Source organism: Clostridium mobile (genome assembly GCF_018918285.1).
GTDB classification, from domain to species: Bacteria; Bacillota; Clostridia; order Clostridiales; family Clostridiaceae; genus Clostridium_AW; species Clostridium_AW mobile.
On the sequence record NZ_JAHLQF010000002.1, the window covers coordinates 173,015 to 1,095,760 of the forward strand.

At 30.5% G+C, this 922,746-nt stretch carries 925 protein-coding genes, 1 tRNA gene, 1 other RNA gene, 9 pseudogenes, 1 CRISPR repeat array, 10 riboswitches and 5 other annotated features (1 of these 952 running past the window's edge); of the genes and pseudogenes, 786 read left to right on the forward strand and 150 right to left on the reverse strand.

The window, feature by feature from the left end; translation table 11 throughout:
* Positions 1–974: 974 nt before the first annotated feature.
* Entirely contained in the window at positions 975–1,448 is a 474-nt protein-coding gene (locus tag KQI86_RS06765) for a hypothetical protein (RefSeq protein ID WP_216438523.1), read from the reverse strand.
* 245 nt (positions 1,449–1,693) lie between these two features.
* Here KQI86_RS06765 and hcp point away from each other — a divergent pair, with 245 nt between their 5' ends.
* The 5 genes from hcp (at position 1,694) to KQI86_RS06790 (ending at position 7,124) form a co-directional block, all read left to right on the forward strand.
* On the forward strand, positions 1,694–3,409 hold the full coding sequence (gene hcp, locus KQI86_RS06770; RefSeq protein ID WP_216438524.1) for a hydroxylamine reductase: 1,716 nt from the start codon (positions 1,694–1,696) through the stop codon (positions 3,407–3,409).
* 255 nt (positions 3,410–3,664) lie between these two features.
* A complete protein-coding gene (locus KQI86_RS06775) occupies positions 3,665–4,366 on the forward strand; it encodes a TVP38/TMEM64 family protein (protein WP_216438525.1) in 702 nt (233 codons plus the stop codon).
* A 235-nt stretch (positions 4,367–4,601) separates the two neighbouring features.
* A complete protein-coding gene (locus KQI86_RS06780) occupies positions 4,602–4,979 on the forward strand; it encodes a PH domain-containing protein (protein WP_216438526.1) in 378 nt (125 codons plus the stop codon).
* Between the two features lie 454 nt (positions 4,980–5,433).
* Complete coding sequence (locus tag KQI86_RS06785) at positions 5,434–5,940, forward strand: hypothetical protein (protein ID WP_216438527.1); 507 nt, start codon at positions 5,434–5,436, stop codon at positions 5,938–5,940.
* Positions 5,941–6,917: 977 nt separating this feature from the next.
* On the forward strand, positions 6,918–7,124 hold the full coding sequence (locus tag KQI86_RS06790) for a LexA family protein (protein WP_216438528.1): 207 nt from the start codon (positions 6,918–6,920) through the stop codon (positions 7,122–7,124).
* 106 nt (positions 7,125–7,230) lie between these two features.
* Here KQI86_RS06790 and KQI86_RS06795 read toward each other — a convergent pair whose 3' ends face one another.
* A complete protein-coding gene (locus tag KQI86_RS06795; protein WP_216438529.1) occupies positions 7,231–7,398 on the reverse strand; it encodes a hypothetical protein in 168 nt (55 codons plus the stop codon).
* A 313-nt stretch (positions 7,399–7,711) separates the two neighbouring features.
* Here KQI86_RS06795 and KQI86_RS06800 point away from each other — a divergent pair, with 313 nt between their 5' ends.
* Positions 7,712–7,912 (forward strand): hypothetical protein, encoded by a 201-nt coding sequence (locus KQI86_RS06800; protein WP_216438530.1) that lies wholly within the window; start codon positions 7,712–7,714, stop codon positions 7,910–7,912.
* Between the two features lie 226 nt (positions 7,913–8,138).
* Here KQI86_RS06800 and KQI86_RS06805 read toward each other — a convergent pair whose 3' ends face one another.
* Positions 8,139–8,939: a CAP domain-containing protein gene (locus tag KQI86_RS06805; RefSeq protein ID WP_216438531.1), complete on the reverse strand. Its 801-nt coding sequence runs from the start codon at positions 8,937–8,939 to the stop codon at positions 8,139–8,141.
* A gap of 627 nt (positions 8,940–9,566) precedes the next feature.
* Between KQI86_RS06805 and KQI86_RS06810 the strand changes: the two genes are divergently transcribed.
* The 4 genes from KQI86_RS06810 to KQI86_RS06825 all read left to right on the forward strand — a co-directional run bounded on the left by KQI86_RS06810 (position 9,567) and on the right by KQI86_RS06825 (position 15,288).
* A complete protein-coding gene (locus KQI86_RS06810) occupies positions 9,567–10,253 on the forward strand; it encodes an ABC transporter ATP-binding protein (protein ID WP_216438532.1) in 687 nt (228 codons plus the stop codon).
* A 12-nt stretch (positions 10,254–10,265) separates the two neighbouring features.
* The gene (locus KQI86_RS06815; RefSeq protein WP_216438533.1) at positions 10,266–12,773 is read left to right on the forward strand and encodes an ABC transporter permease; all 2,508 of its coding nucleotides are present in this window, start codon (positions 10,266–10,268) and stop codon (positions 12,771–12,773) included.
* A gap of 571 nt (positions 12,774–13,344) precedes the next feature.
* A complete protein-coding gene (locus KQI86_RS06820) occupies positions 13,345–14,040 on the forward strand; it encodes a response regulator transcription factor (protein WP_216438534.1) in 696 nt (231 codons plus the stop codon).
* Between the two features lie 6 nt (positions 14,041–14,046).
* Positions 14,047–15,288 carry a HAMP domain-containing sensor histidine kinase gene (locus KQI86_RS06825; protein ID WP_216438535.1) on the forward strand — a complete coding sequence of 414 codons (1,242 nt, stop codon included), beginning with the start codon at positions 14,047–14,049 and terminating at the stop codon, positions 15,286–15,288.
* Positions 15,289–15,472: 184 nt separating this feature from the next.
* Here the strand turns inward: KQI86_RS06825 and KQI86_RS06830 are convergent, their stop codons facing one another.
* Complete coding sequence (locus KQI86_RS06830) at positions 15,473–17,488, reverse strand: methyl-accepting chemotaxis protein (RefSeq protein ID WP_216438536.1); 2,016 nt, start codon at positions 17,486–17,488, stop codon at positions 15,473–15,475.
* Positions 17,489–17,634: 146 nt separating this feature from the next.
* On the opposite strand from KQI86_RS06830, the gene KQI86_RS06835 reads away from it, so the two are divergent.
* Complete coding sequence (locus tag KQI86_RS06835; RefSeq protein ID WP_216438537.1) at positions 17,635–19,590, forward strand: WG repeat-containing protein; 1,956 nt, start codon at positions 17,635–17,637, stop codon at positions 19,588–19,590.
* 136 nt (positions 19,591–19,726) lie between these two features.
* Here the strand turns inward: KQI86_RS06835 and KQI86_RS06840 are convergent, their stop codons facing one another.
* Positions 19,727–20,581, reverse strand: coding sequence for a hypothetical protein (locus KQI86_RS06840; RefSeq protein WP_216438538.1), 855 nt, complete (start codon positions 20,579–20,581; stop codon positions 19,727–19,729).
* A 173-nt stretch (positions 20,582–20,754) separates the two neighbouring features.
* Here KQI86_RS06840 and KQI86_RS06845 point away from each other — a divergent pair, with 173 nt between their 5' ends.
* From KQI86_RS06845 to KQI86_RS06855, 3 genes are all read left to right on the forward strand, one after another.
* Positions 20,755–21,090 carry a PadR family transcriptional regulator gene (locus KQI86_RS06845; RefSeq protein ID WP_246582710.1) on the forward strand — a complete coding sequence of 112 codons (336 nt, stop codon included), beginning with the start codon at positions 20,755–20,757 and terminating at the stop codon, positions 21,088–21,090.
* A 62-nt stretch (positions 21,091–21,152) separates the two neighbouring features.
* A complete protein-coding gene (locus tag KQI86_RS06850; RefSeq protein WP_216438539.1) occupies positions 21,153–21,887 on the forward strand; it encodes a hypothetical protein in 735 nt (244 codons plus the stop codon).
* A 97-nt stretch (positions 21,888–21,984) separates the two neighbouring features.
* A complete protein-coding gene (locus KQI86_RS06855; RefSeq protein ID WP_216438540.1) occupies positions 21,985–23,574 on the forward strand; it encodes a ClC family H(+)/Cl(-) exchange transporter in 1,590 nt (529 codons plus the stop codon).
* Between the two features lie 13 nt (positions 23,575–23,587).
* Here the strand turns inward: KQI86_RS06855 and KQI86_RS20490 are convergent, their stop codons facing one another.
* Positions 23,588–25,786, reverse strand: a complete 2,199-nt coding sequence (locus tag KQI86_RS20490; RefSeq protein ID WP_343216166.1) for an ATP-dependent helicase — start codon at positions 25,784–25,786, stop codon at positions 23,588–23,590.
* Positions 25,787–25,968: 182 nt separating this feature from the next.
* Here KQI86_RS20490 and KQI86_RS06865 point away from each other — a divergent pair, with 182 nt between their 5' ends.
* The 9 genes from KQI86_RS06865 to KQI86_RS06905 all read left to right on the forward strand — a co-directional run bounded on the left by KQI86_RS06865 (position 25,969) and on the right by KQI86_RS06905 (position 35,419).
* Complete coding sequence (locus tag KQI86_RS06865) at positions 25,969–26,484, forward strand: sigma-70 family RNA polymerase sigma factor (RefSeq protein ID WP_343216151.1); 516 nt, start codon at positions 25,969–25,971, stop codon at positions 26,482–26,484.
* Positions 26,477–27,391: a DUF4179 domain-containing protein gene (locus KQI86_RS06870; protein WP_216438542.1), complete on the forward strand. Its 915-nt coding sequence runs from the start codon at positions 26,477–26,479 to the stop codon at positions 27,389–27,391. Before KQI86_RS06865 ends, KQI86_RS06870 begins: the two co-directional genes overlap by 8 nt.
* Before the next feature lie 172 nt (positions 27,392–27,563).
* Positions 27,564–28,208 carry a DUF4397 domain-containing protein gene (locus tag KQI86_RS06875; RefSeq protein ID WP_216438543.1) on the forward strand — a complete coding sequence of 215 codons (645 nt, stop codon included), beginning with the start codon at positions 27,564–27,566 and terminating at the stop codon, positions 28,206–28,208.
* Positions 28,209–28,394: 186 nt separating this feature from the next.
* Positions 28,395–29,084, forward strand: a complete 690-nt coding sequence (locus tag KQI86_RS06880) for a polysaccharide deacetylase family protein (RefSeq protein WP_425514369.1) — start codon at positions 28,395–28,397, stop codon at positions 29,082–29,084.
* A gap of 416 nt (positions 29,085–29,500) precedes the next feature.
* Complete coding sequence (locus tag KQI86_RS06885) at positions 29,501–30,625, forward strand: ROK family transcriptional regulator (protein ID WP_216438545.1); 1,125 nt, start codon at positions 29,501–29,503, stop codon at positions 30,623–30,625.
* Positions 30,626–30,675: 50 nt separating this feature from the next.
* Positions 30,676–31,869 carry a hypothetical protein gene (locus KQI86_RS06890; protein ID WP_216438546.1) on the forward strand — a complete coding sequence of 398 codons (1,194 nt, stop codon included), beginning with the start codon at positions 30,676–30,678 and terminating at the stop codon, positions 31,867–31,869.
* Positions 31,870–33,363, forward strand: a complete 1,494-nt coding sequence (locus tag KQI86_RS06895) for a sugar ABC transporter ATP-binding protein (protein WP_216438547.1) — start codon at positions 31,870–31,872, stop codon at positions 33,361–33,363.
* 47 nt (positions 33,364–33,410) lie between these two features.
* Entirely contained in the window at positions 33,411–34,385 is a 975-nt protein-coding gene (locus tag KQI86_RS06900) for an ABC transporter permease (RefSeq protein WP_216438548.1), read from the forward strand.
* A gap of 56 nt (positions 34,386–34,441) precedes the next feature.
* Positions 34,442–35,419: a sugar ABC transporter substrate-binding protein gene (locus tag KQI86_RS06905; protein ID WP_216438549.1), complete on the forward strand. Its 978-nt coding sequence runs from the start codon at positions 34,442–34,444 to the stop codon at positions 35,417–35,419.
* Positions 35,420–35,562: 143 nt separating this feature from the next.
* On the opposite strand, the gene KQI86_RS06910 is transcribed toward KQI86_RS06905, so the two are convergent.
* Both KQI86_RS06910 and KQI86_RS06915 read right to left on the reverse strand, forming a co-directional pair.
* Complete coding sequence (locus KQI86_RS06910) at positions 35,563–36,021, reverse strand: spore coat protein (RefSeq protein WP_216438550.1); 459 nt, start codon at positions 36,019–36,021, stop codon at positions 35,563–35,565.
* 114 nt (positions 36,022–36,135) lie between these two features.
* On the reverse strand, positions 36,136–36,729 hold the full coding sequence (locus KQI86_RS06915) for a TetR/AcrR family transcriptional regulator (protein ID WP_216438551.1): 594 nt from the start codon (positions 36,727–36,729) through the stop codon (positions 36,136–36,138).
* A gap of 256 nt (positions 36,730–36,985) precedes the next feature.
* Between KQI86_RS06915 and KQI86_RS06920 the strand changes: the two genes are divergently transcribed.
* The 4 genes from KQI86_RS06920 (at position 36,986) to KQI86_RS06935 (ending at position 40,498) form a co-directional block, all read left to right on the forward strand.
* Positions 36,986–37,846, forward strand: a complete 861-nt coding sequence (locus tag KQI86_RS06920; RefSeq protein ID WP_216438552.1) for an ABC transporter ATP-binding protein — start codon at positions 36,986–36,988, stop codon at positions 37,844–37,846.
* Positions 37,843–38,538 (forward strand): fluoroquinolone export ABC transporter permease subunit, encoded by a 696-nt coding sequence (locus KQI86_RS06925; protein WP_216438553.1) that lies wholly within the window; start codon positions 37,843–37,845, stop codon positions 38,536–38,538. Before KQI86_RS06920 ends, KQI86_RS06925 begins: the two co-directional genes overlap by 4 nt.
* Positions 38,539–38,553: 15 nt before the next feature.
* The gene (locus KQI86_RS06930; RefSeq protein WP_216438554.1) at positions 38,554–39,261 is read left to right on the forward strand and encodes a hypothetical protein; all 708 of its coding nucleotides are present in this window, start codon (positions 38,554–38,556) and stop codon (positions 39,259–39,261) included.
* Positions 39,262–39,613: 352 nt separating this feature from the next.
* A complete protein-coding gene (locus KQI86_RS06935) occupies positions 39,614–40,498 on the forward strand; it encodes a DegV family protein (RefSeq protein ID WP_216438555.1) in 885 nt (294 codons plus the stop codon).
* Positions 40,499–40,585: 87 nt separating this feature from the next.
* Here KQI86_RS06935 and KQI86_RS06940 read toward each other — a convergent pair whose 3' ends face one another.
* Positions 40,586–42,163 (reverse strand): DEAD/DEAH box helicase, encoded by a 1,578-nt coding sequence (locus tag KQI86_RS06940; protein ID WP_216438556.1) that lies wholly within the window; start codon positions 42,161–42,163, stop codon positions 40,586–40,588.
* Between the two features lie 1,213 nt (positions 42,164–43,376).
* Here KQI86_RS06940 and KQI86_RS06945 point away from each other — a divergent pair.
* Positions 43,377–43,910 carry a hypothetical protein gene (locus KQI86_RS06945; protein WP_216438557.1) on the forward strand — a complete coding sequence of 178 codons (534 nt, stop codon included), beginning with the start codon at positions 43,377–43,379 and terminating at the stop codon, positions 43,908–43,910.
* A gap of 178 nt (positions 43,911–44,088) precedes the next feature.
* On the opposite strand, the gene KQI86_RS06950 is transcribed toward KQI86_RS06945, so the two are convergent.
* Both KQI86_RS06950 and KQI86_RS06955 read right to left on the reverse strand, forming a co-directional pair.
* Entirely contained in the window at positions 44,089–44,817 is a 729-nt protein-coding gene (locus tag KQI86_RS06950; RefSeq protein ID WP_216438558.1) for a YkgJ family cysteine cluster protein, read from the reverse strand.
* 123 nt (positions 44,818–44,940) lie between these two features.
* Positions 44,941–45,672 (reverse strand): IS3 family transposase, encoded by a 732-nt coding sequence (locus tag KQI86_RS06955; protein WP_216438559.1) that lies wholly within the window; start codon positions 45,670–45,672, stop codon positions 44,941–44,943.
* A 251-nt stretch (positions 45,673–45,923) separates the two neighbouring features.
* Here KQI86_RS06955 and KQI86_RS06960 point away from each other — a divergent pair, with 251 nt between their 5' ends.
* The 8 genes from KQI86_RS06960 (at position 45,924) to KQI86_RS06995 (ending at position 52,674) form a co-directional block, all read left to right on the forward strand.
* Entirely contained in the window at positions 45,924–47,126 is a 1,203-nt protein-coding gene (locus tag KQI86_RS06960) for a quaternary amine ABC transporter ATP-binding protein (RefSeq protein WP_343216152.1), read from the forward strand.
* Positions 47,095–47,937, forward strand: a complete 843-nt coding sequence (locus tag KQI86_RS06965; RefSeq protein WP_216438561.1) for an ABC transporter permease — start codon at positions 47,095–47,097, stop codon at positions 47,935–47,937. Before KQI86_RS06960 ends, KQI86_RS06965 begins: the two co-directional genes overlap by 32 nt.
* A 99-nt stretch (positions 47,938–48,036) precedes the next feature.
* Positions 48,037–48,945, forward strand: coding sequence for a glycine betaine ABC transporter substrate-binding protein (locus KQI86_RS06970; protein WP_216438562.1), 909 nt, complete (start codon positions 48,037–48,039; stop codon positions 48,943–48,945).
* A 333-nt stretch (positions 48,946–49,278) separates the two neighbouring features.
* Positions 49,279–50,157: a metallophosphoesterase gene (locus KQI86_RS06975; protein ID WP_216438563.1), complete on the forward strand. Its 879-nt coding sequence runs from the start codon at positions 49,279–49,281 to the stop codon at positions 50,155–50,157.
* A gap of 267 nt (positions 50,158–50,424) precedes the next feature.
* Positions 50,425–50,838, forward strand: a complete 414-nt coding sequence (locus KQI86_RS06980) for a GntR family transcriptional regulator (RefSeq protein ID WP_216438564.1) — start codon at positions 50,425–50,427, stop codon at positions 50,836–50,838.
* Between the two features lie 9 nt (positions 50,839–50,847).
* On the forward strand, positions 50,848–51,204 hold the full coding sequence (locus KQI86_RS06985; protein WP_216438565.1) for a hypothetical protein: 357 nt from the start codon (positions 50,848–50,850) through the stop codon (positions 51,202–51,204).
* Positions 51,201–52,241 (forward strand): DUF5808 domain-containing protein, encoded by a 1,041-nt coding sequence (locus KQI86_RS06990; RefSeq protein ID WP_216438566.1) that lies wholly within the window; start codon positions 51,201–51,203, stop codon positions 52,239–52,241. Before KQI86_RS06985 ends, KQI86_RS06990 begins: the two co-directional genes overlap by 4 nt.
* A gap of 172 nt (positions 52,242–52,413) precedes the next feature.
* Positions 52,414–52,674, forward strand: coding sequence for a hypothetical protein (locus KQI86_RS06995; RefSeq protein ID WP_216438567.1), 261 nt, complete (start codon positions 52,414–52,416; stop codon positions 52,672–52,674).
* A gap of 130 nt (positions 52,675–52,804) precedes the next feature.
* Here KQI86_RS06995 and KQI86_RS07000 read toward each other — a convergent pair whose 3' ends face one another.
* Entirely contained in the window at positions 52,805–54,565 is a 1,761-nt protein-coding gene (locus KQI86_RS07000) for a DUF4153 domain-containing protein (RefSeq protein ID WP_216438568.1), read from the reverse strand.
* A 313-nt stretch (positions 54,566–54,878) separates the two neighbouring features.
* Here KQI86_RS07000 and KQI86_RS07005 point away from each other — a divergent pair, with 313 nt between their 5' ends.
* From KQI86_RS07005 to KQI86_RS07070, 14 genes and pseudogenes are all read left to right on the forward strand, one after another.
* A complete protein-coding gene (locus tag KQI86_RS07005; RefSeq protein WP_216438569.1) occupies positions 54,879–55,208 on the forward strand; it encodes a PadR family transcriptional regulator in 330 nt (109 codons plus the stop codon).
* The gene (locus KQI86_RS07010) at positions 55,198–56,391 is read left to right on the forward strand and encodes a DUF2812 domain-containing protein (protein WP_216438570.1); all 1,194 of its coding nucleotides are present in this window, start codon (positions 55,198–55,200) and stop codon (positions 56,389–56,391) included. The genes KQI86_RS07005 and KQI86_RS07010 overlap by 11 nt, the downstream gene beginning before the upstream one ends.
* 412 nt (positions 56,392–56,803) lie before the next feature.
* Complete coding sequence (locus KQI86_RS07015) at positions 56,804–58,141, forward strand: MATE family efflux transporter (RefSeq protein WP_216438571.1); 1,338 nt, start codon at positions 56,804–56,806, stop codon at positions 58,139–58,141.
* A 308-nt stretch (positions 58,142–58,449) separates the two neighbouring features.
* Positions 58,450–59,388, forward strand: a complete 939-nt coding sequence (locus tag KQI86_RS07020; protein ID WP_216438572.1) for an AAA family ATPase — start codon at positions 58,450–58,452, stop codon at positions 59,386–59,388.
* A gap of 35 nt (positions 59,389–59,423) precedes the next feature.
* A complete protein-coding gene (locus tag KQI86_RS07025; RefSeq protein ID WP_216438573.1) occupies positions 59,424–59,924 on the forward strand; it encodes a GNAT family N-acetyltransferase in 501 nt (166 codons plus the stop codon).
* A gap of 22 nt (positions 59,925–59,946) precedes the next feature.
* Positions 59,947–60,099: pseudogene (locus KQI86_RS07030) on the forward strand (hypothetical protein); the annotation flags it as partial.
* Between the two features lie 230 nt (positions 60,100–60,329).
* Positions 60,330–61,271, forward strand: a complete 942-nt coding sequence (locus KQI86_RS07035) for an AAA family ATPase (protein WP_216438575.1) — start codon at positions 60,330–60,332, stop codon at positions 61,269–61,271.
* Between the two features lie 79 nt (positions 61,272–61,350).
* Positions 61,351–61,656: a Dph6-related ATP pyrophosphatase gene (locus KQI86_RS07040; protein ID WP_216438576.1), complete on the forward strand. Its 306-nt coding sequence runs from the start codon at positions 61,351–61,353 to the stop codon at positions 61,654–61,656.
* 416 nt (positions 61,657–62,072) lie between these two features.
* Complete coding sequence (locus KQI86_RS07045) at positions 62,073–62,987, forward strand: hypothetical protein (RefSeq protein WP_216438577.1); 915 nt, start codon at positions 62,073–62,075, stop codon at positions 62,985–62,987.
* Complete coding sequence (locus KQI86_RS07050) at positions 62,988–63,641, forward strand: Dph6-related ATP pyrophosphatase (RefSeq protein WP_216438578.1); 654 nt, start codon at positions 62,988–62,990, stop codon at positions 63,639–63,641.
* A 452-nt stretch (positions 63,642–64,093) separates the two neighbouring features.
* A tRNA-Gln gene (locus KQI86_RS07055) sits at positions 64,094–64,168 on the forward strand.
* Between the two features lie 139 nt (positions 64,169–64,307).
* Entirely contained in the window at positions 64,308–64,775 is a 468-nt protein-coding gene (locus KQI86_RS07060; RefSeq protein ID WP_216438579.1) for a VOC family protein, read from the forward strand.
* A gap of 1,010 nt (positions 64,776–65,785) precedes the next feature.
* Entirely contained in the window at positions 65,786–66,913 is a 1,128-nt protein-coding gene (locus KQI86_RS07065) for an amidase domain-containing protein (RefSeq protein WP_216438580.1), read from the forward strand.
* A 74-nt stretch (positions 66,914–66,987) separates the two neighbouring features.
* Positions 66,988–68,341, forward strand: a pseudogene (locus tag KQI86_RS07070) (IS3 family transposase).
* 55 nt (positions 68,342–68,396) lie between these two features.
* On the opposite strand, the gene KQI86_RS07075 reads toward KQI86_RS07070, so the two are convergent.
* The gene (locus tag KQI86_RS07075; RefSeq protein ID WP_216438581.1) at positions 68,397–68,684 is read right to left on the reverse strand and encodes a hypothetical protein; all 288 of its coding nucleotides are present in this window, start codon (positions 68,682–68,684) and stop codon (positions 68,397–68,399) included.
* Positions 68,685–70,034: 1,350 nt separating this feature from the next.
* Here KQI86_RS07075 and KQI86_RS20140 point away from each other — a divergent pair.
* From KQI86_RS20140 to KQI86_RS07090, 4 genes are all read left to right on the forward strand, one after another.
* Complete coding sequence (locus tag KQI86_RS20140) at positions 70,035–70,127, forward strand: PF20097 family protein (RefSeq protein WP_246582712.1); 93 nt, start codon at positions 70,035–70,037, stop codon at positions 70,125–70,127.
* 236 nt (positions 70,128–70,363) lie between these two features.
* Positions 70,364–70,585 carry a hypothetical protein gene (locus tag KQI86_RS07080; RefSeq protein ID WP_216438582.1) on the forward strand — a complete coding sequence of 74 codons (222 nt, stop codon included), beginning with the start codon at positions 70,364–70,366 and terminating at the stop codon, positions 70,583–70,585.
* 373 nt (positions 70,586–70,958) lie between these two features.
* Positions 70,959–71,258: a nucleotidyltransferase domain-containing protein gene (locus KQI86_RS07085; RefSeq protein ID WP_216438583.1), complete on the forward strand. Its 300-nt coding sequence runs from the start codon at positions 70,959–70,961 to the stop codon at positions 71,256–71,258.
* Positions 71,245–71,655 (forward strand): nucleotidyltransferase substrate binding protein, encoded by a 411-nt coding sequence (locus KQI86_RS07090; RefSeq protein ID WP_216438584.1) that lies wholly within the window; start codon positions 71,245–71,247, stop codon positions 71,653–71,655. Before KQI86_RS07085 ends, KQI86_RS07090 begins: the two co-directional genes overlap by 14 nt.
* A gap of 821 nt (positions 71,656–72,476) precedes the next feature.
* Positions 72,477–72,768: direct repeats of the CRISPR family, unit length 30 nt; unit sequence GTTGAACCTTAACATAAGATGTATTTAAAT.
* A gap of 226 nt (positions 72,769–72,994) precedes the next feature.
* Here KQI86_RS07090 and KQI86_RS07095 read toward each other — a convergent pair.
* The 4 genes from KQI86_RS07095 to KQI86_RS07110 form a co-directional block, all read right to left on the reverse strand.
* The gene (locus KQI86_RS07095; RefSeq protein ID WP_216438585.1) at positions 72,995–73,369 is read right to left on the reverse strand and encodes a hypothetical protein; all 375 of its coding nucleotides are present in this window, start codon (positions 73,367–73,369) and stop codon (positions 72,995–72,997) included.
* Positions 73,370–73,467: 98 nt separating this feature from the next.
* Positions 73,468–74,127, reverse strand: coding sequence for a hypothetical protein (locus KQI86_RS07100; RefSeq protein WP_216438586.1), 660 nt, complete (start codon positions 74,125–74,127; stop codon positions 73,468–73,470).
* Positions 74,128–74,696: 569 nt separating this feature from the next.
* Positions 74,697–74,924, reverse strand: coding sequence for a small acid-soluble spore protein Tlp (gene tlp / locus KQI86_RS07105; RefSeq protein WP_216438587.1), 228 nt, complete (start codon positions 74,922–74,924; stop codon positions 74,697–74,699).
* A gap of 181 nt (positions 74,925–75,105) precedes the next feature.
* Positions 75,106–76,167: a 4Fe-4S dicluster domain-containing protein gene (locus KQI86_RS07110; RefSeq protein ID WP_216438588.1), complete on the reverse strand. Its 1,062-nt coding sequence runs from the start codon at positions 76,165–76,167 to the stop codon at positions 75,106–75,108.
* 254 nt (positions 76,168–76,421) lie between these two features.
* Between KQI86_RS07110 and KQI86_RS07115 the strand changes: the two genes are divergently transcribed.
* The 3 genes from KQI86_RS07115 (at position 76,422) to KQI86_RS07125 (ending at position 81,063) form a co-directional block, all read left to right on the forward strand.
* Positions 76,422–77,201, forward strand: a complete 780-nt coding sequence (locus tag KQI86_RS07115) for a nitroreductase family protein (protein WP_216438589.1) — start codon at positions 76,422–76,424, stop codon at positions 77,199–77,201.
* A gap of 127 nt (positions 77,202–77,328) precedes the next feature.
* A complete protein-coding gene (locus tag KQI86_RS07120) occupies positions 77,329–79,281 on the forward strand; it encodes an HIRAN domain-containing protein (protein ID WP_216438590.1) in 1,953 nt (650 codons plus the stop codon).
* A gap of 74 nt (positions 79,282–79,355) precedes the next feature.
* Positions 79,356–79,468: riboswitch (SAM riboswitch) on the forward strand.
* Positions 79,469–79,776: 308 nt separating this feature from the next.
* Complete coding sequence (locus KQI86_RS07125; protein WP_216438591.1) at positions 79,777–81,063, forward strand: O-acetylhomoserine aminocarboxypropyltransferase/cysteine synthase family protein; 1,287 nt, start codon at positions 79,777–79,779, stop codon at positions 81,061–81,063.
* Positions 81,064–81,159: 96 nt separating this feature from the next.
* On the opposite strand, the gene KQI86_RS07130 is transcribed toward KQI86_RS07125, so the two are convergent.
* Complete coding sequence (locus KQI86_RS07130; RefSeq protein WP_216438592.1) at positions 81,160–82,209, reverse strand: alpha/beta fold hydrolase; 1,050 nt, start codon at positions 82,207–82,209, stop codon at positions 81,160–81,162.
* Between the two features lie 309 nt (positions 82,210–82,518).
* Here KQI86_RS07130 and KQI86_RS07135 point away from each other — a divergent pair, with 309 nt between their 5' ends.
* From KQI86_RS07135 to KQI86_RS20350, 3 genes are all read left to right on the forward strand, one after another.
* A complete protein-coding gene (locus tag KQI86_RS07135) occupies positions 82,519–83,232 on the forward strand; it encodes a response regulator transcription factor (protein ID WP_216438593.1) in 714 nt (237 codons plus the stop codon).
* A 1-nt stretch (position 83,233) separates the two neighbouring features.
* Positions 83,234–84,607 carry a sensor histidine kinase gene (locus KQI86_RS07140; protein ID WP_216438594.1) on the forward strand — a complete coding sequence of 458 codons (1,374 nt, stop codon included), beginning with the start codon at positions 83,234–83,236 and terminating at the stop codon, positions 84,605–84,607.
* A 125-nt stretch (positions 84,608–84,732) separates the two neighbouring features.
* Complete coding sequence (locus KQI86_RS20350; protein ID WP_281417220.1) at positions 84,733–84,858, forward strand: hypothetical protein; 126 nt, start codon at positions 84,733–84,735, stop codon at positions 84,856–84,858.
* Between the two features lie 97 nt (positions 84,859–84,955).
* Here the strand turns inward: KQI86_RS20350 and erm are convergent, their stop codons facing one another.
* On the reverse strand, positions 84,956–85,828 hold the full coding sequence (erm, locus tag KQI86_RS07145; protein ID WP_216438595.1) for a 23S ribosomal RNA methyltransferase Erm: 873 nt from the start codon (positions 85,826–85,828) through the stop codon (positions 84,956–84,958).
* Positions 85,829–86,464: 636 nt separating this feature from the next.
* Between erm and KQI86_RS07155 the strand changes: the two genes are divergently transcribed.
* Both KQI86_RS07155 and KQI86_RS07160 read left to right on the forward strand, forming a co-directional pair.
* Positions 86,465–87,001, forward strand: a complete 537-nt coding sequence (locus tag KQI86_RS07155; protein WP_216438596.1) for a sigma-70 family RNA polymerase sigma factor — start codon at positions 86,465–86,467, stop codon at positions 86,999–87,001.
* The gene (locus tag KQI86_RS07160) at positions 86,994–87,725 is read left to right on the forward strand and encodes a hypothetical protein (RefSeq protein WP_216438597.1); all 732 of its coding nucleotides are present in this window, start codon (positions 86,994–86,996) and stop codon (positions 87,723–87,725) included. The genes KQI86_RS07155 and KQI86_RS07160 overlap by 8 nt, the downstream gene beginning before the upstream one ends.
* Before the next feature lie 352 nt (positions 87,726–88,077).
* Here the strand turns inward: KQI86_RS07160 and KQI86_RS20495 are convergent, their stop codons facing one another.
* The gene (locus tag KQI86_RS20495; protein WP_216438598.1) at positions 88,078–88,971 is read right to left on the reverse strand and encodes an AraC family transcriptional regulator; all 894 of its coding nucleotides are present in this window, start codon (positions 88,969–88,971) and stop codon (positions 88,078–88,080) included.
* A 185-nt stretch (positions 88,972–89,156) separates the two neighbouring features.
* Here KQI86_RS20495 and corA point away from each other — a divergent pair, with 185 nt between their 5' ends.
* A complete protein-coding gene (corA, locus tag KQI86_RS07170) occupies positions 89,157–90,221 on the forward strand; it encodes a magnesium/cobalt transporter CorA (protein ID WP_216438599.1) in 1,065 nt (354 codons plus the stop codon).
* Between the two features lie 250 nt (positions 90,222–90,471).
* Here corA and KQI86_RS07175 read toward each other — a convergent pair whose 3' ends face one another.
* A complete protein-coding gene (locus KQI86_RS07175) occupies positions 90,472–91,824 on the reverse strand; it encodes a M14 family metallopeptidase (protein ID WP_216438600.1) in 1,353 nt (450 codons plus the stop codon).
* Between the two features lie 372 nt (positions 91,825–92,196).
* On the opposite strand from KQI86_RS07175, the gene sstT reads away from it, so the two are divergent.
* The 11 genes from sstT (at position 92,197) to KQI86_RS07230 (ending at position 103,082) form a co-directional block, all read left to right on the forward strand.
* Positions 92,197–93,429 carry a serine/threonine transporter SstT gene (gene sstT, locus KQI86_RS07180; RefSeq protein WP_216438601.1) on the forward strand — a complete coding sequence of 411 codons (1,233 nt, stop codon included), beginning with the start codon at positions 92,197–92,199 and terminating at the stop codon, positions 93,427–93,429.
* 312 nt (positions 93,430–93,741) lie between these two features.
* Positions 93,742–95,649 (forward strand): acyl-CoA dehydrogenase family protein, encoded by a 1,908-nt coding sequence (locus tag KQI86_RS07185; protein WP_216438602.1) that lies wholly within the window; start codon positions 93,742–93,744, stop codon positions 95,647–95,649.
* A gap of 118 nt (positions 95,650–95,767) precedes the next feature.
* Complete coding sequence (locus KQI86_RS07190; protein WP_216438603.1) at positions 95,768–96,967, forward strand: FprA family A-type flavoprotein; 1,200 nt, start codon at positions 95,768–95,770, stop codon at positions 96,965–96,967.
* 230 nt (positions 96,968–97,197) lie between these two features.
* Positions 97,198–97,629, forward strand: a complete 432-nt coding sequence (locus tag KQI86_RS07195; protein WP_216438604.1) for a MarR family winged helix-turn-helix transcriptional regulator — start codon at positions 97,198–97,200, stop codon at positions 97,627–97,629.
* 18 nt (positions 97,630–97,647) lie between these two features.
* On the forward strand, positions 97,648–97,875 hold the full coding sequence (locus KQI86_RS20360) for a DUF2798 domain-containing protein (protein WP_216438605.1): 228 nt from the start codon (positions 97,648–97,650) through the stop codon (positions 97,873–97,875).
* Between the two features lie 251 nt (positions 97,876–98,126).
* On the forward strand, positions 98,127–98,390 hold the full coding sequence (locus KQI86_RS07205) for a hypothetical protein (RefSeq protein WP_216438606.1): 264 nt from the start codon (positions 98,127–98,129) through the stop codon (positions 98,388–98,390).
* A 274-nt stretch (positions 98,391–98,664) separates the two neighbouring features.
* The gene (locus tag KQI86_RS07210) at positions 98,665–100,092 is read left to right on the forward strand and encodes an APC family permease (RefSeq protein WP_216438607.1); all 1,428 of its coding nucleotides are present in this window, start codon (positions 98,665–98,667) and stop codon (positions 100,090–100,092) included.
* 59 nt (positions 100,093–100,151) lie between these two features.
* Entirely contained in the window at positions 100,152–101,390 is a 1,239-nt protein-coding gene (locus KQI86_RS07215; protein WP_216438608.1) for a metal-dependent hydrolase family protein, read from the forward strand.
* A 222-nt stretch (positions 101,391–101,612) separates the two neighbouring features.
* Positions 101,613–102,302, forward strand: coding sequence for a YeeE/YedE thiosulfate transporter family protein (locus KQI86_RS07220; protein ID WP_216438609.1), 690 nt, complete (start codon positions 101,613–101,615; stop codon positions 102,300–102,302).
* Between the two features lie 13 nt (positions 102,303–102,315).
* Positions 102,316–102,540, forward strand: coding sequence for a sulfurtransferase TusA family protein (locus tag KQI86_RS07225; RefSeq protein WP_216438610.1), 225 nt, complete (start codon positions 102,316–102,318; stop codon positions 102,538–102,540).
* Between the two features lie 14 nt (positions 102,541–102,554).
* The gene (locus KQI86_RS07230) at positions 102,555–103,082 is read left to right on the forward strand and encodes a YeeE/YedE thiosulfate transporter family protein (RefSeq protein WP_216439520.1); all 528 of its coding nucleotides are present in this window, start codon (positions 102,555–102,557) and stop codon (positions 103,080–103,082) included.
* 25 nt (positions 103,083–103,107) lie between these two features.
* Here the strand turns inward: KQI86_RS07230 and KQI86_RS07235 are convergent, their stop codons facing one another.
* Positions 103,108–103,998 carry a LysR substrate-binding domain-containing protein gene (locus tag KQI86_RS07235; RefSeq protein ID WP_216438611.1) on the reverse strand — a complete coding sequence of 297 codons (891 nt, stop codon included), beginning with the start codon at positions 103,996–103,998 and terminating at the stop codon, positions 103,108–103,110.
* Positions 103,999–104,327: 329 nt separating this feature from the next.
* Here KQI86_RS07235 and KQI86_RS07240 point away from each other — a divergent pair, with 329 nt between their 5' ends.
* The 5 genes from KQI86_RS07240 to KQI86_RS07260 all read left to right on the forward strand — a co-directional run bounded on the left by KQI86_RS07240 (position 104,328) and on the right by KQI86_RS07260 (position 110,525).
* Positions 104,328–105,107, forward strand: coding sequence for an ABC transporter permease (locus KQI86_RS07240; RefSeq protein ID WP_216438612.1), 780 nt, complete (start codon positions 104,328–104,330; stop codon positions 105,105–105,107).
* A gap of 24 nt (positions 105,108–105,131) precedes the next feature.
* Positions 105,132–106,181, forward strand: a complete 1,050-nt coding sequence (locus tag KQI86_RS07245; protein WP_216438613.1) for a taurine ABC transporter substrate-binding protein — start codon at positions 105,132–105,134, stop codon at positions 106,179–106,181.
* A gap of 56 nt (positions 106,182–106,237) precedes the next feature.
* Positions 106,238–107,035 carry an ABC transporter ATP-binding protein gene (locus KQI86_RS07250; RefSeq protein ID WP_216438614.1) on the forward strand — a complete coding sequence of 266 codons (798 nt, stop codon included), beginning with the start codon at positions 106,238–106,240 and terminating at the stop codon, positions 107,033–107,035.
* Between the two features lie 373 nt (positions 107,036–107,408).
* Positions 107,409–109,109 (forward strand): FAD-dependent oxidoreductase, encoded by a 1,701-nt coding sequence (locus tag KQI86_RS07255; protein WP_216438615.1) that lies wholly within the window; start codon positions 107,409–107,411, stop codon positions 109,107–109,109.
* A gap of 159 nt (positions 109,110–109,268) precedes the next feature.
* Positions 109,269–110,525: a YeeE/YedE family protein gene (locus KQI86_RS07260; protein WP_216439521.1), complete on the forward strand. Its 1,257-nt coding sequence runs from the start codon at positions 109,269–109,271 to the stop codon at positions 110,523–110,525.
* Between the two features lie 225 nt (positions 110,526–110,750).
* Here KQI86_RS07260 and KQI86_RS07265 read toward each other — a convergent pair whose 3' ends face one another.
* The 5 genes from KQI86_RS07265 to tnpB all read right to left on the reverse strand — a co-directional run bounded on the left by KQI86_RS07265 (position 110,751) and on the right by tnpB (position 116,228).
* Positions 110,751–112,103 (reverse strand): Na+/H+ antiporter NhaC family protein, encoded by a 1,353-nt coding sequence (locus tag KQI86_RS07265; RefSeq protein WP_216438616.1) that lies wholly within the window; start codon positions 112,101–112,103, stop codon positions 110,751–110,753.
* A 39-nt stretch (positions 112,104–112,142) separates the two neighbouring features.
* Positions 112,143–112,712 (reverse strand): TetR/AcrR family transcriptional regulator, encoded by a 570-nt coding sequence (locus KQI86_RS07270; RefSeq protein ID WP_216438617.1) that lies wholly within the window; start codon positions 112,710–112,712, stop codon positions 112,143–112,145.
* 442 nt (positions 112,713–113,154) lie between these two features.
* Positions 113,155–113,664 carry a hypothetical protein gene (locus KQI86_RS07275; protein ID WP_216438618.1) on the reverse strand — a complete coding sequence of 170 codons (510 nt, stop codon included), beginning with the start codon at positions 113,662–113,664 and terminating at the stop codon, positions 113,155–113,157.
* The gene (locus tag KQI86_RS07280; RefSeq protein ID WP_216438619.1) at positions 113,661–114,560 is read right to left on the reverse strand and encodes a helix-turn-helix domain-containing protein; all 900 of its coding nucleotides are present in this window, start codon (positions 114,558–114,560) and stop codon (positions 113,661–113,663) included. Before KQI86_RS07280 ends, KQI86_RS07275 begins: the two co-directional genes overlap by 4 nt.
* 579 nt (positions 114,561–115,139) lie before the next feature.
* Positions 115,140–116,228, reverse strand: a complete 1,089-nt coding sequence (gene tnpB, locus KQI86_RS07285) for an IS200/IS605 family element RNA-guided endonuclease TnpB (RefSeq protein ID WP_216438620.1) — start codon at positions 116,226–116,228, stop codon at positions 115,140–115,142.
* Between the two features lie 253 nt (positions 116,229–116,481).
* Here tnpB and KQI86_RS07290 point away from each other — a divergent pair, with 253 nt between their 5' ends.
* The 14 genes from KQI86_RS07290 to KQI86_RS07355 all read left to right on the forward strand — a co-directional run bounded on the left by KQI86_RS07290 (position 116,482) and on the right by KQI86_RS07355 (position 136,149).
* The gene (locus KQI86_RS07290) at positions 116,482–117,642 is read left to right on the forward strand and encodes a MerR family transcriptional regulator (RefSeq protein WP_216438621.1); all 1,161 of its coding nucleotides are present in this window, start codon (positions 116,482–116,484) and stop codon (positions 117,640–117,642) included.
* A 110-nt stretch (positions 117,643–117,752) separates the two neighbouring features.
* Positions 117,753–118,772 carry an Ig-like domain-containing protein gene (locus KQI86_RS07295; protein WP_216438622.1) on the forward strand — a complete coding sequence of 340 codons (1,020 nt, stop codon included), beginning with the start codon at positions 117,753–117,755 and terminating at the stop codon, positions 118,770–118,772.
* Between the two features lie 96 nt (positions 118,773–118,868).
* Positions 118,869–119,552 carry a response regulator transcription factor gene (locus KQI86_RS07300; protein ID WP_216438623.1) on the forward strand — a complete coding sequence of 228 codons (684 nt, stop codon included), beginning with the start codon at positions 118,869–118,871 and terminating at the stop codon, positions 119,550–119,552.
* 3 nt (positions 119,553–119,555) lie between these two features.
* The gene (locus tag KQI86_RS07305; RefSeq protein ID WP_216438624.1) at positions 119,556–120,992 is read left to right on the forward strand and encodes a sensor histidine kinase; all 1,437 of its coding nucleotides are present in this window, start codon (positions 119,556–119,558) and stop codon (positions 120,990–120,992) included.
* A gap of 522 nt (positions 120,993–121,514) precedes the next feature.
* Positions 121,515–122,828 (forward strand): SPFH domain-containing protein, encoded by a 1,314-nt coding sequence (locus KQI86_RS07310; protein ID WP_216438625.1) that lies wholly within the window; start codon positions 121,515–121,517, stop codon positions 122,826–122,828.
* Positions 122,829–122,842: 14 nt separating this feature from the next.
* On the forward strand, positions 122,843–123,541 hold the full coding sequence (locus KQI86_RS07315) for a hypothetical protein (RefSeq protein ID WP_216438626.1): 699 nt from the start codon (positions 122,843–122,845) through the stop codon (positions 123,539–123,541).
* Between the two features lie 2 nt (positions 123,542–123,543).
* A complete protein-coding gene (locus KQI86_RS07320; protein WP_216438627.1) occupies positions 123,544–124,116 on the forward strand; it encodes a hypothetical protein in 573 nt (190 codons plus the stop codon).
* Positions 124,117–124,308: 192 nt separating this feature from the next.
* Entirely contained in the window at positions 124,309–124,446 is a 138-nt protein-coding gene (locus KQI86_RS07325; protein WP_216438628.1) for a hypothetical protein, read from the forward strand.
* Between the two features lie 3 nt (positions 124,447–124,449).
* Positions 124,450–125,616, forward strand: a complete 1,167-nt coding sequence (locus KQI86_RS07330) for an HNH endonuclease domain-containing protein (RefSeq protein WP_216438629.1) — start codon at positions 124,450–124,452, stop codon at positions 125,614–125,616.
* Positions 125,617–126,100: 484 nt separating this feature from the next.
* Positions 126,101–127,198, forward strand: coding sequence for a hypothetical protein (locus KQI86_RS07335; RefSeq protein ID WP_216438630.1), 1,098 nt, complete (start codon positions 126,101–126,103; stop codon positions 127,196–127,198).
* A 12-nt stretch (positions 127,199–127,210) separates the two neighbouring features.
* On the forward strand, positions 127,211–128,878 hold the full coding sequence (locus KQI86_RS07340; RefSeq protein WP_216438631.1) for an ATP-binding protein: 1,668 nt from the start codon (positions 127,211–127,213) through the stop codon (positions 128,876–128,878).
* Positions 128,878–130,473: an ATP-binding protein gene (locus KQI86_RS07345; protein ID WP_216438632.1), complete on the forward strand. Its 1,596-nt coding sequence runs from the start codon at positions 128,878–128,880 to the stop codon at positions 130,471–130,473. Before KQI86_RS07340 ends, KQI86_RS07345 begins: the two co-directional genes overlap by 1 nt.
* A gap of 82 nt (positions 130,474–130,555) precedes the next feature.
* Complete coding sequence (locus tag KQI86_RS07350) at positions 130,556–132,655, forward strand: radical SAM protein (RefSeq protein WP_216438633.1); 2,100 nt, start codon at positions 130,556–130,558, stop codon at positions 132,653–132,655.
* Between the two features lie 593 nt (positions 132,656–133,248).
* Positions 133,249–136,149: a DEAD/DEAH box helicase gene (locus tag KQI86_RS07355; RefSeq protein ID WP_246582715.1), complete on the forward strand. Its 2,901-nt coding sequence runs from the start codon at positions 133,249–133,251 to the stop codon at positions 136,147–136,149.
* Between the two features lie 21 nt (positions 136,150–136,170).
* Here the strand turns inward: KQI86_RS07355 and KQI86_RS07360 are convergent, their stop codons facing one another.
* Entirely contained in the window at positions 136,171–136,566 is a 396-nt protein-coding gene (locus tag KQI86_RS07360) for a (deoxy)nucleoside triphosphate pyrophosphohydrolase (RefSeq protein WP_216438634.1), read from the reverse strand.
* 383 nt (positions 136,567–136,949) lie between these two features.
* Here KQI86_RS07360 and KQI86_RS07365 point away from each other — a divergent pair, with 383 nt between their 5' ends.
* The 26 genes and pseudogenes from KQI86_RS07365 (at position 136,950) to KQI86_RS07490 (ending at position 154,149) form a co-directional block, all read left to right on the forward strand.
* Positions 136,950–137,186: a helix-turn-helix domain-containing protein gene (locus tag KQI86_RS07365; protein WP_216438635.1), complete on the forward strand. Its 237-nt coding sequence runs from the start codon at positions 136,950–136,952 to the stop codon at positions 137,184–137,186.
* 15 nt (positions 137,187–137,201) lie between these two features.
* Positions 137,202–137,945, forward strand: a complete 744-nt coding sequence (locus KQI86_RS07370; RefSeq protein WP_216438636.1) for a conserved phage C-terminal domain-containing protein — start codon at positions 137,202–137,204, stop codon at positions 137,943–137,945.
* Positions 137,920–138,717 carry an ATP-binding protein gene (locus KQI86_RS07375; RefSeq protein WP_343216167.1) on the forward strand — a complete coding sequence of 266 codons (798 nt, stop codon included), beginning with the start codon at positions 137,920–137,922 and terminating at the stop codon, positions 138,715–138,717. The genes KQI86_RS07370 and KQI86_RS07375 overlap by 26 nt, the downstream gene beginning before the upstream one ends.
* A gap of 2 nt (positions 138,718–138,719) precedes the next feature.
* Positions 138,720–139,274: a sigma-70 family RNA polymerase sigma factor gene (locus KQI86_RS07380; protein ID WP_216438638.1), complete on the forward strand. Its 555-nt coding sequence runs from the start codon at positions 138,720–138,722 to the stop codon at positions 139,272–139,274.
* Between the two features lie 93 nt (positions 139,275–139,367).
* On the forward strand, positions 139,368–139,535 hold the full coding sequence (locus tag KQI86_RS07385; protein ID WP_216438639.1) for a YvrJ family protein: 168 nt from the start codon (positions 139,368–139,370) through the stop codon (positions 139,533–139,535).
* Between the two features lie 118 nt (positions 139,536–139,653).
* Complete coding sequence (locus KQI86_RS07390) at positions 139,654–139,875, forward strand: DUF1659 domain-containing protein (RefSeq protein ID WP_216438640.1); 222 nt, start codon at positions 139,654–139,656, stop codon at positions 139,873–139,875.
* Between the two features lie 38 nt (positions 139,876–139,913).
* A complete protein-coding gene (locus tag KQI86_RS07395; protein WP_216438641.1) occupies positions 139,914–140,132 on the forward strand; it encodes a DUF2922 domain-containing protein in 219 nt (72 codons plus the stop codon).
* 89 nt (positions 140,133–140,221) lie between these two features.
* Positions 140,222–140,905 (forward strand): peptidoglycan recognition protein family protein, encoded by a 684-nt coding sequence (locus tag KQI86_RS07400; RefSeq protein ID WP_216438642.1) that lies wholly within the window; start codon positions 140,222–140,224, stop codon positions 140,903–140,905.
* A gap of 276 nt (positions 140,906–141,181) precedes the next feature.
* A complete protein-coding gene (locus tag KQI86_RS07405; RefSeq protein WP_216438643.1) occupies positions 141,182–141,652 on the forward strand; it encodes a GNAT family N-acetyltransferase in 471 nt (156 codons plus the stop codon).
* Between the two features lie 245 nt (positions 141,653–141,897).
* The gene (locus tag KQI86_RS07410) at positions 141,898–142,149 is read left to right on the forward strand and encodes a kinase to dihydroxyacetone kinase (protein ID WP_216438644.1); all 252 of its coding nucleotides are present in this window, start codon (positions 141,898–141,900) and stop codon (positions 142,147–142,149) included.
* A 66-nt stretch (positions 142,150–142,215) separates the two neighbouring features.
* Entirely contained in the window at positions 142,216–143,079 is an 864-nt protein-coding gene (locus KQI86_RS07415; protein ID WP_216438645.1) for a damage-control phosphatase ARMT1 family protein, read from the forward strand.
* Positions 143,080–143,158: 79 nt separating this feature from the next.
* Positions 143,159–143,398 (forward strand): annotated as a pseudogene (locus tag KQI86_RS07420) (sugar O-acetyltransferase); the annotation flags it as partial.
* Between the two features lie 176 nt (positions 143,399–143,574).
* Positions 143,575–143,751 carry a hypothetical protein gene (locus tag KQI86_RS07425; RefSeq protein ID WP_216438646.1) on the forward strand — a complete coding sequence of 59 codons (177 nt, stop codon included), beginning with the start codon at positions 143,575–143,577 and terminating at the stop codon, positions 143,749–143,751.
* Positions 143,738–144,718 carry an alpha/beta fold hydrolase gene (locus KQI86_RS07430; RefSeq protein ID WP_246582716.1) on the forward strand — a complete coding sequence of 327 codons (981 nt, stop codon included), beginning with the start codon at positions 143,738–143,740 and terminating at the stop codon, positions 144,716–144,718. The genes KQI86_RS07425 and KQI86_RS07430 overlap by 14 nt, the downstream gene beginning before the upstream one ends.
* 490 nt (positions 144,719–145,208) lie before the next feature.
* A complete protein-coding gene (locus KQI86_RS07435) occupies positions 145,209–145,772 on the forward strand; it encodes an HD domain-containing protein (protein WP_216438648.1) in 564 nt (187 codons plus the stop codon).
* 348 nt (positions 145,773–146,120) lie between these two features.
* Complete coding sequence (locus KQI86_RS07440; RefSeq protein WP_216438649.1) at positions 146,121–146,567, forward strand: immunity 26/phosphotriesterase HocA family protein; 447 nt, start codon at positions 146,121–146,123, stop codon at positions 146,565–146,567.
* A gap of 414 nt (positions 146,568–146,981) precedes the next feature.
* Entirely contained in the window at positions 146,982–147,659 is a 678-nt protein-coding gene (locus KQI86_RS07445; protein ID WP_216438650.1) for a serine/threonine protein kinase, read from the forward strand.
* 214 nt (positions 147,660–147,873) lie between these two features.
* A complete protein-coding gene (locus tag KQI86_RS07450; RefSeq protein WP_216438651.1) occupies positions 147,874–148,206 on the forward strand; it encodes a hypothetical protein in 333 nt (110 codons plus the stop codon).
* A gap of 271 nt (positions 148,207–148,477) precedes the next feature.
* Positions 148,478–148,819: a zinc ribbon domain-containing protein YjdM gene (locus tag KQI86_RS07455; protein WP_216438652.1), complete on the forward strand. Its 342-nt coding sequence runs from the start codon at positions 148,478–148,480 to the stop codon at positions 148,817–148,819.
* A gap of 65 nt (positions 148,820–148,884) precedes the next feature.
* Complete coding sequence (locus KQI86_RS07460; RefSeq protein ID WP_343216153.1) at positions 148,885–149,142, forward strand: TIGR04540 family protein; 258 nt, start codon at positions 148,885–148,887, stop codon at positions 149,140–149,142.
* A gap of 165 nt (positions 149,143–149,307) precedes the next feature.
* The gene (locus KQI86_RS07465) at positions 149,308–150,039 is read left to right on the forward strand and encodes a tripartite tricarboxylate transporter TctB family protein (protein WP_216438653.1); all 732 of its coding nucleotides are present in this window, start codon (positions 149,308–149,310) and stop codon (positions 150,037–150,039) included.
* 59 nt (positions 150,040–150,098) lie between these two features.
* Positions 150,099–150,323, forward strand: coding sequence for a YdbC family protein (locus KQI86_RS07470; RefSeq protein ID WP_216438654.1), 225 nt, complete (start codon positions 150,099–150,101; stop codon positions 150,321–150,323).
* A gap of 65 nt (positions 150,324–150,388) precedes the next feature.
* Positions 150,389–151,990: a HEAT repeat domain-containing protein gene (locus tag KQI86_RS07475; RefSeq protein WP_216438655.1), complete on the forward strand. Its 1,602-nt coding sequence runs from the start codon at positions 150,389–150,391 to the stop codon at positions 151,988–151,990.
* Between the two features lie 129 nt (positions 151,991–152,119).
* Positions 152,120–153,286, forward strand: coding sequence for an iron-containing alcohol dehydrogenase (locus tag KQI86_RS07480; RefSeq protein ID WP_216438656.1), 1,167 nt, complete (start codon positions 152,120–152,122; stop codon positions 153,284–153,286).
* 246 nt (positions 153,287–153,532) lie between these two features.
* Complete coding sequence (locus tag KQI86_RS07485; protein WP_216438657.1) at positions 153,533–153,727, forward strand: hypothetical protein; 195 nt, start codon at positions 153,533–153,535, stop codon at positions 153,725–153,727.
* Between the two features lie 71 nt (positions 153,728–153,798).
* A complete protein-coding gene (locus KQI86_RS07490) occupies positions 153,799–154,149 on the forward strand; it encodes a DUF2200 domain-containing protein (protein ID WP_216438658.1) in 351 nt (116 codons plus the stop codon).
* A gap of 112 nt (positions 154,150–154,261) precedes the next feature.
* Here KQI86_RS07490 and KQI86_RS07495 read toward each other — a convergent pair whose 3' ends face one another.
* Entirely contained in the window at positions 154,262–155,065 is an 804-nt protein-coding gene (locus tag KQI86_RS07495; protein WP_216438659.1) for a MerR family transcriptional regulator, read from the reverse strand.
* A gap of 221 nt (positions 155,066–155,286) precedes the next feature.
* On the opposite strand from KQI86_RS07495, the gene KQI86_RS07500 reads away from it, so the two are divergent.
* Positions 155,287–155,865, forward strand: a complete 579-nt coding sequence (locus tag KQI86_RS07500; RefSeq protein ID WP_216438660.1) for a pentapeptide repeat-containing protein — start codon at positions 155,287–155,289, stop codon at positions 155,863–155,865.
* Between the two features lie 97 nt (positions 155,866–155,962).
* Here the strand turns inward: KQI86_RS07500 and KQI86_RS07505 are convergent, their stop codons facing one another.
* Positions 155,963–156,304, reverse strand: coding sequence for a winged helix-turn-helix transcriptional regulator (locus tag KQI86_RS07505; protein WP_216438661.1), 342 nt, complete (start codon positions 156,302–156,304; stop codon positions 155,963–155,965).
* 291 nt (positions 156,305–156,595) lie between these two features.
* Here KQI86_RS07505 and KQI86_RS07510 point away from each other — a divergent pair, with 291 nt between their 5' ends.
* From KQI86_RS07510 to KQI86_RS07525, 4 genes are all read left to right on the forward strand, one after another.
* A complete protein-coding gene (locus tag KQI86_RS07510; protein ID WP_216438662.1) occupies positions 156,596–157,231 on the forward strand; it encodes a flavodoxin family protein in 636 nt (211 codons plus the stop codon).
* 107 nt (positions 157,232–157,338) lie between these two features.
* Positions 157,339–158,181 carry an aldo/keto reductase gene (locus tag KQI86_RS07515; RefSeq protein ID WP_216438663.1) on the forward strand — a complete coding sequence of 281 codons (843 nt, stop codon included), beginning with the start codon at positions 157,339–157,341 and terminating at the stop codon, positions 158,179–158,181.
* 196 nt (positions 158,182–158,377) lie between these two features.
* A complete protein-coding gene (locus KQI86_RS07520; protein ID WP_216438664.1) occupies positions 158,378–158,872 on the forward strand; it encodes a GNAT family N-acetyltransferase in 495 nt (164 codons plus the stop codon).
* A 20-nt stretch (positions 158,873–158,892) separates the two neighbouring features.
* Positions 158,893–159,087 carry a DUF4177 domain-containing protein gene (locus KQI86_RS07525; RefSeq protein ID WP_216438665.1) on the forward strand — a complete coding sequence of 65 codons (195 nt, stop codon included), beginning with the start codon at positions 158,893–158,895 and terminating at the stop codon, positions 159,085–159,087.
* A 169-nt stretch (positions 159,088–159,256) separates the two neighbouring features.
* Here KQI86_RS07525 and KQI86_RS07530 read toward each other — a convergent pair whose 3' ends face one another.
* Together KQI86_RS07530 and KQI86_RS07535 are read right to left on the reverse strand one after the other, a co-directional pair.
* Positions 159,257–159,910: a 3-oxoacid CoA-transferase subunit B gene (locus tag KQI86_RS07530; RefSeq protein WP_281417223.1), complete on the reverse strand. Its 654-nt coding sequence runs from the start codon at positions 159,908–159,910 to the stop codon at positions 159,257–159,259.
* Positions 159,911–159,921: 11 nt separating this feature from the next.
* Positions 159,922–160,638, reverse strand: a complete 717-nt coding sequence (locus KQI86_RS07535) for a CoA transferase subunit A (protein ID WP_216438667.1) — start codon at positions 160,636–160,638, stop codon at positions 159,922–159,924.
* A 649-nt stretch (positions 160,639–161,287) separates the two neighbouring features.
* Between KQI86_RS07535 and KQI86_RS07540 the strand changes: the two genes are divergently transcribed.
* The 4 genes from KQI86_RS07540 (at position 161,288) to helD (ending at position 167,550) form a co-directional block, all read left to right on the forward strand.
* Positions 161,288–162,022: an MBL fold metallo-hydrolase gene (locus KQI86_RS07540; RefSeq protein ID WP_216438668.1), complete on the forward strand. Its 735-nt coding sequence runs from the start codon at positions 161,288–161,290 to the stop codon at positions 162,020–162,022.
* A 95-nt stretch (positions 162,023–162,117) separates the two neighbouring features.
* Positions 162,118–162,819 carry a MerR family transcriptional regulator gene (locus KQI86_RS07545; RefSeq protein WP_216438669.1) on the forward strand — a complete coding sequence of 234 codons (702 nt, stop codon included), beginning with the start codon at positions 162,118–162,120 and terminating at the stop codon, positions 162,817–162,819.
* Positions 162,820–162,886: 67 nt separating this feature from the next.
* Positions 162,887–165,124 (forward strand): ATP-binding cassette domain-containing protein, encoded by a 2,238-nt coding sequence (locus KQI86_RS07550; RefSeq protein WP_216438670.1) that lies wholly within the window; start codon positions 162,887–162,889, stop codon positions 165,122–165,124.
* Positions 165,125–165,318: 194 nt separating this feature from the next.
* Positions 165,319–167,550, forward strand: a complete 2,232-nt coding sequence (gene helD / locus KQI86_RS07555; protein WP_216438671.1) for an RNA polymerase recycling motor HelD — start codon at positions 165,319–165,321, stop codon at positions 167,548–167,550.
* 49 nt (positions 167,551–167,599) lie between these two features.
* Here helD and KQI86_RS07560 read toward each other — a convergent pair whose 3' ends face one another.
* The gene (locus KQI86_RS07560) at positions 167,600–168,598 is read right to left on the reverse strand and encodes a 3-oxoacyl-[acyl-carrier-protein] synthase III C-terminal domain-containing protein (protein ID WP_216438672.1); all 999 of its coding nucleotides are present in this window, start codon (positions 168,596–168,598) and stop codon (positions 167,600–167,602) included.
* A 466-nt stretch (positions 168,599–169,064) separates the two neighbouring features.
* On the opposite strand from KQI86_RS07560, the gene KQI86_RS07565 reads away from it, so the two are divergent.
* Together KQI86_RS07565 and KQI86_RS07570 are read left to right on the forward strand one after the other, a co-directional pair.
* Positions 169,065–170,531, forward strand: coding sequence for a methyl-accepting chemotaxis protein (locus KQI86_RS07565; RefSeq protein ID WP_216438673.1), 1,467 nt, complete (start codon positions 169,065–169,067; stop codon positions 170,529–170,531).
* A gap of 485 nt (positions 170,532–171,016) precedes the next feature.
* A complete protein-coding gene (locus KQI86_RS07570) occupies positions 171,017–171,886 on the forward strand; it encodes an alpha/beta fold hydrolase (protein WP_246582717.1) in 870 nt (289 codons plus the stop codon).
* A 41-nt stretch (positions 171,887–171,927) separates the two neighbouring features.
* Here KQI86_RS07570 and KQI86_RS07575 read toward each other — a convergent pair whose 3' ends face one another.
* Positions 171,928–172,932, reverse strand: a complete 1,005-nt coding sequence (locus tag KQI86_RS07575) for a helix-turn-helix domain-containing protein (RefSeq protein WP_216438674.1) — start codon at positions 172,930–172,932, stop codon at positions 171,928–171,930.
* A 199-nt stretch (positions 172,933–173,131) separates the two neighbouring features.
* Here KQI86_RS07575 and KQI86_RS07580 point away from each other — a divergent pair, with 199 nt between their 5' ends.
* From KQI86_RS07580 to KQI86_RS07600, 5 genes are read left to right on the forward strand one after another with little or no spacing between them, the layout of a single operon-like run.
* Positions 173,132–174,082 carry an ABC transporter substrate-binding protein gene (locus tag KQI86_RS07580; protein WP_216438675.1) on the forward strand — a complete coding sequence of 317 codons (951 nt, stop codon included), beginning with the start codon at positions 173,132–173,134 and terminating at the stop codon, positions 174,080–174,082.
* Positions 174,069–175,061: a FecCD family ABC transporter permease gene (locus KQI86_RS07585; protein ID WP_216438676.1), complete on the forward strand. Its 993-nt coding sequence runs from the start codon at positions 174,069–174,071 to the stop codon at positions 175,059–175,061. Before KQI86_RS07580 ends, KQI86_RS07585 begins: the two co-directional genes overlap by 14 nt.
* Positions 175,061–176,068 (forward strand): FecCD family ABC transporter permease, encoded by a 1,008-nt coding sequence (locus KQI86_RS07590; RefSeq protein WP_216438677.1) that lies wholly within the window; start codon positions 175,061–175,063, stop codon positions 176,066–176,068. Before KQI86_RS07585 ends, KQI86_RS07590 begins: the two co-directional genes overlap by 1 nt.
* Before the next feature lie 2 nt (positions 176,069–176,070).
* Positions 176,071–176,865: an ABC transporter ATP-binding protein gene (locus tag KQI86_RS07595; protein ID WP_216438678.1), complete on the forward strand. Its 795-nt coding sequence runs from the start codon at positions 176,071–176,073 to the stop codon at positions 176,863–176,865.
* A complete protein-coding gene (locus KQI86_RS07600; protein ID WP_216438679.1) occupies positions 176,862–178,124 on the forward strand; it encodes an MFS transporter in 1,263 nt (420 codons plus the stop codon). Before KQI86_RS07595 ends, KQI86_RS07600 begins: the two co-directional genes overlap by 4 nt.
* Positions 178,125–178,242: 118 nt before the next feature.
* On the opposite strand, the gene KQI86_RS07605 is transcribed toward KQI86_RS07600, so the two are convergent.
* Positions 178,243–178,761, reverse strand: coding sequence for a VanZ family protein (locus tag KQI86_RS07605; protein ID WP_216438680.1), 519 nt, complete (start codon positions 178,759–178,761; stop codon positions 178,243–178,245).
* Between the two features lie 242 nt (positions 178,762–179,003).
* On the opposite strand from KQI86_RS07605, the gene KQI86_RS07610 reads away from it, so the two are divergent.
* The 65 genes from KQI86_RS07610 (at position 179,004) to KQI86_RS07930 (ending at position 224,005) form a co-directional block, all read left to right on the forward strand.
* Positions 179,004–179,615 carry a TetR/AcrR family transcriptional regulator gene (locus KQI86_RS07610; RefSeq protein WP_216438681.1) on the forward strand — a complete coding sequence of 204 codons (612 nt, stop codon included), beginning with the start codon at positions 179,004–179,006 and terminating at the stop codon, positions 179,613–179,615.
* Between the two features lie 35 nt (positions 179,616–179,650).
* Entirely contained in the window at positions 179,651–180,232 is a 582-nt protein-coding gene (locus tag KQI86_RS07615; RefSeq protein WP_216438682.1) for a hypothetical protein, read from the forward strand.
* Between the two features lie 419 nt (positions 180,233–180,651).
* On the forward strand, positions 180,652–180,864 hold the full coding sequence (locus KQI86_RS07620) for a hypothetical protein (RefSeq protein WP_216438683.1): 213 nt from the start codon (positions 180,652–180,654) through the stop codon (positions 180,862–180,864).
* Between the two features lie 49 nt (positions 180,865–180,913).
* The gene (locus tag KQI86_RS07625) at positions 180,914–181,402 is read left to right on the forward strand and encodes a hypothetical protein (RefSeq protein WP_216438684.1); all 489 of its coding nucleotides are present in this window, start codon (positions 180,914–180,916) and stop codon (positions 181,400–181,402) included.
* 90 nt (positions 181,403–181,492) lie between these two features.
* Positions 181,493–181,945 (forward strand): tetratricopeptide repeat protein, encoded by a 453-nt coding sequence (locus KQI86_RS07630; protein ID WP_216438685.1) that lies wholly within the window; start codon positions 181,493–181,495, stop codon positions 181,943–181,945.
* A gap of 48 nt (positions 181,946–181,993) precedes the next feature.
* The gene (locus KQI86_RS07635; RefSeq protein ID WP_216438686.1) at positions 181,994–182,377 is read left to right on the forward strand and encodes a YxeA family protein; all 384 of its coding nucleotides are present in this window, start codon (positions 181,994–181,996) and stop codon (positions 182,375–182,377) included.
* A gap of 96 nt (positions 182,378–182,473) precedes the next feature.
* The gene (locus tag KQI86_RS07640) at positions 182,474–182,938 is read left to right on the forward strand and encodes a VOC family protein (RefSeq protein WP_216438687.1); all 465 of its coding nucleotides are present in this window, start codon (positions 182,474–182,476) and stop codon (positions 182,936–182,938) included.
* 32 nt (positions 182,939–182,970) lie between these two features.
* Positions 182,971–183,411: a GNAT family N-acetyltransferase gene (locus KQI86_RS07645; protein WP_216438688.1), complete on the forward strand. Its 441-nt coding sequence runs from the start codon at positions 182,971–182,973 to the stop codon at positions 183,409–183,411.
* Between the two features lie 46 nt (positions 183,412–183,457).
* On the forward strand, positions 183,458–183,766 hold the full coding sequence (locus KQI86_RS07650; RefSeq protein WP_216438689.1) for a hypothetical protein: 309 nt from the start codon (positions 183,458–183,460) through the stop codon (positions 183,764–183,766).
* Positions 183,767–183,846: 80 nt separating this feature from the next.
* Complete coding sequence (locus KQI86_RS07655; RefSeq protein WP_216438690.1) at positions 183,847–184,500, forward strand: hypothetical protein; 654 nt, start codon at positions 183,847–183,849, stop codon at positions 184,498–184,500.
* A 91-nt stretch (positions 184,501–184,591) separates the two neighbouring features.
* On the forward strand, positions 184,592–185,038 hold the full coding sequence (locus KQI86_RS07660; RefSeq protein WP_216438691.1) for a hypothetical protein: 447 nt from the start codon (positions 184,592–184,594) through the stop codon (positions 185,036–185,038).
* A 56-nt stretch (positions 185,039–185,094) separates the two neighbouring features.
* The gene (locus tag KQI86_RS07665) at positions 185,095–185,721 is read left to right on the forward strand and encodes a T6SS immunity protein Tdi1 domain-containing protein (RefSeq protein WP_216438692.1); all 627 of its coding nucleotides are present in this window, start codon (positions 185,095–185,097) and stop codon (positions 185,719–185,721) included.
* Positions 185,722–185,793: 72 nt separating this feature from the next.
* Entirely contained in the window at positions 185,794–186,465 is a 672-nt protein-coding gene (locus KQI86_RS07670; RefSeq protein WP_216438693.1) for a hypothetical protein, read from the forward strand.
* Positions 186,466–186,569: 104 nt separating this feature from the next.
* Positions 186,570–186,746, forward strand: a complete 177-nt coding sequence (locus KQI86_RS07675) for a hypothetical protein (RefSeq protein ID WP_216438694.1) — start codon at positions 186,570–186,572, stop codon at positions 186,744–186,746.
* 87 nt (positions 186,747–186,833) lie between these two features.
* Positions 186,834–188,093 carry a hypothetical protein gene (locus KQI86_RS07680; protein WP_216438695.1) on the forward strand — a complete coding sequence of 420 codons (1,260 nt, stop codon included), beginning with the start codon at positions 186,834–186,836 and terminating at the stop codon, positions 188,091–188,093.
* An 84-nt stretch (positions 188,094–188,177) separates the two neighbouring features.
* Positions 188,178–188,573, forward strand: a complete 396-nt coding sequence (locus tag KQI86_RS07685; RefSeq protein WP_216438696.1) for a hypothetical protein — start codon at positions 188,178–188,180, stop codon at positions 188,571–188,573.
* 68 nt (positions 188,574–188,641) lie between these two features.
* A complete protein-coding gene (locus tag KQI86_RS07690) occupies positions 188,642–189,166 on the forward strand; it encodes an SMI1/KNR4 family protein (protein WP_216438697.1) in 525 nt (174 codons plus the stop codon).
* A gap of 92 nt (positions 189,167–189,258) precedes the next feature.
* The gene (locus KQI86_RS07695; RefSeq protein ID WP_216438698.1) at positions 189,259–189,714 is read left to right on the forward strand and encodes a hypothetical protein; all 456 of its coding nucleotides are present in this window, start codon (positions 189,259–189,261) and stop codon (positions 189,712–189,714) included.
* A gap of 270 nt (positions 189,715–189,984) precedes the next feature.
* A complete protein-coding gene (locus KQI86_RS07700; protein WP_216438699.1) occupies positions 189,985–190,503 on the forward strand; it encodes a hypothetical protein in 519 nt (172 codons plus the stop codon).
* Positions 190,504–190,539: 36 nt separating this feature from the next.
* On the forward strand, positions 190,540–191,025 hold the full coding sequence (locus tag KQI86_RS07705; protein WP_216438700.1) for a hypothetical protein: 486 nt from the start codon (positions 190,540–190,542) through the stop codon (positions 191,023–191,025).
* 120 nt (positions 191,026–191,145) lie between these two features.
* Positions 191,146–191,670, forward strand: coding sequence for a hypothetical protein (locus KQI86_RS07710; protein WP_216438701.1), 525 nt, complete (start codon positions 191,146–191,148; stop codon positions 191,668–191,670).
* A gap of 75 nt (positions 191,671–191,745) precedes the next feature.
* Positions 191,746–192,255, forward strand: a complete 510-nt coding sequence (locus KQI86_RS07715; RefSeq protein WP_216438702.1) for a hypothetical protein — start codon at positions 191,746–191,748, stop codon at positions 192,253–192,255.
* 108 nt (positions 192,256–192,363) lie between these two features.
* Positions 192,364–192,810, forward strand: a complete 447-nt coding sequence (locus KQI86_RS07720; protein WP_216438703.1) for a hypothetical protein — start codon at positions 192,364–192,366, stop codon at positions 192,808–192,810.
* A gap of 88 nt (positions 192,811–192,898) precedes the next feature.
* Complete coding sequence (locus KQI86_RS07725; protein WP_216438704.1) at positions 192,899–193,450, forward strand: hypothetical protein; 552 nt, start codon at positions 192,899–192,901, stop codon at positions 193,448–193,450.
* A 105-nt stretch (positions 193,451–193,555) separates the two neighbouring features.
* The gene (locus tag KQI86_RS07730) at positions 193,556–193,861 is read left to right on the forward strand and encodes a hypothetical protein (RefSeq protein ID WP_216438705.1); all 306 of its coding nucleotides are present in this window, start codon (positions 193,556–193,558) and stop codon (positions 193,859–193,861) included.
* Positions 193,862–193,872: 11 nt separating this feature from the next.
* On the forward strand, positions 193,873–194,082 hold the full coding sequence (locus KQI86_RS07735) for a hypothetical protein (RefSeq protein ID WP_216438706.1): 210 nt from the start codon (positions 193,873–193,875) through the stop codon (positions 194,080–194,082).
* 26 nt (positions 194,083–194,108) lie between these two features.
* The gene (locus tag KQI86_RS07740) at positions 194,109–194,465 is read left to right on the forward strand and encodes a hypothetical protein (protein WP_216438707.1); all 357 of its coding nucleotides are present in this window, start codon (positions 194,109–194,111) and stop codon (positions 194,463–194,465) included.
* Positions 194,466–194,571: 106 nt separating this feature from the next.
* On the forward strand, positions 194,572–195,045 hold the full coding sequence (locus KQI86_RS07745) for a hypothetical protein (RefSeq protein ID WP_216438708.1): 474 nt from the start codon (positions 194,572–194,574) through the stop codon (positions 195,043–195,045).
* Between the two features lie 6 nt (positions 195,046–195,051).
* Positions 195,052–195,408, forward strand: coding sequence for a hypothetical protein (locus tag KQI86_RS07750; RefSeq protein ID WP_216438709.1), 357 nt, complete (start codon positions 195,052–195,054; stop codon positions 195,406–195,408).
* A 13-nt stretch (positions 195,409–195,421) separates the two neighbouring features.
* The gene (locus KQI86_RS07755; RefSeq protein ID WP_216438710.1) at positions 195,422–195,835 is read left to right on the forward strand and encodes a hypothetical protein; all 414 of its coding nucleotides are present in this window, start codon (positions 195,422–195,424) and stop codon (positions 195,833–195,835) included.
* A gap of 82 nt (positions 195,836–195,917) precedes the next feature.
* The gene (locus KQI86_RS07760) at positions 195,918–196,271 is read left to right on the forward strand and encodes an Imm1 family immunity protein (protein WP_216438711.1); all 354 of its coding nucleotides are present in this window, start codon (positions 195,918–195,920) and stop codon (positions 196,269–196,271) included.
* An 88-nt stretch (positions 196,272–196,359) separates the two neighbouring features.
* Positions 196,360–196,797: a hypothetical protein gene (locus KQI86_RS07765; protein ID WP_216438712.1), complete on the forward strand. Its 438-nt coding sequence runs from the start codon at positions 196,360–196,362 to the stop codon at positions 196,795–196,797.
* Between the two features lie 28 nt (positions 196,798–196,825).
* The gene (locus KQI86_RS07770) at positions 196,826–197,179 is read left to right on the forward strand and encodes a DUF6547 family protein (RefSeq protein WP_216438713.1); all 354 of its coding nucleotides are present in this window, start codon (positions 196,826–196,828) and stop codon (positions 197,177–197,179) included.
* A 62-nt stretch (positions 197,180–197,241) separates the two neighbouring features.
* Positions 197,242–197,790, forward strand: a complete 549-nt coding sequence (locus KQI86_RS07775; protein ID WP_216438714.1) for a hypothetical protein — start codon at positions 197,242–197,244, stop codon at positions 197,788–197,790.
* 87 nt (positions 197,791–197,877) lie between these two features.
* Positions 197,878–198,354, forward strand: coding sequence for a hypothetical protein (locus KQI86_RS07780; protein WP_216438715.1), 477 nt, complete (start codon positions 197,878–197,880; stop codon positions 198,352–198,354).
* Between the two features lie 65 nt (positions 198,355–198,419).
* Positions 198,420–198,809, forward strand: a complete 390-nt coding sequence (locus KQI86_RS07785) for a hypothetical protein (protein ID WP_216438716.1) — start codon at positions 198,420–198,422, stop codon at positions 198,807–198,809.
* 119 nt (positions 198,810–198,928) lie between these two features.
* Positions 198,929–199,249 carry a DUF7668 domain-containing protein gene (locus KQI86_RS07790; protein WP_216438717.1) on the forward strand — a complete coding sequence of 107 codons (321 nt, stop codon included), beginning with the start codon at positions 198,929–198,931 and terminating at the stop codon, positions 199,247–199,249.
* Between the two features lie 132 nt (positions 199,250–199,381).
* The gene (locus KQI86_RS07795) at positions 199,382–199,825 is read left to right on the forward strand and encodes a DUF4240 domain-containing protein (protein ID WP_216438718.1); all 444 of its coding nucleotides are present in this window, start codon (positions 199,382–199,384) and stop codon (positions 199,823–199,825) included.
* 90 nt (positions 199,826–199,915) lie between these two features.
* Positions 199,916–200,203, forward strand: a complete 288-nt coding sequence (locus KQI86_RS07800; RefSeq protein WP_216438719.1) for a hypothetical protein — start codon at positions 199,916–199,918, stop codon at positions 200,201–200,203.
* A gap of 142 nt (positions 200,204–200,345) precedes the next feature.
* Positions 200,346–200,642: a hypothetical protein gene (locus KQI86_RS07805; RefSeq protein WP_216438720.1), complete on the forward strand. Its 297-nt coding sequence runs from the start codon at positions 200,346–200,348 to the stop codon at positions 200,640–200,642.
* 49 nt (positions 200,643–200,691) lie between these two features.
* Complete coding sequence (locus KQI86_RS07810) at positions 200,692–201,162, forward strand: hypothetical protein (RefSeq protein ID WP_216438721.1); 471 nt, start codon at positions 200,692–200,694, stop codon at positions 201,160–201,162.
* Between the two features lie 99 nt (positions 201,163–201,261).
* Positions 201,262–201,627, forward strand: coding sequence for a hypothetical protein (locus tag KQI86_RS07815; RefSeq protein WP_216438722.1), 366 nt, complete (start codon positions 201,262–201,264; stop codon positions 201,625–201,627).
* Between the two features lie 153 nt (positions 201,628–201,780).
* The gene (locus KQI86_RS07820; RefSeq protein WP_216438723.1) at positions 201,781–202,524 is read left to right on the forward strand and encodes a YwqG family protein; all 744 of its coding nucleotides are present in this window, start codon (positions 201,781–201,783) and stop codon (positions 202,522–202,524) included.
* Between the two features lie 156 nt (positions 202,525–202,680).
* Complete coding sequence (locus tag KQI86_RS07825) at positions 202,681–203,211, forward strand: hypothetical protein (RefSeq protein WP_216438724.1); 531 nt, start codon at positions 202,681–202,683, stop codon at positions 203,209–203,211.
* 108 nt (positions 203,212–203,319) lie between these two features.
* The gene (locus tag KQI86_RS07830) at positions 203,320–203,805 is read left to right on the forward strand and encodes an SMI1/KNR4 family protein (RefSeq protein WP_216438725.1); all 486 of its coding nucleotides are present in this window, start codon (positions 203,320–203,322) and stop codon (positions 203,803–203,805) included.
* Positions 203,768–204,019, forward strand: a complete 252-nt coding sequence (locus tag KQI86_RS07835) for a hypothetical protein (protein WP_216438726.1) — start codon at positions 203,768–203,770, stop codon at positions 204,017–204,019. Before KQI86_RS07830 ends, KQI86_RS07835 begins: the two co-directional genes overlap by 38 nt.
* A gap of 126 nt (positions 204,020–204,145) precedes the next feature.
* Complete coding sequence (locus KQI86_RS07840; protein ID WP_216438727.1) at positions 204,146–204,523, forward strand: SMI1/KNR4 family protein; 378 nt, start codon at positions 204,146–204,148, stop codon at positions 204,521–204,523.
* A gap of 78 nt (positions 204,524–204,601) precedes the next feature.
* A complete protein-coding gene (locus tag KQI86_RS07845; RefSeq protein WP_216438728.1) occupies positions 204,602–205,144 on the forward strand; it encodes an SMI1/KNR4 family protein in 543 nt (180 codons plus the stop codon).
* Positions 205,145–205,294: 150 nt separating this feature from the next.
* Entirely contained in the window at positions 205,295–205,783 is a 489-nt protein-coding gene (locus KQI86_RS07850; RefSeq protein WP_246582718.1) for a GNAT family N-acetyltransferase, read from the forward strand.
* A 220-nt stretch (positions 205,784–206,003) separates the two neighbouring features.
* Positions 206,004–206,393 carry a DUF3795 domain-containing protein gene (locus tag KQI86_RS07855; RefSeq protein WP_343216154.1) on the forward strand — a complete coding sequence of 130 codons (390 nt, stop codon included), beginning with the start codon at positions 206,004–206,006 and terminating at the stop codon, positions 206,391–206,393.
* A 57-nt stretch (positions 206,394–206,450) separates the two neighbouring features.
* Positions 206,451–206,657, forward strand: coding sequence for a hypothetical protein (locus KQI86_RS07860; protein WP_216438729.1), 207 nt, complete (start codon positions 206,451–206,453; stop codon positions 206,655–206,657).
* Positions 206,658–206,861: 204 nt separating this feature from the next.
* Positions 206,862–207,332 (forward strand): hypothetical protein, encoded by a 471-nt coding sequence (locus KQI86_RS07865; RefSeq protein ID WP_216438730.1) that lies wholly within the window; start codon positions 206,862–206,864, stop codon positions 207,330–207,332.
* Positions 207,333–207,396: 64 nt separating this feature from the next.
* Positions 207,397–208,344, forward strand: coding sequence for an aminoglycoside phosphotransferase family protein (locus KQI86_RS07870; protein WP_216438731.1), 948 nt, complete (start codon positions 207,397–207,399; stop codon positions 208,342–208,344).
* A gap of 577 nt (positions 208,345–208,921) precedes the next feature.
* Positions 208,922–209,539, forward strand: coding sequence for a DUF1062 domain-containing protein (locus KQI86_RS07875; RefSeq protein ID WP_216438732.1), 618 nt, complete (start codon positions 208,922–208,924; stop codon positions 209,537–209,539).
* A 418-nt stretch (positions 209,540–209,957) separates the two neighbouring features.
* Positions 209,958–210,533 (forward strand): class I SAM-dependent methyltransferase, encoded by a 576-nt coding sequence (locus KQI86_RS07880; protein WP_216438733.1) that lies wholly within the window; start codon positions 209,958–209,960, stop codon positions 210,531–210,533.
* On the forward strand, positions 210,530–211,393 hold the full coding sequence (locus KQI86_RS07885; RefSeq protein ID WP_216438734.1) for a class I SAM-dependent methyltransferase: 864 nt from the start codon (positions 210,530–210,532) through the stop codon (positions 211,391–211,393). The genes KQI86_RS07880 and KQI86_RS07885 overlap by 4 nt, the downstream gene beginning before the upstream one ends.
* A 6-nt stretch (positions 211,394–211,399) precedes the next feature.
* Positions 211,400–212,677, forward strand: coding sequence for a radical SAM/SPASM domain-containing protein (locus KQI86_RS07890; protein ID WP_216438735.1), 1,278 nt, complete (start codon positions 211,400–211,402; stop codon positions 212,675–212,677).
* A gap of 187 nt (positions 212,678–212,864) precedes the next feature.
* A complete protein-coding gene (locus tag KQI86_RS07895) occupies positions 212,865–214,619 on the forward strand; it encodes a sigma 54-interacting transcriptional regulator (RefSeq protein ID WP_216438736.1) in 1,755 nt (584 codons plus the stop codon).
* A 293-nt stretch (positions 214,620–214,912) separates the two neighbouring features.
* On the forward strand, positions 214,913–216,133 hold the full coding sequence (dpaL, locus tag KQI86_RS07900) for a diaminopropionate ammonia-lyase (protein WP_216438737.1): 1,221 nt from the start codon (positions 214,913–214,915) through the stop codon (positions 216,131–216,133).
* A 19-nt stretch (positions 216,134–216,152) separates the two neighbouring features.
* Positions 216,153–217,337: a YgeY family selenium metabolism-linked hydrolase gene (locus KQI86_RS07905; protein WP_216439526.1), complete on the forward strand. Its 1,185-nt coding sequence runs from the start codon at positions 216,153–216,155 to the stop codon at positions 217,335–217,337.
* Between the two features lie 33 nt (positions 217,338–217,370).
* Positions 217,371–218,846, forward strand: coding sequence for a sodium:solute symporter family protein (locus KQI86_RS07910; RefSeq protein ID WP_216438738.1), 1,476 nt, complete (start codon positions 217,371–217,373; stop codon positions 218,844–218,846).
* 101 nt (positions 218,847–218,947) lie between these two features.
* Positions 218,948–220,540, forward strand: a complete 1,593-nt coding sequence (locus KQI86_RS07915; RefSeq protein ID WP_216438739.1) for an N-acyl-D-amino-acid deacylase family protein — start codon at positions 218,948–218,950, stop codon at positions 220,538–220,540.
* 204 nt (positions 220,541–220,744) lie between these two features.
* On the forward strand, positions 220,745–222,775 hold the full coding sequence (locus KQI86_RS07920; RefSeq protein ID WP_216438740.1) for a methyl-accepting chemotaxis protein: 2,031 nt from the start codon (positions 220,745–220,747) through the stop codon (positions 222,773–222,775).
* Positions 222,776–222,931: 156 nt separating this feature from the next.
* Positions 222,932–223,252 carry a PadR family transcriptional regulator gene (locus KQI86_RS07925; RefSeq protein ID WP_216438741.1) on the forward strand — a complete coding sequence of 107 codons (321 nt, stop codon included), beginning with the start codon at positions 222,932–222,934 and terminating at the stop codon, positions 223,250–223,252.
* A 15-nt stretch (positions 223,253–223,267) separates the two neighbouring features.
* The gene (locus KQI86_RS07930; RefSeq protein WP_216438742.1) at positions 223,268–224,005 is read left to right on the forward strand and encodes a DUF2812 domain-containing protein; all 738 of its coding nucleotides are present in this window, start codon (positions 223,268–223,270) and stop codon (positions 224,003–224,005) included.
* A 309-nt stretch (positions 224,006–224,314) separates the two neighbouring features.
* On the opposite strand, the gene thiT is transcribed toward KQI86_RS07930, so the two are convergent.
* A complete protein-coding gene (thiT, locus tag KQI86_RS07935; protein WP_216438743.1) occupies positions 224,315–224,956 on the reverse strand; it encodes an energy-coupled thiamine transporter ThiT in 642 nt (213 codons plus the stop codon).
* A 39-nt stretch (positions 224,957–224,995) separates the two neighbouring features.
* A riboswitch (TPP riboswitch) is annotated at positions 224,996–225,091 on the reverse strand.
* Positions 225,092–225,394: 303 nt separating this feature from the next.
* Here thiT and KQI86_RS07940 point away from each other — a divergent pair.
* From KQI86_RS07940 to KQI86_RS07965, 6 genes are all read left to right on the forward strand, one after another.
* Positions 225,395–226,021, forward strand: coding sequence for a hypothetical protein (locus KQI86_RS07940; RefSeq protein ID WP_216438744.1), 627 nt, complete (start codon positions 225,395–225,397; stop codon positions 226,019–226,021).
* Positions 226,022–226,234: 213 nt separating this feature from the next.
* Positions 226,235–227,122: an AraC family transcriptional regulator gene (locus KQI86_RS07945; protein ID WP_216438745.1), complete on the forward strand. Its 888-nt coding sequence runs from the start codon at positions 226,235–226,237 to the stop codon at positions 227,120–227,122.
* Positions 227,123–227,284: 162 nt separating this feature from the next.
* On the forward strand, positions 227,285–229,519 hold the full coding sequence (locus KQI86_RS07950) for a glycoside hydrolase family 3 protein (protein ID WP_216438746.1): 2,235 nt from the start codon (positions 227,285–227,287) through the stop codon (positions 229,517–229,519).
* A gap of 17 nt (positions 229,520–229,536) precedes the next feature.
* The gene (locus tag KQI86_RS07955; protein WP_216438747.1) at positions 229,537–230,643 is read left to right on the forward strand and encodes an alpha/beta hydrolase; all 1,107 of its coding nucleotides are present in this window, start codon (positions 229,537–229,539) and stop codon (positions 230,641–230,643) included.
* Between the two features lie 262 nt (positions 230,644–230,905).
* Entirely contained in the window at positions 230,906–232,357 is a 1,452-nt protein-coding gene (locus tag KQI86_RS07960; protein ID WP_216438748.1) for a leucyl aminopeptidase, read from the forward strand.
* Positions 232,358–232,511: 154 nt separating this feature from the next.
* Positions 232,512–233,024: a cob(I)yrinic acid a,c-diamide adenosyltransferase gene (locus KQI86_RS07965; protein WP_216438749.1), complete on the forward strand. Its 513-nt coding sequence runs from the start codon at positions 232,512–232,514 to the stop codon at positions 233,022–233,024.
* A 152-nt stretch (positions 233,025–233,176) separates the two neighbouring features.
* On the opposite strand, the pseudogene KQI86_RS07970 reads toward KQI86_RS07965, so the two are convergent.
* Positions 233,177–233,467 (reverse strand): annotated as a pseudogene (locus KQI86_RS07970) (excinuclease ABC subunit UvrA); the annotation flags it as partial.
* A 133-nt stretch (positions 233,468–233,600) separates the two neighbouring features.
* Here KQI86_RS07970 and KQI86_RS07975 point away from each other — a divergent pair.
* From KQI86_RS07975 to KQI86_RS07995, 5 genes are all read left to right on the forward strand, one after another.
* The gene (locus tag KQI86_RS07975) at positions 233,601–234,260 is read left to right on the forward strand and encodes a hypothetical protein (protein WP_216438750.1); all 660 of its coding nucleotides are present in this window, start codon (positions 233,601–233,603) and stop codon (positions 234,258–234,260) included.
* 752 nt (positions 234,261–235,012) lie between these two features.
* On the forward strand, positions 235,013–237,442 hold the full coding sequence (locus tag KQI86_RS07980) for an HD domain-containing protein (RefSeq protein ID WP_216438751.1): 2,430 nt from the start codon (positions 235,013–235,015) through the stop codon (positions 237,440–237,442).
* 440 nt (positions 237,443–237,882) lie between these two features.
* On the forward strand, positions 237,883–239,340 hold the full coding sequence (locus tag KQI86_RS07985; RefSeq protein ID WP_216438752.1) for an aminoacyl-histidine dipeptidase: 1,458 nt from the start codon (positions 237,883–237,885) through the stop codon (positions 239,338–239,340).
* Between the two features lie 225 nt (positions 239,341–239,565).
* Positions 239,566–241,485, forward strand: coding sequence for an OPT family oligopeptide transporter (locus KQI86_RS07990; protein WP_216438753.1), 1,920 nt, complete (start codon positions 239,566–239,568; stop codon positions 241,483–241,485).
* Positions 241,475–241,825 (forward strand): PqqD family protein, encoded by a 351-nt coding sequence (locus tag KQI86_RS07995; protein ID WP_216438754.1) that lies wholly within the window; start codon positions 241,475–241,477, stop codon positions 241,823–241,825. The genes KQI86_RS07990 and KQI86_RS07995 overlap by 11 nt, the downstream gene beginning before the upstream one ends.
* Positions 241,826–241,938: 113 nt before the next feature.
* Here KQI86_RS07995 and KQI86_RS08000 read toward each other — a convergent pair whose 3' ends face one another.
* Both KQI86_RS08000 and KQI86_RS08005 read right to left on the reverse strand, forming a co-directional pair.
* Complete coding sequence (locus KQI86_RS08000; RefSeq protein ID WP_216438755.1) at positions 241,939–242,358, reverse strand: MarR family winged helix-turn-helix transcriptional regulator; 420 nt, start codon at positions 242,356–242,358, stop codon at positions 241,939–241,941.
* 10 nt (positions 242,359–242,368) lie between these two features.
* Positions 242,369–244,636 carry an ATP-binding cassette domain-containing protein gene (locus KQI86_RS08005; RefSeq protein ID WP_216438756.1) on the reverse strand — a complete coding sequence of 756 codons (2,268 nt, stop codon included), beginning with the start codon at positions 244,634–244,636 and terminating at the stop codon, positions 242,369–242,371.
* 767 nt (positions 244,637–245,403) lie between these two features.
* On the opposite strand from KQI86_RS08005, the gene KQI86_RS08010 reads away from it, so the two are divergent.
* From KQI86_RS08010 to KQI86_RS08050, 9 genes are all read left to right on the forward strand, one after another.
* Positions 245,404–247,413 carry an ATP-dependent nuclease gene (locus KQI86_RS08010; RefSeq protein ID WP_216438757.1) on the forward strand — a complete coding sequence of 670 codons (2,010 nt, stop codon included), beginning with the start codon at positions 245,404–245,406 and terminating at the stop codon, positions 247,411–247,413.
* Positions 247,414–247,753: 340 nt separating this feature from the next.
* On the forward strand, positions 247,754–248,593 hold the full coding sequence (locus tag KQI86_RS08015) for a pentapeptide repeat-containing protein (RefSeq protein ID WP_216438758.1): 840 nt from the start codon (positions 247,754–247,756) through the stop codon (positions 248,591–248,593).
* Positions 248,594–249,022: 429 nt separating this feature from the next.
* A complete protein-coding gene (locus KQI86_RS08020; protein ID WP_216438759.1) occupies positions 249,023–250,534 on the forward strand; it encodes a DUF6883 domain-containing protein in 1,512 nt (503 codons plus the stop codon).
* A 718-nt stretch (positions 250,535–251,252) separates the two neighbouring features.
* On the forward strand, positions 251,253–251,789 hold the full coding sequence (locus KQI86_RS08025; RefSeq protein WP_216438760.1) for a UBA domain-containing protein: 537 nt from the start codon (positions 251,253–251,255) through the stop codon (positions 251,787–251,789).
* Positions 251,790–251,951: 162 nt separating this feature from the next.
* Positions 251,952–252,491, forward strand: coding sequence for a DUF4342 domain-containing protein (locus KQI86_RS08030; RefSeq protein WP_216438761.1), 540 nt, complete (start codon positions 251,952–251,954; stop codon positions 252,489–252,491).
* Positions 252,484–253,164, forward strand: a complete 681-nt coding sequence (locus KQI86_RS08035; protein ID WP_216438762.1) for a response regulator transcription factor — start codon at positions 252,484–252,486, stop codon at positions 253,162–253,164. The genes KQI86_RS08030 and KQI86_RS08035 overlap by 8 nt, the downstream gene beginning before the upstream one ends.
* Entirely contained in the window at positions 253,157–254,410 is a 1,254-nt protein-coding gene (locus KQI86_RS08040; protein ID WP_216438763.1) for a sensor histidine kinase, read from the forward strand. Before KQI86_RS08035 ends, KQI86_RS08040 begins: the two co-directional genes overlap by 8 nt.
* Positions 254,411–254,538: 128 nt before the next feature.
* Positions 254,539–255,051, forward strand: coding sequence for a nitroreductase family protein (locus KQI86_RS08045; RefSeq protein ID WP_216438764.1), 513 nt, complete (start codon positions 254,539–254,541; stop codon positions 255,049–255,051).
* A gap of 267 nt (positions 255,052–255,318) precedes the next feature.
* Positions 255,319–256,422, forward strand: coding sequence for a C40 family peptidase (locus tag KQI86_RS08050; protein ID WP_216438765.1), 1,104 nt, complete (start codon positions 255,319–255,321; stop codon positions 256,420–256,422).
* Between the two features lie 76 nt (positions 256,423–256,498).
* Here KQI86_RS08050 and KQI86_RS08055 read toward each other — a convergent pair whose 3' ends face one another.
* Positions 256,499–258,325: an urease accessory protein UreH domain-containing protein gene (locus KQI86_RS08055; RefSeq protein WP_216438766.1), complete on the reverse strand. Its 1,827-nt coding sequence runs from the start codon at positions 258,323–258,325 to the stop codon at positions 256,499–256,501.
* A gap of 279 nt (positions 258,326–258,604) precedes the next feature.
* On the opposite strand from KQI86_RS08055, the gene KQI86_RS08060 reads away from it, so the two are divergent.
* The 9 genes and pseudogenes from KQI86_RS08060 (at position 258,605) to KQI86_RS08100 (ending at position 265,023) form a co-directional block, all read left to right on the forward strand.
* On the forward strand, positions 258,605–259,426 hold the full coding sequence (locus KQI86_RS08060) for a CPBP family intramembrane glutamic endopeptidase (RefSeq protein WP_216438767.1): 822 nt from the start codon (positions 258,605–258,607) through the stop codon (positions 259,424–259,426).
* A 75-nt stretch (positions 259,427–259,501) separates the two neighbouring features.
* Positions 259,502–260,152 (forward strand): DUF998 domain-containing protein, encoded by a 651-nt coding sequence (locus KQI86_RS08065; RefSeq protein WP_216438768.1) that lies wholly within the window; start codon positions 259,502–259,504, stop codon positions 260,150–260,152.
* Positions 260,153–260,257: 105 nt separating this feature from the next.
* The gene (locus KQI86_RS08070; RefSeq protein WP_216438769.1) at positions 260,258–261,022 is read left to right on the forward strand and encodes a MerR family transcriptional regulator; all 765 of its coding nucleotides are present in this window, start codon (positions 260,258–260,260) and stop codon (positions 261,020–261,022) included.
* Positions 261,023–261,073: 51 nt separating this feature from the next.
* Positions 261,074–261,805, forward strand: coding sequence for an ABC transporter ATP-binding protein (locus KQI86_RS08075; protein ID WP_216438770.1), 732 nt, complete (start codon positions 261,074–261,076; stop codon positions 261,803–261,805).
* A complete protein-coding gene (locus KQI86_RS08080) occupies positions 261,792–262,535 on the forward strand; it encodes an ABC transporter permease (RefSeq protein WP_216439527.1) in 744 nt (247 codons plus the stop codon). The genes KQI86_RS08075 and KQI86_RS08080 overlap by 14 nt, the downstream gene beginning before the upstream one ends.
* A 196-nt stretch (positions 262,536–262,731) precedes the next feature.
* Positions 262,732–263,646, forward strand: coding sequence for a helix-turn-helix transcriptional regulator (locus KQI86_RS08085; RefSeq protein ID WP_216438771.1), 915 nt, complete (start codon positions 262,732–262,734; stop codon positions 263,644–263,646).
* 49 nt (positions 263,647–263,695) lie between these two features.
* Positions 263,696–263,956: a DUF3795 domain-containing protein gene (locus tag KQI86_RS08090; RefSeq protein ID WP_216438772.1), complete on the forward strand. Its 261-nt coding sequence runs from the start codon at positions 263,696–263,698 to the stop codon at positions 263,954–263,956.
* A gap of 9 nt (positions 263,957–263,965) precedes the next feature.
* A pseudogene (locus tag KQI86_RS08095) lies at positions 263,966–264,085 on the forward strand (TfoX/Sxy family protein); the annotation flags it as partial.
* 80 nt (positions 264,086–264,165) lie between these two features.
* Positions 264,166–265,023 carry an AraC family transcriptional regulator gene (locus tag KQI86_RS08100; protein WP_216438773.1) on the forward strand — a complete coding sequence of 286 codons (858 nt, stop codon included), beginning with the start codon at positions 264,166–264,168 and terminating at the stop codon, positions 265,021–265,023.
* A 282-nt stretch (positions 265,024–265,305) separates the two neighbouring features.
* On the opposite strand, the gene KQI86_RS08105 is transcribed toward KQI86_RS08100, so the two are convergent.
* Complete coding sequence (locus KQI86_RS08105; RefSeq protein ID WP_246582720.1) at positions 265,306–265,938, reverse strand: GNAT family N-acetyltransferase; 633 nt, start codon at positions 265,936–265,938, stop codon at positions 265,306–265,308.
* A gap of 135 nt (positions 265,939–266,073) precedes the next feature.
* Between KQI86_RS08105 and KQI86_RS08110 the strand changes: the two genes are divergently transcribed.
* Positions 266,074–266,880 (forward strand): MerR family transcriptional regulator, encoded by an 807-nt coding sequence (locus KQI86_RS08110; protein WP_216438774.1) that lies wholly within the window; start codon positions 266,074–266,076, stop codon positions 266,878–266,880.
* A gap of 77 nt (positions 266,881–266,957) precedes the next feature.
* Here the strand turns inward: KQI86_RS08110 and KQI86_RS08115 are convergent, their stop codons facing one another.
* Positions 266,958–267,524, reverse strand: coding sequence for a TetR/AcrR family transcriptional regulator (locus tag KQI86_RS08115; protein ID WP_216438775.1), 567 nt, complete (start codon positions 267,522–267,524; stop codon positions 266,958–266,960).
* 211 nt (positions 267,525–267,735) lie between these two features.
* On the opposite strand from KQI86_RS08115, the gene KQI86_RS08120 reads away from it, so the two are divergent.
* The 3 genes and pseudogenes from KQI86_RS08120 to KQI86_RS08130 all read left to right on the forward strand — a co-directional run.
* Positions 267,736–268,437 (forward strand): ABC transporter ATP-binding protein, encoded by a 702-nt coding sequence (locus KQI86_RS08120; RefSeq protein WP_216438776.1) that lies wholly within the window; start codon positions 267,736–267,738, stop codon positions 268,435–268,437.
* Between the two features lie 19 nt (positions 268,438–268,456).
* Positions 268,457–271,855: an FtsX-like permease family protein gene (locus KQI86_RS08125; protein WP_216439529.1), complete on the forward strand. Its 3,399-nt coding sequence runs from the start codon at positions 268,457–268,459 to the stop codon at positions 271,853–271,855.
* Positions 271,856–271,964: 109 nt separating this feature from the next.
* Positions 271,965–272,042 (forward strand): annotated as a pseudogene (locus tag KQI86_RS08130) (MerR family DNA-binding transcriptional regulator); the annotation flags it as partial.
* Between the two features lie 102 nt (positions 272,043–272,144).
* On the opposite strand, the gene KQI86_RS08135 reads toward KQI86_RS08130, so the two are convergent.
* From KQI86_RS08135 to KQI86_RS08160, 6 genes are read right to left on the reverse strand one after another with little or no spacing between them, the layout of a single operon-like run.
* A complete protein-coding gene (locus tag KQI86_RS08135) occupies positions 272,145–272,351 on the reverse strand; it encodes a DUF1657 domain-containing protein (protein ID WP_216438777.1) in 207 nt (68 codons plus the stop codon).
* A gap of 31 nt (positions 272,352–272,382) precedes the next feature.
* Positions 272,383–272,736 (reverse strand): stage V sporulation protein AE, encoded by a 354-nt coding sequence (gene spoVAE / locus KQI86_RS08140; RefSeq protein ID WP_216438778.1) that lies wholly within the window; start codon positions 272,734–272,736, stop codon positions 272,383–272,385.
* 15 nt (positions 272,737–272,751) lie between these two features.
* Positions 272,752–273,753, reverse strand: a complete 1,002-nt coding sequence (gene spoVAD, locus KQI86_RS08145; protein WP_216438779.1) for a stage V sporulation protein AD — start codon at positions 273,751–273,753, stop codon at positions 272,752–272,754.
* A complete protein-coding gene (spoVAC, locus tag KQI86_RS08150) occupies positions 273,754–274,233 on the reverse strand; it encodes a stage V sporulation protein AC (RefSeq protein ID WP_216438780.1) in 480 nt (159 codons plus the stop codon).
* A gap of 14 nt (positions 274,234–274,247) precedes the next feature.
* The gene (locus tag KQI86_RS08155; protein ID WP_216438781.1) at positions 274,248–275,108 is read right to left on the reverse strand and encodes a DUF421 domain-containing protein; all 861 of its coding nucleotides are present in this window, start codon (positions 275,106–275,108) and stop codon (positions 274,248–274,250) included.
* A gap of 12 nt (positions 275,109–275,120) precedes the next feature.
* Positions 275,121–275,327 carry a DUF1657 domain-containing protein gene (locus KQI86_RS08160; protein WP_216438782.1) on the reverse strand — a complete coding sequence of 69 codons (207 nt, stop codon included), beginning with the start codon at positions 275,325–275,327 and terminating at the stop codon, positions 275,121–275,123.
* Between the two features lie 253 nt (positions 275,328–275,580).
* Here KQI86_RS08160 and KQI86_RS08165 point away from each other — a divergent pair, with 253 nt between their 5' ends.
* From KQI86_RS08165 to KQI86_RS08230, 14 genes are all read left to right on the forward strand, one after another.
* Positions 275,581–276,279 (forward strand): DapH/DapD/GlmU-related protein, encoded by a 699-nt coding sequence (locus KQI86_RS08165; RefSeq protein ID WP_216438783.1) that lies wholly within the window; start codon positions 275,581–275,583, stop codon positions 276,277–276,279.
* 249 nt (positions 276,280–276,528) lie between these two features.
* Complete coding sequence (locus tag KQI86_RS08170; RefSeq protein ID WP_216438784.1) at positions 276,529–277,233, forward strand: alpha/beta hydrolase; 705 nt, start codon at positions 276,529–276,531, stop codon at positions 277,231–277,233.
* Between the two features lie 306 nt (positions 277,234–277,539).
* On the forward strand, positions 277,540–278,355 hold the full coding sequence (locus KQI86_RS08175) for an SPL family radical SAM protein (protein ID WP_343216155.1): 816 nt from the start codon (positions 277,540–277,542) through the stop codon (positions 278,353–278,355).
* Positions 278,356–278,549: 194 nt separating this feature from the next.
* A complete protein-coding gene (locus KQI86_RS08180; RefSeq protein ID WP_216438786.1) occupies positions 278,550–279,164 on the forward strand; it encodes an LptM family lipoprotein in 615 nt (204 codons plus the stop codon).
* A gap of 129 nt (positions 279,165–279,293) precedes the next feature.
* On the forward strand, positions 279,294–280,139 hold the full coding sequence (locus tag KQI86_RS08185) for a MerR family transcriptional regulator (RefSeq protein ID WP_246582721.1): 846 nt from the start codon (positions 279,294–279,296) through the stop codon (positions 280,137–280,139).
* Positions 280,140–280,163: 24 nt separating this feature from the next.
* Positions 280,164–281,210: a serine hydrolase domain-containing protein gene (locus tag KQI86_RS08190; protein WP_343216156.1), complete on the forward strand. Its 1,047-nt coding sequence runs from the start codon at positions 280,164–280,166 to the stop codon at positions 281,208–281,210.
* A 262-nt stretch (positions 281,211–281,472) separates the two neighbouring features.
* Entirely contained in the window at positions 281,473–282,330 is an 858-nt protein-coding gene (locus tag KQI86_RS08195) for a DUF6544 family protein (protein ID WP_216438787.1), read from the forward strand.
* A 176-nt stretch (positions 282,331–282,506) separates the two neighbouring features.
* Entirely contained in the window at positions 282,507–283,205 is a 699-nt protein-coding gene (locus tag KQI86_RS08200) for a response regulator transcription factor (RefSeq protein WP_216438788.1), read from the forward strand.
* A gap of 2 nt (positions 283,206–283,207) precedes the next feature.
* Entirely contained in the window at positions 283,208–284,128 is a 921-nt protein-coding gene (locus KQI86_RS08205) for a sensor histidine kinase (RefSeq protein WP_216438789.1), read from the forward strand.
* Between the two features lie 216 nt (positions 284,129–284,344).
* Positions 284,345–285,259: an ABC transporter ATP-binding protein gene (locus KQI86_RS08210; RefSeq protein ID WP_216438790.1), complete on the forward strand. Its 915-nt coding sequence runs from the start codon at positions 284,345–284,347 to the stop codon at positions 285,257–285,259.
* Positions 285,260–285,261: 2 nt separating this feature from the next.
* Positions 285,262–285,945 carry an ABC transporter permease gene (locus KQI86_RS08215; protein WP_216438791.1) on the forward strand — a complete coding sequence of 228 codons (684 nt, stop codon included), beginning with the start codon at positions 285,262–285,264 and terminating at the stop codon, positions 285,943–285,945.
* 173 nt (positions 285,946–286,118) lie between these two features.
* The gene (locus KQI86_RS08220; RefSeq protein ID WP_216438792.1) at positions 286,119–286,454 is read left to right on the forward strand and encodes a hypothetical protein; all 336 of its coding nucleotides are present in this window, start codon (positions 286,119–286,121) and stop codon (positions 286,452–286,454) included.
* Positions 286,455–286,534: 80 nt separating this feature from the next.
* Complete coding sequence (locus KQI86_RS08225; protein ID WP_216438793.1) at positions 286,535–287,080, forward strand: hypothetical protein; 546 nt, start codon at positions 286,535–286,537, stop codon at positions 287,078–287,080.
* 47 nt (positions 287,081–287,127) lie between these two features.
* Positions 287,128–287,436, forward strand: a complete 309-nt coding sequence (locus KQI86_RS08230; protein ID WP_216438794.1) for a hypothetical protein — start codon at positions 287,128–287,130, stop codon at positions 287,434–287,436.
* Positions 287,437–287,834: 398 nt separating this feature from the next.
* On the opposite strand, the gene KQI86_RS08235 is transcribed toward KQI86_RS08230, so the two are convergent.
* The 3 genes from KQI86_RS08235 to KQI86_RS08245 all read right to left on the reverse strand — a co-directional run bounded on the left by KQI86_RS08235 (position 287,835) and on the right by KQI86_RS08245 (position 292,345).
* Entirely contained in the window at positions 287,835–290,111 is a 2,277-nt protein-coding gene (locus KQI86_RS08235; protein ID WP_216438795.1) for a J domain-containing protein, read from the reverse strand.
* Positions 290,112–290,113: 2 nt separating this feature from the next.
* Positions 290,114–291,808, reverse strand: coding sequence for a molecular chaperone HscC (locus KQI86_RS08240; RefSeq protein ID WP_216438796.1), 1,695 nt, complete (start codon positions 291,806–291,808; stop codon positions 290,114–290,116).
* Between the two features lie 135 nt (positions 291,809–291,943).
* Positions 291,944–292,345, reverse strand: coding sequence for a hypothetical protein (locus KQI86_RS08245; protein ID WP_216438797.1), 402 nt, complete (start codon positions 292,343–292,345; stop codon positions 291,944–291,946).
* A 286-nt stretch (positions 292,346–292,631) separates the two neighbouring features.
* On the opposite strand from KQI86_RS08245, the gene KQI86_RS08250 reads away from it, so the two are divergent.
* The 16 genes from KQI86_RS08250 (at position 292,632) to KQI86_RS08325 (ending at position 309,850) form a co-directional block, all read left to right on the forward strand.
* Positions 292,632–293,546, forward strand: coding sequence for a DUF2268 domain-containing putative Zn-dependent protease (locus tag KQI86_RS08250; RefSeq protein WP_216438798.1), 915 nt, complete (start codon positions 292,632–292,634; stop codon positions 293,544–293,546).
* Positions 293,547–293,665: 119 nt separating this feature from the next.
* Positions 293,666–294,976 carry a hypothetical protein gene (locus KQI86_RS08255; protein ID WP_216438799.1) on the forward strand — a complete coding sequence of 437 codons (1,311 nt, stop codon included), beginning with the start codon at positions 293,666–293,668 and terminating at the stop codon, positions 294,974–294,976.
* Between the two features lie 331 nt (positions 294,977–295,307).
* On the forward strand, positions 295,308–295,958 hold the full coding sequence (locus tag KQI86_RS08260; protein WP_216438800.1) for a CatB-related O-acetyltransferase: 651 nt from the start codon (positions 295,308–295,310) through the stop codon (positions 295,956–295,958).
* Between the two features lie 317 nt (positions 295,959–296,275).
* Positions 296,276–296,968, forward strand: a complete 693-nt coding sequence (locus KQI86_RS08265) for a response regulator transcription factor (RefSeq protein ID WP_216438801.1) — start codon at positions 296,276–296,278, stop codon at positions 296,966–296,968.
* A gap of 12 nt (positions 296,969–296,980) precedes the next feature.
* Positions 296,981–297,970, forward strand: a complete 990-nt coding sequence (locus KQI86_RS08270; protein WP_216438802.1) for a sensor histidine kinase — start codon at positions 296,981–296,983, stop codon at positions 297,968–297,970.
* Positions 297,971–298,101: 131 nt separating this feature from the next.
* On the forward strand, positions 298,102–298,950 hold the full coding sequence (locus KQI86_RS08275) for an undecaprenyl-diphosphate phosphatase (protein ID WP_216438803.1): 849 nt from the start codon (positions 298,102–298,104) through the stop codon (positions 298,948–298,950).
* 14 nt (positions 298,951–298,964) lie between these two features.
* Positions 298,965–299,711 (forward strand): ABC transporter ATP-binding protein, encoded by a 747-nt coding sequence (locus tag KQI86_RS08280; protein ID WP_216438804.1) that lies wholly within the window; start codon positions 298,965–298,967, stop codon positions 299,709–299,711.
* Positions 299,711–301,606: an FtsX-like permease family protein gene (locus KQI86_RS08285; protein ID WP_216438805.1), complete on the forward strand. Its 1,896-nt coding sequence runs from the start codon at positions 299,711–299,713 to the stop codon at positions 301,604–301,606. Before KQI86_RS08280 ends, KQI86_RS08285 begins: the two co-directional genes overlap by 1 nt.
* Before the next feature lie 266 nt (positions 301,607–301,872).
* A complete protein-coding gene (locus KQI86_RS08290) occupies positions 301,873–303,033 on the forward strand; it encodes a hypothetical protein (protein ID WP_216438806.1) in 1,161 nt (386 codons plus the stop codon).
* A gap of 155 nt (positions 303,034–303,188) precedes the next feature.
* Positions 303,189–304,463: a hypothetical protein gene (locus KQI86_RS08295; RefSeq protein ID WP_216438807.1), complete on the forward strand. Its 1,275-nt coding sequence runs from the start codon at positions 303,189–303,191 to the stop codon at positions 304,461–304,463.
* A 281-nt stretch (positions 304,464–304,744) separates the two neighbouring features.
* Positions 304,745–304,996 (forward strand) — a binding site (T-box leader).
* A gap of 54 nt (positions 304,997–305,050) precedes the next feature.
* A complete protein-coding gene (locus KQI86_RS08300; RefSeq protein WP_216438808.1) occupies positions 305,051–305,872 on the forward strand; it encodes an amino acid ABC transporter substrate-binding protein in 822 nt (273 codons plus the stop codon).
* A gap of 12 nt (positions 305,873–305,884) precedes the next feature.
* A complete protein-coding gene (locus tag KQI86_RS08305; protein WP_216438809.1) occupies positions 305,885–306,568 on the forward strand; it encodes an amino acid ABC transporter permease in 684 nt (227 codons plus the stop codon).
* A gap of 15 nt (positions 306,569–306,583) precedes the next feature.
* Complete coding sequence (locus KQI86_RS08310; RefSeq protein WP_216438810.1) at positions 306,584–307,327, forward strand: amino acid ABC transporter ATP-binding protein; 744 nt, start codon at positions 306,584–306,586, stop codon at positions 307,325–307,327.
* 34 nt (positions 307,328–307,361) lie between these two features.
* Entirely contained in the window at positions 307,362–308,504 is a 1,143-nt protein-coding gene (locus KQI86_RS08315) for a trans-sulfuration enzyme family protein (RefSeq protein WP_216438811.1), read from the forward strand.
* A 1-nt stretch (position 308,505) separates the two neighbouring features.
* Entirely contained in the window at positions 308,506–308,958 is a 453-nt protein-coding gene (locus tag KQI86_RS08320; protein WP_216438812.1) for an S-ribosylhomocysteine lyase, read from the forward strand.
* The gene (locus tag KQI86_RS08325) at positions 308,942–309,850 is read left to right on the forward strand and encodes a PLP-dependent cysteine synthase family protein (RefSeq protein WP_216438813.1); all 909 of its coding nucleotides are present in this window, start codon (positions 308,942–308,944) and stop codon (positions 309,848–309,850) included. Before KQI86_RS08320 ends, KQI86_RS08325 begins: the two co-directional genes overlap by 17 nt.
* Before the next feature lie 150 nt (positions 309,851–310,000).
* Here KQI86_RS08325 and KQI86_RS08330 read toward each other — a convergent pair whose 3' ends face one another.
* The gene (locus tag KQI86_RS08330; RefSeq protein WP_216438814.1) at positions 310,001–310,543 is read right to left on the reverse strand and encodes an SUKH-3 domain-containing protein; all 543 of its coding nucleotides are present in this window, start codon (positions 310,541–310,543) and stop codon (positions 310,001–310,003) included.
* Positions 310,544–310,751: 208 nt separating this feature from the next.
* On the opposite strand from KQI86_RS08330, the gene KQI86_RS08335 reads away from it, so the two are divergent.
* The 12 genes from KQI86_RS08335 (at position 310,752) to KQI86_RS08385 (ending at position 317,473) form a co-directional block, all read left to right on the forward strand.
* Positions 310,752–310,970: a DUF2922 domain-containing protein gene (locus KQI86_RS08335; protein ID WP_216438815.1), complete on the forward strand. Its 219-nt coding sequence runs from the start codon at positions 310,752–310,754 to the stop codon at positions 310,968–310,970.
* Between the two features lie 97 nt (positions 310,971–311,067).
* On the forward strand, positions 311,068–311,520 hold the full coding sequence (locus KQI86_RS08340) for a MarR family winged helix-turn-helix transcriptional regulator (protein ID WP_216438816.1): 453 nt from the start codon (positions 311,068–311,070) through the stop codon (positions 311,518–311,520).
* 4 nt (positions 311,521–311,524) lie between these two features.
* Complete coding sequence (locus KQI86_RS08345; protein WP_216438817.1) at positions 311,525–312,088, forward strand: flavodoxin family protein; 564 nt, start codon at positions 311,525–311,527, stop codon at positions 312,086–312,088.
* A 491-nt stretch (positions 312,089–312,579) separates the two neighbouring features.
* Positions 312,580–312,909 carry a PadR family transcriptional regulator gene (locus KQI86_RS08350; protein ID WP_216438818.1) on the forward strand — a complete coding sequence of 110 codons (330 nt, stop codon included), beginning with the start codon at positions 312,580–312,582 and terminating at the stop codon, positions 312,907–312,909.
* The gene (locus tag KQI86_RS08355) at positions 312,906–313,460 is read left to right on the forward strand and encodes a DUF2812 domain-containing protein (RefSeq protein WP_216438819.1); all 555 of its coding nucleotides are present in this window, start codon (positions 312,906–312,908) and stop codon (positions 313,458–313,460) included. Before KQI86_RS08350 ends, KQI86_RS08355 begins: the two co-directional genes overlap by 4 nt.
* An 81-nt stretch (positions 313,461–313,541) precedes the next feature.
* Entirely contained in the window at positions 313,542–313,952 is a 411-nt protein-coding gene (locus KQI86_RS08360; RefSeq protein ID WP_216438820.1) for a hypothetical protein, read from the forward strand.
* 50 nt (positions 313,953–314,002) lie between these two features.
* On the forward strand, positions 314,003–314,551 hold the full coding sequence (locus KQI86_RS08365) for a GNAT family N-acetyltransferase (RefSeq protein ID WP_216438821.1): 549 nt from the start codon (positions 314,003–314,005) through the stop codon (positions 314,549–314,551).
* Positions 314,552–314,600: 49 nt separating this feature from the next.
* Positions 314,601–314,735: a cytidine/deoxycytidylate deaminase family protein gene (locus KQI86_RS20365; RefSeq protein ID WP_281417227.1), complete on the forward strand. Its 135-nt coding sequence runs from the start codon at positions 314,601–314,603 to the stop codon at positions 314,733–314,735.
* A 91-nt stretch (positions 314,736–314,826) separates the two neighbouring features.
* On the forward strand, positions 314,827–315,354 hold the full coding sequence (locus KQI86_RS08370; protein WP_216438822.1) for a GNAT family N-acetyltransferase: 528 nt from the start codon (positions 314,827–314,829) through the stop codon (positions 315,352–315,354).
* Positions 315,355–315,595: 241 nt separating this feature from the next.
* Positions 315,596–315,769, forward strand: coding sequence for a DUF6440 family protein (locus tag KQI86_RS08375; RefSeq protein ID WP_216439532.1), 174 nt, complete (start codon positions 315,596–315,598; stop codon positions 315,767–315,769).
* 178 nt (positions 315,770–315,947) lie between these two features.
* A complete protein-coding gene (locus KQI86_RS08380) occupies positions 315,948–316,712 on the forward strand; it encodes a DUF1835 domain-containing protein (RefSeq protein ID WP_216438823.1) in 765 nt (254 codons plus the stop codon).
* Between the two features lie 311 nt (positions 316,713–317,023).
* Complete coding sequence (locus tag KQI86_RS08385; protein WP_216438824.1) at positions 317,024–317,473, forward strand: DUF1259 domain-containing protein; 450 nt, start codon at positions 317,024–317,026, stop codon at positions 317,471–317,473.
* A gap of 127 nt (positions 317,474–317,600) precedes the next feature.
* On the opposite strand, the gene KQI86_RS08390 is transcribed toward KQI86_RS08385, so the two are convergent.
* From KQI86_RS08390 to KQI86_RS08400, 3 genes are all read right to left on the reverse strand, one after another.
* Positions 317,601–317,990, reverse strand: a complete 390-nt coding sequence (locus KQI86_RS08390; RefSeq protein ID WP_216438825.1) for a YmaF family protein — start codon at positions 317,988–317,990, stop codon at positions 317,601–317,603.
* A gap of 188 nt (positions 317,991–318,178) precedes the next feature.
* Positions 318,179–318,379: a hypothetical protein gene (locus KQI86_RS08395; protein WP_246582722.1), complete on the reverse strand. Its 201-nt coding sequence runs from the start codon at positions 318,377–318,379 to the stop codon at positions 318,179–318,181.
* A 301-nt stretch (positions 318,380–318,680) separates the two neighbouring features.
* Positions 318,681–319,106: a hypothetical protein gene (locus KQI86_RS08400; protein ID WP_216438827.1), complete on the reverse strand. Its 426-nt coding sequence runs from the start codon at positions 319,104–319,106 to the stop codon at positions 318,681–318,683.
* Between the two features lie 190 nt (positions 319,107–319,296).
* Here KQI86_RS08400 and KQI86_RS08405 point away from each other — a divergent pair, with 190 nt between their 5' ends.
* The 25 genes and pseudogenes from KQI86_RS08405 (at position 319,297) to KQI86_RS08525 (ending at position 337,931) form a co-directional block, all read left to right on the forward strand.
* Positions 319,297–320,145, forward strand: a complete 849-nt coding sequence (locus KQI86_RS08405) for a MerR family transcriptional regulator (RefSeq protein ID WP_216438828.1) — start codon at positions 319,297–319,299, stop codon at positions 320,143–320,145.
* 97 nt (positions 320,146–320,242) lie between these two features.
* Complete coding sequence (gene uvrA, locus KQI86_RS08410) at positions 320,243–323,932, forward strand: excinuclease ABC subunit UvrA (RefSeq protein WP_216438829.1); 3,690 nt, start codon at positions 320,243–320,245, stop codon at positions 323,930–323,932.
* A 99-nt stretch (positions 323,933–324,031) separates the two neighbouring features.
* Entirely contained in the window at positions 324,032–324,349 is a 318-nt protein-coding gene (locus KQI86_RS08415; protein WP_216438830.1) for a hypothetical protein, read from the forward strand.
* Between the two features lie 211 nt (positions 324,350–324,560).
* A complete protein-coding gene (locus KQI86_RS08420) occupies positions 324,561–324,899 on the forward strand; it encodes a hypothetical protein (RefSeq protein WP_216438831.1) in 339 nt (112 codons plus the stop codon).
* 145 nt (positions 324,900–325,044) lie between these two features.
* A complete protein-coding gene (locus tag KQI86_RS08425) occupies positions 325,045–325,356 on the forward strand; it encodes a hypothetical protein (protein WP_216438832.1) in 312 nt (103 codons plus the stop codon).
* 228 nt (positions 325,357–325,584) lie between these two features.
* Positions 325,585–326,112: a GNAT family N-acetyltransferase gene (locus tag KQI86_RS08430; RefSeq protein ID WP_216438833.1), complete on the forward strand. Its 528-nt coding sequence runs from the start codon at positions 325,585–325,587 to the stop codon at positions 326,110–326,112.
* Positions 326,113–326,322: 210 nt separating this feature from the next.
* A complete protein-coding gene (locus KQI86_RS08435) occupies positions 326,323–326,799 on the forward strand; it encodes a macro domain-containing protein (protein WP_216438834.1) in 477 nt (158 codons plus the stop codon).
* Positions 326,800–326,849: 50 nt separating this feature from the next.
* The gene (locus tag KQI86_RS08440) at positions 326,850–327,530 is read left to right on the forward strand and encodes a hypothetical protein (RefSeq protein ID WP_246582723.1); all 681 of its coding nucleotides are present in this window, start codon (positions 326,850–326,852) and stop codon (positions 327,528–327,530) included.
* Between the two features lie 155 nt (positions 327,531–327,685).
* Positions 327,686–327,991 (forward strand): DUF6506 family protein, encoded by a 306-nt coding sequence (locus KQI86_RS08445; protein WP_216438835.1) that lies wholly within the window; start codon positions 327,686–327,688, stop codon positions 327,989–327,991.
* Positions 327,992–328,063: 72 nt separating this feature from the next.
* Positions 328,064–328,291 (forward strand): PF20097 family protein, encoded by a 228-nt coding sequence (locus KQI86_RS08450; RefSeq protein WP_216438836.1) that lies wholly within the window; start codon positions 328,064–328,066, stop codon positions 328,289–328,291.
* A 268-nt stretch (positions 328,292–328,559) separates the two neighbouring features.
* Positions 328,560–330,617 carry a penicillin-binding transpeptidase domain-containing protein gene (locus KQI86_RS08455; protein ID WP_216438837.1) on the forward strand — a complete coding sequence of 686 codons (2,058 nt, stop codon included), beginning with the start codon at positions 328,560–328,562 and terminating at the stop codon, positions 330,615–330,617.
* A 60-nt stretch (positions 330,618–330,677) separates the two neighbouring features.
* Positions 330,678–331,109, forward strand: a complete 432-nt coding sequence (locus tag KQI86_RS08460; RefSeq protein ID WP_216438838.1) for a hypothetical protein — start codon at positions 330,678–330,680, stop codon at positions 331,107–331,109.
* Positions 331,110–331,336: 227 nt separating this feature from the next.
* A complete protein-coding gene (locus KQI86_RS08465) occupies positions 331,337–331,888 on the forward strand; it encodes a hypothetical protein (RefSeq protein WP_216438839.1) in 552 nt (183 codons plus the stop codon).
* A gap of 254 nt (positions 331,889–332,142) precedes the next feature.
* Positions 332,143–332,346, forward strand: coding sequence for a hypothetical protein (locus tag KQI86_RS08470; protein WP_216438840.1), 204 nt, complete (start codon positions 332,143–332,145; stop codon positions 332,344–332,346).
* A 259-nt stretch (positions 332,347–332,605) separates the two neighbouring features.
* On the forward strand, positions 332,606–333,346 hold the full coding sequence (locus KQI86_RS08475) for a CPBP family intramembrane glutamic endopeptidase (protein WP_216438841.1): 741 nt from the start codon (positions 332,606–332,608) through the stop codon (positions 333,344–333,346).
* A gap of 148 nt (positions 333,347–333,494) precedes the next feature.
* Positions 333,495–333,734: a PF20097 family protein gene (locus tag KQI86_RS08480; protein WP_216438842.1), complete on the forward strand. Its 240-nt coding sequence runs from the start codon at positions 333,495–333,497 to the stop codon at positions 333,732–333,734.
* A gap of 58 nt (positions 333,735–333,792) precedes the next feature.
* On the forward strand, positions 333,793–334,152 hold the full coding sequence (locus KQI86_RS08485) for a lipoprotein (RefSeq protein ID WP_216438843.1): 360 nt from the start codon (positions 333,793–333,795) through the stop codon (positions 334,150–334,152).
* A gap of 208 nt (positions 334,153–334,360) precedes the next feature.
* Positions 334,361–334,537 (forward strand): annotated as a pseudogene (locus tag KQI86_RS20580) (transposase); the annotation flags it as partial.
* A 17-nt stretch (positions 334,538–334,554) separates the two neighbouring features.
* Positions 334,555–334,746 carry a hypothetical protein gene (locus tag KQI86_RS08495; protein ID WP_216438844.1) on the forward strand — a complete coding sequence of 64 codons (192 nt, stop codon included), beginning with the start codon at positions 334,555–334,557 and terminating at the stop codon, positions 334,744–334,746.
* Between the two features lie 53 nt (positions 334,747–334,799).
* Positions 334,800–334,918: pseudogene (locus KQI86_RS08500) on the forward strand (IS1595 family transposase); the annotation flags it as partial.
* 222 nt (positions 334,919–335,140) lie between these two features.
* The gene (locus KQI86_RS08505; RefSeq protein WP_216438845.1) at positions 335,141–335,767 is read left to right on the forward strand and encodes an HD domain-containing protein; all 627 of its coding nucleotides are present in this window, start codon (positions 335,141–335,143) and stop codon (positions 335,765–335,767) included.
* A 45-nt stretch (positions 335,768–335,812) separates the two neighbouring features.
* Positions 335,813–336,097, forward strand: coding sequence for a hypothetical protein (locus KQI86_RS08510; protein ID WP_216438846.1), 285 nt, complete (start codon positions 335,813–335,815; stop codon positions 336,095–336,097).
* Between the two features lie 126 nt (positions 336,098–336,223).
* A complete protein-coding gene (locus KQI86_RS08515; protein ID WP_216438847.1) occupies positions 336,224–336,526 on the forward strand; it encodes an LPS biosynthesis protein in 303 nt (100 codons plus the stop codon).
* Positions 336,527–336,774: 248 nt separating this feature from the next.
* Complete coding sequence (locus KQI86_RS08520) at positions 336,775–337,161, forward strand: aminotransferase class I/II-fold pyridoxal phosphate-dependent enzyme (protein ID WP_216438848.1); 387 nt, start codon at positions 336,775–336,777, stop codon at positions 337,159–337,161.
* Positions 337,155–337,931, forward strand: a complete 777-nt coding sequence (locus KQI86_RS08525; RefSeq protein WP_216438849.1) for a MalY/PatB family protein — start codon at positions 337,155–337,157, stop codon at positions 337,929–337,931. Before KQI86_RS08520 ends, KQI86_RS08525 begins: the two co-directional genes overlap by 7 nt.
* Positions 337,932–338,027: 96 nt before the next feature.
* On the opposite strand, the gene KQI86_RS08530 is transcribed toward KQI86_RS08525, so the two are convergent.
* Positions 338,028–339,221, reverse strand: coding sequence for an anti sigma factor C-terminal domain-containing protein (locus KQI86_RS08530; RefSeq protein WP_216438850.1), 1,194 nt, complete (start codon positions 339,219–339,221; stop codon positions 338,028–338,030).
* A 422-nt stretch (positions 339,222–339,643) separates the two neighbouring features.
* Between KQI86_RS08530 and KQI86_RS08535 the strand changes: the two genes are divergently transcribed.
* Both KQI86_RS08535 and KQI86_RS08540 read left to right on the forward strand, forming a co-directional pair.
* Positions 339,644–340,261, forward strand: a complete 618-nt coding sequence (locus KQI86_RS08535; protein ID WP_216438851.1) for a lactate utilization protein — start codon at positions 339,644–339,646, stop codon at positions 340,259–340,261.
* A 144-nt stretch (positions 340,262–340,405) separates the two neighbouring features.
* Positions 340,406–341,251, forward strand: a complete 846-nt coding sequence (locus KQI86_RS08540; protein ID WP_216438852.1) for an AraC family transcriptional regulator — start codon at positions 340,406–340,408, stop codon at positions 341,249–341,251.
* A gap of 119 nt (positions 341,252–341,370) precedes the next feature.
* Here the strand turns inward: KQI86_RS08540 and KQI86_RS08545 are convergent, their stop codons facing one another.
* Together KQI86_RS08545 and KQI86_RS08550 are read right to left on the reverse strand one after the other, a co-directional pair.
* On the reverse strand, positions 341,371–342,498 hold the full coding sequence (locus tag KQI86_RS08545; RefSeq protein WP_216438853.1) for a hypothetical protein: 1,128 nt from the start codon (positions 342,496–342,498) through the stop codon (positions 341,371–341,373).
* Between the two features lie 437 nt (positions 342,499–342,935).
* Complete coding sequence (locus KQI86_RS08550) at positions 342,936–343,526, reverse strand: DUF1349 domain-containing protein (RefSeq protein WP_216438854.1); 591 nt, start codon at positions 343,524–343,526, stop codon at positions 342,936–342,938.
* A gap of 408 nt (positions 343,527–343,934) precedes the next feature.
* Here KQI86_RS08550 and KQI86_RS08555 point away from each other — a divergent pair, with 408 nt between their 5' ends.
* The 3 genes from KQI86_RS08555 to KQI86_RS08565 all read left to right on the forward strand — a co-directional run bounded on the left by KQI86_RS08555 (position 343,935) and on the right by KQI86_RS08565 (position 346,302).
* Positions 343,935–344,405, forward strand: coding sequence for a YsnF/AvaK domain-containing protein (locus KQI86_RS08555; RefSeq protein WP_216438855.1), 471 nt, complete (start codon positions 343,935–343,937; stop codon positions 344,403–344,405).
* A 64-nt stretch (positions 344,406–344,469) separates the two neighbouring features.
* Positions 344,470–345,150 (forward strand): YsnF/AvaK domain-containing protein, encoded by a 681-nt coding sequence (locus tag KQI86_RS08560; RefSeq protein ID WP_216438856.1) that lies wholly within the window; start codon positions 344,470–344,472, stop codon positions 345,148–345,150.
* Between the two features lie 366 nt (positions 345,151–345,516).
* Complete coding sequence (locus KQI86_RS08565) at positions 345,517–346,302, forward strand: flagellin (protein ID WP_216438857.1); 786 nt, start codon at positions 345,517–345,519, stop codon at positions 346,300–346,302.
* A 190-nt stretch (positions 346,303–346,492) separates the two neighbouring features.
* Here the strand turns inward: KQI86_RS08565 and KQI86_RS08570 are convergent, their stop codons facing one another.
* Positions 346,493–346,873 (reverse strand): spore coat protein, encoded by a 381-nt coding sequence (locus KQI86_RS08570; RefSeq protein WP_246582724.1) that lies wholly within the window; start codon positions 346,871–346,873, stop codon positions 346,493–346,495.
* 316 nt (positions 346,874–347,189) lie between these two features.
* Between KQI86_RS08570 and KQI86_RS08575 the strand changes: the two genes are divergently transcribed.
* From KQI86_RS08575 to KQI86_RS08600, 6 genes are all read left to right on the forward strand, one after another.
* Positions 347,190–348,305 carry a Coenzyme F420 hydrogenase/dehydrogenase, beta subunit C-terminal domain gene (locus KQI86_RS08575; protein WP_216438859.1) on the forward strand — a complete coding sequence of 372 codons (1,116 nt, stop codon included), beginning with the start codon at positions 347,190–347,192 and terminating at the stop codon, positions 348,303–348,305.
* A gap of 322 nt (positions 348,306–348,627) precedes the next feature.
* Complete coding sequence (locus KQI86_RS08580; RefSeq protein WP_216438860.1) at positions 348,628–349,107, forward strand: DUF7832 domain-containing protein; 480 nt, start codon at positions 348,628–348,630, stop codon at positions 349,105–349,107.
* Between the two features lie 279 nt (positions 349,108–349,386).
* The gene (locus tag KQI86_RS08585; protein ID WP_216438861.1) at positions 349,387–350,526 is read left to right on the forward strand and encodes a suppressor of fused domain protein; all 1,140 of its coding nucleotides are present in this window, start codon (positions 349,387–349,389) and stop codon (positions 350,524–350,526) included.
* Between the two features lie 137 nt (positions 350,527–350,663).
* Positions 350,664–351,341, forward strand: a complete 678-nt coding sequence (locus tag KQI86_RS08590; RefSeq protein WP_343216157.1) for an ankyrin repeat domain-containing protein — start codon at positions 350,664–350,666, stop codon at positions 351,339–351,341.
* Positions 351,342–351,402: 61 nt separating this feature from the next.
* Entirely contained in the window at positions 351,403–352,206 is an 804-nt protein-coding gene (locus tag KQI86_RS08595) for a hypothetical protein (RefSeq protein WP_216438862.1), read from the forward strand.
* 48 nt (positions 352,207–352,254) lie between these two features.
* Positions 352,255–352,743, forward strand: coding sequence for a DUF7000 family protein (locus tag KQI86_RS08600; protein ID WP_216438863.1), 489 nt, complete (start codon positions 352,255–352,257; stop codon positions 352,741–352,743).
* Between the two features lie 272 nt (positions 352,744–353,015).
* Here the strand turns inward: KQI86_RS08600 and KQI86_RS08605 are convergent, their stop codons facing one another.
* Positions 353,016–353,234, reverse strand: a complete 219-nt coding sequence (locus KQI86_RS08605) for a hypothetical protein (protein ID WP_216438864.1) — start codon at positions 353,232–353,234, stop codon at positions 353,016–353,018.
* Positions 353,235–353,554: 320 nt separating this feature from the next.
* Here KQI86_RS08605 and KQI86_RS08610 point away from each other — a divergent pair, with 320 nt between their 5' ends.
* The 5 genes from KQI86_RS08610 (at position 353,555) to KQI86_RS08630 (ending at position 358,282) form a co-directional block, all read left to right on the forward strand.
* Positions 353,555–354,022 (forward strand): DUF6323 family protein, encoded by a 468-nt coding sequence (locus KQI86_RS08610; RefSeq protein ID WP_216438865.1) that lies wholly within the window; start codon positions 353,555–353,557, stop codon positions 354,020–354,022.
* Complete coding sequence (locus KQI86_RS08615) at positions 354,022–355,380, forward strand: DUF6179 domain-containing protein (protein ID WP_216438866.1); 1,359 nt, start codon at positions 354,022–354,024, stop codon at positions 355,378–355,380. Before KQI86_RS08610 ends, KQI86_RS08615 begins: the two co-directional genes overlap by 1 nt.
* Positions 355,381–355,584: 204 nt before the next feature.
* Positions 355,585–355,793 (forward strand) — a binding site (T-box leader).
* A 90-nt stretch (positions 355,794–355,883) separates the two neighbouring features.
* Positions 355,884–357,161, forward strand: a complete 1,278-nt coding sequence (serS, locus tag KQI86_RS08620; protein WP_216438867.1) for a serine--tRNA ligase — start codon at positions 355,884–355,886, stop codon at positions 357,159–357,161.
* A 215-nt stretch (positions 357,162–357,376) separates the two neighbouring features.
* Entirely contained in the window at positions 357,377–357,838 is a 462-nt protein-coding gene (locus KQI86_RS08625) for a hypothetical protein (RefSeq protein WP_216438868.1), read from the forward strand.
* A gap of 36 nt (positions 357,839–357,874) precedes the next feature.
* Positions 357,875–358,282 carry a hypothetical protein gene (locus KQI86_RS08630; RefSeq protein WP_216438869.1) on the forward strand — a complete coding sequence of 136 codons (408 nt, stop codon included), beginning with the start codon at positions 357,875–357,877 and terminating at the stop codon, positions 358,280–358,282.
* 55 nt (positions 358,283–358,337) lie between these two features.
* On the opposite strand, the gene KQI86_RS08635 is transcribed toward KQI86_RS08630, so the two are convergent.
* The gene (locus KQI86_RS08635) at positions 358,338–359,177 is read right to left on the reverse strand and encodes an EFR1 family ferrodoxin (protein WP_216438870.1); all 840 of its coding nucleotides are present in this window, start codon (positions 359,175–359,177) and stop codon (positions 358,338–358,340) included.
* A gap of 236 nt (positions 359,178–359,413) precedes the next feature.
* Positions 359,414–359,595, forward strand: a riboswitch (Lysine riboswitch).
* 116 nt (positions 359,596–359,711) lie between these two features.
* Between KQI86_RS08635 and KQI86_RS08640 the strand changes: the two genes are divergently transcribed.
* The 10 genes from KQI86_RS08640 (at position 359,712) to KQI86_RS08685 (ending at position 365,937) form a co-directional block, all read left to right on the forward strand.
* Positions 359,712–360,548, forward strand: a complete 837-nt coding sequence (locus KQI86_RS08640) for a transporter substrate-binding domain-containing protein (protein WP_216438871.1) — start codon at positions 359,712–359,714, stop codon at positions 360,546–360,548.
* A gap of 65 nt (positions 360,549–360,613) precedes the next feature.
* A complete protein-coding gene (locus KQI86_RS08645) occupies positions 360,614–361,369 on the forward strand; it encodes an amino acid ABC transporter permease (protein ID WP_216438872.1) in 756 nt (251 codons plus the stop codon).
* Positions 361,370–361,386: 17 nt separating this feature from the next.
* Entirely contained in the window at positions 361,387–362,121 is a 735-nt protein-coding gene (locus tag KQI86_RS08650; protein ID WP_216438873.1) for an amino acid ABC transporter ATP-binding protein, read from the forward strand.
* Between the two features lie 165 nt (positions 362,122–362,286).
* Positions 362,287–362,649, forward strand: a complete 363-nt coding sequence (locus KQI86_RS08655) for a VOC family protein (protein WP_216438874.1) — start codon at positions 362,287–362,289, stop codon at positions 362,647–362,649.
* Positions 362,650–362,829: 180 nt separating this feature from the next.
* On the forward strand, positions 362,830–363,159 hold the full coding sequence (locus KQI86_RS08660; RefSeq protein WP_216438875.1) for a tRNA-binding protein: 330 nt from the start codon (positions 362,830–362,832) through the stop codon (positions 363,157–363,159).
* 21 nt (positions 363,160–363,180) lie between these two features.
* Positions 363,181–363,660, forward strand: a complete 480-nt coding sequence (locus tag KQI86_RS08665; protein ID WP_216438876.1) for a GNAT family N-acetyltransferase — start codon at positions 363,181–363,183, stop codon at positions 363,658–363,660.
* A gap of 410 nt (positions 363,661–364,070) precedes the next feature.
* The gene (locus KQI86_RS08670) at positions 364,071–364,289 is read left to right on the forward strand and encodes a hypothetical protein (protein WP_216438877.1); all 219 of its coding nucleotides are present in this window, start codon (positions 364,071–364,073) and stop codon (positions 364,287–364,289) included.
* Positions 364,279–364,473 carry a helix-turn-helix transcriptional regulator gene (locus tag KQI86_RS08675; protein WP_216438878.1) on the forward strand — a complete coding sequence of 65 codons (195 nt, stop codon included), beginning with the start codon at positions 364,279–364,281 and terminating at the stop codon, positions 364,471–364,473. Before KQI86_RS08670 ends, KQI86_RS08675 begins: the two co-directional genes overlap by 11 nt.
* A 247-nt stretch (positions 364,474–364,720) precedes the next feature.
* The gene (locus KQI86_RS08680; protein ID WP_216438879.1) at positions 364,721–365,113 is read left to right on the forward strand and encodes an iron chaperone; all 393 of its coding nucleotides are present in this window, start codon (positions 364,721–364,723) and stop codon (positions 365,111–365,113) included.
* 248 nt (positions 365,114–365,361) lie between these two features.
* Positions 365,362–365,937: a DUF6033 family protein gene (locus tag KQI86_RS08685; RefSeq protein ID WP_216438880.1), complete on the forward strand. Its 576-nt coding sequence runs from the start codon at positions 365,362–365,364 to the stop codon at positions 365,935–365,937.
* Between the two features lie 279 nt (positions 365,938–366,216).
* Here KQI86_RS08685 and KQI86_RS08690 read toward each other — a convergent pair whose 3' ends face one another.
* Complete coding sequence (locus KQI86_RS08690; protein WP_216438881.1) at positions 366,217–366,546, reverse strand: LysM peptidoglycan-binding domain-containing protein; 330 nt, start codon at positions 366,544–366,546, stop codon at positions 366,217–366,219.
* Between the two features lie 409 nt (positions 366,547–366,955).
* On the opposite strand from KQI86_RS08690, the gene KQI86_RS08695 reads away from it, so the two are divergent.
* From KQI86_RS08695 to KQI86_RS08775, 17 genes are all read left to right on the forward strand, one after another.
* On the forward strand, positions 366,956–367,633 hold the full coding sequence (locus tag KQI86_RS08695; RefSeq protein WP_216438882.1) for an SMI1/KNR4 family protein: 678 nt from the start codon (positions 366,956–366,958) through the stop codon (positions 367,631–367,633).
* Between the two features lie 172 nt (positions 367,634–367,805).
* On the forward strand, positions 367,806–368,309 hold the full coding sequence (locus KQI86_RS08700) for a hypothetical protein (protein ID WP_216438883.1): 504 nt from the start codon (positions 367,806–367,808) through the stop codon (positions 368,307–368,309).
* 297 nt (positions 368,310–368,606) lie between these two features.
* Entirely contained in the window at positions 368,607–369,035 is a 429-nt protein-coding gene (locus tag KQI86_RS08705; protein WP_246582725.1) for a GNAT family N-acetyltransferase, read from the forward strand.
* Between the two features lie 53 nt (positions 369,036–369,088).
* Entirely contained in the window at positions 369,089–369,238 is a 150-nt protein-coding gene (locus KQI86_RS08710; RefSeq protein ID WP_216438884.1) for a hypothetical protein, read from the forward strand.
* Positions 369,239–369,264: 26 nt separating this feature from the next.
* Positions 369,265–369,531 carry a hypothetical protein gene (locus KQI86_RS08715; RefSeq protein WP_216438885.1) on the forward strand — a complete coding sequence of 89 codons (267 nt, stop codon included), beginning with the start codon at positions 369,265–369,267 and terminating at the stop codon, positions 369,529–369,531.
* 65 nt (positions 369,532–369,596) lie between these two features.
* Positions 369,597–370,403 (forward strand): MBL fold metallo-hydrolase, encoded by an 807-nt coding sequence (locus KQI86_RS08720; RefSeq protein ID WP_216438886.1) that lies wholly within the window; start codon positions 369,597–369,599, stop codon positions 370,401–370,403.
* Positions 370,404–370,513: 110 nt separating this feature from the next.
* Positions 370,514–371,227, forward strand: coding sequence for an epoxyqueuosine reductase (locus KQI86_RS08725; protein WP_216438887.1), 714 nt, complete (start codon positions 370,514–370,516; stop codon positions 371,225–371,227).
* Positions 371,228–371,485: 258 nt separating this feature from the next.
* The gene (locus tag KQI86_RS08730; protein ID WP_216438888.1) at positions 371,486–371,659 is read left to right on the forward strand and encodes a hypothetical protein; all 174 of its coding nucleotides are present in this window, start codon (positions 371,486–371,488) and stop codon (positions 371,657–371,659) included.
* A gap of 343 nt (positions 371,660–372,002) precedes the next feature.
* A complete protein-coding gene (locus tag KQI86_RS08735) occupies positions 372,003–372,176 on the forward strand; it encodes a hypothetical protein (protein WP_216438889.1) in 174 nt (57 codons plus the stop codon).
* A 97-nt stretch (positions 372,177–372,273) separates the two neighbouring features.
* Positions 372,274–372,855 carry a flavodoxin family protein gene (locus tag KQI86_RS08740; protein ID WP_216438890.1) on the forward strand — a complete coding sequence of 194 codons (582 nt, stop codon included), beginning with the start codon at positions 372,274–372,276 and terminating at the stop codon, positions 372,853–372,855.
* A gap of 284 nt (positions 372,856–373,139) precedes the next feature.
* A complete protein-coding gene (locus tag KQI86_RS08745; protein ID WP_216438891.1) occupies positions 373,140–373,775 on the forward strand; it encodes a CatA-like O-acetyltransferase in 636 nt (211 codons plus the stop codon).
* A gap of 463 nt (positions 373,776–374,238) precedes the next feature.
* Positions 374,239–374,661 carry a VOC family protein gene (locus KQI86_RS08750; protein WP_216438892.1) on the forward strand — a complete coding sequence of 141 codons (423 nt, stop codon included), beginning with the start codon at positions 374,239–374,241 and terminating at the stop codon, positions 374,659–374,661.
* Positions 374,662–375,031: 370 nt separating this feature from the next.
* Positions 375,032–375,514, forward strand: a complete 483-nt coding sequence (locus KQI86_RS08755) for an RNA polymerase sigma factor (protein ID WP_216439536.1) — start codon at positions 375,032–375,034, stop codon at positions 375,512–375,514.
* The gene (locus tag KQI86_RS08760; protein ID WP_216438893.1) at positions 375,507–376,262 is read left to right on the forward strand and encodes a hypothetical protein; all 756 of its coding nucleotides are present in this window, start codon (positions 375,507–375,509) and stop codon (positions 376,260–376,262) included. Before KQI86_RS08755 ends, KQI86_RS08760 begins: the two co-directional genes overlap by 8 nt.
* A 232-nt stretch (positions 376,263–376,494) precedes the next feature.
* On the forward strand, positions 376,495–376,968 hold the full coding sequence (locus KQI86_RS08765) for a hypothetical protein (RefSeq protein ID WP_216438894.1): 474 nt from the start codon (positions 376,495–376,497) through the stop codon (positions 376,966–376,968).
* Positions 376,969–377,168: 200 nt separating this feature from the next.
* On the forward strand, positions 377,169–377,684 hold the full coding sequence (locus KQI86_RS08770) for a VanZ family protein (protein ID WP_216438895.1): 516 nt from the start codon (positions 377,169–377,171) through the stop codon (positions 377,682–377,684).
* A 139-nt stretch (positions 377,685–377,823) separates the two neighbouring features.
* Positions 377,824–378,576: a hypothetical protein gene (locus KQI86_RS08775; protein ID WP_216438896.1), complete on the forward strand. Its 753-nt coding sequence runs from the start codon at positions 377,824–377,826 to the stop codon at positions 378,574–378,576.
* 140 nt (positions 378,577–378,716) lie between these two features.
* On the opposite strand, the gene KQI86_RS20160 is transcribed toward KQI86_RS08775, so the two are convergent.
* Positions 378,717–378,947: a hypothetical protein gene (locus KQI86_RS20160; protein WP_246582726.1), complete on the reverse strand. Its 231-nt coding sequence runs from the start codon at positions 378,945–378,947 to the stop codon at positions 378,717–378,719.
* 476 nt (positions 378,948–379,423) lie between these two features.
* On the opposite strand from KQI86_RS20160, the gene KQI86_RS08785 reads away from it, so the two are divergent.
* Together KQI86_RS08785 and KQI86_RS08790 are read left to right on the forward strand one after the other, a co-directional pair.
* Complete coding sequence (locus tag KQI86_RS08785) at positions 379,424–379,846, forward strand: DUF6892 domain-containing protein (protein WP_216438897.1); 423 nt, start codon at positions 379,424–379,426, stop codon at positions 379,844–379,846.
* A gap of 158 nt (positions 379,847–380,004) precedes the next feature.
* The gene (locus tag KQI86_RS08790) at positions 380,005–381,075 is read left to right on the forward strand and encodes a helix-turn-helix domain-containing protein (protein WP_216438898.1); all 1,071 of its coding nucleotides are present in this window, start codon (positions 380,005–380,007) and stop codon (positions 381,073–381,075) included.
* Between the two features lie 87 nt (positions 381,076–381,162).
* Here KQI86_RS08790 and KQI86_RS08795 read toward each other — a convergent pair whose 3' ends face one another.
* Positions 381,163–381,558, reverse strand: coding sequence for a VOC family protein (locus tag KQI86_RS08795; protein ID WP_216438899.1), 396 nt, complete (start codon positions 381,556–381,558; stop codon positions 381,163–381,165).
* Positions 381,559–381,807: 249 nt separating this feature from the next.
* A complete protein-coding gene (locus tag KQI86_RS08800; protein ID WP_216438900.1) occupies positions 381,808–382,311 on the reverse strand; it encodes a hypothetical protein in 504 nt (167 codons plus the stop codon).
* 242 nt (positions 382,312–382,553) lie between these two features.
* Between KQI86_RS08800 and KQI86_RS08805 the strand changes: the two genes are divergently transcribed.
* From KQI86_RS08805 to KQI86_RS08825, 5 genes are all read left to right on the forward strand, one after another.
* Complete coding sequence (locus KQI86_RS08805) at positions 382,554–383,807, forward strand: 4Fe-4S dicluster domain-containing protein (protein ID WP_216438901.1); 1,254 nt, start codon at positions 382,554–382,556, stop codon at positions 383,805–383,807.
* Positions 383,808–383,977: 170 nt separating this feature from the next.
* Entirely contained in the window at positions 383,978–384,544 is a 567-nt protein-coding gene (locus KQI86_RS08810) for an RNA polymerase sigma factor (RefSeq protein ID WP_216438902.1), read from the forward strand.
* The gene (locus tag KQI86_RS08815) at positions 384,541–385,587 is read left to right on the forward strand and encodes a DUF4179 domain-containing protein (protein WP_216438903.1); all 1,047 of its coding nucleotides are present in this window, start codon (positions 384,541–384,543) and stop codon (positions 385,585–385,587) included. The genes KQI86_RS08810 and KQI86_RS08815 overlap by 4 nt, the downstream gene beginning before the upstream one ends.
* A gap of 335 nt (positions 385,588–385,922) precedes the next feature.
* Positions 385,923–386,432, forward strand: coding sequence for an HTH domain-containing protein (locus KQI86_RS08820; RefSeq protein ID WP_216438904.1), 510 nt, complete (start codon positions 385,923–385,925; stop codon positions 386,430–386,432).
* A 123-nt stretch (positions 386,433–386,555) separates the two neighbouring features.
* The gene (locus KQI86_RS08825; RefSeq protein WP_216438905.1) at positions 386,556–387,485 is read left to right on the forward strand and encodes a ketopantoate reductase family protein; all 930 of its coding nucleotides are present in this window, start codon (positions 386,556–386,558) and stop codon (positions 387,483–387,485) included.
* An 86-nt stretch (positions 387,486–387,571) separates the two neighbouring features.
* On the opposite strand, the gene KQI86_RS08830 is transcribed toward KQI86_RS08825, so the two are convergent.
* Entirely contained in the window at positions 387,572–388,123 is a 552-nt protein-coding gene (locus KQI86_RS08830) for a helix-turn-helix domain-containing protein (RefSeq protein ID WP_216438906.1), read from the reverse strand.
* 176 nt (positions 388,124–388,299) lie between these two features.
* Between KQI86_RS08830 and KQI86_RS08835 the strand changes: the two genes are divergently transcribed.
* The 16 genes from KQI86_RS08835 to KQI86_RS08910 all read left to right on the forward strand — a co-directional run bounded on the left by KQI86_RS08835 (position 388,300) and on the right by KQI86_RS08910 (position 402,681).
* Entirely contained in the window at positions 388,300–388,887 is a 588-nt protein-coding gene (locus KQI86_RS08835) for a hydrolase (protein WP_216438907.1), read from the forward strand.
* A 179-nt stretch (positions 388,888–389,066) separates the two neighbouring features.
* Positions 389,067–389,918, forward strand: coding sequence for an AraC family transcriptional regulator (locus KQI86_RS08840; RefSeq protein ID WP_216438908.1), 852 nt, complete (start codon positions 389,067–389,069; stop codon positions 389,916–389,918).
* A 227-nt stretch (positions 389,919–390,145) separates the two neighbouring features.
* Positions 390,146–390,868 (forward strand): ABC transporter ATP-binding protein, encoded by a 723-nt coding sequence (locus KQI86_RS08845; RefSeq protein WP_216438909.1) that lies wholly within the window; start codon positions 390,146–390,148, stop codon positions 390,866–390,868.
* Positions 390,865–391,605 (forward strand): ABC transporter permease, encoded by a 741-nt coding sequence (locus KQI86_RS08850; protein WP_216438910.1) that lies wholly within the window; start codon positions 390,865–390,867, stop codon positions 391,603–391,605. Before KQI86_RS08845 ends, KQI86_RS08850 begins: the two co-directional genes overlap by 4 nt.
* 14 nt (positions 391,606–391,619) lie before the next feature.
* Positions 391,620–392,474 (forward strand): MerR family transcriptional regulator, encoded by an 855-nt coding sequence (locus KQI86_RS08855; RefSeq protein WP_216438911.1) that lies wholly within the window; start codon positions 391,620–391,622, stop codon positions 392,472–392,474.
* Positions 392,475–392,604: 130 nt separating this feature from the next.
* On the forward strand, positions 392,605–394,080 hold the full coding sequence (locus KQI86_RS08860) for a protein adenylyltransferase SelO (protein ID WP_216438912.1): 1,476 nt from the start codon (positions 392,605–392,607) through the stop codon (positions 394,078–394,080).
* Between the two features lie 451 nt (positions 394,081–394,531).
* Entirely contained in the window at positions 394,532–395,218 is a 687-nt protein-coding gene (locus KQI86_RS08865) for an early set domain-containing protein (protein ID WP_216438913.1), read from the forward strand.
* An 87-nt stretch (positions 395,219–395,305) separates the two neighbouring features.
* Positions 395,306–396,361 (forward strand): hypothetical protein, encoded by a 1,056-nt coding sequence (locus tag KQI86_RS08870; protein WP_216438914.1) that lies wholly within the window; start codon positions 395,306–395,308, stop codon positions 396,359–396,361.
* 213 nt (positions 396,362–396,574) lie between these two features.
* Positions 396,575–397,471 carry an NUDIX hydrolase gene (locus tag KQI86_RS08875; RefSeq protein WP_216438915.1) on the forward strand — a complete coding sequence of 299 codons (897 nt, stop codon included), beginning with the start codon at positions 396,575–396,577 and terminating at the stop codon, positions 397,469–397,471.
* Positions 397,472–397,489: 18 nt separating this feature from the next.
* Positions 397,490–398,287, forward strand: a complete 798-nt coding sequence (locus KQI86_RS08880) for a ribose-phosphate diphosphokinase (protein ID WP_216438916.1) — start codon at positions 397,490–397,492, stop codon at positions 398,285–398,287.
* 13 nt (positions 398,288–398,300) lie between these two features.
* Positions 398,301–398,849 carry a cysteine hydrolase family protein gene (locus KQI86_RS08885; protein ID WP_216438917.1) on the forward strand — a complete coding sequence of 183 codons (549 nt, stop codon included), beginning with the start codon at positions 398,301–398,303 and terminating at the stop codon, positions 398,847–398,849.
* Between the two features lie 2 nt (positions 398,850–398,851).
* Positions 398,852–400,321: a nicotinate phosphoribosyltransferase gene (locus KQI86_RS08890; RefSeq protein WP_216438918.1), complete on the forward strand. Its 1,470-nt coding sequence runs from the start codon at positions 398,852–398,854 to the stop codon at positions 400,319–400,321.
* Positions 400,322–400,399: 78 nt separating this feature from the next.
* Positions 400,400–401,134: an NAD(+) synthase gene (gene nadE / locus KQI86_RS08895; protein ID WP_216438919.1), complete on the forward strand. Its 735-nt coding sequence runs from the start codon at positions 400,400–400,402 to the stop codon at positions 401,132–401,134.
* A 177-nt stretch (positions 401,135–401,311) separates the two neighbouring features.
* Entirely contained in the window at positions 401,312–401,887 is a 576-nt protein-coding gene (locus tag KQI86_RS08900; RefSeq protein ID WP_216438920.1) for a TetR/AcrR family transcriptional regulator, read from the forward strand.
* Between the two features lie 12 nt (positions 401,888–401,899).
* Positions 401,900–402,487 carry a GNAT family N-acetyltransferase gene (locus KQI86_RS08905; RefSeq protein ID WP_216438921.1) on the forward strand — a complete coding sequence of 196 codons (588 nt, stop codon included), beginning with the start codon at positions 401,900–401,902 and terminating at the stop codon, positions 402,485–402,487.
* 38 nt (positions 402,488–402,525) lie between these two features.
* On the forward strand, positions 402,526–402,681 hold the full coding sequence (locus KQI86_RS08910) for a hypothetical protein (protein ID WP_216438922.1): 156 nt from the start codon (positions 402,526–402,528) through the stop codon (positions 402,679–402,681).
* A 43-nt stretch (positions 402,682–402,724) separates the two neighbouring features.
* Here KQI86_RS08910 and KQI86_RS08915 read toward each other — a convergent pair whose 3' ends face one another.
* On the reverse strand, positions 402,725–403,552 hold the full coding sequence (locus KQI86_RS08915; protein WP_216438923.1) for a MerR family transcriptional regulator: 828 nt from the start codon (positions 403,550–403,552) through the stop codon (positions 402,725–402,727).
* A 491-nt stretch (positions 403,553–404,043) separates the two neighbouring features.
* On the opposite strand from KQI86_RS08915, the gene KQI86_RS08920 reads away from it, so the two are divergent.
* The 4 genes from KQI86_RS08920 to KQI86_RS08935 all read left to right on the forward strand — a co-directional run bounded on the left by KQI86_RS08920 (position 404,044) and on the right by KQI86_RS08935 (position 409,870).
* Complete coding sequence (locus tag KQI86_RS08920; RefSeq protein ID WP_216438924.1) at positions 404,044–404,319, forward strand: CD3324 family protein; 276 nt, start codon at positions 404,044–404,046, stop codon at positions 404,317–404,319.
* Positions 404,320–404,602: 283 nt separating this feature from the next.
* Positions 404,603–406,333, forward strand: coding sequence for an ABC transporter ATP-binding protein (locus tag KQI86_RS08925; protein ID WP_216438925.1), 1,731 nt, complete (start codon positions 404,603–404,605; stop codon positions 406,331–406,333).
* Entirely contained in the window at positions 406,330–408,111 is a 1,782-nt protein-coding gene (locus tag KQI86_RS08930) for an ABC transporter ATP-binding protein (protein ID WP_216438926.1), read from the forward strand. The genes KQI86_RS08925 and KQI86_RS08930 overlap by 4 nt, the downstream gene beginning before the upstream one ends.
* 265 nt (positions 408,112–408,376) lie before the next feature.
* Positions 408,377–409,870, forward strand: coding sequence for a phytoene desaturase family protein (locus KQI86_RS08935; RefSeq protein WP_216438927.1), 1,494 nt, complete (start codon positions 408,377–408,379; stop codon positions 409,868–409,870).
* A gap of 151 nt (positions 409,871–410,021) precedes the next feature.
* Here KQI86_RS08935 and KQI86_RS08940 read toward each other — a convergent pair whose 3' ends face one another.
* Complete coding sequence (locus KQI86_RS08940; RefSeq protein WP_216438928.1) at positions 410,022–410,276, reverse strand: AbrB/MazE/SpoVT family DNA-binding domain-containing protein; 255 nt, start codon at positions 410,274–410,276, stop codon at positions 410,022–410,024.
* 227 nt (positions 410,277–410,503) lie between these two features.
* Here KQI86_RS08940 and KQI86_RS08945 point away from each other — a divergent pair, with 227 nt between their 5' ends.
* From KQI86_RS08945 to KQI86_RS08980, 8 genes are all read left to right on the forward strand, one after another.
* Complete coding sequence (locus KQI86_RS08945; RefSeq protein ID WP_216439538.1) at positions 410,504–411,415, forward strand: PhzF family isomerase; 912 nt, start codon at positions 410,504–410,506, stop codon at positions 411,413–411,415.
* Positions 411,416–411,648: 233 nt separating this feature from the next.
* On the forward strand, positions 411,649–412,416 hold the full coding sequence (locus KQI86_RS08950) for an ABC transporter ATP-binding protein (RefSeq protein ID WP_216438929.1): 768 nt from the start codon (positions 411,649–411,651) through the stop codon (positions 412,414–412,416).
* A complete protein-coding gene (locus KQI86_RS08955) occupies positions 412,406–414,397 on the forward strand; it encodes an FtsX-like permease family protein (RefSeq protein ID WP_216438930.1) in 1,992 nt (663 codons plus the stop codon). Before KQI86_RS08950 ends, KQI86_RS08955 begins: the two co-directional genes overlap by 11 nt.
* A gap of 63 nt (positions 414,398–414,460) precedes the next feature.
* Positions 414,461–415,324, forward strand: a complete 864-nt coding sequence (locus tag KQI86_RS08960) for an ABC transporter ATP-binding protein (protein ID WP_216438931.1) — start codon at positions 414,461–414,463, stop codon at positions 415,322–415,324.
* Positions 415,325–415,395: 71 nt separating this feature from the next.
* The gene (locus KQI86_RS08965; protein WP_246582768.1) at positions 415,396–417,558 is read left to right on the forward strand and encodes a M1 family aminopeptidase; all 2,163 of its coding nucleotides are present in this window, start codon (positions 415,396–415,398) and stop codon (positions 417,556–417,558) included.
* Complete coding sequence (locus KQI86_RS08970; RefSeq protein ID WP_216438933.1) at positions 417,551–418,267, forward strand: hypothetical protein; 717 nt, start codon at positions 417,551–417,553, stop codon at positions 418,265–418,267. The genes KQI86_RS08965 and KQI86_RS08970 overlap by 8 nt, the downstream gene beginning before the upstream one ends.
* Before the next feature lie 124 nt (positions 418,268–418,391).
* On the forward strand, positions 418,392–419,063 hold the full coding sequence (locus KQI86_RS08975; protein ID WP_216438934.1) for a response regulator transcription factor: 672 nt from the start codon (positions 418,392–418,394) through the stop codon (positions 419,061–419,063).
* Positions 419,060–420,079 carry an ATP-binding protein gene (locus KQI86_RS08980; RefSeq protein ID WP_216438935.1) on the forward strand — a complete coding sequence of 340 codons (1,020 nt, stop codon included), beginning with the start codon at positions 419,060–419,062 and terminating at the stop codon, positions 420,077–420,079. Before KQI86_RS08975 ends, KQI86_RS08980 begins: the two co-directional genes overlap by 4 nt.
* Positions 420,080–420,144: 65 nt before the next feature.
* Here KQI86_RS08980 and KQI86_RS08985 read toward each other — a convergent pair whose 3' ends face one another.
* Positions 420,145–420,771 carry a chloramphenicol acetyltransferase gene (locus KQI86_RS08985; RefSeq protein WP_216438936.1) on the reverse strand — a complete coding sequence of 209 codons (627 nt, stop codon included), beginning with the start codon at positions 420,769–420,771 and terminating at the stop codon, positions 420,145–420,147.
* 245 nt (positions 420,772–421,016) lie between these two features.
* Here KQI86_RS08985 and KQI86_RS08990 point away from each other — a divergent pair, with 245 nt between their 5' ends.
* The 10 genes from KQI86_RS08990 to KQI86_RS09035 all read left to right on the forward strand — a co-directional run bounded on the left by KQI86_RS08990 (position 421,017) and on the right by KQI86_RS09035 (position 430,201).
* Positions 421,017–421,604 (forward strand): hypothetical protein, encoded by a 588-nt coding sequence (locus tag KQI86_RS08990; RefSeq protein WP_216438937.1) that lies wholly within the window; start codon positions 421,017–421,019, stop codon positions 421,602–421,604.
* A 170-nt stretch (positions 421,605–421,774) separates the two neighbouring features.
* A riboswitch (cyclic di-GMP riboswitch) is annotated at positions 421,775–421,857 on the forward strand.
* Between the two features lie 239 nt (positions 421,858–422,096).
* Positions 422,097–423,812, forward strand: coding sequence for an immunoglobulin-like domain-containing protein (locus KQI86_RS08995; RefSeq protein WP_216438938.1), 1,716 nt, complete (start codon positions 422,097–422,099; stop codon positions 423,810–423,812).
* A gap of 455 nt (positions 423,813–424,267) precedes the next feature.
* Positions 424,268–424,906, forward strand: coding sequence for a Vat family streptogramin A O-acetyltransferase (locus KQI86_RS09000; protein ID WP_216438939.1), 639 nt, complete (start codon positions 424,268–424,270; stop codon positions 424,904–424,906).
* A gap of 116 nt (positions 424,907–425,022) precedes the next feature.
* On the forward strand, positions 425,023–425,400 hold the full coding sequence (locus tag KQI86_RS09005) for a cytidine deaminase family protein (protein ID WP_216438940.1): 378 nt from the start codon (positions 425,023–425,025) through the stop codon (positions 425,398–425,400).
* Positions 425,401–425,572: 172 nt separating this feature from the next.
* Positions 425,573–425,845: a CD3324 family protein gene (locus tag KQI86_RS09010; protein ID WP_216438941.1), complete on the forward strand. Its 273-nt coding sequence runs from the start codon at positions 425,573–425,575 to the stop codon at positions 425,843–425,845.
* A gap of 262 nt (positions 425,846–426,107) precedes the next feature.
* On the forward strand, positions 426,108–426,377 hold the full coding sequence (locus tag KQI86_RS09015) for a CD3324 family protein (protein ID WP_216438942.1): 270 nt from the start codon (positions 426,108–426,110) through the stop codon (positions 426,375–426,377).
* 385 nt (positions 426,378–426,762) lie between these two features.
* Positions 426,763–427,170 (forward strand): RidA family protein, encoded by a 408-nt coding sequence (locus KQI86_RS09020; protein ID WP_216438943.1) that lies wholly within the window; start codon positions 426,763–426,765, stop codon positions 427,168–427,170.
* A gap of 149 nt (positions 427,171–427,319) precedes the next feature.
* Complete coding sequence (locus KQI86_RS09025) at positions 427,320–428,222, forward strand: GNAT family N-acetyltransferase (protein ID WP_216438944.1); 903 nt, start codon at positions 427,320–427,322, stop codon at positions 428,220–428,222.
* Between the two features lie 199 nt (positions 428,223–428,421).
* Positions 428,422–428,523, forward strand: a riboswitch (purine riboswitch).
* 36 nt (positions 428,524–428,559) lie between these two features.
* Positions 428,560–429,612, forward strand: a complete 1,053-nt coding sequence (locus tag KQI86_RS09030) for an NCS2 family permease (protein ID WP_216438945.1) — start codon at positions 428,560–428,562, stop codon at positions 429,610–429,612.
* 13 nt (positions 429,613–429,625) lie between these two features.
* Entirely contained in the window at positions 429,626–430,201 is a 576-nt protein-coding gene (locus KQI86_RS09035) for a phosphoribosyltransferase family protein (RefSeq protein WP_216438946.1), read from the forward strand.
* Positions 430,202–430,260: 59 nt separating this feature from the next.
* Here KQI86_RS09035 and KQI86_RS09040 read toward each other — a convergent pair whose 3' ends face one another.
* Positions 430,261–430,683, reverse strand: a complete 423-nt coding sequence (locus KQI86_RS09040) for a pyridoxamine 5'-phosphate oxidase family protein (protein ID WP_216438947.1) — start codon at positions 430,681–430,683, stop codon at positions 430,261–430,263.
* 370 nt (positions 430,684–431,053) lie between these two features.
* Here KQI86_RS09040 and KQI86_RS09045 point away from each other — a divergent pair, with 370 nt between their 5' ends.
* The 11 genes from KQI86_RS09045 to KQI86_RS09095 all read left to right on the forward strand — a co-directional run bounded on the left by KQI86_RS09045 (position 431,054) and on the right by KQI86_RS09095 (position 440,061).
* Positions 431,054–431,986, forward strand: coding sequence for a helix-turn-helix transcriptional regulator (locus KQI86_RS09045; RefSeq protein ID WP_216438948.1), 933 nt, complete (start codon positions 431,054–431,056; stop codon positions 431,984–431,986).
* Between the two features lie 257 nt (positions 431,987–432,243).
* A complete protein-coding gene (locus KQI86_RS09050; RefSeq protein WP_216438949.1) occupies positions 432,244–432,867 on the forward strand; it encodes an SMI1/KNR4 family protein in 624 nt (207 codons plus the stop codon).
* 203 nt (positions 432,868–433,070) lie between these two features.
* Positions 433,071–433,541 carry a MarR family transcriptional regulator gene (locus KQI86_RS09055; RefSeq protein ID WP_216438950.1) on the forward strand — a complete coding sequence of 157 codons (471 nt, stop codon included), beginning with the start codon at positions 433,071–433,073 and terminating at the stop codon, positions 433,539–433,541.
* 1 nt (position 433,542) lies between these two features.
* The gene (locus tag KQI86_RS09060; protein WP_216438951.1) at positions 433,543–434,088 is read left to right on the forward strand and encodes a cyclase family protein; all 546 of its coding nucleotides are present in this window, start codon (positions 433,543–433,545) and stop codon (positions 434,086–434,088) included.
* Between the two features lie 153 nt (positions 434,089–434,241).
* Positions 434,242–434,718: a flavodoxin family protein gene (locus KQI86_RS09065; protein WP_216438952.1), complete on the forward strand. Its 477-nt coding sequence runs from the start codon at positions 434,242–434,244 to the stop codon at positions 434,716–434,718.
* 16 nt (positions 434,719–434,734) lie between these two features.
* Positions 434,735–435,388 carry an NAD(P)H-dependent oxidoreductase gene (locus tag KQI86_RS09070; protein ID WP_216438953.1) on the forward strand — a complete coding sequence of 218 codons (654 nt, stop codon included), beginning with the start codon at positions 434,735–434,737 and terminating at the stop codon, positions 435,386–435,388.
* Between the two features lie 217 nt (positions 435,389–435,605).
* Positions 435,606–436,277 (forward strand): PspA/IM30 family protein, encoded by a 672-nt coding sequence (locus KQI86_RS09075; RefSeq protein WP_216438954.1) that lies wholly within the window; start codon positions 435,606–435,608, stop codon positions 436,275–436,277.
* 91 nt (positions 436,278–436,368) lie between these two features.
* Positions 436,369–437,391, forward strand: coding sequence for a TFIIB-type zinc ribbon-containing protein (locus tag KQI86_RS09080; protein ID WP_216438955.1), 1,023 nt, complete (start codon positions 436,369–436,371; stop codon positions 437,389–437,391).
* Positions 437,388–438,197, forward strand: a complete 810-nt coding sequence (locus KQI86_RS09085) for a TPM domain-containing protein (protein WP_216438956.1) — start codon at positions 437,388–437,390, stop codon at positions 438,195–438,197. Before KQI86_RS09080 ends, KQI86_RS09085 begins: the two co-directional genes overlap by 4 nt.
* A 59-nt stretch (positions 438,198–438,256) precedes the next feature.
* On the forward strand, positions 438,257–439,243 hold the full coding sequence (locus KQI86_RS09090) for an SPFH domain-containing protein (RefSeq protein ID WP_216438957.1): 987 nt from the start codon (positions 438,257–438,259) through the stop codon (positions 439,241–439,243).
* 218 nt (positions 439,244–439,461) lie between these two features.
* The gene (locus KQI86_RS09095) at positions 439,462–440,061 is read left to right on the forward strand and encodes a GNAT family N-acetyltransferase (RefSeq protein WP_216438958.1); all 600 of its coding nucleotides are present in this window, start codon (positions 439,462–439,464) and stop codon (positions 440,059–440,061) included.
* Between the two features lie 49 nt (positions 440,062–440,110).
* Here KQI86_RS09095 and KQI86_RS09100 read toward each other — a convergent pair whose 3' ends face one another.
* The 3 genes from KQI86_RS09100 to KQI86_RS09110 form a co-directional block, all read right to left on the reverse strand.
* On the reverse strand, positions 440,111–441,274 hold the full coding sequence (locus tag KQI86_RS09100; RefSeq protein WP_216438959.1) for an AI-2E family transporter: 1,164 nt from the start codon (positions 441,272–441,274) through the stop codon (positions 440,111–440,113).
* 316 nt (positions 441,275–441,590) lie between these two features.
* Positions 441,591–443,495, reverse strand: a complete 1,905-nt coding sequence (locus tag KQI86_RS09105; protein WP_216438960.1) for an ABC transporter permease — start codon at positions 443,493–443,495, stop codon at positions 441,591–441,593.
* A gap of 3 nt (positions 443,496–443,498) precedes the next feature.
* Complete coding sequence (locus KQI86_RS09110) at positions 443,499–444,248, reverse strand: ABC transporter ATP-binding protein (RefSeq protein ID WP_216438961.1); 750 nt, start codon at positions 444,246–444,248, stop codon at positions 443,499–443,501.
* 253 nt (positions 444,249–444,501) lie between these two features.
* On the opposite strand from KQI86_RS09110, the gene KQI86_RS09115 reads away from it, so the two are divergent.
* The 23 genes from KQI86_RS09115 to KQI86_RS09225 all read left to right on the forward strand — a co-directional run bounded on the left by KQI86_RS09115 (position 444,502) and on the right by KQI86_RS09225 (position 466,956).
* Complete coding sequence (locus KQI86_RS09115) at positions 444,502–445,179, forward strand: response regulator transcription factor (RefSeq protein WP_216438962.1); 678 nt, start codon at positions 444,502–444,504, stop codon at positions 445,177–445,179.
* A gap of 2 nt (positions 445,180–445,181) precedes the next feature.
* A complete protein-coding gene (locus KQI86_RS09120; protein WP_216438963.1) occupies positions 445,182–446,192 on the forward strand; it encodes a sensor histidine kinase in 1,011 nt (336 codons plus the stop codon).
* Positions 446,193–446,337: 145 nt separating this feature from the next.
* Positions 446,338–447,246, forward strand: a complete 909-nt coding sequence (locus KQI86_RS09125; protein ID WP_216438964.1) for a formate/nitrite transporter family protein — start codon at positions 446,338–446,340, stop codon at positions 447,244–447,246.
* 285 nt (positions 447,247–447,531) lie between these two features.
* Positions 447,532–448,218: a response regulator transcription factor gene (locus KQI86_RS09130; RefSeq protein WP_216438965.1), complete on the forward strand. Its 687-nt coding sequence runs from the start codon at positions 447,532–447,534 to the stop codon at positions 448,216–448,218.
* Between the two features lie 2 nt (positions 448,219–448,220).
* Positions 448,221–449,195 carry a sensor histidine kinase gene (locus tag KQI86_RS09135; RefSeq protein ID WP_246582729.1) on the forward strand — a complete coding sequence of 325 codons (975 nt, stop codon included), beginning with the start codon at positions 448,221–448,223 and terminating at the stop codon, positions 449,193–449,195.
* Between the two features lie 308 nt (positions 449,196–449,503).
* A complete protein-coding gene (locus tag KQI86_RS09140) occupies positions 449,504–449,908 on the forward strand; it encodes a hypothetical protein (RefSeq protein WP_216438966.1) in 405 nt (134 codons plus the stop codon).
* 55 nt (positions 449,909–449,963) lie between these two features.
* On the forward strand, positions 449,964–450,722 hold the full coding sequence (locus KQI86_RS09145; protein WP_216438967.1) for an ABC transporter ATP-binding protein: 759 nt from the start codon (positions 449,964–449,966) through the stop codon (positions 450,720–450,722).
* Complete coding sequence (locus KQI86_RS09150) at positions 450,709–452,619, forward strand: ABC transporter permease (protein ID WP_216438968.1); 1,911 nt, start codon at positions 450,709–450,711, stop codon at positions 452,617–452,619. Before KQI86_RS09145 ends, KQI86_RS09150 begins: the two co-directional genes overlap by 14 nt.
* A 206-nt stretch (positions 452,620–452,825) precedes the next feature.
* A complete protein-coding gene (locus KQI86_RS09155) occupies positions 452,826–453,533 on the forward strand; it encodes a response regulator transcription factor (RefSeq protein WP_216438969.1) in 708 nt (235 codons plus the stop codon).
* Positions 453,530–454,441, forward strand: coding sequence for a sensor histidine kinase (locus KQI86_RS09160; RefSeq protein WP_216438970.1), 912 nt, complete (start codon positions 453,530–453,532; stop codon positions 454,439–454,441). Before KQI86_RS09155 ends, KQI86_RS09160 begins: the two co-directional genes overlap by 4 nt.
* 97 nt (positions 454,442–454,538) lie before the next feature.
* Positions 454,539–455,453, forward strand: a complete 915-nt coding sequence (locus KQI86_RS09165; RefSeq protein WP_216438971.1) for an ABC transporter ATP-binding protein — start codon at positions 454,539–454,541, stop codon at positions 455,451–455,453.
* Positions 455,446–456,189: an ABC transporter permease gene (locus tag KQI86_RS09170; RefSeq protein WP_216438972.1), complete on the forward strand. Its 744-nt coding sequence runs from the start codon at positions 455,446–455,448 to the stop codon at positions 456,187–456,189. Before KQI86_RS09165 ends, KQI86_RS09170 begins: the two co-directional genes overlap by 8 nt.
* A gap of 69 nt (positions 456,190–456,258) precedes the next feature.
* The gene (locus KQI86_RS09175; protein WP_216438973.1) at positions 456,259–456,939 is read left to right on the forward strand and encodes an ABC transporter ATP-binding protein; all 681 of its coding nucleotides are present in this window, start codon (positions 456,259–456,261) and stop codon (positions 456,937–456,939) included.
* 8 nt (positions 456,940–456,947) lie between these two features.
* The gene (locus tag KQI86_RS09180) at positions 456,948–459,590 is read left to right on the forward strand and encodes an ABC transporter permease (RefSeq protein WP_246582730.1); all 2,643 of its coding nucleotides are present in this window, start codon (positions 456,948–456,950) and stop codon (positions 459,588–459,590) included.
* A 181-nt stretch (positions 459,591–459,771) separates the two neighbouring features.
* Positions 459,772–460,158, forward strand: a complete 387-nt coding sequence (locus KQI86_RS09185; protein WP_246582731.1) for a GtrA family protein — start codon at positions 459,772–459,774, stop codon at positions 460,156–460,158.
* Between the two features lie 53 nt (positions 460,159–460,211).
* A complete protein-coding gene (locus tag KQI86_RS09190) occupies positions 460,212–461,036 on the forward strand; it encodes a glycosyltransferase family 8 protein (protein WP_216438975.1) in 825 nt (274 codons plus the stop codon).
* A 32-nt stretch (positions 461,037–461,068) separates the two neighbouring features.
* A complete protein-coding gene (locus KQI86_RS09195) occupies positions 461,069–461,734 on the forward strand; it encodes an HD domain-containing protein (RefSeq protein ID WP_216438976.1) in 666 nt (221 codons plus the stop codon).
* Positions 461,735–461,948: 214 nt separating this feature from the next.
* On the forward strand, positions 461,949–462,566 hold the full coding sequence (locus tag KQI86_RS09200) for a TetR/AcrR family transcriptional regulator (RefSeq protein ID WP_216438977.1): 618 nt from the start codon (positions 461,949–461,951) through the stop codon (positions 462,564–462,566).
* 36 nt (positions 462,567–462,602) lie between these two features.
* Positions 462,603–463,418, forward strand: coding sequence for an alpha/beta fold hydrolase (locus tag KQI86_RS09205; RefSeq protein ID WP_216438978.1), 816 nt, complete (start codon positions 462,603–462,605; stop codon positions 463,416–463,418).
* Between the two features lie 201 nt (positions 463,419–463,619).
* The gene (locus tag KQI86_RS09210) at positions 463,620–464,390 is read left to right on the forward strand and encodes a sigma-70 family RNA polymerase sigma factor (protein ID WP_216438979.1); all 771 of its coding nucleotides are present in this window, start codon (positions 463,620–463,622) and stop codon (positions 464,388–464,390) included.
* Positions 464,353–465,327, forward strand: a complete 975-nt coding sequence (locus KQI86_RS09215) for an anti-sigma factor domain-containing protein (RefSeq protein WP_216438980.1) — start codon at positions 464,353–464,355, stop codon at positions 465,325–465,327. Before KQI86_RS09210 ends, KQI86_RS09215 begins: the two co-directional genes overlap by 38 nt.
* 117 nt (positions 465,328–465,444) lie before the next feature.
* Positions 465,445–466,050, forward strand: coding sequence for a hypothetical protein (locus KQI86_RS09220; RefSeq protein WP_216438981.1), 606 nt, complete (start codon positions 465,445–465,447; stop codon positions 466,048–466,050).
* Positions 466,051–466,371: 321 nt separating this feature from the next.
* Positions 466,372–466,956 carry a class I SAM-dependent methyltransferase gene (locus KQI86_RS09225; protein ID WP_216438982.1) on the forward strand — a complete coding sequence of 195 codons (585 nt, stop codon included), beginning with the start codon at positions 466,372–466,374 and terminating at the stop codon, positions 466,954–466,956.
* A 189-nt stretch (positions 466,957–467,145) separates the two neighbouring features.
* On the opposite strand, the gene KQI86_RS09230 is transcribed toward KQI86_RS09225, so the two are convergent.
* From KQI86_RS09230 to KQI86_RS09250, 5 genes are all read right to left on the reverse strand, one after another.
* On the reverse strand, positions 467,146–467,583 hold the full coding sequence (locus KQI86_RS09230) for an Lrp/AsnC family transcriptional regulator (RefSeq protein ID WP_216438983.1): 438 nt from the start codon (positions 467,581–467,583) through the stop codon (positions 467,146–467,148).
* A gap of 18 nt (positions 467,584–467,601) precedes the next feature.
* On the reverse strand, positions 467,602–468,585 hold the full coding sequence (locus KQI86_RS09235) for an asparaginase (RefSeq protein WP_216438984.1): 984 nt from the start codon (positions 468,583–468,585) through the stop codon (positions 467,602–467,604).
* 294 nt (positions 468,586–468,879) lie between these two features.
* A complete protein-coding gene (locus tag KQI86_RS09240) occupies positions 468,880–469,590 on the reverse strand; it encodes a hypothetical protein (protein ID WP_216438985.1) in 711 nt (236 codons plus the stop codon).
* 20 nt (positions 469,591–469,610) lie between these two features.
* Positions 469,611–470,330 carry a DUF5058 family protein gene (locus KQI86_RS09245; protein WP_216438986.1) on the reverse strand — a complete coding sequence of 240 codons (720 nt, stop codon included), beginning with the start codon at positions 470,328–470,330 and terminating at the stop codon, positions 469,611–469,613.
* Between the two features lie 39 nt (positions 470,331–470,369).
* Complete coding sequence (locus KQI86_RS09250; RefSeq protein ID WP_216438987.1) at positions 470,370–471,779, reverse strand: M20 family metallopeptidase; 1,410 nt, start codon at positions 471,777–471,779, stop codon at positions 470,370–470,372.
* Positions 471,780–471,930: 151 nt separating this feature from the next.
* On the opposite strand from KQI86_RS09250, the gene KQI86_RS09255 reads away from it, so the two are divergent.
* The 27 genes from KQI86_RS09255 to KQI86_RS09385 all read left to right on the forward strand — a co-directional run bounded on the left by KQI86_RS09255 (position 471,931) and on the right by KQI86_RS09385 (position 499,817).
* On the forward strand, positions 471,931–472,890 hold the full coding sequence (locus tag KQI86_RS09255; protein WP_216438988.1) for a LysR family transcriptional regulator: 960 nt from the start codon (positions 471,931–471,933) through the stop codon (positions 472,888–472,890).
* Positions 472,891–473,667: 777 nt separating this feature from the next.
* Positions 473,668–474,909: a hypothetical protein gene (locus tag KQI86_RS09260; RefSeq protein WP_216438989.1), complete on the forward strand. Its 1,242-nt coding sequence runs from the start codon at positions 473,668–473,670 to the stop codon at positions 474,907–474,909.
* 226 nt (positions 474,910–475,135) lie between these two features.
* Positions 475,136–475,861: an ABC transporter ATP-binding protein gene (locus KQI86_RS09265; RefSeq protein WP_216438990.1), complete on the forward strand. Its 726-nt coding sequence runs from the start codon at positions 475,136–475,138 to the stop codon at positions 475,859–475,861.
* A complete protein-coding gene (locus tag KQI86_RS09270; protein ID WP_216438991.1) occupies positions 475,848–476,600 on the forward strand; it encodes an ABC transporter permease in 753 nt (250 codons plus the stop codon). Before KQI86_RS09265 ends, KQI86_RS09270 begins: the two co-directional genes overlap by 14 nt.
* Before the next feature lie 9 nt (positions 476,601–476,609).
* Entirely contained in the window at positions 476,610–478,061 is a 1,452-nt protein-coding gene (locus KQI86_RS09275; protein WP_216438992.1) for a sensor histidine kinase, read from the forward strand.
* A gap of 21 nt (positions 478,062–478,082) precedes the next feature.
* Complete coding sequence (locus KQI86_RS09280) at positions 478,083–478,778, forward strand: response regulator transcription factor (RefSeq protein ID WP_216438993.1); 696 nt, start codon at positions 478,083–478,085, stop codon at positions 478,776–478,778.
* A gap of 195 nt (positions 478,779–478,973) precedes the next feature.
* Positions 478,974–480,116, forward strand: a complete 1,143-nt coding sequence (locus KQI86_RS09285) for a 1-propanol dehydrogenase PduQ (RefSeq protein WP_216438994.1) — start codon at positions 478,974–478,976, stop codon at positions 480,114–480,116.
* 137 nt (positions 480,117–480,253) lie between these two features.
* The gene (locus tag KQI86_RS09290) at positions 480,254–481,084 is read left to right on the forward strand and encodes a MerR family transcriptional regulator (protein WP_216438995.1); all 831 of its coding nucleotides are present in this window, start codon (positions 480,254–480,256) and stop codon (positions 481,082–481,084) included.
* Between the two features lie 473 nt (positions 481,085–481,557).
* Entirely contained in the window at positions 481,558–482,655 is a 1,098-nt protein-coding gene (locus KQI86_RS09295; RefSeq protein WP_216438996.1) for a hypothetical protein, read from the forward strand.
* Complete coding sequence (locus tag KQI86_RS09300) at positions 482,656–482,922, forward strand: hypothetical protein (RefSeq protein WP_216438997.1); 267 nt, start codon at positions 482,656–482,658, stop codon at positions 482,920–482,922. It begins immediately after the preceding gene.
* Positions 482,923–482,979: 57 nt separating this feature from the next.
* The gene (locus tag KQI86_RS09305; protein WP_216438998.1) at positions 482,980–483,276 is read left to right on the forward strand and encodes a BMC domain-containing protein; all 297 of its coding nucleotides are present in this window, start codon (positions 482,980–482,982) and stop codon (positions 483,274–483,276) included.
* A 23-nt stretch (positions 483,277–483,299) separates the two neighbouring features.
* Positions 483,300–483,608, forward strand: coding sequence for a BMC domain-containing protein (locus KQI86_RS09310; protein ID WP_216438999.1), 309 nt, complete (start codon positions 483,300–483,302; stop codon positions 483,606–483,608).
* Between the two features lie 46 nt (positions 483,609–483,654).
* The gene (locus tag KQI86_RS09315; protein ID WP_216439000.1) at positions 483,655–485,148 is read left to right on the forward strand and encodes an aldehyde dehydrogenase family protein; all 1,494 of its coding nucleotides are present in this window, start codon (positions 483,655–483,657) and stop codon (positions 485,146–485,148) included.
* Positions 485,149–485,198: 50 nt separating this feature from the next.
* On the forward strand, positions 485,199–487,739 hold the full coding sequence (cutC, locus tag KQI86_RS09320; protein ID WP_216439001.1) for a choline trimethylamine-lyase: 2,541 nt from the start codon (positions 485,199–485,201) through the stop codon (positions 487,737–487,739).
* Positions 487,740–487,895: 156 nt separating this feature from the next.
* The gene (cutD, locus tag KQI86_RS09325; protein ID WP_216439002.1) at positions 487,896–488,849 is read left to right on the forward strand and encodes a choline TMA-lyase-activating enzyme; all 954 of its coding nucleotides are present in this window, start codon (positions 487,896–487,898) and stop codon (positions 488,847–488,849) included.
* 95 nt (positions 488,850–488,944) lie between these two features.
* On the forward strand, positions 488,945–489,298 hold the full coding sequence (locus tag KQI86_RS09330) for a BMC domain-containing protein (RefSeq protein WP_216439003.1): 354 nt from the start codon (positions 488,945–488,947) through the stop codon (positions 489,296–489,298).
* Positions 489,295–489,741 carry a EutP/PduV family microcompartment system protein gene (locus KQI86_RS09335; protein WP_216439004.1) on the forward strand — a complete coding sequence of 149 codons (447 nt, stop codon included), beginning with the start codon at positions 489,295–489,297 and terminating at the stop codon, positions 489,739–489,741. Before KQI86_RS09330 ends, KQI86_RS09335 begins: the two co-directional genes overlap by 4 nt.
* A 6-nt stretch (positions 489,742–489,747) precedes the next feature.
* Positions 489,748–490,446: a cobalamin adenosyltransferase gene (locus KQI86_RS09340; RefSeq protein WP_216439005.1), complete on the forward strand. Its 699-nt coding sequence runs from the start codon at positions 489,748–489,750 to the stop codon at positions 490,444–490,446.
* Positions 490,428–491,273, forward strand: a complete 846-nt coding sequence (gene eutJ / locus KQI86_RS09345; RefSeq protein WP_216439006.1) for an ethanolamine utilization protein EutJ — start codon at positions 490,428–490,430, stop codon at positions 491,271–491,273. Before KQI86_RS09340 ends, eutJ (KQI86_RS09345) begins: the two co-directional genes overlap by 19 nt.
* Before the next feature lie 63 nt (positions 491,274–491,336).
* Positions 491,337–491,639 carry a BMC domain-containing protein gene (locus KQI86_RS09350; protein WP_216439007.1) on the forward strand — a complete coding sequence of 101 codons (303 nt, stop codon included), beginning with the start codon at positions 491,337–491,339 and terminating at the stop codon, positions 491,637–491,639.
* Positions 491,636–491,899, forward strand: a complete 264-nt coding sequence (locus KQI86_RS09355; RefSeq protein WP_216439008.1) for a EutN/CcmL family microcompartment protein — start codon at positions 491,636–491,638, stop codon at positions 491,897–491,899. The genes KQI86_RS09350 and KQI86_RS09355 overlap by 4 nt, the downstream gene beginning before the upstream one ends.
* Before the next feature lie 74 nt (positions 491,900–491,973).
* A complete protein-coding gene (locus tag KQI86_RS09360) occupies positions 491,974–492,645 on the forward strand; it encodes a cupin domain-containing protein (protein WP_216439009.1) in 672 nt (223 codons plus the stop codon).
* Positions 492,646–492,799: 154 nt separating this feature from the next.
* On the forward strand, positions 492,800–493,477 hold the full coding sequence (locus KQI86_RS09365; RefSeq protein ID WP_216439010.1) for a BMC domain-containing protein: 678 nt from the start codon (positions 492,800–492,802) through the stop codon (positions 493,475–493,477).
* Between the two features lie 34 nt (positions 493,478–493,511).
* Positions 493,512–495,110, forward strand: coding sequence for an acetaldehyde dehydrogenase (acetylating) (locus KQI86_RS09370; RefSeq protein WP_216439011.1), 1,599 nt, complete (start codon positions 493,512–493,514; stop codon positions 495,108–495,110).
* Positions 495,110–495,760 (forward strand): phosphate propanoyltransferase, encoded by a 651-nt coding sequence (locus tag KQI86_RS09375; protein ID WP_216439012.1) that lies wholly within the window; start codon positions 495,110–495,112, stop codon positions 495,758–495,760. The genes KQI86_RS09370 and KQI86_RS09375 overlap by 1 nt, the downstream gene beginning before the upstream one ends.
* Before the next feature lie 61 nt (positions 495,761–495,821).
* Positions 495,822–496,112, forward strand: coding sequence for an ethanolamine utilization microcompartment protein EutM (gene eutM / locus KQI86_RS09380; protein ID WP_039633170.1), 291 nt, complete (start codon positions 495,822–495,824; stop codon positions 496,110–496,112).
* Positions 496,113–496,325: 213 nt separating this feature from the next.
* Entirely contained in the window at positions 496,326–499,817 is a 3,492-nt protein-coding gene (locus tag KQI86_RS09385) for a 5'-nucleotidase C-terminal domain-containing protein (RefSeq protein ID WP_216439013.1), read from the forward strand.
* A 176-nt stretch (positions 499,818–499,993) separates the two neighbouring features.
* On the opposite strand, the gene KQI86_RS09390 is transcribed toward KQI86_RS09385, so the two are convergent.
* The 3 genes from KQI86_RS09390 to KQI86_RS09400 all read right to left on the reverse strand — a co-directional run bounded on the left by KQI86_RS09390 (position 499,994) and on the right by KQI86_RS09400 (position 503,156).
* Entirely contained in the window at positions 499,994–501,613 is a 1,620-nt protein-coding gene (locus KQI86_RS09390; protein ID WP_216439014.1) for a hypothetical protein, read from the reverse strand.
* Positions 501,597–502,319, reverse strand: coding sequence for an ABC transporter ATP-binding protein (locus KQI86_RS09395; protein WP_216439015.1), 723 nt, complete (start codon positions 502,317–502,319; stop codon positions 501,597–501,599). The genes KQI86_RS09390 and KQI86_RS09395 overlap by 17 nt, the downstream gene beginning before the upstream one ends.
* A gap of 219 nt (positions 502,320–502,538) precedes the next feature.
* Complete coding sequence (locus KQI86_RS09400) at positions 502,539–503,156, reverse strand: TetR/AcrR family transcriptional regulator (RefSeq protein WP_216439016.1); 618 nt, start codon at positions 503,154–503,156, stop codon at positions 502,539–502,541.
* 352 nt (positions 503,157–503,508) lie between these two features.
* Between KQI86_RS09400 and KQI86_RS09405 the strand changes: the two genes are divergently transcribed.
* The 17 genes from KQI86_RS09405 (at position 503,509) to KQI86_RS09485 (ending at position 523,006) form a co-directional block, all read left to right on the forward strand.
* On the forward strand, positions 503,509–504,732 hold the full coding sequence (locus KQI86_RS09405) for a hypothetical protein (RefSeq protein WP_216439017.1): 1,224 nt from the start codon (positions 503,509–503,511) through the stop codon (positions 504,730–504,732).
* 15 nt (positions 504,733–504,747) lie between these two features.
* Entirely contained in the window at positions 504,748–505,926 is a 1,179-nt protein-coding gene (locus tag KQI86_RS09410) for a M20 metallopeptidase family protein (RefSeq protein ID WP_216439018.1), read from the forward strand.
* Positions 505,927–506,071: 145 nt separating this feature from the next.
* Positions 506,072–506,425 carry a PadR family transcriptional regulator gene (locus tag KQI86_RS09415; RefSeq protein ID WP_343216159.1) on the forward strand — a complete coding sequence of 118 codons (354 nt, stop codon included), beginning with the start codon at positions 506,072–506,074 and terminating at the stop codon, positions 506,423–506,425.
* Positions 506,412–506,993 carry a DUF2812 domain-containing protein gene (locus KQI86_RS09420; protein WP_216439019.1) on the forward strand — a complete coding sequence of 194 codons (582 nt, stop codon included), beginning with the start codon at positions 506,412–506,414 and terminating at the stop codon, positions 506,991–506,993. Before KQI86_RS09415 ends, KQI86_RS09420 begins: the two co-directional genes overlap by 14 nt.
* A 114-nt stretch (positions 506,994–507,107) precedes the next feature.
* A complete protein-coding gene (locus KQI86_RS09425; protein WP_216439020.1) occupies positions 507,108–508,064 on the forward strand; it encodes a hypothetical protein in 957 nt (318 codons plus the stop codon).
* 146 nt (positions 508,065–508,210) lie between these two features.
* Positions 508,211–509,743, forward strand: coding sequence for a response regulator (locus KQI86_RS09430; protein WP_216439021.1), 1,533 nt, complete (start codon positions 508,211–508,213; stop codon positions 509,741–509,743).
* 325 nt (positions 509,744–510,068) lie between these two features.
* Positions 510,069–510,650 carry an HD-GYP domain-containing protein gene (locus KQI86_RS09435; protein ID WP_216439022.1) on the forward strand — a complete coding sequence of 194 codons (582 nt, stop codon included), beginning with the start codon at positions 510,069–510,071 and terminating at the stop codon, positions 510,648–510,650.
* Positions 510,651–510,686: 36 nt separating this feature from the next.
* Entirely contained in the window at positions 510,687–512,717 is a 2,031-nt protein-coding gene (locus tag KQI86_RS09440) for a methyl-accepting chemotaxis protein (RefSeq protein ID WP_216439023.1), read from the forward strand.
* 337 nt (positions 512,718–513,054) lie between these two features.
* The gene (locus KQI86_RS09445) at positions 513,055–513,807 is read left to right on the forward strand and encodes a Na-translocating system protein MpsC family protein (RefSeq protein WP_246582732.1); all 753 of its coding nucleotides are present in this window, start codon (positions 513,055–513,057) and stop codon (positions 513,805–513,807) included.
* Between the two features lie 111 nt (positions 513,808–513,918).
* A riboswitch (cobalamin riboswitch) is annotated at positions 513,919–514,109 on the forward strand.
* Positions 514,110–514,227: 118 nt separating this feature from the next.
* Positions 514,228–515,394 (forward strand): ABC transporter substrate-binding protein, encoded by a 1,167-nt coding sequence (locus tag KQI86_RS09450; RefSeq protein WP_216439025.1) that lies wholly within the window; start codon positions 514,228–514,230, stop codon positions 515,392–515,394.
* Positions 515,395–515,448: 54 nt separating this feature from the next.
* Positions 515,449–516,477, forward strand: coding sequence for a FecCD family ABC transporter permease (locus tag KQI86_RS09455; protein ID WP_216439026.1), 1,029 nt, complete (start codon positions 515,449–515,451; stop codon positions 516,475–516,477).
* Positions 516,474–517,667, forward strand: a complete 1,194-nt coding sequence (locus KQI86_RS09460; RefSeq protein ID WP_216439027.1) for an ABC transporter ATP-binding protein — start codon at positions 516,474–516,476, stop codon at positions 517,665–517,667. Before KQI86_RS09455 ends, KQI86_RS09460 begins: the two co-directional genes overlap by 4 nt.
* A 191-nt stretch (positions 517,668–517,858) precedes the next feature.
* Positions 517,859–518,050: riboswitch (cobalamin riboswitch) on the forward strand.
* Positions 518,051–518,197: 147 nt separating this feature from the next.
* A complete protein-coding gene (locus tag KQI86_RS09465; RefSeq protein WP_216439028.1) occupies positions 518,198–519,295 on the forward strand; it encodes an ABC transporter substrate-binding protein in 1,098 nt (365 codons plus the stop codon).
* A 105-nt stretch (positions 519,296–519,400) separates the two neighbouring features.
* Positions 519,401–520,495, forward strand: a complete 1,095-nt coding sequence (locus KQI86_RS09470) for a FecCD family ABC transporter permease (RefSeq protein ID WP_216439029.1) — start codon at positions 519,401–519,403, stop codon at positions 520,493–520,495.
* Positions 520,495–521,265 (forward strand): ABC transporter ATP-binding protein, encoded by a 771-nt coding sequence (locus tag KQI86_RS09475; RefSeq protein ID WP_216439030.1) that lies wholly within the window; start codon positions 520,495–520,497, stop codon positions 521,263–521,265. Before KQI86_RS09470 ends, KQI86_RS09475 begins: the two co-directional genes overlap by 1 nt.
* A 220-nt stretch (positions 521,266–521,485) precedes the next feature.
* Entirely contained in the window at positions 521,486–522,184 is a 699-nt protein-coding gene (locus KQI86_RS09480; RefSeq protein ID WP_216439031.1) for a L,D-transpeptidase family protein, read from the forward strand.
* Positions 522,185–522,469: 285 nt separating this feature from the next.
* Entirely contained in the window at positions 522,470–523,006 is a 537-nt protein-coding gene (locus tag KQI86_RS09485) for an HD domain-containing protein (RefSeq protein ID WP_216439032.1), read from the forward strand.
* A gap of 48 nt (positions 523,007–523,054) precedes the next feature.
* Here KQI86_RS09485 and KQI86_RS09490 read toward each other — a convergent pair whose 3' ends face one another.
* Positions 523,055–524,458, reverse strand: a complete 1,404-nt coding sequence (locus KQI86_RS09490) for a M28 family peptidase (protein WP_216439033.1) — start codon at positions 524,456–524,458, stop codon at positions 523,055–523,057.
* A 266-nt stretch (positions 524,459–524,724) separates the two neighbouring features.
* Here KQI86_RS09490 and KQI86_RS09495 point away from each other — a divergent pair, with 266 nt between their 5' ends.
* Together KQI86_RS09495 and KQI86_RS09500 are read left to right on the forward strand one after the other, a co-directional pair.
* Positions 524,725–525,552, forward strand: a complete 828-nt coding sequence (locus KQI86_RS09495) for an alpha/beta hydrolase (protein ID WP_216439034.1) — start codon at positions 524,725–524,727, stop codon at positions 525,550–525,552.
* Positions 525,553–525,630: 78 nt separating this feature from the next.
* Positions 525,631–525,987, forward strand: coding sequence for an arsenate reductase family protein (locus KQI86_RS09500; protein WP_216439035.1), 357 nt, complete (start codon positions 525,631–525,633; stop codon positions 525,985–525,987).
* 84 nt (positions 525,988–526,071) lie between these two features.
* Here KQI86_RS09500 and KQI86_RS09505 read toward each other — a convergent pair whose 3' ends face one another.
* Complete coding sequence (locus KQI86_RS09505; RefSeq protein WP_216439036.1) at positions 526,072–526,290, reverse strand: hypothetical protein; 219 nt, start codon at positions 526,288–526,290, stop codon at positions 526,072–526,074.
* Between the two features lie 253 nt (positions 526,291–526,543).
* Here KQI86_RS09505 and KQI86_RS09510 point away from each other — a divergent pair, with 253 nt between their 5' ends.
* The 11 genes from KQI86_RS09510 (at position 526,544) to KQI86_RS09560 (ending at position 538,010) form a co-directional block, all read left to right on the forward strand.
* Positions 526,544–527,776, forward strand: coding sequence for a phosphoenolpyruvate hydrolase family protein (locus KQI86_RS09510; RefSeq protein WP_216439037.1), 1,233 nt, complete (start codon positions 526,544–526,546; stop codon positions 527,774–527,776).
* Positions 527,777–527,848: 72 nt separating this feature from the next.
* Positions 527,849–529,060 (forward strand): Tm-1-like ATP-binding domain-containing protein, encoded by a 1,212-nt coding sequence (locus KQI86_RS09515; protein WP_216439038.1) that lies wholly within the window; start codon positions 527,849–527,851, stop codon positions 529,058–529,060.
* A 16-nt stretch (positions 529,061–529,076) separates the two neighbouring features.
* A complete protein-coding gene (locus tag KQI86_RS09520; RefSeq protein WP_216439039.1) occupies positions 529,077–529,904 on the forward strand; it encodes a phosphoenolpyruvate hydrolase family protein in 828 nt (275 codons plus the stop codon).
* Positions 529,905–530,081: 177 nt separating this feature from the next.
* Positions 530,082–530,705 (forward strand): hypothetical protein, encoded by a 624-nt coding sequence (locus KQI86_RS09525; RefSeq protein ID WP_216439040.1) that lies wholly within the window; start codon positions 530,082–530,084, stop codon positions 530,703–530,705.
* Positions 530,706–530,892: 187 nt separating this feature from the next.
* Positions 530,893–531,387 carry an RNA polymerase sigma factor gene (locus KQI86_RS09530; protein WP_216439041.1) on the forward strand — a complete coding sequence of 165 codons (495 nt, stop codon included), beginning with the start codon at positions 530,893–530,895 and terminating at the stop codon, positions 531,385–531,387.
* Complete coding sequence (locus KQI86_RS09535; RefSeq protein ID WP_216439042.1) at positions 531,377–532,573, forward strand: anti sigma factor C-terminal domain-containing protein; 1,197 nt, start codon at positions 531,377–531,379, stop codon at positions 532,571–532,573. The genes KQI86_RS09530 and KQI86_RS09535 overlap by 11 nt, the downstream gene beginning before the upstream one ends.
* 88 nt (positions 532,574–532,661) lie before the next feature.
* Positions 532,662–533,027: a Na-translocating system protein MpsC family protein gene (locus tag KQI86_RS09540; protein WP_216439043.1), complete on the forward strand. Its 366-nt coding sequence runs from the start codon at positions 532,662–532,664 to the stop codon at positions 533,025–533,027.
* Between the two features lie 177 nt (positions 533,028–533,204).
* Positions 533,205–534,584, forward strand: a complete 1,380-nt coding sequence (locus tag KQI86_RS09545; RefSeq protein WP_216439044.1) for a DUF3360 family protein — start codon at positions 533,205–533,207, stop codon at positions 534,582–534,584.
* A gap of 139 nt (positions 534,585–534,723) precedes the next feature.
* The gene (locus KQI86_RS09550) at positions 534,724–535,428 is read left to right on the forward strand and encodes a response regulator transcription factor (protein WP_216439045.1); all 705 of its coding nucleotides are present in this window, start codon (positions 534,724–534,726) and stop codon (positions 535,426–535,428) included.
* The gene (locus tag KQI86_RS09555) at positions 535,425–536,852 is read left to right on the forward strand and encodes a HAMP domain-containing sensor histidine kinase (protein ID WP_216439046.1); all 1,428 of its coding nucleotides are present in this window, start codon (positions 535,425–535,427) and stop codon (positions 536,850–536,852) included. Before KQI86_RS09550 ends, KQI86_RS09555 begins: the two co-directional genes overlap by 4 nt.
* 51 nt (positions 536,853–536,903) lie before the next feature.
* Complete coding sequence (locus KQI86_RS09560) at positions 536,904–538,010, forward strand: LolA family protein (protein ID WP_216439047.1); 1,107 nt, start codon at positions 536,904–536,906, stop codon at positions 538,008–538,010.
* A gap of 41 nt (positions 538,011–538,051) precedes the next feature.
* Here the strand turns inward: KQI86_RS09560 and KQI86_RS09565 are convergent, their stop codons facing one another.
* A complete protein-coding gene (locus KQI86_RS09565; protein ID WP_216439048.1) occupies positions 538,052–538,222 on the reverse strand; it encodes a hypothetical protein in 171 nt (56 codons plus the stop codon).
* Between the two features lie 172 nt (positions 538,223–538,394).
* Between KQI86_RS09565 and KQI86_RS09570 the strand changes: the two genes are divergently transcribed.
* The gene (locus tag KQI86_RS09570) at positions 538,395–538,931 is read left to right on the forward strand and encodes a nitroreductase family protein (RefSeq protein ID WP_216439049.1); all 537 of its coding nucleotides are present in this window, start codon (positions 538,395–538,397) and stop codon (positions 538,929–538,931) included.
* A 361-nt stretch (positions 538,932–539,292) separates the two neighbouring features.
* Positions 539,293–540,411: a LolA family protein gene (locus KQI86_RS09575; RefSeq protein ID WP_216439050.1), complete on the forward strand. Its 1,119-nt coding sequence runs from the start codon at positions 539,293–539,295 to the stop codon at positions 540,409–540,411.
* Between the two features lie 43 nt (positions 540,412–540,454).
* On the opposite strand, the gene KQI86_RS09580 is transcribed toward KQI86_RS09575, so the two are convergent.
* Positions 540,455–540,928 (reverse strand): DUF3997 domain-containing protein, encoded by a 474-nt coding sequence (locus tag KQI86_RS09580; protein ID WP_216439051.1) that lies wholly within the window; start codon positions 540,926–540,928, stop codon positions 540,455–540,457.
* A 223-nt stretch (positions 540,929–541,151) separates the two neighbouring features.
* On the opposite strand from KQI86_RS09580, the gene KQI86_RS09585 reads away from it, so the two are divergent.
* The 8 genes from KQI86_RS09585 (at position 541,152) to KQI86_RS09625 (ending at position 547,809) form a co-directional block, all read left to right on the forward strand.
* The gene (locus KQI86_RS09585; RefSeq protein WP_216439052.1) at positions 541,152–541,571 is read left to right on the forward strand and encodes an arsenate reductase/protein-tyrosine-phosphatase family protein; all 420 of its coding nucleotides are present in this window, start codon (positions 541,152–541,154) and stop codon (positions 541,569–541,571) included.
* 150 nt (positions 541,572–541,721) lie between these two features.
* Complete coding sequence (locus tag KQI86_RS09590) at positions 541,722–542,111, forward strand: ArsR/SmtB family transcription factor (RefSeq protein ID WP_216439053.1); 390 nt, start codon at positions 541,722–541,724, stop codon at positions 542,109–542,111.
* A gap of 136 nt (positions 542,112–542,247) precedes the next feature.
* The gene (gene arsD, locus KQI86_RS09595; protein ID WP_216439054.1) at positions 542,248–542,556 is read left to right on the forward strand and encodes an arsenite efflux transporter metallochaperone ArsD; all 309 of its coding nucleotides are present in this window, start codon (positions 542,248–542,250) and stop codon (positions 542,554–542,556) included.
* Positions 542,557–542,558: 2 nt separating this feature from the next.
* Positions 542,559–544,382, forward strand: a complete 1,824-nt coding sequence (locus KQI86_RS20500) for a TRC40/GET3/ArsA family transport-energizing ATPase (RefSeq protein WP_343216160.1) — start codon at positions 542,559–542,561, stop codon at positions 544,380–544,382.
* 179 nt (positions 544,383–544,561) lie between these two features.
* Positions 544,562–545,485 carry an aminoglycoside phosphotransferase family protein gene (locus KQI86_RS09610; RefSeq protein WP_216439055.1) on the forward strand — a complete coding sequence of 308 codons (924 nt, stop codon included), beginning with the start codon at positions 544,562–544,564 and terminating at the stop codon, positions 545,483–545,485.
* A gap of 112 nt (positions 545,486–545,597) precedes the next feature.
* The gene (locus KQI86_RS09615; RefSeq protein WP_216439056.1) at positions 545,598–545,756 is read left to right on the forward strand and encodes a hypothetical protein; all 159 of its coding nucleotides are present in this window, start codon (positions 545,598–545,600) and stop codon (positions 545,754–545,756) included.
* Positions 545,757–546,171: 415 nt separating this feature from the next.
* Positions 546,172–546,858: a phosphoribosylaminoimidazolesuccinocarboxamide synthase gene (locus KQI86_RS09620; RefSeq protein WP_216439057.1), complete on the forward strand. Its 687-nt coding sequence runs from the start codon at positions 546,172–546,174 to the stop codon at positions 546,856–546,858.
* A 294-nt stretch (positions 546,859–547,152) separates the two neighbouring features.
* The gene (locus KQI86_RS09625) at positions 547,153–547,809 is read left to right on the forward strand and encodes a CPBP family intramembrane glutamic endopeptidase (RefSeq protein WP_216439058.1); all 657 of its coding nucleotides are present in this window, start codon (positions 547,153–547,155) and stop codon (positions 547,807–547,809) included.
* A gap of 355 nt (positions 547,810–548,164) precedes the next feature.
* Here the strand turns inward: KQI86_RS09625 and KQI86_RS09630 are convergent, their stop codons facing one another.
* Positions 548,165–548,587, reverse strand: a complete 423-nt coding sequence (locus KQI86_RS09630) for a hypothetical protein (RefSeq protein WP_216439059.1) — start codon at positions 548,585–548,587, stop codon at positions 548,165–548,167.
* 177 nt (positions 548,588–548,764) lie between these two features.
* On the opposite strand from KQI86_RS09630, the gene KQI86_RS09635 reads away from it, so the two are divergent.
* From KQI86_RS09635 to KQI86_RS09675, 9 genes are all read left to right on the forward strand, one after another.
* Positions 548,765–549,475 (forward strand): polyphosphate polymerase domain-containing protein, encoded by a 711-nt coding sequence (locus tag KQI86_RS09635; RefSeq protein WP_216439060.1) that lies wholly within the window; start codon positions 548,765–548,767, stop codon positions 549,473–549,475.
* 2 nt (positions 549,476–549,477) lie between these two features.
* Complete coding sequence (locus KQI86_RS09640) at positions 549,478–550,167, forward strand: DUF4956 domain-containing protein (RefSeq protein ID WP_216439061.1); 690 nt, start codon at positions 549,478–549,480, stop codon at positions 550,165–550,167.
* 20 nt (positions 550,168–550,187) lie between these two features.
* On the forward strand, positions 550,188–551,984 hold the full coding sequence (locus tag KQI86_RS09645; protein WP_216439062.1) for a CotH kinase family protein: 1,797 nt from the start codon (positions 550,188–550,190) through the stop codon (positions 551,982–551,984).
* A gap of 81 nt (positions 551,985–552,065) precedes the next feature.
* On the forward strand, positions 552,066–552,731 hold the full coding sequence (locus KQI86_RS09650) for a response regulator transcription factor (RefSeq protein ID WP_216439063.1): 666 nt from the start codon (positions 552,066–552,068) through the stop codon (positions 552,729–552,731).
* Positions 552,728–554,224, forward strand: coding sequence for a sensor histidine kinase (locus tag KQI86_RS09655; RefSeq protein WP_216439064.1), 1,497 nt, complete (start codon positions 552,728–552,730; stop codon positions 554,222–554,224). The genes KQI86_RS09650 and KQI86_RS09655 overlap by 4 nt, the downstream gene beginning before the upstream one ends.
* Positions 554,225–554,372: 148 nt before the next feature.
* The gene (locus KQI86_RS09660) at positions 554,373–554,639 is read left to right on the forward strand and encodes a hypothetical protein (RefSeq protein WP_216439065.1); all 267 of its coding nucleotides are present in this window, start codon (positions 554,373–554,375) and stop codon (positions 554,637–554,639) included.
* Positions 554,640–554,866: 227 nt separating this feature from the next.
* On the forward strand, positions 554,867–555,694 hold the full coding sequence (locus KQI86_RS09665; protein ID WP_216439066.1) for a flavodoxin family protein: 828 nt from the start codon (positions 554,867–554,869) through the stop codon (positions 555,692–555,694).
* Between the two features lie 17 nt (positions 555,695–555,711).
* A complete protein-coding gene (locus tag KQI86_RS09670) occupies positions 555,712–556,029 on the forward strand; it encodes a hypothetical protein (protein WP_216439067.1) in 318 nt (105 codons plus the stop codon).
* 349 nt (positions 556,030–556,378) lie between these two features.
* Entirely contained in the window at positions 556,379–558,340 is a 1,962-nt protein-coding gene (locus KQI86_RS09675; protein WP_216439068.1) for an ABC transporter permease, read from the forward strand.
* 169 nt (positions 558,341–558,509) lie between these two features.
* Here the strand turns inward: KQI86_RS09675 and KQI86_RS09680 are convergent, their stop codons facing one another.
* A complete protein-coding gene (locus KQI86_RS09680; protein ID WP_216439069.1) occupies positions 558,510–558,908 on the reverse strand; it encodes a hypothetical protein in 399 nt (132 codons plus the stop codon).
* A 422-nt stretch (positions 558,909–559,330) separates the two neighbouring features.
* On the opposite strand from KQI86_RS09680, the gene KQI86_RS09685 reads away from it, so the two are divergent.
* From KQI86_RS09685 to KQI86_RS09700, 4 genes are read left to right on the forward strand one after another with little or no spacing between them, the layout of a single operon-like run.
* Positions 559,331–559,705: a GntR family transcriptional regulator gene (locus KQI86_RS09685; RefSeq protein ID WP_216439070.1), complete on the forward strand. Its 375-nt coding sequence runs from the start codon at positions 559,331–559,333 to the stop codon at positions 559,703–559,705.
* A gap of 3 nt (positions 559,706–559,708) precedes the next feature.
* Entirely contained in the window at positions 559,709–560,563 is an 855-nt protein-coding gene (locus tag KQI86_RS09690; RefSeq protein WP_216439071.1) for an ABC transporter ATP-binding protein, read from the forward strand.
* 1 nt (position 560,564) lies between these two features.
* Positions 560,565–561,221, forward strand: coding sequence for an ABC-2 transporter permease (locus tag KQI86_RS09695; protein ID WP_216439072.1), 657 nt, complete (start codon positions 560,565–560,567; stop codon positions 561,219–561,221).
* Positions 561,222–561,234: 13 nt separating this feature from the next.
* Positions 561,235–561,606, forward strand: a complete 372-nt coding sequence (locus KQI86_RS09700) for a hypothetical protein (protein WP_216439073.1) — start codon at positions 561,235–561,237, stop codon at positions 561,604–561,606.
* A gap of 251 nt (positions 561,607–561,857) precedes the next feature.
* On the opposite strand, the gene KQI86_RS09705 is transcribed toward KQI86_RS09700, so the two are convergent.
* Positions 561,858–562,340 carry a hypothetical protein gene (locus KQI86_RS09705; protein ID WP_216439074.1) on the reverse strand — a complete coding sequence of 161 codons (483 nt, stop codon included), beginning with the start codon at positions 562,338–562,340 and terminating at the stop codon, positions 561,858–561,860.
* A gap of 293 nt (positions 562,341–562,633) precedes the next feature.
* On the opposite strand from KQI86_RS09705, the gene KQI86_RS09710 reads away from it, so the two are divergent.
* The 10 genes from KQI86_RS09710 to KQI86_RS20505 all read left to right on the forward strand — a co-directional run bounded on the left by KQI86_RS09710 (position 562,634) and on the right by KQI86_RS20505 (position 575,617).
* Complete coding sequence (locus KQI86_RS09710; RefSeq protein ID WP_216439075.1) at positions 562,634–563,395, forward strand: staygreen family protein; 762 nt, start codon at positions 562,634–562,636, stop codon at positions 563,393–563,395.
* Between the two features lie 165 nt (positions 563,396–563,560).
* Positions 563,561–565,006 (forward strand): NAD(P)/FAD-dependent oxidoreductase, encoded by a 1,446-nt coding sequence (locus KQI86_RS09715; protein WP_216439076.1) that lies wholly within the window; start codon positions 563,561–563,563, stop codon positions 565,004–565,006.
* A gap of 93 nt (positions 565,007–565,099) precedes the next feature.
* Positions 565,100–565,675, forward strand: a complete 576-nt coding sequence (locus KQI86_RS09720) for a glycerol-3-phosphate responsive antiterminator (protein WP_343216162.1) — start codon at positions 565,100–565,102, stop codon at positions 565,673–565,675.
* A 276-nt stretch (positions 565,676–565,951) separates the two neighbouring features.
* Positions 565,952–566,671: an MIP/aquaporin family protein gene (locus KQI86_RS09725; RefSeq protein ID WP_216439543.1), complete on the forward strand. Its 720-nt coding sequence runs from the start codon at positions 565,952–565,954 to the stop codon at positions 566,669–566,671.
* A 30-nt stretch (positions 566,672–566,701) separates the two neighbouring features.
* Positions 566,702–568,201: a glycerol kinase GlpK gene (gene glpK, locus KQI86_RS09730; RefSeq protein WP_216439078.1), complete on the forward strand. Its 1,500-nt coding sequence runs from the start codon at positions 566,702–566,704 to the stop codon at positions 568,199–568,201.
* Between the two features lie 137 nt (positions 568,202–568,338).
* A complete protein-coding gene (locus tag KQI86_RS09735) occupies positions 568,339–569,772 on the forward strand; it encodes an NAD(P)/FAD-dependent oxidoreductase (RefSeq protein WP_216439079.1) in 1,434 nt (477 codons plus the stop codon).
* Between the two features lie 15 nt (positions 569,773–569,787).
* Positions 569,788–571,047: an NAD(P)/FAD-dependent oxidoreductase gene (locus KQI86_RS09740; protein ID WP_216439080.1), complete on the forward strand. Its 1,260-nt coding sequence runs from the start codon at positions 569,788–569,790 to the stop codon at positions 571,045–571,047.
* 2 nt (positions 571,048–571,049) lie between these two features.
* Positions 571,050–571,412, forward strand: coding sequence for a DUF1667 domain-containing protein (locus KQI86_RS09745; protein WP_216439081.1), 363 nt, complete (start codon positions 571,050–571,052; stop codon positions 571,410–571,412).
* A 249-nt stretch (positions 571,413–571,661) separates the two neighbouring features.
* Positions 571,662–572,366: an ABC transporter ATP-binding protein gene (locus tag KQI86_RS09750; RefSeq protein ID WP_281417228.1), complete on the forward strand. Its 705-nt coding sequence runs from the start codon at positions 571,662–571,664 to the stop codon at positions 572,364–572,366.
* Positions 572,360–575,617 (forward strand): FtsX-like permease family protein, encoded by a 3,258-nt coding sequence (locus tag KQI86_RS20505; protein ID WP_343216163.1) that lies wholly within the window; start codon positions 572,360–572,362, stop codon positions 575,615–575,617. Before KQI86_RS09750 ends, KQI86_RS20505 begins: the two co-directional genes overlap by 7 nt.
* A gap of 124 nt (positions 575,618–575,741) precedes the next feature.
* Here KQI86_RS20505 and KQI86_RS09760 read toward each other — a convergent pair whose 3' ends face one another.
* Positions 575,742–576,551 carry a vanadium-dependent haloperoxidase gene (locus KQI86_RS09760; protein ID WP_216439082.1) on the reverse strand — a complete coding sequence of 270 codons (810 nt, stop codon included), beginning with the start codon at positions 576,549–576,551 and terminating at the stop codon, positions 575,742–575,744.
* Between the two features lie 210 nt (positions 576,552–576,761).
* On the opposite strand from KQI86_RS09760, the gene KQI86_RS09765 reads away from it, so the two are divergent.
* From KQI86_RS09765 to KQI86_RS09785, 5 genes are all read left to right on the forward strand, one after another.
* A complete protein-coding gene (locus tag KQI86_RS09765) occupies positions 576,762–578,771 on the forward strand; it encodes a hypothetical protein (RefSeq protein WP_216439083.1) in 2,010 nt (669 codons plus the stop codon).
* 192 nt (positions 578,772–578,963) lie between these two features.
* Complete coding sequence (locus tag KQI86_RS09770) at positions 578,964–579,461, forward strand: hypothetical protein (protein ID WP_216439084.1); 498 nt, start codon at positions 578,964–578,966, stop codon at positions 579,459–579,461.
* A 210-nt stretch (positions 579,462–579,671) separates the two neighbouring features.
* The gene (locus tag KQI86_RS09775) at positions 579,672–580,037 is read left to right on the forward strand and encodes an ArsR/SmtB family transcription factor (RefSeq protein WP_216439085.1); all 366 of its coding nucleotides are present in this window, start codon (positions 579,672–579,674) and stop codon (positions 580,035–580,037) included.
* 54 nt (positions 580,038–580,091) lie between these two features.
* Positions 580,092–580,460 carry a NifB/NifX family molybdenum-iron cluster-binding protein gene (locus KQI86_RS09780; RefSeq protein WP_216439086.1) on the forward strand — a complete coding sequence of 123 codons (369 nt, stop codon included), beginning with the start codon at positions 580,092–580,094 and terminating at the stop codon, positions 580,458–580,460.
* A gap of 150 nt (positions 580,461–580,610) precedes the next feature.
* Positions 580,611–582,416, forward strand: coding sequence for a DUF2207 domain-containing protein (locus tag KQI86_RS09785; protein WP_216439087.1), 1,806 nt, complete (start codon positions 580,611–580,613; stop codon positions 582,414–582,416).
* A 149-nt stretch (positions 582,417–582,565) separates the two neighbouring features.
* Here KQI86_RS09785 and cls read toward each other — a convergent pair whose 3' ends face one another.
* Positions 582,566–584,002 carry a cardiolipin synthase gene (gene cls / locus KQI86_RS09790; protein WP_216439088.1) on the reverse strand — a complete coding sequence of 479 codons (1,437 nt, stop codon included), beginning with the start codon at positions 584,000–584,002 and terminating at the stop codon, positions 582,566–582,568.
* 202 nt (positions 584,003–584,204) lie between these two features.
* Here cls and KQI86_RS09795 point away from each other — a divergent pair, with 202 nt between their 5' ends.
* Positions 584,205–584,678 (forward strand): flavodoxin family protein, encoded by a 474-nt coding sequence (locus tag KQI86_RS09795; RefSeq protein WP_216439089.1) that lies wholly within the window; start codon positions 584,205–584,207, stop codon positions 584,676–584,678.
* Between the two features lie 99 nt (positions 584,679–584,777).
* A complete protein-coding gene (locus tag KQI86_RS09800; protein WP_216439090.1) occupies positions 584,778–585,158 on the forward strand; it encodes a hypothetical protein in 381 nt (126 codons plus the stop codon).
* 45 nt (positions 585,159–585,203) lie between these two features.
* Here the strand turns inward: KQI86_RS09800 and KQI86_RS09805 are convergent, their stop codons facing one another.
* Positions 585,204–585,668 (reverse strand): DUF2892 domain-containing protein, encoded by a 465-nt coding sequence (locus KQI86_RS09805; RefSeq protein WP_216439091.1) that lies wholly within the window; start codon positions 585,666–585,668, stop codon positions 585,204–585,206.
* 172 nt (positions 585,669–585,840) lie between these two features.
* The gene (locus KQI86_RS09810) at positions 585,841–586,761 is read right to left on the reverse strand and encodes a DUF2935 domain-containing protein (protein WP_216439546.1); all 921 of its coding nucleotides are present in this window, start codon (positions 586,759–586,761) and stop codon (positions 585,841–585,843) included.
* Positions 586,762–587,060: 299 nt separating this feature from the next.
* Here KQI86_RS09810 and KQI86_RS09815 point away from each other — a divergent pair, with 299 nt between their 5' ends.
* Positions 587,061–587,735: a hypothetical protein gene (locus KQI86_RS09815; protein ID WP_216439092.1), complete on the forward strand. Its 675-nt coding sequence runs from the start codon at positions 587,061–587,063 to the stop codon at positions 587,733–587,735.
* Positions 587,736–588,213: 478 nt separating this feature from the next.
* Here the strand turns inward: KQI86_RS09815 and KQI86_RS20510 are convergent, their stop codons facing one another.
* Positions 588,214–588,870 carry a DUF5412 family protein gene (locus KQI86_RS20510; protein ID WP_216439093.1) on the reverse strand — a complete coding sequence of 219 codons (657 nt, stop codon included), beginning with the start codon at positions 588,868–588,870 and terminating at the stop codon, positions 588,214–588,216.
* Between the two features lie 759 nt (positions 588,871–589,629).
* Here KQI86_RS20510 and KQI86_RS09825 point away from each other — a divergent pair.
* The 19 genes from KQI86_RS09825 to KQI86_RS09915 all read left to right on the forward strand — a co-directional run bounded on the left by KQI86_RS09825 (position 589,630) and on the right by KQI86_RS09915 (position 607,316).
* Positions 589,630–590,820, forward strand: a complete 1,191-nt coding sequence (locus tag KQI86_RS09825) for a bis-aminopropyl spermidine synthase family protein (protein WP_216439094.1) — start codon at positions 589,630–589,632, stop codon at positions 590,818–590,820.
* Between the two features lie 64 nt (positions 590,821–590,884).
* Complete coding sequence (gene speD, locus KQI86_RS09830; RefSeq protein WP_216439547.1) at positions 590,885–591,298, forward strand: adenosylmethionine decarboxylase; 414 nt, start codon at positions 590,885–590,887, stop codon at positions 591,296–591,298.
* A gap of 141 nt (positions 591,299–591,439) precedes the next feature.
* Positions 591,440–591,859, forward strand: coding sequence for a MarR family winged helix-turn-helix transcriptional regulator (locus KQI86_RS09835; protein ID WP_216439095.1), 420 nt, complete (start codon positions 591,440–591,442; stop codon positions 591,857–591,859).
* A gap of 159 nt (positions 591,860–592,018) precedes the next feature.
* On the forward strand, positions 592,019–592,645 hold the full coding sequence (locus tag KQI86_RS09840; protein WP_216439096.1) for a hypothetical protein: 627 nt from the start codon (positions 592,019–592,021) through the stop codon (positions 592,643–592,645).
* A 14-nt stretch (positions 592,646–592,659) separates the two neighbouring features.
* Positions 592,660–592,956: a hypothetical protein gene (locus KQI86_RS09845; RefSeq protein WP_216439097.1), complete on the forward strand. Its 297-nt coding sequence runs from the start codon at positions 592,660–592,662 to the stop codon at positions 592,954–592,956.
* Between the two features lie 115 nt (positions 592,957–593,071).
* A riboswitch (cobalamin riboswitch) is annotated at positions 593,072–593,251 on the forward strand.
* Positions 593,252–593,399: 148 nt separating this feature from the next.
* Positions 593,400–594,407 carry an ABC transporter substrate-binding protein gene (locus KQI86_RS09850; RefSeq protein ID WP_216439098.1) on the forward strand — a complete coding sequence of 336 codons (1,008 nt, stop codon included), beginning with the start codon at positions 593,400–593,402 and terminating at the stop codon, positions 594,405–594,407.
* A 14-nt stretch (positions 594,408–594,421) separates the two neighbouring features.
* Positions 594,422–595,531 carry a FecCD family ABC transporter permease gene (locus KQI86_RS09855; protein ID WP_216439099.1) on the forward strand — a complete coding sequence of 370 codons (1,110 nt, stop codon included), beginning with the start codon at positions 594,422–594,424 and terminating at the stop codon, positions 595,529–595,531.
* 1 nt (position 595,532) lies between these two features.
* Complete coding sequence (locus KQI86_RS09860; RefSeq protein WP_216439100.1) at positions 595,533–596,291, forward strand: ABC transporter ATP-binding protein; 759 nt, start codon at positions 595,533–595,535, stop codon at positions 596,289–596,291.
* A gap of 171 nt (positions 596,292–596,462) precedes the next feature.
* Positions 596,463–597,254, forward strand: a complete 792-nt coding sequence (locus KQI86_RS09865; RefSeq protein ID WP_216439101.1) for a TraX family protein — start codon at positions 596,463–596,465, stop codon at positions 597,252–597,254.
* Positions 597,255–597,340: 86 nt separating this feature from the next.
* Positions 597,341–598,426, forward strand: a complete 1,086-nt coding sequence (locus tag KQI86_RS09870) for a VanZ family protein (protein WP_216439102.1) — start codon at positions 597,341–597,343, stop codon at positions 598,424–598,426.
* 152 nt (positions 598,427–598,578) lie between these two features.
* On the forward strand, positions 598,579–599,157 hold the full coding sequence (rpsD, locus tag KQI86_RS09875) for a 30S ribosomal protein S4 (RefSeq protein WP_216439103.1): 579 nt from the start codon (positions 598,579–598,581) through the stop codon (positions 599,155–599,157).
* A 162-nt stretch (positions 599,158–599,319) separates the two neighbouring features.
* Positions 599,320–600,990: a 2-oxoacid:acceptor oxidoreductase subunit alpha gene (locus tag KQI86_RS09880; protein ID WP_216439104.1), complete on the forward strand. Its 1,671-nt coding sequence runs from the start codon at positions 599,320–599,322 to the stop codon at positions 600,988–600,990.
* The gene (locus KQI86_RS09885; protein ID WP_216439105.1) at positions 600,990–601,838 is read left to right on the forward strand and encodes a 2-oxoacid:ferredoxin oxidoreductase subunit beta; all 849 of its coding nucleotides are present in this window, start codon (positions 600,990–600,992) and stop codon (positions 601,836–601,838) included. The genes KQI86_RS09880 and KQI86_RS09885 overlap by 1 nt, the downstream gene beginning before the upstream one ends.
* A 274-nt stretch (positions 601,839–602,112) precedes the next feature.
* The gene (locus KQI86_RS09890) at positions 602,113–603,132 is read left to right on the forward strand and encodes a hypothetical protein (protein ID WP_246582734.1); all 1,020 of its coding nucleotides are present in this window, start codon (positions 602,113–602,115) and stop codon (positions 603,130–603,132) included.
* Positions 603,133–603,149: 17 nt separating this feature from the next.
* Positions 603,150–604,037: an ABC transporter ATP-binding protein gene (locus KQI86_RS09895; protein WP_216439106.1), complete on the forward strand. Its 888-nt coding sequence runs from the start codon at positions 603,150–603,152 to the stop codon at positions 604,035–604,037.
* Positions 604,038–604,040: 3 nt separating this feature from the next.
* On the forward strand, positions 604,041–604,805 hold the full coding sequence (locus KQI86_RS09900) for a hypothetical protein (protein ID WP_216439107.1): 765 nt from the start codon (positions 604,041–604,043) through the stop codon (positions 604,803–604,805).
* A 4-nt stretch (positions 604,806–604,809) separates the two neighbouring features.
* Positions 604,810–605,013 (forward strand): hypothetical protein, encoded by a 204-nt coding sequence (locus KQI86_RS09905; protein ID WP_216439108.1) that lies wholly within the window; start codon positions 604,810–604,812, stop codon positions 605,011–605,013.
* Positions 605,014–605,184: 171 nt separating this feature from the next.
* Entirely contained in the window at positions 605,185–605,901 is a 717-nt protein-coding gene (locus KQI86_RS09910) for a response regulator transcription factor (protein WP_216439109.1), read from the forward strand.
* A gap of 2 nt (positions 605,902–605,903) precedes the next feature.
* Positions 605,904–607,316, forward strand: coding sequence for a sensor histidine kinase (locus tag KQI86_RS09915; RefSeq protein ID WP_216439110.1), 1,413 nt, complete (start codon positions 605,904–605,906; stop codon positions 607,314–607,316).
* Positions 607,317–607,359: 43 nt separating this feature from the next.
* Here KQI86_RS09915 and KQI86_RS09920 read toward each other — a convergent pair whose 3' ends face one another.
* Positions 607,360–608,316 carry a DMT family transporter gene (locus KQI86_RS09920; protein WP_216439111.1) on the reverse strand — a complete coding sequence of 319 codons (957 nt, stop codon included), beginning with the start codon at positions 608,314–608,316 and terminating at the stop codon, positions 607,360–607,362.
* A 224-nt stretch (positions 608,317–608,540) separates the two neighbouring features.
* On the opposite strand from KQI86_RS09920, the gene KQI86_RS09925 reads away from it, so the two are divergent.
* The 9 genes from KQI86_RS09925 to KQI86_RS09965 all read left to right on the forward strand — a co-directional run bounded on the left by KQI86_RS09925 (position 608,541) and on the right by KQI86_RS09965 (position 619,627).
* Positions 608,541–609,230, forward strand: a complete 690-nt coding sequence (locus KQI86_RS09925) for a response regulator transcription factor (protein ID WP_216439112.1) — start codon at positions 608,541–608,543, stop codon at positions 609,228–609,230.
* Positions 609,227–610,285, forward strand: a complete 1,059-nt coding sequence (locus KQI86_RS09930; RefSeq protein WP_216439113.1) for a sensor histidine kinase — start codon at positions 609,227–609,229, stop codon at positions 610,283–610,285. The genes KQI86_RS09925 and KQI86_RS09930 overlap by 4 nt, the downstream gene beginning before the upstream one ends.
* A 141-nt stretch (positions 610,286–610,426) precedes the next feature.
* Positions 610,427–611,101, forward strand: coding sequence for an ABC transporter ATP-binding protein (locus KQI86_RS09935; RefSeq protein WP_216439114.1), 675 nt, complete (start codon positions 610,427–610,429; stop codon positions 611,099–611,101).
* 6 nt (positions 611,102–611,107) lie between these two features.
* Positions 611,108–613,627 (forward strand): ABC transporter permease, encoded by a 2,520-nt coding sequence (locus KQI86_RS09940; protein ID WP_216439115.1) that lies wholly within the window; start codon positions 611,108–611,110, stop codon positions 613,625–613,627.
* 98 nt (positions 613,628–613,725) lie between these two features.
* Positions 613,726–614,394, forward strand: coding sequence for a response regulator transcription factor (locus tag KQI86_RS09945; protein WP_216439116.1), 669 nt, complete (start codon positions 613,726–613,728; stop codon positions 614,392–614,394).
* On the forward strand, positions 614,391–615,383 hold the full coding sequence (locus tag KQI86_RS09950; RefSeq protein WP_216439117.1) for a sensor histidine kinase: 993 nt from the start codon (positions 614,391–614,393) through the stop codon (positions 615,381–615,383). The genes KQI86_RS09945 and KQI86_RS09950 overlap by 4 nt, the downstream gene beginning before the upstream one ends.
* 98 nt (positions 615,384–615,481) lie before the next feature.
* Positions 615,482–616,249, forward strand: coding sequence for an ABC transporter ATP-binding protein (locus tag KQI86_RS09955; RefSeq protein ID WP_216439118.1), 768 nt, complete (start codon positions 615,482–615,484; stop codon positions 616,247–616,249).
* Positions 616,239–618,296: an FtsX-like permease family protein gene (locus KQI86_RS09960; RefSeq protein ID WP_216439119.1), complete on the forward strand. Its 2,058-nt coding sequence runs from the start codon at positions 616,239–616,241 to the stop codon at positions 618,294–618,296. Before KQI86_RS09955 ends, KQI86_RS09960 begins: the two co-directional genes overlap by 11 nt.
* A gap of 155 nt (positions 618,297–618,451) precedes the next feature.
* Positions 618,452–619,627, forward strand: coding sequence for a DUF116 domain-containing protein (locus KQI86_RS09965; RefSeq protein WP_216439120.1), 1,176 nt, complete (start codon positions 618,452–618,454; stop codon positions 619,625–619,627).
* 149 nt (positions 619,628–619,776) lie between these two features.
* Here the strand turns inward: KQI86_RS09965 and KQI86_RS09970 are convergent, their stop codons facing one another.
* Positions 619,777–620,394 carry a GyrI-like domain-containing protein gene (locus tag KQI86_RS09970; protein ID WP_216439121.1) on the reverse strand — a complete coding sequence of 206 codons (618 nt, stop codon included), beginning with the start codon at positions 620,392–620,394 and terminating at the stop codon, positions 619,777–619,779.
* Positions 620,395–620,796: 402 nt separating this feature from the next.
* Here KQI86_RS09970 and KQI86_RS09975 point away from each other — a divergent pair, with 402 nt between their 5' ends.
* The 6 genes from KQI86_RS09975 to KQI86_RS10000 all read left to right on the forward strand — a co-directional run bounded on the left by KQI86_RS09975 (position 620,797) and on the right by KQI86_RS10000 (position 625,567).
* Entirely contained in the window at positions 620,797–621,066 is a 270-nt protein-coding gene (locus KQI86_RS09975) for a hypothetical protein (RefSeq protein WP_216439122.1), read from the forward strand.
* A gap of 42 nt (positions 621,067–621,108) precedes the next feature.
* Complete coding sequence (locus KQI86_RS09980) at positions 621,109–621,336, forward strand: FeoA family protein (protein WP_216439123.1); 228 nt, start codon at positions 621,109–621,111, stop codon at positions 621,334–621,336.
* The gene (locus KQI86_RS09985) at positions 621,333–621,560 is read left to right on the forward strand and encodes a FeoA family protein (RefSeq protein WP_246582735.1); all 228 of its coding nucleotides are present in this window, start codon (positions 621,333–621,335) and stop codon (positions 621,558–621,560) included. The genes KQI86_RS09980 and KQI86_RS09985 overlap by 4 nt, the downstream gene beginning before the upstream one ends.
* 60 nt (positions 621,561–621,620) lie before the next feature.
* Positions 621,621–623,639 (forward strand): ferrous iron transport protein B, encoded by a 2,019-nt coding sequence (gene feoB, locus KQI86_RS09990; protein WP_216439124.1) that lies wholly within the window; start codon positions 621,621–621,623, stop codon positions 623,637–623,639.
* A gap of 151 nt (positions 623,640–623,790) precedes the next feature.
* A riboswitch (purine riboswitch) is annotated at positions 623,791–623,890 on the forward strand.
* A 99-nt stretch (positions 623,891–623,989) separates the two neighbouring features.
* Positions 623,990–624,994 (forward strand): adenosine deaminase, encoded by a 1,005-nt coding sequence (gene add, locus KQI86_RS09995; RefSeq protein WP_216439125.1) that lies wholly within the window; start codon positions 623,990–623,992, stop codon positions 624,992–624,994.
* A 279-nt stretch (positions 624,995–625,273) separates the two neighbouring features.
* Positions 625,274–625,567, forward strand: coding sequence for a DUF2325 domain-containing protein (locus tag KQI86_RS10000; RefSeq protein WP_216439126.1), 294 nt, complete (start codon positions 625,274–625,276; stop codon positions 625,565–625,567).
* A 164-nt stretch (positions 625,568–625,731) separates the two neighbouring features.
* Here the strand turns inward: KQI86_RS10000 and KQI86_RS10005 are convergent, their stop codons facing one another.
* Entirely contained in the window at positions 625,732–626,508 is a 777-nt protein-coding gene (locus KQI86_RS10005) for a helix-turn-helix domain-containing protein (RefSeq protein ID WP_216439127.1), read from the reverse strand.
* Between the two features lie 188 nt (positions 626,509–626,696).
* Here KQI86_RS10005 and KQI86_RS10010 point away from each other — a divergent pair, with 188 nt between their 5' ends.
* From KQI86_RS10010 to KQI86_RS10070, 13 genes are all read left to right on the forward strand, one after another.
* Positions 626,697–627,650, forward strand: a complete 954-nt coding sequence (locus KQI86_RS10010; protein WP_216439128.1) for an ABC transporter permease — start codon at positions 626,697–626,699, stop codon at positions 627,648–627,650.
* The gene (locus KQI86_RS10015) at positions 627,640–628,590 is read left to right on the forward strand and encodes an iron chelate uptake ABC transporter family permease subunit (RefSeq protein ID WP_216439129.1); all 951 of its coding nucleotides are present in this window, start codon (positions 627,640–627,642) and stop codon (positions 628,588–628,590) included. Before KQI86_RS10010 ends, KQI86_RS10015 begins: the two co-directional genes overlap by 11 nt.
* The gene (locus KQI86_RS10020) at positions 628,587–629,345 is read left to right on the forward strand and encodes an iron ABC transporter ATP-binding protein (protein ID WP_216439130.1); all 759 of its coding nucleotides are present in this window, start codon (positions 628,587–628,589) and stop codon (positions 629,343–629,345) included. Before KQI86_RS10015 ends, KQI86_RS10020 begins: the two co-directional genes overlap by 4 nt.
* A gap of 84 nt (positions 629,346–629,429) precedes the next feature.
* The gene (locus KQI86_RS10025; RefSeq protein ID WP_216439131.1) at positions 629,430–630,380 is read left to right on the forward strand and encodes a siderophore ABC transporter substrate-binding protein; all 951 of its coding nucleotides are present in this window, start codon (positions 629,430–629,432) and stop codon (positions 630,378–630,380) included.
* 144 nt (positions 630,381–630,524) lie between these two features.
* Positions 630,525–630,625: riboswitch (TPP riboswitch) on the forward strand.
* Between the two features lie 86 nt (positions 630,626–630,711).
* Positions 630,712–631,449: a TatD family hydrolase gene (locus tag KQI86_RS10030; protein ID WP_216439132.1), complete on the forward strand. Its 738-nt coding sequence runs from the start codon at positions 630,712–630,714 to the stop codon at positions 631,447–631,449.
* Positions 631,450–631,473: 24 nt separating this feature from the next.
* Complete coding sequence (locus KQI86_RS10035) at positions 631,474–631,761, forward strand: thiamine-binding protein (protein ID WP_216439133.1); 288 nt, start codon at positions 631,474–631,476, stop codon at positions 631,759–631,761.
* A complete protein-coding gene (locus KQI86_RS10040) occupies positions 631,736–632,488 on the forward strand; it encodes an ABC transporter permease (RefSeq protein ID WP_216439134.1) in 753 nt (250 codons plus the stop codon). Before KQI86_RS10035 ends, KQI86_RS10040 begins: the two co-directional genes overlap by 26 nt.
* Positions 632,489–632,513: 25 nt before the next feature.
* Positions 632,514–633,518 (forward strand): ABC transporter substrate-binding protein, encoded by a 1,005-nt coding sequence (locus tag KQI86_RS10045; RefSeq protein WP_216439135.1) that lies wholly within the window; start codon positions 632,514–632,516, stop codon positions 633,516–633,518.
* Positions 633,490–634,233 (forward strand): ABC transporter ATP-binding protein, encoded by a 744-nt coding sequence (locus KQI86_RS10050; protein ID WP_246582777.1) that lies wholly within the window; start codon positions 633,490–633,492, stop codon positions 634,231–634,233. The genes KQI86_RS10045 and KQI86_RS10050 overlap by 29 nt, the downstream gene beginning before the upstream one ends.
* Positions 634,234–634,372: 139 nt before the next feature.
* The gene (locus KQI86_RS10055) at positions 634,373–634,744 is read left to right on the forward strand and encodes a response regulator transcription factor (RefSeq protein WP_216439136.1); all 372 of its coding nucleotides are present in this window, start codon (positions 634,373–634,375) and stop codon (positions 634,742–634,744) included.
* Positions 634,737–635,372: a chemotaxis protein CheC gene (locus tag KQI86_RS10060; RefSeq protein WP_216439137.1), complete on the forward strand. Its 636-nt coding sequence runs from the start codon at positions 634,737–634,739 to the stop codon at positions 635,370–635,372. The genes KQI86_RS10055 and KQI86_RS10060 overlap by 8 nt, the downstream gene beginning before the upstream one ends.
* Complete coding sequence (locus KQI86_RS10065; RefSeq protein WP_216439138.1) at positions 635,365–636,282, forward strand: diguanylate cyclase domain-containing protein; 918 nt, start codon at positions 635,365–635,367, stop codon at positions 636,280–636,282. Before KQI86_RS10060 ends, KQI86_RS10065 begins: the two co-directional genes overlap by 8 nt.
* 116 nt (positions 636,283–636,398) lie before the next feature.
* Positions 636,399–636,719 carry a hypothetical protein gene (locus KQI86_RS10070; RefSeq protein ID WP_216439139.1) on the forward strand — a complete coding sequence of 107 codons (321 nt, stop codon included), beginning with the start codon at positions 636,399–636,401 and terminating at the stop codon, positions 636,717–636,719.
* A 156-nt stretch (positions 636,720–636,875) separates the two neighbouring features.
* Here the strand turns inward: KQI86_RS10070 and KQI86_RS10075 are convergent, their stop codons facing one another.
* From KQI86_RS10075 to ytaF, 3 genes are all read right to left on the reverse strand, one after another.
* The gene (locus KQI86_RS10075) at positions 636,876–637,286 is read right to left on the reverse strand and encodes an NUDIX domain-containing protein (protein WP_216439140.1); all 411 of its coding nucleotides are present in this window, start codon (positions 637,284–637,286) and stop codon (positions 636,876–636,878) included.
* A gap of 122 nt (positions 637,287–637,408) precedes the next feature.
* Positions 637,409–637,720, reverse strand: a complete 312-nt coding sequence (locus tag KQI86_RS10080; protein ID WP_216439141.1) for a hypothetical protein — start codon at positions 637,718–637,720, stop codon at positions 637,409–637,411.
* 333 nt (positions 637,721–638,053) lie between these two features.
* Complete coding sequence (ytaF, locus tag KQI86_RS10085; RefSeq protein ID WP_216439142.1) at positions 638,054–638,677, reverse strand: sporulation membrane protein YtaF; 624 nt, start codon at positions 638,675–638,677, stop codon at positions 638,054–638,056.
* 191 nt (positions 638,678–638,868) lie between these two features.
* Between ytaF and KQI86_RS10090 the strand changes: the two genes are divergently transcribed.
* The 17 genes from KQI86_RS10090 to KQI86_RS10170 all read left to right on the forward strand — a co-directional run bounded on the left by KQI86_RS10090 (position 638,869) and on the right by KQI86_RS10170 (position 663,773).
* Entirely contained in the window at positions 638,869–640,596 is a 1,728-nt protein-coding gene (locus KQI86_RS10090; RefSeq protein WP_216439143.1) for an ABC transporter ATP-binding protein, read from the forward strand.
* Positions 640,597–642,420 (forward strand): ABC transporter ATP-binding protein, encoded by a 1,824-nt coding sequence (locus KQI86_RS10095; RefSeq protein WP_216439144.1) that lies wholly within the window; start codon positions 640,597–640,599, stop codon positions 642,418–642,420.
* Positions 642,421–642,499: 79 nt separating this feature from the next.
* Positions 642,500–643,255 (forward strand): VCBS repeat-containing protein, encoded by a 756-nt coding sequence (locus tag KQI86_RS10100; protein ID WP_216439145.1) that lies wholly within the window; start codon positions 642,500–642,502, stop codon positions 643,253–643,255.
* 204 nt (positions 643,256–643,459) lie between these two features.
* Positions 643,460–645,583 (forward strand): methyl-accepting chemotaxis protein, encoded by a 2,124-nt coding sequence (locus KQI86_RS10105; protein ID WP_216439146.1) that lies wholly within the window; start codon positions 643,460–643,462, stop codon positions 645,581–645,583.
* A gap of 170 nt (positions 645,584–645,753) precedes the next feature.
* Positions 645,754–646,734 (forward strand): aromatic acid exporter family protein, encoded by a 981-nt coding sequence (locus KQI86_RS10110; RefSeq protein ID WP_216439147.1) that lies wholly within the window; start codon positions 645,754–645,756, stop codon positions 646,732–646,734.
* A gap of 132 nt (positions 646,735–646,866) precedes the next feature.
* Positions 646,867–647,769 carry a ribonuclease Z gene (locus KQI86_RS10115; RefSeq protein ID WP_216439148.1) on the forward strand — a complete coding sequence of 301 codons (903 nt, stop codon included), beginning with the start codon at positions 646,867–646,869 and terminating at the stop codon, positions 647,767–647,769.
* A gap of 294 nt (positions 647,770–648,063) precedes the next feature.
* The gene (locus KQI86_RS10120) at positions 648,064–648,516 is read left to right on the forward strand and encodes a MarR family winged helix-turn-helix transcriptional regulator (protein WP_246582736.1); all 453 of its coding nucleotides are present in this window, start codon (positions 648,064–648,066) and stop codon (positions 648,514–648,516) included.
* 31 nt (positions 648,517–648,547) lie between these two features.
* Entirely contained in the window at positions 648,548–650,275 is a 1,728-nt protein-coding gene (locus KQI86_RS10125; RefSeq protein ID WP_216439149.1) for an ABC transporter ATP-binding protein, read from the forward strand.
* On the forward strand, positions 650,272–652,149 hold the full coding sequence (locus KQI86_RS10130) for an ABC transporter ATP-binding protein (RefSeq protein ID WP_216439150.1): 1,878 nt from the start codon (positions 650,272–650,274) through the stop codon (positions 652,147–652,149). The genes KQI86_RS10125 and KQI86_RS10130 overlap by 4 nt, the downstream gene beginning before the upstream one ends.
* Before the next feature lie 155 nt (positions 652,150–652,304).
* Positions 652,305–653,036: a GntR family transcriptional regulator gene (locus KQI86_RS10135; protein WP_216439151.1), complete on the forward strand. Its 732-nt coding sequence runs from the start codon at positions 652,305–652,307 to the stop codon at positions 653,034–653,036.
* 80 nt (positions 653,037–653,116) lie between these two features.
* The gene (locus tag KQI86_RS10140; protein ID WP_216439152.1) at positions 653,117–654,853 is read left to right on the forward strand and encodes an NAD(P)/FAD-dependent oxidoreductase; all 1,737 of its coding nucleotides are present in this window, start codon (positions 653,117–653,119) and stop codon (positions 654,851–654,853) included.
* On the forward strand, positions 654,840–656,108 hold the full coding sequence (locus tag KQI86_RS10145; protein ID WP_216439153.1) for an NAD(P)/FAD-dependent oxidoreductase: 1,269 nt from the start codon (positions 654,840–654,842) through the stop codon (positions 656,106–656,108). The genes KQI86_RS10140 and KQI86_RS10145 overlap by 14 nt, the downstream gene beginning before the upstream one ends.
* Positions 656,105–656,473, forward strand: a complete 369-nt coding sequence (locus tag KQI86_RS10150; protein ID WP_216439154.1) for a DUF1667 domain-containing protein — start codon at positions 656,105–656,107, stop codon at positions 656,471–656,473. The genes KQI86_RS10145 and KQI86_RS10150 overlap by 4 nt, the downstream gene beginning before the upstream one ends.
* Positions 656,474–656,476: 3 nt before the next feature.
* Positions 656,477–658,054, forward strand: a complete 1,578-nt coding sequence (locus tag KQI86_RS10155; RefSeq protein WP_216439155.1) for an FGGY-family carbohydrate kinase — start codon at positions 656,477–656,479, stop codon at positions 658,052–658,054.
* Positions 658,047–659,780: an FAD-binding oxidoreductase gene (locus KQI86_RS10160; protein WP_216439156.1), complete on the forward strand. Its 1,734-nt coding sequence runs from the start codon at positions 658,047–658,049 to the stop codon at positions 659,778–659,780. Before KQI86_RS10155 ends, KQI86_RS10160 begins: the two co-directional genes overlap by 8 nt.
* A 295-nt stretch (positions 659,781–660,075) precedes the next feature.
* Positions 660,076–661,599, forward strand: a complete 1,524-nt coding sequence (locus KQI86_RS10165) for an N-acetylmuramoyl-L-alanine amidase (protein ID WP_216439157.1) — start codon at positions 660,076–660,078, stop codon at positions 661,597–661,599.
* A 257-nt stretch (positions 661,600–661,856) separates the two neighbouring features.
* The gene (locus tag KQI86_RS10170) at positions 661,857–663,773 is read left to right on the forward strand and encodes an LTA synthase family protein (protein ID WP_216439158.1); all 1,917 of its coding nucleotides are present in this window, start codon (positions 661,857–661,859) and stop codon (positions 663,771–663,773) included.
* Positions 663,774–663,865: 92 nt separating this feature from the next.
* Here KQI86_RS10170 and KQI86_RS10175 read toward each other — a convergent pair whose 3' ends face one another.
* On the reverse strand, positions 663,866–664,954 hold the full coding sequence (locus KQI86_RS10175) for a metallophosphoesterase family protein (protein ID WP_216439159.1): 1,089 nt from the start codon (positions 664,952–664,954) through the stop codon (positions 663,866–663,868).
* 232 nt (positions 664,955–665,186) lie between these two features.
* Between KQI86_RS10175 and KQI86_RS10180 the strand changes: the two genes are divergently transcribed.
* The 10 genes from KQI86_RS10180 (at position 665,187) to KQI86_RS10225 (ending at position 679,238) form a co-directional block, all read left to right on the forward strand.
* Entirely contained in the window at positions 665,187–665,864 is a 678-nt protein-coding gene (locus KQI86_RS10180; protein WP_216439160.1) for a YczE/YyaS/YitT family protein, read from the forward strand.
* Between the two features lie 94 nt (positions 665,865–665,958).
* Positions 665,959–666,600 carry a polyprenyl diphosphate synthase gene (gene uppS / locus KQI86_RS10185; RefSeq protein ID WP_216439161.1) on the forward strand — a complete coding sequence of 214 codons (642 nt, stop codon included), beginning with the start codon at positions 665,959–665,961 and terminating at the stop codon, positions 666,598–666,600.
* 573 nt (positions 666,601–667,173) lie between these two features.
* Positions 667,174–668,298, forward strand: a complete 1,125-nt coding sequence (locus tag KQI86_RS10190; protein ID WP_216439162.1) for a tyrosine-type recombinase/integrase — start codon at positions 667,174–667,176, stop codon at positions 668,296–668,298.
* A gap of 2 nt (positions 668,299–668,300) precedes the next feature.
* A complete protein-coding gene (locus KQI86_RS10195; RefSeq protein ID WP_216439163.1) occupies positions 668,301–670,289 on the forward strand; it encodes a tyrosine-type recombinase/integrase in 1,989 nt (662 codons plus the stop codon).
* Positions 670,289–670,663, forward strand: coding sequence for a DUF6262 family protein (locus tag KQI86_RS10200; protein WP_216439164.1), 375 nt, complete (start codon positions 670,289–670,291; stop codon positions 670,661–670,663). The genes KQI86_RS10195 and KQI86_RS10200 overlap by 1 nt, the downstream gene beginning before the upstream one ends.
* A gap of 122 nt (positions 670,664–670,785) precedes the next feature.
* Positions 670,786–672,195, forward strand: coding sequence for a cysteine--tRNA ligase (cysS, locus tag KQI86_RS10205; RefSeq protein WP_216439165.1), 1,410 nt, complete (start codon positions 670,786–670,788; stop codon positions 672,193–672,195).
* 383 nt (positions 672,196–672,578) lie between these two features.
* On the forward strand, positions 672,579–674,489 hold the full coding sequence (locus KQI86_RS10210) for an endonuclease MutS2 (RefSeq protein ID WP_216439166.1): 1,911 nt from the start codon (positions 672,579–672,581) through the stop codon (positions 674,487–674,489).
* 196 nt (positions 674,490–674,685) lie between these two features.
* A complete protein-coding gene (locus KQI86_RS10215; protein WP_216439167.1) occupies positions 674,686–674,853 on the forward strand; it encodes a zinc-ribbon domain-containing protein in 168 nt (55 codons plus the stop codon).
* A gap of 144 nt (positions 674,854–674,997) precedes the next feature.
* Complete coding sequence (locus KQI86_RS10220; protein ID WP_216439168.1) at positions 674,998–675,873, forward strand: DMT family transporter; 876 nt, start codon at positions 674,998–675,000, stop codon at positions 675,871–675,873.
* A gap of 110 nt (positions 675,874–675,983) precedes the next feature.
* Positions 675,984–679,238 carry a DEAD/DEAH box helicase gene (locus tag KQI86_RS10225; protein WP_216439169.1) on the forward strand — a complete coding sequence of 1,085 codons (3,255 nt, stop codon included), beginning with the start codon at positions 675,984–675,986 and terminating at the stop codon, positions 679,236–679,238.
* Between the two features lie 118 nt (positions 679,239–679,356).
* Here the strand turns inward: KQI86_RS10225 and KQI86_RS10230 are convergent, their stop codons facing one another.
* Positions 679,357–680,589 carry an aminopeptidase gene (locus KQI86_RS10230; protein WP_216439170.1) on the reverse strand — a complete coding sequence of 411 codons (1,233 nt, stop codon included), beginning with the start codon at positions 680,587–680,589 and terminating at the stop codon, positions 679,357–679,359.
* Positions 680,590–680,769: 180 nt separating this feature from the next.
* Between KQI86_RS10230 and KQI86_RS10235 the strand changes: the two genes are divergently transcribed.
* Positions 680,770–681,105: a hypothetical protein gene (locus tag KQI86_RS10235; RefSeq protein ID WP_216439171.1), complete on the forward strand. Its 336-nt coding sequence runs from the start codon at positions 680,770–680,772 to the stop codon at positions 681,103–681,105.
* A 59-nt stretch (positions 681,106–681,164) separates the two neighbouring features.
* Here the strand turns inward: KQI86_RS10235 and KQI86_RS10240 are convergent, their stop codons facing one another.
* Positions 681,165–681,686 (reverse strand): nucleoside-triphosphatase, encoded by a 522-nt coding sequence (locus tag KQI86_RS10240; protein WP_216439172.1) that lies wholly within the window; start codon positions 681,684–681,686, stop codon positions 681,165–681,167.
* A gap of 110 nt (positions 681,687–681,796) precedes the next feature.
* On the opposite strand from KQI86_RS10240, the gene KQI86_RS10245 reads away from it, so the two are divergent.
* The 18 genes from KQI86_RS10245 (at position 681,797) to KQI86_RS10330 (ending at position 705,424) form a co-directional block, all read left to right on the forward strand.
* On the forward strand, positions 681,797–684,706 hold the full coding sequence (locus KQI86_RS10245) for an AAA family ATPase (RefSeq protein WP_216439173.1): 2,910 nt from the start codon (positions 681,797–681,799) through the stop codon (positions 684,704–684,706).
* 159 nt (positions 684,707–684,865) lie between these two features.
* A complete protein-coding gene (locus KQI86_RS10250) occupies positions 684,866–686,491 on the forward strand; it encodes a BCCT family transporter (protein ID WP_216439174.1) in 1,626 nt (541 codons plus the stop codon).
* A 33-nt stretch (positions 686,492–686,524) separates the two neighbouring features.
* Positions 686,525–688,042: an HAL/PAL/TAL family ammonia-lyase gene (locus KQI86_RS10255; RefSeq protein WP_216439175.1), complete on the forward strand. Its 1,518-nt coding sequence runs from the start codon at positions 686,525–686,527 to the stop codon at positions 688,040–688,042.
* A 127-nt stretch (positions 688,043–688,169) separates the two neighbouring features.
* Positions 688,170–688,649 carry a (2Fe-2S)-binding protein gene (locus KQI86_RS10260; protein WP_216439176.1) on the forward strand — a complete coding sequence of 160 codons (480 nt, stop codon included), beginning with the start codon at positions 688,170–688,172 and terminating at the stop codon, positions 688,647–688,649.
* Between the two features lie 12 nt (positions 688,650–688,661).
* A complete protein-coding gene (locus KQI86_RS10265) occupies positions 688,662–689,537 on the forward strand; it encodes an FAD binding domain-containing protein (protein ID WP_216439177.1) in 876 nt (291 codons plus the stop codon).
* A 12-nt stretch (positions 689,538–689,549) separates the two neighbouring features.
* Complete coding sequence (locus KQI86_RS10270; protein WP_216439178.1) at positions 689,550–691,817, forward strand: xanthine dehydrogenase family protein molybdopterin-binding subunit; 2,268 nt, start codon at positions 689,550–689,552, stop codon at positions 691,815–691,817.
* Complete coding sequence (locus KQI86_RS10275) at positions 691,814–692,395, forward strand: nucleotidyltransferase family protein (RefSeq protein ID WP_216439179.1); 582 nt, start codon at positions 691,814–691,816, stop codon at positions 692,393–692,395. The genes KQI86_RS10270 and KQI86_RS10275 overlap by 4 nt, the downstream gene beginning before the upstream one ends.
* Positions 692,392–693,393, forward strand: coding sequence for a FecCD family ABC transporter permease (locus KQI86_RS10280; protein ID WP_216439180.1), 1,002 nt, complete (start codon positions 692,392–692,394; stop codon positions 693,391–693,393). The genes KQI86_RS10275 and KQI86_RS10280 overlap by 4 nt, the downstream gene beginning before the upstream one ends.
* Positions 693,390–694,154 (forward strand): ABC transporter ATP-binding protein, encoded by a 765-nt coding sequence (locus tag KQI86_RS10285; protein ID WP_246582737.1) that lies wholly within the window; start codon positions 693,390–693,392, stop codon positions 694,152–694,154. The genes KQI86_RS10280 and KQI86_RS10285 overlap by 4 nt, the downstream gene beginning before the upstream one ends.
* Positions 694,138–695,232 carry an ABC transporter substrate-binding protein gene (locus KQI86_RS10290; protein ID WP_216439182.1) on the forward strand — a complete coding sequence of 365 codons (1,095 nt, stop codon included), beginning with the start codon at positions 694,138–694,140 and terminating at the stop codon, positions 695,230–695,232. The genes KQI86_RS10285 and KQI86_RS10290 overlap by 17 nt, the downstream gene beginning before the upstream one ends.
* Positions 695,233–695,303: 71 nt before the next feature.
* Positions 695,304–696,452 carry a sensor histidine kinase gene (locus KQI86_RS10295; RefSeq protein WP_216439183.1) on the forward strand — a complete coding sequence of 383 codons (1,149 nt, stop codon included), beginning with the start codon at positions 695,304–695,306 and terminating at the stop codon, positions 696,450–696,452.
* 24 nt (positions 696,453–696,476) lie between these two features.
* Positions 696,477–697,127, forward strand: a complete 651-nt coding sequence (locus KQI86_RS10300) for a response regulator transcription factor (protein WP_216439184.1) — start codon at positions 696,477–696,479, stop codon at positions 697,125–697,127.
* 94 nt (positions 697,128–697,221) lie between these two features.
* Positions 697,222–698,160, forward strand: a complete 939-nt coding sequence (locus KQI86_RS10305; RefSeq protein ID WP_216439185.1) for an ABC transporter ATP-binding protein — start codon at positions 697,222–697,224, stop codon at positions 698,158–698,160.
* A gap of 13 nt (positions 698,161–698,173) precedes the next feature.
* Positions 698,174–699,316, forward strand: a complete 1,143-nt coding sequence (locus tag KQI86_RS10310) for an ABC transporter permease (RefSeq protein ID WP_216439186.1) — start codon at positions 698,174–698,176, stop codon at positions 699,314–699,316.
* Positions 699,316–700,407, forward strand: a complete 1,092-nt coding sequence (locus tag KQI86_RS10315) for an ABC transporter permease (RefSeq protein WP_216439187.1) — start codon at positions 699,316–699,318, stop codon at positions 700,405–700,407. Before KQI86_RS10310 ends, KQI86_RS10315 begins: the two co-directional genes overlap by 1 nt.
* A gap of 625 nt (positions 700,408–701,032) precedes the next feature.
* Positions 701,033–701,236: a binding site (T-box leader), on the forward strand.
* 118 nt (positions 701,237–701,354) lie between these two features.
* Complete coding sequence (locus KQI86_RS10320; protein ID WP_216439188.1) at positions 701,355–702,668, forward strand: sodium-dependent transporter; 1,314 nt, start codon at positions 701,355–701,357, stop codon at positions 702,666–702,668.
* A gap of 175 nt (positions 702,669–702,843) precedes the next feature.
* Positions 702,844–703,668, forward strand: coding sequence for a MerR family transcriptional regulator (locus KQI86_RS10325; protein ID WP_216439189.1), 825 nt, complete (start codon positions 702,844–702,846; stop codon positions 703,666–703,668).
* Positions 703,669–703,834: 166 nt separating this feature from the next.
* Positions 703,835–705,424: an ABC-F family ATP-binding cassette domain-containing protein gene (locus KQI86_RS10330; RefSeq protein ID WP_216439190.1), complete on the forward strand. Its 1,590-nt coding sequence runs from the start codon at positions 703,835–703,837 to the stop codon at positions 705,422–705,424.
* A gap of 178 nt (positions 705,425–705,602) precedes the next feature.
* Here the strand turns inward: KQI86_RS10330 and KQI86_RS10335 are convergent, their stop codons facing one another.
* The 3 genes from KQI86_RS10335 to KQI86_RS10345 are packed head-to-tail and all read right to left on the reverse strand — an operon-like array spanning position 705,603 to position 707,769.
* Positions 705,603–706,727, reverse strand: a complete 1,125-nt coding sequence (locus KQI86_RS10335) for a threonine synthase (RefSeq protein WP_216439191.1) — start codon at positions 706,725–706,727, stop codon at positions 705,603–705,605.
* A 20-nt stretch (positions 706,728–706,747) separates the two neighbouring features.
* Entirely contained in the window at positions 706,748–707,125 is a 378-nt protein-coding gene (locus tag KQI86_RS10340) for a RidA family protein (protein ID WP_216439192.1), read from the reverse strand.
* Positions 707,125–707,769, reverse strand: coding sequence for a helix-turn-helix transcriptional regulator (locus KQI86_RS10345; protein WP_216439193.1), 645 nt, complete (start codon positions 707,767–707,769; stop codon positions 707,125–707,127). Before KQI86_RS10345 ends, KQI86_RS10340 begins: the two co-directional genes overlap by 1 nt.
* A 208-nt stretch (positions 707,770–707,977) precedes the next feature.
* On the opposite strand from KQI86_RS10345, the gene KQI86_RS10350 reads away from it, so the two are divergent.
* A complete protein-coding gene (locus KQI86_RS10350; RefSeq protein WP_216439194.1) occupies positions 707,978–708,556 on the forward strand; it encodes a M48 family metallopeptidase in 579 nt (192 codons plus the stop codon).
* A gap of 106 nt (positions 708,557–708,662) precedes the next feature.
* Here the strand turns inward: KQI86_RS10350 and KQI86_RS10355 are convergent, their stop codons facing one another.
* Positions 708,663–709,244: a DUF4878 domain-containing protein gene (locus KQI86_RS10355; RefSeq protein WP_216439195.1), complete on the reverse strand. Its 582-nt coding sequence runs from the start codon at positions 709,242–709,244 to the stop codon at positions 708,663–708,665.
* 251 nt (positions 709,245–709,495) lie between these two features.
* Between KQI86_RS10355 and KQI86_RS10360 the strand changes: the two genes are divergently transcribed.
* Positions 709,496–710,725 carry a diguanylate cyclase gene (locus KQI86_RS10360; RefSeq protein ID WP_216439196.1) on the forward strand — a complete coding sequence of 410 codons (1,230 nt, stop codon included), beginning with the start codon at positions 709,496–709,498 and terminating at the stop codon, positions 710,723–710,725.
* A 69-nt stretch (positions 710,726–710,794) separates the two neighbouring features.
* Here the strand turns inward: KQI86_RS10360 and KQI86_RS10365 are convergent, their stop codons facing one another.
* Together KQI86_RS10365 and KQI86_RS10370 are read right to left on the reverse strand one after the other, a co-directional pair.
* On the reverse strand, positions 710,795–711,133 hold the full coding sequence (locus tag KQI86_RS10365) for an arsenate reductase family protein (protein WP_216439197.1): 339 nt from the start codon (positions 711,131–711,133) through the stop codon (positions 710,795–710,797).
* A 36-nt stretch (positions 711,134–711,169) separates the two neighbouring features.
* Positions 711,170–711,808 (reverse strand): LysE family translocator, encoded by a 639-nt coding sequence (locus KQI86_RS10370; RefSeq protein WP_216439198.1) that lies wholly within the window; start codon positions 711,806–711,808, stop codon positions 711,170–711,172.
* A 308-nt stretch (positions 711,809–712,116) separates the two neighbouring features.
* On the opposite strand from KQI86_RS10370, the gene infC reads away from it, so the two are divergent.
* Complete coding sequence (gene infC / locus KQI86_RS10375; RefSeq protein WP_216439552.1) at positions 712,117–712,623, forward strand: translation initiation factor IF-3; 507 nt, start codon at positions 712,117–712,119, stop codon at positions 712,621–712,623.
* Positions 712,624–712,665: 42 nt separating this feature from the next.
* Here the strand turns inward: infC and KQI86_RS10380 are convergent, their stop codons facing one another.
* The 3 genes from KQI86_RS10380 to KQI86_RS10390 all read right to left on the reverse strand — a co-directional run bounded on the left by KQI86_RS10380 (position 712,666) and on the right by KQI86_RS10390 (position 715,799).
* Complete coding sequence (locus tag KQI86_RS10380; protein WP_216439199.1) at positions 712,666–714,018, reverse strand: YjiH family protein; 1,353 nt, start codon at positions 714,016–714,018, stop codon at positions 712,666–712,668.
* Between the two features lie 139 nt (positions 714,019–714,157).
* Positions 714,158–715,516, reverse strand: coding sequence for a PFL family protein (locus KQI86_RS10385; protein WP_216439200.1), 1,359 nt, complete (start codon positions 715,514–715,516; stop codon positions 714,158–714,160).
* Positions 715,517–715,529: 13 nt separating this feature from the next.
* On the reverse strand, positions 715,530–715,799 hold the full coding sequence (locus tag KQI86_RS10390) for an ACT domain-containing protein (RefSeq protein ID WP_216439201.1): 270 nt from the start codon (positions 715,797–715,799) through the stop codon (positions 715,530–715,532).
* A gap of 132 nt (positions 715,800–715,931) precedes the next feature.
* On the opposite strand from KQI86_RS10390, the gene KQI86_RS10395 reads away from it, so the two are divergent.
* Entirely contained in the window at positions 715,932–716,183 is a 252-nt protein-coding gene (locus KQI86_RS10395; RefSeq protein ID WP_216439202.1) for a CPF_0552 family protein, read from the forward strand.
* 41 nt (positions 716,184–716,224) lie between these two features.
* Here KQI86_RS10395 and KQI86_RS10400 read toward each other — a convergent pair whose 3' ends face one another.
* From KQI86_RS10400 to KQI86_RS10410, 3 genes are read right to left on the reverse strand one after another with little or no spacing between them, the layout of a single operon-like run.
* Positions 716,225–716,494 carry a DUF1294 domain-containing protein gene (locus KQI86_RS10400; RefSeq protein WP_216439203.1) on the reverse strand — a complete coding sequence of 90 codons (270 nt, stop codon included), beginning with the start codon at positions 716,492–716,494 and terminating at the stop codon, positions 716,225–716,227.
* 40 nt (positions 716,495–716,534) lie between these two features.
* Positions 716,535–717,269, reverse strand: coding sequence for a response regulator transcription factor (locus tag KQI86_RS10405; RefSeq protein WP_216439204.1), 735 nt, complete (start codon positions 717,267–717,269; stop codon positions 716,535–716,537).
* Positions 717,254–718,489, reverse strand: coding sequence for a sensor histidine kinase (locus KQI86_RS10410; RefSeq protein ID WP_216439205.1), 1,236 nt, complete (start codon positions 718,487–718,489; stop codon positions 717,254–717,256). Before KQI86_RS10410 ends, KQI86_RS10405 begins: the two co-directional genes overlap by 16 nt.
* Positions 718,490–718,708: 219 nt before the next feature.
* Between KQI86_RS10410 and eutM (KQI86_RS10415) the strand changes: the two genes are divergently transcribed.
* The 13 genes from eutM (KQI86_RS10415) to KQI86_RS10475 all read left to right on the forward strand — a co-directional run bounded on the left by eutM (KQI86_RS10415) (position 718,709) and on the right by KQI86_RS10475 (position 729,679).
* A complete protein-coding gene (gene eutM / locus KQI86_RS10415; RefSeq protein WP_216439206.1) occupies positions 718,709–718,993 on the forward strand; it encodes an ethanolamine utilization microcompartment protein EutM in 285 nt (94 codons plus the stop codon).
* Between the two features lie 14 nt (positions 718,994–719,007).
* Complete coding sequence (gene pduB / locus KQI86_RS10420) at positions 719,008–719,820, forward strand: propanediol utilization microcompartment protein PduB (RefSeq protein ID WP_216439207.1); 813 nt, start codon at positions 719,008–719,010, stop codon at positions 719,818–719,820.
* Between the two features lie 20 nt (positions 719,821–719,840).
* On the forward strand, positions 719,841–721,505 hold the full coding sequence (locus tag KQI86_RS10425) for a propanediol/glycerol family dehydratase large subunit (protein ID WP_216439208.1): 1,665 nt from the start codon (positions 719,841–719,843) through the stop codon (positions 721,503–721,505).
* A gap of 14 nt (positions 721,506–721,519) precedes the next feature.
* A complete protein-coding gene (locus tag KQI86_RS10430; RefSeq protein WP_216439209.1) occupies positions 721,520–722,188 on the forward strand; it encodes a propanediol/glycerol family dehydratase medium subunit in 669 nt (222 codons plus the stop codon).
* Positions 722,189–722,198: 10 nt separating this feature from the next.
* Complete coding sequence (locus KQI86_RS10435) at positions 722,199–722,723, forward strand: diol dehydratase small subunit (RefSeq protein ID WP_216439210.1); 525 nt, start codon at positions 722,199–722,201, stop codon at positions 722,721–722,723.
* A 21-nt stretch (positions 722,724–722,744) separates the two neighbouring features.
* Positions 722,745–724,574 (forward strand): diol dehydratase reactivase subunit alpha, encoded by a 1,830-nt coding sequence (locus KQI86_RS10440; protein ID WP_216439211.1) that lies wholly within the window; start codon positions 722,745–722,747, stop codon positions 724,572–724,574.
* Positions 724,564–725,013, forward strand: coding sequence for a glycerol dehydratase reactivase beta/small subunit family protein (locus KQI86_RS10445; protein WP_216439212.1), 450 nt, complete (start codon positions 724,564–724,566; stop codon positions 725,011–725,013). Before KQI86_RS10440 ends, KQI86_RS10445 begins: the two co-directional genes overlap by 11 nt.
* 38 nt (positions 725,014–725,051) lie before the next feature.
* The gene (locus KQI86_RS10450; RefSeq protein WP_216439213.1) at positions 725,052–725,321 is read left to right on the forward strand and encodes a EutN/CcmL family microcompartment protein; all 270 of its coding nucleotides are present in this window, start codon (positions 725,052–725,054) and stop codon (positions 725,319–725,321) included.
* The gene (locus KQI86_RS10455) at positions 725,318–726,319 is read left to right on the forward strand and encodes a cob(I)yrinic acid a,c-diamide adenosyltransferase (protein ID WP_246582738.1); all 1,002 of its coding nucleotides are present in this window, start codon (positions 725,318–725,320) and stop codon (positions 726,317–726,319) included. The genes KQI86_RS10450 and KQI86_RS10455 overlap by 4 nt, the downstream gene beginning before the upstream one ends.
* Positions 726,306–727,712, forward strand: a complete 1,407-nt coding sequence (locus tag KQI86_RS10460) for an aldehyde dehydrogenase family protein (RefSeq protein WP_216439214.1) — start codon at positions 726,306–726,308, stop codon at positions 727,710–727,712. Before KQI86_RS10455 ends, KQI86_RS10460 begins: the two co-directional genes overlap by 14 nt.
* Before the next feature lie 61 nt (positions 727,713–727,773).
* Entirely contained in the window at positions 727,774–727,911 is a 138-nt protein-coding gene (locus tag KQI86_RS10465) for a hypothetical protein (protein WP_216439568.1), read from the forward strand.
* Positions 727,912–728,088: 177 nt separating this feature from the next.
* On the forward strand, positions 728,089–728,856 hold the full coding sequence (locus KQI86_RS10470; protein WP_216439215.1) for a SatD family protein: 768 nt from the start codon (positions 728,089–728,091) through the stop codon (positions 728,854–728,856).
* Position 728,857: 1 nt separating this feature from the next.
* Positions 728,858–729,679, forward strand: a complete 822-nt coding sequence (locus KQI86_RS10475; RefSeq protein ID WP_216439216.1) for a DUF3307 domain-containing protein — start codon at positions 728,858–728,860, stop codon at positions 729,677–729,679.
* Here the strand turns inward: KQI86_RS10475 and KQI86_RS10480 are convergent.
* Both KQI86_RS10480 and KQI86_RS10485 read right to left on the reverse strand, forming a co-directional pair.
* A complete protein-coding gene (locus KQI86_RS10480; protein WP_216439217.1) occupies positions 729,653–730,051 on the reverse strand; it encodes a SatD family protein in 399 nt (132 codons plus the stop codon). The genes KQI86_RS10475 and KQI86_RS10480 overlap by 27 nt on opposite strands.
* A gap of 127 nt (positions 730,052–730,178) precedes the next feature.
* The gene (locus KQI86_RS10485; protein WP_216439218.1) at positions 730,179–730,940 is read right to left on the reverse strand and encodes a 3'-5' exonuclease; all 762 of its coding nucleotides are present in this window, start codon (positions 730,938–730,940) and stop codon (positions 730,179–730,181) included.
* A 173-nt stretch (positions 730,941–731,113) separates the two neighbouring features.
* Here KQI86_RS10485 and eutJ (KQI86_RS10490) point away from each other — a divergent pair, with 173 nt between their 5' ends.
* The 11 genes from eutJ (KQI86_RS10490) to KQI86_RS10540 all read left to right on the forward strand — a co-directional run bounded on the left by eutJ (KQI86_RS10490) (position 731,114) and on the right by KQI86_RS10540 (position 744,582).
* Positions 731,114–731,932, forward strand: coding sequence for an ethanolamine utilization protein EutJ (eutJ, locus tag KQI86_RS10490; RefSeq protein WP_216439219.1), 819 nt, complete (start codon positions 731,114–731,116; stop codon positions 731,930–731,932).
* 150 nt (positions 731,933–732,082) lie between these two features.
* On the forward strand, positions 732,083–734,008 hold the full coding sequence (locus tag KQI86_RS10495) for a sigma 54-interacting transcriptional regulator (RefSeq protein WP_216439220.1): 1,926 nt from the start codon (positions 732,083–732,085) through the stop codon (positions 734,006–734,008).
* A 209-nt stretch (positions 734,009–734,217) separates the two neighbouring features.
* Complete coding sequence (locus KQI86_RS10500; protein WP_216439221.1) at positions 734,218–734,517, forward strand: UxaA family hydrolase; 300 nt, start codon at positions 734,218–734,220, stop codon at positions 734,515–734,517.
* Entirely contained in the window at positions 734,517–735,674 is a 1,158-nt protein-coding gene (locus KQI86_RS10505; RefSeq protein WP_216439222.1) for a UxaA family hydrolase, read from the forward strand. Before KQI86_RS10500 ends, KQI86_RS10505 begins: the two co-directional genes overlap by 1 nt.
* Before the next feature lie 66 nt (positions 735,675–735,740).
* Positions 735,741–736,694 carry a 2-keto-3-deoxygluconate permease gene (locus KQI86_RS10510; protein ID WP_216439223.1) on the forward strand — a complete coding sequence of 318 codons (954 nt, stop codon included), beginning with the start codon at positions 735,741–735,743 and terminating at the stop codon, positions 736,692–736,694.
* Complete coding sequence (locus tag KQI86_RS10515; RefSeq protein ID WP_216439224.1) at positions 736,687–737,901, forward strand: four-carbon acid sugar kinase family protein; 1,215 nt, start codon at positions 736,687–736,689, stop codon at positions 737,899–737,901. The genes KQI86_RS10510 and KQI86_RS10515 overlap by 8 nt, the downstream gene beginning before the upstream one ends.
* The gene (gene pdxA, locus KQI86_RS10520) at positions 737,901–738,869 is read left to right on the forward strand and encodes a 4-hydroxythreonine-4-phosphate dehydrogenase PdxA (protein WP_246582739.1); all 969 of its coding nucleotides are present in this window, start codon (positions 737,901–737,903) and stop codon (positions 738,867–738,869) included. The genes KQI86_RS10515 and pdxA overlap by 1 nt, the downstream gene beginning before the upstream one ends.
* Before the next feature lie 186 nt (positions 738,870–739,055).
* The gene (gene eutH, locus KQI86_RS10525) at positions 739,056–740,114 is read left to right on the forward strand and encodes an ethanolamine utilization protein EutH (protein ID WP_216439225.1); all 1,059 of its coding nucleotides are present in this window, start codon (positions 739,056–739,058) and stop codon (positions 740,112–740,114) included.
* A gap of 548 nt (positions 740,115–740,662) precedes the next feature.
* Complete coding sequence (locus KQI86_RS10530) at positions 740,663–742,384, forward strand: methyl-accepting chemotaxis protein (protein WP_216439226.1); 1,722 nt, start codon at positions 740,663–740,665, stop codon at positions 742,382–742,384.
* Positions 742,385–742,475: 91 nt separating this feature from the next.
* Positions 742,476–743,168 carry a response regulator transcription factor gene (locus KQI86_RS10535; RefSeq protein ID WP_216439227.1) on the forward strand — a complete coding sequence of 231 codons (693 nt, stop codon included), beginning with the start codon at positions 742,476–742,478 and terminating at the stop codon, positions 743,166–743,168.
* Complete coding sequence (locus tag KQI86_RS10540) at positions 743,158–744,582, forward strand: HAMP domain-containing sensor histidine kinase (protein ID WP_216439228.1); 1,425 nt, start codon at positions 743,158–743,160, stop codon at positions 744,580–744,582. Before KQI86_RS10535 ends, KQI86_RS10540 begins: the two co-directional genes overlap by 11 nt.
* A gap of 58 nt (positions 744,583–744,640) precedes the next feature.
* On the opposite strand, the gene KQI86_RS10545 is transcribed toward KQI86_RS10540, so the two are convergent.
* Positions 744,641–744,970, reverse strand: a complete 330-nt coding sequence (locus KQI86_RS10545) for a LapA family protein (protein WP_216439229.1) — start codon at positions 744,968–744,970, stop codon at positions 744,641–744,643.
* A 276-nt stretch (positions 744,971–745,246) separates the two neighbouring features.
* A complete protein-coding gene (locus KQI86_RS10550) occupies positions 745,247–745,417 on the reverse strand; it encodes a hypothetical protein (RefSeq protein WP_216439230.1) in 171 nt (56 codons plus the stop codon).
* 131 nt (positions 745,418–745,548) lie between these two features.
* Here KQI86_RS10550 and KQI86_RS10555 point away from each other — a divergent pair, with 131 nt between their 5' ends.
* The 3 genes from KQI86_RS10555 to KQI86_RS10565 all read left to right on the forward strand — a co-directional run bounded on the left by KQI86_RS10555 (position 745,549) and on the right by KQI86_RS10565 (position 747,373).
* The gene (locus tag KQI86_RS10555; RefSeq protein WP_216439231.1) at positions 745,549–746,190 is read left to right on the forward strand and encodes a 4Fe-4S binding protein; all 642 of its coding nucleotides are present in this window, start codon (positions 745,549–745,551) and stop codon (positions 746,188–746,190) included.
* Between the two features lie 78 nt (positions 746,191–746,268).
* Positions 746,269–746,724 carry an RNA polymerase sigma factor gene (locus KQI86_RS10560; RefSeq protein ID WP_216439232.1) on the forward strand — a complete coding sequence of 152 codons (456 nt, stop codon included), beginning with the start codon at positions 746,269–746,271 and terminating at the stop codon, positions 746,722–746,724.
* 97 nt (positions 746,725–746,821) lie between these two features.
* Complete coding sequence (locus KQI86_RS10565) at positions 746,822–747,373, forward strand: biotin transporter BioY (protein WP_216439233.1); 552 nt, start codon at positions 746,822–746,824, stop codon at positions 747,371–747,373.
* 4 nt (positions 747,374–747,377) lie between these two features.
* On the opposite strand, the gene KQI86_RS10570 is transcribed toward KQI86_RS10565, so the two are convergent.
* The gene (locus KQI86_RS10570; RefSeq protein ID WP_216439234.1) at positions 747,378–748,364 is read right to left on the reverse strand and encodes a biotin--[acetyl-CoA-carboxylase] ligase; all 987 of its coding nucleotides are present in this window, start codon (positions 748,362–748,364) and stop codon (positions 747,378–747,380) included.
* Between the two features lie 217 nt (positions 748,365–748,581).
* Between KQI86_RS10570 and KQI86_RS10575 the strand changes: the two genes are divergently transcribed.
* From KQI86_RS10575 to KQI86_RS10640, 14 genes are all read left to right on the forward strand, one after another.
* Positions 748,582–748,953, forward strand: coding sequence for a GntR family transcriptional regulator (locus KQI86_RS10575; RefSeq protein ID WP_216439235.1), 372 nt, complete (start codon positions 748,582–748,584; stop codon positions 748,951–748,953).
* Positions 748,953–749,648 (forward strand): ABC transporter ATP-binding protein, encoded by a 696-nt coding sequence (locus tag KQI86_RS10580; RefSeq protein WP_216439236.1) that lies wholly within the window; start codon positions 748,953–748,955, stop codon positions 749,646–749,648. The genes KQI86_RS10575 and KQI86_RS10580 overlap by 1 nt, the downstream gene beginning before the upstream one ends.
* Positions 749,648–750,406: a hypothetical protein gene (locus KQI86_RS10585; RefSeq protein WP_216439237.1), complete on the forward strand. Its 759-nt coding sequence runs from the start codon at positions 749,648–749,650 to the stop codon at positions 750,404–750,406. The genes KQI86_RS10580 and KQI86_RS10585 overlap by 1 nt, the downstream gene beginning before the upstream one ends.
* Before the next feature lie 174 nt (positions 750,407–750,580).
* A complete protein-coding gene (locus tag KQI86_RS10590; RefSeq protein ID WP_216439238.1) occupies positions 750,581–751,480 on the forward strand; it encodes an acetamidase/formamidase family protein in 900 nt (299 codons plus the stop codon).
* Between the two features lie 180 nt (positions 751,481–751,660).
* Positions 751,661–751,912, forward strand: a complete 252-nt coding sequence (locus tag KQI86_RS10595; RefSeq protein WP_216439239.1) for a hypothetical protein — start codon at positions 751,661–751,663, stop codon at positions 751,910–751,912.
* Between the two features lie 17 nt (positions 751,913–751,929).
* Positions 751,930–752,799, forward strand: a complete 870-nt coding sequence (locus tag KQI86_RS10600; protein WP_216439240.1) for a radical SAM protein — start codon at positions 751,930–751,932, stop codon at positions 752,797–752,799.
* Positions 752,800–753,113: 314 nt separating this feature from the next.
* A complete protein-coding gene (locus KQI86_RS10605; protein WP_216439241.1) occupies positions 753,114–754,166 on the forward strand; it encodes a galactose ABC transporter substrate-binding protein in 1,053 nt (350 codons plus the stop codon).
* 72 nt (positions 754,167–754,238) lie between these two features.
* The gene (locus tag KQI86_RS10610) at positions 754,239–755,753 is read left to right on the forward strand and encodes a sugar ABC transporter ATP-binding protein (RefSeq protein ID WP_216439242.1); all 1,515 of its coding nucleotides are present in this window, start codon (positions 754,239–754,241) and stop codon (positions 755,751–755,753) included.
* A gap of 17 nt (positions 755,754–755,770) precedes the next feature.
* Positions 755,771–756,772, forward strand: coding sequence for a galactose/methyl galactoside ABC transporter permease MglC (gene mglC / locus KQI86_RS10615; RefSeq protein ID WP_216439243.1), 1,002 nt, complete (start codon positions 755,771–755,773; stop codon positions 756,770–756,772).
* A gap of 118 nt (positions 756,773–756,890) precedes the next feature.
* Positions 756,891–757,904, forward strand: coding sequence for a LacI family DNA-binding transcriptional regulator (locus tag KQI86_RS10620; protein WP_216439244.1), 1,014 nt, complete (start codon positions 756,891–756,893; stop codon positions 757,902–757,904).
* Positions 757,905–757,977: 73 nt separating this feature from the next.
* Complete coding sequence (locus tag KQI86_RS10625) at positions 757,978–759,567, forward strand: UDP-glucose--hexose-1-phosphate uridylyltransferase (protein ID WP_216439245.1); 1,590 nt, start codon at positions 757,978–757,980, stop codon at positions 759,565–759,567.
* Positions 759,568–759,571: 4 nt separating this feature from the next.
* Positions 759,572–760,729 (forward strand): galactokinase, encoded by a 1,158-nt coding sequence (locus tag KQI86_RS10630; protein ID WP_216439246.1) that lies wholly within the window; start codon positions 759,572–759,574, stop codon positions 760,727–760,729.
* A 38-nt stretch (positions 760,730–760,767) separates the two neighbouring features.
* Entirely contained in the window at positions 760,768–761,754 is a 987-nt protein-coding gene (gene galE / locus KQI86_RS10635; protein WP_216439247.1) for a UDP-glucose 4-epimerase GalE, read from the forward strand.
* A 204-nt stretch (positions 761,755–761,958) separates the two neighbouring features.
* Complete coding sequence (locus KQI86_RS10640; RefSeq protein WP_216439248.1) at positions 761,959–762,813, forward strand: sigma-70 family RNA polymerase sigma factor; 855 nt, start codon at positions 761,959–761,961, stop codon at positions 762,811–762,813.
* 66 nt (positions 762,814–762,879) lie between these two features.
* On the opposite strand, the gene KQI86_RS10645 is transcribed toward KQI86_RS10640, so the two are convergent.
* Positions 762,880–763,632 carry a tRNA threonylcarbamoyladenosine dehydratase gene (locus KQI86_RS10645; RefSeq protein ID WP_216439249.1) on the reverse strand — a complete coding sequence of 251 codons (753 nt, stop codon included), beginning with the start codon at positions 763,630–763,632 and terminating at the stop codon, positions 762,880–762,882.
* A 129-nt stretch (positions 763,633–763,761) separates the two neighbouring features.
* Between KQI86_RS10645 and KQI86_RS20380 the strand changes: the two genes are divergently transcribed.
* From KQI86_RS20380 to KQI86_RS10675, 8 genes are all read left to right on the forward strand, one after another.
* Complete coding sequence (locus tag KQI86_RS20380; RefSeq protein WP_281417246.1) at positions 763,762–763,893, forward strand: hypothetical protein; 132 nt, start codon at positions 763,762–763,764, stop codon at positions 763,891–763,893.
* Positions 763,894–763,980: 87 nt separating this feature from the next.
* Positions 763,981–765,117, forward strand: coding sequence for a cysteine desulfurase family protein (locus KQI86_RS10650; RefSeq protein WP_216439250.1), 1,137 nt, complete (start codon positions 763,981–763,983; stop codon positions 765,115–765,117).
* On the forward strand, positions 765,117–766,262 hold the full coding sequence (gene thiI, locus KQI86_RS10655; protein ID WP_216439251.1) for a tRNA uracil 4-sulfurtransferase ThiI: 1,146 nt from the start codon (positions 765,117–765,119) through the stop codon (positions 766,260–766,262). Before KQI86_RS10650 ends, thiI begins: the two co-directional genes overlap by 1 nt.
* Positions 766,263–766,412: 150 nt before the next feature.
* A complete protein-coding gene (locus tag KQI86_RS10660; RefSeq protein WP_216439252.1) occupies positions 766,413–767,096 on the forward strand; it encodes a response regulator transcription factor in 684 nt (227 codons plus the stop codon).
* Positions 767,096–768,460 carry a sensor histidine kinase gene (locus KQI86_RS10665; RefSeq protein WP_216439253.1) on the forward strand — a complete coding sequence of 455 codons (1,365 nt, stop codon included), beginning with the start codon at positions 767,096–767,098 and terminating at the stop codon, positions 768,458–768,460. The genes KQI86_RS10660 and KQI86_RS10665 overlap by 1 nt, the downstream gene beginning before the upstream one ends.
* Before the next feature lie 155 nt (positions 768,461–768,615).
* The gene (locus KQI86_RS10670) at positions 768,616–768,882 is read left to right on the forward strand and encodes a metal-sensing transcriptional repressor (RefSeq protein WP_216439255.1); all 267 of its coding nucleotides are present in this window, start codon (positions 768,616–768,618) and stop codon (positions 768,880–768,882) included.
* A 12-nt stretch (positions 768,883–768,894) separates the two neighbouring features.
* A complete protein-coding gene (locus KQI86_RS20385) occupies positions 768,895–769,026 on the forward strand; it encodes an LDCC motif putative metal-binding protein (RefSeq protein WP_281417247.1) in 132 nt (43 codons plus the stop codon).
* A 72-nt stretch (positions 769,027–769,098) separates the two neighbouring features.
* Positions 769,099–769,311, forward strand: a complete 213-nt coding sequence (locus KQI86_RS10675) for a heavy-metal-associated domain-containing protein (RefSeq protein WP_216439256.1) — start codon at positions 769,099–769,101, stop codon at positions 769,309–769,311.
* 86 nt (positions 769,312–769,397) lie between these two features.
* Here KQI86_RS10675 and KQI86_RS20515 read toward each other — a convergent pair whose 3' ends face one another.
* Positions 769,398–770,060: a cation transporter gene (locus tag KQI86_RS20515; protein WP_216439257.1), complete on the reverse strand. Its 663-nt coding sequence runs from the start codon at positions 770,058–770,060 to the stop codon at positions 769,398–769,400.
* Positions 770,061–770,193: 133 nt separating this feature from the next.
* Between KQI86_RS20515 and KQI86_RS10685 the strand changes: the two genes are divergently transcribed.
* A complete protein-coding gene (locus KQI86_RS10685) occupies positions 770,194–771,525 on the forward strand; it encodes an FMN-binding glutamate synthase family protein (protein ID WP_216439259.1) in 1,332 nt (443 codons plus the stop codon).
* Between the two features lie 142 nt (positions 771,526–771,667).
* Here the strand turns inward: KQI86_RS10685 and KQI86_RS10690 are convergent, their stop codons facing one another.
* Positions 771,668–772,015, reverse strand: coding sequence for a hypothetical protein (locus KQI86_RS10690; RefSeq protein ID WP_216439260.1), 348 nt, complete (start codon positions 772,013–772,015; stop codon positions 771,668–771,670).
* Positions 772,016–772,231: 216 nt separating this feature from the next.
* Between KQI86_RS10690 and KQI86_RS10695 the strand changes: the two genes are divergently transcribed.
* On the forward strand, positions 772,232–772,936 hold the full coding sequence (locus tag KQI86_RS10695) for a LiaF transmembrane domain-containing protein (RefSeq protein ID WP_216439264.1): 705 nt from the start codon (positions 772,232–772,234) through the stop codon (positions 772,934–772,936).
* Positions 772,937–773,106: 170 nt separating this feature from the next.
* A complete protein-coding gene (locus KQI86_RS10700; protein ID WP_216439267.1) occupies positions 773,107–774,747 on the forward strand; it encodes a Na/Pi cotransporter family protein in 1,641 nt (546 codons plus the stop codon).
* Positions 774,748–774,785: 38 nt separating this feature from the next.
* On the opposite strand, the gene KQI86_RS10705 is transcribed toward KQI86_RS10700, so the two are convergent.
* On the reverse strand, positions 774,786–775,064 hold the full coding sequence (locus tag KQI86_RS10705) for a hypothetical protein (protein ID WP_216439268.1): 279 nt from the start codon (positions 775,062–775,064) through the stop codon (positions 774,786–774,788).
* A 161-nt stretch (positions 775,065–775,225) separates the two neighbouring features.
* Positions 775,226–776,602 (reverse strand): aldehyde dehydrogenase, encoded by a 1,377-nt coding sequence (locus KQI86_RS10710; RefSeq protein WP_216439269.1) that lies wholly within the window; start codon positions 776,600–776,602, stop codon positions 775,226–775,228.
* 63 nt (positions 776,603–776,665) lie between these two features.
* Here KQI86_RS10710 and KQI86_RS10715 point away from each other — a divergent pair, with 63 nt between their 5' ends.
* Together KQI86_RS10715 and KQI86_RS10720 are read left to right on the forward strand one after the other, a co-directional pair.
* Complete coding sequence (locus KQI86_RS10715; protein ID WP_216439270.1) at positions 776,666–777,091, forward strand: GNAT family N-acetyltransferase; 426 nt, start codon at positions 776,666–776,668, stop codon at positions 777,089–777,091.
* A gap of 114 nt (positions 777,092–777,205) precedes the next feature.
* Positions 777,206–777,739 carry a 50S ribosomal protein L25 gene (locus KQI86_RS10720; RefSeq protein WP_216439277.1) on the forward strand — a complete coding sequence of 178 codons (534 nt, stop codon included), beginning with the start codon at positions 777,206–777,208 and terminating at the stop codon, positions 777,737–777,739.
* 112 nt (positions 777,740–777,851) lie between these two features.
* On the opposite strand, the gene KQI86_RS10725 is transcribed toward KQI86_RS10720, so the two are convergent.
* Positions 777,852–778,811 carry a P1 family peptidase gene (locus KQI86_RS10725; protein ID WP_216439278.1) on the reverse strand — a complete coding sequence of 320 codons (960 nt, stop codon included), beginning with the start codon at positions 778,809–778,811 and terminating at the stop codon, positions 777,852–777,854.
* A gap of 73 nt (positions 778,812–778,884) precedes the next feature.
* Positions 778,885–779,472: an ECF transporter S component gene (locus tag KQI86_RS10730; protein WP_216439284.1), complete on the reverse strand. Its 588-nt coding sequence runs from the start codon at positions 779,470–779,472 to the stop codon at positions 778,885–778,887.
* Positions 779,473–779,760: 288 nt separating this feature from the next.
* Here KQI86_RS10730 and KQI86_RS10735 point away from each other — a divergent pair, with 288 nt between their 5' ends.
* On the forward strand, positions 779,761–781,143 hold the full coding sequence (locus tag KQI86_RS10735; RefSeq protein ID WP_216439287.1) for a methyl-accepting chemotaxis protein: 1,383 nt from the start codon (positions 779,761–779,763) through the stop codon (positions 781,141–781,143).
* Here KQI86_RS10735 and KQI86_RS10740 read toward each other — a convergent pair.
* The gene (locus KQI86_RS10740) at positions 781,140–781,709 is read right to left on the reverse strand and encodes a GDSL-type esterase/lipase family protein (RefSeq protein WP_216439288.1); all 570 of its coding nucleotides are present in this window, start codon (positions 781,707–781,709) and stop codon (positions 781,140–781,142) included. The genes KQI86_RS10735 and KQI86_RS10740 overlap by 4 nt on opposite strands.
* A gap of 186 nt (positions 781,710–781,895) precedes the next feature.
* On the opposite strand from KQI86_RS10740, the gene KQI86_RS10745 reads away from it, so the two are divergent.
* The 7 genes from KQI86_RS10745 (at position 781,896) to KQI86_RS10775 (ending at position 789,731) form a co-directional block, all read left to right on the forward strand.
* Positions 781,896–783,524: a S41 family peptidase gene (locus tag KQI86_RS10745; protein ID WP_216439290.1), complete on the forward strand. Its 1,629-nt coding sequence runs from the start codon at positions 781,896–781,898 to the stop codon at positions 783,522–783,524.
* A gap of 251 nt (positions 783,525–783,775) precedes the next feature.
* Positions 783,776–784,138 (forward strand): zinc ribbon domain-containing protein, encoded by a 363-nt coding sequence (locus KQI86_RS10750; RefSeq protein WP_216439292.1) that lies wholly within the window; start codon positions 783,776–783,778, stop codon positions 784,136–784,138.
* Between the two features lie 209 nt (positions 784,139–784,347).
* Entirely contained in the window at positions 784,348–785,199 is an 852-nt protein-coding gene (locus KQI86_RS10755) for a DegV family protein (protein ID WP_216439294.1), read from the forward strand.
* A 2-nt stretch (positions 785,200–785,201) separates the two neighbouring features.
* Positions 785,202–785,633 (forward strand): PadR family transcriptional regulator, encoded by a 432-nt coding sequence (locus KQI86_RS10760; RefSeq protein ID WP_216439296.1) that lies wholly within the window; start codon positions 785,202–785,204, stop codon positions 785,631–785,633.
* A 132-nt stretch (positions 785,634–785,765) separates the two neighbouring features.
* On the forward strand, positions 785,766–786,785 hold the full coding sequence (locus KQI86_RS10765; protein ID WP_216439297.1) for a homoserine dehydrogenase: 1,020 nt from the start codon (positions 785,766–785,768) through the stop codon (positions 786,783–786,785).
* A gap of 93 nt (positions 786,786–786,878) precedes the next feature.
* Positions 786,879–787,337 (forward strand): DUF2179 domain-containing protein, encoded by a 459-nt coding sequence (locus KQI86_RS10770; RefSeq protein WP_216439555.1) that lies wholly within the window; start codon positions 786,879–786,881, stop codon positions 787,335–787,337.
* Positions 787,338–787,688: 351 nt separating this feature from the next.
* Complete coding sequence (locus KQI86_RS10775) at positions 787,689–789,731, forward strand: methyl-accepting chemotaxis protein (protein WP_216439299.1); 2,043 nt, start codon at positions 787,689–787,691, stop codon at positions 789,729–789,731.
* Positions 789,732–789,755: 24 nt separating this feature from the next.
* Here KQI86_RS10775 and kamA read toward each other — a convergent pair whose 3' ends face one another.
* Both kamA and KQI86_RS10785 read right to left on the reverse strand, forming a co-directional pair.
* A complete protein-coding gene (gene kamA, locus KQI86_RS10780; RefSeq protein WP_216439304.1) occupies positions 789,756–791,024 on the reverse strand; it encodes a lysine 2,3-aminomutase in 1,269 nt (422 codons plus the stop codon).
* A gap of 11 nt (positions 791,025–791,035) precedes the next feature.
* Positions 791,036–791,800, reverse strand: coding sequence for a polysaccharide deacetylase family protein (locus KQI86_RS10785; protein ID WP_216439306.1), 765 nt, complete (start codon positions 791,798–791,800; stop codon positions 791,036–791,038).
* 163 nt (positions 791,801–791,963) lie between these two features.
* Here KQI86_RS10785 and KQI86_RS10790 point away from each other — a divergent pair, with 163 nt between their 5' ends.
* The 22 genes from KQI86_RS10790 to KQI86_RS10895 all read left to right on the forward strand — a co-directional run bounded on the left by KQI86_RS10790 (position 791,964) and on the right by KQI86_RS10895 (position 815,093).
* Complete coding sequence (locus KQI86_RS10790; protein WP_216439308.1) at positions 791,964–793,082, forward strand: alanine dehydrogenase; 1,119 nt, start codon at positions 791,964–791,966, stop codon at positions 793,080–793,082.
* A gap of 79 nt (positions 793,083–793,161) precedes the next feature.
* A complete protein-coding gene (locus KQI86_RS10795; RefSeq protein WP_216439309.1) occupies positions 793,162–793,803 on the forward strand; it encodes a GntR family transcriptional regulator in 642 nt (213 codons plus the stop codon).
* Between the two features lie 102 nt (positions 793,804–793,905).
* Positions 793,906–794,607: a phosphatase PAP2 family protein gene (locus KQI86_RS10800; protein ID WP_216439311.1), complete on the forward strand. Its 702-nt coding sequence runs from the start codon at positions 793,906–793,908 to the stop codon at positions 794,605–794,607.
* A 283-nt stretch (positions 794,608–794,890) separates the two neighbouring features.
* Positions 794,891–795,499: a phosphatase PAP2 family protein gene (locus KQI86_RS10805; protein ID WP_216439313.1), complete on the forward strand. Its 609-nt coding sequence runs from the start codon at positions 794,891–794,893 to the stop codon at positions 795,497–795,499.
* A gap of 272 nt (positions 795,500–795,771) precedes the next feature.
* The gene (locus KQI86_RS10810) at positions 795,772–796,887 is read left to right on the forward strand and encodes an amidase domain-containing protein (RefSeq protein WP_216439315.1); all 1,116 of its coding nucleotides are present in this window, start codon (positions 795,772–795,774) and stop codon (positions 796,885–796,887) included.
* A 37-nt stretch (positions 796,888–796,924) separates the two neighbouring features.
* Positions 796,925–797,845, forward strand: a complete 921-nt coding sequence (locus KQI86_RS10815; RefSeq protein ID WP_216439317.1) for a M15 family metallopeptidase — start codon at positions 796,925–796,927, stop codon at positions 797,843–797,845.
* A 272-nt stretch (positions 797,846–798,117) separates the two neighbouring features.
* Positions 798,118–799,017, forward strand: a complete 900-nt coding sequence (gene gnd, locus KQI86_RS10820) for a phosphogluconate dehydrogenase (NAD(+)-dependent, decarboxylating) (RefSeq protein ID WP_216439320.1) — start codon at positions 798,118–798,120, stop codon at positions 799,015–799,017.
* Between the two features lie 26 nt (positions 799,018–799,043).
* Entirely contained in the window at positions 799,044–800,531 is a 1,488-nt protein-coding gene (gene zwf, locus KQI86_RS10825; RefSeq protein ID WP_216439322.1) for a glucose-6-phosphate dehydrogenase, read from the forward strand.
* A gap of 14 nt (positions 800,532–800,545) precedes the next feature.
* The gene (locus tag KQI86_RS10830; protein ID WP_216439324.1) at positions 800,546–801,169 is read left to right on the forward strand and encodes a cyclase family protein; all 624 of its coding nucleotides are present in this window, start codon (positions 800,546–800,548) and stop codon (positions 801,167–801,169) included.
* Between the two features lie 151 nt (positions 801,170–801,320).
* On the forward strand, positions 801,321–802,520 hold the full coding sequence (locus KQI86_RS10835; RefSeq protein WP_216439330.1) for a M20 family metallopeptidase: 1,200 nt from the start codon (positions 801,321–801,323) through the stop codon (positions 802,518–802,520).
* Between the two features lie 17 nt (positions 802,521–802,537).
* Positions 802,538–803,938: a YfcC family protein gene (locus tag KQI86_RS10840; protein ID WP_216439332.1), complete on the forward strand. Its 1,401-nt coding sequence runs from the start codon at positions 802,538–802,540 to the stop codon at positions 803,936–803,938.
* A 382-nt stretch (positions 803,939–804,320) separates the two neighbouring features.
* Entirely contained in the window at positions 804,321–805,244 is a 924-nt protein-coding gene (locus tag KQI86_RS10845; RefSeq protein ID WP_216439333.1) for a DUF368 domain-containing protein, read from the forward strand.
* A gap of 332 nt (positions 805,245–805,576) precedes the next feature.
* On the forward strand, positions 805,577–806,278 hold the full coding sequence (locus KQI86_RS10850; RefSeq protein ID WP_216439334.1) for a glycosyltransferase family 2 protein: 702 nt from the start codon (positions 805,577–805,579) through the stop codon (positions 806,276–806,278).
* A complete protein-coding gene (locus tag KQI86_RS10855; RefSeq protein WP_216439335.1) occupies positions 806,275–806,604 on the forward strand; it encodes a DUF2304 domain-containing protein in 330 nt (109 codons plus the stop codon). The genes KQI86_RS10850 and KQI86_RS10855 overlap by 4 nt, the downstream gene beginning before the upstream one ends.
* Positions 806,605–806,677: 73 nt before the next feature.
* A complete protein-coding gene (locus KQI86_RS10860) occupies positions 806,678–806,956 on the forward strand; it encodes an EamA family transporter (protein WP_343216164.1) in 279 nt (92 codons plus the stop codon).
* Positions 806,957–807,047: 91 nt separating this feature from the next.
* Positions 807,048–808,292, forward strand: coding sequence for a glycosyltransferase family 39 protein (locus KQI86_RS10865; protein WP_216439337.1), 1,245 nt, complete (start codon positions 807,048–807,050; stop codon positions 808,290–808,292).
* Between the two features lie 23 nt (positions 808,293–808,315).
* Positions 808,316–809,011, forward strand: coding sequence for a response regulator transcription factor (locus tag KQI86_RS10870; RefSeq protein WP_216439339.1), 696 nt, complete (start codon positions 808,316–808,318; stop codon positions 809,009–809,011).
* Positions 809,001–810,209, forward strand: a complete 1,209-nt coding sequence (locus tag KQI86_RS10875; protein WP_216439341.1) for a sensor histidine kinase — start codon at positions 809,001–809,003, stop codon at positions 810,207–810,209. Before KQI86_RS10870 ends, KQI86_RS10875 begins: the two co-directional genes overlap by 11 nt.
* A gap of 42 nt (positions 810,210–810,251) precedes the next feature.
* Positions 810,252–810,914 carry a response regulator transcription factor gene (locus KQI86_RS10880; protein ID WP_425514373.1) on the forward strand — a complete coding sequence of 221 codons (663 nt, stop codon included), beginning with the start codon at positions 810,252–810,254 and terminating at the stop codon, positions 810,912–810,914.
* A complete protein-coding gene (locus tag KQI86_RS10885; RefSeq protein WP_216439343.1) occupies positions 810,911–811,939 on the forward strand; it encodes a sensor histidine kinase in 1,029 nt (342 codons plus the stop codon). Before KQI86_RS10880 ends, KQI86_RS10885 begins: the two co-directional genes overlap by 4 nt.
* An 89-nt stretch (positions 811,940–812,028) precedes the next feature.
* A complete protein-coding gene (locus KQI86_RS10890) occupies positions 812,029–812,697 on the forward strand; it encodes an ABC transporter ATP-binding protein (protein ID WP_216439345.1) in 669 nt (222 codons plus the stop codon).
* Positions 812,698–812,711: 14 nt separating this feature from the next.
* Positions 812,712–815,093 (forward strand): ABC transporter permease, encoded by a 2,382-nt coding sequence (locus KQI86_RS10895; protein WP_216439347.1) that lies wholly within the window; start codon positions 812,712–812,714, stop codon positions 815,091–815,093.
* A gap of 125 nt (positions 815,094–815,218) precedes the next feature.
* On the opposite strand, the gene KQI86_RS10900 is transcribed toward KQI86_RS10895, so the two are convergent.
* On the reverse strand, positions 815,219–815,782 hold the full coding sequence (locus KQI86_RS10900) for a chromate transporter (protein ID WP_216439349.1): 564 nt from the start codon (positions 815,780–815,782) through the stop codon (positions 815,219–815,221).
* Positions 815,779–816,345 (reverse strand): chromate transporter, encoded by a 567-nt coding sequence (locus tag KQI86_RS10905; RefSeq protein WP_216439351.1) that lies wholly within the window; start codon positions 816,343–816,345, stop codon positions 815,779–815,781. The genes KQI86_RS10900 and KQI86_RS10905 overlap by 4 nt, the downstream gene beginning before the upstream one ends.
* A gap of 124 nt (positions 816,346–816,469) precedes the next feature.
* On the opposite strand from KQI86_RS10905, the gene KQI86_RS10910 reads away from it, so the two are divergent.
* Together KQI86_RS10910 and KQI86_RS10915 are read left to right on the forward strand one after the other, a co-directional pair.
* Positions 816,470–817,354, forward strand: a complete 885-nt coding sequence (locus tag KQI86_RS10910; protein ID WP_216439353.1) for a LysR substrate-binding domain-containing protein — start codon at positions 816,470–816,472, stop codon at positions 817,352–817,354.
* Between the two features lie 101 nt (positions 817,355–817,455).
* On the forward strand, positions 817,456–819,465 hold the full coding sequence (locus KQI86_RS10915; RefSeq protein WP_246582742.1) for a thioredoxin domain-containing protein: 2,010 nt from the start codon (positions 817,456–817,458) through the stop codon (positions 819,463–819,465).
* A 184-nt stretch (positions 819,466–819,649) separates the two neighbouring features.
* On the opposite strand, the gene KQI86_RS10920 is transcribed toward KQI86_RS10915, so the two are convergent.
* A complete protein-coding gene (locus KQI86_RS10920; RefSeq protein WP_216439355.1) occupies positions 819,650–820,342 on the reverse strand; it encodes an LrgB family protein in 693 nt (230 codons plus the stop codon).
* Complete coding sequence (locus KQI86_RS10925; protein WP_216439357.1) at positions 820,343–820,693, reverse strand: CidA/LrgA family protein; 351 nt, start codon at positions 820,691–820,693, stop codon at positions 820,343–820,345.
* A gap of 117 nt (positions 820,694–820,810) precedes the next feature.
* Here KQI86_RS10925 and KQI86_RS10930 point away from each other — a divergent pair, with 117 nt between their 5' ends.
* The 6 genes and pseudogenes from KQI86_RS10930 to pflA all read left to right on the forward strand — a co-directional run bounded on the left by KQI86_RS10930 (position 820,811) and on the right by pflA (position 828,601).
* On the forward strand, positions 820,811–822,016 hold the full coding sequence (locus KQI86_RS10930) for an MDR family MFS transporter (protein ID WP_216439360.1): 1,206 nt from the start codon (positions 820,811–820,813) through the stop codon (positions 822,014–822,016).
* 131 nt (positions 822,017–822,147) lie between these two features.
* Positions 822,148–822,358: a binding site (T-box leader), on the forward strand.
* Positions 822,359–822,449: 91 nt separating this feature from the next.
* Positions 822,450–824,141 carry an arginine--tRNA ligase gene (gene argS / locus KQI86_RS10935; protein WP_216439362.1) on the forward strand — a complete coding sequence of 564 codons (1,692 nt, stop codon included), beginning with the start codon at positions 822,450–822,452 and terminating at the stop codon, positions 824,139–824,141.
* Between the two features lie 108 nt (positions 824,142–824,249).
* The gene (locus tag KQI86_RS10940; protein WP_216439364.1) at positions 824,250–825,047 is read left to right on the forward strand and encodes a ribonuclease H-like domain-containing protein; all 798 of its coding nucleotides are present in this window, start codon (positions 824,250–824,252) and stop codon (positions 825,045–825,047) included.
* Between the two features lie 47 nt (positions 825,048–825,094).
* Positions 825,095–825,457, forward strand: a pseudogene (locus tag KQI86_RS10945) (CBS domain-containing protein).
* Positions 825,458–825,672: 215 nt separating this feature from the next.
* Positions 825,673–827,895 (forward strand): formate C-acetyltransferase, encoded by a 2,223-nt coding sequence (pflB, locus tag KQI86_RS10950; protein ID WP_216439365.1) that lies wholly within the window; start codon positions 825,673–825,675, stop codon positions 827,893–827,895.
* Position 827,896: 1 nt separating this feature from the next.
* Positions 827,897–828,601 (forward strand): pyruvate formate-lyase-activating protein, encoded by a 705-nt coding sequence (gene pflA, locus KQI86_RS10955; protein ID WP_216439558.1) that lies wholly within the window; start codon positions 827,897–827,899, stop codon positions 828,599–828,601.
* A gap of 9 nt (positions 828,602–828,610) precedes the next feature.
* On the opposite strand, the gene KQI86_RS10960 is transcribed toward pflA, so the two are convergent.
* Complete coding sequence (locus tag KQI86_RS10960) at positions 828,611–828,766, reverse strand: FeoB-associated Cys-rich membrane protein (RefSeq protein ID WP_216439366.1); 156 nt, start codon at positions 828,764–828,766, stop codon at positions 828,611–828,613.
* A 238-nt stretch (positions 828,767–829,004) separates the two neighbouring features.
* On the opposite strand from KQI86_RS10960, the gene KQI86_RS10965 reads away from it, so the two are divergent.
* The 9 genes from KQI86_RS10965 to KQI86_RS11005 all read left to right on the forward strand — a co-directional run bounded on the left by KQI86_RS10965 (position 829,005) and on the right by KQI86_RS11005 (position 838,257).
* Positions 829,005–829,433: a PilZ domain-containing protein gene (locus tag KQI86_RS10965; protein WP_216439367.1), complete on the forward strand. Its 429-nt coding sequence runs from the start codon at positions 829,005–829,007 to the stop codon at positions 829,431–829,433.
* A 112-nt stretch (positions 829,434–829,545) separates the two neighbouring features.
* On the forward strand, positions 829,546–830,280 hold the full coding sequence (locus KQI86_RS10970; protein WP_216439369.1) for an HAD-IB family hydrolase: 735 nt from the start codon (positions 829,546–829,548) through the stop codon (positions 830,278–830,280).
* Between the two features lie 44 nt (positions 830,281–830,324).
* Complete coding sequence (locus tag KQI86_RS10975) at positions 830,325–830,939, forward strand: ribonuclease H-like domain-containing protein (RefSeq protein ID WP_216439559.1); 615 nt, start codon at positions 830,325–830,327, stop codon at positions 830,937–830,939.
* Positions 830,940–830,975: 36 nt separating this feature from the next.
* Complete coding sequence (locus tag KQI86_RS10980) at positions 830,976–831,668, forward strand: FadR/GntR family transcriptional regulator (RefSeq protein ID WP_216439371.1); 693 nt, start codon at positions 830,976–830,978, stop codon at positions 831,666–831,668.
* 250 nt (positions 831,669–831,918) lie between these two features.
* Positions 831,919–833,445 (forward strand): L-lactate permease, encoded by a 1,527-nt coding sequence (locus KQI86_RS10985; RefSeq protein ID WP_216439376.1) that lies wholly within the window; start codon positions 831,919–831,921, stop codon positions 833,443–833,445.
* Positions 833,446–833,472: 27 nt separating this feature from the next.
* Positions 833,473–834,744 (forward strand): nickel-dependent lactate racemase, encoded by a 1,272-nt coding sequence (gene larA, locus KQI86_RS10990; RefSeq protein ID WP_216439377.1) that lies wholly within the window; start codon positions 833,473–833,475, stop codon positions 834,742–834,744.
* Between the two features lie 75 nt (positions 834,745–834,819).
* Positions 834,820–835,608: an electron transfer flavoprotein subunit beta/FixA family protein gene (locus tag KQI86_RS10995; protein WP_216439560.1), complete on the forward strand. Its 789-nt coding sequence runs from the start codon at positions 834,820–834,822 to the stop codon at positions 835,606–835,608.
* Between the two features lie 19 nt (positions 835,609–835,627).
* Positions 835,628–836,827 carry an electron transfer flavoprotein subunit alpha/FixB family protein gene (locus tag KQI86_RS11000; RefSeq protein ID WP_216439378.1) on the forward strand — a complete coding sequence of 400 codons (1,200 nt, stop codon included), beginning with the start codon at positions 835,628–835,630 and terminating at the stop codon, positions 836,825–836,827.
* Positions 836,828–836,847: 20 nt separating this feature from the next.
* Positions 836,848–838,257, forward strand: coding sequence for an FAD-binding oxidoreductase (locus tag KQI86_RS11005; protein ID WP_216439380.1), 1,410 nt, complete (start codon positions 836,848–836,850; stop codon positions 838,255–838,257).
* A 39-nt stretch (positions 838,258–838,296) separates the two neighbouring features.
* Here KQI86_RS11005 and gltX read toward each other — a convergent pair whose 3' ends face one another.
* Both gltX and KQI86_RS11015 read right to left on the reverse strand, forming a co-directional pair.
* Entirely contained in the window at positions 838,297–839,760 is a 1,464-nt protein-coding gene (gene gltX / locus KQI86_RS11010; protein WP_216439382.1) for a glutamate--tRNA ligase, read from the reverse strand.
* Between the two features lie 240 nt (positions 839,761–840,000).
* Positions 840,001–841,512, reverse strand: a complete 1,512-nt coding sequence (locus KQI86_RS11015) for an MBL fold metallo-hydrolase RNA specificity domain-containing protein (protein WP_216439384.1) — start codon at positions 841,510–841,512, stop codon at positions 840,001–840,003.
* 116 nt (positions 841,513–841,628) lie between these two features.
* Between KQI86_RS11015 and KQI86_RS11020 the strand changes: the two genes are divergently transcribed.
* The 4 genes from KQI86_RS11020 to KQI86_RS11035 all read left to right on the forward strand — a co-directional run bounded on the left by KQI86_RS11020 (position 841,629) and on the right by KQI86_RS11035 (position 847,717).
* Positions 841,629–842,939 carry a metallophosphoesterase family protein gene (locus KQI86_RS11020; protein WP_216439385.1) on the forward strand — a complete coding sequence of 437 codons (1,311 nt, stop codon included), beginning with the start codon at positions 841,629–841,631 and terminating at the stop codon, positions 842,937–842,939.
* Positions 842,932–845,562, forward strand: a complete 2,631-nt coding sequence (locus KQI86_RS11025) for an ATP-binding protein (protein ID WP_216439386.1) — start codon at positions 842,932–842,934, stop codon at positions 845,560–845,562. The genes KQI86_RS11020 and KQI86_RS11025 overlap by 8 nt, the downstream gene beginning before the upstream one ends.
* 96 nt (positions 845,563–845,658) lie before the next feature.
* The gene (locus KQI86_RS11030; protein WP_216439388.1) at positions 845,659–846,558 is read left to right on the forward strand and encodes a DMT family transporter; all 900 of its coding nucleotides are present in this window, start codon (positions 845,659–845,661) and stop codon (positions 846,556–846,558) included.
* Positions 846,559–846,589: 31 nt separating this feature from the next.
* The gene (locus KQI86_RS11035; RefSeq protein ID WP_216439389.1) at positions 846,590–847,717 is read left to right on the forward strand and encodes an aminopeptidase; all 1,128 of its coding nucleotides are present in this window, start codon (positions 846,590–846,592) and stop codon (positions 847,715–847,717) included.
* 30 nt (positions 847,718–847,747) lie between these two features.
* Here the strand turns inward: KQI86_RS11035 and KQI86_RS11040 are convergent, their stop codons facing one another.
* A complete protein-coding gene (locus KQI86_RS11040) occupies positions 847,748–849,001 on the reverse strand; it encodes a D-alanyl-D-alanine carboxypeptidase family protein (protein ID WP_216439393.1) in 1,254 nt (417 codons plus the stop codon).
* Positions 849,002–849,169: 168 nt separating this feature from the next.
* Between KQI86_RS11040 and KQI86_RS11045 the strand changes: the two genes are divergently transcribed.
* Positions 849,170–849,799: an NUDIX hydrolase gene (locus KQI86_RS11045; RefSeq protein ID WP_216439394.1), complete on the forward strand. Its 630-nt coding sequence runs from the start codon at positions 849,170–849,172 to the stop codon at positions 849,797–849,799.
* Positions 849,800–849,889: 90 nt separating this feature from the next.
* Here the strand turns inward: KQI86_RS11045 and KQI86_RS11050 are convergent, their stop codons facing one another.
* Positions 849,890–850,234, reverse strand: coding sequence for a hypothetical protein (locus KQI86_RS11050; RefSeq protein WP_216439395.1), 345 nt, complete (start codon positions 850,232–850,234; stop codon positions 849,890–849,892).
* A 192-nt stretch (positions 850,235–850,426) separates the two neighbouring features.
* Between KQI86_RS11050 and KQI86_RS11055 the strand changes: the two genes are divergently transcribed.
* The gene (locus KQI86_RS11055; RefSeq protein WP_216439396.1) at positions 850,427–850,645 is read left to right on the forward strand and encodes a hypothetical protein; all 219 of its coding nucleotides are present in this window, start codon (positions 850,427–850,429) and stop codon (positions 850,643–850,645) included.
* Positions 850,646–850,673: 28 nt separating this feature from the next.
* Here the strand turns inward: KQI86_RS11055 and KQI86_RS11060 are convergent, their stop codons facing one another.
* Positions 850,674–852,158: a nicotinate phosphoribosyltransferase gene (locus KQI86_RS11060; protein WP_216439397.1), complete on the reverse strand. Its 1,485-nt coding sequence runs from the start codon at positions 852,156–852,158 to the stop codon at positions 850,674–850,676.
* 282 nt (positions 852,159–852,440) lie between these two features.
* Here KQI86_RS11060 and KQI86_RS11065 point away from each other — a divergent pair, with 282 nt between their 5' ends.
* From KQI86_RS11065 to KQI86_RS11085, 5 genes are all read left to right on the forward strand, one after another.
* Complete coding sequence (locus KQI86_RS11065; RefSeq protein ID WP_216439398.1) at positions 852,441–852,740, forward strand: hypothetical protein; 300 nt, start codon at positions 852,441–852,443, stop codon at positions 852,738–852,740.
* A gap of 99 nt (positions 852,741–852,839) precedes the next feature.
* A complete protein-coding gene (locus KQI86_RS11070; protein ID WP_216439399.1) occupies positions 852,840–854,888 on the forward strand; it encodes a cell division protein FtsA in 2,049 nt (682 codons plus the stop codon).
* 1 nt (position 854,889) lies between these two features.
* A complete protein-coding gene (locus KQI86_RS11075) occupies positions 854,890–856,062 on the forward strand; it encodes a M20 metallopeptidase family protein (protein ID WP_216439400.1) in 1,173 nt (390 codons plus the stop codon).
* A 16-nt stretch (positions 856,063–856,078) separates the two neighbouring features.
* Positions 856,079–857,041 carry an RluA family pseudouridine synthase gene (locus KQI86_RS11080; protein WP_216439401.1) on the forward strand — a complete coding sequence of 321 codons (963 nt, stop codon included), beginning with the start codon at positions 856,079–856,081 and terminating at the stop codon, positions 857,039–857,041.
* 15 nt (positions 857,042–857,056) lie between these two features.
* A complete protein-coding gene (locus KQI86_RS11085) occupies positions 857,057–858,664 on the forward strand; it encodes a putative polysaccharide biosynthesis protein (RefSeq protein WP_216439402.1) in 1,608 nt (535 codons plus the stop codon).
* Between the two features lie 29 nt (positions 858,665–858,693).
* Here the strand turns inward: KQI86_RS11085 and spoVB are convergent, their stop codons facing one another.
* Positions 858,694–860,193 (reverse strand): stage V sporulation protein B, encoded by a 1,500-nt coding sequence (gene spoVB / locus KQI86_RS11090; protein ID WP_216439403.1) that lies wholly within the window; start codon positions 860,191–860,193, stop codon positions 858,694–858,696.
* A 288-nt stretch (positions 860,194–860,481) separates the two neighbouring features.
* Between spoVB and KQI86_RS11095 the strand changes: the two genes are divergently transcribed.
* The 23 genes from KQI86_RS11095 to KQI86_RS11205 all read left to right on the forward strand — a co-directional run bounded on the left by KQI86_RS11095 (position 860,482) and on the right by KQI86_RS11205 (position 881,429).
* Positions 860,482–861,051, forward strand: coding sequence for a metal-iron-binding protein (locus KQI86_RS11095; protein WP_216439404.1), 570 nt, complete (start codon positions 860,482–860,484; stop codon positions 861,049–861,051).
* A gap of 94 nt (positions 861,052–861,145) precedes the next feature.
* The gene (locus tag KQI86_RS11100; protein WP_216439405.1) at positions 861,146–861,862 is read left to right on the forward strand and encodes a phospholipase C; all 717 of its coding nucleotides are present in this window, start codon (positions 861,146–861,148) and stop codon (positions 861,860–861,862) included.
* A gap of 36 nt (positions 861,863–861,898) precedes the next feature.
* Positions 861,899–862,447: a class I SAM-dependent methyltransferase gene (locus tag KQI86_RS11105; RefSeq protein WP_216439406.1), complete on the forward strand. Its 549-nt coding sequence runs from the start codon at positions 861,899–861,901 to the stop codon at positions 862,445–862,447.
* A gap of 9 nt (positions 862,448–862,456) precedes the next feature.
* Complete coding sequence (locus tag KQI86_RS11110; protein ID WP_216439407.1) at positions 862,457–864,181, forward strand: B12-binding domain-containing radical SAM protein; 1,725 nt, start codon at positions 862,457–862,459, stop codon at positions 864,179–864,181.
* A 207-nt stretch (positions 864,182–864,388) separates the two neighbouring features.
* Positions 864,389–864,700 (forward strand): ATPase, encoded by a 312-nt coding sequence (locus KQI86_RS11115; RefSeq protein ID WP_216439408.1) that lies wholly within the window; start codon positions 864,389–864,391, stop codon positions 864,698–864,700.
* 1 nt (position 864,701) lies between these two features.
* Entirely contained in the window at positions 864,702–866,663 is a 1,962-nt protein-coding gene (locus tag KQI86_RS11120) for a V-type ATP synthase subunit I (RefSeq protein ID WP_216439409.1), read from the forward strand.
* 14 nt (positions 866,664–866,677) lie between these two features.
* Positions 866,678–867,148, forward strand: a complete 471-nt coding sequence (locus KQI86_RS11125; RefSeq protein ID WP_216439410.1) for a V-type ATP synthase subunit K — start codon at positions 866,678–866,680, stop codon at positions 867,146–867,148.
* A gap of 34 nt (positions 867,149–867,182) precedes the next feature.
* A complete protein-coding gene (locus KQI86_RS11130) occupies positions 867,183–867,779 on the forward strand; it encodes a V-type ATP synthase subunit E (RefSeq protein ID WP_216439411.1) in 597 nt (198 codons plus the stop codon).
* A 12-nt stretch (positions 867,780–867,791) separates the two neighbouring features.
* Positions 867,792–868,793 carry a V-type ATP synthase subunit C gene (locus KQI86_RS11135; protein ID WP_216439412.1) on the forward strand — a complete coding sequence of 334 codons (1,002 nt, stop codon included), beginning with the start codon at positions 867,792–867,794 and terminating at the stop codon, positions 868,791–868,793.
* Positions 868,786–869,094 (forward strand): V-type ATP synthase subunit F, encoded by a 309-nt coding sequence (locus KQI86_RS11140; protein ID WP_216439413.1) that lies wholly within the window; start codon positions 868,786–868,788, stop codon positions 869,092–869,094. The genes KQI86_RS11135 and KQI86_RS11140 overlap by 8 nt, the downstream gene beginning before the upstream one ends.
* An 18-nt stretch (positions 869,095–869,112) precedes the next feature.
* Positions 869,113–870,885 carry a V-type ATP synthase subunit A gene (locus KQI86_RS11145; RefSeq protein WP_216439561.1) on the forward strand — a complete coding sequence of 591 codons (1,773 nt, stop codon included), beginning with the start codon at positions 869,113–869,115 and terminating at the stop codon, positions 870,883–870,885.
* A complete protein-coding gene (locus KQI86_RS11150; RefSeq protein WP_216439414.1) occupies positions 870,878–872,263 on the forward strand; it encodes a V-type ATP synthase subunit B in 1,386 nt (461 codons plus the stop codon). Before KQI86_RS11145 ends, KQI86_RS11150 begins: the two co-directional genes overlap by 8 nt.
* Before the next feature lie 14 nt (positions 872,264–872,277).
* Positions 872,278–872,922, forward strand: coding sequence for a V-type ATP synthase subunit D (locus KQI86_RS11155; RefSeq protein WP_216439415.1), 645 nt, complete (start codon positions 872,278–872,280; stop codon positions 872,920–872,922).
* 114 nt (positions 872,923–873,036) lie between these two features.
* Positions 873,037–873,534, forward strand: coding sequence for an ECF transporter S component (locus KQI86_RS11160; RefSeq protein ID WP_216439416.1), 498 nt, complete (start codon positions 873,037–873,039; stop codon positions 873,532–873,534).
* Positions 873,535–873,699: 165 nt separating this feature from the next.
* Complete coding sequence (locus tag KQI86_RS11165; protein ID WP_216439417.1) at positions 873,700–874,881, forward strand: FprA family A-type flavoprotein; 1,182 nt, start codon at positions 873,700–873,702, stop codon at positions 874,879–874,881.
* A gap of 20 nt (positions 874,882–874,901) precedes the next feature.
* The gene (locus KQI86_RS11170) at positions 874,902–875,291 is read left to right on the forward strand and encodes a hypothetical protein (protein WP_216439418.1); all 390 of its coding nucleotides are present in this window, start codon (positions 874,902–874,904) and stop codon (positions 875,289–875,291) included.
* Positions 875,284–875,862 carry a flavodoxin family protein gene (locus KQI86_RS11175; RefSeq protein ID WP_246582744.1) on the forward strand — a complete coding sequence of 193 codons (579 nt, stop codon included), beginning with the start codon at positions 875,284–875,286 and terminating at the stop codon, positions 875,860–875,862. The genes KQI86_RS11170 and KQI86_RS11175 overlap by 8 nt, the downstream gene beginning before the upstream one ends.
* 49 nt (positions 875,863–875,911) lie before the next feature.
* Positions 875,912–876,106: non-coding RNA, 6S RNA (ssrS, locus tag KQI86_RS11180), on the forward strand.
* Between the two features lie 188 nt (positions 876,107–876,294).
* Entirely contained in the window at positions 876,295–877,263 is a 969-nt protein-coding gene (gene glpX / locus KQI86_RS11185) for a class II fructose-bisphosphatase (protein ID WP_216439419.1), read from the forward strand.
* Between the two features lie 248 nt (positions 877,264–877,511).
* Positions 877,512–878,441: an HPr(Ser) kinase/phosphatase gene (gene hprK / locus KQI86_RS11190; protein ID WP_216439420.1), complete on the forward strand. Its 930-nt coding sequence runs from the start codon at positions 877,512–877,514 to the stop codon at positions 878,439–878,441.
* Complete coding sequence (locus KQI86_RS11195) at positions 878,431–878,979, forward strand: 5-formyltetrahydrofolate cyclo-ligase (protein WP_216439421.1); 549 nt, start codon at positions 878,431–878,433, stop codon at positions 878,977–878,979. Before hprK ends, KQI86_RS11195 begins: the two co-directional genes overlap by 11 nt.
* 8 nt (positions 878,980–878,987) lie before the next feature.
* Entirely contained in the window at positions 878,988–879,923 is a 936-nt protein-coding gene (locus tag KQI86_RS11200; protein WP_216439422.1) for a magnesium transporter CorA family protein, read from the forward strand.
* 105 nt (positions 879,924–880,028) lie between these two features.
* Positions 880,029–881,429, forward strand: a complete 1,401-nt coding sequence (locus tag KQI86_RS11205) for an aminopeptidase (protein WP_216439563.1) — start codon at positions 880,029–880,031, stop codon at positions 881,427–881,429.
* Positions 881,430–881,465: 36 nt separating this feature from the next.
* Here the strand turns inward: KQI86_RS11205 and KQI86_RS11210 are convergent, their stop codons facing one another.
* Positions 881,466–881,924 (reverse strand): DUF4883 family protein, encoded by a 459-nt coding sequence (locus KQI86_RS11210; RefSeq protein ID WP_216439423.1) that lies wholly within the window; start codon positions 881,922–881,924, stop codon positions 881,466–881,468.
* Between the two features lie 154 nt (positions 881,925–882,078).
* Between KQI86_RS11210 and KQI86_RS11215 the strand changes: the two genes are divergently transcribed.
* Positions 882,079–882,345 carry a metal-sensitive transcriptional regulator gene (locus KQI86_RS11215; protein WP_216439424.1) on the forward strand — a complete coding sequence of 89 codons (267 nt, stop codon included), beginning with the start codon at positions 882,079–882,081 and terminating at the stop codon, positions 882,343–882,345.
* A gap of 114 nt (positions 882,346–882,459) precedes the next feature.
* On the opposite strand, the gene KQI86_RS11220 is transcribed toward KQI86_RS11215, so the two are convergent.
* Positions 882,460–882,909: a threonine/serine exporter family protein gene (locus KQI86_RS11220; protein ID WP_216439425.1), complete on the reverse strand. Its 450-nt coding sequence runs from the start codon at positions 882,907–882,909 to the stop codon at positions 882,460–882,462.
* Positions 882,906–883,679, reverse strand: a complete 774-nt coding sequence (locus tag KQI86_RS11225) for a threonine/serine exporter family protein (protein ID WP_216439426.1) — start codon at positions 883,677–883,679, stop codon at positions 882,906–882,908. Before KQI86_RS11225 ends, KQI86_RS11220 begins: the two co-directional genes overlap by 4 nt.
* Before the next feature lie 317 nt (positions 883,680–883,996).
* Between KQI86_RS11225 and rsxC the strand changes: the two genes are divergently transcribed.
* From rsxC to rnfB, 6 genes are read left to right on the forward strand one after another with little or no spacing between them, the layout of a single operon-like run.
* On the forward strand, positions 883,997–885,301 hold the full coding sequence (gene rsxC / locus KQI86_RS11230; protein WP_216439427.1) for an electron transport complex subunit RsxC: 1,305 nt from the start codon (positions 883,997–883,999) through the stop codon (positions 885,299–885,301).
* A gap of 32 nt (positions 885,302–885,333) precedes the next feature.
* A complete protein-coding gene (locus KQI86_RS11235; RefSeq protein WP_216439428.1) occupies positions 885,334–886,254 on the forward strand; it encodes an RnfABCDGE type electron transport complex subunit D in 921 nt (306 codons plus the stop codon).
* Positions 886,255–886,836 carry an RnfABCDGE type electron transport complex subunit G gene (locus KQI86_RS11240; protein WP_216439429.1) on the forward strand — a complete coding sequence of 194 codons (582 nt, stop codon included), beginning with the start codon at positions 886,255–886,257 and terminating at the stop codon, positions 886,834–886,836.
* Positions 886,837–886,839: 3 nt separating this feature from the next.
* The gene (locus KQI86_RS11245; protein WP_216439430.1) at positions 886,840–887,445 is read left to right on the forward strand and encodes an RnfABCDGE type electron transport complex subunit E; all 606 of its coding nucleotides are present in this window, start codon (positions 886,840–886,842) and stop codon (positions 887,443–887,445) included.
* Between the two features lie 49 nt (positions 887,446–887,494).
* A complete protein-coding gene (gene rsxA, locus KQI86_RS11250; protein ID WP_216439431.1) occupies positions 887,495–888,070 on the forward strand; it encodes an electron transport complex subunit RsxA in 576 nt (191 codons plus the stop codon).
* A gap of 15 nt (positions 888,071–888,085) precedes the next feature.
* Positions 888,086–888,928: an RnfABCDGE type electron transport complex subunit B gene (rnfB, locus tag KQI86_RS11255; protein WP_216439432.1), complete on the forward strand. Its 843-nt coding sequence runs from the start codon at positions 888,086–888,088 to the stop codon at positions 888,926–888,928.
* Between the two features lie 48 nt (positions 888,929–888,976).
* Here rnfB and KQI86_RS11260 read toward each other — a convergent pair whose 3' ends face one another.
* From KQI86_RS11260 to KQI86_RS11270, 3 genes are read right to left on the reverse strand one after another with little or no spacing between them, the layout of a single operon-like run.
* Positions 888,977–889,507, reverse strand: a complete 531-nt coding sequence (locus KQI86_RS11260; protein ID WP_216439433.1) for a Gx transporter family protein — start codon at positions 889,505–889,507, stop codon at positions 888,977–888,979.
* 23 nt (positions 889,508–889,530) lie between these two features.
* The gene (locus tag KQI86_RS11265) at positions 889,531–889,923 is read right to left on the reverse strand and encodes a NusG domain II-containing protein (RefSeq protein WP_216439434.1); all 393 of its coding nucleotides are present in this window, start codon (positions 889,921–889,923) and stop codon (positions 889,531–889,533) included.
* Positions 889,910–890,947, reverse strand: a complete 1,038-nt coding sequence (locus KQI86_RS11270) for an FAD:protein FMN transferase (RefSeq protein WP_216439435.1) — start codon at positions 890,945–890,947, stop codon at positions 889,910–889,912. The genes KQI86_RS11265 and KQI86_RS11270 overlap by 14 nt, the downstream gene beginning before the upstream one ends.
* 173 nt (positions 890,948–891,120) lie before the next feature.
* Between KQI86_RS11270 and KQI86_RS11275 the strand changes: the two genes are divergently transcribed.
* From KQI86_RS11275 to ppaX, 4 genes are read left to right on the forward strand one after another with little or no spacing between them, the layout of a single operon-like run.
* Positions 891,121–891,777, forward strand: a complete 657-nt coding sequence (locus tag KQI86_RS11275) for a tetratricopeptide repeat protein (RefSeq protein WP_216439436.1) — start codon at positions 891,121–891,123, stop codon at positions 891,775–891,777.
* A 1-nt stretch (position 891,778) separates the two neighbouring features.
* Positions 891,779–892,465 carry a hypothetical protein gene (locus tag KQI86_RS11280; protein ID WP_216439437.1) on the forward strand — a complete coding sequence of 229 codons (687 nt, stop codon included), beginning with the start codon at positions 891,779–891,781 and terminating at the stop codon, positions 892,463–892,465.
* Positions 892,466–892,484: 19 nt separating this feature from the next.
* Positions 892,485–892,994: an NUDIX hydrolase gene (locus KQI86_RS11285; protein WP_216439438.1), complete on the forward strand. Its 510-nt coding sequence runs from the start codon at positions 892,485–892,487 to the stop codon at positions 892,992–892,994.
* Positions 892,995–893,004: 10 nt separating this feature from the next.
* Positions 893,005–893,652: a pyrophosphatase PpaX gene (gene ppaX / locus KQI86_RS11290; protein ID WP_216439439.1), complete on the forward strand. Its 648-nt coding sequence runs from the start codon at positions 893,005–893,007 to the stop codon at positions 893,650–893,652.
* A gap of 24 nt (positions 893,653–893,676) precedes the next feature.
* Here ppaX and KQI86_RS11295 read toward each other — a convergent pair whose 3' ends face one another.
* Both KQI86_RS11295 and ltaE read right to left on the reverse strand, forming a co-directional pair.
* Positions 893,677–894,744 carry a GerMN domain-containing protein gene (locus tag KQI86_RS11295; RefSeq protein WP_246582745.1) on the reverse strand — a complete coding sequence of 356 codons (1,068 nt, stop codon included), beginning with the start codon at positions 894,742–894,744 and terminating at the stop codon, positions 893,677–893,679.
* Positions 894,745–894,847: 103 nt separating this feature from the next.
* Complete coding sequence (gene ltaE / locus KQI86_RS11300; protein ID WP_216439440.1) at positions 894,848–895,870, reverse strand: low-specificity L-threonine aldolase; 1,023 nt, start codon at positions 895,868–895,870, stop codon at positions 894,848–894,850.
* Positions 895,871–896,024: 154 nt separating this feature from the next.
* On the opposite strand from ltaE, the gene KQI86_RS11305 reads away from it, so the two are divergent.
* Genes KQI86_RS11305 through KQI86_RS11315 form a run of 3 tightly spaced genes read left to right on the forward strand, consistent with a single transcriptional unit; the run spans position 896,025 to position 900,356 of the window.
* Positions 896,025–897,947 carry a PrkA family serine protein kinase gene (locus KQI86_RS11305; RefSeq protein ID WP_216439441.1) on the forward strand — a complete coding sequence of 641 codons (1,923 nt, stop codon included), beginning with the start codon at positions 896,025–896,027 and terminating at the stop codon, positions 897,945–897,947.
* A gap of 4 nt (positions 897,948–897,951) precedes the next feature.
* Positions 897,952–899,151 (forward strand): sporulation protein YhbH, encoded by a 1,200-nt coding sequence (gene yhbH, locus KQI86_RS11310; protein ID WP_216439442.1) that lies wholly within the window; start codon positions 897,952–897,954, stop codon positions 899,149–899,151.
* 5 nt (positions 899,152–899,156) lie between these two features.
* Complete coding sequence (locus KQI86_RS11315) at positions 899,157–900,356, forward strand: SpoVR family protein (RefSeq protein WP_216439443.1); 1,200 nt, start codon at positions 899,157–899,159, stop codon at positions 900,354–900,356.
* 576 nt (positions 900,357–900,932) lie between these two features.
* Here KQI86_RS11315 and KQI86_RS11320 read toward each other — a convergent pair.
* Both KQI86_RS11320 and proB read right to left on the reverse strand, forming a co-directional pair.
* Positions 900,933–902,222 (reverse strand): glutamate-5-semialdehyde dehydrogenase, encoded by a 1,290-nt coding sequence (locus tag KQI86_RS11320; RefSeq protein ID WP_281417248.1) that lies wholly within the window; start codon positions 902,220–902,222, stop codon positions 900,933–900,935.
* 14 nt (positions 902,223–902,236) lie between these two features.
* Positions 902,237–903,049, reverse strand: a complete 813-nt coding sequence (gene proB, locus KQI86_RS11325) for a glutamate 5-kinase (RefSeq protein WP_216439444.1) — start codon at positions 903,047–903,049, stop codon at positions 902,237–902,239.
* Between the two features lie 148 nt (positions 903,050–903,197).
* On the opposite strand from proB, the gene KQI86_RS11330 reads away from it, so the two are divergent.
* From KQI86_RS11330 to mltG, 20 genes are all read left to right on the forward strand, one after another.
* The gene (locus tag KQI86_RS11330) at positions 903,198–904,235 is read left to right on the forward strand and encodes a C45 family autoproteolytic acyltransferase/hydrolase (RefSeq protein ID WP_216439445.1); all 1,038 of its coding nucleotides are present in this window, start codon (positions 903,198–903,200) and stop codon (positions 904,233–904,235) included.
* A gap of 83 nt (positions 904,236–904,318) precedes the next feature.
* The gene (locus KQI86_RS11335; protein WP_216439446.1) at positions 904,319–905,101 is read left to right on the forward strand and encodes a histidinol phosphate phosphatase; all 783 of its coding nucleotides are present in this window, start codon (positions 904,319–904,321) and stop codon (positions 905,099–905,101) included.
* Positions 905,102–905,117: 16 nt separating this feature from the next.
* Positions 905,118–905,615, forward strand: a complete 498-nt coding sequence (locus tag KQI86_RS11340; RefSeq protein ID WP_216439447.1) for a flavin reductase family protein — start codon at positions 905,118–905,120, stop codon at positions 905,613–905,615.
* Positions 905,616–905,630: 15 nt separating this feature from the next.
* The gene (locus KQI86_RS11345) at positions 905,631–906,551 is read left to right on the forward strand and encodes a hypothetical protein (protein WP_216439448.1); all 921 of its coding nucleotides are present in this window, start codon (positions 905,631–905,633) and stop codon (positions 906,549–906,551) included.
* Positions 906,552–907,826 (forward strand): replication-associated recombination protein A, encoded by a 1,275-nt coding sequence (locus KQI86_RS11350; RefSeq protein WP_216439449.1) that lies wholly within the window; start codon positions 906,552–906,554, stop codon positions 907,824–907,826.
* Positions 907,827–908,027: 201 nt separating this feature from the next.
* The gene (locus tag KQI86_RS11355; RefSeq protein WP_216439450.1) at positions 908,028–908,462 is read left to right on the forward strand and encodes an RrF2 family transcriptional regulator; all 435 of its coding nucleotides are present in this window, start codon (positions 908,028–908,030) and stop codon (positions 908,460–908,462) included.
* A gap of 4 nt (positions 908,463–908,466) precedes the next feature.
* Positions 908,467–909,660, forward strand: a complete 1,194-nt coding sequence (gene nifS, locus KQI86_RS11360) for a cysteine desulfurase NifS (RefSeq protein WP_216439451.1) — start codon at positions 908,467–908,469, stop codon at positions 909,658–909,660.
* Between the two features lie 2 nt (positions 909,661–909,662).
* Entirely contained in the window at positions 909,663–910,094 is a 432-nt protein-coding gene (gene nifU / locus KQI86_RS11365; protein ID WP_216439452.1) for a Fe-S cluster assembly scaffold protein NifU, read from the forward strand.
* A 282-nt stretch (positions 910,095–910,376) separates the two neighbouring features.
* Positions 910,377–911,444: a tRNA 2-thiouridine(34) synthase MnmA gene (gene mnmA / locus KQI86_RS11370; protein ID WP_216439453.1), complete on the forward strand. Its 1,068-nt coding sequence runs from the start codon at positions 910,377–910,379 to the stop codon at positions 911,442–911,444.
* A gap of 177 nt (positions 911,445–911,621) precedes the next feature.
* On the forward strand, positions 911,622–912,119 hold the full coding sequence (locus KQI86_RS11375) for a PRC-barrel domain-containing protein (protein WP_216439454.1): 498 nt from the start codon (positions 911,622–911,624) through the stop codon (positions 912,117–912,119).
* Positions 912,116–913,135: an AI-2E family transporter gene (locus KQI86_RS11380; protein ID WP_216439455.1), complete on the forward strand. Its 1,020-nt coding sequence runs from the start codon at positions 912,116–912,118 to the stop codon at positions 913,133–913,135. Before KQI86_RS11375 ends, KQI86_RS11380 begins: the two co-directional genes overlap by 4 nt.
* Before the next feature lie 75 nt (positions 913,136–913,210).
* Positions 913,211–913,385 (forward strand) — a binding site (T-box leader).
* Positions 913,386–913,455: 70 nt separating this feature from the next.
* Positions 913,456–916,095, forward strand: coding sequence for an alanine--tRNA ligase (gene alaS, locus KQI86_RS11385; RefSeq protein ID WP_216439456.1), 2,640 nt, complete (start codon positions 913,456–913,458; stop codon positions 916,093–916,095).
* Positions 916,096–916,172: 77 nt separating this feature from the next.
* The gene (locus KQI86_RS11390) at positions 916,173–916,424 is read left to right on the forward strand and encodes an IreB family regulatory phosphoprotein (protein WP_216439457.1); all 252 of its coding nucleotides are present in this window, start codon (positions 916,173–916,175) and stop codon (positions 916,422–916,424) included.
* A gap of 56 nt (positions 916,425–916,480) precedes the next feature.
* Complete coding sequence (gene ruvX / locus KQI86_RS11395; RefSeq protein WP_216439458.1) at positions 916,481–916,894, forward strand: Holliday junction resolvase RuvX; 414 nt, start codon at positions 916,481–916,483, stop codon at positions 916,892–916,894.
* A 19-nt stretch (positions 916,895–916,913) separates the two neighbouring features.
* Positions 916,914–917,183 carry a DUF1292 domain-containing protein gene (locus tag KQI86_RS11400; RefSeq protein ID WP_216439459.1) on the forward strand — a complete coding sequence of 90 codons (270 nt, stop codon included), beginning with the start codon at positions 916,914–916,916 and terminating at the stop codon, positions 917,181–917,183.
* Positions 917,184–917,310: 127 nt separating this feature from the next.
* Positions 917,311–917,760 carry a Fur family transcriptional regulator gene (locus KQI86_RS11405; protein ID WP_216439460.1) on the forward strand — a complete coding sequence of 150 codons (450 nt, stop codon included), beginning with the start codon at positions 917,311–917,313 and terminating at the stop codon, positions 917,758–917,760.
* Between the two features lie 19 nt (positions 917,761–917,779).
* Positions 917,780–919,447: a ribonuclease J gene (locus tag KQI86_RS11410; protein WP_216439461.1), complete on the forward strand. Its 1,668-nt coding sequence runs from the start codon at positions 917,780–917,782 to the stop codon at positions 919,445–919,447.
* A gap of 18 nt (positions 919,448–919,465) precedes the next feature.
* Positions 919,466–919,816, forward strand: coding sequence for a YlbF/YmcA family competence regulator (locus KQI86_RS11415; RefSeq protein WP_216439462.1), 351 nt, complete (start codon positions 919,466–919,468; stop codon positions 919,814–919,816).
* A 123-nt stretch (positions 919,817–919,939) separates the two neighbouring features.
* Positions 919,940–921,763: a translational GTPase TypA gene (typA, locus tag KQI86_RS11420; protein ID WP_216439463.1), complete on the forward strand. Its 1,824-nt coding sequence runs from the start codon at positions 919,940–919,942 to the stop codon at positions 921,761–921,763.
* 14 nt (positions 921,764–921,777) lie between these two features.
* A protein-coding gene (gene mltG / locus KQI86_RS11425) for an endolytic transglycosylase MltG (RefSeq protein WP_216439464.1) crosses the window boundary here: on the forward strand, positions 921,778–922,746 show its 5' portion. It continues 39 nt past the right edge of the window; the window shows 969 of its 1,008 coding nt (coding positions 1–969); its start codon is at positions 921,778–921,780; the stop codon falls past the right edge of the window.

The window sequence follows — 922,746 nt, forward strand, 5'->3', positions numbered from 1 at the left end:
TTTTATCTAAGAATGAAAGCCGCATCGAGGTAATACTTGATGTGGTTTTTATTTTAAAGAAATTATAGAAAAAAATGTAACTTAAAGTCATTGGCATATCTGACTTTGAGAATAGATTTGTAAAACTCAAAAGAGCTAAGTATGTAGGGAAATAGCGACTTTTTATTGGAGCGACTTCACTATGTGCTTAGCTCTCCTTTTGGATAAACTTATCATTGGGAAATAAATTTAGGGTTTCAACAAAAAAAATGCTATGCAATGCTTTTTATGCTGATTCGCTGCAATAAGAACTTCTAAAATTTATTTTAGAAAACTCCTTAATGCTGACAAACTCCCTTCGGTCAAACATGTACAGCATCTTAACGGTGCTTTCTAAAATAAATTAAGAATCTCTAGATTTTGCTCAAATGCATAGGGTGCATCACATAGCATTTTAAGGTTTTGAACAATAAATCATAAAGATAAATATTTGAGAAGCTAAATTATCATTGTAGAAATTTATAATTTAGAAATATATTTTTAAAACATAAGAGAACTAAGTATATAATAGAAGGAACGCCTTTTTTGAAGTGACGTTATTATGTACTTAGTTCTAATTTTGGATACTTAATTATTATTGTAAAAATTTATAGTTGAGAAACTAATTTGCAAAACCTAAAAGAGCTAAGTATATAGTGAAAAAGCGACTTTTTCCGGAGCGGCTTTACTATATGCTTAGCTCTCTGTTTGAGAAACCCAATTACTTTTGTAGAAACTTATAAATGTGAAAATAATTTACTACAATACATATTTGAAAATACATTTCTAAAACATAAAAGAACTGAGGTATATAGTAGGAGGAGCGCTTTTTTGAAGCGACGTCACTATGTACCTCAGTTTCTATTTGGATAATCGAATATCTTTACTTGAAATTACAATTGTAAAACTAAATTTTAATAACTTAATTTCAAGAATACATTTTTGAAATATTATAGTTATTTACAAGTTTCTTTATCAGCTCTAGGAGAAGTTAAACTTCCATCCCATTTTTCAATATTTGATCTCATTTTTAATAAAATGTTATCTGCTTTTTCCTTAGGAATTTTACCTTCTTCAACTTTTTTATTAATTCTCTCAGTTCTATTCTTTATAATGATTTCCTTAACTTCTTTTTCGCTTAAACCTTTTTTCTCTTTAGCGATATCAAATAGTGTTTTACCTGATTCTCTTGCAGAACGAATATCATCATTAGTTATTCCTAATTCTTTCATAGTTGCTGGGTCAATAAAGTTCTTGTGTTTATTTTTTCTTTCTTTACATCCCGTTCTATCCTTGGAGTCCTCGATTTTTTTATCAGGATTTTTTATTTCATTTGAATCAGGGTTTGATAAAGCAAAGGTTGTAGAACTTATTCCAAGTGATATAAAAAGGCCTAATGCTGCAAATTTTTTTAAATTTTTTATAAGCATTTTGCTAACCTCCCTAATATTTTTTTTAAAACCTTTAACATTTATTATTATGTGCATAAAATCAAATAAATAAATATGTAAAATATGATAATTTTTTTGATTTTGTAACATAGGTTACCGATTTAAAGTAGATTAGTTTAGTATAATTTAAATTGTGAAAGGGACAAGTTAACGAAAGAAAAATAAATAAAGTTATAAATAAATAAGACAAAAATAATAAAATTATAAATATGGAGGAATGAATAATGAGTATGTTTTGTTATCAATGTCAAGAAGCAGCAGGATGTAAGGGCTGCACAATAAAAGGTGTTTGTGGTAAAGACGAAAATTTAGCAAAAGCTCAAGATTTATTAATATATGTAGTAAAAGGAATTGCAGTATATGCTTCAAAAGGAAGAGAAGTTGGAATAGTTAATGAAGAAGTAGATACTTTCATAATGGAAAGTTTATTTGCTACAATAACTAATGCAAACTTTGACAGAAATGTATTTATCGAAAGAATCAAAAAAGGTTTAAAACTAAGAGAAGAATTAAAACAGGAACTTATAAAAGCTGGTGTAACTCTAGAAAATTCAAATGCTAATGAAAATTGGTTAAATAAGATGCTTTCATTTGTAGGATTCAAAAAAGAAGAAGAATCAAAGTTACCAGATGCGGCTACTTGGTTTGCTGATAATATAGAAGAATTTAATGCTAAAGCAGAAACAGTTGGAGTATTAGCAACTAAAAATGAAGATGTAAGATCTTTAAGAGAACTTATAACATACGGATTAAAAGGATTAGCTGCATATATCGAACATGCTCACAACTTGAAATATAGAAATAATGAGATATTTGAATTTATGCATAGAGCATTAGCAGCAACTTTAGATGATACTTTAACAGTAGATGATTTAGTAGCTTTAACTTTAGAGACAGGTAAATATGGGGTAGAAGGTATGGCTATACTTGATAAAGCTAATACTGAAAGCTATGGACATCCAGAACTTACAAAGGTTAATATCGGAGTTAGAAATAACCCAGGAATATTAATAAGTGGACATGATTTAAGAGATTTAGAACAATTATTAGAGCAAACAGAAGGAACTGGAGTAGACGTTTATACACACAGCGAAATGCTTCCAGCTCACTACTACCCAGCATTCAAGAAATATTCACACTTTGCAGGAAACTACGGAAATGCTTGGTGGAAACAAACTGAAGAATTTGAAAAATTTAATGGACCAATACTTATGACAACAAACTGCCTAGTTCCACCTAAGGATTCATATAAAGATAGAGTTTATACAACAGGTGTAGTTGGATTCGACGGATTAAAACATATAGATGCTAATGAAAAAGGTGAAAAAGACTTCTCAGTTATAATAGAACATGCAAAGAAATGTGCTACTCCAATTGAAATAGAAAAAGGAGAAATCATTGGTGGATTTGCTCATAACCAGGTATTTGCATTAGCTGACAAGGTTGTTGATGCAGTTAAGAACGGTGCTATAAAGAAGTTCTTTGTTATGGCTGGATGTGATGGAAGAGCTAAGAGCAGAAATTACTACACAGAATTTGCTGAAAAACTTCCAAAGGATACAGTAATCCTAACAGCAGGATGTGCTAAGTACAAATACAATAAATTAAACTTAGGAGACATTGGAGGAATTCCAAGAGTATTAGATGCAGGTCAATGTAATGACTCATACTCCTTAGCTTTAATAGCATTGAAATTAAAAGAAGTATTTGGATTAGATGATGTAAATGAGCTACCAATAGCTTACAATATAGCTTGGTATGAGCAAAAGGCTGTTATAGTATTGCTTGCATTACTACACTTAGGAGTAAAAAATATTCATCTAGGACCAACTCTACCAGCATTCCTATCCCCAAATGTGGCTAATGTTTTAGTAGAAAACTTTGGAATAGGTGGAATAACTAACGTAGAAGATGACATGAAGATGTTCTTAGGAGAATAATATTTAAAAGGGCAGGTTTAAACCTGTCCTTTTCTGTTAGTAAATTTATTAAAATTTGTATAGTTAAATATACTTCTAAAAAAATTAAAGGGATATATAACGTTAATTTTGTAGAAAACCCACGCAAAAAGTAGATATTTTTTATAATTAATAATTCTTTAATAAAATTTTAAGAAATGTAGAAGCTGAAATTAAGAAATATATATTAATATTGTCTTATTAAATAAAAATTTCAGATAATAGGTGGGTAATCTAATGAAAAAAGCTAAAGAATTATTAAATAGGTATAAATCAATTATTATATTAATTATGACACTTCTATTCTTTATTGCATTGGGATATATATTTAGGAAAGAATTAGAGCATATATTTAATATGTTAAGAGATCAGAAACAGATTAAAGAGTTTATTACTTCCTTTGGTCCTCTATCTAAAATTGTATTTATTATATTACAAATAATTCAAGTTGTAATATTTATAATACCTGGGGAAATTACGCAAGCTGCTGGGGGATATATTTTTGGAACTGTAAGGGGAACCATACTTTCCATAATAGGCATTAATATAGGAGCCGTGATTTTGTTTTTGCTTACTAAGAAATATAAAGAAAAACTAGTAGATAAACTTATACCTAATGGCATTAAAACAAAATTTCAAAAAATACTTAATTGCAAAAAGATAAATTTAATAGTATTTTTAATATATTTATTGCCTGGTATACCTAAGGATGTATTAACTTTTTTATGTGGATTGAGTAAAATAAGTTTAAAAGATTTTATTTTATATTCAACTTTAGGTAGAATGCCCGCCTTGATAATGTCTTGTTATTATGGTCAAAGTTTAGCTTTGGGAAATAAATCCATGATAATTATAGGAACAATTATAATATTAGTAGTTTTTCTAATCGGAGTAATATTTAAAGAAACTATAGTTAAAAGTTTAGAAAAAGTGAATTAAAAATTACAGTTTATTTCTTCATCAAATCCTGTGGATTTATTAGAGGATAATAATAGAAAAATTATTGATAATCAAGATAAGTTACTGAAATAAAAGAAATTTGCTACCGTAGTAAATTTCTTTTATTATATATATTTGTATACTTTTACTAGTAATTTTTTTAGATTTAATATAGTATTAATAATAGAATGTAATATATAATGTAAATATGTTTATATTGAAGGAGGATTTTTAAATGGGAATATTTGATGGATTAATGGGTAATGCTTCAGAAGTAACTATAGAGAATGTAGAAAAGGAATATTCAAAAATATTATCTTCTAGTGAAAGAGTTGAAAAAGCATATAGACTAATTAGAGATATGTTTATATTTACAAATAAAAGATTGATTATGGTGGACAAACAAGGTGTTACAGGAAAGAAAACTGAGTATCATTCAATTCCATATAGAGCTATAACTCATTTTAGCATAGAAACTTCAGGACATTTTGACTTGGATGCAGAGCTAAAAATATGGATATCAGGTACACAAATGCCGATACAAAAGCAATTCAATAAGAGCTTAGATATTTATGAACTTCAAAGTGTACTAGCGGAATATGCACTAAGATAAATTAATAGAACTTTAAATTTATAAAGCAAACAGCTTATGTAAGAGTAATGATTATACATACATAGGCTGTTTTTTATATTTACTTATCAAGTGATTCTTAGCTTCAGATGGAGTTTGCTTAAAAGGAATACTTACTCCAACTGAAGGTTATTAAGAGAGTTCTTAGAAGCTTTGCTTCTTAGAAATCCTTATCCTTTAGGGGAAGAACTTATCCAGGGACGTAGCATCCGTTATGCACAGCATAAGAACTCTAAATCGCTGAAGCTCAAGAGTTCTAATATCTCCCACTTGTAGAAAAGCAGAGAACTAAAATCTTTGATTTTATGTGAATCGCTTTCACAGAGTGCGATGGGAGTATTACGGATGGTAGTCATCGGATAAATGGACTTGATAGAAAACCTGTAAATAATGTTAATTTAAGGAAGGTGTGTTACAATTAAAATGGGGTGATGGAATGAGTATAACTAAAGAGATGCAAATTTTAATTTTCGGGAATATATTATTATTTTTTTGTATATCTACTGGTACATATGAAATAATTACTAGAGGTAAACTACTGTTAGCAACAGATCGTAAGGAGCATCCTACTATTATGACTGGATTCGTAATATTAATAAGTATAGTTTTATTTAGGAATTTTATAGATTATTTGAAGTATAAAGAAATATATTGGGATGAATTAATGAAATTTATACTTTACTTGCAAATAGGTATTTACAATATTATTATAAAAAAGCATTCCCTAGGAATAAGAGAAGGGGGAATATCAATAGGTAATGATAGAGTTTCTACTTTTTATAAATGGAATAAAATTAAAAATCATCAATGGATAGATGAAAATAAAATAAAACTTAAAATCTTGGGATTTAGAAATTCACTTGTTGATATAGAATTTCAAGTGGAAGATGAACAGATGGAAGAGGCAGAAGAACTGCTTGAGAGATATATTATCAAGAATTAATAATTATAAAAGCTAGATAATACGAAAATTACTAAATTGTAAGATTGTAAAATTTATTGTAAGAGCTGTGATATAGAGTAATAAGTAAAATATAGGTATAATTTCACTATAATTATGAGAAGATAGTTATAAAAGAGATATAAACAGATATCTTAATTATAGGGAGGATATATTTATGAATTATAGAAAACTATTCCTTTTGTTTATGGGACTATCAGTAATAATGGTTGGATTTTATGCTTTTTATATTTCATAAAAATAAGGACTTGATAAAATTTTAAGGTTACAATAAATCAAAAATGTTACGCAATGTTTCTGTAGCTTTCGCAAAAATGCATAGGACACATTACATAGCATTTTTAAGTTTTACATAATAAAATTATAAAGATAAATGATTTAGAAAAAAATCAGTTGCATGCTATTTAGTTAGATGTTTAGATAATGAAGAAATCATCTTAAAGGGATTTACGCTAAATCTATCATCTATTAATCTAAGCATCTTTAAAGATTTGTGAAATACAAAAGAGCTAAACATGTAGTGAAATAGCGACTTTTTCCGGAGCGGCTTCACTATATGCTTAGCTCTCTATTTGGTACAACAGATTATCTCTGTAGAAATTCATATCTATGAAAATATATTTATAAAACATAAGGGATCTGAGTATATAATATGAGGAACGCCTTTTTCTGAAGTGACGTCATTATGTACTTAGGTCCCCTTTTTTGCATACCTAATTATTCTTGTAAAAACTTATAGTTGACAAACTCCCTTCGGTCAAAGATGTACAGCATCTTAACGGTATCTTTCTAAAATAAATTAAGAATTTCTAGATTTTGCTCAAGTGCATAGGGCACATTACATAGCATTTTTAAGTTTTAAATAATGAAATTATAAAGCTAAATAGGAGCATACACTTTACAAAAGAACATATGTTCGATATAATAAATACATAATATGCTAAAAGAGGGGATACGTAATGTTAACTAAAAAAGAAGAGAGAGTACTCAATACTATAAAGAGATACATAGATGATAATAAAATACCTCCGACTATTAGAGAATTGGCTAGTATGTTGGAATTAAGATCAACGGCTACTGTTAGCGATTATTTAAACCGGTTAGAGAGAAAAGGGTGCATTGAGAGAATAGAGAGATCACCTAGGTCCATTAAAATAATAGAATAAAACTATTTAAAATAAAAAATTACATAAAAAATTAGTATTATATAAAGAATTAATATTATTAAGAAATGCAAAAGGCAACCTCTATAAATAGAAGTTGCCTTTCAGTCTACTTAAGCAAAGAGGATATTATCGCTCCTAGCGTTAGACTGGCTATCCATATAACAATATTCCATGCATTTTTATGAAGAGGTTTTAGGTCTATTTTGACTATTTTATAATGTACGGAAAGTGCAAATATGGATAGTGCACAAAGACCTACTGTTAGATGCTTCATTATAAATCCCCCTTTTAAATAATTTCTTAATTATTTATCAGGCGTGCATAATTAGCATCTTTGGCAAATAACTTTTTAATCTTTAGTAGGATATTTTAAGTATTGACAAAGTTACAAAGATTATTCACTAAGAACACAGGATGTGAATATTTTAAGTTACAATTAAAAAAGATGAAGAAATAATAGAAAGTAGTCTATAATGTTAAATATCTCTATCAAGGGTAATAAAAATGCTTTTGTCTTAATAATTTATTAGTATAAAAAAGAATAAATTATTTGTAGAATGAATATAAATTTTATGGGAGGGGATATTATGTATGGTGAATTACCGAATGTGACAATAGCATATACTTCAGGCGAAGAAGATAACTATAGAATGAATAAAGAGGAGATTGAAGAGCTTACTAAATGGTTAAGAGATACTGGAGATGAAAGATTATTTGAATATGAAACAGATTTGTATAGATTTTTTATTAATAAAAAATCTATAGCAAATGTTACTATAAGACGATAAAAGATAATAAAATATGAGAATTAGCTCCTAAATTGGGTATTCCGATATATATGATGTGGAAATAACATAGAATATAATATGTATGATGTTTGTTTTAAATATAAGACAAACGCAAATGAGCTAGAAAACATATTAAAGAAAAGTTAGAACTTATCAATATTAAAATAATAAATAATGTTAAAATAATAGGAACTGCCTTAGCAGTTCCTATTATTTATTTATATATCTATTTAGCTGGATTTATAAACATTTGAGTCCAATAGTATGTTCCATTAGACTTCTTAGCTACTCCAACTCCTATTTCAGTGAAAGATTTACTTAATATGTTAGCTCTATGTCCAGGTGAATTCATCCATCCATCCACAACCGCTTTAGGTGTAGGTTGTCCATAAGCTATGTTTTCACCTGCTGCAGAGTATTTTATCCCAAACTTTTTCATCATATCAAATGGTGAGCCATAAGTTGGTGATGTATGTGAAAAATAGTTTTTGTCAATCATATCTTGAGATTTAACTCTTGCTACCTTTGAAAGCTCTTGATTAGCTTTAAGTGCTGGCAAGTTAGCTTTTGCTCTTTCTGCATTAACAAGTGTAATTACTTCTTGTTCGAATGCACTTATACTTGAATTAGTGTTAGTTGTCTCAGTTTGAGAATTTGTGTTTCCATTAGTATTTGTATTAGTGTTAGTGTTCTTGTCTGTATTCTTGTTTGTGTTAGTGTTAGTATTCTTGTTAGTGTTAGTGTTAGTGTTAGTGTTAGTATTTTTATTTGAGTTTGTCTTTTCGCAGTCAGTATTACCATTAGAAGTCTTTTTTACTTCTGTGCCATAGTTAGGCTTATTTTTGTCAAAGTTAGCATTAATTTTGCTCCAGTTTATTTTATACTTAGATGTAACTGAAGTAGTAGGTTTAACCTCACAAGTTGAGCGATTAATACCTTGTGCAGATACAAATTGCATATTAGACATTGTTATTACTGCAGTAAGCACTGAAGTAGCCATAAGTTTTCTTATGGAAGATTTATTCATTGTAACACCTACCTTAAAATTTTTTTTTGGAATTAACTCATATTATACGTTAGGTAGGGAGGCATGTCCAAGGTAATGTTGTGGAAGAACATCAAATTTCTCCCACCTTTTTAAATATCTATAGAAAAAAATAGACATCTGAAGTTTATCTAAAACTTAAAAAGTGCAATGCATAATACTACTAGCTACGCTGCCCAGTAATAAAATACATTGCACTATTGCCCCACTAATATTAATTATGACGTTTTTTAAGGAAAATATTCAAAAATCCTGGAATAATTCTAGGGTTTTTATTTTATGGGAAAGATAGGATTATATTTTAAGCATACCTTTCAATCTTACATATTGGTAAGATTAGTTTTTTCTTTGTAAGTAAAGTGACATGGAGTGGATAATAAGAGTAAAGTATAATGTTAACATGGCATGCTAGAGCTAAACTTCATAAATAAGTAAAACTTTTTATACATAGAGCTTTATTTATAAGTTGATTTTAAGTTTATCTTACATGAAAAGATAGGTATGAGGACTACTTAAACTTATAGAAGGTTTATGAAAATGAAATAAGGCTCGATAGGAACTGTGTGTGTAAATAAGTGTGTATATAAAATATTAAAGGGAGAGATAGGGATGGAAATATTAAAGGTGGAAAACTTAAGTAAAATATATGGTAAAGGAAGTAATAAGGTAGAGGCCCTTAAGAATGTAAATTTATCTGTTACAAAAGGAGAGTTTGTAGCCATTGTTGGGGCATCTGGTTCAGGAAAAAGTACTTTACTTCACCTTTTAGGTGGACTAGATAGACCTACTAATGGAAAAGTGATTATAGATGGGGAAAGCATTTATAATTATAAAGAAGAAAAGCTTGCAATATTTAGAAGAAGAAAAATAGGTTTTGTATTTCAATTTTTTAATTTAATACCAGTTTTAGATGTAGAAGAGAATATAGCTCTTCCAGCTCTATTAGATAAGGATAAAATAGATAAAAAATATTTAGAGGAACTTATAGAAATACTTGGGCTTAAAGATAGAAAAAGTCACTTGCCTTCAGAGTTATCAGGGGGACAACAACAAAGAGTTTCAATAGGTAGAGCGCTACTTAATAAGCCATCTATAATACTTGCTGATGAACCTACTGGAAACCTAGATAGTAAAAATTCAAAAGAAGTTATTGAACTATTAAAGTTCACTGCAAAAAAGTATAATCAAACATTAATACTTATAACTCATGACATTAATTTAGCTTCTATGGCAGATAGAATAATTACTATTGCAGATGGAGAAATAACTTCGGATAAAAAATTGAAAAGTAACTAGGGGGGTGAGGGCATGATAACTAATTATAAACAGCTTACAGGAAAATATTTAAAAGGGAATAAGAAAAGAACTATACTTGCCATTATCGGAATAATTTTATCTATTGCATTGATATCTTCCATTGGACTTTTCTTGAAAGGATTACAGGATTTACAGATAGAAGATATGAAAAGAACATATGGCTCCTATCATGTAGCATATGAAGATGTAAATGAAAGCTTAGCTCTAAAGCTGAGGAATAACCCTAAGGTTTCTAGGAGCGGAATGTATAGAATTGGTGAGGAAATGGCATTTAAAGATTTACCTATAGAGGAGGTAGTAGCAACAGATGCAGCCCTTGAATTAACACCATATAGAATTAAAGAAGGTAAGTTTCCAAATGGGCCTGAAGAAGTGGCAGCGGAAAAATGGGTATTAGATTTTATAGACAATAAAATTAAAATTGGAGATAAAATTAAAATTGAAGATAAAGAGTATAAGCTAGTAGGTATACTAGATGATGTTATGAAAAATCAAGTGGATTTTAAAGGGATGCTGCTAAGGAAAGAAGATAAGGTGGAAACAGAGGGAGCTACTATGCTTGTGGAAATAAATCCAAAAGCAAACTTAAAAAAAGCAGTAAAAGAATTAAAAGAATTAGTACCAGAAGGAAAGGCTATAGAAAATGCATATCTCCTAGAAATGCAGGGTGCTGGAGGATTTAACTCAAGCTTAGGAGGACTTTATATAACTGTTGCAATAATAATTGGAATAGTTGTAATAGCAACTATAGCTGTAATATATAATGCATTTTATATAAGTGTAGTAGAAAGAATAAAACAATTTGGACTTTTAAGAGCAGTAGGTACTACACCAAAACAAATTAGAAATATAATATTTAGAGAAGCAACTGTATTAGCATTAATTGGTATACCTATTGGATTACTATGTGGTGTTATAGCCATATATGGTATTGGTATAGCCTTTGATTTACTTGCTAAAGATATGTTTGGAGCAGTACCTATAAAATTTTCAGTCTCTCCTAAAGTCTTAGGAATAAGTGCATTATTAGGAATATTGACTATATATATATCCGCATTTATACCAGCACATTTTGCGGGAAAACTTTCACCGCTTTTAGCCATAAGCAGTAGAAACTCAATAACTAAAGAAAATATTAAAAGAAGAAAAAGCTTAATCATAGGAACGTTATTTGGTTTTGAAGGAGCACTAGCTTCTAAAAATATAAAAAGAAATAAAAAAAGATATAGAGTAACGATTTTTTCTATAGCAATCAGTGTGGTTCTATTTATTACCTTTAAATCCTTTATGGATATGTCATTAAATGTAGGCAATGATCTTAATGAATCTTCAAAAACTAGTTTTTCAATAGTAAGGAATAACGATGGTATTATAAATGATTTTACTATTGATGAGGCAATAATAAAGGATTTAAAAGAACTAAGTTCTGTAGATAAAGTTTACAAAGTGTATTTTAATCATGATTTTCTTACTGTCATTGATAAAAATAAAGAGAATAAGGATGTTCAAAATATTGAGGGAATTTATGAGCATATAAAGTTAGATGATGTAGATAAAACCCTTATGAGATCTTCTATGGCAATTTATGATGATGAGGCCTTAGAAGCATCTAAAAAATATTTAAAAAGTGGAAGTATTGATAAAGAAAAGTTAAATAAAGAAAATGGCGTAATATTAATTGGAAAGAATAGAGTATATAATACTGAGACACAAAATAGCTTTTATGGCCCCGTTGCAAATATGAAGGTTGGAGATGAAATTGAACTTCAATATAGTGATTCATCACAAGGCGATTTAGAGTTTGGAAAAGGTAAAGTAAAAAAGGTTAAGATAGTGGCAATTTTAGAAAGGGATCCTTTTTATTTTAGAGGAAGTCAACAGGGGTTAAAGATGGTAACTACAGAGGAAGTTGCTAAAAACCTATCGGGAGTAAAAGAGATAAATCCTTCAGAATTAAATATAATAATAAAAGATGATAAAAATGATAAAAATGGAGAAAAGGCCAAAGGGGAAATAGAAGGAGTTGTAAAATCCAATACTTCATTGAGAATAATAAATTATATAGACGCTAATGCAAAAGGTAATTCAGCAATATTAATGGTAAAGATCCTGTTATATGGATTTGTTATAGTTGTGTCTCTAATTAGCAGTGTAAATATTGTAAACACTTTAACTACAAATATCATATTGAGAAAAAGGGAGTTTGGTACTTTAAAAGCTATAGGATTAACCCAAAAAGGATTAAAGAAAATGATAGTATTAGAAGGATTTTTATATGGTATAGTGGGTACAATTTATGGCTCAATTATAGGCTCTGCTTTATCCTACGCAATGTTTGGGGGTATGTCTAATGTAAGAGAGTTTGGTTGGCAGATACCTTGGAGCGCAATAGGTATTGCAGGAATAGCAGCTTTAATAATTGGATATATATCAGTGCTTGCTCCACTAAGAAGAATAGAAAAAGAAAATGTAATTGATGGCATTAGGGAAGAATTTTAGATTTAAAGAATTTCTCATATGAAAATTTATTTTAAAAATTCATGTTTAATAATATAGTTGTAAAATATAAAGGAATTGAGGTATATGGTGGAGGGTCGCCTTTGTTTCAGGGGGACATCATTATGTATCTCAGTTCCTCATTTTTAGATATCTAATTACTTTTGTGGAAATTTATAATTGAGAAATCATTTAATTTTTCAACAAACTCCTTTCAGTCAAACATGTGCAGCATTTTAACGGTATTGTTCTAAAAAAATTAAGAATTTCTAGATTTTGCTCAAATGCATAGGCCGCATTACATAGCATTTTTAAATTTTTCACAACGAAATTATGAAAATAAATATTTGGAAAACACAAAAGAGCTAAGCATGTAGTGAAATAGCGACTTTTTCTGGAACGGCTTCACTACATATTTAGCTCTCTATTTAAGAAACTAAACTATTTTTGTAAAAAACTATAACTGAGAAACCAATTGGATATAATTAATTTTCCATTGTAGATTCTCTGTTTAATATAAGGTTATCTTTTATCTAAGTAAGGGTTAATATATAATTAATGAGAGGTGAAATATATGAATAGATTATTATTAGTGGAAGATGATGAGTCCTTGGCTCTTGGTATAGAATTTACTTTAAAGGATGAAGGGTATGAAGTTATAAGAGTTGCCACTGTTGAAGATGCGAAAAAGGGATTAAATAGTGAGGAGTTTAGTTTAATTATATTGGATATAAATTTACCAGATGGAAATGGGTACGACCTATGCAAATTCATAAGAAAAAGTAGTGAAGTGCCCATAATATTCTTAACTGCTTGTGATGATGAAGTTAACGTAGTTTTAGGACTTGAAATAGGGGGAGATGACTACATAACAAAGCCCTTTAGAGTAAGGGAATTACTCTCCAGAATAAAGGCTTTGATAAGAAGAAATTCTAAAAATATGGTGACGGGAACAAAGTTTAGAAGCGGTAATATATTAGTGGATACATCAACAGCAATAGTAAAGAAAAACGAAGAAAATATAACACTTACTTCTCAGGAATATAAATTACTATTAGTTTTTATGAATAAACCACATATTTTAATGAAAAGAGAGAATATATTAACAGAATTATTAGAGGGAGAAGAGCCTTTCTTTGACGAAAATACTTTATCTGTTTATATAAAAAGAATAAGAGAAAAAATAGAAGATAATCCCAAAGAACCTGATTTTATAGTTACTCAAAGAGGAATGGGTTATAAATGGAACATGGATGTAATTAAGGAGTAGATTATTATGAACGAGCATTTTGTCAATCCTGAGCTTAAGAGAAGCTCTATTATCTTAGCATCTTTGATGAGTGTATTTTTTATTATTACATGCGTTGTACTAAAATATCATCATTATCAGTTAAAAGAAGATTATACAAAAAGCTTAGGGGCAATTGCTGCAAGGGTAATAGAAAAAGAACCTGATTTAGAAAAAGAAATTATGCCTCTTATTTCAAAGGAAGCATCAAAAGAAGAGATGGATAAAGGAAAGGCTATTTTAATTCAATATGGAGTGAGTAAGAATTTAGAAAATCAGTTTTTTCCTTATATAAATAAAACTATACAGAAAAATAATTACTATACTATATTTATATTTATTCTTATGATAGCTACAATACTCATTGTTAACTATTTTCAACATATATCTATTTATAAAAAAATTAGAAGATTAACACTGGGGGCGAAAAAAGTAGTAGATGGAGATTATGATATAGCTATTGAAGAAGATACTGAAGGGGAGTTTGCTAAACTTGCCACTTCCTTTAATTCTATGAGAGAAATAATTAGAAACAACTTAGAACAATTACAGCAGGAAAAGGAGTTTTTAGTGAATTTATTATCGGATATATCCCATCAACTAAAAACCCCTCTTTCTTCTATGATAGTATACAATGATATAATGCTAAAAAAAGATTTGAGTAAAGAGCAAAGAGAGATCTTCTTAGTAAATAATCAAAACCAACTTAGTAGAATGGAATGGCTAATTAAAAGTATATTAAAGTTAGCTAAATTGGACGCAAATGCAATAGAGTTCAATAAAGAAGAATTAAGTTTAAATGATACCTTAAATGATTCTTTAGAAGCTCTAGAAAGTAAGGCTTTAGAGATGGGGTTGACAATTAATGTCATTGAAAAAGAAGAGATGGTTTTTTCTCACGATAAACTGTGGGTTGAAGAAGCTTTGATTAACATTATTAAAAACAGCATAGAGCATAGTCCAAAGGGAGGAGAAATAACCATAGAACTATCGGAGAACCTTGTTTATAGGAGAGCTACCATATCAGATATGGGAGAAGGTATAAGAGAAGAGGATTTACCTAATATTTTCAAAAGGTTTTATAAAGGTAAGACTTCAAAGAAAACTGATTCTATAGGTATTGGACTTGCTTTAGCAAAATCTATTATAGAATCACATAATGGAACTATAGAAGTAAAAAGTACCATAGATGTAGGAACTACTTTTATTGTTACTTTTTTTAAATATTAAAGATAGTTTTTATAAGTATAATTTAGTAACTAATCCTTTTAAGGTATAAAGAAAAGATTATTTATATTGCTTATATATGTAGAGATATGAAAAAATATAAAAATTAAGGGAAGTCTAAAAATTGACTTCCCTTAAAATATTATATTATCAACACTGTTATAAAATATATCTAAAAATAAATATATTAAATCTTAAATTTATTTATCTCTGTCTCTAAATCTGCTACTAATTCTTTAAGGTTATTAGCTTGAGATACAAATTGGTCCATAGTTGCTGCCACTTCTTCTGTTGAAGCGGTAACTTCCTCTGTTCCTGCAGCATTTTCTTCAGATATTGCAGAGATATTTTCCATTTGATTGATTATGTTTATTTTGTTTTCTTCTAAGTTTAGTGCTAGATTTTTAATTCCAGAAACCTTTTCTGTAATAACTTGCATTGATTTAAGTATGTCATTAAATATTTTTTCTGTTTCTTTAACAGAAGATTCTTGTGCTTGTACAAATTTCTCTGATTTATCCATAGCAATAACAGCTTCCTTTGATTTTTGCTGCATTTCACTTATTATTTCCTTTATTTCTTTGGCGGAATCTCTTGATTGTTCTGCTAGTTTTCTTATTTCTTCTGCTACTACGGAAAATCCTTTTCCTGCTTCTCCTGCTCTTGCGGCTTCAATAGCTGCATTTAAAGCAAGTAAGTTGGTCTGTTCTGTTATATTTGTAATAGTTTCTGTAATAGCGTTAATATGTTCTGAGCTAGAATTTACTTCACCTACTATTTTGCTAACTTCTAGAGAGGAATTAAGGGTTTCTCTTGATTTTTCAGTAAGATCTTCAACAATAATTAATCCACCATTAGTAATATCATTAGTTTTACCTACTATTGAATCAACTTCTATAGTGTATTGATTTATGTTTCCTATTTTATCAGAAAGATCATTAATAGCTAGGGAACCTTCTTCTGTACTTTTAGCTTGTTCAGAGGTACCTGTTGAAATTTCCTGCATAGTAGAAGCCATTCCGTTAATAGCTTCAGAAGTTTCCTTTGCTATCTTAACAAAACTATCTGAGGTCTCTAAAACCACCATTGAAGATTTATCAGTATTTTTTATTAAAGCTGAAATACTAACCATCATTTTATTAAAGCTATTTGCTAATTCCAAAAATTCATCTTTAGTATTTACAGATACATTTGTGGTTAAATCCCCTTTAGAGGCTTTTTCCATTGAATCTTTAATTTTATTAATATTTTTTACTAATTCTCTAGCTATAAGTATAGAAACTAAAGCACAAATTAAAGTGGAAATTATAATTAAAAATAGAGAAGTATTTCTTAAGGTGTTAACATCAGATAAAAATTCATTTTCATCTAATGAGGCCATTAATCTCCAACCGGTTTTTGAATTAGTATCATAAATTCCTATTTTATTTGATCCATTATAGTCATATTCTGCAATACCGTTAAGCTTATATGATACATCTTCCCAAAAACTTTGCTTAGTTACGTCATTTTTACCTATAATTTCAGTATCTGGATGAGCCAACATAGTTCCTGCAGGATTAAAAATGAATACATATCCTTCTTTACCTATTTTCGTTTGAGAAAGTTTGTTGGAAATTTTATTCATATCTAAGTCTATAGAAATTACCCCAATAATCTCACCGTTTTTCTCCACGGTTTTTGAAACGGATATTACCAAATTACCTGTTATTATGTCATTATAGGGCTCACAATAAGTTACCCTTCCTTTATTTTTTACTGCATCCGAATACCATTTCCTTGACTGTACATCATAATTTCCTTGAAGACTATCATCAGGATATTGAAAGAATTTTTTAGATTCAGTTCCAAAATAAGCTCCAATAATGTCATCATTTGCTTTAGTTACACCTTCTAATAAAGATTTTATAAAAGGAGCATGCTCTGGATTTTCTTCTATACTAGTAAAATGAGTATCTTTAGATAACATATTTAATTGGGTTTCAAATCTATCAAAATAATTATCTAATCCTCTATTTACCTCTAATAACGTTTGTTGAGAGGTGACTTTAAAATTATTTTCTATAACAGAATAGGATTTTTTATAAGATAAAAACCCTGATACGTATAAAGGAATTATACATAAAATAATTATGATTGATGTTAATTTAAATCCAATAGTGTTTAAATTGAATTTCCGTTTATTGCTGTGTTTTTTATTCATATATTACCTCCTATGTTAAAAATGTACACTAGGAGATTATACCACCATATGATAATTATGTTAATACGCTAACATTAAATTAGCACATATAAAAATCTATTCTCATATAATAAATTTAAATAGTAATTAATGGGAATGTTTGAATTATGAATTATGAATATCATTTATTAAATAAGGTAGAAAAACATATGCCTCCTAATGCCAAAGTTTTGTCCATATCCATATACATGGAAGAGACTAGAGGAAATGCGGGAAAAATAATAGTTAAGTACCAATGGCGTGGAGAGGATTATATTGCTATTTTAGAAAATACCCTAGAGGATTACTACAATTCATTAGAGAATAATAGCAATAAGGAATATCAAAGAAATATAGAGAATATATATCCTGCATCAGTTAAAACAGTAAGAGGTACAAAGTGGGGATATATAAATGAGAGAGGAGAATTAGCTATTAAACCTATTTATGATGATGCTAATGCTTTTCAAGAAAATGGCCTTGCAGTTGTAGGTTTAAATGGCCTTTATGGAATTATCAATAGAGCAGGTGACTATATTGTAGAGCCTAAATATGGTTCTATAGGACAATTTTATGAGGGACGCTCAGTGGTGATTGATAAAGATGGTTTTAAAGTAATTGATGAAAAAGGAAGAGTAATAACAAATAAAGCATATAATTACATGTCAAGCTATAGAGAGGGAAGAGCTGTGTTCGCCAACACAGACAGCAGTGGCAATTACATTTATGGATACTTAGATTTAGAAGGAAAGGAAATAATTCCTGCTAAATATGAAGAGGCTAGGGATTTTAATAATGGAAAAGCTGTAGTAAAATTAAGAGAAGGTGAATATGCCCTAATAGATAGAAATGGAAACATAATAAACACTTATAAATATGCCTTTGTTGGGAATTTAGGGGATGGACTTCTACCTTTTCAACCTAATATAGGTGGTAATTATGGATATATAGATATAAATGGAAAAGTTGTAATAGAGCCTAAATATTCTATAGCACTCCCTTTTCACGAGGACAGGGCTATAGTAAATATTTCACAGGATTATATTAATAAGTATGGGTTAATAGATAAAAGAGAAAATTATATAATCAAAGCTGAATATAACGATATTATTGATTTGGGAGAAGACAGGTATGCTGTAGGAATGGCAATCAATCCAGAAGAACCTTTCCAAGGCTCAAAATATGCTATTGCTTGTGCTTATGGAAAATTCTTTACTAATTTTATTTATAATACTGTTACAGAATATAGAAGGGGATTAGCCTCCGCAACTAATGATCAATATACTTTCTTTATAGATAAAAGCGGAAATGTAGTAAGGACTTTACCAGGAGTAAGAGGATCAGGGACTTTAGAGCTACTAAATGGATTAATAAAAGCTGATGTAGACTATAGATTAATGTATTTAAATAGGGAAGGGAAGATTATTTGGCAGCAAAATGAAATTATACCATTGAATGATCGATATAAAGTAAGAGAAGAAAAATATAAACCTAATAAAGACTACCTAGTTTATTATCCACAGGTTATGGGAATGAAGAATAAAGAAGCGGAGATGAAGGTAAACGACAAATTAAAAGAATTGTCTGCAGTTAAACCTATAGATCCAAATCTTCAGTTGGATTACACCTACTATGGTGATTTTGAAATTGAGTTTTTTAAAAAGAATTTATTAGTTCTTGAACTTACAGGATATATCTATTATTTTGGTGCTGCCCACGGAATGCCAAGCAAAAACTATCCACATATTGATTTAGTATCGGGAAGATTTTATGAGTTAAAGGATTTATTCAAAGGAGATAGTGATTATGTAAAAGTACTGAGCGATATAATAGGAGAACAAATAAAAAACAATCCAGAGTATTCATATGTATTTCCGGATGCTTACAAAGGAATAAAGGCTGATCAACCTTTTTATGTAGATGAAAATTCATTGTATATTTATTTTGAGCCCTATGAAATAGCGCCGTATGCAGCAGGATTTCCAACCTTTAAAATACCTTATAATGAAATAATGAATATTATTAATACTAATGGTGACTTTTGGAGGTCATATCATTATAGTTCAAATACACATGAAATTTAATATAATATTTAAAACATTATATTTTCAGTAGTATATTAAAATATTAAAAAGGACCAATTTCTTACAAAATAAGCAATTGGTCCTTTTTAATTTATCTTAAATAGGAAGTGCAGTCTATTATAGATTAATAATAATTTTAATCATCATCCATATCACAAAGTGATTTCATATTTGGCATTGAATGCATAGGGTTCGTAGGCATCATTGATTGCATGGGATCTAAAGATTTTACGTCACATGGCATTAAATGCATAGGATGCATTCCCCACATAGGCATATTAGGCATAGGCATCATAGCTTGCATAGGACTTATGGATTCCATGCCGTACATAGGCATATTGTTCATAGGCATCATTCCGTGCATAGGATTCATAGATTCCATACCCCACATAGGCATATTGCTCATAGGCATCATACCCTGCATAGGATTCATAGATTCCATACCCCACATAGGCATATTGCTCATAGGCATCATACCCTGCATAGGATTCATAGATTCCATATCCCACATAGGCATATTGCTCATAGGCATCATACCCTGCATAGGATTCATAGATTCCATATCCCACATAGGCATATTGTGCATAGGCATCATTCCGTGCATAGGATTCATAGATTCCATATCCCACATAGGCATATTGTGCATAGGCATCATTCCGTGCATAGGATTCATGGATTCCATATCGCACATAGGCATATGGTGCATAGGCATCATTCCATACATAGGATGCATATAATGTATATGCATATGTTCCATATCATCCATATCATCCATATCATACATAGATTCCATATCGCACATAGGCATATAGTGTTCAGCCATCATTTCATGCATAGGATGCATTCCACCACAGATTGGACACATAGGTCTCTTTTCCTTTTTAGCTTTCACTTCTTTTTTAGGCTTCATTTCTTTTATGGGTTTTGTTTCCTTTATTGGTTTATTTTCGCATATACCACATTTCATAGAAGGGTTATTATAACTATTCATTAACACACCTCGTGAATTCATTTATTTACTTCATTGTTATTTTATGCTTGTATTCCAAATTTTGTTACTTTTTATTGTATGTAATTAAAATATTTTAAGATTAAGTCTTGTTTTATACATATACTTAGTGATACAATATAATTAGTATTACTAAGTATGGTGGAGGTGATAAATTGGCAGATGTAGATAACCAGCTAAAAAAGGGTGTATTGACTATTTTAGCATTAAAATTAATTAATTCTAAGGATATGTATGGATATGAACTTATTCAACTTCTAGATGATTATAGCAGTGGATATTATAAACTAAAAGAAGGTTCTCTCTATCCAGTACTATATAGATTAGAAGATAATGGCTGGATAGAAAGTTATACTGTTACATCTTTAGAAGGAAGAAAGGTTCCGAGAAAGTATTATAAAATAACCGACAGAGGGCGTAGGGAGCTAGAGGATCAATTAGATAGTTGGCAAAGATTTTACTCTGTAACTAATAAAATATTAGATATTTAGAGTCTTAGACCATTGCATTATAAAATTAAAAAAGATGTGTAAATTTAGAGGAGAGGGATTTTATGAGAGAAAAATTCAGGCTTTATACAGATAAAGTCATAAATAAAATTGGATGTGATAGAAAAACTGCTAAAAAAATAAGGGAAGATTTAATAGACACTCTTATGATGAAATGGGATGAAACAGGAGAGGAAGACCCTTATATATTAATGGGAGAAGTTGATGATATAGCAGAGGAATTTAGAGAAAACCTTCAGCTAGAATATAAAAATTCTTACAGCAAAAATAATTATAATGGAAGAAGAGGATATTATGAATATAAATCAGAATTAAAGATAGCAGGACTGCCATTAGTACATGTAGTGAATGGACTTGGAGTAGCCAGAGGAATAGTAGCTATTGGGCCTGTAGCTGTAGGTATAATCGCACTTGGAGGACTTTCTTTAGGGGTTATTTCTCTAGGTGCATTAGCATTAGGGCTTTTATTTAGCCTAGGTGCTATAAGTGCATCAACATTAATATCCGTTGGTGGAATTTCTATGGCTTATTATTTAAGCCTTGGAGGAATATCTATAGCCAAACATTTTGCTATAGGAGGAGTAGCTGTAGGTAATGTTGCTATAGGGGGAGCAGCTAAGGGAATAGTGGCGGTATATAAAGAAAGAGGTAGTGGACAGTTTGTTTATCCACATTACCACAAAAATATTGGAGAAATAATGGATAAAATTAAAAGCTTATATCCTAATATTAATAGTATAGTTAGTAAAATAATTGAGTCTTTAATAAAAATATTGTAAAAATTAGTGATTTTATGTATTTTATTGACAAAATCTTCGATTGAAATTATAATTTTAATAGGAAAAAATTATAATTTTAGAGTTAGAAGGAGATAAAATGGAAAAAAGCAGTAGTGGTAATTCTATAAAACATTATAATAATTGTAAATTTAAAGTGGCTATGGAAGGCATGCTTGTTGGACTTTTAGCTGGAATTATTATAGTAGCTTATAGGTTATTGCTAAATCAGGTTAGCGAGTTTAGGGAAACTGTATTGTTATTTTTGAAATCCAATTCACGTGTATACACACTAGGATGGTTTATTATATTAGCAGGGGTAGGTTTAACTCTAGGATTGTTGATAGAGAAGATTCCAATGATAAAAGGGAGCGGTATACCCCAGGTTAAAGGTGTATTTTTAAGACAATTAAAGATGGATTGGTTAAAAGAACTTTTAGCTAAGTTTTTTGGAGGCATAATCGCACCTGGATTAGGTTTATCCTTAGGTAGGGAAGGTCCATCAATACAATTAGGATCACAAGTAGGTTTAGGAGTCAGTAGAATATTAAAAAGACACCAAACAGAGGAAAAATATTTAATTACAAGTGGTGCCACTGCAGGGCTTGCTGCGGCATTCAGCGCTCCTTTGGCTGGAGTAGTTTTCTCATTGGAGGAATTACACAAGAACTTTACTCCTTTGATATTAGTCTCTACAATGGGAGCAAGTCTTGTTGCAAACTTTGTTTCCACTAAATTTTTCGGGTTAAAGCCGGCATTTAAATTTGCAGAGGTTACCCCTTTGCCAATAAATCAATATTTATATTTAATTCCATTAGGGATAATTATTGCTATAGCAGGTGGGTTTTTTAATTATTCTTTATTGAAGATTCAGGATATATACGGTAATCTTACCGGAGTTAAGGATAGATACAAACCTATAATTCCATTTTTATTAGCGGGAATATTAGGTCTATTTATGCCAGATATGTTAGGTGGAGGTCATGAATTAGTAGAAAAATTAGGGCAGCAGCAGTTTTTAATTACAACACTTTTATTGTTTATAGTGATAAAATTTTTATTTACCATTGTATGTTATGGATCAGGAGTGCCAGGAGGGATATTTTTACCCCTTCTTGTAATTGGAGCTCTTATGGGAAAAGTTTACGGATTAATACTAGTTGATTATTTTGGTTTATCAACAAACTATGTTATTAATTTTGTGATATTAGCTATGGCGGCTTATTTTACTGCTATAACTAAGGCGCCTATTACTGGAAGTATCTTGATTTTAGAAATGACTAATTCCTTTAATAATTTTTTAGAATTAATGGTTGTTGTTGCATTAGCCTATTTAGTTGTTGATTTACTTGAAGTAAAACCTATTTATGATTCTTTACTAGAAAAAATTCTTCATAAAAAAGGTAAGAAGGATATAACAGGGGATGGAAATAAAAAAATAATAATGGAGATACCCATATCACCAGGGTCAGAACTTGAATGCAAACAAATTAAAGAAGTTTTATGGCCAGAAGGGTGTTTGATAGTTGGAATTAATAGATTAGATAATGAGATAATACCAAAGGGAGAAACTAAAATACTAGAAGGGGATAGACTAATTATACTCTCTAGTGAAGAGGTGGCATGTAAGGTGAAATGTAAGCTCCTTTCTATGGGGGAAGAAAATGCAGAAAATACTCAGTTGATATAACTGAGTATTTTTTTTATATTACTTTCATTAAATTATTAACTACACAAACCTTTGCAGAGAAGGTTTTTTCTAAACCATTATCAAATAATATAGTAATAAAATCTCCGGACTTTAATATTATTTTTCCTTCACCAAAGGATTTGTGCTTTACAGTAACTCCTTCTTTCATAGACTTAATTGTACTATCTCTTAGAGCTTTATCTTCAATTCCTTCTAATATCTTTTCAGGAAGGATTTTTTTAAGCAAGCTTGGTTTTTCAAAGGTTGATACTATTTTAGATAGTCTATAGATAAAGAGAGAGGGATTACAATTTTTATTATTTCTATTTTGAGGACTTAGTAAATATAATTTTTTCCTTGCTCTAGTAATTCCCACATAAGCTAATCTAACTTCTTCATTATAAGAGGAGAAATCTCCTTCATTCTTTTTTATTATGCTTTCACTAGTAGGTATTATGTCAGCAGACATATCGATGCAATAGCAGGTATCAAACTCTAATCCCTTAGCAGAGTGAAAGGTGGTTAGGGTTAGGGCATTTTTATATTTATTTTTATTAGAAGATGCCATATTTTCTCTTATAAAGTCTAACTTGCCTTCTATTTCATCAATGCTAGTTAATTCTGAACATAGAGATTTTAAGGTGTTTAATAGGGTGTTTATAGTATCCATACTATAGTTAAACTTTTTAGCATAATCCTTTAAATATTCCATATAATTAAGGTCATATAATATAAGGTCTATAGCTTTTAGAGGAGCTAAGGTCTTAAGTAGATTGAAATTTTCCTCTAAAGTCTTTAATCTTTGCTTATTATATTCAGTTGAGACATTTTCCATAAGGGATTGAAATATATTTTTGCCTATTAAGATATCTCTGTAGAGATTTTCAATCTGATCCTTTTTTATATAGCTTTTCATTTTGAAATATATTTTTTCAAAGCAGTCTATGTTCTGTAAATCTTGAGCTAAACTGCAAAAGGTTAAAATATCTTTTATAATCCAACTGTTAAAAAATGTGGAGGAATTATCTTTTATGTAATAAGGAATACCTTCACTGATTAACCTATCTATTATTAAAATTGAAGATAAATTATTTCTATATAATAATGCTATTTCAGTAAGAGCATTATCTTTTTTAATTCTACTTATTATGTAATCCACTTGGTCAAATTCATCTTTTGGATAAATAATTTTTATACTTATTCCTTCTTCATTTTCAGTATATAAATTTTTGTTAAATCTTTTATGATTTTCTTTTATAAATTCATTGGCAACTTTAACAATTTTCTTTGTACTTCTAAAATTTCTGCTCATAAAGAGTATTTTAGATTCTTCACCAAAATGGGTTTTAAAGTTTAATAACTGGTCAACCTCAGCTCCACGCCAACTATATATGCTTTGGTCATCATCGCCTACAATACATATATTTTTATCCTTATTTAACATAAGTTTTAATATTTGAAACTGCAGTACGGATGTATCTTGAGCCTCATCTAAGAGAATATAGTCATATTTACTTTTATAGAAATTTAATATTTTTTCATTATTTTTTAGTATTTCATAGCATTTTAAAAGCATTAAATCAAAATCTATAAAATTATTAGCTTGAAGGGTTTTCATATAATCTTTATAGATTTCTAAAGCCTTTGGTACAGGAAGTTCATCCTCATTAATTGAATTCGTGTTTATCATCTTATTTATTAAAAAGCTAATATAGCCAGACAATTCTTCTAGCTTATCTTCATTTATATAGTCTTTATTATGTTTGAAATATAAATTTCTAATTAGTTTATTTTTACTTATTGGAGAATCGTTGATTTCAATAAGAGTATATTTAGTATTTATATAACGAGAATAATCCATTATAACCCTATAAGCAAAGCTGTGAATAGTTGAAAAGTTAACTTTTTCAGAGATGACATTGCCAAAAAATTTATTAAACCTTTCGTTCATATCCCTGGCAGAGGCCCTACTAAAGCTTAATGCTAGTATTCTATTTGGGGGAACTTTGTGATTCATTATTAAATTGCCTATTCTACTTATTAATGTAGCGGTTTTTCCTGCCCCTGGAACAGCTATTACAGCTATAGGGCCATCTATATTAAAAACTACTTGTTTTTGTTCCTCAGTTAATTTTAAATTACAATTCTTTTCTAGAAAATTTACATAGCCTTCATTAATTATTTTTAAAACCTCCTTAGAGTATGCTAGGATATATTATATCACAAAATAATGGGGGGACAAAATGAGGGACAGTTAATTAAATCTCTTTATAAATAAAATAAAAAAAATTTTTTGAAACAATTTATAGAGATGGTTTGTCTAATTAGTGAAATAAAAAATACAGGTTAATTTTATAGATCTATAAATTAAGTTGCAAGGAAGTGATGAGACTAGTGAAGATTTTTAATAAAACCATCGATGGAGATAAAGAAAATTTTAATATATTAATTCAGAATAGAAAAGAGAACATATATAAAATAGCTTATAGTTATGTAAATAATGTAGATGATGCCTTAGATATAGTTCAAGATGTTATCTATAAGGCATTAACATCTATAGATACATTAAAGAATCCTCAGTATTTTAATACTTGGCTTACTAGAATTACAATAAACTGCTCTATAAATCATTTAAGAAAGTCTAAAAAAGTTGTTTATATGGATGAGAGCAATATTGAAGGCGTAGATACAAATTTAAATAATAGAGAAGAAATAATGGATCTGCGAAGGGAACTTGAAAAATTAGATGTAAAATATAAAACAGTAATAATATTAAAATATTTTGAGGATATGACTTTAAATGAAATCTCACAAGTTTTAAATTTGCCTATAAGCACAGTTAAGACACATTTATACCGTGCATTGGAAAAATTAAAAATAAATCTTAAGGAGGCAGATTTGGATGAGTAATAAAATAGATGATTTTAAAAAAATTTATGAAGAAATAGAAATCCCTAATAATTTAGATGAAGTGGTTAATAAAGCTTTAGAAAATGGAGGAAATAAAATGAATAAAGAAAAATCAAATAGAAAATGGATAAAAGGGGCGGGGGTTGCAGCCGCTGTAGCAGTTGTTTTCACAATAAGCGTCAACACTATGCCGGTATTTGCAAACTCTTTAATAAATATACCTGGAGTAGGACAATTAGTTAAGGTGCTTCAGTTTAATGACGGAAAAGGAACAGGGGGAGAAATAACAGATGGATCAGATGTAAATGCTATAAGAATTAAAGCCAATAAAGATAGTGAAAGTATAATAATTAATTTTGCTCAAAATGGTGAAGGTTCTAATATAGCACCAAGCTATGAAATAGATTATAAAAATAATCCATATACTATGACTTTTACAATAAGCGGAGCAAGAGAATTAAATGCTGAAAAATACTTTGATGATTTAAGAGAAAGCAAATATGTATCTGATGTTTATAAACTTATGACACTAGATGATTCAATGGTTAGATTTACAGTGGTATTTAATAAACCTATTAAGTATGAAGTAAAAGAATATAAAGAACCTGCTTATTTAGAGGTTGATTTAAGAGAAGATACTCCTAAAGAAGAGACTATGTACTCTGTAAGAACTGCATCTCAGCCTTTTGGTGAAGGAATTGGCATAGTAGAAGAAATTTTATTTGAAGAAGACGGAAAAAGAATGCTAAAGGATTCAAAAGGAACATTTTGTGTAGAACTAGGACTTTATAACTCTAAAGAAGAAGCAGAAAAGAAACTTCAAGAAGTTACAGCTAAATATGGCTCACAATTAAAGTTCTTTATAGAAGAAAGAATGGGAGAAGACATTCCAAAATCTCTTAATTAACTTATAGTTGAATTTTAATCTTAACTATAAAAAGATTTTAGTATGAAAGAAAGGCTACCAGAGTGAGAAACTGGTAGTCTTTGTTCTGTTTCTTTTTAATTTACAATAAACACAAATTATGGTGAAAATCATATTATATTACTAGTTATAAATATAAAGGAGACAAATATTTATGTTTTATTGTCCTTATGCACATAGGTATAATAACTGGAATTATAGAGTCAACGGTACAAACTCTTATTTTAGAATATTCAATGCATCTCCCAATGTAGGACCTATAGATGTTTATGTGAATGATAGCCCCACTGTAATGAATTTAGCTTATAAAGAGATGTCTGAGTATATTATTGTTCTTTCAGGAAACTATAATATAAAAATATATCCTGCAGGACAGACTACGAGTCCAATAATAAATACAAGTTTACCCATTCCAAAAGACAGTATTTTTACCGTAGCACTTATTGGAATGCCTCCTAGTATAAGTCTTTATCCTATTCCGGAGCCACTTAGGTCAGAAAATTTTGGAGTGCCTTGTATAAGATTTGTTAATCTATCTCCAAATTCACCTGCAATGGATGTAACATTACCAGCTGGTAGGGAATTATTTAGCGATGTTAATTATAAAGATTTTACACTATATGCTTGCGTTCCAGCAGGAACATATAACATACAATTGAGGCCTAGCGGTACAAATGATATAGTTTCAACTGTTCGTGGTGTCACATTAGATGCAAATAAATTTTATACTATTTATGCAGTCGGTCTGTTTGGAGAAACTCCACCTTTAGAAGCTATGGTAATTGTGGAGCCAAGGTAATGTATTTTAGTGAAGGTATTATTCAAAATGCCTTCCTTTTTAATTTTAAAAACATTACACCTATTTCCACTTATTAATTAATTTATATAGGTAAATATAAATAGAAAGGTATATTTACAATAAATGAAATTGAGGGTGGATAAATTGAATAAAAAAAGATTAGCTATTATATTATTTTTTGTTATTATGCTTAGCTACATATATCCTCTAGAGGATGGAAAGGTTAGGGCTATTGACGGAGATATAAGTGCAAAGAAAAAAGTTATATATTTAACTTTTGATGATGGCCCTAGCGTTGTAACAGATAAAGTTTTAGACATATTAAAAGAAAATGATGTGAAGGCTACTTTTTTTCTAATAGGCAATCAAATTGAAGGTTATGAAGATATGGTGAGGAGAATAAATAAGGAAGGGCATAGTATAGGGCTTCATTCATATACTCATAATTTTAAAAAAATATATTCTAATAAAGATAACTTTATGAAAGAAATGTATGAGAGTAGAGATGAAATAAAAAAGGTTGCAGGTGTTTCTACTAATATATTAAGGTTTCCTGGAGGTAGTAGTAAGCGTCTAAATGATGAGATTTTTAACTTATTGCATAGCTGTAACTTCAAAATATATGATTGGAATATGTGTGTTTCAGATGGGTTAAGACCTAAGACTGCACCAAATAAATTATTTGAAGAAGCTACAAAGGGAGAGACGAAACCTAATCCAATTATATTGCTTATGCATTGTGATTATATGCATAAAAATACCTGTGAGGCATTACCTAGTATAATAAATTATTATAAAAAGGCAGGATATGAATTTAGAGTAATAGATGAAGGAACTCCTGAATGTTATTTTCCTTATAAAAAGGCTGTTTCTTGATTAGCTTGCGAAATAAAAAAATATCATAGCTCGCCATATATCTAAAGTAAATTTAAATATGAATTTTATAATTTTTCAATTTAAAAAGGGTATGATTATTAAAATGATTAGCTATATGATAAATTTGAGAGAGAATATGATATTGTGTTTATTACAACATCATATTCTCTCTTTGTGTGTAGTAGTCAATAGAATATGTCATTTCTACATTATTATTAATACTTCTATAAATATATGGGAAAATCTTCTAAATGGACCTTGATATTTCCTGGTAAAGTCCATAAATTTTACTAAACTGTCTTAAATTTTCAAATATTTTACTTAATTTGAAGGAATATTTTTATTTTGGGAGAATATAACATTATGAACTTAATTAATAAAGTTTATAAAGTATGTTCTGTGAAAGGATGATTATAATGAAGAGTTATATAGGACAGCCACAGATGATAAAAAAATTAAATAAGGATTTAATAAAAGATATTATAAAAAATAATGGCCCCATATCTAAACCTGAAATTGCAAAAGTTACGAAATTGAGTCTAGCAACAGTTAATAAAATAGTTGAATTGCTAGTAGAAGATAATATTGTAAGGAGCATAGGAGAGGGAGATTCAACAGGAGGAAGAAGGGCTCAGCTTTATGAGATAGATGGAGATTCAGGGCATGTAATAGGATTATATTTCAAAAATAATTATTATATTTGTGTGGTTTCGAACCTAGCAGGTGAAATAACTTATAGGCGTAAAGTCACAATAAATATAGATTCAGGTAAAGTTGCACTACAAGATACTTTCCAGGCAATAGATCATCTCATTAGTGTATGTGGAGAAGAGGACAAGATTAAAGCAATTGGAATTGGAGTGCCAGGAGTTGTTAATAGTGATGGAATATTATCAAATATCCCTACTATATCAGAGTGGGAAGGAATTAATTTTAAAAAAACACTTGAGGACAGATATGATATTGAATTTTTTATTGAAAATGATGTGAATTTTACAACTATAGGAATATATCATAATCAATTCAAAGAAATGTATAAGAACATAGTATATATTTATATTGGAAAAGGTGTAGGTTCAGGAATAATAATAGATGGAAGGCTGTATAGGGGAGCCACAAATTTTGCTGGTGAATTAAGCCATTTAAATATAGAAAATTGTATAAAGTATGAGGATGAAAAATTAATATCCAAAGGGAGTTTTGAGTCTATTGTCACCTATATAATCGAACTTATGACAAAAGAAGAGGTTCATGAAGAAAAGTTAAGGTTAAAAAGTTGCTTGATCCAGATTATAGCTAGATCAATTATAAATATAATATGTCTCATAAATCCAGAAGCTATTGTTATTGATAGTGAATCAGTGGATGAAGAATTTAAAGATGAAATTGAAAAAGAAATAAATAAGTATATTTACTTATGGAATATACCTAAAATAATGTATTTAAGTAATTGTGAGGATTTAAGTATTAATGGAGTAATAAACAGATGCCTTTCAGGAATAATGTCTAATTTCACACTGCTAAATATAAAAGGAGTTTAAGTTAGTTATGGGGATAACTTTGCTCCATATAAATAAAAGGAGATGGAGATATGAGAAATAAAGAATTAATATTACAGATTTTCACAGGGGGCTTTAAAAATAATATTACGGATTATGAAAAAATAATAGAAAAGATTAATATGTTAATTGATAAAATTAACATAAACAAAATTATTATAGGGTGGAGCATGGACTTAGATATGTATGTGAAGTTAAAGGAATTTCTTCATGAAAAAAATATAGAAATTTTTTTGTGGCTGCCTGTATTCTCAGAGATAGGTGAGTTGAAAAGTGCAAAGACTGTAGTAAGTTGGGATAACAATCAGGTTAAAAGCTATTCTCTACAAGAAGGAGAAAACTTTGAATTTTATTGTCCTTCATCCTATGAAAATATAGAAAGCTTAAAAAAAGTATATGAGGAGAATTTTGAAGAGGTTGGTTTTGATGGGGTTTTTCTAGATAAAATAAGGTACCCATCTTTTTCAAATGGAATAGAAGGTATATTTAGCTGTTTTTGTGAGAAATGTATTGAAGAATATGAAGCAATGGGTATAGATGTAGAAGAAATGAAAAAAGAGATAAATAATTTTATTAATATAAACAATAAAGAGATCAGTAATTTCAATATAGAGAGTTATGAAATGGGAAAATATAAATTTACCAATTCTTTATGGGAAGAGTTTTTTAATGCTAAAAATGAAATAATTTTTAATAGCTTAGAGGATATATATATATATTTTAAAAATAAAAACCTAAAGGTTGGAATAGATGTGTTCGCACCTTTTTTATCTTATTTTGTTGGACAAGATATGAATAAACTTCAAAATACAGCGGACTTTATAAAGCCTATGATGTATAGAATAACAAAAGCGCCAGCAGGATTGCCCTTTGAATTTGAAAAGCTGGTGAAGGCAATAAATTTTGGAAATAGCACTTACACCAATGAAGAGAGGATGTTAGAAATACTAGGAGTTCACCAATATAATCAGGAGAAATTTGATTTAGAGTTTATAAAAAGGGAAATTCAATATATGAGCAATAATTTACATGATTGTATTTATCCTGGAATTGAGATTAATAGAAAAGATAAAATTGCTGAAACCTATCCAGATTATATAAAAGAAAATGTTACTGGTATTGAGGGGGAAAATGTAAAAGGCTTTGTCCTATCCTGGGATTTACTTTCTGCACCTGAGGATAATATTGAAGAAGTAATAAATCTCTTTGGCAGGAGAGAGGAATAAATGGAAGATATATTAGTCTTAAAAGATATATGCAAGGATTTTGCGGGAGTAAGTGTTTTAAAGGATGTTAATTTTTCTTTAAAAAAAGGAGAGGTTAGAGCACTTTTAGGGGCAAATGGAGCAGGAAAATCCACTTTGATGAAAATAATTGGTGGAGTTTATCAAGCTACAAAAGGGGAGGTCTACTTAAATAATAATAGGGTAAAATTTAAATCGCCTAATGATGCAAAGGAAAAAGGAATAAGCATTATACATCAAGAGTTAAGTCTTATACCCACCTTAAGTGTTGTAGAGAATATGTTTCTAGGAAGGGAAAAAACAAATAAATTTAAGTTTCTAGATAAGGATACTATGTTAAAGGAATATAGAAATATTACTGAAAGTTTTAATTTTACTATGGATCCTTTCATTAAAGTGTCTAAACTAAGTATTGCAAATAGACAGATGATAGAAATAATGAAGGCCATATCCTACAACGCAGATATAATCATTATGGACGAGCCTACAACCTCCCTTACAGATAGTGAAAAGGTGAATTTATTTAATATAATAAATAAACTAAAAAAATCTGGGAAAACCATTATATACATATCACATATATTAGAGGAAATATTTAAAGTGACTGAAACTACTAGCATAATGAGAAATGGGGAAATGATAGGAACTTATGAAACCTCAGAGCTGACAAAGGAAAAAATTGCAGAGCTTATGACAGGAAGAGAGCAACAAAGATTCTCAATAAAAGAAGAAAGCTATGCAGTGTATAGTGAAGATGCAATATTGGAGGTTAAAAATTTAAACAAGAAAAACATATTAAAAAATATATCCTTCAATCTTTATAAAGGGGAAGTGTTAGGATTAGCAGGACTTGTGGGCTCAAGAAGAACAGAATTAGTAAATGCCATATATGGAGCAGAGGTTATAGATTCAGGGGAGATATATTTAAAAGGTAGGAAAATAAAAATCAACAATCCATCACAGGCAATAAAAAATAAAATTGGTCTCATACCAGAGGATAGAAAAAGTTTAGGGTTAATATTAAATCACTCTATTTACCAAAACTCCACCTTAGTTCAGTTAGATAAAATGAAGAAAAGTGGATTATTAAATAAGGGAAAGGAAATAGAGTTTACCAAAAATGCAGTAAATACCCTTAGTATAAAGGCAGATAACATTGTAAATAAAGTAAATAAGCTAAGTGGGGGTAATCAGCAGAAGGTAGTTATATCTAGATGGCTTAATAAAAATTTAGATATATTGATATATGATGAGCCCACTAAAGGTATAGATATAGGAGCAAAAGAAGACATATTTAAAGTTGTAAAAAAGTTTTCTAAAGCAGGGATATCTATTATATTCATATCATCGGATTTAGAAGAAGTATTGAGAGTATCAGATAGAATTTTAGTTATGAGAAATGGAGAAATAGTTGAAGAGTTAAAGAATGAAAATATAGGGGTTAGAGACATTATGAATTCAATATTTAATGTATGATTGAATTTGTAATTAAATTTATGACTAAAGGAAAGAGGTAAAATTTTATGTACACATTAAGGAAGGAGAAAGAAAGTACAAAATTAAGTAGATTTAGTTTCAAAGAATATGGAGTAATTATTGGGTTTATCGTTCTATGCATAGCAATAAGTATAATCACTCCTACTTTTTTGACTCAAAAGAATATTTTGAATCTATTAAGACAATCTTCAATAATAGGCATAATATCAGCAGGTATGACCTTCGTTATAATATCAGGAAATTTTGATATTTCCGTTGGGGCAGTTGCAGCTTTTTCCGGTGCCATAAGTATGAAACTTTTATCCATGGGCTATTCAATAACTATATCAATAATAGCATCACTGTTGGTAGGGGGAGTTATTGGACTTATAAATGGTTTCTTTGTGGCAAAAATAAATATTCCTTCTTTAATAGCAACTATGGGGATGGTAACTATAGTTAGGGGATTAATACTATTATTTACTGGAGGGTATCCTATTTCTCAAGACATACCCGAATTTAGCAAAATAGGAAATGGGTATTTTTTAAGAATCCCCATACCAGTAATAATATTTTTTATAATAGTGGCTATAGCACATGTGGTATTAACTAAAACACGATTTGGCAGGTATGTTTATTCCGTAGGTGGAAATTCTGAAGCTAGCAGACTTAATGGTATAAATGTGGATTATTATAAAATCCAAGTGTTTATAATAAATGGAGTACTAGCGGCACTAGCGGGCATAGTTCTTGCAGCAAGACTTGGAACAGCTACACCTGTAGCGGGAGAGGGCTATGATATGGACGCCATAGCTTCAGTAGTAATAGGAGGGACAAGCGTTGCAGGGGGAGAAGGGTCTGTATTAAAAACTGTCATAGGAGTACTACTTATGAGTGTTATCAATAATAGTTTTAATCTTTTAGGTGTAAATATTTATTTTCAATATATATTTAAGGGTTTAATAATATTATCTGCCGTTGGCTTTGATGCCTATAGTAAAAAAAGGCTTTCATCTAATTAATTGATAAGAGGTCATTAATGACTTTAAATAAAAAATACAAAAGGGGTTGATATGTTATGAAAAAGAATATTAAAATTATTCCCATAATCCTAGCTATTGTTATGATTATGGGAATGGTAGGCTGTAGTAGCCAACAAACAGATTCAAAAGAAGCAGGAAAGGATAAAAAGTATAAGATAGCAGTATTATTGCCAGGACCAACGGGATATTTTGTAGCAACAAAGGAAGGAATCGATAAGGCGGCAAAAGAGCACAATGTAGAAATTGAATATGCAGATGCACAATGGGATGCAAGTAAACAAATGTCTCAGGTAGAAGATTATATTGCTAAAAAGGTTGATTTAATCGCTTTGTGTAGTGTTGATGCTATAGCAGCTGAAAAGGCTGTTAAAGCAGCTAATGACGCAAAAATTCCAATGCTAGCTTTTACTAATGCTATAGGTACAGATCCAACTGGTAAATATGATGGATTAGTTTCCTATGTTGGCCAAAATGAAGTTAGAACAGGTGAATTATGTGCAAAAATAGCTAAGAAAATGTTAGGGGAAAAAGGCGGCAATGTAGTATTAATAGAAGGTAGACCAGGAACAAATCCACAGAGAAATAGAAGAGAAGGTTTCTTACAAGAAATTAAAGATACACCAAATATAAAGGTTGTATATACCCAAACATCAAACTGGGAAAAAGAACAAGCCTTAAAAATAACAGAAGACTTAATTCAGAAAAAAACACAGTTTGATTTGATCTTCTGTCAAGATGATAACTCAGCAACAGGTGCGGGACAAGCATTGAAGGAAGCTGAAATGAAGGATAAAGTTAAAGTTATAGGACTAGGCGGAAGCAAAGATGGATTACAAGCTATAAAAGACAAGACCATAGATGCAACCACATATATGTCCGCTGTGGAAGAAGGGGCTTTAGCTATAGAAACAGCAGTGAAATATTTAAAAGGGGAAAAGGTTGAGCCAGTGACAGAAATAATGCAAGTAGAAGTTAATGAGTCAAATGTAGACACCTTTAAAGGTGAGTGGTAATTATTAAAAAAGGGGATTTAAAATAAAAGAGGGCTATAGTATAGAGTTTTATAAAAGGGGATATGAAATAAAGTTAAAAGTCTGAGCAAATAATAAATGATTTTGCTCAGACTTTTAATATTCAGAGATGCAACATATTTATATTAATTTACTTTATACCATCCTCTAGAATTCATTGCATTGAATAGAGTTTCTGCATGCTCTTGTTCTTCTTTTTGGATATGTTGAAGTTGTTTTCTTATGTTAGAGTCTACAGATTCTAACACTGCAGTGTTATAGGAACTTGACACATGTTTTTCTGTAGATAGTGCGTCTTCAAGTAGTTGAGCATCAGTAATTCCAAGGTTGCCTTGAATAGCAGACTGATCTCCATTAGGAGGAGTATAGCTCTCAAATATGTTCTGAGGAGTTACGTTGCTTCCTTGAAGCATTCCTTTAAGAGTGTTTGCATGTTCACGTTCTTTATTAGCTAAGTCTGTAAACATTTGTTTTAACTGAGAATCTGTAGCCATAGAAGCATATTGTTCATATTTTCTTATGCATAAATATTCTGCATTTAAGTTATCTTCTATTAGCATTTTTTCTTTATTGGTAAGTGCCATAAATAAAAACCCCTTTCTTTATTAGAATTTAATTATAGTATTCCTTTAAAAAGGAAATTATATTTATAAATTTAGGGGTTTTTCATAATAATTAAAATAATTATTTGGCAATTTTTATATGCACATTCCATCCACAATAATATCTATAAGTCTATCTATTACAAAAGGATAGATATTCTCACCAATTTCTTCTTTTGAGTATACTAAAATAAAAAGGGAGCGGAGTATGCCAACTATTACTTCAGGGTTTTCTTTTATTAGTTTCCCTTCATTTTGCCATTTCTCTATGAATAATAAACCAGATTCTTTATCTTTGTAAAAATGCTCTTCCACTCTTTCTTTGGGAAGTTTTCTTAGCAAAAGATCCATTTCCTGCCTTTCATTAAGTTGTTTAAGAAATTCATTGTTTTCAACATATTTTAAACATTCTTTAAGAAAAGCTCTAAAACTTTCTTTAGAAGACTTATTTGATTGGAGCATTTTTTTAATTAGTTCCTCTCTAAATTCTTCTTCTCTTTCTAAAATTTCAAAATACAATTCTTCTTTTGACTTAAAAAATCTATAGAAGGTTCCTTTGCCTATGTCACAACTCTGGACAATATCATCTATGCTGGTCTTTTTTAAACCGTAAACAGTAAAAAGCTGTTTACCTTTGGTTATAATATCTTCTTTTATTTTTTCTCTTTCTTCCAAAGTAAATCTTGCCATATTTCCTCCTTTATAATATCTTGATTAAATTCTTCATGCTAAATCATTATTTAATGATGGAGATCCATGTAAATCTTTGATTTCTTATTTATAGTTTACATTACAGAAATGATATGTCAATAAAAACCACAACCATATGACTAAAAAGATTGTTTTAGTCATATAGTTGTGGTAATCTATTCATATAAAATAATTGCTAGTTCATGGGAAAAGATTTACTTGAACTTTAGTTTAAAGAATTTAAGGGGGGGAATTTATGATAGAGGTTAAGAATTTGAATTTTACCTATGGAAAGGGTTCTAAAAACTCTTTAACATTAAAGGATATAAACTTCACCATAAATAAGGGAGAGATATTTGGTTTTTTAGGACCTTCTGGTGCTGGGAAAAGTACTACTCAAAAAATAATAATAGGTATACTTAAGAATTATTTAGGAAGTGTAAAAGTAATGGGAAAAGAAGTGAGGAATGTTAAGGAGGATTATTATGAAAAAATAGGAGTTTCATTTGAACTTCCAAATCTTTATAGTAAGTTTACCGCCAGTGAAAACCTATCTTTTTTCAGGGGGATGTATAAGGGTGAAACAGAAGATATAAATAAACTTTTAGCTATGGTGAATTTAGAGAATTATTCTAATAAAAAAGTTAGCGATTTTTCCAAAGGAATGAAAATGAGATTAAACTTTTGTAGAGCTTTTTTAAATAATCCAGAGATAATATTTTTAGATGAACCAACCTCAGGTCTAGATCCTCTCAATGCTAAAAATATTAAGGATATAATCCTTCAAAAGAAAGAAGAAGGTAAGACCATATTTTTAACTACTCATAATATGAATGTGGCAGAGGAACTTTGTGATAGAGTTGCATTTATAGTAGATGGGAGAATAAAATTAATTGATTCTCCTAGGAATTTAAAAATTAGAAAAGGAAGTAAAAATATAAAAGTTGAGTATAAAGAAGATGGAGTAATTAAAGAAGAAATTTTCACTATGGAGAGCATAGGGTGTAACAACGATTTTTTAAAAATTATTAAAGAAAAAAAGATAGAAAGAATTTTTACCATGGAAGCTACCCTAGAGGATATTTTCATAGAAGTTACAGGGAGGAGCTTATCATGAGAATTTTAAATTCTGTATTTTATGATATAAAATTTCAAATAAAGCATGGATTTTATTCTGCATACATTGTTGTAAGTATTTTTTATATAGGTATTTTAAAATATATGCCACAGATTATTAATAAAAGAGTGGGGACACTGATTGTTTTTTCTGACCCCAGTGTTCTTGGAGCATTATTTATGGGAGGAATTTTCTTGCTTGAAAGAGATCAAAACACTCTAGAGAGTTTGTTTGTAACTCCTTTTAGAGTAGAGGAATATATAATATCTAAAGTTATTTCTCTTACTATAATATCTGTACTTTCTAGTGGATTTATAGTTTTTGCTACCTATGGATTTACTATAAATTTAATAGCTTTTTTCTTAGGAGTTATTATTACTTCTAGTTTCTATACTTTATTAGGATTAATTATTGTAGTTTATTCTAAAAACTTGAATAATTATCTTTTGAACTCATGTATTATTACAATCTTTATTCTTCCTGTAGTTGAGTATTTAAGCCTATATTCAACTCCTATATTTTATTTGCTTCCAGGGAAAGCATCTCTCCAACTTATAAATGGAGCCTTCTTTGGAATTTCAAATTTAAACTTTTTTTACTCAATAGCTTTACTAGTCTCATGGTCTGCCATAACCTATTTATTAGCTATAAGAGCATTTAATAGAAAAGTTATATTGAAAATAGGGGGGTAGAATAATATGTATAGAATGAAGAAATTAATTATAGGGGACATAAAAAATATAACAAGGGACTCTTTATTGATAGTAACTGTTCTAGCGCCCATATTTTTAGCTCTTTTTATTAAGTTTTTCATACCAGTAGTAAATTCAATGTTATATGAAAGGATGGAATTTAAACTATCTCCTTACTATAATGTCATTATGGGTACGGCTCTTATGTTAATTCCTATGATTATAGGATGTATGGCGGGATTTATTCTTTTAGAAGACAAAGATGAGAATATACTATCCTATTTTGAGATCACTCCACTTAGAAAAAAAGGTTATTTAATATATAGATTGACTAGCCCTATAATATTAAGTGTGTTTTTATCTATTTTTCTATTTTACTTTTCAAATCTTATAAAGATAAATTTTATAAAAGTTATTTTAATTATAGCTATAGCTTCCATGGAGGCTCCAATTATAACTCTTATACTGGGAAGTATTGCAGAGAATAGAGTGGAAGGACTGGCTTTATCAAAGTTAATTGGAATATTTTCTGTCTTGCCAATAATTTTTGGCTTAGTAGATATAAAATATAAATGGTTACTAGGATTTTTTCCTACCTATTGGATACCTAAAATGTTAAATGGAAATTTGTATAGTAGCCTAGATTTTATTTTATATATGACGGCAGCATTCTTAATTCATGTAATATATATTTTTGTATTTGGAGATAAATTTATCCGATGACTACCATCCGTAATACTCCCATGGCACTCTGTGAAAGCGATTTAGAGTTCTTAGGATGTGCATAACGGATGCTACGTCCCTGGATAAATTCATCTAAGCTTCAGTTGGAGTAAGTATTCCTTTTAAGCAAACTCCATCTGAAGCTAAGAATCACTTGATGAAAGAAAGGTAAGTATGAAATAGAGAAAGTGACATATATTTTCTAATTTTGAAAGATAAAAACAGTAAAAGATAGAATGGTTCCGATATATAAATAATTATGTTGAAAAGAATCGAAAACTATGATAGCATAACCATATCAACATCGTTAAAGCGAAGATGTTTATAACTTTCAAAAGAGAGGAAGTATTAAATGAGAGACTTTGATATATTTACCGATACATGTAGTGATTTACCGATAGATTACGTTAAAGAAAAAGGATTACAATTTGCAAGATTGACTTGTAGCTACAATGGACAAACTTATTATGATGATTTTGGACAAAGTTTATCTCATAAACAGTTTTTTGATGATGTGAGAAATGGGGTAGTTCCATTGACTTCACAACCTAGCGTAGATGAGTTCTATCAAAAATTTAAAAGCATAGTAGATTCCGGTAAAGATATACTATATATTTGTGTTTCGACAGGTCTAAGTGGAACCGAAAATAGTGCTACCATAGCTAAAGACATGATTTTAGAGGAAAAACCTGAAGCTAAGATTGCTATTGTAAATGTATTAACTGCTTCTCTTGGACAAGGTATTATGGTAATGAAAGCTTTTGAAATGAAAGAAGAAGGAAAATCTATGGATGAAATCGTAGATTATATGGAATCAAATAAACAAAGACTTAATACTTTTATGACGGTAGATGATTTGAACCACTTAAAAAGAGGGGGAAGATTATCCTCAGCAGCTGCAATTATTGGAATAATTCTTCATATAAAGCCTACGCTTATGATAGATACTGAAGGAAAGGTTGCCGTAATTGGAAAGGCAAGAGGAAGAAAAAGTTCTATCAATAAATTAGCAGAACTAGTAACAGAAAGAATAGAAAATGCAGAAGAGCAAATCATAGGAATATGCCATGGTGATTGCCTTGAGGAAGCGCTGAAGCTAAAAGAAATTATTTCAGAAAAGATAAAGGTGAAGGTAAAGGATGTAATAATAAACTTTACAGGACCAGCAGTAGGAACTCACGGAGGACCGGGGAACTTGGCAGTATTTTTTATGGGCAGAGATAGAAGTATTATATAATATAAGAATATATAAAATAAAAGATATACAGAGGATATATAAATATATATAAAAAATGTGGAACTATTTGTTCCACATTTTTTATTTCTATTTCTTTCTGCTTCTAGTAGAAACTTCTATATTAACTTTTCTTCCGCATAATTTCTTTCCAGAACATGTTCTAATTAATGTATCAACGTCATCTTCAACTACATCAACAAAGGAGAATTTATCTAACAAATCAATGTCTCCTACAGATTCTTTATAAATATTTGCTTCTTTATTAAAGAATTGAAGTAAAAGTTTTGGATTAAGTTTATCTTTGCGTCCTACGTTTATGAATAATCTAACATAGCTAGATTTAGCGCCAATGCTGTGTTCTGTATAGTCAAAGCTTACTTCGTTTTGATATACCATACTCATTAGTGCTGCGGCAACATCTACAAGATTATAATCGTCATCAAGCTCTGTAGCAAGTGGAATAAATCTTTTGTAAGTATCTCCTTCTAAGATGTCTTTAACGTTATCTAATATATGACCATATTTAACATTGAAGATATCATCAATAGTAGGAATTTCTTTTCTTTTAATCTTGCCTTTAGTAGCTTTTTCAATTTGTTTAAGTACAGAGTATTCTCTTGCAGTAACAAGGGTGTAAGCTGTACCAGTTTTATTAGCTCTTCCTGTTCTTCCTATTCTGTGAACATAGGATTCAGTGTCCTGAGGAAGATCGTAGTTTATAACGTGAGTTACATTTTCAACATCTATACCTCTTGCTGCTACATCAGTTGCTACAAGGAAATCAAGGGCTTCATCTTTAAACTTCTTTAAAGTGTTAAGTCTTTGGCTCTGATTCATATCTCCATGCATACCTTCAACGTTGTAACCTCTTCTTTGCATAGATTCAACTAATTCATCTACGCCTCTTTTAGTTTTACAGAAAATTATAGAAGTATCTGGTTCATCTACGTCAAGAATTCTACATAAGGATTCAAATCTATCCTTTTGTTTTATTTCATAGTAGTATTGATCTACAGTAGAAACTGTCATACTGTTTTTTACAATAGATACATGCTTTGCATCAGCTTTCATGTATTTTGAAGCTATTTTTTTTATTGGACCTGGCATAGTTGCAGAAAATAATAGTGTATGTCTGTAGCTATTGCAGTTGTTTATTATTTCTTCAATATCTTCTACAAATCCCATGTTTAGCATTTCATCTGCTTCGTCTAGTACAAGGAATTGAACTTCATCTAGGTCTAATACTCCACGTCTTATAAGGTCAAGCACTCTACCAGGAGTACCAACTACTATATCAATTCCTTTTCTTATTGCCTTAATCTGTCTATCGATGGATTGGCCGCCGTATACAGGAAGCATTCTTATTCTTGTGTGTTTAGCTATACGTACTAATTCCTCGTTAACTTGAATAGCAAGTTCTCTTGTAGGAGTAAGTACAAGTCCTTTAATAACATTATTTTCTTTAATAAGGTTGTTTAACATTGGGGCACCAAAAGCAAGAGTTTTTCCTGTACCTGTTTGTGCCTGGCCGATTACATCATTTCCTTCTAAAACTACAGGTATAACCTGTGCTTGAATTTGTGATGGCTCCTCAAAGCCCATATCTTCTATTCCTCTAAGTATTTTCTCATTAAGTCCTAGTTCATTAAATTTAGTGTTGTTCATATAATTTCTTCCTCCAATAGTAAATCAATTCATTATAATATAGTATTATCCGTCTAACAATATATAAAATAAATATTATAACAATACGATAATCTCTTCTTTATTTTAACCATTTTTCATAAAGTGATTCTTAGTTTCAGATGTAGTTTACTTATTTTCTTATAAGGTATATTTACTCCAACTGAAGCTTAGAAGAATTTATTCAGAAGCTTAGCATTTATTCTCTTCTGCTGCCTTACTTCTCCTTAGTGAAAAATTTAGTTTTAATAGCTATGAGTATTAACTGGTCAGCTATCGAATAAAACAATTAAGCGTTGATGTATTTTACAAGACATGAAAAGAACATAAAAAGAGAGGGATACTATTGTAAAACCCTCCCTTTAATATATCGACTCTATATTTTGCTCTACAGATTTATCTATATTCCAAAGTCTTTTAAACGATAGGGGATACCCTAATATAGGGTTTAGTATATGCAAATGATGACTATCTATTGCATACTGTACACTTTATTATAATACAATATGTTAATATTAACAAGCTTAGATATAATAGTCCTACTTTTCTGAAAAATATTGGGTTCTGTAGCCTTCGCTTTAATAAGAACTTCTAGATTTTGCTCAAATGCATAGGGCACATCACATAGCATTTTAAGTTTTATATACTAAGTTATCTTTGTATAAATTTATAATTGGGAAATACATTTGTAAAACACAAGGAAACTAAATATATAATGGAAGAAACGCCTTTTCTTGAAGTGACGTCATTATTTACTTAGATTTTTATTTTTGATCCCAAATTATCTTTACGAAAATTTATAATTGAGAAAATTACTTAATAATAAATGAATTTTGAAAATAGATTTATAAACTACAAAAGAGCTAAGTATATAGTGAAATAGCGACTTTTTCTGGAGCGGCTTCACTATGTGCTTAGCTCTCTATTTGATAAACTCCATTGTATCTGTAGAAACTTACAATCGAGAAGCTAAATTGATATTAATAGTTTTGCGCACCAATCGTTATTAAAAATGATATAAATAAATTAAACAGAGAAGTATGAGGATAGTTGGGGGAAATACAGAAATGAAGCATAGAAGGATAGAACCTGCAATTAAAGATACTTAAAGAATGGTGTAACAAATAGAAAAATAGTATAATATGGTATAATAGGAGATGTGTAAACAATATTAATAAAATATGGGAGAAGAGCATTGAAGAGATTTTTAAAATTATGTGTAGTTTTATTGATGATATTTTTAGTATGGTTAGTGTTTTATAAAAGGTCCTCTTCAGCAGTAACCTTAAATTTAAAAGAAAATGAAGAAAAAAATATGAATTCAGCTATATCTGAGTATGTTTTAAATAACTATTTTGACTGGTCTAATGTAGAGGATAAGACGAAATTTGAAGCTCATAAAATTTATGGGTTAGAGGAGAAAGGAAAAGAAATATACGCTTATGGATATGTGATGTTTCTTGCCTATGATTTTTCTGAAGAGATGGATAAAAACAAAGAAGTGCCAGAAGAGGCTGGAGGGTGCAATCCTATAGTTTTCATAATGGAAAAGGACGGAGAGGAATATTCCATTAAAGGGCATTTGGAGCCGGAGGATGGCGTAGAGTATTTACCTTCCATAAAAAAGATATTTCCACCTAAATATGTAGACATAATATTAAATGAAGTGGTTATACAAAAAGAGTTGAAAGATAATATACTAGAACAAGTAAGAAAGTATAAAAAATAGAATATAAAAATGCAATAGTAGATTCTATTTTTAAAGTTGCAACTATTATTACATTTATATATATTTTAATAATGAGTGTAAATATACTGTTTATTAAATAGACTAGACCTGTGAAAAATTATCACAGGTCTTTGTATTTACTCTTTATAGGCAAATTTCATATGAAACTAGGATCATTTTATTCTACAGATCTATCAATATCCTCAAAGCCATTTTTAAACCATAGGGGAATTCCTTTGAAAAGGGATTTATAGTCCTGTTCATTTTGTACCACTAATCTTCTAAACCTAGTAACATTCATGGATAGAGAGTTGATGCTTAATATACCTATATTATTTATTGAAGGATTTAACTTTACCACATGTTCTCCTAGAATACATTCTTCAGGAGAAGTGATGGTTAGAAACTTTCTACAATTAAAGGGTCTTACTGGATAAATAGTACAAGTTTTTTCTTCAGATAAAAAAATACAAGGAAGCTTTTTATTTAAATAATGAAGTGCATGCTCATTATTTTCTTCCATGTCCAAAGTGGTAGGCATTATAGGTACTACCTCATTTATTTTATTTTTTAAAAGGTTTATTTCATCTTGTGAAAAATTAGCTTGTACGTATTCTCTTATAAGCTCAGCTTCAATTGGGCTGCAATCTACGTAAAGACAACAGCAGTGGCCACAACCTTTCTTGCAGGAAGCATATTTTTCAAATTGCCTGTTTCCTTCATCATAAATCTCATAAATTTCTTTTAATAGCTTTTTACCATTAGAGAGGCTCAGTTCATTTTCATGTATTTCTTCAATTAATGTGGAAGCTATTTCATCGTATACTTTATCATTCTCAGCCTCAGAGTATAACATATTTTCACCTAAATAATTCTTGCCAAGGCTTTTAAACTTTTGTTTAACCAAAAAAATCACCTGCCTCGCAAGATTATATTATAAATCCAGTTTTTTTACAAGGTATCATTACCAAAATTGTAGGATGTATTGAAAAAATAGAAAATTTTAGGAATTAAATGGTATATAGGACATTTAATTCAAATTATCCTTATCATTAAAAGTAATAGTACCCTTAACATTAGGTTTCATAATCCTTTGATTCTTTAAAACACCAAGTTCTCTACAAAGTCTGTATACCTTCTTATGGTTTATGATAAGATCATATTTCACTCTTAAATGATGCATTATCTTCCTATAGCCATAGTTCATAGCATCGCTATCTATAGCCTCTAAAATATATTCTTTAATTTCATTGTCATAAATCTTATCCTGTTTTTTAGTCAATGAATATCCTTTGGGTTTGCCACCTAAGGCCTTATGCTTTTCTTTTCCTTCTATGCTTAGATTATAATAGTATGTTGATCTTGCTAACCCCACTACTTTTAAAACAAAAACTGCATTATAGCCTTCTTCTATGTATTTTTTAGCTAATTCTATTTTATCTTTAATTGAGGTTTGGCTTTTTTTAAGTAGTTCTTTAAGAATTATTATTTCTAAATCCTTTTCTCCTAATATCTTTTTAAGAGCATTCTTTTCTTGTGTCACTTTTATAATCTCTTCTTTTAAATAATTTTCTTCTTCAATTAAATGTTTTCTACCTGGCTTTACGTTTATTTTATCCTTTTCTTTCGAGTCTTTAATCCATGTAGATATAGTAGATTTTGAAATTCCATGCTTTCTTGCAACTAATGAAAGATTTTCAACCTCTTTAACTTCATTTAGTATAGATTCTTTTAATTCTTTAGTATAAATTCTTCCTCTCATAAACTACCTCCAATTTTATTATATATAATTTAACAATTGTTGTCCAAATATTATTGGGGGCTTGAGGGATATTGATGAAAGTAGAGTATATGGGAGGATTACTAAGAGTAAAAGAATAGAAGTTTGTACATATTTGGTTAGTCTATTCATTCGTACAATATGTTAGAATTTGAAATTTGAAGGTCCCAGGTAAAATTTGGTACAATAGGAAGTACATCAAGAAATGAGGTGAATGCATGCTAAAAATTGAAGTGAAAGGTCTTACCAAAATATTTGGAAAATATCCCAAGCAAGGTTTAAAGCTTTTAGAAGCAGGAAAAACAAAAACAGAAATTTTAAAAGAAACAGGAATGACTGTAGGTGTAAATCAAGTATCATTCAAAGTGCATTCCGGAGAAATTTTTGTGATTATGGGACTATCGGGAAGTGGAAAATCCACCCTTGTTAGATTAATTAACCGTTTAATAGAGCCCACTACTGGCAGCGTTTTAGTAGATGGTGAAGATTTAGCAAAAATGGATAAGTATAAATTAAGGGAGACCAGAAGAAAAAAACTCAGCATGGTTTTTCAAAAGTTCGGGTTGTTTCCCCATCGTACTATTTTAGAGAATGCAGGGTACGGTTTAGAAGTACAAGGAATTGGGAAAAATGAAATACGTGAGAAAGCACTAGAGTCGTTAAAAATGGTAGGATTAGAAGGCTATGAAGAACAATATCCTAGCCAATTATCTGGAGGAATGCAGCAAAGGGTAGGTCTTGCTAGAGCTTTAGCCAATGATCCAGATATTTTGTTGATGGATGAAGCTTTTTCAGCCCTAGATCCACTAATTAGAAAAGAAATGCAGGATGAACTTGTAGAACTGCAGTCAGCTATGCAAAAAACAATTATATTTATTACTCACGATTTGGATGAAGCCCTTCGAATTGGTGATCGAATTGCATTGATGAAAGATGGAGTAATTGTGCAAGTTGGAACCCCTGAAGAGATTATGACAAATCCTGCCGACGAATATGTTAGAAAGTTCGTTGAAGATGTGGATAGATCTAAGGTGTTTTCTGCTAAACATGTTATGAAACGTCCAGAAACTATTGATATAGAGAAACACGGTCCACGTGTTGCCTTACAACGTATGAAACAGGCGGGAATTTCAAGTATTTATGTAGTTAATAAACATAAAGAACTTCTTGGAGTTGTAACAGCAGATGCAGCTTCATTAGCTGTAAAAGAAGGTAATAAAAATATTTATGATGTAATGGAAGAGCAAGTTCCTCAAGTTCTACCAGACCTATCCTTAAACGATCTATTTCAGCTTATCCATAACTCACCTGTACCTGTAGCAGTGGTTGAAGATAAAATATTAAAAGGAATTATTGTTCGAGGCGCGGTATTAGCGGCTCTTGCTAGAAATGAGGTGAATATCAATGAATCAAATACCACAAATACCTCTAGTTAAATGGGTAGATTCACTTGTATTATGGTTAAGAAAAAATGCTCAGTGGTTTTTTAATCCTATAAAAGATTCACTGGATGGCTTTGTAGGTGGATTAAGTGAAATTTTAACAAGTATTCCACCTATATTTTTTATTGTCCTTATTGTAGGTTTAACTATATTTATAACTAAGAAAAAATGGGGATTATCCATATTTGTTTTATTAGGATTATTATTGATACAAAATCTTGGTTATTGGAATGACACCATGCTCACACTTTCCTTAGTGTTAACAGCTAGCTTGATTTCCATATTGATTGGTGTTCCTTTAGGAATTTGGATGTCAAAAAATAAAGTTGTACAGGCTATTGCAACACCTATATTAGATTTCATGCAGACTATGCCTGCTTTCGTTTATTTAATACCGGCTGTTTCTTTCTTCGGAATAGGAATGGTTCCCGGAATTATTGCATCGGTTATTTTTGCGATGCCACCGGTTGTACGATTAACTAATTTAGGTATTCGTCAAGTCTCTACAGAATTAATTGAAGCAGCAGATGCCTTTGGATCAACTGGAGCACAAAAACTGTTTAAAGTTCAACTTCCAATGGCAAAAAGTACGATTATGGCAGGAATTAACCAAACAATTATGTTGGCACTATCCATGGTTGTTATTGCTTCTATGATTGGTGCCGAAGGTTTAGGGGTTGAAGTTTTTAGAGCGATTACAAGAAATGAAGCTGGACAAGGTTTTGCTTCAGGTCTATCTATTGTTATATTGGCCATAATTTTAGACCGTATTACTCAGTCTTTAAATACACAAAAACATTTATAAAAGTTTTTAAATTTTCATATAACTACTTATAGTTTGTTTAAATACTTATTCTAAAACATTAAACAAACAGGAGTTAAAATAAAAGGAGGAAAATAATTAATGATAAAAAACAAGTGGAAGAAATTAGGTGTGGTAGTATGTGCTACCTTAGCATTAACCGCAGTAGGATGTGATAGTGATAATGGAGAAAGTGCTGCAACAAATGGAAATGGAGAAAAGACATTAGCACAAAAGTTAGATTATAAAATTACGGGCATAGATGCAGGTGCAGGAGTAGTGCAAGCTGCAGAAAAAGCTGTTAAAGATTATGGGTTAGATTTTAAAGTTCAAACTAGCTCAGGAGCTGCTATGACTCAAGCTCTTGGAGATGCAATTGAAAACAAGGAGCCTATTATAATTACAGCTTGGACACCTCACTGGAAATTTGCTAAATATGATTTGAAATATTTAAAAGATCCTAAAAACTCCTTTGGTGGGGAAGAAAAGATTCATACAATCGCACGTTTAAAATTGAAAGAAGATATGCCAAATGCTTATAAAATTTTAGATCAATTTCATTGGACTGCCGAAGATATGGAATCCGTTATGCTTAAAGTTAATGAAGGTGCGAATGTAGAGGAAGTTGCAGCACAGTGGATTAAAGATAATCAAGACAAAGTAAAAGAGTGGACAAAAGGGGCAGAAAAAGTAAATGGAGAAAAAATTAAGCTTGCCTATGTTGCTTGGGATTCTGAAATTGCATCTACTAATGTTATTGGAAAAGTATTAAAGGATATGGGATATGATGTTACTCTTACACAAGTGGAGGCAGGACCAATGTGGGCTGCAATAGCTAGTGGGGATGCAGATGCTATTGTTGCAGCATGGTTACCAGGAACCCACGAGAAATATATGGCAGACTATAAAGATCAAGTAGAAGATCTAGGGCCAAACCTAGAAGGAGCAAAGATTGGCTTAGCTGTGCCATCGTATGTAGAAATTGATTCTATTGAAGATCTAGCGAAATAACTTACTTAATATGGTTTATAGTATATAAAAAAACATTGAAGTAATATAGAAAAAATAATAAACATCTCCTATGATATAGCTTTTAACACTATCATAGGAGATGTTTTTTTATTGAAAAGTTATATTTTAATGGCTAAAATTCTTAAGAAATTATTAAAAATCTTTTTATATTAACACATCTACATAAGTAAGTTGTAAAATAAATTAAATTCCCTGTTTAAGTGGATTAAATTTTTCGATTCAGTCAGCTAGAGTTTAGGCAGGTTAAAATTTATATAAGTGAAATTATATATTAAGCTAGTATATAATTTACAGATAAGAGAGGGTGAAAATATGAAGAAAATAATTATAGCACTTGCAGCAATTTCTGTATTCATATACGCTCAATTCAATTGGTTGGAAGTAAGTGAATACAAAATATCATCCGATAAAATAGGTAATGAATTTGATGGTTTTAAAATAGTACAATTATCGGATTTACATAGCAAAGAATTTGGAAAAAACAATAGTACTCTCATAAAAAAGATTAAAAAACTAAATCCAGATATTATAGTCACCACTGGAGATATGTATAATTCAACAAATGATGATGGTGAAGTGTTTTATAACTTGGCTAAGGAACTATCAAAAGACTATAAAATATATTACATTGTAGGCAACCATGAACAAATATCAGAGGTTAGAAGAGAAGAAAGTGAAGTAAGTAAAGAAAATAATTATATAGAGAGCTTAAAAGAGCTTGGGGTAACTGTATTAGATAATGATAAGGTTGAGATAGAAAGAGAGGGTAAAAAGATTAATCTTTATGGATTGGAAATCCCCCTAAGATTTTATAAGGATAAAAACACTGCTACTTATTCTGGGGATAAGCCCTATGATAAATCAAATGTGGAAAAAGCCATAGGAAAAGCTAGCGAGGAGGATTTTAATATATTACTTGCCCATAACCCAATATATTTTCCTGTGTATAGCAGTTGGGGAGCGGATTTAACTTTATCAGGTCACACCCATGGTGGCATTATTAGAATTCCTTTTAAAGGAGGACTTCTATCACCAGAAAGAACATTCTTCCCTAAATATGATGGAGGAGAATTTGAATTAGATGAATCTAAACTCATAGTGAACAGAGGACTTGGAAATGACACAATAAAACTAAGAATATTTAATAGACCAGAAATATCAGTTATAACTTTGAAATCTAGTGAGGATTAAAAAATAAAAAAAGCTAACAAAGCATATGTTTAAAAGCATATGCTTTGTTAGTACTATAATAAATATCATATCTTTATAAAGTTTTGCAACAATTTGTGGAATGTTATTTATTAAGCTTCCCACCTACTTTAATGTCATAAAATATTAATGAGGATAATTGTTTTTACACCTATTTAATTTTTATTTGATGATATGCTTTTAAACATAATTCTAATATTGAACCTATAATATATTTGTTATATAATATATATAACAGATATAACATGGATGATAAACATAGGAAATTTAGAGCTTAAAAGAGGTGATGATTTGATTAAGATATTATTTGACAGTGAGACCCCCATATACCTTCAATTAAAAAATGAAATTATTAAAGCTATTGCGAGAGGTGAGTTAGAAGATGGAGAGGCTCTTCCCTCCATTAGGGATTTAAGTGTGGATATTGGGGTAAATCTCCATACCATCAATAAGGCTTACAATCTTTTAAAAGATGAAGGCTATTTGGTGATAGATAGAAGAAAAGGCGCTATGGTTAGTGTTAATAAGGATAAAAAAGAGGATTTCATAAACTCCGTAGATGAGGAGTTAGAGGTTTTTTTATGTAGGTGTATTTGTAAAGGGCTTAGTAAGGAAGAAGTAATCAAGCTAATCCATGATAAATATGATGATATTAAAAGGTAGGTGATTTTTATGAAATCAGAAATTTGGGTATTTGCAACTATAATGATAGTAGTGTATATTCCTCTTTTGTTTATGCAAAGTTTTTCTCAAAGGGCTGTTTTTTATGGGGTCAGAATTCCATTAGGATTTGAGAAGAAAGAGGAATTGATAAAGGAAGATAAAAATTATAAAAGAAATTTAAATATATGCTTTGTAATAACTACTCTTTTAAGCATATTGATAATGATTAAAATAAGTGAAGAATATTCTCCTATTGTATTTTTATGCGGCATGTTCTTATTTATTATTGAAGGAAGTTGGTGTTTTTATTTAGCTAATAAAAGAGTAAAAGCTATTAAAAAAAGAGAAAATTGGGAGAACTATTGACTAAGGAAAAAGTAGTAGTGGTAGATATAAAAGCTAAAACTAGAGGTTATGAAAAGTTAAGTAACTGGTATTTTGCTCCTCCAATTTTATTATTTCTAACAGTGCTTCTTATGGGCTTAAGAAACGCTAAAGAAATAGATGCTATGGGATTAATAATATTTCCTTTTACAATAATTGTAATGTTCTTCAGTTTTCTATCTATAAATAAATCAAAGCAAAACTTAAACGGAGGAAATGTAGAGGATATAAGATTTCAAAATATGAAATTTAGAAGAGTAAATGGAATATTTATAGTTATAATCACCTATGCCATATCCATACTTTTCACTGTGATGAATTTAAGTAGTATGAACTTAATCTCTTCTAGAAAAGAATCTATTATTATAGGAAGCATAATCATATTCACCATAATTTTATCATTGGCATTGATGATATATAGTTATAAAGTTGGTCAAGGGGGAAAGAATATTCCGCTAAAGAAAGATGGACAGGATAAAGAAGCTCTTATTATTAATAGAGAAGATGATGATAATTATCTTTGGGGCATGATTTATTATAATCCAGAGGATCCAGCCCTTTTTGTAGAAAAGAGAGCAGGAGTAGGTTGGACCATAAATGTTGCACGTCCTATGGGCAAAATAGCTATGGCCCTTACAGCGTTATTAATAGTAGGCTCTCTTGGAATGGTAATATATACATCCACTTCCATGAAGGTTAATTTGCAAGTAAAAGAGCAGGTTGTGACTATTAAAGGTATGTATTCTGAAGATATAAATAGTGAAGATATAGTGGAATTAACCTTTGAGAAATCCCTTCCACCAATAACTATGAAGCAAAATGGAGGGGCAATTGGAGATAAAAAAGTAGGGTATTTTAAAACAAAAGCTGGAGAAAAGGTTAAACTATTTATAGAAGATGACAAAAATCCAGTGGTTAAAATAGTTACAAAGGAAAAAATTATATATATCAACTATGAAGAAATCAGTAAAACGGAAGAACTATTTAATGAATTAAAGGATTTACAAGAGGGAAAGTAAGAATTAAATATTGAACAAAATAGAAGTAGTTATAGAATAAAATTTTATAATTACTTCTATTTTAGTATATAATGAATATATAAATAACTATTTTTCCTTTGTAAAAAGCAAGCTAAAAATAATTAACTGTAGATTTAGTTAGTTCAATAAATTCTAAGGGGGAAGATAAAATATGAAATGGGAAGAAGCTAGAAAAATATATCCTAACAAGTGGATACTGCTTGAAGCTATAGAAGCATATTCTCATGATGGATATAGAATTATAGATGATTTATCTGTTATAAATATTTTTAATAACGGAAGTGAAGCTTTAAAAGAATATGCAGAAAAACATAAAAAGGACAAAAGTAGAGAAATGTATATATATCATACAAAAAATGAAGAACTAGCAATACAGGAAAGGTCATGGATTGGAGTGCGAAAGAATGGTTAAGCTTGAATTAAAATATGGACTACCTTTTTGTAGCATTAAACTATGTAATAAAGGAAGAGAAATTATAATTGATAACGCAAACTATCCTCATTAATGTTTTATTGAATTAATGAGGATAGTTTTTTTATATCTATTTAATTTTAACTAAGAGATAAAAGTCAAAGCCTTTACCATTAATTTCTCCAGTGGAATTATTTTTACTGCCAGAGATATGCTGGAAAACAACCTTAACTTTAATTTTATCATTTTCTTCTGTGAGGACCATTTCCTCCTCAGGTACTATGTTTTCTTTATCGCTAGCACCATATTTAGAAATTAAATTCTTTACAAACTCATCTAAGTCTTTTTTATAAATCTCATTGCCTAAATAGATTATCTTTATAGTAGAGCTTTCATAATCATAAATAGCATCCAGATTTTTAGATTCTGAAGTATTTAGATCTTTAAATTCCGAAGTATTCCTATTGTGTAGACTATCCGTATCAAAGAGATAATCATAGCCTTTAATGTCTAAAGGCCCTTGTAAAGTACTGGTAATATAAAAATATTCATTAGGGGATTCATTAAATGGACTTTCATAGGAGAAGCCAAAAACTTTTTCCATATCTTCTATCTTAAAATTTTTAGGAAGATGTTTAAGATCTTTAAAGCTATGGTTTCTATCAAAATAACTAAGAATGCTACTTATATTAACTTTATCTCCTTTTGAAACAACCTTAGAAGTATTTATTTTCCCTTCAGTTAACATATTGTTCTTTGTAAGAATTTTTTCAAATCTATGTCTTTGACTGTATTTTGATAGTGAATAGCTGCTAACTGGGCCAAAGACTGAAAGAAGAGCAATGAACGCTAAGCTCACAGGTATTAATATATTTCTAAGCTTTTTACTAAAGGAAAAATAAATCATAATAGAGAAAATCCAAAGGCCAAGTATAACTACAAAATATCTAGGCTCAGTAAGTCCATAGGCATTTATTCTGATACCCATGGATATGAACATCATTACTATAAGAGGAAGCAAAATTTTAGGAGCAAGCTTTAAAAATTTATCAGCCCAACTGCTTTCATCTCTTATTGGAGTTATGGAGAATAATGTTATGGTCACGATTACTGAATACCAAAGAACAAGATGGGAAACTAGTCCTATTGGCCAGGTCATGGTGACTATAATTTTTCCAAAATAAATATAAAGTATTATGATGTAGGCTGTGAGCAGCGGCATTACAATGTATAGAATAAGTATCCTTAAAAGCTTTGGATATGATCTTAAAGTAAGCTTATTATCCCTTAATGGCATTACGGAAAGGAAGTAGGATACTGCAAATATAAAAACTACAAAAAGCCAAGTGTAGTAATAAACCTTACCTAAGACTTTTATTCCAAGAAGTTTATCTATGGAAAATAAAATTGCTGAAAGTCCAGCGTAAAGAACCACGGAATATAGTATGGTGGTAAAAAATCCAGCAACTAAAACAATAACATATAGCTCAAAGTCTGGTTTTCTAGGAAAATAAGGTATAAATAAAAATGCCATATATAAAGCTAAATTCACTGCAATATATCTTGTGGTAGTTACCATTCTCATATCATCTGGTAGCAAAAATAAATAATAAAGAACTAGTAGCAATGCACCAATTCCATAGCCAATAAAAAGCTTAAAGGTATTTTCCTCGTTCCTTTTTTCAAAGAATAACTTTATGGAAAGAGAAAGTGGAATACCTAGAGCTAAAGTCATTACTATTCTACTTAAAGTATCTTCAACAGGCCTAATTTCATGAATGGTTATAAGCAAAGTTAAAATAGAAACTGAAAGCAATATAGTAAAAGGAAATCTTTTAAGGCTCAAATACAGATTGGACAGCATGTTTTTAAAGTATTTTATAAGCTTCATAACTAACCCTCCTTAATATAATTTTTCCATGGAAATTGATAATAGAGGTCGATAATACATTAATATAAATCTTTAATATAAATTGATAATACAAGTTTGATATTAATTTCTAATTAAACTTGTCCTAGTATATTAATTATAATCTTTGACGTGGCATTGCTCAAGTTGAGATTTTTTATAGTTTGTCTTGAAGCTCAAACTGGGATGCTAAATAAAGTGTCTCGTTGACACCTTAACAAAGGAATGCTACTATTATGCTATACGATATATCGCGTGACATAATAGTTCTGCGTAATGAATGGAGGGTGATAAAATGTCAGAAATTCAAAGAACACCAATGACTGAGGCTATGTATTATGTACTTCTTGCTTTATGTGAGCCACTTCATGGTTACGTAGTTATGGAGAAAGTTAAAGATATTTCTAATGGAAGAGTTGTTATGGGACCAGGCACACTTTATGGGATTTTAACGCGTATGGAAAAAGAAAAACTAATTACTCTTGAGGAATCCGATGGAAGGCGAAAAATATATGCACTTACTTCAAGTGGGTATGAAGCTTTAAAGCAAGAATATTTAAGGCTTTCTAAAATGGTGGATGATGGCAGAATATTATTTGAAAAGGGAGATAGCCATGAAACGTAGAATAAAGAAAAAATTCTTATGGTTAGATGTATGGAATATTGAAGAGCAGGAGGCATGGTTTTCGGATATGGCCTCTCAAGGGTGGAAGCTAATTTCCACTGATGGATGGTATGCCAAGTTTGAAAAATGTGAACCAGAAAAAGTAAATTATCGTTGTGATGTGTTTAAGCTAAAGGATGGCGGCGGAAATAACCCCATTGAATTATACAAGGAGGCAGGGTGGGAATACGTAGCTTCTCGTAGGCTAGTTCATATATTTAGAACCAATGAAGATGCAAACATAGTTGAAATTCATACTGACCCTAATGAACAAGCAGAAACCCTATCTATACTAAAGAAAAATATAACTAGAATGGGAATGGCTGTTGTATTCTTATCAATGCTTATTATATTAATAACTCTAGCTACCATACGAATCGATCCTGTAGGTAATTATCTTAATAATAAATTTATGGAAGTTATAGTAGTGATGCTTGCTTCCATGTATATAAGTATTAGCATGATTACTGGTATTATTCACATGTCTAAACTTATGAGAAAATTAAAATCTGGAAGCCTCTTTGAACACAGAATAGAATATAAAAGGAAAATAAATAAAAATAGAATTATGGGAATAGTTGTTAACAGTATAACCTTGCTATGGGTGATTTCTAACTTTGGAATGCTTATAGGAATAATAACAAAAGATAGATTTCCTTCTATACCAGAAAAGGATATACCTGTTATTAGAATGTCAGATATAATGGATGAAACTACTTATATTAAGAAAGTAGATCCATATAAAAATAAAGGTGATAGATTAAATTATTATATAGTTAATAGCAGCTTACTTGTACCTAAGCAGCATGAACTAAATGAAAGTGTGGAAGTCACAGGGGTTATGTGGGAAGACAAGAGTGGTATATACAGCCCATCCATATACTCTTATGCTTATGAAACCAGAGGAGAATGGGTTGCTAAAGGGTTGGCAAAAGAATTATTAAAAAAATATGATTACTATGCAGAAGAAGGCTATAGATATGTACAAGATAGCGAATTTGATGATTTGTGGATTGGAAAAGAAGAGGTTAGATGCACTTTTATTGGGAGAAAGAGGGAAAATGTTTATCGTGTGGTATATTATGGTATAGAGCCTGTTGAAAAAATTATAGAATTAGTTTTAGATAAGGTAGAGAACCAGTGAAAAGATTAAGAAGAATATGAATTAGTTAATATTGGTGAGGAGTGTATCAAGATATAGTAAATGGAAGATAATTTAATACTTGTCCTAGGCTGTTGATAAATATTATTTATTAACAGCTTTTAATTTTGATTAGAATTACATACATAAAGTTTAATAAGAAATTTGCATCCAATTCATAATAATCCTTTTTCCGTTATTTTTAATCCTCATATAAGTAGAGAACATGTACAAGATTCTTTTATAATTGATAAAGATAATCATTATTAATAGCCTTGAAGGATTTATATATTTACTTGAAAGGAGGGTAAAATGAACTAAATAAAATTATGGATGAAACTATAAATAAAGCTATAAACAATAAATTAGAATTTAAACTTTCAAGGACTTGATATAAGAGTGAGGAAGGATATTTATGAATAAAAATCGTGAAGAATTAATTAATGGTAATATGTTTACATTACTTTTAAAGCTTTCTATTCCAGGAATTATAGGAATGTTAGTTATAGGTTTATATAGTTTATGTGATGCTATTTTTGTTGGAAAGTTAGTAGGAGAAACAGCCTTAGGTGCTGTAAGTATAGCTTCTCCATATACCTTTATAAACAATTGTATTGCTGTGCTTATAGGAGTAGGTTCGTCTTCAATTTTATCTCGTGCCATTGGGGCAAAGAATGATAAAGTAGTGAATAAAGTTTTAGGTAATTTAATAGTGTGTGTATTAACATTATCTTTGGCTGTTACTGTATTGGGATATATTTTTGCAGGGAATTTGCTTAGGTTTTCAGGAGCGAAGGGGGACATATTAGAATTAGGAATAGAATATTTAAGGATAACATACATTGGATCATTCTTCGTTAATTTTTCCCAAAGTGCCAATATGCTTATAAGAGGCGAAGGAAAAATGAAGGAAGCCATGGGAATTATGATATTAGGTGCAGTACTAAATATTATTTTAGATCCAATATTTATAAAGGTCTTAGGCTTAGGTGTGGCAGGAGCAGCTATAGCTACGGTAATTGCTCAAATAATTCAAGCTATAGTTACATTTATGTACTTTAAGTGCAATAAATCAATAATACCAGTTAATAAGTTTGAGTTTGCCTCTGATTTAATGCCGGAGATATTATCTGTAGGAGGGGCAGCTGCAATGATGCAATTTATGTACCTAATACAGCAAACTGCGTTATATAAAATTACATCAAAGTATGGTGGGGATGAACAACTAGTATTAATGGGAATAGCACTTAGAGTTTTAATGTTCACATTTATACCTATATGGGGAATGGGACAAGGACTTCAGCCTATAGTGGGCATGAATTTTGGTGCGAAAAAATATGATCGTGTGAAAGAAGCAGTTAAAATATTTAGCATAGCTTCAACAATATTAATTGGAGTGTTATGGGCTTTTTATATGATTCAGCCTAAGGTTGTTTTAGGCTGGTTCATTAATGATAAGGCTTTAATAGAAAGCGGATATAGTTTGTTTAGAATTATGTTTTTAACATTTCCAGTGTCAGGAGTTATAGTTATGGCTATGACATTTTTTCAATCGATAGGCAAAGGTGGACAATCGGCTGTAATAATTATTTTAAAGCAAGTACTACTTTTTATGCCCATAGCTATAATTCTTACTAAATTTATTGGAATCAAAGGTACATGGGCAGCTTCAGCAGTGACAGACTCAATAGTGTTTTTAGTATCTTTAATTCTTTTAGCCATTGAATTTAAAAAATTAGATAAGATCAAATAAAAGGAACCTTTAGGTGTAGTATTTTACTCTACCTAAAGGTTCAAATATTTTTTCAGATTCTAAATCTTTAAATATATATTATAATTAGAGTATAAAGTAAAATTTATTGCTTAAAAGTAAATTTTATCCGATGACTACCATCCGTAATATTCCCATCGCACTCTGTGAAAGCCATTTAGAGTTCTTATGATGTGCATAACGGATGCTACGTCCCTGGATAAGTTCTTCTAAGCTTCAGTTGGAATAAGTATTTCTTTTAAGCAAACTCCATCTGAAGCTAAGAATCACTTGATATAAGGGGGATTTTCATGTTTGAAGAATTGAATAAAAATATTGCTAATGCAAAAGAGAAATTAACAAGAAAAGAAGAATTAAAAAATCTTTTACAGAGAACTAATGAAGATTTAAATGCACAAATGGCTAAAAAGAAGGAATTTAATAAAATTTTACACGAGGAACAAAAGGATGTTGAAAAGGTTAAGTCATCGGCCATTGCAGAATTGCGTTATTCTATTTTAGGAGAGAAAGAACAGCAAGAAGAAAAAGGAAGACAGGAATACCTAAGCGCTAAACTTAGATATGATGAGTGCTGTAGTTTAATTGCTAACTTAGAAAAGGAAATAGTCTCTTATAATGAAGAGCTAAATAAGTATGTTAATATAGAGTTAGAATATGAGGAATTAATGAAAAAGAAAGAGAGATTAATTCTACAGAGTTATGACCTAAAGCCTAAAGAATTAATAAAGCTTATAGAAAAAATTCAGGATTTAAAATCTAATATTAAAGAAACAAAGGAAGCCATAAATGCTGGAGAAAAAGTTAGAGAGGCATTAGAAAGGGTTGTATCATCTTTAAAGAGTGCAAAAGATTGGGAACAATGGGACATACTTGGTGGAGGACTTATAGCTACAGCATCGAAACAGTCCAAAATAGGTGAGGCTAAAGGTCATGTTTATGAAGTGCAAAGGCTTCTTGGGATATTCAAAAGAGAGTTATCTGATGTAAAATTATCCTCAGATATGGATATAAATATAGCATTCTTTGAAAAGTTTGCAGACTATTTTTTCGATGGACTTATATTTGATTGGGTTGTACAATCGAAAATAAACGATTCTTTAAATAATGTATATGATACCTCTAATAATGTAAAAAAATTATTAAGCACATTAGAAGGAAACCTTAATGATTGTGAGAGAGAACTTAGGACTGTAGAAGAAGAGGTTAGAGGAATTATTGAAACACAATAAAAGAGCATGATGAAAACACAGAGGGGATGATAAACATGATAAGAAAAGCAGCTAATGAAGATTTAAAAGCTATTATGAAGATTATAAAGGAAACTATTGTTGAGATGCATTCCTATAACAACTATCAATGGGATGAAAACTATCCTCAGGAAAAAGATTTTGCAGGTGATATTAAAAAGGGCGATTTATATGTAATAGAAAAAGAAGGAGAATTAGTTGGATTTGCCTGTATCAATAAGGAAGAACCCATTGAATATAATGGATTAAATTGGTCCTTAAATGAGGATGTATTTGTTGTACATAGGATGGCTGTAAGTAGTAGCCATAGACAAATGGGAATAGGAACAGAATTGATAAACTTTGCCGATGAATTAGCATTAAAAAATAATATAAATTACTTAAAAACGGATACCTATTCATTAAATACAAAAATGAATACATTCTTTAAAAGAAGTGGTTATGATCTTATTGGAGAGATGAGTTTTTTAGGTAAAGAGAAGCCTTTTTATTGCTACGAAAGAATACTAGAGATTTAGAGGAAATGTTAAATTTTTAGGACAAGACCTAAGTTATTCGCTGATGAAAGAAATTCAGGAATGTGGTGCAGACCACTGCGGCGAAAATGGCGAATATCATACAGTGGTATATGGCGGTCCGATATTTAAAAGTCCTGTACACTTACAATATGGTGAGGAGTATGTCAAGATATAGTGAATTGGAGATAGTTGAATATTTGTCTTAGGCTGTTGATAAACATGTTTATTAACAGTCTTTAATTTTTTATAGAATTATATAAATAGAGTTTAATAAGAAATTTACATCTAATACTTATAAAAGTTCGATACTTTTTTGACTTCTAAACCTTTAAATATATATTATAATTAGAATATAGAGTATAAAATATATTGCTTAAAGGAGAATTTAATATAAGGGGGATTTTCATGTTTGAAGAGTTGAATAAAAATATTGCTAATGCAAAAGAGAAATTAAGAAGAAAAGAAAAATTAAAAAATCTTTTAGAGAGGACTAGGGAAGATTTAAATGTACAAACAGCTAAAAAGAAGGAGCTTCATAAAATTTTACACAAGGAAGGAAAGGATGTTGAAAAGCTTGAATCATTGAGCATTACAGGACTGTTTTATTCTATTTTAGGAGATAAGGAGCAGCAACTTGAAAAAGAAAGGCAGGAATACCTAAGTGCAAAGCTCAAATATGATGAGTGCTGTAGTCTAATTACTACCTTAGAAAAGGAAATAATCTCTTATAATGAAGAACTAAGGGAGTATATTAACATAGAGTCAGAGTATGATGAGCTAATGGCAAGCAAAGAAGAATTAATTCTACAGGGAAATGACCTAAATGCTGAAAAATTAATAAGTCTTGCAGAAAAAGCTCAGGATTTAAAATCTAATATTAAAGAAACAAAGGAAGCTATAAATGCTGGAGAAAAAGTTAGAGAGGCATTAGAAAGGGTTTTATCTTCTTTAGAGAGTGCAAAAGGCTGGGGACAATGGGATATGCTTGGAGGAGGAGTTTTATCTACAATGGCAAAACACTCTAAAATGGATGAAGCTAAAAGTCATGTTCATGAAGTTCAAAGGCTTCTTGGAATATTTAAAAGAGAGCTATCTGATATAAGATTATCCTCTAATATAGATATAAACATAGGATCTTTTGAAAAATTTGCAGACTATTTTTTCGATGGACTTATATTCGATTGGGTTGTACAATCTAAAATAAATGATTCTTTAGACAATGTGCGTACAAACTCTAATAATGTAAAAAAATTATTAAGCACATTAGAAAGAAACCTTAATGATTGTGAGAGAGAACTTATGGCTGTAGAGGAAGAGATTAAAGGAATTATTGAGGAGAAGTGTTAAATGAATAAAAATTGTTTTGTTTCATGGAGTGGAGGAAAAGACTCCTGTCTTACTTTGTAAAAAGCTATGGAACAGGGATATGATGTTAAAAAATTATTTACTATGTTCAGTAGGGAAAGTTCTATTTGATGATTATGAACAAATATTTATTTCTAATCTTAGGTCATTTAAAGAGCAGGGTATAGATTATGGAATTTTTGGTGATATCGATATAGATGACCATAAGAAATGGGAAGACAAAGTATGTGAGAAAGCCCCCATTGTTTCAATTTTACCCCTATGGCAAAGAGATAGAATAGATATAGTAAAAGAATTTTTAGATTTAGGGTTTAAAGCAAAGATAGTAGCAGTTGATAAAACCATGATAGATGAATATTTGTCCTAGGCTGTTGGTAAACATTGTTTATTAACAGCCTTTAATTTTTGTAGAATTATATATAAAGTTTAAAGGAGATCTACATCCAATATTTATAAAGGTTTAAATACTTTTTTTCAACTTCTAAGCCTTTAAATATATATATTATAATTAGAGTATAAAGTAAAACTTATTGCTTAAAAGTAAATTTTATCCGATGACTACCATCCGTAATATTCCCATCGCACTCTGTGAAAGCGATTTAGAGTTCTTATGATGTGCATAACGGATGCTACGTCCCTGGATAAGTTCTTCTCCTAAAGGATAAGGATTTCTAAGAAGCAAAGCTTCTAAGAACTCTCTTAATAACCTTCAGTTGGAGTAAGTATTTCTTTTAAGCAAACTCCATCTGAAGCTAAGAATCACTTGATATAAGGGGGATTTTCATGTTTGAAGAATTAAATAAAAATATTGCTAATGCAAAAGAGAAATTAACAAGAAAAGAAGAATTAAAAAATCTTTTACAGAGAACTAAGGAAAATTTAAATACACAAATGACTAAAGAGAAGGAGCTTCATAAAATTTTACAAAATGAAGAAAAAGATGCTGAAAGGCTTGAATCATTTTTAAAAGATATAGAACAGCAACTTGAAAAAAAAAGGCAGGAATACCTAAGGGCTAAACTTAGATATGATGAGTGCTGTAGTTTAATCGATACCTTAGAAAAGGAAACAATCTCTTATAATGAAGAACTAAATGACTATGTTAATATAGAATTAGAGTATAAGGAATTGATGAAAAAGAAAAAAAGATTAATTCTACAAGGTGATGATCTAGATGCTAAAGAATTAATAAAGCTTACAGAAAAAGTTCAGGATTTAAAATCTAATATTAAAGAAACAAAGGAAGCCCTAAATGCAGGAGAAAAAGTTAGAGAGGCATTAGAAAGGGTTTTATCTTCGCTAAAGAGTGCAAAAGGTTGGGAGCAATGGGACATACTTGGTGGAGGATTTGTAGCTACAGCGGCGAAACACTCCAAAATAGATGATGCTAAGAGTCATGTTCATGAAGTTCAAAGGCTTCTTGGAATATTCATAAGAGAGTTATCTGATGTAAAATTATCCTCAGATATGGATATAAACATAGGATCTTTTGAAAAATTTGCAGACTATTTCTTCGATGGACTTATATTCGATTGGGTTGTACAATCCAAAATAAATGATTCTTTAGATAATATATATGATACCTCTAATAATGTAAAAAGATTATTAAGTACATTGGAAAGAAACCTTGATGGTTTTGAGGGAGAGTTAAGGACTGCTGAAGATGAGATTAAAAGAATTGTTGAGGAGAAGTGTTAAATGAATAAAAATTGTTTTGTTTCATGGAGTGGAGGAAAGGATTCCTGTCTTGCTTTGTATAAAGCTATGGAACAGGGATACAGTGTTAAAAAATTGTTTACTATGTTTAGTATGGAAAATAATATAAGTTCAGCTCATAGGCTAAAGGAAAATGTTATTAAAGCACAAGCTTTGGCAATGGGAGTTGAACATTCAATAGGGAAAGCATTATTTGATGATTATGAAGAAATATTTATTTATAACCTTAAATCATTTAAGGAACAGGGCATAGATTATGGAATTTTTGGTGATATCGATATAGATGACCATAAGAAATGGGAAGACAAAGTATGTGAAAAAGCCTCTATTACTTCAGTTTTACCCTTATGGCAAAGAGATAGAGTAGATATAGTAAAAGAATTTTTGGATTTAGGTTTTAAAGCAAAGATAGTGGTAGTTAATAAAACCATGATAGATGTTAAATTTTTAGGACAAGATTTAAGTTATTCGCTGATGAAAGAAATTCAGGAATGTGGTGCAGACCCCTGTGGTGAAAATGGCGAATATCATACAGTGGTATATGATGGTCCAATATTTAAACATCCTGTACACCTAGAGTATGGTGAGGAAATAGTACCTGTTGGAGAACATTGGGCTCAAATTGAGGTAAGATAGTAGCAAACTGAACATTTTAAAGCGTATATAGAAAAAGAAGTGATTATAAGCCGTGTTATAGAAAAACCAAATGATGTAGTAAAGCTTATAAATTACGTAAAAGAAGGTTCAGGCAAACTTTCTCAAATGGTGTGTAAGTTTAACGTATAAAAAACGCATAAAAAGATAATGAGGAAAGAATTTTGTGAAAGTAGAATTTTTTCCTCTTTTAGTGTTACAATAATATTGCAACTATATGTTCTAATCTGCGTTGGTGATATCAGGTAATATTTTTACAATTTAATGCATGAGTATAAATTATTGTAAATATTTAAATGCGGATTCACATAAAATTATTAAATTTAAACATAAATATAAAATTTTATTTAAAAAGCCTTGACAAAATACTCTATACTTAGTAAAATATAAATCGTCGCCACAAGTGTGGCTTCAACAAAATTTTACAATAATATTGGGATGTCGCCAAGCGGTAAGGCACGGGACTTTGACTCCCGCATTCGTAGGTTCGAATCCTGCTATCCCAGCCACAAGGACTATTATTTAAGAGTTGAACTCTCAAATAATAGTTTTTTTAATTTATATAGAAATTAAATCTTGATTTTAAAGGTTTATTATATGTGATATAATGGAAATACAAGTTATTTATGTATTTGGAGGTTTATAGCCATGAAACTTAATTCTACTCTTATTGCAGTTAAAAACATAAAAAAGTCTAGAGAATTTTACGAAAGAGTGCTTAATCAAAAAGTAATATTGGATTTTGGAGAGAACATTACTTTTGATGGAGACTTTTCGTTACAGAGTAAACTATCTTGGCAAGGTTTTATTGATAAAGATGAAAAAGATATTATAGAAAAAAGCAATAACTTTGAGTTGTATTTTGAGGAAGAAAATTTTGAAGATTTTATGGATCACCTGAATTCTTTTAATAATATTGAATTTGTGCACGCAGTTAAAGAATATCCTTGGGGACAAAGAGTAGTTAGATTTTATGATCCTGATAGTCATATTATTGAAGTTGGAGAAAGCATGAGATCTGTAGTAAAGCGTTTTTTAGCAAGTGGAATGACCATAGAAGAAGCTTCAAAGCGATCTCAGTATCCAGTTGACTTTGTTAAGTCATGTATTGAATAAAATTAGCATCCAAAAGGGAAACTGAGGTACATAGATTTATTAGAAAAATAGGTAAAGTATTAATGCGAACTAAAAATTAGTCCGCATTTTTTTATGCTTTTATATTTCCGTTGAAATCTAAAAATCTAAAAAACTAAATATCTAAGAATTTAACTAAATAGGTTTTTCAATTATAAATTTCTATAAAAGTAATTTAGTTTCACAAACAGAGAGCTAAGTACGTAGTGGAGCCGCTTCAATAAAAAGTTGCTATTTCTCTACATACTTAGCTCTTTTATGGTTTGCAAGTATTTAAAGGAAAAGTTTGAAGTGAAAAAATATTGAACTTAACATTATAGAAAATATCCCAATTGATTTCCATTATAAAACTGACATAAGTTAATGAAATCAATGATTATGCCATGATTTTATATGATAAATTTTAAGTATACAAAACGTCTAGAAAAATATTGAAAGAATATAACAAAATTAATGAGTTATGTAATATGATAAAAATAAGGAATGCCGGTTTTAGAGTGACTGAATCTTAACATGGCCAATGTAAGTATATCCCACCATTTCTATTGCTGACCTAAATCCTCCTGTGCCTGAAAAAAGCTTAAAAAATCCATCTAACCATTTCCTATATTTTTAATTAGGTGACAGTTTATAGATTAGATGAAATTATGAAAAGCTTACATATGAATTTTATTTAATTAGTTCTTTTACATACCAAGCAATGTTTTAACCCTATTTTCTACTATCATACAACTGGAAATGTTTAACTTATAATATAAAACAAATTATTTCTCAATTTCTCAAAAAATGTCGTTGTATCTTAATATATCAAAGTTATTTTCATTCAAACTTACAGAATGTGTGATTCTATTTATTGTCATATATTTTAAATTATTGAATATTTTATAAGTGTATAATATGTTTTTTGCTGAACTTATTTGTAAAATTTTATTGAATTGGTAAAATATGATATAATGGTTATATACTACTATTAAATATGAGGAGGTACTTTAATGAAAAAAATTTTTACATTACTATTAAGCTTTGTTATGGTTTTAACAATAAGTGTTTCAACCTCAACAGTAAAAGCAAATATTTTAAATACTAATGACAGCTTTGATGGTTCTACATCTAATTTACTAAGCACTGGCGATAAAGAACAGTTATTATCATTAACCCAAAATTATTTTACTTCTGAAATCGAATCTATTAAACAAAATAGAGCTATAACTATTGATGATAACTTAATGTCTACTGAATTAAAAGAGTATAGTAGTCTTAAAAATTTATATCTTAGTGATTGGTTTAAAGAAGTAGATAAAGAATTGATTAACTATTCAGTTGATTTGAATTTTAAAGATCTTGAAGTGTATGATGAAAGTTTAAGTATTATTTGTACTGTTACAAATAAAATGGTATTTAAAGATTCTCCAGAAATAGAACAATTAGGACAAGATGATTATAAAATATTATTTAAAAAATTGGATGAGAATCTTATATTAGAAGATGTAATTTTATTAGAAGAGAGTGAATTTAATCAAAAAAGTTTATTAAGAAGTCCTGTTGATACTAGATATGAAACATTAAAATCTAAATATTTAAATCTTAAAAAAGATGCTCAAAGAATAAAAGAATTAAGTGTTAGCGAGGATTCAGATTTATTAAACCCTGAAAATACTTTTAATGCACGTAGTTACTCAAGTGGATATTTAGCTGCTATTGATTATGCTCATACTTGGGCTTTAGGAAGAAATCCAGCATATAGAGATTTCGGTGATAATGATTGCACAAATTTTGTATCTCAATGTGTTTTTGCTGGTGGTATGCCAATGGTAGAACCAAAATGGGCTTATAGTTCTTTTACTCAAAGTAGAAGCTGGGTGCTAGTAACAGAATTTTGGACAGCTATGTATCAGCTTGGATATGGAACTCCAAATAGTTCTGCTTATAGAGGTGATATTGTTCAGTTCTATAATTCAACTAAAAAGGAGTGGAGTCATGCTGGTATTATAACTGCAAAAGATTCATATGGTACACTTTTCTACTCTGCTCATTCCTCAAACAGAAGAGATTACGGATTATATAACGTATATCCATCATCTCTTTATACTGATGTTAGATTCTTAGGAATGAATTACTAATAAAAGAGCTCGTATTTTATGAAGTGCACCCTAAATGTTAGACAAAAAAACTAACATTTGGAGGTGTATTTTTTATGTCAAAATACTCATATGAATTAAAGTTAGAAATAGTTCAATACGTGCTTGAAGGAAAGCATTCCCAAGGTAATGCTGTAAGAAAATATAATATTACTAAAAATCATATACAAAATTGGCTTAAGTTATATCAAAATTATGGAGCTGATGGATTATTTATTAAGCACGGTTACTATACTGGAGATTTTTAAATATCTGTAGTAGAATATATGCATAAATGTAATGCTTCTACATTTGATACAGCAGCTAAGTTCGGTATTCCTAGCATGTCAACTGTATTAAAGTGGGAGCGTATATATTATGATAAAGGACCAGAGGCTCTATACCGAGATAATAGTGGTAGGCCGGGAAAAATATGAATGATAAGTCAAAGAAATCCAAACTTTCTAAAGACCAAAAAGAAGATTTAATTGCAGAAGTGCAACGTCTACGTATAGAGAATGAATACTTAAAAAATTGAATGCCTTAGTTCAAAAACGGGAAAAATCAGATATGAAGACAAAGTAATTGTCATCAGTGAATTAAGGTATAAATATAAGCTGATGGCATTATTGCAATATGCTTCCATGCCTCGTAGTACGTACTATTATTATGTGAAAAAGTTAAAACAACCAGATAAATATAAAGATTTAAAAGAAGTAATTAAACAGATTTATCAAGAGAATCATGGCCGTTATGGATATCGCAGAATTACTATGGAGTTACATAATAGAGTGTATAGTTTAAATCATAAAACAGTTCAAAGACTCATGAAACATATGGGTTTAAAATGCATGGTAAGAGTAAAAAAATATCGTTCATACAAAGGAGAAGTTGGACGTATTGCTCCTAATCTTTTACAAAGAGATTTCAAAGCATCAAAGCCAAATGAGAAATGGACTACCGATGTGACTGAGTTTGTATTATTTGGACGGAAGTTATATCTTTCTCCTATTTTAGATATGTATAACGGAGAAATTATTAGCTATAACATTAGTGAACGTCCTGTATTTGCCCAGACTGTTGATATGCTTAAAAAGGCTTTTAAGAAAATACCTGATGAAACAAATCTAATACTTTATTCAGAGCAAGGATGGCAGTAACAGATGAAACAGTACCAGGCAATGCTTATTAATAAAGGTATACGACAAAGTATGTCACGTAAAGGAAATTGTCTTGATAATTCTGTTATGGAAAATTTTTTTGGTTTATTAAAATCGGAGTTGCTATATTTGCAAGAGTTTAACTCATTAGAAGACTTTAAAATAGAACTAGAACAATATATTGATTAACTGCAATAACAAAAGAATTAAGTTCAAACTAAAAGGAATGAGTCCTGTACAATACAGGATTCACTCCTCGTTAGTTGGCTAAATAAATATTTGTCTAATTTTTGGGGGCAGATCATTATAATACGAGCTCTTTTATTTTAAGCTCCTCCAGTTTTATCAATATCAATATACCATAAACCTAATCCATTTTTCTTTACTGCTATAAGATCTGGTCCTATAGATGGATCTATGGTATAGTAGCGCTCTATATCATCATTATAAAAATCAGACTTTATTATTTTGCATTGAAAGCTAGTTCTATAATATCCCTTTTTAAATAAATAATACCTAACAGTTCTGTCTAATGATAATCGAATAAAAACTTCAAATATAATTATAACTATAACTACAATTGATATAATTATATTTCTCTTCTTATTTTTCATAAATAAAATCTCCTTAAAAGTTGATTAAATAGCATAAATTATTATATATATATTTTAGCATTAATTACCATACGAATCAATTCCATTTACCTTTATGATAATATTTCATCTACAAATACTATTGTAAAAATAAATTTCAAAAATTTAAAAATATATATTTATATACTTTACAGTTAGCTTTTTTCTAAAATTATACTTAAAATCCTTATTTATTTTAAATAATAAATTTAAAAATTATTCAATAGTGTTTTTTATAACTTAGCTCTTATCTATTTCCGATATCCCTCATAAAATCAAGCATTGAACTGTATGTTATACTAGATAGATCAAATTTACCATCTTTAAGCCGATATAAGATAACAATTTTACCTAGATACATTGCTGGTTATACTCGCGAGTCAAATTCAATTATTAAATTGTTATTTACAATATTATAATGAGTATAATTCCTAAAAAACATTATCTAATTATGATCTAGCATCACTAATATTTTTCTTTAATTATATCAAGATGATTAACCATTTCTATTTCTTTAAAACTTTTAAAGTTGATAACATATACCTCTTCAACATGGAGTACCGATCCAGTACCAGTGATTAATATTATAAGTAAATCTTCTTCGTTATCATTATCTAAATCTTATAAAAATAGCGCAGGATTATACGTAATATTACTATCATTTTTCTAATTTAAAAAGCTACTTTTATATTGATATCTAGTAGAAGACCTTTGTATACATCAGCATTTTTTTAGTTCTTTCCCTAATAATCGTATGTTTTGCTTTGAAAACTCGGCAATAATTTTATAATCTTGTATATTATATTTAAGTGTGTTATCATGCATTTTACTTATAGATGGTGTTAAGTTTAGGACAATAGTTAAAAAAAGCATTTAATTTTAAAAACATGTTATAACCTCATTAAATTATTCCATAAACAAATTATATATTCATATAGTAGAAGGGTTGAACCTTAATATGATATGTAACTGGTTATTTTCTCAAGTATAAGTTTTTACAAAGATAATTAATATCTCAAAGAGAAACTAAGTAAATAATGACGTCACTTCAAAAAGGTGCTCCTCCCACTATATAGCTTAGTTTCTTTATGTTTTACAAATACATTTTCAAATATATTGTGATAAATAGTTTTCCAAAATAGAGAGCCGAGCACGTAGTGAAGTTGCTCCAATAAAAAGTTGCTATTTACCTACATGCTTAGCTCTTTTTATTATTATTTAGATTAATTATGATATAATGTAATTAAATAGAAAATATATTATTTTAATAATAAAGATATGAATATACACAGTAAAGATCATCTATTTTAGGAATGAAAGGGAGATGGCCATATGAAATGCCCATATTGTGGAGAAGAAATGAAGCAGGGATTTATAAGTGGGGATAGGTTTTCTCTTAAATGGGTTCCAGAAGATTATTATTGATGTAGAAAATAAAATTGACCAAAGAAAATGAGTGTAATCTATAATATCATTAAAGTGAACTGAGATACATATAGAGCTGAGCACATAGTGAAGCGCTCCAGTAAAAATTGCTATTTCACTGTATACTTAGTTTTTTATGGTTTACAAATGTTTATAGATGATAGATTAATAGATCAATACATCTAACTTAAAATGGTTTATCATTTCACAATTAACGTTAATAGGGGGGAATAACATTGAATATAACTTTCATGAAGGTAGTTACATATTTATTATTTGGTATTATGTTTTATTTTAGCACCAAAGATTTTGAAAACTTTTATAAAAAAGAATATGATTCAGATTTAAATAAAAAGGAAATAATTAAATATATTCATAAATGCGAAATTAGAATAGGTATTATATTGTTTTTCATTATGTCAAATATAATCATTATTGCAACAAATATTAATAAATAAAAATTAAGTACACATTAACATAAGATGTATTTAAATTTGACTATAACAGCTATTGAACATGAAAGTTTAGATGTTGAACTATAACATAGAATGTATTTAAATAAAGGAATATAAAATAGAGGGCATGTGCAGACCAGAGTTGAACCATAACATAGGATGTAAACAATTTATTTAACTAAATATTTATTTCTATGAATTTATTGTCCAAAACTTAAAAATGATATGTAATGTACCTTATGCATTTTAACAAAATCGAATTTTGAGACTATAGTTATGAATAAATGATAAGTATGGTATAATATTATAAATCACACTTTCTTAAACTATTAAATAATATTAGGGAATCACAGGACTAATGTGGGAGAGATAGGTTATGAGTTTTAATTTAGACAAGAATATTATAGAATCAATTTCAAAAGTTGCAAATAGATATGAAATTAATAAAGTTACTTTATTTGGTTCAAGGGCAAGAGGAGATAATAAAAAAACTAGTGATATAGATTTAGCGGTATATTGTAATGAGGGATTTGATAATCAAAGTGAATTATATTTTGAGCTAGAGGATATAGATACGTTACTTAAACTTGATATTGTATTTATTAATAGTAACACAGATAAAAAACTTATAGAAAATATCAAAAGAGAGGGTGTTATTATATATGAAAGAAAATAGAAGCAAATTGCATAATTTTATAAAGGCTTTAGATAGATTAAAAGAAGGATTACTTCAATATAATGATGAAAATGAACTTCTAAGAGATGGATTGATTCAAAGATTTGAGTTTACTTTTGAATTAGCTTGGAAAACTTTAAAAGAATTATTTGAGGATGAGGGATTAATGGGATTGAATTCTCCAAAATCAGTATTGAAAGAGGCATTCTCAGCAGGAATAATTGAAAATGAAAAATTATGGCTAGACATGCTTGTAGATAGAAACTCTACATCTCATATGTATAGTGAAAGTAATGCTATAGAGATTTGCAAAAATATAAAAGAGGAGTACACTAAAGCATTAGAGGACCTTAAAGATAAAATAATTAGAAGAATTGGTTACATAGAGGATAAATAGCTCCAGTTATTTAACAGGAGCTATTTATTTAATTAATCAATGTTATTAGAACGTTAAGCCTTAATGTGAGATGTAACTGATTATTTTCTCAATTATAAGTTTTTACAAAGATAATTTAGCTTATTAAATAGAGAGCTAAGTATATAGTGAAATCGCTTCAGAAAAAGTCGCTTTTTCATTGCATGCTTAGCTCTTTTATATTTTACAATAGAGAATATCCCAACCGATTTTAGTACTGAAATTACTTATAATTCAATAGAATCAATGGCTATACCATAATTTTAGAGGATATATTTTAAATATATCAAACGGTTGGGATAGATTTTAATAAATCCTTTGAAATCAATGGCCTTACTGCTATAATAAAAATAAAGAATGTTGATTTTACAGTGGTTGAACCATAACATAGGATGTATTTAAATTTCCAATCTGAATTATTATCTTTACTTCTCCATGGAGTTGAACCATAACATAGGATGTACCAATTATTTTTTCAATATTCAATTTCTACAAAGATAATTTAGTTTCACAACAGAGAGCTAAGCATATAATGAAGTCGCTCCAAGAAAAAGTCTACATACTTAGCTCTTTTATGTTTTACAGATATAGTTAATAGATTTTCAAATAAATAGATTTTTTATAATTTTCCCAGGTGAAGGATAAAATATAACATATATAAATTTAAATATACCAATATTTTAGGGTGGATTTTTTATGAGTATTTTGGAAATGTTAAATTGCCTGGTAAGATTTCGAGGAAATGTAGAAATACCAATGGGTGATGTGGTACTACAAAAATAAAGAATGTTGATTTTACAGTGGTTGAACCTTAACATAAGATGTATTTAAATTAAATTTTGAACCTTTTTCTAGTTACCAAAAGTTCAATGTTGAACCTTAACATAAGATGTATTTAAATAGGTTTTGGGTATGTCCTTTTTGTTTTTCTCTTGATGTTGAACCTTAACATAAGATGTATTTAAATTTATCAAAGGTTGATAAAATGGTTTTTGGTACTAGTTGAACCTTAACATAAGATGTATTTAAATGTATACATATCATTTATTTTAAAATACCAATTATGTTGAACCATAACATAGGATGTATTTAAATAAACACTTTTAATAGCCGTAGTTGGAAGGATATGCGTTGAACCATAACATAGGATGTGTCAATTATTTTTTCAATCCTCAATTTTTACAAAAATATTTTAATTTCTCAAATAGAGAGCTAAGCATGTAGTGAAGCCGCTCTGGTAAGAGACGCTATTTACCTACACACTTAGCTCTTTTATTGTTTACAGATATATTTTTATAATTGATATATAAACAAATGAGTTTTATGATAATGGAACATCGGATACTTTCTTCATTTCAATTACTCTGCTCTTATTATTATCATAAATATAAAAACTTTTATTTAATAGTGAAATTACCTGAGTATCTTTTTCTCCATAACAAATAAATATATTATTTTTATATTTATTATACTTTCCTTTTTCAATTATAATATCATTAAATTTTATAAAAAATTCTTCTTCTGTAAAATTAAATTCGTACAAATCAGGTAAATACTCTGTAGATTGATAAAAACCTTTAATATATTCTAAAGGTTTTGCTTTATTAAAATTATAAATACTAAATATTAATAATACAACTAATATAATATTTAGTATAAGTGAAAAAGATAATATCATTTTGTTATCTTGCTTCATTTTAAATACCTCCTTTAGATCTATTAACAAATTGACTATATATAATTTAGTAGACATATAAAAACTGAAAGATTAATCTTTTAGTTTTTATATGTCTACTATCTATCTAATGCATCTGAATAATAAGTCTCGTCATATACTATATCCCTTAGATATCCATTATTTGTGAAAATTACATAAGTTTGTACTATTCCACCTATGCTTATTTCTACTCTCCTAGGTGAGTTTACCTTTCTGTGTTTATATGCTCTCCCTTGTATTGCTGTATAAATTTCTCTACCTGAAACTAGATGATAGAACATTGTTCCATCAAAATTTACAGGGGAACCATTTTCAGTATAAACATGAGAATCTCCTAGTGATACAACTTTATCAGGAGAACTAGAACCTGAATATAAAAGGCCTACTATAACTTCTGGTTGTATATGGTAGGTTCTATAGTACTTGCCTTTAAATTTAATTCCATCCATTGCAAATATAGAGTACCTTATAGTCGTTCCATTTTCTTGTGATGATTGTAATTTTAAGTTTTCTTCATGATTTTTTTTGAATTCTTTAATATCTTTTATTTCATAGTCACCATTTTCTGCATGCATTAATATTTCTTCGTATGAATAAGTTTTTTCAATTGGTAAAGTATCTAATTCTTTAATTGGTATAGGTTTTATTGAAGTATTTACCTTCTGAGTAAAAGTTGAATTTGGTAATAATAGCAAAGCAATTAAAAACACTGAAGTAAATTTAATTACTCTTTTCATTTTTATTCTCCTTGTTTTTAAATTGATTAGTTATGTTTGTATATAGCATATCATAAAGTTGGATGATAAATTGTCCAATATTGTCAAAATGTTTAAGGAAAATTATTTAAATGAAATTAAGTTAGTTCCACAAACAGAGAGCTAAGTATGTAGTGAAGTCGCTCCGAAAAAGTCGCTATTTCTCTACATGCTTAGCTCTTTTATTGTTTAACAAATCTATTTTTAAATTTATAGTATGACAGATTAGTATCTCAAATACTGAATTACTTCGACCATTCCAAAGAATCCTTTATGTATGGGCGAATGAGACTAGATGCTTAGTTATCCTTCATCAAGTGATTCTTAGCTTTAAATGGAGTTTACTTAAAAGCAATACTTACTCCAGCTGAAGCTTAGAAGAACTTATCCAGGGACGTAGCATCCGTTATCGCCCACTTATAGAAAAGCAGAGAACTAAAATCTTTGATTTTATGTGAATCGCTTTCACAGAGTGCGAGGGGAGTATTACGGATGGTAGTCATCGGACAAAAGGAATCTCCCTTTTTATGTTATATTCTTAAAAGTTATGTTTATTTATATCCTCTCTGCTTATCAAGAGATTCATCTTTAATTTCTGCTCTCATACCGCTAAGTGCATCTAATCTTCTTTCGTTTTTTTCCTCTAAAGAATTTTTTGTTTTTTCATCATCTGTTTTTTCAATCATTTCTTCTGCAAGATTATAGTTTTGAATAGTTTTGTCGATATTGTATTGAATTTTTTCCACATTATCTCTTCTATCATCTGGTTTGCTTTTCATATATTTATCACCTCCTAGATATTTTGCGACGGAGGATAATATAATATACATTGTATTAGGTAAACCATATCCAATAGATATTATGTGTTATTTACGTTGATCAAAGGGGAGTAGATCAATATAACCATCAAATAAATTAAGGGAAATCAATAGCTTCCCTTAAAAATTAGTATATAAACTTTTATTTAAGCCATTCCGGAGAATCCTTTATGTATGGACGGATATTATATTTATTTCTATAGTCCTTTAAACAATCAATAATTGCATTTTTATTTCCGTTAAAGCTTTTTATTTCGCTCATATGTATTCCTTGGCTAAAGGGACAGCTGTTTATACATATACCGCAGTCAGTTCCAAGACTTCTCCATCTATCGTAGCAACTTTCCTGATTTATTTGCCATCTTAAAGCTCCGTCAATGTTTTCTTTTTCACCTTTTGGTATTGATTTGCCAGGGCAAGTTATAGCGCAGTTATTACATAGCCTGCAAAATTCTTCTAGACCAAAATCTATAGGTGAATCTTCCATTAGCTCTAAATCTGTGGTAACTACTCCAAGTCTTATGCGAGAGCCATACTCTTTTGTGGTTAATATGCCATTTCTACCTATTTGACCTAATCCAGCATCTCTACCTACTAAAGGTGCTACAATAAGATAATTTGCATCCATGTGATTTCTAGCATTATAGCCTAATTCTCTTATGTAATAGGATAAAACCATACCTATAATTGAAGTGTTTACGTAACCCTTAGAAGTTTCAACTATTTCTGATATTTGGGGGGCTCTATTTATCATATCTTTATCCATTTCTACGGCAAAAACTATTCCATAAGGCATTAGGTTATCTACTTTTTCTCCATATACTTCTTCATGCCTTCCTCTGTGGCTGTAATAATGGTAATCTTTCATTTTTAGAGTTCCCACTAATTTTGCGCCATAGTAAGTTGCTAAGCCTTTTAATTTTTCAGTGGCCAATTCCTTATCTATTGGAGTTTTAATATTATTTACTTCTCCTTCAGAGAGGTCTTTAATGTCTCCTAGGAATTTAAAACAAGCAGTTGCTATAGGAGAATTGATAGCATTATAGGACATGGTTCCAGGGCCACAAAGATTAGGCTTTTTTCTTATTTCATTATCTATCTCTAGTTTATCTGCATTTCTACTATAATAATCTTCATAAGGAAAGGTACCTTCCATGTAATTCATTCTTGCAAACATGGTATCTCTTTCATCAATTTTTTTCATGAAAATCATCTCCTTTAGTTAATAATTTTATCATATAGTAAAAAGTGTGGAGTGTGAAGTGAAAACAATATTTTGTATAATTAAAAGGAATTGTAGGAAATATGTAGAAGTTTTAAATTATAATCATCTACTGAAAGGACTATTTAGTGAAAGGATCATTAATTGAACCAATCATTAATGAAAATAATTATTGACTAAAGAGGGAAATAATTATTGGTTAAAAATAATTAAAAATAAAAACTGAGGGGGTAAATATGAATTCGGTTATTGATGTAATAAATAAAAGAGTATCTCTTAGAAAATATGCACAAAGGGACATATCAAAGGAGCATTTGAATTTAATAATTGATTCTGCAATAAAGGCTCCTACTGCAGGAAATCAATGTCTATATTCTATTATTATGATTAAAGACAGTGAAACAAAAGAAATTCTAAGTAAATCCTGTGACAACCAACCGTTTATTGCAAAGGCACCATTAATCCTTATCTTTGCAGCAGATCAGCAAAAGTGGTTTGACTATTTTCAACATAGAGGGGTTAAGGAATATGCAAAGAAGGAGAATATTTCATTTGAGGCACCACAGGAATCAGACTTTATAATCGCTTGTGAGGATGCACTTATAGCTGCGCAAAATGCTGTTATTGCAGCTGAGTCACTGGGCATCGGTTCTTGTTACATAGGGGATATAATTGAAAACTATGAATTCCATAAAGAGCTTCTTAATTTAGAGGATTGGGTATTTCCAGTGTGCATGTTATGCTTTGGATACTATGAAGAAGATTTCAAAAGGGTTTATAGAAAGAGATTTGATAAGAAATTTATAGTATTTGAGGAGAAATACAAAAAACTTACTACAGATGAATTAGAGGAAATGTTTGAGGAAAAGGAAAAGCGTTATGTTGAAAATAATAAATACAATGCAGAGAATTTTGCTCAAATGTTATATGCTCAAAAAACAGGAGCTGAATTTAGCAGGGAAATGGCTAGGTCCATGAGAGTAGCTCTTAAGAAATGGGACGGAAGGAAACTATAAAAAGCTCAATAATTAGGCCTTTTTATCTACGGGTAAGAAGACCTTTTATTATAATATAATCAATGAAGGTTCATGTATAGATTATATAAATGAATTCATAATATAAGGCATAGCAAGGGGGACGTTTATGTTTAAATTAGAAAAAAGTTTATATAAAGAAATGCTGGATTATTCTAAAGCTAATCCTAACTCTATATATACTAATCAAGATTTTGAAACATCAGGGAAAGAGGATTCACTTTTGGCATCAGGGAAAGATAAATTACCTAGAAAAGTTAGAAATAAGAAGGCACAATCTTTATTGGATATTATGTGTAAGCATTTAGAAGAGGGGAATAGATATAAAGAATTAATAGAGTTTATTAAGGAAAATAGACTTATAACTTATTATTCTTCCTTTTATAGAATTTTAGATTTATATGTTAGGGAGGGTTTAATAAATAAAGACAAGCTTTTTCATGTGGGAATGGAATTTGCAACCTGCAGCAATAATCCTGAAGAAATTAAACTAGGAATAACCATGCTGGGTTTCTCTTATGATGATAGAGCTATGGAAATTTTAGAGATCCTTGGATTGCATAGCGAGTACACTTTATATGTTATAGAATCTTTAAAAACACATTATAATTACAACTCTTTTGTTTTTAAAATGGCTAAGAAAACTTATGGATATGGAAAAATTCATTGTTTAAAAAACCTAGAGCCAATTAACACTGAAATTAAAGAGTGGATTATAGAAGAGGGAAGTGAAAATTCTGTTTTAAGAGAAGCCTCCGCTATGATTTCTGTAGACAAAGTGGACATGAGCTGGTATTTAAAAAGTCGACAGGTAAAAGAAAAGGAATTTGCCGCTATTTCAAAGCTTTTATGTTACATATTTTCAGCAAAAGAAAATAATATATATGAATTGGAAGATAGCTTAGAAACCTTAAATATATATATGGAATTTGCCCGTGAATATGCTAATTCCTTTGAAGATTTATGCGCTATAGCATATGTGGAAGATTGGACGATGCCTTATTTCTATGACGGTGAAATGGGTTTGGTAAAGGAAAATGGTTGGAAAAGTGATGAGAAAAATGAAATTGGAATAAAGTGCAAAAATATTTTAAAAAACAAGAAATGGATTGAGGTTTTAAATAAGGCTATAGATAAGGGAGAGAAAGAAGCAGAACAGTATTTATTTTTGGCCAATTTCATAGGGGCAAGTTTAGAGTTTGATAGTTTTGAAAAGATGTTAAAGAGGTATCCTTGCAATATAGAAGTTTATTATTATATTACAGAACTTGGTGACTCAAGTGATGTGAAAAATCTTATTGAGTATACAAAAAATACCTTTCCTTTTGAAGAAATAGCATCACTACCTGAAAATATAAATGAAGATGATATCGGTAAAGATCATGAGCCAGATATGTGTCTTTTGTATCTTTTATGTAGTTTAAAACGCTATGATTTTATAGAAATAGATTTAGCCTTAAAAGCATTATTTGCTAGATTTTCTCAATGTAGAATAGAGGCAATAAAGCATTTAAAACAGAATAAAGAACATTGGAGCAGTAAAACAGTTGAAGAAATTAAAAAAGCAATAGATTTAGAGCCTAATGAAGGAATTAAAAGAAGAATGAAAAGATTGATAGGTGAAGATGAAAAACAGGTAAATAAGGCTAGAAAGTACGTAGATATAAGCAAAGAAATAGTTAATCCTCATTTTAAAGATATATATCTTTTTTCAACCAATGTAGCAGGAGTACTTTATAGGGACATGGGTGTTGTAGAAGATGAAATTCAGGTTGGAGATATACTTTTTTTAAAGAGAGAAATAGACAACTCATATGACGAAAATGCTATTATGGTTACCACCGATTATGGATATGTAATAGGGTACATACCTAAAAAAATTAATCACCAGCCTAAGAATTTGATAGATGGGGGAAAATATCTCTATGGTATAATAAAGGAATTTTCAATGGAAAGTAATCATCTGTTAATAGATGTGCATTTAAGCTATGAAGATGTAGTTGAAAGTATTAATGAGGTTATAAATATGTATGGGAAAAGTAATATCAATTCAATACAATAGAATAAAATAAAATATTCTCTTGACAAGCCCTAGAGATATGTGTAAAATTAGTTTTAAAATTAAATAAAAAATTAATCTTATCAAGAGTGGTTGAGGGACTGGCCCAATGAAACCCGGCAACAGCTAGTTTAAAGCGTTAAGCTAGAAATGTGCTAATTCCTGCAGGAAATATCCTGAAAGATAAGAAGTGAAGTGGACTATTTAAATTAATAGTCTGTTTAGTAGACATATGACTGCTTCTTATCGAAAGATTTGAGCAGTTTTTTTTATTTTTAAAAATGCTGAGTAGATTGCACTATTAAACTGATAATGTATTAAATTCATTATCAAGTGATTCTTAGGTTCAGATGGAGTTTGCTTAAAAGGAATACTTACTCCAATTGAAGCTTAGAAGAACTTATCCAGGGACGTAGCATCCGTTATCTCTCACTTGTAGAAGATGGGAGTGTTACGGATGGTAGTCATCGGATAAATAAATTTAAGGGGGAAAAATAAATGGCAAATAATTTGAATTTTAACAAGGGGACAATATGCGTTCAAGGAGGATACAATCCAAAATCAGGAGAAGCAAGGATTTTACCAATATACCAAAGCACGACTTATAAGTATGATGATCCAGATGAAGTAGCTGCATTGTTTGATTTAAAGGCAGAAGGGCATATGTATTCAAGAATAAGCAATCCAACTGTGGCTGCCTTTGAAGAAAAGATTAATGGATTGGAAGGTGGAGTTGGGGCTCTTTCATTAGCATCAGGACAGAGTGCAGTGGCACTATCTATACTAAATGTTTGTAAAAATGGGGATCATATCGTAGCTGCCTCAACCCTTTATGGTGGAACATTTTCACTGTTCTCAACAACATTAAAGAGGTTTGGAATTAGTGTAACCTTTGTGAATCCTGACTCTAGTGAAAAGGAGATATTCAACTGCTGTAATGACAACACTAGAGCAATTTTTGGAGAAACTATAGGAAATCCAGGATTAAATATATTGGACTTTGAAAAGTTCTCTAAAGTTGCAAAGAAAACAGGGGTACCATTTATTGTGGATAACACCCTAGCAACACCGTATTTATGTAATCCACTTAAGCATGGAGCAAATATAGTTATTCATTCCACAACAAAATATATTGATGGTCATGCAACTAGCTTAGGAGGAATTATAGTAGATGGAGGAAACTTCGACTGGAAGAATGGAAAATATCCTGACTTCACAGAGCCAGATTTAAGCTATCATGGAATTAAATATGCGGAAACTTTTCAAAATGCTGCCTATATAGTAAAAGCTCGTGTTCAATTATTAAGAGATTTAGGACCATGCACCAGTCCTTTTAATGCATTCTTACTTAACCTAGGAGCTGAAACCCTTCATTTAAGAATGGAGAGACATAGCTACAATGCTTTAAAATTAGGGGAATTCTTAGAAAAGCATGAGAAGGTTAATTGGGTAAACTATCCTCTTCTTGAAAGTCATGATAGCTACCTTTTAGCTAAAAAATATTTACCAAAAGGGGCTAGTGGTATTTTAACTTTTGGAGTAAAAGGAGGAATTGAGGCTGGAAAACAGTTTATTAGAAACTTAAAATTAGCTACCCTAGTTGTGCATTTAGGAGATGCTAGAACCACAGTAATTCACCCAGCTAGTACAACTCATAGGCAACTTAATGAAGAAGAACAGTTATCTTCAGGAGTTACATCAGATTTAATAAGAATTTCTGTAGGAATTGAAGATATTGAAGACATTATAAAGGACTTTGATGAAGCACTAAAAAAATTAGATTAAAATTAATTTAAATAAAAGGTCTTCTTACACCCAGATAAGAAGACCTTTTGTTATAATAAATGATTTTAGAGGATCAGGGTTATGAAAGTTCAGGTTTTATTCATTACTAATACTTTTTAAAAAGTTTTTACTTTCCTTTGCAATATTTTCAGGAGAATATAAGTATATAGAATGTTTCCCTGGAGCGGAAATTATTTTCCCATTTTCAAATTGTGATACATAGTCATTATAATATTTATTTCGTTGTTCAAAGAAAGTTGAACGCTGTATTCTTTCCTCTTCTGTTAAAGGAACAGCAAGAAAAATACAAAGAGGTGTTTTCGTCGGCAATTCTAGTGCAAGGGATTTATTTGAGTTCGCCTCCAATGCGCTAAATTCCCTAATTGCATCTTTAGAAAGTAAGTTTTTATATGTTAATGCTTTATATAACTCCTTTTCATCTTCAGATAGGAAATTAGATTCTAAAATAGTTTTATCAAAAACAAGTGATGGAAGTAATCTATGAACTCCAGATTTAGTAAGTAAAGCTTGGAGTTTTATTATTAATAAATCAGATTTTTTTACGCCTTGTTCTACATATCCCTCTGGGAAACCTATGTCAAGCCCAATTATCGCTTTAATTTCCTCAGGGTATTTTTGTGCCCAATATATTGCTTCTAATCCGGAAATAGAATGAGGAAATAGCACATATGGAGACTTTTCGCCTGCTAAAGATAAAGCTTTTCTCGTTTCATCAAGTATAGTATCTATATCTCTAGAATCATTTGAACTGTCACTAAAGCCATAGCCTGCCCTATCCACCACTGTAATTCTGTATTCATCGGACATATTTTTGTATAAAGCTTTAAACTCTAACTCAGGTGCGGGAATGCCAAGCCCAGACATAAATACGCAGGTTAAGTCTCCTTTGCCTTCCGAATAAACATGTAAATTCTTATTATTTACCTCTACAGTTTTTCCAGTTGGAACTAAAATATTAGCCTCTTTTTTTAGTTGTATTTGGTTATTGATAAAACATACAAAAAGAAAAATAGAAAGAAGAACAACTATGCTTACTACAATAAATTTAATGGTTTTAAAGACCTTTTTAATTACTTTTTTCACTAAATCCACCATCCCTATTTGACTTGATCCGATGACTACCATCCGTAATACTCTCATCGCACTCTGTGATTCAGAGTTCTTATACTGTGCATAACGGATGCTACGTCCCTGGATAAGTTCTTCTAAGCTTCAGTTGGAGTAAGTATTGCTTTTAAGCAAACTCCATCTAAAGCTAAGAATCACTTGATAAAATATATACAATATGAAATTGCCCAGTGGTTTTTATATTATCATCCATACATTAAGTTGTCTTGTATATTGCCTTAAGGTAACCTTAAAATTTATGTAAGAGAAATTACTCATTTTTAATATGCTATAATAAAAAATAAGTAAATAAAGAAGGAGTATATTATGTATTTAATGAAAGATAAAAAGATATTGCTTGTAGATGATGAACCTGAATTATTGAAAATGATAGAGACCATCTTTAGAAAAGACGGTTTTACTAATATATATACTGCTTCATCTTGTAAAGAAGCTATGGATAAATTAATTAATAACAAGCCTGATATTGCGGTGCTTGATGTTATGCTTCCTGATGGCGATGGATTTTTATTGCTTAATGAATTTAGAAAGCATTGTGAAATTCCAGTATTATTTCTAACAGCGAGGGGAGAAGCAGAAGATAAGATTTTAGGACTTGGGCTTGGAGCTGATGATTACATAGTAAAACCATTTTTACCAAAAGAACTTACTCTAAGATTAAATGCTATTTTGAGAAGAACATATTCAAAGCCTTATAAAGGGGAGTTGCCAATTTTTAATCTTCATTCTTCCGTTATAGATTTGGGTAGAGCTGAGGTTTTAAAAAATGGTGAAAGCTTTTCTTTAACGGCAAAGGAACATGCTATTTTGCTTGTTTTGTATGAAAATGCTAATAAAATTGTTACTACTGACACCCTTTGTCACCGTGCTTGGAGTGATGATTCGTACGGTTATGAAAATACTTTGATGGTACATATAAGACATATCCGTGAGAAAATTGAGGACAAGCCATCACACCCCAAATCTCTTATAACAGTTAAAGGACTTGGATATACATTACTCACAAAGAGTGGTGAATAATATGAAAAATAAATCATTTAAAATAATTTTAAACTACAGCATTACAATTGTTTTAACTGTATTAATAGTGATTTTCTTGAATTACACAGTTTTTCTTTATTTTATGCGCCATAGTCCATATATAAAAGAGCCTATTAAAACTGTAGAGGCTATTGCAGAAGAATTAAGTGAAAATAACAATGAATTGTCCTCAAAAACATCAGAGATGATAAAAAATAATAATATATGGGTACAGCTTGTAAATTCAAAGGGTGAGGTTATTTACAACAATAATAAACCAGATGATATAGGTGATTACTACTTACTTAAAGATATTGCTATACTGTCTAAGAGCTATCTCAATGATTATCCAGTTTTCCTATGGGAAAGCAAAGAAAACTTAGTCATTGTGGGTTACCCTAAAAACTCTATATCAAAATATAATTGGTTTTTGCCAACAAATATAGAAAACTCTACGCCAATGACTTTTCTATATATAGCTTTCTTTAATGTAGTAATTACTATTATATTATCAATATGCCTAGGTAGAATATTAAACAAACCATTAAATAGATTAATAAATGGAGTTTTATTACTAAAGGAAGAAAAGAAGGTATGCTTGAAAGAAAAAGGTATACACAAAGATTTAGCTAAAAGTATAAATGAAACATCACAAATTATCATAGAAAAAAACAATAAAATTAAACTCCGTGATAACGCTATTGAAAGTTGGATTGCAGCAATTTCTCATGATGTTAGAACACCTTTATCTATGATTTTGGGGTATTCTGCAATGATTGAAGAGGATGATACTTTACCTAAAGAAATTCATGCACAAGCAAAGATAATTACGGAGAACTCTCTAAGATTAAGAGAGCTTATTACAAATTTAAATCTTGCAACCTCTCTACAATATAACATGCAACCATTAACATTGACGTATACAAGGTTAAGCAATATAGCAAGAGAAGCAATGGCAAGCTGTATTAATAGTGGTGCTATTCAAAATTGTAGTAACCATATAATTATTGAAGACGAAAAAACAGCTGTTATGGTAGATGCAAAGCTACTATTAAGAGCTGTAATAAATCTCATAATGAACAGTGCTAAGCATAATAAAGAGGGGTGTCATATAACAGTTTCTGTTCCTAAGACCACTTCTGATAGTCCTTATGCTGCCATAATAGTTTCAGATGGTGGCTCTGGTATTTCACAGGATAAAATAAATAAGATTAATGAAGATGACTATTTTCAAACTCCAATAAATCAAAAGCAGGGACTAGGACTAGTTATTGTTAGAAGCATTGTAGAGGCTCATCATGGAAGCTTTATCATTGAAAATGGGGAAAATAAAGGAGTAGTTGCAACTTTAAAAATTCCAAAAAGTAAACTATAAAAGCTTAGAAAAATAAAGCTATACTTTATACCGTATTAGAGAAATTTAGTGCGGTTATTATTTTTTTATTTTACTAAAGCCAAAATCTATTGTTCTACGTCTAATGAGTAGAAAGGGGGATAAAAGTGATTAAAGATTTTAATTTAGACAAACTTGTTAAGAGAGCTCAAAATGGAGATGATGAAGCCTACATAGAGCTATTCACTGAGCATGAAGAAGCTATTTATCGTATGGTGGTAATCGAAAAATAGTATAGAAAGAGGGTTGAAAAGTACCCTCTTCCATAGTCTTAATCAGTGCGTAAAAGTTTGCACCATATATTTTTTTACAAAAGCATTTATAGGCGGTTTATAAAAAAATAGGGAAATGGTTTAATTTCTCTTTTTTTATCTTTGGCCATCTGAATTTTGAAACATGCGTTACCATTGTTTCAAAGATGATTCCCCATTGTTGTTCTGATAAAGACTCAATTGAAAAATCATTTTTTATTCCAAGATTTCTTTTCAAATGCTTAATTTGAGATGGCGTAAATATATCTCTAAGAGCTATATCAATAGATAATCGTGGGTTTTTAAGTATATAATAAGCCATCCCCCAAAAGATTAAATAATCCACAATCGGTACAATCGGTGTTGCTTTTCTATTTATCGTAATCATAGCGGAATCCACTTTTGGCGGTGGAGAGAAATTTTCTCTTGGAACCCATTTAACATACCGTATATCAAACCACATTCTCCAAGCGATAACATATGGATCTTTTACTAATTTTGATGTAAATCTTTTAGCTGCACCTTTTTCCATCACAAGTACTCCTCTTTGAAAAGCATTCGAAGGATTATTAAGAAGCATCTTCATAATTGGTGTTGTAATAGAATATGGAATATTGGAAACAACAATAAATTGTTCCTTTGGCAAATGCATTTTCAAAATATCTTGATGAATGACTTTAGTATTTGGATATTGAATTAATTTTCGTTTCAAAATTTCAACAAACTTACTATCATATTCTACAGCTAATACTTTTCTAGATCCTTCACTCAGAACTGAAGTCAAAGCTCCTTTTCCGGCACCTAAATCTAAAACTGTATCATGTGTGCCTACCTTTGCTTGATTTACAATCTCATTAATTAACTTTCTATTATGAATTAAATGTTGTCCAGAAAAATTGGGAGGTTCTCCATGGCTTGTTTTTTTTGTACTCCTATAGTTTTTTTGTGTCATGTTACATCTTCCTTTCAAAAATAAAAAAATCACAAGCATCTGCCTGTGATTCAGAGTAAAGGGAAGAAGACCATCCTTGCTAGATTATAGACTATTAGAAGCCATCAGCAAATAAACCTACCTTTTGTTTAATAAAAGAAGGAATAAAGACATAAATAAAGAAAGGCAGAACAATCCACCTTTCTATATATTACATATTTTTTATATGCAATGAAGATTATTAAAAAAGGACAGACTAATCCCGTTTACTCTGTTTACACAAAACAGAGCCTTTGAACATATTCAATTACTAGTTCAAAGTTGGGATACGAAGTCTCATGGAATGTGTCATTTTTTAATAATCCTCCTAAAATTTTAAAATATCTTATATATTGTATATTTCATTTTAAAATAAGTCAAGGTAAAATAACACATGGAAAGAAATAAACCTATTTATTTCATAGATAGCGAATAGATTTATCATATTTAAATATAGTGTTTATAGGAATAAACATGTTGATTTGGTGTTTAATAAATGAGAATATTCCATTCGAGTCACCACAGGAATCGGACTTTATAGGCATAAAATTTTATTTTTTATTTTACTAAAGCCAAAATCTATTATTCCACGTCTAATGAGTAGAAAGGGGGATAAAGGTGAATAAAGATTTTAATTTAGACAAACTTGTTAAGAGAGCTCAAAATGGAGATGATGAAGCCTACATAGAGCTATTTACTGAGCATGAAGAAGCTATTTATCGTATGGCATATATTTATGTGAAAAATGAGGAGGATGCCTTAGATGTGGTTCAAGAGACAGCATATCGGTCATTTAAATCTATAAATACTTTAAAGAAAAGTGAGTATTTTAAAACATGGCTTATAAAAATTGCAATATCCTGTTCCATAGATATTTTAAGGAAAAATAAAAAAGTAGTTTACTTAGAAGATATGGAAACAGAAGAAATAAAAGATGAAGATAATTATAATATTCATAATGAATCCTTGATAGACATGATTCAATCCCTTGAAGAAGAGGAAAAAACCATAGTAATTTTAAAATATTATCATGATTATACATTTAAAATGATTTCAGAAGCATTGAGCATGCCTTTAGGAACGGTGAAAACTATCTTGTACAGAGCGTTAAAAAAGATACGCATGGAAAGAGAGGGGGATATGATTTATGGATAATAATATAAAAAATGAAATAGAAAAAATAAATATACCTAGTACTTTAAGGAGTAAAAGTTTAGAAGGGATAAAAATAGCTAAAAGTGAAATTGAAAATAAGAAAGAAAAAAATAATGGGAATATAAAAAATAATAGAAGAATAAAAAATAAGGGTTCTATTGTTGCAGCTACAATAGCAGTTATGCTAATTATAGGAGTAGGTGGAAGCCGTACAGCTTTAGGTAAGAAAATTGGGGGATATTTTAAAGACATAACAAATTGGAAAGGTGCAGTAACGGGGATAGAATATAATGATGCAACAGATGAGGTGGAGATTAAAGGAGAATGGACAAAGGTTGATTCAACTAAAAACATGGTAAATTTAGAGGTGAAATTATTAAAAAGTGATATATTTCCTTATAAACTAACTCAGGCAATGACCTTAGGAGAATATAAAATAGTAACCAGCTCTGGCAGAGTAATAAATGAAAATGAAATTGTAGTAAAGCCAGAGAAAGAAGAAGAGTTTACTTTTGAAATAGAGGATAAGCATAAATTATTATCACCTTCAAAGGGAGAAGATAAGGAAAGCAAAACCTTTAAAGGGGGATTAATAATAGATGAAAATTTAATTAATTCAGAAGAAAGTATTACTATAATTATAGACTCTTTATATAGCCACGCAAAGGCAGAAGCTCCTTTAGAAATAAAAGGTCAATGGGAAATAGAAGTGCCAATTAAATAATTGAAAAGAAATTTAAACAATAAACCTATTCATTTTATGTGAAATGAATAGGTTTATCATATTTAAATATAGTATTTATAGAAATCAAGTGATTCTTAGCTTCAGATAGAGTTTGCTTAAAAGGAATACTTACTCCAACTGAAGCTTAGAAGAACTTATCCAGGGACGTAGCATCCGTTATGCATAGCATAGGAACTCTAAATCATTGAAGCTCAAGAGTTCTAATATCTCCCACTTGTAGAAGATGGGAGTATTACGGATGGTAGTCATCGGATAAACATATTCATTTTGTGCTAAATGAATATGTTTATTTAATTTTGGACATAAATTTTGCATATAAGTTTTGGGATAATTATTTTTTTATTATTGGCACATAAATATACATAGAAAGTTTTTTGCATTCCCAATGGTGGCAGAGTTCATCGTAGAATTCAAAGTCTAGTTTTGAATCATCAATTTCATATCCAGAGCTTGGGAACCACTCCTCAAGTATATACTTCCAAGTACCTTCAATTGAGCTTACAAAATCATCTTCATTTACAGGGGGAGTGGTAAATACTGCATAGGTAGCAGCAGGTACTTCAAGCTTATACATATCCTCTAAAGCATTATCAAAGTTTGAAACTTCTACTCCTAATACGTAGGAGAATTGGTCGTTTTCCATATTTGTATTTATGCAAATGCCATATTCACCATGTTTAGGTGGATTTTGAGTTTCATACAATTTAGCTTCTTTGCCTTCAATATTGCATTGGTTCCAAAATCCAGGAATATCTCTAGTGTGAGCATTGTTTCTTAGGGTAGTTTTAAATTCATATCCAACTATTTTAAAAGGGTCTTTTTTAATTATTTTAGGTTCCATTATAACCCCTCCAATTCTATTCTCTCTTAATTTTTTTAGATTAATTTTCTGTGGAAAACTTATGGATATATGCATTCGATAAAAGTTTGGTGCATATCCAAAGTGTTTTTTAAAGGCTTTTGTAAATCCACCATGAGTTTCAAAGCCATACTTTAATGCTATATCAAGTACTTTTACACCACTGCTAAGCTCGTAAAGAGCATATTGAAGTTTTCGTCTTGTCACATATTCCATTACAGGTAGTCCAACAAAGCTATTGAATACTCTATAATAATGATAAGTTGAGAACCCTGCAATTTGGGCTAACTCATTGACAGTTATTTTTTCAAGAATATTATCATCGATGTAATCTATTGTTTTTTGTATTAAATCTATATAATCCACGAGAGGTACCTCCTATAATCAAGAAATTGCCGTACGGTAATTATATATTATCATAGGTATGAAGAAACTTCTGTTCCTATTTTGCTAAGGATGAATTTTGCTCTATATTGTTCCACGAAATGGAATTGTGATAAAATTGAAGGAAGTTACAGAATATAAGAGAGGAAGAGAAGAAAGGAAGAATTATGCCAAAAAGAATTAAAAGCCGAAAAAGTAAAATTGGTACTGCTCCTGGTACACTTGTACATGTAGGTGAACATGTAAGTGAGGATGTGAAGATTACCCGTATAAGTTACAATAAAGAGAATTTTAATAGAGCTGTGTATGAGGATATAGAAAAATGTCTGTCCTCATGTAGAGATGATAGCATAAATTGGATAAATATTGATGAATTACATTCCATCGAAATAATTAGCGACATAGGGAAAAGGTTCAGTATTCATCCTCTTATATTAGAAGACATTTTAAATACAACACAGCGCCCTAAAATAGATATAGATAATAATTATATATACATTGTTGTTAAAATGCTTTATTACGATAAGTCGATAAAAGAGATTAAATCTGAACAAGTTAGCCTTATAATTTTTGAAAACTATATTTTATCTTTTCAAGAATTTGAAGGGGATGTTTTTGATGACCTTAGAAGAAGACTTGAACTGGATAAATCTAATATAAGAGCTAAAGGAACAGACTATTTGGCTTATTCTTTGATAGATTCTATAGTTGACAGCTATTTTGACATTATAGAAAGCATTGGCAATTCAATAGATACAATTGAAGATATTCTTATGAGTAATCCTAGCAAAAAAACACTTGATGATATTTACAAATTAAAGAGGGAATTGATTTTTTTAAGAAATTCTATTTGGCCACTTAGAGAAGTCCTTGCAAAACTTGTGAAATCTGAATATGAGTTGATAGAAGATAAAACTGTAATGTTCTTAAGGGATGTATATGATCACACTATTGAGATTGTTGATATAATAGAAACTTATAGAGATATTTTATCTGGCATGCTAGATACGTACCTATCTAGTGTAAGCAATAAAACAAATGAAATAATGAAGGTACTTACTATATTTTCAACCATATTTATTCCTCTTTCATTCTTAACAGGTATATATGGAATGAATTTTGAATACATGCCTGAACTTAAATTTAAATATGGATATTTGATTTTCTGGATAATAACTATTGCTTGCACATTATCTATGATCCATTATCTTAGAAGAAAAAGATGGTTTTAGTGTATTTTGCTTATTATACTTATAGGAGATAGGAGAAATTTTGATTAAATATTCTATGATAGAAAATAAACCCTCTGAATTAGTGCATATTAATTCAGAGGGTTTTTCACAAAATAATATATAGACTCTTTAATTAGATGATATAGAATTTAGCTATATAATACAGAATTTAACTATATAATATAAAATTCAATTATATAGCATAGGATTTAATAGCACTTATTAAATAAAATTTATCTAATAAAGTTTTTTACCAGCCATTTCCCCAAAATAAATAGTCAGGAGCTTTAGAGCCCTGTCCATATGGTTCGCTCTGTATCATTACCAAGATGGCGTCCTTTGCGCCTTCTACCATTTTACTCTGTTCTGGTGGAGCTACTCCTACCATTTGAGCTCTTGATGTTTTTCTAAACCATACATCCTTAATTCCATTCCAATCGCCCTTATATATCCATTGATCCGCTGGTAATTCATTTCCCCATGCGCACTGATCTTCGATTGGACCATTTGGATTGGATTTGCCACCTCTATAAACTTCAATAGTGTATGAGTGGATGCCAAGTCTGCCATATGTCCAATCTATCATTTCGGCAGAAGTAGGATAATCGTCATAGGACTGCTTTGTATAAAATTTTCTGCCTGTAGTATTTTGGAGTGCATTTGTCATATCAAGGGCCACTTTTTCCATGAAATTAGCGTCCACTGGTTTTTCAGGAGTATTACACCATGGTGTCAATACACATTGTATGCCTGTGTGAAGGGATGCTAGTGCATGGATTTTCTTTGTTAATAAGAAATTTTGAACAGCTTTTACTTCGGGTTCTGTAGCAGGGTTGGAGCCTGCTCTTGTATATGCATTTCCACCTAATGCTGGTTTTGTATCCACATCTAAGTAGTTCCACAAGTAATCAAAGGTTCTATTTAAATCAATATTACTTTGTTTTGGATCATCTCCGAATACTCCATTTTTATCCCAGTCAGGGCTTTCCATACCAATTTTCTTTCTGTCTTTTATAGCTGAATCTTTTGCACCTACATATATATCAGCTATTACTCCGTCCCCATCTGTATCTGTATATGGGTCGCTAAATACTATATTGTTGCCATTGCGGTCTGTAGGTCTTAAATTTTCTCTGATAGGATATATAAGTGATTGAGCGTATCCATCAGGATTCATAACAGGTATGATATATACTATATAATTGTCTAAGATATTCTTTACTTTTTTATCAGCAGCATAATTTGTAGCTAGCCACCAAGCTGTGTAAGATGCACTTTCAGCGGATTCCTGTTCATTTCCATGGATATTTCCAATGACAGCAATACCAGTTTTGTTTTTTTCATTCTTTACATTGCTAGTTAGTTCTATGGCATTTATCTTTCTTTCCCTCCAAGTGTGACCGATTGGATAAGTCTTTGCTATCTTAGGATATTCTTTAGCTAGGTCTTTTAATAAATTATCATGGAATTCTAAAGTATGTCTTTCATCCCAATTGATATTTTTTAATTGATTATTTGTGTTATTGTCATTTTGAGCAAATACATAGCCAGAAGGTGTAATTAATAATGCAAGAATTAAAATTAATACAGTAAGTTTTTTCATGGTTATCCCCCTTTGAAATAATAAGTCATATATATTATTTTGTGATGTCTTAAATCATTTAGGATTTTAAAAGAAATTATTATTTAATTCATTGTTTTATTAAATTATATTCATCTTAGTTACAATATAGTTCAGTAAACCACTAATTATTAAATGGTGAATTTTTTAAAATTTTTCAATGACTGTTCCTTAATTAGATCAAATTTTTCATTGAATGTACCTTATTTGGAATCAAATGTCTTTCAAATCTGTACATTACTCGTTGACAAGTGTCTATAAAACGTAGTACACTATAAATCTAGATTTATATATATAGGATTTATATTTTATTTAGTTGTGGCATTTATATCTTATTTAGGGGAGGAAAAGTTTATGAAAAAACTAATGAAAAGCTGGAATGAATTAAGCCTAGTAAAAAGAATAATCATAGGTTTGGCTATTGGTATTATACTGGCTGTAACAATTCCTGAAGTAGCAAAACCAATTGTTATCTTAGGTTCTTTATTTGTAGGTGCTTTAAAAGGGGTTGCACCTGTATTAGTATTCTTATTAGTAATGGCAGCAATTGCTCAACACAAGAGTGGACATCAAACTAACATGAAATCAATTATAGTTCTTTATCTTTTAGGAACATTTTTAGCTGGAGTTGCAGCGGTTGTTGTAAGTTTTATGTTTCCAGTAAATTTAACACTTACAGCCAGCGCTGAGAGTGTGACTGCTCCAGGTGGGGTTTCAGAGGTTCTAAAATCATTACTTATGAATATTGTTGATAATCCAGTAAAAGCTATTTATAATGCTAACTATATCGGTATATTATCTTGGTCAATACTTCTTGGACTTGCTTTAAGAGGAGCATCTGATTCTACAAAAACTATGATTTCTAATTTATCAGATGCAGTATCTCAAATAGTTAAATGGATCATAAACTTTGCACCATTAGGAATCATGGGGCTTGTATTTGATACTATTGCTACAAATGGAATTGAGTCCTTACTTGGCTATGGACAACTACTTGCAGTTTTGATTGGTTGCATGGTCTTTGTGGCTCTTGTTATAAATCCAATAATTGTGTTTATATATATTCGTAAAAACCCATTCCCACTTGTGCTTAAATGTTTAAAGGAAAGTGGTATTACAGCATTCTTTACACGTAGCTCAGCGGCGAACATTCCTGTGAATATGAGCTTATGTGAAAAATTAGGTTTAGATAAAAATACTTATTCTGTATCTATTCCATTAGGGGCTACAATTAATATGGCTGGTGCAGCTGTTACTATTGCTGTTTTAACCCTTGCAGCTGTTAATACTCTTGGCATTAAAGTGGACATAGGTACGTCCATAATCCTTAGCGTACTGTCAGCTGTAGCTGCTTGTGGTGCCTCAGGTGTTGCTGGTGGTTCTTTATTACTGATTCCTCTAGCATGCAGCTTATTTGGTATTCCAAACGATGTTGCTATGAAGGTAGTTGGTGTAGGATTTATCGTAGGTGTACTGCAAGACTCTTGCGAAACAGCACTTAACTCATCCACAGATGTGCTTTTCACAGCAACTGCTGAATTTGCAAAGTGGCGTAAACAGGGAAAAGAAATAGTTATTAATAAATAAAAATGAAATAATGGTGTTATTTTTACACATATTTAAGCCCTCTATTGGCAGTTTATCATTGCTAATGGAGGGTTTTTGTTTTAGATAAGAATCCTTTAATTAGAAAACATTACAAAAAAGGTATAAATTAGGGTTGAAATATATACTTAAAAGGTATAGAATAAAGTTATATGGTCTAATTATACTTTAAAAGAATATATTTCAAATATACTTGAGGCAATAAATCATACTAATTAGATAGATTTTAAATGTAAAAAGAATTGAAGGAGTTACTTGCATTAAACCATATTAATTCAAAGCGGAGGTGCATTTATGTTTTTTAAAACTACGGAACAACATGAAAATTTGAGGACAAAAATCAGAGAGTTTGCTGAAGAGGAAATTAAACCTATTGCGTTTATGTTGGATCAGGAAAACAAATTCCCTTCCGAAGCAATTCATAAGCTAGCTGATATGGGTATGATGGGGATTCCATATTCAAAAGAGCAGGGCGGAGCAGGCTTAGATGTAATCAGCTATGCAATCGCCGTTGAGGAATTATCAAGAGTGGATGGAGGTACAGGAGTAATTCTTTCCGCTCATACATCTTTAGGTGCATATCCAATTGCTGCCTATGGAACAGAGGAGCAGAAGGAAAAATACTTAGTTCCATTAGCAAAGGGAGAGAAACTTGGAGCATTTGGTCTTACGGAAGAAAATGCGGGAAGTGATGCCGGTGGTACAGAAACCACTGCTGTATTAGAAGAGGATTATTACATTTTAAATGGTGAAAAGATTTTTATCACCAACGCAGGTGAGGCTGATATTTATATTATTTTTGCGGTTACTACACCGAACATAGGTACTCGCGGCATCAGTGCCTTTATTGTAGAGAAGGGCTGGGAAGGATTTAGCTTTGGCAAACATTACGACAAGTTGGGTATTCGTTCTTCAGCCACTGGAGAGCTGATTTTCAATGACGTGAAAGTGCCTAAGGAAAATTTATTAGGCAAAGAAGGCGATGGTTTTAAAATTGCTATGTCCACTTTAGATGGAGGCCGTATCGGTATTGCAGCTCAGGCCCTTGGAATAGCTCAGGGAGCTTATGAACATGCACTGGAGTATTCAAAAGAAAGAGTTCAGTTTGGAAAACCTATTTGCCATCAACAGATCATCTCTTTTAAGTTGGCAGATATGGCTACAAAGCTTAGAGCAGCTAGATTGCTTATTTACAGTGCCGCAGAGTTAAAAGAAAATCATGAGCGTTATAGTATGGAAGCTGCTATGGCAAAACAATATGCTTCAGATGTTTGTCTTGAGATTGTAAATGATGCTCTTCAAATATTTGGCGGAAGTGGCTATATGAAAGGCATGGAAGTTGAGCGTGCTTATAGAGATGCTAAAATTTGTACAATATATGAAGGAACTAATGAGATTCAGCGTATAGTTATCTCTGCTAACATCATAGGTAAGATGCCGAAAAGCGAGGGTGCAGGTAAAGTTTCTCAAAGTGGGCCTGTCACAGGCTATCGTAAGAAAGTGATTTTTAAGGAAGGAACTGCTGAAGAAAGAGTTAATGCTCTTGTGGAAGCTCTTAAGGCAGATGGCTATGATTTCACAGTGGGAATTCCTTTGGATACTCCTATTAGTAAAGCTGAAAGAGTAGTCAGCGTAGGACTAGGCATAGGGGAAAAGGAAAATATGAGACTTATAGAAGATTTAGCAGTTCAAGCTGGTGCAGCTATAGGCTCTTCTCGTCCAGTAGCTGAAACACTTAAATATGTACCGTTGAATCGTTATGTTGGTATGTCAGGACAAAAATTTAAAGGGAATCTTTACATTGCCTGCGGTATTTCAGGTGCAGGTCAACATTTAAAAGGTATAAAGGATGCTTCTACAATTGTTGCTATAAATATAAATCCTAATGCGAAAATTTTTAAGAACTCAGACTATGGTATCGTTGGAGATTTAATGGAGATATTGCCATTGCTAACTGCTGCTTTAGATAACGGAGAAGCAAAAAATGAGGCTCCACCAATGAAGAAGATGAAGAGAGCTGTTCCAAAGAAAGCCGTTCCAACTTGGAAATATCATGTATGTAACGGATGTGGTTATGAATACGATCCTGGCTTAGGTGATCCAGAAGGAGAAGTAGCTCCAGGTACACTCTTTGAAGATATACCTGAAGAATGGACCTGCCCTGCTTGTGGTGAAGAAAAAGATATGTTTATAGAAGTTTAATTATTATAAGAATAGTTCTTACAAGTATGGTATTTATAAGTATGATTCTTATAAATATGAACTCTTATAAGTAAGCAAACGTAATAATGTGTTTTTAGTGTGAAGGAGGATTAGATTTATGCATTGTGTTAGAAATATAACTGAAGATCTTTATTGGGTTGGTGGCAACGATCGCCGACTTGCTCTCTTTGAAAATATTCATCCCATTCCAAGGGGTGTTTCATATAACTCTTATTTACTTTTAGATGAGAAGACAGTGCTCTTTGATACGGTGGACTGGTCAATATGTCGTCAGTTCCTTGAAAATATTCAAGGAGTTCTAGGGGACAGACCTTTAGATTACATGGTAATCAACCATATGGAGCCTGATCATGCAGCATGTATTGAAGAGATTGTTCTTCGTTATCCGGATGTAAAGATTGTATGTACTGAAAAAGCTTTTATGTTCATGAATCAGTTTGGTTTCCGTATAGATGGCAAAATAATAGAAGTAAAAGAAGGGGACACAATGTCCTTTGGAAAACATAACGTTGTATTTGTGTCTGCTCCAATGGTACATTGGCCAGAAGCTATGGTGACATACGATACTACCGACGGCATATTATTTTCCGCTGATGCCTTTGGCTCTTTCGGTGCATTAGATGGTAAGCTATTTAATGATGAGTTAAACTTTGATAGAGATTGGATTGATGATGCCAGAAGATATTATACAAATATTGTAGGCAAGTATGGCCCTCATGTTCAGGCTCTATTAAAGAAGGCAAGCACTATAGACATCAAGATTATATGTCCTCTACATGGACCAGTATGGCGTAATGATTTCGGGTACTTATTAGATAAATACGACAAGTGGAGTCGATATCAGCCTGAGGAAAAGGGCGTAATGATAGTTTATGGAACAATGTACGGAAATACAGAAGCCGCTGCCAACGATTTGGCAACAAGGCTAGTGAAAAAGGGAATGACTAATGTGGTTATGTATGATGTTTCAAAAACTCATGTGTCCTATTTGATTTCTGAAACATTCAAATATAGTCATGTGGTGCTTGCATCAGTAACTTATAACTTAAATATTTATCCACCAATGTTAAATTATCTAATGGATATGAAGGCGTTAAACCTTCAAAAACGTACTTTTGCTTTAATAGAAAATGGTTCCTGGGCTCCTCAATCCGGTAAACTTATGCGTGAACTTTTAGATGATATGAAAGAAATGAATGTGTTAGACAGCGACATATCAGTAAATTCCAGCATGAAAGAAGAAGATGGAGACTCAATGGACGCTCTAGCTGACAGCATCATAGAATCAATGAAGTAGTTTTGAAGAAGTAAATTTAAAAGACATGTATCTTACTCTGTAAGTAGGAGCATCATATTATAACAATAAACCTTCTGTCCATGCAATATATGGATAGGAGGTTTTTATTTTAAAAAGAAGGAAGCTAAAATAATAGAAGTTGCTTATTTAAGAGAGAAAGAAAGACTTAAAGATTTGACATATAGCTGACTTGTCAACTATAATATTGTAAAATAAAGATGGTGATAAATATGAAAAACATATACGAAGAATTTGGAAGATGGATATCCATATTATATAGACAGTTTCAGATATTTATAAATAATGAATTAAAGGACTTAAATATAACATCAGGTGAATATATATATTTAATAAAACTCTATGAAAACAAAGAATTGACTCAAGAGGATTTAGCTGAAATATATTATATCGATAAGGCAGCGATAACAAGGAGTATAAGTAGCCTTGAGGATAAAGGATATATAAAAAGAGTAAAAAATGAAAGTGACAAAAGATCATATAAAATACAAGTTACAGAAAAGGCTTTAATGGTTAAACACAGGATATACAATGCATTAAAGTCTTGGGATGATTTGATTTCATCAGATGTAAATGATGGAGAATTAAAAATGGTATCTGATATATTAAAGAATATGTCAGTAAAGGCACTGAATAGAGATTAATAAAGGTGGATGATGTTTGTGAAAATAAGTAAGAAGTACAGGGGAATCGTATTTTCATGTCTTGCTGCTGTATTTATATCTGTGCCCATTGCATTTTTTATGGTAATAATAAATTATGGATTTAGAGCAGGTTTCTTCATGGCATTTTTAAAATCTTCATTGGTAGGTACAGCCATTTCTGTGCCATTAGCTAATATACTTATTCCAGTGGCGGACAAGATAGTAAATAAGATAGTGGAGGAGTAGTAACAGCTCCTTGGTTAAAAATTATAGAAAACACAAAAAAATAAGGTTATAAAATAATTGCATCTGTATAGACTAATGCAATTATTTTTACATTTTGGAGGACAACTAATGATTACAGGTGAATTAAAAAGCAAAATAGATAGAATATGGGAAGATAGATACAACACTTCAGTATGCAATGGCTGATGATACAGTGTGAAATTTTGTAAATGACTTTCTAGCGGGAGATATTTCAAGAGGTGAGATTATTAATGAATGATATTCAAAAAAATGATTTGTTTTATGTCTGTTGTCTTATAGAATTTATAGGTAGAAAAAGTAAAAATAGAAGATCAACAATTGTTCAAATATTAGGTAAAAAAGAGCTAGCTAGACAATTAGATATTGCGGAAGTTAATCATTGTCTATCATTTGAGCAAGTTTCAGATGAAATATCAGATTTCGATTCATCTGTTTATTATAGCAATCCAGAGTATTTAAAGTATTCTTATTTAGAAGAAAAATTATTGGAGTAATGGGATTTTATTTATTTACATTTAAAGTCAAATAGAGATTTATATACAAAATGAATAGCTGTGAAAAAGTGGATTCTTGAGAATTCACTTTTTTTCTTTGTTATGTGTAATATACATAGCTAGTGCATGTATTATTAAGTAGATAGAAGTTATCAAGGGTAATTTATGGTAAAATATGGTTGAAGGAAATTGTAGTAAGGAGTACAATACTAATTACAATCATACTAAAATATATTAGCATCTTAGTAGATGCAGGAGAGGGGGAATATTAGAAATGTCAAATACTACACCAACTAAACAAACTGGAATGAAGAAAACTCTTTCTCTATGGAACTTTTTTACCATAGGATTTGGGGCTATTATTGGAACAGGATGGGTTTTGTTGGTTGGAGACTGGATGATTATAGGAGGAGGGCCTTTAGCTGCAATAATTGCATTTGTTATAGGTTCAATATTTTTACTCCCTATAGGGGCAGTTTTTGGTGAATTGACAGCTGCTATTCCTGTTTCTGGTGGTATAGTGGAATATGTTTCACGTACTTTTGGAAACAAGGCATCATATTTTACTGGATGGTTTCTTGCTTTAGGAAATGGTATTCTTTGTCCTTGGGAAGCTATTGCTATTTCATCTTTAGCTGGAGAGTTTATTCCTGCACTTAAGGTCTTCCCGTTGTATGAAATTATGGGAGCTACAGTATATCTTCCTACTTTACTTATAGCAATTATATTTGCATTTTATGTTATTCGATTAAATTTTAAAGGTGCTTCTGCGGCTGCAAAGCTTCAAGGATTTTTAACCAAGCTATTACTTGCAGGTATGGCAAGTGCTATGGCGGTTTCTTTATTTAGAGGAGGTCCTAGCAACATGCAACCTATATATAAGGGAGCAGCTTCAGGTAAAAGTATATGGATGGGTATTCTTCCGGTTTTAGTTATGACACCATTTTTTTATGCAGGATTTGATACTATACCACAACAAGCTGAGGAAGCAGCAGAGGGATTGGATTGGAATAAATTTGGTAAAGTTATTAGTATGGCATTGCTTGCTGCTGGTGTATTTTATGTAATTTGTATATATTCCTTTGGTACAATAGTTCCTTGGGAACAATTTGTTACTTATAATATACCTGCTTTAACTATTTTATCAGTAATTGGTCTTAGGGTATTTTCAAAAGTAATGATGTTTATTGCTATTATGGGACCATTAGGCCCTATGAATTCTTTCTTTGGAGCTACTACTAGGATTTTACTAGCAATGGGACGTAAAGGACAGTTGCCGGAAAAGTTTGGACAATTAGATAAAAAGAATGGAACTCCCAAAGCTGCTAATACTTTAATGGCAATGCTTACTATAATAGGTCCATTTTTAGGTAAGAATATGTTAGTACCATTAACTAATGTTAGTTCATTAGCATTTATATTTGCTTGTTTTATGGTTAGCGCTGCTTGTCTACGTATGAGAAGAACAGAACCTGATATTCCAAGACCTTATAAGGTTCCAGGAGGCAAAATTGGAATATCATTAGCCTGTGTTACATCATTTATAATTATAGCGCTATTGGTTATCCCTGGTAGCCCCGCATCTTTAAATACCGTTGAATGGGTTATTGTAGCTGCTTGGTTTTTAATAGGGCTTACATTTATGTTACTTAGAAATAAGAAAGTAGAAAAGATAGAAAACAAAAGCAGTACCTTAAATTAGTTATTAAAATAGCTTACAATACTTAAATTTAAATAATTTTAATGTTAGGGGGACATATTATGAGTAAAATTGCTTTTATGGGTGGTTTATTAATTGATGGAACTGGTAAGCAACCAGTAGAAAATTCACTATTGCTTGTGAATGATAAGAAAATTGAATATGCTGGTCCAATGATAGATGTAGGTGAAGATTATGAAAAAATTCATATTACAGGAAAAACAATTATGCCTGGCTTAATTGATAGCCATCTTCATTTTAGTGGAAATAGAACTGATGATGATTCTGATTGGATACTTGAACCTGTTATACAAAAGACAATTGTTGCTGTGGCGCAGGCTCGTGAAGCATTAGAACATGGATTAACCTCTGTAGGTGAAATTTCACGTTCGGGTATATATATCCGTGACATGATTGAAGAAGGTGTTATTCCTGGACCTCGTGTAGTTACATCTGGACTTGGCTTCTGTAGAACGGCAGGACATGGTGACTCTCATAGATTACCATTAGATTATAATAATGCTTCCCATCCTTGGGCTGAACGTGTTGATGGTCCTTGGGATTTACGTAAAGCAGTAAGAAGAAGACTTCGTGAAAATCCAGATGCTATCAAAATATGGTCAACAGGAGGAGGAATATGGAGGCATGATGCAAAGGCTGACTCTCATTATTGCTTAGAGGAGATTCAAGCAGTTGTTGATGAATGCAATATGGTAGGACTACCTGTTTGGTCTCATGCTGAAGGTTATGGCGGTGCATTAGATTCCTGTAAAGCAGGAGTATCTGCAATAATTCATGGGCAAGAGCTAAATGAAGAATGTTTGGAAATAATGAAGGAAAAAGATATTACTTTCTGCCCAACTCTTCAGTTCTTTTATGAATGGTTTACAGTATATGAGCCACCATATAGGGCGATTCATGATCAGTATCCAGGTAATACAACTGCAGAAAAAGAGCTTAATCGTATAGTTAGCAACCTACAAAATGCAAATAAAAAGGGAATCAGAATTACCGTTGGATCAGATTCTTTCTGCAGTAGCTTAACCCCATACGGAAAATATGCTATTACTGAGATGTATACACTTAACAAATCAGGATTAACAGAAATGGAAACAATTTTAGCTGCTACTAAAAATGGTGCTGAAATGCTTAGAATAGATGATATTACAGGTACTCTTGAAAAAGGTAAATTTGCTGATCTTCTTGTTATTGGTGGTAATCCATTAAAAGATATTCATAATATTGCTACTGAAAAAATGGAAGTTATTATGAAGGAAGGTAAGTTTGTTAAAAGAAAATAATAATGTAATATCTAAAGAAAAGGTAAGGATTAATTTTAAAGTTAACAAGGATAAGTGAAAAATAAGAGCTTCAGGTGAGGAAATAATCATCTGAAGCTTTTTTATTCGCTTATATTTTACTAACAAAAAATGTTCAAGTTTTTGCAAGAGGCCTGACACCTAGACAGTATTATAAAGATGGAGTACAATCAATATGGCAATATGAAATAGGGATGTGATATATTGATTAATGATATGGACTCATTAATACAGCAGCGACAGATGAAAGCAAAGCAAAAACAAAAAAATCAAATTCCATATGCAATTAGCATTTTTATAGTTGCATTAGCTATCTGTGTATTTCTTTGGAAATATAATCATAACTATGTTTGTTACTGGGTTATAGGTATTGGATTTGGTATTGTATTAAGATATTCTAGATTTTGCTTTTCAGCAGCACTTAGGGATTTTATTGTTTTGCGAAATACAAAGCTTTTAAAAGGTTTACTATTGGCTATGATGGTAAGCACTGTAGGTTTTGGGGTAATTCAATATACCTATCTTAAAAATAATCCCATAGATTATATACGTATTCCAGGCACTATAACTTCAGTAGGTTCTCATATTGCAATAGGAGCATTTATATTTGGAATTGGGATGACTATTGCTGGAGGCTGTAGTTCGGCAGCTCTTGTGAGAATTGGAGAGGGACATGCCTTTCCATGGGTAGTTTCATTAGGATTTATAATAGGGAATCTTTTAGGGGCCAAGAATTATTCATTTTGGTATGACAAAATTATTAGTAATGCAAAAGTAATTTACTTTCCAGAATATGTAGATTTTAAAATTGTAGTTATACTTCAATTAGTTGTTTTAATGATTTTATATAAGATAGCAAGTCGGTATGAAAATAAAAAATTAAAAAAAACATGAGGGAGGAGTATATATGGCAGTAAGAGAACTTGATTGCCTATATGAACCGTGTCCAATTCCGCTAATTAAGGCAGTTAAGGAATTAAAAACAATGCAATGTGGAGATATTTTAGTTTTGCGTTCAGATCAAAGTTGTATTGAAGTTATCGTAGAAGAATGGGGACAGCAAAATAATCACTTAGTAAGAGTAGTGGATTTAGAGGATGGAGAATGGGAAGTTTATATTCAAAAGCCATGATAATATAGGAGATGATTAAAAATATGATTGAATGGTTAAAAAAACCCTGGCCATACTGGGCTGGAGGTACATTATTAGGCATTTTCAATGTAATTTTATTGGGGATAACTGGAACTCCATGGCATATAAACACTGGTTTTCTTACATGGGGTATAGGAATATTAGATCTCATTGGTGTTAAGGCATATAAATGGGAGTTTTTTAAAATATTTGATTATACATATGAAGATATAATTTTAAATCATAATTTATTTATTAATAAGTATACTATTTTAAATATTGGTATAATTATAGGGGCTTTAATTGCAACATTGTTATCATCTCAATTTAAGTTAAAAAGGTTAAAGGGGAAAAAGCAGACTATTCTTGCACTTGTGGGTGGAATTATTATGGGCTATGGAGCTAGACTTACTTCTGGCTGCAATATTGGAAGTTTTTTCAGTGGAATACCATCCTTTTCTTTACATGCGTGGGTTTATTGGATTTTTGTTGTTTTAGGATCTATAGCAGGAACTAAAATTTTATCTAAATATTTAATTTAGGAGGAAGTTATATCCTCCTATTTTTTTAACAAAATGTTCTCTTATTAGAAGTTATAAAATCTGCAAACATCTGCTCATATTCGTCAAATGCATAATTTTTTCTATAGGCAAGGTAGTAATTAAATTCTATTTTAATCTCATCCATGGTAATATGTTTAAGAAGACCTTTTTTTAATTCATTTTTAACTATTATTTTAGGTAAAAATGACACTCCTTTCCCGGCTAGTATAGAAGATTTAATAGCCTCTGGAGAATTTAGAGAATAAATAACATTTAAATCTTCTAATAAAACACCTTTTTCTTGAAAAGCATTTTTTACTAAGTGTCTTGCATTGGAGCTTTCCTCTCTCAATATAAGAGGCAATTTCTTTAATTCTTCTATAGTAATATGCTCTATGTCTTCATTATTATTTCCAACTAAAATCAACTCATCTGAAGTTAGATATTCAATATCTAGGCTATTTTCTTTTGGATCATCTTGAATAATTCCTATGTTAATGGAATGGTCACATAATTTTTTTATAACTTCATATGAATTATTAACTTCCATATTTATATCTAGTTCCTTATGGAGTTTTTTAAAGACAAATATAGTGCAAGGAAGAGCATACTCTCCTATGCTTTTACAGGAACCAATAAGTAACTTTGGCCTATCCTGTTGTAAATTTTTAAGATCCCTTTCTATATTGTCTTTAATAGATAATATAGTATCGGCATAGTTAAATACAATCTTTCCTTCCTCTGTTAGTTTAACACCTTTGTTACTTCTTATTAAAAGACTTGTCCCAAGTTCTTTTTCTAAATTTTTAAGTTGCATACTAAGTCCAGGTTGAGTAAGGTGAAGATGAAAAGCAGCTTTTGATATACTATTATACTTTACGGTTGTATAAAATGACTGAAGATACTCAAGATTCACATTGTCACATCCTTAAATTTAAAATAATACATATCCTTTAATAGTCTATATTGTATCATTAGTTCTAATAAAAATGAATACAAGTAGCTATTTTGATTAGTAATTTTATAACTTAAGGATTTATTATGCAGTGTAACATAATTATTTGTTATGTAGTATAACGAACAATTATAATAAAAACCTATATCCATATATTATAATTAATATGAACATTGGGATAAAATTAACAATGTTATATTTATTTTACTGTGAAAAGATTTAGTGAATTGATATTGTAGTTTTTGTAAGATTAAATTAAAATATGAAAACTTAATAAGAAAGGGGGAGTAATGGTGAAGAAAAAAACAATAGGTGAAAGGATGTTAACTGGTGTAACAGTAATTATTATTTTAGTAATATGGTTCATTACCACAGAATTAGGATTGGTTGATGAAAAACTAGTACCATCTCCTCAATTGGTATGGGATGCATTAGTTGATATTATGGAAAATGGATATAAAAACTATACACTGCTTGAGCATCTAGGGGCAAGTATGAATAGACTTATTAGTGCCTTTTTTTCTGCTATGATAATTGCTATTCCTTTAGGACTTGCAAGTGGGTATAGTTCAAAGCTTAGAGCAATTTTTGAACCTATTATAGAATTTTATAGACCGCTTCCACCATTAGCCTATTATACACTTTTAGTTCTATGGATGGGAATTGAAAATGAATCTAAGATTGCACTTCTATTTTTAGCTTGTTTTGCACCAATTTATATTTCATGTGTATCAGCGGTTATAAAAATAAAAGAGGATTACATAAATAGTGCTTATACAGTAGGTGCAAATAAAATGCAAATATTTATGCATGTAATATTTCCGGCATGTTTACCTGATATTTTTACAGGGTTAAGAACAGCTTTAGGTGTTGCTTACACTACTTTGGTATCTGCTGAAATGGTTGCGGCAAACTCTGGTATAGGTTGGATGGTATTGGATTCAAGCCGTTATCTGAGAAGCGATATTATATTTTTGGGAATTATTATAATGGGGATTACAGGTATTTTATTAGACAAAAGTATACAGTTTATTGAAAATAAAATTGTTCCTTGGAAAGGAAAAGAATAAAAATATAACTCAGGAGTGATAAAAATGAATTTTAAAAAGATCTTAGCTAATGTTGCAATGGTAGCTATAACGGCAACATTATTTGCAGGATGTGCAGCATCAAAAAAGCCTGTAGACAGTGCAAAAAATGATGGAACTTCATCAAACTTACCTAAGGTAGTAAACATAGGTACGCAGCAAATGCCTAATGATGAAAAAATCGCCATAGCAAAAGACTTCTTTGAAGAAGAGCTTGGAGTTAAAGTTAAGGTTATTGAATTCCAAGCAGGGGATATAAGAAACGCTCTTGTTTCAAAAGATATTGACTTTGCCTTACTTGGTTCAGCTTCCGCAACACAGGGTATTGCAAGTGGCATTGACATAGAAACAATTTGGATACATGAAGTTCTTGGAGATGCAGAACAATTAGTTGTTAAAAATAATTCAAATATTAATTCTATAAAGGATCTTAAAGGAAAAAAAATTGGAACACCATATACTACAACAACACATTATAGCTTATTAAAGGCTTTAGAGTTAAATGGTATGTCTGAAAAAGATATAACACTACTTGATATGCAAATGCCTGATATATATGCAGCATGGCAAAGAGGGGATATTGATGCAGCTTACGCATGGGAACCAACACTTTCTAGTCTTTTAAAAGATGGGAAAAGTTTAATTTCAAGTAAAGACATGGCGGAAAAAGGCGTTATTACATCTAATGTAGAAGTTGTTAGAAGAGAGTTTGCTGAAAAATATCCAGATCTTGTAACAAAGTATATCAAGGCTGTAAACAAAGCTGTCAATCTATATAATGAAAATCAAGCAGATGCTATTAAAATACTTTCAGATTCTTTAGAAATTACACCAGAAGAAGCATTAAAGCAAACAAAAGGTTCTATTTGGCTTACTGCTGAACAGCAATTAGATCCTGCTTATTTTGGGACAAGCGATAAAAAGGGTAACTTAGTAAAATCATTAAAAGATACAGCTGATTTCCTATACAAGCAAAAGAATCTTAAAACAGAACCTCAGCTGGATACTTTTGAAAAAGCGGTAAACCCATCATTTATAGAAAAGGCTTTAAAATAATTTATAGATGAGTTTAACAAAGCTTAAAGCAATGTGATAGAAATGGAGAGTTTTGCATGGGTGAAATAGCAAAAGATAAAACAGACTATGTGGTAACAATAAGAGATATAGACTTAAGATATAGTGGTGAAAAAGGTGATGTTACTGCTCTTCAAGATATAAATTTAAATATTAAAGAAGGGGAATTTATATGTGTACTTGGCCCATCTGGCTGCGGTAAAAGTACCTTATTAAAGATTATTGCAGGTTTTCTTCAGCCATCAGAGGGAGAGGCTAGAATGGATAACAGCCCTATTAGTGGGCCGGATTGGCATAGAGGAGTTGTTTTTCAAAGCCCTACCTTATATCCATGGCTGAATGTTTATGATAATGTTGCTTTTGGCTTAAAGATGAGGAAATTTTCAAAAGGGGAAATTAAAGAATTAACCAATAAATATCTAGAACTTGTTGGTTTAAAGGGATTTGAAAAACATAAGCCCTATGAACTTTCTGGAGGTATGAAACAAAGAGCTTCTCTTGCAAGGGTTTTAGTAAATAAACCTAGAATGATTTTAATGGATGAACCCTTTGGAGCATTAGACGCTTTAACAAGGCAAAATATGCAAAAATTAACAAGAACTGTTTGGACTAAGACAAAGAATACTGTTTTCCTCATTACCCATGATGTTGATGAAGCTTTAGCGCTTGCAACAAGGGTTATTGTAATGTCAAACAGACCAGGTAGAATAATTAAGGAATTTAATACAGACTTTACACATGATATTTCAGAGGAAAATTATGAAGAGACGAGATATACACCTAAATATATGAATGTTAGAGAAGAAATCTTAAAAATTATCAATAGCCAAAGTTGATAAATAAGATTTCCCTAAAAATATATAAAGTATTTATAAAGTAACATATTAGGATTGATAAAAATTCTACTATATGTTGCTTTATTTTTTGGATTAAAAATACTTTTATTACCAATTGCCTGGTGGTATGCATAGGTTGAAAATATGCATTGAAAGAATTTTTTACATGAAAAGAATGGCTTTTACTGCTTTATTGCTTGATTTAAAAAATATTCTTGAACATGAACCTATAAACATGTGTTATGTTGTATAACACTTATTTATTATGAAAATGTATAAATCCGTATTATAATTAACATAGAGATTGAGATAAATTTAACGAGCTACATAAAAGCTGAGTTATAAATAAAAATTAAACTATGGAGGGGTAAAAATGAGTAAAAAGTATTTAATAGTAGGTGGAGTTGCAGGTGGTGCATCTACAGCAGCAAGATTAAGAAGATTAGGGGAAGAAGATCAAATAATAATGTTCGAAAGAGATCCCCACGTATCCTTTTCAAACTGCTGTCTACCATATCATTTAAGTGGAACAGTAGAGAAGGCAGAAAGTCTAGTACTTATGCACCCAGATAAGTTTTTAGCACAATACAATATAGATGCTAGAGTTCATAATGAGGTTATAGCTATAGATAGAGCAAAAAAAGAAGTGACAGTTAAAAATACATTAACTGGAGAAGAGTACACTGAAAGCTATGACAAATTAATATTATCTCCAGGTGCAAATGCTATAGTTCCTCCTATAAAAGGAATTGAAGATGTAAAAGTATTTACAGTAAGAAATGTTGTAGATATAGACAAGCTAAACAAATCTGTAAAAGCAATGGGAATAAGCAATATTTCAGTAATTGGAGGAGGATTTATAGGAGTTGAAGTTGCTGAGAATTTAAGAGAAGCAGGACATAATGTAACTCTAATTGAAGCGCTTCCTCATATTATGAAACCTTTTGACTATGATATGGCTCAGATTCTTCACAAAGAAATGCATGATAAGGGTGTAAATCTAATTGTTGGAGATAAAGTAAGTGCCTTTGAAAAAGATATTGTTGTTTTAGAATCTGGTAAGAAAATAGAAGCAGGGGCAGTAGTTATGGCTATTGGTGTAACTCCAGAAACTTCACTAGCAGCTAAAGCTGGTCTTGAACTTGGAGAAACCGGAGCTATAAAGGTAGATCAGAATTATATAACTAGCGACAAAGATATATATGCAGTTGGAGATGCTATTGAAGTATACCATGCTTTAACTGGAAAGATAACTAGATTACCATTAGCTGGACCTGCTCAAAAACAAGCAAGACAAGTTGCTGACCATATTCATGGAAGAATTATAAGAAATACAGGCTTTATAGGATCATCAGTAGTAAAATGTTTTGATTATAATGCAGCTTCAGTAGGTTTAAATGAAGAAATGATAGAATCACTTAAATTAGATATTAATTATGAAGTAGCTAAAGTAATTCCAGGAGATAAGGTTGGCCTAATGCCAGGATGTGAACCACTTCACTTTAAGTTGATTTTCGAAGTAACAACAGGAAAAGTATTAGGTGCTCAAGCAATTGGTAGAGGAAGTGTAGATAAGAGAGTAGATATAATTGCTACAGCTATTAAATTTGGAGCAACAGTGGACGACTTAAGAGACCTAGAATTATGCTATGCTCCACCATTTGGAACTGCTAAGGACGTAGTTAATTTTGCAGGGTATGTTGCTACTAACCTATTGCATGGTGAATTCAAACAAGTAAGAGAAAAGGATATAAGAGGCTTAGTTGAAAAAGGAGCTTGCATAATAGATGTAAGAGAAAAAGATGAGTATGAATTAAGTCATATAATTGGAGCTAAAAACATACCACTTAGTGAAATAAGACAAAGAATAAATGAAATACCTAAAGATGAACCAGTATATCTACACTGCAGAAGTGCTCAAAGAAGCTATAACGCATTAATGGCACTTAAACACTTAGGATACGAAAATGTTTATAATGTTTCCGGTGGATTTATGGGAATATCCTTCTATGAGTATTTCAATGATGAGACAAAAGGAAGAGAAAAAATAGTTACAGATTATAATTTCCTATAGGATGAACTTAAGTGCAAGTCTAATTACAGTTTAACTAACAGGGTTAGGCTTGCACAAAAAATTAAAAATTAGAAATAAGGAAGTGGAAGGAATATGAGTAACTCAACAGAAATAGTAACTAAATCAAGTCCTGCCAAGGGAAGGGCTACAAAGGCAACTATAAATAAGACACAGGCATTTGTTGGATTTGCAATTTTAATAGCTATGCTTGCTTTTGCCGCATTGCAATCTGAAAAGAATCCAAAATTAGGATTGTTTTTAATAACTGGACTAGCAATTGGATATTTAATGCAAAGATCAAGATTTGGATTTGCAGGGGGGGTAAGAAGGCTATATGTAACTGGAGAATCAAGCTTAACAAAAGCATTACTGTTTTTGCTTACCATCTCATTAATAATGACAGCAGCATACCACTATGGTTCATATCTTAATGGTGCTCAGGTTGCCTATAAAGCTGCAGAGGGAGCTAAGATAATAGCAGGAACTCAAAATGTTGAACCCATTAGTCTTTTAGCTATATTAGGTGGAATAGTATTTGGTATAGGTATGATGCTAGGTGGAGGATGTGCTTCTGGAACGCTTACAGACGTAGGTGAAGGTGAAGGAAGAGCATTAATAGTTTTATTCTTTTTTGTAACAGGATCAGTATGGGGAGCACATGATCTGGCTTGGTGGAAAAGTACTTTCCTTAATTCTTGGAGTGAAAGGGTTTATTTGCCAGAGGTTTTTGGTTATATGGGAGCTATAATAATTTCATTATTAGGATTTTTAGGAATTTATGTTTTTGCAAAATGGTATGAAAATAAGAGAAAAAGAGAAAATACGCTTATTCCATTAGAATACGCAGAGTGGGAAAAAGAATTAGAAGAACCAGCTACATACAAGTTCTTTAGCAAAGAAACTTATCACAAGTTCTTTGTAAAAAGATGGTCTTTTTATACTGGAGCAGTACTTTTATCAGTTATGTTTATGGTAGTATTACTTTCATCAGGTAAGAGCTGGGGAGTAACTTCTACTTTTGTACACTGGGGAGCTTGGATATATGAATCAGTAGGATTAATTGATGTTTCAAACTGGTCTTATTTTGCCAAGGATATGAAGACTATAAACGCAGGGTTTATGAACGATCCAGGTTCAATGAGAAACTTAGGAATAATTGTAGGTGCTTTAATATCTCCATTATTAGCAGGACACTTCTCATTTAAGAGAGGCTTTAAATTTAAAGATATTATTTTCTATGCAATAGGTGGAATACTTATGGGATACGGTGCAAGGCTTTCAACTGGATGTAATATAGGAGCGTTGTATTCAGCAATATGTAATTTATCCTTATCAGGATGGACATTTATGATAGCTTTAACTATTGGAGGAATAATTGGAGTGGACTTAGTTAAGAAGTTTAATATTTCAATGTAATTTTATATTGAAATTATATAATAGATTTTTATGATAGGAATAACAAAGAATGGTCTATATCTTACTTTTAAATGGTATTGTAAGGTATAGGTTATTCTTTTTTTCTTACATAGATAAAAAAGCTAAGTAAAAAGAAAGCTTCAGGTGAAAAAATAATTCATCTGAAGCTTTTATTTTGATATATTTTCTAGGAAATAATATCATTAGATAAGGAAAGGATTAAATTCATAAGTCTTTATGCAGATAAGGGAAAATAAATGTGATTATGGGTAACAGGTAGCATAATACTGCATAAGGCGCATATGCTGCAGTTGGAATCCCAGTTGTTATAAAAATAAATAATGAATTTACATTCCATGGAATAAGAGGAGCAATAACCATTCCAGTATCTGTTATAGTTCTAGCTAAAGTGGTATTTTCAATTCCTAATTCGCTATACTTGTCCTTTAAAAGTTTTCCAGGAAGTATTATACCAACACTTTGGTCACTTATAGCTGTTAATACACTACTTATAAATCCGGTCTTTAAAATAAGTTCTTCCTTTGACTTAATTCTTAGTGTTATTCTTTTAATTATAGGTATTATAAGTCCTGTTTCTTGAAACAGGCTACTTAGGCTGATTGCACCTGCTATTATAAGCAATACGGATATCATAGATATCATACCACCACTAACTAGCACTGTGTTTAAGTCGACAGAATTGGTGTTTACTCTGTAACCAGTAAATATGACAATAATAATATCATTAAAGTTCGCTTTCTGTAAACCAATTGAAATAATTATTCCAGAAGTTAAGGCTAAAGATACTGATTTTACCATATTCATTCCTAAAAATGACATAATTATAATGCTTAAAGGTAAAAGTAATAATAATGGTGAAACAACAAAGTTTTCATTAATAGCTGAGGCAAGGTTATCTATATTAGAATTTACAAGAACTATACTATATTTTTTTCCTATAAAATAATATAGTAATCCTGATACCAAATAAGCTGGAAGTAAAGTCTTTAGTATGGGTATAAAAGCTTCTTTGTAACTTATTTTTACGGTTTCAAGTGTGAGATTAAAAAGACTTGATATTGGCGAAATTTTATCTGCGATAAAAGCTCCTGAAACTATAGCGCCTAAAAGAATATGGTTAGGAATTTCAAATATTTTTGACAATCCCAGTAATGCAATTCCTATACTACTAATAGTTCCAAATGCTGTGCCCATAAATACTGAAACTATGGATGTAAGAACAAAAGCGGCAAATAGAAAATTCGTTCCCTGCATATATTTAAGTCCATAGTATAACATAGTTGGTACAACTCCTGAAGCCATCCATATAGAAATCATAGCACCAATTAACGCCATTAAAATGAACAGTGATTTATATTCACAAAAACCTTTTTTTATCATATTAAAAAGTTCAGTTATGGAAAATCCACTTTTTATAAATAAGAATGAAGCAACAACTATACTTGAAAGGAAACTATAAAATAGAAATATTCCCGATATAACACAGATGGTAATTGAAATAAGTGTAAATATTAAAATAATATAAGTATATTTTTCAGAAATTTTATTTTCTCCCATATACCCTCCTATATTTTATTAAATTAAATTTTTAACACTTTAGTCATTTAATAAACCATTCCAATATATTTCCCAAGAAATTTGAAATTTTTGATTAAACCTTTCAACGCCACCATATATTAATGCTACTAATAGACCATCTAATAAGGTCATAAAAGAAAGAGTAGCTCTGCTCACCTTATCTGAAAAAACTTTTGTATTTAAAAATAATTCATTTAATAAGTTTTCAAGTTCTAAAAAATATAGCTTAAAATTCTTAAGAACTTTTTCTTTCAAATGGAATGGGGGCATATAACACATACGTAACACAAATTTCATATTGTATTCCTCATTGTTTACATATCGTTCTTTGAATTCTAAAATAAAATCTTCTAAATAACTCTTTAAGTCAGGTTTGTAATGAGTAAAAAAATGGTGTAAAAAATTCATTTCTTCATTAATAACTTCATCCATGACTGTAAGAAACAATTCATCTTTATTTTTGAAATGAGAATAAATTGATTGTTTTTTAATTCCAACTTCTTCAGCAATATCAAAAAGTGAAGTGCCATCATACCCTTTCTCGGTGAAATTTAATAATGCAGCTTTTTTTATTTGTGTAATAGTCATTCAATCATCTCCTTACGACCGTTCGTAAGTTTATTGTATAATGACTATTTTAGAAAGTCAAGCTTTGGTTAATTTGTAAAAATAATGCATAACCTCACCTTATAAAGAGTGTAGAGAATTTTTATGTCCTAAGACTTTACTAAGGAATATAGAGTTTGAAGAGAATAAATACTATTGATTTTGTGTCTTTCTTACTTAACACATCAAAAAGACGTTTTTTGTCCTGTGGTGAAACACAAAAGGCCATCACTTTTGACTGCAAAATGGTGGCCTTTAATCTTTCCTCACACTTCGGAGCAACTTACCATGAAATAAATTATTTTGTTTACCGTGGTGAGCACAGCTTGTGGGGGATTGGGCCGAAGTTATCTATTTGAGTAAAAGTTTATCACGTAACTTATATCAGTGAATGAAGGTATTCAAGTATATCATCACGGTGGTGTTATTCACCGGCTAAGGAAATCAGAAAATCCATCACATCATCAGAAACTTCATAATAGTAGGTCAAATATTCGGAGGGAACTGGAAAGTTCTTTACAGTATCAGGCGATACCTGCATCATAATCATATGCGTATCTTTGTAAACCGTAATATCAAATAGTTTTTCCAGTGACCCGTTGTTATATCTTGCGGCAGGCGTTTTATAGGATGTGATAATGTATTGTGGTTCATATTCTTTCAATTTTTCTTGTATTTCTTCCTGCTGGTCTGTGTATTCCATAGGATCAATGCATAATTTATTGAACTGGAACAATGTTTCTTTGTTCTCAATGGTGTTAATCAATGCTTTATCTGCCGCATATACCTCTAGCCTCGAAAGCCGTTGTAAATCTTCGGCGGTATATTCTTTATTGTTTGTGGAGGCTCCAGTGGTATATTCTTTATTGGAACACCCACTCAAAATCATAATCAATAATGATAAAACCACAAGCATAATTATCTTTTTATTCATTTTGAATTCCTACCTTCCATCAATAATTTGCAAACAGTTACCAGCAAGGCACAGAACAATGCTATAATTGGCATAACCGGGCTCCAAGCGTTTACGACAATACCTATTACCACAGCAATGGCGGTTACAGGCAATGCAACATAAACCCATGCAAACCTACCCCTGCTGCTTTTCGTTTCTATATACTCTGCGTTCCGAGCAATCATGTTTTCCGCCTGCATAAACAAACCAGCCAAAATGAAAAGTGCTATCCATAACGCATTGATAACCCATGACAAAGCGATGCCAATATTGCTGCCAAGAAAGTTCATTGTTACCAACGTAATTCCTGGACCGAGAACCAAGAGGATAACACCTGCGATAATCATTACAACATATCGCTTACGGTTTTTTTCATATTCCATGCGAAAATCTTTGATAATTGCATCATCAAAGAGTAGTTGTTTTTTTGCAATCTCTTTGTAACGTTTGGGCTGAAATATATGCCATACCAATACAGCAATACCTAAAACCATAGTAATCCAATATGGCAATAGTGCGATTTCTTTATCAGGAATAACACTGATGAATAGATTACATAGAATAATCAGACTAACGCCTATTGTAATCCGCTTTGCTCCTTGACGCTTATAGGACAGAAAGCCATTTATCATTTCACGGCTAACATAATATCCTATGTCCTGTTGTTTTTCATCAGTGGAACCCTCTTTTAACAGGTAGTCTAAGGTAACACCGAATATAGTGCTAATCTGCAATAGCTTATCTGTTTCCGGCATCCCTTTATCACTTTCCCATTTGCTGACAGCTTGTCGTGAAACATCTAAGTGTTGAGCAAATTCTTCTTGAGAATAGCCATGCTCTTTTCTAAGAGCTTTTAATTTTTGACCAAATGTCAATAACCTCACCCCTTTCTGTATTTCATTATAGATAATATATCGGAGGTACACAACCAACTTGGCGTTTCCTCGTGTCAACTTGAAGTTGCATTATAAAAATATAAAGGAAATGACTATCTTAAACAATGAAATAGATGAAAAGCACATGTATTTTTTATTAATTCATAGGATTAAATACATGTGCTTTATTTTAATATTTACTATCTATAATTTTTTTATATTCTATTTATAATTGTATTTTTAAAATATAATTTATCCGATGACTACCATCCGTAATACTCCCATCGTACTTTGTGAAAGCGATTCACATAAAATCAAAGATTTTAGTTCTCTGATTTTCTACAAGTGAGAAATATTAGAACTGTTGACCCTAACATCACGTCATAGTGTAATATAAAAATGAGCTTGAATATATTAACAAAAACTCATGGTCGGCGGAGTGTTAGATAGTATTAATAGCTTTAAAAGTGAACTACTACCACTTACTTTGTTGAAGTGATAGCTTCGTGGTCAATATTCCTATTGGAACAAGTTTACTCACGCTCAAAAGGTCGAACCAACCTCGTTATAATACCAAAATTACATTACTAATTTCAGTAGATTTTTACTAGCATTTATATCTCTATCATGGTACGTACCACAATTAGGACATATCCATTCTCTAAGTGCAAAGTTCTTTACTTCTATATTTTTATAGCCACATTCAGAACATAATTGAGAACTAGCATAATTGCTGGGAGCTATTATAAGCTCTCTCCCATACCAATCCGATTTATACTCTAACATTGCTCTAAATTCTGACCAACTTACTTCGCCTATTACTTTAGCCAACTTTTTGTTTTTCATCATATTCTTTACTTTCAAGTCCTCAATAACTATAGATTGATTCTCTCTAATAAGTTTAGTTGAGAACTTGTGCAAGAAGTCTTTTCTCTGATTAGATATTTTCTCATGTAACTTAGCCACCTTTAGTCTAGCTTTTTCCCTATTATTACTACCTTTTTGTTTCCTTGATAAGTCCCTTTGTAACTTTGCTAACCTCAATTCAGATTTCCTAAACCATTTAGGATTAGGTTCTTTATGACCGTTAGAACATATTGCAAAATCCTTTAATCCAACATCAATACCTATCTTTGTATCAATTTTCTGTAACTTTATATTTTCTGTATCAGCTAAAATTGATATATAGTATTTTCCACTTGGAGTTTTTGAGATAGTGCAACTTTTGATAAGACCGTTTAGTTTTCTATGTTCTTTTATCTTAATCATAGATTTTAATTTAGGAATTTTAATATATCCATTTTCAATGTATACAGTACCTTTTTGATTATTAGTTGTATAACTATGATAATTACTTTTCTTACTTTTGAATTTTGGAAACCCTACAGACTTATCTCTAAAAAAGTTTTTATATGCCTTGTCTAAGTTTAATTGTTCATTAGCTAATGCAAGACTATCAACTTCTTTAAGCCACTCGAATTCTTTTTTATACTGTGCAGGTGTAGGATACTTAATTTTCTTAACATCCAAATCCTTATTTTCTTCATAGGATTTTATCCTGTCTGCTAACATCTGATTATATATAAACCTACTACAACCAAAAGTTTTTGCTAGATATATTTGTTGTTCTTCATTTGGATAAATTCTATATTTATAAGCTTTTAACATATCCTCACCTCATTTCACACCTTAATTTTCTATATATTTTTTAAGTATATCTATAGTCATGTCACCAATTATTATAATACAATAACTTCTCTTCTATACCTTATAGCTAATACTAATCGATAACACTACCTTTCAGCTAATATAATTGATTATAATTTGTCATACTTGTTGCCTTTCGGCAAGTGCTATTCATCTACCACTTATAGAAGAAGGGAGAATTTCGCACAATTACATTAAATTTAGAGGTGTAGCAATGAGAACAGTAAAACAAGTTTCGGATTTGACAGGGATAAGTGTGCGCGCACTACATTATTACGATGAAATAGGATTGTTAAAACCAAGTGAAATCACAGAAGCAGGTTACAGGCTTTATGACGATGAAGCCCTTAAAACCTTGCAGCAGATTTTATTTTTCAAGGAACTTGATATACCTTTAAAAGAAGTTAAAGAAATCATGGGTAGTCCCAAGTTTGATAAAATGCAAGCACTAAAAAACCAGAAAAAGTTGCTTATGTTAAAACCCAAAAGATTGGATGGTTTAATAGAGCTTATAAATAAAACATTAAAAGGAGAAAGCACGATGAATTTTAAAGAATTTGATATGAGCGAATATTATAATGTATTGGAAGAATTTAAAACAGAGCACGAGGATAAGGTAATTAAATATTATGGTAGTGTAGATAAATATAATGAACTTATTGAAAAATTTAAATCTAAGGAAGATGAAATTGCTAAAATGGCTATAAAGCAATATGGAAGTATTGAAAAATATGCTGAAGCCGTAAAGAAAAATCTTAATAGTGATATGTTAACTTTAGGAGAACAATATGATAAGTTTAAAAAAGATTTTTTAGAAGATAAGCATCCTAAATTAAAAGAATTATATAAAAAGCTTACATCTGACTTAAATAAAGATCCTTCTTCAAAGGAAATTCAACAAATTGCTGAAGAAATAATCAATATAGCTAAAAAAGATTATGAGGCTTTCAAAATGGATAATGGAGATGATCATTGGTACTATATGGTACAAATTTATTTGGTATATCCTGAATGGATAGAAGCAGTTGATAAGAAATATGGCCATGGTGCATCTAAATTTATCGGAGAAGCTCTAAAAAATTGTTCAGGAACTAAACAGCCTAAAGTAGAAGAACTATACGAAAAGCTAGTATCTGACTTAAGTAAAAATCCTTCTTCAAAGGAGATTCAACAAATCGTTGAAGAAATATCAGATGCAAGTAAAAAAAATCAGGAATTTTACAAAGTAGATGAGGGGGAGAATTATTGGGGTTATATGGGAGAACTTTATTTATCAAATTCTACTTTTATAAAAGTAATTGATAAGAAATATGGCAGTGGTGCATCTAAATTCATCGGAGAAGCTTTAAAATTTTATTCTGAAAATAATAAGTAAAGTTTTTTGAGAAAATTTTTCCTTGGCAACAAAATGGCAATAAGTTCATTAACTTTGGCAAAGTCATAGTGTTAGTATTTAGGTATACTAGTTATAAGGAGTGGTAAGACATGAGAAAAAAAGCAATACTTTTATTATTAACATTAACAGTTGCATTAAATGTTTCCGCATGTGGAAACAAGGAAAAAAAGAATGTATTATCAGAGGATGTAAAACAAGAAGTAGCCATGCAAGAAAATGAAACAAAAAAATTCATTGATGATGGAATCGATTTTTTAAACAAAGGAGAATACGATGATGCTAAAAGCAGTTTTGAAAAAGCAATCTCTATGGACAAATCTAATAAGGGAGCATATATAGAAATAAAAAATAGATATATGGAAAAACAAAGGATGGATGATGCTTATTATATTATAAAATTAGCTATAAGTAACGGTGTTGATACTGAAAACATGCAGAAGATATTAAATGATATAAAATCCAAATTTGAAGTTACTAAATTATCTGAATCTGCATATCAAAATGGTGAATACAAATTACCAACTAAAATCAAAGCAAAGATAAACAATGAAGATAAAGAAGTCAATGTGGTTTGGAATGATAATAAGGTAGACACAAGCAAATTAGGAAGCATAAAGTATGAGGGTAAAATAGAGCAATATGACAGAAGTGCGGAGTTGGATTTAGAAATAATAAAGGTTGAAAAAGCAAAGAAAATAGGCGGCATAAGCAAAGTATATGAGGAGAATGGTAAAAGATATTTAAAATTTGATGAGGTAGAATTTTACAAGAACAAAGATGGTAATGATAGCACTGCTGAAAACGAAGCTAGAAAAGACGGGGCAGACGCTGCTCTTTTTGATGAAGGAAACGTAGAAGGACGTTTAAATAATGGTTACTATATTAGAAATAAAGATAAGAGTTTAAAAACCTATGAAATATCTCCAAATGTAGATATATCCGTTTGCGGATATAGCGTTAATTTAAATACTATAGACCAACAAAATATAAGTTATGAAAAGTTTAAAACTTTGGATATGGGTGATAGAATTAGATTTAAAGGGGTTTTGTGTTATATACATCTAGAAAATAATGTAGTAGTTAAAATAGAGGAACAATATATTCCTTAAAAGATGTATAATGATAAGTAAGTTATAGATGAGTTACATTAAATAATTATTATTAGAATATGAATTAAAGTAATGTTGTGTTAAGGAGACTTTTTAATGGAATTCAAGGTTTTAGTAGTGGAAGATGAAATATCTATAAATGATATTTTAGTATCTGCTTTGAGGGCAGATGGCTATGTAGTCAAGGGTGTATTCCTAGGAAAAGATGCAAAAGATGTACTGGATTCTTTTAACCCGGATTTAGTGTTGCTGGATATAAATTTACCAGATGAAAGCGGTTTTGAATTATGCAGACATATAAATAGTAAATATACTATTCCAATAATAATGTTAACTGCACGAAATGATATTGTGGATAAGGTTTTAGGATTAGAATTAGGGGCTGATGATTATATCACTAAACCGTTTAATATAAAAGAGGTACTAACCAGGGTAAAGGTTGCAATTAGAAGAGTCAATAAGTATAAAGAGAAGCCAGAAGAATCATTTATAGAGATAAATAAATTTGTTAAAGTCAATTTAGAAGCTAGAATGGTATTTAAGGATAATGAAGAAGTTAAGCTTAAACCTCAGGAATATGAACTACTTGAGTTTTTTATTACAAACAGAAATAAAGTTTTTTCAAGAGAGCATATTTTAGATGAAGTTTGGGGAATGGACTATGATGGGGATTTTAGAACGGTGGATGTTCATGTTAGAAGACTAAGGAGCAAGCTGGATAAAGAAAATGCAGCCTCTATTATAGATACTGTTTTTGGCATAGGATATGTAATGAGGTAGCTTATGAAGATAAGAGATAAATTTATAATTGGATTGACATTTATATTGATAGTTTCATTGGTAGTTATGAATGTGGCAATAACAAATGTTTTAAAGGCAAGTATGGAAAAGGGTATAAATAATTCTTTAAAACAAGTAATGAATGGCACTCATGAGTATATAAAGTACAAGCTTTTAGCTAATGGTTCTAAAGATAAGAAAGAATCATTAGTGGAAGAAGGAAATTATATAATAAAATATATATCTTTAAACTATCAATGCAAATGTGACATAAGGGATATGAATTATAAATTGGTAGAAGGAAATGTTGAAGAAGAATTTAGAGGTATAATAAAAAGTAGTAATGAAATGGCCATGCAGGGTAAAGCGGTGGTGGATTTAAAATATAAAGGCGATGGAATAACTGCCATGCTAACTTATCCAATATATATTGATGATAATTATATAGGAATTATAAGTATAGTAAGAGGATATGATTCAGAATATAGTACCTATAAAAGAACTATTAACATTATAAATATTATAGAAGTTGGAATATTTATAGCTATATTTATATTTCTATTTTTAAGAACAACCAAAATTACCAATCCAATTAGTAAATTAACTGATGCTATAAAAAAGTTAGGAAATGGTGAGTACAGCATTTCAATTGATGAACATGGAAAAGATGAGGTTGCAATATTAGCAAGAGAATTTATAAACATGAGGGATAAAATAAAAGAGCAAATAGAAACCATTGAGGCGGAGAAAGAGAAGGTTTATAAGCTGGAAAAAGGGAGAAGAGAATTTTTTAACAGTGTAACTCATGAATTAAAAACCCCATTAACAGCCATATCAGGATATGCTGAATTATTGCTTAGTGGAATGGTGGATGATAAGGAATTTGATAAAAGGGCTATCGAAAGAATATATTCAGAAAGTGATAGACTTCATAAGTTAGTATTACAACTTATAGAGGTTTCAAAGGATATGTATGTTGTAAAAGAAGAGTTTAAAGAAGTAGATATGAAAAAGCTTATTACTCAAATTTGCAATGATATGAGCATAAAAGCTAATAAGTATTCCTTAAAAATACTACAAAACGTAAGCGAAGGGACAGTTTGGGCACAAGAGGATAAAATTAGACAAGTAATGATCAACGTAATTGACAATGCAATAAAGTATTCCTGTGGCGGAGAGGAAATACAGGTTAATTCACATGTATTGGATGATAAATATCATATTGAAGTAATAAATAATAGCAACCCAATTCCAGATGAAATATTTAATAATATATTTGAACCTTTCATAAAATCCAATGACAGCATGAGCAAAGACAGCAGAGGGCTAGGCTTATATCTATGCAGTGAAATAATCAAAGAGCACCAAGGGCAAATAACCATGGAAAATGGATTTGTAATAAAAATAAAAATTTCACTGAAAAATTATAAAAAAGCTTAAGGTTTAGAAAATAAATCTTAGGCTTTTTATTATTTTATCGAAATAAAAGTTTTTATACATAATCCTAGGGAATATGTTAAAATATTAAGGATTGGAATATAAAAATATATATTATTTTATCCGATGACTACCATCCGTAATACGCCCATCGCACTCTGTGAAAGCGATTCACATAAAATCAAAGATTTTGGTTCGCTGCTTTTCTACAAGTGGGAGATATTAGAACTCTTGAGCTTCAGTGATTTAGAGTTCTTATGCTGTGCATAACGGATGCTACGTCCCTGGATAAGTTCTTCTAAGCTTCAGCTGGAGTAAGTATTCCTTTTAAGTAAATTCCATCTGAAGCTAAGAATCACTTGATATAAAATCTAACATTTTATAAGTTGTATTAATAAGTATATAGTATTGTAATATAATTGTATTATAATTCCAATTTATTCTATAGGTAAATCTAAATGACAGATAGAAAATTATAAAATAAAATTAATGATATAATAATATAAATATTTAGGAGGGTCAAAAATGGCAATTGTAGAGGTAGTAAAGTATAATGGTAATCCAGATGTTTTTGCATGGAAATATCCCAGTGAAGAATTGGGGACGTGGACTCAACTTATTGTTAATGAGTCACAGGAGGCCATTTTATTCAAAGGTGGAAAAGCGTTAGATATATTTGAAAGTGGAAGACACACACTTGATACGGCTAATATCCCAATTTTAAATAAAATAATCAACTTGCCATTTGGTGGTAGGTCTCCATTTACCGCTGAAGTATGGTATATTAACAAGGCTCACTCCTTGGATGTGAAATGGGGTACAGCCTCACCTATACAATTACAAGATCCAAAATATGGCGTTTTTTTACCAATTAGAGCTTTTGGACAGTTCGGTATAAAAATTGACAATTCAAAGAAGTTTCTTCTTAAATTAGTTGGTACATTACCTATATTTGATAAAACCAGCATTGTAAAATATTTCAGAGGTTTATATCTAACCAAGGTAAAGGATGCTATCTCATCTTATTTTGTGCATAAGAAGATAAGTATTATGGAAATAAATGCTTATATTGATGATATTTCCACATATTTGCAAAGTGAAATGGCACCAATACTTGATGAATATGGCATAAAGCTAATTAATTTTTATGTAAATGATATTAGCGTTCCTGAAGATGATCCTGCAGTTGTACAACTAAAGAGTGCTTTGGCAAAGAAAGCTACAATGAACATTATAGGATATAATTATCAGCAAGAGCGTTCTTTTGACACACTAGAAGGTGCTGCAAAAAACAAAGGTTCATCTTCCAGTTTGATGGGCGCTGGCATGGGCCTTGGTATGGGAACTACAATGGGTGGCGTTATTGGGGATCAATTTGGAGGTATTGTGGGGAATATTAACACAAAAGCTGAAGATACAAAAACATGCTCAGACTGTAGTGCTCTAATGCCAAAATCTAAACGTTTTTGTGCTGACTGTGGTTTTGATACATTAAAGATAGAAAAAGAGGAAGAGGAGAATAAAGGGAAAACAGATTCTATAATTTGCAATAATTGTGGATCATCATATAAAAATACAGTGAAATTTTGTCCTGAGTGCGGGAATAAATATAATCCATGTCCAAAGTGTGGTGCAGATTTAGAAGAGGATTCTGTTACTTGCTATAAATGTAATTACGAATTTCCTACTCCATGCCCACATTGTAAAGCTACATTACCTAGTGGAAACACTAAATTTTGTCCAGAATGTGGGGGATCATTGGTTAAAACTTGTTCTTCATGTAATAATCCAATTAGCGGAAATCCAAAATTTTGTCCTGAGTGCGGGAATAAATTATAAGGGGAAGTGGCGAAATGAATTTATCTAAAAAAGGCTTTCTTACAATTTCTATAGGATTAATTACTTTAGTTACAACAATTATGATTTATTTTTTACTTCCATATACAAAGGAAGGGATAGATACGTTAACTTTTGGCGGTATAATTATTGCTGAAATATTATCCTTGCTTTTTATGTTAGTTTTAAATATGAAAACAAGTAGAAATAAGTTAATTATATCTGCTGGTGTATACACTACAATATTTTTATACTTGATTGCTTCTATTGGGACAGCAATTATTTTCCCTATATTTTTTAGAACAGCGCTAAAAGCATATATTATTATTCAAATTATACTCACAGCGGCTATGTTGGCTATTTTAATAATAACATTTGTTATGGGTTCAAGAGTAATTTTAAATGACAAGAATACAATGGAACAAGTTTCTGCATTTAAAACTATAGAAAATAATATTTTATTGATAAAAGATAATCCAAAAAATATAGAATACAGTGATTCTTTAAGACAAATATATGATGAAATTGTAGATTGCGACCAAAGCACATATGTAAAGACAGATAATATTATCGCAGAAAAGATTAATGATTTAAATCAATTGTTGCAATCTGAAGAAGTAGACAAGCAAAAAACTACTTATTTAATTGATCATATTTTACAGTTGATTAAGCAAAGAAATATTGAAGTGAGAAAGATTAAAATGGGAGGAATTTAACAATGGCAAATAATTCTATACAGGCTGCTATATCAAAAGATAAAATTAAAATCGTATTTCAGTCAATTATTGGCTGGGCACTTGCTATTATGTTTGGATTAATGTCTTTAGTTGGTCTTACACAAATTGAAGAAGGAATTGATGTGGCGGTTTTAATCTTTTGTTTGGCTCTTACTATTTATGGAGTTTCATTAATTAAAAAAGCAAAGAAACGCAAAAATTTAATTAGATTATTCAAAACCTATTCCGCTCGTTTGGCCTCTGATCCAACAAAATCTATTGATTTATTAGCAACATCAACGGGTGTTACTGTTGACGTTGCAAAGAAAAATATTACTGAAATGATAAACAGAGGTTATTTTACAAATGCTTATATTGATCTTAATAGGAATTGCCTTGTATTTGCAGGAGAAACACAACCAGTACAGCAGGCAAATACTATGAAGACTCCTAATAATCAACCACAGCAGGAATATATAACAGTAACATGTGGAGGATGTGGAGCAACAAATAAAGTAATCAAAGGAACGGTAGGAGAATGTGAGTATTGTGGTACTCAAATATCGGGAAAGTAGAGAGCAAGATTAATATTATATAAATATAATTATAAGAAAGTAAAGTTGATGGAATTATAAAAAAGCTTAAGGTTGAAAAAATTAATCTTAGGCTTTTTATTATTTTATCGAAATAAAAGTTTTTTTACATAATCCTGGGTAATATGTTAAAATTAAAGTAAAATATTAAGGATTGGAATATGAAAATAAATTTTGTTAGTAACTGCAGTAGTCATAGCTGTAGAAGTAAATAAAAATTTTCAATATAAAGGTAATTTTATTAGTAGGGCTAATAAGAAATTAACTAAAACAAGAATTTCCCTAAAAGAGATGGGTAGGTGTGAACAATAAAATATGAATAGTATAATTCAAACTTTAAATAGTGATCTATATTCTAAAGAAATACAAACTAGAATACTACCTGATAGCAACAAAGTTGATTCAAAAACTTTCTCCAGACTACTTGATGAAGAGAGAGTTGTAGCAAGTTATAAAATGTATTGGCTTTTAGGAATATTAGAAGAAGCAAGTTTAGGAAACAATGAAATAGAATTTCATAGACTCATAGCTAGAATGATAGTGGGGGCGTGGTATCCTACTATGCAGTATAAATTAAGTTTTGGTATGTTTGACAATTTAAAAACACCTATAAATTATGTTTCTGTAGAATATAAATTTGCTCCAAACTGCAATGAATCAGAGCTAATAAATTTTTTATGTGAAAGCAAAGATAATGAATTAAAAAAGATGATGAGAGATTTAACTTTGCAGGTTCCTTATAGGCTCCTATCACCATTCTTTTCAGAGGAACTTAGAGGGAAAAAGGATAGTTCTAAGAATAAGTTAATTACGGATATATCTTTAAATAGTGATAATTGTCTTTATAAAATTGTTAAAGGCGAGAAGGATAGAATTGTTTTAAATAAAGGATGGGCTGATTACCTTAATGAGAATTATAGAGTTATAAAATCTTGGATATACTACAAGCTTGTGTGTTTCCTTCAAAAGAGAAATCCTAATGTGCCTGCTATAGCTTTTAAGCTTGAAGCACCTAAAACTAGAAATCTAAATACAGCTACAAGGCTTTGGAAGGAGATTATTGTTGCAAAAAATATTAAAGATATTTATACAGGAAAAGCTTTTGTTGAAGGAAACTATACTAATCATGGAGTGCTTAGTATTGACCACTTTATTCCTTGGAGCTTTGTACTTCACGATGAGATGTGGAATCTTGTACCTACCTTTAAGAATATAAACAGCTCTAAGAGCGATAAGCTACTTAATTATAATAGATATATCGATAGCTTTTGTGATATGCAGTATGAAGCAGTTACTTATATTTTAGAAAAAGGTAAGGAAAAAGCATTGGAAAGCTATATTGATGTTTTAAAGATAGAGAGTTTTGCAGAGTATTTAAAGTACAAGCCTAAGGAATCTTTTAATGAGAAATTAAAACAGTGTATTTCACCACTTTACCAGATAGCTGAAAATCAAGGGTTTCAGGTGATTGATAAAATTTAATGATTAAATTATTTAATAATACAAATTTGTAATGAATGAAAAAAACTAAAAGAAGAAGTAGAAGAATTTTTTAATGCAAAAAACATAGAAGAACTAGCGGATATATATGAAGTAATAATAGCGCTAGCTTTCTTTGTGGGGAAGGGGGAAGAGGAATTGATAGATTTCTAAAGTGAAATAGTAAAGTCAAATGATAAAAGAATGCAAAGGCTATTATTTCATTAAAAGATCTATATAATAGATTTTGATTTTACCGTAGATTGAATGTTATGTAAAATAATGTTATAGTGTAGTAGCTATATAAAAAGTCAATTATAATAAAATAAATCTAATGATTTAAGATATATTTTTATTTAAGAAACTTATGATTTATCAAATTTTAAACAGCATTTTGTGAAAATAATAGGCAATATTTGATGTTCAATGGAAATAATTAAATTAAGGATTGGAAATAATAAATATTTAATTTGGATAGGTGAATTTTATGGGGAAAAGTCTAGGAATAATCAATAAGTTGAAAGAGAAAAATATCAAGTGTTTTGAAACCGATAGATTTAATTTAGATAATGAATTAATGGAGCCTTATCAAGATGATACAGGATACTATAATATTATTAAGCCACATGAAAGCTCAAAATTAAAGGAGTTTTTTATAGATGTACCTCAAAGAGGATACTATAGTTTATTTAAATATTTTTTAGATGGTTCTAGATATACTTATAAGATTGCAGATATGCAGACAGCGGATGGGGAGTACATGCCGATAGTAACAGCACAAATTGGTACAGCAATTTGTTCAAGAAATGTTATAACAGGTAAAATGAAAAAAGAGGTATTAAATAGAAAAAACTTGATTGCATTTTATAGCCATATAAATGAAGAAGATTTCATTGAAATAAAAGAAATGATTGAAAAATGTAATATTAATGGCGTAAATTTTTATGCTATTAAATATAACACTCAAACTAATAGAAGCAAAGAACGACCAGAAAATGCTGCAATAGCAAAAGTTCTCAAAGAAATGCATGATATGGAGATTGATTTGTTAAAAGATATGATGAAGAATAGAAAACTTAGCAGTGATAAAATGCTGATTTTAGATGGGTCATTACAATTTTTACAGAAGGATATAGATGATAATTTATTTACTTATGTAATAGGAGTTTCTAAATCATTTAATCCTAATCAAAGAGGAATGTTTAGAAGTAAGGAAATGCATATTGCATCGGCATTAACTCAGTTAAAATTTGGACAAAGAACACCAGTTATGAAGCATACAATGGAAGCAAATAACAGAGTAATTGGAGCGTGGTATCTAAGAATTAGACCAGAGAATATGGTTAAGAACCCGTTAGATGGAATTATAAGGGTTGAAAAGATTGCAATAGAAGATTGTGAAAAGGAGATAGGCTTTGATACCGATATTATAAATACTATTTCATATGCATTAATTTGTGAGAGGAATTCTACATGCCATGGTAAAGATCCAAGATGGTGCAATCATTTATATCCAGTATATTTAACAGAAAAAATGTTGAAAGAAAGTTTTTTAAATGAAAGAATTTTTTTGAATATATTTTAAAGGAGGAATTAGATGTCAAATAAAATTGGAAAGGTATCGGCAACAGAGAAAAACCCTACGAGTAATGATGAATTTATATTTTGGTTAGATGATGAAGCTGAAGTAAAGCCTTTTGATATTATAAAGGCAGAGAATAATATTGGAAACAAAGAGTCAACTACATACGCAATAGTTAAAGATATTTATCATTTGACGGATAGTGCTGGTCATTTAAGTAATTATATATCGTCTGACTTTGGTGATCTAGAATCACAGCCTATGACAAAGAGAATAGGAGTTACTTATGCTAGTGCAACTATAATTAATAATACAAAAGATGTGTATATGCCACTAAAAGATAATATTCCAATATATTTTGCTGCAAAAGATGAAGTTAAGCAAGCTTTGGGATTAAACAATATTAAAAATCCTATTTCAGCAGGATTTATTGATGGTACAAATGGTATTTCAGTTCCAATAGCCTTAAATAAGGAGTTTTTAATAGGTCCAGAAGGAGCACATTTGAATATATCTGGCATTTCGGGGTTAGCAACAAAAACTTCCTATGCAATGTTTTTGTTACAAGCAATACAACAAAAAACTAATGATACTGCTATAATAATACTTAATGTTAAAGGTTCGGATTTATTAAGACTGGATGAAAAAAATCCTAAATTGACAGATGCACAGAAAGAAGCATGGATAAAATCGGGATTAAAGTGTGAACCTTTTCAAAATGTAAAGTATTATTATCCATATAGACCAAATCCAGAATCTTATTATTCGAATACTTCCTTAGAAAAGGAGACCTTGGAATATCAGAAGGATTTGGAAAGATTAAAGAATTATGTATATACATATAAAAAACATAATTCAGATTTAGATTTACTTTTTAGTAATGTAGATGATCCAACTTATACAATGGAATCCATTATGAATTATATTATAGATAATAGTGACTTTTCCAATTTAACATGGAAAGAGTTTAAAGAAAAACTAAGCGAGTATTGTAAAAAGGGAATGGACAGACGAAATGGTAATGACATTACTGTTCAATCATGGAGAAAATTTAAGCGGTTACTTAATAAGTCTATAAATAACTCTATTTTTCAAGAAGCGCTTTCTACTGATAAAAGTAGAAATCATTGTTATTTAAGCGATGAAATTAAACTAATTAAATCAAATGAGGTGTTAGTAGTAGATATTGCAAAACTAGAAGAACAATTGCAATATCTTGTTTTTGGAGACATATTAAAAAGTGTTTATGAATTAAAACTAGGAGAAACAGATAGAGATGAAAGTGAAATTCCAAAACAAATAATTATTTTTGTAGATGAGCTAAATAAATATGCTGGCTCGAGTACGCCAAAGAATTCACCTATTTTAAGATATCTTTTAGAAATAACAGAAAGAGGAAGGTCAGAAGGTATTATATTGTTTTCAGCAGAGCAATTCAAAAGTGATATTCATGATAGAATAAAAGGAAATTGTTCGACTCATGTATATGGAAGAACTAATGCTATAGAGGTATCTAAACCAGATTATAGATATGTACCTAAGGTTTTTTCAAATATGATGACTAGATTAGGAAAAGGAGAACTAATACTACAACATTCAATATTTGGGACTCCGCTTAAGATTTCTTTTCCATATCCATCATATAAGCAAAATGCTAGTATAACTCAAAGAGGGGATGAGTAATGAATAAAATTAGCGCAACTATAGGAAAGTTTGCTTTAGATTCTTTAACTATAGGAATGTATGAAAATGAAATGGTGTTATATAGAGAATATATTCAAAATTCAACAGATGCAATTGATAGAGCAATCCATCTAGGGTTGATAAAATCTAATGAAGAAGCAAAAATAGATATAAGAGTGAAGAAAGAAGATAATTTAATTAAAATTACAGATAATGGCTGTGGTATAGCTAAAGATGAAGTAATATCTAAATTATGTGATATTGGAAATTCAGATAAGGACTACTATACTAATAGAGGGTTTAGGGGAATAGGAAGATTAGCTGGTACTGCATACTGTGAAAAGTTAATTTTCACTACTTCTTTTAAAGGAGAAGATTTAAAGAGCATATTGATATGGGATTGTAAAAAGTTAAAACAACTATTGAAACCAGGCGAAAATAAAGAGTTAGATTTAAAGCAAGTAATAGAAGCATGTGTAGAAATTACATATCAATATGAATCAGAAGAAAAACATTATTTTCAAGTAAGATTAGAAGGAGTGCAGCCAGAGTCTAATCTATTGTATACTGATAAAGTGAAAGACTATTTATCAGAGGTAGCACCAATAGAAATGGACTCTAGGACATTTTATTACTATTCAGATTTAAATGTAGGAATAAAGAAATATATGAGAGAAAATAAAATCCCAATAGAGGAGTATCCAATAGAACTTAATGGCAAAAAACTTACTAAGTTATATTCAACAAAAATAAAAGATAAAGATGGGAATAAAATTGATGATATAATAAATATAAATAAAGAAATCATTAAGGATAACTATGGAAATAATATTGCGTTTTTATGGTATGGAGAAAGAAAGATTTGTAAGGGTCAAATATACGATGATAAAGTCGCAGGATTACGATATAGAAAAAATAATATTATGGTAGGAGACTGTAATACTATATCCAAATTATTTGGTGATTCAGAAGCTCAAAAAAGATTTAATAAATATTATATAGGAGAAGTTTATATAATAGATAAATCTATTATACCTAATGCACGTAGAGATGACTTTGAGGAAAGTGATTCATATAAAATAATAAAAGAAAATCTTACTTGTTATTCTAAAAATTTAATTAAATTGGCAAGAGAAATGTCAAATATGAATAACGCTGAAAAAAAGTTAAATGAAAATGAAAAAGAAGTTGAGAAAATATTAAATAAGTTAAAAAACTCTAATTTAAATAAATCGAAGAAAGAAGAATTAAAAGAAGAAGTAGATAAATTAGAAAAGGAAATTAATAAAAATAAAAAGAAAATAGAAAATTCATCAGTAAAGTTGAGTGAACTAGGAAGAAAAGATGTAGCAAATAAGAGCCAGTCAGCAAATATAGCGGAGATTAGGGGGAAAGTAGGACATACTATAAATCTATTGAATAATGATGAAAATAAACGAAAAAGAAGGCAATCAGACCCATTACTTGGAAAACCAAAAGAAATTAAAAACATAGTAAGAGGAATTCTAGAAATATTAGAACAAGACCTAGATGAAAAAAAATATATGGAATTGGAAGTTAAAATATATAATTTTGTTAATAACAAAAAAAGGTAACATAATAAGTTACCTTTTTTTGATCGACATATTAAACATTATTTGATATAATTATAAAGAATTATTTAGAGAGGAGACTACTATGGCAAATATACTACTAATTGAACCAAACTATAAATGTAAATATCCTCCTTTAGGGTTAATGAAGATAGCTTTTTATCATAAATTTCATAGAAAGGATACCGTATGGTTTACTAAAGGTGAATTACCAAAAAAAATTTCTGATGACGTAAAAAATAAGCTTAAAAATAGCAAATATTATATAGATACTTATGGCGATAAAATAGAAGAATATGTAATTAACATTAATGAGATAATTAAGGATAATAAATGGGATAGAGTTTATGTATGTAGTTTATTTACTTTTGAGTATGAAGAAACCATGAAAGCGATAAATTATGCAAAAGAGTTAGTTGGTAAGGAAAATGTTTATACAGGAGGAATACTAGCAACTTTAATGAATGAGAAATTAAGTAATGATACAGAAGTAACTGTTAATATTGGACAGCTGACAGACTCTAAAATGATAGGATATGATGATAAAACAAATATAGATATATTAACTCCTGATTATAGTATATTAGATAATATAGAATACAAATATGAAAATGATGACGCATACTATGCATATACCACGAGAGGATGTGGAATGAAGTGTGGATTTTGCGCTGTTCAAAAATTAGAGCCAAACTATGAATCATTTATTTCTATTAGAAATCAAATAAATCAGGTGAAAGAATTATTTGGTGAGAAAAAAGATTTGCTATTAATGGATAACAATGTTCTTAAATCGAGCAATTTACATGAAATAATTGAAGAAATAATTAATTTAGGTTTTGAAAAAGGAGCTGTTTATAAAAATCCGAAAACAGGTAAGATGAAAAGAAGATTTGTTGATTTTAATCAAGGATTAGATGCTTTTCTAATAACTGAAGAAAAAGCAAAACTATTAGGAAAAATAGCTATTAAACCTGCAAGGATTGCATTTGATCATATTGAAGATGAAAAAACATATATTAGAGCAATAATGATGACAGCTAAAAATGGAGTAAATTACCTATCTAATTATTTGTTATATAATTCAGATGAGTTTAGTGGGAAAGGAAAAAATTATAAAGCAGATAATCCTATCGATTTATATAAAAGATTAAAACTTAATGTTGAATTACAAGAGAAACTTAACAAAGACATAAGTGATGAAAGTAAAAGGGTAAGTATTTTTTCATTCCCAATGAGATATATTCCTATAGATGACCCAAAGCGTGGATATGTAGGAAGTAAATGGAACAAAAAATATTTAAGAGCTATTCAATCAATATTAATACCTACTCAAGGAAAAGGTGTAACTAAAAAATCATTTTTTGAAGCTGCATTTGGCAAGGATGAAAATACATTTATGAATACAATACTAATGCCAGAGGCTTATATAACATCACGAGGGGAACCAACTAAAATAAAAAAAATAACAGAAGAAGAATTAAATAATAAATTGAAAATATTTAATAAATTTGAAATACTAAGGGGAGAATGGAATAAATTATACAAAAGCTTAAATAATACCGAGAGAAAAAATTTTGTCGATGTTATAGGAGAAAATAAATTTGACTATCAAAATTTTATTAAGATAGATAGCGAGATAGGAAGACTGCTCTTTATTCATTATTTAACAGAATCGTCATTTATGAGCTTGTTAAAAGATTTATATATAAATGAAAAATTTGAGTATATAAGTGAAATATGCACTTATATAAAAGAAAATATGATAAATATGTATGAGCAATTAGTGAGATATATGGCTTTAAGGAATAGAATTGATAAAAAATTAGAAGTATTTAAACATATATTTGGTGAAAATGAATTAAATAAGCTTATCATAGAGTGGATAAAGGATAATTGTAGTAGAAAAAACTTCATACTATACATAAAAAAGGTGCATTTTATAGATGAAAATATTCTTTATATAATAAAATGGACTATAGATCTTAACATACTAACGGATATAGAAAAGAATATTATTAAAAAGATAATAGAAGAAAATAGAATAAATGAAGAGGATGAATTCTTTTTTATGTTATCAGATAGAATATTTAATAAGCTGAAGAAGGAATCTATAGAAGATAAATCAAAAAATATATTAAAGGAAATTGAACATTATAGAACGATTCAAACACGATTGATTTGAGCTGAATGGAAAATAGATATTTAAGAATAATATATCCATTTAACTCAGTAACATTTTCAAACACTTCTGCATACTCTGCTAGTATTTAGCAAGTTTGTAGGAGAGTTAATAGAGAGGTAAAATATAAAAGATTAACAGTAAAGCTAGGGAAGTATGTAATCTAAGAAGCTGAATAAAAATGCAAGAGCTAACTTTAAAGAAAGCTTAGATTATTATATTAACTGGCTAATCTGTAGAGCTGAAGGATATGAAAACTATATTCATAAAAAATGTTGTAAATCAGGATAATTAAAAAATACAAGCTTCAGGTAAAAAATTATTATCTGAAGCTTATTAAAATATTTTAGAATATTAGATGAAGTGTAAGTATGAAAGTAAATAAAATATTGCAATATTCTTTATATAAAAAGAGCCTAAGGCTCAGGTTCTAAAGATGTAAATATTACATTAAGGATAATTAAGTTAATATTTTTGATAAGTAAGTATAACAGAAAGAAAGTATTATATGTGAAATAAAGTTATCAAATACTAAAATTTTATTAGCAACCATGGTAAAATATATATAATTATGAAATATATGAGGTAATTATAATATGAATAATATAGTTGAAAGCATGCTTCCTAATAAAACAATTGATTATGGAGAAGCAAGCATAGATCATAAAAACATAGAGAATGATGTGTATCTAGTAAATAATAAGTTAATAGTTAACTCAGAAAGTGATAACTTATTAAATGAGTTAAAAAAATGTTTGACTGAATGTGAAAAATTTTATTTTAGTGTAGCATTTATTAATTTCAGTGGATTACAACTTTTACTAGATAAGTTCAAGGAATTAGAGTTAAAAGGTGTAAAAGGAAAAATAATAACCTCAACTTATTTAAATTTTACTGAACCTAAGGCCTTAGAAAAAATTAAGACTTTTAGCAATATAGATTTAAAAGTATTTGTTGCAGATAAAGATAATGGTTTTCATACAAAAGCATATATTTTTCAAAATAAAGATGAATATAAAATTATTATAGGTTCTTCAAATATAACTCAAAGGGCCCTAAAAAGTAATGTGGAATGGAACGTAAATGTAATTTCAAAAAAGGAAAATATTTTTATTGAAGATGTATTAAAAGAGTATAATAAACTATGGGATTGTACAGAAATTGTAGATGAAAATTTTATTGATACCTACAAAAGATTTATAAAAGAAATAAAAAAGATAGATTCGTCTAAAAGAATTGAGCTTAAGAATTATGAAATTATAAAACCAAATAAAATGCAAATTAGAGCAGTAGAGAATTTAAATAGATTAAGAAACCATGGAGAAAACAAAGCTTTAGTTATAGCCGCCACGGGAACAGGAAAGACATATATGTCAGCTTTTGATGTTATAAACTTTAAAGCTAAAAAAATGTTATTTATAGTGCATAGAGAAGAAATCCTAAAAGGTGCAGAAAAAACTTTTCAAAAACTAGTTAAAAATAAACTAAAAACCACGGGGCTTTTAACAGGGAATAAAAAAGAAATTAATGCAGAGTATTTATTTTCAACCATACAATCCATGAATAATAATTTACATGAATTTAGAAGAGATGAATTTGAATATATTATAATTGACGAAGCTCATCATGCAACAAGCCCAACTTATAAAAAAGTCATGGATTATTTTCAACCTAAATTTTTATTAGGAATGACGGCAACTCCAGAAAGAAGCGATACAGGAAATGTATTTGATATATTCAATAATAATGTTGCTTTGGAGATTAGACTTAGAGAGGCCCTAGAATTAGATTTAGTTACTCCATTTCATTATTTTGGTATAACCGATATAGACGGAATAGATTTAAGTGATGTCAATTTAAATGATATAGATGAAGTTGTAAAAAGATTAAACGTTAATGAAAGAGTTGACTTTATAATTGAAAAAATGAATTTCTATGGATATGATGGGGACAAGCTCAAATGTGTTGGCTTTTGTGCAAGTATAGATCATGCAGAATATATGGAAACAGAATTTAATAAAAGAGGAATTAAAAGCATATGCTTAACAGGAAATGATTCTCCTAATAAAAGAGAGGAGTATATAAAAAAAATAGAATGTGATGAAGATGATCTTCAAGTGATTTTTACTGTAGATATTTTTAATGAAGGTGTAGATATACCATCTATTAATTTAGTGCTGATGCTCAGACCTACTAATTCACCTATAGTATTTATACAACAGCTGGGTAGAGGATTGAGAAAGTGTGAAGATAAAAGCTTTCTAACGGTATTGGATTTTATAGGAAATTATAATAAAGCCTTTTTAATTACCATAGCTTTAAATGGTGCTAGATATTATGATAAAGATAGCTTAAAAGTAGCTGTGGCAACTGAATTCGCTAATTTACCTGGATGTACAAATATTCAAATGGATAGAATTTCACAAGAAAGAATACTTCAACAACTAGATAAAGAGAACTTTAATTCTATGATATATTTAAAAGAGGAATATAATGAATTTAAAAGGATGAAGAATGGAAAAGTGCCATATTTGCTGATGGACTATGTAAAATATGATGGTGCTCCAGATCCAATTAAGTTTATAAGCAAAGAAAAAACATATTTAAGCTTTGTAGCTAAAGTGGAAGCTGATGAAGAACTTAAAAGTTTACTATCAAATGAGGACTTCTTCAAAATTAGCAAAGAACTATCAAGTAAGCTACCTTTGAAAAGAGTTTATGAATTTGCCATTATTAAATATTTATTAAAACATAATGAAATAACTTTAGCACAAGCTAAAAATGAAATACTAAAATATATAGAATATGTGGATGATGAAAGTGTTGAACATTCTTTTAAATATTTAAACCAGAATTATTATGATTCAGGGCAAGTTAAAAACAATATAAAATGTTTTGAATATATTGATGAATCTCTAAAAGTTACAAGTGTATTTTTAAATATAATTAAAGATAAAAAAATTGGTATATATTTAGAAGATATTATAAACTATGGGTTAATTAGATATGAAAGAGAGTTTAAAAATAAATATTATGGAGTGCCTTTTTTAAAGCTTTATGAACAGTATCAAATGGTAGATGCTGCACTATTATCTAATTATACTAAAATACATAGCTCTTTTAGGGGAAGTGGGCTTATGGCCAATGGAAAAGAGTATTTTTTATTTATAGATCTGCATAAAGAAGAAAATATAAAAGAGAGTATAAATTATAAAGACAAATTTATAAGTAGGAATATTTTTCAATGGCAAACTCCTAATAGCACATCACAAGCCTCAGAAAGAGGAAAAAATATAATATTTAATATAGAAAGAAATATTAACTTACATATCTTTGTAAGAAAGTATAAGCAAATAGATGGAAATGTTGAACCGTATATTTATATAGGCAAAGGAAATAGTAGTAAATATTATGGAGAAAGGCCTATAACAGTTCATTTAAAATTAGAGAATGAAGTGCCCAATAGTTTATATTTAGAGTTTAATAAAAAGGTATAGTTTTTAGAAGAACTATACCTTTTATGATTCTTTTATTAATAGCTTAACAGCAGGTACATCTGCTGGAGCCCATTTCAAAGATAGCAAGTTTTTTTTATGCATCCATATAAGCTTGTCATGTTCATTAGCTATAGGATTACCACCTATGATTCTACATTTAAGGGTAATCAAATTAACTATAAAGTTCTCGTACTCATGAGTATTATCATTAAATTCATCAATAAACTCAATATCGCATTTAAGTTCTTCTTTAATTTCTCTTATTATAGCATCACTAATTGACTCACCATTCTCTATTTTTCCACCAGGAAATTCCCAAAGATTTGGCAGTGTCATTTTTGTAGAACGAAGGGCACAAAGAACTTCTTCATGTTCATTTTCAATAATAGCACCAACTACTTTTATTAATTTCTTCATCTTAAGCACCTCTTTATATAGTGTAACATAGATGATAAATTTATCAAGACGGAAAATTCCAGAGGATATTAGAAGCGAATAATTTGTTTTGATATAATTAAAGATAAACTAAAACCGACAGGTTTCAACACCTTGTCGGTTTTTTATCTTTATTATCATATTTTCCTCCCAAACTACTTTAAATACGTAAATTAACGTACCTTACGTTAATGTGTCGATGAAAGCTTGGAAATTTGCAATAGAGACAGAAAATACTGAATAATCAATACAATTAAAGGGATTTGACTTGCAATATGGTTGAATATGGAAATAACTGATGTTATAGTAATATTAATACTAATACAAACGAATGTTCTTATAATTTAAAGGAGGTTGGCCATTTAATGAAAAAATTAATTAATGACTTGCCTTGGAATACAAAGCTTAAAATTTTAAGAATTGCTAAGGGGTGGACTCAATCGGAAGCGGCAAAGCGGTGTTGTACTAATCAAAAGATGTATTGGAGTTGGGAGAATGGAAAAAATTATCCCCGGGTGAATAGTCAGGTTTTAATTAGTCAAGTTTATGAGGTTAAAAGGATGGAAATCTTTACTCAAAGTGAAATGAAATTTGATTATTAAAAGGGAGGGGTTTTTGTGAAGTATACGATACTTGGATTTAAGCAAAGTGAGCTAGTAAAGCTTGGCTTGGATACTGTAGACGCATTGATATTGAGGTATTTTGTTGACTTTAAGGATAGCGGACGTATGGTAAGAGAAAAGGTAGATAATAAAGTTTATTATTGGGTTAAATATGAAGGAATAATAGAAAGTCTGCCCATATTAAATCTAAAAAAAGATGCTATATATAGAAGGCTGAAAAAGATGTCGAATGTTAATATACTTGAGCATAAAACTATAATTGGGAATGGAATGTTTTCTTATTACGGTATTGGTTCTAAATTTATAGAGCTGATATCGAATTTTAAAACGAATAATTCGAAAATAAATACTGAGTACTACGTAAATGAAGCCATAACCACTACGGCTTTAGAACCTGAGCAAAAGATTAATCTATTAAAAGACTCATCTATTAAAGATAATAATAATATATATAGTCTTGTTGTGGATTACCTTAACGAAAAGGCTAGTAAAAAATACAGGATGAGTAGTAAAAAAACACAGCAGCTCATAAGGGGAAGAGTGGGTGAAGGTTTCACTGAGGAGGATTTTTATAAAGTAATAGACAATAAGGTGGAGGAGTGGTTGGGTACGGATATGGAAAAATACTTAAGGCCAGAAACCTTATTTGGAACTAAATTTGAGGGATACTTAAATCAAAAGAGTGAAGAGAGGGATTTTGAAGAAGTGGAGGGTGAAGGTCTTGGATTTAGTATATAGGGATAAAATTGAAACTTGCGAAGTTTGCAAAGAACCTATAGGCATAGTGGTGGATTTATATTTTGGCTCTAGATTATATCCAAGGGCCTGCAAATGTAGAAGGGAAGCCTATAGGAGAGAAAGGTTTGAAGAAGAAAATAGAGAAAAGCAAATAAGGCTTAAAAGGGTTATAGCCAACAGCATGATAGATGAGAATTTTAGGACATGCACTCTTAAAAATTGGGACCATAGGGTAGGCAATAAAAGCTTATATAAAATAGCCCTTGAATACATAGAAAAATTTCACCATATGAAAAATAAAAATCAAGGTATGTTGATTTACGGAGAACCTGGAAACGGAAAGACCTACTTTTCTTCCTGTATAGCTAATGCACTTATGGACAGATCCATTCCTGTTATAGCAGTAGGAACTATAGGATTGACGGAGAGGATAAGTCAAAGCAAGAGAACCTGGGGGGATGAAGGAGTATTTACGGTTTTAAACAGTCTAGAAAATGCAGATTTGCTTATAATTGATGATTTAGGTGCAGAGGAGGACAATAAGTGGACAAGGGCTATGATATATCAAGTTATAGAAAAGAGAAATAGCTCAAGATTGCCAGTGATTATAACCACAAATATAAGCATCAATGAATTAAAGGAACGGTATAATGACAGAACCTATAGCAGGCTTGTGGAGATGTGCAGCTTTATTAGGAACACTGGAGGGGATATAAGAAAAATTAGAGGTAAAGGAAAGACAGAAAAATTTTTAGGGGAGGTATTAAATTAAATATGAGAAACCATGTTACTTTAAATGAATTTCTTATAAAAGCCAAGCAGCATGACAAGGAAGCCTTAGGAAAAATAATAGAGTATTTCATACCTCTCATATTAAAAGAATCTTCAAGATACATAATAAAGTGTTACGACTATGAGGACTTAGTACAGCATGGATATCTCTCCGTAATAAAGGCTGTAAACATGTATAAAGGAGAGCTAGACTACTTCATTCCATATTGCATAAGAGCTATTCAACTAAACTATAAGGCTCTATTAAAAAAGGAAATTAAACATCATAGAGAAATACCAGATGAGTTCGTTCACTTAAATGAGGATTACCATTTTACCATAGAAGATGAAATCTTAGCCTTTGAAAAAACAAAAGAATTATATGAAGCTATAGATAAACTTTCTGAGGAAGAAAAAAGGGTGATAAGTAGTTTTTATATAAACAATAATACCTTAGAGGAAATAGCAGTAGGCGGAGAAAAAAGCTATAACAATGTAAGGTACATAAAAGATAAAGCGATTAAAAAACTGCAAAAGATGCTTAAGGAACATATATAGTAGTTAAGAGTGAAGAGTATTTGCAAAGCAGAATTCTAGCCATAACTTTTAAATATTCATTTTTAACTTTTCACTCAAAAAGGTGGTGGGAATATGTATGACGAATTAGTTAAGCTTATTAGTAACTTAGGATTCCCAGTAGCAGTTAGTATATATCTATTAGTAAAACTTGATAAAAGGTTGGAGGAATTGACTAAAGCCTTTTTAAAGTTTTCTAATATATTGCTTTCTGTTATGGAACACCGTGAAGAGGAGAGGTAGCTTTCATAAAAGAGAGTAGCCTCTTTTTTTTTAATGATTAGAAAACTAAAAATACTTTTGCAGTTATCTTTTTAAAGTCATATATATAGGTGAAAACAAAAATAAAGGAGGGATAGAGATGGCTGTAGTTGCTGATAGGTATGATTCCGACTTAGTGTTACAGGTGGTAACAGGGGTAGGAGATGACGGTAAGGACAAAACTAAAAACAAGACCATATCTAAGATTAGTTTAACTGCAACAGATGAGGATCTTTACGCTGTGGCGGTTGCTATGGCAGATGTATTGAAGTATGAAACAGTTTCAATACGTAGAATCAACAAAAACATATTATTAGGATAAATTCCTAAGGTAAATTATTAAGGTAAGGAGGTATGAACATGGATAAAACTTTAAGCATGAAGTTCACTGACAGCGAGGGGAAAAAGGTTTCTATTTCCCTAAGTGAAATAAAAGAGGATTTAACTGCACAAGAAGTAGAAGCTCTTATGGATGTAATACTGGCAAAACATATGGTATTCGATTTTAAAAATCCTTTAGTTTCAAAGGACTCAGCTCAAATAGTTGCAAGAACTACAACAGAAGTATATAAAGCTTAGAAAAAAGGCTCTTTGAGCCTTTTTTTAGTTAGAAGTTAAGGGAGAAAAATCAAGAGTAAAAATATTAGATTTTTATAGGGAGGGGTATTATGAATATAATAAATTCTAACTTGATATTTAAAGGACTTGATTATAGCAATGTTCCTAGGATGATTATTTTACATCATGCAGCGGCATTAAAGTGTAGCATAGAGGATATTCATAGATGGCATTTAAACAATGGGTGGTCAGGCTGTGGCTATCATTATTTTATTAGGAAAGACGGAAGGATTTATGTAGGCAGAAATGAAAAAGCTATAGGTGCTCACTGCATAAATTATAATTCTGTATCTATAGGAATTTGTTTAGAGGGGAACTTTGATACAGAGAAGATGGGAGAAGTTCAATATAAAGCTTTGGTGAAATTATCCCGCTATATTTGCAGTAAATATAATATTAATAAAATATATGGCCATGGTGAACTTAATGCTACTAATTGTCCAGGGAGGAATTTTTCGTTGGAGAGATTAGGGAGTGATTTAAAAGTAGGGGCAGAGGTGGAAAGCTATCCAGGATACTTACTTAAATTTAATCCTAGTGTGAAAGATAAAAATGTGGAACTATTACAGAGCAAGCTTATTGAAAAAGCTTATAGTGTTGGGGCTTGCGGAGCGGATGGCTATTTTGGGAAAGATACTTTATTAGCAATTAAGAGATTCCAGAGAGATAATGGTTTATTGGTAGATGGGGTTGTGGGGAGGGAGAGTTGGGGGAAAATTTTAAAATATGTATAGAATATTAAAACGCAGTAGGTTTTAGGGCTTACTGCGTTTATGGCGTAATATGAAATAATTATGACGCAAAATGTTCTTTGAAAACTGAATAATACGGTGTTAGGAAGTAAAATTACTTTATATTCATTACCAGAATAACCATACATTAGTGCATGAATGTGATATAATTGCTATTAGTTAAATCACAATAGTAAGATATTATAACTTTTTCTTAAATTTCAAAGATATAGTTAAGATAATAATATAACTTAATTTTATAAGTAGGAGGGGTGAACAGTGAATTATAAATTTGTCCCTATGAATAAAGAGTATGCAAATGAGATTGCATACAATTGGAAGTATAATGGAATTTACTCATTCTATGACATGACGGCTGATGAAGATGATTTAATGGAGTTTCTTAATGAGAATAGTTGGGCAGACCATTATTTCACAGTATTAGATGATAAAAGTAAATTAGTTGGTTTTTATTCATTCTTCTTTGAAGGTGGAATTATGAGTATAGGTTTGGGACTCAAACCTGAATTAACAGGAAGAAGAATTGGACCTGAATTTGTGATTGCAGGTATTAACTTTGGAGTGGAAAAGTTTAATTATAAACAGAACTATATCATATTGGCGGTTGCTTCATTTAATAAACGGGCAATAAGAGCATATGAGAAGTTAGGGTTTCAATATGTAGAGAAATATATGCAAAAAACAAATGGTGGAGAATTTGAATTTATTAAAATGAAGAAAGTTATATAAATGTAAATTATTCATTTTTAACGTCATAACTGAAAAAACAAATAATTTACCCAAACACCGTATTATTCAAGTCTGAATTTGCGGTGTTTTTACGTCGTAATACAAATAAATTACAACGCAAACATGATATTTAAAATATAAACAATGTTCTTTGAAAACTGAATAATGCGATATAAAAATATGTTATAATTTACTTAAAGTAGACAGATAAATTAGAATTTGTAAAACAGAAAAGGAGAATAATTATGCTTGAATACAGATTTGATACGCAGTTATTGATTGAAGGAGAAAATCTTTCAGAAGATAAAATAAACGAGTATATTACAAAAAACATTGAAGGCGATTGCTTACTTGCGGTTGGTGATGAGGAATTGATTAAAATTCATTTTCACACAAATACTCCATGGAAAGTGCTTGAGTATTGTGCTTCATTAGGTGATATTCATGATATTGTTGTAGAAAATATGGAACGACAGTCCAATGGCCTTCAAGGTTAGACAATAAATATAAATTTTGTAGAGTTGTTTAAACTGCAAATTATTTAATGCAAAAGAGGGGCAATTATGAGAATACAGGATAAATGCTTGCCATGTGTGGTAAATCAAGTTATCAAAGTGGCAAATATTACAGGTGTTGATGAGAAGGAAGAGTTATTGAAGGAAGTTTTTACTTATCTCAGTAAAATGGATTTTGAGATAACCACACCAGAAATTATTGGCGAAATTTTTAACATGATAAAAAAACATACGAATAATCAAGACCCATATAAAGAAACCAGAAATTACTACAATACATTGTTTTTGAAACTGTTACCCAAATTTGAAAGGGAGATTGAGCAAGCTGGAAATTCGTTTCAATTAGCAGTGCGATATGCCATTGTTGGAAATATTATAGATTTTAATCCTATTCACAATACATTATTAGAGGATATATTTGATTGTTTTGAAAAAATGGAACAGTTAGAATTAGCAATAGATAATTCTAAGGAGCTAATGGAAGATATTTTAAATTCAAAAATATTATTATATTTAGGTGATAATTGTGGAGAAATCTGCATGGACAAGATTCTTTTAAAGAAAATAAAAGAACTAAATCCTAATATTAAAATATTATTCGGAGTACGAGGTAAACCTGTTGTAAATGATTCTATAGCTGAAGACGCATATGCTGTAGGAATTGACGAATATGCAGAGGTTATAGATAATGGGGATGGTTCTCTAGGGACTGTGCTTAATAGAACAAGCACTGAGTTTAGAGAAGCCTATGAAAAGGCTGATATAGTAATTTCAAAAGGGCAAGCGAACTATGAATGTTTAAGTGAAGAAAATAAAAATATCTATTTCCTGTTAATGACCAAATGTGATGTAATCGCAAATAATATTGGCGTTGGTAAAATGAAAATGATTTGTATGAAAAACAAAGTTTAAATAAGCAATTCAGCGATTATATAGGTAAGTTACAAATTTCAAATTTATTAATAAACTTGAAAAGATAAAAATAACATAGTATACAGCAATTCATGCCATACGCCCTGATTCGCGAAATTCTGGATGTGAATATGGTATTGGTATAACAATAGGAAATAATGTTTGACTTGGAGGAAATGTTGTTATTGTTACTAAAGATATTCCAGATAATGTGATAGCAATAGGAAATCCATGTAAGGTTATTCGTGAAATTACAGAAGAAGATTGTAAATATTATTATAAAAACTATGAGTTTGATATTGATGATTACAACCTTTAGGTGTTTTTACGTCGCAATATGAAAATATTGCGAACTAATTAAGAAAATTCGTTCTTTGAAAATTGAATAGTATGGTATTTGCAAAATGTATTACAATTAACTCATAATTGTATTATTATATGAGTTAGTAGTTTTTTTAACTAAACGATAAATTACAATTGGGGGAGGTTATAAAGATGTCTAAAAATAGAAAAATTTTGCGTGGTATTATATTGGCTGTATTGTTAATTTGTACAGCGTTTTTAGTATATTCCATTGTAACAAATCCGCTTGGCGAACATGATATAATGCTTGCACTTGCTGTTACAGTAGGTTTTATTGCACTCGGAGATGATAAAGTTGGAAAAAGATAAAAGAAGGGCCAAACCAATAGGTGTAAAATTATTTAGAAAATATGTATTTAGCACTTTAATTTGCATAGTTATTATTTTATTAATTGGTTTTTTATACGAAAAAATTGCTGAATATAATGATGCTAAAAATCATCTTCCAGTAGGAAAAATGGTTGATGTAAATGGTCATAAAATAAATGTTTACAGCAAAGGTGAAGGAAATACCACTGTAGTTTTTACTGGAGGATTAAATGTGCCAAGCTCTTATGCAGATTTTTATCCTCTTTATAATGAAATTTCAAAGTATACTAAAATAGCTGTTTATGATAGACCAGGACATGGATGGAGCGACGTAACAGATGAGCCAAGAGATATAGATTCTATTGTAAAAGAAATGCACACTGCACTTATTGAAGCAGGGCAGAAATCTCCGTATATATTAGTTGGTCACTCATACGCATCATTGCAAATGATAAGATTTGCACAAATTTATAAAAATGAAGTAGCTGCGTTAGTTTTGATAGATGGTGGAAACCCTGAGTACTATGCTAAAAATGGTTTGAAAGTTACTAATAGTACAGTATTTACTAATAAGTTACTAAAGTCTACTGGGATAGCAAGGCTAGCACTTTATCATACAGATTATTATTCAAAAAAACTTAAGTTACTGCCTGGTGATTTAAAACAACTGTATATGGCAATGACTCTTAAAACTATGTATAACAAAAATATTATAGATGAGGGTAATATGGCAAAAAACAATGCAAAAGTTGTTTTAGAAAATGGTCATTTAGGTAGTTTACCCATTAGAATAGTAACTGCTCCTAGTGATTTGGAGTGGGATAGTAGTCAAAGGGATTTAAAAGAGTGGTCAACAGATAGCCAACAAATAGTTGTTAATGGAGCAGGACATGCAATACATCATTCTAATCCAGATGTTATAAATAATGAAATAAAAAAATTATACAATATAATTAATATATACTAATCAATAACTATTTATATAAATTTATAAAATTCAATAACTAAGTACCCAATAGATTACAAATAGAGCTCAATAAAAAGGTATAGTTTTTCAAAGAAGCTATACCTTATTTACATTTTTAGCTATTTGCTTTTTGAAAGTTCCTTCATAACCAGTTCAATAAAGCGTTGTAATTCCTCACTGCGGGGCTGATTTTTTTAGATATTAAAACTAGGAACATTTCTATATTAGGTATTGGTATAGAGACTATTTTATCAATTCCCTTCATTTCAGGATGAGTCGTTTTATGATTAAATTATGACGCAAAATGTTCTTTGAAAACTGAATAATACGGTGTTAGGAAGTAAAATTACTTTATATTCATTACCAGAATAACCATACATTAGTGCATGAATGTGATATAATTGCTATTAGTTAAATCACAATAGTAAAAAATTACGGACTAACAATTGTTTATCATACCGATAAATAGTAATTTGTGGGGGGAATGAATATGGAAGCAAGAAAATTATTGGATGCATTATTGATCGCCGAAAGGCTGAAAGATACAACTCGCCATTGCTATACTTCAAAAGGCAGACACGAGAGTGTTGCAGAACATAGTTGGATGATGACCTTGATGGCTTTCTTTATGAGGGATGAGTTCCCCGAAGCTGATATGGATAAAGTTATCAGAATGTGCATTATTCACGACTTGGGAGAATGTTTTACTGGAGATATTCCTACTTTTGAAAAGAACCAAGCCCACGAGCAGGCCGAAGAAAATCTGCTGTATAGCTGGGTTCATTCCTTGCCAGAGGAATATGCAGTAGAAATGCGAGAACTTTATGAGGAAATGGCAGAGCGTAAAACAGTTGAAGCTCAAATTTACAAAGCCATTGATGGCCTTGAAGCATTGATTCAGCACAATGTGTCCGACCTGTCTACTTGGATTCCGAAAGAATTTGAACTCAATTTAACCTACGCAGATGATAAGGTTGCGTTCTCCGATTATTTGAAATCTTTAAGACAAGCTGTTCGTGAAGATACCATCAAAAAGATTGATGAAGCAAAGTAAAGCTCCGCGATAAATATGAGTTTTCTGTTTCTTTGTAAATTCCAATTTGTAGTGTAACTATTGCGCATAATTCTTATTTAACGTCATAACTGAAAAAACAAATAATTTACCAAAACACCGTATTATTCAAGTCTGAATTTGCGGTGTTTTTACGTCGTAATTCAAATAAATTACAACATAAATGATGTTCTTTGAAAATTGAATAATGCGGTGGAAAAAATAATATATAAATCCTCTGTAATCTATAAGTTATATGGAATCAATTACCCTTAAATGATACAATTAGAAGTAATTGAGACAGAATAGTTTTAAAATGGGTAGTATGACTAATTATTTGAGGTGAATACAATGGCTAAAAGAATTAAAGTGGGAAATTTGTATGGAATACCTTTGCCAAACGGGAAATTTGCTTTTGGAAGAATAATGCAAGATGCAGGTATTGCTATTTATAGTTATATCGGAACTGATGTTAATGATTTACCTGTAAATGAAGAATATCAATTTATTGTTGGGATTTATAAAACTGACATTAACAAGGATTTAATATATATTAAAAATATTCCTTTTAAAAGTGAGGAGTTAGAATGGCCGCCTCCAAGTTATATATATGATGTAATAAGTGGAAGATATCAAATTTATCATAAAGGAGAAATATACTCTTCCTGTAAAGAAAAATGTATAGGTTTAGAAGCGGCAGCAGTATGGCATACAAATCATATAATTGACAGAATTATGGGTGATGATAAATGGGGAGGCATTCTTAAACCCATAGATGATGAAAATAACTTTAGATAATGTAATAAACATTCTTCTTGTTTAACGTTACAACAATAAAAGCGAATAATTATTTTGAACACCGTATTATTTGAATGAATTTTGCGGTGTTTTTACATTGCAATACAAATGAATTATGTAGCCTTGTACAAGCTTTTATTTGCTATATGGTTTGAAAGATTTGAGGAATGGTTAGCTTCTGAATGGTGGTTTATAAAAATGTGTATTAACGAAAGGTGCGGTTTGAATGAGTAGACTAACCTTTTCCATAAGATTAAATTAATTATTATCATATTAAAAAAGATTTAAAAGAAGATTTCTTGGCAGAGTTATGTACACATGAGCATATAAAGAAATATGATATAATAAAAAACAAATATGCAGATGATATGTAGCAAGATATATATTATATATTTAAATTAAGGTGGTTGGATTTTGAAAGAAAATTTATTTTATAAAGATTATGTGGAGAAATTTATAAGGATTATAGATGATGAGCTTATTTTGAATTTGCACCTTAAAAGTATTGATCCTTCAGACCCAATAAAGGTGGAATTTGTTCCAAATCCTTGGATTTTATTGGGATGTGGTAATTACGCGGCGGTTTTTACACATCCGGACTCTGATGATTTAGTAGTGAAGGTTTATGCTCCAGGGAGAGGTGGCTTAAAAGAAGAAATAGAAGTTTATAAAACTATAGGAGATCATCCCTCTTACTCTAAGTTTTTATATAGCAAAAATAATTATTTAATATTAGAGAATTTAAAGGGGATTACCTTTTATGATTGTTTAATAAAAGGAATAAAAATTCACAAGCATATTATAAAAGATATAGATGATGCTCTTGAATACGCTAGAAAAAAAGGTTTAAATCCTCACGACGTTCATGCAAAAAATCTTATGATAGTTAACAATAGGGGAGTGGTAGCAGATATTTCGGATTTTAAACACAAAGAACATTGCTATCTATGGGATGATTTCAAAAAAGCTTATTATAAACTCTATATCCCTCTTGTGTATAAATTCTCTATACCAATTCCTGATTTTTTATTAAACATCATAAGAAAGATATATAAAAAATATAAAAAACTGGCTAATACATTAAAAAAATAGATTTTTATAAAATTATATAAAAGAAGGATTTAATAGATAAAGAATTCTTCTACAATAAGATGCACTGGATTATATGGTCTAGTGCATTTTATTGTAAAAATAAATATATTATGTTTTTAAGTAGAAAAGGGAAAATATATTCATTTAATTCAGTAACACTTTCAAACATTTCTGCATACTCTGCTAGTAGTTAGCAAGTTTGTAGGAGAGTTATATGGAGAAGGAAAATAATAAAAGATTAACAGTAAACTTAGAGGAATATGTAATTCAAGTAGCTGAAGAAAAGGCAAGAGCCAATTTTAAGGGGAGCCTAGATTACTATATTAACTGGCTAATTTGTAGAGATAATAAATCAAAAATCCATAAGTATGTAAGAAAAAGAGATGAGGATTTAGAAAAGAAAAAACCAAAATTAATTCCAAATTCATTGAAAGCTGCAATGTTTAATAACACCTGTGATTTTTGTAAAGAGCCTATATATCAAGGAGAAGAAATTTGTAAGGCTGAAGGATATGATAACTATATTCATAAAAAATGTTGCAAATAAGAATGATTAAAAAATAAAAGCTTCAGGTAAAAATTTATTATCTGAAGCTTATTATTTTTCAATGGAAATATTTTAGAATACTAGATGAAGTGTAAGTATGAGGATAAACATATATTTACTTATAGGACAATTTGGAGGGAAATTTGTAAACATGAGGAAACTATGATAACATATAAGCCGATAAGGGATGCCCATATATTTTTTGTAAAAAGGAAATTGAAAATAATTTTTATATATTATAATAACAATAATCAATGGAGGAAATGAAATTATGCTTAATTTGCCAAATTGTCCAAAATGTAATTCAGAATACACTTACGAAGATAGAAATCTTTTTGTTTGCCCAGAATGTAGCCATGAATGGACTTTAGAATTAGAATCCGAAAATAATGAAGATGAAAATGTTATAAAAGATGCAAATGGAAATATCTTAAATGATGGTGATTCTGTAACTGTAATTAAAGACCTTAAAGTAAAGGGAAGTTCATTAGTAGTAAAAATAGGTACAAAGGTAAAAAATATTCGTTTGGTGGATGGAGACCATGATATTGATTGCAAAATCGATGGTATTGGAGCTATGAAATTAAAATCTGAATTTGTTAAAAAGTTATAAACAGCGATTTATTTTTTCCTTTGCAATAATCCATCAAAGGATGTATTATGATTATATTAAAATTTATGATTTGTAAAGGAGTTACTATGAAAACAGTATATAAAAATCCTAAAGAACTAGGGCATAAAATTAAGGATTTGGTTGATACATATAATGATGGACTAATTTCTTATGAAAAGTTTGAAGAAATAATTATTAAAATGATAGAAAAGAATGAAGATAGAATTTATAAAAATGGATTTATGCCATCGAAATTAATTAGTATTATAGGTGAGGACAGAAAATTAATAATAGATGAGATAAAAAATAAAATAGAAAACTAGTAGTTTAGATGGAGTAAAAAAATATTCTAAATAAGGGTAATTAAAAAATAAAAGCTTCAGGTAAAATATTATCTGAAGCTTTTACCATGTCCTTTATCATTGTGATTAATGTAAATTCATGGTAAGATTAAATTGGTAAATCATTGTAAGATAAGGAGACGCGATATGTTAGTAAACCGTATAGGATTTATAGTTGTTACTTTTTTGTTGATGCTTATATTGTCAGTGTCAACGAAGAATATTATTATATCGGGAATCATTACATTTGTTACCGTAATAATTGGCTATATAATTATTGCAAATGTGCGAAATAAAAAAAGGGTTAATTTATTAGAAGAAAATTGTGATCCACAAGCATTTTTAGAAGCTACAGAAAAACAAAGGGATATGATAGGTAAAAAAGATAAATATAGTACTTATTTAAATATTGATAAAGCAGCAGGACTTATTAATATGGGAGAATTCCAAAATGCAAAGGAACTTTTAATGTCAATTGACAAAACTCAATTGTCAGTAAGAAATGGAACACTACTCGCATATACGATAAATTTATTATGTTGCTTATATGAACTTGGAGAAATTTCTCATGCGGAGGAAATATTTGAGACTCAAGTTCCTTTATTACCACCTGTGAATGCAAGGATGACTTTATCTATGAAATTGCTGGTAGCAGAAAGGTTTTTGTTTTTAAATAGGTATGAGGAAAGTAAAGAAAAATTTCAAGAATTATTGAACGAGAAAATGACCAAGCGTATGAGGATAAGTGTATTATATGATTTAGCAAAAATAGATGAAAGCACTGGAGATATTGATTCTGCACAGAAAAAGTATAGGGAAGTAGCAGAGTTAGGAAATAAACTATGGATAGCAGAGGAAGCTAAGAAGAATTTAAAATAACAAACGTGGTATAATTTATATCAAGTGATACAGTTTATATTATAGGAGTGTGTAAGACTATGGCAGATATAAAATATGAAATAAAAGAAAGCTTAGGAACTATTTCAGAATCATCGAAGGGTTGGGTAAAGGAATTAAACCTTATAAGCTGGAATGAAAAAGAAGCTAAATATGATATTAGAGATTGGGATTCAGAACATAAAAAGATGGGTAAGGGAGTTACCTTAACAGTTGAAGAATTAAAAAAGCTTAAAGACATATTAAATGAAATGGATTTAGAATAAGGGCAAATTTTAGCCCTTATTTTACTTAAGAAAAGATTTTAGTAGTATTGAGAGAAGGTGAAAATATGATTAAAGGAATTATCCAGAAAATAATAGATTTAAATAGAGATAAATCTATAAAAGCAAATAGCATACAGACTAATAGATTAAATGAATTACTAAGAGATGATATAGAATTATCAGCTATTCCAGATGCATTTCAACTATTACTTAGTAGTGATGAAAAAATAAAGTTTCAATCTGCGGAAGTTCTTAATCACGTTATGAGTACATTAAATTCATCTCAATTAATTAAATTAGATAAAATCTTTAGGGAAAGAACGAGCTATGATTGGAATTATGATTGGAGAAATAAAGAACCTGAAGAGTTATTTCATCCATTGATGTCCCGAGAAGAAAATATTGCAATACTTGGACTAAGTAGTTTCCATCCTAATGGTTATTTTAGAGAAAAGGCAGTAAGGGCCCTTTCTAATATGGAAACAGGTGATAAAATACCATATCTTTTGATTAGAATTAACGATTGGGTAAGCCAAGTAAGAAATATTTCAAGGAAACAATTACTTATATATTTAACACCAGAGTATGCCATGAGTTTTGTAAAAAATCTACCTTTAGTATTAAGATTAGAGGAATGTTTAAGAAATGAGCATATGGATATTATAGATGCTGTTGTTTCAATGTTATCTAGTGATAAATGTTTAAAAGAGCTAATAAGTGGACTACAATCAGCTGATCCAAAGGTCAGATTATGTTGTTATAAAATAATCCTTCAGAGAAGAATTTTAGATAATAAAAGTATCATAAGTTATGTAATCAAAGACAAAAATCCTTATAACAGATTATTTGTACTTAGGAACATACAGGGAAATATAGCATCTGATGAGTTTACTGATATTTCACAGCTATTACTTAAAGACAAGCTTTCTCAAATTAGGATTATTGCCCTTGAGTTACTATATAAATTTAACCCTGAAGAGGCTATAGATACATTAGAAAAAAGTTTGTTTGATAGAAATCAATCCGTTCGTGAATTATCACGATATTTGCTCTCAAAGCATAAAAAATATGATTTTCCTACTATATACCGAGATGCAATAGAGAAAAATGAACAACTATATTCTAGCATCTGTGGGCTTGGAGAGACGGGGAATAGGAAGGATTCAAAAATTATTGCAGAGTTTTTAAAGGTTGATACTATTCAAATAGTTAAAGCTTCAATAAGTGCATTAGCGCGATTAGATATTGATGGATATAAAGAAGAAATAATTATTACTTTAAATGATAGAAGAGTTGGCATATCAAAGGTTGCTAGAAGGGTATTATACAAAGAAATTGATGCTATTGATGCAGATGCTATATATAACATTTTTAAACAAACTACATATGATCATGCAAAAATTAACTCTTCCATTCTTTTGTGTTCATTAAGTAAATGGGATGCTATAAGATACATTATAGAATTTTGTGCAGATGAAAATGATAGTATTTCAATAATTGGAGGATGTGCCTTTGAAAGCTGGAAACAAAGATATAATCAGTCTTTTACAACTCCTACTAAAAATCAAATTGATAAAATAAGAAAATCTTTAATGGATTTTGGTAAGTTTATTAAAGATAGTGATAGAGATTTTATTGAATTTACCATAAGGGATTTTATTAAGTAGAATTAGATTTAAGAGAAGAATCAGTTCAACTAATAGAAAAGTATATAGAGATATATAGTTTGGAATAATATTCAAAAGTGTTCTATAATATAATAAGTGTAGTAATTAAGTGATTATAGGAGGGATTATATGAACAATTTTACCTTTTACAGTCCAACATATTTTGTTTTTGGAAAAGATACTGAAAATGAGGCAGGTAAATATGTTAAGCGTTTTGGTGGAAGTAATGTTTTAATTCATTATGGTGGAGGCTCTGTTGTTAAAAGTGGTTTGCTTGAAAGAGTAGAAAAATCTCTTGTAGAAAGTGGTATAACATATAAAACTCTAGGTGGGGTGAAGCCTAACCCAAGAAGTGGATTAGTTTATGATGGCATTAAGCTTTGCAAAGAAGAAAATATAGACTTCATCCTAGCTGTTGGTGGGGGAAGCGTTATAGATTCTGCAAAAGCCATAGCGGCAGGTGCAAAGTATGATGGAGACTTTTGGGACTTTTATCAAGGAAAAGAAGTAACAGAAGCAATTCCTGTGGGGACTATATTAACTATTGCTGCAGCAGGAAGTGAGGGATCTGGTGATTCTGTTATAACTCATGAAAATGGCATGTTAAAACGTGGGGCCAGTGGAGAGGCACTCAGACCTGTATTCTCCATATTAAATCCACAATTAACTACTACCCTATCCGACTATCAAACAGCTTGTGGTGCTACAGACATTATGGCTCACGTATTTGAGAGATATTTTACAAACACTAAAGATGTTGAAATAACAGATAGGCTTTGCGAAGGTGTACTGCTCACCATGATTAAAGAAGTACCAAAGGCTTTAGAAAACCCTAATGACTACAATGCTAGAGCAAATATAATGTGGGCAGGAATGGTTGCTCATAATGATATTTGTGGAGTAGGACGTGTACAGGATTGGAGCAGTCATCAAATAGAACATGAACTGTCAGCGCTATATGATGTAGCTCATGGAGCAGGTCTTGCGGTTATATTCCCTGCATGGATGAAGCATGTTATGAAAAATGCAGTGGATAAATTTGCTCAAATGGCAGTTAGAGTATGGGGATGCCAAATGGACTTTGAAAACCCTGAAAGAACTGCATTAGAAGGAATTCATAGATTTGAGAACTTTTTAAAATCCATCAGTATGCCACTAACTTTTGAGGAGATTGGCGCAAAGGAAAGTGACATTCCAGAGATGGTAAAAAAATTAATGGACGGAAGAGATAAAGTAGGTAGTTTAGTAGGATTAACTGCAAAGGATGTAGAAAAAATATATCGCTTAGCACTGTAAAATAGAAGATAAAAAGCTATGAGTGAAACGCTCATGGCTTTTTTATTATATCTGCAAGGTAATAAGTCAATTATATTAAAATTATCCTTGGCTTATGTTATAATTTTTAGTAAAGTATAGTTAAAAAGTCTATTTGACTAATAGACGAACATTATAACATTGATATAGAGCTGTAAATTCTAGTTTAACTGACATATAAATTAGGAATTTGTAGTGGACATTATTTACATAATAGGAGGTATTGACTTGAGCAATAATAAATATAATGGCCTTACTAAATATCTTGTCACTGGAATGATAATTGGTTTATTTGTAGGTGTTGTTTTTTCTATAATTATGAGAAATAATACCTTTTTAGCAATAAGTTCCCCAGGTTTTGGTCTATCATTTGGTTTGCTAATTGCAGATATTATATGGTGTGTAAAGAAGTGGGAAAAATAAAGGTAACTTTCCTTTGAACCCGACTATTTTTCGTGATACAATAAAAAAAATCATATAAGCGAGGATGTATCATGACCAAACATCATATCTATACAATGAGTGTCGCAAATGTCTATCCCCATTATGTTACGAAGGCGGAGAAAAAAGGACGTACGAAAACAGAAGTGGATGAAATCATCCGTTGGTTGACAGGATATAGCCAGGAAGAGTTAGAAGCGCAACTGGAAAAACAGACAGACTTTGAGACCTTCTTTGCGGAAGCTCCCCAACTGAATCCTTCGCGGGCTTTGATCAAAGGTGTGGTCTGCGGTGTCCGAGTGGAAAACATCGAAGAACCAACTATGAAGGAAATTCGCTATTTGGATAAGCTGATCGATGAGTTAGCAAAGGGGAAAGCGATGGATAAGATTTTGCGAAAATAATAATTAAAAATGAAGAAACACTGATTCTATATATAAAAGAATCGGTGTTTTTTTGTATAACATATTTTGATGGTAGTAGAGTAAAGAATCCCAATATTAATGTAGGGGAATATCAAATATCTTCTACCATAACTTCTATTTTTACACAGTATTGTTTTTCATCTTTAGTAGTAAGTTCATTTAGAGGATATTCCTCATAGGCATTACTACAAATACGTAGATTATTTTCTTTAATAAATGTAAATAACTTTTTATAAAAATCATCGGATTCTCCATAAGCACATCTACCATAGAATACTGCATATTTACCTTCTGGCTTATATGAATTTTGGTCATATCCAACTTTAAAATAGTATTGCATTACTAATAAAGATTCCTCAGAATCAAAGCTTTCTGTATTAATAACAGCACCGCTGGGATAACCTACTACATCAATTCCATTTTCAACAGCAAAATTATAAAATGAAATAATAGAATCATTTAGAGTATTATTAGAAACTATAGGACTTAGAAAAATAGGCTCTTTCTTTTTATATTCAATATGTATACTGTTTTCCTCATATTTAATAGCATCTTTTGCTATATCAATATATGATTGCATGATCGCTACAATATGGTTAAGTTTTTTTATCTCAGTCAAAATATGTTTTTTTTGTTTGCTAAATAAAGAAAACATCTGTTCAGGAGTACGTATATCTATATATTTCTTGATTTCGTCTATGCTAATGCCAACCTCTCTAAGAGAAATGATTAAATATGAGATAGTAAGCTGATTTTGAGTATAATAACGATAACCATTATCACCACGAAGTTCTGGAGAAAACAACCCAATTTTATCATAATATCTTAGGTTTTCACGCTTAATACCAGTGAGGCGAGAAAATTCTTTTATTGTCATATAAGATTTATCTTTCATAATAACCTCCAAGCTTTAAACAAACTATTGACCTTAAAGTTACTTTAAGGTTTATAATACCACTGAGAATAGATTTTTGCAAAATTACTTACATAACGGAGATAAGTAAAATACAAAAATTATCAATACATATATAAAGAGTATATTGTCAGATAGTATAGTATGATTACGCATATTTATAAATTATATTAAATGAATATATTTTAGTGAGGAGAAATATTATGGATTATTTTGAAAATGAGAAAATTAAAGGTTTAAAGTTTAGAGATGAAATTATAAGTAATAGGGAATATGTTGACTGTGAATTTTATAATTGCAATTTTGTAGATGTAGAAATTAATAATTGTATATTTAAGGAATGTAAATTTGATAATTGCACGATGAATAGTGTTACATTTAAATTTTCCACTATGAGGAATGTAACACTAAATGAATCAGAATTTATAGGTATCAACTGGAATGCTTTAAATGGGGATTCCTTTAGTGCAGGACCAATAAATAAAGTTAGAGAATGTTTCTTTAAATATAATAACTTTATATCAATGAAATTAAATAACTTTAATTTTTCTGGCTCAAAATTTCAAGAAAGTTTTTTTGAAGATTGTGATTTAATAAATGCAAATTTTAAAGATGTACGCTTTGAATCTACACAATTTACCCAATGCAATATGACAAAGGCAGATTTTAGAGGGGCATCTGGATATGTTATTGATATTCAAAGTAACAAATTAAAGAAAGCAAAGTTTTCATTGCCTGAGGTAGCAAATTTGCTAAGTTCAATAGATATAGTAATAGATTAATATATAAAATATCAAATTGCAGCAACAAAAGGCAAGCCCACCTTGTATTCAGGTGGGCTTAAGTTTATTATGTTTATACTACATTGTCAACAATAGATTATTTACATCCACTGTCTAAGTGAGAATAATATTTAATAGACCAAGATTCAATTTCTTTAATGATTTTAGTAAGATCTCTTCCCTTTTCAGTAAGGTAATATTCAACTTTTGGTGGGATTTCAGGATAAATCTGCTTATTTATTAAATCTTCATTTTCTAATTCTTTAAGCTTTTCATTTAATACTTTTTGACTTATTCCTTTAGTCATTCGTTGAAGCTCTAAAAATCTTCTAGGTTCATCATATAAATGACATAATAAAACTGCCTTCCATTTACCTCTGATAAAATCCATTGAAAAATCTAATAAACATACATAATGCCTATCATTGTAATTTATCATTTGGTTACCTACCTTCAATCTTTTATATTTAATAAAACTTGATTAACTATGCATTGGAATTACAGTATATACCAAGTAACTTTATAATAACAAATTTCTAAATTAAAATAAACATAGATTATTATTAAGTAAAATTTTATTTTATATTAATATAGATATTACGATAAATCTTACTTAAAGGTAAGTAATCTAACAAAAAAGTGCGTACTTGTCACTTGTATTATTGAACCATATAATGAACACATGATTGAAAATAAATTATTTGAAAATAAATTATATGGAGGTATATATATGAAAGCAGTTGCTTTTAATGGAAGTCCTAAAAAGAATGGAAACACTTATGAGGCAATAAAGGCTGTAGCAGCAGAGTTAGAGAAAGAGAACATAGAGGTAGAAATTGTTCATGTTGGAAATAAGATAATACGCGGATGTATGGATTGCAGGGGATGCAGTAGAAACATGAACGAAAGATGTGTTATGCAGAATGATGAGGTTAATGATTGGATTCAAAAGATGAAGGAGGCTGATGGAATTATTCTAGGTTCCCCTGTACATTATTCAGCTATTGGAGGAACAATGAAATCATTTTTAGATCGTGCATTTTTAGTTACATCAGTGAATAATGGAATGCTTAGACATAAGGTAGGGGCTAGTGTGGTGGCAGTAAGAAGATCTGGCGGTGTTCCAACATTTGAACAGCTGAATAACTATATCAATTATTCAGAGATGGTAATGCCAACATCAAATTATTGGAATGTAATTCATGGTACAAAACCTGGAGAAGCAGTACAGGATGAAGAAGGAATGCAAATTATGAGTGTTCTGGGAAAGAATATGGCATGGTTATTGAAGGTTATTGATTCTGGTAAAAATAATGTAAAGGAAAATGAAAGAGAAGATAAAATATTTACCAATTTCATCCGATAAGCTTTGAAGGTAAAGGTATTAAAATAAATTATTATGATAAAAATAATGTAAAGGAAAGTGAAAGAGAAGATAAAGATATTAAAATAAATTATAAGGAGAGAGGTAATATGATAAGCAATTTAAAAAATACAGTAACTTTAAACAATGGTGTAAAAATGCCATGGCTAGGGCTTGGCGTTTTTAGAGCAGAGGATAGCCCAAAATTAGTTGATGCAGTAAAGACTGCAATAAAAAATGGTTATAGAAGCATAGATGGAGCAGCTATTTATGCTAATGAAGTAAGTATGGGAAAAGGGATAGCTGAAGGAATAAAGGCAGCAGGTATTTCAAGGGAAGATCTATTTATAACATCTAAGGTTTGGAATGCTGATTTAGGATACGAATCCACAATAAAGGCTTATGAAACAAGTTTAAAGAAACTTGGACTTGATTATTTAGATTTATATCTTATACATTGGCCTGTAGAAGGCAAGTATAAAGATGCTTGGAGAGCATTGGAGTACTTATATAAACAAGGCCGTATAAAAGCAATAGGAGTAAGTAACTTTCAAGTACATCATCTTGAAGATTTAATGAAGGATGCAGAGATTAAGCCAATGATAAACCAAATAGAATTTCATCCACGCTTAACACAAAGCAAGGTTAGAGCGTTCTGTAAGCAGAATGATATTCAAGTAGAAGCATGGTCACCACTCATGGTTGGTAAATTATTTGATAATGAAATATTGAAGGAAATTGCTCATAATCATAATAAATCGATTGCTCAAATTATATTACGCTGGGATATACAAAATGGGATAGTAACTATTCCAAAGTCTACAAACGAAGGCAGAATAATAGAAAATTCACAGATATTTGATTTTGAATTAACTAATGAAGAAGTAGAGAAGATAAATAGTCTAAATCAAGATTTGAGAATAGGACCTGATCCAGATAATTTTGATTTTTAATTAATTTAAGAAGCCTACGTTATAGGTATTACGGAGAACCGTATCTGTGGAGAACCAAAATAAAAGGGAATTTATAAAATATTTGAATTAAGTAAGCCAATGATATTAAAAGTGTCATTGGCTTGTGTTATAATTATTTTAGTAAGTTATTGGAAAGCATAGTAGATAAATAGGGATTTGTAGAGGAGATGATTAAATGGAAATCAGATTGATGAACGAACAAGATGATTGCTTTGCCATAAGTAATGTCTATGAGGAAAGTTGGAAAGGCGCCTATAAGGGCATAATTCCCCAAGCATATCTTGATAGTATCCCAAAAGGCCGTTGGGTGCAATTTCTTAATGATTCAACATGGAATACACTGATTATGCTTGATGGTGACAAAATAATCGGCACTTCTTCTTATGGAGCATCAAGATTTGCAGATATGAATGGCTATGGCGAAATCATCTCCATCTATCTCTTACCTGAGTATTTTGGAAAAGGCTATGGAAAGCAGTTATTACAAACGACAATTGATGGTTTGATACAGATGGGTTATAAGGATATTTTTCTGTGGGTATTAGAAACCAACTCTAAGACCCGGCATTTTTATGAACGTTTTGGCTTTGAAACCAGTAGTGCATATTTGGATGACGATATTGGTGGTAAAAGGCTACGAGAAATACAGTACATTTATCATGCCAGATAGTAGATAGGAGGGATTTTATTTTGGAAAAGTGGGAATATAAAACTATTAAAATTCAACTTAAGGGATTTCAGGGTGGTATATTGGAAATAGAAGATTTTGACGACAAACTCAATAAACTCGGAGAACAAGGGTGGGAATTAGTATCTTGCTTTTCTACAAATGCAGCACAGGGTTATGGCAGAGAGGCAATAGCAGTTTTTAAGAGAAGACATTAGTAAGAGTTTTTATTAGCAGTCCCTGTGTCAAATTAATTCTTATATTACGAAATAAAGGAGTGTACTCAACACTCCTTTATTCGTGGATTTCATGGCTTAAGCGCTAGGTATCAAATTCACATTCGAAAGTAGATTGATTTAAAAATTCTTCATCTTGTATATAAGCATATTATATTTCCATTTCCTTAACATCATCAGCTATTAGTAAATCAGCTTCAGTGGTCTTTACTACTTCATTAACAGTTACACCTGGTGCCACTTCCATTAATACTAATCCTTTATCTGTAACCTTCATAACTGCTTTATCAGTAATTATAAGATCAACACACTTTTTAGCTGATAAAGGTAATGTGCATTTCTTTAGCACTTTTGGATTACCTTTTTTATCACTATGATTTAAAGCAGCTATTACATATTTTGCTCCTGCTAAAAGGTCCATTGCACCGCCCATACCTGGTGCAAAAATTCCCGGTACCTTCCAGTTTGCAATACTTCCTTCTTGATCCACTTCTAAAGCACCTAATACAGTTATATCAACATGTCCACCCCTTATTATTGCAAAAGATAGATCCATTTCAAATGTTGATGCTCCTGGCAATAAAGTAATTGGAGCTCCACCAGAATTAGCTAAGTCAGGATCAGCTTCACCTATGCTTGGAGTTGCACCAAACTTCAATGCACCATTTTCACATTGTAGTATTATTTCCATTCCTTCTGGCAAATAGTTTGCAGCCATATTGGGTATACCGAATCCTAAATTGGCAACCATTCCATCTCTAAACTCTTTGGCGATTCTTCTTGCAATTATCTCTTTACTATTCATCATTTCTCCCCCTATTTCATTTTGTTAGTTCTTGTCCATAGATCTTCAAAATATTTTGTTCTCTCTCCAAAAGAGTCTCCTTGAACTATTATATCTACCAATATTCCTGGTGTTCCAACACTATCAGGTGAAATTTCACCCACTTCTACAATTTCATCTACTTCAGCTATAACTAAATCAGCTGCAAGTGCCATAATTGTATTTGTTCCTTTAGTTGTTCCCCTATATACGATATTCCCAAGTTTATCAGCTTTATATCCCTTGATTAGCGCAACATCTGCTTTTATTGGTGGAAATACTAAATATTCCTTTCCATCTATAGTAAGTTTATCTCTTCCATTTTCAATTTCAGTTCCAATACCAGTTGGAGTTATAACTGCACCAAGTCCAGCCCCTCCAGCTCTTATACATTCTACTACAGTTCCCATAGGTATAAATTCAACTTCTAATGTACCTGCATTGTATTGTTCTTGTATTTCAGCACAAGTTCCAATATGTGAACCTACAAACTTTTTTATTTGTTTATTTGCTACAAGCTTGCCAATATCGTGAGTTTCTCCTGGGTGAGCTGATACGGGTTGAATAAGTGTAAGGTCTTTAACATTTGTCTCTGCCAATGCATCTATCATCTTTATTGGAGCACCTACTCCTAAAAAACCTGCTGTCATAATTTTCATTCCATCTTTAATATTTTTTACCGCTTCTTGTATTGTCTTAATCTTTGTCATTTCTCTATACACCTCCAAAATTTTATAATCTAACATAGACTATTTGTTTTGAAATAATCTTCCTATCTTAGAAATTTAATTCTTACATTATTATTATTCCTATCTCGCAATTATTGTTCCTATCTAATTATTATTGGCATATAATAATTATTATTCCAATTTTATTCAAATGTCAAGAGTATACTATTAACAAGAAGACCATATAACGGTGTAAAACCACTAATTGAAAATTATAATCTAATTGTTTTCAATACAAAAAAATGTTGACTGTAAGAATGGTAAGTTATATACTTTAGAAAGATTATATTTATAGAAAAGGAGAGTTGAAGAGATGATTTCAGTTGTTCTTAACTAAACTATTAAAATTAAATAGTTTAAGATGCTTTAAAGTTCTAGCTTAGAGCTTTATTTGATTTTGCATTTAAGAACAATATCTTCTATTAAACTCTTTTATAAAAAATAAAATAACTTTAAATACACATATAATATTGTATATGCTTATTTTTATTAAGATAAAATATGGATATATATATTTTGTATTAAGTTTAATTTGATAAAATAAAAGATCTTTATATAAATAGAATCCCCATAGATGATATTGTTCGTCTATGGGGATTTTTGTTTTCTATTAAGAAAGGTGGGAGTCTTTATGGCGTTAACAAAAGTTACAGAAAAAATTTATTATCTTATAAACGAGAAGGAAACTGATAGACCATTACTTGGATACATTAAAGGAGATAAGTATTCTTTGATGGTGGATGCAGGGAACTCAAAAAATCATGTTGAGAAATTTAATAATTCTATAGAAAAATTAAATTTAAAATTACCTGATTATGTTGCAATTACTCATTGGCATTGGGATCATAGTTATGGGATGCATGCAGCTATGGGAAAAACAATAGCATGTGAAATAACTAATGAACAATTAAAGGTTATGACTAAATGGCAATGGACAGATGAAGCAATGAAAAAGCGTCTTTTAACGGGAGAAGATATTGAATTTGCGGATACTAATATTCGCAAAGAATATAAAACATTTCAAGAGATAAAAATTACTGCTGCGGATATAGTATTTAAAAACAATTTAGAAATAGATTTAGGAGGATTAACAGTTATCTTAAAGAATGTTATTTCACCTCATTCTGAGGATTCAGTAATAGTTCATGTACCAGAGGAAAAAGTAGTGTTTATAGGAGATGCTTATGGAATGGACTATTATAATAATTGCAAATATGATCCAGTTAAATTAGAGAGTTTTATAAATACGCTAGAGAATTTAGAGTTTAATCTTTGTTTTCCAGGACATTCATCACCTATAAATAAAACTGATATCATTAAGTTTTTAAAATCACAACATAAAAAAATTTGCGTAAGAAATGAGTAAACTTTATTGAAATTACAACCCTATACTATCGCACCAGAGTTTATAACATGTGTTATAATTTGATAAGTAATTTTCAGAAGGGAGGTAATTATTTTATGAAGAACTATAGAACATCAGATGTAGCTAAAATCATAGGGGTGCACCCAAATACTGTACTGTCTTATGAAAAGTGGGGATATATAAGCACTGTACCGAGAAGGGAAAATGGATACAGGATTTATTCGGAAAAGCATATTGAACAAATTAAAATAGCAAGGCTAGCCTTAAAGAGTGAAGCAGTTAAAGCATACATGTTATTTGAAGTAAGAGGTATTTTAAAAACTATTGCTAAAGGAGACTTAGAGAAGGCTTTATCCTTAAGTCAAAATTTCTTGGCACAGCTGCAGAAAGAAAAGGCGAAGGAATATGAAGTTATAAAAGAAATAAAAAATCTATTAAAAGATCATATGGCAGAGAAAAAAAGTGTTTCTTTAAAAAGAAAAGAGGCTGCAGAAGCAATCGGTGTATCTATAGATGTGATTATTAATTGGGAAAGATACGGAATGCTAGAGATACCAAGAAATAATAAAAATAATTACCGAGTCTATTCTGAAAATGAATTGATATTATTAAAGATTATAAAGCTTTTAAGAGCTGAAAACTATATTACACAATGTATAGTGAATATGATTAAAAAGATAAAAGCTAATAATTTTGAATTCTTAAATAAAGATGATGAGTTGTTATCTCCTATTGAAGAAAAAGAGAATGATATAAAGAATTTGATTTCTCATCTAAATACATTGATTAATATATAGTAATATTTGTGTCAGGCGAAAGATAAGATATGAATTAAAAACAAAGGAGTACCAAGGAGGGATATAGATGGAGCAGGAATTTATAGTTTTAAAGGGCTGCAAAGAAAATAATTTAAAAGATATTTCATTAAAGATACCTAAGAGAAAAATAACAATATTTACAGGGGTATCTGGTTCAGGGAAGTCATCAATTGTTTTTGAGACAGTAGCAAAGGAAGCTCAACGTCAATTGAATGAGACTTTCACTGCCTTCATAAGAAATTTTTTACCTAAATATGGTGAGGTTAAAGCTGATCACATAGAAAATTTATCAACACCAATTATCATTGACCAAAGCAGGCTTGGTGGTAATTCAAGGTCAACTTTAGGTACTATTACAGATATAAATTCATTCCTTAGAGCTTTATATTCAAGGTTTGGGAGTACTTATATCGGTAAGGCTAATATGTTTTCCTTTAATGATATTAATGGTATGTGTCCGGAATGTCAGGGCCTTGGTAAAAAGTTGGTTCCAAATATGGAGGAGATTCTTGATAAGAGTAAATCCTTAAATGAAGGAGCTATTTTACTTTCAGGTTTCGGAGTTGATTCCTGGCATTGGAAGATATTTGCCCAGTCAGGATACTTTGATAATGATAAGAAAATATGTGATTATTCAGAAGAAGAATTAGATAAGTTTTTATATGGTGGGCCAGATAAAATTAAGATAGATGAAACAGGTGGAATGAATGTAACCTATGAAGGCTTATTGGTTAAGTTTAATAGGCTATATTTAAGTAAAGAAGGAGAAACCTCTGAAGCTGCAAAGAAAAAGCTAAGTAAACTACTTATAGAAGACCAGTGCCCTGTTTGCAGGGGAAAAAGGCTTCACGAAAGAGTATATGGATCTTTAATTAATGGTTATAATATAGCGGATTTAACAAGCATGCAAATTGATGAATTAGTTCAGGTAGTTAAAAAAATAAATGAGCCAGAAGCAGAACCTTTAGTTAAAGGGATAATAGAAAAGCTAAATAATATTATAGATATAGGTCTTGGATATTTGACTTTAGATAGAGAAACTTCATCATTATCTGGTGGAGAATCTCAACGTATAAAGATGGTAAAGCATTTAAATAGTAATCTTGTAGATTTAATGTATATCTTTGATGAACCTAGTATAGGTCTTCATCCAAGAGATGTCCATAAATTAAACAATCTATTAAAAAAACTACGTGATAAAGGCAATACTGTAATAGTTGTTGAGCATGACCCTGATGTTATTAAAATTGCAGACCATGTTATAGATGTGGGCCCAAGGGCAGGTAAGCATGGTGGTGAAATTGTATATGAGGGAACCTATGAAAGTTTACTTAAATCAGGAACCTTAACTGGAAATGCCTTAAATAAAACTCTTTCTATTAAAGAAAAGGTAAGAGAGCATAAGGGATATTTAAAAGCTGTAAATTGTAATAAGAATAACTTGAAAAATATATCTGTTACAATACCTAAGGGTATATTAACAGTAGTAACAGGGGTTGCAGGATCAGGTAAAAGTACATTAATTAAACATGAATTTTTAAAACAAAATAAAGATGCAATACTAGTAGATCAAAGTCCTGTGTCAGCTAATTCTAGATCTAGTTTAACAACATATAGTGGAATTATGGATGATATAAGAAAGGCTTTTGCTAAAGCAAATGGCGTTAATGCATCATTATTTAGCTCAAATTCACAAGGAGCCTGCGAAAATTGTAATGGAAGCGGAATAATAGAAACAAATCTTGCATTTATGGAAAACATAAAAAGTACTTGCGATGTTTGTGAAGGCAAGAAGTATAAAAAAGAAGTTTTAGATTATAAATTACATGACAAAAGCATAATAGAAGTTCTTGAAATGTCAGTTTCAGATGCAATTGAATTTTTTAACTTAAAGTCTGTTAAGGCAAAACTGCAGTCTATAGAAAATATGGGCATTGGATATTTAAATTTAGGGCAAACTCTCGATACCTTATCTGGAGGAGAATGTCAAAGATTAAAGCTTGCCAGTGAATTGCATAATGAAAGTTCTGTATATATATTGGATGAGCCTACAACAGGTCTTCATATGGCTGATATTGAAAAATTTATCAACATAGTTGAAAGCATTGTGGACAGTGGCAATACAGTTATAATAATTGAACACAATGTAGATGTAATTAAAAGAGCGGATTGGATTATAGATATGGGGCCTGAAGGAGGAACAAAAGGTGGAGAGATAATATTTGAAGGGGCTCCAAAACAATTATGTAACTCTGAAGCATCATTAACAGCTAAGTATATTTAGTTAATAATAAAGGAGAATTCTATTTATAGAACTCTCCCCTCACTTTAATTATAACATATATAAAGCATAAAATATAGACTACTAAATTTTGAACCTAACTGCTAAAATATAATAATCAAAGATGGGACTATATTTCATATAAAAAAGACATTTGTCATTGGGCAAATGTCTTTACTATGTAAGGAGGGGATATAATGAAGGATTTTGAATGGAAGGTTGAAAAGGAATGGCTGCAGGAGGTTCTTCAAGAGGTTCAAAAACAGTATAATGAAAAACATGATCTTAAAGAAAAGTTTAAAAAGGATGCCATTGAAACACAACGAGAACTATGGAATGATATAGGCTCTGTTTCCATAGCCAATGGATTAGATCAGGTTGCAGACTTTATGGGATTTATCAATACCATGAAAATACAGAAGAGAAGCCACGAGTTCACAAAAAAACTTGAGGAAAAATACGAGAGAATGCTCCTATCACCCTACTTTGGAAGGATGGACTTTATTGAAAATGGAGAGGAGAAAGCTGAAAAGTATTACATTGGAATCTCAAATCTTATTAATGATAACTATGATTTTCTCGTATACGACTGGAGAGCACCGGTTTCTGGCATGTTTTATGATTACGAAATTGGAGAAGCCAATTATAAATGTCCTGAAGGAACGGTAAATGGGAAGCTTACGCTGAAAAGACAGTACAAAATTAATAATGGTGAAATTAAGTATATGTTTGACAGCAATCTTAAGATAGATGATGAAGTGCTACAGGATATCTTGAGTAAAAGCGCCGATAGTAAGATGAAGGCAATAGTAACAACTATTCAAAGAGAGCAAAATAAAGTAATTCGTAATGAGGAGTATAAAAATTTGATTGTGCAAGGCCCTGCTGGAAGTGGGAAAACCTCCGTTGCTCTTCATAGAATTGCCTATCTATTATATAAGCATAGGGATAAAATAACACCTCAAAATATAGTAATATTCTCTCCAAATGATGTTTTTAACGATTATATTTCTAATGTATTGCCCCAGCTTGGAGAAGATAATATGTGTCAGACCACATTTAAGGAATATATGCACAAGGCATTAGGCAATGAGCTTATAAAGGAAAACTATTCTGAGATGATGGAGTATATTCTTGTCTCTAAGAAGGATGGTTCCTATGAAAAGAGAATAAGCAATATAAAATTTAAGTCTTCCATGGAGTTTATAGATGTATTAAGAGCATATGTATGCTATTTAGAAAAAATGGATAGAAATTTTACAGATATTATTTTCAGAGGGAATTTGATAATCTCATCTAAGGATATAGAAGAATTATTTTTTAAAGATTATGTAAAGCTTCCACTTAAAAGAAGGCTTCAAAAGATAAGAGAAAGAATTTTGTTTTTAATGAAGCCTTATGAAAAACATTGGGTAAAAGAAGAGGCTGAAGAGCTTAGGGATTCAGGTAACTATATAGATAATGTAGAAATTATGGAGCGCAGTATAGTTACTGTAAAAAATGAAATAGAGGATATATACAATGAAATCAATAGAATGACAGACCTTGATTTAGTGGATGCTTATAAAAAGCTTTTTGAGAACCTGGAATTTTTCTTAAAAAAATCAAACACTGGATATCGTGAGAAAAATATTGATGAAATCAAAAACTATACTTTAGAAATCTTAAGAACAGGAAAACTTAACTATGAGGATCAGCCACCCCTTTTGTATCTAAAAGGTGCCTTAGGAGACCTGCCAAAAACCTCAGAAATCAAATATGTTATTATTGATGAAGCTCAGGACTATACACCGCTGCAGTATGAAATCTTTTATCAACTTTTCAGCCATGCCAATATGACTATACTAGGGGATTTACATCAATCCATCAATCCATTCATGAACGTGGGGGATTATAGCAATATCTCCAATGTATTTCCAAAGGATAACACATGCATAATAAATTTAACCAAGAGTTACAGATCAACAATGGAAATTACTGAGTTTTCAAGAAGGATTCTTAACAAGAAGATTACTGATGAGTGGGTAGAAAGAAGTGGAGATAAGCCTTTAGTCCTCGGCTTTCCAGATGAAGAGGAGATAAAAGAAAGACTTCTAAAGGATATAAAAATATATAAGGATAAAGGCTACAAATCTATTGGCATCATAACAAGGACTATAAAGGAAGCACAAGAGGTACACAGTTTCTTAGAAAACAAGATTCATGTTAAAGCCATAATGAAGGATGATGATGAATATGTCAGTGATACCTTGGTAATACCCGCTTATCTTGCTAAAGGATTAGAATTTGATGTGGTGTTGATATATAATGCAGGGGATGAAAATTACAGCTGCGAAGAGGAAAGGCTACTACTTTATACTGCATGTACTAGGGCACTTCATGTTTTAGGCATATATTATTCAGGAAAGGTTACGCCTTTGTTAGGATAATGTTAAAAAGCTGTAGATAAAACTACAGCTTTTTTAGTATATAGAAATATTAATATCTAAGTAGTATACATGAAGCAACCACACCAGCTCCAACTGTCCATAAAATAATATAATCTCCACGATTAAGTTTACCATTTGAAACAGAATCAGCTAAGGCCATAAATGGGCTTGTAACACCTGTATATCCAAATCTGTCACCTACGAATGGAAATTTGTGTTCTGGTTCTTCTAAAGTCTCCATTATCATATCAACATTTTTCTTTGCAAATTGAGATAGGCAATATAATTTAACATCATCTTTAGTTAGATTATTTCGAAGTAGTATTTCATTTATTGAATCAACAGAACTTGCGAATGCATCATCTGTATTAAAATCTATCCATTCTACTATTCTATTATCTTTTGGTGTATCTTCATCTATTGGTAATACCTTAGAAAAGCCTTCAGGAGGAAAATTTATATAGCAGCTAAGTGAGCTATCCACGTAAGATGAACTGTCTATGAAATCTGATATATTATCATCAGTGTTTTCTAGTAAAACAGCACATGCAGATTCTCCAAAATTGGCATAAGTAATGGCTTCTGATCTTCTTGAATATCTATTTAATAAATCTGAACCTACAAGTAAACTATATTTAATTCTGTTATTGCTTTTCATTGTTCTACAGACTTGATCCATTGCAATTATCATTCCTGCACAATTACCATTCATATCATATGCACCTGCATCTTTAGCTAAACCTAAAGCATCGTGAATTTTAACAGCATTTGTAGGAGATAGATATTCTGGGCTAGTAGATACAAATACAACTAAATTTATATCTTGTACATCTATATTTGCAGTTCTTATTACTTTTTTACAAGCTTCTATAGCCATAGTTAAAGAATTTTCATGAAAATCTTCAGAAATATATCTCTGATTTCTTCCAGTAATATTTAATAACCCGGAAATATCTACGTCTTGGTTAAAAAAATGCTTCACAAAATATTCATTAGAATACTTTGTTTTAGGATGATAATACTCGATGTTTTTAATTTTTATACTCATATATTCTCTCCGCCTTATCCTTATTGTTAAATATACCCATTTATAATTATCGGAGAAGACTTCAATAAATTAAGATAATCATATAAAATAATACATTTATCCGATGACTACCATCCGTAATACTCCCATCGCTTTTCTACAAGTGGGAGATATTAGAACTCTTGAGCTTCAGCGATTTAGAGTTCTTATGCTGTGCATAACGGATGCTACGTCCCTGGATAAGTTCTTCTAAGCTTCAGCTGGAGTAAGTATTCCTTTTAAGCAAACTCCATATGAAGCTAAGAATCACTTGATCACAATAATTGACCTAGCAAATGGTTATTTGTATATCTTATATATCTTATATATAATAAAATGTATATTTATGAAATATAAGGATTAATAACAAAAAAATATAGGATATGGTAAAGCTATATAAAAATATTACGAATAATAATAGTATGGCATTAATTAAGGGGGAGTAGTAATGGATTACAAAAAAAATGCTGAATTGAAGAATAAAGTAATGTTGGCAGGATTTATATTATCGGTAACATTAAGGGCAATTTTTGATATAATTTTAAAGGTAGATAGGAATGCCATATTAATATTAGTTGGACTTTCCATACCTTTAGCTGTAATTGATTTTATATTAATAAAAAAGAAATATATTATTCAAACAATGTATTATACGGTAATGATGTACACTGCTGTTATATTCATAATGTTTATATCAAATCCAAATTGGGCTAATTTTATTTTGATATATTATGGTGTTATGGTAATGAGTGTATATCAAGATTTAAGGATATTAATTATTGAAGCAATTTCGGCTATAGTACTTGTGGTGTATTGCTTCTTAGGCTATAAAACAACCCTCTTTGCTTCCGTAGAATACTATGAATTAGCAATTTATATATTATACGTAATAGCAGCATCAGTTATATTATCAATTAATGCTATTACTACCAAAAATATTTATAAAGATTTAGAAGAAAATCATAAAGCTACTGAAGAAGCTAAATCTAGAGCAGAGTTGTTGCTAGAAAAAATATATAGTACTATAAAAATTTTAACATCAACTAATGAGAAAATAAAAAATGGAATTTCTGCAGCAGGACAAATAACAGAAGAAATAACTAGCTCCACAAGCGACGTTGCGAGTAGTGCAACCAAAGAAGTGGATTTAATGAATGGAATGAAAGATTCAATAGAGGATGGAGTAGAAAAAGTAGAAGAAGTTACCAATGCCATTAAAACTATGGAGGAATTATCTAAGTCAACTGAAAATGTTGTGTTAGAAGGTAATGATAAAGTAGATATATTATCTTCGGAAATGGATAAGGTAAATACAAATATTTTAAATGCGGTGTCTATGATAAATGAATTGAGTGATGAAAATACAAAAATAGTTCATATTATTAACAGTATTACAAAAATATCAGAGCAAACCAATCTATTAGCACTTAATGCATCAATAGAAGCAGCTAGAGCTGGAGAGCATGGAAGAGGTTTTGCTGTGGTTGCAGAAGAAGTAAGAAAACTTGCTGAGGATTCAAAAACATCTACAGATCAAGTAGAATCAATATTGAATAATATATCTAATAAAACAAAGGCAGTTGCAGAAGAAATACTAAAAGAAGAAAAGTCAATCGAGTTATGTACTGAACATACAAATGATGTTAAAGAGTTATTTAAAGATGTTAATAAGAACACTTCTAATGTATTAAGTTATTCAAGAAGTGTTGGATCACAATCTATATTGCTTGAAAGTACGATGAAAAATACATTAAGTTCAGTAAGTAATATTAGCGAAAATGTAGAATCCACTGCAACTGCTATGGAAGAAATTTTTGCGGCTATTGATGAGCTTAATAGTAGCATAATGGATATAACAAGTAGTTATGACGAAATAGATGATATATGTAATGAATTAAACTCTATAAGTGAATAAAATAGATAATATAAAAACCTCGACATATTATATGTCGGGGTTTTTTATAAGTTTTAGAATTGTTGATAGATTTTAGATTAATTTACTATACGTCTTATTTATTAAATAAATTTTTACTGTACATCTAAGAGCACGTGCTATCTAGTATAATAAATAGTTTAGACTAGTATAGTATAATTACTTATGAAATCAATAATATCAATAAACTAGAAGTATATTATTACTGTTAGGTAAAAAATATACGCCTTTAAAATTAAGTATGTATTGATGTAAAAGTCCATACATATTTTTTTTATTATTTACCAAATAAAATAATCATTTAACTACTACTTGATTGAATAATAAAATATGATTAATAGAAAAAGAGGGAATAAAGTTAAATGAATATCAATAAAGTATAATAAAATACAATAAAATATATTTACAATTCGCATAAAGTGCAATATAATGGGTGTATAAATATTAAATAATAAGGATGTGTAATGATGAGAAAAAGTAGCAGTAAAATAGATAATAGTAAGATGCAAGTTGCATTTAAATCTGAAGAAGGAAAAAATGAAATTTTAAAGTATTATGAATCATTACTTAAAAATTGGTCTTTTCCCCATGAAGAAATTAACGTTAATACGGGTTATGGAAAAACATTTATTATAGCTACTGGAAAAGAAAAGTTACCACCTCTTATATTACTTCATGGTAGTGGTATGAATTCAGTTATGTGGATAAATGAGATGGAGAAGTATTCATATAATTATAGAGTATATGCAGTGGACATGCCTGGAGAACCAGGGAAAAGTAATGAAACTCAATTGCCATTAGAGGGCGATGATTTTTCAAGCTGGCTTAATGATGTTTTTGAGGCCTTATCAATAGAAAAAGCAAGTATTGTTGGAATTTCATTAGGGGCATGGCTAGGAGCAAAGTTTTCTATAAAATATCCACAAAAGGTAAATAAACTTGTTCTACTTTGTCCAGCAGGCATAGGTCCTCAAAAAAAGTCTTTTATTTTTAAATCTATATTTTATATGCTATTAGGAGAAAAAGGAATAGATAAACTATACTATAAAATTAATGGTAATAAACTAATACCACAGGTAATGTTAAATTATCAAAAGTTAATTGCAAAACATTTTAACTTTAGAAAAGAGACTATTCCTCTATTCTCAGATGATGAATTAATAAAATTAACAATGCCAATTGCATTATTTGTAGGAGGAAAAGATGTTATGTTACATTCTGAAAAGACGGCAAAACGTTTAGAAGCATTACTAGGACATGCTAATATAAATCTCATCCCTGATGAAGGGCACTCCCTTGTTAATCAAGGAGATGAAATAAGGGAATTCTTAAATTAAAAGTACACAAACTATAATGAGTGGTTAATTCATTTTTCGTTTTAACCTTTCATTTTCCTAAAAGCCAGTGGTGTTTTTCCATGAACCTTTTTAAACATTTTTACGAAGTTTCCACTATAATTATATCCAACCATTTTAGATATTTCATCAATGCTTAATTCTGTTGTAGTCAATAGATTTTCTGCCATTGTCATTTTAATGGAATTAGTATATTGGCTAATAGACATATGATATTTTGCTAAAAAGCCTGCTTTTAATTTTTGTTCATTTAGAAATACCATTTTACTTAAGCTTTTAATGGTAGGAGGATTGCAAGCTTCCTTTGTTAAAATATCGTGGGCTTTTTGTATTGCATTGGCATCTGAGGCAGTTAAAGTAATATGTCTATTTTTCCCTATTTTAATATGACCATAATTTAATTGGTTAGTAAAAGCATTTTTGGGTGAGGAATATACTTCATTAGAAAGCAAGGCTATAGATTCTAAAATCTTACTTTCTAAATATAAAGGAGTTAGATAATCAGCTTCAGCTAGATTCTTTAAGTTTTGAATAACAGAAGCTATTTCAAGAGGTAGATAGTGATAAGTATGGTTACTAATAAAATTATTAAAATCTATAGTCTTTGGGAAATTTGGTTTTACTACTTCATCAAAGTATTTTTTATAAATTGTTATTTCTACTCCGTGAAAGTGCTGACCCTTTTTCCAAACCTGTTTTCCTTTTAGTCTTTTTTCAACTACAAAAAATGAGGAAGGACTAAAAGAAGAAACAGGATTATTTTCAATTTTAAATTTAGTCTCTCCAGTATAGACAGTTCCAAAACGCATTAATTCTTCATTATGATCAAAGGAAAGAGAAAAATTTAATGGTATTGTATAATCACCAATTCCCAAATCATAATATCCTTCTCTACCATATTTAATAAAATATCCAAGTTCAGGCTTAGCTTCATTCTTATATAGAGTGTAGTTTTCCGTAGGATAGGGTGTAAAAGTAATTTTATTTAAAACTCTATTTTGAAAATCTTTTGTTGTTTTAGAAACCATGTATCATCCCTCATTATTTATTTAGCTCTGGATATAATATTTTTAAGAACTCTGTTTATTATAGCATAAATTATCCTAATAGATGATAAAATTATTAAATTAGATGCAAGAATTGAAATGAGAATGAAAATCATATACAATTAGAACAAATAAAACAACAATATAGAAATTAGTGATGAAGGATGCGTGGAGGTATATTATGAAGAGAAATTTATTAAAGACATTAGTAGTTTCTTGTATGGCTGTTATGATGCTTGTAGGATGTGGAACTAAAGGTAGTCCAAGTGATGATAAGCCAATAGAAAAGACTATAACAGTTACAGATGTAAGAGGAGAGGTTAAAATACCAGCAGAGCCTCAAAGGATAGTAGATTTAAGTGGTAATAGTGATATTTTATCAATTTTAGGATATAAGGTTATAGGAACTGCAAATAGTGATGCCTATGACTATACTAAATTCCCTTCATATTTAGAAGATACATTAAAAGGAGCACAAATTTTAGGATATAGCATGCAAGAGACTATGGATATAGAAGCTGTTATGAATTTAGAACCAGACTTAATAGTCATATCAACAGTTCAAGAAAAAATGTATGATCAATTGAGTGAAATTGCTCCCACAGTTATGGTTAAATTAGAGGCATTAAACTGGAAAGATGATATAAGAACTTTAGGAAAATTATTCAATAAAGAAGATGTAGCAAATAAATGGATTGAACAATATGAAGCAAAAGCTAAAACAGCAGGAGATAAGGTTAAAGAAGAATATGGAAAAGATACAACATACCTTTCATTCTTAGCAAGTGGTGGACAATTCTTTGTATTTGATGGCGCAGGTTTTGGTTCTGTATTATATGAAGATATGGGACTTGCTAAACCACAAGGAATGCCGGAACAAAGTAATATCAGTCTTCCTGTAGTGACTTATGAAGGTTTAGCAGCAATTAAATCTGACTACATATTTCTAATGGCAACGGATGAAGATTATGCTCAACTTCAAAACAATGCAATTTGGAATAACTTACCTGAAGTTAAAGAAGGAAAAGTAGTTAAATTAGGAGCTTCACCATATTTTAACCAAGGTTACAGTCCAATAGGTAGAGAGTTATTAGTAGATGAAATAGGTGGCATGTTAAATGAAACAAAATAAAAAACATACCATAGTTTTTATAATTTTCAATATGTTACTTCTGATAATGGGATTGCTTCTAGCTGTAAGGTTAGGGGCTGTCCATATCGGCTTTTCAGAGATTTGGAATAGTATATTTAATTATAGTGAAACTCTTGAGCTTATGCTAGTTAGAGATGTTCGTATTCCAAGAGCTCTTTCTGTACTATTTACAGGAGGAATTTTAGGAGTGACAGGATCAATGATGCAAGGTGTTACTAGAAATCCCATAGCTGAACCATCAATTTTAGGTATAAGCCAAGGAGCAACTTTAGTAATAGCGATTTTTTATGCATTAGGAATAACAATAAATACGCAGAATGTTATGATAGCATCTTTTATAGGAGCATTGATAACTGGAATTATAGTTTTAGGCTTTATATCGAAAAAAGCAAATAATAATTCCATAGCAAAGATACTTTTAGCAGGAACAGCAATGAGCACATTTTTTATTTCATTAACCACAATAATTGGATTATTATCAAATCAATCTCAAATGATAGGTTTTTGGGTATCTGGAGGCTTTAGAAATGCAAGTTGGGCAGATTTTAGATTGGTATTTATGGTAGGAGTCATAGGGCTTATTATAGCAATTTTATTATCGCCAAAGATAAATATATTAAATCTTGGAGATGATGTTGCCATAGGACTGGGAGAAAGTCCTGAAAAAATAAGATTTACAACACTTATGGTTATGATACCTATGTGTGCAGCAGCAGTAGCAGTAGGAAAAAACATAGCTTTTGTTGGACTTATTGTGCCTCAAATAGTTAGAAGAATATTAGGAGAAGATTATAGAACAAACATACCATGTTCTTTTTTACTTGGAGCACTTCTTTTAACTTATGCAGATATTGCAGCAAGAATGTTATTTGATCCTTATGAAACCCCAATTGGAATATTTACAGCATTAATAGGAATGCCATTTTTCATATCGGTAGCTAGAAAGGAGAGGGGATAATGAAGAAAAAAAGATTTAAAATAACATTAATAATTTTATTAGCTTTATTATTTATCTCCTTTGGAGTTACATTATGTTGGGGGACATATAAAGTTTCTCCTTTAGAAGTTATAAATACCCTTCTTGGAAATGGAACAAAGCTTCAAAACACAGCAATATTAAGTATTAGATTACCAAGGCTTTTAGTAGGAACTTTTGTAGCAATTGCTTTATCAACAGCAGGAGCAATTCTTCAAACTATAACTAAAAATGATTTAGCAGATACAGGAATAATAGGTATAAATGCTGGAGCAGCGGTGGCAGCAGTGATATTTATTACTTATCAAACTTCTAACTATTATAGTGAACTTGGAGAACTTTCAATCTTTGTATTACCATTTATGGCTATAGTAGGAGCAGGAATTTCTTCATTTATAATATATATGCTATCTAGCAGAAATGGAATAAGGCCTAAAAGATTTTTATTAATAGGAATTGGATTAAATGCAGGTCTTAATGCCTTTATAACCTTTTTTACCTTTAGAGGCGGTGTTGGAGATTACAATAGAATGTTAGTTTGGACGTCAGGAAGCCTTTGGGGATCAGGATGGAGCTATGCAAAAATAATTATGATAATAGTAACTTTAATGTTTATATTAGTTTTATTAAATCATAAAAAGTTAGATGTTTTAAATCTTTCAGATGAACTTGCCTTATCTTTAGGGTTAAATTTAGAAAAGGAAAGAAAAAAGTTTCTAAGCTTTGTAGTTATATTAGCGGGAACAGCAACAGCCTTTGCAGGAAATATTGGCTTTTTAGGACTTATATCTCCTCATATTGCAAGGAAATTAGTTGGGCCCTATCATAAGAACTTTGTAGTAATATCAGCAATAATAAGTGTTATAATAATTCTTCTTGCAGATGCAGTTTCAAGAAATTTATTTTCTCCAATTGAAATTCCAGTTGGAATAACAGTATCCATATTTGGAGTACCATATTTTATTTATTTAATGATGAAGGAGAAATAATTATGGAAGCTATTAGTGTAAAAAACTTATCAGTATCATATGAAGACAATACTATAATCGAAAATATGGATTTATCCATACCAAAGGGAAAAATAAGCATAATAATTGGAGCAAATGGATGTGGAAAGTCAACTTTGCTTAAAACTATATCAAGAATTAATAAGCCTAAAAATGGAGATATCTTCATAAATAATAAAAATATAAAGAAAATAAAAGAAAAAAATATAGCAAAAGAAATAGCCTTTCTACCTCAAGGACCAGTTTGTCCAAGTGGGCTTACAGTGAGAGAGCTTGTGGCTTATGGAAGATTTCCTCATCAAAAAATCATAGGCGGACTTAATAGCCATGATAAACAAATTATTGATTGGGCAATAGAAGAAACTGGACTTAGTGAATTTGCTAATAGAGAAGTTGAAAATTTATCTGGTGGACAAAGGCAAAGAGCTTGGATTGCCATGATTTTAGCTCAAGAAACAGATATTATAATGCTTGATGAGCCTACAACTTACTTAGATATGTCTTATCAGCTTGAGGTATTAGAAGTTCTTCAAAAGCTTAATAAAGAAAAAAATATTACAGTAGTTATAGTGCTTCATGAGCTTAACAACGCTTGCAGATTTGCAGATAATATAATTGGGCTTAAGAAAGGAAAGATTATTTGTAAAGGAAAACCAATAGATGTAATTAATAAAGAAAGCTTAAAAGAAATATATGGCATAGATGCTAATCTTAAAGAAAGTGAAAATGGTGAATACCCAGTATGTACGGAATATGAACTTCTTAGGGAGGGTGCATGAAAAATAAAAACTTTATAATAATAGTCATAGGGCAGATTATTTCACTTTTTGGAAATGCAATTCAAAGATTTAGTATGTCCTTATATCTACTAGAAATTACAGGGAGTACAGCTGTTTTTGCTAATATATTAGCAATATCAACTATACCGTATATTCTATTTGCACCAATTGCAGGTAGGCTTTCAGATAAAGTAAATAGAAAAAAGATAATGGTGTACTTAGATTTCTTCTGCTCAATATTAATTGGAGGTTATGCTCTTATATTATTTAAAGGAAGAGATAATGAATTCATAGTTGCAGCAGTTATGTTTATACTATCAATATGTGCTACATTATATGGACCGGCAGTAGTATCTTCAATTCCACAAATAGTAGAGGAAGACAAACTCACTTCAGCAAATGGAGTAATAAATCAAGTGAGTTCAGTTGTAAATTTTGTGGGACCAATATTTGCAGGAATTCTTTATGGATTAGTAGGTATAAAACTAATAGTAGTAATAAATACAGTAAGCTTCTTAGCATCAGCAGTAATGGAATTATTCTTAGACATTCCAGATGTAGTTAAGCATGAAGAAGTAAATTGTAATGATAAAAATGAAAGTGAAAACAAATTACTGTCAAAGAATTTTGTGAAAAAATCCTTTATAGATATGAAAAATAGTTTCCTTTATTTAAAGAAGGAAAAGAAAATTGTATTAGGAATTATAGTTTCATATGCTCTTTGTAATGTCTTCGTAGTGCCAATATTATCTATAGTTTCACCATACTTTATAAACATATTACTTGGACTTCCTTCAGAAATCTACGGAATAGTAGAAGGGGTATGTGTATTGGGCATGCTACTTGGAGGTCTTTGGATAAGCTTAAAACCAAAGATGTTCTCAATGAAAAAAGTCCATTATACATATTTTCCTATGATAGCAGGGGTTATACTAATGGCCATGTTAGGAGTTATAAAGTTAAATAATTATGCTCTAGCAGCACTATTTGGAATTGGCGGTATGGCAATTATGCTATCTTTAGCATTATCAAATGTATTAACTCTAACATTTATACAAAAAGAAATATCGGGGGATATGCTAGGGAGTGTATCAGCCTTTTCAACAGCAGTAGCAACTATAAGCGTTATACCAGGACAATTACTATTTGGACAAGCAATAGATATGCAAATACCAATAGGAATAATCTTATTAATAACAGCAATAATTAATTTAGGACTTATACTATTTGTTAAGTGGAATGTAAGAGAATTGGAATAAAGGATTATGAGAAAATTAAAAACACCCTACATTTCTGCAGAGTGCCGTAAACTCAATAACGATTTGTTATTGAGTTTTAATTTTCGTTCTGTCTTTAAAGGTAACAACTGAGTCTCGTTTAACCTAGAAATTTAATACGAATTCCCATAATAAATACTAAAAATAAAACGAATAATATAGCTAAAACAAAAAGCACTATACCTATCACTATCAATACCTTATCTAATTTTTCTGAATTGAACACCTTTCTTAAACTTGTATAAATCAGTATGCCTAAGATTCCACCAAGAGTGTTAGTCAAGAGATCAGTTATATCAGTAGCGCCGATCGCTAAAATGAATTGACTCACTTCAATAAAAAGACTAAACAATAAAATATAGATGGCATTTTTAATCAGTGAACTTTTTTTGTTCACTATTTCTATCAAAATACCTAAGGGAACAAAAATAATAATATTATAGACAACTTCTTTTACGCCACCTGACGCTCCAAATGGTATCAAGTTAATACGTCGTAATTGCTCACCAGAAAATGCTTGATTAAATACATCATTCAGCGAAACTGAAAATTTGAAAAGCAATATCCAGGTCAAAACGATAAAGTAAAGGTATAAAAGAATTTTACCTGCTTTTTTCATGTGAACGCCTCCTTCGTATTTGAATGCTTTTTTTATTATATCACGAGGTGTCAAGTCAATTTAACATTTATACAAAAAGAAGTGCCGGGGGATATGCAAATACCAATAGGAATAATCTTATCAATGACAGCCCCTTTGTAATTTGCTTTGTGACCTATTGACAGTGTGGGATAGAAGTGTTACATTTGTTGTAGACCGCATGGTCTAGACTAGCCGGTATATAATAAAGGAGGTATAAAAAATTGAAAGAAAAGTCTTTTGAAAGAAAGGCAGAACTGCTTGAGGCAGCATTAGATGAATTTATAACAAAAAACTATGAAGATGCTTCACTCAATAATATCATAAGGAATGCAAAGATCAGTAAAGGTACTTTTTATTATCACTTTCAAGATAAACAGGCACTTTATCTATTTTTATTAGAGTGTTCTGTAAGAAGCAAATGGGAATTTGTGAATGATAAGATTAATGAATATACAGAAGAATATGAAGGAAAGGACATTTTTGAAAAGTTTAAAATACAAGCAAGGATTGGTGCAGAATTTGCTATTGTTTTCCCAAAGTTTCATAGGTTGAGCAAGATGTTTACGAAAGAAAAAGGTAACAAAGTATACGATATTGCAAAGGGTATATTAGGAAGTGATACGGAAAAATTGCTTGAAGAAATGATAGATAAAGCTATAGAAAATGGAGACTTCAAAAAGGAATTTTCTAAAGAATTTATTGTAAAAACTGTAAGTTACCTTTTTATCCGTTTTGATGAGATTTTTTATACGCAAGAGGATTTTGAACTTGAAAAAATGATTGAAAACCTTGACAATTATGTGGATTTTATGAAAGGCGGTTTAGGTAAATAGAGGGTTTACCCAAATATAAGATGGGAGTGAATATTATGGAAAATACTAAATTTAAACGCTATGATAAAATGTTAGCTTTGATTTTTGCAGTGCTTACATTATTATTTCTTGTTTTGGCATTTACGAATAAAAGCTTTTTCGATTGGGCTTATGAACGCCACCAAAATCAATTAAGCTGGTATTTAAGACCATTGTTCCTTATACCCTTTTGTTATTTTGCATATAAAAGAAGTTGGGCTGGTATTTTCGGAACAATTTTTCTTCTTTTGACGAGTATGTTTTGGTTTCCAAGACCAGAAGTTGTAAGTGAACAAGTAAAGCAATTCCTGGAAATGGAAAAGGAATATTTAAGTGGTGTTTGGGGAAGTGCAAAAATACTGATGTCACTTCTTATTCCCGTTTCGTTTATTGCACTAGGCGTAGCATTCTGGAAGCGCAGCTTATGGTTTGGATTATCTGTTGTTGTCTTTATGGCTGTGGCTAAAATGATTTGGAGTGTAGCCTTTGGTGGCGAGGCAGGAAAGTCCATCTTTATACCTGCAATCATAGGACTAGTAATTTGTATTGGCTTAATTTATCTGGGGTTTAGGAAGCTTGAAAAAAAGAATAAATGGTGATCATGTGAAGGCGGAGCACTTTTTTGCTTCAAAATATAAAATTTAGATGAAAAATAGCAAGCCTAATATAAGGAGTAGAAAAACTCTTTATCAACAAATTTAGCATATCCAATACTAACTTGCCATAACAAGTTATACCTTAATCATAATATTTTTAATATATATAAATATTGTGATTAAGGTATAATTAAGATAGAAGAGCAAGGAAAAGTAATTGCATAATTGACATACAATGTAAGTATAGGATACAGATACAATATTAATTACTGGGTAGAGGTGTTTATGAAAGAGATCAAGTGATTCTTAGGTTCAGATGGAGTTTGCTTAAAAGGAATACTTACTCCAGCTGAAGCTTAGAAGAACTTATCCAGGGACGAGCATCCGTTATCTCCTACTTATAGAAGATGGGAGTGTTACGGATGTTACGTCATCGGATAAATGATTTTAATAAGGTGTACAAGTATTATGACAAATTTATGTCTATGTTTAATCTATATAAGCATGAAGAAGTAAAGTCTGCTGCAAAAATTGAATACTTCAAAAAATACCATAAGCCACCTAAGTTTGTTGTATGGCACAACGACTCTGATGATGGTGTGTCTTTGAATCATATCTTAAGCAATAGGTTATGAGCATTCGTTCCTGTAGACGAATTAAAATAAAGCTCCAGGAAATTTATATTTGACGAATACGCGTAGGAGGAGAGTAGAATTGCTTATTTTAGAAGATGTTCAATTTGATATAGAAAATAATACAAGAGATACTGCTTTTTTTATCAATAACGATGAGACAGATAATTTGAAAGTATCATTAGATGTTACATGTCAAAAAAATCAATTTCGAGGAGAAGTAGTTACACCGTCTTTGGTGAGTAACTGGCATGAAACTCATGCGAGAAATTCACAAGAGCTTGTTGGAAAAATATTTGAAGTGGAAAATATCGAAGCCGCAGATAAAAGGGAAGATACTTTTTATTTGTATGAGCACGAGCCACTTGTAAAATATCAACTGGAAATACTGGGTATTGAAGAAAATAAAGTTCATGTTATATGTGAGGGTATATCTGTGATAGATGGATACTCTACGCCAAGCACAACTGCTGATTTCAAGATAGACTGTTATTTGCCTATTATTACTGGAAAAGATGATTGGGCAAAACACGGGTTATGAGCATTCGCTCTTGTAGGTGAATTAAAACAAAGCTCCAGGAAATTTATATAATCTGACAATGTGAAAAATCAGAATTGGAGGAAATATGAGATGGATGAATTATCTGAAAAAATCAAAAATAAGATAGAGGAACTTGCTGAAATTGGTAATGGCTTTTATGATAACGAACAATATGATGAAGCTTTAAAAGTTTGGGAAGAAGCATTAAGTCTCATTCCCCACCCGCAACAATTTTATAGTGAAACTGTATGGTTTTTGGCTTCGATAGGCGATATATATTTTATACAGAATAACTTTGATAAGGCATATCAATGTTTTGACGCCGCAAGAGGAAATCTTTCTGGTGAAGGCTATGGTAATCCATTTGTCATGCTTAGACTTGGTGAAAGTTGCTTGGAGATAGGTGATGAAAAAAACGCCTTGGAATATATGTTAAGAGCATATATGTTTGAGGGCGAAGAAATTTTTGATGAAGATAACCCTAAGTATCTTGAGTTTTTAAGTGCTCATATAAATTTAGGACAAGACCGCACGAAAGAATGATTATTTATATAAGCTACACAAAATTGTATTTTACGAGGAGGATTATCTGTGAAAAAGAAAATTCGGATTGTTGGCGTACTTTCATTAATAATAGTAATAGGGTTGCTATTTTTAAGCACTGGGGGAAAAATAACAGGTATTATGCTAACTGATTACTCAATATCCGAAGATGGCAATGTAATGACGCTAGAAGTTGGTGTTGCAAGTAGTATAGGGTATATAAGAACGTTTAAAGCGAGTGAAGACGGAAATAAAAAATACATTACCTTTTATTCAACATACGGATTGAACAGTAATATCGGTGCTAAAGACGAATTTCAAGTTGAATTACACCCATCCTGCGATGAGATATATTTTTATCGTGGGAATGGCGAGTACAAGCTGAAGTTGCAAAAAAATAGCGGAACGAATGAATGGGAAAGAACTAAGTAACGACAAGGGTATGTAGATAATGAGAATAACCGGAAGCTGACAAATTCCAATTTGAGATTGAGTAATATAAATTAGAGATTTGAAGGGAGAATTAAGATGAAATATTTATGTACCGTTATATCCGTAAGAGATATAAAATCATCTAGAAAATTTTATGAGGATTTATTTGGGCTAGAAGTATATCAGAATTATGGGAAAAACATTGCTTTTACATGTGGTTTAGCATTGCAACAAGACTTTGATTGGCTTGTAAATCTTCCTAAAGAAGAAATACTAAAGAAATCTAATAATATTGAACTATGTTTTGAAGAAGAAAACTTTGATGACTTTTTGAATAAACTTGATGAGTATCCTGATATTCAGCGTTTAGGAGATGTTATAGAACATAGCTGGGGTCAACGTGTTGTGAGATTCTATGATTTGGATGAACATATTATAGAAGTTGGGGAATCTATGAAAGATGTTATTAATCGTTTTATATCTTCTGGTTTATCCATGGAAGAAACCTCAAAAAAAATGGATGTATCACTAGGGGACTTGAAGAAACTTTTAAACAGCTAAATAGGAATTTGAAAGAAAAGCGGAGGCGTAAAATGGAACTAAAAGTAATTAAGTTATCAGAAGAATATTTGGAAGAATGTGTAGATTTATTTATAGATACATTTTCAAGATACCCCTGGAATGATGAATATGATTCCAGGCAGCAGGTAAAGGATTTTTTCATAAATCATATGAAAAATAATTATTTTTTAGGTTATATAGGATTAATAGATAAAAAAGTTATAGCATTAAGTATAGGAATGAAAAAGCCTTGGATTTGCGGGATGGAATATTACATAGATGAATTTTGCATAGGGGATGATTATCAAGGAAAAGGTATTGGTAGCTTGTTTTTGAAAAATATAGAAGAGTTATTATATGATGAAAAGGTAGAAGGAATGATACTAAATACAGAAAGAGATTATCCGTCTTGTAAGTTCTATGAAAAAAATGGCTTTCAAGACTTAGGGAATCTGATTGTTTTGGGGAAATAAAAAATTGTGGGAACATACAAATTCTAATTTGAAGAAGAGGATGACAATGAATATACATAATCATAATTTGAATATACATTATACTGCACCAGCGGAAATATGGGATAAATTGAATGAGTTATATTTTGAAATGCCATTTTGGAATGGGTTTGTGAATGGCTGTCCACAATGGTATGGCAATGATGGAAAGCTGATAGAAGTATCTGTTGAGCCTAGCGGACTACAGTTCTATGCTAAATTACCTCAAGAAGAATGGAACTCATGGTTTGAATTGTTTAAAAGTAGAGCTTCTGAATTATTAGGTTTTCAAGTTGGGGAACCAGAAGATGGTTTTGAATTTTATATCTATGATTGAAGTATAAATTCCAATTTAAGGTTGAGTAATATAAATAGTAATTTGTATGTGTGTCTATGTTAGAAAATGGAGGGTGATAAATGGGAATAAAATTGAAAGCAAAATGGTTACAAGAATGTTTATGTGAATTTTTAAATAAGAAAGATAACATATTAAATGAAGAAGATTTAAAGAAAATAAAATACATTAGAATTGGAACAAGCAATGGTTACGAACTTCAATTAAGTCTTCAAGCACCTCCTCAAAAATTTATTCCAAGTGATTGTGGTGATGAATACGAATGTTGTTGTATATATAATACAAAAAGATTTAATTCTATTAATGAATTTATTGAAATCGAAAAATGGGAGGATAGTTATTCTTTAGAATTAAAGGATGAAGCACTTGAAAATCAGGTGGATATCTGGGATGTGGAGTTTGAAAAAATATCAATGAAAAGTAGTAAATTTGAAGAATCTTTAGTAGGTTTTGAGCCTTATGATGGTTGTTATATAAAAGAAAAATATGAAGAAGATGTTGAAAATGAAAGGCTATTAAACACTGATGATTTTAAGTGCTTTACAGAATTAGAAGCCTTGAGATTTATGGATTGTTGTATTGAGATTCATAAAATTGATTTTTTGAAGAATTTAAATAAACTCAGAATTTTGGAATTGGGCAGTGTTTCTTTAGAAAGTCTTGATGGTTTAGAGGAATTGAAGAATCTTGAAGAGCTTTGCATTTGGAGAAATTAATATTAGGATTAAAAATTGAATGATATTAGATTTATACTAAATGTAATAATTTGTTAAAAATTAAATAGTAATTTTAGTAGAGGAAGAATGTATGAGAAAAGAATTAGAATTTCCTGAAATTGATGAAAGTAAAATAGAATATGTTAGTAGGCTAATTGACGTTATTGCTGAAAATGGTACAGAGGATTATCATAAGGAATTGATAGAAATTAATAGTATTACAGGTAAAGAGTTTAATGGAATTGAGTTTGCGGAATATTGGGGCTGGACATCATTAGAGATGATTTCAAGACAAGCATTAACTCCCAATCCTCCATGCATTCGTGATTTAAGTAAAAGTGAAATTATAGAAATGATAGGTATTATAAAAAATCATTTTGAAAATGGGAAAGATGTAGAGGCTGAATACTATACTGAACTTTTACAAAAAAGTTTACCATTATGTGATATTTTACACTATGTAATGCTTGAAGGCGAACCAGAGCAGATTGCTGATAAAATGCTTGAAGATTTAAGAAATAGTATTATTCATTTATAAGAAATAAATTCCGAATTTGTAAGTTTGATAAGTTGTTGCTTAAAGGAGAAATGAAAATGAGATTGTTTGATAAATTTAAGAAAAAAAATATGGATAAAAAAAGTGTCACAAATAACACTTTTTCACAATTTACAAGTGTATTTGAGCCATCTAATGATTTGGTAAAACCTACAGAAGAGGAACTGAAGCAATTTGAGGATATATTACCATCTGAATTATTACACTTTTGGAAGGAATATGGATTTGGCAATTATGGTAATGGAATAATAAAGGTTATTAATCCACTTGACTATATGGAAAGTTTATATGAATGGCTTGGAAAAGAAGACTTCTCAAAATTGCCTATTTTGGTAACTGGCTTTGGAGATATTTTCTATTATCGAAAATTATCAGAAGTGGATGAGGATATCTGCCTTCTTAATATTCATTATAGAAACATTATAATATGTTCATACAGTTTAGATGATTTTTTAAAATCATATATTGTAGATGAAGTTAACTACAGTAAAATATTGAGAAAAGAATTATTTGACCAAGTATATGCTGTTAAAGGGAATTTAAAACCAAATGATATATATTTCTTTGTACCATCGCTTATCTTAGGAGGTAAAGAATCAGTAGAATTAATTGATAAAGGAAATGCAAATGTACATCAAAGTTTATTGTTTCAATTGGGCAAATGATATTTTAGTATATATTTTAAAATTCCAATTTAAGGTTGAACAATATAAATAGTAAATTTGTGGAGGTAAAATATGTTTAAGTTAGGGAAATTAAAGTTTGATGTGGAGAGTGCGACATTTAGTGGGAGTTTTATGGATTCTGCTATGAGTAAAAGAATGCAGAGTACTGGACTGGCAGAATTTCACTGGTTTATAGAAATAGATATGAATGCAGGGGATTTTGTAACAGAATTAGATGATGAAGAATTGAAAGACTTAGAAGATGATGAAGAAATTTATTATGAATCGGTTTCACCTCGTTTGTATCATAACAACGGTTTTAGGCTTGATATAAAATCATGGAAAGATATAGAAGGACTTTCTTTAAAATGGGATTCTCAATATAATGCAAACGGTGAAGAAGCGGGAACATTGTATGTTTTTGAACATGAAGATGTAACTAATGGAATAATTGAATTCTTAGAAAGAAATGGAAATAAGTTTCTGGTTCGATGGACAGGAACTGCAAATGTGTATTGGGATGATGAATATGGGGAAGATGTTCCATTTTCTTTTGAAGGAGAAGTGGAATTTAGTGGAGTTAGTGCTTATTGTGATGATATATCAACTTTAGATGAATTAAAAATAGTCATGACAGATTTTATTAATTTAGATGAATATAAATGTATATTCAATGATGCACATGAGATTGAAACAGGGATTTCTCATGTGTGGAAATTTTTCCCTGAAAATATAGATAAATGATAAATAGTTGAGTAATATAAATTCTAGTTTGTCATTCAGATAGTGAGTATTATGGGAAACAGGTTTTCAGTTTTATATTATTTATACAATAGGAGGTAATTACTATGAGTTTTGAGCTAAGACAGATTTTCTTGCCAAATCCTAACACGGATAATGTGCATGTAACTTATGAAAATAAGCTGCAGCCACTAGATGATTATTTAGGACTTGAAGTTTGCTTTTATTACGATAAAGAGCAAAATAAGTTTATGTTAGACGGTATTAACAGTTCTTGCATTTAACTAAGGCTCTATTATTTATATTTGGAGAAATGATAAAGCTACAGGAAATTTATATAATACTTAATGAGATATTTGATGGAGGGTCATATGCGAGTTTTTATATCAATAACACAGGATTTAAAAAAGGCTGTTCCATTCCAAAGGATGCTACCCTATATATTGGACAAACTTAAAGAGCAAAGTCTTACACCTGCACGTTACTTATTCGCATTTCAAGATGTGCCGAATACTAAGAATCAACTATTTTCTAAAACTTCTATGGGCAAACTGGTGAAAGCGTTCCCGCAGTTTGAAGATTATCTGTGGCCGCACAGTGAACAAAGACCGTGCGAGACTACAGCCTCTAATTTTCCTGCTGTGAGCGGGCTTACCTATGTGCAGCAGGGAATCCAAAATGCGATAACACCGGAGACGCTGACAGCGGTGGCTGAGAAAATTCCCAAGCCGTATTCCTTCTATAGTACCACCATCCTATTGGATGCCATTCCGTGGTTTGGAGACAGCAACCCCGAGCCGGCCTTATCTTGCGGTATACAGGATGTTCCCTGTGCAACGGACGGTATGAATCTATACAATGCAGAGTGCAGTTTCTATCAATCTGACAGTATTGTTTTAGCAAAATGCTTTGATTATGGAACCAACTACAATCCCATGCATCTGCGCTTTGAAGTAACGCCATTTATCGAAACTGATATGCTTGAGCAGATGGATGAGCAAATCGAAAAAATCAGCACGTTGTTTGGTGGTCAACGCAGAATGAAGCAGATGGTCTGCTGTTTTCCACCGGAAGAAATAGCTCGTTTTGATGCTGCTGCAAAACAGATGGAGTTGTTTTTGCAGAAACGAAGCGAGGCATGGGCACAGTTGCCTATGCCCAGCGGAATTCCATTTGGCAGAGGGGCTTACCAATCAGTTGCAAATGCTCCCAAGGACAAGGATTTTCAACATCGAAACACAGCCTCTTATTTCAAGAAGATACTCAAAGAAAGCGGATTCCTCTGGCATCACCCGAAAATCAACGGATATTGTGACTTTGGAAAAATTTTGCCGAAGGGTAATTACGCTCTGAATATCAGCACAGAGCTTCGTCGCGGAGATTCGTTGCATATCTACTTACGGTGCTCAGGCTACAATTTTTTTATCAGTCATGTGTTGGCTAGCGATCGCCCATGTCATTCGATGTATGAACTGGAGCTGTATACCTCCGATTTGAAGAAAGTCATACAGCTTTGGGAGAGTGAAGTTGTTCCGGAAATTCGACGGCTTTTCGGGGATACCCCAGATTGGTATGCGCATTCCATCCATTATGACAACTATATTGGATGTACTATCCGCAATCAGCCGTAGCCACATTATGAGCATTAGCTCTTGTATGCGAATTAAAACAACGCTATAGGAAATTTATATTTGTTGAGTCTTATGGAGGTTTTTATGCTATGTACGAAAATATATATAAGTGACACTAAGAAACCTATGACAATAGAAAGCACATCTGGTATTTTGGAAAGCCAACATAATGTTATATTGGATAAAATAGGTAAAGACTATATCTATTTAGAATACACTGTAGGTGATATCAGTTTATCAGTTGAGTTTAACAAGGAAAAAGCAGCATTTATTGGATGGGTTGATGAATATAATGATGACATTTCTTATTTTGACAATGGAAGTCAAAATATCTATTCCGTAGATTTAATTATCAATGCTTGCCCTCAAGAAAGAATGATGTGCTATTCATTGAAGGATATTAAAGCTATCATTGTGCATTTTTGTAAGACAGGAGAAAAGCATCCATCTTTTAAATGGATTTCAGATGCTGACATTTGATGTGAAGAGTGTGGCATTTTTTAGTATTAAAATAACGCTACAGGAATTTATCAATTAGGAGGATAAGTATGCCTATCTATCAACCAGAGCAGTATAATGTAATAATAAATAGAATAAAAGAAAAATGCATAGCCGAAGATGTTTTCTTGGGAGAGCAATTATTAGAACAAGAAATTTGCTTATTTGAAAAGAAGCATGATACCATACTTCCTGAGGTTTATCGAAAATTTTTGCTTGAGGTAGGCGATGGCTGTGATATGATTGGTGGATTCAAAATGAAATCTCTTGATATGATAGACAGATTGATATCAGAAAAATTATCAGCTACTTTTCCCTTTGAAGATCCTTGGATTTGGGAGGATGAAGAATGTCCATCCGAATCTCAGTTATTGGAAATTAGAAATGGAAACATTGAGCTTATTCATATTGGAGATGCACAATCCTATAATTTAATTGTTACAGGGAAATATCGTGGGGAAATTTGGTTTTTTTGTGATGTAGGAATACAGCCCTGTTGTCAGCGTCAAGATTTCTTGGGTTGGTTTGAAAAATGGCTTGATTATGGTAATGATGTTGATTATTTTACAGAATAACAGAATATCAGTATGAATAAAATGAGGATTCGCTCCTGTAGGTGATTTAATACCCAGCTACAGGAAATTTATATTAAGCACGGGAGAATTATATGGAATTTGATAAGCTATACACAAAACTTGAAACAACAGATATACGTGATTTTTATCACGTTGATACTGATTTCATGCTAGAAATATTTAAGATAATTAAAATGGGAAAATCCGATGTTCCTGATTGTATTCGAATATATAGTACGATATCTCAATGGTTTGGGAACTCCTTAAGAAGTGGGGTGTGGACTTATTACGAGATTGCAGATATGCAAGATTTATTATTAACAGCCCAACACTTATCACGTTGTTCATGGAAAGAGTTGCATCATATGTTTTGCCTGGGTATACATAACTATCAGTCTCCTCAATTCATTGGAAATTTCAACTATCCGCAAGAGTGGATTGATGAATCCGAATCCATCGATAAGTGGATTATGAATAATGAGAAAAAAATATACGAGTGGCAAAGAGAATTTCTGCTTGATTATAAGGATGAAGTATGCTCACTATAAAACTACATTTAATTGGCATTCGCTCTTGTAGGCGAATTAAAACAAAGTTACAGGGAATGAATATTCTCTATTATTAAAGGAGGTAGTACCTTGACATACGTTTTACAAGACTATTTGAATATATATCAATGCTTTCCTGCACATAGTACATGGAAGAAAAGTGATCGAAAAGAAAGGCATCGCATGCTGACAGAATGGCAAAATTGCCATTATTCACAAATGCCTGATGTGGAAGAAATCCGTTCTTTTATCAAATGTAATCCTAATTTGGTGTATGAACGGCCTTTTTTCCTAAAAGTATTAGTACCTTGCATTTATGCGGACATTGAAAATAACAGTATTGATGCTATCCGTTTTATGTTTGAAAATAATAGCGATCATTACATTGGTACAACCAGAGATTTCGTGGAAATGTTTTGTGAAGCATCGAATTGGACATATACTCCCTTTGATATGGCTGCATTTATATTGAACAAAGAACCGAATAATAAAACCGTACTACATTATAAGTATGTATTGATGAGCAGAATCATTGGTTTTACTATACATGAGGTTCCTTGTGGCATTTTGAATGGTATGAATGGTGCCGAAAAATCCGCAATACCAAAAATGTTAGAAGACTTAAACGAGTTTAAGCAGCTATGTAGTGTGTTGGGAGAAAATCAGAAAGCATTTATCGACTTATGCCGCAGGCTCTATGTGGCTTGGGATGAATATCTTGATAATAAAAGCAGTTACAATAATTTTGTGGACTACTTAGATAAACATCATATTTGTTATAAGGAATAGTATCGTAATACCTGGCTGTTGTGGAGGTGAGTATTATTGATTGAAAAAAATCAGTTGTTAAAGAAAAAGATAAAGATACAACAGGTAAAAAACAAACTAAAATTACTTAATGGGATAGAAATCTTAGATACATTTGAAAATGATGAAAATAGAAGACTCAACGAAATGTTTTCAGATTATTATCCAGCAATGTGTTCAAACAATACACTGCCACATAGTAAATTACCTTTTGAATCTTCTGATTTAGAAATATTTTCTTGGATTTCATCTGAAATGCGATTAGAAAATGGACAAGAATATTTCTTTTTGTGTAATGGTATATGGACAAGAATCAGAATCATTGATTTACAGTGGGCAATCAAAAGTTTATGGGAACATAACAGATACAAACAAGGTAAGCACAAAATAGGGTCTTTCGGTTTTTTGCTTATGGAAGTGAACTTGAATTATATTATGGAAGCAGGTTGCGATTCCAGGGATGAGTACAACTATCTAATTGATATTTGGGCTTGTGCTAAATGAGCATTCGCTCCTGTAGGCGAATTAAAATAAAGCTCCAGGAAATTTATATAATCTTGCTTTAGGGGATAGTCAAATATCTTCTGAGTATCAAACGATTCAATCAGTAAGAAGGTGATGGGAATGAAGTATGACTTATCAAGAGAATTTGCAGCAAAACTAAGTGTTATGCTCGAATCATCATTGATTCATTATAAATATTACGAATTGTGGTGTGATGAAATAATTGAAAGTATGGATAATCCCCCATACTGGATTATTGATTTAACAAGCACCAAATATTTGCCTGACGCAAGAAATGTTGTATACAGCTATGCATTTTCAGAGCCCTTCATAGATTTTTACTATTTAGAACTAACGGATTTTTATATTGCCTGTAAATATGTAAAATATATAAAAAAGCACATTTCCTGGGCCACCTTTTTGTCATCTGCTGGAAGCTATTCTGATGGTAATAGTTGCTGTGTGGAGTGTGAGTATTTTTATTCCTTGCTCAGCCAATTTGAAGAAAGTGAATATTCCAAAAATATGGAATATGAACAGTCAGAAGAAGTGGGTAAGAAATTTTCGAGCTATATTAAAGAAAGTGATAGATTATATGAGTATTTTCTAAAATACTTTAGACAATATGTTTCAAAAACAAAATGAGCATTCGCTCCTATACATGATTTAATACCCATCTACAGGAAATTTATATAATCTCGATAATTAAGGAGAAAAATAATGAATAACATGAACATAGATATAAGCATTTACATAGATGGTTTGGGGATTGCATTTTATTCTCCGGGTATGGTAACAGATATTGCTGTCGGAAGTAATTTTTTGATGCAGGAGTTTAATTGCCCTGCTGATATTGGAAGGCACATCCGAAAAGGTGATATAACTGCTTTCTGCACTGGAACACCCGGACAATTTGACCTGCGCTTTAGAAGTGGGTATCCCGACGAAACCATAAACGAGGAGTATCCTGTGGCTATACGGCTTGGACTTCAAGTGAAAGGCGGTAAAATCCATGTCATAGATTTGTATTGGCTTATGGAATTTGACGCTGAATGTCCGCAGGAACAAGTAGTAGAAGTCCAGGATGGTTTCTATCATATCACAGCACTCACCAGAAAGCCGAATTCTGGAAGATGGGGAGATGATCAGACAATCTATATTTATCTCAATGAACTCCCTGAAATGCCAGAATTGACATGGAATGGGGCACCACCATTGTTTGTTGAATAAACAAGATTACGAACATAATATGAATGACAAAACAAGAACTTGCCAGGGTAGCTCAAAATAAAGCAAGGCTATAGGAAATTTACATAACATTGTATGGGAGGAACAATTATGAGTTGGGAACTAAAGCAAATCTTTATGCCAAATCCAAATCCGAACAATGACTATACAAACTATGAAAAGAAGTTACAACCTCAAATGCGGTTTGCCAATCCAAAACTGAAAGATCTTTTTGAAAATCATGAAGATGAGATCATGAAGATCGTGGTCAAAGAAATCACAGAGTATTTAGAAGATGAAAGTGCTTGCAACGATGATTTGCATATGTTTCCTCGCAGATGTGAAATGATAGGCGAATGGTATGTTGGTGGTATTGCGTTACGTGAAGAAAACGGAAGAATTTGGGGAAGCGTTTTTACGCGCTTCTTGGGATATTATCCCGATCCCTCTGTTCGTATGCCAATAGATGATTATCTCGGATTAGAAGTATGGATAGAATATGATCCAGAGCATAAAAAATTTATTTTTGATGGAGGACTTGACAGTTCTTCGATTTGAATTGCCTAAACGAACAATGTCAAATTAAAATATGTCTAAAAGGAATTTTATTATGGATATTATTAAACTGTTGCAACAGGATGAAAATTTGTCTGACCTTCTGTGTTATATTTGTGACGTTGAAATTCTTTCGGAATTCAAATCTCCACAAGATGAATTTGGGCATTTAGCCTATAGTATAACTGGAAAAACCTTCGCAAAAGAAGGCACAGGAAGTGAATACATCTTATTGGAAGATGGTTCAGTTGGATTTTGGGGAAGTGAGGGCGAAAGCGGAAGAATTGCCGATAGCCTTTATGATTTTTTTGTGTTTATGGTAAACTGTCCATTTTGGCGTGATTATTTGAATGCTGCATCATATCAAAATATGGAACGTCTCCAAAGCTTCGCAAAAGAACTCATGGAAGAACATAGACAAATGGTTGAAGAAGATATGGATATGGACTTGGATGAAACCCAAAAAGAATTAGCAGAGGGTTTGAGCATTCCACTTGATAACGATATTTCTAATGTACTGATGAAGTTTTACCATAGTGCTACTAGAGAGCCACGTTTGATAACTACATATACGGAAAATGACGGAAGTACGCATAGCAATACAGGTTCTCTGTTTGAAAGTAAAGGTATAGTTCGATTCTAGCTAATGTGAAGAAAATGAGCATTCGTTTCTGTAGGCAAATTAAAATAAAGCTACAGGAATTTATATAATTTTACTGAACAGTAAAATAGAAATTTGGAGTGAAAAATGAGGATTATAGAATATTATTTAATGCCAGAGGCTAATTATCATGGTGAATATGATAGAAAAGAAGCTCATTATTTAGTGAAAAAAGGTTCTGTTGCAGATATGATACACGATAGTTCCATGCTATGGGGATACGATTTTAATAAAGTTATTCCTGATTTTGAACGATTAAATACTATCTTACTTAGTGGAGTGTTTGGAAGGTTGGCTGAATGGGAGCCATTTGAAATAACAGAAAATGAATATTCAGAAATTATAGAACAACTTCTAAATGCTGTAATGAATAGACCATATAGAAAAGAATGATATCCAATCTATTGTCGAGAGTGAACAATACAGTTATAATGGCCACTCGTGTTTTACAGGATAGAACGATGTTATATGACCTTTCAAAAAAACTAATTAAACTAATTAAATTCGGAGCTAACCCATTAAGCGAAAACAAGTATGGAAAGTTACCATTACAGATAGCGACTGACGGGGTAGATGAAAAATTAATTGCAATATTAGAGAATAGTGCAGATTAATCAGAATTTGGAAAGGAGTATTAGAAATGAGCATGGATTTAGATTTTTGGAAATATAAAAAAGGGACATGCCTTGATAACAAAGAAGTATATCTAAAAGCGTGTTGTGATGGACAAGAAATAGACGCTTTGGAGCAACTGCCTATTGAGGAAATTTTGAATAAAGTAGCTGTAGTTTTTAAAGATTGGACTGCTCTTGATAAGAACAATTATGAGAAAGAAGGACATGGTGCATTTAGTATTTTTACAACACCACAAATAGTACGCTTTGATTGTTATGGTATCAGTGGAGATGATATGAATTTGATCATAGATATAATGTTAGATTTTGGTTGTCCGCTATATGACCCTCAAATATCAGAACGATTTGACGTGGAGAAATAATCATTTCTAAGCTAAAGTTTTTCTATGAGGTTATTAGCATTCGTTTCTGTGGACGAATTAAAATAAAACTACAGGGATTTTATATAATATGCAAGGAGAGTATCTGGTGAAGAATATACATGGATTTATTTCCCGTATCAATGAAATAAAATGGTTTTCAAGATGTGGAACGGCTAAAAAACGGTACATTGTTGTTACTTCCATTTTTGAAGCATACGACAGTTACAACTCAAAAACGTTAGCTGTATGGGGACCTAAAATTTCTTCTTTAGAAACTCAAGCCATAGACATTATTACGGATGAGAAAATAGACTGTATTTTTGAGACCGTTTCCAGTGAGATACAAAACTCTTTATGGAATGGCTACTGCAATTTCATAAAGAGATGTAAACTTGAAAATGAAAATGGGTTAGAGAACGAAATTATGGATTGCGTAAAAAGGAATATGTCATGGGCAGCAATCGAAATACAGCTTGGACAAAAAGACTTTTTCAACGACCTTTTAAGCATTTACGAAGAAGGTCGATGGCCGTGCTCATACGATGGAGTTTATCCACACGGGAAATTCGTTGTTATGTAGACAAATATGAGGCATAGGAAGGGGGCCTTTATAGTGAAAAACAGGATTCAAAAGCTAATACAATTAGGATCTATCCCATCGAATAAAGAAATGAGCGATGAACTCTTTATGACCTATGATGATTTATTGCAGACGGAAGAACCTATTACACTAGAAGAAGCAGGGCAAATTATTGATTTTTTTTCAGTGGATTGTGACGATTTGAATTGGGGATTGCTTCATTTGATTGAAAGCGCACCACTTCTTACAAAAGGTAATATAAAAGAATATAGAAAGTTGATTGACCAGTGTAGACAGAGTGAGTTTCGGGAAATATTGCGTATTAGATTGGAAAACTGGGAAAAGAAAAATAATCTCCATTAGGAGGCAGAGTTAGATGGAAAAATACATGGTGACTGTGGTTGAACTAAAAACGCAGCATGAAATAAAATTAGTCATTGAGGCTGATGAAGCAGAAACTACTGAAAATATCATTTTAAGAGCACAAGTGAAGGATAGCCTAATATCGGTATTTGATTATAACTATTTTTCAGCATACCAAAAGTTAAGAAACAAAATCTTGGGGCTGGGCTATGGTATAAAATGCAATGGTTCACGGCTCAATGCGGTGCAATCCGCTATGATGGGTACAAGCGAAAATATCTATCTTGTCGAGTTAGGTAGACAGGCATTTACAAAAGATATTGTAAGTCTTTATGATTATGCTGAGATAAGTGCTTTCCCAGATACACAAGAGCAAACGGCGTTTTTTCAAAGATGGATAGATTCTTTGAACCAAGGGCAATCATGAAGATTATAAGCATTCGTTTATGTGATCGAGCTAAATCAAAGAATAGGAAGTTTATATTTATTCAAATTAAGGGATGATTTTGATGGTGATAAAAAAGTATAAAGAAATATGGATATACAACGAAACAGATGAACAAGCCTTATGTGCACTAATCAATGGAGAGTATGGCTGGTTAATGTATCTGCGTGAGGAAGGTGATGCAGGGTTCAGTTCCCGAAATTCCGATTATAAAGGTACGGAAGATGCTACAATGGAATTCTTCTTAAATAACGGGCAACGTGATGAATATCCTTTGTCTTGGGTATTACCTATTGATAAAGTGAATTCTGCAATTGAATACTTCAAAAAATACCATAAGCCGCCTAAGTTTGTTGTATGGCACAACGACTCTGATGATGGTGTGTCTTTGAATCATATCTTAAGCAATAGGTTATGAGCATTCTCTCCTGTAGTCGAATTAAAACAAAGCTACAGGAAATTTATATTTGATGTAGGTAATTAAGAATTAGTGAGGTGTGGCGCTCATGTCATTTAAATTGTTAGAATATAAAATGCCTTGTGGGTGGCAAGTTTCATTTCCAAGCAATTGGATACATGAAGGTGAAGCGGATTGTGGTGAAAATATCTTCTATCCGCCCAATAGTGACTTAACAATTCGCATAAGTTCTTTTCACGCAGAAAAACATGGGATTTTAGCCCCAATAGAAGTAATGGAAAATGTTTTTATGCGAACTATCCCTGAATCTGCAAAACCGAAAGAGATAGTCGAATATACTTTAGAGGGCTTTTACTCAAAGGCTTTTGAGAATACGTATACAGAAAATGATACACTTGTGTTTCATATTTGTATTTGCTATTATGCTGCTGGCGAAATTCTGTCCATAAGTGTATTCAGTACAAGCAAGGAAGAGTGTGAAAAGTCGTTATCATTTCTCAAGACTCTGCGAAAAGTCACCTACTAAATTTCATTTTGGAAAGGAGGACCTTATTGTGGAAAAGGGGCTTTTATATTACAAAGAATTCATAGACAAATTAGTTGATATGTCAAAATCCTGTACTGATGCTAATAATATAAAAAATGGCAGTTATCCAAAAGTAGCAGTGTACCAAAACATGAATGCAATTTTAGAAAAACTATCACAAGAAGAACGCGAAGTGCTTTCTGATAGTATACAGTCTTGTTATAGCAGTGCTATTTTTGATGTTTTAAGTTATCTAGAATGGCTAAGCTGTTGTCATAATATGCAAATATTAATAGATGACGAAATTTTACCTTCTGATGCATTTGAAGGATTTTCAGATGATTTTATAGGGCGGTCAAATGATTGGGAATGGCCTAAATAAATTCTTATCTACAGAATTTGGAATGTAGATTATTTATATAATGTGAGGAAGGAGAGCCTATTATGAAAGAAAAAGATATAGAGGCAATCAAACACTATTGGGACGCGGCCTTTGACAAAAAATTATATATTGATGAAAACAATCCCAAAACAGCGCAGGCAAGGAAAGACCTCCTATCTTCTTTGTCAGAACATATTACTCAGATTGAAATATTTAATGCTTGGTTGAAACGTGAGTGTCTTAACAGAAATGCCGACGGACTTGACTATATGCTTACTCTCGGTACAACATTTGATTTATTTGATAGGGAAAGTTTGAAAGTTTTGCAAATGATTGCTTGCGATGATTGGCATCATGATGCTGAAAATCTGGTAGCGGTTTTTGAAGAGCACCCCACAGATTTCACGAATAAAATCTTATACGATATGGCTCTGTCACGATATCCAAATCATTATTATAGCGACGATGAAAACGGAAGTGTCACAAGAAAATGTGTCTGGGCTCTTTGGCGTTTAGGAGATATCGACAGTATAAAATCTTTAGCAAACAGCGAAGATAAAATTGCCGAAGGCTATGCTCAGAATCAACTTGAAAAGCTGAAAAAGAAATAATTTTGAAGCGTACATTATGAGCATTCGCCCCTGTAGGTGAATTAGAATAAAGCTACAGAAAAATTTATATTTGTAAGGGTGTTTATTATGGATGAGAATATGAAAAAACATTTGGAGTTTTTGAAAGAACAACAAAAGCAGAAAGAACGTGAGAAACGCATCGCCTTTGAGAAAGAGCGCTTGTTCTCTGAGAACATTAACTTTATACAACACTATAGGTTTGCCAGTAATATGGAAGCAGAGAAAATCAACGCATTTCTTGACGGACTTCCAGCCATTACACCTACAAGACCGGACTTTTCTAAAATGGCGATTGAACAACGGTTTCAAAATATAGAAGAATTATTGCTATATGAAAATAAGGACATTTGGATATGTTGTCTTTGTGGTTCCAGCGAGCTTATCGATTTGTATTCTTATGGCAGTGTGAGAAGTTTCATAAATGATTTTGAAAATTGGTGTTACATCAGCGCTTATCTGGTACTCTTGTTTGATAACTTGAGTGACTTTATTTTTGTTGATGACAATGGGAATATCATCAAATCAAAGAGCATCGAAAAATGAGCATTCGCTTCTGTAGGCGAATTAAAACAAAGCTATAGGAAATTTATATTTTTAGGTGTTAATTTATGGGTAATTATAATGATTTTTTAATGGATAAAGAGCGCGAATTGACAAGCATAAATCCTATTGACATAAGTGGTAATTATATTGAGAAAATTATTCGTGAATATTTGATTTATAGTTGTTCAAATACAATAGGAGCAACATTTGAAAAATTCTTTTTAGAGCGATTGTTCGATGAAAAACTTTTGGTCACTCTTTTTCAAATATTACTTGATGAGAGTGAAAATTATTCCAATGATGCCAGATATGGTGCCGCATTTTTTATTTCAAAATTCGATGAGAGGATACTGAAAAAATATAAGGACAAATTAATTTATGTGCAAAATTATGATATATATAGTTTAAGACCATTTGCCAAAGAAGACCTTCCTCATTGGTTGAATTTTGAGTGAGAAAATGAGCATTCGCTCCTGTATGCAATACAAAGATACAGGAAATTTATATAATAGGAGTAAGTATGATACAAATTGAAAGAGGAAAAGAAAAAGAAGCATTTATTGTTTTTGCCAATATGGCGGTTGCAAAATTAGCCCACAGAGAATACTCTTCGTTTTTAGCATTATTTGATAGCAGTCGCTTATCTGAAACAGATTTGATTTTAGCCCTCAAATATTTAGATGATTCTCGGCCAATACTTAAAATTGATGACCCAATAAAATGTAAATGTGAGAATCGACGAATCGATATAATACCCTATAAAAGTGGACGGGGATATGCTATGGACTATGACTTAACAACAAATGGAGAGATAAATGATTTGACTATTCAATTTGAGTTTTTGGTAGAAGCAGAGGGATATTCTGTTTCCCTTGAAGATTTACATACTTTATAGATCGCTCTTAAGATTATGAGCATTCGCTTCTGTAGGTGAGTTGAAACAACGCTACAGGAAATTTATATTTAGCGTGGTACGTAATATGGTAATAAGACGAACAGTGAAAATCGAAATTTGGAGATGATATGTATGAAAAAAAATCAATTTTGGAAAATAATTAAAATGTTGGATTGGAGCAACGAGGGAGATGATGATAAGGTTTTAGCACCTGTTATTCAGTATTTATCAGAGCAATCTGATGAAGAAATCTTTGATTTTGAAAATATTATGTCAAAGCTATTATATGATATTGATAGTAAGAAAATAGCCATGCAATTATATGGAACATTAGAGCTTTTTTCCAATGATTTATTCCTTTATCAGCGGTGTGTTGCAATCGTAAATGGGCAAGGTTATTATAGTTCTATTTTATATGGAGGAAGAACATTAGACCCAGATTTAGAGTTTGAATCAATATTATATGTACCAATCAAAGCATGGGCTAAAAAGCATCAACAGGATACATCCAACTACCCACATATTGCAGAGCCAAGTTATGAATCATGTAGTAATGAAGAGCTTTGGAAAAATTAAATTCGTAATCATGCACAACATAAAGAGGAATAATATATTCCAGCATGTCGGGTTTTTCAATATTCCCAAAGACCAAAGGAGGGGAAGCCAATGCTTGACTTATCAAAAAGCAAAATTGTGAAACGAGGAATTTGCTTATATGATAATATCAAAGAATATGAAGTTATTATTATAGAAAGCAATATTCGATATGGTTCAGGAGATTATGATGACCCTCCAGAAATAGCGGAGGATGTAGAATGTCTTTGTTATTACACATGGTTTGATAGCCCGATCCAAAGAGGTGAGTTTTGCACTGGAGGCGGTGCTTTTATGTCAATAGGCGAGGCCATGAATGATGTTGAGAAAGAAAGTTACTTTGCTTACTGGACTGCTTAGATTAACATTATATCAATAAGATTATGAGCATTCGCTTTTGTAGGTGGATCAGAGCAAAGCTGCAGGAAATTTTATATTATATGTGGATTTAGGGGATAAGCCACAGTAGGAGGGAGGGATTACTATTTCAGATTCTCTATTTTTGGATACCGTATTCTTTATTCTTAAGATTGAGGAAGTGTTTACTGTAAAGGGTAAAGAAAGTATTATAGCGGTTGGTAAGGTTCAATGCGGAACAATTCATGATAAATCGACTGTTTTGATTGCAGATGGAACAGGAAAAGTTTTGCAGGAAACCACAATAATTGATTTGGATTGGTTTGACCGTAGGAGATGCGGTGAACATGTTATGGCGGATAAGGGAATGCGCATTGCAATAATTTTTCCTGAGAAAGATAAGGATTATCTCCAAAAAGGACACAATATAATTATCCGTTAATTTTGTTCGCCTTAAGAGCGATCTAGCATTTAGTGAAGGGGAAACCATTATGGATATTAGAAATGAAATAAAGAATATCGACTGGAGTCAATATGAAACTGCTTACGGAAATGCTAATCAGGACATTCCGGAATATTTGGACCAATCAAAATATATTCCTAAAGTTTCGAGCTTGTTGTTAGATTTATTTTCAGAAGATAAAGAATGTGCCATGAGAGCAACACATTACTTATGGTGTGGTTTATGCCATCAGCATGCGTTTGTATCTTCTGCTGCGCTTCCAACCTATGATTTTCTTATTTATGGTCTAAAGAATTTGGATGACAATTTGAAGATTGAAATATTAGACATACTACTAGGTTTTTCTATTTGTACAGCCGGATTGAGTCTATCTGATTCATGGCAAGGAAAATTAAGAAGTAAGTTAAAAGAGGATATGAGATATTTTCAAGAATTGGCATTGAATACAAATGAAGAAATTTTATCTTTTGCTGAAAGTATTATTGAATGTTTAGAGTAGATTAAATTTTTTGTGGAAAATAAGCATTTTCTCCTGTAGGCGAATTAAAAAAGCTACAGGGAATTTATATAATTTTTTCATAGATGTGTGGAGGTAAAGATGATTCTTAATGAGTTATTAGAGAAAATAAATCAAGAAATGTTTGACGAAATAGATTGTGATTCCATATTAGACCTGCGTGATTGCGAAGTGTTTGATTCTAACTGGATAAATCTTTATAGTCAAATAGAGCAATTAAAACTGACGAAAGAGTATTCAGAAGAATCAAAACGCTTTTCAGATGAATATAGAAAAAAAGCTTTTTTGCAAGTGTATAATTTATCTCAAAACAGTGATTTAGCTGCCTGCATATCGGATGATTTCGGACTGATTTTTGATAGTATGCAGCTTGGTGTCACAACATCTTGGTTAGACAAATTGATACAGTCATATCGATCATCTAAAATTCCATATGGTAATTTGTAATTCTCATAAATTATGAGCATAATCGGGAGTTGACAAATTTGAATTTGTAGAAGAGCACCAAAAAAATATTTACAATAAGCAGTGGAACTTCTGAAACTAAATTATGATAAATAGTAAATAGGGATGAAATTGAAACATATTGGAGGAGATAAAATGATTAAGTATGAAATTCCTGAGACTTTAAAAGAGCATGAAAATATAATAAAAAGAACTTTTAGATATAGTAATGAGATAATTTTTAAATGTGAAGAAACAAAACCGTGGGAGAGTAAATTAGGTGGATGTCCATATTTAAAAAATATTGAAGAGTATCCAGTAGATGAAGAGGGAGAACCCATGTTATTTTTAGCACAGATAAATCTATCAGACCTTGAAAAACTGGATGATTTACCCCAAAAAGGGTTATTACAGTTTTTTGTTGTAAATGATGATATGTTTGGATTGGAAAGTCCTATTGTTGTAAAATATATAGAAGATTATGAAGAAAATGAAGCACAATTAATAAAGGAAAATCCTTATGAAGATAATGAAGGATATAAACAAAGTCTACCTTTTTCAAATAACGGAAAAATGTACTTTGAAACAAGGGAAATGCCTATATCTTCTTCATTAGAGTTATTTGAAACGCTTTTTAAGGATGAGCTTTCAGAAGAAGAATATGAGAAGCTGAGTAGGGATTGTTATAGCTGTAACAGCAGAGTTGGAGGTTATCCCTATTTTGTGCAACATGATTGTTTAGGTTTTGATGATGAAGATTTTCTTTTATTGCAGCTGGATATAGATGATGAATGCGGTATTATGTTTGGAGATTCTGGAAACTGTGTTTTTTCTATTCCTAAGGATGCTTTGAAGAATAAGGATTTTTCAAAAGTAATATATGATTGGCAATGTTGCTAGATTATAAAAATTATATATAGATGCTTATTTGTTGAATAGATAATAACTATTATAATATTGTCAAATTTCAATTTACCAGTGGAGGTAATGAACGTTCGTTACTGAAGGCGAATTAAAACAAAGATATAGAAATTTATATAAGTATATAGGAGGCATATGAAAAAAATAAATTTTCAATTTCATGCAAGAAATGATGAAATCGCTGATTTTCTTCAATGTGTAGTTGCAGAAAATGGTTTAAAAGCATATGGAATAATATTATTCCCTTACTGCCGCGAGGATATTTCAGAAGAAATTTGTATCAATTATAACAAGGTGAAGAAGTATAAACTTATTGTATTAAGTAGACGTGGCGCAGAAATTGCTGTGGAAGAGCAATACGATCAGTTCATATTTGAGTGCCGTGGAGATTTATTTATTACCATAGGCAAAGATAATGGTATAGAACTATTTGAATCTGCAATGGGGGCAGTAAGTGATAATGATATTGATAAGTTGTGGATAAAAATAATTAGCCATTTTAAGAGACGTTTATTAAAGGGTGCTTTTGTAACATCACCAAATGGATTAAGTAAATACTACCCTAATCATAGATACAGTGATGGGGCAAAACAGGCATATGACAGCGGTGTAATAATAAGACCAATAGCTGGATGGAATTATTATGAGCTGAAGCAAAGTTTGTAGTGCGCTTTATTGGGTAGTAGTGGCAAACAAAATGAGCATTCGCCCCTGTAGGCGAATTAAAACAAAGCTATAAGAAATTTATATTGACAGTGCAGGAGAAGAGATATTATGTTAAATAAAATTGATGAATTGGCAATTAAAAAAGAATGGACCATTGAAAAGAAAAGCACACCGAAATTTGACTTGCCTGAAAGCATAGTTAATAGATACGGAAGCTTCCCTGCCGATTGGACGGAGTTTATTTCTAATATAGATAGTTTCATAAATCAGGTTGAAACAGTTTGGTTTCTATGTTCTAAAGATTATAAAGAGCAAGACGAAAATTCTTTTCGATGGAATGAGTGGGAATTAACTAGTCTGCAAGCCGCCGCTGATGATAAAGACGAGGAATGTCAAGACAATATCCGCCAATTTTGGGATGCCCATTTGCCTATTGTTTTATCTGTTGGCAATGGATATGAATACTACGCAATCCGTTTGTCTGATGGGTTTATTGTTTATGGTTATGAGCCAGAATTTGAGGAATATGAAGAAGTTGCCAAATCTTTTACGGAATTTGCCGAAAAGATTATCAGCGGTGAAATTGATTTATAATATAGTTTTAGATTTTTCTGAGGCATTGGAGAGTTGGAGTAATCACTATGAATTTCATGATGGACAAGAGGAATTGGTATCTTCTTTGTTTTATCGTAAAATGAAATCTGGATTTTATAACACAATTACTCTTGATAAATGTGAGATTGAAGTTCTGTATGGTGAAGTTGATGAATGCGTAGAATCATTAGGCGAACTAAATATACTTCTATGATGATACGCAAAATGAGCATTCCCATCTGTAGGCGAATTAAAACAACGATACAGGAATTTTATATAATCTAACAGAGGAATAAATAAAAATTTATTGAGTGTTCGTAATTGACAAGCAGGAAAGTGGGTGAATATAGTAGATTTTAATTTTAATGGTGACGCTGGTGAAGTTGAAATCCTATCTATAAATAGAATCAACTTGCCCCAAGATTACATTGAGTTTATGAAAAAATATAATGGTGGGGAAGGTAGGATCGGCAAAGGAGCATGGTTGATATTATTTCCATTAGAAGAATTAGAAGAAATAAATGAGGACTATTGTATAAATGAGTTTCTTCCCAATCATTGCATTATAGGTTCTTCCGGCGGTGGTGAATTATTTGGAGTGGATGCAAATGGAAATTATTTTGCTGTTCCGGCGGTTTCAATGTCTGATGAAGATAAGATTGTTTTAGGGAATACATTTTTTAAGTTTATTCAGCGTTTAGATACATATTTGGATTGATAGTTCAGAAGTAAGAATTTGTAGGAGAATTAAAAAAGGCTACAGGAAATTTATATTTGGTGAAGGAGGAGAATTAAAATGGCGTTACAGAAGATTTATGATTATTTCCGTAACTATGACAAAAATACATATCAGGTGGTTGCCTGTATGGGGAATGAACCGTCTGAATCGGACATATCTGCATTCGAAAAAAGTATTGGAAGTATGCTACCGCAGGAGTTTAGAGAGTTTACTATGTCACCGCTAGGCGGACTCTATATGGATGTGAGAGAAGAAGTTTGGCCGCAAGCAAAGCAGTTTGATATTGGTCCGTTTTGGTCTTTTTGCCGTGGCATCATTGTTTATGGAATAGCAAAAGAAATACCAGATTTTTTAGATATACGTGTCAAGACAAAAGAATTACATGAAGCAGGATTTATAGACTATATTCCTTTTTTATCCATTGTTGGAAATGGTGACGAAATATTCTGTTTTGATAAGAACGGTAATATTGTCATATTAGATTACTATCAGACAGGCGAAACAACTTCAATAGAGGGGAGTTTTTCGGATTGTTTGATGAAGCAAATTGAGGAATTGGAAGAACGCAAGAACAAAAAGGTCCGTGGAGAAGATAAATAGATGTTTTTCTGCTCTTCATAAAACGAGCATAATGTATTATTTTGATTATTCATATTTGTCGAAAACAGGTATGCAATGGAAATTTGCTTTCTATTGGCTATTTCTGTTTTTATACTATAAATAGGAATTTGTAGGGGGGTTATTTATATAATGAGAGGTTATATGGAGAATTTGATAAAGCTTAGAGTGTTTAGAGATGAGGATATGGGATTGTTCAAAAAGTGGTTGTATACCACTCATGTTGCAAAGTGGTATCATGAACCTTTGGATTGGATAGATGAGGTTGAAAAGCGAAATAGTGAGTTTGTTTGGCTACACCATTACATTGTGGAACATGAAGATAAACCGATAGGTTTTTGTCAGTTTTATGAGTATTATAATAGCGGTGAAACTTGGAATGGAGATACAGATGTCAATGGTACATATAGCATAGACTATATGATTGGAGAACCGAATTACTTGGGTAAGGGTTTGGGCAAGCAGATAATTAGGGCTTTAGTTTCAAAAATAAGTCATCATAATAATGCAAAGCGAATTATCGTTCAACCAGAGGAGGAGAATAAAGCTTCTTGTGGTGTACTGCTATCTTGCGGATTTGAATTTGATAATCAAAACGGAATCTATATAAGGGTGTTATGAGCATAATACGAAGCTTGGTAAATTTCAATTTAACAGAGGAGGTACATAAATGAAAAATTTCAAAAGGAACTATCCTTTATTTTCTCTATGTGGCTTAAACTGCGGGTTATGTCCAATGCACTTGGATAATTATTGTCCTGGTTGTGGGGGTGGAGCTGGTAATCAACCATGTGCAATTGCAAGGTGCAGCCAACAGCGTGGCTGAATTGAATACTGCTATTTGTGTGATGAGTATCCTTGTGAAAAATATGATGGTATAGATTCGTTTGATTCCTTTATTACTCATCGCAATCAGTTAAAGGATTTTGAGAAAGTCAAGAAAATAGGAATAGATTCCTATCAATCTGAACTTGCTGAAAAAATAGAAATTTTAAAATATTTATTGGCAAACCACAATGATGGGCGGCGAAAGAGTTTTTTCTGCATAGCTGTTAATCTTTTGGAACTGCAAGATATAAAATCCGTAATGGAACAAATTGCAACTGAAACAGAATCGGACAATCTAACGCTAAAAGAAAAAGCTACACTTGCAGCAAACCTGTTTCAAACTATGGCAGCGAAGCGAAATATTGTGTTAAAACTTAATAAGAAAATCAGCAAGAAGAAGTAGTTAAATTTCAATTTAAGCCTGAATGTTATAAATAGGAATTTATTAAGGAGAATATGTGTGGAAGAACTATTAGCGTTTTACGTTTATCCTTTACCTAAAGGAACAGAATATACAAAAGAACAATTAAAAGATATTAATATAGTGGAAGAACTGTTTGATTATGCATCAATTTTAGAAGCGTGTATAACTAAGAAAGGTTGGGATTATCTGATTACTGTGCATGGTTATGAAACATTATTTAATGTAAATCAAAAAAGTGGTTAGCATGATACCGAAGATATAAATGATTTTATTAGTTATATTAAAATTGAAAAAAGAGATGCTCCTGATTAGGAAAATTCCAATTTGAAGTGCAGACTATTTATATAATCAGAGGTCCCAAAAAGTACAATAAGGTGTAGGAGTATATGGTATCGATTCTTGGAGAATGTGCGTGTGTAGAAAATTACAGTTGTTGAGGTGATGAATATGTCGTATGAAGTGGAATATGTGATTCCATTTGAAATCTTATTTGATGGGAGCTTTCGGGATACATGGGAGGAAAAAGATGCTACTTTCACAAATGAAATAGCAAGCTTGCTTAAATTGTTAGACATTGAAATGAATCCAAATACATTAGCGGAGGAGTATTGTCTCCTTAAGCGAGGACAAGGTGATGTACATGTATTTTTTGATTCTTCGAAGGAAAAATTTATAGTATTTGATTTATATTTGGGGCACACAGATCAACATAATATGATTTCTTTGGGAGCGCATGTTCCGGGGTATATGAAAGAACAAACGAAAGAGGCCATGTTTACTATATATAACGATGACGATGCTATTCCTAAAAGTGACTTTATAGAATATTACAATAATAAGTTAATTGCAGACATTGATAAATCGAATTACCCTAAGAAAAGTGAATTTAATTATCAAGAAATTATTTACCATTATTAAATTCAGCAGACATGCTGGTAAAAAGGAATTTGAAGTGCAGATTACTTATGTTGGGAGAAGATATATGGAAAATATAATAAATATACTAAAAACAGAATACGGTATAAAATGTCTGACCATTACCCCTCAAAAGGGTGGATGGTCAGCTTCGGCATATAAAGTGTCTGATGGTGTGGAAAATTATTTCTTGAAGGCTTATGAAATAAATAGGGCTTCTACTCCTAAGTTAACATCCATGATTGACATATATATTCCAATTACTATTTGGTTGAATCAAAATACAAAGTTGTCCCACAAACTTCCTGTTCCTGTGGTAACAAAGGCAGGTAATTATAAATGCCAAGATAACCATGCAATTTATCTTTTGTATGAATATATTGACGGCGAAACTATTGGTGATGATGAATTGTCAAATGAGCAAGTAGCGCAAATTAGTGATATGATTGCGGAACTTCATTCTTTCAGCAGTACGCAAATACCTTTTGATAGTTTGAAGATAAGAGAGGATTTTTCTCTACCTTTTTTACAGCCATTAAAGGAACATATTGTTCAAAACTTTGAGTATCTTGCTAATGATCTAAAAGAATTGCTGAAAGGACGAATTTGGTCTATTGAAAAACTGATGCAGCGAGCAGAAACGCTTTCACGATTTCTTATTAAGAACAAACCCAAAATGGTTTTTTGTCATACTGACCTTCATAATTGGAATTTGATGCAAAGCAAGAATACATTGATTTTAATCGACTGGGAGGGGCTGAAGGTTGCCCCGCCCGAAGCTGATCTTATGTTTTTGAAAGAAAAGCCTTACTATAAGTATTTTTTAGATGTATATAAGGAAAAACATCTAGACTTTCAAGTGAATTCGGATGCAATGGAGTTTTACTTGGCTCGACGTATGCTAGAGGATACTTGGGAGCTTGCTGAGCAATTATTATTTGATTCTCAGAACGAAGAAAGTCGCTCTCAAACGCTAAAATACCTAAAGGCTTTGTTAGATGATATGGAATTATAATTGAAAGCTCCAAATTCCAAAAGAAGAAGTAGTTAATAAATTATACTGAGGAACTATTGTAATTTATTACGAGATAAGACATAGGTTAAAAAAGGGTTACTTTTATATTTAAAGGTAATCCTTTTTCATTGATGAGGATATATAAGAGATTAGTTCACAATTTTAAATTATCATGAGCGTGTTAAATCCCAATTTATTTAAGAGATTAAGTAATAATATAGTGATATAAAAAAGACGATAGAAGCTTGAAGTTGAAATAAGTTCAATTATATTGTATATGGGGGAATTTATGCTTTTGATTTGCGGTGCGGTGAACCGTATCATAAGTAAATGAGGTTTTATTGTAAAGTATTGAGCCAATATGATTTTTATCATATTGGCTCATCTTTATTTATTAAATAAGAGTGAGGTTTTATGTAGTATGTAGAGTTGATAAAATATATACAGAAAAAAGATTGGAGGAATTATTTATGACAAGAGATATTTTTAATGCATAGCAGAGGCTATTGCATTATTATCAAAATGTGATGAAATAGCCTTTGCAAATCCTAAAAATTAAACGTCTAGGAGGAGCAAAATGAGCTATTTTAAAAAATATCAATGGGAACTAGTTCCTGGAAATTTACCAATAGTAAAAAGAAATTGTCCTAAATGTAATGAAAAAGCACAGTATATAAATAGTGAAAAATTTAGAGTAAATGCAAATAAAAATAACATTGACATTTGGTTAATTTATCAATGTGAAAAATGTAAATCAACTTGGAATATGACAATATATGAAAGAATAAAGCCTTATGAGATTAATAAATATGAGTATGAAAAATTTCTTTCTAATGATAAAGAATTAGCTAGAGAATATGCTTTTAATTTAAGTATATATAATAAAAATAAAGCAGAGGTTATTTTAAAAGATGTAAATTATAAATTAGTTCAAAAGAAATTAGAAGCATATTATATAAATGAAAATGAACTTGTTATTGAAATTGTTTGTAAGTATCCAATAGAGCTTAGAGTAGATAAGCTTTTAAGTGATAAACTTGGACTTTCAAGAAGCAAAATAAAAAATATGCATAAAAAAGGAGTAATCTTCATTAAAGATGATAAAAATTCATTAAATATGAAAGTAAGAGATGGAATGGAGATACATATTTTAAAGGTAGTAGAGAATATAGAAATTTTAGAAGCTATAGTATAAGCTATATTTTTTATATATGTAAACATGTAACTGCGGTATAATTAAGATAGAAAAGTACGGAGAAGTAATTGCATAATTGACATACAATGTAAGTATAGGATACGGATACAATATTAATTACTGGGGAGAAGGTGTTTGTGAAAGAGATCAAGTGATTCTTAGGTTCAGATGGAGTTTGCTTAAAAGGAATACTTACTCTAGCTGAAGGTTATTAAGAGAGTTCTTAGAAGCTTTGCTTCTTAGAAATCCTTATCCTTTAGGGGAAGAACTTATCCAGGGACGAGGATCCGTTATGCACAGCATAAGAACTCTAAATCGCTGAAGCTCAAGAGCTCTAATATCTCCCACTTATAGAAGATAGGAGTATTACGGATGGTAGTCATCGGATACAATATTAATTACCGGGTAGAGGGTGTTTATGAAAGAGATAAATGATTTTGATAAGGTGTACAAGTATTATGATAAATTTATGGCTATGTTTAATTTATATAAGCATGAAGAGATAAAGGCTGCTGCAAATATTGATGAACATGATGTGGTTGTAGATATAGGCGGGGGAACTGGAAGGTTAGCTCAGTATATTTGCAATAGTTGTAAGACTGTATATGTACTTGATGAAAGTGAGAAGATGCTTTCTAAGGTAAAGCAGGGAAAAAACTTGGTATGCATAAGGGGGAATGCTCTGAAAACTCCATTTGAGGACAATTCTATTGATGTAGTAATATTGAGTGATGTTTTCCATCATATTAAAGAACAAGAAGACCTTATAGTTGAAATAAATAGGATATTAAAGTATGACGGAAAGATAGTTATGCTGGATTTTCATAGAAAGCATATAAAAACAAAGTTACTAAGAGCATTTGAATTTATTCTTTTTGGAAGATTATTTTTTAGAACTAAAGATGAAGTTAGGAGTTTATTAGAGAAATATTTTTACATACAAAAGGTCTATGATAAGGGGTATTACTTTATATTTGTAGGAGAGAAAAGATGATAAATAAAATACGGTTTTACTCAAAGCTTGGATATAAGCTTATAAAAAAAGAAGTTATAAGTAGGGATGATTATAAGGAAGAGTATGATAAAGTTTCAGAAACCTATCACTATTGGCTTAAAGAAATGGGTAGATATACGGATAATATTATTCATTCAAAGCACATAGAAGTAGATAAAGAATTGAAAATACTTGATTTTGCTTGTGGAACAGGCTATATAACCAAAGGTTTATTAAATAAATCCACGGAATACAAAATTACTTCTGTAGATCAATCAGATAAAATGCTTGAGAAGCTTTTGGATAGGGATAATCCTAGAGTGACAGCTAGTCAGAGTGATGGCATTGAATTTTTAAAAACTACTAATGAAAGATATGATGTTATATTTTTTGGCTGGGCACTTTCTTATTTTAATCATAATGAGCTATTAAAGCTTTTTAATAGTGTTTTAAAACCAGGAGGTATATTAGGAATAATCACAAATGTTGAAGGAACTTTGGATAAAATAGAAAGTATTTTTTTGAATGTTATGAGTGAGAAACAAGAGGAAGTAATTAAACCTATGGATATAAAATTTAATTTGCCTAAAGGAAAGAAAGGTTTAGTTAGATGGTGCAGCAAATACGGATTTAAAGCTTTGGAGGTAGAGGAAGGTGAGGTATTCTTTAGTTTTAAAGAACCAGAGGAACTTTTACAGTGGCTAAATATAACTGGGGCAGCAGCGGGAACTAGGAAAATTTTTAAGAACTACCATGAAGTTAAGCCTTTAATAATTGAAAAAATAAAGAAAGAAAAATATAAAAATGGAGTTTATGAGATAAATCATAAATTTGCATATGGTATTTTTAGAAAGGAATAGAGATGAATGAATATTAATAATTTAAAAATCATGACAAAAATGGCTATGGATAAAAATGTTCTAAAGAGTTTACTAGAGATTTACAATATTTTAAAAGAAGACAAGCAATTCACCCTATTAAAATATATAAAAATGATGAAGGGTATTTTAAAGGGAGAGAAGCTAGTGAAGTATCAGGGCAAGTACCTATTGAGTACCTTTTTTCCGCCTTTTCCATCTAAATCCTTTATACAAAATATCTTAGCAGTGGATGAACCTATAAATATATTTACAAAGCAAATATATGCTAAAAGGACCGCACCTATATCTATGTACTTATGTATAACGAATAAATGTCCTAATAATTGTGTTTATTGTAGTGCAAAAAATAGGACAGCAGAGAGGGAGTTAACAAAGGAAGAATGGATTAGGGTTATAGGGGAGCTTCAAGACATGAGAGTCCCTATTATTGGAATAACAGGAGGAGAGCCACTGGTACGTGAGGATATATTTGATATTATAAAAGCTATAGATGATAGAAGCACAGCAATTCTATTTACTAGTGGCTTTAATTTAAGTTATGAGAAAGCAAAAAAGTTAAAAGATAGTGGGCTATTTGGTATAGGGATAAGCTTAGATTCTTATGATAAAGAGAAACATAATAAGAATAGAAATAATGAAAATGCTTTTGATTATGCACTAGAGGCAATTAGAAATGCAAATAAAGCAGGGTTATATACTATGGCACAAACAGTTATATTAAAGGAAAATCTTCATGAGGAAAAACTGTTTAGGTTATTTAAGTTGGCTAAAGATAATGGTGCTCATGAAGTAAAGATACTGGAACCTATATTAAGTGGAAATCTTCTAACTGAAAAACAATTAAACAATATATTTTATACTAAAAGTGATAGAGAGAAGCTTATAGAAATACAACATAAGGCAAATAAAAGAAGTGATTTACCTAAGATTACAACTTTTGCTTATACAGAAAGTGAAGCTAAATTTGGTTGTGGTGCAGGAAATCAACATTCCTATATAAGTGCTTCAGGAGAATTGTATCCTTGCGATTTTGTACCTATGAGTTTTGGAAATGTAAAAGAAGAATCTATAAAAAAGCTTTGGATTGAAATGAAGAATTATATTGGTAACCCTAAAATAGGGTGTTTTGCTCAGAAGGTAAATAAAGAAGTATTTAAACAATCAGAAGGTATGCTGCCACTTAATAAGGAAAAAGCAATAAGTATTTGTAATAAAAATAAAAGTGATAAATATCCAAAATACTATAGAGATTTGCATAAATAACATTTAAATGATTGAGGTTTTTAAACATTTTTAATCTTATATATAATTAAATATGTAAAAAAGCTAGAAAATACAAAACATTGAAGGTAATTCGCCATCATATTACAATTGTTGATAAATTCTCTGCATTGATATATTATAAACATAAATATATTATAAACATAAGAATGAGAAAAGGGGTAAGGATATGAATTTTAATTTATGTTCAATTCAGGATATCGTTCAGGAATATGCAGAGGTAATAGCTCAGGTGTCTGGCGTGGATGTAGAGGTAGTGGATGAAAAATTATACCGTGTAGCCGGTACAGGCCTTTATGCTGGGGGCGTAAATCAGGACATGTCCTTTGAGGGGTATGTTTATAAGCATATTTTAGATACCGGGGAAACAAAGGTTATTTATAATCCTGGAGAGGATATTTTATGTTTTAACTGCCCAAACTGCAGCAATTGTAAGGAAACCATAGAGATTTCTATGCCAATCAAAGTTGATGAAGAAATTATAGGAATTATAGGACTTGTGGGAAGTAGCACGGACCAAAGGGATTTGATTTTACAAAATGAGAAGCTTTACCTTGAGTTTATTAATCAGATAGCATATTCTATTGCTGCCAAGGCTTCAGATCAGAAGGAAAAAGAAAGTAACCTAGCCGTAATAGCTATCTTAAACAGTGTAATTGATTATACGGAGCAGGGTGTATTGATAATCGGAAAAGGTAATATCATAACAAGAAATAACGAGAGCGCCGAGAAACAATTGGGCATATCCACATTGAAAGGCAAGACCGTGGAAATCATTTATACCGGTGATGAGTTGAACAACATTTCTGAATACAAGATAACAATAGACAATAAAGAGTTATTTATTATGGGAGAGGTGCATCCCTTGGGGATAAGAGATGACCAGTATGCCAGTCTCCTTATATTTAAAAATAGTAAAACTATACATTCTGATTTGTACGAAATGACGGCTACACTTAAAACCCTAGATGCAAAAAATATTATTGGAAGCAGTGAGGCCACAAAAACATTAAAAAGTAATATAAGGAAGGTGGCGGGCTCAAATTCAACGGTGCTGATTACAGGAGAAAGCGGAACCGGTAAGGAAATGGTGGCTACGGCCATATGGAGAGAAAGCGACAGAAGGACTCAGAAATTTGTGGCTGTTAACTGTGCTGCCATCCCCGAATCATTATTGGAAAGCGAGCTTTTTGGATATGTTAAGGGAGCCTTCAGTGGAGCGGATCCAAGGGGAAGAATAGGAAAGTTCGAGCTTGCCAATCAGGGGATAATATTTTTAGATGAAATAGGAGATATGCCTATATATCTTCAAGCCAAGCTGTTAAGAGTACTGCAAGAAAGGACAATTACTCGTATTGGCTCTAATCAGGTAATACCTATAGATGTTCGGGTTATAGCAGCTACTAATAAGGATCTTAAAGATATGATAGAGACAAAAAAGTTCCGAGAAGACCTATATTATAGACTAAATGTTATACCTCTAAGTATTAAGCCTCTTAGAGAAAGAAGAGAGGATATTGAAGAACTTACGGATTATTTTATAAAAAGATATAGCAGCTTGCTTAATAAGCCCTACAGCTATATTGAAAGAAGTACCATGGAGCTGTTAAAAAACCATATGTGGAGAGGAAACGTAAGGGAGCTGGAAAATACCGTTGAATTTATGATTAACATGATGGAAAGCGACGGAGTTTTAAATGATAAAACCCTTCCGGTAGATTTTTTTGAGGATGTTTCCACGGAGGTTGTAATCAGTAATAACCCTAATATAATAACACCTCTTAAGGAACTAGAGCTTAGAGAAATACAGAAGGCCCTAAACATTTTTGGGGACACAACAGAAGGAAAAAGAAAAGCAGCCGCCAGTCTGGGCATTGGATTGACCACCTTTTATAGAAGGTTAGAGGAATTATCAAATAAATGAAGTAATTTTCAAAATGAAAATTCAATTTCAAAAATGAAAAATAATTAAAGTATTAACTTAGACGTTTATTAGCTGGTTCTGTAAACGTCTTTTTTATTTGTCAGGAGATATCCCTTGAAATATGCACCTTCTGAAAGTAACCATGTAAATGTTATCAATAAAAATAGGGTTTTTTAAAATGTTGGCATCATAATTGCTTATATTAATATTGTCATCATAATTACTGAATATTAAATTAATAGTAAATAAAAAAGCTATTAATACTGACAAAATGATATAAGGAGGATGGAAGGATGAAAGAAACCTTTAAGATAGTACAAGCTGAACGCAAAAAAGGACAGAAGTATCCTTTAGGTTTTCTTAGCATTGATACAGCTAAGGAGGTGAAGAGCTTCCACGAAAGTTTCCCGGTTTATACTGAAACACCTCTAAGAGATATGAAGAATCTAGCTAAAGAATTAGGTTTAGGAGCCATATATGTAAAGGATGAATCCTATAGATTTGGATTAAATGCTTTTAAGGTGCTTGGGGGAAGTCTTGCTATAGGAAATTATTTAGCTAAGAGACTTAACAGCAGTATATCAGAAATGCCGCATGAGAGGTTAATATCTGAAGAGGTTAGAAAAGAACTTGGAGATATGGTTTTTGTTACAGCCACTGACGGGAATCATGGAAGAGGAGTAGCCTGGACAGCGAATCAGTTAAAACAGCACTCAGTGGTATATATGCCAAAGGGCAGTGCTAAGGAAAGATTAGACAACATTAGAGCAGAAGGAGCAGAGGCTTCAATAATCGATGGAAACTATGACGAAGCAGTGCGTTTAGCAAATAGAATGGCTGAAGAAAAGGGCTGGGTAATGGTTCAGGATACAGCATGGGAGGGCTATGAAGATATTCCTACATGGATTATTCAGGGATATAGCACCATGGGCTATGAGGCTTATGAACAGCTAAAGAGCTTTGGAGTGGAGAAGCCAACACATATTTTCCTTCAGGCAGGGGTAGGTTCCATGGCCGCTTCTATTACAGGTTTATTCTCAGCTATTTATGGCGAGGACAGACCAATTATAACCATAGTAGAACCTAATAAAGCCGATTGTGTTTACAGAACAGCAGAGGCGGATGACGGAGAGCTACATTTTGTAACAGGTGATATGGATACTATTATGGCAGGTCTTGCTTGTGGTGAGCCATGTACCATAGCTTGGAATATTCTTAAGGACTATGCAGATAACTTTATATCTTGCCCGGACTATACAGCTGCAGAAGGTATGAGGATTTTAGGAAATCCGCCTAGAGGAGATGAAAGGGTTATTTCCGGTGAAAGCGGAGCAGCTACCTTAGGTTGTGTAGCTGAAATAATGACTAACAATAATCTGGCTTGGATTAAAGAAAAGCTTAAGTTAGATGAAAACTCAAGGGTACTATTCTTTAGTACAGAGGGTGATACAGACAAAGAAAACTACAGGGATGTTGTTTGGAATGGAAAGTATCCAAGCTATGAGGACAGATAAATATTACGAGGTGAGAAAAATGTTGAGTAAAGAAAGAGAAGAAAAGGTCATAAATTTATGTCAGGAGCTTATAAGAGCTCAAAGCTACTCAGGACAGGAGGATAAGGTTGCTGAGGTACTAAAAAGAAATTTTGAAGCCCTAGGCTTTGATGATGTAATAATAGATGGCTATGGAAACATTATAGGACATATAAAAGGAAATAAGCCTGGCAAAAAAATACTTTTTGATGGTCATATAGATACAGTTCCAGTAACAAACCCAGAGAAATGGATTTATCCGCCTTTCGCAGCAGAAATTCACGATGAAAAAATTTACGGAAGAGGTGCCTCAGACATGAAGGGCGCTGTAGCTGCAATGGTTTGTGCCGCAGCAAACTTTGCAGAGGACTCTAACAGAGATTTTGCTGGGGATATTTATATAGCAGGAGTGGTTCATGAGGAATGCTTTGAAGGTGTTGCCGCAAGAGCCATAAGTGAAAGAGTAAAGCCTGACTATGTAGTTATAGGAGAAGCCTCTCAGCTTAATATTAAAATCGGACAGAGAGGAAGAGGAGAAATAATAATCGAAACCTTTGGAAAGTCATGTCATTCAGCAAATCCTGAAAAGGGTATCAATGCAGTATATAAGATGACTGAGGTAATTGAGGCTATAAAAACCTTAAAACCAACGCATCATGAGGTTTTAGGTGATGGTATTTTAGAGCTTACAGATATTAGTTCAAGCCCTTATCCAGGAGCTTCAGTAGTACCTGATTACTGCAGAGCTACCTATGACAGAAGACTTTTAGTAGGAGAAACTAAAGAAAGCGTATTGGCACCTATAACAGAGCTTCTTGAAGAGATGATGAAAAAGGATCCTCAGCTTAAAGTTAAGGCTTCTTATTCCATAGGAAAGGAAATATGCTATACTGGCAATGAAATTCAGGGAGAGAGATTCTTCCCGGGCTGGCTCTATGGTGAGAAGGAAGAATTTGTTCAAGCTGTTTACCAGGAAATAAAAGCTATGGGCTTTAATCCTTCCATTACTCAATATAATTTCTGCACTAATGGCAGTCACTATGCAGGGGAGGCTAATATTAAGACTCTTGGTATGGGACCTTCAAAAGAAAATCTTGCACATACATTAAACGAGTACATTGAAATTGAACAGTTAACTTCAGTAACTCAGTGTTACTTTGGAGTTATGAAGGCTTTACTTAAATAAAAATAATAAAATTAATAAATAGGAGGAGTTAATATGAACAGTACACAGATTACAGCATTCGTGATAATTTTGTTATACATGGCGGCAACGGTTGCCCTTGGTCTTATTATATCAAATAGTAAAAAGAAAAAGACAGAAAAGCAGAGTAACGATGATTTCCTTATGGCAGGTAAATCTTTAGGACCTATAGTTCTTGCAGGTACACTCTTTGCGGCTAACACAGGGGGTGCAAGTACCACAGGTGTTGCAACTAATGTTTATACCTATGGACTATCAGCAAGCTGGTATGTTATTGCAGCGGGTATAGGTTTCGTTTTAGTTTCCTTTATCGCTCCTTATTTCAGAAGAACGCAGGCTAATACTGTTCCTGAAATAATCAATAAAAGATATGGTAAACCATCACATATTTTTACAGCAATTACCTCTATTGCTGCTTTGTTTATGGCTACAGGTGCACAGATAATAGCTACTGCTTCAATAATTAATGTTGTTACCGGAGTTGAATTTAATACAGCAGCTATAATTACTACAGCGGTTGTTATCGTCTACACCATGGTAGGAGGCTTCACCTCTGTTACAGCAACAAACGTAATGCACGTTTTATTTATAACCCTTGGAATGACCATAGCTATGGTTGTAGTTGTTAACAATAGTGCCGTTGGTGGTTTCACAGCATTATTTGAAAAGGCAAAGACGGTTACAGGTAGCTCAGGTGAGAATCTAGATCTTTTAAGCATGACTAAAGTAGGATTTCCAACTATAATCGGGTATATTGCTATGTACTTCATGACCTTCCCAACAGGACAGGAAATAGTGCAAACTTACTGTTCTGCAAAGGACGAAAAGTCTGCTAAGTTAGGCTCTCTTATAGCAGGTATTTTATCAGCTGCTTATGCTATCGTTCCTGGCATCATAGGTCTAGTAGCTTATGTATGTATTGATGGCTTTGCAGCAGGTGGTGCCCAGAAAAATGCTTTAGCAGAATCAACACTTACCTTTGCTCCAGCTTGGGTTGCAGGTATAGTACTTGCAGCTATCGTAGCAGCAACCATGAGTAGTGCTTCAGGTAATATGATCGGTACTGCTACAATGTTTACCAACGATATTTTTACACCTTATATAAATAAAGGTGTTAAGGATGATAGTAAAGAAGTTTGGATTTCCCGTGTAACAATGGTAGTAGTTGGTCTTGTGGGACTGGGAGTTGCTTTAACATCTTCAAACATCATTAGCGTTATGATGGGAGCCTTCGCACTAAGAAGTGCAGGACCTTTCGCAGCCTTTATCTGCGGTATTTTCTATAAAAATGTTACACAGAGGGCAGGCTTCATATCAATTGTAACTGGTACTGTTGTAGCTGCTATATGGATTTATGGCTTTAATACACCTTGGGGACTAAATGCAATGGTTCCAGGCGGTATCGTAGCTTTTATAGTAATATTTTTAGTATCAGCAATAGATAGAAAAATGGGTATTCAGCCTGCAAAAGAACTAGAGCTTGATAACTAGATATGTATAATTCATAATCAACTGAAATGTTATCAGCATTAGAAGAAAAATAATATTAAATATATTTTCATAAGAACAATTTTCAGAAAGGGGTTAATATTATGGCTAAATTATTAATTAAGAATGGTACAATAATTGATGGTACAGGAAAAGAAAGATTTAAAGCGGATATAGCAATTGAGAACGATACAATAGTTAAAATAGGTGAAATATCAGAAGGGGATTTTGATAAAGTTATAGATGCAGCTGGTAAAGTAGTATCACCAGGATTTATAGATACTCACAGTCACTCAAGTATGCTTTTATTTAAAGATGCTTTCTTAACACCTAAGATTCGTCAAGGTATTACTACAGAATTAGTAGCTCAAGATGGTATGGGACCAGCTCCAGTTAATGAGGAAACTCTATCACCTTGGATTAAAGCTATGAAAGGTCTAGAAGGAGAATATCCAGTAGATTGGACTTGGAGAAGTGTAGCAGATTATCTAGAATTAATCGAAACTTTAGATTTAGGTCCAAACATTGCATATCTTGCACCACATGGAAATGTAAGAATGGTATCCATGGGACTAGACAACAGAAAGCCAACGGTGGAAGAAATGAAATTAATGCAAGAAAATCTTGCTAAAGCAATAGATGAAGGTGCATTCGGTATGTCAACAGGTATGATTTATCCACCATGTTGCTATGCCCAGATCGATGAATTTATAGAATTAGGAAAGGTTTTACATGAAAAAGGTGGAGTGTTTGTAACTCACCAAAGAAGTGAAGCTGATTCAATCCTAGATTCAATGGAAGAAATATTAACAATAGGAAAAGAAAGTGGATGTAAGGTGCATTTCTCACACTTTAAAGTTTGTGGTAAAAACAATTGGGATAAATTCCCTAAAGTTTTAGCTAGACTTGACGAAGCTAAAAAGGAGGGAATGACAGTATCCTTTGACCAATATCCATATGTAGCAGGAAGTACAATGATGAGCGTTATACTTCCACCTTGGGTACATGATGGAGGTACAGATAAATTAATTGAAAGATTAAAAGACCAAAAATTAAGAGAAAAAATGATAGAAGATATTGAAAATGGTATTCCAGGATGGGACAACTTTGTTGACTTCGCAGGTTTAGAGGGAATCTTTGTTACATTCGTTGGTTCAGAAAAGAACCAAGCTGTAGTAGGTAAAAACCTTATTGAAGTTGGAGAAATCAAAGGTAAAGATCCATTAAATGCAATATTCGATGTAATCATGGAAGAAGAAAATATAGTAGGATTAGTAGACTTCTATGGCACAGAAGAACACGTAAAATTAATAATGAGCCGTCCAGAACAAAATGTTTGTACAGACGGAATTATGGGAGGAAAGCCTCACCCAAGACTACATGGTGCATTCCCAAGAGTACTAGCTAAGTATGTAAGAGAAGAAAAGGCATTTACATTAGAAACAGCAATTCACAAAATGACAGGAAAATCTGCAGATGTACTTGGCTTAACAGATAGGGGGGTATTAAAAGAAGGACTAGCAGCTGATATAGTAGTATTTGATCCTGAAAAGATACAGGATACAGCTGATTATACAGATCCAATTCAATATCCATTAGGAATTGATTATGTATTAGTAAATGGTAAAATTTTAATCAATGAAGGTGAACCACAACCTCAAAAAGCTGGTAAAGTTCTAAAGTTCAAAAAAAGATAATAAATACAATTTAATATTTGAAATACTAATTTATAATTAGTATTTTGAAAGAAGCAGTTGTATTAAATGAAGGTGTTAGAGCTAAGGACATTCATGGAGAAGTAATAAGAATAAAATAGTATAAAATTAAACAACCTCCTATGGTACAACATCTACCATAGGGGGTTTTTGGGGTATGTAAAAATATTGAAAGGTTGGGATTATATGAAGAAATATATGTCGATTGGAACTAAGTTTATTATTGGAGTTTTACTGGTATCCTTAGTATCATACTCACTATGCGGCTTTTATTTGAACAATGTAATTACAAGTAGAATAAATGAAACTACAATTCAAAATACAAATAAAATCTTAGAAGAAGTAGCTAGATATATTGAACATTCAATTATTAACCCTATGACAGAAAATATAAAAATGATTGCCATGGACGAAAGAGTTCAAGATATGGATAATACAATAAATAATTATACTAAATTTAATTCTAATAATTTTACATATAAAGATAGTATTACAGAAAATTCTATTAGTAAGTATTTTGAAAGTATAAAAAAATCTCATAAAGATATAGGGTTTATATTCTTAGGTACTGAACATGGAGGATATATTGAGTATCCTAAGTTCGCACCATCGGAGCCATATAATCCAAAAGATAGACCTTGGTATAAGGATTCTTTAACAAACAAGGATAGTTTTCTAATTGGAAATCCATACCTCACATCTGTATCTAAAGAAATGATTTTAAGCATTACTCACGCAGTTGAAAAAAATGGACAACTTCAGGGGGTTGTTGGAATAGGTGTAAAACTGGAAAGTCTCCAAAAGACCATTGAAAGCATTAAAGTTGGAGAAACAGGATATCTAATAGTTTTAGATAAAAACAATAAAGTTATTGCAAACCCAAAACATGAGGATTGGATATTAAAGACTACAGAAGAAATAGGAATAGATGAGTTAAAAGCGCTAGAGGACAAGGTAGGGCTTAGTACAGATTACAATGCGGATGGAATCCACCAAGTTATGAATGTGGCAATGTTACCTTCTACTGGATGGAAGGTTGTCTCCATTATGGATTATTCAGAAGTTACAAAACAAGCCCGAGCTCTTACAAATACAATAATATTTGCTTTTAGTATTACCTTAATTTTAGTGCTTTTTGCAATAGCACTTATATCTAAAAAATTAACCTTACCTATACATTCTTTAATTAAAACTATGGGAGAAGTAGAAAATGGAAATTTAGATGCAGTAAGTAGGATTGATTCAAATGATGAATTAAAGCTCCTTAGTGATAGTTACAATGCGATGATTGGCAAGGTTAAGGGGATGATAAGTTCAGCAGAAAATATTATTAATGATGTTCAAACATCTGCTGACGAATTAAAACATCTTTCCGTTGCAAATACAGATACCTTTTCGGATATCACCGATTCCTTGAATCAGATAAATATGAGTATGACTAGCCAAACCTATGATTTACAAGACATCAATAAAGCCTCAGAGATTATTTCGAAAAACTCTAGTAATCTAGTAGAGCTATTCGAAGATATGAAAAGTGCTTCTAGCGATGTAATTGATGTTAGTAAAAAGGGAAAAGAAGTAATTAAAATTCTTAAAGATAAGTCAGTAGAAACTGAAAATTTAACGGATTCTTTGTCTAATAGAGTCATAAAATTGGAGGAAAATATTAAAAAGATAGGTGTTATTATTGATACTATTACAAATATTTCTTCTCAAACAAACTTATTAGCTTTGAATGCAGCTATTGAAGCAGCACGTGCAGGTGAGTCAGGAAAAGGGTTTGCAGTAGTTGCTGAAGAAGTAAGGACGCTTGCAGAAGACTCTTCAAGCTCTGCATCAGAAATAAATGCTATTGTAACAGAAATTCAAAAAGAATCCTTAAATCTCCTAAATGAAATGAATAATATATCTCAATTTGTATATTCTCAAAATAGCTCCGTTAATGATACTGAGAATGCCTTTACTAACATTCAAGTTGCCTTAAATGGAGTCATAGAGAAAATTTCAATTTCCTCAGCAACTTCATTAGAAATGTCCACACAAATTGATGGAACACTTAAGAATATTGACTCCTTATCTAATATATCAGCAGAAACACTTGCATCTGTTGAAGAAATATCCTCTGCCTCTAATCAACAAATAACTAGTATGGAAAAGGTAGTGGATGTTTCAAATGACCTAGAAAAACATATTAATAGTTTAAGAGAGCACATATAAAATATAAGAAAGTTTAAATAAAAAAGGACTTACCATTAAATGGTGAGTCCTTCATTCGTCTAAAAAATAAACTATTTACAAACATATCATTTATTGATATAGTATATTTAATGATATATCAATAAATGATATATAGAAAATAGAAAGGATAGTGTTATGCCAAGAAAAGATTCTATTGATATTGGAGAACTAACGGACTCTACTTTTTACATTTTATCTAGTGTTATTGAGGAAAAGCACGGATATTTAATTATGAAAACCATTGAGAAGTTTACTAATAATGAAGTTGTTATCGGTCCTGCAACACTTTATACAACACTTAAAAAGCTTTTAGCAGCAGATTTAGTAGGGTTAAATTCAGACACAGATGGAAATAGAAAAGTATATAAGATAACAGATAAAGGACGAGAGATGCTGAAAAAAGAAATTGAGCGTAAAAAACAGATGGTTAAATTTGCTGAGAATTTTTTGGAGTAGAAAAGAGGAGTATTCATGGAAAGTAAATATGTAATGATTAGTGGGTTTGCCTTTAGTGAAGAAAGTGATATGGAAAAACTAAAAAAATATGCAAGCCAAGGTTGGATATTAGAAGACATAGCAGGAGGTTTTTTCTATAAATTAAAAAAAGATAAACCTCAAGACATAGTATATACTTTAGATTATCAAATGGAGGCAGATGAAGAATATTTTACTTTATTTAAAGAAGCAGGATGGGAACTTGTTATTTCTATAGGAAACCAAATGCACATTTTTTCAGCACCAGCTGGCACTAAACCTATTTATAGTGATAGTCAATCAGAAATAGATAAATATACAAGTATAAGGAATGGAACAAGAAAGGGAACGGTTTATTCTTTAATAATAGGTATAGTTCTAATATGTTTGTTATCTGTTTCCATAATTTCCATAAGACCTATTTCTCTGATTATCTTAGGATTATTAATGATTGATATGGTTGTGTTTGTTTTTAATTTTATGCCTTATTTAATGTATAATTTTAGAATTAAGCAAATAAAAAAATACGGCAAGTGTAATAGTGAAGCAATAGATAATAAAAGTTCATGGAAATTATATGCAATTGCAGGCGTTCTATGGTTAGCTATAGGAATATGGCATTTAATTGGGAAACTATATTTTTCTGCAGTATTTTTTATAATTTTTGGTGCTTTTTTTATTTTTTCAAGTTCAGCCTACTTTAAGAAATATAAAAAGTCTTTATCCGATGACTAGCATCCGTAATACTCCCATCTTCTACAAGTGGGAGATATAAGAACTCTTGAGCTTCAGCGATTTAGAGTTCTTATGCTGTGCATAACGGATGCTACGTCCCTGAATAAGTTCTTCCCCTAAAGGATAAGGATTTCTAAGAAGCAAAGCTTCTAAGAACTCTCTTAATAACCTTCAGTTGGAGTAAGTATTCCTTTTAAGCAAACTCCATCTGAAACTAAGAATCACTTGATAAATTAAAGCATATGAAAGTAAATTCCTAGTGAATATTCACTAGGAATTTACTATGTTAAGAAATTATTTGTTTTTTAATTAAGCAGTAATTTCTCTAGCAATTCTTCTAGTAGCAGATTTTATTTGAGGAAGCAGAGATACAGCTATACATATAACTGTTTCAGTTCCTATTAGAAGACCATTTACTGATAAAGAATATATAGCAGGATGCATTCCTGCTGGGGCATAGCTACCGAAGAATATAACTCCAGATAGGAAGTGAAAAAACATTCTTCCAAGTCCTCCTGCTAAAGAAGATAAAACTAAATTATTTCTAAATAGACCAGCAAGCCCTATAGCTCCGAAAGCTAATGGAAAGTCTAAAAAAACCTGTGCCCAGTGAACTATATAAGGATCTTGAATAAATTGTAATAATCCATAAGCTGTTCCAACTATGATACTTGGTATAGCTCCAAACATTGATGAAAAAACCATAATTGGCAACATACTAGCAGGAGTTATACTACCACCTTGTGGCCATGAAAATAGCTTCATATAAGATAATACAAAAGATAGAGAAATGCATAAGCTACCATATACTAACATTTTAATGCTAAACTTAGTTTCATTTTTCTTTTTTAAGCCCATTATAGATAACAATATAAGTAAAGTTAATATTACCAAAGTTACAGGCTTAAATTCTAAAAACTCCTTTAAAACTTCACTATTAAATTCTGGCATAAAAAAACCTCCTTAAGATTTAATTATAATCGCTGGAGGATACGAAGACTCACGCTTTCCTACGCAGGTATTATCCTGTTACAGGTTCAAAGGGTCCACCGAAGTGTCTCAGCAAAAGCTCCCCTAGCGATTAAATATATTATTTTCGTTTAAATATTAGCATGTATTATTAAAAAAGTCAAATTACGTGATTTTTGCAGAATAATATTAACAAGCTCAATTCACTATTTTCCTCGCAAGAACCCTCAGGGGTCGTTAACATGATCATGTACATATGTTACTAGAAGAAGGTAGTAAAATTTGAAGGCTTCATTGACCAAATAATTGTAAATTAGTATAATTCAATTTGAATAATAGAATATTTTCCTTAAAAACAAATATAGGTATTAATAGTATGAAAAAGTATAAATATAAATTTTAAGGTATTGGAGAAAATAAATGAATAATTATGATTATAAAAAGGAAACAAAAAAAACATATTCTTGGCCTGTAATTATAATGTTTACTATAGTGTTTTGGCCATTTGGATTTTACTTAATATACAAGAAACTTAACTCTAATAATAAGGAGAAATTTGTAAGATATATATCATATTTCTGCTTTTTTATGACTGTGGCAGGTATACTGGCGACATTAACCTCCCCAGAGGATGCAACAGAAAGTATTCCACCTACTATAGTTTTCTTTGTTATAGGACTAGCATTGTTTAGGCTTTATAAAAAACTTATTTTTAAGGCTGAAAAACATGAAAGATATATTTCTATGATTATAGATGGAAAAGAATTTATTATAGATAATATTGCAGGGGCTATGTCTCTACCTGTACATGCTGTAAAAAAAGATTTAAAAGATATGATTAATAAAGGATATTTCCAAGGTGCCTATATAAATGATATTACTAACGAAATAGTTTTCCCAAAACCAAATAAGAAAAATGTCAATGAGACTACACCTAACTATGAGCCGAAAATTCAGGCGAAAGCTGTAACATGTAAAGGTTGTGGAGCTCCTAATAGGGTGACTACTAGTGTTGCAGAATGCGAATATTGTGGATCACCACTATAGAACAATACTTAAAAATAGACGTTAAATAATTAAAATAATATTTAAAATCTCAGATAGAGTAGAAGAACTATCTGAGATTTTTTCTATACCATAGATATGAAAATATCTCGATAGTATAATATGTGTAATAGATATATTATACTATCCTTATAGGATGAGTATATAATTATGAAAAACTTAGAAAATAGTAAGGTAAGTAAAAGGGAGGTTTTTATGAATAATGTTACATATGAAAAAGTAAATTTAAATCAAAATCTACCTGCATTTATAAGGTACGTTGGTAAAGAGAATTTTGATACGGCAAAATATTCTTATATACCTCCCCATTGGCATAGAAGTATAGAAATCACATTTGTTACCGAAGGGAAAGTAGCAGGGGTTATTAATGGTAAAAGCATTAATGTGAAGAGTGGAGAGTTCATTTTTGTGAATAGTGGAGATGTGCATGAAATTGAGAAATATCCAGATCAACCATCTGGAGCTGTGATTTTGATTTTATCCTATGAATTTATAAAAAAATTATATCCTAATATTGATAATATTAGATTAGATATTATGAAGTCAAATTTTAAAAAAGATAGGTTACGAGAAATATTCTTAGAAATGAAAGAATTTTGTTTGCATCCAAAAGAATTAGATTATATTAAAGTAAATTCATATATTTATGAAATTCTCTATATTTTATTATCTAATTGTATAATTTCTAAAGAGCGGGATTATACAAAAAATTATTTTAAATATAGAGAAAAGCAAAAAGAAATATTGACTTATATTAGTGAAAATTATAAAGAAGAGCTAACATTAGAACGTATATCTAAACATTTTTATATGAGTAATGAATATTTCTCAAGAAAATTTCGTGAATGGTTTGGTATTACTTATAAAGCATATTTAAGTAATTTTAGGCTTCATAAAGCCTATGAAGATATAATAAACAGTGAGGTAAATATTCAAGATATTGCAATTTTTCATGGCTTTTCAAATGTAAAGTCTTTTATAAACTTATTTAAGAAAAAGTATAAAATGACTCCTTTGAAATATCGTCAATATTTAAAAGAATCAAAAAATGACATTAAAATGGGCAAAAAAGAACAACAATAATTCAATAAAAAATGATAACCTTTAAATAAGGAAAAAGAATGGGCATAATTGATTGAAAATAAAGAATGTGCCTAATTCTAAAAGGTTATGAAAACGTTTTAAGTAATTGTATGTAAAGAGATTTCTAAAAGAATAAAATATTAAATATTGGAGAGGTGTAAAATGAAAGAATATACAAGAAAAGAAATAGATAATTATATATATGTGAAAAATCATGGTGGAAAAGATATAGCATATGCAAAGAGCTCAGGGGTTGAAATTCTAGAAGAAGATGGATATTATTTTAAAGATTTAAATAAGAATGGAAAATTAGATCCATATGAAGATTGGAGATTGCCCATAGAAGATAGAATTAATGATTTAGTAAATCAGATGAGCATTGAGCAAATTGCAGGTTTGATGTTATATAGCCAGCATCAAGCAGTGTCTACTGGTGAGGGTTTATTTGCAAGGATGTTTTCAGGTACCTATGATGGGAAATCATTAAAAGAAAGTGGGAAGAAAATTAGTGATTTAACTGATCAACAGAAGAAGTTTTTAACTGAAGACAACTTACGTCATATTCTTTTGACAGTTGTTGATGATGCTAAAACAGCAGCAAAATGGAATAATAATATTCAAGCTTTTGTAGAAGGAATGGACCTAGGCATTCCAAACAATATTAGTTCAGATCCTCGTCATACTCCAAATGCAGATACTGAATTTAATGCAGGATCAGGAGGGAAAATATCAAAATGGCCAGAACCATTAGGTTTAGCCGCTACCTTTGATCCAGAACTAGTTAGACGTTTTGGACAGGTGGCTTCAAAGGAATATCGCTGTTTAGGGATTTCAACAGCATTATCACCTCAGGTAGACATAGCAACAGAACCTAGGTGGATGAGATTTAGTGGAACTTTCGGTGACGACAGTAAGTTATCAGCTGATATGGCAGAAGCCTATTGTGATGGTTTTCAAACTGATGAAGAAACTGGTCAGTGGGGAGCAGAAAGTGTAAATGCAATGGTTAAACATTGGCCAGGAGGTGGAAGCGGAGAAGGCGGAAGAGACGCTCACTTTGGATATGGAAAGTTCGCAGTTTATCCAGGTAATAACTTTGAAGAGCACTTAATACCATTTACTGAAGGTGCATTTAAGCTGAAAAATGGTACAAAACAAGCATCTGCAGTAATGCCATATTATACAATTTCTTATGATGTAGATATAATAAATAACGAAAATGTTGGAAATTCATATAGTAAGTATTTAATTACAGATTTATTACGTAATAAATATAAATATGATGGAGTTGTATGTACCGACTGGATGATTACAAAGGATTGTCCGGATATAGCATCCTTTATGGTGGGAAAATGCTGGGGAGTAGAAACAATGAGTGAAGCACAACGTCATTATAAAATATTAATGGCTGGTGTAGATCAATTTGGTGGAAATAATGAAATGCAACCAATTATAGATGCTTATGAAATTGGAATTAAAGAGCATGGAGAAACCTTTATGAGGGAACGTTTTGAAAGAAGTGCCAAGCGTTTACTTAAGAATATATTTAGCACTGGTTTATTCGAAAATCCTTATGTAGATCCTGATTATTCGGAAACACTTGTTGGTAATAAGGAATTTATGCAAGAGGGTTATGATGCTCAAGTTAAATCTGTAGTAATGTTAAAAAATAAGGATAATGTTTTACCTATTTGCAATAAAAAGAAGGTTTATATTCCTAAGCGTAGGGTAAAAGAAGGTGTGGATTGGTTTGGAAATGTAATACCAGCCCATGAGGTATTCCCAGTTAAGGATACAACTGTTGAAAGATATTATACATTAGTTGAAACTCCAGAAGAAGCGGATTTTGCATTGGTATTTATTGAATCACCAGATAGCGTAGGATACAAAGAAAAAGAGGGATATGTTCCTATAACTCTTCAATACCGTCCATACACTGCTGAGTTTGGAAGAAAAGAAAGTATTGCACAAGATAAAAATGATGTAATTAAAAATCGTAGTTACTTAGGCAAGAGTAATACATGTAGCAATGAACAAGATTTAGATATTATTTTAGAAACGAAGGCAGCTATGAAAGATAAGCCTGTAATAGTTTCTATGAATTGTAAGAATCCTACCGTTGTAGAAGAGTTTGAAAGCAAGGTTCAGGGGATTTTAATAAACTTCAATGTGCAATTAGAAGCAATTTTAGATATTGTTTCAGGAAAAGAAGAGCCAAGTGGATTACTACCTTTCCAAATGCCAAAAGATATGAAAACTGTAGAAGAACAATTTGAAGATGTTTCACATGATATGGAATGTTATGTTGATGAAGAAGGGCATAGTTATGACTTTGCTTATGGAATGAATTATAGCGGTGTAATTCAAGATGATCGTGTGAAAAAATATAAGAAATAGAAAGAAGATGAGTAAAAATGAGCAGAAAATATTCTCAAGAATTATTAGAAAAAATTATAGATAAACAAGAAATAGTTAAAGTTAAAGGGGCAGAAGTTCTAGTAAAAAACATACCTGATAGTGATGAGAGAGGGGTAATGGATCCGCGTTTTTATAATGATATGAAAATGCAAATGACTTTGATGAAATTTATGCCTAAAAAATTATTGAAAATGGATACTTCTCCAAAATCAATTGGCAAATTAAGAAAGATGTTTGGTGGAATTAAGAGTAGCCCAATAGTTGAAAAGAAGATTGATATTATTCATGAAACTGTAGAAGCAGCAGATGGATATAAAGTACCAGTACGTATTTACAAATCTGAAACTGCAAAGGAAAATTCACCAATTCTTTATTATATTCATGGAGGTGGATTCTTTGGCGGTTCACCTGATGTTGTTGAAGAATTAGTAAAATTAATTGTTGAAAAGACAGATATTTTAGCAGTATCAGTTGACTATCGTTTATGTCCAGAAAATCCATATCCAATAGGTCATGAAGATTGCTATTCAGTATTAAAATGGATTTATGATAAAGCGGAAAGTCTTGGTGGTAATAAAAATAATATTTTCGTAGCAGGTGACAGTGCTGGTGGAAACTTAACTCAATACTGTACTACAAAAGATATGGAGCAGGGATTAGGTATGGTAACAGGACAATTGTTGCTTTATCCTACTTTAAACATGGCAAACGTTGAAGATGAATTCTTCAAATGGAGTAGAGATGAATATGAGATTTCTCCAAAGTATAAATCCGGTATAGAAATGATGCTAGGAATGTTTGAAGGATTATCAGGAGGTTTAAGCGATGTTTTAGGTACTACTGATACTAAAAATGAATACCTAAATCCATATATTAGAGACCCTAAAGGACTTCCTCCAACATTTATTACCGTTGGAGAATATGATTTTCTAAAAGTAGAATGTTTAGCATATGCTGCAAAACTTACTAAGGCAGGTGTTGAAACAAAAACCGTATTATATAAAGGCTTAGGGCATGCTTATGGAGACAATGTAGGAGTTTACCCACAAAGTGAGGATTGTGCAATTGAAATGGGTAATTTCATTCTAAAATATAGTAAATAAATAGTAAATAATAGATAGTAGATAGTAGATAAATAATAGATAAAAGAAGAAGGAAATGAAACATGAAAACCTGGACAATACAGAAATGTGTTGTCCAGGTTTTAGTTTTCAATTACTCCTTAACATAACTTTTTTACTTACGGTAAGATGAACCGCATCTATGGAGAATCAAAATTATTATAGTTAATTAACGAGGAAAATATGAGAAATTGTGGTATAATATTTAATAATTATTATTAAGTAATAAAGGAGAAGTTATAAGATGATACAAGTAAAAGATTTAAGTGTTGATAGTTTACAATGTACTGTTACTTTAGCATATGAAGATCAAGAAATAAATAGTAAGATTTTAGAGAAGTTGAAGTTGAAAAAAGTATTTGAAGGAAAAAGGGAACAAATATTTTATAGAACGACTAATGATTTAAATTATGAGATTTTTGTAGGATTAGGTAAATATAAAGAGGTAGAAAGAAATGACTTTGTAAATGCAATTGCTAAAGCTATGAAACAAGCTGAAAAGTTAAATGTAGACAACCTTGGTATTTATTTTATAAAAGCTAAAGAGTTATGCACAGGTGGTATTACGAAAGCTATAGTAGAAGGTGTTAAATTATCAGGCTACAAATTCAGTAAGTATAATAAAGGGAAAGAAAGCTATAATCCACATGTAACTATATTAGGTGCACCAAAGGAAAAGACAGGAAAGATGGCAGAAAAGATAGCAGAAGCTAGCAATGTTATTGATGGTGTGATTTTAGCTCGTGATCTTGTAAATGAACCTGCTAACATATTGTATCCAGAAACTTTAGCAGAACGTGCAGCCTTAGTTGGAAAAGAAAGTGGCTTTGAAGTAGAAATATTTGATAAAAATGAAATAGAAAAATTAGGAATGAAGGCATTTTTAGAGGTTGCAAAAGGATCTATTCATAAACCCAAATTAATAGTTATGAGATATATGGGTAATCCCAAGAGTAATGAAAAAATTGGACTTGTAGGTAAAGGTCTTACTTTTGATACAGGTGGATATTCTCTTAAGCCAACATCATCCATGGACACTATGAAAAATGACATGGGTGGAGCAGCTGCTGTTATCGGTACAATGCAAGCATTAGCAAAGAATAAAGTGCAAAAGAATGTAATAGCGGTAGTAGCAGCTTGTGAAAATGCTATTTCAGGTGGAAGCTATAAACCAGGAGATATTATTGGGTCTATGGCAGGTAAGACCATAGAAGTGTTAAATACAGATGCAGAGGGTAGATTAACATTAATTGATGCTATCACTTATATTATTAAAAAAGAAAATGTAGAAAAATTAGTAGATCTAGCAACCCTTACAGGAGCAGTATTAGTAGCACTTGGTACTGAAATAACAGGAGTAATAAGTAATGATGATGCTTTTTATGATGAGTTATTAGTAGCAGCAAAGAGAAGTGGAGAAAAATTCTGGAGACTTCCAAATGATAAGTGCTTTAAAAAATTATATAAGGGTAACTTTGCAGAACTTAAAAATACTGGTGGACGTAATGCTGGAACAATTACAGCTGGTATGTTTATAGAAGAGTTTGTGCAAGATAAGCCATGGTTACATTTAGATATTGCAGGAACTGCTTGGACAGATGATGGAAATGATTGTACACCTAAGGGAGGAACAGGAGCACCTGTTAAAACATTATATGAACTTATTGTAAAAGATGTATGCGAACATTCTAAATAAATATAGTATATCCAAATCTATAAAATACTGAGCTTTACACAAAAAATGAGTTTTGTAAGGTGCTGCTCAAGAATCAAGATTGTCTGCAGGTATAGGAATCCATTTAAGTGGAAAAATAACGCTAACACTTGAGTAAATTTTAAGGAGTGGTTATATGAGTATTTATACTAGAACTGGAGATAAGGGAACTACAGCTTTATTTGGTGGCAGCAGAATAGAGAAAGATAGTCTAAAAGTTGAAGCCTATGGAACTATAGATGAATTAATCTCTAATATGGGGGTAGCTTCTTCCTTTATAAAAGATGAGGAACTTAAAGCTGAATTAGTAGATATACAAAAGAAGTTATTTGTATTAGGTGCAGAACTTGCCAGTGATGAAAATGGGATTAAACATCTAAAGGAACAAATTGAGCAGAACGATATAGATAATTTAGAAAAAATTATAGATAAGTATATGGGAAAAGCGGGCCCTTTTAATGGGTTTGTAACTCCAGGAAAAAATATTCAGTCAGCTATGTTGCATGTATCTAGAACTGTGGCAAGAAGGGCTGAGAGAGTAATAATAACTTTCAGCAAAGAAGATAAGGTTAGGGAAGATGTTAGAAAGTATGTAAATCGACTTTCAGATGCCTTATATGCTATGGCTAGATTTGAAGAAGAAAAATAGTGGTAAGCAAGTCTTTCCTTTCTTCGTTTCTATTATAAATTAATTATATCATATTATTTAAATAGCATTTGATGCTTCAAACAGCAAATATAGTTGTATTAGAAATTATGAAAATAAAATAAGGGTACTATGTGCAAATAGCACAAGTACCCTTATTTTATATATTTCTTTAAATATTGTCCTGTTAGGGAGGACTTACAATTTATCAAATCTTTTGGTGTTCCTTCAAACATTATATTACCACCATTTTGTCCTGCAAGGGGGCATAAATCAATAATCCAATTCCCTTGACTAATCACATCTAGATTATGCTCTATAACAATTACTGTTCTGCCTTGGTCCACAAGGCGATTTAAAATTTTAAGAAGTTGTGATATATCGGACATATGAAGTCCTGTGGTAGGCTCATCTAACACATAAACATTTCCTCTGCTCTCCAATTCTTCCTCAGTAAAATCTTTAATTTTCTTATCATTATCAAAAGAAACTGACGGTAGCTATAGAAAATTATACCATATAGTATTTTAATTATTTTCCGATATATAAAGTGTATTCAATAAATCGGAGGTAATTATTATGAGTTCAATTAAAATTAATAAAACAATCTCCTATCCAATAAACTTAGCTGTTAATGAATATAAAACTAAAAACAATAATAAGAATATAGAAAAAAATTATGATGGTGAAGCTTATAAGGATACAAATGATTCAGTTATATCAAAGAATGCCGTAATAGGGTATGAGTTTTTGAGTCGTATTGAAGCTTCATTTGGGGATGATAACAAATTCCACTTGATGGAGAAATATACTTTAGAATACGAAAAAATTAAAGGTGAAATTGCTTCTGGTAAGTATGGAAACGATACAAAAAAATATATGACATTACTAGATAATGCATTTAAAGACTCATTGGAAAATGCTGCTAACATTCTAGGAAAAACACTAGAAAAAACAAATGTCAAAGATAATAGAATAAAGTTTTCAGGAACAAATTCAATTAAGTATCAAAAGCAGCATGATACAGCTACACTAATTGCTTGGATACTTAGAGTAGAGAATAAAAGAATTTCACAGGAAATAGAGATGTATAGGAAGAAAAAAAATCGCAGAAAGGTAGCTTCCCTAACTCAATTAAGAAATACTTATAACCATATAATAAACGATGTTTCTGATATAGCCGATAAGATAAGAAGTGATATTGATGATAATTATAGTAAAGACAAAATTAAAGAATGATTTAAAAAGCTTTGTAACAACTTCAGATCTTTTTATAATTACTTCCCGAGATATGAACAAAGTGCGAATAAGCAAGAAAGTTTAGAATTACACAAGGTGAACCGTACCATAAGTAAGTGAGGTTTTTACTAAAATTAGATAATTGAATATATGAGAGTGCTGATTGTGCCTCGCCTCCACCATACATATCCACGACCGCCTGTAGGTGGCTTAAATAGCTACTTACGGGTGGTCGTGGTTTTTTATTGCTACGGGTATCTCCACCAATCATGAATTTTAATTAGATCATAATGCAACAAGCTACATAAAATACAATTACTGTTTTTAAAATTCTTAGGTTCCTGGAGTTCATGGATTTTAATTTTACTGTATTTTATAGAATCTTTGAAGGCTTTATTTTATCGTGTAATATCATAAAAAAATTAACTGAGCTTTGTTACGGTTGTGTTATTTCTATAATGCAATTCAATTATTAATTCATTAGATAAAATAAAATTATAGTTATTTCATTAAAATGAAATATATAAATTATAACATAAGTCTGCTAAGAAGTATTATATAGCTGGCTAGAAATTTTGAAATATTTTCTAGAATTGCTTTGTTTTAAAGTGTATACTAATATTAGTAAAACTTTTTAAATTAAATTTTATATTTAAGATAAGTTTAGCTAACTTATTTATAGTTAAAAATTTTTAGCTTAAATTTAAAGAGTAAAATAATATTAAAGTTATCAGTGAACAAAGGAGCAAAAAATGGATCAAATTTATGAAAGTATTTTAATGAGTAAATTAAAAAATAATGTAATTTATAAAGAGTTAAAAAAGAAATGTTCAGATTTAGAATGTGGTCCTAAAGTACTTTCACTTGTACATGAAGTTGGCCAATATTCGATTTCTAAATATAAAACAGTAATCAAAAATATGCCAGAATTTACGTTGCATGATGAAGATCATATATTCAATATGCTTTTCATTATTGGAAAATTAATTCCTAAACAAACTTTAGAATTTATGTCTATTCCAGATTTGATGTTAACACTTTTATCTGTATTTTTGCATGATATTGGAATGTGCCCAGAAGAAAATCAAATTAAAGCTTGGAAAAACCAATTATCTAATGATGAAAAGCAAAATTATGAAGAAGAGATTGAAACTTATAAGAGATTTAGAATGACATATACTCAACAAATTGAAGAAATTGAAACTTTAAATAATGCTGGCGAGTATTCTAAAGCGCAATTGCTTGAAGATTTTATTGTAACTGAATATATAAGAATAACTCATGCTGATCGTGCTAGGAAAATTATTGCAAGTGATTGGCGAAATAAAATTATTTATAATGAAACAGATTTAACGGCTGAATTGGCAGAAGTTTGTTTTAGTCATAATGAGGATTACACCAACTTGTTAAACATGGAAACAATTAAAATATGCGATACAGATGTGTTTTGTTGCATTCCGTTTATTGCTGTTTTATTACGTTTGTCAGATATAATAGATTTTGATACTAAAAGAACTCCAAGTGTTTTATTTTCACATTTGACAGTAAGGAACCCTATTTCTCTTTCTGAATGGAGAAAACATCAAGCTGTAAAGTGTTGGTCTATAACTAGTAAAAAATTAGTTTTTACAGCAGAGTGTAGTCATCCAGCTATTGAAGCAACAATTCGTCAATTCTGTGATTTGATTGATAATGAATTAAGAAATTGTACTTTAATTTTATCTAATTTGAATAGTGATTATATTGAGGAAAATATATTAAACTATAAAATACCTTTGCCAGCAAGAGTTGATCGAAGAAAGATTGCAGCAATTAAAGATATTGTGACTGGGAAACCAATTTATAGATATAATGATACTAAATTTACACTAAGCAAGAGTCAAGTTATTGATTTGTTAATGGGTACAAAATTATATGGAAAACCTGATGTAGCATTAAGGGAATTAATACAAAATTCTATTGATGCCTGTTTATTAAGACAAAAACTTAGTCAAAGATGGGGAGAGACATATAAACCTGAAATTGAAGTGGAATTTTATAGTCAAAATGGACATGATTATCTTAAGGTAAAAGATAATGGTGTTGGAATGAATCAGCATATTATTGATAAATATTATACTAATATTGGATGTTCATATTATAAATCAAGAGAGTTTTATGAACTTATGGCAGATATTAAATCTCCATTTAAGCCAATATCAAGATTTGGAATTGGTATTCTTGCTTGCTTTATGGTTTGTGATAGTATAGAAGTAAATACACGACGTATTACAGGAAGATATCAATTTGATGAAGCACTGAAAATTGTTGTTGAGGGATATGAAAGTTTATTCTCTATTTCTGATAGTAATAGGATAGAACCTGGTACAGAGACAATTTTAAGATTAAGAAAATTACATCCTTGGGATCAAATGGATAAATATTCCTTCAAAAAATCTGTAAAGAGCTTAGTTCCATTGCCACCATTTAAAATTACTATTAAAGCGGAAGATGAGGAAACAATATGCGTACCTAACGATTTTGAAGAGTTAGATTTATCACTGCTACAAGATTATACATGGAAGAGAGATAGCTTTAGTGAAAAAGATAATATTAAAATTATTAATATTGATTTAAATTCATCAGAGTATAGTTTTAGAGGAAATGCATCAATAGCTTATATTGTAAGTAATGGTATTCCAGTAAATAAAGTGGAATTGGTATCTAAAGATGTTTTGGTTGATGGAGAATGTTATTCATTGGCGTATGATATCTCATATGGAACTAATGGTATAAATAAAAATTCCACCCAAATAGAAATAAATGAAAATGGAGAAATTGAATCTAATCACAGCTTTACTGTAATATCTAAATCTAAATCTGCTGTATCAATTCATGGAATAGATGTTCCATGTAGTCTATTTTCTGATTATACAAATTATGGACAGAAAGCTGTGTTAAAATTTCCATTTCCAATTATATTTAGACTTGACATTGGAGAAGGGAATGATTTGAATTTAAATTCAGCAAGAACTCAAATTATATATGATAATGTTTGGATGAACTTTGAAAAACAATTTTTTAAAGTTGTATGTTCTAAAATTAAAGGAAAAATGGATAGTGATAGTTGGGTAGAATTTAAAGTCATTATATATGAACAATTAAAAGATAAATTTCTAAAGAACATTATTGAGAGCTTATAATAAAAAAATTAAAATAGATGTTTTTTAAAGAATGAGTTTATTTTAAAATTTATAAATAAGTGTTTGAAATAGCCTAGAGTATAGAAAAATATTCTTGGCTGTTTTGCACATTTGAATAAGGAGCGATAAATTAAAGGATAGTAACTGATAGTGGATTTTAAAGGTCATGCTTCGCCTCCACCAATGAAATCCACAAATACATAATGACCGTATTGGAGAAGTCTGATACGGTTTTTTAATTTATCCGATTATTGATAAAGTGATATTATAAAGATGCAAGACTAAAGGTTTTAATGTTTAATTATATAGAAATATAAAAAATACATAAAATTATATATGTTGATTTTTATTTTAGTTTGTGTTAAATATACCTATAGGGATATTTACAATTTTTGGAATATTCCCGTAAAAAATATAAAATAAGAAGGGTGGTAATAACAGTGAAAGAAGTACTTAAAGATGTACAACCAGTTGAAGTATTTAAATACTTTGAAAAGCTATCACAGATTCCAAGAGGATCTGGAAATGAAAAAGGGATTAGCGACTATTTAGTATCCTTTGCTAAGGAGCATAATCTAGAATATGTTCAGGACTCCGCATTAAATGTTGTTATAAAAAAGAAAGCAACATCTGGATATGAAAACAGTCCTGCTATTGTTTTGCAAGGTCATATGGATATGGTGTGTGAAAAAAATATAGGTATAGAACATGATTTTACTAAGGATCCGTTAAAGTTAAGAATAATTAATGACATGATATATGCAACTGGTACAACTTTGGGAGCAGATAATGGAATTGCGGTTGCAATGGGACTAGCAATTTTGGATTCTAATGAATATCAACATCCGCCAATAGAATTACTTGTTACCACTTCAGAAGAGACAGGAATGGATGGAGCAATGGCATTAGAACCTAAAAATATAGAAGGAAGAACACTTATTAACATAGACTCCGAAGAAGAAGGTACGCTATTAGTGAGCTGTGCTGGTGGAGTTACAGTTAAAACAACAATTCCTGTAGCATTGGAAGCAATAGATACAAACCTTGTTCCATATATAATTAGAATAAGAGGCTTAAAAGGTGGACATTCTGGAATGGAAATAGATAAAGAAAGGGGTAACTCAAATAAATTAATGGGTCGTATACTTATGTCTATTTTATCTGAAATAGATTTTAGACTCAGTTCATTAAATGGTGGATCTAAGCACAATGCTATTCCACGTGAGACAGATGCTGTTATCTTAGTAAGAGCCGAGGATAAAGCTTTAGTTGAGCAAAAAATATCTGAGTGTGAAGAATTATTTAAAACTGAATTGAGAACACCAGATCCTGATGTAAGAGTAGAATTTGAAGTTTTACCTACCTTGCCTCAGGAAATGCTTTCAAAAGAATCAACTAATAATGTAGTTAACTACTTATACTTGGTTATAAATGGGGTAGCTTCCATGAACATGGATATTAAGGGTTTAGTAGAAAGCTCCTTGAATCTTGGAATAATTTTTACTCATAAAGATTCCGTAGAATTCATAAGCTCAATCAGAAGTTCCGTTAGAAGCTTAAAGAACGAATTATATAATAGATTGGCTGCAACAGCTAAACTGAATGGTGGAAGTGTTGTTGCCGAATCTGGTTACCCTGAATGGGCATATAATCCTGATTCAAAAATAAGAACAATTTTTGAAGATGTATATGAAAAAATATACAAAAAGAAACCTCATATAACTGCAATTCATGCTGGGCTTGAGTGCGGACTGTTTGCAGAAAAATTTGGTAAAATAGATGCTATTTCTTTTGGACCAAATCTATATGATGTTCACACTCCAAATGAACATATGAGTATTTCTTCAGTTCAGAGGACCTGGGAATACTTATTGGAAGTATTGAAGAATGTAAAATAAGACACATTTAAAAAATATCCGTCGATAATTGACTTGTTATTTATTTTAATGTGCCTAATTAAATGTTTGGACCAAAGATTTTAATCTTTGGTCCTTATAATTTATTATTCTAATTAGTAGCCTCATTGCAATTAAATAAGTAAAAAATTTATATTTAAAAATGGTATATTTTAATGGAAAATATATTATAAATAATATGTATATAATACATTAGGGGGATATATCATGGATAATAAGTTATCTAAATATGCATATGGTGGTGTAGCTGGTAAAGACTACGTACCTTACGTTTCTAGTGGTTCTAAATCTGGTGGAAACGTTGTCGTATTGATAATTGGTATCATTTTGTCTGCTTTGTTCGCAGCATCTACTGCCTATTCAGGTATGAAATCAGGTCTTACAGTTGCGGCTGGTATACCTGGTTCTATATTAGGCTCTGCTCTTATAGCTGTATTTTCTAAACAAAAAGGTATTTTGGGTAAAAACCTAATTCAAGGTATGTCAAGTGGTGCAGAATCTGTTGCTAGTGGTATAATATTTGTTTTACCAGCAATTCTATTAATAGGTTCTAAAGTTACTTTCTTAGAAGGTTTTGTTGTTGGTGTAGGTGGAGTTTTATTCGGTATAGGAATAGCTTCTCTTGTTCACAATTACTTAATGGTTGAAGAACACGGTAAATTAATGTACCCTGAGTCAATGGCTATAGCTGAAACACTTGTTGCTTCAGAAGGTGCTGGAGAATCAATGAAGTACATGGGAATAGGGTTTGGAATAGGCGGTATTATAACTGTTGTAACTAGCTCATTTTTAAATGTAGCTAACAACGTTATAAGTTATGTAAATGAAACCTTCTACAAGTGGAAATTTGAAGTTGAAGTCAGTCCCCTATTACTAGGTATAGGATATATAGTTGGTTTAGAGGTTTCTTTAACTATGTTTGCTGGTTCTATATTATCTAACTTCTGTATTATGCCTTTAATAGGTTACTTCGCTGAGCTTGCACAAGACGGTGCAGCTGTATGGAATGATCCTAATGTTGCTATAAACGCTATGCAGGTTAAACACATAGCTGGTAGTTATGTAAAATATATCGGTGCTGGAATAATGCTTTCTGGTGGTTTAATAGGTGCTATAAAGCTTATACCTACAATAGTATCTTCCATAAAAGAAACTATTAATGCTAAGTCTTCAAATAGTGGTAAGGGTTCATCTGCTGGAAACAGAATATTACTTGGTGGTATAGTAATATGTTTCATAGGTGGTTTCTTGATATCTGGTGGTAATATATTAATGGCAATAGCTGCTTCTATTTTATCATTATTCTTATCATTGCTATTTGTTATAGTTTCTGGTCGTTTAACTGGTACTATAGGAACTTCGAACCTTCCTGTATCTGGTATGACTATAGCTTCTATAGTTGTTGTAACATTATTATTCGTTGCAATGGGATGGAAAAATCCTGAAAGCAACAGATCATTACTTTTATTTGGTACATTTATAGTTACTGCTGTAGCTATGGCTGGTGGTTATTCTCAATCACAAAAAGTTACTTTCATAATAGGTGGCGACAAAAATGAAATGCAAAAATACTTTGCTATAGCTGGTATAGTTGGTGTTACAGTAGTTGTTGGTACTATATTATTACTTTCTGACCAACTTGTAATGACTGGTGATAACGTTCCATTTGCACTACCTCAAGCTAACTTAATGTCAACATTAACTGCTGGTATAATGTCAGGTAAATTACCTTGGGTTATGATAATTACTGGTGCTGTTATGGGAGTTGTTTTATTCTTATTAAACCTTCCTGTAATGACAGTTGCTATAGGATTCTATTTACCAATATCTACAACTTCTATAATACTAATAGGTGCATTAGTTCGTTTATTTGTAGAAAGAACTTGTAAATCTGAAAAAGAAAAAGAAGTTAAAGTTTCTAATGGTATAAGTTTATCATCTGGACTTGTTGCTGGTGGTTCTATAATAGGGCTTATAGGTATAGCACTTCAAGTAACAGGTGTTATAAAAGGAGCTGGACCAAGTGGATTCAGTGCTTCTAATGGAATGGCGTTTATAATATTAGTAGGTCTTATAATAGCTACTATAATACCTATAATGAACAGTAAGGTAAAAAATGTTGAATAATAACGAAGAAATCTTAAGTATAATATTTAAAATCTCTGATAGTTTAGAATATGAAGTAGATAAGGACAATATTGTGACAATACTTGAAAAACAAGATCACAAGATCCAAAACTTCTTTAGAAAATTTAAATTTAGAATTCCAGAATATAAGAGAATTTCTATAGATGAATATGGAAGTTATGTATTTTTGCAAATAAATGGCAAGAAAACTGTAAAAGATATTGGAGAAAATCTAGAAGCAAAGTATGGTGATAAAGCTCACCCACTTTATGAAAGATTATTGTTGTTCTTAAACCATATCGATGTTAATTGTCACTATATAGAAAAAACAAATTTCTAATACAAAAGATGGCACTACATTGTAGTTGCCATCTTTATTTATTTAACAAGCTCCATAGGCTATATTGGGAAATGACAACTTAAAAAGTTTAAGGTAGAAGAAAATAAAATTTATTACTCCTTTATATATGAATCAGTAATTTTTTTACAAAGTTTAAGGAAGCAATCTAATTCTTTTTCTGTCAATGTATTTTCAATTAAATCCATTATTTCATTTCTGAAATTTTCTGATCTTATGAGAAAATCTTTGCCCTCAGGAGTAAGCATGATGTCATAAGCTCTGCGATCTGTTTCACGTCGTTTTTGTATAATATAATTTTTCTCTAAAAGTCTTTTGGTAAGTTTGGACATTCCAGCTTGGGAAATGCCACGAATTTCTGCCAGCTCCTTTGTGGTTTTAGAGCCTTGCTTATCTAAGATATCCAATACGTTGTATTGAGCAGTTGTTACCCCTTCAATATTAAAGCGATTGATATTGCTGATAATCATGCATTGAAAGGGGATATAGTATTGTTCCAACTCTTTTTTACCCATAAAACTCTCCTTATTTTATATATTTCTTTAAATATTGTCCTGTTATAGAACACTCACAATTTATTAAATCTTTTGGTGTTCCTTCAAACATTATATTACCACCATTTTGTCCTGCATGAGGACCTAAATCAATAATCCAGTCCCCTTGACTAATCACATCTAGATTATGCTCTATGACAATTACTGTGCTACCTTGGTCAACAAGGCGATTTAAAGTTTTAAGAAGTTGTGATATATCGGACATATGAAGTCCTGTTGTAGGCTCATCCAACACATAAATATTTCCTCTACTCTCTAATTCAGAAGCAAGCTTCACTCTTTGAAGTTCACCGCCAGATAAAGTATTTAGTGGCTGACCAAGTGTAATATATGAGGCCCCTACATCTACAAGTCTCTTGAGAACAGCGGATATTTCTTTTTCATAGAAAAAAGTCAAGGCTTCATCAACGGTCATATTTAAAACTTCACTTATGTTTTTATCACGTAATTTGCAGTCTAATACTTCATCTGTGAAGCGTTTTCCTTGACATACCTCGCACACAGTTTCAATTGTGTCCATAAAAGCCAAATCTGTATAGGTTACCCCTAGACCTTTGCAGTTTGGGCACGCTCCTTTTGAATTGAAGCTAAATAAAGCAGGCTTTAGGTGATTTGCTTTTGAAAACAACTCTCTTATATTATCAAATATTCCTGTGAAAGTGGCAATATTTGATCTCTTTGAAGCTTGAATAGGTTTTTGGTCTATGAAAATTGTGTCAGGATAAAATTTTGGAAGAACTTGATTTATTAAAGTACTTTTCCCTGAACCTGCAACCCCAGTTACAACTGTCATAACGCCTTTTGGGATATTTACACTAATGTTTTTAAGGTTATGCAAATTTGCGTTTTTTAAAGTCAAATATCCAGTAGGGACTCTACAGTTTTCTTTAATCTTAGCATGGCTATATAAATATTTACCAGTGAGCGTATTGGAATGAGCTAGGCCTTCCAAAGTACCCTGATACATGATTTTACCGCCGTTAATACCAGCTTTTGGCCCTATGTCAATAATGTGATCAGCAATTTCTATAACATCGGGATCATGCTCCACAATTAAAACTGTATTTCCTTTGTTTCGCAACTGTTTTAAAAGCATATTGATTTTATTAACATCGTGAGGATGTAAACCAATACTTGGTTCATCAAATATATAAGTAAGATCCGTTAAACTGCTACCTAACTGACGAACCATCTTTATTCGCTGTGATTCACCGCCAGAAAGGGTGGAGGTTTCTCTACTTAAAGTTAAATAACCTAGACCTATGGATACTAAATGTTTTAAGTGGTCTGAAATTGCTTCAACTATAGTGGCAGCTTTAGGCTCATGAATGGTATGGATAAAATCAAGTAAGTCTGTTATTTGCATCGCAACACAATCAGATATATTTTTATTATTTATTTTACATTCTAAAACATCTTGTGTTAATCTGACTCCATTGCAGACAGGGCATGTTTCGTTAGTGATAATTTTAACTATTTCATTTTTATATTTAAGGGATTCACCGCCTTCTTTTTTAAGAAAGCTTCTCTCAATTCGAGGAATGAGTCCTTCGTAAAGAGAAGTTTTTGGCCATTCTGGGTCAGAAGTGGTTACTTTAATATCGGATTTATACAAAAGCAACTCCAATTCTTCCTCTGTAAAATCTTTAATTTTCTTATCATTATCAAAAAATCCTGAATGAATATATCTTTTCAATCTCCAACCTCCCGGTTCAAAGGTAGGAAATAAAATTGCACTTTCATTAAGGGACTTATTTTTATCCAACAATTTATCGATGCTTATCATATCTATTTTTCCAAGCCCCTCACACTTAGGGCACATCCCTTGAGGATTATTAAAGGAAAAAACATCGGAATAACCCACAAAAGGTTTCCCTATACGAGAAAATAATAATCTTAGCAATGAATATATATCCGTAATAGTTGCAACTGTTGACCTTGAGTTTCCCCCGATACGTTTTTGGTCAATAATAATTGCTACAGATAAGTTTTCAATAGCATCCACATTTGGCTGCCCATAGTGAGGCAAACGATGGCGGATGAAACTGGAATAAGTCTCATTTAATTGCCTTTGTGATTCTGCCGCTATGGTATCAAACACCAAAGATGATTTTCCCGAACCTGAAACACCTGTAAAAACAGTTATTTTCTTTTTAGGAATTTTCACATTTAGATTTTTAAGATTCTTTTCTCTAGCTCCTATAACATGTATATATTCTTCAATATCTTCACTACTCATAAAATCACCTCTAAAAAATTATCTTAAGTAAAATGGATTACCTAGTTAATATATAACTAGGTTAAGTATATTTTACTTCTTTTTTTATACAAGTTCAACTAATAATCAAGTGATTCTTAGCTTCAGATGGAGTTTGCTTAAAAAGAATACTTACTCCAACTGAAGCTTAGAAGAACTTATCCAGGGACGTAGCATCCGTTATGCACAGCAAAGAACTGTGAATCGCTTTCACAGAGTGCGATGGGAGTATTACGGATGATAGTCAACAGATAAATTTATAAACGAATCCAAACGACATATTTTTAAATATTGTCGTCCTTAATTGGTTCTATATTTACATAACTTCCAAAATTTGAAGGAAATTAAGTTTGTTTGTAGAATAATGGAATTGTAAGGGAATTATAAAATGGAAATATAAATAAAATGATAAATCCAATACTAAATAAAAGTTATTAGTTTTGAGAAAGTTATTTAAGTGAGCACAGTATAAATAGGTGTAATTTGCCTATCCAGTATTTTTTCGAAAGTTTGAAAGTGTTCTTATCATTGGATTATTTTATCATAGTGATAGATGTTTAGATATATTAATAAAAGAGTTACTCTGAAAATCGATAATAATTTCTTGAAATATTTAAGTATGAAAGAAAGGGTATATGCAAATTATGCGTTATCTTTGCACATTAAAAAACGTTAGAGCAAATGCACTAAATTAATATTAATATGTGGTGTAGTTGAAAAAGTATAATTATAAATGGAGGTTGAATATTATGCATATAAGCAAAATAAGGATAAGGAATTATAAGTCTTTTTTAGACTCTGGAGAGATTGTTATAGATAAAAGTTTGTTTGCGTTAATAGGGCAAAATAACACTGGAAAGTCGGCTGTTTTAGATGCTATACAGTGTATATTTCCAAGTACTAAGAAAAGTATTTGTATTTCAGATTTTCATAAGGGAAGTACTAACGACGTACAAATAGAGATATGGTTTGATGAAGTAACAGACAAGTATATAGAGGAAACTATTTTTGTAGATAAAATTTTTAAGCAGATAGAAAGAGTAGAAGAATTGAAAAAAGGATTAGATGAAAGATTTTCAGAAGGCACCAAGAAAAACTTAGAAAAACAAATTTTAAAGATAGATGAAATAAGGAGAGAAAATCTAGAATCTAATATGAATAAATATAAGATAAATGAAAATAAAATGTATATAAAATTAGTTGCTAAACATGGAAAAAATATTAGCACAAAATTTTATGTTGATGGAGAAATTGAGGTTAAAGAGACAGACTTAAAGCAAATACTGCCTCAAGTCAAGGTTATACCAGCCATAAGGGATCCTAAGAATGAGAGCACAGCAGGAGCAAATTCATATTTAAAAGAGTTAATTCAAATGTTAGATGATGAGATTCAAACTAATATAGTGATAGAAGGAAATAGCATATCATATAAAGAATTAAATTCAGTCATTGCTGAGGAAACTAAAAATAGATGTAAGTCATTAGGTGAAAAGATAACAGAATTTTATAATAAGGCAATAGGAACTAATGATTATAAAGTTATTATTGATTCAGATGTAAATATTTCAAAAGGAACAACATATAACACAAAAATAAAAGATATAAATACGGGAATAGAAAGCGATATTCTTAATTGCGGGACAGGCTATCAGAGTATGATAATACTATCCATATTGGAAGCCTATGTAAAGGTATCAAGCAAAAAATCTAAATACATATTATTAATAGAAGAGCCTGAAGTGTATTTACATCCATTATTACAACGAAAGATGATAGACACTCTAATTATTATATCACAAAGCAATCAAGTTATATTTACATCACATTCGCCCATAACAGTAAGCAAGTTGGAGAAAAGACAAGTTAAGTTAGTTAAAAAAATATCAGGTAGTGCAACGATAGAAGATGTAGTTCCTAAGTTAGTTATCGATGAATTAGGTATAAAAGCAGACGATATAATTGCAAATAAGGGAATTATATTTGTTGAAGGAAAGGATGACAAGAGGATATTTGATATATTATTAGATAAAATTGAAGAAGGATTAAGTAGTAAAATAAATGTTTTAGATGTGGGAAGTTGTGATAACCTAAAATTTTATGCTAATGCAGAGGTGTTAATTAATAGTAGATTTAATGTTCCTACATTGATAGTTAGAGATTCAGATACAAAAGAACAAGAAGTCAGAAGGGAAACGTTTATAGCTGAAATATTAAATAACAGAAAAGAAATTGGAGATGAGATAAAAGAAAAAATAAGAAAAAGTGTTAGAGTTACAGATCAATACTCAATAGAAGGATATTTTATTGATGAGGAGCTATTAAAGTGTGTTCTAGAATGCAAATTAGATGATTTAAAAGATGCTGTTAAATGTTATGAATGCCAGTATAAACATTATTCACAAGAAGTCTATGCTGGGAGGGAAAAGGGAAACATACTATCTAGCTGGTATCAACCTAAATATTTTTTAGAGAAGTTTCTAGATAAGTTTAATGTTACTCAAAAAGCACTAATAGAAGAACATAATAAACGATATAAAAAACAGTGGTTAAGTTTTGCTAAGTGCGAACAATGTGTTGAAAGAAAAATTGAAAATTTTTTTGAAATTAGAGAATCAATTAATTCTTATAGCAAAGGATTAAAGTTAAAAGGTAAGGATTTAATGGTAGAGTGTATAAATGAAAAAGATTTAAATGAACTTAAGAAAAGCAAATTAGCAGGTATTATTGGCATGTTGGAAGAATTTAATAATAGTTTATAAGTTAATTTTATATAATGATATAATTGTTTGAAAATAGATTGGAATTTCTGGATTATATATTTTGTTTCCTGAATAGTCATTATGATAATTTACAATAAGAAGTTTGCTTATTGATATAAACTTTATATGCTATATGTACTTTAAATGCAAGGGTGGAAGTAACTTGAAAATACATATTAAAATAAACATAGTTTTTCTGAAAAAATAAACATGTGATTTTATCTCGTAAGAATATGCCGTAGATATTAATAAGTAGTTAGGATTAATTGTATACTTTAGAATATCTCGCAATAAGGATTTAAAATTAATTTATTCGAGAATATAAGAGAGGTAATACAAGATGGAAAAAGAATCTAAAGATAAAAAAATAAATGATATAAGAATAATGATATTGGGTTTAATATTTTATTTAATAATAACAGTTATAGTTACTTTAATTTTTGATAAAGTACCAATTCTATTTAACATAAGTTTATATGGTAAAGATTCATTTTGGGAAGATTTAATTGTAAGTATGCATAGCTCACTTATTGATTTTCTATTTTTAGGTATAATAATTTATCATTTTACAAATAAGTTAGAGGAAAAAAGAAAAGTACAAAGTTACCATGATAATATTGATGATGTAAGATTTTGGTTTGAAAAAGAAGCTACTAGTAAATTAATAGCTAATATAAAACGGTTAAATGAAAAAGGATATAATAGAATAAATCTAACAAGATGTTTCTTGAAAGGTGCCTACTTAAAAGACGTAAATTTAATAGACTCTCCGGTAATGGGAGCAAATTTTGAAGAAACAAATTTAAGAAATTCTATACTTGATGGATCTGACTTTAAAGGAGTAAGTTTCAAACGAGCTAAGTGTGAAGGGGCTCGAATAATTAATGGCAGACTTAGGAATATAAAGTGTTATGAATCAGATTTTCAAGGCGTAGATTTTACAGGATGCGATTTTATGAATTCAGAACTAGTTAATTCTAATTTTAAAAATGCTTTTTTTAAAAATGCAAATTTAAAAGGAGTTAAATATGACAACTCAAATTTTGAAAGAGCTAATTTCTTAGGAGCAAAAAATATAGATATAGAAAGTATTTTAAAATGTAAAACCCTAAAATATGCTAAATTGGATCGAACTGTTGAATTAGAAATTGAGTCAATTAAACCTGATTTATTTAAATGAAAAAATCCTACTAGCCTTAAGGAACTAATCTAATTCCCTAAGGCTAGCAGGACTCTAACCTGCAATCTCCTATTAATAAAATAATAAGTATTTAAGTTATATACCATACTATTTTAATAATAGGCGCTCTAAACCCTGAGCCATAGCCGTAATTTAATTATAACTTAGAAATATAATTTAAGTCAATAACACTTATTTATCATTTGCATCAATTTTTCTGAAAATTTATTTAAAAAATATGATTACGATATTAAATTTAATTTTAAAATATAAAATCTAGTTATTATATGAGGATTTTAAAATGTTTAAAATTAGAGAAATGAAAGGAAACAGGTATCTAGTATTACGAATACTTACTAACTCAAGTAGATTAATATAGAAATTTAAATATAATAATGACATTAGAAACAAAACAATGGAGGAAATAATATGAGCGAACATGCAAACGTGTTTGTGGCAATATTTAAATTGCCGATAAAAAGAACACATGAACATTGGAATGAAATATCAAAAGTATTATATAAATATTCAACTAAAAGTCAAATAGAAATAAGGATATTTCACGGAAATTTGTTATTACATCGTTTAGCATCTCCAATTTCTCAAATAAATATGGAAAATAAAATTTTTCAATGCACATATTCACTTAATCATAATTTACTATCTTTGCTATCATGGGAACTATATGATTCCTTATGTAGCCAGTATAATACTTTTAATGAAGAATTTCATCCAATATCCTTTGCTAACGAAAATATGTATATTATATCAATGACCAACTTGAGTGAACAATGTGTAAAATTCATTGATAGATTACTTAAAAAACTAGATACTTATATGGGAATTGCAAAATGTGACTTGGGTCATCCATTGCATCTACAGTTATTTATTGAAGATTTATATGATAATTTTTTCATTAAAAAAAATTTGGTTTATTATCGAAATAACGAAGGAGATCCAGAAGCTTCATATCCGTTTTGGGTTCATAATACAGAGTTTGCAACAAAAGCAATTGATTCATGGGAATATAACAGTGTAGCACCCAAAATTAAAAATGAAGTGATTTCAGAAAGAGGTAAGTCATTTAACTCACTATGCAAACAAATAAATGGAAATCATAGTGATGAAATTGTTAAAAAACTATTTGAACAGTTCTTTATGAAAAAAGAAGTAAATATTGATTTCACTTATAATGTTAATAAAAGTTTTAGCTTTAGAAATGTAATTATACCTAAGAGTAAATTAGTTGATTATAGTTTAAACAAAAAACATCCTACTGGGAGACATAAGGCAAAATTATTTGAAAATTTATTAAGTATTACAGCTGATGATTGGAAATATTTATCTTCGCAAATATTAGAAGGATTATTGAGCGGAGAGGTAAGAAAGGTTAGAACTACAGAATATGGAGTACAATATCATATAGATATACAAGTCAGTGGTTTAAATAACAATATTAAAACAGTACGTACTGCATGGATATCAAGGAAAAACTCAAATGACTCATCAGTATCACTAACATCAGCATATATTGCAGATAGAAAAGATCAATTAGATGATCAATCATTAGAAGTATTATATATTAGGAATAAATATATAAATAAAGATATTTATTATAAAGAATTATATGAATTAGCTAATAAGAAAGGAATTGAAAAGTATAATTCATGTATTCCCGATCCAGTATATATTGATGGAATTAAGGAGCCAATGATTGAAGGCTTATGTGGCAATGCATACGTGGTAGTAGATGGGAAAAGTGGTTTTTCAAGATGGCTTAAGAAGAATAAAATAGGATTTAAAGGATATAAAAAAGGCTACGAAATACCATGTTCTATAAGTTCTATGTCTTATGATAGAGCAATTGCATATGCCGAGGCTTTTTCAAAAGTATTATTTCAGAACGAAATAAATAGTCATATAAGAAAAGAACTTGATTAAAATATATTTAACATGATAATAAAAACAAGTTTAAATGTAAACAAAGAGACAATTATTTAGATATGTAAATTGCATTTCTTTGAATAGTTTTGTGGATAATTTTTTATAAAAATACATAGTAATGTTAGTGATTCTAGAATACTCTAATAATTATTTTACGACCAAATAAATAAATTAGTTTGTCGGTTCACGATATTATAAACATTATTGAAAGGCATTGAGGTTTAAGTTATGTATTTCCAACAGGGTCATTAATAGATGCAGATTTTATCATAATTTAAAAATTAGCTTTATCTATATTGGTTTAGAGAAATAAAAATGTAAACATTGCTAGGTACATAAATAAAAATCCATTAATATTGCCATTATTCAAAGTGAATAAACTCTAACTCCAACAAAATAAATTTATAACCAACCCCAAACGACAGACATAAAAACTCTGTCGTTTTTTATGTTTAAACTACTTTAAATATATAAAATGACGTATCTTACATTAATAGGTAGGGAAGACCTAGATAAATCCTATTAAATACAGAAAAACTGAGTATTTAAATAGTAAGTTGATTTTAACAGATGCTGATGTAAAATAAATAAAAGGAATCTTACTAGAAATATTAAATTTTAATCTAATTTTAATCTTTCTTATATTTTAGATTAATCTTCTAAAAGTATTATATAACCATGATGAATGATTAAAAAATACATGGAGGTAAATCTAATGGAAAGAAATGAAATGATTGAAATTATAATTGCAAAGGCTAATGTAACTCGTGAAGAAGCAATAGATGCATTAGAAAAATGCAATTGGGATGTTGTAGATTCTATTATATATTTAGAGAGAAGCGGAAAAGTAGAAAATAATGAAGTTACTACAATAGTTGAAGTTAAAGAAGAAGAGCAAGATAAAAAGGAAGATAGTAAAAAGCATGAAGAAAGATATGGTGGAATTGGAGAAATTATTGGTAAAATATTTAAATTTATAGGTATGTTTATAAAAAAGGGAAGTGAGAATTTTTTCGAGATTAAAAAAGAAAATGAAAAGCCAATAAGGGTATCATTAACAATATCAATACTTTTATTAATATTCTTATCTGTACCAACTATAGCATTATTAGTAATAGGATTATTCTGTGGATATAAATATTCATTATCTGGTTCTCATAACAATTATAATGGGGTAAATAATGTCTTTGAAAAAGTATCAGAATCAGCAGATACTATTAAAAAAGATTTTAAGGAAGGCTATGAAAAATAATATATAGTATAGTAAAGAGATTTTGAAAATATTCAAGATCTCTTTATTTTTAAAGTTATATAAAGTCATGATAAAAGTCATGATAAAATGATATAATTTAATAATCAAGGTTAGAATTATAATAAGTGATTTTATCTATGCCATAGGTACGGAGGTCTATTTATGGAGAAGCTTAAGTTAGTAGATAAATTGAGGGAAAAAACAAATATAAGTTATGAAGAAGCTAAAGTAGCTTTAGAGAATAGTAACTGGAATATTTTAGATGCTTTATTATATTTAGAAGAGAATGGAAGGGTGGAAAAACCTTCTGTTAGTATCTTTTATACTAATGAAGTAAGGTATAGTGAAAAAATCGAGGAAAGCTGGAAGAATGAAGAAAACAAATACGAAACTAACAATAGTTTTCAAGGAATTTTTGAATCTATATGTAAGTATATAGATACAGGTAATAATATTTTTCTAGAAATAAAAAAGGAAGACAGAATACTTTTTAATATTCCACTTACAGTAGTTGTTATACTTTCATTTTTTATGTTCTGGATTATTATACCTTTAATTGTCGTTGGATTATTCTTTGATATAAAGTTTTATGTATATTCAAAGAGGGTTAATACAGATAAGGCTAATAAGGTATTAAGTGATATTTCAGAGGGTGTAGAAATTGTAAAAGAAAAATTAAAAAAGGTGAATAAGAATGGTTAAGATTTTAATAGTTGAAGATGAAGAAAAATTATCAAGATTTATTGAGCTTGAGTTAAAACATGAAGGTTATGATATAGTAAAAGCAAATAATGGTAGAATAGGTCTTGAAATTGCAGAAAAAGGCCAGGTGGATTTAGTTCTTCTTGATATAATGCTTCCAGAAATTAATGGTCTGGAAGTATTAAGAAGACTTAGAAGAACTTCTGATATTCCAGTTATAATGCTTACTGCAAGAGATGCAGTTATGGATAAAGTATCAGGTCTTGATGCAGGAGCAGATGATTATATAACTAAGCCATTTGCAATAGAAGAATTACTTGCAAGGATAAGAACAGCACTTAAAAAGAGAATAGTTACAGCAAAAAAGGATGAAGACATAATAAGATGTGGCTTATTGTCATTAGATAAAATGAGACATAAAGTAATGTATGATGGCACAGAGATAGAACTTACTAATAGAGAGTTTAATTTGCTACAAATATTAATGGAAAATAAGAATATAGTCTTAACTAGAAATACACTTATGGAAAAGGTATGTGGGTATGATTATATTGGAGAAACAAACGTTATAGATGTTTATATAAGATTTTTAAGAACAAAAATAGATGATGTTTTTAATGTGAAAATAATAACTACAGTTCGTGGTGTGGGGTACGTAATTAAAGATGAGTAGAAAAAATAAAACAAAAAATGTTACGTCTATTGCAATAAAACTAAATTCTATTTTTGTAAGAAATTTATTTCTAAAGTTTCTTATTATTGATATATGCATAATTGCTGCATTTATTGGAGTTTGGTGTATTGAAAGTGAAATAAATTTTTATGGTGAGATTGTAAAAAATGCTCAAAGATCCTTTGAGTTTTATCCTATAGAAACAGCAAAATATAAAGTTGTTTGGGATAATGGAAAAGTTATGATAAGAGAGGCTAGAACTTTTTTAAATCTCCTTATAAGAGTAATTGCTATTATTGGAATTATAGAAGCAATAATGCTATTAGGGCAAATGATATTTGGGACTTCCAAAAATAGAAGGGTTTTAAAACCACTTAATGAAATAGCAGAAGCTGCAAGTAGGCTTAGCGATATAGCTTTTGATGAACAAAAATTTCAAAGCCTTGAGGAGGCTATATCTAAGATTACTCCTACTACATCTGATGAAAGAATTCATATTGGAGATAGCGATCTTCATGGATTAGAGGAAGCCATTAATAACTTATTAGATAGAATGAGAGATTCTTATAGACAACAAGCAAGATTTGTTTCAGATGCATCACATGAGCTTAGAACTCCTATATCTGTAATTCAAGGTTATGCTAATATGTTGGATCGTTGGGGGAAAGATGATGAGGAAGTATTAGAAGAATCTATTGCAGCTATAAAAAGTGAATCAGAAAATATGAAAAACTTAGTAGAGCAGCTATTGTTTTTAGCTAGAGGTATTAATGGTAAAACTCAACTTAAGGTTATGGAGTTTTCACTTAATGATATGATGAAAGAGGTTTTAGAAGAATCTAAGATGATAGATAAAGATCATATATATAGATATATAGATTCAGAAAATATAAATGTTTATGGTGATATATCATTGCTTAAACAAACAGCTAGAATATTAATAGAAAATGCAGCAAAGTATACAGATAAAGGTGAAGATATAATACTAAGAACAGGTAAAAATAATAAAAATGAGCCGTATTTTTCTATTCAAGATAATGGAATAGGCATGGATGAGAATGATGTATTACACATGTTTGAACGTTTTTTCAGAGCTGATACTGCAAGAGTTAGAAAAAACGGTGGTACAGGACTAGGGCTTTCCATTGCTAAGTGGATTATTGATAGTCATAAAGGATATTTTAGCGTTTTAAGTAGGAAAGAAATAGGTACAAGAATAACCGTTTTTCTGCCTGAAAGACAGTAGAATATATTATTGGTATAAAGGTGAAGAATATAATAATGTCAGAAAAAGGTCCCCCTTGGAATTTAGGAACTCCTTTAAGAATATAATTCAAATATAGATGTATTCTTAGTAAGGTTATGGAGGGAAAAATGGAGGTATTAACAGCTTTAAGGGAAAGAAGAAGTATTAGATCCTATTTAAATATACCTATAGAGTATGAAAAACTAAGTAGAGTTTTAGAGGCAGCTAGGATTTCTCCAACTGCAAAAAATAGACAGGAGTGGAAGTTCATTGTTGTTAAGGATGAGGAAATAAAACAAAGACTTTTACCTGCAGTAAATGGACGAAAGTTTGTTGTAGAGGCACCTGTAATAATAGTTGCATGCGCCACTGAATCATCTTTTATAATGCCCTGTGGTCAGCCTGCCTACACTGTTGACTTGTCTATTGCTATGTCCTATATGATTTTAGAGGCTCAAGAACTTGGACTTGGTACCTGCTGGATTGGAGGTTTTTCTGAAGATCAGGTTAAAGATATTCTTGAGATACCTGAGAGTGTTAGGGTAGTAGCAATGACACCCCTTGGTTATCCAGCAGAAAAACCAAATGCAAAACCAAGAAAGATGTTAGAGGAAATTGTTTGCTACGACAAATATAAATAGCAGTAGGAAGAGAAAAAAGCTATAACAATATAAAGAGGAGAGACGACCTTAGAAAAGAGGGAGCCTCTCTTTTCTATCTTCATATGTTCTACATAAAGAGCTGGTATTATATGAAAAGTATTTTTTATATTGGCAGTTTTTCATGTTTTTATTTTTCTAAATAGTTTTAGAAAAAACACGTCAGTGGAATGTGGGGGTGGGAGAGGAAAAAATTCAAAAACTTAATAAATAAGCATATAAAATAGATGGTCTACAAGGAGGAATGGGATGAGAAGAGCGCTAAAATATTTTATGATGATGTTTATAGTAATAGCAGTTTCAAATAAGCCAGTGCTAGCAGCACCAACGTCAGACCAAATACAAACGCAAAGAGAACAGTTGGAAGCGGACAAAAGCAACTTAAAGAAAGCCCAAGAAAAGAGATTCGAGATAGAGCAAAAAATAGAAAACTTAGACGTTCAAATTGAAGATACAATGCATGAGATAGATAAGAATAAAAAACAAATGGACAAGGTACAGGAAAATATTAAAGTTACAGAAGAAGAATTGAAGCAGACAGAAGAAGAGCTTAAGAATGAGAAAGAAATATTCTCTAAAAGAATGAGAGCAATTTACATAAATGGAACAGATGGATATTTGGAGATATTATTTGAATCAAATGGATTCAGTGATTTTATCTCAAGGGTAGAAAACATAAAAAGTATTATAGAATTAGATAAAAAAATTATGGAAAACATTAAATTGAAAGAAGTACAGTTAAATAATAAAAAAGAAGAGTTAAATAAACAAAATGATAAACTATTAGCATTAAATAATGAAAATAGTAAGAAGTTGGACAAGCTAAAAATAAGTAAAAACGAGCAAGATGAGTTAATTAAAGAAGTGGAAAGACAAGAGGGATTATATGCTTCAGTGGTAGATGAATCTCAGAGCAAATTAAATGAAACTTTAAGACAAATTCAACAGATAAGAAACTCCACCCCTAAATATACTCCTTCAAGGGGAGCAGCACCAATGTCAGGTAATAATGTTGTTGCATATGCTTCTAATTTTTTAGGAACACCTTATTCATGGGGAGGTACAACACCAGCTGGATTTGATTGTTCAGGATTCACTCAATATGTATATAAGCATTTTGGTATAAGCTTAGGAAGAACTACTTATGATCAAATTAAGAATGGTTATGGTGTTTCAAGGGAGGAACTTCAACCGGGAGATTTAGTATTCTACGGAAAAGGAGGAAATCCTACTCATATGGGCATATATGTTGGCAACGGAATGTACATACATTCACCGAGAACAGGAGATGTGGTTAAAATATCATCATATGATAGGTCAGACTATATTACAGCAAGAAGAGTTATGAGGTAAAGAGGCAGTTTTCTGTCTCTGCATATATATTAAAAAACTAGGAGTGTAAACCCCTAGTTTTTTTGTGATAAAATAATTATTCTAAATATTTATCTCGCACACTTTGTATATCTGTATTATTTAAATCATCAACTACCTCAATTATACCTAGGAGGGCATCATCTTTTAGAATAGCATAACCACCAGCTTTTTTAGGATTAAATTCTATTTCATTTACACCCTTTTTACCGGTAAAAGAAGTAGCAGTATTTCCTGTAGTTGCATCTATAATACGGTATTCTCCTTCAGCGTTATCAAAAGCAGCTAAATCAAAGGTTAATTTAGTTTTTGTACTATTGCCTGTAACTACTATTAAAGGTTGAAGTTCATAGCCAGTTCCTTTAAACTTTGCACTTTGATAGTTTTCTAAAACTTCAGCCTTGTTTACTAAAGCTTCTGTTGGAATTATAGATAAGTCATCACCGTAAATGCTTGAACTGTTGGAAACTTCAGAGTCTGAATTCTCATCTATAGGACGTGCACAGCAGCTAGGGCCTGTACTTGGAGCTGGTAGGGATGGATCAGGTACTGATGTATCAACATCCTCAAGTTTATCAACAACCTTTATTACACCTGGTATCATTCCCATCCAGCAACTAAAGTTTATATCCTTATCTCCAGGGGTAAATTCTATGATGTTTTCACCACTTTTTATTTTCTTTTCAATATTCAATGATTGTGCAACAATAGCATTATTACAAGAATTAATTTGCTCACCGTTGATTATCCACTTTACAGGAATCCCCTTTTGAACATAAAAGGAATTAGGAGTATAGCCTTTATTGCTAACAGTCATATTTATAATTTGCACTCCATCTTTTATAGTAGCTTTAGCTACATTTTCACCAGAGGAGTCACTTGAGTTTTTATTTAAAAAACCTTTAGAGCGAGAGGTAAGTGCATTTAGAGGATTGATATCTATACCAGCAAGTACAAAGCCTCTATTTCCCATGATTAGACCAAGAACTATAATAAGAACTCCACTAAATTTAAGTATTTTTTTAGTATAACCTTTACTTAAAAGTCCTGATAATGCACCAAAGGTTAACATAAGAGGTACTGTTCCGATAGAAAACATGAACATAGATAAAGCTCCCTTTACAGCGCTGCCTGTACCTAAAGCAAAAAGCTGCATAGTTTGAAGGGGACCACAAGGCATAAGTCCATTTAATATTCCAACTATAAATGGAGAGCCAGAGTTATTTTTAGTTTTACATACAGCCTTTGGTAGCTTAAGCTGAAACTTTCTAAAAAAACTGAATCCAGCCATATTAAAGCCCATAATGATCATGAATGCACCAGCAAATATTTGTATGATTGCTTTTGTAGTGATTGTAAGTGAAAATACTGAACCCAGGGCACCAACTATTCCACCTAATATTGTATAGGATATAACCCTTCCTAAATTATATAAAATTGCTGGTGTTATAGCTTCAAATTTATTCTTACTTTCTTTTGATAAGCTTTGAGATAGCATGATTCCACCACACATACCTACGCAGTGAATTGAAGTGAAAACTCCTACAATAAAGAGGACAGCATAAGAAGCATTGTTAAGCTTTGATTCCATATCAAAGCCGCTAGTATTTAATCCAAGTAATACCACAGCAGCTACCATTATAAGAATTCCCATGAACTTATAGTCGTTAGAGCTTTGTGTGCTGTAGCCTGCCCTATTTATAGCATTTTTGATTTCAAATAGATTACATAAATCGCTGTCATATACCACTTCAGCAGATTGGTTACTGTAACTAACTTTCACATCTAATACACCATCCAATTTTTTGATGGCTCTTTCAACTCTGGTTTCACAAGATGTACAGGTCATGTCAAACACTTTAATTTTCTCTTTTTTAATAATCATAGATACCCCCTAATATGTAGTAATAGTGGAAAAAAATTTACATTAAATGGAATAAAAAATATGGGTAAATTATATGAAATAGATATGTTGATATTATGAAGATAAAAAGTATATTTTTTCAGTTCTTTTTAAAAGTTATATATAGGTGAAAACGAAGGAATAAAATTATATAATAACTTTACACTTATTGTAAAAACAGGGAAATGTTATCATTAATATGATATAATTATTATTAATTAAGTAAAAATAGCTAATAGGTGGGAAGTAAGTGATTGTTTTATGAAAAGTAAATTAAGTAAGAAAAAATTTAAATTGTCGGTGTTTGATGCTTTAGGAATGATAATAGTGTATAAAGTTATAATTGCTTTTATTATAAAAATTCCTTTTCATATGTTATCAGAAACTATGTATGTTAATTCTAATAAAGTTTTAGAATTAATTGTAGCTGTATTAGATGAGTTAGTTTCAAATGTTATAATAGTAATATTTCTATTAAAAAAAATAAGAAAAGATTATGAAGCAAATTTTAAAATAAGATATGTTGAAAAATTTAATTTTAAACTATTATTATGCACAGCTTTTTTTATGTTAGGGCTTTATTTGTGGTTACAAAGTTCAATTGGTGTAATGGTAGGAAAAATTTCCGTATCCCAATTTGTTGAAGAGACATTTAAAGAATTTGTTAAAAATCCTTATTTGATGGTTATTTCAGGTGTAATAATAGGACCTATTTTTGAGGAAATATTTATGAGAGGGATTATTTTAGAAGGATTTTTAAATGAGTATAAATCAACAACTGCTATAGTTGCTTCATCCATTATATTTGGATTAATTCACTTAAATATTCCTCAATTTATTAATGCTACAATTATAGGACTATTTTTGGGAATGATGTATTACAAAACAAGATCTTTAATATTATGCATAGTTGCTCATATGTTAAACAATGCAATAGCTAGTTTAGGTATTCAGCATAATATTATAAGTTTTTTTGTAGGTGCAGTAATCTTTATAATATCAATAATATTTTTTGAAAGATATATTAGAGAATTAAAATATGTTGATGTTAATTTTCAAGAGAATAGTATATCATCAAAATAGTAAATTTGAATATTTATAGTTATGTGGTATATAATTGAAAAAATAAATAATTATGTTTTATTAGAGGGGGATATAATGAACAAATTTATAAATACTCAATTCAGTTGGTGGTTATTGATTATTGCAATTGTTGGGGACTTTGTTGTACCTTATATATTGGCTAATTTCTACAAAGGATATAATCATAAAACAATGGTTATGAGTGTATTAGGAAATCCCAATAGTCCTGTAAGAATATATTATAATATTTGGCTTGTGTTATTAGGTATATTTTTGATAATCGGTTCTGCTAACTTATATCAGCAATATTCTTCTTATTCTAAGCATTTAAGTATAACCCTTTGTGTTTTTATTGCTATCTTTGCTATTGGTGCAGGGATTTTATCAGGCATTTTTAGTGTTAATGAAAGTAAAGAAATAGAAAATATTGCTTCAAAAATTCATGGAATTGGTTCGGCTTTAGGATTTATGGCACTTTTATTCGTACCTTTACTTCTAAGTATTTTATCATTTAAAATGAAGGATTGGACAACTACTGTTATTTGTTTAGTGTCGTTTATTTTAGCTTTAATTTTCTTTGTATTATTTATTATGTCAGATAAATCAAGTTTCCAATATACAGTTATAGCAAATGAAGGTATTTGGCAACGTTTGACCTTATTGTTTATGTATATACCATTTGGTTATATAGCAATATTAAAAATTGTAGATTATATAAAAAAATAATATTATAATATGTAATTAACTTAATAATGTAAATTAACGGGACCCTCCACTATATCACCAGACTTACCACAAGTGTTATGATAATAACATGGAGGTGCAAATAGTATGAATAAGATATATAAAACATCAGAAGTAGCTAAAAGAGTTGGGGTACATTCCAACACTGTACGTTTGTACGAAAAGCTTGAATTAATACCAGAGGTAAATAGATTACCAAATGGTTATAGAGTATTTACTGACTATCATATAGAGCAGTTTAAACTTGCTAGAACTGCCTTTAAAGTAGAGGTTCTACAAAATGGGCTTAGAAAAAAGATAGTCAATGTTGTTAAGTTATCTGCTAAAGGGGAGATTCAAGAAGCAATTAACTGTACAAATGATTATATAAATCAGATAAAGCAAGAGCGAAAAAATGCAGAGGAAGCTATAGAACTGTCAAAGAAGCTTTTATTAGGGATAGATGCTAAAGATAATTATATATTTTTTACAAGAAAGCAAACTGCAGACTATCTTCAAGTCACAATGGACACATTAAGAAATTGGGAGATGAATGGTTTACTTACTGTTAAGAGAAAGCAGAATGGATATCGAGTTTACACTGAAAGTGATATTAATAGATTGAAAATAATACGTACCTTACGTTGTGCCAACTATTCCCTTTCAGCAATTTTAAGAATGCTTAATGCCATATCAGAAAGTAAGGAAATTGATATTAGAGAGGTAATCAATAAACCAAAAGAGGATGAGGACATTGTTACAGCATGTGATAAGCTTCTTACTTCTTTAAGTGATGCAGAAAAAAATGCCAATAGTATATTGAAGCAATTAGAATTTATGAAAAACGAATTTAATACAAACTCTCCATTTTAACACCTGACTTTGTGATGGTGTTATTCTTTTGTTAAAAGGAGGGAATAACACATGGAAGTAATAAAAGTTCATAATCTTTATAAGTCTTATGGGGATGTTCAAGTGGTGAAGGATGTTAGTTTAACGGTAAAGAAAGGAGAGGTATTTGGATTGCTTGGGGCCAATGGCGCAGGGAAGAGTACTACCATAGAGTGCATTTTGGGTACAAAGAATTTTGATGGTGGACAGGTATCTATCTTAGGTATGAATCCTCAAAAAGAAAGAAAACAGCTATTTCAGAAAGTTGGAGTTCAGTTTCAAGAATCTAATTATCAAGATAAGATTACAGTGAAAGAGTTGTGTGAAATAACTGAAGTTCTTTATAAAAATCCATTAGATTTCAATAAGTTATTGGAGCAATTTGACCTTCAACATAAGGTTAAAAATCTAGTAAGTGAACTATCTGGAGGTGAAAAGCAACGATTATTTATTATACTAGCGTTAATTCCTAACCCAGAGGTAGTATTCCTAGACGAGCTTACAACAGGGCTAGATGTAAAGTCTAGAAGAGATATGTGGAAGTACTTATTAAACTTAAAGAAGGAAGGGCTCACAATCTTTTTAACATCTCATTTCATGGATGAGGTTGAAGTTTTGTGCGATAAAATATGTATTTTAAAAAATGGAGTAATAGATTTCTATGGAACAGTTGAAGAAGCAGTGGCACTGAGTCCATATGAAAAATTTGAGGATGCTTATTTATGGTTTGCAGATGAGGAGGAATTGAATGATGAAAGTATTTAGAAGAATGTTAAAAACTGAATTAAAGTTATCGCTAAGAGGCATGGATATGTTCATCTTTGCAATCTGTATGCCAGTGTTGGTGACTGCTATTTTAGGTGTTATTTATGGCAATAAACCCGCATTTACTGGAGCAGATTTTACATTCATGGAACAATCCTTTGCAGCTGTATCAACCATTGCAATATGTGCAGGTGGCGTCATGGGGTTACCATTAGTATTATCTGAGTATCGTCACAGAAAGATATTAAAAAGATTTAGAGTAACACCAGTTAGCCCATCTATGATTTTAGTAGTTCAAGGAGTAATCTATGCCTTATATGCTATTGTTTCATTAATTCTTGTTTATTTAACTGCAAAAATATTTTTCAACTTTCAATTTAGAGGTTCATGGATAAACTTTTTAGGAGCATATACATTAGTAATGATATCAATGTTCAGCATTGGATTTATGGTGGGGGGAATAGCGAAAAATATTAAAATGGCAGGTGTTATTGCCAGTATTCTATACTTTCCTATGCTTATATTCTCAGGAGCAACATTACCATATGAGGTTATGCCAACAGCCCTTCAAAAAGTAGCAGATATCTTACCTTTAACTCAGGGGATAAAGCTTTTAAAAAGTGCATCACTTAACTTAAGCATAGATAATGCAATACTACCAATTTTAGTTATAAGTATACTTGCTGTGATATGTACTGGGGTATCTATTAAGTTTTTTAGGTGGGAGTAATTTAAAAGAATTTTGTAAAACATTAAAATCAAGCTAATGGTATCAAAAGTATTATTAGCTTGTGTTATAATTATTTGGGAAGTTTTTGAAAAATGTAGCTAGATATATAGGAGTTTGTAGAGTAGATTAAAAGGGAAGTGTATCATAAGCAATATGGTGAATTTATTTAAATGTGTTTGATGAAAGGGTGTAAAACATGAAGATTGATAGGTTAATAGGTATAATTACAATATTATTAAAAAATGATAAAGTGACGGCACCATTTCTTGCAGAAAAATTTGAGGTATCAAGAAGAACGATAAATAGAGATATTGAAGATATTTGCAAAGCTGGAATACCTATTATTACAACACAGGGCTATAATGGAGGGATATCTATTGCTGAAGGATATAAAATAGATAAAACAGTCCTTACATCTGAAGAGCTACAATCAATATTGATAGGTTTGAGGAGTCTTGAAAGCATATCTGATTCATCATATATAAATCAAATTGCAGATAAATTTTCAAATAAAAATACTGTAATATCAAATAATGGGAATATATTAATAGATCTTTCATCACATTATAAAATTAGTTTAACACAGAAGATAGAAGTTATAAAAACTGCAATCAATGAAGAGCATTTAATCACGTTTAGATATTTTTATGATAAAGGTGAAGTTGATAAAATAATAGAACCTTACTTATTGGTATTTAGATGGGCTTCATGGTATGTATTTGGATATTGTATTGAAAGAGAAGATTTTAGATTATTTAAATTGAATAGAATAACAAATTTATTATGTATGCAACAGTTTTTTAATAAAAGAGATGTGCCTCAGGAAAAGTTAGAGTTTGATAGATTTTTTTCAAATGAAATTATATTAGTTGCATTATTTGAAGAAAAAGTTAAGTATCGATTAATTGAAGAGTATGGAATAGATAGTTTTACTTATATAGAAGATAATAGACTTATGTTTAAGATGGGCTTCTCTAATAAGGATAACTTAATAAATTGGGTTAAAAGTTTTGGCGATTCAGTTCAGGTTATTGAACCTAAAGAGATTTGCTTAGAATTAAAAAAGAATGCAGAAAATATTCTCAAAATGTATAAGGAACATGACATATAGCTGTCTTGTTATAAGTTATATACTTATAAAAAAGAGAGGTGAATATGACATGTGTGAATCAAGATGTGGTATTTTATGCAGTCAATGTGTATATAAGGTGCAAGTTGGTTGTAAGGGATGTATAAATATTGAGAAACCTTTTTGGGGAGATAGCTGTAGGGTAAAAGAATGTTGTGAAGATAAAAAGAATGAACATTGTGGATTTTGCAAAGATTTTCCTTGTGAATTGTTAACTAAATTTTCTTATGATAAAGAGCAAGGTGATGATGGTAAGCGTATTGAACAATGTAAAAAGTGGTGTTCAAAATAAGGATGATTCATGGCTTCAAGAATAGATTTTGTAGAGTATGTATGTGAACAAATGAGTGGTGCAGGAATTATAACATATAAAAAGATGTTTGGTGAATATGGAGTTTATTGTGATGGGAAAATTATAGGACAAAAGAAAGCTTAAAAAGTCGGGATGTCAACCTTTGATGATGGTAAGATTAGATTAACGAATTGTAAGTGAGGAAAATTATGGAATGGATTGAAAGTATTAGAGAAGCTATTTCTTATATTGAAGAGAATATTACCAAGGATTTATCCATGAAAGAAATTGCAGATAGGGTAAATATTTCTCCTTTTTATTTTCAAAAAGGATTTGGAATGTTATGTGGCTATTCTTTAAGTGAGTACATTAAGAGAAGAAGACTTGCACTTGCCGGCAGTGAAGTTTTATCTACTAATGGAAAAATAATAGATATTGCAATAAAGTATGGATATGATTCTCCAGACAGCTTCACTAAAGCTTTCACAAGATTTCATGGAGTTACACCATCTGCGGTTCGTAAAGAGGGTGCAATGATAAAGTCCTTTGTTGCCCTTAAAATCAAATTTTCGTTGGAAGGTGGATATATTATGGATTATAAAATAGTTGAAAAGGATGCATTTAAGGTTGTAGGAGCGTCTAAGAAATTTAAATATGATTCAGCATTTATGGAGGTACCTTCATTCTGGAATGAGCATATTTCACAAGGAAAGTTAAAGGATATATGCGGAATGTATGGTATTAACGTTGATGAGGAAATGGGTGGTAATGAATTTGAGTACCTTATTGCAGAGGATTATTCTAAAGAGAAAGAAGGTATGGAAGGATATATAGTTAAAACAATTCCTAAGTTTACTTGGGCTGTTTTCCCTTGTTATGGACCAGGCTCAGTATCAATTCAAGAAACTAATAAGAAAATATTTTCAGAGTGGTTACCAAACTGTAGAGATTATGAGATTGCTGCAGGTTATAATATAGAAATGTATAGTGATCCAAGTGAGTATGAAAAGGGGATTTTAGATAAAAATTACTATAGCGAAGTTTGGATTCCAGTAAAGAAAAAATAGGGCTTAATTAAGATAATGAAAATATGAGGGTACTGAAAAAGTTTAAGTTTTCAGTACCCTCGTTTTTAAACAGGGGGTTTTTCAACAAACTGTTATTTTTTATAAAAATATATAATTAAAAGTTAAGATTGAAATATTATTAATTATATTGTATATGGGAAATCTAGAATTATTACTTACGGTAAGGTGAATCGTACCATAAATAAATGTGGTTTTTACTTAAAAAGGTAATGGCTAAATGTGTTAAGTCATTACCTTTAATAATTTAATTTATTTTTCACCTTAATTAAAATTATAACCATATAGAAATACATTAAGTTTTGATTGGAGTGAATCCAAATAGATTTCTTTTTCATTTAGGCGTTTAAAATTTTGACTATCATAAAATCCATAGTTGCATCTAGAATCTGTATATAGATATATAGATTGCACATCCATACTTTTCATATAATTAGACAAATGATTGATTAGAGTTTTTCCCACCCCAAGGCCTCTAGATTCCTTAGAGACAATAAATAACTGTATGCAGCCTTGAAAATCATCTTTTTTTCCTTGTATAATCTCGTTATACGTATCTTTAAGCTTTAAGAATTCTTTAAGTACGTTTTTATTGTCCTTACTAGTCATAATTAACTTAATCCCAGTACAGGCAATGCTTAACGTATTGTGAGCTTTCTTTAAACGATTTTTGTCCTTTTCTGCATCTCCCAAAATAATACCGATTACTTTATTATTTTTTTCTGCTACTTTGCTAAATGAACTTCCTAAAATACAATTTTGCAAATAAATGTTTGATAATAAATCTAAAAATTTTTTATCTTTGATAAATTCATCGAAGCCAAATGCTTTACCAATTAATTCTTTAACAAGATCATAATCCTCTTTAACTAGGTTTCTATATATTACTTCATTCATATTTATACACTATCCTTTCATATGACTAAATTTAAGCTTAATATTTTGTCGTAGATATCTTATAATGATAATAATATGTACTCTAAGGGGAGAGTCAAGGTTAATTTAAGAAAAAATATAAAGGAAGTGATTAGGATGAAAAATTTATTTCCTATTGGTGAAGTTGCTAAAATTAAAGATATTACAATAAAAGCTCTAAGATATTATCACAAAATGGGTATCCTTATTCCAAGATATATAGATAAGGCAACGGGTTATAGATATTATTCTATAGATCAATTTATTCATATAGATATTATAAAATCTTGCAGATCTTTAGGAACTAGTATAATAGAACTTCAAGAAATTTTTAAAGAGCGTGATACCAATAAATTAGTAGAATTTTTACAATTAAAAAGATATGAAGCAGAAAAAAATATAAATAAAATGAAAGAAGTGATCAAGAATATTGATACCTTAAATATGAATGTAGAGTATTCTAAAGGTATATTAAATAATCATGAAATATCTATTAAATTTTTTGGACAACGTTATATAATTGTATCACCATGTAAAGAAGTTGGAAGTTTAAAGGAGTTACTTTACTATTCAAATTTAGAGAAAATCATCCAAGATAAAAATGTAGAAATATCTATGGAGAGAGGAATTATATATAGCATTAGTTTAGATGGGAATATAGAACCAAGATATGTTTTTAATGGATTTCAAGGCAATGACAATATAGTAGCTGACCAAGATATTAAAATATTACCAGAAGGAAAGTACTTAACTTTAGCTTATAGTAAAGAGAATGAGCAGGAAAGTATAAGAAAAATAGTTAACTATATAAAAGAAAATAATTTTAAAATTAAAAGTTTTATTGAAGTGGAGTTACTTAATGATTTTTTTAATACGGAATCCTACAGTTGTCAAATTCAAATGTTTATAGAAAGTGATAAGTAAATTACTAACTACTAACTGCAAAGAGAATAAATTTTATTATAAAAGTTATAGGTTTTAAAGTTAGTCATTGGACAAAATTACTTGTAATATTCAATATTTAATTTATTTACGGTGTTGATTATTTTAACAAGTTCACTGGGGGATTCAGGCAAATCATTTTCCAGCCAAGCTTGAATGATTGAAATACATCCACCAACAACATATCTTATATAGTAATTTAAATGAGCTTTAGTAAATTCATTTGAATTACTATATATCTGTTCAATATCTGTTTTACTAGCAACATAGATTAATCGATCTAAAATTTTATTATCCCTTTGATTGCAAAGTAGGACCTTACATAAATCTTTATTTTCTGAAATCAACTCAATAACTTTAAGTAATAGGGAATCGCTATACTCTTCTACTGGAGTCTCATCAATATAATCAAGGATTTTATTAAATAGTTCATCTTCCATAGACTGAAGCAAATCAAAGGCATCTTTATAATGAGCATAAAAAGTTCCTCTATTAATATCTGCATTTTTACATATATCAGTAACAGTGATCTGATGGATTTCTTTAGTTTCAAGTAGTTTAATTAAACTATCTCTAATGGTTTTCTTAGTATATAAAACTCTACGGTTTCCTTTAATACCTGCCATATATATTCTCCTTAAAATAATCTGTTTATTACATGCTATTTAATAAACAGATTTAATTTTTATGTCTATTTAATAACGTTAAGAAATTATGTGATTATTGTTTATAAGTATCTATTAACTTATACTATTTATTGTACTATAAAGTGAACAATGTGTCTATTTAATAACTCTGAGTATATAAATTTAAAGGGAGAGTAAATGGAGGTATAAGATGTCGTATATAAATATTCTTAATGTATACAAAGAATATAGGATTGGAGAAAATATGGTTGTGGCAAACAACGGAGTTACATTTTCTGTTGAAAAAGGAGAATTTGTTGTTATATTAGGTCCCAGTGGTGCTGGAAAATCCACTATACTTAATATTCTTGGAGGAATGGATAGTTGTGATAAAGGAAAAATAGTAATTGATAACACTGACATATCTCAATTTAATAATAAACAGCTTACTAAATATAGAAGAGACGATGTGGGATTTGTATTTCAATTTTATAATTTAGTACAAAATCTAACAGCTAAAGAAAATGTAGAACTTGCTACGCAGATTTGCAACAATGCATTAGATGTAGATAAAACCCTTGGATTAGTAGGACTTAAACATAGAAAGGATAATTTTCCAGCTCAATTATCAGGAGGAGAACAACAAAGGGTTTCTATTGCAAGGGCAATTGCAAAAAATCCTAAGTTATTGCTTTGTGATGAGCCAACTGGTGCTCTTGACTATAATACAGGAAAGCAAGTCTTGAAAACCCTACAAGATACTTGTAGAGAAATGGGCACCACAGTTATAGTCATAACTCATAACTCAGCAATCGCACCAATGGCTGATAGGATTATTAGAATCAATGACGCAAAGGTTAGAAGCATTGAGATTAATAATAATCCCATTACAGTTGAAGAGATTGAATGGTAGAGGTGGACTTGGGATGCAGATTAAAGCATATAAGAAATCAATAGCAAGGGAAATTTTATCATCAAAAGCACGATTTATTTCAATATTAACAATTATATTTTTAGGAGTGGCTTTTTATTCTGGTATAAAATCAGCAGGACCCGATATGAATAAAACCATAAATAATTTATATAGTACCTATAATCTTATGGATAGTAAGATTGTATCAAGTCTTGGACTAAATGATGAAGATATAGAGGTACTTAAAAACAATGATGAAATATTAGATTTTTATGGCACACGTAGTATAAATGCAAACCTTGCCAATATGAGTAATGTAGTAAGATTCATGGAGTATGACAATAAAAATAACATAAATAATTTTATTGTTGTGGAAGGTAGGTTACCTGAAAAAAGTGGAGAAATAGCCCTAGATGAACAAGCTTTGAAATTAAATAAGAATATGAAGATTGGAGACGAATATGTAATTGATACTGACGAAGACATAATGAAGTCTTTTAAGAAGACCACATTTAAAATCGTTGGTATTGTAAGAAGTCCAATGTATATTGAAAAGGAATCAAGAGGTACAACTTCTGTTGGTAAAGGTACTATTGATTACTTTGCAGTATTAAATAGCTCGGATATATCAATGGATGTATATACCGAAATCTATGTAAGGTTTAAAAATGTACAAGGGCTCGATGCTTATAGTGATGAATATAGAGATATAATGGAGAAAAACACCCAATATGTTGAAAATTTATATTCAAATAGAACAATAGATAGAGTTGAAGAAGTAAAGACAGAAGTAGAAAAAGAATTTGATAAAGCTTATAAAGAAATAGAAGATAATGAAACAAAGCTTCTAAAAGCACAAAGAGAAATAGAAGATGGAAAAGAAGAAATTAAAGAAGGGAAAAAGCAGTACAACCAATCATTAATAGAATTTCAACAAAAAATTAAAGATGGTGAAGCGGATCTTTCATCAGGTCGAAAGAAATTAGAAATAGGTCAAGCGGAACTTAATAAAGAAAAAGAAAAGTTTGAAGAAGGAAAAAAACAACTTTATGAATCAAAAGGTGAGCTTGATAAAGCCAAGAAGCAATTTTTAAATCAAGGAATTGATCCTGAAAAGAATACAAGTGAATTAGAATATAAAATAGAAGACCTTAGAAAATTATTTAATTCAATCAATGTACTTTCTAGCGATATAAAGGCTACAGTTAAAAATATTAAAGAGGGTGGAGAGATACCTCCACAAAAGATACAGTATTGGAAAAGTGTTATATCTAATTTAGGTTTAAGTGATATGGCTGGACTAATTCATGAACTAGAAAGAAATCCTAAAAATTTAGATATTGCTATTAACATATATAAATCACTAGATGTTATGGCCAAAACTGTAAATGATAATATGTCTAATTTACAATTGTTAGTAGCAGGAGTTACTGAATATCAACAAGGTAAATCCCAATATGAGGAACAGTTAGAGATATTTAATAACAGTGGAATTCAGCTTGAAGAGGCTCAAAAGAAATTGGATAATGGGAATATTGAACTTTTAAAAGGGGCAAAAGAACTTGAAGAAGGCAAAATACAAGGAGAAGAAGAACTTGATAAAGCAATAAAACAATTAAATGAATCAGAGCAAAAACTAATAGATGGTGAAAAAGAAATAAATAAAAATAAACAAAAACTATTAGATGCTAGAAAAGAAGTTGAAAAGGAAGAAAAAGAAAATCTTAAGAATTTAGATAAAAATAAGTACTACTTCTTTGATAGAAATGATAATCCAGGATATTCGGGATATAAAGATTCAATTGATGCTTTAGATAATATTGCTTCAGTGTTCCCAGTATTTTTCTTTTTATTAGCAGTATTAATTTGTTTAACAACAATGACAAGAATGGTAGAGGAAAATCGATTAGAAATAGGTACTTTAAAAGCTTTAGGATACGATGATTTACAAATATCCTGGAAGTTTATAATATATGCTGCACTAGCAAGTATTTCTGGGTGTATATTGGGAATATTAATTGGATGTAGTTTTCTACCAGTTATAATCAGTAATGCCTATGGAAGTTTATACAGTTTACCAAAATTAATTATACATTATTATCCATCTTATATCATTCAATCTATGGTAATATCAATATTATGTACAGTTGGAGCAGCTTTATTTGTTATAAGGGTTGAATTGAAAAGTAAACCAGCTAATCTGATGAAAGCAAAAGCTCCAAAACTAGGTAAGAAGATATTATTAGAGGAAATTACGCTAATATGGAAAAGACTTAATTTTAATCATAAGGTCACATTAAGAAATATTTTTAGATATAAGCAACGTATGGTAATGACAGTACTAGGGATTGCTGGTTGTATGGCCATACTTGTTACGGGGTTTGGACTTAAATACTCAAATACAAGTATTATAGAAAAGCAATTTAGTAAGTTATGGAAATACGAAGCTATGGTAGTATTCAATGAAGATTCTACTGAAGAAGGTTATAAAGAGTATGAAGATATTTTAAATCAAATAACTGGATATGAGAATAATTTAAATATACATCAAGAATCAGTAACATTTAGTAAAGAGGATATGAATAAACAAACAGTTACTTTATATGTACCGCAAGATGTAGAGAAGATAGATCAGTTTATACTATTAAATGATAGGGTGTTAGGTGAAAAATATGAAATATCAGATGATGGTGTTATTATTAATGAGAAGCTAGCTAAACTTTTAGGAGCATCTGTTGGAGATACAATAACTATGAAAGATGAAGAGAATAATTCTTATGATGTGAAAGTAGATAAAATAGTTGAAAATTATATTATGCACCATATGTATATGTCACCATCATATTATGAAAAAATATTTGATAAAAAAGTTGGATACAATACTCAACTTTTGAATTTTGATAAAAATAAAGATGATGTTGATGAAATTTCTTCAAAGCTTTTAGAATGTGAAAATGTCATAAATGTTACGCTAACATCAAAAATAGAAAAATCCATTGAAGAGTCAACTGCTAATATGAACATAGTTATGTTAGTAATAATATTAGCGGCAGGATGTCTTGCTTTTGTAGTTTTATACAATTTAAATAATATAAATGTATCAGAGCGTATAAGAGAATTATCCACTATAAAAGTACTTGGATTTTTTGATAATGAAGTTACTATGTATATTTTAAGGGAAAGTATGATATTAACACTCTTAGGAGTACTTACAGGTTCATTTTTAGGAAAAATACTACATGCTTTTATAATTAGCACGGCGGAAACTGATACTATGATGATGTATCCTAATATTTTCATAAATAGTTATATATTCTCCGCCTTGATAACTATACTGTTCTCGGTAATAGTTATGATTATGATGCATGTTAAGTTAAAGAATATTAACATGATAGATGCATTAAAGTCCAACGAATAATATACATGTGAAGATTTTAAATTAAAAATTAGAAAAGATATGTAAATATATATTATAGTATTGAATACTCTTACCTTAGCAATATGGGTAAGAGTATTTTTATAATCCTTACTACGATGAAATAGGATTGTTAAAACCAAGTGAAATCACAGAGGCAGGTTACAGGCTTTATGATGATGAAGCCCTTATTCTAATAAAAAATTAGTTTTTTATTTAAAATAAAAAGAGAAGATTTAAATTTTTTATCTCCTCTTTTCTATGTTATTATAAGCATAAAGCTCAAAAACTTCTATTGCTGTTTGTATTGTGGTTCTTGACTTTCAATGTATTTTTGTCTTCCTTCTAAAACTTTTAAAGCATCTTCAAAAGTTTTGGCTAATTGTTGGAAGTCTTTTTTAGCTGCTTTATCTTCTGTTTCTAGTGCAAAACTTTTCATTGTAGCTGCTGCTGATTGAATTCCAACTACAGCCTGTTGCATTTGTGTTCCTACTGTCATAACCTTCACCTCCTTTCAAGGATATTATGTGCTAACCTTTAGGTTTAAATACTATTGATGCTAAAAATCCAAAAATTATAGCTGCGGATATTCCAGAACTAGTTATCTCAAATATACCGGTAAGCACTCCAATAATACCTGTTTCTTCAGCTTCCATTAAAGCACCTTTCACCAAAGAATTTCCAAAGCTGCTTATTGGTACAGATGCTCCAGCTCCAGCAAATTTTACTAGCGGGTCATACCAGCCTAATCCTCCCAGTATGGCTCCAACTACCACTAATGTACTCATAGTATGAGCAGGTGTAAGCTTAAAAACATCCATCATGATCTGTCCTATTACACATATAGCTCCACCTATTATAAAAGACCAAATAAAAATTGACAATTTTATACACCTCTTTTATATCTCAATAGATACTGCATGAGCAATACAAGGAATGCTTTCCTTTTGCTGATAAGATAAGGGAGATAGCAATGCCCCTGTAGCAACTACCAATATTCTTTTTAATTCTCCTTTTCTCATACGGTTAAGAAAGTGGCCGTAGGTAACGGTAGCAGAGCAGGCACATCCGCTTCCGCCAGCCATTACTGGCTGATCCTTCTTATATATCAATAAACCGCAATCAGTAAATATTTCTCTTGGTATTTCTAATCCATGCTTAGCTAATAAATCCCCTGCAATTTTATGTCCAACACTCGCCAAATCTCCTGTGGCAATTAAATCGTAGTAAGAAGGATTTATTCCTAAATCTCTAAAATGTGCTTCTATGGTATCCACAGCAGCAGGAGCCATAGCTGACCCCATGTTAAATGGGTCTGAAATTCCCATATCCACCACTCTTCCAATGGTAGCTGAGGTTACCCTAGGTCCCTTTCCATTTTGAGCTACTAAAGCTGCTCCTGCTCCTGTTACTGTCCATTGAGCTGTAGGCGGCTTTTGGCCACCATATTCTGTAGGATATCTAAATTGCTTTTCTGCTGCTACATTATGGCTAGAGGCTCCTGTTACTACGTACTCCGCAGCCTTACTATCCACCAATAAGGATGCTAAGGCAAGACCTTCCATAGAACTTGAGCAAGCGCCAAAAATTCCTAAGAAAGGTATGCCTAATGTACGAGCCGCAAAGCTACTGGATGTAATTTGGTTCATCAAATCGCCACTTATAAAAAATTGAACATCTTCTTTTTTCATCTTTGCCTTATTAATGGCTGTTTCGCAAGCTTCTTCTAATAACTTTTTTTCTGCCTTTTCAAAGCTTTCTTGCCCTAACCATATGTCTTCATGAAGACAGTCAAAATCCTCTGCTATGGCTCCCTGAGCTTCAAAGGCGCATCCCACGGCAGCTGAGGCAATTATCACTGGCTTTGATTCGAACACCCATGTTTGATGACCTTTAAGCATTTACATCCCACCTAACCACTTAATAGTTATTTTTACTATAGCCACAACAAAAGCTGAGAAAACTCCAAAAACAATTACTGACCCTGACAATTTAAACATATTACCTCCCACACCAAGCACATAGCCTTCTGTTTTATGTTCTATAGCTGCCGAGGCCATAGTGTTGGCAAAGCCAGTAACAGGGACAGCAGTACCAGCTCCAGCCCATTGAGCAATATGGTCATATACTCCAAAGCCTGTTAGTAAAATAGAAATTATTATTAAAATTGCTGATGTAGGATTTCCTGCATTTTTTTCATCAAATCCTAAGTAATTTATAAAAACCCATTGCAAAATCTGGCCAAATAAGCATATAAGCCCTCCAACCAGAAAAGCTTTTAAACAATTTTTAAAAACTGGCCTTTTAGGTTCTCTATCCTTGGCAAAGTCTTGATATTCTTGCTGTGTAGGCGTTAGTTTTTTCTTTTTCTTATCTGACATAAATTTACCCCTTTCTACCTTAGTAGGTATGGTTCTAGTTTATCTATTACTTTCTTAATTTTATTAGCATTATCTGAGTACATCTTCTTAGCTTTTGAATCTTCGGTTTCTAAGGAAAAGCTAAGGAGGTCTGCGTGTATCTTTGAAATAGTGGCATAAAGCAGCTCTTTAACCTGAGGCTCTTGAACCTCTATTAAATCATCAAATAAATCTATGTATAAATCCCCTGAAGAATCTACCTGACCAATAAACACATTGTCTATAGACACTCCTGAATTAGATAATTGAGTATTTAACCACTCTCTATTAAGTCCTATACTTGTCAAGGATTCATCCAGCACAGTTCCATCTAGTATCACCGTTTGAGGTTCAGACATTGGGGCCACCTCTCTATTTAAATCCTTTGGAGTAATAGGCTTCTTCTCTGACTTTAACAAAACATTTACCTCTCCTGTGTCTTCCATAAGTGCAAATTCCACATCAGACAAGTTAAAAGCATTCTTCGATCTTAGTTCTCTTAATAGCTCTTCCCCTGTATATCTAACTTCCTGTAGGTTTTCCTCCATGACTTTTCCGTCTTTTATTAATACAATTTCCCTTCCATTTATAACATCATGAATCCACTTGCTTTTTATAGCTAGATAATCCAAAGCTATAGTAAATAAAAACCAAACACCTAAAGCCACAAAGCCAAAAGCCATATTTGGTATTAGCCCTAAGGATATTAATGAAACCATGATGGCAATCACCATGTAGCTTACAAATTTAAAAGCTGTGGTCTTCCATAAAGTAGTTCTGCCCATGAACCTAATTATCACTAAAGTTAAAAAATATAAAATTATAACTCTTAACAATACCACGAAGAAGCTTTGCATATTACCTCACCTCTACTTCCCTTTATATTGTGGCTCTTCAAATTCTACAGTTTTTAATCTGTCTTCTATATCCTTTATAACTGATTCCACTGTTTGTAATTCTTTTTTATATACCTTTTTTTCTTCTTCATTTCTGCTTTGAACTGAATAAATCCTTAAGGTGCTTTCAACGCCTTTTAAACTAGCTAATGTTTGTTTTATATTTGATGCTACTGTCATTAATATCAACTCCCTAGATATATAACTAAAACTATTGTCTTCTTAGTTTGATAAAAATATACATTAGCCAAGGTAAAAAAATAGAAACTGCGTTAAACCTTTTAAATGTAAATTAAAAAGTCAGCAAGTTTTATCGTAAAATCCACCATAACTAAAATAAAGTGTTATAGTGAATTTTTACATTTTACAGAATGATTAACAAATTAATATTAAGTTTAATATAATGTAATATTAATTTAAGGAGAAAATTACAATGTATAATAGTATAAAAAAAGGTTATAAGCCAATAGGGCCAACTAATTTATATGCTTACTTTATTGGAGAAAACCCAGCTACTTCATTTAACCCTGTAAGTAGATATCCTCAAATAAGTGAAAGTGCATTTATAGGACCGTTTTCAAGTGTAATAGGTGATGTAACAATAGAAAAGAATGTATTTCTAGGTGCTAATGTAGTGCTAAGAGCAGATGAGGGAACACCATTTTATATAGGTTATAATTCTAATATACAAGATGGAGTAATATTTCATGGACTAAAAGATGCTAAATGCTCTGTAAATGGTGTAGGGTATTCAATATATATTGGGAATAAAGTAAGTATAGCTCATGGAGCATTAATTCATGGACCAGCTATTGTAGGAAACAATACATTTGTTGGATTTAATTCAATTGTATTTAACGCTATAGTAGAGGACAATTGCTATATTGATACTGGAGCAATTGTAACAGGAGGAGTTAGGATAGCTGCAAATAGATATGTTCCAATTGGTGCAATTATAAATACACAAGCTAAGGCAGATAATCTTTCAGAAGTACCAAAAGAACGATCAGATTTTGCAGGAAAGGTCATTAAAGTTAATGTAGAGCTTTCAGAAGTTTACGACTTGAAATTTGGTGATACACGTTGTAGTTGCGGTCTTTGTTGTAATAATAATACCTTAATTCACAATTAGAGAAAAATCATAGTTGATAACTTGAAAACTCTTACCTTAGCAATATGGGTAAGAGTATTTTTGTGGATAATTTTGCTACAGAATTATTTATAAACTAGATAAATTAGGAAATATAGTGTTATGATTTTATTAGAAAAATACTTTAAAGGCTAATAGTAGTTATTTGTTATTAAAAATTAAAACATTGAAATTTTAAATAAGGAATTATAAAATTATAACTTATTTGCATTTCATAAAGGAGAAATTATAATGATAAAGCAAAATTTAAAAGTAGAGAATATTCCTGCAATTTTGTGGGGGAACAAATCAGATAAATTATTTATAGTGGTACATGGTAATATGTCAAATAAAGAAGATAACTCAATTGTGGTATTTGCAGAAGAGGCAACAGCAAGGGGTTATCAAGTACTTAGTTTTGATTTGCCTGAACATGGTGATCGTAAGGGGGAAAACTATCCTTGCAAGGTTCAAAACTGTATTCAAGACCTTAATATAATTATGAGTTATGCGCAATCAATATCAAATAATATAAGTGTATTTGCCTGTAGTATGGGAGCATATTTTAGTCTACTAGCATATAAACATCATTCATTGAAACAGTGTTTGTTTCTTTCTCCTGTGGTAAATATGGAACGTATAATAAATAATATGATGACATGGTGTAATGTAAGTGAGAACAGGCTAAAAGAAGAAAAAGAAATTCCAACACCTATGGGGCAGACACTTTACTGGGATTATTACTGTTATGTGAAAGAACATCCTATCGATCAATGGAATAATCCAACTTCAATTCTATATGGTTCAAATGATAACTTATGTGAATTTGATGTGGTATCTAAGTTTGCAAAAGGCTTTAACTGTGATTTACAAGTAATGGAGAATGGAGAACACTATTTTCACACCGAAGAACAACTACAATTTTTCAGACAGTGGTTGAAGAAATATATAAGTTAAATCTATTGGGGTAATAAGATAACCATAAAAATAAGATTGTACCTCTCAATTTAGTGCATTAGAAGAGAGGTTTTTTTATTTAAAAAGTTATAAAGTAAATATAGGAATTGATGATTATCAGATTCAAGTTATCAATTTTAAGTTATCAATAAAAGGATATAGTGAAATGAATTATACAATGGAAAAGAAAAATAAGAATGTGAATTAATTGTATTGTAAGAAGGTGAAATAATGGCTAATTATAAAGAAATCACTTGTACTGTGGCTTGCAATAAACTGAAAAGGAAAATTCCCTTTGCATGGGATTTGAATATATACCGTGGATGTGAGCATGGCTGTAAATATTGTTATGCCATGTACTCCCATGAATACATAGGTTCTGAAGAATATTTTGAGGATATATATGTTAAAACCAATATTGTTGAACGGTTGGAAGAACAGCTCAGCAGCCCTTCCTGGAAAAGGGAAGTTGTCAATATCGGTGGCGTAACCGACAGCTATCAGCCAATAGAAGAACAGTATAAAATAATGCCAGATATTCTACGATTAATGATAAAATACAAAACACCTTGCATCATTTCCACAAAGTCAGATTTGATTTTGCGAGATTATGATTTAATTGCAGAACTCAGCTCCATTACTTATGTTAATGTAGCAGCAACTATTACTTGTATGGATGAAAATATTCGTAGAAAAATAGAACCAAGTGGTGTGGATTCCCTTAAAAGATTTGCTATGTTAAAGGAATTTTCAAAGACAAATGCATCCACGGGACTTCACTTTATGCCAATCATACCATATATAACAGATGGAAGAGAGAATGTTGATGCTTTGTACTCTAATGCTGCTGATTGTAGGGTTAGTTATGTCCTACCTGGAGTACTCTATCTAAGAGGAAAGACCCGCTTAGTATTCTTTGACTTTATAAAAAAGGAGTTTCCACATTTGTATGAGCCGTTACAAACATTATATAAAACAGGCGGTGCCAATAAGGAATACAAAGATAAGCTATACATGATGGTTAATGAATTAAAAGGCAAATATAATCTTTCTGGTAGTTATTCAAAACCCATGAAGGATAAATTAAATAAATCTGATAATGAACAGCTGTCTTTTATTTAAAACTAGCCTCAGCTAAGAAAAATTAATAGCCAAGGCTAGTTTTATAAGCAGGAAGCATGTCAATATCTTATATTAATATAATACCTTAATTTGAAATGATATACATTATATGCTATAATTAAATAGTTATGCCATAAATTTGGATATATTTAGGCAAATACTATTAATGTACAGAATTGGGGGACAAAAATAAAATGAAAAAGAAGTTAAAAATTTGTATTATTAGTTGCTTGGCTATAGGTTTATTAGTTGGTTGTGGAGCAAAAGGAAAAGAAAAAGAGCCTACAGCAAGCAGAGTAGATGGACAAAGCTATACATTTACTGGTGAAGAATTTAAGAATTATTTTAACGATAGGATTGGAGATAATAGAAAAATTGAAGAATTCAAAGGTAAGAAATTAGAGACTAAAAGTTCAGGAGCGGTAAAGGCAAATTCAGAAAAAAAAGATGATGTGTATTTTTACATAGAATCACTAGATGGATGCATGATTAGTGCTAAATCTAATGGGGAAAATGGTAAGCTTACGGAAGTCTCAATTGAATTCCAAGGTGGAACAGAAGAAGATAAAGAGGGCTATACAGTGACTACCTTTAGCAAAGGTGACATTAAGAATTTTAAAAAGCATGCAAATGCTGTATTTGATGTATGTGAGCCAAATGTAGAAACAAAACAATTTGAAGAATTTTTTGATAAATGCTTTACAGGTAATATAGTTACAACTAAAGAAGAAGAAATTGGAGATTTAAATATAACTTTAGATTCACGCATGGGACTAGAAATGAAATTTAAACCTAAAGAACAAAAATAGAATTGATTAAGCACTATTCTTTCATAGAGTGGTGCTTTTTATTTTGCAGTTGACTTTATCCTGGGGGAAAGGTGTATAGTAAAAGTGAATAAGATATCTATATTTAAAGCATTCAGCTGATATCAGAATATGAAGAATGGAGATGATCTCTTGTTATCTATTGGAGAATTCTCGAAGATATGTAAAGTATCTACAAAAACACTGAGATATTATGAGGAAATTGGATTAGTTAATCCTGATGGGATTAATGCAAAAACCGGTTATAGGTATTATTCCATTGGACAGCTAAAAAAGATGATTTTTATAAACCGTTTGAAGTCTTACAATTTTTCTCTAGATGAAATCAAAGCCATTCTAGAATTAGAAGAGGACCAAGCAGAAGAAAAACTTTGTTCTGCTTTCAATAAAAAGAAAAGGGAAATAGAGGAAAAGCTAAGTGATTTTGAATATACCTTAAAGCAAATTAGTAATGATATTTTAAATTTAGAGAAGGGTATACCAATTATGTCGTACCTTGATGATATAGAGGTACAACTTATTGAAACTAAAGGCCAAAATATACTTTATATGAGAAAAAGTATGAGCAGTTATGACTATGCTGAAGGATATGGAAAGTATTTTAGTAAGTTGTATGAAAAGATTGCTACTGAAAAACTTACTTTAGTCGATAAACCGATGACTATTTATCACAGCCCTGAATATAATCCTGCTGGCAACGATACAGAATTTGCTATTCCAATAAAAGAGGTTGTAAAGGGGACGAGGGATTTGGCAGGAGGACTTTGTGCCAAGTCTGTTTTAAAGGGCTCATATTCAGAATTAACATCGGTATTTGCTAAACTAAGGGAATGGGTAGAAAATGAAGGGTATGAATTGGTGAACTCACCATACGAAATATATTTAACTAATCCTTATGAAATCAAAGTTCCAGAGGAAAATATTACTGAAGTGTATTTCCCTGTAAAGAAAAAATAGTAATGTTTTTAGGAGGTATTTATCGTGAAAAGAAACTATTGGCCAACTAAAGAATGGCAAACTGCAGATCCAAAAACATTGAAAATGGACCCAATAAAGCTTTCAAAACTTGAAAATATAATAAAATCAGAGTTTAGCAATATAAACGGTATCGTAATTGTAAGAAATGGATATGTGGCTTATGAAAGATATTTTAATGGATATGGTCCTGACAATGCACATCATGTGGCATCTGTAACAAAAAGTATAATATCTGCCCTCATTGGCATTGCAATAGATGATGGATATATTAAAAATGAAGACCAAAAAGTTTTAGACTTTTTTCCAGAGTATGTTGTCAATGCTGATGATTTGCAGAAAGGAGAAATAACTATACGACATCTTCTTACTATGACAGCTCCTTATTCATTTGAAGACTGGCAGGAACCTTTGGATAAGATGTGCATGCAATCTGATTGGACAAAGTATATTCTTGATATGTTGGGTCAAAAGGGGAATATTGGAACCTTTAAGTATTCTACTGCAGGGGCACACCTACTTTCAGCCATCATCTCTTGCAGTACAGGGAAAAGCGCTCGTGAGTTTGCTAATGAGAGATTATTTAAACACATAGGCATGAAAGAAATCCCTAATTATGAGATGAAATCATTTGGATTTGATGACTTGTTTGGAAAGAACGTAAAAGGGTGGGTTAGCGATCAAAAGGGTAACTCCACAGGAGGATGGGGACTTACGCTAACTCCCCGTGATATGGCTCGTTTTGGATTTTTATATATGAATGGTGGCATTTGGGAGGATGAGCCTATTATTTCCGAGAGGTGGATTGATGAATCTATAACTTCTCATTCCCAAACGATAATCAATAATTCTGTAGCAAAATATGGTTATTTGTGGTGGCTGCTTGAAGATAAAGGAATTCCTACATACTTGGCATTAGGTGATGGAGGCAATGTTATTTGTTGCATTCCAGAAAAAGATTTAGTCATAGCAATTGCATCAGAATTCATAATGAATCCAAAGGATAGGAGAATACTTATTAATGAATATATTGTTCCTGCTATAATAGAGTAAACTTAAAAAAATCTTCTTCTCCATGAGTTTTGTGTACAATTCAGAATCGTCTTCAGTGGATTCCCAGAAGTTTATAAACTAACTTAGAAGAAATACGGTGAAACGTATCTATGGACAACTAAAATTAAAAGATAAAAGTAAGCCAATGATATTAAAAGTGTCGTTGGCTTATGTTATAATTATTTAGTAAGTATTTGGAAAAATGTAACTAGACAAATAGGAATTTATCGAATACTTGTAATAGGTATATGAGGTGGAATATATGCTTTGGATAGTGATAGTTTTGATTGCGCTGGCAATTATAGTGATGTACTTGGCGATACCCGGCGGCAGACTTTGGAAGCAATATCTGACAGATGTAAAAAGTTCTTTGACCGAAACAAATAGGCAAAGAAGCATACAGAGTATATTTACGGAAGATTATGTTGCTGAACTGCCTGCTCTGCTCCGTCAGCACATCATCAATGGGGGCTATATGGGAAAGCCCTTTATGGATAACATGCTGATATATTTTCACAACACAAAGTTTCGTATGTCGGCAGGCAAAAAACCAATTAAAATTAAATTCATGCAGGTTAATTTTGTGAATAGACCAGACCGACATGCTTTCTTGACAGGACGAATTGCGGGGATTCCATTGCAGGCCAAAGACAGCGTGTTGGACGGATTCGGCTCTATGACAGGTGTGCTTGCCAAGCAGTTCCAGCTTTTCCGCTCTACTGGATCAGAAATGGACCAAGGTCAGTTGATAACGGCGTTGGCAGATGCAGTATATATGCCGTCCTTGTTTTTACAGGAATATGTGTCATGGACAGTCGTTGACGATTGCGCCGTTGAAGGTGAGATTTCATGGAAGGGCGTTACTGCTAAAGGAAGATTTACTTTTGACAATAATGGCAACATTATACGTTTTGATACCAATGATCGATATATGGACGAAAATGGGAAAGGCAGCTCGCTGGTGCCGTGGTATGTAACCTATTCTGATTACAAAGAACAGAATGGTTACTTTCAGCCGGGAAGCGTTAGTGTAAATTGGATGCTCCCGGATGGTGACGACACATATTTTGTGAGCGACCACATTGAGGTTCAATACTCAATAAATGAAGCAATTTTATGACTTAATTATTTGGTCTTTGCAGCAGTAAGCTGAACAGTTTGGTTTACTTTATCCCAAGAATGTGAATCTATCAAATTCCAATTTATATAAAGAATGTTATTTAACATAGAGTTACGGAAAATTTAATCAAAACTTAAAATTGAAATATTATTAATTATATTGTATATGGGGGAAATATGGAAAATCTAATTTTAATAATTGAAGATGATAAACAAATTTGTGAAATGGTTAGGAAAGCTTTAGTTAAAGAAGGTTATAGGGTTAATGTTGCATTTAATGGGGATGATGGGCTAAGAGAATTCAGAAGTAAGAGTTATGATCTAGTGATTTTAGATATTATGATGCCCAAGATTAATGGCATTGAGGTTCTTAAGGAAATTAGAATTAACCATAATACTCCTATAATAATGCTTTCAGCTAAGGACAGTGATGTGGATAAAGCATTAGGACTTGGCTTTGGAGCAGATGACTATTTATCCAAGCCTTTTTCTTTAATAGAGTTAGTAGCAAGAGTAGAGGCTAATATTAGAAGAGCTACAAAGTATTCTAATACTAAAGAAACGAATAGCAATACTATAGAGATAGGCAATATTTTTATGGATTTTAATAGCTATGAAATAAAGAAAAATGGAGAAAGTATTAAGCTTACAGTAAAGGAGTTTGAAATATTAAAGCTGCTTGTAACCAACCCTAATATAGTTTTTACTAAAAATAAAATTTATGAAAGGGTATGGAAGGAAGACGCCTTTGGTGAGGAAAATATAATAAATGTTCACATAAGACATATAAGAGAGAAAATAGAAGATGATGCTAAGAATCCCGCCATTATAAAAACCGTTTGGGGTATTGGATATAAATTTGATAGAAAGGAATAATCATGAAATATATTATAATTATAATTTTATTTTCTCTTTGTATTTATGAGCATATACGTAAAAGTAGGTTAAAAAAAGAAATTTTAAATATTAATAGAAAGCTAGAAGCAATAATAAGAGAAGAAAACTATAAAACCTTGCTTTTAAATTGTAATAATGAGGAAACTCAAGGACTAATACTTACAATAAATAAATTAATTTCAGAAAAAAGATTGGAAAAATCTATTAGGGAAGAAAGAGATGAAAAAATTAAAGAAATGCTAGCTAATGTATCTCATGACTTAAAAACTCCGTTAACAGTAATTTTAGGATATGGTGAAATGATAAATCAAGATAAAGATCTAACAGAAGGGGAAAAGAAAGAGCTTTTAGAGGGATTAATGGGAAAAACTGAGGAAGTTGTGACTCTTATCAATAAATTTTTCACCTTAGCTAAACTTGAAAGTGGAGATAAAAGCTTAGAGATGGAAAAAGTAAATCTAAGTGAGATTATTAGAGAAAGTATTATAGATTTCTACGAAGTTTTGGAAAAGGAAAATTTTCAAGTAGATATAAATCTACCCGATGAAGATATATGGGTTAATGGAAATAAGGATGCTCTTTTAAGAATATTTAATAATTTAATATCTAATGTTATGCGTTATGGAAAATGTGGTAAGTATTTAGGAATTAATATGGAGATAAGCTCTAACTTAGTTAAAGTAGAGGTAATAGATAAAGGACAAGGTGTTGAAGAAAAGGAAAAAGAGAAGATTTTTGAAAGAAGCTACACAGGAGCTGCTTCAAGAAACAGTGAAATTTCAGGTAATGGACTAGGATTAACTATAGTTAAGTCCCTTGTAAACTCTTTAGGTGGAGATATTCAGATACATAGTATACCTTATAAAGAAACAGTCTTTTCCTTTACTTTAGAAAAAGCTTAAATTATTTTTATATGTAAGAATAAGGCTCCGAAAATAGATGAAACCTTAATAAGTTTTTGCTATTTTCGGAGCTTTTTTATGTAATCAAAGATATATAAGGTTTTAATTTTAAAAGTTAAAACGCAACTTAATAAATTCTTAATAAATACTAAACTAACACTAAAATTTTATTGAGTAATATATAACCATAGAAAGCAATTTGAAAGGAGTTAATATATGAAAACAATAATAGATATAAGAAATTTAAGCAAAAGCTTTAAAGATAAGCATGTACTAAAAAATATAAACTTGAATTTTCAAAAAGGAAAAATATATGGATTGATTGGAGAAAATGGAGCAGGGAAAACTACCCTTCTAAAATCAATTGTAGGATTAGTTAAGCCTAGTTCAGGGGATATATTAGTAAATGGTGAAGAGATTAATAAAAACTCTAGTGAATATCTTAGAGATTTTGGAGTTATTATTGAAAATCCTACTTTCTATGATGATCTTACAGTTAGAGAGAATTTAGAGATTTACTGTAGATATATGGGATACTACAACTTTGGGAATATAGATAATATTTTAAAGGATTTTGGAATTTTAGAATACAAGGATTTTAAAGCTAAAAAGCTATCTCAGGGTTTAAAGCAAAGACTAGGTATTGCAAGAGCAATTATTACAAAGCCAGAAGTATTAATATTAGATGAACCTATAAATTCTTTAGATCTTTCCTCAATTAAGTATGTAAGAGACATTCTATTAAATCTTAATAAGGAAAATGGCACTACAATAATTATTTCTAGCCATATTTTAAAAGAAGTTGAAGCCCTAGTAAATCAGGTGATTTTTATGAAGGAAGGAAATGTTATTGAGGAAATATCCTTAAATGAACTTAAAAACAAGTGTGCGGAGTGCTTTTATGTTAAGGTCAATACTCCTCAAAGGGCATTGGCTTTATTGGAACGACAATTTGGAATTAAAAATTATAGGCTGATAGGCGAAGATACTATAAAGATAAAGGGATTAAATATTGATTCAAGTAGAATTATAAAAGACTTAATGGATAAGGGAGTTGAAGTTAAAGAGTTTAAAACGGAAAAGATATCTTTAGAAGGTTATTATTTTGACATAGTAAAGAGAGGTGAATAATAATGTGGGATTTAATTAAATTAGAGTTTAGAAAAAATAAGATGTCAAGAGAGATTTTAGGTTTTGGCATTGTAAATATGGCTATATTTTTAGCTACCAATTTTGTAATAACTAAAGGTAAACTTATTATAAAAATCGCAAATGGAATTAATGTTGAGAAAGTCATATATTGGATTTCCGTAATATTCATTATATATAGTGGAATTTTATTTGCAGAATTATTTAATGAGGAGTTTGAGGATAATACCATAAAAACCACCTATATGTTTCCACAGGGAAGAAAAAATATAATTATTAGTAAGGTACTAGCAGCTTTAGGATTTGCTTTTGCAAGTATGATTGGAAGTTATATTGTTCAAGGTACGTTAACTATTATGACTAAGGCTATATTTAATATTAACAATAAAGATGTTTCAATATATAAGTTTATAGAAAATATACCTTTTTTTGTTGATGTAATAATACTTTCGCTAATAGCGGTTTTTATCATCATAATAATTGCTTTAGTAATAAAATCAGTGACTTTTAATGTGTTTTCATCTATATTTATAGGAGCTACCATAGCTCCAGATGTGATGAAAATAAACAAACTGTATGCAATGCTACCTATTGGATTATTAGCTAGTATCATATTAATGATCGTTTTTCTTAAGATATTAGAAATAGAAGCTAATAGAGATATTTAAAGTTCTAGAAAGATGTCCATTATACGATGAACCGTATCTATGGACAACTAAAATTAAAAGATAAAAGTAAGTCAATGATATTAAAAGTGTCGTTGGCTTATGTTATAATTATTTAGTAAGTATTTGGAAAAATGTAACTAGATAAATAGGAATTTGTAGGTGAGATAAGAAGCATGTATAAGATAATTAAAAAAGCTAATAATGGTTGGGAAGTACATGAAGTTGTAGGAATTGATACGATTTCTCTTGTAAAGTACAGTGCAAATCATCATGACATAAATAAATTAATAGAAGCATTACGACTTTTATATAAAAACAAAGTTGTAGAAGGATCCATTGATATGAATTTGGCTATGCAAGATGAATATTTACAGGATTTATCAATCGGAGCGAATCAGTTTATTATAAATTTAGATTTTTGGCAAACTTTTGTTTTTTATCCAAAGCAAAAAGAGGGTAATTCATATGTAATGAAAGTTTTTAATAAATTAGCGACAGACACTAATTGAAATTTCAATTTGCGGATGAGTGACAATAAAAATAAAAATTTTTATTGAAAAAATGATTAAAGGGAATGAACAAAATATACATGGATAAAGAAAAGATAAAAAATAAAATTGAAGAATTACTTGATAATTATGAATTATCGAAGGATATTGCAATTAGAATGGATACTAAGAATATAAAAATTAATTATGAAGATTGGTTTCATAATTATCCTATTGGAATTATTATAAGTGAGTTGGATTTTGATTCTGAGTATATTAAAAATAATATTCAGGAATGTTTTATTAAAGCAATATTATTAGATTTTGCTTGTTCGGAAGAATGGAGTTTAGATTTTTTTGAAATATCAGAAACAGAACGAAAAAAGTTGATGGATTCGCAATTTTATAAGAGTTTATTTACTTATAAGGAAAAAAGAATGAAACTTTTAAAGTATGATAGGTTTTCGAAAGAATTTATATGGTTTACAACGTTTAATGGTATGAGTAAAGAAAAGCAAGATTATTTTTTAGATATTTTTAAAGATGCAGTCATTATTGAAATTGGTGGCTGCTATGCTGGTGATTATGAATGTTATATTATTGCTGAGAAAAAAGTATTTGTAGTTAATTACGGAATATGGGATTAGTAAATTTTTGATGAGTTATAAATTCTAATTTGAAGAGGAGGATGACAATGAATATACATAATCATAATTTGAATATACATTATACTGCACCAGCTGAAATATGGGATAAATTGAATGAGTTATATTTTGGAATGCCATTTTGGAATGGGTTTGTGAATGGCTGCCCACAATGGTATGGCAATGATGGGAAGCTGGTAGAAGCATCTGTTGAGCCTAGCGGACTACAGTTCTATGCTAAATTACCTCAAGAAGAATGGAACTCATGGTTTGAATTGTTTAAAAGTAGAGCTTCTGAATTATTAGGTTTTCAAGTTGGGGAACCAGAAGATGGTTTTGAATTTTATATCTATGATTGAAGTATAAATTCCAATTTGTATAGGTGAATATATTAAAATAAAAATGATTATATAATTAGAAAGCTGTTAGCTATAAATGAAAAATTTGGAAAACAAAAGTCAAAAAGATAGGTTTAACTTTACTCTTAGTAAATTTGAGTCTATCTTAATTTTTATAAAAAATTAATTGAAAATAAGGCATATGCAATCAATTATTATCTGGAGGGAACATGAAGAAGAGCATATTAATGATAACTCCTGAAAATAAGGAGATTAATAGATTTAGAAAAAGGCAGATAAATAACTTTATACAAATAATGAGCAAAATAAAATAGGATGCTTATAGCACCCTATAGTATACAATTCTAGTTGCTTAGGCAACTAGTATCACTATTTAAATTAATATTTTAAAATAGTAGCTAGCCAATATTTTTAGAGTTTGAATTATATAGAAAGCTAGGATCAATCTCCACTGAATTAACATTTTGTCCTTTTTCTGTTGGTGCCTTTATAGGTTCTTTTGTTTTAAATTTGTACTTGTAGCCCTCAATGTTATACCCTCTATTACTATCTACATTATTCATTGAAAAATCTTTATCTATAAACATCACATTTTTCCCATCAATTTCACCCACAAATGCTTGAATGTATATTTTGTTATTGAAACTTTGTTCATTTAGTTCTTCTTTTGAACGAAAATCAAATTTACCATTTTCATCAACGTTGACATAAAGATTAAGAGGTATAATATTTTTTACATATATAGAATGCAATGCGCCATAATTACTTTCTTTAAATTCTTTTAATGTCTTTGAAATTTTAAGCTTTCTGCCATTACGTATCTCAAAAGATTCATTATATTTTCGTAACCTTTCAACTTCTTTTGGTGAGCAATCTATATACATTTGATTTGTCCAGGTTTTGGCAATTTCATTATGAGTTTCAAATTTTGTTTTAATATCTTCTGAAATTTCTTTATCAATTCTACACATAGCGCCTTCTATTTTATATTTAGCATTTTTATCTACAGTATCTTTTTTGTAATTTTTATCTGTAAATAATGTAGCACCATCGCCAAAAATTCCTACAAATAGTTGGCTTTCAATCTTATCTCGTAGATTATTAGCTTCAATTTCTTTTTGTGATACTATAGTCTTACCTTTAAATTCTTCTGATAGTTTGAAATAATTCGTTGGTATTACTATATCTAAATATATTCGCAAATTAATGTACTCGTCTACGCTGCGTAAATCATCTCTAGTTTTTATGTTTTTAAAAACTGTCTCATCTTCATCATAAATTATTTCATCTCGGGAATCAAATTTATCTTGGTATTCTATAGTTTCTTCAGTAGTATTATCATCAGAAAACTTGTTGATAATAAAAATTAATGTAAAAGATGCAACTGTTAATATCATAAAAATTGCAATTACTCTAGTTATTGCTTTTTTCATAGAGGGTTCTATTTTTTGTCTTTTATTTTTCTTTTTAACAATCCTTTTCTTGTGAGGGTTACGCTTTTTTAATTTTAAAGGTTTAACATTCTTTCCTTCTAATTCTGATTCTATAGTCATTATACATTTTTGTATTCTTTTATTTTTAGGTTGAAGTTCTAATACTCTTTCAAAATAATACTTTGCTTTTATTAAATTGCCAGTAAAGTAATAGCAGTATACTATGCTATTTAATGCTACTAAATCGTTACTATTGACGGATAAGCATATTTCAAAATATGGCAAAGCTTCTGCATAGAAGTTCTTTCTTCCTAAAATACTTCCAATCCATAAAGCAACATCTAAGTCAAATTTATTTATTTCAAAAGATAATTTATAAAATTCTAATGATTTATCTAAATCTCCAGTTTTATAATAGAACTCTCCTATTAATTTTAATAATTCTCCATCATGAGTAAATATCTCATAAGCTGAAAGTAAACACTCTTGAGCTTCGTAATAATCTCTAAGTTTTAATGCTTCATGGCCTTGATGACGTAATGATAAATATTTTTCAATAGAATTTGGGTTCATTTCTTTTATATATTCATATTTAAACTGACTAATATTTTGTAAAACCTTAAAAACTTCTTCAACGATATCTCCATCATATTTTTTATATAAACTTCCTTCTTTTTTAGTCCAATTAAAATTATGCTCTAATATATACCATATATTTAGAGGCAAATCTTTGTGGCTTACTAAAAATTCAAACATACAATCTTCTATAATAGGAGCGGTATAGACATTCCAAACCACATCCATGTTTAATAATTCTTCCCAAGCTTCAGTATTTTCCTTTAAAGAATTATCACTACAAATTTCATTTAGTTTATCTAAAAATTCTTCTATTTTTTCATTAATATTATTATTGAGTTGTTCTTCATAATTGTCATTAATATTTTGGTATTGCTTTTTAACTATGGTTTCATCTATACTCCAATCATCCGTATCCCATTCATCAGCATCCGATTCATTTGTATATAAATCATTACTAATATTTTCAACTAAATTAATATTTAAATTTTGTTGTTTATTATTATTCTTAACATTTTTTATAGCTTTATCATATGCTTCCCTAAGTTTTTGATAGCCTTCAGGGTCTTCTTCTGGATTATATATTTTTAATAATTTTGCATAGGCTTTTTTTATAGTTTTTAAATCACTATCATAGGATATTCCTAAAATTTCCCACCAACTCATAATTAATAATACGTCTCCAATTCATTTAATCTTTCAGCAAATAACTTTGCATTTTTTTCTATAAGCCTAGGATCTTGAGTTAATAAAATTCTTTCAAAGTCACTTAACAATGCTGCTATGTATTCTCGCTTATCTCCAAGGGATTCTTCATATAATCTTTCCCCTCTAGCCAAGAGCAATCTATTTTCAGTTTTATCTCTTGGATGAATTTTTATATCTTTAAGTTCTAGCATACGCTCTCTAATTTCCTCATCAGACATTGAGTTTTCTGAGTTTTGAATTATTAACGATTTCTTTTCTCCTGTACTTACCAAAGTAGTTTCTACTTCTAATAATCCATTTATATCATATGTATATCTAAGGGCTACTGCTTGTTCGGCTGCTTTTCCACGAGGTACTGAAATTTCTAATTGGCCAAGTTTTATGTTATTTTCAACTCGCCTGCTTTCACCTTGGTACACATTGATTGCCATGTGAGTTTGATTGTCTCTAATAGTTACCAATTGTTCAACTTTGCTTATTGGTATTGGAGAATTTCTTTCAATTATAGGTAGGAAATATCCTGGCTCATAATTGCCATCCCCCAAATCATTTACTATTTCAACTCCTAAAGTATATGGACATACATCCGTTAATACTAATTCTTTTAAATCTGAATTTCTTGATTTTAAAGCTGCTTGTATTGCTGCGCCTAATGCTACTGCTTCATCTGGATTTATATTAGAGTAGGGTAATTTATTAAACATTTTGCTAACTACAGATCTCACTAGGGGCATTCTTGTACTTCCGCCAATTAAGATAATGGCTTCAATTTCTGCTGGTGATATGTCAGCATCCCTAAGAGCTCTTTCTACTGGATGACGTAATCTTAAAATTATTTCTGAACACATTTTTACAAACTTATTTCTATCAATTTTAGTTTCAAAACATTTTTCATTTATAGTTAAACTCATAATTCCATTTTCTTGGTTTGACAATGATCTTTTGCAAAGTTCAGCTTGTTTGTGTAAAGATGATAATGCCTTTTTATCTAATACTTTTAAATCTAAATCATTTTCTTGTAAAAAATAATCAACCAGTAGTTTATTAAAGTCTTCACCGCCTAAATAATTGTCCCCAGCTATAGATTTTACTTCCATTACACCCTCAAAAAGTTCCAGTATTGATATGTCAAAAGTTCCTCCACCTAAATCAAATACTAAAAACTGTGTTTCATCATTTTCTTGATGCAATCCATAAGCTACGGCTGCTGCTGTTGGCTCACTAATTAATCTTTCAACTTTAAGCCCTGCAAGCTCACCAGCTCTTTTAGTTGCCTTACGTTGAGCATCATTAAAATAAGCAGGGACGCTTATAACTGCCTCGATAACTTCTTCACCTATATATTTTTCTGCATCTTCTTTTAATGATTTTATAATGAATGAAGATAATTCTTCAGGTGTAAATGTGTAAGATCCTAAATTAAATTTTTTTGATGATCCCATAAATCTTTTAAAGTTGCATGCTGTGGACTGGGGGTGAGTAATAAGTCTTTCTTTTGCCACATCTCCAATTAAAATTTCATTATTCTCATCCACACTTACAATGGAGGGTGTTGAATGTTTTCTTAGAACGTTTGGTATAATTTCTACTTGCCCATCTTTCCAAATAGCACTTAAACTGTTGGTGGTTCCTAAATCTATTCCAATAATAGCCATAATAATCTCCTCTCTAATTTCCTAAGAAAACCTCCTTGTTAATGGCGCTTATTGCTTCCATTTAAACACAAGGAGGTTTCATTTTTGTTATATATAAATATATTATCGTAAGTAAAGTAAATTACCTTAAATCCACTAAAACACATCACATTTATTAGATACAATTGAGAAAACTAAGGATAGTCCATTCACTAAAATTAATAATTTACCGGACATGGTATAAATATAATTTTGTGAACTAATTACCATATAAAAAGCCGCTATAAGCAATAGAATTTGAGGTAAATATGCTATTAATATTTTTTCAAATCTACTGGCTTCATCAATAAATGCATCCTTTAGCTTTATGTATGAACTACAAGGAATTGCTTTTAGGTTAAATTCAGTAATTCCAATGGTTTTACTGAATAGTTTTGGCCCCATAAAAATTGTTACTTCTTCCGGTTCAAAAGATAAAACCTTTATAATAATTAATCGTAAAAGATCAAAGAAGATTCCTGTGAATGAGAAAATAAAAAATATATATAAATATTCCATATCTGATACCACCTATATTTAGATTTAATTACAGCTTTATTTGTAACAACTTGTCCTATAATCAAATCCATGAAATTTATCATGAATTTTTAACTGTGTTTTAATTGTAATTATAACATAATTATAATTAAAAAGAAAAGTATAAAATAAATATAAACATTTAGTAATTAAGGAAATTAACTACTTCTATTCTATTACTATTAAACAGGAAATAAATTTTGATGAAAATTGCATTGACATTCACGCTGCGTAAAGGTGTATATTGACATTAAAAGGAGATGATAATATGAATATTACACTATTACGTTCATATGAAATTTACGAAAAAATGATGAATTCACCAAAAGAAAAACGAGATGATATTTATCGTTATGAAATGGCCAAACCTTTTCAATTTAAGTGGTCATGCTATAATGTACCTCTTAAGTCTCCAAATAAAGGTGGCTATGATGTAGTTATGGCAAGCAGTATGCTTGGTTATTTACCACCATCGGAGGTGGATGAAACCCAAAAGGAAAACATAAATTTAATTTCAAATGAAGATTTATGGCAAACATGTAAAAAAACCATTAAGAATTCCTTAGAGTGTTTTACAAAAGCAGGGTATGAATTGCCAGTAAAAAACTATATGTTTTCTCTTATACTTGGCAATCCTAAAAGCCCATACCTATCATTGAGTGATGGTTATGCTGGAGAGGGAGGCATCCCTGGATATATTATTATATCTCTTATTCCAAATGAACATACTATCAGCAGAATTCCTGTTGCTTTGGCTCATGAATGTAATCATAATGTGCGTTTTCAATTTGAGAAATGGGGTAATGATATTACATTAGGAGAAATGATGATTTCCGAAGGACTTGCCGAGAATTTTGCCACCTCAATATTTGGTGAAGACATGGTTGGACCTTGGGTAAGCAAAACTGATATGGATACCCTCAACAATTATATCAAACCACTCATTAAAGATGCTTTAGATGTAACAGGGCTGGAGAATATTTCAGCATACCTTTGGGGCGATGAGCTTGCACAGCAGCAGGGCTATTTTCCTGTAGGTATGTCTTATTGTGCGGGTTATGCATGTGGTTATTATATGATAAAGCATTATCTAAAAAAGACAGGGAAATCAATAGTAGAAGCTACCTTAACACCCTCGAATGAAATCATGAAGGAAATAGAGGATTTTTGGGATGAAGAATAGTTAAATTGTTAAGACTGTGACTTATATTACGATAATTGGAAAGTTAGATATAATATTAAATTTAATATCTAGAACACAAGGATTCAAAAGAAAGAACTAAAGAAAACTTAGGGGGAAAAATGTGGATTTTTAAATTTATATATTATAAGTGGAATGAAAGAAGAAGACTGCACATACTATCAAAGTTTAATGATTATGAAAAATTCATAGAAGAGCAACAAAAAGCTGTAAGTAAAATAAAGGATGAAACATTTAAAATATCAGCTATCTTAAATTTATATATTGGGCATTATTTAAACAATCAATTGGACAAGGCAGAAGAGATACTGGAAACAATGAAGTCTTTTGATATTGATGATTTAGATGATTCTATAAAATATATATACTTTTATTATTCAATAAATCACTATATTGCTACTGGTAATGAGATTATGGTTGATAGAATTTGGGAGGAATCGCAAAGTTTACGAGAAGAAGTAAAGGAAAAATGTACTGAAATTTATAGGCATACGAGAATGAATTATAATAATTTCAAAGGTTTATACGAAGAAAGTAATAAAGTTCTTTTAGAAGATGGCCATGATAAAAAGGATGATGTGTTTTGTAATATATTGAAAGCTGAGATATATTTTAATGTAGGAAAAGAAGAGGAAGCAAAATTTATAATTAATGATTTATTAAATGGTGATAAAAAACTTACGCCGATAGTTAAGAAAAAAATAAAAGAGCTTCAAGCCCAATATATGAATGTTGAATATGAAGGATTTATCAACACAAATGAAACTGATGAAAAAATAAGTTTTAAAGATAAAGTATGGTTAAAAGTTAGAGATTCAGCTTTTATGAGAAATTTATTGTTTTTATTTATAGATATAAAAAACATATTGAAAAATAAATATATTTTATTAATTTTTGGACCTATTGTTGCAGCATATTTGTGGGGAAAATTAGGGTATATAGCATTAAGGGATAATACATATAGGAATTATTGGAATCATGTTATGGGAAGTATTTTTTTAGGTGTGCTTACTATTAATATCACACTATTATTTATTAACTATATGATTAAATCTAAAAAATACTTCAGTACTATATTAGTAGCTTTAATAATACTATCTCCCATGAGTTTTATCTTTTTTGGTGAACCATATTCATCAACTTTAATGGCAACAATTAAAGACTTACCTTATGTAGTGTCAAAAGGTTATGTTGAAGAAGTTACTACTATTGAATATATTGATATTGTAAGTAAAAGTGATTATGAGTATATAGAGATAGAAATAAGTAATAATAGTTTTGAATTGTTTTATGATGATAAATTTTATAATTATATTCTCCAAAATTGTTATGAGGGAGACATCGTGAAAATCAAATATTTACCTAATACAAAAGATTTAATATATATAAAATTAGAAGATATAACAAAGTAGATAATACAATAGAAAATTAATTGTAGTTATTATATGAATTCATTACAACACTTTGCATTGCTAAAATAGCTGCTTGCAGGTGGTTGCGTTTTGGGATATGGAAGTGTAGCAGTAAAATATGACTGGTTTCAACTATTGAAATCTATAACAAAATATATCATACTATTATAGTAATATCTTTTGTTATATGAATACACATTCGTTCAGAAGATAAGAAATAATAAAATTTAAGGAAGTATCTTAAAATGATGAAGAGAATTAAAAAGTTTAGGAATGTGGCAGTGTGACCTAAGTTAAGTGATATTCAAAAACTTAAACTTAGGAGGATAAGATGAATAATACATTTAATCACTGGACAGAAATAAAATATTTAAAGGATACAGTAAAAAATCCCTTAATTGAGGTTGGGGAATACACATATTATTCAGGATATTATGCAGGTGGAGATTTTGAAGATATATGTGTGAGATATATATGGGGAGATGAAAAATCTAAGGAAATGTATAATCCTATAGAAGACTATGGGTGGACTTTAGATAGAATAAAAATAGGTAAGTATTGTTGTATGGCTAGTGGAGTAATATTTATGATGGGAGGAAATCACAATCATAACCCTGATTGGATAACTGTATATCCATTTAAAGATAAGTTACTAGATTCATATAAGCCAAAAGGAGATACAATTATAGGCAATGACGTATGGATTGGTGCAGAAGCTATGATTATGCCAGGAATTACAATTGGTGATGGTGCAATAATTGCATCTAGATCAGTAGCTACAAAAAATGTAGCTCCTTATACTGTTGTAGGAGGAAACCCTGCAAGACATTTAAAAGAAAGATTTGACAAAGATAAGATAGATATGCTACTTGAAATGAAATGGTGGGATTGGGAAGAAAATCATATTAAAAATAGCATAGATATATTGTCTAGTTCGGACATAAATGAATTGTATAAATACTATAAAATCAATGTAAAGTAATGTATATTTACTTTATTAAAGTGTTATGTAAGAGCATAATTATAAAACAATTACTATAAAATTAATATTATCATTTTGAATAAGAAATAGTTTTACTTAATAAAGTAAACTATTTCTTTATTTTTCTTTGAATAATGGAAACTAAATCATGTAAGTTCTCAATCGAATTATTAAATAAAAGATAAAGGCAATATGTAAACAGAAAAGAATATGATATTCAGGTGATTAAATTTACCCAGTTTAAAAATTCAAAGGTAAATAGTATAATTAAGTCAATAATGTATCCTGATTACAATATAAATTAGGAGGATATTAAAATGAAATACAAAATATATATTGTAGAAGATGATTCATCAATAAGCACTTTATTACAAGAATATATAGATAAGTATGGTTTTGAGGCTAGAACAGCAAATAATTTTGATGATATAATGATTGGCTTTAATGAGTTTGACCCAAACTTAGTATTATTAGATGTTAATTTGCCTAAGTTTGATGGGTTTTATTGGTGCAGAAAAATAAGACAACAATCAAAAATTCCTATAATATTTATATCAGCAAGGGACAGCGGAATGGATCAGGTACTGGCTTTAGAAAGCGGAGCAGATGATTATATAACTAAACCTTTTTATTATGATGTGGTTATTGCTAAGATAAAGAGTCAAATAAGAAGAGCCTTCGGTGACTACGCAGCTAAATCAGAGGAAAGAATCGTTGAAATTGACGGTCTTAAGTTTTATCCAGAAAGATCAGAATTAGAATTTAAAAACGAGAAATTAATTATAACTAAAAGAGAAGGTATACTGTTGGAATGTCTTATGAATAAATATCCTAAAGTTGTTGGAAGAGATTTGCTTTTAGAAAAGATATGGGATGATTTAGAGTTCGTAGAGGAGAACACTTTAAGTGTTAATATTAGTAGAGTACGTAAAAGACTGCAGGCTTTAGGAATAGATAAGGGGATAGAAACAATAAGAGGGTCAGGTTATAGATTAAATAAAACCTGGTAGTAAGGAGTAAGTATGAAATTATTTTTGAAGCATAACAAAGGGTATATAGTTATATATTTTTTAAGTTTAGCTCTCACAATAATATACTCTAATCTTAATGGATTTATAGGACCTAATGAGACTATTTATATACTTATGTTTAATACATTCATTCTACTGTGCTTTTTAGCTTTTAGATATTATCAAAATAGACAATTATATCGTTTGCTAGATGAGGGAGTCACTGATTTAAATGATGTTTTCTTAGACTTTGGCACTTCAGATTTAAGTCAGAATATTTCACAGGTATTAAAGGATTTGCACAGCTTATATGAAGCTGAAATTCAAAAAGGAAATAAACTTCATGAAGAACATTTAAGATTTATAAATCAGTGGGTGCATCAAATGAAGACCCCTCTTTCAGTAATACAGCTGATGCTTCAAGAATTTGAAGGAGAAGAGAAATATGACAGCATGCAAGACGAGGTCAATAAGCTAAAGGAAGGCTTAAGAATGGTGTTGTATTTTGCTAGACTAGATTCTTTCCAAAAGGATTTTTTAGTAGAAAAAATTTCTTTAAAAAAGCTTACTCGGGATATTGTAAATGAAGAAAAAAAGATTTTTATAAGGAATAGAATAATGCCAAGAATTGAGATAGATGAGAGTATTGAAGTTTATAGTGATGCTAAGTGGTTAAAGTTTGTGTTAGGCCAGCTCATTATTAATGGAGTAAAATATTCTAAGGGTAAAGGAAAAGAATTAATTATAAATGCCTCTGAAGATGAAAAAGAGATTAGATTAAATGTCATTGATAAAGGAGTAGGAATCCCCGCAAAAGATATAAAAAGGGTATTCGATCCTTTCTTTACAGGAGAAAATGGACGTAAATATGGGGAGTCTACCGGTATGGGATTATATATAACTAAGGAAGTGTCCAAAAATTTGGGACACCAAGTAGAGATAGAATCTACTGTTGATGAGGGAACAATGGTTACAATGAAATTTAAAAGGGCAAATGAATAGGTAGCTATTTATTTGCTTTTTTTCATCATAAAATCTTACACCCATGTCACATTCCCGTAAGCTTCCTAGATAGCAGTATATGTATTATTATTATAAACTATTGCTATCAGTTTTAAGGAGAGTGATATGTAATGGATATAATTTTTATATTAAAGGCTATTATAATTGCTATAGTAGAGGGTTTAACTGAATTTATACCTGTATCTTCTACAGGTCACATGATATTAGTAGGATGGGCAATTGGCTTTCACGGAGAATTTGCCAAGATGTTTGAGGTTGTAATTCAGCTTGGAGCCATAATGGCAGTAGTTGTTTTGTATTGGAAAAAGATTTGGGAGAGTATAGTTGAATTCTTTAGCTTTATATTCACCAGAGGAAAAAAAGGAGAAACAGGCTTTAGATTTGGAATAAATGTTATTGTGGCATCTATTCCCATGGGCGTTGTGGGATTGCTGTTTTACGATAAAATAAAATCAAAGTTTATACCTGAAGCTGTTATAGTCGGTTTTATAGTTGGAGGAGTATTATTAATAATACTTGAGAAGATATATAGAAATAAGACTCGTAAGGTAGAAGACATAGATAATATGACACCAGGGCAAGCCATTAAGGTGGGTTTGTTACAGCTTTTGGCTTTATGGCCAGGGATGTCAAGAAGTGCTTCTACAATTATGGGTGGATGGATTGCAGGATTATCTACACCAATAGCGGCAGAATTTTCATTTTTCATAGCTATTCCAGCAATGATAGGTTCTTCCGGAAAGGACTTATTTGAATTTGACTACTCCATAATGACACCAACTCTATGGTTTGCATTAATTTTAGGATTTATTGTAGCTTTTTTAGTAGCTTTAATAGTTATGAAAAAGTTTGTGGACTTTCTAAAAAAGAAACCACTAAAGGGATTTGCACTATATAGAATAGCAGTAGGGAGTTTACTAGGAATATTAGTATTAACTAAGGTTATAACTTTAACATAATAGGAGTGAAGGAAATGGAAGTTTTAGAGGTAAGTAACTTAAGCAAAGTATATGGAAATAAGGTATTATTCAATGCTTTAAATAATATAAGCTTCTCTATAGAAGATGGCGAATTCGTAGGGATTATGGGACCATCGGGAAGCGGTAAGACAACACTGTTAAATATGATTTCAACAGTAGATAAACCAACCTCAGGAGAAATAACAATAAAAAATAAAAATCCTTTAAAGTTACAGGGAGATGAGCTTGCCTTATTTAGAAGGAGAGAACTAGGCTTTGTATTTCAAGACTTCAATCTGCTTGATACCTTAACTGTGGGAGAGAATATAGTACTTCCACTTACCCTAGATGGTATACCAGTTAAAAAACAGGATCATGAGCTTAGCAGAATATCCAAGATACTTGGAATAGAGGATTTGCTAAATAAGAGAACCTTTGAAATATCTGGGGGAGAAGCTCAAAGAACAGCAGTGGCACGAGCATTAATTCATAACCCTACTTTATTGTTGGCAGATGAACCTACTGGTAACCTGGATTCTAAGGCAGCTAAAACAGTAATGGAATTGTTTGAAAAAATAAATGAAAAGGAGAGGGTAACTACAATTATGGTAACTCATGACCCTCTATCCGCCAGCTATTGCAGTAGAATTTTGTTTATAAAAGATGGAGCTATATATAATGAGATTTATAGAGGGAACAGCAGACAGCAGTTTTATCAGGAAATTATTGATGTGCTTGCAATGCTAGGAGGGGGTAACTAATGAATCTTAGAGAGTTTGCAACTAAAAATGTGCAGAGAAATGCAAAAGCATATTTTGCATACTTTTTAAGCAGCACCATATCGGCAGCATTATTATTCTCCTTTACTATGCTTGTATTTCACCCTGATTTTGATGTAAGTTTGTTTCCACAGCACATAAAAAATTCATTTTATGTAACAACGGTAATTGCGTACCTATTTTTATGTTTCTTTGTATTTTATTCTATAAGTGTTTTTCTTAAAAGCAGGTATAAAGAATTTGGAATACTTTACATTATAGGTGCTTCAAAAAAGCTAGTACAAAAGATGATACGTATTGAAAACATGCTTATTAGTTCAGTAGCAGCAGTTGCAGGCATATTGGTAGGATTAATTTTTTCTAAGATACTTTTAGCCGCCAGCGGAAAGCTTTTAGGATATGATGCTCTAAAGTTTTATTTCCCTGTTAAAGCTATGATTATTACTTTTAGTGCTTTTGTAATAATTGGAATAGTAATTTCAACTTTTTGCACATTTATTATAAGAGAAGATAAAGTTTTAAATTTAATAAAGGGAACTAAAAGACCAAGACCTGAACCAAAAGCTTCTGTTATTCTTTCTATAATATGTATAGTGCTTTTAGCTGTAGGATATTTTCTATCAGTTACAAGCAGTATAAAAACAATAACCAATAGAATAATACCTGTAACTACAATGGTTGTTGTAGCCACCTATTTATTGTTTTCTCAATTAAGTGTGTTTGTAATCAAATTACTGAAGAGAAATAGAAACTTATATATGAAAAAAACTACAATGCTTTGGGTTTCAAATTTACTATACAGGGTAAAAGATAATACCAGAATGTTTTTCCTAATAACAATAACTTCAACGGTTGCCCTTTCAGCAATAGGATCAGTATATGCTTATTGGAGAGATAAGGAATACCAAATAAACAGAGAATTTCCACAAGCATTTGTCTTTTCTAATACTTACGAGAATAAAGATGAAGTTGATTTAAAAACTGATTTTATTGAAGATTCACTGAAAGATGAGGGGATACCCTACACTAAAGCTAGTAACGAAATAAAATTTGTTATTCCTGATGGAGACGCAGATGAAGTAGTTATAATTAACGAAACTGGCTATAAAAAGCTAGCATCAACACTGGCTTTAAATACTATTCCCTTTAATGAAAATGAAACTATAAAGCATTCATCTTTCTCAGCAGATAAAAGAAAAAATATTAGTCTGAACAATATAAAACTAGAGGTTACTAAAGAGAGTGATAAAGGTATACTTCCTACAATTCATAGAGATGTAAATGTAGCTAATTATAATAAAGGTGTATATGTAGTTAAAGATGAGATATATGAAAGGATAACTGGTGTTAAGTACTATTTTGGAGCATTAAATGTAGAGGATTATAAGGATACATTAAATATATCTGAAAATTTTTATAATAACTTTGAAAATATCGATGAAAATAATAAATTTTATAATAATTCACTGAAAGCATATATATTAGAAAGTACAAAAATAGCTTATGGGGTACTTTTATTCAGTGTAATATTTATCGGGCTTATATTCTTTGTAACAACGGGAAGCTTCTTGTATAACAAGTGCTACATGGATATTATAGAGGACAAAACCAAATACAAACAGTTAAATAAAATAGGCTTAACTTTTAAAGAAATAAAAAGCATACTAAATATTGAAATAGGGGTACTATTTTTGCTTCCTTATATAGTTGCTGTAGTGCACTTTGCCTTTGCTATAAGTGCAATGAAACATAGTTTGGGCATTGAAATAACTGTTCCAGCATTGCAGGTCATAGGAATTATGTTAATCGCTCAAATTATATATTTCTTCATCATTAGAAAAAACTATTTGCTAGAGATGAAAAAAAGCTTGATATAGTAAATAAGATATACTAAGGTTGTAAAAAAGATAGCTAAGTTTTGCTATCTTTTTTCATAAGTATCTATAAGAAAAGTATAACAAAATTAATAAAACAATTAGATCAATATTAGATAATAATATTATTTATAGATATGCTATATTTAAGGTTTTACTAATGTTTTATTAATGTTTAGATTATAAATATATAAGATTAATAGTGTAAAATAAAAGCATAAACTTACAGCACTAAGTGTAGTGTGGAATATTAAATAAGGAGAGATAATGTGAAACGTAAGAAGAAGGTTTTTGTAAGAATTACTTTATTAATTGTATTTTTAGGAATCGTAGGTGTGATAGGATTTAACAAGTTATTTAATACAGAATATAATTCACTAAATGATATGGATAAGAGTATGATAGAACAGCTTTCAGAAGTTTATGAGACATATGATAATAATTCGGGGGATATATGGCAGGAAGGATATAATTTTAATAATATACCACTTGTATTAACTCCAGTAAGTAAGGATAAAGGGATGTTACATACATATTCATATGTGATTGGAGTCGATAAATTAGAAAACTCCATATTTTCTAAAAAAATAGAAGTTCCTAAAGAAATGAATTTACCACCTATTTATAGAGTATCTTTTTTATCTCCATCTTTGCTTAAGACATGGATGCCGGCAAATTTTATTTTTTCAGATATAGGAAATCAACATGTTACTTTTTTTAAGTATAATCCTTTGAGTACTACAGCACTGAATACAGAAAAGTCATTTAAATATTTTTTAATGCATGAAGTGTTTCATGAGTATAGACAAGTACCTTTATGGAAAAATGTAAATGACTTAACTTCAACTATTTTTATAGAAGAAAGAAATAAGGAGCAATATCAACTTTTATTATTAGAGTTTGCCATTTTGGACAAAGCTAATGAAATAAGCAATAAAGATGAATTAGTAAATGTTTTAAGTGATTTTGTTACAGCAAGAGAATATCGTTATAATAAATTTCAATATATGAAACAAGAAAAGCTAGTTGAAACTTTGGAAGGATGTGCTCAATATATAGAATATAACTATTCTAATTTAGTGGGAGATCTTGTAAAGCCACCATTCACTGTAGATGGAAAAGTAGCAGGATTTAAAGATGTATTTAATAAAGAAGCATTAGAGAATTTTGTAAAAGGAGCTAGCTTAAATGGATTTATGGATAAAGATTTATACTATTACGTAGGTTCATTAGAGGGAGTACTTTTAGATAAATTGCATATCAATTGGAAAGATAGAGTAGAAAATAATGAATTAATTTATGATATTATGAAAGATGAAATATATAAACGAGCAGATGGTAAGATAAATAACATAGAGGAAATCAAAAATAAATACGGTTATGATAATTTTGAGGATGAAGCAGAAATCATAATAAATAATTTTAATTAATATTAATCTACCGATACGGAGAACCGTATCATAAATGACTACATTTTTTTATAAAGGGACTGAAAATACTAGAATATAGAATAGTTTAATAATTACTTATATAATAAGCATAATAAAAGAATTATTTATATAAAGAGAGAATTGTGGTGATGGGGATGTTGAGCAAATTGTTTGGGAAAAATCAAACGGAGATAATTCCAATAAGAAAAATAGATAAAAATAAGAATTGCTGGGATGGGGAAGGTATTGTTTTCTACCTTAAAAATGGAAAAGGCAGACTTAGACAAAAATATGGAAGTAATGATACTCAGGGTTTATCATGTTTGGTTTATGATAATATTCCATTAAGTAAATTTCACGGAGATGAGTATTTCTGCCCAACTTGTGAAAAACTCATATCTGCTGGATATGGACTAGATAAAACTAATGATCAGATCATATCAAAATTAAGAGAAAGTTTAAATCAACCATTTGTTTCATTAGAGGAATCACTAAAGAATTTGGAGATGCTTTTGGGACTTTTGCCAACAGGATATTATGCTCTGGCGGATTTAGAGTTATTTCCAACAGATGGAGAGGGTAATTTTTTTTGGACTATAGGAAATAAGCCTACACTTAATAAGGCATCATGTCCTATATATGATGATGGAAACTGGAGTGAAGATGGCCCAAAATATATTTTGCCAACTCAACCGCCAAGGCTTTTTAATAGAGATACAGCAGAATTTTATAGAAATAATGATAACTATAGAGCAATAGCATATTATCTAGATGGATACCTATGTGCATTGCTTGATGGCCATCATAAAGCCGTTGCTGCTGCTCTGGAGAAAAGACCTTTAAAAACTTTAGTTATTCTACCTACAACGGGACTATTTTATCCCAATGATGATCAGGGGATTAAGGGTGGTTTAATTATAGCAGGAGAAACAGTTGGTGAAAATGAACTATTAAGCAGCTTGAAAAAAATTGCAGATTCTTTTACTGAGAATCAAATGTCAAAAAGTGAGATAGAAGATTATCTAAGTTTAAATGATGAAAGCTTTGGAACATACAATTGGTCAGAGGATATTCTAAAGACAGGTGAGTATTTTCCCAGTGCTTTTACTGCAGCTTGCATAGAATGGGCGGGAGACCTATCTGATTCAAGAATTGATAAAATTATCAGCTATGAAGAAATATGTGATAATGGCACTTTATACTATATTGCAAAAGCATTATTTGAACTGAAAAGCCCGAGATTCAAGGAGTTAGCATTTTTTATTGGCAAAAATGAATTCTGTGTTTCCATATGGAAGGATGTATATTCCTTAATTGCCAATATTAAAGATGAAGAGGTTGAAAATTTCTTTGTAGAATTTCTAATAAATGATGAAAAATTAAGACCAGATATAACCAAAATAGTAGATGACTATTTTAAAATACAATAAAGTCATAGTTTTGGGGACGGATCAACCTAATATATTTAATTAACCATATGCCAATTTTTATTCTGAGAGAACGAGGAGTTAAAGATGGTATATGGTTTTATTATGTTTATTACTTATTTAAAAACCTTAGGTATTATTTCCTGGACTCTAAAAAGTACAGGTTACTACCTAAGTTTTTTTGTTTCAATAAAAATAAATATATTTTTAAAATATTAGTTGACAAAATAAAATTAGTAGTATATTATTAAAACATATTAAAACAATATGTTTAGTATGAATTGATTAATGCGATGATAAGAAATAGTAGCATAAAGTAAACTAAAAGAGAGAAATCCCCTAGGCTGAAAGGGATTTTAAGTGTAACTTTTGTGAATGCATCTTTGAGCACTATCTCGAAATATAGTAGATGATAGCGTGTACGCCCGTTAAAGCGTTGAGGTATGTATGTACCAAAAGAATGGAGATGTCATTGTATTTTTACTATACATATGACAATTAGAGTGGGACCGTGGAAGTTAACTTCTGCCTCTAAGTTTTTAGGGGCAGGAGTTTTTTGTTTTAAATAATTAAATTTAGGAGGAATTAAAATGAAAAAAAGAAAAATATTCATTAGTGCAGTATTAGCTTTAACTTTAGTTGTAGGTTTTACAGCTTGTGGAACAAAAGACAAACAAACAAATAATCAAGGTACTCAAACTGAATCGAAAAATCTATTAGAAGAAATAAAGAGTGAAGGAAGAATACGTATTGGTACAGAAGGAACCTATGCTCCTTTTACCTTCCATGATAGTAATGGTAATTTAACAGGATTTGACGTTGAAATAGCAACTGAAATAGCAAAACGTCTTGGTGTAAAAGCAGAATTTGTGGAGACAAAATGGGATGGAATATTTGCTGGATTAGATGCAAAAAGATTTGATGCTGTGGTGAATCAAGTTTCAATTAACCCAGAGCGTGAAGCAAAATATGATTTTTCAACACCATATATAACATCCAGAGCGGTGCTTATTGTAGGAAATGATAATCAGGATATTAAAAGCTTTGAAGATTTAAAGGGTAAAAAATCTGCTCAATCTCTAACAAGTAATATTGGTAAAATTGCAAAAAGCTATGGTGCTAATATTGAACAAGTTGATGGTTTTAATCAGGCAATTGACCTTATAACTTCAAAAAGAGTAGATGCTACAGTTAATGACAGTTTATCCTTCTTAGATCTAAAGAAGCAAAAGCCAGATGCCCCAATAAAAGTAGTAGCTGAATATGATAATGCTCAGCAAAGTGCAGTGTTATTTAACAAAGGAAATGAGGAGCTTGTAGAAGCAGTAAATAAGGTACTTGCAGATATGAAAGCAGACGGAACCTATTTAGAGATTTCTAAGAAGTGGTTTAATACCGATGTGTCTAAGTAATGAGGTGATACAATGAATCTTGATGATGGAACATTAAGAATAATAGAGATATTAATAAACTCATTTTTACCCTTATTAAAGGCGGGACTGCAATTTACAGTTCCCCTTGCACTTATATCATTTACTCTTGGATTAATTATTGCTTTGGGCACAGCTTTAGCCAGAATATCAAATTTCAAGCCATTATCTATATTAGCTAAGTTTTATGTTTCTATAATAAGAGGAACGCCACTTATTGTTCAATTGTTTATAATATTTTATGGGCTTCCAGCAGCAGGTATAACATTAGATGCTTTAACAGCAGCTATAATAGGATTTACCTTAAGCGTAGGAGCATACAATTCTGAGGTTATAAGAGCTGCTATTTTATCCATACCAAAAGGACAGTGGGAGGCAGGGTACTCTTTAGGTATGACATATAATCAAGTACTAAGAAGAGTGATTATACCTCAAGCCACTAGAGTTTCAATACCACCACTGGCAAATTCTTTTATAAGTCTTGTTAAAGATACATCACTTGCTGCTACAATAACTGTTAGCGAAATGTTTCAAATAGCTCAGAGAATCACAGCATCTACTTATGAACCTCTTTGGATGTATATTGAAGTAGCATTTATTTATTTTATGTTCTGTAGTGTATTATCAATGCTTCAGAATAAGATGGAAAAAAGACTTGAAAGATATGTAACTAGGTAATAGGGAGGGGATCCTATGATAAATATAAAAAACTTGCACAAGAGCTTTGGAAGTAATGAAATTTTAAAAGGTATAGATTTGCAGATTAATAAAGGAGAGACTGCTGTTATTATTGGGCCATCAGGTTCAGGAAAAACAACTCTTCTAAGATGTATAAATTTATTAGAAACTCCAAATGAGGGTTCTATAACCATTGGAGATAGCAAATTAGTATTTAACAAAAGTGAAAAGATATCAAATAGTGAAATACTAGAACTTAGAAAGCAAACGGGAATGGTATTTCAAGGCTTTTATCTCTTTCCTCATATGACTGTCATAGAAAATATAATGGAGGGACAAGTAACAGTTTTGAAGCTTTCAAAGGAAGAAGCACGTGAAAAAGGCCTTAAGCTTTTAGCAAAGGTTGGGCTTTTGGAAAAGAAAGATCAATATCCTTATGAACTTTCTGGAGGGCAACAGCAAAGAGTAGCGATTGCTCGCGCCATGGCAATGGAACCTGAAGTTATTTTATTTGATGAACCTACTTCAGCCTTAGATCCAGAGTTAGCAGCTGAGGTTATAAAGGTGATGAAGGATCTTTCCAAGGAAGGAATGACCATGATAGTAGTTACCCATCAGATGAACTTTGCAAGAGAAGCAGCACATAAAGTAGTTTTTATGGAGGATGGTTTAATTGTTGAAAGTGGAACTCCAGAACAGGTGTTTCAAAATACAAGTAATGAACGATTAAGAAAGTTTTTAAGTATAGTAGATGAGTAAAACAGATAATACAATATTTAAGGAGGAATAAAAAATGAAATTTGAATCATTATTAATTCATGGTGGAATAGATGGAGATGAGCATACTGGGGCAGTAAATGTACCAATTTACCAGACTTCAACTTATAAACAGTCTAAATTTGGTGTAAATAAAGGATATGAATATTCAAGAACAGGGAATCCAACAAGAGAAGCTTTAGAAAAGCTTGTTGCAGATCTTGAAGAAGGATATGCAGGATTTGCCTTTGCTTCAGGAATGGCTGCTACCACTGCAGTGCTATCACTATTTAAATCAGGAGATAGAATAATAATTTCAAACAATGTATATGGTGGCACCTTTAGAGTTTTAGATAAAGTATTTAATAACTTTGGCATTAAGTATTCTATAGTTAATACCTCAGATTTAGATGAAGTAAGAAACAGCATTGATGAAACAGTAAAAGCAATATATATAGAAAGCCCAACAAATCCTCTTATGGACATAACCGATATAGAAGCGGTGTCAAAGATAGCTAAGGAAAAGGGGATATATACTATCGTTGATAACACCTTCATGACTCCATATCTACAAAAGCCGATAACTCTTGGAGTAGATATAGTTATTCATAGCGCAACTAAATATCTAGGAGGACACAGTGATGTAGTTTCAGGTATTGCCGTTGTAAACAGCAAGGAATTAGCAGAAAAACTTCATTTTGTTCAGAATTCTACTGGAGGAGTTTTAGCTCCATTCGATTCCTTCCTTTTAATAAGAGGAATTAAGACTTTAGCAGTCAGAATGGACAGACATGAGGATAATGCAAAGGTTGTTGCAGAGTTTTTAAGAAATAGAGAAGAAATAGAAAAGGTATATTATCCAGGTTTTGAGGATCATCCAGGTCATGAAATTCAATCAAGACAGGCTAATGGTTATGGTGGAATGATATCATTTGTTCTTAAGGAAGGCTACGATTATAAAAAATTCCTTGAAAGTCTTAAGTTAATAACTTTTGGAGAAAGTTTAGGAGGAGTTGAGTCCTTAGTTTGCCATCCTGCCTCTATGACCCATGGTTCTATACCTTATGAGCTAAGACAAAAGGTTGGTATTGTGGATAATTTAATAAGATTATCTGTAGGAATAGAAAAGGATGAAGATTTAATACAAGATTTAGAAAATGCATTAAGAGAGGGTAAATAAAATGGTAAAAGTAGAAAGTTTCTTATTAGATCACACAAAGGTTAAGGCACCTTTTGTAAGACAATGCGGAACTCAGCAAGGTGAAAAGGGGGATATAATCTCCAAGTTTGATTTAAGATTCTTACAGCCTAATGAAGAAGAAATGCCAACAGCAGCAGTTCATACACTTGAGCATCTACTTGCAGGATATATGAGAGAAAAGATGGATAATATAATAGATATTTCTCCAATGGGATGCAGAACAGGTTTTTACATGGTAGCTTGGGGAGAGGTTGAAGTTGATATTGTTATTGAAGCATTAAATTATGCATTAAATAAAGTTGTAGAAACAGAAGAAGTGCCTGCAACTAATGCAATCCAATGTGGAAACTATAGAGATCATTCTCTTTTTTCGGCAAAGGAATATGCAAGGCATGTTTTAAGAAAGGGTGTTAGCAGTGAAATATTTAAATAGTATAAAAGAGCTTATAGGCAATACCCCTATTATAAAGCTTAATAATTTAAATATTAAAGCTGGAGTTAGTATTTTTGCAAAGATGGAAAATCTTAATCCAGGTGGAAGTGTTAAAGATAGGATAGGAACTTATATGATTGAACAGGCTGAAAAAGAAGGAAAGCTAAAGCCGGGATATACAATAATTGAAGCTACTGCTGGAAATACTGGCATTGGTGTTGCTCTTGGGGCAATAAATAAGGGATACAATGTAATTTTTGTAGTTCCAGAGAAATTTTCAGTTGAAAAACAAGCATTGATGAGAGCATTAGGAGCTACCATAATAAATACACCAAGAGAAGCTGGTATGATGGGAGCTGTTGAAAAGGCTGAGGAATTATTAAATACTATAGAAAATTCAATAAGCCTAAGACAGTTTGAAAATCAATCAAATCCACTGGAGCACTACGAAACTACTGGTCCAGAGATATATGAAGCTATGGATGGGAAAATAGATTATTTCATATGTGGAGCTGGTAGTGGAGGCACTTTTACAGGAGTTACAAGATTTCTTAAGGAAAAAAACAATAATATCAAAGGAGTCTTAGCTGATCCTGATGGTTCTACTATGGGTGGTGGAAGCGAAGGTTGCTATGATATTGAAGGTATTGGCAATAATTTTGTGCCTAAAACCATGGATATGACCTTAGTGGACGAGGTAGTAAAGGTTAGTGATGAAGAGGCATATGAAATGGTTAAGGTTCTAGCACTAAAGGAAGGACTTATTGTTGGAAGTTCCTCTGGGGCAGCTGTAGCCGCCGCTTTAAAGTTGGCTCAAAACATTGATAAAGGTAATATAATTACGGTTTTACCTGATAGAGGAGATAGGTACTTTAGTAAAAATATTTATTAACAGCAATATAGCAGAGACTTTCTTCAAGCTGTACACTAATAGATTTACAGACACAAACAAGGATAAGCTGATAGCCTAAGTCAGCTTATCCTTGTTTTTTGCTTGTTCATAATCTCAATGATAAACAAAATTAATATCCATAAAATATGTTTATAATTTCATGGCAACTGAAGTCATCTCATGTGATTGTAATTCATGCTCAATCAATTCAAATACGGAATTAAAAACATATACTTGTTCATCATAATCATGAGTTGCATATAGTTTCCCACTTTCACCTATCCATACACATGCCGGATAGTAGTACCCTATTTGACCAACCAAAATAAATCCTTCATTAGCTTTTCTTTCAACACCTTGATAGTCTTCAGAATATACCATAAACTCTGCATCATCAAACATGTAATCTCTCACATCTGTCTTATATGAAATTGGGTAGGGAAATAGTTCAAATGTAAAATCTGGTGCATGGTGAAGATTACGAACTTCAATATACCATTTACTAGCTATTCCTGAAAACTCAAGGAAAAACTTCTTAGCAGAAGAAAAAAGAGTAATTCCCCGCTCATTATAGTATTTCTCGATATTTGAAATTTCTACTTGTCTATTATTGAACCAGCCTGCATTCTCCATAGCCTTAATGATTCTGTTTACCTTATCTCCTCGTAACTCAATTCTCTGATTAAGTACCACTTATTCATCACCCCATGTATATTTATAATCCGTTCTCGAATTCAAATTTATCCTGTTATATAAATTTTACCCTATAATTATATTCTATAGCTATATGAAAAGAAAGAAAAAGCACCCATTTAGAGACGTTTCTTTTTTAAATATATTTTGCAGTTCTCTTTTTAAAGTCATATATATAGGTGAAAACAAAAATAAAGGAGGGATTAGTATGGATAAAACTTTAAGCATGAAGTTCACTGACAGCCAGAGGAAAAAGGTTTCTATTTCCCTAAGTGAGATAAAAGAGGATTTAACTGGACAAGAAGTTGAAACTCTTATGGATGTAATACTTACCAAGCATATGATATTCGATTTTAAAAATCCACTAGTTGCAAAGGATTCAGCTCAAATAGTTGCAAGAACTACAACAGAAGTATATAAGGCTTAAATAGATAATTAGATGTTTTTTATATTTCCTTAAAGATTGACATTTAGTACTATATAGTAATATACTATATAGTACTAAATGTTAAAAGGAGAAAAATATGAACAATTACTATGAAGGTGGTTTATTAATAAGTAAGATTCATCAACTTACTGGAAGAGTTGCAAATATATTATTAAAACAAATAGATTTAGAAGAGATAAACCCTGCTCAAGGAAAAATTTTATTAACATTAAAGAAAAAGAATGGTATTGCAATAAATGAATTATCTAAAGAACTATCATTAGGAAAGTCTACACTTACAAGCATGCTAGATAGATTGGAGAAATTAGGATTCATAAAGAGAGTTTTATGCAAAGAAGATAGACGAAAAGTATTAGTCTACTTAGATGAGGATTATATAAGTTTAGCAGATAGATATGAATCTATGATAAGTGAAATGTCAAATATGTATTATAAGGGATTTGAAGAACATGAAATAGTTGAATTTGAAAATTACTTGAATAAAGTTTATAACAATTTATTAAATTGTAATTTAAGCACAAGGAGATAAGATTATGAAAAAAGTTGTAGCTTTTGTAGGAAGCCCTAGAAAGAATGGAAATATAGATACTTTGGTTAATGAAATTCTCAAAGGAAGCACTGAAAATGGAGTAGAAAGCAAAGTGTATTATCTAAATGATATGAATATAAGAGGGTGTCAAGGTTGCTTGTATTGTAGAAAACATAAGACGTGTTGTTTAAATGATGATATGAAAAATGTATATGATGATATAAAGCAAGCAGATTATGTTATTATAGGTTCACCTGTTTATATTTGTCAGGTATCAGCACAAACTAAGCTATTAATGGATAGATTATATCCTTTAACAGAGATTGATAAGGGTAAGCATATACCTAGGTTTGGAAATAAAAAATTAATTATGGTATATTCACAAGCAGCACCACTTCAGATTTTCTTTAGGAGTTACTTTAAATATACTGCAAAACATTTAAAAGGAATGGGATTAAAACTGCATAAAACTTTAGTGGCAACTAAGGCATTTGAAATTAATTCATCTGCAAAGAATGTAAAACTTATTGAAAAAGCTTATAATATAGGAAAAAAATATATTATTTAAAATATTTATGGCTACTTCATATTTTTAGACATTTATAAATAAACTAAGTGTTTTTATAATAATATGCCTTGCGGTCTTTATAGGCTGCTTTTTTAATGTGAGAAATTAGGAGGATATATGGATGAAATACACCAATTTCCAAGCATTTGAATATGATAATTATGTAAATATTAAAAAGGAGCTTATTGATAAGCTCCTTAAATTTTTTCTGTTAATGTTTCTACAGAATCATTTTTAATAAGTTTACCATCTTTTATTATTAAAATTTTAGAATCATTGAACAATGCCTGAGCGATGCCAAGTCCTTACTTCATTCTATATTAATTAGCTGCTCCTAGAATAAAAGTAGTAAAATTCATTGCTTTTAAAATATTTATCTTCAAGTATACTATGGAAATTCTTAAAAATTATTATTGTTTTTTATATCGGTAGCCGATATAATATAACTATAGACGATATAACGGCATACGTAATAGTTTGGGGGTGAATAAATGTCAGAAAGTACAGAACCAGGGGCATTAACGGAAGCAGTTTATTATATTCTCATATCTCTTTATAACCCCATGCATGGTTATGGTATAATGCAAAACGTAAAAGAACTAAGTCATGGACGTGTGTCACTGGGGGCAGGAACCTTATATGGTGCCATAAACACATTGGTAAATAAAGGATGGATAAAACTCCAATCCAATGATGAAGAATCCCGTAAAAAAGAGTACCTAATTACGGAATTAGGAAAAGAGGTAGTAAATGCTGAGATTTTAAGATTAGAGGAACTTATTAAGAATGGCAAACAAATCGTTGGAGGGGTTATGGAATGAAGCATAGTGTAATAAAAGCATACTTTGATTATGAAAAGGAAGAAAAGTATTTAAATGAAATGTCAGCAAAAGGATTGGCATTAACAGATTATTCTTTTTGCAGATATGTTTTCGAAGATGCTCCAAAGGGTGAGTACATTTATAGGCTTGAATTACTTGAAAATGCGGTGAATCATCCAGAAAGTCAAATTTATATTAAGTTTATGGAGGAAACTGGCGTAGAATTTATTGCTTCTTATAATCGATGGGTTTACTTTAGGAGAAAAAATTATGATGGAGAATTTAATATATACTCAGATATTGATTCTAAAATAAAGCACTATAAACGAATTAGGGAAATATTTTTCTTTGTCATGGGGCTAAATTTCATTATAGGATTGATGAATTACTTTTGGGGTAATATGACTGCTTCTTCTGTTAGTACAATTCCTGTTAACTCATATATGGCAATCCTATCTTTTTCAATAGCCACATTACTGTTGATATTCTTAGTTATACCTTTAAGCAAAAAGATTAATTTTTGGGAAAAAGAAAGAGAAATTAGAGAATAACAGACAGTAGTTTTATAGTATATATAAACTAAGCAATAGTTGTTATATATTATGAATTGAAGGAAAGGGGATGGAATTCATATGAAAAGTTTTTTAACAACTAAAACTTTAGGTATTATTGGTGCAATTTCATGGTTTGTAACGATTATTTTAAGAGAGACAACACTAAATAATATTGAAATATTAAATTTTATATTAGGTATTGCTCCAAATGTTGCGGCGGCATGGTTTTTTGCTTTTGCAGTGGAAGCTATTTATTCTGAAATATTAAAAAGAAAGTTTACAAATAAAGAGGCTATTGCAACATCGGTAACTATTTGGGTATTAGGTTTAGGTTCAGAAATCATCCACGATTTATTTTTAAATAGCCCATTTGATATAAACGATATGATAGCAACAAGCTTTGCTTTAATAATTTTATTGATAATTTTTTGTTCAAATAATAAAAAACTAAGTAGTGAAGTAGAAAATAATAAAGAATATTACTCATAATGTTCTTATATTAAAAAAACTATTATATATAAAGCTACTGGAGGAAACATATGGTTATCACAAGCAAAAAGATAGAAAGTAGAAATTTAATATGGATACTTCGCTGTCCAACAAAATATGATGCATTTGAATTATCTAAATTAAGAGTTAAAATTGATGGAGAAACGGAAAATCTTGATAGGGAACCTGGTGAAGGTTTATTAACCCCAGAAGATTTCGAAAAACTTATTTATGAAGATTCAATAGCGGAAAAAACTTTATTTTTAGTTGCAGAAGTAGAAGGTAAAATCGTTGGATTTACTCGCTGTGAGGGAAGTAAATTAAGTAGATTTAGACATAAAGCAGAGTTTGGAATATGCATATCAAAGGAATACTGGGGTTATGGAATTGGTAAAGTACTATTAGAAAATATTTTGATGTGGGCAGATACTGTGGGAATTGAAAAAATTTCATTAACTGTGGTACAAACAAATACAAAAGCCATTGAATTATATGAAAAATATGGATTTGTAGAAGAAGGATTATTAATAAAGGATCGTATTCATAAAGACGGAAACTATTATAATACAGTTATAATGGGAAGGGTATTAGATAAATAGATATTAATAACAAAAACATAATATTAATAAATATAGCAGGAGGTATTATATGGGACAAGATGTAAAGGTTGGCGTTACTACCCCAGATAATACTTTAAAGTTTGTAACTTTAAACGAATTACAACCATACCATTGGACTAATGCTTATCCAGCAGAAGAATTAGAACATTATCAAAATATATAGAAAGCATAGTATAATTTTGATATTAATCAAGTTGTAATTATAACACGTTACGAAGATTATTTATGTTTACGTTGAGTAGAGGGATACAAATATGGATATCATTATTGATTTAGGGAAAGAAAATGATATTGATGAATTAGAACAGCTTTATAACGATTTGAATGATCATTTGGCACAAGAAGTAAACTATCCTGGATGGAGAAAAGGTGTATACCCTGTTCGGCAAAATGCAATTGATGGAGTTAAAGATAGTAATTTATATGTATCAAAACATAATGGGAAAATCATTGGTTCTGTTATTTTAAGCCATGAACCTGAACCTGCATATTATAAGGCTAAATGGCAAATTGAGTCTGACTATTCAGATGTTTTTGTTGTATATACATTTGTAGTGCATCCAAAATTTTTGAATTGTGGTGTAGGCAAAGCATTAATGGACTTTTCTATTGAACACAGTATTAAGTCGCAAGTTAAATCAATTAGGTTGGATGTTTACGAAGGTAATATACCTGCTATTAGACTGTATGAAAAATGTGGTTTTAAATATATTGATACAGTTGACTTGGGACTTGGAAACTATGGATTGAACTGGTTTAGACTATATGAAAAATTACTATGAGATAATGAGCATAATCTTCTTATTTAACTTTATAACTGAAAAACGAGCAATTTATTAAAACACCGTAAAATTTAAATTTTACGGTGTTTTTGCGTCGTAATTTGAAAATATTGCGAATTAAATAATAAAATATGTTCTTTGAAAATTGAATAATGCGGTATAAAGATATGTTATAATTGAATCATATTATGAACGAACTATAAAAACATTAATAATTTTAAATTTAGGAGGTGAAGTTTTGATGAAAGAGAAAAGATTTGAAGTTTTATCTACACAAGGAGCTATAGAAAGTTATAGAATAATAGTTGACAAAGAAACTGGAGTAAATTATCTATATGTTAGCAATGGTACTTCTGGTGGGTTGACGGTATTATTAGATTCAGAAGGAAAGCCAATTATAACAAAAAATATATAATAAAAATAAATAACATATTAGAATATCGCATTATTCAGAAATGAGTATGCGGTGTTTTTACGTCACAATTCAAATAAATTATGACGTGAACATTAATTATAAATGTAAATAATATAATCCATGTGTTATAATTTTTATGTTGTTAAATGGAATTTATAACATATTGGGGGGAAGATAGATGTTGCATATATGTTTTGATGATAGTGCATATGGCGGTATGAGACATGCTATGAAACTAAAATTGATAAAAGAAGAGAATGTAGTATCATTTAATGATGATTTATCTGTGGGGAACATTTCAAACTGTAGAGAATATGAATACCGTAAAGCAGTAATACACAATATTTATAGTGACTATGGGACAGATATTGATGATGGTGAAATTAAGAAAAGTTTTGATAATTTTTATGAAATACTATCAAAAGAAAATGACTTTATTATTTGGTATGCACATAATCCAAGGGATTACTGCAATTTATATTATATAGTTAGCCTTCTTAAAGATAAAAATATTAAAGTAGTTGAATGTATAGAGAAAACATTTGAAGATAGAACATTATTTTATAAATGGGTTAATGAAGTATGCATAGAAGATTTACCAATATTGTTAAAAAAAGGTAAAATATTAAGTGAAGAAAAAAAGTTTATGTATACTAAGAAATGGAAAGAACTAGTTTCTCAAAATGGATTACTACGTGCTGAAAAATATGAAGGTATTGAAACAGTGGAAGAAGACTATTATGATGACTTGATTTTAAAAAGAATACCTACAAAAAATATACCTATGATAAGAGTAGTTGGTGAATTGATTGGAATGGATAAACCATGCTTACGTGATTGGTTTGTTGTTTGGCGAATTAAGCAGCTTGTAACAATGGGATGTGTAGAAATAGAGAAGAGATGTGATAGGTATATGCTTAATGATATTAGAAAAGTAATATAAACGCCCAATTAGTAGTTTAGATTATTACATAGATTTCATATTAATAGCCGTTAATAATTAAATAATTTTTGAAATACCATATTATTCGAATATGAATCTTATGGTATTTTTACATTATAATGATAAATTAAGAAGATTTATGTTGCATAAAGGTATCTAGTTACATAATTGTATAATAAACCTCCTATTTACTTAAATATGAAACAATTTTCATGCACAACCATGAATAATCTTCATATTATGTTATAGAAGCTTAAGTTTTTTAAGAAGAGTGTTAAAAAGTTTGAGCTAAAAAATAGGAGGAGATAGTTATGAGAGATTTTTGCGAAAGAGGTTGTTCCGAAAGAGATTTTCGTGATAGAGGGTTTTGTGAAACTTGTGAGGAATTTGCTAGAATACTTGGAGCAGAGATTTTAAGTACAGCTAATGGAGTTTGTACAGTAACCTTTATGAGAGATATCAATGCAGAGATATTAGGAAGACGAACTCGTTCTCCATTAGCTTTAGCAGCACTATTTTCATTTGAATCTCCTGATAATCGTGGTAGAACTCTTAATTTAGGTGAGACAGTTATTCTTCAAGAAGAGATAAATGATTTTATATCTATTTTGAGAGAAAACGGAATACTAGTTACTGCACTTCACAATCATTGGTTATTTGAAAATCCAAGACTTATGTATATTCATTTCGAATCAATTGACAATCCTCTAGATTTTGCTAGAAAGGTAGCAGAAGCACTTCGTGTGCTAAGAAGATGTTAAGAATATAGAATAGCATTTTAAATAATATAGGGGCACTTACTTATGTAAGTGCTCTTTCTAAATTTATAGCACTTGGAAATAATCCAAGTGCTATATATATTTAAACAGGGAGTCACCTGATATATTATTAAGTTAACGGATCTTGAATAAGGGTTGTGAAAATGAAAGAATGATTATGGCCATCATCTATTGTAGTAACACCAGTTGCTAAGTGAATGTGTTTTCCACCACCAACATTAATAGCTAGTCCTGTAGTTACACCTAATTCGTGATGATGATCCTCAAAAAAGTCAGTATTAGTAAGGATAGCGTGAACGTGAGAATTACCCATAGGAATAACTTCACTTGTAACACCAGCGAATCTATGGTTGTGTCTTTCAGCACCTTGTTCAGCTAATCGTGTGCTTCCTTCAAATTCATGAACGTGAGTTTGGCTACCGTTGGGATCATTGGATCCATTGCAATTACAATCTTCAGATTTTAAGTTCTCATCTTTTAAGTTCTCATCAAATGACATAACAGCACCTCCTATATAATATTAATATTCAATAAACTAAATTTTGACACTCTAAAATGGATTGAAAAATTCAAGGGGTGCTAGGATATAAAGAATGATAAGGACTAGGCAAGAATAAATAGATATATAAATAAATATAACTGCAGGACAAGCTGCAGTTATATTTTTATATTTTATATAAATGGCATTTATCTAAAGAAAAACCACCACCATGGAAACATAGGACGATGGAAATGATGATGGAAAATATGGTGGCGGCGTCTGCGGCGTCTGCGTCTTGATCTATGAGATGACCTATACATATCATCATCTTCATATCCCATACTACCAGGCATCATATCATAAGGCATCATTTGTGGACCATACATATCAGGATAATAGTCCATCATAGGGTTTTCGTCAAAGTCACTGCGGATTTCGTTAAAATCCTGATCTAAAACTTCGTCATTGTTTCTAAAATACATTTACATTCCTCCAGAAAAATTTTAATACATAATAATATAGTATTCGTATGTAAAAAAATGGTTACTATATTTTTAAAAAATAGTAAAAGGTGTGATTAAAAATATAAATCCCATAATAAAAGGAATGAGAATGAAGAAAACTAAGCAGGTACATAATTAGATATATAAATAAACATAACTGCAGAATAAGCTGCAGTTACGTTTGTTTATTCTATGAGGATGGTATTTATATAAAGAAGAACCACCACCATGGGAATACAGGATGACGTCTGCGACGGCGTCTACGACGGCGACGTCTGCCACGATCATCAAAATCATCAAAGTCGAAATCATCGAAGTCATCGAAATCATCAAAATCGAAACCTGGTCCAAAAAATGATCTGTACATATTATCATCGTCGCACTTCATACTGCTAGGCATCATGTGATAAGGAGATGGTGGACAATGCATCATGTGATAAGGCATCATGCCATAAGGCATCATATGATGAGACATCATATGATAGGGCATCATGTCGTGTCCCCACATATGTGGACAGTAGTCCATCATAGGACGTTTACAGTCATCATGATCTTTATGATGCTTATGACAATCGCCGCGGGATTCGTTAGGATCTTGATTTAAAATTTCGTCATTGTTTCTAAAATACATTTACATTCCTCCAGAAAAATTACAATACACAATATTATAATATTCATATGTAATAAATTGGTTACCATATTTTGAAAAAAATTTAAGTAAAAAATATAAATTTAATGAAATTTTTATCAGCTTGAAGTATATTAAAACAAAATATATACTGGATTATAATAGATGGTTCTTGAAATGAGGGGGAAGAATAATGTTTAAAATAGGAGAGTTTTCAAAGCTCACACAGGTTTCTGTAAGAATGCTAAGGTATTACGATGAGACAGACCTTTTGAAACCTGCTGAAGTTAATAAATATACGGGATATCGTATGTATTCTATAGACCAAATTGAAACTTTAAATAAAATATTATTCTTGCGTGATACTGGGTTTAATGTTGCAGAGATTTATGATGCTCTTAGCAATTGGGATAATGATTTTATTAAAACACAACTTAAAATAAAGGAACAAGAAATCCAAGCTACTATAAATGTAGAACAGCAGCGTCTAGTAAAAATAAGAACTGCTATGAATGATATAAATAAGAAGCAAATAGGAATTCATTGTAATGTAACCTTGAAAGCCATTCCAAGCTATCAAGTACTCTCTTTGCGAAAGATTATCCCAGATTATTTTTATGAAGGGCAGCTATGGAAGGAAATATATGATTATATTAAAACTGAAAAACTAAACATTTCAGAAAGCAACGATACCTTTGCTATTTATCATGATGTAGAATATAAGGACAAGGATGTTGACGTGGAAGTGTGTATTATAATAGAAGAAAAAGGTGATAACGAAGAAAAAAGTGTTAGCAAAGATGATTTTATATTTCGAAAAACAGAACCACTTGAAAGGGTAGCTTGTTCAATGGTATATGGACCTTATGAAAACATATCCTCTGCCTATATGTCTTTTGTACACTGGCTAGAGGAAAATAGTCAATATAAAATGAGCGGCATTAATCGTCAAGTTTGCCATAAAGGCCCGTGGAATGAGGAAGATCCAAATAAATACCTTACTGAGATTCAAATTCCTGTTGAATTAAAGGAAAATATATAAATGGACTGATAGATTTTTCAGTTCATTTTTTGTTGACTCTCACATGGTGTCAGGGTTTATTATCAGGTTAAAACCTATTAAGTAGGAGGCGTATTTAATGGATAATAAAAATTACTACGATTTTTTCCTCATTGGACAAGTGGAGATAGAAGATAATAAAAGCAAAATAGTAATCAATAAAGAATATGCAAAGGGGCTTAAATTTTTATCCTTGTTTAGCCATGCAATAATTATCTATTCTGCAAACACAAAAGATAATGTGCCTTTTTCACATAAGGTTGTTAAAGTAATTAGTGCTGATGAAAAGTCTGGCATAGTTTGTTTTAAGGGAAGCTCAGATTTTTCAGAAGGGGATTTTATTTATGATATTAAACCATACTTTCCTTGTGAAGATAGAGTAAAAAATTGCTCTGTACCAGAAGAAATACATTCACTTCAACAGTGGAAAGCTGAGAATATAAATGAAACAACAGTTAGAAAAGGAAAAGAAGGACTTTTAGCACCCAGTGGAAAAATAAGTTCTATAGGAAACATTAGAAAGATAAGAGGGGAGTTTTTCCTTGAACTATCTAATAATACCGAAGAATATTTTGAAAGACTTATAGGCTATTCCCACATAAAGATTTTTTGGTGGTTCAATGGTTTTGATAAAAGTAAGTATAGAAGAATAACAGAATGTGAGCCACCATATGAAAATGCACCAAGGACTGGAGTCTTTGCTTCACGTTCCCCGGTTCGTCCTAATCCTATAGCTTTGACTACTGCGCGAATTATTGACTTTGATAAAAAGTTAGGAAGAATTAAAGTAAGTGCTTTAGATTGTTTTGATAATACACCCCTTATTGAAATTTCACCTTATATTCCATCAAGTGATCGAGTTTTAGCTTTTAAAGTCCCAAAATGGCTATCCCATTGGCCAGAATGGTTAGATGATAGGGTAATAAACACTTCCGGAGCTCAGGTTTCTTTAAAGCCATCTAGCTTGGATATTATTAAGAAATACTCAAAATCTAATAATAATAAAACTATTAAGACTGAGGATTTTTTTAAGAGCAATGAAAATGAAAAAATTGAGCAGAGGAAAGGCATTGTTGTAAAAGGGGCTAGACAAAACAATTTAAAAAATATAGAGGTTACAATTCCTTATAATAAGATCACTGTAATCACTGGTGTAAGCGGTAGCGGTAAGTCTAGTCTTGCATTTGACACTATATTTGCTGAAAGCCAAAGGAGATTTATGGACAGCATTTCTATATCTGATTCCTCACTTTATGAACAAATGGAAAAGCCTGATTTTGATATGATATGTGGGCTTCCTCCATCAATTTCAATATCCCAAAAGAATATTGGCCGCAATCCACGTTCTACAGTAGGAACAATTACGGATATATATGACTTTCTGCGTACACTCTTTGCAACCATTGGTGTAAGACACTGCCCTGATTGTGGAAATACAATTATTCCTTTAAGTGTAGATGAGATCACCCAAATCTTATTAGAACTTCCCTTTGGCACGGCAATTGAAATAACACCCTTTAAGGTTGAAAGTCCCTCATATAAATATGTATTGCCTAAAAAAGTTGTTGAGGATGACGCTTTGGCACACCATGTAAATAAATCATTAGAAATAGGTAGTGGAGCAATATATGTGAGGATCGAGGATAATGAGAGAGTTTTATTCCAAACAACAGAAATGTGCTATCATTGCAATCATATATTATTTGAATTAACTCCATCTACATTCAGCTTTAATAACCCTGAAAGTATGTGTCCTGTTTGCAGTGGACTTGGAGTTAAAATGGAAGTTGATCCTAATTTAATTGTATCCCGTCCGCATTTATCAATCCTTGATGGAGCTTCAAACTTCTGGAAAGATTTAAGAAAGTTTAGAGATAAGCCCAATGCAAATTGGATGAAAGGTGAAATATTAGCACTGGCAGATGAAATGAAAATTGATTTGGAAAAACCATGGAGTGAGCTTCCAGAGGATTTTCGTAGGCAAGCTATTTGGGGCTCTGATGGAAAAGAAGTTACCTTCACATATAAAAATAGTAACGGGCGAAGTGGCAATATTACAAGGCCAGTAGAAGGTGCTTACAATTCTCTGAAGCGTATTTTTTCTGAAAACAATGGAGAGTCAGGAAAAAGAATTGCAAATGAGTTTATGAAGCAATCTGATTGTGATTGTTGCCATGGGGAACGACTTTCAAGAGAAGGAAGAATGGTAGAGGTAGCAGGCACACGATTCCCACAGGCGGCATCAATGTCAATAAGTGAGTTAAATAAATGGGTTAAAGAACTTCCGAGCATGTTATCAGATAGCCAATTGGCCATAGCAGATTTCATACTAAAAGAGCTTCATAAAAGGCTGTGTGGATATATTAAAGTTGGCGTTTCTTATCTTACCCTTGATCGATCTGTGCCAACATTGTCTGGAGGTGAATTGCAAAGATTAAGGCTTATAAAACAGTTAGGCAGTGGCATCACCAACATGCTTTATGTGCTGGATGAACCTTCTACTGGCCTTCATCCTAAAGATCATGAAAAACTTATAAATATTATAAAAGAGCTTAGAGGTTATGGAAATACGGTAATTGTTGTGGAGCATGATGCAGAAACTATGCTTATGGCAGATTATATTATAGATGTGGGACCAAAAGCTGGTATTCATGGAGGAAGAATAGTAGCGGAAGGTACTCCATTACAAATTATGAAAAATCCTAATTCAGAAACAGGGAAATATCTTTCAGGTGAAAGGCAGGTAACCATAGAAAAATCGGTACTTTCTAATGAATGTAATTGGATTAAACTTAATGGTGTAAGATGCAATAATCTTAAAAATATTGATGTTTCCTTTCCTGTTAGAGGGATTACCTGTGTAACAGGGGTCAGCGGTTCGGGGAAGAGCAGCCTTGTTTCTAAATCACTGTATCCTGCCATTGAAAATAGAATTAATGGGAAAAAAGACATACACCAATATTGTGATGCACTATCAGGTGATGAGTATTTTGATAAAATTATTCATGTAAATCAAAGCCCTATTGGACGTACATCACGTTCAAATCCTGCCACCTATACTGGAATTATGGATGAAATCAGAAACATTTTTGCTTTTACGGAAGAGTCGAAGAAAAGAGGATATAAAACAAATAAATTTAGCTTTAACAGTAAAGAAGGTGGCTGTGAAGTGTGTCATGGAGAAGGAAGGGTTTGTACTCCTGTATCATTTATGGCGGACATCTGGACACAGTGTACTGTTTGTAAAGGGAAAAGATATAAAAAAGACACTCTTCAAGTAAAATATGAAGGTAAAAATATATATGATGTTCTCCAAATGAATGTAGATGAAGCTTTGGATTTTTTTATAGATATACCAAAACTAACACAAATTTTAAATACTTTATCTGAAGTGGGGCTAGGGTATATAAAGTTGGGGCAAAGTGCACTTACCCTATCTGGTGGTGAAGCACAAAGGATAAAATTAGCCAAAGAACTTAGCAAAAATTCAAGTGGAAAAACTCTTTATATACTTGATGAACCCACAACGGGACTACATTTTTCTGATACCCAAAACCTTTTAATACTCCTTGAGAAAATAAGAGCTGCAGGAAACAGCATTATAATAATTGAACACAACCTAGATGTAATTAGAAATTCTGACTGGATAATAGATCTAGGCCCAGAAGGAGGAAGTAGAGGCGGCTATGTCATTGCTCAAGGCATACCCGAAGAAGTAGCAAAGGTAAAGGAAAGCTATACGGGAAAGTTGCTTAAAAATATTTTATAATGTTAGCATGTAAATATGATATAATTACCATTAGTTAAGTCAAAATAGTATTTAATTACCAATTATTAATAGAGGTGGTTATAAATGAAAAATGAGCTCATGGAAAAGATTGAGCAACTTGGAGGAATGAAAAGTGATTTTGATATTAACGAATTTTACCTTATATTTAAGCAGATAAAGGCATTAAATAATGTTCAAGATGTTTGGATAACCATAACAGATATTGATGAAGAATGGCTCTATTCTGACACCGCTCTCATTGCAGTAAGTAAGGATACAAGTGAAGAAGATGTCAATAAATGGTTTGGTAAAGGATTCCCAAGTGAAATACGAGAAGTAAATTTGGAAAAAGAAAAGTCTATTCATATACCCTACTTAAAAGATGATTATAAACTTCTTTCTTTATGGTGGGATTAATTAAAATTTAAAATACAAATGCTGCTCTTTGAAAATTGAATAATACGGGTTAGGAAGTAAAATTACTTTATATTTATCACCAAATTAACCATGTATTAGTGTATAAATATGATATAATTACTATTAGTTAAATCACAATAATAGCAATATGTTGTGATATATTAATTATATATAAAAAATCTAATAAATCGGAAACTGTGGAGTGGGAAAAATGGATAAATTTCAAAGAGGTATTGTTGTAATTACTTTTGCTTCATTGGCAATATATATAGTTCTTTCAATAGTGAATGTTGAAAAATCCTCTAAGTGGATAAAGTGGTATTGGCAAATGGATGTGGAGGAACAGAGAAAATATGATCCTCGAATTGCCATATGCCGTTTGAAAAAGGTGCTTGTTATAATGTTAGCAGTGGGTATATCTGGATTTTTGCTGTCTTGGTTTATTAAACCTGTAATTTCAATTATAACGTTTGGAGTGATTATGGTTATATTTGTTCTTTCTATTGGTTATATTGGACCAAAGAATTGCTTACTAGTAGAAAAAAAATAAGATTATAATCGCAAAATTTAAATTTGTAGAGTTGAATAAAAGTATAGTTTTTAGATTTAGTTAAGACGCATATTTCTTAAATTGTGTCGTAGTAGTTGATTTATGTGAATTAACGATTATTTATTTTTTATTGAGGAGGGATTTTATGAAAAGGCTATTTAAGTCTTTTGCTTTTTGGTTTCTTATAATATCCATATTGAAAATATACATGCACCAAATAGGACAGGATTCAAAAAGCATTGTATTGATTTACTTAAATCCCGTTTTAAAAATTATATCTCGTTCTGATACAGGACGAGCTTTTATGAATTCTGGATTGCAAGTATCTTCCAGAACAATCTTGGGGCATACTTCAATATATTGGTACATTGGTTCAGTTGTAACCTTTATTATTTACGGCTTAATTTTAGATGGGTTTAGATACTTTCTCAGACATATCTGTAATACCACAAAATGAGCATAATCTGTATCAAATTTATTGTAAAATTTTCTTATAAGATGTTAGCTACAAAGCCTAATAAGTATTCTAAACACCGCATTATTCATTAATTGAATTCTGGGGTATTTTTACGTCACAATTCAAATAGATTGTAACAGAACAGTCCTTATTAATACCATTTGATAATTCAGGTGGGGTTACCAAACAGAAAAAACTAAGAATAAAACATGTGTGAGGAAATATATTATGCAAAACATTAACTTAATAGATGGATATAAGATTAAATCTATTTACATAGAGGACAAAAAGGTTGTTGAGAAATTATGTGGGAAATGCTCAGATTATTATATGCTACATGATGGAGTATTACCATCTAAAGATGAAGTAGATGAAATATTTACAGCCCTACCTCCAAATAAAGATTATGAAGATAAATTTGTTTTAGGTATATATAAATTTAACAATGAATTAGTAGGTATAGTTGATATTGTAAGAGATTTTCCAACTGTGGGAGAGTGGATGCTTGGATTAATGCTTATTGAACCAGAGGAAAGAGGCAGTGGTTTGGGAAAAATTACACATCAAGCATTAGCTAAATGGGCAATTAATTTAGGAGCAAAATACTTTAGAATAGGCACAATTGAAGACAATCATAAGGGAATTAATTTTTGGTCTACTTTAGGATACACAAAGATTAAAGAAGTTAATATGGACTTTAAAGCAAAGGCACATATAGTAAATGTTATGATTTTGAAATTGTGTAATCAACTATAGAAATTAAATAATTGTTTAAAACACCGTATTATTCAGAAATGAATTTTATGGTGTTTTTGTTATGTAATTTAAATATATATAAGCTAAAGCATGTAGTTACATATTAATTTATATTTCATTATATTAAAAAACTATGTTACGATAAATGGAAATATTGGTGTATAATTGTAGTAGGTACGTCTTAAATACGTCATAAAGCAGGAGGATATAATGGAGAAAAGAGAAATAAATTATATAAAAGGTGATGCAACAAATCCTAGTGGGGAAGGTAAGAAAATTATTGTTCATGTTTGTAACGACATAGGTGCATGGGGAAAAGGCTTTGTTTTGGCCTTATCAAAAAGATGGATAAAAGCTGAACAGGAATATCGCAATTGGTATAGAGATGGAGGAAATTTTAGGCTTGGTGAAGTACAGTTTGTAGAAGTAAACTCAGATATTATTGTTGCAAATATGATTGGACAAAGGGGTATAAAGTCAAATAAGTCTGTTCCTCCAATTAGATACGAAGCCATTAATAAATGTCTTGAGAAAGTTGGAGATAAAGCAGGTGAAATACAAGCAAGCGTTCATATGCCAAGAATAGGTTGTGGACTAGCTGGAGGAGAATGGAAATTTATTGAACCATTGATTAAGCAAAATCTTATTGAAAGAAACATCGATGTATTTGTCTATGATTTTGAATAGTAAAAAATAATAGGAAATAGTAAGAAATCTCTAAGTGAAGATTATATAGTATGAAAGGAGAGAATATGAATTTAAAAAAGAAAGATATCAATAGCTCTGATTTTTTGTCTTTAGCATTATATGCTTTTGGAGGATTAGGTTTAGAAGTAGTATTAGCTTTTATGATTGAACCATTAGTATATGGAAAAAGTATAAATGATTTTACTACCTTTGAGAGCATTCTTCACTGGATAATTACTTGCATTATGTGGGGAATTGTTGCATCTATATTAATAAAGTGCTCAAGAGAAAAATATAAATTTAATATATTTGAAGAAAGAAATAAGATAGGAAAAATAAATTGGTTTATTGCTTTAGTGATTTTAGGAATTTGTATTATTATTAGTAACTGGAATTGGAATGGATTTAAAGTCTTAAAAGAGCTTGAACATAAAGGTTGGTTAAAATTTATATTTCAGTATATTTATTATTTATTTGAAATTGTACTTGTTGTGTTAATTATAGTATTTGGTCAAAAGGCTGGAGAGATGGAGTTCAAAAACCAGAAAATTCCTTGGGGAGGTATTCTTGTTGGGCTAACATGGGGATTAGTCCACATGCTTACAAAAGGAGATTTGATGATAGGTTTAACAGGATGCTTAGTTGGTATTCTATATGGCGTCACATATCTTATCTTGAAGAAAAATATTTATGCAACTTATCTATTAGTATTACTTATGTTTATATTATAAGCGTTTAGTAGCATTTGTTACTTAGTAATTCAACTGTATTTAAGTATTCTGAATTTGAATATATTAAGAAATTATATTATGGCAAATAAAAATGTTGTCGTATAATTCTATTGTATTGAGTAAGTAAATATTATTTATAATAGGGAGGCAGTTATATGAAGAAAAAATTTGCATTTTTACTTATGGGAAGTCATTATAACCCAGAGGAACATAAAGCTTGTTTCGAAACTGAAAAACAGATTACCTATATTTTCACAGTTAGAAGTTTTCAAGAGGCATATGATAAGCTTTCTTTCTTGGAGAGCGAAGGTGTTGGTGCAATAGAACTATGTGGAGCATTTGGAGAAGAAAGTGCTGAAAAAATGATAGAATTAACTAATAATAAAATAGCTATTGGATATGTTACCCACAAACCAGAACAGGATAATTTATTTGAGGATTTCTTTTCAAATTTCGGATAAGATAGTGATGTATTTAGCATTAAACATTGGAGTTGTTTACCACATGACAGAGTTTAAAAGGGGGATGATTATATGAAATGTCCATATTGTGAAGGAGAGATGAAACGAGGTTTCATACGTGGAGAGAAGTATTCTCTTAAATGGGTTCCTGAAGAAAAAAAGAATGCCATATTTCTATCTCTTGTAAAGGGAATAAAACTATCCAATTTATATGACACAGATGGTGTAGAATCATTTTGTTGCGAAAATTGCAAAAAGATTCTTATTGATATAGAAGATAAAATTGATCAACAAAAGTGAATACAGGCTGTTTATAAGATGTGATAGCTATAAATTTGATAGTGAAATTTATGAAGCATTAGGAAAGGTATATGAAAGTTTGCCATATTTCCTGGGAAATCCAACACGTCCTCTATTATAACACAGTTATAATGGGGAAATTATTAGAATAGATATTAATAACTAAAGCATAATATTGCACGGATTATCAATATATTATATAAAAAGAAAAGAGGTGGATTTTAGTGAGGGTTTCATAGTTGTTATATGACTTTCGCTAAAATGATTTATGTTAAAAGCAAATTTTAAAAGGCCATTTTCTGTATTAATAATGATACTAGTTTTGGCAACCTTTAGTTTAGGTGGCTGTTCTTTAAAAGAAAAAAATTCTGTAGAAACCTTTAATGTATATAAAGATTATTGGCAGAAGAAAGATTATAAAGCTATGTATGGTATGCTATCTAATGAAGCAAAAACTAAGATAACTGAAGAGAATTTTGTAGATAGATATTCAAATATTTATAGTGGCATAGAAGCAAATAACATTTCTATAAATGCAGAAAGTACTGATAAAAATCCAGAAAAAATACCTTTTTCTTTAACTATGACAACTGTAGCTGGAGATGTAACTATTAATGGCTATGAAGTAGCTATGGTTAAAGAGAAGGTAGATAATAAAAAAGTTTGGACTATTAATTGGAGTGAAAAAATGATATTTCCTCATATGGAATCTCAGGACAAGGTTAGAGTAGAAACTATTCCAGCTAAAAGGGGAGAAATTTATGATAGAAATGGACATGGCCTTGCAATAAATGGAACTGTAGTAACTATTGGTGTTAAGCCTGCAAATTTCAATACAGATAAGGAGGCTAATATTACAAAGCTAGCTAAAATTCTGGATATAAAGCCTTCAGTAATAGAAGATAAGTTAAAAGCTAACAGCAATCCGGAGCATTTCGTACCTATTGTTAATATATCCGCTGATAAAAAGGATACAATTGCACAAGCTATGGAGATCATTGGAGTAATACATAGCAAACCGGAGAGTAGAATCTATGAAGGTGGAGAAGCCATAGGTTTATTAATAGGCTATGTGGGAGATATAACAGCAGAAGAGCTTGAAAAATTGGATGGCAAAGGATACAGCTCTGTAAGCAAGATAGGAAAAAGGGGATTAGAACAGGTTTATGAAGATAAATTAAGAGCTAAAGACGGTAAATTCATTTATATATCTAAACAAAAGGATGGGGTAGAATCAGAAAAAATACAAATAGCAAAAACAGAACCTACAGATGGAGAGAACATAACTCTTTCCATAGATTTAGGACTCCAAAAGAAAATATATGAGAGCATGAATGGTGAAAAGGGAGCTTCTACGGCTATAAATCCTAAAACTGGAGAAGTTCTAGCTATGGTAAGTTCTCCATCTTTTGATCCAAATTTATTTACTACCTATGCTCCTGAAAGCGTTAAAGAAAAATGGGAGAAGGATAAATTTATACAATTTGACAATAGATTTAAAGTAGCCTATGCACCAGGTTCCACATTTAAACTATTTACTGCAATAGCAGGGCTAGAAAAAGGCAGTATAAATCCAACGGAAGCCATTAATGTACAAGGAAGACAGTGGCAGCCTGATGGAAGCTGGGGAGCATATAAGGTCACAAGGGTAGCAGATCCAGGAAAAGCAATAGATTTAAAAAATGCCTTCATATACTCAGATAACATATATTTTGCACAACAGGCGCTTAAAATGAGTAAAGAGACTTTTATAGAAAAAGCAAAAAGCTTTGGTATAGGAGAAAAGTTGCCTATAGATTATCCAATTGAAAAATCTCAAATTTCTAATGACGGAAGCATAAAAAGCGATATTCAACTAGCAGATAGCTCTTATGGACAAGGGGAAGTATTAATGAGCCCATTACATGTAGCTTTAATGTATAGCTCTGTGGTGAATAAAGGAAATATAATGACCCCTACTATTCAGCTTCAGGATGATAAGACCCCAGCAAAAGTATGGAAGGAAAATGTTGTTTCTGAGAAAAATGCAAATATATTATTAGAAGATCTTACAGCAGTTATAGAGAATCCATCTGGTTCTGGTCATGGAGTTAAAATATCTGGAGTAGCATTGGCTGGTAAAACAGGTACGGCAGAATTGAAAAAAAGTATTGAGGATACTAGCGGCGAAGAATATGGATGGCTTGTAACTATGAATACTAATAATCCTAAGATGGTGCTAGTTACCATGATTGAAGATGTTAGATCCAAGGGTGGAAGTCATTATGTTATACCTATGCAAAAGAAAGTATTAGAGTATTATTTTATTAACAGCGGAAGAAATTAAATAAAAAATAATAAAGATATAAAGACAATATTATTCATGTGATCTTGCGTGGAGGTAAATATGAATAAAAAAAAGAAAAATGCTATAGTCGTAAATGTATTTCTTATGATTTGGTTTTTTATGGATATGGTAGGGTTAAACATTGGCGATAATATTTTGGTAACAAGTTCATATAAAGATGATGGTATATTTTTTATTATTTTAGTAGCAGCATTTGTTTGGTTTGTTATAAGGGAGAATATTGGAAAATATGTCCTAGTAGGCTGGCTTTTTATTTGGTTTGCAACACAGTTTTATTTTCATTGGTATTTTACTATATTTGGTCCATGGGAAGGAAAAATTAATTATTTTGCTAATACTATAAAGTTAATACCATCTTCTAATATTTACATACCTGATTTATATCATATAGTATTGCATGTATTAATTCTGGCTTCGTTAATAAGTATGATCACATATTGTGTTTGTTTGAAAAAAGAAAAAATAATATAATTAATAGATTGCCAGTATAATCTAAAATTACTTCCTAATATTCTAATAAGTCGTAATAACTATAAAGCAGAATAATTATTTGAAACACCGTATTATTCAAAAATGAATTTTACGGTGCTTTTATATGACTTTTAAATATATTACAGCGTGAATATGATATAATTACCATTAATAATGTGGAAATAGTAGTTTATTACATAAAAGTTAATGTAATGGTGGTGAGATTTTTGGATAATTTTAGAATTCAATTATTAACTCAAAATTGGATTGATAATGTATCAGATGATGGTAAGGATTTATGTTCTCATGGAAAGGTGCAATTAATGATTAATGGAATAGTTTTAAGTAATGAGAATAGTGGAGATTGGACGGTCGCCTCTTCTGGCTTAAAGTTAATGAAGTCCGCAATTTACGGATATGACAGTGGAATAGATTTTGAATTGATATCATGCTGTGGATATTTAAGGATGTTTCCAAGTTGTAATAGATATATAACATGGGATACTGAAATAAATGATAATTTAATTATTATTTCCAATATTCAATGTCCAGAAGTTGATAAAGAGGAGTTGAAACCGTTAAGCGGAAAAATTGAAATTCAGTATATGGAATATACAACCCAAGTGTTGAATTTTGCAAACAAAGTAATTGAATTTTACTCATCTTCCTTGCCGAAACAGTTTTATTCTAAATATGAGGAAGAAGAATATAAATTATTTTGGAAAGAGTTTAATGAATATCATCAGACTTTAACAGAGGATATAAACAAGAAGAATTGATTCTAAATAGTTTAAATAATTTATTGTTTTTATAATTCTTATTCCTCTGTCACTTTTAAGTAGCCATTTTCTTATTGAATACATTAGAAATATGTAATTATATAGATGCTTATATTTATAAATACATATAAGTTTATGGTGAACAATGGCATAGTTTATATATCAGCTGTTTCTCAATAGTAAAATATCATGCATGTTTCATAGAAAGGGGTATGGGGAGATTGAAAATTAATAAGTATGTTTTCTTGATTACAATGTTTATAGTATATATTTTGATTGGGATGACATCATGGTTTAGGATAAAACTTGCTCCGCCAGTAGAAATGTCAGAGCTTAATGGAATGATGTATTATTTTTATCACAACTTTATTCACGCCTGGGGATTTAAAGTAATCGTTGCTTTAATAATTGCAACTATAGTAAGTCTAATTATAAGAAAAAGAGCAATCAATAACTAATTTCAGAGCTTTCTTATATTGCGAACAAGCTAATCACTTATTTAAGATTGATAAAGGGATATTATAAAATAGATTAGAGGACTATGAATGAAAATTTATTTTATTACGGGGGAGATAAAATGATTATTGATAATAATCCAAAAGAAAAAGAGACCATTGCACCTGCGAAAAAGCATGTAAGTATCATGGCAAATGGGTAGAATGTGTTGCCATATAAAGATGATATAATTACCATTAGTTAAGTCGAGGTAAATATTAAATGATAAAAGATAAACCTATTTTAAAGTCTATAATATGGACATTTGTAATCTTGATTTTTCCAGTAGTATCTGGAGTAATAACACAAGTGTTAATGATGAATAATATTCAAACAATGTTTATTCAAGGATGTTTTATGTTAATCTCATTAATAGTTCCAATAGTATATATGTGCAAATTTAAAATTAGTTTTAAAAAAATTGGATTAATAAAAATAGAAAATGGAAGTGCAAAGAAAGTTTTATTTTTTTTGCCGTTAGTAATTGCTGAGGCTCCTTTCTTGTTAGTTGGAATTCGTTTAAATAGTATAAAATATATTATTACACTTTTATTTTTTACAATAGCAGTAGGAATCTCAGAAGAAATCTATTTTAGAGGAATTATTTTTAAATTATTAGAAGAAAAATATCCTAAAAAAAAATCTATTATTATTTCTGCTTTAGTATTTGGAATAGGTCATATTGCTAGTGTATTTGCAGATAGAAGTATTTTAATAATAGTATTCCAAATATTAAATGCTTTAGTATTTGGAATACTTGCTGCTGAAATTGTTACTATTACAAAAAGTTTAATTCCAATAATTATATGGCATTTTGTATTTAATTTTGTAAATTATATTACATTAGCAACTGGAGTAAATGAGATATTTATGATTGGATTTCAAGAAATTATTATGATTATTTATGCTTATAACTTATGGAGTAAAATATCGTTAAAAAATAAGGATATAGTGAAGTTATGAAACTATAAGTTATGCGCATAGTCTGTATTTACAGTTAATACGCAATCTTCTTATATTGTGAACAAGCTTACCATTTATTGAGATTAGTAAAGGGATATTGTAAAATAGATGGAAAGATTATTTATATTTCGAGGAGGAGGTAAGATTTATGAAATGTCCATATTGTGGTGAAGAAATGGAACAAGGCGTCATACAAAGCCCACATGAAATCGCGTGGCAAAATAAAAGATCTTACATCGGGAGAGCAAAATTTCATAGAGGATCAATTGTTTTATCGAAGTTATATATGTTCGAAGGTTCAGCAGTGATAGCCAACTGCTGCCGTAAATGCGAAAAGATTATTATAGATTATAAAGAGGGTAGTTGTGATATGAACCAAACAAAATGAGTAAAATCAATGAGTATATAAAGATATACATTAGATATTAATAGGAAGGTGAATAAATATGAAGAAAGTATTTTATATAATTGTTGCACTTGTCTTGTTAATTTCTATAACTGCCTGTGGAAAAAAAGAAGATATTACTCACATGGGAGTTAATGCTGAAATTTTAGAAATAAAGAGTCAAGAAAAGGGGATAGTGGTTAAAGGTTTGGATGATAACAGCATGTTAGGCGAAAAAACTTATATTAATTGTGAAGACCCAGACACATATTTTATTTATGTAGATAACAATACCGGTGAAGTAAAGGATTTAAGTTTTACTGATTTATCCGTTGGAGACATAATAACAGTGGATATAAAAAAGGTTGAGGATAACTATGCCTCAACTTCAAGAGTTCAACTGTTGGAGAGAGCAAAATAAGCATTATATAATTAAATAATTTATGTTTAATACCGTATTATTCAACGTGAATAAGCGATATTTTTCTTTTGTAATAAAAAAATTATGAAAAAGTACGATATAGCTAAGCGTAGTCACTGAAATAAAATCACATATAGAAATCTAATGCTTACCATGAAAATAACCATATGTTACCATTAATGTGATATAATTATTATTAGTTAAGTTGAAAATGCTTGTATTAGGTTCGCAAGTAGGTCAAGTAATACAAGAAGTTAAGGAATTTAGATTTGCCAAGGGAAAGGTCTGTCCTCATTGTAATTCTGAAACTGTTTAAAGAAACAGAAAATATAAAGGGAAACAACGATATATCTGTAAATCATGTAATAAAAATATAAATGTATTTATAAAGGGGTGATTTTTATGAATGTTCCTCCAGATATAATTTTTTTAACTGATTGGTATACAATTTTATATTTTGCAGTTATAATTTCTCAATTGATTTCAGTATACAGTAATGCTAAGAAAGGGAAAAATCGTTTTGCAATTGCGAGTATTGTTTTCATAGTAATATTTAGTTATATGTATTTATCTAAATATTATATGCTTAAATAATTTGAGTATGTGTAATAGCAAATATATCTGCAACAGGGGAAGTTGTGGTTGGAATTGTAGAGATTAATATTGCAACAAGTTTCTTTTGGAGGCACAAAATACTTGATTGCATAATAGCATTTTTGGTATAGGCGCTGTTGATGGTGTAGTTGAGGCTGATGAGGTATTCTTCGGATGATAGAAATTACGGCACAAAATATAATTGAAGTCATTATGGTATGCTGATGATAAAAGAACCTACTGGAAATACTTGGGGATGTATATTTATCTTTATTTTTTTATGGAATGCATTTTGATATACAATATTATATCGCATTAACCAGTATTATCCAAAAGTGAATTGTACAGTGATATTATGAATATCAAATGTTTTTATATAAGGAGATGAGAACGTATGAAAGATTGCTATAAAAATGGTGTACCTACAATGGAAGAAGCAATGATAATTTTAAAAGAAGCTGAAAAGTTAAATCCAGGTGGCTGGGTCAATCATTCAATGTTTGTAGCTGAGGGGGCGAAACTAATAGCAGATCAGACGGATGATTTAGACTCAGAATTAGCATATATCTTGGGGCTTTTGCATGATATAGGAAGAAGATATGGAATACATGGTATGAGGCATGATATAGATGGGTACAATTATGCAATTAGTAAAGGATATGATTTAGTAGCAAGAACTTGTTTAAGCCATATAGGCTTTAAATGCAATAATGAAGTTGTTATTGTAGGAAAGTGGGATGGTACAGATGAAGAACTTCATTTTGTGAAGGAATACTTATCCAGTAGACAGGAGACAGACTATGATAAATTAATAAAATTATGTGATTACTTATCATTACCAAGCGGATTTGTTTTAATTGAAAAAAGACTTGTAGATATAGCTTTAAGAGGGGGAATTAACGAATATACAATTCCAAGATGGAAGTTAACTTTTGAGATTAAACAATATTTTGAGAATAAAATAGGTAAAAGTATATATGAAATACTGCCTGGGGTTATTGAGAATACATTTAAGTCGTAATAGTAATTTTACACGACATAAATAAAAATATATGGAGGTATAGTTATGTGGGTAATATTAGGGGTTATTGCAATAGTAGTAACTTTTATAAATCTTTATTTGTATAAAGCAGGAAAGGATTATAAGCTTGCCATGGCGATGGGATTATCATTTACAGCATTAACACTTTGTGCAGAATACAGTCTTGTATCGGTGTGGGTAGAAGTGGAAGATTGGGCAGCTTTAATGGATGTAGTACCTGGTATGGAAAGGGCATTATGGTTTTTGACAATTGTTTCTATCTTACTAAATATAGCACCTATACTTTTAGAACGAAAAGGTAAGAAATAATGACTTATTGTCATATCATTCTTATATTGCGAACAAGCTAATCACTTATTTAAGATTGATAAAAGGATATTGTAAAATGGATTGAAGAACTATGAATAAAAATTTATTTTATACGGGGGAGATAAAATGATTATCGATAATAATCCAAAAGAAAAAGAGGCCATGAAGGCATTTCGCAGAGGAGAACGTTCACTTGGCCATAAGCTTCAAGATGAATTTGTAGCAGAATTAAGAGAAAATATAGGAAAAATAGACCATTGCACCTGCAAAAAATCATGTAAGTATCATGGCAAATGCGTAGAATGTGTTGCCATACATAGAGCACACAGAGATCATCTTCCAAATTGTTTTAGAAGTTTGGTTAATGAAAGAATTGAAAAACTTTCTGAGTTAACAGAACATAGTATTGTAGAAGAAATAAAAAAATAGAGGTATAGAGAAAGCACTGTATTATTCAAAACTGAATTTTATGGTGTTTTTATTTTATAATTCAAATCAATATCTTCGTCTATCTAAAATGATAATGAAGTAATTAGAATTATATGTTATGATTACTAATAATCTAGTGGGAATCGTAAGAAAATGCGTTCATATAGTCCTATTTTTTAGTACTAAAAGTTTTTATATTTAATAATAGTGCGCTAAGTTTTAAAATTAATAGAATAATGAGCATATGTATGTTTGATGAAAAAATTGTGAGATTAGGAACAAACTCAATAAAATGGGATAGATACAATGATGAAGAAATTATAGCTATGGGGACAGCAGATATGGATTTTATGTCACCATCCTGTGTTACTGAAGCATTAATCAATCGTGCCAAGACAGGTATGTTTGCATATGAATTAAAATCACGTTCCTATTACAATGCTATAATTGACTGGTATGCTCAAAGGTACAATTGGAAGATAAAAAAAGAATGGTTATCTAACTCTCCAGGTATTTGGGCAGGGATTAGAATATGCATTGATTCATTTACAATGCCTGGAGACAAGATAATAGCGCATTCACCAACATTCCATCCAATCATTGATATAGCAAAAAAAGTGGTCGTGCTTTGGTAACAAACTCATTGGTACTTAAAGACGGTCATTACAGCATAGATTTTGAAGATCTTGAAAGTAAGATTGCTAACAATGTGAAAATGTTTATCTTAGTAAATCCTCACAATCCAAGCGGGAGAGTATTTACAAATGAAGAGCTTATACGAATAGGTGAAATTTGCAACAAACATAATGTTTTAGTACTTTCAGATGAGGTGCATGGGGGAGTAGTATTTCAAAATCATAAACATATACCGTACGCATCTATATCAGAAAAATTCGCAATGAACTCCATTGTTATTACGGCTGCAAGCAAATCTTTTAATTTACAAGGGCTGACACATGCTATATTGATTATACCTAATAAAGATTTGTGGAATATTTATGAATCTACATTAACAGGGTATGATTTTGGTTTCGCAACCAATGTGTTTAGTTTAGCGGCTGTTGAGGCTGCGTATAGACATGGTAAACCTTGGTTAGACGAACTGACTGCATATTTACAAAATAATTTACAGTACCTAATTGATTATTTTGAAGTAAACATACCTAAAATCAAAGTAATCAAGCCTGAAGGTTCTTATATGGTATGGTTAGATTGTAGGGAATTAAAAATGAATGAAGATGAACTTGAAACTTTATTTATAAGTAAGGCAAGGGTTGCACTAACATTTGGCTCTGGATTTGGAAAAGATGGTGAAGGGTTTGCAAGAATTAATATTGCCTGTTCGAGGAAATTATTAAAAGAAGCTTTAAAAAGAATTGAAGGTGCAGTAAATAGTATTATTTAATCTTATTATTTAACATAGCAATAATCAAACCGCAGTAGGTTTTGAAACCTACTGCGGTTTAGTCAGTTTATAATAATCGTGAGTAAAAATAAATTATTAATTTATATATTTTGAAGGCAAAACATCATTAATCTCTATGGTTGTAATTTTTTCATTATTTATAAATTCTAATAAATCTCTAGCTTCGGCATAAACTAAAGCTCCATAAATATTTATTCCATTCTTTTCAACATAGTTTAAAGCATTTTTATAATATTCTATTTTAACACCACCATAGTCTGACTCTAGCACCTTAACGGATTTAGGCCTGTCGCTAGCATATCTCAATAATGAAATAAAATGTTTAGTATATCCTTCTTCCATGAAGCCATCTCCAATGGGACCCCTATGCTCTGAAATGTAATCGAACAATTGTAAATATGGATATTTATCTTTATCTGCACTATCGTTAGTAATTGATCCATCAAAGTAATTAGGGTTAAATCCAGACAAAGAATAAACCCTCTCACCTTTGCTTATAGTGCGCACTCCTGCCCATTTAAACTTAATTGTATCAGAATATTTTTCTTTTAATTTAGTAAAATCCTCTATACTTAGATCTTCTTTAAATATTACATTGGCAGAAATATAAGAAAGAGGATTTAATTCCTTAATATAATTAATCACTTCATTCTTTTTCTCGTTTTGCGTTTCAACAGGGTCACTTTTAAACATATCAGAATACATGATCTCCATAAAACCTAAATGATAGTCATTAGGAAAATCTTGAAGGTTTCCTATTAGAATGTTTCTTTTAATCTTAGCATTAACATCTCTTCTCTCATCATTAAATAAATTTGTTCGGTGAAAAGATATATTGTACACACCAAATCCTAAATTCTTTGAGGGTGCAGTAGTAATTGTATAGCCTGGTGAATTTAATTCAGTAAAAGCTCTTAAATCAAAATATAAATCTTCACTATATTGATCAAATGTTTTTTGAGAAGGATTATAATAGAAACTACTTACAACGGAAGAAGCAACGTAATAAACAGTAAATAATATTAAAAATGTAATAGAAATAGTGGACAATATTGTCTTGCGTAGCTTATTATTTGCAGTTTTTTCAAGAATGGTTGTCTCATTATTAACATTGGCCTGTACATTATCTTTTTCAAAATCTATATCATGACCTTCAGACAAATAATTCTGAATTGATTTATACTTATCAAGTTCTTCTTCTATTAATTTTATCTCTTCTTCAGAAAGGTTCCCATAGTTATACTTATCTAACAAGTCTTTAAAGCTCATTTAAATTCCTCCTTTGGAGCGGCTAGAAAACTAGTAAAAAGCCTGGTTTTAGGCAATTGCTTATTAGTTAGCCTTTATTATGATTGAGTATTAACTACATTTTATCATAAAAATGGTAATAATGGTAATCATGGAGCTTTAAATAATCAGCTATAAATAAAAAACGTAGTATAAATTAAAATACCGCGGTAAAGTGAAATATGATATAATTTTTTTGAAAGATAATTCCAATTTATATTTATTGCAAAGTAGATATTATTTGTAGTAAGAATAAAGCTTTAAATAACTTAGATTTTCTTATTAGCTAAGTCAGATTAAAAGAATGTACATAAATTGTATTGATAAGCTTTCAAGATGGCTAGAGAGGATTTGTGATTTAATAGTAAGAATTTGCTTAGAAAGTATAATATGGGGGAATGGGAATGAATGAAGAGAAGTTTATAAAATTAAAAGAAAACTTTAAATTAAGAAATATAGAAGTACAGTATTTTGAGACTCTAGAAAATGTTAAATCATACATATTAAATATTATACCTATGGAATGTACCATTGGAATTGGACATTCAGCTACACTTCAGAAGGTAGATATTACAAGTTCTTTATTAGAAAGAGGAAATATTGTATATGATAAAGAACTTGCAAAAAATAAAGAGGAATGTAAAATCTTAAAGAAGAAGGCACTTACTACAGATTGGTATATTACTGGTTCAAATGCTATATCCGTTGATGGACGAATCGTTAATGTAGACCATACTGGCAATAGAGTAGCGGCAATTATTTTTGGACCAGATAAAGTAATAATTGTAGTTGGAAAAAACAAAATTGAAGATACAGTAGATGAAGCAATAAAAAGAGTAAAGAATATAGCATGTCCTTTAAATGCAAAACGAGCAGGATTTAATCCACCCTGTGTAACATTAAATAAGTGCGTAGACTGTGTATCAAAGGAAAGGGTTTGCAATAGTCTTTCAATAATTGAAGGGCAATCAGATAGTGATAGAATTAAGTTGTTTATAGTTAATGAAGAATGCGGGTTCTAATATATCATAGTATAATTTTTGCAAATATACTACATGGTGATATCAATGTAATCAATGCACACTCGCAACCTACATCTTTGTGCATTAAATGTCGGACAAAGAACTTTTATTTTATGTAGACTAAATATAGAAAGGATTAAATATATGGATTGGTTAGAGAGAATGAATAAGGCATTAGACTATATTGAAGACAGTCTTGATGATAAGATAGACTATACAAAAATTGCACAAGCAGCTTATTGTTCGGAATACCATTTTTCAAGGATGTTTTCTTCTATTACAGGCATATCACTTTCAGAATATATTAGACGCAGACGCTTAACACTTGCTGCATTTGAAATTCAAAAAAGTGATGTTAGAGTTATTGATGTTGCAATTAAATACGGATATCAATCTGCTGACTCATTTTCACGAGCTTTTCAAAAGACACATGGAATAAAACCTTCCGATGCTCGTAATAAAAGTGTGCAATTAAAGGCCTTTCCACGAATTTCCTTTCAAATTTCAATTAAAGGAGATAAGGAAATGGAGTATAGAATTGAGAATATTGATTTTGAATTAAGGATTGTAGGAAAGAGCAAAGTAGTAAAAACAAGTAGAGCATTTAAAACAATACCTACCCTTTGGAACGGTGCGAAAAAGGATGGATTTATGCAACAATTAATCAATATGTCATGGGAGAATCCAAAATGCAAATTAGAAAGTTTATTGGGCGTTTGTGGAAAAGAAGCGGCCATTACAGATGAAGAATTTACTTATTTTATGGGAGTAAGATATGACGGTGAGGCTCATAGCCATATGGAAACTATAATTATTCCGCCAAGTACATGGGTAGTTTTTCCCAATGTTCCAGATGCATGGAAACGTCTATATTCCGAATGGGTCCCAACCTCGGGTTACGAACTTGCTAACTTACCATGTATTGAATGTTATTACGGACCAAAACATAAACCAAGACATGAATTATGGGTTCCTGTTATTCCTAAATAATTCTTTAAAATATTAAAATAAAGAGGTTGTCTCAAAATGATTTAAGGAATCATTAGAAAAGATAGCCTCTTTTATTATATAATTATAAATTATTTTGTCTCGTCACAAAATCTTGTTTATTAATTTATATTTTTTATATTAATTAATATATCACTATGCTCCATATAATAAATAAATCCATAAAATAATTTAAATTTAGAATCTTTGTTATTATATATGTAACTAGTATAGCTACAGTTATTATGGTTATCTGGTTTAACTTGTGAAATTATGAAATATTCATTATCAATAAATTGGTTCCATATAATACGTCCAGTATCTAATTCAATATTTTTATTATCATTTAAAAATTGAATTTTATTAGATTCTATTATATAAAAATCTTTACCATTAAATTGTATATATGAATCATATTGAGGTTTAATATTAATATATTCTTTTTCTTTACTGACTATATTATATTTTACTATTGTTGTAATATCTGCTTTAAAATCAATTAATTCATAGAATATATTTGTATCGCAATAACCTATAAAATTAATCATTTTATTTATAAATGAATAATCTATATTCTCAATTCTACTATTTTTATTTTTAAATAGAATATTCTCTAAATCTATTAGCATTAATAATGATTCATGTACTTGTAAATCCATATTATTAGCTGATCTATAAAAAAATGCAATTATTCTATCCCATCTATCTAAATCATTTTTTTCTAATAATAAAAACTTTTTATCATTAAATTCTACTAAATAGCTTCTTCTTATTCTAAAATCAATTTTATTTAGAATAATCTTTTCGCTATTTTCTATGTCATATAATACATTCACATATGTATTATAATCATCAGAAATATTGTATCCATATAATATATAGTTATCATTTAAACGATTAAAATACATTTTACCACGGCTACATAGTTCATATAGTTCGTCTATGGTATTAGTATAAATATCAGTTTGAAAAATAACTTTTACTTTTTCTGTATCACACATATATTCTTTTATTAATAAAGTATATTTATCATTTATTTTTGTTATATCAGTGTAAATTATTGTATTTAATTCTACAAAATCATTATCATATAAAACTGAAAAGACATTTTCTGATATAGTATAAAGTTTCTTTTCATAATATGAATAAAGGTTATTTGAAGAGTATAATATAACTTTATCTTTATATATCTTTAATGGATTTAAGTAAATATCTGTAGTCTCAATATTAAATACTTTTTTAGTAATCATGATATATATTTCCTTTGCGATTGTTGTAAAATCATTGAATGTTTTTACATTATTCTAGATTTAAGATACCCTCTTTATTTTTTTAATACATAATTTAAACTCAGAAAAACATAATTAAATGCTATTAACATAATACAAAACGAGATAGTAGTTTTTATATACTTATCCTCTTTAGAATTTTTAACTATGCAAAATAAAAATATTATTTGCATAAAAATATAGAATAGAGTATATTTATCAGTCAATAAAAATTTCACGTTTTATCTATACCCTCCTTTTATCTTTTAGTGTATTATATACGAGCTTGTTGCATTTCTTAATTTTATATATATTACAGTATAGCATAAAAATTAAGTTTATTACAAATTATACCAAAGCATAAAAAGAAAGCAGGAGGACGATGAGAAGAGGAGGTATTATTAGTGGAATAAAATATACTAATTGTGCTCTTTCCATAAACAATCAGTCACCTTCATTTCAGTAAATACAGCCTTAAAAGAATTTTTACTTGGTGAACATGCAAGTAAACCGATATTAATTTCGTTTCCACCTTCAAACAAGTGAAAAATTCGCATCTGTTTAAAATTTATACCATCAAAAGAATTTTCAAGACAATAATCACTTTCTCGTCTGCTTAATCTATACCACATACATTTTACAAAAGTTCCAATATCCGTAGTCGCCCAATCAGAGTATCCATGATTTGTTACTACACTTCCAAGCCATGCAGTATTGTTGTCATGGAATTCTACTCCTGACTTTACCCAGTTTTCACTATTTTGATAAATTACAACTCCACATTGGTCAAACAATGCTGTACTATTAAACTCTGCTTTTACTGTAAAGGAAAAATATTTTTCATCTGTTGTAATATAAAGAACATGAGCATTATCATGTCTAAATCCATAATAAGTTCTTTGCCAAAAATCAGTGTTAGGTTCTGTTATAATTTCAACTCTATCTCCTTCAAGCACATAATTTTCAGGTTCGAAAAACCATTTTGCTTCTTTAGCATTAAATTGAAACATACTAATCCTCCTAAAAATTTCAAATAATTTTTACCACACAATACTCTACAAGTGTTCCTTACTTTATATATTAATTATACATAATAATAACTATTTTTATAATAAATTTCAATATTTTGTAAAGTTATATGAACACTACTTCTCTGTATCCATATACTTTGATTTTTGTATCAACAAAAGGAATTACAATGTGTATTAGCATATCTTTGTGTCGTAATATGAAAAATGTGACGTAACTATTAAAATTTAAAATACAAACTAGGATCTTTGAAAACTGAATAATATGGTGTTTAAAATTTTTTGTTGCAATCCATTTACTTTAATTCCATATTTCACAAAGGATATATTACTTCATCAGGGATAAAATATTGATGAATTGAAAATATGTACTTATAGGAGGTAATACTTATGATGGGCTTATTTGACAATATTTTTGGCAATGTCGATAATAATGACAATGACAATCAGAATAAGAAACGTAAAGATGAAGGAAGACTTACACTTCATAAGGAAGAGCTTGATATAAATAAAATCAAGGCTCAAAAGGGTGAAGTTGAACTAGGCAAGGAAATTATTGAAGAACAAAAGACAGTTGATGTTCCTGTTACTCATGAAGAAGTTGTTATTGAAAGAAGAGCAATAGACAACGAAGCTAGTGGCGAACCTATTAGTGATGAAGAAACCATACGTATTCCAGTTAGTGAAGAACAGGTCAACGTGGATAAACATACAGTAGTAACTGGAGAGGTATCTGCTCATAAACGTGAAGTGGAGGATACAAGACGAGTGGATGAAACCCTAAAAAGAGAAGAAGCTCGCATAAACACAAATGGTGATGCAGATATAGTGGATAAAGATACAGACGAGGGCTTCCATTAAAGAATTTATAAAATAAATAAACAAACACCTCTCAAATTTTACATTGGATTTAGGAGGATAGAGCATGTTAAACAAAGATGTACCTAATATAGAAAGTATTCAATATTTAACAGGTGCTACTATTGGTGGAATAATTGGCTTTATAATTGCCATTTTGTATAAGTTCTCTATTTTAACTATACCCGGATTTGTAACTATATTTACAATTACATCAATTGACCCAATCATAACCGGAACTATATTAGGCATTGTTGTAGGCGTAATTGTAGGTAGGCTAATGGTTCAGAGTAAGACATATAAGGACGATATTGAAACAAATTCAAAAAAGATTCCTTATAATTCAGATAGTGATATGAAGATGCAACTTCGGGAAGAACAGATGAAAATATCTAAGAACAAAATACAAACTGGTGAGGTATCCATTCACAAAGAAGTTTTAACCGAAGAAGAAAATATTACTGTACCTGTAAAACGAGAGGAACTTGTTATTGAAAAAACTGTTTGTGATCCGCAAATTCATGATAAATCAGATGGGCATACTGAAACTATTCGAATTCCTATCAGTAAAGAACGTATCGACATACACAAACAACCAGTAACTTTAGAAGATGTTTCAGTTAGTAACCATCAATATAAAGAGGTAAAGCATATAACTGAAACATTAAAAAAGGAAATACCTCACATTAGTATTAATGGAGATGCAAAAATTGTGGATAAGGAAATCGATAAAAAATATCGAAGTTAGAAATATGGGATAATTAATAGCTCTAAACACTTTCTGATTGTAAAAAGAGAGGGTTAGGAACCGTTTTGTTTAACGTCACAACTGAAAAATGCACAATTTACTAAAACACCGTATTATTCAAGTTTGAATTTTACGGTGCTTTTACGTCGAAATCCAAATATTTTATGAAAAAGTAAGCATGAATAAGGGAGTTTCAATATTTTGTAAAGTTATATAAATACCTCATTATTCAAAACCGAATTTTACGGCGTTAAAAAGTAAAATATAAATTGTTTGAATATTTTACAAGAGATTGATTATATGACCAAATGTGATAAGATATGTTTATTGATACTAGTAATTTTTAGATTTAGGAGTAGATAAAAGATGATTACTAATCATAATATGGCTCAACTAATTGCCAGTAATAGAGCCAATGCAGCTGGGAAAGCAAAATCTAATGCCATGGAAAGGTTAGCTTCAGGTCTGAGAATAAATAAAGCAGCAGATGACGCTGCTGGTTCTGGCATTTCTCAAAAGATGAGAGCTCAAATTAGAGGGCTTGAACAGGCAAATAGAAATATTCAAGATGGTGTTTCTTTAGTGCAAACTGCGGAAGGTGGATTAAATGAAATTACAGATGATTTGCAAAAGATGAGAGAACTTGCAGTACAAGCATCTAATAGAACTCTTGCTGATGATGATAGAAGTAACATCCAACAAGAAATAGAACAATTAACAAGTGGAATTGATGATATTGCAAATAATACTGAATTCAATGGTTTAGCATTACTTGCCGGGGAATATGATAAAGATGGAAATATTTCAGAATCTGATTCTTTAGATCAGTATGTAGATTACGTTACAACTAGTGGAGGCATAACTAATAAATACACTTATACTTATAATGGAAAAACAGAGAATTATGAAAGTGCTATTATTGATTTTAGTAATATTAACTCAGCTGATGACGTTGATAAGTTGGTTGGTAAAGGAGTTAATTACACTTGCTGTACTTGTAATGCAGCTTATAGTATTAAATTTGTAGATGGCAATCCAGATACATCACGTTTAAATACAGGTAATCCTGTTATGGAAGTTGATGTAAGTTCAGTTACACCGGAAAGTGTTATTAATTTAATGAACAAATGGCAAGGAAATACTCAACAGTAATTGTAACCTTTATACATTTACTATTTTTAGCAATCACCGCAACATTATTAATAAATTCAAAATAGAGTCAGTACACTGAAAATTATATTCAGTGCACTGGCCCTTTATTTAATACTATAGAATAGTTGATTTTCTATAAAAATTGTCTACTCAAGATCAGAGTTCATTGGTACAATTCAGTTTATTAGTCTTATCCAACAATTGGACATAAAGGAACTCTAACTAAAACAAGCTCATCTGTTGTGTTGGTTTCAACGTCAAATACTAAAAATACGTTTTGGCCAAATACAAATGCACAAATAAGATCTACATCTCTTCCAGGTGCTGGAGTTGGAATTTCATCTGGACCTACTATTCGACAAAGACCAACTTGTGGTATTAATGCTGCTGCTTGAGCAGGTGTTATTCTTATTATAAGCACTTCTTCAATATCTTGTCCTGGAACTTCTACTTCTATTTCTACAAGTAAAACAAAAACAGCTGGAGCTAATTGAGCAACACATGTTGCTCCAATTGTAACAGGATTGTCACAATTCGTCATATTACTAGTTATATATTCTGGTGTAGCCATTATGGTCATCCCCCATTTTTTATATTAGAGATAGGGAATATGTCCTTATCTCTAATATAGAATATTCTATATTGAGAAAAAAGGTTACTACTTTTCATAAGATAGTTAAGAAGTCAGAATATAAAACAATGGTACAATAAATTATGATATAATTACCATTAGTTAAGTATTTTTTACGAAATGAAAAAGTCTGAAATAACATTGAACTTCTCTAATTAAAGGTACATAATTAAGTTGTAAGAAAATAATAAATGTTTATATGATTTGATTAACTCAAATTAAAATGATTAAATTTCATTTAAGAAAGGAAATGTTTATGGAATCTATTTTTAGTAAAAAAGAAAACTGTTGTGGTTGCAGTGCATGTTACAATGTTTGTCCTAAGCAAGCCATTTCCATGGAGCCAGATGAGGAGGGATTCTTATATCCTGTCATAGAGAAATCCCTATGTGTGGACTGTGGAAAATGTACAAAGGTTTGCCCTTTAATTCAAAGCGGAAACTATAAACACAATTCTATTCCAGAATTTTTTGTGGCCAAGCATAAGTCAGAGGAGGTTTTGATGAAATCAACCTCTGGAGGTGCGTTTACTGCTATTTCTGACGAGATACTTCGTCAAGGTGGCGTTGTTTATGGTGCGGATTATGACAATGAATTTCGTGTTGTGCACAAGAGGGCGGAAAATGAAGAACAGCGAAATAGAATGAGAGTGTCAAAATACGTCCAAAGCAATCTTGAGGATATTTTTCAACAGGTAAAAACAGATTTAACAAATGAAAGAATTGTTCTTTTTACAGGGACACCATGCCAAATTGCTGGACTACGTGGATTTATAGGTGACTCCCCACTAGTTAAAAATCTATATCTATGTGATTTAATTTGCTATGGCATTCCAAGTCCTCTTATTTGGGATGATTATAAATATATACTTGAAAAAGAATATGGTGGTAAACTAGTAGATGTAAAATTTAGATCTAAGCTTACTGGCTGGAGTAGGAAAAAGAGCAATGAGTCATTTTTATTTAAAACTTCAAATAGTGAAAACTTTCATCATGATGGTCGATTCTATCAACTTTTCTTTGGAAAAAAGACAATTATAAGACCTTCATGTGAGAAGTGTCTATATACTGACATTCATCGTTCATCTGATATAACCATTGCTGACTATTGGGGTATAGAAAAATATGCTTTAGAATGGATGGATGTAAAGGGCGTTTCTTTGATAATGACTAATACTCTAAAAGGTGAAGAGCTACTTATGAAATGTAGTGATACCATAAAGTATGAAAAACGAGCAAAAGAAGAATCCCTTGCAGAGCAACAGCGTTTAAGCGGACCTATAGAGTTTCCAGAAGACCGTAAAGAATTTTGGGAGGAATACCAAAAGTTTGGATTGGCTCATTTACTAAACCAATTACCAGAAGAATTTTAACTCATATACTTTTAAAAAATGGAATTAATAAAGCGCCGTATTATTTAGAAATGAATTTTACGGTGTTTTTTCGTTGTAATTCAAATATAGAGCGACATACCTATGTTGCCTTATGAATTAAGTGCGACACATCTATGTTACCTTATGAAAATTATGCGATGTAACTGTTGAAAATACATATGCTTTCTGCAAAGTAATGAAGATATATAGATATTATGGTATAATTTTCATGTAAATTAAATAACAATTGTAATTAACTGTGAAGTAAAGATTATTTATATAATTGGCAGATAAATGGTAATTTGAAAGGATGAATGATGTAATGGCTGTTTTCGATAGTTATGATAATTATTATGATAGAGCAATGAAGGCTTATTGTTCTAATAAGAAAATAGATCCTAAAAATATTAATGATGAACAGAACAAGATAATTATTGAAAGATCCTGTGTTCATATTGGCTTTTACCTTACATGGATTATTAATAATAATCTGGAAGGAGATATGCATAAAGAATATGATTCAGAAAATCTTGAAAAGGTAAGAAGAGAAGAAATGACAGGAGTGAGTTTTTTCCTAACATGTTGTGATGGTAAGCTATGGAGTGATGATTTTAATGACGAAGGATTAGCATTTACTGAATATTATTATGCTAGTGAACAGTTTATGAAAGATTACGTAGATTTTGTTTTCAATGAACTGCATGATATTCCTTGTGAGTTTGATTTTGACTGGAAGGATTATAAAAAGTTTGAAGCTATACTAGATAGAAGATGTGAGGCTTTTGCCAAAAAGGAGAAATAGTTTTTATATACTTGTCATGCCTTTTATAATGCCTAGTAGTCAATGGTTTCCTAAAATTTTCAATATAAAAATATGTTTTAATTATTTGAAAGATAAGTAGCAATTTGAGGTTAAATATTATAAATCGAAATTTGAATTGGGGGAATTAATTATGGACAAAGAGCGTGTAAAAGATATAATCAAAGCATGGATTCAAAGAATGAATGAAGATGAAATCTTATCCAAAAATGTTGTGGCTTTAAATTTTGGAATATATGAACCTTAAAGAAAGGAAATAAGATGGGGATATTTAAGAAATTATTCAATAAGCAGAATGAAAATGAATCAGAAGAAGGTGAAAAAGTAGAGAATAAAATTTTGATAGAGAGCTGGTCACCAGTGTGCAATATTCAAGCCTTTGTTGAAAAGAGCGAAACTACAATTTATTTCTATTTATGGTTTAATCCATGTTCTGAAAATAGCACAATTAAACCATGTTGGGTTTGTAATACAAGTAGGACAGGCAAGGATATTGATTATGAAGCAATGGATAATGAAACTGCTCCTATGATGCCTTTGGAATACTGCAGTCATAGCAGTGAAGGGATAGAAATAGACACGGATAATTTATCAATTATCTGGTTTGAAGAAGGTGATGGGGCAGCACTATTGGAAAACAATAAACTTTTGGCCGTAATACCTGGATGGGCGCAAAATGGATTTTATGGATATTCAATATATGCTGTGGGAACTGGACCATTTGCATGGGAATTAACTGATGCTGAAGACAATCTATATAAGAGGGTAATGAAAAGTAAAAAATACTGGGAATATTTATACGCAGATTACTTCAAAGATGTGCAGAATATGCATTTATCAGCTTTAGAAAGTTTTTTTGGAAATTATGAAAAGTACTATGCTATTGATAATAATCAGTTTCCACCTAAAGCATTAATTACAGGCATGAAGGATAAAGTTAATTATGCATTTACAGCGGGAGTAAGCGCACTATGTCAGCCTAAAATTGAACAGTTTTTTCAAGAAGAAACAGAGCAGTACAGAAGAATAGAACTAGGCTTTGCATGTAGTAATGATTTTAAAAATAAAAACCATTATATGAAGCTATTAAGTTATATAAGCGGTCAGACAGATCTTCCATGGAAGGCAATAACTTGGCTTGGAAATGGACATACTATTCCTTGTAATGTAATAAGTAATTTTGAAGCTGTGCTATTGATAAATGATAATATGTTTCCTCAAATTAATTCACCTAAATATGATACTTTTATGGATGAAAGAATTAATTTGTTATGGGTAATTCCTATAACTAAAGAGGAATACAATTTTGTTCAGGACAATGATGTTGATAAGCTTATAGAAAAGTATAATGGTAATTTACAAGATATAATTATATTTGATGAAAAACCTAAATTTATTTAACAGCGTTGTTCAGATATGTTAAATTGCTTCTAAGTTTATTATATTGAGATTGCAGATAAAGATGATAATAAGATCTACTGTGAATTTAAAAAAATCTGTTGCTAATTATAATTTAATTATTTTTTATCAGTGATTTAGTGGTAGAAAGGAGAGAATGTATGAAAAAATTATTTGTTGCAATAAGACAAGGTGATATAGATACTGTAAAAACATTGATTCAAAAGAAACCTGAGTTGATTTCGTGTACAGCGAAACAGCCACCTAAAAAAGACCATGGACAATCTCCTTTGCAAGTTGCAATAAAATCTGGCAACTTTGAAATTGCAGAATATCTTTTGGATTGTGGCGCTGATGTGAATTTCATGGAAAAAGAAAGCTGTTATGAGTGGAGGATGCCAGTTTTACAGGATGCTATTATGGCAGCCGTTATGAGCTCAAGATGGAATACAAAGGATGCTATTATGGGATTTCGGGAGTTTAATTCAAAGGAAAAGGCTGATAAGGCCTTTCATGTATTGAAAAGGATGATTGATATGGGAGCGGATATTTCTTCTGTTGATTCCTATGGAAATTCTTGTTTAGTAAGAGCAATTTTAGATGCAAGACAAATACTTCCTAGCTACTATTACAAAGAGGATAGGGTTGCCAATAATAGGATTATTACAAATGAGCTTAAGGAAGATTTAATGCGAATTTTCGATTTGCTGATCCAAAAAGGTGCAGACATATATGAAATGGATAAGCGCAACAATAAAACGCTTTGTGAATCTTATTCAAAAGAACCAGTAGCACAATTTTTAATGAAGAGTAAATAGTAAACAAATTCTTAATTTAAGGATAAGTATTATAAGTAGTAAATTTGCAGGGGGATTATCAATGCGATTATTTGAGGTTGGAAAGAAAAAAGAAGGATATAAATGTGTGCAGTATGGGTTATTTAATGATGCTGAGTTTGATGCAGAATCATTTATAAATGGATTTGAAAAAGATTGGGGAGTGAAATTAGAAGCAGAAATAAGAAATGATGATATGATTACACATGTCAATTTTAACATAGATAAGATTCAGTTTGTATGTTCATTTATGAAAGCTGCGTATCCAGATGATTCTCCAATTGAAGCTGCAAAAAGAAATCCATTTTGGAGAGAAGCAGAAGAATGTGTTAACAATCATAAGGCATTTATGATTGTTAGTATTTTAGAAAATAAATGTTTAAATCAGATTAAAACTTGCTCTATATTTACACAGGTCTGTTGTTCACTTATGAGAATGTCTGATGGAATATGTATGTATAATGCAGATTCAGACTTAATCATTGAAAAAAATAGTTATCGTAGCTATATGAATATTATGAAAGCAGCAATTGAAAATAATGATTATTATCTTCCATATCAAAATTGGATAAACATTAACTATGTTAGAGAAGAAAATGGGAAAATAGGAGCTTTCACAATAGGATTAAATATATTTAATAAGTTAGAAATAGAGTTGGTACATGTAGAGTATGAAGTAGAAATAATGCAGAAAATTGTAAACAAGATTTTACTTTGCTTAATAATGGACAATAAGACATTGGAAAGTGGTGAACTAATTAAGTTGTATGAAGATATTGAAATTATTACAAAAAAGGGAAAGGGCTATTATCTAAATGATAGAGAGACAATACGTATTTTTTATTAATATCATTTGATAAACAAATTCCAATTTATTTATAAGGAGGAATAGAGGATGGAGTCATTGAGTAAAAGTTTAAGTGAGTATGTAAAACTATTACAAGAAACTAATTTACAAAAAGCTTATAAAGGTTTGATAGAATATATTTCAGAATTACGAAAACACTTCAAAGAAAATTTTTCAGAATATGAAGTATCAGGAAGTTTATATCAAGGCTATTTGGATTTAACTTTTTTCACATTAACTACTAAAGAAATGAAACTAAAAGAACTGAAATTTGCCATTGTTTTTATCCATGATAAAATGCAATTCGAAGTTTGGTTATCTGGAAAAAATAGAGCTGTAATGTCTTCATACCATAAGAAGTTCAGTAATTATCAACTAGATAACTACACCCTAGCTGAAGATGAAAAAGGAATGGATTCAATTATTGAAGCTGTGTTAGTAGACAAACCTAATTTCGATAATCTAATTGAGCTAACAAATGAAATTGAAATAGGCGTAATCAATTTTATAAAAGATATTGAAAATCTTATTAATTGATGAAGGACTTAAACTTAGAAATTACAAAAGATGCATATACTATAGATAATGATTGGTACTATGCATATGCTAAAAAGGTTAGATTAATTATTGATACCGTATTGTTCAACATGAATATGCGGTGTTTTTATTTTACAATTTAAATATTTTATACAAGAGTAAAACATGGCTAAATGTAGTTAATGAAATGAAAGTGCACATATCTATTTAACACTTATTGTAAAAGTAGCCAAGTGTTATCATTAAATATAATATAATTATTATTAATTTTCCTATTTAAAAGTATCAATGAGTATTTTTATATCTTCCTTATCGTCAATCCACTCTTCGGAATATCCACAGTCACAGCATAAATAGCGTGTTATCTTTATAGCACTAAGAACAGTAAATCCGGTCATTATAATATTTCCACTGCCATATGATCCTGCCTTACCTGGAATTCTCAATATAGAATTTGAATTACACTTTGGACATATCGATGTATTCTTCATATAAACCTCCTATAATATAAAAAGTTAGTATGTATTCACCTTATATATTCAGAATGAGTTGAATGTTTTTATTGAAATATTAGAATGTATGAAAAATGAAATTTTTATGTAGGAGAAAGAAATGTTTCAAAAGTTTCTAGAAAAATTTTAGTTTTAACTGAGTTTAATATTATGCACACAAAAAATATTATTGACTTGAGATTAAGGAAATGATAAAATTGTATATTACGCGAATAAATAAATATAATAACTCAATTATATCATATCATAATCAAAACAAAAAGTCAATAGGAAATTTTGAAAAATAAGGGGGGTAATTTGTGAAAAATTATATTGTGTCTATTCCAAATTCTATAATAAATAGTCAAGCATTTATACAAATCCAGCAAATTAACGAAGAGACTTTGGAATATGGATTAAAACTTTTAGAGAAAGATATAAAAACAATTATAGAAACGAGAGATGAAATTTTAGTAAGTAGTGGTAGAGTAGAATTTGGCGGAGGTATAATCACAAAAATTATTTCTAATTTTTGTGATTCGCCTTATATTTTACAAGATAATTATGTTGAAACTATAAATGATCTTATAGAAACTTTTTATTATTATAAAAATGAAACAATGGAAGAGATAAGTGATGATGAGTTAATTGAGTTGATGAAAGAGTATTTTGATAATAGATGCCAAGGGGATTTAGAACTTCTTAGATATAAATACTTGGATAAAATAGCTCACAATATAAAGTATGGAGTGTCTGATTATTTAAATGTGAATGGAGATGAAGAATAATGGATAATTTTATTACAAATAAAAGATATGATTTTGAAAATTTATTAAGTAAGAAACATTATTTTAGATCTCTGATGGAGGTGCTTCATTCAAATAATCTACTAAATATAAGAGAGGTTGAAAGTATTCAACTTCAATTGCTAGACATCTTAACAGAAATGGTTGGTTATTATACAAGAAATAAAAGTTCTTCAGTTAGGGTGGAAGTTGCAAATCAAATTATGCTATCTATTTGCTACACCATTGGATTGTTTTTAAAGAGTCAATCAACAATAGAGGAAAGTATAACTTTAATTAAAAATAAAGAAGTAAAGTATTTATTTTATCACGGGGGAAAGGTATTAAAGGCCAAGGTGGATGAATGTAAAAGATTATTTCTAGTTGTAAAAGAAACTAGATTACAAACAGAAAATTATGCCTATATAGATACTATTAGTTATGGAATTCCATTATTTTTTAAAGAGTATGATGTTAGATTTGCAAGTCATGAAACTCCAGGTTCTATAGATTATCCACTAGCCATAGATGAAATGAATTTAGTAGGAATTGAATATATAGAGGATTATTTAAATAAAATAATTCTTGAAAATAAGTTCTGTTCACACTTCGATGGTTCGGAAATTAAAGTTTTATTAAAAGAATTTAATAAAGACTCTAATCATATGTTAATTAATATTTTTCAGTTAGCTGTTACCAACTATCTAGGGTGTACTCTAATAGGAAAGGATAGTAGGTCCTTAGAGATAATTAAAGGGGATAGAACATATCTTAAAAGTATCATGAAAGACTTATCTCAAGTAGAATTTAGAAGATTGATTTTGGGGGCAACAGAAAAAATTTGTAAGGAACTTTTTATTAAGGATAAAAATTTTACTGAGTATATAAACAATACTGTTCTCAAGATTACACCTGAAATAAAAAGATGTATTGAAACTAACACCTTAGAAAAGATATTTATTACTTTAGGTAAGTCAGAGGAAAATATACTTAAATATGAGGACGGTAAAAGTTTAGATGATAGTAGATTTAGGAATATAACTGAAGAGATTAGAGATTGCAGTAGAGTAGAAGACAAAATAAAGATTATTAGAGAAGAATTTCACAGCTTAAAGGATCTGATAGATGCATTTAGTTCTGATTGCATATTTGATGATGAATTTATTGATATTTTTAAAGCTCTAGATGATTTTGAAGTAGCTTTATTAATTAAGAGTATTTCTAATAATAAAGCTCTAGATAATTATTATGGTACTGAAAGTGAGAAAGAATGGCATGAAAAGTTTAATAAATATTTGGAAAGCTTAGATGATACGAAAAAAGTAGAGTTAATTACAATATCTCAGGGGATTAGCATGTAAATTGGCATAGCTCCATGGTCAAATGAAAGCTTAATTCCAGAAGAAATTAATAGAATAGTAAAGGCGATTATGACAACTTTCTAAGAAGTATTAAAGTGTGTTAAAACAATCTAATGTATGTTATAATTAGGAGAAAGTCATAAATTAAGTTTTTACTTGCAAATTAGTATAAAAATATATATAATTAACATACAATATAGATTAAAAGCAGCATTGATAAAAGCTACGATTTATAAATTTCTTAAGAGAGCCGATGGTTGGTGAGAATCGGTGAAAGGATAAATCTTTCCACTTTTGGAGCTGTCGATGATAAATCGAAAGGTTAGTACCCTTTATCCTACTTTTGTCGAGAGGTTGGTTCTCTTTGTGAATCAACAATTTGGGTGGCAACGCGGATTACTTCCGTCCCAGTTATGTATTATGGGACGGAGTTTTTTATTTTATTGATCAAAAGCTATAATAAAGCTAAAATATTATTTATATTTAATTTAGGAGGAGACACTATGTTAGATTTAAAATTTGTAAGGGAAAATCCCGAAGTTGTTAAGCAAAATATGAGAAATAAGTTTCAGGATAATAAGCTTCACTTAGTAGATGACGTAATTGCTATGGATCTTGAGCTAAGAAATATAAAGCAGGAAGCGGATTCTTTAAGAGCAAATAGAAATAAGATTTCAAAGCAAATCGGTGGACTTATGGCTCAAGGTAAAAAAGACGAAGCAGAAGAAATGAAGAAACAAGTTACAGCGCATTCTGAACATTTAGCACAGCTAGAAGAAAAAGAAGGGGAACTTGAAGAAAAAGTTAAAAATAATATGATGGCTATTCCAAACATAATCGATCCAAGTGTTCCTATTGGTAAAGATGATAGCGAAAATGTGGAAATTCAACGTTATGGTGAACCAGTTGTACCTGATTTTGAAATTCCATACCATACTGATATTATGGAGAAATTAAGCGGTATTGATTTAGAAAGTGCTAGAAAGGTTGCAGGTAATGGGTTCTATTACTTAATGGGAAACATTGCTAGACTTCATTCAGCAGTAATTTCTTATGCAAGAGATTTTATGATAAATCGTGGTTTCACATATTGTATTCCACCTTTTATGATTCGTAGTGAAGTTGTAACTGGTGTTATGAGTTTTGCAGAAATGGATGCCATGATGTATAAAATAGAAGGTGAAGATTTATATCTAATTGGAACTAGTGAACATTCTATGATTGGTAAATTTATTGATACTATACTACCAGAAGAAACTTTACCACACACATTAACTAGTTATTCTCCTTGCTTCAGAAAAGAAAAAGGAGCACATGGTATTGAGGAAAGAGGAGTATATAGAATTCATCAATTTGAAAAACAAGAAATGATTGTTGTATGTAAGCCAGAAGATAGTATGATGTGGTACGATAAGTTATGGCAAAACACAGTAGATTTATTCCGTTCCTTAGATATACCAGTAAGAACTTTAGAATGTTGTTCTGGTGACTTAGCAGATTTAAAGGTAAAATCAGTGGACGTAGAAGCATGGTCTCCTAGACAAAAGAAATACTTTGAAATAGGAAGCTGCTCTAACTTAGGGGATGCACAAGCACGTAGACTAAAAATTCGTGTAAATGGTGAAGATGGAAAATACTTTGCACATACATTAAACAATACAGTAGTTGCACCTCCAAGAATGTTAATTGCTTTCTTAGAGAACAACTTAAACCCAGATGGTTCCATAAATATTCCAGCTGCATTACAACCATATATGGGCGGTATGACAGTTATTAAATAATATAAAAAAAAGCTTTCACTTCTATTATGGAGTGAAGGCTTTTTATTTGTTTAAGACTAGAAAATATAAGAGAAACAACATTAATTTCAAGAGATAAAAAAACATTACTTACATAGATAACTGATTAAAATATGGTATAATTAAAAGATTAGAGGAAGCGATATAAGAAAGGTTTATTATTATTTTTTAGCTATATTTATAGAAGAGAGGTTTTTATGAATATTTTTGATATTATTATTCCAGTACTATTTATTTTAATTATTTTAAAAGAATTAAGATATAAAAAAATACTAATAATCCCCACAAGAAAAAGATATGGAGAAATCATTGTGGTTTTATTTAGTATAATTATTTTCATTTGGATTATATATTCTTATGCTAAGACTTGGAATCATTATACAATAGGAGTATTAGGAATTCTTGCGCTTATAAGCGGTTGGATTAAGGAAGGAATTAGCTCAAAGGGTTTCATATCAATGTATAAATATAAAAAGATCATATTATGGGAGGAAATTGAAAAAGTTACCATAATTGGTGCGAAAGATATAAAGGTTAAGTTATTCGGTGGTTTTATGGAACAAACATTTCATTTCAAAAAGAGTGATTATGATAAAGTCATTAATATGTTAAAAGAAAATTTGACCATCAAGGCTGAAATAGAAACAATGGTTAAATGAGGAAGTGAAAGATGTGATATTTTAGGAGAAGAAAGCATGGATATATTATTCAAAGAAGAATATCTCAAAAAATTAAAATATAGCGATGGTGAATGGTTTGTAAACATCGATGAACTTGATGATTCAGTAGAAGTATACATTCAAGGAGATTACAAAGAGGCAGATAAATATTATATAGAATTAGCAGATAAGATATTAAGAAACTATGAGAAACACAAAGCAACAGCATTAGATCGCCTTAAAAATTGGCTTCCATATAAAGAATCATATTCTTGTGACACTATTGATTTTTGTAATTACGAATATGGTTCAGGAAGATCATTTGTGGGTTTTAAAATGAATTTTAAAAGGGACTGCAAAGGTTATAACGATATATATACAAATTATACAATAAAATTTAAAGAGGACGGATGGCCTATAGGCTTAGAAATGTGGTTTGATTAGGAATAGCACTATTAAGTTAATAGTGCTATATTTTTTATGTTGCGAATATATGACACTAACGATTATTTTTCATCAACACATTAATGTCAAAATATTTTTCAGGGCCTTTATACCGTGGATACTTAATTTCATTTTTTGTACCTTCTCCAATAAGAATTGCAGACTTAGGGCACTGGCAGTAACAACGTAAACACAACATGCAATTATCTCCAAATTTATAAGTGTCCCCACACTTTTTGATGTTTTGAGTTGGACATATACGCTCACATTTGCCACAGTTTACACAGTGTGTTGAGTCAATCTTAAATTCTTTACTTATCATATCAATCACCTTATCAATATGACTTCGCTGAAAATTACCAAGAAGATAGTCTATAATATTTTTACCAATGATGTGCTCTTGATTATTAGTGATTGCAAGTGCTAATTTTTTCACCTTTGGCAGAGACTTTTGGTGCAGCTTATCAACACGATAATCATTCTTAGGCCGATAAAATCTGAATTTTGGTATATGAAAGTTATTCATCATTCTAAAATGCATTGTTTGTTTGAGACTATAACCTTTTTGAATAAGCATTTTGCCTATATGATAAGCAGTATCGCCAGAGGCTAATGCTTGAGTGGCAAATATGCTAGCAGATTGGTCATTAGTTGCATTTGGAAATTGATTAATAAAATTAATCATGAACTTTGGAGCTGTTGAGCCGTATACTGGGAAACCAAATATAATATGATTGACATCTTTAACTTGTTCTAGTACATTTTCTGGGGTGAGTGTTTCAATAGAATAAGATTGGGCTTGATGGTTTTGTGCTGCCAATTGTTGTTGAAGTGCATTTGCTATCCACCAGGTATTACCTGTACCACTAAAGTAATAAATAATCGTTTTTTTCAATTACAAAACCTCCTATTATTCATTATTCTATAATTAAAGATTATTAGTCTTTATGTTTTTAAACTAAATTATATTGATAATTGTGTAGCATATCTTTTACTATAATTCTAATATAAGTCTATAGATCTATCAATAATATGAAAGTTTAATTTTGAAAAATTTCAAATTCAGGTTGACAAATGTAAAATATTGTTGTAAGCTTTATATAACAAAATTTAATAAGGCCTCACTTTCACAAGTGAGGTAGAGGCGCGATATTTAACAGTCCTTAGAGGAGTTTGAGAAGCATTGATACTAAGGAGAAGGAAATGTCGCCGAAGTTTGTAATATTCTCAGTATTACATGCTGGGTCTGCAGCTAAAAACTGCAGGACTGTCTCAATAAACTTCCCGGTTTATTGAGTTGAGCTATCTCATTCTAGGGAAAGAAGAGGAATTAGGAACAATTGTATGTGTATTGTGACCTGAGTTCATCTCAGGTCTTTTTTGCGTTTAAAAATATTTTAAATAATAAAAAAATGGGGGAGAAAATACTATGAAAAGAAAAATATCAATGCTTTTAGCAGCATCATTATCAGCAATTATGCTTTTTACAGGTTGTGGATCTAAAGGTTCAAAGGATCAAGCTAAAGTAGAATCAGACACATTTAAAGTTGGTCTTGAATGTGGATATGCACCATTTAATTGGACTCAAATGAATGATTCAAATGGAGCAATAAAAATAGATGGAAATGCGGAGTATGCAGGTGGATACGATATAGAAATGGCTAAGAAGATTGCAGATGGATTAGGAAAAGAATTAGTTGTGGTTAAAACAGAATGGGATGGTCTTGTACCAGCATTAACTTCAGGGAAAATAGATGCAATTATTGCTGGTATGTCACCAACAGCAAAACGTAAAGAGTCAATTGACTTCTCAGATAATTACTATAAATCAAATTTAGTTATGGTTGTTAAAAAAGGTGGACAATATGAAGGTGCAACTTCTATACAAGATTTCAAAGGAGCAAAGGTAACTGCTCAATTAAACACATTCCACTATTCAGTAATAGACCAAATAAATGGTGTAGCCAAACAGCCAGCAATGGACAACTTCCCAGCAATGAGAGTTGCTCTTGAATCAGGAATGATTGATGGATACGTATCAGAACGTCCAGAAGGCATTAGTGCAGAATCTATTAACTCAAATTTTAAAATGGTGGAATTTAAAGATGGATTTACTACTTCAGATGATGACACTGCAATTGCTGTAGGTGTTACAAAGGGTAGCGAATTAACTAAAGAAATTAATGAAATATTAAAAGGTATTTCAGAAGAAGAACGTACAAAAATAATGGATGATGCTATTAAAAATCAGCCGGCAGCGAAATAGTTAATATTTGAAACCAGGTGTATTTATAACATTTGGTTTCAAGATGTTTTTAGAGGAGGAGAATTATGAGTTTTCAGGTGATAGTAGATATTGTCAAAGATAACTGGCCAATGTTCATTCGAGGAGCTGGCGTTACGCTATTAATTTCTATGATTGGTACTATTATAGGTTCCATCATAGGTTTGCTTGTAGGGGTTATACGTACTATTCCAGTTCCAGAACAAGGAGCTAAAAGAAGTATTTTAAAAGTTGTAAATGCAATTTTATCTGCTTATATAGAAATATTCCGTGGAACACCTATGATTGTTCAAGCTATGGTAATCTATTATGGATCTGCCCAAGCTTTTGGTATAGATATGAATCGATTAACTGCTGCAATATTTATTGTATCAGTTAACACAGGTGCTTATATGTCAGAAATAATTCGTGGAGGTATCGTTTCTATAGATAAAGGGCAGTTTGAGGCAGCTCATGCTATAGGTATGAACCATATTCAAACTATGGGTAGCGTAGTGTTACCACAAGTAATTAGAAATATTTTACCAGCAACGGGAAATGAATTTGTTATAAATATTAAAGATACTTCTGTTCTTAATGTAATTGGTGTAACAGAGCTATATTTCCAAACAAAATCAGTTTCAGGAAATAACTTTAAGTATTTTGAAACCTTCTTTGTTGCTTGTGTATTGTATTTTGTAATGACATTTACAATAACAAGAATTTTACGTTTTATTGAAAGAAAATTAGATGGCCCTGATAATTACATTATGATGGGCAATCAAATGCAGGTTGCAAGAGCTGAAGATATGATTAGAAATTAGACAAAGGAGGGGATAGTATGGAAAAAGTAATTGATATTAAACATTTAAGTAAATCCTTTGGAACTCATGAAGTTCTAAGAGACGTTGATTTCTCAGTAAATAAAGGGGAAGTAGTTTGTATCATTGGCTCATCTGGATCAGGTAAATCAACCCTTCTTCGTTGTATTAACCTTTTAGAGAAACCAAGTGGTGGAGAAATTATATATAATAGAGAAAATATTTTAGATGAAAAGCATGATATTTATGATTATCGTACAAAGCTTGGCATGGTGTTTCAACAATTTAACTTGTTTAATAATCACAATGTTTTAAGCAATTGTACTGTAGGACAAATGAAGGTGCTAAAGCGTTCTAAAGAAGAAGCGGAAAAGGTTGCAATGAAATACTTAAAAGTAGTTGGTATGGAGAATTATATTAACGCAAAACCAAAACAACTATCCGGAGGACAAAAGCAGCGTGTAGCTATTGCCAGAGCTCTTTCCATGGAACCAGATGTTATGCTTTTCGATGAACCAACCTCAGCCCTTGACCCTGAAATGGTAGGAGAAGTTCTTAAGGTTATGAAGGAACTTGCTGAAACTGGACTTACCATGTTAATAGTAACTCACGAGATGGAATTTGCAAAAGATGTATCTGATCGTGTAATATTCATGGATAAAGGGGTTATTGAAGAGGAAGGTACGCCAGAAGAAATATTTAATAATCCAAAAAGAGAGCGTACAAAGGAATTCTTAAAACGTACTTTAAAATAGTACTAAATAATTAGTTACCTGCCTATAATTAAGGGAGGTAACTTTTTTATGGTTTATTTAGTTGTATATTGGTATAATTTACTTATGGATAATAAGCCTACCTATAATCTATATAAAAAGTTTGGTTTTATAGAAAACAATAATAAATAATGAGGAGGGGACAATATGAAATTTTGTTGGAGTACATTAACTGTTAAGGATATGGAAGAGTCTTTAAAATTTTATACTGGAATTGTAGGACTTCCAATTGTCCAAAGATTTCAAGCTGGTCCAGGAATGGAAATAGCCTTTTTAGGAGATGGAGAAACAAAGGTTGAATTAATACATGATAAAGAAGTTAAAGAGGTTAATATGGGAGCGGATGTTTCCTTAGGCTTTGAAGTGGAGTCCCTAGATAAAATGGCGGTACTCCTTGAGGAAAATGGTATAAAGATTGAAGCTGGTCCATTTCAACCAAATCCAAGTACAAGATTTTTCTTTGTGTTAGATCCAAATGGATTGACAATTCAATTTATAGAAAGCAAATAGAACTGCATTAATGGATTGCACCCCAAATGTTAGACATCTATAATATTTGGAGGTGTACTTTTTTATTATGTTAAAGCAACAGCATTAGATCGCCTTGTATTATTCAAAATGGTTAAAGAATATTTGTAATATAAAAGTAAAAAAATATAAATTTATAATATTGTATAGGAAGGTGTTATTATGGCTACTTTTGATGATTTTATGAAATTAGATATACGAGTTGGTGAGATTATTCAGGTTGAATTTTTTGAAAAGGCCAAAAAACCTGCTTATAAATTATGGGTTGATTTTGGAGATAAAATTGGTATAAAAAAATCCAGTGCTCAGATTACTGAATGTTATAAAAAAGAAGAACTTATAGGTAAGCAAGTTTTAGGAGTAGTAAATTTTCCATCAAGACAAATTGCAGATTTTATGTCAGAGGTATTAGTAATGGGAACTTATTCTGAACAAGGAGTTGTATTGATTCAACCAGAACAACCTGTTAAAAAAGGTGATAAATTAGGTTAATACATATAAGGGGGGATAATTATGGTAGAACTACGAAAAATCACATTTGATAACTTTGATGAATGTATTAAATTAGAACCAAAGGAAGAACAAAAAAGTTATGTTGCGAGTAATATACGTAGCCTTGCAGAGGCCTATGTTGCTTTAACGAATAATGATTGCATTCCCATGCCTTATGCCATCTATGACAATGATATAATGGTAGGTTTTATAATGTTATCATATAATGAAGCAGATGAGAGTAATGATGAAAATACCTATTGGGTATGTAGATTAATGATTGACAAAGGATATCAGGGCAAAGGTTATAGTAAGGAAGCTATGGTAAAAGCTCTTGAATTGATTAAGACATTCCCACATGGAAAGGCCTCGGAAGTTTACCTGTCTTATGAACCAGAGAATGAGGTAGCAAAAGCAATTTACACATCTTTGGGTTTTGTGGAAACAGGTGAGATCCAAGATGGTGAATTGGTAGCAAAGCTTGCTTTGCAGAACCAGTAATTATAAATATATTAAAAATATGAGGATATAGATGATGCAAATGATCAAATGTATGCAACAGGCATTATATATCGTGATGATTTTTTAAATTATTGGAAATACGGTTTATATAATGATATTGAAAACCAAGCTAATATTGAAGATGTTTATTCACGAATTTTTGAGACTATATCTGAAATACAATGATAAAGTTTCAATGAAATTAATAATTAACGATACCGTATTATTCAGAAATGAATTTTATGGTATTTTTTATGGAGCAATTTAAATAGATGTTAATATAACTATTGAAATTGAAAATATAAATAATAGGGTGTAAATAATAAAATGTAAAAACTTATTTACATTTATATAAATATTTGATAAGATATAAATGTAAAAACTATTTTACATTTGGAGGTTCAATTATTATGAGAAAGATGGATGAAATGGAAATGTATATTTCACTAAAGAGTATAAAAATAGCATGGTTCTATACTATAATTTTTCTATTTATATGGTTAGTATATGAGTATATTACTACATCAAAATTTGGGTTGCCATTCTTTTTGTTTATTACCCAAAATGTTATATTAATTATATGCCAGTTTATTTTCAAAAATAGGATGTTAGGTAAAAATGAAGAATAGAATTAAAGAATTCAGAAAAAAACTAGGGTATAGACAAGAAGATTTAGCTATTAGAATGAATGTGACTAGACAAACCATTAATGCTATTGAAAATAATAAATATAATCCAACATTAGAATTAGCAATGAAACTTGCAAAATTTCTTGAAACAAGTGTAGAAGAGTTGTTTTTAATGGATGATTAATTATTAATATACCGTATTATTCAAAATTAATATACGGTGTTTTTTTATGAATCAATTTAAATAAATTAAAATCTAACTTTCTTTAAGTACTAATGGAGCAATTAAATAATTTTTATAGTACGGTGTTAGAAAGTAAAAATATTTTGTATCAGTTATAAAAACAACCATATGAAACCATACAAATATGATATAATTACCATTAGTTAATTTGAAATAGTTATATAATGTGAATTTGAAAGGAGAAATTATGGAAGAAAATAAAAATATCTTCAAATCAATTGATGAATATATTTTGCAGTTTTCTCCTGAGATTCAGGAGAAGCTTCAAGCACTAAGAAAGGTTATAAAAGAGTCAGCGCCAGATGCAGAAGAAAAGATGAGCTGGCAAATGCCAACTTTCGTTTTGCACGGAAACCTAGTACACTTTGCTGTCCATAAAAAGCATATTGGATTTTATCCTGGTGCCAGCGGAATCGATGGATTCAAGCCTAAGTTATCTGAGTATAAAGGATCAAAAGGAGCCGTGCAATTTCCAATAGATAAGCCGTTGCCTTATGAACTGATAAGCGAGATAGTTAGATTCAGGGTTGCTGAAAATATAAAAAAAGCAGAAAGCAAAGCCCAAAAGAGGAAAAAGTAGCTTCTCATTGTTTATATTTAACGTCACAATAATAAAAGCAGAATAGCTTATTAAAACACTGTATTATTCAAAATTGAATTTTACGGTGAAAAAATTGCTTGAAAATCTTCTTTCATATATGGGTTATCTAGAATTAATTGGTTATACATGATAGAATTACTAGTAATAAAGTCGGAATGGTAATTAAATATGAACTAAAACTATTTAAAAGGTAGGATATATTTATGGAAATTATACCAGTGTATAGTATGGGTAATAAAAGGTCTGAAAATAGCATACAAAAATTTGCAAACCACAGCACTCAATTTAGTAATATACTTAATAAAGAAATTAGCGAGCAATCTACATATAGTATCCAAAATGAGCTTAGAAGTAAATATAATGCAAATCTGCATGTATGTTCCTTTGATTCTTATAATTATATGATGAATTCTACAGATAGTAATTCATTAAATAATGTAGTAATCTCAAATGAAACACTTGAAAAAATGGGGAAAGATGCAAAGTTTAAAGATAAAATTTGTAAAATTATTAATGATAATTGTAGTCCAGAAGCTCAGAAGGAATTAAGAAGCCTTTCTCCACCAGTTAAAAGTTCAGGTGTTGTTATATATCCTGATGGAACATATATCTGCTGGGTAGAGAGTGCTTATAGTAAAAATGATACAGATAAAGATAAAGTAGAGAATGGAACAGAAGATCTTTTTACAACTTCTTTTGATAGAATTGGGAAACAAATTAATAATCAATATATTAATTTTTCTAATGTTATTAACGGACAAGCAATGGGACATATCAAACGAAAAAAGAATCAAGAAGATTAGCTATATTCTAATTTTAATTGATAAATATTTTTGGTGTAGGGAATGTTTATTATGAAAAAAACTATAGTAATTGCAATTTCCGCTGTATCAGGCGATGGAAAAACAACTGTAATAAATGAATTAAAAAGAAGATTACCTTAAAGCCAAATTCAAATTTAATTGTCAATAGTAGTTTAAACGTTAATAATATTGTATCCTAAATTATGGAACAAATATTTAAATTTAAAAGAAAACAAATCAGTGTAAAAAGATGGAGCCGAGATTAACTCGGCTAAAATTTTATTCTAGTGATGGTGTTACAACCAACTGTTGATTAGGATAAATAATATATGGTGGGGTCAAGTAGTTAAACATAATTAGATTTCTAACAAAGGTCCCATATTTTCTAGCAATACTGTAAAGTGAATCTCCAGGTCTAACGGTATATATTATTGCCTCTGGAGGAGACCATGGAATGACGATTCTTTGTCCTGTATAAATACGGTTAGGATTAACTATGTTGGGGTTAAACTTTAATATATTTTCTATTGTGGTGATATGATTACGAGCGATATTATAGAGAGTATCACCAGGTTGTACTGTATAAATTGTTGTACCGAAATATGCCATTGGCATAAGCATCACACCTTTACTGTTTAATAATTTATAATATGCTAATTTATGTAAAATGGTTAATATTTCAAGGAGAAATGAATAAAGAGCGGATGTAATGATATGAGATAAATACAAAAATATTATTTCTGTTGAAAAGTGGGCAATTTACTAAAACACCGTATTATTCAAATCTGAATTTTATGGTGTTTTTGCGTTGCAATACAAATGAACTACAACATAAACATGATATTTAAAATATAAACAATGTTCTTTGAAAACTGAATAATACGATATTTACAAAATGTGTTATAATAAGGATAAATTTATATTGATTAAGTACTAATAATAAAAAGAGTAAATATTTAAAATGAAATTTCACATATTATTGTATTTTGAAGTATACATAATTTTTAGGAGGAATTAAGTGAAAGATAATACAAATTGCATTAGAGAAAACTGGAGTAAAATTATAAACGAATACAATAAATTGTTAAGGAGACGTTTCGTAATAAAGAAATATGATAATAATCTTAATAAAGGAGTAACAGATGAGCAAATAAAAGAAGCAGAACAAGTATTAGAATTTTCATTTCCAAGTGAATTAGCAGAACTGTACAAATGTAATAATGGAAATATTACTAATGGGGAGGAAAATGTTTATTTAGGTGCTATATTAGGATTACAATTTATATCACTAGAAGTACTTATATATACATGGAAAGAGTGGTGTAAATTTACCGATGAAAAAGCTCTAGATGAGTATTGTACATCAATTGATGAAGGTAAAATAAAATGTTTGTATGCTAATGATCATTGGATTCCATTTGCCTCTGATGGATGGGGAAATCACATTGGTATAGATTTAGATCCAGATATAAATGGAACTATAGGACAAGTTATAAATTTTGGAAGAGATGAAGATGATAAGATTGTTTTATCAAATAATCTAAATGAGTTTCTTGAGCTTATGATTAATATTATCAAAAGTAAAGATTTTAAATTGGTAAACAAAATAGGAGAAGAAGCAAAATTTTATCGTGGCAGTGGAGATAAAGGAATACATGCTATTGACTATTTAAAAGAGACATTAAAATATAAATAATGTTCTTTGAAAATTGAATAATGCGGTGTTAGGAAGTAAAATTATTTCGTATTTATTCCCAAATAAACCATGTATTAGTGTATAAATATGATATAATTACTATTAGTTAAGTAACAATAGTAGTACATTATGTAACAAAGATTATTTATATTTTGTCAGGAGGTTATGGATAATGGTATTAATTATTCAATGTATTATTATATGTGGACTATTTACTTTAATGGTGCTTCCACCACTATATAAAAATCCATTAAATTGCATAATGTCATATCCTACAGCGATTAGACAAAGAGTGGAAAGTTTGCCCCAATATCGGTCATCAATTAAAAAATACGAAACTAGACATATTACGATTAAACTATTGTTTGCATTATTATGTATTATTCTTATGGCAATAATCGCATGGGCCTCTGGTTCGAGAAGATTTATAGAAGCTTTTATACATATATTTATATTATTTTTTGTAGTTAATCTTTATGACTTATTTATATTAGATATATGGCTATTTTGTCATAACAAACGAGTAATTATTCCGGGCACTGAGGACATGGTAAAAGAGTATAAAAGTCCCGTTCATCATATTAAAGGTGCCATTATTGGTACATTAATTGGATTAATTGTAGCCACTGCATCAAGTGGAATAATTGCATTATTTAATTTTTTTGTTTATAAATAAAATGAGCATAATCTTTAGCAGATTTCTTAGCAATATTCTTATTTAACGCAACAACTTAAAAAACGAACAATTTATAAAAACACCGTATTATTCAAATCTGAATTTTACGGTGTTTTTACGTCGTAATACAAAAATATTACAACGTAAATATAATATAATTGCCATAAAAACTGAATAATACGTTATTAAGAAACTATATATAATTAATGAATATATTAGGGTATAATTGTAATATGGAATTTAATAGTAATATTATGTGCAGTAAAGATTATTTATATTTTGTGAGGTGTGAGGAAAATGGATTTTGGATATGAAATAACAATTCCAATGGAGGAAGAAGCTGAGTATATCGGAAATATGTTGCTGGAGTTCAACCTTCAATCAAAACCGCTTTCACAGGAAAAACCGTTTATCAGTATTAATAGATGCATAAAAGATGAAAACGGAAAGATTATTGGCGGAATCTTGGCATGTTTAGCATTATGGCACATTCTTAGTATTGACACATTATGGGTAAAAAAAGAATTTCGTAACCAGGGAGTTGCGAAACAATTATTGAGACTTGTGGAAACTGAGGCGAGAAATATGGGTTGCCATATTGTATATCTGAGTACATATGATTTCCAGGCGAAAGACTTTTATTTGAAAAATGGATATGAAATTTTCGGCGTATTAGAAGATTGCCCCAAAGAGCACAAGCTTTATCATTTATCCAAGAGATTATGAGCATAATCTATAAAGATTATTTATTTCAGTTTGTTATCTTGGGAGGTGTTGAAGTGGCGAAAAAGAACAAGAAAGATAAAAATATAGCACCTAGCCTAATTTGGTTATGCTTAGGATGTAGTGGTTATGTAATATATAAGAATTGGATTTTTTTAGCTGTGGGTCTGATATTAAGTGGAGTTTTATATGTTAGAAACAATTAGAATTAGTTTTTAGCGAGGGGATTATTTTGAGAAACAACGAAAAGTTTATTAAAAATTGGGAGAAATATAGAAAAAAAGGCAAAGCTAAATATATACTAACTAGTCTTATAGTACTTACTATAGGATATTGGTCAATGATTACAGTCCTTACAATAGCACAAGGGAAGGAACTTAATCAGATAACGAAATATTCACCTGTATTCATTGGTTTAATAACAGGAAATATAATCATGTTACCTATAAACTGGAACAGGAATGAAGAAAGATACCATAAATTATTACAAGATAAATAATACAAATTTTTATATTTAATATTGCACAATATTCTTATTAAGCATAAATAAAGGAGTAAAAAAGGGTGAAACTGAAAGTTTTAGTAGATAATAATACATACATTGACCAATATTATTGTGGCGAACCTGCTGTTTCGTATTATATTGAAGATGAGGATACTAGCTTACTATTGGATACAGGATATTCTGATTTATTTTTAAGAAACTCAACTGCATTAGGTGTAGATTTAGAAAATATAAGCACTATTGTTATTTCCCATGGCCACGATGACCACACAAGAGGATTAAAATACTACTTTGAACAAAATAATAAAAATAATATTTCTATTATTGCTCATCCAGATGCATTTAAAGAAAAATTTATAGACAATTTAAAAATTTGTTCTCCTATTTTAGAGGAAGAATTAAAAGAAAAATGCAATCTAATTCTTTCAAAAGAACCTAAAAAAGTTAGTAAACATATAACTTTTCTAGGAGAAATACCTCAAATAAACCACTTTGAAAATAGAAAACCTATTGGTAAACAAGTTGTTGGACAGACTTCTGTTGATGATTATGTAATAGATGATACAGCTCTTGCATATAAAAATGAAAATGGCATTTATATTATTACAGGATGCTCTCATAGTGGGATATGCAATATAATTGAATATGCAAAAGAGGTATGTAAAGATAATCGAGTATTAGGAGTTATAGGAGGATTTCATTTATTTGAAGTAACTGAACAGGTTAATAAAACTATCGATTATCTAAAACAGAACAATATAAAGGAATTATACCCTTGTCATTGTACTTCATTTGCTGTTAGAGCAGAAATACATAAAGCTTTGCATGTAAAAGAAGTTGGAGTGGGTTTAGAAATAAACTGGTAAATGTATAGGAAATGAACCTATATTATAGATATAGTAATACATAATATTCTTTTTAAGCGTCATAATTATTAAAGTTAAATAATTAATTATAGATGAAATGGGGGATAAAAGTGGATTGCTTAAGTGCAGAAATCAGAAAAAGGCTTATTGAAAAAGGTGCCTCAATGGTAGGATTTGCAGATTTAAAAGATATTCCAGAAAACCAAAGAGAGGGTTATAGATATGGAATCTCAATTGCAGTAGCACTGGATCCATCTATAATTTCTGGAATAGGGAGTGGACCAACAAAAGATTATTATGATGAATACATAAGGAAAAATAACCTTCTAGATGAACTTGATGAATATGCAGCGGAGATTATAAAATCCCATGGATTTAGAGCGTTACCTAAGATAAGGAAAAGCGTCACCACAGATGAAACGATTTTAAAAACTACTTTACCGCATAAAACAGTAGCAACTAGAGCAGGAATTGGATGGATTGGAAAGTGTGCGTTACTTGTTACAAAAGAGTTTGGTTCAGCTGTAAGGTTATCCAGTGTATTGACTGATGCAAAACTAGAGGTGGGTTTACCAACAAATGAATCAAAATGTGGGGCTTGCAATATGTGTAAAAATTTATGCCCAGCTAATGCTGTGTTAGGAGTTAATTGGAAGGTAAATATGGATAGAGATAATTATTTTCATGCTTTTAAGTGCAGAAATGAAGGGCGAAAAAGAAGTGATAAACTTGGAGTAGAGGAAAGAATTTGTGGAAGGTGCATATTAGCATGCCCATGGACACAGAAATATTTAAGGTTAGAAGAAAACAAAACTATTATTTAAAGTAATAACTGAAAAAGAGAACAAGCTGTAAAACACCGTGTTATTCAAACCTGAATTTTACGGTGTTTTAAAAATATTGTTTTTCTATGTAACTATTAAAATATATAGAATATATGGTGTAATTTTCATATTGATTAAATCACACTTGTAAGATGTTATGGACTGTAGCCTTGTGTTTAAATTATTGTGATAACTAATGTTAGTATACAATATAATTTAATAATTAGTATTAATTGAATTTTTGAGGGAGGAACAATAATGAATAAAGATTTAAAAAAACTTATATTTAAATCTATTGGCTTGGCTATGGGGGTCGCTACGCTTGTTCTAAATATAATAAAGACACTTGAAAGCAAAAGTGCTATAACTTTACTATCTATTGGTTTAATTTGTTTAGCAATTAGTGAACTTGAAAATAGGAAGGAAAGTTAGTACATAATATTTATATTTAACGAATCAACTATAAAAAACGAATAATTTACTAAAACACCGTATCATATAAATCTGAATTTTACGGTGTTTTTGCGTTGTAATATGAAAAATTTCCAAGGCAACGTTTGAATTTAAAAGTGCGAACAATGGATCTTTGAAAACTGAATATTGCGGTGCTTAAAAATAGAATTACAATTCATAAGTGTAATAATAGAGTGTTAAGAATATGGAAGATGTGCTACAATTTTTATATGTTAATAAGCAATTGTAAATAAATGTGCATTAAGGATTATTTATATTTGACAGAGGTGACAATATGATTAAAAAAAGCTGTTTTATAATTTTGGGCATAGCATTTGGACTATTAATTAAAACAGGAATTAAGAATGTTTTTCCTCAGGTTACAGGTACACCATACATTGCGTTGATGCTATTATCTTTAGGGTTAATTGTGATAGTATTAACGCTTGTTTTTAGACTATCTGACAAGATAAAAGAAAAAATCAAGTGCAAGTAAGATTATGAGCATTTAACGTAACAATTTACTAGATCACCGTATTATTCAAGTTAAAATAGTAAATTTTTATGAAGTATCTTTAGAATGGAGGTATAAAATGAAATATTGCATTCTTATGGGTAGCCCACGTAAAAATGGAAATACATCTAAGTTATTAAAGCCTTTTATTGAAGAACTTAATCTTCAACAAGTTCAGTATGATTTGATTTGGCTTTATGATAAACATATCAAACCTTGTACTGCTTGTCGGAATTGCCAAAAAGACTGGACAATCTTTGGATGTCGATATGACGATGACATGCAGGAAATTTTTGATAAAATATATGATTGTGATGTCATTATTTTAGCTACACCTATCTATTCATGGTACTGTACACCACCTATGAAATCATTATTGGATCGTTTGGTATACGGAATGAATAAGTATTATGGTAATGAAAAAGGCCCTTCTCTTTGGAATGGTAAAAAGTTAGCTATTATAACTACCTGTGGGTATAAACCACAAGAAGGAGCAGATTTATTTGAAGAAGGTATCAAACGATATTGTAAGCATTCCCAACTAAAATATATTGGAATGCTTGCTGAAAGAGACTTTGGATATAAATCTACCTTTATAACCAATGATAAAATTGAGCATTCCAGATTATTTGCCCTACAACTAATAAATGATAAAGTATAATATAACATGTTTCTTGCCTCATAGTTTTCTTAATTTAATGTCACAACCAAAAATTAATGATTTACTTGAACACCGTATTATTCAAACCTGAATTTTACGGTGTTTTTTGCGTCGTAATATGAATAAAAAGCGACGTAACCATTGAAATTTAAACAACGAATAATGTTCTTTGAAAATTGAATAATACGGTATTAATGATATAATAACTATTGTATAATTGTATTATTATGTGAGCTAGTTGTTTATTAAACTACTCGATAAATTAGAATTTGGAGGGTTATGCTATGAAATCATACAAAATAATAGACATGAAAGAATTTGATAGAGCAGACTATTTTCGATACTTTACGAGTGTAGGTACTACTATTGAATTTACAATAAAAATAGATGTAACAACTGCTGTGCAAAAGTGCAATCAAGAATCAATTAGTTTTCATGCGTACACACTGTTTAAAATTTATAAAGCAATGAATTCAATTCAAAATTTTCGATATGATATTCTTGATGGAAATGTTATTGAATGGGAAAAAATTATTCCAACATTCTCTAGCTTCAACAAAAAGAGTAAACTCTTTTTTACACTGTGTGAAGAACCGATAGAAAGTTATCTTGAATTTGATAAGCAATATAAAAATGTAACTGCAAAATATGCTGATTCAAACACAATTGTTCCTCAAATGGATTTACCACTCAATGTATTTAATATTTCTTGCATACCTTGGATGCATTTTGAACATTTTTCTTCCAATTCAAAAACACAGGAAAATCAAATTACCAAGATGATTACTCTTGGAAAATATGAAGAAATCAATTCAAAACTAGTGATGCCAATTACAATACAAATCTCACATGCAATTGCAGACGGTTATCATGTATCGATGTTTTTTAAAAACTTACAGGATGAAATGAATCAAAAATAGTGTTTCTATTTTATGCTGTATAATATCAGAGTGTAACAGTAAAATTAAGTTTCAGTATAAATATAACAAAATTAAAAATATTATTAAAATACCGTATTATTCAAAAGAATATGCGGTGTTTTTTATTTCGCAATTTAAATAAACTACAACATAAATATGATATTTAAAATATAAATAATGTTCTTTGAAAATTGAATCATACGGTGTGTTAAAACTATTGCTTTTCTATGTAGCTATTAAAATATATAGAAGATATGCTGTAATTTTCATATTAATTCAATCACGCTTGCAATATTTTATGAAAGAGTAAGTATGGCTAAATGTAATTAATGAAATGAAACCATAGATAGTTAAGAAGTTAGTCTATAAAATAATAGGATACTAAATTATGATATAATTACTATTAGTTAAGCCGAAATGGTAAAAAGGCTTTGTAATTTGCAAAGAAAGAAGGGTTAATAAAATGATACAATCTGTTGTACACATTGCTCTGGTTGTTAAAGATTATGATGAAGCCATTGAGTTTTACACAAAAAAACTTCATTTTACCTTAATTGAAGATACATATCAGCCAGAGCAAAATAAACGCTGGGTAGTAGTATCACCGCCAGGTTCCTCTGGAACTACAATATTACTTGCAAGAGCTTCAAAACCAAAACAAATGCCTTTTGTTGGTAATCAAGCAGGAGGAAGAGTTTTCTTATTCCTTGGGACAGATGACTTTTGGAAAGATTATAATGATATGATAGCAGAAGGAATTGAATTCGTTAGAGAACCAAAAGAACAATCATATGGTATTGTTGCAGTATTCAAAGATTTATATGGGAACTTATGGGATTTAATTCAATTTAAAGAGAGTCATCCAATGTTTCAACGAGTAAAATAACATAAACCTAAAGCAAACCTTATTACAGAATCTTCTTAATTTAACGTCACAACCAAAAATCAATGATTTACTTGAACGCCGTATTATTCAGAATTGAATTTTGCGGTGTTTTTACGTCGTATTTTAAATAATTTCTTAAGATACCGTACTATTCAGAAATGGATTTTATGGTATCTTTGCTTTACAATTGATTTACAAGATGCAGTTTACAGCTTTGTATTAAATTATTATAAAAATAAAGTTAGTTTTACATATTATAAAAAATTTAAATTTAAGTGAAAATAAAATGAACCTTTTGGTAAATATATGCATCTAATTAGTGTAAAGCAAAAAGTAGCGCTACAGTTTGCGAAGAAAGGTAGGAAGTCAATTGAATAAAGATGCATTTGTAGATAAAGTTCTTGAGGCTGAATCTACTTTATATCATGTATCAAAATCAATCTTGATTCATGATGAAGATTGTGAAGATGCAGTTCAGGGGGCAATTTTAAAAGCCTATAACAATTTAGGTACACTAAAAAAAGAACAATATTTTAAAACATGGTTGGTCAGAATACTCATAAATGAATGTTATAGTTTAAAACGTAAAGAACATCCAGAGGTATGTTATGAAGAATACTTTGAGTATGCCAAGGCCGATGATAAAGAGGATTATAGCGAATTATATTTGGCTATTCAGAAATTACCAGAGCGTATTCGTATTACAATTGTTCTTTATTATGTGGAAGGATATTCAGTAGAAGAAATTAAAGAAATTCTAAAAATACCCTCAGGAACTGTAAAAAGTAGATTGTCAAAAGGACGAAAATTATTAAAAGTAAAATTAGAAAATATGGAGGCAACTTATGGATAATTTTAATTGGAATAATACCTTTCCAGATACACCTAAAAGTTTCAAAAATAAGGTAAGTGCGACATTAAATAGCTTACCGGATCAAAAGGAGAATTATGAAATGAGAAATATGAAATCATTTAAGAAAAGAATTATTATTGGACTAGTAGCCGCTATGGTAATAGGAACAACTGTATTTGCTGCAGGAAAAGTGTTTGTTATAAATTCACATGGAAGCAATATACCAACTTATACTGCTATACCTACAGTAGAACAAGTAAAGGATGATTTGGGATTTAATCCTAAATTAGTTAAGGAATTTGATAATGGATATGCTTTTAAAGGTGGATATACTATAGATAATGAAGTTGTTTATGAGAATGGAAATTCTGTAGAAAAAACAAAATCCCTTAGCTTTGCCTATACAAAAGGTAAGGATGAAATAATGCTTTACATGGAAAATGGAAAGTTAGGTGATGAATCAGGGGAAGAAACTGTAGTTGATACTCATAACGGTATAGATTTATATTATTATTCATATGCTAACAAGCTTGTACCAGCGAATTATAAAATGACAGAACAAGATAAGCAGGATGAGTTGTCTGGTAAATATGTATTTAGCTATGGATCTGACAAGGAAAAAATCTCTGAAGTTCAAGGTTTAAATTGGATGCAAGATGGAATTAACTATACTTTCTCAGCAGTGGATTCTGATTTATCACAAGACGAATTAGTTAAAATGGCAAAACAAATTATAGATGCTAAATAAAAATAGTAGTAAAAGCCGTAATGACATTAAAAGTCATTATGGCTTTTGTGTAGTCAGCATGGACAACAATTTGGCGATGAAAATCCATTAAACATATGAACATTGTTCTTTGAAAACTGAGTAATAAGGGATTATAAAATAGAAACTTGCTATAGCAATATAGAAAATATGGTATAATTTTCTTATAAGGCAAATTCAATTAGTAAAATTATATGAGAATTTGGAGGATGAAATGAAAAAAGATAAAACCTTAATGATTTCTTTGACTTCTATAATATTATTTAATGTTTTCTTTATAATTATATTAATTTGTTATAACGATATTATAATTTTACCAATTAAGTTTATTAAGAATGTAACCAAAGAATATTATTATTGGTACATGGATAGACCTCCTATACCAAATGAATCAATTGTAATAGGAATAACTACGATTGTAAAAATGATGTTTTCATTAATCCTTTCATTAGAATTCTTCTATACAATATTTAATAAGAAATATGCAAATGTAATTGATAAAAAGAATATAGTAATATCTATAATTATTGGTTTTACTATTTATTGTTTAAGTTTTCTTTTTATAAAATACAAAGCTCAGCATTATAGATTATTTATGACTCTTATTTCAACGGAAATACTTTCTATGATGTTGCTAAATTTAGTTTTAAAAATTAAAAAAGAAAAGCTAACGTACAATATTAATTAAATTGTAAAAGTTGCGTTTATGATAGCCCTGTTTAATGGCTTAACTAAGAAAAACGAATAATTTCTTTAAATACCGTATTATTCAAATCTGAATTTTATGGTATTTTTTATGATGTAAAAACATTGTTAATCTATTCTTAAGAATAATTTACAACTATTTTAAGAAGATATTGATATTATTTTAATTGAGGTGATTTTAGAATGAAGAAAAAAACAATTAACATTCTGTTTACTGTAGGATTTGTATTTTATATTTTATTTCTACTGTGGAATATCCCTTTTAAATATGTATCTCCCCTAGAACTATTTAGTAAGAATAGGTATTATTCCAGAACACTTAATTTAATTCCTTTTTATGATGTTTTTAATGGAAAATTTAACAGGTTAGATATCTATGGTAATATAATTTTATTTATTCCATTAGGAATTTACATAAATATATTTGCAAAGGACTCAAAAATGTATAAAAATATCTGTAAAATCTTTGGAATAAGTTTAATATTTGAAGTTAGTCAATATGTATTTGGAATAGGTGCTAGTGATATAACGGATGTTATTACTAATACTATTGGAGGAATTATTGGCATAGGTATATACATGGCAATTAAAAAGATTTTTAAAGACTATACCAAGACAAAAAACTTTATTACTATTTGTAGTATTCTAGTTATGGTACCCGTTGCAATTATATTAGTACTCCTATTTACATATAATTGATGGACATACTCCTATGCAGTTCTAATGAAATTTATTAAAACGAAACTTTACTATGGAATAGCAGCTGCTTATGAAGCACACATATTGAAAAATACCTACATATATTAATTCTGGAACAAAAATAAAGAGGAGTTATAATATGTGGCATAACAGATATCTAATGGATATAATAAAAATGTTCTTACCACCTGGGGGCGAAATTATCCAGTTAGACAAACCCTTTGAAAAACCAGCGATGGGAATGGCGGATTTAGATGGAGATGGCATATTAGAACTAATAGGTGCTTATAAGTGGCAAGGTGAAAATTATATTATTGTACTAAAATGTTATAGTGGAGCTTGGCATGTAGCAGATACCATCAAAGGAAAGGGATATAACATAACTTATTTTAATGCTCTACCAATCACTAGTAAACACAAAAATAATTTAATAGTGGGTTGGCAGGTTGGAGCAATATGGTCAGATCTTAGTGTTTATGAGTGGACAGACATGGGATTAAAGGATTTAATCAGCGAAAATAAATACTATAGCAAAATAGAGATAAAAGATATTAGGAGTACAGAAGGAAAAGATGGAACATATGAAATAGCTCTATGGATTCATGATACGGGGGATGCTTATAAGGTAGAAGTATATAGATGGTCAGGGGATAAGTTTGTATTAGCATTACATGTATATCCCTATTACTTTAAAAAAGTAGCTAACTATTATAAAAACCTTTTAAAAGAAATGGATTCGCCAGTTTATTGGTATTATTTAGCGGATGCTCAAATAAAAACAGGTAATATTCAGGGAGCGTTGGAATCTATAAACAGGGGTTTAGACTCTAAATATCCTTATCCATCTAGAGAAGAGCTAATGAAGTTAAAAGCACAAATTTCTAAGTATTAAGAAATTTAAAATAGAGTCAGTACACTGAGAATTATGCCCAGTGCACTGACCCTTTATTTAATACTATAGAATATTTGGTTTTCTATAGAAATTTTACTACTCAACATTATAGTTTATCGATACAACTCAGTTTATTAGTTTTATCCAATAACTTTGCATAAAGGAATTCTAACTAAAACAAGCTCATCTCTTCTGTTGGTTTCAACGTTAAATACTAAAAATGCATTTCCGCCAAATACAAATGCACAAATAAGATTTACTTCTCTTTCAGGTGCTGGAGTTGGAATTTCATCTAGACATACTATTCGACAACGGCCGACTAGTGGTATTAATTCTGCTGCTAGAGCAGGTGATATTCTCATTGCAATCACTTCTTCTATTTCTTGGTATATTACATTTATTTCTATCTCAACAAGTAAGACAAAAACGTTGGGAGCTATTTCAGCAACGCATGTTGCTCCAATTGTGAAGGATCTGCCACAAGCCCTTGTATCATTAACATTTAGAGATTCTAATGTAGGCAGTATTCATCCCTAACTTCTATATTAGAGATAGGAAACATGTCCATATCTCTAATATAAAATATTCTATATTGAGAGAAAAGGTTACTACTCTTCATACAAAAATGAGATCCTTTTATGAAGGAATAAGACATTGTAATGCAGTTACTTAGAGAAATCACATTTAGCTAAGGATTTAGGCTATAAAATAATAGGAAACTAAATAATTTTCTTTAAAACTAGACAATACAGTGTTAAGAAATTATATATAATTAATGGATATATTGCTGTATAATTGTAATGTATTAAGGCGTAAAAATTATTTGCAAAATAGAGAGGTGTTAGAAATGGATAAATACATAGATAAAATGGGTCTCTTTGAAGACTTTAATTTTAAATTGGTAGTAATTGAAGCTTTACTAGATGAGGAGCCTACTTTTCAAGATAAGCTGGAAACATTGATTGAAAAGCATTCAGAAAACTACGAATGGTATACAGATGCGGAACCTATAAAGGAGCTGCTACAATTTTTTTCTGAATTATGCATTGAACAAAAAGATTTGGACAAGATTACAGAATTGTGTTTTGATGGCGGTAATGAAATCTACCACTATATAAAGCCCGATTGGGATGGAGAAGATTCTTTCTTTGATATTCAATCAGTTAGGGGATTTGAACATTTAAAAAATTTAAAATCTATAGTTTATATCAGTATGGCAGATGAAGAAATTTTAGAACCTATGAAAGAACAAGGGATTACTATTGAGTAGAGATATTTGGCATATTATAAAAACACCGTATTATTCAAAATTGAATATAATTCAATTTATATTGACTTTCTTGTGAATCAACCTCTATTGTGCAACCTTTAATGTAAGTCTATAATTAAACCATCAAAAGCTTTTGGATTTAATAAAATGGAGGCAGTATGAGTAATTTAATTATTGGAGATACAATATTAAGACTTAGAAAACAAAAAGGTATTACACAAGAACAGTTATCAAATATGGTCGGAGTTTCTGCAGGTGCTGTTTGCAAATGGGAAACTGGAAACTCTGTTCCAGATATTGCTTTACTTGCACCTTTGGCACGTGCTTTAAATGTTTCTTTAGATGAACTATTGTCATTTAGCTCAAAACTATCGGAGATTGAAGTGCTTGACATTAAGAAAAAGCTAAGAGAAGTTTTTATTCAAAAAGGATATGAAGCAGGAGAAAAACAATGTAAAGGTTTTTTGAATGAGTATCCTAATAGTGTTCATCTTAAATTAGTAGTTGGTGAACTTATATCAATGTATTCTATGATGTTAGCACAGGAGTCGGAAGAACTTTACAAGTTAAGAATGAACTATGCACTAAAATTATTGGACCAAGTTGTAGTAAGTAAAGAAATAGATTATGTGTCACAGGCATTATTCTTTATTGCAAGTATACAAATGATGCTAGAAAATTACGACGAAAGTGAAGAAGCATTAAAAGAACTTTCAACCACATTTATAGATCCTATGACAATTTATCCAATTCTTCTACAACGTCAAGGAAAAAATCATGATGCCAAAGTACTTTGCGAAAAAATGCTTTTATCACATTTAAACCAAAGTACCGCAATGCTTGCTACCGTAGCGAATATATATATTGGCTCAGAAAATTATGAAAATGCAGAAATGTATATAGAAGCTATTCGCAAAATTCAAAGGTTATTTAATATTGGATTACATTCAGGTGATTACAGCCTTTGTAGGTTATATATTAAAAAGCAACAATTAGAGCTAGCCGCAAAATATTTTAAGATTCATGTTGAAGGTTTAATTTCAACTGCATATGATTATAGTGATAACGAATTCTTTAAAGATGTTCTGTTGGAAGCAGATATACAAGGTCAAAAATTAGCAAGAAGAAAAATGTACCAATCTTATATGTATGATTCCACTTTGAAAATTTTAGAGGGGTTGCAAGATTATGATGAAGCTATTGAGATACTGAAAACGGCTCTTTTATAATCATGTTATAAAACACCGTATTATTCAAAACTGAATTCTACGGTGTTTTTATGTAATCTTTTAAATTATATATATATTAGAAGTTATTTAATTTGCAGAATAATTTAATCCCCATGTATTACCGTAAAGATCAGTTACTACTGCATGGTAAGCACCCCAAAAAGTTTTTTGTAATTCAAATTGTACTGAACCATTTTTGCTTAGTGCTGAGTATAATCTGTTTATTTCTTCTTCGTTTTCTAATTCAAGTACTAAGCTGCCGTTTTGTCTTTTGTGATTATCGCCTAATATATCTACTAGATACATTATGCAATCATCATTAATATGTAATTCGGAATGTATAATTTTACCTTCAAGGCCTTTGAACATTGGCTTTCCATCAGCTAATTGAACATTTTTTATTTCTCCACCAAACACTTCTTTATAAAATTCTAATGCATCCTTGCAGTTTTCAATGAAAATTTCAGGAATAATTCTTTTCATATAAACGTCTCTCCTCTTATTAATATATTTTGCATCGTTTTAATCATTACGAGAACTTTTAATTTCAGATCAATAGCAGTAATTAAAAGTTCTAGAGTTATGGCATATTATTATAGGATTATGTAGTAGTAAATATATTATACAGCAACAAATTAAAGTATAAAATTAGAAATATATGCCAATAAGAGGGATCAATAATATTACTTGACAAAAAATATTAAAATTTATATATAATACATACATTCAATATTATAGCTTATTCAATTTTAAATTTGTTATTTCAATTCCATCCATAGTTATAATAACTTTTTCTAAAGCGCCATTAATAGAATTATCAAAGTCATAAGCAATAAATGGAGCATTAAGAGTATTACCTTCAGATACTTCTTGGCCAGATATTAACATTAAGTTTACGGAAAAACTGTCACCATTTTTTCTAATACATTTTAATTTATACTCTGCACCTTTTCTGTAAAAATCATAATTAAGGTCAACTTCACCTAATATAAGAGCATCTAGATTATCTTTCATTTCACTATGTTCGTTATAAATAATTATTGATGAGGGCTTAGCCTTTAAAAATTCATCATAGTCAGTAAATCTAGAAATCTTAATATTAGCTATCTCATTAGTTCCTGAATAACTTATTTTACTGTTAATTTTTATAGAACTACAATAAATATAAATTATTCCCACAAGAGCAATAACAACTACTGATAAAATTAAATTTTTTTTATTTTTTATATTCTTCATATCAATTTCAACCTCATTTAGAATAAAAGATCAAATCCTTTTTATATTTTAAATCATATTACATTTATAAAGAATTTTACCATATATTAGAATATTTTTCAATTTCATATATAGTATAGGTATATAAAAGCAGCCTAGTTAAAATCAGACTGCTTTTATGTATAAAATCATAATATTAGGAAAACATTTACAGATGAGAAGTGTATAGTATACTAATAAAATTATAATCAGGCGGTGAGTAAATGTCTCATATAGTTGGAAAAGAAGCTTATAAAAGCTTAGAAGAAAGATTAAATAGATTCCCTCAGGGAGCTCCTCCATCTAAAACCCTTTATAAAATACTTCAGGTATTGTTTAGTGAAAAGGAAGCAGTTCTTGTTGCACAATTACCTATAAGACCTTTTACAGTTAAAACAGCAAGTAAAGTGTGGAATATGGACGAGGTTTCAGCAAGAAAAATACTAGACGAACTTGCAAGTAGAGCAATATTATTAGATGTAGATAATAAAGGCACTAAAGAATATGTACTACCTCCACCAATGGCTGGTTTTTTCGAATTTTCTTTAATGAGAATTAGTGGAGATATTGATCAAAAGGTTTTAGCTGAGTTGTTTCATAAATATCTAAATGATGAAGAAGATTTTATAAAAGAATTATTCTTTAGCACAGAAACAAAATTAGGAAGAGTGTTTGTACAAGAAAAGGTATTATCTAAGGATAACGAGATTCATATTTTAGATTTCGAAAGAGCCAGTCATATAATTAAAACTTCAAGCCATATAGGTGTTAGCACTTGTTATTGTCGTCATAAAATGGAACACATGGGAAAAGCCTGCGATGCTCCTATGGATATATGCATGACTTTCAACAATGTGGCAGATTCTTTAATTAGACACGGTTATGCGCGAAGGGTGGATGTATCAGAGTGTCTTGAACTTTTACATGAGGCCTATGAAAATAACTTGGTTCAATGCGGGGAGAATGTGAAAAAAGGTGTAACTTTCATATGCAACTGCTGTGGATGTTGTTGTGAAGCACTGATGGCAGCACGTAAATTTGGAATGCTAAATCCAGTAAATACTACAAGCTATATTCCAAGAATTGTAGAGGAAAGTTGTGTCAGTTGTGGTAAGTGCATAAAGGCTTGTCCTATCGAAGCTATTGAAATGAATGAAAAGAAAGTTAAAATAAATAAAGACATATGTTTAGGATGCGGAGTTTGTGTAAGATCCTGTGCCTTTAACAGTATTTTATTAGAAAGGCGAAAAGAAAGTATAATTACTCCAGTTAATTCTGTACATAGAATTGTAATGATGGCCATAGAAAAGGGTATGCTTCAAAATTTAATTTTTGATAATCATGCACTAGGTAGCCATAGGGCTATGGCCGCGGTTTTATCTTCAATATTAAAACTGCCACCGATAAAGAGAGCCATGGCGAGCAAACAGATGAAGTCTATTTATTTAGAAAAAGCAATAGAAAAGTTAGATATTTAGAAGTTGTAGTAAAATATCTAATATAAAATATCTTATATTATAATGAATAAGGATACTTAAATATAAGTAACCTTATTCATTATATTTTTTATGCAACTATTTCCACATTTCCAAGGTCTAATAGATATAACCAAAAAATATGCGCATATGAGATTACAGGAGGTAATTTAATGGAATTACTTATAAAAAAAGCACAAAAGGGCGATAAGGAAGCCTTTATTCAAGCAATTGATGAGTATATGATCCAAATGTATAAAGTTGCAAAAAGTAGACTTAATTCCGATGATGATATTGGAGATGCCATGCAGGATACCATATTATCAGCGTACAGAAGTTTGAAAACATTGAAGGAGCCTCGTTATTTTAAAACTTGGATTATTAAGATACTTATTAATAAATGTAATAACATCATGTCTAAAAGTAAACATATAGTTTATGTAGATGATTATAGCAAGGTTTCTAGAGATACAGATATGAGTGTTTATGATAGTGATGTTGAAGAAGAATTAGATTTTACAGAAACCTTAAAAATATTAAATGAGGATTATAGAACAGTTATTGTCCTCTATTATGTGAATGGATTTACTTCTAAAGAAATAAGTGAAATATTGGAGGAGAAAGAAGGTACCATTAAATCAAGGCTTAGTAGAGCAAGGCAACAATTAAAAGAACATTATATGACCAATAATTTGCTTGATAATTCTTTGAAATTAAATTTAGGAGGTCATGTGAGATGAATATAGATTTTGATAAAACAATAGAAAAAGAACTGCAAAAGGATATTGAAATACCTAACATTGTATTAGAAAAAACCAATAGGGCTTTTGAAGATATAAGAAATTCTAAGGATGAGGGAGGTAATAAAGGCCAAACCATTAGAAAACCGTTAATTGCTTCAATTGCAACAATATGTTTATTTAGTTTAATTGCCTTTAGTAAACCAACTCTTGCTGCCATAAGGTGGTTTTTTAGAGATGTGGGAATTCGAAAAGCCGTTGATAATGGGTATGTTCAACCTATTATTGATAATGTTGTAAAAGATAATGGTGTATCAATTAAGATAGATGATGTAATGGTGGATAAGACAAAAGCAGCAATCTCATTTACATTAAATTTTGATGATGCTACTGTATTAAAGAATGCTGATAAATTAAATCTAGATATGGTTGTAACAGACGAAACAGGTAGGACTATAATGGAGGATGGTAACGCAGAGTCATTGGTCGGGGGATTGGATAGTGAGACTTATATGTCCAATAAAGATAATGGAGAAATAAAGTACACACTTACCCTATATTCACCAGAAGGAAAGATGATAGATATTAATTCCTTAAAGTTAAATGTAAAATCCATAAATTTATATAATCAATTAATAGATAGATATTATAAAAAGATTAATGGTAATTGGAGTTATTCAATTAAACTAGATAGTAAATTTAAAAACACAGAAACTATAAAGTATATTGCTGAAAGTAAAAACGAAACCATTGACATAGTTTCTGCTGAGATGCTTCCTACTGGATTGTTTGTAAAGTTTATTGTAAATACACCTGTGGATGAAAGTATAATCAATAAGGTAACTATTGTGGATGAAAAAGGCAATACATTCCAATCTTCGAGCATAGCTAATATGTCTTATACATCTGATAGAAAAGACCTGATTTCCATGACCTTCAGTATAACTTCATTTGACAATGCAGATAGACTTCAAATGGTTGTTAAAGATATTAATGGAGAGGATATAAAGTTAAACTTAGTTAAAGTAGCAGAAAATAAATAAATATAAAAGCATTTTAAGAGACTGTCTAAAATTATTGTAGACAGTCTCTTATGTTAAGTTATAAAAACTTATACAGAGATATACGTCTATAATTAAATGGAATTTATTGAAGATAATAGCTATAATATAACTATCATGGGCAAAGTGTGCCTTCATTTTTATAAACTAAAATGTAATGCAAAAGGATTAAGGTGAAACATTATGGATAAAAAATAGGCACTTATCCTGCGTTGCTAGAAACTTTATTAAAACTTTTAGTGAAGGTACAAAAATGTAGTATTCGAAGGAAAATACGAAATAAGAATAAATTATAAATATTGTGAAAGGAGACTATAATGAAACTTGATATAATTAGGTCTAGCGTTTCTACCAACTTAAATCATACTCAAGATGTTATAAGAAAAGATATAGAATGTTTGATTAAAAACTATAAAATTGAACTGAAATCTTTGAGTAAAATGATAGGAGTAGATTATGTTTGGTTGAAAGATTATATGGATGGAAAAAACAATTTATATGACTATGATACAAATATTTCAAAATCTAAGGAGAATAATGGAAAGGTTTTGGACAACCTCAATATTCCAAACTCTGTCCGTTTAATCAATATGATTTCTATGTTATCTCAAGGAGTTTTGATGGTAAATGAAGATGATCGAGTTAAGGGAGCAATAGATGTGCTAATAGGTGAGTTTGAAATTAGTTATGAAACTTTAGCTATATATGCAGGACTTGAGTTAGGAGATTTGCAAAGTTTTATGAATGATACTAATTCCCTTTCTTGTGAGAAAAAATATAAGTTAGCAGTGGCAAGTTTATTTTTACACTATTTATTTAAAAGGTAGCCCAATTGATTTACAATCTTCTTATAGTACGCAGGTCCATGTAGTTTAGGGATATAGACGGAAATATTGTTAACTTTGTAAGTATCTTAAGAAATTAATTCATATTTATGGGGGTGTTAAAAGGTGAAGCCTTCAGATAAAAAAATGCTTATTATCGGTGCGGGTGTTATTGGAAGCATATATGCCGTAAACCTATCAAATGCTGGATATTCTGTCACTATGCTTGCTCGTTCCCGTAGATTAACTGAACTAGAAGAAAAGGGACTTACTTTTTATAATAATAAGACTGGTAGCATAGATAGGGCGCATGTGAAAATTATTAATAAGCTTCATGATGATGACATCTATGACTATGTTTTTGTTACTGTTAGATATGAACAAATTGAGGATGCACTTTTGGGAATAAAGAATAATTGCAGTCGTAATATAGTTACTATGGTCAATAACCCTTTTGGATACGATAGGTGGGAAGAAATAGTAGGAAAAGAAAAAATCGTACCTGCTTTTCCGGGAGCTGGAGGGAAAATTGAAAACGGCGTTTTGTATTATAAGTTAACATCAAGGGCAATTCAACCTACCACATTTGGAGAACTTTCAGGTGAAAAAAGTACAAGGATAACAGAACTTTATAAGATTTTAAAATCAGCTAGATTTCCTGTAAGCATTTGCAATAATATGGACTCGTGGCAGAAATCTCATCTTGCTATGGTGATACCCATGGCTAATGCAATATACTTTGATGGAGGGGACAACTACTCAACGGCTAAAAATGGACAGGCAATGCACAATATGAGTCTGTCTCTAAAAGAAAATTTTAATTTCCTAAAATCTATTGGAATCACTATTACTCCTATAAAGTTGAATATATTTAGAATATGTCCTGCATGGCTTTTAAGTTTTATACTTAAATCTGTATACAAAACTAAATTCGCTGAAACACTTATTAGCAATCATGCTAATAACGCTAAACGTGAGATGGACTTGCTGAGTAATGATTTCGATGAGTTAGCTAAAAGGAACGGTGTTTCTTTAAAGTATTTATACTCAATGTAGTGTTATTTGCAGCTTATCATTTTTGGCCACCTTGGCTTATTATATCAAGAATTCCAGCATTTAAAAAATATCCTGCCTTAAATACTCTAGGCAGGATAAAAATTTGTTATCGTAGCTTTTAAAGTTCCTTTTCCACTGTTAATATATACATGTTGGTCAGATGCAAGGAAGCTTATTGAATCATTAGGATTTAGTTTATAAGTTTCATTGTTTACTTCTAATGTTAATTTCCCTTCCAATACCATGATATATTCCTGGCACTTTTTAGAATGACCTACGGATTTATATGAGTGACCTTCATCAAGTTCAATTTGGAAAAGTTCAAAATTACGATAGGGTGTACTAGTGTAGTAACAATATACTCGATAGTGGCCTTCTTCGGTAAGCTGGACTTCAATATCAGATTTCTTTATAATGTGAGTATCATGTTCCTTTTGCTCAAGTAATGAAGTATAAGAAACTTTTAACCCTTTAGCTATCTTCCATAAAGTGTTTACAGTTGGATTAGTGTCGCCTTTTTCAATTTGAGATAGCATGACTTTACTCACATCAGATAATTCAGCAAGCTGACCTAAACTTAAATTTCGTTCAGTGCGAAGTGTCTTTAAGTTTTCTGCAATAATAAAATTTATATTCATTAAGGTATAACCTCCTATAATTCTATTGACAATTATAATTAACAAAAGTAAAATATATCTAATGTTAAATATATTTAACGTTCGTAAATTATTATAACGCAATCAATTGAATGAAACAAGAAAAATAAAAAATATTTTTATATTATATTTTATAATTTTTAAAGGAGGATATTACTATGATAACAAGAGAAGAGGCATGGAATTTGCTTAATGAATACAACAAGGAGGAATTTCATATTCAACACGCACTAACAGTGGAAGGTACCATGAATTATTTTGCAAAAAAATTAGGATATGGAGATGAAGCAGAATTTTGGTCTTTAGTTGGACTACTTCATGATTTAGATTTTGGAATGTATCCAGAAGAACATTGCGTCAAAACTCAAGAAATTATGAGAGAACGCGGTATTGATGAAAGATTAATAAGGGCAGTGGCTAGCCACGGATATGGACTTTGTTCAGGAGAAATTCCTAAACCAGAACATGAGATGGAAAAAGTATTATTTGCAGTGGATGAACTTACAGGATTGATTGGTGCAGCTGCAAGAATGCGTCCATCTAAGAGTGTTATGGATATGGAAGTTTCAAGTCTTAAGAAAAAGTTCAAGGATAAGAAATTCGCCGCTGGATGTTCCCGTGATGTAATTAAGCAAGGCGCAGAGATGCTTGGCTTGGAGCTAGATAAATTATTTGAAGAAACAATTTTGGCTATGCGTTCTTGTGAAGAAGATGTTAATAAGCAAATGGAAGCCTATAATAATTAGCAAATACATTTATGTTAAAGAAAATTAAATAGAAAAGAATAATACAGTATTTATGTTGCAATTAGTTGGAAAAAATTATAATATTAAATTAAGAGATAAGCCTCTCATATCTGTGCAGGAAATGAGAGGTTTTTATAATAATTATCTACTATACTATTATTTATAAGGGAGATGGCTTAATGGAATGGTTAGAAATACTAAACGAATCGCTTAAATATATTGAAGCAAATCTAGATGGAGAAATTGAATATGAAAAGGCAGCAAAAATTGCCTGCTGTACTGTATATCACTATCAAAGGATGTTTTCATATATAGCAGGAATACCGCTATCAGAATACATAAGAAATAGAAGATTAACAAGAGCTGCCCTTGATTTGCAAAATGGAGATAAGGTAATTGATGTAGCATTGCGCTATGGCTATGATTCTCCAACTGCTTTCAATAGAGCTTTTCAAAAGATACATAATGTATCACCTTCAGTAGCACAAAAAGAAGGGACAATCCTAAAAGCATATCCTCCTATTAGTTTTAAAATAACAATAAAAGGAGTAGGGGAAATGGAATATAGTATAGTTAATAAGGAAGAAATTAGAATAGTGGGAGTAAAAGCACTATTAGAAAAGAATATTGACAAAAATTTTGAAGCTGTACCTAAGCTATGGCAAGAATCATCACAAAATGGAGTGATTAATGACATAGTGTCTCTTATGGATGAAAATTCTAAGGGCATATTAGGGGTTAGCGCTTGTATGGATGCTTTAGATAATTGGGAATATTATATAGCCACAGAAACAAATAAAGAAGTGCCAAAAGGTATGTACGAGTATATAATACCAGCAGGAACTTGGGCAGTTTTCCCTGGAGAGGGAGCTATGCCAACAGCAATTCAAGAAATTGAAAGAAGAATAATTACAGAATGGTTGCCAACCTCAGGGTATGAATATGCAGATGCACCAGATATTGAATTATATTTAAATCCAGACCCAACTAATGCAAAATTTGAAGTTTGGATACCCGTTAGAAAAAAATAATATAAAAAGTAATATAATATGAAAATTTATAGCCTTGTGTAAAGAGCAGAAAAAAGTTTTAATTAAATAAAATATTATTAAATAGTAAGAAATAAGCCGATGATGTTAAAATGTCATTGGCTTATGTTAGTTTAATTATTGTTTTAAAAGTAGTATTGACTCTCACCTTACAGGAGGAAGTATTGTTTAAATGTAATCAATATCTTATGTAAGAAGGGAGTAAAGTAATGAAAAATGTTATTGAAGTAGAACACTTAAAAAAGAGCTATAATAATAAGCTGGCAGTAGACAATCTTTCTTTTAGTGTAAAAGAAGGAGAATTTTTTGGGCTACTTGGTCACAATGGAGCAGGAAAATCAACAACCATTGATTGTATTTTAGGCTTAAAATCCTTTGAGAATGGAAAGGTAAGAATATTAGACATGGATCCAATAAAAAATAGAAAAAAACTATTTGAAAGGGTTGGAGTACAATTACAACAATCTTCCTACCAAGACAGAATAAAAGTATTGGAATTGTGTGAAGAAACTTCGGTGCTTTACAAAGAGGTAGAGGATTACCAAAAGCTATTAAAGGAATTCTCATTAGATAAGGTTAAGAATCAATATGTATCCACTTTATCGGGAGGAGAAAAGCAAAAGCTAGCCATATTATTAGCATTATTGCCAAGACCAGAGGTTATTTTTCTAGATGAATTGACCACAGGGCTAGATACAGCAGCTAGAAGAGGGGTATGGAAACAACTAAGTGAGTTAAAGGAAAAGAGAGTAACCTTACTATTAACTTCACACTATATGGATGAAGTTGAAGTCTTATGTGATAAAATATGTATTATAAAGAATGGAAAAGAAGTTGTTAGCGGAACTGTGCAAGAAGTTATCTCTACTACTCCCTATAGCAGATTAGAAGAAGCTTATTTATGGTATATGGGAGAGGAGGAGATAGTATGAGAAAATTTTTAACCTTAGCGAAGATAGAGGGAAAACTAGCCTTAAGAGGAATTGATGGAGTATTTTTTGGAATATTTATGCCCGTTGGAATTGCAATATTAATAGGTATGATTTCTGGAAATCAACCAGCTTATGCTGGAGCAACTCATAGTTATATTCAAGAAAATATTCCAGCTATTATTACTGTAGGAATATGCGCAACTGCATTTATGGGAATACCACTGGGAATAGCAGATTATAGAGATAAAAAGATATTAAAACATTATTTCGTTAACCCTGTTAGTCCTGCCATAATATTACTTGTACAAGTGGTTCTTAATATGATTACAGCAATTGTATCAAGCTTATCAGTGTTGATTGTAATGAAAATATTCTTTGCATACGAAATGGATGGCAATGTTATTGAATTTATATTTGCATATTTTTTAGTAATGGCATCTATGTATGGCTTTGGAATGTTAATTGCAAGCTTGTGTAGAAGCATAAAACAGGCAAATTTAGTATGTACATTAGTGTATTTTCCAATGTTATTCTTATCTGGTGCCACAATTCCTTTCTCAATACTACCTAAACCACTACAGTATTTTTCAAATATACTTCCTCTAACACAAGGGATTAAGCTATTAAAAGGATATGCCTTAGGAATAGAAATAAATTTACAAGTACCACTTTTAGTAATGATTATTTCAACAGTTATTACAGTAATACTTTCTATTAAATTATTTAAATGGGAGTAAGGGGGACAAAGTTTATGGATGACATATATAAATCTGAGTGCAAGGAAGAAAGAACCTTATATAAGATAGGACTATTTTCACAAATGAATAGGGTAACAATTAAAACTCTCCATCATTATGATGAAATTGGACTTTTAAAGCCTGCTTATATTGATGAATTTACAGGATATAGATATTACTCTTCAGCAGAACTTCCAATACTTCATGAAATACTATCCCTTCGTCAAATGGGATTATCATTAGAAGAAATAGGAAAGGTTCAAAAGGGAGTATCTGTAGAAAACTTATTAATTAAAAAGAAAGCAGATCTTTTAAAGAAGATTGCAGAAGAAACAATGAAGCTATCTCAGGTGGAATATTATTTGCATCATAAAAATGAAGTTGGAGATTATAATGTTATCTTAAAGGAATTGCCAGAGGTTATTGTAGCATCTATGAGAACTATTATCCCTAGCTACAATAAATTACTTGAAATTATTCCTCCAATGGGAAGAGAAATGGAGAGGCTTGGCTGTGTTTGTGCAGTTCCTGAATATTGCTTTAATATTTATCATGATGGAGAGTATAAAGAAACTAATGTAGATGTAGAAATATGTGAGGCAGTTACAGAGAAGAAAGAAGATTCTCATATGATCAAATTTAAAAAGATAGATAAGGTAGAAACTGCAGCCTGCGTATTGCATAAGGGTTCATATGAAAACTTTCCCAAGGCCTATGGAGCAGTAATGCAGTGGATGGAGGAGAACGGTTTTGAATTAATAGACTTCCCAAGAGAGTCTTATATTGATGGAATATGGAATAAAGATTCTGTAGAGGAATGGTTAACTGAAATACAATTTCCAGTGAGAAAGAAAATATATGAAGAATAATAAATTCTTAGGAGTATAAACTAAAAAGGGTTAAGTTATTATAAAAGTTGATATCTAAAAAATTATAACTTCTATGATTTTCGTTTCATGTAAAAAGCTATGCAAAAATAAAATAAGAAAGGGAGATACAATGAAAGAAGGAAAAGTAATAACAGAAACAGAATTGAACTTGGAAAATAGTTATGCTTCCCTTCCAAAAATGTTTTTTTCTAGACAGAGCCCAAGCCATGTTCCCTCACCAAAATTGGCTGTATTGAATTATCCATTAATAGAATCCTTAGGGCTAAATGCCAAGGCACTAGAAAGTGATGATGGAGTAGATATACTTGCAGGGAATAGGATTCCAGAAGGAGCTATTCCTCTTGCTCAGGCATATGCAGGACATCAATTCGGTCATTTCACCATGTTAGGTGATGGGAGAGCTTTGCTCATAGGAGAACACATTACTCCGATAGGTGAACGATTTGATATTCAGCTTAAGGGTTCAGGTAGAACTCCGTATTCACGAGGAGGAGATGGAAAAGCATCACTAGGGCCAATGTTAAGAGAATACATTATAAGTGAAGCAATGAATGCGCTAGATATTCCTACCACCCGTAGTTTAGCTGTGGTTACAACAGGTGAGTCAATAATAAGGGAAAGGAATCTACCTGGTGCAATATTAACTCGTATAGCTTCTAGTCATATACGTGTTGGTACATTTCAATATGTTTCCCAATGGGGCACAGTTGAAGAACTTAAAGCCTTAGCTGATTATACTTTACAAAGACATTTTAAAGAAGGGGAGGATAAAGAAAATCCCTATCTTTCCTTACTTCAAGAAGTAATCAAAAATCAGGCTGAGCTTATTGCAAAGTGGCAACTGGTTGGCTTTATTCATGGGGTAATGAACACTGATAATATGACAATTAGTGGAGAAACAATTGATTACGGTCCTTGTGCCTTCATGGATGTCTATGACCCTGGAACTGTATTTAGTTCCATTGATACTTATGGTAGATATGCTTATGGGAATCAACCTAATATTGCTGCGTGGAATCTTGCAAGATTTGCTGAAACACTGTTGCCATTGTTGCATAGTGATGAGGATGAGGCTCTCAATCTAGCACAGAATGCCATTTCAAATTTTGCTAATTTGTATAAGAATAACTGGCTTTCTGGAATGAGGGCAAAACTTGGGATATTTAACGAAGAGCCTGAGGATGAATACCTAATTGAAGATCTTTTAAGTACGATGCAGAAACATGGTGCAGACTATACCAATACCTTCCGTGCATTAACTTCTGACAATAGGAAGGATACTGCACTGTTTGGTGCAACGGAATTTGATAAGTGGTATGAGCTATGGCAGGAGAGATTAGCAAGACAAGAGGAATCAAAAGGCGCCTCAAAGCAGCTTATGCAAAGCAGTAATCCATCAATAATTCCACGTAACCACAGGGTAGAAGAAGCACTAGAAGCTGCGGTTACAAAAGGAGACTATAGTGTAATGGAGCGACTTGTAAATGCTCTTTCAAAACCCCATGTTTATTCTAAAGAACAGGATTATTACTCTACATTGCCTGAACCATCAACTTGTCCTTATCGAACCTATTGCGGAACTTAATACAAAAGTAAGCTAGTAAAATATATTAAATTTTACTAGCTATTTTTATGCAAAGGCATAAATAACACCTAAGTATGTTAAAAAAATAACTAGTAAATTAGCCTATCTTCAACTAGTTGTTTTTTTATATGCCTAATTTGACAATAGGCTGTCACATTAATTCTGTTAAAGTTTTTCATAACATTAAAAGCACAAATAATACCCTTGAAATATTAAAAACAACTTCTGAAATCAAGTGTTTAGGATGAAAGAACTATTTAAATGAACAAGCAGCAAGAGATGGTAAATTAATAAGAAAAGTATAAAAACACCTATAATAGCAGTACATATAAAAAAATATAAATATATTAATTATAAGTTAAAGTTTGATATAAATTTAACGATATATATAGTAGATAGAATATTTTTAAAAGAACTACATCAAGTTATAACATATAGGAGGTGTTTTATTATGGAAGTAAATTTTCAATATGAAGAAAATAATTATTTCACAATTGAAACTATATCTGTAATAGGAAAATTTAATGATTATGATCATAACAAAGGGGTTATGGTTAAAGAGAATAATAAATGGACATTTAAATGTGATTTGCCAACAGGTGAGCATCCTTATAGATTTCTTATTAATGGGGAATTAAAGCTTAATGATCCAACTGCAAATATATATTTGCCAGATGATAATGAAGAACTTTGGTCTATAATTAAGATTAATGAAAATGGCCAGAGGATGTACAATAATACTCAATATACGACACATATAGAAAATTACAATATAAGTTCTGTAGTAAGTGAGCAAGAAAATATGGTGAATAAAAAAGTTTTTAATGTAGCTTTAGATAAGAAAATAGTAACAAGATTTCAATTCACCAATGTAACAGGATTACATACTGTAACAACAGCGTGGTATACACCTGTAGAAGAGTTATTCCAAGTAACTGAGAATAATTTATTTATGCCACCAAATGATGAAGAACCAATAATGTTGTGGTTTTGGATGGATTTAACAGACAATACTCGTGATTATCCTCTTGGAACTTGGACAATGAGATTTTTTATAGATGGTGAATTTATATTAGAAGATCAATTTAAATTATCTCGAAATTCAGTATATTCATCACAAGGACAAATGAGATATTAGTTTATGAATATAAATTTACAAGATATAAGCACTTAATAGTGATTATATATAATTTAAGAAATAAAAAAGAAAAGGATGTGAAAGGTTATGAAAATAACTAACAATGTTAACCTAAATGCAAATATTATCAACAACAGAAGTGATAGTAATAGCAAAGATAAAAGGGTAGACAATACTAATCTAAGTTCAGATGTACAAGTTACTAACATGAAAGCAGCTAAAGATGAATATAAATCATCAATTGTCAATGCTGTGAAAGACTCTTCAGAGGTTACATCTAAAGAAAAGAAGACAACTAAGAGTTCAATAGGAGGATTTTTTAAATCAGCAGCTAGTAAATTTTCTTTTGTAACTAGTGAGGTTTCAAAATTTGTTAAGACAGCAGTTTCTGTAGGTGAAAGTGTTATTAAAACAGTAAAGTCGGTGTCAAATACTGTTGTTGATACAGCTAAGGTTGTAGCAAAAACTATAAAAGACATGTCAGATTCAGTAACTAAAAAAATAACAAATACTGCATCACAAGTAGCTAGTACCTTTAAGCAAATAACAACTACTGCCGCCGATTTGAAAAAAGCAGCTGAAGATACTAAAAATTCAGCTACATCTCTAATAAATACAATGGTAAAGACAGCTGTCACAGTAAGGAAAGGAGTTGTGGAAGTAGCAGGAAAAATTGGAGTGTCGGTAAATGGAATTAAGAGTGAGTGGAACAATCCAAATAGCGGCATTATAAGCAAAGTAGTTAAAACTGGTGGAATGGTCAAAGTTGGAATAGACTCCATAAAGGAACCAATAAAAGAAATAGGAAATACAGTTTCAACAGGATATAATGAAATTAAAAAGAATTACAAAGACATAAAGAATAATATTGAAAATTCACTGTCTTGTATTCAAGAAGTTAAAAAGGCAGTTGTATCAGTTAGTAAGGATGTAATTGATACAGCAAAAACAGTTATAACTGAAGTTAAAGATGCAAGCAAAATTGTAGTTGATAGCATAAGTAATTCCTCAACTAACATAAAAAACATAGCTAAAAATGGATATAATGAAATCAATGAAACTATACAAAAATCACGTAATGATTATGAAAAAGATAGGAATAATCTAGAAAACAATAGTGGTATGGTACCTGTATTAGCTTAAAGAGTTTTATCTAAGTATAATTAAATAATAATAATGGCAGCGTGTTGAATTTAAAATTTGATGCGCTGCTTTTTATAAAAATATTTCGACCATCGATTTAAATGTGAGAAAATTTAAAATGTTTATTGACATACAGTAAAATAAGTTATATTATAAATACATAACATCAAATTGATATTATCTAATTGAAATTAAGTTGAGGTGGAAATAATTTTGGATAAACATTTTATAGATATAGATAAGGAAAAAGAATTCTTAAAAAGTTATGATGAGAATGATTATAAAAGACCGAGTGTTACAAATGACATCATAATATTGACAACTGATGAAAAGGAAGAAGATAATCTTAGAAAGGTACCAAAAAGAGGAATGCAGGTTATTTTGATTAAAAGAGATGACCATCCCTATATAGATAAATGGGCCCTTCCGGGTGGGTTTGTTGGTATAGAGGAAAGCCTAGAGGTGAGCGCTAGGAAGAAACTTAAGGAGAAGACAGGAATAGATAATGTTTATACAGAGCAGCTCTATACTTTTGGAGATGTTTATAGAGATAAAAGAACAAGGGTTATTAGTGTAGGAAATATTGCTTTGGTGGAAAAGAGCAGCATAAGGTTAAAAGAAGGGGATTTGCAAGAGAAAAGTAGATGGTTTTGGATAAATAAAACCCTTATTAGTTCTGAAAAATATGAAGAGTATATAGAAAATAAACATCTTTTATCTATTAAATCCATTGATGAAAGGATAATAATGAATTATGAAGTAACAGAGAAAATCGGAAGAGATATATTTAGAAATAAGGAAACAGCTTATAGATTATTAGATAACTCTACAGAGGAATTGGCCTTTGATCACTATAAGATATTAGATTACGGAATAGATAGATTAAGAAATAAAGTAGAGTATACGCCAATTGCCTTTAATCTTCTGCCAAGAGTATTTACTGTAAAGGAACTGCAGAATGTCTATGAAGCAATAATGGGGAGAGAAATTTTAAACTTCAGAAGAAAGATGGGAGAAATGATTATAGAAACTGATGAAAAAATAGAGGGTAAACCCTTTAGGCCAGCTAAGGTATTTAAATTTAATGAAAATTGGGAGCATAATTTTTAAAAATGGGGAGATTATAAAATGATTTATTTTAATAGTGAGAGAGTTGAGATTAAGAAATTTCCTAATGGTGAATCTCTGATTCATAGTGAAAATTTAAAGTTAAGAAGTGATGATAATGAGATTAGAGTTTGTTTTGAGAACGATGAAGATATAACTCATTTAATATTTTTAAAAAGCCATTTAGATGAATTAAGAATAAAATGTAATTTAATAATTCCCTATATGCCGTACAGCAGAATGGATAGAACCGAGGGTATAACTATTTTTACATTAAAGCATTTGTGTAAGCTAATTAATAGTTTAAACTTCGAAAGTGTAACCATTTATGAGCCCCATTCGGAGGTATCAACTGCATTATTAGATAGAGTTAAGGTAGTGAATATGTCTAAAATGTTAGCTGAGAGGCTCTTAAAAGAATTGAATAACGGAAAAGAAGAGGTATATTTAGTTTATCCTGATGCAGGTGCAGCAAAGAGATATGGGAAAGAAATAAGCTATGAAAAGATTTTAACTGCAAACAAAGAACGGGACTTTAAAACAGGATTTATTAAAAAACTAGAGATCAATGGGGATATTGAAAATAAAAGCTTTAAGGCAATTATAGTGGATGATTTATGTTCAAAAGGTGGCACTTTTATGCTTACAGCTTCTAAGCTAAAGGAAATGGGGGCAACGGAAATATATCTGGTAGTTACTCATTGTGAAAATACAGTTTTTCAAGGTGAGCTTCTAACCTGTGATTTAATAACAGGGATATATACAACCAATAGTATTTTAAGTAAAGATCATGAAAAAATTAAGGTGTATAAAATTTAAGGGGGTATTTATTATGACAAAACTATTAGTAGTTATTGATTATCAAAAGGACTTTGTAGATGGAACACTAGGATTTGAAAAAGCGGTAACCTTAGAGCAAGGTATATATGATAAGATTAATAAATATTTAAAAAACGGTGACAAGGTATTGTTCACTTACGATACTCATTATGAAGAATATTTACAAACTAGAGAGGGTAAAAGCTTACCTGTGGTACATTGTATCAAATGTACTGAGGGTCATAAACTGTATGGAAAAATAAATGATTTCTTAAACTCAGAGAATACAATGCATTATGAAAAAAAGGGATTTGGGATATCTCCAGAGGATATGATTAAAATAGCCAATGAACTAGGAGAGGACATTAAAGAAATTGAGTTAGTTGGAGTTGTTACTAATATATGCGTAATTAGCAACGTGGTATTGTTTCAGTCCCAATATAGAGAAGCTGACATCATAGTGGACGCAAGCCTTTGTGCTAGTTTTGATGAAACTTTACATGAAAAGTCATTAGATGTAATTGAAGGATTACAGGGAAAGGTAATTAATAGGGTGAACTGATTATGATAAACCCATTGTTATTAACGGATTTTTATAAAACAATTCATCATATGTGCTATGTACCGGGAATCACTAAATTGGTAAGCTATTGGACTCCAAGGATGTCCCGAAAAGATGATATGGATAAAGTTGTTATGTTTGGGCTACAGCCTTTTATAAAGAAGTATTTAATTCAGTACTTTAATGAAAATTTCTTCAAGAAGGATAAGAAGGCTGTGGTTTCTGAGTATAAAAGAATTATATCTAAAACCATGGGAAATATGGCAGCAGATACAAAGCATATTGAAGCTTTGCACCACTTAGGGTATTTGCCAATACAAATTAAAGCTGTAGCAGAAGGCTTGAGAGTAAACATTAAAACCCCAATGATTGAAATTACTAATACCCATGAGGATTTTGCTTGGCTAGTGAATTATTTAGAAACCTTTATGAGTTGTAATATATGGCAGCCAATGACTAGTGCCACTATTGCATATAGGTACAGAGAAATAGTAGAAAAGTATTTTAACCTTACTGTAGAAAAGGGTGATATAAAAAAAGCTTGTGGAGATTTTAGCATGAGAGGTTTTAGCTCTGTGGAAAGTGCGGAGCTTAGTGGTGCAGCACACCTGCTTTCATTTGTAGGAACGGCAACAATACCTGCTATTAGCTATTTAGAGGAATATTATAATTGTAATATAGAAGAGGAAATAGTTGGACTAGGAACACCTTCTACAGAACACAGTGTAATGTGCAGTTACGGAGAGGATGAGCTTGCAGCCTATAAGAGATTGATCACTGAAGTATTCCCAAGTGGAGTTTTGAGTATAGTATCTGACACCTATGATTATTGGAATGTTATAACAGACATACTTCCAAGGTTGAAAGAAGATATTATAAATAGAGATGGAAAAATTGTTATTAGAGGGGATAGTGGAGATCCGGTAAAAATAATTTGTGGAGATAAGAACGCACCAAAAGATAGTGAGGAATACAAGGGAACTGTTGAGTTACTATGGGATATATTCGGTGGAGAAATCAATTCAAAGGGATATAAAGTTCTAAATAGTAGAATAGGGACAATTTATGGAGACAGCATAACTGTAGAAAGGTGTAAACAAATCTGTAGAGGCTTAGAGGAAAAGGGTTTTGCAGTAAATAACTGTGTGTTTGGTATAGGCTCATACACCTACCAATACAATACTAGAGATACTTTTGGATTTGCTCTAAAGGCTACTCATGCAGTGATAGATGGTGAAGAAAAGTTTATATTCAAAGCTCCTAAAACGGATAAAGATAACTTTAAAAAGTCACAAAAAGGAATGTGTTATGTGTATAGGGAAGGGCAAGATATTTTATATAAGGATGAATTAACTTTAAAAGAGCAAGCAGAATGTAAGGATAATCTGCTAGAAATTGTATTTAAGGATGGTAAATTGATAAAAGATTATTCATTATGTGAAATAAGAAATAGATTACACGGAAGGTTTTAATAATATTCTAATAAGATTTTAGATAATATCATCATAATATGAGAAATTATCTTTAGATTTTCAGTGGAGGGGTAAAAAGTGAGGAAAGATTTTAATGCAGAAAAGGAATGTAAAAATATTATAAATTGGATTAGGGAATATTTTAAAGCTCAACCTAATGCTAAGGGAGCTATTATTGGAATTAGCGGTGGAAAGGATAGCTCCGTAGCATCTAAGTTATTAGTTGAAGCTTTAGGAAAAGAAAGAGTATTTGGTGTGTTAATGCCCAATGGTGAGCAGAAGGATATAGCTGACAGCTTAAGGGTTGTAGATATTCTTGGAATTAATTATAAAATAGTTAATATAGAAAAAGCCTATAATGGATTATTGGAAGCTATTCAAGAAAATAATTTATCTATTGATGCTAAAGTTAATATTCCTCCGAGACTTAGAATGACTACTTTGTATGCAATTGCAGCTAACATGTACTATAGGGTATGTGGTACTGGAAATAAGTCAGAGGGCTTTGTAGGATATACAACAAAATGGGGTGATAATGCCTATGACTTTAATCCTATAGGAAATCTAACTACTGAAGAGGTGGTAGCAATAGGAGATGTTTTAGGGTTACCTTATGAGTTGGTTCATAAAACTCCAAATGATGGGTTGAGCGGAAAATCTGATGAGGAAAAGTTAGGCTTCACCTATCAACAAGTTAATGAGTATATAGAAAATGGAAGCTGTGGAGATAAAGAAATAGATGAGAAAATTAAGTTGAAGCATGAGTATAATAAACACAAGAGGAATTTGCCACCAAAGTATGAGCGAGTATAAGCAAATAAAAGCCAATAGATTAAAAGTAAAAGATTTATTTATAAAGAAGTAATTATTTGTGGATAGGACGTTATGACGTCCTATTTTATTTTGCTGAAATAAATGTTGATATTTACCAAAATAAAATATACAATGATATATATCAAGTGATATATAATATAATAAGGGGGAAATAAAATGCCACCTAAGAATAAATTTTTAAAGGAAGAAATAATAGAGGCTGCATTTCAAATTGCAAAAGAAGAGGGAATGGATGGGATTACAATAAGAAAGATTGCAACAAAATTAGGGAGTTCAATTGCACCTATATATGTAAACTTTAAAGATGTAGAGGAGCTAAAAGGAGAAGTAATTTCTAAGATATCTCAAATCAGCAATGAAATAATATTAAAGCAAGACACAGGAGATAAGTTTCTTAATATAGGAATTGCCAGCGTTAAATTTGCAAAGGAATATAGCGTTATTTTTAAAGATTTAATTGTAAGAAGTAATATCTATATGGAGAGTTATGATAGTCAAGTTATGCATAATATTATTGAGGCAATGAAAGAGGATGAAGAACTTAAAATATTTACAGAAGAAGAACTTAAAGATATTTTGATGAAAATGAGAGTTTTTCAAGTAGGATTATGTATAATGGCTACAAATGAATCCTTTGCCTCAGAGCTGACAGATGAAAAAATTATAGAAATGTTAAAAGATACAGTGGGTGATATAGTGAATGGCATAAAAGTTAGGAAAAATAAAAAATAGAAGGGTGATATTATGGGGTATAGTATTGAGAGGTTAAGTGATTTAGAGAGTAAATACTTAGAAGGTGTAACTAAAGTTTTTGGAGAGTGCTTTGGGCACATGTTTAAAGGATTTACGGAAGATATAGACTTACTTGCAACTAGCTTTGGCAATTCATTTGTCAAAGATAAGTGTTATGTTTATTTAGAGGGGGATGAGGTTATAGGTTTTGTATCCTGCTCTTCTCTAGATGGACGTGCAATGAAAATAGATAAGGAACCCTTTCAAAAGAATTTTGGAAAGATAAAAGGAAAGATATTTGCTTGGCAAATAGAAAAAATAATGTGTAAGGTGTTAGTTAAGTCAAATAGAGAAGGGTATATTGACTTTTTAGGTGTTAGTTCTAGGCAGCAGAGAAAAGGCATTGGAGAAACCTTAATGAGATATATTCACCAAAATGAAGATTACGATAAATTTATACTTGAAGTGTTAGCTTCGAATTTAAATGCGAAAAAACTCTATGAAAAAGTAGGCTATAAAGCAATAAAAGAAGAAAAAAATATTTTCATGACTTTAGGTGGACAAGGCACAGCCTTTATTATGGAATATATAAAAGAATAAATGATTGTATCATTTGGAGAATAAAAATTAAAAGAGAGTTGGTTTATTATTTAAATATTTTAGTATATAATAATACACATAGTCAATTAAAAAATCTATTTAGAAATGCGAAAACAAAAGAAGAACAAGATTTTTATATGACTTTATGTAACTTAGTTTTGCAAAGAGAACAAGAAAAGGTTATAGATAGATAAAAGGTAAAGAAATAAATGACTCAACATATTGCAGATGTCTGCACTATGTTGAGTCATTTTCATCTTCTAAAGTCTCTATCATAAGCTTCGTAATATAATGTTTCTGATCTTTCTGGGCAATATCAGAAATTAAATACTCCTCATAAGAGTAATCCCCAAGGACAATTCCATTATCATCGGCGTAATTTAACATCTTTTTATAAGCATGGCATAAGTCATCGTATTCACCTTCAAAGTATCCACATAGATATATTCCCGGCTTACGGATTGTTGTTTTTCCAGGCAGAAAGGATTTAGTTCTAATATACAGGTGAGAAAGATTTGTGAAATTATTCTTGCGCAGGTTGTTCACCGATATGATGCTGCCTACGGATTCTTGCACCGTAATTCCTAGGTCATTACAGAATTTAATATATTCCTGCATAAAGTTGGCAAAAGTCTTATTCGGTGAGTTTTCCATATTATTGGATGGGAGAATAATCTCTGAAGGTAGGGATTCTAGGTAGACGTTATTGTGGATGTTTATCCCTTCCGTGGTCATGGCTTTCATGTTTTCAATCATTTCCTGTATCTCTTGAAAATATTTTATTTTTTCAGCTACCTGTTTACTTTTTTCCTCTAGTAAATCTAAGAACATGGAAGGGTCACGCTGTTCAAGATAGATTTTTATGTCCTTTAAAGACATTCCCAGTTTTTTTAGGTTGGTAATAACAGAGAAGGTAAAATACTGATGATAAGAGTAATAACGGTAGCCATTTTTCTTGATGATTTCCGGTTTGAACAGGCCAATGTCATCGTAGTGAAACAAAACATGCTTTTCAACGTTGCACATCTTAGCAAATTCTCCGGTAGTAAAATATGTTTCTTGCATTTTTGAAATCTCCTCTTGACTATAAGGTAACATTATAGTTTATCGTATTATATATTCACGGGGAAAGCAAGTATTGATTTTAGTGCTTTTTCTTATGCCTTCAATTTGATCTTTAGTCTTAATGATTGCTCTTGGAGGAACTTGAAAGCCTTGTTTTTCTAATATAACTATAATTTTAAAATATGCTTTAATTGTTTAAGTGTTCTTATTATATAAAAGTCGTATATCTTTACTTTATAAATATATATGATAAAATTACTCTAGAATCAGTTCAGTAATATAAATTTAAATTGATAGGAGGACTATGTATGAGATCAACAACAAAATATACTGCTCACTTAGGCTCTGCGCGAAGACTACATGAAACAAAGGAAACAAAGCTTTGTTCAGAGCCGGACTTCATTAGAGAAGTTTAGATTAAAATATTATAATTGTTTTGTGTGGTCTTTGCTTCATTATTTACAGATTAAAAGTAGATAGGAGCAAGGATTATGAAATATGAAAAGGCACAAAATATATTGCCAGAAGATGTAATTGAATTAATTCAAGAGTATATAGAGGGTGGGTATTTATATATACCTGTAAAATGTGAGAATAAGAAAGCTTGGGGAGAGAATAGTGGTGCAAAAGATAGTTTGAAGGAAAGAAATAGAGAGATTTTTGATTTATACAATCAAGGAATATCTATTAAAGAACTTGCTAGGCAATACTACCTTACTGAGCATAGTATTAGAAGAATAATTAGAGAAGAAAAACAAATAATATAAATACAAATCGGTATTTTAATATTATCAATATAGATAATTAAATACCGATTTTTTTATTTGCAATTTTAGAATTAAATATGAACAACTTTGATACATAATCATCTATGAACTTGAGAAGTGAGACAAGCTAATGATATGATGTGACTAGAAAGATCAATTTTCGATAGGTGAATTTTAAATTTCCTCTTGACTATAAGGTAACATTATAGTTTATCATATTATGTATTCACGGGGAACGCAAGTACTGATTTTAGAAAAGATCACTGACAAGAGAGGGTTGAATATGAAGTTAATTTTAAAGTATTTAAAAAACTACAAGTTATATGTATTCTTCAACATTCTAGGAGTGTTGGGATTTGCTGCAGCAGAACTTGGAATTCCTACAATTGTCTCCAATATGATAGACCGAGGCATTGTATTGAACGATAAAGCTTATATTTATAAGTTAGGTGTTTTAATTCTGACGGTTGCCATTATAGGTGGTATTGGAAATATTGTATTGGCCTATTGTAGCTCCAAGGTTAGTACGTCAATTACAAGAGATATCAGAAACGACATTTTCAAAAAATCACAGGAATTTTCTCATACAGAATATAATAAATTCGGTGTATCTAGTATGATTACCAGAACAACCAATGACGCTTTTATTCTCATGCAGTTTATTAATATTCTACTTAGAATGGTGCTTTTAACACCGGTGATGATTATAATCAGCATGTTTATGGTAATAAAGACAAGCACCACTTTGTCTATGGTAATCGGAGGATGCATTCCCATCATGTGCTTTGGAGTATATCTCATCGCTAAGACTAGTAACCCAATTAGCACTAGGCAACAGGAGGGAATGGACAGGTTAAATCGTATTACAAGGGAGAATTTAACTGGAGTTAGAGTTATACGTGCATTCAGGAAAGACCGATATGAAACTAAAAGATTTTCTGAAGCCAACGAAGATTATGCATCTAATGCGAAAAAGTTGTTTAAGCTGATGTCTGTTACGCAGCCAGCTTTTTTTCTGCTATTAAATATGGGAATTGTCATTGTATTTATCCTATCTAGCCGTATGATTGATGCAGGCACACTACAGGTAGGAAAATTAGTGGCATTCCAAGAATATATGTTCCATGCTATGTTTTCTATGATGCTGTTTTCTATGGCATTCGTTATGTATCCCCGTGCAGAAATCAGTGCCAGACGTATCCAGGAGCTGCTAGAAGAAGAACCGATTATTCAAAATCCGGAAAATGCAGTAATCCATGGAGATGAAAGCGGAACATTAGAATTCGATCATGTAACTTTTAAGTATCCTGATGGTGAGGTGCCTGTGTTACATGAGATAAGTTTTAAGGCAAGAAAAGGTGACACTGTGGCCTTTATTGGAAGTACCGGTAGCGGTAAAAGTACATTAATAAATTTGATTCCTAGATTCTATGATATAAGTGAAGGCAGCATTAAAGTAGATGGAGTAGATGTTAGGGAATACGATTTAATGTCACTGCGTGAAAAGATTGGTTTCATCCCCCAAAAAGCTCTACTGTTTTCTGGCAGTATCAATGAAAATATACGCTATGGAAAACATGATGCTGTACAATCTGAAATAGAGCACAGCGCCAAAGTTGCTCAGGCTTATGAATTTATTGCAGATAAGCCAAATCGGTTTGAGGAAATGATAGAAGAGGGAGGAAGCAACGTATCCGGCGGACAAAAACAGAGGCTGAGCATTGCAAGGGCCGTTGTAAGAAGGCCGGACATCTATATATTTGACGATTCCTTTTCCGCACTGGATTTTAAAACAGATGCCAAATTGAGAAAAAAATTAAAAAGTGAGACTACAGATGCTATTACCCTGATTGTAGCTCAGAGGGTATCCTCCATTATGGATGCTACGAAAATTATTGTACTAAACGAAGGAAAAGTGGTTGGTATGGGAACTCATGAACAGCTATTAAAAGACTGCGAAATTTATTATGAGATAGCGGCTAGCCAGATGTCAAAGGAGGAATTAGAACGATGAAAAAGAAAAATACTGGTATTAAACGTTTGATTCCCTATTTGAAAAAATATATGATAAAGATCATATTAGCAATATTATTAATTATTGTGGCTTCCTGTTTGATAGCATTAAGCCCGACTTTAGAAGGTAATATTACCACTCAGTTATTTTCCGATATTATGGGAGGACGACGGGTGGATTTTACAAAAATTAATAGAATTATCTTGACTCTAATATGTGTTTATGTGGCAGGGGCTTTAAGTAACTGTGCTTACCAGTTCTTGTTGACCGATGCAATCCAAAGCGCTATGGTGGATTTGAGAAATGACGTACAAGGTAAAATCAGAAGACTTCCTATTTCATATTTTGATAGAAATGCTCTGGGAGATACTCTGAGCCGTGTATCTAATGATATGGAGACCATTTCCAATGCTCTTCAGCAAAGCTTTGCCCAGATTTTAAATGCTGTCTTAGGTTTAAGCCTTGCGGTATATATGATGTTTAAGATTCAATGGGTAATGGCACTGTCTGCGGTGGCGATTATCGGAGTTTCTGTTATCATATCCAAGGTGATTGTAAAAAAATCTCAGCCTATATTTCAAAAGCAGCAGAATGCTTTAGGAGATTTAAACGGTATTGTTCAGGAGAAGTTTACTGGTTTTAATGAAATTAAATTATTCGGCAAACAGGAAGATACATTGAGTGAACTTATGAATGCCAATGAAGAACTGTGCGAAAGTGGTTTTAAAGCTCAGTTCATCAGCGGTTTAATGTCTCCGCTGGTAACTTTTGTAACTTATATTGGAATTGCTTGTGTAGCTATTGCAGGTACATTTTATGCCATAGCGGGAACCATAACTGTAGGACAGCTTCAGGCATTTATCCGTTATATTTGGCAGGTAAACCAACCTATGTCTCAGATAACTCAGCTATCTGGAGCAATTCAGTCCTCTGTAGCGGCAATTCACAGAGTTTTTGAATTCTTAGATGAAGAGGAAGAAGTAGATGAAACAGTAGAATTGGAAGAAGTAGATACAATAAAACCATATGAAGAAGTTCAGGGCAATGTGTCCTTTGAAGATGTGGCCTTCTCTTATACAAAGGAGAAACCTTTACTTCACGACCTGAATGTGGAAGTGAAAAGTGGTCAAATGGTTGCAATAGTAGGGCCTACTGGTGTAGGAAAAACCACATTGATAAATCTACTGATGAGATTTTATGATGTCACCGGTGGCTCCATTAAGATAGATGGCGTGGATATTCGTCATATGAAACGCGATGACTTAAGAGCAAAATTCGGAATGGTTCTCCAGGACACCTGGCTCTTTAAGGGAAGTATTAAAGAAAATATTGCCTATGGAAAAGAAGGCGCCAGTGAAGAAGAGATTATCCGTGCTGCAAAGGTGGCAAATGTCCACCACTTCATTACTACGCTGCCTGATGGCTACAACATGGTACTAAATGAAGAGGCAAGCAATATCTCCCAGGGAGAAAAACAGCTTTTAACAATAGCACGTTCCGTACTTTGTGATCCACCAATCATGATTTTGGATGAGGCTACTAGCTCCGTGGACACAAGGTTAGAACAAAAGCTCCAGGATGCCATGAAAAATATTATGAAGGGAAGAACTTCCTTTGTAATCGCCCACAGATTGTCTACAATTAAAAATGCAGATTTAATCTTGGTAATGAGTAATGGAAATATTGTGGAGAAGGGAACCCACGATGAGCTGATAGAGAAGAAGGGATATTACGAACAGCTTTACCATGCGCAATTTGCGGATTGCGATATGGCTTAATAATATTTTTCGCGTATTTAATTAAGCTAAATACAAAGGCAATAGTTAATATATTAAGTCTATAAATATATATGATAAAAGTAACAATAGGCTCTTGCTTGTATAGAGAATACAGGTAAGAGCTATTTTTATGCCTTTATTCCTTACATCATTTATGAGAAATTATATTGACATAGATAGAGCAAAAATGTATTATAAGTATAACAAGTTATACTAGTTGTAAATTACAATAAAAAGTAATACTAAAAGAGGGGGATATATGTCAATGAAAAAGGTAGTAATTGTAGGTGCTGGTATTAGTGGTCTTACAGCAGGTGTGTACGCACGGAAGGCAGGTTTTCAATCTGAAATATATGAAAAACACAGCATTGTAGGCGGTGAGTGTACCGGATGGGATAGAGAAGGATATCATATTGATAACTGTATTCATTGGCTTATGGGTACTACTGAGGGTACGGAGCTTAATAAAATTTGGAAGACAGTAGGTGCTATTGACGATGGAGTAGAAGTTATTACTTCGGATAGAATGTATACATCCGAGTTAAACGGAGAAAAAATTACCCTTTGGAGAGACTTAGAACGTACTAAAGAAGAGCTTATTGCATTATCGCCTGAGGATGAAGAAGAAATTAAAGATCTTATGAAATTTGTAAAAATGTCAGAGAAGGTAGAAATTCCAGCAGGAAAGCCATCAGAATTGATGAATCCCATTGATATGATTAAGATGGGAGTAACCATGAAGGATACAATGGCTGTTTTTAAAGCCTATGCTGGTATAGATACTACAGATTTGATAAATAAATTTAAGCATCCGCTGATAAGATGTATGATTACTGATTTTGTTACAAAAGAATCTTTAGCAAGTTCATTTCCTATGGCCTATGGTAATTTTATAAGTGGAGATGGTGGCATACCAAGAGGTGGTTCAAGGGCCATGGCATTTCGTATGGAAGAAAAATATAAGAGTTTAGGTGGTAAAGTATTTACCAATGCTAGTGTAGAAAAAGTGATATTAGAGAATGGAAAAGCCACAGGAATTCAGTTGGCAGACGGAACAGAGATTCAGGGAGATTACATTATTTGTGCTTGTGATACAGATTATACCTTTGGACATTTATTGGATGAATCCTATATGGAGCCGCTGATGAAAGAAATGTATGAAAATAGGAAAGCATATCCTGTCTATGGAATGTTTCAGGTTGCTTTTGCAGTTAATAGTGATGTAGATGCAGTTGGGTCAGAGAGGAACATTGACTTTAGTGATTCACAATTTGCCCCATGGGTAAATGATAGACTTACCATTAAATCCTTTGCCTATGAGCCGGATTTTGCCCCTGATGGTAAGCAGATAGTTCAGACCTTATTAGGTCTTACAGAGGAATCATATGATTACTGGGTAGAACTCTATAAGGATAAATCTAAATATGGCGCTAAAAAAGAAGAAGTTGGAAATATAATTTTAAGAAAAGTAGAAGAAAGATTCCCAGAATATAAAGATAAGTTAAGGATTTTGGATATTTGGACACCTATGACATATAAGCGTTATTGCAATGCATATAAAGGCTATAATCAAGCATTTATGATTACAAAGCATAGTGCCAAAATTCCTTATCCATCTGCTTATATTAAAGGGCTTGATAATGTAATCTTAGCAGGTCAATGGATAAGCCCACCTGGTGGACTTCCAGGGGCAGCAATTACCGGAAAATATGCAGTTCAAAGAATTCTTAGCAAAGAGAAGCGAAGTATTAAAATATAGAATAAATAAAGAGTTTGGGACTGCAATGAAATATTACTAAAAATTTTTGCTTTCATTAATAATAAAGAAGGAGAATTCTATGATTAAGGGGATTCTCCTTCTTTGTTGATCCATCATCCAGCGTATTTTCTTAAAGTTCAGTTGTTAGATATTAATCTTCAGCCTCCACAGGATTTTCTTTTACACGAAAAACCTCATTGGCAAAATGTTCAAATGCGTCAAAGCTTTGAATGGCGATTCCACGGTCTACATCTGCAAGTAAAAGCAATGTGTCACCCGGTTTGATTCCAAATAAGTCTCGTGCCTCCTTTGGAATTACAATCTGGCCCTTTGCCCCAACCTTTACTGAGCTCATGTACTTACCTTCATGTTTATTATCAGATGCTTTGTTATTATCATTTTCCATGCTGCTATCCCTCCTTTACATGAATGCTAAGTCATACTTTAGAACAAATATCATACTTTTGATACTTATCATACTGCAAAGAAGTAGAAGGGTCAATAGTAAAATGCCTACTTGTATGTGCATTCCAAGAAAACTATAATTAATTATATAATACCTGGATATTAATTACCAAAAACTAAGGGAATAGATTCTAATCTATAGATTCATAATATATTTAGGGGGAAATCATTATGAAAAAATATAATTTATATCAAATTGATTCATTTACAAATGAAAAATTCACAGGAAATCCAGCAGGAGTAATAACCAATGCAGATGGATTAACTGAGGATGAAATGCAGAAAATAGCTAGGGAACTTAATAATTCTGAGACAGCTTTTATCTTTTCTTCAAATAGCAATGAGTATGATGCTTATGTAAGATTCTTTACTCCAACAAATGAAGTTCCGATCTGTGGACATGCTACTATTGGAGCTCATTATGCTCGTGCAGTTGAAAATGGACTAGATACTTCAAGGGTTTATCATAAAACAGGTGCTGGAATTTTACCTGTAGATATAATAAAAGAAAATGAGGATTATAAAATTGTTATGACTCAGGGTAAAATTGAGTTTGGTGCAACTATTGATGGAGAAAATAAAAAAGAACTTTTGGCGGCTCTTAATATAGGAAATAATGACTTGCTGGAAAACTATGAAATTCAGATTGTTTCAACAGGTCATTCTAAGGTTATGGTTGGTATAAAAAGCATTGAAACTCTAAATACATTAGAGCCAGACTACGATGCGCTTTCTAGATTGAGTAAGATTATTAAATGTAATGGATATTATGTTTTTGTGGTTAATTCACAGGATAGTGATATTTTAATACAGGGCAGAATGTTTGCACCAGCAATAGGCATTAATGAGGACCCTGTTACTGGCAACGCAAATGGTCCTTTGGGTGCATATCTTGTTCGTCATAATCTTGTTAAACATAATAATTCTTTGTTCAAATTTAAGGCTAAGCAAGGTGAAGCTATAAAACGACCAGGCATTATTGAAGTTGAGGTAAAAATAGAAGACGAAGAACCTGTTGAAGTTAAGGTTTCTGGAAATGCTGTGATAATATTTAAATCTGAATTATCATTAAATGATTAAAGAAAAATGAAATATTAATACAAAAGGATTAATAGTGCAAGAGGTTCTTGCACTATTTAATTTTAAAAAATATAATAGAAACTTAAAATTAAAATAATCAAATTTATATAACAAAAATGTAATGTTAATGATATATAGTTCAATTGCTGATATAAATACAATGGTATAAAATAAGTTATATGAAGTTAAATTAACAGTATTAGCTAATATAAAGAAAAAATGGAGATTCATGAATGAAAAATATATTAAGTGTAGAAAAAATTGAAAAGTATTATGGTAGTAAATACAATGTAACAAAGGCTATAGATAATATCAGTTTTAAGGTAGATGAGGGGGAGTTTGTTGGGATAATGGGGCCTTCAGGAAGTGGTAAAACTACATTACTTAACTGCATATCAACTATTGATAATGTTACTACAGGAAAAATAATAATAAATAATAATGATATTACTAGGTTAAAATCAAAAGATTTAGATAAGTTTAGACAAAATGAGTTAGGTTTTATATTTCAAGACTTTAACTTATTAGATACTCTTACAGCTTATGAGAATATTGCTTTAGCATTAACAATAAAAGGAGAAAAAAGTTCAGAAATAGATGGGAAAATAAAATCAGTAGCAGAACATTTAGAAATAGGACAGGTATTAGATAAGTATCCTTATCAAATGTCAGGTGGACAAAAACAAAGAGTTGCTTCAGCAAGAGCAATAATAACCGATCCATCCTTAATACTTGCGGATGAACCAACAGGAGCATTAGATTCTAAATCAGCTAGATTATTACTTGAAAGGTTTGAAAGCTTAAATAAAGAACTAAAGGCCACTATACTAATGGTTACTCATGATGCCTTTACAGCAAGTTATGCTCATAGGATTCTTTTTATTAAAGATGGAAAAATCTTTAGTGAGCTAGTAAGAGGTAATGATACTAGAAAAGAATTCTTTAATAGAATTATAGAAGTTATAACCCTCCTCGGAGGTGATGATAACAATGTATTTTAAGATAGCTGTGGGCAATATAAAAAAGAGTTATAAGGATTATACTATATATTTCTTAACACTAATATTAGCTGTTTGTATATTCTATAGCTTTAACTCAATAGATTCACAAAAGGCACTTAGTGATATGAAATCTTTAAATGCAGATTACATATCTAGATTAACTGAAATTATATCTGGTGTGTCAGTATTTGTATCAATAATATTAGGTGGTTTAATATTATACGCAAATAATTTTTTAATAAAGAAACGTAAAAAAGAATTAGGAATATATATGACTTTAGGTATGGGAAAAAGAAAAGTATCTAGAATTTTAGTGACAGAGACCTTTATAGTGGGGGCTATATCTTTAATTGCTGGTATTATATTAGGAATGGGAGCATCGCAGGTTTTATCTGTTTTTACATTTAAATTGCTTGAGGTTGGAATAAATGAATATAGATTTGCTGTTTCAATAAATGCTATAGGTAAGACTATATTATACTTTGAAATAATGTTTTTACTTGTCATGATGTTTAATGTATTTGTTATTTCTAAGTACAAAATAATTGATTTACTAACAGCGAGTAGAAAAAATGAAGATATAAAATTAAAAAACTCATTTATATATTTATTATTATTTGTTCTATGCGTAGCATCACTTGGATTTGTATATAAATCTATACTAAAGATAGGTTTAGATTTAAGAGATTCTATGTTTAAGTCATTAATAGTTCTTTTAATAGTAGGTACAGTATTATTCTTCTTTAGTTTATCTGGAGTCATACTGTATATAGTAAATAAAAATAAGAATGTATATCTAAAAGGATTAAATATATTTGTAGTAAAACAAATAAATAGTAAAGTTAATACAAATTTTATATCAATGTCAGTAATATGTTTAATGCTATTTATTACAATACTTGTATTATCTACAGGAATAAGTCTTAAGAAAGATTTTGAAGTAGGGCTTGAAAAAGAAGCACCTTTTGATGCTAGTATAATAGTTTTCAATAATAGTAAAAAAGATAATTTAGAAGATGTATTAAATAAGATTAATTTTAAAAGGAGTAAAAATGAAAAATATGCAAATTACAATGAATATTTTTCAGGAGTAAAAGTAGGTAGTTTATTACCAATTCCAGATGAAGATTATAAAGATGATGAGGTATCCTTTGTTAAAATATCTGATTATAATAAAATGTTGAGACTAAGGGGAAAAAAAGAAGTAAGTTTAAACAAGGATGAGGTTTTATTTATGTCCAACTATAATGTGTTGGCTAAGCAAGTTAGTGAAAAGCTAAAAAGCAGTAAGAAAGTTAATATTAAAGGAAAAGAGTATTTAGTGAAAAATGATAAAATAATAGAGGAGAATCTTGCAACTTATCTGTTACCGAATAACTTTTTAACCATAGTTATAAATGATGAATTTTTATGTGATTATAATGAAATTAGTAGCTCCACACTTAATGTAATGTATTCAGATAAGAATAGAGAAGAAAATAATAAAAAATATAGGGAAATAAACGAGAACTTTTCAAGTGGTAAGTATAAAAGCTTAAATGTTCCAGTTATAATTTCTTATTCAAAGGATGATATTTATTCTATTAGTAAGAAAGCGACAACATCGGTATTATTTATTGGAATATATTTAGGACTAGTATTTTTAATAACCAGCATGGCTGTATTAGCTCTTCAACAATTATCAGAAGCCAGTGATAGTATAGAAAGATATAAAGCTTTAAAGAGAATTGGTGCAAATAAAAAAATGATAGACAAAACAATCTTCATTCAAACCTTTATACATTTTAGCCTTCCAGTGACCCTTGCATTAATCCATTCAATTATTGGTGTTGCAGTAGTTAATAAAGAAATAAGTAAGTTTAACCAAATAGATATTAGATTTTCAGCTTCAGTAACAGCTTTATTATTTATTGTAGTTTATGCAGTATATTTTTATATAACATATACAGGATATAAAAATATAGTAAAAAATAATATTTAATTCTGTACATTACATATAAAACATGGAGATATTAAATAAGTCATATGAAAGGATGATAAAACCATGAATATTTCAGTTAAAAATTTAAATATGACATATAAAACTGGTAAAAAAGCATTAAAGGATGTTTCGTTACAAATAGAAAGTCCAAGTCTTATTGGATTTTTAGGACCTAATGGAGCAGGAAAGTCAACACTTATGAAACTTATTGTAGCAGGATTGATACCAACTAGCGGAGAAATTCTTATAGATGGTGTGCCATTACTTAAGAATGAAAAAAAGCTAAAAGCAAGTCTAGGATATCTACCACAATCTTTTGGGCTTTATGACGAACTTACTGTGTGGGAATTTTTAGACTATATGGCAGCACTAAAAGGGATTAAAAATAGTAAGAGGGTTATTAAAGAGGTCATTGAGAAGACAAATCTAACAGAAAAACGCAAAGCACGTATTTCCACCTTATCTGGTGGTCAAAGGCAGCGTGTAGGGATTGCCCAAGCTCTTATGGGTAATCCGGAATTACTCATTTTTGATGAGCCAACTGTTGGACTTGATCCTGAGGAACGTATTAATTTCCGTAACTTGTTTTCCAAGACTGCACAGGATAAGATTGTGTTATTATCTACCCATATAATTGAAGATGTACAATCAGTATGTGATAAACTGATTGTTATTAATCGTGGGCAAATTTTGTTTACAGGTACACCAGAGGAACTAATTGCCTCAGCACACAATCATGTTGGAGTCTTTGAGGAAAAAACAGAACAAAGGGTAAACCAAGAATATAAGATAACATCAAGGGTTAACACAGCCCGTGGTATTGCCTGTCGTATTGTAGCGAAAACACTTCCAGCCTTTGCAGAAGCTGTGGAGCCTACTCTTGAGGATGCCTATATGTATCTTATTATGGAGAAAGAGGTGAAATAGTCATGAAGTTCTTTTCCTATTTAAGGGTGGAATTGAATCGTATTTTTCATTCAAAAATTGCTTGTTTAATTATGATATTGACTATGCTTTGTCCAATGGCTGGATATAAGTTGTACGATGGCATGATTAATAAAACCTTATCTGGACACTTTATTGGAAATCCATCTATTGCTGGAGCGGTAGGGGGAGGGATTTTATTCGCAATACTAACTTTACTAGAGTTCAATAGGGTACATAAATATGAAACTGAAGTATTAACAAATAGTATTGTATCTCCCTTAGTACTAAATGTGGTGAGATTACTTGCTATAGTAATAGCAGCCACTGTTACTGTTTCTATTACTTCAGTCCTTTATTATCCATATACAGTTATAAAAATGGGTAATGTTTTTGATGGATATACCTACTTAAATAGCTTCTTTCTTTTGATGCTTCCATCTGTACTGCTATCAATTTTAGTAGCTTCTGCATTTTATCAGATTTTCTATCGTGTAGATCTTAGTATGGCTACATTTATTCTATTAATGTTGCCAAACTTAATTGAACGTCTCCCTATTGGAAATATTTTGAATTGGATAAAACCTTCAGTTCCATCACTCTCAGATTATTTCAGTAATGCACAAATATTTCGCTTAATGAAACATAATAGATTATTTTGGTTTTTGATATTTGGTGGTTTGTGGCTAATTGGGTTGTTGTGTGTACGTTCCTATGGTAAAAGAATATTTGGTTCTATGCTGCATAATTTAAGGAAAGTTTATATTCCTTTAATGGCTGTAGCAATGATTGGTGGTGGATGCTACGCTTTTATAAATCAACCTGATGTTTTTTTAATATCTAAAGAAGAACTTATTAAAGCGTTTAATAGTGATTCGGCGGATAGTTCTGATAAGGTGAATAAAGAGCTTCAGTTGTTAAACAGTGATTTGAAAATTTCATTTGATGGAAGTAAAGGAAGTCTTTCTGCAAAGGCAGTATATTCACTTGAAAATTTGAGTGGTAGTGAACAGGAATGTACACTGACAATAAATCCAGGATATACTATTCATAAAATAATTGTAAATGATAAAAAGGTTACATTTAAAAGAACAGATGCCATAGAAACTAATATTATATTTAGCGTGCCTGAGGAAAAAAATATTAAGCTCATTATAGGATATGAGGGAAGACCTAAAATTCTATATTTTCTCAGTGATATTATTCTAGATACTACTATTAGCGACAAATATATTGATTTGTCAAGCAATAAACTTCTTCCCAATATCAAAGTAGCAAACAGCAAGGAAAATTCTGAATTTACATGTGAGCTTACCATGCCTGCTGGACTTATACCAGTAGTGGATCCATCACAAGAGGATGAGAATGGTGAAGCAGTAGCAAATATGACTGGTGATACAACCAGGGTACTTTCAGAGGATGGGGATAAGAAAACATGGCTTGTTCATCTTAAGGGTACTCGTTTATCTTTAATGGCTGGTGATTATGTTATGAAGCAGTTGGGAAATGAAGAATTGCCTATAGAGTTTTACTATAGCAGTAAACATGAGGATACTATGAATAATGCCAGTGCTGAAAAAGTGATGAAGGATACTATTGATTATTGCATTAATCATTATGGCAAGTTAAATGATGTTTCTAAAGATTCCCCCTTAAAAATAGTAGAAAAAACAGCCTTGTTTCCAGGAGGACTAGCATATCCTAATTATAGCACCATGGGAGAATTCTCTTTTAATGATGAAAATCTAAGTAATACATTAGAAGGAGCATCAAGTGGTGAAGTATTAGCTCATGAACTTGTTCATCAATGGTGGGGAGTGCACACTATAGGTTCAGGAGGGAATAATAGAAATTGGTCAGCTGAAGGACTTACTGTCTATACAACTTATCGAGTTGCTAAGAAAACTCATGGAGAAGAATATGCTCAAAAAAATTATGTGGACATGTGGAAGGCTCGCGTGAAAGAAAATAATAATAATTTTTATACTAGGCATCCAGAATATTTAAATATTCTGCCCCAAAAATATGTTCGAGATATTGATGGTAATAATAGAACTGTGCGACTATACTCAAAATTACCTCTTCAAATTTTGAAAGCTGAAAAACTAGTTGGCGGTGAAGATGAAATGGATAAAATTTTAGCTAAACTATATGAGAATAAATCAAAAACAAGAATCACATGGCAGGACTTTCTAGATGCTTGTGGACTAAAAGAGGAGGAATTAAATCTTGAATAGAATATTTAAATATGAACTTAAAAGGCTGATTATAAATAAATTTTTCTTAGGATTGCTTATTATTTCTGCTCTCTATAGTCGTGAAATTATGTGTAGAGATATAATTCTTGGGGTTTCAAATACTGCCCCTTTCTCTGGCTGGAGCTATGGAACATACCTTGCTAAAGTGTTACCAATATTGCTTGTTACCTTACTATTTTTTATATCTTTTCTTTATCAAAAACAGGAAAAGAGTGTGCAAGCGTTAACTAAAGCAACTCCTATTGATCCATTTAAGTTTCAAATGCTCCGCTTCGGCACTATTATTGTAGGATTTATTTTAATTTCTGCAGTGCCTATTGCCTATAGCTTCTATTTCTATGCTGCAAATTTTGACTTTACTAATTTTGGAAGTCTTGTGTTACCAACAGTTATAACACTGTTGCCTGCTATGTTGTTTGTGTTTGGTTTAGGAGTTCTCGGAGGGCAATATCACCAAGGATTAGTTTTTGTACTTATGACAGCGGTAATATTAGTAAGTTTCATTTCATTGCCATATGCAGTTGATTTATTTGGAGGAAACTTCTTTACAAAATATCCACAATCTCTTGATGTAGTTGAACCGGCTTTCTCTATACCTGCAAGTGTAGTAATTGGAAAAGTTATATATGGACTAACTGGACTTGGAATGATTCTGCTATCTGGTATTCAAAAGAAACGTAAAATATGAGGATATTAATTAAAAAATATAGTAAAAAGTAATATTTAATCTTATAATAATGATTAAGGTTATTAGATTTTGTTTCCCAAAGTTTAATAGCCTTATATTCTATGTCAGGGAGGTAGAGTAAGTAATGAAAAAAATCCTTATTATTGAAGATGATGAAGTCATAAGAGAAGAATTACAGAATTTTTTAAAAAAGTATGGATACGAAGTAAATGCACCTATAGAGTTTAATAATATAATACAATATACTGAAAATGAGAATGCAAACCTTATATTACTAGACATAAACCTTCCGGAGTTTGATGGCTATTATATATGTAGAGAAATACGTAAAACATCAGATGTTCCAATTATAATAGTTACAAGCAGAGATAGTGAAGTAGATGAATTAATTAGCATGAATTTAGGGGCAGATGATTTTATAACAAAGCCTTATAATACAGAAATATTATTAGCAAGGATAACAAATGTATTAAAAAGAACATATGGAAACTTAAAAACTAATAATATATTGAATTACAAAGATTTTAATTTAAATCTTTCAAATGCAACGGTTATTTATAAAGATAAATCTTTGGATTTAACTAAAAATGAGGTTAAGATACTTTCCTATTTAATAAATAATAGGGGAAGTATAGTAAAAAGAAATTCACTTATGGAATACTTGTGGAAAGCAGATTATTTTGTAGATGACAGCGCCTTAACCGTTAATATCAATAGATTAAGAAAAAAGCTTGAAGAGATAGGCATAGAAAATCCAATAGAAACAAGAAGAGGGTTAGGGTATATAATGCCATGAGTATAGGCGAATTTATTAAAGATAAAATTGTTATAATATTATGCAATATGATGATGTTTATCATATTAGCAGCTATAATGATTGCTATTAACATTAATTTCATTATAATTGTATTTGCTTTTGTTATCTGGTTTTTTCCACTAATTTCATATATGGCTTTAGAGTTCATAAAATATAAAAATTATTATGATGAGATTAATAGTGTATTAGAAAAATTGGACAAGAAATATCTACTTCCAGAGATGATAGAGGAAGCAAACTTTATGCAGGGGGAAAAACTTAATTCTATACTTAAAGAAATAAGCAGAGACATGCATGAAAATGTAAAATACTATAAAGATATGCAATCAGATTATAGAGAATACATAGAGACATGGGTCCATGAAATTAAAACACCAATAGCTTCTACAAAGCTGATAATTGAAAATAATAGAAATGAAGTATCTAATAAAATAGACTTCCAGATGGATAGAATTGAGGGATTTGTAGAACAGGTGCTTTATTATTCCCGAAGTAATAATGTTGATAAAGACTATATTATAAAACAAACTAACCTTGATAATGTAGTAAGAAATGTAGTCAAAAGAAATCATAGAGATTTTATTCATAAAAAAATAAAATTATATATAAAAGATATTAATGAAGTTGTATATACTGATGGAAAATGGACTGAATTTATTATTAATCAGATAATCGGAAACTCTATAAAGTATTCAAGTAATAAAGAGCCAATGATAAATATATATTCAGTTAAGAAAGCTAATTTAGTAATGTTAATTATAGATGATAATGGAGTAGGTATAATAGATAAAGATATAAATAGAGTCTTTGAAAAAGGCTTCACTGGTGAGAACGGAAGAAGATTTAGCAAAAGCACAGGAATGGGCTTGTATCTATGTGAAAAGCTTTGTTCAAAATTGGGATTGAAAATTAGTATTGACTCTGAGGTTAATAAAGGAACTAAAGTTACATTAATATTTCCTTTGTCAAGTATGGCAATTTTTACAGATGATTGAGGATAAAAGAACTCCAACCTATTTCAGGTTAGAGTTCTTTTAAATTTAGAATCATTAATCAATTATTATTTTATTTCATCAATAAACTTTTGTAATTGTTCAATGAATTTTCCAACATGAATTCCATCTAAAAGCATATGATTTACTTGTATAGAGTAGGGTAGTAATATTTTATTATCTTGGGTAAAATATTTTCCAAAGGATATTCTAGGAATAGAGTCTTCTTTATTCATAACTATTTCATTTGAAATGCTAGTAAATGAAATCCAAGGAATACATGAAAAATAAATTAACTTATCTTGATCAACATCTACTTCTGGGAAGTACTCCTTTTGAGATTTAGACATTTCTTTGGCCGTATTTGAAAACTCCTTCATACTATTATTTAAAGGCAATGTAACAATTTTAAATAAATTTTCTTCAGCACCCATATCGATAAATGATGGTTGTAAGGAGTCGTGAAGAATAATCTTCCCATCTCTAATCTTATAGCGAAAATCTTCAATTTGATTCATGACATATGTAGATGCATATACCATACTGTAATAAAAGGATAAATTATTTTCCTTTACAGACTTTAGGAAACTTGTAACATTTAAATTCATGCAAATGTTAAATTGAGGATTATCAACACCGTCAAAAAACTTATAGTGTTCTTTTCTATTCCAATTATCAAAATTAATATATTTCATAACTTCCTCCTGTAGTAATTAGTGATGTTATATTATAGTATATAATCTACAAATTGTAATGTACACTTTAATTTAAGTTAGTCCATATTTAAATGCTGTAATGTAGAATCATTCAAACAACTCATTTATAATTGATATAATATTAATCAATGGTTCTTCATAAGGATAATGATAATATTATGTTAAAATAATAAGTGAAAGTAATTAATCCTATTAAACTTTATGATAAGCTAAAGGAGGACAAAATGAATTCTACAAGGGAAGAATTGTTTCAAATACAAAGTGATTTACAAATGGAAGCTTCAGAATTGGAGAAGTTATTAAATCTTAATGAGTTATTACAAAGGGTAGGAGAACCTATTAGAGTAGGAAGTTCTGCACTAGGGTTAATGGTATGGCGAGATTTAGATGTTACAGTAGTTTGTAATGACTTAAATATTGAGAAAATAGCTGATATAGCTAAGGACTTAATGGCAAGCCCCTATGTTAGAGAATTGAAATTTAAGAATGATACAGGTTCATGGAATGAAGAACCTCATATTTATCCTGATGGTTTTTATTTTGGTCTTAAATGCAAGTCTAATACAAATCATATTTGGAAAGTAGATATATGGTTTGTAGAACAGCCAGAAAGACAACCAGACTTAAAGCATATAAAGACAATATCTTCTAGATTAACTCCAGAGAAAAAAGAAATCATACTGCGTATTAAAAAGGCATGGGCAGAAAAACCTGAATATGGTAGCATAGTTACTAGTTATCTAATTTATAAAGCGGTATTAGATGAGAATATAAAATCTTTGGATGAATTTAATTCATATTTAAAAAAATAGAAATGAATTAAGGAGCAATAATAATACACAAAAAGGTTGTTTCAAAATTAGTATTTAATTATTTTGAAACAACCTTTTGCGTTGTATAAATAAGTAAAATGAATATATTTTTGTTAAATTTGTGTATTTTTATTGCGAAAAAATTAATTATATTATATAATTAATTTGAAAAATTAAATAGGCAAAATTAGAGAAATCTAATGACGCAAAGCTATAGGGGCTAAAGCTAATGCTATGCCAGCCAGTTGCCAAAGAGTAAAGTATACTTTTTGTTTTGGAAATATTAAGCAATATATACGCTTTTTTCTGGTATCAATTTTCAGAAGGTTTATGTCTTTGAAAAACTAAAGCTGTATATATGTTTATTAATGATGTCTTTAATTAATAATGCTTTTATTTTCTTGTTATAGAGCTACTCTTTTAGAGTAGCTTTTTTGTTGAACACTATAGCTAAGCAATTGCCATCAATATATTTAAATGGGGGGAATTCCAATGAAAAACTTAAAAAATCTAAAAAAGCCACTAGTAGTATCATTAATGGCATCAATGCTGCTAGCGCCAGCAACATCATTATTACTAGCAAATGAAGTTAGTGCGCTAGAAAAACAATCAGGAGAATACAAATTAACTTGTCCAGTAGAAAAAGTAGCAGTAGCATCTACACAAGAAGATTTAAATTTTGGTGTTGGAGAAGGTATACAGTGGCCTTCACAAGTAAATGTGCCATTTGTTGATATGGTTTCTTGGGTAACTAAGCCAGGATATTCTAACAATGGAGCAATAAATTTACAAAGAATAGTAGAAGATACAGGTGTGAAATTCTTCAACTTAGGATTTATACAATCATCAGGTGGTATATCAGATGGTAAAGTAAATTGGGGATGGGGTTCACATGCTGTTCTAAGTGAAAGACATAAAGATAATACTCAATACCAAGGAATAAAGAAATCCATAAAAGACGTTAGAGATATGGGTGGAGACGTAACAATATCTTTAGGTGGACTAAATGGAGTGACATTCTGGGAAGTAACTCAAGATGTAGATATATTATTTAATACATATAAAGAACTAGTTGACGGTTACGGATTAACAAGACTTGACCTAGACATAGAGGGTGCAGCACAAAATAAGGCTTACAATATAGCTAATGCTAAGGCTGTAAAGAAACTACAAGATGCCACTGATGTGGATATAGTATTAACACTGCCAGTATTACCAAGTGGATTAACTTGGGTGCAGTTAGATGTTCTTGAAGCTTACCTTTCACAAGGGGTAGATGTAGAAGTAGTAAATATAATGACAATGTGCTATGGTCAAGGAACATTGCTTCCAGGTGAAAACTATGGGACAGGCTCCTTAAGAGCTGTTGATAGTACAAAAAATCAGCTAAAGGAATACTTTAAGAAGTATACAGGCATAGAGTTAACAGATGAGCAAGCCTACAGAAAAATAGGGACAACTCCATCAATAGGATTTGAAGGGTCTGCTCATCCAACATTTACAACAGAGTGGACTAACCTAGTAGTAGAGCATGCTATAGATAGAGGCATAGGAGTTACTTCTATGTGGTCAATGAATAGAGATGCTATGGTGGAAAGTAATCAAGGAGTATCAACTCAATATGAGTTTACAAATATATTTAAGAAGTTTGGTGAAAATACAGAAGGTCAACCAGAAGTTAATAAAGCTCCATTATTAAATGGTGTAGTTGATAAGACTATAGCGGTTGGAGATGATTTTGATAAATTAGCTGGAGTAAGTGCAATTGATAAAGAAGATGGAGACTTAACATATAAGATAAAAGTTGATGGAGAAGTAGATACTACTAAAGCTGGAGTATACAAGTTAATATATTCAGTAGAAGACAGTGAAGGTTTAGTAACTACAAAAACAAGAACAATAACTGTAAAAGAAGTATCTCAATTGGAAGATACTTATGATTCAAGTAAAATATACTTAGCAGGGGATGTAGTAATATATAAAGGTGAAAAATATACAGCTAGATGGTGGACACAAGGACAAACACCAGGCAAGTTTGAAGTATGGGAAAAAGAAATAATAGTTAATGAAGATGGGACTATAGACTACTATGAAGGTATAATTTGTGAAGGTGGAGAACTAGTAGCATATGAAGGCAATGTATATAAAGCTAAATGGTGGACAAATACTAAACCAGGCAGTGATTTATCTTGGGAATTAATAAAATAAAGAAAAAATTGGCTATCATTAGGGTAGCCAATTTTTTAAAATAAATATTTGTTGACAATAATAGGGTTTTATTATAAGATTAACTAAAATTATAATTATAGAAAAGGAGATTTAATCGGATGATTAAAGTTGTTCTTAACTAAACTATTAAAAATAAATAGTGTTAATGCTTTAAAGGTTCTAGAATAGAACTTTATTTAATGACGCATTTTAAGAACAATATCGTCTATTAAACTCTTTTATATAAAAATAAAATAACTACAAATGCACATATAAAAATGTATATGCTTATTTATATTACAATTAAAATATGAATAAATATATTGTGCATTAAGTTTAATTTGAATATAGTAAGAGATATTTATATAAGAAAGATCCCCATGGATGATATTGTTCATCCATGGGGACTTTTTTAATAGAAAAAATTAAATTCAATTATAAAGGAGAGAAGATATATGAATAAATTTGGGCCAAACCCAAACAGTATTTATCCTAATGAAAACATAAAGAGCATTTGTTATATGAAAAATGTTATCAAAAACCCCAATATTCAGGTTGGAGATTACACTTATTATGATGATGCAAATGGAGCGGAAAAGTTTGAAGAACATGTTACACACCATTATGAATTTATAGGTGATAAACTTATTATAGGTAAGTTTTGTGCCATAGCAAAAGGAATAGAATTTGTTATGAACGGTGCAAACCATAGAATGAACTCGGTAACAACCTATCCTTTTAATATTATGGGAAATGGATGGGAAAAAGCTACACCTACACTTGAAAATTTACCCTTTAAAGGTGATACGGTAGTTGGAAATGATGTATGGATTGGGCAGAATGTTACAGTAATGCCTGGTGTGCATATTGGAGACGGCTCAATTATTGCTGCTAACTCTGTAGTGACAAAAGATGTTCCTACATATCATATTGCTGGAGGTAATCCATGTAAAATTATAAAAAAGAGATTTGATGATGAATTGATTGATTACTTATTAAAATTAAAATGGTGGGATTGGTCTGAAGAAAAGATTTTTGAAAATCTTGAGATACTCTGTAGCCCAGACTTAGATAAAATTAAGTCTATCAAATAACCTTTTCATTATTAAAACAAAGAAAAATTATGTTGACGAAATAGCATACAAACAATATGTATTGTTAATATCACGTATTAATTTAAATATAAAAATTTATTGAAAGGACTATAACTATGAATTTTGATGAACTATATGATATTGCCAAAAATACATTAAATCCTAGAGAACTTTCTAAAAACTCCTATGCTGGTTCTGTTGCAGCAGCTATTTTGAGCGAAAGTGGAAAAGTTTATACTGGAGTATGTATAGATACACCTTGTTCTATGGGATTTTGTGCAGAACATGCGGCTATTGCAGCTATGATTACTGCTGGAGAAAATAAAATAACAAAAGTAATTGCAGTGTATGAGGATGGGGCGATAATTCCACCATGTGGAAGATGTAGAGAATTCATTTGCCAAATCCATGATGAAAATCATAAATGCGAAGTAATGATAGAAAAAGATAAGATACTTACTATTGATGATTTGTTGCCCTATAGATGGGAATAGAATTAGCTCGTAATTTAAAATAATCAAAAACAGTAAGAAAAAAGGGAGGACAATGATTTATGAGAAAACTTATTATTAACGCGTAGCAAAGGCTATTGCGTTAAAAAACATAATCAAGAAAATAGCCTTTGTTTGATCCTAAGTAAAAAGATTCAAATTTAGGAGGAACATAATGTGCTATATTAAAGCTGAAGATATATTTCCAAAAGAGATAATGGACTTAATCTGGGAGTATGTAGAAGGAAAAAATATATATATCCCTAAAAAAGAAGGTAATAGAAAAAAGTGGGCAGAAACAACTAACACAAGAAAAGAAATTAAAATTAGAAATGAAGCTATTTATGAAGAATATAATAATGGTATAGATAAAGAATCTCTTGCTAAGAAGTATTTTTTATCAAGAAAAAGCATAGATAGAATTATTTTACAGGAAAAAAGAAAATGATTAATTTAATGAGATGTAATAACTACAGAACGAATAGACAGCATCAATTTATATTTATGTTATAATAAAGAACAAATAAATTAAAAAGGGGGGGATGCATATGACAATAAATTTAATCAGATTCATTGAATTAAGCTCCGAGCAAAGACTGTAATATAAATCAAAACATGACTTGCTAGGGGTTTTATATAAAAATTTAAATAAGTGTTTTGTGCAGTTTTTGCTTAATTATTTACCCCGAAAGTAAATAGGAGTAGATAAAGTGAAATATAAAAAAGCACAAGATGTATTACCTAAAGATATTCTTGAATTAATTCAAGAATACATGGATGGTGGTTATTTATATATACCAAGAAAATTTGAAAATAAGAGATCTTGGGGTGAATCAAGTGGTTTAAAGCTTGAGATAAAAGAAAGGAATATAGAGATATATAATAAATATAAAGAAGGTATGTCAGTTAAGGAACTTGCTGAAGAATATTATCTATCTCAAAGTAGTATAAGAAGAATAATATGCCAACATAATATATAGTAAAGTGGATACTTAGTCTTAGGCTAAGTATCCACTTTTTTATATCAAGAGAATTGTAATTTTCAATAGACAAACTTAAACAACCAGTGAAGATAACTTGTGCTCAAAATCTTCACAGAGCCATTCTCAAGCGTGCAATAAGCAAAGAGTGTATGATAAAATTAGATTAAATTATAAAGCAAATGGATTATAATTTGAACATTTGATTTTTAATACTTAGAAAGAATTATTAAAAGATAAAGAACTTGCTAAAATTCTTATCAATGGATGTTAGATATTTTACAGCTTTTTTCTAGAATGATATTGATAAAAGTAGAGGGGATTTAAAAATAGCAAGGTTGATTCTAAAAATTACTATAAAATTAATAAAGTGAGGTATGAATAAATGATAAATAAACAGAATGTTACAAAAATTCAAAGAGTAAATCCTACAAATATTCCGTCTCCTGTGGGAAAATATAGCCATATAACAAAGATACCGAAAAATGCTGATATTTTTGTGGCTTCAGGCCAAGTAGGTGTGGATAGGAATAACAATATTCCTGAATCAATTAATGATCAAGTGGAAAATACCTTTAAAAATATTGCTGATCTATTAGCATCTCAAGAATTATCTGCTGATAATGTAATTAAGGTTAATATTTGGGCAACTGAAGAAATTGATTGGGATTATTTAGATGGTAAGTGGGATTCATTATTTGGAACAGAATATCCTTCAATGACTATTGCGTATATAAGTGCATTAGGGTTGCCTGAATTAAAAATAGAAATAGAATTATGGGCTGCAAAGTAATTAGCTTAATGAGCCATAAATTAGTTTTATATAGTTTATGGCTCATTTTTATATAGTAAAAGTTATTGAGGTTGTTCCAGAAAAAATACTAGGATAAGATATAGAAGATATAAGAATATAATACAAATACAAGAAAGGAGAAAGTAAAAATGAGTGGAAATTTATTAATTAATAATAAAAAATATATTTATAAGTGTAATTACAAAGATGACAGTATTTTAAGAAATAGTTTTAATAGATTAACGGAAAAAACTTATGATTTTAATTTTGAACAATGGTATGAGGATGGCTATTGGGGAGATAAATATATACCATATTCTTTGTTAGATGGAGATAAGGTAGTATCCAATGTTTCGGTAAATATCATAGATTTTTTAATTCTAGGAGAGCAAAAGAGATATATACAAATTGGAACTGTTATGACAGATGAAGATTATAGAGGACAGGGATTGAGCAGAGCGCTTATGGAGATGGTATTAAAAGAATGGGAGGATAAATGTGATCTTATTTATCTTTTTGCTAATGACAGTGTTCTTGACTTTTACCCCAAGTTTGGATTTGATGTGTGTGATGAATACCAATACTCAATAAATAAAACTAAAGAGGGCAAGATAGAGAAAATAAGAAAGATGAGTATGGATGATGATAAAGATAGGGAAATTGTTTGTAATATGGTCCGCAGTACACTACCTTTCTCAAAGGTTTCTATGAGAAACAATCTATCTCTTATAATGTTTTATTGTACGTATTTTATGAGGGATAATATTTATTATCTTGAAGACTATGATGGGGTGGTTATTTGTGATTTTAATGAAGAGGTTCTATATTTACAAGATGTGTTTAGTAGAAAAGAAATAAAATTAGATAGCATAATTAGTGCAGTAATCACTGAGAAGAGTAAGAAAGTAGTTTTAGGATTTACTCCAAAGGATAGTTCTTCTTATGAAAAAAGTTTGATGAATGAGGAGAATACCACTCTTTTCATTAAGGTAGGAAAAGATAATCCATTTAAAAGTGGAGATTTAATGTTTCCTGTATTATCTCATGCATAATGATAAATATATAAAACCCTGGGCAATACAGAAATGTGTTGTTCGGGGTTTTATTATGCCTTTGGAATATATATTTAATTTTAATTATCATATAGTTTGATTACTTTATAGGGTATCGAGAAAATTTCTACAACATTATTCGAAAATACGTACATTTTTAAATAATATGTTGAAAATGTTCGAATAAAGTGTTATTATAAAAGTGAAAAAATCATGTCTTCGTATATTTTTGGCGATAGAATCTAGATGTCTCTACCAGAACTATGTAAAAGTTCTGACTATGAGGATTTATTTATTACTAGAGTATAAGTGGGCAATTTAAAGGGGGAAAACAAGGATGGCAGACTTTTTTACTGACTTTTTAGCAATCATAGGTGTTGTTCTAAATGGCTTGCCACAAGGGTTGTTAGCATTAACATTTGGTTTTGCTTCAATTCCAACAGCATTTGCTTTTTTAGTAGGAGCAGTTGGAAATTTACTAACAGGTTCAGTTGCACCTATTTCTTTCCAAGCAGAAACTATTACATATGCAGGAACTGCTGGTAAGGATATGGAAGAGAGACTTTCAATGATATTCTTTGGTGCGGTTATAATGACTTTTATAGGAATGTTCGGATTTTTAGGTAAAATCGTAGATTTTATAGGTCCAACAATTACATCAGGTATGATGGCAGGTGTGGGAATAATGCTTGCAAAGGTATCTATGGACATGCTGAAAAGTGAAAAAGTTGTAAGTATTGTATCAATTGCCACTGCGGTAATAATACACTTTGCTACAAATGATTTAGTTCTAACTATTACTATTTCAGTAGTTATTTCAAGTATTGTTGGAAATATTCTTAATAAGGATATGAGAAATGTTGAAATACCTAAGGAAAAAATAGAAAGACGTAAACTTAGCTTTAATAGTAAAATATTAAGAGGAGCACTTGGAATGGTGTGCTTAAATATTGGATCTAATATAGCCTTCGGACAAATTACTGGAAGTATGGCTAATACAAATGTAAATATTGATCATCTTTCTGTTATCAGCAGTCTAGCTGATATGGGTTCTGCATTATTTGGTGGTGCACCAGTTGAATCTATAATCTCAGCCACAGGAAGTGCTCCACATCCATTAGCAGCCGGTATAATCATGATGTTAATTATGGCTGTCATATTGTTTTTAGGGTTACTGCCAAGAATAGGTAAGTATGTACCTTCTCAATCAATTAGTGGTTTCTTATTTGTACTAGGTATTTTAGTAACAGTACCAGTAAATGCAGCTACTGCATTATCAGGAGCAGATAGTTTAGTTGGTGGTGTCACTATGGGAGTAACAGCAATAAGTGATCCATTCTTTGGGATGCTTGCAGGAACTATAACTAGATTTGCTGTAGGATTATTTTAGGAGGTAAGTTCATATGAATACATATAAATTAGAATTACTTTCATTAGAGAGGGAATTACCTTTAATGAAAATTAAAGATGATTTAGCTATTGCAAGCTTTGTAATACTAGGTGATACTGAATTAGTACAAGCAGTTGCACCTGCAATAGCAGATAGATTAAAGGAAATAAAAGATATAGATATAATTGTTACTGCTGAGGCAAAAGGAATACCTTTAGCCTATGAAATTTCAAAGCTTTTAGGTTTAAAGGAATTTATTGTAGCTAGAAAAAGTATTAAAGCTTATATGGATTCACCAATAACTGAGGAAGTAAACTCAATTACTACTCAAAAGAAACAGTTTTTATGTTTAGACAAAATTGACGCAGAAAAGATAAAAGGAAAAAATATTGCTATTATAGACGATGTTATTTCCACTGGAGAGTCATTAAAGGTTGTTGAAAAGTTAGTTGAAAAAGCTGGAGGTATCATAAAAGCAAAAGCTGCAATTTTAGCTGAAGGAGATGCTTCAAACAGGGATGACATTATATTTATAAAAAGACTTCCGCTATTTAAAGTTGATGAAAATGAAAACTTTATAGAGATATAATAAAAATATAATAAAAAAAGATATTTCAATTGGGTATTATTGAAATATCTTTTTTAAAATTATAGAGTTATGTTACCGTACTGAGAGAAGTCTATTGTTATTGTAGCTTCCTTAAAATGAATTTCATAAAGAGCCAACTGGTTTCTAGCTTGTTCTATTGTCATTTCATAATCAGGAATCTTTTTAACAAATCCATCCTTTAAATCATATATTGTTAAATCACTTTTTTGAATTACTGCCTCAGTAACTCGAACATGCTCATTTCCTTTAGATGGAACGGTAGTAAATGCTACTGTGTTATTTTTTGGAAATTCCTCTACCTTTAAATTATCTCTAAAGGTTGAAAAGTACACTACACCTTTCTTTTTAGTATCATAATAGAAGTTTACAATCCTAACATTTGGAATATTGTCTACACAAGTTGCTAAAGCTATTTCACTTTGCTCCACCATAATCCTATTAAATTCTCGTAAAAAATCCATTTTTCTTCCTCCTTATCAAGTGATTCTTAGCTTCAGATGGAGTTTACTTAAAAGGAATACTTATTCCAACTGAAACTTAGAAGAACTTATCCAGGGACGTAGCATCCATTATGCACAGCATAAGAACTCTAAATCGCTGAAGCTCAAGAGTTCTAATATCTCCCACTTGTAGAAAAGCAGAGAACTAAAATCTTTGATTTTATGTGAATCGCTTTCACAGAGTGCGATGGGAGTATTACGGATGGTAGTCATCGGATAAATTTATTGTGTCATAGAAAACTTTTGTAGTTTTAATATAACATACAAATATTGACACCATTATGTCATGGTTATAAAATGAATTCATAAATGAATTTGAGGAGCGATACAATTGAAAATAGATAGATTGATGTCCATAATTATGGTATTGCTGAATTGTGAAAAAATCAGTGCAACAAAGCTTGCTGAAATGTTTGAGGTTACACCCAGAACTATATATAGGGATATAGAAACGATATCCCTATCTGGTATACCAATTATTACTTATTCTGGTATGAATGGCGGCATTAGCATTATACCTGAATATAAAGTGGATAAAAAATTTTTTACTGCTGCAGATATTTCAACACTTTTAATGGGGCTTGCTAGCGTTTCAACGACGCTATCTAATAAAGAAATTATAGGTACTCTAGAAAAGGTAAAGAGTCTACTTCCTAAAGAACAATTTAGGGATATTGAATTAAAATCAAACCAAATAACCATTGATCTTACCACATGGATGGGGAATAAGAGCTTTAAGCCAAGCCTTGGAAAAATAAAAAAAGCTTTAAATGAAAGCAAGTATCTATTGTTTGAATACTATGGTGGGGGCAGAGAAAAAAATAATCGTTGCATTGAACCTTATCAATTGGTATTAAAAGAAGGACATTGGTATTTACAAGGCTACTGTACTTTAAGAAAAGATTTTCGTGTTTTTAAACTATCTCGAATTTCAAATCTTGAAATATCAGATTCTACATTTATATCACGAGAATTTCACGCAAATCCGTTAGATGGAAGTGGGTGGATAGATAAAAGACTTATTACAATTAAGCTTCTAGTGGATTGGTCTCTTAGAGAACAAATGGTTGAACGTTGTGGGGAAGAAAATATTGAGCCTTATGGGGATAATCAATTTATGGTCGACTTTCCATTTGTAGAAGATGATTTAGGATATAATATTTTGCTAGGATTTGGAGATAAATGTGAATGTTTAGCCCCTGAAAATGTACGTAAAGAGCTTATCTATCGTATTGAAAAATTATCGAATATTTATAATAAATAATATCTATTAATTGCACCATTGACAGAACTGAATGAAAGAAGGATAGAAACGTCATTAAGTTATTAAGTCAAATAGTACATGGTCGTATGCTGCATATGGACAAATATTATCAGTTAGTCCTGTTATAGTTGATTGTGGTATTGAAGAATTTGATTTAGGGTACTTTTCCAGAGATGAACGATTAATAGGTGAGTATATATTTTTCGATATTGCAAGATTAGATATATATGATAAAAAATTATATTAGGAGGACATGTATGGATACTATTGTTACCTTAGAAGAATTAGAAAGTATAATTAATGTAAAGTTTCCAAGAACTTTTCATGAAATTTATAAATCGGGAGCAATGGAATGGTTGAAACATTCATATGATTGGCTTAATCAAAATAGAGAGGCAGTTGAAATGAATATAGAATCATTTTTTTATAGGGTTGGAGGTGACTGTGAACCAGTTGTTTTTCCAGCAATACAAGAAACGATAAATTACTTTGAGGAAATGTTAGAGTATGATGAGGATTATAAACTTGGAAAGGTAAAAATTAATCCTAAATATAGGTTTATTCCTTTTGCGCAAATGGGTTCAGGGGACTTGTATTGTTTTTGGTATGAAGAGAATAAGAAAGAGCCAAAAGTAACTGTATATGGACATGACACAGGAGATATGGATCTTTTAGCTAATGATTTTGATGAGTTTTTATTTATCCAACTATGGACATCTGTAGTGGATTGGGGAGATGATATTAATGATGATTCTATACAGGCTCATATAAGATTTTTAAAGAAGGAATATAAAGAACTTTTTCAAAGTGGAGATGAAGATAAAATAAAATCAGTTATTGAAAGTATGGGTGAACCTAAGCAGATAGAATATCTTGTATAGTTCTATAGTGAAATATTGGCATATATATAAATCAACCCGTATAACTTATAAGAAGCTATAGGAATAATTATTCTTATGGCTTTTTTATTAAATAAAATAAATTATATTATCAGTGTAATCATAATAAGAGATTAATTTTTATTAAATTTGTTGACAAGGAAACAAAAAAACGATATTATTGTTTCTGTGGAAACAAAAAGGAGATGTTTAAAGTGGATAATATTAATATTATTATGAAGAGTCTTAAAGAGATATATGAAAAGGAAGAAACCCTAGGGAAGTTATCATTTAAGGGTGAATATGAAAAGTATGGAGTTTCAGAAATACACTGCTTAGATCTCATAGGAAAAATAAAAGATCCTAACGTTACAAAAATATCTCAAAGCATGAATATGACGAGAGGTGCTATAAGTAAGATTAGCAAAAAACTTTTAAATAACAATCTTATTGATAAGTACAAAAAGCCACAGAATGATAAGGAAATATATTTTAAATTAACAGAGTTAGGTGAGAAGTTATATAAACATCATGAAATAAAACATAAGCAGTGGGAAGAAAGAAATAATAAGTTTTTTAAAAATATAGATGAAAAAGACCAAGAAGTTGTAGCTAGTTTCTTAAAGAAATTTAATAACTATTTAGATGAAATAATAGAATTAGAAGGAGAGATATAGTATGAATTTACATTTAAAGGAATTTAGTATTCCCGAGGAAATATTAAAATGGGGAGATTCACAACCAGCCCATCAAAGACAACATATAGGAACTCATATAGATTGTTATAATCTATCAAATATAGAATTACCATCAGAAATAAATGTTAAGGTAATAGATGTAAGAGGATTAGATATTATAGATGTTACTATATTAGAAAATGTAAAAATAGAAGAAAATTCATTTGTAATATTTAGAACAGGATATTTAGAGCAATATGGATATGGAAGCGAAGAGTATTTTAACTCTAAAACAAAACCTTATTTAACAAATGAAATCATAGATAAATTACTAGATTTAAATACCAAATTAATAGGAATAGATTTGGGTGGAATACAGCATGGTGAAAATCATGTAGTAATAGATAAATATGTTGAAAGTAGAAAATCTTATGTTGTAGAAAATATATGTAACTTAGATAAAGTTCCTTCAGACTTTAAAGCAAATCTAAAATGGCTTCAATTAAAAGGTGCCACAGCAATAAAGGTTGAGATTGAAACCATATAAAAATAGTAAATTTTATTGGATTATGATAGCATTCATTCTCAATATTTACATTAACAATTATTGGGAGTAATATAATTAATATTAACTTATCCTTTTTATATATGTTAGCAAAAAATAAGCAGATATATTATAAACAAATTCATGAGGTGAATTATGAAAACTGTGGTAATAAGGGAATTGGGGGATTATGAACTAGAGTCAATTTATGAACTAGATCTTACTAGAAATCATATCAAAGACTGTTGTGGTTGTTGGAGTTGCTGGTTAAAAACTCCTGGTAGGTGTATAAATAAAGATTTAGACCAATTTTATTTTAAATATTTAGAGGCGGACAAGGTAGTCATATTTTCTAAGCTTACAAAAGGTTTTGTAAGTGGAAATTTAAAGAGTCTTTTTGATAGGATGATACCTCTGTTTTTACCTCAAATAGAACTATCCATAAGGGAATCAACAGGACAATTTAGACATATGGTAAGGTATGAAAAATATCCAGATATAGAATTTTACTATGAAGGTAATTTTGTAACTAAAGAAGGTAATCAGATTTTTGAAGATTACATTTATCGTACATTTGATCAGTTTGCTTCAAAAAATATTACGGTTAAAACATTAGAACAATATGGTCAATAATTTAATGGAGGAGCTTATGAGTACAATAATTCTTAACGGATCTCCTAAAGGGAATAATGGTAATTCTGAAATATTTATTAATCAGTTTTTAAAGGGGATGAAAATTCCCTGTGATGTAAAATATATCGTCAAAGAAAATCCTAAGACTCTTGCTGAGTATGTTAAAGACTTTGATACTATTATTTTTGTACTTCCACTATATATTCATAGCATGCCCGGTGTTACAATGCGCTTTATTGAGTGTTTAGAGCCTGCAGAGCCTTCTGAAAATAAATCAATAGGTTTTATTGTGCAAGGCGGTTTTCCAGAAGCATCTCAATACAAATATGCTGAAAGATATTTTAGCTCACTCTCAAAGGAACTTAATAGAGCTTATTTAGGGACAGTAATAAAAGGGGGCTCAGCAAATGTTTCTACCATGTCAAGTTTTATGACAAAAAAACTCTTTAAGTCATTAGAACGCTTAGGTGAAATATATGAGCAAACTCATACCTTTGATAAATCCATTATTGAAGACCTAAAGAATCCACGTGAATTCACAGGATTCTCTCTTAAAATCATGAAATTTATTACTAAGACAGGTTTAATCAATCAAATGTGGGATAAACCTTTAAAACAAAATGGTGTTTTTGATAAAAACCTAGATAAGCCATTTTTGGGGAAAAATTGATATTATATAAATAAGAAATGCTTAGTGGCGATAACACTAAGTATTTCTTATTTATATAAAGTATAAAGTTTGGTTAAAGAGGAATTAATTACATAGAAATAAAAGCTTAGAAATTAAAGGAATAAAAACATTAGTATAGAAATAAATATTAAAGTGGTAGTGAATGTTATTGGTAATAAATACTATTACTATAAAATAATACAAGAAGGAGGGCATCATGAGTATTTTAACAAGATTTAAAGAGATTATGTTAAGTAATATTAATGCATTATTAGACAAAGCTGAGGACCCAGAGAAGATGATTGATCAATGCTTGAGAAATCTTAATAGCGACCTAGGTAAAGTAAAATCTGAAACTGCTTCTGTTATGGCAGAAGAGCAAAGAGTAAAAAGAGAATTAGATGAATGTACATCAGAGATTGATAAAATGCAGAGATATGCAATAAAAGCATTAGAAGCTGGAAATGAAGATGATGCTAGAAAGTTTTTAGAGAGAAAATCTGAATTAGCAAAGAAAGAAGTTGAATTAAAGGAAGCATATGGGGTAGCTTCTTCCAATGCTGCTCAAATGAAACAAATGCATGATAAACTTGTTAATGACATTGGTGAGCTAGAAGGGCGTAGAGCTATGCTTAAAGGGAAAATGGCAGTAGCAAAAACCCAAGAAAGAATTAACAAAATTGGTTTATCGGTGAACAGTGCCAATAAATCTATATCCGCATTTGATAGAATGGAAGAAAAGGTGAATAAAGCTTTTGATGAAGCAAATGCAATGGCAGAACTTAACGCAGGACCTAAAGATGATATAGAAGATTTAACTGCTAAATATGATAGTAATACAAATATAGATGACGAATTAGCTGCTCTCAAGGCAAAATTAAACAAATAAGTAATGATGCCTTATATATAAAAGCTGTAGCTTTAGCTACAGCTTTTATAATAAAATATATTCTTAATTAATAGTCAGAGGTGAATAAATCATGGTAATACATTATAAATGTCCTAGCTGCGGTGGTGATATGGTCTTTGATAGCCAATCAGGAAAATTATCTTGCCATAGTTGTGGAAGAAAAGATAATATAGAAAATTTTTCTGAAGAGTTTATTACCACTACTTTTTCAGAGGATGAAGCAAAAGAATACCATTGTAAAAATTGTGGAGCAATACTTATGACAGATGCAGATACTACAGCAACTACCTGTAGTTTTTGTGGTGCAGGGATTGTCCTTGGAGATAGGTTATCTGGAACAATGACCCCAGCAAAGATCATTCCTTTCACCATTAGCAAAGAGGAGGCTATGAAAGCATTTACCTCTTGGTGTAAGAATGGGCGTCTCACTCCAAAGGGGTTTATGACAGCTGATAGGGTAAAGAACATAACAGGGATGTACGTTCCATTTTGGTTATACGATTTAAATAGTAAAGTGAAGGTGAACGCTCATTGCACTAAAGTTTCAAAATATACTAGAGGTGATTATATATATACAGAAACGCAACATTACGATGTATACCGAGATATCAACATTGATTATATAAAGGTACCCGTTGATGCTTCTCAAAAAATGAATGATGAAATTATGGACAAATTAGAACCATACAATAATCTAAAAGATTTCAAAACCCCTTATCTTGCGGGATATATTGCAGAAAAATACAATTTTGATGATAAGGATTTACTCCCAAGGGCTAAATCAAAAATAGGAAAATATATAGAGTCCTATATAAGTTCAACCATCACTGGGTATTCTTCAGTTGACTATAGAAGCAAACAAATTGATACTAGGCCAAGGCAGGCTTATTACACCCTCCTTCCTGTGTGGATGGTTTGTTATGATTATAATAAATCTGAACATACCTTTGCCATGAATGGACAAACAGGTAAGGTTGTGGGCAAACCTCCTATTAGTTTTGAGAAAGTTGCAATGTGGTTTGGGGGAATTGCAGGCGCTACATTCATAATACTAAAATTAATATCAGTGATTATGGGAGGTGGCCTTTGGTGAAAAATAAAACATATTTAAAAGGAATTTTATTTTTAATTATGCTACTCATTTTTCTGCCGCTTGTATCAAATGTAGCAATAGCTGCTTCCGATACAAAACAAAGGATTTATGACTTTGCAGGCCTTTTAACTCCAGAAGAAATAGAGGAGCTTGAAGTTACAGCTAGTAAATACAGCTCTAAAAGGAAAACAGACATGGTTATACTAACCTCCAATAATATGGAAGGTAAAGATGTAGTAAAATACATGCAAGACTTTTATGATGAAAAAGCCTTAGGGTATGACAAACCCCATGGTAATTGTGCTATATTAACAATTGATATGGAAAATAGGGAAGTGTACTTAGCAGGTTTTTATAGAGGAAAGGAATACCTAGATGATAGTAGACTTGATCTTATAAGAAGTAAAATTACACCTGATTTATCAAAGGGAGATTATTATAAGGCTTTTCATAATTTTATTAAAACTTCCTATAAGTATATGGGAATTAGGCCAGGAGTGAATCCGGATAATATATTATTTGATTTAGGATTTCAGATCATTGCCTCCCTTGCAACAGCTGGGATTATTGTCGGCTTTATGGTCCATAATTCAGGGGGTAAGATAACCGTTAATGAAGGTACTTATCGAGATCATGGTAATTCAAGAATAATTCAAAGAAGAGACGATTATATAAGAACAACAGTTACAAAAGTTCAAAAACCATCTCAAAATAATTCTAGTGGAAGCAGTTTTGGAGGAGGCGGTGGCGGTGGTGGAGTCACATCAGGTGGCCACTCACACAGCGGCAGTAGAGGTAGCTTTTAGAGTTCTTAATGATAATAAGATAATGGGATAATAGGATGAAATGAAAGGAATGATAATATATGGCATTTTTTAAAAAACAATTTGCTAACGTAGTTGAATGGGAAGAATTTAGAGATGATATGATTTTCTGGAAATGGAACAATAGTGAGATTAAAAAAGGAAGTAAACTGATTATCCGACCTGGTCAAGATGCTATATTTTTAAATAATGGTAAAATAGAAGGTATATTTAAAGACGAGGGAGATTATGACATAGAATCTGAGATTATACCTTTCTTATCCACATTAAAAGGTTTTAAATTTGGCTTTAACAGCGGAATGAGGGCGGAAGTATTATTTGTTAACACAAAGGAATTTACAGTAAAGTGGGGTACGAAAAATGCTATTAATATTCCAACCCCTCAACTTCCTGGTGGCATGCCTATCCGCGCCAATGGTACATTTAATTTTAAAGTCAACGATTATATTGCTTTGATTGACAAAATTGCAGGGGTAAAAAATAGCTATCTTGTGGAGGAAGTTAAGTTAAGGATTACTTCTATTCTTAATCAACTTTTAATGAAATGGATATCTAAAGAAGGGAAGGATATGTTTAATCTTCAAGGGAATGCATTTGATATCTCAAAAGGAATTAGGGAAGATCTTGACATGGAGATTATGAGTAGCGGAATAACAATCACAGGCTTTAACATTATGAGCTTTAGTTATCCAGAAGAGATTCAAGATATGATTAATAAGAATGCTTCTCACAGTATGATTGGTGATTTGAATAAATATCAGCAAGTATCCATGACTGATGCCATGTCCTCTGGTAATGTTAAGGGTGGAGGCGTTGCTTCTGATATGGCTAGTATGATGATGGGAATGAATATGGCAAATCAGATGATGGAAAATATGAAGCAAAATCAAAGCACACCAACGCAAAATAATAATAATAATAATAATACTGCTGTTGAGAAGAATGCAAAGCCTAATTTCTGCCCTAATTGTGGTCAAAAAACTGGAGGGGCAAACTTCTGTGCTAATTGTGGACAAAAGCTAGGATAAGGGAGCAGTATAAGGAGTATTTGCAGGAGTTTAAAGGCTCTCACTATTGTGAGGGTCTTTTCTTGAATTATGAACAAGATTAATACAGAATCATAAATGAAATTGATAGACTCCTTTGATACATTATATAATAATGGTGTGTCAAAAATTAGTGTGTTCAGAAGTAAGAAATTTAATTTCTATATTGAATGCATAGATGGATTTAAGGAGAATGAGATATGAGGATGGATATGAGAAACTTTTTAGAGCTAAAAGGAAATTTGATTTATCTAAAAAAATTAGACAAAGAATATCTTGAACAATATTGGGAAAATCTAAGCAATTGCAGCATAGAAGCAACAGTATTTACAGGCACCCAACAAGTATTTAGTAAATCAGATATTGAAAGATACCTAGAAGATATATCTGAAGATAGAAGCAGAATTGATTTTTTAATATTCTCAAAAGAATCTAATGAAATAGTAGGCGAGGTTGTTATTAATGATATATTCAGGAATAACAGAGGTGCCAATATACGAATTATAATAAATAGAAAAGAAGATTTCAGTAAAGGTTACGGCAGCGAAGCAATGATTTTGGCATTGAATTATGGATTTGGAATGCTTAACTTACATAGAATTGAGTTAGAGGTATTTCCTTTTAATCAAAGAGCAATTCATGTCTATGAAAAAATAGGTTTTATAAGAGAAGGAATTCGAAGAGATGGATGTTTTTTTAATAATAAATACTATGATATGATTATCATGAGTATCTTAGAAGAAGAATTTAGAGAAAAATATAATTATAACAAAGATTTATTAAAGGAATTTAATAATTAAGTAGGTTTATTATTTAAATATGTAAGTATATAAAAAAACAGAAGACTTTTTAGTCTTCTGTTTTTTCAATAACTTTATTTTTTAAGCGAGTGTTCACTGATTCTCTGAGCAAAGTATATAAGACAGATGCGATAGGAATGAAGGTTAGCATACCTAAAACTCCCATCATGCTACCTCCAATGGTTACCGCTGTAAATACCCATATAGCCGGTAATCCCACTGATGCACCAACAACTTTTGGATAAATAATATTGCCTTCAATTTGCTGTATGATTAAGAAAAATATGATAAACCAGAAGGCCTGTGTAGGATTGGAAACTAAAATTAAGAAAGCTCCTACTACACATCCGATAAAGGCACCAAATATAGGAATAAGAGCGGTAAAGGCAATAAGCACAGAAACTATGGTGGCATAAGGGAAACGGAATATTGTCATACCAACCCAAAACATGCCGCCTAAAATAAGAGCTTCTATAAATTGGCCTGTAAAGAAATTAATAAAGGCATTGTTTGTAATAGAAGACACTTTAATTATTCTGTGAGACAAACCCTCAGGCAAAAATGCCTTTAACACTCGTTTTATCTGATTTATCAGGGTTTCTTTGTTCATAAGCATATAAAATGCAAAGACCAATCCTAAGAAAAACTGAAGTAAGCTTTTAAAAGTTATTCCAATTATGGACATAAAGGAATCAATAATGGAAAGACTTAGGTTTTGAGCTAGTGTTAACAAACGTCGATTTATATTTTCAAAACTTATTCCAAATTCTTCAGCCTGTTGTGCCAGAATAGGAATATTTAAATTTAAGCCTTCAGACCATATTTGTATTCTTTCGATAAATGATGGCATCATTTTATTAATTGAAGCTATAGTACGACCAATTTCAGGAATTACAATAAACATCACAAGGAGTATGACAGCTATAAATGAAATAAGAGTTAAAATAATACTTATGGGACGAATAAGTTTAGCAGTTTTCTCGCTTGTCTTACCCTTTGTATTTGACAATTTATAAAGGCCTTTTTCTATGGAACGCATAGGAATATTAAGAGTATATCCTATACATAGTCCAAGAAAAATTGGAGAAATATAGGTAAATAGTGTTTGGAAAATTTTCATAACAACAGGAAAATTGCTCACTGCCAAATAAAAAAGTACCACTGAGCAACCAATAAATATTATATGTCTGGCAGTTTTTTTATCAATGTACAAATAGATCCACCTCACTGTTTTGTTTAATTAATATTGTTCTGTTTAATTAAGTAATTAAGTGAGAGCCTCTATTTATTTTGAACAGAGGCTCCTCACAGTATATATTAGATGAGTTTATTTTTTATTAAATTTCATCATTTTCTCCTAAAATAAACTTATAAGTCTAATTGTATATTACAGAAGAAAGCACATTAAAGTCAATAACCTATTTGTTAATTTTTGTTCATACATGAGGAAAAAAGACTTAATATAAAGAGTGCACCTAAAAATGTTAGATACATATAACATTTTTAGGTGCATTTTAGCTAAAGGCTATCTATTTCTTTATTATCATTGTTTTACTATAAGCCACAGTTCCTAAATAGAACATTCCATAGGCTAAGTAATACACAATAAGTGTAATTATAGTTGGAATAATTATTGAATCGCCCAGCAATGATTTTAATATTCTCATAGCAAATAAATTATGTGTAGTGCCTAATAATACTGGGAGTAAAAATATTATACTAGTTTGTTTTAATAGAATTTTCTTTATGTGGCTATTATTAGCGCCAATCTTTTTTAGGGCAACGTATCTTTCTTTGTTATCATAGATATTAGATATTTGTTTGAACAATATTAAACTGCCCGTTGCAATTATAAATAATATTGATAACACAATTCCTATGAAGAAGAGCATTCCTAAAACCTTATATCCACTACTGTAGGTGTATGCATAGGAAGAAAGTTTTACTTTATTAGCATCGGCTATTTTGCTTATGCTTTTACTTAGCTCAAAGGAATTCTTCCTATCTTTAACATCTATACATCTTAAGTTTTTTAGTCCTTCTATTTTACCTAAGGATGAATATACACTGTCTTTAACTACAACGATGGTTCCGCTAATTAACTCATTTGTTAACATTTCAGAATAGGACTTTTTTATTTTAAATGTTCTTTCTCCTTCTGAAAAAATTAAAGGTTCATCTAGATTAGTTTCAAATAATGCTGTCATGGAGGAATCTTCAATTAAATACACATCCTCTTCACTAGGAAGATTTTCATATTCTCTATTTTCATAGTCCATAAGTCTTTTATAGTTGCTTTCAGATAATACCTCAAAGTTCTGTTCGTCACGAGAGCTTTTACCTACACTTAAAAATGTATTAACATAAGATCCTTTTACTAGTTTGAATTCAATGTTATCATTAAATAAAATTTCTTCATTATAGTCTTTTAGAACATTATCTACTTCATTTTTTATAGTATCTGAACTTTGGACAATTATATTGCTAAACTTGTATTTTTCGCTCATAGTCTTTTGAAAGTCATAATAGAAAGAAGAAGTTGTACCAAGGGCTGTAACACAAACGGCTATGAGTATAGTTACTGTGGTCAATATGTCCGCATTACTTTTAACCTTATAAGCTATTTCAGATAATGAAATCATATTGCTTCCTTTGAAGTAAAAGTTTTGGAATTTCTTTAAACCTTTTAATAACAAAGGTAAAGCTGATTTATAGAATAGTTTTGTACCTATTATAACTATCACTAATATAATAATTAAAAGGTCTAGTCTTCCAACGGTGGTTTTAGAGCTTAATGATATTCCATAACCTACAGTTATTAAAAGTATGCCAAGTATTCCTTTAACTACGGATATTTTAGCTAAACTATCAACTTCCTTTTCTTTTTTAAATAATCTAACTAGAGGAATTTTTTTAATTACCATATAGTTTTCTATGGAGAGTATCACTGTTATGGCAAAGAAAACTAAAAATGTTTGTATAATAGCCTTAAGATTGAAATTTAAGTGGATTATTATATCTATTCCCATTAATCTAACTAAAAGCATCATAAGCAGTTTTGAAAATATAAATCCTAAAATTATGCCGCCTATTACACCAAGTAGTCCTAATATAAAGCCTTCATATATGAAGATCAACCCTATTTTCTTTTTTGTTATTCCCAGTAAATTATATAACCCTATTTCTTGTCTTCTTTTTTCTCTAAAGAAGGTGTTAGCGTTGTATATGAATATGAAGGCAAAGAATACTACCACTATTGAAGATATTATTAACCCACTTGCTATTGAACCGGCAGCCTTTAAAATATCTTCATTATATCTAATGGAATTGAAGGTGAAAAATATAAAAGCACTAAATAGTATGGAGATAAAATATAATAAATAGTTTTTAAAGTTTCTTTTTATGTTATTATATGAAATTTTATATATGCTCATATTTTATACACCTCCAACCAATGATAGTGTATCAAGAATTTTTTTGTGAAACTCTTCTCTACTTCCACCTTTTCTTAATTCTGAGAATATAACTCCATCTTTAATAAATATAATTCTATTGCAGTAGCTTGCACTAAATGGATCGTGGGTAACCATCATTAAAGTTGCCTTCATTTCTTCGTTAACTTTCTTAAAGGTTTCTAAAAGTACCCTTGCAGCCTTTGAGTCTAGAGCCCCTGTAGGTTCATCTGCAAGAATTAATGAGGGGTTGGTTATCATGGCTCTACATACAGCAGCTCTTTGCTTTTGCCCCCCTGAAACTTCATAAGGATATTTATCTAAAGTTTCATGAATCCCAAGTAAATTAGCTAATTTCTCAGCTTCATTATTCATTGTTTTAGCTTTTGTATTACTTAAAGATAGGGGAAGAATTATGTTTTCTCTTATGGTTAAAGTATCTAAAAGATTACTATCTTGAAATACAAATCCTAAATGCTCTCTTCTAAAATCACACATTTTTTCATCGCTTAATTTATTAACCTCCTTGCCATCGATAAGCACTTTGCCTGAGCTTTGGCTATCTATGGTAGATATTATATTTAAAAGGGTAGTCTTTCCTGAACCAGAGGCTCCCATTATTCCTACAAATTCTCCTTTATTCATGGTGAAACTTACACCTTTTAAAGCATCTACTTTAGTATCACCTTTTCCATATGTCTTTTTTATATTTTCAACAACTAATGCGTTACTCATTTGTAACTACCTCCTCGTAAGTCTTATACCCTTATTATAAGTTCCATATGTATTTAGTACCTTTCAATAGTATAACAATACTCCATAGAAATGTAACAAAATTGTTATATTACTTGTTATAGTATTGCTTATTGTTATATTGCTTGAAGAGATTTGTTATAATCTAAGTATATTATTTTTGTAGATAGACGGCTATAAATGTTTATAGGTAATTTAAACTACATTACTACATGGAATTTTAAGAGGTGAAAAAATGTTTAAAATTATGGTAATTGAAGACGATGAGGGATTAAAGGAACAAATATGTTCAAGGATTGATCAGTGGGGGTATGAGGCTATTCCTAATAAGGATTTTCATGACATAATAGGAGAATTTAATACCTGTTCTCCCCATTTATTATTATTAGATATAAATTTACCAATTAAAAATGGTTTTAACATATGTGAGGAGATTAGAAAAATTTCAGAGATTCCTATTATATTTATCTCTTCAAGAAATTCAAACATGGATATAATTACAGGTATTAATCTAGGTGCTGACGATTTTATTCAGAAGCCTTTTTCTTTAGACGTTTTAATTGCAAAAATTGAAGGGCTTTTAAGAAGAGTATATAAATTTACGGAGAATTCTTCTACATTGATGGCACATAGAGGGGTTATACTGGACTTGTCAAAGTCATGCATTACGTATAATGATAATACAATATCCCTTACCAGCAATGAAATAAAAATTGTTTATGAACTTATGAAAAATAAAGGTCATGTAATTTCAAGAGATAAGCTTATGGAGAGATTATGGAATGTATCTTGGTTTGTGGATGATAGTACACTTACGGTTAATATTAACAGAATAAGAGCGAAGCTTAAAACCATAGGTTTAGAAGATTTTATAGAAACAAAACGAGGGCAAGGATACTTAATTGGTGAATAGATATGAAGTTTTTAGATTTATTAAAGGATAAAATACCTTTTTTTATATATAACTTAGCATTGTTTTTAATTATGGCAACCGTAATATACTTATCTCCAAATAAAGCCATAGCCGTAGATACCATAGGTTATATAGGGCTATTTCAATTATTTTTTATGACAATTTTTATATGCATTAGCATATTTCATAAAAAGAAATTCATAAGCAACATAGAAGAGGGCATGAGCAATTCAGATTTTAATGAAGTGAATTTCTTTAATAAGAATAATGAGGAAGCATATTATTATAGGACTATAAAGGCATACTACGAAAAGTTAGATGATTTCATGTATGAAAAGGAAAAGGAATATAATGAAAATCTTGATTTAATTACGGTATGGGGACACGATATAAAAACTCCAATTTCAGTTATAAAGCTTTTGTGTGAGAACTATGAAGTAAATAAAAATCCAGAGCTTATAGACTCTATACCAAGAGAGCTTTTTAAAATAGAGGATGGAGTTAATAAAATGCTCAACCTTACTAGAATAAATAACTTTGAAAAGGACTTTTTCATTGAAAAAATTGATTTAGAGGATATAGTTTTTAATATTGTAAAGAAACATACAAAGTATTTTATATCTAAGAAAATAAAACTTGAAATTAATATAGAGAAAGTAAGTGTTCTCTCAGATGTAAAATGGCTCTCATTTATAATAGAGCAAATTATAAATAATTCCCTTAAGTATACAGATAATAACGGAAACATATCTATAAAGGGAGTTAAAGGGGATTCTTGTTATTTATTAAAAATTAGGGACGATGGAGTTGGAATAAAGACAGAAGATCTTCCTAGAATTTTTCAAAAAGGCTTTACTGGTACTAACGGAAGAGAGAACTTAAATTCCACAGGTATTGGACTATATTTAAGCCAGCAAGTAATTAAAAAGATCGGACACAATATTTGTGTTAAATCGGAATATGGGTCCTATACTGAAGTGGTTTTAGAATTTAATAATGAGGAAATAAGGTAAACAACTATTTATATAATGAATATTCAGAATTATAGACGCTTTATAGACAATGAACCTTTATAATGTAGGTAATGACAATATTTATTCAGAATTTATTTAAAATTTATTCAGAAAAATAAATATAGTAGTAAGAGGTGGTTATAAAGTGGATACGAAAAATTACTCAACACCTGCAGAAATTGCTGCTACAACGGTGGAAACAGGAATAAAAAAGTCAAAGCTTTCATCTTCACATCAACTAATTTTAGGAATTTTAGCAGGAGTATTTATTGCATTTGCATCTGAAGGATCTAATATGGCTGCATTTAATTTGTTCGAAAGGCCTGAAACCTATGGACTTGGAAAGGTTTTAGCTGGGGCAGTTTTTGGTACAGGACTTATGTTGGTTGTTCTAGCAGGAGGGGAATTATTTACAGGAAATACGTTGATTATTATGAGCGTTTTAGAAAAAAAGGTAAAATTAAGAGAAATGCTAAGAAACTGGGGTACTGTATATATAGGAAATTTAATAGGATCTTTATTAATAGCTTTTATGATGGTACAATCAGGACTATTTAATAGTGGAGCAAATGCCCTTGGTGGACAAACTATTAAAATTGCTTCCTATAAAGTAGAATTATCTTTTATATCTGCATTATGTTTAGGAATTATGGCCAATTGGCTTGTTTGCTTGGCGGTATGGCTAGCTTATGGAGCGAAAGATATGATAGGAAAGATGTTTGGAATATTCTTTCCAATATGGCTTTTTATTACTTCAGGTTTTGAACATAGCATTGCTAATATGTATTATATACCTGCAGGAATATTAGCAAAATCAAATGCTAATTGGGCTGCTGCATCACATCTTTCATCAGAAAAATTAGCTAATTTGAATTGGAATACTTTTATATTTAATAATTTACTACCTGTAACCATTGGAAATATAATTGGTGGAGCGATATTTGTAGGATTTATATACTGGTTTGTTTATCTAAAAGGTAATACATCATCAGGAATGAAGCAGAAATTAGAAAATGAAATTAAAATAAAAAAAGCATTATCAAGTGATTCTTAGCTTCAGATGGAGTTTGCTTAAAAGGAATACGTACTCCAACTGAAACTTAGAAGAACTTATCCAGGGACGTAGCATCCGTTATGCGTAGAAGATGGGAGTATTACGGATGGTAGTCATCGGATAAAATTATGTGAAAAAATGCGTAGTACATAGAATTAACATTCTTGAACTAACGCATTTTTTATATTATCTAATTTAATAATTAAATTCTTAAAATGGGAAAACTATAGTTAGTTAAAATATTGTATAATTAATGTTAGCATATGTAGAAAGGACAGTGTATCAATGTACAAAGTATTTATTGTTGAAGATGATAGGTCTATATCTGAATTATTAGTAAGTCATTTAGAAAAGTATGGTATTGAATGTGCTGAATGCATTGATTTTAATAATATTATTGATGAATTTATAAAAATTGACCCCCATATTGTGCTGATGGATGTTAATCTACCAAAATATGATGGATTTTATTGGTGTAGAAAGTTAAGACAGATATCAAAATGTCCTATTATATTTATTTCAGCAAGAAGTGGAGATATGGATCAAATATTTGCTATTGAAAATGGTGCAGATGATTATATTACAAAGCCTTTTTCTTTTGATATTGTGGTTGCAAAGATAAATGCAAATTTAAGGAGAGCATACGGAGACTATGCTAAAAATCAAAAGGAGAGAATTTTAAAAAAGGCAGGAGTAATATTTTATTTTGATAGTCTTATTCTTGAAAATGAGGACAAAAAAGTTATGCTAAGTAAAAAGGAAGCTATACTTGCAGCTATTTTATTAGAAAATTCTCCAAAAGTTTTAAGTCGTGAGAGTTTACTTTCTAAGCTATGGGATGATGAAAGCTTTGTAGAAGAAAATACGTTAAATGTAAATGTAGCAAGACTTCGTAAAAAATTTAGTGAAATCCATGCTAAAATAGAAATTGAAGCAGTAAGAGGACTTGGATATAGGCTAATTGAGGTGTAAAAATGAAATTATTTTTGAAAGATAACTTACCTATTATTATTTTATATATAATTAACTTTATAGTTTTAGTATTTTTTTATAATAAATTAGGTGGTTTTGAACAAAGCATTGGATATTTTGTTTTTCTAAGCTTATTCCTTCTTATTTGTTTTCTAATATATAGATATATATCAAATAGTCAAATTTATAAAAAGCTTTCACAAAAACCGGAAAACTTTGAAAACATAATAACTATAGATGCACATTCCCCCTTAGAAGAAGCTTTTTTAAAAACTATGCAGGAATATATGAGACTTTATAATAAAAAGATAAATTCTATGGAGAATTCTCAAAAAGAATATAAGATAATGCTAAATAATTGGGTTCATCAAATAAAGACTCCAGTTTCAGTTATAAATTTACTTGTACAGAATAATTATGAAAATGAAGTTTTTCAGAAAGTGTTACTGGAAACAAAAAGAATAGATTACAACCTTTTGCAAATACTTACGTTTTTACGAATAGATGATTTTGAAAAGGATATGAAAATTGAAAGAGTAAATTTAAAATCAATTGTTTTAGAAGTTGTAAATGATCTAAAGGAATTTTTTATTGCTAAATCAGTATTCCCAAAGGTATCCATATCACAGGATTTAAGAATTAATACGGATAAAAAGTGGATAAAATATGCTATATATCAAATTATAAATAATGGGATAAAATATAGTACAAAGGGTAAAAATGTTTATATTAATGCCTTTGAAGAGAAGGGTATGATTGTATTTGAAGTCCTAAATGAAGGTATAGGAATCAAGAAAAGTGATATAAATAGGATTTTTGATTTATTTTTTACTGGTGATAATGGACGTATTTTTGGAGAATCTACGGGAGTAGGATTGTATATTGTTAAAAAGATATTGGATATACTAGAACATAAAATTACTGTAAAATCACAGCCTGGAGAGCAGACTGCATTTTATATATATTTTAAGCCTTGATACTTTCAAGGCTTTTTTATTTGAGTTTTATCCGATGACTAGCATCCGTAATACTCCCATCTTCTACAAGTGATAGTTCTTATGCTGTGCATAACGGATGCTACGTCCCTGGATAAGTTCTTCTAAGCTTCAGTTGGAGTAAGTATTCCTTTTAAGCAAACTCCATCTGAAGCTAAGAATCACTTGATTACTGCTAAGAATCACTTCATTACAAAAATGTAATAAAAGTGAAATATTAATGAATTGTTCAAACTAGGCCTTTAAAGTAGTATTAAAATATCAAAGAAAACAAAGGAGGTCTTCGCATTATGAAGAAAATAAATAAAGTTTTAAGCAGTTTAATATTATGTTTTGCCATAATTACAATAGTATCAGGATGTGGTAAGTCTAATTTAAAGGATAGGGAAGTGGAAAAATTACAGTCTAATTTAATCACTATAGCTGAAGAAAATAGCGGAAAATATTTTGGTAAGAAATTAAATACAAAGGATTTTGATATTTCTTTTGCAAGAGAAGTAAAAGAAGATGAGTATGAGGATATTAAATCCCTTGATGGGGTAAAAAATGTTTATATGATTGGTCATTTTAATGGTAAGCCATCGGATATAATTGAGTTCAACTTAATCTATGATGTGGAAAGTAAAAAAATAGTTAAATTTGGACTTAAAACTTTAAAAGATGACCATATAGTTTATGCAAATTTGAAGGAGTAATGAAAAAGATAAATTAAGTAATAAAATGTGAAAGATTAAGGGAGAATTGATATACATGAGCATATTAGAAGTAAAAAATATTGAAAAAATCTATAGTGGGAAAATAAATTATACTGCATTAAATGGTATAAGTTTTAATATGGAAGAGGGAGAGTTTGTCGCTATCATGGGGCCTTCAGGAAGTGGGAAAACTACTTTTTTAAACTGTGTATCTACAATTGATTCTCCTACAGGAGGAGAAATTATAATAAATAATAAAAAGCCACATGAACTAAAGGATGATAACCTTGCAAAATTTAGAAGACAAGAGCTAGGATTTGTCTTTCAAGATTTTAATTTAGTAAATACCTTAACAGTAGAGGAGAATATTATTTTACCCCTAACTCTAGATAGTGTTTCCAAAAGGGTTATGAAACAGAGGGTGAAAAGTGTAAGTGAATTGTTAGGAATCGAAGGTTTGTTAGAAAAACGTACCTTTGAAATATCAGGTGGTCAGGCACAAAGAGTGGCAATCGCTAGAGCAATAATTCATGAGCCATCTCTTTTGCTGGCAGATGAGCCAACGGGTAATCTTGATTCTAAGGCTGTTAAAGATGTAATGGAACTTTTTGTTTCAATTAATAAGACCCTTAACACTACTATTCTCATGGTTACTCATGATGCCTATGTGGCCAGCTTTTGCAGTAGAGTAATTTTTATTAAAGACGGAAAACTATATAACGAAATTCACTCAGGAGACAGTAAAAGTGAGTTTTATGGAAAGATTATTGATATGCTAAGTTTCCTAGGGGGTGGCAGAGATGACACTAAATAAACTTGCATTAAATAATGTATTGAGAGATAAATGGACGTATTTTGCTTATTTTTTAAGCAGTGTATTTTCGATTTTTATATTCTTTTGCTTTTCAGTTTCAATGTTTCATCCAGATTTAAATATTATACAAAATGGTTCTGCTCTTTCAATGGCAATGATGGTAGGAAGTATCATGATTTATATCTTTTCATTTATGTTTATTTCGTATTCAATAAGAGCTTTTATGAAATCCCGTGAAAAAACTTTAGGGCTTTTTATAATAATGGGGGCATCAAAAAAACAGTTAAATAGGATGATATTTAAAGAAAATATGGTTATTGCTATTGCGGCAATAATAACAGCAATCATATTTGGAATTGTGTTTTCACCTTTATTTTTAATGATTGGTAAAAAGATAATGATGATCGAAGGATTTGCTATGTATATGCCAATTAAAGCTATAGTTTTAACCTTTGTAATGTTTTTTATATTATTTTTTATTATTTCACTTATTTCTCCTATTTTTATTCGTAAAAATAAGGTTATAAATATGTTGAAGGCAGATAAAAGAGATGAAAAAGACATGGTGTCTTCGCCCTTAGTTATAATAATTGGATTATTAATAATTATAGGCTTTGTGTTTATATTTAATTTTTATAATAAGATCACCTTATTAAAGAATTTTATAGATTCAACTATAGGCACTATGTCAATGTTTGCAGCTATTTTAGCTTTACTATATATTTTATATACACAGTTGCCAATTTTAATAATAGCAATTGTAAAGAAGAAAAGATTATATCTCCGTAGAACAAATATGATTATAATTGCTGATATTAAAGCAAAGCTTCGTTCTAATGTAAAAATAATGTACCTTGTCACAATTTTATTTACAGGAGCTTTTTACTCAATTGTTATGCTTTATGCTGCAAATGCAGATGTAGAAAGAGCTACAAAAGAGAACTATCCTTATAGCTATACTTATGTTTCACTTAGCAATAATAACTATGAAAAGCAGCATATAAAATTCATTAGAGATAATATAAAGGATAAAAGTGGTTATAAAGAATACGCATTTACAGTAAGGTATAAAGAGGAAACTGATAGAAGTGCTACTATAATGTCTGAAAGTGAATACAATAATGCTATAAAAGCTATTGGTGGTACTCCAATTTCATTGAAGAGCAATGAAATATATATAGTAAGTGGCTCATCTAAAACTATGGCAAGCCACAACATAAATGAGCACATACAGAATGTTTTAGAAAAACAGGGGGTTACTCTAAAGGTATTGGGAGTAAGTAAGGAAAATGTAACACCAGAGGGGTATTTTAGCAAAATAAATGTACTAAAGGATGAAATAGCAGCCAGCTTTGATAAAAAAGAAGGTTTTGATACTATAAAGGTTTATGGATTCAATATTGATAATTGGAAAGAAGAAGGAGAGACTACAGAGCATTTAATGTCAAATATAAAAGGTGATAATGAATATAAGTTTGGATTTTTTAGCGCCCAAAACCTTTATGAAACAGAAAAAAATTCTAAAAATCTTATGTTTTATGTAGGTTTTTTTATAAGTGTAATTTTTGTAATAGCGGCATCCAGTATGATTTATTTTAAACTTTTTACAGAACTTGAAAAAGAATGTGTAAAATTTAAAGGCATTGTAAAAATTGGACTTTCGAAGAGAGAGCTTTCAAATATTATATCAACACAGATTTTTATTCTTATGTTTGTTCCATTTTTACTGGCTATAACCTTGCTTTTCGCTGGAACATGGTTTTGGGGCAATGTAATAAAATCATATTTTACCGTTGCGTTATTATGCTCGTTGATTTTCCTTATTATTCAAATTTCAGGATATATTATGGTGAATTCAAAATATAAAAAAGCTGTATTCAAAAAAGTTATTTCCTGAAGTGGATAGAGTAAATAAAGTATATAAAATATATGAAGCATATGAAGCATAGAAAGTAATAATATCAGTATTTCAGATAATAAACCAATAATATAGGTCTTATCTGAAATACTGATATTTTAATCTCTAAATTTATTGATAACTGTCCCTATATAATATTGATAAGTATTGCTATATGGATATAATATAAATGAGGATGTGATATTGTGGAAGATTTCGGTAATATAAATATATTGGTGGTTGAAGATGATAAAGAGATAAACAATTTAATAAAAGCTGCATTAAATAAAGAGGGATTTAATGTAGTACAAGCCTTTGATGGAATGGATGGCTTTGCAAAATATAAATCTATGAATTTCAGTATTGCAATTTTAGATATAATGCTCCCTTATGTGGATGGTATGGAGATTATGAAAAAAATAAGAGAGGAAAGTGTAATTCCAATCATCATATTATCTGCTAAAGGAGAAGAGTGTGACAGAATAACAGGCCTTGGATTTGGAGCTGATGATTACATAGTAAAACCTTTCTTTGTAGGAGAGTTGGTAGCTAGAGTAAAATCCAACCTTAGAAGATATATTAGTTTTCACAAAAATCAGGAAGAAGTGAGTACACTTAAAAAAGGAAATATAACCCTAGATTTTAATGATTATTGTGCTTATAAAGAGGGAGAAAGGATAGTACTTACTGCAAAAGAGTTTGAATTGCTAAAATTGTTTTTTACAAATCCCAAGAGGGTATTTACAAAGATGCAGATATTTGAAAGTGTATGGAATGAAGACTATATGGGAGATGACAATACTGTAATGGTTCATATAAGAAGGCTTAGAAATAAAATAGAAAACAATCCAAATAAACCTGAATATATACTGACAGTATGGGGGATTGGGTATAAATTAGGTGATGTAGAATGAGTGAGAAAATATTAATAGGTATAATAATAATTTTAGTGATGATTATTATAAATTTGAATAAGAAGATATATAGTATTTCTCAGATAATAAAAAATATTGGACAAGGAAATTATAATCAAAGAGTAAGAATGCAAAATGGAAATAAATATCTAAATGATTTAATAGAAAATATAAATTATGTAGTAGATAAATTTCAAAATACAATGAAGTTAAACAAAGAATATGAAGAGGAAAGAAAAAAGATGATATCAAATATATCTCATGATTTGAGAACACCACTTACATCTCTATTGGGATATATAGAATTTATAAAGGATAATAAAAATTTAAGTGAAGAACAAAAGGAAGAATACATAGACATAATTGAAAGCAAGGGAAATAATTTAAGAAATTTAATGAATGAATTTTTTCGCTTGTCTAAGTTGGACTCAAAGGATACTAACCTTGATATTAAAAAAATTAATTTATCAGAAGTTATAAGGCAAAATATAATTTTACTTTATAATGATTTCAGCAATAAGGAAATAGAACCTGTGATAAATTTACCGCCAAAAGATGTGTATGCCATGGGAGACAAGGAAGCGGTGGAGAGAATTTTAAATAATCTTATATCTAATGCCATTAAATATGGATATGAAGGAAAAAATATAGGCATTAATTTAAAATGTAATAAAGAAAATGTAGAAGTAACTGTATGGGATGAAGGTAAAGGGATACCAAAGGAAGACTTATCATTAATATTTGAAAGATTATATACATTAGAAAAGTCTAGAAATAAAAGTTTTCAAGGAAGTGGCTTAGGACTTACTATAGTTAAAAAGCTTATAGAAATGCAGAATGGAACTATAACTGTAAAAAGCACTCCTTATAAAAAAACTGAATTTATATTTACTCTACCTACCAGTTAAGAAACATGTAAGAAATATGTAAAGGTTGTGTAAGGACTATGCTCTATACTTATAGCATAGTTCTTTTTAGTTTGAAAATTTTAGGAGAGGTGATTTTGTGGAACAATTACTTAGAACTTATGATTTAACTAAAACCTACAAAAATGTAAATGTAGTAGATAAGTTAAATATAAATGTAGCCAGGGGAGACATTTATGGGTTTCTTGGGAAAAATGGAGCAGGAAAAACCACAACTATAAAAATGATTATGGGACTTTCAAAGGTTACCAGTGGGGAAATAGAGATATTTGGAAGTAAAGTATTAGATGACAAGTATCATGGAAGAATAGGCTCCTTAATAGATTATCCAGGTTTTTATTTAAATCTTACAGGGGAAGAAAATTTAGAGATACATAGGAGAATGATGGGATTTGCAGGAAAGGATAGTATAAATAAAGCTTTAGAAATGGTTGGGCTTAAAAATATAAGAGGAAAAAAAGTTAAGCATTTCTCCTTAGGAATGAAACAGAGGTTAGGAATTGCAAGGGCGCTTTTGCATCATCCTGAATTTTTAATATTAGATGAGCCAACAAATGGACTAGACCCCATTGGAATAAGAGAGATAAGGGAACTTATTATAAATTTAAATAAACAGTATGGAATAACAATGCTTATCTCCAGCCATATATTAAGTGAAATACAGCTTTTAGCTACAAAAATAGGCATAATACACAAAGGAAGGCTTCTTGAAGAGATAAGGTATGATGAACTCCAACAGAGGAATAGACATTATATTCAATTGAAAGTGGACAATGATAAAAAAGCTTCATTTATACTGGAAGAAAAGCTTGGAATAAATGACTATGTAATATGGGAAGATGGGTTAATAAGAGTATACGAGAAGTTAAGTGAAGGGTGGAACATAAATAAAACCTTAGTATCCAGCGATGTAAAAGTCGATGAGATATATGTAACTATAGACAATTTGGAGGATTACTTCATAAGATTAACAGGAGGAGACAGCGATGTATAATGGGGTTTATTGCGAATTTCTAAAGTTAAAAAGATCCCCTATTATTTTTGCATTAATAATAGGAGCAGTAATTGAGCCACTACTCATGCTGATGGTGGAAATATATTTAAGGCGTAGAGGACATATATTACAGTGGGATATATATATGATAAATACACAACTTATGACATTCTTAATTGCAGGATTAATAGTTTTTACTTTGGTAGCTTCTTATATTTATTCTAGAGAGTTTGCAGAAAAGGTTGAATATACTGCATATTCATATCCATTAAGTAAAACTAAAATTTTTATATGTAAATTAATAACTGTGTTTGGCTGCATTGCTTTCGTATATGCGTTGCAATTTATAACAATTCTTATTACAGGGATTATTATAGATCATGGACCTTTAGAAAAGGACTTTTTAATATTAAGTATAAAAATATACGGCTACTCCATGTTATTTCAATTTGCTATAGCACCTTTAGGAATACTTATAGCAAGCGTAAGTAGAAATTCAATAGTACCAATGATTTATAGCATTATAGGGACTATAGCCGTTTTTGCTATAGAAAGGTTTGGGAAAGATAATACATATTTTCCTCTATCTTATCCAGTTATGCCTATCCTGTCAGCTATTAGAAATGATATGAAGATAGTTATAAATAGTCATTCTATAATAATTGCAGTAATGTTTTTTATAATAACCTCTGCACTTTGTATAATTTATTATAAAAAAAGTGATATTGCTAGATAGTATAAAAAATACACAGTAAAATCATCAACTTTTTGAAAGTATGAACTAATAAAGAAAGGGGAGAATACTTTGGAAATATTAAGAACTGAAAATCTTACAAAAACTTATGGAATGGGTGATACAAAGGTCACTGCATTGGATAATTTAAATTTGAGAATAAGAAAAGGACAATTTGTTTCAATAATTGGATCAAGTGGATCAGGAAAATCTACACTCCTGCATATGTTAGGGGGAGTGGATCGACCTACAAAAGGAAAAATATATATTGAAGGCACTGATATTTCATCAATGGATGAAACTAATTTAGCTTTATTTCGTCGACGAAAAGTGGGACTAATCTATCAGTTTTACAATCTTATTCCAACATTAAATGTAGAAAAAAATATATTATTACCTATGCTGTTAGATGGTGTAAAACCTAAAAAAGAACAGTTTGATGAGATTGTAAAAATGCTTGGTTTAAAGGAAAGGCTTAATCATCTACCAAATCAACTTTCAGGAGGTCAGCAACAAAGGGTTGCTATAGGACGATCATTAATTTATAAACCGTCTATTATTCTAGCAGATGAACCTACTGGAAATCTTGACAGAAGAAATTCAGAAGCCACTCTTGAGATGTTAAAGCTTTCAAATAAAGAGTACAATCAGACCATTATATTGATTACCCATGACGAAAAAATTGCATTATCAGCAGATAGAGTGATTACAATTGATGATGGCAGAATTGTGTCAGATGAGGTGATTAAGTGATGAAAATTATGACCGAATATACATTTAATCATGTGAAAAAGAATAAAAGGCATACAGTTTCTATACTGATTGCTATTACAATTGCTTCCGCATTGTTATGTTCACTAGGTATACTTCTACATTCTAGATGGGAAGCAAAAGTAACCTCAACAATTGAAAAGACAGGTTATTGGCATGGAGAATTATGGCACGATATATCTGGTGATAAATTAAAATATGTCACAGAAAATCCTGAAGTTGAAACCACCATGATTAAAGGAACGTGGGTTACTGCTAAACTTTCCAATACAAAACGCCCCTATCTATTAATGAGAGATGCAGATACAAATTTTTGGTCGGACATGGGTTTGAAAAATACTCTTACGAAAGGTAGACTGCCTAAAGAGCCTGGAGAAATTGTTGTGGCAAAATTATTCTTCTTGGAGAATCCTTCCTATAAAATTGGTGATAAGTTCACTCTTCCCATAGGTAATCGTATGTTGGATAGTAAACTAATTCCAACTCAATCTGCCAAACAATCAAAACAATTAGGCGAGACTTTTGAGACAACAGGAACTAAGACATATACCATAGTTGGAGAATTAGATATTTCTAGTACTTCTGCATACCCCGGATATATGGCCATGGGATACTTGGATACTTCACAAATTCAACCTGAAGATGAACTTACGGTTTATATGCGTATGGTGAAACCTCGTAAAATCTATGAAACATTACCGCAGATTGCAAAATCTACGGGATTAACTAAAGATGAATATGGACAGTATGGAGTTAAGTATAATACCCATCTATTAAATCTATATGGGATTAGCGATAAAAGTGATACAAACATTCAACTCATTATACTACTAGTAATGGTAATAACAATGATTTTATTAGTTATGGGGGCATTTATTCTTATTATCTATAATGCATTTTCTTTATCTGCTAACAGCAGGATTAAGGAGCTAAGTATTCTAAAAAGTTTAGGAGCAACTCCAAGGCAAATTAGGTATTCTGTTCTCTATGAAGGACTTTTGCTCTGGATTATTCAATTGCCAATTGGTATCATGATAGGATATCTATTTAGTCATATGGTGTTTTCTAAAGTTAATGAAATTCTTATTGCTATAGAAGATTATAGGAATATATATGTTTCCTTTTCATGGGTAGTAGTTGTTTTTTCTATCATCATCTCATTGATTACCGTTTTAGTTTCAGCATATATTCCAGCAAGAAAAGTGGCGAAAGTATCAGCTATTGATGGGATACGTCAGAATAGCAAGAATAGTGCTAGAGTAAAATTTAAAAAACAAAAATTCCACTTAAAAAACAAAAAAATATTTGGCATAGAAGGTGAACTAGCAAGCGCACAATTTTCAGCTAACAAAAGGACTTTACGTACGGCTATCCTATCCCTTTCAATGTGTTTTATCTTAGTAACGGGGTATATTAACATTATAGCCATCTACAATTTAGCTAATTCTAAGAATGAAATACCTAAACATGATATGGAGGTTAATCTAGATATTATTGATGAACCAAGTGATGAGATGATAAATGAAGTTATTTCCCTGCCTGAAGTTAGGGAGAGTACCATTAGAAGACAGGTACGTACCTCAACCTATGTAACATCAGAACAGGAGTCAGATGTTTTTGCTGAATCTGGAGGGTTTGATAAGATAAACACACTAAAATATAATGTGTTGAATGAAGATGGAAAGCATAGAATTATAGTAAATTTAGTTGGATTAAGCGATAAATCATTTGAAAAGTATTGTGAAGAAATTGGTACTGATGCTGAGGCATATTATCAAGATGGTGTGACAACAGGAGTATTGTTAGATAGCACATATCATATGCCAGATAATTCAAAAGTTGTGCAAAAAATACCATTATTGAATATAAAAGAAGGAGATCAGCTAGTTTTATATGAAAAAGCAGAAAATTATATGAATACAAATTATAAATTTAATGTTCAAGTGGGCCATGTTACAGAGATTTCTCCTGGTGACCTAAGAGGGGGTGGATACAGCTTAGACTTTATAATTCCTATGAAAACTTATGAGCAAATAGTTAGTAATTTTATACCAGAGCGTATGCGTGAATACAGTATTATGTCAATTGATTTATTAGTCGGTGATGAGGCTAGTCCGCGTGTGAAGGAAAAACTAACACAGATTTGTAGTTCTTATCTTGGATCCGATGATTTTAGTATATGGACTCTATTGGAAGACAAGAATCGTGAAGAACTGGTTCAAAAAGCCGTAGGTATTAGTGTTTTTGCTGTAGCCTTATTGATTGGGTTAATTGGTATTTTTAATGCTTTTTCTACCATTTCCAATAATCTTAGACTACGCAGAAGAGAATTTGCTATGCTTCGGTCAATAGGATTAACACCAAAGGGATTAAATAAAATGTTGATGCTAGAAGGTTTGTTCTTCGCATTAACACCGATTATTGTTAGTATCCCAATAGTATTATTTATTTGTTGGTTTATGTTAAGATTAACGCCAGTCACATGGTCTGAGTTTATATCTGTTTTTCCAGCTGGACCAATTTTAACCTATGCTACCCTTATAATTGTATCTATATTTTTGGCGTATGGGGTTTCTTCAACATCCGTTAAAAAAAGTAATGTAGTAGAAGCAATCAAAGACGAAATAGTATAATACTAGAGTCTGTTGTAAAAGCCGGTAACTTGATAGGAATTAAATCCATCATCTACCGGTTTTTGTTATTACTTAATACTTTCAATTTTATATTAAGAAAAACATTATATGAAGATAATAGCAAAGAATTATAGTTGGAATAAATGATAATTTTAGTATATAATTTGGTTAGGTGATGATTATGAAACAATTAACATTATATGCATTGATAGGTGGATCCAATGTAATCATAGATTTTACAATATTAAATATCCTTTGGAAGATAACTGGCATATATAAGGGATGTATTAATATTTTGTTCAAAGCAATATCTTTTATCGCTTATTCCATCAATGGATACCATTGGAATAAAAAATATACCTTTAAGGGTGAAGGGTCTTATTTGAAATTTACATCTGTTATGGGTATAGCCGCTATGTTAAACGCAATAATATTATCTATAATGTCTAATAAAAATATTTTAGGAATATCTCAGGTGCTTTGGGCTAATATATCGGCTCTAACTGCATCTATAAGTACTGGAATAGGAAGTTTTTTTATAAATAAATTTTATATATTTAAGAAATAAATTTTATATATTTATGTTTTATAAGAAAATTACACAAAAAGAAAGGAGCATTTATGAATATTCTTGTTACATTAGACTCTAATTATATTAAGCAATTGATTATTATGATTTACTCTATATTAAAATCTAATCCTGATGTGAACCTTAATGTATATATTGCTCATAAAGAATTAACAGAGGAGGATTTTAATAATATAGAATCACATTTAGATAAAGAAAGATGTAAAATTATATCTGTAAAAGTTACGGATGAAGTGCTAACAGATGCGCCTGTTACTAAACGTTATCCAAGAGAAATGTATTTTAGAATATTTGCGGCGCAATTTCTTCCAAAGAATTTAGATAGAATTTTGTATCTAGATCCAGATTTGGTTGTTATTAATTCTCTTGAAGAACTTTATTATATGGATTTTGAAGACAATTATTATATTGCTGCTTCTCACGTTGAGAAGGGGATGCGAAAGTTAAATGAGTTTCGTCTAGATATGGAAAAGGATGCTCATTACATTAACTCAGGTGTGATGCTAATGAATTTAAAACTCCTTAGAGAGAAGCAGGATATAGTCAGCGTTTTTGACTATATTGAAAAGAATAAAAATCTTTTATTGCTTCCTGACCAAGATGTTTTAAGTGGATTATATGGAGGGAAAACTAAAATTGTAGATTCTCTTATTTATAACCTTAGTGATAGATACTTAAAACTATATAATATAAAGCCTAAAAATTTTGATAAAAGAATAAATGTACAGTGGGTAAGGGAAAATAGTGTTATTATCCATTACTGTGGAAGAAATAAGCCTTGGAAGGATAACTACGTTGGAGAGCTAGGTATATTTTATAAAGAATATGATGAAATGGTATATGGAGATAATATATAGATTTATATATGAATGTTAATAAGGAGATATATATGAAACATATAACTTTTGAAGATATAAAAAAGAATAAAGAATTTCAAACCTATATTGAAAAAGGCGATGAATTGCTTGGAGTCTTGGGATTCACTGAGCATTCCTTTGTTCATGCAGGAAGGGTTTCTTATACTGCAGCTAGTATATTGGCTGATTTAGGATATGGCGAAAGAGAAAGAGAGCTTGGGAAAATAGCTGGATATATTCATGACATTGGTAACATGATTAATAGAATTGATCATGCTCAAACAGGTGCTATATTAGCCTTTAATATTTTAACAAGGATGGAAATGCCTCCTGAAGAAATCGCTACAATAGTTTCTGCCATTGGAAATCACGATGAAGGTACAGGTCAGCCTGTAAATACGGTGTCAGCAGCATTGATATTAGCGGATAAAACTGATGTTAGAAGAAGCAGAGTAAGAAACAGAGATTTTGCTACTTTTGACATTCACGATCGCGTAAACTATGCAGTTGAGGATGCAAAGGTTAAAGTTGATAGTGAAAAAAGAATTGTTTTATTGGAGATGAAGATTGACATTACTATTTCTTCTCTAATGGAGTATTTTGAGATATTTTTAAATCGTATGATGATGTGCAGAAAGGCAGCAGATTTTTTAGGGGCTAAGTTTGAATTGGTTATAAATGGCACGAAGTTACTATAAGTATCAAAACTTAATAGACTATAAAGAATTAACTTTATAATGTAAATATATATATGCGTTAGTAGAGAGAACCAATATCTTGAACTAACGCATTTTTTATATTAACGTGAGAAAGATAAATGTATTGATGAGAAAAGAGTTTTCCTCGTTGACAATATCAAATAGTACATATTATAATAAAGTTGTGACCACATGGTCATGAAAGGAGAGGGAAATGGTGTTAAAAAATTTTTTAGCATTACCTATTGATAAACAGGAAGAAATTATTAATGCTTGTATTAAAGAATTTTCTACTTATGGATATGATGGAGCGTCTACTAATCGAATAATTAATAGTGCTGGAATTTCAAAAGGAGTATTGTTTAAATACTTTTCAAATAAAGAAAATTTATTTATATATATATCAGAAAAAGTTGTAGAGAAAGTAATCAGTAGGATAGATATTGAGGGAAGTGATATTCCAGAAGATTTTTTTGATGCACTTAAATTTTTTGCTCTTAAGGAAATACACGTGCTAACAAAGGAGCCTTATCTTTTAAATTTTTTTCAATGGATTAGAAAACATCCTGAGCATCCTATATACAGTAAGATTTTAAAAGACTATGAAGAAAAACAGCAGATAATTTATGCAGAAATGATTAGTAAAATAAATACAAATCAGATTCGTAAAGAATTCACACTAGAAGAAATAATGAAGGTAGTACAATGGGTTTTAGAGGGCTTTAATGAAGAGGTAAGGTTGTCAACTTCTAATGAAATGAATAATTTACAGGATATTATGCCAAGGCTAGAGGTGTATTTTAATATTTTAAAAAAAGGTATTTATGAATAGGTGTGCCTCTAGTGAACTTTATGGGGAGGGGAAAGAATGATAGCCAGTGTTAACAAAACGAAAATATACTACGAGATCAAAGGAGAAGGAACTCCTTTGATATTTATACCTGGACTAGGAGCAACTCATACAATGTATAAGCCACAGGTTGATTTTTTTTCTAAAGAGTATAAAACTATTGTTTTAGATTTGAGAGGTACAGGAAAATCTGGAGAGTTAAATGCGCCAATTAAAAAAGGACTCGAAACTCAATCAAAGGATGTAGCGGATTTAATGAATCAGCTAAATGTTAAGAAAGCAGTATTCATAGGGGTTTCTTACGGAGGCGTATTAACACAAAAATTTTATTCTTTATTTCCTGAAAAGGTAATGGGTATGGTGATAGTGGATAGTTTTACCCATACACATCCTAAAAGTATTAAAGAATTTTTCAATAAAGTAAACTCATATAATATTTTAGCCTATTATTTACCTAAAAAATTCTTATCTAAAGAGCTGAGAAAATATTATGAAAAACGCTGGGGAAAATTAGTAGGAGAAGAGATGGGAAAAATAATTTTAGAAATGAGGACATGGGAGACCGTAAAACAAAGATTGGAGATAAATAGTATTGATTATAGACATGTTCTTCAAAACGTGAATGTACCAGTATTAGGTATTGTGGGAGATCATACTAAAATGGGAGTTGAATTTATGAAAAGTATAATAGATGAAATTCCTCATGAAAAGTTAGAAATATTTGAAGATTCATTTGATCCTAGCAATCTATGTAAATCAGAATTATTTAATAACACCGTAAATGAGTTTTTGGTTAAAAATAAATTACTTTATTCTAATAAACGAGCTCCCTAGAGTAATTTTGAGTTATTGCTAGTAAGTATAATATATTGTGTTTTTCAGCCCACATCTTAATTGGATGTGGGCTATTTAATGTCTTTAAGAGGATACTTAAAATATGATAATATATATATTTAGATTTAAAATGAATAAATAATCAAAGAGGGTACCGAAAAATTTTCATAATATCGTAATGTATATGCAGGAGGTGTAGGGATGACCAAGCTTCTCAGTATTTTTAAGAGAAAAAAGACATTAGAAGAACGAGTGAAGGATATACAAAGGGGCAACGAAGAGGATAAAAATGATTTAATTGAAGAGTATATCCCTTTTGTAAAAAAAGTAATTAGCAATCAATTAGGACAATATGTTGAAATAGAAAATAATGATAACTTTAGTATAGGGTTGATAGCATTCAATGAGGCTATTGAAAAGTACGATGAAAAAAGAGGTAATTTTTTAACTTTTGCTGCTATGGTAATAAAGAGTAGGGTAATAGACCAACTTCGAAGTAAAGCTAGAAGACCAAAGGAAGTTTATATTAGTCAGTTAAAATGTGATGATGAAGATGATAGTTATCACGAAAATATTATGGCTGTAGATGGCTTTGAAGGAAGAGTTGAAATTAGATTTGATATTAATACTCTAATTAAAGATATGGAAGGGTATGGAATTTCTTTAGAGGATTTGATAAAGGAAGCACCAAAACATAAAGATACTAGAATTATAGCTATAAGTGTTGGAAGGTACATATTTGAAAATGATGAATTAAAAGAAAAATTTTTAAAAACTAAAAACCTACCAACTAGTGATTTGATGAGGGAACTATGTATATCAAAAAAAGTTATACAAAGGAGTAGAAAGTTTATTATAGCAATAGTATTGATTTTAGAAAGTGACCTAGATACATTAAAGGAATATATTTTTTATAGCGAAGGGAGGGAGTTAAATGATATACAAAGGAACTATAATAGAAATTTGTCATGATAGCATAGTTGTAATGGCTGAAGATTGTACTTTCAAAAGAATAAAGAAAAGCCAGGGTTTACAAGAAGGAATGGAGATATATTTTGAAGAGAGAGACATTATTAAAAAGTCAAATTCTACTACTAAAGGTATCTCTGGGGTAGCAGCTGCTATTTTTATTTTTATAGCTACGTCTATTTATGCTTTATGCTTTTGGAATGAAAATTATAGATCAGTAGCTTTATTAGCTGTAGATATAAACCCTAGTGTTGAAATGAATATTAATAAAAATTATCGTGTAATACAAATTTTAGCTCTTAATGAAGAAGCTTCGAAGCTTCCCCTTGAAAGCTTAAAAAACTACTCAGTGACAGATGCTTTAGAGAAGATTGTAGAAATGGCAGAGGCAGAAGGATATATTAAAAAAGATGAATCAAATCATGTATTGGTGACCTCAGTAGAATTAAAAAGCAATAATGAAAGTAATGAAGACTTAGATCAACTTCTAATAGAAGGAAAGGAAAAAATAGAGAAGGTATCTAATGAGAGAGGGCAACAGGTTGAAGTTGTTACAATAAAATCAGATAGAGAAACATTAAATGAAGCAAAAAAAGAACATATTTCAGTGGGAAAGATGGAGATTTATAAAAAAACAAAAGATGAGAATGAAAAACAAGATAAGAAAGAAGTAAAGAGATTAAAAGATAAAAAGGTAAAAGAACTTATAAAGCAAGCCGAAAAAAATGAAAAAATTAAAAGGATTAATAGCAATAATAATAATAAAGTTAATAAAGAGAAGTCTGTAAAAGAAGATAAGAAAAACAGTAAGGATAAAAAAGATAAGAAAGAGAAAGATTCAATTAAGGAAGATAAATACATAGAAAAACACGAGAAAAAAAATAAGGATAAAGCTAAAGATAAAGAAAAAAACAAAGATAAAAAATCAGAGGAGCCCTAGTTCGTAGGATTCATCACTGGAAAAATGACGAAAAATTAATAAATATTTCATGTGGGGTACCTAAAAAATTTAAGCAATCGTAATTATATAGTACAAAATAAAAGGAGGTATAGTAAAATGAAAAAATGGCTAAGTGTATTAACTATCGCATGCTTGGTATTTGTACTGAGGGGCACTTCAGTAAGTGCCGCTACACCACCAGGCCTAGCTAAGAAGGGAGGGTTGCCACCAGGAATACAAAAACGATTTATAGAAGAGAAAAAAGAGAAAAAATATTCTACAGTAGTGAAAGATATAAACTTGGAAGAGAGAAGAATCACTATTGAAGATGGAACAGCAATTCTTAATTTGTTGGTTTCAGATAAAGCTAAAATAGAATTAAATAAGAAATCAGCAAAGCTTGAAGAGATAATGAAAAATGATAAAATTTTTATTAAATTAGATAAAAAAAATACCATCACTGAACTTAGGGCTACAAGAGGAGAAGAAACAGTACATAATATTGAAGGGACTATAACTAAAATTGATTACAATAACTTAGAATTTGAACTTCAAGAGGGTACAAAGATAACTTTATATAAAGTTAAAAGTAGCACACCTATAAAAATAGATGGTGAAACAAAAACTTTTAAAGACTTAGTAGTTGGAATGAAGATAAAAGCTTCTGCAACAGATAAAAATATACTTAGTATAGAAGCTAAGTCTTTACAAAAAAACATTTAAAGTATATTGCAAATTAACATGTAAACATACTCAATTATACTACGATTAAATTTATAAAAATATGGAAATTCAACAAATTGTATGATATTCTTATACTATGAAAATTAAACATAAAGATAGAGCTAAGGTAGATAATTACCTCAACTATGCTGAACCACCTATAGAGCAAGGTGCTTTAGCTAAGAACCATAAAGATATGAGTGTAATTCTGAAATAAAATCTTCTTATCTACGGATAAGGAGATTTTGTTTTAATCAATAATCTTAGAGAGTTGATACTATGAATAGGTCTTAATAATCATATTTAGAGGTGGTATTAATTATGTTTGAGTTTATAAAACAATTTGTTAAAAATCCTAAATTTATTGGAGCAGTGGCACCAAGTAGTAAATATTTAGCAGAAAAAATGATAGAAGATATAGACTTTGAAATATGTAATTGTATTATAGAGTATGGACCTGGCACTGGTGTTTTTACAGAAAAGCTTATCGCAAGAAAAAAAGAGGACACGCTATTACTTGTTTTTGAAAACAATAAAGAGTTTTATGAAGATCTCTTAAATACTTATAGATATAAGAATAATGTTAAGATAATAAATGATGGGGCTGAAAATGCAAAAAAATATCTAGAGTATTACAACGTGAAGCAGGTAGATTATATTGTATCAGGAATACCTTTTACAGTGTTGCCTGTAAATATTTCAAATAGAATATTGGAGACTACAAAAGAAATATTAGATGATAATGGAGAATTTATTACTTTTCAGTACTCTTTAATAAAAATAAATTTTTTTAAGGACTATTTTAATGATATAAAAAATAAGAAGGTTATGTTAAATTTACCACCTGCCTATGTGTTGAAATGTAGAGAAGAAGAGATTTATGAAGGACGAGATATTAGTTGTTGACAATATAAAAGTATTTAATAAATGTGTAATAAGTATCATAGACATAATAGCAGAATCTATATAGGGTGTTTATAAAAGTATGTGAGCTTCTTTGGATAATTTACATTGCATATCCAATTTAAGGCTTACGCAAATTTTTATAAACACCCTAATTTTTAGAAAATCTACTTAAGCTATTATTTTTACATACTATTTAGTATCAATCTTCACATTGTCTTTTATAGTAGAAGAGAGGACTATAAATGTTTCTGTATTTCCAAACATTTGAATTTTGCCGATCAAATTTTCTAGGTCTGAAATATTGGACACTCTAGCTTTTAGAATCTTGCAGTAGGGGCCTGTGACATGGTGGCACTCTATAATTGAATCTTCATTTTTGATGAATTCCATAAACTTTTCATTTTGCTGAATATTCATATCTAAATTGATAAGAACATTAATAGTTTGTCCTATCTTTTCATAATCAATAATAGCTTTATAACCCTTTATAATGCCATCTTCCTCAAGTCTTTTTACCCTTTCTGCTGCTGCAGGAGCACTAAGACATACCTTTTGAGCAAGCTCCTTTATGGATATTCTCCCGTCTTCTACAAGTGTTTCTATAATTTTGTGATTTGTGGAATCCATATATATTCCTCCTTGCCATCAATAATAGTTTTTTTCGAATATATCTTTTATTTCAGGTATTTTATTTGTGTATCCAAGGGCAACCATAAGTTTGATTCTTGCTTTATGTCCGTTAAGATTATCTCCTAAAATTACACCTTTTTCTCTAAGTCCTCTTCCGGCGCCTTCATATCCATAATCATCAAGAACCTTTCCCATAAGGCATCTTGAAACCAGCACTACGGGAATGTTTTTACTTAAGGCATATTCTACACCTTGTACCATCTTAGGAGGAATATTTCCTCTTCCCATTCCTTCAATAACTATACCTTGAGTATCTGAATCTACACAGAATTTTATGAGACGATCGTCCATACCACAACCGCATTTTATTATATCCACTTGGCTATTGATTTTTTCTGCGGGGATATATTGGCTTTTGGTATAGTTATAATAAAAATATACCTTGTTATTGTCAACAAAGCCAATAGGACCAAAATCCATACTTTTAAAGGTGTCCAGGGTATGTGTATTGGTCTTGGTAACCTGTGAAGCAGCGTGGACTTCATTGTTCATAACCACCATAACCCCTCTGTTCCATGCTTCATCTGATGCAGCAGTATTTACTGCATCAATTAGGTTAGTGGGACCGTCCCAACCAAATTGTGAACTGTTTTTCATGGAACCCATGAAAACTACTGGGTTAGGGTATTTATATGTAAGATCCACTAAATAAGCAGTTTCTTCTAGGGAGTCTGTCCCATGAGTAACTACAACTCCATCATAGCCACCACATGTGACTTTATCTTGTATTATTTTTGACAGTTCAAACATTTTTTCAGGAGTCATATGAGGTCCTGGAAGCATGCCGAAATTCAGAAAATCAATAATTGCAATGTTTTCAATGCCAGGTGTAAGTTTTATGATTTCATCTCCTGTGAGAGCAGGGACAGCTGCATGAGTGGTTTCATTTTCTTTCATGGATATGGTCCCGCCAGTAAATATTATAATGATTTTTTTCATTGTTATATTCCTTTCTTTTTTATAATAGAAAAAGGGATTTTGCACACTTCTTAATTAATTAATATTAGTAATTATTGCTATTAATGCTTTAGACTTAAGTTTAACATGGACAATTTTATGTGTACATACATTATATAAGGTTAAGTTCAGTGCTTAACTAATAAAATTAACAAAAGTATAAAAGCTAATTAGTAAAATTAGGTATAATAAGAATATTGTTGACTTTAATAAACAATAGTATGAAAATAGAAAAAGCTATTGGAGAATATCCAATAGCCTAATTTATATACATTTTTAAACATTTTGACTAGTATTTTTGGTGCTTTTAGTATTTTTAAATAAATCTTTATTTAACCAGTAAGAGTATGCCATTGAAATTAATATGAATATAGGCATTACATATCCTTGAATAGTAGCATATTTTCCTCTTGAAACAATAATCAAAAATATAATTGGCAGTACTATAGGTAAAATGCTTTCTTTTTTACTTTTTATAATGAATGGAGCCATAATTGAACCGAACAAAGCAGGGATAAGATTATTAAATGCTGGCTGTATATATGGGTTATTAAACAGTGGTTCTATTAAAGAGCCAAGGAATAACATTCCTAAAAAAACTATAACAACTGTCACGATAGATGAAGCAGCAATGGCGATTATAGCTAATACATCACCTTTTTCAGTTCCGGGCTCACATCCGGTAACTTCCATAGCACTTAAGGCAGCAGGAAGTTTAAGATTGCTTAAATTTCCGGTTATACAGCCAAGATAAACTCCGCCTGCACCTATAATAGGTGAAAAAGAGAGAATCTCACAAATTCCCGCTGCAGCAAAGGTAATAAATATTGGTGCAGTATTAGCAATAACTTTAGCCATATCTACGTCAGCTTTGTAGTAAAGTGCTAAAACTATAGGAAGCATAAGGAAACATGTAAGTGCTAATATTACTGTGATTCTTCCAGCTCTGTGTACTGATTTTGAAAAATTTTCTGTATTATTATTCATCATATTAACCCCCTAAGCTATTATTTTAAAAAAAGATTTAACAAGGAAGCGGAAGCCATTCCTGCAATAATGCTTAAAGAGAAAGAAAACTCTTTAAGGGATTTATGCTTTTCAGAAAGCTTTCCAAAAACAAGAGAGGCAATACCAGATATAACTAAAGTTGTTATGGATAATGGGTTTTTAACATTGCTTATATGGGGAGCAGCTAATACTCCGTACATACCAAGAAACATTGCCGTAGTCATAATTGGAACAACAGCACTATTTAATGATTTCATACTTCTAACTTTTTCATCATATTTTTTTAAAAATAAAACATTAAACATATTACCGCCCAATATAGCTACGCTAACTACGAATATAATGGCGATAAACACATCTGGTGTAAAGTTTGATGCAAAAATACTTTCATATCCGAATGCTTCAGCAGCCATATTGGCAGCCATAGTTTCATAAGTTACTGAACCAACTACGCTAAGTCTTAGCCATGGAAAGAATTTGCCAAGGGCAGGTACTAACATCAAATAACTAATAATGATAGGAAGTGATGGTATAATAGCAAATACTGAGCTACTTTTAGTAGCTTTCTTCATCTCATCACTAGTTAAGCCAATTTCTTTTCCTCTTTTCCATGCTATTCTCATAAATATAATAGGCTGAATTAAAACTATTAAGATAGTAATCCCGCATAAAAGTAACATAATATTACTGTTAGCAATGGCTAAATGTTCTTTTGGCATAATAAAACCTCCTATTTTTTTAGTGTTATATTGATAAAATTAATAACCAGGTAAAACTTCTTCTGGAATTGGACAGATGTATTTTTCTTGACTGAAATCCTTTTCAAAAGCTTCCTTAATTTCTTGCAATACCTGTGGACTTTGTAAAATATCAAAGGCAGATAATGCCATTGTCTTAGCAGCAGTGATCATACCCTGATGTGCTAAGTTTGATTTTCCCTGAGCAACAAGCTGCCATGAGTGCATAGGAGTCTCGCAAGCTGCGCAAGAGGTAGTAAACTGTGCAGTAGGTACTACCCAACTAACATCTCCTACATCTGTAGAGCCACTGCCAAGTCCATTTGTTCCTTCAATGAATCCATTGCAGATACCAGTTTCCTCAATATATTCTACAAGTTTTTTATCTTCAAGCTTATGCAAGAAACCATCCATAGAAGGCATTGTATCAATCATAGACTTAGCAAGGGAAATATCTTCTTGAGTATAATTAGCTATAGGTAGAACTTCTTTTAGATTTTTTTCTATTAGCTTTGTTAGAGGAATATTTGGTCTATATTCACACTCACCAGTATCAAATTTAGTTTCTACTTGAGTTTCCGTCATAAGAGCAGCTCCATCGGCAATTTTGCAAACCCTACTATAAATATCTCTCACTTGACTTATATGTGGTGCTCTCATAAGGTAAAGCACTGTAGCTTCAGCTTGTACAATATTTGGAGCTATGCCACCAGTATTTGTAACAGCGTAATGAACTCTTGCATCTGAAATAATATGCTCTCTAAGGTAGTTAACCCCTACATTCATAAGCTCTACGGCATCCAATGCACTGCGGCCTAAATGAGGTGATGCTGCAGCATGGGAGCTTATACCTTTAAAATTGAAATACACTTGATTAGTTGCTAAACTGCTATCTTCCCAAACCATATTCTGTGAAGCAGGGTGCCATGTCATTGCCACATCTACACCTTCGAAGCAACCGCTTCTTACCATAAATACTTTGCCTGCTCCACCTTCTTCAGCAGGACAACCAAAGAATTTTATAGTTCCCTTCATGCCTGTTTCTTTTAGATATTCCTTAACTGCAATACATGCTGCTAGGGAACCTGTCCCTAAAAGGTGGTGACCACATCCATGGCCAGGAGCGCCCTCCACTAGGGGTTCTTTATGTGTTACACCGCTTTTTTGGCTCATATTTGAAAGGGCATCAAATTCTCCTAAAATACCAATGACAGGATTTCCACTTCCATAGCTAGCAATAAATGCGGTTTTAATCCCTGCAACATTTTTTTCTACGGTAAACCCTTCATTCTCCAAAACGCTAGAAAGTAATTCTGAGGATTTTTTCTCCTTAAATTGTAATTCAGCAAAGTCCCAAATTTTATCACTGATTTTTGAAAAATCTTTAACTTTGCTATCCAAAAATGCTATTAGTTTTTCTTTAGTATCCATAAGTACCTCCTTATAAATTGTTGGAATATTGACACTATGCAGTATTTTCTTTATAATAGCATTAATTTTTAATATTACGTTAATACTTTTTAGTTATGGAGCCATAACATTTAGCAATAGGGTAAACTTCATTGAGAAAGAGGTGTAAATTTTGAAAGTTGAATATTTAAAATATGTCATAGAAGTAGAAAGACAGGGATCCATATCTAAGGCTGCTCGTTCTCTTTTTTTGACACAGCCACATTTAAGTAAAACCATTCGTGAACTTGAAGAAGAACTTAATATAACTATTTTTGTAAGGGATAATAATGGCGTCCAAATAACTGATCAGGGGAAAGAATTTCTTGAACATGCTAAAAAAATAATTAAAGACTTAGAAAACTTTATAAAGTTATATAAGGATACGCAAAGTAAATCATATAATTTTAAGCTTTCTACTATATATTCATCACATATTGTAGAGACTTTTTTTAGACTTAATAAAGAATATAAAGATGAAACAAATACACAATTTTACATAAAAGAAACGGACAATTACACTGTAATAAATGATATTTATTCACAAGAGTCTAATGTTGGTGTCATATATGTTCCCAAGTCTATGAAAAACACTTTTATTAATACACTTAAAATGAAAAATATAGATTATAAATTTATTTGTGATTTAGGTAAACAAGTTATACTATCTAAAAATCATCCACTGCTAAAAAATGGCCATAAAATACAATCAAAAGATCTTTATAAATATGGTATGGTTAGATATGCTGATTTTATGGGATTTGGAATTGAAAGTGTGGATTATTTATCCGCATATAATTTAAAAGGTATGGATAAGATCACTAAAATTATATATGTACATAATCGTGCAACACTACATAATGTACTAACTCAAACAGATTATTTTACCATAGGGATGATAGATGCTATAAATCAAGAAGAGATGCACAACATTACATCTGCTACCATTGAAGATGATGATGAATTTCAAAGTGTATGGGGTGAAATGTGGGCCATAAATTTAAAGGATAAAACTATGGATGAGCTTTCAAAGAAGTTTATTAAAATATTAAAAAATAACTATGGAAAAATGAAAAAACAGGATATACCTTGATTGTAATGAAAGATATTATAGAGATGAGCCATTGTAAGCTTATATAATTGTAAGCTTATATATAAGAAAAGCTACTGGAAAATATCCAATAGCCTGAGTTGAAATTTCTTATAAAAACATGTATAGAGACAAAGGTTAATATAAAGAAGAAAAATATAACTTGAATAATTATTTTATTTTCCTTTTCATTTCTGGAATTTTTGCATTTAAAATAAATCAAGATTAAAAGCAATAAAGGTACCACAGATAAAATAATTCTAAATATATCAATATAGAATTGGATATTGTCACCGTCGATTGCAAAGGTTGGAATAAAAACAAATGCATATAATATATAATATCCTTTTTTATTTAAAATATCTTGTTGCAAATCATGTAAGAATTTAGTATTCATAAAAATCTAATCCTTTCAAATTCATAAATTACATAAGGTGTACAGCTACCTAAATATTTTTCGCAACTAAAATAATATCAATCTTTTGATTATATAAAGATTATAGCATGGTTGGTATTAAAATGGAAGTTATGGAATATAAAACAAAAATCAGCTTCTGTTGAATAGCAGGAGCTATTTTTATTTTAGAAATGGTTTTATATAGATTAGATCTATAATGTTGTGGATCTTTAATATTAAAGCTATAATTTATAAGGACTTTATAAAACTTTAGAATTTCTTTATAATTAGTTTAGAAAAATTATAGATGCTTCATTTAGAATGAATATAGGGAAAGCTTTCCTATTGTGTTTTAAATAAAAAGATAAAGGAGATGTTATAAATTGAAGATTAAAAAGAAAACCGCCATGATCTTAAGCTTTACTGTGGGAACTTTAATGTTTGCAACAACTGCTATGGCGGAAGTGTCATCTAAGAGCGGGTATGATCAAGCTAAAGATGCATTAAAATATTCCGCAGAAAGTTTTACAAGTAAGCTTTCAAACTATACTTTTGATGTTTCTATGAATATTAAGGATAATGGAAAAGTTATTATTTCTGAGAATATGGTAAATAAATACGATGTAACTAAAAAGGCAAGTGAGAACCTTCAGACAAGTATTAACAATGGCAAAAAGACAGAAGAGTACTACTATATAGATAAAAACGCTACTATTTCAACTGAGGGAGATGGAGCTACTTATTATGTAACTGAATATGAAAAACCATTAGAAGGAAGAACTTTTAGCAATCCATTTAAAGAGGAAGAAGCAGCAGATGTGGAAAAAATAATAGATGCTATGTTAGGCAGTTTGAAGGATTATGTGGTAGTAGATGAGAAAACTGATGGAAGTAAAGAGTTATCTGGTTCCATAAGCGAAGCTCAAATACCAGCATTAATAAATGCAGTAAGCTCTTTTTTATTAAAACAACATTCAGTTAATAGAAATGATGGGCAGGGAAATATTATGCCTTTAATTACTAAGGATGTATATGTAAAAGAAGTTAAAGGTAATATGACTGTAGATAAAAACGGGTTAATACAGCGCTTTTTCGGCACAGGAGTGATTGTAGGTAAAGATGATCAAGGAAAGGAACACAACTTAACTTTGGAGTTACTTGGTAAAGTATCTAATATTAACTCTACTGTTGTGAAGAGACCAGATCTTTCAGGGAAAAAAGTAGAAAAACATATAGAAAAGAATATGGATATAATTACAAAGCCTGAAATGTATGTAGGTAAATACAAAAATGATATTGTTATAGAAAAAGATGGTAAGTTCCAAAAAATTGGGGAGAGAATTATAGATATTACACATTCTGATTCTAAATCTGTTGCTGGAAGATATCATGAAGAGTATGTAAAAGGATATGAGAATTACGCAGGAAAGAAAGCAGAATTTAAATTTGATGCTAAATATTATGGTGAACAAAATGATTACCATGCATCATTTGATATTGAAGGATCATCTGCTCAAGGTCATATGAATTTTTATAGAGAAGAACCAAAGTTATATTTCGGTATGCCAGCTACTCCTAATGGTAGAACATGGTATAATGGCGAGTTTAATAGAGTGTTTGAATAGTAATATGAAGAAATAAAAACATTCTACTAAATTTTTGAGAATGAAGAGATAAGAGGAAAAGTTAGGTTAACAACTTAAATAAAGAGTTAAGTAAGAATGAATAGTTTAGAATGAATGGTTAAAAATGAAGAGTAATGGATGAAATTCCATCCGTTACTCTTAGTTTTTAATTTTTAACTCTTAATTAAAAAAAGATTGCTGTGCAATTTTTAAAGGAGGGTTATAATTGGAGAAGGTTATTGAGATAAATAACTTAAGCAAAGTATATAAAAATGGCAGAGGTATAATGGATATCAACCTTGAAATAAATAGAGGGGATATTTTTGGATTTTTAGGACCAAATGGGGCGGGTAAAACTACTGCTATGAAAATTATGACAGGACTTATAAAGCCAGATAGTGGTAGTGTTAAAATTTTAGGTTATAGTGTATTAGAACAATTTGAAAAAGCTATGGAAAAGGTAGGGTGTATCATTGAAACAGCAGAGTCCTATCAATATCTCACTGCTTATGAAAATCTTAAACAATTTTCAAGATATTATAAGAATATTGATGACAAGAGGATTAATGAAGTTTTAGAACTTACAGGTATATTAAGGTTTAAAGATGAAAAAACAAGAAAATTTTCCCTTGGAATGAAGCAGAGACTTGGAATTGCAGCGGCAATTCTATCCAGACCTGAAATTGTCATTTTAGATGAACCTCTAAATGGCTTAGATGTTGAGGGAATGATTGATATGAGAAATCTTATAAAAAGCCTTGCAAAAGAAGAGAAGACAACATTTTTTATATCAAGCCATCTTATTCATGATGTTGAGCTTACCTGTAGCAAGATAGGGGTTCTTTATAATGGAAAAATGCTTAATGTGGATACAACTAAAAACATATTAAATAATTATGCCTCATTGGAAAACTATTTTATAAGCGAGGTGGAACGAAATGGTAGAATTTAAGGCTGCTGTAATTAATGAAGTTGAGAAGTTATATAAAAAGAAGAAGATTTTAGTAGCAGCAATAATATCATTGATTTTCATCGTAATAGGACAACTTACTATTACTGGACTGAGGAGTGGCTTTGGATTAAGGGGAACCTCCAGTATGGAGTTTCCAATATTAGTACTCTCTATTGTAGTTAATAGTATATTACCGCTTTTTGCTACATTTATCACCATAGATAGTTTTTCAGGAGAATTTTCTCAAAACACTATGAAGATTGCAATTACAAGACCCATTACAAGATTAAAGTTTTTTACTGCTAAAATAGTAGCTATAATGTTTTTTATATTGATTAATCTTTTGTTTGTAATGATTTTTTCAACTATTGTAGGGGTTATTTTTAATGCAAACTCTTTTACTCTGCAAGGAATGATGAGAATAATTATATCCTATATAGTTACTATAATTCCTATGATGGTTTTAGTATTATTAGTTACAGTGTTTACTAACATTCTAAGAAGTGGAATAGGTGTGTTTTTTTTATCAGTTCTTGTTTTTAGCGTGTTTAAAGTAATGGAGGTTATTTTTTCACAATACTCAGGGATATTTTTCACCTCAATGTTTAGGTGGTATAATCTATGGATAATGAGCAGTTTTCCATTTTTAAAGATTCTTCGTCAGTTTATGATGATGAGCAGTTATGGAATATTACTCTTTACACTTGGGTATTATTTATTTGATAAAAAAGATTTTTAAGGTGGAAAAATGGATATAAAAAAACGACTAATAATATCTAATACAATAACGGCTATAGTGCCACTTATCATCACCATTATATTCATGTATGGCTCTGTATTTGTTTCTTCAAAGATTTTTAGTAATGAGCCGGACTATGATGGTTTTAAAGATGGGGTGGCCGTAAGGTCTGAATTAGTAAATATTAGAAATGATATATTGAAGCAAAATATTGAAGATATTGAAGGGACCAAATTTCAAGATGATTTATCATATAGGCTTTCAGATTTAGATGGTAAATTCATAATTGTTAAAGGACATAAAATTATATCTAGTCCTAAGGATATGAACAAAATAGATATAGAAAAAACTATGGAAATATTAAGAGAAAATCTTCTGGAAAAAAGAGTTGTGATAAATAATATTCATTATATGGCTGAAGTTATAGATTTAAACTTAAAAGGTGGAACTAGTGGAAATATAGTGTTGTTAGCTCCTATAGGAGAAGAAATAAATGAATTTAATAAACTTGTACTTATCGCTATTGTGGTTTATATAATATCTTTTATAGTAACTAACATAATCATGTCCTACCTTTTTTCTGAGAGAATAATAAAACCTATTAATTTTTTAAAAGAAGCTACAACTGAAATCAGTAATGGAAACTTAGATTGTGAGATTATTGAAGATGGGGATCGTGAGATAAGGGAATTGTGTCATGGCTTTGAGGCCATGAGGGTTCAGCTTAAGGATTCTATAGTTATGAAAATGAAGTACGATGATAATCGTAAGGTCCTTATATCTAGTATCTCCCATGATCTAAAGACACCAATAACATCAATAAAAGGCTATGTAGAGGGAATTTTAGATGGAGTGGCAAATACACCTGAAAAAAGAGAAAACTATTTAAAAACTATTTATTCAAAGGCTGAACATATTGATCATATGATTGATGACTTGCTTTTATATTCAAAACTGGATTTAAAACAGATACCTTTTAATTTTGAAAAAATAGATATTGTTCAGTATTTAAATTTTTGTATTTCTGAAAGTGAACCTGAACTTATAAAGGATAATATAAAAATAAGTTTAAAAAATGAACTAAAGATTTCTAAATACGTTATGATGGATAGGGAGAGAATGAGAAGGGTTATTTTAAATATTATAGAAAATTCTCGTAAGTACATGGATAAAGAGCAGGGTGAAATAAAATTAAATCTGCGGGAAACAAATTCTAGTGTTATAATTGAAATAAGAGATAATGGGGCTGGAATTGATAATAATGATATAAATAAAATATTTCATAGATTTTATAGAGCAGATTCTGCAAGAAGCGGAGCCAAGGGTAGTGGATTAGGTCTTGCTATTGCAAAACAGATTGTTGAGGGACATAAAGGCAGGATATGGGCAGTTGGTCATGAGAATGAAGGAACGAGTATTATGATATCCCTTGGGAAAGCAATGGAAAATAAGCATGGATAATATTTGGAGGTTTTCAAGCATATGAAAAGAATATTAATAGTCGAAGATGATCTAAGTATTGCTGAACTTCAAAGAGATTACTTAGAACTCTCAGGTTTTGAAGTGAAGATCTGTACCGATGGAGTAAGCGGTTTAAATGAAATAAAAGAAAATAAATATGATTTAATAATTCTTGATGTTATGCTTCCTAAAATTGATGGTCTTGATATATTGAGAATCATTCATGATTATAAGGATGTACCTGTTTTAATGGTTTCTGCTAAAAAAGAAGAAATTGATAAAATAAAAGGGTTAAGTCTTGGGGCGGATGATTACATAACAAAACCTTTTAGCCCAGGAGAATTAGTTGCTAGGGTTAAGTCTCACATTCAGAATTACGAGAGAATGAGAAATAGGTTTTGTAATAAGCCAATTAATAATAGTATTGTAATAAGGGGGCTTGAAATACTAAAAGACTCAAGACAGGTATTTATAAACGGCAAAGAAGTTAGTTTAACACAAAAAGAATTTGAATTATTATTGTATATGGCTGAAAATCCTAACAGGGTATTTGGAAAAGACGAACTTTTCGAAAGGATTTGGGGTCTTGACTCCCTCGGGGATAATGCTACTATCACAGTACACGTTAGAAAAATACGAGAAAAGATTGAATCAAATCCATCAGAACCACAGTACATTGAAACCCTTTGGGGAGTTGGATATAGAGTTAGAGTATAATGGCTATAAAATAAAGAAGTTCTGAAATTTTTCGCTATAATTTGACACAAATCCTGTTGTAATAGTATTGTATTCTTAATATAATATTGGTATAATACATTAAGATTGTTATAATTGTAGATTAATTTTATATTTAAGCTAAAGAATACCGAATTCATTCATATCTTGATATTTTTGAAATAGGAGAAAATGCATATGAAAGAATTTAGTATTAGTACAAATGTATATTTTGGAGAAGGGTCTTTAGATAGACTGAGTGAAATTAATAATAAAAGAGTACTGATAGTATGTGATAAATTTATGGAAACTTCAGGTATGGCTAAAAAAGTACAAGAAAAGCTTGTTGATTGTGAAGTAGCTATATATAGTGATATTGTGCCTGATCCATCTGTAGAAGTTATCGCTGCTGGTATTAAAAAATTACAAAGTTGTAATGCACAGATTATTATAGCCCTTGGTGGAGGTTCATCAATTGATGGCGCTAAGGCAATTAGAGAATATGCAAAAAAAATTACTGGAGGGGTTTCCTCTATAGAAGAGTTTTACGCTATACCTACTACAAGTGGTACAGGCTCTGAAGTAACTGAATATGCAGTAATTACAAATAAACAAGAAGGATTAAAATATGCTCTTACAGATAAATCTCTTCTTCCAACAGTTGCCATTCTTGATCCTGAACTAGTTAAATCTGTACCTAAAGCTATAACGGCTGATACAGGGATGGATGTAATCACACATGCTATGGAAGCTTATGTTTCAAAGAATGCTACTGATTTCTCAGATGCTCTTGCAGAAAAAGCTATTACTTTAGCATTTAGATTTTTACCACAAGCTTATGCTGATGGAAATAATATAGTAGCAAGAGAAAAGCTTCACAATGCATCATGCCTTGCTGGTATGGCATTTAACGCAGCTGGACTTGGAATTACTCATAGTTTAGCTCATGCTGTAGGTGGGAAATTGCATATTTCTCATGGAAGAAGCAATGCAATTATACTTCCTCATGTAATTGAATATAATGCTAATTTAAATAAAGATTCATTTCATGTTGAATATAGCATAGCAGCTAAAAAATATCAAAGACTTGCTAAATTATTGGAATTACATGCACCAAATGTAAATATTGGTGTTAATAATCTAATTAAAAGCGTTGTAGAACTTCAAAAGACATTGATGATTCCAACAACATTAAAAGAACAAGGTGCTGATATGAATTTGGCTCAAGCATCAAGAGAAGAAATTATTAATGCAGCTCTTAAGGATGTATGTACAACAGTAAATCCTAGAGAAGCTTCAAGAGAAGATCTATCAAAAATTTTATCTAAAATTTTTGAATAAAATATTGTAATATAAACCACTCATTAATGGGTGGTTTATATTTTTTTTGTTCATTTTTTCAGAAAAGTTGAAAAAATAGATGTAATAAAATATAATTTAAACATAATTTAATTTTTTTGAAAAAAGGAGGCTTCAATATGAAAGAAGAATTATATTCGATAGGGAAAGTTGGAGAAATATGTAGAATAACTCAAAAAGCACTTAGATTTTATGATAAAAAGAACATCTTATCTCCTGATAAAGTGTCTGATGAAAGTGGCTATAGATATTATAGCAAGAAAACTTTATTATCTGTGCCAGTGATAAAATATTATAAGCAAAGTGGATTTACCCTTGATGAAATGAGAACTTTTTTAAAAGGAACCACCTATGATTCTATTCATAAAAGCTTTAGAAATAAAATTGAAGAATTAAAAGAACTTGAGAGAGAAATAAATTTAAAAATAAGATCCGTTAAAGATTGGGACGATCTTATAGTTGAGGCACAAATGGTAATTGAAAATAATGTCTCTGATGTGGCTATAAAATATATAGATAATCGTATTTTAACATTTTTAGATCAAGATTTTGAATATGACTATACGGATTCTATAATTAATATAGAATTTACCAATTATATAGATAGTATAAATAATGCAATAACAGGTCCTGTAATTATACGTTTTCCCTGCTTTGAGGATAAAATTAATGGAAAATGCAATAAGATGAGGATAATGCAAGAAACAATTTTAAAGTGTAACGAAGAAGCAAGCACTGAATTTGGTGGTTGGATGGTAGCTTCTTGTTATCATATAGGATCTCATGAAACAATTAATGAAACATATAAAAAAATAAAAGAGTGGACAAAAGAACATGGTTATGTATGTGCTGAAGAATCTTATGAAAGATATGTAACAGATTATTGGACTACTAAAAATATTGATAAATTCGTAACAGAAATTTTGATCAAAGTCAGTAGGAAAAAATAATTTTATGACAATTAAAACGTTGACCCTAGGGTAAGGTATAAAAGCCTAATAATGCTTAGCTTATGGAGAATCGATATTAATAGATATGCTTTATCTATTAATGTATGAAGTTAAAGTTAAAGTTATACTAATCGTAATTCGGGTATAACCACGTTTGTTACTTAACAAACGTAACTTTAAAATCCATAAGCTATTTGTAATTATATGTTAATTTTCAAGTGTACCTATGATTATAAAATTTTTAATATTTCTGCAAAATATTTGTTGACTTTACCCCAAAGGGAAAGGACTATAATTTGCTTAAAGAATAAAACTGCAAGATACAAATGAAAAGGTGTTCAGTAGTATAAAAATAGAATGTACCAAATTATAACAATCTTAGATCATACTTAAAGTATGATCATCGTAAATTTTTATTTAATAATATAAATTTAAAGATTATTAATCCGCATAAGCGAAAGGAGTTTTAATTTATGAATGCAGTTTCAAAAGTAGCAAGTTTAGAAGCAACCGCTGCGAAAAAGAAGCTATCAAGTAATTTCTTCAAAAAGGGTGTATCCCTAGCTTTATTTTCAGGGCTTGCCTATGGATTATATACGGCATCTCTAACTATGGGTATGACTAAGGGAGTTTGGGCTGACTGGTATGGCGATAATACCGCTGGGTTATCAGCATTTGTTGTGGCGTATTTGCTTGCGGCAATTGGTAATGCCATAAATGACACATGTAGTGCTATTTGGGCACTTTTATATTCAGGAGTTAAAGGTAAATTTAAAGACTTCGTGAGATGTATTAACACAAAACCAGGACGCATTATGATATTAGCAGCTCTTATCGGAGGACCTGTAGCTGGTACTGCTTATGTTATAGCTATTCAAATGGCTGGTTCAATAGTTGTTCCAATATCAGCTCTTTGTCCTGCTATTGCTGCTATATTAGGTAAAGTTTTATACAAGCAGGAATTAAATAAACGTATGGCTTTGGGTATTGGTGTATGTGTATTTGCCAGCTTTTTAATTGGTAGTACAGGATTTAGTGGTGGCGCTTCAGCAGGCACTTTCGTTGGAATTTTAATAGCTATTATTGCTGCTCTTGGATGGGGATTTGAAGGTTGTGTAGCTGGATATGGTTCAGCAATGATTGACCCTGAAATTGGTATTTGTATACGACAAGTAATATCAGGTATAGCAAATCTATTTATTTTAGTTCCGATTTTTGGAATGATGGCTGGTGGAATTAATATTTCTACTGATCTTGTTATACAAGCATTTACAAGCACTTCCGCAATGCCTTGGTTTGTTTTAAGTGGTTTATTATCATTTATCACATTTATGACATGGTATGCTGGAAACAGTATGTGCGGAGCGGGACTTGGTACTGCATGCAATGGCACATATTCCTTCTTTGGACCATTATTCTGCTTATTGTTATTAGGAGTATATGGTGGAATGGACGGATGGGCACTACCTCCTGTTGCTTGGATCGGAGCCCTAATAATGATGTTTGGTATTCTTACAATATCTATGAATCCACTTGATTTATTAAAAAGAAAAAAGACGGAGGTAGAATAGATGAAACCACTTAATTATGCAATTTTAAAATATTTTACTAAAGTTGAAGAAGCTTGTGCTGATGACGTTATAGAGGCGTTAAAGGGGGAATATGGAAGTTTTAAGGCCTTAACAAAGAAAGCTGTAACTAACGCTTTAATGACAGCAGAAGCCAATGGTCTTATTGAAGAAACAAGATTTGAATTAGATAAAAATAAAGAGTTGAGGGTTTATTATCACGCACATGAAGAGGGTGCAGCTACAATTAACAAATATATTAAAGATTAATTTTGTTATAAGAAATAAAAAAATATATTTTGATAAAAAAGAGAGGAGGAATTATAGATGAGATACTATGGAGATGAGGCTTTAGGCCTTGTAGAAACAATAGGATTAGTTCCTGCACTTGAAGCTGCCGATAAAATGCTTAAGGCCGCTAATGTTGAATTAATTTCATATGAAAATGTTGGTTCGACTCTTGTAACAATTATGATAAAAGGTGATGTTGGTGCAGTAAAAGCTGCTGTAGAAGCTGGCGCCGAAGCGGCTAGAGCTATTGGCAAATTAACAGCACACAATGTTATGCCACGTCCTATTAGAGAGGTTGGAGATATTGTGTCAGTACACGATATCGATTTATAAAAGAGGAAGGAAAGGATACACATATGGCAAGATATGAAGCTTTAGGATTAATTGAAACCTTTGGTCTGGTTTTTGCTTTAGAAGCAGCAGACGCTATGTGCAAATCAGCAAATGTTGAACTTATAGGATATGAAAATGTTGCATCAGGTTATATATCTGTATTAGTTAGCGGTGATGTTGGTGCTTGTAGAACAGCAGTAGAAGCTGGCGTTGCAGCAGTTGAAGGAATGGAAGGTGGAAACCTTTATAGTTCAATAGTTATACCAAGACCACATCAAGATCTTGAAAAGATAATAGAACGATATGCCATTCCAAATCCTATAACGAAATAGGAAATGAAAATTTTTTCTAAGTAATAAATAAAAGGAGAGAGAAAAAATGAATATTATTGATAATGATTTACTCTCCATGCAGGAAGCTAGAATCCTTGTTGAAAATGCCCGCGAGGCACAAAGAAAATTAGCAACCTTTCCACAAGAAAAACTTGATGAAATAGTTGCACGTATGACTGAAGAGATTGAAAAACATTTAAAAGAACTTGCAAAAATATCTAATGAAGAAACGGAATATGGAAAGTGGGAAGATAAATATATCAAAAATCAATTTGTATGCAAGTATTTGAAAGATAGACTTGAGGGCATGAAGTGTGTAGGTGCCATTAATGAAGATAAAATAAACAGGACAAGGGATATTGGAGTGCCAATGGGGGTTATTATAGCCTTCTCACCATCAACTAGTCCTGTATCTACAACCATATATAAGGCACTGATTGCAATTAAATCAGGAAATGCAATTATATTTTCACCTCATCCAAGAGCTAAAAAAGCAATTTGCAAAACACTTGATATTTTGATTAGAGCCGCGGAAGGGGTAGGGCTTCCAGAGGGTGCTCTTGCATATTTGCATATAGTATCACCAAGAGGTTCATTAGAACTTATGGAACATAGAGATACTTCTCTTATAATGAATACAGGAGTTGCAGAAATGCTTGATGCGGCTTATAAATCCGGTAAGCCAGTAATTTACGGTGGTAACGGAAATGGGCCAGCTTTCATAGAGCGTACAGCTAATATACCGCAGGCGGTTAAAGATATTATTGATAGCAAGAACTTTGATTATGGAGTTGTTTCTGCAGCTGAACAATCAATTGTTGTTGATAGCTGTGTTGCCGCTGAAGTAAAACAAGAATTTATTAAAAATGGTGGATACTTTATGACAGAAGAGGAAGCTCTAAAGTTGGGATCAATAATTTTTAATAAAGATGGTAGCCCTGAATTGGATATGGTTGGTAAATCACCACAATTTTTGGCTAAGCGTGCTGGCTTTACTGTTCCTCAAGATATAAAAGTTCTTATTTCAGAGCAAAAGTTTGTCTCTAAAAATAACCCTTACTCAAGAGAAAAGCTTTGTCCTGTTTTAGCCTTTTATATAGAAGAGGATTGGATGCATGCTTGTGAAAAGTGTATAGAATTGTTACTTAGTGAGCGATATGGACATACACTTATTATACATTCAAAAGATGAAGAAGTTATTAATCAATTTGCATTGAAAAAACCAGTTGGAAGAGTGCTTGTTAATACTCCAGGAACTTTTGGAAGCATGGGAGCAACCACCAATTTATTTCCTTCAATGACTTTAGGTAGTGGTTCCGCAGGTGAAGGGATGACTTCAGACAATGTTTCACCTAGAAATCTAATATATATTCGTAAAGTTGGATATGGGGTTCGCACAGTAGATGAAATTGTTAAAACAGTAAACAATAAGGAAGATTCTACTTGTACAGTTTCAAATGATAAATTGAATGCAAATGAAATAGATAACTATAAATTATTAGAAAGTATTTTAAAAAAAGTCCTAGATAACTTAAAATAAAAAATCATATTTAAGAATTGTTACGAAATACACTAAAGGAGGTAATAAATTTGGATATTCATGAATTTTCAAATTTATTTATGGAAGCTACTAAAAATATGTCTGGTGAAGAGCGTGCTAGTTTAATGAAGATGTTTGAGAGTGTTTCCAAAGAAATAACAAAAGAAGAACCAGCTACTTGCAATATTGCATGTGACAATAATGGTGAAATTCCTGATGGAATAACAGAGCGTTTAGTTAAGTTAAAGGAAACTTACCTAAAGCATGTTCCAACAATAACAACTCATAGAGCAAGAGCTATTACTAAAATAGCCAAAGAAAACCCTGGTATTCCTAAATCAGTTTTACGTGGTAAATGTTTTAAACATTGTTGTGAAACCGCACCACTAGTAATTCAAGACAATGAACTTATAGTTGGAGCACCTAATGGACAACCTCGTGCAGGAGCCTTTTCTCCTGATATAGCTTGGAGATGGATGGTTGATGAAATTGATACAATAGGAAATCGTCCACAAGACCCTTTCTATATCTCAGAAGAAGATAAGAGAATTATGCGTGAGGAGTTATTCCCATATTGGCAAGGTAAATCAGTTGATGAATACTGCGAAGACCAGTATCGTGAAGCTGGAGTATGGGAGCTTTCAGGAGAATCTTTTGTTTCTGACTGTTCATATCACGCAGTAAATGGTGGAGGAGACTCTAACCCAGGATATGACGTTATTTTAATGAAAAAAGGTATGCTTGACATAAAGAGAGAATCAGAAGAAAAATTAGCTGAGCTTAGCTATGAAAATCCAGAAGACATAGATAAAATTTATTTCTACAAATCATTAATTGATACTGCTGAAGGTGTCATGATATACGCTAAACGTATGTCAGACTATGCTGCAGAGTTAGCTCTAAAAGAAACTAACCCTAAGCGTAAAGCAGAGTTATTAAAGATTTCTGAAATAAATGCTAGAGTTCCAGCACATAAACCAAGTAATTTCTGGGAAGCAATTCAAGCAGTTTGGACTATAGAATCACTACTTGTAGTTGAAGAAAATCAAACAGGTATGTCTATAGGACGTGTTGATCAATACATGTACCCATTCTATAAAGCTGATATTGAAGCTGGACGTATGACTGATTTTGAAGCATTTGAATTAGCAGGTTGTATGCTTATAAAAATGTCCGAAATGATGTGGATAACAAGTGAAGGCGGTTCTAAATTCTTCGCAGGTTATCAGCCATTCGTCAACATGTGTGTAGGTGGTGTTACTAGAGAAGGACGTGATGCTACAAACGAATTGACATACCTACTTATGGATGCAGTTCGTCATGTTAAGATATACCAACCATCTTTAGCTTGCCGTATACACAAAGGATCACCACACAAGTATCTTAAAAAGATAGTTGACGTTATCCGTGCAGGTATGGGATTCCCAGCATGTCACTTTGATGATGTTCATATAAAAATGATGTTGGCTAAAGGTGTTTCTATAGAAGACGCAAGAGATTACTGCTTAATGGGATGCGTTGAGCCACAAAAATCAGGAAGATTATATCAATGGACTTCTACAGGATACACTCAATGGCCTATATGTATAGAACTTGTTCTTAACCACGGAGTACCACTATGGTATGGTAAGCAAGTATGCCCAGATATGGGAGACTTAAGTCAATTTAAAACTTACGAACAATTCGAAGCAGCTGTTAAAGATCAAATTAAATTCATTACTAAATGGACAAGTGTTGCTACAGTAATTTCTCAACGTGTTCACAGAGAACTTGCACCAAAACCACTTATGTCTATGATGTATGAAGGATGTATGGAAAATGGTAGAGGAGTAGAAGCAGGCGGTGCTATATATAACTTCGGACCTGGAGTAGTATGGAGTGGTCTTGCTACTTATACAGATTCTATGGCAGCTATAAAGAAATTAGTATTTGAAGAGAAAAAATATACACTACAAGAAATGAACGAAGCTTTAAAAGCTGATTTCGTTGGATATGAACAACTAAGAAAAGATTGTTTAGAAGCACCTAAGTATGGTAACGATGATGATTATGCAGATTTAATCGCTGCTGATTTAATTAACTTTACTGAACAAGAACATCGTAAATATAAGACATTATATTCAGTACTTAGCCATGGTACTTTATCAATCTCAAACAACACTCCATTTGGACAAATGACTGGAGCTACAGCAAATGGACGTAGAGCATGGATGCCTTTATCAGATGGTATAAGTCCATCACAAGGATCTGATTATAAAGGACCTACTTCTATAATAAAATCCGTTTCTAAAATGTCTTGTGAAGATATGAATATAGGTATGGTTCACAACTTCAAGTTAATAGCTGGCCTTCTTGATACACCAGAAGGTGAACAAGGAATCATTACATTATTACGTAGTGCATGTGCCCTTCAACTTGGAGAAATGCAGTTTAACTATTTAAATAACGAGACTTTAATAGAAGCTCAGAAGCATCCAGAGCAATACCGTGATTTAATCGTTCGTGTTGCTGGATATAGTGCATTCTTCGTTGAGTTATGTAAAGACGTTCAAGATGAAATCATCAGCAGAACTATGCTTAACCATTTTTAATTAAAAAACTTAAAAAGTTAAAAACAACATGTAACTTAAGAATTTTTAGATTAAGTTTTAAGGAGTCTGTAATCTACAGAGGTGTTCTGTAGATTGCAGATTACAGTTAAGATATATATTAAGAATCAAAGTAAATGAAATTGGAGAATGAAAGATATGAGTAATGGAAATTTAGGTGTAATCGAACGAAAAGCGAGGATTTTTAATATACAAAAATATAATATGTATGATGGAGAGGGAATAAGAACTTTAGTATTTTTTCAAGGTTGTCCCCTTCGCTGTAAATGGTGTGCAAATCCTGAAGGATTGATTAAAATGCATAGAGTTATGTTTAAAAGCAATTTATGTGTTAACTGTGGAGCTTGCGTTTCTGTTTGTCCCGTTTCCATACATTCTATCTCTAATGAAACTTTAAAACATGAAATTAATCGTGATATTGAGTGTATCGGATGCGGTAAGTGCAAGGAAGCCTGTCTTAAATCTGCTATATCAATAGTTGGAGAAGTAAAAACTATCTCTGAACTTTTAGAAATTGTAGAAGAGGATAGAACTTTTTATGAAATGTCTGGTGGTGGAGTTACATTAGGCGGTGGTGAAGTTTTAATGCAGCCTGAAGCAGCTTGCAGTTTATTAATGGCATGTAAGCAAGAAGGTATAAACACTGCAATTGAAACTTGTGGTTATACAAAACTAGAAACAATACTTAAGGTTGCAGAGTTCACAGACTTATTCCTATTTGATATTAAGCATATTGATTCTGATAGACACTTTCAGTTAACAGGTGTGAGGAATGAACAGATTTTAGAAAATCTTCAGGAATTACTTAAGAGAAAATACAATGTAAAGATTCGTATGCCTTTACTTAAAGGTATAAATGATTCTCAAGATGAAATAGAAAGAACTATGGAGTTTTTAACCCCATATAAAGAATATAAAAACTTTAAGGGAATTGATTTACTTCCATATCATAAGATGGGGGTAAATAAATATAACCAATTAGGAATGGAATATCCTATACAAGATGATCCGAGTTTGAAAAGTGAAGATTTAGATAGAATAGAAGGATGGATTAAGAAATATGATTTAACTGTAAAAGTAATCCGTCATTAAGCAGAGAACCAAAATCTATGATTTTGTGTGAATCGCTTACTCATTCGACAAAGGAGAAGGAGTTTCATTAAATAATAAGATGGAAGGTAAAGCTTATGGGAGATTTTTTCGATAGAAATACGCAGCGTGTTGTACAAGAGTCAGTTCCAGGAAAGCAGATTACTATAGCTCATGTTATCGCATCTCCAATGTCTGATATATATGATCGTCTTGGAATCGATGAAAAAGGAGCAATAGGTATTTTAACTCTTTCACCCTGTGAAACTGCTATTATTGCCGCAGACATTGCTACAAAGGCTTCAGATGTTGAAATTGGATTTCTTGATCGTTTTACAGGGTCTGTTGTAATAAATGGTGATGTTCAAAGTGTGGAAACAGCGCTTAATGCAGTAAATGATACGTTAAAGGATATGCTTGGATTTACGACCGCTCCCATTACAAGGACATGAGAAAAAAGCGCATAATGGTGATTGGTCCTTCAAAATCTGGCAAAACTACAATAGTTAATGCATTAAACGATTATGATGGTCCATTAAAGGGAACACCAGAAGTGATTTATGGTAAGAATACCATTGATGTCCCAGGCCCCTATATAGAAAATTCATGGATGTATAAACATGTAATTGCTGTAGCTCAGGATGCATCCCATGTGCTTATAATAGTTGATCAGTCTAATTGCACTGAAATATACTCCCCTGGGTTTGCAAAGTCTTTTAGATGTCCGATAATTGGGGTTATAACAAAATGTGACCTAATACCTGAAAATGAAGAGAAATGTTTAAGACAGCTAAAAGCCATAGGAGTATCAGAGCCATATTTTCATATTAGCTTTCCCATGGGAACAGGAATTAATGCTTTAAAGAAGTATTTATTTAAAAAAGGTGAGGAGTAAAGGGCAATGATGAAATTTATTACCGAAGAGTATTTAAGAGATTTATATAGAAAAGAACCTTTTAATGCCTACAAGTTACAAGAAGGACAGCGCCTTACCCCTGGAGCAGCTCAATATTTGTCTGATAAAAGAATAAAAATTAATAATGATGCTTCGAAAGCAGATAAGAATGTTTCTAAAAGCAGCCGGACAGAAACAATACAGGTAGAAACAATAAAAGAAGCTGAAAACAGTAATTTAAATTTGAATAAGAAGCTTTGTTGTAAATTGAAATCTATGGAGGCAGCATTTCTTGTTACTAGTAGTGAAATATTAAAAGAAGATATTATTTTAGCACAAAATATTATAAGTTTGGGTAGAAAAATATCAAACATTAGAAATGTTGTGGATGGAAAAAGTACTCTTGAACCTATTAATTGTAAAGAATGTACAGGAATGAATTCATTAAATTTCACAACTGAGCTTGAAGATTGTTTTGAAATAACAGAATTTCATATGCAGCTGAAAAAAAGTAATGCGATTTTAAAAATGCACACACTTCGTTGTGCAGTGCAAGAATTACAGTTTGAAATAATTGAAATGTACAAAAGTGATGATGAGAGCTTAAAAAACAGAATTATGGAAAGTGTTAATTCAATAATTAATTCACTGTCTCAATTAATTTGTTTAGCAGTAGGAGGAAAAGAATGTCAAAGGAAAAATTAACTTTTGAATATTGCGATAATATGGTTCAGAAGTTTGAAGAAGTTATAGAAAAGCCAATTATTAATGAATCTTCTGTTTATTACACAGGTGTGGATTTAGGTACTGCTTGCGTGGTATTAGCTGTTTTAGATGAAAACTACAAGCCAGTTGCGGGTGCATATAGATATGCTGATGTAGTTCGTGACGGTATGGTTGTGGACTATATTGGAGCAGTAAGGATTGTAAAAGAACTTAAGCAGGAAATTGAAGAAAAACTCAATAAAGAGTTTATTTATGCCGCTGCTGCAATTCCACCTGGAACCGATGCTTTAGATTCTGGAGCAATTAAAAATGTAGTTCAAGCAGCAGGATTTGAATTGACATGTCTTTTAGATGAGCCTACTGCTGCAAATGCTCTACTCAAAATTGAAAATGGTGCAGTTGTGGATATCGGTGGAGGAACAACTGGAATATCAATTTTAAAAGATGGAAAAGTTGTTTCTGTTGTTGATGAACCTACAGGCGGTACTCATTTTTCATTAGTTATTTCAGGTGCATATAAAATGCCTTTTAAAGAAGCAGATAAATTTAAAAGAGATAATAAAAATCACAAGGAAATTTTACCAATACTAAGACCAGTAATTGAAAAGGTATCATCAATTATTAATAATAATATTGAGAATTATAATGTTAATGAAATTTCTTTAGTAGGTGGTACTTGTTGTTTGACAGGAATTGAAGAAATTATTGAAAAGCAGACAAAAATATATACTCATAAACCTAAAAACCCTATGTTTGTTACACCACTTGGAATAGCATTAAATTGTACACAAGATATTATGGAATAAGGCACATTCAAATAAATTACTTGTTATTTATTTTCATATGCCTAATAAGGAGAGTGTTTAAAAGTGGATTTTAGAATTATAAAATCACCTTCTGATAGCACTAAAGATATTCTTAAAAGACGAATGGGTGGAAATTGCAAAACAGATTTAGAAAATGCTGATGCGATAGGACTTGTTCAAGGTAAATTTATCGATATGATTTATGCCGCAGATATTGCTGAGAAGGCCGTTGGAGTTACCGTTGAAGATATTAGGGGATTATGTCCCCAGCATATGGTTCTAATTGGGATTTTAGGCGACACAGCATCAGTTGAAGCTGCATTAAATGAGATTAAGCTGAAGATGAAAGAGGAAAAAACGATATGATAGCAGCAAGACTTGTTGATAATGTATGGGCCACTAGAAAAGCAGAATCTCTTAACGGACTTAAGTTTATGCTCGCTGAGGAAATTAGTGGAGTAAGTGAAGGACGTAGATTTATTGTTGTTGATATTATAGGTGCAGGTATTGGTGATAAAGTTATCGTTAGTACTGGAGCATCTGCTTGCAGAATGTTAGGAGATAATAATATTCCTGTAGATGCAATTGTTGTTGGAATAATTGATCATGATTGTAATTTTGATTAAGGCACATTCAAAAAAATCATAGTATTTTATGATTTTGATAGATACCAAATACTATGTTGAAAGGATGTGAGAACATGAAAAAATTAATCTGTGCAAAAGATGTTGAAGCATTAATATTAAATAATGAAAAAATATTTTATATAGATGGCAGTGAAATAATTACACCATCAGCTCAGGATCTTGCAAAAAATAATGAAATAGTGTTTACTACAAAAGCTCCTGTACCTAAAGTACAAGATTTAGGAGTTAACAAAGCTTCAAGCATAGATGGTATTGATAGCGAAATGCTGCTTAATTTCTTTAGAAAAATGATGGACAAGGGTCTTTTAGAAGAAATGCTTCAATGTTTAAAGCAAAAGAATCTTCCATTTGAAGCAGAAAGTGACCCTAATGGACTTAAAGTTGTTAGAGGAAATACAGTAAAAATGGATGTATTCGACACTGGTAATCCAAACGCAAAAGTTTATTTTCAAGAATTGGTAAGTAAGGAAGAATCAAAGATGAGTGCTGGATTTTTAACTATCGAAAACTCAAAATTTGATTGGGAATTAACTTACGAAGAGATTGATTATGTTATTGAGGGAACTTTAACAGTTGAAATCAATGGAAAGACATATACAGCTTACCCTGGAGATGTACTATTTGTACCATCAGGTTCTAAAGTGGTTTGGGGTTCACCAGATAAAGCTAGGGTGTTTTATACAACATATCCAGCAAACTGGGCGGATCTCTTATCTGATTACTAGCCACTCTAAGACTTCCATCTTCTATAAGTGGAAGATAAGAGTGGCACGTACCTAGATAAGGTCTTCTAAACTTCAGCTGGAGTAAGTATTCCTTTTAAGCAAACTCCATCTGAAGCTAAGAATACTCTTTATAGAAAATTAGGAGGATTAGCCTATGCAAGCGCTTGGTTTAATAGAAACAAAAGGATTACTTGCAGCTGTTGAGGCAGCCGATACAATGGTTAAATCAGCAGAGGTAAGTATTATTGAAAAGACTTATGTAGGTGGAGGACTTGTTACAATTTTAGTTACAGGTGATGTAGGTGCAGTAAAAGCATCTATAGAAGCTGGAGTAGCAGCGGTTAAAAAACTTAATGAAGAATTTTTAGTTTCTGATCATGTAATTCCACGTCCTCATGAGGAATTGGAAAGTATAATTGGACCTAATACTCCACCAGAGGTTTTAGAAGTTCCATCATTTAATGAAGAAATAGAAGATGTAGAACAAACTGAAGAAAAAATAGAAGAAGCAGAAGATGTAGAAAAAAATGAAGAAGTAATAGAAGAAGCTGAAGAGGATATTGAAGAAAATCAAGATCAAGATGCTTTAGAAGTGGATTCAGATAAACTGCATAAGTTAGATTTAGAGAATTTGCACAAAGAGGATGTAGATAATCTAGTAAGTAAAGACGGTATAGAAAAAACCCTTTTAATACTAGCTAAGTTGAAAGTTATTAAGCTTAGAAATTTGGCTCGTGAATATAAAGATTTTGGAATTACAGGTAGAGCCACCTCAAAGGCGGGCAAGAACACATTAATTACTAAATTTAAATTATATTACGAGAAAAAATAGCTATTTTAAGGTTTATGAAAGGAAGTAAGGAATAATGGAAAACTTTGATAAAGATTTGCGTTCAATACAAGAAGCAAGAAATCTTGCCAGACTTGGAAAGGTAGCAGCTGATAAAATTGCTGATTATACTGAGGAGCAGATTGACAAAATTTTACGCAATATGGTTAGAGTAGCAGAAGAAAATGCTGCTTGCTTAGCACAAATGGCAGTTGAGGGGACAGGCTTTGGTAAATCTGAAGATAAAACTTTCAAAAACCATTTAGCAGCTACTATATTATATGATTCAATTAAAGATATGAAAACAATAGGTGTAATTAAGGAAGATGAGACAAATAAGCTTATAGAGATTGCTGAACCAGTGGGTTTAGTTATGGGTATAGTACCTTCAACAAACCCAACTTCAACAGCGATTTTTAAATCTATAATTTCAATTAAATCTCGTAATGCTATAGTTTTCTCACCACATCCAGCTGCTGCAAAATGTACAATTAAAGCAGTTGAATTAATGAGAGATGCAGCTATTGAGGCTGGTGCACCAGAGAACATTATAAGCGCTGTAACTATGCCAACAATTGCAGCCACAAATGAGTTAATGAAAAGCAAAGAAGTTTCTATAATAATAGCTACAGGTGGCCCAGGAATGGTTAAAGCTGCTTATAGTTCAGGAAAACCAGCTATTGGTGTTGGTGCAGGAAACTCTCCAGCATACATCGAAAGAACTGCTAATGTAGAAAAGGCTGTTAGAGATATTATTGCAAGTAAGACTTTTGATTATGGTACAATTTGTGCTTCAGAACAATCAATAATTTGTGAAGAATGTAATCAAGATGCAGTTGTTCAAGAGTTTAAAAAGCAAGGCGGATATTTTATGACAGAAGAAGAAACTGATAAAGTTTGTAAGCTGTTATTTAAGAATGGATATGCTATGAATGCTAAGTTTGTTGGAAGAAGTCCTCAAGTTATTGCAAGTGCTGCAGGATTTACAGTTCCAGCAGAAGTTAAAGTACTTATAGGAAGACAAAATGGAGTAGGTGCAGGTTATCCATTGTCCTTTGAAAAGCTTACAACAGTTCTTGGATTCTATACAGTAAAAGATTGGCATGAAGCATGTGAATTAAGTATTGAATTACTTCAAAATGGAATTGGCCACACAATGAGTATCCATACTGAAGATAGAGATATAGTGATGGAGTTTGCTAGAAAACCAGCTTCTCGTATTCTTGTTAATACCGGTGGATCTCAAGGTGGAACAGGTGCAAGCACAGCTCTTAGCCCTGCATTTACTTTAGGTTGTGGTACATGGGGAGGAAGTTCAGTATCTGAAAATGTTACTCCAGAACATCTTATAAATATCAAAAGAGTTGCTTATGGCTTAAAGGATTGTGCAACATTAGCATCTAATGACCCAACTTTCAACCGTATAAAAACTGCTGAAAATTGTCATGGAGTTCAAAATCAATTTATGAATATGAGCCCAGCTCAAATTGCAGCAGCTGCAGAAGTTTTAAATAAAGTTACTAATTGTGGTCATAACACTAACAGCTGTACTGAATCTAATAGTAAAAGCGAAAAAAATGAAGAAATTTTAGACTTAGTTAATCAAATAGTTGCCGCAATGAAGGGGGCAAACTAATGGATAATTGTGAAGAAATATTAAAGGTTTTGCTAGAAGCTATTAAAAGCAATGGAGCAAATAATGGAGTTCAGCAAAATTCATCTGAGATTCCAGTAGGAATTTCTAATAGACATATACACCTTTCACAAAAGGATTTAGAAAGCCTTTTTGGTAAAGATTATGAACTTACAAAGATTAAAGACCTATCTCAACCTGGACAATATGCTTGCAAGGAAGTTGTAACAATTTGCGGACCAAAAGGTGCAATTGAGAAGGTTAGAATACTTGGTCCTGTAAGAAGCAAAACTCAAGTTGAAGTATTAGCTGGAGATTGCATTAAACTTGGAACAGTACCACATGTAAAATTGTCTGGAGATTTAAGCAGAACATCTGGAATTACAGTAGTTGGAGCAAAGGGTTCTGTTCAAATTGAAGAAGGGTTAATAGTTGCACAAAGACACATTCACATGACACCTGAAAATGCTAGAAATTTAGGAGTACATGATGGAGAAATAGTATCAATAAAATTTGATGATTTGAGAGGCGGAATATATAGCAATGTGGCTATTAGAGCTAACGATTCATCAAAACTTGAATGTCACCTTGATATTGAGGAAGCTAATGCAATGGGCATTAACTCAAAATCAAAAATAACAATAGTAAAATAAAAAAATGTTTATAAATAAAAATTATAATATATAAATAAAAAATATTTAGGAGGATTTTAAAATGAAATACGATGCATTAGGAATGATAGAAACAAAAGGATTAATAGGAGCAATAGAAGCAGCAGATGCTATGGTTAAGGCAGCAAATGTATATTTAATAGGCAAAGAATATGTTGGAGGCGGACTTGTAACTGTTATGGTTAGAGGTGATGTTGGAGCTGTTAAAGCTGCTACAGATGCTGGTGCCGCTGCTGCACAACGTGTTGGAGAATTAATATCAGTTCACGTAATTCCAAGACCACATAGTGAAGTTGAAGTAATTCTTCCAGCATCTAAAGAAGCTGCAAAATAAGATTTTAATTAAATTGAAAAGCACAAAAACGACGCTAAAGGTGATTTAGCGTCGTTTTTATGTTGTACATAAATTTTTCAACTGAAATTTTAGCTATATTTAAATATTGTTAACATTTACAGTATTGTACAAACAATGTATAATAATATTATAAATACCATTATTTTCCCATGGTATTACAAAATAATAAAGGGAAAGGTAAGGGGAGGTTTTATGTTTAAAAAGTTTCAATTTAAGAAATGGACATCTTGGTTAGTAACATTAGTTATGGTGTTAAGCTTTGCTACGCCACTTAATGTATCAGCAGCAGCAAAAACTGTAAACATACAGATGCTTGCAACGAGTGATACACATGGAAAAATCTTACCATACGAGTATGCTACTAATTCAGAAAGTAAATCGGGTAGTATGGCACAAATCGCTACGGCGGTTAAAGAATTAAGAAAGCAAAATCCTAATACAATAATGGTGGATGTTGGAGATACTATTCAAGATAATTCAGCTAGCTTATTTTTAAACCATGAAATACATCCAATGGTTTTGGCCATGAATGAAATAGGATATGATACTTGGACTTTAGGAAATCATGAATTTAATTATGGTGTTCCTGCATTGGACAAGGTTGCTTCTCAATTTAAAGGAACAGTGTTATGTGGAAACGTTTATAGAGAAGATGGAAAGAGATTAGGAGAATCCTATAAGATTGTTGAAAGAGCAGGAGTAAAAGTCGGCATTATAGGAATGGTTACTCCTAATATAACAAGATGGGATGGAGAAAATTTAAAGGGTTATAAGGTTACAGATCCTATAGAAGAAACTAAAAAAGTAATATCTGAAATTAAGAATAAAGTAGATGTAATGGTGGCAGTAGTTCATATGTCAGAGGGCGAAGAATATGGAAATAAAGGTTCTTCAGCAGTTGAACTTGCAAATGCATGTCCAGAGCTTGCTGCTATAGTTGCAGCACATGAGCATAAAGCTGTTGAGGGAGCTTTATATAATAATGTTTTATTGGTTGAAAATAAAAATGCAGCCCAATCAATAGCTAAGATAGATATAAAACTTACTGAGAAAAATGGAAAATATGTAGTTAATGATAAGGCTAAAGATGTTACATCAAAAATTATATGGATGGAAGATGGAAAGACTAAAGCTTTAAATTATGAGTCAGATAAAGATTTAGAAAAAAAATTAGCTCCATATCATAAGGTAGCTTTAGATGATGCTAACCAGATAATAGGAGAACTTAAAGGTGGGGACTTAGTTCCAAAGGATGAAGTAAAAGGAATACCTACTTCACAAATACAAGAAACTCCAATGATCAATTTAATAAATGAAGTGCAAATGCACTATACAAAAGCTGATGTTTCATCTGCAGCAGCATTTAGATCAGATGCTAATATGAAGCAAGGTAAAATTAAGAAAAGTGATGCTTCATTAATATATAAATATGACAATACATTATATTTATTAGAAGTAACAGGAAAACAATTGAAAGATTACATGGAATGGTCAGCGAGTTATTATAATACTTACAAACCAGGAGATTTAACTCTATCTTTTGATGAAGATATAAGAGGATATAATTATGATATGTTCTCTGGAGTTAAATACGAAGTAGATGTTTCAAAAGAAGCAGGTAATAGAATTGTTAACTTAAGAAGAATGGATGATTCAGCAATAAAAGATACAGATACTCTTAAGTTAGCAGTAAATAATTATAGAGCTAGCTCACATCTTTTAAACCCTAAGGGTAGAATATTGAAAGATGGAAGCATACCAAAAGTTATAGAAAAAGATGCTATGGGAGCTACTCCAATAAGAGATTTAATAGGAAAATATATTGGAGAAGTAAAACAGGGAGTAATAACTCCACAGATGAACAACAACTGGAAAGTTATCGGAAATAATTGGGACTCTACAAAAAGAGCGGAAGCTGTAAAATTAATAAATGATGGCAAAATAAAAATTCCTCTATCTAAAGATGGAAGAACTCCAAATGTAGCAGCAATTACGGAAACAAATTTGGAAAATGCAAAAAATACTAAGACAGCAAATGTTATATCCTTTAACGACTATCATGGTATAGTAAAAGAATCAGGAAAAGATTTAGGAATAGCTAAATTTGTAGGAGCTATAAATGATTTCAAAAAGGAAAATAAAAATACTATAGTTGTAGCAGGTGGAGATTTATATCAAGGTACAGCTCTTTCTAATTTAAATTACGGAGCTCCAATAAATGAAATGCTAAAAGCAATTGGACTAACTGCTTCAGCAGTAGGAAACCACGAATTTGACTGGGGTGCAGACAGAATAGCAAAATGGTCAAAAGAAGCAGGCTTTGATTTCTTAGCATCAAATATATATGATAAGAAAACAGGACAGCCAGTTAGCTGGGCAAAACCATATAAAATAGTGGAAATGGATGGATTAAAGATAGGATTTGTTGGACTTGCAACTCCTGAAACAGCTTATAAAACTAAACCAACAAATGTAGAAAATCTTGAATTTAGAGACCCTATTAAAGCTACAAAAGAATGGAGCAAGAAATTAAGAAGTGGAGAGTTAAAAGAAGGTAAGGCTGATGTGGTTATAGCTTTAACTCATTTAGGATCTTTTCAAGATAAGAAGACTGGAGAAATTACAGGTGAAGCAGCAGATCTTGCTAAAGGAAATGCTGGAGTAGATGCTATAATTTCTGCACATACTCACTTGCCTGTATCAGGAAAAGTTAATGGAATTCCTGTAGTTCAAGGAAATAAAAATGGTAGAGCATATGTAAAACTAGAAGTAGCTTTCAATACTAAGACTAATAAAGTAAGTATAGAGCCGGCTTTCATCGATTTATCAGAAATAGTTAAAACATTACCAGAAGATGAAGCAGGAAAAACTATAGCTAAAAAATATGAAGATGCTTCAAAATCTAAATTAGATGAAGTTGTAGGAACTACAGATAAAGATTTAACCCATGATAGATTTGGTGGCCCTTCATTACTTGGTGAATGGGTTTGTGATGTAATGGCTAAGACTGCTAAAGCACAAATTGCAATTACAAATGGTGGAGGACTTAGATGTCCAATAGAAAAGGGTAATATTACTGTAGGAAAATTATATGAACTTATGCCTTTTGACAATACATTATTTACAATGGAATTAAAAGGATCAGACCTAAAGAGAGTTATAGAAAATGGTATAGGTAATGAGACAATAGGATGGGCAGCGATTTCAGGAGTAAAAGTTAAATATGACCTAAAACAACCTTTTGGAAATAGAATATATGAAATGACTTTAAAAGATGGTTCAAAAGTTGATATGAACAAATACTACACAGTTGTTACTAATGATTTTATGGCTGAAGGTGGAGACAACTATGACTTTAAGGGAGCTAAAAATTTAAAGGATACTAATTTACCAATAAGAGATGCTTTAATAAATGAACTAAGACAAGTTAAAAAGCTTTCAGTAGTTAAAGCTAACTATTTAGCACCAGGGGTTAAGCCAGCAACTGAGCCAGAAGTTAAACCATCTAAACCTGAATTAAAACCATCAGGCAAAAAGGTTATATATACAGTAAAAGCAGGAGATTGTCTATCTTCAATAGGAGAAAAATATAATATTTCTTATAAGAAAATAGCAGAAGAAAACAATATCAAAAACCTTGATTTGATATTTATAGGACAACAATTAGTAATACCAGTTAACTAAAAATATTATCAAAATGCCAGCTATGGTTAAAATCATAGCTGGCATAATTTATCCGATGACTACGTCCTTGGATAAGTTCTTCTAAGCTTCAGTTGGAGTAAGTATTCCTTTTAAGCAAACTCCATCTGAAGCTAAGAATCACTTGATTTTATTAAATTTATTATCTCGATACGTTTTTATTTTAATCTAAAGGTTTTTGGAGCCACTCTATAAGTTAAAATAAGGGCAATTGCCATGTACAAAATAGTTAATATCACTATTGCTAAAGTAAAATAGTAGGAAGATGTTTTGAGCCTTAAGCAAAAATAACTAACAAAGTAAATTAATCCATTTGTAAATTTGAATAAAGGACTTTTAACTTCAAGCTCTGCTGTATATGGTTGTATTACATAATACATAAACAAATAGTGTATAGAAAAAAAGCAGGATAGAAAAATTGCACATAAAAATAAAGGTATCATAGAAATAAGTTTATTGCTGTACCCACTAATAATTATAAAAGCAATTAATGCCAAGCATAGGGTGAAAGCTGGAATTATATTAAGAAAAACCACCTTTTTAAGCCTGGAAGTAAAATTAGATAAAATTACCTTTCCTTCCCTGTAATAGCTATATCTTAAAAGACTTACATCACAATTATAAAACATAGCCTTACAAATTCTCTCCCCTGTGGACATAGTATACATTATAAATACTAACAATGGAGCAGCATTTTCAATTCTATTTATAAATATTATTTTCTTTTCAGGATTAATTAATATAAGCACTATACCTATTAAAAACATAGCAGTTATAACCAAAACTCTAAATTTTATTGGGGATAATATTATTTTTCTATGACGTTTGAAAAATATTGAATTTAAATACTCATAACCCTGCTTTTTATCATAGATTTTGCTATTCAAGTCATCCTCTGTCATGTTTTTTTCATCTAGTTTTACATCTACAAAGCTTAGTTCGGATTTGAAATTTTCTATATCAAATATATTATCTCTAGCAAGTAACTTTTTAGCGATATTAGTATACTGCTTGTACTTCCATATGTGGATAAAAGATAATATTCCTAAAATCATTAAAACTAAAACTACAGAATTATTAAATAGTATAGGATAAAAATCAATGGTAAATCCAGCGAATGGAAGGGCATAAGCAAGAATGAGGAAAATAATAATTGAGGTAAATACAAATGAATTTTTATTCACGATAACTTTTCCTGTACATTCATATATGAAAAGATGCAGCCATTCACCTATAAATCTAAATGCGGTTAATTCAGTTATAAGTATTACAGCTTTTAAAGGGGATAGACCTATTATTGATCCTATAATAATCATTGGTACCATAAAATATATAAATTTTTCTACATTTCTATATATAATTTGTCCAAGATAATATTCTTTAGCATCAACCCTCATTAAAGTTATCATATTATAAGATGATCTATTATTAGCATCAAAAACTATAACATTCATAATAGATCCTAAAATAAAGCTTAAAAAGAAAAATATATGTAAAAACTCAGGTAAAATAAGTGACATATCCTTATTAATTAATAAATATGAAGGCAAAAGAATCATGACACCTAAATAAAAAGATTTGCGAAAAAAGTTTGATACTATACCTAAAATTTCTTTAATAATTCCAAAGACTATTTTTGCACGGGTTTGTTTGTATAGTTTTTCAGGTATTCTTTTTCCTATTACGGGTATTCTCTTTAGAAAGTATATAAATATATTAGCATTTTCTGCAAAAGAAACCTTGAAACTATTTATAAAAGTTCTAAGCAAGGCTTTCATGATCATTTTCCTCCCTTAGAATATCTATAATTTTTCCTTCAAATTCAGGACTTTTTAAAATTTCATTGTCTATTTTATCTAAAACGCCATTGTTTAATACCACAATTTCATCACATAAATCTGTAGCCAGCTGAAGAATATGTGTAGAAAAAATAATGATATGCTCGCTTTTAATTTCCTTTAATAGAGTTTTAATTTCAAGGGCTACTACCACATCAAAAGAAGTTAAAGGTTCATCTAGTAAAATTACTGGTGGCCTTGTTATTAAAAAACAAACCATCTGCATTTTATTTTTCATACCATGGGAATACCCTTTTATCAATCTATGCCTGTCATCTTTATTGATTTTTATAATATCTAAGTATTCATCAATAGTACGTAAATCTTTAATTTTATCTTTGTTAATGTCTATATAAAATTTTAAAAACTCATAGCCAGTTAAAAATTCTGGGAGTACTGGTGAAGAAAAAACATATCCTACTTTAGAAGTACCTATAATTTTATTTTCTTGTCCATCTTCCTCCAAAATAATTTTTCCGTTATCATAATCAATATCTCCATTTATACAATTGAAAAGGGTGGTTTTACCTGCTCCATTGCGTCCTAGTAAACCATAAATTTTTCCTTTTTCAAAAGTAAAAGATGATTTTCTTAATACTTTCTTACTATCAAAATTCTTTACTATATCCTCTAATACTAGCCTCATTTTGCATCCTCCTAATTACTAAATCACTGAATTGCTAAAAGCCCTGTAACTTGATTCCTTAATAAATACTGTATAAATTAAATTTTTTATAGAGCAAAATTTTATTATTTATAGGTTATAATTTAGTAATAACTTTGTATAATCTATAGAAAAATTATAGCATATATTCAAAAGATTCCCTAGGAAATAATAAAGGCTCCACAAAAGTGAGAGTCTTTATTATTTCAGTTTGATATTTTTATCTACCATGTAATAATGCAAATATTTACAACACATTTCCTTAACTTTATTAGTTAAATCATAGCTACCTTTTGCCTCAGCCCAATTAAAAATAATTCCTCTTGTTAACAGTAAAAGTTCTTCTTGAATAACAACAGCTTCTTCACTAGTTGTTATCTCATTATTGTCTTGTCCTAACTTAATTAATTTAGTTAATTCTTGAGCAATTCCTCTTTGTGATGATAATGGAAAATCAGATTCTTGTGTTAATAGTACACAATACATTTTTACAGTTAAATCAATTCCGTTATCTTCCATGATTCTCATTGGTAATAATGTTAAGTAAATAATAATATTTTCCAAAACACTATTCTCTACTAAATATTCATGAGAATGGTTAATGAAAAACTCATCGTGTTTTTTTAATATTTCTAAGATAATATCATCTTTACTTTTAAAATGATGATAAAAAGCACCAATTGTAAGGCCTAAGGAATCGCAAATTTCTTTTACTGTTACAACGTCGTAGCCATATTCATTAAATTGTTTAATAGCAGTTTCAATTATTTTATCTCTTGTCTCAATTCCTTGTTGAGCTCTTTTTCCACGATGTTTCATTCTATAACCTCCAGGTATATCTTTTATTATCAAATATAACGTTCGTTTTTTAGTTGAATTTTTTCATATAATTGAATGGTTAAACAAAAAAAGAACAGAAAGATTCTTCGTTGTTATAAATTCTATTATATCTTATTTACTAATGTATATTCAAGCATCTACATAAGCAGATGCTTGAATTGCTTATTTTTATACTTAATTATACCTCTTTTGTGTAGTGAGTTTCTGATGAATTATCAAGTTTAGGAGGTGAAAAATTCAAAATTTACACTATAGACGATTTATTCTGAATATATTGACATAGTCTATTAGGTATGATACTATGTTAACAAATAAAAAAGGGGGCTATATTATGAATGAAGTAGTTTTAAATTCTTTATTAGGAGCTAGTTTACACCCAGTAATATACTTTGCAATCCTAATTATCTTTTTAGCCATCGGTGATGTTATATCAACATTATCAAAAGCTTATATCCCAAGTCTCTTTGTTTTTGCAGTTTTATTATTGATAGGAGTATGGACAAACATTATTCCACAAGAAATTGTTAAATTAGCTGGTTTTTCCGATGCTTTTATTAGTGTGGTTATTGTAATGATTGTTGTTAATATGGGGTCAAGCCTCAGTATTAATGACTTAAAAGTACAATGGAAAACCGTTGTCATCGGGTTAGGAGGCCTTGTTGGAGTTGCCTTATCGGTGCTACTAATTGGCGCTCCAATTTTTGGCTGGGACATGGCTGTAATTGCTACTCCTGTAGTTGGTGGTGGTCTTGTTGCCGCTTTTGAAATGCAAGCTGCTGCTTTACAAAAAGGCTTAGACTATATGGCAATGGTTGCAATTTTAATTCTTACTCTACAGAACTTTCCTGCCTTTTTAGTTGTTCCTACTCTATTAAAACGTGTTGCAAGAAAAGAACTAGTAAAACGTAATAAAGCTGAAAATAGTCAAGTTAAAAAAATAGAAGAACAAACTAAGAAAAAACTTTTTCCGGCATTACCAGAGCGTTATAATACGGTATCTGCAATTCTTGCAAAGATAGCTTTTGTTTCAGTTTTAGCTGTTTTGTCTAGTAGTCTAACAAAAGTTGTTTTAAATCCATACGATATTTCACCAACGATTTTTGCATTATTCTATGGTGTTGTGGGCGTCGAGATTGGCATTTTACCAAAAAACGGTTTGGATCAAGCTAAGACATCTGGTCTATTCCTAATTGCTTCATTTGTGGGCATTATGGGAACTTTAGCAACTGCAGATAAAAATGAAGTAGTTCAAACAATTGTACCAGTCTTTGGTTTAATCTTTATTGCAATGATTGGGATTGCTCTTATATCAATTATTGTCGGTAAATTACTTAAAATTGACTGGGAATTATCATTTGCTATAGGATTAAACTGTTTATTAGGATTCCCTGTTAACTACTTATTAACTATTGAATCCATTAAAGCAGTAACAGATGATGAGGAAGAATATGAATATTTATTAGAAAAGATTGCTCCAATTATGTTAGTCGCTGGATTTACAACCATTACAATTGGTTCGGTAATTATGGCAGGAATTATGAAAAACTTCTTATAGAAACGAGGGTTATCAATGAAAATATTTTACAAGCAAGTAGAGGCTATATTTGATGAGCTAGTTGCTATCAGACGTAGGATTCATCAAAATCCTGAATTAGGACTTGAATTGCCTAATACTATTAAAACAATTACTAAAGAATTAGATTTATATAATATTGAATATGAAATAATTGAGAATTGCGGTATTCTAGCTCATGTTGGTAAAAATACAGGAAAAACAATCATGCTCAGAGCTGATATGGATGCATTGCCAATGGCAGAAGAAACTAATTTGTCTTTTAAATCGCAAAATGAAAACGTTATGCATTCTTGTGGTCATGATATTCATGCAACAATGTTATTGGGGGCTGCTATAATATTAAAACAAAATGAAGATCAGTTAAATGGCTATGTAAAATTGCTTTTTCAACCTGATGAAGAGGGCTTAAAGGGTGCAAGATTAATGATTAAATCTAAGGTTTTAGAAAATCCACGTGTTGATGCTGTTCTTGGAATTCATGTTGTGCCAGGTCAATTCCTGGATACTGGAACAATTCTTGGTGAAAGTGGAGCAATTATGGCTGGTAGTACCTCATTTGATATTAAATTAACTGGTAAAGGTGGACATGGTTCATCACCTGAAAATACTATTGATCCAATTTATGCTGCTGTTCAAATTTATCAAGGAATTTCATCAATTAAAACACGGGAGATTGATGCTCAAGAACCATTGGTCTTAACTATTGGCGAATTTTCATTTGGCAAAGCCAACAATGTTATTCCTCATAGTGGAAGTCTAGCCGGAACAATTAGATTTTTTCATCGTGAAACAGGGGAATTTGCATTAAGAAGAGTTGAAGAGATTGCTACTTCAATTGCACAAGGTTTACGAGTTGAAGTTGATTTTAAATCAGGTGTCTTTTTACCACCAGTTGTTAATGATGAACAACTTACTGAACAATTATTGCCTTATATTAAAGAAGAAATTGGAGAAGAAAAAGTTAAAGACTTTAATTTTAAATTTATGAGTTCAGAAGACTTTGCATTCTACGGTGAAGTTGTTCCTACGCTATACTTAAATATTGGAGCTGGTTCTAAAAAAGATGGCTATGAATTTTCACTACATCACCATAAAACTTTGTTTGATGAAAATGTAATTAAAGATGGGATATCGAGTTTAGTTGCTTCTGTCTTTGGTTATTTAAATAATTAAATAAAAACTTTACCATTAATGCGTTAGTAAATAGAATTGAATTCTAAAACTAACGCATTTTTTATTTAAAATATATTGACAATATATATCATTTAGTAATATATCATTAAATGATATACTGTTAAATGATATAGGAGGGGAAGAAGTGGCTCGTGGAAAAGCACTAGATGAAGATATATTGACGGATTCAACCTATTATATTTTGCTTACATTAGTTAAACCAATGCACGGATATGGGGTAATGCAGGAAGTTCAAGAACTTTCACAGGGAGAAATGATAATAGGCCCAGCAAGTCTTTATACAATCATAAAAAAGCTGCAAAATGCAGATTTAATCCAATTGATGGATAGCGATGAAGAAAGACGTAAGACATATAGCTTAACTTTGAAGGGCAAGGAAATATTAAAAAAGGATATTAAAAGAAGAATAACTATGGTAGAGCACGGGAAAGAAGCATTAAAGTATTTAGAGGAGGAAAGTGACCATGGAGAAGTATAAATATTTAATAAACATGGGATTAGCTTTTGAAGAAGATAGGATGATGAAGAAATTGAGCAAAATGGCTAAAGAGGGGTGGATTCTTGAAAAAATGACAATTTTTAAGTATAAGTTAGTTAAAGCTGAACCAAAAGAATTGATATATTCAATGGATTCCAAACAATTAGATGATGATAAAGATAAAGATAAAGATAAAGATAAAGATGAGTATTTTGAATTTTTTAAGAGTAGTGGGTGGGAGCATATGTGTTCTCTTAATGACATTCATTTTTTCTCAGCTCCGCCAAATACTATTCCAATATATACTGATGAAGAAAATTATTTAAGTAAATATTCAAGTTCAAAAGAAATATATAAGAAAACATTATTTACTTCAGTAGGATTACTTATTATTATAGCTTTAATTGAATATTTTCTGGGCTATAAAATGCCTGGAACGATATTAGAAGATATATTATTTATTATAGGTATAATTTCAGTAGCACTTGTAGTGCCATCACTAATGGTGGTTACAGCATATTTTTTAAAAGAAAAGAAAATAAAAGCCCATGGATGTACCCGTAAGTAATTGTTGGTTTTTCATATGAGCTTTTAAATTTAGCATATATATGACCTTTTTTCCTTTGGTTATCGTAGTATAAATATAAGATAATAAGTATAATAATCCAAAGGAGGAAAATTAATGATTAAAAAGAAAGTAATTTTGCTATTAACTTGTGTTGCTTTAGCATTACCTATAGGTGGAGTTTCAGCAGCTGATGTGAAACATGATAATGTAGCAGTGGTGATTAGTAACAATACAAGTAGTAAAGATGTGAAAATCGCTACTCAAAATGTGGAGGGAGAAATATTAAATATAAGAGATACTAAAAATGGTATAATGCTTTCCATGGAAGATATTAATATCTCTATTGATGATAAAAGTGAAATAATAAATGAATTTGATGGAAAGAAATTAACTAAAAATGATTTAAAAAAGGGCATGAAAATTAGAGCTTATTATGGACCAGCGGTTACTTTAAGCATTCCACCTATGTCCTATGGTAGAAAAATTATAGTTTCCCAGGAAAGCGAGAACATAGGAGCTGTAGAACAAAATATAGGTAGTATAGTTGAATTAAATAATAAAAAGAATGGAAAGAATGCATATATAAAATCAAAGGATGGATCTGCATTTACTTTTATTACAGAAAAAACTGAAATAGTAAATGGAGAAGGAAAAAAAGTATCCATCGAAGATTTAAAAGAATGGAATAAAATAAGAATATATTTTGATAAAAAAGATGGAATTATAGATTTTAAAGGATTTGTTACTACTGTATATATACCTGAAAAAATAGTTGTTTTAGATAAAGTAGAAAAAGATTTACTAGCTACTCAGGGAAAAATAACTAGCTTAACTGATAGTAAAGCAGGAGGAACTATCCTTTTAGAAGGTAAAAAAGCTACAGAATTTGGATATGATGTAATAAAGCTTAACATAAATGAAAATACAAAAATTATAGATGTAAAAAATAAAAAACAATTATCCTATAAAGATTTAAAAGAAGGCACTGAGATAGTAGCTTATTATGGTGGTGCAGTTACAAGAAGTATGCCTGCTATAGGAAACTGTATGGAAATAATAGTTTTACAATAGCCTAAAAGGTAATAAAGATAAAGCAGTAGGGGAACCTACTGCTTTTTTATTAAGGTTTTGTAATAAATAGTCGAAAATTTAATGTGACATATTGGTAAAAATGAAAAATGTTGTTTTATAATTAGGAAGGAAATATGGAATTAAATATGAATACAGAAAAACACTCAGAAGTAAACTGCAATTTAAAAACTATGTTTGAAAATCTTGATAGCGTATCTATTTTTGTTTTAGATAAATATTATAGATATACTTTAATAAATAATAAGCACAAAATGCTTATGAAAAAGTTAATAGGCGTAGATAGTGAAGTAGGAATGAGTATATTAGATATGATTGATAAAGTAGGAAATGATTCTATGAATAAAAATTTTATATCAAGAATTAAGAAAAAGTTACTCATTGCTTTTAAGGGTATCAGGGTTAGTGCTAACGAAGAAGTGTTAATAAAAAAAAATCGAATAGAATATTACAGAATAGAAATGATACCTATCAAAGATGAAAATGGACACACTACAGAAGTAGGTGTATGTATTTTAAATATAACCGATAGAATTATTGTTATGAAACATTCTTTAAAAAAGAAGTTAGATAACTCTCTAGAATATGAGGAAAAGTGTAATTTCCTTAGAAATGTAAGTCATGAAATAAGAACTCCTATAAATGGAATTATTGGACTAATAGATATTATATTAAAAGATGAATTGAGTTTTAAACAAAAAGAATATATGATGGCCGTTAAAGATTCGACTAATTCTTTATTAGATAACATGAATGATATATTAGAGAATTGTAAAATTGAATCCGATAAGTTAGAATCCTACTATAAAAAATTTAATGATACCTCTGAAAATAATATTAAATTTAAGGAAAATGTACATAAAGTTGAAAAGGAATTTAAAAAGTTCAATGAAAAAAAAGAAGTAAAAATATTAGTAGGGGAAGATAATTTAGTCAATCAAATGGTGATCAGTGAATTGATAAAAATACTTGGATGGAAGGGCAAAGTTGTAAATAATGGGATAGAAGTAATAGAAGCATTGGAAAGGGATAGTTATAATTTAATATTGATGGATATCTCTATGCCTGAAATGGGTGGGATAGAAGCGATGAATATAATTAAAGGCATAAAAAAATTTGAAAAAATCCCTATAATCGCATTGACAGCATATGCCTTATCAGAAGATAAAGAAAGACTTATAAAATTAGGTATGGATGATTATTTATCAAAACCAATAGATAAAGAAAAATTATACTCTATGGTAAATAAATATTTGAATCTTAATGAAGAAGAGTGTAATAAAGATGAATTAAATTTAGATGATAAGTGTTTTGATGGATTGAAAAGATTGGACAAAGTCTTAGATGGAAATAAAGAATTAATATTTGAATTAGGAAATAAAATGATAGATTTATTTTCTAAAGAGCAAATGGATGAAATAATTTGCTTTGCTAAAAAAGGGAAAATAAAAGAATTATCAGAAATAACACATAAATTAAAGGGTGCTATTTCAAACTTTGGATTAACAGAAATTAGTACTCTTTTAAATGATATTAAAGAAAAGGCTATGCTAGGGGAGATGGATTCAGTATATAAATTAATTGGTGAAATAAGTAGCAATATAAAGAAATTTAAAGAAAAACTCATGAAATACTGTAATAAATCTAAGTCTTACATATAATAGATTTTTAAAAAAATTGACTTATAAACTATTATGGTGTAACATTTTCCTTAGATAGTAAATTTTATGTTACTAATAAGACTAATAGAAAATAAGTATTTATTTAGCTATAGGTATATTGGTATGTTCGTATATTTACATGATTTTAAAATATAAATTACTGGTATGATTAATAGAGAATATGTAATTATTCTGCTAGATATAAGCCAGCGTAGTTAGTTTTTATTTATACTAAAGACTAATTACGCTGGTTTTTTGTTTATGCATATTGATAAATTTTGACTTATTTATTTAATAATGTTAAATGGGGGTATATGCGGTGGAAATGAGTTATTTAATAAATACTGATTTTAAGGTAGATAAACATGAAAATATAAGTTTAGAAACTTTTTTGCATAGCAAGAGGGTGGCAGTTTATGCGAAAAGAATAGGACAGTATATGGGTTATTCCTCTAAGGAAATTAATACTTTAATTTTACTTTCATTAAGCCATGATATTGGAAAATCAAGAATACCAAAGAATATCCTTAATAAAAAAGGAAAGTTAACAAATTTTGAATTTGAAACTATTAAAATGCATGCTGAATATGGAGCAGAGATATTAATAGAAAATAAATATTCTAAAGACTTTTACGATAGTGTTAAGTACCATCATGAGAACTATGATGGAAGCGGATATTATGGATTGTACAAAGATGAAATCCCTATTGCTTCTCGTATAATTCGAATAGCAGATGTTTTTGATGCATTAACCACAAATAGGCCTTACAGAGAAGCCTATACAATAGAAGAATCATTGGAGATTATGATATGTGAAAAAAATATGTATGATCCTAAACTGTTTGAAATATTTATAAAATTTGTCAAGGAAAATATAAATATAAATTTATTTAGCAATATATCATAAAAAATATGAAGAAGAATTACGACATAGAGGTGTACAATGAAAATAAAAATAAAAAGAAACATAAGTAAAAACAATAGTTCATTTAGTGCTTTAATAATGGCAGAAATACTTATAATAGTTGTATTAATATGCAGTTTTTTAGGTTTCACATCATATAGAAATGCATCAAATGCATTGAATAATGTTATAGAGAAATCATTAAAAAACAGAACTGATCAGGGGTCAAAATATTTTTCTGAAAAAATAAATGAGAAAATAAAAAGATTAAATATAATTGCAAACTGGAAAGAAATCGAGTCCATGGATGTAGCTAAGCAGAGAGAAGAGTTAGGAGAGGAAAGTGAAACAAAACATTGGGAATTTGAAAGATTTAAAATTGTAAATTTAAAAGGTGAAGTATTTAATATGGATGATGACTCTATAGAACATATATCAGATAGTTATTTAGAGAAAATATCATCAGGCGAAACCTTTATTATAGATGATAATTTTTATGAGATTAATGGTGTAGTTGTTATGGATATATGTGTTCCTATTAAAGATGACAGTGGAAAAGCAAAAGGAGGATTAATAGGAGCTATAGATTTAAAAGATATAAACAGCATAATTTCTGATATTCAATCTGGAGATGAGGATTTCCCATTTGTTCTTAATAAAGATGGTTACTATATTGCAGACGATGATATTAATATGGTTATAAACAGAGAAAATGATATAAAAAATTCAATTGATAAACCAGATTTACAACAACTTGCTGAATTACAAAAAAAGATGATTAATGGGGAAAGTGGATTTGGTACATATACTTATAATGGCTTAGAGAAATTTATGGCATATACCCCTGTACCAAATACAGAATGGTTTATGGGATTAGCGGTTACTAAGACAACGTTGTTTCAAGACATTTATAGATTAAGAAATATTACAATACTTGCTACTATTATTTTTATTATTATAGGAATAGCCGTGGCAAAACTAATTTCTAATGGTATTAAGACTCCTCTTTCTAAAATGAAAGGGCATGTAGAAGAATTAGCTATGTGTAATTTAAGTTATAAAAGTACAGTAGATAGCAACAATGAATTTGGACAAACAGCTAAAGCCTTAAATGATGCTACTGATACATTAAGTAAAACTATACAAAAAGTAAAAACTAGTACTGACCATATATTAAATAGCAGTAGCCATACAAAACAAATGTTTGAGGAAGTAAATGAAGAAATTCACCAGATAACTGCCTATACAGAAGAAATTTCAGCAAGCATGCAAGAATCTTCAGCAGGAGTAGAAGAATTTACATCTATGACTGAATCCGTAAAAGAAGATGTAAAATTCAATGTAGACTCAGCCAAAGAAGGACTAGAATTAGCTTTGAATATAGAGGAAAAATCAGAAAAAGTTAATAAAGATATGTATGAATCAATGAATAGAGCAGAAAATATGTACGAAGATTCCAAAGAAAAATTAGAGAAATCAATAGAAGATGCGAAAATTGTTAATAACATATCTGAAATGGCAAATAGTATTTTTGAAATTGCTGAGAAGACCAATCTACTGGCACTTAATGCAGCTATTGAAGCGGCAAGAGCAGGAGAGCAAGGAAAAGGATTTGCAGTGGTAGCAGAAGAAGTTAGAAAATTAGCAGAGCAATCATCCCATGCTGTTGAAAAGATACAAAATGATGTAAGAACAGTTTTAAGTGTTGTAAAAGAACTTTCAAGTTCTTCAGAGTCTGTATTGAAATTATTAGGAGAAAATGTATTAAAAGATTATAGAAAGCTTATAAATGTAAGTATTGAATACAAGGAAGATGGTATTGCTATTAGAAATATTACTGAAGGTTTTACTAAGACTTCAGAGAGTATATTAGTTTCTGTGGAACAGATGGCTAAAGGTATGGAAGAAGTAGCGACTTCAGTTACTCAAGTAGCAGGCTCAACTGAAGAGATAGTACAAAATGTAAGCAATGTTAGCAAAAAACATAATATTATATTAGAAGATACTAAAGAAAATGAAATAAAGGCAAAAGAATTATCTAATATTATTAAAGCATTTAAAACAGAATAATTACAGAATAACTAATGAATAAAAAATAAATAAAAAAGGTGCTTTAAAAGGGACGATCTTTCTCTAAAAATTAATTTTTAGTAAGAGATTGGCCCTTTTTTTATTTATTAATAAATATTTGAATATTATTAATAAATTTGGTAAAATTAGCTTGAATAATGAGAAGTATATAAAATAGTCCGTTCACCAAGGGATTCTTAGATTTAGATAAAGTTTACTTAAAAGGAATAGTAAAACATGGATTGAAGCCTAGAGAACTTATTCAGGACCGTAGCTATCGGATAAAATACATTTGAGCTGAGGTGTTTATAAGAAAGTGGACAAAGTTAGTAAGATAATGAATAATATTAAACTTTTATATGTAGAAGATGAAGAAATAACAAGAATTATAAATAGAAAAATTTTAAAAGAGTTTGTTGGAAAATTATTTATAGCAGAGGATGGGGAAGAAGGACTTCAATTATTTATAAAACATAGACCACAAATAGTTATATCAGATTTAAGAATGCCTAATATGAATGGATTGGAAATGATAAAAAAAATACGGGAAATAGATCAAGAGTGCGGTATTATCATAAATACTGAAGTAGAGGACATAGAATATATATTAAAAAGTGTAGATATAGGTATTGATAAATATTTAGTAAAGCCAATAGAAAAAGAAGAAATGTTAGAGTCCTTATATAAAGTAGTATTAAAGATAGTTAATAGAAAAAAGAATAATGGTAAATTCTATGAAATCTCACAATTAACCAAGGAGGAGACCAAAGATATTGAAGAAGAAATAAAGATAAAAACATCATCCTTCTTGAAAAAGTTTACAGGAAAAGGTCCAAAGGATACTCAAGTATCTTTATCAGGTGGTGTGATAGAAATTAGAACTCATGATATATTAACACCTATGGAAAAAACTTTGCTTAAGAACAAAGGTAATTTAATGTTAATCAAGTATTGTAGAAAATTACTCTACAACGAGATAAATGATGAGCTAGTAAAGTTAATCACAGAAATCATAGGTGTAAAGGTAACGGTGAATAAAGTTTACATAAATCCATTAGAGAATATGGAATATATTATTCTTGAAGTATAATTAAAAGAATGTAACTATATTATAATAAGAAAGATTTAATTATAAAAACATTGACTAAAAGTATATTGAAAAGTATAATAATGTAGAATGATGAAAAAATGTATTAAAAAAGAATAAAATAGAAATATAGGTTCTTCTTCAATAATGTAGAAGATTAATAGGGAAACCGGTTAGAATCCGGTGCAAACCCATTGCTGTATTCAGTACGAATCTCAAATATGCCACTGTGAAGATGTTCATGGGAAGGCTTGAGAGGAGGATAATCTGTAAGCCAGAATACCTGCCTATATTTTATGAATCGGTTAATAGGGTGTCAATGTTAACTGTTTATTTTGTGTGTTGAAATGGGAAACCGCTTAGTAATTTACTAAGTGGTTTTTTATTATATGTTATTAATATATTACTTAGGAGGAATTTATAATGAATCTTTCAAAAATGAAAAAAATTTTAACTGCTCTTATTTTGGGGATGACTATGGTTGCATTTGTTGGGTGCTCTACAAAAACAAATACTGACCCAAGCCCTGACTCCAAAGAAATCAAGGAAGAAAGTACACTAGAAAATAAAGATAGCAAAATTAAATATGCAACTAAATTTAATGTGGAATATTTAGATAACAATGTTAAGTTAGTAATAGATGGTGCTGATAGGAAGCTATTATTAGTACCAAAGGGAGAAAAAAAGCCAGAAGGATATGATGATATACAAGTTATAAACACACCAATAGATAATGTTTTATTATGTTCAAGCATGCAGACTTCTTTAATAAGACCATTAAATGTGTTTGATACGATAGGAGCTGTTACAACATATGATATAGACAAGGGACATATTGATGAAGTAAATGATAGAATGAAAAGTGGAGCAATCACATATGTAGGAAGAAATACTGCCCTAGATTATGAATTAATCAAATCTAAAAAACCGGAAGTAGCATTTATTATAGCATCAGATGTAGCAAAATTAGGAGCTAAGTTTGATGAGTTAGAGATACCTTATGTAGTTGAAGCGTCAGCAGCAGAAAGTCACCCATTAGGAAGAATGGAATGGATAGAGTTCATGTCTCTATTCTATAATAAGGAAGCTGAAGCTGATAAGCATTTACAAAAGGCTGAAGAAACTATTAATAAAGTAAGTGAAAAAGTTAAAGGAAAGAATAAGCCTGTGGCAACAGCTGGAGTTATTTACGATGGAAAGTTTTCAGTAAGAGTTGGAGGTTCATACCAATCAAAGATGTATGAAATAGCTGGTGGAGACTATACTTTTAAGGATTTTCAAAGTGATAAAACAGGAGCTGCTTCAATAACTAATGAGGAGTTTTATGCAAGGAGTACTAAAGCAGACATATATGTTTTTGAAGGTATGGGAAAAACAAGGCCTAAAACTATAAGTGAATTTGTTAGTCAAGCACCTATAATAGAAAATATGAAATCAATTAAAAATGGAGAATTGTGGTCATCTCAACCATGGTGGTCTCAATCGGTGGACAAACTGGATGAAATCATAGAAGACTTAGCAGCAATTTTTTATCCAGAAGAGTTTAAGGGACATGAAGTAAGACATTATTTTAAGGTTGAAAATAAATAAGTGCAAAAATAGGAGGGTAAAAAACTTACCCTCCTTTAAAATGGAGGAAAGAAAATGGAGACTATGGAGAAAAGAAAGTTTAAATATGTAGTTCTTTTAATTTCTCTTTTAATATTTATGTTTTTTGTATTTGCATTTTGCATTGGATTTGGCTCTGTAAAAATAGATTTAAAAGAAGTTGTACATATTATTTTTAATAAGGGAGCTTTTGATCCGACCAATAGGGATATTGTTATGGATATAAGACTTCCAAGGGCACTAGCAACCTTGATAGGTGGAGCTGCTTTAGCGCTTTCAGGTTTATTACTTCAAATATTTTTTAAAAATCCCATAGTAGAACCCTATGTATTAGGAATCTCCTCAGGGGCTACTTTGTTTGTGGCTTTAATAATGATTGGAGGAATCACTTTAGGTTTTGAAAGCCATTCTCCTTATATATTGGTTTTAGGAGCTTTTTTAGGCGCATTATTGGTAATGATGTTAGTAGTAGCTTTTGCTATGAAAGTAAGGGATATAGTAACTCTTCTAGTCATTGGCATAATGGTTGGATATATTTGCAGTGCAGTGACAAATATGCTGGTAGCTTTTGCAGATCATGAACGCCTGTATGGTTTTGTCATGTGGACAAAAGGAAGTTTCTCAGGTTTTACATGGAATAACATAAAGGTGCTTATGAGTGTGGGAATACCTATGATTATTGGATCTTTTTTTGTGGTGAAACCTCTTAATGCATTTTTAATGGGGGAAGAATATGCTAAAAGCATGGGAGTTGATATAAAGAAATTTAGGCTAATAATTATATTAATTGCTAGCATATTAACTGCTGTTGTAACTGCATTTACAGGACCTATAGCTTTTATTGGTCTTGCTGTTCCTCATATTTCAAGATTGATATTTAGAACTTCAGATAATAGAATACTAATTCCAGGTACGGTTATTATGGGTGCTATAGTTACATCATTTTGTGATTTAATTAGTAGAACAATTTTTGCCCCTATAGAATTACCCATTAGCTCCATAACATCTTTTATTGGAGCTCCTATTGTAATATATCTTATACTCAAAAGGAGGGCATCTCTATGATAACTTTAAATACTGAAGATCTTTATGTAGGTTATGAAAATAAGGTTGTTGTTAAGAATATAAATATAAAACTCATAAAGGGAGAAAATCTATGTCTTCTAGGACCTAATGGTGCAGGCAAAACTACTATTTTAAGAACTATATCAAAACTTTTAAATCCTATAAAAGGAACGGTTTATATAGAAGGAGAGAATATTAAAGATATAGCCAATAAAGAACTTTCAAAGAAAATGTCTGTAGTTTTAACAAATAAGTTTAATGGAGGGCTAATGACGGCCTTTGATGTGGTAGCTATGGGGAGATATCCTTATACAGGTTTTTTTGGATACCTAGGTAAAAAGGATGTAGAAAAGATTTCTGAAGCCTTAAAAACTGTAAGTGCTGAAGATATAGCAAAATCTTATTTTGATGAATTAAGTGATGGGCAAAAACAAAAGATTTTAGTGGCAAGGGCTCTTGTACAGGAGCCAGATGTTATTGTTTTAGATGAACCTACGACACATTTAGATATAAAACATAGATTAGAGCTTATTGAAATACTAAGAAAGCTTACAAAAGAAAGAGGGATTACAGTAATAATATCTCTTCATGAGATAGATATGGCATTAAAAAGTTGTGATAAGGTAGCTCTTGTAAATCAGGGAAGAATAATTGCTTACGGCAGGCCAGAAGATGTGGTGGATGAAAAAACTATAGAAGAACTATATGAAATAAGAGAAGCGAATTTTAATAATTTACTTGGAGCTATAGAACTATCAAACAACAATAGACCTAAGGCTTTTGTCATAGGCGGCAGTGGCTATGGAGCTCCTATATACAGGGTGCTTACAAAATATAATATAGGCTTTTATACAGGTGTTTTACATGAAAATGATATAGATTATGAAGTAGCTAGAACTATAGGATTACCTATATTAAAAGAAAATGCTTTTGAAGGCATAAAAGATGAAAATATTAAAAAAGCAAAAAATATGATAGATGATGTGTCTTATGTAATAGATTCAGCTTGTCCAATAGGTGATATTAACAAAAATAATTTACAATTAATTTTCTATGCTCTAAGCAAAAATAAAAAAGTTTTTAGTTTTAGGAAAAAGGAGGATTGTGTAAAACTATATGGTGAAATAGGGAAAGGCATTGAATACATAGACTGTATGTATGCTTTATCAGAAAAATTTCTTACTACATAGATGGAGAAACAAAATAATTTCATATTATACATTCATATTATACATAAGAGAAATCAATAGAAAAGAAAGAATAGCATGTAAGTAAAATCAGATTAAAAAAGTAGGAAAGGAATATTTTATCAGAAAAGGATTGACTAAAATTATATTAAAAAGTATAATAATGTAGAATAATGAAAAAATAGTTTATAAAAGAATAAAATAGAAATATAGGTTCTTCTGCAATAACGCAGAAGATTAATAGGGAAATCGGTTAGAATCCGATGCAAACCCATTGCTGTATTCAGTTACGAATCTCAAATATGCCACTGTGAAGATATTCATGGGAAGGCTTGAGAGGAGGATGACCTGTAAGCCAGAATACCTGCCTATATTTTATGAATCGGTTAATAGGGTGTCAATGTTAACTGTTTATTTTGTGCGTTGGAAATGGGAAACCACTTAGTATATTACTAAGTGGTTTTTTATTTGAGAAAGTTGCATAAAGTGATTTTCTTATAAAAAATTATTATTTTAATAAGGGGGACAATGTAATGAACCAAAAAAACAAAAGACTATTTCTAGTATGGTTTTGTACTATGTTATTATTTGTGTTCGCAGGTTGTAACACAGATAAGTCAAAAGAAGAAATTAAAAGTGGCAGTGAAGCAAAAACAGTGACAATTACAGATAATGCAGGAAGAACTGTAGAAGTTCCATTTCCGCTTGAAAGGGTTGTTGTAGCATCAAGATATAACAATGAACTCATACGTGCATGTGGAGCTATAGATAAAGTTGTGGGAGTAGATTTAAATACTGCTCAAGATAGAGAATATTGGAGTGATTTTGACCCTAATAACACTATTGGTAAAGGTCAAAATGAACTAAACTATGAAAAAATCATTGAATTAAAACCTCAAGCGTTGATACTTCCTAAGAATGGAAGCTATAAAGAGGCAGAAGAAAAACTAAGTCAATTTGACATTAAAGTAATTGTTATTTCAGGCTATGATACAGAGGACTTTGAAAATCAAATAAAAAATATCGGAAAGATTTTTGATAAAAAAGAGAAAGCAGAAAAATTTATAGCTTGCTTTAAAGAACCATTAGAGTATATTAATAAGCAATTAAAAGGTGTTGAAAAGAGAAAAGTTTATTGGGAAGATATAAAAGATTATCGTACTTCCTTTGAAGGAGACTACTATTACAAAATGATTGAACTTTCTGGAGGAGAAAATATTTTCGCAGGAGAGCAAAAAGCTGCTAGTAGTGCAGAAATTGATCCAGAAAAAGTTATTATTAAAAATCCAGATGTAATTGTTAAAACTGTGACTCCTAAGGCAGCTCTTAGTGGTACAGGATTATATACAGCTCCAACATTAGAACAAATGAATCAAACGATTCAAGATATTAAAAAGCGTCCAGGTTGGGATGAAATAACTGCGGTTAAAAATGACAATGTATATTTAATGACTCAATTCGGTCATGGTGGAGCATCAAAGCTTATTGGCTCTGTATACTTAGCAAAATGGATTTATCCAGATAAATTACAGGATCTTAACCCAGATGAAATATTTAGAAAATGGTTAGAAGATTTTCAAGGATTTAAGTACATAGATGGGCATTTTTACCCAGCACCAAAAACAAAATAAGTACAAGCTTTTATAAATATTTTAATTATGTGAGAAGGAAAATAGAATTTAATTTCCTTCTCACCAATTTTTAGAATAGAATGACTGCTCTCAATGGAGGATGGAATGAATAATTCAAAAATGAATCAAGATTATAGTATGGAAAATATAAAAAATGAGTATGATAAAAAAATTTATATAAAATGTTTCTTTATTTTTGTAAGTTTATTAGTTTTAGTTTTTTGTATATTGTTTTCAGTTACCATAGGTTCAGCAGATATTAGCATAGGAGAGGTAAAAGATGTAATTTTATCTACTATATTTAGAAACTTAAAATTTAATGATCAGAACAGTTTACAGAAAAAAATTATTATTCTTTTACGTATGCCGAGAGTTATTCTAGCTGTGTTAGCAGGAGCTGGACTTTCAGTATCCGGTGTAATAATGCAAGCTATTACTCAAAATCCGTTAGTAAGTCCATTTACCATTGGAATATCTTCTGCTGCTGTATTTGGAGCATCATTATCCATAGTTTTAGGAATCGGATTTTATGCAGGAACCATGGGAGGAGTTGTCCTAAATGCATTTATATTTTCATTGCTCTGTGCTCTTTTAGTTTATGGGATTTCTAATAAGGTGGGTATGACTCCAGAGTCCCTTATATTAACAGGAATTTCTATAAATTATTTATTCAGTGCCCTTTCTGCCACCATGCAATTTTTTTCAAAGGAGCATCAGTTAGCTGCCGTTGTACAATGGACATTTGGAAGTGTAAATGGAGCTACTTGGACGCAAGTTGCACTGGTAAGTGTAGTATTAGCAGTTTCTTTTCCAATACTTTATTATTATTCCTGGATATTTAATGCTATGTCATCTAGTGGGGATGAGGTTGCTAAAGGATTTGGAATAAAACCAAGTAAAGTTAGAGCTATTACAGGAATTATTACTGTGTTTGTAACCTCTGCTATTATTAGTTTTACAGGAGTAATTGGTTTTATAGGACTAGTAGGACCTCATATTGCAAGATTAGCAGTGGGCAGTGATCATAGATTTTTAATTCCTTATTCAGCTATATTTGGTGCCATATTACTTTTAATTTCTGATACAATAGGTAGAACAATTCTTTCTCCTGTAATTATTCCAGTGGGCATAGTTATTTCCTTCTTAGGAGTTCCACTATTTATCAATTTAATTTTAACTAGGAGAAAGGAGTATTTTTAATGAGTTTAAAGGTAAGTGGATTAAGCTTTGGATATAAAGAAAAATTAATTTTAAACAATATCAATTTTGAAGCAAAAAAAGGAGAGTTATTAAGTTTACTTGGACCTAATGGTACGGGAAAAACCACTTTATTAAAATGCATAAATAAAATAAATGTTCCACAAGAAGGAATTGTAACCATAGATGAGAGAAATATTGATGAATTATCCCCTAAAGAATTATCCCATCATTTAAGTTATGTACCACAAAGTACACATAGTATGTTTCCTATAAGTGTTATCGACACAGTTTTGATGGGAAGATTGCCTTTTATAAAATTTAAAGTAAGTACAAAGGATAAAGAAATTGTTTTTAATATTTTAGAAAGATTAAATTTAAATAAGCTAGCTTTTAAATCTATAAATCAGTTAAGTGGTGGAGAAAGACAAAGGGTTCTTATTGCACGAGCTATAGCACAAGAACCTCAAGTTTTATTGTTGGATGAGCCTACCAGTAGTTTAGATATGAAAAATCAACTTGAAACATTAAGCTTAATAAAAGAAATTATTAAAGAAAAAAAGTTAATCGGCATTATGTCTATACATGATTTAAATCTTGCCACTATGTTTTCGGATGAATTTCTAATGCTTAAGCATTCCTCTGTTTTTGTATATGGATCTTCATCAAAAGCCATTACTAAAGAAAATATTAAAGCGGTTTATGGTGTAGATACCATTGTAAATAACTTTGAGGATAATAAGCATGTGTTTTTATTAAAGCCAAATAAATAATGCTTATTATGGTGAATAAAAATTAAAGTAAAGTATAAACCTAAGAGTATAATTATTGAAATTAGGTTTATATTTTTTGCGCAATGAGTTTATAGTTCCTCATTAATAGGTGTAAAGTTCTTTATTTAATAGATGTATAAGTCCTTTATTAATATGTGCAGAGGTCTTGATTTTAATAAATGCGTAGTTTATTCTAAGCGGAGCGGAGGTGTACATTAATTTGAAACTACATAGGCGTTTTATAGTGATGTTACTTTTTCTAATGCTATTATTTTCAAGTAAGGAAGTTAAAGCTCATAATCCTAAGGATAAGCAAATTAAGAAAAGCAAAGCTGGATACAATATTTTAGTGGATATAAGTAACTTTAGAATGTATTTAATAGATAAAGAAAATAATGAACCTGTAAAAATGTATCCAATAGCAGGAGGAAAGCCTGAAACACCTTCTCCTTATGGAACATGGAAGATAATATCAAAGTCTGCCAATTGGGGAGCTGGATTTGGAACAAGGTGGATGGAATTAAATGTTCCTTGGGGAACCTATGGAATACATGGAACTAACAAACCATTAACTATCAACAATCCAGATTCTCAGGGATGTATAAGAATGTTTAATAATGATGTAGAAGAAGTTTATAGACTTGTAGATAGGGGTACTTTAGTTGTAATCTATGGTGGTCCTTATAATATGTATTGGAATATTTTTAGAAAATTAAAACCTGGAGATAAGGGAGCAGATGTATTAGAGGTTCAAAGAACATTGCAGGACAGAGGATACTATACAGGAACTCTAGATGGAATCTATGGAGAAGGTATGAAAGATCAAGTATTAAAATTTAAAAAGGATAGTAAATTGCAATTTACTCACTATATTGATGAGGATATGTATAAGACTCTAGGAATGGAACCCTTTGAGTAAAAATAAGTAAAAATAAATTGAAACCATAAAGCATATGTAAAAGTCGATGATTAGGTTTAATACATATGCTTAAAATTTTTATTTTTTTATATCTTTCACTTCACAAATAATGATTTTATAAATATGCTTATAATATAAGTTATATGGATTTTTATAGTATATAAAGGATAAAAGTAATTTATAAGATTATTTAGTTGAATCATCAGGAAAATAAAATTAATATATTAGTAAAAGGAAAATAGAGTGCAGTAGGGGAATATTATAAAATGAAGAAGGGGGGATTAAATGATAAATAAAGCCATAATTTTTGCAACTTTGGCTCATGAAAAACAAAAAAGAAAGGGAAGCGATATTCCTTATATTCTTCATCTTCTTGAAGCTGGAACTATCGTATCTTCTATGAAATATGATGAAGAGCTTATTTGTGCGGCTATACTTCATGATACTATAGAGGACGCCAAGGTGAATTATGAAACTATAAAAATGATGTTCAATGAAAAAATAGCAGATTTAGTTTTAGCACAAAGTGAGGACAAGTCAAAATCCTGGAAGGAAAGAAAGAGACATACTATAGAGTATTTGAGTAAAGTTGAAGATGAGGACATATTAATAGTTTTTCTTGGGGATAAGCTTTCAAATATAAGATCCACCTATAAAGATTATTTATCTATAGGAGATAAGGTGTGGGAAAAATTTAATGAGAAAGATAAACTTCAGCATAAGTGGTATTATATTGGATTAGTTAATGGTCTTAATAAATTGAGTAAATATCAGGAGTATAGTGAATTTAAAGAGTTAGTTTATAAAGTTTTTGGGCATTAATTAATATGCTCCCCATGTAAAAAATATTTACATAGGGAGCAAGTTTATTTACTGAGCTATTCCAAGGTCATAAACTTGGTTCATAACATTAAAATTAGTAGGTTTATTTACAAGGTTTGGAGTTTGTACTCTTATTGCACTATATAGAGCTGCACCAACAATTTCACCAGCTTGTTGTAATCTTTCTACACTAATATTCTGAGCAATTGTATCTTGAGGTGTATGGTACCAAGGCTCTAATTTTGCTTGATCATCTCCCCATATAAAACCAGCTGCTGGGATTCCTGCATCACCAAAAGGAGCGTGGTCTGAGGATTTACTATAGTTTACACGTACTACATTGTTGTTTAATCTTGCAGCAGCTTCAATTGCGTAATCTGTTACTAGGTTAGATTTTCCATCAACTGTACTAGCATATAGAGTAGTACAAGGTTCATAACTAGTTGCAATCATGTCCATATTAAAGTTAGCTACGCTTCTTGCAATTTCATCTTGTGACAATGTACTAACATAATATTTTGAGCCTATTAAACCAATTTCTTCTGCACCGCAAACTACAAATCTAACTTCTTTGTCAATTGGGAATGATTTTAATACTCTAGCAAACTCAAGTAACATACCTGTACCAGAAGCGTTATCATTAGCTCCAGGAGCATAAGGTACGCTATCAAGGTGAGAAGTTACATATACGATTCCATCAGTAGCTTTGTTTTTGTTTTTAGGCTCTATTTTAGCAGTAACATTCCAAGATTTTGTGGTAACTCTAGCGTTTATAGTAGCTATTACTTCTTTATCCTTCATTTCATTAAGAAGTAATTCACCATCTGCTTTTGAAATTGTCAAAACAGGAATAGGGCTAACATAATCGCCTAGTGTAGCGTTTAATGCTTCATCTACATTATTATAGATGATAACTCCAGCCGCTCCAGCAGCAGCAGCATTCATAGCCTTCTCACTAAAAGATGCTCCTCCTCTTTGAATTAAAGCTATATTTCCCATAACACTTTCAGGAAAATCAGAGGAAGTTGCTCCAAGTGCACAGTCTACAACAGTAGTAGTCAGTCCATTTTCAGTAGTATGTCCTGAGCCTGTTGCAGCATTAGCTTTCATTTCTTTGTTGCCTAAAGAATCTATTGCTAATTTTGTTACTACGTTGCTTATATCAAATTCTTGTATTTCAGGTTGGTATCCGTATTTAGTAAATTCGTTTTTAATATATTCTCTAGCCATTATTTCCTCATCTGTACCAGCAACTCTTGGGCCAATTTCTTCACTTAAATACCTAATGTGTTCTAGAGCCCTGTCAGCGCTGATTGTAGATATAACTTTTTGGTCAAAAGCTTTTGCTGAATTTTCATTTGGGGCAGCAAAAGCATAGGATGATGACATAAACACAACTGCTAATGTGGTAGCAAACATCCTAAGTCCTTTGAATTTTTTTGTTTTGTTCATAAAAAACCTCCAATAAATATTTTTTTGATACGTTATCAATCTTATTATGATATTGATAAATTTATGACAACATTAAAAATACATATATATGTAAGATGCAACATTTTAAGAGTTAAAAAGTTTATTTTCCAGGTAATCTATTGATGATATTAGCGGAAAGGCCAGTGTAGATCTGAAGTAGATAGGAAATATAATAAGGAATTTATTATATACATTAAAAGGAAATTATGTATGTTTATAGAACTAGTAAAGTAGAGGTGATATAAATGAATAATCATATAGAAAATAAAATAAGATCTTTTGATGGTACGGAAATATTTTACGCAAAAGATATGGTGGAGAATCCAAGGGCCATAGTTTTAATAGTTCATGGATTATGCGAACACCTAGGAAGATATGACTACCTTACTAATAAATTAAACAGTTTTCAGTATACGGTGTATAGATTTGATAATAGAGGACATGGAAGGTCAGGAGGAGAAAGAGGATATTTAGAAAAATTTTCGGATTTTTTGGAAGATGCAAATGTAATTGTAGATTTAGCAAAAGAGGAAAATAAGAAATGCCCTATCTTCATGCTTGGACATAGCATGGGAGGGCTTATAACTGCTGCTTATGGAATTAAATATGAAAATAAATTAAATGGTCAAATGCTATCAGGTGCAGCTCTTTTGGAGTTGCCTATATTTGAGGATTTAAAAAAGGATAATCATTTTGAAAAATATCCAAGAGAAAAGTCACCTAATGGCTTAAGCCACCTTATATGTAGGGATGAAGAAGTAGTTAAAGCTTATGATGAAGATCCATTGGTATTAAAGGAAACTAATATAAAACTATTAGGAGAAGCCTTCATAAATGGAGCAGCATGGGTGAAGGAAGGTGTGAAAGGTTACACTTATCCCTGTCTTATTATGCATGGTGAAGATGATAAGATAGTACCACTGGACTGTTCAAAATGGTTTTTTAATTATTCCAGTTCTAAAGACAAGACTTTAAAGATATACGAAGAATGTTATCATGAAATATTAAATGAAAAAGAAGAAAAAGAAGAGGTTATAGAGGATATACAGGAGTGGATAGAAGAAAGGATATAGTAATATAATAATATAAATGCTTTCAGTGTGAATATCTGGTATTATAAAATAGAAAGATATTTAATGGAGGTGTTTGCTATGAAAATACTATTTGTACAGTACCCAAAATGTACTACTTGCATTAAAGCTAGAAAATGGCTTGAAGAAAATAATATAGATTTTGAAAATAGGCACATAGTTGAAAACAATCCTACAAAAGAAGAACTAAAGGCTTGGTTACATAAAAGTGGATTGCCTATAAATAAGTTTTTTAACACTAGCGGAAGACTATATAAGGAAATGAATCTTAAAGACAAAGTTAAAACTTCTAGTGAAGAGGAACTTTTAGACATATTATCTTCTAATGGAATGATTGTAAAAAGACCAATAGTTGTAGGAGAAGATTTTGTTTTAGTAGGATTCAAAGAAGAACAGTGGGCGGAAAAACTTAAATAAATAAAATAGAAACTTATTAGGGCATTAAAGAAATTTAATGCCCTAATTTATTTTATTAACTACCATATGAGAAATTATTACAAATTATTCACCCTTAAGTTCTTTCATAATGGTTTTATGATATTCTTCAAGAGATTTTTGCACTAAGGAATTTGTATAAGCTATTAATAGTTTATATGTTTCTACATCATCTGCAATATCTTCTGGTAAAGAAAATATTATTGAAGATGCATCTAAAGCGTCTTTAGTAGCTTCTAGAGATGCATCATTAACTATCTTTTCAAAATCAATATTTAAGTCCAAATATAGCACCACCTTTCTACAGTATCTAGTTTTATTTACCTAACTATATTCTCACAAAAAAATTTTAACATAGGAAAAGCTTTAGAGAAAGAGTTTATTTTATTATGGATTATAAATTGAATTAAAATATAAAACATAATTTATAATTAAAAGAGCAGGATTATTCAAATTGTAATAAAAATTTATTAGAAGATATCACTTATAATGGTTATAATATAAAAAATAACACACAATAAACAAAGGGGTTAGTTCTATGTTTAAAAAAGAATACATAATAAATAATTTGAAAAATCAAATACTAATTAATAAACATATAATTGGAGTTGCTGTTGGGTCTGGGTTATCTGCCAAGTATGCAGAAAAAGGTGGAGCAGATATTATATTAGCTTTAAGTTCGGGAAAATTTAGACAAATGGGAATAGGTTCTCTTGCCGGCTGGATGCCTTTTTCAAATTCAAATGAACTGGTTATGGAATTTGGTTCTCGTGAAATTATACCAATAATAAAAAATGTACCAGTTATTTTTGGCATTAATGCAACTGACCCCACAATAAACTTGGAAGAATATATTGATTTAATAAAAAGCAATGGTTTTTCTGGAATTAATAACTTTCCAACGGTAGGAATGCTGGAAGGAAAGTTTCGTGAGGCCCTAGAAAATGAAGGAATTAGTTTTGATAAAGAGGTTGAAGCTATTAGAATTGCCCATGAAAAGAATTTATTTACCATAGCTTTTATTTTTGATGAAAAACAAGCTGTAGAAATGCTACAGGCAGGGGCTGATATTATATGTGTGCATCTAGGATTAACAGGTGGAGGAGAAATAGGGGCTAAGAAAATGATATCTTTAGAATCGGCAAAGAATGTCATATCGAAAATATTTAAGGTCTGTGATGATATTAGACCAGATGTATTTAAAATGATTTATGGAGGACCTGTTAAAACACCAATAGATATTGACTATATGTACAAAAATACTCAAGCAATAGGGTACATCGGAGGATCAGTTTTTGAAAGAACTCCTTCTGAGTCAACCATAACAAATACTACAAAATCTTTTAAGTTTGCCGGAATTCATGAAAAAGATGAGCTGTTAATAAAAATGATTGAAGGCATAAAAAAGCATTATAGCTATGTTGATTTTGTTAAAGAATATATTTCAAATAACTATATGCATAAAATACTTTTAAACGATTTAGCATCGGTGTTACATGTATCGAGACCATATTTAAGTACACTTTTTAAAAATGAAGTAGGTTGTACTTTCCCAGAATACTTATCTCAGTTTAGGCTAAATAGAGCAAAGGAAATTTTAGAAAAAGAAAATATTCAAATAAGCGAAATTGCCCATATTGTAGGATATAGTGATTATGCTCATTTTAGTAAATCCTTTAAAAAGCAAACAGGTTTATCTCCTAAAGAATATAGAGAAAAGAATAAAACGTTTACAGATATTACAAAACAACATGAACATATTACAAAGTAACATGTATATTTTAATTTGTTAGTTGTATCATTGAATTAGAGTAAAGAATTTAATTTATTAAGGAGGTTAACTATGAAGACAATTGCAATCGCAGGAACTTTTGATTCTAAAGGTGAAGAATTTAGCTATGTTAAAGACATAATTGAAGGCTTAGGATTAAAAACTTTTATGATTCACACAGGGGTTTTTGAACCTAAGTTTACACCAGATGTATCTAATGATGAAGTGGTAAAAGCTGTAGGTGGTGACATTAAAGAAATTGTAGCAAAAAGAGATAGAGCATTAGCTACGGATACTTTGTCAAGAGGAATGGAAAAGCTATTACCAAAGCTTTATTCAGAAGGAAAATTTGATGGAATTCTTTCCTTTGGGGGAAGCGGTGGTACTTCAATCGTTACTCCTGGAATGAGAGCACTTCCAGTAGGTGTACCAAAGATTATGGTATCCACTGTTGCAGCTGGAGATGTATCAATGTATGTAGGAACTAGCGACATACTTATGTATCCATCAATTGTTGACGTAGCAGGATTAAATTCTATTTCAACAAAAATATTTACTAATGCTGCCTTTGCTATAGCTGGTATGGTAAAGTTTGAAAATAAAATTGATTTAAATAAAAAACCTTTAATTGCTGCAACTATGTTTGGTGTTACAACTCCTTGCATAAATCAATCTAGAGAATACTTAGAAAAGCTAGGATATGAAGTTTTAATATTCCATGCCACAGGAACCGGGGGGAAAGCTATGGAAAGCTTAATAAGAGACGGTTATATAGAAGGAGTTTTAGATATTACAACAACGGAATGGTGTGATCAATTGTTTGGGGGAAATATGGCAGCGGGAGAAGATAGACTTGAAGCAGCTGTACTTAATAAAATACCTCAAGTTGTTTCAGTTGGAGCATTAGACATGGTTAACTTTGGACCCATATCATCTGTTCCAAGTAAATACGTAGGGCGTAATTTTTATAAACACAATCCAACGGTTACATTAATGAGAACTACAGTGGAAGAAAATAGACAATTGGGTTTAATCATTGCTGAGAAGTTGAATATGGCTCAAAGAAAAACAGCTCTATTACTTCCTTTAAAAGGGGTTTCCCTTTTAGATTCAGAAGGACAACAGTTCTATGGAGTTGAAGAAGATGCCATGTTATTTAAAACATTAAAAGAAAATATAACTAATCCATTAGTGGAAATTGTAGAGGTAGATGCAAATATTAATGATGAAGAATTTTCTACCACTGCAGCACAAAAATTAGTTCAGTTATTAAATGAAAAATAGTTAGGAGGAATTTAAAATGTCAAAATCACGTAGCGAAGTTTTAAATAAATTAAAAGCTGAAATTAAATCAGGAAAAGTAATTTTAGGAGCAGGTGCTGGGGCAGGTATTTCTGCTAAAAGCGCTGAAGCTGGTGGAGTTGATTTAATTATAATATACAACTCTGGAAAATATAGAATGGCAGGAAGAGGATCTCTTGCTGGATTATTATCCTATGGTGATGCTAACCAAATCGTAGTTGAAATGGGAAATGAAGTGCTGCCTGTTGTTAAAGATACTCCTGTATTAGCAGGGGTTTGTGGCACAGATCCATTTAGAGTAATGGAAGCATTTCTAAAACAACTTAAAGAACAGGGATTTGCAGGAGTACAGAACTTCCCAACCGTTGGACTTATTGATGGAGTTTTTAGACAAAACCTTGAAGAAACAGGAATGGGATATGGTCTAGAAGTAGAAATGATTAGAAAAGCTCATGAATTAGATCTAGTAACTTCACCATATGTATTCGATAAAGAACAAGCTATTGAAATGGCAAAGGCTGGAGCAGATATATTAGTAGCTCATATGGGATTAACAACAAAAGGAACTATTGGTGCTAAAACAGCACTTACATTAGATGATTGTGTTGCAAAAGTACAGGAGATATGTGACGCTGGTAAGTCAGTAAATCCAGATATTATAGTTTTATGTCATGGTGGACCAATAGCAGAACCAGAGGATGCTCAATATATAATATCAAAAACTCATGGTGTTGAAGGTTTCTTCGGGGCATCAAGTATAGAAAGATTTGCCACTGAGGTTGGTATAAAAAATCAAACTGAAGCATTTAAAAATATTAAGAAATAAATATTAGTTTAATTAAAAATTACTATAGGAAATAAACCTATAGTATTTTTTTTCTATAATATTATTAAATATAGCTGTAAATTTATTGCATATATCTTAAATAAAGCATAAAAATGAAGAAACATTATTTTCATGAATTTTTAAATAATGTATACTATCATTGGAGGGATGACTTAAATGAAATTAATTAGATATGCTTTTAGACTAATAGTAGCAATTATTTTAAGCTTAGGAACTATCATTAGTTTTTCTTATACAAATAAGTTTCTATCAGGATATAAGGAATATATTTTTTATATAATTCCAAGTAGCAGTATGTTTGTGGTCATTGGAATTATGGCTATAGCTATATTTATCTTTGTTAATAGAAAAATACTTTCAAAAGGAACAAAAATATTAGTTTCTATACTATGCTTGTTGGGATTGTTTTACAGCTACACAACTTATAGAGTTATAACAGAGGAAAATATAATAATTCACAATGTTTTAAATTTTAAAGGGAAATTCTATTCATATTCAGATACAGAAGAGATAAATACAGGTATTTTTAGTAAAAGAAGAGATGTAAATTTATATTATCAGTTAAAGTTAAAAGATGGTACAAAGGTAGAGGTTTTAGATGCAAGCATAGACAGCAAAGAAGATATAGAAGAAGCCCTATATGACTTAGATAGGAAGCTTGTTAAGAGTGGAGTAAAGAAAAATATAGAATTAAAGAATCTACAAAAATTTATAGACAAAAATTACGATAAAAATTATGTAAAAGATGTTATGAAAATATTAGAACAAAATGAATCTTAAAGACAAAGTTAAAACTTTCAGCGAAGATGAACTTTTAGAGATTTTATCTTCTAATAGAATGTGTGTTTTTTATTCCCTTGGACGTAAGTTCGAGGGAATTTTTGCATTTTATATTCTTGATAATTAAAATAATAATAGTGTAACCTAAATCTTGGTATATCGTTTATTAAGTGAAGGGGGTGTCTCTTTGAGAAACAACCATCTGGAAAAGTTATACATTAAATACCATAGGGAACTTTATCTTTATGCATTCTCATTATGTAGAGAGCATCACCTGGCACAGGATTTGACTAGTGAAACTTTCTTTAAAGCCATTTTATATCTTGATGATAATGTACAATACATTAAGTATTGGCTTTTTAGAGTTTGTAAAAATCTATTCTTGGATTATGTCAGAAAAGATAAAGAGTTCAGTAATACAGATGAATTAGAAGATATACTAACCATAGAAGAAACACCTTTAGATAAGGTAATCAACAGCGAAGAAAAAAGGCATCTCTACAACCTGATTATTAGTCTTCGTCCGGCCTATAAAGAAATTCTAATACTTTATTATTATTGCGACTTTACCCTTAAAGAAATAAGTGAAACAACAGGATTGACAAAGGGGGCTGCTAAGACATTGCTTTTCAGAGCTAGGAAAAAATTAAAAACTGAATTGGAGGGTAAAAATGAAATATAGAGAATTATTGGAGAGGTATAAAAAGGGGTTAGTATCCGAGGAAGAAAGGCAAATGATAGAAGAAGATATAGAAAAATATGAAGCAATAGAAGAACATCTATCGGAAATCGTGGATATGGATTTAATTAACTTTACTACATCAAAGGAAAGTGAACAGCATAATGAGGAGATTATAAAAATCAAAAAAAGTGTAAACAGTCGCTTAAGAAAAGTGGTATTTACCTCCGTATTCATAATGATGACTTTGTTAATAGGGATATTTTTTATAATATCTCCGCTAGTAGATAGCTTTTTTTATGACCCAGCAAAGGTTACTGTGGGTGAAGTTAACAGTGATATTAATTTTGATATATATGCACTAACGGAATTAAATATGCCGGGATATTCCCTAACAAGCGATGTATACGTTGACAGAGAAGGTTTCGGTGAATATGATATTGGTTATTTCCTCACAAATCTTTTCACTCATGAGAAAAATTATATTACTACTAAAATAAAACGTGGTGAAAAGATTAAGAACTATACAGAAATTATTCAAGATATTGGATTTAATTTTATGGGTGTCAAATATCCTATTGGAAATCCAAATCAAGTTAATGAGGACAAACAACGAGTAATGAATCATATTATACAATTAAATCCTGTTTCCTACGTTTCAGCTAATCTCATCTTTGAAGAGGATTTGACCATGGATGAATTGCGTGAACTGGAAGAAAAGTATCCTAACATTGATTTTATTTGGGCAGGTATTAGAACAGATCCTAATAGTGAGATGTCTAAAGATTTAATTGGTATTAACCTTATTAATAGCAATAAGATATATATGGCAAGAGAAGAAATTGTTGAAGAAAAGTATCCTGCTTTTCATATTTTAGAATGGCTAGTTAATCCAACGGGATACGAAAGCGGCGAAATGTCTCTTGAAGCAAAAGCTTATGAGCTCCATTATAAAAGCCTACTGCAATATATGATTGATAGAGAGGAAGCTACAAATGTACTTGATCGCAATCCTAGGAAGTTAGAGTATTATAAATCAGCCTTAAATTATACAAAAGATAATGGGGTAAAAACATTTGGGGTGCTTGTTTATGCTAATGCTAAGGATTTAATTGAGTTAGTAAAAAATGAATCTATAAAGTTATTGGAGCTGAATCAAGTTTTGGCTTCTAAAAGATATATTAATTAAAGAATCTTCCTTATTGCCAAGCTTATTTATATATGCTATTATAAAATGACTTTAAAAACTTCCATGCGTAAGACAAGGAGGCTTTGATATGACAAAAGGACAATTAGAATCGAAAATAAGTGAGGCTGTAAGCAAGTTTGAAATTGAATTTATGGGACGAGGTCCAAAGGAAATAAAAACAAAAATATATGAAGATATGATAGTAGTAAGACTTAAGGGATTTTTGAGTCAATCAGAAAAGAAGCTTGCAGAAAACACCCAAGGGGTGAAGCTTATAAAAGAAGTAAGAACGGCTTTATTTGAAAATGAAAGAGGATATTTTGATAACCTTGTAAAAGAAATTGCTAATGTGAATGTGGTAAGTGCTCATTCTGATGTTAGTACAAAAACTGGAGAAAAGATAATCATCTTTACGGTAGATGAGGATCTGGAATCTAGGCTTAATAATAAGTAATAATTTGGAAGACTAAATGAAGGGTTTATAAAACCAGTTGTGAAGGAGGCCAATATTTATTAGCTTGTTGCTAGTAAGTATTGGCTTTTTTGTTATGTGTCAAACTATATATCTATAAATTAATACCTAAATTACAAGCCCTATATTGGCAAGATGGGAAATGAAGGAGGAAAATATTTGAGCAAGATAAAAAATAGAAATGATATATTGACAGAGGAATTAATAAATTATAATCCTAAAAAGAATGGATTTAACATTCCAACAAAAGATTATACTGTAAGATTAGAAGATATTATTCCAGCTCTATCTGGAACTATAGGTAAAATTGCACTAGTAGCTGCTTTTGCTATAGCTTGGGCAAAGGCCTATAACATTTCTAATGAAGCCTTTGTTACGGAAAATGTAAGGATGGAGTTAATAGTTGGAAGTATTATTACAATAATATTTTCCGCCATATTAAATCCATATGCAGCACCTCCTGGGACGCTAGCACCACTAATTCCACTAATCCCCCTTATGGCTTCTCTAGGTGTACATCCACTTGTATTAGGAATTTCAATCGGAGTTTTAGGACTCATCATAGCAAGGTTTAAGTTTTTTGATAAAATAATGGAGCTAAATGGGGTTGCAGCTAGAGGAGGAATTATATTGCTCTTTGGCATTATGGGCATAATGAGTTCCGTTGATAGTCTAAGCCAATGGACATCTACAAAGAATAATTCAATACTCATTATATTAATTATGCTAGGAGTTATTGCTTACCTAGTATTAAATAAAATGAATTTGAAGTGGCTTATGATTCCCGTAGCAGCAGCTATTGGTCTATTGATTCCTGCGTTTTATGGAATTTATCCAGAAGTAAAAGCTGTGCCTGCTTTTCCTATACTTAACCCAAAGGTATGGTGGGTTGATATATGGGGTTTGGGCTTTGGGTTTACAGTTATTAATTTTGTAAAGGCACTTCCATTTGCATTACTAGCTGTGGTTATGTGGCCTACAGATGGCATAGCAATTAAGACTCTTCAGGAAAGCAATTATGGGCCAAAAGCAAAAAAATCTATATTTCACATGAATTCTACCTTTGCCTTTGCCTCTATAAGAAATATAATAGGGTGTTTTTTAGGTGGTGCTCAAACCGCTGCAGTGTGGCGTAGTTTTATGATACCTCTTAGTATAGTGAAAAGGCCAATTGGAGGAAGTGCCTTTCTTCTTGGAATTTCTGGCATAGTTTTTGCATTATTAGGTTTTCCAATAGATATAGCAATATTTCCCCCTCTCATAGGGCTTGTTCTATTGTTTGGAGTATATATTCCATTAGTAGAAATAGGATTAAATACATTAAAGACATCGGCACAAAAACAAATAGCAGCTATAAGTCTTTTAACGGGACTGGCGATAAATCCTGTTATAGGATGGGTAACAGCTATAGTAATTGAAAATTTCAATATAATTAAAGAGGATAACATGAAAACAGAGTTATCATCTGGAGATCTTAAAATAACAGTAATTGTAGCTATTGTTGCAACACTAACTTATCTGATTTCAATTAGCATATAAAAAATTACTACATAGAAGATTATATATTATAAGAGCATTCGTAAAAATGGATGCTCTTTAATCATTTATAAAGAAATTATAAAGTTTTATAAAATCCATAAATAGAGTGTATAATTAAAAGCGTAGGAGGGACCTTTCTATGAATGAGAAAATATTAATCGTTGAAGACGATGCAGAAATAGCTCTATGCATAAAGGAGTATGTTGAAAATAACGGTTATACCACTCTTTGGGCATCTACAGGAAAAGAGGGGTATGAGGAATTTAAAAGGGATAAATTTCAGCTGCTAATAGTAGATATTATGATGCCTGAAATGGATGGATTAACCCTTTGTAAAAATATAAGACTTACAAGTGACATACCCATAATAATTCTTAGTGCAAAGAGTGAAGATTATGACAAGGTGAAGGGATTAAATTTAGGAGCCGATGATTACATGACAAAACCCTTTAGTTTGATTGAACTTCAGGCAAGGATAGAATGTAATTTAAGAAGATATAAAAGATATAAAGGTATAGATGAAAATGCTAACTTTTTAAAATATGAAAATGGACTAGCTGTAAATGAGAAGGAGAAGTATGTAGAAATCCATGGTACAAATCTTCACTTCACATCTAAAGAGTTCGAATTACTTGTATTGATGTTGCAAAATCCAAAGAGAGTTTTTAGTAAAAAAGAGCTCTATGAAACTATATGGGGAGAAGAGGACATGGATGGAAACAATACGGTTACTGTCCATATAAAACAAATTAGAGAAAAATTAAAGGATGATCTTAAAAATCCAAAGTTCATTGAAACTGTATGGGGTACTGGTTATAGATTTGTAGGGGAAAGATTAGTATGAAGATAAAAAAATGGCTTACTCTATCCTATGTAACAGTAATGCTTATTCCTATATTAACAAGTATCATGCTTTTCTTTTGGATACAAAGCTATAATAAACGAACGGAAATGGATGATTACATAAATAATATAAAAAAATTTGAAAAATACGATAAACGACTAAGCGATAAAGAATTATTTAATAATCATTCTTTTAATGTGGGGGATTTGATTGATGAAGAGGACAGAAATAGTACTAAGATAGAGATATATGATAGAAATGGAGTTAGATTATCTTCATCTATTAGTGAGAATGTATATTATCCAATTTCTAGAGAAGAGCTTTATTCAAATCTCTATGAAATAAAGCATGGATTTAAATTAGATACCTTAAAAAAGCCTGTTTTTTATGAGGGGGATTTAATTGGATTTTACCAAATAAGCATAGTAAGAACAAAAATAATCCAAGGGGTGAATAACGCTACTATTATAGCAATCATCGTATTTGTTGGGATATTTACAGGGGTGTTAATGCTTATGATTAAATTGATGGATAGGAAATTCAATAAACCACTATTGCTATTAATAGATTCAATAAAGGATTTTGCAAAAGGAGAAGAAACTTCTATAACTTATAAATCAAAGGATGAAATTGGAGAACTTATAAGTCACTTTAATAATATGAAGGGGGAAATCAAGGAAAAAGATTATGAAATAGAAAAAGAGCAAAAGTCAAAGGAGTATATGATAGCAGCAATTTCCCATGATTTAAAGACGCCATTAACATCCATAAGAGCTTATGCAGAATTAATCAATTCCCAAAGGGAAGAAAAAAATAAAAGATATGCTTCAGGAATATTGAGTAAATGTGACTATATGAGTAACATGCTAGAGGATTTACTCATGTACACAATACTTACTTCAAGTTATACCATGGATTTTGTAGGGGTAGATGGAGAGGAGTTTTTTCAAATGCTTCTTTCAGGTTATGAAGAAGTTTGTGGAAAAAGCAATATAAATTATAAAACTCATATAAAAGTTAGAGGAAACTATAGAGTTGATGTTAAACAGATGATAAGGGTAATTGATAATCTGATGAGTAATGCTATTAAGTATACAGCAGAAGGAAAATCAATTTATATGGGTGCTTTTTCAAAGGAATTTTCTCTTCCAGATTGTATAGATGAAGAGGAAAAAAATAAGATTGAAGAATTAAGAAAAGACGGCGTAGTTATATTAGTTAAAAATCAAGGAGAAGAAATACCGCAGGAAGATATAGAGAGGATTATGGAACCTTTTTATAAGGTGGATAATTCAAGAAATAAAAAAGTGGGAACTGGTCTAGGATTAAGTATAGTAAAACTAATTATTGACAAGCATAACGGCAGCATGATTGTTTTATCAAGTAAAGAAACAGGTACATTAATAGCTTGTTTTATTCCATGACTACCTGATTCAAGTATTATGCTAATTAAGAAAGGAAAGTGAAAAATTATTATGATTAAAAAAAGAATTGTTTCTATAATTATGGGAGGACTATTAAGTGTTACTGCACTTTCAGGATGTGGAACACAAAAAAGTATTTTACCAGAGACAATAGTAGCTCACGCTATGGAGTCAGAAGATAATGTGAAATCCTATTACGGAGAAGCAAGAATCCGTTTGTATGATAAAGATAATAAGATTGTTGAAGATAGTATTATGAAAGAATGGCATGATACGTCTAAAGGTAAAATGAAAGTTAGAACAGAGTCCTATTCCAATGAGGGTGAGCTTGAAACTGTAACTACAAATGATGGAAATAATGTTGTGTCATATATGATCAAAGATAAAAAAGCTTTAACTATGAAAAGTTTAAGTGAATCAGATATGCCTATAAGAACTCAAAGAGAGCAAACTAAAATATTTTTAGAAAATATAAAGAAAAGCCATGCTATAAGTACTGTAGGAGAAGAAAAAATAAATGGCATGGATACTTATCATATAAAAGCAGTGCCAAAAGAAAAGAATACTATATTTTCAGAGCAGGACATATGGATAGATAAAGAAAATTGGTTTACAATTAAGATTATTTCTCATGATTCAGAGTCAAAAATCGAATGTGAATATACAAAGATTGATTTTTCACCTAAAATTGATGACAAAATATTTACTCAAGAAATCCCAAAAGATGTAAAGATAGAAAATATTAATGAATCTGGACCAAAGACAAAAACTATGACTTTAAAGGAAGTAAGAGATTTTTTAGGAAAGCCCTTCGCATATTTTTCAGAGTCATCTTCTTATAAAATTAAAGATATTAAGCTTCAACAGTATGGAAGTGAAGCAGTAGATGATGAAATAATTATGGAATATCAAAAGGACAATAAACCTTACTTTAGTATAAGCCTTAGAAAGGGAAAGAAAATTGACTCTGATGCTAGTGAAATTCCTGGTACAGAAGAGATTACTATAAGAGGACAAAAGGGAAATATGTTTAAAGATAATATTTCTATTATATTTTGGTCAGAAGGAGATGTAAGATATAGTATAATTCCTTATGAAAACATTGAAAAAGTAGAAGACTTTATAAAAGAGTTGGATAAGATGGAGATGTTTAATTAAATAGAAGCACCCTCTCAAAATTATTTCTGAGAGGGTGCTCATTATTTTTCATCCTTCATATTATTTATTGTGGCTTTTATAACAGAAGTAGGCCAATCATGAAAATCAATCTCTCCAAGTTCATAAAAATCCCATGATAAATTCTTTATTATTTTTTTTAGTTCTTTTATGCTTTTTTCCCTCTCAAAATCAATAACTTTTTTTCTGGACATAATATCCCCCATAGAATTTGCTTTTACTTATTATATATTCTCTAAAATTAGGGATATTACATAGTAAATATCTATAATTAAACCATCAATACATTTGAATTATAGAGCAATGTTATATACAATAATTGTATAGTATAACATGAATTGAAATTAATATAATGGAGGGATTAAAATGTTAGATTTACTAAAAAGCAGAAGAAGCATTAGAAAATTCAAGAATATGGAAGTGGAAAAAGAGAAGATTGAAGCTTTAGTTAAAGGGGCTCTTTTATCTCCATCTTCAAAGAATACCATGCCTTGGGAATTCATCGTTGTAACAGATAAAAACACATTAGGGGAATTAGCATTATCTAAAAAAGCTGGGTCAGCATTTTTAAAAGAAGCACCTCTAGGAATTGTTGTTCTTGGTGATCCTAATATTAGTGATGTTTGGGTAGAGGATACATCCATTGCTACTATAATTATTCAATTGGTAGCAGAGTCAATGGGACTTGGTTCTTGTTGGATTCAGATCAGAGAAAGAAAACATAATGAGGATATGAAAGCAGAAGAACATGTACGTAAAACTTTAAACATACCGGAAAACATGAGAGTAGAATCCATAGTTGCCATAGGATATCCAGATGAAAACAAAGAACCACGTAGTGAAGAATCTTTAAAATATGATAAGGTGTTTTTTAACTCTTACGAAAATAAGTATACACCTTAGAATATAGAGAATAGCCAAGGCACATAGTATTTTTAAGTATAAGTATTTATAATACGTATAATAATCAATGTTTGAAAATATATTTGTAGAACATAAAAGAGCTAAGTATGTAGTGAAAAAGCGACCTTTTATTGGAGCGGCTTCAATGCGTGCTTAGCTCTTTATCTGAAATTAAACCTTCACTTTCTTTAAGTTATACAGATGTACATGGAGAAGCTTTCACTTCCAGATTGGATGCATAAGGAGGAAAAGAAATAAGATTGAAGAATTAACAAAGTATGGTGTAATTATATTAATTAAAAACCAGAGAGAAGAAATTTTAAGTGAAATTAATTATAAGAAAGGAAAGTGAAAGACTATAATGATTAAAAAAAGAATTGCTTTTATAATTATGGCAGGGGTATTGAGTATTACTGCACTAACGGGGTGTGGAAGCAAAAACAGTATTTTACCAGAGACCATAGTAGCCAACGCTATTGAAGCAGAAAATAATCTAAAATCCTATTATAGTGAGGCAAGAGTACGCGCATACGATAAAGATAATAAAATCACTAACGGTGCTACTGAGAAGGAATGGCAGGATATTTCTAATGGTAAAATGAAAATCAGAAGAGAATACTATTCTGATAACAATGAACTTGAATCTGTATCTACAAGTGATGGAGATACCGTTATTACATATGATAATAGAGCTGGAAAAGCCTCAATTATGAAAAACATAGATGAATCAGATATGCCTATAAACTCTGGAAGACAATATAACAAAATAATTTTGCAGTATATAAAAGAAAATATAGAAAATCATGATATAAGTATTATTGGAGAAGAAAAGATAAATGGTATGAATACCTATCATATAAGAGCAGTACCAAAAGAAGAGAGCATTATGTTTTTAGAACAAGACATGTGGATAAATAAAAAGAATTGGAGCGTAATTAAAACCATAGGTGTTCTTACTGGAGGAACAAAAATTGAAGAGGAATATGTAAAAATTGATTTTTCACCTAAACTTCCGGATGAAATATTTACTCAAAAAATTCCAGAAGGAGTAAAGATAGAAAATATTGAGGAAGCTGGCCCAAAGACAAAAACCATGACGTTAAAAGAAGTGAGAGACTTTTTAGGAAATCCATTCTTATATTTTCCAGAGTTATCTTCTTACAAAATTAAAAACATTAAGCTTATACAGTATGAAAGTGAAGAGTTATATAATGAAATAACTATGGATTATGAAAAAGATGGGAAACCTTATTTTGAAATGAGACTTAGGAAGGGCAATAAAGTTAATTTCAATGATAGTAAAATTCCTGGTGCAAAAGAGATTACTATAAGAGGACAAAAGGGATATATATTAAAAGGCGTCAAAAGCGTTATTCTTTGGCCAGAAGAAGATATAAGTTATAGTATAATTCCACATGAGAACTTTGAAAAAATAGAAGACTTTATAAAAGAGTTGAATGAAATGGAGATGTTTAATTAAATAGAAGCACTCTCTCAAAATCATTTCTGAGAGGTGCTTATTTTTAATTTTTATCATTACGATAGCTATCAACGTTCTTTAATTTTAGAGTAGTATTTATTTTGAACTCTAATTTTTTCGAATTAAACTCATCTTCGCTAAGGGGGCCATATTCTGATTTTTTATTTATGTCTATTATCCAATATTGTATGTCATCTTCATTATCCGTAGATTCTAAAGGGTATTGTTTTACCATGATAAAACTATTATCATAAGCCATTTCTTGAACAGTTGGAGCAACAACCTCTTTTAGCTCATCCTTAACATATTTGTTTATACAAGCCATGGTTTTAGATGTTCTTGACAACTCATAATTACTATTTCCTAAAGGTAAAATAAAATCAGATGCACCAGGGCCAATATAAACCCCTGTAAATTGAATAAATAATACAAGGCTTACAAATGCAATACTCAATATAAATACAGACCAAATTATAGGTATTAATAATTTTTTTGTAATATTATTTTGTTTTATCATAATTACATCCTCGAATCTTAAATTTTATATATGACTCTATCATTTAAAATATAGGCTATATTAATTATTTATACATAAAATTGGGAATTCCTCCTTTATATCTAAAGAATTATTGACAGAGATAAAATTTAGTTATATGATTATATTTGAATTTAATCATATAATCTTTGGCGTAAATAATAGATTTAATGGTAGAAATAATTTTCTCTAGGAGGATGATAATATGAAACCTAAAGTAGCATTTATATGTGTACATAATTCTTGTAGATCCCAAATGGCAGAAACTTTAGGGAAACTATTTGGTTCAAAGGTTTTTCAATCCTATTCAGCAGGCACAGAGAGAAAGCCAGAAATAAATAAAGATGCGGTAAAGACAATTAAGGATTTATATAATATAGACATGGAGGAAACTCAATATTCTAAACTACTTGAAGATATACCAAAGGTAGATATTGTTATAAAAATGGGTTGTAATGTTGTTTGCCCATTTTTACCTTCAAAGCATATAGAAGATTGGGGATTGGAAGATCCAACAGGAAAGAGCAATGAAGAATTTATAAAAACAGCAAAGGCAATTGAAGAGAAGATTAAGGATTTAGCATATAGAATTGAGAAAAATGAAATTAATTTAAATGATAGATAGGAAGCAAATATATTTGATTTAGCATGGTAATATTAAACTATGATAAGCATATTAATGGAATAGGAAAGCATTGATAAAGAAAAGCTTTTATATATTATATGATAGAATATGAATGTAATCATGTTATTATATTAATACAAGGAGGAAAGTATGGATTTAATTACTACATTAAAAGCATTAAGTGATGAAAATAGAATTAGGATTTTAAATTTGCTGAACAACGGAGAGTTTTGTGTATGTGAAATTGAATATATATTGGAGATGACACAGTCTAATGTGTCTAGACATTTAAACAGATTAAGCAGTGCAAAGATAATAGAAAGCTATAAAAAAGCTCAGTTTGTATATTACAAATTAAAAGAAGATAAAATAAAACATCATGAGTTCATAGAGCATATATTAAATGATGAGCTAATGAATATAGAACAATGTAAAATTGACATAGATAATTTAAAGAAATATAGAGAATCAAAGTTAGATTGTAATACCATAAGTTTAAATAGGGGAAAATCAATTTGCACTAAAGAAGATAATGTGTAGCATATAAAACTATGTTACATATAATGCTTATATGAGTATATGTGAATGTAGTAATGTGTATGATGCTTTTCTATAGTAGATATATAGAACCTAATAATAAAGATTTAATTTATAAAGATTATAGGAGGATAATATTATGAAATTAGAATTTTTTGAACCTACAATGTGTTGTTCTACAGGAATATGTGGTCCTAGTGTGGATGAGAGATTAGTAAGGCTTAGCGAAAATATAGAATACTTAAAAAAGAATTATAAGGAAATAAGTATTCATAGATATCAACCACAGCAAAGTCCAATAGTTTTTATGACTAATAAAGGGGTAAGAGAACTTATGAAAGAAGTGGGTAAAAAGGCATTACCTATTACAGTTTATAATGGAAAAGTAATAAAACAGGGGGACTATCCTACATTAGAAGAATTAGAAAAAGCTATAAGAGGTGAATAAAGGTGAGCAAATTTATATTTTTTTCGGGTAAAGGTGGAGTAGGAAAGACCTCCATGGCTTGCACTTCAGGGGTATACTATGCTAATAAAGGGTACAAAACTTTAATAGTTACCACAGACCCTGCTGCCAACTTATCCGATGTTTTTGAACAGGAAATAGGACATAAAACAACTAAAATAAATAATATAGATAATCTTTATGCCATGGAAATAGATCCAGATAAAGCTACAGAAGAGTATAAGGAAAGACTTTTAGCACCTATGAAGGAATTATTTGATGAGGAAATGATAAAAATTGCAGACGAACAGCTTAGCGGCCCTTGTACTGAAGAGATGGCATCCTTTGATAAGTTTATAGATTTCATGGGTGAAAGTGAATATGATATTGTAATATTCGATACTGCACCTACAGGTCACACTATTAGGCTATTGGAGCTACCAGTAGACTGGAGTAAACATATTGAAGAAAGTGCTAAGGGCAGTGGTCAAACCTGCATGGGACCTGTCTCAATGATTCAGGATAGTAAAGATAAGTTTGATGATGCTATAGAAAAGCTTAGAGATACAAATATTACAGATTTTATATTTGTAATGCAGCCTGAACAAACATCTCTAGATGAAACCCATAGATCCATAAAAGAACTTGCGGATTTAGGCATAAAAGCTACAAAAATTATTATAAATGGATTTATACCTAAAGATGAAGCGGTAAATACTTTCTTTCAATCTAGATACCATATGCAGCAAAAATATTTGGAAAAAGCCTATGATGAGTTTAAAGATTTAGGTATAAATACTATGGAGCTCTTTGACAGTGAACTTAAGGGAGTAGATAGATTTAGATTATCAGCATCCATACTTTTTGAAGGAAAAAAGGTAGATAAAGCTATAAATATAGATTATGGAAACTTTGAAAGCATATCTATGAAGCAAAGCTCCAATATAAAGGAGTTGATTCTCCCTAAAGAAGGACTTCATAAGAATATATTCTTTTCTGGAAAAGGTGGAGTAGGTAAAACAGTTATGGCCTGCATAACGGCAGTTAAAACTGCAAAGGAAGGTTACAAAACCTTATTGTTAACTACTGACCCAGCAGCTCATATAGGGAAGGTTTTAGATAAGCCTATAGGGGATGAAGTAACAAAAGTAGAAGGAATAGATAATCTTTATGCTGCTAAAATTGATCCTAAAGTAGCTTTTGAGGAATATAAAAATAATATACTAGAAGATGCGAAAGGTAAATTCAATGAGGATACCATATTAACCATGGAGGAAGAATTGAATTCTCCGTGTACCGAAGAGATGGCTGCCTTTCAAAAATTTATATCCTATGCCAGTGAAGAAAAATATGATGTAATTGTATTCGACACAGCTCCTACAGGTCATACATTAAGACTTTTAGAATTACCTATGGATTGGAGCAAACAAATTCAGATGAAGGCAGGACTTTCAACGGAAATAAGCCAGGAGGATAGAAAGGAAAAAGAAAAGTTTGATAAGGTAATAGCTCTAATGAAAGATAAAAATGTTACTACCTTCTCCTTTGTTATGTATCCAGAAAAGACTCCAATCATTGAAGCATATAGGGCTTCAGAAGAGTTAAAAACTGTGGGCATTAAAACTCAGCTTGTTGTATCTAATCTTATAATACCAAAAGAAGAAGCGAACACTTCTTTCTTTAAGAACAGAAGACATATGCAAGAAAAATATTTAAGAGAAATAGAGAGCACATTTAATGAAGCATCAATATTAAAAGTACCTATGTTCAATAAAGAAATAAAAGGACTGGATATTTTAATTGATATTGCAGAGAAAATATATCAATAGTGAAAGATAATAAGAGAGCTAAAGTTGTAGCTCTCTTGTGTTTTTGTATTAGAGTTGTGAAGTCTGTAAAAATATTATTACAGGATTTGCGGATATATCCTTGAAAATTAAATAGTACGGTATTTACATATGGTATAATTATCCTATAAAGATTGCTTACACAGTTTGAGGTGATGAAGATGTATAAAGAATTGCATGATATTACAGAGCTCTATACATGGAAAACCATTGAGAAAATCAACAGCGGTTGGTCAAGTGATGTAAAATATTATGTTGAAGATTATTTAGGAAACAAGTTGTTGTTGCGAATTTCTGATATAAGCTATTTAAATTCTAAAATAAAAGAGTTTGAAATCATAAAAAAATTTAATACTTTAGATTTTCAAATGTCAAAAGCCATATCTATAGGCGTTTGTAATAATAAGAAGAATGTTTATATGCTTTTGAATTGGGTTGAAGGTGTTTCATTAGGAAAAGCAATGGAAAAACTAGCAGAAAAAGAACAGTATGACCTTGGTATACAAGCTGGAAAAGTCTTGAAGCAAATCCACTCAATAGATGTTGAGGATGTTGACATACCACTTAAAGATAAAAAGGAAAGGAAACTTCAAAAATTAGAAAGATACGAAAATAGTTCAGTTCGTATAGATAACGATCAATTAGTAATAGATTACGTGAAAAGTAATATAGATAAAATAGATCTATTACCACCTGTGTATAAGCATGGAGATTTTCATGTAGGAAATCTAATTTTTACTCCCGATAAGCATCTAGGCGTTATCGATTTTAATAGATGGGAATGTGGTGATCCATACGAAGAATTTTATAAGGTACAAAGTTTTGACGTAGAAGTTAGTATTCCTTTCTCTATTGGACAGATTGACGGATATTTTGATCATCAACCACCAAGAGGGTTTTGGGAGATTCTTGCTGTTTATGTAGCTCACGCTTCCTTGTTTTCCATTGCTTGGTCAGAAAAATTCGGAGATAACGAAATAAAGGGAATGAAAAGACGTGCTATGATGACTTTCCAGGACTATGATAATTTTCAAAGCATAATACCTCATTGGTATAAGGACAATTTTATGAGATATAGAAAATGAACAAAAACACCGTAAATTCAAAAAGGAATGATTGCAATACATAATATTAATGTTTTAAGCAGGGGTTAATTACTTATTAATTAAAATTTAAAGGTAAAAAGGGGAATAAACTATGGCACTAATTATACTTTCTTTTATAACGGGTTTTTTAGGATTATCAATAGGCTCAATGGGTGGAGAGTCGTTAATGATACTATTGGGAATTGCAGGTTTTCTAGTTCCTGGTCTATATATTTTACAACAAATATATAATGAATTAAGACAAAGGTAGATAAATTAAAATATCTATTGAACTTAGTTAAGAATGATTTTTATTATAAGCTTCTTCCATTTGTAGGAGCTTTTTTCTTCTTCAAAAATATTTTATTTAAATGAAACCCTAAGTTTTTCTGCTTTGGTTTTGGTTTCATCGAAAGTGATAAGGATTTTTTTGATTTTGCTTCTCTATATAAAAGCTCATTCTGAAGCTAAAAGTGACTTAGGTGACTAATATAATAAAGAAAAAATCAGTGTAAAACATTAATGATATGCATAATTAATTAATATAATTAAAAATAATACGTCATATAACGAAAAATAATAGATAATATAACGAATAATATTCTTGATTTTTAAGAAAACATTAGTATATAATTAAATATATAATATATCACCACAAAATTTATATTAAATAGGGAGTGGATTTGATGAAGCTTGTGTATACAGGAAAAACAAAAAATGTTTATGCTTTGGAAGATGGGAATTATCTACTTAAATTTAAAGATGATGTAACAGGAGAAAATGGAGTTTTTGATCCAGGTGCTAATACTGTTGGTTTAACAATAGACGGAGTAGGAAGAGCAGGGCTTAAATTGACTAAGTTATTCTTCGAAAGATTAAAAGAAGAAGGAATACCTACACACTACGTTGATGCAAATATAGAAGAGGCAACAATGACAGTAAAACCAGCTACATTGTTTGGAAATGGTCTCGAGGTAATTTGTCGCTACAGAGCAGTTGGAAGCTTTATGCGTCGTTATGGTATGTATGCTAAAGATGGACAAACTTTAGATGCCTTTGTAGAAGTTACTCTTAAAGATGACGCACGTCAGGATCCACCGATTAGTGAAGATGCTTTAGATATGCTAGGAATACTAACACTAAATGAATATAAAATACTAAAAGAACTTACTAAGAAAATAAGCGCTGTAGTAAAAGATGAATTAGCTAAAAAAAATATAGAACTATATGATATCAAGTTTGAATTTGGAAGAGTAGGAGAAGATAAACATATTGCCTTAATAGACGAAATTTCAGGTGGAAACATGAGAGCATACAAGGATGGAAAATATATAGAACCATTAGTATTAGAAAAATTAATGCTAGGCGAATAATTTATAATTTAAAACTGAAAATAACAAGATAAAATTAATATTAAAAAGCCCTAATTACAGTATGAATCATCCCCGATTCAATATGTGATTAGGGCTTTTTTTAAACTACCTATCTACTAAGTATGTATTTTAAATCTATTAAAATATCTAATGATTTAGCAAAACTAAATCTAATCCTTTTAAGTGTTAATTTTTTATTACATAAGTAATATGAAGCATATGACTTATATCACTTCTATGTCTTCTATACATAATATATACTTTACATGTAGGGCATAAAGGGGGCGTATAAAATTGAATAACCACATAGGAAGCAAAGGAAATGAAAGATTATTATTTGAGATCATAGTTATTATATTATTAACTTTTTTGCCATCATTTCTTTTCAAAACCTTTAAAGGTCTGGCTACAATAATACCTGTATTATATATATTTATAGAAAAGAAAAAGAGAAATCGTACATGGGGTGAATTGGGATTTTACCCTAAAAACACGATATCAGATATTAAGAAAAATTGGTTTTTGACAATTTTAGTTTCTGTTATTATACAGTTAGCAGTTTTGTTTATTGGAAAGTACTTCGTTCCAGAGTTTATAGAGCATATAAAACTGAGAATTCCTTTAATTAAAATATCTACAATAGTGCCTTTATTTATTACCGTAACCATAGGAACCTTTGGAGAAGAATTTATTTTTCGTGGATTCATTCAAGAAAGGTTGAGTTGGTTTATAAAACCTAGCTATGCTATAATTGTAACTTCTTTAATCTTTGGATTCATGCACTTTTACAGAGGAGCTTTTTTAATAGTTGCGTTGGATATAGGAGCAATAATAATTGATAGCATTATTTATGGCATTATTTTTAATAGAACAAAAAACATATTTGCCTCATGGATTGCTCACTATCTTGCTGATATTGTAGGCATTATTTTAATTTTATTTTTCATATAAATAAAAACTAAAAAAATAGACTTGCAAACCTCTATTAAGAGCTAAGTATGTAGTGAAAAGTGACTTTTCTAAAGCAGCTTCACTACGTGATTAGCCTCGGTTTTGTACAACAAATTATTTCTGTAGAAACTCAAATCTATGAAAATATATTTGTAAAAAATAAGGGAACTGAGTATATAATGAGAGGAACGCCTTTTTGTGAAGTGACGTCATTATGTACTTAGTTCCCCTTTTGAATACACCAATTATTTTTGTAGAAACTTATAATTGAAAAAACAATTTACTATAATATATATTTGAAAATACCTCAGTTCCTATTTTTGATACTCAAAAAAATAGATATTATCATGTGCTATTATACAATAGTTGCAGAGTATCCAGTTGCTTTACCATTCTCAACAGCTTCTATGTACCCTTTAAAATAGAATGGTATATTATCTTCTTTTCCATTTAGGATTCTTCCTCTTACTTTTTCAAAGGCATATATTGAAACAGAAAAATTAGGTTCGCCAGTTACAAGGACTGGTTGTTCCTTTTCTTGAACCCAATAATATTCTCCACCATAGTTTTTTCTTGCTACCTCAAAGATATAGCTACCAACCATGGAACAAATTGAATACAAATCATCTTCATCCAGTTCATAGTCACTTAAATCATCTAACAAAGCATCTATCTCTTCTAAACTTTTAACACTAAAGTCGAAATTTCCTTTATGAGCAAAATTATCATAAAAACTTTCTGCTGTAGATATTACATCATTCTTTAGATTTTTTTCCACTATTTCATCCCTCCAATTATAGTAAGTATATCATAAAGCATTATAATAATTGCTTCAAATGTAAACTGCTTTATAATTAGTAGTTCATTAAAATGAAATAATTTGTACAAATTATTGTGATAAATTTGTAACATTAATTTTTTATACTACGGATAGACGCGAAGGAGGTGAAGAAAAATGGGAAAATTAAATTATCGTCATGAGTTAAAGTACTACATAAATCATCATGATTATTATATTTTAAGTCATAGGCTAAAAAATATAATGAAGAAAGATAAGCATACCGATGAAAAAGGAGAGTATCTTATAAGTAGTTTGTATTTTGATGATATAGATAATAATGCTTTAAGTGACAAACTTTCTGGAGTTAAAGATAGGGAAAAATATAGAATTCGAATTTATAATAGAAGCGGCAGCGGAATCATTCTTGAAAAGAAGATTAAGAATGGCATATATGTTGGCAAAATTAGAGAGAAAACCAATATTGATATTTATGAAGATATTATAAATGGTGAGTATGGAAGGCTTAGAGATATTCAAACTCCCCTCCATCAGGAACTTTATTTTAAAATACAAAATAACCTTTTAAAACCAAAGGTAATAGTTGAATATGTGAGAGAAGCCTATGTTTCAGAACCGGGTAATATTAGAATAACTTTTGATAAGAGTTTGAGTACAGGGTTAAATCAAGTAAATTTATTAAACCCCAATTTAAATACAATAAGGGCGATAGACGAGGGTTTTACAATACTTGAAGTCAAATATGATTCTTATTTACCTGGATATATAAAAGACATGCTGCAACTTGAGGGATTGACTAAACAATCAGTGTCGAAATATATAATTTGTAGAAAATACATTAAATCAAATCTTTGGGAGGATAATTAAAGATGAATAATGAAGTATTTAATTTTTCAGATATATTTAAAAAAGGCTTTTTAAATAGTGCAACTACAGACTTGTCAGCGATGAAAGTGGTGTTAACTTTAGGGTTAACCTTTGTTATAGGGCTATTTATTTATGTAATATATAAGAAGACATTTAAAGGAGTTTTGTTCTCAAAGAGTTTTAATATTTCACTAATTGCCATAGCTATGGTAACTTCTCTAGTTATTATGGCAGTTACTTCTAATATAGTGCTTTCACTAGGTATGGTTGGTGCGCTAAGTATTGTTAGATTTAGAACTGCAATAAAAGATCCAATCGATATTGTATTTATGTTTTGGGCAATTTCTTCAGGAATAGTAACTGGTGCTGGATTGTACACCTTAGCTATTTTTGGATCATTAGTTATAGGGCTTATATTAGTTATGTTCAATAATGTATCCATGTCTGAGAATGCTTATCTTTTAGTAGTTAATTGCCATGATAATAAGGCTGAAGAAGAGGTTATAAAAAAGATTAAGGATGAGATTAAAAAATTTAATATTAAATCAAAAACAGTAGCTAAAGATAATATTGAAATGACCTTAGAACTTAGAGTTAAAAACAATGAAACAAGTTTTGTAAACACAGTATCCAATATTAATGGAGTAAATAATGCAGTACTTATAAGCTATAATGGAGATTATGTTTCATAGCTTAAATGGTGGTGATAAATTTGAATAAAAATTTTAAAATATATACTATATGCTTTGTGCTGTTTTGCACAATATTAGCAATAAGCAAGTTTATTCCAAACTTTGGAGAAGACACCTCAAATAAATCAAAAACAAATATTGAAACAGGTTTAACTCAAGAAGAAAAGGATGAAAAGATAAAAAGTGAGATATTTTCTAAAGATAAGGTTGTGGATTTAAATATAACTATTAACGAAGAAGACTTTCAAGATATGAAAGACAATGCAATGAAAGAAGAATTTAAAGTTGCGAGTATAAATTATAACGGATATGAATTTGATAATGTGGGAATTAGAACTAAAGGAAATTCTAGCTTAAGCCAGGTAGCTGGTAGTGATAGTGACAGATACAGTTTTAAAATAGACTTTGAAAAATATATAGATAATCAAAATTTTTATGGAATAACTAAGATCAATTTAAATAATTGTATTAGTGATGCAAGTTACATGAGAGAATTTTTGACTTATGAGATGATGGAAGAAATGGGAATACCAACACCTAGATATAGTTATGTAAATATATATGTGAATGGAGAATTATGGGGTTTATACTTAGCTGTAGAACAGATAAATGAAAGTTTTATAAATAATAATTTTGAAATTACAAATGGTAATCTCTATAAGCCAGATGGAGCAGGCAGCGATTTAGTATGGAAGGGTGAAGATGGAGATTACAGCGGAATAAGTTTAAAAACAAATGAAAAAGAAAATGATAATAGTAAACTATATGCTATGATGAAAGCGTTAAATGAGGGAAAAGATTTAGATAAGTATTTAAATGTGGATGAGATACTAAAGTATTTTGGTGTAAGCACTGTAGTATCTAACTTTGACAGCTATCAAGGAAGCATGAAGCATAACTATTATCTCTATGAGGAAAATGGAGTGTTTTCAATTTTACCCTGGGATTTTAACATGTCTTTTGCTGGATTTAACAATGGAGGCAGTAAGGATCAAATGATAACTAATTTAATAGATGAACCTACTATGGGAAAATTGAGTGATAGACCTTTAATTGCAAAACTGTTAGAAGTGCCGGAGTATAAAGAAAAATACCATGAATATATAAAAGAATTGGTAGAAGGATATTTAAGTAAAGAGAATTTTTCAAATAGAATAAATGAACTATCAAATTTAATTTCTTCATATGTTGAAAAAGATCCTACAAAATTCTATACCTTTGAAGAATTTCAAAAAGCTATAAGTGAAGAAGAAGTCACAGAAGATGATGAGAGGCCAACGGATAAACCGGCATCAACAGATAATCAGATGTCAAAAGATAAAGCAGTGTCAGTAGATGAGTCAAAATCAGCAGACAATAAAAAAGCAGCAGATGATAAATCAGAACCTAATAAAAAGGGTATGATGGGCGGAGGAGTTCAATTGCAACCCTTTGTAGAAAAAAGAGTTGAGAATGTAAAGAAACAATTATCAGGAGAAATACCATCTTATGATGAAGGTAACGGTATGGGAATACAGGATATGGGAGGACCAAAAGGAGCAGACTTTGCCCCAAACAACATTCCAAAGGATGGGCAGATGCCTCAAGGAAATGGTCAGAGACCGGAAGGACAGCAAATACCTCAAAGAGATGGCCAAAGGGAAAAAGGACAACAAATGCCAGGAAATCTACCAAATATGGGGGGACAAGGGAATAGATTCCCTGAAGATAGAGGAGATAATATAAATACTACTGACTTGATAATTAACGGAATTGGATTAGGGGTTATGCTGCTTACAGTAGCAGTAATATCTATAAGGAGAAGAACTAGAATATAGATTTTAAAAAATTACTAAGTAAATTATAATTTACTTAGTTTTTTAAACTTTTAAACAATCAAGGTCTTGGAGGTGAGTTTATTGAAAAAAATATTATTATGTGATGATGAAGAGAGAATAAGAGATATAGTAAAAGACTTCCTCATCAATGAAGGGTACATGGTAGTTGAAGCAAAGGATGGAGAAGAGGCTTTAGAAAAAATCAATGATGAAGAAGTAGATTTAGCTATTTTAGATGTGATGATGCCAAAGCTTGATGGTTGGGTTGTTTGTAAAGAAATAAGAAGACTATGGAAGAAGACACCTATTATCATGCTGACAGCTAAGGGAGAAGAAGTCGATGAGCTTTATGGATTTGAAATAGGTGCAGATGAATACATAGTTAAACCTTTTAAGCCCTCCATACTTGTGGCTAGAGTCAATGCATTATTAAGAAGGGTAAGTAGGGGAAGTATTTATTTAGATGAGGATTTAATTATAAATGACGATTTTCATGAAGTGAAATTAGAGGGAGAGCTAATCGATTTAAGTCCGAAGGAATATGAATTACTATTGTTTTTATATGAAAATATGGGCAATGTATTTAGCAGAAAACAACTTTTGGATAAAATATGGGGGCTTGACTCCTTTGTTACAGATAGAACCGTTGATACTCACATAAACAGACTTAGAATAAAACTTAACAATAAGAGGAATTATATTAAAACTGTAAGAGGATTTGGATATAAATTTGAGGTGGATAAATGAAGAACTCCATAAGAACTAAATTGTTTATTCAAATAAGTGTAATAATTTTAATATTTGTCTTATTAACTACAGTTATAAATTCAAATTTTCTTGAGAAATATTATGTTTATCAAAAGAAACAGGTTCTTATCAACCAAGGAGATTATATAAACAAGATAAGTACAGAGGATTACAAAGATATGGCTGTAGAACTTAGGAAGATAGAAAGTAGGTATAGTGCAAATATATCTATTGTATCTCCAAAAGGAAAAGTAAAATACAGTTCATCTTTTGCAGTAATCGATGATTCTCCATATATGTTTCAAAACCCTGATAATAAGTTCCCAGGGGAGAGACCTATAAAGCCATTTCCAAGGGAAAAACCTCATGAAGTAAAAGAGAGAGAAGTTATAAATAAAAACTCTTTTATTGAATTACAAACAGATAAAATGCTCAATGTGGATTTTTTAGTTTATAATAGAGAGCTTGATAATGGTGATACATTAGATATTAGAGTGTTTTTAAACTCAATTTCCGAAAGTGCAAATGTGGCTAATACTTTTTTACTCTTTATTTCATTGATTCTATTAGTTATCGGAGGGTTTTGGGCATTTATTATGGCAAATAATTTTACAAAACCTATATTGCAGATGAATGAAATAACTAGGAACATGGCGGCATTAGACTTTTCAAAGAAGTGTAATATAAAAACCATGGATGAGATTAATCAATTAGGAGACAGTATAAACTACCTTTCACATCAATTAGAGCAATCTCTTACAGAACTAAGAGAGGCGAACGAAGAGTTGCAGCATGATATTGAAAGGGAGAGAAAAATTGATGAGATGAGAAAAGAATTTATATCTAATATATCTCACGAACTTAGAACTCCTATATCAATTGTTGAAGCATATTCAGAAGGGCTTAAACTGAATATTATTAAGGATGAGAAGAAGAAAAATTATTATTGTGATGTAATAATGGAAGAAACAAGCAAGATGGATAAGTTGCTGAGAGAACTTTTAGATTTATCACAAATGGAAGGAGAATATTTTACATTAAATAAAAGTGAGTTCAATATAAAAGAACTTATTAATAGCTGTTACCTTAAATACCAAGAGATATTTAAAAATGAAAAAATTAATGCTTTTATAGATATCAAAGAAGAAGCTTTGGTCTATGCAGATTCATTTAGGATAGAACAGATATTAAATAATTTAATAAATAATGCCATCGCTCATATAGATGGAGAAAGAATAATTAAAATAACCTGTGAAAAAAACAAGGATCATGCAAAAGTTTCAATATTTAATACGGGGCCTCAAATACCAGAAGATGAACTAGATAAGCTTTGGATAAGCTTTTATAAAACAGATAAATCCAGAAATAGAGAAAAAGGGGGATATGGATTAGGTTTATCTATAGTAAGGGCAATACAACAGCTGCATGGTAGTGATTATGGGGCTGAAAATGTTGAAAATGGCGTAGTTTTTTGGTTTCATATAAAAATGTAGTAGAGTAAAAAGTAGAATTATCAATATAATTTAAGATGATTAAATGAAATTTAATATGGATAAGTAAAATTTAGAATAAGCAAATAGAATTAAAAGTAGTGTAAAGGAAACAATAAAAAAGAAAAAATTATTTGGGGAGGATAGTTATATGGAAAAACTTAAGGATGCCATTGAAAGAATAAAAATACTTCAATGTCCAACAGGTGATGTGGAAAATAGAGTTACAGGAATACTTGAGGACTATGGAGTTGCAAATAGAAAAGAAATAACCATAAACAGAAATGAGGAACTGGATTCTATTAGTGCAGAAGCCTATAGCGTACAGATTGGTAACAACAAAGAATCTATGGTGGTCTTAGCCAGGGCAGGAGAAGATGATTATGTGGCTGAAGTTGTAGATGTTTATATGAATTAAGTATATATGAATTAAATTATAAAAAAATGCCTAAGGGATATTTTCCTTAGGTATTTTTTTATAACACGTTCTCAAAAGTTAGCATTTTTATTAATGTTATCTCTTTAAGAGTAAATATATTTATAGTTTCTCTCCCAATTACGAGTATAATGTATATTATAGGTATTAAATTTTAAAAATAGAGAAGTTATCTTAGAAAGATAAGAGCTTTAATGGAGGGGGAGCACATGAAGATATTAGCAATCATGGGATGTTCTAAGAATGGCAACACAAGTGACATAATAAAGTATTTCGAAAATCAGATAAATAAAAATGGAGATGTGGACTTTGAGTATTTATATTTAAGTGATTATACTATTGATTTTTGTACAGGATGTCATAATTGTATATTTATTGGAGAGGATAAATGCAGGGAATATAAGAATGTAAAAGCTATAGAGGATAAGATTTTATCTTCTGACGGGATAATTTTAGCCTCCCCAGGATATATGTTTAGTGTAACGGGAATAATGAAAAACTTTTTAGATCACGTGGCATATAATTGTCATCGTCCAAAATACTTTGGCAAAAAAGCATACATAATTTCAAGCTGCACCAAATGGCAGGAAAAAGGAGTGTTTATTCCTATGGAAACCTGGGTTTCGGCAGCAGGTTTTAATTTTGTTGGAAAAACTTATGTGGATATGCTCCCATTACCCATGAGCCAAAAAGAGATGGATAAAAAAAGAAAAAAGATAGACAAAGCTTCCTATGAATTCTATACAGCATTGAATAGAAAAGAACAATTAAAACCTAAATTTTCACATTTAATGGTTTTTCACAGCTTTAGGACTTTATGTGAAATGGCTCCTAATGTGCTAAAGGCAGATTATGAATATTTCAAAGAAAGAAATGCCTATGATAAAAACACAAAATGGTATGTTCCCGCTAATATATCTTTCATAAAACATAATATTGCTTGTAAAATGGAAGGAAAAATGGTTAAAGTAATAGAAAAATTAATTGATAAGGAAAAAATAAGTGTTACTAATGGCAGATATAAAAATGAGTTATAGTACAAAGGAGGGATTGGATGTTTAAAATAGAGGATTTGCTTTGTGAAAATTTTTCCTCATATCCAGAAGAAGTTAGAGATTATTTAGAGCGCTTTTCTAACAATTTAAAAGAAGCCTTAAAAGAGGAATTGATCAATCATATTGCAGAAGATATGCTAAGCAATATAGAGAATAGCAAAGAGGAGTTTATAGTAAAACTAAGCATCATATTAAACAACGGACACAAAGGATATAATAATATGTCTACTAAGTCTCTATTGGATTTATATTTAGAGGTTAAAAAAGAAGAGGATTTTGTAAACTTGTTAGACAAAGTAAGTAAGGATTTAGAATAGGAAAATTGTTTTCGCATTTATAGGTTTCTACAAAGAGAATTTAGTTTATCAAATAGAGGGCTAAGCACGCAGTGAAATCGCTCCAGTAAAAAGTCGCTATTTCACTACATACTTAGCTCTTTTATGTTTTACAAATATGTTTTTAAGATTATGAAATAATAGGGTATCTAAAAACTTAAAAATCTATACATCTAAACATATCACTTCTTTCATTTTTGTAAGAATTAAGTAATATAACTTTATACAACTACAAATTAATGATTGTTAGAATAGATGTGAGGTGATAGAGATGAAAGGAATTTTAATGAGTTATTATATACTATGGGGCTATTGGGAGGTGGCTTGACCTATGTACGGTAAATTGGCATTTCGCAATATGAAACGCAGTATAAAGGATTACATCATTTATTTTATTACGCTAACTTTGGCAATTGCACTTATGTTCTCCTTTCTTTCAATCGCTTTTTCAGAAATGGTGATGGGGTTATCTGAAAACATGAGTGGGCTTTCTTCAGTCATACTGATTTTGTCATTGGTTGTAACTCTTATTGTTGCCTTTACTGTCAGCTATGCCACAAAGTTTATTGTAACAAAGCGTAAAAAGGAATTTGCCACCTATCTTTTACTTGGGATGGAACAACGTACTGTCAGTAATATGTTTTGTATAGAGAATGCTTTGATAGGTATTTTGGCACTTGTCATTGGAATATCTTTTGGCTCCTTGCTTTCACAGGTTTTTACGGCTGTAATAATGAATATTTTTGATGAAGTATATAGCTTTCAACTGGCTTTATCATGGAAAGCTGTACTTATTACCTTTATCTGCTTCATAATCATGTATGGAATCAATACCTTGAAAATGGGTACATCCATCCGTAAACGAAAGATAATTGAATTGATTTATAGCAGTGGATTAAACGAAAAAGTTTCTATGGGAAAACCAATTATTTATATTCTGATGTTGGTGCTCTCCGTTATTGTAACTATTATCTCTATATTACTATTTAAAACCAGTATCAGTTTTAGCGATAATCGTGCATACCTGTATATGTTTAGTGGCTTTCTATGTATTGCATTAGGGTTATTGGGGACTTACCATAGCTTGCCATACCTCATTTTGATGGCGGGAAATCACTATAAGCATTGGAAATATGATGGTGCAAACTTATTTTTGTTGAAGCAGCTTTCTTCAAAAATCAATTCCACCGGTAAGATGATGGGGGTCTTGGCTATTCTATTGACACTTGCCTTATGTGGTATGTCTTTTGGGCTTTCAATGGGTGCTGCGTATAAGGTGAACATAAAAGCAGAAGCGCCATTTGATATTGCACTAGGACTTGATGTGGCTGGAATAGAAAACTTTGATGAAGTAGTACAATTCATTAGTAAAACTGTGCCTGTAAAAGATTATGTTGATTATCAACTTTATGAAGACGATGCTTTACCAAATATAGATATTTTAACATTAAGTGATTACAATAAATTACGACAGCAGTTAGGATTGGATGAAAAGCAGATTACAGATGATCAGTTCATTATACATTGTGATACATGGAATAATCTTAAACCTATAAAAGAGGCGCTACAAAACGAAGATAGTATCAGCCTGGGAAATCATACTTTTTCATCCCATAATAGCTTAATTTTTACGGAACCTTTTGCACAATACCGTATAAATGGAACTTTTGGCTATGCTATTGTTCTTCCCGACTTTGTTATATCGGAATTAGATGCCTATAAATCTCGTCTTGTAGTTACAACAATGGAAGATGCGCCACAAAGCATTAAAGGGGATTTGAATACTTTTGTTCGTAAAGAATGGAAGGCGCAATTTTTAGAAACACCAAAACAAGAAGAACGTATTACAATGACTCTAAGTGTTAAGTCATGGAGCATTGCTAATGCGCTAACAGCTCTTTCTATATTGTCTTTTGGAGGGCTATATTTGAGCTTGATCTTTATGATATTAGTGGGAACTATCCTTGCACTACAACAAATATTTAATAGCAGCAAAAGTCAATATCAATACCGTGTTATTAAAAATATGGGAGTAGGTGATAACGAGATTAGGAAGCTGATTTTTAGTGAATTGCTCATGGCATTCGTTATTCCTCTCATTTTGCCTGTCATTTTAGTAAGTGTAGTATCAGTTTTCGCTAATAACTTTTTTAGAGAATTTATTTTGATGGAAGATGTAATCCATATATATACGGTAATTACATTGGCTGTGTTTTTTATACTTTATACAATTTATTTTATAGCAACATATAGCAGTTGCAAACGAAACATATATAGTTTTATCAATCATTAAGGTGTTATAAGTTAAGTATTAACATAGAGTGTAAAATTATTTTCTCATATATAAATTTCTGCAAAGATAATTTGTTTTTTAAAATATAAAGCTAAGTATATAGTGAAGCCACTCCAATAAGAAGTCGCTATTTGACTACATACTTAGCTCCCTTATGTTTTGAAAATATTTATTCTAAACGTTCCGATTCGATAACATAGTTACTATTAGGGAGATACTTTAACCTATAATTTTTGCCCTCATAAATTTTGTTGAACCGTGGATTATAATAATAAGTTTCTTCCTCCAATACAAATGATGGAGTTACTCCTTTTCCACCATCATGCACAATGCTACATTTTCCACTAGTAGTTTCATAATCTTGGTTAATATAATATTTAATATCTCGAAAACGTGGCTTTATTACATGAGTATAAGAATAACCCGTCCAAATCATAAGTAGAGGAATAAAAAATATTAAAAATGCATATTTCTTTTTATCCTTTACCCTAACTAAAAAGACTAAGCCTCCAATTATCCAAAAAAACGCAAAAAATACTTGGAATAATGTATCTATAACAAAATCCATGTTTCAACCAACCCTTCCATGTACACTATTCTGGCAAATACATAGGTTTTGCCAATAGAATTTCACCAAATAAATGTTTTATATTTTCTCTATATTAAAATTGGCAATAACTATACTATTTTTTTATTATAGCATAATTTTCAAATTCAGTTATATATTATGGCTAAACATTTATTTTTTAAATTATAAGTTTCTACAAAGATATTTTAGTTTAACAAACATAGAGCTAATCATATAGTGAAGCCGCCTCAAAAAGCGTTACTATTTCACTAAAAGATTAGCTCTTCTATTTTTGTAAATTTTATAAGTCCTTATTGAAGCAAGACAGTATGATAAGCATTGCATATTATTTTTTTATTTGACACAGATGTGCTTAAAGTATATAATGTGATGTATAGACATACACAGTTAGGAGGGAGAGCTTGAATATTATAATATCGAATATTTCTGAGAAGCCCTTATATCAACAGATTAAGGAGCAGATCAAGGAAGCTATTCTAACAGGGGAGTTAAAGAATGGAGAGTTATTGCCATCTATCCGTAATCTTTCATCAGATATTAGAGTTAGTGTTTTAACTATTCGTAGAGTATATGATGAGTTGGAAAAAGAGGGTTTTGTCTCTAGTCAAGCAGGCAAAGGAACTTTTGTATTAGCTGGAAATATAGATCTTATTAAAGATAGTAGAAGGTTGATGGTGGAAGATAAGATGACGGATATGGTGTCAATGGCTAAATCAATAGGAATTAGTAAAAAAGAGCTTATAGACATGATGGACATTATTTATGAGGAGGATTAAGACATGGAAGATATACTTAAAGTTTCAGAGGTTTCAAAGAGTTTTGCCAATTTTAAGTTAGATAAGGTATCATTCAACATCAAAGAAAATTGCATCACAGGGTTTCTAGGTAAAAATGGTGCTGGCAAGACCACTATAATAAAGATTCTATTGGGATTGCTTAAAAAAGATAGTGGAGATATTACCTTTTTTCCAAATAATCAGCAAATGGATAGATCCTTAATAAAAAATAAAATAGGTGTAGTCCTAGACGACGGATTCTTTTATGATAATTTGACTTTAACGGAAATGAAGAATCTAATTGCTTCAAGTTATAATGCATGGGATGAAGATAAATATCAAGAATTTTTAAGAGGATTTCGTTTAAATCCTAAGCAATCTATATCAACATTATCTAAAGGAATGAAGCTTAAGTATTCTTTATCCTTAGCCTTATCTCATGGAGCAGATTTACTCATAATGGATGAACCTACTTCTGGGCTAGATCCAGAAATAAGAAAAGAATTGATGGATATACTTATTGAGTTTGTTCAAGAAAAAGGGAAGAGTGCTTTTTTCTCAACACATATTACTAGCGATTTAGAACGATGTGCAGATGAGATCATAATTATTGATGACGGGAGAATAGTTGAGCAAGTAGGCAAAGATGAGTTAATGGAATCTTATCGTCTAATGAAAGGAAGTTTAAAAGATTTAGAATCATTAAATCAAGAGTCTTTTAAAATTATCGATAAGACAAACTATGGATTCATAGGAATTACAAATCAGTTTCAGCCGATAAAATCCATAAATCCCAATATAGTTTTGGAAAGAGCGACATTAGAAGATATTTTTCTGTCAATGGTAGGGAGGGAGTAGAATGAGAGAGATTTATAATTTGATAAAAAAAGACTTTTTGATGGTTAAGAAACTTATATTACCTATTTCTGCATTTATTGTGGCAGCTCCTATATTTATATCTTATAGAACACCTTTTTTTCAACAATATGGAGATGTTTTATATTCAGTATTGGCTTTAACCATAACATTTATGGTTTATCATGCAATATCAATGGAAGAGATGAAGCAAAAAGGCGATATCTACCTAAGAATAACACCTATGCCGATGATTAAGATTGTTCTTGCAAAATACATACTAATAATAACAACCTTTTTGATAACAACAGCGCTATATCTGATGATATCATATATTCCCCTAACTTATGTTGGCAACGTGGATGTGAAGAGTATTATAGCCACTTTTACAATAATAGCATTATTTTTTGGATTTTATATACCTCTGACTTTTAAATTTGGCTATGTAAAGTTACAGGTATTAAGCGCAGGAATAATGTTCATTTCGCCATTTGTGGTTCCATTTATTATGAAGTACTTAGGTAGTGACTTCTTGCTGCTGGCCTATTTCAAAAGTAGTCCAATGTGGAAGATTACTACAACTGCTTTATTAATTGCATTTATTGCAGTTATCAGTGGTACCATGTTATCAAATTCAATTATTAAAAATAAAGAGTATTAAAGAAGGTGATGCTATGAGCAGAAATATAGAATCTATATTAGCTATATTACTTTTTAGCATGGCATCAGCTACTTCCATAGTATACTCTGCATATCAATTTATCAGTTTTATGTTAAATAAAAATCGTATAAACTATACTATGTCAACGATCATCGATACAAAAACTGCTTTTCCTGAATCTATGAAAAAGAATAATTCTACATGGGCTATGGTAAGGTTTAGAGTAAACGAGAAAGAATATGTTTCTTCAAGTTGGATTCAGGTGTCAATGAATGTATTAGTAGGGGATGAAATTAGAATAGCTTATTTTAAAGATAATCCTAGCGAAATATTTACCCCTAACTTAAATAAAGCAGCGATTTTCTTTTTGATTGGAATCGCGTGAATGACGGTTATGTTTTATATAAAGTCAAAACAATAGAGTGGCAGTCATACGAGTTACAACTTATATGGCTGCCGTTATTATTTTATCTTCATTATCTTATCTTAAAGCCTCTTTCATATTAAACAGGATAATCAATATCAAGCCTGCTGCGAAAACCTAATATTGCGAAAAGCCTATCTTTTATGTAACCATTATTAATTATATTGAATATCATTATAATAGAAAAATAAAAATATCCTTAGAAAAATATTTTAAAAGCAGTTATAAGGAGGAGTAAAAATGCCTAATTCAAATAACTCAACAACTTTCCAGTGCTTCCTGATAACCTTTGAAGGACTTGGTCTTAATAATTTTGATCCTGTTCCTTCAATTGATGCTGGTTTTACAACGGCATCTTTTCCAGGCTGGGTTGCTCTTCTCCCAATTAGTTCAGGTGGTACAGGCAATATAGCTAATTTACCTTCACCAATAACAACAATTTTCTTTAAAGATGCACCTGATTCCCGGGATATAACCTTTACTAATCCGATTGCCTCCATTGACTTAAAATATGTTTCAACAGATACAGTCACAATGCAGGCATTTGATGCATCCAATAATCTTCTTGCAACAGTATCAGCACCAGGGAACTTTGTTCCTCCTACTCTTGACAATTGGGAGCCTTTGGGAATCAATCTATCTTCGAATGTAATTTCTAGAATAACATTTACAGGGCCTATAAGCAATTTTGCCATAGACAATGTAAATATATGTATAGTTACAGCCAACAGAGGACTTTCATGTGAAGCTTTTCAGGAGATTTTATAAGAAGATAGATAAATAATTTAATAAAATAGTAATGAATTTATGGATATATCCTATAAAGGGCAGATAATAACCTTTTTAATTTACCTAAAGGTTGTTATCTGTTTTAATTTTATATATGAGTAATAAGTATTACAATTTTTATCTTCAGGGACATAAGATGGAATTATTACATATATTGGTTATGTAGGTGGTGCGTAATATTATGTGAGGAGGAAAGAATTTGGGTAGGCTAAAACCAGAAAAACTTTCAGTGGAATTTAGAAAAGGTGTTACCCCAAAAGAACCAATCATACCAAGACGTTATACATTGACCCATTGTGACAGTACGGCAGAACTTTTTTTAACAATTGGAGAGGAATATGCGCGTGATAAGATCAATCCAATGAGAGATGAAGTTTTTGGAGAATGGGTTCAGGTTGATGGTAAATGTATATACAATGTATATTTATATCTAGATGGCGGTGAGTTTACATTCACGGTAATATCTATTAGAGATGGTATATTTAGGCGGGAGTTGCCATTGGCTCTAGAAGCTATAAGGTACGGAGATAGTGAATTTTTTAAAATTCATCCAGAGTTAAATAATGCCCCAATAATGGTATATTTCCAATCAAGTGATCCTCGATATAATAAAGTTGAAAATTGGGGATGCTTTTCACAATATGATAGTAGGACTGTGCTTATAGATGAGAAAAAATTTAGAGTAAGTAATAAAGAAGAGGGAACAATAGTAACACTTTTAAATCCATATATAGAAAATGTGATTTTTAGAATTTATGGCAGAAATGAAAGATTTTGTTTAGCGGAGGTAGAAATAGGAGGAATAGAAGAGGTAAAAACAAGTGATAGGTGCAGACCTAATTATGATGTGTTTGTAACTTTAAAAGTGGGAAATGATCCTCGTCCTCTTCCTAATCTTATTATAGGATTCAGAATAATGCCAAATAGAATAGTGGTTCAAAGTGTAAGACAGCCGAGATAATAGAAAAAATTTAAAGCTTTAGATAGGAATTTACCTTGTCTAAAGTTTTTATTTATTAAGCGAAAAAGGAATATTTACAAATAAAATTAAAAATTTTTTGGTTTTTTCACACAAAAGATGTAAAATAATATAAAATTATAATTAAAAAGTATGGGGGTAATATAAATGTATGATGTTATTATTATAGGTGCAGGTGTAATGGGTTGTGCAATTGCAAGAGAGCTTTCAAAATATAAATTAGATGTTTGTCTTATTGAAAAGGAAGAGGATGTATCAAACGGGGCATCAAAAGCAAATAGTGGAATAGTCCATGGAGGATATGCAGCAAAGTATGGAACCCTTAAGGGAGAACTCTGCATTAAAGGGAATAGTATGTATAGACAATTAGAAGAGGAGCTCAATTTCGGGTTTAGACAACCAGGGGGACTTGTGGTAGCATTTACAGATGAGGATATGGAAAAAATAAAAGAGCTTTATGAAAATGGATTAAAGATTGGATGTACTGACCTTGAGATAATAGATAGTAATAAAACAAAAGAATTAGAGCCTCATATAAATCCTGATGTTAAGGGGGCACTATATGCAAAAAGTGTAGGAGTTACTTCTCCTTATGAACTTACAATAGCTCTTGCTGAAAACGCTCTTGCAAACGGTGTTGAGCTTAAACTAGAGACAAAAGTTTTAGGAATAGAAAAGTCAGAAGATCACTTTACTATAAAAACAAACAATGGGAATATACAAAGTAAATATATAATAAATTCAGCGGGACTTTTTAGCGATGAAATAGCAAAAATGGTTGGAATAGATGATTTTGAGATACTTCCAAGAAGAGGGCAATATATAATCCTTGGAAAAGAGCAGGGGCACCTTGTAAATAAAGTTGTTTTCCAAGTGCCAACTGTAAAGGGCAAGGGAATATTGGTTACAACAACATACCATGGAAACTTCATGATAGGTCCAAATGCCGAAGAAGTAGATGAGAAATATGACGTTGCAACTACTATGGAAAGTCTTGAAAAAGTAATAGAAACAGCTAGAAAATCCATAGGGGATTTTGATATAAAAAGAGCACTTGCAACATATTCAGGTATCAGATCTGTAAGTAGTACAGGAGATTTTATAATAGGTGAAACAAAGGTGAAGGGATTTATAAATGTTGCTGGAATTGATTCTCCAGGGCTTACATCCTCACCTGCAATAGCAGAAAAAGTTACTGGGATACTTGAGTCATCAGGACTTGAACTTATGAGAAAAGAAAACTTTAATCCCTATAGAAAAGCTATAATTGTAAAAAAAGACAGTAGTTTTGATGGAAAAATAGACCATGAAGTACCAGAAAAAAATATAATCTGTAGATGTGAAAGAGTAACTGAAGCTGAGATAATAGATGCAATGAGAAGAGGTATACCTGTAAAATCTATAGATGCAATAAAAAGACGTACAAGAGCAGGAATGGGAATATGCCAAGGAAATTTCTGTAGACCAAGGGTTAGAGGAATAATATCAAGGGAAACAGGGATACCAGAAGAGGAAATTACACAGAGAGGAAAAGAGTCAAGTCCAGCACCAGAAAGGGTAGATATTAGACTTGTAAGGAAGTGCGATAAATAGACATATGAATAAACGTTAATTATCTATGTAGTTTGTGTAAAAACAAGTAAAATAAGAATATGTACCATAAACTACAGGAGATATTATGAAGAGGTGAAAGCATTGGAAAAGGAATTTTTTGATAGAATACAATTAAATCCTATTGTTGCAGCAGTGAGTAATGTTAAAAAACTTGATGAAGCAATAGAATCTCCCTGTGAAATAATATTTCTTTTAACAGGAGATATTTTTAATCTTGAGGATATAATAAAAAAAGTTAAAGAAAATGGGAAGAATATATATGTGCATATAGATTTAGTAGATGGATTTTCTAAGAATTTAACCACTTTGAAATATATCAGTAAAAAAACCGATGCGGATGGAATAATTACAACAAAGAGCAGTTTCATACGACCTGCCAAGGAAATGGGTTTATTTACTATACAAAGATTATTTATGCTAGATTCACTATCATTAGATTCAGGAATTGAATCCATAAAAGTTACTAGGCCCAACGCTGTTGAAATTATGCCAGGTATTATGCCTAAAATTACAGAAAAAATATATAACGAAACTAGCATTCCAATTATAACCGGTGGATTGATAATGGATAAAGATGATGTAATACAAAATCTTAAATCTGGTGCAGTGGGTATATCCACAACTAAAAAAGAAATATGGTATTTGTAAATGTTTAAATAATGGGTTGACAAGCATTCAGACTCATGATAGAATTAAGAAAAAGTATAGAAGATTTAGAAAATTTTATATTTAAAAGGCGAGAGAAATGAGAGCCACACTATAGGACCTATGTAAAGTAGGTTTTGGTTAGTGTGGCTTTTTGTTTTGATTTTTTAAAGTACTTAAAGTAACAAAGTTTACACAGGGGAATAATTGTATATTTTTCTGGAAAATACCTTCCAGAATTTTATAAAATTAATTTAGGGGGGAATTAAAATGTCAAACATGGCATTGTATTCAGCAGAGTTTTTAGGTACAGTAATCTTAATATTACTAGGTAGTGGAGTTGTTGCCAATGTATCTTTGAAAAAATCAAAAGCGGAAGGAGGAGGCTGGATAGTTGTAACCGCAGCATGGGGGTTTGCTGTTGCTATAGCTGCATATACAACAGGATGGATAAGTGGAGCTCATCTAAATCCTGCATTAACCATAGCTTTTGCTGTGATTGGAAATCTTAAGTGGAGCTTAGTGCCAGGATATATAATAGCGCAACTTTTAGGAGCTATTGTAGGAGCGAGCATTACTTATGTTACCTTCAAAGACCACTTTAGAATCACAGAAGATGCTGATGCAAAGTTAGGGGTATTTTGTACAGCACCTGCTATTAGAAACACTGTATCAAATTTAATAACGGAAGCCGTTGGAACTGCTATGTTGGTTTTAGGTATACTAGGAATTAACAATGGTAGTAACAATGTAGGAGCTTTAAGCGCATTATTAGCAGGAATTTTAGTTTGGGTAATAGGATTAAGTTTAGGTGGACCTACAGGATATGCTATAAATCCAGCAAGGGATTTAGGACCAAGAATTGCTCATGCTATTTTACCAATACCAGGCAAGAGAGACTCTGATTGGAGTTATGCCTTTATTCCTGTAATTGGACCGATTATAGGAGGAACAATAGGAGCACTAATATATCAATTTTTCACAACTCTATGGGTATAAATTAAAATGAAAAATTAAGGGGGAAGTACTATGGAAAAAAAATATATAATGTCATTAGACCAAGGAACTACAAGTTCAAGAGCCATACTCTTCAATCATAATGCTGAAATCGTTAAGGTAGCACAAAAGGAATTCAAACAAATATATCCTAAGCCAGGTTGGGTAGAACATGATCCTATGGAAATATGGGGAACTCAAATGGGAGTGGCAAGAGAAGTATTAGAAACGATGGGAATTAGCCCTCAAGAAGTTGCAGCTATAGGTATTACAAATCAAAGAGAAACTACTGTGGTTTGGGACAAAAACACAGGTAAACCTGTATACAATGCTATAGTATGGCAATGTAGAAGAACTGCTCAATTATGTGATGAGTTAAAAGAAAGAGGATTGGAAGAGTATATAAAAGAAACTACTGGACTTGTTGTAGATGCATACTTCTCAGGAACTAAGATCAAATGGATTCTTGATAATGTAGAAGGTGCTAAAGAAAGAGCGGAAAAGGGCGAACTTTTATTTGGAAATATTGATACATGGTTATTATGGAACTTAACAAGAGGTAAGGTTCATGTAACCGACTACACTAATGCATCTAGAACTATGCTGTTTAATATAAAAGATTTATGTTGGGATGAAAAAATATTAAAAGAATTAGATATTCCAAAATCAATGCTTCCAGAAGTAAAACCTTCTAGTGAAGTATATGGAGTAACTGATGAACATACCTTTGGAGGAGCACAAATACCTATAGCGGGAATAGCAGGTGACCAACAAGCAGCTTTATTTGGCCAGGCTTGCTATGGCGAAGGAATGGCTAAAAACACTTATGGTACAGGATGTTTCATGCTTATGAATACAGGAGAAAAGATGGTACCTTCAAAGAATGGATTACTTACAACTATAGCTTGGGGTATTGATGGAAAAGTTAATTATGCCCTAGAAGGAAGTATATTTATAGCAGGAGCGTTAATTCAATGGTTAAGAGATGAGCTAAGACTTATTGTTGAAGCTTCAGATAGTGAATACTTTGCACAAAAAGTTAAAGACACAAATGGTGTTTATATAGTTCCAGCTTTTGTAGGACTTGGGGCTCCATATTGGGATATGTATGCAAGAGGAACTATTATGGGACTTACAAGAGGAGCAAATAGAAGTCATATAATCAGAGCAGCACTTGAAGCTATTGCATATCAGACAAGAGATGTATTAGAAGCAATGCAAGAAGATTCAGGAATTACTCTTAGAGAATTAAAAGTAGATGGTGGAGCAGTAGCAAATGACTTCTTAATGCAGTTCCAGTCCGACATCTTAGGTGTACCAGTTAATAGACCAAAGATAATAGAAACTACAGCACTAGGAGCAGCTTATTTAGCTGGTTTGGCAGTAGGATTCTGGAAAGACACTGATGAAATAGCAAGAAACTGGAATGTAGATAGAGTATTTAATGCTGAAATGGATGAAGAACACAAAGAGAAAATATACAAAGGCTGGAAAAAAGCAGTGGATAGATCACGTGACTGGGCAGATGAATAAGATATTTGAAATAAGATAATTAATATTATATTTTGTGCTTGAGATAAAGAGAGGCATGCTAAAAACCTATGAAAAATGGGGTTATTTGGCATGACTTTCTATTTTACAAAAATTATGAAGCATTAGGAGGGATGAACATGAACGATATAGTCATTATAGGTGCAGGTGTTATTGGCTCCTTCATAGCAAGGGAATTATCAAGATATAATCTGAAGATAGTAATGCTAGAAAAAGATAACGACGTGTCAAATGGCACTACAAAAGCTAACAGTGCAATTGTACATGCTGGGTATGATGCAGAAGTAGGAAGTAATAAAGGTGAATTCAATGCTCTAGGTAACCAAATGTTTGATAAAGTATGTGAAGAGCTTTATGTTCCTTTTAAACGTACAGGATCCTTAGTAGTAGCCTTTGATAAAGAGGATATGGATATGCTACAAAAGCTGTATAATAACGGTATAGAGCTTGGTATTCCAGATGTAGAAATAATAGATGGAGAGAAAACTAGGGAATTAGAGCCAAACTTAAGTGATGAAATAATTGGAGCTTTATATGCACCTACTGCTGGTATTGTTAGCCCTTATGAGTTGGCAATAGCATTAGCAGAAAATGCAGTTGAAAATGGAGTGGACCTAAGATTAAATAATGAGGTGCTAGATATAAAAAAGAATGAGAATGGATATAAAATAATTACTAATGATGGAGAAGTGGAAGCAAAATATGTAATTAATTGCGCTGGAGTATATGCAGACAAGATTAATAACATGGTAGCCTCTCCAAGCTTTAGTATAATACCTAGAAGAGGGCAGTATTATCTGCTTGACAAGGGAGCGGGTAATACAGTTAGTAGAGTTATTTTCCAATGTCCTACTCCTATGGGAAAGGGAGTTTTAATTACCCCTACAGTCCATGGAAATATTTTAGTTGGACCAGACTCAGAGGATATAGAAGATAAAGAACTTACAGAAACCACAGCAGATAGAATGGCTTATGTAAGAGAATCTGCAAGCAGGGCATGTAAAAATATACCTTTTAATAAAGTAATAACATCCTTTGCAGGACTAAGAGCTGAAGCAACAGGGGGAGACTTCATAATAAAAGAGTCTGAAGAAGCTAAAGGATTTATAAATGTGGCAGGAATGAAATCCCCGGGATTATCTGCTGCTCCTGCAGTAGCTAAATATATAGTAGAAGTAATCAGAGAAATAGCTGGTGATCTAGATGAAAAGGAAGATTTTAACCCAAGAAGAAGAGAAATAATCAGGTTTGATGAATTAAGTGATGAAGAAAAGGCAGAGGTAATAAAAAGGGATCCAAGGTATGGAAGAGTAATATGCAGATGCGAAAACATTACAGAAGGTGAAATTGTAGATGTGATTAATAGAAAGGTTGGAGCAACTACCGTAGATGGTGTTAAAAGAAGGGCAAGACCTGGAATGGGAAGATGCCAAGGTGGATTCTGTGGTCCAAGGGTTATGGAGATTTTAGCTAGGGAACTAGGAAAAGATATATCAGAGATAGTTAAGAGCAACAAGGACTCCTATATAATAACAGGAGAAACTAAGGAATAATGTGGAGGTGATTATATGGTTAGTTACGATATCGTAGTCATAGGAGGAGGACCCGCCGGATTGGCAGCTGCCATTGAGGCAAAGAAAAATGGTGTAGATAATATTTTAGTTATTGAAAGAGATAGAGAATTAGGTGGAATATTACAGCAATGTATTCATAATGGATTTGGTCTTCATGTATTTAAGGAAGAATTAACAGGTCCTGAATATGCAGGAAGATTTATAGATGAGCTAAAGAAGGAAGGCATAGAATATAAACTAGATACTATGGTAATAAATATGACGGAAGATAGGGTAATAAGTGCCGTAAATACAACGGATGGTTTCATGAAAATAAAGGCAAAGGCCATAATACTTGCCATGGGATGTAGAGAGAGAACAAGAGGAACTATAAATATTCCAGGGACAAGGCCAGCAGGAGTATATACAGCAGGTATGGCACAGAGATTTATAAATATGGAAGGATATATGGTAGGAAAAAAGGTAGTTATATTAGGATCTGGTGATATAGGACTTATTATGGCTAGAAGACTTACCCTTGAAGGTGCTGAAGTACAAGCAGTAGCAGAATTAATGCCTTTCTCAGGTGGACTTACAAGGAATATAGTTCAATGTTTAGATGATTTCAATATACCACTATTATTAAGTCATACTGTGGTTCGTGTTGAAGGGAAAGATAGAGTGGAAGGGGTAGTTATAGCTAAGGTAGATGAGTTTAGAAAGCCTATTCCTGGCACAGAAAAACATTATGATTGTGATACATTACTATTATCTGTGGGCTTGATCCCTGAAAATGAGCTGTCTGAAAAAGCAAATATTCAAATAGATAAAGTTACTTCAGGACCAGTAGTTAATGAGTCTATGGAAACCTCTAATAAAGGTATTTTTGCCTGTGGTAATGTGGTACATGTACATGATTTAGTTGATTTTGTTACAGAAGAAAGCAGAAGAGCAGGAAAGAGTGCCGCTAAGTTTATAAAAGATGAACTCCAAGATGATGGAAATGTAATAAGCACTAAAACAGGAGAGGGTATAAGCTATATAGTGCCTCAAAGGATTAGGATTGAAAATGTTGAAGGTAATCTCCAATTATTTATGAGAGTGAGAAATGTATATAAAAATGTTAAAATGGTGATTAAAGGAGATGGAGAAATAATAAAAGAAATGAAGAAGACCCATTTAGCTCCAGGAGAGATGGAAAATGTACAAATTCAATTAAGTTCATTAAAAGGAAGAAAAATATCAGAAATATCAGTATCAGTAGAGGAGGTATGAAAATGAGTAAAAAGAATATGGTTTGCATAGTATGTCCTATGGGTTGTCGTTTAACTGTGACTACGAATGAAAACGCTCCATTAGGATATGTAGTTGAAGGCAATAAGTGCAAACGAGGAGAAGATTATGGAATAAAGGAACTTACCAATCCAACTAGAGTTATTACATCCACCGTTAAAATAACAAATGCTCATTTAAGAAGACTTCCAGTGAGAACTGATGGTGCAGTTCCTAAAAATAAAATTGATGAATGTATGAAGGTAATAAACTCTATCAATGTAAAATCACCAATAAAAGTTGGAGAGATTATTATTCCCAATATATTAGGGACAGGTATTGATTTAATAGCTACAAGGGATATGTAAAATATAATGCTTCTTATTTTAAAGTGAAGAGTAAATGATAAATCCTATCGTTTGCTTTTTCACTTTTTATTATTTATTAATGAAAACAACAAATATAAGTACTCTTTTTCACCGCATATCTATATTTAAAGCTTTCTAATACATTTTTTTATTGTTAACATTTATTTAAAGTATATAATATTGATATTCCTTTGCTATGAACGTAAAATATAAAGAAGATAGTGTAATTAGATAAGGAGAAGATGGATTTTGAACAAATATATTGAATTTAGGGATGTAAAAAAGGTATATAAAATGGGAGAGGTAAAAATTGAAGCTCTAAGTGGAGTTGACTTCTCTATTGATAAAGGGGAATTTGTTGTTGTTGCAGGAGCTAGTGGTGCCGGTAAGAGTACAATATTAAACATATTAGGGGGAATGGATAAACCTACCAGTGGAAAAGTTATGGTGGATAATAATGAAGTTAATGCCTATTCTAATAAGGAGCTTATCACCTATAGAAGACACGATATAGGATTTGTATTTCAGTTTTATAATTTAGTACAAAATTTAACTGCCATTGAGAATCTAGAGCTAGCAACACAGATATGCAAAAATCCATTGGACATTGAAGAAACATTAGAAGCGGTAGGCCTTAGTGAGAGAAAAAAGAATTTTCCTGCTCAGTTATCAGGAGGAGAACAACAGAGGGTGGCAATAGCTAGAGCTTTAGCAAAGAATCCAAAACTTCTTCTTTGTGATGAGCCTACAGGAGCATTAGATTATAACACGGGAAAATCCATACTAAAACTTCTTCAGGATACCTGCAGGAAAATGGATATGACTGTGGTTGTAATTACTCACAATTTAGCAATAGCTCCAATGGGAGATAAAGTGATTAAGGTTAAAAACGGCAAAATTGAAAGTATAACAAAAAATGAAAATCCTACTCCAGTAGAAAGGATTGAGTGGTAGTGCGGATAAATTCTTTAACAAAAGATACCATAAGAGATATTAAAAAATCTCTAGGAAGATTTACATCTATTTTAGCAATTGTAGCTTTAGGAGTAGCATTTTTTTCAGGACTAAAGATAGCCCCAGAGGATATGAAAATAACTGCAGACAAATATTATGATGATTATAATTTAATGGATGTTAGAGTTTTATCTACCCTTGGTTTAACTGAGGGGGATGTGGACGAAATAAGAAAAATTTCAGGGGTAAAGGGAGTTTTTGGAGCTTACAGTATGGATGTACTTACCCAACATGATGCTAAGGAAGTTGTATTAAAGGTACATGGTCTGCCTTTAGATAAATTAAACGATAATGACGAAGATTATATAAATAGAGTAAATTTAGTAGAAGGAAGATTGCCAGAAAAGTCTGAAGAGTGTGTAATAGAAAAAGGAAAAAATGATGCTATAGATGTCCCAGTAGGTTCTAGCATAAAGTTATATTCTGGTACAGATGATCCATTAAGTGATAGTCTTAAAGAAACAGAATATAAAGTTGTTGGAAAAGTGCAAACTCCATACTATTTATCCTTTGAAAAAGGTAGTAGTTCTATTGGTAATGGACAAATAAGAAATTTTATTATGGTTCCACAGGAAGATTTTAAGATACCTGCCTACACGGAGATTTTTGCTACTGTAGAGGGAGCTAAGGAAATAAACTCCTATAAGGATAGTTATTTTGATGTGGTGAGTAGAGTTACAGAAGAGGTGGAAAATCTAGCTGAATCTAGAGAAGAAATTAGATATGAAGAGGTTTTAAAAGAAGGTAGAGAGGGCTTAGAAAAGGGTAAAGAAGAGTACACAAAGGAAAAAAAAGAGGCTGAAGAAAAGCTAGATAAGGCATTAAAAGAAATAGAAGATTCTAAAATAAAAATAAATAATTCAGAAAAAGATTTACTTCAGCAGGAAAGAACATTTAATACTTCTATAAAGGAAGCGGAAGATAAAATAGCTAAGGGAGAAAAGGATTTATTAAAAGGTGAAGAGGAATTAAAAAGAAACCTTAAAACTTTTAACGAGAAGAAAGTCTTAGCAGAAGAAGGTTTTAAAAAGGCAGAAGAAGAATTGGCCAAGGGACAACAGTCACTGTCTTTATTAGAAGGTAAAGTAGCTGAACTGGAAAATGCTCTTAGAAATCAAGAATTGGCAGAGGAAGAAAGAAAAAAATTACAAGTAGAGTTACAAACAACCAAGGGAATGCTACAAGGTACTAAGGATGAATTAGAAAAGGGAAAAAAGGAATTAGAAGAAAAGAAAGCCGGGTTAGCCAAAGGAGAAGAGGAACTGAATAAATCAAAAGCTCTTCTAATATCCTCAAGGAATAAATTAGAGAAAGAAAAGTCAAACCTTCAGGAAGGAAAAAACAAGGCTCTTGTTGGATTTAAAGAGGGAAGAGATAAGATAGAAAGTGGAAAGAAGGACTTGTTAAAGGGTGAAGAAGAGTATAAAAGCTCAAAAGAAAAAGCTGAGAAAGAGCTATCTAAGGCTAAAGATAAAATTGATGAAGGGGAAAAGAACTTAGAAAAAATTGAAAAACCTCAGTGGTATGTATTAGATAGAAAAAGCCATTATTCTTATATGGATTATGGTGGTTCCGCAGATAGAATTGATGCTTTAGCAAAGGTCTTTCCAGTGTTTTTTGCTCTAGTGGCAGCATTAGTATGTCTTACTACTATGACAAGAATGGTAGATGAGCAAAGGGTAAATATTGGAACATTAAAAGCTCTAGGATATAAAAAGGGAGCAATAGCTTCAAAATATATAGCTTATGCCTTAGTTGCTAGTACCTTAGGATGTATAATAGGCTTAGCTATAGGGTTTACTATATTCCCCATAGTGGTATTCAATGCCTATGGAATAATGTATGTGTTACCACCGGTAATTACAAGCTTTAATATTCCTTTAGCGGTGACAATATCCTTAGCAGCTATAGCAGTAACTACATTATCAGCCTTTTTTGCATGTTATAAGGAATTAGTAGAAACTCCATCAGTATTAATGCGACCGAGAGCTCCAAAGGAAGGAAAGAGAATTCTTCTTGAGAGAATACCTTTTATTTGGAATAAGCTAAATTTTAGCGCTAAGGTTACAACTAGAAATATTTTTAGATACAAAAAAAGATTCTTGATGACTGTATTTGGAATAGCTGGTTGCACAGCATTAATTGTGGCGGGTTTTGGAATAAAAGATTCTATTAGAACCATTGTGGATAAACAATTTGGAGTGATATTTACCTATGATATGACTGTGAATTTAGAAAATAAGGCTAGTCAAAAAGAAAAAGAGGAAGCTATAGAATATATTTCAAAGGATAATAGAATATCCAGCTATGGATTAACCAGTCGTGAAAATGGAAGTCTTTCTTTAAATAAACAAGAAAAGAAAATTGCAATAGTAGCTCCAAAGGATGTAATAAGTATAGAAAATTTTATACATCTACAAGGGCGTAAAGATGAAAAGCATATTCCAATCCCAGCTAAGGGAGTTGTTATTACAGAGAAAGTAGCAAATGATATAGGAGTAAAGGTTGGGGATGAAATAAATCTAATAAATAGTGAAGATAAGAAAGCTAAAGTTAAGGTAACTGGAATTGCTGAAAACTATCTTTCCAACTATGCATATATATCTCCGGATTACTATGAAGAAATCTTTAGGAAGCCTGTAGAAATTAATGAAGTAATAGCTTCTTTAAAAGATACCTCTAAGGAATTTGAAGATAATCTATCTAGAGATTTAATAGAAAAAGAGGGAATATCTAATGCAAGTTTTAATACTGCAATCAAAGAGAACTTTGAAGATACTATAAGAAGTTTAAATTATGTAGTACTTATTATGATTATTTCCGCTGGAGCTTTAGCTTTTGTAGTTTTATATAATCTAACTAATGTTAACATCAGTGAAAGAATAAGAGAAATTGCAACAATAAAAGTTCTTGGTTTCTATGATAATGAGGTATCAGCGTATATTTATAAAGAAAACACAATTCTTACTCTTATAGGGATTGCCTTTGGATTGATCATGGGAGTGTTTCTTCATAAATTTATAATGATTACAGTTGAAATGGAAAACATGATGTTTGGACGTTCACTAGATGTAAAGAGCTTTGTAATTTCAGTAATATTAACCCTTGCATTTGCAGTTTTAGTTAACATTGCAATGTATTATAAGCTTAAAAATATTGAAATGGTTGAATCTCTTAAGTCGGTGGATTAGGGTCTCTAGGTATCACTAAAAAATCAGAGAAAATGTTTGGAAATCAATAAGAAACATAAGTAATTTAATTGGACAGGTGTAATATACCTGTCCAATTTTTATCATATAGTTACTTATATACTTATTACTTAAATTTAAAAGTTTGAGTGTAGGGAGGTGGCATTAAACTGACATCTTTAGGAGCACTATAAACTTTATCTATGATAGTACCATAACTATCTTTATCATTTTTAATTGCATCTAGAACCCTATTAGCTACATCTAATCCTAAGTTATACCCTTCAGATAGATCAAGGGGATAATGCACCCCAGCATAAAGTCTAGAGATACTGCATTCCTTAGCCAGTTCAATTAATCTTTCTTTTTCTGCGGGGAAAAAATGAGATAATATCCCTGCGAAACATCCAGCACTAACGGCATGGCCAGCAGGATAACTTGGATGCTCAGGAGTTTTTAAATATGGAGTAAAACAAGGGTCATATTGAACAGGTCTTGGAATTTGGAAAGCATACTTATAATACCAACATATAACCATAGCATCATTAGTAGCATTAGAAACAATGCTATAAAGTCTTGAAGCAGACACGGCTGGAACACCATAGGCATTAATGAGGGTTTGAAGAATTGGTATAAGTTGATTTTGAGGTACTCCAGCTCCCCAATAGCTAGCAATAGTTTTTTCAGCATCTGTTAGATTGTAAGAGATATCAATTACTTTACTTAACTCACTATGAGAAAAGTCCATTGAAATATCAGGGATCTTTATATTAAAAGCAATATCATTGCCATTTAAATCTGTAAATCCACCATTAGGAGATCTTTTAAAATAATATAAAGGCCAACTGCCCCCTGAAGGGGTTTCTCCTAAAGAAGTAAACTCATTTTGGGGGTAAGAAATCTTGTCCCATCTATTTTCTGTATTGCAGTGACACATAAAATTTTCCTCCTAAATATTAAGAATTTAAAAAGAGTAACTACCCTTATTTATATAGTATGTGGTAGGATTTGAACAGTTTCATGGTCTAATAATTATTTTATATATAATAGTTTGTTTTGGTAGTTATATTTAGAATTACGGCGAATAAAGTTATAGTAATGTAATTTTGTAGAGAGTTTCATGAGTATTATATGAGGGGTGTATTATATGGGATGGTCCAAATACACTGAGGACAATATCGAGATGCAATTAGAGAGATTGGAAAGGTTAGAGAAACCTAAGGAAAGAGAAAAATCACATAATCAATCCCATGGTGGTAATAAAAACAATAATAAGATTAATTTAGGGGAGAAAAACTATTTAATATTTCAATTATGTAAAGAGGATAAAGAGGGTACGGAATCTGCATTGGACAATATTTTAAAGGGAATTACTACAGAAGAATTGAGAGAAGACTTTAAAGAAGGAATAATAAAATTATATGAGAGCGATTATTTATTATGTCACTATTTGGTTAACAATAGTGTGGAATTTAAAGAAGAAAAAAACATAGTAACTAAGGAAGAAAAAGAAGTAGCAGCTCTATATGAAACTATTATATATCCCTTGCAAATGAATATAAAAAATACTTTGGCTGATGACTTTAAAAACTTAGAGGATGAAATAAGCTTAAAAGATATAGAAAAAATAATATTAAAGTATGCATTGCCATATAAGGGGTTTATAGAAGAAGAATTTATATTTTATTGTAGTAAGTTACTAGAGAATATGCAGCACATGGAAAAATATATGCTAATTAAAATTATTTTTAAAAATAACTTTCTAAGCTATAAAAAAGAAAGTATTGAAACTTGCTTAAACATATTAGAAAAAAACTCCAATCTTTTAGACAATGAACATATATATACATTAATAGATTGGTCAAAAAATTTAGATAGGAATATTAAAGTAAGAATTATAAAAATCCTATGTGAAGAAATAAAAAGAACGGATGAATATAAGGCTATAATGGAAGAAAATTATTATAAAAGACTTAATAATATGGTGGCAATACTATCAATAAATTACTTGCCACTTGAAAAAGGCATAAATTACGCAAAAGTCATTAGTGGTAGAATAGAGGAGGTTGAGTTTAAAGAGGAACTAAAATTTTTAGTTAAGGAAGAATTGGTTGGAAGAAAATTATATGTTTTAATGAACTTATTCAAAGTAAAAAACAAAGAAGAAAGAAAGCTAGTTAAAAAGATAAATGCTGAAAATATCTTATTAGTAAGAAAGCATTTCCCAGATGTATATAAAAGTATGGTTATGAAAAAAATTAGAAAAGCTGAAAAAGATAAGAATTTACCTCAGCTAATAGTATTGCTTAATAATAATGCAGGGGCAGAATTTTATGATGAGCTATTCCATAAGGTATATAAAAGCATACCTAAAAGAAGTGAAAGTTTAATATCATTTTTAAAAAGTGGCAATATTCAAGGGGAAAAGAGAAATGAAATCAATAGAGAAATCTATAGCTTAATAAGAAAAGAAAACTTTAAGAAGGTAGATACTGAAATTATTGATTTTTTTATAAGAGAAGAGCTAGATAGTTTTGAATTATTTGTAAGAGTTGATGATGAGCTAAAGAAATATCTTTTAAATAGTTGGTGTAAAACAAATAAAAAATATAAAGTAAAAGAAATCATTTTGGTTTTATTGAAGAAATATACTTCTTATGAGGAGCAGATTACAATATATAATAATTATTATATTGAATATGAAGTAGATGATAAAGAAATATTTAATATAATAAGTAATAGGGTTTATCAATATGTGGTAGATTTAATTTTGGGAAAAAAGCTATTAGAGGGAAAGGACATAGATGAAAGAGATATAGAAGAAATATCAAATTTATTTATGGAGTTTAATTTAACAGAAAGATTTATTTATGACAAATGGCTATTTGCCAATACAGAGAAGAACATAAAAAGAAGCATATTAAAAAGTATACTATCCTTTAAGAAACCTATGGATATTTATGATGAACTAAAAAGCTTTCTTTATGGACTGTATATAGAAAATAATGTTGAAGAATTGGAAGAAAATATAGATTTCATAGTGGAGGCATTAGAGGAGAAGAGTGAATTATATCATACTTTTAAGGAGGTTTTGGAAGAACAAGATACCATAGTGAATAAAACAATAACTATGCTAGAAGAAAAGCTGAATCTGTAAAGCTATTTTTAGGTTCAGGTGGAGTTTGATTATAAAAAACACTCTCTCCATCTGAACCTTAATATATTTAATAAAAATGATATATTTAAGTAGTTTATGGGAAACATTTAAGCTATGGAAATAAATTGTATCACTTTATATAAATATATAATATCTTGTATAGTAGAAAGTATATGTGAAGGGAATAAATTAATGAGAAAAAAAGGTCTAAAAGATATATATTTTGATGTAGAGCATCACAAATATTGTATAGAAGATAATTCTTATGAAGAAAGTGAACTGAAGCTACCTCAATCCAAACTTGGTATAGCTTCATTTGCTTTTGCATTAGTAGGTATTGTCCTTTTTGTTATATCTATTATTCTTTTAGTTAAAACCAATAATCAAGGAGCATATCAAGAAATTACCTCTTCAGAAATTATGGGAACTATTTTATTATTAATAAGTGGCATATTAAGTTTTGTAGGTATAGGACTAGGTATTGCAGGAATGGTAACTAAAAATAGAAAAAAGATTTTTCCTGCCATAGGGATTATAATAAATTTATTGATAGCATTATATTTCATTGCCATAATAATAGCTGCAATTTCAAGTTTAGAAGAAGAACAATATGAATATAAATCAATACAGGTTAATTCTAATAAGTGCGTATATTCTATGACCAATAAATATAGTCACAAAAATATATAATATTAAATTTTAATAAAATGAAATAATAAGCAGACTATATTTTGTTATAAAATATTTATATAGCTTTAGGTGAAGTTGATATACCACCTAGAGCTTTTGTTATTATATGTAACATTTTTAAAGTATATATCTTAAATTAATTGACAAATCTAATTAAGAGGTATATTATTTAATTAAGTAATTACTTAATTAAAATTTAGGAGAATGAAAATGGATTATGTAGTGCAGATATTCAAAGCATTAGGAGATGAAACTAGATTAAAAATATTAATTATACTTTCAAGAAGAAAAATTTGTGCTAAAGGAATTGCTAAACACTTAAATATATCTGAAGCAGCAGTTTCCCAACATTTAAAGATTCTTAGAGAGTCTGGAATCATAACAGGTGAGAAGGTTGGATATTATGTACACTACAAATTACAAGAAGTAGTTCTTGAAGAAGTAGTAGATTTTATTAATAAGATTAATAGTAGTCATGACTTAGTTGATTGCAAATTAGGTGTAAATATACCTAACGATTGCAGAGTAGATTGCAAGGTCAACAAGATTAAATGTTGCCAAAGATCTTTAAAGTAAATTAAATCACTGTAGAGTAAGTTACAGTGGATATTTGTGAAAGGAGAACATAATATGAAAGTGTGTATTCCAGTGAAGGAAAACAAGGGATTAGATAGTGTTGCTTTTAACCATTTTGGTTCAGCACCATTTTTTCTAATTTACGATTTAGAGAAAGAAGAAGTAAAAGTTATTGAAAACGGAGATTTACATCACGAGCATGGTATGTGTCAACCACTTAAAGCAATTGGAGGAGAAGATATTGATGCGATTTTAGTAGGTGGTATAGGTGCAGGAGCATTAATGAAATTGAGCAACCAAGGAATAAAAGTATATAAAGTTAGTAAGGACACATTGGCTCAAAACATAGAATTGCTAAAAAGAAATGAACTTCCAGAGTTCTCAGCAAATCATAGCTGTAATCACCATGGCTGTAGTCATTAAACCTAGCTCTCACAAAAGTGAGAGCTTTTTATATGTCCTCTGATTAATAAGTATATCCCTTAAATAATTCTTAATTATAGATCAAAAGTTCATATTTTGTTTATATATGTGCTAAAATATTCAATAATATATAATATGAGGTTGGTGTTTATGAAAAAAAATATTAAATTTATTACACTATGTTTTTTATTAATTTTTATATTCACAGGAAAAGTAAGTGCTAAAGATGGAATAGAAATTACTAATTGGAACGTAAAATGTGATATTTTAGATGAAGGTTCTATTCTTGTGAATGAATATATAACTTTCAAATTTTCAGGAAGTTATAATGGGGTATTTAGAGAGATAAAAATAAACGATACTGACGGGATTGAGGATTTAAGCATAATTGAAAAAGGAAAAGATGGAGATATAACCCTCACAGAAGTAGATAAAGGAAAAAATGGTCAAAAAGGAATTTATGAGAGAAGCAGCTCAAAAGAAGGGGAAAATATAAAAATTTATTCTCCCTCAAAGAATACAGAAAAGACCTTTAATATAGTTTATAAAGTTAAAAATGTGTGTAAAAAATACCAGGATATTGGGGAGCTTTACTACAGTTTTCTTGGAGAGGAAAATAAAACACCCATAAGAGAATTCAATGTAAATATTAGTTTTCCCTACGATTTTAATAAAGATGAAGTGAAAATATTCGGTCATGGGCCACTAAATGGAGTAGTAAAATTTATAAATAATAGCACTGTAAATTTAAATGTTAAAAATGTAGGTGAAGGAAATCTAGTAGCTGCTAGAGTAATATTTCCAAAGGATTATATAAAAAACTCAAGTAAAGTAGTTAACGAAGATGGATATAATAAAATAATTAAAGAAGAGAATGGTTATGCTCAAAAGATAAAAGATAACCAAGTTCGAAATGAAAAGAGAAGTATTGTTGGGAAATATATTTCTATTATATTAAGCATCTTAGGAGTTTTAATATTTATATTTACACAAATTAAAACTAAAGAAAAATATGTAGATGAAGTATATACACAGAGTACTTTTCCAGATGAGTGTACCCCTGCAGTGTTGAGTTATTTCTACTATAGTACTGTGAGCCCTAGGGCAGTTTTAGCAACTATTTTAGACTTGAACAGAAGAGGATATTTAAAGATAGAAGAAATAGAAGAGGATAATTTAACAAAGAAAAGAAAAGATAATATAAAAAACTATAAGATAATGAGAACAAATATGAATCTTGATCTTCTAGATCATGAGAGATATTTTATGAACTGGATTATTGATGATATAGGTGACGGATACTATGTAACTACAGAAGGAATAAAAGAATATAGTAAAAAACATAGCTCAGAATTCTATGATAGATATACAAAATGGTCAAAACCTATTAAAGAAGAAGTTAAGAAAAGAGGGTATTTTGATTTAGAAGTTAGAAAAACTGGAGTAAGAATTATGATATTATCTATCATAATGATAATAGTTAGTATTCCATTAACTATATTTAGTGGATTATACGGTGCTTTATCTATAGGAGTGTTTGTCGTATTGCTATTATGGGGAGGGATTAGTCTTTATAATAGAAAAACTCCTTATGGAAAGAGAGAGTACGATAAATGGAATAAACTTAAAAAGGATATTACAAAGAATAAGAAAGAAGAATTATTTGAGGCTTACCCTATGGATAAATATCTTATATATTCTCTAGTGCTTGGAGTAGAAGATAGAAGATTAAATGAATTTAAAGAAAGCATAGAAAGAGATAACTATTATTATAATAACAATAATTTTTTATGGTTCTACTTTTATGCAGGCATGTTCGATAGCAGAACAGGAAAAAATGAATTTAGTTCCTCTATAGACTCAGCCTTTATTTCAACATCGCCATCCTCAGGAGCTGGTGGTGGATTCACAGGAGGCGGCGGTGGTGCCGGTGGTGGGGGAGCTGGAGGATTTTAGGCTCTAGATAAATTTAATAAAGTTGATAGGGTATATATTTAAAAAAATATATTTAAAAAAATATATTTAAAAGAAAAAGGACTATGTCAAAATTTTGCTTTGAGATAGTCCTTTTTTATATTTATATTTACATTTTATGTTTTATGTTTTTATAAAATTGGTGATAATAATCTTGTTATGGACTCCAGTATTTTGCTACCTCTACTTATATTATTCAAGTCCTCTAGGGTTACTTCTTGTGAATATTTCATGTCCATTAAGAATTGCTCCCTTAATGTATGAGATATTTCATCGTTATAAATAAAAGCATTGGTTTCGAAATTCAATTTAAAGCTTCTTATATCCATATTGGCTGTTCCAATGCTACATAGAGAATTATCGGATACAATGGTTTTACTGTGTATAAAGCCATTATTGTATAGGAAAACTCTAGCACCGGATTTCAATAACTCTCTTATATAAGATTGAGCCGCCCAGGACATAAATATATGATCTGGATTCCCAGGTATCATAATTCTTACGTCTACCCCAGAGAAAGAGGATATTTTCAAAGAGTCTAACACGTTATCATCCGGTACGAAGTAAGGACTCTGAAGATAAAGATAATCCTTTGCATTATTTATAATTTTTACATAACCATTTTTTATATATTGCTCATTATGATCTGGTCCACTAGATACAATTTGCATTCCTATATTTATATCCATGTGAGTTTTAGGTGAAAAATACTTTGTGTAGTCCTCAATTTCCTCTTTAGAGGCATAGGTCCAATCTAATAAAAATCTTCCTTCTAAATCGTTAACTGCTTCACCTACTATTTTCATGTGAGCATCTCTCCAGTTGCCTATTTTCTTATCTTTGCTTATGTATTCATTTCCTACATTAAATCCACCAAGAAAAGCAGTTTCACCATCTATAACTACTATTTTTCTATGATTTCTATAATTAATTCTTTTATTTATAAATGGGAAGGAATTAGGAAAAAACACAGCATATCTTCCTCCAGCCTCTTTAAAGGTTTTTAGGAGTTTGTCTTTGTCTTTTGCAAATTTGTAAGAGCCCATGGCGTCAAAGAGAAGTTTAACTTCTACTCCTTCTTTAGCTTTTTTAGTTAATAGCTTCATGAGTTTATAACCTAAATCATCGGGCTTTATTATATAATATTCCATATGTATAAATTTTTTCGATTTTTCAATATAATAAAAAAGATCATTAAATTTTTCTTCACCATGAAAATATAATTTTACATCATTTCTTTGAGTATATAGGGCTCTAGAATTTTTATAATGCATTTTTATTATATCTTCATTTTCTAGTGTACTTATATCATAGTCATAACTTTTTAATATCTTACCTATATATTCATTTTTGTTTACATCATCTATAAGTTTTTTATTAAAGATTTTTTCGCGACTAAGATTTATTCCAAAAAATAAATAAACAATGAACCCTACTATAGGGAAAAGAGTTAAAATTAAAAGCCATGCCCAAGTAGTAGAAGGGTTCCGCCTTTCAAAAAATATTAAAAATATTATAAATATTATATTAAGTACTAATGCGGATGTTCCAATTATTGATAGATTCATTTTAATTTCCTTTCTGAAAATTATTTATCTTATAATAATACATTTTACACTAATGTCAATTATAATCAACTATTTACATTCATTTTGTATTTTTTGAATATTTTTAAGATTATGTGTTATAGAATGATTTTATTTGGAAAAGGTTATATAATATAATTATACTTTAATATAATAGTATAATAATTAATTAGGAAGTGAAATTATGAATAAAAAAGCGTTAATAGTGTATTATTCAAGGACGGGCAACACAAAAAAAGTCGCTGAAGAATTAGGAGAAATACTAGGCTGTGATGTAGAAGAGGTTATAGATTATTCCGATAGAAAGGGAACAAAGGGATATATAAAATCTGCAGTGGATGCTATTAAGAAGACAAAAACTAAGATAAGTACTCCTAAATTTAATCCAGAAAAACATGATATCATAATCATTGCCACGCCAGTTTGGGCATCTACAATGGCCAATGCTATAAGAACTTATATTATGAAATATAGATATAAGTTTTCAAAGGTTGCTTTTTTAACAACTCAAGGGTCTTCAATAAGTGAAAAGGCTTTTACAGAAATAAAGGAACTCTGTCAAAAGGAGCCAATTTCGACTTGTGCTATTAGCACTAAGGAAATTAAACAGGGACTTTACCAAGAAAAACTTAATAATTTTGCTTCTGAAATAAAATAAATATTGACTTTATATGGGTAGAATATATTATTAAGGAACTTTTGTTTTTATATGCAATATAATAGTAAAGGAATGAAAAATATTTTAGGAGGACTTTGAATGTATCGTGATGATTACGGATACTATGATGACATAGACGAATTGATGGAGATGAAATATTGTCCATACTACACCCCTTTATTTAGATGTCCTTTACAATATGGATATAGACAACAACAGGGACCACCCACAACACCACCACCAAGCTTTACTCCACAATTAACTCAAACTCAAGGGGCAACTACTCAAGCAGTTGACCCAGGTGCAATAAGACCTTGTGTAAATACATTTTCATATATTTGGTTGAAAAATGGCCAATCCTTTTGGGCTTACATCATATATGTAGGAAGAACTTCTATTGCAGGCTGGAAGTATCAGAACAGGCGTTGGGTGTACTTTGGTGTGGACTTAAAAGATATTAAGAGTTTTACCTGTTATTAAAGTTATTTGATAGGATAAAAATAGGCTCCTTTAATTTAGAGCCTATTAATTATTTTTTTGATAGGTTAAAACTTTTAGTGCAATAATCTCAGTACAAATTTCGTAAGGGGTTTTTACACCAGCTTTTCTTAAAGGAATTATAGGAAGACACCATCCTTGTATGGCGTATTGTAGTAAAAATGCCCCAGCCGTGGCAGAGAGTAAATACCATTTTCTATTTATACATGTACCGAAAATTAATCCTGTTAATATAAGAATTGAAGCATGGGTTTCTAGTATTCTTTCAATATCCCATTCCATAGATATTTCATATATCCTTTTATTTATAAATTCTTCATCCTTATCTTTGTAATAATTAACATTATTAATTATATCGTTGACTATTCTTAAGTTATCTTTGTAATTTGAATTTTTTCTAACCCTTTCTAGGCTATTTGGTATAAATCTACTTTTACTTTTATTATCTTTTAAAAGTAATTCTCTTATAATATCTACAGAATTTATCTCCATTTTAAATCCTCCGAATTCTTTAGGGTATTTTCACTAGATATTATTTGCAATAATTATTTATAAATTCAAATAGATTATATATTTAAATTTAATCTATTATAAATAAAATGTATAAAAAATAAAACCTCTAGAACATTAAATTCTAGAGATTTTAATACACTTTATTTAATTATTAACACTTGAAACTCTTTAGAAGTCTTATATAATGATTTGCTTCTCTAAGCACATGGTCACCTAATAATGGTAAAGCTATGATCCTTATAGTACAATCGAGTATGCCTTCTGTTCCTTGTCTTTTGAAGTCTCTAATTTCAATAGTGTTTTTTAGAGCGTCTTCTGTAGTTTTTGGTAAGAGATTTAAATTTTCCATTAGAAGTTTTGCTTCTGCTGTTAGAGCATCAAACTTTTTACCGAAATCATTGGCTGTATCGAATAATGTAACTTCTGTCGGGTCCAGTAATCCTCTTATGAATTTAGCATGTTCTGCCATGATTCTATTCCAGAAGTTTTCTTGATATGCTAATTCTTTAGCTAGATTTACTTCTTGTCGATTTTGAAGCATTATTAATATTCTTAAATAAAGTTTTGCTTCCCTAAGTATGTGATCAATAAGTAGGGGATAATTGGTTGTGAACATTTCACAAGCCAATACGTTATCAAGTAATGCTGTTTTGAAACATATTATTTCTTTAGTAGCAGCAATTGCTCTTCTATTTAATTGAGATACTCTTCTTTCAAGGCCAGCACTAGGTTGAGTTTGTGGGCATTTTATCAACGCTTCTTCCATTCTAGTTATATTACTATCAATTTCAATTCCAGACAAGAATTCCGTCTCTCTTTCTGCAGGAAATGTTAAATCTGTTACGAGCTCTCCTGAATTGGCTACCTCAGGACTGATAATTCCTTGGGAAAGCTTAATAGTTTCAATAAGTAATTGACTAAATTCATCTTTTAGCATATCTGCTTGGGAGGCCCAAACATGATCTTTAGGCACTAGTCCAGCTTGAAGGAAAATAGCATGCTCCTTTGCTATTCTCATAAAAAATAAGTTTAATTCAAGGGATTGTCTTACGAATTCTCTACTAGATAACACGTTATCTACTCCTTTTTCATACTCCATTGTTATTATATTCATAAAAACTCAAAAGTGAACTATAAAAATCTTATAAATTGCTTTATTTGAAATAATTTAAAGAATCCAAGAAATCTAAGGAATTAGCATATTTATCTTCAAAATAAGAAGTGAGCTAAAATTCTAATCTTAATAGTCCAGAATATTAAAATCTGCCAACTATAAAAGAGATATTCGCAAAGGATTAATCGGACAATCAGTTTGAAGATAGCGTATTATAATATATAATCAAATAAAAGCATTAAAATAGGAGGTAAGTTATGTTTGAAATTAAATCTAAAAAAAGAGCAATAGCATTTATAGTAGCAATTATAGTTTTTTTAATTGGTGTTTTTGGAGCAGAGAAATATAGTCAAGCAAGAGAATATAAAAATTTAGTTAACGTGGCTTCTAAAAGTATGGAAGAAAAAGATTATGATAAAGCTTTAGAAGAATTAAAAAAAGCCTTAGAGTGTAAAGAAGATAAAGCTATTAATGAGAATATTGATGAATGTAAAACACAATTGATATCTCTAGCTAAGGCTGAGATAGAAAAGAAAAATTATGAAGAGGCAAATAAGAATATAGAAATATTGCTAAAGCATGATAGTGATAATAAAGAAGGAAAAGAAATAAAGCTATTAATAGAGGAAAAAGAAAAGCAAGATAAGGAAATAACTAGAGAGAAAGCAGAAAAACTAGTGCTATCAATTAAAGAAGAGAAAGAGGAACTTAAATATTTAGGTATAACAAAGGTACCAACATACCCTCTAGAAGTTTCTTCCTATGAAAAATTTCCTGAAGAGATAATAGAAAAAGAGGTTCACATATTTGAAAGAATTATCAAATACGATGAAAAATCCGGAGTTTCTCTTGGGAGATTCTATGTAGATTTTAATGGACACATTTACAAAGACACTTATCATGCTAATTTAGAATGTGTTAAAGTGAAATAAGGCTTTTGATTATTTTCACATTTATAAATTTCTACAAGGATAATTAGATATCCAAAAGGGGAGCTAAGTACATAATGACGTCACTTAAAAAAAGGCGTTCCTCCCATTATATACTTAGCTCCCTTATGTTTTACAAAGATATTTTTAAAATTGTAAGTCTCTCAATTACAAAATTCTACATAGATAATTGAGGTTCCAAATCATAAAGCTAAGGTATAGTGAAGCCGCTCCAAGAAAAAGTCGCTTTTTCACTATATACTTAGCTCTTTTTTAGTTTACAAATATTTAAATGAAAAGTTAGCAACAAAAAAAGTATTACACTCAATATAAAATATAATCGATTTTAGCAGTTCTTATTGCAGCGAATCAGCATAAGAAGCATTATATAGCATTTTCTATTTGTTATACCCTTAGATTCGTTTCTCAAATATATTTAATAGATTTTTAGGCAATCTAATATTTTAATCAATATACTTAATTAATTTTGCACATGAATTTTAATTTTTGAATTAACATCAATTCTTGTACCGTCTATATCCAGGGTTTCATTATTAATCCATTTAACTTCCGGGCTTTCCCCAAAAGGGTTGATGTATATAGTTCTTGCCTTTTTGAAAGTGTTTAAATATATCTTTTCTAGTTTAACCACTGTATTTCCACCCGATGCCCCTTGATTGTTGTCTGTTACTGTTATGTTATATTTTTTATTTGGAGAAGGGATATTATGTAATAATTTATCTGATACAAAAAAAGTTTTTAGAAAAAATGTAGTTATAAACATAAATATGAGAAGGGCATATAAAATACCAGATATAAATTTTAATACCATATTTGAATCTTTAGCTCTTAATAATGGATATATTAAAAGCAAAGGTAATGTAATTATAGGATTAACTATAGTAGTCAAAAGTAACAAAATAATTATTGGTATTAAAATCCCATGAGAAAGTCTTAAGTTGTAATTTTTATGTAGAGTAAATATAGTTAACGAACAAAAGATAACATAAAAAATATAATATATATTTTCAGCTGCAACCCTTATAAAATGAAAATTATTTAAAATCAATAAAGCGAAGATCAAAATAACAGCATCAAAAATTAATAAAATTTTTCCACTTAAAGATTTTATATTCACCAAATAACCTCCCATCAAGTAATATTGTATAGTAAATTTAATGTATACATATGAGTATTATATCACTATATTGAAGCCCACTGCAGAAAAAGTCGATTTTTCGGTACATGTTTATCTATTTTATGTTTTCAAAATATATTTCTACAAAGATAATTTAGTTTATCAGCATTATATTGTATATTATATTTCCATATGTTATAATACAAGACAAGAATATTAAACAATATAAGGAAAAAACAAAAAGAAATGAAGGGGAGAACTTGATGTCCGCGAGAGTGTTCTAAATTAACCAACTGAATAGTTGTATCTTAAAAAACTTTTAAAAATCTAAGTTATTTAGGTTTACTTGTTGATGGGTTTTTTAGGATTGAGTTAGAACACGGATAGCATTCAACCTTATTTATATATGTTAGTAGGCCGTGCTTTTGCACGGTATTTTTATGCCCTAAAGGGGAAGTGTATTTTTTACCATGTGATTTTAAAACAATATCTTAAAATTTAAGCAGGTTAAATTAATATCCATTTAATTTGAATTTTTAATGGATATATTAAAATTGTGCTTATTATTTTTGAGATTGTTCATATCATGTATGGTTTTAAAAGAGTACTATTTTGACATATATCAAAAGTTATAAAAGGCTGTGGTGACTTTGTGTTACTATAGCCTTTTTATATTTTTATCTATGTTCTGACTTGAGACTATTCTGTTGGTAAAGGTTGCAATTTTAATTTTTCATATTGTAAGAAAGGGAGATAGTAATGAATAATTACCTACAGAAAGTAAGTGAAAATGTAAATATAGAGGATGGAGAGGAAGCAATAAAAAATATTTTAATAGATATATATTTTAAAGAAGGTATTTCTACGAAAGAATTAGCCAGAAATAACCTTTTACCTATTCCACTAATAGCAGCTATTAAAAAAGAGTTTATTAAACAGGGAGCGCTGATTCAACATAGAGGTATAAGGCTCACTGAAAAAGGGAGAGATTTTATAGAAAATAAGTTAGGATTTTTAGGCTTAAACAAAGAATTATACATGAAGTTATTGCAGGAACCATGGAAGGAGAATAAGGAAATTAAAGAAATAAAAGAAGTATTAAGTGAAATATTTATGAACCGCCCTGAAGTGGATGTTACTATAGATCAATCCAAATGTACTGTAGATACAGCTGTAAAAAGAGCAATGCTATGCCTTAAAAACTCCGCATTAATAGGTAAAGATATTTTATGCCTAGGAGACGATGATTTAGTAAGTATAGCTTTAGGTTTTCTACTGAAAAAATTATTTGCTCATATGAAGTATTGTAAAACAACAATATTTGTAATGGATATTGATAGAAGAGTTATGGATTATATAAAGAAAATTGCTAAGGAGGAGAATCTTCCAATTCAATGTGAATACATAGATTTAAAACTACCACTATCTGAAAAATTTAAGAATAAATTTGATTGTCTGTTCACTGATCCACCTTATACTCTTCAAGGAATGGAGCTATTTCTTTCAAGAGGAGTTGAAGCTTTAAAAAGTGAAAGAGGACTTACAGTTTTTCTTTCCTATGGACATAAGTCTCCAGAGTTTGAACTTACTATGCAAAAATCCTTTGTAGATATGGGTCTTACAGTTTTAGAGATACTAAATGGATTTAATTCATATGATGGTGCAGGAATAATTGGAGGTATAGGGCAAATGATTGTCCTTAAAACTACTAGTAAAACCAAAGCTTCAATAGAAACTTCTTATGAAGGAAAAATCTATACTGGGGAGCTAAAAGTTACAGTTCGTTCTTATAAGTGTAAAGAATGTGGTGAAATAATGAAAGTTGGCGCCTTAAAAGAATTTAAGACCATAGAAGAATTAAAAGCAAAGGGCTGTTACAAATGCAATAATCAAATATTTCAGCTTATGGAAAAAGAAATGACTAAAGATACAGCTACAATGTGTCTATAAAACTATATTAGAATAACTAGAAACCTATATTAAACAAATCTTGGGAAGGAGATAAATGATGAAAATAGAACAACTGGGAAGACATATTATGGTGGAATATTATAATTGTGATAAAGAAATATTAAATAATTATGAGAAGATAGAAAAATATATGGTTCAGGCAGCAAAAGAAGCTAAAGCTACAATAGTAACAAGTACATTTCACATGTTTAATCCTTGGGGGGTTAGTGGAGCTGTTATAATTCAAGAATCTCACTTAACTATTCATACATGGCCGGAATATAACTATGCAGCTGTAGATCTATTTACTTGTGGAGATGAGGTAAATCCTTGGGATGCATTTGAGTATTTGGAAAGGAAACTAAAGGCAGAAAAAACCGATTATGCAGAAGTATCTAGGGGAATAGTGGAGCACATTATAAAAAATACTAAAAAGGATTTAGGGATAATAACATTTAAGTCAGAACCAGTAAAATAATATTATATTTTTAAGGAAAAATATTAATTATTAGCTGTAGCAGTACTTTATAGAAAGGGATAAGATATTTGACAATAAGCTTAAAGTTATATATATTTTAATTGATTAAATTTTTAATTGTTAAAATAGGGGGTAAATGCTTTGAGTGAAGAAAATTCAGTTGATCGATATATACATTCTATTATGCTAGAAATGCTAAATGTCCAACAAAAATCTAAAGCTTTTATTGAATTCATTACAAAAAACGGAACATTGTCACAAAATCATCTTATGTTGATGATTGAGCTAAAGTTATTAGAAAGTATGAGGATTACTGAAATCTCCGAAAGATTTTTCGTTACGGCTGGTGCTGCTACTTCTATGTGTGATAAATTAGAGGAACAAGGATTAATCTGTAGAATTCGTACTAAAGAAGATAGAAGAGTTGTACTAGTTACTCTTACTCAAAAGGGAGAGGATAAAATAAATGATTTATTTAAAAGTTTTCCTAAAGAAAAATTAATTCAAATTGAAAATGTGTTCAAAGAAGTAAATGCTTTGATGTCTAGTATTATTGAATAGTTATATAAAGTTTAAAAAATTTATTGAGTTGTTTCCATGTAATGGGAACAGCTCTTTTTGTAGTTATAGTTATTAGATTTATTGACAAATTGATTTAATCAGTATATATTTTAATTGTTAAAATATATACTGATTAAATAATATATAAGGGAGGGGAAGATGAATATGAGTGAAGAGTATGTTGAAGATGAAATTACGATTAAAGGATTTTCTAAATATCAAAGAGATCTTAATGTAAAAATTATAAACATTATTGGAAGTGGTCAATTTGAGGGAAGAATATTCACTGAAAGCTTTGAGAATTATGGAACTACTAAAGTTAAAAATATCTGTGAAGCTAAAAAAATAACTAATTTAGGTCATTGCGGTTTTCAATCCGTTGAATGCAAGAATATTTATTCCTCAGGTTCTTTATATGTAGAGAAATCTATTCTTACAGAAGAATTTCATTCAAAAGGAGCGGTTCATATTAAAAATGAGCTAACTGCAAAAAATGTTCTTATAAATATAACTGCTCCTAGCCATATAGGTAAAATTATAGGGAGTAGAACCGTTGAAATATCTACTCATCCACTTTCAAATTTTAATATACTTTACTTGAATAGAAAAAAATTAGTTTGTAATTCCATAGAAGGAACTTATATAAAGGTTAAACATACGGAAGCAGATATTGTAATTGGAGAAGAGATTGATATAGGGCCAGGTTGTTATATTAAAGAAGTTCGATATTCTAAAAAATTGAAGATTAATCCAAATTCTAAAGTACTACATTATGAGCATATATAAATGGGAGGGGAAAAATGATTGGGAATATAAGAACATATTTAGCCAAGTTTTTGATTTCTTTGGTTGCTTTGCCAGTGCTTAGTGTACTCTCACTTGGATTATGGATTTCTGCTGGGTTATCAATTATTGCAGGAATATTAAGGACTTTTGGTGTTAAAATAATGATGGGTTTAGGAGAGTTTGGACAAGTGCCACAAATTCTTAGTTTGCCATTTGCCATGGTTTTTAGTGCAATGTTTTTAATCGGAGCTTTTTATAGTTGGAAGTTATTTAAAAAATCCTATGAATTTATAAAAACAGGACATAAATAATAAAAAATATTATTATAAAAAATTACTTAGTAAGCATTAAGAAGGTTTAAAAGCATAATGATTAGAGGGTTTTTTATTGACATATCTAAAATCTATGGTATACTTTTCTAGTAAAATTAAATAACTTAGTTCGAGGTTCTATTGAGATTAAAAGGGAAATCGGTGTAAGTCCGATGCAGTCCCGCTACTGTAAAGAAGAGGGCTTTTATTATATTCCACTGTGTGAAATACATGGGAAGGATTTAAAAGCACAATGATTCTAAGCCAGGAGACCTGCCTGAACAACTCTACCCATTATAACCTACGAGGAATAGGAAAGGGAGTGCATAATATTATATTAAGAAGCTTTCAAATTCTTAAAGAGCAAATTATAGGCATATTCTTATTCTAAAAAGGATATGCCTTTTTATTTTGCAAAATTTTAATTCAAAGGAGAATGCATTATGCTAAAGAAATTCAATAAAAAATTAATGTTGATTATTATGAGTTTAACTGTGGCAGCCACTGTAGTTGCTTGTGGAAAAACTGAAAAGACTAATGGAGAAAAAGTTGATAGTTCCAATGGGACAAAGCAAGAAATATCCATAAAGGCCTATGATCAAGATAAAAATGAAATAAACTTGTCCTTTAAAGAATCTCCTAAAAGGGCTATAACATTAAATCAGTCACCAACAGAGATGCTATTAGCTTTAGGATTAGGGGACAAGATGGTAGGAACAGCATTTTTAGATGACGAAATATTACTTGAATATAAAGAAGCTTATGATAAAATACCAGTATTATCAAAGACCTATGCGTCCTTAGAGTCAGTGTTAGAGAAAAATCCTGATATATTAATAGGGTGGCCAAGTAATTTTGATGAAAAGCATTTAGGGACAGTTGAAGAGCTTGAAAGCAAAGGTATAAAAGTGTACATACCTAAATCTACACTAAAAGGTGAAAAGAAGATTGAAGATGTGTATGAAGATATTTTAAACTTATCAAAAATATTTGAAGTAGAAGAAAATGGACAAAAGTTAGTTGGAGAAATGAAAGATAAAATAGAGAAAGTTCAAGAAAAGATAAAAGGTAAAGAACCTGTAAAAGTAGCAGTTATCGATTCAATAGAAGATACTAAATCACTTAATACTTGTGGTAATGTAGCTTTAGAAGATAAGCTTATAACTTTAGCTGGAGGAAAAAATGTATTTGGTGATATAGATAAGAGCTACACTACTGTAAGTTTTGAAGAGCTAATAGCAAGAAACCCGGATGTACTAGTAGTAAATTACTTTATGGGAAGTAATTTAAGTGTAGAACAGATAAAGAACAATCCAATGCTTAAAAACCTTGATGCAGTGAAAAATGATAGAATAGTTCTTGTTCCACTAACAGAAATGATGGGTGGAGTAAGAAATGCAGATGGAGTAGAAAGATTAGCAAAAGGATTTTATCCAGAAATATTTAAATAAAAAAGGAGTCTAATATGCCTGTAAAGATAACAAAAGAGAGCAGTGCCGCATCTATAAGTACTTCATCTATATTGGAGTCTATAAGAAAAAATAAAATTGTATTTTGTGGAATACTTATTTCACTTAGTGTAGCCTTAGTAATTTCTATAGCTTTAAGTGTAGCCCTTGGGTCCGTTAAGATAGATATAGCAGAAGTTTATAAAATAATTATAAATAATGTATTTAATATTAATGAAGAGGCAGCGTCAGGTCCTCTATATGAGATTATATGGAACGTAAGATTACCTAGAGTGCTATTAGGAGCTATAGTTGGAGCTGGTCTCTCCATAGTTGGAGTGGCAATGCAAGCCTTAGTAAAAAACCCACTTGCAGATCCTTATATATTAGGAGTTTCTTCAGGGGCTTCTGTAGGAGCCACAATGGTTATACTATTCGGGAGTTTTGGATTAATGAAGAACTCTTCTTTAGGATTAGCAGCTTTTATAGGAGCTTTAATATCTTGTGTATGTGTATATACAGTATCTAGCATAGGAGGCGGCATAACCCCTACTAAATTAATATTATCAGGTACTGCTATAGCAGCTATATGTTCATCTCTAACTAGCTTTATAATTTTTAGCTCGAAAGATGAGCAAGGAATTAGAACGGTGATGTTTTGGCTTATGGGAAGTCTTGCTGGAGCAAGATGGGAAAAATTAAAGATTCCTTTTTTAGTGCTGATTTTATGTTTAATAATATTATTAGTTATGCATAGAATTTTAAACATAATGCTTATGGGAGATACTTCCGCTGTAATACTTGGGGTAAACATTAAACATGGCAGAAAAATAATATTAGTCATAACTTCATTGCTCACAGGTACTGTAGTGTCAGCAGCCGGATCTATAGGATTTATCGGACTTATGGTGCCACACGTAAGTAGAGGATTAGTTGGTTCTGACCATAAAAAAGTTTTACCTGTAAGTGCATTGCTTGGGGCTATATTTACTTTATGGGCAGATGTGATTGCTAGAACTTTAGTAGCACCAGAAGAAATGCCTATAGGAATAATAACATCTATGTGTGGAGCACCATTTTTCTTGTTTTTAATGTGTAAAGGCTCCTATTCCTTTGGAGGAAATTGATATGAATTTAAGAACGGAGAATATATGTGTAAATATAGATAAAAAGTCTATAGTAAATAATTTTTCTGTAGATATAAAGGGAAAAGAGTTTGTAGGAATTGTAGGACCTAATGGTTGTGGAAAATCCACGTTTTTGAAAACCATATATAGAAATATATCTCCTGATAATGGGGCTATATTTTTAAATGAAAAAGATATTAAGAAAATGTCCATAAAGGATACCGCGAAACAAATGGCCGCCCTTCCACAGGAGTCACCTATTAGCTTTGATTTTAAAGTTGAGGAAGTAGTAATGATGGGAAGAGCTCCCCATAAAACATTTTTTCAAACTGATAGTAAAGAAGATATAGAAATAGTAATAAATTCTTTAAAAAAAGTAGGCATGGACGAGACTTGGGATAAAAGCTTTTTCAAACTTTCAGGTGGAGAAAAACAAAGAGTACTAATTGCAAGAGCTTTAGCTCAAAATGCTAAGTTTTTAATTTTAGATGAACCTACAAATCATTTAGATATAAAATATCAACTTCAAATAATGGATATAATAAAGTCTTTAAATCTTACAGTATTTGCTGCATTACATGATTTAAATATTGCTGCAAAGTATTGTGATAAGATATATGTAATTAAAGAAGGAAATGTATTTTGCTATGGCGCTCCAGAGGAAGTATTAAAACCTGAGGTGTTAAAAGAAGTATTTGGAGTAGAAGCGGAAGTTGCAATACATCCTAGAACGGGAAAAATTAATATAGTTTATCTTTAGAGGTAATAATTTTGATTTAATTAAAGAGGCTTTCTTAAATAATAGAGAAGCCTCTTTAATCATTTATTAAAATATAAATAAGTTAAGGTTTATTTAATATTAAGGTTATCATCAGTTAAGTTTGTCTCCTTATAATTAAAGTGAAATCATAATTAGAAGGAGGACAACAAAATGAAAGAAAGAGGACTTACAGGATTTCAATTAAAAATAACAGGACTATTACTTATGATATTTGATCATATTCATGAATTTTTTAGTTTTTCAGGAAATATTCCTGTGGCTTTTAAGTGGGTGGGTAGAATAGTAGCACCTATATTTATATTTATGACAGTAGAAGGTTACACTCATACTCGAAATAAGAAAAAGTACATGCTTAGACTATATTTAGCATCAGTTCTAATGAATATAGGAAATTACTTAATTCCTAAGTATTTTGAAAGAATAGATTCTTTAGCATTAATGAATAATATATTTGCTACTCTATTTGTAATTACTGTGTATTTATGTATCGTAGATTTCATAACAAAAGCAATAAAAGAAAAAAATGAAATGAAAATATTCTTAGGGGGGATATTATTCATATTACCTATAGCTTTATCAATATTTTTAATGATAAATGTGGAAACTTTAATATATTTGATTTTCCTTATTCCAACACCTATTTTTGTTGAAGGTGGTCCAATATTTGTGCTTATAGGAATAATAATGTATCTACTAAGAGGGGATAGAAAAAAATTATTAATAGCATATATAGTAATGTGTTTAGCTGTTATGTTTACAGGAGATCTTAGTGTTAAAGGATTATTCTTTAATAATTACCAATGGATGATGGCTTTTGCAGCTCCACTATTCTACTTGTACAACGGGAAAAAAGGAAAGGGAATGAAATATTTATTTTACCTATTCTATCCAACTCATATATATATTTTCTATATTATATCATGCTATGTAATGAATAGATAAATTAGCTTGTTACAATACAAAAATAATACATTAACGTATTATTTTTGTGCTATTTAAATTACTAAAAATAGTTAGGAGGATTTTTTATGCAATCATATTTGATACCTATAAGATCTGCACTTATTACATTCCCCTTTATAGCTTTACTTTTTACTTTTCCTTTTGCAATATATCAATATAAAAAGTATGGATATATAAATAAATTTAGAATTTTTATTTTATATTCTTTTCTATTATATTTAATTACATCTTATTATTTTGTAATATTACCTTTACCAGAAACAAGAGATATAAAAAGTTTACAAAGGCCAGGTACTCAACACTACAACTTAATTCCTTTTAGTTTTATTCGTGACATAGTTAATGAAACAAAAGTAGTTTTAAATGAACCTTCTACCTACAAATATCTTTTAACTGAAAGAGCTTTTTTACAGGCAGCTTTTAATGGAATTTTACTTACTCCACTGGGGATCTATTTGAGATACTATTTTAAAACTGGTTTGAAAAGAACTTTAACTATTACTTTTTTAGTTTCACTATTTTTTGAGATAACACAGATTACTGGGTTATTTGGTATTTATAATGCTCCTTATAGAATTTTCGATGTTGATGATTTATTTTTAAATACTCTTGGTGGTTATATTGGATATTTACTAACTCCAATGTTTACATTTTTTCTCCCAAATGCAAATGAAATTGATAATAATGTAAACTTTGAAGAAATGAGAGTAAGCTATTTTAGAAGAATTTTAGCATTTTTCATAGACATGTTTGTAATTGCTTTAATTCCTAATATAAGAGAGAGTATTATTTTTGAAGAAATAGTATATTTTGTATACTTTATTTTAATTGTCTATTTTACCAATGGTAAAACAGTTGGTAAATGGCTTACAAGTACAAGAGTAAAAGGACAAGAAAATAATTTAAAGTTTAAAGAAGTATTCATAAGATATGGTGTTTTGTATTTTGGAGTATTTAGTTTTAATAAAATTTTATTTACTGTAGGTGAGTTAAATCAAAATACTGAAATCGGTTATGGAATTGCTGTTATAAATATTATACAACTTGTAGTAATTTTACTAATTCTAGTTCATGGAGTACTTTGTGCCATTAAGAAAGACAGGTTTTTTTATGAAAAAATTAGTAATACTCGAATTGTTGTATCAAAGTAATAAAGGTAGATCGATTTACAATCTACCTTAAGATAATAGAAGATAAATCTAAAGCAAAAAATAACATTTACAATTGTATACTAAATTGATATAATATCAATAGGCTGACTGGCGAAAAATACCGCAATTTTTTTATTTAGGAGGAGTAATAATTGGCAAGACCAATGGGTCCTAGATTCAAAATTGCAAGACGTCTAGGTGTAAATGTATTTAACCATCCAAAGGCCTTGAAAAGAGGCGTTAAAAATCAAAAGCTATCTGAGTATGGCAAACAGCTTCAGGAGAAGCAAAAACTTAAAGGTTACTATGGAATCCTAGAAAAACAATTCAGAAGATATGTACATGAAGCTCTTAATACAAGAGAAAATTCCGGTGAAATATTAGTTCAAAATCTTGAAAGAAGATTAGATAACCTAGTTTATAGACTTGGATTCGGTTCAACTCTTAGACAGGCACGCCAAATGGTAGTTCATGGTCATATATTAGTTAACGGCAAAAAGATAGATATTCCTTCATACAGAGTTAATATAGGAGATGCTATTACCTTAATGGAAAAATCGAGAAAAAATGAATTGTTTATTGAAAATTTCCAATCCACTTCTTTAAGTATAGATTATTTAGAAAAGGATATTGAAAACTTCTCAGGAAAGCTAGTTAAAAAGCCTTCAAGAGAAGCGGTACCTATAGATGTAATTGATTCGAGAATAATCGAATTTTATTCAAAGAATTAAGTTTGCTTGAGAGAGCCATTTTAAAATAGAAGCTAAATTCTATTTTAAGATGGGTCTTTTTTTATTCAATTAATCATAAAATGAGGAAGGGAAAGAATTTGAAAATATATAATTCTTTCCTTTGTGCGTTATAAGCATATATTTTATAAGGAGGGATGGATCATGGACTATAGTATATTAGTAGGCGGCGCGGCAGGGCAAGGTATAGATACTTTTTCAAAATTATTAGATAAAACATTAAAGCGCTGCGGATTTTACGTATTTACTAATAATGATTTCATGTCTAGGGTGAGAGGGGGACATAATTTTACTCAAATAAGATTTTCAGATGAACCAATATACTCTCACAGCTCAAAAGTAGATATTATATTTGCTTTAAATGAGGAAACTGTAAGCAGCCATAATGGGAGGCTTAAAGAAGGCGGCATAGTAATTGCAGATATAGAAGTAGCAAAAGAAGAAGACATAATACATTTACCATTAACCTATAGGGCAAAAGAGCTAAAAAATACTAAAGTTTATCCAACGGTAGGATTAGGAGCAATACTTAAGTACCTTGGACTTCCAATAGATATAGCTAAAGAAGTTATAAGAGATAAACTAAATGAAAAGGTAACTGATATAAATATTAAAGCTTTGGAATTAGGATACGAACTGACAGAGGTAAAATACAATTTAAAAGTTTTTAAGGATGAAAATATTTTAATTGATGGAAATGAAGCAGTGGCGCTAGGAGCAATAGCAGCGGGATGTAAGTTTTATTGCGGCTACCCTATGACTCCTTCTACTGGGGTGCTAAGTTACATTGCATCTAAAAGTGAGAAAATGGGCATTGCTGTAGATCAAGTAGAAGATGAAGTAGCTGCTTTAAACATGGCGCTAGGTGCTTCCTACGCTGGAGTAAGGGCTATGACTGGATCTTCAGGAGGGGGATTTTCTTTAATGGTAGAAGCCCTAAGTTTAGCAGGAATAATAGAAACACCAGTAGTTGTAATAAATGTACAAAGACCAGGACCAGCAACAGGTCTTCCAACCAGAACAGAGCAATCAGATCTTAGATTCTTAATACATGCAGGTCATGGGGAATTTCCTAGAATGGTAATTGCATTAAGAAATGTAGAAGATGCATTTTATCAAACGGCAAAAGCCTTTAATACGGCTGAAAAATATCAAATACCTGTACTTTTAATGAGCGATCAATATTTTTCAGATAGCATGTCAACGATTAAACCCTTCGATTTTAAAAAGGTTACTATAGAAAGGCATATTGCCAGTGAAAATGACATAGGTGAAGGGGAATATAAAAGGTATAAATACAGTGAAAGTGGAATTTCTCCAAGATTAATTCCAGGGCAAATAAAGAATCAAGTGGTTCTTGTAGATAGTGATGAACATGATGAGTATGGAAATATTACCGAAGATGATGAAGTTAGAAAAAACATGGTAGATAAGAGAATGAGAAAGCTAGAGGGATTAAAAAAAGAACTTCTTGAGCCATGGGTAATAGGTCAAGAAAAAGCTGAAAACTTAATAGTATGCTGGGGTTCCACCTATGGCGCAGTTAAAGAAGCTGTAGAAAGGTTAGAAAAAGAAGGGGTGTCTATAGGAGCTTTAGTTTATGGTGATATTTGGCCTTTCCCAACTAAAAAACTATTAGAGGGAAGAAAATATGCTAGTAAGATAATAGATATTGAGCAAAATGCCACAGCTCAGCTAGACAGCTTAATAAGAGAAGAGGCATTGTTTAAGTGTACTCATAAGATATTGAAATATGATGGACGTGCCTTTAGCGGCGACGAAATCTACCATAGATTAAAAGAGGAGGTGTTATAATGAATTGTGAATACAAGCTTAAAGAAGCTGCTTGGTGTCCTGGTTGTGGAAACTTTATGATAAGGGAAGCGTTAAAGCAGGCCCTTGAAGAATTAAATTTAGAATGCAGCAAGGTAGTTTTAGTTTCTGGAATAGGTCAGGCTGCGAAAATGCCTCACTTCATAAAAATAAATGGCTTCAACGGTCTTCACGGAAGAGCTCTCCCTCCAGCCATAGGAATAAAAATGGCAAATAAGGATTTAAAGGTGATAGTAGAATCAGGAGATGGCGACACTTACGGAGAAGGAGGCAACCACTTTATTCACGCTATAAGAAGAAATATAGATATAGCTCATTTTGTACACAACAATCAAATTTATGGTTTAACTAAAGGACAAGGTTCCCCAACTACAGCTACAGGGCAAATTACTACACTACAATTTGATGGTGTAAAAAACGAACCACTTGAGCCTTTAGCTCTATCCTTAACAATGGGAGCGGGTTTTGTAGCTAGAGGATTCTCAGGAGATATTCCTCACTTAGTAAAGATTATGAAAGAGGCAATAAAGTTTAAAGGATATGCTCATGTGGATATACTTCAACCCTGTGTTGTTTGGAATAAAGTAAATACATTTGCTTGGTATAAAAAGAGGGTTTACCATATTGATGAAAATTATGATTACACTAATAAGGAAGAAGCATTTAAAAAAGCTAGGGAGTTTGGAGATAAAATACCTATTGGTATAATATACAAGGTTGAAAAAGAAACCTATGAAGATAAGTTCCCAACTATAAAAAATGGTCCTCCTCTAGTTTATAGAGAGATTAACTCAATGGATTCGGAAAAGCTTATTGGAGAATTTATATAATAATGAAAGCAGAGTGATTATGAAGTGCACCCTAAATGTTAGACGCTTATAGCATTTGGAGGTGCACTTTTTTATTTAGAAAAGCGATGATTTATTTACCCTAGTGAAAAATACAAAGGTAGAGGGATTTTAAATCTACCTTTGCTATTTTTTGGCATGAACAAACAACAGAAAATTTATAATTGTAAGTTTAAATTAAGATTCATGTTATTAAGAGTTAAGTATAGGGGGTTAGAATATATTTGTAGTCAAGAAGAGACAGGAGGAAGAAATAATGATTACTTGGGAAATTAAAAAAATATTTAAATCAAAAAATGGAATAATTGATTTAATATTATTTTTTATCCTTTCTACATCAATGGTATTTATAAAACCACAATTAGAAGGGACGAGTGATTATAAAAATGAAAATTATCAATCCGTAGAAGATATAAGTAAAAATTCAATGACAATGGAAGAGCAGTTTAATATGAAAGTTCAACTATTAAAAGAGGTTAGTGAAAATGAAGAAAAAGATGATATTTCAAAAGAACTAAAAGAAATATCTAATAAAAAACTAGCTGCAATAAAGTTCAATGAATATAAGGATATTAAGTTTTGGAAGGTGTTTAATCATAGAGCATCTCATCCATTTATGATTTTTATTATGCTTATCATCATAATAATTGTTTTTTCTAACATATATACAGACGAGATTATATCAACTGTTGATAATTTAATTTTATCATCAAGAAATAAAAATAAAGTTCTATATTCAAAACTGGCCTTAAGTATAGGGATTCCAACAAGTTTATATGCTGTATATTTAGGGATACAATTTATAATTACCTATATACAATATGGAAAACCCATCAATGGAGGGTTACAGGCCATAAGAATATTGGACAACCCATTATTACTTAAAGATGTCTATACAATATTCGGATTCATACTACTTAAAATAGGTATAATTCTAATAATCCTTATGACATTAGGAGTATTAGCAAGCTTATTTTCATTTATTACTACAAATTCTATTCAATCTACAAGCAGCTTTTTAGTCTTTCTATTTTTAGGAAAAGCAATGATTTTAATTAAATGGCTACCAAAAGAAGTATTGTTGATACTTTCAAAAATCAATTATATAGATTTAGTATTCAATTTCAATGAATTTGCTGGAATGTATTCTGGAAGATTAAAATTATTTAATATGAGTTTAGATGTAACAAACTTATGCTTGGGGATTATGATAGCTACTTTATTTATGAGTATGTTTTTATGTACAAGTATCTTTAAAAAAATTTTAACAAGATAAATTAGGAGGAGTTAATTATGAATAAACTTGAAATAAAAAATTTGACTAAAAGCTATGGAAAGAAAAATGCAAATAATAAAATAACACTTACATTGGAAAATGGAGTATATGGACTTTTAGGCCCTAATGGAGCAGGAAAAACAACCTTAATGAAACAAATAGTTACATTGATTAAGCCTACAAGTGGAGAGATAATCTACAATGGTAAAAATATTTATAGTATAGAAGATAAATATAGAGGGGTTATAGGTTATTTACCACAAGAATTTGGAGCTTATAAAAACTTTTCAGCTAAGAACTTTTTACAGTATGTAGCAGCATTAAAAGGTATAGATAAAAAGGATGCATATAAAAAGATAGAAGAATTGCTAAATTTAGTTGGATTATATGATGTAAGAAATAAAGCTGTTGGAAAGTTTTCAGGAGGAATGAAAAGAAGAGTGGGAATTGCTCAGGTGTTATTAAACGACCCTAAAATTATAATATTAGACGAGCCAACAGCAGGATTAGATCCTCAAGAGAGGACAAGGTTTAGAAATCTATTATCAGAGATATCAAAAGATAAGATAATAATACTTTCAACTCATATTATTTCCGACATAGAATCTATAGCAAAGGAAACTATTATGATAAAAAATGGTGAAATAATTATGAAAGGAAGCCATAGGGAAATTCTATCTGATATGAATGGAAAAGTATATAGAATAAGAACCAATGATGAAAATCAACTGGCAGAAATACAAAATAAATATAAGGTAGTAAATCTTCAAAGAGGAATAGATTTTACTGAACTTAGAATTGTAAGCGATAAAGTCATATCCTATGCAAATGCAGAGGTTATAGAACCTAAATTTGAGGATGTCTATATGTTTTATTTCGATTTAGAAAACACAAAGGAGGTATAATAAATGAGTACACTTATAAAATCAGAATTAAGAAAAATGCTATTTAAAAAAAGTATTTTAATAACTTGGGTAGCATCATTACTGTTAGGGACCTTATTAATTCACAATGGTACTTTAAGTGATGTTTATGCAGATATTTTTTATAAAAGTTATGGATATGCACCTATAATGGGACTGGTTATGTTTATGATTTTGTCTGGCGCTTATACCTTAGAGTATAATTCAAGCATGAGCGATCTAATAAACACTACACAAAATGGAAAGAAAAAATTAGTTATAGCTAAGGGAATAGGAGCTGGTATAGCAACTTCTATAGTAAACTTATCTATGGTGATTACCATATATTTAAATGGGCTTATGAAAGTGAATTTTAAAGGTTTGGACATGCCATTAAAAAGTCTTTGGTATTTCAAAGGAATAAGTTCAAATTTAAATGTGCTGCAAATGATGATAATAGTAATTATTACAGTAATTATAGCTTCTTTTTTCTTCTCCCAGTTAGGGTTATACTTATCATCCATAAGTAAATCTGCCTCTATGCCATTTATTTTTGGTGGCTTGATCATGGGAATACCATATATACTAGAACATTTTTTACCTAGTAAACTTATTGTTATGACTCCATTATGGGGAATGATGTCTTCACAGCTAATAAAATATAAAGCAAGTATAGGGGTAATGCTAATTCAAGGAGTTATATTTATAGCAGGATGTTTAATTTTACCCAAACTCACATATGCTGCATTTACTAAAGAAAATAAAAGATAAATAGATGACAAATACTTTATTTCTACTTAGTATAATAGTTTTATTTATTGGATTTCTTTTTATGGGAATGAGCAGCGCATCCTATAGATGGAGAGCTTTTAGAAATAAACCAGCATGGGACGGAAATACTTTAGTCTTTCTAGCCATAGGACTTGTATTTTTTATAATGGGGTTAGCGTTGGTATATATGTTTTATCCTTACAAATAATAAAGTTAAATAATAATTATTAGAAAAAGTAAAAAGTCAAAAAGAAGAGCCAAATTTAAAAAATATTATTTGGTTCTTTTCTTGTAGTGTATAATTAGTATTAGGATATAATTAATATGCAGCAGTTAGTCATCGGATAAATAATAGGAAAAGCTGATAGGAGTGTTTAATATGGAAACGTCATTAAGCAAAAAAAAGATATTAATAATAGATGATGAAGAGGATATATTAAAGTTATTATCTATGGTATTAAAAAAGGAAGGTTTTGAAAATATATATACAGCTGAGGAAGGAGAGAGCGGATTTACCTTATTTAAAAGAATTAATCCAGATATTATTCTCTTAGACATTATGCTACCTGATGAGGAAGGATATGAGGTTTGTAAAAAAATTAGAGAAACTTCCAATGTGCCTATTTTATTTATGTCAGCAAAAACTGAAGAAATTGATAGAGTACTAGGGTTTGCATTGGGAGGAGATGACTATATAACAAAACCTTTTAGCACTAAGGAAGTTGCCTATAGAATAAAAGCTCATTTAAGAAGAAGCAATTATAATGAAGAAGCAGAAAATAAGAGTGCTATATTGAATTTTGGACCTTTTCAAATTGATGAGGAAAAAATAGAAGTTAGGAAAAGTGGAGAACTAATAGAATTGAAACCCAAAGAATATAAAATATTTTTACATATGGCAAAGCATGCTAATCAAATTATGAGTAAGGAAAAGTTGTGTAGTGAAGTGTGGGGAGAAGATTATATAGGTTTTGATAACACTATAATGGTGCATATAAGAAGATTAAGAGAGAAAATTGAAGAGGATCCATCTAATCCGAAGTATATTATTAATGTAAAAGGTTTAGGATATAAGTTTGTTTTAAAGGATGAATAGATATGAATTGGAAAATAACAGGCAGATTTATTATAACTGTAGTTTTAGTCGCTATTATTGTAATAATTATCAATATTATTGGAGGAGCTATTTTCGTACTTAGTAAAAATAGAAGTGGTATTGATATAATAAATGGTATTAGTTATTCTTCACCAGAGGATCTTACAAGGGAATTTAAAGATTATCTGATAGAAGATAAAGATAAAATATATATCCATGGTAATGGAGAAAAAATTTTAAAAGAAGAAGAAGCTTGGATACAAGTTTTAGATGAGGGAGGAAATGAAGTTTATAACTACGGAAAACCTGTTAAAGTTAAAAGTCACTATACACCTGTAGAACTGATACATGCATATAAATATATTCTACCTGATAGTATGTCCACTATATTTGTAGGAGAAAAGAAACTTGGAAACAGAAATTATAGTTATATTATAGGATTTCCATCTGAAAGGATAAAGAGAAATGTTATTTCTTATGATACTTATAACTTAAGTAATGGTTTGGAAGCTGCAATATATATAATTTTGTTTATTGATGCCCTTATAGCTTTATTTTTTGGATATTTATTTAGTAGGAGACTTACCAAACCATTAGTAAATATTATAAAGGATGTTAAAAGTCTGTCAGAAGGAGAGTATGATTTAAAAAGAGAAGAAAAAGGAATTTATAAAGAAATTTATTATAATATAAATAATTTATCCTCAAAGCTTAGAAGCAATGAAGAGGAAAGAAAAAAGTTAGATAAAATGAGGGAAGAATGGATATCAAATATTTCTCACGATATAAAAACACCATTAGTTTCAGTGAAAGGGTATGCTGAGACTTTATCCAGTGAAGAATATGATTTTACAAAAGAAGAAGTTAGAGAATACAGTAAAATAATAGAGGACAAATCTAACTATATAAAAGACCTTATAGATGATTTAAATCTAAGTACTAGATTAAAGAATAAAGTTCTTGTTTTAAATTTAAAAAACACCAACATTGTAAGCTTAGTTAGAGGAGTTGTAATAGATATTTTAAATAATCCACAAACTAGCAATGTGAATATTGATTTTTCAGCCACAAGGGAAGTTATTGAAAAGGATGTAGATGAGATATTAATAAAAAGAGTTATCACCAATATGTTGTATAATGCTATTGTTCATAATAATGAAAATGTAGATATAGAAGTTAGAGTAGAGAAGAAAGATAGAATTCATATTTTCATCATAGATAATGGAAAGGGAATTAAAGAAGAGGATCTTAAATATATTTTTGAAAGATATTATAGAGGAACAAATACAGGGAAAAGGCATAAAGGTTCTGGACTTGGAATGGCCATAGCAAAGGATATTGTAGAAGCGCATGATGGCGTTATAAACATAGAAAGTGAATTTGGGGTAGGAACTAAAATTGAAATAGTTCTTTAAAATATATGAAAAAATTATTTAGAGGTGGCTAAGAAGGCCACCTTTAATCTTTAATTTTTTTATTTTCTAACTTTTCATCTAATTTGTCATTTATTATTTTTTTATCTAAAAAATTTGTTCCAATTATTCCAAGAAGAATCATGGCTGCTCCAATAATATGAAAGTACTCTAGTTTTTCTTTTAAAAATATTACACCAGCAACCATAGTTATTAATGTGGAAAGATTACTAAAAACACTCATCTTAGAGGCCTCTATTTTAGATAATGCATAGTTTGATAGCAATGATGTAATAAGCGAAGATAACACTCCTAGATAAATTATTGAAACCACAAATAATGGACTTGCAAAGGGTTTGAAGTAAAGATTAAGAGTTCCTTTTAGACTATGATTAATAAGTGACATAATATTAAAAGATAAAAATCCTATAGCAGTCATTATATAAGTTAAATCTATAAGAGTATATTTCCTTGTCATCTTCCTTGCTAGCACATTATAACTAGCAAAGGAAAGAGAAGATAAAAAAATAAATACTACTCCTATAAAAGCATTGCTTTTAAAATTTATCCCCTTCATAAAAAAGATATAAATAACACCTGACACAGATAAAAGTAATGATATTTTCTGTAAGCCACTGGAATGTTCCTTTAAAAAAAATGTTGCAAATATCATTGTAAAAATAGGAGTGGTTGCTTGAATGATTCCAGCTTCAGAAGAGGACACATGAACTAGTCCGAAAATTTGAAAAGCAAAAAACATAGCAGGATAAAACAGTGCCAAAGGCAAAATATTAAGTATATCATTCTTGTTTATGTTTAGTTTTATCCATCCTAATAAAACAGGAATAGAGGCAAAAACAAAAGAGATTGTAAAGCGATGAGCAAGTGTATCCAGGGGTGTAGCTACAGTGAGAGTTAGCTTTATGAATAAAAATGAGAAACCTATTATAAAGGCATACAATATAGCGGCAAAATAAGCCTTTTTTTTATGAGAAACTTCCATTTTTATATTCCTCCTAGGGGTAATATTTTAAACTTACTACTATATACTTATATGTCAGCACACGAAAAGATAGTATCTTTCTATATGAAAAGAAGGAAAAGTAAATATGAAATAGAAATAGTTTATATAAGATAGCCTTGAGTAAAAAAGCAAGCTTATAATAGGATGAAGTAAGAAAATGTAATATATTATATAGTTGAAATAATGAGAAAGGATTTGATAATATGGGTAGGATTCTTGTAGTAGAAGATGATAAGATGCTCAATAATGGCATCTGTTTTAATTTGCAGGCAGATGGCTTTGAAACTATAACTACTTTTTCTATAAAGGAAGCAGAAGAAGTTTTAAAGAAGACATCTATTGATATGGCTATATTAGATGTAAACCTTCCAGATGGAAGCGGTTTTGAATTATGTAAAAAAATTAGGGAAAATGAAGAGATAGGCATTATATTTCTTACGGCCTGTGATATGGAATTTGATGAAGTTACAGGTTTTAAATTAGGGGCTGATGATTACATAACCAAGCCATTTAGTCTGAGTATATTGAGAGAAAGGGTATTAGCTGTGTTTCGCCGTTATAAAAAAAGCAATAAAGTATCAAACATCATGGTGATAGATGAATTGACATTTGATTTCGATAAGATGACAGTTTCAAAAGACGGAGACAATATTATTTTAACTCCAATAGAGTACAAGCTTTTGAACGCATTGGTAAAAGGAAGAGGGCAAGTTTTAACAAGAGGAGTTTTACTTGAGGCATTGTGGGATAAGGAATGTGATTTTATTGATGAACATACATTAACAGTGAATATAAACAGGCTTAGAAGCAAAATAGAGAGTGATCCATCTAAGCCTAAGTATATTAAAACTGTTTATGGTATAGGTTATATGTGGATAGGTGATGAAAGATGAAATCAGTATCCGTTAAAAAGATATATATTGTCTTTGGAAGTATATTTTTAACACTTTCTACTTTGTTTTTACTATTGCTGTTTATGAATATAAGAAGCATTGTAGGTATGTATCCTGAAATTACAGGTAAAGCATATTCTTTTTTTATTATGGCAGTAATTTTTATCATATTATTATTGATGACATCAATATCTTTTTTATGGTTCATGAGAGCTGAAATTGTGAAATTTTCAGATAAGATGTGTAAGCTTATTGATGATGCAATATCGGATAAGCAGATGGTTTACTTTGAAACCAATAAGGAAAGTCTTATGTCAAAACTAGAAAATCGATTGAAGAAGCTAATAGATATGATTAATTACCAAAGGCAAAAAAATATGGATGAGCAAAATAACGTTAAATCACTAATATTGGATATATCTCATCAGGTAAAAACCCCTATTGCAAATATATCTATGTATAATGCTACTTTGATGGAAAGAGAAGTAACAAAAGAACAGGAACAAAAGTTTTTATATAATATGGAATCCCAAATCTCAAAGCTTCAATGGCTTATGGAGGCACTCATTAAAATGTCCAGGCTTGAGACAGGCTTAATATGTTTAAATAAGACCAGCTCAAAAATTGAAGAAACTATAGCTCAAGCTATAGGGGGCATATATTTAAAAGCGGAAGAAAAAAATATATCTGTCGCTATTGACTGTGATAGAAATATTCAATTATGTCATGATAAAAAATGGACCATTGAAGCTATATTGAATATACTTGAAAATGCTATTAAATATACTCAATGTGGTGGAGCTATAAAAATTGAAGTAAAAGAATTTGAAATGTTTACAAGGATTAATGTTAAAGATAATGGCATGGGTATAGAAAAAGATGATATTAATAATATATTTAAGCGATTTTACAGAGGAACGGAGGCTTTAGATAAAGAGGGAGTGGGAGTAGGACTATATCTTGCAAGGGAAATTATAAGTAAACAAGGGGGATATATAAAAGTTAAATCCAAAAAAGATATTGGATCAACCTTTTCTATATTCCTACAAAATTGAAGTACCATGGCTTCAAAAGAGCTATGGTATTTTTATGTTACAAAACTGTTATATTTGATTTTGAATTTGTAACTGCTTTGAGATATTTTATTGATAATATAAAAGTATAAAACTTGATTAAATAGGGAGATGAGGAATTACATGAGTATTTTGTCAACAAAAAATCTTAATAAATACTATGGTAAGGAGCCAAATATCGTAAAAGCTTTAGATGGGGTTGATGTAAGCATTAAAAAAGGAGAATTTGTAGCTATTGTAGGTACTTCAGGATCTGGGAAAAGTACATTATTACATATGTTAGGAGGGCTTGATAGACCTACAGATGGAAAAGTTATAGTAGATAATAATGATATTTTCACTATGAATGATGAAGAGTTAACTATTTTTAGACGTAGAAACATAGGATTTGTATTCCAAAACTATAACCTTGTTCCTATATTGAATGTTTATGAAAACATTGTGCTACCTATAGAGCTTGACGGCAATGAAGTTGATCAGGAGTATGTTAATAGGATTATTACTACATTGGGGTTAAAAGACAAACAAAAAAACATGGCAAACAACCTTTCAGGTGGACAACAACAACGTGTGGCAATAGCAAGAGCATTGGCTACTAAACCATCTATCATACTTGCTGACGAGCCAACGGGAAATTTAGATGGGAAAACAGGGCAGGAAGTATTGGGGCTTTTAAAAGTTACTAGTGAAAAGTTTAGCCAAACCATTGTGATGATTACTCATAATGAAGAAATTGCCCAAATGGCAGACCGTATTATAAGAATTGAAGACGGTAAGATTGTAAACACAAGGAGGTAAATTCACATGTTTCAAAACAATAATAGTAAGATAACTAAAAAGCTAGCTCATAGGACATTAAAAGCCAATAAAAGTAGAAATGTTTTTGCTATATTGGCAATTGTGCTTACAACTTTACTATTTACCTCTGTATTTACAGTAGGAACAAACCTTTTAAAATCCATGGAAATTGCAACTATGAAACAAGTAGGATCATCAGCTCATGGATCATTTAAAGGAATAACAGAGGAGCAATATAAAAAGATAATAAAACACCCACTTATAAAAGATTATGGTATTGGTATAAATTTGACTATTGCTAATAATAATGAATTTAAAAGCAAGGGTATGGAGATCAGATATGCTGATGAGAAATGGGCAAATTTCGGATTTTCTTCCCCCACAACTGGGAATTTACCTCAAAATAAAAATGAAATAGCTATGCCTACATGGGCCCTTGATATGATAAAGGTTCCTCATAAGATAGGTTCTCCAGTTCGTATTGAATATAAGATTAATGAAGTGCAATATTCAAAGGATTTTATTCTTTCAGGATTTTGGGAAGGGGATAAATATGTATCTATATCAGGGTATGCTTTTGTATCTCGTGATTTCATAGAAGAATCTATGAAAGGGATAGATTTCAAAACTATTTCAACCAATCGTGATTATGATGGAATGATTGCTCTGGATGTCATGTTGAACAATTCATGGGATATTGAGGGAAAGCTTAAAAGAATTAGTAAAGAAGTAGGGGTTGATTTAAAAGGGAACAGATATGGAGTAAATTGGGCATATACGTCATCGAAGATTGATGGTTTGGACAGCATACTTCCCTTTGTAATGATTATTCTTTTAATTTTAGTAAGTGGATATCTTTTGACCTATAATATATTTTATATATCTGTAGTAAAGGATATAAAGTATTTTGGGCTTTTAAAAACTATAGGTACTTCACCAAAACAATTAAAGAGTATAATAAAAAAACAGGCACTTGCCCTATCCTTTATAGGTATTCCAATTGGACTGCTTTTAGGATATCTCATAGGAGTTAAGCTAACTCCCATTGTAACAGAAGGAAGTATGATGGAGAACAGTACCACAGTCTCCCTTCATCCTATGATTTTTATAGGAGCAATAATTTTCACTCTCATAACAGTATTTTTAAGCAGTTATAAACCGGGGAAGATAGCGTCACAGGTTTCACCAATTGATGCAGTTCGATATACAGGTGTAAGTTTAAATTCAAAGAAGGGAGAAAAATCTTCAACTAATGGTGCAAAAATATACAAGATGGCATTTTCAAATATATTTAGAAGTAAGAGAAAAACTACTATTGTAATTATGTCTCTATCACTTAGTATCATTATTTTAAATTTAGTTGCTACACTAATCAGTGGTTTTAGTATGGATTTATACTTACAAGAATATATAAGAGGAGATTTTGTTATAGGTGATTCAACCTATCATACCCATTATGTTAATTTTAATGAAGAACCTACTTTAACCAGGGAAATTTGTGATGATATAGAGAAAAATAATGATGTTGCTAGAATAGATAAGGTTTATTTTTACGGACCTGGAGAAACGGGAATAAATGATAATATAAGAAAAATACTAACAGAGGAAAAAGAGAATTTAAATGATGATATGGATAGAGTTAAAGGATTGGAAATGTACCTAAATGAGGGGAAAATTATGGCACAGGTATATGGTTTAGATGAAGGTTGGTTTGATATTTATAGAGAGGATAACATTATTGAAGGGGAATTTCATGGGGAAAAGTTTAAAACAGGTAAATATGTTTTAGTAGATGAAGAAGAATATTATGATGTAGGAGATGAAATAAAAATAACTCTATTGGATGGGAAAGAAAGAACTTTTGAAGTAATGGCGGTGGTAGATAGTTTATATGTATATGATGTAAAATATTTTAATCATCCTGGAACAAAGATATATATGCCCTCATCTTCTTTTGTAGATTTTATAGAGGAACCTGTTATTATGTCTGCACAGGTTTATGCCAAGGAAGGAAAAGTAAATCCAGTAGAAAATTATATAAAAAGTGTATGTTCTAACACCCCAGACCTTGAATACCGTGCAAAGACAAGTTATATTGATGAATATAAAAGCTTTGTAAGCAATTTTTCTACTGTTGGATATTCACTTAGTTTACTTATTGGGGTTATTGGTATTATAAACTTTATCAATACCTTATTGACCAGTATTATTTCAAGAAAACATGAGTTTGCACTGCTAGAAAGCATTGGAATGACAAAGAAACAACTTAAAAAAATGCTTATATATGAAGGGCTTTACTATGGAGGCATAACAACTTTTATTGTTTTTACAATAGGAACTTTTATCGTACAATTTGGAGTAAAATCTTTAGGAAATCCAATGCCTCATTTTGTGTATAATTTTAACATTATGCCAACGGTGATCAGTTCATTCATACTCATGATTATTTCTTTTATACTACCAATTATATGCTATAGTAGCATTGAAAAGCTTAGTGTCATAGAAAGATTAAGAGAAATGGAATAACACATTGATATGAATATATTACAAAGACGATTGCAATTAAAGTTGTAATCGTCTATTGTTTTAATATAAGGTAAATTAATAAATCCGAGGTGTTATATATGTATAAAATAATGATAATAGAAGATGACAAAGCTATAAGAGATGAACTGTCAATAACATTGAGGAATAATGGTTATGAGGTATCATCTCCTTGTGAATTTGAAGATATAAAAAACAAAATAAAGGAAGAAAATTCACACTTAATATTGCTGGACATAAACCTACCTTACCAAGATGGATTTAAGTTATGTACCAAGGTGAGAAGTTACTCAAATGTTCCTATAATTTTTATAACAAGTAGAAATACTGATATGGATGAACTTATGAGTATAACATTAGGAGGAGATGATTTTATTACAAAGCCCTATAATATACCGGTTTTACTTGCTAGGATATCATCACTTTTAAAAAGGACTTATAGCAATAAAAATACAGATAATATATTGTCATACAATGGTGTGAAGATTGACTTATTGACAAGCAATGTAGAATATAAAAGCAATAAAGTTGAGCTTACAAAAACCGAACTAAAGATACTTCACTATCTATTTGAGAATAAATGTAGCATTGTACCAAGGATGGATATGATCGAATATTTATGGGACAATGAGATGTTTGTTGATGACAATACTTTAAGTGTGAATATCACAAGAATAAGAAATAAGCTTGAAAGTATAGGAGTTAAAGGCTTTATAAAGACTAAAAGAGGACAGGGTTACATAATATGAAATTTAGTGAATATTTAAAGGATAAAACATATATTATAATTTTAAATATCATTTGCATGATAGGATTATCTATATTTTTAAAAGGTGTTGGAAATAGTATAGGTATTATTTTTTTAATACTAATATTTTGGATTATCATTTTAATAATAACTTTTATGGCCTTTTATATACAAAGAAAAAAGTATTTTAATAATCTATTTAAGATTATAAATGGACTTGATAATAAATATCTATTGTCAGAAATTATGGAAAAACCATATTTATATGAAGACAAACAGTATTATAAGCTGCTTAAAATCTGTAATAAATCTATGATTGAAAATGTAACATGTATAAAAAATGAGCGAAAAGAATATAGAGAATATGTTGAACAGTGGGTACATGAGGTTAAAACCCCTATATCAGCTATGAAAATGATTTGTGAGAACAACAAAAATAATATTACAAGAAAAATAATTGCAGAAATAGAGAGAACAGATAATTTTATTGAACAGGTTTTATTTTATGCAAGGAGTGAAAATGTAGAAACTGACTATATTATAAAAGAAATATCCCTTAAAAAATGTATAAATAATATTATAGTAAAAAATAAGCAGATGCTCATACAAAATAAAATAAGTGTGACTCTTGAAGATACAGATGTAGAAGTTTTTGCAGATAGCAAGTGGATAGAATTTATCTTAAATCAGATTCTAATAAATTCTGTTAAATATTCTAAAGAGGATGCTCCTAAAATAAAATTTTATGTACAATCTACTAAAGACGGAGTGAATTTAACTGTTGAGGATAATGGCATAGGTATTAAGGAAAGTGAATTACCAAGAATTTTTGAAAAAGGGTTCACAGGTTCAAAGGGGAGAAATGCTAATAAATCTACTGGAATAGGATTGTATCTTTGCAAAAGTCTCTGTGATAAATTAGGAATTGAAATAAAAGCAGAATCTAAAATCAATGAATATACTAGAATTGCTCTTATTTTTCCTCGCTAAAAGATCTATTATCTTACAACATTGAAAGGTAAATGTAATGAAAGTTGATACAACAATGATAAAAGTTTATATAAGATATAGATAGCGGAGGTGAAAAAATGAAGAATATATTGAAAATAGAACATATTGAAAAATATTATGGCAGTAAAGGAAATGTTACAAAGGCTATCGATGACATTAGCTTTAATGTATATGAGGGGGAATTTATTGGTGTAATGGGAGCCTCAGGTTCAGGTAAAACTACCCTTTTAAATGTTATATCTACAATTGATACTGTAAGTGCAGGGCATATTTTTCTTGAAGGAAAAGATATAACAGAAATAGACCATAAAAATATAGCTAAGTTTAGACGGGAAAATCTAGGTTTTATATTTCAGGATTTTAATTTACTGGATACCCTTACAATACATGAAAATATTGCCCTTGCTCTTACTATAAATAAATGTGATGCAAATAAAATTGATGATAAAGTTATAAAGATATCGAGACAACTTGGCATAGAAGATATATTAAAAAAATATCCCTATGAAGTTTCAGGAGGGCAAAAACAGCGTTGTGCCTGTGCAAGGGCTATAATAAATAATCCCAAATTAATTTTAGCAGATGAGCCTACAGGAGCTTTGGATTCCAAATCAGCACAGATGCTATTGCAGAGTATTAAAAATATGAATGAGCAATTATCAGCTACTATATTGATGGTGACCCATGATGCTTTCTCTGCAAGCTATGCTAAGAGAATACTATTTTTAAGAGATGGAAAAATATTCAATGAACTTATAAAAGGTGAAAAGTCAAGGAAACAATTCTTTAATGAAATACTTGATGTGATGACACTCCTCGGAGGTGACCTCTCCGATGTACGCTAAACTAGCTCTACGAAATGCAAGACGTTCTATTAAAGATTATTTATTATATCTATTGACATTGACCCTATGTGTAGGGTTGTTTTATGCTTTTATTTCTCTTTCAAGTCCAAATTATCAGCTTATTATATCGGAACAATTTGATTTGAGCCGGTCCTATGGAGCGTTAAAGCGTATAGCCTTTTTTATAACGGTGATTCTTATTTTTTTGATAAAGTACGTAAACAACTATATGATAAAAAGAAAGAAAAAAGAGTTTGCCCTATATACTATGATGGGAATGGAGCAAAGAAAAGTTGCACTATTGTTTTTTACTGAAACATTAATAATGGGTGAATTATCTATTGTAATGGGTATTATTGTTGGCGTATTATTTTCACAGGTGATCACTGCACTCATTGTTCCAGCGATTGGACAGTCCTTTTCATTGTATTTTTCATTATATCCGGATACTGTTTTCATGACAGTTGGCTTTTTTACAGGAATTTTTGGAATTATTGGTTTTGGTAATATTAAAACCATATCTAAAATAAAAATAATTGATATGCTTAATGACGGAAAGAAAGTAGAAATTCAATCTGCAAAAAGTAAAGGCTTTTACAGATTTATTGGGATACTATCCTTTTTAGCATTTGTAATTACAGTAGTAAGTGCAAAAAGATATTTATATTTACTGCCTTTATCTAAAGAATTCGTGTCTCAAGAAAAAAAGTCTTTAATGCTTATGATTTCAATTTGTTCTTTTATATTTGCTATTTACACCATGTTTTATTACTTATCTTATTTAGTGATTTTTATAAGAGAGAATCTTGTGAAAGCTAAATATAGGAATGCAAATCTATTTTTGTTGGGACAATTGTCAGCAAAATTAAAAACCACATCTAAGCTTATGGCAACTATTGCTTTAACTTTAATGATATCAATTATCCTTTTAGTATTGGGTATGATCATGTCCCAGTGGAGTTTGGGATATCTTGAAAAAAGAGCTATCTTTGATATTCGAATAGACACTGAATATAAGGATATTTATGGACACGTTCGAAATATTCCCCAGATTGATTATAGTCCTGTTTTGGATCATTTAAAAGAAAACGGATATGAAATGGAAAGCAGTGTAGAAGTGGAATTATATTTTATTAATGAAAATGATTTTTTTCGTAGAATTAAAACAGACTTTCCTGTATTGGCCATTTCATTAAGCGATTATAATAAATTAAGAGAAATGGCAGGAATACATACAATAAAACTGGAAGAGCATTCTTTTGCAACACAATGGCATAGTACTGCAACTACAGAGGAAATCAATGAATTTTTATTAGCAAATGATAAGCTTATTGTAGACAACACTACTTTAGAATTGAGTAATCATTCATATTTTCAAGGTGGCATTGGAGAGGCGCTCTATAATAAATATGTAGATGTGACCTATGTGCTGCCCGATGAGGTTTGTAGTGAATTAGCTATTGCAGATATACAATTTTATGGTAATACTAAGAAGGATATCAGTTATAATGATGCAAAAACAGTAGAGTCATTTATCTATAAAAGATATTATGATGTTTATGCTAATTTCATTGAAGACTCAGGAAGAGATATTGACAAGTATATTTCAGTGAGCTTACAGACATTGGCAATCAATGATTCAATAGCCTCTTCATTGATGATTAAATTTCTATGTATTTATACGGCAATTGTTTTAACCATCATATGTCTTACTGTTTTATCTCTTCAACAGTTATCAGATTCCTTTGAGCATAAAGAACGATTTAATGTACTAAGAAAGTTAGGTGTTGATGATAAAGGAGTAGATAAATTAATTATAAGGCAAATGTGTATATGGTTTGGGATACCAATTGCAGTAGCATTGGTTGGCTTTGCAATATTTATATATGTATTTGTTCAAATTACACTAGGAGAAATTGTGGCCTATGTTGGTAGTAATATATTTGTTCTCAATATAAGTCTATCTGTGGGAATAAGTATTATAATTTTAAGCATTTATTTTACCATAACATATCTCCTATTTAGAAGAAATGTTATAAGTGAGTGAGAAATTAAAATTAATCATACCCATTCTTTGATGTTTTTCATCACATAAGAATACTATATTTCATAGTTATCATATGATAAAATATACCTAAATGATGGAAACTTAATTGTGCAAATATAAAGTGGTGAAACATAAGGGTGGGATACAGATATAAAATGGAGATTATAACTTATTCGTTATGTGCAAATGACACTACACCAGAGGAATATTATAATAAAATAAATTGCTTTACTAATGAAGTAATGGATAAAATAAATGAAACAACCTATGAAATAGTAGAGAATTATAGAAATTATATTATAGAAAATGGAATTGAAATACCAAGGGAAAAAGCAGTATATGGTTTTGAATTGCTAATGACAGGAGTCCTTTGGAGAGTATATATTAAAAAAGCACTTTCATTAAATAAATATGCTGGCAAAATACTTTCTAAATTAGTTTATTTTAGAGAAAAGGATGGTAATACAAAAGTCATCGTTGATTTATTAAGAGGGACATTAGGAAATAGATTTTTGTTAAAAGAAAACAAAAGCTCAAAAGATATAGACAATGAAATTGATAAATTTGTGAAACTTACTGAGTGGTTAAAAGCGTCAGGTGAATTTAATCAAGAAGGAAAAAGAATTGAAATTTGGATTGAATTTTTAAATAGTCAGAGTAAAGAGAAGAGCATTGATATTATTTCAAAGGCTAGGGAGATTGGAAAATGGTTCGAAATAAGAAGTGCCCAGGTGATAGGATGTTATACACAAAATGTAGAGGGTTTTATTAAAGAAAATCAGGGAAAATTAAGATGCAAAGAAAATAGTATATTTTGTAGTCGAGAAAGGGTTGAATACCATCTAAATATGGTAGGGGCAGAGATAATGAATAGAGCTTTTAGGGAGAGTTTTTTAAAGACTAAAGAAAAAAGAGTGCTCTTGCCAATATGTATGAGATATAAATCAAAGGAAAATTGTAAAGCATTAAAGACGGAAAATGGATATTTATGTACAGGTTGTTCATGTGAGTGCAGAGTAAATTCACTAACAGCATTGGGAAAAAAGAATAATTTTAAAGTATACATTATACCCCACGCATCTTCAGCATTTACAAAGGGAGAGACAAAGGAAGGAAAAGTTGGTATTGTAGGAATTGCCTGCGTTCTCAATCTTGTTTCTGGAGGATTTAAAGCAAAAGAAATAGGTTTTGAACCCCAATGTGTTTTACTTAATTACTGTGGGTGTAAAAAGCATTGGCATAAAAATGGTATAGCAACGGATATATATTTAAAAAGATTAATGAATATATTGAGTATAGAGCCAAAAAAAGGTTCATATATAGTGATGTAGTGAAATTCTATTCAATGATTTTCAAGCCTTGATTCAAAGGAATATTGAATAAATCATGACAATTTGAAATTATGTACATGAAATAATAGGCTCTCCAAAAAGTATTTTTAATAAAATATTTTAGGAGAGCCTTACTATTGAAAATATGTCTATTTTTTAACTATAGGTTGCCTTAAAATAGTTTTTAATTTTTCTGGAGCTGCCCTTCTTGCGTCATTTAGGTAAATCTCATGATGTTTTCCAACTTTAATATATCCCATTTCATCAATGTAATTATGAAGTTTTTCAATGGTAGGAGCTTCTTCACTATAAGGACCTATGTACATTATTTGAGCTACTAATCCTTCTTCCATGCTTTCAAATCTAATTTTAGAAACTGAAGGTAAGTTCTTTTTTTTCTTAACTTCTTCTAATGCTTTATGAACTAAATCTTCATCTACAAACTCAGGTTGCATAATTAATGCTGTCCAATTCCAAATATCTTTATTTTTTGTAGAGAAGTCTTTCATATTGTCAGTCCACCATAATCCTTCAAGGGGCAACACTCCATAATCTACAGCTGTAGTTCCTTTTTTAATCATAAATTTTATTGCATAAGAAACACTAAATAGCGCTTCTATAGCCTCCTTATATTCCTGTGAAGTGTTTGGATTTCCTGTACCATCAATTATTAAATAGTTTAATTTAGGCGTATTTACTATTTGAATTTCTTTTGAAGATGGGTTATATAATTCTTTAAATTCTTTTTTAAAATCTATTTTACTCATGATATTTTCTCCTCTCTTTATAGTAAGTTATACTTATTGTACCTTTTAATTTTATAATAAACTATGACACTATGATAAGGTCAATAAAAATTTAAAAATATATAAGCCTTAAAGAGAAAATTTACTAGAACATTGGATATTATAGGAAAAACAATAGAGGAAATAGTAGTTATTAAAAGAAAATATAGAGATAATTTATATATACGTTTGATTGTTAAATAAATTGCAATAAAATGCGGGTTTATTGATATTGATTTTCAATTTCAATAGGAGTATATTTTAATTAGGAAGATTTTTAAAAGACTAGGATAAGTTAAATATGAAAATTATATATGAAAGTTATATATGAAATTATATTATAGAATCTCTATAATAATCATTTTAAATAAGAGGGGTGAAGATATGTTATTAGCTTTACTTTGTGAAATAGCCAAAGGGGAGAATTACTCTAATAGAAATTTAGCAAATAAGTTAAACACTAGTGAAGAAGTGGTTATTCAAATAAAAAAAGAACTTGAAGATAGAAAATATATTAAAATATATGATGAAAAAAATTGTTCTCCAAGTAAATGTTCAGGTTGTACAGCATGCTCAACCAGTAAAACGAACAATATCCCTAAGATGTGGGAATTAACTGATAAGGGAAAAAAAGCTGTAAGTAAATATATATAAATATATGAATTTAATATCATAAAATTTATGGAGGGATGGATAATGGTAAAGAAACTAACTGAAATCGGCATTGGAACCAATGCCAAAGTTGAAGGAATTTGTAAAGATAGTAGATTTAAAAGAAGACTTATGGATATGGGTATAATTCCAGGAGTGAACATTTCTGTTACAGGTAAAGCGCCTTTAGGAGATCCTATAGAAATTTTAATAAGAGGTTATAAATTAACTTTAAGAAAAAATGAAGCAAATGATATTCAGGTGATAGTATGAAAACAATGCCTTTAACATTTATTTTAAGTGGAAAAAATTGTAGGATTTCTAATATTGAGGGTGGAGATGCATTACGAAAGAAGTTAATGGAAATGGGTTTTAATACAGGAGCTAAAGTAGAAATTGTTAAGAATGATGTAGGCCCTTTAATTATAGGTATAGGTGGAAGTAGGGTTGCTATTGGAAGAGGCATGGCGCAGAAAATATCAGTAGAGGCACAATAATTTTTTTGGAATATGCTTGATAATGATTATCAAAATCAAATTACGTTATGGAGGTTTAATATGAATACTATTGCATTAGTTGGAAATCCCAACTGCGGTAAAACTAGTTTATTTAATCAATTGACAGGATCAAGACAGCGAGTTGGAAATTGGCCTGGGGTTACAGTAGAGAAAAAAGAAGGAAAACTTGAATTTGGAGGTAAAGAATATGTTGTAGTAGATTTACCTGGTACCTATAGTTTAGGGGCTTATTCTGAAGATGAGATAGTTGCAAGAAATTATATTATTAAAGACAAACCTGATGTGGTAATAAATGTAGTTGATTCAACTAACATAGAGAGGAATTTATATTTGACCACTCAATTGTTAGAAATGAGCAGTAATGTAGTTATAGCTTTAAATATAATTGATGAGGCGGAAAATCAAAATATAAAAATTGATATAGATGGTTTGTCAAAAGGGCTAGGAGTTCCAGTAATTCCTACTGTAGCTACCAAGAGAAAAGGAATAGATGAATTAATAAAATCAGCTGTAAAAGTAATGGAGAATAAAAATAACTTAAAAAATGAGATACCTTATGGAAAGGAGCTTGAAAATGAAATAGAAATTTTAAAAGCCTCTATAGAAGAGTGTGCATGTCATGTAGAATATCCATCAAGGTGGACAGCCATTAAATTATTGGAAAATGATGAGTATATATTAGAAACTATTAAAAATAAAGATAATTCACAAAGGGTATTAAATAAGTTAAAAGAGAGCGTTGAAAAAGTTACTAATTCTGTAGGATTTGAACCTGAGATGGGTATTGTAGATAAAAGATATGAATTTATAGGCAAAGTTGTATCAAAAAATGTGAAAAAACGATCAGTTGGGGTAGAAACTACATCTGATAAGATTGATAAAGTTGTTACAAATAGGTGGTTTGGATTACCGATATTTGCTCTTATAATGTATTTATTATATCAAGCTACCTTTGTTGTAGGACAATTTTTTTCAGATAAAATGGATGAAGGAATTGGGCTTTTAGGTGAGAAAGTAGGAGAAATACTAACCAATGCAGGGGCTCATGATATGATAATTCAATTCATTTGCGACGGTATAATTGCAGGAGTGGGAGCGGTTGTTGTTTTCTTACCTATAATAATGGTTATGTATTTCTTTATAGGTATATTAGAAGATAGCGGCTATATGGCAAGAGCGGCCTATGTAATGGATAGATTTATGAGAGCGCTGGGATTACATGGTAAAACTTTTGTTTCTATGATAGTATCAACAGGATGCAATGTTCCTGGTATAATGGCCACAAGAACACTTGAAAGCAAAAAAGATAGGATGATTGCAATACTAATTAATCCATTTATATCTTGTGGTGCAAGGCTTCCAATTTATCTTGTATTTATTTCTGCTTTTTTCCCAGAAAAGGGTGGAACTATACTTTTCTCTCTTTATGTTCTTGGAATTATAGTTGCTTTAATATTTGGGAAAATATTTAGTAAAACATTGTTTAAAGGTGAAACTTCATATTTTGTAATGGAACTTCCACCATATAGACTTCCTTCATTTAAAGCTTCAATAATGTTGATGTGGGAAAAGGCTGGAGCTTTTCTAAAAAGAGCAGGTACAACTATCTTTGCAGTTGTAAGTATATTATGGGTGCTATCAGTATTACCACTAGGAGTTGAACAATATAGTGAACAATCAATATTAGGAAGAATAGGTTCATTTATTGCACCTATATTTAAACCAGCAGGGTTTGGAACATGGCAAGCATCAGTAGGATTGTTTACTGGTATAGCAGCTAAGGAAGCTGTTGTAGCAACTATGGGAATGGTATATGCAGGAGTGGAAGAAGGTGCTAAACTTACTGCTGCAATACAAGGAGCATTTACTCCTCTTACAGCTACTGCATTTATGGTAATGTCATTGCTTTATACACCATGCGGTGCTGCTCTTGGGGCTATAAAAAGAGAAACAAATTCAACTAAATGGACATTGTTTACAGCTTTATATACCTTTGGTGTTGGTTATATAGCAGCAGTATTAATATTCCAAATAGGAAGAGCTTTGGGATTTAATTAATAATATAAATGAAAATTAATAATCTAAGGTTCCCTTTAATGAAAAGGGAGCTTTAGATTATTTTATATATAGCCTTGACTACTATAATTAATATGATATAATAATATAAAATTTTATTCATAATTAAACTTGTGTATTGTAGTTTAATAGTATAAAAAAGTTATAAAAACTTCGTATAACCCCAATAATATGGTTTGGGGGTCTCTACCAGGAACCAATAATTCCTGATTACGAAGGGGATACATTTGTGTATTTTCTTCGTGGTCAGGAATTTTTTGTATTTTAATATTTAATATATGAAGATAAGTCTTCATTAAAAATCACTTTCCAATTAAAGAAAGGGGGATAATATGAATCTAGAAAAATTACCTAAAGTTGAACTCCATTGCCATTTAGATGGGAGTGTTAGGCCGGAAACAGTAATTAGTATAGCAAAGATGGAAGGTGTAGATCTTCCTAGTTATGACATTGAGGTTATTAAAAATATGATGATTGCACCTATGGAATGTACTTCTCTTAGAGAATATTTAAAAAGATTTATGTTACCTAATGCTGTTATGCAATCTAAGGAAAGTCTAAGAAGAATTGCGTACGAACTTGTTGAAGACGCGGCAAAAGAAAATGTAAAATACATTGAAATAAGATTTGCACCATTGCTACACGTAGAAGAAGGATTAACCATTGAGGAAGTAATCCAAAGCGTATTAAATGGGGTTAAAGATGGAGAAAGTACCTATGATATAAAAGGTAATTTAATATTATCCTATTTAAGACATATGCCTGAGGATACCATTTACGATGTAATAGAAGCTGGGAAAAAGTTTTTGGGAAAAGGTGTAGTGGCTATAGATTTATGTGGAAATGAAGAAGAGGGTTTTTCAAAAAGATTTATAGAACCAATTAAAGTGGCTAGGGAATATGGCTATAGGGTAACAATTCATGCTGGTGAAACTGGAATTGGCAAAAATGTGCTAGAAGCAGTGGAAATGCTTAAGGCTGAAAGAATAGGTCATGGAGTATTTATAAAAGATTGTCCTGAAGCTTATAGTATTGTAAAAAATAAAGAGATTACACTTGAAATGTGTCCAACAAGCAATGTTCAAACTAAAGCAGTGTCTAGTTATGGGGATCATCCAATAATAAACTTCTGCAAAGATGGAATTAAGGTAACAGTGAATACTGACAATAGAACTGTATCCGATACAACCTTGAGCAATGAATATGACTCTATCTATAAAGAGTTTAAGCTATCTTTTGAGGATTATAAAAAACTTTATTATAATAGTGTTGATGCCTCCTTTGCAGATTTAGATACAAAGAAGGAATTAATAAAATACTTGGATAGTATAATTTAAATATTAATCATAATACAGATATCTTATTGTTTATACGGGGCCGTCTCAAGATGATTTAGAAAATTATTTTGAGACGGCCTCATAGTCTTCTTTTAAAAGAATTGAGAAAAATATAACGAACGATATTGATAATCATTATCATTTAATGTATAATAATATTAGAGTTAATTATAGAAAGATAATATTGGCATTATATTTATAGTAATAGTCATAAAGAAATAAAGGGTTTGAGAGTACATAATTAAAAAATTAAAAGAATTTTATGAGAGGAGAATATATATGAGTGTTTTATTAGTGGGAGGGGACAGATTAGGAAATATCAAAGAAAACTTAAGAAAGAATGGATTTGATAAAATTGAACATGTAACAGGTAGAAGAAATGTACATACGAAAATTAAAATACCATGTGATACGGATTTAGTAGTAGTACTGACGGATTTTATAAACCACAAAGTTACAGAAACAATAAAGATGGAATGTAAAAAAAGAAATACAAAGATAGTATATTCAAAACGTTCATGGGTTTATATGGAATGTATTATTAAAAACTGTATAGAAAAAGGGGTACAATAAATATTTATAATATGATTAAGCACAGTCGTGCATACTTATTTTGGACAGTATAGTTATATAAAAGAAAAAACTGAGTATATAGTGAGAGAAAGGCCTTTGCCAGACCTAATCACTCTATACTCGGTTTTTTTACATAGCCAATACTTTTGAAAAACTATAATTAATTAAATGTCCAATTGACCAAAAGAATTTCTATACTCAAGCGGAGTCATATTAATAAGTTTTTTAAAAACAGTATTATAGTAATTTTGATTGTTAAAACCAACGGAAAGAGATACATCCAATATAGATAAATCTCCCTTTACCAATAAATCCTTACTTTTTTCTATTCTCACTTCATTTAGAAATTGGGAAAATGACTTACCGGTTTCTTTTTTAAAAATACTACAGAAATAACATCTATTAATATTAAGGTAATTGGAAATATCTATTAGTGTTATAGACTCACTATATTTATTATGTATATAATCTATAGATTTTTTTACATATAAATTGTATTGTGCATTATTTATATGATGCTTTTTCTTAATATAAATACTATCCGCTGATATGTTACGAAGTAATGAAATTAAGTGAGGAATACAGGTTGAGGGCTTGTACAAAATATCCATCTTGTTTGTTTTATTTGTTTTATTTGAAGCATAAGGACCCATAATAAATATGCCTCTATTAGCATATTTAGGGCAAATATTAAAAGCTGTAAAGCTAATATCATTTAAATATGTTGTGGTCACCATAGAATTAGCTTCTTTTTTTTGCATTTCATCTATTGTAATTTTATAAACATCATTTTTATTAAATAGCTCTTCAAACTCCTTATTATACCCTTGAGAATGAATCAAAGTTCCATTGCAATTAAAGGCTTTGATAGGGACATGGGTACATAGAAAGAAATTTTTCATTGTATTACATATATGAGTTTTAACGAAACAATTAAACATCACTCCTTTCAAATTATACAAATATATTTACAAAGATATAAATATATTTGAAGAAAATATAGGTAAAAGACAATATAATTATATGAGAATGATTCTCATATTCAATTAATTATGTGACAATCATTATATCATTATAAAAAGGAGGATGTCAAACAAGAAGAACTGGTTATTTATGTCAAGGAGGGATTATGAAAAAACGATATCTATTTTTAGCACTAATTATTCTATCATTAGGTTCAATATTTGTTGGAGTAAAAGATATATCCCTATTAGATATAGTGCGTTTAAATGAAGAAAAAGTTCAAATAGTATTGATTAGCAGAATTCCACGATTAATCAGTATTATTATAGCTGGAGCAGGTATGAGTATAAGTGGGCTTATTATGCAACAGATAAGTCGTAACAAATTTATATCACCAACTACAGCAGGAACAATAGATTCTGCTAAATTAGGAATTTTGGTTTCTCTAATAATATTTGCGGAAGCTAGCTCCTTTCAAAAGATGTTAATTTCTTTTGTATTTTCTTTAGCGGGTACAATTCTGTTCATGAAAATATTAAAAAGTATAAAATATAAAAATGCTGTTTTTATACCCTTAGTGGGAATAATGTTAGGAAATATTATTGATTCTATAGCAACTTTCTTTGCATACAAATACAATCTTGTGCAAAATGTTTCATCTTGGCTACAGGGGAATTTTGCAATGGTTATTAAAGGTAGATATGAACTTTTATACTTTAGCATTCCTCTTTTAATAATCGCTTTTCTGTACGCTAATAAGTTTACAGTTGCAGGAATGGGAGAGGATTTTTCTACAAACTTAGGTCTTAACTACAATAAGGTGGTAAATATAGGGGTTGCTATTGTTGCTCTAATATCATCCTTGGTTGTAATTACAGTAGGAAAAATACCTTTTTTAGGGCTCATAATTCCTAATATAGTAACTATTTACAATGGTGACAATACGAAAAAAAGTATCCCGCAGGTAGGTCTGTTGGGAGCTGTATTTGTATTAGCCTGTGACGTATTAGGTAGAGTAATTATATACCCTTATGAGATTCCAATTGGACTTACAGTTGGAATAATAGGAAGTATATTATTCCTTTATTTGCTGATGAGGAGGAATGCATATGAAGTGTAAAAGAAAAATAGGCTTCCTTGCGGCCATATCAGTAGCCTTAATTTTGATATTTGCATTTATAGGTGTAAGTGCAGGTAATTGGGAGTATACACTTTCTAGACGAGTGCCTAAAATAATTGCAATTGTTTTAACGGGAGGAGCTATAGCATTTTCATCAATGGTATTCCAAACAATTACCAACAACCGCATACTAACCCCTGATGTGTTAGGGTTAGATTGGTTGTATATATTTATTCAGACATTTGTAGTTCTTGTATTAGGATCTAATAGTATAGCTATTACAAATAATAACCTTAATTTTATAATATCTGTTAGTTTAATGGTGATTTTTTCAATGGGTTTATTCAAAATACTATTTAAAAGAGAAACCAATAATATTTTCTTTCTACTATTAGTGGGAATGATATTTGGAACTTTATTTCAAAGTTTGTCATCTTTTATGCAGATGCTAATTGATCCTAATGAATTTATGATTATTCAGGACAAGATGTTTGCTAGTTTTAATAGTATGAATACAGAAATATTATTTATAGCTAGTATAGTAATACTTTTAATAATGGTTTATACCTATGATTACATGAAGATTTTAGATGTGTTATCTCTGGGAAGAGAACAGGCCATAAACCTAGGAGTAGATTATGATAAAGTTACAAAAAAGATGTTAATTATAATTTCTATATTAGTTTCCATATCTACTGCTTTAGTCGGACCTATAACTTTTTTAGGGTTGTTGGTAGTAAATCTTGCTCGAGAATTTATAAATACATATGAGCATAGATACTTAATTACAGGGTCTGTGTTCATAAGCATAATTACTTTAATTGGAGGACAATTAATTGTTGAAAGAGTCTTAAATTTCAGCACAACTCTAAGTGTTATTATAAATTTTGTTGGTGGCATGTATTTTATATATCTGTTGTTAAAGGAGAATAAAGCATGATTGAAATAAAAAATGTAGTGAAAAAATATGGAGACAAAAATGTTGTAGACAACATCTCTATGAAAATATTAGATGGAAAGATTACATCTTTTATTGGACCTAATGGGGCTGGTAAAAGCACTCTATTGTCCATGATAAGTCGTCTTCTTAAAAAAGATAATGGGGAAATTTTTATTGATGGCAAAGAAATTTCAGCATGGGATAATGATGAGCTTGCAAAGAGGTTATCCATACTAAAGCAATCAAATCATATAAATATAAGATTGACCATTAGAGAATTGGTGAGTTTTGGAAGATTTCCATATTCTAAGGGTGCTCTCACTAAAGAGGACTGGAAATATGTTGATGAAGCAATAGAGTATATGAAACTTTCAGATATACAAAATAAGTATCTTGATCAGCTAAGTGGTGGACAAAGACAAAGGGCTTATATTGCAATGGTTATAGCTCAAAATACAGATTATATTCTTTTAGATGAGCCCCTTAATAATTTAGATATGAAGCATTCAGTCCAAATCATGAAAATTTTAAGGTCATTAGTAGATGATTTAGGGAAGACAATTATTTTAGTTATACACGACATTAATTTTGCATCCTGTTATTCAGATTACATAGTAGCCTTAAAGGATGGAAAATTAGTTAGTAAAGGAAATACTAATAAGATCATTGATGAATCTGTATTAGGAGAAATATATAATATGGACTTTCAGATAAAAAATATAGAAAACAATAGAATATGTGTTTATTATTCTTGATGAAAAATATGAAAACCCAGTAAAGAATTAAATGAAAATAATTTAATAAAAATATTAAATTAATAAAAATATAGAGGTGGAAAAATGAATAAAAAAGTAAGTATGATGATAACAATTTTAATAGTAGCAGTTATTGCAGCCTTTGGTTTTACAAAGTTAAAAGGCAATAATTCTAATGATGCTGAAAATAAGGCTGGAGGGGAACTTAAAATCACCCACGAATTAGGAGAAACTACATTAAATAAAAATCCTAAAAAAGTAGTTGTTTTTGATTATGGTATCTTAGATTCTCTTGATAAAATGGGTATAGAACCAGTGGCATTACCAAAATCAAATATCCCTAAAGATCTTCAAAAATATAAAGATGATAAATATACTGATGTAGGAACTTTACAAGAGCCAAATTTTGAAAAGATAAATGAACTTAAACCAGATTTAATCATTATTTCAGCAAGACAAGCTAAACTATATGAAGAATTCAAAAAAATTGCTCCAACAGTTTACCTTGCAATAAACAATGAAAACTATATAGATTCATTTAATAGCAATATGAAAACCTTAGGAGAAATTTTCGGTAAAGAAGAGTTTGTAGAAAAAGAACTTAAAAATATCGATGATAGTATTAAAGCACTAAATGAAAAAGTAAAAGCAAATGGAGAGGATGGCTTAGTTATTATGGTCAATGAAGGAGCCTTAAGCGCTTACGGAGCAGAGTCAAGATTTGGTGTTATACATAAAGGCTTTGGATTTACTCCTACAGATAAAGATATTAAGTCATCTACTCATGGTCAAAATGTTTCTTTTGAATATGTAGCAGAAAAAAATCCAGATTATCTGTTTGTTATCGACAGGGGAGCTGCTATAGGTGGCGATAGTACTGCTAAACAAGTTTTAGACAATGATTTAATTAAAACCACATCAGCATATAAAAATAACAAAATTGTATACCTTGATTCTGAAATTTGGTATGTTGCTACAGGTGGATTTAACACAACTATGAAGATGATCAATGAAGTAGAAGCTTCAGTTAAATAATATATTTTAAAAGATAGGTTATAGTTAAAGTTATAACCTATCTTTTATATTAGGCAAGGATTAGAAATAAAAATAAAAAATTACTTTCAATTATTGAGTATTAGTGTTAAAATAACAAATGGAGATTAGAGTATATAATTAAATATATAGTGCTAGGGGTGCCAAACGGCTGAGAAAAGTTCAAACTTTAACCCTTCGAACCTGATGCGGATAAAACCGACGTAGGAAAGCTAAAGTAATTCTATTGAAACCCTAAGCACTGTTTTTATTGCAGTGCTTTTTTTATTAAGTTTTAATAATTAGCTTTATATTTTTTACTAATGGAGGAAGTATGTATATTGATGCCCACAACCATTTAGATTTTTATGGAGAGGATTTAAATAAGGCTTTAACTATAATTAATGAAAATAATATAGAAACATTAGCATGTTCTATGGATGAAGAAAGCTATTTATTCTCAAGAAAACTTAGTGAAAAAAATTCACTTATAATACCCGCCTTTGGAGTTCACCCATGGAGAGCTCATGAAAATTATAATAAATTAGAAAGCTTTGAAGAGTATATTAAAGAGACTTCTATAATTGGGGAAATAGGGCTTGATTTTCACTGGGTTTTGGAAAAGGAAAGGTATTCACTACAACTTAAAGTACTTAAATATTTTTTAGAAGAAGCTAAAAAATATAATAAAGTTACTAATTTACATACCAAAGGTGCAGAAGACGAAATACTTGATCTTATTAAAAAATATGATTTAAGAACTCCAATAATCCATTGGTATAGTGGATCTTTAGAGATTTTAAAGAAGCTTTTAGACATGGGATGCTATTTTACTATAAGCGTAGATATTTCCTACTCTAAGCTTACTGATGAAATAGTAAAATATCTTCCTATAGAGAGGATTTTAACAGAAACCGATGGGCCAACTGCCTTAGAATGGGTAAATGGAGAGTATGGTTACCCAAGCTATATTAAAAATATTACAAAAGAAATCTCTGCTATTAAGAGACTTCCAGAAGAAGAGGTAAAAGAAGTAATCTATAATAATTTTAAGAAATTAATTGAAATTTAAAATATTGAAAGCAGGTGAAAACAAATGAAGAATGTTAATGTAAGTCTTCAAGTAATACCAAGTGTTCCTGAAGAAAGATTATACCCTGTGGTAGATAAGGTTATAGAATACATAGCATCTACAGGGGTAAAATATGAAGTGGGACCTATGGAAACTACTATGGAGGGAGATATAGACACTTTATTAGAAATTGTTAAAAAAGCACAAAGAATATGTGCAGAAGAAGGTGCCTCAAGAGTATGTTCCGTAGTAAAGATTGACTACAAGAATGAAGGAGTAACTATGGATGAAAAGATCTACAAATATAGATAGCAAGATCTATCCTATAGCAACTATAATCCTTATAACTCTATTTTGGCAGATTATTGTGGTAGTAAAGAAAGTACCTCATTATATACTCCCAGCTCCTACAGATATTATAAGAGCTTTATATAGTGATTATGAACTTATTTTATCTCACACTAAGGTTACCCTTTATGAGGCTTTTGTAGGTTTTGGATTATCTTTAATTTTTTCATTTATACTCGCTATAGTAATGGATAGTTTTGAAATTGTAAAGAAGGCCTTTTACCCTATTTTAGTTATCTCTCAAACCATTCCAACCATAGCTATAGCACCATTATTTATCATATGGTTTGGCTTTGGAACTTTGCCTAAAATTATAGTGGTAATTATGGTATGTTTTTTCCCAATAGTAATAAGTTTAGTAGATGGATTAGAAAAGATAGATAAGGATTATCTTCGTCTATTTCATTCTATGAAGGCATCAAAGCTACAAACTTTTTATCACTTAAAGCTTCCTTATGCTATGGTAAATCTTCTATCTGGTCTTAAAATTGCAGCTACTTATATGATAATGTCAGCAGTAGTTGGGGAATGGCTAGGGGGAGATAAGGGCATAGGAGTCTATATAGTAAGATCAAAAAATGCTTACGCCTTAGACAAGGTATTTGCTTCAATTTTAGTAGTAGTTATAGTTAGCATATTAATAATTTACATAATAGACTTTATAGGAAATAAATTAGTTCATTGGAAGTAAAATCAGAGAGGAGTAAATAAACATTATGAAAAGAAAAAAATTAACATGGCTAATAAGTATTCTTGGAGTTACTGCTTTATTATTTTCAGGCTGTGCCTCAAATAAAGCTGAAGATACAGGAAAAAATGGATTAGAAAAAACTACAGTTATATTAGATTGGACGCCGAATACAAATCATACAGGACTATATGTAGCTTTAGAAAAGGGATATTTTAAAGAAGAAGGATTGGATGTGGAGATTGTCCAACCTTCAGAAGGTTCTTCCACTACCCTTATAGCTACAGGAAAAGGGGATTTTGGAGTTAGCTATCAGGAGGATGTAACCTATGCATTAACTGGCAAAGAGCCTCTTCCAGTAAAGGCTATTGCTACTATAATACAAAATAATACTTCAGGCTTTGCATCTCCTAAAAGTAAAAATATAAATACTGTTAAGGATTTTGAAGGAAAAGTCTATGGAGGATGGGGTTCACCATCTGAAGAAGCGGTATTAAAAGCAGTTATGGAGAATAATGGAGCAGATTATGAGAAGGTTAGAAATATAAGCATAGGTAATGATGACTTTTTTGCAGCAACTCAAAAAAATATTGATATAGCTTGGATTTTCGAAGGATGGACAGGGATTGATGCCAAACTAAAAGGTGTAGATATAAATTATATTCCAGTTAAAGATTTACACCCAGCTTTAAACTACTATACTCCAATTTTAATAACTAATAATAAAACTATAAATGAAAAACCTGATAAAGTTAAAAAGTTTTTAAAAGCTACAGAAAAAGGATATAAATTCGCTATAGAAAATCCAGAAGAAAGTACAAAAATGTTCTTAAAACATGCTCCAGAAATAGATGAAAAACTTGCAATAGAAAGCCAAAAATTCTTAGCTAAAGAATATGCTAAAGATGCTCCAAAATGGGGAATAATGAAAGAGGAAATTTGGAGAGACTATGCTAAATTCATGAAAGACGCAGGATTAATAGATAAGGAGTTAAAGGTTGAAGATGCATTCACCAATGAATTCTTACAGTAATAAAGAATATCTTATAAATTTAAACAATGTAGATAAAAAATATGGAGAAACCCAAATACTAAAGGATATAAGCATAAAAGTTAGCAGAGGAGAATTTATATCCTTAATAGGACCTAGTGGTTGTGGAAAAAGTACTATTTTCAATATAATTACAGGACTCACATCTAAGGATAGTGGAGAAGTTATAGTTAATGGAAATATAGGTTATATGCAACAAAAGGATTTACTTCTCCCTTGGAAAAGTATCATGGACAATGTTTCATTACCGCTGATACTAAAGGGTGTTGAAAAAAAAGTTGCCTATGAGAAAGTTAAAAAATATCTTCCTATAGTTGGGCTAGAGGGATATGAAGATAAATATCCCTCTCAGCTCTCAGGAGGAATGAAACAAAGAGCAAGCTTTTTAAGGACATTTATGACCTCAGAAGAAATAATGCTTCTAGATGAATCCTTTGGATCCTTAGATTCAATAACAAAGGGGAAAATGCAAAAATGGCTTTTAGAAATGAAAGAAAAATTAAATAATACTATACTTTTTATTACTCATGATATAGAAGAGGCGCTTTTTTTATCTGATAGAATATATGTATTGTCAGATAAACCAGCTAGCATTAAAAAGGAAATTACTCTAGATTTTCATAATGATGACAAATTAAATAGATTGTTGTCGCCAGAGTTATTGATTTTAAAGGATGAAATCATAAAATTATTGTAAAATTCACTTCTTTTTCTCAAATTATTGGATTAATTTGAGAAAATGTTGAAAAAATTGCAAAAGTAATCCCGAATGGGATTGCTTTTTTCTTTAATTATAATTAAAATTAAATGGTAATGTATTCAGGAGGATTTGACCAATGAAGATATTGATAATTGATGACTCTAGCTTTTCACAAAAAGTCACTAATAATTTATTAAAGAAATATTTGCAGGATTTTTCTGTACATTTTGCCGGAGATGGACAAGAAGGGTATGAAAAATATAAAGACTTAAATCCAGACTATACTTTTGTGGATTTATTGATGCCAAAAGTAAATGGAATGGAGCTTATAAAAAAGATTAAGAAAGAGGATAAGAATGCTAAGATAGTTGTAATTTCGGCAGATGTTCAAGTAAGTGTAAAGGAAGAAGCAGAACAGCTAGGGATTATGACTTTTATAAACAAACCATTTAATGATGATAAAGCAAAGCTTGTGAGTCAATTAATAAGGAATGATATAAATGAGTGATAATGATTTAAGGTATGATGCATTAAAAGAGTTATTTAATATAAGTGTTGGAAAGGCTGCGTCCATGCTTTCAGAAATGATTAATAGCAAAATTATATTAGATGTACCCTATGTAGATATAATACATGTTGTCAGTGAAGAACTTAAAATTGAGAATTATCTTCCTAAAGTATTGGAAGGGGCATTAATGGTGTCCTCAATTTCATTTAAAGAACAATTAACTGGACAAGCAAATTTAATATTCCCAGCAGATAAGATGAAAACTTTTATAAATGTTTGTATAAATAATGAGGACCCTAACACAGAAATTGATATGGATTTTACGGATGTTGATTATGATATAATTAAAGAAATTGGAAACATAATTTTGAACTCAATAATTGGAGAAATAAGCAATTACATAAACATTAAATTAAACTACTCTCTTCCAGAAGTTAAGATTTTTGATAGAATTGATTTTGCTAAAGATATTAAGAGCAAAGAAAATACCCACATATTAATGCTTTACATCACATTTAACATAGATAATGTTAAAATAGATGGTGCAATAATAATTGACTTAACTATTAATTCTCTAAACGAAATAATAAATAAAATAGATATGATGGTAGATGATTTATATGGATAAGGTTTTAAAAAGCATATTAAATTTAATAAATGAAGGAACCATAATATTAAATGAAGAACTCCAAATAATATTTTGGAATGATTATATGGAGAAAATAACTAAAATCCCTATGGAAGAAGTTTTGAATAAAAATATATATGAAGTTATGCCAAAGTTGAATAAAAGTTACTTTGTTAAATCCATTGAAAGTGTTTTAAATGACGGATGCAAAATGTTCTTTTCTGCTGCAATACACAAAGGTATAGTTAATGACAATGAAAATTTTAATATTAAAATAAGTTCTATAGATAAAAATGATAGAAAGTTTATACTTTTAGAATTTATAGATGTAACAAATCAATTTGCTCGAATAAATCAACTTAAAGAATATGTTAATAAACTATACAACATGAATGAAGAACTGAAGGAAAAAGAAGAAACCATAACTAAATTAGCCTATTATGATGGATTAACTGGACTAGCTAATAGAACTCTATTCTATGAAACAGCAGAAAGACTTATAGGAGAATCAAAGGAAAATAATACTATATTGGGACTGTTATTTATAGATTTAGATGAATTTAAATTTATTAACGACACTTATGGTCATAGTGTTGGGGATGAGGTTTTAATAAATGTTGCTAAATCTTTAGTAGAATGCGTAAGAGATGGAGATATGGTTTGTAGGTTTGGAGGAGATGAATTTTTAATCGTTATACCTAATCTAAGGAACAGTGAGGATTTAGAAAATATAATTAAAAGGATTTTAAGTTCTAAAGATAAATTTGCTGAAAATATAAATTCTAATATAGAAGTGTCATTTAGTATAGGATCTAGTATTTATCCTTATAATGGAGAAGATATAAATACACTAATACAAAAAGCTGACAAATCAATGTATGTAGCAAAAGGTAAAGTGGTAAATTATTAAGCCGATTTTCTTTAGAGAGAATCGGTTTTTATTATATATATATAACATTCATAAGAGGAAAAGGCTTTTCTCTATAGAATAGTACTATTGATGTGGTTAAATATTTAGAAAGGTAGATGAAAGAAATGGAAAAGGATTTAGAGTTTAAATATGGAGATCAGGAGCAAGTTATACAGTATAATTCTGGAGATAAGATGAATTTTACATTTCCACAAGGAGCAGTTTTCTTTGTAGGAAGTAATGAAGGAATGGTATTGTGTAACAAGATAAATATATTTAAAGAAGAACTTGGATATCAGATTCATACAAAAATTGAGCTTCGCAATGATGAAAACATAATAGGTGTTTTCTTTGTTGATGTAGAAAAAAGTATTCAAATAATACTGTCTTCAGACGATACCTTGTTTAAAGCAGCATTTATTTACAATGCTTTTTAAAATACCCTAGTTAATAAGAACTCTAAAAGACAATAGCCTTATAGTTTCAAACTATAAGGCTCTTTGTCTTATATAAATGTAAGAATCACATGACATATAATATGTAGCTATGATTAGTACTATGATAATAATATAAGATGTTATTTCTGAAAATGATTATTTTTCTAAATACTCTATAGCTTTCTTGGTAGTAAGAGTGATGTTATCAGGTAAGTTATCAATGGAAAACCATTTAATATCTTTATGTTTATTCGGTTCCATATTTTTTACTTCTCCTTTTATAATTTTTACTAGAAAGCTAGGAGCCACCCAATGAGATTTTTCCTCTATTAATATATGATTAGTAACACCTAAGAGCTTAATTATATCAATTTCTACACCCAACTCCTCCTTGATTTCTCTTTTAATACTATCTTCAACTGTATCAAAGAACTCTACTTTTCCACCTGGTATAGACCAGTATCCAGCTTCTGGGGATCTTTCTCTCAGCAGTAGAAGTATTTCTCCATTATCATTTAAAATTACAGCGCCAACACCGACGCCGATATAATCTTGTCCTATTTTCATTATGCAATCACTCCAAATCAATATTATTAATTGTGTAACTTATTAATATTTATCAAACTCTAAATAAGTATGGTAACTAATTTACTAAAATATAATATAATTATTATAAATTTAAAGTGTAATTACTCATTTTCTTTAGTTTTTGTATCTTTCGCATCTTTTACACCTTTTTTATCTTTCTTATCCTTTTTATCTTTTGAAGTTTTCGTATCCTTCATATCTTTATCTTTTGTATCCTTTGCTTCTTTTGCTGCCAGTCTTGCTTCTAGGCTCTGTTGCTGAGCTGCAATAGTCAATATCAAAGCTCCTACCGTAGCTATGAAATTTCCTAAAACATTTGACTCATCTGCTGTTCTGCCTTCTGTTAAAGCGATGGCTACTATGTTGGCTAAAGTAGCTAATTCTTGAGGGCTTATATCATTTATATAACCCAATTTAATCTCTCCTTTATATTACATAGTATATTAAATGCAATATAGATGCAAATTGTTAAAGATCGAATAACTGGTAATTTTATTTTTAGGAATCTTTTTATCATTACCTTCATAAAATTAATTATATTTAATTATAGAAGGGGGTATATATAATGGGGGATAAGGGTAAAGGCAAAAGCAGTTCTACTAAAAATAGTAGTAAAAAGAAGGATGCAAACAAGAATAAAGGTAAAGACACTAAGAAGAAATAAGTTCAAAAATAACACTGGTGGGTTTAATTTAATGTTCCAGTGTTATTTTTTATTTAAACTATTATAGTTAGATAAATTTTATCTATATTAATCTCAAAATTGCTAAAATTATAAGGAGTACTCCTGAGAGCCAAGATAAATTAACTTTTGATTTCTCAACGAATTTTTTACCTAAAAATAATCCCGATAATACAGCAATCATGCCAGAAATTAAGGACAATAATATAACTTGTATATAGTTGATGCTCCCTAAACTACTTCCAAAACCTACAGCCAATGAGTCTAAAGAAAGAGCAACGGCAAGGTATAAAGCTTCTCTTGCACTAAGATCCTTTGAATTATTTGAATCGGCTTTAGTTTCATCTACATATATATCTATAATAAATTGGATATCAGAAAACTTTAATTTTAACTTTCTAGTTGATGTTGAACTTTTCTGCAAGTATGTTTTTATAATGGATTCAAACAAGTAATATATACCTAATAACAATAAAATTATAAAGCTTACTGTTGATGTTATGCTTCCTGGTACAAATTTTTTTACTAAGGAGCCAAAAAAAAGAGATACACCAAGAATACATGAACAAACAATATTAATAATAGCTACTGAAGAAAAAGGTATTTTTATCTTATTTGTTCCATAGGCAATACTAGCCACAAATGCATCTAAAGATAATGCTGATACTAATAATATAGACTCTAACATCATACCTCTCCTTTATTTTTTACTATTAATATGTTATTCCTGTAATTATAAATGGTTACTAAGGTCTGTAGAAGTGTTTTTTTATTTGTGAATGTATCATAATAGTAATAGTTTCATGAATTTATGCTATAATTTTAAAATACAAAGTATTATTTTATGAGGTATAGTGAGAAGTTAAGAGAGGGATTGAATTGGATTATTTAAATAAATATGTAAAAATATATTGGAAAAAGTATGCTATTGTATTAATTTTTCTAATCATCGAAGCTTTTTGTGATTTAATGCAGCCTACTATAGTATCAAAAATTATTGATAATGGGGTACTTAAAAATAACATGGATTATGTTTTCAGTATGGGGAGAGTAATGCTATTAGTTACAGCATTAGGAGCTATGTCAGCAGTTACTCGTAACATTATATCCAGTAATGTATCTCAAAGATTTGGAAGCAAACTAAGAGAAGATCTTTTTGAAAAAATACAGAGTTTTTCTTTTAGTAATATTGATAAATTTCAAGGAGCATCTCTGATGACTAGATTAACTAATGACGTAAATCAAGTTCAAAATTTTGCACATGGTATGATGAGGATATTTGTAAAGGCTCCACTTCTATGTATTGGAAGTCTTATAATGGCTGCTTTAATTAATCCTTCTATGTCATTAATACTATTAGCTGTGGTGCCCATTATTGTAGTTCTTATATTTATTAACATGAGAGTGGGATATCCATATTTCGTTAAAATACAAAAGTCACTAGATAGAGTAAATGCCGTGATGAGAGAATATTTAGCGGGTATAAGAGTAGTTAAAGCTTTTAATCGTTTTGACTACGAGATAAATCGTTTTGAAGGTGCCAATAATGACCTAGCACAAATATCTATTAAAGGAACTAGAATACTATCAATATTTAATCCACTTATAACATTGACAGTAAATATAGGCATAATTTTACTTCTATGGTTTGGAGGAGTGAGAGTTAATAGTGGAAATATGCAGGTAGGACAAATAATTGCTTTTACAAATTATATGACACAAATTCTATTTTCTCTTATAATGTTATCTCATGTATTTACAATGTTTATAAGGGCAAAGGCTTCTGCAGAACGTATAGGAGAAGTTTTTGCGGAAGAAAACAATATAAATATGAAAGAAGAAACCATAAGCTTTAAAGAAACCTATGGGGAAATAGATTTTGAAAATGTGAGCTTTTCCTACGATGGGAGTAAAAGTGAACCTGTTTTAAAAAATATTACTTTTACATGTGACCCAGGGGAAACCTTAGGAATCATTGGTTCTACAGGGGCTGGTAAAAGTACATTGGTTAACCTAATACCACGTTTCTATGATACAACTTATGGAGTTGTAAAAGTAGATGGAGTGGATATAAAAGATTTAAATCTTAAAGATTTACGAGAAATAATAGGAATAGTTCCTCAAAAAAGTACTCTATTTACAGGAACAATAATGGAAAATATAAAATGGGGAAATGAGTTTGCAACTATAAAAGAGGTAGAAGAGGCAGCAGCAATTTCCCAAGCACATGAATTTATATGCTCCTTTCCAGAGGGATATAATACTGTATTAGGACAGGGAGGAGTAAATCTTTCAGGAGGGCAAAAACAGAGAATTTCAATTGCTCGTGCATTAGTTAAAAAACCTAAAATACTTATTCTAGATGATTCTACTAGCGCTGTAGATGTGGCTACAGAAGGGAAGATAAGGGAAGATTTAAAAAGATATTCTAGCAACACTATCTGTATTTTAATTGCTCAAAGAATTACTTCAGTGATGGGTGCGGATAGGATAATTGTTTTAGATAATGGTTCTATGGTAGGTATGGGAACACATGAAGAATTGATGAATGACTGTGATATTTATAAAGAAATATTCCGTTCCCAAATAGGAAAGGAGGGTGTGTAAATGGAGAGAAAAGGGTTTGGGTCACCCTCTAAAAATAAAGGTTCCTTTGGACGTGGAATGAAACCCGTTGTTAAACCTAAAAATTTCAAAGAAACCTTTCTTAGATTATGGACTTATTTTGGCAAAGAGAGAAAACTTCTATTAGTAGTGTTTTCACTGATAATCATAAGTTCAGCACTGGGGTTGTTAGTGCCATACTTCATAGGGAGAGCTGTAGACATTATATCATTGGGGCAAATGAAAGTAGATTTCAATGGGCTTAAAATAATTATAGGAATACTTATATTTACATACTTTGCAGATAGTTTCATAAGTTTTATTCAAGGATGGATTATGGCTGGAGTATCTCAAAAAATAGTTTTTACGTTAAGAGCTTCACTTTTTGATAAGCTTCAAAATTTACCTATATCTTTTTTTGACACCCATACTCATGGTGAAATAATGAGTAGATTATCTAATGATATAGAAAATGTGAGTACCACCATATCCCAGTCTACTATTCAGCTAATGTCAAGTTCAATAAATATTTTAGGAGCTCTTATAATGATGCTCCTTTTAAGTCCACTGCTTACTTTGGCTAGTATGATTACCATACCTATGGTATTTTTACTCACCAGTAATATAGCAAAGAAGACAAAGGTTTTATTTAAGGAGCAACAAGTAATATTAGGGAATTTAAATGGACATATAGAAGAGTCTATATCAGGTATTGCAGTAATAAAAGCCTTTAATCGTGAGGATAGAATAATTGAAGAGTTTCATAATATTAATTCAAATTTATGTGAGGTGGGAATAAAGGCTCAAATTTGGTCTGGATACCTAATGCCTCTAATGAATGTGATTAATAATTTGGGGTTTGCGGTAGTCGCTGTTATAGGGGGAGTTTTATCTATAAAAGGTGGAGGTGCAATTACAGTAGGGATAATAGCTAGTTTTTTAAGTTATTCCAGGCAATTTACTAGACCATTAAATGATTTAGCAAATATATTCAATACTTTACAATCAGCTGTTGCTGGTGCGGAAAGGGTTTTTGAAATTTTAGACGAAAAAGAAGAAAGTGAAGACGTAAAAGGAGCTAGAACTCTAGAAAATATTAGAGGAGAAGTAGAGTTTAGAGACGTAACCTTCGGATACAGAGAGGATGTACCAGTAATAAAAAATATAAATTTTAAAGTGAAAAAAGGAAGTAACATTGCTTTAGTTGGGCCAACAGGAGCAGGTAAAACTACTATTGTAAATTTGCTCACCCGTTTTTATGAAGCCACCGATGGAGAAATATTAATTGATGACAAGAATATAAAAGAATATACTAGAGATAGCTTAAGAAGATGTTTTGGCATGGTCTTACAAGACACTTATTTATTTTCGGGAACAGTAAAAGAAAATATTAAATATGGAAGAGTAGAGGCTAGGGATGAAGAAATAGAGGAAGCAGCTAAAATGGCTAATGCCCATTCTTTTATAAAAAGATTACCTCAAGGTTACGATACCCTTCTTGTAGAAGGTGGAGTAAACTTAAGTCAGGGGCAAAGGCAGCTTTTAGCTATAGCTAGAGCGATTTTATCAAATCCTTCTATACTTATACTAGATGAAGCCACTAGCAGTGTTGACACCCGTACAGAACTGAGAATACAAGAAGCCCTCCTTAAGCTTATGAATGGAAGAACCAGTTTTATAATAGCTCATAGGTTAAGTACAATTAAAGATGCAGATATTATTATGGTAATTGATGAAGGAAAAATAAAAGAGAGTGGTAGTCATCATGAGCTTATAGATAAAAGAGGGGCATATTATAATCTTTATAAAAGTCAATTTTCACAGTAGATTTCTTTGATAATAGTGAACTTATGGTAATAATAAACATATTATACCTGTATAAGCAATAATTTTAAGGAGATAATTCATGTTTTATTGTCCATGGGCGCATCTTAATAGAGAAATGGCCGAGGGAAGATACCGTATAATTCAATATAAAAAAGGTGATGTAAACGGAGATAAAATAGCAGACGGTGTTTACTTAATAGGAAAAAAACCTTTTGGAGAAGAAAGTCCTTTTTATGATCATATAACTTTGGTTATTAGAGACGGAAAAGATAATAGATTATACTATATAGAATTAGAGGATAACTCTGGATATGACCCAACTATATTTTTAGGAGATTTCACAGGGGATGGCATAAATGATATTTTTATTACCATTAATTCAGGGGGAAGCGGTGGATTTACTTACAACTACTTATATTCTTTTGTGGGAAATCAGCCTAGGAAGTTGTTTGACTATGAAGATTTTAACAAAAGCTATGAATATGAGGTCACATATAAGGATAACTACAAGGTGGAGGTATTGAGTAAAACTTTAAATAAACAGTTTATTATTGATATTTCAAATAAGCCTCAAGATTATCTAAATGAAATTTATGATAAAAATGGCAAACTCATAAAAGAGATAAAAGGAGATGTAATTGGAGTAGGAAATATATATCCTATAGACTTTGATGGAGATGGAGTCTATGAACTTTTTGCTCTACAAAGAATAATAGGAAGATTTAATGCAGATACTTTAGGGCTTGTACAAACTTCATTGAAATGGGATGGGAATAAATTTATTCCTTTCAATCAATATGTAGGTATATTTGGAGCCACCATAGCTTTGATATAGTAAATAATGTGATAATAAGATTATTTTAAACAGTCTGAAAAAAATCAGGCTGTTTTTTATCATTTAATACCATTTGGTAATTTTCCTTAAAAATATAAAATACGACACAATTTTACTATATATTACTAAAAAATTGTGATATAATGGTACAATATAAAAATATTTCATAATACAAAGGAGAACTGTGTAGGAGGCTTAGGGATTATGAAGAAATTTGTAAAAAACAGAAAAGCAAAACAACATCAAAAAAATAATTGGATAAGCAATTTGAAGAACAATTTAAAGAATAGTTTAAAGAAGAATTCAAAAAGTGATTCAAAGAGCACTCATAATATTAGAAGGAAACTTATTTTTTCTTTTACTAGTTTAATCGCTATTATATGCATTGGACTAGGGGGGATTTATTTTTCAATATCCTATAAACTATTAATCAGAAATGTAGAACAATCCTTACCAGAGGTTGCTAAGGAAGCTTCTAAAGTAGTGAGGAGTAGATTAGATAAAGAACTTAGTGTAATGGGAACCATAGCTGAGATGCCAAAAATTAAAGATCCTAATGTATCTTTAGAAGAAAAAAACAAAATGTTAATTGAGCAACAAAAGAGAGAAGGTTACGCAGCAATCAGCCTCGCAGATACTAAAGGTACGTTATATGCAACAAGTGGCCAAAAGTTTAATATACAAGGGGCAGAATTCTACAATAAAGCTCTTAATGGAGAAAAGGCCGTATCAGATCCTATGAGTATGGATGGTAGTGAAGAATTAGTTGTGCCTATGGCAGTGCCTATAAAAAACGGAAATGAAATTACAGGAGTCCTAGTAGTTTTACAAAATGGCAATATTTTGAGCAGTATAACTAACGACATTAAGTATGGGGAAACAGGTGGAGCTGCTATATATAATAGAGAAGGGTATACTATAGCTCACATAAATAACGAGAATGTAATAAATAGAGAAAATATTGTTCAAAAATCTGAAGAAGATCCTAAATTAATGAAGCTTGCAGAAATGCACAAAGCAATGATGCAAGGTAGTGAAGGAGTAGACAAATATACATATGATGGTAAAGAGAAATATGGAGCATATACTCCAATTCTAGATACTAATTGGTCAATTATAGTTTTTGCAGATGAAGAGGAAGTTCTTTATGGTATGTCTAGTCTAATAACATCTACCTTAATTGCTCTTTTAATTTTTGTTCTTGTAGCGATATTATTAACCGCTTTGATTAGTAGGGCTATAACAAATCCAATTACAGATATGGTTGGACAAATAAAAGTCATGGCTACGGGAGACTATACATTAGAAATTAAAGACAAATATTTAAAAGAAAAAGACGAAATTGGTGAACTAGCCAGAGCATTAAGTAATATGAAGCATAATATTCAAGATATGCTTATGTTGGTGAGAAATAGCTCTGATGACATTAGATCATATACTATAAGTTTAAGCAGCACTTCACAAGAAATGGCATCTTCTTCAGAGAATATTTCTCAGGTTATACAAGAGGTAGCTAAAGGTACAGGAGAACAGGCACAAGAGCTAGTGGCAATCAATGATATATTAGATAACTTCAGTGAAAAGTTAAGTAACATTGTTAAAGATATCGAAGAAGTAAATATAAATTCTATGACTGTCCACAGTACAGCTCAAGATAGTAATGAAAATATGGAAAAATTAATAGAATCAATTAATGGAGTAAATAGTTCCTTTAAGGATTTTGTAAATAAAATAAATATGCTTGAGAGTAATATTCAAGAAATAAATAATATTACTAGCTTGATAAACAGCATTGCAGAACAAACCAATCTACTTGCTTTAAATGCAGCCATAGAGGCAGCACGAGCTGGAGAAGCAGGGAGAGGTTTTGCTGTAGTTGCAGATGAGATAAGAAAACTAGCTGAGCAAAGTAAAGCATCTTCTGAAAATATTACTCAAATAATCACTAGTATTTCAAAAGAGAGCAAAACTATAGTAGATTCTAGTGTGAATGTAGAAAATGAATTGTTAGATTCTATGAATATTATAAATGTTTCTTTAGAATCCTTTGGAGATATTGTTAATTCTATAAAAGAAGTAAGTCCTAAAATTTATGGAATAAACCAAAGCGCAAAAAGTGTTTATGATAATATGAGTCTAATAGTTGAAAAAGTAGAAAGTTCTTCATCCCTAGCAGAAGAAATATCAGCATCATCTCAAGAGATATCAGCATCTTCAGAGGAAATGAGTGCTTCAACAGAGGAAGTTTCTCAATCTATTTTAAATTTAGAAGAAATGGCTAAAGAGATGAATGGAAGAGTAAATAAATTTAAATTATCAAATGAATAACTAGAAAATAAAAAAGGGACTGTCTTAAAATAGAAAGTAATTTCTAAAGTGCGAGAGAGTCCTTTGTTTTTAACAATTTTATATTTATCATAATAATAGCTCTTAACTAAACTATGTAAATAAAGTATAATTTTATATAGCACTTTTAAAATGCATGTTAGGAGGATATTATGAAATTTATCGGATTTAGAACAGTAAAGACCGCCATAGGAGCTTCTTTAGCAATTATAATAGGAAAAGAATTAGGACTGCAATACGCCGCATCTGCAGGAATTATTACCATATTAAGCGTACAAAAGACACGAAAAAAGTCCGTTAAGAGTGCATTGAAAAGAATACTATCTTGTATTTTAGCTCTTTGTCTTGCGCTTATTCTATTCAATTTACTTGGTTATGGAGAGATAATTTTTGGTGTTTTTCTACTAATTTTTATACCTTTAGCTGTAAGGTTTAAAGTAGAAGAAGGAATTGTGGTTAGTTCTGTATTGGTATCTCACCTTCTAGTTGAACAATCAACTAGTGCATTCTGGTTATGGAATGAAGTAGCTCTAATGATAGTTGGAGTTACCGTAGCTCTAATACTAAATCTTTATATGCCAAGCGTTGAGGGACGTATAAAGGAAGATCAATTATTTATAGAAGAAAGCATAAAAGAAATTTTAATTAAAATAGCTGAAGCTATGAGGAATGGAGAATTTTCTAAGGAAGATGAAGAAGATTTACTTATAGATTTAGAAAATAGATTGCGTGGGGCAAGAAAGCTTACCTATATAAATTTAAATAACTATTTTCGTGGAAATGATCATTACTATGTTAGATATATGGAAATGAGAATGCAGCAATTAGAAACTTTGAAATCGATGAAGGAACATTTTAGAGATGATTTCTCAACATATGAGCAGGCGCTAATGATGGCAGATTTCACAGAAAAGGTTGCTAACTCTATATATGAAGAGAATACTGCGGAAAATTTACTTAATGATCTATATAGATTAAGAGAAAATTTCAGAAGTATGTCCCTTCCTGTATCACGACAAGAGTTTGAGAGTAGGGCATCCCTCTTTCAGTTTTTGAATGACATAAAACAATTTTTAAGAGTTAAAAATGAATTTATTATAGATATTAATATGCTTGAATTAAATGAAAAATAAATATTTACTGCTATTAATTATAAATAAATATTTATCAATAAAACTGCTCGGAGGATAATTAGATTTCCAGAGCAGTTTTTATAATATATTTTAGGGAGAATTTGTTAACAATATAAATATGAGGTGATTATTATGGTGGATATAGCACTACTAGGCTCAGGAGGAGGCATGCCTACACCTGAAAGATTTTTATCTTCTCTTCTTATAAATTATAAAGGTAGGAAAATATTAGTTGATTGTGGAGAAGGAACTCAAGTATCCATGAAAATTCTTGGCTGGGGATTTAAGTCAATAGATGTTATATGCATAACTCATGGACATGGAGATCATATCGTGGGATTACCAGGTCTTCTTGCAACTATAGGAAATAGCGGAAGAACTGAACCGTTGACAATTATAGGACCAGAGGGCATAGAGAATATAGTAAACTGTCTTAGAGTTATAGTGCCTTATCTTCCTTATGAGATAAATATAATAGAAAACCCCTCAGAGTCATTATATATCAGTGGTTTAACTATTTCTGCATTAGAGCTCAATCACTCAACGCCCTGTATAGGTTATAGTTTTTATATAAGTAGAAAACCAAAATTTGATCAGGAAAAGGCAATTTTAAAAGAGGTGCCAAAAACTCTTTGGAATACACTTCAAAGAGGTGAAATTGTGGTATGTGATGGGAAAAAATATGAACCTAGTATGGTATTAGGAAGTGAGAGAAGAGGGATAAAGATAAGCTTTATAACAGATACAAGGCCAATAAGTACCATAATTGATTTCATAAAGGATAGTGACTTATTTATATGTGAGGGAACTTATGGGAAAAATAAAGATTTAGACAAAGCAATTAATAATAAGCACATGACTTTTGCTGAAGGAGCAGAATTAGCCCTTAAAGGTGGAGTTAAAGAACTTTTACTCACTCATTTTACTCCAGCAATGGTTGAGCCAGAGCTATACAAAGATAACGCGGCAAGTATTTTCCCTAATACCATACTGGGAGAAGATAGACTGATCAAAACATTAGTTTTTAGGGATTAGTAAGAAAGTGGAGCATGAACAGCTGGAATATAGATAAAAATTTAACAAAATACATTAGTAGGCTAACTATTGGTTGTGGAATGAAAATGATGAATAGGTTTTAAAATAAGCCTATAATAAGGATGTAGAAATTACAACGTTTTCATTTAATGTTCTGAATATTAAGGGAATAAAGAGATGTGATTATGTTAATAAATTGTTTAAAATTATTGTTTTCTAATGATATTGACTAGGAAACAGTCTAATGATATTATTAAATATGTTTAGTCGGCTAATTAAATAGGAGGGATATTGTTGGAATGTATCGATAGAGATTCTTTATATCACGTTTTTTCGCAAGTGATAAGGCTTCATTATTATAGAACTCATAAACTATTAGAAAAAATTGGAGTGTATCCAGGTCAACCTCCCATGCTTATGGCATTGCATATTAAGGACGGTCAGAGCCAAAAGGAATTATCAGATAAGTTAAATATAAAACCTGCCACTATTACTATGATGTTAAAAAGAATGGAAAAGTTTGATTTGGTGGAACGGAAAGTAGATTCTGAGGATCAAAGAGTTACAAGGGTCTACTTAACGGAGCAGGGAAAAAAATTATGTAAAGAAGCAATTCAAGTTATTAAAATTATTAATGGAGAATGTTTTTCTAATTTTACAGAAGAAGAAAAAATTCTACTTAGAAGGTTGTTAATGCAAATGAGAGACAATCTTGAAGAAGTATGTGATAAAAAATTAGATATGTAATTACAGGAGAATTAGATGGAGATGATGATTTATGATTAAGCTGTTCAAATTTTTAAAGCCCTATGCAGCTTCAATAGCTGCAGTTTTAGTACTAGTATTTTTTCAATCACTTTCAGAACTATATTTGCCAACGTTGATGTCAGACATTGTTAATAAAGGTATAATTAACGGAGATACAAATTATATTTTAAGAGTTGGAGGATTAATGTTAATTGTAGCTGCAGGGGGTACGATATGTACAATCATTGCCAGCTTTTTATCCTCAAAAATAGCAACAGGATTTGGTAAGATTCTTAGAGGCAATGTTTTTTCAAAAGTTGAGAACTATTCTCTTCAGGAATTTGATAAAATAGGAACCTCTTCACTTATTACCAGAACTACAAATGATATAACACAAATTCAACAAGTGCTTATAATAATTCTAAGAATAATGGTTAGTGCACCTATGATGTGCATAGGTGGGATTATTATGGCAGTGTCAAGGGATGCAACTTTATCTTTAGTTATAGTGGTTGCAGTTCCTATAATAGCAGGAACTATATTTATTATAGTAAGAAAAGGAGTTCCATTATTTAAGATTATGCAAACAAAGCTTGATAAGCTTAATCTTGTTTTGCGTGAAAATCTTACTGGTATTAGGGTAATTCGCGCATTTAATCGTAATGATCACGAAAAGAAGCGTTTTGATGAGGCGAATTTAGATCTTACTAATACTGCTATAAAGGTAAATAAAATAATGGCTGCACTTATGCCGATGATGATGTTGCTTCTTAATTTTACAACAATAGCAATTATCTGGTTTGGAGGTATTCGCGTTGACAGAGGCTATATGCAAGTTGGAGATTTAATGGCATTTATTCAATACGTTATGCAAATTATGTTCTCTTTAATTATGGTTTCTATGATGTTTGTACTAATACCACGTGCCTCTGCTTCAGCAACAAGAATAAATGAAGTTTTAGATATGACTTCACAAATCAACGATCCTGAAGAAATTGTCAGCGCTGATAGTAAAAGGGGTTATGTGGAATTTAAAGATGTTAGTTTTAGCTACTCAGGAGCTGAACAGCCAGTTATCAAAAACATTTCTTTTAGTGCAAAACCAGGGGAAGTAACTGCAATAATAGGAGGTACTGGATCGGGAAAATCTACTTTGATAAGCTTAATTCCTCGTTTTTATGATGCGGACAGCGGAAATATATTAGTCAATGGTGTAGATATTAGAAAAATGTCTCAAGAGGATTTAAGAGGTAAAATAGGATTTGTGCCCCAAAAAGCAGTTCTCTTTAGTGGTACAATTGAAGAAAATATTAAATATGGAAAAGAAGATGCAACAAAAGAAGAAGTTCTTTATGCTTGTGAAATAGCTCAAGCTGGAGAATTTATAAGCAATATGAAAGATGGCTTGGATTCAATGATAGCTCAAGGTGGCACCAATGTTTCAGGGGGACAAAAACAACGTTTATCAATTGCTCGTGCCTTAGTTAGAAAACCAGAAATATATATATTTGATGACAGTTTCTCAGCCCTAGATTTTAAAACTGATGCAAAATTACGTGCAGCATTGGAAAGTGAAACAGAGGATTCAACTATGATTATAGTAGCTCAAAGGGTAAGCACTGTTATGAATGCAGATAGAATTATAGTTTTAAATGATGGTGAAATTGCAGGAATGGGTAAGCATAAGGAACTTTTAAATAACTGTGAAGTATATCGCGAAATTGTATCTTCACAGCTTTCAGAGGAGGAGTTGGCATGAGTGAAAAACGCAGAGAAAAAAAATCTGGTGGAGGATTTGGAAAAGGTCATGGAGGCCCTCCAATGGGAATGCCAGTAGAAAAAGCCAAGGATTTTAAGGGCACATTGAAGAGACTTCTAGGATATTTGAAACCCCTTAAATTTCAGCTTGTTGCAGTATTTATTATGGCTATATTAAGCACTACCTTTACGATTCTAAGTCCTGATATTTTAGGTAAAGTCACAACTACTCTATTTAATGGAATAGTGGAAAGATTTAGTGTCCCAAATGCGGCTATAGACTTTGATTATATATATAAAACTCTTATTATTTTAGCGGTATTATATATTAGCAGTGCATTTTTTGCTTATATTCAACAATATATCATGGCAGGAGTAGCGCAAAAAACCGTTCTTAATATGCGTAAGGATGTAAATGAAAAACTTTCCCGTTTACCATTAAAGTTTTTCGATTCCCACACTCATGGGGAGATATTAAGTCGTGTTACAAACGATGTGGATAATATCAGTAGTACATTACAACAGAGTATTACGCAGCTTATTACTTCCATTATCACCATAGTGGGAATTATAATAATGATGTTTAAAATAAGCCCAGTAATGACTCTTATTACTCTTATTACATTGCCACTCTCAGTTTTAATAACTAAAGGAGTAGCATCTCGTTCACAAAAGTTCTTTAAGGAGCAGCAAGGAGCGTTAGGTGAACTTAATGGTCATGTAGAAGAAATGTACACAGGTCATAAAATAGTGAAGGCTTTTGGACATGAAAGTAAATCTATACAAGAGTTTAATAAAATTAATGAAGAACTCTATGAGGCTGGTTGGAAGGCACAATTTATTTCTGGTATTATAATGCCCCTTATTACTTTTGTGAACAATATAGGATATGTATTTGTATCTGTAGTAGGTGGTATTTTAGTAACAAAGAAGGCTATTGAAATAGGTCATATACAAGCGTTTATTCAATATTCAAAGCAGTTTACACAACCTATAGTCCAAACGGCAAATATTGCAAACATCATTCAATCTACCATTGCATCAGCAGAACGTGTTTTTGAACTGCTAGATGAAGAGGAAGAGATTCCTGATAGTGATGATGTTAAGGTTATAGAATTTCCTAGTGGTAATGTAAAATTTGAAAATGTTGATTTTGGATATAAAGAAGGGGTTACTCTAATTGAAGATATGAATATAGATGTGTCAGAAGGTCAAACCATTGCCATTGTAGGGCCAACGGGAGCAGGTAAAACTACTCTTGTAAATCTACTTATGCGCTTTTATGAAATCAATGATGGAAAAATCACCATCGATGGAGCTGATATAAGGGAATTAAAGCGTGAGGATTTACGTAGTATTTTTGGTATGGTGCTTCAAGATACATGGCTTTTCAATGGAAGCATAAAGGATAATATTGCTTATGGACGCGAAGGAGCTAGTGAGGAAGAGATTATAAGAGCAGCAAAGGCAGCTCATGCTGATCACTTTATCAGAACACTTCCAGAGGGATACGATACAATTCTTAATGAAGAGGCATCTAATATTTCTCAAGGACAAAAGCAGTTATTAACTATCGCTAGGGCAATACTAGCAAATCCAGTAATATTAATACTTGATGAGGCCACAAGTAGTGTAGATACTAGAACAGAAGTTTATATACAAAGAGCTATGACTGAACTTATGAAGGGAAGAACAAGCTTTGTAATTGCTCATAGATTATCTACTATTCGTGATGCTGATTTAATACTTGTTATGAATAATGGTTCTATAATTGAAAAGGGTAACCATGATGAACTACTAGCTAAAGGTGGATTCTATGCAGATCTTTACAATAGTCAATTCACTGGTTCCAGTTTAGAAAAAGAAATTATATAAACATAAATTTAAAATGGGTTTAACAAATTTTATTTTGTTAAACCCATTTTTACGTGGAAATTAGCTAATAAATAATAGAATTTTTTATTGCTAACATTAATATAATGAAACAAATGTATTAAATTACAATAACGGGGTAGAAAGGGAAGGATCATATGTTAGATAGACGCAAACCAATTCCAATATATGTTCAGCTAAAGGAAGAAATAGTGAAAAGAGTTAAGGAAGGCACATATGAAGTAGATACTCAAATTCCAACGGAAAAGGAGTTTATGGAAAAGTATAAAGTTGGTCGCGCTACTGTCAGAGAGGCTATTACAGGGTTAGTTAGAGAAGGATATTTATATAGAAAGCAGGGTATAGGAACTTTTGTTGCAAGAAAAGAACCTGCTATTGGCTTTGAGCCTTTAATAAGTCTTACATATTCTTTAAAGGTAAGGGGAATAAGCCCTAAAAATATAATAGATGAAAGCAAAGTTATAACTTTAAATCATGAACTATATAAAAAACTAAAATGGGAAAGAAATCAGGATTGCTTTTACTTAAGAAGAATCCGCTTAGCAGAAAAGCTACCAATCGCCATAGAAGAATCTTATTTTAATGTGGAAGCTATGGAGCTTTTAAAAAATTTTGATCTTAACGAATCCCTTGCAAAGATTATATTAGAAGAACTTAAATTTACTATAAATAGAGTGGAGCAGGTTATTATACCAAGAAATCCAAGTGAAGATGAGCAGAATATTTTAAAGATAGATTATAATGCTGTAGTAATTGATATGGAAAGATGGATATACATAAACAATGAGAAAGAGCCTTATTATTATCTAAGATTTGTGATTCCCAATGATATATATAAATATCCCATAGAGGACTTAAGAAAAAATTGATTGGAATATATATGCAATATCAATAATAAAATATTACAAAACAGGATGTTCGGACAACATTATGACCATAGAGGTGGGGTATGAAAAAAATACTAAAAAATATTGAAGAGAGAATTAATAAGAATCTATCTTCTAAGGTTTATTGCAGGCAATGGAGAGATTCTATTGTGCTAGAAGGAGAAGTGGATAATTGGAATCAAGTGATTAAAGCAGGTAAAATTGCTGCAGGAAAAGGATTTAAAGGAGTGGTAAATAAAATTCAGGTAAAGGACTTGATAATCCCTCCTATTAACAAACCTATGCTAAGAGATTATGCATTACAGGGGAAACGTGTAGATGTATTAATAATTGGAGGTGGAGTTATAGGCAGTGCCATAGGAAGAGAACTGGCAAAATATAATATTTCAACTCTACTGGTAGAAAAAGAGGATGATGTAGCATTTCATGCATCTTCAAGGAACGATGGGATGATTCATCCAGGTATAGCCTCAAAGCCAGGAAGTAAAAAGGGTTATTATAATGTAAAAGGCAATAGAATGTATACAAAAATTGCGGAAGAATTAGATGTGGAGTTTAAAAGAAGAGGGAATATTATTCTATATGAAAAATCTTTGATGAAGATTCTAGCACCTATAGTATATAACAGAGCTAAAAAGTTAGGAGTGGAAGGGGTAACTCATGTACCATTAAAAGAGCTAAGGGAGTTAGAACCAAACATTACAGAGAGGGCAGCTGGAGGATTTTCCTTTCCAACCACGGGGATTTTATCACCCTATAAGATTACTGTTGCCTTTGCTGAAAATGCTGTAATGAACGGATTGGAATTATCATTAAATACTATAGTTGAATCTATGGAAGTTCAAAACAATAAAATAGAGTGGATCAACACCAATAGAGGAAAAGTATATCCTGCTATTGTTATAAATGCAGCAGGAGTATATTCCGATAAAATAGCAGAAATGGCCGGAGATGAATTTTTTACAATACATCCAAGAAAGGGAGAAATCTTAATATTAGACAAAAAAAAGGGCAATCTTTTTAATCGTGTATTAGCTATGCCTTCTATAAGCGAAAAATCAGGGAATACAAAAGGAGGAGGATTAGTTAAAACTATAGATGATAATATATTAGCTGGGCCAGATGCTTATGAACAGCCCTTAAGAGAGGACTATAGTAGTAACAGAGAAAATATAGATGGAGTTATAAATAAACATTTGCCTTTAGTAAAAGGATTGGGCAAAGAAGATATAATAACTTATTTCTCAGGTATAAGAGCAGCTACTTATGAAGAAGAGTTCATAGTTGAAAAGTCGGAATATATCCATAATTTAATTCATGCAGCGGGAATACAATCTCCAGGCTTAGCTTCAGCACCTGCAATAGCAGAGGATATAACGGGTATTGCAATAGAACTGCTCTCTAAATTTAAAAAAGTATATAGGAAAGTTGACTTTAATCCAATAAGAAAGGGTATACCTGAATTAGCTAAACTTTCTTTTGAAGAGAGAAGTGAAATTATAAAAAATAGACCGGATTATGGAATTATTATTTGTCGCTGTGAGGAAATTAGTAAAGGAGAAATAATAGATGTGCTAAACTCTCCTATAAAAGTAAACAGTCTAGATGCTATTAAGAGAAGAGTAAGAACAGGAATGGGTCGATGCCAAGGAGGATTTTGTACTCCTTTAATAACAGAAATAATAAGTGAACAATCAAATATTAGCCCAATAGAAGTGACTAAAAAAGGAAGGAAGTCTAATATATTAGTTTCTGAAACCAAAACTCCATGGAAGGAGGATACAAATGGAACAGTATGACGTGGTAGTAATTGGAGGAGGACCTGCTGGCTTAGCAGCAGCATTATCTTCTAATGAAATGGGAGCAAAAACATTAATTGTGGAAAGGGAAGCTAGGGTAGGAGGAATTTTAAAACAATGCATACACGATGGCTTTGGAATTATAAAGTTTAAAGAGCGGCTTACTGGTCCTGAATATGCAGAAAGATATATAAAAATGGTAGAAGAAAACAATATATCAATTGTTACATCAGTCTTTGTGGTGAATATAGAGAGAAACGAAAATAATTTTATTATTTCCTTAGTCAGTGGAAGTAAGGGATTATATAAGGTAAGTTCTTCTTCTATAGTACTTGCTAATGGGTGCAGAGAAAGATCTTCGAGGCAGGTATTTATTCATGGAGACAGACCAGCAGGAATACTTACAGCGGGTACAGCACAATATTTTGTGAATATAAAAGGATATCTTCCGTGTAAAAAATGTGTAATCCTTGGAAGCGGTGATATTGGACTAATTATGGCAAGAAGATTCGTTCTTGAAGGAGGAGAGGTGTTAGGGGTATATGAAGCTAAACCTACCCCATCAGGCTTAACAAGAAATTTAGTTCAATGTTTAAAAGATTACTCCATTCCTCTTTACTTATCGAAGACCATTAATAGAATAATTGGTTACGACAGAGTAGAAGCAGTAGAGATAATTAGTTTAGATGAAAATATGAATCCTATAGCTGGTACTAAAGAAATAATAGAATGTGATGGAGTTATTTTATCAGTAGGTCTAATACCGGAAAATGAAATAGCAGAAAAATTAGGAGTAAAAATGGATGGAAGGACAAAAGGACCTTATGTTGACCAAAACTTGATGACTTCAGTGGAAGGGGTATTTTCTTGTGGAAATGCATTACATGTAAATGATTTGGTGGATTATGTATCGGAAAGTGGTTCTATTGCGGGAAAGAGTGCTGCCAGCTATGTTAAGAATAAAGAAAAGCGAGAATTAAATAATATATGCTTTAAAAATGAAGAATTCTTATATGTAGTTCCTCAAAGCTTTGATATCACGTCTCAAAATAAAAAAATAGTATTGTATTTCAGAACTAAGGATATACGCAAGAATACCATAGTGCAGATAAAATATAACAATAAAATAATATATATGAAAAAGTATAGAAATTTAAGGCCGCCAGAAATGGAAAGGATTGAAGTTGATATAGATAACATAGAACAAATTTTAGGAAAAGACATAGAAGTGATAATGCAGGAGGGAATAAAGTGAGGGAGCTTACCTGTATAGTATGTCCAAACAGCTGCAATCTAGTGGTAAAAAAAATAGAAGATACATGGCAGGTTACTGGAGGATTGTGTCCTAGGGGAGAGGTTTTTGCAATAAATGAAATGAAAAATCCTCAGAGAAGTCTTACTACTACAGTTAAGACAATTTATAAGGAAATGCCAAGATTGCCTGTAAAAACTGATGGAGAAATACCTAAGAAAGACATATTTGTTCTGATGAATACCTTAGATAAGATAGTTGTTGATAGATTAATAGGCTGTGGAGACATAGTGGTAAAGAATGTATTAGGAAGTGGTGTAAATATAGTTTCTACCTCTGACATGAATCTTTGGTTAAAGGGGGAATAAGTTTTGGAACCACTGATATTGTCAATTGATTGTGGAACTCAAAGTGTAAGAGCATTACTTTTCGATAGGTATGGAGAACTTAAAGGTAAAAAGAAGGTTGAATTTGAACCATATATTTCGAAGAATCCAGGATGGGCAGAACAGGATCCAAATGTGTATTATAATGCTATATGTTCTGCTACCAAAGCATTGAAGGAAGAGGTAGAGGAGTTGTGGCAACAGGTTATAGGAGTATCTATAACCACCCAAAGAGATACTTGCGTAAATGTAGATATAAATGGGGAACCATTAAGATACTGTATACTTTGGCTTGACCAGAGAGATGCTCTTTGCACAGAAAAATTTTCTATGGGGAAAAGACTTGCCTTTCGTACCGTAGGGATGAATGAAGCGGTAGATATAACCATGAGGAAAAGTAAATCTCATTGGATTAAACAAAACCAGCCTGAAATATGGCAAAACACATATAAATACTTAATGCTTTCAGGATATCTGAATTATAAGTTAACGGGAAAGTTTATTGATTCCATAGGAAATCAAGTGGGGCATATTCCATTTGATTATAAGAAAAAGCAGTGGCCTCAATCTGATAACAGTTATAAATGGCATCTCTTTGGAGTGGAGAGAGAGAAGCTACCTCAATTGATAGAGGTAGGTGATATAATAGGAAAAATAACAGAAAAGGCATCAAAGGATACGGGAATAATTGAAGGTACAGCTGTGATAGCATCTGCCTCAGATAAAGCCTGTGAAACTCTAGGGAATGGATGCATGAGTTCTGACTGTGCTAGTATAAGTTTTGGCACCACTGCAACAGTACAGACCACCTCTAAAGAATATTTTGAACCAATTCCCTTTATGCCTGCTTATCCAGCTGCAATGAAGGGATATTATAACCCAGAAGTAGAGATATTTAGAGGATATTGGATGATAACTTGGTTTAAAAAAGAATTTGCCCATAGAGAGATGATTGAGGCGCAAGAGAGAAATATACCTCCAGAAGAGGTTTTAAATGAAAAGCTTATAAAAATACCTCCAGGATCCCAAGGGCTTATGCTTCAGCCCTATTGGACTCCGGGACTTAAAATGCCTGAAGCTAAGGGGGCAATAATAGGCTTTAGTGATGTGCATACTCGCGCACATATATATAGAGCTATAATTGAAGGAATAAATTATGGATTATTAGATGGCATCGATAAAATTGAAAGTAAATCTCATAAGAAGATTAATAAAGTTTTTCTATCTGGAGGAGGTTCTCAAAGCGACATTATATGTGAAATAACATCGGACATGCTAAATAGACCTATATACAAGGTACAGACCTATGAAACATCTGGTCTTGGAGCTTCTATTATAGCCTTTGTAGCCTTAGGCGTTTATGAAAGCTATAGTGAAGCCATTGAAAATATGGTGAATTATACAAAGAATTATAAACCCAATAGTGAAAATGTAAAAATATATTCTCAACTTTATAATAATGTGTATCAAAAGATTTATCCTGCCCTTAAGGGACTTTATAAGGAGATAAGAGAGATAACAGGGCATGAGAATTTAAGCAAGGAGGATGGGTGTAATGAGTAAAAATAATAATGATTTTTATCCAGACTGGCATGAAGAAGCACCTCCAGAGGGGAGTTATCGTTCTATATTAAAGTGGGGGGATCCTAAAGAATTTAAACATCCTAACAGAAAACTTTATGCACTTATGAAAAAAACCTTTAATATGACAGATGAAGATTTTAAGACCAAGCAGAAAATGGGTCTTGAGAAAGTAGATTTTGATAAACCTATAAAGCTTAATGAAACACAAATAAATAAATTTAAAGAGATGCTTGGTGAAGAAAATGTTAAGGTGGACAATTACTCCAGACTTCAAATTGCTTACGGAAAGACCATGTTTGATTTAATGCGACTTAGACAGGGTATTATAGAGAATATACCTGATTTAGTGTTACACCCAAGGAATAAAGAGGATATTATAAATATAGTAAAATACTGCAACGATGAAAATATTGCGGTATATGTTTATGGTGGAGGATCTTCCGTTACCCGTGGAGTTGAATGCATGAATGGTGGAGTTTCCCTAGATATGCGAGTTCATATGAATAAGGTTGTAAGTTTCAATGAAGTAAATCAAACTATTACAGTACAAGCTGGAATGAGTGGACCAAAACTTGAGGAGACTTTAAATAAGGCGCCAGAAAATTTTAATGCAAAAATAAGATATACCTGTGGACACTTCCCTCAATCCTTTGAGTATTCAGTTGTGGGAGGATGGGTGGTTACAAGAGGTGCAGGTCAAAACTCTACCTATTATGGCAATATTAAAGATATAGTTATAAGTCAAGAATATGTTACTCCAATAGGAATTATAAAGAGCGATGAATACCCTGCTAATGCAACTGGACCATCAATAGATGAAATAATGATGGGAAGTGAAGGTGCTTTTGGTATTCTTGTAAATGTAACTTTGAAGGTATTTAAATACATGCCTGAAAATATAAAAAGATTTAGTTATATATTTAAAACCTGGGAAGATGGAAGAAATGCGGCTCGTGAAATAATGCAGGGACAGTTTGGATTCCCATCTGTATTTAGATTATCAGATCCTGAAGAAACAGATGTAATGCTGAAGCTTTATGGTGTAGAAGATACAATAATTGATAAGCTTATGACTATAAAGGGGTATAAACCTATGGAAAGATGCATTTTCCTTGGATTTGCAGAAGGAGAGAAGGGTTTTGCAAAATTAGTAAATAAAAAACTTCATAAAATATGCAAAAAATACGGTGCTATGTATACAACAGGTTATGTGACAAAAGCTTGGGAACACGGAAGATTTAGAGATCCATACATGAGGGAAGATCTTCAAGATTACGGTATAATGACGGATACCTTAGAGTGCTCTGTCAACTGGGATAATATGAAAGAAGTTCATGAAGGAGTTAGAAAGTTTTGTAAAAGCAGACCCAATACTATATGCATGACTCATATGTCCCATGTATATCCACAGGGAGCGAATCTTTATTTTATATTCATAGCTAAAATGAATAAGATTGATGATTATATAGAGTATCAATCAGGTATATTAGACAATATACAAAAATATGGAGCTGCTATGAGTCACCATCACGGCATAGGTAAGATGACTGCACCATGGCTAGAAGGTCAGATTGGAAGTAATCAATTAGAACTATATCGTACATTAAAAAAACATTTTGATCCTAATAATATTATGAATCCAGGAGGAACTTTAGCTTTAGATTTACCTGATGAAAAGAGAAGGTTTTTAAGAAAAAAATGGTGAAGTGAACAAGTAAAATATTGAAAATATTATAGAGTAGCTAACTGGTTAATTTAACTAAGTTAGCTACCTTTTTCATTTTTTGAAAATCTGTTCAACGTGAAGGTAAGTAATAGTATGCTTATGAAATTAATCTCTATTGAATAAAATATTTAATAAAATTTTAATAATTTCTTTAAAACTTAATGTTTTCAATATCTGGGCAATAAATGTACATTTTATTGCCACTAAGTACCATAAGGAATGCTTAAAATCTATGTTACAATAAAAAATATATAATAATGAGGGAGGAATAACAATGACCTTAAGGAAAAAATTGTTAGTATTCTTATTTTGCTTTTTTGCTGCACTACATATGCGGGATATTAAGGCATTTGCTGCTCCCACTGTAGAGAGGTTTGGAGGAAAAGACAGGTATGAAACCTCAATACAAGTTTCTAAAAATCATTGGGAAGTTTCAAATTACATAATACTAGTTTCAGGAGAGGATTTTCCAGATGCTTTAAGCGCAGCACCCTTATCAAAAAAGTATGATGCACCAATTTTATTAACTAGGAACTCTTCCATGAGCAAAGAAATGATGGAAGAAATAAAAAGACTGAATGCCAAAAATGCCTTTATAATAAGTGGACCTGGTGTTATATCTGAAAATGTGGAAAATCAGTTGAAGGATATGGGATTAGAGTCTACACGAATATATGGGTCGGATAGGTATGAAACAAGTGTGAAGGTAGCAGAAGTCTTAGGTACATATAATGATATATTTATAGCCTCAGGGGAAAATTTTCCGGATGCTGTATCAGCGGCACCAATGGCTGCTATAAAAGGAGCTCCCATACTCCTTACTAGAGCTAAAAACATACCAGATAGTGTTGGAAAATTTATTAACGCTAATAAAGGAAGTAATTATTATATTATAGGTGGAGAAGCTTCAATCCAAAGTGAATCTATAAAAAATATTGAAAACTTTAAAAGATTAAGTGGACAAGATAGGTATAAAACTAACGAGGCAGTAATAAATGAGTTTTTGAACCAAATTACTTTTGATAGCACTTACATAGCGAATGGACTAGCTTTTGCTGATGCTCTATCCGGCTCTGCGGCGGCAGCAAAGACATTATCACCTGTAATGTTAGTGGGTGATTCTTATGACTTGAAAAAAACTTTGTTAACTTCTAAATTAAATAGTATATCTACAATGAAGGTGCTGGGAGGAACTGGAGTAATATCTGATGTACTGTTAAATAAAATTTTAAATGGAGGATCCATAAAAGTACTTCTAGACCCAGGACATGGTGGATATGATTCTGGAGCAGTGGGGCCTACTAAAAAGCTCGAAAAGGATGTAACTTTAGCTATAACACTTAAGGTTGGAGAGATACTAAAAAGCAATGGTATTGATGTTGTATATACTAGAAATAGTGATAAAGTATCTTGGCCTTCAAATGAAGCAGAAGATCTTAAAAAACGTGTTGAAATAGCTAATAATGAAAATATTGAATACTTTGTATCTATACATGCTAATAGTGCTCCTATTTCAGGTGCCCATGGTACAGAAACTTATTATTCACCAGGTAGTGTACAGGGGCAAAAATTAGCAGAAGCAGTACAAAGCCAACTTATAAATGCTATAGGATTAACTAATAGAGGAGTTAAAACGGCAAATTTCTATGTTCTTAAATACACAAAAGCACCAGCAATCCTTGTAGAAGTAGCTTTTATAAGCAATGCTAACGAAGAAAAGCTCTTGGCTGACAATAATTTTCAAAACAAAGCAGCCAAAGGCATTGCTGAAGGTATACTAAAATCTATAAGGAAATAACAAAGCTACATAAAATTTGAGTATATTAAAAAGGTAGGGCTATCTCAAAATACAATTTTGAGATAGCCATTTTTGTCTTGATAATTTACTCATAATGTTATAATATTGTTGTGGTTTAAAGCAAATAGTTATAATAACGTAAATTTATTTACAGATTATTAATAATACCGTAATAAAACTGCAACCTTTAACTAGTAGCATTAATTGGTGTAGATAAAAGTAGATATTAATATTAGTTTTCAAAATAGGAGAGAAGAATGGATAATAGAACTATAGTAGAACATAATTCACAAAATACCTTAAGTAATATTTGGTTAAATATACAAAAACAGTGGGCACAGCATTGGGATGCACTGACTTTTTTAATTATAGTAACGGCTAAAGTTTTATATTATGGAAAAGAAATATCACCAGAATATTTTAATCCCATAGCATTGCAAGGGCCAGTTGTGGCTTCAATTTTGCCCATTGTAGCTATTGGATATTTATTTAAAAATAATGGTAGAAAAAATTTTTTTTATACAGTGAATATAATTATTAGTTTAATTTTATTTGCGGATACACTTTATTATAGATATTTTAAAGACGTTATTTCCATGGGAGCAATAAAGGATAGCTTTTTACTTAAGAGCGTATCATCTAGTGTATTAGCTTTAATAAAATCTAAAGATATTTTATATTTTTTAGATATAATTTTACTTATTCCTTTAATGAAAATAATGAAGAACATAGAAAGAAAAGAATTTAAATTCAGATTGAGATTTATGGTTTTTATATTTATATTTTCTTTAGGAGTTGGCTTTAATGGAAAATATATTTATAAGCTATCCAAAGAACAACCTTTACTAATCAAAACTATGAGTAATAAGCTTTATCTAACAAAGGTTTTAGGAAATATCAACTTTCATGCCATAGATAGCTACAATTATATTACAAATAAAATAAGTAGATCGAAGAAAGTGCCAGAAGCAAGAATAGAGGAAGTTCAATCGTTCTTAAAAGAGAAAGGTGAAACTAAGGGTATAAACTTTGCTGGAGAAGCTGAAGGCAAAAATTTAATTGTAATACAGGTAGAAGCTCTGCAAAGCTTCGTAGTAAATAAAAAGATAAATGGGGAAGAAATTACTCCAAACCTTAATAAATGGATAAATAAAAGTATGTATTTTGATAACTTTTTTTATCAAGTAGCAGGCGGTAATACTTCAGATGCGGAGTTTATGGTTAATAATTCCTTGTACCCAGCAGCTTCAGGAGCGGCTTATTATCAATATTCAGGTAACACACTTAATTCATTACCTAAAGCTTTAAAAGAAAAGGGATATAATACAGCTGCCTTTCATGGATATATAGAAGGTTTTTGGAATAGGAATGTTATGTATAATACAGAAGGGTTTGATAATTTTCATGGAGAGCATAGTTTTGAATTAAATGACAGAGTAGGCCTTGGATTAAGTGATGAATCATTTTTTAATCAGTCATTTGAAAAGATAAAAGAATTAAAGGAGCCATTTTACTCCTTCATGGTAACTTTAAGCAGTCATTTTCCTTATGAGGATGCAGAAGGCTATGGCAGTTTTAATGTGGGAGAGTATGAAAATACTTTATTAGGAGATTACTTAAGAGGAATCCACTATACTGACAAACAGTTAGGAATGTTTTTGGACAAGATCGAAAAAGATGGACTAGCAGATGATTCAATTATTCTTATTTATGGAGATCATAGTGCTATTCCAAAAGAGTATGCTGAAGAGTTATATAAATTTGAAGGGGCTACTAATCCTACAGATTTGGATTGGTATCAATATCAAAAAGTACCTATGCTAATACATTTTCCTAAAGATGAGCATAAAAGTGTTAACAATACCTATTCAGGACAAATGGATGTATATCCAACTTTAGCAAATTTATTTAATTTGCCTAATAAATATATGCTAGGGCAGGATATATTAAATTCCACTGAGGATAGAGTAATTTTCAGAAATGGTTCTTTTACTAATGGAGAGATCTTTTATGTTTCCTGGTCTAATCAGTATTATGATATAGCCTCAGGCAATGTAATATCTGAAACTGAAGAGTTAAAAAAGATTAAACAGAAGGTTTTACAAGAATTGGAGTATTCTGATGATATTCTCGATTATGATTTAATAAAAACTTATGAAAATAAAACTCAATGATAAATTAAGGGTCTGTCTCAAAATTGTATTTTGAGACAGACCCTTTTGAATTCTTCCACAATTAGTATCTTTATTAGAATTGAAATACAGGGTTAAACTATACCATTCCATATATTAGACATAGTCTTATTAGGCTCATTGTAATAAATATAAGCTGGTTGCCAATGGCTTCCTATATATTCTCTTTGTCTGGTGTTCACGGTTAATAGTATTTTTTTAGTATCATTTATATCTTTTATTCTGATGACATTATATCGTTGAGGAATTCCGGGCCACATTCCTTTTTTGTTAACACTTAAAGCGCCAGATCCTATCATAATTATATTTGGATTTATATTTTGAGGATTAAAACAGTCTAAACTTATATCTCTATGAACGTGACCATGCAAATATATTTTGAAGTCTTCGTTTTGTAAAGCATTGACAAAGGGTATATCATCTCCATAACCATTTACAAGATTTGCTGGATGATGTCCTACAGCTATCTTAATCATATTGTTATCTTTATATTCCCTCGAGGCTTTTATAAGACTCTCTAAGTCAAAGTAGGTGATTTCACGATTAAATTGATCTGTTTCAGCAGAAGTATTAATCATAAAAAAACCAATTTTTCTATCGCTAATAAAATTTCCAGTGATTACTTTTAGCTGTTCTTTAGGGTTTGGTGGAAAGGGTGTGCCATATAGTTTTTCATACAGGAATTTGCTATAGTTTGCAAACTTTTGTCTCCATATTTCGTCATTTCTTTTTAGATAGAATAAATCATTACCTATATTATCAACTACTTTATCTGTAGCTGTTGGTGTTCCTATTGCCAATTTATAAGCATCCATTGTAATTGTCCAACTTAAGTCATGATTTCCAGGGACAATAACAACTTTTTCAAAAGGTATATTGCATTCTTTAGATAACATGCTTATAAAATTGAATGCTTTTTCAAATGCTTCTTCATCATTACCATATTCTACAAAGTCTCCGCTTATTACTATATAGTCAATACTTTTTAAATCCAATCTATCTTCAGTACTATCGAAAAATACTTTTTTTAAATCCTCTGTAATCAAATATACTTCATTTTCTTCATCAATATCTTTCATATATTGTAAATCACTTAAATCCAGTATGAAGCCATTTTTTTTAATTGCTGCTGCATTATCTATTTCTTGTGAAATATACGACATTATTTATTCATCTCCTACATTTTATTTAAGATAAGCTTCTACTGTATAGTATTCTATAAAGATAACTTAGTTGTAACAATTAATAGGTAATGAAATAGGGTTAAATATTTTTTATAAAGCATTATCTCAACTTTTAATGCTCAAAATGCTCAACATGCTTGACTACTATAGAGGTTGTTATATTATAATGAAGTAGAAATCTTTGATTTGGGGCTAGAAGGTTTTATAAAATATGAAAAAAGTAATTATGATATTCATTAAGCTATTTACAGGATTTTTTTTATGTGCAACGGGTATAGTTATGACAATTAATGCTAATCTAGGCTTGTCACCTTGGGATGTTTTGCATCAAGGTATTTCAAAAATTGCTAACATTACTATGGGTAAGGGAAGTATTACCGTTGGAGTTGTAATTGTAATATTAGATAGCATATTGGGAGAAAAAATAGGATGGGCAACCATACTCAATATGATAGTCATTGGTTTTTTCATGGATTTCTTAATGCTGAATAATATAATTCTAGTATTCAACAATCTTCTATTAAATGTTATTATGATGTTTTTGGGAATGATAGTAATTGGAATTGGAACTTACTTTTATATTAGTGTAGGGCTAGGTTCAGGACCAAGGGATGGTTTAATGGTAGCTCTAACGAAAAAGACTCAAAAATCTGTTAGACTTATAAGAGGAACCATTGAATTAGGTGCATTGATTGTAGGATATATACTAGGAGGTCATGTAGGATTAGGAACATTCATCATAGCAATATCCCTTGGGTATTTTATACAATTTGCCTTTAAATTATTTAAATTTGATGTAAAGACTATACAGCATAGGTTCATAGATGATGATATAAAATTGCTAAAGGAAAGATTTTTAAATGTAAAAGAAGATTTAGACGCTAATTAAAGCTCACCACATCTATTTTGAATTAGTTTTGATAATAATGTCAATAATACATATGAAAACATTTATTATATATGTAAAAAATGAGGTGGTTGACATGAAAATACCAAGACACATAGGAATAATACCAGATGGAAATAGAAGATGGGCTGAAGGAAAAGGATTATCAAAAGAAAAAGGATATGACCAGGGAATTGACCCAGGTCTTTTACTATTTAAATTATGTCAAAAGGTAGGAGTTAAAGAAGTAACTTATTATGGGTTTACCGCAGACAATACCAAAAGGCCAACGGAACAGAGAAAAGCTTTTACAGAAGCTTGTATAAATGCAGTAAATATACTCTCAAAAGAAAATGCGTCTCTTTTGGTGGTAGGAAATACAAAATCCCCTATGTTTCCAGAAGAATTGATGCCCTATACGGAGAGGAAAGTTTTTGGAAATGGTGGAATAAAGATTAATTTTCTAGTAAATTACAGTTGGAAGTGGGATTTATACCAGCTGAAGAAATCAACTTCTTTAAGTAATAATATAAACAACCAAATTCAATCAAATGATATTTCTAGAGTAGATTTAATCATACGTTGGGGAGGAAGAAGAAGATTAAGTGGATTCTTACCAGTTCAGTCTATATATTCAGATTTTTTTGTTGTTGATGATTACTGGCCAGATTTTAATCAGGAACATTTTTATGACGCACTGAATTGGTATAATACTCAGGATATAACTCTTGGAGGGTAAAGCTCATTATAAAAGAAATAATTATTATAAACAATGCTATGAATTTTGTTAGGAACATTGTATAATAAATATATAAAATAAATTTGGAGGAGATTTACAATGATGTGTTGCTGCTGTTGTTGTTTAAGTAATTTAATATGTAAAAAAATAAATAACAACAGACCTGTTTGCATTGTATAATCTTATATCCTTTGAGTTTATAGTGTAATTCTCTATAAATTTAATATATCGATATTTAAACTGCAGGTCATATCCTGTGGTTTTTCTGTTTAAGAGAAACCACGAAAACCTGCAGTTTTTTTAGTTTATTCATATAGTAAATACAATAACTACTAAATCAACAAAAGTATTTAGTAATTGATTTTATACCATGTAAATTAACCAAGAAAAATAATAACTTAATTATATAAAAGAAATATAGTGTAGATGACTAAATAGTATTTATAGTATCTTATCTATTACTTTTATATAAAAACATAACATAGATTACTATATAAATAGTTAGTATAAATATAGTAGTTATAATACACACTATGATTAGAAAATAATAATTATAGGAGTGTATATAGAAAAATGGAAGTAGTGAAGGTTAAAACAGAGGAAGGAAAAGAGAGGTACTTTGTAGCAGATGATGACGGATTACCAATAGAACCAGTATTAAAGTTTATAAGATTTAAGGATAACACTAATTATGCAAGAAATACACTAAGAATGTATTGCCAACATTTAAAGTTATATTTTGAGTATTTGGAACAGTGTGATTTAGATTTTCAGAAAGTTACTATTGATGATTTATCATTATTTGTTAACTGGTTGCAAAATCCATATAAGAGTTTGAAAGTAATACCTGTAACACCTGTAGATACTGCAAGGAGTCCAAGAACAGTAAATATTATAGTGGATACTGTATTGAGATTTTATGATTATATTCTAAGGCATGAACAATACAGTAATGATGTATCAGAAAGACTTAAAAAGTTTGTTGCAAGTTCAAGTAGAAACTTTAAAGGATTTTTATATGGAATAGCTTATGATAAGAAAAAAGTTACCAGTAATATTCTTAAATTAAAAGTGTCTAAAAGTAAGCCTAAAACACTTTCTAAAAATGAAATAGAAATGCTCGTTAGAGCTTGTAATAATCTAAGAGATAGATTTTTATTATCACTACTGTATGAAACTGGTATAAGAATAGGCGAAGCCTTATCTTTGTGGATTGAAGATTTTGATATAAGTGACATGATAATCGACTTGAAAGACAGAGGACAATTAGAAAATAATGCAGAGATTAAAACAGTATCAAGTCCTCGTAGAATAGATATATCACAGAATTTAGCTGGTATGTTCATGGAATATATAGCTGAATACCATAATGAAGAAGTAGAAACTAACCATATATTCATAAAGATAAGTGGTAGCAATAAATTTAAAGCTATGGACTATGTAGATGTAGATAATCTATTTAGAAGTCTCAAAAAGAAAGCAGGAATATATGTAACACCACATATGTTTAGACATAGCTCACTAACGGTTCTTAGAATGACTGGGTGGCAACCGGAGCTTTTAAGAATTAGAGCTGGTCATAAAAATATATATACCACAATGAATACTTATATACATCCTTCTGATGAAGAAATATCAAGAGAGTTTGATAAAATTCAACCTAATTTGAGCTTAGATATTTATAACGAAGGAGAATAAGTATGAATAATTTACAAAAGATAGACAATCAACAAAGTAAGTATGATGAAATAATTGAATATCTAAAACAAAATGATGGATATTGGTTAGAAAATAATAAATGGGATTTAACAGAAGAAGTATTTAAAGGTGAAAGAGTAAAAGTTGGAACTTCAATATTTAGATATATAAATTTTAATAATTTTCAAAATATAAAACTAAAAAACGAAGTAAAATACTATATTCTTTATCATTTTAAAGAAAATTTATTAGGAATAAAGTTTTTATTAAGAATTTCAGAAACTTTTAATCAGTTGTCGATTTTTTTAAATAGATATTATTTAGACAAAGAAAGTTTTGAAAGTCTTAAGATTGATAAAGTTAATAATAAATGGATATTACATCTTTTAAACAATGGTTTTAAGCCGAAATCTAATGGCGGAGTAAAGGCTGAAAATTATAATTATACAATAAATGTTATAATAGCATTTATTAAAGATTTTTACGATTGTAGAGAAGAAACTGAAAAAGATATATGGTGTTTAAAAAATATTATTGGAGCAAAGAAATCAGGTGCAACTCAAAGTAGACAAACAAATTGTTTAAATTTTAATTATATACCAAGTTATTATAGAGAAACTGTAAAAAAATATTATAAAACTTTAATTACTAAGAAAAGTTTTTCTCACTGTTTTTGCATACTCAATATAATGAATTATTTCTTTAATGTTTTTTATAAAAATGGTTATACTGATGGATTTATAGAGAATTTATCGAGAAATGATATCGAAGAATATTTATATTGGATAAATAGCGATTATAACGATAAAAATCCAACTTACAAAAGTAAATTTGTATCTTACATCAGAACATTTTTAGAGTATATTCAGATAGCTCAATATGATAAAGCACCTAAAAAAGAAGTATCGTTCTTAATATTTCAAGATGACATTCCTAAAAGAGAATTAAATAAAGATGAAGTAAAAAAAGCTAAATTTGTTCCAGAGCCTATATTGAAACAACTGGATAATAACATCATGGATTTAGATAGACCTCAGTATATCCCTATTTATATTCTTCTTAGGGAAACTGGATGGCGTGGTACTGATATATTAAACCTTAGATATGATAATTGCTTAGAACAGATTTGGAATAGTAAAGAAGAGAAATATAACTACTATCTTTGTGGTGAAATAACTAAAACAGGTATAGCACAACTTAAAATCCCGATTAGGGATAAGGTTGCTGATATGGTTCAAGAAGCTATTGATAAAGCTAAAGAACTAAGTACAGAAGAAAATAATCCTAAGAAGTATTTATTTAATACTTATGAAGGTAAATTAAAAGGAAAACCATTGAACAAAGCATCTTTGTTAAGAACTATAAAAAGGCTTATTGAAGAAAAAGACATTAGGGATGTTAATGGTGAATTGTATCACTTTAGATTACATTCTCTAAGGCATACAAGAGCTAAAGAATATGTGGAACAAGGTATGGGAATCAGTATTATACAACAAATATTAGGGCATCAAAGTCTTCAAATGACTGTTCATTATGCTACAGTAACAGAAAATACACTCTACGAGAAATGGAAGAATACTGAGGATTTAGACTTATTTAGAGTTAATGCTGAAACTAATAAACTTGAACAAGTAGATTTAAATTCTGATGATGGCGAAAATCTAATAAGGTATGAATATGTTAAAAAGAATTTGGATGCGGTAAGAGTACCCTTTGGTGTATGCTTTAAGCCTTCTAAATTACCTTGTAAGCAACAAATGAATCATTGCTTAACCTGTGCAAGTTTCTGTACCACAGTCGAGAATATACCTGAATATGAAGAAGAAATAAACAGTGTAAAAAAGCAAATTGAGATTAGTGAAAGATGTGGCAGAGAGCTATGGGCAGAAAAGAATAAGACATACTTAAAACTGTTAGAAGATACACTCGAAAGAGTAAGAGAACAAAAGATACTTCATAAAAATGGTGGTTCAAGGGAGGATGTTCAATAATGGCTGGAAACACAAAAGGATTAAAGAAATATGCAGAAGAAAAGACAAAAAATACATTAGAAAAGGTTGATAAAGCTATTAGAGAACTTTCTCTTAATGGAGAAAAAATTAATTTTAATAGTGTTTCACAGTTTAGTGGAGTGTCTAAAACATTTTTATACAATAATAAAGAAGTTAAGAAGAGAATTGAAGATTTAAGACAGCAACAAGTTAGTAGAGAAATGAATCAAAGAGCTAAATATGACAAGACAGCTAAATCTAAAGATATTATTATAATAGCTAAAGATAAAAAGATTAAGGAACTTGAAGAAGAAAATAAAAAACTAAAAGAGCAGTTAGAAATTTTAAGAGGTAAATTGTACGAGAAACTATAATCAATTTATCCACAAAGCAATAATATATAGACTACATAAATTATATGTAGTCTATGTACAAAATAAGTAAAATCAATCAGTGTATAGAAGTGTACACGAGATATTAAAAGGAAGTGAAGAAAATGGATTTTAAAGTTTATAATACTTTGAGCAGAGTTAAAGAAAAGTTAATCCCAATAGAAGAAGGAAAGGTAGGTATATATACCTGTGGACCTACAGTTTACAACTTTGCCCACATAGGTAACTTAAGAACCTATATATTTGAGGATGTACTAAAAAAATCCTTAACTTATTTGGGGTATGAAGTAAAGCATGTGATGAATATTACGGATGTAGGTCACCTAGAATCTGATGGAGATTCTGGAGAGGATAAAATGGCTTTAGGAGCTAGTAGAGAAAAGAAGACAGTATGGGAAATAGCTAGATTTTATGAGGAAGCTTTCTTAAAGGATTGTGAAAAACTAAATGTAGAGACTCCTTCAATAATTAGCAGAGCAACAGAACACATTGAAGATATGATTCAGTTCATTAAAATATTAGAGGAGAAAGGTTTTACCTATATAGCTAATGGTAATGTTTATTTTTCCATAGATAAATTTGAAGATTATAATAAACTAGCTAATCTTACTTTAGAAGAATTAGAAGCAGGAAATAGAGTTGAGGTTGATCCTTATAAGAAAAATCCTTTAGATTTTGTATTGTGGTTTACAAACTCAAAATTTACTAATCAGATAATGCAATGGGAATCCCCTTGGGGAAAAGGCTTTCCAGGGTGGCATATAGAATGTTCTGCTATGTCAATAAAATATTTAGGGGATAGAATAGATATTCACTGCGGAGGAGTTGACCACATTCCTGTTCACCACACAAATGAGATCGCTCAATCAGAAAGTGCTTTAGGCCATAAGTGGGTTAACTACTGGATGCATGGAGAGTTTTTAGTACTAAACAAGGGAAAGATGTCAAAATCCAGTGGAGATTTTCTTACTCTATCAAGGTTAGTAGAAGAGGGGTATAGTCCATTAGATTATAGATATTTTTGCCTACAATCTAGATATAGAAAACAACTACTATTTAGCTTCGAGAGCCTTGAAGAGGCAAGAAAGGCACTGAAGAAACTAAAAAACAAAGTAAATAATATAGTGAACAATAAACTTGAGGATGAGAAGATAGATGAAAATAAAATATATAGTTATAAGGAAAAGTTTTCTTCCCAAATAAGTGATGATTTAAATTTACCTAACGCTTTTACTGTTTTAGAAGAGGTAATAAAGGAAGGGACTTTAAATAATAATGAGAAAGCTTACCTTATTGAGGATTTTGACAGGGTATTTTCACTAAATCTTTTAAGTGAAGAAGAGACAAAAGAAATCTTAATGGATGAAAAATGGGTTGAAGAGCTTATAGAAGAAAGAAATATTGCAAGAAAAAATAAAGATTGGGCAAGAGGGGACGAAATTAGAGAGATTTTATTGAGTAATAATATTGAGATTATTGATTCTAAAGAAGGAACCACTTGGAGAGTTAAATAAAACCTATTGACATTTTTAAGAGCGTAGAATAAACTAGTATGAGATAGGTTTGAAATAAGAAAGATGAGGTGCTTTATGAGCGGGGTAGTATCAGAATAGACATGTTTTTGGTGAATAAATCTAAAAAGAGGTATATAAAATACCTTTATTTGCTATGGATTTATTCAAAGATAATATGAAGATACTAAGTCCACTTATAATGTACTTTAATATATTAAAGGATAGTTTATTTAGGCTGTCTTTATTGAGGTATGATTTTAAGCTGTGGAAGTATCCACAGCTTTTATTTTTACTACAAACCTATTCTTTGGAGCGTATCTTCATGGAGATTTATAAAATCAAGGAAAAATTTCTATAAATTTTTGTGAAGGAGATATTTAAAAGTGAATAATATTACATTTGAAAAATTACAATACAACGAATTGAAGGAATTAGTAAAATCTTATTGTGTAAGCGGTTTAGGAAAAGAATTAATAGATAAGTTAGAGCCAAGCAATGACATTAAGGTTGTTCAAAGAAGATTGAAGGAAACCAGTGAAGGTAAAAATTTATTAAATATGACAAATCACATACCTTTAGAAGGATTATTTAATATAAAGGCTGCTTTAGAAAAAATTGAAAAGGGTGGAGTGTTATCAGGAGAAGAACTTACCATAGTTTCCGATTTTTTAAGAGGGTGCAGAAAAGTTAAGCAGTTTATGATAGATAAAGAGACTTATGCTCCTACATTAAGTTCTTATGCAACTTCAATCACAGAAGTAAAAACTATAGAAGAAGAAATAAATAATTCTATAAAAGGCAATACAGTGGATTCTTCAGCTAGTAAGGAACTGAGGAGAATAAGGAGACACATAGAAAATACAGAAAGTAAAATTCAAGAGAAATTAAATAAGTTTTTAACTTCCAGCGAAAACAAGAAATATATACAGGAGTTTTATATAAGTAAAAGAAATGATAGATATGTAGTACCGATAAAAGCCACTTGCAAAAATCAGGTTGATGGGGTAATAGTAGACATTTCATCAAAAGGTTCGACTGTATTTATGGAACCAAACTCCATTGGAAAATTTAATATTGAATTAGTAGCATTAAAGTCAGAAGAGGCTTGTGAAGTATATCAAATTTTATCATATCTAACTGGACTAGTTTATGAAAAAGTTAGAGAGATAAAAATTAATTTAGAGCTTATGGGGCATTATGATATGGTATTTGCAAAAGCAAAATACAGCAATAGTATAAATGGCATTGAACCTAAGGTAAATGACTATGGATATACCAAGATAATAAAAGGAAAACATCCATTGCTAACAGGAGAGATAATTCCTCTAAATTTTGAAATAGGAGGAGACTATAGAAGTTTAATTATAACTGGACCTAATGCAGGAGGAAAAACCGTGGTGTTAAAAACCTTAGGACTATTAACCTTAGCACTTCAATCAGGATTTCATATAAGTGCAGCTAAGGACTCAGAGTTTAGTATATACGATAAAGTATTTGTAGATATAGGAGACAACCAAAGCCTAGAAAATTCTCTAAGCACCTTCTCCTCTCATATAAATAATTTAGCTCAAATTATGAAAGAGGCAAATAGAAGAACTCTTTTACTCTTTGATGAAATAGGAACTGGGACAGAGCCTAATGAGGGAGCAGCTCTTGCTATTTCTATATTAGAGGAATTTTATCATATGGGATGTATAACTGTAGCCACAACCCACTATGGAGAGATAAAAAAGTTCGGAGAAAATCATCCAGAGTTTCAAAATGCCTGTATGCAGTTTAATCCCGAAACTCTAGAGCCTCTATATAAATTAACTATAGGACAATCAGGAGAAAGTAATGCTCTTTGGATAGGAAAGAAAATGGGATTAAAAGAAGAAGTACTAAAGAGAGCAAAGAGCTACATTGAAAAAAAAGATTATAATCTTGATCTAGTAAAGAGAAGTAAGATAAAAAAAGAGGATGTAATTATTGAAATAGAGGAAAGCACTGAAGAAAGTTACCAGTACAAAATTGGCGACAAGGTAAGACTGCTAGATTACAATGATTTTGGAATAATCTATAAAGAAAAAGATGAATTCAATAATATAAAAGTACTATATGGGAATAAAATAATTGAAGTTAATATAAAGAGGGTGGAACTATTTTTAGAAGCTGAAAATTTATATCCAAAGGATTATGATTTAAACAGTTTATTCACTAGCTATGAGGAAAGAAAGTTGAAAAGAGATATTGAAAGAGGGTCTAAGAAAGCCTTAAAGAAATTACAAAAAGAGATGAGAAGAAAAGTTGATTAAACTTAAAATAATTAAATAAAAACTATTTTTAAACTATCTATTGCATATTAAATATATAAGTGATATACTTATCAAGCGCTGGTAGTTAAGTTAATTATTAGCAAGAGATTTAATATGATGAATAATATTTCCTCTTTTTTAAAAGGTTAGATTAATCAACTTTAAATCTTAATATTGAAAAAGGAGGAATGTTAAAATGGCAGATAAGAATATAACTTGTAAAGATTGCGGAAAAGAATTCGTATTTACAGAAGCAGAACAGGATTTCTACAAAGAAAAAGGATTCGAAAACGAACCACAGAGATGTGCTGATTGTAGAAGAGCAAGAAAACAACAAAACAATAACAGAGGATTTAGAAGATAATAATATTTGCTAAATTTACCCCATAAGAAGTAATTCTTATGGGGTTTGTTGTTATGTCCAACATGGGCGAAAGCTTGATAAAGATTTTCTAATTAAAATATGATAGAATAGAAGAAATTTGACTTGTTAAAGGGGGACTTATTCATGAAACCAGATTTTAAAATAATACTAGCAATGGCCATTTTTGGGAGCATAGGCTTATTTGTAAAAAGCATTAATTTACCTTCTATTGAGATGGTATTTTTAAGAGCTATTATTGCTAGTGTTTTCTTATTTATTGTGAAGACCATAGCTAAGAAGAGACAAGTAGGAGAGGAACATAAGGAAGAAGAGGAAGAAAATAAAAAGGATAATAAGAAAAACATGATTTTACTTATTATTTCAGGATTCGTCATGGTATTTAACTGGCTACTTTTATTCCAAGCTTATAAATATACCACTATAGCTAATGGCACTTTAAGCTATTATGCAGCTCCTATATTTGTGGTATTGATTTCACCTATTGTATTAAAGGAAAAGTTGACAGTAAAAAAATTAGCATCAGTAATAGTGGCTATGTTTGGACTAGCCTTAATTGTTATGAATCAACCACAAGGCGGTAGTGGTAACTATATTCATAGTAAAGGAATTGCTTATGGAATTTTAGCTGCCATAGCATATGCTGCTGTGGTTTTATTGAATAAATGCATTAAAAACTTTTCTAGCTATGATAGAACCTTTGTACAAATTTTTATAAGTACCATTATATTAACTCCAATTGTAATATATAGAGGGAATTTATATATAGAGAATATGAACTCTCTAATAAATATATTAATATTAGGTGTAGTTCACACTGGTGTAGCATATTTATTGTACTTTTCTGGTATTGAACATGTGACAGCACAAAGGGCATCCTTACTAAGTTACATAGATCCCATATCAGCTTTGGTCTATGGTACTATATTTTTAGGAGAACCTTTAGGTATATATCATATAGTAGGGGGACTTATGATTATACTTTCTACGCTAGATATATAATAAAATTATTTTAAAGAAAGAGATATGTTAATTTCTTTCTTTTTTTCTTTATAGTAAAATAGATATTGGATATAATCATAATTAGTAATGCTAAGAGGAGGAATTGACTTTTGTTTCATATAGATAAAGGGGTTATTAAGAGAGCAGCTGGAGATCTTATATATGCTAGAGGTATCAGATGCTACAATAATAATTCCATTTCAAGCATAGAAGGAAAAATAGTTAAAAGATGGGGAAATACTGCTCTAGAGATCAATTCTAAAGTTCTTTCTTCTAATGGACTTAAAGAATATGATACCCATGTAGAACTTATCAATGGAAGTAATTATTTTACATGTGGCTGTGATTGTATATACGTGGGAAAAGTCTGTAAACATATAGTAGCAGTAATTCTTCATTTTATTGACAATAAGGAAAAAATATTAAAAAGTTACGAAATGAGAAAAAGTGAAGAAATACTAAAAAATATTAAAAAGAGCTTTTTAGAAGATAGAGGAATTGTAAATAAAAAATATTTAAATACTAGATATAAACTAGACTTTTCTATGGGTTATGGTGGCTTTATAACCTTTGAAATGAAAGTAGGAGAAAGCAAAGAATATGTTGTGAAGAATATAAGAGAATTCATGGAAGGGTTAAAATTTGAAAAAGAAATTTATTTTGGTAAGGGTTTTACTCTAAATCCTGAGATCCATAGTTTTAGAAAAGAAGATGAAGAGATAATAAACTTATTAATGGATATTTATGAAAATGATAATATGATTCAAAATATAAGCCATTATGCAGATAACAGTGCTAAGATAATAAGAGGTAAAAAAGTATATCTTACAGAAAATAATTTAGAAAAGATACTTAACATTCTTAAAAATAGGACTATAGGATTAACCATTGATGACAGTGATCTAGGAGAAGTGCCTATAATGAATGAAGATTTTTTTATAGATTTTAGTTTAAAGCTAGAAGATGATAATGTATTTATAAGTCAAGTTTCAGAATTACCCACCTCTCTAAGTAAAAGTAGTAATTATTTTTTCTATGAAGGAAAAATATACATACCTTCGGAAAGTTGGGTTAGAGCTTATAGAGTGTTATTTAATACTTTTATACATGAAAAAACCATGGAGATTAGTTTTAAGGAAGATTACAATGAAGAAATAGCTTCCTATGTACTTCCACTGCTAAATAAGATAGGTAGAAAGGTAGAGGTAGAAGAGAGGTTTAAAGATAGATTTTATCAAGAGCCTTTAAAAACCTCTATATATTTTGATAAAAATGAAAAAGAGATTTTATGCACTATAATTTTTAAGTATGGAGAAATAGAAATAAATCCTTTAGTAAGAGAAGAAAGAGAAAAAGAAAAGATATTAGTTAGAAATATAGATGAGGAAAATAAAATTATAAATATTTTAGAAAACTTTTCTTTTAAAAGCGATAAGAATACTTATTTTCTAGAAAATGAAGATGAAATATTAGATTTCATGTTAAAAGGCATGGAACTCCTTCAAGAATTAGGTGAGGTTTACTATTCAGAGGAATTTAAAAATATGAGAATATATTCTTCCTCAAACTATAAATCTACTATTAGATTAAATGAAGAAAACTTATTGGAATTTACCTTTGATATTGAAGGTATAGATAAAAGTGAGTTAAAGGATATATTCCAATCTTTAAAAGAAAAGAAAAAGTATCACAGATTGAAAAAAGGTGGTTTTATCTCTCTATTAGAGGATAATCTCAACCATGTACTAAACTTAATTGAGAACTTAGATATAAAAGGCTCTCAATTAGAAAAGGATAGAATCCTACTTTCTAAATATCAATCCGTGTATTTAGATTCTTCTATTAAGGATAATAAATTAGATTTTGTAGAAAGAAATAAACCCTTTAAGGAACTAGTAAATAGTATTAAGGATATAGGAGATATAGATATTCAAGTACCTAGCAGCTTGAAAGGAATAATGAGACCTTACCAAAGGTTTGGCTTTAAGTGGTTTAAAACTCTAAGCAGCTGCGGTTTTGGGGGTATTCTTGCAGATGAAATGGGACTAGGTAAAACTCTCCAAACCTTAGCCTTTATAAAATCTCAAGTGGAGGAAAACCTTGAGGATAGGCGTCCATCTATAGTAATTTGCCCTACTTCTCTGGTGTACAATTGGGTGGATGAAGTTAATAAATTTGTTCCGGATCTAAAGTATGTTGTAGTATCTGGAAGCAAAGAAGAAAGAGAAAAAGACATTGAAAACATTGAAGAAGCGGATTTGGTAATTACCTCCTATGCCCTTATAAGAAGAGACTTTGAAGACTATAAACATATAAGGTTTAGCCATTGTTTTTTAGATGAAGCTCAAAATATAAAAAATCCTCAATCCTTAAATGCTCAGGCAGTTAAAAGTATAAAGGCGGATCATTGTTTTGCTTTAACGGGAACACCTATAGAAAATTCCCTTACAGAACTATGGTCTATATTCGATTTTATTATGCCAGGGTACTTATTTACTCATAGAAAATTTTCTCAAAAATATGAGATGCCTATAGTGAAAAACAAAGAGGAGAAGGCTTTAGTTGAGCTGAACAGAAGAATAAAGCCATTTATTTTAAGAAGATTAAAGAAGGATGTAGTTAAAGAATTGCCTCCTAAAATTGAGCATAATGTAATAGTAGATATGGAAGATGAACAAAAAAAGATTTATGCCTCCTTTGCCACTCAAGCTAAAAAGGAATTTAGTGAGGAAATAAAGGTAAATGGATTTAATAAAAGCAGAATTAAAATACTATCTCTAATTACAAGATTAAGACAAATATGTTGTGATCCTAGTACTTTTATAGAAAACTACAATGGAGGAAACGGTAAGATGGAGGCTCTTTTAAATATAGTAGAAAACTCCATAGAAGAAGGACATAGAATATTAATATTTTCTCAGTTTACCTCTGTTTTAAAAAATATATCACAGAAGTTTAAGGAGAATAACATTGATCACCTCTATTTAGATGGAAGCATAAAAAGTGAGATAAGAGGAGCTTTAGTAAAAGATTTCAATGAGGGTAGGGTACCAATATTTTTAATATCTCTTAAAGCAGGAGGTACTGGATTAAACTTAACCTCTGCTGACATAGTAATTCATTTTGACCCATGGTGGAATCCAGCCGTAGAAGAGCAAGCTTCAGATAGAGCACATAGAATAGGGCAGAAGAAAACCGTGGAAGTTATAAGACTTATTGCAAAGGGAAGCATAGAAGAAAAAATTTATAAAATACAAGAAAAGAAGAGAGGAATAATAGGAAAAGTAATGGACGAAAATTCTGGAGAAGAAATTTTGATATCCAGTATGGGTCAGCAAGAAATAGAAGAAATTTTTGCGTTATAGCATTAAAATTTTATTTGGCATACTCATAACACCCCACAGGTTTAATCCTATTGTAACGTTTATATAATGGGGAAATTATCAGTATGCCATATTTATTTGTGTAGTATTACCAATTTAATTAAAAAGACCAGTTTCCATTCTTAAATACAGGAACTTCTTTACCATCATGAGTTATTCCCATGATGCTTAGGTCTTTAGTTCCTACCATAAAGTCCACATGAGTAAGAGAATCGTTAACTCCTGATTTTTGTAGTTCTTCGTCGCTCATATTTTCTCCACCTTTTATGCACACAGGGTATGCTTTTCCTATGGCAAAATGGCAAGAAGCATTTTCATCATACAATGTATTAAAGAATATAATATTAGAATTTGAAATAGGAGAATCATAAGGAACTAGAGCTACTTCTCCTAAATAGTGTGAACCTTCATCCGTATCTATAAGGGTTTTTAATGATTCATAACCTTTTTCTGCTTTATAATCTACAATTTTGCCATCCTTAAAGGTTAAAGCAAAGTTTTCAATTAAGTTACCATTATAGTTAAGAGGTTTTGAGCTAACTAAAGTACCGTTAACTCCAGTTTTTAAAGGCAATGTAAATACTTCTTCTGTAGGCATATTAGCTATAAACTCAACGCCTTCAGGTGTAAAGTCTCCGCCACCAAGCCATAAATGACCTTCTGGTAGCTCTACTTTTACATCTGTGCCAATGGAATTTTTATATTGAAGATATTTAAAGCTATTAGAATTTAAAAAATCTAAGCTCTTCTTTAAATTTTCTTTATGTGCATTCCAAGCAGCTACAGGATCTTCTTTATCTACTCTTACTATTTTAAATATAGCATCCCAAAGGTTTTTTACTGCGCCTTCTTCACTTATTCCAGGGAATACTTTTTTAGCCCAAGATTTTGTTGGTATAGATATTATAGACCATGGATTTTTATTGCTCATAAGTCTTTCTTGATGTTCTCTCAATGCTATGCTTGAAGTTTTTTGGAATTTTGAAATTCTATTAGGATCAACTTCTTTTAAAACTTCAGGGTCAGAAGCAGAAATACTTAAAAATGCAGCTCCACCTCTACTATAATGAAGATAAAAATCCTTTTGCCATTGAGGCATTTCTTCAAATATTTCTTCAGGAGCTTTTAAATATCTAGTTTTTGATATTAAATCATCCTTCCAATTTAAAACTACATCCCTTGCTCCTTCATCATAAGCTATATCTACAATTAACCTTACAAATTCAACACATTCTACAGGAGCAGAAATAACGAGAGTTTGCCCCTTTTGTAAATTAACCCCCGTTTTAACAGCAAGGCGTGCGTATTTTTTAAAAGTTTCAATATGTTCCATTTTAAAACCCCTTTCCAATGTTTTTGTCAATTTAATATTCAACAGTAAATGAATTAAGTATAAAATTAATAGAAATTACTTTACGTACTGTTAGTTTCTCACTTTTACTATTAATTAACCAAAGATTTACTTAGATAAATATTACCATAAAATTATGAAAATATGTAGCTATAATATATTGTGAACGGAATTCAAAATTATAGAGTCTTAGTATTTGAAGAAAATAAAGAAAATATAAAATTTTATTTAACCGTAGAGGAAGGAAAATTCTTAGAAGTATTCGATGGTGAAATTGATATATACGATGAAACTAAGCCGGAGAACAATAGAAATTCCTATTTGGGAAAGAGATTATTTAAAAGAATAAAAGACAATGAGTACGTTATGGAGATAGAAAAATATAAAGGAGAACCTAGACTAGAAATGGAGAGATTAAAGGATTATAAAATAGTCACTTCAGATTTTGATAAGCTATACGAAATTGTAGGAGAAGAGTTAAAAATAGACTTAAATTGATATTGACTAAGAGCTAGGGGAGTAATGATATTGATATGTTCCCCTAGTTCTTTTATTTTTTAAATGATACACTGTTTATTCCTAATCATATCTATAATTATTTTAGGGATTTCCTCTCTATTTTCCTCATTTATATTAAATAGAATAACGTCCTTTCTATCTTTAATGTAATTAATGAACTCTCCATTATAATTCTTTAATACTCCAATGATAATTTTTTTTGAATCTAAAGCTTTTATAACAGAGGCTTTAAATTCATCACAATCATTCTCTATAAAACCAATCTCATCTAGTATAATTACATCCTTTGTATGAATACTGTCTAATATTAGGCCTGCTCCAAAAACATTAAAGGCGTATTCATAAATTTTTATAATTTTTTTTATTGAATGGTCTCCGATGGCCATCAATGTTTTATTGCCTTTGTGGCTCAAGGAAGTTAAATAAAAATGCTTCAAATTATTCTTCATAATAAATTCTGTTGAATATCCACCTATACTACTAGAAAGAGACTGTAATATTTTTTCTACAATTGTACTTTTACCTACATTTTTTTCACCTGTTAAAAAAATATTATACATGTACATACCTCCCTATAATGTATTATTATATCAAAAAATTTAAAATACTTAAAAATTTACCAGAATTATGATATATTTTATACATAAGAATTTGAATGGGGGCTCTAAAGTTGAGTAAAATAATTGTTAATTTACTAGGCATACCAGAAGTATATAAGAATGATGAAAAAATTAAATTTCCATTTAAAAAGGCTGAGGCATTATTTTACTACCTTATGCTAAAAAAAGTAAGTTCCAGAGATACTTTAGCAGATCTTTTATGGGGAGACTTAGATCAACAATTAGCTAAAAAAAATTTAAGAAATGCTTTGTACTTTTTAAGAAGGTTATTTGATGAGGATATATTCATATCTCCTAAAAGAGATATTGTACATATTAGTCCAGAAATAGAAATTATTTTAGATATTGAAGGATTTTTAAATGATGATAATAAAAATATGGAAAAATATTACAGAGGAGATTTTTTAGAAGGGTTTTATGTAAAGGATGGTCAACGGTTTGAAGAATGGATGATTGCTACAAAAGAAGAGTATAGAGAAATTTATATAAAGGGATTGCAAAAATCTTTAAAAGAATATATTAAGGCAAAAGATGTAGAAAAAATAAAGGATTACTGTAAAAAGATAATATATATGGATAATTATAATGAAAAACCTTATAGAGTATTGATGAAGATATATGGGGAAGAAGGTAAATATGATAAGGCAATACAGCTTTACAATAAGTTAGAAGAAACTATTAAAGAGGAGTTGTCTCTATCTCCTGATAAGAAGACTGTAGAGGTTTACAATAATATTATAAATCTAAAAGCAGGGAAAAATACCAATTGTTCAGACGATGAATTTTTCTTTGGAAGAGATATTGAGTTAAAAACATTAAACAATAACTATAATAGATTTATTTTAAATTTAGATTCGAAGTCTTTATTTGTAGAAGGAGAAGCAGGTATAGGAAAAACAAGATTGGTATGGAAATTTTTAAACTCAAGGGATAAAAACAATACTTTTATTATAGATTCTACCTGTTATCAAGCGGAGCAAGAGTATCTATTAAAACCTTGGAATAATATATTCATTAAAATTGCAAAAATAATAAAGGAAAATAATATAAAAATTAATCCTATATTATCCAATATAATATCTAATATCTTTCCAACCTTTGATATGAATGAAAGGATTACAATAAATCTATCAGAAAAGATGGACATGATAAGATATCAGGCTATTGAGGATTCTATAATAGGAATTTTAGAACAGGTAGGGAAGAATAAAAAAATAATATTATTTATTGACGATATACAATGGATAGATAATATGAGCTTATCTATACTAAAAAGCATAATGATAAAAAATAGGAATGAATCAATTATGATTATTGCAGCCTCTAGAGAGGGATATGATAATAGAATACATGAATTTTTAAATTTAATGGAAATGAAAAGCTTGATTTCTAAAATACATGTGAAAAGATTGAATGAAGAGGAAAATTGCAGGTTTATTGATATTTATTTATCAGAACATAATAATATGTCTACGGCTCAAAAGAAGAGTATATACCGGCAAACTGAAGGGAATATATTTTTCTTAACAGAAGTATTAAATATGTATAAGGAAATGGGGTCCTTTGAACGTATATCTCCCCAAATGCAAAATATACTCCAAACTAGGCTTTACAATCTTTCTAAAAATGAAAGAAGAGCACTAGATATTATCTCTGTATCCTTTGATAAAGTTAAATTTGATGATTTAAAAGATTTGTGGAAAGAAAATGATTTAGGATTGATAGATACCATTAGCAACTTACAAAATAAATGTTTAATTAAAGAAATACTAAATGGAAGAGACATAGAAATAACCTTTTCTCATAATAAAATGAGGGAATTTGTTTATTCTAAGTTGTGTCTATCAGAAAAAATTATTATTCACAGTAGAATGGCCAATAATATTGAGAGAAAACTTAAGGGGAATTCCTTTGATTCTCTATATTATTCTAGATTAATATATCATTATGAAAACAGTGGAAATAGATTAAAAGCATTAAAATATACTATTGAAAATATTGATTTATATTTACAAAGCTATCATGAATTTATTCCTGTTATATATAGTTTAAAGAATATAGAGAATAGATATGATTTGCTAAATGAAGAAGAAATTAAATCAGAATTTAATAAAATAAAAGAGACCATAGAAAATTTAAAGAGTGAAGGAGAAGAAGGAAGAGAATTTTACTTTATCCAAATGAAGTTTTTGTATATGCTAGGAAGAAATTATATAAGAAAAGGTGATTATGAAGAGGGCCTAGAAACAATAGGTGAATTGTTAAAAATAGCTGAAAAAATTAATAGCCAAGAGTATTTATTAAAAGGGTATAAACAATTAATCTACTACTCTATAAATACTGATGATAAAAATTATATGGAGAAATATGTTTCAAAAGTTTTAGATATAGCAGATAGATGTAATTATAAAGAAGAGAAGGCCATAGGCTACAGATTAAAAGGTTTTCAAAAGGTTATGGAGGAAGAATATGAGGAAGGAGAAAAAATACTAAAGGAATCAATAAATATGTTTTTAGCTTTAAATGATAATGAAGAATATGTATTAAACATAGCAGCTGCCTATGACTCAATTGGAGAGTGTAATAGGAGAAAAGATGATTTCCTTCAGGCCTTAGAGTATTACCATAAAGCTATAAAAATTTGTCTAGATAATGGATTATTACAAGGGTTGCCCATGTTTTATGTTCATGCAGCTCAATGTTATTATGAACTAGAACAGTATAATGATTGTGAAACCTATATTAAAAGTGCATTAGATATTTATGAAAAAATGGACATAATATGGGGAAGAGCATTAGCCAATGGCATATATGCTCTAGTGTTAACTATGAAAAATCAACCTAAAAGAGCAATCGAAATGCTTAATGAAGCAGACAACTATTCTAACATGCTAAAAAATCCATATGAAATCCTCTTGTTAGAAAGTATTAGAGAGAAAGTATTAGAAAAAGAGTATTAAGTTAAAGGCATAAGTCCCATGTATTTTTACATGGGACTTTTTTAGAAAAGTCAAAAAATTGAAAACCATTGTTAAATATTTGACTTTTATTTGACTAAGACTTAGTAAATTGTAAGTATAATTCTAAATATTTAGATGGATTGATTAGGGGGAATGATTATGAAGAACTTATCAAAGAAAGCAAAAGCAAAAATTCGGTGGTCCATATTTTTGCCAATGAGTATAATACTGCTTATGGCAATTTTAACTGGACTAATTGCACCAGAGGCATTTTATAATGCAGAAACTGCCATAGTATCTTTCGCTTTTGATAATTTTGGATGGCTATTTCAGATATCAGGCAATATTTTTTTATTTATTTGTATTTTCTTTTTATTTTCAAAACATGGAGATATAAAATTTGGAGGAGCAGATGCAAAGCCAACTTTAAAGTATTGGGAATGGTTTGCAATTACTCTTTGTGCAGGTATAGCTACAGGAATATGTTTCTGGGGCATTGCAGAACCTATAACTCATTTCATGAATCCACCAGAAGCATTAGGAATAAAACCTGGAAGTGAGGCGGCAGCTAATTTTGCAATGACTACTTCCTTTATCCATTGGTCATTTATACCTTATGCTATGTACGCTATAGCTGGACTGGGAATAGCCTTTGCTGTACATAACATGAGGCTTCCATACCAAATAAGCTCTGCCCTATACCCTATATTTGGTAAAAAAGTAAAAGGGAAAGTTGGAGCAGTGGTAGACAATATCTCAATGTTCGCTATGGCAGGAGGAGTGGCCGCAGTTCTAGGAGTTGGGGCTATGCAAATAGGTAGCGGATTAAATATACTTACAGGAATTAACACTGGAAAATTCCTTTGGACAGTAATACTTGTAGCTTTAGTTATAACTTATATATTTGCAAGTTACACTGGATTAAGTGGTGGGATTAAATGGTTATCAGATAAAAACTCTAAAATATATTTTTGCTTAATGATTTTTATATTAGTGGTAGGCCCTACAGGCTTTATTTGTAAAATGGGTACCCAAGGAGTGGGAGATTTTCTTCAAAATTTCTTTTCAAGAACTCACTATCTAAGCCCTGTAGATGCTTCAGATTGGCCAAGATGGTGGCCAATATATTATTGGGCAATGTGGCTTGCTTATGCACCAATGGAAGGTATGTTCTTTGCATTACTTTGTAAAGGCAGAACTATAAGGGAGTTCATTATTGTAAATCTCGTATGTCCAGCAATATTTGGTATCCTGTGGTTTTCAGTATTTGGGGGAGCAGCAATTGACTTACAGTTAAAAGGAGCAGGACTTTGGGAAACAATACAACAAAACGGCTTAGAATCATCGGTATTTGCGTTCTTAAATAACTATCCTTTATCAAAGATTATATCTTGGGTATTTTTAATAACCATTTTTATATCTATAGTTACACTATGCGACTCCATGACATCTACAGTTGCTTCCTTAACTAGTAGTGCTCATGACCACGATAATGAAGAAGCGCCAACCTTCCTTAAGATATACTGGGGAGTATTAATGGCTGCTATTGCACTAATAAATATATTATCTACTGGTGGAGGTAAAATAAGTGGTATAGATGCAACAAAGCAAATCTCTACAGTTGCAGGATTTCCTATATTGTTTTTCATGTTAGTAATAGCTTATTGTACTGTTAAGATGATAGTAAATAGAGAAAAATATGATATTGCATATTTTCCAGAAACCGCCCAGGTAGAAGGAGCAGAAATATTAGAAGATAAAGAATCAAAAACCTTAGATATTTAATAAGTTTTATATTAAACCTGGAGGTAAGTTTAAATGAATGATAATATAATAAAATTGTCTGGAAAAGATTTAACTGTGGAAGAAGTAGATAGAGTATCTAGGTATGGTTATAAAATTGAAATAACAGAAGAAGGAATAAAAAGGTTAAAAGACTCTAGACAATTAGTTTTTGACTTAGTAGATAGTAATATACCAGTGTATGGTTTTAATACAGGAGTAGGTTGGAATAAGGATAAGGCAGTATTTAAAGACTTTTTCCAAGAATACAATACTAACTTAATAAGATCACACAGCATAGCTGTAGAACCAGAAGCAAGCATTGAAGAGGTAAGGGCTGTGATGCTTGTAAGGTTAAATGGGCTTTTATATGGATGTACAGGCATACAGCCGGAGATAGCTCTTATGTATAAAGAAATGATAAATAGAGAAGTGACTCCTGTGCTTCCAGAAAGAGGTTCTGTAGGAGAAGGAGATATAGCTTGTTTATCTCACATAGGTCTTACTATGATTGGAGAGGGAGAAGCTTACTATAAAGGAGTTAAAATGCCTGCCCTAGAAGCTTTACAACAGGCAGGACTTGAACCGGTGGTTTTAGGACCTAAAGATGGACTAGCTATAGTAAGTTCAAATGCTTTAGCTGCAGGAGAAGGAGCTCTTGTAATAAAAGACGTGGAAGAGCTTTTGGACATGGCAGATATAATATACGCTCTAAGTCTAGAGGGGCTAAATGGAAATACTTCCCCTCTAGATAAAAACACCCATAAGGTGAGACCTTTTCCAGGACAGAGCTACAGCGCTGAAAGAATAACAAAATATCTTGAAGGAAGCTATGTTTGGAACCCTAACTGGAAAAAAGCTCTTCAAGACCCACTGAGCTATAGAGGTTCAGCACATATCCATGGGTCTATAAGAGACGCTTTAGATTATGTTAAAAAATATTTAACCATACAAATGAATTCTTCGGATGATAATCCTTGTTTACTTTTAGATGAAAGAGTAATAGTTTCTTGTTCAAATTTTGAACCAACTACTTGGGTTTTAGGCTTTGAAATGTTAGGAATAGCTTTAGGGCATTTATCAAAGGTAAGTTGTTATAGAAGTATAAAATTAGGTGATCCGGACTTTACAGGTCTTCCAAGATTTTTAGCACCAAGTGATAATGTGTTGAGTTTTGCAACATTACAAAAGACCTATACGGCCCTTGATGCAGAAATAAGACATTTATCAAACCCAGCTACAACGGACTTCTTTTCCTTAGCTGGTGACATAGAGGATCATGCTAATAATTCTCCTTATGTTGTTCAAAAGACAAGAAAAATTGTGGACAACATAAGGTATATTCTAGGTATAGAAGCCATTCATGCCGTTCAAGCTATAGACTTAAGAAAAGATATACATTTAGGTAAGGGAACTAAGATAGCTTACGATATAATCAGAAAGGAAATCCCTTTCTATGATAAGGACAGAAATATAAGCATAGATATTAAGAAAGCTTATGAATTGATGAAAAACAAAAAAATATTAAGTGAAGTTTTAAAGGTTATAAAATAGGAACTTTTAAAGAATAGGAATAGACAAAAACTCCTGAGGCTTTTGTCTATTTTTATTTAATTTTCAGACTATATTTTGACTATAGTCAATTATAATTAAGAAAAAGTATAAAAAGGAGCGATAATTTATGATCATGGAAACTATGGTTAATGGTGAAAAATATACTTTAGATATAGATCCAGGTAAAAGACTCATAGATTTTCTAAGGGAAGATTTAGGGTTGACCGGCACTAAAGAAGGTTGTGGGGAAGGAGAATGTGGTGCTTGTACTGTAATTATGAATGGTGTTGCAGTTAATTCCTGCCTTATTTTTGCTTATCAAGGAAGAAATTCTGAAATAATAACTGTTGAAGGTTTAGCTAAAGATGAAGAATTAGATATCCTTCAAAAGTCTTTTATTAAGAATGGAGCTGTTCAATGTGGATATTGTACTCCAGGTATGCTTATGTCCTCTAAAGCCCTTCTTATGAAAAATCCTAATCCTACCGAAGAAGAAATAAAAATCGCCATATCAGGAAACTTGTGCAGATGTACAGGTTATACAAAAATAGTTAGAGCTGTAAATGATGCAGCCAATCATAATAGTTGTAATTGCAATTGTAAATAAAGGGGGATTATTATGGAAAAGTTAGAATTTAAGAGTCCATCCACTGTTGAAGAGTTAATAAACTGTCTAAAAGAAGCAGAAGAAAATACATTCCTTTTAAGTGGCGGCACAGACTTAGTTATTAAATTAAGAACTCAAAATATTTATAAAGGGACACTTATAGATATGTCCAAAATAGAAGAACTAAATTATATAAAGGTCGAAGATGGATACATTAAAATAGGTGCTAATGTAACCTTTAGTGAAATTGCTGATAATGAAATAATTAGAAAATATGCAAACTCCATATATGAGGTAGCTTCTCAAGTAGGTTCAACTCAAATAAGGAATACAGCTAGAATGGCAGGGAATATTGCTAATGCATCTCCAGGAGGAGATTCTATACCAGTTCTTGAAAGTATGGATGCTAGGGTTAAGATTATGAATAGTAAAGGAGAATATATTTTAAAAAGTATATCTGAAATTGTAGTAAGTATTGGAAAAAATACGTTAAAGAAAGATGAAGCTATTGTAGAAATTTTAATACCTCATCTATCAAAGGAGTATAGAAGTGCCTTTAGTAAATATGGAATGTCTAGCAGAAGCACTGTAGTCATTGCTAATATTAGTGTTTCAATGTTAGTTAAATATGATAAAGAAAAAAATCTTATAGAGGATGCAAAAGTTGTGTTAGGTGCCGCGGCACCAGTGATGTATCATGCGGTAGAGGGAGAAAAACTTTTAATAAATGAAACCCCATCAAAGGAATTAGCGGAGGAATTTGGAGAAAAGCTAAAGAATCATGTGACAGAGTCTATTAATGGGATTAAAATGTTTGAGTGTAAAATAGATGCAGTTAAGGGACTTGCTTTGGATGTATTTAATAAAATTTTTAGCGATGTTTTATAGGAGGGATGATATATGGGAGAGAAATTAAAGTATGTAGGTAAGTATGTACCAATACATGATATAGAAGAAAAGGTTACTGGTAAGGTCAAATATGTAGGGGATATGGAGTTTTCCAAAATGCTTCATGCAAAATTATTATTAAGTGATATAGCTCATGGGAAAATTATTAGTATAGACACTTCAGAGGCAGAAAAACTTCCAGGGGTTAAGGGAGTGTATACCTATAAAAATTCACCAAATACACTATATAACTCTCATAAATGGATTGAGGGGATTGAAGTGATAAAAGATGAAAGCTTATTTAGCGATATAGTAAGATTTCATGGTGATAGAATAGGGGCAGTGGTAGCAGACACAAAGGAAATTGCAGAAAAGGCAGTTAAGCTGATAAAGGTTCAGTATGAAGAACTTCCTCTAGTATTAAATCCAGAAGAAGCTTTGAAAAAAGATAGTTATAAAATTCATAATAGAGATAATTTAATCTACTCAAAGGAGTTAAAGTGTGGGGAGCCAGAAGAAATAGGTACATCAAAATTTGTTATAGAAGATAGAGTGGAGACACCTAAGATACATCATGGGGCTATGGAAACTCATGGCTGTGTAGTAGACATAGATAGTTATGGGAATTTAACGGTGTATACCCCTTGTCAGGTGGTTTTCCAAGTAAGACTTATAATATCAGAAGCTTTAAATATGGCTTTAAATAAAATAAGGGTGGTAAAAACCACTATGGGAGGATCCTTTGGAGGTAAAGGGTTACCGATATTAGAACCAGTTTGTGCTTTTTTAAGTTTAGCTACTAAAATGCCAGTAAGCCTTGTATTAGATAGAACAGAATCTATATTATCTACAAGAACAAGAACTAAAACTTTGGGAAGGGTAAAAACTGCAGTAGATGAAGAAGGAAAGATTCTTTCCAGAGATATTCACATGTTAATTGATACGGGAGCTTATGCAACTAATGGAGAAGCAATAGCCATGGCTATGGGCAAAAAGGCTTTCAAATTGTATAGAGTAAAGAATCAAAAATACACCGCAGATGTGGTATATACTAACACTCCCATAGGGGGAGCAGCGAGAGGATATGGTTCTCCTCAAATACACGCTTTAACGGAAATTAATATGGATAATGTAGCAAAAGCACTTAATATGGACCCAGTAGAATTGAGACTTAAAAATCTTGTACATCCTTATGACAAGGATCCATTAGGAGGACCAGAGCTTGGAAATGCAAGAATAATAGATTGCGTTATAAAGGGGGCAGAGGCCTTTAAATGGAAAGAAAAATACAACGAAGCTAAAGGTGAAGGAAGATTTGTAAGGGGAGTTGGAATGGCTTGCGCTGCCCATGGCAATGGATATTATGGAGCATACCCAGATTTTATTACTATGTCCCTTAGAATAGATGAAGAGGGAGATGCTGTTTTGAAAGGAGCAATCCACGATCAAGGATGTGGTACTAATACTACAATGATGCAAATTGTAGCAGAGGCTTTAGAAATGGATATTAATAAGGTTCATGTTCCTGAAGCGGATACTCTTTTAAGTCCCTATGATTCTGCAGGAACTCAAGCCAGTCGAGTAACCTTTGTATGTGGAGGGTGCGCAAAAGAACTTTCTGAAAAGGTTCGTGAAAAATTGATTAATTATTCAGCAGAAATTTTAGAATGTAATAAAGAAGATATTATTTTAGAAAAAGGAATGATATACAATAATAAGGCTTCAATCCAAAATAAAATAAGTTACGGAGAAATGGTTACCCACATTCAAAGTAAATTTAATGACGAAGTTGGTGATACATTAACATACAAATCTCCAGCAAATCCAGCTAGTTATGGAGTTAACTTCGTAGAGGTAGAAGTAGATAGAGTAACAGGCAGGGTAAAAATAATTGATTTTATAGCAGTCCATGATATAGGGAAAGCCATTAATGCAGGCTTTGCTGAAGGACAGGTTCAAGGAGCTGTACAAATGGGTATAGGTTTAGCTCTATGTGAAGAATTTGTTTTCGATGATAAAGGAATAATGACGGCAAATAGGTTTAGTAGATATCATGTTATAAATGCACCAGATATGCCAGAAGTAAAGGTTATTTTAGTAGAAGAAGGAGAAGAGTATGGCCCTTATGGAGCAAAAAGTATCGGAGAAGTTTGCGCTGTTCCATCAGCACCAGCGATTATAAACGCTATAAATAATGCTTTAGATATAAATATAACCACCTTACCTGCTACTCCTGAAAGAGTACTTGAGGCATTAAGAAAAAAAGGTGAAATTATATGATTTCAGCCATAGTAATAGCAGCAGGATTTTCAAGAAGAATGAATAGAGAAAAGCTTATAATGCCTATTGATAAAATTCCTATGATAGAAAAACTATTAAAGGAAATAAAAAATTCAAGAATAAAGGAGATAACCCTAGTTTATAGGAATAAGGAAATTAAAGATATTGGTGATAAATATAGCGTAAATAGTGTTTTAAATCATAAAGCTAATCTAGGACAAAGCGAATCAATAAAATTAGGGGTAAAAAGTTCAAGGGATGATATTAAAGGATATATGTTTTTCGTTGGAGATCAGCCTTTTATAAAGAATAGCACTATAGATAAATTAATAAATGAATTTTACAAAGATGAAAAACATATTATAGTGCCAAAGTATGGGGATAATCCCGGTAATCCTGTAATTTTTCCTATAGTTTTTAGAGAAGAATTATTAGCATTAAAAGGAGATATTGGGGGAAGAAAAATTATAAAAGAGAATGGTAATTGTGTAAAATTTATAGATGTAGAAGATGAAATAGAGGGCTTGGATATTGACGATATGAACACTTACTATAATGTTAATAGGGTGATTTTATGATTTTAAAAAGGGAAAATAAGATTAATATAATACTAGGAGTTTTACTATGCATACTTATAGTTATCTCTCTAGTTTTAGGAAAGTACAATATACCTTGGGATATGTTTTTAAAAGCTATAGCTGGGAAAGAAGTTCCAGAGACAATAAACACTGTAATATTTAATATAAGAATTCCAAGAATTATGGGAGCAGTACTTATAGGAGCGTCTCTATCAACAGCAGGAGCAGCATACCAAGGTATGTTTAAAAACCCTATGGTATCTCCTGATATTTTAGGAGCTTCTTCTGGAGCAGCATTTGGCGCTGCTCTAGGAATTTTATTTTCCTTTAACATAGTAGCAATTCAAATGTTATCTTTTGTATTTGGTGTATTAGCTGTTTGCTTAACTTATGTATTAAGTTTAAAGGTAAGTAAAAATACTGATATTACAATAGTTTTAATACTTATAGGTATATTAATATCTACTCTGTTTTCATCCTTTGTTTCATTAATAAAATTTATTGCAGACCCCTATGGTAAGTTGCCGGACATCACCTTTTGGCTTATGGGAAGTTTAGCTTCAATAAACAATAAAGATATATATATAGCCATAATACCAATAATTATAGGGATTTCTACATTGTTGTGCGTAAAATGGAAACTTAACTTAATGTGTTTTGGAGAAGAGGAGGCTAAATCCATGGGTATTAATACGGGAAGATTAAGAGCAATTGTAATAATTGCCTCAACTCTAGTTGTAGCTTCCTCTGTTTCAATAGGTGGGGTAATTGGGTGGAATGGCCTTGTTATTCCTCATTTTGCTAGAATGCTTGTGGGAGCAAATTATAAGTATTTACTTACCACTTCAATGTTACTTGGTGGTGGGTATTTACTTTTGATAGATAATTTAGCTAGAAATATTTCATCTACGGAGATACCAATTGGAATACTTACTTCACTGATAGGAGTGCCTTGTTTTATATACTTAATGATGAAGGCTAAGAGGGAATGGGTATGAAGGTAAAATTAAAAAATCTATGCAGCGGTTATGGAAATAATAAAATTATTAATAATATAAATTTAGAAGTTGCTTTAGGGGACTCATTATGTATTTTAGGTCCTAATGGAGCTGGAAAAACCACTCTTTTTAAGACAGTACTAGGGTTTATAAAGCCTATTGAAGGAGAAGTTTTGGTAAATGAAAAAGATATTTTCAAGATCTCAAGAAAAGAGCTAGCAAAAATTATAGCTTATGTTCCTCAAGTTCATGTACAACCTTTCTCATATACTGTTTTAGATGTAGTACTTATGGGAAGAACACCTTACATAGGAAACTTTAGTTCACCTTCTCTAAAGGATAAACTTTCAGCTGAGGAGATTTTATATAAATTAAATATTTATAATTTAAGGGATAAAATTTATACAGAAATAAGCGGAGGAGAAAAGCAACTTGTATTAATAGGAAGAGCTCTAGCACAAGAGTCACAAGTACTTATAATGGATGAGCCTACTTCTAATTTAGATTTTGGAAATCAAATTAGAGTTTTAGAACATGTAAAATCTTTAGTAAAGGAAGATAATATAGCCCTTGTAATGACTACTCATCATCCTAATCATGCTTTTATATGTTCCAATAAAGTAGCGTTAATGGACAAGGGCAGCATAATCAAATATGGCAGTAAAGAAGAAGTTTTAACGGAGGGTAATTTAAAATCACTTTATGGCATAGATGAAAAATATTGTTCTTTTAAGGGGGAAACATATGAAAAAAATATTTAAGACAATAGCAATGATATGTATATTTGCTACTATATTTATAGCAGGGTGTAGCAATAATTCAAAACCATCCGCGGCAGAAAATCAGCCTATGATAATAAAGGATATGGCAGGTAGAGAGATTAAGATAGATAAAGAAATAAAAAAGATTTTTGGAACTAGCCCAGCGGGTAGTATTATGCTTTATTCTTTAGCACCAGATAAGTTAATAGGATGGAATGTAAAGTTAACAGAAGAGGAAAAAGCATTCATACCTGATAAGTATAAAAACTTACCTGTGTTAGGAGGATGGATGGGGAAAAATGCCACAGGTAATGCAGAAGCTATATTAAAAGAAGAACCAGATTTAATAGTGCACGCATCAGAGATAAATGATAAAGAAATATCAACTGCTACAAGGATACAAGAACAACTAGGTATCCCAGTGATTATAGTTGATACAAGTATAATAAATTCTGATAAAGCTTATAAATTTTTAGGTGAAGTTATAGAAGAAGAAGCTAAGGCAGAAGAACTTATGTCCTATTGCAGAAAAACTTTAGATGGAGCAAAGGAACTTACAGAAAAGATTCCTCAAGAGGAAAGGGTAAGAGTTTATTATGCTCAAGGAATAAAAGGTCTTGAAAGCGAACCTAAAGATTCCGTTAGAAGCGAAATATTAAATATAGCTGGAGGGGAAAATGTTATAAGTTCCAGTCCAAATAAAAGCAGTTATGGACATAGTCAAATTTCTCTTGAACAATTAATAGCTCTTAATCCGGAAGTAATACTTACTAGAGGAAATATTGAAAATGGGAAAATAAACAGTCCTTATAATATGATATTAAATGATAGCAATTGGAAAAGTATTGAGGCAGTTAAGAATAAAAGGGTTTATGAAGTACCTCAAGTGCCTTTTAACTGGTTTGATAGACCTACCTCTGTAAATAGAATAATAGGAATTAAGTGGTTGTCTAATTTGCTTTATGAAGATATGGCTAATATAAATATAAAAGAAGAGGTAAAAGAGTTCTATAAGATATTTTATCACTACGATTTAACGAATAAAGAATTAAATGAAATTATGGTTAATTCTAAATAAGGTGTCTAACACCTTATTTTTTTATGATATAATCGTTAATATAGATATTTCAATAATTGAGGAAAAGATGAATGGATAGTAAAAAATTATTAATCATTATTAGATATATAATCATAACTTTATTATTATTTAGTATAGTCACCTACAGGGAGAATAACGTAACTATAAACACTGTAATGGTGATTCTTTTGCTTATAGTAAATAATCAAATAAGGTTTTTCATTTTAAATAAAAATACATTGTTGATTTTTTTCTCTATAATAGCAGAATGTTTATTAGCTTTTATGGCATATAAGAGCTATGGAGGGGCACTCATATTTTATTTTTTAATCCCTACATTAGACAGTGCTTTTATGCTAAAAAATAATTTATCCTATATAGGATTAACTATAATTTCTTTACTAACTGTGTACTCTAGTTATTCTCATGTAGCTTTAAATATAAGTGAGTTATTATCTAGTTTATCTGCAATAATTATAATATATTTATTGGTATTTTATATTAAAGAAGAAAACAATAAAAAGATTAAGGCTCAAGAGCTCTACGATAAATTAAGAATTTCTGAGGAGAAGCTAATAAAAGCAAATTCAGACTTAGAAGAGTATGCTAGCTCTATTGAAGAATTAACCCTATTAAGAGAAAGAAATAGAATTTCAAGGGAGATACATGATAGTGTTGGACACGCTCTATCCACTATGATAATACAGCTAGGAGCTATAGAGAAAGTAGCTTTGAAAGATGGGAGAATAGCCTCGGAAATGGCCAGTAATCTAGGGGGATTTGCAAAAGGAAGTCTTCAAGAAGTTAGAGGGGCTGTTAGAGCATTAAAACCTAGAGAATTTAAAGAAAATCAAGGTATGTTACCCATCGAAGAATTAATTAAAAATTTTCAAAAGTTTACTGGAGTAGAAGTAAGATTAAATTACGCAAAAGAAAAGTGGACTTTAAATTCAGAGCAGTCCTTTGTAATTTATAGAGTAATTCAAGAATTTTTATCAAATTCTTTAAAACATGGAAAAGCAAGTAGAGTGAACATATTTATAAATTTTACTACAGAAAATATTATATTGACTATGCAGGATAATGGTCTTGGAGCGGATAACATAGAAAAAGGTATGGGTCTTAAAAGTATTTGGGAAAGAGTTCATGAAATTGGAGGAGAGGTATCCTATAACAGTAAGAGCGGAGAAGGTTTCCTTCTAAGGGTGGTTTTATTTTAAGTTATATTTAGGGAGAGGGCATATATGAATAAAATTAAGATTATAATTGTAGATGATGAAAAATTAATTAGAGAAGGATTAAAGATAATCCTTTCTTCTTATGATGATATAGAAATACTGGAACTGTGCAGCAACGGATATCATGCATTAAAGACTTGTAAAGAAAAAGATGTAGAGTTAGTACTTATGGATATTAGAATGCCTGAATGCGATGGAGTACTGGGGACTAGAATGATTAAAGAAGAATTCCCTAAAACTATAGTGTTAATATTAACTACTTTTAACGATACAGAATATATCCATGAAGCCTTAAGGTTTGGGGCATCAGGCTATCTTTTGAAGGATAGTTCCTATGAATTGATTTATGAGGGAATTAAAGCTGCAATAAAAGGCAATGTGGTAGTTCATCCAGAAGTAGCTTCTAAAATGATTTCTGACACATGCTTAAAAGAAATAAATAGCAAAGAAATAGTTGAAGAGTATGATCTTACTGATAGTGAAATTTTAATTATTAAAGAAGTGGCTAAAGGCTTTTCTAATAAAGAAATAGGAGAAAAGTTATATCTTTCAGAGGGAACTGTGAAAAATAAAATAAGCATAATACTATCAAAACTTAATTTAAGAGACAGAACTCAAATAGCAATATTTGCATTTAAAAATGGAATATCAAAGTGACAAAAGTCACTAAACATTGTTACTTAGGACAATATGTAAATCCCCTTAAATATTCTACTATATAATTAGATAGAAAATTTAAGGGGGTTTTTTTATGAGTCTTATAGAAGTAAAAAATGTAGTAAAAAGGTTTGATGATAAATTAATATTAGATAGCATTTCTTTTAATATAGAAAAAGGAGAGGTTTATGGATTTATCGGCCCTAATGGTGCAGGAAAAACCACTTTAATAAATATTATGATAGGTTTGCTTAAAGCAAATTCTGGAGAAATTTTTGTTGGAGGACATTCAATAAAGGAGGAACCTCTAAAAGTAAAGGGGCAAATAGGATTAGTACCTCAAGAGTTAGCATTGATGGAGACGGTTACTGCATATGACAACCTAGAATTTTTTGGAGCCCTATATGGATTAAATGGAAAGCTCTTAAAAGAAAGGATAGAAGAGGCTTTAGAGGTAATAGGATTAAAGGATAAAAGGAAGGAAAAAGTTAAAAAGTTTTCAGGAGGAATGAAAAGAAGGTTAAATATTGCAGCGGCAATTATGCATAGACCTAAAATATTGATTTTAGATGAACCTACAGTAGGTATAGATCCTCAATCTAGAAATAATATTTTTGAATTTACAAGAAAAATAAATAGGGAAAATGATACAACCATAATTTATATATCTCACTACATGGAGGAAGTAGAGCATCTTTGCAATAAACTTTTTATAATGGATTTAGGAAGAGAAATAGCTTCTGGAAGCATTCAAGAGATAAAAGCATTAATTGGTGAGAAGGACAAAATTAAACTAAATTTAGGAGGGTATAAGGGAGAATTATTGTTAAAACTTAAAGAACTGCCAGGAGTAAAACAATGTGGAGAAGAAAATGGCTTAATAAATATTTTTGTAGATAAAAAAGATTTTACATTAAATTATTTATTAAATCTTCTTCAAAAATCTAATGTAGAAATAAAGGGAATAAATTTTGAAGAACCAACATTAGAAGAAGTGTTCTTATCACTAACTGGTAAAAAGCTTAGGGATTAGGGAGGATATATGAATGAAGTTAAAGGCGTATATTAAGATAACCCTAAAAGGTATTATAAAAGAATTACCTATGATGTTATTTGTTTTTGCAGTATTTCCAATTTTTCTAAGTTGTCTCTATGGATATTTCCAAAAGGATGTATTTAATATATCAAATGAAATGTCCAAAGTTACAATTAGTATTGTAGATGAAGACAATTCTAATGCATCAAAGGGGTTAATAGATTTTTTACAAGGAGAGGAATTAAAAAAAATAATTAAAGTTGAAGAAGAAGATAAGAGTGATATGAATGTAAAGATTCCCTTAGGATATGAAGAAAGCTTATTAAATTTAAAAGAAAATGAAATAAAAATTGATCAAAAAGATAAAAAGAAATTATCTTCATTTAAAATAGTAACCATACTTATAGATAAATATAACCAAGATATTCAACAGGGAGTGGTTATAAAAAATAAGTTAGGAGAAGAGAAGTTAAAGGATATAAATTCTAAGATTAGTGAATTATACGAAGAAAATGTAATAGAAAACAATATAATAAAGACGGAAAATAATCTAACTTCTTTTGAATATTACTCAGTATCTATAATGAGTTTTATTATAATTTACACTATTATATCTTTGGTGGCAGGATATTATACTGAAAGAGAAAATGGTGTTTTTAATAGAATAATGTCCACTTCATTGAGTAAAGTACAATATTTCAACTATAATTTAGTTACTTTTTTTATGTTTGCTATGATTATGAATTTTATATATGTGATGACTTATAGAGTTTTTAATATATCTTTTAAAGGATCATTGGGCTTATTGATGGTTTTATTAACTTTAACTAGTATATTAGAAGCGGTTGTAGCAGGGCTTGTTATTGCATTTATAAAAAGTAAAAAAACTGCTACTCATCTATTAAATGGTCTTGTGATTGTAAGTTGCTTTTTTGGAGGAGTATTCTTGCCAATAGATAAGATGAACAATTCTTTTATGAGCTTTATTGGTAAGTTTATGCCTAATAGATTGATAATTAAATCCTATAATAACTACTTATTAAATAATTCATTAAATGACTTATATCCTTATATATTTATGTTTGCTGCAAGTGCTGCTGTTCTATATATTGTTAGCTTATTAAAAGTGAAATTAAAGTGGGGTGAGGAATAATGAAGATAATAACTTTAGCATTAATTCATTTAAAAAGAATGGTTAAAGATATGAAAATGTTAAGTGTCATGCTCATAATGCCCTTAGTAGTTATTACTGGAACCTATTTTATTTTTGCTAAAGGGTCAGATGGAAGTGGAGTAGACGTAGCCTTTAATATAAAGGATAAAGGTAATTATGCAAATATATTAATGGAAGAATTAAATATAACTAAATCTGTTTACTATAATGATGAAGATAAAGCATTAGAATCTCTAAAAAACAATGATATTGTTGCAGTATACGTAATTCCCGAAGATTTTACAGAGAAAATAAAGGAAGGTAAAAAGCCTATTATTGAAGCATATAAAAGAGAAGAAGGCAATGGCACTTTTGTTATAGAAGGAAGATTGAATGAAGAGATAAACAAAATAATTAAAAATAGAATTTTCCTTAAAGAAGGGGTTATAGAAGAGGGGCAAGAATTAAGTAAAAGCACTATTACTACAGTAATGGAGAAAGAAGATAAAATAGATGACGAATTATTTTATACAGTACTCTTGATTATAAATTTTATTATACTTTCAGCAAGCTCTATAGGCCAAGAAATAATATTGCTTAAAAAAGAAAAAATATTATCTAGAGCAATAAGTACTGCAAATAAGGGATGGGAGATTATCGGAAGTTTATATTTAGCTATGTTTTTACTGCAAATAGGTATTTATACAACGGTGGTACTTGCAGAAAAATTTATAATAGGATATTCATTTGAAAATTTACACATTGTGTTGATAAATATATTATTAGTAAGCTTATATTCATTAAGTCTAGGAGTTTTATCAACGAGAATATTTGAAAATGAAGGTGTAGCATCCATTACAATAACTCTTGTGGGCATCACCAGCACCTTTTTCAGCCTGGTAGGCTTAGGCTTACACTCTGATAAAACCTCTTGGATAATAAATAATTTATCTAAATTTACTCCTCAATATTGGGCTTTTGACAGCATAATGAATGGAGTTATATTTCCTAATTCTATGATAATAATTTTGATGTCTTTAGTATTATTTACTGCAGGAAATATTAAGCTTAATAATTTTGTTAATAGATAGATTAGAAAAATTGCCGCTTTTTCTTAAAAGGCTTAAGTAAATATTTATAAAAATATAATTATAAAATATAAAAAATAAGAAATATTTATGGGTTTGACAGATAAAAAAATACTTTCATATCTGTAAGTTTTTACAGATATATTTTTAGAGTTAAGTTATGACAAGTTATTTTCACAATTGTAAGTTTCTACAGAGATAATTTGTTGTACGAAATAGAGAGCTAAATACGTAGTGAAGCCGCTCCAGAAAAAGTCGCTATTTCACTACATACTTAGCTCTTTTATGTTTTACAAATATGTTTTGGAATATTGATTATATGAAACTTCAAAAATGCTATGTAATGTGCCCTATGCATTTGAGCAAAATCTAGAGATTCTTAATTTATTTTAGAACAATACCGTTAAGATGCTGTACATGTTTGACCGAAGGGAGTTTGTCAGCATTAGGGATTTTTATAAAATAAATTTTAGAAGTTCTTATTGCAGCGAAGGCTACAGAAACATTGCATAGCATTTTGGAGTTGTTGTAATATTGAAATTTTATAAAACTTAAAAATTTCATCTCAATTTTTATTTTATAGTGACAATTTTATATATATGTGATATAATCCATAAATATATAAAATAATTGGACTATGAAGGAAGAAAGTAGCAGGTTTTGTGTGTTATTTAGAGAGCATGGTGGTTGGTGGAAACCATGTGTTGCAAAGGCTAGCAAATTACATTCTTGAGTCTTAATGTGAGAGCATTACGGTAGTCGCCCGATATAGCGATTTAAGGCACAATTATGTGTAAAGTAAGGTGGTACCACGGGTTTTCTCGTCCTTAATAGGATTTGAGAAGGCCCTTTTTATATTTTAAGTATTATTTGCCACTGACTTGGTGTAGAAATCTTAAATATTTTCCGGTGGCACATGACATCACGATAATTTTAGGAGGAATAGTAGTATGGTAGAAAGAGAAAGTTTTACAAGTAAACTAGGATTTGTGCTGTCCTGTTTAGGATCAGCAGTGGGATTAGGAAACATATGGATGTTTCCATGGAAGCTTGGGCAGTATGGAGGAGCAGCCTTTTTAATACCTTACTTTATATGTGTGTTTCTTTTAGGATCAACAGGGCTTGTAGGAGAGTTTGCCTTTGGTAGATCTAGAAAAAGTGGTTCTCTACAAGGGATTAAAGAAGTTTTTAATGAAAGAGGAAAAAAGGGTGGTAAGCTGTTGAGCTTTATACCTATTATGGCAGTAGCGGGAACTTTGGTTTTTTATGGAGTTGTTGTTGGATGGGTGTTTAAATATTTTTATGCTTCACTAAAAGGTGAATTTTTTACAGAAGATATGGGAAGTTTTTTTGCGAATTTTGCAGGAACTAAAAGTAGCATTCCTTGGCATTTTATAGCTATGGCTTTCACATTAGCTATTGTTGCTTTTGGAGTAATAAAAGGTATTGAGAGAATGAATAAAATCATGATGCCAGCCCTATTTATTATTTTTACTGTTCTTGTTATTAGAGTAAGTACACTACCAAATGCTATAGAAGGAGTTAAATATCTTTTAATACCAAGATGGGAATATTTATTAAAACCAATTACTTGGGTAATGGCTCTTGGACAAGCATTCTTTTCAGTATCGTTAAATGGAGCAGGTATGGTAGTATACGGAAGTTATTTGAAGGAAGACGTAAACATACCGAAGGCAAGTATGCAAGTAGCTATATTTGATACTTTATCAGCTTTACTTGCGGCTTTTATAGTAATACCAGCGGCTTTTGCTTTTGGATTAAATCCTGAGGCAGGACCCTCATTACTTTTTATAACTATGCCTTATATTTTTAAATCAATGCCCTTTGGATATTATTTTGGTATATTATTTTTCTTGAGTGTTATTTTTGCATCCGTATCATCTATAATCAATATGTTAGAGGCCACTTCAGAAGCCTTTATGAGTATATTTAAAGCAAATAGATTAAAGAGCTCAATTATTATAACTTTAATTGCTTTTATAATAGGTATACAGCTAGATTTGAGTATGGATAGGTTTGGAATGTGGTCTGACTTTGTAACTATATACTTAGCACCAATAGGTGCATTAGTAGCGGCAATTACATTCTTTTGGGTATATGGAATGGACAACGCTTTAAAGGATATAAATCTTGGAGCAGAAAAACCTCTAGGAAAATGGTTTCAACCTTTAGCTAAATTTGTATTGCCTATTGCATCTATATTAGTATTGATTTTCGGTATTATATACAATGGAATAGGGTAATAAACTAAATAAATTTATCATTTAAAATAAAGGGTTCCTCTTATATTTAAAATATAGGAGGAATTTTTAATATACAATATATTAAAAATTTTTTATATTACTATTGACCTTGTCACTATAGTAAAGTTTAAAATATAATTAACCACTTCGAAGAGGAAATATATAGGAGGATATAATGTACACAATTGGTGAATTCTCTAAAATAGGGAAAGTAACAACTAAAATGTTAAGACACTACGATAAAATAGGTTTGATTAAACCAAACTACGTAAACCCGGAAAATCAATATAGATTTTATGGGAAAAGTCAAATAAAGGATATTTTGACCATTAATAAATTAAAGAGATTTGGTTTTTCATTGGAGGAAATAAAAAAAGTTATTGAAAATGAGAAAGATAGGAATGAAGAAGAACTAAATAAATTAATAAAAAAGCGTATAGAGGAAATTAAAATTGAGATTAAGTTAAATAGCAGCATTTTATTTGAACTAAAAGAAATAGAAAGAAAGATTATGAAGGGTGATGATATAATGAGTATTAAAAGAAGTTTTAATATTTCTATTTGTCAATTAGAAGAATTTAATATATTGAGTATAAGGGATAGAATCGCTGTAAATGAAATTGGCGATTTAATAAATAAATTATTTGAGAAGGTTTATAAAAATGGCCTTAATCCAACAGGAAATGTTATGACTATGTACTATGATGAAGACTTTGATCATGACATGACAGATTTAGAAGTTTGCGTTTCTGTAGATAGGGAATTTAAAAGTGAAGAGCTGTCCACAAAAACTTTTAAAGGGGGATTACATGTATATACTACATTTATAGGTCCTTATGAAGAAATTGGAGAAGCATATGCTGCTCTTATGGACTGGATTAAGCAAAATGATTATAGAATAATAGGAGCTCCCTTTGATAAATATGTTAAAGGCCCAGAAACAAAATGTAATTCTAGTGAATATGTTACAGAAGTATACTTTCCAATTATGAAAAAATAAATTGAAAATGCAAATATAAATATTAGTTAAACCTTGTAATGCTTGTATCATTGCAAGGTTTTTATTCTTTCATATGGATTATATAACGGGATTATGGTATAATATCGCAGTATGTGTCGATAATTATAGAAATTAACATATAAGATTATGGAGGAGTATATAAAGAATGATAGCAGTAAGTGATGTAAGCCTAAGATATGGCGGACGTGTATTATTTGAGGATGTCAACGTTAAATTTACAAACGGAAATTGTTATGGCCTAATTGGAGCCAATGGAGCTGGAAAATCTACATTTTTAAAGATATTATCCGGTGAAGTTGAAGGAAATAAAGGTGAGGTTTCAATGGGTTCAGGTGAAAGACTTGCAGTTTTAAAGCAAGATCATTTTGAATTCGATGAGCATGGAGTTTTAGAAACTGTAATAATGGGGCATGAAAGACTTTATTCTATAATGAAGGAAAAAGATGCTATTTATGCAAAGGAAAACTTTACTGATGAAGACGGAATAAGAGCTGCAGAATTAGAAGGTGAGTTTGCAGAACTAGATGGATGGGAAGCTGAGGCTGAAGCTGCAACTCTCCTTATGGGACTTGGAATAGAAGTTGAAAGCCACTATAAACTTATGAAAGAACTAGATGGAAGTCAAAAAGTAAGAGTACTTTTAGCTCAAGCATTGTTTGGTAAGCCTGATACCTTACTATTAGACGAACCTACAAACCATCTAGATTTAAAATCAATACAATGGCTTGAAAATTTTCTTATGGACTTTGAGAATACAGTAATAGTGGTATCCCATGATAGACACTTTTTAAATAAAGTTTGTACCCACATTGCTGATTTAGATTTTGGAAAGATCCAGCTTTATGTTGGTAACTACGATTTTTGGTATGAATCAAGCCAACTAGCTCTTCAAATGGCAAAGGATCAAAATAAGAAAAAGGAAGAAAAAGTTAAACAACTTCAAGAGTTTATTGCAAGATTTAGTGCTAATGCATCTAAATCAAAGCAGGCCACTTCACGTAAGAAAATGCTTGATAAAATAGACTTAGAAGATATAAGACCTTCATCAAGAAGATATCCTTTTGTTGGCTTTAAGTCAGAAAGAGAAGCAGGAAATGACCTTTTAAACGTAGAGGGATTAAGCAAAACTATAGATGGAGTAAAGGTATTGGATAATGTAAGCTTCATGGTGAATAAAGGTGATAAAATAGCCTTCGTTGGAACTAATGAAATAGCTAAAACTGCATTATTTCAAATCATTACTGGAGAAATTGAAGGGGACAGTGGAGAGTACAAATGGGGAATAACCACAACTCAATCATATTTCCCTAAAGATAATAATGAATATTTTGAAGGTGTGGATTTAAATTTAGTTGATTGGCTTCGTCAATTCTCAGAAGAAAAAAGTGAAACTTTCATAAGAGGATTCTTGGGAAGAATGCTTTTCTCAGGGGAGGAAGCCCTAAAGAGTGCTAAGGTGTTATCAGGGGGAGAAAAGGTTAGATGTATGTTATCTAGAATGATGTTAAGTGGTGCTAATGTGCTTATATTAGATGAACCTACAAACCATCTTGATCTAGAGTCAATAACTGCGGTAAATAATGGTCTTATAAATTTTGATGGTACAATATTATTTACTTCCCATGACCATCAGTTTGTTCAAACCGTTGCAAATAGAATAATTGAGATAACTCCAGAAGGAAAGATAATAGACAAGAGAATGTCTTATGATGAATACTTAGGATTAGATAAGTAAAATAGATCTTTCTTAATTGTTAGTACGATTTGAAAATATATTCGTAATATAGGTTATAGGGGAAAATATATCCAATATAAGATAACCTCACAAAAATAGAAAAAATAGTCCCTCTTATGGAAATAGAGGGGCTATTTTTTATTAGAATACATAGCATGGGATATTTATTTTTAAATGGTTAGAGTTCTGATTTAAGGCCAGAACCGCAAAGGGGAATAATAACTTTTCCGCTAGGATTAAATCCTGTCTCCCTTACATATTTGAAATAACCTGCAAAGGTAGAAGCGGTAGTAGGTTCAATGTAAAAACCTTTTAGAGCTAAGTCGTCTCTTGTTTTTAATATATCATCCTCAGGAGCTAAAATTATTTCTCCACTAGTATCCCTTATTGCTTCAAGTATTTGACCTCCTCTTTTAGGATCAGCTATGGCAATACCTTCTGCCAATGTTCCAGTATTTTTTACTTCTATTGTATAATTCTTATTTTCCACGAAAGCTTCATATATTGGTGCACAGTATTGAGATTGAACTGCAATTATCTTTGGAAGCTTTTCTATAAGTCCAAGTTTTAATAGATCTTTAAAGCCATAATACGCTCCCAAAACTAAAGTGCCGTTTCCTACAGGAATTATCAATGCTTCTGGAATCTCTCCCTTTAACTGTTCATATATTTCATAGGCATAGGTTTTAGTGCCTTGATAAAAGAAAGGATTGTACACATGACTTGCATAAAAACCTTCTCCTCTTTCAACAGCAGATAAAGCCGCTCTCCCAGTATCTTCTCTATTACCAGGGACTACATGAACTTTGGCTCCATGAGAAGCTATTTGTTTTATCTTTTTTGGAGAGGTATTTTCAGGAACATAAATATCGCAGTCAATACCTGCGCGATTAGCATAGGCGGCCACTGATGTGCCAGCATTCCCACTACTATCCTGTATTACTTTCTTTACGCCAAGCTCCTTAGCCTTTGCTATCAAGACAGCAGCACCTCTATCTTTAAAGGACATGGTAGGCATTAGATAATCAAGTTTAACTAGAAGATTTGGATTTTCTTTATCCAATGGAACTATAGGTGTCATACCTTCTCCCATAGATATATCTTTCCAAAGAGTAAATTCACTAGAAAATGGTAGAGCTTTTATGTATCTAAATAAGCTCCATTCTTCCTTATTTATGCTTTTTTCAGAAAAGTCTATAGAAAACTCTTCTAAATCTAGCATTCCCCCGCAATCACATTTGAAAACTAAGCTTTCAGGAGTGTGCTTTTTTTCACATTTGCTACAAATATAATTTGTTGACATAATATCATCCCCCATAATAATTAATTCATAGCTGCAATAGCTTCAATTTCTATTTTAAAACCATAATGAAGATCTTTTGTAGGTACAACACTACGAGCTGGCTTATGATCTCCAAAGAATTCTTTATATACTTTATTAACCCTATCCCATAATTGAATATCAGGTATATAAAGTGTTACTTTTAACACCTTTTCTTTGCAAGTGCCAGCTTCATTTAGTATTAACTCCATGTTTTTTAAAGTTTGCAGTGTTTCTTCTTCTATTGAGCCGAACTTTTTCTCACCAGTGTTAGGGTCTATAGATAGCTGACCTGAAATAAACAATAAATTGTCGTGGGCAATAGCCTGAGAGTAATGGCCACCTGGTTTTAAGGCGTTTTGTGTACTAATAATTTTCATTATTGCTCCTCCTCTTTTTTTATGATATCTAGGTAACTATATACAGTTACTCTAGAAATACCTAGCTTTTCCGCGACTCTGTCTATGGCTCCCTTCATTAGAAAAATTCCTTTCTTATCCATAAACTTTATAAGCTCTATTTTATCTTTACGTTTCATATCATCAATGCTATCTGTTTCTATGATTTTATCAATGAGATCTTCCACTATTTGAGCTACATTTGGAAAGGGTTCTACTTCTTCTGTTATAACTTCTTCTTCTACATATAAAAAATCTGCAATCGTTTCCTTGAAATTTATGAATACATCTAGTCCATAATTAACGCAGAGGGCACCGATAACTTTTCCTTTCATATCCCTTATCAAGGCAGTAGAGGACTTTACCTTTTTACCATCTGCAGTGGTAGTCATATAATTTACTGCACAGTCATCCATAAATTTTTTTGATAGCAAAACTTTTTTTACTAAGTGATCAAAACCTTGACCTATTTGGCGCCCTGTTACGTTATTGTTTATCGTATAAACAACAGAACTTTGAGGGGTTGATAAGTCATGTATGACAACTTCGCAATTTTGTCCGAAGGTTCTAGCAATAAGATTTGCTACAGGAATAAACTTTGCTAAATCTTTGTTCATTGTACCCATTTTAATCAACTCCAAATAAAAATTATTATATATTTTATTGTATGTATAAATTTTTATATAAAATTACTATAAAATACTGTTTGTATAATATATTATATAATATTTTATATTTATTTCAATCTATATATAAAATATTAAACAAATATAAAAGTTATGTTGTAAAATATATGTATAACTTTTATTAATATTGAATACAGGAGATATAGTAATGATAGAATACACTTTAAATAGAAAAAAAGTAAAAAATATAAATTTAAGAGTAAAAAGAGATGGTTCTGTGGTAGTCTCGGCAAATCCAAAAGTTCCAGTAGAATATATAAATAAATTTGTTTCTAGCAAAGAAGAATGGATAATTAAAAGTATTGAGAAATTTAGAGAAATAGAAGATAAGAGAAGAGTAGAAAAAGGAAAGATACAAATATTAGGAGAAATTTATAAGCTGGAGGATATAAGTATAGGAGAGGATAAAATAGATAAATGGATTAGAGAAAAGGCAAGACTAGAATTTCATCAATCAATTAAACGAATGTTGCCTTTATTAAAGGAATATAACATAAAAGCTCCTACTTTTAAGATTAGAAAAATGAAAACTAGATGGGGAAGTTGTATTAAAAATAAAAACTCCATTACATTAAACATGGAACTTATAAAATACCCAAGAGAAGTTATTGATTATGTAGTTTTACATGAGCTAGTACATTTTGTCCACTTTGATCATAGTAAAAACTTTTATAATCTTTTAGAAGGATTAATGCCTGACTGGAAGGAGAGAAGGGAGTCTCTATAGAATAAATAATAAAGATATAGTATGTTTTAATGAACATTGCTATATCTTTAATTTAATTAATAGTTTATAAATGAGATTTAGTACTAATAAAAATCTCTAAAAATCTTTAAAAGTTCAATACTTCGGACATCTTATTGAAGTTTCCTGTCAGTGCATTGAATAAAGGCTCAGAAACAAGTATTACCCATTTGTTATTTTCTTTTACTAATTCAACATCCATTTCTGACACAGTTGTAGGAGCATTAGGATCATTTATGGCTTTAAGGAAATGCTCCATCATCATTGCTTCTGCTTTTGCATCATCAATATTTTCTTGTGAAAAGGCTGATGCAAATAAAGTAGGCAATAATTCAGCAAGAGTATTTGTTAATATTTTTGGTAAATTACAGGAAGTAATTTTAACTTTAGCTGTGGCTTTATCTCCCTTAACTTCAGTTGATAATATTTCATACTCTAGTTTTGTTAATACTGCTTCCATTATTTTTTTCTGTTCTTCATTTTCAAGCTCTAGATCTTCAGAAGGCACATCCGTTTTAACGAAGGTCATAGCAGTTTTAAAATCTTGCTTTTTAAAGTTTTCTAAAAAAGAATTCATGGTATCACTAGGCTGGGCAGAACAAGCAATTAGTGATAAGGATGTGATTAGTATTGCCATAATCAAAGCTAGTCTTTTAATATTTTTTCTCAATTTTATAGAACCCTCCCCGATAAATTTATTTATTAACGTATAATTATATATAATCAATCTATGTAATAACATAGAAATGATGCATCATACCATTATATCATTAATATGGTTATAAATCATATTAATATAATTTTTGGAATAATTTATGATATCAAGTTAATTAGACAAATTACGATAAATATTTTACATGAGATATTTTACTTTAAAAAAATTTTGAATTAAATTTAAAAGGGGTGTATTGAGGTATATTAATGAAAAGAAAAGGAAAAATTTCCAAATTACTTCTTAAAAATTATTTGGTATTATACTGTCTCACCACAATTACTTTCATTATTTGTTTTGCTATGATTCTATTTTTTATCAAAAATGATAGTGATAGGACGGTTAATAATTTGAATAAAACCCTTCAAATAATGGAGGATGATTATAGAAAGATAGATGCTTCTGATATTATAAAGCTTGGTGGATTTATAGAAATATTAGATAATGACTTAAATGTAATATATAGAAAGGGTAATGTTGAAAAGTATAGAAAAAATTATAACAAGAATGAGTTTTTTAGCCTTATATCAGAGGACAATGAAATAGAGCATAATAAATATAAATATAAATATATGATTGAATATAATGATAGGAAAGCTTTCTTTTTAGTGAAAGCTCTACCTATGGATAGTTATAATAAATTAATTAACGGCATTTCTGATATAGACACGCTATATATAATTAGCATTGCAGCTTTATTTTATATTATTATATCTGTATTAAGTATATATTTTTATTCTAAGCTTACGGCAAAAACATTCTTAAATCCTTTATATATCCTTAGAGATGGTGCTATAAAGATTGCTTCAGGTAATTATAGTGCAAGAATAACCCTTGATCTAGATAATGAATTTGGAGAGTTAACAGATACTTTTAATATGATGGCAGAAAAAATAGACAGTGATATAATAAAGCGAATATCTAAGGAGAAAAAACTTGCTAGCAAAGCTACAATAGATGAATTGACAGCAATATATAATAGAAGTGCAGGAATGCAGATTTTAAAAGATAATTTTAAAGTTGCAAAATATATGGAAATCCCTTTAAGTATATGTTTTTTAGATTTAGATGAACTTAAGCATATAAATGATACATTTGGTCATGCACAAGGAGATAATTATATTAAAACTGCAGTTGCGATAATAAAAAATCAAATACGCGAGAAAGATGTATTTATAAGGTTAGGAGGAGATGAGTTTTTATTAATTTTCATAAATACTAGATATGAGGAAGCAGAAAAAATATGGTTAAGAATTAAGAAAAGTATAATTAAATTCAATGAAGAAAATGGATATACATTAAGCATAAGTCATGGTATAGAAACTTTTTATAAGAACAACTTCAACAGTGTAAATAATTTTTTAAACTGTGCAGATATGAAGATGTATGAAGATAAGAAAAAATTTAAATTAAACAGAAAGAAGAAAAAAACTGTGTAAAGAAGGGGTATAATTATTTTAATATATTATACCCTTTTTTAGGTTTATCCTTTTTTAAGTTTGTAATATCTACTCCCAAGATTTCCATATATCAGGTTCATAGCCTACGGTAGCTTGTTTACCATTGCGAACTATGGGAGTCTTATAGAGTTTAGGATTATTTAAAAGCAGTTCCTCTTTAACACTATTGTTTCTTATATTCTGTAAATTTAATTTTTCATATTCTTTGGAATTTTTATCAAATAAATTTATTAAACCTACAGCAGATTTAACGCTTTCTAGCTCTCTTTTGCTTAAGACTTTTTTATTTAAATCAATAAATTGGTATTTAATTCTTCGTTCTTTAAAATATCTTTCTGCCTTTTGTGTATCAAAACATTTTTTGGTACTGAAAATTTGAATGTTCATAAAGCAATATTCTCCTTTAACTCTTTTATAAATACATTATTTTTGTGTAGATAAAGCTAATTTTAATCCTAAAAGCAAAAATACAGTGCCTGTAGTTCTTTCTAACCAAAGCTTTGATTTAGAAGTTCCTTTAAGTAAAGAACCAGTTTTACCAGTTATTATACTAATTATAATGCTCACTGTTGTTGATGAAAAAATAAAATAAACTCCAAGGATTAATATTTGTACAACAGTATTCCCTGCATTCCCGTTAATAAACTGAGGTAGAAAGGATAGAAAGAATATGGCTACCTTTGGATTAAAAACACTAGTTAGTACACCTTGAAAGAAAATTTTAAAAAGGCTATCATTTTTTAATGAAATTACATGATCAACTTCTTTTTCCTTAGAATTTTTCATAAAAGTAGTAACTCCTAAGTACACTAGATAAGCAGCACCAGTATATTTTAATATATTAAAAGCTAATGTAGATTTTGCTAATATTGCTGACATTCCTAATGCTGCTGCTATTATATGAACTACTTGTCCTGTAGCTATTCCAAAAGAGGAAATAATACCTGTTTTTGTCCCTTGTTGTATGCTTCTAGTAGAAACGTATATCATGTCTGGGCCAGGAGTAATATTTAGTAAAAAGGTTGCCAGCATAAAACCTAAAAAAGTTGAGTAAGAAATCATGTAAAGTCCCCCTTTATTATAATTTTCTATTAAAACTTAGACTAAGGCGATTTAATGTACTATAATATATTATACATTAAATTTAATTATTTAAAATAAAACCTATTTTATTTTAAATAATCAAGTAATTTTTAATTTAATATGGTATAGTTATAATAGTAGGATAAAATAACAGCTATTGGTCCTTATTGACAGCTTTGATATTAATAGATAATATATTTATAGATATTAAAGTATGTTAAATAATAAAGCATATAAAATAAAATATATGCTTAATATATAAATTTAATTAATTTTGGAGGTGCTGTATTATTAATAATTTTAATTTAAACGAGGGCATAAAAGAAAAGGAAATTAGACTAGTTGGTGATGAAGAAAGCCGTATTATTAGTACTAATGAAGCTTTGGATTTAGCCAGAGAAAAAGATTTAGATTTAGTAATGATTTCCCCTAATGCTAATCCACCTGTATGTAGGATAATGGATTACAATAAGTTTCTTTATGAGCAAGCTAAAAAGCAAAAAGAAAGTAAAAAAAATCAAAAGGTTATTAAGATTAAAGAAGTAAAATTGAGTGCTACAATAGAAGAGCATGATATTGATGTAAAGGCTAACAATGCAAAGAAATTTTTAGCTGCGGATAATAAGGTTAAGGTTTCTATTAGATTCAGAGGAAGACAAAACAATTATACTAGCGTAGGGAATGAGGTCTTCAAGACATTTGTTGAGAAAATAGGTGATATAGGAACGGTTGAAAAGCCAGCAAAATTAGAAGGCAATAATATGATTATGATTTTAGCTCCTAAAAAGAATTAGGATTTAATAAAAGAGACTTGTAAATACAAGCCTCTTTTTTATTTAAAACAGCATATGAGCGATAAGTGAAATAATAGGTAGGGTTATTAAGGTCCTTTGTAAAAATATTATAATTAAATCTTTTATAGATACAGGTATTTTTGAACCTAAAAGCAATCCTCCAACTTCAGACATATAAATTAATTGGGTAACGGATACACAGGCAATTATAAAGCGAGTCATCTCACTTTTAATTGTAGCCCCAATAACTGATGGTAGAAACATATCTGCAAAGCCAACTACTAAAGTTTGAGAGGCCTGTGCTGCTTCTGGCACTCCAAGTAATTTTAATAATGGTATAAAAGGAGTTCCTAACCATTGGAAAATTGGTGTATACTCAGCAAGAATTAACGCAGTTGTACCCATTGCCATAACTATAGGAGTTACTCCTAAAAGCATATCAAGGATATTTTTAGAACCTGCTATAAAAAACTCACCTAATCCTAGGCCATTACTTGCCTTATCTATTGCCTTATTTAATCCCCATTGAAGGGTGGTAAAATTTTCAGGAATAGTTTCTCTGTCATCTTTTGTACTATTATTTATATAAGTATCTGATTTTCTTGAAAGCGGAGGTATACGCGGTGCTATTATAGCAACCACAATACCAGCAAAAGTAACGGTCAAATAAAAAGGAACAAACATATGAGAAAGTCCAATTTGAGATATTACTACTAAACTAAAAGTTATAGAAACAGCAGAGAAAGTTGTTCCAATAACAGCAGCTTCTCTCTTTGTGTAATAACCATCTTCATATTGTTTACTTGTAAGCAATACCCCAATAGTTCCATCTCCCAACCAAGAGGCTATGCAATCTATAGAAGCACGACCAGGTAATGTAAATACAGGACGCATTACTTTAGTTAACAAAACACCGAAAAACTCTAATAAACCATAGTCTAATAGTAAAGGTAAAAGCATTCCAGCAAATAGGAACACAGAAAATAAAATAGGTAGTAAGCTAAATAGCAACAATCCACCAGTATTTTCTGACCAAATCCATTCAGGACCTATCTTAAAGTAAGTGCATGTAACGAATATAGCACCTAATATTCTAACAAAAAACCAGAAATTGCTCACGTTGAACAATGTATTAAAAAATTTATTTTCAATTACAGCTTTTGGCTTTAATACTTTAGTCCAAATTGTTCCTAAAGAAGTAATAATAATTATAATAGTCATAAGTCCAGGTAAAATTGACTCCAGTCCAGTTTGAACTAATTTTGAAAATATAGCAATGGGAATAGTTACTTCTCCCTTATATGATATTGGAGTCATAAAAAGAAAAACGCCAATAATAGATGGTATTAAAAATTGGAGTAAATTCTTTAATGAATAATTTAAATTTTTTTCCATTCCGCACATTTCTCCTCTTAAAATTTATTAATATTTATGCAACAGAACCCATTATAATGTATAAATATAAGCTTGGCAACAGCTTTTGAAAAATAAAAAGACTATTGGCAATGAAAAATCTACCAATAGTCTTAAAGTCTTAGTTTTTAAAGCTATGTATAGGTGCAGGTATTCTTCCACCTCTATGGATAAAGGATTTACTAGAGAATTTGCTAACCTCCATTATAGGTGCTCTTCCAAGCAATCCTCCAAATTCAACTTCCTCTCCGATGGTTTTACCAGGTACAGGTATTATTCTAACTGCTGTGGTTTTATTATTAATTACTCCGATAGCTGCTTCATCTGCTATTATTGCAGAAATAGTCTCAGCTGGAGTGTCACCAGGTATGGCGATCATATCTAAACCAACAGAACATACACAAGTCATAGCTTCTAGTTTTTCTAGTGAAAGGGATTTATTATTAACGGCATTTATCATTCCAATATCTTCACTTACAGGTATGAAAGCGCCACTTAACCCTCCTACATGGTTACAAGCCATAACTCCACCTTTTTTCACAGCATCATTTAATAATGCTAGGGCAGCTGTAGTACCAGGAGCTCCACAACTTTCAATGCCCATCTCTTCTAGAATATGTGCTACACTATCTCCAACAGAAGGGGTAGGAGCCAAAGATAAATCTACAATTCCAAAAGGTACTCCAAGTCGTCTTGATGCTTCACGAGCAACTAATTGTCCCATTCTAGTTATTTTAAAAGAAGTTTTCTTTATGGTTTCTGCCACAATGTCAAAAGGTTCACCTTGTATATTTTCAAGAGCAGATTTAACAACTCCAGGACCACTAACACCCACATTGATTACACAATCTCCTTCTCCAACTCCATGGAATGCTCCTGCCATAAAAGGATTATCCTCTACAGCATTAGCGAAAACTACTAATTTTGCACTTCCAATGCCAAAGTTATCCTTTGTAAGTTCAGCGGTTTTTTTAATTATTCCACCCATTTGACGGACAGCATCCATGTTGATTCCTGATTTTGTGCAACCTATGTTTACGGAAGAACATACTAGGTTTGTAGAAGATAGCGCTTCAGGTATAGATTCTATAAGTATTTTATCTCCCTTATTATATCCCTTTTGTACTAGGGCTGAAAATCCTCCTATGAAATTAACTCCCACTGTAGAGGCAGCCTTATCTAAAATTTTAGCATATTCCACATAATCAATATCATCAGATGCTCCCGCTATCAATGAAATAGGGGTTACAGAAATTCTTTTATGAATAATTGGAATACCGTATTCTTCCTCAATTTCTTCACCAACTTTTACTAAGTGTTCAGCGTTTTTGCATATTTTATCATATATTTTTTTTCTGGATTTTTCACCGCTTGAGTCTATGCAGTCAAGCAGAGAAATTCCCATGGTAATTGTTCTTATATCTAATTTTTCTTTTTCTATCATTCTAATAGTTTCAAATATATCATATGAGTTTAGCATGAAAAGTCCCCCTTTATATTCTGTGCATGGAATTAAATACATCTTCGTGTTGAATTCTAATAGATACTCCTAATTCTTCTCCTTTAGTTTTTAAGGAATCTTTTAGTTCTTTAAAGCTTATGTTAGATTTTTCAATGTCGATAAGCATAATCATAGTAAAATATTCTTGAATTATTGTTTGACTAATATCCAATATATTTACATTTTTTTTGCTTAGTTCATTACTAACTCCTGCAATGATACCAACAATATCTTTCCCGATAACTGTTACAATAGCTTTCATAATTAATCCTCCTCATTTTAAAACATATAATTCTTAAAGTAGATTTTAACACATTAAAATTATAAAGTGAATATATAATTAACTAACTAACCATAATATGGTTAGTTATAATTATAATTGAGGAGTGATTATATGGATAAAACAATAATAATGGGAGTTTCTATTGAACCAAGAAATCTTCATGCAGTAAAAGTTCAAGACATACTTACAAGACATGGCTGTATCATTAAAACTAGATTAGGATTACATGAAACTTCAACGGATACTTGTTCTCATAAGGGAATAGTATTATTGCAGCTCTGTGGAGAGGATAAAGATATAGAAATATTAGAAAAAGACTTGATGGATATAGAAGGTGTGAGAGTAAATAAAATGGAAATTTAAAAAATACAATTAGCCAAAATATGGCTAATTGTATTTTTACTTTAAAATAATATATTTTTTGCATATACCATGGATACCATTTGAAGTATAAATATACAAGGAATTCCAAGGGTGAAACTTTTATGTTTTGTCTTATGACGAAATAATTGCATACCTAGAAAAATACCTATACTGCCAAAAGCTAGAGCAGTTAAAAATAAATTCTTTTCAGATATTCTCCACTTACCCTTTATAGATTTTTTTTTATCTATGTACATTATTATAAATCCGTATAGATTAATAATTAATAAATAATAATAAAATACTTTCATGATAAACCTCTTTTCTTTACTTCTCAAATATATACATATATTACAATTTATTATCTTTTCTAAATTTATAGGGAGAAACTCCAGTAATTTTCTTAAAAACCTTACTAAAATATGCGGAATCTGTAAACCCCACATTCAATGCTATATAACCAATGTTTTTATCAGAATCAATTAGTTGAGCTTTAGATTTTTCTATTCTTACCTTAGATAAATAATCAACAAAATTAATATTTGCTTTAGATTTGAAAAATCTACTAAAATATTGAGGATTCAAGTGAACATGGGAAGATATATCTTCTAAAGTTATTTCTTTACTATAATTATCATTAATAAATTGAATAGCCTTCTCTATAATATCACATTCTATATCTAGTAATTCATTTTTAAAGGCTATTTTATTCCTATTTATTTGAGAAATTGCATTATTTATAGACTGGATTAAATCTTGGGGTTTAGCAGGCTTTAGTAAATAGTCAAAAACATTTGCTTTTATAGCAAATTGCGCAAATTTAAAATTATCATAAGCTGTTAATATTATAGTCTTAGTATCTGGTAGTAGATCATATATGATTTGTTGGCATTGGAGACCATTCATCACAGGCATTTTAATATCCATTATAATAATATGAGGCTCAGCACTTTTAGCAATACTAAGGGCTTCCTCGCCATCCTTTGCCTCTCCTATAATTTTTACATTAGAAAAATTATTTCTTATGATAAAATTTAGAGCCTTACGCTCTAAAACTTCATCTTCAGCAATTAATAATTTATACATGACATTTCTCCAGAAAAATAATGAGGTATTTTCATTGTAACTTTAGTACCGGAACCTAGAGTACTTTCCACAAAAAAGCTGCATTCATGTGCAAAATAATGTAATAGTCTATCTTTGACATTTTGTATACCTAGCTCAAGAGAGGTGTTTTCATTATTGTAGAAATTTATCATTTTAAGTTTAACTTCATCCATTCCTAAGCCGTTATCTATTATTTCTAATAAAATATATTTATCATAAAAAATTTCTCCATTAATTATAACTTTTCCTCCTTCTTTTTTAGATTCTAAACCATGTATTATGGAGTTTTCAACTAAAGGCTGTAAAGTCATAACAGGTATTTTACAATTACATATTCTTTCGTCAATATTAATTTCATATGAAATTCTATCTCCAAATCGCTGATGCTGTATATAAAGGTATTTTTCTATATTTTTAATTTCAGTATCAATAGTAACTAAATGTTGAGAGTTTTTTATGCTATATCTAAGTAAATCGGAAAGGGCATAAATAAGAGATTCCGTTTTAGGGGCATTTTCAATAAGTGCCATTCTACCAACTGTATTTAAAGTATTGAATAAAAAGTGAGGATTAATTTGAGATTGAAGTGCTTTTATCTTGGTATTCTTAAGTAGTTTTTCTAATCTTGCTTTTTCTTGAGTTTCTTTTAAAAGCTTATTATTGATAATATTAGATATTCCAATTTTGGCAATGAAGTTAGAGAATAGAAACAGAAAATCTGCAGATTCTGTAATATCTTTATGTTTCCACACATTAACTTCTTTAAGCGCATCTTCTAATTTAGCTTTTGGGAGATTTAGCTCTTTTGATAATTTATTTAAATTCATCTTTTTTTTATTATCAAACTCTTCAACAATAACTTGACCGCATAACATACATCCTATGTAGTTGTTATCTACAATAATAGGTGCAGCTAAATCAGTTAATCCTGCGTGGCAAAAATAAATTATAGGTTTACCTTGACGCATGGCATCGAACCCACCCTTAGCATCACATAATGTGCATCTTCTTTTTCCCTCATCACTACTTCTGATTAAAGTGCAAAATTTAGAAAATTTACTTGAGTTAGCCACAGGGTTACCACTTTCATCTACGGTAATGGTAGATAGCCCAACTATATTAGCAAACTTATCTTGTATATTTTGCAAAAAGTCTATGTCAATAATTTCATTAAATTTATAATTATTGAATATTGCCATTATATCCCCCCTACAACAGCTATTTATTCTATATTTTGAAGTAAAAATCCTTTAATCTAATTCCAATAAATTATTTTAATGTCAATAAAATACAAATAAAAGTAAATAAAGTACAAATTAAGTATGTCAATATACTATAAAAACATATCAATATAATTAAGTTTAAATAGTATAAAATGGTATATATTTTAATTAGAAAATAAATTTGGAGGTGTCTATATGGGACAAGAAGCCTTAGGAATGATAGAAACTAAAGGATTGGTATCAGCAATTGAAGCTGCAGATGCTATGGTTAAGGCTGCAAATGTTAGTTTGATTGGGTATGAAAAGGTTGGAGCAGGCTTAGTGACTGTAATGGTTAGAGGGGATGTAGGGGCAGTTAAAGCTGCTACAGATGCAGGAGCTACTTCAGCACAAAGAGTTGGAGAGCTAATATCTGTACACGTAATACCAAGACCTCACACAGATGTTGAAAAAATTCTACCTAAATCTAATCAAGAATAAAAGGTAGATAGAGTATGAATAAGGATATTGTTCAAAAAGTTTTAGAGGAAGTAAAAAAGCAAATAGAAATGAAAGATAAAAAAATTCTTGATTTAGAAATAAAAGAGGAGGAAGAAAAGGTGGAAAATCTAATAGGTTCATCAAGCATTACAGAATATATAGGATGTGCTATTGGAGATACAGTAGGACTAGTAATAGCTAATGTAGACACAGCCCTTCATGAAAAAATAGGATTAGATAAGAAATATAGATCCATTGGTATTTTAGGTTCAAGAACAGGAGCTGGACCTCATATAATGGCGGCAGATGAAGCTGTTAAGGCAACTAACACAGAAGTTGTAGCAGTTGAGCTTGCAAGAGATACTAAAGGTGGAGCGGGACATGGATCATTAATAATTTTAGCATCAGAAGATGTTTCAGATGCAAGAAGAGCTGTAGAGGTAGCTTTAAGAGAATTGGATAGAACCTTTGGTGATGTTTATGGATGTGATGCAGGACACCTAGAGCTTCAGTATACCGCCAGAGCAAGTTATGCAGTAAATAAGGCTTTTGGAGCACCTATAGGAAAGGCATTTGGACTTATAGTTGGCGCTCCAGCGGCTATTGGTGTAGTTATGGCAGACACCGCTCTAAAAACTGCAAACGTTGAAGCTGTTGCTTATTCAAGTCCTAATGCAGGAACGGCTCATTCAAATGAAGTTATACTTGCTATAACAGGGGATTCAGGAGCAGTTAGACAATCTGTAATGGCTGCAAGGGATAAAGGATTAGTCATACTTAAAGCTATGGGGCAAAAACCTAAGTCAACAACTACTCCATACATTTAATTATAGGGATGGTGTGAGGAATGAAAAAATCTAAGAGATTTGAAATTTTAAAAAATAAAGAAGTTAATAAAGATGGGTTTGTTAAGGATTGGGCAGAGGTAGGGCTTATTGCTGTAGGAAGTCCTAAAGATCCTAAACCAAGTATAAAAATAGAAAATGGTTTAATAGTTGAAATGGATGGTAAAAGAAGAGAGGACTTTGATTTTATAGATGTATTTATTGCTGATTATGCACTAAATATAGAAAATGTTGAAAAAGCTATGAGTATCCCTTCCATGGAAATAGCTAGAATGTTAGTGGACATAAATGTAGCCAGAGAAAAGTTAGTAGAAATTACTACAGCTTTAACTCCAGCTAAGATAGTAGAAGTTGTTGATAACCTAAATGTAGTGGAAATGATGATGGCCCTTCAAAAGATGAGGGCGAGAAGAACGCCAGCAAATCAATGTCATGTAACTAATGTTAAAGATAATCCAGTTCAAATAGCAGCAGATGGAGCTGAAGCAGCAATTAGAGGCTTTGATGAGATGGAAACTACCGTTGGTATAGTTAGATATGCTCCTTTTAATGCTTTATCTCTATTAATAGGCGCTCAAACAGGAAGAGGAGGAGTTCTAACTCAATGCGCTCTTGAAGAAGCTACGGAGTTAAGACTTGGTATGCTTGGATATACTTCTTATGCAGAAACCATATCAGTATATGGTACAGAAAATGTATTTGTTGATGGAGATGATACACCATGGTCCAAAGCATTTTTAGCTTCTGCCTATGCTTCAAGGGGGTTAAAGATGAGATTTACCTCAGGTACAGGTTCCGAGGTTCAAATGGGCTATGCAGAGGGAAAATCTATGTTATATCTTGAGGCGAGATGTATCATGATTACAAAAGGAGCAGGGGCACAAGGGTTGCAAAATGGTTCCATAAGTTGCATTGGCGTGCCAGGTGCAGTAGCAGGTGGAATAAGAGCAGTTTTGGCAGAAAATCTTATTACAACTATGCTGGACTTAGAAGTAGCTTCTGGAAATGATCAAACTTTTACTCACTCACCAATAAGAAAAACAGCAAGGACTATGATGCAGTTTTTACCGGGAACGGATTTTATATTCTCTGGATATAGCGCAGTACCAAACTACGACAACATGTTTGCAGGGTCAAACTTTGATGCAGAGGATTATGACGATTACTTGATTATACAAAGGGATTTAAAAGTGGATGGAGGACTAAAACCTGTAACGGAAGAAGAAGTTACAAAAATAAGGAATAAAGCAGCGAAGGCACTTCAAGCGGTATTTAAAGAATTAGCTCTTCCGCCAATTACTGATGAGGAAGTAGAAGCCGCAACCTATGCCCATGGAAGTCAGGACATGCCAAATAGAAATGTAGTAGAAGATTTAAAAGCAGCTCAAGAATTATTGGATAGGGGGCTTACAGGACTTGATATAGTTAAAGCTCTTTATAAATCAGGATTCGAAGATGTAGCTTCTAATGTATTGAATATGCTAAGACAAAGAGTTGCAGGAGACTATCTACACACATCATCTATATTTGATAGAGATTTTAATGTAATAACGGCAGTTAATGATATGAATGATTACATGGGACCAGGAACTGGCTATAGATTAGATGGAGAGAGATGGGAAGAAGTTAAAAATATTACACAAGCTCTTGATCCAGCATCTATATAAGGGGGAATGAGATTATGGCTAATGTATTTTCCAATGAAGATTTAATAGAAATTATAACTAGAGAAGTATTAAGACAGATGGGAGAGGATCAAAAAGTTGAAAAAGAAGTTAATAAGCCAATCCCAAACAACGATGGTAAATTTAAAATAATAGAAAATGGAGAGGCATCCATAGGGAAAATAGTAGATGAGGTTGTAATCGCTGTAGGGCCAGCCTTTGGAGAAAGATTGACTCAAAGCATAATAGGCATACCTCATGAAGATATATTAAAGGAAGTTATGGCAGGCATTGAAGAGGAGGGTGTATCTCCAAGGATTATTAAAGTATTTAGAACATCTGACGTGGCGTTTATGGCTCATGATGGTGCAAAATTAAGTGGTTCTGGCATAGGAATTGGAATTCAATCAAAGGGGACAACGGTTATTCATCAAAAGGACTTACAACCATTAAATAACTTAGAATTATTCCCTCAAGCTCCTTTGATAGATAGAGAAACTTATAGAAACATAGGGAAAAATGCCGCAAAATATGCTAAAGGGGAATCACCAGATCCTGTTCCAGTTAGAAATGATCAAATGGCAAGACCGAGCTATCAGGCTATATCTGCAGTACTACATATTAAAGAAACAAACTATGTAGTTCAACGTAAGAAACCTGTAGAGCTTAAAGTAGTATTTGAATAGGGGTGAAAATATGGATAATGCTTTAATAGAGCAAATTATCAATGAAGTATTGAAAAATTTAAATTCCAGTGAAGATAAAGAGTTTAAGGAAGTCTCACACTCTAAGTCTTTGGAGAACCTTAAGGATAAGTTAAGAAAAGAAGATTATCCTCTTATAAAAAATAGAAAAGAGCTTTTAAACACTAAGACAGGTAAAGGCATTGATGAAATAAATATTAATAATGTTATAAATGGAAATATAACGCCTGAAGATATAAAAATAACAGGAGAGGTATTATTATACCAAGCTCAAATTGCTGAAAGTGTTGGTAGATATCAATTTGCAAGAAACTTAAAGAGAGCGGCGGAGCTTACAGCGGTGCCAGATGAAAGAGTGCTTGAAATTTATAATGCACTGAGGCCTTATAGATCCACAAAAGAAGAACTTTTAAATATAGCCCTAGAACTAGAAAGGGAGTATGACGCCAAATTAAATGCAGCTTTAGTTAGGCATGCGGCAGAAGTATATGATAAAAGGGGAAGACTAAAAGAATAGTAGAGTTAGAGGTGATTTGCATTGAAGCTAGTTGCAGGAATTGATATAGGAAATTCTACTACAGAAGTTGCCATTGCTAATATTGAAAATGGACTGAATTTTTTAAGCAGCAGCATTGGCAAGACTTCTGGAATAAAGGGTACTGTTGAAAATATTGCAGGGATGATGTTAGTTCTAAAAGATGCATGTGGAAAGATAAATGTAGATATAAGTGATTTAGAAGCAATATGTATAAATGAAGCTACTCCTGTAATTGGTGATGTTGCTATGGAAACCATAACTGAAACAGTAATCACAGAGTCTACTATGATAGGGCATAACCCGGATACTCCAGGAGGCATTGGACTTGGTATTGGGAAAATAATTTATTTAGAAGAACTTGTAAATGTAGGTTCAGAGGAGGTTATATGCATCATACCAAAGCATATTCATTTTGAAAGAGCTGCAAAGGAGTTAAATTTAGCTATGGAGCGAGGGGCGAAAATTAATGGGGCCATAGCTCAAATGGATGATGGGGTTATTATATGTAATAGACTAATAAAAAAAATACCCATAGTAGATGAGGTAGCTTTTATAGACAAAATACCAATGGGAATGATTGGTGCTGTTGAAGTTGCCAACCCAGGTGAAACTATAAAGACTCTATCAAACCCTTATGGACTAGCTACTATTTTTAACCTATCCTCAAAGGAGACTAAACAGGTTATTCCTGTAGCTAGAGCCTTAATTGGTAATAGATCTGCAGTGGTTATAAGAACGCCTAAAGGAGATGTTAAAGAAAGAACTATACCTGCTGGAAAATTAATTTTCATGGGAAAAAGAATAAAAGAAATAGGCATAGAAGAGGGTGGAGAAAAGATAATGGAAGCTCTATCAGAAGTATGTCCTTTAAAGGACATAACTGGTGAAGCTGGAACAAATGTAGGAGGAATGATTGAGAGAGTAAGGCAGGTTATGGGAGAGTTAACTAAACAGCATTTAAATGAAATAGGAATTGGAGATATTCTTGCGGTAGATACCTTTCTCCCTCAAAAAGTTCAAGGAGGAGTTGCCGGTGAATTTGCATTAGAAAATGCAGTAGCTTTAGCTGCCATGGTAAAAACCAGCAAGCTTCCTATGGAGCATATTGCCCAAAAACTTAGAGAGGAAACTAAGGTTAAGGTTTTGATTGAAGGAGTTGAAGCAAATATGGCTGTACTTGGAGGACTGACCACTCCAGGTGCAGATAAGCCCCTTGTAATTTTAGATATGGGTGGAGGGTCTACTGATTCAGCATACATAGGAAAATCAAATTCTATAAAATCTGTACATCATGCTGGAGCAGGAGAAATGGTCAGTATGTTAATAAAATCTGAATTAGGAATAGATGATTTTAGTTTAGCAGAAGACATAAAAAAATATCCACTAGCAAAAGTTGAAAGCCTGTTTAATTTAAGGTATGAAGATGGAAGCGTATGTTTTTTTCAAAAGTCTTTACCCTCATCATTATTTGCTCGTGTTGTAGTAGTAAAAGAAAATGAAATGGTCCCAATACCTACAAAACATACTATAGATAAGATAAGAATGGTTAGAAGGGAAGCTAAGAGACGAGTATTCATAACTAATGTCTTAAGAGCGTTAAAAGAGATATCTCCTAACAATAATATAAGAAGCATAGACTTTGTTGTATTATTGGGAGGCTCTGCTATGGATTTTGAAATACCAGAGATGATTTCAGATGAATTATCTCACTATGGTATAGTTTGTGGAAGAGGAAATATCAGAGGGGAAGAGGGGCCAAGGAATGCAGTAGCTACAGGGCTTGTAATATCTTGCTACAATAAATTAAGGAGCAGGGAAAATGAAGGATGAAGGAATAAATCTTCACTGTATAAGAGTTTATACTTATAATCCAGAGGAAAAAATTTTAGTAGAAGTATTAGCGGGTATGGAAGAAGAGGGAATCCCATGGGAAGTTGTAAATGCCACTAAAATTAATAATAACTTTGGATATGAAGATTTAATCAAAATGGCTTATGAAGCATGTAAAAAATCTAATATGGGTATAGGCATAGCTATAAATAAAAATAGAGTAGCAGTTCATTATATTAAATTAAAAGAGAAGAATCCACTAATATTAAAAGAAGTAAAAGATTATGAAATTAGTGTAGCAAGGCTCATAGGTTGTAATGCAGGAAGGCTTTATAAAGTAATGCCTTTTAAAGATATTGAGGATAAGAGAAATAAGGAGTTAGTAGAATTTATAAGAAAATCTGTGATAGAGGTTTTGGAGAGGCTAAGGGCTTTATAAAAAATAGCATTGATATATGTGGATTGAGGAGAAAAGTTATGATTTTAGGGAAAGTAATAGGAAACGTGGTTTCCACTCAAAAGGATGAAAGGCTTACAGGAAACAAACTTTTAATTGTACAACCAATAAATAGTAAAGAGGAACCTGAAGGGAGCTGTTTTGTAGCAACGGATATAGTAGGAGCAGGGGTAAATGAAATAGTACTGGTAGTCAAGGGCAGTTCAGCAAGGCATGTGGATGAAAATAAAGCTAGCATATCCGATGCTGCTATAGTTGGGATAGTAGATTACATCGAAAGAAAGGATTGAGATATGTATTGATTGGAGATGGTGGATTGAAAATCTATACAAGAGGAGGAGACCATGGCGAAACTTCCCTTATTGGAGGAGGAAAAGTAAGCAAGGAAGACGATAGATTATGGGCCTATGGTACAATAGATGAATTCAATTCTTTCCTTGGGCTTGCTAGATCTAAAGTGAAAGATCATAGATTAAAGGAAGTTTTATTAAATATTCAAAGAGAACTTTTCCATGTTGGAGCAGAACTTGCCTCTATAGGAACGGATAAATACAAAATTTATATAAATGAAGATAATGTAAGCTATATTGAAAATACTATAGATGCTTTATATAAAGATCTACCTAAAATAAATAGCTTTATAATCCCTGGTGGAACGGAAGAGTCTGGAGCTTTAGATGTAGCTAGAACTCTAGCAAGAAAGTCAGAGAGATACATAGTGAAGCTTAAAGAAGATTATGATGTAAATGAATATCTTTTAAAATACATCAATAGATTATCAGATTTATTATATACTATGGCAAGGATTGTAGACTATAAAGATATTCTACAAAAGTCCAAAGAAAAGATAGATATAGGAGCAAATTTGAAGGAATTAGATTGGAAGAAGGCAGATTATATTATAAAACAATGCATAAAAAAAGCTGAGGAAATTTCTGTTCCTATGGTCATATATGTATGTGACCAAGCAGGGAATCCAATTTCTATGGTTAGAATGAGGGAATCTTTATTAGCAAGTCTAGATATTGCAAGGGATAAGGCATATACGGCAGTGGCTCTGAAAATGAGAACTGATAAATTAAAGGAGCTATCTCAGCCTACAGGAGAACTTTATGGAATAAACAATTTAAAGAAAATCATAGCTTTTGGTGGAGGAGTTCCCATTAGTGTAGATGGAAAGGTTATAGGAGCAGTTGGAGTAAGTGGAGGAACTGTAAAAGAAGATATAATAGTAGCGGAATATGGTGTGAAGGCTTTTAGAGAGGTGGTTAGTTATGGAACTGAATAATGATAAGCTTTCTCTTATAGTTCAGAGAGTGTTACTGGAGATGAATGAAAAGAACTTAAATAAGAAGACAAGGGACGGTATATTTAATACCATGAATGAAGCCATTGAAGCTGCAGAACAGGCATATAAAGATTTATCTTGTATGACTGTAAGTGAGAGAGAAAAATTAATTAGTTCTATGAGAAAGGCAATTTTAGATAATGCCATGGAAATTGCAGATATATGTGTTAAAGAGACTAAAATGGGAAGGAAAGATCATAAATATCTTAAAATGAAGTTAGCGGCTGAAAAAACTCCAGGTACAGAAATATTAAACACTAAAGCTTACACTGGAGATAAAGGGCTTACTTTAATAGAGATGTCGCCTTATGGTGTAATAGGTTCTATAATTCCTTCAACAAACCCTGCGGCAACTGTAGCTTGTAATTCTATTGGTATGATAGCTGCAGGTAACTCAGTGGTATTTTCTCCTCATCCTAAAGCCATGGAATGTAGTTTAACTACTATAAAGATATTAAATAAGGCTATAAGGGAAGCAGGAGGGCCAGAAAATCTTATAACTAGCGTATATAAACCAAAGCTTGAAGATACAATGGCCATGATAAATCATCCTAAAGTTAGAATGTTAGTAGCTACGGGAGGGCCAGAAATAGTAAAAATAGCTCTTTCTTCAGGTAAAAAGGCTATTGGAGCGGGGGCAGGCAACCCTCCAGTATTAGTGGATGATACGGCGGATATAAAAAAAGCTGCAAGGGATATAATCAAAGGATGCTCCTTTGATAACAATCTACCCTGTATTGCAGAAAAGGAAGTTATAGTAGTAGAGAAAGTCTTTGAATTTTTTCTGGAAGAAATACGAAAGATTGAAGAGGTTTATGAGTTAAATGAAGATGAAATCAACAAGTTATTAAATTTGGTACTTGTTGAAAAAGCAAATAATAAGTTTACTTTAAACAAAGAATATGTTGGAAAAGATGCTAATGTAATTCTTCAGAGCATAGGGGTAAATGTTTTAAAGCATATTGAATGTTTGGTATGTAGAGTACCTAAGTATCACCCTTTTGTAACAGAGGAACTGATGATGCCAATACTTCCTATTGTTAGAGCCCAAAATTTTGATGAAGCTTTAGAAATTGCATTACAAGCAGAAGGGGGAAATAGGCATACTGCGGTGATGCATTCTAAAAATGTAGATAATTTGACTAAAATGGCAAGAACAATAAATACCACAATATTCGTTAAAAATGCTCCATCCTATGCAGGTATTGGATTCGGAGGAGAGGGGTATACTACATTTACCATAGCAGGACCTACAGGAGAGGGACTTACTAATGCTTCTTCTTTTACAAGGGAAGTTAGATGTGTAATGGTGGACTCCTTCAGGATTATATAAGTAGATACTTAAGAAAAACATATAGAATGGAGAATACTTTATGACAGATAAAAATATCGAAATGATGAAAAAAATTATTGAAGAAAAGAAGATGAAAGGCTCAAAATCTAATTTAGTACAAAGGCCAGAAAAGAATACTGGGCATACTAGAAAAGCAATTAGAAGCGGTAAAAAGTCTGGAGGATTATTTGATAAATAGAGCTCTTAAATAAAGATTATAGAGGGAGTCTAATTGGGACCTTACGTAGAAAATGAAATATCTATATAAGGTCCCTTTATATTCCTTGAAGAATAAGGAATTAATTTTAAATTTTGTATAGTGTTAGCATTTATATGATATAATTAAAATATTATAGTATTTTAAGGTGATGTTATTATGAAGTTATTTAGTGTGATAAATATAGATATAGTTGCCTCAAGAAATATAAAAAATAGGCAAATTGTACAAGAAGAATTAATAGAATACATAAAAAAATTGAATATTGAACTTAAAGATATCCTTGCAACTTCTATTACATTTACATTGGGGGATGAATGGCAAATCGTTTTGAAACAACCAAGCAAAAGCTATTATGTTGTAGATAAGTTTCAGAAGTTTTTAAAAAGTAAAGGTATAAATATTTATGCTGGAATAGGTATAGGAACCATAAGTACTAGTATTTATAGCGATACTAGATTGATGGATGGAGAATGTTTTCTTATAGGGAGAGAAGCATTAAACATAGTGAAAGAAAAAAATAGATTTTATAGTAAGCAGCTAAATAGTACAAAAAATAATATTTATTTTAGCGCTAAGAATATGTTCTTTGTAAAACTACCTGCAGAGAAGTCTACAATACTTGAAGAGGTTGCAATAACTAGGGAACAGGAAGAAAATTATGATTTATCAATTAATAAAGTTATTAACACATTAATTGAAAATAACGAAGTGTTGAAAAGCGGAATAACTAGTAAGCAGTTGGAAATTATAGAGCTTTATGAACGCCTTGGCTCTTATAATAATATTATAAAGGAAAATCCAGGCCTTTCTAAGGCTAATATAAGTCAAAAAATTAATGCATCTAATTATTTTGTAATTAATAATAATAATTTAATTATTGAATCTATGTTAGATCTATATTGTAATATTAGAAAGGGTAATTAAAATGCGTTTAAGAATTATTTTGTTGCTTATACTGAGCCACTTTTTGTGTGATTTTATATTACAAAATGAAAAAATTTTGAGATTAAGATTTAGCGAAGATATGAGTAATAATTTAAAAGGAAATGCAGTACATAGCCTTATACATTTTTTTGTTATGTTTCTCATAATGGGTTTGTTTGGATATAGTTATTATTTTAAAATTATACTTTATATAGCTGTATTTCATTTTATAATAGATGAAATAAAAACATTAGTCATTAAATTTAAAAAATCCCTTGAAAACAATATACTTTTATTTTTATTAGACCAATTGCTTCATATGATAGTAATACCTGTAGTTGTGTGTGATTTATCTTTAAATAAAGCATTGGATAGCATATATGAAGTCATTAAGCTTTACCCGGATGGAATAAATGTAGTAGACCGTTATATTATTATAAGTATTGTTTTTATATTGTGTACTTGGGGAGCCGGAATTTTTATTATGAAATATATTAAAAGTAGAAATTTAAATGGATATGCTCATCTTATGGATAAAGGATTTATTATAGTAAAAAAATCTAGCGATGTTAACTCTGGCGCTAGAAATGGAGGCTTTATAATTGGTATCCTAGAGAGGATTTTTATATTAATTGGCATATCTATAGGACAACCCTCCATGATAGGTTTTGTCCTTACTGCTAAATCCATTGCTAGATTTAAAAAATTAGATGATGATAGCTTTGTAGAATATTTTATTATTGGCACTTTTATTAGTTTTATTATAGCTATAATAGGTGGTATAATAATCAATACTTTAAATGTTATTCCAATCATCAAATAAAATTACTAAGGGTAAGTTGTTTTTTTTAGCATATTTTACTGCATCTCTTGCTCTATAAAATGAGGGGCCATCTAACTGATTTACAGTAAGCTGGAAATTATGGATAGATACATCGCCAATACCTACACCTGTATAGAACTTAATATCTTTCAAATATATTTTGAAAAAATCTAATATTTCTATAAAGTCGTAAGGATATTTTAATAATCCTTGCCACTCGTCACCTGTAGTTATTAAAAATGGAGAAATAATAACATCTTTAAATTTAATATTTGTATTTTTCAACATATCTATAATTTTATATTGAACTTCTTCTCTATTCTCTATTCTTCTAGATGATTTTATATCACAAATTAAAGTGCAGTAAAGCAAAGAATAACTACCTCCTATCCTTAAGTAAAGATTTTAAGCCTTACTATACAAGAGTTAAGTTTAAAAACTTTACTATATAAAATTATATCCATATTTTATAATATGAGTATAAAAATAAATGGTGAATTTATTTCCTTGGTTTAATGTTAAATTGATTGGTTTTACCCATTGCATAGGCCAATTTTATAATTGATTGCTCCTCTGTGGTCATTTCTCGGCTAAACATTTTTTCGAACTGTTTAATTAATTTAGCCTCATCAATGCCTCCACTTTTACCATTATGCCTATTTTCATTTGTTTTTTTCACATAGTTATATATTTTAGGTTTCAGATCACTTATATAAATTTTTTTGAAAACTTCTGAGGTATAGTAAGCATCGTTAAAAGCGTCATGAAATTCCATATTGGATTGAATGTTTAATAGATTCACTGCATTACTTAATCCAATATTAGTTCCTTTAGGGAGTTTAAAAAACTTAGATGCTTCACGTTGAATATTAATATATTCTTTAGAGATTAAGGAAGAATCTAGATTATGGTATTCTATATTTCTAAATAATTCTTTCATATCAGATAACCCCCAAATGCATAATATACTTTTAAATTCTGCAAATTCAACAAAGGCTTTATATACCTCTTTAAATGCTTTTCCTTTATTTAAATTTTCAGTGGTTATATTGGTCATTTGTTTTACATAAGGATGAATTCTAGTATATATTTCAGGCTTAACTATATTATTAAAAGTCGAAAGTGTTTGAAGATTTTCGTCAAGCTTTACCGCACCAATTTGAATTATCTCAAAAGGACATTTGTAGTTTCTTGCAGTAGTATTATCTTCAATAAAGTTATAGTGTTGATTAAACTCTAAATCAAATATTATATAGTTCATTTTTCACGCCCCTAAAAGTAGTTAACATCACTTAGTATTCCACATGGATGTACAAAAATACTTTAATACTTTGAGAATACAAAAGCAAAAATTTTAATGGTTGATTTTACATATTTATATATATATTATTTAATTAATAGGGAAAAATTAAAGGAGGAGGGATAGGTGATTATATGTTAGAAGAAGCAAATAATTTGATAAAAAAAATGGAAGAAACTATGAATAAAGATGATAGAATCAATACAAACTGCGAAATGAAGGTGGGGGTAGATTTAGGAACTTCACACATAGTTATTACTGTACTTGATAAAGAGAATAATCCTATTTGTGGAGAAATGTATAGAGCTAGTGCGGTAAAGGATGGTATAGTAGTAGATTACTTAAACGCTGTAGACATAGTTTCAAAATTAAAAAACAAGATAGAAAAAAGATTAGGGACAGAGTTAAAATATGCAGCCACTGCCATACCTCCAGGAATTTCAGAAGGTAACATTAAAGTTATGAAGAATGTAGTTGAGGGAGCTAGTTTTGAAGTTAACAATATAGTAGATGAACCCACAGCTGCTGCTCATATACTAGGAATAAGGGATGGCGCCATAGTAGATATAGGAGGAGGAACTACAGGCATATCTATTTTAAAGAATGGCAACGTTATTTATACTGCTGATGAGCCAACAGGAGGAACGCATTTATCCTTAGTTTTAGCAGGATACCACCGTATAAGTTTTGAAGAAGCTGAGAATCTTAAGAGAAAAAATGAAAAACATCATGAAATATTACCTATAGTTAAACCGGTTTTAGAAAAGGTGGGAAGCATAATAAATCAATGCATAAAGGGACATAATGTAGATATAATTTACTTAGTTGGAGGAACTTGTTGTCTTCAGGGATGTGAGAAAATAATAGAAAAGTATACCGGCATAAAATGTGTAAAGCCGGAAAATCCACTATTAGTAACTCCTATGGGCATTGCTATGGATTCACAATTATAAGATAGATTTGATAAAAATAAAATACATTATGACGGGTGGTAATATTAAAGGGATTTTGCATAGCAAAATCCCTTTTTTAAAAAGAGAATTAAGTATATACTTTAAACAAAGGTCTTCATTATTATATTAAAAGATAAGGGGTAAGGTATTATGAAGGATATAGTTGTCGTCGCTCCTTTTAAGGATTTATATGATTTAAGCAATAAAATAATTAAAGAAAAGGGATATCAAAATATTGAAGTAGTTTTAGGGAACCTAAGTCAAGGAGTTGTTGAGGCAAAGAAAATAGTGGAGAAGGGAGCTAGTTTAATAATTTCTAGAGGTGGAACTTATACAATGATAAAAAACGTAGTGAATATACCTGTAGTAGAAATTAAGATGACCTCCTTTGATATATTAAGAGGATTTAAAAATATAATTAGCTATAAGGGTACCATAGGTGTGGTTGGATATAAAAATATAATTCATGACTGTGAAATAATACAAGATATATTAGGTTTAGATATGGTAAAAATTGAAATAGAAAGAGAAGAAGATGCTGAAGAAAATATTAGGTATTATGTAGAGAAAGGGGTTAAAGTTTTTGTTGGAGATACGGTGGCTAGTAAAGTATCAAAAAAATTAAATTGCGTAAACTATATGATTACCTCTGGGGAGGAAGCTGTACTTAATGCAATGCAAGAGGCAAGAAGAATATTACAGATGTCTAAAATTGAAAAGGAGAAAGCACAAAGATTTAAAACTATAATGGACTTTGTACATGACGGGATAATTTCCATAGATGACAACGGAAAAATATCTATAATCAATAGCAGAGCGGAGAAAATTTTCGGGTTAAATGAAAAAAATGTTATCGGCAAAAATATAGAAGATGTTGTAAAGAATAGTAAACTACCTATCGTATTAAGAAGTGGTATATCAGAACTTGGAGAAATTCAGGAGGTAGGGCAATCTAAAATAGCTACTAATAGAGTACCCATAATTGTAGATGATGAAATAAAGGGAGTAGTAGCAACCTTTCAGGATGTTACTGAACTTCAGAATTTAGAAAAAAAGGTAAGACTAAATTTATTGAAGAAGGGCTTTGTAGCAAAATATAATTTTAATCAAATAGTATATAAAAGTAAGAAAACAGAAGAATGCATAGAAAGAGCTAAAAAATATAGTAAATATGATTCGCCAATACTAATAATAGGCCCATCTGGTGTAGGAAAAGAACTTTTTGCACAAAGCATACACAACTATAGTCATAGGGAAAAAGGTCCTTTTGTAGCTATTAATTGTGCCGCACTTCCACCAAATTTAATAGAAAGTGAATTGTTCGGATATGTAGAAGGTGCATTTACAGGAGCAGCAAAGGGAGGAAAGGCCGGTATTTTTGAGCTTGCCCATGGTGGAACTATATTTTTAGATGAAATAGGTGAGTTACCTTTAGAACTTCAAGGTAGGCTTTTAAGGGTATTGCAAGAGAGAGAAGTTATGAGAATAGGCGATGATAAAGTGCTTCCTGTAGATGTAAGGGTTATTTCTGCAACCAATAAAAATTTAAGAGGTATGGTGGAGAAAGGGGAATTTAGAGAGGATCTTTATTTTAGAATAAATATATTGTCTTTAAAAATACCGTCCCTAAATGAAAGAGCTGAAGATATTGAACAGTTAAGCCAGTGTTTTATAAAAAAATATTCCTCAAAATATAATAAACCTGTTAAGAGCATGGATAAGGGAGTATTAAATCTTCTATTGAAATATTGTTATAAGGGCAATATAAGGGAGCTAGAGGGCATAATACAAAGAGCTGTAATACTTGCAGAAAAAGAAAAATTAAGGGAAGAAGATATAATTTTAGAAGAGGATTTCAAAGGAGATTTTAGAGGGAAAAATGCATGTAGTGAATCAGAAGAATTATTTAAAGAAGAGGACTGTGCATTTAAAGTAAAGAAAGATATAAATTTAAAGGAGTTAGAAAATCAATATATTAAATATATACTCCAGAAATGTAATGGTTCAGTAAATAGAGCATCTGAAGTTTTAGACGTCAATAGATCTACCATATGGAGAAAATTAAGAGAAAATTAGCATGTTGTAAATTACAACATGTTTTTCTTTTTGCATCAAAGATATTGAAGCAAAATGCAACAATAGATTTTAAGAAAGAATATATATTATTCTAAAATATCAGTTAATTTAGAAAGGTCAATGCTTTTAGATGGTTTTATATATATGAATAATACTTTGGCATGGTGTTTGCTTTAATAAAGAGTAAAGAAAAATTAGGGGTGATGTAGATGTTAAAACTAGCAGTAGTAGCTCACGAAAAGGATAATGTAGCAACTACAGTAAAAGATTTAAAAAAAGGTGAAAGCGTAATTGTAGACATTTTTGGAAAGGAGGATAGGATCACACTTAATGAGGATATTCCTTTTGGCCATAAATTTGCTATAAGAGATATTAAAAAAGATGATGAAATCACAAAATATGGTGAAGAGATTGGGCAAGCAACAAAAGATATAAGATGTGGAGATTATGTACATGTGCATAATGTTGTAAGTGAAAGAGGAAGAGGAGATTTGGAGGTGCAAAAATAATGAAATTATATGGATATAGAAGAGAAAATGGAGAAATAGGAATTAGAAATTATATATTAGTAATACCAGCATCAGTATGTGCAAGTGAAGTAGCAGGAAGGATTGCAAATCATGTTAAAGGGGCAGTAGCTATTCCTAATCAACATGGCTGTTGCCAAATAGGACCTGACTTAGAATTGACTACTGAAATATTAATAAACTTAGGAAAGAATCCTAATATAGCGGCTGTTTTAGTAGTGGGATTAGGTTGTGAAGGAGTTCCAGCTAAAGAAGTAGCGGAAAAAATAAGAGAAACTGGTAAGAGAGCTGAATGTATAATCATTCAAGAAAATAAAGGTACATTAAATACAGAAGCTTTAGGTACAAAAATTGTAAGAGAGATGGCAGCAGAAGCAAGTAAAATGCAAAAAGAAGAAATAGACTTATCAGAGATTACAATTGCCATTGAATGTGGTGGATCAGATACAACCTCTGGGCTAGCTTCAAATCCAGCAGTTGGATATGTTTCAGATAAAGTAGTAGATCTAGGAGGTACTTCAATATTTTCAGAAACTACAGAGTTTATTGGAGCAGAGCATATTTTAGCTAAAAGAGCTGTATCACAAGAAGTAGGAGATAAAATACTTAAAATAGTTTCAGACTGTGAAAAGAAAGCTAACACTATGGGCGTTGATATGAGAGGAGGACAACCAACTCCAGGAAACATCCAAGGTGGATTAACAACTATAGAAGAAAAATCTTTAGGATGTATTTATAAAGGTGGAACAAGAATAATACAAGATGTATTAGCTTATTCAGAAATGCCAAAAGGTAAAGGTCTTTACATTATGGATACTCCAGGTCAAGATATAGAATCCATAACTGGTATGGTGGCAGGAGGAGCACAATTAGTATTGTTTACTACAGGTAGAGGAACGCCAACAGGTTGTCCTATAGCTCCTGTAATAAAAGTTACAGGGAATCCAGAAACCTTTGTAAATATGAAAGATAATATTGATATAAACGCAGGAACAATAATAGAAGGACATGAAACTATACAGGATGTAGGAGAAAAAATATTTGAGGAAATGCTTGAAGTGATTAACGGAAAATATACTAAAGCTGAATCACTGAATCATAGAGAGTTTGGTATATATAAACTTATATCAACATTTTAATAAAATAGATAGACTTTCTGTAAAAGTTCAGAAAGTCTATCCTAAATATATTTAGGAGGGTATAAGATGAAGATATTAAAGACTGTTCAAAAAGTACCAGGTGGACTTATGGTGATTCCGTTACTTATGGGTGCAACTATAAATACTTTTTTTCCACAAGCTTTGCAAATAGGTGGCTTTACTACGGCACTTTTTAAAGACAGCGCTACAGCATTTATAGCTCTTTTTGTACTATGTAATGGAGCTCAAATAGATTTTAAACAGGCAGGACAACCTTTGTATAAAGGAGCAGTTTTAACTTTTGTAAAATTTGTTTTAGGGGCTTTAATAGGTTGGATTGTAGGAAGGGTATATGGGCATGCAGGAGTGCTAGGACTAACTCCTCTTGCTTTGGTAGCAGCAATAACAAATTCAAAAGGTGGGATGTATGCAGCACTAGCTGGTCAGTATGGCGATTCAACAGACGTTGGTGCTATATCTGTACTATCCTTAAATGATGGACCTTTCTTTACCATGTTAGCTTTTGGTATATCGGGCCTTGCAAATATACCATTTATCGCATTTATAGCTGTACTTGTTCCAATATTAATAGGATTTATTCTTGGAAATCTTGATGAAGATATGAGAAGTTTTTTAGCCCAAGGTCAGGTGTTACTTATTCCTTTCTTTGCTTTTCCCTTAGGAGCTGCACTAGACTTTAGAACCATAATTAAAGCAGGAGCTCCAGGACTTATGCTAGGTGTTTTAGCAGCTGTTATTACAGGACTAGGTGGATATTTTGCTACATCCCTATTTGGAAAAAGAAAGGCGGTTGGAGCAGCCATAGGAACTACAGCAGGAAATGCAGTGGGAACTCCTGCAGCTTTGGCATTAGCAGATCCATCTTTACAACAATATGTTGCTGCCTCTACAGCTCAAGTTGCAGCAGCGGTAATAGTGACAGCAATATTATGTCCTCTTATTGTATCCTATTTAGATAAATTAGATAAAAAAAGGGAGGTAGCTGGAGCCAGTGCCTAAATATTTAATAATTGCAGATGATTTTACAGGAGCAAATGATACAGGTGTTCAACTTAAAAAAAGAGGAATTGAAACTCAAGTTATTGTAAATTTAAAGGATACATGTGAAATTAATACTTCTTGCGTTATAGATACTGAATCCAGGGGATTAGGTGAAAAAGAAGCGTATGAAAGTGTTAGAAATTATATAAGAGATATATTAAAAGAAGAATTTGATTTCGTATACAAAAAAGTAGATTCTACACTAAGAGGAAATTTAGTAAGTGAAATAAAAGCTATAGACGATATATATAAACCTGAATTAATTATATTTGCACCTGCATTTCCTAAGATAGGCAGAACAACTGTAGATAAAATACACAAACTCAATGGAATAAGAATTATAGAAACTGAAATAGCTAATGACCCTAAAAAACCAGTAAAGGAGGATAATTTAAATAAGCTTTTACAAGAGGGGTATGAGGATAAAGTTATACATCATGATCTATTAGAAATAAGAAGAGGGGAAATGGATCTAGAATGTAGTAGAATACACAGTTTTGATGGAGAAACGGATGAAGATTTAATCCATATAGTTAATGCTTCTATAAATACTAATAAAAAGATATTGTGGGTGGGATCAGCTGGATTAGCGGATGCTATATTTGCTGTAAAAAAACCTTTCAAACCTTCTTTAGCTATAGTGGGCAGCATTAGTGAAGTTTCAAGGAGTCAACTAAAATATGCTGAAAAAAATGGAGCTAGTATTTTAAAAATAGATATAGGTAAATTGTTAAATGGAGAAAATAAAAAAAGTTATGTGGATTTAGGCATAGATATTTTGGCAAAAGGAAAAGATTTAATTTTAAGCTCAGCTTATAATAGAGAAGATTATGAAAAAGCCATAAATATAGGAGATAAAAAATTCATGCCAAAGGAAGAAGTAAGCATGTATACTCAGGAAACTTTAGCTGATATAGGAATAGAGATATTAAAATCTAGCCATGTGTCAGGTGTATTTTTAACAGGTGGGGATACTGCTATTAGTTTTATAAATAAATGTGAAGCTATAGGTTCCGTTATCATACAAGAAGTTATCACTGGAATACCACTTATGAAAATTAAGGGTGGAAAGTTTGATGGATTAAAAATGATTACTAAAGCAGGAGCTTTTGGAAGGGAAGAGGATATATACTATAGCTTAGGTAAGTTAAAGGAGGATCTATAATGAACTACTTAGGAATAACTATGGGAGATCCTGCAGGGGTAGGATGTGAAATTATTCTAAAAACTTTACATGGAAATGAAGAATTTAGAAAAAAATCTATAATATTTGGCAGTGAAGAAGTAATTAAATTTTATATGAACTTATTAAATATAGATGAAAAATTAAATATTATAAAAGATATTTTGGATTTTGACAAAGATTCTATCAATCTAGTAAATGTTTTACCAATAACTATGAATGATTTTAGAATTGGCAAAGTATCCGCTCTTTGTGGAGACGCTGCCTATAAGTATGTAGAATTAGCCATAAAGTGGGCCATGGAGAAAAAAATAAAGGGAGTAGTAACGGCACCTTTAAATAAAGAGGCTCTCCATCTTGGAGGACATAATTTTGATGGCCATACAGAAATATTTGCAAAACTTACACATACTAATAAATATGCTATGATGCTATGGAGTGATAAATTAAAAGTCATACATGCATCTACTCATGTATCTTTGAAGGAAGCTTGTAATAGAGTTGAAAAAGAAAGGGTACTAGATGTTATAAAGTTAGCATATTCTTCTTTGAAAAATATGGGTATATCAAATCCTAGAATAGCGGTGGCAGGACTGAATCCCCATGCTGGTGAATCTGGAATTTTTGGAAGGGAAGAAATAGAAGAGATTACCCCTGCTGTTCTAGAAGGTAAAGGATTAAAAATTGATGTTGAAGGACCTGTAGCTCCAGACACTGTGTTTTTAAAAGCTTATAGAGGACAATATGATATAGTAGTGGCCATATATCATGATCAAGGACACATACCTATGAAATTATTAGCTTTTGATTCAGGAGTAAATATAACTTTAGGTCTTCCAATAGTTAGAACTTCTGTAGATCATGGTACTGCCTTTGATATTGCAGGAAAAGGTATCGCTGCTGAAGAGAGTATGATAAATGCTATAAAAGCTGCAGAGAGCTTCAATTAGAGTAATAAAAAGTAGTTAAAAGTTTGAGAATAATCAAAATTTTAACTGCTTTTTTTATATTTGAAGATATATTTTGAAAGTATATAAAAAACGTAAATATAATAATGGTATTTAGGGCTATTCCATACAGTCCAATAACAATGTATAATATTATTGTTTTTACTATGAGTTTAGGAGGAACATTAGTTGAACAAAATTATAATGTACATAATAGGAATATGCTTTATACTGGGAGGTTTAGATTACATACTAGGTAATAAATTTAAAATTGGGGACAAGTTCTGTGAAGGCATAAAATCTATGGGAGCTTTAGCTATGGGAATGATAGGTATATACTCATTGGCACCATTCCTAGGTAACATGATATCTAAAGGAGTTATACCAATATCAAATAAACTAAAAATAGATCCATCTATAGTTCCAGCATCTATACTAGCAGTGGATATGGGAGGGTGGCAAATATCTAATTTAATAGCTTCAAATGAAAAAATGGCTTTGTTTTCGGGAATAATATTAGCTTCAAGCTTAGGTGCTACCATGAGTTTTTCAATACCTCTAGCCTTAGGTATGATTTCTAAAGAAGATTATGAAGAGTTCGCTAAAGGAACTATGATTGGCTTTATTTCCATACCTATTGGAGCTTTAGCCTCAGGGATATACATGGGTATAGAGATTAGTAATTTATTGTGGAATATGTTGCCTATTGTATTATTTTCAATTGCTTTAAGCATAGGGTTAGTTAAAATCCCTAACATTCTTGTTAAAATTTTTAATTTTTTCGGCAAAGCCATAGTAGTTTTAAGCATAATAGGACTTATTTTAGTAGGAGCAGAGGTTTTATTGGGTATAAAAATAGTCTATGGATTAGCACCATTAAATGAATCAGCCTATGTAGTTGGAAAGATTGCCTTTGTATTAGGAGGAGCCTATCCTATGCTAGAAATAATAAATAAATTATTTAGAAGGTCTTTTGATAGAATAGGGAAAAAAATCGGTATAAATAATTACTCCATTAGTGGATTGCTTGGAAATCTGGCTAATAATCTGTTGATTTTTGGAACTTTCAAAGATATGGACTCTAAAGGAAAGACTATGTGTGCCGCCTTTGCTGTGAGTGGAGCTTTTGTATTAGGTGGACAATTAGGTTTTGTATCTGGAGTAGCTCCGAATATGGTCATAGCATTTATAATATCAAAATTTGTTGGTGGAACTTTTAGTTTAGTGCTTTCCTATTATTTATCCTAATAAAATAAATAGTATGCAATATATTATAGTATATATTATTATAAAAAGCCTTAAGAGTAATCTTAAAGGCTTTTTTGTTCTAATTAATTTTTATATTAGCTTATATTACAAAATTGTAATTTTAACATTAAAGATTGTAAGGTAAATTAATAGATAGTAGATTGCAATAATTGTATAATTAAAATATCAAATGAAGCATAATTTAAGCTTATCATGAGTTTTGAATAAGAAAGCCTTAGTAGTAGTTGAGAATTATTATAAACATAAGAATATTAGGGGGTGCGAATTATGAGAGCTATGGTCAATATTATAAATACAATATTTAAGATAATTTGTTTAGCAATAGATACAAAGAAAACAGTTAATGAAAATGAAAGTTTAAAGAAAGTAGTAAGTTTATAATCCGTATATTTTATAAAGGACTCTATGAGTCCTTGTTGTTTTTTGTTTTTCTTTTTTAATAAATTGTAAAATAATCAAAAAAGAAGTGAATTTTAAGGAAAAATTTAGTATAATACTCTTTATGATACAACGGAACTTAAGAGGGGATGATTAAAATAGATAAAAAGAAATCAAGTCTTAGAAAACAATGGACAAAGAGTATTATGATTATAATTGTTGGGATTTATTTATTAGTAATAATGGGAGGATATCTCGCGGTTAAAGCCGTAACTAAAACTATTGTGCTTAAAGGTGGACCTGCTCTAGCTCATATAATTACAAGTGAATTAGAGGGTAAGGATATAAACGAACTAATAAGTAAAGGTGAAGGCAGTGAGACTTATAAAAAAATAGATGAAGCCTTAGATGATCTACAAGCTGGAGGGGCAGGCATTTTTAGCAAAATATACGTTGCTAGTAATCAAGATAATAGTCAGTGGAAATATTTAATAGGAAGAGACACTACAAAGCGTTTTAACAATGGTGATAGTGTAGATGATGAATATCATATCGAAAATTTTGAAGAGGCCTTGAAAAAAAACACTATAATTTGGGATGATGGTAAAACCAGTGAGCCGTCAATATTCATGCCTGTAACAATGAAGGGTGGAGAAAAGCTCATATTAGGTGTAGATTTTGATTTACAATCCCTTGCTAGAATACAATTAATAGGGCTAGGGATATTATTAGTTTTCTTGTTTGTAAATCTATTAGTTATGAGATTTATTGTAGGAGGAATTACAAGGAAACAGATAAAATCAATTACAGAATTAGTGGAAAAGATGAAGGAAATGGCATCCTTGGAAGGGGATTTAACTAAGAGAATTGAGATAGACAGAAATGATGAAATAGGAGAATTAGCATTATATACTAATAAAATGCTAGACACAATACAGGATACTCTGAGAACTGTAAGTGAATTATCTAATGAATTGAAGACCACAACAGAAGATGTTACAGATTCATTTAGCAGAACAGTAGAAGGATATGGAGTCATGAAAAAGTCTGTTAGGAGTATATCAGAAAGAATCGAAAATCAAAGTGAAGAATTAAGTGAAACTTCCTATGGTGTAACTCAAATAAACAATGCTATTAATATAATAGCAGATAACTCTCAAGTGGTTACTGAACAGGCAATTTCTACTAGCGATAACGCATTTGAAGGTAATAAAGTAATGGAGAAACTAGATGAAGGCTCAAAAGAGATTACATCTGTTGTAAACAAAACTTCTGATTTAGTTAAACATTTAGGAGAAAAATCAAAAGAGATTAACGGTATTGCAGATACTATAGGAGCTATTGCAGCTCAAACTAATTTGCTAGCCCTTAATGCTTCTATTGAAGCAGCACGTGCTGGAGAACAAGGAAAAGGATTTGCCGTTGTAGCTGAAGAAGTTAGAAAGTTAGCTGAAGAATCATCAAAATCTGCTAAAACTATATTTAGCTTAATTGAAGAAGTAAGTAAAGGAATTGAAGATGCAGTAAATTCAATGGAATTAGTAAATAAGAGCAACGGTGAACAAAATAAGTTTGTAGAAGATGTAATTCTTAAGTTTACTCATATAGCGGATGCAATAAATGAAGTATCACAAAATGTAGAAGAAGTTTCAGCTTCTACGGAAGAAATGTCATCTAATATAAGTGTAATAACAGAAAAGTTTGAAAACCTAGCCAATGTGTCTGAAGAAAATAGTAGAACAGCGGAAGAAGTATCATTATTTATTGATAATCAATCAATGGTTATAGACGATCTTTCAAACACAATAAATAACCTGAACAGTAAATCAGATGAACTTAAGGTAAGATTAACTAAACTAAAATTAGATTAATACCAGAATTAAACTATCAAAACCCTATGCATGAGTGTATGCATAGGGTTTTGATGTGATATAATATTAATAAGAAAAGGGGGACAGAATTATGAATATTCTTATAGTAGAAGATGAACAAGATATAAGAGAATTATTACAGTTACATTTAATAAAAGAAGGTTATAACGTATATGAAGCAGAAGATGGAATTGAGGCAATTAAGATCTTTGAAAATAATAAAATAGATTTGATATTGCTAGATATAATGTTACCAAAGCTAGATGGATTCAAGGTGCTAAACAAGATAAGAGAAAAAAGTGAAGTTCCAGTTATATTTTTAACTGCAAGACTAGGTGAGGGAGATAAGATATTAGGATTAGGTCTTGGTGCTGACGATTATATAGTAAAGCCATTTAATACGATTGAAGTTATAGCTAGAGTTCAAGCTTTACTTAGAAGAACTTATAAGTATGGAGTTTCACATAAGAATGAAATAATCAATGGAGAATTGAAAATAGATAAGGATAGCTGCGCTATTTATAAAAATGATATTCCTTTAGATTTAAATGCAAAAGAATATAAAATATTGGAAATGTTTATGGATAACATAGGAAAGGTTCATACAAAAAAGCAAATATATGAAAATGTATGGGGAGATCCATACTATGAAGATGACAACACTATAATGGTTCACATAAGTCATATAAGAGATAAAATTGAAAGCAATCCTAAAGACCCTAAATATTTAAAAACCATTAGGGGCATTGGATATAAAATGGAGAAAATAGAATATGAGAGCTAGAAAAAAAATATCTAATTTATTGTTAAAAAATTATTTAATATCTAGCTTGATAATGTTTTTTATATTTTTAGTATTCTTTTTTGGAACTATAGCCATGTGGGTTACTTTATATTTTCCTATAAATATGATGATGAGTAGTGAAGATTCTAAATTAGTAGCAGAAAACATTATATCGAAGGATTATAAAAATATCAACATAGAAGAAATATTGAAAGTAAATGGATGGATTGAGATATTAGATAAAGATTTAAAGGTGGTATATACTAAAGGGAAAGCTGAAGTAAAAAGATCACAATACTCTAGAGATGAATTAAATAAAATGCTAATTAAAATGTCTGCTCAAGATATGTTTACTCAAGAGAAGTTTATATATTCAATAGCTTATGATGAGGATAAGGATTTTTATCTTTTAGTATATCTACCTAATGATAAGTATTTTAATAGTGGAATAAAAAAGGCACCTGTATTTATTAGTGTTAGATTATTTTTTATTACGGCAATATTACTTTATATAATAATATTTACAATTATAATGATTATATATGCAAAATTAACATCAAGAAATTTAACTAAACCTTTAAAGGAGCTTATGAATGGAGTTAAGTCTATATCTAAAGGGGATTATTCTGCTAGAATAAATGTTAGATCAAAAAATGAATTTGGAAATCTTGGATATGCCTTTAATCTAATGGTAGAAAAGATAGAGGAAGAAAGAAAACTAAAGGAGAAGTCTGAAGAAAACAGAAGGAGACTTATAATGGATATTTCTCATGATTTAAAGAATCCTTTAGTAAGTATAAGGGGATATTCAAATTTATTAGTGAATAATCACAACTTAGATGAGGAAGAAAGAATTAAATATTTAAATATAATAGAAAAGAATAGTATAAGAATAAATGATTTAATTACTGATTTATTTGAGTTATCTAAATTTGAGAGTATAGATTTCGAATTAAGTTTAAAGAAGGAAAATATTTGCGAATTCTTAAGAGAATTAATTGCTATATATATACCTAGCATGGAAGAAAAGAACATAGAATATAATTTCGTAATACCTGAAAAGGCTATATATGCCAATTTTGATTACTATAGTTTGGATAGAGCTATTGGAAATTTAATATCTAATAGTATAAGATATAATCCATCTCATACTAAATTAAATATAGAGGTTGAAGAGTTTGAAAATATAGTGAAAATTGTAGTACAAGATAACGGTATAGGTATACCTAAGGATTTATCTGAGGATATATTTAATCCATTTGTTAGAGTAGATACATCGAGGAACTCTAGAAGTGGAGGAACAGGATTAGGCTTAACAATAACCAAAACCATTGTAGAAAAGCATGGTGGAAGAGTGTATTTAGAGAGTGATATCCATAAGGGATGTAAATTTACAATAGTATTAAATAAATAAATTAAAACAGTTTCATGTATAATTATATATGAAACTGTTTTAATTATGGACCGCAGAATCAATTTTTGTCCATAGAAACTTCTTCTATAATAGCATTATTGCTTTCTTTTGAGTTATCTACTTCTATTTTTAAAAGAGAATTTTCTTTTTCAAGTTCAGCAATCTTAGTGGATAATGATTTATTATTATGCTTTAAACTCAATTCTCTTCTTAAACCTAAAAAAGTTACAATTATTGCTCCAATAATAGCAGATATAAATATTATTAAGGCAAGGGATATTTCAACTTTAGTAAAAAGAAAATTAACAGTTATAACTGCAGAATTTTGTATAGCAAAAATAGTAACGATTATGGCAAATATTAATGATAGTATGAATCCTATTCTCATAAAATTACCCCCTTAATTTCTATAAAATATATATTACAATTATAGCATAATATTTGTAATGTTTATAAGTATTGGGGTAAAATAAAAAAAATGTCACATAAATTTTGAACACGTGCATTCTGTAAAAATTAAGAGCTAAGCAAGGAGTGAAATAGCGACTTTTTATAACAGTGGCTCCACTACTTGCTTAGCTCTATGCTTTGGAGTTTTAAGTATATTTGTAAAACTTATAATTACGAAATTAACTTGATTATAGATAGTTTTGTTTCTCAATTTCTAATTATTATGAGAAAGCTTTGAACGTTTGGTAAATTTAGCTCCATTTTCATGAGAACCAATCTTTTCACCATTTTTTATACCTATATTAGCCCCATCTTTTGGAAACATTTTTCTTAATTCAGCATTGCTTTTATGATCACTTTTTAAATGATTTTTATTATTATCCATAAGGTTTCCTCCTCTTGCAAATGTCAATATTATTTTATCCAATAAAACATAAAATATAAATTTTTGTTGACAAAATTATTTTTTAAGTATATTATATACCATACAGGGGTATGGTAAAGGAGGAATCAATCATGAATAGTTTAAAAAATTTTTGGAGCAAATATTCATATCTAATATTTTTAACTTTTGTAGTTTTGGGGTTATTCGATTTTAGATTTGCTATTGTAGCAGTAATATGTATGATATCACCAATACTTTTATCTTTATTAGGTAAAGGCAGATATTGGTGTGGCAATCTATGTCCAAGGGGAAATTTTTATGACAGATTGTTATCAAGAGTTGCTAAAGGAAATAAAACTTCTAAATTGCTAAAGAGTAGTTATTTTAGATTTATAGTTATTATTACCATGTTCACTATTTTTGGAAGAGGATTGTATAATAATTGGGGAGATTTTTATGGAATAGGGCTATTATTTTATAGAATGATAGTGGTTACAACTTTAATAGGGATTACACTATCTTTTTCGTATAATAGTAGAATTTGGTGTAGTTTTTGTCCCATGGGAAGTATTGCTGCGTTTATTACGAAATTTAGAGGAAATAAAAATTCATTAAAGATAAATGATAGTTGTGTCACATGTAAATTATGCGAAAAAAAATGTCCAATGGGCATAGTTCCTTATAATTATAAAGAAAATGGAACTATAGATCATTATGACTGTATACAATGTAAACAGTGTAGCTTTGTTTGTCCTAAAAACTCAATAAAATAATTTGTTTACAACATTGTTACTTATTTGTTACCCAAAAATTCTCATTTAATATTATCATATAATTAAAGGGGGATTATTATGTTTGAAGATGCAGTTTTAGTGAAAGATATATTAAATGGAGAAGTTGACAAATTTGGTGACATAGTTGATAAGTATGAAAAAATAATTTTTATTTTAATATATAACCTTATAGGAAATAATTATGACGCTATGAAAATCTGTAAGGAAGTTTTTATTCTGGCATATGAGGATTTGTATAAATACAATTTTAACTGTAAATTTTTCAATTGGATTTTAAAAATTACAATAGATAAATGTAATTTTTATTCTAGAAATAATGAAGTGAAAAGCATAAATATTTTATCTACATTAGATTGTAAGGATAGATATATTGTAGCTCTCAAGTCATTGAAAAAAGACTTAACGTATGAAGATATTAGTGAAATATTGGATATAAATAAAAATAATATAAAAGAAAGATATAGAAAAACTGTAAGTATATATAAAAGTGCCTTAAAGGAAGCTGCCCTTTAAGGCACTTTTATTATTAATTTTACTTGACAAAATAGAATATTAATATTATTGTTAACTATATAATAAATTAAGGTTAACAATAATAAGGGGGAGAAGTATGAAAATTAGTACTAAAAATATCATAACTATATCACTTTTTACTGCATTAACAGCTATAGGAGCTTTTATTAAAATTCCCATTGCCCCAGCACCCATTACCATACAATTTTTATTTACAGCATTAGCTGGAATACTTTTAGGAAGTAAATACGGCTCACTTTCTCAATTGATGTACTTGCTTATTGGACTTTTTGGAGTACCTATATTTACAGAAGGTGGAGGATTTAATTATATATTTAAACCTTCTTTTGGATATATAATTGGCTTTGTATTTGCTTCCTATGTCATTGGGAAAATTGTAGAAGGTAAAGGAAATATAAGCTTTAAAAAGATTTTTTTAGCCTGTATCGCAGGATTATTTGTAATGTATCTAGTAGGAGTACCTTATCTTTACTTTATACTAAAATACGTAAGTGGTGTAAATATAACAATTAATAAGGCTTTAAATATGGGACTAATAGTTTTTTTGCCTGGAGATATTTTAAAATGCATAGTTACTGCTTTATTGGGAGAAAGAATATTAAAACATAGGTTTTACTTAAAAGCATAAATTTTTATATGTATCCATTTAATCCTCTGATGGAAATTTCTCCAGAAAATATGGGGTAGGAGTTTCCATCAGAAGTTTCAATAATCAACCTTCCTTCTGAGTCAATATCTATCGCTTTAGCCAAGTATTCTTCACTTCTGTTTATTATTCTAATTTCTCTACCTAAAACCACAGAGTATCTTTTGCATATTTCTAAGCTTTTAGATAAGTCTCTGTTTATCAAAAAATCCTCATAAAGAATTTCAAAATTGTTTAATACCTTAGCTGTTAAAATTTTTCTGGATATTTTTTTATTCATTTGCATTTTGATAGAGGTGGCCTTATCCTTTACTTCTTCGCTAAAGTCACAATCATCTAAATTAGCATTTATACCTATACCTAAGGCTATGTAATTAACTCTATTTAATTCACAACTCATTTCTGTAAGTATTCCACAAACTTTTCTACTATCCATAATTATATCATTTGGCCATTTAATATAGGCATCGGCGCCTAGTTCTCTTAAGGAAGAGCATAGAGCTGCGGCTGCAATCTGTGTGATTTTAGGTACTTCCATTGGTTCCATATCAGGAGTTAGTATTATTGTGAGCCATATACCTTTACCCTTAGGAGATATCCATGTTCTTCCTAAACGCCCTTTTCCACCAGTTTGTTCTTCGCTAATTAATACAGTGCCATTTGTTTCTCCTAATGAAGCTAATTCTTTAGCTTGTTTATTTGTAGAATCAATACTATGAAAATGAATTATCTTTTTACCTATATATTTGGTTTCAAGTAGCCTTTTAAGTTCTTCAAAGGTTAATATATCTGGGGAAGATAAGAGCTTATATCCTTTTTTTGAAATTGATTCTATTTCATATCCCTCTTCTTTTAAAGTATTAATGTATTTCCAAATAGCTGTTCTTGAAACTCCTAGTTTTTCACTAATAAATTGACCAGAAATATATTCATCTCCACTGTTTTTAATTAAATCAAGTATTTCTTCTTTCATATTTTATCTTTAGTGAGAGAAGGTATTGTAATAATAAGCTCTCACTAAAGTTCACCTCCCTTTAATACATATACTTTTTTTATTTTTCACAACTTATTTTATAACAATTATATCATTTATTTTATTTAAGAAATAATTTATTTAAATCTATTGACTTATCTATTGTTCTAGTGTACTATTTAATTAATACACTAGAACAATAGGTAAGGAGGTAAATATGGATACTAGATTTGATGGGAAAAATCCTATATATATTCAAATAATGGACTATATAAAAGAAAATATAATCTCAGGAAAAATAAAACCTGGAGATAAGCTACCTTCTGTAAGGGAAATGGCTTCAGCTTTGAAGGTAAATCCTAATACATTACAAAGAGCTTATCAAGAATTAGAAAGAGAAGGCATTACTTATACTCAAAGGGGAATGGGAACTTTTGTTAAGGAGGATAGTAAAATGATAGAAATATTAAAGAAGGATATGGCAAAAGAAGTTATAAGTTCATTTATAGATAGAATGAAAAATATAGGTTTTACAGAAAAGGAAATAGTAAAAGTTGTTGAGGAAAATTTAAAAGAGGGGGATAAATAATGGATAATATATTGAGAACAGAGAATTTGGTTAAAACCTATATGGGCAAAAGAGCATTAGATGGAATAAGTATTGAAATTCCTAAAGGAAAGATAGTTGGATTACTGGGACCAAACGGCAGTGGGAAAACAACTTTTTTAAAAATAGCCTCAGGCATACTAAAACCTACTTCAGGAGACATTTTAATAGATGGACATAAGCCAGATATATACACAAGATCTATAGTCTCTTATTTGCCAGATAAGGATTATCTATATAAATGGATGAAAATAAAAGATTCTATTGAATTTTATAAGGACTTTTATGAAGATTTTGAAATGGAAAAATGTAAAGAACTATTAAGATTTATGAATTTAAATGAAGATATGAAGATTTCATCCCTTTCGAAAGGGATGGCAGAAAAGCTTTATTTAACATTAACTTTATCAAGAAAGGCAAAGTTATATATTTTAGATGAACCATTAGGGGGAGTAGATCCAACTACAAGAGAAAAAATATTAGATGCCATTATTGATAATTATAGTGAAGACAGTTCAATGGTAGTCACTACTCATTTGGTAAGGGATATAGAGAGGCTGTTTGACTATGTATATTTTATATCCGATGGTAGTATTGTACTTTCAGGAGATGCAGAAGAATTGAGGATTAAGGAAAGTAAATCCATTGATGAAATGTACAGGGAGGTATTTAAATAATGGGAAATCTTATAAAATATGAAATTAAGGGATATATTAAAGATGTTATAGGATTGATATTAGTTATACTATTCTTTCAAATGTTGTTATTAATAAAGGGAGTAGATATTTTTGATGAGAAAGCTTTAGTTATTGTATTTGTAAATTTAATTGCATTTGGAAGTGCAGTTATAACATTAATATGGAATATAAAGCTATTTAGCAAGGATATATATGAAGATACTTCATATTTAATATATACCATACCCAAATCTACTAATGTTATATTAGGATCAAAATTCATAGCTTCATTTATTCAATTTGCAATTGTTTTCTTGGTAAATTCGTTTTTTGTACTTAATTACTTTAATATAACTTTTAATATTTTTGAGTATATTAGAGAAATACCTGCATATTTGATTTTATTGTTTATAGTCAATAGTATTGCTGGATATTTAAGCTTTTTAGCAGTGATATACTTTTCCATCACTTTAGGGAAGGTAGCTACAAAAAAGATAAAGGTAGGAAAAGTTGCTGCATGGATTATATTTTTAATAACTTCTATTGTTCTTAACTATATACAGGCATTTATAATTAAACATTTACCAGATGCGTTAGTTAATAATATAAAAAATATCACAATGTATGAAAAAGGAAGTGTTCATATAACTTACGGTTTAGCTAATGCAAATATAATAAGTATAATTCTTAGCACGATAATTTTTATAATCTTATTTTTCGTAACCTCATATTTATTAAGAGAGAAGCTAGATTTATAGAATTCAGCTACTGACAAAGTTAAAATGTCAGTAGCTTTTATTTCTTAAAGAAACAAAAATAATTTATAGTTTCATGCTAAACATAATTATTATATATTTTTAAAAGCATATATATAACTATATAATAATTTATAAGAAAGGTATGTGGAGGCAGGAAGCCACATAGGTGATTATATGGTTAAAGAATTTGATAAGAGTAAAATAATTTATGAATTTAGTCCTAATAATAAAGGAATATATTTTGTTAAAGAGGGAGAGGAATTTTGGGTAGAAACAGAAGATTGCTATGGTGGGCAAATAAGAACGGAAAAGGATTTAAGGCCTAATATTAATAATTCAACGATGAACCCTTCAGTAGGACCTATAGTAATAGATGGAGCGGAAGAAGGAGATATTCTATGTGTAGAAGTTTTAGATATTATATTAGATAATCAAGGAGTTATGTGCGCATCACCGGGCGTAGGGGTTTTAGGAGATAAAATAAAAGAGTACAACACTAAAATTATTCCTATAAAAGATGATATGGCTTATTTTAGTGAAAATATAGTTATTCCAATACAACCTATGATTGGAGTTATAGGAGTATCTCCAAAGGAGGAGAGTATAGCGTGCATAACTCCAGGAAAGCATGGAGCTAATATGGATACTAAAGAAGTATGCAAAGGGTCAAAGGTTTATTTACCCGTTTTTGTTAAAGGGGCTAATTTAGCTGTAGGAGATTTACATGCATCTATGGGAGATGGAGAATTGAGTGGAATGGGAATTGAAATCGCTGGAAAAGTAAAACTTAAGACCAGATTGATTAAGAATAAAACTATTAGAAATCCAAGGATAGATTCTAAAGACTATTTAATTACTATAGCAAGTGCCAATAACTACAAAGAAGCAATTGCAGAGGCTGTAGGGGATATGGTAGAAGTTTTAAAAGAATTACTTAATTTAAAGTTTGAAGATGCATATAGAATATTAGGTGCCACTTGTGATTTAAGAATAAGCCAAGTTGTAAATCCATTAATTACAGTGAAAGTTTGTGCTCCTAAGGAAATATTAAAGTTAGAGGGTTTTAATTTTTAAAGTATAATAGGGGAAAGTGTTAAATTTAACACTTTCTTTCTTATTCACCTCTGCATTTTATTAAATATATTTCATTAATTAAATATTAATAATTTATTAAGCCTTATTTAAAGAATATATTGCTTTTTCGTGTTATAATCAAAATAAAATTTAAATTACACATTAGGAGAAGGGGTTAATATGGATTTTATAAAAATATTATTAATTATAGGAGTAATAGTCATTGCGTTTCAATTTTTTATATGGATGTTACCTATAATAGTTGCAATATGGGGAGCGATATATTTGAAAAAAAGAATTGATATGTGGAAAATTAAAAATAAAGGTAATAGAGTTAATGAGGGCAATCAAGGTGCTTATTATCATCATATAAATACTACTGATGAACTAGAGGATAAAAAAGTTGTAGATGTGGAATATGAAGAATTATAATTTATGGAGTGATTTTAATGAGGTATGAGGGAGTGGTTTATAGACCACCTAGTGAGGCTAATAGTTTAATTGTTCAAGTAACCATAGGATGTGCTCATAATAAATGTACATTTTGCGGAATGTATAAGGGTAAAAAATTTAGAATCAGAAAAATAGAAGAAATATTAGAAGATTTAATCCAGGCAAGAAATTATTATAGCAGAGTGGAAAAGATTTTTTTAGCAGATGGAGATGCACTGTGTTTAAAGACTGAGGATTTAAAGCAAATATTATATAAAATAAGAGAGTTATTTCCAGAGTGTAATAGAATAGGTATATATGCTACTCCAAAGGATGTGTTAAATAAATCCTTAGAAGAATTAATTGAGTTAAGAGATTTAGGTCTAGGAATAATATATATGGGATTAGAAAGTGGCAGTGAAAAAATACTAAAAGAAATTAATAAAGGTGTAACCAAGGAAGAAATGATTATGGCAGGTAAGAAGGTAAAAGAGAGTAAGATACCACTTTCTATGACTCTTATATCAGGGCTAGGTGGAAAAGAAAATTGGAAAAAACACGCTTTAGAATCTGCAGAAGTTATATCAACAATCGACCCAGATTATTTAGGGCTACTAACACTAATGATTGAAGATGGAACTGAGTTACGTGATAAGTTATCTAAAGATGAGTTTTCACTGCTAAATCCTAAAGAAATTATGTTGGAAACAAAAACTATGCTTCAAAATACTTATGTGACAAACTGCATATTTAGAAGTAATCATGCTTCAAATTATGTGGCTTTAAAGGGTACTCTTCCACAGGATAAAGAGATATTATTAAACAAAATATATGAAATTTTGACTACAGAATATAATTATAAAGATGAAAATTTTAGAATTTTGTAAAATATAGCTTAATTTTAATATGGACAAATATGTAAATTAAATATATAATATAATTATAAATGAAAATGATTACATGGGAATAAATTGCATAATTAAAACCTGGTTCAAAAGCTGTACGAAAAAAGGAAATATGAAGATAAAAAAGTATTTCCTTTTATTTCATATAATAAGAAAAGGTTTTCTATATCTAAAATAAAGCATAATTACCTTTAATGTATTATTAAAAAAAGTATAGAGCATTAGTGAAATTTAATAAAATTAATGTTCTATTCTTAAAATATATTATAAATACATAATATTAAGGGGGTATAAAAATGAAAAAAATTATTTCACTAGTTGCTGCGACAATTCTATCAGTAGGAATGCTTTCAGGTTGTGGAAGTAAGCCTACGGACGCTGGGAAAGATGCTAATGGGGGAAAAGAAATAAAAATAGGGGTTGCACTATATAAATTTGACGACACTTTTATTTCTACTGTTCGTCAAGCTATTGAAAAGACAGCAGATGAAAAAGGAAAAGCTACTGGAGAAAAGATTTCTTTAAATTTCGCTGATGGACAAGGACAACAGGCTAATCAAAATGACCAAGTAGATACTTTTATAGCACAAAAATATGATGTTATTGCCGTTAACATGGTTGACCGTACTGCAGCTTCTGTAATAATAGACAAAGCTAAACAGGCTGGAATCCCATTAGTATTTTTCAATCGTGAGCCAGTTAAAGAAGATATGGATAAGTGGGATAAGATGTATTATGTTGGAGCAAAAGCTGAAGAATCAGGATCAATGCAAGGTCAGATTATAGCAGATTATTTTAAGAATAATCCAGCTGCTGATAAAAACAAGGACGGAAAAATTCAATATGTTATGTTAGAAGGAGAGCCAGGACATCAAGATGCTATATTGCGTACTGAACATTCAATAAAGGCCTTAGAAGAAACAGGAGCTAAAGTAGAAAAACTTGCTAGTGACACAGGATTATGGCAAAGAGTAAATGGCCAAGAAAAGATGGCTGCTTGGTTATCAAATTATGGTGATAAGATAGAAGCTGTATTTGCAAATAACGACGATATGGCTTTAGGAGCTATAGAAGCTTTAAAAGCTGCAGGATACTTTAAAGGAGATAAGAAAATTCCTGTAGTTGGGGTTGACGCTACTGCACCAGCAATTGATTCACTTGAAGCTGGAGAAATGTTAGGAACAGTATTAAATGATGCTAAAGGGCAAGGAAAAGCTGTAGTTGACATAGCCTATTCTTTAGTAAAGGGTGAGGATCCATCAAAATCAGTTGAAGGAATAACTGATGTAAAATACAAATGGGTTCCATATCAACCTGTGACAAAGGAAAACGTTAGTCAATTCAAATAATTTTATAAATACTTAGGGAGTGCTAACACACTCCCTAATATTAAATTATCATGGGAAAAAGAGGTGTGGGCTATGGAACAAGAATATATTTTAGAAATGCATAGTATTTCTAAAAGCTTTCCCGGTGTAAAAGCTCTAGACAATGTAAGTTTAAAATTAAAGCCTGGAACAGTACATGCATTGATGGGGGAAAATGGAGCAGGTAAATCAACTTTAATGAAGTGTCTTTTTGGAATGTATGTGGCTGATGAAGGGGAAGTTATTCTCGATGGTAAAAGGGTACAATTCAAAAATGCAAAAGATGCATTGGAAAATGGAATCTCCATGATACATCAAGAACTTCATCCTGTTCCTCATAGGAGCGTAATGGAGAATATCTGGTTAGGAAGATTTCCGGTAAAGAATTTTATGGGAGTTAAAATGGTTGATCATAAAAAAATGTATAAAGATACTTTAGCATTACTACAAGAAGAGCTTCAATTAGAAATTACGCCAGATATACAAGTAGCAAAACTTTCAGTATCTCAAATACAAGGTGTTGAGATAGCTAAGGCTGTTTCTTATAGATCAAAAGTAATCGTAATGGATGAACCAACATCATCCCTAACAGAAAATGAAGTTTCACACCTATTTAATATAATCCGAAAGCTAAAAGCTGAAGGCGTTGCAATCATATATATATCTCATAAAATGGAAGAAATTTTAGAAATATCTGATGAAGTTACAATAATGAGAGATGGAAAGTATATCGGCACATGGAATTCATCAGAGATGAGCACAGATATGATTATATCTAAGATGGTTGGAAGAGATTTAACTAATAGATTTCCCCCACGTGAAAATAAACCAAGTGAAGTAATTATAAGGATAGAAAATTTCACATCAATTAATTCTAAATCCTTTAAGGATATAACTTTTGATCTAAGACGTGGAGAAATATTAGGAATAGGAGGGCTTGTTGGGGCTCAAAGGACAGAATTGGTAGAAGCTATATTTGGACTTAGAGGAATAACTAGTGGTAAAGTATATATTTCAAATAAGGAAGTAAAGATAAAAAGTCCAATTGACGCTAAAAAATATGGCATAGCACTACTTACAGAGGAGAGAAGAGCTACGGGTATTTTTCCGGTGCTTTCCATAGAAAATAACACGATAATTGCAAATTTAAATCGTTACATGGATTTTAATTTTATTATAAATAGCAAGAAAGGCATGGAAGAAGTGAATAAAAGCATAGACATGCTTAACATAAAAACTCCTTCAGCTAAAACTTTAATAAGAAATCTATCTGGAGGAAATCAACAAAAGGTAATTTTTTCTCGTTGGTTGTTAACAGAACCAGACATATTGATATTGGACGAGCCTACTCGTGGTATTGACGTAGGTGCCAAATATGAGATATATTCCATAATTGCTGACCTTGCAAAGGAAGGTAAAAGCATTATTATGATATCTTCAGAAATGCCTGAACTCATAGGTATGTCTGATAGGATTATGGTAATGTGTTCAGGAAGATTAAGTGGCATTATAGATGGTAAGGAAGCTAATCAAGAACTTATAATGAAATATGCTACAAAATTCGCTTAGTCAGGGAGGGGATAAATATGGCAGAAGAATCAAAAAAAATCAGTGGAAATTCTATAAAAGAATATACGAGCAAATATGCAATATACTTAGTACTTTTAGTCTTATGTTTATCTATAGGTGCATTAAATAGCAATTTTTTATCTTTAAATAACCTTGTTAATGTATCTATTATCGCTTCGGTTCGTATAATAATCGCTTTAGGAGTAGGAGGAATATTGATTACTAGAGGAACAGACCTTTCGTCAGGTAGAGTAGTTGGGCTAACTGCTTGTATTTCTGCAAGCTTGCTTCAACGTCCTGACTATGCCTACAAACTATTTAAAAATGCTCCAGAATTAAACATTTTTATAGTAATTTTGTTTGTTATGGCTATAGGTATGATAATAGGTTCAATAAATGGAGTGGTAATAGCCTATCTTAAAGTTCCACCATTTATAGCTACTCTTGGAATGATGGTTATTGTATACGGTGCTGCGTGTATTTATACTAATGCTCAACCTATTGGAGGGCTTAGAAATGACTTTACAGAATTAGCATTGGGAAGAACATTTAATATACCTAATTCGGTATTAATAGCTGCGGTTGTTATATTTTTAATATGGTTTATATTAAATAAAACACGTTTTGGAAAATATATTTATGCTATAGGGGGGAACCCAAATGCAGCAGAGGTTTCAGGAGTAAATGTTGAGTTTACGTTGATAAAGGTTTATGCTCTTGCAGGAGCGCTTTATGGATTAGCGGGAGCTTTATTGGCTGCTAGAACTGGTGGGGCCACAAATAATTATGGAAATATGTATGAGCTTGACGCTATAGCAGCGGCAACTATAGGTGGGGTTTCAACTTCAGGTGGTATAGGTACGGTATCCGGTATAATAACAGGAGTATTAATATTTGAGGTTTTAAATAATGGATTGGTAATATTAGGGGTTTCTGCCTACTGGCAGCAGGTGGTAAAAGGAATAATAATCATAGGTGCTGTAGCTTTCGACATACGTAAATACTTAGCAAAGAGGTAAGTATGTCTAAGACTTTCCATTTATGGTTAATGGGAAGTCTTTTAAATAACATTTGATAAACCAGGGAAAAATATATATTATATAGTATATATGTTATAAAATATTAGAGGGTGAGTATATGACTGTAACCATTAAAGACGTTGCTAGGGAAGCCGGTGTTTCTATAACGACGGTATCTAGAGTTTTAAATAATAATTATCCTGTAAAAAAAGAAACTAGAGTAAGAATAGAAAGAGCCATAGAAAAATTAAATTATAAACCTAATATGATGGCTAGAGGTTTAATAACAAGAAGATCCTCTGTTATCGGTGTTGTGGTACCAGGTATAACTAATTTATTTTTTCCAACTATTGTAGAGTCTATTGAAAGTGTCACTAATAAAGTGGGCTATAGTATATCACTAAGCAATACTGGTGGCGATGAAAAAAAAGAGAGAAATTTAATTGAAGAGTTGATAGCTAAAAGAGTAGATGGAATAGTTATAATAGACCCAACAGTGAATAATTTAAATAGTGGATATTTAGAAAATATATCAAAATCCTTGCCCTTAGTTATAATTAATGGTTGCAGTGATGGATATGATTGTAATTTTGTATCCTACGACGAGAAGGCTGGAACTATGGAAGCCTTTAAATATTTAAGAAGTTTAGGTCATGAAAAAATTGCTTTCGTGAGAGGAAGTAGAAGTTATTCTTATGATATAAAAGAAAAGATTTATCTAGATATAATAAAGGAAGATAAGCTTAAATATAAAAAAATATTAAATGTTGGTATGGGAAATACCATTGAGGTTGTTAAAAATACTAAAGAAAAAATTAAAACTTTAATCTTTGGTAAAAGCAAACCAACAGCAATATTTGCGTGTAATGACTTGATGGCAGTAGGGGTAATAAATGCATGTAATGAACTAGGCTTAACAGTACCTAAAGATTTATCAGTGATGGGATTTGATAATACCTTATTAGCTTTCGTGAGTCATCCAAGATTGACTTCTGTGGATTTAAATATGAGAGAAATAGGGAAAAAAGCTGCCTTAGAAATACTAGATATTATAGATAAAAACAATAAAACTAAAAAAATAATTATAATGGGCACAAGTTTGATAATCAGAGAAAGCTGTGATAAGGTATAACTTAAATATTGCGTGTTAATCGCGCAATTAATATAGGAAAATAGAAAAGGTTTTCTAAGAAAGGGGGAGTTTTATGGAGAAAATGAATATAGCTAAGGAAGTAGAACTCTTAATACAGTATGCTTTAAAACATAAATTAATAGAAAAATGGGATGTTATTAGCAGTAGAAATGCACTTTTAGATTTATTGAATATAGATGAGCCTTATGATAAAGCTTTGGAAAGTGAAAATTTTAACAGCGCTACTCCTATATTAAATAATATATTAGATTATGCTAGCCACTGTGAATTGTTGCCAATAAATACTATTACTTATAGAGATTTATTAGATTCAAAAATAATGGGGATATTAATGCCAAGGCAATCAGAGATAGTAAATAAATTTTATAGTATTTATAATATTGAAGGTGCTAAACAAGCTACCGATTATTACTATAATCTATCAAAGGATTCAAATTATATAAGAGTAGATAGAACAAATAAAAATTTATACTGGAAAGCAGATACACCTTATGGAGATATAGAAATCACAATTAATTTATCTAAACCTGAAAAAGATCCAAGAGATATTGCAGCTTCAAGATTGAAAGAAAATTCAAATTACCCAAAATGCCTTTTATGTTTAGAAAATGTAGGATATGCAGGGCATATAAATCATCCTGGAAGACAAAATCATAGAGTAATTCCAATAAACTTAGGAGAAGAACAATGGTACTTACAGTATTCTCCATATTTATATTATAATGAACATTCCATATTATTTTATGAGAGTCATATACCTATGAGTATTACTGAGAAAACTTTTGAAAGAATAGTTTATTTTCTTGATCAATTTCCACATTATTTTATAGGTTCTAATGCTGACCTGCCTATTGTAGGAGGATCCATTTTAAATCATGAACATTACCAAGGAGGAAAGCATACTTTCCCTATGGTAAAAGCTCCTATAGAATATAATTTTATAAATAAAGAATTTATTCATGTTAAAAGTGGCATTGTAAAATGGCCTATGTCAGTAATAAGGCTTTCATCAAAAAATAAGAAACAATTAATTGCCCTCTCAAATAAGATATTAAATATTTGGAGAGAATACAAAGATGAGGAGTTAGAAATATTACCTTATACTATAATTCAAGATAGTATAATTCAAGAAGAAAAAATTCCACACAATACAATTACTCCTATAGGAAGAATAAATTCTATAGGGGAATATGAGATTGATTTAGTATTGCGTAATAATAGGACTAATGAAAAACATCCTTATGGGATTTTTCATCCTCATACTTATTTACATCATATAAAGAAAGAGAATATAGGGCTAATAGAAGTTATGGGACTAGCAGTATTACCAGGTAGATTAAATGAGGAATTAAAGAAAATAGAAAATATATTAATGGGGGATGTAGATAGCTTAAATAAAATCAGAGAAAATGAACATTCAAATGTGAGAAAGCATCTTTCTTGGATAGAGGACATGATATCCAAATATAAAGACGATGAAAATATATGTACAAATAAGTATGTACAAGAAATTATAAAAAGAGAAATAGGAGAGAAGTTTATAGAGATATTAAGTCATGCAGGAGTATTTAAGAGGGACGAAGATGGAGTAGAAGGATTCATAAGATTTATGAAAAAAATAGGGTTTAAGTATAAGGGGTGAGGGAATGAATTTAGATTACTTAAAAGATGGATTTATAAAGCTTTATGGAGATGGAGAAATCAGAATATTTCATTCTCCGGGGAGGGTTAATTTAATAGGAGAGCATATTGATTATAATGGAGGATATGTTTTTCCTTGTGCATTAGATTTTGGAACCTATGGACTTGTGAGAAAAAGAAAAGATAGAAAAATTAATTTATGTTCTATGAATTTTCCTAAAAGGGTTCAAGTGGATATAGATAATATTGTCTATGAAGCAGAAGATGATTGGGGAAATTATATCAAAGGTGTAATTAAAATATTTGGAGAAGAAGGCTATAATGTGGGAGGTATGGATATATTAATTAGCGGCAATATACCAAACGGTGCAGGACTTTCTTCCTCCGCCTCGGTAGAAGTGTTAGCTGGGGTTATTATAGATGAGTTATTTAATAATGGTAATATAGATAAAGTAGAACTAGTAAAGCTTTGTCAAAGGGCTGAAAATGAATTTGTTGGAGTAAATTGTGGTATAATGGATCAATTTGCTATAGGCATAGGGAGGAAAAACAAAGGGATACTTTTAGATTGCTATACACTAAAATATCAATATGCTTATATAGAATTACGAGATTTTACTCTAGTAATTATGAATACAAATAAAAGAAGAGCATTAAGTGAATCAAAGTATAATGAAAGAAGAATGGAATGTGAAGAAGGGTTAAAAATTATAAAAAATATTAAAAATGTAGAAAATCTTTGTCAGTTAGACATAGAAGATTACAATAATTTTAAAGATTTATTCTTCAATGAAAATGTTAAAAAAAGAGTGGAACATGTAATATACGAAAATCACAGAGTAAAAAAAGCCTTTGAATTAATAAATGAAGGGAAAGTAGAGGAATTTGGAGAATTATTAATTGAGTCTCATATGTCTCTAAAGAATTTATATGAAGTTACTGGTAAAGAGCTAGATACTATAGTGGATTTAGCCTTAAAATGTGAAGGGTGTATAGGAGCTCGAATGACAGGAGCTGGCTTTGGTGGATGTGCCATTGCTATAGTAAAACAATATAGAGTTGCAGAGTTTATAGAATATGTAAAAGAGCACTATAGTAAAAAAATTGGCTGTGAACCAAGTTTTTATCTGAGTGGTATAGGAGAAGGGGCAAAGGAATGTTGAAATTAAATGACAATAAATTTATTTAAGGAGGTTATGTTATGGCAGTACTTGTTTGTGGAGGTGCTGGCTACATTGGAAGCCATATGGTAGCCGCATTGATTGAAAAGGGAGAGGAAGTAGTAGTTTTAGATAACTTTCAAAAAGGCCATAAAAAAGCTGTGCTAGGTGGAAGAGTTTATGAAGGTGATATAAGAGATAAGGTTATTTTAAACAAAATATTTAGTGAGAATTCTATAGATTCAGTTATCGACTTTGCAGCAGATTCTTTAGTTGGAGAAAGTGTTTTGGAGCCCTTAAAATATTTTAATAACAATATTTCAGGTACAATCAATCTTTTAGAAGTGATGAAAGATTACGGAGTTAAGCACATAGTCTTTTCATCAACAGCTGCAACCTATGGAGAGCCTAAAAATATACCTATAAAAGAAGAGGATGACACTATACCAACAAATCCTTATGGAGAATCAAAGCTGGCTGTAGAAAAGATTTTAAAGTGGTGTGACAAAGCTTACGGGATAAAATATACAGCTTTAAGATATTTTAATGCAGCTGGTGCACATATAAATGGTAAAATAGGTGAGGATCATAGACCAGAAACCCACCTAATTCCAATCATACTTCAAGTAGCTCTAGGAAAAAGAGAGGCTATTACAATCTTTGGAGAGGATTACCCAACGAAGGATGGTACTTGTATAAGAGACTACATACATGTTATGGATTTAGCTAAGGCTCACTCCCTAGCGCTAGATAGGTTAAGAAAAGGTGGAGATAGTAGAATATATAACCTAGGAAATGGACAAGGTTTCTCAGTAAAGGAAGTAATTGAAGTAGCAAGAAAAGTCACTGGTGAGCCTATAAAGGCTGAAATCGCTGAGAGAAGAAAAGGAGATCCAGCGGTGTTAGTTGCATCTTCAAAAAAAATTATAGATGAGTTAGGTTGGATACCAGAGTTTAATTCCATAGAAACAATTATCAATACAGCATGGAATTGGTATAAGAACCATCCAGATGGATATAATGATTAATACTCAATAGTAGATTAAGTAAAACTGTAGCAAAACTTGCAAAAAGCTACAGTTTTATATTTTTAATTTTCCATAATTAAAGTTATTGTATAAAAGTTGAATAAATTGTTACAATTTCTTTAATTTTATTTAATTTAGAAGGATAATGCTTCTGTATATGGAAGTATTAATATTGGGTATTTTAATCATTATTATGTAAGGGTGATGTTATTGAACATGAAAGAATTTAATAATATAGAAGATTATATAAATATTTATTTAAAAGAGATAGGAAAAGAAGAATTATTAAACCAAGAAGAGGAAATTGAATTAGCTAAAAAAATAGAAGAAGGAGATCAGTTAGCTAAGGATAGGTTAATTGAATCAAATTTAAGATTAGTAGTAAGCATTGCAAAAAGGTATGTAGGTAAAGGCTTGAGCTTACTAGATTTAGTCCAAGAAGGAAACATTGGACTTATGAAGGCAGTTGAAAAATTTGATTATAAAAAAGGATATAGGTTTAGTACTTACGCTACTTGGTGGATAAAACAGGCTGTAACAAGAGCTATTGCGGACCAATCAAGGACAATAAGAATACCAGTACATATGAACGAAATAGCAAGCAAAGTTATAAAAACACAAAAAAAATTAGAACAAAAGTTAGATAGAGAACCATCGGAAGAAGAAGTAGCAGAGGAACTACAAATACCTCTTCAAAAAATAAAGCAGATATATAGTATCTGTAGAGAACCTATATCATTAGAAACTCCTGTGGGAGACAATGAGGATACATTTTTAGAAAATTTTATTGCAGATGATAGCTATGCTCCAGAGGAAAATGTTATATCTTCAATGCTTGGAGATGTAATTACCAGTGCTTTAGGAACTCTTTCACCTAGGGAAGAGAGGATTGTAAGACTTAGATATGGTCTATTAGAAGATGGAGAAATTAGAACATTAGAAGAAATAGGAAGAGAGTTTAACTTAACTAGAGAAAGGATAAGACAAATAGAAGCAAATGCAATAAGAAAATTAAGACATCCTAATAGAATGAAACTACTTCAAGGATACATGGATTAAAAAAAGGGATTTTACAAATCCCTTTTAAACTATCAATTCTCAACTATAATGCAATCAACTAGTAATCTATTTCATTATATCTTTAATAACTTCTCCGCCTATAATCATTCCAGCTACAGGAGGAACAAAGGAAATGCTTGCAGGAATTTGTCTTTTAACTGTACATTTTTTACTACCATTTGAACAGACGCAACCTTCCTTGCAAGTGATTATTTCATCTAATTTAGGTTTAGAAGGTGTTTCTTCTGAATAAAGAACTTTTAATCCATCCACTCCACGTTTCCTTAATTCATATCTCATTACTTTGGCTAAAGGACATATTTTAGTTTTATAAATATCCTCTATCTTAAATTTAGTTGGATCTAATTTATTACCTGTTCCCATAGAACTAATTATTGGTATATTATTATTTTTACACCAAATTATTAGAGCTATTTTAGAGGAAACTGTATCTATTGCATCTATAACATAATCTGCATCTTTTGGAATTATACTTTCTATATTGTCATCTTTTACAAAGGTTTGATGTATTGTTACTTTACATTTTGGATTGATTTTTTCTATTCTCTCTTTCATCACTGCAACCTTAGGCTTTCCTAAAGTGCTATAATCAGCAATTATTTGTCTGTTTATATTTGTTAAGCATACTGTATCATCATCAATTAGAACTAAATGTCCTACACCACTTCTAACTAAAGCTTCCGTTGCAAAACTTCCTACTCCACCGATTCCAAAAACTACTACGGTACTATTTTTAAGTTTTTCTAAGGATTCTTTACCAATTAAAAGCTCTGTTCTTGAAAACAAATGTTGAATCATTTTATTTACCTCGCTTCTTTTATCTACATAATATAATTCGTAATATATCATAGAATGAAATACACTGTAAAGTCAATAATAAATATATAAATATAATTTAAATGAGGTGGTTTTATGAGAAGGAACTATATGAAAGAATTCATAAATAAGATAAGAAAGACAAATATTGAAACTTTTGGAACAGATGAAAAGCTAGATTATAGAATTGTCCATAAAGAAAGAATTGAAAAAGCAAAAGAAGATAGGTGGCCTCTAGATTAAAAGTGCACTAATTTACTAGAAAATTAAAACATACAGTGTTATAATCTATAGCATTGTATGTTTTTTAAGATATTTAGGGGTGATAAAATGGAAATATATTTAGATAATAGTGCCACCACAAAACCTTATGATGAAGTAATAGAAAGAATCAGTGAAGTTATGAGAGATTATTATGGTAATCCATCCTCAGCTCATAGTTTCGGAATTAAAGCTGAAAGATTCTTAAACGATAGTAGAGCAATAATTGGGAATACTATAAATTGTAATAAAGAAGAAATAATATTTACATCAGGTGGAAGTGAGAGCAATAATTTTATTATCAAAGGACTTGTAAAGGAAGGAGGCAATGTAATAACCACAAATATAGAGCATCCTAGTGTATTTAATACTTTAAAAGAGTTAGAGAAAGAAGGTATTGAGATTAAAGTATTAAATGTAAACGAAAAAGGAATGGTAAATTTAGAAGAGTTAGAAAAGGCACTAGATAAGGATACTCATTTAGTAACCATTATGCATGTAAATAATGAAATAGGAAGTATACAAGACATTGCTTCCATTGGAAAAATTATTAAAGAAAAGAGTGGTAGAGCAAAATTTCATGTAGATGGAGTACAGAGCTACGGGAAATTTAAAATAGATGTTAAAGAGTTCAATGTAGATGCATTTTCAGCTAGTGGCCACAAAATACATGGACCAAGAGGTGTAGGTTTTGTCTATATAAAAAAAGGATTAATGCCAAAACCTTTAATCTCTGGAGGGGGGCAAGAGAGAAATTTTCGATCAGGTACAGAAAATCTTCCTGCCATAGTAGGTTTTAGTGAAGCAGCAAGGATAATTCATAGTTCTATGGAGAAAAATTATAATAAAATTTATGATATAAAAAATTATTTTATAGAGCAAATTAAAGATTTTAAAGATGTAAGAATTAATAGCCCATTAGAAAAAGATTTTTCACCATATATCCTAAGCCTTTCTTTTATGGGAGTTAGGGGTGAAGTTCTACTTAGAGCGTTGGATAGTAGTGGTATTTATGTTTCTACAGGTTCTGCTTGTTCAGCTAAAGATACAAAAGATAGCCATGTGCTAAGATCTATAGGATTAAACGATAGTGAAATAAAGGGAACCATAAGGTTTAGTTTTTCTGAATGGAATACAATAGAAGAAATAGATTATACAGTAAACAGTCTTAAAGATTCTCTAAAATTTTTGAGGAGGGGTAAATAATGAAGAAGCTATTGCTAATAAAATACAGCCCAGAAATATTTCTAAAAGGCTTAAATAGAAACAAGTTTGAAAAAACATTAAAAGATAATATTAGAAGAGTATTAAAAGGAGTAGATCATAGATTTGTCATAGATAGTGGAAGATGGTTTTTGTATTCAGAGGATATAGATGAGTTAGCAAAAAGAGTAACAAAAGTTTTTGGTGTGCAAGAGGTATGCATGGTAAAGGAAGTCAACCTTTCCTTTGAAGATATATGTCATCAAGCTTTAAAAGAAATAGAAGAAGGAGATTACAAAACTTTTAAGGTTGAAACAAATAGAGCAAATAAAAAATTCCCTAAAAATTCAATGGAGATAAGTAGAGAAGTAGGAGCGTTCATATTAAAACATAGGGGAGATTTAAAAGTTGATGTTAAAAATCCAGATGTGTTCATCAATGTAGAAGTAAGAGAAAAAGGGGCATATATCTACTCTAAGAAGATAAAAGGTGTTGGGGGTATGCCTTACGGAACCAACGGAAGTACTCTTCTTATGTTATCGGGAGGAATAGATTCACCTGTGGCAGGTTATATGATGGGAAAACGCGGAGTAGAGTTACATTGTGTATATTTCCATAGTCATCCTTATACTAGTGAAAGGGCGAAAGAAAAAGTTATAACATTAAATGAGATTTTAAAGTCTTATACAGGCAATACAAAACTGTACATAGTACCTTTTACAAAAATACAAATGGAGATCATGGATAAGTGTAGGGAAGATGAGCTTACTATTATAATGAGAAGATTTATGATGAGAATTGCTTGTGGGCTTGCAAGCATTCATAACATAAGTTCCGTTACTACAGGTGAGAGTATAGGGCAAGTTGCTAGTCAGACTATGGAAAGTTTAGTTGTTACAAATGCTGTAGGAGATAGACCGGTATTTAGACCATTAATATCAATGGATAAGGAAGAGATTATGAATATTTCTAGACAAATTGGAGCATATGAAACTTCCATACTTCCTTATGAAGATTGTTGCACAATATTTGTCCCTAAACATCCTAAAACAAAACCTGTTTTATCAGTTATTGAAAAATCAGAGAGTGTGTTAGATATTGAAGATCTTGTTAAAGATGCTATTGAAAATACTGAAGTTATTCAATAGAATATGATTTAATCTTCATATTTTCTTTATAATTATATTGTAATGTTATAAAATAAGTATAAGCATATAGTGTTTAAGACGTTTTTGCAAAAAATATGTCTTCGCTATGTGCTTTTTGAATAAAGTAATATTTCAAAAAGAGGTGGGTATATGGGGAACATACTTATTATTGAAGATGAAAGAAAAGTGTTAGATGTAATAAAGGCTTACCTAGAAAAAGAAGGCTATAATGTTTGGGGAGCAACTACTGGAATAGAAGGTTTAGAACTATTCAAAAAAATAGATTTTGATTTAATATTATTAGATTTAATGTTACCAGACATAGATGGAGAGGAAATATGCAAAAAAATAAGACTGATTTCAAAGGTGCACATCTTTATGCTCACAGCTAAAGCTGAGTTAGGAGATAAAATAGAAGGGTTAAACATTGGTGCTGATGAGTATTTAGTTAAGCCACTAAGCCCAAGAGAGCTAACTGCAAGAGTAAATGCCCTTTTTAGAAGGATAAACAAAGATAAAAGTTCCTTACTAAGCTTTGATGGAGGGAATTTAAAGATATATAAGGATGAAAGAGTAGTTAAGGTAAAAGAGGTTGAAGTGAACTTAACTCCAAATGAATTTGATATTTTATATACCCTAGCTTCAAATAAAGGAAAGGTATTCACAAGGGAAATGCTTATAGACTCAGTGTTTCATTCGGATTTTGATGGATTTGACAGAACTGTAGATGTGCATATAAAAAATATAAGGAAAAAGATAGAGAAAGATAGTAGAAATCCTAAATACATTATTACAGTGACAAGAGTTGGCTATAAATTTAGTGGTGATAACTGATGTACAGTATAAGAAAAAAAATATTAATGTTTTTTCTGATATCCTCTCTAACTACATTGATAATATCAGCTTTCTTTGTGAATTCCACCATAAACAATACTTTTAAAGATTATATGGAGGATCTTCAAAACAAAAGAGACGAGAGAATAATTCAATATTTTCAACAAGTATATAAAAAAGATAAGCAGTGGAAGAAAAATTCAGGGGAAGAATTAGTACATGAAGCCTATATGAGCAACTATTGTCTAACTCTTATGGATGAGAATAAAAATATTATTTGGAGTATGAATCCAGATGAAATTAAGGCTAGAATACATATGGAAAATATGATGGGGCAAAATAAAGGGGTTTATACTACAGATACTTACGAAATAACGGATAAGGGCAAGGTAGTGGGCTATGTATCTATAGGTCAGTATTCTTCACTATTGTTATCTGAAGAAGACATTAAATTTAAAAATCGAATAAATGAGGGCATTTTTATTTCATTAATATTTGCGGTAATAATTACTATAATAATAAGTATTTATCTTTCTAAGGATTTTTCTAAACCTATAAAAAAGGTATCCGATATTTCAGTGGAATTATCTAGAGGAAACTATGATGTAGAATCAAATAATGAAAGTAATATAATTGAAATTAATAATCTTCAAAGTAGTATAGAAGGCTTAAAAGAAAAGCTGAAGAATCAAGATGCGTTAAGAAAAAGATTAGTTTCTGATATATCTCATGAAGTACGAACACCACTTAATATATTGCAAAACAATTTAGAAGCAATGATGGACGGTATAATTCCTATAAATGATGATACATTATCTGGACTCAACGACGAGGTTATAAGATTTAGCAAACTATTAGATAATCTAAATGTACTTAAAGAAATGGAAGGGAAAGATATTAATTTGGACTTTCAAAAGATTTCTTTAAATAAAATTATCTCAGCTGTTATACAAGATTTTAAAGTAACTTCTAAGGAGAAAGGTGTAACTATAAATTTTGATAATGATGATAAAGAATATTTCATATCAGGAGATGAAAATAGTTTAAAGCAAGTATTTATTAACCTGATTTCTAATAGTCTAAAGTTTGTAGAAGAGGGCGGAAAAGTTTGGATTAATATTGAAGAAACAAAAGAAAATATAGTAGTAGAAGTAATAGATAATGGAGTAGGTATAAAAAAAGAAGATTTACCCTTTGTTTTTGAAAGGTTGTATAGGGGAGATAAGAGTAGAAATAAAATAGAGGGCAGCGGAATCGGGTTGGCTATAGTAAAAAACATATTGACCTTTCACTCAGCTTGGATAAAGGTTGAGAGCGATGTAGATAGAGGAACTAAAATCTCTATAAATTTTAAAAAAATATAATTTTTCAATAATATATTTATACAAAATTGTATTATAAAACTTATTAATAAAACTAAATTATAGTATAAATTTAATAAAACAGTTGCAATTTATTTTCAACTGTTTTATAATATAAATAATCCCCTTACTGCGGGGGGGTATGGAGGGTGAGAAGTATGAATTCAGAAAAACAAAAAGCTTTACAGTCTTTAAAAATATCTAAAGGACAAATAGAAGGCATAATTAAGATGATAGAAGAGGAAAGATATTGTATAGATGTATCTAATCAAATTATTGCTGTTCAATCCTTACTAAAAAAAGCAAATATGCACATACTAAAACAACATTTAAATCACTGTGTAAAAGATGCCTTTCTTCATGATTCAGGAGAGGAAAAGATAGATGAAATAATGGGAGTATTGCAAAAACTAATAGATAAATAAAAGGATTAAAATATGAAAAACATAATAAAGAAGTTTATAAAAAAACTTGCTGAGGAGAATAGCAAGACCTTTGGAACAGGAGAAAAATTAGATTGTTGTAATATAAATAAAAGCAACAATGTAAAGAAGACTCCAAATAAATAATTAAAAACTTTATAAATTTTCAAACCATAAAATTATTTAATATTAAAGAATATATTGGAGGGAGATAGTATTATGAAAAAGAAAATATTAATTGAAGGAATGAGCTGTGGACATTGTGTTAATCACGTAGAAGGAGCACTAGAAGATATAGGTGGAGAAAATATTGAAGTAAATTTAGAGGGAAAATATGCAACAGTAGAATTTAACAACAACTCTACTGAAGAAGATATAAAAGCTGCTATAGAAGATGCAGGATATGATGTTGTAAAAATAGAAACTATTTAAAAATCCTCATTTAAAGATGTAGAAAAAGCATATAGTGCAAGGCTTACTTTGCACTATATGCTTTTTTATTTAGAAATATAATAGCCTCATAAATCAACATCATTAGGTATTATATCAGAAGCTTTTAAATCACTAGTATCATTTATGTCATCAACTACTTTAATATAGCCTCTTATCATTCCCATCCAACAACTGAAGTTTATATCACCATTTGCAGGAGTAAATTCAACTATGTTTTCTCTGCTTTCAAGTTTTCTCTCCACATTTATTGATGAAAATACTATTTCATTATTACAGTAGTTAAGATTTTTGCCATCAATAATTAATTTTACCGGAATGTTTTTTTGAACATAAAATGCATTAGGTGAATATCCACTGTAGTCTGCATTCATTTTTATTACTTGAACTCCATTTTCCATAATGGGTTTAGAAATATTTATATTGTTTTTAGGTTCTTTAACTAACCCTAAAAATATTACTAAAAAGAAAATTATTAATACTACTATTAATATTCCAATTATACTAGAGAAATTATTTCTTTTAGTACTATACCCGCATTTCTCTATAGATTCTATAAGTTTTTTCTCGCTACATAATTGAGAGTCATATTGAACTTCTACTAGGCTTTTAGCAAAATTGATTCTAATCCAAATAAGGCCAGGAAGTTTTTGGATTTCTTTTTTGATTTTTTGCTCGCAGGAACTACAAGTCATATCGAAGACTTTAATTGTAGTTTTTTTAATCCTCATTTTAAAACCTCCACATATTTAATAGGTGAAACTATTATACTTAAAAGCTATAAAGAAACTATGAATAAATAAATATTTATAGCAAAAAATAACTTGAGATTTAAAATAAGATTTAAAAAGAGGAGGGATTTTTATGATAAAAAACATGATGACTAATATGATGAATAGTTTGTCTGATGATTTAATGGTAAATATACTTACAAAGGATTATCCGGAAAATTTTTTCGTAATGGCAACGGCTGCCGAAAAATTAAGTATTATGGCTATTGTGGAAGCCTGTATGAGAGGAGAAAGTGGCAAAACTCTTCAAAGAACTTATGGGAGTCCTAATGTTCAATCCCAATGGAATAAAATATTTTTAAATGGAAGGCAGTTATTTCAAATGCCAACTGAAAGTTTAGACTCCATAAATACTCAGGTTGTTATCGGTAAAAATGCTAAAAAACCTTTAACTATATCTATGCCTATCATGATAACTGGTATGTCTTATGGTGGATCTTTAAGTCTAAAAACAAAAATTGCTTTGGCAAAAGGTGCATCTATGGCAGGAACTTCAAGTAATACAGGTGAATCAGGTGTTTGTAAAGAAGAAAGAGAAGCAGCAAAACTATTGATAGGTCAATATAACAGAGGAGGATGGTTAAGAAAACAAGAGGATTTAGAACAGCTAGATGCAATTGAAATACAATTAGGCCAGGGAGCTTGGGGTGGAGCTGTACCAACTCAAATACCATCAAATCAAATAGGAGAACATTTAAGAAATACCTTTGGGTTGCAAGAAGGGGAAGACGCGAAAAAAGGATCTAGAATGGAAGGAATAAACAATGAAGATGATTTAGTTAATTTAGTAAAGAACTTAAGGGAAACCTATGGTGTTCCTGTGGGAATAAAGATAGGATCTACGCATTTCCTAGAAAAAGAACTAGATGTGATTACAAAAACAGAAGTAGATTATATTGTACTTGATGGAGCAGAAGGCGGTACCTCAAGTGCTCCGCCAATTTTAGAAGATGATATGGGATTGCCTACTTTATTTACATTAGCTAGAGCATCTAAATATCTAAAGGAAAAAGGACTTGATGATAAAATTGACTTAATAATAGCAGGGGGATTAAAAACTCCAGGAGAGTTTTTAAAAGCTTTAGCTTTAGGGGCGAAAGCAGTTTACATAGGGTCTATTGCACTTATAGCTACAATACAGAGTCAAATAATTAAAACATTAACTAATGAAACTACACCTCAATTAGTGTTATATGGTGGAAAATTAACAGATGATTTAGATGAGGACAGAGGAGCAGAAACTCTTTCTAATTTTTTGATGTCTTGCCAAGAAGAAATGAAATTATCACTAGCAGCTATGGCGAAAACTGATATAACTCAATTAACTAAAGAAGATCTTATGTCTGTAGATAGAGAATTGAGTGAAGTCTTAGGAGTAGCATATGGAGGAGAGCCTTGTAATTAATTTAAAATATGTAATTAAGAAATTATAGTAAAGATAGGAATTTTGATAATACAAAATTCTTAATAGACATAAAATTTAAAGGATAAAATTTTGCTAAAATTTTATCCTTTACTGTTAATTTTTCATTTTCAAATTTAAATTATTAATGAATACTATTCAATTGTTCTTGTCTATGGTTTTGTTTTTTCTTCATATTTTCTAACTGAGCATCATTCATGCTTCCTAAATTTTCTTTAATATATCCGCCTGTATATTTCATGTTTTGTATAATATTTTCTTCTTCGTTAGTTGGACCACCTTCACCATATACTAGCTTATCTTTTAAGTTTGATATGCTTTCCTCACGTATATTTTGTAGATCCTTAGCTGCTTCTATATTTTCAGGAGAAGATATATCCTCATATTGCTCAAGATGTCTCTCTGTTCTTGTATGCTTTTCTACTAAATTTATCATTTCATCTACTCTATTTTCTTTTTCGCGTTTATCCATTTTTATTCCTCCTATAAATTCATTTCACCATATTTATTTTGTCCTTTAACAAGCATATAATTCTATAAATATTTTGGTATAACAATATGACTTTAGTCATAATAGATGATGACCTTTAATACTGTAATAATATTTTATATATGAGTATAATTAAAATATAGGATTCTTTAATATATAATATATTTTATAAAAAATTTAAATTTAGAGGTGAAGAATATGAATGGAAAGGCAACTATAGGAATTTTATTTATACTATTTGGCTTAGTAACACTATTGCAACAATTTAATATTTTTTATTTTGGAAATATACTTTTCAATTGGTGGCCTATTATTATTATTGCAATAGGAATAAATAAATTAATAAGTAGGAATGAATCAAAAACGTCAGGTGTAATATTTTTAATAGTAGGTGTTTTTCTCCAGCTAAAAACCTTGGATATTATTACTGTAAGCATATGGAAATTTATTTGGCCAGCAATATTTATATTTATTGGTTTGAATATGCTTTTTCCTAGGGAAAGATATGGAAAAGATTTTCACGGAGATTCAGTTCAGGATGATGTAGTAGATTATGTGAATATATTTTCTGGATTAGAAAATAGAAATTTTTCTCAAAATTTTAAGGGTGGAAGTATCGTCGCTGTTTTTGGGGGAGCTACTGTGGATTTAAGAGAGGCTGAATTAGCACCAGAAGGAGCAATTCTAGATGTGATAGCTGCTTTTGGGGGAATTGATTTAATTGTTCCTACCCATTGGAAAGTTATTGTTACAGGTATACCTATATTTGGGGGATGGAGCAATAAAACGCAAAGTGACCAATTAGGTAACAATGATGACTTTATTTCTGTGCAACCAGTGTTAAGAGTTAAATGTGTAGCTGCCTTTGGAGGTATAGATATTAAAAATTATCATGAAAAATAGAAATATAAAAAATGGTTAATATATAATTATATGTATTAACCGTTTTTTTAATGTTAAATCTATGTTAATTAAGTTTAAAAAAACTTTATTTTTGTTAAAAATGATGTAATATTTATGATGTAATAATTTATGACATAAAAAATTTATATTCTTTTGGAAGGAGTTTAGGAATGAGTGCTTCACAAATGTTAATAGGTCTTTTTGGAGGATTAGGTTTATTCCTTTATGGAATGAAGCTAATGGGAGATGGTCTTGAAAACGCAGCAGGAGATAGGCTAAAAGTTTTTTTTGAAAAAGTTGTCTCCAATCCATTTAAAGGAATACTAATTGGTACAATAGTAACTGCCATAATACAAAGCAGTAGTGCTACTACAGTAATGGTAATAGGATTTGTTAATGCGGGATTGATGAACTTATATCAAGCTGCTGGAGTTATTATGGGAGCAAATATTGGAACCACAGTGACTGGCCAGCTTGTTGCTCTTAATCTTACAGCAGTTGCTCCAGTTTTTGTTGGGGTTGGTGCTTTAATTGTTCTATTTTCAAAAGGGGATAAAAGGAGAGAGATTGGTAATATTATATTAGGATTTGGTATCCTATTTATAGGAATGCAATCTATGTCTTCTTCAATGGCGCCACTAGCTAAGTCCGAGGAATTTACAAGTTTAATAGCAACTTTATCATATAATCCTATATTAGGAGTTTTAGTAGGTTTGGTTCTTACAGCAGTAGTTCAGAGTTCTTCAGCTACTATTGCAATACTTATAACATTAGCTAATACAGGATTAATGCCACTAGAAGTTGCATTACCAGTATTATTTGGAGATAATATAGGAACTTGTGCTACAGCACTTTTATCCAGCGTAGGTACTAATAAAAATGCTAGGAAAGCTGCACTTATACATATGTTTTTTAATGTAGTTGGTACGGTAGTATTCTTATTTATGTTGAAACCAATTACTTATTTAATGCATTCAATAACACCTGGAAATGTTGGTAAGCAAATAGCAAATGCACATACTTTCTTTAATATTGCCAATGTAATTATACAGGCTCCATTTATTAAATATTTAGTTGCTTTAGTAAATAAAATAATTCCAAACGATATGGAAGAGGAAAATCCAACAATGCTATATTTAGATTATAGATTATTGGAAACACCAGTAATTGCAGTTGGACAATGCAATAAAGAAATTGTAAGAATGGGTCAAAAGGCTAGAGAAATATTAGTATTAGCAGTAGAATCATTGGAAACGGGAGATGAAGATTTAATAAAGAAAGTAGCAGAAGGAGAGGATTTTGTAGACCTCTTAGAAGAAGAAATAACAAAATTCCTTGTTAAACTTTCAAATACAGAACTTTCTAAACAACAGGTAGATAAAGTGACATCAATGTTCCATGTGGTTAAGGATATAGAAAGAATAGGAGACCATGCTAAAAACATTGCTAACCTATCTACAGAAAAAATATCAAAAAGATTAAGTTTCTCAGAGGAAGCTCAAAAAGAATTAAAAGAAATGTATGAATACACTCTCAAAGCCCTAGATACATCTATAATAAGCTTTGAAAAAAATGATGTAAAAATGGCAATTGATGTTCAAGAAATTGAAGATGAGATTGATAGACTCCAAGATGAATTAAGAGACAATGATATAAAGAGATTAAACTCATCAGCTTGTGAAGCAAGGGTTAGCGCTATATATTTAGATATCATATCAAATTTTGAAAGAGTAGGAGATCATTCTCTTAATGTATCTGAAGCTGTAATAAGAGTTAATAAATTAGTTGCATCTGAAGCAACAGTAAACTAATAAAGACTAATTAAAAAAAGGATGCTTAGCATCCTTTTTTAGCTTTCCTTATTTTCTTCATCAACTTCGTCTTCGTTATTTTCATCTTCTAATTTTATCTCGAAAGATGAATCCATATCTGTTTCATTTAATTCATCATTGTGGCAACCACAACAAAAGTCATCTTCAATATCTTCTATTTCAATCACTCCGTGATTTTCAACAATGCCTTCATCTTCGTTTTTATTTTCTTTGTATTTTTTATATATAAATGTTCCTAATGCAACAGCAGCTGTTGTAAGTGCAGCTTTAAATATATAATTATTTTTTCTTTTCATGGGTGAATTACCTCCTTAATAATATTAATATATTCATGATGTTATATAATTAATGTATTCTTTTTAACTTTTTTTATACAAAAGGACTTCAAATTAAGTTGTTCTTTATATTCTACCATTATGTGATATTTTTTACAATGTAAAAAGCGAAAATGACCATATTATTCTAGAAGCTTTTTTAATAGATTTAAAGGAACATTATATGGTGGATACTTTAATTTTAAATCAAATAAAAAACTTCTTTTCATTACAGATCTTTGATGAGTAAATGAGTAGTAGCTCCATTTTCCATGGTATTTTCCTAAACCACTATTACCAACTCCTCCAAAGGGTAGATAAGGACTATTTATTTGAGAAAGTGTTTCGTTTATGCATACACTACCGGAAGAGGTGCTCTTTATTAGCTTATCAATATTTTTATTATTTCTAGAAAAATAATAAAGGGACAAAGGCTTAGGCCTACTGTTGATAAAATATATCACTTGGTCTAAATTATCAAATTGAAGCATTGGTAGTATAGGCCCAAAGATCTCTTCTTTCATTACTAAAGAATTAATTTTTGTACCTATCATTAAAGTAGGTGAAATATATAGCTCTTCTTTTTTTGTTTCACCACCAAAGATGACTTTTCCATCTTCCAGGTAAGAACTTAATCTATCAAAATGTTTTTCATTTATTATTCTTCCATAATGAGGACTATTTATTGCATTTTCTCCGTAAAATTCTTTAATATATTTTATCAAAAGGGGAATAAATTGATGTACAACATCCTTATGGATAAATAAATAGTCAGGAGCTACACAAGTTTGTCCTGTATTAAAAAATTTACCCCAAGCTATTCTCTTTGCTGAAATTTCTAAATCTGTGCATTTATCAACTATACAAGGGCTTTTACCACCAAGCTCAAGGGTAGTTGGTATAAGATTCTTGCTTGCAGCCTCCATAACTATTTTTCCAACATTTTCACTTCCGGTAAAGAAGATATAGTCCCAATGTAGAGAGAGTAATTTGCTTGTTTCATCTACTCCTCCTTGAACCGAGTATAAATATTTTGGATTAAAATTGTTATTAATTAAGTTAGTTATCACGTTTGAGATATTAGGAGATAGCTCAGAAGGTTTAACAACAGCACAGTTACCCGCAGCGATAGCTCCGATTAAAGGTGCGAAAATTAAATGAAAAGGATAATTCCATGGTCCAATTATTAAAACGGAACCATAAGGTTCGTTGACAATATAACTTTTGCCAGGAAAAGCAGTTAAGGGGGTTTTCACCTTTTCACTCTTGCACCATTCTCTTAAATTATTTATAATATGATTTAATTCAGAGATAACAAAACCAATTTCACTTACATAACTCTCAAAATTACATTTGCCTAAATCTTTTTTCAATGCCTCATAAATTATAGTTTCATTATCTTTAATAAGATATTTAAGCTTTTTTAATTGATTTATCCTAAAATTTATATTGTAGGTAGCCCTACTGTTAAAAAATATTTGGTGGTCACATAGAATTTTATCAAAATCTGTATTAACCATATTAATCACCTCTTACTATAAAATATACCATAATATTATATTATTTGAAATGAGGAAGATTTTATGTTAAATATTATTTGGCTAGATGGAAATGATGAACTAAAAGATGCATATAAAATTAGAAGTGAGGTTTTTATAGAAGAACAAAAGGTACCAAAAGAAATAGAAATAGATATTAAAGATAAAATTTCAAAACATATAGTTGTATACCATGGAGAAGAGCCAATAGCTACAGGAAGAATTGTTATAGATGAGAATATATGTTCTTTTGGTAGAATAGCTGTAGTAAAAAAATATAGAGGGAAAGGAATAGGGGAATTTTTAGTTGAACATATGATAAAAAAAGCTTCTCATTTAAAAATTAATGAGATTTATATACACGCTCAAAAGTATGCAGAGGAATTTTATAAAAAATTTAACTTTAAATCCTTTGGGGATATTTTCTACGAAGGAGGAATCGAACATATAAATATGGTATTAAAATTATGAACTATATGTAAAGTAGATGTAAACTTTATAACAAAAGTGTATAATAATTCCAATAATGTGATATACTTAACTTTACAGATATTATTGAATACATATCACTGAGGAGGGTTTAATATGGGAGTAGCAATAAATGCATATGTAAGAAATGAAAAGCCAAAAGTTACAAAGAGGGAAGGATTTATCCCTGGAGTTGTTTATGGCAAAGATTTTGAAAACATACTTGTTAAATTTGAAAGAAATAAGCTCATAGGTCTGCTTAAAGAAAAGGGAGAGAAAGCAAAAATATCATATACTTTAGACAATGTTAAAAAAGAAGGTATCATTAAAGAAATAGGAAGAGATTTTGCTACAGGTGAAATCATACATATTGATATTCAATCAGTAAAAGGAGATGACACCGTTAAGTGGACAATACCTGTAGTTTTTACGGGAAAGGAACTTCTAAATAATAGAGGGTTATACCTTCAGGTGTATTCAAATGAAGTTGACGTTGAAGCAGAAGCTTCATTAATACCTGACAATGCAGAATTTGAAGTGAGTTCTATGAACTATGGTGAAGAGGTAAAAATTAAGGATTTAAATTTAGATCCAGTTATTAAATTAGCTAAGGATAGCGAAACTATTTTAGCAGTTATAACAAACTCTTAAATCTTTAATTAGAGTAAAATTCTTTATTTAAATAAGATTTAAAAGTATAGAGTTAAAAATAAAAAAAGAGATTTTAGTAAAGCTAAAATCTCTTTTTTATTTAAATATTAATTTAAACAATATCTTTATAGGCAATGAGTCCATAACGGGAATTAGCATTTTTAACTGCATTAATAACCGCTTTTTCAACAACTCTAGCTGCTAACATACCTACCACATTTATATCTGCTTCTATCTTATTTGTGGCCATTGTAAATATTGTGTCTCCATCAAACATAGTATGAGCAGGGCGCATAGTTCTAGCATAACCATTATGAGCCATTGAAGCAATTTTATTAGCAGAAGATTTTGTTAATATGGCGTTAGTGATAACTGCTCCTATAGTGGTATTTCCTGGGAAAACATTATTATCCTTATTATAGTTATCTATCATCCATTGTTCAGTATTGATAAATTTGCTGTTTTTTATAGCGCCAGCAATAATTTCACCTGTTTTAGGATCTACAACATCTCCAAGGCAGTTAACTGCGATAAGAGCACCTATCTTTAGATCTCCAACTTGAATACAATAACTTCCTAAACCACCTTTCATAGAGTGTTCAGGACCCAACATCTTTCCTAAAGTAGCACCGGTCCCTGCGCCTACATTTCCTTGTAAATCTTCTTTATTATGTTCAGAATGAATTGCAGCTTGGTAACCCATTGCTTTATCAGGTCTAATATTTTTAAGACCTACACTCAAGTCAAAAAGCACTGCTGAACAAACTATGGGAACTTTTGTAACACCAACATCAAATCCAACTTCACATTTATCCAAATATTCCATAACTCCATTAGCAGCCTCTAAACCAAAAGCACTTCCTCCAGAGAGTACTATACTATGTATTTTTTCAATCATATTAACTGGATTTAAAAGATCTGTTTCTCTAGTCCCTGGAGCTCCTCCTCTTACATCAACACCTGCGGTAGCTCCTTCTTTACATATTATAACAGAACATCCGGTACCACCTTCTAAATTTTGAGCATGCCCTATATTTATGCCATCTATATCAACTAAGTTTATTTCTTTCATTTCATTACTCCTCTGTAAATGTTTTTATTCCAATGTTTTTAAAAATCTCCTGAACTAAGTCAGGAGATTTTTCTTACTTCTTTATTTTTTTTACTGCCATAACTACTGGCACGGTTATTAATACGGATAGTATGGCTTCAGGAATTCCATTTGCTAGACCCACAGCCATAATGGCTTTTTTAGCAGCGGGCACGCTTATATTAAAAACTAATGCATATCTTTCTACATAAATTAAGTACATTAATCCTAAAACACCAAAGGTATTTATCAAAGATCCAACTACTGCAGCTAAAGCAATTTTTAAAGTACCTAGTTTTGAAGATAGAATCGAATAGCAATAATAAGATGCTATTCCAATAATAACTCTAGGAACTACAGAAACTATTGGATTGACAAAAACAAAGGATATGGGTGTAGGATTTGTAAAGGCATTTATTACGCTGAAAATGCCGAAAATTAACCCTATCATTCCTCCCACTACAGGGCCTTCCATAATGGCACCAATTATTACTGGTACATGCATGATAGTGGCTTTTACTGGTGGAATAGGTATAAAACCTAAACCAGAAATACCAAGAAAAATTGAAATGGCAGACAACATTCCAACAACGGCTATTTGTCTAGTGCTAAGATTAATTGATGATTTTAATTTTTTCTCCATTAAAATTACCTCCGTTATTATTCCCTTAGGGATATAATTCGAAAATTTCTTATTAAACTATTGGGTGTTCAGTTTCATAAGAATACCGACGAAATCATTTTAACACGTTTATAAGGAAAATTAAATAGAATCGTTAAAATTTTATCAATAAAGAGTATTCTGACAATTTCCATAAACCGAGAAAAAAACCTATTTATATAAAGAGGAAAAACGCATACTATGGAGAATATAGAATAAACGTAAGGAAATAAATGATAAATTGTAACAATATGAAAAGGGAGGACGAATATGGTGTTCAGCAAAAAAAAGAATAAAAAAGATTATGATGTGGATAAGGATTTGGAAATAATAAAAAATAATATTAATGAATTAATAAAAGGAAATTTAATAAAAATAGATGAAGCTCAGGTGAAAGATAAGGAATTACTGAAATTATGGAATAAATTAGTTGATAAGACCTATGATGAAAAAAATCATAATGTAAATTTAGTAAATGATGTATTAAATTCAGTAATTAAAATGGAATATATCGGTGACATGGTGGATAATGCAAACAATCAAAATAATTCTATTAAGGATGTAAATGATAATAGCGAGGAATTAACCTTGTCAATCCATGAAATGGCAAAATTTGCTGAGAAAATATCCATGAAAACCGAAAATGCTATTAATGCAGTAGATGAAGGGGTTAACAGTATAAGAACTTCTTATACTTATATGATAGAATCTTTGAAAAACAATAAGACTATTGAAGATAACATGAATATGGTTATTCAGAGAACAGCAGACATTGAAAAAATAATAGATATAGTTAAAGGTATTGCAGATCAAACAAACTTACTAGCACTAAATGCTGCAATTGAAGCTGCAAGAGCTGGTGAAGCAGGAAAAGGATTTGCTGTAGTAGCACAAGAAGTAAGAAAGCTTGCAGAAGATACAAAAGAATCAGTAAATAGTATACAAAATAATATTGGAGAACTGAAAAGCGATATAGAAGTTTTAGTTAACGATATAAACAGTACAAGTTCTAATGCATCTCTTGAGGAAGATTTATTAAATAATTCAATAAGTACTATAGAAAATATTAAAAAAGTAGTTGAAGAAATTAATGTAGAGATGAATCAAATCTCTGCTAGTAGAGAGGAGCAGTTAACTTCCACAGAAGAACTTAATGAGCATATAAATTTAATAGCTAAGGAAGCTAACGAGCTTTTGCTACAATTTAATAAAGCAGGAAGAGATATTTATGATTTAAGTATAGCTACAGATAATGGAAGAAAAATTTTGCTATCAAATGGAGGATGTTTAGAAGATAAGGATATGATAGAGCTCTATAAGACAGACCACCTACTTTGGAAATGGAAAGTTTATAATATGATGTTAGGATATGAAAAGTTAGATGAAAATATTGTAGCAGATTATAAAATTTGCAATCTGGGAAGATGGTATTATTCAGTAAAGAATGAAAAACTTCTTAAAAATAAAGATTTTATTGAAATAGAAAAGTATCATAAAGAGCTTCACAGCATTGCTAAAGAAGTTATAGCATTCTGTAAAAAAGGGGATATGAGAGATGCAAAGTTAGGTATAAAGGATATGGAGAGTTGTTCTTCAACAATGTTAAGTTATATGGATAAAGTAAAGAGCTTTTTAAATGAAAATAATGGTTAGAACTTTATAGTTCTAGCCATTATTTTATGCCCTTCAAAAGTTGGGTGAATACCATCTGTGTAAAGATTAGATAGGACTTCAGGGTTGATTTCAGGATTTTTAGTAAAGGAAGCGTAGAAATCAAAATAAGTGATGTTATTAATATTAGAATAATCTATAATATTTTCCCTATAAATCTCAATAGCAGAGTTAACCTTAGAGTAATCAATGCTATCATCCCAATATTTATTTGCTAGACTTACATGAACTGGAGGCTGAATTCCTATAAGAGGAATTATATTGTTTTCTTTACACTCCTGTATAATCAATATAATATTATTTATTGTATTATCTAGACTTGCGTTAAGCAGAAAGTCATTTGTACCTCCCATGATTATACAATGAGTAGGGTGCAAGCATATCACATCTTTATAAGATCTAAAAAGCATACCAGCAGTAGTATCACCATTTAAACCTTTATTTGTAACAGGAATTTTAAATACTTCCTTTATAATATCACACCAGCATTCGCCATATGATACGCCATAACCGTAGGTAAGACTATCACCAAAACAAACTAATTTCATCTAAATCACCTTTTATAAAATTATTTTACATATATATTATCATAGCTTATTTATTATCTCCATGGACAAAGTATTGAATTCGTAAGATAATAAAAAATGAATGTATAAAATAAATGTATAAAATAAAGTTTCATATTTTTCAATATATGTCTTATAATAATGTTATTAGAAAGGTGGGAGATATTTGTGGTGCATTATAAAAAGAAAAATAAGTTTAATGCCTTACTTCTTGGACTAATAGTCTTTATAAATATATTATTTTTTAATGGAAGTGTACACAGTTATACAATAAACGAACAAAGTTTATGGGAAGCAAAATATCTAATTCAAAAAAATTCTATTTATGATCTTCCATTAGAAGGAGTGAACTCCAATGATATTAATGAGGTTATAAAATACTTAAAGGATCCCTATAGTCAATATTTTACTAAAGAAGAGTTTGAAAAATTTGTTATGGGGATCAATCAAAGTTTTCATGGTATAGGTATATATAATGAAAGCGTACCAGAAGGTATAAAAGTAGATTCTTTCTTGCCAGGTTCATCTGCACAAGAAGCGGGGTTAAAAGTTGGAGATATAATTATAAGTGCAGATGGAAATAGTTTAAAAGGATTGGATTTATCTAAAGCAGTAAAATATATAAAAGGTGAAATTGGTACTTTTGTTAAGTTGACGGTAAAAAGAGGAGAAACTATTTTAAATTATAATGTGGAGAGAAAGGAAATAAAAATACCTACTGTTGAAGGAGAACTTTTAGATAATAATGTAGCATATATTTTAATTGAATCCTTTGGGGAAGATACTCCACAACTTTTAAATGAAAAATTTAAAGAGATGAAAAGTAAAGGAGCAGAAAAGTATATTATCGATTTGCGGAACAATACGGGAGGATATACTAACTCTGCCTACGATATTTTAGGTTATTTTATAGGTGATAATGTAGCTACAGTAATGAAAGATAGTAAAAATAATGAATATAAATATAAAGCTCAAAAACATGATTATATAATTGATAAAGATATTATACTTTTAGTAAATGAATATACTGCTTCTGCCTCCGAAATACTTTCAGCTGCATTAAAGGATTATAATAAGGCTTTGCTCGTTGGAAATAAAACCTATGGAAAGGGAGTACAGCAAACTATATTTTCATTAAGTAATGGAGATGTAATAAAATTAACTACCCATAGCTTTTATTCACCTTTAGGTAAAGAGATAAATGGTGTTGGAATAACTCCAGACATCAATTCTGGAAAAGTAGATCCTTTGAGGATAGCAGAGTTACTTTTTTCAGGAAAAGCTTCTACTATGGATAAAAGTCATTTAGTGAAGATTATAGGGGAAAATAAAAAGGAATATTATATTGATTTAAATAAAGCTAGGGATAAAAATTATAGGAAAGCATTTAAGCATATATTGAATTCAACCAAGGAAGGTAATATATTTATTGGAACTCAAAGTGGGTGGAATAAACTTACTAAGAAAGATATAGCTAATGAAGTTAATATATATTTTAATGATTATAGCAAATTGCCAAAGTTAGTTAAATCAAAAGAAAAAGCAACTTTTAAAATAAAGCTAAATAAAAATGTTGACTCTAAAACAGTAAACTCAAATACAATAAAATTAATTAATGAACAAACCTTTGAAGAGATAAAAGGAGACTTTAACTTAGAAAAAGATAATGAGATAATATTTTCTCCATTGCAAGCTTCTAAATTACAAGGCAATTATATATTATTAGTTGAAGGCTTAAAAGATATAGATGGTAATGAATTAAAAAATAAAACATTGTTGCCAGTGCAATTTCAGTAATCTCTAGATTGATATTTATAGGTTTATAGATCTACATTTATAAGTGTATAGATTTATATTTATATGTGTGCATCTTGATATTTTATGAAGACTTTGCTACATTATCTATAGCAAAGTCTTATTTTACCTATGTAAAATATACAAAAAGTTTATAAATCATTAATAAAGTATTATAAAGAAATATGTTAATATATTATATATAATATATAGTAAATTTTAATTACTTCAGGGAGGTAATTAGTCAAATGAATATGAATTATTATAAACAGATGGATCAATGGGATAATTTAACTAAAATATTATTAATTCTTGGTGTGATTCTATTATTATCAAGCTCCAGTAGGATAATAGGAGTTACATTAATAATATATGCTGTAGGAAGAATGGGGTACTATAGTAGCAGGAATAAAAGTATGGGAGATGTTAACTTTAATAAAGTTAAAAGTGACATGAAAAATGTTTTAGACAATTTTAAAAACAAAATGAAGGAAAGAAAAGAATTTTTGGTTACAAGATGTCCTAATTGCTCTCAAAAATTAAGGCTTCCACGAAGGAAAGGCAACATACTAGTTACTTGCCCAAGATGTGGATATAAGTTTAAATTAAAAACCTGATAGTTCATTCTATCAGGTATAAATATATGTAAGCTAAAGGAAACTTTATTAATTTAAAGTTTCTTTTATTTTTTTGTTGGTTATCAGTAGTGATAGTTATCAATAGTGATATATATCACTATTGATATTCATATATAAATGGTGATATAATTTATACATAATGTGGAATAATATACTAGAGACTTATCTATATAAAGGAGGAAATGTAATTGGAAAAGATTGCTTTAATAACCGATACCACAGCCGATTTAACAGAAGAAATTATTGAGGAGTATAATATAAATATACTGCCGTTTAGAATAATTTATAAAGATAGAGAATATAAAGATAAGATTGAAATCACTCCACAAGAAGTGTATGATAATTTTAAGGTGGAAGTACCAACATCTTCACTACCATCCATGCAAGATACGGAAGAGTTATTTACAAAGCTAGAAGAGGAAGGATATACTCATGCAATTATAATAACACTATCAACAGGTCTTTCAGGGATATATAACGGAGTAAAATTGGTAAGTGAGAATCATCCTAAAATTACTTCACATGTTATGGACTCAAAAGCTATATCATGGGGTGAAGGAGCTTTAGCTCATAAATGTGGTGAATTAATAAAAGAAGGTAAAGATTTTAATACAATAATAGATGAATTGTATAAATTCAGGCAAAAGATTCAAGTTTTTTTTGTTGTAGGTACTTTAGAATACTTGAAAAGAGGTGGCAGAATAGGCAAAGTTTCTGGAACTATAGGAGAATTATTAAATATCAAGCCTATAATTGTTGTAGATAACAATGATGGTAAATATTGTACTTATGATAAGGTTAGAGGTAGGAAACAATCGCTAAATAGGATGTTTGAAATAGTAGAAAATAAATTAAAAGAAACCAAATGTTCTATTTATGTTATGCACGGAGATGCTTTAGAGGAATCAACAAAAATATATGAAAAACTAAGTAAATTAGAAAATGCATCAAAAGTTGTAATGGGAGGAGCAATAAGCCCTGTATCTGGAGTTCATAGCGGACCTGGCCTTGTTGGAATTGTATTAATAGAGGAGTCGTAAAGATGAATTTTGGGTATGACGATGTGAAGGAAGAGGAGAAGCGCCTTTACGAAGAGTATAAAAAAAAATTAGAAAATCTAAAAAAAATTGAAAAAGAAAAGGAAGCTGTAGGCCAAGTTTTTACCAAAGGGCTTTTGCCTTTATATGTTTTATACATATTAAGTTTAGGTCCAACTAATGGTAATGACATAGCTCATCAAATAGGTGAAAGAACAAAAGGCCTATGGATACCAAGTACTGGGGGCATTTATCCACTTCTTAAAAAATTTGAAAAACAGAAGTTGGTTAAAGGTGAATGGGATAGTTCAAAAAGAATATATTCACTTACGGATGTAGGACATGAAGAGCTTAAAAACAAAAAAGAATTATTAAAACTTAAAATTGAAGAAGCACTTAAAGTATTTAATATTATATATAGTGATTTATATAAGTAAACAGCGAAAAACGCTGTTTTTCTTTTTTGCTATAGAATCTAATAAGAATATGATATAATGTAATAGATTACATGTGATTTTGTCACCTTTTATTTTCAGAAATTTTATAATATTAAAGGATTGGGGGATTTTATGATAAAAAGGGTTATTTTAGCTGGTTTTGGTAATGTAGGTAAGGAATTTGTAAAGCTTATTGATGAAAAAAGGTTATATATTAGAGAAAAATACGATCTAGATTTAATCTTATGCGGTGTTTTAGAAAAGGAAGGATGTATTTTTGAAGACGGAGGAATTGATACATCTTATTTAATCAACTGCCCTTTAGGCTCTCAAGGAGTGCTTAAATATACTGAACATTATAAAGAATCCTACTATAATTATCCTGTTTTAGAAGGCGATATTCTTATAGAATGTACGCAAAGCAACGTAAAAACAGGAGGCCCTTCAATAAATTATATAATAAATTCTATTAATAGAGGTATGGATATAGTAATGTTATCTAAAGGTGCTTTAGCCACAAACTTTAATCAATTGATGGAGTTGGCAGGAAAAAAAGATGTAAAAATAAAATATAGTGGTGCTACAGCAGCGGCTCTTCCGACTATGGATTTAGGAGTATACAGTTTAGCAGGAGCAAAAATTATAAGTATAACCGGAGTTTTAAATGGAACCACTAACTATATATTGAATAGAATGTTTGAAGAAAATATATCTTTTGAACAAGCATTAAAAGAAGCTGTTGAAAAAGGGATAGCAGAGCGAGAAAATTCAATGGATATAGATGGGATTGATAGTGCCTCTAAAATATTATTATTAGCAAATAGTTTAATGAATAGTAATTACTCTTTAGAGGATGTTGTAATTAAAGGTATTAGAGATATAAGCAAAGAGGATATACTAGAGGCTAAAAATGAGAATAAGGTTATAAAGCTATTATGCAAGGCATATTATAAAGATGAAAAGTTAGTTTTAGAAGTATCGCCGGAAAAAGTCCATGCTAATAGTCTCTTAGGGAGCATAAATGGAAGTAATAAAGGGGTGGTATTCAATACTGATACTATGGGAGAAATATATTTAATTGGTGGAGCATCAAATCCTAGGGGAGCAGCGGCTGCTGCATTAAAAGATGTTATAAATTTATGTAGAAAGTAATATATAATTAGAAAATGGGTTCATTATAGGGAGGATATTTTCTTGATTACATATTTATTAATTTTTTTAGCAAAGATAGTAGAAGTATCTTTAATGACCATACGAACTGTATTGATAACTAGAGGGGAAAAATTATATGGTTCAATAATTGGTTTTTTTGAAGTGTCAATATGGCTATATCTAATTAATAAAGTATTGGTAGGAATAAATGAAGACCCAATAAGGATGATAACATATGCATTGGGATATGCATGTGGTAACTATTTAGGGTCTGTATTAGAAGAAAAATTAGCTTTAGGATTGTTAACTATAAGTGTAATTTTACCCGAACCTGAAGGAGAGGAACTGGCTGCAAAATTAAGAGAAAAAAATGTAGGTGTAACAAAAGTAAGGGCTGAAGGAATAAATAAAGATAAAAGCTTATTATTAATTCATATTAAAAGAAAAAGAAAAAATGAGATTATCAATCTTATTGAAAAAAGTGCACTTCATTGCGTTATCTCTATAAGCGATATAAAAACTGTAATGGGTGGATACGGCATAAAAAAATAGATTCTATTTTATATAGAATCTATTTTTTGTGAAAATTTATTAGTTTGACTTAATCTTCATATAATTTTATTTTAGTTACATATATAAATGACGTATATAGATACGATAATAATTATAAAGTACACTATATAATATATAGTATAGTATACTACTAAAAAAATATAATAATAAATATAAATATATTTAACAAAAAATAATATTATTATGAAAACATTAGTAAATCCATTGAAATTTATCAATAAATGTTATATTATACATTTATAACATATGTAATTATTAGGAGAATTTTGTTCAAAAAAGGAGGGGGTTAAAATTAAATCTATAAAACACAAATTAATATTTGTAGCTGTGATGCTTGTAACCATACCAGTTTTAGCTATTACTATTACTACTGCAAGTATTACAAGCAAAAACCTTACAAGTCACTTTTATGAAGATCATGTAACATTATCCAATACTATAGCTAATAGTGTATCAGATTATATGAATAAGGCATATGTTTTAACAGAAGAACTTATAAGTAATCATTATGTAAGGCAAATGGACCCTAAGATGCAAGATAGTGCTGTAAAGGATACCATGAAGAGGAACCCATATTTTGATTTGTTTTGCATTCAAGATATGAAAGGTGACCAGACAGCCAGAACTACAGGAAAATTGGCAAATAGGGCAGACAGATGGTGGTTTAAAGAAAGTGTAAGCAAAAAGAAACCCTTTGTTACTAAATCATATCTTACTGTAAATGATGATAGTGATGCTATTAATTCTATCATATTTCCAATCTTTGATGAAAAAAATAATATGGTTGGGGTAATGGATGCAGATTTGAAATTGGACGAGCTTCAGAAAATGGTAGAAAAATATAGTACCGATTTAGTTTATGCATATGTTGTTGATGGAGAAGGTGCTGTTATTGCACACCCAGACAGGGAAAAAGTACAAGAAATATATAATTACAAAACATCTACAAGAACTGTAAGGCAGAAGGATAGTTCTAATAAAGTTATAAAAGATGAGAATGGTGCTCCAGTAACTAAAGTGGAGAATATAGAAGTACCGGAAAAATTAGCGGAAATTACATTAGATGCTTTAGCTGGAAATTCAGGTAAAACTGAATACAAAGATTTAAACGGCGAAATAGTGATAAGTGCATACCAAACCATTAAATTACCAGGAGAGTCAGATAACTGGGCAGTAATTACAGTGGAAAAGAAAAGTGATGCACTAGCACTGGTTTATAAAGTTCAAAAAATCAGTTACATAATAGGTGCTGGAATGTTATTTCTTGTAATTATAATTACATATTTATTATCAAGTAAATTTACAAAACCATTAATTAACCTTGCTAAAATTACTGAAAAAGCATCTTCAGGGGATTTGACGGCTTATAGTGATTATAAGTCAAAAGATGAAATAGGGCTTTTAAGCGATAGCTTTAATGCTATGTTAGATAATATGAAAAATCTAATAAGAAATATAAATGAAACATCATCGGTAGTATCCAATTCTTCACAATCATTATTAGCATCAACGGAGCAAACTTCCAGTTCCATAAGTGAGGTAGCTCAAAGTATAACTGAGGTAGCTTCTACCATGGAAAAAGGTGCTGATAGTTCAAAAGAAGGAGTAATGGCTGCCAATGAATTATCAAAGGAATTAGATTTAGTTGTACAGCGTATAAAAGAAAGTATAGATACTACAAATAAAGTATATGAAATTTCTAATACTGGTTTTCAAACAATTAATAAATTAGAAGCTAAAAATTTAGAGAATGGCAATGTATCGAGAGCAGTATTTAATGTCATCAATGAGTTAAGTGAAAAGGCTAATAGTATTGGTGGAATTGTAGAAACAATTACTTCAATATCAGAACAAACTAACTTACTTGCATTAAATGCGGCTATAGAAGCTGCTAGAGCAGGGGAAGCTGGTAAAGGTTTCTCAGTGGTAGCAGAAGAAGTAAGAAAATTATCTGAAAACACTGCTCAATCTACAAATAATGTTAAATCTATAATAACCAGTATACAAAAGGACATAGAAGTAGCACTAACCACAATAAAGACAGCAGATACAGTTCTTAAAGATCAAAACGAGGCTGTAGATAATACTAGAGATACCTTTAAAGAAATAAATGCTTCAATAGTAAATGTTGTTGAAAAAATTGACTATATATCTGAAAGTTTAAAGAGTGTTGATGAATGTAGAAATAAGCTATTGTCAGTAGTTCAAGAAGTTTCTAGTATTTCAGGCGGTATTGCAGATGCGGCTCAAAATGTAAGTGGTGCAACAGAAGAGCAAAATGCTGAAATGGAAGAGATAAATGCATTATCGGAAGAATTAAATAGAATGGCTCAGACATTAGAAAGTGAAATAAGAAAGTTTAAAATACAATAAAAAAATGATCCTAGGAAGTATTTCCTAGGATTTGCTTTTATAATCATTAATTCTTTTCTTTCTATCTAAAGATTTGGGTTCAAGATTTATTTGTATATTTTCTAATAGAGATGAAACACCAGTAGATAGTTCTTTATTTTCGCTCTTGCATGTTGGACAATTGCAAGGAGTTTCTTCGAAGTGAGAAGGTTCTGTATATGTTGTTATAACACCTTCGTAGTTTCTTAACACAACTTTTGAAGGGGATTGACTAATAAGATATTGAGGCATTACAGGTATTTTTCCGCCGCCACCAGGGGCATCCACAACGAATGTAGGAACACAGTAACCAGAAGTGTGACCTCTTAAGCCTTCGATTATTTCAATTCCTTTAGAAACTTTAGTTCTAAAATGTTCAATTCCTTCTGATAAATCACATTGATATAAATAATAAGGTCTTACCCTCATTTTCACTAACTTATTAACCAAATCTTTTTGTATATATACACAATCATTAATTCCTCTTAATAAAACTGTTTGATTTCCTAGAGGGATTCCAGCGTTGGCTAATTTTTCGCAAGCCTTTATAGAATATTCTGTAATTTCATTTGGGTGATTAAAGTGAGTGTTAAGCCAAATCGGATGATATTTTTTCAACATATTTACTAAATCATCTGTTATTCTCATTGGATTAACTACAGGAATTCTAGAACCTATTCTTATAATTTCTACATGGGGAATTTCCCTTAGATTCTTTATTATATATTCTAGCCTGTCGTCTTCAACCATTAGTCCATCTCCACCTGACAATAGTACATCTCTTACAGAGGGGGTATTTCTAATGTAATCTAATGCCATTTCAATCCTATCTTTAGGCATGAAAGAATCTGTATGACCAGCAAATCTTCTTCTAGTACAGTGCCTACAATACATTGAGCACATATCGGTGATTAAGAATAAAACTCTGTCAGGGTAAGCGTGAGTCAATCCTGGAACTGGTGAGGAAGCATCTTCTTGCAAAGGATCGCACATATCAGCTTTTGAAAAGCTTAGTTCATGTATGGTTGGGACTGCTTGCTTTCTAATAGGATCATTTAAATCGTTTGGATCTATTAGTGTAGCGTAGTAGGGAGATATTCCCATTCGCAAAGTCTGTAAGCATTTATCTATAGCTTCTTCTTCTTCTGGCAAAATGTTAATAACTTTTTTTAATTGTTCTATAGTGGTGATTCTATTTCTAACTTGCCATTTCCAATCATTCCACTGATCTTCAGTAACGTCTTTCCATAAATCAATTTCTCTGTAATCTCTCATATATTATCCCCCTATTCTTTATTTTTTAGCATTTCTACTAATTTTTTTTGTATTGAATGAATATCTTCTTTTAAATTATCTCGTTCATAGTGAAAGTCATTAGAATCTAAAAGATAGCTATGAGTAACTCCTAGAGTAAGCTTATCTTCATCAATTGCATCATTTAAGAGTTGGCATAGTTTTTCAGAGGAGAAATATTCTAGTCTTAATTCCTCTTTGTGATCTAATGAATATACAGGTAGTGATGTAAGTAGATTATTACTTACTCTATACTGTTCTCTATAAGTATTATGAGATTCAAACCTTATATCCGTTAACTCGTATAACGCTTTGGCGGTGTCATCGTTCATTGAAAAGTAACCACCTCTATATATTTGAATAGGCGTTATACCTCTTTGAGTTAAATATTCCATAGAATAATTAATAATACATTTTTGCTCTTCTAGATTGTAAGAGGCCAGTAACTCCTCATCCTTTTTTATAAAGGAACATTTTCCAGTGATTTCATCTGGAAGATTTTCAGGATGAATATGAAGGCCAAAAATTACATTATACTGCTTTATTTTCTCAACTAAGTTCAATTGAGATAGCATGTCCGCAAAAAAAGGGGTTATAAATAAAATGGTAGTAACATCATTTTCTGAATTAAATTTTAAAAATCTTTCTAAATTCTCTACATTATTTTTTAAATTTTTATCAAAATTAGTTCCTTCGCAATCTATTGTGATTGCATACTGGAAACCATCTTTACTTATTAATTCTAGTATGTTTTTCATGTTTAAAATCCCCCTATAATAAATACATTGAAAAATTACAACTTTAACTATATAATAAAGTTGTAACTAAATAACAACTTTATTATACTATATGGGTTTTTGGTTGTCAAAAACTTTCAGATAAAAAAATAATTAATATTTTGTTAAGAATAGGGGGATAAAAATGATTACTTTAGGATTTCCAAGAATGCACAAAGAAGAAAATGAAAAGAGGGATTTTTTACCTGATTTCTTTAGGAGATTAAAGGGAGAGAATGCAGAATTTTATCTAGAAAAAGGCTATGGCTCGAAAATGGAAATAAAAGAAGAGGAGTATTTACAGGCTAATGAAAATATAAAGTTTGTATCAAATAAAGAATGTTATGAAAAGGATATTGTAGTAGTTCTTCGTTCACCGGAATTTAATGAAATAGACTATATGACCAATGGTAGTACTTTAGTTAGTATGCTACATTATCCTACAAGACCTACGAGAATTCAGAAGTTAAAAGGCAAGGATATTTTTGGAGTATCTATGGATTCCTTAAGAAATGATTTCTTAGAAAGAATAGTTGTAAATTATAATGGAACTTCTGGTAATGGTATAGAAATGGCTTTTCAAGAGTTGAGTAAAAGTATGAAAAATTTTTATTCAAAAGATAGAGGAGTTATAAATGTGACAATAATGGGAATGGGAATGGTTGGCCTTTATGCTGCTAAAGCTGCTGGAAAATATGGAAATAGGGAATTGAATAATAAGATGGTAGAATTAGCTACTAAGGGGATAGTAGTAAAAATGTTACCAAGAACGGTAACAGGGGACAGAGAAGAGATAATAAATTTATTAAAGGAAACAGATATTCTAGTAGATGCAACTACAAGAGACAATGCATCTGAGTATATAATTACAAATGACTTAGTAGCACATTTAAAACCTCATGCCATAATATTAGATTTAACAGCAGACCCGTATTTAATTGATACAGATCCTATTCAAGTTAAGGCTGTTGAGGGTATACCTACAGGAACCTTAGATAAACCAGTAATGTATCCAGAGGATGAAGTTTATAATACTATACCTAAGGGAGTTAATAATGATAATAGGAGAACTGTAGTAGGATGCAATGCATGGCCAGGAATAAAACCAAAGGAATGTATGCACCTATATGGAATGCAACTGTTCCCAATAATACAACAATTAATAAGATTAGATAGAAAAGACTTTTCTTTGAATAATGATGATTTTTTCAATAGATCTATTTATAGAGCTACAATGGATCACTTTGAAAAATATGAAAAATAGTAGAAAAATAAGGATTTTTGTTGTAATATATAAGAAGTGACATCAACATCATTAAATACTACAAAATGGAGGAATAAAAATGAAAGTCCATCAAGGCGGGGCAGTATACAAGAACATTGCTTTAGATGTAGCCAATAAAATAGTGCTAGGTGATTTTAAAGCAGAGGAGAAAATTAGTGGAAGATCTACGCTGGCTAGTATGTATAATGTATCCCCTGAAACAATAAGGAGAGCAATAGCTCTACTGGAGGAAATGAATGTTGTATCTTCTACTAGAGGAAGTGGAATAGAAATATTATCAGTATCCGCAGCTGAAAAATTTATTGAAAAAAACAAAGATACGGAATATCTATCTACGGTAAAAGAAAATATTTTTAGATTAATAGAAAAAAAGAAAGAATTAGATGATGAGATTCAAGTTAATTTTGATAAAATATTAGATTTTATTGATAGATTCAAAAACATAACACCATTTACTTTAATAGAGATCGAAGTAAATGATCAATGTAAAATAATTGGTAAAAAAATTAATGAGATTAGATTTTGGCAAGCTACAGGGGCTACTATGGTAGCTTATAGAAGAGGAGAAAAAATAATTATTTCACCAGGACCACATTATGTCTTTGAATCTGGAGATACTATTGTAGTGATTGGGAGTAATAATGTATACGATAAAGTATATAACTTCATATATAATGTATCTCCTGATGAAGAAGAATAGGGAAAAAAACATCAAGCAATTATTGTTTGATGTTTTTTTCTTAAATTGACAACTACAGGGTATGTATATATACTATACCTATGTTGCTATTTTGAGGTGATAATGTTGCTTAGAAACTATTTTAAAGATTATAAAAGTATGGATGAAAGATGGAAAATATCTCTTGCGTCAGTTGTGTTATCTATAACATCTACAATTTTATTTTTAGGATTAGTATATTATTTTTATAAACTACAGGGAAATTTTTTAATAGACAAGAGAGCTATAGATTATATAAATCATATACAAGGGAAAGGTCTGGATACTTTTTTTAAAACTATAACTACCATAGGAGATCCATTAACAATAATAATCATGTCCCTTTTAATATTAGTTATTTTTTATTATAATAAATTTTTAAAAGATGGAATATATTTCGTTATTAATATAATAGGAGTATGGCTTTTTAATGAATTATTAAAATTTATTTTTAAAAGAGAAAGACCAATATTAAAAGTAATTGAAGTGAGAGGATATAGCTTACCTAGCGGGCATGCCATGGTTTTTACTGCATTTTCTTTAATGTGTGTATATTTTATTTCTATAAAAATTAAATCAAGTACGCTTAGGAATATTAGTATTTTATTAATTATTACCTTGAATTTTCTTGTGGGAATTAGCAGAGTATATTTAAGAGTACACTTTTTAAGTGACGTAATTGCTGGATGGTGTGCAGGAGTTTTATGGTCGGGTATTGGCATAATTATTCACAGATATATGTATTATAAGAGCAAGGTAAAATTATCAAATGATGAAGCAAAGTAAAAATAGTAAAGATTATATTTCTATAAAATTAAAGATGGAAATGTAATCTTTTTAATTATATTCTCTATAACATAATTTATCTGATAAGTAAAAGTTCTAATACTAATATTTTCTTTTAGTTAGGATATAAGAACTGATAAGGTTTTGAATAAGTGAGATTATCAGGAATTATTTTAAAATTTTTATTGACATGTTAAAACATTCATAATAATATCTATACAAAGTTATTAAATGCTTTTATTATACTAATATGATAAAAAACATATAAATGGAGGATATTTCTGTGCCGTTAATATTGACTATAATTTTACCATTACTAGCTATGATATCATTATTTACATTATTACATTTTTATAAGAAAAAAGAGAATTTTAATATGGACATAGAAGCTATAAATTATGTAAAGTCTATAGAAAATGAAAGACTCTATAAGCTTTTTAAAATAGCCACTACAATAGGTGATCCTACTTCTATAGTTATAATGACTATAGTTGTATCCTTTATTTGTTATAAAAATAATTACTTTAAGGAAAGTATATTTTTTTTGATAAATATTATTGGCGTATGGTTATTTAATGAATTATTAAAACTTATATATAGAAGAGAAAGACCTAGTATAAAATTACTTAAAGTAAGAGGATATAGTCTTCCTAGCGGCCATGCCATGGTATTTATGGCTTATTCTATTATTGGCATATATCTCATATTTGATAAAATTGGTGTTAATTTAATTACTTGTATAATAACTGGTATTATAGTAATTTTGAATATTGGAGTTGGATTAAGTAGGGTATATTTCAGAGTACATTATTTAAGTGATGTAATAGCAGGTTGGTATGCAGGAATAGTATGGATATGCTTAAGTATTCCCATATATAGATTTTACTATTAGAGGATAATGGAGGAATAGTTGAGAAAAATAAAATTAAAAATTAATTTCAAAAGTACTAAATATATTAATATTTGGTACTTTTTATTATGTTTATTTTTGCAATTTAAGTTTATAGCTATTAGTAAAAGTATATATAGTATCTTTAATAGTGTAATTTGGTAAATATTCATTAAATTATAAAGCACTTATACTGAATATTAAAATATTTACTGAGCTATACTAAATTAAGTGATTGTAAGGAGTGCTATAAAAGATTGTAAGGAGTGCTATATATGAACATTTATTCTAAAAAGGTAACATATAAAATTATAATAAAATTTTTAATAATAATAAGTATATTTTTATTATTAGATTTATTTAATTATAATAGAGCATTAGCAATTACGGAAAATAATAATGAAGAGGTTATAAATGCTATAGAGGAGATTTTTGAAAATAGGAATAAAGCTATTCTAAATGGGGATTTAGAATTGATAGAAGCTATGTATGATGAAAATACTACCTATGGTAAGTGGGCCTGTGAACATGAAAAAAGGAAGATGAAATACATTAATAATTGGGAACAGAAACAGGGGGTAAAATTTATTGACATAAATCCAGAGGTTGTAGTGAGAAAAGTTAGTGGAGGGGATAATAAATATTCTGTCAATTTATTATGTTCAACAGAATATAAGTATGTATATGAAAACAATCCAGAGGAAGTAAATATATCTAGAATTGGGACTTACCATATCTTGAACTTAGTAAATAGAAGAGGAATGTGGATCATCACAAAGGAATGGTATAAAGACCCTTTTGCAGATTCATTAAACTTAGATAACATAAAAACTGATTCCATAAAAGAATTTATATTGAATCAAAGTAGCAGAGATTTTTCCAATATGAATGAAAGAAGAATTAAAGCTATAGAGTATGCTGATAAATATTGTGGAGCAGCCAATGAAAAAAAATATGGTTTTACTTATAATAAAGATTATAGAAATTTTAATTCTTTAGGAGGAGATTGCGCGAATTTTGCCTCTCAAATACTCTTTGAAGGTGGTAAGTTTAGAAAAAATGCCATGTGGAATTATGAGAAAGGTAATGGAACACGTGCTTGGTTGAATGCAGATGGATTTAAAGATTATATGCTGCATAGTGGTAGAGCCTCGTTAATTGCCTATGGAAATTATGATAAGGTATATAAGGCATCCTTTAAGCTATTACCTGGAGATTTCGTTGCATATGAAAAGAAAGGTGATGTCACTCATATCTCAGTTGTAACAGGAGCTGATTCTAAAGGATATTCTTTAGTTAGTTGTCATAATACGGACAGAAACAAGGTGCCATGGGATCTTGGTTGGAGCGATAGTAATATAAGATTTTGGTTAGTACGTGTTCATTATTAATAATTAATATACTTATCAACTTTTGAGGAGTGATCTTATGAAAAATTTTATTACAAAAGTATATTTAATTATAGCATCACTTTGTTTAGTTCTTTATAGCGGCTGTACTGTAAAGGCTGCATCAGATTCTAGTGATTATGAAAGAATTATGAAACAGGATATTCTATCTTTAATGATGGCTTATCCTGATTATATTTCAGATGTGATACAAGAAGAAAATGGATCAGTCCATGTAGTGATGAAATCAGGTAAAAAAATTTTATATGATGATAAAAAAGAAAAAAGTTTTGAAGGGAAAATCGCCAATCCAGATATACAGGATATGATGGAACATATATATCCATTATCATCCATTTCGAAATTAATGGATAAAAACTTTGATCCTGGTCGTTGCAGGGTATACCCTTTGTTAAAAGAAGTTTATGGTGATTCAAAAGAGAAAGTACAGTGCAGTCTTAAAAATGTAGCATATACTAATTGTCAATTCAGCGGCAATAACAAGGCTGCTGAATCATTGGAATTAGTAATGAAGGAGCTTATACCAATGGCCAAGGGAAACAACACCATAGGAGCCTGTATATATCCAATGAGTGGAACTTTTAATTATCGCTATATAGCTGGAACAAATAGATTAAGTCCTCATGCTTTTGGAATTGCTATCGATCTTGCAAGGGATAATAGAGATTATTGGAAGTGGACCTCTGCTGAGGAAGGAGAAAAAAGAATAGCCTCTTACCCTAAAGAAATTGTAGAGATATTTGAAAAAAATAATTTCATATGGGGAGGTAAATGGGGACATTTTGATATTTTGCATTTTGAGTATAGACCTGAGATTATAATAAAGGCCAGGTATTTTGGAGAGAAATGTAAAGCAGGAGAATTATGGTATGAGGGTGTATCTACAGAAGATGCTACTATAAAAACTTATATTGAAAAAATTGAAAAAGCATTTAAATAATCTAGCTAATTAGTACTAAATATTTAATATGATTCATAGAATAACCAATAGAAAAATATAACCATAATGGAGAACATTATGGTTATATTTTTGGCAAATGAAGATTGTGTACTTTTATAGTATTGTATTATCAGTTTTTATATTGATATAATATAGTAAGATGTTTATAGTATGAATAAGTAGAGAGTTCATATGGAAAAATATCATTGGCAACCGTATAAATTTACAATTGATTTTACCATATACAATTTAAAAGTGTGAGGAGGATTAATATGAATGTTGGACTAATTGGATTGGGAAGAATGGGTTATAATTTAGCATTAAATGCAAAGGATAAGGGACATAATGTGGTGGTTTTTAATAGGACGCTGGAAAAGGTTCAACAAGCGGAAAAAGAAGGACTAATTGGAGCATATAGCTTAGAGGAGTTTGTTCAAAAGCTTGAAGGAAGAAGGATTATATGGCTTATGGTTCCTGCGGGGAATTCTGTTGATGAAATGATTACAAAGCTTGTGCCGCTTTTAAATGAGCATGACATTATAATAGATGGAGGAAATTCAAATTATAAAGATACATTAAGAAGATATGCTGAACTAAAGGGTAAAGGAATAGATTTTGTGGACATAGGTACTAGCGGAGGTATAGAAGGAGCAAGAAATGGAGCATGCACGATGATAGGTGCAGAAGATGATGTATTTAAATTTATAGAGCCTTTTATTAAGGACATAAGCATCGAAAATGGATATCTACATACAGGTGCAAATGGCTCCGGTCACTTTGTAAAAATGGTTCATAATGGTATAGAGTATGGTATGATGCAGGCTATAGGAGAAGGTTTTGAAATACTTGAAAAGTCTCAGTTTGATTTAAATTATGAGAAAATCGCAAAAGTATGGAACCATGGCTCCGTTATAAGAGGATGGCTTATGGAACTTTCAGAAAATGCATTTAGGAAAGATCCTAATCTTGATAAAATCAAAGGAGTTATGTATTCATCTGGAGAAGGATTATGGACTGTTCAGGAAGCATTAGATTTAAAAGTGGCTGCAACAGTTATAACTCAATCCCTGCTCATGAGATATAGATCGGAACAGGAAGACACTTTCAATGGTAAGGTTGTAGCTGCATTAAGAAATGAATTTGGAGGACACGCAACTAAGAAGAATGAATAAAACTCTTCTAGAGAGGAGGAATTAGCATGGAGATAAATATTGATTTATCATGTATAATGGTTATTTTTGGTGGTACTGGAGATCTTACACATAGAAAGCTTATGTCTGCTATATATAACCTGTCATATCAGAATATGCTTCCTGATAATTTTGCTATTGTATCTATAGGGAGGAGAGTCTTCACCGATGAAGAATACAGAGAGCAAATAAAAAAATCCGTAAGTAAATATTCAAGATTTCCTATGAAAGATGAAAAATGGGATGAGATTAGAAGTAAAGTATATTATTTGGATTTTGATTTTAAAGATAATGATGGTTATATAAAATTGAAAAAACTTTTAGGTGATCTTGATGAGAGATATAATACTCACGGGAATAGAATTTACTATCTAGCTGTAGCTCCAGAATATTTTGAACCCATAGTTGGAAAATTAAAATTTCATGGCATGAATACTCATAAAGGCAGCAAAAGGAGAATAGTAATAGAGAAGCCATTTGGAAAGGATCTTAAGTCCGCTACGTATTTAAATGAGAAAATCACATCAGCCTTTAGTGAAGATAACATTTATAGAATAGATCATTACTTAGGAAAAGAAATGATACAAAATATAATGGTAATAAGATTTGCAAATTTATTTTTTGAATCTCTTTGGAATAACAAATATATAGATAATGTACAAATTACATCAAGCGAAATGGTAGGTGTTGAAAGCAGAGGTGGGTATTATGAATCTGCTGGAGCACTTAAGGATATGATTCAAAATCACATGTTTCAGCTACTGTCACTAATAGCTATGGAGCCGCCAGTAAGTCTCCATACTGAGGATATTAGAGACGAAAAGATAAAAGTATTTAAATCTATTGAAAAAGTAACACCAGAGTATGTAATGGAGAATATGGTAAGAGGCCAATATGGAAGGGGCAAAATAGGTGATAAAGAAGTCGTAGCATATCGAGAAGAAGATAAGGTATCACCTGCTTCAAATATTGAAACCTTCGTAGCCATGAAGCTATATATTCAAAATTATAGATGGGTAGGAGTTCCCTTCTATATTAGAACTGGAAAGAGGTTAGCGAGTAAATCTACGGAAATAGTTATTCAATTTAAGTCTATGGAAAAGCTATTATATTTTAAAGAATTTGACAACTTAGAACCTAATCTTTTAGTAATAAAGATTCAGCCCAAGGAAGGAATTTTCTTTCAGATAAATGGTAAGAAACAAGGGGTTGAAAATAGGATAATACCTATTCAGATGGAGTTTTGTCAAAACTGCCCTCTTGAAAACAATTCACCAGAAGCTTATGAAAGACTTCTTTTTGAGGTTATGAAAGGAGATTCAACACTATTTACGAGATGGGATGAGGTTGAGTATTCATGGAAGTTTGCTGATACAATATCAGAGGTATGGAAAAATAAGCAACCTAATTATCCTAATTATGATTCTGGAAGCTGGGGACCAAAGGAATCAGATGAATTGCTAAAAAGGGACGGAAAGTTTTGGTGGAATGTATAGGAGGGGGAAAGTATATGAAAATCTATGATATATCAATGAATATACATGAGAAAATGGCTGTATATAAAAATAAGGATGAAAAAAGACCGACTATTAAGGTGTTGCAAGATTTTTCAAAGGGAAGTAGTTATGAATCTAGAATAAGTATGGATATGCATACTGGCACTCATATAGATGCACCACTTCATATGATGGAAAATGGAGCTACTATGGATGAGTTTAATATTGAAAATGTGGTGACAGATTGTAAAGTGTTAGATTTAACATCATTAAGGGATAGAATTACAAAAGAGGATTTTATAGGTACAGAAATAAATGAAGGTGACTTTATTTTATTAAAAACTAGAAATTCCTTTGAAGAGGGGTTTGACTTCAACTTTGTATTCCTTGAAGAAAGTGGAGCTAAGTATTTAAAGGAGCTAGGAATAAAAGGTGTAGGAATAGATTCTCTTGGGATAGAGAGGAGTCAAAAAGGACATGAAACTCATAAGATTCTACTTGGAAACGGCATAACCATAATTGAAGGACTTAGACTTAAAGATGTTAATGAGGGGAAATATCTATTATGCGCCTTGCCACTTAAGATTATGGGAGTAGAGGCTGCACCAGCAAGAGCCATTCTAATAGAACAAAAGTAAATTTAGTTAATAAAAGACCACATAGTTTATTAAATTACTATGTGGTCTTTTAAAATAGGCATTTTATGGATTGAAATGATATAATAATTATAATAGAGGGTTAGCAGCAGAAGAAGAAGGAGCACTTTAAAATATTTAAGGAGGAATAAATATGGATAAAAAAATTTTTGATATTGCTAATAAATACTTTAACGAAATTACTAAAACTGCTTCAGAAATGATTCAAATTCCAAGTAAATCAGGGCATGAAAAAGAAATGGCAGAATATACTGCTTCTAAGATGAAGGAACTTGGATATGATGAAGTGGTAGTAGATAAAGTAGGAAACATAATTGGTAGATTTAAAGGTACAGGCGGAGGACAATCTTTAATGTTAAATTGTCATTTAGATGTGGTAGATGAAGGTCCACATGAAAAATGGAAATACCCTCCCTTTAGTGGAGCTATAGCAGAAGGTGCTATATGGGGAAGAGGAGCATCAGATACAAAAGGAACTTTTGCAATACAACTATATACTCCATATATTTTAAGAAAGGAAGGAATGATGAGTAAAGGAGATATATATGTAATTGGCGTAGTTCATGAAGAAAGTAGTGGTTTTGGCTCTATGACAATGGTTCAGGAAGGCTTTAGGGTTGATAATGCTATCATAGGAGAAGCTACAGAAAATGATATAGCAATATCTTGTAGAGGAAGAGTGGCAGTTAATGTAATCATAGATGGTAAATCATGTCACGCAAGTATACCTGAAGAAGGAGTTAATCCATTTGATTTTTTAGGAAAGTTTTTAGTAGAACTAGAAAACTATGAGTTAGGTGATGACCCTGTTTTTGGAAAATCTACTATTTCGCCAACCTTTATAAGCTCTTCTGAAAAAGGGACAAATATAATACCTAATACAATTACATTAACCCTTGATTATAGAAGCGTGCCTATTGATACAAATGAGTTTGTTTTAGAAAAATTACAGAGGATTGTTGATAAAGCAATGATACCAGGTATTAGTGTAGAACTAGAAATTATAAAGATTCCAGTTAAATGCTATACAGGATTTGAAGGGGAAGGATATCAGGGAGAACCGGCTTTTGCTATAAGCAAAAATCATGAATTAGTAGTCAATTCAAAGAATATTTTAGAAAAAACTCTAGGAAGGAAGGTACAAGTTAAGCCCTGGGATTTTGCAACAGATAGCGGACATTTTATGAACGTAGGAGTTTCTGTAATCGGATTTTCACCAGCAGAGATAAAAAAATGTCACACAGTTGAGGACAATATAAGATTAGATATGATAAAGGAGGGAATCGTTGGATATATTGCGTTGTCATATGAAATAGCTAATAAAAGCAAATAATATGGGAGTGTAATTATATGCATGAATTAAAAAAGAAAAAAATTAATATTAATGCCTTTGTACTTATCTTTAGTGTAATTATTGTGTGTGCTATAGCTTCTTACTTTGTAAGTCCGGGTGCCTTTGAAAGACAAGTTGTTGATGGAAGAACTATTGTGGTGCCAGGAAGTTTCCATGAAACATCAAGAAGCCCTCTTTCGTTATTTGATATTTTCAGAGCTGTACCAAATGGATTAATAGGAGCTAGTAATGTTGTATTCTTGGTATTAATAGTAGGGGGATCTATTGAAATATATAATAAATCTGGATCTATTAGTGCAGGAATTTCACTTTTAGTTAATAGTGCAGGTGACAAAGGTGGTCTTATAGTTATAACCATGCTTATGATTATGTTTGCTATTTTAGGGGGATTTTTAGGATGGATTGAAGCGGCAATACCTTTTGTACCTATTGTGATTCCGATAGTTTTAGCATTAGGATATGATTCTATGACTGCTGTAGCTGTTTGTATTTTAGGATGTATGGTAGGATTCGCTGTGGGTCCTACTAATGTGTATACAGTGGGTATAGCTCATAGCGTGGCAGAGCTACCTATGTTTTCAGGTTTTGGTTTTAGAATATTAGCCTATATAACTTTTGTATGTGTAAGCATTATATATACCCTTAGATATGCAACAAAAGTTAAAAAAGATCCATCAAAAAGTTTGGTTCTTGGCATAGATGTTAGTGATATTAAATATGACTTTAGTAAAGATAAAGATAAAACTATGAATTCAACTCAAAAATTAGCATTAATAATTTTAATATTAACATTTATTTTTGTTGTGTATGGAATGATCAAGCTTAAATGGAATATTAATGATATGTCAGCAGCATTTTTACTAAGTGGTATTGTAGCAGGATTAATATGCAAAATGAATGCAGATACAATAGCTACAACATTTATCTCAGGTGCCAAAGCATCAATGAGCGGTGCTATGATTGTAGGTGTAGCTCGTGGTGTTCAGTGGACTCTTGAGAAAGGAGGAATAATAGATCCTATTATTAACTCAATGGATAAAGTTCTTCATGGACTACCACCGTGGGCATCAGTTATAGGTGTAATGGTTCTTGTAACATTATTAAACGGATTAGTTGCGTCAGGAAGTGCTAAAGCAATGGCTTTAATGCCTTTGTTAATCCCATTATCTGATTTAATAGGAATTACAAGGCAAACAATGACACTTGCATATCAATTTGGTGATGGTATATCAAATATTTTCTGGTTCAGTTATGGAACTCTTTTGATATTTCTCTCTTATGGAAAGGTTCCTTTAACCAGATGGTACAAGTTTTTAATGCCTCTATTTGGAATATTCATTATACTTTCTATTATGTTTTTATTTATTGCAATTAATATTGGGTATGGACCATTTTAATAAAAATTTTATTATAAACTTATTATGCAGCTTGCTTTAGATTTAAAGTGAGCTACATTTAATATACTATCACTAACTAGGAAAAACTTGACTTGATTTTATATTATAGAGTATAATACACTAAAATGTGCAATTTAGAGATGATTATTTAGAAATTGAAATAAAGATTTTAGAGTGAAAAAATCTATTAGAGGTTATATAATAAATATAGAGAAAATCATCAATTTTTGTGTTTAATGCATTTAAATTGATGATTTTTTATTTTGATTTATAAAGATTAAAAAATCTTAACTTAATTCTAATTTTCATCTGATTGATAAGAATATAAAAATAATATATCATTAATTTTTAGTAATTCATTAAACTTTTAGAGGAGGACTTTATGTATATAATTAATTTTATAAGAGGATTTTGTATGGCATTAGCTGATAGTGTTCCCGGAGTATCAGGTGGGACCATAGCATTTATATTAGGGTTTTATGATGATTTTATTAATTCATTAAGTTCTTTAACATCAAGAAATGGAACAGGTGAGAGGAAAAAAGCCCTTTTATTTTTATTTAAGTTAGGTATTGGCTGGGTGGTAGGAATGATTTTATCAGTCTTATTTCTATCTTCAGTATTTGAGTCTCATATCTATGAAATAAGCTCATTATTTGTAGGCTTTATTATATGTTCTATACCTTTAGTAATAAAAGAAGAAAAAGATGTAATAAGGGATAAATATAAATATTTGATTTTCGCTTTAATTGGAATTTTAATAGTTGTAGCAATAACTTATTTTAATCCAGTATCAAGCAATTCATCAATGGATTTATCATTAGATAACTTTTCTTTAGGGTTTGCCATTTATGTATTCATAGCTGGTATGATAGCAATTTCAGCAATGGTATTACCAGGTATTTCAGGCTCAACATTATTACTTATATTCGGGTTATACGCACCAATTATAAGCTCAATAAAGGAAGTTTTAACTTTAAATTTATCACCATTACCAATGCTTATAGTTTTTGGAGTAGGTGTTATTGTAGGTATATTATCAACTATTCATATTATTAAGTATCTTTTAGCAAATTATAGATCACAAATGATTTATTTAACAATAGGACTTATGATTGGCTCAATTTATCCAGTATTTATGGGTCCTACAACATTAACAGTTCCTTTAGAGCCAATGAATTTACATACCTTTAGTTTGATTTATTTTATTATGGGTGGAGCATTGATATTTGGTCTTGAGAAGTTAAATATATGTATTAAAAATAAAACTAGTAAAAATGTTGAAGAAAATGGAGTTAATGGGTAATAGAAAATATTTTATTAAAATAAAATAGAGTTTAAATAAATACAAGAAAAAACAGGCCACAGGTGATGAGTATCATTACCTGTGGCCTATTTACGTGCTAATTTAGTTTTAATATTGTTAGAGTATTCTTCAGTGAATCTTCATAAAATCTTCATTGTTTTAGCAAATGTTTCTTTAATAATAGGCTTCATAATAACTAGTATAAATGGAAATAGTTATTAGATTAAGAGAAGAAGCATTTTTTATTAACTATAATATTTCTTTTTTTACATTTTGCAGAGAAACTTAATTTTTTTCATCTATAGATTTTAAAGAAAGGGTGGGAGATAGTTATGAAATATTTAGCGATAATTCCAGCTTATAATGAAGAAAAAAATATATATAAAGTGGTAAAGGCAATTAAAGATAGTAATTTTGAATTTGATATTGTAGTTATAAATGACGGCTCAAAGGATAATACAGAATTAGAAGCGAAAAAGGCAGGAGCAAAGGTTTTAAATTTAAGTAGTAACTTAGGTATTGGTGGTGCTGTACAGACAGGATATTTATATGCACTTTATAACGATTACGATGCAGCGGTACAGATTGATGGGGATGGTCAGCATAGTTCAAAGGATTTAGGTAGGTTAGCTAAGGAGCTTAATGAGAGTAATGCAGATATGGTAATTGGTTCAAGGTTTATTTGTAAGTCAAATTATAGACCTAGTGTATGTAGGAAAATTGGAATAAAATATTTTTCAAGGCTTGTGTCTTTTTTATGTAAAAGTTCATATTATGACACCACTTCTGGTTATAGAATGGTTAACAAAAGAGGAATCAGCCTTTTTGCAAATTACTATCCTCAAGACTATCCAGAAGTTGAGACTATAGTATACGCTGTAAAAAATGGTCTTAACGTGAAAGAGATTGATGTTAATATGAAGAAAAGACAAGGAGGAAAATCTTCTATAACACCAATAAAAGCTGTTTATTATATGGTGAAAGTAACTCTAGCTTCACTTATTCAACCAAATAAAAAAGGAGTGTTACAATGAATCTATTTTGTTTTATGATTTCACTTTTTTTTCTAGTTATAAGCATTATATTTGTTCGAAAAAGAAGTTTGGAATTTAAGTGGGGGTTGTTATGGATTTTAGTAAGTTTAATTTTAATGATATTTTCAATAGATTCAAGGATTGTAGAATATCTTGCAAAAGCTACAGGGATAATGTACGCACCAGCATTTTTGTTTTTTATGGGTATAGTATTTAACTTAATAATGATTTTTTATTTAATGATAGTAATCTCAAGTATGCAGAAAAAATTAACAAAGCTTATACAAGAAAATTCTATATTAAAAGATAGAGTTGAAGAAAGGTAAAAAAATGAACTATTTATTATTGATAATTAATATATTTATGTTGGTATGCGGCCAAGTTTTATGGAAGATTGGAATGAGTAAAATTGATTTTCAGCTATCTTTTAAAGGCATAATTAATACTTTATTTAATCCTTACATATTTTCTGGTGGAATTATATATGTTTTTGCTACGATTATTTGGTTGTATTTATTGTCTAAGGACCAGTTGAGTAGAATATATCCACTTCAAAGTTTATGTTATATTGTAGGGGCCTTTGCAGGGGTTATTATATTTAATGAAAGTTTAACAATATCAAGAATTCTTGGACTTTTGTTAATTTTTGTAGGAGCTATTTTAGTTGTGATAAAGTAGAAGAATTTATATATTAAGAGGCCATCAATACAGCATTAAAAATGATGATTCAATAAGATGATTTAATGATAGGATAAGCGGAGGAAGATATATGAATAAATTAAAAGATATGAGTGAGGAGAAAAGAATCAATATTTATTTAATAATTATTGAAATAGTTTTTATATCAGTAGCTATTTTTTCTATATTTGCTTATGGAGATTCGTTGCTATTAGGAAGCCTAGAAGAATTCAATAATGATGATGTAAAATATATTAGGAGCGCATGGAATTTAATAGATAATAATATATTGTCTTATGAAAATATAAAAGAACCTACAGTTTACATAATGCCGGGCTTAACCCTTGTGCTTTCATTTTTTATGTCTATTTTTGGTAAGATAAATGGCATTGTAGCATTTAAGATATTTCAAGCAATATTGCAAGGGATAAGTTTATATTTGTTGTTTTTAATAGGGAAAAAAGTGTTTAATAGTAAAGTGGCTTTAATAGCATGCTTTATGGATGCATTATATGCAGCTGAAATTTATGCAACAAACCTAATTTTAATGGAAGTTATTTTTAAATGTTTGCTGTTACTTTTAATATATATAAGTATTTATGCAATTGAAAAGAAAAGTTTAAAACTATATGTGTTGGGTGGAATTGTTTGGACAACGGCCTGTTTGTTTAGACCTCCCATTGCTGCTTACCCACTGTTGATTTTAATTATGTGGATAAAAAATAGATATAGTTTTAGTGAAATGGTTAAGTATACTATGGTAGTTACAACTATATTTTGTATTATTATGGCACCCTGGTGGATAAGAAATTATAAAGTTTTTGATAGAGTAATTTTGTTTACAAAATCTAGTGGAAATCCGTTTTTGCAAGGGACCTTTGTTAATTATGATCAAAGTAAAGGTTGGGGAGTGCCTTATGAAAAAGGAAAAGATGCTCTAGAAAGTGATGAAAATGAAATAAAAGCAGGACTTGAAAGATTAAAAATATATGGAAAAAAAGAACCATTAAAATATATAGCTTGGTATACTTTGGGTAAAACTTTTTATCTTTGGAGAGCTCCTTTTTATTGGATAGCTAATATATCATATATTCCTGTAATTATTTATCATCATGTAATTTTATATTTGGCTCTTTATGGTATGATAAAACATAAGGATAAAAGTTTGAATCTTAAGTTTTTGATTATGGTAGTAGTTTATTTTAATGTTATATATTTACCATATTTTACATTTGAAAGATATGCATATCCTATAATGCCATTAGTAATATTATTTGCGGCATATACTGTTAATGATAGGAGATATAAAAAAATAGGTAATTATTATAGTTATTAATAATAAGAAAGGGGCCATAATTCATGGAAAAAAACACAATATTAGTAGTGGATGATGAAAAAGATATAAGAGAGTTAATTGAAATTTATTTAATAAATGAAGGATTAAAGGTTATTACTGCTTGCGATGGCATTGATGCCTTAGAGAAACTTAAAAATAACAATATTGATTTAATAATTTTAGATATAATGATGCCTAAGTTGGATGGAATGAGAACTTGTCTAAAGATTAGAGAGGAAAAGAAGCTTCCCATCATTATGCTCTCTGCTAAAACCGAAGATTGCGATAAAATATTAGGACTAAATGTTGGAGCAGATGATTATGTTACCAAACCTTTTAATCCATTAGAGCTTACCGCAAGAGTAAAATCTCAACTTAGGAGATGTTTTAATTTTAATGAAGTAAAAGAAGATGATGAGGATGAGATAATAATTGATGGACTCTCCATAAATAGAGGCTCTAGAGAAGTTTTTGTTGAGGGTATATTTGTAAGACTTACTCCCTTAGAATTTTCTATATTGGAAACCTTAGCACTTAATAGAGGTAGAGTTATGAGTACAGAACAGATTTATAATAATGTATGGAAGGAACCTTTTAATAATGCAGATAATACTGTAGCTGTACACATAAGAAACATAAGAGAAAAGATTGAAATTAATCCTAAGGAACCTAAGTACATAAAAGTGGTATGGGGAGTGGGATATAAAATTGAAAAATAGAATTAAGAAATTATTATTTGGTAGCATAATCAGAGAGCTGCTATTGACCGTTATTTTAAGTATCACTTCCATATTTTTGATTTTTGATGTAATACCATATAAGGTATCAAATACAATATCCACTATTATATCATATGCGGTGCATTTTATCGCAATAGGCGTCATACCAGCTATTACGGTTATGATATTGATTTTTCCGAAGTTTAGAAATAAAGCTAAAGAGCTATTATTTAGAAGCGTGACAAGGGAATTAATATTGGCCTTTTCTTTAATTCTTATTTCTGTAAAATTATTTCCTAATATAATAACCATTTTATTATTAATTTACCTATTAGTTAGAAGAAAAGCTGAATATATAAAAAGCATATGTAATGGTATAAAAATAATTTCTGAAGGAAACTTAGATTATAAAATAGAAGTAAAGGGGAATGATGAGCTAGCAATTTTAGCAAAAGAGATAAATAGCATGTCACTTAAGTTAAAAAATAAAATAGAGGACGAAAGAGCTGCGGAAAGGTTGAAAAGTGAGCTTATAACTAATGTATCTCATGATTTAAGAACGCCACTTACAGCTTTAATGGGATATATTCAGCTTGCGGCAGATGATAAAAAAAGTTTTGAGGATAAGGATAAATATGCAAAAATATCTTTAGAAAAATCAAAAAAACTAAAGATATTGATAGATGATTTGTTTGAGTATTCTAAGCTTGAGAGTGGCGGTATTAAGCTTGAAAAAGTAAAAGTTAATATAATAGAAATAATAGAGCAAAGTATAGGAGAACTCTCAATTAAAGCGAAAGAAAGAAAGATATGTTTTAGTAAAAACTTTAAAAATACCAAAGTGGAATTATTGGTGGACCCTAACAAAATGGCAAGAGTTTTCGAAAATATTATAGGTAATGCTGTTAAATATAGCATTGAAGAAAGTTGCGTAAATATAAATTTACATGAAAATAATGAAAATGTAATTATAGGTTTTGAAAATATAGCTGACAATATTTCAGAAGAAAGTTTAGAAAAAATATTTAATAGATTTTATAGGACGGATGAATCGAGAAATTCAAAAATTACGGGGTCGGGTCTAGGATTAGCTATTGCAAAAGACATAGTAGAATTACATGAAGGGAAAATTTGGGTGGAGAATCAAGGAGATAAATTTACAATTAACATAGAATTAAATAGGAAGATATATGAATAGCATTAGAAAGGATGTGAGTGAAAAATTAAACGAATACTTATAATTGAAGATGATCAAATGTTAAGTTCAGGATTGCGCTTTGATTTAGAAGCAGATGGCTATGTTGTTAATACGGCATATACAATAAAGCAGGCATTAGAAAGTATTGAACATAAGGAATATGACTTAATTGTAATTGATGTTAATTTACCTGATGGCAATGGATTTTTTCTATGCTCTAAGATAAAAGAAAGAAAAGATATTCCTATTATTTTTTTAACCGCCTGCGATATGGAAAGCGACCAAATAAAAGGTTTTGATTTAGGCGCTGATGATTACATTACAAAACCCTTCAGTATGCCATTATTTAGAAAGCGCGTCTCTGTTGTATTAAAACGTAATGAAAACGCCAATATAAAGAACTTGTATTCCGATGGCTATCTAATAATCAATTTTGACACATTAGAGGCAATCAAGGATAGTGAAACAATCAGTCTTACAGCAACAGAATACAAGTTGCTAAAACTATTTATCTCCAATGCAGGAATTGTTTTGACAAGGCAAATCTTTTTAGAACGTCTTTGGGATAATGATGGGAATTTTGTTGACGAACACACCCTGACGGTAAACATTAACCGCCTGCGCTCAAAAATAGAAAGCCCCAATCATAAATATATTAAAACCATTTATGGTATGGGTTATCAATGGGCAGGTGAAAAACTATGATAAAAAAAATATCTATTAAAAGAATCTATGAAATAAGTGTGGTAATTACGCTTATTATTTTTGCTTTATTTACTGTTGCGGTGTTTCATATTACTTCAATATTGGCAGAAAGGCTTTTATTACTTTCACTACTTATCTTTTCTGTGATTGTGGGCATGGTCATCATGTATGTGATTCACAAGAAGATTGCCGATTTTTCAGATGAATTAGATAGCTATCTTGATGATATGATAAATGGAAGAGAAGATATTGACTTTGTACTCAACGAGGAAACACTAATATCAAAACTGCAAATAAAACTAAAGCGGCTTTATGAAATTATGCTACAACAATCGAAGAAAAGCATTACAGAAAAAGAAGCCATACAATGCTTGGTATCTGATATTTCCCATCAAGTGAAAACACCTATTGCAAATATAAAAATATATAATGGAATTTTACAAGACAGGCAACTTACTGAGGAGCAGCGACGGGATTTTTTTATTGCAATTTCAACACAGGTTGATAAACTTGATTTCCTCATGCAATCCATGGTAAAAATGTCACGCCTTGAAACAGGAATTTTTGAGATAAAGCCCAAACAGGCTTTAATTTATAATACCCTTGCTCAGGCGCTAAGCGGTATTGAGCCAAAAGCCGAAACTAAGAAAATAAATATTATAGTGGAATGTGCAGAAACTATGGTAGCATTGTTTGATGAAAAATGGACCACGGAAGCACTTTTTAATATCTTGGATAATGCCGTTAAATATACCCCAAGGGGTGGTGAAGTTGCGGTATCAGTCAATCAATGGGAGTTTTATACGAAAATTGATATCTTGGATACAGGTAAAGGTATTCCTGAAAAAAGTTATGGCAGCATATTCAAGCGGTTTTATCGTGAGCCGGAAGTCCACAACCAAGAGGGTGTTGGTATTGGCCTGTATCTTTCCCGTGAAATCATTACCATGCAAAATGGTTATATTGAGGTCAAGTCCAGACTTGGTATTAGTACTACTTTCTCTGTTTTTATTCCAAATTGCTAAAATGTCTCAATGTTGTTATATTTCTGAGAGGTTTGTGAGATATTTTAGATATATTATTAAAGTATTCCAAAAGAAAGTAGGTAAATAATATGAAAACTGTGTTACAAACAAGGGAATTAAAAAAATATTATGGCACAGAGCAAAATATCGTAAAAGCTCTTGATGGCATAAATCTTTCCGTAGTACAAGGTGAATTTGTTGCAATTGTAGGCACTTCAGGCAGCGGAAAATCAACCTTACTTCACATGATGGGAGGTTTGGACAATCCTACCTCTGGTAGTGTTCAGGTGGATGGAAAGGAATTGTCAAAAATGGATAAAGACCAACTTACTATTTTTCGCCGTAGAGAGATTGGTTTCGTTTTTCAAAACTATAATCTTATTCCAAATCTTAACGTATATGAAAATATTGTGCTACCAATTGAATTGGACGGAAATAAACCAGATGAAACTTTTGTGAATGATGTTTTATCGTTACTCCATATTGAAGAAAAACGAAATAGCCTCCCTAATACTTTATCAGGAGGACAGCAACAGCGAGTTGCAATCGCAAGGGCATTGGTGACAAAGTCAGCTATTATTTTGGCCGATGAGCCAACAGGAAATCTTGATAGTCGTACAAGCCAGGAAGTATTGGGACTCTTGAAAATGAGCAGTCAGAAATTTAATCAGACAATTGTAATGATTACCCATAACAATGAAATAGCCCAACTTGCGGATCGGATTATCCGTATTGAAGATGGCAGGATTGTAGGATAGGAGGAGGCTAGGCTATGATAGAGAATAATAATAGCGGTGTAATTAAACACCTATCAAACAATAGCTTGAATTCCAATAAATTTCGCAATCGTTTAATTGGAATTGTCATTATTTTATCAGCATTTTTGCTTAGCTTTTCTTCAACATTCATATACAATGCTGCCGTTGATATACAAAATAAAACCTTATATCAGGGTATATATTCTAATGTAAGCGATGACATGCTTAGCTATATCCAAAATAATGTTGATGTATTTGAATATGGCGTTCATAGGGATGTTGGCATAGTAAAAGGTGAGAAAGCCATTTTGGACATCATTTATACAGATGACAATATGATGAAATTATCTAATGTATCTATCAGTAAGGGAGAAATGCCTAGCAAAGATAATGAAATAGCAATTGAGGAGAGGTATTTGTCAGCGGTGGGAATAGATGCTGGTATCGGAGATACTATTACATTATCTTTTAGAAATGATGTGAGCCGTGAAATACAAGAACGGGTATTTATCATTTGTGGTTTTTTGGATGTAGGTAATAACAGCACTGCCCGTACTAGGTTTGACTCTATTGTAGCAAAAGACTTTCTGCTCTCAGATCCGTTTTTGTCTACTGCTGATATGGCAATAGCTGTTCAAATATCAAATGCTAGTTCATATTCTAACGACGAACTGAAAGCAAAAGTTAAGGAAATAGGGACACTTGCAGGGGTAAGAGGGGAAGATATCCATATAAACAATTGGAATATTGATAGTAATAATGCTTCTTCTCAAACCACTTTAGCTATCGTTGCAATTGCACTTGTTGTCTTATTTGCTTGTGCATTAGTAATTTACAATATATTCTATATTTCTATTATGAGAAGAATAAATGAGTATGGCCAATTGCGTACTATTGGAGCCACATCAAAGCAAATTCGTAAAATTGTCCTTCGAGAGGGAAGAAAGTTATCTTTTAAATATATTCCCATTGGAATTGTACTTGGTTGCATTGCTAGTGCTATGATTTCACCAGTCAAATGGCAAATGTATCCCAGTTTAATATATGCTATTATTTCCTCTGGAATAACTTATCTAACTGTTATGGTATCGGTGAAAAAACCTGCAAGGTATGCAGCTTCAATTACTCCGATAGATGCTACACGATATACCCATTATCAGTGGAAAACCAATAAAACTGAACGTGCAACAAAAAAACTTTCTGCTTTTTCCCTTGGGATTATGAATTTAGCAAGAGATAAGAAAAAAACAATATTGACCTTTACATCATTGTCTCTTAGTGGGATATTATTTATTTCTTTAGCTTCAATTATGACTGCTATTGATGCCAACCTTTATGCCCGTGGTTTCTTTCCATATGGAGGTGAATATACAATTAGTTTGAATGGTGATTTGATTTCTTCAACAGTGAGTTACAGTGATTTACAAGTTGACAATCCACTTACGGAGGAATTGAGGCAAAGTATTGTACAGATTGATGGAGTGGACAGCGTTGAAACAAAAAAGTACATTAGTGCATTCCTGTTAGATGAAAACTACCAAGGTGATACAATAGGGATTTACAGTATGGCAGAACAGGATGTTGATAACTTTCAAAAATATTTAATAGCTGGTGAATTAACAGGAAATATCAAATCTAATGAAATTAGTATTGTGGTTAATCAAGGTGCTGCAGCATATGAAAATAACAATCTCACTTATGAAATTGGGGACTACGTAAATACCATTATTAAGGAGGGTGAAAAGAGAACCAAAATAACCTTTGTTGTAGATGGGGTTATTTTTAACGATGACAGTGGAATAACATTTTATTTGCCAAGTGATGTGATGGATAGCATTGTGTCTGGAAATTGCAATTCTGCTTTTGAAATCATTTCAAGTCAAGGTTATTCCAAACAGGTTGAAACTCAACTTAGACAGTTGATTGCTAGGGATGAAAGACTTTCAATAGAACTTTTGAGAGATATTACTATAGAGATAAAATCTGCTTTCAAAATGATGATCATAGCACTATATACTTTTGTAGCCTTTATTGCCGTATTTGCTATTGTGAATTTACTGAACACAATTATTACCAACACCATTGTACGCAAAAAAGAAATTGGCATGTTGCAGGCGGTGGGGATGGACCGTAAGAAACTACGAACAATGCTTCAAACTGAAAATTTATGCCTAACACTTGGTAGCTTTCTAATATCACTTGTTATAGGCGGTATTGGTGGTTATGCGTTATGCAATGCTATTTCAAATATAGGTGGCTTAGATTATATTCAATACCAATTTCCTTTGTGGCAAATTGTTTCATACTTTCTCTTAATTATCATTGTCCAATTTACCATAACTTATTTCCTTGATCGTTCTATGTCAAAACAAACAGTGATTGAGCGTCTACAATAAAAGACTAGATTTAACGGCGGCCATAAGGCCGCTATTTTTTATCCGATGACTACCATAATAATAAAGGTCTTATTTTTATAAGCGAAATACAGAAAGTATTTATGAAGATTAGTGTTTCTCAAACATCATTGATAAAAAAACAAGCCTATAATACCTGTTAGAATAATAATAAATATTGGATTCATTTTATACCTTCTTAGTAGAAATAAAGAAATAATGAATACAATGATGGCAGTAATATTAAAATTAACAGCTTTAGCATCAAGTGATGGTGAGCCCCAAAAGGCAATCAAAAGAATAGTGGATGCAGAAGCCGCAATAAGTCCAACAGAAGTAGAACGCAACCCTTTTAATATATTGGAAATGATATCTATATCTTTATGTTTTCTGAAAAATCTGTATAAAATAATAGAAAGAATAAATCCAGATAGAATACATCCTAATGTAGCTACTATAGCTCCCAATATACCTGCAATGCGTATTCCCACAAAAGTTGAGGTATTAACTGCTAAAGGCCCAGGGGTCATTTGAGAGATTGTAATAATATCAGTGAATTCTTGCAAAGTAAGCCAATGATGTAAATCCACTACTTGTTCCTGTATTAATGGTATTGTGGCATAACCGCCGCCGATACTAAATAAACCAATCTGCAAAAAGCTGACTAACAAAATAATTATATTTTTATTCATAGCTTGGCCCTCCTTTTCAAATAAGTTTGTACAAAGCATAGGAATGAACAGAAAATAATAATTAGAATAACATTAATATTTAAAAAGAAACTAGCGAAAAATGAAGCAGGAACCATTAATGTTAACAACCAATTTCTTTCATCTAAAATTCCTTTACTCATATCGATTACTAAATCCACGATAGTAGCGGCGACGCCTGCCTCCATTCCTTTTAGGATTGAAGAGATAACTCTATTATCTCGAAATACACTATAACAAGAAGATATAACAGATAAAATAAGCAAAGGGGGGAGGATTGTTCCGATACAACAAATGATTGCACCTATAATTCCAGCAATACGATAACCTACTAATACAGAAATATTAACTGCAATGGCACCAGGTGTTGATTGGGAAATGGCTGCCATATCTAGCAGCTCCTGTTCATTAATTAACTTTAGATCATTTACGAAATATTTCTGTATCATAGGTATAACAATGTATCCACCTCCGAAGGTAAAGGCGCTTATGGAAAACATTATTCTAAATAGCGAAAAATAAAATTTTAATTTATTAGATTTCATAATGATAAAATTCTCCTCTACATACAAATTATAGACCTTCTATATTATATCTTATAGAAATATCATAAGTAAAATAGTATAATATTATAATAAACATAACTAATTAGTAATGAGAGGTATTCATATGAATTTGAGGCACTTACGTATTTTTAAAACTGTATGTGAAGAAGAGAGTATTACAAAAGCATCTGAAAAATTGTTTATGACACAGCCAGCAGTTTCTCAAGCAATCAATGAACTAGAATGTTATTTAGGTATTTGTTTATTTGATAGAATTTCTAGAAGACTTTATTTAAATGAAACGGGTAAACTATTTCTAGCAAAAGTAATAAAGCTTTTGGATTTGTATGATGACTTGGAACAAAACTCCAAAGAATTAGAAGATAATGCAACTATTAAGATTGGATCAAGCATAACCATTGCAAATTTTATTTTACCTAAAGCAATAGCAAATTTTGAAAGGATTTGCAAGAATACTCCAACCAAAGTTATAATTGATAATGCCAGAAATATTGAAAATATGCTAATCAATAATGAAATTGATTTAGGATTGATTGAAGGAGTTATTTATAAGGAAGAGTTAATAAAAATTCCATTTTCAAACTATGAATTAGCAGTACTTTGTTCGCCTGAACATAAATTTGCGCTAGAAGAATCCATAGATGTTAATACATTAATAAAAGAAAGGTTATTATTGAGAGAAAAAGGTAGTGCCATTCGTGATGTTTTTGACAGCGCATTATTATTACATAATATAACTGTAAATCCAGAATGGATAAGTGTAAATTCACAAGCTTTAATTTATGCAGTAAAGCAAAACTTAGGAATAAGTGTGTTGCCAAAAATATTAGTGGAAAATGAAGTTAGTAATGGAGAGCTTTTTGAGGTAAGAGTAAATGATTTTGAATTAATCAGTGTAAATCATATTGTATTTCATAAAGATAAGATCCAAACTAAGAATTATAAAACGCTAATTGAAATAATAAAGAATAAAGCAAGTAATAAATAGATTACCTATATTGAAAAAAATATAAAGGATTCATCTAAGATTACTATTAAATTAATTATAGTAATCTTTTTTATTTAGGGAATAATACTTAAAAATGTAATATGAAAGACGGTGGTGTTATGCCTAATAATAAAATACCGAATCGATTGATTAATGAAAAATCCCCTTATTTACTTCAACACGCATATAACCCTGTAGATTGGTATCCATGGGGTGAAGAAGCATTTAAAAAGGCTAAGGAAGAAGATAAGCCAATATTCTTAAGTATAGGATACAGCACATGTCATTGGTGCCACGTAATGGAAAGAGAGTCCTTTGAAGATGAGGAAGTTGCTAAAAGGTTAAATGATGTTTTTATATGTATTAAGGTAGATAGGGAAGAGAGACCTGACGTGGATAATATATATATGACTTATTGTCAAGCCATGACAGGAAGTGGAGGATGGCCACTTACCGTAATTATGACTTCAGAGAAAAAACCTTTCTTTGCAGGTACATATTTTCCTAAAAAAAGAAAGTTTGGAAGACCAGGTTTATTTGATATTATAGATGAAATAGAAATTAACTGGCACGGCAATAGGGATAATATTATTAAATATTCCAATAAGCTATTAGAAAACATAAAATTGGAAAATAGTAAAAATAGAAAGACTGAGCTGGATGAAAATATAATTATAGAGGCTTTTAATAAACTAGAGAGAGCTTTTGATAGTGAATATGGAGGATTTTATGTTCAGCCTAAATTTCCAACTCCCCATAAACTAATGTTTCTTCTTAGAGTATGGAAGATTTATGGGTATAAAGAAGCCCTACATATGGTTGAAAGTACATTAGAAAGTATGTACAAAGGTGGCATATTTGATCATATAGGATTCGGGTTTAGTAGATATTCTACGGATGGGAAATGGCTTGTTCCACATTTTGAAAAAATGCTATATGATAATGCTTTATTAGCTCTAGTATATGCAGAAACTTATGCTGAAACTAAAGAGGAAAAATACAAGGACATATGTGAAAAAATACTTTGGTATTTAAAAGATAAGATGATATCTCAGGAAGGAGCTTTTTATTCCGCGGAAGATGCAGATTCAGAAGGGGTGGAAGGAAAGTTTTATATATGGACTTCAGAAGAGATAAAAGAAGTTTTAGGAGAGGAAGAGGGAGAGTTTTTCTGTTCTTACTATGATATTACGGGGAGAGGAAACTTTGAAGGAAAAAACATTCCAAATTTAATCAATCAGGATTTAAATGAAATAAGTAGAGATACCTTAGAAAGATTAAATTCATTAAGAGAAAAGCTATATATTTATAGAGAAAAGAGGATACACCCACATAAGGATGATAAAATACTAACCTCTTGGAACGGATTGGCTATAGCTGCCTATGCTTATGCAGGTAGAATATTTAACCATAAGAATTATATAAATATAGCAGAAAGAGCTGTAAATTTCCTATTAGCAAATCTTGTAAGGGAAGATGGAAGAGTTTTAGCAAGATTTAGGGAAGGGGAGTCAGCTTATTTAGCATATCTAGATGATTATGCCTTTTTAGTGTGGGGCTTAATAGAGCTATATGAAGGAACTTTTAATGATGATTATCTAAAAAAAGCTATTTATTATAACAATGAGACCATAAGATTATTTTGGGATAAAGAACTATCAGGCTTCTTTATTTACGGTGAGGATGGAGAAGAGCTTTTATTAAGACCTAAGGAGAGTTTTGATAATGCAATGCCTTCAGGAAATTCAGTGGCTATTTACAATATGCTAAGGTTATATAGCATGACTGAGGACTTAGAATTAAGCAATAAAGCTACAGAGGCTTTTAATGTATTTGGAGAAAATATTAAAAACTATCCGGAAGCTCATTTGTTTTTGTTAATTCCGTTTATGTTTACAGTAAAGGGAAATAGAAAAATAATTGTTTCAGGAAAAAGAGAAGATAGTACTTTAAAAGAAATGATAAGTGAAATCAATAAGAAATTCACACCTTTTACAAATGTAGTATTGCAAAGTAGCAATGAAGATGAGACTAAGGCATATATATGTGAGAATTTTGCTTGTAGTAGTCCTGTAAGTACTTTAGAGGAGTTTGTAAAGTTGCTTCATTAATTTAGGGTGAATTAAATAATTGTAAGTCAAACTATAGTAAATTAAGTCATGGTAAATTAAACCATATAAAAGAAGTTCATATATGATAGCATAGTGGAGAATAAAGTTTTAGATTAGTTAAGAGCATACAATCTTAAATTTTAATTCTCCACTATTAATTAATCAAATTAGCTAAGTTTTTTTATTAAATAAGTATTTTTACTAGAATAGGAGCTAATATGGAAGTGGCTAATCCAGCGATACCTATAGCTAGTCCACTCATTGCTCCCTCTGTTTCACCCATTTCTATAGCTTTAGTTGTACCTACGGCATGAGTAGAAGTACCAATAGCTATACCTATTGCGATTTTATCATCAATTTTAAAAAGTTTACATACTATAGGCGCTATAACGGCTCCCATTATGCCTGTAATAACAATTGCAGAAACTGTAACAGCAGGTATACCTCCAATAACCTTGGACACTTCTATTCCTATAGGAGTGGTTATTGACTTAGGTACCAACGAAAGCGCAAGATCCATATCTATGTTAAATAATTTGCATAAGTATACTACGCTAAAAATAGCTGTAAATGTTCCTACTGTAATTCCTAAAAATATGGGTATTACATACTTTTTTATTAACTCTAATTGATTATATAAAGGTACAGCAAGCACCACTGTAGCGGGAGCAAGAAAAAAGGAGATTAAATTTCCTCCTAAGTTAAAAGAATCTAAATCAATATTAAACTTAATCAAAATTGATGCTATTAAGATTACACATATTAAAAGAGGATTAAATAAAGGTATATTAGTTTTTTTGTAAATCAATAATCCAATTTCAAAACATGCTATAGATAAGATTACCCCAAATAAAGGTGAGTTTATAATTGAATCCATCTATTTGTTATTCCTCCTTGCGTATAATTGAATTGTCCAACCTGTTACCACCATCGTTATAATAGAGGAGATAAACAGTATAGACAAGAAAGCAACCCATTGTCCTTCTAAAATTGCCATACATGATATTATGCCTACCCCTGCTGGAACAAAGAAAAAAGAAAGATGATCCAATAAAAATTTACTTAAAGTATCTATCATGTTAATTTTTATAATTCCAGAGCATAAAGCAATAAATAAAAGCAACATGCCTAATACATTACCGGGTATGGGAAGTTTGAATATATTGTGTATTAATTCTCCTAAGAGGCATAATACTAATATAATACCCATTTGTCTAAGTAGTTTCATAAAAACACCTCTTTTCTGTAATAGAGTTAGGAATGTACCAATACTTATTTTAGTACTATTGAAAGAAAAATGCCAGAATTAATATATATTTTTGTAGAAAAATGAGGGTGAAAATATATGAAAAAATATATTGAAAGTATTGTAAACCCTTATAAGGGATTGCCTAAAGAAATTTATATTATGTTTATTTCAAGAATGATTAATAGTTTAGGAAGTTTTGTTTACCCTTTACTCACATTGATATTAACTCAAAAAATTGGATTATCTCGTAATAAAGCAGGTATATTTATGACATTTATTGCAGTCTTATCAGCACCAGGTATGCTGATTGGAGGAAAGTTAGTAGATACTATAGGGAGGAAAAAAACAATATTAATATTTCAAACTTTAGCTTTAATAGTTTTTGTCATATGTGCTTTTTTAAAACCATCATTTAAAATGGCATACACACTCATGCTAGCTCCTGTTTTTTATTCTTTTTGTATGCCGGCTCAAGATGCCATAACAGCAGATTTGACTGATGAAAGTAATAGAAAAGAAGCATTTTCCTTGCTATATATGGGACATAATTTGGGTTTTGCTATAGGACCTATAATTGGAGGTATGCTATATAAAAATTACCTTCCCTTAGTTTTTTTAGGAGATGCTCTCACTACATCTGTATCTCTCTTGCTTGTAATGTTATTTATTAAAGAAACTCTAAATAAAGAAGATAAGAAAATTATAGATAATAGAGAATCCTCAATATCTATATTAAAGAAAAGAAAAAAATTAATATATTTCGCTTTAATATTATTTATATACCAATTTTCCTATTCTCAATGGGGATTTTTACTGCCTTTGCAGTTAGGAGATATTTATGGTCAGGATGGAGGAAAGTATTTTGGGTTTATGGCTGGTGTAAATGGAGTTTTGATAGTGTGCTTAACTGCTTTTATATCAAGGGTTACAACCAAGCTTAAGAGTTTAAAAATTATTGCTATAGGGGGATTGTTTTATTCTGTAGCTTTTTTAATATTTTCAATGGAAAGTAGTATAATATATTTTTTTATTGCTGTAGGAATAATGACTTTTGGAGAGGTAATGGTATCTGTTAACACTCCGGTGTTTATATCAAATAATACTCCACCTAGTCATAGAGGAAGGATTAATGCAATACTTCCAACTATATATGGAGCTGGATGGGCACTAGGTCCTGTTTTGATGGGATCATTTTTGTCATATTACCCAATAGAGGTAGCATGGACTGCTGTATTTTTGTTGATGTTTCTTGCAGCTTTATTCATGATGATATTGAATGTTCAGAAAGACAAAAGTCAATAATTCATATTGACAAAACGGGAATTATAATACTATAATTACTAAAGATTAGTAATAAACAAGTAGCTTAAGTAATTTTTATTAGTAATAATGAAAATGCATTGCTTTGAATAATATTACAGTTAAAATAAAATCTAAATTTTATGAAGAGGAGAGTATTTTTAACATTTCTTTAAGCGAGCAGGGAGTGGTGGAAGCCTGTAAGAAAGTTAAGAAGAAGAGAGCCTTGGAGAAGCTTATTCCAAATTCTAAAGTAGAAGAGTAGAGTAAGACGTTAACCGCGTTAAGGTTTTGAGTGGACTATTGTCAACTAGAGTGGTACCGCGGAATTTAGCCGTCTCTTTTATTTAAGAGAGGCTTTTTTGTTTTTTGAACTAATAGTAAATAATTAAAAGTAATTAATAAAAATAAATCAATAAAAAGGGAGGAATAAATAATGGATTTTAAAAAGTTAGTAGCAGAGAGGATTTCTGAAAATATAGAATTACCTATTGAAAAGGTTGAAGAATTTATAGAAATACCACCTAAAGCAGATATGGGAGACTTTGCTTTTCCTTGTTTTCAATTAGCAAAAACCTTAAGAAAATCTCCAAATGCAATAGCAAGTGAACTAAAGGAAAAAATAAATAAAGATGGGTTTGAAAAAATCGAAAGTCTAGGACCTTACTTGAATTTTTTTGTAGATAAAGAGGTGTTTGCAAAAAATACTTTAGAAAAAGTGATAAGTGAAGGGGAAAAATATGGACACACTAACGTAGGAGAAGGTAAAAATGTAGCTTTAGAGTATTCATCTCCTAATATTGCAAAACCATTCCACGTTGGACATTTATTTAGTACTGCTATCGGTAACTCCTTATATAAAATAATGAGTTCTCAAGGATATAATTGTATTAGATTAAACCATTTAGGAGATTGGGGAACACAATTTGGTAAACTAATTTCAGCATATAAGAGATGGGTAGATGAAGAAGCATTAGAAAAAGAGACTATAAAAGAATTATTAAGAATATATGTAAAATTCCATGATGAAGCAGAAAAAGATCCTTCATTAGAGGAAGAAGGAAGAAGGTATTTTAAAAATCTAGAAGAAGGCTCAGAAGAGGAAACAAAGCTTTGGGAAAGATTTAAAGAGTTAAGCTTAAAAGAGTTTGATAGGGTTTATAAAATGCTAAACGTAGAATTTGATTACTATAATGGGGAGAGCTTCTACGGTGATAAAATGGATGCTGTAGTAGAAGAAATAGATAAAAAAGGATTATTAACTGATAGTAATGGAGCTAAGGTTGTAATGCTAGATGATTATAATATGCCACCATGTATAATAAAGAAATCCGATGGTGCAACAATATATGCCACTCGTGATTTAGCAGCAGCTATATATAGAAAAAATACTTATGATTTCTATAAGAGTATATATGTGGTTGGCCTTGAACAAAGCCTTCACTTTAAACAGATATTTACTACATTAAAGCTTATGGGACATGAATGGGCAGATGATTGCAAACATATAGGATTTGGTCTTGTAAGATTTTCAGATAAAAAACTTTCAACTAGAAGAGGAGAAGTTATATTCTTAGAGGATCTATTAAAAGAGTCCATAGATAAAACCATGGAAGTTATAAAAGAAAAGAATGCGGAATTGGAAAACAAGGAAGAAGTAGCTGAGAAAGTTGGTATAGGGGCTGTAGTATTCACTTACTTGAAGAATAACAGAGAAAGAGATATAGTGTTTAGCTGGAATGAAATGCTAAGTTTCGATGGTGAAACAGGACCTTATATTCAGTATAGTTATGCAAGAGGAAAGAGCATACTAAGAAAATTAGGAACTGTATGTGAAGAAGTAGACTATAGCAAACTATCCTCTAAAGAAGAATTTGAATTAATAAAAACTTTAGAAGGATTTAATAATGCTATAACTTATTCAATAGATAAATTAGAGCCATCCATAGTTACTAGATATGTAATAGATGTAGCGAAAGGATTTAATAAATTCTACAATCTGCACAGCATTATAAATGCTGAAGATGAGGAAACAAAGAAGGCAAGATTAAAGTTAGTTGAAGCAACTTGTATAGTAATTAAGAATGCTTTAGCACTATTAGGTATTGAAGCTGTTGAAAAAATGTAATATAGAATATAGATTTAAAATGGTCTACAATTTTTTGTAGACCATTTTAAATTTAGGCATTATATTGTATAATTATATAGGTTCTAAGATAAAAAATGGAGGATAAATATGATAATTGAAGATAGAAATGTAGGTATAAATATTCCTGCTGAAATATTTAAAGAATATGACCTAGAAGATATAGCTTTTTTTGATATAGAAACCACTGGTTTTAGCAAGGAAGAGGACAAGATTATACTTATATCTGTAGGGAAATATATAGATGGGAATATATATAATGTAAAACAATATTTTGCAGAAAGCATTGAAGATGAAAAAAATATTCTTTTTGAATTTGGAAAAGATATTATAAACTTCAATAAATGGTGTTCCTTCAATGGCATTGCTTTTGATGAGCCTTTTATTAAACATAAATTATATAAAAATAAATTGGAAATTGAGTTGCCAAATGAGCATATAGATTTATATAGGCTTATTAGACCTTACCATAAACAATTAGGATTAAATAGATGTAATTTAAAAACCGTTGAAAAGCATTTAGGTATTGAAAGAAAAGACACTATTGACGGAGGAATTAGTGTAATATTATATAATGAATATCTTAAGAGTAGAGATGAAAACTTAAAGAAAAAGATATTGTTGCATAATTATGAGGATGTTCTTAATTTACCTAAAATATTTAAGTTGATATATAGAATGGATAATAACTGTGAGTTGGTGAGAGAGAATCCTATAACGGATAAACAAGCGAAATATTTGATGTTTTTGTTAAAAAAGCATAATATAGATATAGAGATAGATTTAAGTAAAATATCAAAAAGAGCGGCATGTAGATTAATTGATAGTATTATAAAAGGGGAAAAAAACTTAGAATTTTTAGAGGGCATTATAAAAAATAGTTATTAAGAGGAGCATTATTAAAGGGGGGTGTTTTTGTGCCAATAAAAGATATTATGGTGTCAAATTTAATAACTTTAAAACCTGAAGACACAGTTGAATAAGCCTTAAAGTTGATGAATCAAAAGAAAATAAACGGAGCACCAGTGGTAGATGACTTAGGAAAGCTTCTAGGAATGATAGTAAAGGCGGATATTTACAGGTTTTTAATGGAAGAGGGACATTATGATACTTGTCCAGTAGATTGGGTTATGACGAAAAAAGTTGTGGCAGCATCACCAAATGATGATTTAGTAGGAGTTGCAAAGAAGTTAAGAGAACATAATATTATTGCTATTCCTGTAGTAGAAGAAGACAATACATTAAAAGGTATACTTACGGTGGAGGATATAGTAGATTATTTTTTAAATGAAAACTAGAACAAAATTGAATTTAATAATATGCTGTGATAAAGTAAAAAACAGAGTAAATTAGTAAGAGAGTTAAGCTAATTTACTTTGTTTTATTTATTTGCCATTATATGACGAACGATATATTTATAAAATAAAATAATATATGTTATAATGTGAATGATTGATAAACAACAACACTATAATATACGCAATGAATTTTCTGCACACAAAGGAGGAAATATATGAATAGACAATGGCAAGATTTTAAACTAGGAGATTGGAATAATAAAGTAAATGTAAGAGACTTTATTCAAAGTAATTATGCCCCTTATTATGGAGATGATAGTTTTTTAAAGGGAGCAAGCAAAAAAACTCAAGAAGTATGGGATATAAGTAGTAAATTAATTATAGAAGAATTGAAGAAAGGTATATTAGATGTAGATAGGGAAACTGTGTCAGGAATAGATTCTTGTAAAGCTGGATATATAAAAAAAGACAGTGAAGTTATTGTTGGATTACAGACGGATTCACCACTAAAAAGAATGATCAATCCTTATGGTGGAGTTAGAATGGTAAAACAAGCTTTAGATGAATATGGATACCATATAGATAATAAGATTGAAGAAATATTTACTAAATATAGAAAAACTCATAATCAGGGAGTTTTTGACGCTTATACTGATGAGATGAGAAAAGCTAGAAGTGCAGGTGTTTTAACAGGGTTGCCAGATGCCTATGGTAGAGGAAGAATTATAGGTGATTATAGAAGAATACCTCTTTATGGAATAAATTTTTTAATTAGTGAAAAGAAAACTGAATTAGAGAAAATTAAAGGTACAATGTTAGATGAAAAAATTAGATTGAGAGAAGAGGTTAGCGAACAGATTAAAGCCTTAGAAAAAATGAAAACTATGGCATTGTCCTATGGTATAGATATATCAAATCCTGCTGAAAATGCTAAAGAAGCCGTTCAATTTATATATTTTGGTTATTTGGCAGGAGTTAAAGAAAATAATGGTGCAGCCATGTCTTTGGGAAGGACAAGTACCTTTATAGACATATATATAGAAAGGGACTTAAAAAAGGGAATCATAACAGAAGAAGAAGCTCAAGAGATAATAGATCAATTTGTAATTAAATTAAGACTTATAAGACATTTAAGGACTCCTGAATATAATGAGTTGTTTGGTGGGGATCCTAATTGGATTACTGAATCAATTGGAGGAATGGGGTTAGATGGAAGAACATTAGTAACTAAAACCTCCTTTAGATTTTTACATACACTTATAAATTTGAATCCAGCTCCAGAGCCAAACATGACCGTTTTATGGTCTGAAGCCTTGCCAGAAAGCTTTAAAAAGTTTTGTGCAAAGATGTCTATAATAACGGATTCCATACAATATGAAAATGATGATATTATGAGACCTATATATGGAGATGATTATGGTATAGCTTGCTGTGTTTCAGCTATGAAAATGGGGAAGGAAATGCAGTTTTTTGGAGCAAGATGCAATATAGCTAAAGCGCTACTGCTTGCTATTAATGGAGGAAGAGATGAAGTAAAAGGTAGTGTAGTTGTGCCTGAAATAGAAAAACTAGAGGATGAGATATTAGATTATAGTAAAGTTTATTATAATTATAGTAAGGTTTTAGAGTACTTAGCAGAGCTTTATGTAAATACTATGAATACTATACACTTTATGCATGATAAGTATGCTTATGAGGCTTCACAAATGGCCCTACATGATATTTATGTAGGAAGACTTATGGCTTTTGGTATAGCAGGGTTGTCCGTTGCTATTGATTCACTTAGTGCCATAAAGTATGCTAAAGTAAAACCTATAAGAAAAAATGGATTAGTAGTGGATTTTGAAACAGAAGGAAACTTTCCTAAATACGGAAATGATGATGATAGAGTAGATAATATTGGGGTGGAATTAGTAAAGAAATTTTCAGAAGAGCTTAAGAAACATCCAACATACAGAAATGCAAGACACACCCTTTCAGTATTAACAATTACATCAAATGTAATGTATGGAAAGAAGACTGGCTCTACTCCAGATGGAAGAAAAATAGGAGAACCTTTATCTCCAGGAGCAAATCCAATGCATGGCAGGGATAAAGAGGGAGCATTAGCTTCATTGAATTCTGTTGCTAAAATACCTTATTGTCACTGTGAAGATGGAGTTTCTAATACTTTCTCTATAGTTCCTAAAGCCTTAGGCATGAATTTAGAAAATAGAATTGAGAACTTGGTATCCATTATGGATGGATATTTCCTACAAGGTGCTCACCATCTAAATGTTAATGTACTAAATAGAGAGACATTAATAGATGCTATGGAACACCCAGATAAATACCCTACATTGACAGTAAGAGTATCTGGATATGCGGTTAATTTCAATAGACTATCGAAAGAACAGCAAGAAGAGGTTATAAGGAGAACCTTCCATGATAGAATGTAAAATGGGAAGGATTCACTCAATTGAAACTATGGGATTAGTTGATGGACCTGGAATAAGAACTGTTGTGTTTTTTCAAGGGTGTCATTTAAATTGTGTATACTGTCATAATCCTGACACATGGAATGTAAAAGAAGGATACGATATAAGCTCTAAGGACTTAGTTAATAAAATAATTAGATATAAGCCATATTATAGAAAATCTAATGGAGGGGTAACTCTATCTGGCGGTGAGTGTCTATTGCAAGAAGACTTTCTTATAGAGGTTCTAAAAAAGTGTAAAAAAGAAGGTATACATACAGCAATCGATACTTCAGGGTATGGAAAAGGAAATTATGATGAAATTTTAAAATACACAGATTTAGTTATATTAGATATAAAACATGTAGATGATGATGGATACAGAGAGATTACAAGTTATGGAATTGAAGAGCTGGAGAGATTTATTAAATCACTAAATAAAAATAGCTGCAGTGTTTGGATAAGGCATGTAGTTATTCCAGGAATTACGGACAATGAGGAGCATATATTAAAATTAAAAGAAAAAATAAGTAATATAAAAAATTTAGAAAAGATAGAACTACTTCCTTACCATAGTATGGGGGAATATAAATATGAGCAATTGAAGATTCCATATAAGCTTAAAGGAATAAAAGATATAGATGATGAATTAATAATAAAGTTAGATAAGATAATAAATAAAAAGTAAGGATAGTGTTTATACACTATCCTTATTTTTGTCTTCATAGATTGGGCAATTTGAAGAACAGCTTCCGCAACTGCATCCACCAGAAGACTTTTTCTTTATGTTTCTATATAATATATAGATAGCAGAAAAGGCTATTACAGCTGTAATAACAATTTCAGGGAACATATTTATCACCATCCCGTAAAATTAAAATTCCTATATTATGCATCTAAAATAATACTATTAAGATTATCAAATTCAAAGAAAAATGAATTTGATAATCATTATCATTTATATTTTAAATATAATATTTTTTTAACGTAAAGTCAATAACAAAGTGCTGGTTTTTTCATATGATAGATTATATAATAGTATTAAAAATGACACTATAGTTTTATTTTTGACATAAGGTGGTAATGCGACTTTGAAAATTTATAAAAATGGTAAATATATATATATAAATGATGACAAAGAAAATAATGACAGAGATAATAATATTGATAAAAATAATGATATTAATAGTGATAAAGATAAAAAAGGAAAAATTAGTATAGATATATATTATCCTAGAGTAAATGATAAGAGTGTGTATGAGCAATATAAGTCTAGAGAACCCGTCATGAAAATTATAAATATGTCTTCTACAAAGCTTACCATATTAAGTAAAGTTTTTCTTAATACAGGAGATTTTATCAACTTTTCTTTAGCTTTAAGAGATTACCCATCCTTTTGGTGTTTATGTGAGGTAAAGAATATAAAATTTCAAGATGAGTATTGTGAAACAGAATGCCAGTTTTATTCACTTACAATGGAACAAATAAATAGTATTAAACAATATATAAATAGTATATAACTGACTATATAGAGTAGAATATAATATTAATAAGGTGTATAATGAAAGGTGGAATTTAACATAAATTCTACCTTTTATTTACTGTGCATAATAAATTTATGGAGGAAATAATATGAAAAATATTGTAGCATTTTTCGATATAGATGGTACTCTATATAGAGAGGGATTGATTTCTGAAGTATTTAAAAAACTTATAAGATATGAGATAATAAGCTCAGAAAGATGGCATAATGAAGTTAGACCTGAATATGAGAAATGGGATAAAAGACAAGGGAATTATGATAATTATTTATTAAAAATGGCTGGTATATATTTAGAGGCTATAAAAGGGCTTCACAAATATCAAGTAGAAGTTATAGCTAAGAATGTAATATCCCAAAAGGGGGATAGAGTTTATACTTATACGAGAGATAGAATAAAGTGGCATAAAGATCAGGGGCATAAGGTTATAACTATTTCAGGTAGCCCTATAGAATTAGTAAGAGAGATGAGCTTGAAACACGGTTTTGATGATTATAGAGGAACCACATATATTATGGATGATAATGAAATTTACACTGGTGATGTAATACCTATGTGGGATAGCGTTAGCAAACAAAAGGCTATTGAAGAATTAGTACAAAAATATAATATTGATTTAGAAAGCAGCTATGCATATGGAGATACATCAGGAGACTTTTCTATGTTTAAAATGATTAAATATCCTGTTTGTGTGAATCCTACTAGAGAATTGATAAACAAAGTATTAGAAGATAAGGATTTATCAGAAAAAATCAATATAATCGTTGAAAGAAAAGATGTAATATATAATATTAACCCAAGTAATTTAGAGTTACTTATGTTGTAATTTATTAGAAAAGAGTGGTACTAGTGATTATAAGAGAAAAAAATATTAAACTTGATGATATTCTAGATGAATATTGTTTATATGATATTAATAATGCTATATATAAAAATTCCATTTTTTTTGATTTAGAGCATTATGTTTATAAGAAACCCATATGTGTGGGGGTATTTGGAAGTTGCTATTATGATGAAATAACTAATAGTTTAAATATAACTCAATATATGATTGAGAATAAAGAGGACTCAAAAGAAATTTTAAAACTAGCTAAAAAGTATTTCATAAATATGGGGAATTCTAAAAAATATATTGTAACTTTTTCAGGTAATAATGATTTTACAGTTATAAATCATTTATTTAAAAAATATAAAATTGATATTGATATAAGTGATTATTTTATTCATGTGGATTTACAAAAGGAATATGAGAAGATTAAAAAGACAAGTATAGGACTTAAAGCGTTAGAGAAAGAATTTAACATTGATAGGGAAAGTGAATTAATAAGTGGCCAAAACTTAGCAAAAACTTTTGGTAAGATAGTGAAGGATAGAGATTATATTAACAGAATGCCTAATGAAAAAATAGAGAAAATACTTCTATACAATGAACAGGATGTAGTTAGTCTTTTTTATATGAGTGTTAGTTGGTTAAAAATAATATAGAATGTACTATTTATTGATAAAGAAAGGAATGACATTATGTTTACTCCAATAAAAAATACAAAAGTTTATGAACAAGTTATTGAACAAATTAAAGATATGATAAATAAAGGCATATTAAAAAAAGGAGATAAACTACCTTCTGAAAGAGATTTGGTTGAAAAGTTGCAAGTGAGCAGAACATCTATAAGGGAAGCTTTAAGAGCACTTGAAATAATAGGACTTATAGAATCAAGGCAAGGAGAAGGAAACTTTGTAAAGAGTAACTTTGAAAATAATTTATTCGAACCATTATCAATAATGTTTATACTTGAGAAAAGCGATCCTATGGATATATTAGAGCTTAGAAAAATAATAGAAAAAGAAACTGCTACTTTAGCAGCTACAAGAATATCAGAAGATGAGCTTACTGAATTAAGAGATCTAATAGATAAATTTAAAAATCTTGATGAAGATGAGGAAATGGTAAAAGCTGATAGAGAATTTCATTATAAAATAGCTCAAGTGTCTAAAAATTTTTTAATCCTTAGCATATTAAATGCAATATCATCCTTGATGGAAATTTTTATAGAGAATGCTAGAAGAAATATATTAATAAATACAGATAATAAAGAGCTATTAGTAAAGCAGCATGAAGATATATATATTGCTTTAAGTGAACATGATCCAGAAAAAGCTCTAAAGGCCATGAGTATACATTTAGAAACTATAAATGAATACATGTCAAAATAAGAAAAACTAAGCATGTTGTTATAAAAATAACAATGTACTTAGTTTTTTTATGTGAAATAATAAAATTTAAAATTTTCAGAAATCAATTATGCGTAGATAGCTCTTTAGATATGTGGCAGAACATCATTTCCCCTGATATGAAATTAATGTTAATATATTAACCATTATAGAAATATTTAAAATATTGTGATATTATTATGGTGTAACTGGTAATACCATATTACCACAATACCAGTAAGGGGGATTAGAGATGAATGAATACTTATTATTTTTAGTTGCACTGATACCTATAGCTTGGCTTATGATATCTTTAGGTGCACTAAAAATGGAGGGGCACAAAACTTGTTTTCTTACTTTATTAATTACTTTAATACTGGCTATAGTTTTCTGGAAGATGCCTGCCTTAGATGCAGTGACTGCAGCACTAGAGGGAGTAGCTTTAGGACTTTGGCCAATAATGTTAGTTATTATAGCAGCAGTATTTACTTATAATGTATCTGTTCATACTAAAAGTATGGAACTAATAAAGAAAATGATGATAAACATTTCAACAGATAAAAGAATATTAGTTTTAATTTTAGCTTGGGGTTTTGGAGGTTTTTTAGAAGCCATAGCAGGTTTCGGAACCGCTGTAGCTATACCGGCTAGCATAATGGCTGCATTAGGCTTTGATCCAGTATTTGCTGCAATAATATGTTTAATTGCTAATACAGCTCCTACAGCTTTTGGAGCTATAGGCATCCCTGTAAGTACTCTTGCTCAAATTACATCATTAGATGTTAATCTTTTAAGTTATACCGTTACAATTTTCTTAACTCCTGTCATAATACTCATTCCAATTATATTAGTAATGTTAACAGAAAAGACCATAAAGGGAATAAAAGGTGTGGTAGCGATAACTTTGGTATCTGGGATAAGCTTTGCAATTCCTCAAATGTTTATAGCCAAGCATATGGGAGCGGATCTTCCATCAATTGTAGGAAGTGTATCCTCTATGATATGTACCATTATTATGGCAAAGGTATTTTATAAAGAGAAATCTTCTCCAAGTGATAAAAGTATTACATTTAAAAGTATAGTATTAGCTTGGTTACCATTTATATTAGTCTTTCTATTTATAATTTTTACTAGTCCATTATTTCCAAAGGTAAATGAATTTTTATCTACTATACAAACATCTGTATATATCTATACCGGTGAAGGAGCTAAACCATTTACATTTCTATGGTTGGCTACTCCTGGGACATTAATAATCATAGCTACTTTTATAGGTGGAGCTATACAAGGAGCAAAATTTAAAGATATGTTTCACATTTTAATGAAAACCTTTAAACAGATGAGTAAGTCATTTATAACCATACTATCCATAGTAGCTTTAGCAAAGGTTATGGGATATAGCGGCATGATTAAATCTATAGCAACAATACTTGTGCAGGTAACAGGAAAATATTATCCACTGATATCCCCTGTAATAGGTGCAATGGGAACCTTTGTTACAGGAAGTGATACCTCATGTAATGTATTGTTTGGAGGTTTACAGGTAGAGGTGGCTAAAAGTTTAAATTTAAGTCCTTATTGGCTTGCAGCTGCAAATACCGGTGGAGCAACTGCTGGGAAAATGATATCTCCTCAAAGTATAGCAGTAGCTACAGCAGCTACAGGACTCGTAGGGGCAGAAGGTAAAATTTTAAATGCAACATTTAAGATTTGTATATTCTATGTAATCATTTTAGGCTTAATAGCATATTTTGCTGCACCCTTATTTAATATAATCTAAAAATAATTTTAAAAGGTGGTTGTTTTAATGGAAATAAAAATACCTTATTGGAAAAAACATTTAAGCGTCAATATACCAGAGAAGAATTTAGTAGCCATACTGGAATCTAAGGCAGATTCTTATATAGTGGAAAAAAGTCAACAGGAAATAATTAATGAAGCATTGGATAATCCTATAGAAAGTCCTTTGTTAGAGGATTTGGTAAAAGAAAAAAATAATATGGTTATTATAACTAGTGATCACACTCGACCTGTGCCAAGTAAAGTAACTCTTCCTATATTACTGAAAAGGATTAGAGCAGTTAATCCAGATATAAAAATAAAAATACTTATAGCAACTGGATTTCATAGACCAACTACTAAAGAGGAGCTTATAGATAAGTTTGGAGAAGAAATTGTTAAAAATGAAGAGCTAGTTATGCATATATCAACGGATAAAGATAGCATGGTTAAGATGGGAATACTTCCTTCTGGAGGAGAGCTATATTTAAATAAGGTGGCAATAGAGACTGAACTTTTAATAGCAGAAGGATTTATTGAATCCCATTTCTTTGCAGGATTTTCTGGAGGAAGAAAAAGTGTATTACCAGGAATAGCATCCGCTGAAACTATCATGGCAAACCATTGTTCCGAATTTATAGCAAGCTCTAATGCTAGAACTGGAATCTTAAATAAAAATCCAATTCATGAAGATATGCTATACGCAGCTAAAGTGGCAAAGCTTGCTTTTATATTAAATGTAGTGCTGGACCATGATAAGAAAGTAATACATGCAGTAGCAGGTCATAGTGAATATGCACATAAAAAAGGCTGTGAATTTGTGGAGAAATTATCCACAGTAAAAAAGGTAGACGCGGATATTGTAATTACAAGTAATGGGGGATATCCTTTAGATCAAAATGTATATCAATCTGTAAAGGGAATGACAGCAGCAGAAGCTACTTGTAGTGAAGGTGGAGTAATTATTATGGTTGCTTCCTGTAGCGATGGACATGGAGGACAGGCTTTTTACGATAATTTAGCTAATGCTAAATCTCCTAAGGAGGTTTTAGATAAGGTAATTAAAATACCAAGAAATAAGACCATTCCAGATCAGTGGGAGTTTCAAATATTATCAAGAATTTTAGATAAATTTACTGTAATAATGGTTACAGATATGTGTGATCCAAATTTAATAAAAAATATGCATATGCAACATGCGTTTACTATAGAAGAAGCTTTAAAGAGAGCCTTTGAGATAAAAGGAGAAAATGCCAAAGTAGCAGTTATTCCAGACGGTGTAGCGGTAGTAGTTAAATAATATACAAATATATTTTAATATATTCACTATAAGTATAAAATTATCACAAAATCTATAATATTGGAGGTAATAATGATGAACATGTTAGTATGTATTAAACAGGTTCCAGGAACTTCAAAAGTAGAAGTTGATCCAGTTACAGGGGTGTTAAAGAGAGATGGTATAGATTCAAAGATGAATCCCTATGATTTATATGCACTTGAAACTGCATTAATGCTTAAGGAAAAGCATGGTGGTGAGATTAAGGTAATAACTATGGGACCACCACAAGCTGGAGAAATAATTAAAGAAGCATATGCCATGGGGGCAGATGAGGGAGTTATTTTATCCGACAGAAGATTTGCCGGGGCGGATGTGCTTGCAACCTCATACACTTTGTCCCAGGGAGTAAAAAAGATGGATGAATTCGATATTGTAATTTGTGGGAAACAAACTACTGATGGAGATACAGCACAGGTTGGACCAGAAATGGCAGAATATTTAAATATACCTCATATTGCAAATGTATTAAAAATATTAGAAGTAAAGGATAATTCAATAGTTGTAGAAATGGATATGCCGGATACTATAGAAGTTGCAGAAATTAAATTTCCTTGTTTGCTCACAGTTGAAAAAGATATTTTTGAGCCAAGACTTCCTTCATATAAGAGGAAGAAAAATACAGAAAATAGAGAAATTAAATTTTATTCATTAGATAATTTTGAGGATAAAGATGAAAAGAAGTATGGACTTAGCGGTTCTCCAACTCAAGTTGAAAGGATTTTTCCACCGGCTGTGAATGATCATAAAGAAATTTGGCGAGGAAGTGCTGAAGAGTTAAGTGATAGAATATTTAAGGCATTAAAAGAATCGAAATTTATATAGTTTAAAAGGGGGAATATACATGGGAAAATTAATGATAAACCAGAGCATGTTGAATGATAAAATTATAAAGGAACTTATAGATATATGCCCATTTAAAGCTTTTGAAGAGAACAATGGAGAGCTTTCTATAAATGCTGCCTGTAAAATGTGTAAATTATGCATAAAAAAAGGACCAGAAGGTGTTGTTGAATTTGTAGAAGAGGAAGTTAAAACCATTGATAAAAGTAAATGGAGAGGAATTGCTGTTTATGTAGATCATATGGATGGAGAAATACATCCTGTTACTTTTGAACTAATAGGAAAGGCTAGAGAATTAGCAGGAAAAATAAATCATCCTGTTTATGCAGTGTTTATAGGAGGAGATATAGAAAAAAAGGCTGAAGAATTATTACATTATGGTATAGATGAAGTGTTTGTATACGATGATAATGAATTGAAGGATTTTAAAATAGAACCATATACAGCAGCTTTTGAAGATTTTATAAACAGAGTAAAACCTTCTTCAGTATTGGTAGGAGCAACTACCATAGGAAGATCTTTAGCGCCAAGAGTAGCAGCTAGGTTTAGAACTGGCCTTACAGCGGATTGTACAGTTTTAGATATGAAAGAAAATACTGATCTAGTTCAAATAAGACCTGCTTTTGGTGGTAATATAATGGCACAAATAATAACTCCAAATAATAGACCGCAATTTTGTACTGTAAGATATAAAATAATGGATGCACCAGAGAGAACAAAAGAAAAAAGCGGAAGAATTAATTTATGCAATATAGATAAAGAAGAATTACATTCTGATATAAATGTTTTAAAAGTAACTAAAAAAGAAAAAGAAGTTAGTATATCAGAGGCTGATGTAATTGTAGTAGCTGGAAGAGCAATAAAGTCAGAAAAAGATATGGATATGATTAAAGAACTTGCTGATTTATTAGGAGGGCAAGTAGCCGTTACTAGACCTCTAATAGAAGCTGGTTGGGCTGATGCAAAGAAACAAATAGGGTTAAGTGGTAGAACTGTAAAGCCAAAGCTTATAATTACCTGTGGAGTATCCGGTTCTGTTCAATTTGTAGCAGGAATGAATAACTCGGAACAGATATTTGCCATAAATAAAGATCCAAATTCTTCGATATTTGATGTGGCTCACTATGGAATAGTAGGAGATTTATATGAAATAGTACCTAAACTTATAGAAAATATAAAAGAACATGGAAGATTGGCTTAACAAGTAAAGGAGGATTTGTTATGAAGAATTGTAATAATTATAAAAAAGTAGATAGTAAAGATATAGATATTTTAACATCTATAGTTGGTAAGGATAGAATATTTATAGGTAATAATATAAGTGAAGATTTTAGCCATGATGAGCTTGGTGGCATAGAAAATATGCCTGACGTTTTAATGGAAGTTTTAAGCACAGAAGAAGTTTCTAAAATAATGAAATATGCTTATGAAAATAACATATCAGTAGTTGCCAGAGGATCTGGTACAGGACTTGTTGGAGCATCTGTTCCTATACATGGAGGAATAATGATAAATCTTTCGCCTATGAACAAAATATTAGAATTGGATGAGGATAACTTAACTCTAACTGTAGAACCAGGAGTCTTACTAATGGAGATAGGTAAATTTGTAGAGGAGAATGATCTATTCTACCCACCAGATCCAGGTGAAAAATCTGCAACTATAGGAGGGAATATAAGCACAAATGCCGGTGGAATGAGGGCTGTTAAATATGGAGTAACTAGAGATTATGTAAGAGGTCTTGAGATAGTATTACCAGATGGTACTATTATGGATCTTGGAGGAAAAGTTGTAAAGAATAGCTCAGGATATAGTTTAAAGGATTTAATATGTGGATCAGAGGGAACTTTGGCTATTGTTACTAAGGCTATATTAAAACTTTTACCATTACCTAAAAAAGCTATAACCCTTTTGATACCCTTTGAAGATTTAAATAAGGCTATAGAAACTGTTCCTAAGATAATAAAGTCAAAGTCAATTCCAACTTCCATAGAATTTATGGAAAGAGATGTTATTTTGGCTGCAGAGGAGTTTTTAGGCAAAAAATTTCCTGATAATTCAGCCCATGCATATTTAATACTAAATTTTGATGGAAATAGTAAGGAAGATATAGAAAGAGATTATGAAAATGTAGCTCAGATATGTTTGGAGAATGGAGCTATAGATGTGTTAATTGCGGATACTGATGAAAGAAAAGAAGCTATATGGTCTGCTAGAGGAGCTTTCTTAGAGGCTATAAAAGCTTCTACAACTGAAATGGATGAATGCGATGTATGCGTTCCAAGGAATGAAATAGCAGAGTTTATAAAGTACACTTATGAACTTCAAGATGAGTTTAATATACGTATCAAGAATTTTGGCCATGCAGGGGATGGAAATTTACACATCTATATATTAAGAGATGATTTATCAGAAGAGCAGTGGAAAGATAAACTGAATAAAGTATTCAAATGTATGTATGATAGATCTAGGGAATTAAATGGACAAGTTTCAGGAGAGCATGGTATAGGATTCGCTAAGAAACAATATTTATTTCAGTCTATAGGAGAAGAACAAAGGGAGTTAATGAAGAGAGTAAAATTAGCATTTGATCCAAAGAATATATTAAATCCAGGGAAAGTATGTGAATAAAATAAAAAAAGGTAGATCATCATGATCTACCTTTTTATTTTATTGTTGAACTCCTTTTAAAAGTTCTATACCAACTTTAATTCTTTTTAAGGACTCTTCTTTTCCTAGAATTTCAGCTATTTCAAATGCTCCGCCTGGAGTGAACTGCTTTCCTGAAAGTGCAGTTCTAATAGGCCATAATACTACGCCGTTTTTTACCCCTAATTCAGTAACTAGGTTCATCATGCTATCATGAGTAGAATTAAAAGTCCATTCATCTAATCCTTCTAATATAGGAAGAGCTTTTTCTAAGCTGGTCAGTGAATTTTCATAAGTTGTCTTCATTTTCTTATGAAGATAAAGTTCAGGAGAATACTCTGGCAATGCTTCAAAGAAATCTATATTACCAGGTATTTCGGATAATACCTCAGTTCTAGTATGAAGCAATTGACTTAACTTCATTAGGTCAATGTCCTTAGTTATAACTTTCTTATAATATGGCAATGCCATGCTATGGAAGTCTTCCAAGGATAACATTCTTATATACTCACCATTCATCCATTTTAACTTAGTAATGTCAAAAATAGCAGGAGCCTTATTGATATTCATATAATTAAATTGTTCTTTTAATTCTTCTAGTGTAAAGATTTCCTGTGTAGTTCCAGGATTCCATCCAAGTAGCGCTATATAGTTTAATATAGCATTTTTAAGATATCCCATTGAAAGTAAATCTTCAAAGGAAGCATCTCCCTTTCGCTTACTTAATTTATTGTGGGCATCTCTCATTATTGGAGGACAATGTATATATTTTGGAACTTCCCAACCAAAGGCGTCATATAATCTATTGTATTTTGGAGAGGATGATAAATACTCACTTCCTCGAACTACGTGTGTTATATTCATTAAATGATCATCCACAACGTTTGCGAAATTATATGTAGGGAATCCATCAGATTTTAATAAAACCATATCGTCCAATTCAGAATTATCTACAGTTATTCTTCCGAAAATTTCATCATCAAAAGAAGTAGTGCCTGTATTAGGATTGTTTTGTCTTATTACATAAGGAATCCCAGATGCAAGTTTTTCTTCAATTTCTTCTTTTGAAAGGTGAGAACAGTGCTTATCATATTTATGAGGTCTTCCTAAAGCTTCGGAATTTTCTCTTATCATATCTAATCTTTCTTTTGTACAGAAGCAGTGATATGCTTCGCCTTTGTCTATAAGTTTTTGTGCATATTCTAAATAAATAGATTTTCTTTCGCTTTGAATATAAGGACCTACAGGACCACCTATATCTGGACCTTCATCATGGTGAAGACCAGTTGTCTTTAGAGTATTATATATTATATCAAGGGCACCCTCTACCTGTCTCTCTTGGTCCGTATCCTCAATTCTCAATAGAAAATCTCCGTCATCGTGTTTAGCAATTAAATAGGCATAAAGTGCTGTTCTCAAGTTACCAACATGCATATAACCAGTTGGACTTGGAGCAAACCTTGTTCTAATTTTATTTCCTTCCATTTTTTCCACTCCCTATTATAAATATTTTAACCCTGAAAAGGGACACTAGCTTATGTATAAAACAAAAACCTCTCATCCTGAAATCTTGGACGAAAGGTAAGGTTACCAGATAATTCTATCATATAATACTGTGAATTACCTGTCAAGCGGATGTAACAAGTTTTTTATAATCATTATACATAAAGTTTGTAGAGAAGATTTTATTATCATATATTATCCTAAAAACGGAAAAATATTCTTTTAACTGTTTTTTATAGTGTTCTCTATATTTTTTAATAAAAGATCTTTATCCATGTTATCTATATTATCTAGAGAGTTTAATAAATCAAACAATTTCTCTTTCAAAGGACTTTTTTCTTCTTCCATATCGGGAATAAAAGTATCTCCACTACTCATAATATAAGATTTATATCCTTTGCTATCTAATAGTTCTTTAAAGCTCCTTTGGGATTCTTCTTCACCATGTATTAATAGAACTGCCTTTGGTCTTTTATTAAAGGCTTCAAGCCAATTTAATAAACCATTTCTATCAGCATGACCAGATAAACCAGGAAGATTATAAATTTTAGCATTGACAGCTATCTCTTCACCAAATATTTTTACTCTTTTTGCTCCATTCAGTATATTTCTTCCAAGGGTACCTTCTGCTTGAAAACCTACGAAAACCACAGAACTTTCTTTTCTCCATAAATTATGTTTTAAGTGATGTTTTATCCTTCCAGCTTCACACATACCGCTAGCAGATATAATTATAGCATTACTTTGAATTTTATTTATCTTAGCAGATTCTTCAGGAGACTTTGTAAAAACCAATCCATCAAATTGGAATGGATTATCTCCATCTTCTATTAGTTCTGTAGCCTCTTTATTATAATATTTAGTATATTTATTAAAAATTCTTGTAGATTCAGTAGCAAGAGGGCTATCTACATAAACTGTAATATTTTTTAAGATATCATTTTCTACAAGTTTGTTCAGAGCATAGATTACTTCTTGAGTCCTACCCACAGCAAAAGAAGGAATAATTACATTACCACCTTTTTTGAATGTAGATTTGATTATATCTACTAGTTCATTTAAGTTAGTATTGAATTTTTCATGGAGCCTATCACCATAGGTGGTTTCCAGCATAACATAGTCAGCCTCTTCGATAAATGTAGGGTCTTTTAATATAGGTAAGCCTTTGTTGCCTAGATCACCAGAATACACTAGTTTAATATCTTTTTCTCCTTCATTTATAAGTATTTCTACTATAGAAGAACCTAAAAGATGACCAGCATCTTTAAATCTAATCTTAAATCCATCAAACAATTCTACCCAATGGTTATAGGGATATCCTTTAAATAAATACATGGATAATTGTGCGATTTTAGCGGTGTATAATGGTTCCACAGAATTTAAGCCCATTCTAATTCTTTTTCTACTAATCCATTCAGCTTCCATCTCATGAATACTACCACTGTCTTCTAACATTATACTGCATAGATCCTTAGTGCCTTCTGTACACAAAATGTCTCCTTTGAAACCTTGTTTATAAAGTAAAGGAATTCTGCCGCTATGATCTATATGAGCATGGGAGAGAATAACATAATCTATATTTTTAGGGTTAAAGTTAAAGTTTTCATTTCCTCTTTCTTTTTCATCTTTTCCTTGATATAGCCCACAATCTAATAAAATGGTTTTATCCTTTACTTTAAGTAAATGACAGGACCCTGTAACGCATCCAGCAGCACCGTAAAACTCAAGCTTCATGACAATCCCTCCTAATATAGTAGTATATATATAAATTATATCACTATAGATAAAAAAGTTAAAACTAGTATGTTATAATTTTACTATGTATTTATGAAAGTGAAGTGAAAGATTTTATGAATAGAAGTTTTAAGTTTATTCACGCTGCAGATATGCATTTGGGCAATATAATGAATATTTCTGAAGAAGCCAATAATAGTTTTAATAATAATATATTTGAAAGTTTTAAATATCTATGCAACTATGCTAAAAACAATAATGTGGACTTTATTCTTATATCGGGAGATTTATTTCATAGCAAAGGAAGAGATATAAGGGTAGATAAATTTTTTTATGATCAATGTAAAAATATAAGTCCTATAAAAATTTATGTTATATGTGGAAATCACGATCCAATGAAAAATAGAAATGAGATATTTGAAATACCCTCTAATTTAATTTTCTTTAAAAGCAATGCTCCTCAGGTAGAAGAAGTATATAAAGATGGAAATATTATATGCAGAATTATTGGACAATCTTATCAGAATAGCTTTGAAAAGAAAAAGATTCATCAAGGGTATGAGGAATTCTTAGAAAAAGATGAGACATTTAAAATTGGTTTTTTACATACTCAACTAGGAGATGATAACTATATTCCATGTACAATAGGAGAGCTTAAAGAGATAAAGAGCATAGATTACTGGGCATTAGGACATATTCATAGAGCTCAAGTATTAAATATAGAAAAACCCTTTATAGGCTATCCAGGTGTACCACAAGGATGTGACTTTGGTGAGAGAGGTTCAGGAGGGTTCTATTTAACAGAAGTTAGAGAAGAGAAAATCTCTAATGTAAAATTCATTCACTGTTCCTCTATAATCTGGGAGAGGATTAATTTAAATATAGATGTTAACAACACTCCTAATAACATTGAAGAGCTAGAAGACTTAATGATTAAGGTAGGAGAAGATTTTCTAGGTAGATATAATAGCAATTTAAAACTAGGAATTGAAGAAGAGAATGAAATTGAGAACAAGATTTTTATTATAAGATGGATAATTGAAGGAAGAGGGGAAGGACATAACTTAGTAAGAGAAAAGGAAGAGTTTTTTATTTCATACCTTAAAGAATCTTTAAACAAGAGATTGTTTTATAGTGGTTTTCCCATATGGACTGAGGAGATAAGTATAAATACTAAACCTTCATTGGATTATAATCTCCTAGAGAAAAATTCTTTTTATGAAGAAATTAAAAAAATATATGAACTATGTTTAAGTGATGATGAAATAAAAAAAGATATAATGAAATCTTTAGGAAAGATTTGGACTCAGGGAGATGAAGAGTTTATAAATGATTATCAGTTCCCTTTATATGAAGAAGATTATATAGAGTTGATAAAAAGCAGTTTAAATTTAATTGAAGAGAAACTTTTAGAAGGTAGTGATTAAATTGTATATAAAAAGGTTATACATTGGAGATTTTGGGATATATAAAAATGAAACTATTAAGGATATAAATAATGGATTGGTAGTAGTGGGAGGAGTTAATAGAGCAGGAAAATCTACTTTGTTAAAAATACTTAAAAATTTACCCTATGGACTTAGTAAAGGGGGAGATTTACCGCCACCAAATGACAAATATTATATAGAAGCTACTATGGAAAAGGATAAGGATGCTTATAATTTAAAACTGGAGGGCTATAAAAAACCAGTTATAACACCTAATATAGAAGAACTATATAATATAGATAAGTATACATATAATGAATTATTCACTATAGACTTAGATCTTTTAAATAATAACTTAAGAGAAAGAAAAGATATACAAACCATATTACTAGGAGCTGGTTTTAAAGAGGTTTTAAAAGTTCCTAAAATAATTAGAGAAATAAAAAAAGAAGGAAATAAAATAGGGGGTATACAAGGAAATCCTAGTTCTAAACAATTTAAGCCCTTTTTTAATATAATCAATAGAAATATAAAAGATAGAGAAGAAGCCTTAAAAGAAAAGGATATATATTTGCAAATAAAAAAGGAATTAAAAGAATTAGAAAATCAAATTGAGATAAGTGTTTTAGAAAAAGAAAAAAAGGAAAACAAATTAACTAGATTAGAGACAATAGTGAATAATTATGATGATTACATTAGGCTTAGGGAAATAGAGGGGAAAATTAATAAAGAGAAATACATATTAGATAATTATAAAGGATTTTCCAAAGAAGGTATTGAGGTATTGAAAAATGAATATGAAAGAATTAAGAATGAGCTAAGGGAAAAGGCTTTAGTCTATGAAAATTTATCAAAAGGAGAGCAGGTAGATAAAAAGAATTTATTAAATAATTTAGAAGAACTAGAGTATTTAAATAAAGAAGTTTATGGACTAAGAGAGCAAATTAAAAGCTATAATGTTTTAAATAATGAAAATTATAATGAAAAAAAGAACATTATAAATTTAATCAATAATTTAAACAGCGCTTTAAAAGGAAATATGAATTATTTAATGAATTTAGAATGCGATTATTTATGGATAGATGAATTGCATAATTTAGATCAAAAGTATAAAGAATTGAGGGCAAAGGAAGAGGGGAAGGGAAGTTTAAGAAATAGAAATTTAATATATATTTTTGTAATAATTATGACTGCTTTTACTTCTTATTTATTTATAATAAGTGTAAAGAATAATTTATCTAAATTTATGTTTGTAATTGTTCAATTTTTAATATCTGGTTCCTTTATCTATATAATAAATAGACTAAGTTATGGTAGTGAAGAAGATTACAAGGAGATTAGAAATATAGAAAACAAATTTCAAGAGTATAAAGATATGCTTAAACTAGAAAGGGAAGTAACATCAGAGGGAATGGTTCAATACATTAAATCAATTATAGCTATTAAAGAAAGAATAAATAATTTTTTATTACAAGAAAAAAAGGTTCTACAATTTGAAAAAGACATAGAGATTAAAAGAGAAGATATAGTAAAAAAGATAAATCAATGCTATATAAATGAAGATTTCAACTACAGTGAAGCTACTTCAATAGACTATATTATGGATAAATTAGAAAAGCTAATTCAATTAGGTTTTAAGTTAAAAGAGGTTGAAATTTACTTAGGAAATTTAAATAGATGTGAGGAAAAAATACTAAAATATTTAAACATAAGCAAAGGAAATGTAAAGGTACAAGATGTACTGGAAGAGCATTATAAAAATGTGGAATTGAGTAATGAACTTTTAGAATTGAGAGATGAAAAGGATAAAATTATATATAAATTAAAATATTCTTTTTTAAGAGAAGACCTAGGTAAGGACGTTTATGATAAGATAAATAATATATTTCAAGAAGAATTTAAAAATTACGGTTCTATTGATGAAATGAAAAGAGAAGTAGAGGAACTACTTCAATATAATAAAAACATAAAGATTACTATAGAAAGTTTAAAGGAAGAAAAAAATAAGTTGTCACTAAAATTAGAAGGATTACAAAAATCCTCTATATTAGAAAAAATAGAAACTCAGATTTCTAAAACTAGAAGTGATATGAAACCTTTAGCTGAAAAATATGCACTATATAATTGCGCATCTTATATACTAGAGAAGGCTTACAATGATTTTATTGATAAATCTAAGGATCATATATTAAATGAAGCTAGCAATATATTTAATAAAATCACCAATGGAGAATATGATAAACTCCTCTTAGGAGATGACTTATTAGATATGGATTTTAAATCCCATTCAAGCCATAGTAATTTAGAAAAGACAACAGGGGAGCTAAGCAGAGGTACAAGTGAACAACTGTTTTTATCTGTAAGGCTTAGTAGAATACTTAGTTTAGACCCATTACCTGTTATAATTGATGATTCCTTAGTTAATTTTGATTCTTCAAGCTTAAAATCCACACTACATATTATAAAAGAGCTAAGCAAAAGAAACCAAGTTTTCCTTTTAACCTGTCATCCAAAGTTAATCCAGTGTATTGATGAGCTAAACATAGATAGCCAATATTTCATGCTGGATAAAGGAAGTTTTACACCTACAGATGGAAAAACTCTGATTAGCTGTCTAAGCTAAGGAAGACTTTTTACAAATGTTTAAATATTTACCATAATAAATCAATATATATGTTAAAATATATTCATTGTAACTATAGTGTAAGGGGGAATTTGTTTGGAAAATAAAAAACAAGCTCATGTATTAGCTATGGTATTAATGACCTTATGGGGGTTGTCATATCTAAGTATAAAGGTGGTAGTAGAAGAAATAAATCCTGTATTATCCGCATTTTATAGGTTTTTATTAGCTTCAATTATTCTATTTATATTTTTAAAAATTAAATATCCAGCAGAAAAAATATTAAAAGAGGATAGAGTAAAAGTTGCTTTAGGCGGTCTCTTTGGAGTGTCACTCTATTTTTATTTTGAGAATTATTCTGTATTATTTACCTCTGCATCAAATGTGGCTGTATTGATATCTTCAATACCTGTATTTACTCTTTTAACTCAAATGTTAATATTTAAGGAAAAGATGACACCAGGTAAAATAGGCGGGGCAATTTTAAGTGTAATAGGTATATTTATAATAATTATATCTAAGGAAAAAGTAAGTTTCTTTTCAAGTGGAACTATTGGAGATATTATGGCATTAATGGCTGCTCTTTGTTGGGTGGTATACACTACTATAACAAGCAAATTTAAGGGAAATTATAAGAGTATAACTATAACCACTTATCAAACATTATGGGGATGTCTATTTTTAAGCCCGGCAATTTTTATATTTGAACCAAGTATGCCTTCAACTAAAGCTATATTTAATCTTCTATATCTTTCAATATTCTGTTCTTGTATAGGATACGCCATATATGTATATTGTTTAAATAAATTAGGATCTACTGTTATCACTACATATATAAATTTACAGCCCATTATAAGTTTAATTAGTGCTAAGGTACTACTAAAGGAAAAAATAACTTTATGGCAATTGTTAGGTAGCTTAATAATAATAAGTGGAGTGTTTTTAGTTAGCTTTAGTGAAAAAATTAGCTTGAATAACTTGGAAGAAATGATATAGTAGTAATATATTCACTTTAGGAGGGATAAGCATGGCAGATCAAAGATTAAATAAATTAGCAAAGCTATTGGTAAACTATTCAACAGAGGTGAAACCTGGGGATTTTGTATTAGTTCAATGTGAAGAAGTATGCATACCTTGGATGGCAGAAGTAGTAAAAGAAGCATTAAAAGCCGGAGCTCATGTAGAGACACTAATAGATTCAGGAGAAATTGATAATATTAAATTAAAATATTCATCAAAGGAACAATTAGAAGAGGAGAAGTTTATCCAAAAACAAGCCATAGAAAAGGCAGATGTATGGTTAACCGCTTGGGGAACCATAAATACTAAAATAAACTCTAGTGTAGATTCTGATAAGATAAAGTCTTCATCAAAAGGAAGCTCAAGCTGGAGAAAGATATACTCAGAAAGAACAGGAGATGGGTCATTAAGATGGTGTGGAACTCAGTTTCCTACTCATGCAGATGCTCAAGAAGGATCTATGAGCTTAGATGAATATGAAGACTTTGTATATGGAGCTGGTCTTTTAGATAGCGATGATCCTGTGGAAGAGTGGAAAAAAATAAGCAGAGAGCAAGAGAGATGGGTAAAATATTTAGATAGTAAAAAAGAATTACATATATTATCTGAAGGTACAGATATAAAGGTGAAAATAGAAGGAAGAAAGTGGATCAACTGTGACGGTAAAGCAAATTTTCCTGATGGTGAGATATTTACCTCTCCTGTGGAAGATGGAATAGATGGATACATAACTTTTAGTTTCCCAGGTATATATGCTGGAAAAGAAATTGAAGGCATAAAACTAAAAGTAGAGAAAGGCAAAGTTGTAGAAGCAACAGCGGATAAAGGAGAAGACTTATTAAAAGCATTGCTTTTGACAGATGAAGGAGCGTCATATTTTGGCGAGGTTGCCATTGGGACAAATTATGGAATAAAACAATTTACTAGGAATATGCTCTTTGATGAAAAAATTGGTGGTACAATTCATATGGCTATAGGGGATTCCATGCCTGAAGCTGGCGGAAAAAATAGGAGCACAATCCATTGGGATATGCTATGCAATATGAGAAATGGTGGAAAGCTATATGCCGATGGTGAATTATTCTATGAAAACGGAGAATTTATTTACGAAGTATTAGAAAAGTATAATCTATAAAAAATAAGGAAGCATCTGCTTCCTTATTTTTTATAGATATTTAGATTTTCTTCTTCTTCTTTTACGTCTAGTAATAGTCTTTATAATAGACATAATTAATAGGATAACTATTATCAAACCTATGAAAGTTCCTATGTACAGTATTAAATTAGACTTTATTATTTCTCCTTTTGAGATAGTTGTATAAAGTTTATATTCTTTTACTGCTTCTCTTTCTTTTAAGCTTAGTGTTCCTATACTAGTATTTTCGTCTATTTTCCAAGGATTTACCGTATCTAATTTAATCTCTTCTTTAGCTTCCTTTTTGTTTACCTCATTATCATAATAGAGTACATCTTCTTTTAAGATTAGAGGAACCTCAATTTCTTTAACTGGGCCAAAGAAAACCAATGGTTTGTAGCTTAGCTTTTCAGTCTTTATAGGCGTATCTTTTTGGTGAAGACTGATTTTCTTAGCATTAAAGCTCCAGTCTATAATCTCTTTCATATCTTCAAATACAAAAGAATCCTGGCTATCATAAACAGAGTTTAGCACCACTCCAAGAATTTGTCGTCCATCTCGCTCATACATAGCTACAAGACATCTTCCGGCCTTTGAAGTATACCCTGTTTTTCCACCTACATTTCCATCTTTACCTACAAGTTTATTTCTATTCTCAATAATAAAAGTTGTTCCCTTAGAGGTCTTAATTGTACTAGTTTCTTTATTCATGGATTCTTTTACCCAAGAATTTTTATAGGCTTCTCTTCCTATAACAGTTAAATCATAAGCGGTAGTATAGTGCTCAGGATCATGTAAGCCATTAGGAGTAATAAAATGAGTATTCTTTAATCCTAAGCTTTTTATTTTATTATTCATATCTTCGGTAAATTTTTCGCTACTACCTGATACATTATCTGCAATCATATAGGCTATATCGTTACCTGAGAAAAGAAGTAGCCCATCCATAACATCCTCAGCAGTCATAGTCTCCCCGATGTCTATCGGATGTAAATTTAGATTTAGAGAGTACTCAGGCTGAGATTTTGCGGATTCTGTATATTTAAGTGCATCTCCCTTATCGAATTTTTCTGCAAGTAGTAAAGCTGTTAATAATTTAGTTGTACTCGCCGGATACATCTTGCTGTCCACAGATTTAGCATAGATTATTTCACCTGTTTTCATATCAATTGTAATACCAGCTTTTCCATAAATATCAGGCTTACTTTCAGCTGCAAATGCAGAGGTGCAAAATGAAAATATTAATACGATGGTTAATAATAATGAAGTACATCTCTTTTTCAAAGTTCATCTCTCCAATTTCTTTATGTTTTGTTTTCGATATTTTATCCATTAAAGTATAACATGGAGAAAGTGTTTTTACAAATGAAGAAAATATTAAATTTTAAAATAATAATTGATATAATTTTTGATATAATATAATTTGAAGTATATAGTTTTGGTGGTGAATATATGTTAAATAATATCATGTCCATTTTTGCTAAAAGAAATAAAGGAATAATAGGAAATTATGAGAAAAGTTCAGTAATAATCTTTTTGATATCAGATAATGAGAATTTAGAAGTTTTATTTCAAGTAAGAGCTTTTAATTTACAACATCAACCAGGAGATATATCCTTGCCAGGTGGAAGGATTGAAAATGGAGAAACTGAAGAGGAAGCTGCAATTAGAGAATCTATTGAAGAATTGAATATAAAAAGGGAAGATTTTAAAATAATAGGAGAAATGGATTCTTTAGTAACCCATTATAATAGAATAATATATCCATTTGTTGCATTACTCAATAAAAATCAAATAGATCCTAGTGAAGATGAAGTTGATCATGTATTTAAGGTACCTCTTAAATATTTTTTGGAAAATGAACCAGAGGTCTATGAAATAAAAATTATGCCTCAAGTACCTGAAAATTTCCCATATCATTTAATAGTTGGAGGAAAAGATTATAAATTTAGTAAATCGAATATAGAACAGTATTTTTACCAATACAACGGATATGTTATATGGGGAATGACAGCTCAAATTATTAAATCTTTTGTAGATATCATAAGAAGTGAAGGGCTAAAAGAGGATAATGAAAAATGAAAATAAAGGGTGAAGAGTATAGAGAAAAATTTTAGTTTTACTAAAATTTATATTCTATACTCTTCACTTTTTATTATATAAATTTTTTAATTATAATACTTTCTTCTTTGGCATAAATAACATAACGGATGCTGCTATCATAGCTATATAAACAAAAGGAAAAATTATTGATATCAAACCGGTAGTGGTGTAGAAAAACTTAAAAAATGCAAATAGTGCGATGGAGATAACAGCCCAACCTAAAGATAAGTATTCCATCATCTTATTTTTTTCAGTCCATAAGGCTACATCTTTCATCTCTCCAATTACTTTTTTTCTATCTTTACTTTTTGGGTCAGATTTAATGGAGAGCATTTTAAAGTAGACGTAGAAAACAATTGATAGTAAACCTACTCCAAGAAAAAAATAAGAAAAAGATATCCTAGTTATATTCATACAAATCACCTCATGATCTTTATTAACATTATGTACTTATTTTTATACTAAAATCTAAATTTATTCATATTAATTAAATCGTAAAAATTTAATGAATTATCAAAATATATATTCATTTTTCTTTTAGAGTAATGTATAATATGGGTAATAAATACTTACATTAAATTAAGCTTGGGGAAGGGGTTGTTTTCTATGACAGAATGTCCTTTTTTATCATCATACGATGATAAGGTGGAGTGTTTTGCAGATTGTGCACTATTTAACTACAAAGATAACAATGGGTTATGTCCATTTAAATCCTTAGAAGCATATAATATAGAGAAGATGGAATATTATGATAGTGCTCTAGATGATATAGATTTAAAATTTATAAAAAGCTCCTACTTAGAAAAGAAAAATGAATATTTTTAAACAATAAAAAAAGGCAGTTAACTGCCTTTTATTCTTCCTCGTTATATATACTAGAATATTTATTTATTAAATTATGTTTTATAGACCATAATTTATGTGACAAGTCTACATAATAATTATGAGGATTTTCAAACCTTAGAACTTCATGCCATAATTTTTCGCTTTCACTCTCGGCAACTTTACTTATTTCTAATACATCAGGACAATCGTAAACTAGGTTACCTTTATCAAATATTTGAACCAATAGCTCTTTAGCATAGAAGTTCTTAACCTTCTTCTTTTTCCAAGTAAATACTGGGTCGAATAGAGTTAAAGGTTTATTCTCATCTATGATTTCATCATTTAAAGTTATTAAATCCGCGATTGCTTTATCAGTTTCTTTATCAAAAATCCTATAGACCTTCTTAAAACCTGGATTAGTTATTTTTTCTTCATTTTCGCTAATTTTAATCTTTGGAACTATGGCGTGGTTATCTTCTATAGCAACTAATTTATAAACGCCACCAAAGACTGGTTCGGATCTAGCGGTTATTAATCTTTCTCCGACTCCAAAGCCATCGATTTTAGCTCCTTGCCTCAATACGGACCTTATTATGTACTCATCTAGAGAATTTGAAACTATGATTTTAACATCTTCATAGCCTGCCTCATCTAGCATTTCTCTACATTTTATTGATAAGTAGGTTATATCACCACTATCGATTCTTATCCCTTTAGGTCTATAACCTTTAGGTTTTAAAATATCATCAAAAACCTTTATAGCATTAGGTAGCCCTGATTTTAAAACATTATAAGTATCTATTAACAGCACACAATTGTCTGGATATGCTTTTGCCCATGTTTCAAAAGCCTCATACTCAGTAGGGAAGAGCTGAACCCAACTGTGAGCCATAGTACCTGCGGAAGGCACACCAAACATTTGCTCAGCTATAGTGCAAGCTGTTGAATTACATCCACCAATTATTGCAGCACGAGCACCGTAGATAGCTCCATCATACCCTTGGGCTCTTCTTGAACCGAATTCCATAACAGATCTACCATCAGCTGCTCTGCATATTCTATTTGCTTTTGTAGCAATTAAAGTTTGATGATTAATAGATAGCAAAATCATGGTTTCAACAAATTGAGCCTGTATTATAGGACCTCTTACTGTTACTAGAGGTTCATTAGGGAATACCGGATTTCCCTCTGGTATAGCCCAAACATCGCAACAAAATTTAAAATCCTTTAAATAATTCAAAAACTCTTCTGAGAAAATATTTTTACTTCTTAAGTATTCAATATCCTCCTTTGAGAAAGATAGATTATTTAAATATTCGATAAGTTGCTGTAGACCAGCCATAATGCAGTAACCACCACCATCGGGTACTCTTCTAAAGAACATATCAAAATATGCTATTTTATTTTCTATTCCACTTGAAAAATATCCATTACCCATGGTTAATTCATAAAAATCTACCAACATAGTGAGATTTCTTTCGTTACGAACATTAAAATTTTTAATGTATTCCATAGCAATTTCTCCTTGTTAAATAAATTTAAAGTTATTAATATTTTAAACCTTAGTTAGTATTATTACAAGAATAAAAGAAATGAATCAAAATTTTCTACTTGAACATAATATATTATTGATACCAAACTTTATGAAATAAATAAAGTATATCATAAAAAGTAAATTTCAATCGATTAAATGTATATAATGGGTTACATGCACGAATAATTGACATATTTAATATATATGTTATACTATATATTAAGCTATTCATTAATTCCAAAATAATAGGAGGTAAAAAATATGATAGCTTTTAAAAAGATGTGGAATGATGTAGAAGATATTATTTCAAAAGATGAAATAAAAGATATTTATATTGTGGAAAAATATAGAGATGGATTTGTTGTGGAAGATAACTTAACTAACTATTTTGTTGGTAAACAAGACTTTGTAAACTTTTGGTGTAATATGTTATATTTTAATGAGATATCTTTAGATGACTTAAATGTAAAGAAAGAACCTAATTTTAAGTATGTATGCGCAGTTATAAAAGAGTTACCATACATAAAAGTAAATTCAGGTATAATTAGCTTTATGGAATAGTTTGTTGAATAAATAAAAAATTTGGTATATAATTTAAAATAATAAGCTCATATTCTTAGAATATGAGCTTTTAAATTGTAGTAAAGAGGTAGAAGAATTATGATGAGTGCAAATATAGATCCAAAAGATATGATATTTGCTTTGGATATAGGAACAAAATCTGTCATTGGTGTATTAGGAGTTGTTAAGGATAAAAAACTCTATATTCATGACGAGATATATGTTGAACATGAAGAAAGAGCTATGATTGATGGGCAAATTCATGATATATCTTTAGTTGCTAATGCAGTTAATAAAGTAAAAAAAGGACTAGAAGAAAAATCTAATATTAAATTAACAAGAGTTGCAATAGCAGCAGCAGGTAGATTTTTAAAAACCATAACTGTAAAATCAGAGATTTCTCTAGATGAGAATAGAGAGATAGATAAGGACATTATAAGGAGTTTAGAATTAACTGCAGTAAAAAAAGCAGAAGATTTATTAGGTGAAGATGAAAATGGAAAACTCTATTGTGTGGGCTATAGTATTGTAAATTATTATTTAAACGGATATGTTATCGGAAATTTACTTTCCCAAAAAGGTAACAATATAGGAGTAGAAGTAATTGCAACATTCCTTCCAAAATCCGTTATAGACAGTCTTTATTCAGTAATGGATAAAGTAAGTCTAGAAATTATAAGCTTAACCTTAGAGCCGATTGCAGCTATCGAAGCAGCCATTCCTAAAAACTTAAGACTATTAAATTTAGCTTTAGTAGATATTGGGGCAGGAACCTCTGATATTGCCATAAGCAGTAAAGATACTGTTGTAGCTTATGGTATGGTTTCCGTGGCAGGAGATGAAGTAACAGAGGTTATTGCTCAAAACTGTCTAGTACCTTTTAATGGAGCAGAGGGAATAAAAAAGGCTGCAAGCCAAGAAGAAGTTATAAAATATACGGACATACTTGGAATGGAAAATGAAATAAGTGCAGAAGAAATAAAGAAGATCATTGGTCCAATGGTAATAAAAATTGGAGATGAGATAGGAGAAAAGATACTAGAGTTAAATGGAGGTAAATCTCCTAATGCGGTATTTTTAGTTGGGGGAGGAGCACATACACCAGGTATCAAGGAAGCTTTATCTCAAAAACTAAATATTCCACTACAAAGGATTGGCATAAAAGGAAGAGAGGGTGTAGACAACTGTGTATGTGATGATAACAGTTTAGGAAGTGTAGGGGTAACTGTTTTAGGAATAGCATTAGTTGCTATCAAAGAGTTAGGATATGATTTTATCAACGTTATTTTAAATGGAAATGTAATAAGTCTTTTTAACTCACATAAGCATACAGTTATGGATGTGTTATTACAGGCTGGTATAAATCCTAAAATGCTAATAGGTAAGAATGGTAAAAATATTAGATTTATGCTTAATGAAATAAAAAGAGTTGCCTTTGGAACCCTTGCCTCTAATGCAGAGGTATGGATTAATGGCAAAAAAGAAACTATTGATTGCGAAGTTAGAGAAGGGCAAAATATTCAAATTAATTTTGCAAAAGATGGTGAAGATGCATCTCCAAAAGTTATGGAGTACATAAATCAATTATATTCCACTACTTTTTATTTAAATGATATGGTGCATACATTGGAACCTATATGCATAATTAATGGTAACCAAGTAAGCATTGAAGAGGAGATAAAAGATGGAGATGAAGTGGAAATTATAAATCTATTAACCCTTGGAGATTTTAGTAATTACTTTGAAATGGCTGGATATGAGTATTATCTAAATGAAGAAATTTTAAAGGATAATTACGTAATAAAAGAGGGGGATAGAATATATAGAAGAAAGATTGAAAATAATAAAGAAGAGGCTATAACGAAAGAAGAAACGAAAGAAGAAGAGTTAGCAAAAGAAGAAGAATTAATAAAGAAAGAAGAGTCAATAAATAGTGAAGCTTTCAATGAAATAGAAGTTATAGTAAATGGGAAAAAAATATTATTAAAAGGCAAAGAGAAATACGTTTTCGTAGATATATTTGATTATATAGATATGGATTTAACAAAACTTCAAGGGAATCTAATTTTAAAGCTAAATGGAGAAAATGCTCAATATCACACTATATTAAATCCTGGAGATAATATAGAAGCCAGATGGGAGAGTTAATATGAATTTCTATAGTGAAGCATTGAAAATAAAAGATAGATTAATTCACTGGAGAAGAGAATTTCATATGTATCCTGAATTGGGGTACGAAGAAAAAAGAACCTCTGCAATAATAAAAAAAAAATTAGAAGAGAATGGTATTGAATATGTAGAAACTGCTCATACTGGAATATGTGCATTAATTAAAGGAAATGGAGATAAGACTGTAGGCATTAGAGCTGATATGGATGCTCTTCCACTGATGGATAACAAAAATTGCAATTATGCATCTAAAGTAGAAGGTAAAATGCATGCTTGTGGACACGATGCCCATACCGCTATACTCATGGGAGCAGCTCTAGTATTGAATAATTTTAAACACTCTTTAAATGGAAATGTAAAATTATTTTTTGAACCAGCGGAGGAAACTACTGGTGGAGCTAAAATTATGATAGAAGAAGGAGTATTAGAAAATCCTCATGTAGATGCAATAATAGGATTACATGTGGATGAGAATATACCTTGTGGTAAAGTTGGTATAAAAAGAGGAGTTGTAAACGCGGCATCAAACCCATTTACTATTAAAATATTAGGCAAAGGAGCCCATGGAGCTAGGCCACAGGATTCAGTAGATCCCATTTATATTGCCAGCAGTATAGTTATGAATCTACAATCTATAATTAGTAGAGAATTATCTCCTGTTGAGCCTGCAGTAATAACAATAGGAACTATCCATGGAGGAACAGCTCAAAATATTATACCAGAAGAAGTAACCATTTCAGGTATAATAAGAACTATGAAAGCTGAACATAGAGAATATGTAGTAAAAAGATTTAAAGATATAATAGAAGGAATAACTGATTCTTTAAGAGGAAAGTGTATTGTTCAAGTTGACGAAAGCTATCCTTGTTTATACAATGACGAGAGTATGTATAATTTATTTATTAATACTTCTTTAAAGTTGTTAAAGGAAGAGAAAGTAATAGAATTACTAAATCCTAGTATGGGTGTTGAAAGTTTTGCCTACTTTTCTAATGAAAGGCCATCGGTCTTTTATTATTTAGGAGTTAGAAATGAAGAAAAAGGCATAACAAACCCTGCACACAGTAGTCTATTTGATATAGATGAAGATAGCTTATCTTTAGGAGTTGCTTTACATTGCCAATTAGTACAGAGTTATTTAGATACAGAATAAATTAAGGAGTGTTTATATGAGAATAGAAATAGGAAACAACGAAGCAGGGCAAAGAGTAGATAAATTTTTGAGAAAATGGTTAAAGGATGTTCCGCTAAGTCTTATATATAAGAGTATAAGAAAAGGTGATGTAAAGGTTAATGGGAAGAGATGTAAAGAAAAATATTCCCTAGAAGTTGGAGATGTGGTTGAGGTTAGAGATATAGTATCAAATAGGAAGCCTCAAATAAATTTTATTAAAGTTGAGGATTCAGGCAAAATAAAAATAACTTACGAAGACGAAAATATGATTATAGTTGAAAAATGGCCGGGAGTTTTAGTTCACTCTGACAGTAAAAAAGGGGAACCCACCCTTACAGACTATGTGCTTTCCTATTTATATGATAAGGGAGACTATTTACCTGAAAACGAGGTTACCTTTACTCCAGCTTCATGCAACAGACTTGATAGGAATACTTCAGGAATAGTTATATTCGGAAAAAATTTTGAAGCTTTAAAACTATTAAATGAAATGATTAGAGAAAGAAAAATAAAAAAATATTACTTAGCACTAATATGTGGCAAACTTAAAAATGGAAAATATGAAGCGTATATATCAAAAGATGAAGATAAAAACATATCAGCTGTTTCTTTAGACAAGAAAAAGGATAGTAAAAAAATTGCAATGGAAGTGAAGACAGTTGAAACTTGTGGGACTTATTCTTTAATAGAAGTGGATTTAATTACAGGAAGAAGTCATCAAATTAGAGCTCATCTAAGCTTTTTAGGAAATCCTATAGTTGGAGATAGCAAATATGGAAAAGGTAAAATTAATAGTTTCTTTTTCAATAGATATGGTGTAGACTATCAATATCTATATGCATATAAATTAATTTTTAAAGATTGTCCTGAGAAATTAAACTATATGGAAAACAAAACAGTTGCAGAATCACTTCCACCAGTATTAAAGAAAATTAAAAACGACGTATTTAAGTTTTAGTTAAGGAGAATAACAATGAAGGACAGGTCAACTACTAAAGGTTTTGCGGTGTTGTCCGCCGCTGGTATGATAGCAAAGGTATTATCTCTACTATACATACCTTTTTTAAAAGGAATTATAACAGATGAAGGGTATGGCGTATATGGAGCGGCATATTCTGTGTACGTATTCGTATTTGTTATAACTAATGCTGGGATACCAGTTGCTATTTCAAAGCTTATTTCTGAATTAACTGCAGTAAAGAACTATAGAGATGCATTGAAAGGTTTTAAATTATCAAGATTTATATTGTTAATAATTGGAATATTTATGACTATCCTTATGATAATTTTTGCAAAACCTTTGTCCAAGCTAGTTCATTATGAGAATGCATATTTATCCATACTTGCATTAGCACCAGCCATATTATTTACTTCTGTAGCTTCTGCTTATAGAGGATACTTTCAAGGATGGGGCAATATGGTACCTACAGCAGTGTCACAGGTTATTGAGCAATTTGCAAATGCTATTTTTTCAATAGTTTTTGCTTCAATTCTTATTAAATATGGAGTAGAAGCTGGATGTGCTGGAGCAACAATAGGCACATCTTTAGGAGCCTTTTTTTCTTCTATCTATTTAATGATTTATTACGAGAGAAATAAAAGGATTAAAGTACCAAAAGGATATAATGAACTTCAAATAAAAAGACATTCTACAAAAGAGATTGTAAAGAAAATAGCAGCTTATGGTATACCAATTACCATAGCCGTTGGTATGACATATGCAGGAAATTTAATTGACGTAGCTAATACTAAGGCAAGGCTGATGGCAGGAGGGTTACCAGATGCTTATGCATCAACCTTATATGGATACTTAGTAAAATACCAGCAATTGATAAATGTACCTATATCAATAATTACTTCTCTAGCTGTTGCAATTTTACCTGCTATTGCTAGTGCAGCTGCGGTGAACGATAAAAAACAAGTTAAAAGTAATATAATGTATGCTTTTAGAGTATGTTTTTTAATCGCTATACCATCTGCATTTGGATTATCAATACTAAGCAAACAAATCTTTTATATGTTAAAGTTTGGAGAAGGGGCATTTTTAATGACCTACGGCTCTATAGTATTAGTTCTAATGTCAGTTATGCAAATTCAAACTACAATTTTACAGAGCGTAGGAAAACTTTACACAGCTACAATTTATTCTGTCATTGGAATAATATTTAAAATAGCAGCAAACTACTATTTAATTGCTATTCCAAGTATAAATATATCAGGAGCTATTTATGGAAGTATAATTGGATACATAATACCAATACTATTAAATGGAAGAATGATAAAGAAAACTTTAAATGTGAAATTTAAATTGTTTGGAGGAGCAATAAAGCCAACAATATCATCTGTATTTATGGGTGGTATGGTTTATTCTTCTTTTAAAATATCCTTTATGCTACTTAAATTTTTGGGAAGTGGATACATAAGAAATGCGGTGGCTACACTCATATCTATAATAATTGGAATGTATTCATATATATTCGCCCTTATATTAACAGGCGGTATAACAGAAGAAGATTTGAAAATTATTCCATCGAAATTAAGAAGGTTCATACCTAAATTTATAATAAATAGAATAAGATAATTTTAATAGATAAAAGTGAATAGGATATCCTATTCACTTTTATCTATTATTAATTTACAAACATATAGTTGTGAAAATCCAAAGATTACTATAAATAAATATTTTAAAGTTCCTAAACTATTTGGCAATAAATTCTTTAGCATATTCAATATAAAATACATTAAAATTGAGGTTAGAATAATTATAAGAAATTTATTTGCATCAAAATCTAAATGTATTTTAGTATTTATTTCTTTTAAATTTAGTACAAGGGTAGTAATTGAAGTTATTATTACTGTAAATCCATATCCATATATATTCACTTTAGGAATTCCTACTAATATATATAGCAAAATAATTTCTGTTATTGAAACTATTAAAGAATTTTTTAACAAAGCTCCTTGTTTGCCTAAACCATTTAATATGCCGAAAGTTGTAGCTGATGTATATACAAATGGAGCGGTAAAAGATGCTAATAAAATAAACTGAGTCAAATCATTTCGCTTAAAAATAATGCTTCCTAAAGCATCTGGTATAGTAGAACATATAATTAATGTAGATAGTCCTAATGTAAAGCTGAGCCTAAAGACGTTTTTAATTCTCTCTTCTGTCTCCCAATGGTTTTTGTTTACTAAACTTTGAGATAAATCAGGAATAAGAATGATAGATATAGAGTTAATAACTACCATGGGAAAGAAAACTACACTCATACTCATACCAGACAGTTTACCTATTAAGGAAAGGGCTGAACTATAGTCCATACCTGAAGAAATTAATCTTCTAGGTATAATAAGTGTTGATATTGTAGACAATGTGGTAGATAAAAAACCATTTAAAGATAGAGGAATTGACATCACTAATACATTAAATAATAATTGAGCTCGCCCCTCTGTTCTCCCTCTATAAAAATAATTATTTTTACAACTAAATTTATAAAATATATATAGGAAAAGTGCGCTAGTAAATTCTCCAATGGCAAGTGCAATATAAGCAGATGTAACGGTATCAGCTATTTGTTTTGAGGGTAAAATCGTTGTTATGCTTATTATTATTAAGATTCTTAAAGCTTTTTCTAGTATATCTATTATTGCAGGAATAGATACCTTTGATATTCCATAAAAAAACCCTTTTAATATAGAAGAAAAGGCAACAAAAATCATAGCTGGGCATATGGCTTTTATTGAATTTATTGATCTCACATCTTTAATAATATTTTTACTAATATAGTTTGAACTAAAAAAAACTAAAAGAACTACAATTATTGACCATATCATATCAAATATTAAAGTTATATGTACGGTTTTCTTTAAATTAGTAAAATCTTTTTTGCTCCAGTATTCTGCTGCTACTTTAGATACGGCGGTAACCATACCACCACATATAAGACATATAAAAAGATTATATATAGGCATTACAAGTCCGTATAATCCCATCCCTTCAGGTCCTAACTTTAAAGAAAGAATTATTGAAAATGTAAAACCCAATATACCAGTAATTAGGTTGGACACTATTAAAATAAAGGAGTCCCTAAAAAAACTGTCTTTTTTCATTGTTGATCCCCTCTAATATTATTAACATTAATTAATATTCTTTTAGAGTGTCTATTATTACACTATATTTATAGTAGAGAATTAATAATTATGTCATATAATTTAATTTTTAACATAGTATTATCTGTTTTATTACATTACATGAGAATATTGAGAAAGATTTAACTTGAAAATATGATAATATATGGAATGGTAATGTGTTCAATATTTAACATGCCTAAATAATACTAGAATAATAAGATTTTTTAATGTAAAATAAATTGTAGTAAAGTTTTAGGGGGAATGGATGTGGCTAAATATATTTGTTCTATTTGTGGTATGATTATTAATGAAAAGAATTCTTCTTTTAATAAAGAAGCCTTTGAAAAGAAGAATACATTAGAGGATATAAAACATTGTCCATTCTGTGGTGTAGATAAAAAATATATAGGCGATGAAAAAGAAGTGGAATTAATTAATAAAAAAATAGAGGGATTAAGTAGTGATGCATTAAAAATTTTAGACCATGCTACTAAATTAGAGGTTTTTAACGGAGATTTTTATAAGAAGGCTTCACTTATTGCTAAGGATAAAAAAATAAAAGATATGTTTGAAGCATTAGCAAATATTGAATATATGCATGCTAGAGTCCATAAAACTTTAGGCGGGTTTAAAGAACTACCTAAATTACGAGATATGGATTATAGTAAATATAATAGTGATGATATTTTAATTAAGATAGCAAACAAGAGAGAACAGCATGCAGTACACTATTATACTAAGTATTACAGTGTACTAAATTCTAAAACATTAGAAGATATATTTAACGCTTTTATCAGTGTTGAAAAGGATCATATAAATTTAACTATAAATATTTAAAAGTATAATAAATAATGCATAATTTTATAAAAATTATTTATCATATATAATGAAGTTTATAGTTACTTTTTACAAAAAAGGAGATAATTATTATATGGATAATAATAAAAAAATAGAAAAAACCTATGGTAGCGCATTAAGGGGCATATTTCATGCTGTTAACCCTTTAAAGAAAAAGTTTTTAAAAACTTATTGTACAGTCCATAAGTTTGTAACAATTCAATCTTTAGAAATACTAAAAAATGATGGATATGAAGAAGAATATAATTTTTTTAAGGAATATATATTCTATATAAATCAGGGTGTTACCTGGGCGGATCAAGACTTTAAGAGCTCCAATCATTTTTTTCATTTTAGCAAAGGAAAGGGTCTTTATGGATTTTCCAATGCATTAATTGAATGTAGAAGATATTATGATAAATCTTTATCATACTTAAAAGAAAACAACATGCCTAAAGCTATGTTTTATTTTGGAGCGGCCTGCCATTTAGTACAGGATGTTACCGTTCCACAGCATGTTAATAATAAATTGTTAAAAAGCCATAGAAAATTTGAGTTATGGATTATAAGTAGACTATTGAGCGACTATTCTTTTATGGCAGATAGTGGAGTTGTAAGATACAAAACCTTAGATAATTATATTGTTAACAATGCTTTTTTAGCTAATAATACTTATTTAAAGAATTTGAGCAATAGAAATATTGAAGAAAGGTATAGTTTAGTTGCTTCTACTATATTAAAAGCAGCTCAAAAAACTACCGCTGGTTTTATGGTGGATTTCTATGAAGTTATAAAAGAAAACGATAATTAGTATAAAAATCCTCTGCATTTAGAGGATTTTTATATTTTGAAAAGAATTAATAATATGAAAGGTGGTGATTTTTATTTGGTTAAAGAAGCCTTAATTGATTTAAGTAATGAAAAAATTCAAGGAAGTATTTTAGATATTGGAATTAAGAACTATGGTGTAATTTACAATATAAGTAAACACTATAGTGGAAATTTTGATGTTGATTATATAGATGAGAGGAAAGATAATGTAAAGATAGAGCAGGATTATTATGATTGCTGTACATTGTTTTTTACATTAAGTGATATTCTTCTTAAGACTAGCAAAGAGACCTTATTTAAAGATATACATACATATCTTAAAGAAGAGGGATATTTATATATTTGGGATATAGACAAAAAATATAATAAATATTTTCACTCTAAAATAAAAATTAAACTTCCTGACAATAATATGAAAGAAATAACTATTAAAGATTATAATATATTTAAAGATAATTCAAAGGAAAGTATATTAAAGCTATTAAACCATTACTTTATAATAACGGATTCATTAGAAAGGGATGGTTTATATTTTATTAAAGCAAAAAAACGCAAAACTTATTAGGAGGAAAAAATGAAAATACTATTGACAGCAGTAAATGCAAAATATATACACAGTAATTTAGCAGTAAGGTACTTAAAATCCTTTACAGAAGAACTGCCTTATAATTGTGAGATTAAGGAGTTTTCAATAAATGACAATATTGAAAGGATAGTTCAAAATATAATTGAAGAAAAGCCTGATATAGTGGGATTTTCCTGTTACATTTGGAACATAGAATTTGTTGAGAGAATTGCGACACTTATAAAGCTAATAAATAAAGACATAGTAATACTTTTTGGTGGACCAGAAGTGTCTTATGACCCAAGATACTACTTGGAAAAAGGTTACTGTGACTATTTGATTACAGGAGAAGGGGAGGAAACCTATAAAGAATTTATTGAACATATTATAAATCAAAAATCTAAGGAAGAAGCATTAAATCTAAATATTAACAATGTAAAAGGTATATACTATAAGAAGGATTCTTTTGTATTTACTGGAAATAGAGATTTGATGGATATGGATAATATAGTTTTTCCCTATAAGCCTGAAGATAATTTAGACAATAGGATTGTCTATTATGAGGCATCTAGAGGTTGTCCATTCCGTTGCAAGTATTGCTTATCCTCAACCATAAGAGGGGTAAGGTTTTTAGATATTAATAGAGTAAAGAATGAATTGAAATTTTTTATAGATAAAAAAGTTAGATTGGTTAAATTTGTTGATAGAACCTTTAATTGCAATAGAAAATTTGCAATGGAAATATGGAGTTTTTTAATAAGCCAAGATACTGAAACCACATTCCATTTTGAAATATCTGCAGATATTTTAACAAAGGAGGAAATAGAACTTTTATCTAAATCACCTACTGGAAGATTTCAATTTGAAGTAGGAGTGCAAACTACAAATGATGAAGTGTTAAAAAATATTAACAGAGAAATAAATTTTAAAGATATAAAAGAAAAGGTCGATGAATTAATAAAAGTAAAAAATATCAAACAACATTTAGATCTTATTGTGGGGTTACCAGGAGAGAGTTACGAATCCTTTATGAAATCCTTCAATGATCTTTATTCAATTGAACCAGAAGAAATTCAATTAGGATTTTTGAAGCTATTAAAAGGATCCCAAATGAGGGAAGAAGCACCTATATGGGGAATGGTTTACTCTCCATATCCACCATATGAGATATTAAAAAACAACCATATATCCTATGAAGAAATCATTCAATTGAAAAGAGTTGAAGAAATGGTAGATAAATACTACAACTCTGGTAAATTTAAAACAATTATTAAATATTTTATTGATAAATTCAAAACCCCATATGATTTTTACCATTCTCTTGGAGAGTTTTTTTATGAAAAAGGATATATGTCTAGGAATATATCATCCTCTGATTATTATAAAGTATTTTTAGAATTTAACAGTGAAATACTGAAAAATGATAATTACGATCTTAAAGAAATAGTAAAATTTGATTACTTATCCTTTAATAAAAAAAGATGGCTTCCAGATTTTCTCCATAGGGAAGAAAATAAAAATTTTAATAAAGAAATTATGAAAATAGCTCAGGATGAAGGAATTATTATTAAAGATAAGGTGAATAATTACCATATAGAAAAATTTAATGTAGATATATGTCAATACATTGAAAAATCAATACTTAGAAGAGGAGATTACTACTTGTTATTTTGCGAAAATAATAAATATTTATACAAAAATTTAAATTTTCTTATTGAAAAATACTGGAGATGATTTATAATGTATATTAAAAATGTATAAAATAAACAAGTCTCGCAATTAAGAATTTTAATAATAATTTAACAATAATTTCAATAATAATTTATTGATTAAGACATTTATACGTATTATAATGGTTCATAAATTGTTATTTAATTCTATTAAAATTCGTAAATTTTTACAAAATCTTACAACTTATTTGTTGTCGAAGGAGGTGTTATCTTGGCAGTAGAAGCTTTAAACAGTATAAAAAATGCTGAAACTAAAGGAGAAGAAATAATAAAAACTGCTCAACAAGAAAGTAAAAATATTATTAAGAATGCAGAAACCAAATCTATTGAAGAACATAAGAGAATAATCGATGAAGCTAACTCATTAGCTAGCAACATGGTATCAGAAGCCTTAAAAAAAGGTGAAGAAGAGAGCAAAATAATAAAGGAGGGAGCTGAAAAAGAGATAAATGATATTATAAATGTATCTAGTGATAAAATGGAAAAAGCTATAAATTTAATAGTTGAGAGGATAGTGAAGTAATATGGCTATAGTTAAAATGAATAAGTTCTCTCTGCTTGTGTTTAAATCAGTAAAAGATGAATTACTTCAAAAATTTCAAGGTTTTTCTAAAGTTCAATTTATCGATCTAGGTGAAGATATAGACACTAAAAAAGAGGTTGATTATGTTAAAGCATATGCTGATACAACAAGCATAATTGAATTAGAAAGTAGTCAGTCTAAAGTAAAGTTTTCAATAGATACAATAAGTAAATATTGGTCACCAAAGAGTAGTATAAAAGATAAGCTTAAAGAAAAACCAAACTTTTCTTATTCAGAGCTAAAGGTTTTTGAAAGAAGCTCTGATTGGGAGAATGTTTATGATATCTTAAGAAGTAAGGAGGACAGACTAAATTCCATAAATAATGAGATATCTAAACTAATGGCGGATATAGATATATTAAATCCATGGAAAAGTTTAGATGCACCATTAAGAGAATTAGATTCTGTCAAAACAGCAGCTAGCTTTTTAGGAACTATACCAAGAAACCTAAAGGATAGTTTCAGAGAAGAAATAGAAAGTAGTATTAAAGAATGCTATTTGGAAAATATTAGCGAAGTTGGAGAGGAACTGAACATACTACTTTTAGTTTATAAAGATAAAATAGAAAAAGTAGAGGGAATATTAAGAAAATTTGGCTTTGCTAGAGCTAATTTAGCTTACAAAGATTCTCCTAAAGAGATAATATCTGAGTACGAAGGTAAAATCGTTTCGCTAAAGGAAGAAAAATCTAGAATAGTTGAAGAAATAAAATCCTTTGGTGATAAACTAGAAAATTTAAAAATAGTTTATGAGTACCTAGGAAATGAAATTGAAAAAGCTAAAGTTAGTGAAAATTTCTTAAACACAGATAAAGTTTTTATAATCAATGGTTGGATTCCAGAAGAAGAAAAGATGGAGTTGGAAAAGGTTATAAAAGACGTGACTGAGGATTATCATATAAGCTTTACGGAGCCATCGGAAGAAGACGATGTTCCTATAATGCTTAAAAATAATTCTGCAGTACAGCCTTTCGAATCTATAACATCCATGTACAGTTTGCCAAAATATAATGAAATTGATCCAACGCCATTATTGATGCCTTTCTATTTATTATTTTTCGGTATGATGTTATCTGATGCTGGTTATGGATTATTAATGTTAATTGCAACTGCATTGGCTTTAAAATTTGTACCGCTAGAGGAAGAAACCAGAAATTTTGTAAAGCTATTCTTTTATTTGAGTTTACCTACAATTTTCTGGGGAATTATGTACGGTAGCTATTTTACCGGAGCTATAAATATTCCAGCGGTATGGATGAAGCCTGAAGATAATGCTAACTTTATTCTTTTAGTATCCATGGGCTTTGGATTGATACATGTATTTATTGGATTAGGAATAAAAGCTTATTTATTAATTAAGAATAAACTTTATTTAGATGCATTTTATGATGTAGGACTTTGGTACATTACTTTAGTTTCTGTAATTCTTTACCTTGCTGGAAGTCTTGTAAATATAGAAGCCTTAAAAGGAAGCATGAACATAATCAAGTATATTATGTTTGCTGGAATGATAGGACTTGTATTAACCCAAGGAAGAGAAAATAAAGGCATTGGTGCAAAACTGGGTGCAGGACTATATGGTCTATATGGAATAACTGGTTATATAGGAGATTTAGTTTCTTATTCAAGACTTATGGCTCTTGGGTTAGCTACAGGATTTATAGGTGGAGCCTTAAATCTGATTATTAGCTTTTTAGGTAATGGAGTAAAGGCTTGGATATTCGGACCTTTAATATTCGTTATAGGTCATACATTTAACTTATTAATAAATACGTTAGGTGCTTATGTTCATACATCAAGATTACAGTATGTTGAATACTTTGGTAAGTTCTATGAAGGGGGAGGAAAACCATTCGCTCCTTTCAGACATATAAATAAAACTATAAAAATAAAAGCGGAATAAGGAGGAATTTTATTATGAATACTTTTTTTAGTTTCTTTTTAGACAATGGTGGGGTAGTATTAGCAGCATTAGGAGTAGCATTAGCTACTATATTGCCAGGAATTGGTTCAGCAAGAGGGGTTGGCTTAGTTGGTGAAGCTGCATCAGGATTACTTACTGAAGAGCCAGAAAAATTTGGTAAGGCTCTTATATTAGAATTGCTTCCTGGTACACAGGGATTATACGGATTCGTTATTGCATTTATGGCGTTAGGTAAAATAACTCCAGGATTAGATTTAGGTGCTGGATTTGGAGTAATGCTTGCATGTTTACCAGTTGCTTTTGTAGGTTGGAAATCAGCGATTTCTCAGGCTAAAACAGCTGCATCTGCAGTAGCTATACTTGCTAAGAAACCAGAACACAATACTAAGGGTATAGTTCTTACAGTTATGGTTGAAACTTATGCTCTTTTAGGATTCGTTATGTCAGTATTAATGTTGAGATAATCCCTGAAAAATATTGGTTAAGGGAGTGGAATATATGTCTAGTTTAGATAATATGACAGCAAGAATAATAAGAGAAGCTGAAGAAAGAGCTAATCAGATTATTAATGATGCTAAAAAAGAAGAAGCAAAAATAATCAATGAAAAGATTAATGATGCGAATATAAAAAAAGAAGAGATATTAAAAAAGGCAGAGTTAGAAAGTATTAGTAAAAAAGAAAGAGTAATTTCTAATGCCCATCTTCAAGTTAGAAATAAAAAATTAGAAACAAAGCAAGAAGTTATTGAGAAAATATATAAAGAAGCTTTGGAAAAGTTAAGTAGATTGAATGAAAATAAATACTTGGATTTTATTAAAAATAGTTTGTTGTCCTTAAGCATTGATGGAGATGAAAAAATTATTCTATCAAATATGGAAGCTCTTATTGACAATGACTTTATAAATAAAATAAATGAAGAGTTAATTAAAAAAGGTAAAACCGGTGCAATAAAAATCAGTGAAGAAAGAAGAGACTTTAAAGGTGGATTTATACTTTACAAAAATGGCATTGAGATAAATAATACCTTTGAAGCATTGATTTTGTCAGTAAAGGATGAACTAGAGCCTAGTATAATAGAAACGGTATTTGGTTAGGAGGTTAGTTAAATGGAAGGTTTACAGTTTACCCATGCCATTTCAAGAATTAGGGTACTTGAGACTAAACTCCTTGATAAAGCAAAACTAGATAGGATGATTGATAGCTCATCTGCAGAGGATGCCTTAAAGATACTAGGAGAGACAGAATATTCAAATTACATGTCTAATATTAAAAGGCCAGAGGACTATGAAGAATTATTAAGTGGGGAACTAATAAGGTTATACCAATTGATGTATAGCTTATCCCCTGTTAAAGAATTAATTGATATTATGTCTATAAAATACGATTATCATAATCTGAAGGTTATGATAAAAGGAAAAATTCTTAATAAAGATTTATCAAATTTACTTATTCCTGTTGGATTAATAAATCTTAATAAGCTAAAGCAAGCATTTGATAATGAAAATTTTAAAGAGCTTACGGATTATATGATTCAAGGGATAGAAAAAGTTAATAAATCCTTTGAAGAAGATAAGGATCCTCAAAAGATAGATATTGTATTAGACAGCTTTATGTACAAGGAGATGCTCTATAGAGCTAATGAAATAGGAGATAAGTTTTTATCTGATTATTTTAAAGTGATTATTGACCTAACTAATATTAAAACTCTTTTAAGGGTGAAGAAACAAAATAAAGGCAGAAGATTTATGGAGGAAGTTTTAATAGAAGGTGGAACTATACTTAAAAAAGATTTGATCAGTTATGAAAATGAGTCTATTGATGGTATAGCTAATAAGCTTTCATATACTCCTTATGAAAAAATATTAAGATTAGGTCTTGAAAATTATGGAACTAACGGCAATATGAGTTATTTCGAAAAATTAACTGATAATTATATTATGGATTATATTAAGAAAGCTAAATATGTTAGCTTTGGTATAGAACCTTTATTGGGTTATATAATGGCCAAAGAAAGTGAAATTAAGACAGTAAGAATAATAATGGTTGGAAAATTAAATAACGTAGCACCAGAAGTTATTAGAGAAAGGTTGCGTGATGTCTATGTATAAGATAGGAGTTGTTGGAGATAAAGATTCCGTACTTGCTTTTAAAGCTCTAGGAATAGATGTATATCCTGTAAATGATGTAGAAGAAGCGAGAAAAACTGTAGACACTATGGCAGCTAGAAAATATGGTGTTATATTTATAACCGAACAGGTGGCACAAGATTTAGAGGAGACAATAGAAAGATATAATAGAGAAATGCTTCCTGCCATTATACTCATTCCAAGCAATCAAGGAACATTAAATATTGGAATGAAGAAAATTAGCGATAACGTTGAAAAAGCTGTTGGAGTGAATATTTTATAGGAAGGTAGGTAGGTGTACTTGAAGACTGGAAGAGTAGTTAAAGTTTCAGGACCTTTAGTTATGGCTGAAGGAATGGAAGAAGCTAACCTTTTCGACGTTGTAAGAGTTGGTGATCAACGTCTAATAGGTGAAATTATAGAAATGAGAGGCGATAAAGCTTCTATCCAGGTTTATGAGGAAACACAGGGTCTTGGACCAGGAGCTCCAGTTGTTACTACAGGAGCGCCTTTAAGCGTGGAACTAGGTCCTGGTTTAATAGAAGCAATGTTCGATGGAATACAAAGACCCTTAGATGCAATTGAAAAAGTTGCAGGAGATTTTATATCAAGAGGTGTTGACGTACCTTCATTGAATAGAGAAAGAATTTGGCACTTTACTCCTACTATAAATGTAGGTGATGAAGTAGAGGCTGGAGATATAATTGGAGTAGTTCAAGAAACTTCAATTATTGAACATAAAATTATGATTCCCTATGGAGTTAAAGGAAAGATACTTTCAATAAACGAAGGTGACTTTACTGTAGTAGATAAGATTGGTGAATTAGAAACAGAAAAAGGAACAGTTGACTTAACCATGATGCAAAAGTGGCCAGTTAGAAGAGGTAGACACTATTCTAGAAAACTTAGCCCTGTTGAACCTATGGTTACTGGCCAAAGAGTAATTGATACACTTTTTCCAGTAACAAAAGGTGGAGTAGCCTGTGTTCCAGGTCCTTTCGGAAGTGGAAAGACTGTTGTACAGCATCAGTTAGCAAAGTGGGCAGACGCTCAAATGGTTGTTTATATAGGCTGTGGAGAACGTGGTAATGAAATGACAGACGTTTTAAATGAGTTCCCAGAATTAAAGGACCCAAAAACTGGAGAACCATTGATGAAGAGAACTGTACTTATTGCTAATACATCTAACATGCCTGTTGCAGCGAGAGAAGCTTCTATCTATACAGGAATTGCTATAGCAGAGTATTTTAGAGATATGGGATATTCTGTAGCCTTAATGGCAGACTCAACTTCCCGTTGGGCAGAAGCTTTAAGAGAAATGTCAGGAAGACTTGAGGAAATGCCTGGTGAAGAAGGATATCCAGCATACCTTGGCTCAAGATTAGCAGATTTCTATGAAAGAGCTGGTAAAGTTGTATGTCTAGGAAAAGATGGAAGAGAAGGAGCTATTACTGCAATTGGAGCAGTTTCTCCTCCAGGTGGAGACTTATCAGAACCAGTAACTCAGGCAACGCTTAGAATCGTTAAAGTTTTCTGGGGATTGGATGCTCAATTGGCGTATAGAAGACACTTCCCAGCTATAAACTGGTTAAATTCATATTCACTGTACGTTGATAAAACAGGGGAATGGATGAATGAAAACATTGCTCAGGATTGGAGCGATTTAAGAATAAAAGCTATGGCACTTCTTCAAGAAGAAGCTAACCTTGAAGAAATTGTAAGGCTGGTTGGTATTGATGCATTATCCGAAGAGGATAGATTAAAGCTTGAAGTTGCAAAATCAATAAGAGAAGACTATTTACAGCAAAATGCTTTCCATGATGTGGATACTTATGCTTCTTTAGGTAAACAATATAAAATGTTAAAATTAGTTCTTAAATTTGGAGATGAAGCATCAAGAGCTTTAAAGGCTGGAGTTTATCTAAAGGATATATTAAATATGGAAATCAGAGATAGAATAGCTAGATCTAAATACGTTTCTGAGGAAAGTATAGAAAATATAGATAAAGTTTCTGAAGAACTTGAAAAGGACATTGATGATCTTATCAGCAAAGGGGGGATAATGGATGCTTAAGGAATATAGAACAGTAAGAGAAGTTGTAGGACCATTGATGGTTGTTGATGGAGTAGAAAATGTAAAGTATGATGAACTAGTTGAAATAGAAATTCAAACTGGAGAAATCAGAAGAGGTAGAGTACTGGAAATAAATGAAGATAAAGCCCTTGTTCAGTTATTTGAGGGTTCTGCTGGAATAAACTTAAAAGGAAGTAAGGCTAAATTTTTAGGTAAACCATTAGAAATTAGCGTTTCAGAAGACATGTTGGGAAGAGTTTTTGACGGTCTTGGAAGACCTAAGGATAATGGTCCTAAAATAATTCCAGAAAAAAGAATGGATATTAATGGTGAGCCTATAAATCCAGTGGCTAGAAATTATCCGTCAGAGTTTATTCAGACTGGAGTTTCAGCAATTGATGGACTAAACACTTTAGTTAGAGGACAAAAACTACCTGTGTTCTCAGGATCAGGTTTACCACATGCCCAGTTGGCTGCTCAAATTGCAAGGCAAGCAAGGGTTTTAGGCTCAGATTCTAAGTTTGCTGTTGTATTTGCTGCAATAGGTATAACTTTTGAAGAAGCTCAATTCTTTATTGACGATTTTACAAGAACTGGAGCTATAGACAGATCTGTTCTGTTTATGAACTTAGCAAATGACCCTGCTATAGAGAGAATTGCAACGCCAAGAATGGCTTTAACTACAGCAGAGTACCTAGCTTATCAAAAAGGAATGCACGTACTTGTTATTATGACTGACCTAACAAATTATTGTGAAGCACTGCGTGAAGTTTCCGCAGCAAGAAAAGAAGTTCCAGGAAGACGTGGATATCCAGGATACCTATATACAGACCTTTCAACTCTATATGAAAGAGCTGGAAGAATAAAAGGAAGAGAAGGTTCTATAACACAGATACCTATACTTACAATGCCGGAAGACGATAAAACACATCCGATTCCAGACTTAACAGGTTATATTACAGAAGGTCAGATAATTTTAAGTAGAGAACTATATAGAAAAGGTATAATGCCACCTATAGACGTTCTACCATCCTTATCAAGATTAAAAGATAAGGGTATAGGAAAAGGAAAAACTAGGGAAGACCATGCGGACACAATGAACCAGTTATTTGCTGGATATGCACAGGGTAAGCAAGCAAAAGAATTAGCAGTTATACTTGGAGAGTCTGCCCTTTCCGATGCAGATAAGCAGTACGCAAAATTTGCTGAGGCCTTCGAAAAAGAATATGTTTCACAAGGATTTACAGCAAATAGAACTATAGAAGAAACATTGAATTTAGGATGGAAGCTGTTATCTATTTTACCTCGTACTGAGCTCAAGAGAATTAGAGATGAATATTTGGAAAAATATCTTCCTGAAACACCTAATGAAAATTAAAGGGATGATTGTTTATGAGATTAAATGTTAATCCAACAAGAATGGAGCTCACCAAGCTTAAGAAAAGGCTAGTAACGGCTACCAGAGGACATAAGCTTTTAAAGGATAAGCAAGATGAATTAATGAGAAGATTCATTGATTTAATAAAATATAACAATGAACTTAGAAAAAGCGTAGAGGAAGAATTGCAAAAATCCTTAAAGGATTTTGTTATGGCTAGAGCTTTAATGTCATCGGAATTCCTTGAAGAGGCTATAGTCTTCCCAAAAGAAAGCATTTCTCTTGAAGTTGAAAGAAAAAATATTATGAGTGTTAATGTACCTGTAATGAAGTTTAAAAGAAAGATGGAAGAAGATGAAGGTAGTATATACCCTTATGGTTTTGTAAATACCTCAGGAGAATTGGATACTGCCATAGAAAAATTATATGGTACATTGCCTAAACTATTAGAACTTGCTGAAGTTGAAAAGTCTTGCCAGCTCATGGCAGATGAGATTGAAAAGACGAGAAGAAGAGTTAATGCTCTAGAGTATATGACAATACCTCAATTACAAGAAACTATAAAATACATCGTAATGAAATTAGATGAAAATGAAAGAGGTAATTTAACTAGATTAATGAAGGTTAAGAGCATGATGAAGGAAAAAGAAGGTCTATAGTTTAAAGCCGAGAAGTATATTCTCGGCTTTTACTATTTAATTTAAAAAATAATTCAGAATAATAGAGTCCGAGTATACTAGTGTATATACACTAGTATACTCGGAGGTGCTTTCATGAACAGTATTAAAAAAATAACCTACACAGCTTTATTAACTGCTTTAGCAGTAGTAATACCTATAGCCTTTGGTTTTTTATCTATTCAATTAGGACCATTTTCAGCTACATTAGCTTCTCATGTGCCATTATTCATAGCCATATTATTAGGACCGGGACCAGCAGCTATGGTAGGGATAGGTTCTGGCTTAGGATTTTTAATAACCAAAGGGTCGTATATAGCAGCAAGAGCTTTTATGCATACTTTTGTAGGCATAGTAGGTGGATTATTAATTCAAAGAGGTATTTCTTATAGAAGTATGGTGATGATAACTGCTCCTATACATGGAATATTAGAAGCCCTTATAGTAATTCCTTTTGGAATAACTTTAGAAAAAATTTTAATAACTGTAGGATTAGGATCTACATTGCATCACATTGTAGATGGTGTAATAGCTTTTGTAGTTGTACAAGCCTTATATAGAGCATTAAACATATCACTGTTAAAAAAAGCTTAAAGTAAATCTAAAATAAATCTCTGGCATTTGGAGAACCAGAGATTTATTTATTATAAATATAATTCATATGGTTAAAATATAAATGAAATTATTTTAAATGATGGGAATGTATATTATAATTATCTTAACAGACAAATTTATGTAGAAAGAATAGGAGTGATCAAAGTGGGAAGTATAAAATTAAAAGATAATATATATTGGGTTGGAGTGAAAAATCCAGAGCTGAGAGTCTTTGATATTATAATGGAAACTAAAAACGGCACTACATACAATGCTTATGTTATTGATGATGAGAAGATAGCTGTTTTAGATGCTGTTAAAGATGGATTTTATGAAGAGTTTTTAAAGAATCTAAAAGAAGTAATTGGGGAGAGAAAGGTTGATTACTTAATAGTTCATCATACGGAATTAGATCATACAGGTATAATTTCAAAGTTTATTGAAGACTATCCAGAAGTTCAAATAGTTTGTTCAAGAGCTGCTAGTATTTATTTAAAGGATATATTAAATAAAGAAGCCAATATAATGGTGGCAGGAGAAGATATTTCTTTAGGTAAGACTACTCTTAAATTTATAACAGCTCCTAACTTACATTGGCCAGACACTATGTTTACATATGTAAAGGAAAGAGATATGTTATTTAGTTGTGACTTCTTAGGATGTCACTATTGCCCTAATGACAACGTAATAGCAGGTGCCGATGAAGACTATGATGAAGAAATGATATATTACTATAATGTAATTATGGCACCATTTTCAAGGTTTGTTTTAGCTGGATTAAATAAAATTAAAGATTTAAAGTTTGATTTAGTGGCTACAAGTCATGGTCCAATACATAATAAAGAGAATATAGCTAAATATATGGAGATGTATAGAAAATTTGCAACAGAGGCTGAGAATTTAGAAGATTGTATACCGGTATTCTACATATCAGCTTACGGAAATACTGAAGCTATGGCACATTATATATGTGATAAATTAAGAGAAAGAAGTATAGAGTGTGAAGCAATAGAAATAACTTCTATAGGAGAAGAGAAAGCTGCTTCAATTATTGATAAATCTAAAGGGTTTCTAGTTGGATCTCCAACAATAAATCAAGATTCAGTAAAACCAGCCTGGGATTTATTATCTTGTGTAAGTCCAATAGTAAATAGAGGAAAGGCATCAGGTGCTTTTGGTTCATATGGATGGAGTGGAGAAGGTGTTCTTATGATGACCGAAAGATTAAAGTCATTAAAACTTTCTGTAGTAGATGAAGGATTAAAATTTAAATTTGTTCCTAATAAAGAAGAATTCAAAAAAGCAGATGAATTTGTAGAAAAATTTATAGCACTATTGCAAAAATAAATAAAATCGGAGGATTGAAAATGGATAAAAACAAAATAATTAACTTATTATTAGATGGTAATATAAGTGAAGTAGAAGAAATAGAATGGGAAGATAAGGATTTATGCCTGCTGAGAATATATTATGATTTTGATGAGGATGAAATACAGGCTGCTAAAGCTTATGAAAAGGAAGAAATAGATGAACAAGAAGAGGGGGATGAGGATTTATTTAAATCATACTTGTATGACTTAGCATTAGATACAGTTTCAGAGATTATAGAGGAGATAGTTGATGATTTAGAAATAGATTGCCAATTTTCATCCTATGAAATAGAAGAAGAAAGTGATTGCGCTGAATTTGCTGCAGCATTCTACCCTAAAGATAAAGAGGTGGATTTAGATTTAATATTAGACAAAATAGATGAATAATATTACAGAAGAGGATGTTACAATGAAAACTTTGATTTTTTATTCTTCCCCAAATAAAAATGGCAATACCTATAAGTTGATGAATGAATTTATTAAAGGATTAGGAAAAGAAGCGGAAATACTTGAGGTATTTAAAGCTAATATAAAGCCATGCATCGATTGTAAATATTGCTATAAGTTAGAAGCTTGTTCTATTAAGGATGATATGACAGAAATTTATAAAAAAATCAATGATAGTGATTTAATAGTAATAGCCACTCCAATGTACTTTGCTTCAGTGCCGGGACCGTTAAAGAATCTTATTGATAGATTACAAGTTTATTGGAGCAAAAAGTATATTAGAGAAGATAGAGACGATATAAGGATAAAAAAAGGTGTTTCAATAATTACTGGAGGTACTTATTGGGAAGAAATGTTTAAACCTATTGATGAAACATTAAAATTAGCTTTTGGAGCTATGGACGCTAAAATAGAAGGGGAGCTCCGTGCAATAAATACAGATGAAAATCCAGTTGAGAAAGATGAGGAAATACTAAAGGCTGCATACAGTCTAGGTGAAAAATTTAGATGAATTTAATAAATTTCCATTGAAAAAATAAAAGAATATGTTATAATTAAATTGCATCCTGAGATGATCGTCAGACTTATTCGTTCAACCTACATAATGTATAAGGGATCTTTTAAATTTAGTCCAATGTCAGGCTTCTGACGCTAATGTACTTAGCTAAAAGTAGTAGACAGAAGGCTAATGCAAAGAACCCACCTGCGAGAGTGCGGGTGTGAAATGATAAGTGCAACGACATATTGGGATATATGCATTTTTATTGAATGTTAAGCTGAAAGTTTTAAACTTTCAGCTTTTTAATTTTATTATTTTAAAACTATACCTGACACTTTTATTTTAATATGATATAATAATTAAGTAATTTATCGGAATTAGAGTAGATTATATACTATATAATGCTATATATTTACTTTTATATTTCATTTAGGAGGTATATATATGATTTATCAAGATATAGCAATGGGATTAGTTAGAGTTACAGAAGCAGCGGCACTTCGTTCAGCTAAGTACATGGGAAGAGGAGATAAGATAGCAGCAGACCAAGCGGCAGTTGACGGAATGGAAAAAGCCTTTTCATTGATGCCGATAAAAGGTAAAGTAGTTATTGGAGAAGGAGAAATGGACAACGCTCCTATGCTCTACATAGGGCAAGAGGTAGGTTTATGGAAAGATGGAATGATGGAGATGGATATTGCTGTAGATCCATTAGATGGCACAGTTTTGATTGCGAAAGGACTACCTAATGCAATCGCTGTTGTGGCAATGGGACCAAAGGGAAGTTTATTACATGCTCCAGATATGTATATGAAAAAGATAGCTGTTGGTGCGGCAGCTAAAGGTGCTATAAATATCAATAAATCTAATAAAGATAACATAATCAATGTAGCGATGGCATTAAATAAAGATGTATCAGAATTGACTGTAATTGTACAAGAGAGAGAAAGACATGAAAGTATAATAAGTGATGCTAGAGAAGTGGGAGCAAGAGTAAAGTTATTCTCAGAAGGAGATATTGCTGCTGTACTAGCTTGTGGTTTTGAAGGTACAGGCATAGATTTAATGATAGGTACTGGTGGAGCGCCAGAAGGAGTTATTGCGGCAGCTGCTATAAAGTGTATGGGTGGAGATATGCAAGCCCAGCTAGTTCCCCAATCAGAAGAAGAAATAATTAGATGCAAAAACATGGGGATTTGTGATGTAAATAAAGTACTATATATAAATGATTTAGTAAAAAGTGATGATGTATATTTTGCAGCTACAGGAATCACCGACTGCGATTTATTAAAAGGTGTAGTTTACAGCAAAAATAATTGTGCTAGCACAAACTCAGTGGTAATGCGTTCTAAAACAGGTACAATTAGATTTGTAACTGCTAATCATTTACTTGCTAAAAGTAATTTAATCTAATCAAGTAATTTTTAGCTTATTAATCAATGAAATAAAATGAATAGTTAATAATAAAAAATGAAGATTATTAAAAAGAGTATGACTTTAGAGTTATACTCTTTTTAGGGTATAAATAAAAAAATATAATAAGATTCTTACATTTAATTTATATTTACTATTCTTAATTCTAAAGTTTATAGTTAAAATTATATAACTTATCAATTATTAAAATGTTATAATGAGGTATACAATTTATTAGGAGGAGAAATATGGCGGTTATCGTTGAAGATTTAATAAAAGATTTTAACCTAGAGGTAATTAATGAAGGTAAGGAAAATATACATATAACGATTAATGATATAAATAGACCGGGTCTTCAATTTTCTGGCTTTTATAGCTATTTTGCAAATGAAAGAGTACAACTCATTGGTAAAGCAGAGTGGAGTTTTTTAGATGTAATGCCAGAGGAATTAAGAAATAAAAGACTTAAGAAGTTTTTTCAGTTTGAAACTCCTTGTATAATAATGACTAGAGGATTGGAACCCCATAAAGAGTTGTTAGAGAATGCATCTAAATATGGGAGATGGGTGCTTAGATCAGAAGATATATCTACAAGATTTATAAATAAATTAACAAATTATCTTGATGAAAAGCTTGCCCCTGAAACAAGACTTCATGGAGTACTTGTGGATGTACATGGTATAGGAATATTAATAACAGGAGAAAGTGGAATTGGCAAGAGTGAAACTGCATTAGAACTCATAAAAAGAGGACATAGACTAGTAGCAGATGATGCTGTAGATATAAAAGAAATTGAAGGTAAACTACTAGGAAGGTCTCCCTATGTTACTTCAGGCATGATGGAAGTTAGAGGCATGGGTATAATTGATGTACCTGCACTTTATGGCTTAAGCTCCGTATTAGATGTAAAAACTATAGGGCTTGTTATACATTTAGAACAATGGGTACAAGATAAAACCTATGATAGATTAGGTATAGATGGAGAAACTATGCAAATACTAAATGCATCTATAAGAAAAATTACCCTTCCAATAAGACCAGGAAGAAACATAGCAATAATAATAGAAACTGCAGCGGTGAATTATAGATATAGCTTAAATTCAGATATTACTCCTGTAGATACAATAACAACAAGGATGGATGAAGAAGAATTAAGGAGAAGAAAGTATGGAGAATAAAAAAGAATTAAGAAATAAAGTCATTAGTCTAAGGGATAATTTATCTTTAGAGGTAAGAAGAAAATATGATGAAGAAATTTATAATAATGTTATAGAAAGTAAATATTATAAAGAGTCGAAATCCTTATTTATTTTTGTCAGTTATAAGACAGAAGTAGATACACATAATATAATAAAAAAAGCATTAGAGGATGGTAAAAGAGTTTCAGTACCTAAAATAAAGAACAAGGATGAAGGTATGTACCTTGTAGAGATAAAAAGTTTTGATGAATTGGGAACAGGTAACTATGGCATATTAGAGCCAATCCATGACAATATAATGAATAAAGATGAGATAGACTTAATCCTTGCACCAGGAGTTGCTTTTGATAAAACTGGAGGCAGATTAGGATATGGTGGAGGCTTTTATGACAGATTTATTAGCTCTTTAAAGAATGATATGCCAATAGTTGCCCTAGCTTACAGTATTCAATTTGTTAATAAAGTGCCTAGAAATGAATTTGATATGATGGTAAATGACATAATAACAAATGGGTGATGTTTAGAATGAAGATTCTTGATATTGATAATAATTTCAATTTAGTAGAAATGCATGAAATCACTGATGAAAGAAAATACTGGATATGGTGCTATGTAGATGAACTTGAAGATATAAAAACTATATTTTCTATAAGAAAAGATAATGTAGAGGATTGCAAAGAATTTAACAAATCTACAAAAATTGAATATTATGAAGAGTATATTTTTGTTGTTTTCAATATATTGGAATACTATGATGAAGGAGTTCACTCTAGAGAATTATACATATTTTTAAATAATAACTTCATTATAACTGCATTTAAAGAAGATTTAGATTTACTTAATAATTTACTTACGGACATAAGTAGCTATAAAAATTGTTCTATGCTTAAAGAAAATCCATCTACAACTATAATTTTTTACTATATTATAGATAGAATAATAGTAAAAAATTATAATGTAATCTCTATCATAGAGGAAGAGGGAGATAAAATAGAGCTTAGAATATTGAAAAATCCTAAGCATGAGCTGTTAGTTCAGCTAATACATCTTAGAAGACAATTATATAAACTAAGAAAATATTTAAATCCTCTTAGATACATAGGCGATACTTTACAAAATGATAATTCTATTATTGAAAAAAAATATATCAAGCATTTTCAAGGGTTAAATAATAAAATTGATAAATTAATGCTTTCTTTAGAGAGTCTATATGGAGATATAGCCTTGGTTAGAGAGGCTTATGAAGCAGAAATAGCAAATAAGACAAATGATTTAATGAAGATATTTACCATTATAGCTACTATATTTCTTCCTCTTAATTTAATTACAAGTATATATGGAATGAATGTTAAGAAGATTCCCTTCTCAGAGCATGAGTATGGATATTATTTAGTAGTAATTTTTATGGTACTTACATCTGTTTTATTGATAAGGTTTTTTAAAAATAAAAATTGGTTCTAAAAATAAACTATATAACTGATAGTATTTATGATAAAATATAGTAAAATTACTAGGTGGAGGTGAAAATGCTCTATTTTACTAACTAGAGCGAAATATATGGAAGAGATGAAAAAAGATTTAGTGAAAAAATATGAGTATGCATGGGATAAATATTCTGAAGAAGATTTAAAAAAGGTTTTTGAATTAAGTGAAAGATATAAAGAATTTATGTCAAAATGCAAAACAGAAAGAGAATGTGTAAAGGAATTTGTCCGTATAGCTGAAAATAATGGTTATAAAAACATTGAGGAATATATTAATAAAGAGCAAAAGTTAAAAGCTGGAGATAAAATATATGCAAATAACAAGGATAAAACTTTAGCATTATTCGTAATAGGGAAAGAGTCAATACAAAATGGAATGAATATATTAGGAGCTCATGTGGACTCTCCAAGACTTGACTTAAAACAAAATCCATTATATGAAGATAGTGATTTAGCATTACTAGAAACTCATTATTATGGTGGAGTGAAAAAATATCAATGGGTTACAATTCCATTAGCTATCCATGGTGTGGTAGTAAAAAAAGATGGAACTGTTGTAGATGTTGTAGTAGGTGAGGATGAAAATGATCCAGTAATAGGTATATCAGATCTATTAATTCATTTAGCTGCAGAGCAGATGGAGAAGAAGATGTCAAAGGCTATTACAGGAGAAGATTTAAATATATTAGTTGGTAGTATACCCGCTAAAGATAAAGATACAAAAGATAGAGTAAAACTTAATGTATTAAGACTATTAAATGAAAAGTATGGCATAGAAGAAGAAGACTTTGTATCAGCAGAATTAGAAGTTGTTCCAGCTGGAAAGGCTAGAGATTATGGTTTAGATAGAAGTATGGTTATGGCCTATGGACATGATGATAGAGTATGCTCATATACTTCTTTTGAATCTATGATGTCTTTAAATAATCCAAAGAAAACGTCAGTTACTTTACTAGTAGACAAAGAAGAGATTGGAAGTGTAGGTGCTACTGGAATGCATTCAAAATTCTTTGAAAATACAGTGGCTGAAATCATTGCTTTAAGCGAGGATTACTGTGAATTAAAACTAAAGAGGGCTTTAGCTAATTCAAAAATGTTGTCCTCAGATGTAAGTGCGGCTTATGATCCAAATTTCCCATCAGTAATGGAGAAGAAAAATGCTGCATACTTTGGAAAAGGACTTGTTTTTAACAAGTACACTGGAGCTAAAGGTAAATCAGGATGTAATGATGCAAATCCTGAATTTATAGCTGAATTAAGAAATATAATGGAAAAACACAATGTAACATGGCAAACAGCAGAATTAGGAAAAGTAGATCAAGGTGGTGGAGGAACTATAGCTTATATATTAGCTGAGTATGGCATGGAAGTTATAGATTGTGGAGTAGCACTTCAAAACATGCATGCTCCTTGGGAAATTGCCAGTAAAGCAGATATATATGAAGCTATGAGAGGATACCTTGCATTCTTATTAGAAGCATAAACAAAACTAAGCTATATCCTTTTTAGGATATAGCTTTTAATATTTTCCTGAAAAAATATAATTGCATAAATAAAATAAATTATATGAAAGGGGTATATTAGTCATATCGATATAGTCCGTTTCTTTATCGCCATCCCAAGGGTGTATTGCTACATACTTGCTATTATAAATATTTATAACATATTTCTCTTTATGAAAGGTTAGCATCATTTTATAAGCGGGTTTTTCATCAAGATCATTAGGTTTCTTAGTAAAGGATTTTTCATTCAAGGCTTTAGTAAAATTCCCTACAATATAAAAGTCATCAGTATTTAAATCTTTTTCTTTATAAAGATTCATATCAAATATAGAACATGTATAGTTATCTTCCGTATTGATTAGTTCTATTAAATTTGAGGTATAATGATTATTTACTTTTTTATTTTCTGATAAATAAGTGCAGGATGTAAATAATATTAATATGCATATAAGTATCAAATAAAATTTATTTTTCAAAGCTTATCACCCTAATAATAAAATATTTATATATAAACAATATGAAATATAAAAAATAATATTCATATTTTTATATTAAGAATTGATTTAATAAGAATTGATTGATATAATTTATACGGGGTATGGGTATAATGAGCGTAGGAGTGATTGTTTAATGGAAAAGAATAAAGTGAAAAAAGACATACAAAATAGATTGAAAAGAATTGAAGGTCAAGTAAAAGGAATTGAGAAAATGGTAGATAATGATGTAGAGTGTAAGGATATCCTTATACAAATAGCTGCAATTAGATCTGCCATTAACAAAGTAGGAACTTTAATATTTGAAAATTATGCAACGAAGTGTTTTGCTGAGAGTGAAGATAATAATTCTGAAAATAAAGTAGAGGATTTAGTAAGTACCCTTACAATGTTTATTAAATAGTCTTATTTGGTTTACAATTAATAGCTTAAAATTAACACCATTAATGAAGAGTTTGCATTAGAGCAAACTCTTTTTAATTAAACAAATAGAATTTATGTGGCAAAATTCAATCAATTATTTTTTTATTCTTCGTTTTTTATATGTAATAAGTTTTGTTATTGAAGATACGAGAACTAATGCAATAGCTATAGCGCCGGCGGTTGTTAAAGTGCTTAATCCCATTTCTAAGGCCTTATTTACGTCTCCTCTAGTAAACTCTAGCATGGTGTAATACATTCCTCCACCTGGGACTAAGGGAAGTATACCAGATATAATGAAGGTAGTTACTGGTGTCCTTAAAGCTCTTGCAGTTATTTCAGAGTAAATAGCGGTAAGTAAGGCGCCATTAAAAATGGATAAGGTATTTGACATATTGCTTTCAAGAGAAATAAGATAAAAAAACCAGCTTATTCCTCCACCTAGAGCGGCAAAGAATAAATTTCTACCTTTGATATTAAATATTACGCTAAATGCAAAAGTGGCAATAAAAGAATAAAATGAAAACAAAAGAACATCATAAATCATATAGAGGATCCCCCAAAGAATTTAATCCATACAGTAAAAATTAATCCGCTTCCAACAGCAATAGCCACGGCTATTAAAAATGCTTCTGAAGCTCTAGATGTACCTGCTAATAAATCCCCTGCTAAAGTATCTCTTATAGCATTTGTTATTGCTAATCCAGGCACAAGTAACATTAAAGAACCAATTACTATTTGGTCAGTATTATTAGCAAAACCTAGAGTGGTACTAATTAGTGCTATAAGTGAAGAAGTAGCACCCCCAATTGCATTTATAAAGAAGCTATTAGTACCAATTTTATTAAGAATTATACGTATACATTCTATAACAAAACCAATAAATAAAGACACAAAAAAATCTCTCAATGTTCCACCGAAGACCAAGGTAAAAAATCCTGCAGCTATCGAAGAAGAGAAAATGAGTATTTTATCATTATATTTAGCACTATGTTTAATTTCTTCTAACATACTTTCTACATAATTTAAATCTAGTCTCTCACTGCTTATCCTTCTAGAAAGGTCATTAATTCTAGCTATTTTATCTAAATCTACAGTCCTCCTATTAATCCTTACCACCTTTGTCATTACATAATCTCTATTGTCTGTTATAGACATAATAATTCCAGTAGGGGTAACAAAGCTTTGAGCGCTTTGTATTCCATAGGAAGTACATATTCTTGTTAAAGTTTCTTCAACTCTATATATTTCCGCACCACTTTGTAACATTAATTCACCTGCATAGGTAGCTAAATGAAGCACTCTATTGTAATCCATAGTTAAAACTCCACTTCTTTACTAGATATTCCCTATGTATTATATCATAATATATATATATAATTAAATATATAACACTTATTTTTAAAAAATAAATATCATAGATTTTGTTGTTAAATAAAGGATTTAATAGATAATTGTAGAACGATTATAGGTTGAAATTGTAATTCTATATGTTACAGTATATTATTTAAAAATATTCAAAAACTCTTGACATGCTTGTCATAACAATTTAATATTGATGATGGGCGTACTATTAAATCTACCTATGATTTTATTAGTATTTATTGGATAAATAAATAGATTGGAGGGTCTTTATGGAATTATTAACATTTAAGAATGGAGTACATCCTCCTCACGGTAAACACTATACTGAGAACAAACCAATAGAAGAGTATTTACCAAAAGGAGACCTAGTTATTCCTATGTCACAGCATATAGGGGCACCTGCTGAACCTATAGTTAAAAAAGGTGACAAAGTATTGGTAGGACAAAAAATAGGGGAAGCAAAGGGATTTATCTCTGCAAATGTACACTCAAGCGTTTCTGGTATTGTTAAAAATGTGTCAGAAGTTGTATTATTTAATGGCATTAAGTCGATGGCTGTAATAATAGAAAACGATGGACAATATGAAGAAGTTGAAAGTACAAAGAGAGACTGGACAAGCTTATCTAAAGAAGAAATTGTAAACATTGTTAAGGAGGCTGGTATAGTTGGTATGGGTGGTGCTACATTCCCAACACATGTAAAACTTGCTCCACCACCAGAAAAGAAAATTGACGCTATAGTTGTTAATGCAGCTGAGTGTGAGCCTTATTTAACTTGTGACCATAGAATGATGCTTGAAAAGACTCAAGAAATAATTGAAGGATTAAAAATAGTTTTAAAATTATTTCCAGAAGCAAAGGGTTATATCGGAATAGAAGATAATAAGCCTAATGCTATTCAAGCTATGAAAGAAGCTATAAAGGGTATTTCAAATATTGAAGTTAAAGCAGTTAAAACTAAATATCCACAAGGAGCTGAAAAGCAATTAATTTATGCAATCACTAAAAAAGAAGTTCCATCAGGAAAACTTCCAGCAGATGTAGGATGTGTAGTTCAAAATGTTGATACTATATATGAAGTTTATAACGCTGTTGTAAACGGTAAACCTTTAACTACTAGAGTTGTTACTGTAACTGGTGATGCTATAAAAGAACCTAAGAATTTAAGATTCAAGATTGGTACATCAGTAAGAGAATTGGTTGAAGCAGCAGGTGGATTTGTTGAAGAACCAATGAAGGTTATTTCTGGTGGACCAATGATGGGAATGGCTATGTATTCATTAGATGTTCCAGCTACTAAAGGTGCTTCAGGAATACTTTGTTTAACTAAAAAAGTAGCCGAAGCTGAAGAAGAATCTAATTGTATAAACTGTGGAAAGTGCTTACAAGTATGCCCAATGGGATTAATGCCAACAAAGCTTGCTACATGTGCTGCAGTTAGAGATTACGATACATTTGATAAATGTAGCGGAAGAGATTGTATTGAATGCGGATGTTGTTCATTTGTATGTCCAGCAAGACGTCATTTATTACAAAGAATACGTTCTGGAAAAAAAGTAGTGTGTAAAAGATAATAAAAAACTAACTTTAAAGAGGTGAATTTTAAATGTCTCAAACAACTAAGTATACTGTCTCATCATCTCCACATATTCGTGCTAACGATACAACAAAATCGATAATGAGAGATGTTGTAATAGCGTTGCTGCCAGCAACATTTGCTTCTGTTTATTTCTTTAAATTACAAGCATTATTAGTAATTTTGGTTTCAGTTCTATCTTGTGTAGGAGCTGAATACATTTGGCAAAAGGCATTAAAAAGAAAGGTTACTATTGGTGATTTAAGTGCTGTTGTAACAGGTTTACTTCTAGCTTTTAACTTACCACCATCAGTTCCACTATGGATACCAGTTGTAGGAGGAATTTTTGCAATTATTATAGCTAAACAATTCTTTGGTGGACTAGGACAAAATATAGTTAACCCAGCATTAATAGCAAGAGCGTTTTTACTTGCATCATGGCCAACACCAATGACTACATGGACATTAGATGGAGTAACAACAGCTACACCGCTTGCAGCATTAAAAGCAGGAACACAGGCTCCTGGCTTAATGGATGTATTTTTAGGAAATGTTGGAGGATGTATTGGAGAAACTTCAGCATTAGCTTTACTTATAGGTGGAGCATATTTAATATTTAAACATGTAATAGATTGGAGAATTCCAGTTACTTATATTGGAACAACATTTATAATAACAGCCATAGCTGGAAGAGCTGGTAATCCACTATATGAATTATTTGCAGGTGGTTTAATGCTAGGAGCCTTCTTTATGGCTACAGACTATGCAACATCGCCTATAACACCACTAGGAAGAATTATATTTGGAGTTGGCTGTGGAGCTTTAACAGGTATTATTCGTATATTTGGTGGTTACCCAGAAGGAGTATCTTATTCAATTTTAATAATGAACTTATTCGTTCCACTAATTGAAAGATGGACAGCTCCAAAAATTTTTGGGAAGGTGAAATAGATGGAAAAGGAATCCGGAGTAAAATTAAGTGTTAGATTAGGATTAATTTTATTAACCATAGCAGCAATCTGTGGACTACTTTTAGGTTGGGTTAGCGGAGTTACAAAGGATCCTATTGATATTCAACAAAAGAAAACTTTAGATGAAGCTAATGCAGCAATATTACCTTTAGGAAAAGAGTTTAATATTAGAGAAGATATTAAAGGTGAAGGTGGAGTTCTAGAAGTTACAGAAGGAAAAGATGGAGCAGATTTAAAAGGATATACATTAAAAGTTGCTCCAAAAGGATATGCTGGAGCTATAGAAATGATGGTTGGAATATCTACTGAAGGTAAAGTTACAGGTATAAAAATATTAAACCATTCGGAAACTCCAGGTCTTGGTGCTAAAGCGATAGAACCATCCTTCTCAGATCAATATAAAGACAAACCAGTGACAGAATTAGAAGTTGTAAAAGGTGCAGCAACAGCAGATAATCAAATTTCTGCAATCACAGGTGCAACAATAACTTCAAAGGCTGTTACAAGCGGAGTTAATGAAGCTATTAAGTTTTATGACTCTAAATTGAAGGGAGGCAATTAATAAATGGGAGTAATTCGCGAAAGATTATATAACGGTATTATTAAAGAAAACGCAACTTTCGTTCAAGTACTTGGTATGTGTCCAACATTGGCTGTTACAACAAGTGCTATAAACGGATTTGGTATGGGATTATCAGCAACAGTTGTATTGATTGGCTCAAACGTACTAATATCATTACTTAAAAAGGTAATTCCAGATGAAATACGTATACCAGCATATATAACAATCATTGCAACGCTAGTTACAGTGCTTGAATTTATGCTTAAGGCTTACTTACCAGCTTTAAATAAATCCTTAGGTATATTTATTCCTCTTATAGTTGTTAACTGTATTATATTAGGTAGAGCAGAAGCTTATGCAAATAAAAGCAATGTGTTTGCATCCTTATTTGACGCTATAGGTCAAGGATTAGGTTTCACTTTATCATTAACAGTATTAGGAATTATTAGAGAGATACTAGGAGCTGGTAAAGTTTTTGGAATGCAGATTATGCCTGAAGCATACCAGCCAGCATTAATAATGATATTAGCACCAGGTGGTTTCTTTACACTAGGTATCTTAATGGCTATCTTAAATGCTAGAAAATTAAAGAAAGCTAAAGCGAACTAGTCTTCTGAAGATACCTTAGTTTAAAAAAGAAAGGTGGATAAAGGAAAAAATGAATATTTTCACTATATTTTTAAGTGCTTTATTAGTTAATAACTTCGTTTTATCAAGATTCCTTGGAATATGTCCATTCCTTGGAGTTTCTAAAAAAGTTGAAACAGCAACAGGTATGGGAGCAGCGGTTACTTTCGTTATGGCACTTGCTTCATTAATGACTTGGTTGGTTGAAAATTTTATATTAATACCATTAAATATACAATACTTATCAACATTAGCATTTATATTAGTTATTGCATCACTAGTTCAGTTTGTTGAAATGGTTATTAAAAAGGTGAGTCCAGATCTATACAAAGCTCTTGGAATTTACTTACCACTTATAACAACAAACTGTGCAGTTCTAGGGGTTGCAGTTATTAATAGTAATGAAGGATATGGATTAATTGAATCTGTTGTAAATGCAACTGGTGCAGCATTAGGATTTACCCTAGCACTAGTACTTTTAGCAGGAATTAGAGAAAAATTAGAAACAAATGAATATATTCCAGAAGCGATAAAAGGCTTACCACTAAGCTTGGTAACTGCAGGATTAATGGCTATAGCTTTCTTAGGCTTCCAGGGCTTAATTTAGTTAGGAGGTGTCAGCATGGAATTAATATATCCAGTATTAAGTTTAGGCGGATTAGGTATAGTATTTGGTCTATTATTAGGATATGCTTCAAAGAAATTTGCCGTTGAAGTTGACCCAAGAATACCTCAGGTTAGAGAAGTACTACCAGGAGCTAACTGTGGTGGTTGTGGATTTGCTGGTTGTGACGCCTTTGCAGATGCAGTTGTAAATGCAGGTGCCCCAGCTAACGGATGTCCAGTTGGTGGAGCAGGTTGTGCGGCAAAAATAGCTGAAATTATGGGTGTAACAGCAGATACATCAGAACCTAAAAAAGCATATGTTAAATGTAATGGTACATGCAGTCAGGCAAAAGAAAAATATCAATATTATGGTGCTATGACTTGTACTGATGCAGCTAATATACCAGGAGAAGGTTCAAAGGAATGTAAGTACGGATGTTTAGGATTAGGAACATGTGTATCAGCGTGTCCTTTTGATGCAATAACAATAGAAGATGGAGTAGCTGTAATCGATGAAGAAACATGTACAGGATGTGCTCAGTGTATAGCTGTTTGTCCAAAGAGCGTTATTGAGTTAACACCAATATCAAAGAGAGTACGTGTTGCATGTAACTCAAGAGAAAAGGGTGTTGCTGTTAAGAATTCTTGTTCTGTTGGATGTATTTCATGTACACTATGTGTAAGAAACTGTCCAGAACAGGCTATAACAATGGTAAATAACTTAGCTACAATTGATTATGACAAATGTACACAATGTGGAGTTTGTATATCAAAATGTCCAACAAAGGCAATTGTTAACTTAGATGGAAAAATAGAAGTTAAAGAAGCAGCTAAAGTTGAAGAAACAGCTAAAAATTAATAATAAAAAAGCGTGGTGAGAACCACGCTTTTTTTAACGTTTTTTATTTTAATCTAATTCTTTAAGCTTGCTAATCAAAGGAACTTTTTTAACATGATTATATAAGTAGTCTGTAGCAACTCCTATAAAGTATCCTGTAATTATGGCAGATATCATTAGAACTGGTAAGTATAAATATATCCTGAAATCTTGAACTATTAAGGAAGCTACTAATAGCTGTCCTATATTATGAAATACCGCTCCGCTTACACTTATGCTCCATATGCTTAAGTTGTCTTTAAACTTATTATACAATATAATCATGATTATATTACTTAATAGTCCACCAGATAGGCTATAAAAGAAGGATGACATAGTTCCTCCTAAAAAAGAGCCTAATAGTGTTCTTAAAAACATGATTAGTATGGCTTCTTTACCACCGAGAGTCAATAGAGCGAATAGAGATATAGAGTTAGCTAGTCCTAATTTTATTCCTGGCACTCCAGGAAGCAATACTGGTAGTTGAGCTTCGATAATATATATTATTAAAGCGATACTGACTAGTAAGCTAATAAATACTAATTTTCTTATATTCTTCATTACATCACCTATAAAGCAATATTTTAATAAGTAGTAGCGTCAATTTCCTTGTTGGCTTTTTCGCCTTCAATGGCTATCATAAGCCTAAAAGGAAGACACACTACAGTATCTCCAACTTCTGAAATGATTCCTGACTTCACACAAACTTGATCAGGACAATCTGCTTCAGAAATATATACACCATCTTTTGTTGCAACTATTTTATTATAGTGCTGCTTATCAGCTGAATATATTATAAATTCCTCTTCTTTATCTAAAGTTTTAAAATTAATCTCTTTGATAACTTTTCCATCTTGCTTAATTACCGCTATTGTATCTTCAGACTTTGTAAAATTTTTATAAAAATAAGTTCCTAAAAATCCTACTACGGTAATAATTAATATTACTGAAAAAATTAACTTATCACCTTTCTTCATAAATGTACTCCTTATTAGTAATCTTTATTGAATCTTTTAATCCAGAAGTGGTATAAACTTTCTTATCTTTTGTTACGAATACAGCCTCAACGCCTTCTAAACCTTCTATTAATCTCATACCTTTATCTAATCCTAATACGAAGACAGAAGTAGATAGGGCATCTCCGTCTATAGATTTCTCAGAAATTATGGTAGTAGCCATTATTTCATTATTTGATGGATAACCAGTTTTAGTGTCTAATATATGATGATATCTTACTCCATTTTGTTCAAAGAATCTTTCATAATTACCAGAGCTAACTACAGATTTATCAGAAGCTTTCACTATAGCAAAGTATCCACCACGGGTCTCTAGTGGATCTTGAACTCCGATATTCCAGTCTGATCCATCAGTTTTTTTACCAAGAGTTACTACATTTCCACCTAAATTTATGAATGCAGTTTTGACTCCTTCCTCTACCAATACCTCTTTGACCTTGTCTGCAGCATAACCTTTAGCAATGGCACCTAAATCTATTCCTTGTCCTTCTCTTTTAAGTTTAACAGATTTACTTTTTTCATCTATTTCTATATCTTTATAATTAATTAAACTCAATTTTTCTTTAATTTCCTTTTCCCCCGGAACTCTTGCATGATCTGTTCCTATACCCCAAATATTAACTAAAGGACCTACAGTTACATCAAATGCACCATCTGACAAGGAAGAGTAGTATAGTGACTTTTTTATGACATTTAAAGTATCATCACTAACTTTTACATAGCTTTTACCTGAATTTGAATTTATTTGAGAAACTTCGCTATTGGGTTTGCTTGGCGACATTAAGTCATCTATATTTGATATAACATCCATAGCTTTATTAGCTGCCTTTTCAGCATTTTCACCATATACCTTAAGTTGCACAATGGTACCTAATAGGTAGTTTTCTCTTGTAACATAAGGTTCTTCCTTTGCTACTTTTTGACCACAAGAGGTCAATAATAAAAAACTTGACAGTATTATTCCTAAAACGATTTTTTTATTCATTTGCTTCCCACCTTATGCGATATGTTGTAGTATGAACCATAAACATTACTATTATAACATAATATCTGGTATATTAAATGTAAATGGGTAGATTTTAATAAATTTTTTACTGGTCATTAAGGATAGTACATTATATAATGTTTATGTTAACCAAAGAATAAGGAGTGAAATACATGAGTAATAAAAAGAGTGAACTTAAAGAGTATGCAAAAATCATTAATGAAAAATATGGAGTCAATATTAATGATGATAATTATGCAGATATTCTTTTAAGGGAATTATCATATTCAGCATACCTAAGTGAGTATTTTAAGGAGTATATAAATGAAAACAAAGAAAAATTGTCATTAGAGTGGGCACATTTAATGTTTTTATTTATACATAGTGTAAAAGAGAAAAATGCTACTTCTGTTGTAGAATATTCTAAAAAGTTAAGAGGATATGTTGACAATTACTATGTAGAATACATATTGGGCGATATTGATTTAATGTTTTATGGAGATGTTTTTAAAAGTAAAGATAGGTTCATAAAAGCTCTAACATTAAGAGAGAATGATGCAAACGCTTACTATTCACTAGGGTTTATATATAACCTTTTAGGTGTATTTGATAAATCATTAGAGTATTATAATAAAGCTATATATTATTATGATAATTCTACAAATCCAAAAGATATTAAGCTTAAATCTCTATACAATGTAGCGGCTTATTATATAACAGTGAACAAAGATCTTGATAGGGGAGAAGAAATACTAAACTCTTTATTAGAAGAAGAGCCAAATCATGAAAAAGCAATAGAAACACTAAAGAGGCTAAAAGGAGAGATGTAAGATGATCATAAATAAAAAAGATAATAATGTATGGTTTCCAACTCAATTAGCAGCTGTGAAGCTATTTTTGATTCAAATAGAGTGTTCTATAAATGAAAGTTATAAGGAGCTTGAAGGTAAAACTCTTTATGAATATACAATAATAAACAAAAATGAGTCTGGTGTGCTAAAAGTGCTTCCGGGATTAAGAAATTCACCTATACTAGAAGAGTATAAGAAAATGCTACCATTAGATAGTTTAGAATTTTTATATCAAGCAGTTTATAAAAAAACTGGTGGATTATTAAACATATTGCATGGTGAAACAAAAGAGACTATGGATAGTCAGCTGAAAAATTTAAAGAATAATAAGGATATGAATAAAGCTATAGAGGAATGGAAGGGCATTAAATCCGAACTTTGGAGTGGATTGCCTCCTAAATTAGTTTGGGCAGGTGGAGGTAAAATAGAAAAAGAATTAATATTTGATTTTTGTAATAAACTTACTAATATTATGGGAAATCAAAAATTTTACTCTCAAGGAAGTGCAATAATTAAATCAATGGAATATTTAAGAGCTTGGCAATTAACACAAAACCCAATTTGCAATGATACTCCAATGAATGCTATCATTAAAGAAAGAGAAGAAATATATAATAGAAAAGTTAAATTTTTAAAAGATATGAACATTCAGTGTGACTTTTTTTAAAAGATAATGGAGGGTTGATATGGAAGGGAAGCTATTATATGATGGATGGTTAAAGCTATTTAAAAAAAGAGTAGGGGACAGAGAGTATGAAATAGTGAAAAACCATGATGCAGTATCAGCACTAGTAATAAATGAATTTGATGAAATACTTTTAGTGAAACAATTTAGGCCTTCTATAATGAAAGAGACTTTAGAAATACCGGCGGGAATTATTGATGTAGAAGGAGAAAGTATAGAAGATTGTTTAATAAGAGAATTGTGGGAAGAAACGGCGCTAGTGATAGAGAAAAATGATATATCTAAAATCATAAGCTATAAACCTATATTAGGCTTTAGTTCAAGCACCATGCATATGTTTAAAGTAAAAATAAGTAAAGCTTCTTTCATACCTGAAAATATAAGAGATGAAGATGTATTAGATGGTAGATGGGTTACTATTGATGAATTGGAAGACTTAATAAAAAAAGAAATAATAGTAGACGATAAAACCATAATGGCCTTTTATTATTTTAAAAGTTCAAATACGTAAGGAGGATTTTATGATTAAAGCTATATTATTTGATTTAGATGGAACCTTAGTTGATACTAATGATTTAATTTTAGAAACTTTTAAGTATGTTTTTACAAACCATCTAAATATAGAAATAGATGATAAGGAGATAATTAATACCTTTGGAGAGCCATTAATGGGTGTTTTAGAGAGATATGGCAAAGAAAGAGCGGAGGAATTATATCAAGCTTATATAACCTATAATGAAGAGGTACACGATAGCTTAACAAAATCTATAGACGGAGTAGAAGAAGGATTAAAGCTCCTTAAAGAAACAGGATTGAAAATAGGGGTAGTTACTTCTAAAAGAAGAGCAGCTGCTCTTCGAGGCCTAAGGTTATTTGATTTAGAAAAATTTATGGACGTAATAGTAACTCCAGAGGATACTAAAATGCATAAACCACATGGGGAACCTGTATTAAAGGCTTGCGAGTTGTTAGGTATTTCACCAGAATACGCTCTAATGGTAGGAGATAGCCATAATGATATACTATGTGGACAAAATGCTAATGCAAAAACCTGTTTGGTAAAGTATACTGCTCTTTCTGTAGAGGAAATTTTAAGGCATAAACCTGATTATGTAGTGGATTCAGTAATAGACATTTATAATATAGTTAAAGATAAAAAAATCTGTTGAGTTTTCTCAACAGATTTTTTAGTGTTATTTTTTATACTCTTTCACATTTTCATAATCAACCTTTATAGGTTCATTTTCTTTCATAGATATATGTCCAGAAGAATATGGTTTTCCATCTAAAGTAATTATAGCTTTATCTACATTATAGTAGTTTCCTAATGTATTGCTTATACATTTTAATAAAGCCATCTCATAACCAGCGCCAGCATTTATTTCTTTAACAAAGTTGCTTGATAAATCTATTCTAGCTGTATTTGTGTTACTATCTAGATATATTTTATTAATTGAAACTTCATCTCCAATTAACTTGCTAATATTTGTATCTAAATTTTTCTTAAGTTCTTTTTCGAAAACTGATTTAACATCTTCATTTGTATTAAACTCTAGTGTTTTATTAGTAAAATATATTTTATCCTCAGCGTAATCGGAGTAATAGAATTTTACTGTTTGGGTTACTGGAACATTTTCTTCTATGGATTCTAAAGTTGTAATAACTTCCATATCTTTTGCTTTATATATACTCTTTACCAATCCTTTATTCAATACATAGTAGTCATGAGAAGTATAATCTGCATTTTCTGTTGTAACTTCTAGTGCTTTAAACTTTCCTGCAGGAGTTTCTACTTCCTTTTCTGTATCAGAAATAAATCTTTTACTTCCATTTGGTAATGACCAAGTTGTTCCCTTTATCAAAGGCTCTTTTAATAAAACTTCATAATCTTTGTTTTCTATATCAATTATACTATCTCTATGATAATATTCTCCCTTAGAAGTTATAAGCCTTAGCTCTCCATCTTTTATTTCCATAACCTGGACTGAAGTGGTACCAGGATTAACAACTCTTAGCTGAACTTTATTGCCTCTTATATAATCAGTAAATACTGTCTTTTCAGCAAATTCATTTCCAGTACCTTTATATTTTATTTTAATATTTTCTTTAAATGGGTAATAGTCTTTAATAGTGTAAGTGATAGTTCCTTTATCTGAGGTTTCAGGTTTTTTATTATCACCATTATTCTTTCCTTTACCACAACCAACTAACAATAAAGTTGGTATTAAAAAAATTGATAAAATTCTTTTTATGTTTTTCATACTAATCAGCCTCCTTATATTAGATAGTACGATAATTTAGATATATAAGTTATATTATATTAGAAAATAAATATGGACAGCTTCAGGGCTATCCATATTTATTTTATGACAATATACTTTTTAGGCTATTCACTATATAATCTACATTATCTCTTGAAATCCAGTAATGAACTACAAATCTCCACTCTCCATCTTCAGTAGGATTTATTTTTATTCCTCTCTGAAGCATTTCATTAACTATAATGCTATCATCCAAAGCTGTATCTATGGTAAAGAATACCATACTTATGTGAATATCGTCAAGCCTTACCTTTACTCCTGGTATTGTTGATAGTTCTTTACCTAAATATAGGGCGTTTTCATGATCTTGTTTTAGATTTTCTATCATATCATTTAAAGCAACTAATCCGGCAGAGGCTAATATACCTGCTTGTCTTAATCCGCCACCCATAAGTTTTCTCTTTTTTCGAGCCTTATCTATAAATTCTTTACTACCTGCCAACACGGATCCAACTGGAGCGCATAAACCCTTTGACAGAGCAAACATAACAGAGTCGCAATATTTAGTAATTTCATAGGCTTGAACGTTTAAATATGTAGCTGCATTAAACAAGCGTGCGCCGTCCAAATGCACAGGTATATTGTGAGCATTAGCTATGTTATAAATTTCTTTCATATTTTCTAATGGAATTACTCTTCCGTTTGAATATGCATTCTCAACACATATTAATCCTGTTTCAGGAAAGTGAATATCTACTCCTCTAATTTTGCTTTCTGTTTCTTTTGGGTCTAATTGTCCTTTATCTGTTCTTACAGGTCTTAGTTGTACTCCAGCAATAACAGATGATGCACCTACTTCATGCATTATTATGTGGCAATCCTCCCCTAATATAACTTCATTTCCCCTTTGACAGTGAGTGAATAATGCCAACTGATTACCAAAAGTGCCGCTAGGAACAAATAGTGCTGCTTCTTTTCCAGTAATTTTAGCAGATAATTCTTCTAACTGGTTTACTGTAGGATCATCTCCATAAACGTCATCTCCAACTTCTGCTTCAAACATAGCTTTTCTCATAGCTTCTGTTGGTTGAGTTACAGTATCACTTCTTAAATCAATAAACTTCATAACAATATCCCCCTTTAGAATATATTAATTTTATTATAATGCCAAAGAGGTGTAAATTAAAAGGGTAAAATTGATTTGTTCTAAATTAGGTAAAAATATAATATAAATACAATAAAAATATAAGGGGATATTATGAACATCTATGGAGGTAAGTATGAATTTTAAAGAATTAATAGAAATAGATAGAAAAAAAAGAAAAACTGAGGATTTCCAGTGTACCTTTTTACACTATCTAGAAATAGTAAAAAGTAATCCTGACATATGTAAGCTATCCCATAAAAGAATTTACGATATTATTCTAGAAGATGAATTTGAAGTATTAGATACTGAGGAAAATTTAAGATTAAGAAAAATTTATGGAAACGAAGTATTAAAAAAATATAATTTTTTTAGTAAAGACTTTTTTGGTATAGATAAAACATTAATGAAGATCATGAATTATTTTTACTCAGCTTCCATGAAAGGGGAAGAATCAAGACAAGTATTATATTTAGTAGGACCTGTAGGTTCAGGAAAGTCTTCTATAGTTGAATGTATTAAAAAAGCTCTAGAAAAAAGTGAGGATATCTATGTATTAAAAGGATGTCCCATGAGAGAAGAGCCACTACATTTAATTCCTAAGCATTTAAGGGGAGAATTTGAAAAAATATTAGGAGTAAAAATAGAGGGGGACTTATGTCCAGTTTGTAAATATAGATTAAAGGAAGAATATAATGGGGAATACGAAAGATTTATGGTAGAGAAATCTGGTTTTTCTATTAGATCAAGAAAGGGCATAGGAATAGTGCCACCTGTAGATCCAAATAATCAAGATGCATCAGCATTGGTGGGGGCTGTAGATATATCAAAAATGGATTTATATCCAGAAGACGATCCAAGAGTTCTTTCATTAAATGGAGCTTTCAATGTGAGCAATAGGGGATTGGTTGAATTTATAGAAGTATTCAAAAATGATGTGGAATATCTTCATTCAATAATAACAGCTACCCAAGAAAAATCTATTCCATCTCCAGGAAAAGCAGCAATGATATATTTTGATGGAGTAATTATCGCTCATTCTAATGAAGCAGAATGGAATAAGTTTAAAGGGGACCATACCAATGAAGCTATATTAGATAGAATAGTAAGAATAGAAGTGCCTTATTGTTTAGAGTTAAATGAAGAGAAAAAAATATATGAAAAAATATTAAAGAATAGCAATTTTAATGTTCATATAGCACCACATACTATAGATGTTGCGGCTATGTTTGCTATTTTAACTAGACTATCTCCATCCGTGAAAGTAGATTTATTAACTAAGCTTAGAATATATAATGGAGAAGATATTATTGACAAGGGCGGAACAAAAAGAATTGATATTTTAGAATTAAAAGAGGAAAGCGGCATTAAAGAAGGAATGAGTGGAATATCCACAAGGTTTATTATAAAAGCTATAGATAATGCTATATGTGAATGTAAAAATAGCTGTATTAATCCCTTAAGCATTATAGAAAGTTTAATAAAATCTATAAAAGATTTAGATATAGCAGAAGAGGACAAGAAGAGATATCTTTCATTTATACAAGATATAATTAGAAAAGAATATAACAAAATACTAGAGAATGAAATTAATATGGCTTTCATACAAGGATTTAAAGAAGGGGCGGAAACACTTTTTAATAATTATCTAGATAATGCAGAAGCCTATGTAAATAACAGTAAAATAAAAGATAGTATAACGGGAGAGGAATTAGAGCCTGATGAAAAATTTATGAGAAGTATAGAAGAGAAAATTGGAGTATCGGAAAGCTCTTCTAAAGGGTTTAGGATGGATGTAACTTCGTACATGCTATATTTATTAAGAAAGGGAGGAAAAATAGATTACACCTGCTATGAGCCATTAAAGGAGGCTATAGAAAAGAAGTTAACTTTTTCGGCAAGGGAAATTTCCAGGATAATAACCAAATCAAAAATTAGAGATAAAGAACAAAATGAAAAATATAATAGTATGCTAAAGGAAATGGAGCAGAATGGATATTGTACTCATTGTTGCGAAATGGTGTTGAACTATGCCGCTAATAATCTATGGAAGGATTGACTTTATGGCAGTAATTAGAGAGTATAGTGGAATTCATTATGATAGAGCTGAAGAGGATAGGAAAAGACACCAAAAGCTTATAGAGGAAAGTATAAAAAAAAATTTAGTAGATATTTTATCAGAGGAAAGTTTAATTGGCGATAGCTATAATAATAAAAAAATAAAAGTTCCCATTAGGGGTATTAAAGAATATAGTTTTATATTTAGAAATAATATTTCAACTATAGGTTGTGGTGATGGAGAGGAATTAAAAGGTGAAAAAATTCCCCTAGAAAATAATGATAACGCTAGAGGGAATAGTGGCGCTGGAAATAGAGAAGGAGAAGATATTTTTGAAACGGAAATAACTTTAGAAGATGTTCTAGAATATGTATATGATAAATTGAAATTACCACATCTTAAGAACAAAAGAAAATCTAAAATAATAGGACAGTCTCGCAAAAAGAAAAGCGGTTTTCAAAAGGGAGGAATTCCTCCAAGACTTTCAAAAAAAAGAACAGTAATGGAGAAACTAAAAAGAAAACAGTCCATGAAAAGAGGGTTAAAAGATATTGGAGAATATAATATAAATACTACAAATAGTACAATCCCTAGGTTCCCTTTTAAAAAAGAGGACTTAAGATATTCCAGAATAAAAAGTGATAAAGGAAAGGAATATAATGCTGTTGTTATATGTATTATGGACACCTCAGCTTCTATGGATCAAACTAAAAAATACTTAGCACGTTCTTTCTTTTATATGATTTATAACTTTATAAAAAGTAAATACGAAAGTGCTGACTTAGTATTTATATCCCATTCTACTACTGCTAAGATTGTGACAGAAGAAGAATTTTTTCATAAGGTTGAATCAGGTGGAACATATATATCTAGTGGATATAAAAAAGCATTGGAATTAATCAGCCAAAAGTATCCTGAGGATAGTTATAATGTATATGCTTTCCATGCTACAGATGGAGATAATTGGAGTGAGGATAATGAAAAAGCTCTACAGTCAGCAATAAGATTATGTGAGATTTGTAATTTATTTGGATATGCTGAAATCATGACTTATGGATATGCTAGTAGCATTAAAAAGAAGTATCTACAAGAAATTAATAAAGAAAATTTTATTGCAGTGTCCATGCAAAAAAAAGAGGATCTTTGGGAGGCACTTAAAGAGATGTTTAAAGCAGAGTTGAGTATAGGAGAAGAGAGGGGTTAAGGATATTGCAATATACAATAAAAGAATTAGAATATTGGAATAAAAAAATTGAGGAAAAGGTTAAACAGTTCGGATTGAATTGTTATCCTCAGGAATTTGAAATTATAAACTATAATAATATGCTTTCTTACCAAGTATATTTAGGTATGCCATCAATGTACCCACACTGGAGTTTTGGGAAAAACTACGATAAATTAAAAACTCTTTACAGACATAACTTAATTGGTCTACCATATGAAATAGTTATAAACTCAAATCCTTGTACTGCTTATCTCTTAAAAGAAAATAGCTTATTGATGCAAATACTTACAATGACACATGTCTATGGGCATAATGATTTTTTTAAAAACAATAGACTGTATATAGAAAATACAAATCCTCAACATACTTTTGAGATGTTTAAAAGCCATGGAGATAGAATTAGAGGATATATAGATAAGTTTGGCAGGGAAGAAGTTGAGAAGATATTAGATGCAGTTCATTCTATAAAGTTTCAAATAAATTTGCTAGAGTTTATTAAAGAGAATGGAGAAATAGATTCATGGAAAAAAGACATCTTAGGCATTGTAATGGAACAAACTAAATACTTTATTCCTCAAATAGAAACAAAGATAATAAACGAAGGGTGGGCAAGCTTTTGGCATTATAAAATACTAAAAAATTTAGAACTGCCACAAAGTTTATATTTAGAATTTTTAAATAGACATAATGCTGTTGTAGCACCCAATAAAGAAAAAATAAATCCATATTACTTAGGTTTTGAAATATTTACTAGATTGGAAGAGGCATATGGGACGGATAAATTATTCGAAGCAAGAACCGTTGAAAGGGATGAATCCTTCATAAGAAGGTATTTAACTAAGGAACTATGCATGGATATGAATTTATTTCAATATAAAATAGATGAAAAAACTTTTATAGTAGAGGAAATATCAGATGAAGAAGGATATAAAACTATAAAAGATACATTTCGTAAGTCCGTTGGAATGGGAAGCATACCATTTATAGAATTAAAGGACATTGGAAATAAAACCTTACTATTAGAACACAAGTATGATGGTAGGGAACTAGATTTAAATTACGTAGGAGAAACTTTAAAACATGTAGTATCTCTTTGGAACCATAAAGTAATATTAAAGACTAAATTAAATAAAAAGTCAATTGAAGTGATATGTAGTAAGGATAAGGAAATTAGTTATGTTTGATTAAATAAAAAATGCTATACAATGCTTATTATGCCAGCTCGCTGAAATAATAACTTCTAAAATTTATTTTATAAAAATCCCTAATGCTGACAAACTCCCTTTGGTCAAACATGTACAGCATCTTAACGGCATCTTTCTAAAATAAATTAAGAATTTCTAAATTTTGCTCAAATGCATAGGGCACATTATATATCATTTTTAAGTTTTGGACAATGAAATTATAAAGATAAATATTTGAGAAATTAATCTGTCATAATATATATTTGAAAATATATTTGTAAAACACAAAGGAACTGGGGTATATAGTAGGAGGAGCGCCTTTTTTCGAAGCAACGTTACTATGTACCTCAGTTCCCATTTTCGCATACTAAATATATCTTTGTAAAAATTTATAAGTAAGAAACTAATTTGTTATTAACTAATTCAGAAAATATATTTGTAAAACACAAAAGAGCTAAGTATGTAGTGAAATAGCGACTTTTTATTGGAGCGGCTTCACTACATACTTAGCTCTCTATTTCGTACAACAAATTACTACTGTAGAAACTTATAACTGTAAAAATAATTTGTTATATACTAAATTCTAACCTGCCCATCTCCATATACAATATATTTAATTGTAGTTAACTGTTCCACTCCCATTGGGCCGCGAGCATGTAACTTTTGTGTACTTATTCCAATTTCTGCTCCAAACCCATATTGAGATCCATCGGTAAATCTTGTGGAGGCATTTACATATACTGCAGCGGCATCTATTTCATTTAAGAATTTTTCAGAATTAAAATAATCTCTTGTTATTATAGCTTCTGAATGTTTTGTTCCATATAAGTCAATATGATCAATTGCGTCTTCAATGGATTGTACTACTTTAACTGCAAGAATAAAGTTTAAATATTCCTCACTCCAGTCCTCTATTGTTACATCTTTTATATAGTTAAAGATTTCTTTATCTTCTATGGTATTTAACAATATTTTCTTACTATCCTGGCAAACCCTTAATTCTACTTTATGTTTATATAGTTCATTAGCTATATAAGGTAAAAACCTTTCTGCAATATTTTGGTGAACTAATATGGTTTCTATTGCATTACATACACCAGGTCTTTGAGTTTTTGCGTTAACTATAATATCTTTTGCCATAGCCATATCTGCACTTTCATCTACGAATACGTGGCAATTTCCAACTCCAGTTTCAATTACAGGTACTGTGGCATTAGCTACTACTGTTTTAATTAATCCACTGCCACCACGTGGAATTAAAACATCTATATATTCATTGAGCTTTAGCATAATATTTACCGCTTCTCTGTCTGTAACTTCTATTAATTCAATGGCCCCTTCTGGAAGGCCACATTGTACACATGAGTCTTTAAGAATTTGAGCTATACATTTGTTAGTGTTTATAGCCTCAGATCCTCCTCTTAAAATAACTGCATTTCCTGATTTTAAGCATAAACCTGCTGCATCTACAGTAACATTAGGTCTAGCTTCATATATGATGCCCAAAACTCCAAGAGGTACTCTTTTTTGACCTACTCTTATGCCATTGGGTCTTTTCCACATTTTAATAACTTCTCCAACTGGATCAGGTAAATCTGCTACTTCTCTAAGACCTTCTGCCATATCGGAGATTCTTTTTTCAGTGATGAGAAGTCTATCTAAAAGAGCTTGGCTTAGTCCTTTCTCTTTGCCTTTTTCCATGTCTATTTTATTAGCTTCAATTATAGCTTGAGAATTGTTAACCAAATTCTCTGCCATACGAATCAATGCTTTGTTTTTAGTATTTGAATCTAAAATTGAAAGAATTTTAGAAGCTTTTTTAGCATTTTTACCTTTGGATACTATATAATCCATTAAGCTTTCCATTTTTAGTCCTCCTATCATAAATTAGCTTTAAACCAGGTACCTATATTTATCCCATTGAGTATATCTCTTAAGTTCTTAGAATTTTCGCCATTGATTATCACCATTGAGATACCTGATGCGGTAGCAATTTTTGCTGCATTAATTTTTGTAGCCATTCCTCCAGTGCCTAAGTTGCTACCAGCTCCTCCAGCACAGGCAACTATTTCCTCTGTTATTTCTTCTATAAAAGAAATTATTTTAGCATCAGAGTTTTTTCTAGGATCGCAATTGTAAAGACCGTCTATATCAGACATAAGAATTAAAAGCTCTGCATTTACCAATTGAGCAACATAAGCAGAAAGAGTATCGTTATCTCCAACCTTTATTTCATCTACTACAACTGCGTCATTTTCATTTATTATTGGTATAACCCTTTGTTCTAACAGAGATGAAAATGTATTATGGGCATTATTTTTTCTAATATCATCAGTCATATCCTCTTTTGTTAAGAGTATTTGTCCAACGGTTTTTCCGTATTCAGAGAATACTTTTTCATACATATGCATAAGTATTCCTTGGCCTACTGCAGCAGCAGCCTGCTTTTCAGGGATAGTCTTTGGCCTTTCCTGTAATCCTAGTTTTCCCATACCTGCACCAATAGCACCTGAACTAACCAATACTACATTATATCCCATATTATGAAGATCAGATAATTGCCTTACCAGGCCTTCTATGTGATTTAAATTAAGAAGTCCATTGTTATAAGTAAGGGTTGATGATCCAACTTTAACAACTATAGTTTTTACCTTTTCAAGGTACTTTAATCTCTCGTCATTTAAGTTATTCATATTATTGCCCCCTCATCAAATAAATTTTATGTATATTATACTACATATTAATGCATATAAAAATTCATTTTATTCTTTTTTGTATTATAATATAAATTATGAAGATTTAATTTAGTGGAAAATAGCTAGCAATGGAAGGGAGATTATTTTGAGAAATAAGATTAAATTTATAGAAGCAAAGGGAAGCCCTTATGAAAGAGGATGGACTTCTGGAGTAGAGTTAAAAGAGGCTATAAATAATTGTATTAAAAATTATATACATTTACTTGATAACAAAGATTTAATGAAAAAATCTGCTTATATTAAAGAAATTACTAAGGAAAGATTTTCAGATTATGTTATGGAGATAGAAGGAAGAGCAGAGGGAGCAGGTGTAGACAAAGATTTATACTTTTTAATAATGTGTGCTGAACTTTTGAATGAAGGAGTAGGTTGCACAACGTTGGTTTGTAAAAGAGAAGATGGTACAATATTATTAGGGCATAATGAAGATGATAACTATATTCCAGGTAATTCAGCTCTAACAAAATGCTGGAATGATAAGGACTGGTTTGTAACCTACGACTACTGTAATATGCCCTTTGGAAATGCTTTTAGCTTTAACAACTACGGTATAGTTAAGACAATAAACTACTGTTATAGTGAAGATGTTTCAGTAACAGGTATACCAAGATACTTTTTGCAAAGATATATAAGTGAAGCTAAAAGTTTAGAAGACTTTATTGATAGATGCAACATTAAAAATAGAGGTTCTGGCTTTCATGCAGTAGCTTTAGATACCAACAAAAATCAATGTATATCTATAGAAGTTACTCATAAGGATATAAGTATAAAAGAGATTAATGATTATTATGTACATACAAATCACTATATACATTCATCAATAGCAAATGAAAAAAGCATAACTGGAGAGGGAAGTACATCTCCTTTTAGACTTGAAAAAGGGAAAGAGTTATTAAAGAAAAAAATAAATGAAAAAGGAAATGAAATATTAAGTGCGGATTTTGTAAGTATATTAGATTATAGAGGGGAAAATTATGAGGACTCTATACTATGCATAGAAAACGAACCTAACTTTACTTGTTCAAGGATAATTTTTGACACAAGAATAAGTGACAAAGTTTTACTGCAGTTTTTTCATACTCAAGAAAAACATTATCAAAATTATAAGGACTTTAATATATAATATTATCATCCATGGTAGTAGCAGCAGTAGTTTACGTGGTTAATAGGTTAATAACATTATTATATAAAATTTAGGAGGTAAAAATGTTCGATTGTCATGTTCATACAGAATTTTCATCAGATTGTAAAATGAAAATAGAAGAAGTAATAAAGGAAACACAAAACAATAATTTAGGAGTAATTCTAACTGAGCACTTAGATTTAAATTTCCCACAAGAAGGAGATTTTATATTTAATATAGATGAATACTTTGAAAAATATAGTAAATATAGGGGAGATAAACTATTACTCGGAGTAGAATTAGGGATGAGAACGGATTGTGTAATGGAGAATGAAGAGATAGCTAAAAATCATCCCTTTGATTATGTTATAGGTTCAGTTCATTTAGTTAAAGACGGAAGTGATTATTACGATATTTTTGGCCATGAATTATATGAAGGCAAGAAAAAGGAAGAGGTATATAGTAATTACCTTAATCATATGTATAATTGCATAAAAGAGCATACCTTTATAGATTCTCTTGGACATATTGATTTCATGTGTAGATATTCCCCTTATGAGGATAGAGAAATCTATTATGAAAACTATAGAGAGACCATAGACAGTATCTTTAAAATATTAGTGGAAAGGGAAATTGCCTTAGAAATAAATACTAGAAGATTTGGAGATAAAGAAGCTGTAGAAAACTTAATGAATTTATATAACAAATTTAGAGAATTAGGCGGTAAGTATGTCACCATAGGTTCTGATGCTCATGTAAACAAAAATATAGGTAATTATTTCTCAGATGCATTTGACTTAGCGGAATATTGTAAATTAAAGCCTATATATTTTAGGAATAGGAAAAAAGAATACATGAAATATTAATAAGGAGGTATAAATTATGAAAGACTTTACTAGCATAATGGGAAAGGCAATGGAGGTAATAAGAGATAAAGGAGCCTTTTTAACTGTAAAAGATGGAGAAAAAGTCAACACGATGACTATAGGATGGGCTAATATAGGATATCAATGGAGAAAACCAATATTAACTGTATTAGTAAGAAAGTCAAGATATAGTTATGAACTAATAGAAAACACTGAGGAATTTACAGTAAGCATGCCTTTGAATGTAGACTTAAAAAAAGAATTAACTATTTGCGGGATTAAATCAGGAAGAGATATAGATAAGTTTAAGGAGTGCAATTTAATTCTCAAAGAAGGAAAGGAAACCACTACACCAATCATAGGTAACTGTGATATGCACTTTGAGTGTAAAATAGTATATAAACAAGAAATGGAACCCTCCTTACTTTGTGATAAAATCAAAGATGGATCGTACAAAAATGGAGATTATCATGTACTATATTATGGAGAAATATTAGATTGGTATATTGATTAGAAGGAAGTAGAGATTATGGGGTTGCTTAAAAAGGTAAATATAATAAATAAATTAGCTTATAGTAAGGCTAAAGAAAAAGTTAAATATGAATATCTATCTAGAAAAGCCAAAAAAAATAATGAAAAAATATCAAAAGAATTAATTGAAGCAGAAGAGAGAGGTAAAAGAGAAACTTACTTAAGTGAACTCAAAAATGAAATAACCATATCTAAAAAATCTAGAGCTGAAAGTAACAAAGACTTATCATTAATAGAAAGAGTACAAAAAGAGTTTAAAAGTATACCGGTAATATCAGTAGTTGATGATATGGTTGAGGGAGCATCGCAAATTGAAAAAATTAAAATCATGGTGGAAAATAATCCCGATGATCCTTTATCTTGGCTAATACTAGCGGAATGCATTAAATATTACAAAAAAGTTTTTCTTTTTTTAAACTTAGCCAAAGCTCCAATAGATCCATTAGGAACTGCGATGGATATAGGAGTTGAGTTTGGTGGAGAGGTAGTTGAAAGTGCACTAGATAAAAACAAATGGACATATAAAAGAGCACTTTTAAAGAGTATAAACATTGGATTAAAAAGTGGGCTAAAAGATGAAAAAAATTTAGTATGTATAGGTAGAAGCGCACAACTTATTTCTTTATGGACAAAAGACCCTGCAGAAAAGGAAAATTATTTAATACTTTCAAAGAAATATTTAAATGAAGCCTTAAAAATTGCATCCCCTTACTGTAGAAATGAGATATTATATTATTTAGGCTTATTAGAGAAAAATAAAGTTAGAAAGTTTAAGTATTCATACAACATTAATAAAGTTAAAGCAATTATAAATGGTGGGTCAAATGCTGCTGTAAATCAAGGAACCAAGATGGTTAACACCATTGAAAAAGTACTTGATAATACCTTAGATAAGCTGATTAAGGAGAGGAAATTATAATTGAATACAGCGCCTTTAGCAGAAAGAATAAGACCAATAGAATTAACCGAAGTAGTTGGTCAAAAACATATTTTAGGTGAAAATAAAATTTTAAATAGAATAGTAAACTCAGGAAGAATATCAAATATGATATTCTATGGACCACCAGGTACTGGGAAGACTACTGTAGCAAACATAATAGCAAAAAAAACTAATAAAAGTTTTTATAAACTCAATGCTACAAATGCCTCATTAAATGATGTAAAAGAAGTTATAGCTACTACAAATACTCTTATGGGTATGAATGGGGTGTTATTATATTTAGATGAAATACAAAATTTTAACAAGAAACAACAACAGTCTTTATTGGAGTATATTGAAAATGGGAAAATAACACTAATTGCCAGTACCACTGAAAATCCATATCACTATGTTTATAAAGCCATACTTAGTAGATCTACTATTTTTGAATTTAAAATGTTAGTCAAAGAGGATGTAATAAAGGGATTAAAAAGAGGGCTAACCATAATAAGAGATGAGATAAAAAATGATGTTATAGTAAAGGATGAAGCATTGGATTATATGGGAGAAGTTAGTGGAGGTGACTTAAGAAAAGCATTAAATGGATTAGAGGTAGCAATTTATTCTACTCCCCCTAATTCTCATGGTGAAATTATCATTGATTTAAATATAGTGATGGATTCTACCCAGGGTAAAATACTAAACTATGATAAGTCAGGAGATAGCCATTATGATGTATTAAGTGCTTTTCAAAAATCTATAAGAGGAAGTGACGTGGATGCTTCATTGCACTACTTAGCTAGATTGGTTGAAAGTGGCGATTTAATTTCCATTTGTAGAAGATTATTAGTCATAGCTAGTGAAGATATAGGGTTAGCTTATCCTAATGCCATTACTATTGTTAAAAACTGTGTTGATTCTGCACTGCAGTTAGGATTGCCAGAGGGGAGAATACCTTTGGCTCAAGGAGTTATACTTCTTGCTACATCTCCAAAATCTAATTCTGTTATATGTGCCATTGATAGAGCTATAAATGACTTAAGAAATAAAGAGATAGGCGATATTCCAGCCTATATAAAGGATAGCCACTATTCTGGTGCAGAAGATTTAGGAAGAGGAATTGGGTATAAATACCCCCACAATTATAAGAATAATTATGTAAAACAGCAGTATTTACCAGATAACATTAAGGAGGCTATATACTATAATCCTGGCAATAATAAAATGGAAGAACAATTTTCAAACTACATAAAAAGCTTAAAAGATCTAAAATAAAGAAGGTTAATAAGTTTAAATATAAAGGGATTTTGGGTGGATAAAATCTCTTTATATTTTTTATTCTTTATTTGTTTATAAATAAAAAAATTTTATAGTTAAATTTACTAATTTATAGTTGACAGTTTTACTCTGATTTGATATTATAATCTTGAAATTATAGTAAAACACTCAACATTAATTACTCAAAGGGGTGATTATATGAAATTATCTACAAAAGGGAGATATGGGGTTAAGGCAATAGTGGATTTAGCTATCAACTATCGCGGTGAACCAGTTTCTATAAAAACAATATCAGAAAGACAAAATATATCCGAATATTACTTAGAGCAACTTTTTGCTGTACTTAGAAAAGGAAAAATAGTAAAAAGTATTAGGGGAGCACAAGGAGGGTACATTCTTAGCAGAGACCCAGAACATATAACAATTGGAGAAATTATAGAATTATTAGAAGGGCCTGTATTTTTATCAGAATGTATTTCCGAAGATAGTTGTGAAAATAGTGATCTTTGCTCAACTAGGCTTCTTTGGGTAAGGATAAAAGAAAGTATAGAAAATGTAACAAGAACAACAACCTTACAAGATTTAATAGACGACAATAATAGATTAAAAAGCTCTTCACGAAAGGAGAAATAATAAAATGGAAAGAAAAAATGTTTATATGGATTACTCAGCAACCACATATACAAAACCTGAGGTTTTGGAGGAAATGCTCCCATATTTCACAGAAAAATTTGCAAACCCATCTTCAAAATTTTATTCTATTTCACAAGATCCTATAGCTGCTATAGATAAAGCTAGAGAAAGAGTTGCTAAAGCTATTAATGCTAAAAAGGATGAAATATTCTTTACAGCTGGAGGAAGTGAAGCAGACAACTGGGCTATTAAAGGTGTAGCTTTAGCTAATAAGAATAAAGGTAATCACATAATAACTACTAATACTGAACATCATGCCGTATTGTATGTATGTCAATACTTAGAAAAGCATGGTTTTGAAGTTACTTACTTACCTGTAGATGAACAGGGATTAATCAAAATAGAAGATTTTAAGAATGCTATAAAAGATACTACTATATTAACTACAATAATGTTTGCTAATAATGAAGTAGCGTCAATACAGCCTATAAAAGAAATAGGAAAAATTTGTAAGGAAAAGAAAATCATTTTCCATACAGATGCAGTTCAGGCCATTGGACATATACCTGTTGATGTAGAAGATATGAATATTGACTTATTATCTATAGCTGCTCACAAGTTCTATGGACCTAAAGGTGTAGGTGCCCTTTATATTAGAAAAGGAATTAAACTTGATAATTTAATACACGGTGGTGGACAGGAAAAAGGAAGAAGAGCGAGCACTGAAAATGTACCAGGAATGATAGGTATGGGTAAAGCTATAGAGCTTGCAGTTTCTGAATTAAAGGAAGAGAGCGAAAGATTAATAAAACTAAGAGATAAATTAATAAATGGCGTGATGGAAAGAATACCTCACACTAAGTTAAACGGTCCAACTGGAGAAAACAGACTTCCAGGTAGCGCTAACTTTAGTTTTATTGGAATAGAAGGGGAAGCATTGCTACTTTCTTTAGATTTTGAAGGTATTTATGGTTCAACTGGTAGCGCATGTGCATCCGGTTCACTTGATCCTTCCCATGTGTTGCTAGCTTTAGGATTACCACATGAATTAGCTCATGGTTCCTTAAGACTTTCAATGGGAGATGGAACTACTGAAGAAGAAGTAGATTATGTACTAGAAGTTTTACCTAAAATAGTGGAAAGACTTAGAAATATGTCACCATTATGGGAAGATTTCGTTAAGAAGGGAGAAAAATAATTATGGTATACAGTGAAATAGTTATGGATCATTTTAGAAACCCAAGAAATGTTGGTGAAATTAAAGATGCTAACGGTATTGGCGAAGTAGGAAATGCAAAATGTGGAGACATTATGAAAATATACTTAAAGGTTGAAGATAATATTATCGAAGATGTTAAGTTTAAGACCTTTGGTTGTGGTTCAGCTATAGCTTCCTCAAGCATGGCAACTGAACTTATAAAGGGTAAGACAGTTGATGAAGCGTGGGAATTAACTAATAAAGCGGTGGCTGAGGCATTGGATGGACTTCCACCAGTAAAGATGCATTGCTCTGTTTTAGCTGAAGAAGCTATACATGATGCAATTAACGATTACAGGAAATCAATAGGATTAGAACCTTGGGAAACAAAACATCATTCCGAACATATTCATGAAGAAGTACACGGAGAATAATTAAACGGAGAATAATTAATTAGTTGAGAGTAGAAAATTGAAAGTTGATTTTCAACTCTCAACTTTTATGTTTTAATTAATATATTAATGTAAAATTAATTGATATCAAGTGATTCTTAGCTTCAGATGGAGTTTGCTTAAAAGGAATACTTACTCCAACTGAAGCTTAGAAGAACTTATCCAGGGACGTAGCATCCGTTATCTCTTACTTGTAGAAGATGGGAGTATTACGGATGGTAGTCATCGGATAAATTTAAATATTATGAAGAGTTAGGTGAAGTTATGAAAAAGAAAGTATTTGTAGGAATGAGTGGAGGAGTAGATAGCTCCGTTACAGCCCACCTTTTGAAAAAACAAGGATATGAAGTAGTTGGAATGACTATGAAAGTTTTCCCAGGAAATAAATGTAATAATGGATTAACTGAATCAGAGATGATAATAGAAAATGCTAGAAAAGTATGTAAAGATTTAAACATAGAATTTGTAGCTGTGGATTTAATTGAAGAATTTAATGATAAAGTAGTAGACTATTTTATGAATGAATACGTAAATGGAAGAACGCCAAACCCATGTGTTCAATGCAATAAGTACATAAAATTTGATGTGTTTTTAAAAAAAGCTCTAGAATTAGGAGCTGATTATATTGCCACTGGACACTATAGTAAAGTTAACAAAATAGAGGATAGATACTTAATATATAGAGGGGATGACGAGAGAAAAGACCAAAGCTATATGTTTTATAATTTACAACAGCATCAATTAAAGCATGTGTTAATGCCTTGTGGTGATTATACAAAGTCTCAAATAAGAGAAATTGCCAAAGAAATTGGGTTAGAAGTGCATAATAAAAAAGACAGTGAAGAAATTTGCTTTATTCCAGATAACAATCATGGAAGATTTATATTAGAAAACTATAAAGGAAATATACAAGAGGGAGAATTTGTGGACAAGAATGGCAAGGTTCTTGGAAAACACAAGGGATTAATGTATTATACTATAGGCCAAAGGAAAGGATTAGGTATAGCTCTAGGAAAGCCTTCATTTGTTATAGATATAATTCCTTCTAAAAATCAAGTGGTAATAGGAGATGAAGAAGAAATATTCAAAAGAGAGCTTATTGCTAAAGATTTTAACTTCATACCTTTTGATAAGTTAGAAAATAAGATGAAGGTGGAAGCGAAAATAAGATATGCTGCAAAACCTTCACCAGCAACTATAGAAGTATTCGATGGCAATAAACTAAAGGTTATATTTGATGAACCACAAAGAGCCATTACTAAAGGTCAATCTGTAGTATTTTATTTAGAAAATCTTCTTCTGGGCGGAGGAATTATTGATAGCATACTTTAGTTGATTCATATAAAAAAATTTTAAATTAAACTACCATTAATATTTGAAAATTAATAAATTAAAGTGAGGTTATAATTAATAGCTTCGCTTTTTTATTTTTATAGAGTAAATAAAGAGGATATTTTTAAGATATAGGGTAAAAATAAGTATAATCTTAACAAAAAATGGAGTGATAAGGTGTATAGAAAAAAAGACTTTTTATTTATGGATGTCTTTGATATAAAAGGTAAGAATATAGGATGCATAAAAGATTTATTAGTGGATTTTAATAAAGGAGAAGTTCTAGGATTCTCTATTATTTCCTACAGGATTTTTCAATCATCTCAATACGTACTAAAGGAAGATATTATATCCTTTAATAAATATATGGTGGTATCAAAATGCAGAAAAGGATCTTTAACTCAACTAAGTCACGTTAGATTAATGGATGTGATTGACCTAAATGGAAATATAATAGGAACATTAGAAGATTTAATTTTTGAAGGAAACAATTTTATTATAAATGGTATAGTGCTGTGGACAGGTTATTTAACAAGTCTAATTTATGGAAAAAAAGTTTTGCTAGTTAAAGATATGCTATTGGGTGATGACTCAATACTTTATTTTGGTAATAAGGATACATTATCTTTTTCAAATATACCTAAGACCTTGGTATTTAAGAATATAAAACAATGAAGTTAAACATTATTAAATATAAAAATATAATCATTATATTAGGAATTGTTTTATTCTTATTGCTATTTAAATTTGAAATCACTAGGCAAATATTTTTTATTTTATTTTTGTCCTTCATATGCTCCTATATATTAAGACCCTTATACCGAAAATTAATCTCTATTGGAATTAATAAAAGTTTTGCAGCATTTTTGCTGATCATTGGATTAATTTTAATATTAGTAATAAATATAGTATTTTTAATCCCTGCACTTATGAAAGAAGCCTCAAATATTGGAGGGGCAATATATCAGTTAGAAGAAATAATAAATGGAATCTACAATAAAATAAAGCCTGTAAAAAACAATAGATTGTTTTATAATGCATTGCAAAATTTATATTTAAAAGCAAATTTAGCTGTGGATAATATATTTAATAGTATATTTGAGAAAACTTTAAAATTTGGGGAGAGCTTTTTTGCTCTCAGTTTGGTCCCCATATTAGCCTATTACTTTTTAGTGGATAGTAAAGATATATATAAAGTGTTTATAACTCTATTTCCCTTAAAGAGCAGAAAAGTTTTTAGAAGGATATTAGAAGATATAGATAAAATTTTATCCAGATACATAGTAACTCAGGTAATACTATCAATAATAATTTGGGTAATAACTTTTATTTTATTAGTTTCATTAAAAGTTCAATTCCCTTTTGTATTATCTTTTTTGAATGCTTTTTTCAATATAATACCTTATTTTGGTCCAGTATTTGGGGCTTTACCGGCAATTGTAATTGCACTTTTAAAATCACCTTATACAGCACTTTGGACTGCAATAAGTTTTTATTTATTACAGCAACTAGAAGGGAATATAATATCCCCTAAGATTATAGGAGATAATATTAGTATTCATCCATTAGTAGTAATAGTATTGCTATTGCTAGGAGGAAAACTTTGGGGATTTTTAGGTATGATATTAGCAATTCCTATAGGAGTAATAATTAAAGTGATATACGAAAACTTAAATTACTATATTTTTTAGTAAAGAACAATCATAAATAAAGTTCAAGTATTGACATAAAAGAGTTTTTTATTTATAATCTTTATCAAAATGAATAATTTGGCTGTGAAAAAAAGGAGTAGATATTTTTTGCTATAAAGAGAGGAAGTGGATGGTGAGAACTTCTTAGCATAGATATTGAACGCTGTTTTGGAGCCATAATATTTTAAAGAGATATGAGCATTGGCTTATATAAATAGGGTGGTACCACGGATAAGCTTTCGTCCCTTGAATTCGAAGGCTTTTTTTGTTGCGTAAAATTTAATTAAGATCAAAATATATAAAATACGGAGGAGATATTTATGAAAAAGATGGGCTTAAATGAACTAAGAGAAGCTTATTTAGAGTTCTTTAGAAGTAAAGAACATTTAACACTACCTAGTTTTCCATTAGTACCTAAAAATGATAATAGTTTATTATTAATAAATGCTGGTATGGCACCATTAAAACCATACTTTACAGGAGTTCAAGCTCCACCAAAGAGTAGAATAGCTACTTGTCAAAAGTGTATAAGAACTGGAGATATAGAAAATGTAGGAAAAACATCAAGACATGGTACTTTCTTTGAAATGTTAGGGAACTTTTCTTTTGGAGACTATTTTAAAAAAGAAGTAATTCCATGGGCTTGGGAGTTTGTAACAGAGGTTTTAAAATTATCTAAAGATAAATTATATGTAACTATATATTTAGATGATGATGAAGCTTTTGAAATATGGAAAAATAGTACGGATATAGATCCAACTAGAATTTTTAGACTAGGTAAAGAAGATAATTTCTGGGAAATAGGCCAAGGTCCATGTGGTCCATGTTCTGAAATTCATTTCGATAGGGGAGAAGGAAAGATTACCACAGTAGAAGAGTTTTTAAAGGCTGCAGATGAAGATAGAGTAGTGGAATTTTGGAATTTAGTATTCACACAATTTGATAAAGATGAGCTTGGTAACTATAATAAATTGGCTCATCCTAATATAGATACTGGAATGGGCTTGGAAAGAATTGCAACAATAATGCAGGGTGTAAATAGCATTTTTGAAGTAGATACAATAAAAGCTATATTAGAAGAAATAAGTAAAGTATCAGGTATAGAATATGGCAAAGATAGAAATAATGACATTTCCTTAAGGGTTATTACAGATCATATTAGAAGTGTTACTTTCATGATTGGGGATGGAATATTACCATCAAATGAAGGTAGAGGATATGTTTTAAGAAGATTACTTAGAAGAGCTGCAAGACATGGTAAAATTTTGGGAATAGATCATATTTTTCTACATCAAATATGTGAAACTGTTATTTTAAACTCTTATGGTGCATATCCAGAACTAAAGGAAAAAGAAGATTATATTAAAAAAGTTATAAAATTAGAAGAAGAAAGATTTGGAGAAACCATAGATGCTGGAATCCAAATATTAAATGATTATATCGAAGAGATAAAGAATAATAATGAAAAAATACTGTCAGGAGAAAAAGCATTTAAGCTTTATGATACCTATGGATTTCCTTTAGAATTAACAGAAGAGATTTTAGAAGAAAAGGGAATTAAACTTGATATAGACGGATTTAATAAGGAAATGACTGAACAAAGAGAAAGAGCAAGGGCTGCAAGAGAAGAATCCAACTACATGGGATTAGAAAATACTATATTAAATAAGCTTCCAAAGGAATTAGAAACAGAATTTGTAGGATATACTAAATTAGACGTAGAGTCGAAAATAACTTTTATGGTTGTAAATGATAGAGCTGCTACTTCTATAATGGAAGGTGAAGAAGGGGTAATTATAACTGAAAAAACTCCTTTCTATGCTGAAATGGGAGGCCAAGTAGGAGACGTAGGGTTCATAATAGGAAAAGAAGGAAAAGCGGAAGTTTTAGATTGTAAAAAGAATTTAGCTGGAAAAACCCTTCATTTCGTAAAAGTTATTCAAGGAAAATTAGAGAAAGACGAAGAAGTTAAATTAGCAGTTGATGATATTAGAAGAAATAACATAAGAAAAAATCATACAGCTACTCATATTCTTCATAAAGCACTTAAAGAAGTGTTAGGGGAACATGTACAGCAAGCGGGCTCTTATGTTGATGAGGAAAGATTAAGATTTGATTTTAATCATTTTACAGCTTTAACAGAAGAAGAATTAAAAAGTATTGAAAAATTAGTTAACAACAAAGTAATGAGTGTATTAACTGTAAAAACTGATATAATGACAATAGAAGAAGCTAAAGAAAATGGTGCTATTGCATTATTTGATGATAAGTATAAGGAAGATGTAAGAGTTGTATGCGTAGGAGAATTTAGCAAAGAGCTTTGTGGAGGAACCCATGTAGGCAATTCAGGGGAGATTGGACTATTTAAAATTATCTCTGAAACAGGAGTTGCAGCAGGAATTAGAAGAATAGAGGCTTTCACCGGAATAAGAGCAATAGATTATATGGAAGAAAAAGAAAATGTAATAAAAAATCTTTCACATATATTAAAATGCGGAGAAAAGGATATAATAAATAAAGTAAATGCGCAAATAACTGAAATGAAGATTAAAGACAAGGAAATGAATGAATTAAAAAAACAATTAGCTAGTGGTGCTGAAGATGAACTCTTAAATAATTTAAAAGAAGTAAATGGAATCAAATTAATCTCAGGTGTAATGGAAGATATAGATGGAGATGCATTAAGAGATTTAGGAGATAAACTAAGAGATAAAATAGGAGATGGATTAGTTTTACTTGGTAGCATAAACGAAGGTAAGGTGCAATTTTTAGCAATGGCTTCTAAAGGTGCAGTAGCTAAAGGCGTACACTGTGGTAAGATAATAAAAGAAGTTGCAACTGTTGCTGGAGGCGGCGGTGGAGGCAGACCAGATATGGCACAAGCAGGAGGAAAGCTACCAGAAAAAGTTAAAGAAGCTATACAAAAAGGAGAAGAGTTGTTAGCCAATTTATCAAAATAGTATACATTTTTACAATAATACTATATAATATATTTAAACTATTCATTTCTTACATATAGTAAGCGGGGTGAGATATGATGGGAAATGATCATACTATACAATTTGACGTAGTAAGAAATAAAGAAGATTTAACAAAACAAATACTAACAGAAGTGTATGCTTCATTAAAGGAAAAAGGATATAATCCAGTAAATCAAATGGTAGGATATTTAATATCTGGAGATCCAACGTATATTACAAATTACAATGGAGCAAGAACTATGGTTAGAAAATTAGAAAGAGATGAGATTCTAGAAGAGGTATTAAAAAGCTACTTAAATATTAAATAAAAATGCCTTAAAAGGCATTTTTATTTTTAAATCGTACATAACAAAAGGAGATGGCTATGAGAATTTTAGGTCTTGACGTAGGAGACAAAACCATAGGAGTTGCTATAAGCGATCCATTAGGATTTACAGCTCAGGGAATTACAACTATCAAAAGAAGAGGAATTGAAAGAGACATAGAAGAGATTAAGTCGATATGTTCTCAATATGATGTAGAAAAAATGGTAGCTGGGTTACCTAAAAATATGAATGGAACTTTAGGACCTCAAAGTGAGAAGGTAATGGAATTTTGTGATATACTAAAAGAGAGTCTTTCAATAGAAATTATTATGTGGGATGAAAGACTTACTACTGTAGCAGCTCATAAGATAATGCTGGAAGCAGACTTATCAAGAGCCAAAAGAAAAAAAATAGTAGACAAAATAGCAGCTACCTATATATTGCAAGGATATTTAGATAGCATATTTAAATAAATTTTAGAGGAGAATTACTATGGAAAATGATGTAACTACAATTGTATTAACAGATGAAGAGGGAGAAGAAATTGAGTTTGAAGTCCTTACAAAACTCGATATAGAAGAAAATGAATATGTAATAGTTGTACCGTTAGGGGAAGAGACAGATGAAGCAATAGCTTTAAAAGTTGAAAAAGACGAAGATGATAATGATATATTAATAACCATTGATGACGAAGATGAATTCGCTTTAGTAGCTGAAGCATATGAGGCATTATTTTCAGAAGACAATAATGAACTAAATTAAAATAATAAAAAGCTATGTGAGCTCAACATAGCTTTTTATTATTTTATTAAATGATTATCAATTGACATTGATTATATTTAATAGTTATAATAGACTATGATATATTTTTATGAAATGGGGTATTAACATGGGAGAAAATTCTTATACTCAAATAGATAGATTAAAGGATATTTTAAAGGATAAAGGTTATAAGTTGACACCTCAAAGAAGAGCTATAGTTGATATAATAATTAAAAATCAAGGAAATCATTTAACTACGGAAGAATTATATAATCTTGTAAAAAAGGAATGCCCTGAAATAGGGTTAGCTACTGTGTATAGAACGGTATTGTTATTAGAAGAAATGGGTATAATAACTAAATTGGATTTAAATGATGGTTGTAGCAGATATGAGTTAGTGAACGAAGATGAAAGTCATCACCATCATCACCTTATATGTACAGATTGCGGTAAGGTCATAGAAGTTGAAGGTGACCTTTTAGAAACTTTAGAAAATGAAATAGAATTAAAATATAAATTTCAAATAAAAGATCATAGTTTAAAATTCTATGGTTTATGCAGTGAATGCTCAAAATAAAAAATAAAGGAGGGAAAAGATGAGGAAGGAAAAAGACAAAGTAAGAATTATTCCATTAGGTGGAGTAAATGAAATAGGAAAAAATTTAACAGTAATAGAATACAAAAATGATCTAATTGTCATAGACTGTGGATTGAAATTTCCTGATGAAGAAATGCTAGGTATTGACTTAGTTATACCGGATGTTAGCTATATTGCAAGACATAGAGATAAAGTTAAAGGAATATTTTTAACCCATGGTCATGAGGATCATATAGGTGCACTTCCTTATATATTAAAAGAATTAAACGTTCCAGTGTATGGTACAAAGCTTACACTAGGTATTTTAGAAACAAAATTAAAAGAACATAACCTATTGAGCAGCGTTAAACTTAACTGTATTAAACCTAGAGATTTCATAAAATTGGATGATATTTCCATAGAATTCATAAGAACTAGTCATAGCATTGCAGATTCAGTAGCAATTGCTATCCATACGCCTGTAGGAGTTATACTTCATACTGGCGACTTTAAGATTGATTACACCCCTATTGATGGATGTGTAGCGGATTTAGCAAGATTTGCGGAGCTTGGAAAAAAGGGTGTAACAGTAATGATGGCTGATAGTACAAATGTTGAAAGACCGGGTTATACCATGTCAGAAAGCACTGTAGGAGAAGCTTTCGAAGACATATTTGCTACAGCAAAAGGTAGAATTATAGTAGCTACCTTTGCATCACACATACATAGAATTCAGCAGGTAATAAGTGCTGCTAATAAATATGGTAGGAAAGTAGCCTTCTCGGGAAGAAGTATGGAAAATATAGTAGAAGTGGCAAAAGAATTAGGGTATATTGATGAGGCTAGTGAAGTGATAATTGATATAGACTTAATAAATAAATACCCTAATGATAAAATAGTTATTATTACCACAGGAAGCCAGGGGGAACCTATGTCAGCACTTTCAAGAATGGCTGCTTCAGAGCACAGAAAGGTAAACATCATCCCAGGAGATATGGTAATAATCTCAGCTAACCCTATTCCAGGTAACGAAAAGCTTATATCCAAAGTGATTAATCAGCTTTTCAAAAAAGGTGCAGAGGTAATATACGAAACTTTAGCAGATGTTCACGTTTCAGGACACGCTTGCCAAGAGGAATTAAAACTGATGCATACTTTAGTAAAACCTAAGTTTTTTATACCAGTTCACGGAGAATATAGACACCTGAAACAACACGTTGAGTTAGCTGCAAAATTAGGACTACGTCCTAATAATGGAATAATTGCTGAAAATGGAGACGTGATAGAAGTTACTAGGGATTCAATAAGAAAGAATGGCACGGTACCTTCAGGACATGTATTTGTAGATGGACTAGGAGTTGGAGATGTTGGTAATATAGTATTAAGAGATAGGAAACATCTATCACAAGATGGTATATTAACAGTAGTTGTAACAATAGAAAGAGAGTCAGGCTCTGTAATCGCAGGTCCGGATATAATATCAAGAGGATTTGTTTATGTTAGAGAGTCAGAAGATTTGATGGAAGAAGCAAGAAACATAGTAAGAGATGCCTTAAGAGAATGTGAAGAAAAGCATATTACAGAATGGGCAACCATAAAATCAAATATAAAGGAATCTCTTAGAGTATTTTTATATGAAAGAACTAAGAGAAAGCCAATGATATTGCCAATAATAATGGAAATCTAATTTTAGGGGAGGATTACTATGAATATTTATGACAAAGCTCATGAACTTGCTAAAACTCTAAAAATTTCGCCAGAAGTTGTTGAATTAAGAAATGCAGGTAAAAAAATTGAAACTAATGAAACAAACAAACAAATGTTGAACGACTTCAGAAAATTGCAATATGAAGCTTATTCCGAGCAAATAAAAAATGGTAAGCTATCTTCAGAAACTGAAAACAAATTAAATAGCCTAGGATCAATAATATCAATGAATCCAGACGTTGCTGCCTATATTCAGGCAGAAGCAAAGTTTGGAGTTATATGGGAAGATATTATGAAAATATTGAATGATGCAATAGATATTGATTTAACTTTTGGAATAGGAAAATAATTTCCGTAAAGTTGACTTTTTTTCTCTAAAATATTAGAATGGATATTAACGACAAAATTCAATTGGATACTTGGAAGTATCCAATTTTTTTGAGAAATTTTACAAAAAGATGGAGGAACAAAAATGAATTTATACACAAGAGAAGATATAAGAAATATAGCAATAATTGCTCACGTTGATCACGGAAAAACTACGCTGGTAGATGCAATGTTAAAACAGAGCCATATCTTCAGAGCAAATGAAAAAGTGGAAGATAGAGTAATGGACTCAAACGACTTAGAAAAGGAAAGAGGAATTACTATTCTTTCTAAAAATACTTCTGTTGTACACAAAGGAGTTAAGATAAACATAATAGATACTCCAGGACACGCAGATTTTGGTGGAGAAGTAGAGCGAGTTCTAAAAATGGTAGATAGTGTTGTACTAGTAGTAGATTCTTATGAAGGACCAATGCCACAAACTAAATTTGTATTAAAAAAGGCGTTAGAACTAAACTTAAAGCCTATTGTTGTAATAAACAAAATTGATAGACCAGATGAAAGAGCTGCAGAAGTATTAGATGAAGTTTTTGATTTATTTGTAGAATTAGGAGCATCAGATGAGCAATTAGACTTCCCAGTGGCTTATTGTTCTGCAAAAAAAGGTATAGCAAAAGCAGAATTAAATGAAGAAAGTGATAACATGGATCCGCTATTTGATGTTATAATTAATAATGTAAAGGCACCGCAGGGTTATATAGACAAGCCGCTACAAATGTTGATTTCTAATATAGATTCAAATGAATACGTAGGAAGAATAGCTATAGGTAGAATTGAAAGAGGGACCATAAGAAAGAATCAGCAAATAGCTTTAATTAGAAAAGACGGAAAAATAGATAATGTAAAAATAAGTAATTTATATGTATTTAATGGACTTAAGAGAGAGGAAGCAGAGGAAGCTAGTTTTGGTGATATAGTTGCAGTTTCAGGTATATCAGATATAAACATTGGTGAAACTTTAGCAGATAAGGATGAACCTGAAGCACTTCCATTTATACAAATTGATGAACCTACTTTAAGTATGTATTTTTTAGTTAATGATTCACCTTTTGCAGGAAAAGAAGGAGAATATGTAACTTCAAGACATTTAAGAGATAGATTGCTTAAAGAAGTGGAAACCAATGTTAGTTTAAGGGTTGAAGAAACAGAAACAGCAGATACTTTTAAAGTAAGTGGAAGAGGAGAATTACATCTTTCAATTCTTATTGAAACTATGAGAAGAGAAGGTTATGAATTTCAGGTTTCAAAACCAACAGTAATTTATAAAGAAGTAGATGGTAAACTCCATGAACCTATAGAAAACTTAACTATAGATGTACCAGAAGAGTTTATGGGAGTGGTTATGGAGAAGCTGGGACCAAGAAAAGCGGAAATGGTTAATATGACTTCTGCTGTAAATGGATATACAAGGCTTGAATTCAAAATACCAGCTAGAGGACTTATAGGCTTTAGAGGAGAGTTTATGACTGATACTAAAGGAAACGGTATAATGAACCATGTATTTAGTGATCATGAACCATTTAAAGGGGAGATACCTGATAGAAGTAGAGGATCTTTAGTGGTATTTGAAACTGGAACTTCTATAACTTATGGACTATATAATGCACAGGAAAGAGGTATTTTATTTATAGAGCCAGGAACTGAAGTTTATCAAGGTATGATAGCAGGGGAATGTTCAAGGGGAGAAGATATTGAAGTTAATGTTTGTAAAAAGAAGCATTTGAGTAATACGAGATCCTCAGGATCAGATGACGCTTTAAAATTAACGCCTGTAAATCCTATGTCACTAGAAAATTGTTTAGAATTTATAACTTCTGATGAGCTTGTAGAAGTAACTCCAAAAAGTATAAGAATGAGAAAAAAAATTCTTAATCCTGAGTTAAGAAAGAGAGCTAGTAGGAAGAAATAAAATGTGGAGGTAATATGAAAAGAAAGGGTTTTATAATCTCTATAATTTTACTTTTATCAATAGCTTTTCTAGGTTATTTTTATTATAATTCTATTGTTAAACATCCTTTTAAAGGACAGGGTAAGGAAGTAGAAATACTTGTTAACAAAGGTGATAGCTTATATAAAGTATTAGATACACTAAAAGATGAGGGAGAAATAAAAAACTTACTATTTATTAAAGCTTACATTAAACAAAATAAATTAGACACTAATATAAAGCCTGGAGATTATGTTATTGATTCAGATGTTACTCTAGAAAATTTAATTTTAGACTTAAATAAAGGTCTTTATAATAAGAATCTAGTAAATGTAACTATACCAGAAGGATACGACATAAGTAAAATTGGAGATGTATTAGAAGAAAAGGGCATAATAAGTAAAGAAGATTTTATAAAGGGAATAGAAGCATATCCTTTGCCTAAGTATATCAAAGAAAAGGGTAATAGAAAGTATGCTATGGAGGGGTATCTATTCCCAGATACCTATATGCTGGCTAAAGATATGAAGGCAGAAGACATAATAGATATTATGCATAATAGATTTAATAAGGCATTAAATGAGCTAAGAAAAGACTATAGAATAGATGATGATAAAATAGATACAATAATAACAGTAGCATCTATGGTTGAGAAGGAAGCTGAAGTGGACAGTGAAAGAGGAAAAGTAGCTTCTGTATTTTATAACAGAATGAATAAGAATATGAAAATGCAATCCTGTGCTACGGTTTTATACGCATTAGGTGAGCATAGAGAGAAATTATATAATAAAGATTTACAGGTTAAATCACCATATAATACCTATATTGTTGAAGGGTTTCCGCCAGGTCCCATAGCAAGTCCAGGTATGTCTTCTATAGAAGCTGCTTTAAAACCTGAAAAAACTAATTATTTGTTTTTTGTATCCTACAATGACGGAACACATTTTTTTACGGACAATTATAAT

Excerpts from the sequence above, each read along its gene's own strand:
- KQI86_RS10915 (WP_246582742.1), top strand. The coding sequence starts at position 817,456 with ATGAAAGACGGTGGTGTTATGCCTAATAATAAAATACCGAATCGATTG.
- glpX (WP_216439419.1), top strand. The coding sequence starts at position 876,295 with ATGATTTATCAAGATATAGCAATGGGATTAGTTAGAGTTACAGAAGCA.
- KQI86_RS09025 (WP_216438944.1), top strand. The coding sequence starts at position 427,320 with ATGAGTGGAAATTTATTAATTAATAATAAAAAATATATTTATAAGTGT.
- KQI86_RS09430 (WP_216439021.1), top strand. The coding sequence starts at position 508,211 with ATGAATACAGAAAAACACTCAGAAGTAAACTGCAATTTAAAAACTATG.
- KQI86_RS10425 (WP_216439208.1), top strand. The coding sequence starts at position 719,841 with ATGAAAAAATCTAAGAGATTTGAAATTTTAAAAAATAAAGAAGTTAAT.
- KQI86_RS09240 (WP_216438985.1), bottom strand. The coding sequence starts at position 469,590 with ATGAATAATAATACAGAAAATTTTTCAAAATCAGTACACAGAGCTGGA.
- KQI86_RS07255 (WP_216438615.1), top strand. The coding sequence starts at position 107,409 with ATGAGTAAAAAGTATTTAATAGTAGGTGGAGTTGCAGGTGGTGCATCT.
- KQI86_RS07395 (WP_216438641.1), top strand. The coding sequence starts at position 139,914 with ATGGATAAAACTTTAAGCATGAAGTTCACTGACAGCGAGGGGAAAAAG.
- KQI86_RS06980 (WP_216438564.1), top strand. The coding sequence starts at position 50,425 with ATGATAAACATAGGAAATTTAGAGCTTAAAAGAGGTGATGATTTGATT.
- KQI86_RS07605 (WP_216438680.1), bottom strand. The coding sequence starts at position 178,761 with ATGAAAAAAGCAGGTAAAATTCTTTTATACCTTTACTTTATCGTTTTG.
- KQI86_RS07265 (WP_216438616.1), bottom strand. The coding sequence starts at position 112,103 with ATGGGAGAAAATAAAATTTCTGAAAAATATACTTATATTATTTTAATA.
- KQI86_RS10870 (WP_216439339.1), top strand. The coding sequence starts at position 808,316 with ATGGAAAAAAACACAATATTAGTAGTGGATGATGAAAAAGATATAAGA.
- KQI86_RS08515 (WP_216438847.1), top strand. The coding sequence starts at position 336,224 with ATGATTATCGATAATAATCCAAAAGAAAAAGAGGCCATGAAGGCATTT.
- KQI86_RS08055 (WP_216438766.1), bottom strand. The coding sequence starts at position 258,325 with ATGATTATTAAAAAAGAGAAAATTAAAGTGTTTGACATGACCTGTACA.
- KQI86_RS07780 (WP_216438715.1), top strand. The coding sequence starts at position 197,878 with ATGGATGAGAATATGAAAAAACATTTGGAGTTTTTGAAAGAACAACAA.
- KQI86_RS06995 (WP_216438567.1), top strand. The coding sequence starts at position 52,414 with ATGAAATGGGAAGAAGCTAGAAAAATATATCCTAACAAGTGGATACTG.
- KQI86_RS10010 (WP_216439128.1), top strand. The coding sequence starts at position 626,697 with ATGAAAAAACGATATCTATTTTTAGCACTAATTATTCTATCATTAGGT.
- KQI86_RS07560 (WP_216438672.1), bottom strand. The coding sequence starts at position 168,598 with ATGAGTATAAAAATTAAAAACATCGAGTATTATCATCCTAAAACAAAG.
- KQI86_RS09225 (WP_216438982.1), top strand. The coding sequence starts at position 466,372 with ATGTTTGAGTTTATAAAACAATTTGTTAAAAATCCTAAATTTATTGGA.
- KQI86_RS10055 (WP_216439136.1), top strand. The coding sequence starts at position 634,373 with ATGAAGATATTGATAATTGATGACTCTAGCTTTTCACAAAAAGTCACT.
- KQI86_RS06765 (WP_216438523.1), bottom strand. The coding sequence starts at position 1,448 with ATGCTTATAAAAAATTTAAAAAAATTTGCAGCATTAGGCCTTTTTATA.
- KQI86_RS08240 (WP_216438796.1), bottom strand. The coding sequence starts at position 291,808 with ATGGCTATTATTGGAATAGATTTAGGAACCACCAACAGTTTAAGTGCT.
- KQI86_RS09665 (WP_216439066.1), top strand. The coding sequence starts at position 554,867 with ATGAAGATATTAGCAATCATGGGATGTTCTAAGAATGGCAACACAAGT.
- KQI86_RS08025 (WP_216438760.1), top strand. The coding sequence starts at position 251,253 with ATGGAAAGAAATGAAATGATTGAAATTATAATTGCAAAGGCTAATGTA.
- KQI86_RS10885 (WP_216439343.1), top strand. The coding sequence starts at position 810,911 with ATGATAAAAAAAATATCTATTAAAAGAATCTATGAAATAAGTGTGGTA.
- KQI86_RS08015 (WP_216438758.1), top strand. The coding sequence starts at position 247,754 with ATGGAAAAAGAATCTAAAGATAAAAAAATAAATGATATAAGAATAATG.
- KQI86_RS10230 (WP_216439170.1), bottom strand. The coding sequence starts at position 680,589 with ATGGAACATATTGAAACTTTTAAAAAATACGCACGCCTTGCTGTTAAA.
- KQI86_RS09365 (WP_216439010.1), top strand. The coding sequence starts at position 492,800 with ATGCAAGCGCTTGGTTTAATAGAAACAAAAGGATTACTTGCAGCTGTT.
- KQI86_RS09960 (WP_216439119.1), top strand. The coding sequence starts at position 616,239 with ATGTACGCTAAACTAGCTCTACGAAATGCAAGACGTTCTATTAAAGAT.
- KQI86_RS09080 (WP_216438955.1), top strand. The coding sequence starts at position 436,369 with ATGGTAATACATTATAAATGTCCTAGCTGCGGTGGTGATATGGTCTTT.
- KQI86_RS09475 (WP_216439030.1), top strand. The coding sequence starts at position 520,495 with ATGAGTTTAAAGGTAAGTGGATTAAGCTTTGGATATAAAGAAAAATTA.
- KQI86_RS07630 (WP_216438685.1), top strand. The coding sequence starts at position 181,493 with ATGGATGAATTATCTGAAAAAATCAAAAATAAGATAGAGGAACTTGCT.
- KQI86_RS09865 (WP_216439101.1), top strand. The coding sequence starts at position 596,463 with ATGAAAGAAAGAGGACTTACAGGATTTCAATTAAAAATAACAGGACTA.
- KQI86_RS09245 (WP_216438986.1), bottom strand. The coding sequence starts at position 470,330 with ATGCCAAAAGAACATTTAGCCATTGCTAACAGTAATATTATGTTACTT.
- KQI86_RS06820 (WP_216438534.1), top strand. The coding sequence starts at position 13,345 with ATGAATAGATTATTATTAGTGGAAGATGATGAGTCCTTGGCTCTTGGT.
- KQI86_RS07620 (WP_216438683.1), top strand. The coding sequence starts at position 180,652 with ATGTTACGTCATCGGATAAATGATTTTAATAAGGTGTACAAGTATTAT.
- KQI86_RS11130 (WP_216439411.1), top strand. The coding sequence starts at position 867,183 with ATGTCTAGTTTAGATAATATGACAGCAAGAATAATAAGAGAAGCTGAA.
- KQI86_RS08855 (WP_216438911.1), top strand. The coding sequence starts at position 391,620 with ATGGATGACATATATAAATCTGAGTGCAAGGAAGAAAGAACCTTATAT.
- KQI86_RS07915 (WP_216438739.1), top strand. The coding sequence starts at position 218,948 with ATGGCTAAATTATTAATTAAGAATGGTACAATAATTGATGGTACAGGA.
- KQI86_RS07330 (WP_216438629.1), top strand. The coding sequence starts at position 124,450 with ATGAATAGTATAATTCAAACTTTAAATAGTGATCTATATTCTAAAGAA.
- KQI86_RS09295 (WP_216438996.1), top strand. The coding sequence starts at position 481,558 with ATGAATGCAGTTTCAAAAGTAGCAAGTTTAGAAGCAACCGCTGCGAAA.
- KQI86_RS09570 (WP_216439049.1), top strand. The coding sequence starts at position 538,395 with ATGTTAGATTTACTAAAAAGCAGAAGAAGCATTAGAAAATTCAAGAAT.
- KQI86_RS11215 (WP_216439424.1), top strand. The coding sequence starts at position 882,079 with ATGGAAAAGAATAAAGTGAAAAAAGACATACAAAATAGATTGAAAAGA.
- KQI86_RS07095 (WP_216438585.1), bottom strand. The coding sequence starts at position 73,369 with ATGAAGCAAGATAACAAAATGATATTATCTTTTTCACTTATACTAAAT.
- KQI86_RS10565 (WP_216439233.1), top strand. The coding sequence starts at position 746,822 with ATGAAAATTAGTACTAAAAATATCATAACTATATCACTTTTTACTGCA.
- KQI86_RS10920 (WP_216439355.1), bottom strand. The coding sequence starts at position 820,342 with ATGGATTCAATTATAAACTCACCTTTATTTGGGGTAATCTTATCTATA.
- pdxA (WP_246582739.1), top strand. The coding sequence starts at position 737,901 with ATGAACTACTTAGGAATAACTATGGGAGATCCTGCAGGGGTAGGATGT.
- KQI86_RS07875 (WP_216438732.1), top strand. The coding sequence starts at position 208,922 with ATGAGCTATTTTAAAAAATATCAATGGGAACTAGTTCCTGGAAATTTA.
- KQI86_RS08185 (WP_246582721.1), top strand. The coding sequence starts at position 279,294 with ATGAAGAATGGAGATGATCTCTTGTTATCTATTGGAGAATTCTCGAAG.
- KQI86_RS07050 (WP_216438578.1), top strand. The coding sequence starts at position 62,988 with ATGAATAAAAATTGTTTTGTTTCATGGAGTGGAGGAAAGGATTCCTGT.
- KQI86_RS07500 (WP_216438660.1), top strand. The coding sequence starts at position 155,287 with ATGGATTATTTTGAAAATGAGAAAATTAAAGGTTTAAAGTTTAGAGAT.
- KQI86_RS08845 (WP_216438909.1), top strand. The coding sequence starts at position 390,146 with ATGAAAAATGTTATTGAAGTAGAACACTTAAAAAAGAGCTATAATAAT.
- KQI86_RS07530 (WP_281417223.1), bottom strand. The coding sequence starts at position 159,910 with ATGAATAGTAAAGAGATAATTGCAAGAAGAATCGCCAAAGAGTTTAGA.
- KQI86_RS09850 (WP_216439098.1), top strand. The coding sequence starts at position 593,400 with ATGCTAAAGAAATTCAATAAAAAATTAATGTTGATTATTATGAGTTTA.
- KQI86_RS09360 (WP_216439009.1), top strand. The coding sequence starts at position 491,974 with ATGAAAAAATTAATCTGTGCAAAAGATGTTGAAGCATTAATATTAAAT.
- KQI86_RS10505 (WP_216439222.1), top strand. The coding sequence starts at position 734,517 with ATGAAATTATATGGATATAGAAGAGAAAATGGAGAAATAGGAATTAGA.
- KQI86_RS07350 (WP_216438633.1), top strand. The coding sequence starts at position 130,556 with ATGGCAAATATACTACTAATTGAACCAAACTATAAATGTAAATATCCT.
- KQI86_RS06915 (WP_216438551.1), bottom strand. The coding sequence starts at position 36,729 with ATGGCAAGATTTACTTTGGAAGAAAGAGAAAAAATAAAAGAAGATATT.
- KQI86_RS10330 (WP_216439190.1), top strand. The coding sequence starts at position 703,835 with ATGATAGCAGTAAGTGATGTAAGCCTAAGATATGGCGGACGTGTATTA.
- KQI86_RS09020 (WP_216438943.1), top strand. The coding sequence starts at position 426,763 with ATGATAAATAAACAGAATGTTACAAAAATTCAAAGAGTAAATCCTACA.
- KQI86_RS09060 (WP_216438951.1), top strand. The coding sequence starts at position 433,543 with ATGAATTTACATTTAAAGGAATTTAGTATTCCCGAGGAAATATTAAAA.
- KQI86_RS09540 (WP_216439043.1), top strand. The coding sequence starts at position 532,662 with ATGACAAAAGGACAATTAGAATCGAAAATAAGTGAGGCTGTAAGCAAG.
- KQI86_RS09800 (WP_216439090.1), top strand. The coding sequence starts at position 584,778 with ATGTATCGTGATGATTACGGATACTATGATGACATAGACGAATTGATG.
- KQI86_RS10575 (WP_216439235.1), top strand. The coding sequence starts at position 748,582 with ATGGATACTAGATTTGATGGGAAAAATCCTATATATATTCAAATAATG.
- KQI86_RS07195 (WP_216438604.1), top strand. The coding sequence starts at position 97,198 with ATGAAAAACATATACGAAGAATTTGGAAGATGGATATCCATATTATAT.
- KQI86_RS08365 (WP_216438821.1), top strand. The coding sequence starts at position 314,003 with ATGGTTATCACAAGCAAAAAGATAGAAAGTAGAAATTTAATATGGATA.
- KQI86_RS07340 (WP_216438631.1), top strand. The coding sequence starts at position 127,211 with ATGTCAAATAAAATTGGAAAGGTATCGGCAACAGAGAAAAACCCTACG.
- KQI86_RS08305 (WP_216438809.1), top strand. The coding sequence starts at position 305,885 with ATGAATCTTGATGATGGAACATTAAGAATAATAGAGATATTAATAAAC.
- KQI86_RS07650 (WP_216438689.1), top strand. The coding sequence starts at position 183,458 with ATGAATATACATAATCATAATTTGAATATACATTATACTGCACCAGCG.
- KQI86_RS10690 (WP_216439260.1), bottom strand. The coding sequence starts at position 772,015 with ATGGATAAACGCGAAAAAGAAAATAGAGTAGATGAAATGATAAATTTA.
- KQI86_RS07940 (WP_216438744.1), top strand. The coding sequence starts at position 225,395 with ATGAATAATTATGATTATAAAAAGGAAACAAAAAAAACATATTCTTGG.
- KQI86_RS09870 (WP_216439102.1), top strand. The coding sequence starts at position 597,341 with ATGCAATCATATTTGATACCTATAAGATCTGCACTTATTACATTCCCC.
- KQI86_RS08530 (WP_216438850.1), bottom strand. The coding sequence starts at position 339,221 with ATGAGCTTTAAAGACTTGTTAGATAAGTATAACTATGGGAACCTTTCT.
- KQI86_RS10360 (WP_216439196.1), top strand. The coding sequence starts at position 709,496 with ATGAAAAGAAAAGGAAAAATTTCCAAATTACTTCTTAAAAATTATTTG.
- KQI86_RS10470 (WP_216439215.1), top strand. The coding sequence starts at position 728,089 with ATGAAGTTATTTAGTGTGATAAATATAGATATAGTTGCCTCAAGAAAT.
- KQI86_RS10050 (WP_246582777.1), top strand. The coding sequence starts at position 633,490 with ATGCATTCACCAATGAATTCTTACAGTAATAAAGAATATCTTATAAAT.
- KQI86_RS06890 (WP_216438546.1), top strand. The coding sequence starts at position 30,676 with ATGAGAAATAAAGAATTAATATTACAGATTTTCACAGGGGGCTTTAAA.
- KQI86_RS11200 (WP_216439422.1), top strand. The coding sequence starts at position 878,988 with ATGAAGATTCTTGATATTGATAATAATTTCAATTTAGTAGAAATGCAT.
- KQI86_RS10790 (WP_216439308.1), top strand. The coding sequence starts at position 791,964 with ATGATTACTTTAGGATTTCCAAGAATGCACAAAGAAGAAAATGAAAAG.
- glpK (WP_216439078.1), top strand. The coding sequence starts at position 566,702 with ATGGAAAAAAAATATATAATGTCATTAGACCAAGGAACTACAAGTTCA.
- KQI86_RS09005 (WP_216438940.1), top strand. The coding sequence starts at position 425,023 with ATGAATTTTGATGAACTATATGATATTGCCAAAAATACATTAAATCCT.
- KQI86_RS07190 (WP_216438603.1), top strand. The coding sequence starts at position 95,768 with ATGCATTGTGTTAGAAATATAACTGAAGATCTTTATTGGGTTGGTGGC.
- gnd (WP_216439320.1), top strand. The coding sequence starts at position 798,118 with ATGAATGTTGGACTAATTGGATTGGGAAGAATGGGTTATAATTTAGCA.
- KQI86_RS07885 (WP_216438734.1), top strand. The coding sequence starts at position 210,530 with ATGATAAATAAAATACGGTTTTACTCAAAGCTTGGATATAAGCTTATA.
- KQI86_RS09745 (WP_216439081.1), top strand. The coding sequence starts at position 571,050 with ATGAGTAAAAAGAATATGGTTTGCATAGTATGTCCTATGGGTTGTCGT.
- KQI86_RS07965 (WP_216438749.1), top strand. The coding sequence starts at position 232,512 with ATGAGTATTTATACTAGAACTGGAGATAAGGGAACTACAGCTTTATTT.
- KQI86_RS11155 (WP_216439415.1), top strand. The coding sequence starts at position 872,278 with ATGAGATTAAATGTTAATCCAACAAGAATGGAGCTCACCAAGCTTAAG.
- helD (WP_216438671.1), top strand. The coding sequence starts at position 165,319 with ATGAAGGATTTTGAATGGAAGGTTGAAAAGGAATGGCTGCAGGAGGTT.
- KQI86_RS11295 (WP_246582745.1), bottom strand. The coding sequence starts at position 894,744 with ATGAAAAACATAAAAAGAATTTTATCAATTTTTTTAATACCAACTTTA.
- KQI86_RS08985 (WP_216438936.1), bottom strand. The coding sequence starts at position 420,771 with ATGAAATATATTAATTTTGATAATTGGAATAGAAAAGAACACTATAAG.
- KQI86_RS10195 (WP_216439163.1), top strand. The coding sequence starts at position 668,301 with ATGAATAATTTACAAAAGATAGACAATCAACAAAGTAAGTATGATGAA.
- KQI86_RS10995 (WP_216439560.1), top strand. The coding sequence starts at position 834,820 with ATGAACATGTTAGTATGTATTAAACAGGTTCCAGGAACTTCAAAAGTA.
- KQI86_RS09150 (WP_216438968.1), top strand. The coding sequence starts at position 450,709 with ATGACACTAAATAAACTTGCATTAAATAATGTATTGAGAGATAAATGG.
- KQI86_RS07760 (WP_216438711.1), top strand. The coding sequence starts at position 195,918 with ATGGTGATAAAAAAGTATAAAGAAATATGGATATACAACGAAACAGAT.
- KQI86_RS07615 (WP_216438682.1), top strand. The coding sequence starts at position 179,651 with ATGGAAAATACTAAATTTAAACGCTATGATAAAATGTTAGCTTTGATT.
- KQI86_RS10675 (WP_216439256.1), top strand. The coding sequence starts at position 769,099 with ATGAAAAAGAAAATATTAATTGAAGGAATGAGCTGTGGACATTGTGTT.
- KQI86_RS09640 (WP_216439061.1), top strand. The coding sequence starts at position 549,478 with ATGAATAATGAAGTATTTAATTTTTCAGATATATTTAAAAAAGGCTTT.
- KQI86_RS08940 (WP_216438928.1), bottom strand. The coding sequence starts at position 410,276 with ATGGAAAATGATAATAACAAAGCATCTGATAATAAACATGAAGGTAAG.
- KQI86_RS08470 (WP_216438840.1), top strand. The coding sequence starts at position 332,143 with ATGTTTATAGTATATATTTTGATTGGGATGACATCATGGTTTAGGATA.
- KQI86_RS10240 (WP_216439172.1), bottom strand. The coding sequence starts at position 681,686 with ATGTATAATATTTTTTTAACAGGTGAAAAAAATGTAGGTAAAAGTACA.
- KQI86_RS07495 (WP_216438659.1), bottom strand. The coding sequence starts at position 155,065 with ATGAAAGATAAATCTTATATGACAATAAAAGAATTTTCTCGCCTCACT.
- KQI86_RS10265 (WP_216439177.1), top strand. The coding sequence starts at position 688,662 with ATGGAAAAGTTAGAATTTAAGAGTCCATCCACTGTTGAAGAGTTAATA.
- KQI86_RS08200 (WP_216438788.1), top strand. The coding sequence starts at position 282,507 with ATGGAAAATCTAATTTTAATAATTGAAGATGATAAACAAATTTGTGAA.
- sstT (WP_216438601.1), top strand. The coding sequence starts at position 92,197 with ATGAAAAAACTAATGAAAAGCTGGAATGAATTAAGCCTAGTAAAAAGA.
- KQI86_RS08000 (WP_216438755.1), bottom strand. The coding sequence starts at position 242,358 with ATGGGTAAAAAAGAGTTGGAACAATACTATATCCCCTTTCAATGCATG.
- KQI86_RS07535 (WP_216438667.1), bottom strand. The coding sequence starts at position 160,638 with ATGACAAAGATTAAGACAATACAAGAAGCGGTAAAAAATATTAAAGAT.
- KQI86_RS08505 (WP_216438845.1), top strand. The coding sequence starts at position 335,141 with ATGAAAGATTGCTATAAAAATGGTGTACCTACAATGGAAGAAGCAATG.
- KQI86_RS10025 (WP_216439131.1), top strand. The coding sequence starts at position 629,430 with ATGAATAAAAAAGTAAGTATGATGATAACAATTTTAATAGTAGCAGTT.
- KQI86_RS10740 (WP_216439288.1), bottom strand. The coding sequence starts at position 781,709 with ATGAAATTAGTTTGTTTTGGTGATAGTCTTACCTACGGTTATGGCGTA.
- zwf (WP_216439322.1), top strand. The coding sequence starts at position 799,044 with ATGGAGATAAATATTGATTTATCATGTATAATGGTTATTTTTGGTGGT.
- KQI86_RS08565 (WP_216438857.1), top strand. The coding sequence starts at position 345,517 with ATGATTACTAATCATAATATGGCTCAACTAATTGCCAGTAATAGAGCC.
- KQI86_RS07845 (WP_216438728.1), top strand. The coding sequence starts at position 204,602 with ATGGCGTTACAGAAGATTTATGATTATTTCCGTAACTATGACAAAAAT.
- KQI86_RS09190 (WP_216438975.1), top strand. The coding sequence starts at position 460,212 with ATGAATATTCTTGTTACATTAGACTCTAATTATATTAAGCAATTGATT.
- KQI86_RS07950 (WP_216438746.1), top strand. The coding sequence starts at position 227,285 with ATGAAAGAATATACAAGAAAAGAAATAGATAATTATATATATGTGAAA.
- KQI86_RS09825 (WP_216439094.1), top strand. The coding sequence starts at position 589,630 with ATGAATAATTACCTACAGAAAGTAAGTGAAAATGTAAATATAGAGGAT.
- ytaF (WP_216439142.1), bottom strand. The coding sequence starts at position 638,677 with ATGTTAGAGTCTATATTATTAGTATCAGCATTATCTTTAGATGCATTT.
- KQI86_RS09095 (WP_216438958.1), top strand. The coding sequence starts at position 439,462 with ATGAGGATGGATATGAGAAACTTTTTAGAGCTAAAAGGAAATTTGATT.
- KQI86_RS07795 (WP_216438718.1), top strand. The coding sequence starts at position 199,382 with ATGAAAAAAAATCAATTTTGGAAAATAATTAAAATGTTGGATTGGAGC.
- KQI86_RS09395 (WP_216439015.1), bottom strand. The coding sequence starts at position 502,319 with ATGAGGCTAGTATTAGAGGATATAGTAAAGAATTTTGATAGTAAGAAA.
- KQI86_RS11035 (WP_216439389.1), top strand. The coding sequence starts at position 846,590 with ATGGCAGATCAAAGATTAAATAAATTAGCAAAGCTATTGGTAAACTAT.
- KQI86_RS08110 (WP_216438774.1), top strand. The coding sequence starts at position 266,074 with ATGAAAAATTTATTTCCTATTGGTGAAGTTGCTAAAATTAAAGATATT.
- KQI86_RS07205 (WP_216438606.1), top strand. The coding sequence starts at position 98,127 with ATGAATGATATTCAAAAAAATGATTTGTTTTATGTCTGTTGTCTTATA.
- KQI86_RS07215 (WP_216438608.1), top strand. The coding sequence starts at position 100,152 with ATGAGTAAAATTGCTTTTATGGGTGGTTTATTAATTGATGGAACTGGT.
- KQI86_RS10830 (WP_216439324.1), top strand. The coding sequence starts at position 800,546 with ATGAAAATCTATGATATATCAATGAATATACATGAGAAAATGGCTGTA.
- KQI86_RS10600 (WP_216439240.1), top strand. The coding sequence starts at position 751,930 with ATGAGGTATGAGGGAGTGGTTTATAGACCACCTAGTGAGGCTAATAGT.
- KQI86_RS10570 (WP_216439234.1), bottom strand. The coding sequence starts at position 748,364 with ATGAAAGAAGAAATACTTGATTTAATTAAAAACAGTGGAGATGAATAT.
- KQI86_RS06785 (WP_216438527.1), top strand. The coding sequence starts at position 5,434 with ATGAGTATAACTAAAGAGATGCAAATTTTAATTTTCGGGAATATATTA.
- KQI86_RS07470 (WP_216438654.1), top strand. The coding sequence starts at position 150,099 with ATGGCAGATATAAAATATGAAATAAAAGAAAGCTTAGGAACTATTTCA.
- KQI86_RS10785 (WP_216439306.1), bottom strand. The coding sequence starts at position 791,800 with ATGAAAAACATACTAGAATTAATAAGTAAAGATGGTTTCCAGTATGCA.
- KQI86_RS09575 (WP_216439050.1), top strand. The coding sequence starts at position 539,293 with ATGATTAAAAAAAGAATTGCTTTTATAATTATGGCAGGGGTATTGAGT.
- KQI86_RS10815 (WP_216439317.1), top strand. The coding sequence starts at position 796,925 with ATGAAAAATTTTATTACAAAAGTATATTTAATTATAGCATCACTTTGT.
- KQI86_RS11260 (WP_216439433.1), bottom strand. The coding sequence starts at position 889,507 with ATGAAGAATATAAGAAAATTAGTATTTATTAGCTTACTAGTCAGTATC.
- KQI86_RS10715 (WP_216439270.1), top strand. The coding sequence starts at position 776,666 with ATGTTAAATATTATTTGGCTAGATGGAAATGATGAACTAAAAGATGCA.
- KQI86_RS11320 (WP_281417248.1), bottom strand. The coding sequence starts at position 902,222 with ATGGAAAGCTTAATGGATTATATAGTATCCAAAGGTAAAAATGCTAAA.
- KQI86_RS10460 (WP_216439214.1), top strand. The coding sequence starts at position 726,306 with ATGGAACTGAATAATGATAAGCTTTCTCTTATAGTTCAGAGAGTGTTA.
- KQI86_RS09065 (WP_216438952.1), top strand. The coding sequence starts at position 434,242 with ATGAAAACTGTGGTAATAAGGGAATTGGGGGATTATGAACTAGAGTCA.
- KQI86_RS09795 (WP_216439089.1), top strand. The coding sequence starts at position 584,205 with ATGAATAAAAAAGCGTTAATAGTGTATTATTCAAGGACGGGCAACACA.
- KQI86_RS07305 (WP_216438624.1), top strand. The coding sequence starts at position 119,556 with ATGAAGATAAGAGATAAATTTATAATTGGATTGACATTTATATTGATA.
- KQI86_RS10400 (WP_216439203.1), bottom strand. The coding sequence starts at position 716,494 with ATGAAAGTATTTTATTATTATTTATTAATTATTAATCTATACGGATTT.
- KQI86_RS09840 (WP_216439096.1), top strand. The coding sequence starts at position 592,019 with ATGAATATGAGTGAAGAGTATGTTGAAGATGAAATTACGATTAAAGGA.
- KQI86_RS08840 (WP_216438908.1), top strand. The coding sequence starts at position 389,067 with ATGGAATGGTTAGAAATACTAAACGAATCGCTTAAATATATTGAAGCA.
- KQI86_RS07895 (WP_216438736.1), top strand. The coding sequence starts at position 212,865 with ATGAATTTTAATTTATGTTCAATTCAGGATATCGTTCAGGAATATGCA.
- KQI86_RS09920 (WP_216439111.1), bottom strand. The coding sequence starts at position 608,316 with ATGGAAGTTTCTCATAAAAAAAAGGCTTATTTTGCCGCTATATTGTAT.
- KQI86_RS06805 (WP_216438531.1), bottom strand. The coding sequence starts at position 8,939 with ATGAATAAATCTTCCATAAGAAAACTTATGGCTACTTCAGTGCTTACT.
- KQI86_RS08425 (WP_216438832.1), top strand. The coding sequence starts at position 325,045 with ATGAAAAGGCTATTTAAGTCTTTTGCTTTTTGGTTTCTTATAATATCC.
- KQI86_RS07245 (WP_216438613.1), top strand. The coding sequence starts at position 105,132 with ATGAATTTTAAAAAGATCTTAGCTAATGTTGCAATGGTAGCTATAACG.
- KQI86_RS07390 (WP_216438640.1), top strand. The coding sequence starts at position 139,654 with ATGGCTGTAGTTGCTGATAGGTATGATTCCGACTTAGTGTTACAGGTG.
- KQI86_RS09945 (WP_216439116.1), top strand. The coding sequence starts at position 613,726 with ATGTATAAAATAATGATAATAGAAGATGACAAAGCTATAAGAGATGAA.
- KQI86_RS10465 (WP_216439568.1), top strand. The coding sequence starts at position 727,774 with ATGATGAAAAAAATTATTGAAGAAAAGAAGATGAAAGGCTCAAAATCT.
- KQI86_RS07975 (WP_216438750.1), top strand. The coding sequence starts at position 233,601 with ATGAGTTCAATTAAAATTAATAAAACAATCTCCTATCCAATAAACTTA.
- KQI86_RS09615 (WP_216439056.1), top strand. The coding sequence starts at position 545,598 with ATGGCACTAATTATACTTTCTTTTATAACGGGTTTTTTAGGATTATCA.
- KQI86_RS08405 (WP_216438828.1), top strand. The coding sequence starts at position 319,297 with ATGTTTAAAATAGGAGAGTTTTCAAAGCTCACACAGGTTTCTGTAAGA.
- KQI86_RS08750 (WP_216438892.1), top strand. The coding sequence starts at position 374,239 with ATGATACAATCTGTTGTACACATTGCTCTGGTTGTTAAAGATTATGAT.
- KQI86_RS08375 (WP_216439532.1), top strand. The coding sequence starts at position 315,596 with ATGAAAGAGAAAAGATTTGAAGTTTTATCTACACAAGGAGCTATAGAA.
- KQI86_RS09030 (WP_216438945.1), top strand. The coding sequence starts at position 428,560 with ATGGCAGACTTTTTTACTGACTTTTTAGCAATCATAGGTGTTGTTCTA.
- KQI86_RS10750 (WP_216439292.1), top strand. The coding sequence starts at position 783,776 with ATGAATTATTATAAACAGATGGATCAATGGGATAATTTAACTAAAATA.
- KQI86_RS09975 (WP_216439122.1), top strand. The coding sequence starts at position 620,797 with ATGTTATTAGCTTTACTTTGTGAAATAGCCAAAGGGGAGAATTACTCT.
- KQI86_RS11265 (WP_216439434.1), bottom strand. The coding sequence starts at position 889,923 with ATGAAGAAAGGTGATAAGTTAATTTTTTCAGTAATATTAATTATTACC.
- KQI86_RS08035 (WP_216438762.1), top strand. The coding sequence starts at position 252,484 with ATGGTTAAGATTTTAATAGTTGAAGATGAAGAAAAATTATCAAGATTT.
- thiT (WP_216438743.1), bottom strand. The coding sequence starts at position 224,956 with ATGCCAGAATTTAATAGTGAAGTTTTAAAGGAGTTTTTAGAATTTAAG.
- KQI86_RS09120 (WP_216438963.1), top strand. The coding sequence starts at position 445,182 with ATGAAGTTTTTAGATTTATTAAAGGATAAAATACCTTTTTTTATATAT.
- KQI86_RS06965 (WP_216438561.1), top strand. The coding sequence starts at position 47,095 with ATGAATCAAATACCACAAATACCTCTAGTTAAATGGGTAGATTCACTT.
- KQI86_RS11400 (WP_216439459.1), top strand. The coding sequence starts at position 916,914 with ATGGAAAATGATGTAACTACAATTGTATTAACAGATGAAGAGGGAGAA.
- KQI86_RS07830 (WP_216438725.1), top strand. The coding sequence starts at position 203,320 with ATGTTAAATAAAATTGATGAATTGGCAATTAAAAAAGAATGGACCATT.
- KQI86_RS10845 (WP_216439333.1), top strand. The coding sequence starts at position 804,321 with ATGTATATAATTAATTTTATAAGAGGATTTTGTATGGCATTAGCTGAT.
- KQI86_RS08210 (WP_216438790.1), top strand. The coding sequence starts at position 284,345 with ATGAAAACAATAATAGATATAAGAAATTTAAGCAAAAGCTTTAAAGAT.
- KQI86_RS08445 (WP_216438835.1), top strand. The coding sequence starts at position 327,686 with ATGAAGAAAAAATTTGCATTTTTACTTATGGGAAGTCATTATAACCCA.
- KQI86_RS20365 (WP_281417227.1), top strand. The coding sequence starts at position 314,601 with ATGGGACAAGATGTAAAGGTTGGCGTTACTACCCCAGATAATACTTTA.
- KQI86_RS07315 (WP_216438626.1), top strand. The coding sequence starts at position 122,843 with ATGAATTTATCTAAAAAAGGCTTTCTTACAATTTCTATAGGATTAATT.
- KQI86_RS06870 (WP_216438542.1), top strand. The coding sequence starts at position 26,477 with ATGAGTAATAAAATAGATGATTTTAAAAAAATTTATGAAGAAATAGAA.
- KQI86_RS08100 (WP_216438773.1), top strand. The coding sequence starts at position 264,166 with ATGGAATGGATTGAAAGTATTAGAGAAGCTATTTCTTATATTGAAGAG.
- KQI86_RS09880 (WP_216439104.1), top strand. The coding sequence starts at position 599,320 with ATGGACTATAGTATATTAGTAGGCGGCGCGGCAGGGCAAGGTATAGAT.
- spoVB (WP_216439403.1), bottom strand. The coding sequence starts at position 860,193 with ATGAAAAAAGACAGTTTTTTTAGGGACTCCTTTATTTTAATAGTGTCC.
- eutM (WP_216439206.1), top strand. The coding sequence starts at position 718,709 with ATGGGACAAGAAGCCTTAGGAATGATAGAAACTAAAGGATTGGTATCA.
- KQI86_RS08820 (WP_216438904.1), top strand. The coding sequence starts at position 385,923 with ATGAAACTTGATATAATTAGGTCTAGCGTTTCTACCAACTTAAATCAT.
- KQI86_RS10280 (WP_216439180.1), top strand. The coding sequence starts at position 692,392 with ATGATTTTAAAAAGGGAAAATAAGATTAATATAATACTAGGAGTTTTA.
- KQI86_RS09935 (WP_216439114.1), top strand. The coding sequence starts at position 610,427 with ATGAGTATTTTGTCAACAAAAAATCTTAATAAATACTATGGTAAGGAG.
- KQI86_RS10095 (WP_216439144.1), top strand. The coding sequence starts at position 640,597 with ATGGAGAGAAAAGGGTTTGGGTCACCCTCTAAAAATAAAGGTTCCTTT.
- KQI86_RS09705 (WP_216439074.1), bottom strand. The coding sequence starts at position 562,340 with ATGGCAAAATTGCTTATAGGCCCTGTAAATGTTATTCTAGAAATTACA.
- KQI86_RS09460 (WP_216439027.1), top strand. The coding sequence starts at position 516,474 with ATGATAACTTTAAATACTGAAGATCTTTATGTAGGTTATGAAAATAAG.
- KQI86_RS08345 (WP_216438817.1), top strand. The coding sequence starts at position 311,525 with ATGAAAAAAGTTGTAGCTTTTGTAGGAAGCCCTAGAAAGAATGGAAAT.
- KQI86_RS07820 (WP_216438723.1), top strand. The coding sequence starts at position 201,781 with ATGATTAAGTATGAAATTCCTGAGACTTTAAAAGAGCATGAAAATATA.
- KQI86_RS08975 (WP_216438934.1), top strand. The coding sequence starts at position 418,392 with ATGAAAAAAATCCTTATTATTGAAGATGATGAAGTCATAAGAGAAGAA.
- KQI86_RS10430 (WP_216439209.1), top strand. The coding sequence starts at position 721,520 with ATGGCTAATGTATTTTCCAATGAAGATTTAATAGAAATTATAACTAGA.
- KQI86_RS10045 (WP_216439135.1), top strand. The coding sequence starts at position 632,514 with ATGAAAAGAAAAAAATTAACATGGCTAATAAGTATTCTTGGAGTTACT.
- KQI86_RS10555 (WP_216439231.1), top strand. The coding sequence starts at position 745,549 with ATGAATAGTTTAAAAAATTTTTGGAGCAAATATTCATATCTAATATTT.
- feoB (WP_216439124.1), top strand. The coding sequence starts at position 621,621 with ATGAATACTATTGCATTAGTTGGAAATCCCAACTGCGGTAAAACTAGT.
- KQI86_RS10405 (WP_216439204.1), bottom strand. The coding sequence starts at position 717,269 with ATGTATAAATTATTAATTGCTGAAGATGAAGTTTTAGAGCGTAAGGCT.
- KQI86_RS09130 (WP_216438965.1), top strand. The coding sequence starts at position 447,532 with ATGTACAAAGTATTTATTGTTGAAGATGATAGGTCTATATCTGAATTA.
- KQI86_RS09535 (WP_216439042.1), top strand. The coding sequence starts at position 531,377 with ATGAAATATAGAGAATTATTGGAGAGGTATAAAAAGGGGTTAGTATCC.
- KQI86_RS07300 (WP_216438623.1), top strand. The coding sequence starts at position 118,869 with ATGGAATTCAAGGTTTTAGTAGTGGAAGATGAAATATCTATAAATGAT.
- KQI86_RS06895 (WP_216438547.1), top strand. The coding sequence starts at position 31,870 with ATGGAAGATATATTAGTCTTAAAAGATATATGCAAGGATTTTGCGGGA.
- KQI86_RS11175 (WP_246582744.1), top strand. The coding sequence starts at position 875,284 with ATGAATAATATTACAGAAGAGGATGTTACAATGAAAACTTTGATTTTT.
- KQI86_RS10895 (WP_216439347.1), top strand. The coding sequence starts at position 812,712 with ATGATAGAGAATAATAATAGCGGTGTAATTAAACACCTATCAAACAAT.
- KQI86_RS09470 (WP_216439029.1), top strand. The coding sequence starts at position 519,401 with ATGAATAATTCAAAAATGAATCAAGATTATAGTATGGAAAATATAAAA.
- KQI86_RS08760 (WP_216438893.1), top strand. The coding sequence starts at position 375,507 with ATGGATAATTTTAATTGGAATAATACCTTTCCAGATACACCTAAAAGT.
- KQI86_RS08765 (WP_216438894.1), top strand. The coding sequence starts at position 376,495 with ATGAAAAAAGATAAAACCTTAATGATTTCTTTGACTTCTATAATATTA.
- KQI86_RS10685 (WP_216439259.1), top strand. The coding sequence starts at position 770,194 with ATGATAAAAAACATGATGACTAATATGATGAATAGTTTGTCTGATGAT.
- KQI86_RS08320 (WP_216438812.1), top strand. The coding sequence starts at position 308,506 with ATGGTAAAAGTAGAAAGTTTCTTATTAGATCACACAAAGGTTAAGGCA.
- KQI86_RS07065 (WP_216438580.1), top strand. The coding sequence starts at position 65,786 with ATGAAAAAAATTTTTACATTACTATTAAGCTTTGTTATGGTTTTAACA.
- KQI86_RS08205 (WP_216438789.1), top strand. The coding sequence starts at position 283,208 with ATGAAATATATTATAATTATAATTTTATTTTCTCTTTGTATTTATGAG.
- KQI86_RS08905 (WP_216438921.1), top strand. The coding sequence starts at position 401,900 with ATGGGGTATAGTATTGAGAGGTTAAGTGATTTAGAGAGTAAATACTTA.
- KQI86_RS10315 (WP_216439187.1), top strand. The coding sequence starts at position 699,316 with ATGAAGATAATAACTTTAGCATTAATTCATTTAAAAAGAATGGTTAAA.
- nifS (WP_216439451.1), top strand. The coding sequence starts at position 908,467 with ATGGAAAGAAAAAATGTTTATATGGATTACTCAGCAACCACATATACA.
- KQI86_RS09180 (WP_246582730.1), top strand. The coding sequence starts at position 456,948 with ATGACCGAATATACATTTAATCATGTGAAAAAGAATAAAAGGCATACA.
- KQI86_RS06835 (WP_216438537.1), top strand. The coding sequence starts at position 17,635 with ATGAATTATGAATATCATTTATTAAATAAGGTAGAAAAACATATGCCT.
- KQI86_RS07685 (WP_216438696.1), top strand. The coding sequence starts at position 188,178 with ATGCTATGTACGAAAATATATATAAGTGACACTAAGAAACCTATGACA.
- KQI86_RS09440 (WP_216439023.1), top strand. The coding sequence starts at position 510,687 with ATGAAAATAAAAATAAAAAGAAACATAAGTAAAAACAATAGTTCATTT.
- erm (WP_216438595.1), bottom strand. The coding sequence starts at position 85,828 with ATGACACAAAAAAACTATAGGAGTACAAAAAAAACAAGCCATGGAGAA.
- KQI86_RS07880 (WP_216438733.1), top strand. The coding sequence starts at position 209,958 with ATGAAAGAGATAAATGATTTTGATAAGGTGTACAAGTATTATGATAAA.
- eutM (WP_039633170.1), top strand. The coding sequence starts at position 495,822 with ATGAAATACGATGCATTAGGAATGATAGAAACAAAAGGATTAATAGGA.
- KQI86_RS07550 (WP_216438670.1), top strand. The coding sequence starts at position 162,887 with ATGGAGCAGGAATTTATAGTTTTAAAGGGCTGCAAAGAAAATAATTTA.
- KQI86_RS06925 (WP_216438553.1), top strand. The coding sequence starts at position 37,843 with ATGAGAATTTTAAATTCTGTATTTTATGATATAAAATTTCAAATAAAG.
- KQI86_RS08195 (WP_216438787.1), top strand. The coding sequence starts at position 281,473 with ATGCTTTGGATAGTGATAGTTTTGATTGCGCTGGCAATTATAGTGATG.
- KQI86_RS11390 (WP_216439457.1), top strand. The coding sequence starts at position 916,173 with ATGGGAAATGATCATACTATACAATTTGACGTAGTAAGAAATAAAGAA.
- KQI86_RS10200 (WP_216439164.1), top strand. The coding sequence starts at position 670,289 with ATGGCTGGAAACACAAAAGGATTAAAGAAATATGCAGAAGAAAAGACA.
- KQI86_RS07945 (WP_216438745.1), top strand. The coding sequence starts at position 226,235 with ATGAATAATGTTACATATGAAAAAGTAAATTTAAATCAAAATCTACCT.
- KQI86_RS10645 (WP_216439249.1), bottom strand. The coding sequence starts at position 763,632 with ATGATTCAACATTTGTTTTCAAGAACAGAGCTTTTAATTGGTAAAGAA.
- KQI86_RS07670 (WP_216438693.1), top strand. The coding sequence starts at position 185,794 with ATGTTTAAGTTAGGGAAATTAAAGTTTGATGTGGAGAGTGCGACATTT.
- KQI86_RS08770 (WP_216438895.1), top strand. The coding sequence starts at position 377,169 with ATGAAGAAAAAAACAATTAACATTCTGTTTACTGTAGGATTTGTATTT.
- KQI86_RS11355 (WP_216439450.1), top strand. The coding sequence starts at position 908,028 with ATGAAATTATCTACAAAAGGGAGATATGGGGTTAAGGCAATAGTGGAT.
- KQI86_RS10305 (WP_216439185.1), top strand. The coding sequence starts at position 697,222 with ATGAGTCTTATAGAAGTAAAAAATGTAGTAAAAAGGTTTGATGATAAA.
- KQI86_RS09110 (WP_216438961.1), bottom strand. The coding sequence starts at position 444,248 with ATGAGTAACGCATTAGTTGTTGAAAATATAAAAAAGACATATGGAAAA.
- KQI86_RS09670 (WP_216439067.1), top strand. The coding sequence starts at position 555,712 with ATGTTTAAAATAGAGGATTTGCTTTGTGAAAATTTTTCCTCATATCCA.
- KQI86_RS08430 (WP_216438833.1), top strand. The coding sequence starts at position 325,585 with ATGCAAAACATTAACTTAATAGATGGATATAAGATTAAATCTATTTAC.
- KQI86_RS08925 (WP_216438925.1), top strand. The coding sequence starts at position 404,603 with ATGAAGTTAATTTTAAAGTATTTAAAAAACTACAAGTTATATGTATTC.
- KQI86_RS08155 (WP_216438781.1), bottom strand. The coding sequence starts at position 275,108 with ATGCAAAGCTTCTTCGTGGTATTGTTAAGAGTTATAATTTTATATTTT.
- KQI86_RS11285 (WP_216439438.1), top strand. The coding sequence starts at position 892,485 with ATGGAAGGGAAGCTATTATATGATGGATGGTTAAAGCTATTTAAAAAA.
- KQI86_RS09675 (WP_216439068.1), top strand. The coding sequence starts at position 556,379 with ATGTACGGTAAATTGGCATTTCGCAATATGAAACGCAGTATAAAGGAT.
- KQI86_RS10320 (WP_216439188.1), top strand. The coding sequence starts at position 701,355 with ATGGTAGAAAGAGAAAGTTTTACAAGTAAACTAGGATTTGTGCTGTCC.
- KQI86_RS07415 (WP_216438645.1), top strand. The coding sequence starts at position 142,216 with ATGAGAATACAGGATAAATGCTTGCCATGTGTGGTAAATCAAGTTATC.
- KQI86_RS06780 (WP_216438526.1), top strand. The coding sequence starts at position 4,602 with ATGGGAATATTTGATGGATTAATGGGTAATGCTTCAGAAGTAACTATA.
- ppaX (WP_216439439.1), top strand. The coding sequence starts at position 893,005 with ATGATTAAAGCTATATTATTTGATTTAGATGGAACCTTAGTTGATACT.
- KQI86_RS10855 (WP_216439335.1), top strand. The coding sequence starts at position 806,275 with ATGAATCTATTTTGTTTTATGATTTCACTTTTTTTTCTAGTTATAAGC.
- KQI86_RS09075 (WP_216438954.1), top strand. The coding sequence starts at position 435,606 with ATGAGTATTTTAACAAGATTTAAAGAGATTATGTTAAGTAATATTAAT.
- KQI86_RS10840 (WP_216439332.1), top strand. The coding sequence starts at position 802,538 with ATGCATGAATTAAAAAAGAAAAAAATTAATATTAATGCCTTTGTACTT.
- KQI86_RS09550 (WP_216439045.1), top strand. The coding sequence starts at position 534,724 with ATGAATGAGAAAATATTAATCGTTGAAGACGATGCAGAAATAGCTCTA.
- arsD (WP_216439054.1), top strand. The coding sequence starts at position 542,248 with ATGAAATTAGAATTTTTTGAACCTACAATGTGTTGTTCTACAGGAATA.
- KQI86_RS09965 (WP_216439120.1), top strand. The coding sequence starts at position 618,452 with ATGGAGATTATAACTTATTCGTTATGTGCAAATGACACTACACCAGAG.
- KQI86_RS06810 (WP_216438532.1), top strand. The coding sequence starts at position 9,567 with ATGGAAATATTAAAGGTGGAAAACTTAAGTAAAATATATGGTAAAGGA.
- KQI86_RS07865 (WP_216438730.1), top strand. The coding sequence starts at position 206,862 with ATGTCGTATGAAGTGGAATATGTGATTCCATTTGAAATCTTATTTGAT.
- KQI86_RS10300 (WP_216439184.1), top strand. The coding sequence starts at position 696,477 with ATGAATAAAATTAAGATTATAATTGTAGATGATGAAAAATTAATTAGA.
- KQI86_RS11160 (WP_216439416.1), top strand. The coding sequence starts at position 873,037 with ATGAACAGTATTAAAAAAATAACCTACACAGCTTTATTAACTGCTTTA.
- KQI86_RS10865 (WP_216439337.1), top strand. The coding sequence starts at position 807,048 with ATGAATAAATTAAAAGATATGAGTGAGGAGAAAAGAATCAATATTTAT.
- KQI86_RS10165 (WP_216439157.1), top strand. The coding sequence starts at position 660,076 with ATGACCTTAAGGAAAAAATTGTTAGTATTCTTATTTTGCTTTTTTGCT.
- KQI86_RS20515 (WP_216439257.1), bottom strand. The coding sequence starts at position 770,060 with ATGAGGATTAAAAAAACTACAATTAAAGTCTTCGATATGACTTGTAGT.
- KQI86_RS10735 (WP_216439287.1), top strand. The coding sequence starts at position 779,761 with ATGGTGTTCAGCAAAAAAAAGAATAAAAAAGATTATGATGTGGATAAG.
- KQI86_RS11140 (WP_216439413.1), top strand. The coding sequence starts at position 868,786 with ATGTATAAGATAGGAGTTGTTGGAGATAAAGATTCCGTACTTGCTTTT.
- KQI86_RS09010 (WP_216438941.1), top strand. The coding sequence starts at position 425,573 with ATGTGCTATATTAAAGCTGAAGATATATTTCCAAAAGAGATAATGGAC.
- KQI86_RS10760 (WP_216439296.1), top strand. The coding sequence starts at position 785,202 with ATGAATTTTGGGTATGACGATGTGAAGGAAGAGGAGAAGCGCCTTTAC.
- KQI86_RS08605 (WP_216438864.1), bottom strand. The coding sequence starts at position 353,234 with ATGAAGAATACATCGATATGTCCAAAGTGTAATTCAAATTCTATATTG.
- uvrA (WP_216438829.1), top strand. The coding sequence starts at position 320,243 with ATGGATAATAAAAATTACTACGATTTTTTCCTCATTGGACAAGTGGAG.
- KQI86_RS10765 (WP_216439297.1), top strand. The coding sequence starts at position 785,766 with ATGATAAAAAGGGTTATTTTAGCTGGTTTTGGTAATGTAGGTAAGGAA.
- KQI86_RS06900 (WP_216438548.1), top strand. The coding sequence starts at position 33,411 with ATGTACACATTAAGGAAGGAGAAAGAAAGTACAAAATTAAGTAGATTT.
- KQI86_RS06815 (WP_216438533.1), top strand. The coding sequence starts at position 10,266 with ATGATAACTAATTATAAACAGCTTACAGGAAAATATTTAAAAGGGAAT.
- KQI86_RS06850 (WP_216438539.1), top strand. The coding sequence starts at position 21,153 with ATGAGAGAAAAATTCAGGCTTTATACAGATAAAGTCATAAATAAAATT.
- KQI86_RS11170 (WP_216439418.1), top strand. The coding sequence starts at position 874,902 with ATGGATAAAAACAAAATAATTAACTTATTATTAGATGGTAATATAAGT.
- KQI86_RS07240 (WP_216438612.1), top strand. The coding sequence starts at position 104,328 with ATGGTGAAGAAAAAAACAATAGGTGAAAGGATGTTAACTGGTGTAACA.
- KQI86_RS10905 (WP_216439351.1), bottom strand. The coding sequence starts at position 816,345 with ATGAAATCTAATAAATTAAAATTTTATTTTTCGCTATTTAGAATAATG.
- KQI86_RS08785 (WP_216438897.1), top strand. The coding sequence starts at position 379,424 with ATGGATAAATACATAGATAAAATGGGTCTCTTTGAAGACTTTAATTTT.
- KQI86_RS10115 (WP_216439148.1), top strand. The coding sequence starts at position 646,867 with ATGGTGGATATAGCACTACTAGGCTCAGGAGGAGGCATGCCTACACCT.
- KQI86_RS11335 (WP_216439446.1), top strand. The coding sequence starts at position 904,319 with ATGTTCGATTGTCATGTTCATACAGAATTTTCATCAGATTGTAAAATG.
- KQI86_RS09895 (WP_216439106.1), top strand. The coding sequence starts at position 603,150 with ATGAATAAACTTGAAATAAAAAATTTGACTAAAAGCTATGGAAAGAAA.
- KQI86_RS11345 (WP_216439448.1), top strand. The coding sequence starts at position 905,631 with ATGGGGTTGCTTAAAAAGGTAAATATAATAAATAAATTAGCTTATAGT.
- KQI86_RS06905 (WP_216438549.1), top strand. The coding sequence starts at position 34,442 with ATGAAAAAGAATATTAAAATTATTCCCATAATCCTAGCTATTGTTATG.
- larA (WP_216439377.1), top strand. The coding sequence starts at position 833,473 with ATGGAAATAAAAATACCTTATTGGAAAAAACATTTAAGCGTCAATATA.
- KQI86_RS08900 (WP_216438920.1), top strand. The coding sequence starts at position 401,312 with ATGCCACCTAAGAATAAATTTTTAAAGGAAGAAATAATAGAGGCTGCA.
- KQI86_RS08955 (WP_216438930.1), top strand. The coding sequence starts at position 412,406 with ATGTATTTTAAGATAGCTGTGGGCAATATAAAAAAGAGTTATAAGGAT.
- KQI86_RS09555 (WP_216439046.1), top strand. The coding sequence starts at position 535,425 with ATGAAGATAAAAAAATGGCTTACTCTATCCTATGTAACAGTAATGCTT.
- KQI86_RS07270 (WP_216438617.1), bottom strand. The coding sequence starts at position 112,712 with ATGACTATTACACAAATAAAAAAAGCTGCATTATTAAATTTCACCGAG.
- KQI86_RS08235 (WP_216438795.1), bottom strand. The coding sequence starts at position 290,111 with ATGAGTTGGTGGGAAATTTTAGGAATATCCTATGATAGTGATTTAAAA.
- KQI86_RS11150 (WP_216439414.1), top strand. The coding sequence starts at position 870,878 with ATGCTTAAGGAATATAGAACAGTAAGAGAAGTTGTAGGACCATTGATG.
- KQI86_RS07910 (WP_216438738.1), top strand. The coding sequence starts at position 217,371 with ATGAACAGTACACAGATTACAGCATTCGTGATAATTTTGTTATACATG.
- KQI86_RS08995 (WP_216438938.1), top strand. The coding sequence starts at position 422,097 with ATGAAAAACTTAAAAAATCTAAAAAAGCCACTAGTAGTATCATTAATG.
- pduB (WP_216439207.1), top strand. The coding sequence starts at position 719,008 with ATGAATAAGGATATTGTTCAAAAAGTTTTAGAGGAAGTAAAAAAGCAA.
- KQI86_RS10795 (WP_216439309.1), top strand. The coding sequence starts at position 793,162 with ATGAAAGTCCATCAAGGCGGGGCAGTATACAAGAACATTGCTTTAGAT.
- KQI86_RS09680 (WP_216439069.1), bottom strand. The coding sequence starts at position 558,908 with ATGGATTTTGTTATAGATACATTATTCCAAGTATTTTTTGCGTTTTTT.
- KQI86_RS08370 (WP_216438822.1), top strand. The coding sequence starts at position 314,827 with ATGGATATCATTATTGATTTAGGGAAAGAAAATGATATTGATGAATTA.
- KQI86_RS09725 (WP_216439543.1), top strand. The coding sequence starts at position 565,952 with ATGGCATTGTATTCAGCAGAGTTTTTAGGTACAGTAATCTTAATATTA.
- KQI86_RS11070 (WP_216439399.1), top strand. The coding sequence starts at position 852,840 with ATGATGAGTGCAAATATAGATCCAAAAGATATGATATTTGCTTTGGAT.
- KQI86_RS08460 (WP_216438838.1), top strand. The coding sequence starts at position 330,678 with ATGAATAAAAAAAAGAAAAATGCTATAGTCGTAAATGTATTTCTTATG.
- KQI86_RS08440 (WP_246582723.1), top strand. The coding sequence starts at position 326,850 with ATGAAAGGAGAGAATATGAATTTAAAAAAGAAAGATATCAATAGCTCT.
- KQI86_RS08540 (WP_216438852.1), top strand. The coding sequence starts at position 340,406 with ATGGATTGGTTAGAGAGAATGAATAAGGCATTAGACTATATTGAAGAC.
- KQI86_RS09860 (WP_216439100.1), top strand. The coding sequence starts at position 595,533 with ATGAATTTAAGAACGGAGAATATATGTGTAAATATAGATAAAAAGTCT.
- pflA (WP_216439558.1), top strand. The coding sequence starts at position 827,897 with ATGGGAAGGATTCACTCAATTGAAACTATGGGATTAGTTGATGGACCT.
- KQI86_RS09090 (WP_216438957.1), top strand. The coding sequence starts at position 438,257 with ATGGCATTTTTTAAAAAACAATTTGCTAACGTAGTTGAATGGGAAGAA.
- spoVAD (WP_216438779.1), bottom strand. The coding sequence starts at position 273,753 with ATGCTTAAAGGTCATCAAACATGGGTGTTCGAATCAAAGCCAGTGATA.
- KQI86_RS09160 (WP_216438970.1), top strand. The coding sequence starts at position 453,530 with ATGAGTGAGAAAATATTAATAGGTATAATAATAATTTTAGTGATGATT.
- KQI86_RS07135 (WP_216438593.1), top strand. The coding sequence starts at position 82,519 with ATGTATTTAATGAAAGATAAAAAGATATTGCTTGTAGATGATGAACCT.
- KQI86_RS10135 (WP_216439151.1), top strand. The coding sequence starts at position 652,305 with ATGTTAGATAGACGCAAACCAATTCCAATATATGTTCAGCTAAAGGAA.
- KQI86_RS10070 (WP_216439139.1), top strand. The coding sequence starts at position 636,399 with ATGAAAGAAATGGAAAAGGATTTAGAGTTTAAATATGGAGATCAGGAG.
- KQI86_RS08215 (WP_216438791.1), top strand. The coding sequence starts at position 285,262 with ATGTGGGATTTAATTAAATTAGAGTTTAGAAAAAATAAGATGTCAAGA.
- cutD (WP_216439002.1), top strand. The coding sequence starts at position 487,896 with ATGAGTAATGGAAATTTAGGTGTAATCGAACGAAAAGCGAGGATTTTT.
- KQI86_RS06930 (WP_216438554.1), top strand. The coding sequence starts at position 38,554 with ATGAAGAAATTAATTATAGGGGACATAAAAAATATAACAAGGGACTCT.
- KQI86_RS10325 (WP_216439189.1), top strand. The coding sequence starts at position 702,844 with ATGTACACAATTGGTGAATTCTCTAAAATAGGGAAAGTAACAACTAAA.
- KQI86_RS10220 (WP_216439168.1), top strand. The coding sequence starts at position 674,998 with ATGAAACCAGATTTTAAAATAATACTAGCAATGGCCATTTTTGGGAGC.
- KQI86_RS10475 (WP_216439216.1), top strand. The coding sequence starts at position 728,858 with ATGCGTTTAAGAATTATTTTGTTGCTTATACTGAGCCACTTTTTGTGT.
- KQI86_RS08685 (WP_216438880.1), top strand. The coding sequence starts at position 365,362 with ATGGGTAATAAAAGGTCTGAAAATAGCATACAAAAATTTGCAAACCAC.
- KQI86_RS11135 (WP_216439412.1), top strand. The coding sequence starts at position 867,792 with ATGGAAGGTTTACAGTTTACCCATGCCATTTCAAGAATTAGGGTACTT.
- KQI86_RS09230 (WP_216438983.1), bottom strand. The coding sequence starts at position 467,583 with ATGGATTCCACAAATCACAAAATTATAGAAACACTTGTAGAAGACGGG.
- KQI86_RS08775 (WP_216438896.1), top strand. The coding sequence starts at position 377,824 with ATGTGGCATAACAGATATCTAATGGATATAATAAAAATGTTCTTACCA.
- KQI86_RS07540 (WP_216438668.1), top strand. The coding sequence starts at position 161,288 with ATGGCGTTAACAAAAGTTACAGAAAAAATTTATTATCTTATAAACGAG.
- KQI86_RS07980 (WP_216438751.1), top strand. The coding sequence starts at position 235,013 with ATGGATCAAATTTATGAAAGTATTTTAATGAGTAAATTAAAAAATAAT.
- KQI86_RS09445 (WP_246582732.1), top strand. The coding sequence starts at position 513,055 with ATGAATAATATTAAACTTTTATATGTAGAAGATGAAGAAATAACAAGA.
- KQI86_RS10605 (WP_216439241.1), top strand. The coding sequence starts at position 753,114 with ATGAAAAAAATTATTTCACTAGTTGCTGCGACAATTCTATCAGTAGGA.
- KQI86_RS09780 (WP_216439086.1), top strand. The coding sequence starts at position 580,092 with ATGAAAGTGTGTATTCCAGTGAAGGAAAACAAGGGATTAGATAGTGTT.
- KQI86_RS09970 (WP_216439121.1), bottom strand. The coding sequence starts at position 620,394 with ATGAGTAAAATAGATTTTAAAAAAGAATTTAAAGAATTATATAACCCA.
- KQI86_RS08315 (WP_216438811.1), top strand. The coding sequence starts at position 307,362 with ATGAAATTTGAATCATTATTAATTCATGGTGGAATAGATGGAGATGAG.
- pflB (WP_216439365.1), top strand. The coding sequence starts at position 825,673 with ATGAATAGACAATGGCAAGATTTTAAACTAGGAGATTGGAATAATAAA.
- KQI86_RS09135 (WP_246582729.1), top strand. The coding sequence starts at position 448,221 with ATGAAATTATTTTTGAAAGATAACTTACCTATTATTATTTTATATATA.
- KQI86_RS10190 (WP_216439162.1), top strand. The coding sequence starts at position 667,174 with ATGGAAGTAGTGAAGGTTAAAACAGAGGAAGGAAAAGAGAGGTACTTT.
- KQI86_RS09055 (WP_216438950.1), top strand. The coding sequence starts at position 433,071 with ATGTTTAAAGTGGATAATATTAATATTATTATGAAGAGTCTTAAAGAG.
- KQI86_RS08790 (WP_216438898.1), top strand. The coding sequence starts at position 380,005 with ATGAGTAATTTAATTATTGGAGATACAATATTAAGACTTAGAAAACAA.
- KQI86_RS09925 (WP_216439112.1), top strand. The coding sequence starts at position 608,541 with ATGGGTAGGATTCTTGTAGTAGAAGATGATAAGATGCTCAATAATGGC.
- KQI86_RS10385 (WP_216439200.1), bottom strand. The coding sequence starts at position 715,516 with ATGCTAAACTCATATGATATATTTGAAACTATTAGAATGATAGAAAAA.
- KQI86_RS08640 (WP_216438871.1), top strand. The coding sequence starts at position 359,712 with ATGAAAAGAAAAATATCAATGCTTTTAGCAGCATCATTATCAGCAATT.
- KQI86_RS07460 (WP_343216153.1), top strand. The coding sequence starts at position 148,885 with ATGATTTGTAAAGGAGTTACTATGAAAACAGTATATAAAAATCCTAAA.
- KQI86_RS09985 (WP_246582735.1), top strand. The coding sequence starts at position 621,333 with ATGAAAACAATGCCTTTAACATTTATTTTAAGTGGAAAAAATTGTAGG.
- alaS (WP_216439456.1), top strand. The coding sequence starts at position 913,456 with ATGAAAAAGATGGGCTTAAATGAACTAAGAGAAGCTTATTTAGAGTTC.
- KQI86_RS09980 (WP_216439123.1), top strand. The coding sequence starts at position 621,109 with ATGGTAAAGAAACTAACTGAAATCGGCATTGGAACCAATGCCAAAGTT.
- KQI86_RS07870 (WP_216438731.1), top strand. The coding sequence starts at position 207,397 with ATGGAAAATATAATAAATATACTAAAAACAGAATACGGTATAAAATGT.
- KQI86_RS08255 (WP_216438799.1), top strand. The coding sequence starts at position 293,666 with ATGTGGATTTTTAAATTTATATATTATAAGTGGAATGAAAGAAGAAGA.
- KQI86_RS07085 (WP_216438583.1), top strand. The coding sequence starts at position 70,959 with ATGAGTTTTAATTTAGACAAGAATATTATAGAATCAATTTCAAAAGTT.
- KQI86_RS08160 (WP_216438782.1), bottom strand. The coding sequence starts at position 275,327 with ATGACAGTAGCATCAAATATAAAACAAACATTAGCTAGTTTAAAAGGC.
- KQI86_RS11280 (WP_216439437.1), top strand. The coding sequence starts at position 891,779 with ATGATCATAAATAAAAAAGATAATAATGTATGGTTTCCAACTCAATTA.
- KQI86_RS08455 (WP_216438837.1), top strand. The coding sequence starts at position 328,560 with ATGTTAAAAGCAAATTTTAAAAGGCCATTTTCTGTATTAATAATGATA.
- KQI86_RS10700 (WP_216439267.1), top strand. The coding sequence starts at position 773,107 with ATGAGTGCTTCACAAATGTTAATAGGTCTTTTTGGAGGATTAGGTTTA.
- KQI86_RS09855 (WP_216439099.1), top strand. The coding sequence starts at position 594,422 with ATGCCTGTAAAGATAACAAAAGAGAGCAGTGCCGCATCTATAAGTACT.
- KQI86_RS07640 (WP_216438687.1), top strand. The coding sequence starts at position 182,474 with ATGAAATATTTATGTACCGTTATATCCGTAAGAGATATAAAATCATCT.
- KQI86_RS08105 (WP_246582720.1), bottom strand. The coding sequence starts at position 265,938 with ATGAATGAAGTAATATATAGAAACCTAGTTAAAGAGGATTATGATCTT.
- KQI86_RS09315 (WP_216439000.1), top strand. The coding sequence starts at position 483,655 with ATGAATATTATTGATAATGATTTACTCTCCATGCAGGAAGCTAGAATC.
- KQI86_RS07510 (WP_216438662.1), top strand. The coding sequence starts at position 156,596 with ATGAAAGCAGTTGCTTTTAATGGAAGTCCTAAAAAGAATGGAAACACT.
- KQI86_RS09305 (WP_216438998.1), top strand. The coding sequence starts at position 482,980 with ATGAGATACTATGGAGATGAGGCTTTAGGCCTTGTAGAAACAATAGGA.
- KQI86_RS08495 (WP_216438844.1), top strand. The coding sequence starts at position 334,555 with ATGAATGTTCCTCCAGATATAATTTTTTTAACTGATTGGTATACAATT.
- KQI86_RS09105 (WP_216438960.1), bottom strand. The coding sequence starts at position 443,495 with ATGAGCATATATAAAATTTCATATAATAACATAAAAAGAAACTTTAAA.
- KQI86_RS10590 (WP_216439238.1), top strand. The coding sequence starts at position 750,581 with ATGGTTAAAGAATTTGATAAGAGTAAAATAATTTATGAATTTAGTCCT.
- KQI86_RS08595 (WP_216438862.1), top strand. The coding sequence starts at position 351,403 with ATGCGATTATTTGAGGTTGGAAAGAAAAAAGAAGGATATAAATGTGTG.
- KQI86_RS08225 (WP_216438793.1), top strand. The coding sequence starts at position 286,535 with ATGGATAAAGAAAAGATAAAAAATAAAATTGAAGAATTACTTGATAAT.
- KQI86_RS08165 (WP_216438783.1), top strand. The coding sequence starts at position 275,581 with ATGTATAATAGTATAAAAAAAGGTTATAAGCCAATAGGGCCAACTAAT.
- KQI86_RS09420 (WP_216439019.1), top strand. The coding sequence starts at position 506,412 with ATGGAGAAGTATAAATATTTAATAAACATGGGATTAGCTTTTGAAGAA.
- KQI86_RS07115 (WP_216438589.1), top strand. The coding sequence starts at position 76,422 with ATGAATTCGGTTATTGATGTAATAAATAAAAGAGTATCTCTTAGAAAA.
- KQI86_RS10450 (WP_216439213.1), top strand. The coding sequence starts at position 725,052 with ATGATTTTAGGGAAAGTAATAGGAAACGTGGTTTCCACTCAAAAGGAT.
- KQI86_RS06790 (WP_216438528.1), top strand. The coding sequence starts at position 6,918 with ATGTTAACTAAAAAAGAAGAGAGAGTACTCAATACTATAAAGAGATAC.
- KQI86_RS11000 (WP_216439378.1), top strand. The coding sequence starts at position 835,628 with ATGGGAAAATTAATGATAAACCAGAGCATGTTGAATGATAAAATTATA.
- KQI86_RS09455 (WP_216439026.1), top strand. The coding sequence starts at position 515,449 with ATGGAGACTATGGAGAAAAGAAAGTTTAAATATGTAGTTCTTTTAATT.
- KQI86_RS11275 (WP_216439436.1), top strand. The coding sequence starts at position 891,121 with ATGAGTAATAAAAAGAGTGAACTTAAAGAGTATGCAAAAATCATTAAT.
- KQI86_RS09170 (WP_216438972.1), top strand. The coding sequence starts at position 455,446 with ATGTATAATGGGGTTTATTGCGAATTTCTAAAGTTAAAAAGATCCCCT.
- KQI86_RS08270 (WP_216438802.1), top strand. The coding sequence starts at position 296,981 with ATGAAATTATTTTTGAAGCATAACAAAGGGTATATAGTTATATATTTT.
- KQI86_RS10145 (WP_216439153.1), top strand. The coding sequence starts at position 654,840 with ATGGAACAGTATGACGTGGTAGTAATTGGAGGAGGACCTGCTGGCTTA.
- KQI86_RS07385 (WP_216438639.1), top strand. The coding sequence starts at position 139,368 with ATGTATGACGAATTAGTTAAGCTTATTAGTAACTTAGGATTCCCAGTA.
- KQI86_RS07720 (WP_216438703.1), top strand. The coding sequence starts at position 192,364 with ATGAGTTGGGAACTAAAGCAAATCTTTATGCCAAATCCAAATCCGAAC.
- KQI86_RS10030 (WP_216439132.1), top strand. The coding sequence starts at position 630,712 with ATGTATATTGATGCCCACAACCATTTAGATTTTTATGGAGAGGATTTA.
- KQI86_RS09450 (WP_216439025.1), top strand. The coding sequence starts at position 514,228 with ATGAATCTTTCAAAAATGAAAAAAATTTTAACTGCTCTTATTTTGGGG.
- KQI86_RS10270 (WP_216439178.1), top strand. The coding sequence starts at position 689,550 with ATGGGAGAGAAATTAAAGTATGTAGGTAAGTATGTACCAATACATGAT.
- KQI86_RS09785 (WP_216439087.1), top strand. The coding sequence starts at position 580,611 with ATGAAAAAAAATATTAAATTTATTACACTATGTTTTTTATTAATTTTT.
- KQI86_RS07990 (WP_216438753.1), top strand. The coding sequence starts at position 239,566 with ATGGATAATAAGTTATCTAAATATGCATATGGTGGTGTAGCTGGTAAA.
- KQI86_RS09410 (WP_216439018.1), top strand. The coding sequence starts at position 504,748 with ATGAAAATATTTTACAAGCAAGTAGAGGCTATATTTGATGAGCTAGTT.
- KQI86_RS07565 (WP_216438673.1), top strand. The coding sequence starts at position 169,065 with ATGGATTACAAAAAAAATGCTGAATTGAAGAATAAAGTAATGTTGGCA.
- KQI86_RS09815 (WP_216439092.1), top strand. The coding sequence starts at position 587,061 with ATGTTTGAAATTAAATCTAAAAAAAGAGCAATAGCATTTATAGTAGCA.
- KQI86_RS10140 (WP_216439152.1), top strand. The coding sequence starts at position 653,117 with ATGAAAAAAATACTAAAAAATATTGAAGAGAGAATTAATAAGAATCTA.
- KQI86_RS10835 (WP_216439330.1), top strand. The coding sequence starts at position 801,321 with ATGGATAAAAAAATTTTTGATATTGCTAATAAATACTTTAACGAAATT.
- KQI86_RS08045 (WP_216438764.1), top strand. The coding sequence starts at position 254,539 with ATGGAGGTATTAACAGCTTTAAGGGAAAGAAGAAGTATTAGATCCTAT.
- KQI86_RS08040 (WP_216438763.1), top strand. The coding sequence starts at position 253,157 with ATGAGTAGAAAAAATAAAACAAAAAATGTTACGTCTATTGCAATAAAA.
- KQI86_RS08555 (WP_216438855.1), top strand. The coding sequence starts at position 343,935 with ATGATGGGCTTATTTGACAATATTTTTGGCAATGTCGATAATAATGAC.
- KQI86_RS07295 (WP_216438622.1), top strand. The coding sequence starts at position 117,753 with ATGAGAAAAAAAGCAATACTTTTATTATTAACATTAACAGTTGCATTA.
- KQI86_RS09510 (WP_216439037.1), top strand. The coding sequence starts at position 526,544 with ATGTTTAAAAAAGAATACATAATAAATAATTTGAAAAATCAAATACTA.
- KQI86_RS07905 (WP_216439526.1), top strand. The coding sequence starts at position 216,153 with ATGTTGAGTAAAGAAAGAGAAGAAAAGGTCATAAATTTATGTCAGGAG.
- KQI86_RS11270 (WP_216439435.1), bottom strand. The coding sequence starts at position 890,947 with ATGAATAAAAAAATCGTTTTAGGAATAATACTGTCAAGTTTTTTATTA.
- rnfB (WP_216439432.1), top strand. The coding sequence starts at position 888,086 with ATGGAATTAATATATCCAGTATTAAGTTTAGGCGGATTAGGTATAGTA.
- KQI86_RS10110 (WP_216439147.1), top strand. The coding sequence starts at position 645,754 with ATGAAATTTATCGGATTTAGAACAGTAAAGACCGCCATAGGAGCTTCT.
- KQI86_RS09115 (WP_216438962.1), top strand. The coding sequence starts at position 444,502 with ATGTTTAAAATTATGGTAATTGAAGACGATGAGGGATTAAAGGAACAA.
- KQI86_RS10000 (WP_216439126.1), top strand. The coding sequence starts at position 625,274 with ATGAGTGTTTTATTAGTGGGAGGGGACAGATTAGGAAATATCAAAGAA.
- KQI86_RS10540 (WP_216439228.1), top strand. The coding sequence starts at position 743,158 with ATGAGAGCTAGAAAAAAAATATCTAATTTATTGTTAAAAAATTATTTA.
- KQI86_RS11065 (WP_216439398.1), top strand. The coding sequence starts at position 852,441 with ATGATAGCTTTTAAAAAGATGTGGAATGATGTAGAAGATATTATTTCA.
- KQI86_RS07210 (WP_216438607.1), top strand. The coding sequence starts at position 98,665 with ATGTCAAATACTACACCAACTAAACAAACTGGAATGAAGAAAACTCTT.
- KQI86_RS08650 (WP_216438873.1), top strand. The coding sequence starts at position 361,387 with ATGGAAAAAGTAATTGATATTAAACATTTAAGTAAATCCTTTGGAACT.
- KQI86_RS06840 (WP_216438538.1), bottom strand. The coding sequence starts at position 20,581 with ATGAATAGTTATAATAACCCTTCTATGAAATGTGGTATATGCGAAAAT.
- KQI86_RS08485 (WP_216438843.1), top strand. The coding sequence starts at position 333,793 with ATGAAGAAAGTATTTTATATAATTGTTGCACTTGTCTTGTTAATTTCT.
- KQI86_RS07360 (WP_216438634.1), bottom strand. The coding sequence starts at position 136,566 with ATGAAGAAATTAATAAAAGTAGTTGGTGCTATTATTGAAAATGAACAT.
- KQI86_RS07250 (WP_216438614.1), top strand. The coding sequence starts at position 106,238 with ATGGGTGAAATAGCAAAAGATAAAACAGACTATGTGGTAACAATAAGA.
- KQI86_RS08665 (WP_216438876.1), top strand. The coding sequence starts at position 363,181 with ATGGTAGAACTACGAAAAATCACATTTGATAACTTTGATGAATGTATT.
- KQI86_RS06875 (WP_216438543.1), top strand. The coding sequence starts at position 27,564 with ATGTTTTATTGTCCTTATGCACATAGGTATAATAACTGGAATTATAGA.
- KQI86_RS10410 (WP_216439205.1), bottom strand. The coding sequence starts at position 718,489 with ATGGCAATATTCAATAATTATAAATTTAATGAAATTATTGACATAGAC.
- KQI86_RS10705 (WP_216439268.1), bottom strand. The coding sequence starts at position 775,064 with ATGAAAAGAAAAAATAATTATATATTTAAAGCTGCACTTACAACAGCT.
- KQI86_RS09690 (WP_216439071.1), top strand. The coding sequence starts at position 559,709 with ATGGAAGATATACTTAAAGTTTCAGAGGTTTCAAAGAGTTTTGCCAAT.
- KQI86_RS09565 (WP_216439048.1), bottom strand. The coding sequence starts at position 538,222 with ATGTCCAGAAAAAAAGTTATTGATTTTGAGAGGGAAAAAAGCATAAAA.
- KQI86_RS08275 (WP_216438803.1), top strand. The coding sequence starts at position 298,102 with ATGGATATAATTTTTATATTAAAGGCTATTATAATTGCTATAGTAGAG.
- KQI86_RS09335 (WP_216439004.1), top strand. The coding sequence starts at position 489,295 with ATGAGAAAAAAGCGCATAATGGTGATTGGTCCTTCAAAATCTGGCAAA.
- KQI86_RS07710 (WP_216438701.1), top strand. The coding sequence starts at position 191,146 with ATGAAGTATGACTTATCAAGAGAATTTGCAGCAAAACTAAGTGTTATG.
- KQI86_RS09220 (WP_216438981.1), top strand. The coding sequence starts at position 465,445 with ATGAAAAAATGGCTAAGTGTATTAACTATCGCATGCTTGGTATTTGTA.
- KQI86_RS08890 (WP_216438918.1), top strand. The coding sequence starts at position 398,852 with ATGATAAACCCATTGTTATTAACGGATTTTTATAAAACAATTCATCAT.
- KQI86_RS10340 (WP_216439192.1), bottom strand. The coding sequence starts at position 707,125 with ATGAAAATTATTAGTACACAAAACGCCTTAAAACCAGGTGGCCATTAC.
- KQI86_RS08480 (WP_216438842.1), top strand. The coding sequence starts at position 333,495 with ATGAAATGTCCATATTGTGGTGAAGAAATGGAACAAGGCGTCATACAA.
- KQI86_RS08475 (WP_216438841.1), top strand. The coding sequence starts at position 332,606 with ATGATAAAAGATAAACCTATTTTAAAGTCTATAATATGGACATTTGTA.
- KQI86_RS09275 (WP_216438992.1), top strand. The coding sequence starts at position 476,610 with ATGGATATAAAAAAACGACTAATAATATCTAATACAATAACGGCTATA.
- KQI86_RS10260 (WP_216439176.1), top strand. The coding sequence starts at position 688,170 with ATGATCATGGAAACTATGGTTAATGGTGAAAAATATACTTTAGATATA.
- KQI86_RS08390 (WP_216438825.1), bottom strand. The coding sequence starts at position 317,990 with ATGTCATTTGATGAGAACTTAAAAGATGAGAACTTAAAATCTGAAGAT.
- KQI86_RS08060 (WP_216438767.1), top strand. The coding sequence starts at position 258,605 with ATGAAAAGTAAATTAAGTAAGAAAAAATTTAAATTGTCGGTGTTTGAT.
- KQI86_RS10160 (WP_216439156.1), top strand. The coding sequence starts at position 658,047 with ATGAGTAAAAATAATAATGATTTTTATCCAGACTGGCATGAAGAAGCA.
- KQI86_RS09900 (WP_216439107.1), top strand. The coding sequence starts at position 604,041 with ATGAGTACACTTATAAAATCAGAATTAAGAAAAATGCTATTTAAAAAA.
- KQI86_RS08380 (WP_216438823.1), top strand. The coding sequence starts at position 315,948 with ATGTTGCATATATGTTTTGATGATAGTGCATATGGCGGTATGAGACAT.
- KQI86_RS08950 (WP_216438929.1), top strand. The coding sequence starts at position 411,649 with ATGAAAAATATATTAAGTGTAGAAAAAATTGAAAAGTATTATGGTAGT.
- KQI86_RS08680 (WP_216438879.1), top strand. The coding sequence starts at position 364,721 with ATGGAAGAAAATAAAAATATCTTCAAATCAATTGATGAATATATTTTG.
- eutJ (WP_216439219.1), top strand. The coding sequence starts at position 731,114 with ATGTTAGAAGAAGCAAATAATTTGATAAAAAAAATGGAAGAAACTATG.
- KQI86_RS10810 (WP_216439315.1), top strand. The coding sequence starts at position 795,772 with ATGAACATTTATTCTAAAAAGGTAACATATAAAATTATAATAAAATTT.
- KQI86_RS10350 (WP_216439194.1), top strand. The coding sequence starts at position 707,978 with ATGATAGAATACACTTTAAATAGAAAAAAAGTAAAAAATATAAATTTA.
- KQI86_RS07545 (WP_216438669.1), top strand. The coding sequence starts at position 162,118 with ATGAAGAACTATAGAACATCAGATGTAGCTAAAATCATAGGGGTGCAC.
- KQI86_RS11125 (WP_216439410.1), top strand. The coding sequence starts at position 866,678 with ATGAATACTTTTTTTAGTTTCTTTTTAGACAATGGTGGGGTAGTATTA.
- KQI86_RS08885 (WP_216438917.1), top strand. The coding sequence starts at position 398,301 with ATGACAAAACTATTAGTAGTTATTGATTATCAAAAGGACTTTGTAGAT.
- KQI86_RS08360 (WP_216438820.1), top strand. The coding sequence starts at position 313,542 with ATGAAAAGTTTTTTAACAACTAAAACTTTAGGTATTATTGGTGCAATT.
- KQI86_RS08395 (WP_246582722.1), bottom strand. The coding sequence starts at position 318,379 with ATGATGGACTATTATCCTGATATGTATGGTCCACAAATGATGCCTTAT.
- KQI86_RS09700 (WP_216439073.1), top strand. The coding sequence starts at position 561,235 with ATGAGCAGAAATATAGAATCTATATTAGCTATATTACTTTTTAGCATG.
- KQI86_RS07110 (WP_216438588.1), bottom strand. The coding sequence starts at position 76,167 with ATGAAAAAAATTGATGAAAGAGATACCATGTTTGCAAGAATGAATTAC.
- KQI86_RS08690 (WP_216438881.1), bottom strand. The coding sequence starts at position 366,546 with ATGGCATATTTCGGTACAACAATTTATACAGTACAACCTGGTGATACT.
- KQI86_RS10370 (WP_216439198.1), bottom strand. The coding sequence starts at position 711,808 with ATGATTTCTTACTCAACTTTTTTAGGTTTTATGCTGGCAACCTTTTTA.
- KQI86_RS09915 (WP_216439110.1), top strand. The coding sequence starts at position 605,904 with ATGAATTGGAAAATAACAGGCAGATTTATTATAACTGTAGTTTTAGTC.
- KQI86_RS07690 (WP_216438697.1), top strand. The coding sequence starts at position 188,642 with ATGCCTATCTATCAACCAGAGCAGTATAATGTAATAATAAATAGAATA.
- KQI86_RS07025 (WP_216438573.1), top strand. The coding sequence starts at position 59,424 with ATGATAAGAAAAGCAGCTAATGAAGATTTAAAAGCTATTATGAAGATT.
- KQI86_RS09050 (WP_216438949.1), top strand. The coding sequence starts at position 432,244 with ATGGATACTATTGTTACCTTAGAAGAATTAGAAAGTATAATTAATGTA.
- KQI86_RS07100 (WP_216438586.1), bottom strand. The coding sequence starts at position 74,127 with ATGAAAAGAGTAATTAAATTTACTTCAGTGTTTTTAATTGCTTTGCTA.
- KQI86_RS10275 (WP_216439179.1), top strand. The coding sequence starts at position 691,814 with ATGATTTCAGCCATAGTAATAGCAGCAGGATTTTCAAGAAGAATGAAT.
- KQI86_RS09370 (WP_216439011.1), top strand. The coding sequence starts at position 493,512 with ATGGAAAACTTTGATAAAGATTTGCGTTCAATACAAGAAGCAAGAAAT.
- KQI86_RS09355 (WP_216439008.1), top strand. The coding sequence starts at position 491,636 with ATGATAGCAGCAAGACTTGTTGATAATGTATGGGCCACTAGAAAAGCA.
- KQI86_RS07925 (WP_216438741.1), top strand. The coding sequence starts at position 222,932 with ATGCCAAGAAAAGATTCTATTGATATTGGAGAACTAACGGACTCTACT.
- KQI86_RS07765 (WP_216438712.1), top strand. The coding sequence starts at position 196,360 with ATGTCATTTAAATTGTTAGAATATAAAATGCCTTGTGGGTGGCAAGTT.
- KQI86_RS07060 (WP_216438579.1), top strand. The coding sequence starts at position 64,308 with ATGAAACTTAATTCTACTCTTATTGCAGTTAAAAACATAAAAAAGTCT.
- KQI86_RS09845 (WP_216439097.1), top strand. The coding sequence starts at position 592,660 with ATGATTGGGAATATAAGAACATATTTAGCCAAGTTTTTGATTTCTTTG.
- KQI86_RS09390 (WP_216439014.1), bottom strand. The coding sequence starts at position 501,613 with ATGAAAGCCTTGCTTAGAACTTTTATAAATAGTTTCAAGGTTTCTTTT.
- KQI86_RS09585 (WP_216439052.1), top strand. The coding sequence starts at position 541,152 with ATGAAACCTAAAGTAGCATTTATATGTGTACATAATTCTTGTAGATCC.
- KQI86_RS09485 (WP_216439032.1), top strand. The coding sequence starts at position 522,470 with ATGATAAATAAAGCCATAATTTTTGCAACTTTGGCTCATGAAAAACAA.
- KQI86_RS10620 (WP_216439244.1), top strand. The coding sequence starts at position 756,891 with ATGACTGTAACCATTAAAGACGTTGCTAGGGAAGCCGGTGTTTCTATA.
- KQI86_RS09885 (WP_216439105.1), top strand. The coding sequence starts at position 600,990 with ATGAATTGTGAATACAAGCTTAAAGAAGCTGCTTGGTGTCCTGGTTGT.
- hcp (WP_216438524.1), top strand. The coding sequence starts at position 1,694 with ATGAGTATGTTTTGTTATCAATGTCAAGAAGCAGCAGGATGTAAGGGC.
- KQI86_RS08625 (WP_216438868.1), top strand. The coding sequence starts at position 357,377 with ATGAATATTTTTGATATTATTATTCCAGTACTATTTATTTTAATTATT.
- KQI86_RS07130 (WP_216438592.1), bottom strand. The coding sequence starts at position 82,209 with ATGGTAGTCATCGGATCAAGTCAAATAGGGATGGTGGATTTAGTGAAA.
- KQI86_RS08285 (WP_216438805.1), top strand. The coding sequence starts at position 299,711 with ATGAATCTTAGAGAGTTTGCAACTAAAAATGTGCAGAGAAATGCAAAA.
- KQI86_RS11415 (WP_216439462.1), top strand. The coding sequence starts at position 919,466 with ATGAATATTTATGACAAAGCTCATGAACTTGCTAAAACTCTAAAAATT.
- KQI86_RS10890 (WP_216439345.1), top strand. The coding sequence starts at position 812,029 with ATGAAAACTGTGTTACAAACAAGGGAATTAAAAAAATATTATGGCACA.
- typA (WP_216439463.1), top strand. The coding sequence starts at position 919,940 with ATGAATTTATACACAAGAGAAGATATAAGAAATATAGCAATAATTGCT.
- KQI86_RS07590 (WP_216438677.1), top strand. The coding sequence starts at position 175,061 with ATGAAGAAAAAAAGATTTAAAATAACATTAATAATTTTATTAGCTTTA.
- KQI86_RS07120 (WP_216438590.1), top strand. The coding sequence starts at position 77,329 with ATGTTTAAATTAGAAAAAAGTTTATATAAAGAAATGCTGGATTATTCT.
- KQI86_RS08340 (WP_216438816.1), top strand. The coding sequence starts at position 311,068 with ATGAACAATTACTATGAAGGTGGTTTATTAATAAGTAAGATTCATCAA.
- KQI86_RS09435 (WP_216439022.1), top strand. The coding sequence starts at position 510,069 with ATGAGTTATTTAATAAATACTGATTTTAAGGTAGATAAACATGAAAAT.
- KQI86_RS11100 (WP_216439405.1), top strand. The coding sequence starts at position 861,146 with ATGGATAATAATAAAAAAATAGAAAAAACCTATGGTAGCGCATTAAGG.
- KQI86_RS11005 (WP_216439380.1), top strand. The coding sequence starts at position 836,848 with ATGAAGAATTGTAATAATTATAAAAAAGTAGATAGTAAAGATATAGAT.
- KQI86_RS11245 (WP_216439430.1), top strand. The coding sequence starts at position 886,840 with ATGGGAGTAATTCGCGAAAGATTATATAACGGTATTATTAAAGAAAAC.
- KQI86_RS08965 (WP_246582768.1), top strand. The coding sequence starts at position 415,396 with ATGATATTGACTATGCTTTGTCCAATGGCTGGATATAAGTTGTACGAT.
- KQI86_RS07440 (WP_216438649.1), top strand. The coding sequence starts at position 146,121 with ATGGCTAAAAGAATTAAAGTGGGAAATTTGTATGGAATACCTTTGCCA.
- KQI86_RS10250 (WP_216439174.1), top strand. The coding sequence starts at position 684,866 with ATGAAGAACTTATCAAAGAAAGCAAAAGCAAAAATTCGGTGGTCCATA.
- KQI86_RS10485 (WP_216439218.1), bottom strand. The coding sequence starts at position 730,940 with ATGAACTATATAATATTTGATTTAGAGTTTAATCAACACTATAACTTT.
- KQI86_RS07740 (WP_216438707.1), top strand. The coding sequence starts at position 194,109 with ATGAGCATGGATTTAGATTTTTGGAAATATAAAAAAGGGACATGCCTT.
- KQI86_RS06940 (WP_216438556.1), bottom strand. The coding sequence starts at position 42,163 with ATGAACAACACTAAATTTAATGAACTAGGACTTAATGAGAAAATACTT.
- KQI86_RS09070 (WP_216438953.1), top strand. The coding sequence starts at position 434,735 with ATGAGTACAATAATTCTTAACGGATCTCCTAAAGGGAATAATGGTAAT.
- KQI86_RS09775 (WP_216439085.1), top strand. The coding sequence starts at position 579,672 with ATGGATTATGTAGTGCAGATATTCAAAGCATTAGGAGATGAAACTAGA.
- KQI86_RS09465 (WP_216439028.1), top strand. The coding sequence starts at position 518,198 with ATGAACCAAAAAAACAAAAGACTATTTCTAGTATGGTTTTGTACTATG.
- KQI86_RS10510 (WP_216439223.1), top strand. The coding sequence starts at position 735,741 with ATGAAGATATTAAAGACTGTTCAAAAAGTACCAGGTGGACTTATGGTG.
- KQI86_RS07015 (WP_216438571.1), top strand. The coding sequence starts at position 56,804 with ATGAATAAAAATCGTGAAGAATTAATTAATGGTAATATGTTTACATTA.
- KQI86_RS09405 (WP_216439017.1), top strand. The coding sequence starts at position 503,509 with ATGAATGAAGTAGTTTTAAATTCTTTATTAGGAGCTAGTTTACACCCA.
- KQI86_RS10005 (WP_216439127.1), bottom strand. The coding sequence starts at position 626,508 with ATGTTTAATTGTTTCGTTAAAACTCATATATGTAATACAATGAAAAAT.
- KQI86_RS10970 (WP_216439369.1), top strand. The coding sequence starts at position 829,546 with ATGAAAAATATTGTAGCATTTTTCGATATAGATGGTACTCTATATAGA.
- KQI86_RS09930 (WP_216439113.1), top strand. The coding sequence starts at position 609,227 with ATGAAATCAGTATCCGTTAAAAAGATATATATTGTCTTTGGAAGTATA.
- KQI86_RS09610 (WP_216439055.1), top strand. The coding sequence starts at position 544,562 with ATGTATAAAGAATTGCATGATATTACAGAGCTCTATACATGGAAAACC.
- KQI86_RS06935 (WP_216438555.1), top strand. The coding sequence starts at position 39,614 with ATGAGAGACTTTGATATATTTACCGATACATGTAGTGATTTACCGATA.
- KQI86_RS11060 (WP_216439397.1), bottom strand. The coding sequence starts at position 852,158 with ATGGAATACATTAAAAATTTTAATGTTCGTAACGAAAGAAATCTCACT.
- KQI86_RS10075 (WP_216439140.1), bottom strand. The coding sequence starts at position 637,286 with ATGAAAATAGGACAAGATTATATCGGCGTCGGTGTTGGCGCTGTAATT.
- KQI86_RS09950 (WP_216439117.1), top strand. The coding sequence starts at position 614,391 with ATGAAATTTAGTGAATATTTAAAGGATAAAACATATATTATAATTTTA.
- KQI86_RS07505 (WP_216438661.1), bottom strand. The coding sequence starts at position 156,304 with ATGATAAATTACAATGATAGGCATTATGTATGTTTATTAGATTTTTCA.
- KQI86_RS08580 (WP_216438860.1), top strand. The coding sequence starts at position 348,628 with ATGGCTGTTTTCGATAGTTATGATAATTATTATGATAGAGCAATGAAG.
- KQI86_RS06795 (WP_216438529.1), bottom strand. The coding sequence starts at position 7,398 with ATGAAGCATCTAACAGTAGGTCTTTGTGCACTATCCATATTTGCACTT.
- KQI86_RS09620 (WP_216439057.1), top strand. The coding sequence starts at position 546,172 with ATGAAGCTTGTGTATACAGGAAAAACAAAAAATGTTTATGCTTTGGAA.
- KQI86_RS07715 (WP_216438702.1), top strand. The coding sequence starts at position 191,746 with ATGAATAACATGAACATAGATATAAGCATTTACATAGATGGTTTGGGG.
- KQI86_RS08420 (WP_216438831.1), top strand. The coding sequence starts at position 324,561 with ATGGATAAATTTCAAAGAGGTATTGTTGTAATTACTTTTGCTTCATTG.
- KQI86_RS08450 (WP_216438836.1), top strand. The coding sequence starts at position 328,064 with ATGAAATGTCCATATTGTGAAGGAGAGATGAAACGAGGTTTCATACGT.
- KQI86_RS07575 (WP_216438674.1), bottom strand. The coding sequence starts at position 172,932 with ATGGTTTCTAAAACAACAAAAGATTTTCAAAATAGAGTTTTAAATAAA.
- KQI86_RS07750 (WP_216438709.1), top strand. The coding sequence starts at position 195,052 with ATGAGGCATAGGAAGGGGGCCTTTATAGTGAAAAACAGGATTCAAAAG.
- KQI86_RS10580 (WP_216439236.1), top strand. The coding sequence starts at position 748,953 with ATGGATAATATATTGAGAACAGAGAATTTGGTTAAAACCTATATGGGC.
- KQI86_RS07035 (WP_216438575.1), top strand. The coding sequence starts at position 60,330 with ATGTTTGAAGAGTTGAATAAAAATATTGCTAATGCAAAAGAGAAATTA.
- mglC (WP_216439243.1), top strand. The coding sequence starts at position 755,771 with ATGGCAGAAGAATCAAAAAAAATCAGTGGAAATTCTATAAAAGAATAT.
- KQI86_RS07020 (WP_216438572.1), top strand. The coding sequence starts at position 58,450 with ATGTTTGAAGAATTGAATAAAAATATTGCTAATGCAAAAGAGAAATTA.
- KQI86_RS10720 (WP_216439277.1), top strand. The coding sequence starts at position 777,206 with ATGGGAGTAGCAATAAATGCATATGTAAGAAATGAAAAGCCAAAAGTT.
- KQI86_RS07815 (WP_216438722.1), top strand. The coding sequence starts at position 201,262 with ATGATTCTTAATGAGTTATTAGAGAAAATAAATCAAGAAATGTTTGAC.
- KQI86_RS07960 (WP_216438748.1), top strand. The coding sequence starts at position 230,906 with ATGATACAAGTAAAAGATTTAAGTGTTGATAGTTTACAATGTACTGTT.
- KQI86_RS10285 (WP_246582737.1), top strand. The coding sequence starts at position 693,390 with ATGAAGGTAAAATTAAAAAATCTATGCAGCGGTTATGGAAATAATAAA.
- KQI86_RS08510 (WP_216438846.1), top strand. The coding sequence starts at position 335,813 with ATGTGGGTAATATTAGGGGTTATTGCAATAGTAGTAACTTTTATAAAT.
- KQI86_RS10390 (WP_216439201.1), bottom strand. The coding sequence starts at position 715,799 with ATGAAAGCTATTGTAACAGTTATCGGGAAAGATATTGTTGGTATCATT.
- KQI86_RS10850 (WP_216439334.1), top strand. The coding sequence starts at position 805,577 with ATGAAATATTTAGCGATAATTCCAGCTTATAATGAAGAAAAAAATATA.
- KQI86_RS10040 (WP_216439134.1), top strand. The coding sequence starts at position 631,736 with ATGAAAAGATCTACAAATATAGATAGCAAGATCTATCCTATAGCAACT.
- KQI86_RS10020 (WP_216439130.1), top strand. The coding sequence starts at position 628,587 with ATGATTGAAATAAAAAATGTAGTGAAAAAATATGGAGACAAAAATGTT.
- KQI86_RS07045 (WP_216438577.1), top strand. The coding sequence starts at position 62,073 with ATGTTTGAAGAATTAAATAAAAATATTGCTAATGCAAAAGAGAAATTA.
- KQI86_RS10610 (WP_216439242.1), top strand. The coding sequence starts at position 754,239 with ATGGAACAAGAATATATTTTAGAAATGCATAGTATTTCTAAAAGCTTT.
- KQI86_RS07755 (WP_216438710.1), top strand. The coding sequence starts at position 195,422 with ATGGAAAAATACATGGTGACTGTGGTTGAACTAAAAACGCAGCATGAA.
- KQI86_RS09740 (WP_216439080.1), top strand. The coding sequence starts at position 569,788 with ATGGTTAGTTACGATATCGTAGTCATAGGAGGAGGACCCGCCGGATTG.
- KQI86_RS08295 (WP_216438807.1), top strand. The coding sequence starts at position 303,189 with ATGTTGAGCAAATTGTTTGGGAAAAATCAAACGGAGATAATTCCAATA.
- KQI86_RS08600 (WP_216438863.1), top strand. The coding sequence starts at position 352,255 with ATGGAGTCATTGAGTAAAAGTTTAAGTGAGTATGTAAAACTATTACAA.
- KQI86_RS08805 (WP_216438901.1), top strand. The coding sequence starts at position 382,554 with ATGTCTCATATAGTTGGAAAAGAAGCTTATAAAAGCTTAGAAGAAAGA.
- KQI86_RS09495 (WP_216439034.1), top strand. The coding sequence starts at position 524,725 with ATGAATAATCATATAGAAAATAAAATAAGATCTTTTGATGGTACGGAA.
- KQI86_RS09300 (WP_216438997.1), top strand. The coding sequence starts at position 482,656 with ATGAAACCACTTAATTATGCAATTTTAAAATATTTTACTAAAGTTGAA.
- KQI86_RS07585 (WP_216438676.1), top strand. The coding sequence starts at position 174,069 with ATGAAACAAAATAAAAAACATACCATAGTTTTTATAATTTTCAATATG.
- argS (WP_216439362.1), top strand. The coding sequence starts at position 822,450 with ATGGATTTTAAAAAGTTAGTAGCAGAGAGGATTTCTGAAAATATAGAA.
- KQI86_RS08575 (WP_216438859.1), top strand. The coding sequence starts at position 347,190 with ATGGAATCTATTTTTAGTAAAAAAGAAAACTGTTGTGGTTGCAGTGCA.
- KQI86_RS07580 (WP_216438675.1), top strand. The coding sequence starts at position 173,132 with ATGAAGAGAAATTTATTAAAGACATTAGTAGTTTCTTGTATGGCTGTT.
- KQI86_RS08115 (WP_216438775.1), bottom strand. The coding sequence starts at position 267,524 with ATGGCAGGTATTAAAGGAAACCGTAGAGTTTTATATACTAAGAAAACC.
- KQI86_RS09200 (WP_216438977.1), top strand. The coding sequence starts at position 461,949 with ATGGTGTTAAAAAATTTTTTAGCATTACCTATTGATAAACAGGAAGAA.
- KQI86_RS07000 (WP_216438568.1), bottom strand. The coding sequence starts at position 54,565 with ATGAAGCTTATAAAATACTTTAAAAACATGCTGTCCAATCTGTATTTG.
- KQI86_RS07790 (WP_216438717.1), top strand. The coding sequence starts at position 198,929 with ATGGCGGTTGCAAAATTAGCCCACAGAGAATACTCTTCGTTTTTAGCA.
- KQI86_RS08800 (WP_216438900.1), bottom strand. The coding sequence starts at position 382,311 with ATGAAGAATATAAAAAATAAAAAAAATTTAATTTTATCAGTAGTTGTT.
- KQI86_RS10310 (WP_216439186.1), top strand. The coding sequence starts at position 698,174 with ATGAAGTTAAAGGCGTATATTAAGATAACCCTAAAAGGTATTATAAAA.
- KQI86_RS11020 (WP_216439385.1), top strand. The coding sequence starts at position 841,629 with ATGAATAGAAGTTTTAAGTTTATTCACGCTGCAGATATGCATTTGGGC.
- KQI86_RS08585 (WP_216438861.1), top strand. The coding sequence starts at position 349,387 with ATGGGGATATTTAAGAAATTATTCAATAAGCAGAATGAAAATGAATCA.
- KQI86_RS08220 (WP_216438792.1), top strand. The coding sequence starts at position 286,119 with ATGTATAAGATAATTAAAAAAGCTAATAATGGTTGGGAAGTACATGAA.
- KQI86_RS10530 (WP_216439226.1), top strand. The coding sequence starts at position 740,663 with ATGATTAAAATAGATAAAAAGAAATCAAGTCTTAGAAAACAATGGACA.
- KQI86_RS07890 (WP_216438735.1), top strand. The coding sequence starts at position 211,400 with ATGAATATTAATAATTTAAAAATCATGACAAAAATGGCTATGGATAAA.
- KQI86_RS20385 (WP_281417247.1), top strand. The coding sequence starts at position 768,895 with ATGAAAAACATAATAAAGAAGTTTATAAAAAAACTTGCTGAGGAGAAT.
- KQI86_RS10595 (WP_216439239.1), top strand. The coding sequence starts at position 751,661 with ATGGATTTTATAAAAATATTATTAATTATAGGAGTAATAGTCATTGCG.
- KQI86_RS08990 (WP_216438937.1), top strand. The coding sequence starts at position 421,017 with ATGAATTCTACAAGGGAAGAATTGTTTCAAATACAAAGTGATTTACAA.
- uppS (WP_216439161.1), top strand. The coding sequence starts at position 665,959 with ATGAAAATACCAAGACACATAGGAATAATACCAGATGGAAATAGAAGA.
- KQI86_RS08645 (WP_216438872.1), top strand. The coding sequence starts at position 360,614 with ATGAGTTTTCAGGTGATAGTAGATATTGTCAAAGATAACTGGCCAATG.
- KQI86_RS10435 (WP_216439210.1), top strand. The coding sequence starts at position 722,199 with ATGGATAATGCTTTAATAGAGCAAATTATCAATGAAGTATTGAAAAAT.
- KQI86_RS08795 (WP_216438899.1), bottom strand. The coding sequence starts at position 381,558 with ATGAAAAGAATTATTCCTGAAATTTTCATTGAAAACTGCAAGGATGCA.
- dpaL (WP_216438737.1), top strand. The coding sequence starts at position 214,913 with ATGAAAGAAACCTTTAAGATAGTACAAGCTGAACGCAAAAAAGGACAG.
- KQI86_RS07380 (WP_216438638.1), top strand. The coding sequence starts at position 138,720 with ATGAGAAACCATGTTACTTTAAATGAATTTCTTATAAAAGCCAAGCAG.
- KQI86_RS11340 (WP_216439447.1), top strand. The coding sequence starts at position 905,118 with ATGAAAGACTTTACTAGCATAATGGGAAAGGCAATGGAGGTAATAAGA.
- KQI86_RS08075 (WP_216438770.1), top strand. The coding sequence starts at position 261,074 with ATGGAAGTAATAAAAGTTCATAATCTTTATAAGTCTTATGGGGATGTT.
- KQI86_RS08415 (WP_216438830.1), top strand. The coding sequence starts at position 324,032 with ATGGAAAAGATTGAGCAACTTGGAGGAATGAAAAGTGATTTTGATATT.
- KQI86_RS09205 (WP_216438978.1), top strand. The coding sequence starts at position 462,603 with ATGATAGCCAGTGTTAACAAAACGAAAATATACTACGAGATCAAAGGA.
- KQI86_RS07355 (WP_246582715.1), top strand. The coding sequence starts at position 133,249 with ATGAATAATATAGTTGAAAGCATGCTTCCTAATAAAACAATTGATTAT.
- KQI86_RS09185 (WP_246582731.1), top strand. The coding sequence starts at position 459,772 with ATGAAACAATTAACATTATATGCATTGATAGGTGGATCCAATGTAATC.
- KQI86_RS07345 (WP_216438632.1), top strand. The coding sequence starts at position 128,878 with ATGAATAAAATTAGCGCAACTATAGGAAAGTTTGCTTTAGATTCTTTA.
- KQI86_RS10560 (WP_216439232.1), top strand. The coding sequence starts at position 746,269 with ATGTTTGAAGATGCAGTTTTAGTGAAAGATATATTAAATGGAGAAGTT.
- KQI86_RS09760 (WP_216439082.1), bottom strand. The coding sequence starts at position 576,551 with ATGTGTCACTGCAATACAGAAAATAGATGGGACAAGATTTCTTACCCC.
- KQI86_RS08880 (WP_216438916.1), top strand. The coding sequence starts at position 397,490 with ATGATTTATTTTAATAGTGAGAGAGTTGAGATTAAGAAATTTCCTAAT.
- KQI86_RS09330 (WP_216439003.1), top strand. The coding sequence starts at position 488,945 with ATGGGAGATTTTTTCGATAGAAATACGCAGCGTGTTGTACAAGAGTCA.
- KQI86_RS07425 (WP_216438646.1), top strand. The coding sequence starts at position 143,575 with ATGTCTAAAAATAGAAAAATTTTGCGTGGTATTATATTGGCTGTATTG.
- KQI86_RS10395 (WP_216439202.1), top strand. The coding sequence starts at position 715,932 with ATGGATAAAACAATAATAATGGGAGTTTCTATTGAACCAAGAAATCTT.
- KQI86_RS10130 (WP_216439150.1), top strand. The coding sequence starts at position 650,272 with ATGAGTGAAAAACGCAGAGAAAAAAAATCTGGTGGAGGATTTGGAAAA.
- KQI86_RS07595 (WP_216438678.1), top strand. The coding sequence starts at position 176,071 with ATGGAAGCTATTAGTGTAAAAAACTTATCAGTATCATATGAAGACAAT.
- KQI86_RS10625 (WP_216439245.1), top strand. The coding sequence starts at position 757,978 with ATGGAGAAAATGAATATAGCTAAGGAAGTAGAACTCTTAATACAGTAT.
- KQI86_RS07160 (WP_216438597.1), top strand. The coding sequence starts at position 86,994 with ATGGATAATAATATAAAAAATGAAATAGAAAAAATAAATATACCTAGT.
- KQI86_RS11305 (WP_216439441.1), top strand. The coding sequence starts at position 896,025 with ATGAATTTTAAAGAATTAATAGAAATAGATAGAAAAAAAAGAAAAACT.
- KQI86_RS08260 (WP_216438800.1), top strand. The coding sequence starts at position 295,308 with ATGAATAATACATTTAATCACTGGACAGAAATAAAATATTTAAAGGAT.
- KQI86_RS10295 (WP_216439183.1), top strand. The coding sequence starts at position 695,304 with ATGGATAGTAAAAAATTATTAATCATTATTAGATATATAATCATAACT.
- KQI86_RS11235 (WP_216439428.1), top strand. The coding sequence starts at position 885,334 with ATGTCTCAAACAACTAAGTATACTGTCTCATCATCTCCACATATTCGT.
- KQI86_RS06885 (WP_216438545.1), top strand. The coding sequence starts at position 29,501 with ATGAAGAGTTATATAGGACAGCCACAGATGATAAAAAAATTAAATAAG.
- KQI86_RS09195 (WP_216438976.1), top strand. The coding sequence starts at position 461,069 with ATGAAACATATAACTTTTGAAGATATAAAAAAGAATAAAGAATTTCAA.
- KQI86_RS07695 (WP_216438698.1), top strand. The coding sequence starts at position 189,259 with ATGGAATTTGATAAGCTATACACAAAACTTGAAACAACAGATATACGT.
- KQI86_RS08010 (WP_216438757.1), top strand. The coding sequence starts at position 245,404 with ATGCATATAAGCAAAATAAGGATAAGGAATTATAAGTCTTTTTTAGAC.
- KQI86_RS11075 (WP_216439400.1), top strand. The coding sequence starts at position 854,890 with ATGAATTTCTATAGTGAAGCATTGAAAATAAAAGATAGATTAATTCAC.
- KQI86_RS07515 (WP_216438663.1), top strand. The coding sequence starts at position 157,339 with ATGATAAGCAATTTAAAAAATACAGTAACTTTAAACAATGGTGTAAAA.
- KQI86_RS10930 (WP_216439360.1), top strand. The coding sequence starts at position 820,811 with ATGAAAAAATATATTGAAAGTATTGTAAACCCTTATAAGGGATTGCCT.
- KQI86_RS08070 (WP_216438769.1), top strand. The coding sequence starts at position 260,258 with ATGAATAAGATATATAAAACATCAGAAGTAGCTAAAAGAGTTGGGGTA.
- KQI86_RS09280 (WP_216438993.1), top strand. The coding sequence starts at position 478,083 with ATGAAAAGAATATTAATAGTCGAAGATGATCTAAGTATTGCTGAACTT.
- KQI86_RS07800 (WP_216438719.1), top strand. The coding sequence starts at position 199,916 with ATGCTTGACTTATCAAAAAGCAAAATTGTGAAACGAGGAATTTGCTTA.
- KQI86_RS10100 (WP_216439145.1), top strand. The coding sequence starts at position 642,500 with ATGTTTTATTGTCCATGGGCGCATCTTAATAGAGAAATGGCCGAGGGA.
- KQI86_RS07320 (WP_216438627.1), top strand. The coding sequence starts at position 123,544 with ATGGCAAATAATTCTATACAGGCTGCTATATCAAAAGATAAAATTAAA.
- KQI86_RS11055 (WP_216439396.1), top strand. The coding sequence starts at position 850,427 with ATGACAGAATGTCCTTTTTTATCATCATACGATGATAAGGTGGAGTGT.
- KQI86_RS08740 (WP_216438890.1), top strand. The coding sequence starts at position 372,274 with ATGAAATATTGCATTCTTATGGGTAGCCCACGTAAAAATGGAAATACA.
- KQI86_RS10985 (WP_216439376.1), top strand. The coding sequence starts at position 831,919 with ATGAATGAATACTTATTATTTTTAGTTGCACTGATACCTATAGCTTGG.
- KQI86_RS08085 (WP_216438771.1), top strand. The coding sequence starts at position 262,732 with ATGAAGATTGATAGGTTAATAGGTATAATTACAATATTATTAAAAAAT.
- KQI86_RS07480 (WP_216438656.1), top strand. The coding sequence starts at position 152,120 with ATGAACAATTTTACCTTTTACAGTCCAACATATTTTGTTTTTGGAAAA.
- KQI86_RS09250 (WP_216438987.1), bottom strand. The coding sequence starts at position 471,779 with ATGGATACTAAAGAAAAACTAATAGCATTTTTGGATAGCAAAGTTAAA.
- KQI86_RS09040 (WP_216438947.1), bottom strand. The coding sequence starts at position 430,683 with ATGGATTTTTTACGAGAATTTAATAGGATTATGGTGGAGCAAAGTGAA.
- KQI86_RS10860 (WP_343216164.1), top strand. The coding sequence starts at position 806,678 with ATGAGTAAAATTGATTTTCAGCTATCTTTTAAAGGCATAATTAATACT.
- tlp (WP_216438587.1), bottom strand. The coding sequence starts at position 74,924 with ATGAAAAGCAAACCAGATGATAGAAGAGATAATGTGGAAAAAATTCAA.
- KQI86_RS08550 (WP_216438854.1), bottom strand. The coding sequence starts at position 343,526 with ATGTTTCAATTTAATGCTAAAGAAGCAAAATGGTTTTTCGAACCTGAA.
- KQI86_RS07665 (WP_216438692.1), top strand. The coding sequence starts at position 185,095 with ATGAGATTGTTTGATAAATTTAAGAAAAAAAATATGGATAAAAAAAGT.
- KQI86_RS08120 (WP_216438776.1), top strand. The coding sequence starts at position 267,736 with ATGTCGTATATAAATATTCTTAATGTATACAAAGAATATAGGATTGGA.
- spoVAC (WP_216438780.1), bottom strand. The coding sequence starts at position 274,233 with ATGTCAGATAAGAAAAAGAAAAAACTAACGCCTACACAGCAAGAATAT.
- KQI86_RS09525 (WP_216439040.1), top strand. The coding sequence starts at position 530,082 with ATGAAATTAATTAGATATGCTTTTAGACTAATAGTAGCAATTATTTTA.
- KQI86_RS08180 (WP_216438786.1), top strand. The coding sequence starts at position 278,550 with ATGAAAAAGAAGTTAAAAATTTGTATTATTAGTTGCTTGGCTATAGGT.
- KQI86_RS08300 (WP_216438808.1), top strand. The coding sequence starts at position 305,051 with ATGAAAAAAAGAAAAATATTCATTAGTGCAGTATTAGCTTTAACTTTA.
- KQI86_RS09000 (WP_216438939.1), top strand. The coding sequence starts at position 424,268 with ATGAATAAATTTGGGCCAAACCCAAACAGTATTTATCCTAATGAAAAC.
- KQI86_RS07400 (WP_216438642.1), top strand. The coding sequence starts at position 140,222 with ATGAATATAATAAATTCTAACTTGATATTTAAAGGACTTGATTATAGC.
- KQI86_RS07520 (WP_216438664.1), top strand. The coding sequence starts at position 158,378 with ATGGAAATCAGATTGATGAACGAACAAGATGATTGCTTTGCCATAAGT.
- KQI86_RS07040 (WP_216438576.1), top strand. The coding sequence starts at position 61,351 with ATGATGTTAAAAAATTATTTACTATGTTCAGTAGGGAAAGTTCTATTT.
- galE (WP_216439247.1), top strand. The coding sequence starts at position 760,768 with ATGGCAGTACTTGTTTGTGGAGGTGCTGGCTACATTGGAAGCCATATG.
- KQI86_RS10585 (WP_216439237.1), top strand. The coding sequence starts at position 749,648 with ATGGGAAATCTTATAAAATATGAAATTAAGGGATATATTAAAGATGTT.
- KQI86_RS07680 (WP_216438695.1), top strand. The coding sequence starts at position 186,834 with ATGCGAGTTTTTATATCAATAACACAGGATTTAAAAAAGGCTGTTCCA.
- KQI86_RS09215 (WP_216438980.1), top strand. The coding sequence starts at position 464,353 with ATGATATACAAAGGAACTATAATAGAAATTTGTCATGATAGCATAGTT.
- KQI86_RS07175 (WP_216438600.1), bottom strand. The coding sequence starts at position 91,824 with ATGAAAAAACTTACTGTATTAATTTTAATTCTTGCATTATTAATTACA.
- KQI86_RS09590 (WP_216439053.1), top strand. The coding sequence starts at position 541,722 with ATGGATTTAATTACTACATTAAAAGCATTAAGTGATGAAAATAGAATT.
- KQI86_RS10015 (WP_216439129.1), top strand. The coding sequence starts at position 627,640 with ATGAAGTGTAAAAGAAAAATAGGCTTCCTTGCGGCCATATCAGTAGCC.
- KQI86_RS11380 (WP_216439455.1), top strand. The coding sequence starts at position 912,116 with ATGAAGTTAAACATTATTAAATATAAAAATATAATCATTATATTAGGA.
- KQI86_RS07290 (WP_216438621.1), top strand. The coding sequence starts at position 116,482 with ATGAGAACAGTAAAACAAGTTTCGGATTTGACAGGGATAAGTGTGCGC.
- KQI86_RS10630 (WP_216439246.1), top strand. The coding sequence starts at position 759,572 with ATGAATTTAGATTACTTAAAAGATGGATTTATAAAGCTTTATGGAGAT.
- KQI86_RS08020 (WP_216438759.1), top strand. The coding sequence starts at position 249,023 with ATGAGCGAACATGCAAACGTGTTTGTGGCAATATTTAAATTGCCGATA.
- KQI86_RS08850 (WP_216438910.1), top strand. The coding sequence starts at position 390,865 with ATGAGAAAATTTTTAACCTTAGCGAAGATAGAGGGAAAACTAGCCTTA.
- KQI86_RS09145 (WP_216438967.1), top strand. The coding sequence starts at position 449,964 with ATGAGCATATTAGAAGTAAAAAATATTGAAAAAATCTATAGTGGGAAA.
- KQI86_RS08860 (WP_216438912.1), top strand. The coding sequence starts at position 392,605 with ATGAAAGAAGGAAAAGTAATAACAGAAACAGAATTGAACTTGGAAAAT.
- KQI86_RS10105 (WP_216439146.1), top strand. The coding sequence starts at position 643,460 with ATGAAGAAATTTGTAAAAAACAGAAAAGCAAAACAACATCAAAAAAAT.
- KQI86_RS08250 (WP_216438798.1), top strand. The coding sequence starts at position 292,632 with ATGAATATTACACTATTACGTTCATATGAAATTTACGAAAAAATGATG.
- KQI86_RS11240 (WP_216439429.1), top strand. The coding sequence starts at position 886,255 with ATGGAAAAGGAATCCGGAGTAAAATTAAGTGTTAGATTAGGATTAATT.
- mnmA (WP_216439453.1), top strand. The coding sequence starts at position 910,377 with ATGAAAAAGAAAGTATTTGTAGGAATGAGTGGAGGAGTAGATAGCTCC.
- KQI86_RS10980 (WP_216439371.1), top strand. The coding sequence starts at position 830,976 with ATGTTTACTCCAATAAAAAATACAAAAGTTTATGAACAAGTTATTGAA.
- KQI86_RS09340 (WP_216439005.1), top strand. The coding sequence starts at position 489,748 with ATGATGAAATTTATTACCGAAGAGTATTTAAGAGATTTATATAGAAAA.
- thiI (WP_216439251.1), top strand. The coding sequence starts at position 765,117 with ATGAAGAAGCTATTGCTAATAAAATACAGCCCAGAAATATTTCTAAAA.
- KQI86_RS08615 (WP_216438866.1), top strand. The coding sequence starts at position 354,022 with ATGGATAATTTTATTACAAATAAAAGATATGATTTTGAAAATTTATTA.
- KQI86_RS10060 (WP_216439137.1), top strand. The coding sequence starts at position 634,737 with ATGAGTGATAATGATTTAAGGTATGATGCATTAAAAGAGTTATTTAAT.
- KQI86_RS10910 (WP_216439353.1), top strand. The coding sequence starts at position 816,470 with ATGAATTTGAGGCACTTACGTATTTTTAAAACTGTATGTGAAGAAGAG.
- KQI86_RS10500 (WP_216439221.1), top strand. The coding sequence starts at position 734,218 with ATGTTAAAACTAGCAGTAGTAGCTCACGAAAAGGATAATGTAGCAACT.
- KQI86_RS09910 (WP_216439109.1), top strand. The coding sequence starts at position 605,185 with ATGGAAACGTCATTAAGCAAAAAAAAGATATTAATAATAGATGATGAA.
- KQI86_RS09285 (WP_216438994.1), top strand. The coding sequence starts at position 478,974 with ATGAAAGAATTTAGTATTAGTACAAATGTATATTTTGGAGAAGGGTCT.
- ruvX (WP_216439458.1), top strand. The coding sequence starts at position 916,481 with ATGAGAATTTTAGGTCTTGACGTAGGAGACAAAACCATAGGAGTTGCT.
- KQI86_RS07675 (WP_216438694.1), top strand. The coding sequence starts at position 186,570 with ATGAGTTTTGAGCTAAGACAGATTTTCTTGCCAAATCCTAACACGGAT.
- KQI86_RS08980 (WP_216438935.1), top strand. The coding sequence starts at position 419,060 with ATGAGTATAGGCGAATTTATTAAAGATAAAATTGTTATAATATTATGC.
- KQI86_RS11195 (WP_216439421.1), top strand. The coding sequence starts at position 878,431 with ATGGAGAATAAAAAAGAATTAAGAAATAAAGTCATTAGTCTAAGGGAT.
- KQI86_RS09515 (WP_216439038.1), top strand. The coding sequence starts at position 527,849 with ATGAAGACAATTGCAATCGCAGGAACTTTTGATTCTAAAGGTGAAGAA.
- KQI86_RS08350 (WP_216438818.1), top strand. The coding sequence starts at position 312,580 with ATGTCAGAAAGTACAGAACCAGGGGCATTAACGGAAGCAGTTTATTAT.
- yhbH (WP_216439442.1), top strand. The coding sequence starts at position 897,952 with ATGGCAGTAATTAGAGAGTATAGTGGAATTCATTATGATAGAGCTGAA.
- KQI86_RS10535 (WP_216439227.1), top strand. The coding sequence starts at position 742,476 with ATGAATATTCTTATAGTAGAAGATGAACAAGATATAAGAGAATTATTA.
- KQI86_RS11045 (WP_216439394.1), top strand. The coding sequence starts at position 849,170 with ATGTTAAATAATATCATGTCCATTTTTGCTAAAAGAAATAAAGGAATA.
- KQI86_RS11205 (WP_216439563.1), top strand. The coding sequence starts at position 880,029 with ATGAAAAAAGATTTAGTGAAAAAATATGAGTATGCATGGGATAAATAT.
- KQI86_RS09715 (WP_216439076.1), top strand. The coding sequence starts at position 563,561 with ATGTATGATGTTATTATTATAGGTGCAGGTGTAATGGGTTGTGCAATT.
- cls (WP_216439088.1), bottom strand. The coding sequence starts at position 584,002 with ATGAATCTATCAATAATTGGAACATCCGCATTAGTACTTAATATAATA.
- KQI86_RS08230 (WP_216438794.1), top strand. The coding sequence starts at position 287,128 with ATGAATATACATAATCATAATTTGAATATACATTATACTGCACCAGCT.
- KQI86_RS09580 (WP_216439051.1), bottom strand. The coding sequence starts at position 540,928 with ATGATAAAACAAAATAATATTACAAAAAAATTATTAATACCTATAATT.
- KQI86_RS07490 (WP_216438658.1), top strand. The coding sequence starts at position 153,799 with ATGACCAAACATCATATCTATACAATGAGTGTCGCAAATGTCTATCCC.
- KQI86_RS07365 (WP_216438635.1), top strand. The coding sequence starts at position 136,950 with ATGAAAAAATTAATTAATGACTTGCCTTGGAATACAAAGCTTAAAATT.
- KQI86_RS07930 (WP_216438742.1), top strand. The coding sequence starts at position 223,268 with ATGGAAAGTAAATATGTAATGATTAGTGGGTTTGCCTTTAGTGAAGAA.
- KQI86_RS10215 (WP_216439167.1), top strand. The coding sequence starts at position 674,686 with ATGGCAGATAAGAATATAACTTGTAAAGATTGCGGAAAAGAATTCGTA.
- KQI86_RS06975 (WP_216438563.1), top strand. The coding sequence starts at position 49,279 with ATGAAGAAAATAATTATAGCACTTGCAGCAATTTCTGTATTCATATAC.
- nifU (WP_216439452.1), top strand. The coding sequence starts at position 909,663 with ATGGTATACAGTGAAATAGTTATGGATCATTTTAGAAACCCAAGAAAT.
- KQI86_RS07275 (WP_216438618.1), bottom strand. The coding sequence starts at position 113,664 with ATGAATAAAAAGATAATTATGCTTGTGGTTTTATCATTATTGATTATG.
- KQI86_RS07570 (WP_246582717.1), top strand. The coding sequence starts at position 171,017 with ATGAGAAAAAGTAGCAGTAAAATAGATAATAGTAAGATGCAAGTTGCA.
- KQI86_RS09890 (WP_246582734.1), top strand. The coding sequence starts at position 602,113 with ATGATTACTTGGGAAATTAAAAAAATATTTAAATCAAAAAATGGAATA.
- KQI86_RS08545 (WP_216438853.1), bottom strand. The coding sequence starts at position 342,498 with ATGATTACTAAAAAAGTATTTAATATTGAGACTACAGATATTTACTTA.
- KQI86_RS10180 (WP_216439160.1), top strand. The coding sequence starts at position 665,187 with ATGAAAAAAGTAATTATGATATTCATTAAGCTATTTACAGGATTTTTT.
- KQI86_RS08700 (WP_216438883.1), top strand. The coding sequence starts at position 367,806 with ATGGTATTAATTATTCAATGTATTATTATATGTGGACTATTTACTTTA.
- corA (WP_216438599.1), top strand. The coding sequence starts at position 89,157 with ATGCCAAAAAGAATTAAAAGCCGAAAAAGTAAAATTGGTACTGCTCCT.
- KQI86_RS11120 (WP_216439409.1), top strand. The coding sequence starts at position 864,702 with ATGGCTATAGTTAAAATGAATAAGTTCTCTCTGCTTGTGTTTAAATCA.
- KQI86_RS08535 (WP_216438851.1), top strand. The coding sequence starts at position 339,644 with ATGAATGAAGAGAAGTTTATAAAATTAAAAGAAAACTTTAAATTAAGA.
- KQI86_RS06855 (WP_216438540.1), top strand. The coding sequence starts at position 21,985 with ATGGAAAAAAGCAGTAGTGGTAATTCTATAAAACATTATAATAATTGT.
- KQI86_RS11405 (WP_216439460.1), top strand. The coding sequence starts at position 917,311 with ATGGGAGAAAATTCTTATACTCAAATAGATAGATTAAAGGATATTTTA.
- KQI86_RS11220 (WP_216439425.1), bottom strand. The coding sequence starts at position 882,909 with ATGATTTATGATGTTCTTTTGTTTTCATTTTATTCTTTTATTGCCACT.
- KQI86_RS07955 (WP_216438747.1), top strand. The coding sequence starts at position 229,537 with ATGAGCAGAAAATATTCTCAAGAATTATTAGAAAAAATTATAGATAAA.
- KQI86_RS10710 (WP_216439269.1), bottom strand. The coding sequence starts at position 776,602 with ATGGTTAATACAGATTTTGATAAAATTCTATGTGACCACCAAATATTT.
- KQI86_RS10770 (WP_216439555.1), top strand. The coding sequence starts at position 786,879 with ATGACCATACGAACTGTATTGATAACTAGAGGGGAAAAATTATATGGT.
- KQI86_RS08915 (WP_216438923.1), bottom strand. The coding sequence starts at position 403,552 with ATGCAAGAAACATATTTTACTACCGGAGAATTTGCTAAGATGTGCAAC.
- KQI86_RS10175 (WP_216439159.1), bottom strand. The coding sequence starts at position 664,954 with ATGTCGTATATTTCACAAGAAATAGATAATGCAGCAGCAATTAAAAAA.
- KQI86_RS08830 (WP_216438906.1), bottom strand. The coding sequence starts at position 388,123 with ATGAATATAAATTTTATTATTGCAGAAAACTTAAAGACACTTCGCACT.
- KQI86_RS06985 (WP_216438565.1), top strand. The coding sequence starts at position 50,848 with ATGAAATCAGAAATTTGGGTATTTGCAACTATAATGATAGTAGTGTAT.
- KQI86_RS09940 (WP_216439115.1), top strand. The coding sequence starts at position 611,108 with ATGTTTCAAAACAATAATAGTAAGATAACTAAAAAGCTAGCTCATAGG.
- KQI86_RS07185 (WP_216438602.1), top strand. The coding sequence starts at position 93,742 with ATGTTTTTTAAAACTACGGAACAACATGAAAATTTGAGGACAAAAATC.
- KQI86_RS10445 (WP_216439212.1), top strand. The coding sequence starts at position 724,564 with ATGAAGGATGAAGGAATAAATCTTCACTGTATAAGAGTTTATACTTAT.
- KQI86_RS08630 (WP_216438869.1), top strand. The coding sequence starts at position 357,875 with ATGGATATATTATTCAAAGAAGAATATCTCAAAAAATTAAAATATAGC.
- KQI86_RS07450 (WP_216438651.1), top strand. The coding sequence starts at position 147,874 with ATGGAGAAGGAAAATAATAAAAGATTAACAGTAAACTTAGAGGAATAT.
- KQI86_RS20380 (WP_281417246.1), top strand. The coding sequence starts at position 763,762 with ATGAAAGAATTCATAAATAAGATAAGAAAGACAAATATTGAAACTTTT.
- KQI86_RS08705 (WP_246582725.1), top strand. The coding sequence starts at position 368,607 with ATGGATTTTGGATATGAAATAACAATTCCAATGGAGGAAGAAGCTGAG.
- KQI86_RS07645 (WP_216438688.1), top strand. The coding sequence starts at position 182,971 with ATGGAACTAAAAGTAATTAAGTTATCAGAAGAATATTTGGAAGAATGT.
- KQI86_RS08310 (WP_216438810.1), top strand. The coding sequence starts at position 306,584 with ATGATAAATATAAAAAACTTGCACAAGAGCTTTGGAAGTAATGAAATT.
- KQI86_RS07995 (WP_216438754.1), top strand. The coding sequence starts at position 241,475 with ATGTTGAATAATAACGAAGAAATCTTAAGTATAATATTTAAAATCTCT.
- KQI86_RS10365 (WP_216439197.1), bottom strand. The coding sequence starts at position 711,133 with ATGAACATTCAAATTTTCAGTACCAAAAAATGTTTTGATACACAAAAG.
- KQI86_RS08005 (WP_216438756.1), bottom strand. The coding sequence starts at position 244,636 with ATGAGTAGTGAAGATATTGAAGAATATATACATGTTATAGGAGCTAGA.
- KQI86_RS07310 (WP_216438625.1), top strand. The coding sequence starts at position 121,515 with ATGGCAATTGTAGAGGTAGTAAAGTATAATGGTAATCCAGATGTTTTT.
- KQI86_RS10255 (WP_216439175.1), top strand. The coding sequence starts at position 686,525 with ATGAATGATAATATAATAAAATTGTCTGGAAAAGATTTAACTGTGGAA.
- KQI86_RS11050 (WP_216439395.1), bottom strand. The coding sequence starts at position 850,234 with ATGAATATAACTAGGATATCTTTTTCTTATTTTTTTCTTGGAGTAGGT.
- KQI86_RS08560 (WP_216438856.1), top strand. The coding sequence starts at position 344,470 with ATGTTAAACAAAGATGTACCTAATATAGAAAGTATTCAATATTTAACA.
- KQI86_RS08960 (WP_216438931.1), top strand. The coding sequence starts at position 414,461 with ATGAATATTTCAGTTAAAAATTTAAATATGACATATAAAACTGGTAAA.
- KQI86_RS10170 (WP_216439158.1), top strand. The coding sequence starts at position 661,857 with ATGGATAATAGAACTATAGTAGAACATAATTCACAAAATACCTTAAGT.
- KQI86_RS09400 (WP_216439016.1), bottom strand. The coding sequence starts at position 503,156 with ATGAAACATCGTGGAAAAAGAGCTCAACAAGGAATTGAGACAAGAGAT.
- KQI86_RS07475 (WP_216438655.1), top strand. The coding sequence starts at position 150,389 with ATGATTAAAGGAATTATCCAGAAAATAATAGATTTAAATAGAGATAAA.
- KQI86_RS07810 (WP_216438721.1), top strand. The coding sequence starts at position 200,692 with ATGGATATTAGAAATGAAATAAAGAATATCGACTGGAGTCAATATGAA.
- KQI86_RS09500 (WP_216439035.1), top strand. The coding sequence starts at position 525,631 with ATGAAAATACTATTTGTACAGTACCCAAAATGTACTACTTGCATTAAA.
- eutJ (WP_216439006.1), top strand. The coding sequence starts at position 490,428 with ATGTCAAAGGAAAAATTAACTTTTGAATATTGCGATAATATGGTTCAG.
- KQI86_RS08745 (WP_216438891.1), top strand. The coding sequence starts at position 373,140 with ATGAAATCATACAAAATAATAGACATGAAAGAATTTGATAGAGCAGAC.
- KQI86_RS09425 (WP_216439020.1), top strand. The coding sequence starts at position 507,108 with ATGATTAAAAAGAAAGTAATTTTGCTATTAACTTGTGTTGCTTTAGCA.
- KQI86_RS11110 (WP_216439407.1), top strand. The coding sequence starts at position 862,457 with ATGAAAATACTATTGACAGCAGTAAATGCAAAATATATACACAGTAAT.
- KQI86_RS10335 (WP_216439191.1), bottom strand. The coding sequence starts at position 706,727 with ATGTCAACAAATTATATTTGTAGCAAATGTGAAAAAAAGCACACTCCT.
- KQI86_RS09140 (WP_216438966.1), top strand. The coding sequence starts at position 449,504 with ATGAAGAAAATAAATAAAGTTTTAAGCAGTTTAATATTATGTTTTGCC.
- kamA (WP_216439304.1), bottom strand. The coding sequence starts at position 791,024 with ATGAGAGATTACAGAGAAATTGATTTATGGAAAGACGTTACTGAAGAT.
- KQI86_RS10125 (WP_216439149.1), top strand. The coding sequence starts at position 648,548 with ATGATTAAGCTGTTCAAATTTTTAAAGCCCTATGCAGCTTCAATAGCT.
- KQI86_RS08810 (WP_216438902.1), top strand. The coding sequence starts at position 383,978 with ATGGAATTACTTATAAAAAAAGCACAAAAGGGCGATAAGGAAGCCTTT.
- KQI86_RS10035 (WP_216439133.1), top strand. The coding sequence starts at position 631,474 with ATGAAGAATGTTAATGTAAGTCTTCAAGTAATACCAAGTGTTCCTGAA.
- KQI86_RS08090 (WP_216438772.1), top strand. The coding sequence starts at position 263,696 with ATGTGTGAATCAAGATGTGGTATTTTATGCAGTCAATGTGTATATAAG.
- KQI86_RS06955 (WP_216438559.1), bottom strand. The coding sequence starts at position 45,672 with ATGAGAGGAAGAATTTATACTAAAGAATTAAAAGAATCTATACTAAAT.
- proB (WP_216439444.1), bottom strand. The coding sequence starts at position 903,049 with ATGAATAACTTAAATGACGAGAGATTAAAGTACCTTGAAAAGGTAAAA.
- KQI86_RS10290 (WP_216439182.1), top strand. The coding sequence starts at position 694,138 with ATGAAAAAAATATTTAAGACAATAGCAATGATATGTATATTTGCTACT.
- KQI86_RS07090 (WP_216438584.1), top strand. The coding sequence starts at position 71,245 with ATGAAAGAAAATAGAAGCAAATTGCATAATTTTATAAAGGCTTTAGAT.
- KQI86_RS06910 (WP_216438550.1), bottom strand. The coding sequence starts at position 36,021 with ATGGCACTTACCAATAAAGAAAAAATGCTAATAGAAGATAACTTAAAT.
- KQI86_RS07655 (WP_216438690.1), top strand. The coding sequence starts at position 183,847 with ATGGGAATAAAATTGAAAGCAAAATGGTTACAAGAATGTTTATGTGAA.
- KQI86_RS10960 (WP_216439366.1), bottom strand. The coding sequence starts at position 828,766 with ATGTTCCCTGAAATTGTTATTACAGCTGTAATAGCCTTTTCTGCTATC.
- KQI86_RS09805 (WP_216439091.1), bottom strand. The coding sequence starts at position 585,668 with ATGGAGATAAATTCTGTAGATATTATAAGAGAATTACTTTTAAAAGAT.
- rsxA (WP_216439431.1), top strand. The coding sequence starts at position 887,495 with ATGAATATTTTCACTATATTTTTAAGTGCTTTATTAGTTAATAACTTC.
- KQI86_RS07140 (WP_216438594.1), top strand. The coding sequence starts at position 83,234 with ATGAAAAATAAATCATTTAAAATAATTTTAAACTACAGCATTACAATT.
- KQI86_RS09955 (WP_216439118.1), top strand. The coding sequence starts at position 615,482 with ATGAAGAATATATTGAAAATAGAACATATTGAAAAATATTATGGCAGT.
- KQI86_RS07850 (WP_246582718.1), top strand. The coding sequence starts at position 205,295 with ATGAGAGGTTATATGGAGAATTTGATAAAGCTTAGAGTGTTTAGAGAT.
- KQI86_RS07920 (WP_216438740.1), top strand. The coding sequence starts at position 220,745 with ATGAAGAAATATATGTCGATTGGAACTAAGTTTATTATTGGAGTTTTA.
- gltX (WP_216439382.1), bottom strand. The coding sequence starts at position 839,760 with ATGGAAGGAAATAAAATTAGAACAAGGTTTGCTCCAAGTCCAACTGGT.
- KQI86_RS09385 (WP_216439013.1), top strand. The coding sequence starts at position 496,326 with ATGTTTAAAAAGTTTCAATTTAAGAAATGGACATCTTGGTTAGTAACA.
- KQI86_RS08280 (WP_216438804.1), top strand. The coding sequence starts at position 298,965 with ATGGAAGTTTTAGAGGTAAGTAACTTAAGCAAAGTATATGGAAATAAG.
- KQI86_RS09635 (WP_216439060.1), top strand. The coding sequence starts at position 548,765 with ATGGGAAAATTAAATTATCGTCATGAGTTAAAGTACTACATAAATCAT.
- KQI86_RS09270 (WP_216438991.1), top strand. The coding sequence starts at position 475,848 with ATGGTAGAATTTAAGGCTGCTGTAATTAATGAAGTTGAGAAGTTATAT.
- KQI86_RS10495 (WP_216439220.1), top strand. The coding sequence starts at position 732,083 with ATGAAGGATATAGTTGTCGTCGCTCCTTTTAAGGATTTATATGATTTA.
- KQI86_RS08065 (WP_216438768.1), top strand. The coding sequence starts at position 259,502 with ATGAACAAATTTATAAATACTCAATTCAGTTGGTGGTTATTGATTATT.
- KQI86_RS08670 (WP_216438877.1), top strand. The coding sequence starts at position 364,071 with ATGAGAAAGATGGATGAAATGGAAATGTATATTTCACTAAAGAGTATA.
- KQI86_RS11225 (WP_216439426.1), bottom strand. The coding sequence starts at position 883,679 with ATGGATTACAATAGAGTGCTTCATTTAGCTACCTATGCAGGTGAATTA.
- KQI86_RS08435 (WP_216438834.1), top strand. The coding sequence starts at position 326,323 with ATGGAGAAAAGAGAAATAAATTATATAAAAGGTGATGCAACAAATCCT.
- KQI86_RS07785 (WP_216438716.1), top strand. The coding sequence starts at position 198,420 with ATGGGTAATTATAATGATTTTTTAATGGATAAAGAGCGCGAATTGACA.
- KQI86_RS08920 (WP_216438924.1), top strand. The coding sequence starts at position 404,044 with ATGAAATATGAAAAGGCACAAAATATATTGCCAGAAGATGTAATTGAA.
- KQI86_RS08335 (WP_216438815.1), top strand. The coding sequence starts at position 310,752 with ATGGATAAAACTTTAAGCATGAAGTTCACTGACAGCCAGAGGAAAAAG.
- KQI86_RS07335 (WP_216438630.1), top strand. The coding sequence starts at position 126,101 with ATGGGGAAAAGTCTAGGAATAATCAATAAGTTGAAAGAGAAAAATATC.
- KQI86_RS07465 (WP_216438653.1), top strand. The coding sequence starts at position 149,308 with ATGTTAGTAAACCGTATAGGATTTATAGTTGTTACTTTTTTGTTGATG.
- KQI86_RS10065 (WP_216439138.1), top strand. The coding sequence starts at position 635,365 with ATGGATAAGGTTTTAAAAAGCATATTAAATTTAATAAATGAAGGAACC.
- serS (WP_216438867.1), top strand. The coding sequence starts at position 355,884 with ATGTTAGATTTAAAATTTGTAAGGGAAAATCCCGAAGTTGTTAAGCAA.
- KQI86_RS09490 (WP_216439033.1), bottom strand. The coding sequence starts at position 524,458 with ATGAACAAAACAAAAAAATTCAAAGGACTTAGGATGTTTGCTACCACA.
- KQI86_RS06825 (WP_216438535.1), top strand. The coding sequence starts at position 14,047 with ATGAACGAGCATTTTGTCAATCCTGAGCTTAAGAGAAGCTCTATTATC.
- cysS (WP_216439165.1), top strand. The coding sequence starts at position 670,786 with ATGGATTTTAAAGTTTATAATACTTTGAGCAGAGTTAAAGAAAAGTTA.
- KQI86_RS10940 (WP_216439364.1), top strand. The coding sequence starts at position 824,250 with ATGATAATTGAAGATAGAAATGTAGGTATAAATATTCCTGCTGAAATA.
- KQI86_RS10775 (WP_216439299.1), top strand. The coding sequence starts at position 787,689 with ATGCTTGTAACCATACCAGTTTTAGCTATTACTATTACTACTGCAAGT.
- KQI86_RS11410 (WP_216439461.1), top strand. The coding sequence starts at position 917,780 with ATGAGGAAGGAAAAAGACAAAGTAAGAATTATTCCATTAGGTGGAGTA.
- KQI86_RS09770 (WP_216439084.1), top strand. The coding sequence starts at position 578,964 with ATGAGAAAAAAAGGTCTAAAAGATATATATTTTGATGTAGAGCATCAC.
- KQI86_RS09035 (WP_216438946.1), top strand. The coding sequence starts at position 429,626 with ATGAATACATATAAATTAGAATTACTTTCATTAGAGAGGGAATTACCT.
- KQI86_RS09235 (WP_216438984.1), bottom strand. The coding sequence starts at position 468,585 with ATGAAAAAAATCATTATAATATTTACTGGCGGGACCATATCCATGAAA.
- KQI86_RS09210 (WP_216438979.1), top strand. The coding sequence starts at position 463,620 with ATGACCAAGCTTCTCAGTATTTTTAAGAGAAAAAAGACATTAGAAGAA.
- KQI86_RS10670 (WP_216439255.1), top strand. The coding sequence starts at position 768,616 with ATGAATTCAGAAAAACAAAAAGCTTTACAGTCTTTAAAAATATCTAAA.
- KQI86_RS07730 (WP_216438705.1), top strand. The coding sequence starts at position 193,556 with ATGAGGATTATAGAATATTATTTAATGCCAGAGGCTAATTATCATGGT.
- KQI86_RS09290 (WP_216438995.1), top strand. The coding sequence starts at position 480,254 with ATGAAAGAAGAATTATATTCGATAGGGAAAGTTGGAGAAATATGTAGA.
- KQI86_RS08930 (WP_216438926.1), top strand. The coding sequence starts at position 406,330 with ATGAAAAAGAAAAATACTGGTATTAAACGTTTGATTCCCTATTTGAAA.
- KQI86_RS10725 (WP_216439278.1), bottom strand. The coding sequence starts at position 778,811 with ATGAAAGAAATAAACTTAGTTGATATAGATGGCATAAATATAGGGCAT.
- KQI86_RS10380 (WP_216439199.1), bottom strand. The coding sequence starts at position 714,018 with ATGGAAAAAAATTTAAATTATTCATTAAAGAATTTACTCCAATTTTTA.
- KQI86_RS11080 (WP_216439401.1), top strand. The coding sequence starts at position 856,079 with ATGAGAATAGAAATAGGAAACAACGAAGCAGGGCAAAGAGTAGATAAA.
- KQI86_RS08080 (WP_216439527.1), top strand. The coding sequence starts at position 261,792 with ATGAAAGTATTTAGAAGAATGTTAAAAACTGAATTAAAGTTATCGCTA.
- KQI86_RS09905 (WP_216439108.1), top strand. The coding sequence starts at position 604,810 with ATGACAAATACTTTATTTCTACTTAGTATAATAGTTTTATTTATTGGA.
- KQI86_RS08135 (WP_216438777.1), bottom strand. The coding sequence starts at position 272,351 with ATGACAGTAGGAACACAAATGCAACAGGCTGTAGTTGGAATTCAATCA.
- KQI86_RS08050 (WP_216438765.1), top strand. The coding sequence starts at position 255,319 with ATGAGAAGAGCGCTAAAATATTTTATGATGATGTTTATAGTAATAGCA.
- KQI86_RS09765 (WP_216439083.1), top strand. The coding sequence starts at position 576,762 with ATGGGATGGTCCAAATACACTGAGGACAATATCGAGATGCAATTAGAG.
- hprK (WP_216439420.1), top strand. The coding sequence starts at position 877,512 with ATGGCGGTTATCGTTGAAGATTTAATAAAAGATTTTAACCTAGAGGTA.
- KQI86_RS07225 (WP_216438610.1), top strand. The coding sequence starts at position 102,316 with ATGGCAGTAAGAGAACTTGATTGCCTATATGAACCGTGTCCAATTCCG.
- KQI86_RS06775 (WP_216438525.1), top strand. The coding sequence starts at position 3,665 with ATGAAAAAAGCTAAAGAATTATTAAATAGGTATAAATCAATTATTATA.
- KQI86_RS08870 (WP_216438914.1), top strand. The coding sequence starts at position 395,306 with ATGAAAATAACTAACAATGTTAACCTAAATGCAAATATTATCAACAAC.
- KQI86_RS08245 (WP_216438797.1), bottom strand. The coding sequence starts at position 292,345 with ATGGAATATTTATATATATTTTTTATTTTCTCATTCACAGGAATCTTC.
- KQI86_RS10640 (WP_216439248.1), top strand. The coding sequence starts at position 761,959 with ATGTTATTGAACATGAAAGAATTTAATAATATAGAAGATTATATAAAT.
- KQI86_RS08935 (WP_216438927.1), top strand. The coding sequence starts at position 408,377 with ATGAAAAAGGTAGTAATTGTAGGTGCTGGTATTAGTGGTCTTACAGCA.
- KQI86_RS07660 (WP_216438691.1), top strand. The coding sequence starts at position 184,592 with ATGAGAAAAGAATTAGAATTTCCTGAAATTGATGAAAGTAAAATAGAA.
- KQI86_RS08675 (WP_216438878.1), top strand. The coding sequence starts at position 364,279 with ATGAAGAATAGAATTAAAGAATTCAGAAAAAAACTAGGGTATAGACAA.
- KQI86_RS08030 (WP_216438761.1), top strand. The coding sequence starts at position 251,952 with ATGGAGAAGCTTAAGTTAGTAGATAAATTGAGGGAAAAAACAAATATA.
- KQI86_RS08660 (WP_216438875.1), top strand. The coding sequence starts at position 362,830 with ATGGCTACTTTTGATGATTTTATGAAATTAGATATACGAGTTGGTGAG.
- KQI86_RS08655 (WP_216438874.1), top strand. The coding sequence starts at position 362,287 with ATGAAATTTTGTTGGAGTACATTAACTGTTAAGGATATGGAAGAGTCT.
- KQI86_RS09560 (WP_216439047.1), top strand. The coding sequence starts at position 536,904 with ATGATTAAAAAAAGAATTGTTTCTATAATTATGGGAGGACTATTAAGT.
- KQI86_RS10925 (WP_216439357.1), bottom strand. The coding sequence starts at position 820,693 with ATGAAACTACTTAGACAAATGGGTATTATATTAGTATTATGCCTCTTA.
- KQI86_RS10345 (WP_216439193.1), bottom strand. The coding sequence starts at position 707,769 with ATGGGTACAATGAACAAAGATTTAGCAAAGTTTATTCCTGTAGCAAAT.
- KQI86_RS08865 (WP_216438913.1), top strand. The coding sequence starts at position 394,532 with ATGGAAGTAAATTTTCAATATGAAGAAAATAATTATTTCACAATTGAA.
- KQI86_RS08355 (WP_216438819.1), top strand. The coding sequence starts at position 312,906 with ATGAAGCATAGTGTAATAAAAGCATACTTTGATTATGAAAAGGAAGAA.
- KQI86_RS09695 (WP_216439072.1), top strand. The coding sequence starts at position 560,565 with ATGAGAGAGATTTATAATTTGATAAAAAAAGACTTTTTGATGGTTAAG.
- add (WP_216439125.1), top strand. The coding sequence starts at position 623,990 with ATGAATCTAGAAAAATTACCTAAAGTTGAACTCCATTGCCATTTAGAT.
- KQI86_RS10695 (WP_216439264.1), top strand. The coding sequence starts at position 772,232 with ATGAATGGAAAGGCAACTATAGGAATTTTATTTATACTATTTGGCTTA.
- tnpB (WP_216438620.1), bottom strand. The coding sequence starts at position 116,228 with ATGTTAAAAGCTTATAAATATAGAATTTATCCAAATGAAGAACAACAA.
- KQI86_RS07825 (WP_216438724.1), top strand. The coding sequence starts at position 202,681 with ATGAAAAAAATAAATTTTCAATTTCATGCAAGAAATGATGAAATCGCT.
- KQI86_RS11085 (WP_216439402.1), top strand. The coding sequence starts at position 857,057 with ATGAAGGACAGGTCAACTACTAAAGGTTTTGCGGTGTTGTCCGCCGCT.
- KQI86_RS09735 (WP_216439079.1), top strand. The coding sequence starts at position 568,339 with ATGAACGATATAGTCATTATAGGTGCAGGTGTTATTGGCTCCTTCATA.
- KQI86_RS08265 (WP_216438801.1), top strand. The coding sequence starts at position 296,276 with ATGAAATACAAAATATATATTGTAGAAGATGATTCATCAATAAGCACT.
- KQI86_RS06830 (WP_216438536.1), bottom strand. The coding sequence starts at position 17,488 with ATGAATAAAAAACACAGCAATAAACGGAAATTCAATTTAAACACTATT.
- KQI86_RS08385 (WP_216438824.1), top strand. The coding sequence starts at position 317,024 with ATGAGAGATTTTTGCGAAAGAGGTTGTTCCGAAAGAGATTTTCGTGAT.
- KQI86_RS10545 (WP_216439229.1), bottom strand. The coding sequence starts at position 744,970 with ATGAGAATAGGATTCATACTATCATTAATATTTGCCATAATCGTTACT.
- KQI86_RS08400 (WP_216438827.1), bottom strand. The coding sequence starts at position 319,106 with ATGTATTTTAGAAACAATGACGAAATTTTAAATCAAGATCCTAACGAA.
- KQI86_RS07125 (WP_216438591.1), top strand. The coding sequence starts at position 79,777 with ATGGCAAATAATTTGAATTTTAACAAGGGGACAATATGCGTTCAAGGA.
- KQI86_RS09655 (WP_216439064.1), top strand. The coding sequence starts at position 552,728 with ATGAAGAACTCCATAAGAACTAAATTGTTTATTCAAATAAGTGTAATA.
- KQI86_RS09310 (WP_216438999.1), top strand. The coding sequence starts at position 483,300 with ATGGCAAGATATGAAGCTTTAGGATTAATTGAAACCTTTGGTCTGGTT.
- KQI86_RS10730 (WP_216439284.1), bottom strand. The coding sequence starts at position 779,472 with ATGGAGAAAAAATTAAAATCATCAATTAATCTTAGCACTAGACAAATA.
- KQI86_RS07775 (WP_216438714.1), top strand. The coding sequence starts at position 197,242 with ATGAAAGAAAAAGATATAGAGGCAATCAAACACTATTGGGACGCGGCC.
- KQI86_RS08520 (WP_216438848.1), top strand. The coding sequence starts at position 336,775 with ATGTTTGATGAAAAAATTGTGAGATTAGGAACAAACTCAATAAAATGG.
- KQI86_RS10800 (WP_216439311.1), top strand. The coding sequence starts at position 793,906 with ATGTTGCTTAGAAACTATTTTAAAGATTATAAAAGTATGGATGAAAGA.
- KQI86_RS10550 (WP_216439230.1), bottom strand. The coding sequence starts at position 745,417 with ATGGATAATAATAAAAATCATTTAAAAAGTGATCATAAAAGCAATGCT.
- KQI86_RS08730 (WP_216438888.1), top strand. The coding sequence starts at position 371,486 with ATGAATAAAGATTTAAAAAAACTTATATTTAAATCTATTGGCTTGGCT.
- KQI86_RS07075 (WP_216438581.1), bottom strand. The coding sequence starts at position 68,684 with ATGAAAAATAAGAAGAGAAATATAATTATATCAATTGTAGTTATAGTT.
- KQI86_RS10660 (WP_216439252.1), top strand. The coding sequence starts at position 766,413 with ATGGGGAACATACTTATTATTGAAGATGAAAGAAAAGTGTTAGATGTA.
- KQI86_RS07435 (WP_216438648.1), top strand. The coding sequence starts at position 145,209 with ATGGAAGCAAGAAAATTATTGGATGCATTATTGATCGCCGAAAGGCTG.
- KQI86_RS20140 (WP_246582712.1), top strand. The coding sequence starts at position 70,035 with ATGAAATGCCCATATTGTGGAGAAGAAATGAAGCAGGGATTTATAAGT.
- KQI86_RS10650 (WP_216439250.1), top strand. The coding sequence starts at position 763,981 with ATGGAAATATATTTAGATAATAGTGCCACCACAAAACCTTATGATGAA.
- KQI86_RS06920 (WP_216438552.1), top strand. The coding sequence starts at position 36,986 with ATGATAGAGGTTAAGAATTTGAATTTTACCTATGGAAAGGGTTCTAAA.
- ltaE (WP_216439440.1), bottom strand. The coding sequence starts at position 895,870 with ATGAAGTTTATTGATTTAAGAAGTGATACTGTAACTCAACCAACAGAA.
- KQI86_RS09375 (WP_216439012.1), top strand. The coding sequence starts at position 495,110 with ATGGATAATTGTGAAGAAATATTAAAGGTTTTGCTAGAAGCTATTAAA.
- KQI86_RS07455 (WP_216438652.1), top strand. The coding sequence starts at position 148,478 with ATGCTTAATTTGCCAAATTGTCCAAAATGTAATTCAGAATACACTTAC.
- KQI86_RS07600 (WP_216438679.1), top strand. The coding sequence starts at position 176,862 with ATGAAAAATAAAAACTTTATAATAATAGTCATAGGGCAGATTATTTCA.
- KQI86_RS08170 (WP_216438784.1), top strand. The coding sequence starts at position 276,529 with ATGATAAAGCAAAATTTAAAAGTAGAGAATATTCCTGCAATTTTGTGG.
- KQI86_RS08570 (WP_246582724.1), bottom strand. The coding sequence starts at position 346,873 with ATGGCTACACCAGAATATATAACTAGTAATATGACGAATTGTGACAAT.
- KQI86_RS08835 (WP_216438907.1), top strand. The coding sequence starts at position 388,300 with ATGATAACAAGAGAAGAGGCATGGAATTTGCTTAATGAATACAACAAG.
- KQI86_RS06800 (WP_216438530.1), top strand. The coding sequence starts at position 7,712 with ATGTATGGTGAATTACCGAATGTGACAATAGCATATACTTCAGGCGAA.
- KQI86_RS07005 (WP_216438569.1), top strand. The coding sequence starts at position 54,879 with ATGTCAGAAATTCAAAGAACACCAATGACTGAGGCTATGTATTATGTA.
- KQI86_RS09520 (WP_216439039.1), top strand. The coding sequence starts at position 529,077 with ATGTCAAAATCACGTAGCGAAGTTTTAAATAAATTAAAAGCTGAAATT.
- KQI86_RS06880 (WP_425514369.1), top strand. The coding sequence starts at position 28,395 with ATGCTTAGCTACATATATCCTCTAGAGGATGGAAAGGTTAGGGCTATT.
- KQI86_RS10665 (WP_216439253.1), top strand. The coding sequence starts at position 767,096 with ATGTACAGTATAAGAAAAAAAATATTAATGTTTTTTCTGATATCCTCT.
- KQI86_RS08815 (WP_216438903.1), top strand. The coding sequence starts at position 384,541 with ATGAATATAGATTTTGATAAAACAATAGAAAAAGAACTGCAAAAGGAT.
- rsxC (WP_216439427.1), top strand. The coding sequence starts at position 883,997 with ATGGAATTATTAACATTTAAGAATGGAGTACATCCTCCTCACGGTAAA.
- KQI86_RS07010 (WP_216438570.1), top strand. The coding sequence starts at position 55,198 with ATGAAACGTAGAATAAAGAAAAAATTCTTATGGTTAGATGTATGGAAT.
- KQI86_RS11015 (WP_216439384.1), bottom strand. The coding sequence starts at position 841,512 with ATGAAGCTTGAGTTTTACGGTGCTGCTGGATGCGTTACAGGGTCCTGT.
- KQI86_RS07410 (WP_216438644.1), top strand. The coding sequence starts at position 141,898 with ATGCTTGAATACAGATTTGATACGCAGTTATTGATTGAAGGAGAAAAT.
- KQI86_RS10900 (WP_216439349.1), bottom strand. The coding sequence starts at position 815,782 with ATGAATAAAAATATAATTATTTTGTTAGTCAGCTTTTTGCAGATTGGT.
- KQI86_RS09660 (WP_216439065.1), top strand. The coding sequence starts at position 554,373 with ATGGAAAAACTTAAGGATGCCATTGAAAGAATAAAAATACTTCAATGT.
- KQI86_RS06970 (WP_216438562.1), top strand. The coding sequence starts at position 48,037 with ATGATAAAAAACAAGTGGAAGAAATTAGGTGTGGTAGTATGTGCTACC.